This is a genomic window from Streptomyces rishiriensis, assembly GCF_030815485.1.
GTDB lineage: Bacteria > Actinomycetota > Actinomycetes > Streptomycetales > Streptomycetaceae > Streptomyces > Streptomyces rishiriensis_A.
In genome coordinates this window covers 2399445-3322190 of record NZ_JAUSWV010000002.1, presented here as the reverse complement: position 1 = coordinate 3322190, position 922746 = coordinate 2399445, and the positions used below count along the sequence as shown (strand labels likewise).

Sequence of the window (922746 nt, the reverse complement as noted above, 5' to 3'; positions counted from 1 at the left end):
TCGCGCGCTACTACCGCCACGACGGCGGCCGCTGCGCGCCCATCCCGGTCTACGGCCCGGAGGGTACGGAGCACCGCCTGACCACGGCCTACGCCGACACCCCGTCGGCCTCCTCCATGAGCGAGGTCTTCGACTTCCACACGGTCAAGCCGTCCACCTTCGAGATCGGCCCGTTCACCGTGCACACCGAACGCGTGGCGCACCCGGTGGAGGCGTACGGCATCCGCGTCGAACACGAGGGCAGGTCGCTGACCTACTCCGGGGACACCGGCGTCAGCCCCGCGCTGGACGACCTCGCCCGCGACACCGACCTCTTCCTTTGCGAGGCCGCTTTCACGCACGGCAAGGAGAACATCCCCGACCTGCACCTCAACGGCCGCGAAGCCGGCGAGACGGCGAGCAGGGCGGGAGCGAGGAAGCTCGTGCTGACGCACATCCCGCCGTGGACGGACCCCCGGATCAACCTCGCGGACGCCCGAGCGGCGTTCGACGGCCCGGTGGAACTGGCCGCGCCCCGGCTGACGTACGAGATCTAGACCCACGGCATGCGAAAGGCCCCCGGAGCGGTTCAGGGCTCCGGGGGCCTTCGCGTGCGTACCGGCGGGGGCGGCTACGCCTTGGTGAGGTCCTCGACCTCCTCCTCGGGCTCACGGCCCGGGGTGGGAAGGTTGAACTTCGTGATGGCGAAGCGGAAGACGACGTAGTAGATCGCGCCGAAGGCCAGGCCGACGGGGATCAGCAGCCAGGGCTTGGTGGAGATGCCCCAGTTGATGAAGACGTCGGTCAGACCAGCCGAGAAGCTGAAGCCCATGTGCATGCCCAGCGCCCAGGTCACGGCCATCGAGAGCGCGGTGAGCACCGCGTGGATCGCGTACAGCAGCGGCGCGATGAACATGAACGAGAACTCGATGGGCTCCGTGACACCGGTGACGAAGGAGGTCAGCGCGAGCGAGATCATCATGCCCGTCACGGCCTTGCGGCGCTCGGGGCGAGCGGTGTGCGCGATGGCCAGGGCGGCGGCCGGCAGACCGAACATCATGATCGGGAAGAAACCGGTCATGAACAGGCCGGCGGACGGGTCACCGGCGAAGAAGCGGGGCAGGTCACCGTGGAAGACGGTGCCGGCGGAGTTGGTGAAGTCGCCGATCTGGAACCAGGCAACGGAGTTCACGAACTGGTGCATGCCGATCGGGATCAGCGCGCGGTTGATCAGACCGAAGAGGGCCGCACCGAAGGAGCCGAGGCCGGTCATCCACTCACCGAAGTTGGTGATCACGTCACCGATGGGCTGCCAGCCCAGGACGACCAGGACACCGAGCGCGGTGCCGACGGCGGCCGTGATGATCGGGACGAGTCGACGGCCGTTGAAGAAGCCGAGCCAGTCGACGAGCCGCTTGCGGTGGTAGCGCTGCCACAGCACGGCCGTCAGCAGACCGAGGATGATGCCGCCGAGCACACCCGGGTTCTGGAAGGACGCGGCCTGGGCGGCCTCGGTGCCCTTCTGCCAGAACCCGCCGCCGAGTCCGGTTCCGGTGTAGGTGGCGCCCTCGTGGCCGTCCTTGATCGGGAACTGGTGGATCACCGCGTAGTAGGTGAGGAAGCTGACCACGGCGGCCAGCGCCGTCGAGCCGTCGGCCTTCTTCGCGAAGCCGATGGCCACGCCTATGCAGAACAGCAGGGGCAGCCCGAACGAGCTGTCCAGGATGGCGCCGCCGGCTCCGGCGAACACCTTCGCGACATCGGTGGGCAGGTGCAGCTTCTCCTGCACGTCCGCCTGGCCCAAGCGCAGCAGCAAGCCCGCCGCCGGCAGCACGGCGATCGGGAGCTGAAGGCTTCGGCCGACCTTCTGCAGGCCTTGCAACAGGCCGGATCCCCACTTCTTCGCGGGGGCCGCCGGTGGCGCGGTGGCGGTGCTCATAGACTTCCTCCATCGGTGATGGTCTACACCACTGAGTGGTGTAGACCATGTTGTAGCACGGTGAAGGCGATATAAGGAACCCGTCAAACCTGCAACCGGAGCGCTACGCGCCGTGCCGGATCCTGGACGATCTCCCGCTCTGCGCGGGACATGCGAAAGGGCCCCCGGAACCGAGTTCCGAGGGCCCTCGAGCCGTGCGGCGGAAGGCCGCCAAGGCCTTCGCTCACGCCTTGGTGACGTCCTCCCGCTCCTCCTCCGGCTCCCGCCCGGGGGTCTTCAGGTCGAACCTCGTGATCGCGAAGCGGAAGATCGCGTAGTAGACGACGGCGAAGCACAGACCGATCGGGACGATCGCCCACGGCCGCGTCGCCAGGTTCCAGTTGATGACGTAGTCGATGAGCCCGGCGGAGAAGCTGAAACCGTCGTGCACCCCCAGCCCCCACGTCACCGCCATCGACGCTCCCGTCAGCACCGCGTGCACCGCGTACAGCAGCGGCGCCACGAACAGGAACGAGTACTCGATCGGCTCGGTGATGCCGGTCACGAACGAGGTCAGCGCCACCGACAGCATCAGGCCGCCGACCTCCTTGCGGCGCGACGGCTTCGCGCAGTGCGTGATCGCGAGCGCCGCGGCGGGCAGCGCGAACATCATGATCGGGAAGAAACCGGAGGTGAACTGACCCGCGTCCGGGTCGCCCGCCAGGAACATGTTGATGTCGCCGTGCACCACCGTGCCGTCCGGCTTCGTGAAACTGCCGAACTGGAACCAGATGGGCACGTTCAGGAACTGATGCAGACCGATCACCAGCAACGCCCGGTTCGCGACACCGAAGATGCCCGCACCCCACGCGTCCAGCCCGTCCAGCCAGTCGCTGAAACTCTCCAGGGCGTCGCCGATCGGCGGCCACACCCACAGACACAGCGCGGCGAACGCGATCGCCACGAACGCCATGATGATCGGCACCAGACGACGGCCGTTGAAGAAGCCCAGCCAGTCCACCAGCTTCGTGCGGTGGTACCGCTGCCAGAGGAACGCCGTCAGCAACCCCATGACGATCCCGCCGAAGACCCCCGGATTCTGGTACGCGAAAGCCCCGACCGTGTTGTCGGTCGCCTGGCATCCGATGTTCGGGACCACCTTCGAACCCGGCGGGCAGTCCTCCGGGAACTGCCGCAACACGTTGTAGTAGACGAGGAATCCCGCCACCGCCGCCAGTGCCGTCGAACCGTCCGACTTCTTCGCCATGCCGATGGCCACACCGATGCAGAACAGCAGGGGCAGTCCGAGCGAACCGTCGAGCAGCGCCGCACCCGCGCCCGCCATCACCTTCGCCACGTTCGTCCAGCCGAGCCCGTCGTCCCCGAACACGTCGGGCTGGCCGAGCCTGTTGAGGATGCCCGCGGCCGGCAGTACCGCGATCGGCAGCTGCAGGCTGCGCCCCATCTTCTGGAGACCCTGGAACGCGACGTGCCAGCGCCGCCGTGCGGGGCTGATCTCGGTCTCGGCGCTCTCGGCACTCATCGTTTGGCGACCGCCTGTCAGGTGGTGTAGACCAGCTACGGACGATTGGGTTGCTGCGACGTCATCACTGACGTCATCCTTCGGTACACCCGGCACAATCGCTCGCGAAGTTGGGCCAACTGTGGGTTACTGCGACAAAGCGGTTCACATCGCGGGTCGCATCAGGGAATTCAGGGAGACGGAACATGGCCACCAAGGCTGAGAAGATCGTCGCCGGACTCGGCGGCCTCGACAACATCGAAGAGATCGAAGGCTGCATCACCCGGCTGCGCACCGAGGTCAACGACGCCTCGCTCGTCGACGAAGCCGCCCTGAAGGCTGCCGGCGCCCACGGCGTCGTCAAGATGGGCACCGCGATCCAGGTCGTCATCGGCACCGACGCCGACCCCATCGCCGCGGAGATCGAAGACATGATGTGAGCCACCCCGCTCACTCCTGAGCGCCCCGCCCGGCCGCTCACCCCCAGGGGCTCCTCCACCACCGTGGGAGGAGCCCCTTCCGCAGGTACGGCTAGGCTCAGCGCCATGTCTCGAATCGACGGCCGCACCCCCGAACAGCTCCGCCCCGTCACCATCGAACGCGGCTGGAGCAAGCACGCCGAGGGCTCCGTCCTCGTCTCCTTCGGCGACACGAAGGTCTTCTGCACCGCCTCCGTCACCGAGGGCGTGCCCCGCTGGCGCAAGGGCAGCGGCGAGGGCTGGGTCACCGCGGAGTACTCCATGCTCCCCCGCGCCACCAACACCCGCGGCGACCGCGAGTCCGTCCGCGGCAAGATCGGCGGCCGCACCCACGAGATCTCCCGCCTCATCGGCCGCTCCCTGCGCGCGGTGATCGACTACAAGGCGCTGGGCGAGAACACCATCGTCCTCGACTGCGACGTCCTCCAGGCCGACGGCGGCACCCGCACGGCGGCCATCACCGGCGCGTACGTCGCGCTGGCGGACGCCATCACGTGGGCCCAGGGCAAGAAGCTCATCAAGGCCGGCCGCCGACCCCTCACCGGAACGGTCTCCGCGGTCTCGGTCGGCATCGTCGGAGGCGTCCCGCTCCTCGACCTCCGCTACGAGGAGGACGTCCGCGCCGAGACCGACATGAACGTCGTCTGCACCGGCGACGGCCGCTTCGTCGAGGTCCAGGGCACCGCCGAAGCCGAGCCGTTCGCCCGCGACGAACTCAACTCCCTGCTGGACCTGGCCGTCCTGGGCTGCACGGAACTGACTGTCCTCCAGCGCACGGCACTTGATACGGTCCTCGAAAAGTAAAGGGCACACCAAGAGGGACGGCGGGCGGGAGCAACCACCCCGCCCGTCCCGGCGTCTTGGCCAGTACACCAACGGGGGCCTCCGGGCCTGACAAGCGGAGGAACACACATGTCCACGGCCGCGAGCCGACGCCCGCAGCGGCGTCGTCGTACCGTCATAGCCGCCGCCACGGCGGCCGTCGCCCTCACCCTGGGTCTGACGGTGACCGGCTGCGACGCAGTCAACAAGGCCCTGGACTGCGTCCAGACCGCCGACTCCATCGCCGACAGCGTCACCGACCTCCAGCAGGCCGTGGAGAACGCCGCGAACGACCCCGGCCAGACCGAGGAGTCGCTGACCTCCATCGAGAACAACCTCGACAAGATAGGCGACAAGACGGACAACACCGACGTCAACAAGGCGGTCGACGACCTCCAGGCAGCCGTCGCCAACGTCCGCACCGCCGTCGAGAACGGCGACAACACCCCCGACCTCAGCCCCGTCACCGACGCGGCGGGCGAACTGACGAAGGTCTGCACGCCGTAACACCCGGTGAGGCCGGGGCGGCGGACTGGGGATACTGGGCGCATGACCCGCCTGATCCTCGCCACCCGCAACGCCGGAAAGATCACCGAACTGAGGTCGATCCTCGCCGACGCAGGCCTGCCCCACGACCTCGTCGGCGCGGACGCCTACCCCGACATCCCCGACGTCAGGGAGACCGGCGTCACCTTCGCCGAGAACGCGCTCCTGAAGGCCCACGCCCTGGCTCAGGCCACCGGATTCCCGGCCGTCGCCGACGACTCGGGCCTCTGCGTCGACGTTCTCAACGGCGCCCCCGGCATCTTCTCGGCCCGCTGGTCGGGCAGACACGGCGACGACCAGGCCAACCTGGACCTGCTCCTGGCCCAACTCTCCGACATCGCCGAGGAACACCGGGGCGCCCACTTCGCCTGCGCGGCCGCCCTCGCCCTCCCCGACGGCACGGAACGCGTCGTCGAGGGCCGTCTCACCGGCACCCTGCGCCACACCCCGACCGGCACCAACGGCTTCGGCTACGACCCGATCCTCCAGCCGGACGGCGAGTCGCGCACCTGCGCGGAACTGACGCCGGCGGAGAAGAACGCGATCAGCCACCGCGGCAAGGCGTTCCGGGAACTGGTGCCGGTGGTGCGGGAACTGTTGGGCTGATGCAACGATCCAGGCCCTGCGCCTTCGAATCGAAGGTGCAGGGCCTGTTTTTCTTGTACGCCCGGTCGGATTCGAACCGACAGACACAACTACCTAAAAGTTGCCGCTCAGCCCTTGGCGTACGGGCGCCAGTGCTCCCGCCCACTTTACTGGGCTAGGTCGCTCTGCGTCCGCCCCCTCTGCACCAGGTGTCGGTGATGGCGTGGCAGTTGGGGCACAGCAACCGCAGGTTCTCCCGCCGGTCATCGCCCCAGTCCCCGTTGATGTGATCGATCTCCAGGGTCATGGGTTTGCCGAGCCACTCGGGGCCGACCTCGCAGCCTGCGCACTGTTCCGGTTCGCCCAGCTCGAGGAGCGCCCGACGCAGTAGATGGGTTCGGGTCCGGCGACTGCCGTCATGCCGGACCAGGATGTCCGCAGCGCACCGGGACGGCACAGTGCCCGGCCCTCCCCGCTGATGCGCCTGCCCGAGGAAGTGGGAGGTGTCGAGGCCGTGCTCCTCGACCCAATGGCGGAGGAGGACGCGTAGCTTGCTGTTGTAGGGCTCCATTCCCAGGGCGCGGAGGGCGCCCGCGACGGAGGTCGTTCCTTCGACTGCGTGGCGCAATACCTCGGCACCTGGTCTGGCGGGCGCCGTCCTCACACGACGGCTCATGATGCGCGCCCCTTGCCGCGCCCGCGGTAACTCTCGGTTGTGGAATGGCAGTTGGGGCACAGGAATCGCAGGTTCTCGATGCGGTTGTCACGCCAGTTGCCATCGACGTGATCGACCTCCAGCGGCAGTGGACGTCCTTGCCACACTGCTTCGAGCCCGCAGAGACCGCACCGCTCCAGGAGGCCGACCGTGGTCATCGCCCACTTCAGTCGATCACTCGGGATACGCCGCGCGGCTCCGGCAGGCTGCTCGACGAGCAGCCTCTCGGGTGTCCGGGGACGCCGCGGTTTGCCGCGCCGGGTCTGCCCCTGGAAGTGCGACGTGTCGATCCCGTACGCCTTGATGCGGCGGCTGATGTGCGTGTGGTGGCCGCCGACGATCTCCAGGCCGAGATGCCGCAGCACCTCGCACGTGTTCGTCGAAGCGGCCACCGCCGACTCCAGGATCTCCCGCGTCCACTTCACCCCCTCCCGTTCGAAGTGCGACGTGTCCACCCCGAGCTTGCGCATCCGTTCGCGGATATAGCCCCGCGTCGGACTCCCCGGCTCGATCTCCAGTGTCGCCAACGCCTCCGTCAGCGTCCGGGACCCCCGAGCCGCCTCCTCCAGCCGTTCCCTGGTGTACGCGCTCGCCCCCATCGAAACCGCCTCCGTCCCCGACCACCCGTTCGTGGTCTCGTACGGAGTAACGAATCGATTGTCGGACAGTCACGCCCGAAACGTGAAGCGGCCCGTGTCGGGGGTCCGACGCGGGCCGCTTGCCGGGGGTGAGGGGCTCAGATGCCCAGGTCCTTGATGATCTTGGCGACGTGGCCGGTGGCGCGGACGTTGTACAGGGCGCGTTCCACCTTGCCCTCCTCGTCGACCACGATCGTGGAGCGGATGACGCCCATGTACGTCTTGCCGTAGTTCTTCTTCTCGCCGTACGCGGCATAAGCCTCGGTGACGGTCTTCTCGGGGTCGGCCAGGAGGGTGACCTTCAGGGACTCCTTGTCGCGGAACCTGCCCAGCTTCTCGGGGCTGTCGGGGGAGATGCCGAGGACGTCGTACCCGGCGCCGGTCAGCAGTTCCAGGTTGTCCGTGAAGTCACAGGCCTGCTTCGTGCAGCCGGGGGTAAGCGCGGCCGGGTAGAAGTAGACGATGACCTTGCGGCCCTTGTGGTCCGACAGGGACACCTGGTTGCCGTCGGCGTCGGGGAGGGTGAAGGCGGGGGCCACGTCCCCGGGCTGGAGTCGCTCGCTCATCGGGCCAGCGTAACCGGGGGTCCTGACAGTGCGGCGGCGGGCGGAGCTGACAGACTGTCCAGAACAAGACTCAGCTGACTTCGGAGGCCTTACCGTGGCGGAGACGTCGGACACCAGAACCCCGGCGCAGATCGAGGCGGACATCAGGGCCCGCCGCGAGGTGCTGGCGGAGACGCTGGACGAGATCGGGGTGCGGGTGCATCCGAAGACCATCGTCGGGGACGCCAGAGCCAAGGTCGTCGCCAACGTCGATCACACGCTCGGGAGGGCCTACGTCCAGGTCAACCGCGCCGTGAGCGAGGTGCGGGCGCAGTTCGTGGACGAGGAGGGCGCGCCCCGCCTGGAGCGGGTCGTGCCCGTGGCGCTCGTCGTGGTCGCCGTCGTGGGGCTGCTCACGTTCGGCGGACGGCGCCGCAAGCGCTGAGCCCCTGCACTCCTCTCGTACTCGCCGGGGTAGGTTCAGTGGTGTGAGCGCCAAGAGAGACGACCTGAGTACCACGCACGACAAGCTGCCCATCCGGATGCTGCACGACCGTGTGCTCGTGAAGCAGGAGGCCGGCGAGGGCGAGCGGCGTTCCGGTGGCGGGATCCTGATTCCCGCCACCGCGGCCGTCGGTCGCCGGCTGGCGTGGGCCGAGGTCGTCGCGGTGGGCCAGAACGTGCGGACCGTGGAGCCGGGGGACCGGGTGCTGTACGACCCGGAGGACCGTGCGGAGGTCGAGGTGCGGGGTGTCGCCTACGTGCTGATGCGCGAGCGCGATCTGCACGCCGTGGCGGCCGACCGCTTCGAGGGCTCCGAGGACTCGACCGGCCTGTATCTCTGACCGGTTCGTATCTCTGACCGGTTCGTATCTCTGACCGGTTCGTATCTCTGACCGGTTCGCGTCTCTGACCGGTTCGTATCTCTGACCGGTTCGCGTCTCTGACCGGTTCGCGTCTCTGATCGGCCTGAGCCCCTGATCGGCCTGGGCCTCTGATTCAGTCGGCCTGACGGGCTGGTGATCATGGTCGCCAGCCCGTCAGGCGTTTCTTTGCTACGTTTGGAAGGAACCCGACGAGACGCGCCGTACCGGGACGCAGGAAAAGACGACGCATCGCTGTGTCAGTGCGTTCGCGTTCGCGTCTCGGAGGTGTTCCTCATGGCCTGGGTTCTGCTCGTCGTCGCCGGTCTGCTGGAAGTCGGCTGGTCGATCGGGATGAAGTACACGGACGGGTTCACCCGGCTGGTGCCCAGTCTGTTCACCGGCGCCGGCATCGTCGCCAGCATGCTGCTGCTGTCGTACGCCGCCCGCTCCCTTCCCATCGGTACCGCCTATGGCGTCTGGGTCGGGATCGGGGCGGCGGGGGCCGCCGTGGTCGGCATGGCGGTGCTGGGAGAGCCGGCGACCGCCGCCCGGATCTTCTTCGTCTGTCTTCTGCTGGTCGCCGTGGTGGGGCTCAAGGCGACCGGCGGTCACTGACGGACGTCGGCGCCGAGGTGCCGGTCAGTCCCAGCCGGTCGACGTCAGCTGGGGGCCGAGCGTCGTGCCCGCCGTGTTCCCGGTGTCTCCGGTCGCGCCGTCGGTGGCGCCGGTGGACGTGTTGCCGTCGGTGGTGCCGGAACTGGTGCCCGAGGTCGTTCCGCCGGTGGCCGTGCCGCCGTCGGTGGTGCCGGTCGACGTGTTGCCGCTGGTCGTGCCGCCTTCGGAGGTGGTGCCGGAGGTGGTGCCGGTGGTGCCGTTCGTGGTCGTGCCGCCGCCCGTCTGCCCCTGGGTCTGACCCTGCGTCCGGCCCTTGGTGGCGTCGGAGCTCGGCGTGCTGCCGTCGGTCTCGTCGTCGGTGGGCTCGTCCTCGGAGGGCGGGGCCGAGGGGTAGGCGGACTGCTCGCCGCCCTCCTGGATCTGGAGGTTGAAGTCCGAGGCAGGGGTGCCCTTCAGGGCGTTCCTGGTGAACTGGGCCCAGATCTCGGTGGGCGCGCCGCCGCCGTTGATACGGGGCAGGCCCATGGCGCCCTTGAGGGACTTGTGGTGGGCGGTCTTCGGGTCCTGGCCCATGACCGCGACCACGGTGGCCAGGTCGGGGGTGTAGCCGGCGAACCAGGCGGCGGTGTCCTCCTCGGCGGTGCCGGTCTTGCCGGCGGCGGGCCGGTCGGCGGCGAGGGCCGCGGTGGCGGTGCCGTTCTGGACGACGCTGCGCAGGACCGAGGTGGTGGTGTCGGCGGCCTCGCGGCTGACGACCTGGGAGGACTTCTGCTCGGGCAGGTCCACCACGTCGGAGCCGTCCTTGGTGACCTTCTCGATCAGGGTGTACGTGCCGTGCTTGCCGTGGTTGGCGAGGGTGGCGTAGGCCTGGGCCATGTCCAGGACGCTGGCGTTGGCCGTGCCGAGGGCGATGGAGGGGTAGGGCTGGAGGTCGGGGGTGTCGGTGGGCAGGCCGAGCTCGATCGCGGTCTGCTTGACCTTGGCGGGGCCGACGTCGACGGCCATCTGCGCGTACACCGAGTTCACCGACTTGTCGGTGGCGGTGCGCACGTCGATGTTGCCGTAGTTGACGTAGTCCTCGTTCTCGGGGGCGTAGGTGCCGCCGCTCCAGCCCTGGATGGGGCGCTTGTTGGTGCCGTCGTAGACGGTGTTGGGGGTGATCTGGCGGCCGTCCTGGGTCTCCGAGCCGTTCTCGACGGCCGAGGTGAAGACGAACGGCTTGAAGGTGGAGCCGACCTGGAAGTCCTGACGGGTGGCGTTGTTGGTGTACTGCTTGATGTAGTCGATGCCGCCGTACAGGGCGAGGACCTTGCCGGTCTTGGGTTCGACGGCGGCGCCGCCCGCGCGGACGTAGGTGTCGACCTTGCGGTTCTTCTGGTCGAGCTTCTTCATCAGCTTGTCGTCGACGGCGTCGACGAAGGCGTTCTGCTTGCTCTTGTCGATGGTGGTGGTGATGCGGTAGCCGCCGGCGTCGAGTTCTTCCTGGGTGACGATCTTGTTGTCGCGCAGGTAGTCCTTGATCGCGTTGACGAGGTAGCCGCGCTGTCCCGACATGCCGGTGTCGGCGCCGGAGGTCTCCTGGACCGCGGGGAACTTCATGCCGGTGCGCCGGGACTCGCTGAGCCAGCCCTTGGTGACCATGCCGTCGAGGACGTAGTTCCAGCGGGCCTCGGCGGCGGCCTTGTTCTCGGGGTGGGCGATGATGTCGTACTCGCTGGGCGCGTTGACCAGGGCGGCGAGGTAGGCGCCCTGGGCGGGGGTGAGCTTGGCGGCCTCGACGCCGAAGTAGGCCTTGGCGGCGGCCTGCATGCCGTAGGCGTTGCGGCCGAAATAGCTGGTGTTGAGGTAGCCCTCGAGGATGTCGTCCTTGGAGGTCTCGCGGTCCAGCTTGATGGAGATGAAGAACTCCTTCACCTTGCGGGTGACGGTCTGTTCCTGCGCGAGGTAGTAGTTCTTCACGTACTGCTGGGTGATCGTGGAGCCGGACTGCTTGCCCTTGCCGGTGGCGGTGTTCCAGCCGGCCCGCAGCATCGCCTTGGGGTCGATGGCGGACTCGGTGTAGAAGTCGCGGTCCTCGGCGGCCAGGACGGCGTGCTGGGCGTCCTTGGAGATCTGGGCGAGGTCGACGTTCTCGCGGTTGACGGTGCCGTCACGGGCGATCTCGGTGCCGTCTGCGTAGAGGTAGACGTTGGACTGCTTGGTGGCGAGCGCGTTGGCCGGTGGGATCTTGACCATGGAGTAGCCGAGGACGAAGAGTCCGCCGAGCACCAGGACGCCGAGGACGAACGTGCCGAGCATCATCCGCCAGGTGGGCAGGAGCCGGCGCAGGCCGGTGCGCTTGGGTCGTTTCATCTTCTTGCCTTCCTCGCCACTTCCTCGGTCACCCGCCTCGGGTGCTCCGGGTGCCGAGCCCTCGGTGGGCTCCTGCGGCTGTGGCTCGTCACTCATGTGCTGCTGGACTCCTGTTTCGCGTCGTACGTTCCGTGCGCCTCGTAAAGCCTTGTAAGCCTCGTACGCCTTCTGCGTCCCCTGTTGAAGACTCTCGCACCCGGCGTTCCGTTCCCGGCAATCGGCGCGCGTTCGGTCACACGTCGTGCCCGGAAAACACGTGGCACGCGGCCGGAGCGGCGCACTAGGCTCCTGCGTTTCGGTGTCGAAGGGGGCACCAGGGGTGACTAGCGGGCGAGGAGGAAGGTTGCCTTGGGATCGGCGCGGTTGTACGCGGCCGTCGCGGCGGGAGGTTTCAGAAGGTACGCGACGTACCGGGTGGCCACGGCCGCGGGGGTGTTCACCAATACCGTTTTCGGCCTGATCCTCGTCTACACCTATCTGGCGTTGTGGGACGAGCGGCCGCATCTGGGCGGCTATGACCAGGCACAGGCGGTGACCTATGTGTGGTTGGGGCAGGCGCTGTTCGCGACGCTCGCGATCCAGGGCGGCGGGTTCGAGATCGAGTTGATGGAGCGGATCCGCACCGGCGAGGTGGCCGTGGACCTGTATCGGCCGGCCGATCTCCAGGCGTGGTGGCTGGCGAGTGATCTGGGGCGGGCGCTGTTCCAGTTGCTGGGCCGCGGGGTGCTGCCGTTCGTCTTCGGGGCGTTGTTCTTTCCGACGGCGCTGCCGCTCGATCCGGTGACGTGGCTGGCCTTCGCGGTGACGATCGCGCTCGCGATGGTGGTCAGTTACGGGATCCGGTTCCTGGTGGCGCTGAGCGGGTTCTGGCTGATGGACGGCACGGGTGCGGTGCAGGTGCTGATGGTCACCGGGATGTTCTTCTCGGGGATGGCGCTGCCGCTCAACGCGTTTCCGCGGCCGCTCGGGGACATCGTGACGCTGCTGCCCTGGTCGGCCTTGCTGCAGACGCCCGCCGACGTGCTGCTGGGGCGGACGGATCCTTGGCCCGCGTTCGCTTTCCAGGCGGGCTGGGCGGTGGTGCTGCTGGCGGTGGGCCGCCTGGTGCAGGGGGCGGCGACGCGGCGGGTGGTGGTGCAGGGTGGGTGAGACGGGCCGGCTGACGGAGGGGTTGCGGGCCTACCGGCTGATCGCCGGCATGTGGATCCGGTCGACGCTGGCGTACCGGGTGTCGTTCGTGCTGACCGTGGTCGGTGGTCTGCTGGTGACGGGGCTGGACTTTGTCGCGATCTTGCTCATGTTCTCGCAGGTGGACGTGCTCGGCGGTTACACGCTGCCGGAGGTCGCCTTTCTGTACGGGTTGTCGGCGACGTCGTTCGGGCTCGCGGATCTGTCGATCGGCTCGGCGGGCCGGCTGGGCTCGCGGGTGCGGGACGGCACGCTCGACACGCTGCTGGTGCGGCCCGCGCCGGTGCTGGCCCAGGTCGCCGCGGACCGGTTCGCGCTGCGCCGGGTCGCCCGGTTGATCCAGGGCGGGCTGGTGCTGGGCTATGCGTGCGTCGCGCTGGACGTCGTCTGGTCGCCGGTGAAGGTGGCGTTGGTGCCCGTCATGCTGGTGTGCGGCGGGGTGATCTTCGCGGCGGTGTTCGTGACCGGTGCGGCGTTCCAGTTCGTGGCGCAGGACGCGTCCGAGGTGCAGGCGGCGTTCACGTACGGCGGTCAGACGTTGTTGCAGTATCCGCCGACGGTGTTCGGCAAGGAGCTGGTGCGCGGGGTGACGTTCGTGCTGCCGCTGGCGTTCGTCAACTGGGTGCCGGCGGCCCATGTGCTGGGGCGGCCGTATCCGTTGGGGCTGCCGGAGTGGGCGGCGTTCGCGCCGCCGCTGGTGGCGGTGGCGTGCTGTGCGGCGGCGGGGCTGGCGTGGCGGGCGGGGCTGCGGACGTATCGGAGTACGGGGAGTTGAGGACGACCGTGTCAGAGGGTGCGACGGTGTCGGAAAGCGCGTTCATCGAGGTGGACCGGGTCGAGAAGGTCTTCGACGTGCGCAGGCGGACCGGTTTTCTGCGGCGGGAGCTGCGACGGGTGCGGGCGGTGGACTCGATCTCCTTCACCGTGGCGCGCGGTGAGATGGTCGGCTACATCGGGCCGAACGGCGCGGGCAAGTCGACGACGATCAAGATGCTGACGGGCATCCTCACGCCGAGCGGGGGCCGGCTGCGGGTCGCCGGGATCGATCCGTCCCGTGAGCGGACGCGGCTGGCGCATCGCATAGGGGTGGTGTTCGGGCAGCGTACGACGCTGTGGTGGGACCTTCCGCTGATCGACTCCTATCGGCTGATGCACCGCATGTACCGGATCCCGGACGGCCGTTATCGGGAGAACCTCGACCGGCTGGTCGAACTCCTCGACCTGTCAGCGCTGTTGGAGGTGCCGGTGCGTCAGCTGTCGCTCGGCCAGCGCATGCGCGGCGACATCGCTGCGGCCCTGCTGCACGATCCCGAGGTGCTCTATCTGGACGAGCCGACGATCGGTCTCGACGTGGTCTCCAAGGGGCGGGTGCGGGAGTTCCTGCGCGAGCTGAACACCGAGCGCGGCACGACGGTCCTGCTCACCACCCACGATCTCCAGGACATCGAGCAGCTCTGTTCCCGGGTGATGGTCATCGATCACGGCCGTCTGGTGTACGACGGTGCGCTCGCCGGGCTGCACGAGGCGGGGGAGAGCGAGCGGACGCTGGTGGTGGACCTGGCGCGGGAGCTGCCGCCGGTCGATGTGGGGGAGGCGGCGCGGGTGGTGAAGGTGGACGGGCCGAGGCAGTGGCTGGCGTTCCCGGCCGCGGCGTCGGCCGCTCCGCTCGTCGCCCGGATCGCGGCGGAGTACCCGCTGGTGGATCTGTCGGTGCGGGAGCCGGACATCGAGGCCGTCATCGCGAAGATGCTGTATTCGACGGGGGACGCCCCGCAAGTCCCCTCGGACCGGGAGGCGTCGAGGGAGACCGTAGTGCCGGCGCCCGGGAACTCGTAGGCTGCTGATATGACCGACGACGCAGCCCCGGGCCTGCCGGATCTCCGCGCCTCCGACGCCGATCGTGAGCGGGTCGCCGAGGTCCTGCGGGACGCCCTCGCGGAGGGCCGGCTCGACATGACGGAGTTCGAGGAGCGGCTGGAGGAGACGTACAAGGCGCGCACGTACCGCGAGTTGGCGCCGATCACCAGGGACCTGCCGGTCGCCGGGTTCACCTCCCCGGCCGTCGTGTCACTGCACAAGGAGCCTCCGCAGGAGGGGAGTTGGGCGGCACGGATCGTGGGCGGCGAGGGTTCGTCGACCTGGGCGGTGGCCGTGATGTCCGGCTTCCAGCGCAGGGGTCGCTGGACGGTGCCCCGGCGGTTCACCTGCTTCGCCTTCTGGGGCGGCGGGGAGATCGACCTGCGGGAGGCCAACTTCGCCGCCGGTGAGGTCGAGATCAACTGCTTCGCGATCATGGGCGGGATGCAGATCACGGTGCCGCCGGGGGTCGAGGTCGTGGTCCGCGGGATCGGCGTGATGGGCGGCTTCGACCAGCAGGAGACCGGTGTTCCCGGTGACCCGGACGCGCCGCGGGTGGTCGTCGGCGGGTTCGCCTTCTGGGGCGGGGTCGGCATCGAGCGCAAGAAGACGCGGGCCGCCCGGCGCCAGGAGAGGCTGGACCGCAGGGCGGCGAAGCGCGAGCTGCGTTCGTCGTCCCGGGACGAGGACGGGGAGGACCGCCGCCCGACGCTCGAGGGCCACGAGGACCGCGGACTCGGGCACGGGCTGGGACACGGCCTCGGGGCGGGGACGGCCGACCCGCGGAAGGAACAGCGGGAGCGCCGCTACGGGAACTGAGCCCGCTGCGAGAACCGGGCCCGGGGCCCGGCCCCGCTGCGAGGACCCGGTTCGCTGCGAGGACAGGGCCCGCTACGAGAACCGAGTCCGTTGCGAGGACCGGGGCCGCTGCGACGCCCGCGCCCGGTAGGAAGACCGGGTTCGTTGCGTGCGCCGGGATCCTCGGGCGGCTCGGCTGCTGTCACAGCCGGGCGGGCGCCGGGCCGTCCAGTTCCGTCAGATCGATGGTCCGCGCCATCTTGCGGTAGCCCCGGTCGCTGGGGTGCAGATGGTCGCCCGAGTCGTACTCCGGACGCAGGCTGCGCGGGTCGTACGGGTCGCGCAGCGCCCGGTCGAGGTCGACGACCGTGTCGAACACCGCGTCCGCCCGGATCGCCTGGTTGATCAGCTGCCGCACGTTCTCGCGGCCGTCGCTGTAGCCGCGGTGGCCGCGGAACGGCGTGAGGGTGGTGCCGATGACCCTGATGCCGTGGGCGTGGGCACGCTCGACGAGGGTGCGCAGGCCGTCCACGACCGCCTGCGGGTCGGCGAGCCCGGGGTCGCGCAGGATGTCGTTGATGCCGAGGTCGATGACGACGGCCTTGACGTTCGTACGGCCGAGGACGTCCCGCTCGAAGCGGTTGAGCGCTGCGGCGCCGTGGCGGGAGTCGTCGGTGAGGACCCGGTTCCCGCTGATGCCCTCGTTGACGACGCCGTAGCGGGGCGTGTCCCCGCCGTCGGCGACGCTCGCCCGCAGCCGGCCGGCGAGGACGTCGGGCCAGCGGCGGTTCGCGCCCGCGGTGGAGGTGACGCCGTCGGTGATGGAGTCGCCCAGGGCGACGACGGTGCCGTCCGCCCTGTTGCTGAGCACGTCGAGGGCGGTCAGGTAGCGCCAGTACTCGCCGGCCCCGGTGAACGCGGCGCCGGTGACGTCCTCGGTGGACTCGCCCTCGGCGACGTAGTTGGTCTGCCGGGCGTGCGGGTGGTAGGTGACCGGCCCGGCGGAGGTCGGGGAATAGGTGCTGACCAGGACGTCGGAGTCGGACGGGACGGCGACGGTCACGGCGTCGCTGACCGTCTGCCCGCCGGGCGGGACGACGACCGTCGTGGCGCCGCCGAAGGTGAGCCGGCGCAGGGAGTCGGCAACCGCGGCCGCGCTCCCGTCGCCGGTGGCGACGGCGAGGGTGGCGTGCGTCACGGTGAGCGGGCCCACGCCGTAGAGGTTGGACAGCGTGACGCGGGCACTCGTCCCGCCGACGCTGGTGTGCACGACGTTGCGGACCGTGCGGCCCGCCATGCCGTCGGTCGCGGTGCCCGGTTCACCGCTGACCGGCGCGGCCGCCCAGGTGCCGACCCAGACGCCCGTCGAGATGGGCGCGGCGCTGCCGGGACCGGGGACCTCGGCGGGGCCGGCCGCCCGGGCTTCGAGCCCGGGACCGTGGTCGGAGGCGGCGGACGCGTATATGGCGGCGGAAAGGCCCACGATCAGGGCGGTGATCGCCGACAGGAGGGCATAACCGTGTCGCCTGGTCATGCGGGGGTTCTCCTCGGTGAGGGGAGCGGTACGGCTCCGGGTCATGCAGGGATGTGTCGATGCAGTGATGCGTCCATGCAGGCGTGCGTCGGTGCAGTCATGCGTGCGCGCAGGAGTTCACCGTTGAGCTCCCCACCGAAGGAGACGCCGGGAACTCTTGTTCCGTTCCAGGAGTCGGTCAAGCAGGGACAATATCTGCGTGCGGGACATGGGTGGGACGGGGCGTCGACCGGAACGGATGGAACGGATGGATCGTACGGAAGCGGAACAGCCCGTCGGCACCAGGGCGGTGCGCACGATGACCGTCTTCAGCGCCGCCGACGAGGAGAAACAGCGCGGTGTGCGCCGGATGAAGCTCACCGCGGCCGGGCTGCTGCTGTTCGTGGCCGTGGTGTACGTCCTCGCCGAATGGGCCTCCCACCGGGGCGCGGGCCCCTGGGCGGGCTATGTGGCGGCTGCCGCCGAGGCGGGCATGGTCGGTGCGCTCGCCGACTGGTTCGCGGTCACGGCGCTGTTCCGTCACCCACTCGGTCTGCCCATCCCGCACACCGCGATCATCCCGAACAAGAAGGACCAACTGGGTGTCTCGCTGGGCGAGTTCGTCGGGGAGAACTTTCTCTCCGAGGACGTCGTACGGCAGCGGCTGCGCGTGGTCGGCATCGGCACCCGGCTGGGCGCCTGGCTGGCCGAGCCGGAGCACGCCGACCGGGTGACGGCCGAGCTGGCGACGGCGCTGCGGGGCGCGCTCACGGTGCTGCGCGACTCGGACGTGCAGGCGGTGGTGGGGGAGGCGATCACGCGTCGCGCGGACGCGCAGGAGATCGCCCCGGGCATCGGGAAGATGCTGGAGAAGGTCGTCGCGGACGGCGGTCACCGGCGGGCCGTGGACCTGGTGGTGACCCGGGCGTACGACTGGCTGGTGCTGCACGGCGACTCGGTGATGGGCGCGGTGGAGGGCGGGGCGCCCGGCTGGACCCCCCGGTTCGTCGACAAGCGGATCGGTGAACGCGTCTACAAGGAGCTGCTGCGGTTCTGCGCGGAGATGCGGGACATGCCGTCCCACCCGGCCCGGGGCGCTCTCGACCGGTTCCTCACCGACTTCGCCTCCGACCTCCAGTCCGACACGGACACCCGGGCGCGCGTGGAGCGGCTCAAGGGTGAGGTGCTGGGCCGGGGCGAGGTCCAGGACCTGATCGCCTCCGCCTGGACCGCCGTCCGTTCCATGATCGTCGCGGCTGCGGAGGACGAGCGCAGTGAGCTGCGGCTGCGGGTGCGGGCCTCGCTGCTGTCCCTGGGCGCCCGGATGGCCACCGAGCGCAAGGTCCAGGAGAAGGTGGAGAGCTGGGTCGAGGGCGCGGCGGTGCACGTGGTGACGACGTACCGGAAGGAGATCACCTCCCTGATCACCGACACGGTCGCGGGCTGGGACGCGGAGCACACGACCCGCAAGATCGAGGCCAACATCGGCCGTGACCTCCAGTTCATCCGGATCAACGGCACGGTGGTGGGTTCGCTGGCCGGGGTGCTGATCTACACGGTGGCGCGCGCGCTCGGGGCGTGAACCGGCCGGTCGCGGGAACCCGATCCGCGTGCCGCCCGATGGGGAGCGTGCCGAGGAGGGAGCCCATGACCAGCGCAGAAGCAGCCGTGCCGGCCGAGACGGACCGCACGATCACCACCGACATCCCCGCCCGCCTCGACCGGCTGCCCTGGTCGCGCTGGCACTGGACCATCGTCTTCGGGCTCGGCACCGTATGGATCCTGGACGGCCTGGAGGTCACGGTCGTCGGGAACATCGCGAGCCGGTTGTCCGAGCCGGGAAGCGGCCTGCCGATCACCTCCGGCCAGGTCACCGGTATCGCGGCCGCGCTGTATGTGGCGGGCGCCTGTGTCGGCGCCCTCTTCTGGGGGCGGCTGACCGACAAGTGGGGCCGCAAGAAGCTGTTCATGATCACCCTCGCGGTGTATCTGGCGGCCACCGCCCTGACCGCGATCTCCTTCGACACCTGGTGGTTCCTGCTCTTCCGCTTCCTCACCGGCTTCGGCATCGGCGGTGAGTACGCGGCCATCAACTCCGCGATCGACGAACTCATCCCCGCGCAGTACCGGGGCCGCGTCGACCTGATCATCAACGGCAGCTTCTGGCTGGGCGCGGTCGCCGGTTCGCTGCTGTCGATCGTCGCCCTGAACACGGAGATCTTCGCGGCGGACGTCGGCTGGCGGCTGACGTTCGCGCTGGGCGCCGTCCTCGCCCTGGTCATCCTGCTCGTACGGCGGCACGTCCCGGAGAGCCCGCGGTGGCTGCTGATCCACGGCCGGGACCGGGAGGCCGAGGAGATCGTCACCTCGATCGAACAGCAGATCGAGCAGGAGCGGGGGGAGCGGCTGCCCCGGGCCGAGAGCGAGCTCACCATCCACCAGCGCCGCAGCGTCTCCTTCGTCGAGATCGCCCGCACGGTGTTCTCCTCCTACCGGCGCCGCGCGGTCCTCGGCTTCTCCCTCTTCATCGGGCAGGCCTTCCTCTACAACGCGATCACCTTCGGCTTCGGCGCGATCCTGACCAAGTTCTTCGACGTGCCGAGCGGCAACACCGGCTACTACTTCGCCGTCATCGCCATCGGCAACTTCTGCGGTCCGCTGCTGCTGGGCAAGCTGTTCGACACGGTGGGCCGACGGGTGATGATCTCCTCGACGTATCTGCTCTCGGGTCTGCTGCTGTTCGGTACCGCCTGGCTGTTCGACCAGGGGTCGCTGACCGCGACGACGATGACGGCCTGCTGGTGCGTGGTGCTGTTCTTCGCGTCGGCGGGCGCGTCGAGCGCCTATCTGACGGTGTCCGAGATCTTCCCGATGGAGACCCGCGCGATGTCCATCGCCTTCTTCTACGCCCTCGGCACCGCAGCCGGCGGCATCAGCGGCCCGTTGCTGTTCGCCGAACTCACCGACACGGGCAAGGTCGGCGACACGGTCCTCGCCTTCTGCATCGGCGCGGGCCTGATGTGCGCGGCGGGCCTGGTGGCGGTGTTCCTGGCGGTCAAGGCCGAGCGACGCTCCCTGGAGGACATCGCCCAGCCGCTGACGGCGGCGGCGAAGGAAACCGAGGCGACGACGCCGGGCGGTCCGACGCCGAGCGCGCCGCGGAAGGCCACCGCCTGACGGGACGGGACGGGACGCGGCAGCCGCACCGGGGGTGCACCCGACTCCGGCTGCTCGGCCCCCTGCTCGGCCCTCCGGCTACACGGTCCCTACTCGGTCCGGCCCCTGGCCGCCCTCGTCGGCGCGGCAACAGCAGACCGCCGACCAGGGCGGTGAGTCCGGTGGTCGCGGTCCACGCGGCGAGGTCGGTGGATCCGGTGGAAGCGAGGCCGCCGCTCTTCGCGGCGGCCTCCGCCCCGGCCGGGTCCGCCGCGAGGGACGGCGTCGCCGATCCACCCGACGCACCGGCACCGGAGGTGGACGCGGACAGTGGCGAGGGCGGCGACCAGGGTCAGGAGCAGGCCCCGTCGTGGGCCCGGCCCAGGATGAGGATCAGGCTCCCGTCGTCGACCCCGGCCGGACGATCATCAGGATCGTCACGGTCGCCCACAGCAGATTGAACAGGCCGGTGAACATGGCGAGTCGAACCGTGGTCTCCCGTACCCCCGCGCCCTCGACGAGCATCTCCTGCCGGGGCAGCACGAGGACCAGCAGCACACCCGCGGCCAGCACGGTCAGCACGATCGACGCGATCAGCCAGGGGTCACCCATGACCCCCATCGCACCGGCCGTGGCGAACCCGAAGACCGGGACGGCGAGGCCGACGGCCGCGTACACCTGGCAGATGCGGTGCAGCAGCCGCACGGTCTCGCTCGCGCGGGCGTCGTCGGGCGCGGCCAGGGCGCGGCGCGCGGCGGGCGGGAACATGCTGGCGGCGACGGTGACGGGCCCGATCGCGACGATCGCGACGAGGACGTGCACGGCGAGGAGGAACTTGGTCACGCCCCGACGCTAGGCGGCGCCGGCCACCCGCAGAAGCGGCGGAAATGCCAGAGGCCGACGGATTCTCGCCAGCGCCGCGGAGCTGGTGCCGCCGGTAACCAGGGCCCGGGCAGCGACCTTGCCAGCCCGGGCCGAGGGCCGGGGCAGCGACCCGGTGGCCAGGAGGGGCCCGAGATCGGCGGAGGCCGGTGACGCGGGCGGCCGGTGCCCCAGGTGGCCGGTGACCCGGGGGTCGGTGGCCCGGGGGAGCCGGGGTGGCCGTAATCCGTCGTATGCCTACCCTCTTGCCATGCATACCGTCGCCGTACTGGTCCTGGACGGGGTCGTCCCGTTCGATCTGTCCGCCCCGATCGACGCCTTCGGCTGGCCGCGGCTGCCCGACGGGCGTCCGGCGTACCGGGTCAGGGTCTGCTCGCCGGCCCCCTCCGGGGAGGTGAGCGCGGGGGCGTTCACCGTGCGCGCGCCGTACGGGCTCGAGGCACTGGCCGAGGCGGACACGATCATCCTGCCCGGGGTGGCGAACCCGCCGGACGAGCTGCCGATCGGCGTCGCGGAGGCACTGCGGGACGCGGCGGCGGGCGGTACCCGGATCGCCTCGGTCTGCGTCGGCGCGTTCCTGTTCGCCGCGACGGGCCTGCTGGACGGACTGCGCGCGACGACGCACTGGATCGCGGCGCGCGAGCTGGCCGAGCGCTACCCGAAGTTGACGGTCGACCCGAACGTCCTCTACGTCGACAACGGCCAGTTCCTCACGTCGGCGGGCGCGGCCGCGGCCCTCGACATGTGCCTGCACATGATCCGCTCCGACTACGGCTCGGCGGTCGCCGCACAGGCGGCCCGGATGTCGGTCATGCCGCTCGAACGGGAGGGCGGTCAGGCCCAGTTCATCGTCCACGACCTGCCGCCCGCGCCCGCCGGGGCGGCTCTCGAACCCGTGCTGGCCTGGCTGGAGGACAACTGCGGCCGGGAGGTGACGCTGGAGCAGATCGCCGGACGGGCCGGCATGAGCACCCGCACCCTCAACCGCCGCTTCCGCGAGCAGACCGGCACGACACCGCTGCGCTGGCTGCACCGGGCCCGGGTGCGGCGCGCGCAGTACCTGCTGGAGTCGACGGCGTACCCGGTGGAACGCATCGCCGCCCAGGCGGGCTTCGGCTCCCCGACGGCCTTCCGTGAACGCTTCCGCAAGGTGGTCGGCACCAGCCCCCAGGGATACCGGCGGGCGTTCCGGTCGGGGGAGGGAGCAGGGGAGACGGGACAGGCGGACCGGCGGGGGCCAGGGAACCAGGTGCGTGGCGCCGGGGCCGGCGACCAGGCCTCCTGAGAGCGGCCTCCGCTCAGGCGTGCCGGTCGGCGACGGCCCACGACGCGAGCGCGACCGCGCCCGCCACGCCGAACACCGACGGCCAGGCGCCCACCTTCTTCGCCAGCGGATGCGACCCGGCGAAGGCGGCGACGTACGCGACGCTCAGCGCCCCGGCCGCCTTCCCGCCCGCCTGCCGCCGCCACTGCTGCGCGGCCGCGGCCCCCGCGACGGCGAGAACGGCCCCGCCCAGCGGTCGCTTCCGCGTCCACCGCGCCACGCCGTACCCACCGACCAGCCCGCCCGCGGCGATCACCGCACTGGGAACCCGCACCATGTCTGCCCGCCTTCTCTCTCTGCCCGCTCGTACACCCCGTCTGCCGTGAGGCTAACGCTCGCCCGGGCCGACGGGTGAACCTGAACCACAGCCGGTCGAGTTGCCCGGCATCCCGGTACCCCGGTATCCCAGGCTCCCTCGCCCGCACCTTCCTTGGCCCGTGACTCGTAGCCGAGGCCCCGCACGGCGCTCGATCGCCCGGTACGGGACGGACAGGCTCCGCTGACATACTCCCGGCTGCGGCGGGCATAGCCCTCTGTGCCGCATCGGCGGGGACAGACGTCCGCATGGACAGGTCCCGTACCTGGGAGCGTGGACGGAAGACCGTACGGCGGACCGCGTGCAGGCATCTGGGGGAGGAGCTCGCATGACCACGACTGACGACGGGGAGCTGTGCATCTGGGGGCTCGGGCTGATCGGCTACTCACTGGCCGGTGCTCTTGCCAGGGCGGGGCGGCCCTGCGTCGTGATAGACGTCGACCCCGAGCGGGTTGCCAGACTCAACCGCGGCGAACTGCCCTTCCACCACCTGCCGCACCTGCCGGACGACTTCGGCACCGAGGTACTCCGGGGAACCCTGCGCGCCACCACGGATGTGACCGACGCGCTCCAGTCCGGCCATGCCGTGCACATCCTGTGCGTGCCCACCGAGGCCAACGGCGTCATCGACGCTTCCGCACTGCGCGATGTTGTCATGCGCCTGGCGGAGGGGGCACTCGCCCGGCCGCTTCACCTGATCATCGAGTCGACCATCGCTCCCGTCTGGCTCGACTCAGTGGTGCACAGAGTGCTGGGCGACGCTGGATGGCGGCGGGGTCTCGACTACCACGTGGGGGTCTCCCCTCGCCGTGACTGGTTGACGAACCGGGAGCGCGACATGGCCTCCACGCCAAAGGTCATCGGCGGTGAGAGCCCCGAGATCGTTGCGCTGATGCGGCGTCTGTACACGGCGGTCTGTGATGAGGTGTTCGAGGCGCGGGACGCCCGGCACGCCGCCATGGTCAAGGTGGTCGAGAACTACTTCCGGTACCGCGACATCTTGTTGGCCTGCGAACTCAGCCTGGCGCTGCCGGACTTCGACGTGGCCGACATCCTGCGCCTCGCGTCGACGAAGTGGAACATGGATCTCTACCATCCTTCGTTCGGCATCGGCGGCTATTGCGTTCCCCTCGCCAAGGACTACCTGGGCACGGAGCCGCGTGCCCAGGGTGCCGTGGCCGACTTCGAGCGCGTGGAGAAGGACCTGTTCTCCGCTCTCCGTCAGACGGTGTGGGCAGCACGGGCCGGTCGGCCGTGCTGCGGTACTGGGCATCGCATACGCCTCGGACATGAAGATCCACACTCGGTCTCCGTCGCTCCAGCTGATTCAGGACATGCAGGAGCGGGGCGTGGAGGTGTACGCACACGACCCGCTTTACTCCCCATCCGAAATTCAGGGAATCACCGGCGCTCGCCCCCTGCGCTTTCCGGAGGGACTGCGGCGGTGCGACACCGTGATCCTCATGACGGGGCACACGCTCTACCAGACCGTGGACGACGCCACACTGCGGACGAACCTGGTCGATGCGGTACGGATATTCGACAACAACGGCACTTGGCTGCAACGGCAGTTCAGCGACGGCACCCGCTACCTTGAAGTGGGTGGCCGGCACTTCCAGCCGTGGCAGGGAAATCCCGGAGACTGACAGCGTCCGTCGCCCGTGCTTATGGACGGATCGGCAGCGACGCCCCCTCCGGCCGCCCGGATTCTGCTTTCCATGGATGGGAGTCGAACCGATGCAGTTGACCAGCAGTCGTGCCTTGCGTGCGCACATGCCGTACCTGCTCCGCATCATCCTGGGACGGTTCGGGCGACTGTCGGCGCTGCACGGCAGCCTGCTCGGCATAGGAGTCCTCGGGGTCCTCATCAGTGTCGTGGGTTTCGAGGACGGCTCTCTGGTTCCGCTACTGCTGGGACTGGGCGGCATCCTTGCGTCCCTGATCGGAATTCTCACTCAGATCGTCGAAGACTGGCAGCGTGTGTCACGGATCTACCGCGACAGCCGCATCAGCCCGTTCGACGCCGCGTACGCCGCGCCGTACGACGGCTGGAGCCGCCTCCACTTCAACGAGTTCTCCTCGGTGCACAGTGAGGACGTGGACGCCCGCCTGCGCAGTGACCCGGACATCCCACTCCAGATCGAGCCGGGCTTGTGGGACGTGCCCGCCGAGTGCGAGGGAGTGCGCCGGCTTGTCCGCGTCCTGCTCGACTTCGACGATGACAAGATCCGGCTGGCTGACGATCTGCTTCCCGACACGGACCGGGTCCGAGTGCAGAAGACCCAGTACTCGGCGCACGTGGTCACCAACCTGCTCGGGGAGGTGATGTTGCGCGAACAGCGGCGGCGCCGGGAGCTGGTCTCCAGCGAAGCGGTGCTTCTGCGCAACGGCACGATCCCGCGACTGCGTTACAGCAGTTGCTCCAACCATCTCGGCGTCGATGTGGTGGCCGTGACCACCAGCGGTCGTGTCGTGCTGACTCTCCAGGGCGACAAGAACGACACGAACCAGGGCATGCTGGCCGCCTCGGGCAGCGGTTCCATGGACTGGAAGGATCTGCGGCGCTGTCCCGACCTGCTGCGGTTGGTCAAGAGCACGATGCTGCGCGAGATGTCCGAGGAGCTCGGGCTGCGCAGCCGGGACGCGATCGGCCTCGGTGATGTCCGGGTTTTGCGGTACGTCCGTGTGACCAACTGGGGAGGCAAACCGCAATTCTGCGGCGTAGCGCGCCTCGGCGAGGTGAACGAGGAAGTGCGGGGGATCGAGCGCCGCTACCACCGCGATCACTTCAGCATCGACTTCGACCCCGAGGGCACTGCCGGTGATTTCGCGACGACAGTGCGCGGCTATGTAGAGGATCACGCCAAGCGCATTTCGTTTCCCCTGTACGAGACCCTCGATGTGCTCTGCACCTGGCTGGAGCGGGACGCGGACGCCTGGTCCTGGCTGATGACCAGATGACCGAATGGTTCGTTGAAGTCAACAAGGGGAGAATGCCAGGATCTGACGGCGCATCAGGATGCCTTCGCCTGGCTGTGGCCTACTGATCACGGCGGTGGGTGAGCCTCTGCCCATTTACGATCCACGGCTTCCGGTGGCCGCCCGGCCGGGCCCTCTGATCCTTCCGGTCCTGGCCGAGGGCGCACGGGCCCGCTGGGTACCGGGGAGGCGCGGTCCCGAACCGGCATCACCGGGATGACGACGACGCGGAGGACCCGGCCGGGCTGCGCGTCGGCGTGTTTCCCTACCGCTCCGCCCCGGACTGAGCCGGACCTCCCCCTCGCCCTCACCTGGCGCCCGGCCGAGTTGACACTCTTGGCTATGGGTATTAGCTTATTGCTAGTCGCATTAGCTTGTAGCTATTGCACTTAACGAGCAGGGGATGTCATGGCTGAGTTCGTCTCCGTCCCGGGCGGCACCATCGCCTACGAGGCCGCTGGAGAAGGCCCGCTGGTCGTCCTGGCCCACGGCATGGGGGACAGCAGCACGGCGTACAGGTTCGTCGTGCCGCGTCTGGTGGCGGCGGGGTATCGCGTGGTCGCGGTCGACCTGCGGGGCTGTGGCAGGTCGAGCGCGCAATGGCCTTCCTACTCGCGCACCGACATCGCGGGCGATCTGCTCGCGGTGATCCGCCACGTCGACAGCGGTCCGGCCGTCCTGGTCGGCCACTCGATCTCAGGCGGCGCCGCCACCATCGCGGCCGCCCAGGATCCCGGCCTGGTCAGGGGCGTCATCGAGCTGGGCCCCTTCACACGTGCGCAGTCGATAAAACTCGGCGACTTCCGCTCGAAGAGCTACCGCAAGGGTGCCTTCCGGCTGCTCGGCGCCAGCCTCTTCGGCAGCGTGGGACTGTGGTCCCGCTATCTCGACCACGCCTACCCGGGCCGCAAGCCCGCCGACTGGACCGACCGGCTGGCCGGCATCGAGGCGATGTTGGGCGAACCCGGCCGGATGCGGGCGATGCAGAAGATGGGGCAGTCGGCGCCGACCGACGCCGGCGCCCAGTTGGGCAACGTACGGTGCCCTGCCCTGATCGTGCAGGGCTCGCTCGACCCCGACTGGGTCGATCCGCGCGCCGAGGGCGAGGCGATCGTGGCTGCGATGCCGGCCGGTGTCGCAGAGCTCGCGGTGATCGAGGGTGCCGGGCACTACCCGCACGACCAGTACCCCGAGGAGACGGTGTCCCTGATGCTGGCCTTCCTGGAAGCACGCGTCCGTGCCTAGGGCGGGCCTCGACACGAGCACCGTCGTCGCGGCGGGAGCGGCGCTCGCCGACGAGGTCGGTCTGGCGGGCCTGACCATGGGGCTGCTGGCCGACAGGCTCGGCGTACGGCCGCCGTCCCTGTACAAGCACGTCGGCTCCCTGCACGAACTGCGGCACGGCATCTCCGTCCAGGCCAAGCGCGAGTTCGCCCATCAGCTGGCCCGGGAGTCCGTCGGCCGTTCCGGCCCGGACGCGGTCCGGGCGTTCGCCGACAGTTACCGCCGCTGGGCCCTGGAGCATCCCGGCCGCTACGCCGCCAGCGTCCCCGTTCCGGTGGCCGGTGACGAGGAGGACCGCCGCGTCAGCGAAGAGGCGTTGCAGGTCCTGCTCGACGTCCTCGCCGGTTTCGGCCTGCCCGACGGGCGCGTAGTCGACTCCGCACGGGCGATGCGATCAGCACTTCACGGGTTCGTCACCCTAGAGGGCGCCGGCGGCTTCGGGATGCCGCGCGACGTCACGCGGAGTTTCCACTTCCTCATCGACACCCTGATCGCCGGATTCCAGGCCGATCTCCCTGACCACGGCTCCGAAGGATGACATGGCCGCCACCGATCCCTCCCCGTCCACCCCGCAGCCACCTGTGAACGGGAAGACACTGGCCGAGCCGTTGTCCGGGGTGCCCTTTGCCGATCGAGGTCAGGAGACCGCTGTAAGCACCGTGAGGACCAGGACGCGACAGCCGGGGCACGACTACGTCCGAGGCGGCACGCGCGTCGCCGGCGAGGTGACCGCTTGGGTGTGCACCCCCTGGGCCCTGTGGCCGCACTCCATCCCGCTGGCGATCGGCGCCGTCCTGCTGCTGATCGGGCTGCCTGCCGTCTTCAGCACCCCGGGCGACCGGCCCGGCGGAGACGCGCCCGTTGCGGTGCCGGGCATCGTCACCATCTTGCTGGTCGTGCTCCATCTGGTCGCGGCGGCAGCGTCCGCGTGGGCGCTGTGGGGGACGTGGATCGCCGCAACGGTGACTGTCCTGTGTCTGGTCGTTCCGTTCACCGAACTACCGCGCTGGCGAGTCCTGTTGAGCACGACCCGCGGTCATGGTGAACGCCCGGCGCGCCGGTTGTGACCAGGGAGACCTGGCCCCGGTCCAGTCCCGGAGCCGGCGCCAGGCCGTCACCCCTGAGCAGCCCACCGTTTGGCCGGTTCATCACGCCACGAGACTCCGGTCCGGAGTACGTACATGATCCCGGCGAGTGCCGTGCGGTCGGGAACGCGCAGCCGCCCGGGGCGGCGACGGCGCGGCCGCCCGGGGCAGCGACGGCGCCGCTCAGGAGCAGGTGGCAGCAGCGGAGCCGCGCGCCCCCCAGGTCATCCGGAACAAGATCAGCACGCACCCGGCGACCCCGCTCACGAAGATCACCGGGCACATGACCCACAACTCACCTCATTCTGAAACGATCAGTAACTCCGCCCGGCCCTGCGCCGTTCGTCCGGCACCTGGCCACGCTTGTCGACGACGGCCCGCTCCAGAACGGCGGAGGTGCCGAGGACGGCCCCGGCCTTGCCCCGCGCGGTGTCCCGGCTGAAGACGGTTCGTTGGCCGAGGTAGTCGAGGGTGGTCCGGTTGAAGATCCACTCGGTACGGGTCCCGTGCTTCGTGTCCTCCCGAGCGATGGCGATACCGTGCCGCCCGGCGGCGTCCACGGCGTCGTCCAGTTCGGTCACGCCGGGAATCAGCGCCGTGGCCTTGTAGACCGCGGCGGCCGTGGCGGACGGCATGATCTGCTCACCGATGAGATCACCGATCCGGTCGAAGACGGCCTGGTCCTTGTCGTCCCCCTTCTCGACGGAGGTCATGGAGTAGAGCAGCTCCAGCAACGCGTCAGGCGCGGTGGGCAGCGAGGCGAGCCATGCGTAAGTGGGCCGGTCGACGCCGGACGGCACCCCGGAGTCCTTCGGGTCCGTACCGTCCGGCACCCCGACCTCGATCGGCCAGTCCTGCCCGTCCTCACGGATCAGCCCCACGTCGACGACGGGCCCCGTCCGCTGCGAGAACCACACCTGCCGCTCATGCGGCTTCCCGAGTACGACGGGCCCCTCGAAGACGCCCTCGTTGCCGGCCACCGTGCTCCGTACGTACACGAACTGGCTGTCGGACACCGGCGCGACGTCGCCGCGCAGGGCGACAGCGGCGATACGGTCGAGCGTCACGACGGCACCGCGGCTGCCTCCGTCGGCGCTCGCACCGGGCGCGGCCGTCGCGCCGCCCTTCCCCTGTTCCCCGGGGGCGAGCCCGAAGGTGAGCCCGGCGGCCAACGCGACGGCGACACACGCGGTGAGCAGAACCGGCCGAGAGAACCCGAAGCGCCTGGCGGAAGCAGCGGCAGTGGCAGCATCGCGGACACCTCCGGCGTCACGTGCGTCATGTGCGTCACCTGCGTCACGGCTGTCTCGATCAATGAGCTGCATCAGAACGTCCTTGTGGTGGGAGTGACGCCCAGAAGGCAGCGGCTGCTCGGCGGGAGGAGCGGGCAACAGCCGAGCCAGCTCCTCCCGCTCCCCCTGCTGCTGACGCTCGGATCCGGCCGGAGTGGCGTTCATCGGGCTTCCTCCTGAATGGGCAGGACCGCGAACGCGGCCTCACTCTCTACCTCTCCGCGACGCGATCGGGGTTCCGTACCTCGTCCCGTACGCCGCTCGGTACGTAGCTCCGTACGCCGCTCGGCACCCCCGGACTGCCGCGCTTCCCGCTCGACGATCTCCCGGAGCCGCCCACGAGCCCGCGACAACCGGGACCGTACGGTCCCCACCGGCACGCCGAGCGCCTCGGCGGCCTGCGCGTAGTCGAGCCCGCCCCACACGCACAACGCGATGACCTCCCGCTCGTGCCTCCTGAGCCGCCCCAGGACCCGCCGCACCTCGGCGAGCCGACGGGCGTCGTCGACCCGTCCGGCGACCTCTTCGGCGAAGTCCCCGACGACCTCCTCGGTCCCGGCCCCTGCCCCGCCCCCCGGCCCCGCCCCGGCCTCGGCCCGCCGGGCGAGGAAGGCGAGCCGCCGCCGCAGACTCCGGTCGGCGTTACGCGCCTTGTTGGTGGCGATCCCGAACAACCAGGGCCGCAGCGACCCCCCTTCGGCGTGCACGTCGGCCCGCCCCCGCCAAGCGGCGAGGAACGTCTCCGACATGACCTCCTCGGCGACCGACCAGTCACCGGTCAGCCGCAGGGCATGGTTGTACACGGCCGCCGCGTACAACTCGTACAACTCCCCGAAGGCGGCGCGTTCCCCGCCCCGAACCCGCGCCCGCAGGCGCCCCTCGTCGTCACCGTCACCGTCATGGTTGGCACTCACACATGTACCTCTCCGGGGCCGCACGGAGAGTTCCCGTGGCGTGGCTCACACCCGCCGCCGCGCGGACAGCCCGCGTGCCCGCTCTGCCCGTGCAGGTGTTCGGCACCGGCGCGAGTTTCAGGACGGGGGATGAGGATGCGCCAGGCGGCCGAGCAGGGCTACCGCGTCGTCGACGGGCACCGGCTGGAAGAACAACGCGTCCGCGCGCTCGACCGCGGTCATCGCGCGGGGGGCCAGTTCGGCCCCGGCGTCGGTGACACGCAGTCGCTTGGCGCGGGTGTCGGCCGGGTCGACCTCACGCTCGACGAGCCCCTTGCCCTCCAGGGCGCGAAGTACCTGGGAGGTCATCTTGACGTCGATACCGGCCTGGCGGGCCAGGGTCAGCTGGTTGGGCTGCTCGCCCTGGGAGTTGAACCACCACGCACAGGCGAGCAGCACGAACTGCACATGGGTGAGACCGAGAGGGGCCAGGACCGCGGCGATGTCGCGCTGCCAGCGGAGTGTGGCGTGCCACAGCAGGAATCCGGGGCTCTCACCGGGGCTGAGCGGCATCAGCGCAGCGCCAGCTCGACCAGCGAGGCCATGGTGTCGGGCCAGTCGGCGGTGATGGCCGGGCCGATCTGCGGGCCCGCCTCGTCGGCGCCCGCGCCGGTGATCTCCATCCGGTACACCACCCGGGTCCGCTCGTGGCCGATCCGGTCGACCCGGTGGGTGGTGCGCAGCAGCAGATCGCCGAAGCGGGCCTCGTCGACGAACAGTTCGCCTTCGACCGCCTCGGCGATGCGCAGCACGATCGGCTCGTCCCCGGGAGGTGTCATCGTGATCCGACTGCCCGCCGCGAACGGCCCACTGATCTCGATCTTCTCGATCTCGGCGTTCCAGGCGCCCCAGCGCTCGACGTCGGCCCACAGCCGCCAGATCGCCTCAGGCGTGGCCTCGGTCTCGACGTCATGCTCGTATTCCCACATGCGGGGTCTCCTCGATCAGATGATGTGCCCATAGATTATCTCTGCGCAGACTATCTGTCGAGAGGGGGCCGCGACACAGATCTCACCGTGCGGCGCGACGACCTTTCGCCCGTGCCGCCGAAACAGCGCGAGTCCCGGCCGCCCGTGCCACCGCAACCGCCCCAGCCCCAGCCTCAGCCGAACGCGCCTACCAGGGCAGTGTCCCCGCCGCGTCGAGATACCCGCCGGTCGGACCGTCGGGGCCCACCTGCGCCATCCGGACGATGATCTCGGCACCCTTCTCGACGCTCTGCACGCCGGTGTTCCCGTTGAGGTCGGTCCTGGTGAAGCCGGGCTCCACCGCGTTGATCCGCATGGCCGGGAACGCCTTCGCGTACTGCACGGTGATCATGTTGACCGCGGTCTTCGAGGCCGGGTACGAGACGCCCGGATAGCCGTACGCCGGCGTGCTCGCGTCGGTGACGCCGCTCAGGGAGGCGAGCCCGCTGCTCACATTGACGATGACGGGAGCGGGGGAGCGTCGCAGCAACGGCAGGAACGCGTGGGTGACCCGCACCACGCCGAAGACGTTCGTCTCGAAGACCTGGCGCATGTGCTCGGCGGTGACCTCCGCGGCGCCGACGATGCCGTTGTCGGCACCCCGGCTCTCGATGCCCGCGTTGTTGATCAGCACGTCCAGGCCGCCGTCGGCCTCGATGGTCTTGGCCGCGGCCTCGACGGAGCCGTCGTCGGTGACGTCCAGCCGGACCCATCGGGCGCCCAGCCGTTCGGCGGCCAGCCGCCCGCGCTCGGCGTCGCGGCTGCCGACCCAGACGTTGTGCCCCGCTTCGACGAGCCGTCGAGCGGTCTCGAACCCGAGCCCCTTGTTGCCCCCGGTGATCAGTGTCGTGGTCGTGGTCGTGGTGGTGGTCGAATCCGTACCCGTGGTCGTTGTCATGCCTCCAGGCTGCGACCGAGGGCGGGGAGCAGCCAGGAGCCCCGTCTTCCTGGGACTGCCGGTACCAGGAAGACCCGGGCGGCGCGGTGCACAGTGGAGACATGGCGAGCAGGGACTTCGGACGTACGGTACGACGGTGGCGGGACCGGGTCTCCCCGGAGGCGGCGGGACTGCCCTCGGGCGGCCACCGGCGCGCCCCGGGACTGCGCCGCGAGGAACTGGCGATGCTGGCGGGCATCTCGGTCGACTACGTCACCCGCCTCGAACAGGGCCGGGCCGAGAACCCGTCGGAGCAGGTCGTCGAGGCCCTCGGACGGGCGCTGCGCGTCTCCCCGGCCGAGCGCGAGCACCTCTTCCACACCGCCGGCCTCGTACCGCCCGGCCGGGGCACGGTACCGGCGTACATCGCGCCGAGCGTCCACCGGATGCTGGACCGCCTGACGGCCGCACCGGTGGCGGTCTCGGACGCGTCCTGGACGCTCCTCCTCACCAACCCGCTCTACACGGCCCTCATGGGCGAACGCCACGGCCGTGAGCGCAACGGCGCCTGGCGCGCGTTCCTCGGTGCGAGCGACCGCGTCCGCCACACACCGGAGTCCCGGCGGGCGCTGGAGGCCGCGGTGACCACCGACCTGCGCACAGCGGCGGGCCGCTACCCGGCGGACCAGCGCCTACGTCGGCTCATCGCGGAACTCCGGGCGAACAGCGCCCGCTTCGCCTCACTCTGGGACTCCGGAACCGTCGGCCAGTACGAGGCTTCCCGCAAGACGATCGACCACCCCCAGGTGGGCCCCCTCACCCTGGACTGCGACGTCCTCGCCGTCGCCGGCAGCGACCTCCGCATCATGATCTACACCGCCGAACCGGGCACGGAGGACGCGGAACGCCTGGAACTCCTGGCGGTACTGGGACCCCAGCCGCTCGCCGACGACCCCTCGCCCGGGACTCTGGCGCCGCGTCGATGACCGGGGGCCGGGAGGAACGCCAACTCGTCCAGCAGGACGCTGAACGTCGGACCCCCGTAGGGTCGGCACACATGACAGCAGAGTCACCGACGCAGACTGTGCAACGTTTGTTCCCGCTGCTGGCCGAGGGGAAGAGCGCGGAGGCGGCGGCGCTGTTCGCCGACTCGGTGTGGTTCTCCATCCCGCACCCGCCGGGCATTCCGTGGGTACCGGAGGTCGACTCGGCGGACGGCATGCGGACGTTCTTCGAACTCCTCCAGTCCCATGTGCGGGCCAAGGAGTTCGCCCTCCGTCAGATCGTCGCCGAGGGCGACGACGTGGTGCTCATCGGGCGCATGGTCTCCGAGGTCAAGAAGACGGGCCGGGACATCGACACCGCGTTCGCCCTGCACGCCACGGTCCAGGACGGCCGGATCACCCGCTACCACCTCTACGAGGACACCTACGCCGTGGCCCAGGCCTACTTCGACGAGTGATCGTCCGTCGGCCCCGCTCGGCCCGAGAAGTCGCCAAGCCGTTTCGTGGCGGGCGGGACGACGCGATGGCGTGGAATCAGCCCACGCCGCGGCTCGCCGCATACTCACCGCACCGAGGCCTCCACAAACCTCGACCAAGGCTCGGCCGACACCGGGATGAGAGGGCCACTCGGCGACTTGGAATCCCGGACCAGCACACCTGCCGGCACGAAGGCCGCCTCCACGCACTCGGTCGTGTTGCCGCCACTGTGCGACGACTTGAACCAGACGGGCTCGGAGTCGGGCTGAGGTCCGGCTGACATTCACAACTCCCTGCGGGCGCGGTGGATCATGGCGGAGGAGGCCTCCATGTCCAACGCTTGTGCTTGGAGGTACTCGAACGCAAGTCTGTATCGCTCCAGTTCCTCTTCCTTCTCCAGGAAGAGGGAGCCGGTGTGGAAGTCGACGTACACCACATCCAGCGCCGGCTCGGGGCCGCCGATGATGACGAAGCTGCCCAGGGCGGCGGCGTGGGCGCCCTGGGCGAACGGCAGCACTTGGAGCGTGATGTGAGGCGACTCGTTCGCTTCGAGCAGGCGGTCGAGTTGCTCCCGCATGATCTGCGGAGACCCGACCACACGGCGGATCACGGACTCGTCCAGGATCGCCCAGAGGCGAAGCGGCTTCGCGCGGGTGAGGATTTCCTGCCGCTTCATACGGATGTCGACGAGGCGCTCGATCTCCTCGGGCGCCAGAGGGACCTCGTTGGCTCTCTGCAGCGCGGTGCTGTAAGTGCGCGTCTGCAGCAGGCCGGGGACATAGACACACGAGAAGTGGCTCTCGCGCACGGCCTCGTCCTCAAGGGTGAGCAGCAGGTTCATGCTCTCCGGAATGGAGTCGGCGAACGAGCTCCACCAACCCTGCTGTTTGGCATCCTTGGCGATGTTGACCACGGCCCTGCGCTCGGTGTCAGTCGCCCCGTACTCGCGGCACAACGCGTCGACGACCAGCCATTTGACGGGCCCGGCCTGGGTCTCGTACCGGCTGACCGTCGCCTTGGACACCCCGACGAGCCGCCCGGCCTCCTCCAAAGTCATCCCCCTGCGGGCGCGCAACTTGCGCATCATCGCGCCCAGTTGACGGCGGCGGGTTGTGGTCCGTTCGGACATGAGGCTCCTTCGCCATGGGCCGGGCGGCGAGCCCGGAGATCCCCATCAGGCTAGGCAGCCGGAAGCCGGGCTCGCCGACAGATTCACTCGATGGATTCTCATGAGAAGTTACACAGTGAGACTTCTCCGTGCCATGCTCGTTACCCAGATCGCTACGCAGTGCAGCCGTACGAGCACGGAGCGCGCAGCACGTGCGTGGCTTGGAGGGAGGAGTGGCCATGCCTGGCTACGAAGTCACCGAACCCCGACTCCGCTGTGTCCTGCCGTTCGAGGCGGCGCCGGCGGAAGTGCGCCTACTGAGGAGAGCTGCCGCCAGGCAGTTGAGTCAGTGGGGCGCGTCCGTCGCCGTCGACGAAGCAGAGCTGCTCATCACCGAGCTGGCGACCAACGTCGTCAAGCATGTCGGCGAAGGGGCCTCAGCGACCCTCATCCTTGAATGGAGGGGGGAGAGGCTCCGACTCGAAGTCCACGACAAGAGCGAGATTCTGCCCTCGTCGAAGACGGCCGGACAGGACGACGTGTGCGGTCGCGGCCTGCACCTCCTGGCATCGCTGGCAGTCGACTGGGGCGTAGTGCTGACGGCGGCGGGCAAGGCGGTCTGGTGTGAGATCTCGGCTGGTCCAGGTTCCGCCTGCCAGCGCATCGAGCGGGCGCTTGCGGTGCTTGACAGCTACCAAGACGTCGGGCGGGGCAGCGCCCTGCATAGGGGGTTGTACGACGAGGGTCTAGCGGAATCAGCAGTCGCGCTGATCGCGGATCTGCTCCACTGGTCCGCCGCTCGCGGACATGACCCGGATGACATCCTCGACCGCGCGCAAATGCACTATGAAGCCGAAGCGGATGCGGCCTAGTGGCGGCCTTCCGGCGCGGACTTGCGCATCCGCTCCCGAAGATCGGCGGGTGTACGCCAAGATTCACCGGGGCGGCACCTGTGGCACATGCGATGGCAGTTGGCGCAGACGCAAGCGAGGTCGTCGAGGCTGGTCTCCCGTGTCCCGGAGATGTGAAGGGGAGTGAGATGGTGCACTTCGATGTACCCCTCGCCCAGTTCCCCGTAGACGCTGGCGAAGTCGAACTCGCACACCTCACACCGCAGCGAGCCGCCGCGGTCGCGCACCTGCTTGATCTTCTGAGCGCGGAGCTTCGGGTTCCGCTCCCGAGCGAGTGCCCGGCGGACGAGGAGACGCCCCTCGATGGCGCTGACGCCTGTCTCGTCGATCTCATCGGGCTGCGGGGGGATGCGGTGAAGCTCACCGGACCCGATGCCGTCTTCGATGGCTCGGGCGGCTTGGAGCATCTCGGCCTCACGTTCTGTGAAGGCTTCGATCATGAGCAGAGTCGGCTTGCCGCACCGGGTGGCATTACCGGTGTAGAGGCTGTGATTGGTCATGAAGTCGGTGGTCTTACGGCTGACGCTGTCGGGAGACCGGAAGTTCGGCAGGGCGAGCGCTTCGGACTCATGGATGGGCAGCGAGCGGAGCAGCTCCGAGAGCTCCTGTACCTCCACGTGGTGGGCCCGCAGCTCGCGCCAGCCGTTCCTCACGACCAGTGCTCCGGCGAGCAGGAGCTCGTCCTCAGTCCACGAAGGTATCCGCATGAGCCATATCGTATGAGTGTTCGGTGTGGCGGAGGGTGCGTTCAGTGATCCGCGGAGCGTACGGCACACTTGGTGACGTCTCGTTGTCAGTGGGGTCTGTCACCCTCAGCGATGGTGGATTGCAAAATGTGTCTGCCGCTGCACGGCTGTAAGGAGGGGGCATGACCCAGATGACCCAGATGAAGGAACCCGAGGGTGCCGCCACGGCGCGGACGAAGCCTGAGTTCACGTCGATCGAGATCTGTGCTGGCGCAGGGGGCCAGGCGATTGGTCTCCATCAGGCGGGCTTCGGACATCTGGCCCTGGTGGAGATCGACCAGCATGCAGTCGAGACACTCAGGCTGAACATCGACGACCATGAGGTGTGGTCCTGGGAGCGGGAGAACTGCGACGTCCTGTCGGCCGATGTCAAAGAATTCGAGCCCTTCCGGGATCTGCGCAAGGGTGCCGAACTCCTCAAGCCGGAGGATCTGGACCTGTTGGCCGGCGGAGTCCCGTGCCCTCCGTTCTCCCACGCAGGGAAGCAACTCGGCAAGGACGACGAGCGAGACCTTTTCCCGCGCATGCTGGAACTGGTCGAGACCCTCAGGCCGCGGGCAGTGATGATCGAAAACGTCCGAGGGATCATGGATCCGAAGTTCTCGGACTACCGCGACTACATCAAGGCGCGTCTTGAAGGCGGTACATACCGGGGCGGAGATGGCGAGCTCGTTACCGATAAGGGACTCGAGTACACCGTATGCCGGTGGGGTGTCCTGGAGGCCAGCGACTTCGGGGTGCCGCAGCTGCGGCCTCGCGCCATTCTCGTGGCGTTCCGGGACGATGTCATCAGGGATCTCAAGTATGAGTGGCCCACGCCTACACATGAGGATCCGGTCAGCGTCGCAGAGAGCCTTGAGCCGTCCATGCGTGAGCGTTATGGACGGTATTTCCAAGGAGCCTACTCCGAGCTGGCACGCGAGAAGTTCGACCAATGGCTCCAGAAAGCTCGCGACCGTGATGCTGAACTCAAGGGCAAGGGCGGCGGCATTGCTCCCACTCTTGTCGGTGGGTCGAAGAAGCATGGTGGCGCGGACCTGGGACCCAGCCGCGCGAAGGCAGCGTGGAAGCAGCTTGGTGTTTGTGGCATGGGTGTCGCCAACGACATCGAGAAATGCGCAGAGAAGAAGACCGAGGGCCGGGATCTCTTTGGTTCCGACGGCCCGATGCTCACCGTGCGGCAAGCCGCAATCATCCAGGGTTTCCCGGACGAGTGGGACTTCTCGGGCGGCAAGACCGCACAATACCGTCAGATCGGCAATGCATTCCCACCGCCCGTTGCCAAGGCCGTGGGCAAGTCGATCATTGACGTGCTGAAAGCTGCCCGGGAACGTGATCAGCGGCAGGGTTGATGATCAGGGACCCTCTCGGGTCTTCTGAGCTGGCCCGCGGCGTTTCTCCACCTCGGCGGCAATACGCTCGGCGCAGTCTTCCGCGGGTTCGTGTTCCCAGAACCGGAGCACCGTCCAGCCGGCCTCTTCTAGGCGCTGGTCGGTGTCCCGGTCACGGGCCATGTTCCGGGCAACCTTGTCCGACCAGTAGCCCGGGTTGGTCTTCGGCGGTACGTAATGCTCGGGGCAACCATGCCAGTAGCAGCCGTCAATAAAGACAGCGACCTTGGTCGGGCCGAAGACCAGGTCAGCAGTCCGGCGGAGCTTCGGAAGGGGCTTTGCGGCGACTCGGTAGCGCAAACCTCGCGCGTGCACGAGCCTTCGGATCAGCCACTCCGGCTTGGTGTCCCGGTTCCGGATGGCTTGCATGTTCCGACGACGCGCCGCCGAGGAGGCCCATGAGCCCGCTGGGGGACTCCACTCGCCTGCCGACTCAGCTGGGAGATCTGAAGAATTGCTCATAGCGCACTGACTCTTAGCAACTCACCAGCGTATTGGCTAGTTCTTCGTATGGCCTGAGGCGTCCCTGTCCGACCATTTCCGCCAGGTCGTTCTTCTGCTGTTTGCTGCCTACGGCCGCCACAGCTTCCTGTAGGGCGTCGAAGGCGATGTGGTACACAGCGTCGACCTCCCCGGTTCCCCTGGCGATGGCGGCGAGCCTGCTGGGCATCGGCTCAGCTGTCACGGTCACCAGGTGGGGTAGCCGACCGCGCCGGTGCCTGATCATTTGCAGGAACTCATGCCGGATGTTCTGAACGCGGTCGGAGCGGATAGTCCACTTGCATGATACGGCTGCATGGAGAAAAGCATCGGTGTCAGGCGATGAACCGCGGGCAATGCCCACGGTGACGTCAGGTTTGATCAGGTAGTCAAGGCCGAGGTCAGCGCTAAGAACAGGATTCCTGAGTACAGCCTGCTTCAGCTTCCCCAAATGCGTGTACTGCGTGAATTCCGAGATCACCTTCTGGTGATCTACACGCCACGTGCGGGACGGATCTGCTTGTATGAGGACCCCTGAGAGGTCGTCCCTGACCGACGTTTCAAGCTTTGGTCCTGGATTTCCAGGGGTTTCCGGCAGGACAACCTCTGATACAACGCCCAGGCAGTCCAGAATTTCCCGCGCCAAAGCCTTTGAGGGGACACTGCTGCTGTCGGCGCTGTTGGGGACGGCCTGCCCTGAGTCGAGTTTCTTCCACCCCAGCAGCTGGGTCGCGAACGGTGCACTCATCTCTGCGCGTTCCTATTTCGTGTGGGAGGGAAGTGACGGGGCGGCTTCGGGGATGTCATGAGCAGTGGCAACAACCCAGGCGTCGTCATCGAGCATCACGTACGGTGCATCCTGATGATGCGGGCGGCGCTTGGCTACGCGCACGCTGATGAACTCTCCCTCACCGGGGACCAGGAGGCCAAGCTGCTCTGCTACGGAGCGGTGGCTGTCGTAGTCGCCCATGATGAGGATCCCCTCGGACTTGAGAGCTGAACGTGCACCACCGTTGCCTCGGACCCGTTTCATGTAGTCCTTCTGTTGGGCCACCGTTCGCACCACATTGCGGCTTATTCGCCGTTTCTGGGCGCGTCGGAACAGCTCGTTGAGCCGCTGTTGACCAGATGGCGGAGCAAACACCGCCTTGGAGTCGGCAGGGCTCATGTGGAGCAGCACGTTCTCTGGAAGTACGGCGTCACGCCACAGCCAAAAGATCTTGTCCCGGTGTCGGGCCTTCACCGTGAGCTTGGCATCGCGATTTCCGCCCCGGTTCAGCCACTCTTCCCGTACCCGGAAGAGCCCAGCGCTCCAGCGGCTCTCGTAGTCACTGGCCCATACGAGCAGACAGAGATGACCCGTGGCCTCCGGAGGGATCATCCAGCCGCCGAAGTTCTGGGAGTACTTGCAGTCCACCTCGGTGCCGGCGATCCGGTAGTCCATTGCGTCACCGTCGGCGAACCTGAACTCGCGTTGCAAGTTGATCTCGACGAGGGTGCCAGCGTGCGTTCTTTCTGTCTTGAACAGTTCTTCCCAGTCGTAACGGCCTGTCGCTTCGCCGTTCAGCAGCTGATCGATCGTGTCCCGCAGCACGGCTGCGAAGCGATCCCTTGAGCGCTCCATGCCCATCAGCTCCGCGTGCACGTCCAGAAGCTCGGCATCAGACTTCAGCTCTTCGGGCAGGGCGACGTTCTGTGCGGCGTTGACGTCGATGGGCAGCAAGCGGATCCCCCTCAGGACTAACTAACCGGAATAGTAGCGGCGCCGCCGTGCCGCGAATCCTTGGCCCGGAACCGCACCAATCGACCGTCTGCGTTGACGGCCGATGCTGGTGGGATGAGGGTGAAGGCCATCACGATCTTCGCTGGGTCTGCCGAGCCATTCCGCACGACCGCCTCCACATCCGCGTGACCGTCGCCCTCGACGACGGGATACAGGAGCATGACTCCTGTCGAGCTTCCGATGCCGGCGGTCTGACCGGTGTGAGCCTCTGGTGACGACGACGCCTCATCGATGAGGCGTTGCGCGGCAGCGCGGTGTTCGACGCTGGCAATACGGCCGAAGGAGGTCTTGCCGGACTGCCGGGTACGGCGGACGAGGGACAGCGGCAGCGAACCGAGCAAGCGGGCCTCTATGCGCGTGGTCGCGGCCAGGCGAGGGGAGATGAGAAGCCAGTCGTCAACCTTGGCCAGAGTGCCGTCGAGTTGGCTGAGATACGTCAGATGAGGGTCGAAGTGCCCGGGGCGCTCCCATTCGAGTTGAGACAGCACTCTGACCAGTTCGCTGTGAGAGACGGTGCCCGTCAGTGCTTCAAAAGACCGAGCGAGAGAGCTGGAGTTGTCCGGTGGATTGGTGAACACAGTCGGCTCTGTGCCGAGCGCGTCCAGCAGAGGGCGCCAGCGTTCCGTGTTCCGCTTGAGCACGGTGCTGCTTACCGGATATGAAGCCGGCTCGATGGGACGACCGGGTGACCGGACTTCCACGAGCTCCGCGTTGAACATCTTGTTGCGGGCCGAAGGCCTGATCCAGGGCAGATGCTGTGCCACAAGCGGAGGCACCTGCTCAGGTGTCAGCTGTGGCATCCCATCCACTGCTACGGCATATTGGGCGAGCTGATCCCGGAAGGTTTCCTCGTCGCGGCAGATCGCTTCGTAAGCCTCATAAAGATCGGCATATCTGTTGCGACCGAACGGCTCCTCTCGCCCGATGTAGAGCCGAACCAGATCCTGGTAGCCGGGCCGGAACCCGAACCAGCGCCCCATCTGCATCAGCGTGTCCGCCTGTTGGGTCGTGCGCCGGTAGTAGGTGATGGTCAAGCCCTCCACGGTGAAACCGCGCGAGAGCTTAGTGCCGCCCACCAGGATCTTCCAAACATGGGGTGTCCGGTCGAAGTCGAGGTTCAGCTGATCGAAATATCGGTCCGAGTCCCCATTCACCACGATGACCGGCTGACCACCTGACCCGATGCGCTGACGTGCAGCGTTCACGTAAGGCCGCAGCGTCTCATAGGTGGCAGGAGAAGGGAGATCTGAGGCACGGGCCTCACTGACCGGGGCGAAGTCCGAAGCCCACAGCGCAGCAAGGCGTTCGTGCCCGGCAACCGAGCTGTAGCCTGATTGATGCCACATGGAGTTGATGAGAAGTGCCAATTCCGCGTGGTCGTCCTTCTTGACGGACTGGTGAGCCAGCATCGTGTGATGCCTGAACGGGCCGTCGTGCACACCGCGGTCGGCTCGGTACAGCTTCAGTGCACCAGAAAGGACGAAGGCGTCAATGGCTTCCTGGAGGCGGTCGCCTGAAGACTCATAGATGTCCCGGATATGCGCCTCCTCCCGCGAGTTGGAGTAGGTGCGCTCGTCTTGAGGTATTGCCGAATCCAGGTCGTGAAATTCCTGCGCGCCCATGTAGCCGACGGGGCGCGGTAGCGAGATCAGGAAGTCGCTGGGAAAGATGTCCTCATCGTCACCTGGATCGATGAAGACGTTGGCAAAGGGAGTGGCTGTATAGCCGACGTACTGCGACCGCGGGAGGAGCTTCAAGAGCTGGGAAATCAGCCCGTTGATGCTCGTACGCTCGGTACTCCCCTGCTCCCACTTCTTTGGGTCCAGGGTGTTCACGGAGGCCTGGTCGGACTCGTCATCGATGATCAGGGTCGGCAGCTCTCCGAGCAGGCCATGAATCTGCTTGAGATCCTTGACCAGCTTGGTCAGCACGGACTTGTTCTTCTTCACCACCAGGATGCGGGCGGCAGCGTGGTGAAGGTTCGCCGGATCATGCAGCGGGAGGGTCGGCTCGCGCTTCTCGAACTCGAGAGCCCGGATGCCCTGCGCCAGGCTCTTGTAGTCGTTGTCACGAGTGGTCAGACGCTCGATGTCGAACGCACCCAGAACAGACGGGCGGGCTCCGTGCTGGACGAATTCAGGCCAGTCGGAATCGTCATCGCCTACGTAGTCCACGCCTACGAGTGAGTCCAGGTCCGCTATGTCTGCGCCCCGCAGGATGTTCTCCTGCCCGATCAGTTCCATGTCCAGGCGGCGCTGGGTCTGAGCGCGCAGCAGGTTCAGCGTGCCGGCGAGCACAATGACAAGGCGGTAGCCGGCATCGATCGCCTTAGCGGCGACACCTGTGAAGTTCGCCGTCTTGCCTGACTGGACGTAGCCGACCACCAAGCCTTTTGCCTGACGGGCGGCGATCTGCTCGGGGTCGGTGAGGCGCTCAACGACTGCCCGGCTGGCCTCGTCCAGACTCGCGACGGCGGCTTCAGGCCATCCCTTGGAACGGAGCTTCTGCTCGTACGCCGTCCAGTAGAAGGAGCGGGCGGCACATCGTTCGGGGGTGTACCAAGGAGTGAAGTCGCGAGTGATCACTGTGGGCCCTGGGATCTTCGCTACCGGCGCAGCGGCATCCAGCGCCTTCCGCACGTCGCCTCCGAACTGGAGCCGGTCGTATGCGGCTGCACGCCGCTCGTCGGTACGCGCGGGGATGGCAGACGCCCACTTAGGAGCCTCTGCGAAGTCCCAGGCAGTGAGATGCCTGCTCCAAAGGGCCCGCAGAGCCTCGTCACCGCTGACGAGCCGCGTATAGAAGAACTCCTCGCTCAGGTCCGCATCTGGATGATCCTCGGCCGCGACGTTAACCCAACCAACGAAGTTACGCGGGTTGTTCCCCATGCCTGCCAGTGCGGACGTGTGAATCTCAAGGAGAGCAGTCGCCGGGGTATCGCCCATGTAAAAGTCCTCAGTCAGGTAGCACAGGGTGAAGAAGGAGTAATGGTGCCGCTGTGTCAGGAAAGACCCTGCGCTCGCCGCGCGCGCTGCACTTCCACGGACGCCAGGAGGATGGTGTTCCAGTAGTCAACACGGTCCTGGCGAGTACGTTCCCACCGCCCGAGCCCGAAGCAGTCCTCAAGCAGCAGGTACAGCAACGTCTTTGTGACGGGGGCGTCGTTACTTCCCCCGCGTCGGCCTTCGTTGAAGTCATCTCGGTAGGCCTTGTTGAGGATGACGGCACTGTTCTCACGGTCCAGACCGAAGAACTGCTCAGGGGGAAGGGCACCCCATGTGAAGGCGATCGGATCTTCGCCTGGCTTCTCAGGAAGTTCTTCCTTGACTATGCGCTTGACCTTGGGGTCCACGCCCTTACCCGGCGGGGTGACGGGCTTGCGGACGATCTCGTTGCGTCTCGAGCCGTCTCTGTAGGCGGACTCGGCATCAGCGAGGTAACTCCGGAAGACACGGCCCTTGGAGTCCACAGCCTTCTCTATGCCTTCAGTGAAGGCAGGGGTGACGGTGACCCGCTCCTTCTTCACGTCGAGACTCAAGACGTTGTTGTCACCAGGCGGAATGTCGATCGCGACCCGGGCAAGCACAAGGTGCCCCTCGGGGTTCCGCCAGCCGTTCCATCCTCCTGCCTGCACCAGACGGTCGTTGCGGTAGAAGTAGAAGCCTTGTCTTTCGGAGAGGGCGCCGATCTGGCGGAATCCTGCCTGCCTGGACTTGGCCGGCCAGATGTGGGCGGTCAGGGGTACGTCCCCGAGACCTTCCACGGGGGCAGTGAATTTCCGGGGATAGCCCGCTTTGCCCGGCACCTTGTACCCGAAAGGGTCCAGCGCCTCTACGGCGATGTGGTCAACTTCCTCGCCGAGTTCGTTCTCCGTGCTGCTCACATCCCACACCGCGATGTCGAGTTTGAGACCGCGTTGCAGGTAGCGGTGAAGGTACAGGCCGAGATGAGTCTCGAGGCGGGAGATCGCCTTTGAGAGGAACTGGTCGCTCTGGCCGCGCCCGACTGTCTCAAAGGCCCGTACGGTGTCCCACCGGACAACAGTGCCATGCCATTCGATGATGCCGTCGTAACGGTCCACCAGCTCCTGGGCGTATCGGGGATCGACGGTGTCACAGCGGAAGCCGTCTTCGATGCCCTCCGCGGTGAGGCGGCGCCCGGCAGCACGGCTGCGCTTGGTGCGGCTGACGACGGTCAGGGACGAAGCGTGAGAGAGCGAGGCGGCCTTGAGGCCAGTGCCGTACAGGCCGAGAGCACCCTCACCGTAGTCGCGGCGGCGGCCCACCGTCATGGCGGCATCCAGGCCCGCCTCGTCCATGCCCTGGCCGTTGTCCACGATCAGCAGAGTGAGGATCCGCTCGGCGTCACGCAGGAAGTGGACGACGATCTTGTCGGCCTTGGCGTCGATGGAGTTGTCGATGAGGTCGGCGACGGCGACCTCGAAGCCATAGCCCTGGTGGGTCAGAGCCTTCCCGTAGCCAGCGTCGGGCGGCAGATGGGTACTGCCGGTTGTGGGGACGTCGTACTGCCAGTTCGCGCCAGGCTCGTAGGGCATGCTTCCTCAAATGCACAGGTCAGGGGCTGCTGATAGGTAGCAGCCCCTTACACACAGCAGACGGTGGAATGTGACCGTACTGCAAAGGTTGGACATAGGGGGAGGTGGATGCCGAACGGGGGTGATAAGTCCCTTATCTGTCGTCGGCTTTGGCCAAGGATGTTTCACGCGTATCCCGAATTGTGCTCATTTCTGCCGAGGGCTCGCGTGACGTGCCAGGGGTGTCGGTAAGGCCTTCTGCTGTCACCGGGGACCCTCAGCGTTACTACCGTCAACGACAGCAATGTTGCGCGGGTCGCAGGCCTGAGCGACGGGGGAGCGCGGTCACACCCGTACCTGAACAGGGGACGTGGCTTCTGCCCTGTGAGCTGCGGTCGCGGAGTGTCCTCGAGGCCTTCTTCAATGCGTTGCCGGACACGCCGGACACGCCGGACACGCCGGACACGCCGCGTCAGCTGAACGCACCTGAGGGAGCGCGGGGTAAACGAGCCGCCGCGGGAGGCCGGTGTACCGCGGCGGCGAGGTGCCGTCGGACCCGGCTGCGTGCTGCGTGCCGGGCCAGGGTGCCGGTGGCGAGGGGGTTAAAGCGGCTTACGGCTGGAGCTGGTCACGATCCGTGGCACTCCTGGTACCCCCGCCCCGACCCGCACCAGCAAGCTGCCCCCCGCTCCGGCGGCCACGCAACCGCTCGCCCCCGCGCCGCCAGTGTCGTCGCGTACTGGGGCAGGAGGTCGGTGTCGGCCGGGGATGTGCCCTCCGAGGCTGCGAAGGCCTCGTAGGACGGGACCGTGCCGGTGACGATGCCGAGGTTGGCCGTGCCCGAGGCGGCCAGTTCGGTCAGGGATGCCTCTATCCCTGCCAGGTGCTCCTCGTGGGACGGGTACTCCTCCGCCAGGGACGGGTACGCGGCGACGAGCTCCGCCAGTTCGGCCGCCGGCCAGTGGAGGACGGCCACCGGGAAGGGGCGGGAGAGTTCCTCGCGGTAGGCGCCGAGCTCCGCGCGGAGGCGGGAGATCTCCGCCTCCAGTTCCGCCGGGTTGTCCGAGCCCAGGGACCAGACGCGCTTGGGGTCGTGGAGCTCGTCGAGGGAGACGGGCAGCGAGTGGAGGGTGTCCGCCAGCAGGTCCCACTCGTCGTGAGCCGCGCCCAGCATCCGGCGTACCCGGTGGCGGCCGAAGAGCAGCGGGTGGGCGGCGTGCGGGGGCTCCGGCACGTCCGCCAGGAGCAGGGTCGCCCCCTCCGTGAACGTCTTCTGCGCCGCCTCCAGCTCGTCGTGGGCTTCCAGCGACTCCGCGACGATCACCCAGGGGGCCGGGTCGCGGGGGGCCGCGGCGCGGATGCCGTCGATGATGGCCCGGGCCTCGGCCTCGTGGCCGTACTCCCACAGGTTGGAGGCCTTGAGGGCGCGGACCAGGTGGGGGTTGTCCAGCCCACCCGGCGCCGACAGCAGACGGTCGTAGAGGGTCGTCGCGGCGGGACGGTCGCCGGCCAGTTCCAGGTGGGCCGCGGCCTGCAACAGCAGGGCTTCCGCGTCCTCGGGATACAGGCCGGCGGTCCGCTCCAGGCGTGCCGCTTCGGCGGTGTGGTCGACGTTCTCGGCAGGCGTGTCGGGGCGCATGCACGACACGGTACTGCCCGCCGATGACAAAAAGGAGATAGGTGCAGGCCAGGGGCAGGCCTCCGGTTCTCCCCGCCTAGATCGTCACCCCGTCCACCTGAAGCGTCTGCACGGCGCCCGCCGCGAACGGCACGCTGATCGTCCTGCCGCTGAGGTAGGTGTCCGAACGGGCGGTGTAGAGGTCGCCCGTTCCGCTCGTCACGGTGTTCCAGCGGGGGACCAGGCCGGACGAGCCACCCGTCACCGTCGTGAAGCGGGAGAGGTCGAAGGTCAGGGTCTGGGCCGAGGTGGAGGTGTTCGCGGCCACGATGACCAGCCGCTTCGCCGTCTTGTCGATCGCCGCCGCCGCGTAGCTCACGCCCGTGTCGAGGATCGTCATGCCGGGGCGGATGTGCCGGCTGAACTGGGCCATCACGTAGTACTTCGTGGTGACCGCCCCCGCCGCCAGCGTGTTCGCGTCGTACGCGATCATCGCCCAGTTCGCCGAGGGGTCCATGACCTGCCAGTAGACCCAGGCCGTCGGGTGCAGCCAGCGGAAGTCGTAGAGCAGGTTGCTCGCCATGGACAGGCCGGTGCCGTCGTTGTCACCCGTTTCCGAGTTCCACAACGCCTTTCCGCCCGTGGTCACCACGTCGCTGTAGAGCAGGTCGCGGCGGCCGCCGGAGCCCTGGTAGCCGTGGACGTTGACCCGGTTCACGTATCCCTTCGTCGTCGACGAGAAGGAGTTCCACGTGGTGCGGGCGAGGTCGTAGCTCGTCTCGTCCGACGCCGAGATCTTCGTCGCCGTCAGGCCGCGTTTGTCCAACTCACTGCGCATGTAGGGCAGTACGGCCGACTGGACGGTCGCGTCCATATGGCAGCCCTCCTGCGTGCCGGTCGCCGTCCACCAGGACGAGGACGGCTCGTTGAAGGGGTCGACGGTCGCGAAGTTCACGCCCCAGTTCGACTTCGCGTACAGCGCGACGGCCGCCAGGTGGGACGCGTGCTGGCGGTAGTTCCAGGTCTGGAGGTTGTTGCCGCCGCCCGAGGCGCCGGAGGGGTTGTGGTTCGAGCACATCCACCACATGGGGGAGTTGGCGAAGAGCTCGGTCGTCGCGCCGCGCGACACGGCCTTCTGGAGCATCGCGCGCTGAGTCGCGTCCGCCGTCCAGTCCCAGGCCGAGGAGGTGGGGTCCTCGTTGTTCCAGTCCTGCCAGAAGCCCTCGATCTGCTTGAACCCGGGGATGTTGGCGGAGGCCACCATGCTCGAGCCGTTGACCGTGTTCCAGCTGCACGCGCCCAGGTTGTAGCGGGCGATGTTGAGGCCCAGACCGGGGAGCGTTCTGCCGTTGTAGGCCACCGACTTGGTCGTGAAGAAGATGTCGGCGAAGTCGTCCCGGGCGCCGAACACGTTCGCCCACCAGGCCAGGGAGGTGCCCCAGCCTTCCCAGGTCCCGTACGTCGTCGACGGGTTGACGGCGATTGTCGCGTCGGCGTGGGCGGTGCCCGTCGCGAGTGCGCTTCCGAAGAGCGCGCCGCCCGTGGCCGCCAGCAGTGTCCTGCGTCGGATCATCACTTCTCCGCATCGATCACGTGGAGCAATCGGCTCGTTCCGATCGACTCCCGGCTGTCCCTGCCGTCGGCGATCGGGTGCGTGAGCGCACTGGAGGCTCAGTGCGTCACGAAGCATCGGGCGCGTTCCGTGGTGTTGTCGAGAGTTATGACAGCCCTTTCTCAAACCTGTGCGGAAAGGGTCGGGAACGGGTTCGAGGGGACGAACGGGCAGGGTGGGAACGGGCCGTGTATGTACGGGTCTGGAGACCTTGTCCCCTTCCCCTTATGGTGCCCGCGTGCGAATTCCCCTCGGAGAGCGGAGTTCCTTCGTGCAGCGGATACCTCTCGTGCAGCACAGCACCCGGCGGCGGCGCGCCCGGTACCGGCGGGCGCTCTGGAGCGGCGCCGAAGTACTCGTCACCGGCGGGGTGTTGGTGCTGCTCCTCGTCGCGCATCAGCTGTGGTGGACCAACCGGGAGGCGAAGGACGGCGCCGAGCGGAGGGTGGAGGCGCTGGAGCGGGAGTGGGGGGCCGTGCCGGGGGCCGGCGACCCCACCGGCACCGGTGGCGGCGGACCCGGGGCCGGCCCCGCAACCGGGGCCGAGGGCGCGTCCCCGGCGTCTGGCGGCGGCGCCGGCCGGGGCGGGACGAAGTCGTCGTCCGTCACCCCGCGCTCCTCCGAGGCCTACGCCGTGCTCCGCATCCCCCGGCTCGATGTGCGTGTCCCCGTCGCCGAGGGCACCAGCAAGCGGAATGTGCTCGACAAGGGGTACGTCGGCCACTATGCCGGTACTCAACAGCCGGGCCAGGAAGGCAACTTCGCGGTCGCGGGGCACCGCAACACGCACGGGGAGCCCTTCCGGTATCTCAACCGTCTCAGGAAGGGCGACAAGGTGGAGGTGGAGACCCGGAACGCGACCTACACCTACCTCGTCGACAAGATCCTGCCGCAGACCTCACCCCGCGACTCGGGAGTCATCCGGCCCGTGCCCCGTTCCCTCACCGAGCCCCTCCACGGCTACGACGCCTCCGGCCGCTACCTCACCCTCACCACTTGCACGCCCGAGTACACCTCCCGGTACCGCCTGGTCGTCTGGGGCAGGCTCGTCGCGGCGCTGCCCCGGGGGTAGCGCGCCGCCGCGCCACCGTCCGGTTCCGCAGATGACGAAGGTGACGCTGATCAGCAGGGCCCAGGAGACCCACTTGGACACGGAGACGGGTTCCCAGCCGTGCAGCTGGTACGGGTATCTCCAGGCCCCGAGGTACGTGGCGATGTTCTCCGCCAGCCAGAGGAAGAAGCCGATCAGTGCGAAGGCCACCGCCAGGGGCATCCGGTGCCGGCGCTCGACGATCGTGTAGTGCACCCAGGTCCCCGTGGTCGCGGCCAGCAGCAGGGCGCCGAGGGGCAGGCGCAGGTCCGGCAGCCAGTGATGGCTCAGGAAGTTGCCGTACAGGCAGACGGCCAGGGCGGCGGTGGCACGGGCGCGGTAGCCGGTGAAGGTCAGGTCGAGCAGTCGCCAGGCCCGGCAGACGTAACTGCCGACGGCTGCGTACATGAAGCCCCCGTACAGCGGCACCCCGGCGAGCCTGGCCAGTCCCGGCTCGGGATAACTCCACGACCCCACCCGCACCTTGACCATCTCGAAGGCGAGCCCCAGCAGATGGCAGGCTGCGATCACCGCGACCTCCCGCCGGGTCTCCCAGCCGAGCAGGAATCCGGCGGCGGTGAGCAGCACACCGTAGGCGAGCAGCAGGTCGTACCGGGCCACCGGCAGCGGCGGGAGCAGTCTCGAGACCGCCATGCCGCCGAGCAACGCGACCGCGAACGCGCAGCAGCGCGCCTGGAGCCGGGCGAAGCGGACCAACTGCCGGGCGAACGTACCCGCACGGTCCTTGAACCCGTGCGCGGCCGTCGCGTCCCTGGCTGTGTCGTGCCGGGTCGCAGCGCTCGTGGCCGTGCCGCCCGCGGTTGTCGCGTCCGTGGTCACTCCGTGCGTGGTCGTCGTCTTGTGCATGGTCATGTAGAGCGGTCCGAGGGGAGCGGCGGTTGCGCACGGCCCCCGTCGGACTGCGCCCGTGGCGGCGTCGGGCGCCGCCGGTCTCCGACCGCGCCGCCGGTCTCCGACCGCGGCGTCGCGGCCTCTGTCCGTGACCTGGTTGCCGGTTTCCGTCTACGGCCCGGTTGCCGGTTTCGTTTCCGTCTACGGCCCGGTCGCCGGCCCCCGCCTACGACCCTTCCTCCAGAGCCTCTCGGACGGCGGTCAGGACGGCCTCGGTGTCGGCGCCGAGGGCGCGGGCGGAGGAGGTGAAGTCGCGCGCCAGTGTGGCGAGTTGGTCCGGGTCGGGGCGGGCCGGTTCGGACGGGGGGGCCGCCACCCGGGTACCCGCGCCCCGGCGGGTGCGGATCAGCTCGGCAACCTCCAGCTCGCGGTAGGCGCGGGCCACGGTTCCCGGTGCCAGCCCCAGGTCGGAGGCCAGCTGGCGCACGGTCGGCAGGCGTTCGCCCTCCGTCAGCCGGCCGGTGACGATCAGGGCGGCGAGCTGGGCGCGGATCTGCTCGTACGGCGGTACCTGGCTCGTGGTGTCGACGCGAACCGCGGGTTCACTCATCGCCGACGGCCCGGGGGATCACGATGGTGAACAGGCACCATCCCAGGCTGAACAGGCTCAGCAGGCCCAGGGGATAGATCACCAGAGCGGTGACGTTGCCCAGCATGCCGGCGCAGGTCGTGCGGGACAGCACCCTGCCGATCATGCCGAGGACGAGCAGCAGCTGGCTGGAGACCAGCAGTCCCCAGGCCGCGGTGATCGCCCACGAGCGGTCGTGACGCCGCTGGTTCTCACCCGGGCGGTGGGCGATGCGGCGCAGGGCCCACACGCAGGCCGCGGTGCCGAGGGCGAGGGAGGCGAGGATCGGGGTGGCGTAGAAGATGCCGGGCCAGGGGCCGAGAGGTCTGGTCGCACCCCGGCACGTCACCGTGACGACCCGGCCCGCCCGGCCCATGCTGTCGGGAGAGGCCACGGCGGACCCGATCATCATCAGGACGACGAGGCACGCCGTCTGGAAGAGCAGCAGCGGGGCCATCCGGGGCGGTACGTGGTCGCGGACCCGGCGCGGCGCCAGGCTGGCGGTGCGGACCGCTTCGAGAGGGGCGGGGGTGAGGGAGTCGCCGAGCAGCACGCCACCGACCGCGCACAGCCCGAACGCGGTGACCGCGCTGAGGAAGGTCATGGCGCCGTCGTCGCTGTCCCGCACCGCCAGCTGCTGTGCGAAGACGATTCCGAGGGTCAGCCCGGCCCAGCGGGCGCAGAGATCGGCGCGGGCGAGCAGGCGCTCAGGTGGAACGGTGTCCAGCATGTCGGATCCCCCGTGTACTTGTATCAACTAGTAAGTACAAGATGCAGGGAGCCGGATCTTGTGTCAATCGCTTGATACAAGCGTGCGGCCTCGGGGTGGCCTCTCCGCCGAGTCCCTCTCCGCCGAGTCCCTCGCTCCGGCCTCCGCCGTCTGTATCGGCAGCGGTCTGCTGAACGCGGCGCTGCCCTTGGCGACGGTGGGGCCGGTACCGGCGGCGCGAGCGGCGATGGGGGCGGGTGCGCAGCAGACCCTGCGCGGCGCCGAACTCGCCCCGTACGGCGAATGTCGCGCCTGCGGAACTGTCGTACCGGTCCCGGACGTCCTCATCTTGCCGGGACCGGGGCTCGACCCCGACCCGGCGGATCCGGTCGGCCGGGCTCTGGTGAAGCCCAAAGGGCTACTGGAGCCGATCGAGGCCGGTCAGGTATAACCGACAACGGACAAGCAGAATCCAAAAGCCAGAGCCAGTCAGAGCCAGTCAGCGTCAGCCAGCGCCAGTCAGCGCCAGTCGGAGTCAGATCCAGAGCGTCGGCCAAGGCCGGAGCAAGGGCCGGAGTGAGAGGGGGGAGAGGGTGATCCGTAGCCGGTTCGTCCCGCGTCCCGCTCTCGTCCTCGTCCTCCTCTTCCTCGACGTGGCGCTTCTCGACGCCGGCAGCCTCTCCGCCGCCGTCGCGCTCGCCGCGACCGCCGCGGCCGGCTCCGCGCTCGCCGTCTGCACCCTCGTCGCCGCGCGCAGTGCCCCGGCCGTCCCGCCCACCCGGGTACGTACGGCCATCAGGGACCGGGCCCGCCGTACGGCCTTCCTGCCGCAACGCGACCCTGACGCCTCCGGCCGCCCCCGTCCTCGGGCCCCCGGTCACGCCCTCCCGACGACCGTCGCGTAGGGCCGCTCTCCACCGTCATGTGGGTGACCCGCGCGGGTCGTCATGCCGTATCCCGTTCCCGGCACGACGAGACCCCCGGAGGGCTCCCCACCCATGTCCGTTTTCGCCCACCTGGTCGAGCGGCTCGCCGACCTGCTCCATCCCCTGTTCGGCGCCACCGCCGCGGCCGCCGCGATCGTCCTGTTCACCGCACTGGTACGACTCCTCGTGCACCCCTTGTCCCGCGCGGCCGCCCGCGGCCAGAAGGCCCGTACGGCCTTGCAGCCGAGGATCGCCGAGCTGCGCAGGAAGCACGCCGACAAACCCGAGGAGCTCCAGCGGGCGGTGCTGGAACTGCACGCCGAGGAGAAGGTGTCGCCGCTGTCCGGACTGCTGCCCAGCCTCTGCCAGGTACCGGCCTTCTTCCTGCTCTACCACCTCTTCTCCAGCTCCTCGATCGGCGGCGAGGACAACGGTCTGCTCGGCCATCGTCTGTTCGACGCGCCCCTCGGCGACCGCTGGAGCGACGCGCTGGCGGAGGGAGGACTGTTCGGCGCGGCCGGCCTGGTCTACCTCGGGCTGTTCGCCGTCGTCGCGGTCGTCGCGTCCTTCAACTTCGTACGGGCGAAGCGGGTGCCGCTGCCCCGGATCGGAGACGGTGAGGAGGTGCCCGGGGTCGGCACGATCACCAAGGTCATGCCGTTCCTGTCCTTCTTCACGCTGGTCACCGTGGCCGTCGTCCCGCTGGCCGCCGCCCTCTACGTGATCACCAGCACGACATGGAGCGCGCTCGAACGGGCGGCCCTGTACAGGTGAGGAGTCGGGAACGGGTCGCTGTCCGGAACGGGTGACGGTCCAGTCCGTGAACGGGGGCTTGCGGACCGAATCACGAGCTTGGAGGATCGACCAGTCCTCCGATGGCTGCACCCATCGGACGGGTGCCCCGCGATCGAGGGAGAGAGTGACCATGAAGCTGCTGCGAGTCGGCACGGCGGGATCGGAGCGGCCGGCGCTGCTCGACCCCGAGGGGGTTCTGCGGGACCTCTCGGGGGTCGTCCCGGACATCGACGGAGCGCTGCTCGCCGACGACGAGGCGCTCGACCGGGTCCGGGAGGCCGCCGGGTCCGGAGAGCTGCCGGTGCTGGACGCGACCGGGCTGCGCATCGGGCCGCCGCTGGCCCGGATCGGCAAGGTCGTGTGCATCGGGCTGAACTACCACGACCACGCCCGCGAGACGGGGACCGAGCCGCCCTCCGAGCCTGTCGTCTTCTTCAAGGCTGCGGACACGGTCGTGGGGCCCTACGACACCGTCCTCGTGCCGCGCCGGTCCCTCAAGACCGACTGGGAGGTGGAGCTGGCGGTCGTCATCGGCCGCACGGCCCGCTATCTGGAGTCGGCGCAGGACGGGCTCGCACATGTCGCGGGATACGCCGTCGCGCACGACGTGTCGGAGCGGGAGTTCCAGATCGAGCGGGGCGGGACCTGGGACAAGGGAAAGAACTGCGAGACGTTCAATCCGCTCGGCCCGTGGCTGGTGACGGCCGACGAGGTCGCCGACCCGCAGGACCTCTCCCTGAAGCTCTGGGTCAACGGGGAGTTGAAGCAGGACGGGACCACGGCGGAGCAGATCTTCCCGGTGGGGGAGGTCGTCCGGTACGTCAGCCAGTTCATGACCCTGTACCCGGGGGACGTCATCAACACCGGCACGCCCGCGGGGGTCGCGATGGGCGAGCCGGAGCCCAAGCCGTACCTGCGGGCCGGGGACGTGGTGGAGCTGGAGATCGCCGGACTAGGACGCCAGCGCCAGGAGTTCAAGGACGCGTGACGCCGCTCCGCTGAGGGACGGAGGGCAGGGGGCGGGGAGCTGCGGTGGTACGACGGCCGTGGGTTGACCATGGCTGACCGCGCGGTTCCCCGCGTCCCATCGGGTGCGGTTCCCGGCGTCCCTTCGGGTGCGGTTCCCGGCGTCCCTTCGGGCGCGTTTCAGCGCAGGTACTTCTCCAGGAACTGTTCCAGTGCTTCCACCACGAACCGGTGGTCCTCCAGCTGGGGCAGGCCCGACACCGTCACCGCGCCGATGATGCCGACGCCCTCCACGTTGATCGGGAAGGAGCCGCCGTGCGCCGCGTACTCGTCGGGGTCAAGGCGGGAGGAGTCCTCGAACGTGGTGCCCTTGGCGCGGTAGCGGGAGCCCACCAGGTAGGAGGAGGCGCCGAAGCGCTCCACCACCCGGCGTTTGCGGGCGATCCAGGCGTCGTTGTCGGGAGTCGAACCGGGCAGGGCCGCATGGAAGAGCTGCTGGCCGGCCCGGTGGATGTCGACGGCGACCGGCGCCTGGCGCTCGCGGGCCAGCTCCACCAGCAGTGAGCCGAGCTGCCACGCGTCGTCGTTCGTGAACTGGCGGAAGACCAGCCGCCGTTCCTGGGCCTGGAGCTCCTCCAGGGTCGGGGTGATCTCCGGGGTGAACTTCGGGGTCATCTGGTGGGTTCCCATCACAGCGTCACCGCCACCTTGTCTCGTGCCGAACGGCGGGCCGCCTCCAGTACGTCCAGGGCGGCGGCCGCCTCGGTGGCGGTCACCGGGTTGGGGCCGCCGTCGATCAGTGCCCTGGCCACCGCAGCGTAGTAGGCCGGGTAGTCGCCGGGCAGACTCTGTTCGGGTCGTCCGCCGCCGGTCAGCGGGGACTCCCCGGCGCCGACGCGGCCCCACAGCTCCTCGGGTTCGGTGCCCCAGCCGGGGGTGCCGTCGGGCCGTCCGCCCTCCCGCAGGGCCGCCTCCTGAGGATCCAGGCCGTACTTCACATAGCCCGCCTTCGTGCCCAGCACCCGGAAGCGCGGACCGAGTTGGGACGTCGTAGCGGAGGCGTAGAGGTGCGAGCGGACGCCGCTCGCGTGCGTCAGCGCGAGGAAGGTGTCGTCGTCGGCCTGCGCACCCGGCCTGCGGACGTCGGCCTCGGCGTAGACGGAGACCACGGGGCCGAACAGCACCAGCGCCTGGTCGACGAGGTGACTGCCGAGGTCGTAGAGCAGACCTCCGATCTCTGCCGGGTCGCCGGACTCCCGCCAACCGCCCTTCGGCAGCGGCCGCCAGCGCTCGAACCGGGACTCGAAGCGCCAGACGTCGCCCAGTTCGCCCTCGTCCAGCAGCTTGCGGAGGGTCAGGAAGTCGTTGTCCCAGCGGCGGTTCTGGAAGACGGAGAGCAGCAGGCCGCGTTCCTCGGCGAGCGCGGCCAGCCCGCGCGCCTCGTCAGCGGTGCCGGCGACGGGCTTGTCGACGACGACCGGCAGGCCGGCCTTCAGCGCGGCGGTCGCGAGCGGGACGTGCGTCTTGTTCGGGGACGCGATGACGACCAGGTCCAGCTCGCCGGCCCGGGCGAGGAGGTCGTCGGGAGTGGCGGCGACGCGGACGTCCGGGAACTCGGCGCGGGCCTGCGCCTGCCGCTCGGGGTTCGAGGTGACCACCGTGTCCAGGGCGAGGCCCTCGGTGGCGGCGATCAGCGGGGCGTGGAACACGGAGCCCGCCAGGCCGTATCCGATCAGGCCCACGCGGAGGGGAGGAGCGGCCGGGGAGGCGCCGGTGCCGGTCTCGGTGCCTGTTGCGGAGTCGTTCGCGTCAGTGGTGCGTCCAGTCATGCGATCCACTTTGGCAACGCTGTTGCCAAAGTGCAAGCGCGAGGGACAATGGCAGGGTGAACACGACGAACGACGGAGGCGACACCGACCGCGCACCGGAGTCCGCTCCGGAGCGCGAGCCAGAGGTCGAGCCAGAGCTCGCTCCGGAGTCCGAGGCAGAGCTCGCTCCGGAGCCCGCGGCGGAGTCCACGTGGGGACTCCCGCCGGACCGTGAGCCGGGTCCGGGAACCGGCCGCGCGCCGGAGCGGGCGGCGGGCGCCGCGACGGGCCGGACCGTGGGCGTGAACCTGCCGGCCCTGCGCAGCCACAACACCTCGCTCGTGCTCGACCTGCTGCGCACCGCAGGACCCGACGGCATCAGCCGGCTGGAGCTCGCCGAACGCGCCGGTCTCACCCCGCAGGCGGTCAGCAAGATCACCGCCCGGCTGCGGGAGGAGGGGCTGGCGGCGGAGGCCGGCCGTCGCGCGTCCACCGGCGGCAAGCCGCGCACGGTCCTGCGGCTGGTCCCGGAGGCCGGTCACGCGGTCGGCGTCCACCTCGACCGGGACGAACTGAGGATGGTGCTGGTCGATCTCGACGGCCGCGTGGTGGGCGAGCGGTGCGTCCCGTTCTCCCTGGGCGCGGGGGCGGAGGCGGTCCTGGACGCGCTGCTCGGCGAGGTGACGGAGATGTTGTCGGAGGCACTCGGAGGCGGCGCCCTCTCGGCTCCGCTCGGTGTCGGAGTGGCGCTTCCGGGGCCGCTCGACCATGCCCGCGGTGTGCTGCACCGGGTCACCGGCTTCCCGGAGTGGGACGGTTTTCCGCTGCGGGACGTGCTGGAGGCGCGGCTCGGGGTGCCCGTGGTCGTCGACAAGGACACCAACGCCGCCGCGCTCGGCCTCGCGGTCGGCGGCGAACGCGGCTCCTTCGCCTGCCTGTATCTCGGTACGGGCCTGGGCGCGGGCCTGGTGATCGGTGGGACCGTGCACCGGGGTGCCCGCACCGGGGCGGGGGAGTTCGGACACCAGGTCATCCAGCTGGACGGGCCGCCCTGTTCCTGCGGCAACCGGGGCTGCGTCGAGGCGCTGTGCCTCGCGGCCATCCGCCGGGGGGATGTGGCCGAGGCGGCGCGGGTGCTCGGCGAGGGCGCCGCGAACCTGGCCGGTCTGCTCGACATCGACGCCGTGCTGCTGGGCGGCCGCACCATCGCGGCCGCGCCGGAGCCGTTCGTGCGGGGAGTCGCCGCCGTCCTCGACGCCCACGCGCGCCGCGAGGGTTCACGAGAGGGCCCCGTACCGGTACGGCTCGCCCCCGGCGGACCCCGAGCTGTCGCGGAGGGCGCGGCCCAGCTGCTGCTGGCACCGGTCTTCGGCCGGGGAGACGGCTGAGCCGGAACCTTCCCCACCTCCCACGGTCCGCGACCAGGGAGCCGGTCGCGGGCCAGACCACGGGGCCGGTCGCCGGATCGGTCGCGGGACCGGTCCGGCCGAGCCGGTCGCGAGGTCGGTTCGAGGACCGGTCCCGCGACCGGTCGCGAGGTCGGTTCGTGGACCGGCAGCCGAGCCGTTCGTGACGTCGGCCAGGGAGCGGCAGCCGAGCCGGTCGCCGGGTCGGTCCGGGGAGCGGTGGGAACCGGTCGCGGGGCCGGGTCGGTCGACCGGTGTCTCCGCCGAACGAGGGGATTCGTACGGTCGTGCGGTGTGCCGTTCCGGCTCGGCGGGTGCCGTCGTGCAGGCTCACGTGTTCATGCGACTGTGCCCGCCTGTCTCCCTCTGCCTCGCCGTGGCCGCCGCCCTCCTCCCCGCGCCCGCCCACGCGGAAGCCGGCCCGGGCTGCGCCGGTCCCGACGGCGCCGACTTCCCCCTCACCACCCGGCTGCACGGGGGCCCGGATTCCTACCGGGCCGGGGGCGGTTACGGCATCTGGTATCTCGACCTCACCAACACCACCCGCCTCACCTGCGACGGGATCCACCCGGTCGTCGTCCTGGTCGACGCCGGTCGCGACCTGAAGCCGTCCCAGGCGCGCCTGGAGTTCTACGCCGACGGACAACCGCACCCGGTCCACTTCGAACCCACCGACGACGACGAACTGGTCGGAGCGTTCACCGAAGGACCCACCGACGGAGAAGCCGAGGGGCAGGCCGAGGGGCGGGCCGACGGAGCCGGCGACTTCCCGGGATTCACCGTGGGCCCCGGCCGGACCCTCACCGTCAAGCTGCGCCTCGCCCTCACCTCGGACACCGCGCCCAACGCCGTCACCGCCAACGCGGCGGTCGTCCAGCGGCACGGCGACGACGGCGACTGGATCGGACAGTCGAACGACTACCGCTTCGCCGTCGAGGCCGAGCCCGACCCCGACACCGCTCCCGGCCTCGACCCGGCCGCCCCCACCGCCGAGCCCACCAGCACCGCCACCGCCGCCGCCACCTCCGCCGCCACTCCCGCCCCGGACGCCTCCGCCGCGGACACCGGCCCGCTCTCCCTGGCCGACGAGGCCGAGGAACTCGCCCGCACCGGGCTCAACTCGCCCGCCGTTCTCTTCGGCGCCACCGCCTGTCTCCTGGCCGCCGGGACACTCCTGCTGCTGGCCCGCCGACTGGCCCGGCGACGCCGTTGACGCGCGGCCGCGTCCCAGCCGGTGGACGCCTGACCACCGGCCATTCCCTCAAGATCGGGCCTGTGCTTACGCTGGAGCGCACGCAGCGACCGCGTGCAGGCGCAGCACCGCGTACAGGCGCGGCCACCGCGTACTCGCGTACGGCAGGGAGATCCCGCACATGGCAGACCGCAAGCCCATCGAGTCGTGGCTCACCGACATGGACGGTGTGCTCATCCACGAGGGCGTACCGATCCCCGGCGCCGATGCCTTCCTGAAGAAGCTGCGCGATTCGGGCAAGCCGTTCCTGGTCCTGACCAACAACTCGATCTACACCCCGCGCGACCTGCACGCCCGGCTGCGGCGCATGGGCCTGGAGGTGCCGATCGAGAACATCTGGACCTCCGCGCTGGCCACGGCCCAGTTCCTCGACGACCAGCGGCCCGAGGGCACGGCGTACGTCATCGGCGAGGCCGGGCTGACCACAGCGCTGCACGACATCGGGTACATCCTCACCGACCACGAGCCCGACTACGTCGTCCTCGGCGAGACCCGTACCTACTCGTTCGAGGCGATGACGAAGGCCGTCCGGCTCATCAACGACGGCGCCCGTTTCATCTGCACCAACCCGGATGAGACCGGCCCCTCCGCCGAGGGCGCGCTCCCCGCGACGGGGGCGGTCGCCGCGCTGATCACCAAGGCGACCGGCAAGCACCCGTACTTCGCGGGCAAGCCGAACCCGCTGATGATGCGCACCGGTCTGAACGCCATCGGCGCCCACTCCGAGAGCAGCGCGATGATCGGCGACCGCATGGACACCGACGTCCTCGCGGGCATGGAGGCCGGCATGCAGACGTTTCTGGTGCTCACCGGCCTGACCAGGCCCGAGCAGGTCGAGAACTTCCCGTACCGCCCGTCGAAGATCGTGGACTCGATCGCGGATCTCGTCGACCGGATCTGAAACCCGTGACGCGGCGTGAGCCACTCGTACGGAGCAGCGATATCCCGCCTGGGGATGCGTGCCGGTTCCGAGCGGGGGAGTCTTCAGGCAGCTGGAGGTTCACGATGGGTTCACTGAAGATCACTCTCTGTGCGGGGCTCGCGGTAGGTGCCGCGGTGCTCATTCCGACGGCGTACGCCTCGGGCGAAGGCAGCGGCGACAAAGGCGGCAGCGTCTCGGTCACGCCGTCGACGCCCGCACCCGGCGCCGAGGTCACACTGAAAGTCAGCGGCTGTGGCGGCCGGACGGCCACTGCGGCCTCGGACGCCTTCGTCGCGGACGCGCAGCTCGCCGGCTCGGGCGGCACGCTCGTCGGCGACACCCGGGTCCGCTCGTCGATCGGAGCGGGTGCCTACGACGTACGGATCACCTGCGTCGACTTCGAGGTGAAGGGCCGTATCAAGGTCGTCGCCCCTTCGTCCGCGGAGTCGGCGGAGTCCTGGGGGCCGTCGGAGGACGAGTCGGCGGAGCCGTACGGGCCGTCCGCGCCCGCCTCTCCCGTCGCCCCGGTCCGCGCCGGCGGAGGCGGTACCGCCCCGCTGGCTCCCCTCACACCCCTCGCCGCCGTCGACGAGGCGCAGGTGGAGGGCCGTGGCCCCGGCACCGCGCAGGCGGTCGTCGGGCTGGTGCTCGCGGGCGTCGCCGCGGCCGCCGTCGTGTTCCGCGGGGTGCACCGGAGACGCGGGGCGGATTGAGCATGTCCGATCGCGAACGCTCGTCCGGCCGCTTCCTCACCGGCCTGGCCTGGACGGTGCTGCTGCTCGGGCTGTGGCTGTGGGGGCGCGAGGTGACCGACGTACGGCACGGCACATCCGCCCCGGCCACCGGTGACATGGCCGCGGTGGGCCGCCCGCCGGACGCCGGACTCCCGCCCGCGGTGAAACCGCTGGGCCGGGCGCTGCCGCAACGCATCGACATCCCCGGCCTGGGCGTGCAGGCCCCGGTCGTCGCCCGCGGGCTGGACGCCGAGGGAGGTGTCGACCCGCCGCCCTTCGACCAGGCGGGCGTCGTCGGCTGGTACGCCGCCGGCGCTGAACCGGGCGCCCGGGGCACGGCCCTGCTGGTCGGGCACGTCGACACCGAGACCAGGCCCGCCGTCTTCTACAAGCTCAGCACGCTCGAGGCAGGCGAGACGGTACGAGTGGTCCGCGACGACGGAAGCATCGCCGAGTTCACCGTCGACGCCGTCGAGGTCGTCCAGCGTGAGCGCTTCGACGCCCGCCAGGCCTACGGCCCCCGGCAGCCGGACCGCGCCGAGCTGCGTCTGATCACCTGCGGCGGCACCTTCGACCGGGTGAGCCGCAGCTACACGGCGAACGTGGTCGTATCGGCGTATCTGACGGGCACCGGCGTCTGACGACGTCACCCGACCGACGTGATCCGGCCGTCACCCGACCGACGTCACCCGGCCGACGTCACCTGGCCCGGTCGACGGCCCGCTCCCCCGGAACCGCCGACCGGGCCGGTCCTCGACCCCGCGCGCCCGGGCTGCGGGAGTAGCCCGGCGACTGGCGCGGGAGGCTGTGGGGTTCACCTACCCCGTGGACGGCGGTGACGACCGTATTCCGGCACTCTCGTGAGCGGCGCGGGGCTTATGTCGGGATTGGGCGGGGGGAGTTCGGGACGGAGGGTTCAAGGCCGCGGGCCGCGGCGGACGGCATACCGCCGTGTGCGCGCATACGGACGAAGGCCCCTCGCTTTCGCGAAGGGCCTTCGGTGTCTGTGCGCCGCCAGGGACTCGAACCCCGGACCCGCTGATTAAGAGTCAGCTGCTCTAACCAACTGAGCTAGCGGCGCCTGCTGACGTCATAACTCTACAGGACCCCCGGGGGTGCCCCGGACCACGCGGCCGCCGGGCCGCGGCGCCACTGGGCCGGGCGGGTGTCGTGTACATCATTCGGACCGTCAGCATGCGCGTCGGGAAGACAGTTGAGAAACTGGCGGACGTGCACAGTCGCGGACATTTCCAGCTGGAGTCTGAGGGGAATCGCATGGGCTCTCCGGTATTCGAGGAATTCGATCCCGAGAGCGATTGCGAGTGCCCCGGATGCGTATCCCGGCGGTGGACGGGGTCGAATTCCCCGCCCGCCCCGTTCGGCGGCCGCCCGGCCGCCCATCGCGTCGTGATCGTCGCCACGGCGGCGGCCGCGGCGCTCGGGGCCGCCCACGCGGTGCCCGCGTCCGCGGCCCCGCAGACCTCCGATCGGCCCGGCGTACCCGCAGGTGACGAGCCCGATACCCCGCAGGGCGGCAAGGCGCCGCTGCACGGCCCGGCCGGACAGCCGGCCCGGCCGGGAGGACTGGCGGGAGCGGTGAAAACGCCCCGGACGACCCGGGCGGACATCATCAGACGCGCCAAGGAATGGGTTTCGGCAGAGGTGCCGTACAGCATGAGCACCTACTGGTACGACGGTTACCGGCAGGACTGCTCGGGCTTCGTCTCCATGGCCTGGAACCTGCCCGGGAACGAGTGGACGGGCAGCCTCCACCAGTACGGGACGCGGATTGCCAAGGAGGAGCTCCAGCCCGGCGACATTCTGCTGTTCCATAATCCGTCCAACCCCGAGAAAGGCTCGCACGTCGTCCTTTTCGGCGGCTGGACGGACTACACGCACAGCTACTACTTCGTCTACGAGCAGACCCGCCCGACCGCGCGTCGGCAGCCCACTCCCTACGCCTACTGGAGCCATTCCGACCGCTATGTGCCCTACCGCTACAAGGGCCTCTCGGCGGTCGCGCCCGGCTCGGGGGAACAGGCCGGCGCGAGCGCCGGCGGCGGGAACACGGCGGGCGCCGCAAGTGCCGCGACGATGCCGTTCCCGGGGCGGGCGGCCTTCGGTCCCGGCGCGAACAACCCGTACGTCACCCGGCTCGGCCGGCTCCTCGTCGAGCGCGGCGGCGCACGCTTCTACGCCTCGGGTCCGGGCCCGAGGTGGTCGGCGTCCGACGGCTGGGCGACCCTGGCCTTCCAGCAGGCCCAGGGCTGGCGCGGCGCCGACGCCGACGGCATCCCCGGCCCGAGAACCTGGGCGCTGTTGATCTCCGGCCGGGGCAGGGACATCGCGCCCGGGGGGCCTCCGACGGCCGGGACCGGTCCCGGATCAGGCGGCGGAGCCGGCGGGTATCCCGCGACCGGGGCGGCCGGCGCGCCCGCCGCACCCCCCGTGCCGCGCGTCCCCGCGTACCCGGGCCGGGGCATGTTCCGGCCCGGCGCGCAGAACGCGTACGTCACCCGGCTGGGGAAGCAGTTGGTGAAGAAGGGGTTCGGCAAGTACTACACGACGGGGCCCGGACCGCGCTGGGGCGAGGCGGACCGGCGAGGGGTCGAGGCCTTCCAACGCGCCCAGGGCTGGCGCGGTGGGGCGGCGGACGGCTACCCGGGCCCGGAGACCTGGCGGCGGCTCTTCTCCTAGACCGCCCGGGGCCCTCAGGACCGGCGCGGTACCTGCGCGAACCCCGCTCGGGACCGGCCGGTGACCCGCTCGCTTTCTTGATCCCATCTCACTGTCATGGCGTATCTGGCGCGGAGGCTGGAGGCACGCAATGAACACGACCACGTCACAGACACCCGAGCCCGACGGACCGTTCAGGCCCACTCGGCTCATCCAGAACGAGGCGACCACCGAGATCCCCGTCCATCTGCTGTTCCGGGACGAGCCCGAGCCGCGGCCCGTGCCGCTCGGGCCCGCCGTGGTGGGCAGCCGGGCGGGCACCGGCGAGCAGCCGCGACTGCGCCGGCCGACGCCGGCCAAGCCCCGCCCGGAGGCGCAGGTCGATCCGGACCTGGTGGAGCGGCCGGCCCGGGTGCTGCCCGGCGCGGCGGGCGTGTTCGCCGGGATGTGCGGGGCGGCCGGCTGTGTGGCCGCCTCGTGGTGGGCCGGAGTGCTGCCGCCGCACGCTACGCAGGCGCTGCGGCTGCCGGAGTTCGCGGGCGCCGGGCTCGGTCCGGCGCAGTGGGCGGCGTACGCGGGGGCGGGTGCGCTGGGGCTGTTCGGCTTCGGCGGGCTGGCCCGCGGGCGGACCGGGCGGGCCTGGGTGCTCGGTCTGTTCGGCCGCTACCGGGGGACCGTGCGGCGCACCGGTCTGCTGTGGGTGAACCCGCTGCTGCTGCGCCGCCGGGTGGATGTACGGCTGCGGCACTGGCGCAGCGAGCCGCTGCCCGCCGCCGACGGCAGCGGGGTCGCGCTGCGGGTGGTGACGCTCGTGGTGTGGCGGGTGCGGGACACCGCGCGGGCCACGCTGGGCGTCGACGACCACGAGACGTATCTGCGTGAGTGCGTCGAGGCGGCCCTGGCCCGCATCCCGGTGGAGACGCCGGGCGCGGGGCGGGGTTCGGTGGAGGCGGCGGGGGAGGTGCTGACCAGACGGGTCGCGCAGGACGCGGGCGCGATCGGCCTGGAGGTGTTCTCGGTGCGGCCGCTGCGGATCGAGTACGCCCCGGAGGTCGCCGCGGCGATGCACCGTCGCCGGATCGCCGCTCTCGACGCCCAGCACCGGGCGAGCGTGCTGACCTCGGTCGTGGACTCGGTGGAGGACACGGTGACCCGGCTGACCATGCGCGGACTCGTGGAACTCGACGACTACGAGCGCAAGGCGCTGGTGAAGGACCTGACCGTCGCCTTCTGCTCGGGGCGCGGGGAACAGGGGCCGTGACGGTGTTCCTGTGACGGTCATGCCGTGACGGTCCCGCCGTGTCGGGTCCGGAGACGTCTTTGATATGGACACAGCCAAGAATCGGCAATAATCTCGAACTTGGTCTAGACCTGCACGGCTCGGCTCAGTGAACTCCCCACGTTCTCCAGGAGCGGCAGCATGCGCAAAAAGACCAAGTGGTACGCCGCCGCGCTCGGACTCACCACGGCGGGAGCCTTCGTGCTCACCGCCGGGGGTGCGAGCGGCCACGGCTACACCGACCTCCCCATCAGCCGGCAGAAGCTCTGCCAGAACGGCTCCGTCACCAACTGCGGTGACATCCAGTGGGAGCCGCAGAGCGTCGAGGGCCCGAAGGGCTTCCCGGCGTCCGGCGCGGCCGACGGAAGGATCTGTTCCGCGAACAACACCCGCTTCGCCCAGCTCGACAGCCCGAAGACCCCCTCGGGCACGGCGTGGCCGGCCACCAAGGTGACCGGCGGTCAGAGCTACACCTTCCGGTGGCAGTTCACCGCCATGCACGCCACGAGCGACTTCAAGTACTACGTCACCAAGCAGGGCTGGAACCAGAACCACAACCTGGCCCGCTCCGACCTCAACCTCACCCCGTTCCTGACCGTGCCCTACGGCGGTCAGCGGCCCCCGTCCACCCTCTCGCACAGCGGCACGCTGCCGTCCGGGCTCAGCGGACGTCACGTGATCGTCGCGGTGTGGACGGTCGCCGACACGACCAACGCGTTCTACGCCTGCTCCGACGTCACGTTCTGAGCAGCGCTCGAGCTCCCCGGGCCGGCGGGCGGGTAGGTTCCCCGCCCGCCGGCCCGACCAGGTCGGCCCGCGACCTCGGGGGAGCTCGTGCAGGCCCTTTTCCGTCTCGTGCCGTCGGTCCACTGGATGTTCGCCGGGGCGGACGACGTCATGCCGTAGCCCTCCACATCTGACGGTCCGTCAACTACCGTGCGCTGCCATGGAGTCTGTCGCCGAACTCGTAGCGGCCCGGTGGGGCGACCACCGTCCCGGACTGTGGTGCCGGCAGCCCGCGAACCCCGAGGACACCGTCCTGACCCACCACGAGGTCGCCGCCGGCGCCGCCGCCCGTGCCGCGCTGCTGGCCGACCTGCTGCCGGCGGACGGTCCGCCGCATCTCGGGGTCCTGCTGGACAACACCCCCGAGTTCCCGCTCTGGCTGTCGGCCGCCGCTCTCGCAGGCGCGGCCGTCGCCGGCATCAACCCCACCCGGCGGGGCCCCGAACTGGCCCGGGACATCCTGCACACCGAATGCCGGCTGCTGATCACCGAGCACACCCACCTCCCTCTCCTCAGGGGCCTCGACCTGCCCGGGGTCCGGCTGCTGATCACCGGCACCCCGGAGTACGACGACCTGCTCGAGCCGTACGCGGACGCCCGCCCCGACCCCTCCCGGGCCACCCCCGCCGACCGGCTCCTGCTCTACTTCACCTCCGGCTCGACCGGCGCGCCCAAGGCCGCGATCTGCAGTCAGGGCCGGCTGGCCGCCGCGGGGCGCTCCCTGGCCGGACAGTTCTCCGTGCGCCGGGACGACGTGCACTACGTCTGCATGCCGATGTTCCACGGCAACGCGGTGATCGCCGACTGGGCGCCCGCGCTGGCGGCCGGGGCCGGGGTGGCGCTGCGGCGGCGGTTCTCGGCGTCGGGGTTCCTGGCCGACGTACGGCGTTACGGGGCGACCTACTTCACCTATGTGGGCCGGGCGATCCAGTACGTCCTGGCCACCGAGCCGCGCCCCGACGACCGGGACCACGCGCTGCGGCTCGGCTTCGGCACCGAGGCGGGGGCGGTGGACGCGGCCGCCTTCGAACGGCGGTTCGGGGTGCGGCTGGTGGAGGGGTACGGCTCCTCGGAGGGCGGGGCGGCCGTGCAGTGGTCGCCGGGGACCCCGGCGGGGGCGGTCGGACGGGCGGGGCCCGGTCTCGTCGTCCTCGACCGGGAGACCCGCGCCGAGTGCCCGCCGGCCGTGCTCGACCCGGCCGGCCGGCTGCTGAACGGCGACGAGGCGATCGGCGAGCTGGTCAACCGGGGACCGAACCCCTTCGAGGGCTACTGGCGCAATCCGGCGGCGGAGGCGGAGCGGCGCCGGGACGACGGGGAGTACTGGACCGGCGACCTCTTCTACCGCGACCGCGAAGGCTTCCTCTACTTCGCGGGCCGCACCGACGACCGGCTCCGCGTCGACAGCGAGAACCTGGCCGCCGCGATGATCGAGAACATCCTCGCCCGGTACGAGGGGGCGGCGGCGGTGGCCGTCTACGCGGTGCCCGATCCGGTGACCGGGGACCAGGTGATGGCGGCGCTGGCCGGATCCTTCGAGCCGCTCGGTTTCGCCGCGTTCCTGCGCGCCCAGCCCGATCTGGGGACGAAGATGGCGCCCCGGTTCGTGCGGGTGCTGGAGCGGATGCCCGTCACCGCCACGAACAAGATCCACCGGGCGCTGCTGCGGCGGGAAGGGATCCGGTGCGCCGATCCGGTGTGGTGGCGGCCCCCGGGCAAGGCGGCATACCGAAGGCTCACCGCGGAGGAAGCCGAGAGCCTGCGGAACACGGGTGGCGGCGGACGCGGGGCGGACGCCGAAGGGCCCCCCGTTTCCACGAGGGGCCCTTCATCGGTGCGCCGCCAGGGACTCGAACCCCGGACCCGCTGATTAAGAGTCAGCTGCTCTAACCAACTGAGCTAGCGGCGCATGACTCCCGCCCTCCGCCTTCGGCGGCTGACGACGGAGAAAATACTACCCGGTCCGCGGGGGTGCTCCGGACCACGTCGGCAGCCCCCGTCGGGCCACGCGTCGGGCCGTCTGCCGGACCTGCCTCAGATCGCGAGCGACAGCAGTACCGGTGCCGCGTTCCTGTTCAGCGTCTCGGCGGCCTGCCGGAGCCGGTGGGCGTGCTCGACGGGCAGGGAGAGGGCCAGGCAGCCCGCCATGGAGCCGGCGGTGATCGGCACGGCCGCGCAGACCGTGCCGATCGCGTACTCCTGGAGGTCGAGCACCGGGACCGTGGGCGGCTGTGCCTCCAGGCGGGAGAGCAGCAGCTTGTCGCTGGTGATCGTGCGCGAGGTGAGCCGGGCCATCTTGTGCCGGGAAAGATGGTCGCGCCGGCCGTTGTGGTCGAGCTGGCCGAGCAGGCTCTTGCCGAGCGCGGTGGCGTGGGCGGAGGAGCGGAAGTCGACCCACTCGTTGACGGACGGGGTGGCGGGGCCGTCGGCGTACTGGGTGATCGTGACCTCTCCGTCGACGTACCGGCTGATGTAGACGGCGGCGCCGACGGAGTCGCGGAGCCGGTCGAGGGTGTGCTGGAGCTGGTCGCGCAGGGCCTGCTCACGGTGGTGCGTAGAGCCCAGACGGGCCAGCGCGGCGCCCGTGACATAGGCCCCGTCGGCGATCTGCTCGACGTAGCCCTCGCGGCGCAGCATGCGCAGGAGCGTGGTCAGCCGCTCCGCGGTGAGGCCGGTCTGACGGGCGAGTTCGGCGTCGGTGACACCGGTGGAGTGCCGCGCCACCGTCTCCAGGACGCGCAAGGCTTCCTGGGCCGAGTGGTACGGCACGGTCGGCTCGTGCTTCAGCGCCACGGTTCCCCCCTGGTCGCTTCTCTGGCCGTGATCCGGGCAGCGAATCACCACCACGATAACGGCCAGGGGGGCCGGACGGAGGGGTTGTCGGCGAGAATGTGGCGTACCTCCGGCCCCCTCAACTGCGGCGCCGATCCTTTGGCATATGCCCACGTCATGGCCCGTTGCCTGGACCTGGCATCCCGGGCGGAGCCACGTTCCGAAACCCGGTGCGAGGCCGCGCGCGACCTGGCGGGGAATCCGTACCGTACGGCGCTACAGCACGGCCTTGAGGAACTCGCGCGTCCGCTCCTGCTCCGGCTCGCTGAAGATCTTCTCCGGGGTGCCCGACTCGATGACGCGACCCGAGTCGAACATCAGGACCTGGTCGGAGATGTCCCGGGCGAAGCTCATCTCGTGGGTCACACAGAGCATCGTGATGTCGGTGGTGCGGGCGATGTCCCGCAGCACGTCCAGGACACCGACCACCAGCTCCGGGTCCAGCGCGGAGGTCACCTCGTCCAGCAAGAGCACCTGCGGCCGCATCGCCAGCGCCCGGGCGATCGCCACCCGCTGCTGCTGGCCGCCGGACAGCTGGGTCGGGTACTTGTCGATGTGCTCGGTCAGGCCCACCAGTTCGAGCAGCTCCCGGGCCCGCTGTTCGGCCTCGTCCCTGGACAGGCCGAGGACGGTCACCGGGGCCTCCGTGATGTTGCGCAGCACCTTCATGTTCGGGAAGAGGTTGAACTGCTGGAAGACCATCCCGATGTTCTTGCGGACCTCGCGGATGTGCTTCTCGCCGGCCCGGACCAGCTTGCCGTCGCGCTCCTCGTGGGTGAGGTAGTCGCCGCCCACCCTGATGGTGCCCTCGTCGGGTTCGGTCAGCGTCATCAGCAGCCGCAGGATCGTCGTCTTGCCGGAGCCCGACGGGCCGATGAGCGTGACGTGCTTGCCGGAGTCGACGGAGAAGTCGAGCCGGTCGAGGACGGTGTGGTCGCCGAAGCGCTTGGTGACCTTGTCGAAGCGGATCAGTTCCCTGCCGTCCACCGGCGGGTTGGCGAGGAGATCGGTGGTCTTCGCGGGATCGATGTCAGCGGACAAGGCGTCGCTCCAGGGCTCGGATCAGGAGGGAGGCGGGGTAGGCGATGGCGATGAACGCCACGCCCACGACGGTGAGCGCCTCGGTGGTGAAGGTCTCGTTGCTGAAGGCCTGGGCCTCGCCGAGCATGTCGAAGGCTCCGATGGTCGCGATCATCGGGGAGTCCTTCAGCATGGCGACGACGTAGTTGCCCAGCGGCGGCACGACGCGGCGGATCGCCTGCGGAAGGATCACCGCCCGCCAGGTGCGCCCCCGGGACAGGCTCAGCGCGGTGGCCGCCTCCCACTGGCCGGCGGGGACGCCGTCGATGCCCGCGCGGTAGACCTCCGCGGTGTAGGTGGAGTAGTGCAGTCCCAGGCCGACGATGCCGGTGGTGAGCGGCGACATCGACGGGCCGAAGTTGGGGACCACGTAGAAGAGGAAGAAGAGCTGCACCAGCAGCGGTGTGTTGCGGATGAACTCCGTGACGGCGACGACCGGCCAGCGCACCCATGCGTGCCCGGACCGCTGGGCCAGCGCCCACACCAGACCCAGTGCGAAGGCGATCAGGGTGCCGACGGCCATGGCTTGCAGGGTGACGAGCACGCCGTCCCAGAAGCGCGGCATGAAGTCGTCCACGACGTTCCAGTCCCAGTTCATCCGATACCTCCCGCTGACTGCGAACCGGCCTGAAGGCTTTCGCCGCGGGCGCCGAGCTTCCGGGTCGTCCCGCCGTCCTGCTCGGGACGCTGCCCGACCCCGGCCTTCGCCCTGCGCTCCAGCAGCCGCATACCGCGGGTGATGAGGAAGGCGAGAACGAAGTAGAGGACCAGCAGCAGGGTGTAGACCGGGGTGGTCTCGTTGGTGCCCAGCCGGAGCAGGTTGCCGGCGAACGTCATGTCGGCCACCGTGATGACCGAGACCAGGGCGGTGCCCTTCAGCAGCTCGATCAACAGGTTGTTGAACGGCGGCACCATGTCGGGCCATGCCTGGGGCAGTTCGATCAGGCGCAGCCGCTGAGCGCGGGTGAAGTTCAGCGCGATGCCCGCTTCCTTCTGCGCCGGCGTGACGGCGGCCAGCGAACCGCGCACGATCTCGGAGCCGTAGGCGCCGTAGGTCAGGGCGAGCGCGCTGACGCCGGCCCACATGGGCACCAGCTGCCAGCCGAAGAGGGGCAGTGCGAAGAACATCCAGAACATCAGCACCAGCGCCGACATGCCGCGGAAGACCTCGAAGTAGGCCCCGGCGAGGAAGCGGACGATCCAGATCTGCGAACCGCGGGCGAGGCCGATGCCGAACGAGACGGCGGCGCCGAGGACCGCGGCGTACACCGTCACCTGGACGGTGACCCAGACACCCGGCAGGAACCAGGTGGTGAAGAACTCGGAAGTCATCATCAGCCGCACAGCTCCTTCGCCGTGAGGTCCGTCATGTCGGCCTCGGCGAAGCCGAAGGGGCTGACGATCCCGAGGAGTTCCCTGTAGTCGTCCTGCTTGAGCTTCAGCAGTTCCGCGTTGAACGCGTCACGGAGGTTCTTCTCGGACTGCCGGAAGGCGAATCCGCCGGCGCCGTAGGCCGGCTTGCCGTCGACCACGGGCTGGAACGGCTCGGTCGCCGAAACGCGTCCGGAATCCGCCACCGCCGACTTGACCGTGATGCGGGTGCCCGCGAAGGCGTCCACCCGCCCCTGGGCCACCGCGTCGAGTCCGGCCACCTGGTCCGGCAGGATCAGCACCTCGCCGATGCCCGCGGCCCTGGCGTAGTCGATCTGGGCGTAGGCCTTGCCGGAGGCGAGTCTGAGACCCTTCCTCTTGATGTCCTCATACGTCTTGATGCCGTGTGGATTGCCCTTCTTGACGATGAAGGAGTCCAGCATCAGATAGTCCGGGTCGGCGAACAGCACCTGTTCGCACCGCAGGGGGTTGATGTACATACCGGCCGAGACCACATCGAACTGCCGGGCCTTCAGCCCGGGTATGAGGGCGCCGAAGTCCACGGGCACCGGCTTCACCTCGTCGATGCCGAGCCTTTTGAAGATCACCTTCGCGATCGCCGGTGACTCTCCGGTGGCCTGCCCGTCGTCCCCGACATAGCCGAAGGGGGGTTCACTGGCGATGCCGATCTTCACGGATCCCTGATCCCGCAAGGTGTCCAGGAGGCTGCCTCCCAGCACCTTCCCGTCTCCCGGGACGCGGCTGCAGCCGACCACCCCGAGACTCCCCGCCGCGCCCAGCGACACCGCTCCGGCGAGCAGCGAGCGGCGGCTGAGTCTTCCCTGGCGCCGGTTGTCGGTTCCTGATCGATGTGCGTGTGGTCGAGCCATGGGCGCGCGGCTACCCGACTTCCTGCGAGCTACACGGATCGCTTTCGGCCCCGCTCGTCGCCGAGGCCGCCTTGACCGCGGGTGGACCGTGGAACGCATGGCTGACCGCTCCATCGAAGCCCCGCTGGTCAGGCACGGAATCACCGCCACGGCGCGGCCGCTCGACGATAGGGCGCCGATCACCCGCGCGATCGTCCGGGATTCCCTTCCGCTCGCCGGAGACGTCTGCACGCCACATACGCCCGTAACGAGATCTATGCCCTTTTCCCGCCTCTCGGCATGTCCGCGCCCCTACGTCGCGCCAGGGCCTCGTCGGCGAGGAGCCGTACGGACGCGTTCACCCCCGGCTGCATTCGTTCGGCCCGGTCCCGTGCCGCGCGGTCGCCTCCGCGGACTGGGCGGCCCGCCTTCGCCGTAATCGTCGAGGAGCCCGGTCGCCGTGGGTGGGGTGCGGTCGCGCGTGCACCCTTCCCGGGCCGGGGACGTCAGTGTCCGGGCACGTATCCGCGCTGCTTGTCGACCACGTTCCGCAGCGGCCGGCCCGCCGCCCACCGCTCGAACAACTCCACGAACTGCGCGCCGAGTTCGTCCCGCCAGCCGACCGTGTCGCCGCTCATGTGCGGCGAGATCAGCAGCCCCGGGACGTGCCACAAGGGGCTGTCGGCGGCGAGCGGCTCGGTGGTGAGGACGTCCAGGGCGGCGCCCGCGATCCAGCGCCGCTCCAGGGCCCGCACCAGCGCGTCCTCGTCGACCAGCGGCCCGCGGCCGACGTTCACGAAGCGGGCCGAGGGCTGCATCACGCCGAACCGCCGGGTGTCGAACATGCCGTGCGTCTGCTCGGTGAGCGGGGCGGCCGCGATCACCCAGTCGGCGCGGGCGAGGAGCCGGTCCAGGTCCTGCGGCCCGTGGATGCCGGTGCGCGGGACGCGGCCGACGACGGCCGTGGTCATGCCGAGCGCCTTCAGGGTGCGGGCGACCGCCCGTCCGATCGGCCCGGATCCGACGACGACGGCCCGGGTCCCGGCGACCCGCCCGCTCTCCCGGTGCCGCCACTCGCCCCGGCGCTGAAGCTCCCAGCTCCGCGGCAGGTCCTTCGCCATCGCCAGGACCAGCGCGGCCACGTACTCGGCGATCGGCTGGTCGAAGATCCCGCGCGCGTTCGTCACCACCGTGTCCGAGGCGACCAGCTCGGGGCACAGCAGGTGGTCCACGCCCGCGCTCGCCGTGTGCACCCAGCCCGGCCGCGGCCCCTCGCCGGGCCAGGCGGCGCGCACCGCGTGCGAGGTGAAGTCCCAGACCAGCAGGACGTCCGCGGTGGGCAGCCGTGCGGCGAGGGAGGCCTCGTCGGTGTGCAGCACCCGGGCCCGCCCGGTGAGGCGGCCGAGCCGCGGGAGGGGATCGGCGTCCAGCACGAGGACGGTGGGCAGTTCTGCGGGGACGACGTCCATGCGGTGTCCCCTCGTCCGTGACCAAGTGCCTGACGTGCGCGGATCGACCACGTTCGCACCCGGACCCACCGTCGTCAACACAGCCGTGCGTACCGTTCGTTGCGCGACCTGTCTCCCGGCGCGGGCGGTGCCCGCGATGGACGTCACCTTTCCCGGCGGCGCCCGTGCGGCGAGGTCGTCCCCCGCTGGAGGCCGGCCTGCGCATACCGGCTGATCTCGGCCAACCAGGTGACCATGTGGGCGGCGTTGCGCCGTCCGGGTACCCGAGCGGTGGGACCGTATCAAGCGCCGCTGGACACGTCGGCGCGCGTGTGGCCCCCCGGGCTGCCGGACACCCGGGTACCGCGGGAACTTCCCGTGCCGCAGGGACCCCCGGTCCTGCCGGAAGAAGAGCAGCAGGAAGGCTGGACATGACCGCACTCGGTTTCCTCTACCCGGGCCACTCGGCCGAGGACGACTACCCCCGCATCGAGCAGCTCCTCGGCAGTGACATCCGCCTGGACGTGGTCCACACGGACACCGGCGAGGACGTGCGCCAGGTCGACGCGCTGCGCCGGACGGGCGCGCCGGAGCGGCTGGCGAAGGGCGTCGAGCAGCTGCGGCTGGCCGGCGCCGAGGCGATCGTGTGGGCCTGCGCCGGCGGCGGCTTCGTGCACGGCTGGGAAGGCGCCCAGGAACAGGTCCCGCACCCTGGCGACGACCGCCGGGATGCCGGCCTCCTCCACCTCCTTCGCCTTCGTGCACGCGGCCCGCGAGATCGGCGCCGGGCGGGTAGCCGTCGGGGCGACGTACCCGGACGACGTGGCGGCACTGTTCGCCGGGTTCCTGCGGGCGGGCGGCGTGGAGGTGACCGGCGTCCACAGCGCCGGGGCCGTCACGGCGGCCGAGGTCGGCGCCTGGGGCGAGGCGGAGGTGTTCGCCCTCGCCCGGGCGGCCGACACGCCCGACGCCGGTGCGGTGCTGCTCCCTGACACCGCCCTGCACACGGCCGCGTTCCTCCCCGTCCTGGAGAAGGAGCTCGGCAAGCCGGTGCTCACCGCCAGCCAGGTCACGGTCTGGGAGGCCCTGCGCCTCACGGACCGCCGGGTGAACGCCCCGGGCCTGGGCGCGCTGTTCACCCGGGAGCCGATCGTGCAGGTCTGACCGGCTCCCCGACCGCCCCGGTGCCGGCCCGGGGCCGACAGCGGGACGGTCGGGAATAAACGGGGACACCCTCCTGTTGTGCCGCGGAGGACAGTGCACGGCCGACAACAGGAGGACCCCCGTGGCGGCGGACGAGACGGTGAGCGATGTGACGGCGGCGGACGAGATTCGAGGGACGGCTCGGGGCAGCGCACCGGCGCCGCTGTCCGTACTGGACCTGGTCACCGTCGGCTCCGGCAGCACCGCCACCGACGCCCTGCGCACCAGCGTCGAGCTCGCGCGGTTCACCGAGTCGCGCGGCTTCCACCGGTACTGGGTCGCCGAGCACCACTCGATGCCGGGCGTCGCCTCCTCCTCGCCCGCGGTGATCCTCGCCCACCTCGCCGCCCACACCGACCGCATCCGGCTCGGTTCGGGCGGCGTGATGCTGCCCAACCACGCGCCGCTCGTCATCGCCGAGCAGTTCGGCACCCTGGAGGCGCTGGCCCCTCGCCGTATCGACCTCGGTCTCGGCCGCGCCCCGGGCACGGACGGCGCCACCGCCGCCGCGCTGCGCCGCACGGCCACCCTGCACGAGGGCGCCGACGACTTCCCCGAGCAGCTCGCCGAGCTCACCCGCTTCCTGGACGACGACTTTCCCGACGGCCACCGCTACGGCCGTATCCACGCGATTCCCGGCCCGGTCCAGGGCACGTCGCCCGGTGGCGTGCAGTCGCCGCACCGGCCGCCGGTCTGGCTGCTGGGCTCCTCCGGCTTCAGCGCCCGGCTGGCCGGTGTGCTCGGCCTGCCCTTCGCCTTCGCGCACCACTTCTCGGCGCAGAACACCGTCCCCGCGCTCGACCTGTACCGGGAGTCCTTCCGGCCGTCCGAGGTGCTCGCCGAGCCGTACGCCCTGATCGGCGTCTCCGTGCTCGCCGTCGACGAGGAGCGGGAGGCGCGCCGCCAGATCCTGGCCACCGGCCTCAACATGATCCGGCTGCGCGGCGGACGCCCCGGCCTGTTCCCCTCGCCCGAGGAGGCCGAGGCGCACCAATTCAGTCCGCTGGAGCGGGAGTTCGCCGACTCCTGGGGCGCGAACATCATCCACGGCACGGCCGACGAGGTCCGCACCGGTCTCGACGACCTCCACAAGCGCACCGGCGCCGACGAGTTGATGCTCACCAGCCACGCCCACCGCGGTGAGCTGCGGCTGCGCTCCTACGAACTCGTCGCGGACGCCTACGGGTTGCCGACGGCGTAGGTCTCGGTCCCCAGCAGCTCGGAGATACGGTCCGGCGACACCGGCCGGGAGTACAGCCACCCCTGCCCGGTGTCGCAGCCGATGCTGCGCAGCCGGGTCGCCTGCGCGGAGGTCTCCACGCACTCGGCGGTGACGGTCAGTCCCAGCCGGTGCGCGAGGTCGATCATCGCCTCGACGACCACCTGGTCGGCCGGGTTCGGCGGCGAACCCGCGCCCTCGTACTGGAAGCCGCGCACGAAGGACCCGTCGAGCTTCAGCACCGACACCGGCAGCCGGCTCAGATAGGCGAGGTTGGAGTAGCCGGTGCCGAAGTCGTCGATGGCGATGCCCACGCCCATGTCGCTCAGGGCCTGCAGCGCCTGGAGCGGGCGCCCGGCCGAGCCCATCACGGCCGACTCGGTGAGCTCCAGCTGGAGCAGGTGCGGCGCGAGCCCGGTCTCGGCGAGGATCTCCGCCACATCAGCGACCAGGTCGGAGTCCCACACCTGACGCACCGCCACGTTGACGCTGACGAACAGCGGCGGATCGTCCGGATTGTCCAGCTGCCACTGCCGTGCCTGGCGGCAGGCGGTGGCCAGAACCCATCGGCCGAGCGGCACGATCGAACCGTCCTCCTCGGCCAGCGCGACGAACCGATTCGGCGACAGCAGCCCGAACCGGGGGTGATCCCAGCGCACCAGCGCCTCCACACCGCGCAGCCGGCCGTCCGACATGCCGACCAGTGGCTGGTAGTCGAGGCGGAACTCGCCGCGCTCGATGGCCGGCCGGAGCGTGGAGGCCAGCGCCTGCCGGGTCATCAGATGGGCGTTGCGCTCGGGGTCGAACAGCGTCCAGCGGTCCTTGCCGTCCACCTTCGCCCAGTACAGGGTCGTGTCGGCGGCCTGCATCAGACCGGTCGCCGTGGTGCCGGCCGCGTGCCGTTCCACGACCCCGATCGACGCGGAGACGTTCAGCCGGTGCCCGGCCAGGTCGAAGGGGGCCTGGAGCGCCTTGAGCACGGACTCGGCGAGGTCGGCGAGCTGCTCGGTGCCGGTGGAGTCCTCGACCAGCAGGGCGAACTCGTCGCCGCCCAGCCGGGCCACCAGCGGCACGCTCGGCCGGGTCTGCCCGGCCTGCTCGGCGCACTCCGTCAGCCGTTCGGCGACGGCGGCCAGCAGCAGGTCGCCGACCCGGTGACCGAGGGTGTCGTTGACCGCCTTGAAGCCGTCCAGGTCCAGGTAGCACAGGCCGATCCGGCCGGTCCCGCTCTGCTCGTACGCCTCCACCTCCAGCGCGGCGGACACCCGTTCGAAGAACAGTGTCCGGTTGGGCAGGCGGGTCACCGGGTCGTGCATCTGGAGATGCCGCAGTCTCGCCTGGAGGTCACGGTGAGCGCTCACGTCGGCGACCGACAGCAGTACACCGGGCGTGTCGGGGGCGAGGGGCGAGACGGTGACCTGCGCCCACAGTGAGCGCCCGTCGGGCTGCTTCAGGCGCCGGGTGCACCGCAGCTTCGCCTGCCGGCCGCTCAACACCTCGCGGTAGGCGTGCCAGGTGCGCGCGTCGGAGGCCAGGTCCAGCAGGTCGGAGGCGACCCGCCCGAGCAGACCGGCGCTCCCGCCGCCCAGCAGCGCGCCGAGAGCGCCGTTGGCGTCGACGATGCGACCCTCGCCGTCGACCACGGCCATGGCGAGGGGTGCCGCCGCGAAGACGGAACGGTAGGCCGGTGGTCGGTTGACCAGGAGCCCGCTTTCCGTGCTGTCGATGTCACTCTCTGTGACGGCTGACCGGTCGAGGTCTGCCGCGGGCGTCGGCCCTTCGGACGTTCCGCTCACCGCTCGCTCCCGCAGTGCACTCGATCGCTGTCCGTGCAGGAAAGTCTGCCGATCATAGAGGCTGCCCCCGGACCCGCGCAGCCACTGCCCAGTGTCCCCGAACAACCGGCCTTTCTGACAGATCGTTTCTGCCCGCACCTGGCCCGGTTCTGTGGGGGGACGACCGCTTGTGACGTTCCGTGAGAATTCCGGGGTGTCGAGGTGATGCCCGCTTTTGGCCTCCTCACTCGTCTGGGGCAGACAAACAGGGCGTAGTACGACAAATTCACACAGGCTTGGTGGCGGTGTCCCGTGAACCGCCTTCCGGAGGTCCCTGTGCCGCGACTGCCGCGACTGCCGCGACGTGTGCGACTGCTTCCGCGCCCCCGACTGCGCAGTACCGCGGCCGTGTTCACCACCTTCTCGGCGCTGGTCGCGAACTCGCTCATCGGCGGACCCTCGGTCGCCGAGCCGTTCTCGCCCGCCCCGTGCGCCCTGACCCGCACCACGGCCCACCACTCCGAAGGCGTGGACACCTGGAACACCGCCTATCCCCGGCCGACCCGGTCCCTCGACGCGGTGATGGTCTTCCTGTCCTTCCCGGACCGGTTCCCGACCACCTCCCCCGACGAACTGGCCGCCGACCACTTCCCCGCCACCAGCCGTTTCTTCCGGCAGGCGTCCTACGGGAAGTTCACCCTGCGCGCGCATCCGCTGAAGCGCTGGATCCCCATGCCGAAGCCGTCCACCGCGTACGCCATACAGCGTGACTGGAACGCCGACAGCCGCGCCGCCTACCTGCACGACGCGCTGGCCGCCGCCGACCCGCAGGTGGACTTCTCCCGCTACGACGTCGTCTACTTCGTGGCCGATCCGGACGCGCCGGGCGTCGACTCGGACGCCACGAAGGTCGTCAACCTGGACACCCCCCTGCACGCCGACGGCACGGACATCCGCCGGGTCGTCACCGTCTTCGAGCAGCATCCCCCGGACCGTCTCGTCCTCGCCCACGAGACCGGCCATGTCTTCGACCTGCCCGACCTCTACCACCGCCCCGTCGACGGCAAGGGCGACTGGGACACCTATGTCGGCGACTGGGACCTGATGGGCAGCCAGTTCGGTCTCGCGCCCGATCTGTTCGCCTGGCACAAGTGGAAACTGGGCTGGCTGGCGGAGCGCCAGGTGGTGTGCGTACGGGGCCCGGGTCCGACCCGGCTGACCCTGGAGCCGCTGAGCGCCGGACCGGGCGTGCCGGTCGCGGGCGCCTCCGGGGCGCCGGCCTTCGGGCTCGGCAACGGGCCCAAGCTCGCGGTGGTGCGCACCGGCCCCGAAAGCGCGCTCGCCTTCGAGGCGCGCGGCCCGGCGGGCAACGACCGCGCGGCCTGCCGCACCGGCGTCCTCGTCTACCGCATCAGCAGCGGCGCCCGGTCCGGCCGCGGCCCGGTCGAGGTGATCGACGCCCACCCGCGCACCGAGGCCTGCTGGGAGAACTCCGTCTACCCGCCCCTCGCGGACGCCCCCGTCGCCCTCGGCGAGAGCTTCACGGTGCCGGGCAACGGCGTACGGGTGGACGTCGAGGGGCGCACGGTGTCGGGGGAGTGGACGGTGAAGATCACGCCGGGGACGAAGCTGTGACCCCCGCCGTCCTGACGGCCTGACCACCGCCCGCCTCGGGCACGATCCGTCTCCGGCACGGGCCTTTGTGACACGAGCCTTCCCGGGTAGGGCCTACCCGGGTACGCGAGAGGCCCCCCGCTTTCGCGAGGGGCCTCTGCCGTCTGTGCGCCGCCAGGGACTCGAACCCCGGACCCGCTGATTAAGAGTCAGCTGCTCTAACCAACTGAGCTAGCGGCGCCTGCTGACGTCGTAGACCTTAGCATCCTGATCCTGGGGAGGAGAAATCGAAATCCGCACGGCCGAACGGGCTGCTCGGACGGCCGCCCACAGCAGGATCTCCGGGCCCGGCAGCCAGGGATGACGGGTGTCCGGGGCGACCACCCAGCGCGTCGACGCACCGTCCCGGGCGGGGGTGAGCGCGGGCACGGTCACCGCGTCACCCGTGCCGTGGCACAGCAGCGGCGGCACCGTCGCGGTCCGGCCGTCCCGGCGCCCCTCGGCGCTCCACTCCTCCCACTCCAGCAGTGAGGGCAGTCGCTGGGCCGTGCCCGGCGCCGCGAACAGCAGTGTCCGCCCGCGGAACGCGGCCACCGGCCCGGAGCCCGGTCCCTCGCCCCACAGCCGGTCGAGCATCAGCCGCCCGAACACCGCCGGTGCGCTGACGATGTCGAACGCCGAGCCGCAGGGCAGCACCACCGGGGCCTGGGGCCGCTCCTCCCAGAACGCGAGCGTGCTGCGCGGATATGTCCCGGCCGAGGCCAGCCAGGCGGCGCCGTCCGGGGTGACACCGATGGGTTCGTCGCATGCGCTGCTCATACCTACAGGAATACCGGTGGTGAGCGGACGAATTCACAGGGTTGCGGGAAACCGGGACGGGAGGGGAGCTGAGGGAGTATCTTGCCCGCCCGGCATATGCCAGGCGGGCGGGACATCCGGAGAGCGGGCCCTCTGGAGAGGCGGGGGATCGAGTGAGCGGGCGATCGGGCGGGCTCGGGGTGTCCCGCGCGGTCGGCGGCGTGCCCCGCGCGGTCGCCTTCGGGCTCGTCGCGCGCGGGTCGCCGCGGTGCTCAGACGGGGTCGGCGTGCCCCCGGCCCTCGGTGTCGCCGCGCAGCAGATCCCGGCCGAACTCGACCATCTTCTTCGCGTAGTCCTCGGTCCACTCGGCCCGCTCGCCGATGTCCGCCGGGGTCAGCCGGTCGAAGCGGCGGGGATCGGCGAGCTGGGCGGCGGCCATGGCCTGGAACTCCACCGCCCGGTCGGCGGCCGCCCGGAACGCGAGCGCCAGCTCCGTCGCCCGCGCGAGCAACGCGGCCGGATCGTCTATCGACTCCAGGTCGAAGAAGTGCTCCGGATCACCGGCCGCCTCGGCGGGCTCGAAGAGCAGGGGCGCGGGGCGTAGCCGCGGTTCGTTCCGACGCGGCGTGGGCTCCGCCATGTCTTCTCCTCCTCGTACGGTTCGGATGGCTCCACCGGCGGACAGCACCGGTGGCGTGGACCACCCTCCATTGTCCCCCGACAGCGCAAGAGGCCCTCGGCCCCGCAGTATCAAGGCTCGCGAGCGCCCCGTTGTTCCGCCCCCGGTACGGCCGCGGGCCGCCCGGCACTTTGGCCGGGCCGGAGCCTGCGGTCCACCCGGCCGGCGAGGTCAGGGTCTCCAGGCCACCCGGTGTTCCGCGAGGTGGGCCAGGACCGCGTGGTTCGCCTCCCAGCCGTCCGGGAACTTCACCAGCGTTCCCAGCTGGACCGGTTCCGTCGACGGATAGGCGTCCAGGAGGTCGCCCACCCCCGCCCGGCACACCACCACGCACGCGTGCCGGTGCCGGGAGGCCAGGACGCACAGGCGGCCCGTCTCCAGGTGGAAGGCGGTGGCATCGGGGCGGCCGGAGAGCGGGTGGAGGATCACCGTGACGTCGAACTCCATGCCCTGGAGCCGGTTGGCCGTGTCCACGGTCACGTCCGGGACGCCCAGCTCCGCCAGCGCCGCCCGCACCGCCGCCGCCTGGTCGCGGTGGGCGGTGCCGACGGCGACCCGGTCGGCGGTCAGCGGCATCGGGTCGGTGGACTGCTCCGAGGTGGCCGCGCCGCCCCGGTCCAGCAGCCGCCGGACGACCGTCGCGACGGCCCGCACCGCCTCCGGGTCGGTCCGGGGCGTGTGCCGGGCGGGCAGCTCCAGCAGCCCCCAGCCCGACTCCGCCGCCTCGTCGATCACCCGGTCGGTGCCGGAGCCGTCCGGGGGCACGGCGAAGGACAGCCGCCGGTCGCCGTGCCCGGTGCCGCTGCGGAACGGGGTGAACGGGTAGAACGCGTCGGAGACCAGGGGCGCCGCCGACGCCGGAAGCCGCCAGGACACCGGGAGCCGGTGCTGCGGCAGCTCGGGGTTGTGCGCGAGCAGGGTACTCACCGCCGAGGCCGACGGATCGTACGACAGGCCCGCCCACTGCTCGCCGCCCACGATCGAGAACGGGTCCAACTGCCCCGGGTCGCCCACGAACAGCGCCCGCTCGAACAGCCCGGCCACGGCCAGCAACCCGTCCGACCGCATCTGGTAGGCCTCGTCCACGATCGCGTGCCGCCACGGCTCGTCGACCTTCACATGCGCCCACTTGGCAGCGGTGGAGATCACCACCGGCAGGCCCGCCAGCTCCGCCGCCTTCGCCGACTTGCGTACGTTCGGCAGCTCGTCGAGCACCTTGTCGTACGGGTCCGCGTCGCTGCTGTGCAGTCGGCCCACCGGCAGTTCGGGGCTCTTCACGGCGAGCCGCACGACCAGGTCGTCGACCTGCGCGTTGGTCTGCGCGACCACCATCAACGGCCGCCCCGCCTCGGCCAGTTCCAGCGCCGCGCGGACGACGAGGGTGGACTTGCCGGCGCCGGGCGGCGAGTCGACGACCACCCCGCGCGCGGTGCCGTGCAGCGTGTCGCGCAGGATCGCGTCGGTGGCACGGGTGGCGGCGGTACCGGGGTCGAGGGCGGCCTCGGTGGTCACAGGACATCCTCCTGGGTGACGGAATCGGGGACCTCGGGCGCCTGCTCGCCCGGCGGACCGCCGTGCGTCCACGGGGTGTCCTCCGGATCGGGCAGCTTCGCGCCGCCGCGCTGCTCGTGCTCGAAGAGCGTGAAACAGAGTTGGTCGCCCTTCTCGGGCACGGATCCCGCCTCCGGCTCCTTGCCGCGGCCCATCTTGTCGACGATCCGCAGCACCAGCAGGCCGTCCTCCTCCTCGCCGTCCCGCCCCACGAACTCGGCGGCCTGCGGCTTCCCGCCCAGCGACCGGAACACCTTCGCCCGCTCCCCGAGATGCGGCCGGTCGTCCGTCCGTACGGTGACCAGCGGGCGCGGGCTCGGCCGCTTGCTCTCGCTGTACGCCATGACCACCTCGACGACTTCGCCCGCGAACGCCTCCCCGGCCAGCCGCCGCCCCGCCATCACCAGCGGGTCGTCGAGCGCCTCCTGCGCCTCCAGCCGCGCCTGTTCGCGCTCACGGGTGGCGAGCTTGTTGGCGGCGGTGACCGCGTCGTCGCGCCGCGGCTGCGGGGGCTCACCGGCGACGACCCGGTCCCGGTGGCCGGTGAACGACCACCGGTCGCGCGTCCACCGCTCCTCGACGTGCGCGCCCTCCGGCAGCGCTCGCAGCAGGTCCAGGCCCTCCCACACCTTGTTCCAGGTGGGCAGGGTCCGGCTCCTCACCAGCTCGCGGATCTCCCGCTCGGCCGCGGTGAGCGCGCCCAGCCGGTCGTCCGCCTGGAGGCCGTCCTCGGCGGCGGCCAGGGCGGTACGGGCGCGGTCGTAGCGCTCGATGGCCGGGGCGAGCAGCCTGTTGTCGAACGCCGGGTCCGTCGCCGGACCGGCGGGTGGGCACAGCAGCTGTCCGGCGGCGTCCCGCGCGAGTTCGGCGCGCAGCGCGGCCTCCGCGCCCGTCTCGCCCGGCGGCGGGGCGATCCAGGCGAGCTGTGCTCCGAGGTGCTGGTCCTCCAGGCTGGACTGGCCGGTCGCCCAGTGCCGGCCCAGGATGTCCGTCATCGCCGTCAGCAGCGAGGAGCCGGGCACCCGGGACCGCTCCCCGAAGTGGGTCAGCCACCGCCCGAGCAGCGGCACGCGCGGGGGCGCGGGATACGGCGTCTGCGGGTCCTGCTCCGCCGTGCGGCGAAAGCGCATGGAGCGGCCCAGAAGGCGCACGAGGTCGACGCCCGCGCGACTCGGCACGATCAGCTGGGGGGCGTCGGCGCACAGCTCGACCTCGACCTTGACGCGTTTGCCGGTCTCCGGATCGGTCTCGCTGCGCTCGGCGGCCTCCACGACGTCGGCGTAGGAGTCGAGGTAGGGCAGGACGACGTCGGCCAGTTCGGCGAGGAACGCGAACCTCAGCTCACGGTCGCGCGGCTGCGGTACGACGAGCAGCCGGGGCGCGTCCCGGTCGGTGCCGACCAACGCGCCCAGCGGGGCACCGGCCTCGCCGGCCGTGGTCAGCGGCACGAAGACCAGCGGCCGCTCGGACAGGTGCCGGTGCCGGACGGTGGCGGTGGGTTGGGCGCGCCCGGTGGTGACGGCCTCGAGGCGGGCGAGGGTGGTGATCAGTGACACGTCGCCCCCAGGGCGTCGGCGCGCAGTCGTGCGGCCCGGCGCAGGGCGGCGACCGCCGGATCCGCCGGATCGCCGCTCTCGCCCCGCGCCGCCGCCAGGACGTCCTCGACGGTGGTGAGCCCGCCCAGTTCGGCCCGCACGGAACGGCCCAGGGAGGTGACGGCGCCGGCCGCGCGGGATCGCTCACGGCAGTGGAACGCCAGCTCGCAGGCGGCCAGGCACTCGGGCGCGTAGGCCGCCGGGACCGCCTCGACGGCCGCGGTGAGCCGCTCGGCGGGCAGCTCGGGGGAGAAACAGGTGCCGTCGGGGAGGGCGTCGGCGATGTCCTGGATGCGGGTGAGGCGGGCGAGTTGGCGGCTGGTGACCGCGCGCTGCTTGCGCACGTCCACGGCGGACGCGGTGGGCAGGTTGGAGAAGTCCTTGGGGCAGACCAGGAGGACGCGGTGGCGCACGCGCGGGGCCGGGTCGAGCCGGGCGGCGACCGCCTCGAGGGCGAGCACGTACACGGCGGCCTGCCGGGCGGCCGCGCCGACCTTCGCCGGATCGGCCGAGCCGTCCAGCATCGGGAAGGACTTGATCTCCACGACCGTCCAGCTGCCGTCCGGGTGCACCACCACCGCGTCCGGCTCCAGGAAGGCGGGGGAGCCCGCGACGTCGAGCGCGATCATCGGGTGGTCCAGGAGCGTCCAGGTACCGGTCGCCTCGGTGGCCTCGCGCAGCGCCAGCGCGGTGCGCGCGGTGCGCCCCTCGGGGCCGATCGCGGACAGGTCGGGCAGGGCCGCGCCGACGGGCGGCGCGGCGCCGGGATCCAGCCGCTCGTGCACCAGCCGCAGCAGTTCGGCGCCGCCGTCCGCCTTCACCTTCGCCTCGAACGCGTTGCCGCGCGTCAGGGCGAACTGGGACTGCCCGAAGGCCGAGGGCGAGCCCAGCGCGTCCGCCAGCGTCGCCTTGTCCACCCCGGCGCCGTCGAGGATCGCGCGCCGCTCGCAGCCCGGATTGGCGGCCAGCGCCGCGAGGGCACGGGCGTCCAGCGCCTTGGCCGGAACGTCGGGGCCGCGCAGCTCAGCGAGCCGCTGCCGGAGCGCCGTCCCCCGCGTCCGAGGGGGAGGCACCCGGCTCGGCTCCGGGGCCGAAGCGTGACTCGCGCTGCCGTGGAATTCGCTCACCCGTCGAAGTCTGGCATCCGCCACTGACAATCGAGGACGATGTGCCGGCAGAGGCCGCGGGGACCAGCGGGACACGGGCCGCGAACCACACCCGGGCGCGGTCCGCGCCGCGCATCACCAGCGGCGTCAGCAGCAGTCCGACGCCCATCACGGCCGCGCCCGCGACCGCGTCGAGGAAGTAGTGGTTGGCGGTGCCCATCACCACGAGCGTCGTCACCAGCGGGTAGACGACGCCCGCCGTCTTCGCCGTACGCGTGCCGCCGTGCCGCCACAGCATGACACCGCACCACAGGGCCCAGCCCACGTGCAGACTGGGCATCGCCGCGTACTGGTTGGTCATGCCGCCCATGCCGCGCGGCGCGCTCGCCTCGCCGCCCCACCAGCCGTACGAGCTGTACTGGGCCATGGTGTCCACGAAGCCGTGGCCCGCCGACAGCAGCCGGGGCGGGCAGGTGGGCATCAGCGTGAAGCCGATGAGACCCATGAACGTGGACGTCATCAGCCAGGTGCGGTCCGCCCGGTAGCGCAGTGCCCGGGACCGGAACAGCCAGACCAGGATCACCGGTGTCACCAGGTAGTGCAGCGACGCGTACCAGAAGTCTGCCGGCACGCCGATCCACGCCTGGCTCCTGAACAGCCGGTTCAGCGGATGCTCGGCGTTGATGTGCAGGAACTTCTCGATGCGCAGGAGCGCCAGGCCGTGGTCGACGGCGGTGGTCACGTCACCGCGCGCGAGCAGTCGGCCCGCGGAGTAGCAGGCGTACACCAGCAGGAGCAGGGGCAGCTCGGTCCACCAGCGCAGCCGTGCCCGCGGGGCCGCCTCGGTGCCTGGTGTCTCGGTCTGCGGCATCCGATCGCCTCCCCCTTCGTATCGCTGTCCGGTCGCTGCGGTGCCGGTGGCTCGGGACGGGCCACTTTACGGTGTGAGCGCGCGCCCTCGATGGGCGCCCCGGCTCTCAAAGACGCTGAGATCGCCCTCCGGGTTGCCCCTGTTCAGGGTGAGCGATGATGGAAGGGATCCGCTTCCTCCTTCTCCCCTGATCCCTCTCAGGGTCTCCCCGGAAAGGTCCCCCATGGCACCGCGCATCCTGCTGGCCCGGCACGGACAGACGGAGTGGTCGCTGTCCGGCAAGCACACCGGCCGGACCGATGTGCCCCTCCTGGAGGAGGGCCGCCGGGGCGCCAAGCTGCTGGGCGAACGGCTGCACCGGGCGCCGTTCGACGGCCTGACGGACGTGGAGATACGCACCAGCCCGCTGGCACGCGCGCGTGAGACGTGCGAGCTCGCCGGCTTCGGTGAGCGGGCCACGACCTGGGACACGCTCATGGAGTGGCACTACGGCGCCTACGAGGGCATGACGCCCGCGGAGATCCAGGCCGCCCGGCCCGGCTGGCTCATCTGGCGGGACGGCGTCCCGGAGGGCGAGACGCTCGCCGAGGTCACCGCCCGCGCGGACGAGGCGGTCGCCTGGGCCCGCTCGGCCGACCGGGATGTGCTGGTCTTCGCCCACGGGCACATTCTCCGCTCCATCGGGGCACGCTGGCTGGGTCTGCCGCTGGACTTCGCGGCCCGGATCCGGCTGAACCCGACGTCGCTGTCGATCCTGGGCTGGGCCTACGGCGAACCGGCGATCGAGAGCTGGAACGACCTCGGGCACCTCGGGTAACCGGGGGCGGGGGCGCCGGCCCCGGGCGGCTTGGGGGAACCGGGTCTCACACCATCCGCGGGGTCGAGGCGTGCCGCTCCAGGAACGTGGACACGCCCCCCGCCCGGCGGTGCGGCAGCAGCACCCTGGCCGTACCCGCCAGCATGGTCTGGATCCGGGACGACTGGACCTGGTCCAGCAGGTCCAGGACCCGCATCCCGGCGATCGCCGCCTCGTCGGGGTGGCCCCCGCGCGCGAGATCGTCCGCCAGCTCGGCCGTGTACAGCGCGATGTTCCGGGAGAAGTGCGGGTCCTGGAGCTCCGCCGCCCGCCCCGCGTGCCGGGCCGCGCGCGTCCAGTCGCCCAGGGTCGACCAGCACTGCGCCTCGAGCCCTTCGAGCTCGGCCTCGCCGTAGAAGCTCATCCATTCGGGGTCGCTGTCGCAGGGCCCCCGGTCGTAGAGGGCCTGCGCGCGGACGAGCGCCTGCTCACAGCCGGTGCGGTCGGCGAGCCCCGCCCAGCCGCCCGCCTCGCGCAGCGCCAGCAGGGACATCAGGCGGGGCGAGCCCAGGGGGCGGGCGACGCGCTGCGCGGCCTGGGCGGCGCGGACGGCCTCACGGGGCCGGCCGGCGTCCCGTGCCAGGAACGCCGTGTTGCAGAAGGCGTGTGCCTCCAGTCCCTGGTCCCCGGTCATCCGGGCGGTGGCCAGCGCCTCGGCGTAGTGCGAGCGCGCGTCGTCGAAGCGGCCCGAGTCGTGTGCCAGCCAGCCCACCGAGATGGCGAGTTCCCCGGCGCCCGAGTGGAGCCGGTCGGCGGTCGTCTGCCGGGTCGTCCCGGCGTCCAGCAGCGCGTAGGCGGCGCGCAGCGGAGCGGCCGCCCGCCGGTAGAGGCCGTCGGCCCCGTGCCGGTCGTCCAGCAGCCGGATCCTGCGGACCGCTTCTTCGAGGGCGCCGGCCTCGCCCGCTCCCGCGCGGCGCACGGGACGATCCGCCGACGCGTCGTGGGCGAGCCCGAGGGGGCCCAGCGTGGCGGCGGCCATCGTGGCACCTCCGCCGGTCATGAATGCGCGACGCAGCACGTCGCTCTCCTCGTGGTTGTGGTGCGTGTCGTACGTGTCCTGCGTGTCATACGGCTTGGGCGCCTTGCCCGTCTCACTCGTGTTCCGCTCGTCACTGGTGGTGCGCTCCGGTCTTGTGGTGTGCGCGCAGGGCGCGTCCTCGGGGCTGCGCGCCCCTCGTCCGCGCACGGACGCGCGGGACGCGAACCCCAGGTCGGTGAGCGTGCGACCGGGGAACATGTGCAGGAACACCCGCTCGTACGCGTAGTTGGGGCAGCGGATCTCGCCCGCCTCGACCCGCCCGATGTAGCGCGCGTCACAGCTGACGCGCTCGCCGATCTCGCGGGCGGCCCGCCGCACGAGTGCGGCGAACTCGGCCGGCGAGCGATGTCCGCGCAAGTGGCGGAAGGCGAGGTTGGGCCGTGCCGGCCGGTCGGGCCGAGGTGGGGTCACCGTTGACGACGCCATGGCCGGGTCCTCTCGTGCGAACCGTCGAACCATGCCGGAAGAGGGATGAGTTGTCCGTGTGGCACCCTTGTTCCCGGCGGGCAAGAACGTACCTGCTGCGGTCGGGCCGCCATGCGGTGTTTGGTCACAAACCGGATATCTCATCCGCGATCTGCCATGAACTGCCATCCTTTGCGGCGGACTTCCGCCGTAGCCCTTGACGCCGTGCGGCGTTGAACCTTGTGGACTACAGGCGGGCTGCGCGGTGGAGGCCGGGATGGAGACCAGCCAGAGCAACGTTCCTTCTATGACGTCGGTGGCGGCGTGCGACGTGGTGACGGTGCCGACCCGTCAGGGGTTGGAGGCGGTCGACATCCTGCGAAGGGGGTCGACCGGGGACGGGGTGGGACCCGTGCTGCACGACGACGGCGACGACACGCTCGGCTTCGTGGTGCCGGCCGGTACGGCGGCGGCATGGGACATGCCGGGCAGTACCTGTACGAGGACCGACGGCCGTGGACTGCGACTCGCCCCCGAGCCGCCGGTCGAGGGCCCGGAGTGGCTGGTGCCTCCCGGTGAGGCGGATCTCGCGACGGATCCGGCGGTGCTGCGGCGGGCGCTGGGCGAGGCGGCCCGGCTGATCGAGGCGGCGGACAGCTGCCGGTGAGGACGCCTCCGGTGTGACCGGCGCGGCACCCGGCTGCCGGGGCCCCGCGCCGCACGCGCGCGTGCCCGCGAGCGCCGTGACCGCCGCCCGGCCGACGGCCCGCCCGCTTGCCGGACCCCTGCTCGGGCCACCGCCCGGCCCTGTCCGCCGCACCGCTCGGCCGCCGTCGGGTCGCTGTGGGGTCGGGCGCGCGGGGAGCACCCGCGGCCTGCGAAAATGCTGTCATGGCAAAGTCCAGGAACACCCGGCGCGAGCGGGACGCCGACGCCGCCGTGGTCGAGCCCGTCGACGGCGGACTCGCCCAGCTCGTAGCCGACCGGGACCGGGCGCGGGCCTGGACGCTGCTCATCGACGGAGCCCCCCAGTCGCACGTCGACCTGGACGACCCCGCCCATCTCTCCTTCGAGTACCAGCGGCGCCTCGGTCATGTCGTCGACCTCGTCGCACCGCCCGGTAAGCCCCTGCACGTCGTGCACCTCGGCGGTGGCGCGTTCACCCTCGCCCGGTACGTCGCCGCGACCCGTCCCCGCTCGACCCAGCAGGTCGTCGAACGGGACGCGGCCCTCGTCCAACTGGTGCGCCGGGAGCTGCCGCTGGACCCGGGCGCGCGCATCAGGGTGAGGTCGGCGGACGCGCGCGAAGGTCTCGCCAAGGTGCCCGACGGGTGGGCGGATCTCGTCGTGGCCGACGTGTTCAGCGGAGCCCGGACCCCCGCCCACCTCACCTCGGCCGAGTTCCTCGACGAGGTCCGCAGGGCGCTCGGGCCCGGCGGGACCTACGCCGCCAACCTCGCCGACGGCCCGCCGCTCGCGCACCTGCGCGGCCAGATCGCCACCGCCGCCGCCCGGTTCGGGGAACTCGCGCTGGTCGCGGACCCGGCCGTGCTGCGCGGCAAACGGTTCGGCAACGCCGTACTCGTCGCCTGCGACCTGCCGCTGCCGATCGCCGAGCTGACCCGCCGGGCCGCCTCCGACCCCCACCCCGGCCGGGTCGAGCACGGCAGGTCGCTCACCGACTTCACCGGCGGCGCGGTACCGGTCGTGGACGCGTCGGCGGTGGCCTCACCCGCCCCGCCGCCCTCGGTCTTCCGCTAGGCCGTGTCCGCAAGGTGGCGCCGTCCGCCCGGAGGGCAGGGCTCGCGTCGTCCGGCGCGTGCGATCGCAAGGCGGCGGGCCGGCCTCCTACCGGGGTGGGCGGTCACGACAACGCGGCGAGCGGGCGTGCCGGGCGTCGCCGGCCGGGCGGGACGTGGCGGACACGACCCGGGACCGGCCGGTCCGCCGGCCGCGGCCCGGTCGTCAGTACGTACCCACCTCGACCCGGGGCGGCCCGTCGTGCCAGGTGCAGAACACCGACACCCGGTCCGCGCCGGAGCCGAACTCCACCCGGATCCACGACTCCGTCTTCCACACCTGCATCGACCAGCCGGCGCCCGGCGTCGCCGAGACCAGCGACGCGGACGCCTTGCCCAGGTCGAAGACGACCAGCCCGCCGTCGGTGTCGTAGCTCCTGACCGTGCCCCGGGAGGTGCTCCGGGGCGTTGCGGAGGGACTGGGGGAGGAGCCCGCGGTCGCCGCCGTCCGGGAGGCGGACGGGGACACCGGGGTCCGGCTCGGGGTCGGGGAAGGGCTCGGCGACCCGGACGGGCTGCTCGTCGGCGAGGCCGGCGGCTCCGTCTCCTGTGTGCTCGCGTCGCCCGCGGTGAGCGGCAGGGCGCGCGGTGGGTCGTAGGCCGTGCCCGCCATCACCGTGTGGACACCCCACCACGACAACGTGACCGCCGCGCCCGTGGCGAGCGACCAGGCCAGTACGTGTACGAGTCCTCTGCGCATCGCGGGCCATCTTGCCCCACGCGCCTCACCCGTGTCGCACGGATGTCCGCCGGCCGCGCACGTCGCCTCACCGTTCGTCCACAGGGGCCGAGTTGTCCACAGGCCCGAATGACCCTCGCCCGCATGGCGTAGGTTGCGGCGCATGGCAAGTGTGCTCGTGGTCGAGGACGACCAGTTCGTACGCTCGGCGCTCATCCGGCAGCTGACCGACGCCTCGCACCTCGTGCGCAGCGTCGGTACGGCCCTGGAGGCGCTGCGCGAGGTCGCCCATTTCCGCTTCGACGTGGTCATCCTCGACCTCGGACTGCCCGATCTGGACGGCTCCGAGGCCCTGAAGATGCTGCGCGGCATCACGGACGTGCCGGTCATCATCGCCACCGCGCGCGACGACGAGACGGAGATCGTCCGGCTGCTGAACGCGGGCGCGGACGACTACCTGACCAAGCCGTTCTCGGTGGAGCACCTGTCGGCGCGGATGGCGGCCGTGCTGCGGCGGGCCCGGTCCGGTGCCGCGGAGGCCTCGCCCTCCAGCGTCATCCGGGTCGGCGGTCTGACCGTCGACCCGCTGCGCCGCCAGGCCGAGCTGGACGGGGTGCGGCTCGACCTCACCCGCCGCGAGTTCGACCTGCTGGCCTTTCTGGCGGGCCGGCCGGGGGTCGTGGTCCCGCGGCGGGAGCTGCTGGCCGAGGTGTGGCAGCAGTCCTACGGCGACGACCAGACCATCGACGTCCATCTGTCCTGGCTGCGCCGCAAGCTGGGCGAGACCGCCGCGCGGCCGCGCTATCTGCACACCCTGCGCGGCGTCGGGGTGAAGCTGGAGCCGCCCGTCTCCGCCGACACCGCGGACACCGGGGGGACGGGACCGATCCGATGAGATGGGCACTGGTCAAGGTCTGTCTGGCGGTCACCACGATGGTCGTGGTCGCCTTCGCTGTCCCGCTCGGTCTCGTCATCAAGGAGATGGCCCGCGACCGCGCGTTCTCCAACGCCGAGCGGGAAGCCGCGGTCGTGGTCCCGGCGTTGTCCATCACGACCGACCGCGACCAGTTGGAGCGGGTCGTCGCCTCGGCGGGCTCCGACGACGGCATGGCGGTGCACCTGCCGGCGAGCGAGGGCCGGGCGGCCGTCGACCTCGGCCGGCAGCGCGCCGCGGACGCGGACATCGTGGCCGTACGGAAGCTGGGCCGCGCCTCCACCACAGAGGTCTCCGGAGGCTCCGCACTGCTCCAGCCGGTCGCGCTGAGCCTGGGGACCGTGGTGATCGAGGTGTACGTCCCCGAGTCCGAGGTGAGCAACGGCGTCGGCACGGCCTGGGCGGTGCTGGCGGCGGTCGGGGCGGCGCTGGTCGTCGGCTCGGTCGCCGTCGCCGACCGGCTCGGCGTACGGATGGTGCAGCCGGCGAAGCGGCTGGTCGAGGGGGCGCACGAGCTGGGGGAGGGCAAGCTCGGGGCGAGAGTGCCCGAGGAGGGACCGAACGAACTGCGGCGCGCGGCGGTGGCGTTCAACTCGATGGCCGATCAGGTCGTGCAACTGCTCGCCAACGAGCGGGAGCTGGCGGCCGACCTGTCCCACCGCCTGCGGACCCCGCTGACCGTGCTGCGGCTCAACGCGGCCTCGCTGGGGGAGTCTGCGGCCGCCGAGCAGACGAGAACCGCCGTCGCCCAGCTGGAGCGCGAGGTGGACGCGATCATCCGGACGGCCCGGGAGGCCAAGCCGCAGACGGCGGCCGCCGGTCCGGGCGCCGGCTGTGACGCGGCGGAGGTGGTCCGGGAGCGGATGGCGTTCTGGTCGGCGCTGGCCGAGGACGAGGGCCGCAAGGTACGCACGGCCGGGGTGGACCGCCCGGTCCGCATACCCGTGGCCCGCACCGACCTCGCCGCCGCCCTGGACGCCCTGCTCGGCAACGTCTTCCGGCACACCCCGGAGGGCACGCCCTTCGCGGTCGACGTGCACAACGGCGAGGACGCGGTGATCGTCCTCGTCTCGGACGCGGGCGCGGGCATCAGCGACCCCGAGGCGGCCATGGCGCGCGGCAGGGGTTCGGGCGCCGCGGGCTCGACCGGCCTCGGCCTGGACATCGTGCGCCGGCTCGCCGAGTCGACGGGCGGTGACGTCCGCATCGGCTCCTCGGTACTGGGCGGAACCGAGGTGCGGATATGGATCCAGCTGGACGGACGTGAGCCGGTGCGCAGGGGCCACCGGGGTGCTGTCCGCCGACGGCGGCGGACACTCGTCGGCCGTTCCTGAGGGGCGAACAGGTCTCGACCTTTAACCGCCCCCGATGTGTTCCTTAAGCGCTCCCTAAGAACCGCAACAACCGTCCCTGTCAGGCGATTTGCCCGGTTCGGGCTCGCTAGCGTGCTGCCGCACCCCACCCCCGGGTACCCCCGTGAGCAGTGAAGGCAGGCACGTGATGAGCACGCATCGGCGCAGGATCAGCGGCAGGAACAAGATGATCGGCGGCGCGGTCGCCGCGGCCGTGGTGGGCGGCGGCGCCGTTCTGCTCGGCGGTACGGCGCAGGCGGCCGGGGTCGGGGCGGCCTACACCAGGACCAGCGACTGGTCGACGGGGTACACCGCGCAGTACGTCGTGACGAACAACAGCGACCGGGCGAAGGCGGACTGGAAGCTCGAGTTCGATCTGCCGACCGGGGCGAAGCTGAGCTCCCTGTGGAACGGGGAGTCCGCCGTCAGCGGGCAGCATGTCACCGTCTCGCCGCCCGAGTGGGACGCCGACGGGCTCGCCGTAGGGGAGTCCGTCACCGTCGGTTTCGTCGTCAACGGCGGCGGGGATCCGGCCGGTTGCGTCGTCGACGGTGCCAGGTGTTCGGCCGACGACGGCGCCACGCCCGAGCCGAGCGGCCGGCCGACCGTGACCGCGAGTCCCGGCACCACCCCGGGCCCGGCCGCCAGTTCCTCGCCCTCCTCTCCGGCGACCCCCTCCTCTCCCGCCCCGAGCACCAGCGCGAGCACCGGTACCGGCACCACCGCCTCCGCCGGGTTCGCCCCCTACGTCGACACCTCCCTGTATCCGGCCTTCGACCTCCTGGCGAGCTCGACCGCGACCGGGGTGAAGGACTACAACCTGGCGTTCGTCACCGACGGCGGCGGCTGCACGCCCAAGTGGGGCGGGGTGACCGACCTCGCGAGCGACGGCGTGGCCGCGCAGATCGGGGCCCTGCGGGCCAAGGGCGGTGACGTCCGGGTGTCCTTCGGCGGCGCTTCCGGTACCGAGCTGGCGACGACCTGCTCCTCTGCGGACGCGCTGGCGGCGGCGTACGGAAAGGCCGTGGACGCCTACGGGCTCACCAAGGTGGACTTCGACATCGAGGGCGGCGCGCTGCCCGATACGGCGGCCAACACCCGCCGAGCCCAGGCGATCGCCAAGCTTCAGCAGCAGCACTCCGGCCTGGACGTGTCGTTCACCCTCCCGGTCATGCCCGAGGGGCTCACCCAGGACGGCGTGAACCTGCTGGCGAACGCCAAGTCCGCCAACGTGCGGATCGACACCGTCAACATCATGGCGATGGACTACGGGCCGGCGTACAGCGGCGACATGGGGACCTACGCCGAGCAGGCCGCGACCGCCACCCAGGCGCAGGTCAAGAGCGTGCTCGGGCTCAGTGAGAGCGCGGCCTGGAAGGCGGTCGGGGTCACTCCGATGATCGGTGTGAACGACGTCACGTCCGAGATCTTCAAGGTCGACGACGCCACCCAGCTCGTCGCCTTCGCCAAGGCCAAGGGGCTCGGCCCGCTGTCGATGTGGTCGGCGACCCGGGACAAGCAGTGCGCGGGCGGGGCCAAGAACTACGCGGACGCGACGTGCAGTTCGATCGTCCAGACCGATTCCGCGTTCTCGAAGGCATTCGCCGCCTACAAGTGATCAATTGAACGGTCCATCAAATGATCAGGAGGGAGAGCGGGAAACGATCACCTGAGTGATCAAGGCGTGTCGATTACGTTTCGACAAATGAAGTCAGCGGCTCTTGACGCATGACCGGACATACGGCTGTTATTGCGCCACCCCGTGTTCGGTCAAGTTGCTTTCTGGTCGATTGCGACCGGATTTCAGTCACACCTCGTGGCCGAACCTCGCGTCAGGAGCCGCTCATGCACCACCTCTCCCCCTCCGGCCGCCCCGCTCTCCCCTCCCCGAGCCGTCGCACCCTGCTGCGCGGTATGGGCGGCGCGGCCGCGCTCGGCGCCGGCATACCCCTCCTCTCCGCCTGTGGCGGCAGCGGCACGGCGGCCGACCCGAAGACCGTCACCCTTGGCTCCAACGCCTCCGACGCCGTTCCGAAGAAAGCCTTCGCGGAGATCTACGCGGCATTCAAGAAGCAGTCCGGGATCACGGTCGACGTGAACACCAAGGACCACAACACATTCCAGGAGCAGATCAACTCCTACCTCCAGGGCACCCCGGACGACGTGTTCAACTGGTTCGCCGGCTACCGCATGCAGTTCTTCGCGGCCAAGAAACTCGCCACCCCGATCGACGACGTGTGGCAGAAGATCGGCGGTGACTTCCCCGACGCGATGAAGGCGCTCAGCAAGGGCGAGGACGGCAAGTACTACTTCGTGCCGCTGTACACGTACCCCTGGGCGCTCTTCTACCGGAAGAGCGTCTTCCAGCAGCACGGCTACACCGTCCCCACCACCTGGGACCAGCTCGTCGCCCTGTGCAGGCAGATGAAGAAGGACGGGCTCGTGCCCGTGGCCTTCGGCGACAAGGACGCCTGGCCCGCACTCGGCACCTTCGACCAGATCAACTTCCGCACCAACGGCTACGACTTCCACGTCGAGCTGATGGCGGGCAAGGCCTCCTGGACCGACGCGAAGGTCCGCAAGACCTTCGACCACTGGGCCGAGATCCTCCCCTACCACCAGGACGGCGCCGTCGGCCGCACCTGGCAGGACGCCGCCCAGACCCTCGTCTCCAAGAAGGCCGGCATGTATCTGCTGGGCACCTTCGTCGCGCAGCAGTTCACGAACCAGGCCGACGCCGACGACCTGGACTTCTTCGCCTTCCCGGAGATCGACCCGGCCCACGGCCAGGACACCGTCGAGGCGCCCACCGACGGCTTCATGCTCTCCAAGGCCCCGAAGAGCAAGGCGTCCGCCGTCCAGCTCCTGGAGTACCTGGGCACCCCGGAGGCCGAGGCGATCTACCTCAAGGCGGACCCGAGCGTCGTGGCCGCCTCCTCCAAGGCCGACACCTCCTCGTACACCGCGCTCCAGAAGAAGGCGTACGCGATGATCAGCGGCGCCAAGCACCTCACGCAGTTCATGGACCGTGACAGCCGCCCGGACTTCACCTCCACGGTGATGCAGCCCGCGCTCCAGAAGTTCGTCCGCGACCCCAAGGGGATCGACGGCCTGCTGACGTCCATCGAGCGTCAGAAGAAGACGATCTTCGCGTCCGGCTGAGACGCGTCGTCCGAGACGGATGAGCACCGACACATGAGCTCCGGAACGACCACGAAGATCCCGCAGGCGGCCGCCGAGCCGCCTGCGGGCCCCGCGACCCCGAAGAAGCGCGCTCCGCAGGGCCACCGGCGCCTGCTGACCCGCCGCGACCGCATCACGCTCGGCCTGATGGCCGGCGTGCCCACCGTCCTGCACGTGACCCTCGTCTGGGTCACCGCGCTGGCCTCGATCGCCCTGGCCTTCACCAGCTGGGACGGCATCGGCTTCGGCTCCATCACGTGGGTGGGGCTCGACAACTTCAAGCAGTTGTTCTCCGACAACCCGCAGTTCTGGCCCGCCGTCCAGCACAACGTCATCTGGTTCGTCGTGCTCATCCTGATCCCGACGCCGTTCGGGCTCTTCCTGGCGGTCCAGCTCGACAAGCGGATCCGGTTCAGCCGGGTCTACCAGACCGCGTTCTTCCTGCCGGTCGTGGTCTCGCTGGCCGTGACGGGCTTCGTCTGGCAGCTGGTCTACAACCCGGACACGGGCCTGATCAACAGCCTCGTCGGGGCCAACGAGCCGGGCCACTACATCGACTGGATCGGCGACCCCGACCTCAACCTCTGGGCCGTCCTCGTCGCCGCCTCCTGGCGGCACGCCGGCTACATGATGATCCTCTACCTGGCCGGCCTGAAGAGCGTCGACCCGGCCCTGCGCGAGGCCTCGGCGCTGGACGGCGCGAACGAGTGGCAGACGTTCAGGAACGTCGTCTTCCCGACCCTGCGCCCCACCAACACCGTCGTCCTGGTCGTCACGATCATCGAGGCGCTGCGCGCCTTCGACCTGGTCTTCGTCTTCAACAAGGGCGCCCAGGGGACCGAGCTGCTCTCGATCCTGGTCACCAACAACATCATCGGCGAGTCCAGCCGCATCGGATACGGATCGGCCATCGCCGTCGTCCTGCTGGTCATCTCCCTGGCCGTGATCGTCCCGTACCTGATCGCGACCTTCCGGAAGGAGCGGCGAGCATGAGCGCGACCCTCGCGGCCAAGCAGCGCACCCCCGTCCGTCCCGCCCGGGTCCTGCTGCACACGTTCCTCGTCGTGACGTCCCTGGCCTGGCTGGCACCCCTGCTGTGGGCCCTGTACGCGGCCCTGCGCCCCTATGCGGAGACCAGCGAGAAGGGCTACGTGTCCTGGCCCGACAAGCTGAGCCTCGACAACTTCACCGACGCGTTCCAGCAGTCGGACATGCTGCACTACTTCGGGAACACCCTGCTGATCGCGGTCCCGGCCGTGCTGGTGACCCTCTTCCTGTCGTCGTGCGTGGCGTTCTACGTCAGCCGCTTCGACTTCCGGGTCAACCTGTTCCTGCTCCTGGTGTTCACGGCCGGCAACCTGCTGCCGCAGCAGGTGATCATCACCCCGCTGTACCGCCTGTATCTGCTGGTCGACCTGCCGGGCATCACCGTCAGCGGCAAGCTCTACGACTCCGCGCTCGGCCTGGTCCTGATCCACGTGGCGTTCCAGTCCGGCTTCTGCGCCTTCGTACTCAGCAACTACATGCGCTCGCTGCCGCACGAGCTGACCGAGGCCGCGCTGGTGGACGGCGCGTCCGTCTGGCGGCTGTACTGGCAGATCGTGCTGCCGCTGTGCAAGCCCGCGATGGCCGCCCTGGCGACCCTGCTGTCCATCTGGATCTACAACGACTTCTTCTGGGCGATCGTGCTGATCTCCACCGGCGACAACATGCCGATCACCTCGGCCCTCAACAACCTGTCCGGCCAGTACTTCACCGACCCCAACCTGGTCGCCGCCGGCGCCCTGCTCACCGCGATCCCCACCCTGATCGTCTACTTCGCGCTCCAGCGCCAGTTCGTCAGCGGTCTCACGCTCGGCGCCAACAAGGGCTGACCCACCCGAGCGCCTCCGCGCGAGCTCCGGACGGCGACTTCGGCGTGACCCCGGCCGGAAGGGCGCCACAGCACGCACGGTCCGGCTCGGTGCGTCCGTGACGACCGGGGTCCGGCCGTCGGCGCTCACCGACGAAAGCCGACACCCGGCGAAGGGCGCGGCAGGCCCCCCGGCCCGCCGCGCCCTCTCCCCGCTCCCCCGGGTCAGTCGGTCTCGGTCGGCGCCAGGGTGCCCGTGCGGGCCGCCTGGCTGTACCAGAGGGCGCTCGACTTCGGCGTACGGGTCAGCGTCGCGTAGTCCACGTAGACCGCGCCGAACCGCTTCTCGTAGCCGTACGCCCACTCGAAGTTGTCCAGGAGCGACCAGAGGTAGTAGCCCCGCACGTCCGCGCCGTCCGCGATCGCCTGCCGGACCGCCGAGAGGTGGCCGTGCAGATAGGCGATGCGCTCGGGGTCGTGGACACGGCCGTCCGAGTCGGGCTTGTCGTCGTAGGCCGCGCCGTTCTCCGTGATGTAGAGGGGCAGGCCCGGCGCCTCCGCCGTGTAGCGCATGATCAGGTCGTGCAGACCCGTTGGGTCGATGGACCAGCCCATCTCCGTACGGTCGCCCGGGGTCAGGTGGAAGGCCACGTCGTCCGCGCCCGGCCACGGCGAGTGGTCGCTCGCGCCGTGGCCGTCCGAGCGCGGGCCCCGCACCGACGCGTCCGCCGCCGAGACCAGCGTGGGCGTGTAGTAGTTCAGGCCCAGCGCGTCCAGCGGCTGGTGGATGGCGCGCAGATCGCCGTCGAGGACGTACGACCAGTCCGTCAGCGACGAGGTCGCCGCCAGCAGGGTCTCCGGGTAGGCGCCCCGCAGGATCGGTCCGTGGAAGACGCCGTTGGCCAGGTCGTCGATCTTCTGCACCGCGGCCAGGTCCGCCGGCTCGCCCGGGGAGAGCGGGCGGACCACCGAGGAGTTGAGGCTGATCGCCACCTGGTTGCGGGCCGGCATCGCCGCACGCAGCGCCGAGGTGCCCAGCCCGTGCGCCAGGTTCAGGTGGTGCGCCGCCTTCAGCGAGGCCACCGGCTCGGTACGGCCCGGCGCGTGCACACCGGACGCGTAACCCAGGAACGCGCTGCACCACGGCTCGTTCAGCGTGATCCAGTTCTCCACGCGGTCGCCGAGCGCCTCGCCGACGATCTGCGCGTACTCCGCGAACCGGAGCGCCGTGTCCCGCTCCGGCCAGCCGCCCGCGTCCTCCAGCTCCTGGGGAAGGTCCCAGTGGTAGAGGGTGACGGCCGGCTTGATGCCCGCCGCCAGCAGCTCGTCCACCAGACGGCGGTAGAAGTCCAGGCCCACCTGGACCGCGGGGCCCCGGCCGGTCGGCTGGACCCGGGACCAGGAGATCGAGAAGCGGTACGCGGACAGGCCGAGCTCCGCCATCAGCGCCACGTCGTCGCGGTAGCGGTGGTAGTGGTCGACAGCGATGTCACCGGTTTCGCCACCGGCCGTCTTGCCGGGTGTATGGCTGAAGGTGTCCCAGATCGAGGGGGTTCGGCCGCCCTCCCGCACCGCCCCCTCGATCTGGTACGCGGAGGTCGCGGCGCCCCAGAGGAAGGCGGGCGGGAAGGTCACCGGAGAAAGGGGCTCAGGCATGGAAGCGCTCCCATGGGTGGTCGTCGAGACCGACGAGGTTGGGGGGAAGTTGGTGCGGAGGGGGCCGGGGCGGCGGTGACCCGGCCCCCTGGGAAGTCACGGACTGACGGACGGGAGGGCGTCGTCGAGGCGTCGTACGGAGTGGGGCCGCGCCCTCAGCCCTTCACTGCGCCCTGCATGATGCCGCCCACGATCTGCTTGCCGAAGATCGCGAAGACCAGCAGCAGCGGCAGCGTGCCCAGCAGCGCGCCCGCCATGATCAGGGACTGGTCCGGGGTGTACCCGCGGCCGAGGCCCGCGACCGCGACCTGCACGGTCGGGTTGCCGGTCTGGCTCAGCACGAGGAACGGCCAGAGGAAGTCGTTCCACGTCTGCACGAACATCAGCATGCCGAGCACCGCCATCGCGGGGCGCGCCGCGGGGAACACCACGTGCCACACCACCCGCCAGCTGCTCGCGCCGTCCACCCGGGCCGCCTCGATGATCTCGTCGGGCAGCGCCTGGATCAGGTACTGCCGCATGAAGAACACGCCGAACGCGCTCACCAGCGACGGCAGGATCACCGCCTGGAGCTGGTCCGTCCACTCCAGCTTGGCGACCATCATGTACAGCGGGATGATGCTCAGCTGCGGCGGCACCATCATCGTGCCGATCACGATCAGCATCAGCGCGCCCCGGCCCCGGAACCGCAGCTTGGCGAAGGCGAACCCGGCGATCGTCGACAGGAAGACGATGGTCGCCGCCGAAGTCCCCGCCACGATCGTCGTGTTGACGAACGCCTTGCCCAGGTTCGCGTCGTTCCAGGCCAGGTCCAGGTTGTGGAAGAGGTTCGAGCCGAACTGGAAGGGCGGCGGGTTCTGCGCCAGCCGGTTGTTGTCGCGGGACGCCGCGATGGCCGTCCACACCAGCGGGAACAGCGAAACGATGGTGAACACGCCCAGGACGATGTAGGCGATCGGCCCGCCGTGCATCTGCCCGCCGGCCCGCGCGGACTTCGGCCGGCGCACCTTCCGGGCCGTCGGCACGGCGTCTTCGGGTTCTACGGGCTTCGCGGTCGTTGTCGTCGTCGTCACGGCCGGTACTCCTAACTACTGGCGCGCAGCCGGCGCGAGATGACGTAGTTGACGATGCCGATCAGGATCAGGATCAGGAACATCGTCCAGGCGATCGCCGAGGCCCGGCCCAGGTGCTGGTTCACCCAGCCCTGCTCGTACAGGTACAGGCCCAGCGTCTGGAACTGGTGCTCCGCGCCACCCGACGCGCCCTTGTTGGCGTCGAACAGCAGCGGCTCGCCGAAGACCTGACTGGCGCCGATCGTCGAGACGACGACCGTGAACAGGATCGTCGGCCGCAGCGACGGCAGCGTGACGTGCAGGAACTGCTTCCAGCGGCTGGCGCCGTCCAGCGCCGCCGACTCGTACAGGTCCTGCGGGATCGCCTGCATCGCGGCCAGGTAGATCAGCGCGTTGTAGCCGGTCCACCGCCAGATGACGATCGACGAGACGGCGATCTGCGAAGGCCACTTGTCGTTCTGCCAGTCGATCGCGTCGATCCCGGCGAAGTGCAGCGCCCAGTTGATCATGCCGTAGTCGCGCCCGAAGAGCAGCACGAACACCAGCGAGGCGGCCGCGATCGAGGTCGCGTACGGCGCGAGCATCGCGACCCGGTAGAAGGTCGAGGCACGCAGCTTGTAGTTGAGGATGTGGGCGAGGCCCATGGCCATCAGCAGCTGCGGAACGGTCGAGATGATCCCGATCGTCAGGGTGTTCTTCGCCGCGTTCCAGAAGAAGTCGTCGTCGAAGATGCGCGTGTAGTTGCGCATCCCCACCCACGTCATGTCGGTGGGCGCGGTCAGCTCCACCTGGTGCAGCGAGGCCCAGCCGGTGTAGATCAGCGGGAACAGGCCGAACGCGAGGAACAGCAGGAAGAACGGCGAGACGAAGGCGTACGGGCTCCAGCGCTTGTCCCGCTGCCAGCGGCGGGACAGCCGGGCCCGGTGCCGCTGCTCCGCCTCCGTGGGAACGACGGGCGGGCGGCCCGGGGCCGCGCCCCCCTCCTTGGCGGGGGGCGCGGCGGTGTCGTGGCGGGTGGCCATTCGGGTCACTTGTCCAGGTTGTTGTCGATGGTCTTGGTGGCCGTGTTCCAGGCTTCCGCCGCCGACTTGCCCTTCGTCACGAGGATGACGCCGTTGTCCGTCAGGCCCTGCTGGATGATCTGGTCCTTCGGGCCGATCACCTGCACCGGAGCCGTCTTGGCGGCCTCGGAGAAGACCGTGCCGATCGGCGAGTCACCGGTCATCTCGTTCTTCGCACCGGTCACTTCGGGCATCGTGTACGCGCTGGGCGTGCTCGGGAAGGAACCCTGCACCTTGAACAGCTTCGCCTGCTGCTCGGGCGCGGTCAGCCAGGTGATGAACGCCTCGGCCTCCTTCACGTGCTTGCCGCTCTTCGGCACGCCCAGGAAGGAACCGCCCCAGTTGCCGGACTTGGGCGCGACGGCCACGTCCCACTTGCCGGCGTCCTCGGCCTTCGCCTTGCCCTTGATGGTGCCGAGCATCCACGGCGGGCAGGCGATGGTGGCGAACTTGCTGTTGGCGATCGTCGTGTCCCAGGCCGGCTGGAACTGCGTCTGGGCCTGGACCAGGCCCTCCTCGGCGGCCTTCGCGGTCAGGTCGAAGGCGGCCTTCACCGCCGGGTTCGACTTGTAGATGATCTCGCCGGAGGAGTCGTAGAACTTCTCCTCCTCACTGCTGAGGATGGCGTTGATCAGTCCGCCGGGGGAGTCCATGAAGAAGGTGCCCGCCTTGGCCTTCTTCTTGTACTGCTCGCCGGTGGCGATGAACTTGTTCCAGTCGCCGGCCCACAGCTTGCCGACCGCCTCGCGGTCGGTGGGCAGACCGGCCGCCTGGAAGAGGTCCTTGCGGTAGCAGAGGGCCATCGGGCCGACGTCGGTGCCGAGAGCGATCGTCTGGCCGTCCTTGGTGGTGCCCTGCGACCACTTCCAGCCCAGCCACTTGCTCTTGTCGACGCCCGAGACCTTGGCCATGTCCTCGAACTTGGCCGCCTGGGTGGCGACGACCTCGGCTATGTTGCCGACCTCGATGGCCTGGACGTCCATCAGGCCACTGTTGGTCGTGAGGTGGTTGAGAAGCGCCGGGTAGTAGTTCTCGTTGCGCTCCGTGACATTCTCGGCGATCTTGATGTCGGGGTGGAGCTTCTCGTACTCGGCGTAGAGACCGGCCTCCTTGAAGCCCATCGTGCCGAACAGACCCAGCGTGATCGTCGTCTTGCCCTTGCCGCCGCCCGACGACGCGCCGTCGGAAGCGTCGTCGCCACCATCGTCGGCACAGCCGGCCAGCAGCCCGGCGCCCAGCGACGCGACGGCCGCCAGGACCACCACCCGGCGGGTGGTTCGGGTACGTGCTCGCATTGCGTCCTCCTGTTGCCCTGACGTGCCGACCCCCCGGCCAACTGCATTGTTGGGCCCGTTAGTTACTCGCTGCGGCTCGGGCGGGGAACGTGCGGGATGTGTATGTGTCAGGTACCGTGGGAGCGCTCCCACAGGTGATGTGTTGAAGAGTCGTCGGTTCGGGCGGGGGTGTCAAGAGTGGGGGCGGCGCGATACCGCTTCGAGATGTTTCTTTCATCGAATCCATGCCGTCGAGGCTCTGGACGGCGGTGTCGAGGTGATGGTCGGCGGACGGAGATCGCGATGCCGATCACCCTTTCGATGGAGGCTCGTCTGTTCGTGTGCAACGCGCCGATCATGCGGGACAACGAGCGTGGTGTGAAGCTGCTTGTGCAGGTCAGGCTCCTGCCGACGCCTGTTCGGGCACCGGCGCTCGAGGCGAAGCCGCGCGCTTGTGACGAAGCCGCCACCTGAGCTGCCGAGGTCGCCTCGGTGCATGCGACGTACAAGAACTCCGCCCTGCGCGAGCGCGGCCGCTCCGGGATCGAGAACCGTCGGTGGTCGCGGGCGCGGGCCGCTCGGCGGGTGATCGCGAAGACGGCCGATGCGTACACAGTGTTGCGTGCAAGTCTGAACGCACGGAGCTCCGGCCGACAGGGCTCGAAGCGGAATCCGGGGGAGGCGCATCGCGCCCTCGCGTTGGGATGGGACTCGGTGGAGCGGTACGTGCGGATGCCGTCCTGGCAGACGGAGGCTCGCACCGTCTCCTGGCGGACCGTCGAAGGAAGGTTCAGGGGCGTCGCTTTCGCGGGCGGCCCCGGACAACCGGAAGTGCCGGGTCGATACCGTGGTCGCGGTCCGACCGGCGTGCCGGCGCTGCCGGTTCGTCGGTCACGCGCACCGGAACGGCTCCCGTGATGTTCGCGCCCGTGCGGGGGAGTTGTGGAGACGCGGGGCCCGGTCGGTGGTCCCTGCCGTCGGCGAGCAAGGGACGGCCGGACGCGGGCGGCGCATCACCGCCAGTGATGTCCGCGACGCCAGGCCTTGGCGCACCTGCGACGCCGGCTGACCCATCGGGCCTGTTCGCCGGGCTCCGCTCGCGCGCGGGTGGAGCCCACGAGGGCGAGCGGACCCGCGAAGTGGTCGGAAGGGGCTCTCCCGAGGAGTTCACCCCGGTCACGGCTGTTAGATTCCAGGCCAGCGTGAACAACGGCGGGAAGGCGGGGCCCATGGCAAGCCACGGAGCGCGGAGCCGGAGCGGGGGGCGGCCGACTCTCGAAGAGGTGGCCGCGCGCGCCGGCGTCGGCCGCGGCACGGTCTCCCGGGTGATCAACGGCTCGCCCCGGGTCAGTGACGCGACCCGCGCGGCCGTCGAGGCGGCCGTGGCCGAGCTCGGCTACGTCCCGAACACCGCGGCCCGCGCCCTCGCCGCCAACCGCACGGACGCGATCGCGCTGGTGGTGCCCGAGCCGGAGACCCGGTTCTTCGCCGAGCCGTACTTCTCGGACATGCTGCGCGGCGTCGGAGCCGAACTCGCCGACACCGAGATGCAGCTGCTGCTGATCTTCGCGGGTAGCGACCGTGAACGGCAAAGGCTGGCCCAGTACCTGGCCGCGCACCGCGTCGACGGCGTGCTCCTGGTCTCGGTGCACGCCGACGACCCGTTGCCCGACCTGCTGGCCCAGCTGGAGATCCCGGCGGTGATCAGCGGCCCGCGCTCCGCCGCCGAGACCCTGCCGTCCGTGGACTCCGACAACTACGGCGGCGCCCGCTCGGCGGTGGAGCACCTGCTCTCCCGGGGCCGTACCCACATCGCCCACATCACGGGCCGCCTGGACGTCTACGGCGCCCAGCGACGCGTCGACGGCTACCGCGACGCCCTGCGCGACGCGGGTTACCCGCCGGACGAGGGCCTGATCGCCCCGGGCGACTTCACCGAGGAGGGCGGACACCGCGCGATGGGGGAGCTTCTCGCCCGCAACCCCTCCCTGGACGCCGTCTTCGCGGGCTCCGACGTCATGGCGGCCGGCGCCCGCCGTGCACTGCGCGAGGCGGGCCGCCGTCTCCCGGAGGACGTGGCGATGGTCGGCTACGACGACTCGGCGATCGCCCGGCACATGGACCCCCCGCTGACGAGCGTGCGCCAGCCCATCGAGGAGATGGGCCGCAGGATGCTGGACCTGCTCCTCACGGAGATCGCGGACCGCCGTCCCGCGGTGTCCCGGGGCCTGGAGCGGCGGCAGGTCGTGCTGGCCACGGAGCTGGTGGGGCGCTCCTCCTCCTGAGCGCGGCACCGCTTCACGGCGCGACGGACAGCCGCCACCGCACCTCGCCGTCCTGCCGCTCCGCGGTGGCCGAGAGCCCCGCGGAGCGGGCCACCGCCGCGGACGCGTGGTGGTCGGGACGGACATGGGCGACGATCGTCCGCACACCCTGTGCCCGCAACCAGGCGACGAGTCCCGCGGCCGCCTCCGAAGCGAGGCCGCGGCCCTGCCAGGAGGTGCCGACGACCCAGGCGATCTCGGCCCGGTCCCGTCCGGTCACGGTGGCCTGTACGGTCCCGGCCGCCCGGTCGGCGTCCCGTACCCGCAGCACCCAGTTGCACCAGGTGACGGACGGATCCGGCGAACCGGCGACGAGCCGTTCGTAGCGGGCGCGCAGGGCCTCGGGTGTGCAGGGGACGCCGCCGACGAAGGTGTGCAGCGCGGGGTCGCCCAGGACGACCGCCATCTCGGCCGCGTGATCCACGCGCAGGGGGAGCAGATCGAGCCGGGCGGTCGCGAACGGCTCGGCGGTGACTCGCGAGCGCATGACCCCTCCCGGGAAACACATCAGCCGGTGACCTCCCTCTCGGGAAGTCACCGGCTGATGACTCAGGGTGAGTGACGGGACTCGAACCCGCGGCATCCTGGACCACAACCAGGTGCTCTACCAGCTGAGCTACACCCACCACGCCCGGCAGTTGGACTTTGTGGTCTCCCTACCGGCCGAGAAAAAGTGTACAGGGTCCGAAGGGGTGCTCGCGCACGGCTTTACGGGGTCCGGTCAGGCACTGGGCAGGACGTGCTTCGCGGCGATGGTCCGGGCGGTGTCGGAGTCCGGCCCGGGCTGCGGCACGAAGACGGCCTCGCGGTAGTAGCGCAGTTCCGCGATGGACTCGCGGATGTCGGCGAGGGCGCGGTGGTTGCCGTTCTTCGGGGGGCTGTTGAAGTAGGCCCGCGGGTACCAGCGCCGGGCGAGCTCCTTGATCGACGACACGTCGACGATCCGGTAGTGGAGGTAACCCTCGAGGGCGGTCATGTCCCGCGCCAGGAATCCGCGGTCCGTGCCCACGGAGTTGCCGCACAGCGGCGCCTTGCCCGGCTCCTTCACGTGCTCCCTCACATACGCGAGCACCTGGGCCTCGGCCTCGGCGAGGGTCGTCCCGCCGGCCAGCTCGTCGAGCAGCCCGGACGCGGTGTGCATCTCGCGCACCACCTCCGGCATCGTCTCCAGCGCCCGGGCCGGCGGGCGGACGACGATGTCGACGCCGTCGCCGAGCACGTTCAGCTCCGAGTCGGTGACGAGGGCGGCAACCTCGATGAGAGCATCGTCCGACAGCGAGAGGCCGGTCATCTCGCAGTCGATCCACACCATGCGATCGTTCATGCGACCACCCTAAAGCTGACGTCGGCGTTTGAGGTGCCCCGCGTGGGCGCTCTCGTGCCCGGGCGCCGGCCGGGCCGTTGGGCCCGGCCGGCGCGCGAGAGGTCCGTCACCCGCTCAGGTACCGCTGCGCTGCCCCGGCAGACTCGCCCGCGAGGTCGCGTACGCGTCGCGCGCGTGCTCGGACGGCAGGGACGCCGACGAGCCCATCGCACCGGCCGCCGCCGAGGCCGTACGCCGCAGCTGCGGCGGTACCGGTCCCGGAGCGTCCGGGTGCAGCGCCGGAGGCGGTTGCGGCGGCCCGGACGGTTCGTTGTCCGTCTGCCGTTCGCCCTGCGGTCTGCGGGCCCGGTAGGCCGCCCGGTACGCCGCGGGCGACGAGCCGAGCTGCCGGCGGAAGTGGCCGCGCAGGGCCACCGGGGAACGGAAGCCGCAGCGCCCCGCGACCTCGTCCACCGAGTAGTCCGACGTCTCCAGCAGACGCTGTGCCTGGAGCACCCGCTGGGTGATCAGCCACTGCAGCGGCGCGCTGCCGGTCAGGGACCGGAAGCGGCGGTCGAAGGTGCGGCGGCTCATGTAGGCGCGTGCTGCCAGCGTCTCCACGTCGAACTGCTCGTGGAGATGCTCCAGCGCCCAGGCGACGACCTCGGCGAGCGGGTCGGCGCCGATCTCCTCGGGTAAAGACCGGTCGAGGTAGCGCTCCTGGCCGCCCGACCGGCGTGGTGGCACGACCAGCCGCCGGGCCAGCGCGCCCGCCGCCTCGTTACCGTGATCCGTCCGCACGATGTGCAGACACAGATCGATTCCGGCCGCGGTGCCCGCGGACGTCAGCACATCGCCGTCGTCGACGAACAGTTCGCGCGGATCCACGTGTACCGACGGATAGCGCTTGGCCAGCGTCGGCGCGTACATCCAGTGGGTCGTGGCCGGACGGCCGTCCAGCAGACCCGCGGCGGCCAGCACGAACGCGCCGGTGCACAGGCCCACGATGCGGGCGCCCTCCTCGTGCGCCCGGCGCAGTGCGTCGAGCGCGTCCTCCGGCGGCGGCGAGGTGATCGAACGCCAGGCCGGCACGACGACCGTGCCCGCCCGGGAGATCGCCTCCAGGCCGTGTGGTGCGGTGAGTTCGAGGCCCCCTGTGGTCCGCAGCGGGCCTTCCTCACCACCGCACACCAGCAAGCGGTAGCGCGGTACGCCGGCGTCCTGGCGGTCAATCCCGAACACCGACAATGGAATGGAACTCTCGAAAATGGGGCCGCCGCTGAACAGCAGCACCGCGACGATCTCCTTGCGGCGTCGCCCGGAGAGTTTCCGGGCCGCGGCTTCCGGCGCGGCAGTGGAGTCGTGGCTCATCCTGCTAAGCCCCCCTCGGTGGTCGCGGCTCCTCGGTTGTGTCGCTCCTGCACGTTTCCCCTCGGTCCTGCACGAGTCCCCCGCCGTAGACAGTCAAGATCGAATCTAACGTGTCGCACAATGCCGACGTGGCCAGTTCACCACCCGGCAGATTGTCGACATGGCAACTTGGCGTGAAGCATTCGATCACGAAGCGTTGCACTCGTGGGCCGTGCAGGGAAGTGCGCCTCGGTGCGGTGGCCAATCCCCGTAGGGTGCGCAGGGCCCCTGAGGCCCTTTCCGTGCAGGTGGAACGGGGGGTGGGGGGTGGTTGGGGCAAGGGACGCGCCATCACCGGAAGTTGGCTGAAAAGAAGCGGGTCGGAGTATGGAAACCGGTCAACCGGCCGGTGAGTTTCCCCCGGAGTGACGACCGCCACGATGCGACCCCGCCCCGGTGCGCTGATGGCGCCCCCGGGGGTGCCCTTGCGGCGCGTGCTCCTCGTCGAGCAACCGGACCGCGCACCGCTCGGACCGGCGCAGCAGCACCCGGCAGACGGCCGTGACGGCGGCGAGCCCCAGGGCGGTGCCGGTGGTGCCGGCGAGCGAGGTGCCGTACCAGAGGAGGACCACCGGGACCAGGAAACAGCTGAAGGCCGCCCAGCGGATCAGATCGGTCGACCGGTCGTCGCCGGGGCGGGTCTCGGAAGGGGCACGGAACGAGGGCACGGGGTGGGCTCCTTCCTTGGGCGGCGGTGCGGGGGCGGTGCGGCGGGGGCGGTACGGCGGTCGCGGGACGGCGGTGCACGGGGTTCAACGCCGGTTCGGGCGGTCGGTCACTGCCCGCGCCGGTCCCGCGTCAGTGAATCCTGTGCAAACCGCCTGTACGGGGCAGCAACCATTGCGTTACGGGCGTCCGCTCGTGCATGCTCCCTGGAACCCCCACCGGGGGCGTGCGGGATCTGGGCCCAGGAGGCGTGCCGCCGTACCCTTGGGGGTATGGGGTTGGGAAGATGATTCCCGGACAGCTCCGTCGTTCACCGCGCGTCCCACCCGTATAAGGATCAATACGCCGAGACAGCCATGGCCGGTCACGAATTCTTCGAACCCGCGGACCGCAAGCGGCCCGTCGCCGACCCTACGGCGGCCGAGCCCCTGGCGGCGGAAGACGCACGCCACTCCTGCGATCCCGCCTTCAAGCACGGCGTGGTCGTCGGCTTCGACGGCTCCACGTCCAGTGAGCGCGCGCTCGCGTACGCCATCGGCATGGCCCACCGTTCCGGCTCCGGCCTGATCATCGTCCATGTCGCCAACCGGCTGCCCACCACGGTGTGGGCCGGCTGCGAGCCGCCCGTCTTCGTGGACGTGCCGGACCACCGCACCGAGGTGCTCGGTCTGGAGCTCGCCTGCGCGGAGTACCTCGCCGAGGTGCCCTGGATCCTGGTCGAGCGCGGCGGCGACATCTGCCACGAACTCGAAGAGGTCGGGCGGGAGTACGAGGCCGACGCGATCGTCGTCGGCTCGACCCACGGCATCGTCGGCCGCATCTTCGGCTCGGTCGCCGGGCGGCTCGCCAAGCGGGCCAGGCGGCCGGTCGTTGTCATTCCGTAACTCGCCGTCCTCCCAGGTGAGATGAGATCTGGGTAGGTCCGGCCCCCCTGGTCGCGCAGCATAAATCTACTGGCGCGTAGGGGTGTTTGTGCCTTTGTGAAGGGCATATATCGCTCACACAACTGCACATGCATGAAGGGAGCCCCGCCGTGGACAACGACGTCTCTGCGGGAAGCAGCACCACCACGATCGCCGGCCGACTCGCCCTGGGTGTCACCCTGTTGGCCTTCGGGCTCGGATACACCGACCTCATCGACGGCGTGACGGCTGCGGACGCCGTATCCATCGCGCACTACGTCGGCGGCGTCGCACTGTTCGTCGCCGGCCTGTTCGCCCTCCGGGACCGCGACGCGGCCACCGGCACCGCCTACACCGTCCTCGGCGCCTTCTGGTTCACCTGGGCGGTCTCCGCCGGCGCCCAGGTCTCCGACAACGCCGCAGGGCTCTTCCTGCTCCTGTTCGCCCTCGTGGCGCTCTCCCTGACCCTGGCCGGAGGGGATCAACTCGGCCAGGGATCCTACGGGTTGTTCTGCGTCGCACTCGTGCTGATGGCCGTCGCCCGGTTCGCCGACAGTGACGGACTCACCAAGGTCGGCGGCTGGTTCGCCGTCGCGGCGGGCGCGGTGGCCTGGTACGCGGCGACGGCGGCGCTGGCCCACTGGCCCAGTGCCCTTCCCAGGCGGGCTGCCGGCCGGGGCGTGACGGCCACCGGCTGACCGGCAGCCGCCGCCGGGGTGTCGGGCGTCCCCGGCGATGAGGACGGACCCCCCGTGGTGGGTGGCACCACGGGGGGTCCGTTCTGTGTGAGCGGGAAGGGCTGCTACTCCACCGTGACGGACTTCGCGAGGTTCCGCGGCTTGTCGATGTCGCGGCCGAGGGCCTTCGCCGTGTAGTAGGCGAGGAGCTGGAGCGGGATGCCCATCAGGATCGGGTCGAGTTCGTCCTCGTTCTTGGGGACGACGACCGTCTGGTCGGCCTTCTCCTGCTCCCGGTGGGCGACCGCGATGATCTTGCCGCTGCGGGCCTTGATCTCCTCCAGGGCGGCGCGGTTCTTCTCCAGCAGGTCGTCGTCGGGGACGATCGCGACCGTCGGGAGCGCGGGCTCGATGAGGGCCAGCGGGCCGTGCTTGAGCTCGGAGGCCGGGTAGGCCTCGGCGTGGATGTACGAGACCTCCTTGAGCTTCAGCGAGGCCTCACGGGCGACGGGGTAGCCCCGGACGCGGCCGATGAAGAGCATCGAGCGGGCCTCGGCGAGCGTCTCGGCCAGCTTCTCGATCTCGGCCTCCTGCTCCATGATCTCGGCGATCTGCGCGGGCAGCTTGCGCAGACCCTCGATGATCCGCTTGCCGTCGCGCACGGAGAGGTCACGGGTACGGCCCAGGTGCAGGGCGAGCAGGGCGAAGGCGACCGTGGTGTTGGTGAAGCACTTCGTCGAGACGACGCAGACCTCGGGGCCGGCGTGCACGTACACGCCGCCGTCCGCCTCGCGGGCGATCGCCGAGCCGACCACGTTGACCACGCCCAGCACCCGGGCGCCCTTGCGCTTCAGCTCCTGGACGGCCGCCAGCACGTCGTACGTCTCGCCGGACTGCGAGACGGCGATGTACAGGGTGTCGGGGTCCACGACCGCGTTGCGGTAGCGGAACTCGGAGGCGGGCTCGGCGTCCGCGGGGATGCGGGCGAGCTCCTCGATCATCTGGGCGCCGATCATGCCCGCGTGGTACGAGGTGCCGCAGCCGAGGATCTTCACCCGGCGGATCTGGCGCGCCTCGCGGGCGTCCAGGTTGAGGCCGCCCAGATGCACGGTGGAGAAGCGGTCGTCGATGCGGCCGCGCAGCACGCGGTCCACGGCGTCGGCCTGCTCGTGGATCTCCTTGTGCATGTAGGTGTCGTGGCCGCCCATGTCGTACGAGGCGGCCTCCCACTCGACGGTGGTCGGCTCGGCCGTGGTGCGGGTGCCCTCGGTCGTGTAGGTGCGGAAGTCGTCGGCCTTCAGGGTGGCCATCTCGCCGTCGTCGAGGGTGACGATCTGGCGGGTGTGGGCGACCAGCGCGGCGATGTCCGAGGCGACGAACATCTCCTTCTCGCCGATGCCGAGGACGACCGGGGAGCCGTTGCGGGCGACGACGATGCGGTCGTTGAAGTCGGCGTGCATGACGGCGATGCCGTAGGTGCCCTCGACCACGCGCAGCGCCTCGCGGACCTTGTCCTCGAGCTTGTCGGCCTGGGCGCGGGCGACCAGGTGGACGAGGACCTCGGTGTCCGTCTCGGAGAGGAACTCGACGCCGTCCGCCTCGAGCTTCTTGCGGAGGTCGGAGGCGTTGTCGATGATGCCGTTGTGGACGACGGCGACCTTGAGATCGGCCGACATGTGCGGGTGGGCGTTCACGTCGGAGGGGGCGCCGTGGGTGGCCCAGCGGGTGTGGGCGATGCCGGTGGTGCCCTTGAAGCGCGCCGGGACCTTGGCCTCCAGGTCGCGGACCCGGCCCTTGGCCTTGACCATCTTCAGGCCGGCCGTCTTGGGCGAGGTGACGACGATGCCCGCCGAGTCGTAGCCGCGGTACTCGAGCCGCTGAAGGCCTTCGAGCAGCAGCGGGGCCACGTCACGCCTGCCGATGTATCCGACGATTCCGCACATATATAGGTATCCCCAAGCTTTCGATCACCCGTAGACGATGCGCCGCAGTTGCCTGAGCGTGAGCTCCGGCGGCGCCACCGCACGGTATTTCAGGTCCGCCTCGACCCGTTCGAAGATCTCCGCGTTGACCAGGCCCTGGGCCTGGAGCTCGCGGTGGCGGCGACGGACGTAGTTCTCGGTCGTCTCGTCGAAGTAGGCGAGCACGTCCTGGATCACCCGGAGCGCCTCGCCCCGCTGGAGAGGCGTGGACCGCGTCAGGTGATCAACGAGTTCGTCGTGCACCCGGTAGATCCTGGAGGACGCGAGCCGCTTTCGCAAGAATCGTGCCCGATTTCGGGCAAGCACCTGTTAAGGAGCCTTGGGACAACGTTGAATGTGTTATGAGCCGCTGTTCGCGCACCGTCCATATGGCGTCTGGCGGGCCGTCGCCCGAGGCGACGAGTTTCAGACGTCATGGACACTCCTCGCATGGGCGTACCCGAGCGGCTCGCCGACCGCATGAGCATGGCCGAGCAGCACGAGTACCTGCGCGCCAAGTTCTCCCGACGCACGATGATCAGAGGCGGCGCCGTCACGCTGGGCGCCGTCACGGGTGGCGCGTTCGTGACCGGCGCCCCGGCCCAGGCGGCGGTGCCGGCGCGGGCCCCGAGGACCACGCCGGCCGCCGAGCACGTCGACGGCGCCCTCGTCGCCCCCTTCGGCCGCCACCTCGCCTACGGCAACGACCCGCGCACCGAGATCACGGTCTCCTGGCAGGTCCCGGTCGCGGTGAAGAAGCCCTTCATCCGGATCGGCGCCCACCCCTGGGACCTGTCCCGCAGGATCGAGGCAGAGGTGCGCACCCTCCACACCCCGGCCGGGGTGGGCACCGGCGGCGACCACACCCAGTACTACCTGCACGCCCGGCTCACCCACCTCAAGCCCGGCAGGACGTACTACTACGGCGTCGGTCACGCGGGTTTCGACCCGGCCGCCGCCCACCTCCTCGGCACCCTCGGCACCTTCACCACCGCCCCCGACCACAAGGCGCCGTTCACGTTCACCGCGTTCGGCGACGAGGGCGTCAGCTACCACGGTCTCGCCAACAACAGCCTGCTCCTCGGTCAGAACCCGGCCTTCCACCTGCACGCCGGCGACATCGCGTACGCCGACCCGGCCGGCCAGGGCAAGGCCTCCGACACCGGTTTCGACGCGCGGATCTGGGACCAGTTCCTCGCCCAGACCGAGTCCGTCGCCAAGTCCGTCCCGTGGATGCCGGCCTACGGCAACCACGACATGGAGGCCTGGTACTCGCCCAACGGCTACGGGGGCGAGGAGGCGCGCTGGAACCTCCCGGACAACGGTCCCGACAAGAAGAACCTCCCGGGCGTCTACACCTTCGTCCACGGCAACACGGCGGTGATCTCGCTCGACGCCAACGACATCTCCTTCGAGATCCCGGCCAACCTCGGCATCTCGGGCGGCACCCAGACGAAGTGGCTCGAGACACAGCTGAAGAAGTACCGGGCGTCGAAGGACGTCGACTTCGTCGTCGTCTTCTTCCACCACTGCGCCTACTGCACCTCCACCGCGCACGCCTCGGAGGGGGGCGTGCGCCAGGAGTGGGTGCCGCTGTTCGAGAAGTACACGGTCGACCTGGTCATCAACGGCCACAACCACCAGTACGAGCGCACCGACGTGATCAAGGCGGGCGCGGTCACCAAGAAGCTCCCGATCGGCGGCACGGCGTACCCCGAGTCCGAGGGTGTGGTCTACGTCACCGCGGGCGCGGCCGGCCGCAGTCTGTACGCGTTCAGCGCCCCGCTCTCCTACGAGGGCCACGAGAACGAGGTCGACTCGGTCGCCTCCTTCATCAACACCAAGGACGGCAAGGTCGACGAGACCGTCACCTGGTCGCGTGTGCGCTACCTCGACTACTCGTTCCTGCGGGTGGACGTCACCCCGGCCGCGAAGGGCCGTACGGCCACGCTGACCGTGCGCGGCATCGCCGAGACGGGCGAGCAGGTCGACCACTTCACGGTGGCCCGCAAGGCGAAGTGACCCCACCGGGTGCGCCCGGAAGGCAGGGCGCACCCCCGCCACCCTCCCGGCAGGCGGGGTGCCCCCCGGTCCGTTCGCATCTCCGTCGGCAGGTGGTCCTCGTCCGCGTTACAGGCGCTTGAGGACCGCCTGTTTGGCCAGGGCGAACTCCTCGTCCGTCAGGACGCCGTCACGGCGCAGCTCGCCGAGTTCGCGCAGACGGCGCAGCAGCGCGTCGTGGTCGTCCCCGGCGGCGGCGTCCGGCTCGCGCTGCGCGGGCACGGCGTCCCGGGGCCCGGCCGCCGGATGGGGCAGCCTGGCCTGTACGGCCGCCGCGACGAGCGCCATCAGCGGATCCTTCTTGAACCCCCACAGCTCCACGGCGTTGGGGTCGTACTTGGCCGGCGCCTTCGTGGGCGCGTGACGCAGCCGGAAGCGCAGACAGCCGTTCTCGAGACCGACCGAGGGCTGCCACTCCACGGCCTCGATCTCCGCGATGTCCAGACTGCGGGCGCCGGCGGAGGCCTTGGACTCCTCGGTCTTCCAGTTCCACTCCAGCCGTACCCGTTCACCGTCGAAACTCGCGGTGCCGTCCCCGGCGGAGACGGACAGCGGCACGGAGGGGCCGGGCAGCAGATACGCGTCCACCGGGTCGGTCGGCACCTCGTCGAGGAGCAGCGCCCGGCGCACCTCGTCCACGAGGTACTCGGCGACCCCGTACCGGTCGGATTCGACGAGCAGCTGATACGGATCGTGCGGCTCGGTCAGCCGGCCGCCGGTCGCCTGGAGCAGGGGATCGGCGCCGTCCCGCAGGCGGAGCCGCAGCCGCCCCGTCCGCTTCCCCTGCTCGAACGACAGCCCGGCCAACGCGCCCAGGGGGATCAGCAGTTCACCCAGTTCCCTGCGGAGCGGGCTGACGTTCCTGTCCCGGCCCGGGGTGAGTCGCAGGGCATCGCCGTCGAAGACCCAGGTGCCGTCCTTCTGGATGATTTCCGCCATGGGAGGATTCTTCCAAAGACGGCGACGGGCGCCCCCGGGGACCGTACCCGGGGGCGCCCGTCCGCCCGATCAGAACCCCGTGACGGGATTTTTCAGGGTTCCGACCAGCTGGAGGGCGCCCGACGGGTCCGCCAGGTCCACCATCTGCCGGTTGTTGCGCAGCTGGAGGCGGTTGAGGCAGGACAGGGCGAACTCGGGGGCGAACACGTCGTACTGGCGGAACCTGTCGGCCAGTTCCGGGTTCGCCTCCTGGTAGGCGCGGGTGACCTCGGCGACGGTGCGCCAGAAGTCGTCCTCGTCGAGGATCCCCTCGGTGGCGAGGCCGGCCGCGAGGAAGCGGAAGAAGCAGTCGAAGACGTCCGTGAAGACGGACAGCAGCTTCTTGTCCTCGGGCACCTCGACGCGGATGCGCCGGACCTCGGGCGGCAGCACCGCGTCCGGGTCCATGACGGCGATCTCCTCGGCGATGTCCTTGTAGATCGCCCGCTGCACCGCCCCGTCCTTCAGGACCAGGATGGTGTTCTCGCCGTGCGGCATGAACACCAGGTCGTACGCGTAGAAGCTGTGCAGGAGCGGGGTGTAGTACGCCTGGAGGTAGCCGCGCAGCCACTGGGTCGGCGTCAGGCCCGACTGCTCGATCAGCGCGCCGGCCACCGAGGCGCCCTCGTGGTCCACATGGACCAGGGAGGCCATCGTCGCGAGCGACTCGCCGTCCCGGAGCGTCGGCACCGGGCTCTCGCGCCACAGCGCGGCCAGCATCTTGCGGTACGGCGAGTAGCGGTCCGTCGCCGCCTCGTACTCCAGGTGCCGGTAGCCGACGGCCGCCCGCTCCCGGATGATCGACAGGCCCGTCGACCTGAGCACCGGGTCGTTGTCGATGAGCTGGGCCAGCCAGTCGTTGATGGCCGGGGTGGCCTCCATGTAGGCGGCCGACAGTCCGCGCATGAAGCCCATGTTGAGCACGGACAGGGCCGTCTTCACATAGTGCTTCTCGGGGTGCGAGGAGTTGAAGAACGTCCGGATGGACTGCTGGGCCAGGTACTCGTCGTCGCCCTCGCCCAGGCAGACCAGGTTCCCGCGGGCGATCTCGGCGGCGAAGGTGACGGTGAGCTTGTTCCACCACTGCCAGGGGTGCACGGGGATGAGGAGGTAGTCCTCCGGGTCCCGGTTCTGCTCACGCAGGATCCCGTCGAACCGCTCGACCGTCTTCTCGCCCAGCTCCTCCCGCACGAACGACTCGTACGCGATGCCGGCGCCCGCCGTGAACGCGGCCCGTGAGCGGTGCGCCGCCAGCCACACCAGCCGGACCGGGCTCGCCGTCTCCGGGGCGTAGGACAGGTACTCGTGGATGCCGAAGCCGAGCCGCCCGTTGTTGGCGACGAAGCAGGGGTGGCCCTCGGTCATCCCGGTCTCGATGGCCTGGAAGCCGCTTCTGACCAGCTCCGCCGACGTGATCTGCGGCTTGGTCAGTTTGTAGCAGGTGCCGGAGAGGGTGGAGGAGATCTCCTCCAGGTAGACCGGCAGGATCTCCTCGCTCAGACCCAGTGTCTTCTGCAGTTCGATGAGGAAGTCCAGCGCGGCCAGCGGGAGTTCGGCGCCGTCGCGGGTGCGGGTGATCGAGTCGGCGTCCACCTGCCAGTGGTCGAGGGCGTGGCGGGTGGCCGTGAAGCGGTAGTAGGTCAGCCCGTCGTCGCTGCGGACGACGAAGCGGCCGTCCTTCTCCTCGGGGGTGATCAGGCGTTCGTGCGCGAACTCCGCGAGGGCCTTGCGGACGAGCAGACGGTTGGCCTTCTCCCAGCGCTCGGGGGAGAGGTGGGCGACGGCGTCGGCGAGGCTCATGCCGGCACCCCCGTCGCCGCGACGAACTGCTCGCGTGTGCAGAAGCTCAGCAGCGCCCGCTTCTCCGGCTTCTGGATCTCCCGCTCGGGCACGAACCCGACGGCCTCGTTGAGGGCGTGCACCGCCGTGTTGGCGACGTCCGGCTCGACGACGACCCGGGAGGTGGCCGGGTCCTCGAAGAGGCGTGACATCACGGCGGTGATCACGGCCCGGGTGAACCCGTGCACGGGCCGGTCGGTGGGGGCGACCAGGAAGTGCATGCCGACGTCGCCGGGCAGCGGCTCGTACAGGCCGACCAGCTCCCGGTGGGCCGGGTCGTAGTACTCCATCAGGAAGGCGGGCTCGCCGTCGTGCAGACCGATGAGGGCGTGGCTGTGCTCGTCGGCCGCGATGTCCATGTAGGCGCGCTCGACGTCCACCAGTTTCGCGTTCTGCATCATCCAGTACGCGGCCTTGGGGTGCGTGACCCAGCCGTGCAGCAGCTCGGCGTCCTCGACGGGGTCGAGGGGGCGGAGGCTGAGACGGCCGCCGGCCGCCGTGGTCGTGCTCATACGCTGAACTCCTGGAACGCGATGGTCTTCTCGACCGGGTAGTACTCGCTGCCGAGCAGCTCACGGATGATCGAGCTGTTGCGGTACGCGCCCATGCCGAGGTCGGGGGAGGTGATGCTGTGGGTGTGCGCGCCCGCGTTCTGGAGGAACACGCCCCGGCCCGTGGTGTCGATGGAGTAGTTGCGGGCGATGTCGAAGTTGCCGTGCGAGTCGTAGCGCAGTCGGTCGCGGACGGGGGCGAGGAACTCCGGCTCGGTGTACTTGTAGCCGGTGGCCAGCACCAGCCCCTGGGAGCTCAGCTCGAAGTCCTTGCCCTGCTCCTCCTGGCGGAAGACGAGGGTGTAGCTGCCGTCCGCGTAACTCGCGCTGCTCAGCGAGGAGTTGGTGAGCAGCCGGGTGGGCACCGGGGTGCCGAGGTTCTTCTGGTAGAGCAGGTCGAAGATCTCGTTGATGAGATCGCCGTCGATGCCCTTGAACAGGCCCTTCTGCTCGGCCGTGAGGCGGTAGCGGGTCTGCTCCGGCAGCTCACGGAAGTAGTCGATGTACTCCGGGGAGGTCATCTCCAGCGTGAGCTTGGTGTACTCGAGCGGGAAGAAGCGCGGGGAGCGGGTGACCCAGTTCAGCTGGTAGCCGTGTACGTCGATCTCGCTGAGCAGGTCGTAGTAGATCTCGGCGGCCGACTGACCGGAGCCGACCAGCGTGATCGACTCCTTCTTCTGGAGCTCCGCCTTGCGCTGCAGGTAACGGGAGTTGTGCAGGAAGTCGCCGCCCAGGTCGGCGCAGGCCTCCGGGACGTACGGGGGCGTGCCGGTGCCGAGGACCAGGTGACGGGCGCGGAACCGCTCGCCGGCGGTGGTCCGCACGACGTACACGTCGTCCTCGTACGTCACTTCCGCGACCGTCGTCGAGAAGCGCACGCTGCTCAGCTTGTTCGCGGCCCAGCGGCAGTAGTCGTCGTACTCGACCCGCAGCGGGTAGAAGTTCTCGCGGATGTAGAACGAGTAGAGTCGGCCTTTCTCCTTCAGGTAGTTGAGGAAGGAGTACGGCGAGGTCGGGTCGGCCAGGGTGACGAGGTCCGACATGAACGGCGTCTGGAGGTGCGCGCCGTCGAGGAACATGCCGGCGTGCCACTCGAAGTCCGGCTTGGACTCCAGGAAGACGCCGTCGAGCGCGTCGATGGGCTCGGTGAGGCAGGCGAGGCCGAGGTTGAAGGGGCCGAGTCCGATCCCCACGAAGTCATAGGTGTGGCTGGCTTCAGGAAGCGCGGTCAAGGGACTCTCCCAGGTACTGCTCGGCGTGGCCGGCGATCAGGTCGAGGACGGCGGCGATGTCGTCGGTCGTCGTCTCGGGGTTCAGCAGGGTGAACTTCAGGTAGTGGCGGGCGCCGACCTTGGTGCCCGCGACCACCGCGTCACCGGAGGCGAAGAGGGCCTTGCGGGCGTAGAGGTTGGCGCGGTCGATCTCGGCCGGGTCGGTGACGGCGGCGGGGATGTAGCGGAAGACGAGGGTGGAGAGCGACGGCTGGACGACGACGTCGAAGCGCGGGTCGGCGGCCAGCAGGCGCCAGCCCTCGGCGGTCAGGTCGCAGACCTCGTCGAAGAGCTGGCCGATGCCGTCGGCGCCCATGGTGCGCAGGGTCATCCACAGTTTCAGCGCGTCGAACCGGCGGGTGGTCTGCAGGGACTTGTCCACCTGGTTGGGGATGCGCTCCTGCACCATGCGGCGCGGGTTGAGGTACTCGGCGTGATAGGTGGCGTGGCGGAGCGTGGCCGCGTCGCGGACCAGTACGGCCGAGGAACTCACCGGCTGGAAGAAGGACTTGTGGTAGTCGACGGTGACGGAGTCGGCGCGCTCGATGCCGTCGATCCGGCCCCGGTACTTCACGGAGGCGAGCAGACCGCAGCCGTACGCCGCGTCGACGTGCATCCAGGTGCCGTACTGCGTGCACAGTTCGGCGATCTCGGGCAGCGGGTCGATGGAGCCGAAGTCGGTGGTGCCGGCGGTGGCGACCACGGCCATGGGCGTCAGACCGGCCTCCTTGCACCGCTCCAGCTCGTGGGCGAGCGAGACGGTCCGCATCCGCTTGTCGCCGTCCACCGGTATGGACACCACCGCTTCGGGTCCGAGGCCCAGCAGTTTCGCGGACTTCTTCACGCTGAAGTGGCTGACCTCGGAGGCGAAGATGCGCAGTTCGGCGAGGTTCTCCGCCTTGGCCTCCTCGCGGGCGAGCAGCAGCGCCTGGAGGTTGGACTGGGTGCCGCCGGAGGTGAACACGCCGTCGGCGGCCGGGCCGAGGCCGATCCGGGCCGTCGTCCAGTCGATCAGTTTGCGCTCGATGAGCGTGCCGCCGGCCGACTGGTCCCAGGTGTCGAGAGAGGAGTTGACGGCCGACAGGACCGCTTCGCCCAGCACGGCCGGGATGACGACCGGGCAGTTCAGGTGGGCGAGATAACGGGGGTGGTGGAAGTAGACCGCGTCGCGCAGGTAGACCTCCTCCAGCTCGTCCAGGACGGCCGTGGTGTCGTGCAGCGGCTTGTCCAGGTCGATCCCGTCGATGCGGGGCGCGAGGGCGTCGACCGAGATGCCGGTGAACGGACGTTCGGTGGCGGCGATTTTGGCGGCCACCCGCTCTACTCCTTCGGTCACGGAACGGCGGTACTGCTCCGCGGTCGTGTCATTGAGCAGGTGCGAGCGCATGGTGGAAGTCCTCCGGGGGGTGGGGACGAGGGGTGGTGCGGACGGGCTCGGGGTACGGAGCCTCGGTTCAACTTAGGTTAGCCTAACTTAAGTTCCTCGGGGGGATCTTTCCTCTGCCGTGACCGTGATCACGTCGGTGCCCCCGCACAACTGCTCACGGGGGCACGGGTGGTGGCCTCTACTCCGCCGCGCGGAGCTGTTCCTCGTTCATGCCCTGCCGCCAGTACCCGACGAAGGTGATCCGGCGCCGGTCGATCCCGCGGTCCCGGACGAAGTGGCGGCGCAACGCCTTCACGCACCCCGACTCGCCCGCGATCCAGAGGTACGGGCGCTCGGCGGCCGGCAGCCGGGCCTCCCGGAGCGCGTCCACCGAGCCCTCCCCGACCACCCAGGTGATCTCGGCGTCCGCCGCGGTCGCCAACTCCCGGACGTTCCCGGCGTCGTGCGCCTCCAGCCAGACCCGGACGCGCTGACCGGCCGGCAGGGACTCCAGGATCGACGTGATGGCGGGAAGGGCGCTCTCGTCGCCCCACAGCACGATCAGATCGGTGTCCTCGGGCGGCCGGAACCGGATCGCCCGGTTGTCGGCCAGGGCCGGGCCCAGCAGAACGACCCGGTCCCCGGCGGCGGCGCCGGCGGCCCACGCGGAGGCGGGCCCGGCCGGGGTGTGCAGCACGAAGTCGATGTCGATCTCGGCGGTGCGCCCGAGTGCGTCCCGGCGCAGCGCCCGCAGGGTGTACGACCGCATCACCGCCCGCACGTCGTCCGGCAGTTCACGCCAGCCCTGCCACCAGCCGTCCCCCAGCTCGTAGGGCACCCGCGGCTCGCTCTGACCCGGCTGGGGCAGGAACAGCGACAGCGACTGGTCGCGGCCGTCGGAGAAGAAGTGCTCGAGATCCGGCCCGGCGAAGGTGGCCCGGACGAGCGACGATCCGACCCGCCGGGTCCGTACGACCTGGAGGGAGAAGAAGCGGAAGGGCGCGGCAACGGCGGTGGTCACGGGGTGCTCCTCTAGGCGTCGGGAGGGGTGGCTCACCTGCTCTCGGGGGCGCGGGGAACTGCGCGACCGGTCACGACGGGCCCGCAGTTCACCCACGGCCGAAGCCACCGCTGTGTCAGCTGACCTTCTTGGCCTTCTCGAGAACCTCGGCGAGGTTCTCGAGAAGCGGCACACACTTCGCGTAGGAGAGGATCGGCTCCGGCGACCGCGAGAGGACCTGCCCCGCCTTCACCGCGGGCAGCTTCTTCCAGGTCGCCTCGGTGATGTCGGCGGGCTGGATGGTCGAGGAGCGGTCGTCCATCATGATGATGTCCGCCGCGTACTTGTCGACGTTCTCCCAGCTCAGCGACTCGTACCAGCCACCACCCTCCGCCTTGGCGCTCTCCGGCGGCTCGACGAAGTTCACGCCGAGGGCCTTGAAGTACTCCAGGTCGATGGAGAGGTTGGTGCCGGACACGTAGAACAGTTCGGCGCTCGCGGAGCCGGCCAGCACCTTGATCTCGGGCTTGGCCTTGGCGGCGGCGCGCAGCCGGGCGGCCGCTGCCTCGAACTTCTTCTTGGCGTCGGTGACCGCCGCCGCCGTCATGTCGGCGCCGAGCGACTCGGCCAGCTCCCACATGCGCTGGAGCGGAGCGGTGAGCTGACGGTCGTAGACGGAGACGCCGACGCTCGGAGCGAGCTTGGCGATCTTGTCCTTGGAGGCCTCGGGGACGTACCAGAGCGTGCCGGCGCTGTCGAACATCGTGGAGATGAGGACGTCGGGGGCGAGGGCCGCGTACTTCTCGACGTTGAACTCGTCCCAGACGTTGCCCAGGACCGTCACCTTGGTGACGTCCATGTCGCCGGCCTGGACGTCGGCCTTGCCGGCGGCGGTCCTGGTCGGGCCGAAGACGCCCTTGACCTGGATGCCGTAGTCGTACAGGGCGGCGCCGACGCCGGTGAAGGCGACGATGTTCGCGGGGATCTCGTCCAGCTTCACCGTGGTGCCGCGGTCGTCCTTGAAGGTCCAGGAACCGGACTTGGCCGAGGCGTTCGCCGACGACTCGGAGCCACTGCTGCTCGCGTCGTCGTCCCCGCAGGCGGCGAGGGCGGCACCGAGGCCCAGGGCGCCACCGGCGGCGAGGATGCCACGGCGGGTGGGACGAGCGGCTCTGGCGTTGGGCATGTCTCTGGCTACTTTCGGACGGGGTGGATCACCCGGGGACGGTTCGAATGTAGGTTAGCCTAACCTCAGCTAGTGTCCAGAGGGCGGTTCGGAGTCGAGGAACGCCCGCCTCGACGCCTGCGCGTTTTCTGTGCTCCTCCTGTGCGTCAGAGGTGTATGGAGTGTCAGGAAGCTGGCCCGGCCCCGGAGTTGAGCCCGCGTCGACGATGCGCAGAGCGGCCGGACCGCCTCAGGGCATGCCTGAAGGGCCGCCGTACCGGCCGGGACCGAGCGGTACGGCGACCTCGTGCGTGACAGGACCCGAGAGGCCGGGTCGGTTCCGGCCGATGTGCGCACCCGTCACCGGGGGTGCGGTGTCCCGTCGGGCGTCACCGCGCCCCCTCGCGCTTGCGGACTCAGCCGGGCAGCCCCAACTCGCGGGCGATCAGCATCCGTTGCACCTCGCTCGTGCCCTCCCCGATCTCCAGGATCTTGGAGTCTCGCCACATCCGGGCCACCGGGTACTCGTTCATGAAGCCGTAGCCGCCGTGCACCTGGGTGGCGTCCCGGGCGTTGTCGACGGCGATCGTCGACGAGTAGAGCTTGGCGAGGGCCGCCTCCTTCTTGAAGGGGTCGCCTGTCACCAGCCGCGAGGCCGCGTCCCGCCACGCGAGGCGGGCGGTGTGGGCCTTCGTCTCCATGTCGGCGATCTTGAACTGGATGGCCTGGTTGGCGCCGATCGGACGGCCGAACGCGTGCCGTTCCTTCGCGTACTTCACCGATTCGTCCACGCAGCCCTGCGCGAGGCCGGTCGCGAGCGCCGCGATCGCGACGCGCCCCTCGTCGAGGATCCGCAGGAACTGCGCGTAGCCGCGGCCCTCCTCGCCCAGCAGGTTCGCCGCCGGTACGCGCACGTCCGAGAAGGACAGCTCACGGGTGTCGGAGGCGTTCCAGCCGACCTTCGAGTACGGGCTCGCGACCGTGAACCCCGGTGTGCCGGACGGGACGATGACGGCCGAGATCAGCGGCCGGCCGTCCGGCTTGCGGCCGGTCACCGCGGTGACCGTGACCAGCCCCGTGATGTCCGTGCCCGAGTTGGTGATGAAGCACTTGGTGCCGTTGATCACCCACTCGTCCGTCTCGGGGTCGAGCCGGGCCGTCGTACGCGTCGCGCCCGCGTCGGAGCCGCCGTCCGGCTCGGTCAGCCCGAAGGCGCCCAGGATCTCGCCGGAGCACAGCCGCGGCAGCCACTCCCGCTTCTGCTCCGGCGTCCCGAAGAGATGGATCGGCATGGCGCCCAGCGAGACGCCCGCCTCCAGGGTGATCGCCACGGACGAGTCGACGCGCGCGAGTTCCTCCAGCGCGATGCCGAGGGCGAGGTAGTCGCCGCCCATGCCGCCGTACTCCTCCGGGAACGGCAGCCCGAACAGGCCCATGCGGCCCATCTCGCGGACGATCTCGTAGGGGAACTCGTGCCGCTCGTAGAAGTCACCGATCTTGGGCGCGACCACGTCGTGCGCGAACTCCTCGACGGTGCGGCGGAGTTCTTCCAGTTCGGGGGAGAGACGGTGGTCCATTTCGGGTCACTGCTCCTTGTGGGGCTGTGCCGTGCCGAGTGCTCGGACGGTGCGGGAGGGGCTGGGTCGGCCCAGTCGGGCGGCCATCCACTCGCTTGTGGCGACGAGGAGGCCGAGGTCGACCCCGGTGTCGATGCCGAGGCCCTGCAGCATCCACACGAGGTCTTCGGTGGCGAGATTGCCGGTGGCGGACTTGGCGTACGGGCAGCCGCCGAGACCGCCCGCCGAGGCGTCGACGGTGGTGACGCCGTGCTGGAGCGCGGCGAGGGTGTTGGCCAGGGCCTGGCCGTAGGTGTCGTGGAAGTGCACGCCCAGCGCGTCCGTGGGAACGCCCTGTTCGTTCAGCGCGGTCAGCAGCGCCCCGACGTGGCCCGGCGTGGCCACGCCGATCGTGTCGCCGAGGCTCAGCTCGTCGCAGCCCAGGTCGAGCAGGGCGCGGCAGACCCGGACGACCTGGTCGACCGGGACCGCGCCCTCCCACGGATCGCCGAAGCACATGGAGAGGTAGCCGCGCACATGCACGCCCTGCGCCTTGGCCCGGGCCACCACCGGCTCCGACATCGCCATCACCTCGTCCACCGTGCGGTTGAGGTTGGCCTTGGCGAAGGACTCGGTGGCGCTGACGAAGACGGCGACCCGGCGGGCGCCCAGGGAGAGGGCACGGTCCAGTCCGCGTTCGTTCGGCACGAGGACCGGCAGGTCCACCCCGAGGTCGCGCACCAGCGGGAACAGCTCGTCGGCGTCCGCGAGTTGGGGCACCCACCCGGGGTGGACGAAGCTGGTGGCCTCGATGGTGGTCAGGCCCGCCTCGGCGAGGCGGTGGACGAACTCCGCCTTGACGGCCGTCGGCACGGCCGACTTCTCGTTCTGCAGGCCGTCGCGCGCGCCCACCTCGTGGATGCGCACCCGCGCGGGCAGGCCCTCGGCCGGTACGACCATGGGAAGCGTCACTGTTCCTCCTGTGCCTCTGCCGGTGCGTCCGCCGGGGCGATGACGGCCAGCACCTGGTCCATGGCGACCGTCGAGCCCGGCGTCACGTCCAGTTCGGCGACCGTGCCGGCGTGCGGGGCGGAGATGACGTGCTCCATCTTCATCGCCTCGACGACCAGCAGGCTCTGGCCCGCGACCACTTCGTCGCCGACGGCGACCTTGACCACCGTGACCGTGCCGGGCATGGGCGCGGTGAGCGAGTCGGCGCCCGCGTGAGCCCCTCGGGAGAGGGAGTCGGCGACCGGGTCGTGGTCCCGGACGTTCCAGGCGTCGCCGTCACGGCCGAGCCAGGTGCCGTCCGGCAGCGCGGCGTAGGACCGGGCGACGCCGTCGAGCCGGCAGCCGAACCGGGGGTCTCCTCCCGGCGCCGGGAGCGGCCCCGCGGCACCTCGCAGCGGAGTGTCCGCACCGGGCGGCAGCACCTCCGTGCCGTCCGCCGTGCCGCGCACGCGGACGGTCACCGGGTCGTGCCCGGGCACGTGCAGGTGGTGTGCCGTCCAGGCGGGCTCGCCGCCCAGCCGCCAGCCGTCCGCGGCGGCGAAGGGGTCCACCCAGCCTGTGCCGGGCGCGGGGGCGAGCGCGGCCTGGCGCAGCAGCGCCGCCGCCGCGTAGACGTCCTGCGGTACGTCGGCCGCGACGAGCGTCGCGGCCTCCCGCTCCACCAGGCCCGTGTCCAGCTCGCCCGCCACCACCGCCGGATGGGCCAGCAGCCGCCGCAGGAACCCGGCGTTGGTCTGCACGCCCAGGGTGACCGTCTCCCCGAGGGCCGCGCGGAGTCTGCGCAGCGCGGTCTCCCGGTCCGGTCCGTAGGCGATCACCTTGGACAGCATCGGGTCGTAGAGGCTGCCGACCTCGGTGCCCTCGCTCAGCCCGGAGTCGGTGCGCACTCCGTCGCCCTGGGGTTCGCGCAGCCGGAGCACCGTCCCGCCGGAGGGCAGGAAGCCGCGCGCGGGGTCCTCGGCGCAGATCCGCGCCTCGACCGCGTGCCCGGTCAGCCGGACGTCCTCCTGGCCGAAGGAGAGGCGTTCACCGGCGGCCACCCGCAGCTGCCACTCCACCAGGTCCAGACCGGTGACCAGTTCGGTGACCGGGTGCTCCACCTGGAGGCGGGTGTTCATCTCCATGAAGTAGTACGACGACGGGTCGGTGCCCGGCACGATGAACTCCACCGTGCCCGCGCCCCGGTACCCGCACGAGCGGGCCGCCTGGACCGCTGCCTCGCCCATGGCCGCACGGGTCCTGTCGTCCAGCAGGACCGAGGGCGCCTCCTCGACGATCTTCTGGTGGCGGCGCTGGAGGGAGCACTCGCGCTCGCCCAGGTGCACCACGTTCCCGTGGCCGTCGGCCAGCACCTGGATCTCGATGTGCCGGGGCCGGTCCACCCACCGCTCGACGAGGAGCGTGTCGTCGCCGAAGGAGGCGCGGGCCTCGCGGCGGGCGGCGGCGATCTCCTCGTCCAGCACGGCCAGGTCCCGGACCAGCCGCATGCCCTTGCCGCCGCCGCCGGCCGACGGCTTGAGCAGGACGGGCGCGCCCAGCCGGCGGGCGGCCTCGGCCAGCTCGGGATCCCGGCCGCCGGGGACGACCGGCACGCCGGCCGCCTGCACGGTCTCCTTGGCCCGGATCTTGTCGCCCATCAGGGAGATGGCGTCCGCGGACGGTCCGATGAAGACCAGCCCGGCGTCGGCGCACGCGCGCGCGAAGCCGGCGTTCTCCGCGAGGAAGCCGTAGCCGGGGTGGACCGCCTGGGCGCCGGTGCGGGCGGCCGCGGCCAGCAGCCGCTCCACCGACAGATAGCTCTCGGCCGCCGGCGGCGGACCGATGCGCACGGCCGTGTCCGCCTCCCGGACGTGCCGGGCGTCCGCGTCGGCGTCGGAGAAGACGGCCACCGAGCGCACGCCCAGCGCGCGCAGGGTGCGGATGACGCGGACGGCGATCTCGCCCCGGTTGGCCACAAGCACGGTGTCGAACATGAATGCTCCCCTCCTCACATCCGGAAGACGCCGAACTGGGGGTCACCCAGCGGCGCATGGGCACAGGCGGTCAGGGCGAGGCCCAGTACCTGCCGGGTCTCCAGCGGGTCGATGACGCCGTCGTCCCAGAGCCGGGCGGTGGCGTAGTAGGCGTTGCCCTGGCGCTCGTACTGCTGCCGGACGGGTGCCTTGAAGGCCTCCTCCTCGTCCGCGGGCCACTCCTGGCCGCGTGCCTCGAGCTGGTCCCGCTTGACGGTGGCGAGCACGGAGGCGGCCTGCTCGCCGCCCATGACGGAGATCTTGGCGCCCGGCCACATCCACAGGAAGCGGGGCGAGTAGGCCCGGCCGCACATGGAGTAGTTCCCGGCGCCGTACGACCCGCCCACGACGACCGTCAGCTTCGGCACGCGCGTGCACGCCACGGCCGTCACCATCTTGGCGCCGTGCTTGGCGATGCCGCCGGCCTCGTAGTCCCGGCCGACCATGAACCCCGAGATGTTCTGGAGGAACACCAGCGGGATCCCGCGCTGGTCGCACAGCTCGATGAAGTGGGCGCCCTTCTGCGCGGACTCGGAGAACAGGATGCCGTTGTTGGCGACGATGCCGACCGGGTGGCCGTGGATCCGGGCGAAGCCGGTGACCAGGGTCTGCCCGAACTCGGCCTTGAACTCCGCGAAGCGGGAGCCGTCGACCACGCGCGCGATGACCTCGCGCGCGTCATAGGGAGTGCGGGAGTCGACGGGCACCGCGCCGTACAGCCCGTAGGGATCCACCTTGGGTTCCACGGACTGCCGCACCTCCCAGGGCAGGGGCCCGCGCGCGGGGAGCGTGGCGACGATGTTCCGGACGATGCGCAGCGCGTGCGCGTCGTCCTCCGCGAGGTGGTCGGTGACGCCCGACACCCGCGCGTGCACCTCGCCGCCGCCCAGCTCCTCCGCGGTGACGACCTCGCCGGTGGCTGCCTTCACCAGCGGGGGCCCGCCCAGGAAGATCGTGCCCTGGCCGCGGACGATGACGGCCTCGTCGCTCATGGCCGGGACGTAGGCCCCGCCGGCCGTGCACGAGCCCAGCACCGCCGCGATCTGCGGGATCCCGGCCCCGGACATCCTGGCCTGGTTGTAGAAGATCCGCCCGAAGTGCTCCCGGTCCGGGAACACCTCGTCCTGCATGGGCAGGAAGGCCCCGCCCGAGTCCACGAGATACAGGCAGGGCAGCCGGTTCTCGAGGGCGACCTCCTGGGCCCGCAGATGCTTCTTCACCGTCATGGGGTAATAGGTGCCGCCCTTGACGGTGGCGTCGTTGGCGACGATCACACAGGCGCGCCCGCCGACCCGTCCGATCCCGGCGATGACCCCGGCCGCCGGTGCCTGCCCCTCGTACATGCCGTCGGCGGCGAGGGGGGCGAGCTCCAGGAAGGGCGACCCCGGGTCCAGGAGGGCGTCGACCCGGTCCCGCGGCAACAGCTTCCCGCGCGCGGTATGGCGCGCCCTCGCCTTCTCCCCACCCCCCAGCCGGGCCGCGGCCAGCTTGCCGCGCAGTTCGTCGACGAGTGCGTGGTGTGCCGCCTCGTTGGCCCGCCAGGCCTCCGACGCGGGATCTGCCGCGCTCGTCAGCTCCGGTGCCTGCTCCATCCTTGCGGTCCCCTCACCCAGTGATCGACTGTTAATGAGCGTTAACCATTTCCATCAGGTTAACGACCGCTAACCTCCCTGTCTAGAATCGTCTGCATGGCCACGAGAACCGACGCCCCCACCCGTCGCGAGCAGATCCTCAGGGAGGCCGCGCGGCTGTTCGCCGAGCGCGGGTTCCACGGCGTCGGGGTGGACGAGATAGGCGCCGCCGTCGGCATCAGCGGGCCGGGGCTCTACCGGCACTTCCCCGGCAAGGACGCGATGCTCGCCGAGCTTCTGGTCGGCATCAGCGGCCGGCTGCTGACCGGTGCGAAACGGCGGCTCCAGGAAGCCGACGGCGTGCCGCCCGAGGCGTTCCTCGACTCGCTCGTCGAGGGCCACATCGACTTCGCCCTCGACGACCGTCCCCTGATCACCCTGCACGACCGTGAGCTGGACCGCCTCCGTGACAGCGACCGCAAGCTGGTCCGCCAGCTCCAGCGGCAGTACGTCGAGCTGTGGGTGGAGGCCCTGCGCGCCGTGTATCCGGGCCTCGCCGAGCCGGCCGCCCGCTCGGCGGTGCACTCCGTCTTCGGTCTGCTGAACTCCACCCCGCACCTCGGCCGACCGGGTTCCCTGCCGGGCCGTGCGGCCACGGCGGCGCTGCTGCACCGGATGGCCAGGGGGGCCTTCGCGGCGGCCGGGGAGTGACGAGCGTTACCCCCGCCCCACCCTGGACGCTCTTCGTACTCGCCGGTACGGTTGTTCTCTGAGCAAGCGCTTAGCCAATGAGGGCCGCAACCATCAATTGAGCACCCCGACGGCGAGCAACCAGGTACGCGAGAGCGGCGCCGGTTTAGGCGCAAGGAAGGGTGGCGGCGGTGCGCCGTACGGTGTTCAACGAGGACCACGAGGCGTTCCGGGAGACTCTCCGGGCCTTCATCGAGGCCGAGGTCGTCCCCGTCTACGACGAGTGGTTCGCGGCCGGCCAGGCGCCGCGCGACTTCTACTACAAGCTCGCCGAGCTGGGCGTCTTCGGCATCCGCGTCGACGAGGAGTACGGCGGCGCGGGCATCGACTCCTACAAGTTCGAGGCCGTGCTGTACGAGGAGACCGCCCGCGCGGGCGTCTCCTTCGGCGGCTCCGGCGTGCACGTGCTGCTCGGCCTGCCCTACATCAAGCTGCTGGCCAACGACGAGCAGAAGAAGAAGTACCTGCCGAAGTTCGTCTCCGGTGAGGAGATGTGGGCGATCGCGATGACCGAGCCGGGCACCGGCTCCGACCTCGCGGGCATGAAGACCACCGCCAAGCTCTCCGAGGACGGCACGCACTACGTCCTCAACGGCGCCAAGACCTTCATCACCGGCGGCGTGCACGCCGACCGCATGATTGTCTGCGCCCGCACCGCCGCGCCCACCAAGGAGGACCGCCGTCACGGCATCTCCCTCTTCGTGGTGGACACCAAGGCCGAGGGCTACTCGGTCGGTCGCAAGCTCGACAAGCTCGGCCTGAAGACCTCCGACACCGCCGAGCTGGCGTTCGTCGACGTCAAGGTGCCCGTCGAGGACCTGCTCGGCGAGGAGAACAAGGGCTTCTACTACCTCGGCCACAACCTCGCCTCCGAGCGCTGGGGCATCGCCTTCGGCGCCTACGCGCAGGCCAAGGCCGCCGTCCGGTTCGCCAAGCAGTACGTTCAGGACCGTGTCGTCTTCGGTCAGACCGTCGCGTCCTTCCAGAACACCAAGTTCGAGCTGGCCGCCTGCCAGGCCGAGGTGGACGCGGCCGAGGCCGTCGCCGACCGCGCCACGGAGGCCCTGGACGCGGGCGAGCTGACCCCGGCCGAGGCCGCCAGCGCCAAGCTGTTCTGCACCGAGGTCGCCCACCGGGTCATCGACCGCTGCCTCCAGCTGCACGGCGGCTACGGCTTCATGAACGAGTACCCGATCGCCCGCCTGTACGCGGACAACCGTGTCAACCGCATCTACGGCGGCACCAGCGAGATCATGAAGACGATCATCGCGAAGGACATGGGTCTGTAAGCAGCCCGCAATTACGGGCCGCTACAACTAGATGCCATGAGCCAGGCACTACAGGATCTCCTCGATCTGCTCGACCTCGAGCAGATCGAGGAGAACATCTTCCGCGGCCGGTCCCGGTCCGCCGTCGTCCCGCGCGTCTTCGGCGGGCAGGTCGCGGCGCAGGCACTGGTCGCCGCCGGACGGACGGTCCCCGAGGACCGGCTCGCCCACTCCCTGCACGCGTACTTCCTGCGCATGGGCGACCCGGGCGCCCCCATCGTCTACACGGTCGACCGGATGAACGACGGCCGGTCCTTCACCGCGCGCCGCGTCGTCGCCGTCCAGCACGGACAGCCGATCTTCGCGCTGTCCGCCTCCTTCCAGCGGTACGAGGAGGGCTTCGACCACCAGACCCCCATGCCGCCCGCCCCGGACCCGGCCACGCTGCCGACCTCCGAGGAACGGCTGCGCGGCTACGCCCACCTCGATCCCGAGGTCGTCGAAAGGTTTCTGGAGGCCCGCGAGGCGGTCGATCTGCGCTATGTCGACGAGCCGCCCTACGGCCGTTACGGGACACCGCGCGAGCCGCACTCCCAGGTCTGGTTCCGCGCCAACGGCAAGCTGGCCGACGACCCGCTGCTGCACGTCGTCCTCGCCACCTACGTCTCCGACATGACGCTCCTGGACTCGGTCCTGCTCGCGCACGGGCGCGGCGGCTGGGCGGTCGGTGACGTGGTGGGAGCGTCCCTGGACCACGCGATGTGGTTCCACCGCCCGTTCCGCGCCGACGAGTGGCTCCTGTACGACCAGGAGTCGCCGTCCGCGCACGGGGGCCGGGGCCTCGGCCAGGCCCGTATCTACACCCGGGACGGACGGCTCGCCGTCTCGGTGATCCAGGAGGGCGTGGTCCGCGCCCCCCGCGGCGGCTGACCACCCGCGCCGCACCCGCGCGTGCGGCGCCCTCCCCGGGGGGACCCCTCCCGCGCCTACGCGGTCAGGCCCGCCTCCGCCAGCAGATACGCCGTCATCACGTCGTAGTGACGCGGGCTGACGACGTGGTCGTCGAGGGGGACCGCCACCTGGACGGTGCCCTCCGACTCGGCGAGGAACAGCGCCGGGTCGTTGCAGTCCGCGTAACCGACGGAGTCGACCCCGTGCTGCCCGGCGTAGCCCGCCCAGCCGTGGTCGGCGACGACCAGGTCCGGCAGCGGCCGGTCCTCGCGTTCGAGCGCGGTGAGGATGGCCTTCATCGGCTCGCCCGAGTGGGTGTGCCACAGCGTGGCGCCGTGTTCGAGGACCGCCACGTCGGCCAGCTGCCAGACGTATCCCTCGTCCGTCTGGAGCCCCTCCGGGATGACGACGATCTCGCAGCCGGCCGCGCGCAGGGCGGCGGCGGTGGCACGGTGCACGTCGAGGAGACCGCCGGGGTGGCCGGTCGCGAAGAGGACCCGCTGCCGTCCCTCGGCCGCCTTGCGCAAACGGGCCGCGAGCCGGTCAAGGCCGTCGACCGTCAGCTCGGGGTCGATGGTGTCCTGGCCGTAGCGGTACTCGGGATCGTCGTTCACACCCACCCGCTCCGCCATCACCGCGAGCACGTCCTGCTCGTCGGTCCAGCGGTCGCCGAGCTCCAGGCCGAGCCAGAAGTTGCGGACCCCGTTCGCGAGCTGGCGGTAGTGGGAGAGGTTGTTCTCGCGGGGCGTGGCGACGTCCCCGGCGATACGGGTTCTGACGAGGTGGTCGACGAGTTCGGCGCGGCTGGGCGTCCCGGGTATCGGCATGGTTTCCATTGTGGGGCAGCGGGCTGTGCGCGTCTGTGCAGTTCCGGACGCTGGGACACGCGTCACTCAGTGGTGTTTCAGCGAGAACCACAGCTCCATCCGGACATCCGGATCGTCCAGGTCCGTCCCCGACAGGGCGGCGCAGCGGGCGATCCGCTGCCGCACGGTGTTGCGGTGCACGGCCAGGGCCACCGCCGTACGGTCCCAACTCCCGTGCAGGGAAAGCCAGGTGCGCAGCGTCTCGAGGAGCGCGGCGCTCGCGGTGCTCGCCTCGATCGGGGCGAGGAGCGCACGGGCGTGGGCCCGGGCCTCGCCCCCGGGCACCAGATCCGCCAGCCCGGCCCCGGAGCCGTGGCGGACGAGCGTCGAGCGGGTGGCGCGCGCCCGGGCCAGCGCGCGGGCCGCCTGCGCGTCGGCGGCCGGCCAGTCGGCGGGGGCCGCCTCCGCGCTCACGCCGAGGGTCCAGCCCGGCTGTGGCCGCCAGGCGCCCTCGGCCGGGACGAGGACCCGTACGACGTCGTGCGCGAGATCGACCAGCGGCGATCCGAGGCCGGCGCCCAGCGCGGAGGCCGCCACCGGGCCGGGAGCCCCCGCGTCCGGCCGGGCGTGCACGACGAGCCACCGCTCGCCCCCCAGCAGCGGGGCCACGTCCGCCGGGGCGGCCCCCAGCAGCAGCCGTACCAGCGCCGACGAGCGGGCCGCTCCCGAGCCGCTCCGGTGTTCGCCGGTGAGGAGGGAGAGCAGGACGGCGGCGACGGAGGCGATGGTGTGGTCCCCGGGGTCACGCCGGGGCGCCGCCACCCCGAGCACGACCCCCCGGCCGGCGCCGAGCGCGTAGGCGGCGAGGTGGATCCCGTCGGGGGCGATGTCGGTGGCGGTGGCGGAGGCGCGGGAGAGCAGGAGGCGGGCGAGTCCGGCCAGGGCGACGTCCGCGGACGTCCGTCCCGCCCCCGCGATCTCCGTCCCCTCGGGCCCGTACAGCACCGCGCGCCCCCCGACCCGCTGGGCGAGCTGCCGCAGGACGGACGGGACCGGGTCCGGGCGGGAGGCGGCGGCCGCGAGGCTCTGCTGGGCCTCCGTCACCCGGCGCAGCTCGGCGGTGCGGGCCCGCTCCATCAGCTGCCAGACCGCGCGGGCCACGGCCGAGAACGTCGTCTGCCGGGGCACCTCCAGGAGCGGCAGCCCGTACGCCTCGCAGGCGGCGACCAACGCCCTCGGCACGGTGTCGTGCACCGGCGCGACCCCGAACCCGAGGGCCGCCCCGCCCGCCGCGACGATCCGCGACACGTAGCCGTCGAAGTAGTCCCCCGGTCCCGGCTCCGCTCGTCCGGGGGTGTCCCCGTCCGCCCCGGTCGCTTCCGGGATGTGCACGCCCGCCGTCAGCAGCAGTTCGCCGCCCAGCAGATACGGGTACGGGTCGGCCATCTCCGAGGTGTGTGCCCCGTGCACCGCCACGCCGGGATCGGCGGGCCCCGCGATCTGCCGCAGGCCGAGGTCCTCGCGGGCCAGCAGGGCGGCCAGCGGGACCGGTGGGGTGGGAGGGGTGGAAGGGGCCAGCGGGGTGTGCGGACCGGCAGGCTCGGACATGGGGTGTGCGTTTCCTCCACTGAGGTCTCATCGGATGGATGAAACGTACACTTCGCAGCCGCCTTCCGGGCGCCTAGGGTCGTTGCGGACCCTGCGGCCCGAACGCTCGTCCGACCGGTCCCGGCTCCCCGGTACAGTCGAAAAGAAGCCGTACATACGCGGCGAAACGTAGGAAAGAAGGCACACGACCATGAGTGGCAACGAGACGCCCCGCGGCCCCGTCGACTCCTCCCGCGTCCCGCGGTACGCCGGTCCCGCCACCTTCGCCCGGCTGCCCCGCCTCGACGAGGTGGGCCGCGCCGACGTCGCCGTGGTGGGCGTGCCGTTCGACTCGGGTGTCTCGTACCGGCCGGGCGCCCGCTTCGGCGGCAACGCGATCCGCGAGGCGTCCCGGCTGCTGCGGCCGTACAACCCGGCGCAGGACGCCTACCCCTTCGCCCTCGCGCAGGTGGCGGACGGCGGCGACATCGCGGTGAACCCGTTCGACATCCACGAGGCCGTGGAGACGATCGAGGCGGCCGCCGACGACCTGCTCGGCACCGGAGCCCGCCTGATGACCCTGGGCGGCGACCACACCATCGCACTGCCGCTGCTGCGCTCCGTCGCGAAGAAGCACGGCCCCGTGGCCCTGCTCCACTTCGACGCGCACCTCGACACCTGGGACACCTACTTCGGCGCGGAGTACACCCACGGCACGCCGTTCCGCCGGGCCGTGGAGGAGGGCATCCTGGACACCGAGGCCCTCTCGCACGTCGGCACCCGGGGTCCGCTCTACGGCAAGCAGGACCTCACCGACGACGAGAAGATGGGCTTCGGCATCGTCACCTCGGCGGACGTGTACCGGCGCGGCGCCGACGAGGTCGCCGACCAGCTGCGCCAGCGCATCGGCGACCGCCCCCTCTACATCTCCATCGACATCGACTGCCTCGACCCGGCGCACGCCCCCGGCACCGGCACCCCGGAGGCGGGCGGCATGACCTCGCGCGAGCTCCTGGAGATCCTGCGCGGCCTGGCCTCCTGCAACCTGGTCTCGGCGGACGTCGTCGAGGTGGCCCCCGCGTACGATCACGCGGAGATCACGTCGGTGGCCGCGTCCCACACGGCGTACGAACTGACCACGATCATGTCCCGACAGATTGCCGAGGCTCGCGCGCAGTGACTCACGACCACGACCTGGTACTCCGCCCGACGCAAGCGCAGACCGCGGCAGCTCTGAACCCTCCCGCCGGCCGCAACGGCGGGGACCTGGTCGTGGAGACCCTGGCCGGACTCGGCGCGACCACCGTCTTCGGACTGCCCGGCCAGCACGCGCTCGGCATGTTCGACGCGCTGCGCCGCTCCTCCCTGCGGTACATCGGCCTGCGGGTGGAGAACAACGCGGGATTCGCGGCGGACGCGTACGGCCGGATCACCGGCGAGGCGGCGCCGCTGCTGCTGTCGACCGGCCCGGGCGCGCTGACCTCGCTCGCGGCGCTCCAGGAGGCGGCGGCCGCCTCGGCGCCGGTGCTGGCGATCGGCAGCCAGGTGCCGACGGCCGGACTGGGCGGCGGACGGCACGGCTATCTCCACGAACTGCCCGACCAGGCGGCCTCGTTCCGTGGCGTGGTCAAGTCGGTCCACACGGTCCGCACCCAGTCGCAGATCCCGTCCGCCATCGAGGCGGCGTGGAAGTCGGCGCTGAGCGTGCCGCACGGCCCGGTGTGGGTGGAGATCCCGCAGGACGTACTGCTCGCCCGGACAGTGATCCCGGTGGTCACGGGCGGCGACGCCTTCCCCGAGGAGCTGCCGCCGCGCCCCGAACTGACCGCCGTGGCGGCCGACCTGCTGTCGAAGGCCGACCGTCCGGCGATCATCGCGGGCGGCGGAGTCGTACGGTCGGACGCCTCGGGCAAGCTGAAACAGCTGGCGGAGCTGCTGCAGGCGCCGGTGGTCACCACGCCCGGCGGCAAGGGAGCGTTCCCCTGGACGCACCCTCTCTCGCTCCGGTCCTGGATCGAGGACCGCCACACCACGGACTTCCTCGAGGACGCGGACGTGCTCCTGGTCGTCGGCTCCGGGCTCGGCGAACTCTCCTCCAACTACCACACGTTCAAGCCGCGTGGCCGGATCGTCCAGATCGAGGCGGACCTGGGGAAGCTGGAGTCGAACCATCCGGCGCTGGGCATCCACGCGGACGCCCGGCTGGCGTTGCAGGCGCTGCTCGAGACGGTGGTGGAACGGCCGCGTCCGGAGGCCGCCGAGCGCGTCCGCGAGGTCCTCGCGAAGGTCGCCGACCGTATCGCCGCCCAGGAACTCACCCTGGAGCAGGAGGTGCTGGCGTCGGTCCGCAAGGCGCTGCCGGCCGACTCCCCGTCCTTCTGGGACATGACGATCCTCGCGTACTGGGCCTGGTCGGCCTTCGACGCGAAGGGCCCCAACCTCATGCACTCGGCCCAGGGCGCGGGCGGCCTGGGATACGGCTTCCCGGCGGCGCTGGGCGCGGCGGCGGCCGACCCGACCCGTCCGGTGCTGGCGGTATCGGGTGACGGCGGCGCCCTGTACTCGATCGCGGAGCTGGCGACGGCCAGGCAGTACGACCTGGACGTGACCTGGCTGATCGTCGACGACGGCGGTTACGGCATCCTGCGCGAGTACATGACCGACGCCTTCGGTGAGCCCACGGCCACCGAACTGACCCGGCCGGACTACGTGGCCCTGGCGGAGTCCTTCGGGGTGCCGGGGGTGCGGACGTCGCCGGAGACCCTGCAGGCGGACCTGACGAAGGCCCTGTCCACGCCCGGCCCCTCGGTGATCCTCCTCCCGGCGGTGCTGCGGATGTTCGCGCCCACGCATCTCTCCTGAAGAAGGCCGTTGGTACGGTCCCGCCATGTCTGATGCTCACGAACCCCCCGGCCCCGTCACCGCCGACGACGTGCGGGAGGCGGTCCGGTCGGCGGTGGATGTCCTGCGCGCGGCCGAGGCGGCCGACTGGGACGCCAAGGCCGGTTCACTGGAATGGACGTGCTGGGAGACCGTCGAGCATCTGGCCGACGACCTGTTCGCCTACGCCGCCCAACTGGGCCCGCGCGGCGCGCCGTCGGACCGGGAGGTGCCCTTCGTGTGGCGCGCGGAGCGGCCCGGTGCGCCGGCGAACGTGATCTTCGCGGACCGGACGGCCGGGGTGGCCGGACTGGCGCAGGTGCTGGAGGCCTGCGGGGCGCTGCTGACCGCCATGGTGCGTACGACACCGGCGAGCGTCCGGTCCCTTCACGTCTTCGGGGTCTCCGACCCCGAGGGGTTCGCCGCCATGGGCGTGGTCGAGACGCTGGTGCATCTGCACGATGTCGCCGAGGGGCTCGGTGTCCGCTGGGAGCCGGACGCCGGACTGTGCGACCGGGTGCTGACCAGGCTCTTCCCGGACGCCCCGACCGGCACCGAGCGGTGGCCCACCCTGCTGTGGGCCACCGGCCGGGGAGAGATCCCGGGGCACGGCCGTCTCACCCGGTGGCGTTGGTACGGCGCTCCTCGCGGTGAGGGCGAGCGGTAGGGCGGCGGCAGGGCGAGCGGCAGGGCGGCGGCAGGGCTCAGCAGGCGCCCGGGCCGACCGCGTCGATCCGGGCGCCGGGGGCCGAACCCCCTGGGAAACAAGGAAGTTCGGCCCCTCCACCATCGTGCGGCGGCTTCTACCAGATCGCCTCGACCCACTCCGGGTGGTCGATGAACGGGTTGCGGTTGTGCTGGTACGTGTCGTAGATGACCTGGTTGCGCTTCTCCTCGAAGGCGCTCGGCGGGTCCGCCTCGTTCCACGCCTTGAGGACGGCGAGCTTGCCGATGTAGGGGTTGCTGCCGTTGCCCACCTTCTCGTTGGGCTCCAGGTTGGCGAAGCCGTCGTCACCCTCGTAGCGCACGGCCATGTAGAGGATCATGCGGGCCACGTCGCCCCGGTCCGCGGCGCGCGGCGCGAAGGAGTCGGAGTCGACGGTGCTGCCGCCGCCGTTGGTGACCGCGCTGCCGCCGTTGTCGAAGTCCAGGTTGCCGCGGATGCTGTTGACCTGGACGTCCGCGGGACGCAGGTGGTGCAGGTCCGTGCCCGGACCGGTCACCTCGCCGAAGTCGCCGTGGGACTTGGCCCAGGTGTGCTCGCGGTTCCAGTCGCCGACGTCACCGCCGTTGAGGGACTTGGCTCGCGAGACACCGCTGTACAGCAGGATCACGTTGCTGCTGTTGTTCGGGTCCTGGTCGGTGGCCTTCAGCGCGTCCCAGACCGCGGAGTACGAGATCTTCGTCTGGCTGCTGATGATCGTGTGCAGCGAGGACTTCAGACTCGTGCCCGTCTTGCCGACCGCGTTCTTGTAGTACGTCGAGTCGTAGGCCGTCGTGGTCGCCGCGGCGGGGGTCGCGGTGAGCGCGGGCGCGGTGAGACCGACCAGGACGGCAGTGGTGGCAAGGGCCACCGACTTCCATCGGCGTATGCGTGTCGCCAGCATGTGGGGTGTCCGATCTACGCGGGTTGATTGGAGGCGGCAATCGGGAGAGTGACATGCACATGCGGTCATGGCAATGAATCTGACATGTCCATCAGGTGACGGGGACCGGCAAATTGCCCCTTGTCCACGCGAGTTGAACGCGCTTTCTCATGCCGAAACGGCCCCTGGTCGTCATGCCAGGAGCCGTTCCGGACCGTAAGGCCGTGCCGGTCAGCTCACGTCCGAGGCGTCCAGCCGGTAGATCGTCGACTGGCTGCTCTGCGTCGAGGTGTCCGTCCCCGAGGCCTCCGCGTCGGAGGCCTCCGAGCCGGACCCGGACGTGGAACCCGAGCCGGACGCGGAGCCCGACGTCGAGCTGTAGTCGCTCTCCTGCACGGCGGTGCCGTTCTTCTGCACCCAGGCGGTGATCTCCTGGTTCAGGCTGCTGTTGCCGCCCATACCGCCGCCGCCGAGCTGGATGTAGTGCAGCTCGCCCTTCTTCACCAGTTCCTCGAGCCTGGCGAGGGTCATCGCCTGGTCGCTGCCGGTGAAGCCCCACATGGAGATGACGGGCTTCCCGCTGCTGAGGATCAGCTGCCCCGCGCTCTGCGAGTTGGAGACCGCGATCAGCCAGGTGGCGCCGTCCTGGTGCTTCTCCAGATACGAGATGAGCTCACTGTCGGCGCCGCCCATGCCGCCGCCGCCCGTACTGCCGCCGGGGCCACCGGCGGTGCCGCCGCCCGGAGCCGTGCCGCTCTCGCCGCCGCCCTGAGTGCCGCCGGGGAACTCACCGTTCGTGCCGCCCTGTTGGCCGCCCTGGCCGCCGTTCGGCGCGCCGCTGGGGGCGCCGCCGCCCTGGGGGAGCTCGCCGTCGCCGCCGCCCGGCGTCATCTGGCCGCCCCCGCCGCCGGGGAACTCACCGTTCGCCTGGCCGCCCTGCTGGGTGCCGTCGGGTGCCTGGCCGCCGAAGCCGCCCCGGCCGCCACCGCCACCGCCGCCGGGACCGCCCATGCCGCCGCCCGTGGACGGGCCCGCGGTGGGGTTGGAGCCGCCCATGCCGCCGCCGGTGGAGGAACCGAAGGCCGGCGAGGCCGCGTACGCCGTCGGACCGGCGAGGGCCGCGACGACCGCCGCGGCGACGGACGCGCCGAGCAGCCGGAACCTGATGCCGGAACTCGCGGAGCGCAGGACGAACAGGCCCACGACCGCGAGGACCGTGACCACGCCGACCGCCGGCCACAGCCAGGTGTTCCAGCCGGTGGCGCGCCGCAGCAGCACGACGGCCCAGACACCGGTGACCGCGAGCCCCACGGGGAGCACCCACGACCAGCGGGCGTCACCACCGCGCAGGGCACGCCACAGCATGACCCCGCCACCACCGCACAGCGCCGCGATGCCCGGGGCGAGCGCGGTCGTGTAGTACGGGTGCATGGTGCCCTCGGCCATGGCGAAGGTCAGGTAGTGCAGCACCAGCCAGCCGCCCCACAGCACCAGCGCGGCGCGGGTGACGTCGGTGCGCGGGGCCCGGCCGCGCAGCACCAGGCCGGCGGCGAGCGCGATGACCGCGAAGGGGATCAGCCAGGAGATCTGGCCGCCGAGGACGTCGTTGAACATCCGGCCGATGCCCGCGGTCCCGGCGAAGGTGCCGCCCCCGCCCCCGCCGCCCCCGCCGTTGCCCTCGCCGCCGAGGACCCGGCCCAGGCCGTTGTAGCCCATGATCAGGTTCCAGGCGCTGCCGTCGGTCGAACCGCCGATGTAGGGCCGGTCGTCGGCGGGCACCAGGGACACGGCCGTCGCCCACCAGAAGCTGGCGACGGCCAGCGCCACGGCGGCCAGCGCCAGGTTCACGGCCTTCTTCCTCCAGCCGAGCTTCGACGCGTACAGGTAGACGGCGAAGACGGCGGGCAGGGCGATGTAGCCCTGGAGCATCTTGGTGTTGAAGGCGAGCCCGAAGCAGACCGCGGAGCCGAGGAGCGGCAGCAGCCGGTCCCCGCGCGTGGCGCGCAGGGCGAGGGCCGCGCCGGCCACCATCAGCAGGACCAGGACGGTGTCCGGGTTGTTGTCGCGGTTGATGGCGACGGTGATCGGCGTCAGCGCGAGCACGAGTGCCGCGACGGCGGCGGCCGCGTGGCCGAACACCCGCTTCACGGAGGAGTGCAGGATCCAGATCGTGCCCAGCGCCGCCGCCACCTCGGGCAGCATCATCTGCCAGGTGCCGAACCCGAAGATCCGGCAGGACAGGCCCATGACCATGAGCGCGAACGGCGGCTTGTCGACGGTGATGAAGTTCCCGGCGTCCAGCGAGCCGAAGAACCACGCCTCCCAGCTCTGCGTACCGCTGTACACCGCGGCGCTGTAGAAGCTGTTGAGGCTGGATCCGGACAGATTCCAGGAGTACAGCACGCCCGCCAGGATCATGATCGCGATCAGCGCGGGGAGCGACCAGCGCGGCGCCTTGTCCGGCGGCGGCGCCGCCGGGGCCGTCTCGGAGGTCGTCGGAGGCGCCCAGTCCGGGGACACGGCGGAGGGCGCGGTCGGGTGGGGGAGTGGATCGGTGGCAGATGTCACCCTGCGCATGCTGTACGGCCGTTGTGGGTGGTCGCTGTGGTCAAGCTGGCCACCGCCTGTGAGAACGCACAGGCCGCGGTAACGCGTTGCCCGGGCTTCTCCCGACATCCGGAGTGATGCGTACGACTTCGGGGCTCGTACAACCTTTCGTACGAACTCGTGTGTCAACAGGTCATGACTCACCGGATACGAAGAAGCAGAAGACTGCTCGGCGCCGGGCTCGCCGCCGGCGTCCTCATGGCCGGCGTGGCCGCCGCCGCGCCCGCCGCGGCCGCCACGCCCACCGTGAGCTGTACCTCGGCCAGGGCGGGCCTCGCGGCCAAGCTGAAGAAGGACATCACCGCCGCGCTCGCGAACCGCAAGGGCACGGCCGCCGTCGGCCTCTACGACCGCAGCACCAACACCACCTGCACCCTGCGTGCCTCTACCGCCTTCGACTCGGCCAGCGTCGTCAAGGTCACCGTCCTCTCCGCGCTGCTGTGGGACGCGCAGAAGACCGGCCGGGCGCTGACCAGCCGGGAGAAGACCCTCGCCACGGCCATGATCACCAAGTCGGACAACGCCTCCACCTCCACCCTGTGGAAGCAGCTCGGCACGACGAAGATCAAGAACTTTCTGACGGCCGCGAAGATGACGCAGACCAAGCCGGGCGCGAACGGCTACTGGGGCCTGACCCAGATCACCGTCACCGACGAGCAGAAGCTGCTGAAGCTGCTCACCGCCAGGAACGCGGTCCTCACCGACGCCTCGCGCGCCTACGTCACCACCCTGATGGGCCAGGTCGTCCCGGCGCAGCGCTGGGGCACCCCCTACGGCCGGCCAGCCGGGGTCAGCTGGCACGTCAAGAACGGGTGGCTGTCGCGTGCCACGCTCGGCTGGCGGGTACACAGCGTCGGCACCTTCAAGGGCGGTGGCCACGACTACGTCATGACCGTTCTCACCCACGGCAACAGCACCATGAACTACGGCGTCACGACCATTCAGGGCGTGGCCAAGGTCATCCACAAGGACCTGGCCGCCTCCTGATCGGGCCTTCACGCGGTGTCCCACCGCACGTCACCGACCCGGCCTACGGTGACCCCCATGCGCCTGCGAACCGTACTCGCCACCCTCACCGCCGGCCTGGCGGCGGCCACCGCTCTCACCGCCGCCGGGCCCGCGAACGCCCACCCGACCACCACCACTGCCGCGAACACGGCCGCGAACACCGCCACGGCCACTGCCGCCAACACCGCCACGGCCACTGCCGCCAACACGGCGAAGAACAACGCCTGTTCACCGGCCGTGTCCCTCGACGGTTTCTCCGACGCCCTCGACAAGACGACCTTCGACGGCGCCTTCGTCGGCAACCTCTCCGCGCTCGCCGTGGACCGGGACGGCTCCCTCGCGGCCCTCTCCGACCGTTCCTCGCTCTTCGGCCTGGACGCCAGGACCCTGGCCCCGAGGTCGGTCGTCCCGCTCGCCGACGAGAGCGGCGCCGCGCTCGACAGCGAGGGGCTGGTCGTCGACCGGGACGGCAGCCGGCTGGTCAGCTCCGAGACCGAGCCGTCGATCCGCCGCTACAGCGCGAGCGGCACGATCCTGGACCGCCTGCCCGTCCCGGACGACCTGCGGGTCGCCCCGGCCGGCCGGGCCGTCTCCAACGGCACCTTCGAGGGCCTGACCCTGCTGCCGGGCGGTCGCACGCTGCTGGCCTCGATGGAGTACCCCCTCTCCGGCGACACCGGCGGCCTGGTCCGCTTCCAGACCTGGCAGCGCACGGCGGCGGGGCACTTCCGCCTCGCCGCCCAGTACGCCTACCCGGTCGACGCGGGTCTCGGCGTCCCCGAGGTGCAGGCCGCTCCCGACGGCCGCCTCCTGGTCCTGGAGCGCGGCTTCACCTCGGGCGTCGGCAATACGGTCCGCCTCTACCTGGCCGACCCGCGGCACGCGACGGACACCGGCGGCATCGGGAACCTGACGGGACAGGACGGCGTACGCCCGATCAGGAAGACCCTCCTCACGGACGTCGTGACGTGCCCGTCACTGGGAGCGACCGCCAGGCAGCCCCAGCCGAACCCGCTGCTCGACAACATCGAGGGACTGGTGATCACCGGCCGGGACAAGGGCCGCCTGAAGGTGCTGCTGGTCAGCGACGACAACCAGAACGCGGCGCAGACGACGCGTTTCCTCTTCCTGCACGTACGCGTCTGATCCGGTGCCCCCGTTTGTTGCGGAGGGATGAAATCCGCTTCTTCCGGCGTTGGTGCCTTCCGGCGGACCCGGACGACAGGAAGGCATCGGCGTGGCAGTGCAGCAGGGGGAGCAGCGGCGAGGCTGGGCGCGCAGACTGGCCGGGTACGCCTGGCGCCACCCGGCGAACGTCGTGCTCGCGCTCGGCTCCTCGCTCGCCGGCATGGCCGTCATGGCACTGGTTCCGCTCGTCACCAAGGTGATCATCGACGATGTGATCGGCGGCCACACCCGGGACATGGCCCCCTGGGCGGGAGCCCTGCTCGCCGCCGCCGTCCTCGTCTACGTCCTCACCTTCGTCCGCCGCTACTACGGCGGCCGCCTCGCCCTCGACGTCCAGCACGACCTGCGGACCGAGATGTTCGAGACGATCACCCGCCTCGACGGCCGACGTCAGGACGAGCTGTCCACCGGCCAGGTGGTGGGCCGCGCCACCAGCGACCTCCAGCTGATCCAGGGTCTGCTCTTCATGCTCCCGATGACGATCGGGAACCTGCTGCTCTTCCTGATCTCCCTGGTCATCATGGCCTGGCTGTCCCTCCCGCTCACCCTGGTCGCCCTCGCCGTGGCGCCCGCCCTCGCGTACATCGCCAGGCGCAGCCGCACCAAGCTCCACCCCGCCACCTGGTACGCCCAGGCCCAGGCGGCGGCCGTCGCGGGTGTGGTCGACGGAGCCGTCAGCGGTGTACGGGTCGTGAAGGGCTTCGGCCAGGAGGACCAGGAGACCGGCAAACTGCGCGAGGTCGGCCGCCGGCTCTTCGCCGGCCGGCTGCGCACGATCCGCCTGAACTCGGCCTACACCCCCGCCCTCCAGGCCGTCCCCGCCCTCGGTCAGGTCGCCATGCTGGCGCTCGGCGGCTGGCTGGCCGTGCGCGGCCACATCACCCTCGGCACCTTCGTCGCCTTCTCCACCTACCTCGCCCAGCTGGTCGGCCCGGTGCGGATGCTCGCCGTGGTCCTCACGGTCGGCCAGCAGGCCCGCGCGGGCACGGAACGCGTCCTGGAGCTCATCGACACCGAACCGTCGATGAAGGACGGCACCAGGGAGCTGCCCGCCGACGCCCCCGCCACCGTCGAGTTCGACGACGTGAGCTTCGGCTACGACCCCGGCCGGCCCGTCCTCGACGGCCTCAGCTTCGAGATCCGCCCCGGCGAGACCCTCGCGGTGGTGGGGTCCTCCGGCTCGGGCAAGTCCACGGTCTCCCTCCTGCTGCCCCGCTTCTACGACGTCGGCCGGGGCGCCGTCCTGATCGGCGGCCACGACGTCCGCGAGCTCACCCTCGACTCGCTGCGGGCCGCGATCGGCCTGGTTCCCGAGGACTCCTTCCTCTTCTCCGACACCGTCCGCGCCAACATCGCCTACGGCCGTCCCGAGGCCACCCAGGAGCAGATCGAGGCGGCCGCCCGCGCCGCCCAGGCCGACCGGTTCATCGCCGAGCTGCCCGAGGGCTACGACACGACGGTCGGCGAGCACGGCCTCACCCTCTCCGGCGGCCAGCGCCAGCGGGTCGCGCTCGCCCGGGCGATCCTCACCGACCCGCGCCTGCTGGTCCTCGACGACGCGACCTCGGCCGTGGACGCGGCGGTCGAGCACGAGATCCACGAGGCCCTCAAACAGGTCATGCAGGGCCGCACCACGCTGCTCATCGCGCATCGCCGCTCCACCCTCAACCTCGCCGACCGCATCGCCGTCCTGGACGCCGGGCGCCTCGCCGACCTCGGCACGCACGAGGAGCTCCAGCAGCGCTCCGCGCTCTACCGCCGCCTGCTCACCGACCCCGACGAACTCGGCGGGGTCTCGCCCGGCCACGCCCGGCCCTCCCCGGCACCGGGCGAGGACACCACCGTCCGCGAGGAACTGGACGCCGAGTTCGACGCCGAACGGGGGGTGACGCCCCGGCTGTGGACCGGCGACCGGGAGCCGAAGGACAACGCCCTCTCCGGCATGCCGGCCACTCCCGAACTGCTCGCCCAGATCGAGGCGCTGCCCCCGGCCGCCGACATCCCCGAGATCGACGAACGGCAGGCGGTCCGGCCGGAGGAGTCGTACGGCCTGCGCAGGCTGCTGCGCGGCTTCGGCGCACCCCTCCTCGTCAGCCTCGGCCTGGTCGCCGTCGACGCCGGGACGAGCCTGCTGCTGCCGGTGATGATCCGGCACGGCATCGACCAGGGCGTGACCCGGGCGGCGCTGGGGGCCGTCTGGGCGGCCTCGCTGCTCGCCCTGCTCGCCGTGCTGGTGCAGTGGGTCGCGCAGACCGGCGAGATCCGGATGACCGGCCGGACCGGCGAACGCGTCCTCTACACCCTCCGGCTGAAGATCTTCGCCCAGCTCCAGCGCCTCGGACTCGACTACTACGAGCGGGAGCTGACCGGCCGGATCATGACGAGGATGACGACGGACGTCGACGCCCTCTCCACCTTCCTGCAGACCGGCCTGGTCACCGCCTTCGTCTCGGTCGTCACCTTCTTCGGCATCATGGGCGCCCTGCTGGTCATCGACGTACAGCTCGCGCTGATCGTCTTCGCGACGCTCCCGCCCCTGGTCGTCGCGACGTACTTCTTCCGCCGGGCGAGCGTGAAGGCGTACGAACTCGCCCGCGAGCGGGTGTCCACGGTCAACGCCGACCTCCAGGAGTCGGTGTCCGGGCTCCGGATCGTGCAGGCCTTCGGGCGCGAGCGGGACGGCGCGGCCCGGTTCGCGCAGCGCAGCGCCGACTACCGCGCGGCGCGCATCCGGGGCCAGTGGCTGATCTCGATCTACTTCCCGTTCGTGCAGCTGCTCGCCTCCGTCGCGGCGGCGGCGGTCCTGATCGCGGGCGCGGGCCGGGTGGACGCGGCGACCCTCACCACCGGCGCGCTGGTCGCGTACCTCCTCTACATCGACCTGTTCTTCGCCCCCGTCCAGCAGCTCTCCCAGGTCTTCGACGGGTACCAGCAGGCGACCGTCTCGCTGGGCCGGATCCAGGAGCTGCTCCGGGAGCCGGCGTCCACCGAGTCCGCCGACGAGCCGCGCGAGGTGCTCTCGCTGCGCGGCGAGATCGCCTTCGAGGACGTGCACTTCAGGTACGGGTCCGACGGCGAACCCGAAGCGGCCCTGGCCGACATCGAGTTGAGGATTCCGGCCGGTCAGACCGTCGCCTTCGTCGGCGAGACCGGCGCGGGCAAGTCGACCCTGGTCAAGCTGGTGGCCCGGTTCTACGACCCCACCGGCGGCCGGGTCACCGTGGACGGCACGGACCTGCGCGCCCTCGACCTCACCTCCTACCGCCACCGGCTGGGCGTCGTCCCGCAGGAGGCGTACCTCTTCCCCGGCACCGTCCGCGACGCCATCGCCTACGGCCGGCCCGACGCCACCGACGCCGAGGTGGAGGCGGCGGCCAGGTCGGTCGGCGCGCACGAGATGATCGCCACCCTCGACGGCGGCTACCTCCACGAGGTCGCCGAGCGCGGCCGCAACCTCTCCGCGGGCCAGCGCCAGCTGATCGCGCTGGCCCGCGCCGAGCTCGTCGACCCGGACGTCCTGCTCCTCGACGAGGCGACGGCCGCCCTCGACCTGGCCACCGAAGCCCAGGTCAACCAGGCCACGGACCGTCTGGCGGGCCGCCGCACCACCCTGGTCGTGGCCCACCGCCTGACCACCGCCGCCCGAGCGGACCGCGTCGTCGTCATGGACCACGGCCGGGTCGTGGAGGACGGCACCCACGACGAACTCCTGGCCCTGGGCGGGCGGTACGCCCACCTCTGGCGCACGTTCGTCGGCGAGGACGAGCCCGCGGTGGTGTGAGGGCAACCATCCGGCGGGACTCGTGCGTCCGTACATCAGTACGGCGATCGTGAGTACGGCGGATGTGGGAGGCGGGGACCGTGGGCGCAGGGGCGAGAAGTGCGACAGTCCGGCGGCTGGTGCTCGGGCTGGTCCTGCTGACCGTGTCGGGGCTGCTCGCCGTCGTCGCGCCGGGCAGCGCCCAGGCCGCGACCTCCGCCTCGTCCTGCCCGGGCCGCAAGGTGCGGACCCTGGCCTTCTCCACCGGCTCCGTGCTGGTCTACAAGGGCGGCGGTTACGTCTGCGCCGTCACCGTCCAGAAGAACCCCGGCACCAAGCGCCTGATCTCGGTGAGCGTGCAGGCGCGCGGCCATGTCGCCGTGTCGAGGTCGAGGAAGGACACCCGCAGTTCCCCCGCGGTCAGGGTCCACGCGGGGCACCGGTGCGTGCGGGTGACGGGCGCGGTGGCCGGCGGGTCGTACCGCTCGGGCTGGATCCTCTGCTGAGCCGACCGGCCACTTGACGGCGCCGAGCGCCAACCCCCTCTGGTGTGACGCGTGTTGCTCCGATAGCTTCCGGCGACGCACATCTGTCTCACAGGGAGGGTGCACGCGCATGCGCAAGGCGCTCAGATGGCTGCTGGCGCTCACGGTGCTCATAGGCACCTTGAGCACGGCGGCCACGGCAGGGGCGGCCACCGCCGCCGAGCCCAGGGCCTCCGCCGGCACGGACATCGAGGACCAGCTCCTCGCCGTACCGGGTATGAGCCTGATCGAGGAGAAGCCGTATCCCGGCTACCGGTACTTCGTCCTGAACTACACCCAGCCGGTGGACCACCGGCACCCCGCGAAGGGCACGTTCCAGCAGCGGATCACCGTGCTGCACAAGGACGCCGCGCGTCCCACGGTCTTCTACACCGGCGGCTACGGCGTCTCCACCACCCCCGGCCGCCGCGAGCCCACCCAGATCGTGGACGGCAACCAGGTCTCCATGGAGTACCGCTTCTTCACGCTCTCCCGCCCCGACCCGGCCGACTGGTCCAAGCTGGACATCTGGCAGGCGGCGAGCGACCAGCACCGCATCTTCGAGGCGCTGAAGAAGATCTACCCGAAGAACTGGCTCTCCACGGGCGGCTCCAAGGGCGGCATGACGGCGACCTACTACGAACGCTTCTACCCCAGGGACATGGACGGCGTGGTGGCCTACGTGGCCCCGAACGACGTCGTCAACGACGAGGACTCCGCCTATGACCGCTTCTTCGCGGGCGTCGGCACCGAGGAGTGCCGCGACCGCCTGAACGCCGTGCAGCGCGAGGCGCTGGTGCGCCGGGAGCAGCTGGAGAAGACGTACGCGTCGTACGCGGCGGAGAACGGCTACACCTTCACCACCATCGGCAGCCTGGACCGCGCCTACGAGGCGGTCGTCCTCGACTACGTCTGGGGCTTCTGGCAGTACAGCCTGCTGTCCGACTGCGAGTCGATCCCGGCGAACGCGGCCACGGCGACGGACGACGACATCTGGACGTCCATCGACACGATCTCGGGCTTCTCGTTCTACACGGACCAGGGCCTGTCCCCGTACACCCCGTACTACTACCAGGCGGGCACCCAACTGGGCGCCCCCACCATCCACTTCCCGTCCATCGAGAAGAAGTACATCCGCTACGGCTACCAGCCCCCGCGCAACTTCGTCCCCCGCGACATCACCATGAGGTTCCAGCCGTCGGCGATGCGTGACGTCGACACGTGGGTCAAGCACAACGCCCACCACATGCTGTTCGTCTACGGCCAGAACGACCCGTGGGGAGCGGAACGCTTCCGGCTCGGCAAGGGCGCGCAGGACAGCTACGTCTTCACGGCCCCCGGCCTGAACCACGGCGCGAACGTCGCCGGTCTGGTCGCCGACCAGAAGGCGCTGGCCACCGCCCGGATCCTGGCCTGGGCGGGCGTCGCGCCCACCGCCGTCTCCCGGGCCGAGCCGCTGGCGAAGTTCGACGCGGCGCTGGACGTCCGGGACGTCGAGCGGGAGCCCGCGCTGCGTCCCTGAGCGCGACCGGCCCCGGCCGCGCCCGTCCCACCGGATGCGCGCCCCCGTCGAGCCGGACGCAGCGGGCCGGGGACGACCGGGCACTTCGCCCGGTCGTCCCCGGCCCGCGCCACCCGGGGCTGCACCACCGCGCTCGGCGTACGCCTGCCTAGTACGTCAGGCCGTGCCCGATCGGGTACAGCACCCGCGTCGGATCGTCCGCCCGGCGGACGGGCACCGGCAGCTTGCCGCGCGGTTCCACGGCCCCGGCGATCACCCGGGCGGCGGCCCGCAGTTCGACGTCGGTCCAGGAGTAGGCGGCCAGGCAGGCCCGGACGGACGGGAGCAGGGCCACGTCGTACGGGTTGCGCACGGCCACCGCCACCACCGGCCGTCCGGTCGCCGCCAGTCGTTCCACCAGCGTCCGCTGCGCGTCGGCCGCCGTGACGTTGCAGGTCGCGACCACCACGGCGTCCGCCCCGGCCGCGGCCGTCACCGCCCCGGCGACCGTCTCGGCGGAGGGAGCGGTGCCCGTGGGCAGGGCCGTCGCCGTGAACCCCAGTCCGGTGAGGGCGGCGGCGAGAACGCCGGTGGGCGGGCCCGTGGTGCCGGTGGGGGAGGCCGGGTCGGCCCCCACCACCAGCAGCCGGGGGTGGGTCCGGGGTGAGAGCGGCAGCAGCGGCCCCTCGTTGACCAGCAGGGTCGTGGTCCGCTCGGCGATCCGGTCGGCGGCGGCGAGATGCTCCGGCGCCCCGACCGTCCGCCCGACCTCGGCCGGGCCGACGTACGGTTCCTCGAACAGCCCCAGCCGTGACTTCAGCCGCAGGATCCGCAGGACCGACACGTCGAGCCGCTGCTCCGTGAGCTCCCCGTCCCGTACGGCCTTCAGGACGGCGTTCCAGGCCACGTCCAGGTCCGGCGGGTTGAGGAGCTGGTCGACGCCGGCCTTCAGCGCGAGCACCGGCACCCGGTCGTCGCCGTACTTCGTGCGCACGCCCGCCATGTCGAGGGCGTCGGTGACCACGACCCCGTCGTAGCCGAGCTTCTCGCGCAGGATGCCGGTGACGATCGGACGGGAGAGGGTGGCGGGGTCCCCGGACGCGTCGAGGGCGGGGACCAGGATGTGGGCGGTCATGAGGGAGTCGACACCGGCCGCGATCGCCGCCCGGAAGGGCGCCGCGTCCAGCGTCTCCCACTCCTCGCGCGAGTGGGTGATGACGGGGAAGCCGGTGTGGCTGTCGACGGCGGTGTCGCCGTGCCCGGGGAAGTGCTTGGCGGTCGCCGCCACTCCCGCCGCCCGGTAGCCCTCGGCCTCCGCCGCGACCAGGGCGGCCACCGCGGCCGGGTCGGCGCCGAAGGAGCGGACGCCGATGACCGGATTGGCCGGGTTCACGTTGACGTCGGCGACCGGGGAGTAGTTCTGCCGGACGCCCATTGCCCGCAGCTCACGGCCGGCGAGGCGGCCGAGGGTTCGGGCGTCGGCACGACTGCCCCCGGCGCCGATCGCCATGGCGCCCGGGAAGAGGGTGGCGGGGCGGCCCACCCGGCAGACGGCACCGTGCTCCTGGTCGGTGGAGATCAGCACCGGCAGGCCGCGCGGCTGCTGGAGGGAGGCCCGCTGGATGCCGTTGGAGAGGTCCGCGAGCTGCCGCGGGTCGCGGGTGTTGTGCGCCCAGCCGAAGTAGACGATCCCGCCGAGCCGGTACCGGGCGAGCAGCTCGGCGGCCGTGCGTACGCCGAGTTCGCCGAGGTTGGCGTCGACGTCGGCCTGGTCGGGCGCGGTCGCCGAGTGGCCGTACACCCGCGAGACGAAGACCTGGCCGACCTTCTCCTCCAGGGTCATCCGGGCGAGGAGTTCGCCGGGACGACGCTCGTCCGCGTGTGCCGAACCGCCGACGGCGAGGGTGGCGGTGACGCCCGCGCCTGCGGCGAGGAGGGTGCGTCTGGAGGGCATGTGCGCTCCTTCCGGTGGGGGGCCGGTGCCGCACGCTACCCGCGGAGGGCGCCGTCGTCGGCGCATGGGAGGGAGGCGCGCCGATGACGGCCCCGCCGCCTCCCACCGACAGCACCCCGACGCCCCCCACACCCCGCCCACCAGCAGCTGTGGGGGGGGCGTCAGGACGCCGCCGGTCCGACGTGTCCGGCCTGCCGGTGGGCCGGGGTGCCGGGGGCCGCGGTCCGGTGGGCCGAGGCGGTCGGCCACTGTTCGCGGAGCACCCGCACCGCCTCCGCGATCGCCGGACGCCGGGCCGCCCCCGTCCGCCACAGGGCGTACAGCCGCCGTACGGGCGTCGGGTCGAGCGGGACCTCCACGACCCCGGGCGGCAGCGGGCCACGCCCGAGACGGGGGATGAGCGCGACCCCGAGGCCCGCGGCCACCAGGGCGACGAGCGTCGGGTTCTCCTCGGCCGTGTGGACGAGGTCGGGCTCGTGCCCCGCCGTCCGCAGCGTGCGCACCAGCCAGTCGTGGCAGACCCGGCCCGGCGGCTGGCAGATCCACCGCTCCCCGCCCAGTTCCTCCCGCCGTACGCCCGTCCGCCCCGCGAAGGCATGCCCCTCGGGTACCAGCAGGTCGCACGCGTCGTCGCCGATCACCGCGTGCTCGACGCCCGCCGGTGCGGGCAGCGGGGCGATGTCCCAGTCGTGCGCGACGGCGAGATCGACGGCCCCCTTCGCCACCAGGTCCACGGACAGATGCGGATCGACCTCGGTGAGCCGGGCGTCCAGGGCCGGGTGCCGACGGGCCAGGTCGGCGAGGACGCGGGGCAGCAGTCCGCGCGCCGCCGAGGCGAACGCGGCGATGGTCAGCCGCCCGGCCGGCACCCCGCGCCGCTCCTCGAGGCCGGTCTCGGCCCGCTCGACGATCGCCAGCAACTCCTTTGCGACAGAGGCTAGTTGAAGCGCCTCGTCGGTGAGTCGGATACCGCGCCCGGCCCGCTCCAGAAGGACCGTCCGGGTCTCCCGTTCCAGCTTGGTGATCTGCTGCGAGACCGCCGACGGCGTGTAGCCGAGAGCGGCGGCCGCGGCGCCGACGGTGCCGTGGACGGAGACGGCGTGCAGGGCGCGCAGTCGCTGGAGGTCGAGCACCGTGAGTCCAATCGGTAGCGTTCCTTCATCCAACCATGCAGAAGTCGTCGCTGGTGCTTCACGGTCCGGACGCGTGATCCTCGGCGTATGCGCCCCTCCCACCTCGCCCTCGCCGTCCTCGTCGCCGCCGTCTGGGGCGTGAACTTCACCGTCGTCGAGATCGGCCTCGGTCACTTCCCGCCGCTGCTCTTCTCGGCCCTGCGTTTCCTGGTGGCCGCCCTGCCCGCGGTGTTCCTCGTGGGCCGCCCGAAGGTGGCCTGGAGATGGATCGTCGCAGTGGGCCTGGTGCTGGGGGTGGCGAAGTTCGGACTGCTGTTCGTCGGCATGGACGCGGGGATGCCGGCCGGCCTGTCGTCGCTGGTCCTCCAGATCCAAGCGGTGTTCACGGCCGTCATCGCCTTCGTGGTGCTCGGCGAACGCCCCACCCGGGTCGGGCTGCTGGGCATGGCCGTGGCCCTCGCCGGGATCGGAGTGGCCGCGGCCGACGAGGGCGCCTCCGGTTCGCTCGGCGCGTTCGCGCTGGTCATCGCGGCGGCGGCCTGCTGGGGCGGGTCGAACGTCCTCACCCGCCGGGCCTCCCCGCCGGACGCGCTGAACTTCATGGTCTGGGTGAGCACGGTCCCGGTGCTGCCCCTGTTCGCCCTTTCCCTGCTCACCGAGGGCCCGTCGCGGGACCTGGCAGCGCTGCGCGCGCTGGACTGGCAGGGTGCCGGCACGGTCGCCTACGTCGCCTGGGTCACCACGGTCTTCGGCTTCGGCGCCTGGGGCTGGCTGCTGCGTCGCCACCCGGCGTCCACGGTGGCCCCCTTCTCCCTCCTGGTCCCCGTCTTCGGCATGACGTCGGCCGCCCTCTTCCTCGGCGAGCCGGTGAGCGGCCTGCGCTGGTGCGCGGCGGCGCTGCTGGTGGGCGGGGTGGCACTGACCTCGCTCGCACCGGCGGGGAGAGCCGCACGGCAGACCGCACGGCAGGCCGCACGGCCCACCGCCGAACCCGCCGTTCAGCCGGGGGAAACCGTCCCGACTCCCGTCCATCCCGTGGACGTACCGGCAACGGAGCGGACCCGCGCGGGATCATGAGGGGCATGGCCCTCGTCGACATCCCCGGTTCCAAGTCCCTCACCGCGCGCGCCCTGTTCCTGGCGGCGGCCGCCGACGGCGTCACCACCCTCCAGCGGCCGCTGCGCTCCGACGACACCGAGGGATTCGCCGAGGGCCTGACGCGGCTCGGCTACCGCGTGGGACGCACACCGGACGCCTGGCAGGTCGACGGCCGCCCGCAGGGCCCGGCGCTCGCCGAGGCCGACGTCTACTGCCGGGACGGCGCGACCACCGCACGCTTCCTGCCGACCCTCGCCGCCGCCGGCCACGGCACCTACCGCTTCGACGCCTCCCCGCAGATGCGTCGCCGCCCCCTGCTCCCGCTCACCCGCGCCCTGCGCGACCTGGGCGTGGACCTTCGGCACGAGGAGGCGGAGGGCCACCACCCGCTGACCGTGCGGGCGGCCGGCGTCGAGGGCGGGGACGTGGTGCTGGACGCCGGCCAGTCCTCCCAGTACCTGACCGCCCTCCTGCTGCTCGGCCCGCTCACCCGCACCGGCCTGCGCGTCACCGTGACCGACCTGGTCTCGGTGCCGTACGTCGAGATCACGATCGCGATGATGCGGGCGTTCGGGGTGGAGGTGGGGCGCGAGGGGGACACCTACGTCGTCCCGCCGGGCGGCTACCGGGCCACGACCTACGCGATCGAACCCGACGCCTCCACCGCGAGCTACTTCTTCGCGGCGGCAGCGCTGACCGGCGGCGAGGTGACCGTGCCGGGCCTCGGCGGGCGCGCGCTCCAGGGCGACCTGGGCTTCGTGGACGTGCTGCGGCGGATGGGCGCCCGGGTGGAGGTCGGCGCGGACCGTACGACCGTGTCCGGGACCGGTGAACTCCGCGGCCTCACGGTCAACATGCGGGACATCTCCGACACCATGCCGACCCTCGCCGCGATCGCCCCCTTCGCCTCCGGCCCCGTACGCATCGAGGACGTGGCGAACACGCGGGTGAAGGAGTGCGACCGCCTGGAGGCCTGCGCGGAGAACCTCCGGCGGCTGGGCGCCGAGGTGGCGACCGGCCCCGACTGGATCGAGATCAGGCCCGGGGCGGCCGGTTCGGGTACGGCCGGTTCCGGTGCGCGCGGTTCGCTCGCGGGCGCCGACATCAAGACCTACGGAGACCACCGCATCGTCATGTCCTTCGCGGTGACCGGACTGCGGGTCCCCGGAATCTCGTTCGACGACCCCGGCTGCGTCCGCAAGACTTTCCCCGGTTTCCACGAGGCGTTCGCGGAACTGGCGAAGGTACTGCGGAAGGACAGCGACGGGTGAGTTTCAAGCTGGAGGGACCGCTCCTCGAGGGCGCGCTGGTGCGCCTGGAACCGCTGGCGCCACGGCACACGGCCGAGCTGGCGGTGGCGGCGGAGGAGAACCGGCAGACGTACGCCTTCACCTGGGTGCCGAGGGCGCACGAGGTCGGGGCCTACGTCGACGCCCAGCTCGCCCGCGCGGCGACCGGCAGGCTCGCGCCCTACGCGCAGATCTCCCTCGCCTCCGGCCGGGCGGTCGGCGCGACGTCGTTCTGGGAGCCGCGTTCCTGGCGGACCGACGAGCAACTGGACGCCGTCGAGGTGGGTTTCACCTGGCTGGCCGGTTCCGCTCAGGGCACGGGCATCAACGCCGAGGCCAAGCTCCTGCTCTTCCGGCACGCCTTCGCCCACTGGGGCGTCTCCCGGGTCGACCTGAAGACGGACGCCCGCAACGCCCGTTCCCGCGCGGCCATCGCCGGCGTCGGCGCCCGCTTCGAGGGCGTCCTGCGCAACTGGTCCCGCTCCTGGGCACCGGGCGAGGACGACCGCCTGCGCGACTCCGCGATCTTCTCCATCACGGCGGAGGAATGGCCGGAGTGCGAGCGGCGGTTGGCCGAGCGGGTGGCGCGATACCTGCCGTGCGCGCGGTGAGCGCCGCCGGGAACGCGGCCCGGCGCTTCGTCCGGCCCGGGGAGGTGCCGTCCCGCGCGCCGGAAACCGTCGTCACGACTGCCGGCGCCCTTCTGTGACGCGCCCTCGCCGCCGTGCTCCTGCACCTGCGAAACCGGACGCGGGAACCCTGCGACCCGGAACGGTCCGGCAACGCCCTCTGCTTCCCGGCGGTCTCCGCTGCCGGGCGTCGCTGCTGCTCACCCGGGTCCTGCGCGCCCTGCCGACCGGCCGTACGGGCCACCCGGGCCGTCCCCGGCAGGGCGGCCCTGGTCCGGGGGAGCGGCGACCGTGATCTGCGTGCCGCTGATCGTCATCGCCCTCGTCGCCTGACCCGCACGACCCGGTCCCCGGAGGGGGCTCATGCCGATACGCGGGCGGCAGCCGTACGCAGTTCCTCCAGCACCGCCGCCACCACCGGGTCCCGCTCCGCCCCGGCCCGTACGGCGACGAAGACGTTCCGGGACGGCGGCTCGCCCCGCGCCGGGCGCAGCACCAGTTCGCGATGGGTGTACAGCGACCGCACCAGCCGGGGCACCAGCGCCACGCCCTGCCCCGCCTCGACCAGACCCGCGAGCGCGGCCCAGTCGTTCACGTCGTGCCGGACGTCGGGCGTGAACCCGGCCGCCGCGCAGACCGAACGGGTCACCGCCCCGCAGCAGCTGAGGGACTTCCCGACGATCCAGGCGTCCGTGGCCAGCTCCCGCAACGGCACCTGGGCGCGCTCCGCGAGACGATGGCCGGGCGGGAGCGCGATGTCCAGGACGTCCGTCAGCAGGTCCTCGCGGGTGTACCGGCGGTCGGTGTGCGGAGGAGCGGCCGCGAAGTCGACGGCGACGGCCACATCGACCTGCCCGCCGTCCAGCGCGGTGAACAGATCCGGCGGCTCGGCCTCCACGACGTCCACGCGCAGCTGCGGAAGCCGGTCACCCAACGTCCGCAGCGCGGGCGGCAGCAGCCCCAGGATCCCGCTGGAGAAACAGCCGACGGTCACCGTGCCCCGCCCGCCCTCCCCGTATGCGGCCAGGTCGGCGCGGGCCCGCTCCAGTTGGGCGGCGATGACCTCGGCGTGCGCCAGCAGGACCCGCGCCTGACCGGTGAGGCGTACGCCTCTGCCGTCCCGCTCCGTGAGCGGTACGCCGAGGTCGCGGGCGAGGGCGGCGAGCTGCTGGGAGACCGCCGAGGGCGTGAGGTGCAGGGCCTCGGCCGTCCGCGCCAGGCTGCCCCGGCGCTCCAGCTCGCGCAGGACGGTCAGCCGGCGCAGATCGATGGAGAAGGCGGCGCCCCAGGGTTGGCTTAAGGGCTGGCTTACGTATTCCACCGGAGAAGATTAACTGGACCTTGGGTGAGGCGATCGGAAATCATCGGGCCATGACCACGCGCTCCTATCTCATCCTCCACGGCTGGCAGAACCACCGCCCCGAGGACCACTGGCAGCACTGGCTCGCGGACCGCCTCACCGAACTCGGCCACGAGGTCGCGTATCCGCAGCTCCCCGACCCGGACGACCCCGACCTCGAGGCGTGGCTGACGGAGCTGGCCCGCCGGCTCGACGGGCTCGCCGCCGGTTCCGAGCGGGTGGTCGTCGCCCACAGCCTCTCGGTGCTGCTCTGGCTGCACGCCGTCGTCCGCGACCTGCCGGGAGTCGCGGGCATCGACCGGGTGCTGCTGGTGGCTCCGCCGTCCGGCTCGGTCGTCGCGCGGTATCCGGAGATCGAGGGGTTCGGGTTCGCCGGGGACGCCCTCGGGAAGCGGTTCGACGGCCGCGCGCTCCCGCACCCGACCCGGCTCGTCGCCGGGGACGACGACCCCTACCTCCCGGAGGGCGTGCAGGCGGCCTACGGCGATTCCCTGGGCCTCACCGCGGAACTGCTCCCCGGCGCCGGCCACCTCGACCTGGACGCCGGTTACGGTTCCTGGCCTTCGGTGCTGGAGTGGTGCCTGGACGGGGAGGCCGAACTCACGGTGCGGGAGTAGGCGGCACGGCGGCCGACGGGGCGACGGGTGACCCGGCCGGTGGGTTCCGGGTCGGGCGGTCGCCGGGGCCAGGGGTGGGCGGTCGGTGGGGCCATGGGCCGGGCGGTCGGTGGGTTCCGGGCCGGGCGGTCGGTGGGGTCACGGGTGGGCGGCCGGTGGGGTTCCGGGCCGGGCGGCCGGCGGGGTCACGGGTGGACCGGCCTGTGGTGTGACGCGTGGGGCGGCCTGCGGGGGAGCGGGATCGGCGGCCCGCGGATCCGTGCCGCCCGCGCGGCCGCCCCGCAGCTCCGGAGTCGTCGCCCCCACCGCGGTGACCGCCGCCAGGCACATCAGACCGCCGGTGATCAGCGCGGTCGTGCCGGAGGTCCAGCCGGCCACCACACCGCCCCGCAGGTTGCCGAGGTTGGGCCCCGCCTGGCCGACGATCGCCTCGGCCGCCGTCACCCGGCCCAGCAGCGCGTCCGGGGTGCGGGTCTGCACGATCGTGGCCCGGGACAGCACGGCCACCGAGTCCGCCGCACCGGCCGCCGCCAGCATCCCCAGGCCCGCCCAGGCGCTGGTCGTCAGGCCGAAGAGGGCGAGGGCCGTACCCCAGACGCCCGCGGAGCAGAGCATCACCGGGCCGGGGCGGGAGAGCCGGGTGACCGGCCCGGAGAGGGCGGTCGCCGCCACCCCTCCCACGGCGAGCGCGGACAGGAACAGCCCGAGTGTGCGCGGGTCGCCGCCGAAGCGTTCCTCGTTGACGAGCGGGAAGAGACTGGCCGGCATCGCCAGCACGGTGGCGGCCAGGTCGATCAGCAGCGCGCCGCGCACCGCCCGGTGACCCGTCAGGAACCGCAGCCCGTCCAGCACGCCCTGGACACCGGGGCGGGACTTCTCGCCCTCGGGCGGCAGCGCGGGCAGTCCGTAGGCGCCGTAGAAGGCCATGCCGAAGGTGAGGGCGTCCACCAGGTAGCACACGCCGATGCCCCGCCAGCCGAGCACGACACCGGCGGCGGCCGGGCCGAGCAGCATCATCGCCTGGCCGGTGACCTGGTGCAGGGCGAGACCGGCGGCCACCTGGTCCTTGGGCAGCAGCCGGGGCACGAACACGCCCGCCGCGGGTGCGCCGATCGCTCCGAACGACGACTGCACCGCCACCAGCGCCAGCACCACGGTCACCGGCGCCTGCCCGGTGAAACCCTGCACGGCCAGCAGGACGGAGCAGCCCGCCGAGCCGACGGTGCTCAGGAGATACGCGCGGCGCCGGTCGGCCCGGTCCACCCAGGCGCCCGCGAACAGCCCGACGCCGATCAGCGGCAGCGCCTGCGCCAGCCCGACCGCGCCGCTCCAGACCGAGCTGTGGGTCGTGTCCCAGACCTGGTACATGACGGTGACCATGGTCATGAAGCCACCGAGCGTGGACACCGTGCGCCCGATCAGCAGCCGCCGGAACACGGGGGAGGAACGAAGAGGACGAACGTCGACCAGGGCCCTGGACAGGAGGCTCATGACGGAACGACGGCGCCGCACGCCGCTGGCTGCTGATACACGGCGCGGAGACTAACCCGCCCCCCGACCGAGGTGCCAGCCGATTACCCGCCCTCCCGCGCCGCGCGCTCCCACAGTCCGCCCTCCCGCGCCGCCCCCTCCCGCGCCGCCCCCTCCCGTGCCGCGCGCTCCCACAGTCCGCCTTCCCGTGCCGCGCGCTCCCACAGTCCGCCCTCCCGTGCCGCGCGCTCCCGTGCCGCGCGCTCCCGCGCCGCGCGCTCCCGCGCCGCGCCCTCCCGCGCCGCGCGCTCCCACAGTCCGCGCTCCCGTGCCGCGCGCTCCCGCGCCCTGCCGTCCCGCGCCCTGCCGTCCCGCACCCTGCCGTCCCGCACCCCGCACCCCGCCCCACCGTCACGCGGAGTCGTTCAGCAGCCGTCCGAGGTGTTCGCGGCCGTTGCTCAGCAGACCGGGCAGCGGCTCGGCGTGCTCGTACCAGCGCTTCTCGTACTCCCAGCACAGCCAGCCGTCCCAGCCGTGGCGGCGTCAGGACCTCCACGCACTCGCCGAGCGGCAGCACTCCGGCGCCGAGCGCCAGCGGGGTGCTGTCCTCGGCCGAGGCGATGTCCTTGACCTGCACGTATCCGAGATACGGCGCGAGCGCCAGGTAGGTCTCCCGGGGTTGCTCGCCGCCCAGCCAGGTGTGCATGACGTCCCACAGGGCGCCGACCTGCCGATGCCCCACGAGGCCGAGCACGCGGAGGGCGTCCGCGCCGGTCCGGTGCGAGTCGTGGGTCTCCAGCAGAATGCGTACGCCGAGGTCGGCGGCGTACTCCGCGGCGGTGCCGAGCCGCCGGGCGGCGATGGCGTCGGCGTGTTCGTCCTCGCCGCCGGGGAAGACCCGGACGAAGGGCGCCCCGAGGTCACGGGCGAGGTCGACGAGTTCCCGGATCTCCTCGATCACGGGCTCGTCGTCGCCCGGCGCGGCGACCCGCGGGTAGCCCGCGAGCCCCAGGATCTCGACGCCCGCCGCCTTGAACCCGGCCGCGGCGTCGGCCCGTTCGTCCGGACTCAGCCCCGGATGGACCGGCTCCTCCGGATGGGCGCGCAGCTCCACGCCGTGATAGCCGTGCGCGACCGCGAGCCGCAGCACCTCGGGCAGGGGGACACCGGGAACACCGAGGGTGGAGAAGGCTAGCTTCATGGTCACCACTGTCACCCGGTACGGGGTCGTGGTCCAGTGGGGGCCACGGACTCCTCACCCGGGGGCACAGGCGAGGAACAGGCGCAGCAGCTCCCGTCCGGCCGCACTCTCCGCCTCGAAGTCCTGGTGCCGCTGCTCCTCCGGGACGTCACGTCCCCAGACGCGGGCTCCGTTGCACCGGAAGCAGAACGCGATCTCGAAGAGCGGCTCGGGATCGGTGTCGTCGTAGGCGCGGACGCCCCAGCCGGGGAGGAAGCAGCGGTACTTCGCACCGTCCGGGAGGTCGCCGATCAGGTGCAGGACCTGCCGTACCTCTTCCCCCGCCCAGACCTCGACGACGTCGCCGGCCAGATCGCGCGAGGTGAGGTGTCTGGCGGGATCGCCGATCCGGACGACCTCGATCAGCTCGGCCCGGTGGTGAGCGAGCGGCACCCTCACCCCCGCGGCACTCCGGAGGAGCCCCGCACCATCAACTCGCCCCGCACCGTGGCGATCCCGCCGGGCGGCGGCTCCTCGCGCCCCATGGCGATGCGCCCCGCCCGCGCTCCCGCCTCGGCCAGCGGCAGCCGCACCGTCGTGAGGGAGGGCACCACGTCGATGCTGAAGGGCAGGTCGTCGAAGCCGGCGACCGAGACGTCGTCCGGGATCCGCAGACCGGAGTCGCGCAGCGCCGCGCAGGCGCCCAGGGCGACGGAGTCGTTGGCGGCGACGACCGCCGTCAGGGAGGGATCCCGGCGCAGGAGTTCCAGCGTCGCCTCGTAGCCGGCCCGGCGGTCGTACCGTCCGTGCACGGTCCAGCGGGGATCCTCCTCGATGCCGGCCGCGACCAGCGCCGCCCGGTGGCCCTCGAGCCGGTGCCGGGTGGTCGTCCGCTCCTCCGGGCCCGCGATGTAGCCGAGCCGCCGGTGCCCGAGCCCGATCAGATGCTCGGTCAGTTCCCGCCCGCCCCCGCGGTTGTCGAAGGTCAGCGCGATCGCGGAGGTCTCCGGCGCCGGCGGCCGGCCGCACAGCACGATCCGCGTCCCCGCCTCGCCGAGCCGGCGCAGCTTCGCCGCCACCGCCGCCGCGTGCGGTTCGTTCTCCATGGCCCCGCCGGTCAGCACCACGGCCGCGGCCCGCTGCCGCTGAAGAAGGGTCAGATAGGTCAGCTCACGCTCCGGCGAGCCCCCGGTGTTGCAGACCACCGCCAGCCGTTCGCCGCCGGCCCGCCCGCCCGGTCCCCCGATCTCCGACTGGATCGCACTCGCCATGATTCCGAAGAAGGGGTCGGCGATGTCGTTCACCAGGATGCCGACCAGGTCGGACGTCGCCGCGGCCAGCGCGCTGGCCGGCCCGTTCAGCACGTAGTCCAGCTCGTCGACCGCCCGCAGCACCCGCTCCCTGGTGGTAGCCGCCACGGGGTAGTTCCCGTTCAGCACGCGCGACACCGTCGCGGGCGAGACCTGCGCGCGGGCCGCCACGTCCGCCAGGGTCACCGTCATCTCGTCTGTCCTCCGGTCGCACATCTCGTCGTACGTCGTCGTACGCCCTGGTAGACAGCTGCCTCGCGGGCATGGTTCCGGGCGTGTCGAGCAGACCTTACGGCCCAGGACCCCCGCTGTTCGCCCCCTCGAACAACTCGAGATGGACACGGTCTTGTCCGGACCGCTGGTCAGAGGCTAGCTTCTCCTTGTATAGAAAGCGCTTGCTGTCACGCTGATCAGGAAGAGGCGTACGCGGCGCGCACAACCGCGTACTACGCCTACGAAGGGACCGACGTGACACGCAAGACGGTGCGTATCGCCATGAACGGCGTGACGGGGCGCATGGGCTACCGCCAGCACCTCGTCCGCTCCATCCTGGCCCTGCGCGAACAGGGCGGACTCGACCTCGGCGACGGCACCGTGCTGTGGCCGGAACCGATCCTCGTCGGCCGCCGCGAGCACGCGCTGAGGGCGCTGGCCGAGCGGCACGGCCTGGATCCGCGACACGTCTCCACCGACGTCGACGCGGTCCTCGCCGACCCCACCGTCGACATCTACTTCGACGCCCAGGTCACCTCCGCCCGCGAGGAGGCCATCAAGAAGGCGATCGCCGCGGGCAAGCACGTCTACACGGAGAAGCCGACGGCGACCGGTCTCGACGGCGCCCTCGAACTCGCCCGGCTGGCCACCGCCGCGGGCATCAAGCACGGCGTCGTCCAGGACAAGCTGTTCCTTCCGGGTCTGCTGAAGCTGAAGCGCCTCATCGACGGCGGCTTCTTCGGCCGGATCCTCTCCGTCCGCGGCGAGTTCGGCTACTGGGTCTTCGAGGGCGACTGGCAGGCCGCCCAGCGCCCGTCCTGGAACTACCGCGCCGAGGACGGCGGCGGCATCGTCGTCGACATGTTCCCGCACTGGGAGTACGTCCTGCACGAGCTGTTCGGAAGGGTGAAGTCCGTCCAGGCCATCGCCACCACCCACATCCCGCAGCGCTGGGACGAGAACGGCAAGCCCTACGACGCCACGGCCGACGACGCCGCCTACGGCATCTTCGAACTCGACGGCGGCGCCATCGCCCAGATCAACTCCTCCTGGGCGGTCCGGGTCAACCGCGACGAGCTCGTGGAGTTCCAGGTCGACGGCACGGAGGGCTCGGCGGTCGCCGGACTGCGCAACTGCCGTGTCCAGCACCGCAGCGCGACGCCGAAGCCCGTGTGGAACCCGGACATCCCCGCCACCGAGGTCTTCCGCGACCAGTGGCAGGAGGTGCCCGACAACGGCGAGTTCGACAACGGCTTCAAGGCCCAGTGGGAGCTGTTCCTCAAGCACGTCTACGCCGACGCCCCCTACCACTGGGACCTGCTGGCCGGCGCCCGTGGCGTCCAGCTCGCCGATCTGGGCCTGAAGTCCTCCGCCGAGGGCCTGCGGCTGGACGTCCCGGAGGTCACGCTGTGACGATCCGGCTCCCCGGCGCCGACGGGACCCTGCGCGGCTACGAGCCCCGCACCGAGCCCCTCGCGCTCACCACCGGCGCGCCCTTCACCTCCCGTACGGTCTTCTCGGCGGCGCACGTCGTCGCGGACCCGTTCGCCGACACCACGCCCGACTCGCCCGCGGCGATCGACTGGGACGCCACCCTCGCCTTCCGCCGCCACCTGTGGTCCCACGGACTCGGCGTCGCCGAGGCGATGGACACCGCCCAGCGCGGCATGGGCCTGGACTGGGCCGGCGCGGCGGAGCTGATCCGCCGGTCGGCCGCCGAGGCCAGGTCGGTGGGCGGCCTCATCGCCTGCGGGGTGGGCACCGACCAGCTGACCGGCCCGGCGGCCCTCGCCGAGGTCCGATCGGCCTACGAGGAGCAGCTCGCCCTCGTCGAGGCCTCCGGCGCGCGGGCCATCCTGATGGCGTCCCGGGCCCTGGCGGCGGCCGCGTCGGGTCCCGAGGACTACCTCGAGGTCTACGGACACCTCCTGCGCCAGTCCTCGGAGCCGGTGGTCCTGCACTGGCTGGGCCCGATGTTCGACCCCGCGCTGGAGGGTTACTGGGGGGCGAGCGACCTGGACGCGGCCACCGACACCTTCCTGGAGGTCGTCGCCGCCCACCCCGACAAGGTGGAGGGCATCAAGGTCTCGCTGCTGGACGCCCAGCGGGAGATCGACATCCGCCGCAGGCTGCCGCAGGGCGTCCGCTGCTACACGGGCGACGACTTCAACTACCCCGAGCTCATCGCGGGCGACGAGAAGGGCTTCAGCCACGCCCTCCTCGGCATCTTCGACCCGCTGGGCCCGCTGGCGGCGGAGGCGGTCCGGGTCCTCGACACGGGTAACACGGCCGGGTTCCGCGAACTCCTCGACCCCACCGTCGAGTTGTCCCGCCACCTGTTCCAGGCCCCCACCCGCTTCTACAAGACGGGCGTGGTGTTCCTGGCCTGGCTGGCCGGTCACCAGGCGCACTTCACGATGGTCGGCGGCCTCCAGTCGGCCCGTTCCCTCCCGCACTTCGCCCGCGCCTACGAACTCGCCGACGGCCTGGGGCTGTTCCCGGACCCCAAGCTCGCCGAGGAACGGATGAGGAACCTGCTCGCCCTGTACGGAGTGACCCAGTGAGCGACCCGGATCTGACCCGCTTCTCCATCAACCAGATGACGGTGAAGCAGCTGTCGCTGCCCGAACTGGTCGCCGCCTGCGGTGACCTGGGTGTGACGAACGTGGGCCTGTGGCGCGAGCCGGTGCAGACGTACGGCGTGGAGCGGACGGCCGCACTGGTCCGTGACGCCGGCCTGACGGTGACGACGCTGTGCCGCGGCGGCTTCCTCACGGCGCTCGACCAGGACGAACGGGCGGCCGCCCTGGCCGACAACCGCCGGGCCGTGGACGAGGCCGTGACGCTCGGCACCGAGGTGCTGGTCCTGGTCTCCGGCGGCCTGCCCGCCGGCTCCAAGGACCTGCACGGCGCCCGCGAGCGCATCGCCGACGCCCTGTCCGTCCTCGGCCCCTACGCCGAGGACCACGGGGTGAAGCTGGCCATCGAGCCACTGCACCCCATGTTCGCCTCCGACCGCTGTGTGGTCTCGACCCTCACGCAGGCCCTCGACCTCGCGGAACGCTTCCCGGCCCACCAGGTCGGCGTCACGGTCGACACGTACCACATCTGGTGGGACGACCAGGCCCCCGCCCAGATCGCCCGGGCGGGCGCGTCCGGCCGTATCCACACCTTCCAACTGGCCGACTGGACCACCCCGTTGCCCGAGGGCGTCCTGAACGGCCGGGGCCAGATCGGCGACGGCGCGATCGACATGCGCGAATGGCGGACCTATGTGGAGACGGCCGGCTACACGGGCGCGATCGAGGTCGAACTGTTCAACGACGCCCTGTGGGCCCGCGACGGCAGGGAAGTGCTCGCCGAGACGGCGGAACGCTTCGTGAAGCACACGGCCGGCTGACGGACCCGTGGCCCGCCGGGCGCCGGACTGACTCCGGCGCCCGGTGGCCCGCTGCGTCAGCGCTCCCGGTCCGCCGCCATGATGCCGACGCATTCCTCGAGCGCCGCGTGCAGGGACGGTACGAAGGCGGCGAGTTCGGCCTCGGACGACCTGCCCGCCTCCAGCACGGCGCCGACGACCGTCACCAGGACGGCTGCGGCCTTCAGGGCGTGCGTGTCGGCCAGTTCTTCGAGGAGACCGCCGGGGCGCGCGATCACGAAGGCCTCCTTGCCGGTGGCGGGGTCGACGCCGAGGCTGCGGAAGCGCCGTGTGCTCATGCGGCGGCCTCCGTGGGGACGTAGTCCTGTCCGAGGGTGGCCAGCACCGCCGCGCGGCGCCGCTCCCGCTGGAGCTGCCTGCGTTCCCGGGCGTCGCGTTCGCGTTCCCAGACGGCGAGGTACGGCCTGACCAGGGGCAGGCCGTCGACGAGGATCACGTCGGCGGGGTGCGGCCGCGTCCGGTGCGCGGAGACGCCCGGACAGGCGGTCGGGAACACCGCGACGCCGGGGGCGCGGTGCGCTCCGCGAGGCGGCAGGAACAGGCTCAGGATCGCGGCCAGTAGGCTGCGCACAGGTCGACTCCTAGTGTCGGCTCAGCCCCGGCGTGGAAGCTTTCACCTTCCTGCCGGGGCGTCTTCGTTTCGCCGAACTCTACCTCCGTCACGGTAGTAGTAGGTAGTGGTTGGTAGTAGTACTAAGTAATGCGTGGTGGATGGTGGCGTCATACGGTCGACGGGTGGACAAGATCAGCCCCGATTCGCCGCAGTACGTCTATGAACAGCTCGCCGCGATCATCGAACGGAAGATTCGTTCCGGCGACTACCCGCCGGGCACGCGGCTGCCGGGCGAACTGACCATGACGCACGAGCACAAAGTCGGTCCGGGCACGGTCCGCCGCGCTCTGGACATCCTTCGGGACAGGGGGCTGGTGGTGACCGTGCGCGCCCGGGGGTCGTTCGTCTCCGACCCCCTGCCGCCCGCCCCCGAGGTGTGACGAAGGGGCCGCCCCTCCGCGGCTGTGAGCGGAGGGGCGGCCCCGATGGTGTCTGGCTGGGGGCAGGTCAGTCGGGCAGGCGGTCCATCAGCCAGGTGCAGAGTTCAGCGGTGATCGCCGTGTGTGCGGTGGTCGTCGGCGAACAGAGGAAATCGTCCAACTCGCTCTCGTCCGGCGACAGTCCGTCGATGCTCACGTACAGGTCGCTCTGCGTCTCGATGTCGCGGACGGCGACCGCGCTCACCGACGGCACGAAGCACACGTCCTCGTGCCGCAGGTCCACCGTGCCGCCGAGCTTGCGCAGTGTGTCGGCGAGGATCTTGTAGGTGTGCAGCGTGCCGCCCGGCGCGCCGTCCAGCTCCGGGAAGCCGCTGGTGGTGATGGTCTCCTCGGCCTTCGGGAACCGCCGGTTGAGATAGGCGGCCGTCACATCGTCGCCCTGGGCCTGGGTGTAGAAGGTGGTGCCGGGGTAGATCCGGTCCACGCGGAGCGCGACCTCGCCGGGCTTCACGTCCGGCAGGCCGACCCCGTCACCGCGGCCGTTGGCGACGGCGATCTTCATCGGGATCTGGGGCCAGCCGCCGAGCCGGTTCAGGGCGTCCAGGAACTCCGTGCGCTCCGGAGCGACCCCGATCTTCTTGGTGTCCTTGTCGTAGTGCCGCCACAGCATCTGACGCGCCGCCGGGCTGTTCATCTGCCTCGCGAAGTCGTTCGGGAACGGGATGAAGTGCGAGAACGCCTGCACGCCGACGGGGATGGAGGCGCCGCGGTGCGGGCTGTCGTAGGAGAAGTACAGCGCGGTCTGGTGGTCCATCCGCTTCCTCTCCAGGTCGGCCAGCGCGTAGCGGGTGACGATGCCGCCCATGCTGAACCCGCCGACGACCAGCCTGGCGTCGCCCCGACGATGGCTGACGGTTTGCATGATGGCCGCTTCGGCCGCCCGAGCGTTGTCCAGGATGGACGCGCTGCGCTCCTCGAAGCCGAGGAGGATCACGTCCCTGCCGCGCCGGTGCAGCTCGCTGATGAACTTGTAGCCGCTTTCCAGTCCCTGGTACGTCTTGTCCAGTTCGCTGCGGCCGAGGTTGAAGCCGTCGGCCATGATCACGGGCCGGACGACATCGCCGGTGGTGTTGCCGTCGGCGGGGAAGACCCAGGCGAAGCCGTTCGGCAGGGACCACTCGGCGTGGTCCGGTACCTCGACCGGTTCCGCCGGTGCGGTGGTCAGCGGATCGGCGAGGGTGAACGTACCGACGTTGGGCTCGGCCGTTTCCGACATGGTCGTACTCCTCGTGGGAGGGGCTTGGGAGACGACGTCATCATGCGGGGCGATTCGGGCGCATCACCCTGATGACCTGGGACGTTCACCACAACTGATGGAATAGGCACCGAAATTGTTTAGTGCGCTTGGCATGTGCCGTTGGCCTGTTCTCTTCGCTTTTCCGTTCCCTTTCCGGGGTCTGCCGAACGCTTGCCGAAGTCCGTCGAAAATATCCCCGGAGGCCGTGCAACCCTTTCCGCCCGACGTGTGTCGTACATGGCATCAGGGCTTCTGGAGGGGGATCCGGGGGGATCACGGGGGTTCTGATACGGAGGGGAGAAAGCCGAGGGGGCCCGGTCGACGGACCGGACCCCCTCGAAGCTTTCGCCGCTGTCACCGCGGAAGCCCCCAGGACCTCAGAAGAACACCCCGCACCTGAGCAGCACGTTCGCGTACGGCCGCGCCTCGCCCGTGCGCACCACCAGCCGCGCCCCCGCCGACAGCCTCTTCAGCTCCTCGTGCGGGACCAGGGCCAGCTCGGGAAAGTGTCCGTCCAGCAGCCCGGCCGCCGCCGGGTTCGCCTCGCGGACCTCCGTCGCCGCCGTGGCACCCTCGACGACCAGCTCGGCGAGCAGCCCGTCGACCACCTCCGCGAACGACGGCACCCCCGCCAGGAACGCGAGGTCGACCACCCGGGGCCCGTCCGGTACCGGCATGCCGGCGTCGCACACCAGCACCCCGTCCCCGTGCCCCAACTCGGCCAGTGCTCCGCAGAGATGACGGTTGAGGATCCCGGTCTTCCTCACCGGGCGTCACCTCGCCGAGCGGCCTCGGGCGCGCTGTCCGACTCCGGGCCGGGGGCGGGGTCGCCCCCCGTGCCGGCGCCGCACAGGGCATCGACCTCCTGGGCCGTCGGGAACGACTCCTGCGCCCCCCGCCGGGTCACGGCCACCGCCCCGACCCGCGCCGCGTACGCCGCCGCCCCGGCCAGGGACGAGCCCGTGCCCAGCCGCCAGGCCAGCGCCGCCGTGAAGGAGTCGCCCGCGCCCGTGGTGTCCACCGCCGCCACCTTCACCGACGGCACCCGGGAGACGCCGTCCGCCGACGCCACCAGCGCGCCCTCCCCGCCCAGCGTCACGACCACCGACTTCGGCCCCTTCGCGAGCAGCAGCCGCGCCCAGTCCTCGGGCTCCCCGCTCCCGCCCGCCTCGCCGAGGATCACCTTCGCCTCGTGCTCGTTGACGATCAGCGGGTCGCAGGCCGCCAGCACCTCGGCGGGCAACGGGCGCGGCGGGGACGGGTTCAGCACGAAGCGGCTGCCCGGCGCCAGGTTCCGCACCACCTCAACGACCGTCTCCAGCGGGATCTCCAGCTGCGCCGACACCACCCGGGAGGCGTGCAGGAGGCCGTCGGCCGCGCGGACGTCCGCCGGTGTCAGCCGCCCGTTCGCCCCGGGCGACACCACGATGCTGTTGTCACCCGACGGGTCCACGGTGATCAGCGCGACGCCCGTCGGCGCCCCGCCCACCAGGACCCCGGCCGTCTCGACCCCGGCCGCCCGCTGCGAGCCGAGCAGCAGCCGGCCGTACGCGTCGTCGCCGACCCGGGCCAGCAGGGCCGTGCGGGCGCCGAGCCGGGCGGCCGCGACGGCCTGGTTCGCGCCCTTGCCACCGGGATGGACGGCCAGGTCGGAACCGAGCACCGTCTCACCGGCTGCGGGCCTGCGCTCGACATCGATCACCAGGTCGGCGTTGGCCGACCCTACGACCAGAAGGTCGTGGTCGTACATGAAGTGTCTCCCCTGATACATGACTCGGGGCGGACGGCCACCGGAGGTGTTCCCCCGGTGGCCGTCCGCCCGCCGGCCGGCTGTCAGCCGCTGAACCCGGCCACGTTCTCCTTCGTGACCACCTTCACCGGCACCTTCACCGTCTTCTCGACCTTCTTGCCCTGAAGCGCCTTCAGCGCGTTGTCCACCGCGATCCTGCCCAGCTGGGACGGCTGCTGCGCCACGGACGCGTAGAGCGTGCCGTTCTTGACCGCCGTCAGCCCGTCCGGGGTGCCGTCGAAGCCGACGACCTGGACGGACCTGCCGGCCTTGGAGCCCAGCGCCTTGATCGCGCCGAGCGCCATCTCGTCGTTGGCGGCGATGACGCCCTGGACGTCCGGGTGGGCCTGGAGCAGGTTCGACATCACGTCGAGGCCCTTGGTGCGGTCGAAGTCGGCCGGCTGCTGGGCCAGCACCTGGATGCCGGGGTAGGCCTTCAGGCCCTTGGCGAAGCCTTCCGCCCGCTCCCGCGCCGCGGAGGTGCCCGCCTGGCCCTGAAGGATCACGATCTTGCCGGTGCCGCCCAGCTTCTCGGCGACCGTCTTGGCGGCCAGCTCACCGCCGGCGACGTTGTCGGAGGCGACCAGCGCGTCCACCGTGGCCTTGTTGACGCCCCGGTCGACCGCGATCACCGGGATCTTCGCCTGGTCGGCGGCCTTCACCGAGTTGCTCGCCGCGTCCGAGTCCACCGGGTTGACGATGATCGAGTCGAGGCCGGAACTGGTGAAGTTCTGCAGCTGGTTGGCCTGCTGCGAGGCGTCGTTCTGCGCGTCGGTGACCGTCAGGTCCACGCCCAGCTTCTTCGCCTCGGCCTTCGCGCCCGACTGGATCTGCACGAAGAACGGGTTGTTGAGCGTGGACAGCGCCAGGCCGACCTTCGGGTTCGTGCTCGCCCCGTTCCCGCCGTGCAGGAAGGAGGTCGCGCCGACGATCGCCACGGTGACCACGGCCGCGAGACCGTACGTCGCGGCCTGTCGGCCCCTGCCGCCGCCGCTGCCCGTCCCGGCCGTCATCGGGGTCGCCCCCGCCTTGCGGCGCACCGTGTCGAGCAGCACCGCCAGCGCGATGACGACGCCGATGACGACCTGCTGCCAGAAGGCGGAGACGGACAGCAGGTTCAGTCCGTTCCTCAGCACCGCCAGGATCAGCGCGCCGATCAGGGTGCCCGAGGCCTTGCCCGTACCGCCGGCGAGGGAGGCGCCGCCGATGACGACCGCGGCGATCGCGTCGAGTTCGTAGCCGTCGGCGGCCTGCGGCTGCGCGGAGGACAGCCGGGAGGCGAGCACGACACCCGCCGCGGCCGCGAACACACCGGACAGCGCGTAGATCGCGAGCTTCTGCTTCTTCACCCGCAGTCCGGAGAGGCGCGCCGCCTCCTCGTTGCCGCCGATGGCGTACATCGAACGGCCGATGTAGGTCCGGCCGAGCACGAACGCGGCGATCAGCCCCATCACGACCATCACGAGCACCGGCACCGGCAGCCAGCCGCCGAGCGTGTCACCGAGGTGGGACACCGAGTCGGGGAAGGCGATCGGCGATCCCTCGGAGATCACCAGCGACAGACCGCGTGCCACCGACAGCATCGCGAGCGTCGCGATGAACGGCGGCAGCTTGCCGTAGGCGATGAGGAAACCGTTCACCAGGCCGGCCGCGATACCGGTCGCGACGGCCAGAACCAGTGCGAGCACCACCGGTACGCCGTGCTGTGTGGCGCTCCAGGCCAGCACGGTGGCCGACAGCGCCGCCACCGAGCCGACCGACAGGTCGATGCCCGCCGAGACGATCACGAAGGTCACGCCGAAGGCGAGAATGGCGGTCACGGCCGCCTGGACACCCACGTTGAGCAGGTTGTCCGTGGTCAGGAAGTCACCCGACAACGCCGACATGGCGATGACGAGGACGATCAGCGCGGTCAGCGCGCCATTGTCGAGGAGCAGACGGCGGACCGCCGCGGCGCCACCGGCGCCCGTCCCGCTCTTGAGCGTCTCAGCGGCCACGGCCGGCCTCCAGTTCTTCGGTTTCGTCGTTTTCGTCGTCTTGGTCGTGCATCGTGGTGCTGACGGCGAGCGCCATGACGGAGTCCTGGGTCGCCTCGTCCGCCGACAGTTCGCCGGCGATCCGGCCCTGGGCCATCACCAGCACCCGGTCGCTCATGCCGAGCACCTCGGGCAGATCGCTGGAGATCATCAGGACGGCGGCACCGGCGGCCGTCAGCTCGTTGACGAGCTGGTAGATCTCGACCTTCGCGCCGACGTCGATGCCGCGCGTCGGCTCGTCGAGGATCAGCACCTTGGTGTCGGCCAGCAGCCACTTGCCGATGACGACCTTCTGCTGGTTGCCGCCGGACAGCGTGCGCACCTGCTGGCCGAGGCCCGCCATCCGCACGCCCAGCTGCCCCGCGATCCGTGCCGCCGCCTCGTGCTGGCTCTTCAGGTCCACCAGCCCGCCACGGGTCGCGGCCCGCATGGTGACGAGCCCGAGGTTCTCCTCGACCGACTGGTCCAGCACCAGCCCCTGGCCCTGGCGGTCCTCGGGCACCAGCCCGATCCCGGCCGCCATCGCGGCGTTCACGTCGTACCGGGGGAGGTGCGCGCCGCCGACCCGGACGGCGCCGCGGTCGTAGGGGTCCGCCCCGAAGACGGCCCGTGCGACCTCGGTACGACCGGCGCCGACGAGCCCGGCGACACCGACGACCTCACCGGCGTGCACCTCGAAGCTGACGTCGTGGAAGACGCCGTCCCGGGTGAGTCCCTCGACGGACAGCAGCGCGGCGCCCGCCTCGGCGCGTTCCCTGGGGTACTGCTGCTCGATGGAGCGACCGACCATGAGCCGCACCAGTTCGTCCTCGGGCGTGTCGGCCGGTACCTGCCCGACACTCCTGCCGTCCCGGATGACCGTGACCCGGTCGCCGAGGGCGGCGATCTCCTCGAGGTGGTGCGTGATGAACACGATGCCGACGCCGTCCTCGCGCAGCCTGCGCACGATGGCGAAGAGCTTCTCGACCTCCTCGGAGGTCAGCACGGCGGTCGGCTCGTCCATGATCAGCACGCGCGCGTCCAGGCTGAGCGCCTTGGCGATCTCGACCATCTGGAGGCGGGCGATGCCGAGTTCACGCACCCGCGTGCGGGGCGGGACGTTCACGCCCACCCGTTCCAGCAGGGCGGCCGCCTCGGTCTCCATGCGCTTCCGGTCGATCATCCCGAAGCGGCGCGGCTGCCTCCCCAGGAAGATGTTCTCGGCGACCGTGAGATCGGGGACGAGGTTGAACTCCTGGTAGATGGTGGCGATCCCGAGGCGTTCGGAGTCCTGCGCGCCATGGATGCGCACCTCCTCGCCGCCGGCCAGGATCCGCCCGGCGTCGGGCCGGTAGGCGCCGGAGAGCATCTTGATGAGGGTGCTCTTGCCCGCGCCGTTCTCACCGAGCAGCACATGCACCTCGCCCCGGCGCAGGTCGAAGTCGACGCTGTCGAGCGCGACCACACCGGGGAAGGTCTTGCGTATGCCTTCGATGCGCAGCAACTCGTCCGCGTTGCTCACGTCTGGCTCCTGTTCGTTACGGGGGACGGCTCCTGGGAGGCGGGGGACTCCTCGGGAGCGGGCGGTTCCTGGGGGTCCGGTTCGCCGCACGAACGGCGGACGACGAGCCGGGCCGGGAGGGTGACGGACTGCGGGGGCCGCCCCTCGATGCGGTCCACCAGCGCCCGCACGGCGGCCCGGCCCAGCTCGCCCGTCGGCTGGGCGATCGCGGTGATCGGCGGGTCGGTGTGCACGAACCAGCGGATGTCGTCGAACGCGGCCAGCGCGATGTCCCGGGGAACCCGCAGCCCCCGCGCGCGTACGGCGTCCAGGGCGCCCAGTGCCATGAGGTTGTCGGCGGCGAACACGACCTCGGGCGGTTCGGGCAGGTCGAGGAAGCCCTCGGTGACCCGCCGGCCGCTCTCGGCCTGGAAGTCGCCCTGGCCGGTGTAGGCGTCCGGGAGGGGAAGCCCGTACTCGGCCATGGCGGCCCGGAAGGCCTCGACACGCTCGCTGCCGGTGGTGGTGGCGGCGGGGCCCGCGATGATGGCGAGCCTGCGATGCCCCAGCCCGTACAGATGCGCGACCAGGTCCCGCACGGCCGCGCGTCCGTCCGAGCGCACCACCGGCACGTCGACGCCCGGGATCCACCGGTCGACGAACACCATCGGCGTCCCCGCGCGCGCGGCGTCGAGGATCAGCGGCGAGCCGCCGTCGGTCGGGGAGACGAGCAGGCCGTCGATACGGCGGTCCAGCAGGGTCCGTATGTGGTGGTCCTGGAGGTCGGGCCGTTCGTCGGCGTTGCCGATGATGACGCTGTAGCCGAGCGCGCGGGCCTCCTCCTCGACGGAGCGGGCCAGCTCGGTGAAGTACGGGTTGAGCACGTCGCTGATGACCAGGCCGAGGGTGCGGGTCTGGTCGGTGCGCAGCGACCGGGCGACGGCGTTCGGGCGGTAGCCCAGCGCTTCGACGGCGGCCAGCACACGCGCGCGTGCGTCCTCGCTGACCGACGGATGGTCGTTCAGGACGCGCGACACCGTGGCGACGGAAACCCCCGCCTCGGCCGCGACGTCCTTGATGCTCGCCATCGCCGCGCCACCTCCTTGTGGACTCGGTTGGTGAAACGTCGAGGTCGTGGAATCGATTACATCGACGTGTACGAAGGATTGGAATCGATTACACGGGGGTTAATCAAGCCCTGGACCCCATCCCGAGACCCGATCGTGATGAATGACGCACGGCGGGCGGCCGGCGGTCGCCGCCCGTGGCCTGTCGGTGGCGGGCGGTACCGTCGGATCATGACCGATCAGGCGGGGGCCGCCCAGGCGGGAGAGCGGCGTACGGCCACGCTGGAAGGCGTGCTCGAGCGCATCACGTACGCGAACGAGGAGAACGGCTACACGGTCGCCCGCGTCGACACCGGCAGAGGCGGCGGCGACCTCCTCACGGTCGTCGGCGCGCTGCTCGGCGCCCAGGTCGGCGAGTCCCTGCGCATGGAGGGCCGCTGGGGCTCCCACCCGCAGTACGGCAAGCAGTTCACCGTGGAGAACTACACGACCGTGCTGCCCGCCACGGTCCAGGGCATCCGCCGCTACCTCGGCTCCGGCCTGGTCAAGGGGATCGGCCCGGTCTTCGCCGACCGCATCACCCAGCACTTCGGCATGGACACCCTGAAGATCATCGAAGAGGAGCCGAAGCGGCTCGTCGAGGTGCCCGGCCTCGGCCCGAAACGCACCAAGAAGATCGCCGACGCCTGGGAGGAACAGAAGGCGATCAAGGAGGTCATGCTCTTCCTCCAGACCGTCGAGGTGTCCACCTCCATCGCGGTCCGTATCTACAAGAAGTACGGCGACGCCTCCATCTCCGTGGTGAGGAACCAGCCCTACCGGCTGGCCACGGACGTCTGGGGCATCGGTTTCCTCACCGCCGACAAGATCGCCCAGTCCGTCGGCATCCCGCACGACAGTCCGGAGCGCGTCAAGGCGGGCCTCCAGTACGCGCTGTCCCAGGCCACCGACCAGGGCCACTGCTACCTCCCCGAGGAGCGTCTGATCGCCGACGCGGTGAAGCTGCTCCAGGTCGACACCGGCCTGGTCATCGAGTGCCTCGCCGAACTCGCGGCGCCGCCCGAGGAGGGCGAGGACCCCGGAGTGGTACGGGAGAAGGTCCCGGCGGCCGACGGAGGGGAACCCGTCACCGCCGTCTACCTGGTCCCCTTCCACCGCGCCGAACTCTCCCTCGCCGCCCAGCTGTTGCGTCTGCTGCGCACCGACGAGGACCGGATGCCGGCCTTTCGTGACGTGGCCTGGGACAAGGCGCTGGCCTGGCTGAAGTCCCGTACCGAGGCCGGACTCGCGCCCGAGCAGGAGGCGGCCGTCAGGCTCGCGCTGACCGAGAAGGTCGCGGTACTCACCGGCGGCCCCGGCTGCGGCAAGTCCTTCACCGTCCGCTCGATCGTGGAACTGGCCCGGGCCAGGAAGGCCAAGGTCGTGCTGGCCGCGCCCACCGGCCGCGCCGCCAAGCGCCTGGCGGAGCTGACCGGCGCCGAGGCCTCCACCGTCCACCGTCTGCTGGAGCTCAGGCCCGGCGGCGACGCGGCCTACGACCGGGACCGCCCGCTGGACGCGGACCTGGTGGTGGTCGACGAGGCGTCGATGCTGGACCTGCTCCTGGCCAACAAGCTGGTCAAGGCCGTGCCCCCGGGCGCGCACCTGCTGTTCGTGGGGGATGTCGACCAGTTGCCCAGCGTCGGCGCGGGCGAGGTGCTGCGCGATCTGCTGGCCGCCGACAGCCCGGTGCCCGCCGTGCGCCTCACGCGCGTGTTCCGCCAGGCCCAGCAGTCCGGCGTGGTGACCAACGCGCACCGGATCAACGCCGGACAGCACCCGGTCACCGACGGAATGAAGGACTTCTTCCTCTTCGTCGAGGACGACACCGAGGAAGCCGGCCGCCTCACGGTGGACGTGGCCGCCCGGCGCATCCCGGCGAAGTTCGGCCTGGACCCGCGCCGGGACGTCCAGGTGCTCGCGCCCATGCACCGCGGCCCGGCCGGCGCCGGCGCCCTCAACGGCCTGCTCCAGCAGGCCGTCACCCCCGGCCGACCCGACGTGCCCGAGAAGCGGTTCGGCGGGCGGGTGTTCCGCGTCGGCGACAAGGTCACGCAGATCCGCAACAATTACGACAAGGGGAAGAACGGTGTCTTCAACGGCACCGTGGGCGTCGTGACCTCGCTCGATCCGGTCGACCAGCGCCTCACGGTGCTGACCGACGAGGACGAGGAGGTTCCGTACGAGTTCGACGAACTGGACGAACTGGCCCACGCGTACGCGGTGACCATCCACCGTTCACAGGGGAGTGAATATCCCGCTGTGGTGATCCCCGTCACCACGGGAGCATGGATGATGCTTCAGCGGAACCTCCTGTATACGGCCGTGACCCGGGCCAAGAAGCTGGTCGTCCTCGTCGGCTCCCGCAAGGCGATCGGTCAGGCCGTGCGCACGGTGTCGGCGGGCCGCCGCTGCACGGCTCTGGACTTCCGGCTGACGGGCCGCTGACGGCGGGTTACCGCGGGATCGTCGGGGCATCACAAAAAATGATCGATCAAATGAGTCGTGAAGGTCACAGAGCACTTCCCCCGGCGTGACGAAGGCGGCAGGATGAGCTGGTTGGCGGCACTGAGTGCCGCCGATAAGCCCAATGGTCGACCCCGAGTGCACTCTCGTGCGCCAAATGGGGGATGGTAGAGACAGTCAGGGCAACCTCGAAGAAGAGGCACAACGTCGGTGAGGGATGACGTGAGCGAGCACACCAACAACGCTGTAGTACTGCGGTTCGGCGATGGCGAGTACACCTACCCGGTGATCGACAGCACCGTCGGCGACAAGGGCTTCGACATCGGGAAGCTTCGCGCCCAGACCGGTCTGGTGACCCTGGACAGCGGCTACGGCAACACCGCCGCCTATAAATCCGCCATCACCTACCTTGACGGCGAGCAGGGCGTCCTCCGGTACCGCGGGTACCCGATCGAGCAGCTGGCCGAGCGGTCGACCTTCCTCGAGGTCGCCTACCTGCTGATCAACGGCGAACTGCCGACCGTCGACGAGCTGTCCGTCTTCAAGAGCGACATCACCCAGCACACGCTGCTGCACGAGGACGTCAAGAACTTCTACCGCGGCTTCCCGCGCGACGCCCACCCGATGGCCATGCTGTCGTCGGTGGTCTCCGCGCTGTCCACGTTCTACCAGGACAGCCACAACCCGTTCGACGAGAAGCAGCGCAACCTCTCCACGATCCGGCTGCTCGCCAAGCTTCCGACGATCGCGGCGTACGCCTACAAGAAGTCGATCGGCCACCCGTTCGTCTACCCGCGCAACGACCTCGGCTACGTCGAGAACTTCCTGCGGATGACGTTCTCGGTGCCGGCGCAGGAGTACGAACTCGACCCGGTCGTCGTCTCCGCCCTCGACAAGCTGCTGATCCTGCACGCGGACCACGAGCAGAACTGTTCGACGTCCACGGTCCGTCTGGTCGGCTCCTCGCAGGCCAACATGTTCGCGTCGATCTCGGCCGGCATCTCCGCCCTCTGGGGCCCGCTGCACGGCGGCGCCAACCAGTCCGTGCTGGAGATGCTCGAGGGCATCCAGGCCAACGGCGGCGACGTCGACTCCTTCATCCGCAAGGTGAAGAACAAGGAGGACGGCGTCCGCCTGATGGGCTTCGGCCACCGGGTGTACAAGTCCTTCGACCCCCGCGCGAAGATCATCAAGGCGGCGGCGCACGACGTCCTCTCGGCCCTCGGCAAGTCCGACGAGCTGCTGGACATCGCGCTGAAGCTGGAGGAGCACGCGCTCTCCGACGACTACTTCGTCTCGCGCAACCTCTACCCCAACGTCGACTTCTACACCGGGCTGATCTACCGGGCCATGGGCTTCCCGACCGAGATGTTCACGGTCCTGTTCGCCCTGGGCCGCCTCCCGGGCTGGATCGCCCAGTGGCACGAGATGATCAAGGAGCCCGGCTCCCGCATCGGCCGTCCGCGCCAGATCTACACGGGTGTCGTCGAGCGCGACTTCGTCCCGGTCGAGGAGCGCTGACACCTGCCGGTGGGGGCGCCGCTCGACCGGCGCCCCGTCGCTGGTGCTTTTCCTGACTGCCCGGGGCCGATGTCCCGGGCAGTGGTGTGTGCGCCCGCAGGCGGTCGTGCGGTCCGGCGGCCGGGTGCCCCGGCCGCCGGGTGTCTCGGAAGTCGGGTGTCTGGGAAGTCGGGTGTACCGCAGGGCGGTTGTACCGGTGGTCGTCACGTCGCGGCAGCGGGGGAGTCCGGGAAGTCGCCGGGTGTCTCGGAAGCCGCACGTCGCGGCGGAGTGGCATCCGGCAGGCGCATGGTCGCGGCGGCGTGGCATCCCGGCAGGGGCATGGTCGCGGCGGCGTGGCATCCCGGCAGGGGCATGGTCGCGGCGGCGTCGTATCCCGGCAGGCGCATGGTCGCGGCAGTCACAGGTCGCGGCGGCCGGGTGCGTCGGGCGTCCCGAAGTCGGGTGCTCCCGGGCGACGGTGGGCGCAGGGCATACGGAAGGCGCCCCGGCGCCAGTCCCCCCACGGGCTGACGACCAGGGCGCCTTCCCATGTCCCGGTGCGGATTCCCCCCACGGGATCCGGCCGGGCGTTGTGAGGACAGCGCCTGAATTCGCTGTTGTGTGACCATCTTCGGTTGTCGTGCCCGCGGTTGAGCAGAACGAGCAGAACTCGTCCCACCACCGCTGTGTGCGGCCTGCCGGGACAGCGCACGCTGGGAGGGCCGCTCAAAGCTTCCCGGTGTGCGTGCCCCGGCAACGCATCTCTGAGGAAGTCCCCCAAGACATCCCCAGACGTCAGGTCACGCCCCCCAAGACGCTTCCTGACATCGTCAACTTAGACCTTCGAGCCCCTTCGATGGTTACGTTCACATCACTGTGATCTGTGTCTCTTGCATATGTCCGTTAGATGCGCAAGAGACCGGATACGGCGATCGAGGCCCAAGCGTAAAGATGATGCGCGAGCCATGTGAAGAGCTTATGTGAGGCTCGCGCAGGACTCCAGGGGTCTCCCTGATCGGCAACGACCTACTCGGCGGTATTACTTGAAGGCGCGCAGCCTCAGGCTGTTCGTCACGACGAACACCGACGAGAACGCCATCGCGGCCCCCGCGATCATCGGGTTCAGCAGCCCCGCGGCGGCCAGCGGCAGCGCGGCCACGTTGTAGCCGAAGGCCCACACCAGGTTTCCCTTGATCGTAGCCAGGGTCCGCCGGGACAGCCGGATGGCGTCCGCGGCCACCCGCAGATCCCCCCGCACCAGCGTCAGGTCGCTCGCCTCGATCGCCGCGTCCGTGCCGGTCCCCATGGCCAGCCCCAGATCGGCGGTGGCGAGCGCTGCCGCGTCGTTGACGCCGTCCCCGACCATGGCGACGACCCGCCCTTCCGCCTGGAGCCGCCGTACGACGTCGACCTTGTCCTCGGGCAGCACCTCGGCGATCACCCGGTCGATCCCGACCGCTTCCGCGACCGCCTCCGCCACCGCCCGGTTGTCACCGGTCAGCAGCACCGGGGTGAGCCCCAGCGCCCGCAGCTCCTGCACCGCCTCGGCGCTGGTCTCCTTGACCGCGTCCGCGACCGCGAGGACCCCGCGCGCCACGCCGTCCCACCCCACGACGACGGCCGTACGGCCGTCCCGCTCGGCCTGCTCCTTCGCGCGGGCCACTTCGTCCGGGACCGTCTCGAAGAGGCGCCCCACGGCCACCTCGCGGCCCTCCACCCGCCCGCGCACGCCACGCCCGGGCACGTTCTCGAACCGCTCGGCCACCGGCAGTTCGCCGGCCCTTTCCTCGGCGCCGGCCGCCACCGCCCGGGCGACCGGGTGCTCGGAGGCGTGCTCCAGGGCGCCCGCCAGCCGCAGCAGCTGCCGCTCGTCGGTGCCGTCGACGACGTACACGTCCTGAAGGGTCATCCGGCCGGTGGTGACGGTCCCGGTCTTGTCGAGCACGACGGTGTCCACGCGGCGCGTGGACTCCAGGACCTCGGGGCCCTTGATGAGGATGCCGAGCTGGGCGCCGCGCCCGGTGCCGACCATGAGGGCGGTCGGCGTGGCGAGCCCGAGCGCGCACGGGCAGGCGATGATCAGGACCGCCACGGCCGCCGTGAACGCGGCGACCGTGTCACCCGTCGCGCCGAGCCGGCCGGCGAAGGTGGCGACCGCGATCAGCAGCACCGCCGGCACGAAGACCCCGGAGATCCGGTCGGCCAGTCGCTGCACCTCGGCCTTGCCGTTCTGTGCGGCCTCGACCAGCCGCGCCATGCGCGCGAGCCGGGTGTCCGCGCCGACCCGGCCGGCCTCGACGACCAGCCGGCCGCCGACGTTCACGGTGGCGCCCGTGACGGCGTCGCCGGGGCCGACGTCCACCGGGACCGACTCACCGGTCAGCATCGAGGCGTCCACGGCGGACGTGCCCTCCACGACCGTCCCGTCGGTCGCGACCTTCTCCCCGGGCCGTACGACGAACCGGTCGCCGACGGCCAGCAGGTCGACGGGGATCCGCACCTCCTTGCCGCCCTGCCGTCCCCCGCCACCGGCTTCGCCCGAGGGCGCTCCGCGCTCGCCCCCCTCGTAGCGCAGGACGGCCACGTCCTTCGCGCCCAGCTCCATGAGCGCCCGCAGCGCCGCTCCCGCCCGCCGCTTGGAGCGGGCCTCCAGGTAGCGGCCGAGCAGGATGAAGGCGGTGACGCCGGCGGCGACCTCCAGATAGATCGTGGACGCGCCGTCCGTACGGGAGACGGTCAGCTCGAAGGGGTGCCGCATGCCGGGCATGCCCGCGTCACCGAAGAACAGCGCCCACAGCGACCAGCCGAGCGCGGCCAGCGTGCCGATCGAGACCAGGGTGTCCATGGTGGCCGCGCCGTGCCGCAGGTTCGTCCAGGCGGCCTTGTGCAGCGGGCCGCCGCCCCAGACGACCACGGGCGCGGCGAGTGTCAGCGAGAGCCACTGCCAGTTGTCGAACTGGAGCGAGGGGATCATCGCGAGCAGGACGACGGGCGCGGCGAGCAGGACGCAGACCAGGAGCCGGTGACGCAGGGCCTCCAGCTCGGGGTCCTGAGGGGTCTCCTCCCGGGCCGGCTCCGGCACGGGCACGGGTTCCTCGGCCGTGTACCCGGTCTTCACCACGGTCGCGATCAGGTCGGCGACGCCGGTCCCGGCCGGATAGCTGACCTTCGCCCGCTCCGTCGCGTAGTTGACCGTCGCGGTGACGCCGTCCATGCGGTTGAGCTTCTTCTCGACGCGGGCCGCGCAGGAGGCGCAGGTCATCCCGCCGATGAGCAGTTCGACCTCGGCGGTCGGCGCGGGCGGTTCGGCTATCGGGGTTTCCGTGGTGGTACTGGTCATGTCCGTGCTCCAGGAAGCGGACCGGGCCGTACGGAACCAGTATCAGCTGGTCGGCACGGCCCGGTGGGTGGAGGAGGGGGTGTCGAGGCGGGGTGTCGAGCAGAGGTGCGCGGGCGCGGGCGCCTCAGGCCTGGCCGACCAGCTCGAAGCCCGCCTCGTCGACGGCGGAGCGCACGGCTTCCGTGTCGAGCACGGCGGTGGAGACGACCGTGACCTCACCGGTCGAGGCGACGGCCTTCACCGAGGTGACACCGGCGAGCTCGGAGAGCTCGCCGGAGACGGCGCCCTCGCAGTGGCCGCAGCTCATGCCGCTCACCTTGTAGACGGTGGTGACGGAGCCCGGGGTGTCGGTTTGAGCGGTCATGTCGTTCTCCTCGTGGAGGCAGGTGGGGCGGGCGGGGCCGCGAGAGGTCTCCCGTCAACCGACACTATACCCCTAGGGGGTATGAATCAAAGGAACCGCCCCGCCACGCGGCCGGCGGTGCGGATGCTTCCGGCCGGGTGGCGGGTACCCCCATCGCCGGGCCCCAGCGGCTCCGGCGCCGCTGTCCTCGGCCGAGCGGAGGCGGTCGCCCACCAGCGGCTCCGGAGAGCGGATCAGTACGTCCTTCGGCTCCTGCACGTACGCGTCGCGCTCGGCGCCCTCGTGGGCCAGGACCAGTTCCAGGCCTGCCTTGTGCAGGCCCAGGCGCCCGGCTGAGCCCGGACCGTCAGGCCTCACCGTCTAGCCTTCGCGGAGATCTCCGGGGTGACCCTGATCGACGACCCTGGACGACGGACGGAGCGGGTATGCGGGCTGTGGTGTTCGAGCGGTACGGGGAGCCGGCCGAGGTACGGGAGCTGGCCGACCCCCGGCCCGCCCCTCACGGAGTGACCGTGCGCGTCGAGGCCACCGGCCTGTGCCGCAGCGACTGGCACGGCTGGATGGGCCACGACCCGGACATCGGCCTGCCGCACGTGCCCGGGCACGAACTCGCCGGCGTCGTACAGGAGGCCGGTGCCCTGGTCACCAAGTGGCGGCCGGGCGACCGGGTCACCGTGCCCTTCGTCTGCGGCTGCGGCAGCTGTCCGTCCTGCGCCGCCGGCGACCACCAGGTGTGCGAGCGGCAGACCCAGCCCGGCTTCACGCACTGGGGCTCCTTCGCCCAGTACGTGGCCCTGGACCACGCCGACGTGAACCTGGTCGCGATCCCCGACGGCCTGTCGTACGCCACCGCGGCCTCCCTCGGCTGCCGGTTCGCCACCGCGTTCCGGGCGGTGGTGCAGCAGGGCCGGGTCGCGGCGGGGGAGTGGGTGGCGGTGCACGGCTGCGGGGGCGTGGGTCTCTCGGCCGTGATGATCGCGGCGGCGAGCGGGGCACGGGTGGTGGCGGTGGACGTCTCCCCGAAGGCCCTGGAGCTTGCGCGGAGGTTCGGCGCGGCGGAGTGCGTGGACGCGCGGAGCGTGCCGGACACGGCGGAGGCGGTCCGTGAGCTGTCCGGGGGCGGCGCCCATCTCTCCCTCGACGCGCTCGGGTCCCCCGCCACCTGCGCCGCCTCGGTGAACGGGCTGCGCCGCCGGGGCCGGCACATCCAGGTCGGCCTGCTGCCCTCGGCGGACGGTACGACCCCTGTCCCGCTGGCCCGCGCCATCGCCCTGGAACTGGAGATCCTGGGCAGTCACGGCATGGCCGCGCACACCTACCCGCGGATGCTGGAACTCGTCCGGACAGGCGTCTTGCGCCCCGATCTGCTCGTGACGTCGACGATCACGCTGGACGAGACCCCGGCCGCCCTGTCCGCCCTGGGCGGCGCACCGGGCGCGGGGGTGACGGTCATCGACCCGTGGGCCTGAACGCGGCCCACTCCCGGTCCAGGATCGCCATGAGCACCTCGTCCACCCGGACGCCGTTGCGCAGCGCGGCCTCCCGCCGCACCCCCTCGACCACGAACCCGGCCTTCTCGTAGACGCGCCGGGCCCGCTCGTTGTCGCCGTAGAGCTCCAACTGGACGCGGTGCAGGCCCAGTTGCTCGAAGCCGTGGCCGACGATGAGCCGGGTCGCCTCCGTACCGAGCCCGCGGTCGCGGCCCCGGGGGCCGATCAGCGTGCGGAAAGTGCAGCTGCGGGCGTCCGGGTCCCACTCGTGCAGCACGACCTCGCCGACGAGCTCGCCGGTGTCGCGGTCGGTGACGGCCAGGTCCAACCGGTCGGGCTGCTCGGCACGGGAGCCGTACCAGGCACGCACCCGCTCCCGGGTGAGGTCGCTGTCCGGCGGGAAGGTGAAGCGGACGACCTCGGGGTCGCCGATGATCTCCCACATGGTGTCGGCGTCGGCCTCGGTGAAGGGCCGCAGCACCGTCTTCGGGCCGGAGAGCACGGGTTTGACGGAGAAGTCCACCCGCAGCACTGTGCCCCACGCGTCCGCGGGGCACAGCTGGTTTTCTTCCCACCGGGTCAGTCCAGAGCGCGTCCCCGGTTGCCCGGCCGGGAGGCGACCCAGGCCCGCACGGTGTCCACGTACCAGAAGGGCTTGCCGCCCTCGACATGATCGGGCTGGGGCAGCAGTCCGTGCTTGCGGTAGGACCGTACGGTGTCCGGCTGCACCTTGATGTGCGCCGCGATCTCCTTGTACGACCAGAGCCTTCGGTCGGTCATGAGTTGCACCTCCCTGCGCGCGCGGGGGTCGGCGGCCGGGAGGCCGCCCGGGGGAAGCCCGGCGCTGCGCTGGCGATCACCAAGCCTGTGCCCGGTGAACGACGGTCGGTGACTGTGCGGGTGTGGCTGTTGACGGCGTGTGACGCAAGACCCGCGTACGCGCGACATGCGTGACAGAAAAGGGGAGTTTGTGACACAGGTGAAGCAAAGGAGGCTGCGGGGCTCATGGGAGGGGCGCGTTGACAAACGCCCCGAGGCCGCCGACGGACGGCGAGCCGGGCCCGCGCCGAGCGGCCCGACCGGTTCCCGCTCCCCGCCGTCCCCCGCAACGACCAGAACGCCCGAAGCCCCCGAAGTGCCGGACGCCCCAGCGGCATCGGGAGCGCCCGCAGCATCCGGAGCGCTCTGAGCGGTCGAGGTGCTGCAAGGCCCGGAGCGGCCGGAGATCGCCGGATCGACCGGCGGACCTCCGGCCTGTGCCGGCCCTGGTCCGGACCGGGTGCGTACCGCGCTCGCCGTCATGGGTGCGCACGCCGGAAGCGGTGACCGCAGCCCACCCGGGGGCGCGGGGAACTGCGCGACCGGCCGGCCACCACCGCCGGACGAAGGAGCGGCTAGGCCCCGCACGACCTCAGAAACGCCCGCGTCCGCTGCGCGATGGGCAACGGCGCGTCCGGCTCGCACGGATACATGTCCTGTTCGACGATCGCGAACAGATCGACGTCCAGCTTCTGCGCCGCCTCCAGCACGGGCCCCAGCGCCGGCACCCCGGTCGGCGGCTCGCACATCACGCCCCGCGCCACGGCCGGCCCGAACGGCACCTGGTTGGCCCGCACGTCCGCCAGGATCTCCGGGTCGACCTGCTTGAGGTGCAGGTACCCGATCCGCTCGCCGTACGTCTCGATCAGCTTGACGCTGTCGCCGCCGCAGTACGCGTAGTGCCCGGTGTCCAGGCACAGCGACACCAGGTCGGAGTCGGTGCCGTCCAGGAAGCGGACGACGTTCTCCTCGCTGTCGATGTGGGTGTCGGCGTGCGGGTGGACCACGATCTGGAGGCCGTACCGCTCCCGCACCTCCTTGCCGAGCCGCTCGGTCAGCGAGGTCAGGTTGCGCCACTGCTCGGGGGTGAGGGTGTCCGGCTCCAGTACCTCCCCGCTCTTGTCGTCCCGCCAGAACGACGGGATGACGACCAGATGCTTCGCGCCCATCGCCTGGGCGAGCACCGCGTTGTCCGCGACGTGCGCCCAGGTCTTCTCCCAGACGGCCTCACCGTGGTGCAGGCCGGTGAAGACCGTGCCCGCCGACACCTTCAGGCCGCGCTTCGACGTCTCCTCGGTGAGGAGAACCGGATCGGTCGGCAGATACCCGTAGGGGCCGAGCTCGATCCATTCGTAGCCGGACTGCGCGACCTCGTCGAGGAAGCGCTGCCAGGGCACCTGGGCGGGATCGTCCGGGAACCAGACGCCCCAGCTGTCGGGGGCGGATCCGACACGGATGCGGGAAACACCGGAAACTGGTGACTGAGGTGACAACGACGTCATGGGCGTCAGCGTGCTGTCTCACCGAAGAGGGTGTCAAGGCCTGGTCCGAATGTCTGGACAAAACATTGACAGGGCCCGCCGTGCGGGGCTACAAAGCCGTGAGAGCCGATACGGGGCGCCTGCCGGGACGTCCACGAGCGGCGTCTCGGGCCGACTCGATGAACGAGCCGATGTGAAGGGAACTCGATGGCGTACGACCTGATCACCATGGGGCGGATCGGGGTGGACCTCTATCCGCTCCAGACGGGCGTCCCACTCCCGCAGGTCACGTCCTTCGGGAAGTTCCTGGGGGGATCGGCGACCAACGTCGCGGTCGCCGCCGCCCGCCTCGGCCGGGACACGGCGGTGATCTCCCGCACCGGTGACGACCCTTTCGGCACCTACCTGCACGAGGCGCTGCGCGGCTTCGGGGTCGACGACCGCTGGGTCACCCCCGTGCCCGGCCTGCCGACGCCCGTCACCTTCTGCGAGGTCTTCCCGCCGGACGACTTCCCGCTGTACTTCTACCGGCAGCCCAAGGCGCCGGACCTGGAGATCGACGCCCACGAACTCGACCTCGACGCCGTCCGCGAGACCCGCATCTTCTGGGTCACCGGCACCGGCCTGAGCGAGGAGCCCAGCCGTACGGCGACCCTCGCCGCCCTGGCCCACCGGGCCAGGGCCGGCACCACGGTCTTCGACCTCGACTGGCGCCCGATGTTCTGGAGCCACCCCGACACCGCCCGCCCGTTCTACGTCGAGGCCCTCAAGCACGCCACCGTCGCCGTGGGCAACCTGGACGAGGTGGAGGTCGCCACCGGAGTGCGCGAGCCCCGGGCGGCGGCGCAGGCACTGCTGGACGCCGGCGTCGAACTCGCGGTGGTCAAGCAGGGCCCCAAGGGCGTCCTGGCCGTCAACAGCAAGGGCGAGTCCGCCGAGGTCCCGCCGCTGCCGGTGAACGTCCTGAACGGCCTCGGGGCCGGTGACGCCTTCGGCGGCTCCCTCTGTCACGGTCTGCTCGCGGGCTGGGACCTGGAGAAGATCATGCGTCATGCCAACGCCGCGGGCGCCATCGTCGCCTCCCGGCTGGAGTGCTCCTCCGCGATGCCGACGCCGGACGAAGTGGAAGCGGCGCTCAATGCGGGTGCCGTCCTGTGACGACCGTCGACATCTCCGAACTGGTCCGCCTGCGCACGCAGTACCCCGAGGCGATCGCCGAGGCGGCCGCCCGACGCCCGCGCAGACCGCTGGTGGGCGACTCCGGCCGCCTGATGATCGTCGCCGCCGACCACCCGGCCCGTGGCGCGCTCGGCGTCGGCGGCGACAAGCTCGCCATGGCCAACCGGGCCGGTCTGCTCGAGCGTCTGTGCCTGGCCCTCTCCCGGCCCGGCGTCGACGGCGTCCTCGCGACCGCCGACATCCTGGACGACCTCCTCCTCCTCGGCGCCCTCGACGGCAAGGTCGTCATGGGCTCGCTGAACCGCGGCGGCCTCCAGGGCTCCGTCTTCGAGCTCGACGACCGCTTCACCGGTCACCGCCCGGAGGACATCGAGCGGATGGGCTTCGACGCGGGCAAGCTGCTCGTGCGCATCGACTACGACGACCCGGGTTCGCTCACCACCCTGGAGTCCACGGCCCGTGCCATCGACGACATGGCCGCCCGCCGGCTCCCCCTCTTCGTCGAGCCGTTCATCAGCCGCCGCACCCCCGACGGCAAGGTGCGCAACGATCTCTCCGCCGAGGCCGTCACCAGGTCGATCGCCATCGCCTCGGGTCTGGGCGGCACCTCCGCCTACACCTGGCTGAAGATCCCGGTCACCGACAACCCCGACGACATGGCCGAGGTCATGCAGACGTCCACGCTGCCCGCCGTCCTGCTGGGCGGCGAGGTCGGCGACGATCAGGACGGCGCGTACGAGAAGTGGCGCGGAGCACTGCAACTCCCCACCGTGCGGGGCCTGGTGGTCGGCCGTTCGCTGCTCTACCCGGCGGACGGGGATGTCGCCGCCGCCGTGGACACCGCCGTAGGACTGCTGTGAGGGCCGCATGACGCACACAGAGCCGCACCACGACCTGTACATCCCGCACGGCACCACCACCGGCGCCGACTACACGCTCGACATCGACCCGGAGCGAGCCGGCTGGGGCTACTGCGGTCTGCGGATCGTCGAGCTGGCGCCGGGCGGCACCCACCACTTCACCACGGGTGACAGTGAGTGGATCGTGCTTCCGCTGGAAGGCGGATGTACCGTGCAAACGGCCGGTGAAGAGTTCCAACTCCTGGGCAGGGACAGCGTTTTCGCGTCGGTAACCGACTTCGCGTACGTTCCCCGTGACGCCCGGGTCCAGATCGCCTCCGGCGCGGGAGGCCGCTTCGCCCTGGCAGGAGCGAAGTGCGAGCGACAACTCCCCGCCCGCTACGGCCCCGCGCCGGAGGTCCCCGTCGAAGAGCGCGGCAGCGGCAACTGCGCACGGCTGGTGCGCAACTTCGCCTCCGCCGACGCCTTCGACTGCGACAAGCTGATCGCCGTCGAGGTGATCACCCCCGGCGGCAACTGGTCCTCCTATCCGCCGCACAAGCACGACGAGCACCGGCCGGGCGAGGAGGCCGAACTCGAGGAGATCTACTACTTCGAGATCGACGGCCCGAACGGATTCGGGTACCAGCGCGTATCCCCTTCACGCGAAGGCGGATCCGACGTCCTCGCCGAGGTCCGCTCCGGCGACGCCGTACTCGTCCCCGACGGCTGGCACGGCCCGGCCGTCGCCCAGCCCGGCCACGCCATGTACTACCTGAACGTCATGGCGGGGCCGGGCGAGACACGGGAGTGGCGGATCTGCTTCCACCCGGACCACGTAGAGAGCACAGGGGGTTACCGATGACGGCGCAGACCTCGACGACGAGACTGACGGTCGCCCAGGCGCTCGTCCGCTTCCTCGCCGCCCAGTACACCGAGCGCGACGGCGTACGGCAGCGGCTGATCGGCGCGACCTGGGGCATCTTCGGCCACGGCAACGTCGCGGGCCTCGGCCAGGCGCTGGTCGAGTACGGCGACGACATGCCGTTCCACCAGGGACGCAACGAGCAGTCGATGGTCCACGCGGCCGTCGGCTACGCCCGCCAGTCGAACCGGCTGTCCACCCACGCGGTGACGACGTCGATCGGCCCCGGCGCGACCAACCTGGTCACCGGCGCCGCCCTGGCGACCGTCAACCACCTCCCGGTCCTGCTGCTGCCCGGCGACATCTTCGCGACCCGCGTCGCCGACCCGGTGCTCCAGCAGCTCGAGGTCCCCTACGCGGGCGACGTGTCGGTCAACGACACGCTGCGCCCGGTGTCGAGGTACTTCGACCGCGTCACCCGCCCCGAGGCCCTCATCCCGGCGGCCCTCCAGGCGATGCGCGTCCTCACCGACCCGGTGGAGACGGGCGCCGTCACCCTCGCGCTGCCCCAGGACGTCCAGGCCGAGGCCTACGACTGGCCCGACGAGTTCTTCGCCGAGCGGACCTGGGCCGTCCGCCGTCCGGGCGCCGACCCGGCCGAGCTCGCGGAGGCGGTCCGCGCGATCCGTGCCGCCCGCCGCCCGCTGATCGTCGCCGGCGGCGGAGTCCACCACAGCCGCGCCGAAGAGGCCCTTGCGGAGTTCGCCGAGGCCACCGGCATCCCGGTCGCCTCCACCCAGGCCGGCAAGGGCTCGCTGCGCTACGACCACCCCCAGGACGTGGGCGGCGTGGGCCACACGGGCACGGCGACGGCGGACGAACTGGCCCGCACGGCGGACCTGGTGATCGGCGTGGGCACCCGGTACACCGACTTCACGACCGCCTCGAACACCCTGTTCGCGGCCGACGGCGTCCGCTTCCTCAACCTCAACATCGCGCCCTACGACGGCCACAAGCTCGCCGGTCTGCCGCTCGTCGCGGACGCCCGCAGCGGCCTGGGCGAGCTGACCGCGGCCCTGCGGACACACGCCCACCGGGTCACGGACGCCTATGTCACCGAGTACTCCGAGGACAAGGAGCGCTGGGAGCAGCGCGTCGACGCCTGCTACGAGGCCGAGGAACCGGACGTACGGCCCACGCAGCCGCAGGTGCTCGGCGCCCTGGACGCCCTCGCCGACGAGTCCGACGTGATCATCAACGCGGCCGGTTCACTCCCCGGTGACCTGCACAAACTGTGGCGCGCCCGGTCCCGGGACCAGTACCACCTGGAGTACGGCTACTCCTGCATGGGGTACGAGATCCCGGCCGCGATCGGCGTGAAGCTGGCCGCTCCGGAGCGCAACGTCTGGGCGCTGGTCGGCGACGGCACCTACCTGATGATGCCGACGGAGATCGTGACGGCCGTGCAGGAGGGGATCGCGATCAAGATCCTGCTCGTGCAGAACCACGGCTACGCCTCGATCGGCGGTCTCTCGGAGTCGGTGGGCGGCGAGCGGTTCGGCACGGCGTACCGCTTCACCTCGCAGGACGGCACCTTCACCGGGGCCCCGCTGCCCGTCGACCTGGCCGCCAACGTGGCCAGCCTCGGCATGCGCGTGCTGCGCGCGAAGACCGTCCGCGAACTGCGCGAGGCCCTCGCCGAGGCGCGCCGCGCCGACACTCCCACATGTGTCTACGTCGAGACGGAAACGGCCGACACTGTGTCGGGCCCGCCGCCCGCGCAGGCCTGGTGGGATGTACCTGTGGCCGAGACCGCGACCCGACCGTCCGCGGTGAAGGCACGTGAGCTGTACGAACGGCACGTCTCTACCCGACGCCGCCATCTGTGAAGGAGTACTCGGTCATGACGAAGATCGTCAACCACTGGATCGGCGGCAAGACCGTCGAAGGCGCGTCGGGTACGTACGGGCCGGTCACCGACCCGGCGACCGGCGCCGTCACCACGAAGGTCGCGTTCGCGACCGTCGACGAGGTCGACGCGGCGGTCGCCGCCGCCAAGGACGCCTATGCCACCTGGGGCACGTCGTCCCTCGCCAAGCGCACCACGATCCTGTTCAAGTTCCGGGCGCTGCTCGACGCGCACCGGGACGAGATCGCCGAGCTGATCACCGCCGAGCACGGCAAGGTGCACAGTGACGCGCTGGGCGAGGTCGCGCGCGGTCTGGAGATCGTGGACCTGGCGTGCGGCATCACCGTGCAGCTGAAGGGCGAGCTGTCGACCGAGGTGGCCAGCCGGGTGGACGTCTCGTCCATCCGCCAGCCGCTGGGCGTCGTCGCGGGCATCACACCGTTCAACTTCCCGGCGATGGTCCCGATGTGGATGTTCCCGATCGCGATCGCGACCGGCAACACCTTCGTGCTGAAGCCGAGCGAGAAGGACCCGTCGGCTGCCCTGAAGCTCGCCGAGCTGCTGGCTGAGGCCGGCCTCCCGGACGGCGTCTTCAACGTCGTCCACGGCGACAAGGTCGCGGTGGACCGTCTCCTGGAGCACCCGGACGTCAAGGCCGTGTCGTTCGTCGGCTCGACCCCGATCGCCCGCTACATCCACACCACCGCCTCGGCGAACGGCAAGCGCGTCCAGGCGCTGGGCGGCGCGAAGAACCACATGCTGGTGCTGCCGGACGCCGACCTCGACGCGGCGGCGGACGCGGCCGTCTCGGCGGCCTACGGCTCCGCGGGCGAGCGCTGCATGGCGATCTCCGCGGTGGTGGCCGTCGGCGCGATCGGCGACGAGCTGGTGCAGAAGATCCGCGAGCGCGCCGAGAAGATCAAGATCGGTCCCGGCAACGACCCCACCTCAGAGATGGGTCCGCTCATCACGAAGGTGCACCGCGACAAGGTGGCGTCCTACGTCACGGGCGCGGCGGCCGAGGGCGCCGAGGTCGTCCTGGACGGCTCCGGCTACACGGTCGAGGGCTTCGAGGACGGTCACTGGATCGGCATCTCGCTCCTCGACAAGGTCCCGACGACCGCGAAGGCCTACCAGGACGAGATCTTCGGCCCGGTCCTGTGCGTGCTCCGCGTGGACACCTACGACGAGGGTGTGGCCCTCATCAACGGCTCCCCGTTCGGCAACGGCACGGCGATCTTCACCCGGGACGGCGGCGCGGCCCGTCGCTTCCAGCTGGAGATCGAGGCCGGCATGGTCGGCGTGAACGTCCCGATCCCGGTCCCCGTCGGCTACCACAGCTTCGGCGGCTGGAAGGACTCGCTCTTCGGCGACCACCACATCTACGGCAACGACGGCACCCACTTCTACACCCGCGGCAAGGTCGTCACGACCCGCTGGCCGGACCCGGCCGACGGTCCCGGCGGCGTGGACCTGGGCTTCCCCCGCAACCACTGAGGCCCCGACGCGCCCTGTCCCCTCGCGAGGGGACAGGGCGCGTTCGTGTCACTGTGCGGCGCCGGCGTCCTTGATCGCCTCGGTGAGGTCGCCGGTCTGCGCGGCCGGCGGGGCCTTCAGCTCGGTCGTCGCGCCGAACTTCTCCGTCGTAGGCGTACCCGTCGCCCCAGGAGCACGTTCCGTCCCTCGCGATCGGGGCGCCGCGCATGCCCGATCAGTGGTCATCCCGACCTGCGCGGACGATCTGATCGGCCCGGTCGTCCGCCCGCGTCAGCGCGGCCGGGATCGCCTCGCTGCGGTCCACGACCCGGCAGCCTTCTCGCCGGCCCCCTCGGCCGCCTTCGCGCCGCATCCCGCGGTCGCCACGAGCGCCACCATCGCGGCCCCCGCCCAGGCGGCGGCACTGTGTCTCGGCTGCGTTCGTCCCCACCCCTGTGCTTCCTCTGCGATCCCAGAACCCTGGCGGGACACACTGACGCGTCCGTATGCCGAACGTCGCCCCACTTTTTTGCCGTCCGCCCTGCGGTTCCCGCACGCCCCAAGGAGGCGGAACTGTCCGACGGAACTGCCATATCCGTGCCTCAAGGCCGCTCGTCGCAACGGATTCCGTAGGTGAACACCTATTGACGCACCGGTTTCCGTCGGGATTCCATGCAGCCGCCGGGAGCGGACGAACGACGTACGACCAAAGCCGCCGGAGGCGATAGCGCTCCCGCCCTCACCCCGCCGCACGAGTCGATCGGAATAGCCGCATGACCGACACGCTCCCCCCTGTCGAGACCGCCCTTCCCCAGGCCCCCGACAGTCCCCAGAAGCTCAAGCGCTCCATCGGAGTCGTCGGCGGCACCCTCCTCACCCTCTCCTGCGTCACCCCCGCCTCCACCCTCTTCGTCGTCGTCCCGGATCTCTTCGGCTCGCTCGGCACCGCGACCGCCCTCACGATCGCGATCGGCTCGCTGCTCTGTATCGCCGTGGCGTTCTGTTACTCGGAGCTGGGCACGCTCATCCCCAGCGCGGGCGGCGAGTACGCCATCGTCTCCACGCTGGCCGGCCGGCTCGCCGGATGGCTGGTCTTCGTGCTCTCCCTGCTCGTCGTCATGATCGTCCCGCCGGTGATCGCGATGGGCACGGCCGACTACCTGGCTCCGATCGTCCATCTCGACCCCTCCTTCGCCGGCGCCGCCGTCATGCTGCTCGCCACCCTCGCGGGCCTGCTCGACCTGCGCGCCAACGCCTGGATCACCGGCGTCTTCCTGGTCCTGGAGGTCATCGCGGCGGCCGTCGTCGCGGTGCTGGGCTTCGCCCACGGCCACCGCGGCGCGGGCAGCCTCGTCTCGATGCAGGTCGCCGGCGGCGGCGGCCACACCGACACCGTCACCGCCATGCTGGTCGTCTCCGGCCTCGCCATCGCCCTCTTCGTCACCCAGGGCTTCTCGACCGCCGTCTACCTCTCCGAGGAACTGGAGAACCCGCGCCGCAACGTGGCCCGCACGGTCCTCGCCACCCTCGCCATCTCCTCCGTGATCATCCTGGTCCCGGTCGTCGCCATCACCTTCGGCGCCTCTGACCTCAGCGAGCTCACCGGCGGCGACATCAGCGCCATGGTCACCGCCTGGTCCAACTCGGCTGTCGGCACCTTCGTCAGCCTCTGCGTGGCGCTCGCGATCATCAACGCCGGCATCGTGATGGTCATCCAGAACTCCCGCGTCCTGTTCGCCTCCGCCCGCGACAAGGCCTGGCCGCAGCCCGTCAACGACGTCTTCTCCAAGCTCGGCCGCTTCGGCTCCCCCTGGGTCGCCACCCTCGCCGTCGGCATCCCGGGCGCGCTGCTCTGCTTCGTGAACCTGGACACCCTGTACGGCGTCACCGGCGTCTCCGTGACCGGCATGTACCTGCTCGTCGCGGTGGCCGCCCTGCTCTCCCGGCGCGGCCACCACCGGCACGCCCACGCCTGGCGCATGCCCCTGTGGCCGGTGCTGCCGGGCCTGCTGATCGTCGTCCTCGGCTACATCCTCACCCAGCAGGAGACGACCTACCTCGTGTGGACCGGCGGCATCACCGCCGCCGCCACCCTCTACTGGGCTTTCTATCTGCGCCCCCGCCGCGACACCCGCTGGCTGGTGTCGATCCCGGAGGACGCGCGGACCTGACGCGTACCGCGACCGGTGTACGCCGGCTCCCCGCCGTACGCCGCCGGGATGGTGCCGGGTTCGGTCTACGGTCGACAACTCGACGACAGTTCGACCCCGTACGGTTGAAGCATGGATCTTCGACTGCCCGGTCTGCGAGGACCACGGCGGCCACGACGGATCGTCTCCGCCGTGGCCGCCGTGGTCGTACTCGCCGGTGCCGGTACCTGGACGGCCGTCGCCTCCGACGACGACACGCCCGCGGTGCACCAAGCCGAGCGGGTCATGACGGTGGACGGCGTACGCCTGGACACCTCCTACTTCACCTCCGGCGCCGCCGGGCGCCGCCCCGCGGTCCTCCTCGGGCACGGCTTCGGCGGCAGCAAGGACGACGTACGCCGGCAGGCCGAGGACCTCGCCCGCGACGGATACGCGGTGCTCACGTGGTCGGCGCGCGGCTTCGGCAGGTCCACCGGCAAGATCGGGCTGAACGACCCGAAGGGCGAGGTCGCCGACGTCTCGAAACTGATCGACTGGCTCGCGAAGCAGCCACAGGTGCGGCTCGACAAGGCCGGCGACCCGCGGGTGGGCGTGGCCGGCGCCTCCTACGGCGGCGCGATCTCCCTCCTCGCCGCGGGCTACGACGACCGGGTCGACGCGATCGCCCCCGCGATCACCTACTGGAACCTCGCGGACGCCCTGTTCCCCGACGGTGTGTTCAAGAAGCTGTGGGCCGGCATCTTCGTCAACACGGGCGGCGGCGCGGCCCGCTTCGAACCCGCGCTGGCCGCGATGTACAACCGTGTCGCCGAGTCCGGCGCCCCCGACACCGCCGCCCGCGAGCTCCTCGAGGAGCGCTCGCCGTCCGCCGTCGCCGACCGCATCAAGGTCCCCACCCTGCTCGTCCAGGGCCAGACCGACTCCCTCTTCACCCTCGCCCAGTCCGACGCGGCCGAGAAGGCGATCCGCGCCAACGGCGCCCCCGTCGACGTCGACTGGATCTCGGGCGGCCACGACGGCGGCGACCTGGAGGGCGACCGCGTCCAGACCCGCGTGCGTACCTGGTTCGACCGCTACCTCAAGGGCGACAAGGCCGCCGACACCGGCCCCGCCTTCCGCGTCACCCGCACCGGCGGCGTCGACTCCACCGACGGCGCCGCCCGGCTCCGGGGCGCGAGCGCGGACAGCTACCCCGGCCTGCGGAACGGCGAGCGCTCGTTCCCGCTGACCGGCCGCCGCGAGGAACAGTCCTTCACCAACCCGCCCGGCGCCAGTCCGCCCGCCGTGTCGGCCCTGCCAGGACTCGGCGGCGGCGGACTCTCCCGGCTCTCCTCCCTCGGCGTCGGCGTCTCCCTCGACTTCCCCGGCCAGTACGCCGCCTTCGACTCCGCCCCGGTCACCGGCGACCTGCGCGTCACCGGCTCCCCGACGGTCACCGTCCATGTGAAGTCGACGTCCGACACCGCCGTGCTCTTCGCCAAGGTCTACGACGTCAGCGGCGCCGGCAGCCAGGTGCTGCCCTCCCAGCTCGTCACCCCGGTCCGCGTCGAGGGCGCCGAGGCGGGGAAGGACGTCACGATCACGCTCCCGGCGATCGACCACAAGGTCGAGGAGGGCCACCGGCTGCGCCTGGTCCTCGCCTCCACCGACCTCGGGTACGCCTCCCCGGTGACCCCGGCGACGTACACCGTCGCGATGAAGGGCGACCTGAAGGTCCCGACCGCGCCCGCCGTGACGACCGCGGCCGCACCGCTCCCCGCCTGGGTGTGGTGGCTCCCCCTCGCCGGCGCGGTGATCGCGCTGGCCCTGCTCCTCACGACCCGCCGCCGCACCGCGGGACCCGCCCCCGACCCCGCGCTCGCCGAGGTCCCGCTCCAGATCACCGACCTGAGCAAGAAGTACGCCAACGGCGACCGCTACAGCGTCCGCGACCTGTCCTTCCGCGTCGAGAAGGGCCAGGTCCTCGGCCTCCTCGGCCCGAACGGCGCGGGCAAGACGACGACGCTGCGCATGCTGATGGGTCTGATCGGCCCCGACGGCGGCGAGATCCGGGTCTTCGGCCACGCCATCCGCCCGGGCGCGCCCGTCCTCTCCCGCGTCGGGTCCTTCGTCGAGGGCGCCGGCTTCCTCCCGCACCTGTCCGGCCGGGAGAACCTCGAGCTGTACTGGCAGGCCACCGGCCGCCCCGCCGGCGACGCCCACCTGGAGGAGGCCCTGGAGATCGCGGGTCTCGGCGACGCCCTGGCCCGCGCGGTACGCACGTACTCGCAGGGCATGCGTCAGCGCCTTGCCATCGCCCAGGCCATGCTCGGCCTCCCCGACCTGCTCATCCTGGACGAGCCGACCAACGGCCTCGACCCGCCGCAGATCCGCGAGATGCGCGAGGTGATGATCCGGTACGCGGCGGCCGGCCGCACGGTCATCGTCTCCAGCCACCTCCTGTCCGAGGTCGAGCAGTCCTGCACGCACCTCGTGGTCATGGACCGGGGACGGCTGGTCCAGGCGGGCCCGGTCGCCGAGATCGTCGGCTCCGGCGACACCCTCCTCGTGGGCACCGCCACCCCCGTCGAGGAGCCGGTCGTGGAGAAGATCGCCGCGCTGGCGGGCGTGGCCTCCGCGGCCCCCACCGCCGAGGGCCTGCTGGTCCGCCTGGACGCCGACGGCAGTGCCCGGCGCCTGGTCGCCGACCTCGTCCGGCTCGACGTGCCCGTGGAGGCGGTCGGCCCGCACCGCCGCCTGGAGGACGCCTTCCTCACCCTGATCGGAGGTTCCGCATGAGCACGCTCACCGAGGTCGCCTCCGGCTACCAGGCGGGCCGCACCCTGCCGCTGCGCGTCGAGCTGGTCCGCCAGCTCAAGCGCCGCCGCACGCTGGTCATGGGCGGCATCCTCGCCGTCCTGCCGTTCGTCCTGCTCATCGCCTTCGCCATCGGCGGCGAGCCCGGCGGCCGCAACGACCAGGTCACCCTGATGGACACGGCGACGGCGTCCGGCGCCAACTTCGCCGCCGTCAACCTGTTCGTCTCCGCGGGCTTCCTCCTGGTCATCCCGGTCGCCCTGTTCTGCGGGGACACGGTCGCCTCGGAGGCCGGCTGGTCCTCGCTGCGCTACCTTCTCGCCGCCCCCGTGCCCCGGGCCCGCCTCCTGTGGTCCAAGCTCGTCGTCGGTCTCGGCCTCAGCCTGGCCGCGATGGTCCTGCTGCCGGTCGTCGCCCTCGCCGTCGGCTCCGCGGCCTACGGCTGGGGTTCCCTGGAGCTGCCCACGGGCGGCGCACTCGACCCGGGCACTGCGGCCCAGCGGCTCGTGGTCGTGGTCGGGTACGTCTTCGTCTCCCAACTGGTCACCGCGGGGCTCGCGTTCTGGCTCTCGACGAAGACCGACGCCCCGCTCGGCGCGGTCGGCGGCGCGGTCGGCCTGACCATCGTCGGCAATGTCCTGGACGCCGTCACCGCCCTCGGCGACTGGCGCGACTTCCTGCCCGCGCACTGGCAGTTCGCCTGGGCCGACGCCGTCCAGCCCACCCCCGAGTGGTCCGGCATGATCCAGGGCACCGCGGTTTCCGTGACCTACGCCCTGGTCCTCTTCGCCCTGGCCTTCCGGGGTTTCGCCCGCAAGGACATCGTCTCCTAGGTCACCGGAGGATCACCCACCGGTCCCGAAGGCCCGCTCCCGTGCCCGGTTCGAGACGGATCCGCAACCCCCCGGGTCGCACGTTCCAGCCCCCTGTCCCGTCACCGTCACCGTCACAGACGTCGACGGACACAGGGGGCACGCACATGAAGACACACCGGACGATCGAGGAGCTGTACCGCACCGCACGTGACACGGCGGGTCAGACGTGAAGCGGCGGGCCACCGGAGAACCGGTGACCCGCCGTCGCGGTACGTCAGGCCGTGGCTCAGCCGTTGCCCGCGCCGTTGCCCGCCAGCACCGAGATGTCGTCCAGGATGTGCGACAGCGGCTCGTCGCCCTTGGCCTGGGTGCTGTTCTCGACGCACTGCTGGTTCTGCGGGGCGGACAGGATCGGGATGTCCTGGACGCCGACGTTCAACAGTGCGACGAGGGACTGGACGTTGAGCTTCGCCGGCAGACCGATGCAGGGCTTGTTCAGCGAACCCTGGACCAGCGAGAGCTGCGGGCTCATGTCGCCGAAGGTCGCCGAGTTGCCGAACTCCGACGAGGCGCCGTTGCCGCTGGCGGACGTGGTGCCGCTGTCGTCACCGATGGCGAGGGCCTGCGGGGCGCTCAGCCCGGCAAGACCGGCGACGGAGGCGGCGAGGGCCGCGGTCGCCCACAGCTTCTTCATGTTCGTTCCCTTCGAAAACGCGGACTCCGGGGGAGGAGCTGCGTGATCAACAACGCCCCGTACCCACCCGGGGTTGCGCGCTGTGCCCCGATCGGCCCAGCGCATCGCGCACCACGACCGTGCGCCCCTCAGCGGCACGCGTACGCGCTCCCTCGCACCGGCACGGTTTTGCCGAGGAGGTCCGGCGGGTCCTTCGGCTGGGGGTCCGCGCCCCGCTCGATCAGCGGCCGGTCGTCGCGCACCTTCGTGAAGAGTGTGTCCGCCTCCTTCGGGTCCCAGGCCAGCGCCGCGCCGATGCCCAGGCGAGCCGGGGCGAATCCGGCGATCGGCACGGTCGTGAACTCCGTCGCCGAGTCGGGCAGCCGGTGCAGCACGGCCGCCAGTTCGACGAGCTCGCCGACCGCGAAGCCCTGTCGACCGGACCCGAGCAGCATCTCCATCAGGTGCGTCACCTGCCGCGGCCGGGTGAGCAGCTTCCGCTCTCCCAGCTCGCGCCAGGCCTGGACGAGGAAGCGCTGCTGACGCTGGATCCTGCCGAGGTCGGCGCTGCCGTCGACATGCCGTGAACGGACGTACTGCAACGCCTGTCCGCCGCCGAGCCGGTGCTTGCCGGGCTTGAGGTCGAGCCGGGTCGCGGGATCCTTCAGCCGCCGTGGTGTACACACCTCGACGCCGCCGACCTCGTCCACGCTGTTCATGAAACGCCGGAAGTCCACCTGGAGGAACCGGTCGATGTTCAGCTTGGCCATCGACTCCACGGTCCGGACCATGAGTTCCGGTCCGCCCTCCTGGTAGGCCGCGTTGAGCTTCGCCGGATGCGGTGGGCGTTCCCGGGCGCCGGGCCGGTCCCGGTACGGAGGGATCTCCGCAGAGGAGTCACGGGGCATGCCGATCACGCTGACGCGGTCCCGGTGGGCCGAGACGTGGATCAGCATCAGGACGTCCGCGCAGCCGCAGGCCTTTCCACCGGCGTGGAACTTCTGTTTCTGGGTGGTGGTGAGGGTGTCCCGTTCGTCGGTGCCCATCAGCAGGATGTTCAGCCCGCGCGGCGCGTCTTCGCGGCCGGGGAGTCCGGGCAGTGAGGGGAGGGCGGAGCTGCCGAGCAGCGCGCCCGTGGCGGCCAGGACGATTCCGGGAATCGCCAGGCGGCGTGGCCGAAGGTTTCTCTTCATCGTCACGCGCCGCACGCTAGAACAGCGGGCCGCCGATGATCCGGCGGCCCGCTGTCCGGGCGGAGAAACCACCCCGGGGCTCAGGAAAAGAACCCGTTCAGCACGTGGGCTCAGTGGTTGGCCGCACCGTTGCCCGAGAGGGCGGAGATGTCGTCCAGGATGTGCGACAGCGGCTCGTCGCCCTTGGCCTGGGTGCTGTTCTCGACGCACTGCTGGTTCTGCGGCGCGGACAGGATCGGGATGTCCTGAACGCCGACGTTGACCAGGGCGAGGATGGACTGGGCGTTGAGCTTCGCCGGCAGACCGATGCAGGGCTTGTTGAAGGAACCCTGGATGAGCGCCATCTGGGGGCTCATGTTGCCGAAGGTGGCCGAGTTGCCGAACGACTGGCTGGCGCCGTTGCCGCTGGCGGACGTGGTACCGCTGTCGTTGCCGATGGCGAGAGCCGGGGCTGCCGCGGCGGCGGAGACGCCGACGACGGAAGCGGCGACCGCGGCGGTGGCCAGTACCTTCTTGATCACTTGCAAGTCCCTTCGGTGAAGAAGCCCCGTCCACCGGAGCGTTCGGATTAACTTCACCTGACCTGTTTGGTTGCTCCGATTCACTCCGATGGCCTACTGGGACGAACTCCGGGGCGAACTCCGGTCGCCGGGAACGGAAAAACCGATCGGGTGACTGACCGCAACCAAATCCGACGCGTCCGGTTGGTTCGGTGGCAGGCACATGGTCCTGGCCACGAGTCAGGACAGGGAAAGGAAAAGCTAAATGCTCAAGAAGGCAATGGCCGCGGCGGCGGTCGCCGCTTCCGTCGTCGGTATGTCCGCGGCGGTCGCCCCTCAGGCGCTTGCCATCGGGGACGACGCCGGCACCACCTCCGCCAGCGGCAACGGTGCGCGCGAGGCGTTCGGGAACTCGGTGACCAAGGGCGACATGAGCCCCCAGGCCACCCTGGTCCAGGGCACCGCCAACAAGCTCTGCGTGGGCCTGCCGGTCAAGGCCGACGTGCAGTCCGTCCTCGCCGTCATCGCCAACATCGGCGTCCAGGACATCCCGATCCTGTCCGCGCCGCAGAACCAGCAGTGTGCCGAGAACTCCACCCAGGCCAAGGGCGACGAGCCGCTGTCGCACATCCTGGACGACATCTCCGCCCTCTCGGGCAACGGCGTGGCCAACCACTGACGCCGCCGGCACGGCCCGCCGGGAAGCCGTTCCGTTCCCGGCGGGCCGTCAGGTCACAGAATTTTCGCCACTGACTTTCCGTCATTTTCCGCTCCGTCAGGCGAATCGTTTCCTCTCCAGTGGGCCGTTCGTGTCAATTACCCGAAGGCGTTCGAGTGAAATCCCGTACGACGCGCGTTCCTTAGTTTCTTCCGCTGTCTATCTGTCGTTTGCAGCTTGCGGGTCATGGTGCGAGCCGTTCCAGTTGCGCTCGCTCGGTTTCGACCGTCATCTGGGCATGACCGCAGAGAAGGGAACGTCATGAAGAAGAGCGCTGCTGTTGTCGCGGGTCTGATCCTGGCCCTTGGAGGGGCTGCCCCCGCCTTCGCCGACGCCGGTGCGAACGGGGCGGCCATCGGCTCCCCGGGCGTCCTGTCGGGCAACGTCGTCCAGGTTCCGATCCACATCCCGATCAACGTGTGCGGCAACACCATCAACATCATCGCCGCGCTGAACCCGGCCGGCGGCAACGTCTGCGTCAACGACTGACGACGCGACACACCAGCCGTACCGCTGGATCGAGGCCGGCCTTGGACGACATTCCTGTGGTCCAGGGCCGGCTTTTCCCACTTCTCCCAGCCAGGAGGGCAACGAGATTGCGACAGACCCTGAGCAGGGGAATGGTCGCGGCCGCCGCCGCGACGGGCATTCTGTCCCTGTGCGCGGGCGGCAACGCCTTCGCCGACTCATCAGCCGATGGAGCCGCCAAGGGTTCGCCCGGGGTCCTGTCGGGCAACGCCGTCCAGGCTCTGGCGCACGTCCCGGTGAACGCCTGCGGCAACTCGGTCGACGTCGTCGCCGCGCTCGATCCGGCGTTCGGCAACTCCTGCGCCAACCCCTCGGACACCCACGCGCGTCGCTCACACGGCGCACCGCACGACGACGACCTCTCCCGCGACGGTGATTCCGGCTACGGCGAGTCCCGTGACAGCGACTCCGGCCACGGAGACTCCGGGCACGAGAACCACGGCCCCGACGACGAGTGCGGCGGCTACGGCGACACCTGCGGCGGTGGCGGTCACCCGACGCCGCCCGGTGGGGGTCATACGACGCCGCCTGGTGGGGGTCATACGACGCCGCCTGGTGGGGGCCACACCACTCCGCCCGGTGGGGGCCATGCGACGCCGCCCGGTGGGGGTCACACCACTCCGCCTCCGAATGGTGGTGGCAGCATTCCGCCGGGTGGGGGTCACACGACCCCGCCTCCGCACGGCGGCGGGAGCACTCCGCCCGGAGGGGGGCACACGACTCCGCCCGGCGGCGGTCACACGACTCCGCCTCCGCATGGCGGCGGGAGCACTCCGCCCGGCGGCCACTCCACCCCGCCTCCGCACGGTGGTGGTGGCGGGCAGCCGCCGCACGGCGGGCACACCGCCCCTCCGGAGGGTGGCGGTGGGCACAGCTCTCCGCCGCAGCTGCCGCACACCGGCGGGGACCGTGCCGGTCTGCTGGCCGCCTCCGGCGTCAGCGCGGCACTCATCGCGGGCGGCGCCGTCCTGTACCGGCGAGGCCGGGCAGCGTCCCGTCGGTGAACACACCGGGTGCCGGACGCCCTCGCGTCCGGCACCCCTGCCCCGTCCGGCTCAGCGCCGTACGGTGACCGCCGCCCCCTGCCGCTTCGGTGCCGGGATCGCCCCGCTCGGCACGTCCGTGTGCAACCGGCGCCGTACGCCCCGGACGAGGGTCCCCGCCGTGAAGGTCGCGCCGTACACGAAGCGCATCGCCGGGCCGAAGCCGGCCGCCGTCACCAGGCCGGCCAGGAACAGGCCGGGATGGGACGACTCGAAGTCCCGGCCCACCTCGGGGGAACCGTCGGACACCGTGGCCAGCGCCCCGCGCAGTTCGCCGGAGAGCAGCCCGAGCCGGTCACGGGTCGCCTTGAAGCCGGTGGCCGCGATCACGTGCTCGGTCTCGAAGGAGTCCGCTCCGGCCACTTCCAGACGTAGCCCGCCCGGGACCGCTCGCGCCGCCGTCACCTCGTGGTCGAGACGTACCCGCACGGAGCCCTCCACCCGGTCCCGTACCCACCAGGCGCCGGCCGGCCCGAGCGCCGTCGCGGCGATGCGCGCCCGGGTCGGTTCCGGCAGCCGGCGGTACAGGCCGGGGCGTTCGGCGTAGAACCAGTTGCGCCAGCCACAGCCGAGCCCGCTCTGCGGGGAGCGGACCGACTGCCACCACGGGCGCTCCCAGGGCGGTGGCACATCGTTCCAGCGCAGCGTGTCGGCGCGGGCCAACACCCTTACGTGTGAGCCCTGTTCGGCGAGCAGGGCGGCCGTCTCCAGGGCCGCCTGGCCGCCGCCGATCACGGTGACGTCCCGGCCGCGGAAGCGGTCGAGGTCGCCGTGGTGACTGCTGTGCGAGACCAGGTCGGGGGAGAGTCCGCGCAGGGCGGCCGGGATCTCGACGAACGGCATGACGCCCACGGCGAGGGCGACCGTCCGGGCCCCCACCATCTCGCCGTCCGCGGTGACCGCCTCGAAGCCGCCCTGCCGGGGCACGATGCGGGTCACCGTGCGCTCGTCGACCTCGGGCACGGCGTTGCGGGCGAACCACAGCCCGTACCGGGCGAACATCTCCACCGGGATCGGCTCCCCGTGCCGGGCCGTCACGCCCTGGGTCGCGCAGTACGCGTCGAGCCGCCAGCGGGCCGCGGGGTCGGAGAGGTTGGAGGCCCACGGCTCGGACTTCAGGAACATCCCGCCCGGCATGTTGTCGCGCCAGGAGGCCATCGGCCGGCCGAACACGCGCAGCTTCAGCCCGGCGGCCGCCGCGTGCGCGGCGATGGACAGGCCGTACGGGCCCGCGCCCACCACCAGCAGGTCGTACATCAGCAGCTGCTCGCTTTCTCGTCGTCGGTCGGTGCGGCCGGGGCCGGGGCGGTCGGGGCCGGTTCGGTCAGATCCGTCAGGGACGGTGTGGGCGGCGCTGCCTGGCGGACCACTCGGGGCCGGACCCCGGCCACGCCCGAGGCGCCGGCCCGGCGCAGCCGGTCGAGCAGCCGACGGGCGACATGGGCGGCCCACAGACCCCACATCGCCCGGCCGGGAGCGGTGTCGTCGCCCGCGTGCCAGGCCAGCTCACGGGTCCGGCGGGCCGGTCGCAGCGCGGCCAGCGGCGCGTAGTTCTCCACCACGAACGCCCGGCCCGGCAGCGGCGCCCCGGCCGGCAGTGGACGGTGTGTCAGATCGAGGTGCTGGGCGCGGACGACGTCGAGTCCGGCGCCGTCCGCGAAGAGCCGGAACTGGGCGCCCGGCCGCGGGTTGAAGTCGAGCAGGTGGTAGTCGCCCGTGGCGCCGCAGCGCCGGAAGTCGAGGTCGAAGATGCCCCGGTAGCCGAGTTCGTCGGTGAGCCGTTGGGCCAGCGTCCCCACCTGCGGGTTCTCGGTCCACTCGCCCACCGCGGTGAGCCCCGCGCCGCGGGGCCAGGCGCACAGTTTGCGGCCCGGGCCGCCGCCGCCGACCGTGCCGGAGCGGTCGACGTACCCGTGGAAGAACCAGTCGCGGTCCGGACCCGGCGGCAGGAAGGCCTGGAGCAGCAGTTGGCTGCCTGCCTCCTCGGTACGCAGGTACAGGTCGCGCGCCTCCTGGGGGGAGCGCACCACGACCGTGCTGCGCAGCCCCGAATGGGCGGGCAGCAACCAGGGCCGGCTCCACTTCGCCACCACCGGCAGCCCGAGGCGCCAGGCGGCGGAGGCGGCCTGTGCCGCGCTGTCCGGCAGCACGGTGAGCGGGTGCGGAACATCCGCCGCCGCGCACAGCCGGGTCAGTTCCGCCTTGTCGGCGACCCGTTCGGGCACCGCGCCGGGCTGTTGCGGCAGCAGGTACGCGGGCGCCAGTTCCTCACGCAGGCGGCTCACCGCGATCGCGCCCGCGTCGTCCATCGGGATCAGCACGGCTGGCCGCTCGACGCGGGCGGCCACCCGCAGCAGGGTGGCGGCGATGTCGGCGAGGGCGGCGCCGGGCGGCGGCGGGGGATGCAACTGGCTGACGAAACGCGACTTGCGTACGGGACTTCCCGTGGAGTCGGCGACCACGTGCACGTCGATTCCGGCTCTGCCGAGAGAGCGCACGGCACCCAGCGTTCCGTGGTGAAAGGGATTCCGGTCGATCCGCAGAAGAACGGCGGGGACGCGGGTGTCGAGCAGCGACTCGGGCATTTTTTTCCGGGTCCTTCGGTTCAGTTCACCGGTATGGGCGATCGAGGCACTCGAAAGCCGTAACCGGGGTGGCGTAATTCCTTTTCGTGTGACTTTCATATGACTGAGTGTCAGTAATGCGCGGTCCTGGCGCGTTACGTGAGAGTGGAGAGAGGAGCAGGCATGGCTCCACAGCAGCGACGCGCGCGGTCCCGGCGGCTGGCCGTCGTCGCGGCAGCGGTCGCGGCGTCGGCCGCCCTGGCGTCCGGACCTGGATTCGCCGCGGGCGCGGGGGTGGTGCGGGTCGCCGATCCTCCCGCTCCCACCCCCACCGTCCCGGCAGCCGCGGTGACCCTTCCCGCACCCGCCGCGCCCGACCCGGTCGTACCCGTCCCGGGTCCGACACCGGCGGCTCCGGTGAGCCCCGAGGCGCCGGTGACTCCCGTGACGTCGGCGGCCCCGGCGGAGACCGCCACGCCGTCCCTCCCGTCCGCCCCGGCCGCGAAGGGCGCACCCGCCTTCGGCGCCTACCTCGACTACGGCGCCCGGGGCGTGGCCCGGATCGCCCAGCTCAGCGAATGGCTGGACGGCGCGGAGCTGCGCGTCGGCCACACCTACCTGCCGGGCGACCGGTGGCAGAACATCGAGGGCCCGCCCGGCTTCCTCGACGTCTGGGCCGACTGGAGGCTGGAGAAGGACGACCGCATGCTCGTCCTGAACGTGCCGATGATGGAGCGCAACGAGGAGGGGGTGTCCGACGACGAGGTGCGCGGGCTGCTGCGGCAGGGGGCGGCCGGGGAGTTCGATCACCACTTCAGGGCTCTCGCCGAGCGGCTGGTCGCGCTGAAGGTGCCGGACACGGTGATCGTGCTCGGCTGGGAGATGAACGGCATCACGTACACCCATCGGTGCGGGCCGGACCCGGAGGCCTGGAAGAAGTACTGGAACAGGATCGTCTCCACCATGCGCTCGGTGCCGGGCCAGAAATTCAGGTTCGACTTCACGCCGACCCGCGGCAAGGACGCCGTTCCGTGGACCGAGTGCTATCCGGGCGACGACACGGTCGACATCATCGGAATGGACTCCTACGACCAGCCGACCGGCCTGTCCTTCGACGAGCAGGTGAAAGAACCCTACGGGCTCCAGGCGCACGTGGACTTCGCCAAAAGCCATGGCAAGCCCATTTCCTATCCCGAATGGGGACTCTTCCGCAACGGTGACAACGCCGAATACATGCGGCGCATGCTCGCCTGGATGGACGAGCACAAACCGCTGTACAACACGGTGACCGACTACTGCCCGCACGGTGTGTGGCAGTGCCGCCAGAACCCGGAGTCGTCCGCCGTCTACCGCTCGTTGCTGTCCGGCCGTGCCGACGAGCCGAGCACGCCACCGACGAGCCCGGCGCCCTCCGTGGAACCGTCCGTGGAGCCGTCGCCCCCGGCGCCCTCGACGGATCCCACCACCGAGCCTCCCGCCGAACCCCCGGTGAACTGCACCCCGATGGACCTGGGCGACTGGGTCGAGTACTGGCTCGGCGGCAAGCTGTGCTTCCGGCTGGACTGGTGGTCGGACGACGAGTGAACCGCGGTGCGGTGGCGGCAGGCCCGCGTCAGGACCTGCCGCCACCGTCACGCTCCCTTCGCTGCTCCAGCCGGAGCAGCAACTCCTTGCCCCGCCGTCGCGCGGCCACGTCGCACACGGCCGCCGACAGCAGCGGCGCGGTGCGCCGGCGGGCCAGCAGCAGCCGCTGGTTGACGACCGGTTCGGGCCGCCAGTGGTGCTTGTAGGGCTCGTTGCCGCGCAGCAGGCTGAGCGCGGCGCGGCCCTCGTTCCGGGAGTGCTCGGCGCACGCGTCGAGCAGCATCACCGCCACGTCCGCCTTGCGTTCGCGCAGCCGCGGATGGGCGCCGTAGAGGTACCCCCCGGCCAGCCGCCGCGACAGCAGCGTCAGATCGACGGCGACCACGTCGTCGTCGAGCCGGAACTCGGTGACGACCGCGTCCCCGGAGCGCACCATCGGCCCGACCGACCGCACCAGGTGCTCGCAGAACCGCGCCCGCAGGTGCTCGCCCGTCACCTTCCGCCCCTGCCACTGCAACTGGTGCAGTTCCAGCAGCCGGCGCAACGCCGAGTCGACCTCCTCCGGGCACACGGCCTGACGCTCGACGCCCAGCGCGGTCAGCTTGCGCAGCTTGGCACGCACCCGCTGGGCCTTCGCCGACGGCAGGCGGGCCACCAGCTCCTCCATGGGCACGGCGGGCAGCTCCAGACACACCGAGTCGCTCACCCGCCGGCGGGGTCCGCGCCAGCGCTCGTAGACCTGCTCCACCGCGCCGCCCGGCCGCACCTCGCGGAAGTCGATCAGCGCGGTGCGGGCGGCCGCCGCGAGACCCTCGGTGAGCGCGGCGACGGCATGCTCGCCCCGCTCGTCGTCGACGAGGACGTCCCCGTAGTCGGAGATCGCCCCGCCGAGCGGCACGAGCGCCGGCAGCGGTCGGCGTACGGCGGTCAGCGGTGCCACGGCGACGAGGTCACCGCCGTCGCGGACCAGCAGCAGACGCAGCCGGCCGCGCGTGCCGTACGACAGCCACCACGAGTGGAGCCAGGCGTGGCTCTGGAACGGGGTGGCGGTCGCGCACCGCTGGTACAGCCGGCCCCACGCGGGGGCGAGGGCGGCGAAGGCCTGCTCGTCGGTGACGAGTTCGGTCGTGAACGTCGGCTTCACAGCGCTCCGTGGGCGTCGGCGGCGAAGGCCGGGCCGGGGACGGCGGCGGGGCGCGCGGCCTCCTCCTCGCGACCCCGCTTCGGCCGTACCAGCAGCAGCAGCCCGCCGAGCAGACCGCCCGCGCTCGCCCCCACCAGACCTGTCACGGTGGGGGACACCGAGGAGGGGCCGGTCGGCCGGACCGCGCGGGCGAACTGCTGGAGCTCGACGTTGGTGGCGGCCTTGGAACTCTTGGCGTGCTGGGTCAGCGAGCGGGAGACCGCGTTGGCCATGTCGGCGGCCAGGTCGGCCCGGGGGGAGGTCGCCGTGATCGAGACCATCGGGGCGTCCGGCGAGGTCGCCGTCTGCACGTTCTGCTGAAGCGTCTTCACCGGCACACCGGCCCACACCTGCGCGTCCCCGAGCACCGCCAGCTGCGTGGCGACCCGGCCGTAGGCCTGGGCGAAGCCGAGCGCGGACGCCGGGTCGGACTTCTCGGTGGGAACGGCGACGACATAGGCGGTGGCCGTGTACGTGGGCGGCTTGAGCGCGCCGTACGTGCCGCCGAGCAGTCCGCCGGCGACGGCGCCGAGCGCGAGCAGTGACCAGGGCGGGAGTGCCTTGGCGCGGCGCAGGGCGGCGGGGCGGCGGGGGTTCTCGGTCATGGGGAACTGACTCCCTGGGGTGTCGGGGTGGCGGGGGAGAGCAGGGGCGGTCCGGAAACGGTGGCCGCGTACACGTCCATGAGCTGGGCGGCGCTGCGGGTGATGTCGTAGTGGCGGGCGGCTTCGGCGGCGGTGCGCGGGCCGGGCGTCCGCGCGCGTGCCTCGGCCAGCGCGCGGACGAACGCCTCGGTGCCGCCGGTCACCCGGCGGGCGCCCGTCGCCCGGGCGGGCAGCTGCTCGATCGCGGGGCAGGAGGCGTACAGCACGGGCAGGCCGCAGGCCAGCGCCTCGACGACGGCCAGACCGAAGGTCTCCTCCGGGGAGGGGGAGACGAACAGGTCCATGGCGCAGGTGAGGGACGGCAGATCGGGTCCGGGGGTGCCGTCGGGAACACAGGGGCGCTCGCCGGTGAACAGGACCCGGTCGGCGACCCCCGCCTCGTGCGCGGTGCGGCGCAGCACGTTCTCCTCGGGTCCGCCGCCGACCAGCAGCAGCCAGTGGTCGGCGGGAAGCCGGGCGAGGGCGTGGATGAGGACGTCGAAGCGCTTGCCCGCCGTGAGCCGTCCGACGCCGCCGACGACATAGGCGTGGTCGGGCAGCCCGAGGCGGCGGCGGGTCTGCCGGCGGGCGTCCGGGTCGAACCGGAAGCGGGCCAGGTCGATGCCGTTGGGGACGACCTCGATCCGCGGGGCCGGCACCCCCCAGCCGCGCAGGCGGTCGGCGACCGTGGGGGAGACGGCGACCGTGGTGCGGCCCAGCCGCTCGCTGGCGAGGTAGAGCGCACGGACCCCGGCGGTCAGCCTGCGCCCCTCCATCTGCGATTCCCCCAGGGAGTGCTCGGTGGCGACGACCGCGCGGACCCCGGCCAGCCGCGCGGCCAGCCGGCCGTAGACGCAGGCCCGGTAGAGGTGGGTGTGGACGAGGTCGTAGCCGCCGGAGCGGATGATCCGGACCAGGCGGGGCAGCGCGGCCAGGTCGCGGTTGCCGGCCATGCCGAGGTGGACGACCCGGACCCCGTCGCTCGCCAGCCCGTCCGCCACCGTCCCCGGGTTCGTCAGCGTCACCACCTCGCACTCGACGGGCAGGTGCCGCAGCAGCAACCGCAGCTGCTGCTCGGCACCGCCGACACCGAGCCCCGTGATGATGTGCAGCGCCTTCACCGCAGCCCCTCGACGGGCCGCCGGCGCAGCCGGTGCAACCGGTACTTCAGGTGCATCCGGAGGAAGTTGTCGCTCTGCCCGATGTGCAGGCGGGGAAGTGCGTGGAGGCCGTTCAGCGCGCCGGGGTCGATCGCGCAGGCGTAGGTGTAACCGGCCTCGCGCACGGCGTCCATGGCACGCCGGTCGATCGTCCCGTACGGGTAGCAGAAGCCGTCGACCTCGGTGCCGAGCAGCGCGACGAGGGCCGCGCGGCTCTCGACCGTCTCCTTCTTGAGGGTGAGGTCGTCGGCCTTGGTCAGGTCGACGTGGGTGAGGCCGTGCGAGCCGATCTCGACGCCCTCGTAGGCCGCCCGGCAGATGCCGTCGGCGCTCAGCAGCGGCTTGCGCGGGCCCAGCGGGTCCCAGGCGTTCTCGCCGCCGAGCCGGCCGGGCAGCACGAACAGGGTGGCCGTGCAGCGGTGGCGGCGCAGCACGGGCAGCGCCTCGGTGAGGAAGTCGGCGTAACCGTCGTCGAAGGTGAGGCCGACCAGGTTGCGGCCCTCGCCCCGGGCGCGGGCGGCGAGCAGCTTCGCCATGGAGACGCCGCGCAGCCCGCGCCGGCGCAGCCACATCAGCTGCTTCTCCAGCCTTTCGGGGGTGACGGTGATGCGGTACGGATCCTCGGAGCAGTCCCCCACGGAGTGGTACATCGCCACCCACGGGACGGGAGTGCGTCTGCTGTTGTCAGGAGCGGACATGGGAGAACCTTCGGGTCGCGGAACGTACGGGACGGAGAGCGGAGACGATGCCCTGGGATCCCAGGGCACGGCCGAGCAGCAGGAAGACGACGGTCACGGTGAACCCCCCGGCGGCCAGTCCGGCCAGCGGGTCGGCGAACCGGCCGGCGGCGAAGGACCCCGCCAGGGTGGCCACCAGGGCGGCCCGCACCGGCCGGCTCAGCTCGCGCAGCACGCTGCGGACGCCGACCGGAACGCTGCGCGGCCCCATCCCGGCCAGCAGGACGAGGGCGGTGACGGTGATGCCGATCGCGTTGGCGGCGGCGATCCCGTACACACCGAAGGAATTGACGCTCAGCGCGCCGATCCAGGAGGTCACCACGATCCCGGAGGCCATCGCGCCGACCGGGTACCAGGAGCCGCGGCCCGCCGAGAAGTACGAGCGGACCAGCACACCCACCAGGGTCTGGCCGAGCAGCCCGAGCGCGTACACCCGCATCACGCCGGCCGTCACCGCCGTGTCCTTCGCGGTGAACGCGCCCCGCTGGAAGAGCACTTCGATGATCTGCGGCGAACAGGCCAGCACGGCGGCCGTACCCAGCAGGACGACGCACGCGGCCAGCGCCAGGTCCCGCTCCACCCGGGTGCGGGCCCGCTCGGTGTCGCCCTCGGCCAGCGCCCGCGCGACCACCGGGAAGGTGACCGTGCACACCATCACCGAGAGGATCATCGGCATCTGCGCGACCTTCTGCGCGTAGTTCAGATGCGAGATCGCCCCGGCCGGCAGCTGGGAGGCGAGGAAGCGCTCGATGAGGACCTGGGACTGCCGGCACAGCGCGAACAGGAGCACGGTCGTGAGGAGCAGGGTGTCCAGGGGCCGCGGCTCCTCCTGCGCGGAGGCCTCCTCCGCCACTCCGCGCTTCCTCAGCTGGCCGAGCAGGGAGGGCAGTTGCACGAGGACCATCAGCAGCCCGCCGACCGCGACCCCGGCGGCCGCCGAGCGGACCCCCCAGCGCCCGCCGAGCACGAACATCCCGGTGATGATGCCGACGTTGTAGGCGACGTAGATCGCCGCGGGCGCCCCGTACCGCCGGTGCGCGCGCAGGGCGGCGCTGCAGTACCCGGCGAGCCCGAAGCTCACCGCGCAGGTGGCGGTGAGCCGGGTGCAGTCGACGGCGAGCGCGGGGTCGGGCAGGCCCGGCGCGAGGATCTCGACCAGCTGCGGTGCCAGGCCGATGAACAGGGCGCCGACCGCGACGAACGCCAGCGACAGACGGGGCAGCGTCCCGGCGACCAGCGCGCGGACGGGGTCGCCGGGGGCGCCCTGGGAGCGGCGGGCCAGCGCCATGCTGAACGCCGGGATCAGGGCGAAGGCGAGTCCGTCCTCGATGAGCAGGGTGGCCGCGAACTCGGGCACGGTCCACGCCACGAGGAAGGCGTCGGTGTCGCTGCCCGCCCCGAACAGCCTGGCCAGCGCCTGGTCCCGCACCAGCCCGAGCAGGGCCCCGGCGACGGAGAGGACGGCGGTGACGAGCGTGGCCCTGGCGAGGAACCGACCGGAGGCCGGGGGAAGTTCGCCGTCCCCGCCCTTCTCGCCGCCGCCTTCCTCCGCGTTCCGGCCGGCCGCTGACGCGGCGCCGAGCCCGGCAGCCGCGTCCACTCCGTCGGCCCCGGCGGTCCCGTCGATCACCGCAGTCGCGTCGGCCCCGGCGGTCCCGTCGATCTCGTCGGTCCCGTCGGCGGTCTCCCCGGACCGGGCGGCGGACCGTGCCGGGGGCACGGAAGCGGGACCGTCCGTACGAGGCGTCCGGGGAGGCGTGACCGTCATCGGGCGAGCGCCTCCTCGCGGGCGCCGCCGCCGACCAGCGCCCACCAGGCCACGGCCCCGAAGACGACGGCCGTCAGCACGGTCGACGGGCCGCCGATGTCGGCGTACGTGAAGTCCACGAGCTGCCAGACCAGCAGACCGCAGGCGACGAGCGCACAGTCGAGTCCGGGGCCGGAGCGCCGGATCCGGAACCATCCGCGCAGCCCGCACGCCAGCATCGCCAGCCAGCCGCCCGCGAGGGCGAGCAGCCCGATCAGGCCCTGCTCGCTGAGGATCAGCAGGTACATGTTGTGCGGGGAGAGCAGCGGCTGCTTGACGAAGCCGCCGCCCGCCCCGTCGGTGTCGCTGCCGGAGGACAGCGCGAGGGAGGCGTGGCCGTCGCGGTGCTCGGGGAAGCCCTTCAACCCGACGCCGGTCAGCGGCTGGTCGCGCCACATGCCGACCGCCGCCGCCCACATCGTGTACCGGTCGGTGACCGACTGGTCGGGCGCGTCCCTGACCTGCGTGATGCTGTTGACGCGCTCCTGGAGCATCGCCGAGCCGACCCCGAAGCCGCCCACCAGGATCACCCCGGCCGCGGCCGCCACCGCGCCCACCTTCAGCGCCCGCCGCGGCCCGGCGAGGGCCAGCTGGACCGCGCAGGTCAGCGCGGTCGCGATCCACGCGCCCCGGCTGAAGGAGAGCGCCAGCGGCACCAGCAGGGCGAGCGCCGAGCAGGCGGCGATCGCCCGCTGCCGTACCGGCGTCCGGCCGAGCGCCAGCCCGACGGCACAGATCAGGCCGAACGCCACGACGGTCGCCATGCCCATCACGTCCTGCGGCCCGAAGGTGCCGACCGCCCGGATGTTCTCGCCCTGGTAGGAGGCGCCGCTCCCGGTGACGAACTGGTGGACGCCGACCGCTCCCTGCCACCCCGCGAGCCCGACGAACGACCAGGCCAGCACCCGGAAGTCGGACCGGTCGCGGACCAGGAGGACGACGGCCGCCGGGACGAGCACGAAGATCTGGAGGTAGCGGCCCAGACCGGAGAGTCCCGCCCCCGGCGAGGACGCGCCCATCGCGGCGAGCGCGAGCCCGACCACCGGCAGTCCGAGGACCAGGGCGGCCGTACGGGACAGCGGGCGCTGCCGCTGCCGCAGCAGCCGGACCGCGCAGAACAGCACGACCAGCGCGGACAGCGCGTCGGCCGGTCCGGCGCCGCCCTCGCCGCCGGGGCCGAGCGGCAGGCCGAGCAGGGCGACCACGGCGACCACGGGCAGGACCGGTGACAGCGTCCGGGCGCGGGGCAGGGTCAGGGCGAGGGTCATGGGTGGTTAGCTCCCGGTCGGTCGCACGAGGGCGGCCGCGGTGCGCAGCAGGATGCAGACGTCCTGCCACAGCGACCAGTTGTCGATGTAGGCGTTGTCGAAGCGGGCCCGGTCCTCGATCGAGGTGTCCCCGCGCAGCCCCTGGACCTGGGCGAGACCGGTGATGCCGGTCTGCATCCGGTGGCGGGCCGCGTAGCCGGGATAGGTCTGGCTGAACTGGCCGACGAAATAAGGGCGTTCGGGTCGAGGGCCGACCAGGCTCATGTCACCGCACAGGACGTTCCACAGCTGGAGCAGCTCGTCCAGCGAGGTCTGGCGCAGGAAGCGGCAGAAGCGGCTCATCTCCCGCTCGCCGGCCACGCTCCACCGGGTCGCGGCCTCGTGCTCGTCGACCGGCCGGTGGGTGCGGAACTTCAGCAGCGTGAAGGGCCGGCCGTCCTTGCCGATGCGCTCCTGCCGGAAGACCACCCCCGGCCCGTCGGTCAGCCGCAGCACCGTCGCGCACACCAGCAGCAACGGGCTGATCAGCAGGAGCAGGGCCCCGGAGACCGCGATGTCCAGCAGCCGCTTGCCGAGGCTGCCCCGGCGCCGGGCGCCCATGTCGAGACGCCGGCAGGAGAACCCGGCGAGCTGCTCGCGGCTCGCGTACGAGGGGGAGTCGGCGTCGACCTCCCACACCGTGCAGCCCGACTCGGTGAGCGCCCGCAGCAGCGGGCCCTGCACGGTGCGCACGGCGGGGTGGACGCACAGGACGTCCCGCACGCCGTTCTGGATGAGAGCCCGCTGCACCTCCTGACCGGAGGTCAGCACGGGCAGCCCGTCGGCGCCGTCCGGCCGCTCGGCCACGATCCCCACCGGCTGGATCCCGGACCGGGGATGCCGCAGCACGGCGGCGGCCACCCGCTGCGCGGTCGCGGCGGGACCGATGACGAGCGCGGCGTGCGGGCGGCGCAGCAGCGCCCGGCGCCGGCGCAGGTGCACCACCGCGCGGCCCGCGCAACCGGCCGCCGCCTGCGCCGCGAACCCGAGGAGCAGCGTGCGGACCGACAGCGCGTGGGACGGGTTCCACGCCGCGACGAGCGTGCCCAGCGCCAGCCAGGCCACCGCGATCCGGCCGCAGACGGTGGGCAGTTCGTCCAGCACCCCCACCACCGGACGCGATCGCTGCGGGCGCAGCGTTATCGTCGCCGCCACCAGCAGGGCCACCAGCAGCGGGCGGCGCTGCGCCCCGGTCAGTGCCAGCGCGCCCACGAAGGTGGCGAGGCCGTCGGTGATCAGCAGCGGCAGCGGCGACGTGGGCCGCGCCGGGGGCCGCCGGGTGGGGAACCGGAATCCCGCTCCGCTCTCCCGGCGCGGAATGACCGAGACGGGCGAGTACCCGGGCTGCGCGCCGGGAGAGGGGACGGTGCTTTCCGCAGTCACGAGTGGATGGACTCCCTGCGCTCGGTGGGCGCGACGCGCGCCCCTTGTGTGGTCGTGAGCAGTTCGCGGTAGACGCCCGCGACCGCCCCCGCCGTGTACCGCACGTCGTGCGTGGTCAGGACGTGACGGCGTCCCTGATGGCCGAGCGACTCGCGCAGCAGCGGGTCGAGCAGCAGTCCGGCGACGGCAGCGGCCAGCGCCGCGGGGTTCTCGGCGGGCACCAGACAGCGGGGCGCGAGGGGTCCAGGCAGGCTCTCCCGGGCGCCGTCCACGTCGGTCACCACGACGGGCCGCCCGCAGGCCAGGGCCTCCAGCGGCGCGAGCGCCATGCCCTCCCAGCGCGAGGGCAGCACGACCAGGTCGGCGGCCTGGTACCAGGGAACGGCGTCGGCGACGGCCCCGGCGAACAGCACCGACTCCGGCGCGCGGGACCGGAGCCGCTCCCCGTCCGGGCCGTCGCCGACCAGGACCAGCCGGGCGCCGGGCACCTGGCGCGCGATGTCCGTCCACGCCGTCAGCAGTACGTCCTGCCCCTTCTGCCGGCACAGTCGCCCGACGCACACCACCAGGGGTGCGGACGGGTCGAGTTCGGGCAGGAGGGAGGCCCGTACGGTGTCGACGGAGGCCGGGTGGAAGCGCTCGGGATCGATGCCGTTGGGGACGACGCTGACTCGCCCGCCGATGCGGGCGCGCAGTCCGGTGGTGCGCTCGGCCTCGCTCACGCACACCAGCCGGTCCGTCCAACGGGCGCCGAACCGCTCCCATCTGAGCGCCAGGGCCGCGGTGGTCCCGCCGACCGCCTCGAAGGACCAGGCGTGCGGCTGGAACACGGTCGGGATCCGTCCCCGCACCGCGAGCCGCCCGGCGAGACCGGCCTTCGCGCTGTGCGCGTGCACCAGGTCGGGGCGTACCTCACCGATCAGGCGTACGAGCCGTCGTACCTCGCCGGGGAGCGAGGGCCCCGGCGACCGGGTCGCCGCCCAGTGCCGCACGTCCGCGCCCAGGGAGCGCAGGCCCTCGGCGAGCCGGCCGGCCGGGCAGGCCACGGTGACGTGCAGGCCGGCCGCGAGCTGGGCCCGCGTCAGGTCCGTCACGACCCGGGCGACCCCGCCGTCCACGGGCTGGGTGAGATGCAGGACCCGGGTTCCATCGGGTTCTGGCTGGTGCATGGCGCGGTTTCCTCGCTCACGGTGACGCTCGGGACGGGCGGGAACGCGCCTAATGCTTCTTCCGTGTGTCGACGGCGACGAAGAGCGCCCCGGCCCACGCCGCGTCCCGGTGGGAAACGAGCCGGACGGCCAGCTGGTCACCGCCGCGCCGCAAACCGCCGCTCAGATCGAACACATCGGAGTCGTAGCCGAGGGTGTTGACGTACGCCGGTACACGCGCCGCCGGAGCCTCCCCCGGCTCGCTGATCGTGGAGTTCAACACATCGTCGGATGGGTTGACCGCGTCCGTGAGCGCGGTGGCCGTCCGGTCACCGGTCGAGAGCATGAGCGAATCACCCGTTCGGCCGCGGTCGCCGTCGTACGCGACGAGCCCGACCCGGCCGCCCGCGCCCCGCGGAACGGCGAGCCCGCGCAGCCGGATCTCCTGGCCGGCGGGGGAGCCGAGGGTGTCGAAGCCGTCCCAGACGGACAGGTCTCGCAGCGGCTCCGCCGGGTTCTCGTAGGCCACGACCAGCGTCCAGCCGCCCCACGCGCCGGCCCCCGAACGGCCCATGGCCACGTTGATCTGGGCGACCGTGTACAGGCCCTGGCCGCTCGCGCGCACCAGTCCGGTGACGTCCGCGGAGGCCTGGAAGGCGTCGGCGCCCTGGGCCACCTGGTGGCCGACGACCGTGTCCGCGAGGACCGCCTTGTACTCCCCGCCGGGCTCGGCGATCAGCACCCGTCCGTTGTCCTTCGGCGGCTTCTGCTCGCCGACGCGCAGATTGCCACCCCAGTACAGCCGCGCGTACGACACCCGCGCGCCCTGTGGCAGCCGGACCTCGGCGCGGGAGGAGTTGTAGGTGTTCGGGTCGCGGTCGACGTCGACGTAGAACATGTCGAAGTCGTTGTTGACGGCGCGTCCGCCCCGGCGCACGGCGGGACAGGCGGGCGCCGCCCTGCCCGTGGGCGTGGTCGTGGTGCGGCAGCTGATGGCGGCGTTGGCCGCGCGGACGATCCCGCCGTGCTGTGTCGCGTGGAAGCGCTGTGTGAAGGCGAGTCGCTGTGCCTCCGCGGCGGGCGGGGCGCCGGAAGCCCGGGCGCCGCCGGGTGCCCAGAGGGCGGCGAGGGCGAGAACGCCCACTGTCGTGCGGCGTAGCAGCGGACCCAGGGAATTACGCATGACCGGCGGTGCCCTTTCGTGCGATTTGCTTGCTATAGGCGTGCGTCGGATGGGGCGCAACTCTAGCCGCTGTCCGGATTAATCCGTAGAAACCGGACATGTGTGTCGGGATGGTGAAGCCGGGCTCGGGTGACATCACTCATTCGGCGGCACAACTCCCGCAGGGCCCGCGCGTTGACTTCAGCGCCGGGCATCCCCGCCCGGGTGTTTGTGTCAAAACCCCAAGGAGCACCTCTCCATGTCGCGTATCGCGAAGGGCCTGGTCCTGACCTCCGTTGCCGCCGCGGCCGTCGCCGGCGCCTCCGGCATCGCCGCCGCCGACAGCGGCGCGAACGGCATCGCCGAGCACTCCCCGGGCGTGCTGTCGGGCAACGTCGTCCAGGTTCCCGTGCACATCCCGGTCAACGTCTGCGGCAACACGATCAACGTGATCGGCCTGCTGAACCCCGCGTTCGGCAACACCTGCATCAACGACTGACGTCTCCCCCTCCTGAGGTCATGACACGTCTTTCGCCGAACGGCCGCCCTCCCGCCAGGAGGGCGGCCGTTCGCGTTCCCGCGAGCGCCATCGAGGCTGCTGACCCGAATGGGGGGAGGTGGCCCCGACACGCTCGGTGGACCTTGACAGGCCTTCTCACCAGGGGTGATGCGGGCGGACCGGGCGAGGTGACGTCACGCAAAGCGATCGATCTGTTGCGGAGAGCGACCGTCGTTTGCACGGTGGGAACGAGACCCGACGCAATCGAAAGGAATTCCCCATGCGTGGTCTGCCCGTACGGCGTATCGCTTCCACCGCACTTTGCGCCACCCTCGTCCTCGGCATCGCCGCCCCCACCGCCATGGCGGTCGACGGAGCCGCTGCCCGTGAGCGCACCGCCGCGGCGCCGCATGCGCCCGTAGCCGGCACCGACGCGCTGCTCGCCCAGGCCAAGGGCCTCGGCGAACTCGGCACTGTCCTCACCCCGGTGGCCAACCTGCTCAACAGCGTCCTCAAGGCCGAAGACGGTCAGCTCACCGCCGAACAGGCGACCGAGCTGGGCGACGCCGTCAAGGCCGCCGTCGCCAAGATCGCGACGGCGACCCCGACGACGCCGGCTACCCCCGCCACCCCGGAGACCCCCGCGACTCCGGCCGACCCCGAGGCGGAGACGCCGGCCAAGCCCGCCGACCCGGCGGCCGAGGTCCCGGCCAAGCCCGCCGACCCGGCGGCCGAGGTCCCGGCCAAGCCCGCCGACCCAGCGGCCGAGGTCCCCGCCAAGCCCGCCGTGCCGGCCGAACCGGCGGTCGTACTGCCGGCCAAGCCCGCGGCGCCCGCCGAGCCCGCTGCCGCGGTGCCGGCCAAGCCCGTGCTCAGCAAGGGCGGTGACGACGCCAAGGCGAAGGCCGCCGCCGACCCGGTCTCGGACGCCGTCGCCGCGCTGGACAAGGCGGTCGCCGCCCTTCTCGCGGCCGCGACGTCCCTCGACGTCAGCCAGGTCGTCCCGGCCGTGAGCGGTGTGGTGTCCGGCCTGCTCGACCTGGTCAGCGCGACGCTGGCCGGGGCCGGTCTGACCCTGCCCACCCTGCCCGCCGAGGCCCCGGCCGCGGCGGTGCCCGCTGTTCCGGCGGCGCCGGTCGTTCCGGCGGTGCCCGCTCTGCCGACCAGCTGACGGTCGCTCGCTCCCGATTTCCGCACCCCGGCCCTCCGCCGGGGTGCGGAAATCTTTTGCGCACACGGTTTCCGCATCCGGCGGGGCTCGTTAGGCACGACGTCAGAATTTCCCTGGTGACCCGATGCGCCGATGCGCCGATGCGCCGAGTGGTCGGGTCGCCGGGCCGCCGAAGAAAGGAATCCGATGAAGTCCCTGAAGGCTGCCGCTGTCGTTGCCGGATCCATGGTCCTCGCCGGTGCCGCCGTGCCCGCGTTCGCGGCCCCCGCCGACCTCACGCCCACCAGCCTCAACGGTGCCGTGGACACCCTCGCCAAGGGGCCCATCAACCTGGAGGACGCGATGCCGGTCCAGCACCAGTCGGACGCGCTCGACACCGAGAACAAGGACTCCGTGCTCAGCACCCTCAAGGGCGCGACGGGCGCCCTCAACAGCCACAACGCCCTCCTCGGCGGGCTGCCGCTCCAGGGCTGAGACGCCTTTCCGAAAAGGGCCGGCCCCGTCACCGACGGGGCCGGCCCTCGGCGTTGTTCGAGGCGGGTCGAGCGGCGCGTCCCTCGTTCGTGTGGAGCAACGCACCGGCGTCCCCCGGTCGGGTGAGAACACGCCCGACCGACCTCCGGCCCGCCGATAGGGTCGCGCGGTGACCTCAACCCCAAGCGCAACCCGCCCCTTCCGCGTGGCCGACCTGGGCACCCTTGTCGTGATGCCGTGGAGCGGCGAGGCTCCCGACGGCAGTGACATGCCCTACCTCCTCGCCTACTCGCTCGGTGACACCCCGGAGGGCCCCGAGGGGACCGCCCTCGCCGTCGCGCGCCTGCTCACCGACAACGGCATGCCCATCGGTGGGGACGTCGTCGACGGCACCGAACGGCCCAGCCTGCCGTTCACCCTCCTCGTCGAGTCCGGCGCGGCCGTCCTGAACATGCCGAGCCTGAACGCCCAGTGCCTGCCGCCGCAGGAGTGGCTCGCGGCCGTCGAGCAGCGCGGCTACGCCTACCTCGTCCTCACCACCCGCGCCTGGCCGCAGGCCACCCCCGGCCGGGCCGTCACGCCCGAGGAGCTGGCCGCGTTCGCGGGTGCCGCCGAGACCCTGACGGCCGCGGCACACATCGTCCTGCCCGCTCGCCGACTGCGCGGCTGATGCGCCGGCCGCGCCCGGCGCCCGCGGGCGGCGGCCGCGCGTTCGCCCTGCTGCTCGTCCTCACCGGTGCGGCCGGGCTGCTGGCGGCGTGGGTCATCACCCTCGACAAGTTCCGCCTGCTGGAGGACCCCGGCTTCACCCCCGGGTGCAGCCTCAACCCGGTCGTCTCCTGCGGCGGCGTCATGACGAGCGACCAGGCCTCGGCGTTCGGGTTCCCCAATCCGATGCTGGGTCTGGTCGCCTACGGGACGGTCGTGTGCGTCGGCGTGAGCCTGCTGGCCGGCGCCGCCTTCCCGCGCTGGTACTGGCTGACCTTCACCGGCGGCTGTCTCTTCGGCGTCGGGTTCGTGTCCTGGTTGCAGTTCGAGTCCCTGTACCGGATCAACGCGCTGTGTCTGTGGTGCTGTCTGGCATGGATCGCCACGATTCTCATGTTCTGGTACACCGTCTCGTTCGTCGTCCGCCACGCCTTCCTGCCGGCCCCGGCCGGGGTGCGGAACTTCCTCGCCGAGTTCACCTGGGTGCTGCCGCTGCTGCACATCGCGGTGATCGGCATGCTGATCCTGACCCGATGGTGGGATTTCTGGACGAGCTGACCATCCGCCGGTCGTACCGATATGGCCGTAGCACTATTGCGGCACTCGGGGGAATTGTGAACTGATGACGATTTCCGGCTCGTTACCCGGTACGGACGCAACGCCCCCCGAACCCCTCCGAAAGGGCCCGTACCCGAGATGAAGTCGACCACCCGAGGAACACTCGCCGCAGTCATCACGTGTGTGGCGGCCGCCGCCGGTGCCGCCGCCTGCGTGACCCCCGCCGCCGCGATCGGCACGGTGCCCGTTCCCGTACCGCTCGACGGCGTCGAGAAGTCCCTCAACGTGGAACTGCCCACGATCGGCGGCGAGATCCCTCTGCCGACGCCGGGCGCGCCCGAGGGGCCGCGCTTCGTCGAGGGCCGGCTCATCCCGGAGCGGGTCGTTCCGCAGCTGCCCGTCGCCGCGGGGCTGCCCGGCGTGGGACTGCGCGCTCCCCTGCCGGAGATCCTGGGAAGCGAGTTCAACCACCTCGGCCTCGACGCCCCCGCCTCCGACCTGCGCACGCTGAGCCCGGGCCTGACCCTGGACGCCCCGCTGACCGCGCCCAACCCCGACCGCTTCGGCCTGCCGGACCTCCAGCTGCCCCAGGCGGGAGTGATCACTCCGGTGCTCCAGGCGGTACCCGGCGCGAACCTCGGTGTGAGCGAGGGGCTCTAGCCTCCCCGGCGGGCGAACCGCCACGAACCACGGGCCCGGACGCCGTCGTCCGGGCCCGTCGCCATGTCCGAATCCGCGTCCCCGGCGGACTGTTCGGGAGCCGGGCGGTGACCAGGAGGGCCGCCGGGCGGTTACCCCCGTGGAACCGCTACGGAAAGCCGCTACTGAACCGCCACAGAAACCCGCACGGAAACCCGCACAGAAACCGCTACACAACCCGCTACCGACAGCCGGGCCGGATCAGCGGACCGGGCCGGCGCACCGGACGAGGAGCACACCATGGTCGTCAGCGTCGACGGAGTACCCATGACCGCAGGGCCGGTGGTCACGGGCAGACCCGGCACGGCGCACGGCACACGGCGACGGGACCTGCTGCGCGGGCTGTTCGGCGCCGCCGCGGCCCTCGCGATCGTCCCCGTCGTCACCGCCTCCCGGCCCTCGCGCCCGGCGGACGGCGGCCCTGCGGATTCCTTCGACGAGACCTACCGGGGCCGGCACCTCCACGGCGTCCTCGCCTCGCCGGGGCACGCGGCGGCGACGGACGTCCGGTGGGACATCACGGTCGACGGTCGCCCGCTGCACCTCATGCGCCGTGCCGACGGCACCTGGCTGAGCATGGTCGACCACTACAGCTCGTACGCCACCCCGCTGGAGGCGGTCCGGGCCGCCGTGGACGGCCTCGGCCCGGGGGAGCGGCTGCGCGAGGCGGACCCGGAACACCATCACCCGCACATGGGGGGACACCATGGCCTACACCCGTAAGGACGTCAGCACCCTCACCGGCGCGGAACGACGGCGCTTCGTGAAGGCGTTGCTGGAACTCAAACGCAGGGGCGAGTACGACGAATTCGTCCGCACACACATCGACTACTACGTGTCCGACGGCGACGGAGGCCTGCGGACGGCCCACATGGCGCCCTCCTTCCTGCCCTGGCACCGCAGGTTCCTGCTGGACCTCGAGCAGGCACTGCGCCGGGTCGACTCCTCGGTGACGGTGCCCTACTGGGACTGGACGCGCGACCGCAGCGCCACCGCCGCGCCCTGGACCAAGGACCTTCTCGGCGGCAACGGACGGCGCTCCGACCACCAGGTGACGACCGGGCCGTTCGCCTACGCCACCGGCGACTGGACCATCAAGGAGAACGTGACCGACGGGAGGTTCCTCACCCGGGATCTCGGCCGGGCCGCCGCCCCGATCGGCCTGCCGACGCGGAGCGACGTGGACCGGGCGCTTCAGGACCCCGTCTACGACGTCGAGCCGTGGGACTCGACGGTCACCCGGGGTTTCCGCAACAAGCTGGAGGGGTGGGGCACCGGCTCGGGCAGCGCCGCCTGGCGCAACCACAACCGGGTGCACCGGTGGGTCGGCGGGCTCATGCTCGGCGGCGCCTCGGTCAACGACCCCGTCTTCTGGCTGCACCACGCGTTCGTCGACCTGCTGTGGACCCGCTGGCAGAGGAGGCACCGCGAACACCGCTACCTGCCCGCCGAACCACCGGGGCCGACCAGCCGCCAGTACCGTCGGGTCGTCGCCCGGCAGGAGAAGCTCCCGCCGTGGGACGTGACCCCGGACCAGCTGGAGGACGTGTCCCGGATCTACCGGTACGCGTGAGCGGGTCGGGGTGAGCCCGTCGCAGTGAGCCCGTCGTGGTGCACCGCACGCGTGGCGTGGTGAACCGCACGCGGACAGGGGGAGAGCCCCGGCGCTCGAGGTGCCGGGGCTCTCCTGACGGTACGTACGCGGGGTACGACCGGGGTGTACGTACGAGACGTACGGGGTGAAGCTCAGCCGCCGTAGCCGCCGCCGTGCTTGTCGTCGTGCTGGTCACCGTGCTTGTCGCCGTGCTTGTCGCCACCCTTGTCGTGGTCGCTGACGTTGGCGCAGGTGTTGCCGAAGGCCGGGTTGAGCAGGCCGATGACGCTGACGCTGTTGCCGCAGACGTTGACCGGGATGTTGATCGGAACCTGGACGACGTTGCCCGACAGGACACCCGGCGAACCCACGGCCGCGGCCTGCGCACCCGCGTCCGCCATGGCCAGGCCGGCTCCGCTGACCACCACGGCGCTGGTGCCGAGGGCAACAGCGGCCACCTTCGCGATGCGAGACATCACGTTCTCCTTAGGGGATCGATTCATGCGGCGGCAGGGGGCGCCGTCGCACTCCCCGTTCAACGCCCACACCGTGAGCGGGTCACGGGGCGTTCGGACGGATCACCCTTTTTGAACAGGACGGCCGTACAGCCGGGTGGCTAGTGCGACGGGAGGTTCGTCGCGACGAAGTCGGTCAGGGTGGCGATGGACTGGAGGCTGTCCAGGCTCAGGTCCAGCGCGGCCACGTCGACCCCGTAGCGCTTGTCGATCGTGCCCAGCAGGGTCACACCGGCCAGCGAGGTGAGGCCGATCTCCGGGCCGAACAGGTCGGTGCCGGCGGGGAGTTCCGCGACCACGGCCTGGTCCAGACGGGCCGCTTCGGCGATCAGCGAGCGGAGTTCCCGTTCCACCGTGGCCCGCCCTCGGGTGTCCGTCACGCTTCGGCGTCCTCTCGGTCGGATACGTGCAGCCATGCGGGCGACCCGGGCAGGTCGCCCTGAAGCGTCCTGCCCAGGACCGCCGAATCCGCGGCGGTGGCGGGGCCGGCGCCGGGGGTGATGTCATCCGTACGGCGCAGACCCGCCTGGCGGAGCAGGATGCGCATCTCCAGGTTGGCGTCCGTCGGGCGCAGGGTCACCCGGAACTCCTCGGCGCCGGCCTCGCGGGCCCGCTCCATCAGCCGGAACAGGAAGGCCGCCGCCGCGCCCCGGCCGGCCACCCGGCAGGAGAGCGCCAGCAGCGGGACGGACCAGGTGGCGGGGGCCCCGACGGGGGTGACGCGGTCGGTGCCGTGCGCGCGCTCGACGAGGGCGGCGCCGATGATGCCGTACTCGCCGAAACGGTCCGTCATACGGGCGGTGTACAGCTCGTGCCCGTCCGACGAGGCCAGCTCGCGCAGACGGTCGGGGGTGAGCCCCGAGGAGTTCAGCCGGTGGGTGCGGGCGGCGAGTTCCAGCGCGCGCGGGATCTCGTCGGCGGTGGCCGCGCCGACGGTGAGACGCATGTCGCACCAGCGCAGGAACTCCTCGCGCGAGCCCTCGAAGCGTTCGCCCTCGGCCCGGCGGGTCTCCTCCGTGCGGTAGCGGCGCACGCGTTCGCGGGACTCGGCGGTGACCTCCCGGCCCTCGAACGCGGCCAGCAGCGCGGGCACGTCCTCGGGCGCGAGGGTGCGCACGCCCGGGAGCAGGGCCTCGACCTCGGCGCGCTCGTACGGCGAGTCGTCGACCAGCACGAGGGCCTCCACCGCGATGCCGAGGTCCTTCGCGATCCGGCGGAGCGCCTCGCTCTTGTCCTGCCAGGACACCTGCGGGGCCAGGAAGCGCGCCCGCACCTCCGGCACGGCGTCCAGCCGGTCGAGCACCGAGGGCGCGCTGCGGCTCGCGATGCTGCTGAGCACACCGCGGGCGGCCAGGGCGTCGATCGCGGCGAGCGTCGCGGGCCGGGGCGTGGGCAGGTCGTCGGTGGCCGACTCGACGGCGATCTCGTCCCACAGGGTGCCGTCGAGGTCCCATACGACGCACTTGACGCCGTCGGGATCGAAGCGGTCCGTGAGGCTCATCGGGCGCTGTCCCCCTTCGGCTCGCCCTCCGGGAGGAACAGCTTCATCGACAGGCTGGTGGGGTCGAAGCCGAACTTGCGGTACACCGTGCGCATCGGGACGTTGCCCACGTGCACTCGGCCGACGACCTCGGTGATGCCGTTGGCCAGGCAGAACTCCAGACCGGCGGTGAGGAGGAGTTCGGCGACGTCGCTGCGGTTGTCCACCGGGGACACCGCCAGCGAGCGGAAGTTGGCGTAGCGGTCGCCGGTCATCGCGTTCTGGTTGATGCTCACCCAGCACCAGCCGACGGGCTCCTCGCCCGGACCGTCGGCGACGATCATGCCCTCCTTCGACTTCTCCATGGCACGGCCGAGGCGGGAGGCCCACCGCGCGGGGTCGTCGATGGCGTCCTCGCCGAAGGAGACCCGGGCGATCTCGGCCTCGAACCGTCCGATGGCCGGCAGATCACGCTCGTCGGCCTGACGGGTGACGTACGGCCGGGCCCGCTCGGCGAGGCCGGCGCGGTCCTCGTCGGTCGGCGGGCGCCAGCCGGAGGTGCGACCGACGGGCGTGGCGGGAGCAGCCGCCGGCGTGGCGGCCACGGCGTCCGGTGCGAGGGCCGGGGCGTTGCGATCCGTGGCCGGGGTCTCGGCGGGAGCCGGAACCTGCCGGGGAAGGGCTGCCTGCCGGGCAACGGCCGCAGGTTGCTCCGCCAGGGTCGTCGGATCCTCCGCCGGGACCAGGCGGCCGGGGCGGAAGGGGCCCTTGCCGCAGTTCGGGCAGCCCTCCGCGCGCAGGGCGGCGACCGCGGTCCAGCGGGCGCCGGGCCCGACGCGGAACCGGGCGTCGCACGCCACGCACGTGTACTCGCGCTGCCGGGTCCGCTTGTCGCCCGTATAGAGGGGGCCGCTGAACTCGCCCTCGTGGGAGGGAGCCGTCGAGGTGGTCGTGAGCAGATGCTGGAAGAACCCGACACCGCCGAGGATGCCGCTGCCCTCGTACTCGTTGAAGTTACGGACGAAACCGTTGGTGACCAGGCCGAGCCCCATGATCTCCCGCTGCACCTCCAGCATCTCGTCCGGGCTCTTGCCGCCGAAGGAGAAGAAGACACTGTGCGCGGGGCCGGGCCGGAGCCCCTCCACGGCACGGGACAGGAAGAGGCGGGCGCCTTCGGCCGTGTACGGCGGGTCCGTCATGGCCACGTCGTGCTGCTCGAGGAGCTCGGCGGGCAGCGGCAGGCGCAGGTCGTGCTGGACGGTCTCGACCCGGGTGCCGAGGCCGGCCGACACCTTCCGGATGTAGTCGAGGATCTCGGCGGAGATGTCCACGACGGTCACCTGCTCGACGATCGGACCGCCGAGCACATCACCCACCACGGCGACGGCCAGGGAGATCAGGTCGTCGTCGCCGATCAGCAGCAGGGAGCCACCCGGCAGGGCGCCCGCGGTGAGCAGCGCGAGCACCCGGCGCACCTTGGTCTCGGCCGTGCAGTGCGACTGGTCGATCGCCATGTCGGCGGCGGGACCCGACTCCATGAGGGCGCGCAGCCGCCGTACGGCTGCGTCCAGGACGTCGGGGATCACGAGCTCGCGCCCGTCACAGGTGGTGCAGGTGGCGTCGAGGGACAGGTCCATGCCCAGCTGGGCCACGAGGTCCAGACCCGCCTCGGTCAGCCGGGACGGACGCTGCGTGGTGACGAACCCCCGGCGGCGCAGTTCGTTCCCCAGGGCGGCGACGATCGGCACGGGCAGGCCGGTCGCGCGGCTGAGGTCCTTCGTGGAGGCGGGCGCCAGACGGCGCAGCGCCCGCAGGACGGACCGCACCCCGGGCGGGCCCTCCTGGAGCCGGACGGCTTCCGCGACTTCCGTGAGCACGGAATCCGCAGTGGTGCTCCGAGGGTGCCGACGCGCGTTCGTCACAATGCTGCTCCAGGCAAGCTGTTTGGTGGATTCCGGAACTATCGAGTATACGGGCTGGTGCGCAGGCCCCCGGACCCGCTCGGACACCGAGGAATCGACGGAAAATCGACGGCGAATCGACGGCGAATTGAGGGCAAATCAACGACGAAAGAAGGACGATGAAAGGACGGAGAGGCGGCACGGAATTCGAGCGGATGAAGTGAACTCGCGCAATGTGCTGAGCGGTACGCTGATCGCCGTTCCGCCCGGTGTTCCGCCCCTCGTTCTGTCCACGATTCTGCCGGCTGCCCTGCCCGCTGTTCCGTCCGCTGTTCCGTCCACTGGGGAGTGGTCATTCTTCCGGCTGTTTCACCTCTTGTCGGAGGGGAGGTTCGCGGATGGATTCCTCGAAGGGGTGCGGTGGGTTTTCGGACGATTCCGCCGCGCCCCCTCCACTGCCCTTGACGCGGTGCACGCGCGAGCCCTTGAGCGCCCCGGATGCTACGCTGGGCACCATCGAGCGCCGTCTACCGGCCTCGCAACCTTCCCCTTTGGCCGCGCGGACCAGCGCAGATCTATGTGAAAGGAGACGGGGGCAGCGGTTCGTCACCCCCGGTTCCCCATGACCAACTCCGCCAACCTCGCCACCGAGGGTATAAACGTCGACGATCTGTGCTCTTATGCCGTCGATGTATGGGTGAGCGACCACAGCATCCTGACCGACGAAGAGCGCCTTCTCCAGGTGCTGCGTACGGCCGCCGAAAAGGGAAACGCCACGGTCCTCGGCGAGGCGTCGCACGTTTTCCCCAACGGTGCCGTCACCGCGATTCTCCTGCTTTCCGCGTCGCACCTGAGCATTCACACCTGGCCCGAATTCAGCCTGGCCAATGTCGACCTGCTCGCCTACGGCCGACTGAACGGCGAGCGGATGATGCAGAGCGTCGAGCTCGGCCTTTCGCCGACGCGGATCAACGTGACGCGTATGCTGCGCGCGGTTCACTGACCTGATTCGACCGGTTCGACCGGTTGAACCGGTCGGGCCTCACAACCACCCCGACAGCGACTCGACGAAAGCGTCGAAACGGTCCCGGTGGATCGCATGCGGTGCGTCGGGCACCGTACGCACCTCGAAACCGCGCCGCACCAGTTCCGCCCGCATCTCCGCGCTGACGAGCATGCTCGGGTCCGAAGCCTGGACGAGAGAGGGCACCAGAGCCTTCTCCGGCGTGTGGTCGATGTGCCGGTGCGTGGAGAGCGCGAGGGCCGTCTGCTCGTCCCAGCGGTCGAGTGCCTGCCGCTCGGCCACGGCCCGCTTCTCGAGGCGTTCGTCCAGCTCCCCGCGGTGCGTCGGGCGGGAGAGCGCGGCGAGGGCGCGGGACGAGCGCTTGAAGAGTGTGAAGAGGGCCGGGTCCAGAGAGCCGTGGGCCCCGGCGAGCTGCCAGGCGGGTTCCGAGTAGACGGCGCGGGCCGGTTGCAGCTCCGCCACCGCGAGAGCCAGGGCCAACGCGCCCAGCGAATGGCCCAGCGCGACCTCCGGGGCGGTTGGCAGCGTCTCGAGGAGATCCTCGGCGAAGAGGCGGGGCTCGTACTCCCCGCGCGCGCTGGAGCCGTGCCCGCGCAGGTCCACGGCGAGGACGCGGTAGCCCCGTCCGGTCAGGACCGGGACCAGCTCGTGCCACGTGCGGTGGTCGGACATGATGCCGTGAACGAGGACGGCGACGCGCTCGCCCGTTCCCCACTCCTGTGTGTGCAGTCGCATGCGGCTGCTTCCTCGTGGTGGTGTGGTGTGAGCAGGAGTGAGTGTAAGGCGCGGGCTGATCATCGAACCAGGACGAGGCGCAGTGACAGGACACCCGGTGCAGGTGTGGTGGGCCCGTCTGGAGGACGCCCGGCCGGGTCTGCGGACCCTTCTCGACCCCGTGGAACACGCCCGGTACGAGTCGACCGTCGACCCCGCGGGCAGGGGGCGCTTCCTGGTGGGCTGCGCCCTCAGCCGCCTGGTCCTCGGCGAACTGCTCGGGCTGCCCCCGGCGGAGGTCCCCCTGCGCCGGGTGTGTCCTCGCTGCGGCGGACCGCACGGCAAGGTCCACCTGCACCGGGCACCCCTGTCGGACGGCCCTCCGGCCACCCCACCGCTCCACGACCTCTCCTTCTCCGTCACCCACAGCGGCGCGCTCATCGGCGTCGCCGTCTGCCGGGGCGGGGAGGTGGGCCTCGACGTCGAGGAGTCCCACGCTGACGTCGACGTCGACTCCGCCGCGCGCGCAGCCCTGTCCGACTCGGAACTCACCGCGCTGTACGCCCGCCCGGCAACCGAACGGCAGCCCGCGTTCCTGCGCACCTGGACGCGCAAGGAGGCCGTGCTCAAAGCGCTCGGCGTGGGGCTGGGCGTACCGCTGCGCGAACTGGAGGTGTCCGCCCCCGAGCAACCGCCGGCCGTCCTCGGCTGGCCCGGCCGACTCGCCACCCGTCCCCCCACGAGCATGGCGGACCTCTACGTCGACGGAACGCATCCCGCGGCGGTCGCGGTGGCTGTCACGGGGGCGGTGGCGGTGCCGGTGGCTGTCACGGGGGCGGCTGAGGAGCCGGGGGAGGGGCCGGGGGAAGGACCGGTGAGTGGACCGGGGGAGGGGGAGCCCGGCGGGGTGCGGGTCGCCCTGCACGACGGCTCGAGGCTGCTGGCGTCGTACAACCGCTGACACCCGACGACTTCCGGCCCTCGTCGTCGACCACCCTTCCGCGGTGCCCTCGGCGGGCCAGAGACCCGGCCAGACTCCGCGCAACCACCGACGCGAATCACCAGCAAAAAAGCCCTCCCGAAGGGAGGGCGGAGACTTGCGCCCCCGGCAGGACTCGAACCTGCGGCCAAGCGCTTAGAAGGCGCCTGCTCTATCCACTGAGCTACGGGGGCCGGGTGTGGTGGCCTCGTACATGCTGCCCGGGTGTGGGCTGATCCGTGACGTTGCCGGGGACAAGGATAGGGCTCCCGGTTCCTTGTCCCGGTTGCTTCCCCTCCGTGGCTCAATGTGGAGGTTCGGTGAAGCGGTCCTGATAATCGCAGGCAGGTGCGAATCGTGCATCGCTTTTCGCGTCCGGGGCGACGGGTGTTGTGCACTCGTTATGCCTGCGCTGTGCCTCTGTCCCAGTCGTACCTTTCGTCCCTTGTGTCCTATCGGCGCGCAGACATGCCTATATGCTTCATAAATCCCCTAAAATTGGGCATTCTTCGCATGTGGTGACCTTGGACGTACGGCCTCAGCTGCTCGACGCACTTTCCGCCCTGCGCGACCGTGTCGCCGCCGCACGCTTCCCGCTTCCCCTGGCGGGAGCCCCACGCGCGCGTGCCAACCGCGACGAACTGCTCGCCCAGCTCGACGACTATCTGGTGCCCCGGCTCAGGCAGCCCGACGCGCCGATGCTGGTCGTCGTGGGTGGCTCCACCGGCGCCGGCAAGTCGACCCTCGTCAACTCCCTGGTGGGCCAGCGCGTCAGCGAGGCTGGCGTGTTGCGGCCGACGACCCGGACGCCGGTGCTCGTCTGCCATCCGGAGGACCATCACTGGTTCAGCGGCATGCGGGTGCTACCGCGGCTCACGCGCGTGTGGGCGCCTCACCAGGAGTCCTCGGAAGACCTGTTGCTGCCCGGCGAGGACGGCAGACACGTACTGCGGATCGAGACCGCCGACACCCTCCCGCCGGGCCTCGCCCTCCTGGACGCACCCGACATCGACTCCCTCGTCGCCGACAACCGGGTGCTCGCCGCCGAGCTGATCTGCGCCGCCGACATCTGGGTGATGGTGACGACCGCCGCCCGATACGCCGACGCCGTGCCCTGGCACCTGCTCCGCACCGCCAAGGAGTACGACGCCATGCTCGTGACGGTCCTCGACCGCGTACCGCACCAGGTCGTCTCCGAGGTCTCCCGGCAGTACGGCGCGCTGCTCACCAAGGCCGGGCTGGGCGACGTACCGCGCTTCACGGTGCCGGAACTGCCCGAGTCCGCCTGGGGCGGCGGCCTCCTGCCGGCCACCGCCGTGGCGCCGCTGCGGAACTGGCTCGTCCACCAGGTCCAGGACCCGGGCTCCCGCCACCGCGCCCTGGCCCGTACGGCCCAGGGCGTTCTCAACTCCCTCAAGGCCCGGATGCCCGAACTGGCGGGAGCCGCCGCCTCGCAGTACGCCGCCGCGCTGCGCCTCACCTCGGCCGTCGACACGGCGTACGACACCGAGTACACGCGCGTGCGGGGCCGTCTCCAGAGCGGCGCCGTGCTCGCCGGCGACGCGCTCAAACGCTGGCGGGCCTTCCCGTTGGACTGCACCGCGGGTGAACTCCTCGACGCCTTGGTGGAGAGCCTCGGCGCGCTCCTGCTGTGCGCCGTCACGGCCGCCGACGAACGCGTCGACGACGCCTGGCGGCGCGAACCGGCCTCGGACGCACCGGAGCTGACGGATCGGGATGCCTCGCCGGAGAGCACCGAGCACCGCATCGGCCTGGCCGTACGACGGTGGCGGCGCGAGCTCGAGGAGTACGCCGAGGACGAGGTGCGCGGCCTCGAACGTGGTGTGGCGCCCGATCCCGAGTCGGTCGCCGCCCTCGTCGCCACCGCGCTGCTGGGCGGTCGCAGGGCGCGTTCGGCCGGCGAGGGGCTCGCGGAGCGGATCGGCGCCCACGGGGCGCTGCGGCTGCGCGACCGTGCCGGACGGCTCCTCACCGAACACCTCGACCGCGTGCTGCACACCGAACGCGAGCGGCGCCTCGCGCCCCTCGACGGGCTCGAAGTCCACGCCGAACCCCAGGCCGAACTCATTGCCGCGCTGTCCGTACTTCAGAAGGAGAGGTGACCGGTGACCGCCGTCACTGACCAGGACCACACGGACAACGACCAGACCGACAACGATCAGACCCGCAACGATCAAACCGACAACGATCAGGCCCGCAACGCTCACGCCGGTATCGACCGAACCGACAGTGACCAGAGCGGCAACGGCCGTAAGAACAGCAAGAGCAGCAAGAGCAGCAGGGATCCGGTGCGGACGGAGAACAGCGGCCTGGGGGCGGGGCAGAACCCGGGATCCGGAGAGCAAGCGCAGCCGCAGCCGCAGGGGCGTGGGCAGGGGCAGAATCGGGCGGAGTCTGAGTCTGAGTCTGAGTCTCAGTCAGAGGCAGAGGCAGAGGCGGGGAACGGCGGTATGGCGGAGAAGGCTTCCAAGCTGCCCGCGAAGGCCTCCCGTGGAGGCGCCCGTTCGGAACCGGGTAGAGGACCAGGCGGGTTGGTACCAGGTAGGTCGGGATCAAGTGGTCCGGGATCAAGTGGTCCGGGATCAGGCAAGTCGGAAGCGGGTGGGTCGGAAGCGGGTGCGGACTCCGTCGGGGCCTGGGACGACGGGCTCATCGCCCGTCGTGTGAGCGAAGCCTCCGCCGCCGAGCAGGCCGCCGTCATGGAGACCCGGGTCGGCGGTGGCGGCGGGAACGCCCTGCCGTCCGCCCCGCTCACGTACGACGGGCCCCTGCGGTCCCGGCTCGACGCGCTGCGTGAACTCGTGGGGCTCTCCCGCGCCCGGCTCGACAGCCGGACGCTTGCCGAGGCCGGCCGGGTGCTCGACGAGGCGGCAGCCCGGCGCAGGCTCTCCGGTCAGCACACCGTCGTCGCCCTCGCGGGCGCCACCGGCAGTGGCAAGTCGCAGTTGTTCAACGCCCTCGCCGGAGTGAACATCTCCGAGACGGGCGTGCGCCGCCCGACCACCTCCGCGCCCATCGCGTGCAGTTGGAGCGACGGTGCGTCGACCCTCATCGACCGGCTGGGCATCCCGGGCCGGCTGCGTCGGCGTCCGGTGCAGAGTCAGGACGCGGAGGCGCAGTTGCGCGGGCTCGTCCTGATCGACCTGCCCGACCACGACTCGGCGGCCGTCCAGCACCGTGAGCAGGTCGACCGCGTTCTGGCGCTCGTCGACGCCGTCATCTGGGTCGTCGACCCCGAGAAGTACGCCGACGCCGTGCTCCACGAGCGCTATCTGCGGCCCATGGCGGGTCACGCGGAGATCATGTTCGTCGTCCTCAACCAGGTCGACCGGCTGCCCGGTGAGGCCGCCGAGTTGGTCCTGGACGACCTGCGACGCCTGCTCGACGAGGACGGCGTCGCCCTCGGCGAGTACGGCGAACCGGGCGCCACCGTGCTCGCCCTGTCCGCGCTCACCGGCGACGGCGTCGGTGAGCTGCGCGAAGTGCTCGGCCAGTTCGTCGCCGAGCGCGGCGCCGCGGGCCGGCGGATCGCCGCCGACGTGGACGCCGCCGCGTGGCGGCTGCGCCCCGTCTACGCCACCGGGCGGCGCACCGGGCTCAGCGAGGAGGCGCGGGACGAGTTCGCGGACCGACTGGCGGACGCCGTGGGCGCCACCGCCGCGGGCGAGGCCGCCGAGCGCGCCTGGCTGCGCAACGCGAACCGGGCGTGCGGGACGCCGTGGCTACGGCTGTGGCGGTGGCAGCAGGACCGGCGTGACCCTCCGACCGGGCGGCTGCCGGCCCGCGCCCCTGCCGACGAGGAGGCCACGGCCCGGCAGCGCGTCGAGCAGGCGGTGCGCACGGTGTCCGAACGGGCCTCGGCGGGGCTGCCCACGCCGTGGGCGCAGGCGGTGCGGGAAGCGGCCGTACGCGGTTCTCACGGGCTTCCCGAGGCGCTGGACCAGTTGGCGGCGCGGGCCGGGCTGCCGCCGGGGCGGCCCCCGCGGCCGGGTTGGTGGCCGGTGGCCGTGCTGGCGCAGGCGGGCATGACCCTGCTCCAGGTGGTCGGCGGGCTGTGGCTGCTCGGACAGATCGTCGGGGTGATGGCGCCGAACCTCGGGGTTCCGGTGCTGTTGATGGTGACGGGCATCATCGGCGGTCCGCTCGTCGAGTGGAGTTGCCGGCTGGCGGCACGGGGACCGGCCCGGCGGTACGGGCAGGACGCGGAGCGCCGGTTGCGGGAGGCGGCGGCCGGGTGCGGCCGGGCCCGCGTACTGGATCCCGTCGCCGCGGAACTGCTGCGGTACCGGGAGGTCCGGGAGCAGTACGCGCGGGTGACGGGGGTGGGAGCCGCCGCGCGATGAGGTGCTGTGGGTGATCCACAGGGAGTGATCTCAGGTGGTGGTTCCGCAGAGGGTGCCCTACAGGTGGTGACCCTCAGGCGGTGCTCCACAGGAGTGCTCCACAGCGGGTTATCCGCGGGGAGCGGGGCGTGGATCACTCGTCCGGGTGGTGGAGTTTTCCACAGGTGGTGGACGGTCCACAGCGCTCGGCGGGCCCGGTCCGACGGAGGCAGTCTGGCTTCACGGCGATCGCGACGGACGCGGTCGCCGGGAGGCGGTGACGGTACGCGGTGCGAGAGCCGCGGCCGTCACGGCGGACGCAACCGTGCGGGACGGGCCCGTACGTGTATCCGGGCGGGGCCACCGCCCGGCGAGGAGGGGTTCACGATGAACGAGACGATGGTCTGCGCGGTCGGCAACGTGGCGACGCAGCCGGTCTACCGGGATCTGGCGGCGGGTGCGTCGGTGAGGTTCCGGCTGGCGGTGACCTCGCGCTATTGGGACCGGGAGAAGGGCACCTGGACGGACGGGCACACCAACTTCTTCACGGTGTGGGCCAACCGGCAACTGGCCACCAACGCGTCGGCCTCGCTGAACGTCGGCGACCCGGTGATGGTGCAGGGCAGGCTCAGGGTACGTACGGAATCGCGTGAAGGACAGCAGAGCTGGACGTCTGCGGACATCGACGCCGTGGCGATCGGCCACGACATCTCTCGGGGCACCTCCGCCTTCCGGCGGTCGGGCCGGCCCGAGCCGATGGCCGTCGGCTCACCGGCGCGGCCGGAGCCCGACTGGGAGACACCGGCCGCCGATGCCGCCGAACCGGAGCCGGAGACCCCGCAGAGCAGGCATCGCGAGCCGGTGGCGGTGACGTGAGCCGGTCGCGGTGGCGTGAGCAGGTGACGTGAGCCGGTCGCGGTGGTGTGAGCAGGTGACGTGAGCCGGTCGCGGTGGCGGTGACGTGAGCTGAGGGGCGACACGGAGCGAGCGGTGCGGCGCGGTGCGGGTGGGGCAAGTGCGCTGTCATGCGACGGACCGGTGACGGTGCGTCAGGTCCCGGCCCGCGCCGGTGCCGACGGGTCTGCCGCTTGTCGGCGCATGCGCTTCGGGCGCTCAAGCGGATTTGTCGACAAGTCGAAGCTCGGGACGATCTTGGGGATAACGATTCCGAGTCGGATCGGCGATCCGATGAGATGACCGGTAAGCGTGGTGCGCGACGTCTCTAGGATGCCGGACGTGGCTCACGGGGCTTCTGATTCTGCTGGTGGGACCCGTACCCCCCACATCAACGGGTCCTGCTCGAAGGGGAATTGCGTGATTTGTTCGTTCTCCGCGTCGTTCGTGCGCGGGCGCGGGGCGGTCCGCGTCGCCGTGGCGGCGATGGTGTCCGGCCTCGTCGCCGTCGGTGTGATCGCCGGCGCCGGCGCGGCTTCCGCCGCCGAGGTGACACAGAGTCAGGGCGGCGCCACGGCGACGATGGGCGGTCTCAAGACCTACGGCGCCGCGGTGATCCACGCCGACGGCGGCGACCAGGAGGTCTCGGCGGGCCTGTTCGAGATGTCCGTCGAGGGCGGCGGCACCTTGCAGACCTACTGCGTCGACCTGTACAACCCCACGCAGAAGGACGCCAAGTACCAGGAGACACCCTGGAGCGGCACCTCGCTGGGAGCCAACAAGGACGCGGGACGCGTCCGTTGGATCCTCCAGCACTCCTACCCTCAGGTGAACGACCTGGCTTCGCTCGCGGACAAGGCCGGCATCGACGGCGGTCTCAGCGAACAGGACGCGGCCACCGGCACCCAGGTGGCCATCTGGCGCTACTCGGACGGCGCTGACGTCGACGCCGTCGACCCGCAGGCCGAGCGGCTCGCGGACTACCTCCAGAAGGCCGCCCGCCCCGTGGCGGAGCCCAAGGCGTCGCTCACCCTCGAGGCGCCCGCCGTCGCCGGTCACCCCGGCGAACTGCTCGGCCCGGTGACCGTGCACACGAACGCGAGCGGCGTGACGGTGACACCTCCGCTGGACGCCGCCACCAGCGGTGTACGGATCGTCGGCAAGGACGGCAAGGTGGTCACGTCCGTGACGGACGGCAGCCAGCTGTTCTTCGACGTGCCGGCCGACTCGGCCGACGGCTCGGCCGAGCTGACCGTCCAGGCCTCGACCACCGTCCCCGTCGGCCGTGCCTTCACTTCCGAGAGTCGCAGCCAGACCCAGATCCTGGCCGGCTCCAGCGAGTCGACGGTGGCGGCGACGGCGAGCGCCACCTGGGCGGAGCAGGGCGCGATACCGGCACTGTCCGCGGCGAAGGACTGCGCGAAGACCGGAGTGGACATCACGGCCGTCAACCAGGGCGACCAGGTCTTCACCTTCGAGCTGATGGGGACCGAGTACACCATCCCGGCCGGTGCCTCCCGGACGGTGACGATCCCGCTCCAGGAGGACCAGGCCTACGCCTTCACGATCAACGGCCCGCAAGGCGTGGAGAGCCGCTTCACCGGTGTCCTGGACTGTGAGACCCAGGCGGATGAGGCCGAGGGCCTGACCACCCAGACCCTCGTCGAACCGAGCCCGGCCACCGTCGGTGGCACCTCCACCACCGACGACACCAACCTCGCGGCGACGGGCGGCACCAGCGCCACCCCCCTCATCGCCGGCACCGCCATCGGCCTGGTGGTCATCGGCGGAGCGGCCCTCCTGCTCCTGGGCCGCAAGGAGAACGAGACCAACCACTGACCTGGTCCGCGCGGGCGGGGGCGGCGGGCGGGGACGGCGGGCGACGCGGCGGTGCTCCCGGCACGTGATCGAGGGTGACGGGCGCGTCGTCGGTGCCGGCTGTGAAGCCGCAGCTCACGGGCCCCCGACCGAACGGGTTAACACCCAGGGGTGGACCTCAGGCAAGATGGGGTGTATCTGCCCACCTGCCCACTGCCAGATTTCAAGCTGCCGGACGGTTTCTCTTGGCTGAGTACATCTACACCATGCGCAAGACGCGCAAGGCACACGGCGACAAGGTCATCCTTGACGACGTAACGCTGAGCTTCCTGCCCGGCGCGAAGATCGGTGTGGTCGGGCCCAACGGTGCCGGTAAGTCCACCGTTCTGAAGATCATGGCGGGGCTCGAGCACCCCTCCAACGGTGACGCGTTCCTGTCGCCCGGCTACAGCGTCGGGATGCTGCTCCAGGAGCCGCCGCTCGACGAGTCCAAGACCGTTCTGGAGAACGTGCAGGACGGCGCGGCCGAGATCATGGGCAAGCTCAAGCGCTTCAACGAGGTCGCCGAGCTGATGGCGACGGATTACTCCGACGCGCTCCTCGACGAGATGGGCAAGCTCCAGGAGGACCTGGACCACGCCAACGCGTGGGACCTGGACACCCAGCTGGAGCAGGCCATGGACGCCCTGGGCTGCCCGCCCGGCGACTGGCCCGTCACCAACCTCTCCGGTGGTGAGCGCCGCCGCGTCGCGCTGTGCAAGCTGCTGCTCGAGGCCCCCGACCTGCTGCTGCTCGACGAGCCCACCAACCACCTGGACGCCGAGTCCGTGCAGTGGCTGGAGCAGCACCTCGCGAAGTACCCCGGCACCGTCGTCGCCGTCACCCACGACCGGTACTTCCTCGACAACGTCGCCGAGTGGATCCTGGAGCTCGACCGCGGTCGTGCCCACCCCTACGAGGGCAACTACTCCACCTACCTCGAGACCAAGGCGAGCCGTCTCAAGGTCGAGGGGCAGAAGGACGCCAAGCGTGCGAAGCGTCTGAAGGAGGAGCTCGACTGGGTGCGGTCCAACGCCAAGGGGCGTCAGGCCAAGTCCAAGGCGCGTCTCGCCCGCTACGAGGAGATGGCGGCCGAGGCCGACAAGATGCGGAAGCTGGACTTCGAGGAGATCCAGATCCCGCCGGGCCCGCGTCTGGGCTCCATCGTCGTCGAGGTGAACAACCTCTCCAAGGCCTTCGGCGAGAAGGTGCTGATCGACGACCTCAGCTTCACGCTGCCGCGTAACGGCATCGTCGGGATCATCGGCCCGAACGGCGCCGGCAAGACCACGCTCTTCAAGATGATCCAGGGACTCGAGGACCCCGACTCCGGGTCCATCAAGGTCGGCGAGACCGTCAAGATCTCGTACGTCGACCAGAGCCGCGAGAACATCGACCCGAAGAAGTCGCTGTGGGCCGTGGTCTCCGACGAGCTCGACTACATCAACGTCGGGCAGGTGGAGATGCCGTCCCGCGCGTATGTCTCCGCGTTCGGCTTCAAGGGCCCGGACCAGCAGAAGCCGGCCGGTGTGCTCTCCGGTGGTGAGCGCAACCGTCTCAACCTCGCGCTCACCCTCAAGCAGGGCGGCAACCTGCTCCTCCTCGACGAGCCGACGAACGACCTCGACGTCGAGACGCTGTCCTCCCTCGAGAACGCGCTGCTGGAGTTCCCCGGTGCGGCCGTGGTCGTCTCCCACGACCGGTGGTTCCTGGACCGGGTCGCCACCCACATCCTCGCCTACGAGGGTGAATCCAAGTGGTTCTGGTTCGAGGGCAACTTCGAGTCGTACGAGAAGAACAAGGTCGAGCGACTGGGTGCGGACGCCGCGCGCCCGCACCGCGCCACCTACAAGAAGCTGACCCGGGGCTGATCGATCTTGCGGCACATCTACCGCTGCCCACTGCGCTGGGCGGACATGGACGCGTACGGCCACGTCAACAACGTGGTCTTCCTCCGCTACCTGGAGGAAGCCCGTATCGACTTCCTGTTCCGCCCGGAGAAGGACTTCAAGCAGGGGTCCGTGGTGGCGCGTCACGAGATCGACTACAAGCGGCAGCTCGTCCACCGGCACTCCCCGGTCGACATCGAGCTGTGGATCACGCAGATCAGGGCCGCGTCCTTCACCATCACCTACGAGGTGAAGGACGGCGACCAGGTCTACGTCACCGCCTCCACGGTGATCGTGCCGTTCGACTTCGAGGCGCAGCGGCCGCGCCGTCTCACCGCCGAGGAGCGTGAGTTCCTCGCCGAGTACCGGGACGACGACGAGGAGGCCGTCGCCGCATGACGGTGCTCCACCTGGCCGACGAGGGGGAGGCCGCGGACGTCGCGGCCTTCCTCTCCCGGCTGCTCCGCTACGACCGTGGAGCGGCGGTGCGGCTGCAGGCGGCCGGCACCGCCCTCGCCGTCTTCGGCCGGCCGCCCTCCTTCGAGGTGCTCGCGATCCGCGCGGTCCGGCTGGCCAAGCCGTACGAGAACGGCCTCGATGTCGCGCTCGACGTGACCGTGTCGGCGGGTGAGCTGCTGGAGTCCGTCGACGAGGGCGCCGCGACGGCTGCGGTTCCCGCGGCCGTCACCGGGCCGCCGTGGGCCGGTGTGCTGCCGCCGCGCGGTGGGTGGCGGACCGAGGCGGGGCTGCCCGCACCGGACGCGCTGCGTGCGATGGTCGGTGCGGCCGTCGCCGAATTCCGGTCCCGGACCGAGGAGTTGACGGTCGAACTGCGGACGCGGGCCGAACTCGACCGGATCGGGCGGGAGATCTGGTCCCGGACGGTCGGGGACACCGGACTTCCCGTGCGCGCCGTGCACGCGGCCCAGTCGCTCGGATTCCTTCGGCCCTCGTCGGGCCCGGGGGAGCTGAAACTGCTTTCCTTCGGCGCGTGGCTGCGGCTGCGGACACCGTACGGGTCGATCGCCGTGCGGCGGGCGGGGCAGCTGGGAATGCTCGACGTCAGCGTGCGCTGACGCCCGCCGTCCCCGGCGCCACGTTCCCCGTCCCCTGCCCCGGCCCCATCACGCTCCCCGTCCCCTGCGCCGTCTCGGCACCCGTCACGTCATCTCGCGTGACCCCTCGCGTCTCCCGTCACCTCTCACCCTGCTTCCCCGGCAGGGCCCGGGCGGTTCGGCGCGTCCCCCGTCGCGGGTTACTGGGGGGTGTTCACCATCGACGCCGCCGCGTACGTCAGGTAGTTCCACAGGGTGTGCTCGTGCTCCTCGGGCAGACCGAGCTCGTCGACCGCGACCCGCATGTGCTTCAGCCAGGCGTCGTGCGCGGCCCGGTCCACGACGAAGGGGGCGTGCCGCATCCGCAGACGCGGGTGGCCGCGATGCTCGCTGTAGGTCGTCGGACCGCCCCAGTACTGCATGAGGAACAGCGCGAAACGCTCCTCGGCCGGGCCCAGGTCCTCCTCCGGGTACATGGGCCGCAGGATCGGGTCCTCGGCGACTCCCTCATAGAAACGGTGGACCAGCCGGCGGAAGGTCTCCTCCCCACCGACCTGCTCGTAGAAGGTCTGCTCCTGAAGCGTGCCGCGCCGAATCTCTTTCACGCCTCCCATGGTCTCAGACCGGGAGACGGAGGACTTGAGGCGTAGGACCGCCCCTGCGGCCGCTCCCGGCGGCTCGGTTCCCGGGGCTCGCTTCCCGGGGCCGCGCGCCGCACAGTGGAGTCATGAGCGCGGACGCACTCGACAAGGAGCTTGCAGACCTCGCCGCATCGGCCCGGGCGGGGCTGCTGCGCGAGATCGAGGCGAGCGGGGCCTTCGACGCCGATCCACGCTGGGAGGAGGCGTTCGCCGCGGTCCCGCGCCACCTCTTCGTGCCGTACTACTACGTCGGCGGTGTGGGCGGCCACGAACGGTGCTGGGGCGGTAGTCCGGACCCCCGTACCCGGGCCCGCTGGGTGCGGGGCGCGTACGAGGACGTCCCGCTGGCCACCAGGATGCGCGACGGCGTGCTGCTGTCCTCCAGCAGCCAGCCCTCGCTGATGGCGCTGATGCTGGCCGAGCTGCGGGTCGAGGACGGGCACCGGGTCCTCGAGATCGGCGCGGGCACCGGGTACAACGCGGCACTGCTGTCGTACCGCCTCGGCGACGGGCACGTCACCACCGTCGACCTGGATCCCGAGATCACCGAGTCGGCCCGCCGGCACCTTCAGGACGCGGGGTACCGGCCGACCGTCGTCACCGGAGACGGGGCGCGCGGGGTGCCGGAACGCGCCCCCTTCGACCGGATCATCGCGACCTGCACGCTGACGTCGATCCCGCGCGCCTGGCTCGCCCAGTGCGCCCCCGGGGCCCTGATCCTGGCCCCGCTGGCCACCGGGCTGATCGCGCTGACCGTGCGGGACGCCGGACACGCCGAGGGCCACTTCCTGCGGACCCCGGCCTTCTTCGTGCCGTTGCGCGGGTCGGACCGGCGCGAGCCGGAGCCGGTGGCGCTCGCGGGGGTGCCGCACCGGGCCAGGGAGAGCGACCTGTTCCACTTCCTGCTGGCCCTGACCCGGGGCATCCTCGACCCCCAGGAAGCGTCCGCTCTGTGGGAGCGCGAGGGCATGCCGGGACGGGAGCGGTACGGCATCACGGTCGGCGCCGAGCACGCGTGGGCGTGGCTCGACGAACCGGAGGGGCCGTACGCGTGGCCCCTGCCGGGTTCGTCGGGTCCGGGCCTCGTCGAGGTCTAGCCGGACTCGGCCTAACCGCGGCGGATCGTGATCGTGGTCCAGGCGCCGACGTGCACCTGGTCGCCGTCCTGGAGCGGTACCGGGACGAACGGCTGGATCGGTTCTTCCGAGCCGTTGACCGTGGTGCCGTTCGTCGAGTTCTGGTCGACGACCGCCCAGCCGCCGTCCGGCTGCTGGACCAGCACCGCGTGCTGGTGCGAGACGCCCGGGTCCTCCGGCGGCACCGACAGGTCCAGGTCGGGGGTCTCCCCGGTGGAGTGGCGGCGGCGGCCGATGGTGAACTGGTTACCGGTGAGCGTGCGCTGCTGCTCGGGCGAGTACGCGGGCAGGTTGAGGCCCGCGGCCTCGGGGCCCGAGCGGTGCATCATCGCCATGAAGTACGCGCGGTCCGGGCCGATGGTCACCGACCAGGTGGCCGGCTGCTGCTGGTAGGCCGGGCCGGGCGGGGGCGGTGCCTGGGTGGCGCCGGGCTGCGGGTAGCCGTAGCCGCCGCCCTGGGCCGGGCCGGGGCCGCCGGGCGCGCCCTGGCCGGGACCGGGGTTCGACGGCGGGGGGATCACCCAGTCGTCGTCGGCGCCGCCGAAGGGCCGGCCGCCGGGCTGCTGTGGACGGCCCGTCTCCTGCGGGAAGCCGGACGGGGCCGCCGGACCGGACGGCTGGAAAGCCTGCGGAGCCCCGGGGCCGCCCTGGTTCCTGGGGTCGTTCTGGCCACCGCCGAAGCCGCCCTGGCCCGGTATGCCGGGACCGGTGGGCGTGGGCCCGGGCGGCGGACCCGGTCGTGAGGGGTCGGCGCCGAAGCCGGACGGGCCGCCGGGGCCGGGCGGACGGCCGCCGGGACCGGACGGCTCACGGCCGAAGGGGTCGCCGCCGGGACCGCCGGGCTCGCGGCCGAAGGGGTCGGAGGCCTGTCCGGTCTGCTCACGTCGGTAGGGGTCCGAGGGCGGACCCGACGGCTCGCGTCCGAACGGATCGCCGGGCGGGCCGGGAGGACGGCCGCCGGGACCGGACGGTTCGCGGCCGAAGAGATCGCCGCCCTGGCCGGAGGGGTTCCGCCCGAAGGCGCCCGGAGGCGGGCCACCGGCGGGACCGCCCTGGCCACCGGGCCTGCCCTGACCGCCCGGGCCCGACGGCTCGCCGCCGAACGGCGGGATCGGCTCGGCGGGACGGTTCATCTGGGACGGGCGGGAGCTCTGGTACTCGAACGGGTCACCGCCCCCGTAGGAGGGGGGCGGCGGCTGGAAGCGCCCACCGGGACCGCCCTGACCGCCCTGACCACCGGGGCCGCCCTGACCACCGGGGCCGCCGTGGCCCGGAGCGCCGGGGCCCGCGCCGGGGCCGGGCGCCGGCGGGCGCGGGGCGGCCGGGGTGTAGGAGGTCGCCGTGTTGGTCAGGAAGTTCCACCGGCACTCCTCGCAGAACGGAGCACCGCCCTCACGGGGCGTACGGCACTGCGGGCAGAGCTCGGGCTCGTGGTCCGGCACGGAGGACAGGTGCCGTCCGCCGGGCTGGCCGGGCTGGCCGCCCTGACCGGGCGGGGGCGGCGGGAAGCCGTAGCCGCCGGCGGTCGGGGGCGGCGGGGGAGGGGGCGGAGGCACGGCACCGGCCATGCGGTGACCGCAGACCTCGCACCAGTCGTCGGAACCCGACTGGTGTCCGTTCGGGCAGGTCGGCATGTCGGCGCGTCCCCCTCTCTCCTTCGGTGTCCCAAAAGCTCGTTCAGGTCACTTCTTTACACGAACAGTCTTTGTGGACCGGGTCTCGAGCGTCATCTCGTCGGCGTCCGTGACCTTCGCCTTCAGTCGCACAGTACCTGTCGTGGCGTCGACCACGTCCACCACCTTCGCAAGCAGTTTCGCAGTATCACCGTTCCCCGAGGCGCTCGCGAGCTGAACGGCACGGCCCAGTTTGGCCGTTGCTCCGTCCATATCTCCCGCTTTGCGAAGGTCGAGACCTTGTTGGATGACCTGTGCCAGTTCGGCCTGGCCGGTGTAGTGCGCGACCTGAGGGTTGATCGACGTGGAGGCGGACATGTCGTCGGTCCACACGGCTCGCACCAGACCCTGCGCGCCGAGGTTCTGCACCGTGTGGTCCGGCTGCGGGATGACCAGCGAGACCCGGGCGGCGAGCATCTCCTGGCCGACGTTCGCGGCCGGGACCTCGACACACACGTGGTAGTCGCGGGACTCGTCGCCCCAGGAACCGGTGGGGTAGTCACCCGCGCGCGGCCCCGCCTCCGTGCGGCGTTCGGTCAGCTCCTCGACCGTCGGCGCGACCTGCTTGACGAACTTGATGGCGGTGCCGACCGGGGTCCACAGGCGCAGCGCGACGTCCGCGACCTCCTTGCCCATCGCCGTCTCCATCATCTGCGTGAAGTCGGCGGCCAGGCCGGCCGGGTCGGCGACGATGTCGGCGGTGCCGAGCAGGGCCGAGGCGATGCCTGTGACTTCTTTCACTTCCCAGTCGGTGCCCACACCGCGGGCGTCACAGGTGAAACGTCCGGCGCAGTCGACGAGGGCGGCCTTGAGGTCCTGCGGCGACTCGTGCTCGTTGCGGCCGTCGGTGAGCAGGATGCCGTGCCGGATCGCGACGTCCGCGGTCGAGAGCAGCCGGTCGGCCAGCCGCAGCCAGGTGCCGATCGCCGTGCCGCCGCCCGCGCTCAGCCGGCGCAGCGCCTGCTTGGCCTGTTCCCGGGTGGTCGCGTCGGCGACCGCGAGGCGGCCTCCGCCCGGGTAGACCTCCTTGGCGACATGGGTGCCGCCGATCACCGAGAAGTGCACGCCGTCGCGCAGGGTGTCGATGGCGGCGGCGGTGGCGTCGCGGGCGTTGCGCATCTTGGTCGGCGGATAGTCCATCGAGCCGGAACAGTCCACCATGATCGCCACGGCGGCGGACGGCCCCTGGCTCGGCGAGTACAGGTGCGGCGCGGCTGCCGCGCTGCCCACCGTGCCGCCGCCGGTGGCGGTGACCGTGACGATCGCGTTGACCTCGCGGCCGCCCTCCGGCAGGTACTCGTTCTGGTAGACGTCCACCGAGAACTGCGGCACGTTCGACTTCGAGAAAATGGCCATGCCTACTCAAATCCCCCTCGGACACCCCACGTTCGCGGGGCGATCTCTGAATACGGACCGGTCCCCACCGGTCCGTACGCGTGCTTCCCCGTGCTTCCCGTGTTCTCCGGCGTTTCCCCGTGTTCCGGTGTTTCCGTTGTTTCCCGTTCGCGGCCTCAGGCCGATCCTGCCCCTTGCGCGGGGGCGGGGAACGGCACGACGGCCACTGTTACGTTGTCGTGGCCCCCGCCGTCCAGGGCGTGGCCGACCAGGACGCGTGCGCTGTGCAGCGGGCGGGCGGAGGCGTCCGGCGGGACGACCTCGGCCATGTCCTCGGCCGCCTCGGCGTAGTTCCACAGGCCGTCCGTGCACACCACCACCACACCGGGCCGGTCCGGCTTGAAGGAAGCGGTGTGCGGCTCCAGTTCGTAGGCGTCGGCGCCGAGCCAGCCGGTGATCGCGTGGGCGCGCTCGTCGGCATAGGCCTCCGCCTCGTTCATCAGGCCCGCGGCCACCATCTGCGCGGCCCAGGAGTCGTCCTCGGTGAGCCGGGCCGGGGGCGAACTGCGGTCCGCCGGGACCCAGTAGGCGCGGCTGTCGCCGACCCAGCCGACGACGAGCAGCCCGGGTGTGACGATCGACCCCACGAGGGTGCAGGCCGGGGCGTTCTGGTGCGGGGCCTGCTCACGGGCCGTGGCCGGCTCGTCGGCCAGCGCGTTGACCGCGTACGAGGCGGCGACGATCGCCTCGTGCATGGCCTGCTGCGGGTGGGTGCCCTGCGGCAGCGCGGCCAGCAGCGACTTGCTGGCCGCCTTCGACGCGGCGAGGGAGGCCTCGTCCGGGCGGGTCGCGGAGGACACGCCGTCGCAGACGATCGCCACGAGCGCGGGCGAGCCGTCCGGCAGGGCGGTGCGGCCGAGGCCGAAGGCGTCCTCGTTGCGGTGGTGGCGCAGACCGCGGTCGCTGACGGCGGCCAAGGGCCCCGACTCCTGCTCCATGTGGTCGCGTTCGCGCGGCTGCGCGTGCCCGCAGTTCTCGCAGTACCCGTCGTCGTCGACCCGGCCCGCCCGGCAGGCCACGCAGACCTGGTTGGTCTCGGCCACCGCGGCGGCCTCGGCGGCGACCCGGGGGTCCGGCGCCTGCAGGGCGTACTCGTCGGGCTCCGAGGGCCGGTCGAACCGCACACCGGGGACATCGGCGCCTCCCGGGTCACCGGAGGCGGGGGAAGGGGAGGAGGGGGCGGGTCGCGGAGGGAGCGGGGAGCCGGGCGGCACCGGTGCACCGGAACCCTGCGGCGGCATCGGCGCACCGGGACCCGACGGCGGCGGCAGCGCGCCCTCAGGAGGCAGCGCCGCGGTGGCGACGCCGCCCACGCCGGCACCGTGCGCGCCCGCACCACTCACCTGGTGCGCACCGGCGCCGCTCGCGGGGATGCCGTTCGGGTCGGCACCCGGTACGCCCGCACCGCTGACCGTCGGCCCCGCCGGACCCGTCGCCGCTTCCGGGGGAGCCGGCTGGGCCGGGGCGTTCATGGTGAGGGTCGGGTGGTCGTCCGGTCGCGACGGCACGGCGGACAGGTCGTATCCGCACGCACCGCAGAAACGGTCACCCGCGTCGAGCGGCTCCGCGCAGCTCGGACACGTCGGCAGAGCGGCCTGCCGGGGCATCTGGGACATCAACTACACCCACGTCCGGGGGCGGTAACGATTGGCACGTTCCACCAGGTCGATCCTTTCCTCGCCGCCGGTCGCCAGCCGGGCCAGCGTGCGGTACGAGCGCTCCAGGCCGAAGCGCAGTCCCCGCTCGTCCAGTTCACTGCCGAGCAGCACCCCGGCGGCCGAGCCCGCGCCCTGGCCACCGGAGAGTATCCAGTCGAGGGCGCAGCCGAGGACTTCGGCGGACAACTGCTCGCGTCGCGTCGGATCCAGACCGTACGCGTCCAGCGCCTCGACCTGGGCCGCGGCGGCGGTGAGGTCCTCCAGGAAGGGTACGTCGGAGGCGAGTGCGGTCCGCTCCCGCAGCCGGGCCCGCACGGCGGCCACCCGGGCCGCCGTGTAGTGGATGGAGGACTCCGGCACCGATTCCAGCGTACGCACGGCGCTCCGGCGGTCCCCGGCCGCGAGCTGGACGCGGGCCAGGCCGAACGCGGAGCTAACGAAGCTCGGATCGGTCGACCAGACCAGGCGGTAGTACTCGGCGGCGTTGTCCAGCTGCCCCAGCACCTCCGCGCACAGGCCGAGCGCCAGCTTGGGCGAGGGCTCGCCCGGGAAGGCGTCGTAGATCGCGTCGAAGGCGAGCGCGGCGCCCTCGTGGTCGCCGGTGACCAGCGAGGTGACTCCCCGGTACCAGACCACCCGCCAGTCGTCGGGCCGTTCGCCCTCGAGTTTCTGCAGGGACATGAGGGCGGCCTGGTGGTCGCCGTTCTCCAGCCAGGCGCGGATCTGCCGCAGCCGGGTCTCGACCGACGGCGCCGGCGCGGCCGCGAGAGCCGTGATCAGCTCGCTCGGCGCGGACGCCAGCAGCCCGGCGAGGAAACCCGCGTTGGGGTCGTTGGCGTCGACGTGCGGAGCGGGCAGCGCGAGCGCGGCGGCGGGCGCGGGGACGGTCTTCACGAGGCCGGGGGCGACGGCCCTCGCGGCGACGGTGCTCCCGGCGCCCGACGACGCGCCACCGCCGGAGCCCGCCGGCCCGGAGCCACCGACGAAGGCGGCGGCACCGGGAAGCGCGGGAGCGGCGCCGGCGAACGCGGGAGCGCCGCCGGGCAGGGCCGGCGTGGTGCCCGAACCGCCGAACCGACGCGGCGGCCTGACGGCGATCCGCGCGCCCAGCCGGGACACCTCGCCGGCCGGCCTGGGGAACAGCTCCGTGTCCGTGACCTTGACCTCCGGCCCGAACAGGGTCGACAGCGCGGGCCGGGCCCGGCCGCTCTGGAGCGAGACGACCTCGCGCAGCACGCCGGTCAGCTGCTCCGCCATCTCCTGCGCCGAGGCGAACCTGCGGGCCGGGTCGGGGTCGGTGGCGCGGACCAGCAGCCGGTAGAACGACTCGTACTGGCGGAAGACCTCGATGTTGTCGGGGTCGGGCAGCGAGTCGACGAAGACGGTCGTGTAGCCCTGGAAGTCGAAGGTCAGGACGGCGAGCGTACGGCCCACCGTGTACAGGTCGGACGCGATGGACGGCCCGACCTCCGCTACCTCCGGACCCTGGTAGCCGACCGTGCCGTAGATGGCCGACTCGTCGTCGTCCATTCTCCGGACCGCGCCCATGTCGATCAGTTTGAGCTGGTCCTCGGTCTGGATCGCGTTGTCGACCTTGAAGTCGCAGTACAGCAGGTTACGGCTGTGCAGATGGCCGAGTGCCTCGAGCGCCTCGATGCCGTACGCGCACGCCTGCTCCACGGGAAGCGGATCCCGCTTGCCCTGCGGAGTGCGGCGGTCGTTGGCGATCTCCTTGAGCGACTTGCCGCCGACGTACTCCATGACGATGTAGCCGTCGAGCGAGCCGGTGCGCTGGTCGAGGTGCTCGACGAAGTTGTAGATCCGCACGATGTTGGCGTGCTCGATCTCGGCGAGGAAGCGCCGTTCGGAGATGGCCGCGGCCATCGCGTCCTGGTCGCCGGTGTCCAGGAGGCCCTTGAGCACCACCCACCGGTCGGAGACCGCGCGGTCGACCGCCAGATAGACCCAGCCGAGCCCACCGTGCGCCAGCGCGCCCACGACCTCGTACTGGCCGTGCACGACGTCGCCCGCCTTCAGCTTCGGCACGAAGGAGTACGGGTGGCCGCACTTGGTGCAGAAGCCCTCCGTGCGGCCTTCCCGCTCACCGCGCGAACGTCCCACCGGGGCACCGCAGTCGGAGCGCGAGCAGAATCGCTTGCGCTCCGGCACCTCGGGATTCTCCTGCACCATCACACGGGGGTCGGGTCTCGGCACCTGCGGCACCGTGACCAGGCCGGCGCCGAGCCGGGCCCGCCCGGACGACCCCGCGGTCGAGCCGGAGCTGCGCACCGACACCGAGCGGCCCGTCGACGTGCCCGAGAGCGACCGGGACAGCCGCCCGGACACCGAGCGACGCGACTTCGAAGACTGCGACGACGTACGGGTGCTGCGGGCACTGCGCCCGCTGGCCCGCGAACCGGCGCCGCGTGCCGAGCCCTTGCCGCCGCCGGTCACCCCGGTCGGCGCTGAGCCGACCAGCCCGCTCGGCGAGACGACCGGCGCCAGACCGCAGGTGTCGCAGTACAGCTCGCCGCCGCCCACGTCCTCGTACGACCCCTCGCAGCCCGGCCGCTGACACGCCTGCCCTGCCTGACTCATGGCTACTGCTCCCCCCTACGGTCCTGAGGTCCACCCTGCTCCGGCACGCGCGGTGCCGTGAGCAGTTCGGCGGCCGCCTGCTGGTAGCGCAGGACGGCCTGTCCGGCGACGCGCAGATCACAGGGCGCGCTCCACAGCATGCGGCGCGCCGCGTCGTAGCGCTCGATGAGGAACGGGTCCTCGGCGAGTCCGTGCCGGGCGACCTTCGCCTTGTACGCGTCGAGACGGCCGCGCAGCTCCGCGCGCACCGCCAGCGGCTGGGTGACCGCGGTCAGCGACTCGCGCGCACGCAGCAGTTCGTCCTCCGCCTTCTGCTCCAGGGACTCCAGGAGCGGGGACAGGCGGTGCCACTGGGCGTGCCTGCGGTACTCGGCGGCCGTCGCGAGCTGCTCCTGGAGCGCGGTCGGCGGGCCGCTGACCACCGGCACCTCCGTCGCCGCGATCTTCGCGAGGACCTCGCCGCGCGCGGTGCGCGCCTCGGCGAGCGTCCGGTCGGCCCGGCTGAGGATGTCCCGCAGCCTCACCAGCCGCTGCTCGGCGTCCTGACGAACCGTCAGTACCGCGTCGATCTCCCGTCGTACGTCCTCCAGGGCGCGCGCCTCACGGTCGTACACCGTGGTGTCCGGACGGCCGCCGCCCGGCGCCGAACTGCCCTGCGCGGGGACCCAGAAGGCGAGCGGGTCCGACACCACCTGCTCGCGCAGGGAGGTCAGGGTGCGGGTGATGCGCTCCAGGTCGTCGCCCGCCGGGTGTTCGCCCGGGCGGACGCCGACGGAGTGCGCGAGCCGGCGGGTGCGCTGAAGCTCCGCGGCCAGGAGATCTATCCGGGCGGGCAGCGCCGACCACACCGCGTCGGCGGTGACGACCATGTCGAGCGAGGACGCGTAGAGCTCGTTCATCCGGTCGACGAGGGTACTGAGGGAGAAGCTGTGGCTGAGCCGGCCGGCTCCGTGCAGCGTGGGCGCGTTGGCGGTGGCGGCCGTACCGGCGGCGGAACCCGCCACCGTGACCGACTCGCCGCGCAGCAGTTCCGTCAGCTCCGCCAGATCCTCGCGGCTGGACCAGCGGCGCCGCGAGCGGATGTCGCGGGCGCCGCGCAGCGCGTCCGTGTACGCGTCGAAGTACGTCCACAGCAGCGTGATCGCCGCCTCCGCGGACGCCCAGCGGTCCTTGGTGACACCGGTCAGTTCGGCGCCCTCGAGAAGTCTGCGGCCCGCGTGGTCCTGGAGGGCGAGGAGCGAGGTCTCGATCGCCTCGTGCTCCGCGCCGAGCCGCGCCAGCGCACGGTCGACCTCGTCCCGGTCCATCACCGGCCCGGGGGGTCCCGTGACGCCCATCGATCACCTCTCGCTGCTGTGTCGGTCTCTCGGCTTCGTCCGCCGCCTGCCCTGCCGTCCTACCCGCCGGTCCGTCAGCCTGTGCTCAGGTACTGCGGCACGGGCGGCTTCGACTTCGTCGCGTCACCGCCCAGTGTCGCCGACAGCCACTTGTCGTACGAGGCCTGCCAGCCGCTCGCGCGGTACTCCACCAGGGTCTGGTTGACCCGGCGTACCAGATCCGTCGCGGTCTTCTTCATGGCCACGCCGTAGTACTCGGTCGTGAAGGGGGCGCCCTTCAGTTCGACCGTGGGGTCCTGGGCGGCCTGACTGGCCGCAAGCGCGCCGTCGGTGACGACCGCGTCCACCTCGCCTAGCTGCAACCGCACGAGACAGTCGAGCTGGTTGGGCACGGGGGTGGCGATCACCGCACTGGAGGCGATCTTCCCGGCCTTCTTGTCGTCGACCAGCTTGGTGTTGGCCGTCGAACCGGTCGCCGTGCAGATCTTCTTCTTCGCCAGCGTGTCGTCGTAGCCCTTGATCGTCGAGGACTTGGGCGCGAGGACCTGCTGTCCCGTCTTGAAGTAGGGCGCGGAGAAGGCGACGTCGTCCAGGCGGGTGCAGGAGATCGTCATGGTGCGGACGACCATGTCGACCCGGCCCTCCTGGATGGCCGGGATGCGCTGGTTGGTCGGGATGGCCTTGAACTGGACGGCGTTCGGGTCGCCGAGGATGTCCTGGGCGATCCGGTGGACCAGGTCGATGTCGAAGCCCTCCAGCTCGGCGCCCGTGTTGTTGGGGTCGCGGTAACCCCAGCGGTAGCTGTTCTGGTCGACGCCGACGATCAGCTTGCGCTTCTCGCCCTGCCGGGCCTTGATGGCGGCGATCGTCGGACCGTCCGCGCTCGACGGCGCGGGCGTCCGCTTCTCCGGGTCCGTGCAGTCGGCGTCGGCCGCCTGGGAGCCCGCGGCGATGCCCTGCCCGGCCCGGCCGGTGCTTCCGTCGCCGGGCGACCGGGTCGTCCACGGCAGCAGCAGGACGAAGGCCAGCGCGAGAGCGCACAGGCCCGCCATCGCGCCCACTCCGCCCCAGCCCTTCAGGCCGGCTCGCACCCGTCGCACACGCATCGTCACGCCCCCTCCCACCGGTACGCCTCCTTCCGCCGGTTCGCCCCCGCCCACCGACACGCTCCTGCCCACCGGGAGACGCCCGTTCACCGATCCGCGCCCGTTCACCGGCCCACGCCTGTTCACCGGTACTCCGACAGTCTGCGGCCGATGCCGACGACCGCGCCCGCGGCGCCCAGCACGGCGAGCACGGCGGCGCCGATCGGCAGGCCGGCCATCGCGTCCAGACCGTCCCCGGCGGCCTGGCGGAACTCGGTCTGCTCGTGCTTCAGCGCGTCCGCGAGGTTCTGGTCGACGTTGTCGAAGCACGCGCCGGTCGCGTCCTTGCCGCCGATCACCAGGGCGAGCGCCTGCTCGTAGTTGCCGTTGTCGTCCTGCGCGCGGGCCGTGGTGTGGCGCTTCTTCCACTCCGCCATGTTGCTCTCGGCCGACTCGACCGGCTTCTCGCCGGCCTGGTCGTCGGCGAGCTTCGCCGCGAGGGTGAGGCCCTTGCCGAGGGTGTCGATCTCGGTGGTGAACTCGTGGTCGTACTTGTCGAGCGTCACCTCCTCGCCGTCGGCCGACACCTTCACCGTCTCGGCGCCGCGCGCCACCAGCGTCAGGTTCTCGTTGCCGCGGGCCTTGAGGGAGGCGATCCGGGCGTCGTGCAGGACGTTCAGCGAGCGGACCCCGTGGTCGTAGGAGTCGTTCAGACCCGCGCGGGCCACGCTGTGGCCGACGACCAGCCAGAGCAGGACGACCGTGGTGGCCGCCGTCGCGGCGACCAGGCCGTGGTTCAGGACGCGGTTCGTACGGCGGTAGTTGCGGTGCTGCGCCCAGGCGAGACCGGCCAGCGCGAGGACGCCCAGCGCGATCGCCGCCCACGGGTAGGGGGTGGCGTCGCCGTAGTCGTCCTGGAGGCGCTGGTTCTCCTTGGTGTAGAGATCCTGGGCCGCCGGGAGCATCTCCCCCTGCATCTTCTCGTTCGCGTACCGCAGATAGGCGCCGCCGACGGGGAAACCCTGCCGGTTGTACGTCCGTGCGCGCTCCACCAGGCCCTTGTACTCGGGCAGCAGCGTGTTCAGTTTGGTGATGAACGCCGTCGAGGGCGAGTCGGGGTCGGCGTTGCTGGCCGCCGTGACGAGCTTGGCGGCCGCCTCGTCGATGTCCTCCTCGTAGCGCGCGCGGGACTCCGCCGTCTCCTGGCCCCCCGCCAGGAACCCGCTGGAGGCCGCCGTGTTGGCGTCGGCGAGCGCACGGTAGATGTCGGCCGCGGCCGTGCTGAGCGGCTGGCTCTTGTGCAGCACGTCGTCGGCGGCGGCCGCGCGGTCCGTCGTCTGCCAGGCCGTCACGGCGCCGAAGGCGAGGACGAGCAGAGCGAGGAGGGCGCCGATGATGCGGAGCCGGCCCGGCTCCGTCGTCGCCGCCGCGCGCGCCTTGTCGACGCCCTCGGCGAACGCCGTACGGCGGGTCGGCGGTGGCGCCGAGACCGGCGCAACTGGCGCCACGGTGCTGGCTGGTGCCGGGTTTGCCACGTTTGACCTCCCCCATGGTCATCTACCGCCGCCAGTATCGCTGGCGGGACCGGTCATCCGCACCGGCCTTCACGCGATCTTGATCAGATCGCAGTCACCCCTGTCCATGAATACGCGTCACGTGGGTCTTCGGTTCCTTCGGGGGACCCGTGTCGTGTTCGGCGGCGGCGGAGCTCACTCACCCCGCGGCGAAGTGCCCGCGCACCCTTCGCTGCACGTCGGCGTCCGCCCCCAGCCGGTCCAGGCCCAGCAGCGCGGCCCCCAGCACCGGACGCTCCCGTACGACGCTCGCCACCGCCTTCGGCGCCCGCGCGGCAAGGAGCTCCCGTACCCCGTCGTCCAGTCGTCCGTGGCCCGCGGTGAGAACGCCTCCCCCCAGAAGTACCGGGGTCTCCTCCTCCAGAAGGTCCAGACGGGTCAGTGCCACCGTCGCCATCGACACCACCTCCTGCGCCAGCCGGTCGACGATCGCGCGCGCCACCGCGTCCCCGTCCCGCGCCGTGGCGAAGAGGACCGGGGTCAGTTCGTGGCGGCGGGACGGGGGGATGTGCTCCAGATGGAACGCCTCGATCAGGGCGTACATGGACGGCAGGGCGAAGTGGGACGGGAGCGCGTCGGTGAGGGCCGTCGGTCCGCCCCTGCCGTCCTCCGCCCTCGCCGCGTGCCATATCGCCTCCTCGGCCAGACCCCAGCCGCCGCCCCAGTCACCGGAGAGGCGGCCGAGGGCCGGGAAGCGGGCGGTGCGGCCGTCGGGGCGCATGCCGACGCAGTTGATGCCGGCGCCGCAGACGACGGCCACCCCCCGGGGTTCGGCGACGCCCGCCCGCAGGATGGCGAACGTGTCGTTGCGGACGTCCACCGAGGCGCCCCACGCGCGCGCGTGCAGGGCCGTCGCCAGCTGCTCCTCCTCCACCGGCAGGTCGGCGTTGGCCAGACAGGCCGAGACATGGACCACCGAGTCGACGCCGGCTGCCGTGTACGCGCGCGTGACGGTGCCGGCCAGGGCGTCCACCGCCGCCGTCACGCCCACGGCGGGCGGGCGGAAGCCGTCGCCGCGGGCCGTGGCGAGGACCGTCCCGTCGGCCGCCACGACCGCGACGTCCGTCTTGCTGTTGCCCGCGTCGATGGCGAGCACGCTTGCCGTCAGGCCCACGCGAGATGCTCCCGGTTGTGTGCGATCAGCTGGTCGGTCAGCTGCTCGGCGTACTCGTACTGGGCGATCAGGGGGTGGGACAGCAGGGCCTTGAACACCCGGTCGCGGCCGCCGTGCAGGGCCGCCCGCAGGGCCAGGTCCTCGTACGCCGTCACGTTCGCCGTCAGGCCGGCGCAGAGCGGGTCGAGGGGTGGCACCGGCAGCGGGGACGGGCCCTTGGGTCCCACCGCCGCCTGGACCTCGATCACCGCGTCGTCCGGGAGGAAGGGCAGCGTGCCGTTGTTGAGGGTGTTCACCACCTGGTAGGGGCTTCCGCTGCCGGTCAGCAGCGCCGCCGCCAGATCCACCGCCGCCTCCGAGTAGTAGGCGCCGCCGCGCTTCGCCAGCAGCTCCGGCTTCTCGTCGAGGGCCGGGTCGGCGTACAGCGACAGCAACTGCCGTTCCATCGCGGCCACTTCCGTCGCCCTGGACGGCTTCGTACGGAGCTCCCGTACGACCTCGTCGTGCGCGTAGTAGTAGCGCAGGTAGTAGGAGGGGACCGTGCCCAGCCGGTCCAGGAGCACGCGGGGCAGGTGCAGATCGGCGGCGATCGTGTCGCCGTGGGCGGCCAGGAGGCCCGGCAGCACGTCCTCGCCCTCGGGGCCGCCCAGCCGCACCCCGGTCTCCCAGGTGAGATGGTTGAGGCCCACGTGGTCCAGGTGGACCTCGGCCGGGGTGACGTCGAGCAGAGCGGCGAACTTCCGCTGGAGGCCGATCGCCACGTTGCACAGGCCGACCGCCTTGTGGCCGGCCTGGAGGAGCGCGCGGGTGACGATGCCGACCGGGTTGGTGAAGTCGATGATCCAGGCGTGCGGGTTGGCCCGGCGGACCCGTTCGGCGATGTCCAGGACCACCGGAACGGTCCGCAGCGCCTTCGCGAGGCCGCCCGCGCCCGTCGTCTCCTGCCCGACGCAGCCGCACTCCAGCGGCCATGTCTCGTCCTGCTCGCGGGCCGCCTGGCCGCCGACGCGGAGCTGGAGCAGCACGGCGTCGGCGCCCTCGACGGCCGCGTCCAGGTCGGACGTCGTCACGATGCGGCCCGGGTGGTCCTGCCGGGCGAAGATCCGGCGGGCCAGGCCGCCGACGAGGTCCAGGCGGTCGGCCGCCGGGTCGACGAGGACGAGCTCCTCGACGGGGAGGGTGTCGCGCAGGCGGGCGAAGCCGTCGACGAGTTCGGGTGTGTAGGTCGAGCCGCCGCCGACCACGGTGAGTTTCATGGCTTGTTAACCCTTTACTCCGGTGAGGGTGACACCTTCGACGAACGCCTTCTGGGCGAAGAAGAACACGAGGATCACGGGTGCCATGACCAGCACGGTGGCCGCCATGGTGAGGTTCCAGTCGGTGTGGTGCGCGCCCTTGAAGGATTCCAGGGCGTAGGAGAGGGTCCACGCGTTCGGATTTTCGGAGGCGTAGATCTGCGGTCCGAAGTAGTCGTTCCAGGCGGCGAAGAACTGGAAGAGGGCGACGGCGGCGATGCCGGGCTTCGCCATCGGCAGCACGACCTTCAGCAGGGTGCGCAGATCCCCGCAGCCGTCCACCTTCGCGGCGTCCAGGTACTCGTTCGGGATGGTCAGCAGGAACTGGCGCAGCAGGAAGATCGAGAACGCGTCGCCGAACGCCAGCGGAATGATCATCGGCCACAGCGTGCCCGACAGGTCCAGCTGCTTGGCCCAGAACAGGTACATCGGGATGACGACCACCTGCGGGGGCAGCATCATCATCGAGATCACCAGCATGAGCGTCAGATTGCGGCCCCGGAAGCGGAACTTGGCCAGCGCGTACGCCACCGGGATCGACGAGACGACGGTGAGGACCGTGCCCAGTCCCGCGTAGATCAGCGTGTTGCGCCACCAGGTGAGGAAGCCCGGGGTGTCGAAGACCTTCCGGTAGTTGGCCCACTCCCAGGTGTGCGGGACCAGGTCCCGGCTGAGCGCCTGGGAGTCGCTCATCAGGGACGTCAGGAGCACGAACACGAACGGGAGGGTGAAGAAGAGGGCCGCGGCCACGCCGAGGGAGTGGACCGCGATCCATTCCAGCAGCGCCCTGCGGCGGGCCGTGCGCTCGGCGGGCGAGGAGGGTGTCCGCAACTCCGCCGGCCGGTCCAGTACGTGGGTCATGGGGGTCAGTCACCTGCCTGGATGAGACCGCCCCGGCGCCGCATCAACAGCGCGGTGAACGCCATCGACAGGGCGAACAGCACCAGGGCCACGACACAGGCCGAGCCGTAGTCGAAGCGCTGGAAGCCGAGGTTGTAGACGAGTTGGGGAAGGGTGAGCGTGGAGTGCTCGGGGTAGCCGGGCTCGAACATGGTGCCCGCGCCCTGGATCACGCCCGAGGCGACCTTTCCGGCGACCAGGGGCTGTGTGTAGCACTGCATCGCCGCGATCACGCCGGTGACGACCGCGAACATGATGATGGGCGAGATGTTGGGGAGGGTGACGAACCGGAACCGCTGCCACGCCGAAGCGCCGTCCAGTTCCGCGGCCTCGTACTGCTCCTTCGGTACGTCGAGCAGCGCGGCCATAAAGATGACCATGAGATCGCCGACCCCCCACAGGAACATCAGGGTCAGGGCGGGCTTGGACCAGTTCGGGTCGTTGAACCAGCCCGGCGCCGGGATGCCGACGTTCTCCAGGATCGAGTTGACCGGGCCGGTGCCGGGGTTGAGGAGGAAGGCGAAGGCCATGGTGGCCGCCACCGGCGGGGCGAGGTAGGGCAGGTAGAAGAGGGTGCGGAAGACTCCCGTACCGGTCTTGATCTTCGTGATGAGCATGCCGATGCCGAGCCCGAACAGAACCCGCAGGGTCACCATGATCACGACGAGCCACAGCGTGTTGCGCAGGGCGGGCCAGAAGAACGGGTAGTGCTCGAAGACGTACGTCCAGTTCTTCGTGCCGCTCCACGTCGGCGGCCTGAAACCGTCGTAGTGCATGAACGAGAAGTAGACCGTCGAGATCATCGGGTACGCGAAGAAGACCGCGAAACCGATCAGCCAGGGGGACAGGAAGGCGAGGGTGCGCAGCGCCGAGCGCCGGTGCTTCGCCCGCAGCGTGTGGGTGGCCGCCATCGCTACTTCGCCTGCGCGATGTCCGTGTCGATCTGCGACGCGGCCTTCTGCAGGCCGGCCTTCAGGTCGGTGACCTTGCCGCTCTCGTAGTCGTAGCCGAGCTGCTGCACGGTGGTGAGGTAGACGCCGCCGTTGATCGACGCGGGGGAGGTGGTCGAGTTCGGGTTGGCGGCGATGTCCAGGAACGTCTTGAAACGCGCGTCGTACTTCAGGTCGGGGGACTTCAGGGCGGCCAGGGTGGACGGCACGTTGTGAATGGCGTTGGAGAAGGCGACGACCGCGTCCGTGTCGGTGGTCATGTACTTCACCAGCTCCCAGGCCGCGTTCTGCTTCTTGCTGGTGGCGGCGATGCCGGCGATGGTGCCGGTGATGTAGCCCTTGCCGTACTGGGCCGCCTGGTCGTCCGGGACGGGCAGCGGGGCGACGCCGATCTCGAAGTCGGGCTTGGCGTCGAGGGCCATGCCCAGCCGCCACTCGCCGTCGAGCTGCATGGCGACCTGACCGGTCTGGAAGGGATGCTTGGGGCCCCACTCGTCGCCGAGTGTGGAGCGGAAGGTCTCCAGCTTCTTGAACCCGCCGAGGTCGTCGACGAGCTTCTTCTGGACGGTGAAGGCGGACGCGACGGCCGGGTCCGTCGCGATGGTCGACTTGCCGGCCGTGTCGAAGTACGTCGGGGAGAACTGGCCGAGGTAGTGCTCGGTGGTCGTCTCCCAGCCGTGGTAGTTCGGCATGAAGCCGAGCTGCTTGAAGGTGTTCCCCTGGGTGATCGTCAGCTTCTCGGCGTCGGCCGCGAACTCGGACCAGGTCTTGGGCGGAGCGGTGATGCCCGCCTTCTCGAACGCCGTCTTGTTGTAGTAGAGGCCGTACGCGTCGCCCAGCAGCGGGGCGGCACAGCGGTTGCCGTCGAACTGGGTGTACTCGTTCATGGCCTTGGGGAAGGTCGTGGACGGGTCGATGTCCGCCTTCTCGAAATACGGGTTGAGGTCGACGAGGGCGCCCGACGAGCAGAACTTGCCGACGTTGTTGGTGGTGAAGGACGAGATGACGTCCGGCGCCTTGGTCCCGCCCGCGCGCAGCGCCTGGTTGATCTTGTCGTCGGTCATGTTGCCGACGACGTTCACCTGGATGTTGGGATGCGCCTTCTCGAAGCCGGCGATCAGTGACTTCACCGCCTTCACCTCGTTCGGCGCGCTCCAGGCGTGCCAGAAGGTGAGGGTCGTCTCCTTCGACGCGTCGTCGTCGGAACCGGTCGCGGACTGGCCGGTACAGGCGGTGGTGCTCAGCAGAAGGACCGTGGAGGCGGTGAGGGCAAAAGCCGCCTTTCGGACGACTTCGGATATGCGTGTGGGCATGGCGGAGCCTTCCAGGGACAGGTCGGGGTGAATGAGATGCGCTGAGATGGAGCGAGATGGAGCGAGTGGAGCGGGGTGAGGTGAGGGTCCGGGGAGGGGTGGTGGTGCGGCTAGCGGGAGGTGTCGAAGACCTCGTCGCGGGTGGCCGCCAGCGCGCTCTCCAGCGCGCCGCGCAGCACGGGCCGTTCGGTCACGTCGCCCATGACCAGCTTCGGCCGGGACGCGGCCAGCTCCTCCAGCTCGTCCTGGACGAGGGCGCGCAGCACCTCGCCGCCGGCGGTCAGGGAGGCGCCGCTGAGGACGACGAGTTCGGGGTCGAGTACGGAGACGAGCGAGGCGAGACCGGTCGCGAGCCGGGTCGCGTACGTCTGGAGCAGCTGCCGGTGCGGGGCGGTGTCCTCGGCGGCGGCCCGCTCGACGAGCGTGGCGGCGGCCTCGGCGTACGGCCCGGACGGGATGTCGGTGATGCCGAGCTCCCGGGCCAGCCGTGGGACGGCCTGCGAGCCCGCCAGCTCCTGGAAGCCGCCGCTGTTGGCCTTGGTCACCTGCCGGACCAGAGGCGCGCCCGGGACCGGCAGGAAGCCGACCTCTCCGGCGCCGCCGGTCCAGCCGCGGTGCAGCCGGCCGCCGAGGACGAGGGCGGCGCCGAGGCCGCCTTCGTTCCACAGCAGGACGAAGTCCTCGTGGCCGCGTGCCGCGCCCAGGCGCTGCTCGGCGACGGCGGCGAGGTTGACGTCGTTCTCGTACTCGACCGGCATCGGCAGGGCCGCGGCGAGTTCGTCGAGCAGCGCGGGGGAGTGCCAGCCGGGCAGGTGGGAGGCGTAGCGCAGGCGGCCGGTGGTGGGGTCGAAGGCGCCGGGGGTGGCGACGACCAGCCGTCGCACGTCGGCCCGGGTGAGGCGCGCGGCCTTCACCGCGCCGTCGAGGGCGTCGGTGACCTGCCGTACGACGGCGTCGGCGGTCTTCCGGCCGGGCGTGGGCACCTCGAACGTGCCCACGGTCCGGCCGGTCGCGTCGGCGACGGCGGCCAGCACGCGTTCGGGAGTGACGTCGAGCCCCGCGGCGTACGCGGCGGCCGGGTTGACCTCGTACAGCTGGGCGTTGGGGCCGGGGCGCCCCTCGGTGGTGCCGGTCGCGAGCACCAGTCCCGCCGCTTCCAGCCGGGCCAGCAGCTGGGAGGCGGTGGGCTTCGACAGGCCGGTGAGCTTGCCGATGCGGGTGCGGGACAGGGGGCCGTGCGCCAGCAGGAGGTCGAGGGCGGCGCGGTCGTTCATGGCGCGCAGGACGCGTGGGGTGCCCGGCGTACCGGCGGTTCCTGCCATGGGATCGACACCTGCCTTTCTGAACGGCCCAGCTTCTCAAGTCCGCCGGACGCAAGTCCACATCCGGCCACTGTTAGGAAAGGTTCCTATCGGTTGGCAGGAACGTAGACCCGTCACGAAGGGGACGTCAAGGAGTGAAAGGGTGAACGCCCCCGAGGCAACAGAGTCGTTACTTCGCGGGCGCGGCCGTCGGCAGGGCCCGACACGCCGGAAGGCCGCACCCGGAACCCCCCGGGTGCGGCCTTCCGGCGTACGGGCTACTTCGCCGGGGTCACCGGCCGGGGCTGTGCGAGCGGAGCCGCCGCCGCCACCTGCGGCGAGTCCGCGTTGGAGAACACCGACGGCGCCGCCACCGAGGCCGTCGGGTCGGCCGGATCCTCCGTGGCGGGAGCGGTCGCGCCGCCCACGATGCGGATGTCGGCCGCGTCGAAGGCACGCTTGACCCGCCAGCGCAGCTCCCGTTCCACGACCAGGGCCTTGCCGGGCATCGTCTTCGCGGAGACGCGCACGACCATCGAGTCGAGCAGGACGCTGTCCAGGCCGAGCACCTCGATCGGGCTCCACAGGAGCTCGTTCCAGGGCTCCTCCTTGCTCATCTTCTCGGCGACCTCGTCCAGCGTGGCCTTGACCAGGTCGAGGTCCTCGGACGCCTTGACGGTCACGTCGACACCGGCCGTCGCCCAGCCCTGCGAGAGGTTGCCGATCCGCTTGACCTCGCCGTTGCGGACGTACCAGATCTCACCGTTCGCACCACGCAGCTTCGTCACGCGCAGACCCACCTCGATGACCTCACCGGTGGCCACCCCCGCGTCGATCTGGTCGCCGACGCCGTACTGGTCCTCCAGGATCATGAAGACACCGGAGAGGAAGTCCGTGACCAGGTTGCGCGCGCCGAAACCGATCGCCACGCCCGCGACACCGGCGGAGGCCAGCAGCGGGGCCAGATTGATCTCGAAGGTGCCCAGCACCATCAGGGCCGCCGTGCCGAGGATCACGAAACTCGCCACCGAACGCAGCACCGAGCCGATCGCCTGTGAGCGCTGACGCCGCCGCTCGTTGTTGACCAGCAGCCCGCCCAGCGCCGTGCCGTCCACCGAGGAGACGGTGCGGTTCATCCGGTCGATCAGCTTGGTGATCGCCCGCTGCACCACCACTCTCAGCACCACCGCGATCACCAGGATCAGCAGGACGCGCAGACCGATCGCCAGCCAGGTCGACCAGTTCTGCTCGACCCAGCTGGCCGCGTTCGTCGCGCTCTCCTGGGCGTCCTGGAGGGACGGGACGGTCACCGCGGTCGGCGACTCCGAGGGAGTCGGGGACGGTGACGCGTCGGCGGCCAGTAGGACGGCGGGCAAGGACACGGCAGGAACCTCCAGGTGCTGCACTGCTCCATTCGGCGCGGCGGTCAAGGGCGACACGCGCTGCAAGGTCACGGAAAGGTCACCGAACGGGCAGAACCACCACACTAACGGGGCATTGTGTGTGGTTCGGCGAGTTCCGTGAAGGAGAGACAGTCCTCACCTGGGCTTGAACAGGCCATGATCCGGGGGAGACATCAGGTGTGGTCGAAAACACTCCCAGCCCGTTACCGGGACATGGTGGCGCGTCCACCAGGCAAGAGGGGACACTGACCACAGATCGTCCCGGCGCGAGCCACGCGCCGCCGACGCCCAAGGAGGCATCCGTGCCGCATGTCCTGGTCCTCAACGCGTCGTACGAGCCGCTCGGCGTCGTACCGCTCCGCCGTGCGCTCGTCCTCGTCCTGGAGAACAAGGCGATCTCCCTCGAGGAATCCGGCGCCTTCCTGCACAGCGCGACCGTCACAGTCCCCGCACCCAGCGTGGTCCGGCTCAAGCGATTCGTCCGGGTTCCCTATCGGGGGCCCGTTCCTCTGACCCGGCGGGCGCTCTTCGCCCGGGACGGGGGCCGGTGCATGTACTGCGGTGGCGTCGCAACCAGCGTCGACCACGTCATCCCGCGCAGTCGCGGGGGCAAGCACGTGTGGGACAACGTCGTGGCGTCCTGCCGCCGCTGCAACCACGTCAAGGCCGACCGGCACCTCGTCGAGATCGGCTGGCGGCTGCGCCACAAACCCGCGCCGCCCTCCGGACTCGCCTGGCGCATCATCGGTACCGGGCACAGGGACCCGCGCTGGCTGCCCTACTTGCAGCCGTTCGGCGCGGACGACGCACTGGCCCGGATCGACGGCATCAGCGCCTGACGATCCGGGTCTTCGCATGGCGGGCGGCGCCCGCCCGCCCGCGTCCGCACATCGCGTCACGAGCGGCCCCGGCCGGAGGTGACGGACCCGCGGTGACGGACCCGCGGTGACGTACCCGCGGTGACGGGCTTCAGGGGGTTCCCTGTGCCCCCGGATCCGAAGCGGCGTGCCGGTGCCGTCCCCGTACTCATCCCGTGGGCCGTGGGCCGTGGGCCGTGAGCCGAGTCGTGCCTGCCGTCACGCGCGTCGTCTGCGGCGCGGTTACGGCCTGGCGCGATCGGGCGGGCGGGGCCGGAGCTGCCTCGCGCAGGGCGGGCTTGCTCGGCGTGCGGCGTCGTCCGTCCTGGTTCCGGCGCGCCGGTCCGTCGTGTCGGCGCGGGCCGCGGGAGGGGGTGGCGGCGTGTAATGACGTGAGGACGTCTGTCCCCGCGTCCACTGGGTAGGGCTGGGGGTAACCGATGCCGTACTGATGAGGAGGCCACCGTGATCGCACCGGCCCGCTCCAAACGCCTGGCGGAGCACTCCGCCGCCACCGCCGTCGAGCTCGAGAACCCCTGCCTCTGCGCCTTCAGCGCCGAGGGCGCCTACGCCGAACTGCCGCTGACCAGCGAACCCCCGCTGCCCGACGCCGAGCCCCTGACCAGCGAGCCGCCGTTCGCCGTCGCGGACTCCGACTCCACGAGGCCCTAGATGACCGCGCCCCCCGGAGAGGAGCTCGCCCGGCTCGCCGCCCTGCACGGCGTCGCCACCTCCTACCAACCCTCCCCGGACCGTACGGTCACCGCCTCGGCCGGTGCCGTCACCCGTGCCCTGGCCGCCCTCGGCGTCGACGCGGGCACCCCGAAGGCCGTACGTGCCGCGCTCGCCGCCCGGGAACGGGAGCTGCGCGAGCGGCTGCTGCCGCCGACGGTGGTGTGCTGGCGCGGAAGCCCCTGCGAAGCGCTCACCGCCCTCCCCCGGGGCACCGCCCTGCGGGTGGAGACCGAGCAGGGCGAGTGCCGCGACTCCGTCGAGCGACTCCCGCTGGGAGTACACCTCTTGACGGCCAGCGCGCCCGACGGGCGGACCGGCCGCGCCCATCTCGTCGTCGCGCCGCCCCGCCTCCCCACGCCTTCGGGACGCTCGTACGGACTCCTCGTCCAGCTGTACTCCCTGCTCTCCCGGCGCTCCTGGGGCATGGGCGACCTCGGTGACCTCGGCGAGCTGACCGCCTGGGCCGGTCGGGCGCTCGGCGCCGGGTTCGTGCAGGTCAACCCCTTGCACGCGGCCGTACCGGGCACGCCGACCGACCCCTCCCCGTACCGTCCCTCCTCGCGCCGCTTCCCCGATCCGGTGCATCTGCGGGTCGAGGACGTCCCCGAGTTCGCGTACCTCCAGGACGCCGGGGATCCGCGTTCCGCGTTGCTCGAACGCGCCGGACGACTGCGCGAAGCCGTCCTGGAAAAGGGCGAGTTGATCGACCGGGACGCCGTGTGGGAACTGAAGCGCGAGGCGCTGGAGCTGGTCGCCCGGGTACCGCTCGGGCCCGGCCGGCGCGCCGCCTACTGCGACTTCCTCGCCGAACAGGGTCAGGCCCTGGAGGACCACGCCACCTGGTGTGCGCTCGCCGAGGTGCACGGATCGCAGTGGCGGCGGTGGCCGGCCGGGCTTCAGGACCCGCGCTCCGCCGAGACCACCCGCGCCCGCGGCGAGTTGATGGACCGCGTCGACTTCCACTCCCGCCTCGCCTGGCTCACCGACGCCCAGCTCACCGCCGCCCAGCGCGCGGCGCGGGAGGCGGGCATGCCGGTCGGGATCGTGCACGACCTGGCGGTCGGCGTGCATCCCGAGGGCGCCGACGCGTGGGCGCAGCAGGAGTACTTCGCCGCCGGCATGTCGGTCGGCGCACCGCCCGACGCCTTCAACGCGCGCGGCCAGGACTGGGGCCTGCCGCCCTGGCGTCCGGACCGGCTGGCCGCCTCCGGGTACGCGCCCTACCGACGGCTCCTCCAGGCACTCTTCCGGTACGCAGGCGCCCTGCGCATCGACCACGTCATGGGCCTGTTCCGCCTGTGGTGGGTCCCCCAGGGCGAGCCGCCGACCGAGGGCGCGTACGTCCGCTACGACGCCGAGGCCATGCTCGCGGTCCTGGTACTGGAGGCCTCCCGGGCCGGTTCGGTGGTGATCGGCGAGGATCTCGGCACCGTCGAGCCGGGTGTGCGCGAGACGCTGCGCGAACGGGGGGTGCTGGGTACGTCCGTACTGTGGTTCGAACGGGACTGGGACGGCGACGGGCGCCCCCTTCCCCCCGACCGCTGGCGCGACGACTGCCTGGCCACCGCCACCACGCACGACCTGCCGTCCACCGCCGCCCGGCTCACCGGCGACCACGTCGAACTCCGGGACCGGCTGGGCCTCGCGACCCGCCCGGTCGAGGAGGAGCGCGCGGAGGCGGCCAACGACACGGCGGAGTGGCTGGCCACACTCACCCGTCTCGGACTTCTGGCCGGCACCGGCGGCAGCGACCTCTCCTCGGAGGAGGCCGAGGTCCAGGCCGTCCACCGCTTCCTGCTGCGCACCCCCGCCCGCATGATCGGCGTCTGGCTCCCGGACGGCGTCGGCGACCGCCGCCCGCAGAACCTTCCCGGCACCTGGGACCAGTATCCGAACTGGCGACTGCCGATCGCGGACGCGGCGGGCCGCCCGGTGACCTTGGAGGAGCTGGCCGCCTCGCCGAGGCTGCGGGCGCTGATCGAGGTGCTACGGGAGGAGCAGGACCCTCCCGGTGCTGCCCCCGGGGACAAGCACGGCCCGCCGCCCTTGGGGACTCCCCCTGCGGAAGCCTGAGCGGCGGCTGCCGTGCCGAAGCCTGGGCGGAGCCGAGCGGAACCTGAGCGCCGTGCCGAGCGGAACCTGAGCGGCGCCGACGCCGTGCCGTGTAAGGCCCGACCGGCAGCCCGACCGGGAGCCGGGGGGGGGAGGTCGTGGGTGAGGTGGGCGGGCCTTTCGATGCCGTCACGGCGTTCGGCGGTGGCGGTCCCTGCAACGGCCGTACGAGCGCCCCGCGCCTCATACGGCACCCCGGGCGCGCGCTCCCCGGCACCGTTCGCTAACTTGGGCACCGTGGACAAGAAGAACGCCCTGCGCGCCGGCGCCCTGGCTGCCGGTACGACGCTGATGATGCTGCTCATGTCGTCCCCCGCGCTCGCGCTGACCCGCGACGACGGTGACGACCCCGGCCCGGGTCTGAGCGTCGGCGAGACGCTGGGCCTCTATGTGGTGGCCCCCCTCGCCCTGTTCGCGCTCATCGCCGGCCTGGTGTGGGTGCTGGACAGGTCGAAGGACAGGCACGACCCCACCAGCTCCAACATCACCGTCAAGGGCCAGGCCTAGGCCTGGGCCTGGCTCGCGGCCCCCTGACTCACGGCCCGGCCTCGGGCCCGAGGGCGTCGGCCCCTTCCCGTACGACATGCGCGTACGGGGAGGGGCCGACGCCCTCGACGCGTTCAGGGGTGCCGTTCGGCCTGGTAGGTGTCGAGGAGGTCGGCGGGCGCATGGCCGCCGACCACCTGGGCGACTTCCAGCCGAGGTCGGCCGCCTCCTGGAGGCCGGTGTCCACGGGTCGCCGGAAGCTCGCGGTCAGCCGTCAGGTCGGCTCGTCGGTCAACATGCGGTCCAGGCCGCCGACAAGGTACTGCGGCGTGGTGGCAGGTCGGCTCCTCGGTCAGCCCTCAGGTCGGCTCCCCGGCCCTGCCTTCGGACCGGCTCGTCGAGCGCACCGGCTCAACTCCCGGGGGTCTCCGTCGTCAGCAGCAACTCTCGCAGCAGCTCGGCCAGTTGACGGACCCGTTCGGTGTCCAGGGCGGCGGTCAGGGCCTCGGTCTGGGTGGCGAGGCCCGCGCCGACCGCCTGGTCGACGAGCTCCAGCCCCTTCTCGGTCAGCGTCACCTGGAGGCCCCGCCGGTCGTGCGGATCGGGGGAGCGGCGCAGCAGCGCGGCCCGCTCCAGCTTGTCGAGGCGGCCGGTCATGCCCCCGGTGGTGAGCATGAGCGTCGCCGACAGCTCGCGGGGTGAGAGGGTGTAGGGCTCGCCGGAGCGGCGCAGCGTGGCGAGTACGTCGAACTCGCCGCGTCCGATGCCGAGAGCCGAGTACGCCTTCTCCATGCGGTCGCCCATCGCGCGCGCGAGCCGGGAGATCCGGCCGAAGACCTCCATGGCGCCGGTGTCGAGGTCGGGGCGGACCGTCGCCCACTGATCGATGATCGCGTCGACCGGGTCCTTGCGCGGGGGCTGCGGGCTGCTCATGGGACGAGTATCCCCCCGATTCCGATCAGCCACGAGAAAGTAGCTCGCTACCAAGCTGCTTGTCGCTAAGCCGCTTGACGCTAAGTCGCTTAGCGCTAAGCTAATTCCATGAAGAGGTCCACGACCGTCCTGCTGACCGCTCTCGCCCCCGTCTCCTGGGGCACCACCTACGCCGTCACCACCGAGTTCCTGCCCGCTGACCGGCCGCTGTTCACCGGCCTGATGCGGGCCCTGCCCGCCGGGTTGCTGCTGCTCGCCCTCGGCCGGGTCCTGCCGCGCGGCGTCTGGTGGGGGAAGGCCGCGATACTCGGCGCGCTGAACATCGGCGCCTTCTTCCCGCTCCTCTTCCTCTCCGCGTACCGGCTGCCCGGTGGCATGGCGGCGGTCGTCGGCTCGGTCGGGCCGCTGTTCGTCGTCGGTCTCTCGGCGCTGCTGCTGGGGCAGCGGCCGGCCGCCAGGACGGTACTGGCAGGGGTCGTGGCAGCGTTCGGGGTCAGTCTGGTGGTGCTCAAGGCGGCCGGGGCGCTGGACCCGCTCGGCGTGCTCGCGGCGCTCGCGTCCACCGCCTCGATGTCGGCCGGAACGGTGCTCACGAAGCGGTGGGGCCGCCCGGACGGCGTCGGTCCGCTCGCCCTCGCCGGCTGGCAGCTCACGGCGGGCGGCCTGCTCATCGCCCCGCTCGCCTTCCTTCTCGAAGGCGCTCCGCCCGCCCTGGACGGCCGTGCGGTCGGTGGCTACCTCTACCTCGCCCTGGCGAACACGGCGGTCTCGTACTGGCTCTGGTTCCGGGGCATCGGCCGGCTCACCGCGACCCAGGTCACCTTCCTGGGCCCGTTGTCCCCGCTGACCGCGGCCGTCGTCGGCTGGGCCGCCCTCGGGCAGGCGCTGACGCCGCTCCAGCTGACGGGCATGGCGCTGGCCTTCGGCGCGACGGTGGCGGGCCAGCTGAGGGCCGGCGGAACTGCCGTACGCACGTTCGCACCGGCGGCAGGCGGGGCTCGCGAGGACCGGCCGAGGACGACAGGTCCGGCGCTCCGGCGGTGAGCGCGGCCCGACCCGCCCCGGCCCGGCCCGGGACGGCAGAGGGCGCCCGATGCGACATCGGGCGCCCTCTGTTGCGCAGGAACCTCCAGCGCAGGAACCGCTGACCAGGAACCTCCGGACCAGCAACCCCTGAGCAGCAACCCCTGACCAGGAACGTCCGCAGCGGGAACCCTGAGCCGGGGCCGCCGCGGGGTCCGGCGGGGGCTACTGCGCGTCGGCCGCCTGGGCCTTCAGCGCGCGTTCCACGCCCGCGCGGGACTCGGAGACGAGGCGGCGCAGGGCCGCGTTCGGCTCGGCGGAGGCCAGCCAGGCGTCCGTCTTATCCAGGGTCTCCCGGGAGACCTGGACCGTCGGGTAGAGACCGACCGCGATCTGCTGGGCGATCTCGTGCGAACGGGAGTCCCAGATGCCCTTGACGACCTCGAAGTACCGGTCCGTGTACGGCGCGAGCAGCTCACGCTGGTCGGTCTGGACGAAGCCGCCGATGACGGCCTCCTGTACGGCGTTCGGCAGCTCGTCGGATTCCACGACCGACGCCCACGCCTCCGCCTTGGCCTCCGGGGTCGGCCGGGCGGCCCGCGCGGTCGCCGCGTGCCGCTCACCGGCGGCCGTCTTGTCCCGTTCGTACTCGGCGGCGATGTCCGCCTCGTCGAAGGTCCCCACGGCCACCAGCCGCTGCACGAACGCCCAGCGCAGCTCGGTGTCGACGGCCAGGCCCTCGATGGTCTGGCCGCCGTCGAGCAGCGACTCCAGGAGGTCGATCTGCTCCGGCGTGCGGGCGGTCGCCGCGAACGCGCGCGCCCAGGCCAGCTGGTGGTCGCTGCCCGCCGCCGAGGACCGCAGGTGCGCCAGCGTGGCGTCCGTCCAGCGGGTCAGCAGGGTCTCGCGGGCGGCCGGGGCGGCGTACAGGTCGATGGCGAGCTTGACCTGGCGGTGCAGCGACTGGACCACCCCGATGTCGGACTCCTTGCCGATGCCGGACAGCACCAGGGACAGGTAGTCGCGGGTGGGCAGTTCGCCGTCCCGGGTCATGTCCCAGGCGGACGCCCAGCACAGGGCGCGCGGCAGGGAGGACTCGAAGTCGCCGAGGTGCTCGGTGACGAAGGCGAGCGACTGCTCGTCGAGGCGGACCTTGGCGTACGACAGGTCGTCGTCGTTGAGCAGGACGACGTTCGCACGGCGCTTGCCGACCAGCTGCGGTACGGCCGTCAGCTCGCCGTCGATGTCCAGCTCCACGCGCTCGTCGCGCACCAGCTTGCCGCTGGTGGCGTCGAGTCCGTACAGGCCGACGGCGATGCGGTGCGGGCGCAGGGTCGGCTCGCCCTTGGCGCCGGCCGGGAGCGCCGGGGCCTCCTGGCGGATCGCGAAGGACGTGATGACACCCTCGGCGTCCGTCTCGATCTCGGGACGGAGGATGTTGATGCCCGCGGTCTGGAGCCACTTCTGCGACCAGGTGCCGAGGTCACGGCCGGAGGTCTCCTCCAGCGCGCCGAGCAGGTCGGACAGACGCGTGTTGCCGAACGCGTGCTGCTTGAAGTAGGCCTGCACGCCCGCGAAGAACTCGTCCATGCCGACGTACGCCACGAGCTGCTTCAGGACGGACGCGCCCTTGGCGTAGGTGATGCCGTCGAAGTTGACGAGGACGTCGTCCAGGTCGCGGATCTCGGCCATGATCGGGTGGGTGGACGGCAGCTGGTCCTGCCGGTACGCCCAGGTCTTCATGGAGTTGGCGAACGTCGTCCACGAGTGCGGCCAGCGCGACTGCGGGTAGTACGCCTGGCAGGCGATGGAGGTGTACGTGGCGAACGACTCGTTCAGCCACAGGTCGTTCCACCACTCCATGGTGACCAGGTCGCCGAACCACATGTGGGCCAGCTCGTGCAGGATCGTCTCCGCGCGCAGCTCGTAGGCCGCGTCGGTGACCTTCGACCGGAACACGTACTGGTCCCGGATGGTGACCGCGCCCGCGTTCTCCATCGCGCCCGCGTTGAACTCCGGCACGAACAGCTGGTCGTACTTCTTGAACGGGTAGGCGTAGTCGAACTTCTCCTGGAACCAGTCGAAGCCCTGCCGCGTGACCTCGAAGATCGCGTCCGAGTCGAGGAACTCGGCGAGGGAGGGCCGGCAGTAGATGCCGAGGGGGACCGACTGCCCGTCCTTCTCGTACACGCTGTGGACGCTGTGGTACGGCCCCACGATGAGCGCGGTGATGTAGCTGGAGATCCGCGGGGTCGGCTCGAAGGCCCAGACGTCGTCCTTGGGCTCGGGCGTCGGGGAGTTGGAGATGACGGTCCAGCCGGTCGGCGCCTTCACGGTGAACCGGAAGGTGGCCTTGAGATCCGGCTGCTCGAAGGACGCGAAGACGCGGCGGGCGTCCGGCACCTCGAACTGCGTGTACAGATAGGCCTGTTCGTCGACCGGATCGACGAACCGGTGCAGACCCTCACCGGTGTTGGTGTACGCGCAGTCGGCGACGACCCGCAGGACGTTACGGCCCTCCAGCAGGCCCGGCAGCGCGATCCTTGAGTCCTTGAAGAGCCCCGCCGCGTCGAGCGTGTCACCGTTCAGCGTGACCTCGTGGACGGTCGGCGCCACCAGGTCGATGAAGGACTCCGAGCCCCCCTCCGCGACGTCGAAGCGCACCGTCGTGACGGACCGGTAGGTCCCGCCCTCCTGCGCGCCGGAGAGGTCGAGATCGATCTCGTAAGAGTCAACGCTGAGCAGCTTCGCCCGTTGCTGTGCCTCTTCGCGAGTCAGGTTTGTGCCAGGCACGCGGTCATCTCCTCGGATATGTGTCGGTTGCGTCATCCTTCCACGGGACACCTGCCCGAGGCGACGACCTTATGGGCGGCCCTCCGGCCACCCCCGAGGCGACAGGGGGTCCGCGCCGGCCGTCGCCGGGACGGTGTGGAAGGGGTCCGCCCCGCGCCGTGCGGACCGCGCGGCGTCGGCCTCGGCCTTCGCCGCTCTGACCGGCGGCCTGAGCGCGACGTCCGGATTCCGCCGGTGAGGCCGGCCGGCGAGCGGGAGGCTCGGGACATGACGACCCAGGCAGACACCCACACCGTCACCGACCCGGTCACCCGCACCGCGCGGCCCATCCCGCCGGACGTCCTCGACGAGCTGCGCTCCACCGACGACGCGGGTCGTCCGGCCGTTCCCCTGACCGACGAGGAGGGCGGCGCCCCGCTGCGCTGCTGTCTGCGCCGCAGCGAGCCCGGCGAGCTGATCGCGCTGGTCTCGTACGCCCCGCTGCGCCGCTGGGCGGCCGCGACCGGCGCCGACCCCGGCGCGTACGACGAGCAGGGCCCGGTGTTCGTCCACGCGCGCGCGTGCCGGGGGCCGGTCGGGGAGAGCCTGCCGTTCACCGGCTCCCGACGCACCGTGCGCCGCTACTCCGCCGCCGGGCGCATCCTGGGCGGCCGGCTCGTCGAGGACCCGGACGGGTTCGACGCGGCCTTCGCCGAGGCGTTCGGTGATCCCGAGGTCGCCCTCGTCCACGTCCGGGCCGTCGAGTACGGCTGCTTCCTGTACGAGGTGCGCCGGAGCTGACCGCGCGCCCGGGCCGCGCCCCGGTCCGGACACGGGGGAGGGGCGGGTGCGTCCCGCACCCGCCCCTCCCCCTCGCTCGGGAAACCCCGGCGTCAGCTCTTCAGCTCGGCCGCCACCAGCTCCGCGATCTGTACCGCGTTCAGGGCCGCGCCCTTGCGGAGGTTGTCGTTGGAGATGAACAGGGCGAGGCCGTGCTCCACGGTCTCGTCCTCACGGATGCGGCCCACGAACGAAGGGTCCTTGCCGGCCGCCTGCAACGGGGTCGGGATGTCGCTGAGGGCCACGCCGGGGGCGCCGCCCAGCAGCTCCGTCGCGCGCGCGGCGCTGATCGGACGCGCGAAACGGGCGTTGACCTGGAGGGAGTGGCCGGAGAAGACCGGGACCCGCACACAGGTGCCGGAGACCTTCAGTCCGGGGATCTCCAGGATCTTGCGGGACTCGTTGCGGAGCTTCTGCTCCTCGTCGGTCTCGTTCAGGCCGTCCTCGACGACCGAACCCGCGAGCGGGATCACGTTGAAGGCGATGGGACGCTTGTAGACCTGCGGCTCCGGGTAGTCGACCGCCTCGCCGTCGTGGGTCAGCCGGTCCGCCTCGGCCACGACCTTCTGCGCCTGCCCGTGCAGCTCCGCCACGCCCGCGAGGCCCGAGCCGGACACCGCCTGGTACGTCGCGACGACCAGCGCCTCCAGACCGGCTTCCGCGTGCAGCGGCTTCAGGACCGGCATCGCGGCCATCGTCGTGCAGTTCGGGTTGGCGATGATGCCCTTGGGCCGGTCCACGATCGCGTGCGGGTTGACCTCGGAGACGACCAGGGGCACCTCGGGGTCCTTGCGCCACGCCGACGAGTTGTCGATCACGACCGGGCCCTGCGCGGCGACCTTCTCGGCCAGCGCCCGCGAGGTCGCGCCGCCGGCGGAGAACAGGACGATGTCGAGGTCCGCGTAGTCGGCCGTCGCCGCGTCCTCCACCGTCACGCCGTCCAGGACCGTCCCCGCCGAACGGGCCGACGCGAACAGACGCAGCACCGTGACGGGGAAGTCACGCTCCTTGAGGATCCTGCGCATGACCGTGCCGACCTGACCGGTGGCTCCGACGATTCCGACCCTCACGGCGACTCCTTGCTCTGTTCACGGCTCTTCACGGACTTTTCCATCATGCGGCCGACCCCGGCCCACCTGTCCAATTCTTTGCCCACCATGCCCGAGGACTGGGACGCCCGCCGGTGTGACGTACGCCTCCCGAGGATTCCCCGCGGTCGTGCCGAACGTTTTCGCGCGCCACGGCGTCGTAGAGGAAACGCGGTAGGGAGGGGTGGCTGTGCTGCGCAGAAAAGCCCGGCGCGCCCAGGGGGACGGGGCCGGACAGGGCGACGATCCGCTGGACGCGGCGCAGGAACGCCGGGTGCGGGCGGTGCTCGCGCTGGGCGGGGTGCCGCAGGCGGACCTGCCGGACGGGGTGCAGCAGGTCCGCCTCCGGCTCCTGGAGCGTGCGGCGAAGGGGTACGAGACGCCGCGCGACGTCTCCGCGTGGGCGGCCGTCGTCGCCTCCAACCTCGCCATGGACTGGCATCGCGCCAAACGCCGCCAGGAGCGGCTGGGGGAGCGGCTGGCCTCGCTGCGCCAGCACGAGCACCCCTCCGGCGAGGACACCAGCGTGCTCTCCCTCGCCGTCGCGCAGGGTCTGGACGACCTGCCCGACGCCCAGCGCCAGGTTCTCGTCCTGCGCTTCTACGCCGATCTGCCGGTGCGGTCGATAGCCGAGGAGCTGGGCGTCCCGGAGGGCACGGTCAAGAGCCGCCTGCACACGGCGGTCCGGGCCCTGCGTGCCCGCCTGCACGAAGACGAGGTGGTGTGACGTGACCGCCCGACCAGGACCCGGCTACGGACCGCACGACGAGAACCCGAACGATCACGACAACCGGAACGATCACGAGAGCCACGGCGCGTTCGAGGGCCGGGACGGACAGGAGGGCTACGACGGTATGGACGCGTTGATGGCCGCCGTCCTGGACGTGCCCCTCTCCGGCCTCTCCGCGGAGGCCCGCGCCGATTCCGCCTATCTGGCCGCCCACCGCTCGGCGACCGCCGACGTGGCGCTCCTGCGCGAGCAGCTCGGCGTCCTCGCCGACGTGCTGGCGGAGCCGGTGCGCGAGCGGGCGCGGGTTGCGCAGACCGTCCCGGTGCGGCAGCCGCGCCCGGCGCGCCGGGCCCGTCCGCTCGCCCTGCGGCTCGCCGGCGTGGCCGCCGCCGGTGCGCTGGTCCTCGGCGGCGGATGGATGGTCGTCCAGGTCGGCCAGGGGATTTCCGGCGTCGATGCGGACAAGAGCGCGGGCAGCGCGGCCGGATCCGACGAGAAGGCCGACGCGTCGGCGGGAGACGGCGGGAGCCTCCTCGGCGACCCCGGCTATCTGGCCTGCGCCCGGCTCGTCGTCGAGGGGGACGTCACCGCGGTCGAACGGGTGGCGGGCACCACCCGGGAGCGGGTCACCCTGCGCGTCACCCACGCCTACCGGCCGGCCGGGAGCGGGCCCGAGGCCGACTTCGTGATGGAGGCGGACATGGACCCGCTGCTGCGCGCGGGCGACCACGTCCTGGTCGCCCTGTCGAAGGGGTCCGCCACCCCCGACGTCTGGGCGGTCGGCGAGGCCGACATCGCCCCCGAGCGGGCCGCGCTCGACCGGGCCCTGCCCGAGACGGAGGGCGTCACCTGCGAATGAGCCGGGCCCGCGGTGCGACGACGGAGGGCGGGCGCCCCGGTGGACGCCCGCCCCTGTCGACCCCTGCGGGCCGAGCCGTTCAACCGTTACCGGCTACGGAGTGACCTTCTCGATGGCCACGTTGCCGATGCCCGCGACGGTACCCCGCGCGTTCACCAGCTGGACCTGGCCGAAGAAGGCCCGGCCCTCGGGCGCGGCGGCCGCGGCGGTGACGGTCGCGGAGACCGACGCCGAGGCGCCCGTGCCGAGCTTCACCGGCGTCGAACCGTCGACGGTGACGGTGCCGAGCGAGGACGAGAAGAACACGTCCAGGTAGTCGTACGCCGTCGTGCCGGCCGGGACCGAGTAGCCCGCGACCTCGATGGTGTACGTGCCGGCGGCGGGAGACGGGATGGAGACCGCCTCCTCCGAGTCACCGTCGGCCTGCTGGGCGACCTGGTTGCCGGCCGCGTCGAAGACCGTCAGGTCCAGGTCGGCGGAGGCGTCGGAGACGTTGCCGATGGAGACGTCCAGCGACTTGGCGCCGGCCGGGACCTCGACCGTGGTGGTCTCGGTCGCGCCGTTCGCGATGGTCGGGCGGGCCGCCTTGGACGAGCCGAGCGGGCCGCCGGCCAGCTTGCCGTCGATGGCGGCGAAGTTGTTCGTGACCTTCCAGGAGACGGGGGCCGGGGTGCCGACCTTCGCCTCGGGCACGGTCACGGTCGCCGGGTCGAAGGACGCGCCGTAGACGGTGGCGTCCAGCTTGTACGGGTTGTCGAGCAGCGGCGAGGTGCGGCGCGACTCGACCTCGATCTCCCAGACGCCCGGCTGCGGGTCGGCGTAGGAGCGGGCGTCGGGCTTGCAGCCGTTGCCGTCGAGGTAGTTGTTGTAGCAGTAGATCGTGGAGCTGTCCTCGACCGCGACACCGTAGGGGTGGATCGAGATGAACCGGGTCTGGCTCTTGTCCTTCAGCCCGCCGATCGCGACCTCGAACGCCTGGGCGCCCTCGGGCACGGTCAGGAAGTAGGACTGCGAGCTGTTGCGCTGCACGGTGCTAGACGCGTGGAACGTGTAGTTCACCGGAGTCGAGACGACGACCGTGTTGAGGATCTGCTTGTCGAGGCCCTCGGTCTTCGGGTCGTCGACCTCCAGGATCGCGCTGGCGATGCCCGCTGCCTTCGGCTTCGCCTCGATCTTGACGGTCACCGGCTGGTTCAGCGACAGCTTGACCTCGTCCGAGCCGAGGATCCTGAAGGTGCCGGCCGCGTTGTTCTCGAGGCGCAGCTCGTGGCGGATCGCCTTGTCGGCGCCGGACGTACGGGTGATGGTGACGTCGTACGTCTTCTTCTGGCCGGCCTTCAGGCCGCCCTCGCGGTCGTAGATGCCGGTGCCGAAGCCCGGCGTCTTCAGCGCGAAGTCGAGCGCGGTGTCGACCGGCGCCTTGACGGCGTAGTCGTGGGCGGTGGCGCCCTTCCTGATGGACTTCCAGGCGTCCACGATGTTGATGGCGCCCGCGCCCTCCTCGTACGCCTGGAGACCCTTGATGTGGTCGGCGGTCGAGGTCAGCGCCGTGCGCAGGATCGCCGGGGTGAGCGCGACCTTCTGCTGCTTGGCGGCCGAGATCAGCAGCGCCGAGGCGCCCGCGGCCTGCGGGGAGGCCATCGAGGTGCCCTGGAGCATGGAGTAGCCGGCCGGCAGCGGGTAGCCCGCCTCGGCGACCGGGGCGCCCTCGAGCCAGGTCTGCGTGGTGTTGATCGCGGCGCCCGGGGCGACGAGCGTCGGCGTGAAGCCGCCGTCCTCACGCGGGCCGCGCGAGGAGAAGGGCAGCAGCGCGTACTTCTTCGTCACCTGCGAGCCGTAGTTGGCGGCCCAGGTCTCCTTGGAGATCGCCGCGCCGACCGAGATCACCTTGTCGGCCAGACCGGGGTCGCCGATGGTGTTGGCGCCGGGGCCCTCGTTGCCGGCCGAGATGACCAGCTGGACGCCGTAGGTGTCGATGAGGGTCGTGTACAGCGCGGCGCGCGCGTTGTTGCCGTCGTTCAGACCCGGCAGACCGCCGATCGACATGTTGACGATGTCGACACCGCGGTTGACGACCAGGTCGATCATGCCCTCGGTGAGGGCGACGTTGGTGCAGCCCGGGCCGAAGACGCAGGCGCGGGAGGAGACGATCTTCGCGCCGGGCGCGGCGCCGTTCATCTTGCCGCCGAACAGTCCGTTCGCGGCGGTGATGCCGGCGACGTGCGTGCCGTGCTCGCTGGCGATGAGACCGATGTTGGCGAAGTCGGCCTTCTTGCCGACCCAGTCGCCGCCGTACGGGTCCATCGGCACGTCCTTGCGGATCTGCACGACGAACGGCTGCCGCTCGGCGACGTCGGTCGCCGGGTCGTCGGTGCCGAAGTACCCGATCTGGTAGCCGTCCTTGTACGGCTTCATCGCGGTGTCGTCGGTGAAGTCGCCGTTGTTGTTCACGTCCACGGTGACCGTGCCGGCGGCGGCGTCGTACAGGACGCCCCACACGTCGGTGGTGTCGCCGTCGCGGTTGACGTCGCCCTTGGCGTCACCGCCCGCGGTGGCGGACTCCCGGAAGAGGTTGACCTGGTAGGAGCCGGCCTTCGCCGTCCAGGTCCGGCCGCCGAAGGTGAAGCTGGGCCCGGCCACGGAGGTCGTCATCGCGCGCCAGGAGGCGTCGCTGTCCAGGATCGGGTCGGTCGCCGTCACCCAGTCGACGATCTTGCGCTCACCGGTGGTGGTCTTCTGGAGCGCGGGGTGCGCCAGGTCGACACCGGAGTCGAGGATGCCGATGGTGACACCGCGGCCGTCCGCCTTCGGGTTCTTCTTCACGAAGTCGACGGCGCCCGTCTCGAAGGACGGGTTGTACGGGTTCTCGGCGGGGGTGTTCTTGTTCGGCGCGGCGTAGGCCTTCGTCTTCGCGGCGGACTTGGCGCCCTTCGCGGTGTCCGCGCTCGGCGTCGGGTCGTCGAGGGCGATGTCCTGCCGCAGGTCGATGGCGTGCACCGAGGACAGCTTGGCCGCGGCGGCGATCGCCGAGTCGGCCTTGCCGGTCGGGACGGTGGCGCGGACGTAGCCGACCTTGTCGTAGGACTGGCCCACGGAGCCGCCCTTGACCGCGTCCAGCTCCTCGGCGACCTGCTCGGTCTGGCCGGGGGCGGTCGCGACCATCAGCGTGACGTTCTTGTCGCCGGCGGCCTTGGCCTCGGCGAGGAGGTCGGCGTCGTCGGAACCGAGCTTGTCGTGGGCGGACTTCGCGCCCGGGTCGGCCGCGGCCGGGGTCTGGCCGTCGTCGGCGGAGAAGGCCATCGGTATCGGCCCGGCCGCGGACAGCGCGGCCACCAGGCCGGCGGCCACGGCTATCCGGGCCACGCGTCTTGCGCCCGATATCGGTTCACGCTGGGGGGTGAGGGTCATCGGCATCCCTTGTAGGTAAAGGAACGAGCACCACGTGACCAGGCCGTTCCTGCCTGATCACGGTCGTCCGGAATGCGGTCCCGGATGACCGCAAAGCTTTACCTAAGGGACAGCTGTTTGGGGAGAGTTGACCGAATCGATATGGATGTATGGGGAAAACCCTCTACGAGCCCCCTGTGCGAGGGCTGTCCGCCGGTTGTACGGATTTCGGTTGTACGGGTTCCGGCCGGGCGGGCCGAATGCCGGAGGCGTCAGGCGCCCGACGTCAGGCGTCCTTGGCGCGGGCGTAGTGCCGGGAGGCCTTCGCGCGGTTGCCGCAGGCGGCCATGGAGCACCAGCGGCGGGTGCCGTTGCGCGAGGTGTCGAAGAAGTGCAGCACGCAGGCCTCGTGCGCGCAGCGGCGGATCCGGTCCGGCGCGGCGGAGAGCAGCTCGAGGTAGTTGCGGGCGGCCAGCCAGCCGGGCCCCCAGGCGTCGTCCCCGAACTCGGCCCGCTCGCCCGGTCCTTGGGCGGTGAGGGTGGGCCGGATCCGCCCGTGGCCGAGCACGGTGTCGACGCCGGCGGTGTCCGCCGGGCCGTCCACCGCCGCCTTGAGCGCGTCGCGCGCCCGCAGGGTGTGCCGCAGGGTCGCCGCGTCGGCGGCGAACCGTCCGTCCAGCCCGTTCGCCGCCAGCCACACGGCGAGCCCGTCCGTGTCCCGCAGCAGATCCTGTACGGAGCCCTCCCGTACCCACCGTGTGTTGAGCAGGTCGAGCGCCAGGGGCTCGCCGGTGAGGGGACGGGGGTCGGGGGCGGTGGCGGACATCGGGGCTCCTTCCGTGCTAACCGCTCAAGAGTACGTGAATGGTTGACGTGAGTGAGTATAACCCTTAACCTGAATGTAAGAGGTTAGGTCTGCGGCTCGGTCTCGGCCCGCCGCTCGACCGGGGAGGCCGCCGCCGGGCCCGAGGAGGTCGAAAAGGTCATGAGTGTCTACCACTCCGGCTCGCGTGCGGTTCAGGACCGTGTGGGGGTCCGTGATCTCGCCGATCACATGGGCCGCGCGATCGGCGAGGGCGTCAGGCCGGTCGTCGCCGCCTTCCTGGAACTCCAGCCGCTGCTGGTCCTGGGGGCCGCCGACCCGGCGGACGGCCGGGTCTGGGCGTCGGCGGTCACGGGCGCCCCCGGCTTCGTCCGGGCCACCGGGCCGCGCCGGATCTCGGTCGCGACCGGAGTCCCCCGCGCGTCGGGCGGTGCGGGCGGCCTCCTCCCGACGGACCCGCTGGCGACGGCGTCGGCCACCGCGGGGATCCCCGTGGGCACGCTCGTCCTCGACCCGCGCACGCGTCGCCGGGTGCGGCTGAACGGCCGGCTGCGGCCCACCCCGCGCGGTTTCGCCGTCGAGACCGACCGGGTGTTCGCCAACTGCCCCCAGTACATACAGCGCCGGACGACCTACGAGACGGTCGACCGCGCGCCCGGCAGCCCGCGCCGCGGCGCCGAACTGACCGACATCCAGCGGGACTTCCTGGCAGGCTCCGACACCTTCTTCCTCGCCACCGTCCGGCCCGGTGGCGCCGGGGCCGAGGTCAGCCACCGCGGCGGCAACCCCGGCTTCGTGCGGATCACCTCGCCGCGCACGCTCACCTGGCCCGATCACCCCGGCAACTCCATGTTCCTCACCCTGGGCAACCTCGCCGCGGACCCCCGCGCCGGCCTGCTCTTCCTCGACTGGACGACGGGCCGCACCCTCCAGCTCACGGGCGAGGCCCGCACCCGGTTCGCCCCCGACGGCGAACGTACGGTCCTCTTCACCGTCACGGAGGCGGTCGACACGTCCGCCGCCCTTCCGCTGCGCTGGTCCGCGCCGGAATACTCCCCTGCGAACCCGGATCCGACCGGCTGATTTCCCTGCATGCGCATGAAGGTGGGGGTGGCGGCCTATGCCGTCTGCGTCCGTGACATCGCCCTGAAGATGTGGCACGAACGGCCGGTGGACGGAAGGGCGTCCGTGCCCCCGCCGGCCGCTTCCGGGGCATGAGCCGAGCCTCGTGCGACACCCCGTGACCGCCACGCCGACCGCAGCCACGGCAGCAACTGCGCCACGCCCCAGGCCGCTTCCACACCGAGGAACGGCCACAGCACCCCCGGGGCTCCCTGGCCCAGTGCGTACGCCATCCACGCCGTGAACAGGACGCGGGCGACGCCGTCGAGCAGGCCGTGCACCGCCAGTGGCCGGGCCAGGCGCAGGACCGCCCAGACGATCACGACCGACCCCATGAGGTTCGCGAACAGGATCTGCATCGGGTCGGTCCGCGGAAAGTCGCCCAGCGCCCACGCCCGGCTCCACGACGACAGCACGTCATGGACCAGCGCGTACGTCCACGGCGTCGCGAAGCCGGCCGTGACGACGAGGTCGTACCAGGCGCTCGCGCGGACGACACGCGGATAACCGGGGCCGTCGGGATCGAGGAGAGGTGCGGAAGTGGTCATGAGGCCGACGCTAAACACTGGACTACGCTCCAGGGTCAAGCGCCGACCGCAGTCCGACGGAGGTTCCCGCATGCGCATCGGAGAGCTGGCTGCCCGCACGGGCGCCACCCGGGACACCATCCGCTTCTACGAGAAGGTCGGCCTCGTCGAAGGCCGCCGACTGCCCAACGGATACCGCGACTTCGCGCCGGAGACGGTGGAGTGGCTGGCCTACGTGCGCACCGCGCAGACTCTGGGGTTCACCCTCGCGGAGATCGCCCGGCACGGCGCGGAACTGCGCGAGGCCCCCGACTCCGCGCAGGCTCTCTCCGCGCTGTTCGAGCAGAAGATCCGGATCGTCGACGTACGCATGGCCGAACTCGCCGCTCTCCGGGCCGAACTCGCCGGCCGCGTCGGCACCGGCTGCCCGCAGCGCACCACCTGACGGCAGACGGCGCGAAGGCACGACGGCCGGGCACGGCGGCACAGCGGACCGGCGGACCTGGCGTGGCGGCACGGCGGCACGGGCGTGACGGCGTGACGGCATGAGGAGGGGCCGGCGGGTGACACCCGACGGCCCCTCCTCTCCCCTCCTGGTCCTGCCCCGGTCCGTCACTACCGGGGCAGGACCACGACGTACGCGGCCGGATCCCTGTCGCCCGACGCCATCAACGCCGTGCGGACCACCGCCGCCTGCTGTTCCATCGTGTCCCGCAGCTTCTTCGGCGTGATGTACACGACCGTGATGCCGAGCCGCTCGAGATGCTCGCGCTTGCGGGCGTACTCCGACCAGAGCGCGTCCTCGTCCTGCCGCGGCGCCCGGGTGTCCAGTTCGACCGCCACCGCCTGCTCCGGCCAGTACGCGTCCAGACCGCCCAGGTGGGGACCGCCCGGCAGACGCAGGTCCACGTTCCAGACCGGGTCCGGAAGGCCGTACTCGCACACCATCGTGTACAGCCGGTCCTCCGCGAACGCGCGTCCCTCCGCGAGCAGCGAGTCCACCGCGTCCACCACGTGCGGGCGGCTCAGCAACTTGGCGTCGTTCAACTCCCGGACCACCGCAGCCGGTTCGCAGTGGCCACCGCGCACCGCCTCCGACAGCAGCCGCTGCACGGTCCCCGCGTCCGTCAGCCCGGCCACCGCGTCGGCGAGCGCGCGGGGCACCGGCGCCACCGGAACTCCCGTGACCTGATCGGGAGTCGGCAGGGTGCCCGTGCGGACGACGTGGGCGCAGCCCGTCGAGCGCAGCCGGCGCAGGCGCGGCACCAGGACGTCGACGTGTTCCAGGGACAGCAGCGGGGGAGCCGACGAGAGTCCGTGCAGGTTCAGGGCCGCCAGCCCCGTGATCATCGCCTCCTTGTACAGCGGCCGGTGCGGGTCCCCGGCGTCCGGCTGGGCCGGAACCGCGGGCGGCGGCGTCGCCGTGTCGCGGCCCGCGTACATGAGCACCGCGTGCAGCCGCTCCTCGCTGGTCGGCGGGCCGGGGTGGAGCAGGTACACACCGGGGAGGATCTGCTGCCAGGGGCCACCGGGCCGGCACTGCTCGTTCGCCTCTGCGGGGGCCACGCCCTGGGAGCGGAGCCGGCCCGTCGTCGTGACGCGGCGCTGTACGTCCGACAGGTGGCGGACGGGGCGGGGGGACGCCGAGGGAACCTGGGGGAGGGGGGTGTTGTGGTGGTTCATGCAACGTGGATTCCGCGCCCGGGCTGTCTCTTAACCGCTGTTACACGCTCGTCGACAAACCCGGACAAGCTCGTCCTAAAGGACGGGTGTTCGGATGCCGATGAGGCGCCGAAAACCCCTGGTCCCGAATGGGGGAGCCAGGGGTTACGGGTCGGAATACCTGAATTCCGTAACGGTGACCGTCAGCGGAATCCATGGCCAAAGATCAGGCGGTTCCGGCCTCCGCACCGTTCGCCTGCGCCCGCAGGGACCGCGCCAGATCGTCGCGCGCCTCCAGCACCAGCCGGCGCAGCGCCGGGGCCGCCGACTCGTGCGCCGTGAGCCAGGCGTCCGTCGCCTCCAGCGTCCGGGGGGAGTCCTGCAGCGACGGGAACAGGCCCTTGACGACCGTCATCGCGATCTGGATCGACCGCTCGGCCCAGATCCGCTCGATCGACGCGAAGTACTTCTCCGCGTAGGGCACGAGCAGCTCCCGCTGCGAGGGCTGGGCGAAGCCCGCGATCGTCGCCTCCACCAGCGCGTTGGACAGCGAGTCCGACTCGACCAGCTGGGCCCACGCCTGCGCCTTGACCGCCTGCGACGGGCGGGCCGCGAGGCAGCGGACCTGATGCCGCTTGCCGGACGCCGTGTCGTCCCGCGCCAGTTCGGCCGTCAGCGCCTTCTCGTCGGCGTACCCGTGCGCGACCAGCGGCTCCACGAACACCCAGCGCAGTTCCTGGTCCACCTCCAGCCCGTCGATCGTCGCCGTGCCGTCCAGCAGGCCCTGGAGCAGCTCGAAGTCGGTGTCGCGGGACGCCACCGTCGCGAAGAAGCGCGCCCAGGCCAGCTGGTGCTCGCTGCCCGGCCCGGCCGCCCGCAGATTCCGCAGCGCGGTGTCGGCCAGCAGCTCCTCGCCCGTCCGCCGCCAGGACCGCGGCGCGTAGTGGACCAGCGCCGAGTCCGCCCACGCGTGCAGCATCTGGAGAACGCCGATGTCGGACTCGTGGTGCCCGAACCGCACCACCAGGTCCACGAAGTCGGGCGCGGGCAGCAGCGCGTCCCGGGTCAGGTTCCACAGCGCCGACCAGCACAGGGCCCGGGCCAGCGGGTCGGTCATCGAACCCAGCTGCTCCCGCAGCGTGGCCAGCGAGTTCTCGTCGAAGCGCACCTTGCAGTACGTCAGGTCGTCGTCGTTGACCAGCACCAGCTCCGGGGCCTCGGCGCCCGCCAGCTCCGTCACGACCGTACGCGGGCCGTCGACGTCCGTCTCGGCGCGCGCGTACCGCACGAGACGGTCGTCCTCGCGGCGGTACAGGCCGATCGCCACCCGGTGGGGCCGCAGTTCGGGGTAGGCCTCGGCGGCCTCCTGCAGCACCGCCAGCTCGTCGACGCGGCCCTGCGGGTCCAGCAGCACCTGCGGGGTCAGCGAGTTCACGCCCGCCGTCTGGAGCCAGGACCGAGCCCAGCCGCCCATGTCCCGGCCGCTGGTCTCGGCGAGCACCGACAGCAGATCACCGAGACGCGTGTTGCCGTACGCGTGCCGCTTGAAGTAGCGCCGCGCACCCTCGAGGAACGCGTCCTGGCCGACGTACGCCACCAGCTGCTTCAGGACGGAGGCGCCCTTGGCGTACGTGATGCCGTCGAAGTTGAGCTTCGCGTCCTGGAGATCGCGGATGTCGGCGGTGATCGGGTGGGTGGAGGGAAGCTGGTCCGCGCGGTAGGCCCACGCCTTGCGGCGGTTGGCGAAGGTGATCCAGGCGTCGGTGAAGCGGGTCGCGCCGACGTTCGCGAACGTGCCCATGAAGTCGGCGAAGGACTCCTTCAGCCACAGGTCGTCCCACCACACCATGGTGACCAGGTCACCGAACCACATGTGCGCCATCTCGTGCAGGATGACGTTCGCCCGCGCCTCGTACGACGCCTGCGTCACTTTGCCCCGGAAGATGTACTCCTCGCGGAAGGTCACCAGACCCGGGTTCTCCATCGCGCCGAGGTTGTACTCGGGCACGAACGCCTGGTCGTACTTGCCGAACGGGTACGGGTAGTCGAAGTGGTCGTGGAAGAAGTCCAGGCCCTGCTTGGTGACGAGGAAGACGTCCGCGGAGTCGAGGTGGGGCTCCAGACCCCTGCGGCACATCGCGCCGAGGGGGATCTCCAGCGTCGTCCCGTCACCCAGGTCGCGGGTGTAGGTGTCCGTCACATAGTGGTACGGGCCGGCCACCACACAGGTGATGTACGTCGAGATCGGCTTCGTCTCCGCGAAGCGCCACACGCCGTCGGCGCGCTCGCCGACGCCGTTGCTCCACACCACCCAGTCCTCGGGCGCCCGTACCTCGAAGCGGAACGGGCCCTTGAGGTCGGGCTGCTCGAAGCCCGCGAAGACCCGGCGGGCGTCGGCCGGCTCGTACTGGGTGTACAGGTACACCTCGCCGTCCTCCGGGTCGACGAAGCGGTGCAGGCCCTCGCCGGTGCGCGAGTAGGCGCACTGGGCGTCGACGATCAGCTCGTTCTCCGCGGCCAGGTCCTCCAGCAGGATCCGGACGCCGTCGAAGACCTCACCGGGGTCGAGGTCGCGGCCGTTGAGGGAGACGGACGTCACACTCGGCGCGATCAGGTCCGCGAAGCTCGACGCGCCGGGCTCGTTGCAGCGGAAGCGGACCGTGGTGACCGAGCGGAAGGTGCGAGGCTCGTCCCCGGTCCGGTCGCCGACCGCCGACCGGATGTCGAGGGACACGTCGTACCCGTCGACGGACAGCAGGGCGGCCCGCTCCCGGGCCTCGTCGCGGGACAGGTTCTCACCGGGCACGGCGGTACTCCCTCAGTGCGTTGAGCATGGGCTTTCGGACAGGAGTGATCCTGCCATGCGCCCCTGACGCCGGGCAGCAGGGAATGTGCGGCGGGGACGGCGGTGTTCACGGGGAAAGGGCTTGTCCCGTGAGGATCGCTTGAGGAGAGACATGTCCGAGAAGACCCCCGTCGACTTCTGGTTCGACCCGTCGTGCCCCTGGGCCTGGATGACGTCGCGCTGGGTGCTGGAAGTGGAGAAGGTTCGTGACATCGAGGTCCGCTGGCATGTGATGAGCCTCGCCGTCCTCAACGAGGACAGGCTCGAGGAGCTGCCCGAGCAGTACCGGGAGTTCCTCGAGACGCAGGCCTGGCGGCCGGTCCGAGTGGTGGCCGCCGCCGCGCAGAAGCACGGGGCGGACGTCCTCGGTCCGCTCTACACCGCGCTCGGCACCCGCTTCCACAACAACGGCGAGGGCCCCACCCCGGAGGCCATCGCCGCCGCGCTCGCCGACGTCGGTCTGCCCGCCGACCTCATCGAGTACGCCGACCAGAAGGACTTCGAGTTCGACGCCGAACTGCGCGCCTCCCACAAGGAGGGCATCGAGAAGGTCGGCCAGGACGTCGGCACCCCCGTCATCGCCGTCCCCGGCCCCGACGGTGAGCAGATCGCCTTCTTCGGCCCCGTGGTCACCCCCGCGCCGAAGGGCGAGGAGGCCGCCCGCCTCTGGGACGGCACCCTCGCCGTCGCCTCGGTCCCCGGCTTCTACGAGATCAAGCGCTCCCGCACCAAGGGCCCGGACTTCAGCAACCTGTGACGGCACCGGTGCCCCGTGAGCTCCGCTCGCGGGGCACCGCGGACCACGTGACGGAGGACCGGCACCGGTACCGCACGCGGCCCGTACCGCCACGCCCACGCCCGCGCTGTGCTGCTACTGGACGGCCGGCTGGGGCGGCGACCGGAACTCCTCCGGGAGGTCGAAGCCGGACCGCCAGTTGAAATAGGACTGCACCCGCACACAGCCTTCGCGGGTGCAGCGCCGGAACTTGTCGAGATCCGCCCTGTGCACCAGCCCCTGCTTCAGGGCGAAGGCCTTCTCGTCGTCGTGCATGTGCCGGAAGTGCTGGTCGGTGTCCCCGCAGTTGGGGCAACGCCTCTTCGGAAGACCCATGCGGGCCACTGTCACCCCGGGACGCCGTCCTTGGGAAGCCCCCAGTCGGGCGCACGGAAGCGGTGCATACGGAAGCGGTGCATACGGGTGCGGCCCCGCGAGTCAGGTCCTCGCGGGGCCGCACCTTCACTCCGCCTGCCGCCGTGAAGGGTGAGAAGACGATCACGAGGCAGGACGCTTCACGACCGCCTCAGGGGGCGGGCAGCAGCACATCCGCGCGGGACTCCCGCACCTCCGCCAGCTGCTCCACCGTGTCGTTGGCGCCCTTCACGTACGCCGCGTGGTGCTTGTCGTGGTGCAGCTCGATGATCTCCGGGCTGACCACGGGCGCGAGCGCGGAATAGTCGGAGGGCAGTTCGGGCAGCGTGTGGACGGGCATGGCGGGGTCCCCTCGAACCTCTTATTGCAAGTTACTTGCAAGTGCAGGCTAGCAATAAGAAGGGGGTCGCGGGCAACAGGACGGCCCCCACGTGTCTCCACGTGAGGGCCGACCGGGTGCGGGCGGGGTGCAGCCGGGATACAGCCGCCTCGGGTGATGGCCCGGGCTAGGCGGCCACGGGTGTGTAGTGCGCCGCGTCGCCCTCGATCGAGTAGCTCTCCTTGCCGTCGATGCCGACCGGGATGTCGCCCGCGACGGTCACCCGGTGCAGCCGACGGGGCCGGCCGTCGTAGTTGTCGACCGCGTAGTGCTGGGTGATGCGGTTGTCGAACAGGACCAGCTGGTTCTCCGACCAGCGGTGGCGCAGGATGTTCTCCGGCCGGGTGACGTACGCCTGGAGCAGGTCCAGGATCTTGCGGGACTCGGCCGGTGACAGGCCCACGATGCGCTGCGCGAACCCGCCGATGAACAGCCCCCGCTCTCCGGTGAGCGGATGCACGCGGACCACCGGGTGGACGGTGCGGTACTTGATCGAGGTGAACTGGGCGCGCGCGGCGGCCTGTTCCTCGTCGACCGCCTCCTGGGGCACCGCGTAGTCGTAGTCGTTGGTGTGCTCGGCCCACAGGGTGTCGGCGAGCTGCCTGAGCGGCTCAGGCAGCTGGCGGTAGGCGGCCGCCGAGCTGGTGATCAGGGTCTCGCCGCCGTACGGCGGGAGGACCAGGCTGCGCAGGGTGCTGGCCTGCGGCGGGTTGAGGACGAAGGTGACGTCCGTGTGCCAGTGGTTGGCGGCACGGCCGCGCTCGCTGTCGACCGGCAGCACGTTCGGGGCGCCGTCGACGGCCGGCACCGTCGGATGGGCGGTGGTGAGGTCACCGAAGTGCCGGACGAAGGCCTGCTGGCCCGCGTCGTCGAGGTTCACGTCGTCGAAGACCAGGGCCTTGTGGACGTTGAGCGCCTCGCGCAGAGCGGTGTACGTCTCCTCGTCCAGGGGCTTGGCGATGTCGACGCCCAGGACCTGGGCGCCGATGTTCGCCGTGACCTTGCGGATCTCGATGCTCATGGGTAGGTCCTTTCGACGAGGGTCACACGAGGGCGGGTGCGGGAGTGTGCGCGTACTGGTTGGCGGGGCGCGGGAGGCCGTACCTCTCGCGCAGGGTCGTGCGCGGGCCGTACTCGCTGCGCAGCAGGCCGCGGGCGCGCAGGATCGGCACGACGTGGTCGACGAAGGCGTCCAGGCCGGAGGGCAGCACCGCGGGCATGATGTTGAACCCGTCGGCGGCGCCCTGGGTGAACCAGCTCTCGATCGCGTCGGCGACCTGCTCGGGAGTGCCCGCGAAGGTGAGATGCCCGCGCCCGCCGCCGAGCCGCCCGATGAGCTGCCGCACGGTGAGCCGCTCACGCCGGGCCAGCTCCACCACGAGGGTGTAGCGGCTCTTGGCGCCCTCGATCGCGCTCTCCGGCGGCAGCTCGGAGGGCAGCTGCGAGTCCAGCTCCAGGGTGCCCGGCTCCAGTTGGAGCAACTGCTCCAGCCGCTCGACGCCGTGCGTGTGCACGATGTGGTCCTCGAGGATCCGCTCGTGCTCGCGAGCCTCGGCCTGCGTCGAGCCGATCACGGGGACGATCCCGGGCAGCACCTTGACATGCTCGGGGTCCCGGCCGGCCTGCCGGGTACGGGACTTGAGGTCGGCGTAGAAGGCCTGCGCGTCGGAGAGCGTCTGCTGCGCGGTGAACACCGCCTCCGCGTAACGGGCCGCGAACGTCTTGCCGTCCTCGCTCGACCCGGCCTGCACCAGCAGCGGGTAACCCTGGGGTGAGCGCGGGACGTTGAGCGCTCCCTCGACGCTGAAGTACGTCCCCCGGTGCCGGGGCGGGTGGACCTTCGCGTCGTCGCCCCAGACGCCGGCCGCCTTGTCGGCGACGATCGCGTCGTCCTCCCAGCTGTCCCAGAGCTTCAGGGCCACGTCGAGGAACTCGCCGGCGCGGGCGTAGCGCTCGGCGTGGGCGGGCTCGGCGTCCAGACCGAAGTTGCGGGCGGCCTCGGCGCCGGCCGTGGTGACGATGTTCCAGCCCGCCCGGCCGCCGCTGATGATGTCGAGCGAGGCGAACTTGCGGGCCAGGTTGTAGGGGGAGTTGTAGGAGGTGGAGGCGGTGGCGATGAGGCCGATGTGCTGAGTGGCGGTCGCCAGCGCGGTGAGCAGCGTGAGCGGTTCCAGGGCGCCGGCCGGGCGCTGGGCGATGGTGCCCCAGAGCTGTGGGCCGTCGGCGAGGAACAGGGAGTCGAAGGTGCCTCGTTCGGCGATCCTGGCCAGGTGGACGTAGTGGTCGAGCTCGACGTGGGCGTACGGGTCGCTCTCCGGGAGCCGCCAGGACGCCTCGTGGTGGCCGGTGTTCATCAGGAAGGCGTTGAGGTGGAGCTGTCGTCCGTGGTGAGGCGTGGTCACTTGTGGTCCTCCGTGACGCCCAGGGCGCTGAGCAGCCGTTCCCGGTACTCGCCGAGCAGTGGGTCCCGGTACGAGCGCGGGTGCGGGCGGTCGATGGTCAGGTCGAGGCCGATACGGCCGTGGTCGAGGACGAGGACCCGGTCGGCGAGCACGATCGCCTCGTCCACGTCGTGGGTGACGAGCAGCACGGAAGGCCTGTGGCGCTCCCACAGCTCGCGCAGCAGGGTGTGCATCTTGATCCGGGTGAGGGCGTCGAGCGCCCCGAAAGGCTCGTCGGCGAGCAGGAGTTCGGGTTCCCGGACCAGTGAGCGGGCCAGCGCGGCGCGCTGCGCCTCACCGCCGGACAGCTCGTTGGGCCAGGCACGCTCGCGGCCCTTGAGCCCGACCTCGGCGAGTGCCTCGCGGCCCTTGCGCTCCGCCTCCTTGCCGTCCAGCCCCAGCAGTACGTTGTCCAGCACCCGACGCCAGGGCAGCAGCCGGGAGTCCTGGAAGACGACCGACACCCGCTCCGGGGCCGTGAGCTGCCCGCTGCCGACGACCTCGTGGTCGAGGTGGGCGACCGCCCGCAGCAGGGTGCTCTTGCCGGATCCGCTGTGTCCGAGGAGTGCCACGAACTGGCCGGCCGGGATGTCCAGGTCGATGCCGTCGAGAACCGTACGGTCCTCGAAGGACCGCGTCAGGCCGCGCAGCCGGACGGCGGTGGAGCGGGTCAGCTGCTCAGTGTGCGGCGCCACGACAGCACCCTCCGTTCGATGAGACGGACCGCGGCGTCGGAGAGGAGACCGAAGACGCCGTAGATGAGGAGGCCGACGAGGATGACGTCCGACTGGCCGTAGTTCTGGGCCTGGAACATCATGTAGCCGAGGCCGCTGGTGGCGTTGATCTGCTCCAGGACCACCAGTCCGAGCCAGGAGCCGGTCACCCCGAGCCGGAGTCCCACGAAGAATCCGGGCAGGGCGCCGGGGATCACGATCTGCCGGATGAACTGGACCTTCGACAGGCCCTGCACCTCGGCCAGTTCGACGAACCGGTGGTCGATGCCGGAGAGCGCGGCATGCGTGTTGAGGTAGATCGGGATGTAGACGACGATGGCGATGATCGCGATCTTGAACGTCTCGCCGATGCCCAGCCAGAGGATGAACAACGGGATCAGGCCGAGGGTCGGGATCGCCCGGTTGAGCTGCACGGTCCCGTCGATCAGGGCTTCCCCGGTCCGGGTCAGTCCCGAGGCCAGCGCGAGCGTCACCCCGGCGGACAGACCGATCGCGAAGCCGTAGGCGGCGCGTTCCAGGGAGGTGAGGACGTCGGTGGTCAGTGTCCCGTCGGTCCACAGGTTCACGCCGGTCCTCAGCACCGTCCAGGGCGCGGGGATCGCCCCGGTGTCCAGCTGCCCGGCGGCCGAGGCGGCGGCCCACGCGACGATGAGCAGCAGGGGCCCGACGAGCCGGGAGGCGGGCCACGGTTTGCCGGGGGCGAGTCCACGGCGTCGTTGCCGGCGGCGGGCCCGGCTACCGTCGTCGGCGGCCGCGGGGACGGGAGCGGCGGCAGCCGGAACCGCGGTCGCGGCGGTGCCGGCTGCCGTGTCCGTGCCGGCTGTCGTGTCCGTGCCGATGGGCGTGCTCGTGCCGCTCGGTGTTTTCGTGCCGGTGGTCGCGCTCGTGCCGGTGGTCGTGTTCTTTCCGGTGGTCGTGTTCGGGCTTGCGCTGGTGGTCATGGCGGTCAACTCCGGTACTCGGCTGCCACGGACTTGGCGGCGATGCCCTCGAAGCGGTGGTCGAAGAGCGAGGAGACGTCGAACTCCTTCACGAAGCCGCCCTCCGCCAGGAGGTCCGCGGTCTCCTGCTCCCACTTGATGGCCTCGTCCCAAGTCGGCGGGAAGAGGGGCTTGTTGGCGAGCGCGGTGATCGACCGGGCCTGGTCGAGAGTCAGGTTCTGGGTCTTGACGTAGAACTCCTCGTTCCAGGCGTCCGGGTTCTCGTAGCTCCACACCAGGCCCTGCGCCCACTGCGGGATGTACGCGGCGACGGCGGCGGCCTTCGCCTTGTCGTTCAGCACCGACGCCGGTGCCCACAGCAGGCTGAGCAGGTCGACGACGTCGGTGGTGATGACGCGGGCGCCCTTGGGCCCGTACTGCTTGAGGTAGGCGGGCGACTGGGTGTTGCCGAGCGGGGCGATGTCCACCTGGCCCGACTGAAGCGCGGTGAGGAACTGGTTGCTGGTCAGCGGGACCAGTTTCACGTCGTCGTACTTCAGGCCCGCCTTCTTCAGTGCCCGCAGCAGGACGACGCCCTGTGCCTGCCCCTGGGAGAACGCCAGCTTCTTTCCACGGAAGTCGTCCACGGTCCTGATGTCGCTGCCCGGCTTGGTGGCGAAGACGTAGTTCGGCTTGCGCGTGATGTTGATCGCGACGATTTTTGCGTCGAAGCCCTGGTAATGCGCCTGGATCGGCGGAATGCCCGCGTTGTTGGCAACGTCCAGGGACTTGGCTCGGAAGGCGTTGATGACGTCGGGACCGGCTCCGATGTTCAGCCAGTTCGACACCGTGAAGGGCAGCTCGGGCAGTTTCGCCAGCTTCAGTTGCAACTGCTGCGCGCCCTGGTAGGAGGCGATCTTCAGGCTCGTGCCGGCGGGCACCTTGGCGGCGAGCGGGGCCGTGGAGGCGCCCTCGCCACCGGTGGCGGCACTGCTCTCGGCGCAGCCGCTGAGGCCGGCGACACCGGCGGCGGCGCCCAGCAGCGAGGCGAGGAAGAGACGCCGGTCGACACCGGACGTACGGGAAACAGGCACGGGAGAACCCCCAGGGGAAAACGGAGACAAGGCAGGCGGAAGCCGGCGGAGGAAAACGGGTGTGGCACTGGATGCAAGGCCTGCGGGAATCGAGAGAAGCCCGCGACGGGTCCGCGGAAATCCCGCAAGAAATCTGCAAGGAATCCGAAACAAGACCGAAACGACACCTGCGGCTAAAGGCAGGAGAGGGGCGCGCTCCCGGCGCGCCGGGGCGTCAGCAACAGAAGGTGCGACAGCTCATGAGAAAGATGTTCCTGTCCGCGTGCGGGGCCTGTCAACATTCGGAGTTTCTGAATTAAGTCGACGGAGGTGGGAAGCCCTGAGGGCGAGGCCAGGAGAGGGCCAGCGGATCCCGGTAGAGCACGTCAAGCGCCACCGCCCCGCCCGCCACGGCCAGCACGGAGTCGGGGAAACTGCTCGGCGAGACGGTGGCGGAGCGTCCCGCCCCGACCTCGCCCCGCAGCGCGGCGAGGCAGTCCTCCCGGAACAGGACTCCCACCTCGGTGACGACGATCCGCTCGGGGTTGAGCACGTCCAGCAGCAGCCCGGCCGCCCGGCCCACCATCCGCGCGCGCTCCCGCAGCAGGCGTACGGCCGCCGGGTTCCCGGCGTCCGCCGCGGCGACCACGTGCATCGGGTTCACCCCGTCGATCATCCCTGCCTGCCGGGCCCGTCGGCACAACGTCCGTTCGCTCAGCTCCACTTGGAGGCAGCCGACCCGGCCGCAGTCGCAGGGCTCCGTGCCGCCGGCCAACGGCAGATGCGCGATGGCGCCCGCCTGCGACCGCGGCCCGTGATGCACCTCGTCGTTGGTCGCGAACGCCGCGTCGACCACGTTCCCGACGAACAGATGCAGCACGCTGAGGCTGCCGCGCGCGTGCCCGAACAGCCGCTCCGCGTTGACCAGCGCCCGCGCGTGCCCGTCCACCTGGACCGGCAGCCCGGTGCGCGAGCCGACCGCCTCCCGCACCGGCACGTCCCGCCAGCCCAGCAGCGGATGCTCGACGACGGTCCCCGAATCCCGGTCCACCCAGCCGCCCACGGCGACCCCCACCCCGAGGGCCCGGCAGCCGGGAGCCTCCCCCAGCAGCGCGCCGAGCCCGTCGGCCGCCCGTGCCAGCACCTCGGACGGTCCGAGGCGTCCTCGGTGCTTCAACTCCCGCCGCGCCACCACCCGGCCGCGCAGATCCAGCAGCGACACGGTCGTGTAAGGCACCGCCACATGCACCCCGCCCACCACGAACCGCGAGTCGTCCAGATCCACGGGAACGTGCGGTCGGCCCACCCCGTTGCTGCGCCGGGGCGCCGCCGCCTCCCGGATCAGCCCGAGCCCGGTGAGCCGGGCGCAGTGGTCGGTGACGGAAGCGGGGGAGAGCCCGGTGAGCCGGGCGATGGTGGAGCGCGCGACCGGCCCGTGCTCCAGCACGGACCGCAGGATCACACTGGCGCTGGTACGCCGCCGGTCACTGTCGGCGACCCGGGTGACAGGAGAGGCACCGGGAGAGGCGCCGGGAACGTGGAGGGCGGGAGCAACCGCGGTACGGGGCATGGGGAACTTCCTCGGAAGTCGGGAGCCGGTCCGACACTGCGCCGTCTGTGGAGCGCGGCGCGCCGGATGATCGGCTCCGCCCGCCTCACACCGGAGGGCGACAGGCGGCCGCGCCCACGCGTCGCAGGTCGACGTGGCGACGCGACGAGAAGTTCAGAGCTTGGGCCTGGGCAACCATGGCTCGAAGCTAGCAAAGGGGACCGGCCCTGCCCAGATGGCGACCGACGGGCGAGACGGCCGCCGTTGGGTTGGCGAAACCCTACAGAGACCGAAAGGGGCGCCCGCGTATCCCGAACCACTCCACCTCAGTGACGGGGGTCACCTCGTACCGCGTGTAACCCTCCTTCTTTGTCAGGAGCCCACCAACGTCGCGTTCGACCGTTTGTCGACCGCGGACGGTGATCGCCTCGACTGCCCTGGGATAGCGTCGCCGTGTTCCCGTCCGTCCCGATCCCGCGGAGTCCCCATGAGCACCGCCGCCGTCACCCCCGCTCGTCCCGGAAAGGTCCTCGCCGACCTCCTCCCCGCTTCCCGTGTCCGGGACATCGCGCTCGTGCTCGGCGGTGCCGCGCTCACCGGCCTCGCGGCCCAGATAGCCGTCCCGGTTCCCGGCTCCCCGGTCCCGGTGACCGGCCAGACCTTCGCCGCGCTGCTCGTCGGCACGACCCTCGGCGTCCGCCGCGGGGTCTCCTCCCTCGCCGTCTACGCCCTGGCCGGTCTCGCCGGTGTGCCGTGGTTCGCGGGCGGCAGCTCCGGTGTCTCCGTCTCCTTCGGCTACATCCTCGGCATGATCCTCGCGACCGCCGCCGTGGGCGCACTGGCCCGCCGGGGCGCCGACCGCTCCGTGCCGCGCATGGCGGGCACGATGCTGCTGGGCGAGGCGATCATCTACGTCGTCGGCGTCCCGTACCTGGCCTACGCCGCCGACATGTCCGCCTCCGCCGCGATCGCGGCCGGCTTCACGCCCTTCCTGATCGGCGACGCCGTCAAGGCGGCCCTGGCGATGGGCCTCCTCCCGACGGCCTGGAAGCTCGTCAAGGAGTAGAGGCACGCTGTTCGCTTCCGGAAGAGGTCCGCCGGGACGTGGTCGCACTGCGCGACTCGACCCGGCGGACCTCTTCCGCGTCGTGGCGGCTCAGTTCGCCCGCTGCTCCGGCCGCCGCCGGGACGACCACCACAGTCCGGCCACGCCCGCCGCGAGCAGCGAGACCCCGGCCGCGCCGAGCGGCAACATCTCCCGTTCCACGCCGGTCCTGGGCAGCTCCTCGCCGCCGGGCCCCACGGGCGTGTTGTCGGTGCCCAGGAGCAGCGGGGTGGCGGGGGCGTTGGGCGACGGGTTCGTCGTACCGAACGGCACCGGGCCCTGCTGCCAGAACGTCTTCTTCCCGTCACCGGTCTGGACGGGCAGGCATATCTTTCCGGTCCTGCTCAGATCGAAGGTCGCGTCGACGGCGTACGACTTCGACGCCCCGGCCGCGAGATTGCCGACGGGGCAGGAGAAACCGCTGTTGGACCCTTCCGGAAGGTCCTTCTTCGCAATGGCGTCACACCCTTGAACGCTTTTGACCGTGAGGCCGTCGAAACCGACGACCAAAAGCCTTGTCTGTCCGCTGTCCTTGGTCCCCTCGTTCTTCACCGTGGCAGTGATCGCCGTTTTCTTGGAACTGTTGTCGACCGAGATCCGCTCCGGCAGTGTCGTCGTCGTCTTCACGCCCGCGGGCGCCTCGTCGACGGGCTTTCCTCCCTTGCCGCTCCCGGGCCCCTGATCGTCCGCCCCGGCGGGGAAGGAAAGGATCAACACCGCCGAGAAAGATGCCACGACCAGCGATCCGGCGACGGTCGTCGCGCGACGAGAACTCATGTTCGCCCCCCTTGGCTGCGCCTGAATTCGCAGTACTGGAAGAGGTACCACAAGATTTCTCCACACTATGCTGGTAAGGCGGTAAGTGTGACTATTGTGTTCCAGGGGCCGGGCAATGGAGGGGGTGCAGCGGATTGCCGGGAAATGCGGGAAACGCAGAGAATCCGGGGAGCCCAGGTAATAGGGGGAATGCGGGGAATCCAGGGAACTCGGGGATTCCGGGGAACACCGGGATCTGGGGGAGTGGCGGTTTCTCCGGGCTGCTGGTGACGGGGCGCTACCGGCTGGTCGAGAGTATCGGCCAGGGGGGAATGGGGCGCGTGTGGCGGGCTACCGACGAGGTCCTCGACCGGCAGGTCGCGGTGAAGGAAATGCGCATCGACGGCCTCGACACGGAGGACACCCGCACCCGCCGCGAACGCACCCTGCGCGAGGCCAGGGCCACCGCCCGCATCGACCATCCCAACGTGGTGCGCGTCTACGACGTCGTCGACGAGGGCGAACGCCTTTGGATCGTCATGGAGTTGGTGATCGGCCGCTCCCTCGAACGGATCATGGCGGAGGAAGGCCCACTGGGCCCGCACGACACCGCCCGGATCGGCCTCGGCCTGGTCACGGCACTGCGCCAGGTGCACGCGAGGGGGGTACTGCACCGCGACATCAAACCGGGCAACGTCCTGGTGGAAGGCATGGACAGCGCGGGCGACGGAGGAACCGGCGTCCGGCGGATCGTGCTCACCGACTTCGGAATCGCCGCGATCCAGGACACGAAGGCGCTGACCATGGTCGGCATGCTGGTCGGCTCCCCCGACTACATGGCCCCCGAGCGCATCTCCGGCCACCCGCAGGGCCCGCCCTCCGACGCGTGGTCCCTGGGCGCCACGCTCTGCGCCGCGCTGGCCGGACACTCCCCCTTCTCCCGGGAGACCACCCTGGCGACCCTGCACGCGGTTCTCTACGAGGAACCCCGACTCCCTTCCGACGCAGGCCCGTTGTACGACATCCTCACCGCCCTCCTGACCAAGGAACCCACAGCCCGCCCCACCCTCGACGACCTGGAGTCCACCCTCGAACGCATCGCGTCCCCCGGCGGGGCGGGGCGGACGGGGCGGGGCGGGCAGACGAAGCAGACGGGGCAGGCGGGCGAGGCAGCGGAGACAGGGGAGACAGGGGAGGCGGAGGAGTCGCAGGGGGCCGCCGACGTCGAGCAGGTGGAGGCGGGCGAGGAGCCCGAAAGGCCCGAGAGGGCTCCACGGGGGGAAAGGGTCCAACGGGCTGAAGAAGATGAGGAGCCCGAGCGGGCCGAGCGGACCGAGCCGGCCGACGGGGCTGGCGGGGCCGACGGGGCAACAGAAGACCGGAGGCCGGAAACGGGCTCGGACGCGGGGGAGTCGTCGCCGGGGGAATCACCGACTCGGGTACTCCTGAACGCCGCCAAGGCGCCGCCCCACCCGCCCGACGTACCGGATGCCTCCCCCGGCACGTCGGGCGGCAAATCCCCTGACACCTCCCCCAATACGCCTTCCGCTGCCTCTGCTGACGTCCTCCCTGACGCCTCGAGCGAAGCGGTCTCGGAGATGCGCTCGGAGTCGGGCTCCGAACCTCCGTCGCCCGGCCCGCCGGGAAACCCGCCCCCGCACTCCGGAGTCTCGCTCGCCCATTCCCGCGCGGTGACGGAGCGGAACCCCGCCCCGCCGTACCCCGCCCCGCACCCCTCGCCGACCCGCCGAACGGACATGCCGCCCGGGGACCCCGGACCCCTCGCGGGCCGTAGCGGCCGAATCAGCCGTATCAGCCGTACGGGCGGGGGGACCGGGCGATGGACGGGGCGCCGTACGGGCGCGGTCGCCGCCCTCGGTGTCGTCGTCCTGGCCACGGTCCTCGCGATCGTGCTGGCGTCGGCTCCCGGTGCGCCCGACGGCGACAACCAGGCAGGCGGCGGCACTTCGCCCCAGCCGTCCCCGGTCACCAGCTCGGGTTCCGGCTCCACTGCCGGTTCCGTTCCCGTGGCGTCGCCCACCGTGGAGGGGACGTACCGGCCCCCCAGCCTGCCCCCGGGTACGCACCAGGAGGCCGGGGGCTTCGCGTGGGCGACGCCCGAGGGCTGGCGACGGGATGTGAAGACGGGAGCGGAGGTGCACTACACGTCACCCGACGGCAGCCAGGAGCTGGTCGCCAAGTCCTCCCTGGCCCGCGGCGACCTGATGGACACCTGGCGGACCTCCGAAAGGAACGCCCACCAGGGGCAGGACTACAGCAAGATCCGCCTGGAGGAGACGACGTTCGAAGGCCGGCCGGCGGTCGTCTGGGAGTACACCTTCACCCTCCAGGGCACCTCCTGGCACGCCCGGCTCCTGGGCTTCAACGAGAGCGGGAAGTCGTATCAGATCAACACCTGGTACCGGCCCGCGGCGGAGGCGGCGGCGCTGAGGACGTACGACAAGGTCAAGGACAGCTTCACCGTGATGTGACGGTGAGGCCGGAAGGAAGGGAGGGCGGGAAGAGAGAGGAGCGACCTCGCCGCAGGCCGCACCGACGAAAAGGGGCCCGCCGAAGCGGACCCCTGTCTCCGCTCCCGAGCGGAACTACTCGATTTTGCTCCCGACAGAGGCCGCGCCGGCACCAGTGCCGGCACCAGTGCCAGTGCCAGTGCCAGTGCCAGTGCCGGCGGCCTTGGCCCTGGCCTTGACCCGGCCCTCCTTCAGGAAGGCGACGGCGACCACGAGGGCGGCGACGAGCAGCGACAGCAGAACGGTCGTCCGACCACTGCTCTCCCCTTCGGTGTCGGTCAGCATGTAACCGAGCACGAAGACGATCAGCGCGGCCGTCGCCCAGGTCAGGTACGGGTACAGCCACATCCTCACGACCAGCTTCTCCGGCGCCTCGGCCTGGATGATCTTCCGCATCCGCAGCTGCGAGAAGCAGATCACGAGCCAGACGAAGAGGGCCACGGCGCCGCTGGAGTTCACGAGGAAGAGGAAGACGGAGTCCGGGAACTTGTAGTTGAAGAAGACGGCGACGAACCCGAAGGTCACCGAGGCGACGATCGCCGCGAGAGGAACACCACGGCTGGTCGTCCGGGCGAAGACCTTCGGCGCGTCACCCCGCTCGCCGAGCGAGAAGGCCATGCGGGAGGCCGTGTAGAGACCGGAGTTGAGACAGGACAGCACCGACGTCAGCACGATGAAGTTCATGATCTGACCGGCGTGCGCGATCCCGAGCGAGTCGAGGGCGGCCACGTAGGAACCCTGCTCCTTGATGGACGCGTCGTCCCAGGGCAGCAGTGTGACGACGACGAAGATCGAACCGAGGTAGAAGACGCCGATGCGCCAGATGATGCTGTTCGTGGACTTCGTCACGGCGCGCTGCGGGTTCTCGGACTCGCCGGCCGCGAGGGTCGCGATCTCGCTGCCCATGAAGGAGAAGACGACGAGCAGCACACCGGTGAGGATGGCGCCCGGCCCGTTGGGCAGGAAGCCGCCGTGGTCGGTGAGGTTGCCGAGGCCCGCCTTGTCGCTGTCGACACCGGGCAGCACGCCGAAGACGGCGAGCCCGCCGACGATGATGAAGGCGCCGATCGCCACGACCTTGATCCCGGCGAACCAGAACTCGAACTCGCCGTAGGAACCGACGGAGACGAGGTTGGTGGCGGTCAGCACCACCATCACGATGAGCGCCCACCCCCACTGCGGTACGCCGGGCATCCACCCTTCGAGGATCTTGGCGCCGGCGGTGGCCTCCACCGCGAGCACGACGACCCAGAAGAACCAGTAGAGCCAGCCGATGGAGAATCCGGCCCAGCGGCCGAGCGCCCGGTCGGCGTGCGCGGAGAACGAACCGGAGGTCGGATTGGCCGCGGACATCTCGCCGAGCATCCGCATGACCAGCACCACGAGCGTGCCGACGAGTGCGTAGGACAGCAGAATGCCCGGCCCGGCGGTGGCGATTCCGGAACTGGAACCGACGAACAGTCCGGCTCCGATGACGCCGCCGATGGCGATCATCGAAAGATGCCGGTTCTTGAGCCCTGCCTGAAGTCCGGATCCGGATCCGCTTCCGGGTTCTCCGGAACCTCCGGGGCCGTGACCGGCCTCGGTGAGGGTCGGCTGCGAAGTCATGAGGATGGTTTTCCTTTGCGCCGCGTGAGGGGAATCAGGTGCGTCGTGCGTGGGGGGCGTACGAGCCGGTCCAGTGAATCCGAGGCGAATGAATTCGGGAACCTTTGATTCCAGATTGTTACTTGAGGTTTTCCTGAGCTTCTATTGCATTGCTCACAGTTTTCGGACGCGGCACCCGGCGCTGCTACCCGGCAACACCCGTGTCACACTCATCCCATGCGCGTGTATCTCGGCTCGGACCATGCCGGCTTCGAACTCAAGAACCACCTCGTCGAATGGCTCAAGGCGGCGGGCCACGACCCGGTCGACTGCGGGCCCCACATCTACGACGCCCAGGACGACTACCCGCCCTTCTGCCTCCGCGCCGCGGAGCGGACGGCCGCGGACCCCGAGTCCCTCGGCATCGTCATCGGCGGCTCCGGCAACGGCGAGCAGATCGCGGCGAACAAGGTGAAGGGCGTCCGTGCCGCCCTGGCCTGGAGCGAGGAGACCGCGTCCCTCGGCCGCCAGCACAACAACGCCAACGTCGTCGCGGTCGGCTCCCGCATGCACACCCAGGACGAGGCGACGAAGTTCGTCGAGACCTTCCTCGCCACCCCGTTCTCCGAGGACGAGCGCCACATCCGCCGCATCGACATGCTCTCGTCGTACGAGACCACAGGCGACCTCCCGGCCATCCCGCCCCACCACCCCCAGCAGTAGACCGACGCGGCGGCGTGACGCAGCGGCCGAGCAGCCGGGGCAGGCGTGAACCGGGGTGCGGGGGCGGCCCCGGACGTCCGCCTGCCACCCGACCGGGTCGGGCGCTGCTGGGCTGGGGGCCGGGGCATGACCTCGGCGAGGGTGACCGTCCGCCGGCCGGGCCGGACGGGAGGGGAGCCGGGGTGCGGCCCCGGTGAAGGTGAGCGTCCCCCGGTCGGGTCGGACGGGCGGGCGGGAAGGATAAGGAAGGCGCCGGTGCCAGAAGGACACACCATTCACCGACTGGCGCAGGACTACGCCCGCTTCACCCACCGCCCCCTCCAAGTGGCCAGCCCGCAGGGCAAGTTCAGCGACGCGGCCGCCCTCCTCACCGACACCCCCCTCACCCGCACCGAGGCCCACGGCAAACACCTCTTCCTCGGCTTCACCGGCGACCGATGGATCCACATCCACCTGGGCCTCTTCGGCAAGGTGGCCTTCGGCCCGGCCCCCGCGCCGCCGCCCACGGACACCGTCCGGCTCCGCCTCGCCGACGCCACCTCCTACGTGGACCTCCGCGGCCCCACCACCTGCGCCCTGATCACGGGCGAGGAGAAGCGGGCGGTACACGCCCGCCTCGGCGCCGACCCCCTCCGCGCCGACGCCGACCCCCAGGCCGCGTACACCCGTGTCTCCCGCAGCCGTACGACGATCGCCGCCCTCCTCATGGACCAGCGGATCATCGCCGGTGTCGGCAACGTCTACCGGGCCGAGGTGCTCTTCCGGCACGGCATCGACCCGTACCGCGCGGGCAGGGACATCACCCCCGCCGAATGGGACGCGATCTGGGCCGATCTGGTCGCCCTGATGCGCGAGGGCGTCCGCGACAACCGCATCGACACGGTCCGCCCCCAGCACACCCCGGAGGCGATGGGCCGTCCGCCCCGCGTCGACGACCACGGCGGCGAGGTGTACGTGTACCGCCGGACCCACCAGCCCTGCCACCTCTGCGGCGACGCCGTCCGTAGCGCCGACCTCGCCGCCCGCAACCTCTTCTGGTGCCCCACCTGCCAGAAGAACTGAGGAACGGACCGAGCGGACTCCGTCAGAACCCGTGCGGCAGCCAGGGGGCGGTGGTCGCCCCGAACCCCACAGCGGCCTCCGCCAGCGCGCCCGGCCGCAGCTCCCGTACCCGTCCGGCCCCCGCCAGTGAGGCGAGGCCGACGCCCCCGAGATACGCGGCCCCCAACTCCCGCACGGACAGGGCCAGATCGGCGGCGTCGGAGGTGCGCCCGCACACCGCGCCCTTGGCGTCCCCCGACAGTCTCCACCGCCCCGAGTTCCAGGGGCAGAAGGCGTCCTCGACCTGCAACACCACGTCCACCGGGGCCTGGTACGTCCGCGCCTCGAGCGCCGCACCCACGTCCACCAGCCGCACGTACAGGGAGTCCCGCACCCGCAGCTCGCACCGCCGGATGTCGGAGACGAGATGCTGCCACGCCTCGTCCAGCGGCCGTCCCCGCACCTTCAGCGAGGACGTGAGGTCGATCCCGAACAGGAACCGCCACAGCGCCGCCTCCGACACCGGGTCGACCCCCGTGAGGTCCTGGAGCCGCACCTGTCCGTTGTGCCCGCTGTCCCGCCACTCGGACCGCACCCGGAAGCGGACGTACCCGGTGACCTCCCCGTCCCGTTCGGCGAGCACGCACTGCAGCGGTGACGCCCCGCCCCGCTCGCTCGCCGGATCGAGCAGCCCCAGCCGCTCCCACCCCGCCTGGCGCGCGAGCATCCCGGCCCGGGCGGGCACGGTCCGCGCGTACACCGCCTCGCACGCCTCGAGCTCCGCGCCGGGGTCGACGTACCGCAGTCGCACGTCGTCCGTGCCGGCCGGGACGGACAGCCGTACCCGACCGGTGTCGATCTCGGCGTGCAGCCCGAAGGTCGCCGCGGCGTAGCCGAACCGTCCGTAGATGTCCGGTTCGGAGGCGGTGAGGATCGCGACCGGCTCGCCCCACGCCCGCACATCGTCCAGTTGCCGCCGCATCATCGACGTCAGCACCCCACGCCGCCGGTGCGTCGCGCTCACGCCGACCATCGTCACGCCCGCGGCCGGCACCGAGGCCCCGCCGGGCACGGTCAGCCGGAAGTCGTACGCTCCCGCCGTGGCCACGCACCGGTCGCCGTCCCATACGCCCAGGGAGCGTTCGCAGGAGGTGAGCGCCCTGAACAGCTCCCGCTCCTCGGCCGACTCCTCGACGCCGCCGAAGGCGCGGAGCAGGGTGTCGTACCACTCGTCCCATTCGTCCCGGTGCAGTACTCGTGGTTCCCGCGACTCCCGCATGTCCCGCACCTTCCGCCGTCCCTGGCGTCCGGCCGCGGACGAGGTCGCACGGCCCGCCGCCTCACTCCTCATGGACTCATGCCTAGCAGTCGCACGAGAGACGAGCCAGCCAATTTCCCTCTCCTCGGGGCGCGAGCGCTTTCCGTGAAGTTCACTGTGAAGTTGAGCCTCGGAGGGGGGACAAGTGGGACCTCCTGTGCCAAGCGGCGGGTTCGATGGATAGGGTCCCGAACTAATGGCAGTAGGACGACAGCGGCGCGCGGAAGCCGAGACGTTGACGGCCCGGTTGAAGCACTTGATGCACCGGGTCCGCACCGGCCTGCGCAGAAGCGCCGTGGACTACTTCCGGGGCGACGGTTCGGACTGGATCGCGCTGGCCTTCCTGCTGCTCACCGTCCCGCTGATCGCCGTCACCACCCTCGCCAACTCGGTGTGGTGCTCACCGGCCGCCCTGGTGCTGCCGATCGTCGCCGGCGGACTGCTGCTGCGCCCGTCGAGCCTGCTCGGCCTCTACGCGGCGGCGGCCACGGCCCTCATCGTCGAGTCGGTACAACTGGGCCCGTACACCGAGGGCCCGTCCAGAGTCACCCCGGGCGTGGTCCTGGTCGTCGCAGCATGCGGTTTCTTCGGACTGCTCATCGCCCAGTTCCGCAGCCGGGTCGGCGTGCCCTGGCGGCGCGGCGGCACCATGCTCTTCGACCTGCGCGAACGCATCCGGGTACAGAGCAAGCTGCCGAGCCTGCCGCAGGGCTGGCACCGCGAGATGGCGCTGAGGCCGGCGGGGGGCCAGTCGTTCTCCGGCGACTTCGTCGTCGCCGCCCGGACGAACGGCGGCCGGACCATGGAGGTCGTCCTCACGGATGTCTCCGGCAAGGGCATGGACGCCGGTTCCCGCGCGCTGCTGCTGTCGGGCGCTTTCGGCGGCCTGCTCGGCTCGCTGCCGCCGCACGCCTTCCTCCCGGCCGCCAACGGCTATCTGCTCCGCCAGGACTGGGACGAGGGCTTCGCGACCTCCATCCACCTGGTCCTCGACCTCGACTCCGGCGACTACGAGCTCTACTCCGCGGGCCATCCGCCGGGCCTCCAGCTCAGCGCGGGCAGCGGCCGCTGGGAGGAGAAGGCCGCCGAGGGTCCGCTGCTCGGGGTGTACGACGGTGCCCAGTTCGACCCCGTGAAGGGCTCGCTGCGCCCCGGTGACGTGCTGATGCTCTTCACCGACGGTCTGGTGGAGACCTCCGACCGGGACATCGTCGAGGGCATCGACCGCCTCACCGGCGAGGCCGACCGTTACGTGGCCGGCGGCTTCCAGGGCGCCGCCTGGCACCTGATCGAGGCGGTGGCGAAGGACGTCAACGACGACCGCGCCCTGCTGCTGGTCTGCCGCGAGGGCCCGACGTCCCAGTCGTCCCCCCTGGCCTGAGCCGCCCCCGAACCGCCGCCCTGCAGACCCTCCGAGGGGACCACCCGCCATGCTCACCCCGCCCGAGGTCGAGAGCCTCGCCCGCTCCGCGCATCAGGGGCAGACCGACAAGGCGGGCCGGCCCTACGCCGAACACCTCCAGGCGGTCGCCGAGGGCGTACGCGCGCGGGGCGGCGACGCCGACCAGATCGCGGCCGCCTGGCTGCACGACGCCGTCGAGGACGACGCCCTGTCCGAGACCTGGCTGGCCGAGGCGGCGCTGAGCGACCGCACGAAGGCCGTCGTCCTGGCGGTCACCAAACGGGCGGGGGAGACGCCGGAGGCGTACGCGGGGCGCATCCTGGCGACACCGGGCGCGCTGCTGGTGAAGGAGGCGGACCTCGCGCACAACGCGGATCCGGCGCGGCTCGCGGTCCTGGACGCACCGACCCGGGCGCGGCTGACCGAGAAGTACGCACGGATGCGCGCGCTCCTCGGTCTCACCGCCGGTCGGGACGAGAGCGTCTAACCGGCGACGTCCGCCGACCGTCCCCGCTGTCCCCGCACGTCGGCCTTCTTCCGTTGCTCGCCCTGCTCCCCCTGCTCCCCCCGCTCGCCGTTCTCACGACGGCGGGCGACCTCGGCGGCATCCGGTTTGAAGGCCCAGTCCATCCTCGGTTCCACCACGAACCGCAGCACCTGGCGAACGGGTCCGGTGCACAACAGCGTGATGACCACGGCCACGGCGACGGTGACGGCGATCTCTCCGAGCGGGCGGTGCAGCGCGGGGTGGTCGAACCAGCCGCGGTATTCGGCGGTCTTGATCAGCAGGCCGTGCGTCAGATAGCCGTAGAGCGTGCCCGCCCCGAGCGCCGTGAACCACATGGTGCGACCCGGCACCCAGGAGAGGAAGCAGGCGGTCAGCAGCAGGGAGCAGCCGAACAGGGCGAGCTGCATGACGGGACCGACCCACCAGGGGACGCCCAGTTCCTGCGCGGAGTTGCGGTGGTAGAGCCATCCGCTGTTCATCCGCGGCACCGCCCACCAGGCGAAGGCCAGCGAGAAGGCGAACACCGGCACCGCGGCGATCCGGACCGAACGCCGGCGCACCAGCGCGAAGTGCTCCGGCCTCAGGTTCAGTCCCAGCACGAAGAACGGCAGGAACTGAAGGACGCGCGGGAGGTCGAGATCGCCGCCGATGTTCGGGGTGGCGGACGCCAGCATGGCGATGCCGAGCGCGAGCGGCAGCGGATGACGGACCACTTTCCAGAGGGGCGTGGTGAGCCGCCAGATGAACAGCGCGCACAGGAACCAGGTCAGGTAGTACGGGTCGAGCAGGCTGATGTCCTGGGGAGCGCCGTCGACGTACGTCTTCAGGAGCGGGTAGGCGGTCTCGAAGACGATGTACGGCACGACGATGCCCGTCACCAGCCGCTTGAGCTTGCCGGGGCCGGCGTCGAAACCGCGGGAGAAGAAGCCGGAGATGAGGATGAAAGCCGGCATGTGGAACGTGTACACCAGCACGTACGCCGCCGTGAGCACCCGGCTGTCGCCCTTCAGCGGCTCCCAGGCGTGCCCCATCGCCACCAGCACGATCGCCAGGTACTTCGCGTTGTCGAAGAACGCGTCGCGCTTCGCGGCCGGTCGCGGCGCCGGGCCTCCGGCGGATCTCTCCCCGGACCGGTCGTACTGATCGTTCTGGTTCCGGGACGAGCGGGGGCTCTGAACGAGAGACGAGGCGGCGTGGAACATTTGAGGCACCCTAGCGCCGCGCGCGCGTATCCGTAAAACGCCCCAGGTCATTCCTTGTTATTGCTCTCGGGATTGCTCGGCGCATTGATCTCGGGGGCGGTTTCATCGGCCCCAACCGGCCTTGATGTCACGATTCATCCCGACTAAAAGGTGCATAACGTCGATTTTGCACCGCACTTGACGAGGCTGCGGCCGTAATTCGAATTACCTGCGCAGACGTTGTGTGGACACGGCAACGAACCGCCCCCATTCCCGTGCTGGTACGGGCTCGAATTGCCGTACGGCGCATCCCCGGCCGGAGGGCTCCGCCCGATGATGTGTCACGGGCCGCATGGGGAGGCCCCGTTGGTGGCACGATGGTCTCGGGAGTGCGGACCGACAGAGGGTGTGTGATCAGTTGTGGCCATTTCACTGTCAGTGGTGCTGCTGTTGGCGATCATCCTGGTGGTGCTGATCCGGGGAGGATCGATCAAGGCGGGCCCGGCGATAGTCGCGATCCTCTTCGGCTTCTTCCTCGCCTCCACCGGCATGGCCCCGTCGATCAACCGCTTCCTCGACTCCCTCGCGGACACCATCAACTCGATCAGCTTCTGAGGCCCGCCCCCGCATGTTCCCGGGGAGCCCGAAACACGACGAGGGCCGGGTCGGAGAGTGAATCTCCGACCCGGCCCGGGCCATACAGAGCGGGCGACGGGAATCGAACCCGCGTAGCTAGTTTGGAAGATCGCGTATGCGGACCGGGGCTGAGCTGGCAAGTCGCTGACGTGCGGGTTCTCGAGTACCTCTCCGGTGTTCCCCGCTACTCCCTGCCGGTCGCTGCTCGATCGGGCACGCAGGGGGCACGACGCCGGGCCTCCTGCTCGTTGCCGTGTGATCTACGGCTCTCCCCACTCAGGGATACACATCATGCGGTGAGCCGGCACGACGGGTTCGCTCGGTAGCGGATCGATTCCACGGAGCCGTACGGCCACGATATCCGCGGGGACGGGGGATCGGCCCGGAGGCCTTGTCAAGCGCCACCTGAAGGCCTCTGGGACGTCTTTGGCGGGCAACTCCATCATGGCGAGACTGACCCACCGGTCGTAGTTGGTGGGATATACGCGGACCGATGCGCCGCATTCGTGACAAAGCGGTGGCTCGATCCATGTCGCGTCGTCGGGGTCGGGATCCGGTCGGGGTGCGGCTGTGGCCCCGTCGGCTTCGGCCATCTCGTTGGCGAAGGTGTTCCAGCACCTCTCGCAGTAGCTCGCCATGAGGCCGAACCGTCCGCGCTCACGCACGGCGTGGCTGGTCTCCCCGCAGCGATGGCATGCCAACTGGTCACGATCCCGAATCGCCCCCATGTGTTTGAGTGTGAGCGAATCTGACCGGATCCCAGTAGGTCGCGATTTGGCCGTATTCGGCGATCCGGGGCGCAGATGGCCATCCATGGCCGGTGATGAGCTCGACCTGAGCCGGTGCCCTGAGGCGTCACCCCTCGAAAAGAGATGGGCTCGCAAGTCTCTGAGTCGGTACGATCCGCCGGGCCATGAGTCGTTTAGCGGCCCAAGACGTCGCGCTCGGGTTCGCCCCGACGCGGAAACCCCGGTTCGAATCCGGGCCGTGGCCACCCTCACTACTTGCTCGAGCCGGCTCGCCAGGTCCCAGTAGCTGAAGAAATGAAGGGACCGGGTATCTGACCTGGGGCTAAATAGTTGACCAACACTGCGACTTGCGACTTGCGACTTGCGGCTTAGTTGGCGGTGTTGGTCGTCGTTGAGTGCCCTCGCACGGCCCAGAGACGGCCCGAGCGGGGCGTGTCACGGTGTGCCCACTTGATGCGAACTACGGGCGGGGCGGTCGTTGAGGTCTCCCGGGCTGGTCAGCCGGTCGCCAAGGGCTCGCGACGGTCGACCGCGGTCGTGCCGGTTGCTGTAAGCACTGCTGTACAGCACCAGTTCCCACTGTTGCCCGTGAAGCCCTGCTGCGCACCCGTCGGATGGGCATACAAATGCAGTTGGCACGGCCGAGAACTTCCATGGTCGGCTGCTCAACTCAGCTGACCGGAGGAGCCGCGGTTGCTCTACTGCGATGCCGGAGCGGGGAGGACCTGTGGCACAACTGCCGGAGAGTGTAGATCGCGACATTCTGGAGGGGCGCACCATCCTCGCAGTGAAGACGATTCGCGAGACACAAGGATGCTCGCTCCACCAAGCGGTTGATCTTTACCATCAGCGCTACCGAGAGCTTCATCCAGAGCCGGACTCAGCCCGGAGGCGGCGCGCCCCGACGCCAACACGCGGGAGCTGATGGTCCGGCTCGGGCAGAGTTCGACCCGTGCCGCGCTGATCTATCAGCACGGTTCCCGCAAGCGTGAACGAGATCGCGAACGGCATTGATGCCATGATCGTGGACGCTCTGAAGCGCCGACCGCGCTCGAAGGGGCACGGGAGGGGTACGAAGGACTGAAACGCCCCCAGGAATGCCGAAGGCCCGGGGAGAGGAAATCGACCTCTCACCCGGGCCTTCGCCATACAGAGCGGGCGACGGGAATCGAACCCGCGTAGCTAGTTTGGAAGACTAGTGCTCTACCATTGAGCTACGCCCGCACACGACGCGCCGCAGGTCAGCGACCGCGGCACTGCAGGCATCGTAGCGGGTCGGCGCCCTGCCGCGCACACCCCGTTTCCCGGCTCCGCCGCGGCGCGCCCCGAGGCTCGGTAAAAGCGGCGGTCAGACGGCCTGCGGGCATGTACCCTTCGTGTCGCACCAGACGGGGTGTGGCGCAGCTTGGTAGCGCGTCCGCTTTGGGAGCGGAAGGCCGTGGGTTCAAATCCCGCCACCCCGACCAACGACCGGCCCTCGACGGCCACCGATCCGGCCGTCACCGGCGACCGACCCGGCCGGCACCGGTCGGCGACCCGGTCATCGGTCGCCTGCGAACGGCCATCTCCGGCCGCCGTCGGCCATCTGCGCGGTCACCTCGCTTGATCGCCTTTGGGGCGTGTCGTCGCTGCCGTTACTATGCAAGCTGCACGCCCGTATGCCTCATCCTCTGGTAAGTCCTCCGGGCGGCGAATCCGCGGGAGCCGGTCTGGCTCCTGTAGAAACCAAGAAGTCAGCCCCCAAGGAGACCGAACCGTGAAGAGCGCCGTGGAGACCCTGAACCCGACTCGGGTTCGGCTCAGCATCGAGGTGCCCTTCGAGGAGCTCAAGGACAGCCTCGACGCGGCGTACAAGAAGATCAACCAGCAGGTCACGGTGAAGGGCTTCCGTAAGGGCAAGATCCCCGCCCGGGTCATCGACCAGCGCTTCGGCCGTGGCGCCGTGCTGGAGGAGGCCGTCAACGACGCGCTGCCGAAGTTCTACACGGAAGCGGTCAACGAGGCCGAGATCGACGTCCTCGGCCAGCCCGAGGTCGACATCACGGAGCTGAAGGACGGCGAGACGCTGAACTTCACCGCCGAGGTCGACATCCGTCCCTCCCTCGAGCTCCCCGAGGACTTCTCCTCCATCGAGGTCGAGGTCGACGCCGTCGAGGTGACCGAGGAGGACATCGACAAGTCGGTCGAGCAGCTCCGTGAGCGCTTCGCCTCGACCTCCCCGGTCGAGCGCGCCGCCGGTGACGGTGACGTGGTGACCGTCGACCTGGAGGCCAAGGTCGACGGCGAGATCCTCGAGGACGGCGTCGCCAGCGGCGTCTCCTACACCATCGGCTCGGGCGAGCTGCTGGAAGGCATCGACGAGGCCGTGAAGGGCCTGGAGGCCGGTGGCGAGGCCACCTTCACCTCCGAGCTCAAGGGCGGCTCGGCGGCCGGCAAGGCGGCCGAGGTCACCGTCAAGGTCACCCAGGTCGCCGCCCGTGAGCTCCCCGAGCTGGACGACGAGTTCGCGCAGCTCGCCTCCGAGTTCGACACCCTCGAGGAGCTCAAGGCGGACAGCCGCAAGCGCCTCGAGAACATGAAGCAGTACGACCAGGCCACGCAGGCCCAGGAGCGCGTCCTGGACAAGCTGCTGGAGCTCGTCGAGGTGCCCGTCCCCGAGAAGCTGCTCGAGGACGAGGTCAACACCCGCAAGCACAACCTGGAGCACCACCAGCTCGGCCAGATGGGCCTCGACCTCGACAAGTACCTGGAGATCCAGGGCAAGACCGCCGAGGAGTTCGAGACCGAGACCCGTGAGGCCGCGGTCAAGGGCATCAAGACCCAGTTCGTCCTGGACGAGCTCGTCAAGCGCGAGAAGCTGAACGTCAACCAGGAGGAGCTCACCGAGCACCTCATGCGCCGTGCCGCTTCTTCCGGCATGTCCCCCGACCAGTTCGCCCAGGCGGTCGTCGAGGGCGGCCAGGTTCCGCTCCTGGTCGGCGAGGTCGCCCGCGGCAAGGCTCTGGCCACGGTCGTCGAGACCGCCACGGTGAAGGACACCAACGGCGAGGTCATCGACCTGGACGACGACGAGGACGAGGCCGAGGAGAACACCGCCGAGGCGGCGACCTCCGAGGAGAACACCGAGGCCTGAGCGGCCTCGCGTCACCTCTGACGCAGAGACGCAGACACGAGGGGCCCCGGAGCGCTGTGCGCTCCGGGGCCCCTCTGTCACAGGACGGCCATGAGCCGTCATGGGCTGCCTGCGGGCCGGCGAGGACTGTCGTGAGCAGCCGCGTAGGTCTGTCGTGGGCCGCCGCCGCCCGTCGTGGGGCACGGCGGCGCGGAGACGCGTCAGGGGCGTGGGCCGAGCGGGGGCCGGGTGCGGGGGTGTGCTTCGGCGCGGCGGCGGGGCGTGCTGCGGCGCGGTGGACCGGACGGTGCCGGACGGCCGTCTCGGCGGGGGAGGCGTGGCCCCGTCGAGCATCGCGACCGCCCGCGGACGGTTCGCGGCCTCCCGCGGACGGGACCCCGCGTCTACGCCCCCGGCGAACACTCTCCTCTCCGGGATTCCCCGAAGGGACCCGCGCGTTAGGGTCCATGAGTACGAGGGCAGGGGAGTCTCCGTTGCCCCCAGCAGTACACGTGAGACGGCCCGGCGCCGTCGTAAGACGAGCAGGTGGATACGTGACGAATCTGATGCCCACAGCCGCCGGCGACCCCATCGGTGGTGGCCTCGGCGACCAGGTCTACAACCGGCTGCTCGGCGAGCGGATCATCTTCCTCGGCCAGGCGGTCGACGACGACATCGCCAACAAGATCACCGCACAGCTGCTGCTCCTTGCCGCCGATCCGGACAAGGACATCTACCTCTACATCAACAGCCCCGGCGGTTCGATCACGGCCGGCATGGCGATCTACGACACGATGCAGTTCATCAAGAACGACGTGGTGACCATCGCCATGGGTCTCGCGGCCTCCATGGGCCAGTTCCTGCTCAGCGCGGGGACGCCCGGCAAGCGCTTCGCGCTGCCGAACGCCGAGATCCTGATCCACCAGCCCTCCGCGGGCCTGGCGGGTTCGGCCTCCGACATCAAGATCCACGCCGAGCGGCTGCTGCACACCAAGAAGCGCATGGCCGAGCTGACCTCGCAGCACACCGGCCAGACGGTCGAGCAGGTCACCCGTGACTCGGACCGCGACCGCTGGTTCGACGCGTTCGAGGCCAAGGAGTACGGCCTCATCGACGACGTCATCCCGACGGCCGCCGGCATGCCGGGCGGCGGCGGTACCGGGGCGGCCTGAGGACCACTGACGGCAGCAGGGCCGCACAGGGCGCTCCCCGGAGCCCCTGACCCCCTGAGGCCCTGAGGCCTTCCGGAGTCTCCGGGTGTCCCCGGACCCCTGCGGAGTCTCGAAGCACTCGAAGGCTGCCGGAGTCCCGAACGTCTCCCGGAGCACTCCTGGAGACGACCGAGGCTCCCCGGAGCTTCAAGGCTTCGGAGCCCCTTGGAGGCCCTTCGGGACTCCCGGACTCCCCGAGGTCTCCGGATTGCGCACCGCGGAGTCCGGAGTTGCGGAAGTCCCCTCGGAGGCCCGGAAGCCCCAAGAGTTCAGGGAGCCCCTCGAGGGCCTCTCCAGGCCCTTCGGGGTCGAGTAGGTCCTCCCCGGGTCACCGAGGCCCCCGGAAGCCGTCAGTACCCCATCCAGCCCCTCCAGCCCACCGCCCCAGTCCTCTTTCCAGGAGACACCGTGAACGACTTCCCCGGCAGCGGCATCTACGCCCGCACCGAGGCCGAGTACACCGGCCCCCGCGCCGAGTCCCGCTACGTCATCCCGCGCTTCGTCGAGCGCACCTCGCAGGGCGTCCGCGAGTACGACCCGTACGCGAAGCTCTTCGAGGAGCGAGTGATCTTCCTCGGCGTGCAGATCGACGACGCCTCCGCCAACGACGTCATGGCACAGCTGCTGTGCCTGGAGTCGATGGACCCCGACCGGGACATCTCGGTCTACATCAACAGCCCCGGCGGCTCCTTCACCGCGCTGACCGCGATCTACGACACGATGCAGTTCGTGAAGCCCGACATCCAGACCGTCTGCATGGGTCAGGCGGCCTCCGCCGCCGCGATCCTGCTGGCGGCCGGTACGCCGGGCAAGCGCATGGCGCTGCCGAACGCGCGGGTGCTGATCCACCAGCCGTACAGCGAGACCGGCCGCGGTCAGGTCTCCGACCTCGAGATCGCCGCCAACGAGATCCTCCGGATGCGCGCGCAGCTGGAGGACATGCTGGCCAAGCACTCGACCACGCCGATCGACAAGATCCGCGAGGACATCGAGCGCGACAAGATCCTCACGGCCGAGGACGCGTTGGCGTACGGCCTGATCGACCAGATCATTTCCACCCGCAAGCTGAACAACAACTCGCTCGTTTGACGCACGCGGTCGTCCCGTTCGAGCCCCCTCGGCACGATGTGTCGCGGTCCACGTCACAGTGAACCGTGCCAAGGGGGGCCCGAACGGGGGCCCAGGCAAGGTACCGTCGGAATAAGGCAGCACCAGGAGCCGCTGGATTCGTAAGCGTCCAGTCGTCTCCCAGGCGAAGGGGAAGCACACCGTGGCACGCATCGGTGACGGCGGCGATCTGCTCAAGTGCTCGTTCTGCGGCAAGAGCCAGAAGCAGGTCAAGAAGCTCATCGCAGGGCCCGGTGTGTACATCTGCGACGAGTGCATCGACCTCTGCAACGAGATCATCGAGGAAGAGCTCGCGGAGACGAGCGAGGTCCGCTGGGAGGAACTCCCGAAGCCGCGCGAGATCTACGAGTTCCTCGAGGGCTACGTGGTGGGTCAGGAGCCCGCCAAGAAGGCCCTGTCGGTAGCGGTGTACAACCACTACAAGCGCGTCCAGGCCGGTGAGAACGGCGGCGGCCAAAGCCGCGAGGACGCCATCGAGTTGGCGAAGTCCAACATCCTCCTGCTCGGCCCCACGGGCTCGGGCAAGACGCTCCTGGCGCAGACCCTGGCGCGCATGCTGAACGTCCCGTTCGCGATCGCCGACGCGACGGCGCTGACCGAGGCGGGCTACGTCGGCGAGGACGTCGAGAACATCCTGCTGAAGCTGATCCAGGCCGCGGACTACGACGTCAAGAAGGCCGAGACCGGGATCATCTACATCGATGAGATCGACAAGGTCGCGCGCAAGAGCGAGAACCCCTCCATCACCCGTGACGTGTCGGGCGAGGGCGTGCAGCAGGCCCTGCTGAAGATCCTGGAGGGCACCACGGCCTCGGTCCCGCCGCAGGGCGGCCGCAAGCACCCGCACCAGGAGTTCATCCAGATCGACACGACGAACGTGCTGTTCATCGTGGGCGGCGCCTTCTCGGGCCTGGAGAAGATCATCGAGTCCCGGGCCGGCGCCAAGGGCATCGGGTTCGGCGCGACGATCCGCTCCAAGCGCGAGCTGGAGTCCAAGGACCAGTTCGAGGCCGTCATGCCGGAGGACCTGGTCAAGTTCGGCATGATCCCGGAGTTCATCGGCCGTCTCCCGGTCATCACCTCGGTCCACAACCTGGACCGCGAGGCGCTCCTGCAGATCCTGATCGAGCCGCGCAACGCGCTGGTCAAGCAGTACCAGCGGCTCTTCGAACTCGACGGTGTGGAGCTGGACTTCGAGCGGGAGGCCCTGGAGGCCATCGCCGACCAGGCCATCCTCCGCCAGACCGGTGCCCGCGGCCTGCGCGCCATCATGGAGGAAGTCCTCCAGGCGGTCATGTACGAGGTGCCGTCCCGCAAGGACGTGGCCCGCGTCGTCATCACGGCGGACGTGGTCCTCTCCAACGTCAACCCGACCCTGATCCCGCGCGACGCCCGCGGCGGCCGCGGCCCGGGCGAGCAGAAGACGGCGTAGCCGTCGCAGAAACCGAACAAGCGGGTGCCCGGTGAAGGTTCACCGGGCACCCGCTTGTTCGGTCTACGCCCTCACCAGGCCCCGCGATCTACCTACCAGTACTGGTTGGTCCCGGTGGCCGTCACGCACATCTGGAGTAGGGCGTCACCTTCGAACACAGCCACCTGCGCCCAGGCCTGCCGAACACCGGCCGAGTCCGTGAGGTTCGTCCCCCAGCTTTGGGAGTTTCCGGCGCCGGCGTAAAGACGGTGCCACGCCCAGTAGGCGTTTGTGCCGTTGCTCCTCCGGGTGATGAGCCGCACCCCCACGCTGTGTCCATCCGCCTTCATGTCCGCGACGGACAGAGTCAGCGGGTCCAACTTCGTTTGGCTGGCGTAATTCCACTTGCCTCCGCCACTCGCCCCGGCTACGGCAACGCCGGCGCTGAAGCACGAGTGCTCGTAGGTCGCAGCAGCTGCGGGAGTGGCAGCGAGCGGTACCGCCAGTGATGCCACGGATGCCGCGATGAGCAAGAAAGAGCGATTTCGCATGGGTCCCCGATTCGCATGCCGAATGACATGACCATGTTAAGTGACCCGCTGTAACAGTCGGGTGATCCTATGCGAGCTGTGTTGCGCGTCATCTCGGTGCAGCCTGAGTGGGTCCATGGACCCGGGCGGGCGTCGGCACCCCGTTGCAGGCGCCTCCGGCGGTTTCTCAGGACGTGACGCGGGCTTCCTTGCGTACTCCGGCTGCTATCTGTGCCGACTCGTCCAGCGTGTACGTCTTCGAGCCGGCTGTCGGCTCCACCACGCCCATGGTGCTGTAGTCCGCCCAGATGCACATGTAGGTCTTCTGGGTCTTCTTGGTGACCTCGTTGGTGCTTTCGGCCTGTTGGCACTTCATCACGGCTCCGTCGAGGTCGTCGGGAGTCACCGTCTCGGCGTCGCCGATCAACTTCACGTCGTCGTCTGACCCCGACTTCATCTGGGTCAGGGTGATGTCGAGAGCCTGCTCGGGGTCCTTCACCGTGCCGTAGATGCCGAAGAAGGTGACGTTCTCGGCGGTTTCCGTCTTCGCGAGTTCGCTCGGGTCCGTGGTGTCGATGGATGTGAGGTCGATGGTGGAGTAGATGGCGCCGATGGACGTGGCGTTGCTGACTCCCGCCTGGGTCAGGTCCTTCTCGTCACTCGCGCTCGCCTTCTCCTCCTTGGCGTCTCCCATCCGCTTGTACTTGCTCGCCAGCAGGGAAGCCGGAGCCGTCAGTTTGTGCGGGCCGTCGTCCTTCAGCCCGCCCGCGCCGCCGCCCCCGCCGATCACGAAGTACGCGCCCACGCCGATCGCGGCCACGACCGCGACCGCGCCGATGATGATGCCCGCCTTCTTGCCGCCGCCGCCCGGTGCCGGGGGCTGCGGGACCCCGTAGGGGGCCTGGCCGTAGGGCGGCTGCTGGCCGTACGGGGGCTGCTGGCCGTACGGAGGCGTCGGCTGCTGGCCGTACTGCGGCTGCTGGCCGTAGGGCGGGGTCTGCGGGGGGACGCCCTGCGGGGGCTGCTGCTGCGGGTAGCCGTAGCCGGGCTGCGGGGCGGGCGGCTGCTGGGGGTGGCCGTAGCCGGGCTGCGGTGCCTGGGGCGGCTGGCCGTACGGACCTGGCTGGCCGTACGGTCCGGGCTGCTGAGGCGGTCCGCCGTACGGGCCCGGCTGGTTGTGACTCATTTCTGGGTTCCCCTCCAGTGCTTATGTGATTTTCACATCCTGGCTCAAAGCCAGCACCGGTACGGCGGCGGGGCCCTCACCGTTACAGAGGAAACACGTTTCGGGACGGCGCCGTGACACCCCTAAACTGGCCCCGTGACCGACAACGCTCAGCAGCAGCCATCAGCGCCCCACACCGAACTGCCGACCCAGTACGCGCCGGCCGACGTAGAGGGGCCGCTGTACGAGCGCTGGGTGGAGCGGGGCTACTTCGAGGCCGACGCGAAGAGCGAGAAGCCCCCGTACACCGTCGTCATCCCCCCGCCGAACGTCACGGGCAGCCTGCACCTCGGGCACGCCTTCGAGCACACGCTCATCGACGCCCTCACCCGCCGTAAGCGCATGCAGGGCTTCGAGACGCTGTGGCAGCCCGGCATGGACCACGCCGGCATCGCCACGCAGAACGTCGTCGAGCGGGAGCTGGGCAAGGAGGGCAAGTCCCGGCACGACCTGGGCCGGGAGGCGTTCGTCGAGCGCGTCTGGCAGTGGAAGGGCGAGTCCGGCGGCCAGATCAGCGGCCAGATGCGCCGCCTGGGGGACGGCGTCGCGTGGTCGCGTGAGCGCTTCACCATGGACGAAGGTCTCTCCCAGGCCGTCCAGACCATCTTCAAGCGGCTCTACGACGACGAGCTCATCTACCGCGCCGAGCGCATCATCAACTGGTGTCCGCGCTGTCTCACCGCGATCTCCGACATCGAGGTCGAGTACCAGGACGACGACGGCGAGCTCGTCTCCATGAAGTACGGCGACGGGGACGAGACCATCGTCGTCGCCACGACCCGCGCCGAGACGATGCTCGGTGACACGGCCGTCGCCGTCCACCCCGACGACGAGCGCTACCGGCACCTGGTCGGCAAGCAGATCCGGCTGCCGCTGACCGACCGGTCCATCCCGGTCGTCGCCGACACGCACGTCGACCCGGAGTTCGGCACGGGCGCGGTCAAGGTGACCCCGGCCCACGACCCGAACGACTTCGAGATCGGCCAGCGCCACGACCTGCCGTCCCTGACCGTCATGGACGAGCACGCCGTCATCACGGCCCACGGCCCCTTCCAGGGCCTGGACCGGCTCGAGGCCCGCTCCGCGATCGTCGCCGCCCTGCGCGCCGAGGGCCGGATCGTCGCCGAGAAGCGGCCGTACGCCCACTCCGTCGGCCACTGCTCGCGCTGCAAGACCACCATCGAACCGCGGCTGTCCATGCAGTGGTGGGTCAAGGTCGGCCCGCTGGCGAAGGCCGCCGGTGACGCCGTCCGCGACGGCCGCGTCAAGATCCACCCCCAGGAGATGGAGAAGCGCTACTTCGACTGGGTCGACAACCTCCACGACTGGTGCATCTCGCGGCAGTTGTGGTGGGGTCACCGCATCCCGGTCTGGTACGGGCCGAACGGCGAGGTCGTCTGCGTCGGTCCCGACGACGAGGCGCCGACCGGCGAGGGCTGGCGTCAGGACACCGACGTCCTCGACACCTGGTTCTCCTCCGGCCTGTGGCCGTTCTCCACGCTCGGCTGGCCCGAACAGACCGAGTCGCTCGCGAAGTTCTACCCGAACTCCGTCCTGGTCACCGGTTACGACATCCTCTTCTTCTGGGTCGCCCGGATGATGATGTTCGGCCTCTACGCGATGGACGGCACCCCGCCGTTCCACACCATCGCCCTGCACGGCATGGTCCGCGACCAGTTCGGCAAGAAGATGTCCAAGTCCTTCGGGAACGCGGTCAATCCGCTGGACTGGATGGACAAGTACGGCTCCGACGCACTCCGGTTCACCCTGGCCCGCGGCGCCAACCCCGGTGTCGACGTCCCGATCGGCGAGGACTGGGTCCAGGGTTCCCGCAACTTCGCCAACAAGATCTGGAACGCGACGCGTTTCGCGCTGATGAACGGCGCCACGGTCGACGGCCCGCTGCCGGACGCCTCGCAGATGTCGGCGACGGACCGCTGGATCCTGTCCCGCCTCAACTCCGTCGTCGCCGAAGTGGACGCGCTCTACGAGGACTTCCAGTTCGCGAAGCTCTCCGACGCGCTGTTCCACTTCGCCTGGGACGAGGTCTTCGACTGGTACGTCGAGCTGTCCAAGACGACGTTCATGGCCGGCGGCGAGCCCGCGAAGGTCTCCGGCCGCGTCCTCGGCGAGGTCCTCGACGTCACCCTCAGGCTGCTGCACCCGGTGGTCCCGTTCGTCACGGAGACGCTGTGGACCACGCTCACCGGTGGTGAGTCCGTCGTCATCGCCGAGTGGCCCAAGGACAGCGGGTTCCGGGACACGGCGGCCGAGAAGGAGATCGAGAGTCTCCAGTCGGTCATCACCGAGGTCCGCCGGTTCCGCGCCGACCAGGGCCTGCAGCCGGGCCAGCGGGTCCCCGCCAGGCTGACGCTCGACGGCACGGCGCTCGCGCCCCACGAGACCGCCATCCGCCAGCTCCTCCGCCTCCAGCCGGAGGGCGACGCCTTCTCGGAGACGGCGACGCTCCCGGTCGCGGGCGCCACGGTCGCGCTGGACCTGTCCGGCACGATCGACGTGGTCGCGGAGCGCAAGCGCCTGGCCAAGGATCTGGCGGCCGCCGAGAAGGAGAAGGCCCAGGCCGAAGCCAAGCTCGGCAACGAGGCCTTCCTGGCGAAGGCCCCGGACAACGTGGTCGAGAAGATCCGCACCCGCCTCGCCAAGGCGGACGAGGACATCGCCCGCATCCGTACCCAGCTGGAGCGCCTGCCGCAGGCGTAGGGCACCGTAGGGCACCACGACGACGAAGGCCCCCGCGACCGTCACGGTTGCGGGGGCCTTCGCCCACGTCCGACACCGGCCGTCCGTAGACTGGCCCCGTGAGCGAGCTCCCCCCGAACGGCAACCAAGACGACCTGCCCGACCCCCTCGATCCCTTCGACGAGATCATCGCCGAGGAGACCGACCGCGACCCGGACCTCGCGGTCATCGAAGCCGGCAGCCGCACCCTGCGCACCCAGGGCGGCGCGCCGCAGGCGGACGTGCCCACGCGTCCTCAGAATCCCGAGGTCGACAAGGCCCTGCGGGAGGTCGAGGCGGAGCTGGCCACCCGCTGGGGCGAGACCAAGCTGGAGCCCTCGGTCGACCGCATCGCCGCCCTGATGGACGTGCTGGGGGACCCGCAGCGGTCGTATCCCTCGATCCACATCACCGGGACCAACGGCAAGACGTCCACCGCCCGCATGGTCGAGGCCCTGCTGAGCGCCTTCGACCTGCGCACGGGCCGGTACACCTCCCCGCACGTCCAGTCGATCACCGAGCGGATCAGCCTGGACGGCGCGCCGATCTCCGCCGAGCGGTTCATCGAGACGTACGACGACATCAAGGCGTACGTCGAGATGGTCGACGGCATGCAGGAGTACCGGCTCTCCTTCTTCGAGGTGCTCACCGGCATGGCGTACGCCGCCTTCTCGGACGCGCCGGTCGACGTCGCCGTCGTGGAGGTGGGGATGGGCGGCTCGTGGGACGCGACCAACGTGATCGACGGTGACGTCGCCGTCGTCACGCCCATCGACCTGGACCACACCGACCGGCTCGGGGAGACGACCGCCGAGATCGCCGCCGAGAAGAGCGGGATCATCAAGCAGGACGCCACCGTCATCCTGGCCCAGCAGCCCGTCGACGCGGCCCAGGTGCTGCTGAAGAAGGCCGTCGAGGTCGACGCCACGGTGGCCCGGGAAGGTCTGGAGTTCGGGATCGTCGCCCGCCAGGTCGCCGTCGGCGGACAGATGCTCACCCTGCGCGGCCTGGGCGGCGAGTACCCCGAGGTGTACCTGCCCCTGCACGGCCCCTACCAGGCGCACAACGCGGCCGTCGCGCTCGCCGCCGTCGAGGCGTTCTTCGGCGTCGGCTCGCAGCGTCCCGAGCCGCTCGACATCGACACGGTCCGCAAGGCCTTCGCGGCCGTCTCCTCGCCGGGCCGCCTCGAGGTCGTACGGCGCTCACCGACCGTGGTCCTCGACGCCGCCCACAACCCGGCCGGCGCCCGTGCCACCGCCGAGGCCGTCGGCGAGGCCTTCGACTTCAGCCGGCTGATCGGCGTGGTCGGGGCCAGCGGGGACAAGAACGTGCGGGGGCTGCTGGAGGCCTTCGAGCCGATCTTCGCGGAGGTCGTCGTCACCCAGAACTCCACTCACCGCGCGATGGACGCGGACGAGCTGGCCGCGATCGCCGTCGAGGTGTTCGGCGACGACCGCGTCCAGGTCGAGCCGCGGCTGCCCGACGCTCTGGAGGCGGCGGTCACGCTCGCCGAGGAGGAGGGCGAGTTCGCGGGCGGCGCGGTGCTGGTCACCGGTTCCGTCATCACAGTCGGCGAGGCCCGGCTGCTCCTCGGGAAGGGCTGAGATCCCCACCATGCGTACGCTCTGTTCCTCGACACTGATCGGCGAGTTCTTCGTCATCGGCTTCGCCGGCCTGGTCGCCATGAAGGACGCCGACCTGTCCACCGCCACGGTGTGGACGGTGTGCGGCATCGCCATGTTCTTCAGCGTGCTGCTGTGCGGCATGGTCACCCGGCCCGGGGGCGTCGCCCTCGGCTGGGCGCTCCAGATCGCCCTTGTCGCGTCCGGCTTCTTCGTCCCGATCATGTTCTTCCTGGGGGTGCTCTTCGCGGCCCTGTGGTGGGCCTCCGTGCACTTCGGGCGGAAGGTCGACGAGGCGAAGGCGCGCTTCGCCGCCCAGGCGGCCGCAGGCTCTCCGGATACTGTTGACGCTGCGTGACAAACGCCCGGACGCGACCTGTAACCTCATCCCACCGCACACACCGGCTGTAGAAACACACCGGCAGTAGAAGGAGTCACCTCGTGAGCCAGCGCACCCTCGTCCTGCTCAAGCCCGACGCCGTCCGTCGTGGCCTGACTGGCGAGATCATCAGCCGTATCGAGCGCAAGGCCGGCTGGCAGATCACCGCGCTGGAGCTGCGCACGCTGGACCAGGACACGCTGGAGCAGCACTACGGGGAGCACAAGGGCAAGCCTTTCTACGAGCCGCTGGTGGAGTTCATGGCCTCCGGTCCGGTCGTCGCGCTGATCGTCGAGGGCGACCGGGTCATCGAAGGCGTGCGCGGGCTCGCGGGTCCGACCGACCCGATCGCCGCGGCCCCCGGCTCCATCCGCGGTGACTTCGGCGTGATCGTCCGCGAGAACCTGATCCACGCCTCCGACTCCGAGGAGTCCGCCGAGCGCGAGGTGAAGATCTTCTTCCCCGGTCGCGTCTGACACCGACGCCCGACATGCCGGTCGCCAGGGCCTGAAGCGGGCGATCGAGGGAACGTGAGCCCCCGAACGCCCGTCTCCGGGAGCGAACCCACACAGCATCTGCAAACAATGGCGGAGACCGCTCCGCAGTGTTCGTGCAGGCGCGTTTACGATGGAAGCCTTCACGTCACAGCACCCACCTCGCCGACCTGATAAGCCCTCAAAGCTCATGGAAGGCCAGTCGAATCCTGATGGGGAACTCAATGTCGTTCATCGGCCGTGACATGGCTGTCGACCTCGGGACCGCCAACACGCTGGTGTACGTCAGGGGTCGCGGGATCGTACTCAACGAGCCGTCCGTCGTCGCGATCAACACCAACACCGGTGGCATCCTCGCGGTCGGCGCCGAAGCGAAGAAGATGATCGGGCGCACCCCCGGCAACATCGTTGCCGTGCGTCCGCTGAAGGACGGCGTGATCGCCGACTTCGAGATCACCGAGCGGATGCTCCGCTACTTCATCCTGAAGATCCACAAGCGGCGGTATCTGGCTCGTCCGCGGGTCGTCGTCTGTGTGCCCTCGGGCATCACGGGGGTCGAGCGCCGCGCCGTCATCGAGGCGTCGACCCAGGCCGGCGCCCGTCAGGTGCACATCATCGAGGAGCCCATGGCCGCGGCCATCGGCTCCGGCCTGCCGGTCCACGAGGCGACGGGCAACATGGTGGTGGACATCGGCGGCGGCACCACGGAGGTCGCGGTCATCTCGCTCGGCGGCATCGTCACCGCCCAGTCCATCCGCGTCGCGGGTGATGAACTGGACAACGCGATCATCCAGCACATCAAGAAGGAGTACAGCCTCCTCCTCGGTGAGCGGACGGCCGAACAGATCAAGATCACGATCGGTTCGGCCTACGACCTCGACGACGACCAGCACACCGAGATCCGCGGCCGGGACCTCGTGTCCGGGCTGCCCAAGACCGTCGTCATCTCGGCCGCCGAGGTGCGCAAGGCGATCGAGGAACCGGTCAACGCGATCGTCGACGCCGTGAAGACCACGCTCGACAAGTGCCCGCCGGAGCTGTCCGGCGACATCATGGACCGCGGAATCGTTCTGACCGGCGGCGGAGCCCTGCTGCGCGGCCTGGACGAGCGGCTGCGCCGCGAGACCGGCATGCCCATCCACATCGCCGAGGACCCGCTGGACAGCGTGGCCCTCGGCTCCGGGAAGTGCGTGGAGGAGTTCGAGGCCCTCCAGCAGGTCCTGGACGCCGCGCCCCGCAGATGACGTAACGCTTCGATTCCGCCGTACGGGATGATCCCTTCTCGTGCGGCGGATCGTTGATATTGCGGCATAAGCTCCCACAAAGCGCCCTTGGTCATCCTGGCCCGGGGCTACCCCAATTCCTGATCCTGTTTCTTGATTCCTGTTCTTGGTTTCTTCTCGAGGAAGGGCACGGCCGCCGCACGTGAGGGACACACGAGAGAGCCGGCTGCTCCTGGTGCTGCTGATCGCCGTAGCGTTCGCGCTGATCACGGTGGACATCCGGGGTGGGGAGGATTCCCCGGTCGACGGTGCCCGGCAGGCCGCGGCCGCGGCCTTCGGCCCGATCGAGAACGGCGTGTCGTCGGCGGTGGATCCCGTCGGCAACGCCGTCTCCGCCGTCCGGGACTCCGGTGAACGCCACGACCGGCTCACCGATCTGGAGAAGGAGAACGCGGCTCTCAAGGCCAAGCTCGGCAGCGACGACCGCAACCGCAGCCGGCTGGCGCAGCTGGACAAGATGCTGAAGATCGCCGGCACCGGCCAGTACGGCATCAAGGGCGCGGAGGTCATCGCGATAGGAGCGGCCCAGGGCTTCTCCTGGACCATCACCATCGACGTCGGCGCGAACGACGGCGTCAAGCGCGACATGACGGTCCTCAACGGGGAGGGTCTGGTCGGGCGGGTCACCACCGTCGGGCCGAACACCGCGACGGTGCTCCTGGCCAGCGACCCCGACTTCACCGTCGGCACCCGGATGGAGGCGTCCGACGAGCTCGGTTTCGCGTCCGGACAGGGCGACCGGCCGCTGCGCGTCGAACTCCTCAACGGCAAGGCCGAGGTGAAGAAGGGCGACCGGCTCGTCACCTTCGGCTCGCAGGCCGACAAGCCCTTCGTGCCCGGCGTCCCCGTCGGAGTCGTCTCCCGCGTCGACCCCTCGGGTGGCGATCTCACCCGCACCCTCTACGTCACGCCGTACGTCAGCTTCACCAAGCTCGACATCGTGGGCGTGGTCGTCGAGGCTCCGAAGAAGGACCCGCGCGACACCGTGCTCCCCTCGAAGCCCAAGCCGGTCCCCACGCCGACGGTGACCGTCACGGTCACTCCGAACGCGAACGCACCCGTAGACGGCCAGCAGCAGTAGGAGCTGACACCCCCATGCGCGTCAACCGGATCCTGCTCTCCGTCCCGCTGGTCGTCGTCGCCCTGGTGATCCAGGTGAGCGTCCTCGCCCGGCTCCACCTCCCGGGCGCCGTCCCCGACCTCCTCCTGCTCACCGTGCTGGGCCTGGCCATGGTCTACGGCCATGTCGGCGGCGCGCTCATCGGCTTCGGCGCCGGTCTGCTCGCCGACCTCGCGCCGCCCGCCGACCACGCCGCCGGGCGCTACGCCCTCGTGCTGTGCGTCATCGGCTACCTCGCCGGGCTCGTCAAGCCCGAGAGCGGGCAGATCAAGTCGGCCACCGGCCCGATGGTCGTGGTCGTCGGCGCCGCGATCGGCTCCACCCTGCTGTACGCCGGAGTGGGCGCCCTCGTCGGCGACACCGCAGCCCGCCATGTCGGCCTCACCGGGCTGCTGTTCACGGCCGGTCTGTACGACCTGCTGCTGGCCCCGTTCGTCGTTCCCGCGGTCATGTTCCTGGCGCGACGCGCCGACAACGACCCCCTCGCGGAGACCAACTCGGCCGCCAAGAGCCCGGACATCTCGTCCGGCTGGCTCTCCTCCGGTACGGGTCTCAGGATCGGCGGGCAGCGCAACGGGCTGAAGTTGAAGGCGGCCCGCTCACGCGGGGCGCGCGCCGGTCGTATCAAGGGGGTCAAGCGGCTGTGAGCGTGGGCGCCGGCGCGCGGGGCGCGCCAGAGGACGGATCACCCGAACGGGGAACTTCCCGCGGAACGCGGCCGCACAGGCTGATCGTTCATCATTCGTCCGCGCACAGATGTCCGCGTACCGATGGCGCGTACGGAGAGGGGGAGGCACCGCAGTGACCAACATTCCCGAGACCGGTCGGACCCCACGGGTCCAGATCAGGCTCGTCGTGATCCAGATCCTCGTCCTCTCCCTGCTCGGCACCCTCGGCGGCCGCCTGTGGTACCTCCAGATCCGGGAGGGCGCCGAATACGCCAAGGAGGCCTCCGGCAACCACGTCCAGCAGGTCGTCGAGCCCGCCGTACGCGGCTCGATCCTGGACGCGCGCGGGGTGGCCCTCGCCGACAACGAGACGCGGCTCGTGGTCTCCGCCTCCCGCACCGACCTGCTGAAGCAGAAGGACGACGGCAAGGCGGTCCTGGCCAAGCTCGCGGGAGTCCTCGGCATGAGCGCCGAGGAGGTCGCGCAGAAGGTCCGGCTGTGCGACGCCAAGACACCCCAGCCCTGCTGGAACGGCTCGCCCTACCAGCCGATCCCGATCACCGACGAGGCCACCGCCAAGCAGGCCCTGCAGATCCGCGAGCGCGCCGAGGACTTCCCCGGCATCACCGCCGAGCCCGAGGCCGTGCGTCGCTACGCCGCCCCCGGCAACGCCAACACCGCCCAGGTCCTCGGTTACCTCTCCCCGGTGACGGACGCCGAGATCACCAAGGCCCAGGACACCGACTCGCCCTATCTGCGCTCCGACCAGGTCGGCCGCAGCGGCCTGGAGCGCCAGTACGACAAGGAGCTGCGCGGCAAGGCCGGTGTCACCCGGTACGAGGTGGACAACCTCGGCCGTGTCATCGGCCAGGCCGAGGCGGACGCGGCCCAGCCCGGCTCCAACCTCGTCACCAGCATCGACGCCCGCGTCCAGCGGGTCGCCGAGTACGAGCTGAACAACGCGATGAAGATCGCTCGCACCCAGTTCGACAAGATCACCGGCGAGAACTACAAGGCCGACTCCGGCGCCGTCGTGGTGATGGAGGCCAAGACCGGCCGCGTCGTCGCCATGGCGTCCGCCCCGGCCTACGACCCCAACGTCTGGGTCGGCGGCATCTCGGCCAAGGACTACAAGAAGCTCACCGGGAAGAACTCGGACTACCCGCTGCTGAACCGGGCCATACAGGGTCAGTCGGCGCCCGGCTCCACCTTCAAGGTGGTCTCCACGGCCGCGGCGGTCGAGGCCGGCTACGAGTGGGACGGCGGCTACCCGTGCACCAGCTCGTACTCGGTGGGCGGCCAGGTCTTCAAGAACTTCGAGGGGGAGAGCTTCGGCCCCATCTCGCTCGGCCGGGCCCTGGAGGTCTCCTGCGACACCGTCTTCTACGGTCTCGCGGACCGGGAGTGGAAGAGGGACGGCGGCATCAACCCGGCCAAGGGTGAGCCCAAGGACTACTTCTACAAGGCCGCCCACCAGTTCGGTCTCGGCAAGGAGACCGGCATCGACCTGCCCAACGAGGTCACCGGCCGTGTCCCGGACCGTCAGTGGAAGGAGTCCTACTGGAAGGCCAACAAGGACTCCTGGTGCAAGTACGGCAAGAAGGACGGCAGTTACGTCGAGAAGATCGCGTACGAGAACTGCCTCGAGGGCAACAAGATGCGCGAGGGCGACTCGATCAACTACTCCATCGGTCAGGGCGACACCCTCGTCACCCCGATCCAGGAGGCCGTGATCTACGGGGCGCTCGCCAACGGCGGCACGATGTACACCCCGACCATCGGCAAGGCGATCGTCAGCGCCGACGGCAAGACCGTCCAGGAGATCAAGCCCAAGGTCCAGGGCAAGCTGCCGGTCGACCAGGCGACGATCAAGGGCATGGACGCCGCGCTGGAAGGCGTGGTCACGCGCGGTACCGCCGCCTGGAAGTTCGGCGGCTGGCCGCAGGAGGAGATCCCGCTGCACGCCAAGACCGGCACCGCGGAGGTCTACGGCAAGCAGACGACGTCCTGGCTCGCCACGTACAGCAAGGACTACACGGTCGTCATGACGATCGCTCAGGCCGGTACCGGCTCGGGCGCCTCGGGTGAGGCCGTACGGCACATCTACAACGCGATGTACGGCGTCGCCGACGACGGCAAGATCGACAAGAAGAACGCCCTGCTGCCCACCCCGCAGACCACCCTGCCGAAGGTCCAGGCGGACGGCACGATCAAGGCCCCGAAGGTCTCCAAGGACCCGGCGAAGGAACAGCGCGTCAGCCAGCAGGGCACGCCGCAGCCGGACGAGACGCAGCCGGGGGCCACCGTGCAGCAGAACACGGGCACCAACCGCGACACCCGCAGGCGACGGCGGAAGAGGGGAAGCCGGAGGATGTGCACATGACCGGCGCGAACGGTTTCTCCGTCTCCGGATACGGGCCCGAGCGGGCCGGCTGGACCCGGGTCTTCGCCCGTGACTCGCTGGCCCGGCGGCTGGACTGGCCGATACTGATGTCGGCGATCGCCCTGTCGCTGATCGGCTCGGTCCTGGTCTACTCGGCGACCCGCAACCGCACCGAGATCAACCAGGGCGACCCGTACTTCTTCCTCGTCCGGCACCTGATGAACACCGGCATCGGCATCTGCCTGATGATCGGGACGGTCTGGCTCGGCCACCGCACCCTGCGCAACGCGGTACCGGTCCTCTACGGCCTCTCGCTCATGGGCATCCTGGCGGTCCTGACGCCGCTGGGCTCGACGGTCAACGGCGCCCACTCCTGGATCGTGGTGGGCGGCGGATTCTCGCTCCAGCCCTCGGAGTTCGTGAAGATCACGATCATCCTGGGCATGGCGATGCTGCTCGCGGCCCGGGTCGACGCCGGCGACAAGCTCTACCCCGACCAGCGCACGGTGCTCCAGGCCCTCGGGCTCGCGGCCGTCCCCATGCTGATCGTGATGCTCATGCCCGACCTCGGTTCGGTCATGGTCATGGTGATGATCGTGCTGGGCGTGCTGCTGGCCTCCGGCGCCTCCAACCGCTGGGTCTTCGGACTGCTCGGCGCGGGCGCGGCCGGCGCGATCGCGGTCTGGCAGCTGCACATCCTGGACGACTACCAGATCGCCCGCTTCGCCGCCTTCGCCAACCCCAGCCTCGACCCCGCGGGCGTCGGCTACAACACCAACCAGGCGCGGATCGCGATCGGCTCCGGCGGCCTCACCGGCGCCGGGCTGTTCCACGGGTCACAGACGACGGGCCAGTTCGTCCCGGAGCAGCAGACGGACTTCGTCTTCACCGTCGCGGGCGAGGAACTGGGCTTCATCGGCGCGGGCCTGATCATCGTCCTGCTCGGTGTCATCCTCTGGCGTGCCAGCCGCATAGCTCGCGAGACGACGGAGCTGTACGGCACGATCGTCGCCGCGGGCATCGTGGCCTGGTTCGCCTTCCAGTCCTTCGAGAACATCGGGATGACCCTGGGGATCATGCCGGTGACGGGCCTTCCGCTGCCGTTCGTCTCCTACGGCGGCACGTCCATGTTCGCGGTGTGGGTGGCGCTGGGGCTGCTCCAGTCCATCCGGGTGCAGCGGCCCATGTCGGCGTGAGCGGCGCGAAGAGGAACCGGACCTCTGGTTTTCCCCTGGTCGGGCCGTGACTCGGGTCCCGGGCGCACTGCCGGTCGGGCCCGACTCCGACTAGGTTCGACGCATGACGGAGACGAAACGCGAGATCGAGCGCAAGTACGAATCCGAAGAGAGCGGGCTGCCGGACCTGACCGGTGTCGCCGGGATCGCGTCCGTGGTCGACAAGGGCGTCACCGAGCTCGACGCGACCTACTACGACACCTCCGACCTGCGCCTGGCCTCGGCCTCCATCACCCTGCGCCGCCGCACCGGAGGCTCCGACGCCGGCTGGCACCTGAAACTGCCGGTCGGGCCCGGTGTCCGGGACGAGATCTCGGCCCCGCTCTCCGACGTCGTACCCGACGAACTCGCCGGGCTGGTCCGCTCCCGCGTCCGCGAGGGGCAGCTCGTGCCCGTGGTGCGGCTGCGCTCCAGCCGGGACATCCGCGAACTCATCGACTCCCGGGGCCGGCTGCTCGCCGAGGCGAGCGTGGACGCCGTACGCGCGGACCGGAAGTTCGGCGGCGAGGGCCGGGCCGAGTGGACCGAGATCGAGGTGGAACTCGCCGACGGCGGCGACCCGGTCCTGCTCGACAAGGTGGAGAAGCGGCTGCGCAAGGCGGGCGTACGGCCGTCGAAGTCCGCGTCGAAGCTGGCGCGGGCGCTGGCGGAGACGAAGGGCGGGCGTCCTCGGCCGGAGGGCAGGGGCCCCGCCGAGCCCGTCACCGCCGGCGACCACGTTCTGGCGTACATCCGTGCCCAGCGGGATGCGATCGTCGCGCTCGACCCGGCCGTGCGCCGGGACGTCGAGGACTCGATCCACGACATGCGGGTCGCCACCCGCCGGCTGCGCAGCACGTTCCGCTCCTTCCACAAGATCTTCGACCGGCAGGTCACCGACCCGATCGGCGCCGAACTGAAGTGGCTGACCGGGGAACTGGGCGTGGGCCGCGATCACGAGGTGCTGACCGAACGGCTGGACGCGGCGCTCGACGAACTGCCCCCCACCCTGATCTCCGGACCGATCGAGGACCGGCTGAGCACCTGGGCCAAGGCCAAGGGGCACGGTTCCCGCCGCCGGCTGCTCGGCGTACTCGACTCGCCGCGCTATCTGGCGCTCCTCGACAGCCTGGACGCCGTGGTCAGCGACCCGCCGACGCTCGACGCGGCCGCCAAGAAGCCGCACAAGGTGCTGGCCAAGGCCGTGCGCAAGGACTTCCGGAAGGTGTCCGCGCTGGTCGAGGAGGCCATGGAGCAGCCGCCCGGTACCGACCGCGACCTCGCGCTGCACGAGGCCCGCAAGAAGGCCAAGCGGACGCGGTACGCGGCCGAGACGGCCTGCCCGGTCCTCGGCGGCCCGGCCAAGGCGCTGGTCAAGACCATGAAGTCGCTCCAGAGCCTGCTCGGCGACCACCAGGACAGCGTCATGGCCCGCACCACGCTGCGGGAACTGTCCGCCGTGGCGCACGCGGCGGGCGAGAGCGACTTCACGTACGGCGTGCTGTACGCCCGTGAGGAGCGGCGTGCCGAGCGGGTGCAGGAGGCCCTCCCGGCGGAGTGGAAGAAGACCGGCGGGTCGATGGAGGTCTAGCACCGGGATCCCGGCCGCCGTATCCGGGCGGCCGGGTTCCGCACGGACGGGGGAGTCCTCCGAGCGGGTTAGGCTTGATGGTCACCCCTGTCCCCATCAGCTCACGAAGGTAAGCCGCGATGTCTGTCGAATCGGTCTTCCCGCAGCTCGAAGCCTTGCTCCCGCATGTGCAGAAGCCGATCCAGTACGTGGGCGGCGAGCTCAACTCCACCGTGAAGCCCTGGGAGTCGTGCGACGTCCGCTGGGCGCTCATGTACCCGGACGCGTACGAGGTCGGGCTGCCCAACCAGGGCGTCATGATCCTCTACGAGGTGCTGAACGAGCAGGAGGGGGTCCTGGCCGAGCGCACGTACAGCGTGTGGCCGGACCTGGAGGCGCTGATGCGGGAGCACGCGGTCCCGCAGTTCACGGTGGACGCCCACCGTCCGGTGAAGGCCTTCGACGTGTTCGGGCTGTCCTTCTCCACGGAGCTGGGCTACACGAACATGCTCACGGCGCTGGACCTCGCGGGCATCCCGCTGGAGTCCAGGGACCGCGGTCTCGACGACCCGATCGTGCTGGCGGGCGGCCACGCGGCCTTCAACCCCGAGCCGATCGCCGACTTCATCGACGCGGCGGTCATCGGCGACGGCGAACAGGCCGTACTGGACATGACGAAGATCATCCGCGAGTGGAAGGCGGAGGGCCGGCCGGGCGGCCGCGAGGAGGTCCTGTTCCGTCTCGCGAAGACCGGCGCGGTCTACATCCCACGCTTCTACGACGTGGAGTACCTGCCGGACGGCCGGATCGCCCGCGTGGTGCCGAACAAGTCGGGCGTTCCCTGGCGCGTGTCGAAGCACACGGTCATGGACCTCGACGAGTGGCCCTACCCCAAGCAGCCGCTGGTCCCGCTCGCCGAGACGGTGCACGAGCGCATGTCGGTGGAGATCTTCCGCGGCTGCACCCGAGGCTGCCGTTTCTGCCAGGCCGGCATGATCACGCGGCCGGTGCGGGAGCGGTCGATCACCGGTATCGGCGACATGGTCGAGAAGGGCCTGAAGGCGACCGGCTTCGAGGAGGTCGGCCTGCTCTCGCTGTCGAGCGCTGACCACAGCGAGATCGCCGAGGTCGCGAAGGGCCTCGCGGACCGCTACGAGGAGGACAAGATCGGTCTGTCCCTCCCCTCCACCCGCGTCGACGCCTTCAACGTGGACCTGGCGAACGAGCTGACCCGCAACGGCCGCCGGTCCGGCCTGACCTTCGCCCCCGAGGGCGGCTCGGAGCGCATGCGCAAGGTCATCAACAAGATGGTCTCCGAAGAGGACCTGATCCGGACGGTCTCCACCGCGTACGGCAACGGCTGGCGCCAGGTGAAGCTGTACTTCATGTGCGGTCTGCCGACGGAGACGGACGAGGACGTCCTCCAGATCGCCGACATGGCGATGAAGGTGATCGCCGAGGGCCGCAAGGTCTCCGGCCAGAACGACATCCGCTGCACGGTGTCGATCGGCGGGTTCGTGCCCAAGCCGCACACCCCGTTCCAGTGGGCGCCGCAGCTCTCCGCCGAGGAGACCGACGCGCGTCTCACGAAGCTCCGCGACAAGATCCGCGGCGACAAGAAGTACGGCCGCTCGATCGGCTTCCGCTACCACGACGGCAAGCCCGGCATCGTCGAGGGCCTGCTCTCGCGCGGCGACCGCCGCATCGGCGCCGTCATCCGGGCCGTCTACGAGGACGGCGGCCGGTTCGACGGCTGGCGTGAGCACTTCTCCTACGACCGCTGGATGGCCTGCGCGGACAAGACGCTGCCCGCCTTCGGCGTGGACGTGGACTGGTACACGACGCGGGAGAAGTCCTACGAGGAGGTCCTGCCCTGGGACCACCTCGACTCGGGCCTCGACAAGGACTGGCTCTGGGAGGACTGGCAGGACGCCCTCGACGAGACGGAGGTCGAGGACTGCCGCTGGACGCCCTGCTTCGACTGCGGGGTGTGCCCGGCGATGGACACCCACATCCAGATCGGCCCGACCGGCAAGAAGCTGCTGCCGTTGACGGTGAACCAGCCGGCCGGGAGCGCGCACACGCACTGAGCCCGTCACCGATTGACGGCCGCCGGGGCCCGGGCCGGGAGGCCGCGCTCGGTCTTCCACCTCGCCGACAACGCACGCGACCCGGGTCACGTTCGACGCGAGGCGACCGCCCTGTACGAGCGCCGGGCCGGGCCGGGCGGCCGGGTGAGGAGGACGCCTCCTCGCTCCCGGAGGCGGCCGGGACCCGCGGGCGGAGACGACGGACGACCGGCCCGCAGTCATGGACGCGTTCGCGCGCCCGGGTGTCCCGCCCGGCCCGTCTCGACACCGTCCGACGAGCCGGCCTCGCGACTGCGCCCCCAGAGCCGCTACCGCACCGCGTACACCCTGCTCGGCGCCGTCGTCGGCAGGGTTCTACCCGGCGACCCGGCCTTCACCGCCTGGGCGCACCGGTGGGGCCTGCTCCTCGGGTTCCCCTTCCGCGCCTACCGGGTCGGCGACCACCAGGCCGCCGTCCGGGCCTGCGGCACGCTCCTCGCGACGCCGGACCTGCCCGATGCCGTCGGCCGCCGGGCGGAGGCCGACCGGGAGGTCTGCGCACCCCACGTCGAGGCCGTCCCCGGCGGCCGGTTCGTGACGCCGTCCGAAGGCGTCGTGGGCGCGAGAGCCGGCGCGGCTCCGCAGAAGCAGTCCTGGGCGGTCCTTGCCTGACGCACCCTCAGCAGCGCATCCAGCGGGGCGGTTGTAGCGTCTACGTCGTTATGGACCTGGAAAAACCGCCCGCGGGACCGCCCGCGCAGCCGCCCGTGCGGGAGCCCGGGGGATGCCTCGTCGTGGCGATCCGGCTGCCCGTGCGGATCGTCGTGCTGGTGCTGGTCGTTCCCGTGCGGATGGTGTGGGACGCGCTCGTCGTCCTCGGACGGCTTCTGCGGGACACCGTGCTCCGGCCGCTGGGGCGGGCCCTGCTGTGGCTCGGGAAGGCGTTGTTCGTCTGGCCGTCGATCGGGCTGTGGCGGTACGTCGTCGTCCCTGTGGGCAGGGCGCTCGGGTGGCTCGGCCGGGTGCTGCTCGTGGTGCCGGTGGTGTGGTTCTACCGCTCCTTGCTGACCCCGGTCGGGCACGGCATCGCGTGGCTGGCGCGCGGGATCGGGGCCGGGCTGACGTGGGTGTACGCGCGCGTGCTGACTCCGGCCGGGCATGCGGGCCGGTGGCTGCTGAAGGGGATCGGGGCTGTTCTCGCCGCCGTCGGCGTCGGCGTCTGCACCGGCGTGGCGTGGCTGGTGCGCCACCTCGTCGTCGTTCCGGCCCGCTGGGTCCACCGATGGATCCTCGCCCCGGTCGGGCGGGCGATCGCCTGGTGCGCGCGAGGGGCGGGGCGGCTCCTGGCGCTGCTCGTCACCGGCGTCGGCCTGGTCCTGTACTGGACCGCCCGGATCCTGGTCGTGCTGCCCGCGCTCGTCCTGTGGCGCTGGGTGCTCGCCCCCGTCGGCCGTTTCCTGGCGGTCGTCGCGCGTGAGGTGGGGGACGCCCTCGGGCACGCCTGGCGGATCGCCGGACGCATCTCGCGGGCCGTCGGACTTTTCCTCGGGACCCTCTTCCGGTGGATCTTCGTGGAACCCGTGCGCTGGGCGTACCGGACGGTCCTCACCCCGGTCGGGCATGTGGTCCGGGACGCCGTGCTGCGTCCCGCGGCCGGTGCGGCGCGCAGCGTGGGCCGGGCCACCCGTCAGGTCCTGGCCGCCGCCCGTGAGACGGCCCGGCAGGCCCGCGCGGACGTGCGCCGGATGCTTTTCGGGGAGTCGCGGGAACCGGAGGCGGTCGGCCGGCGGGAACCATCGGCGGCCGAGACACGTACTCTTGGTAGGAGTACGACCGCTCTCACGAAGGACTGAACGACACTGGGCAAGCGACAGCCCGAAGGCCCGCCGCCCGCACCCGCGGTGCAGCGCATCCGCCTGCGTTACACCAAGCGCGGCCGCCTCCGGTTCACCAGCCACCGTGACTTCCAGCGCGCCTTCGAGCGTGCGTTGCGCCGTGCCGAGGTGCCGATGGCGTACTCGGCGGGGTTCACGCCGCATCCGAAGGTGTCGTACGCCAATGCCGCCCCCACCGGCACGGGCAGTGAGGCGGAGTATCTGGAGATCGCGCTCACCGCGGCGCGCGACCCGGAGAAGCTGAGAATCCTCCTCGACGAGTCGCTGCCCACCGGGCTCGATGTCGTCGACGCGGTCGAGGCCCGCACCTCGGGGCTCGCCGACCGGCTGACGGCCTCCGTATGGGAGCTGCGGCTGGACGGAGTGGACCCGGCGGACGCCGACCGCGCGGTGGAGGCCTTCAACAAGGCCGACGTCGTAGAGGTCCAGCGCATGGCCAAGAACGGCGTCCGTACCTTCGACGCCCGTGCCGCCGTCGTCCGACTCGAGACGCACGGTGAACCTGCTGATAGGCCGACGGACCAGCCCTGTGCGATACTGCGCCTGGTTGTTCGGCACGTGACGCCTGCCGTACGACCCGACGACGTCCTGTCCGGTCTTCGCGCCGTGGCCGACCTGGCGCCGCCGGTCCCCGCAGCGGTGACCAGGCTGGCGCAGGGGCTGTTCGATGAAGAGACCGGCACGGTGACCGACCCGCTCGCGCCCGACCGCGAGGCAGCTCAGGCCCCCACAACGGCCGATCCCGCTGCCACCGCGAAGGCGCCCGCGTAGGGAAGGTTCCGCGAAGGAACGTACGTCGTAGCGCCGCCCTCGTACTCGGGAGCCACCTGGGTCGGGCGGCGAACCGACCAGAAGACTTTCGCCAGGCCGTACGCATTCGGTGTACGGAACCGGCGAGACAGGACACAGAGAGCCCCCGTGCGGCGCCCGCGCCCCGGACGGCGGCACCGCGCATCGCGCGAGCCGCGGACGTCAACGGTGATCGATCCCTCGTGATCGACGCCGGACCAGCGCGGCGCCCGGGGGCCTGACGGGAGAAACGCCCGCATGCTCGAGCCAACCGAATCCGCAGAGTCCACCACGGACCCCGAAGCGAACAGCCCCAGCGACACCCTGCCGCCGCGTCGTCGGCGCCGTGCCGCTTCCCGACCGGCGGGTCCGCCGGTCGCCGCCGCCGACACCTCGGCCGAGATCACCACGCCGGCCATACCGGCCGTGGAGTCCGCCGAGCAGTTGGCGGAGGAGGCCCTCGAAGACGAGGCCGCCGAGGTCGCCGAGGCCGTTCCGGCCGACGGCACGGCCGAAGAGGCCGCCGCGCCGCGTACCCGGCGCCGGGCCACCCGCCGTGCCTCAGCGCCCGCCGGGGCTCCGGCCGCCGCCGAGGCCGCCGAGACCGTTCTGCCCGTGGCCGCCGCCGAGGTGAGCGCGCCCGCCGTGGCGGAAACCTCCGCAGAGGAGGCCGCCGCCGAGGACGCCGCTCCCCGCCGTGGCCGTCGCCGGGCCACGCGCCGCGTGGCCACGCCCTCCGAGTCTGCGGCCGAGGTCGTCGAGTCCGCCGCCGCGGAGCAGCCCGCCGCGGAGTCCGAGCCCGTCGCCCAGGCGTCCGACGAGGCGCCCGCCGAGGCCGCGCCCCGCACCCGGCGCCGGGCCACCCGTCGGGCGGTCGCGCCCGCCGCCGCGCCGGAGGCCGAGACGCCCGCCGTCGCCGCCGAAGCCGAGGCTCCGGCCGTCGCCGACGAGGCGCCCGCCGAGCCCGCCCCCCGCACCCGCCGCCGCGCCACGCGTCGTGTGACCGCGCCAGCCGAGGCCGCCGAGCCGGCCGTCACCGCTGCCGCCGCCCCCGTCGAAGAGGCGAAGGCTCCCGAGGCGCCTGCCGCCCCGGCCGAGGCCACGCCCGCCGCCGAGACCGCTCAGGCCGCGCCATCCGCTCAGACCGACGAGGACGCCGGTTCCCGTCGTGGACGTCGTCGTGTCGTCCGTCGGGCCGCCGGAGGTTTCTCCGCGCCCTCGCAGGAGAGCGCGGAGGCCGACGCGCCGCGTCGTCCGGCGCGGCCCGCGGTCGCCGTGTTCCAGGCGCCCGTGTTCGCCGAGCCGCAGTTCCAGACGCTGCAGCGGGCCGCGGCCGAGGCTGCCGCCGCCGGGACCGAGGAGCCGGAGGCCGAGGAGCCGGAGGAGACCGAGGTCGTCCAGGAGGCTCCGGAGGAGCCGACCGGGTCGCGTCGTCGCCGTCGTCGCCGGGCCGCCGGTTCCGGCGAGGAGGCCGAGACCGGCCGGACCGCCGCTGTGGCCGCGCCTGCCGCGCCCGCCGCCGCCGACGAGCCGGAGACCGAGCCCGAAGAGGCCGACGAGGCAGAGGCCGAGGACGTCGTCGACGGCGACGACGAGACCGAGGAGACCGGGTCGCGTCGCCGTCGCCGTCGTGGTGGCCGTCGCCGCCGTCGTGGCGATGCCGCCGACGGCGAGGGGGACTCCGGTGACGCCGAGTCCGACGAGTTCGCCGCCGAACAGGCCGCGCAGGACGCCGAGGACACCGCCGAGCAGGAGGACGAGGACGCGGAGGACGCCGAGGACGAGGCCGGTGGGTCCACCGCCGGCAGCCGTCGCCGCCGTCGCCGTCGTCGCCGTGCCGGTGACTCCTCCCAGGAAGCCGAGCCGGGCGACGGGGACCCGGAGCGCACGGTCGTCAAGGTCCGTGAGCCGCGCAAGCCCTCCGAGCCGTCCGACGAGGTGCAGTCCATCAAGGGCTCGACCCGTCTCGAGGCCAAGAAGCAGCGTCGCCGGGAAGGCCGTGAGCAGGGCCGCCGACGCGTGCCGATCATCACCGAGGCCGAGTTCCTGGCCCGGCGCGAGGCCGTCGAGCGGGTGATGGTCGTCCGTCAGAGCGGCGAGCGCACCCAGATCGGCGTCCTGGAAGACAACGTGCTCGTCGAGCACTACGTCAACAAGGAGCAGGCCACCTCGTACGTCGGCAACGTGTACCTGGGCAAGGTCCAGAACGTGCTGCCGTCGATGGAGGCCGCCTTCATCGACATCGGCAAGGGGCGCAACGCCGTCCTGTACGCCGGCGAGGTCAACTTCGAGGCGCTCGGCATGGCCAACGGGCCGCGTCGCATCGAGGCCGCCCTCAAGTCGGGTCAGTCCGTCCTCGTCCAGGTGACGAAGGACCCGATCGGGCACAAGGGCGCCCGGCTGACCAGCCAGGTCTCGCTCCCCGGCCGCTACCTCGTGTACGTGCCCGAGGGCTCGATGACCGGCATCAGCCGCAAGCTGCCCGACACCGAGCGGGCCCGGCTCAAGACGATCCTCAAGAAGATCGTTCCCGAGGACGCCGGCGTCATCGTGCGCACCGCCGCCGAGGGCGCGAGCGAGGACGAGCTGCGCCGCGATGTCGAGCGACTGCAGGGGCAGTGGGAGGACATCCAGAAGAAGGCGAAGAACGGCGGCAACGCGCCGACGCTGCTGTACGGCGAGCCGGACATGACCGTCCGGGTCGTGCGCGACATCTTCAACGAGGACTTCTCCAAGGTCATCGTCAGCGGTGACGAGGCCTGGTCGACCATCCACGGGTACGTCTCGCACGTCGCGCCCGACCTGACCGACCGCCTGTCCAGGTGGACCTCCGAGGTCGACGTCTTCGCCACGTACCGGATCGACGAGCAGCTCGCCAAGGCGCTGGACCGCAAGGTCTGGCTGCCCAGCGGCGGTTCGCTGGTGATCGACCGGACCGAGGCGATGGTCGTCGTCGACGTCAACACCGGCAAGTTCACCGGTCAGGGCGGCAACCTCGAGGAGACGGTCACCAGGAACAACCTGGAGGCGGCCGAGGAGATCGTGCGCCAGCTGCGGCTGCGCGACCTCGGCGGCATCATCGTGATCGACTTCATCGACATGGTGCTGGAGTCCAACCGGGACCTGGTGCTGCGGCGCCTGCTGGAGTGCCTGGGCCGCGACCGTACGAAGCACCAGGTCGCCGAGGTGACCTCGCTGGGTCTCGTGCAGATGACTCGTAAGCGGGTCGGCCAGGGGCTGCTGGAGTCGTTCTCCGAGACCTGTGTGCACTGCAACGGGCGCGGGGTCATCGTCCACATGGAGCAGCCGACCGCGGTCGGTGGCGGCGGCAAGCGCAAGAAGCGCGGCCGCGGTGGCGACGGACAGGGTCACGACCACGAGCACGACCACGAGACGGTGACGGCCGACGTCGTCGAGCCGCTCGTGGGCGCCGGGCAGGAGACGGAGAGCGAGGCCGAGGTCGCCGCCGAGGTGGCCGAGCCGATCGCGCTCGAGCCCCCCGAGTTCGCGCCGGACGAGGAGCTGTACAGCAGCATCGCCGAGGCGGAGGCCGCTGCCACGCGTGGCCGGGGCCGTCGCCGGGCGAGCCGTCGGGCATCCGCTCCGGCGGGTGCGCCCAGGGGCGGTGCGTCGCGCAGGTCGGGCGGTTCCGACGAGCCGGTCACGATGGAGTCCCTCGAGGAGTTCGCCGAGGCGCCCACCGCGCAGGACGTCACCGCCGAGGCGGAGGCCGAGCGTCCGGTGCAGCCGGCCGAGGCGGTCACCGCGCAGACCGAGCCGGTCGCCGCCGAGGACCCGGTCGTCGAGGCCGCGGCCGCCGCGGCTCCGGCTGTCGACGAGGCCGCGCCCCAGGGCCGTACCCGTCGTCGCGCCACCCGCAAGGTGTCCGCGCCGGCCGGTTCGCCCGCCGGGGCGGAGGCCGCCGTACTGACGGTCGCCGAGCCGTCGGTCGCACCGGCCCCTGCCGTCGAGGCCGCTCCCGTGGAGCAGCCCGAGGCGGAGCAGGTCGCCGAGCCCGTCGTTGAGAGCGCGGCTCCGGCCCGCCCGCGGCGCCGAGCCGTGCGCAAGGCCACCGCGCCGACCGCGTCCGAGGAGTCGGCCGTCGTGGTCGTGCCGTCGGTCGCGGTGGAGAGCGCCGCCGAGGTGACCGAGGCGCCCGCCGCGGAGGCGGAGGCCGCTCCGGTGAAGAAGGCCGCCGCGCGCAAGACGGCGAAGAAGGCCACGGCGAAGAAGGCCGCCACCAAGAAGACGGCGGCGACGAAGAAGACGGCCGCGAAGAAGACCGTCGCCAAGAAGACGACGGCGAAGAAGGCCGCGAAGGCGGTGTCGAAGACGACGGCGGCGTCTCAGCAGGGCCAGCCGAGCGTCTCGGCCTCGACGGAGGAGTGACGTCCGCTTCCCTCCGGCGCTGATGCGACGCGGGCACCCGGTATCCTCCGGATGGCCGCGTCGCATTGCGTTCGGCAGCGGGTTACTCTGAGTCCCGCTGGTGATGGAGCGCACGCTCTCCGTGAGTTTCACTGTGGTAACCCTGGGGAAAATCGCTGTCCGCGTGCTGGTAACGTGCACTGTGGTCCCGGTGGCCAAAGGCATGCACACCGTGACCCCGGCCGATGAGCGGATCCGGTCTTCCCACCGGACACGGCTGACTTCCCGCAAGGCGCCCTCGGGGGGCGGGGTCCTGTGTACAACCCGTCCGGTCCGCTCAGCGGCGCCGGCGGACAACCAGGGATGCGGCCGTGCTCAGCATCGACACGGTCTCTTCCCGACCATGCAAGACGTGGTGCGGCTTAGAGGTCGCCGTAGAGGAGGGGATGTCGATGACCGACGCCCATGAGTTCGTACCGGCCGCCAAGCCCGTGATCGGCGAGGAGGAGATCGAGGCCGCGGTGCGTGTACTGCGCAGCGGCATGGTCGTCCAGGGTCCCGAAGTGGCCGCCTTCGAGGAGGAGTTCTCGGAGCTCGTCGACGGGCGTCACTGCGTCGCGGTCAACTCCGGAACCTCCGCGCTGCACCTGTCGCTCCTCGCCCTCGGCCTCGGCCCGGGCGACGAGGTCATCGTGCCGTCGTTCTCCTTCGCCGCCTCCGCCAACGCGGTGCGGCTGGTCGGCGCCGACGTGGTCTTCGCCGACATCGACCCGGAGACGTACTGCCTGGACCCGGCCGCGGTCGAGGCCGCCCTGTCGCCGCGCACCGCCGCGATCATGCCGGTCCACCTGTACGGCCACCCGGCCGCCATGGACAAGATCATGGCGATCGCCGAGCAGCACGGGCTCGCCGTGATCGAGGACGCCTGCCAGGCCCACGCGGCCGCGCTGCACGGCACCCCGGTCGGCGCCTTCGGTGCCGCGGGCACCTTCAGCTTCTACCCGACGAAGAACATGCACAGCCTCGAGGGCGGCATGATCTCCACCGGTGACGCGGAGACCGCCCGCACCCTGCGGCTGCTGCGCAACCAGGGCATGGAGAAGCGCTACGCCAACGAGATCGTCGGCGCCAACGTGCGGATGACGGACGTGTCCGCCGCGATCGGCCGTGTCCAGCGCGGCAAGCTGACCGGCTGGACCGAGCAGCGCATCGCCAACGCCGCGTACCTCACCGAGCACATCACCGCGTCCAACGTGGTCACGCCGAAGGTCGCCGAGGGCGCCCGGCACATCTACCACCAGTACACGGTGCGCGTCCTCGGGGACCGCGACGCCGCCATGGCCAAGCTGACCGAGGCCGGCATCGGCAACGCCGTGTACTACCCGACTCCCATCCACCGGCTGAAGCCGTACTGGGAGCCGGACCAGAAGGCGGGTCGTGACTGGGACCTGCCCGAGACGGACCGCGCGGCCGCCCAGGTCGTGTCGCTGCCCGTGCACCCCGCTCTGTCCGCCCAGGACCTCGAGCGCATCGTCACCGCCGTCAATGCTCTGGGGGAGCAGCTGTGAGTACCGGGAAGTCGCTGCGAGCGGGTCTCGTCGGCCTCGGTTCCATGGGGCGTCACCACGCCCGCGTCCTGTCGGGTCTGGAGGGCGTCGACCTCGTCGGTGTCGTCGACCCGATGGGCGACAAGTTCGGCGCCGCCCAGGGCGTGCCGATCCTGAACTCCGTCGAGGAGCTCATCGCCCTCGGTGTGGACTACGCCGTCGTGGCCTGCCCCACGGCCCTGCACGAGCCGGTCGGCCTGTCGCTCGCCGAGGCCGGCGTGTGCGCGCTCGTCGAGAAGCCGGTCGCCGACACCGTCGAGGGCGCCCGTCGTCTCGTCGAGGCCTTCGAGTCGCGCTCCCTGGTGGCCGGCGTCGGTCACATCGAGCGCTGCAACCCGGCGCTGATGTCGCTGCGCGCCCGGCTGGAGGCCGGCGAGCTCGGTGACGTCTACCAGGTCGTCACCCGCCGCCAGGGCCCCTTCCCGCACCGCATCGCGGACGTCGGCGTCGTCAAGGACCTCGCCACGCACGACATCGACCTCACCGGCTGGGTGACGGGACGTCAGTACGTGTCCATCGCCGCGCACACCGTCTCCAAGAGCGGCCGTGAGCACGAGGACATGGTCTCCGCGGTGGGGCGTCTCGACGACGGCACCATGGTCAACCACCTGGTGAACTGGCTGAGCCCGCTCAAGGAGCGGTTCACCTCGGTCACCGGTGAGCGCGGCTGCTTCATCGCCGACACCCTCACCGCCGACCTGACGTTCCACTCCAACGCCGCCGTGACCACCGAGTGGGAGGCCCTGCGGGCGTTCCGCGGGGTGTCCGAGGGCGACATGATCCGGTACGCCATCCCGAAGCGCGAGCCGCTGCAGGTCGAGCACGAGCTGTTCCGGGACGCGGTGCTCGGCAAGCCCGCCGACATCTGCACCCTGCGCCAGGGAATGCGCACCGTCGAGGTGGCGGCGGCGGTACTGGAATCGGCGAACACCGACCGCAGCGTGTCCCTTCAGCCGGAGGACCTGGCCGCACATGGCAGCTGAGCATCACACATCGGGGGAACGGTGCGTGCTCGGCAGGACTCCTAAGTTCTGTGAGACTTTCCCCGCAGGACCCAGCCGGCCGTCGGCTGTCGGAGACCAGGAGCCGGAGCATGTCTGCTGCGCCTGACGTCAGCGTCGTCGTTGCCGTCTACAACACGATGCCGTACCTGACGGAGTGCCTGAACTCCCTCGTCGGGCAGAGCATCGGCCGTGAGCGGCTGGAGATCGTCGCCGTCGACGACGGCTCCACCGACGACAGCGGTCCCGAGCTGGACCGCTTCGCGGCGCTGTACCCGGACACCGTCAAGGTGCTGCACCAGCCGAACTCCGGGGGCCCGGCCGCGCCCAGCAACCGGGCGCTGGACATCGCCACCGGCCGTTACGTGTACTTCATCGGCTCCGACGACTACCTCGGCGAGGAAGCGCTGGAGCGGATGGTGGCCTGTGCCGACCAGCACGGCTCCGACGTCGTGGTCGGCAAGATGGTCGGCACCAACGGCCGGTACGTGCACCAGGCGCTGTACAAGCAGAACGACCCGGACGTCAGCCTGTACGAGTCCGCGCTGCCCTTCACGCTGGCCAACACCAAGCTGTTCCGCCGGGACCTCGTCGAGAAGCACAAGCTGCGCTTCCCCGAGCACCTGCCGGTGGGCAGCGACCAGCCGTTCACCATCGAGGCGTGCGTCCGCGCGAAGAAGATCTCGGTGGTGGCCGACTACACCTGCTACTACGCGGTCAAGCGCGGCGACGCCAGCAACATCACCTACCGCGCCGACCACCTGGCGCGGCTGCGGGCCGCCGCCGAGATCATGGACTTCACGGCCGGACTCGTCGAGGCGGGCCCCGGGCGGGACGCGCTGCTGCGCCGGCACTTCACCTGGGAGCTCGCCAAGCTCGTCCAGGACGACTTCCCCGGTCTGGACCGCGAGCTCCAGCGGCAGCTCTGCGCGGGCATCGCGCGGCTCGCCGACGTCTACTTCACCGACGGCATCCGTGACGCGATGGACGTCAAGCGCCGGGTGCGCATAGCACTGGCCCGGGCGGGCGCGGTCGACGAGCTCGCCGAGGCGATCAGCTCGGAGAAGCAGCACGGGGCGCCGCCGTTCGTCCTCGAGGGCGATCGCGCCTATGCCCGGTACCCGGGCTTCCGCGACCCGCGCATCGGCCTGGCCGACCGGGTCTACGAGCTGGTCGGGGAGTCGGTGCCCGGCCGTCTCGCCCAGGGCACCGAGCTGCTGGCCTCCGCCTGGGACCAGCAGGGCGAGGCGCTCACGTACACGCTGTCCGTGCGGGTGCCGGTGCTCGGCGACGTCGACGGCGCGGTGCTGCGGCTCGCCGACAAGGCCATGCCCAAGTCGGCGGACAAGCCCGGTGCGCGTCGGCTGAAGGCGGACCACGTCCTGCCGGCTCCGGCGGGGGAGGTCACGCTCGAGCCTTCCGAGGACGGCGCGGCCACCGTGCTGCACGCCCGGGTCCCGCTGGCGTACGTCACCGCGAAGCGGGGCGTGCGGGTATACCTGGACGTGGCCGGTTCGACGTACGAGATTCCCGTGCGCGGCAAGGACCTGCCGATGCCGCTGGCCCGCCAGTGGGGCCGGGAGGGGGACCCCTACCGGGCGTCGGCCGTGGTGAACGACAAGGGGCGTGTCGTCATCGACACGGCCCAGATGTACCCGCCGAAGATCAAGGTGCTCCGTCAGGGGCTGAAGAGACTCGGGCGGAAACTGAAGTCCGGGGCCGGCCGTCTGAAGCGGGCCGTCGGCGCCAAGAAGTCCAAGCCGGCCGGCTCCAAGAAGCCGACCGGTTCCAAAAGGAAGTAGCGACCCTCCATGAACATCTGTGTAGTAGCACTCGGCAAGATCGGCCTGCCGCTGGCCGTGCAGTTCGCCTCCAAGGGCCACCGGGTCATCGGCGCGGACGTCAACGAGAAGGTCGTCGAGCTGGTCAACGCCGGCGTCGAGCCGTTCCCCGGCGAGCACGACCTGGACGTCAAGCTCAAGCAGGCCGTCGACGCCGGGCTGCTGAGCGCGACCACGGACACCGCGTCCGCCGTCGCCGAGTCCGAGGCCGTGGTCGTGGTCGTCCCGCTGTTCGTGGACGCCGAGGGCACCCCGGACTTCGGCTGGATGGACTCCGCGACGAAGGCGATCGCCCAGGGCCTCAAGCCCGGCACGCTGGTCTCGTACGAGACGACCCTTCCGGTCGGCACCACCCGCACCCGCTGGGCGCCGATGCTGGCCGAGGGCTCGGGTCTGACCGCGGGCGAGGACTTCCACCTGGTGTTCTCCCCGGAGCGCGTCCTCACCGGCCGGGTCTTCTCCGACCTGCGCCGCTACCCCAAGCTGGTCGGCGGCATCGACGAGGCGTCGAGCGCCCGTGGTGTGGAGTTCTACGAGCAGGTCCTGGACTTCGACGAGCGCGCCGACCTGCCCCGGCCGAACGGCGTGTGGGACCTGGGCACCGCCGAGGCCTCCGAGCTGGCCAAGCTCGCCGAGACGACCTACCGGGACGTCAACATCGGCCTGGCGAACCAGTTCGCGCGCTTCGCCGACAGCAACGGCATCGACGTCAAGAAGGTCATCGAGGCCTGCAACTCGCAGCCGTACAGCCACATCCACCAGCCGGGCATCGCCGTCGGCGGTCACTGCATCCCGATCTACCCGCGGATGTACCTGTGGAACGACCCGGCGGCGACCGTCGTGCGCTCCGCCCGTGAGGCGAACGCGGCGATGCCCGAGTACGCCGTCGACCTGCTGGCCGCCGCCTACGGCGACCTGACCGGCGTGGGCGTGCTGGTGCTGGGCGCCGCGTACCGCGGTGGCGTGAAGGAGACCGCCTTCTCCGGCGTCTTCCCGACCGTCGAGGCCCTCAAGGCGCGCGGCGCGGTGCCGTTCGTCTCGGACCCGATGTACACCGACGAGGAGCTCGCCGCCCACGGTCTCACCCCGCACGCGGGCGAGAAGGTCACCGCGGCGATCCTCCAGGCCGACCACGCCGAGTACCGCACGCTGACCCCGGCCGACCTGCCGGACGTCACCGTCCTGGTCGACGGTCGCCGTACGACGGACCCGGAGGCCTGGAAGGGCGTCCGCCGCGTCGTCATCGGCGGCTGACGCCCGTACGCGAACAACCTCATGGCCCCGTCCCGCGTCTGGGACGGGGCCCTGGTGCAGGAAGGTTTTCTCATGTCCTGGCTGATCACGGGCGGCGCCGGTTTCATCGGCTCGCATGTCGTGAAGGCGATGACCGACGCCGGTGAGCGGGTCGTCGTCCTCGACGATCTGAGCACGGGCCGGCCCGAGCGGCTCCCGGACGGTGTGGTGCTGGAGGTCGGCACGGTGCTCGACGGCGACACCGTCGGACGGGTGCTGCGCGAGCACGGCATCACCGGCATCGTGCACATCGCGGGCAAGAAGCAGGTGGGCGAGTCCGTGGACCGGCCGCTCTACTACTACCGCGAGAACGTCGAGGGCATGCGGGTCCTGCTGGACGCGGCCGTCGCCGCGGGCGTCGGCCGGTTCCTGTTCTCCTCGTCCGCCGCCGTGTACGGCATGCCCGACGTCGACCTCGTCACCGAGAAGACGCCGTGCGTTCCGATCAACCCCTACGGCGAGACCAAGCTCGCCGGCGAGTGGCTGGTCGGGGCCGTCGGCGCCCGGCACGGGATGGCGACCGCCTCGCTGCGCTACTTCAACGTGGCGGGCGCGGCCTCGCCCGAGCTGGGCGACGACGGTGTCTACAACCTCGTCCCGATGGTCTTCGAGCGCATCGAGGCGGGCGAGGCGCCGCGGATCTTCGGTGACGACTATCCGACGCCCGACGGGACCTGCGTGCGCGACTACATCCACGTCGAGGACATCGCCGCCGCGCATGTCGCGGCCGCCCGCCGGCTGGCCGCCGATCCCGAAGCCCGGCTGGTGCTCAACATCGGCCGTGGCGAGGGTGTCTCCGTCGCCGAGATGATCGGCGTCATCCAGGACGTCACCGGGCGTGCGGAGATCGGGCCCGACGTGTCCGGCCGCCGTCCGGGCGACCCGGCCCGGGTCGTGGCCTCCGCCGACCTCATCCACCAGGAGCTCGGCTGGGCCGCGCAGCGCGGCGTGCGGGAGATGGTGGAGTCGGCGTGGGCGGGGTGGCGGCTGCGGCACCCGTGAGCCCGTGAGTGGCACATGAGTGAGGGCCCCCGGGATGATCCCGGGGGCCCTCACTCATGTCCGCGTCGGCTCTCGCGTCAGCTCTCGTCGAGGATCAGCTTCTCGAAGTGCTTGCGCACCACGGGCCAGTCCCACACGGTCAGCGCGTGCTCGGTGGCGAGCTTGCCCGCCGCGCGCCAGGACTCCTCGGTGGCCGTGACCTTCAGGATCCGCTCGGCCGCCTCGGCGGGGGAGGACACGACCCAGCCCTCGGGGTAGAGGGTGCGGGCGCTGTTGGGCTTGCCCGCGTAGAACGGCCAGTCGCGGGCGACGGGAACGGCGCCGCTGGCCGCGCCCTCCATCAGACCGACGTGGCAGCCCTCGCGCACGGAGGAGCTGATGATCGTGCCGATCTCGACGAGCTTCGACGGGACGTCGTCCGTGGGACCGAGCCGGACCACCGCGCCGGACTCCTCCAGCGGGGCCAGCAGCTCCTCGAACTCGGCCAGGTAGTCCTTGGTGGCCTGGCTGGTCTTCGGGTCCATGTCGCCGCCGACCAGGAGCAGCCGGTAGCGCTCGTCGTGCCTGCGGACCCGCTCCAGGACGTCCAGGGCCCACTTCGGGTCCTTGGCGACCTGGCTGATGCCGACCAGACCGAGGTTGAAGCGGGCCCCGGCCGGCTTCGCGCGGTTGAAGCCCGACAGGTCCATGGCGTTGTCGATGAGGTGGAACCGCGGGGCCTGCTCGCCGCGCAGCATCGGCACGAGCGAGGCGGTCAGGTCCTTCACGTGCGGGGCGACGAAGACCATGTCGTCGATCCGGGAGAAGTCCGTCATGTGCGGCCAGCGCGTGAACGCCTCGTAGCTGTGCAGGCGCACGATGATCCGGGTGTCGCCCGGGTCGATCGTGGTGAGCATGCCGGCCGGACCGGCCGCCCACTCCAGGAACACCGTGTCGGCCCAGTCGAGGTGCGGGCGCATCAGGCGCTCCACCTCTTCCTGGTAGTCGCTCGTGTCGCCCGCGAGCCGGTCCTTGAGCATGCGCGGGGCGGCCCAGGAGATCCGCTTCAGGTGCTTGTTCGCGGCCAGGTCGAGGAAGCGCAGCTCGACGCCGGGGTGCCCGGCGAAGTGTTCCTTGATCAGGTGCAGGAAGTTGTCGTTGGCGCTCGTCGTCACCAGCAGCCGCAGCGGGCGGTCGGTGGGGGCGGGCGCGGCGGGCACCTTGCGGCCGCGGGGGCGGCTCAGTGCCTGGAACGCCTTGGAGCGGTGCAGCGGGGCGACGAAGCCCTCCGCGTCCTTCGCCAGCGGCGACGACAACTGGTCGATGTGCAGCACCCGGTGGAAGTGCAGGAACAGGGCGCGGTTAAGTGCCTCGGCCGCGTCGTCGGTCCTGCCCCCGGCGAAGAGCGCGTCGGCGTTCGCGAGCTGCGCCGCGACCGCCTTGCCCAGGAAGCGGGGGCTGATGCCCTTCTTCAGCTCCTGCATGACGCCCTCGTTGTAGAGGTCCGCCCGCAGCTGGAGGTCCGGGATCTTCGACGCGGCGTCCGCGAGGGTGAGCGCGGCACCGCTGGTACGGCCCGCCCACTGCATGCCCTCGGCGACGTACCGCGAGGTCGCGGCGCGCACCTTTATGGGCATTCCGGGCGCGGTCACGGCCGAGCGCCACAGGCGGGCGCCGACACCGGAACGCATCACGGGCCGCGGGGTCACGGTGCGCACCAGCTGCGCGGGCAGCCGGTCGACCGAGCGCTTCACATCACGGGCGACGGCGCTCAGCGGCGGCAGCACGGTGGAGTGGCGGGCGGTGGCCCCGCCCTGCGCCTTCAGTTCCTCGACGGCCTTCAGCGCGGGCGCGAGACCGAACCTGGCCGCGGCGGTGCGGTTGTACTCGGCGAGCCGCCACACCGTGTACACGGCGGCCACGTCCAGGGCGACGAGCACGTCGGCCTTGCGGCCATGGGAACGCAGCCACGAGTCGCTCCGCACCTGCGTCCAGTTGCGCAGGCCGCGCGGGGCCTTGCCGAGGCGGCGGCGCACGGCCTGGCTGCGGTGCTTGAGGGTGCGCGGCAACTGGTGCGCACCGGCCAGTTCGACCTGGGCGAGTTCCTCCGGGACGCCCTCGGCCTCCAGGTGGAACATGCCCGCGAGGTGCACGCGCGCGCCCTGGGCGTTGAACTTGCGCACCGTGTCGGCGAGCACGCCGAAATTGGGCCGGACGGACGCCACGAGCAGGACTTCGGTCACTTGGCGAGCTCCTCGACAAGGTTCTTGACGGCGACGGACATCAGCGCCTCACGAGTGAACTGGTCGGCGTGGGCCATCGCGTCGGCGTGCTCCTCGTCGGTGGTCTCCACCGCCATGTGGGCGGCCTTGATGAAGGACTCGGTAAGGCCCGCCTCGTCGAGGCCGGGGGCGCCGGTCCACAGCGGGTGGCCCCTCAGCACGTTCGAGGCGTCGTGCTCGACGGCGTGCGCCGACACGATCGGCAGGCCGGTCGCCATGTACTCGTACACCTTGCCGGAGGTGACGAACCGGCCGCCGATGAGGATCAGCACCATGGCGTCCCAGCCGGCGTAGATCGAGGAGACCTCGGCCTTGGCGGCGGGACCGCCGAAGACGACGTTGTCGGCCTCGGCCTCCTTGAAGACCTCGGCGTGCCGGTTCGCACCGCGGGTGGCCCCGTTGCCGAGATGGCCGCGCAGCTCGAAGCGCGCGTTCGCCAGCAGCGGCTCCTTGGCGCGGGCGGCGCGCCAGGCGTTCAGCACCGTCTCCAGGTGCGGGACGGTGAAGTTGACCGTACCGAGGTAGCCGAAGACGAGACCAGCCTCGGCGTCGGGGTTGTGCGCCCGGCCCGGCGAGCTGTCCGCGTCGTAGCCGTTGCGGACGACGTGCACGCGGTCGGCGAAGTCGGGGTAGCGGCGTCGGTAGTGCTCGGCGATGGGGTCGTTGACGACCCACAGCGACACCGCGTGGTCCAGGATCTTCTGCTCCCAGCGGCCCTCGGCGGAGTCGCGGGCGAAGGCCTCGACGCCGTCGATGACGTCGATGGACCAGCCGTCGCGGAAGTCCACCGCGTACGGCACCTTCGCGTCCTCCCACAGCTTCCAGGCCGCGGCGAGGTTCACGTACGGGACGCAGCTGGCCAGCAGCAGGTCCGCCGGGTGTTCCCGGTGGATGCGCAGTACGGCCTGCTCGAGGTCGTCGCGCCACTCACCGAAGTTCGGCTCGGGGAACTTCTCGGTCTGGCGCTTGCGGAGCTTGGCGACCCAGCCGTTGGGGTCGAGGGCACGCGCCTCGTCGAAGAGGCGGATGTCCGTCTCGAGATCCTCGCGCGCCAGCGGCAGCTCGACGATCTTCACCCGGGGGTCGACCTGGTCCAGCAGGGAGAGGTCGATGCCCGAGTCGAGTTCCCAGGACTCCCGGGCGATGTTCACGACCGTGACGTCCCAGCCGACCTTCACGAACTGGTTGGCGGTCTCGCGCATCCGGTACGTGGAGCTCTTGGCGGCCGGGGGGAACCCGATGGCGAGATAGATGACGTGCGGTCGCTTGCCTTCCGCAGGCGGCCCGGACGGGGGAGACGATGACATAGCGGTTGACGCTAGCACGCTGACATGCACGGACTGTGGGTCACATGTGGCCGTCCGCAGGCGGACGGCCACGCTCCCCGCTTCCGTTCCTCATGTCAGGCGGGCCGGCTGCCCCCCTTCCATTCCTCCATGAGACGGACGACGTTGTGTGCCGCGCGGCCGTCGCCGTACGGGATGCCGGGGTCGTCGGTCGGCACGGCACGGGTCACGGTCTCGGCCCACTCCTGGGGCGACAGCGTGTGCGGGTCGGGTACAAGGACGTTCCAGCCCGTGTCGACGGTTTCCACCCACTCCGTCTCGGGGCGGATCGTGGTGCAGATGCGCTCCAGCAGGAACGCCTCCTTCTGCAGACCGCCGGAGTCCGTCACCACACCCACGGAGGCCAGCACGGCGGCGACCAGGCTCGCGTACGGCAGCGGGCGGCCGACGTGCAGGTTGCCCTGGGACAGCTCGATGCCGTGCTCGTGGGCGCGGGCGACGAGCCTCGGGTGGGCGGCGAGCGCCACCGGCACCGGCAGCTTGGCGAGCGAGTCGACGATCGCGGCGAGCCGCTCGGGGTCGTCGGTGTTGTCCGGGCGGTGCAGGGTCGCCAGCAGGAAGGGCTGCGCCGGGTCGATGCCCTCGGGCAGTTCCGGAGCGGGGAACTCGCCGGCGCGGACCTGGTCGCGGATGCGCAGGCAGATGTCGACCATCACGTCGCCGGCCAGTCGGGCGCGGTCGGCGAGGCCCTCGTTGGCGAGGTGGCGCATGGCCTCCTCGGTGGGCGCGAGGAGCAGGTCGGCGCTGTGGTCGGTGAGGACGCGGTTGTGCTCCTCCGGCATCCGCCGGTTGAAGGAACGCAGGCCCGCCTCCAGGTGCGCCACGGGCAGGTGCATCTTCACGGCCGACAGCGCGCCCGCGATGGTGGAGTTCGTGTCGCCGTAGACGAGCACCCAGTCGGGCTGCTCACGGTCGAGGACCGGGTCGAGCGCGGAGAGGACGGCGCCGGTCTGCACGCCGTGGCTGCCGGAGCCGACACCGAGGTGGACGTCGGGATCCGGGATGCCGAGGCCGGAGAAGAAGACGTCGGAGAGGTCGGCGTCGTAGTGCTGCCCGGTGTGCACGATGACGTGCTCGTGCTCGGTCTCCGCGAAGGCGGCCGCGATGGGGGCGAGCTTCACCAACTGGGGACGGGCACCGACGATGCTGATGACTTTCACAGAGCACTCTTCTTCTGGGGGCGGCATGTGGGGTTTGCGAGCAAAGGAAATGGTAGGCAGAGGGTTGGACGCGTCGGATCCGCAGTGGGTTGCCCTGCCGGGGCGGCGTGTCGTGTCGCGTCCTGTCCGTGTCCGTCCAAGCCGTGGTCAGAACACGGCTTTCGGGTTTCGCTCCGCTCGCATAACGATTTCGTGAACCTTGCGTTCAGGGGTACGTAAACCGGGTCAACGCGGACGGTCGCTACGCGGTGCGCTCGACGAGCGTCCCGTCCTTCTCGTCGTAGCGGGAGCCGGTCTCCGGGCACTCCCACACGCCCGGCTCCCCGTCCCGCTCCACCAGCCGGACGCCGGCCCGCCCGACCCAGCCGACCCGGCGGGCCGGGACGCCCACGACCAGCGCGAAGTCCGGCACGTCCTTGGTGACGACGGCACCCGCGGCGACCATCGCCCAGCGGCCGATGGTGAGGGGCGCGACACATACCGCGCGCGCACCGATGGAGGCCCCGTCGGCGATGCGCACGCCCACGGCCTCCCAGTCGCCGCCGCGCTTCTGCTTGCCCTCGGGGTCCACGGAGCGCGGGTTGTGGTCGTTGGTGAGGACGACGGCGGGACCGATGAAGACGCCGTCGCCGAGCTCGGCAGGCTCGTAGACCAGCGCGTAGTTCTGGAGCTTGCAGTTGTCGCCCATGCGGACACCGGAACCGACGTACGCTCCACGGCCGACCACGCAGCCCTCGCCGAGCCGCGCGCCCTCCCGGATCTGCGCGAGGTCCCACACACTGCTCCCGGCGCCGATCTCGGCACCCGCGTCGACCTGGGCGCTGGGCTGGACCCTGTAGTTCACTTCTCCGCCTTCCGGTGTCTGGCTACGCCTGGCGAGCATACGGGCAGGGGCCGCCCGTCCGACGAGGGCGGCCCCTGCCCGCACAAGCGCGTTCGCTCAGTGTCCGTCGGTGGTGACCTGGTTGGCCGGAATCCAGTACCCGGCGAGTTCCTCCGAGGTGACCCGGACCATGGACCGCCCGTTCACCATCGCCCTGCGGTCGAACTGGAGGGTGTGCGACGCGGAGTACTTCAGCGTCTTGAGCGTGCCGGCCACGCCGTTGGTGCCGAAGCTGATCGCCTCGACGGAGGCGTTCGCGGCGATCGTGAGCGTGCGCGGCACCCGGTAGGTGACGGTGACGTGCTCACCGCGCAGGAACGCCTTCGGGTAGGCCTCCCCGATCCAGTAGCCCTTGTACGCTCCGGCGCTGATCCGGTACCAGACGCCCGCGCCCTGGATACGTCGTCGCATGTCGATCGGCGCCTGGGTGGCCCGGGCGAAGACGACCTTCTTCGAGCTGAGGATCTTGTCCGCCTTGGCCTTGACCCAGCCGCCGTCGGCCTTGGTGTCCAGCTTGTACAGGGTGTGCGTGCCGGCGGCGATGGCGATCACCGAGCCGGACTTCACGCCCGGCGGGACGTCCTCGATCAGCATGTCCAGCTGGTGGGCGAAGACCGAGCTGTTGGTCTGCCAGTTCAGCTGCTGCCAGAGCGTGATGTGGTGGTGGTGATAGGTGTTCGCCGGGATCCGGTGCGTCTGGCAGTAGTACGAGAACCAGCGCGGGTTGCGCAGCAGGGTGAAGTACCGGGCCATCGTCGTGCACGCGCCGTCGTACAGCTGGGCGGCGAGCTCGTTCCCGGTCAGCCGGTAGTAGTCCCAGACGCCGAACAGGGCGAAGATCATGCCGTTGTACGTGTAGTCGCCCGTGCCGGCCGTCTTGAACGGGTACTCCTGGATCCAGAGGTAGCCCGCCTTGTCCTTGTTCACCACCCACGGGTTCGCGTTGTCGGCGCGCAGCAGCGAGGCGAAGGCGCCGTCGGCGGCCGTGCGGTACAGGGCGCGTTCGTCGGCGCTGAGCCCGTCCTCCAGAGCGGCGAGCTGGGCGAAGAGGCTGATCGCCTCGCCCTGGGCCATGCCGGAGTACCAGGGCGCCTTGTAGACGACACCGCTGTGCTCGGCGTGGGTGAAGTCGAACGGGTACGGGAAGTACCAGGCGCCGCGGGTCTCGACGCGCTTGGCGATCAGCCGGTCGGCCTGGGCCTTCGCGCGCTGGAGGAACACCGCCTTGCGGGTCGGGTCGGTCTCGACGCGGTAGCTGGTGATGCAGCCGAGGCCGAACTGGATCTGCCCCACGGGGTGGTCGTAGGACTTCCCGTCGGCCGTGTACTTCATGTACACGCCGTCGGAGTTCAGGTGGTAGTCACCGGACGAGAGGTTGACGTTGGCCCAGGTGGTGGCCCGGTTGCGCCACGGCCGCATGGCCTCCGGCAGATCGGGGGCGATCTGGTAGCCGGCCTTCTGGAACTCGAACGGCAGGGTGGTGGGGACGTCCGTCTCGGTCGGCGTGCCACCGGTGTACGGGATGTGCGTGCCGGCGCTCGGCGCGCTGACGCTGCCGCCCTCGAGGGGGTCCGGCAGCGGCGGCACGGGAAGAGCCTCCCCGCCCGTGCCGGACGGCAGACTCAGCGCGATCGACCGCGGCATGTTGGCGAACGGGTCGGTCGGCGTGGGCGACTCGAAGACCCCCGTCGCCATCGCCGTGACGGCCCCGCCGCCCACGACCGCCACCCCGGCGGCGCCGCCTCCGGCCAGCCGTATGAACCGTCTCCGGCCGATTTCGGCACGCCTCTTTCCAGCCATAACTCTGGTCCCCCCCAAGGGTGTTGATCAGCCATGATCAACAGATGATCTTGATTGTCGGTGAATGTGGATCGTATGTGAAAGCCGTGGGTTTTCGTGATGGTCGAGAGAAGTTCGCTCGAAGGGGGGCGGAGGGGGGATTGGGGCATACCGGCGCGTTGCGGGAGGTACGACAAGGAGGGGAGCGGGTTCTGTGACGAAACCGTGATCCGTGGGAAGTGTCGATGTCGGACACCCGGCCCGGTTTGACCCTTGAAGCCGGGGCCCGTAGCCTTGACCCTCGGCGTGTCGGTTGACATGCCACATCCCCGTAAACCCTCTTCCTCCCGGGTGCCGGTTACCTCGGTGGTCGGGAGAGGCCGTCCGTGTTCGTTCCCGGGTGGCTGGACTTCGGGGGTGCCGTCCCAGAGCGAGAGAGTGAGATCCGCGTGTACGCCATCGTGCGCAGCGGTGGTCGCCAGCACAAGGTTGCTGTCGGCGACATCGTTGAGGTTGACAAGATTTCCACTGCCAAGGTTGGCGACACGGTCGAGCTCTCGACCCTGCTCGTTGTCGACGGCGACGCTGTGACCAGCGACCCGTGGGTGCTGGCCGGCATCAAGGTCCAGGCCGAGGTCGTGGACCACCACAAGGGCGTCAAGATCGACATCCTTCGCTACAAGAACAAGACCGGCTACCGCCGTCGTCAGGGCCACCGCCAGCAGTACACGGCGATCAAGGTCACTGAGATCCCCGCGGCTGCGAAGTAAGGGACTGAGGAGACATGGCACACAAGAAGGGCGCATCGTCCACCCGGAACGGTCGCGACTCCAATGCCCAGCGGCTCGGCGTGAAGCGCTTCGGCGGTCAGGTCGTCAACGCGGGTGAGATCCTGGTCCGCCAGCGCGGCACGCACTTCCACCCCGGTGCGGGCGTCGGCCGTGGCGGCGACGACACGCTGTTCGCGCTGAACGCCGGTGCGGTGGAGTTCGGTACCCACCGTGGCCGCAAGGTCGTGAACATCGTTCCGGTCGCCTGATCGGAAGCTTTCGCGAGGCGGACCTCACTTCCCGTGTGGGAAGGCGGGTCCGCCTTTCGCGTGTTAGGCAGTATGAAACCCGAACGTTTTCGCAGTGCTGGAGGCACCTACCATGACCACCTTCGTGGACCGCGTCGAACTCCATGTCGCCGCGGGTAACGGAGGCCACGGCTGTGCCTCCGTCCACCGTGAGAAGTTCAAGCCGCTCGGTGGCCCCGACGGGGGCAACGGCGGCCGTGGCGGCGATGTGATCCTGGTCGTCGACCAGTCGGTCACCACGCTCCTCGACTACCACCACAAGCCCCACCGCAACGCCACCAACGGCAAGCCCGGCGAGGGCGGCAACCGCTCCGGCAAGGACGGCCAGGACCTGATCCTGCCGGTCCCGGACGGCACCGTCGTCCAGGACAAGGCCGGCAACGTGCTGGCGGACCTGGTCGGCCACGGCACCTCGTACATCGCCGCCCAGGGCGGTCGCGGCGGCCTCGGCAACGCGGCGCTGTCCTCGGCCCGCCGCAAGGCGCCCGGCTTCGCGCTGCTCGGCGTGCCCGGTGACCTCCAGGACATCGTCCTGGAGCTGAAGACGGTCGCCGACGTGGCCCTCGTCGGCTACCCGAGCGCGGGCAAGTCCTCGCTGATCTCCGTCCTGTCCGCCGCCAAGCCGAAGATCGCGGACTACCCGTTCACGACCCTGGTCCCGAACCTGGGCGTGGTCACGGCCGGTTCCATGGTCTACACGATCGCCGACGTGCCCGGTCTGATCCCGGGCGCCAGCCAGGGCAAGGGCCTCGGCCTGGAGTTCCTGCGCCACGTCGAGCGGTGCAGCGTCCTCGTGCACGTGCTGGACACGGCGACCCTGGAGTCCGAGCGCGACCCGCTCTCCGACCTCGACATGATCGAGGAGGAGCTCAAGCAGTACGGCGGTCTCGGCAACCGGCCGCGGCTCGTGGTGCTGAACAAGATCGACGTACCGGACGGCAAGGACCTCGCCGAGATGGTCCGCCCGGATCTGGAGGCGCGCGGCTACCGCGTCTTCGAGGTGTCCGCGGTTGCCCACCTGGGCCTGAAGGAGCTGTCCTTCGCCCTCGCCGAGATGGTGGGCGCGGCGCGCGCGGCCAAGCCGAAGGAGGAGGCGACCCGGATCGTCATCCGTCCGAAGGCGGTCGACGACACCGGCTTCACCGTCACGCTGGAGGAGGACGGTCTGTTCCGCGTCCGGGGTGAGAAGCCCGAGCGCTGGGTGCGCCAGACCGACTTCAACAACGACGAGGCCGTCGGCTACCTCGCCGACCGGCTCAACCGCCTCGGTGTCGAGGACGCGCTGATGAAGGCGGGCGCCCGGGGCGGCGACGGCGTCGCCATCGGACCCGAGGACAACGCGGTCGTCTTCGACTGGGAGCCGTCCGTGACGGCCGGCGCCGAGATGCTCGGCCGCCGTGGCGAGGACCACCGCTTCGAGGAGCCGCGTCCCGCGACCCAGCGCCGCCGGGACAAGCAGGCCGAACGCGACGAGGCGACCCAGGAGTTCGAGGGCTTCGAGCCCTTCTAGCCCGCCGGCTCCTGCCGCTCGTCATCGGGACCCGTGGGGGTCGGCCGTCCGTCGGCCGGCCCCCACGGGTCCTTCTTCGCTGCCCGACGCGGCTGCCGCGTCGACGACGTCCGTGCGCCGTCGGCGCGAGCGTCCTCGCCGTCGACACCGCGGGCGGAGGCCCGGAGGGGGAACACGCAGACCCGGAGCCGGAGACTCATCTGGGCCCCAGGCTCCTCTCAGCGTCCCCCAAGGAATCCCTCTTACCGTCCTCTGACCATGGAGACGGACTGTACGAACCCCACGGACGGCACGACCGACGGCCTCCGCGTCCACGCGGTGCCCACCCCGCTGCCCGCCGGCACCCGCCTGCTGCACATCGGGCCGCACAAGACCGGGACCACCTCGATCCAGGGCGCCCTGTTCGCGGCGAAGGAGAAGCTGCCGGCGTACGGCGTCACGTACCCGGCGCAGAGCAGACACCCCATGCAGGCCGTGCTGGCGGCCTGCTCCCGGACCGGGATGATCGGCGACAGCGCGCCCACCGAGCGGCACTGGACGCGGCTCGTGGACCAGGTGCGCGCCACCGGCCGCCACACCTGCGTGATCAGCAGCGAGTTCTTCGCCGACGCCCCGGACGACGCGACCGCCGAGCGGATCGTCGAGCAGCTCGGCGGGGAGTCGGTGCAGGTACTGGTCACCCTGCGCCCGCTGGTGCGGATCATGCCCTCGCAGTGGCAGCAGTACGTGCAGAACGGCCTGCGCATGGGCTACGAGGAGTGGCTGGAGCACATGCTCCGCAAGCCCCCCTACGAGAAGCCCAACCCCAGTTTCTGGCGCCGGCACCGGCACGACCGGCTGGTCGAGCGGTGGGTTCGCGTGGTCGGGGCCGACCGGGTCACCGTCGTCGTGGTGGACGACCGGGACCGGGGCGGGCTGATGCGCGCCTTCGAGGGACTCCTCGGGCTGCCCGCCGATCTCCTCCAGCCCGTTCCGGACACGGCGAATCGCTCACTCACCCTGGCCGAGACCGAAATGCTGCGCACCCTCAACAAGGAATTCCGCGGTAATGGCCTTCCCGACGAACTCTATTCACGGCTGGTTCGTAACGGCGCGGTCATGCATATGAAGAACATGTGCAGCCCGACGTCACACGACGTGAGGATCTCCACACCCGACTGGGCGGTCCGGGCGGCCACCGGGATCGGCGCCGAGATGGCCGAGCGGATCGGGTCGACGGGCGTACGGGTGATCGGTGACCCGGCCCTGCTGTCCGCCGTGCCGGGGCCCGCCGGGAGGCCGGCGCCCGCGGAGGCCCGGATCGCGCCGGAGGTGGCCGCTCAGGCGCTGTACGGGGCGCTCGCCGCGGCGGCCGCGGGGCCCGGCGGAGGTTCGGCGCGCGCCGTGCACCAGACCTCGTCGAAGGAGCTCGTGCGGGTCCTCGGGCACCGCTGCCTCGAGCGACTGCGGCGGCACTGCCGCCGCCCGGCGCGCTGCCGGCGGTGGCACTCGGTCACTCTCGGCAATGAGATACTCCCTGTGCAGTAACTCACAGGATTTCCAGGGACCATCCATGGGAAGCCGCGCCGGTGTCCTGGCAATCACCGGCGACGCAAGGTGAATGCCGGGTTGCGCGCACATTTGCAGCGAACGGCGCTCACCTTGCATCGCGGTAACCGCAAGTGGGACCATTTCCCCGTTCCCTGTCGCCCCGAGGTAGGTCCACTGTGTCCCAGCAGATAGCCAAGCCCCGTACCACCGCAGTGATCCTGGCCGGTGGCACCGGTCAGCGCGTGGGTCTGTCGATCCCCAAGCAGCTGCTGAAGATCGCCGGCAAGGCAGTCATCGAGCACACTCTGACCACCTTCGAGAAGGCCGACTCGGTCGACGAGATCATCGTGCTGATGGCGCCGGGCTATGTGCCGGACATCGAGAAGATCGTGTCCAAGGCCGGTTTCAAGAAGGTCCGGAAGATCATCGAGGGCGGCTCCACGCGGAACGAGACCACCGAGCGCGCCATCGCGGCCCTGGGCGAGGGGCTGGCCGACGGCGAGGACCTCAACGTGCTCTTCCACGACGCCGTGCGTCCCCTGCTCTCGCAGCGGGTCATCGACGACTGCGTCACGGCGCTGGAGCGCTACCAGGCGGTCGACGTCGCCATCCCGTCCGCGGACACCATCATCGTCACGCGTACGCACGGCGAGGACGGCGAGTTCATCACCGAGATCCCGGACCGCTCCCGGCTGCGCCGTGGCCAGACCCCGCAGGCGTTCAAGCTGTCCACCATCCGCCGGGCCTACGAGGTGGCGGCGGGCGACCCCAACTTCCAGGCCACCGACGACTGCACCGTCGTGCTGCGCTACCTGCCGGACGTGCCGATCCACGTCGTGGCGGGCGACGAGTACAACATGAAGGTGACCCAGCCCGTCGACGTCTTCATCGCCGACAAGCTCTTCCAGCTGGCCTCCTCCGCCGCCCCCGAGCAGAACGGCGAGGAGGTCTACCGCGAGCTCCTCACCGGCAGGACCATGGTCGTCTTCGGCGGTTCCTACGGCATCGGCAAGGACATCGCCGAGCTCGCCGAGTCCTACGGCGCCACGGTCTACGCCCTGGGCCGCTCCACCACCGGCACGCACGTGGAGAACCCGGAGGAGGTCGACGACGCCCTGTCGAAGGCCTACAGCGAGACCGGGCGCATCGACTACGTCGTCAACACCGCGGGCGTGCTGCGCATCGGCAAGCTGGCCGAGACGGACAACGCGACCATCGAGGAAGCGCTGAAGGTCAACTACCTGGCGCCGGTGCAGATCGCTCGTTCGGCGTACAAGTACCTGGCGGAGACAAAGGGGCAACTGCTGCTGTACACCTCCAGCAGTTACACCCGGGGACGCGCCGAGTACAGCCTGTACTCCTCCACCAAGGCGGCGATGGTGAATCTCACCCAGGCCCTCTCCGACGAGTGGGCCGGTGACGGCATCCGGGTGAATTGCGTGAACCCGGAGCGCACGGCGACGCCCATGCGCACCAAGGCCTTCGGGCAGGAGCCGGCGGGCAGCCTGCTGTCCTCCGAGGCGGTCGCCCGCACCTCGCTCGACGTGCTGCTCTCCGAACTCACCGGGCATGTCATCGACGTCCGCCAGCAGGACCCGACGGCGGCCGCCGGCCGCGCCTCCGGCTTCGAGCAGGCGCTGGCCGGAGTGCTCGACCGACAGGATGGCGTGGCATAATCCATCGGAAATAGCCATCGAATTTTCAGGCCTCTGTGGCTCCCTGTTTACGGAGAATTCACAGAGGCCTGAATCCGTAAAACTCCCGAAATCTTCACATAAGGATTTTCCGGACTTTTAGTACTTATGATCGGCCCCCTCCCAGAGCAGGTTTCTCCGTGATATCCACCGCTATTCGCGTAGCCCGGGTGGGCAGCGCGGCCGAACTGGCCGCGGCGGCCCTCATGATGCTGGGCTACCCCGGCCTCATGGCGGCCGCTCTCGTCCCGAGCGCCCCCGCCTTCGCCGTCGCGGCCGCCGTGACGTACCTGGCGGACCTCTATCTCCACCGCAAGGGCAGTCGCCTCATCGGCCTCCTGGGCAAGGTGCGGGCAGGTCTGTCCACCCGGTTCCTGGTCCGCGAGCTGCTGCTGATCCTGCTGCTGGCGAGACTCGACCTCTCGCAGGAGCCGGTCTTCTACGCGGCGATCGCGTGCTTCACGGTGTTCTTCGGGCTCCAGGCCCCGCACGGCGCGCTGGTCACGCTGATCGGCAAGCGCCGCCAGATGCCGGTGGTGACCAGGAACGTCGACCTTGCCTCCAGGCTGCGCATACCGGACGCCCCGCCGCGCCTGCTGCTGAGCCGCGCCACGGTGAAGATGCTCCACCTCGACCTCGCGGCCGTCGTGGGCCTCCTCGTCGGCGCGCTCGCCGACTCCGAGCCCGCGGGCTTCGCCGGCATCGGCGTCACCCTGGTCCTCGGCGCGCTGTACGTGCTGGCGCTGGTGCCTTACCTGCGGGCGAAGCGGCTGCCGCCGAAGGCCGACAAGGTGCTGGGCACGGTCAGCGCCTGGCTGCGCGAGTACCGGCCGCAGACGGTGCTCTACTTCTCCGGCTCCGACGACTCCGCCTACCAGGTCAACATGTGGCTGGAGACCATGGAGCAGATGGAGTCCCGGCCCCTGGTCATCCTGCGTGAGCGCACCGTCCTGGAGAAGATGGCGCCCACGTCGGTCCCTGTCGTCTGCGTGCCCGGGGGGGTGCACCTGATGAACATGGATCTGTCCATGGTGCGGGTCGCGTTGTACTGCGCGAACGTCGGCAAGAACATCCACCTGCTGCGCGTGCCGACCATGAAGCACGTCTTCATCGGCCACGGCGACAGCGACAAGCTCGCCAGCGTCAACCCGTTCAGCAAGGTCTACGACGAGGTGTGGACCGCGGGCCGCGCGGGCCGCGACCGCTACGCCATCGCCGACGTCGGCATCCGCGACGAGGACATCGTGGAGGTCGGCCGTCCGCAGCTGGCGCCGATCAGGACCGCGGAGGGCGCCCCCGAGGGCCGTATGGCGACGGTCCTGTACGCCCCCACCTGGGAGGGCTGGGACGACAACCCGGGCAACACCTCGCTCCTGCTGGCCGGCGAGAACATCGTGAAGAAGCTGGTCGCGGCCGATCCTCCGGTCCGCGTCCTGTACAAGCCGCACCCCTTCACCGGGACCCGCAGCGCCAAGGCGGGCGCCGCGCACCGGCGGATCACCGCGCTGATCAAGAAGGCCGCCGCCCAGCGCGCGGGCGACCCCCGCTTCACCGCGGACCCGGCGTCCGAGGCCGAGGCCAAGGCGGAACTGACGCGCCTCAAGGCCCGGCTGGACGGCCTCGCCCTCGCCTTCGACGAGCGCGCCGACGAGGCCGTGACGAGCCGGGACGGCATCGTCGACATCCGCAAGCACGAGGAGGCCGCCCGGCTGCGCGCCGAGTGGAACGACGCCTACTGGCGCTCCTTCCCCTCCTTCGAGCACCGGGTGATCACCGGCGCGGGACCCCGCCTGTACGACTGCTTCAACGCCTCCGAGGCGATGGTCTCGGACATCTCCAGCGTGGTCTCCGACTTCATCGCGAGCGGCAAACCGTATGCGGTCGCGGACTCCGCGGACCTGGGCGCCGAGGAGTTCAGGCGGCAGAACACCGCCGTGCGCGCGGCGGTGATCCTCAGCAACAGCGCCGCCGAGCTGGACCAGCTGCTGGACGCGGTCCACGACCCGGACGCCGATCCGCTGGCCAAGGACCGCAAGGAACTCAAGGAGTACCTGCTCGGACCCGACCGGCCCACCTCCCTCGAACAGTTCGACACCGCGGTCACCAACCTCGCGCTGAAGGCCGAGGCACGCAACGCCGGTCAGGAATCCCGCGCGGCCACGATGGACGACGCGGTCGGTGCCGCGCCGGACGACGCGACGGAACTGCCCAAGGGTGTTACGGCAGCCTGACGTCCGTATTTTCCGCGCCGGGCCCCCGGAGAGGTCTCTCCGGGGGCCCGGCCTGTCGTACTCTCTGTGATGTGGGACACGTACCGAAACCCAGGCAACCCACCCCGTTCATCCTTCGTCTACCGGGTATCCAAAGTGTTCTTGTGGTGGAACCGGTGTGTGATGAGAGGGACAAGTGACCGCGCAGCCTGACGTCACGGTGGTCATCGGGGCGTACGAAGCGATGCCGTACCTGGTCGAGTGCCTGGCATCGGTCGAGGCGCAGACCCTGGACGCGGCGCGCTGGGAGGTCATCGCCGTGGACGACGGTTCCCGGGACGGGACGGGGGAGTACCTGGAGGAGTTCGCCGCTCGCGCCCCCATGGCCGTCACCGTGGTCCGCCAGGAGAACTCCGGCGGCCCCAGCGGCCCGCGCAACGTCGGCCTCTCCAAGGCCGCCGGTCGCTACGTCTTCTTCCTCGACGCCGACGACCGGCTCGGCGCCGAGGCCCTGGAGCGCATGGTGGCCATGGCCGACCGCAACGGCACGGACGTGGTCCTCGGCCGGGTCGAGGGCATCAACCGCAAGCCGCCCAGGTCGATGTGGGGCAAGACCCTCGACCGTACGGACGTGTACTCCTCCAACATCAAGTTCACCCTCAGCGCGCAGAAGCTGTTCCGCCGGGAGTTCCTGGAGCGCCACGGGATGCGCTTCGACGAGTCGCTGTGGACCGGCGAGGACGCCCTGTTCACCATGGAGGCCTATCTGCGGGCCGACGGCGTCTCCGTGGTCGCCGACTACACCTGCTACTACCTGGTGGGCCGCACCGACGGCAAGCATGTGACGAAGAGCGGGAGTTACACCCTGCGCTTCGACTCCGCGCGCGCTCTGATGGGTCTGCTGGAGCGGCTCGTCCCGCCCGGCGCCAAGCGGGACGTGCTCATGGTCCGCCCCTTCCTCGTCACCGTGCTGCCGCAGTTCGGGCCGGTCTTCCTCAGGAACGACGAGGAGATCCGGCGCACCAAGCTGGAGCTGGCCAAGCCGCTGATGGACGCCTACTGGAACGAGGGCGTCGCCCAGCGGCTCCTGGTGCACGAGCGGCTGCGGCTGGAGCTGGTGGCCCGTCGGCGACCCGAACTCCTCGTGGACGTGCTCGAGTTCATGGCGGCCAAGAAGGAGCCCGCTCCGGTCCTGAAGAAGCGCAACACCCAGCTCTACCTGGCCTATCCGCACTACGGCTCCCGCACGGCCGGCCTGCCGGACCGGATCTACCTGGCCGAGCCCCGCGAGGCGAAGAACTTCCCCGGCTGGCGCAACGACCCGACCGAGACCTTCCTCCGAGGCTTCGCCCGCAAGGTCCGCCGCAGACTCCGCCGACTGCGGCGCACGATGCGACCGGGCGGCACTGCGGCCGTGTGAGCCGGCGTGCGGTGCCGCCCCGGTCGTGCTCGGCGGGGTCTACTTGCCCGGCTTCAGCGCGCGGCGCAGCGGGCCGCCCACCACGCGCCTCGCCCGACGGTAGATCGACGGGGCGGGGATGACCGCGGCGGCCTTGGCGGCGGCCTTGGCGCCGGGCCGGCTCTTCGCCAGGTCCCGCTTCAACTGGGCGTTCTCGGAGTCCAGTTCGGTGATGCGCTGCTGGAGCCAGCCGAAGCGGTCGGCCAGCGAGGTGAGATCGGCGTCGTTCCAGGGGCGCACGCCGGACGGGAAGGACAGCGAGCGCAGCTTCTTCTCGAAGGCGACGCCGCCGTCGCCGTGGGTGAAGGTGTTCGGCAGCCCGTTCTTGTCCAGGAACGCGGTGAACCGGTCGAAGCGCTCCTTGTGGTTGCCGCTGAGCGCGGTGAAGTCGGCCTCCTCGTACAGCTCGGCCGGGTCGAGGTCCGCGGGCACCTCGCTGAGCAGCCGGTGCGGTATCTCGAAGTAGCGGCACAGCTCCAGCGTGCGCGAGTCGAAGGCCAGCACGGTCGCGGGCGTGCCCGCCAGCAGCGCCGCGATGTTGCCGTGGATGCGCGAGCCGAACGAGTAGTCGAAGTCCCGCAGGTCGTCGATCCAGGTGATCGGGTCGATGTAGACCCGGGCCTTGTCCTCGCGGTACATCGGGTGGTCGGGGTGGGTCGGCATCTCGGTGATCCGGCCGGCCGGGGAGTTCACGTCCCGCCAGTGCAGCTGCTTGGCGTCGGTGAGGTTCTGGCCTATGTAGCGCAGGTTCTGGTAGCGCTCGTGGGTGCGGGTGATGACCTTGTGCAGTCCACCGCCGCGCACCGCCGTGTGCGAGCCGTTGACGGCGATCCGCGACTCGGCGGTCAGCGCCGCCGTCCTCTTCTCGACGGGCAGCCGGTCGCCGTGCATGAACATCGACGGGCAGCCGATGACCTCGACGTCTCGGAAGCCCATGTCGTTGAGGTACTGCTCGGTGAACTCGCCCCGCACGCCTATGGAGGCGCTGTGCTCCAGCACCGCCGCGCAGAAGGCGCGCACGCTGGACTCCATGGGCTTCAGCCGCGCCGGGTCGTAGGTCACACCGGTCTGCGCGCCCACTCCCATCACCACGACCGGGATCTTCAGCTTCCCGATGAGCCGGGTCAGCCGTTGGAGCGGCTGCTCGAAGGTCGGCCGGAAGGCGTTGGCGAGGGGCACGACGAAGGCGTCGTACTCCTCGTTGATACGGGCCGCCGCGTTCACATCCGTACGCATGCCGTTCGAGAAGACCTCGGAGTCCGGCGTGGTGAGGATCTTGTGGGCGGCATCGCTGAAGATCAGGTTGCCGGAGTTGGTGGCGATGACGTCGCGGTGGAGGGCTTCCTCGACGGGGACGACGTCGAAGGGGCTCTTCCCCGATCTCAGGAGTATGCGCTTCACAGGGCGAACTGTAGGTGACACAAACTTCAAAATAAATTTGTGTTCTCTTCAAACTGTATGGGGAACGCGTACAACCTTTTTGCCGTACGCAAAGAGTGAGCGAACGGTTACGGCGGCGTACTGTCCGCGCAGTGGAACCCGCGCGCGGCCTCCGCCCCTGTTCGCGTAGATTGCCAGGCGGGCAGCCGTCGACCTACACAAGGGGCGAAGAGCAAGGTGGCAGGGGCAAGGCAGGCCGTGAGCGAGGCCCGCAGGATCGTCGTCAAGGTCGGCTCCTCGTCGCTGACCACCGCCTCCGGCGGGCTCGACGCCGACCGGGTGGACGCGCTCGTCGACGTCCTCGCCAAGAGCCGCAGCGGGGGCGAGAAGGAGATCGTTCTGGTCTCCTCGGGCGCTATCGCCGCCGGCCTCGCCCCGCTGGGTCTGCGCCGCCGTCCCCGGGACCTCGCCCGCCAGCAGGCCGCGGCCAGCGTCGGCCAGGGGCTCCTCGTGGCCCGCTACACCGCCTCCTTCGCCCGCTACGGCGTCCGGGTCGGCCAGGTGCTGCTGACCAGCGACGACATGAGCCGGCGGGCCCACCACCGCAACGCCTCCCGCACCCTCGACGAGCTGCTCGCGATGGGCGCCTTCCCGATCGTCAACGAGAACGACACCGTGGCCACCGACGAGATCCGCTTCGGTGACAACGACCGCCTCGCCGCCCTGGTCGCCCACCTCGTCCACGCCGACCTGCTGGTGCTGCTGTCCGACGTGGACGGCGTGTACGACGGCGACCCCGCAAGGCCGGGCACCTCACGGATCGCCGAGGTGCGCGGCCCCGAGGACCTCGCGCACGTCGAGATCGGCAGCACCGGCAAGGCGGGCGTCGGCACCGGCGGCATGGTCACCAAGGTTGAGGCCGCCCGCATCGCGGCCGCCGCGGGCATCCCCGTCGTCCTCACCAGCGCCGTCCACGCGGCCGACGCCTTCACCGGCGGGGACACCGGCACCTACTTCCACTCCACCGGCAAGCGTTCCGCCGACCGGCTGCTGTGGCTCCAGCACGCCTCCACCCCGCAGGGGTCGCTGACGCTGGACGACGGAGCGGTGCGCGCGGTCGTCGAGCGGCGCACCTCGCTGCTGCCGGCCGGGATCGCCGCCGTCGAGGGCGAGTTCAGCGCGGGCGACCCGGTCGAACTGCGCGACACCCGGGGGCGCCCGGTGGCCCGCGGCCTCGTCAACTTCGACGCCAAGGAGATCCCCCAGCTGATCGGGCGGTCGACCAGGGAACTGGCGCGTGAGCTGGGCGCGGAGTACGAGCGCGAGGTCGTCCACCGGGACGACCTGGTGATCCTGCACCCGTAAACCCGCTCGAACGGTCCGTACCGGTGGGGGACGTTCCGTGAAATCGCCCCGCGGAGCCGTGCGGCCTGCTCAACTTTGTTCCAGGGACAGAGAACGCGGGACACAATCCGCACGAGCGCTGCGTAAAGGAGGCCGTCGTGAGACGAGTGCGCCCTGGGGTGGCAGCGGCCCGTGGGAGTACCGGCGAAACCGGTTCGGCGGTCCCGCGCACGGCCGGTCCGGCACCGTCGCGCGCCGTGGCTCCGGCACACTCGCGCGCGCCGGGCGAGGAGCGCGCCCTGACCAGCGTGGCGGCCGGTGAGCGGTACCTGGCCCAGGAGGGCGCCGAGTCGAAGGGCGGGCAGCCCCTGGACGTCCCCCGACTGTGGCACGTCACGCTCAGCGTTTCCGGCGAGGAGGCCCCGCTGAAGGAGGTCCGGCGGGCCCTCGAGCAGCTCGCCCACGACCATCCCTTCCTGCTGACCAGCCGATACGCGGGCGACCACGCCGAGATCCGGTACTGGGAAGAGGCCCGCGACCTGCATGACGCGGCCGCCGTCGCCCTGCGCCTGTGGGGAGAGCACCGCCAGACTGCCGGGCTGCCGCCCTGGGAGATCGTCGGTCTGGAGGTCATCGACCGCCAGACCTACCACCAGCGCATCGCCGAGGGCTACGGACCGGCCCCGGCGACCCCGGTCGGCGTCCACCCGTACTGACCCCTCCACCGACGACCGACGACATCCCGGTCGCCCGGCAGGCGGCGCGGTGGGTGGCCGGCGGGCGGTGCGGCGCGGTGCGGTCCGGCGGGGGTTCGACAGGCGCTGCGGCGGGCTGCCGGCGGGCGATGCGGCGGGTGTCCGGCGGGCGGTGCGGCGGGCGATGCGGCGGGTGTCCGGCGGGCGGTGCGGCGCGGTGCGGCGGGTGTCCGGCCAATGCTGCGGCGGGCGGCGCGGCGGGGGCTCGGCCACTGCTGCGGCGGGCGGTTCGCCAGGTGTCCCGGGGCTCGGCTCGCGGCTCGGCTCGTGGCACGTCTCGTCACACATCTCGGGGTGTGGAACGAACGGTGGACCGGCCCGCGCGGCGCACTACCCTTCCCTTATGACCACGCTCTCGCCGTACGACTCCATGTCCCCGGTCACCCGCGCCGCCTATCGCGCCAAGGCGGCCGCCGCCGACCTCGCGCCGCTGCCCCGGGCCGCCAAGGACGACGCGCTGCTCGCCATCGCGGACGCGCTGGAGGTCCGTACGAGCGAAATCGTCGAGGCCAACGCGAAGGACATCGCCAAGGCCCGGGAGGCGGGCACCAGCGAGGCGATCGTGGACCGGCTGACCCTCACCCCGGAGCGGGTGCGGGCCATCGCCTCGGACGTCCGGGAGGTCGTCGCACTGCCCGACCCGGTCGGTGAGGTGGTCCGCGGTTCCACCCTTCCCAACGGCATCGACCTGCGCCAGGTCCGCGTCCCGCTCGGCGTCGTCGGGATCATCTACGAGGCCCGCCCGAACGTCACCGTGGACGCCGCCGCACTCTGCCTGAAGGCCGGGAACGCGGTCCTGCTGCGCGGCTCGTCCTCCGCCTACGAGTCGAACACCGCCCTCGTCCGGGTGATCCGTGACGCCGTCGGCGGGGCCGGACTGCCCGCCGACGCCGTGCAGCTGGTGCCCGGCGAGGGCCGCGACAGCGTGCGCGAGCTGATGCGGGCCCGTGGGCTGGTCGACGTCCTCATTCCGCGCGGCGGCGCCTCGCTCATCCGGACGGTGGTCACGGAGTCCACCGTCCCGGTCATCGAGACCGGCACCGGCAACTGCCACGTCTATGTCGACGCCCACGCCGACCTGGACATGGCGATCGACATCCTCATCAACTCCAAGGCGCACCGGGTCAGCGTCTGCAACGCTGCCGAGACCCTCCTGGTCCACCAGGACATCGCCCCCGTCTTCCTGCCGCGCGCCCTCGACGCCCTCGCGGAAGCGGGCGTGACCGTGCACGCCGACGAGCGCGTGCTGGCCTACGCCGCGGACTCCAAGGCGACCGTGGTCGAGGCCACGCCCGAGGACTGGGAGACGGAGTACCTCTCCTACGACATCGCCGCCGCCGTCGTCGACTCGCTGGACCGGGCCGTCGAGCACATCCGGCTGTGGACCTCCGGCCACACCGAGGCCATCGTCACCACCTCGCAGCAGGCCGCCCGCCGGTTCACCCAATTGGTCGACTCCACCACGGTGGCCGTGAACGCCTCCACCCGCTTCACCGACGGCGGCCAGTTCGGTTTCGGCGCGGAGATCGGCATCTCGACCCAGAAGCTGCACGCCCGGGGCCCGATGGGCCTCCCGGAGCTGACCAGCACCAAGTACATCGTCACGGGCGACGGACACGTACGGCGCTGAAACCTCCGCCGGGGCGCCGTGAGAGGGGTCTCATCCGGCGGATGAATCTGCCTACCGACTGCCCAAAATGACCCCCCAGGTCTAGTCTGGACTCGTGCCGGAGGACGTGGGGGGTATGCCGTTCCCTGACGGCTGGGAGCCCGACGACGACCACGACCGCGGGGTGTCGGACGAAGAGTTCGCCTCCGTGGTCTTCGACGAGGAGTTCGTCAAGGCGGCCGTGGTGCACGAGCCGACCGCCGTCGAACGCCTCCTGGCCGCTGCCGAGGCGAGAGCCGAGGCGTCCGAGGCCGAGGCCCGCCGGGCCCGTGCCCGAGGGGATCGCTACGACGACGCCTACGGCTCCGACGGACCCGGCGATTTCGGCCATGATCCCGATCTCGACGATCTGGACGACGTCGACCTCCCCGAGGCGTGGAAGCGCCGCTACGGCGTCCCCGGGGCGTACGGCAGGCAGGTCCGCTGGCATCGCCCCGTCGCCTGGCTGCTCGCCGTCGTCATGGGCGTCGGCATGATCGCGCTGGCCTTCGCCGCGGTCTACCGGGGTGCCTCGTCGAGCAGCCGGGATCAGCTGCCCTCGCCCGCCACGACCGGTCTCGAACAGGGGAGCGTGCCGCCTCCCTCGGCGTCCGACGACCACTCCCGGCCACCTGTCTCGGCGGTTCCGCGCACGCCCTGAGCGGCTGTCAGAAGTTGTCGCACGGCGGGGCGTTTACCCGGGCTCCGTGCGACCTACTCTGAAAGTATGGCCGGGCCCGGAGACCCACCGGAGCAGACACCCGAGGGCACTCCCGGAGGTGGAGAGGACGAGTACCGATCCGTCGTCTTCGACGAATCGTTCGTCCGGGCTGCCCGCATCCAGGAGTACTCCGCGCAGGAGCGCCTGGCCGACCACGCGCCCGCCGTCCGTCGCCGGCCGCCCGTGCGCCGGGGCCTGTCGCGGCAGGTCCTGATCCTGGTCATGCTGATCGCGGTCGCCTTCGGGACGGCCGTGTACATGGGCGTGCGCAACCCCTACCAGAACCCCATGGCGCGCCGGTCCGTCGAGCCCCTGCGGATGACCGTCATCCCGCTGGCCCCGCAGGGCGTCGTGCCCGGGGCGGCCGACGCGGAGTCGCTGTTCGCGCACAGTCCGGCCGCGCAGTTCCGCGTCGGCGCCGAGGGCATCCCGCTGCCCGCCTCCCGGCGCACCGCGCACTTCTCCGACAGCCAGGTCGTCACCGCCCTGACCTCGGCCAAGGAGTACATCGTGCACTCCTCCCTCTACCCGGAGGTGCTCGTCCGGCAGCAGGTACGGCCCGTGCGGGCCCTGATCGCCGCCGAGCAGCTCGACCAGTTCGACGAGAGCTTCAGTCACCCGGCCGCCGACGGCAGACACGCGCCGACCGGCTGGCTGGTCCGCTTCGACCCCGCCCGGACCCAGCTGGCCGACAGCAACATCCGTGTCCAGGGCACGCTCCAGGCCGCCGAGACGGACTCCGCGACCCTCGAGGTCACCGCGGACCACACCTTCGTGTACGCGCTGCGGCCGGCCGGCGCGGGCGCCGACACCTCGGCCTCGCTCTTCACCGTCCGCCGCGAGCTGCACTTCCGCTTCGACCGCACCAACCTGCGCACCCACCAGGTCCAGCTGATCGTGTCCTACGTCCAGGCCGGCCCGCTGTCCTGTGCCGAGGACTCCACGAACCACCTGCGCCCCCTGCTGGCCGGCCAGACCGCCAAGACGGGCGGCCCGGCCGGCACCGACCCCTACGCGACGGGCGGCGCGACGGCCCTGTGCGGATCGCTCGCGACGAGCGCGCAGCCGAAGGTGTGAGCCCGGCCGGCTCCGCGCCGGGCCGTGCCCCGGATCAGTCGTCGGCGCGAGGAGGCGTGTCCGCAGGTCCGTCCGGGCTGCCCGGGCCGTCCGAGCCGTTCCGCGGCGGTCGGTCGTCCGCCGGAGCCGGGCCCGCGAACCCGCCGAAGCCGCGCCGCACCCGGCCGCCGATGTCGCCCGCCCCGCCCGCGAGGTCGCTGACCAGCTTCATCAGCGGGTCCTTGGAACTCTTGACGCTCGTCGCGTAGTGGCTCGCCGACTCGCGGAAGGAGTCGGTGACCGACGTCTCCTTGTCCTCGGCGCGCCGCGGGTAGTGGCCGTCCATGATCCGCTGGTGGTCGCGGGACTCGGCCCACTTCTTCAGCTCGGCCGCGCGCACGGTGGTGAAGGGGTGCGTGCGCGGCAGCACGTTGAGGATCTTCAGCACGGAGTCGCGCAGGTCGCCGCCGGCCTCGTACTCCTCGGCCTGCTTCAGGAAGGCGTCCACGTTCATCTCGTGCAGGTGGTTGCCGCCGGCGATCTTCATCAGGCCGCGCATCGAGGCCTTCAGGTCCTGGCCGACGAGGAGCCCCGCCCGGTCGGCGGACAGCTCCGACTTGCGGAACCACTCGCGCAGCGCCGTGACGATCGCCATGATCGCGAGGTTGCCCAGCGGGATCCAGGCGACCCGGATCGCCAGGTTCGTCAGGAACAGCAGGATCGTGCGGTACACGGCGTGCCCGGACAGCGCATGGCCCACCTCGTGGCCGATGACCGCGCGCATCTCCTCCTCGTCGAGCAGCTCGACGAGCCCGGTGGTGACCACGATGATCGGCTCGTCCAGACCGATGCACATCGCGTTGGGCTGCGGATCCTGGTTGACGTACATCGGCGGGACCTTCTCCAGGTCCAGGATGTAACAGGCGTCCCGCAGCATGTCGTTGAGGTGCGCGAACTGCTGGTCGGAGACCCGCACCGAGTCGGACAGGAACAGCAGCCTGAGACTCCGCTCGGGCAACAGCCCGCTGAGTGCCTTGAACACGGTGTCGAAGCCGCTCAGCTTGCGCAGCGCCACCAGGGCGGAGCGGTCGGCCGGGTGCTCGTACGCACGGGAGGAGATTCCCGGGAAGCGCCTGCGCTGCCTGCTCGGCACGTTCTCGTGGCCGGTGGCGTTCTGCTCGTGGCCGTCGTCGGACATGTCTTCCCCCATGTGCGTCTGAGTGGCCGCTACCTGCTGTGTGGCCTCTGCCTGACCCTTTACGGACCCTTGTGCGGCCCTTTGCACCCCCGAAGCAGAGCCCAGCCTAGGCGGAGTTACCGTGGACGGGCACTACACCGAAGGAGTCCCGCCCCATGGAGCACCACCCCGCAGCCGCCTGGCTCACCGAGGCCGCCGGCGCCGCCCAACAGCAGGGGGCGGGGAATCTGCTCCGCGTCGTACTGGTCGTGATGGTCCTGGGCTGTGTGCTCACCGCGTGGTTCCTGCTGCGGGGCTACAAGCGGAAGGACGACTGAGCCGCCGGGAAGGTTCCCAATGGCGGAGTCGGCGTGATCGCCGCCCGGCCGCCCGCTTACGATGGGCCGACGTCGTAATCCCGCCCTCCCCCGGCCTCGACTTCGCGCGAGCGGGGGGACACCCATCGGATAGGTCCTGCCGAAGATGAGCCTTCACAGCACCGCTGCCCAGCTGGTCACCCTTGCCGCCGAGGGCGAGGAACACGGTGGCAACCACGAGAGCCTCAGCCCGCTGCTCACCGGCGGCAGTGCTTTCGTCATCCTGCTGCTCCTGCTGTGGATCACCACCCGCTTCAACCGCGACCGCTGAGACACGACGTGTTCACCGACGGGCAGTCCGGCATAGCGGGGCACTCAGGGCATCCGCCGGCCGGGGCCCCGGGACCGGGCCGGTAGGGTCTGCACGCATGGGAGAGCAGGACATGCCTACCGGCCCGTCGAACCCGGGCAAGCGCCGCCTCGGCGTCATGGGCGGGACGTTCGATCCGATCCACCACGGACACCTCGTGGCGGCCAGTGAGGTCGCCGCGCAGTTCCACCTGGACGAGGTCGTGTTCGTCCCGACAGGGCAGCCCTGGCAGAAGACTCACCGCAGTGTCTCCCCGGCCGAGGACCGCTACCTGATGACGGTCATCGCGACCGCCGAGAACCCGCAGTTCTCGGTGAGCCGCATCGACATCGACCGCGGGGGCCCCACGTACACGGTGGACACGCTGCGCGATCTGCGGGCCCTCAACTCCGAGGCCGACCTCTTCTTCATCACCGGCGCCGACGCCCTGGGCCAGATCCTGACCTGGCGGGACAGCGAGGAGCTGTTCTCCCTCGCCCACTTCATCGGCGTCACCCGGCCGGGACACAACCTCATGGACCCCGGTCTGCCCGAAGGCGGTGTCTCGCTCGTCGAGGTACCCGCGCTCGCCATCTCCTCCACAGACTGCCGTGCGCGAGTCGCCAAGGGCGACCCCGTCTGGTATCTGGTGCCGGACGGAGTCGTGCGCTACATCGACAAGCGCGAGCTGTACCGCGGCGAGTGAGCCGAGAGGGGTACCGGTGAACGACCGATACGACGCGGGGTACGGGGACGACCAGTACGAACTCGTCGGCTACGACGAGTTCGGGCAGCCCGTCTACCGGCAGGTCCCGTCGCAGCAGGTGCCGCAGCAGTCCTACGACCCGTACGGACAGCAGGGGCAGCAGCAGACGCACCCGCCCCAGGGGCAACAGGGGTACGGCTATGACCCCTACGCCACGGGCGGGCAGCAGCAGACGCCCGCCTACGACCCGTACGACACAGGTCAGCAGCCGGCCACACCCCCCTACGACCCGTACGACACCGGTCGGCAGGCTCCCGTGGGGTACGACCCCTACGGCACCGCGGCCCAGGCCCCCTACGACCCCTACGGGCAGACCGCCGTCGGCGGACAGCAGCCCCGGGTCGAACAGCCCCGCACAGCCGAGCAGACCGCCTACATCCCGCAGCAGGGCGGGCCGGTCGAGGCCGGGAGCCGGGCAGAGGCCGACACCGGCCTCGACGGACGGCCCGGCGCGGCGACGGACGGGCGCGGCGCGTCCGCAGCCCCCGGACAGCCCCAACGTGACTACGAGACCGAGCAGTTCGCGTTCGTGGAGGAACCCGACGGCGACTCCGAGGACGTCATCGACTGGCTGAACTTCACCGAGAACCGCACCGAGCGCCGTGAGGAGGCCAAGCGCCGCGCCCGCGGCCGCCTCGTCGCCCTCGTCGTGGTCCTGGCGCTGGTCGCGGTCGGCGGAGTGGGCTACCTCTGGTACGCGGGGAAGCTGCCCGGCCTGTCGTCGTCCTCGGACGCGGGCACCGGCACCACGACCGCGACCGCCGCGCAGAAGCGCGACGTGGTCGTCGTCCACCTGCACAACACCGCCGGCGGCGGCACCACCACGGCGCTGCTCGTCGACAACACCACCACCGAGCAGGCCGCCACGGTCCTGCTGCCCAACTCCCTCGTCGTCACCGACGAGGACGGCACCACGACCACCCTCGCCAAGTCCGTCGACGACGACGGCTCGGCCGGCACCCGCGACGCCCTCGACACCGTCCTCGGCACCGACATCCAGGGCACCTGGCGGCTCGACACGCCCTACCTCCAGAACCTCGTCGACCTCGTCGGCAACATCGAGGTGGACACCGACGTCACCGTGCCCGACCCGGCCGCCAAGAAGGGCGGGGCGCCGCTCGTCAACAAGGGCGAGAACCAGACCCTCAGCGGCAAGATGGCCGTCGCCTACGCCACCTACCGCGCCACGGGCGAGGCCCAGAACGCCCAGCTGGAGCGGTTCGGCCAGGTCATGCAGGGAGTGCTGCGCAAGGTGTCGTCGGACGCGCAGGGCGCCACCGTCACCGTCCAGACGCTGGCGCAGATCCTTGACCCCTCGCTGACCGACAAGGACCTCGGCACCTTCCTGGCCAAGCTCGCGGACCTCGCCAAGGGCGGCGACTACAAGACCGCGCTGCTGCCCGTGCAGACCGACGGCACCCTCAACGCGGAGGCCAGCGCGAGTGTCGTCAAGGACGTCCTCGGCGGTGCGGCGAAGAGTCCCGACAAGGACGCGGCCGTCAGCGTCTCCGTCCAGAACGCCAGCGGCACCAAGGCGGACACCGAGGACGCGCGCGTGGTGCTCCTCAACGGCGGCTTCACCTTCCTGGAGGCCGGCACCCCGTCGAGCACGACGGCCGCCTCCCGGGTGCTCTACGCGGACGCCGCCGGCAAGGAGAACGCCACCGAGGTCGCCAAGACCCTCGGTCTGGACGCCGACGCGGTGAAGAAGGGCACGGTCCCCGCGAACGCCGACATCGCGGTCGTCCTGGGTGAGGACTACCAGCCCTCCTCGGCCGGGTCGGGCGACTGAGAGCAGGCGCGGGGGCCGCCCGGAAGCGGCCTCCGCGTGGGTGATCCCTCCGACACGTGGGGTGCCGTCGGCGGACCGTGAGACCCTTGGGGACAAGTGTCCGCCGACGGAAAGCCACGTAGTGACCGCCACCGACCGCTCCATCGAGCTCATCCAGACCGCCGCCCAGGCGGCTGCCGACAAGCTCGCGCACGACATCATCGCCTACGACGTCAGCGACGTGCTGTCGATCACGGATGCCTTCCTAGTGGCCTCCGCGCCCAACGACCGCCAGGTCAAGTCGATCGTCGACGAGATCGAAGAGCGCCTTCAGAAGGAGCTCGGCACCAAGCCCGTACGCCGCGAGGGGGACCGCGACGCCCGCTGGATCCTGCTCGACTACGTCGACATCGTCGTCCACGTCCAGCACAGCGAGGAGCGCGTCTTCTACGCCCTCGAGCGGCTGTGGAAGGACTGCCCCGAGCTGGAGCTGCCCGCCGACGCCAAGGCGACCCGCGGCAAGGCCCAGGAGCACGCCAAGCTGCAGGCCGAGGCCGAGACCGAGGAGGACGCCACCGGTTTCGGGGACCTGCGGTGAGCGCCGCCGCGGAGTCGGCCGCCGAGCGCCGGCCGGGCCGTGGCCGCCGGGTCATCCTGTGGCGGCACGGCCAGACCGCGTGGAACGTGGAGCGCCGCTTCCAGGGCACCACGGACGTGCGGCTGACCGAGACCGGCGTGGCCCAGGCCCGTCGCGCCGCCCGGCTGCTCGCTTCCCTCCAGCCCGACGCGATCGTCTCCTCGGACCTGTCGCGGGCCGCGAACACGGCCGCCGAGCTCAGCGGTCTCACCGGCCTCGAGATCACCCACGACGAGGCCCTGCGCGAGACCTACGCGGGCCTCTGGCAGGGGCTGACGCACGACGAGATCATCGCGAGCCACGGTGACGAGTACGCGGCGTGGAAGCGCGGTGAACCGGTCCGCCGCGGCGGCGGCGAACTGGAGACGGAGGTCGCCGACCGCGCGGCACCCGTGGTGCTGAGGCACGCCGAGAAGCTGCCCGAGGACGGCACGCTCGTCGTCGTCAGTCACGGTGGCACCATCCGCACCACCATCGGCCGTCTCCTCGGCCTGGACGCCCACCACTGGGAGGCCCTCGGGGGCCTTTCCAACTGCTGCTGGTCCGTCCTCGGCGAGGGCGCACGGGGCTGGCGCCTGCTCGAACACAACGCCGGCACCCTGCCCGAGCCGGTGCTCGGCGACGACGACTGAGCGCCGTGCGGCCGCCGGGACCCGGATTTCACTTTCCGGCAGGTCGCAGGCTAAAGTTCTTCTTGTTCGCCCGCCGAGCGGGAAGAACGCAAGGGGCTATAGCTCAGTTGGTAGAGCGCCTGCATGGCATGCAGGAGGTCAGGAGTTCAATTCTCCTTAGCTCCACAGATCACCTGGTCTGTCGGTCGACACTCTGTTGAGTTGTCAAGGATCGGTAGTGACCGGTCGAGATCTGTTGACGAAGATCCCGTCCCCTCAGGGGGCGGGATTTTTCGTCGCTCCGTTGCGGAGCATGGCCGTGCGGCGCTCCGTCTCCTCGTCCTCCGGCGTGTAGACGACGATCCGGCACTCCGGCATCCCGTTGATCGACAGGGACATCGACGTCATCCGCAGCTCGCCCACCGCCTCGTGCCGGAAGACCTTCACGCGGCGGCCGGGCTCCGCCACGTCCCCGGTCTCCCACAGCCGCCTGAACAGCGGGCTCGCCTGCGACAGCCGGCGTATGAAGTCCTCCCAGGCGGGCTCACCGGCGTGCAGCCCGTACGACGCCCGCAGGGTCGCCACCATCACCGGCAGTTCCTTGTCCCGGAACAGCAGCGGGCAGTCCTGCTCCCGGACCGTGAACAGCCGCCACAGCGCGTTGTTCGGCCCCGGCACGCAGGCGTCCACCGGCGTGATGAACAGATCGTGGTAGACGGAGTTGGTGGCCAGGATGTCGTAGCGCGAGTTGTAGACGACCGCCGGTCGGGGCGCCAGGGCGTCGATGATGCCCTGGATCTCCGGGCCCACGCTCTGCACCAGGGCCTCCGGCACGTGCGCGTAGGGCACCTCCGCCAGGTGGTAGAGATGCTCCCGCTCCGGCGGATCGAGCCGCAGCGTGCGTGCCACGGCGTCCAGGACCTGCGCGGAGGCGTTGATCGGCCGGCCCTGCTCCAGCCAGGTGTACCAGGTCACGCCCACGCCGGAGAGCTGCGCGACCTCCTCGCGCCGCAGCCCCGGAGTGCGGCGCCTCAGTCCGGGCGGCATCCCGACATCACCCGGTGTCACCCGCGCCCGCCTGCTGCGCAGGAACGCCGCCAGCTCGGGCCGGCGCCGATGCGGCGGCCCCGGTGCGGGCCGCGGTGAGGACCCCGGCGCCGGTCCCGGCTTCTGCCCTGCCTCCGTGCCTGTCCGCGTCACCATCGTCACGTCCCCCATGGTCGATCCCCCGCCCGTCCCCTGCCAGGTGCCGTCAGTACCAGCATCAGCGGGCTCTCGGCACCCGTACCGGATCGTCGTCACGCTCTACGGCATGACGACGACACCCCGGACCGGCCCGGTCCCCGCGGCCGCTCCACCCGCTTCAAGTCCTGCTGCCAGTAAAGACCCTGGCACTGACAATCGGCCCCGGCGGCTGCTGGCGGTCGTGCTCGCAGCCCAGTTCATGGCACTGCTCGACGTCTTCATCGTGAACGTCGCGGCCCCCACGATCGGGTCCGACCTGAACGCCTCCGGCGCGGACCTCCAACTGGTCGTCGCCGGATACGCCATCACGTACTCGGTGCTGCTGATCACCGGCGCGCGCCTCGGCGACCGGTTCGGGCACGGCCGCGTCCACCTGGTCGGGCTCGCTCTCTTCACGACCGCCTCGCTGGCCTGCGGGCTGGCATGGGGCACTACCGAACTCATCGTCTTCCGGCTGATCCAGGGCGCGGGGTCGGCGGTGATGATCCCGCAGGTGCTCAGCCTGATCCAGCGCACGTTCACCGGCGAGGCCCGGGTGCGGGCGCTGGGCGCCTACTCGGCGGTCCTCGCCGTCGGCGCGGCGGCCGGGCAGGTGGTGGGCGGCGTCCTCGTCGCCGCCGACCTGCTGGGCACCGGCTGGCGTCCGGTGTTCCTCGTGAACGTGCCGGTGGGTCTGGTCCTGCTGGTCGTCGGCAGGCGCGTCCTGCCCCGCGGTGGGGGAGCGGGACGCGCAGCGGCGGGTGTGAGGGCGCGGGAAGGGGCGCGCGGAATGGACTGGCCCGGTCTCGTGCTTCTGGGCGCTGCCGTCTCCCTGATCACGGTGCCGCTCGTGCTCGGACAGGAGAAGGACTGGCCGCTGTGGTCCTGGCTGTCGCTGGCCGTGGGCGCGTGCGTGCTGGTGCTGTTCCGTGGCTACGAGGCCCGGCTGGCCCGGCGGGGCGGCGCCCCGCTGATCGCGCCCCGTGTGCTGCGTCACCCCGGGATGGGTCTCGCCGTCCTTCGTGTCCTGGCCGTCATGGCGGTCAACGGCGGCTTCCTGTTCGTGCTGACCCTGCACGTCCAGGGCGGCCTCGGCTACAGCGCGCTGCGCGCCGGCCTCACCTTCGCGCCGACCGCGGTGGTCTTCGGGGTGGTCGGTCTGACCTGGCGCAGGTGGCCCGCGTCCTGGCAACGGTCCCTGGCCCCGGCCGGGTTCGCGCTCACCGCGCTGTCCGTGCTGGGAGTGGGGCTGGCCTTCCGGGGCGGCGACCACGGCGGTGCCTGGCTGTACGCGGCGTACGCCGGTGTGGGCGTCGGGCTCGCGCTCGCCTTCAGCCCGACGCTCACCGGGGCGCTGGCGGCGGTGCGGCCCGAGGACGCGGCGGACGCCAGCGGACTGCTGGCCACGGTCACCCAGCTCGGGCAGCTCATCGGCGTCGCGGTCTTCGGCACACTGTTCTTCGAGCGGCTTGAGTCACTTGGGGCCCCAGCGGCGTATACCTCTTCGGAAGCGCTTCTCACATGCATGTTCGCGCTCGCTACGACAGCTGCCCTGGGTGCCGTGTCCGGACTGGTACTGAGGCGTCGCTGACCGTATTGGCCCGGCCGTGGCAGAATCAAACGGCCGGAAGGGAGCGCGGCCCGACGGGAGGGAGTAGCGATGCCTGCGAGCATCCTCGGAGAGGTCGGTCACCTCTCCGAAGCGGCGGTGACACCGGACAAGGCCACCCGGCTCAGCTGCCCCTCCTGTGGTTCCGGTCATGTGGCCCAGGTTCTTGGTGACAACGGCGGGATTTCCTACGTGTGCACGGCCTGCGGCCACAGCTGGAGCTGATCGATGGGTGCACACAGGCGGAAGTGCGACTGGTGCGGCAGTGGCACCCCGATCGTCCGTGACATGGAGCCGGTCAACCCCGACTACCAGTACTGGTGCGAGGAATGCGCGCGGGCGCTGATCATAAAAGGCGACCCGATCGAGACGTACCGCGAGCTGGAGGGCGAGCCCATCTACGGGCGGCTCCTCGAGGAGCACTGCACGCTCAAGCGGTTCTATTCGTTCGTCACCGCTTGACCCGCATACCGGTTGAAACCGGACAGGACGGAAACGATTTGGTGGTCCACCCCCCCGGCCGGTAATGTTGGCGTCGCCGCCGGGGAAACCGGGCGACACGGTCAGTGCGCGGCTTCGCCGCTTGGCCACGAGGGGCTATAGCTCAGTTGGTAGAGCGCCTGCATGGCATGCAGGAGGTCAGGAGTTCAATTCTCCTTAGCTCCACAGCAGATCCCGCCGGATCGAATTCGATCCGGCGGGATCTTTTTTGCGTCGTACCGCCTCGGATCGTGTTCCGCATTCCTCTTCGGACATGTCGTCAGGACCGACGGTTCGGGGCCGCCTGTTTCCAAGCGGCCCCTCGTCATCCGGGCCGGCCGGCGTCGTCGTGGCGCTCAGCGGCCGAGGGCCCGGCGGCCGCGGCCCTGGGAGAGGACCGGGAGGTTGCGGGCGGGCGCCTGCGCGCGCGTGTCCTCCTCGATGCGCAGGGCCAGCGCCGGGCAACGTCGTACCGCGCGCATGGCCTTCGCCTCCGCGTAGTCCGGCACCTTCGCCTGCGCGACCGTCGGGAAGCCGTCGGCGCCGAGCTGGAAGACCTCGGGGAGGATGTCGGCGCACAGGCCGTGGCCGCGGCACAGCGTCCAGTCGACGAAGATCTTCTGGCGGCTCGAGCCGCTCTCCTCCGGCGCGTTGCCGCTCGTGATGGCCGCCGGGGCCATGCCGGCCTCGAAGAGCGGCAGAACGCCCTCCACGGGCCGTCCGCAGCCATTGCCGAGGACATGCGCGGCCAGGTCGTCGGTGAACGCCTTGATGGTCGACTCGATGAACATCGCGGAGCCGTCCGGGTGCGAGCACGCACCGCGCCGCTTGACGTTCTTGGCGACCTGCTTGAGCGCCTCGAGGGCGGCCGGGCCGCCGCCGTTGAGGATGTCCTCCATGCCGCGCGCGGCGGCGGGCAGACCGAGGTAGCAGGGGCCGCACTGTCCGGCGCTCTCGTCGGCCAGCCACTGGGCCACCCGCAGCGACTCGCCCAGCGGGCAGGTCTCCTGGCTGATCGGCAGGATCGCGCCGGCGCCGAGCGCCCCGCCCACCGCGTCGAGGGAGTTGCGGGAGACGATCGCCTCGTTGACCGTCGCCGCGTCGATCCACTTGCCGTGGTAGCCGCCCGTCAGCACGCCCTGGGGCACCGGCGGGGCACCGGCGAGCTGAAGTACGTAGCGCAGCGGCACACCCGTGGGAACCTCGATCACCATGGGGCGGGCGACCGCGCCGGAGACCGTCAGCATGACGGTGCCCGGCTCGTCGTACAGGCCGGTGTTGCCGTAACGCTCCGGGCCGATGCGGGCGGCGATGGCCAGCTGGGCGAACGTCTCGGCGTTGGAGAGCAGGGTCGGGGCGCCGCCCACGCCGTTCTGCGAGGCGCTGACCTTGCGGCCGGGCGGGATCGGCGGGCCGCCGTCGATGGAGCGGACCAGCGACGCGGCGGCGCCGGTGACCATGCGGATCGGATTGCGTTGGACGAACGCCTTCAGCGCCGACCTGCGGCCGTTGCTGAGGCCGCGCTCGGCGAGCGCGGCCTCCATGGAGCGCTGGGTGGATTCGCGGGTGACCCCCACCACGAGCGTGCGGGCACCCAGCGCCTCCGCGACCAGCAGCGCGCCGTCCAGAATGAGGTGCGGGGCACGGTTGATGAGCACCGTGTCCTTGCGGCAGGCCGGTTCGTCCTCGCTGCCGTTGACGACGACGACCGGTCGTACGCCGCGCTTGATCGCCGCTTCGGCGACCGAGCGCAGCTTTTTGTGGAAGGGGAAGCCCGCGCCGCCGCGGCCCTTCAGGTTGATGTTCTCGGAGAGCTTCGCGAGTGCCTCTCCGCCCAGGGGTTCCAGCGGCCCGTGCACCTTCAGGTGCATGGGCAGATCGAGTCTCTCGACAAGGTCGAAGCCCGACGTGAGCTGCGGAAGCCCGACCACGCGGACTTCTGGGACGTCGGGCAGGGCCTCGTTCACCTATAGCCTCCGGAAGGCGTGTTCCAAGGTTCGCCCGAACCCGGTGCGTCGAACGACGAGCCGGGGGATGGTTCATTGGCGGGACCGCTGTTGTACGTGTCGTTCTGGTTGTACGTCCCGTAGGGGGGGTTCGTCTCACCGGTGTCGTACACGTCACGTCCGCCGTACCCGGCGGTGCCCGAATTGTCGTAGACCGGGATGTTGAATCCCGTGTCCTGGAGCGGGTCGTAGGCCGACGGGGGCGCCTCGCCGACCGGCGGCGGGGACGGGACCGGCCAGCTGCCCGAGGTGCTGCCGCCGCTGTCGACCCGGGGGACGGCCTCGGTGGCCTGGATGTCGAACGGCAGGTTCATCCGTGCCGTCTGGTCGGCCGCGTAGGGCTGCTGCGGGCCGCGCTGCGGTGTGTTGACGGCGCGATAGGCGGCCGCGAAGCCGTTCGCCGGCTCCGGGGCGGGCGCGGGCGTGTCGTAGAGCGGCGACGACGGCGGGGACATCCGGGTGGAGCTCATCGTGTCGGTCAGCGGCGAACGGCCCGAGCGGCCCTCGTAGCCGGGCAGCGCGGACGATCCGGTCTCCGTCCTGCGCGCGCGTGACGCGTCCAGGCCGTCCATCGCGGAGCGGTCCTGCGTGCCCAGCGCCGAGGCGATCCGGTCGGCGACCTTGCGCTTGAACGGGCGCGGGGCGGAGCGCAGCGCGAGGGCGGCCATGACCCCGGCCAGGCACAGCTCGTACGAGACCATGAAGAACGGCTTGGCGGCGCGCCCCGCGAACAGGCCGTGGATGAGGGCCGCGCACAGCGCCGGGTAGGCCAGCATGTGCATCGCGCGCCAGCGGGCGGCCACCTCGGCGGGTGCGGCGAACCGGTTGCGCAGCGCGCCGGTGATGCCGACGAAGATCATGAGCAGGGCGGCCAGGGAGCCGAGGCCGATGAGTCCGGCGCTGCCCTTGACGCCCAGGCTGAACGGGATCAGCGCGGCGATCAGGACGGTGTGCTCCAGCGCCAGTTTGATGGTGATGTGCACCACGAGGAACGCGATGGAACCCACGGCGGTCACCCGGTGGATGCCCTGCGCGATGATCCGCTGACGCGTGTTGAGGATGAGGCGGTCCTGGGCGACGAGGCCCCAGATGACCGAGCAGGTGAGGCAGACCAGTGACAGCACGCCCGCACCGAAGTTGAGGAATGCCTGGAACTGGTCGCCGCCGACCAGCACGACCACGGGTATGAGGACCAGGACGACAGCTGTCGCCATCCCGTACGCCGACCTGCCGGGCCTGGGAAGCGAGCTGTTACTAGGACGAGGGTTCATGGGGGCAACTCCGAGCAGTTTCGGGAAAGCGGTCCCGCTGCCGAACTCTAAGTGGCTCCATACCGATGGGTACGAGGTTTGAGTTATTGCGCTGTTATCAAACGACAATGTGGCTGTTGTGATGTCCCTTAGCTGCTGTTACGCGAAGTAACCATTGACCTTGCTTCAGTTCCGGCCTCGCCATTCTGGTCGCACCAACGTTGTCGCGACCATGCATACGTACGAGCGTCGCTGCTTGCTCAAGGCCTGCGGTACCCTAACGCCATGTGTGCTGTACGCCTTCTGCTTAGCGGGCCGCGCTGATCAGTCCCGACCGCCGGTGAACGGACGGTTCGGAATCGGCGCGGCGTCCCCTCCTGTGCGAGGGGATTTTTCGTTTCCTGGACGACAACCCGCTGGCAGAGACGATCGATGGAGCTTTGAGGACCATGAGCGAGACGAACCCCGCTGCCGCCGCTGCACCGGCGGAGGCCGCGCCGCACCGCTACACGGCTGCCATGGCCGCCGAGATCGAAGCACGCTGGCAGGACTTCTGGGACGCCGAGGGCACGTACGCCGCGCCGAACCCGAAGGGCGACCTGGCCGGTGACCCCGAGCTGGTGGCCCGGCCCAAGAAGTTCATCATGGACATGTTCCCGTACCCCTCCGGTGCGGGCCTGCACGTCGGCCACCCTCTGGGCTACATCGCGACCGACGTCTTCGCACGCTTCCAGCGCATGACCGGCCACAACGTCCTGCACACCCTGGGCTTCGACGCCTTCGGCCTGCCCGCCGAGCAGCACGCCGTGCAGACGGGCGAGCACCCTCGGGTCACCACCGAGGCGGCCATCAACAACATGAAGTCCCAGCTGCGCCGGCTGGGTCTGGGCCACGACAAGCGCCGGTCGTTCGCCACGATCGACCCGGACTACTACAAGTGGACCCAGTGGATCTTCCTGCAGATCTTCAACTCCTGGTACGACGCCGAGGCCGACAGGGCCCGTCCGATCGCCGAACTGATCGCCCAGTTCGAGTCCGGTGAGCGCGGCGTGCGCGGCGACCGGTCCTGGAGCGAGCTGACCGCCGCCGAGCGCGCCGACGTCCTGAGCGAGTACCGCCTGGCCTACGCCTCCGACGCCCCGGTCAACTGGTGCCCCGGTCTGGGCACCGTGCTGGCCAACGAGGAGGTCACCGCCGACGGTCGCTCCGAGCGCGGCAACTTCCCCGTCTTCAAGGCCAAGCTGCGCCAGTGGAACATGCGCATCACGGCCTACGCGGACCGGCTGCTGGACGACCTGGACGCACTGGACTGGCCCGAGGCCATCAAGCTGCAGCAGCGCAACTGGATCGGCCGTTCCGAGGGCGCCCGCGTCGACTTCCCCGTGGACGGGGATCGGATCACGGTCTTCACCACGCGCCCGGACACCCTGTTCGGCGCGACCTACATGGTCCTGGCGCCCGAGCACCCGCTGGTCGACAAGTTCACCCCGGACGCCTGGCCCGAGGGCACGCACGACGTCTGGACCGGCGGCCACGCGACCCCGGCCGCGGCCGTCGCCGCGTACCGGGCGCAGGCCGCGTCGAAGTCCGACGTCGAGCGCCAGGCCGAGGCCAAGGACAAGACCGGCGTCTTCACCGGCGTGTACGCGACGAACCCGGTCAACGGCGAGCGGGTCCCCGTCTTCATCGCCGACTACGTACTGATGGGCTACGGCACCGGCGCGATCATGGCCGTGCCCGCGGGCGACCAGCGCGACTTCGAGTTCGCGCGCGCCTTCGAGCTGCCGATCCACTGCGTCGTCGAGCCGACCGACGGCCGGGGCACCGACACGTCGACGTGGGAGAACGCCTTCGGGTCGTACGACGCGAAGATCATCAACTCCACCAACGACGACATCTCGCTGGACGGCCTGGGCGTCGTCGACGCCAAGGCGCGCATCACCGAGTGGCTGGCCCGCGAGGGCATCGGCGAGGGCACCGTCAACTTCCGCCTGCGGGACTGGCTGTTCAGCCGGCAGCGCTACTGGGGCGAGCCCTTCCCGATCGTCTACGACGAGGACGGCGTCGCCCACTCGCTGCCCGAGTCGATGCTGCCCCTGGAGCTGCCGGAGGTCGAGGACTACTCTCCGCGCACCTTCGACCCGGACGACGCGAACACGTCCCCGGAGACGCCGCTGTCGCGCAACGAGGACTGGGTGAACGTCACCCTGGACCTGGGCGACGGCAACGGTCCGCGCACGTACCGCCGCGAGACCAACACCATGCCCAACTGGGCCGGTTCCTGCTGGTACGAACTGCGCTACCTGGACCCGCACAACAGCGACAAGCTGGTCGACCCGGAGATCGAGCAGTACTGGATGGGCCCGCGCGAGGGTCAGCCGCACGGGGGTGTCGACCTGTACGTCGGTGGCGCCGAGCACGCCGTGCTGCACCTGCTGTACGCGCGCTTCTGGTCCAAGGTCCTGTTCGACCTGGGGCACGTCTCCTCCGCGGAGCCGTTCCACAAGCTGTTCAACCAGGGCATGATCCAGGCATACGTCTACCGCGACAGCCGCGGCTTCCCGGTGCCGGCCGCCGAGGTGGAGGAGCGCGACGGCGCGTACTTCTACCAGGGCGAGAAGGTCAGCCGCCTGCTGGGCAAGATGGGCAAGTCCCTGAAGAACGCGGTCACTCCGGACGAGATCTGCGTCGAGTACGGTGCCGACACCCTGCGCCTGTACGAGATGGCCATGGGCCCGCTGGACGTGTCGCGCCCGTGGGACACGCGCGCGGTGGTGGGCCAGTACCGGCTGCTGCAGCGACTGTGGCGCAACGTCGTCGACGAGAACACCGGCGAGCTGAGCGTCACCGACGCCGAGCCCGACGAGGACACCCTGCGGGCCCTGCACAAGGCGATCGACGGAGTGCGCCAGGACCTGGAGGGCCTGCGCTTCAACACCGCCATCGCCAAGATCACCGAGCTGAACAACCACCTGACCAAGGCGGGCGGCGCGGTGCCGCGCTCCGTCGCCGAGGCACTGGTGCTGCTGGTCGCCCCGCTGGCCCCGCACATCGCCGAGGAGCTGTGGCGCCGGCTGGGCCACACCGACTCGGTCGTCCACCGGGACCTGCCGGTCGCCGACCCGGCGTACGTCGTGGACGAGAGCGTGACCTGCGTCGTGCAGATCAAGGGCAAGGTCAAGGCACGCCTGGAGGTGTCCCCGGCGATCTCCGACGAGGAGCTGGAGAAGGTGGCCCTGGCCGATGAAGCGGTCGTGAAGGCGCTGGGCGGGGCCGGTATCCGCAAGGTCGTCGTGCGGGCCCCGAAGCTGGTGAACATCGTTCCGGCGTGACGGCGGACATCGTTCCGGCGTGACGCTGCCCGTCGTTCCGGCGTGAGCGGGCGGTGCGCATGAGCGAGCGGTACGCGTGACCGGGCGGTACGCGTGACCGGGCGGTACGCGTGACCGGGCGGTACGTACGGCTGGGCCGGGTGTCGCGGGTCGGTGGGCGTGGCTCCGGGTAGTCCCCTACGGGCAGGTTCGGGGTTCTTCTGGAACTCCGAGCCTGCCCGTCTCGTTTACCGTGTGAAGTGCGGCGTGCCCTGTGCGGCGCCGGACGTGTCGTGGCAGGCCGGAGGAGGAGCTCGTGGAAGCAGTGATCGCAGTCGTCGCCCTGCTCTTCGTGCTCTTTGTGGTGCTGGGCGCCTACGCCACGGTGAAGGTGATCGGCGCCGCCAAGCGGGGCGTCGACCGCACCATCGACCAGGCTCGCCGCACGGTCGAGGACCACACACTGCGGGCCAAGTCCTTCACCCAGTTCGGACCGGCCGGTGAGATCGCCCAGCTGAGACTGAAGCTGCGCACGTCGATGCGGGCCACCCAGAACGCGCTCCACGCGGGCGTCACCGAGGACGAGTCCCTCAAGGAGTCGCTCGCCCTGTTCCAGAGGCTCAGCGCGCACGGCCACGAACTGGACAGCGAGCTCAAGCGCCTGGAATCCGAACCGGACCGGGAGACCCTCGCCGCCCGGCTGCCCTCGCTGCGGGAGCGCACCGAGCGCGTCGCGGGATCGGCCGACTCCCTGCGCTGGGCAGCCCGCGACCGGGCCCACCGCTTCGCGGACGACGATCTCGACTCCCTCAGCGCCCAGATCGACGTCGAGGCCGGTGCTCTGCGGCACTGGACCACGTCGGACTCCGCCCCGCAGACACCGCCGCCCCCGTGGCCCGAGGCGCCCGCCGCCGGCAGCGGGGCGGCAGGACAGACCTGGCCGGACACCCCTGGCGCCGGCACCGCGCAGGAGCCGACCCGGCCCGCCATCACCCCACCGGGACCGCGCCCCGCCTACCCGTGGCAGAAGAAGCCGCGTCCCGAGAGCACCACCTGAGGCACGAGCCGAGACCGCAACGGAACCGGAACCGGGATCGGGAAGCCCGGGCCGAGATCGCGCCCTCCGGAACTCCGGTTCGTCCTGTGACGCGGTCCTGGATCAGGTGCTGTTCAACGGGATACTTGATTCGGTCAAGGCCGGTCCAGCTGCGAGGGGCCGGGCTGCCGCACGGGGGCTACGCCAGGTAACCTCCAGGTCATGTCCCGCCATGTCGCGATCGTCACGGATTCAACGGCCTACTTGCCGCGGCGGACGATGGAGCGTCACGGCATCACCGCGGTGCCCCTGACCGTCGTCCTCGGCGACCAGGCTCTTGAAGAGGGCAACGAGATCTCGACCCGTTCCCTCGCCCAGGCCTTGCAGAAGCGACGGTCCGTCACCACCTCGCGTCCCAGCCCCCGGCTCTTCGCCGAGACGTATCGCAGGATCGCCGAGTCCGGTGTCACCGGCATCGTCTCCCTCCACCTGTCCGCCGAACTGTCCGGTACCTACGACGCGGCGGTCGTCGCGGCGCGTGAGGCGCCGGTGCCCGTGCGGGTGGTGGACACCGGCATGGTCGCGATGGCGCTCGGCTTCTGCGCGCTCGCGGCGGCGGAGATCTCCGAGGCGGGCGGCACGGTCGACGAGGCGGTCACCGCCGCTGAGAAACGGGCCGCAGGCACCTCCGCCTACTTCTACGTCGACACCCTGGACTACCTGCGCCGCGGCGGCCGGATCGGCGCCGCCCAGGCACTGTTGGGCTCCGCGCTCGCGGTGAAACCGCTGCTCCAGCTGAACGGTGGGCGCATCGACCTCCTCGAGAAGGTGCGGACGGCGTCGAAGGCGATCGCCCGCCTGGAGGAGCTCGGGGCCGACCGGGCGGGCAGTGCGCCGGTCGACATCGCCGTGCACCATCTCGCCGCCCCCGACCGGGCGTCCGCTCTCGCCGACCGTCTGCGATCCCGTGTGCCCGGACTCGCCGACCTGCATGTGAGCGAGGTCGGCGCGGTGATCGGTGCGCACACCGGGCCGGGGCTGCTGGGGCTCGTCGTCTCGCCCCGATGAGGGCTCGGCTCACTCGTGTGAGTGGCGGAGTTTTCCACAACCGGGCTGTCGTCCCCGGAAATTGAGCAAGATCATCGCGGTGTGGCGATCTGTCCGATCCTCGTCGCATGGCACTTCGATCACATCCACGCAGCCCGAACGCGACCAGCGGCCCCGGCCGGGGCCCCGGCTCCGACGGACGATCCCGCCGCCCCCGTCCCCGCCCACGGGGCAACGGCAGGACCGGACACCGACACGCCTCGGCGGAGGAGATCCGCCGCCGGGCGAAGGCCCTGTTCGCCGAACGGCCCCGGGAACAGGGCGAGATGGGAATGGGCCCGCCGGGCGGCGGGGACGCTGAGGATGGTGGGGGCGCCGTCCTTGTCGATGAGCCGGGCACGTCGGGTGCGTCAGGGGCGCCGGGTGCGTCAGGTGCGCTGGAATCGGCGGGTGCGGTTGTCACGGCGGTGGCGGCAGCGGGGGCGCCGGCTGCGCCGGGTGTTCTGAAGAGGTCTGACGCGACGCAGGTCGACATGCCGGACTGCGGGGTTGTGCGGCGCGCGGATGGCGGTGCTGGAGCCGATGGTGACGTCGACGGTGACGTCACCGTCGACAAGATCCGTAGCGGGAGTACTCCTCGTGTCGCCGGGCCCTGGCAGGAGCGGGTGGGGCTTGCCCTGCGGGAGCGGATGCCGGTGTGGCTGCTGGCGCGCTGCGGACTGGAACGCAGGAGCGTGCTCGCGCTCTCGGTGCTGCTGGTCGTCGCCGCCGCCTTCGCGGTGCAGCACTTCTGGGTCGGCCGGGCCCAGCCGGTGCGGCCACCGGAAGTGGTGCGAGCCGCCATCCCTTATGCGGCGGGGGAGCTGAACCCGGCCGCCGGGCCCGCCCCTTCGGCAGAATCGCCGGGCGCCGGGAGTACGACCGGGGCCGAGATCGTGGTGGACGTGAGCGGGAAGGTGAGGAAGCCCGGCATTCACCGCCTACCGGCCGGTTCACGGGTGGTCGACGCACTGGGCGCGGCCGGTGGTGTGCGGCCGGGCACCGACACCGACGGTCTCAACCGCGCGCGTTTCCTGGTGGACGGAGAGCAGGTCGTCGTCGGTGGCCCCGCCCCGCCGGCCGGAGCCGCGGGGACGGGAGCGGGGTCGTCGTCGGCCGGTTCCACCGGTGCCGGCATGGGGGCCGGGCCCCCGGTCCCCGTCTCCCTCAACACGGGCACCGCGGATCAGTTCGACACGCTGCCCGGCGTGGGACCGGTGCTGGCGCAGCACATCATCGACTACCGGGCGCGGCACGGTGGCTTCCGGTCGGTGGACGAACTGCGCGAGGTCAACGGCATCGGCGAGCGACGCTTCGCCGACCTGCGGAATCTCGTGCGGCCATGAAGCGCGAGGACACCGAGGCCGGCGGAGTTCGAGCCGGACCCGGATCCAGTGCCCGCCGGCCTGTGCACGCGGCCTCCGGGAAGCGGCTGGGCGATGCCCATCCGCGTCAGGAAGGGCCGGTGGATCTACGGCTCGTACCACCCGCACTGGCGGCCTGGGCGACGGCGGCGCTGACGTTGGACGCGGCCCCGGCACTGGTGGGTGGCGTCGTCGCCGTCTGCCTGCTGGCCGCCGGTGCCCTGCTGATCGTGCGGCGGCGTGCGGCGGAGCGCGGTGCGGGGCCTGTTGCCGGTGGGCGTGCATGGCCCCGGGTCACGGTCGCCGCCTCGTTGCTCTGCGTGGGCGCGGCTGCCGCGTCGGCCGGGCTGCACGGGGCCGATCTGCGCCGGGGGCCGGTGCCGGAGTTGGCGCGGGAGTACGCGACCGTCACCGCCGAGATCGAGATCACCTCCGACCCACGACTCACCCGGCCCCGTGTCAGAGGAAACCAGGTGACCCCGGAGTCCGTCCTGATCGACGCCGAGGTGCGCAGCGTCGAGGGGGCGGCCCGGACGGCCGTGGCGACGCGGGCTCCGGTGCTGCTGGTGGTGGACGCCGGTTCACGCTGGGGCGCGGGTGCGAGATGGGCGAACCCCGAGGGCAGCCAGGTGCCGGGCAGTCAGGTGCCGGGTGATCGGGGGCCGGGCCGTCAAGCTCTCGGGGGTGCCGCGGAGGGCGCCGATCGGCCCGAGGCCGGTGGTGTGCGGGGCCCGGGGGTGCGGCCCGGGGTCTCGTGGCTGGGGCTGTTGCCGTCCACACGGGTGCGGGTGACCGGGCGGCTGGCGCCCACGCTGGCCGGCGCGGACCGGTTCGCGGCCGTGCTGCGGGTACGGGGCCGCGCGATGCCGTCGATCGTCAGGGAACCGTCGGGCGCGCAGCGGTCGGCAGGGCGGTTGCGGGCGGGGCTGCGGGAGGCCACCGACGGACTTCCGGCGGACGCGAGGGCACTGCTGCCGGGGCTGGTCGTCGGGGACACCTCGCGGATCACGCCCGAACTGGACGAGGCGTTCAAGGCGACGGATCTGGCCCACACCCTCGCCGTTTCCGGGAGCAACCTCACGATCATCCTCGCCCTGCTCCTCGGCCCGCCCGGGCTGGCCCAGCGGGTCGAGCGCCGCGGTCTGGCACCTCGCCTCGGCGTCCCGCTCCGGGCGACCGCGCTGCTCGGCGGAGCGCTCACGCTCGGTTTCGTGGTGGTGTGCCGGCCCGACCCGAGCGTGCTGCGCGCGGCGGCCTGCGGAGCGATCGTGCTCCTTGCCCTGGCGACCGGCCGCCGCCGGTCCCTGATCCCGGCGCTGGCGACGGCGGTGCTGCTGCTGGTGCTGTACGACCCGTGGCTCGCCCGGAGTTACGGGTTCCTGCTGTCCGTCCTGGCCACCGGGGCCCTGCTGACGGTGGCGCCACGCTGGAGTGCCGCGCTGCGACGGCGCAGGGTGCCCCCGCGGCTCGCTGAGGCGTTGGCGGCCGCGGGAGCGGCGCAGGCGCTGTGTGCGCCGGTCGTGGCGGTGTTGTCGGCGCGGGTGAGTCTGGTGGCGGTGCCCTGCAATCTCCTGGTGGAGTTCGCGGTCGCACCGGCGACGGTGCTGGGCTTCGCGGTGCTGGCGACGGCCCCCGTGGCGATGCCGGTGGCCGAGGCGCTGGCATGGTGCGCGAGTTGGCCCGCGGAGTGGATCGCGGGTGTGGCGCGGTACGGGGCGGCGCTGCCCGGTGGGGGAGTGGACTGGCCGGGGAGCTGGGGTGGGGCGTCCTTGCTCGCCCTCGTCACGGGCGGGGTGGTGCTGCTCGGGCGGCGGTTGTCGCGGCACCCGTGGCTGTGCGCGGTCTGCGGGTTGCTGCTGCTGCTCGTGGTGGTGCAACCGCCGCCCCTGACCCGGGTGCTCACGGGCTGGCCACCACCGGGCTGGCGGCTCGCGATGTGCGATGTGGGGCAGGGCGACGCGACCGTCCTGGCGGCGGGCGGGGGCGCGGGCGTGGTGGTGGACGCCGGGCCGGATCCGGCCCTGGTCGACCGGTGTCTGAGCAAGCTCGGGATCACCCGGGTGCCGCTCGTCGTGCTGACCCACTTCCACGCCGATCACGTGGCCGGGCTGCCGGGGGTGCTGCGGGGCCGGGCGGTGGGCGCGATCGAGACGACGGGGTTCGAGGAGCCCGTGGACCAGGTGGAGTTCGTACGGAGGGAGGCGGCGGCGAGACATGTGCCGGTGGTGCGGGCCGCGGCGGGGGAGCGGCGGCGGGCAGGTGCTCTCGACTGGGAGGTGCTGTGGCCGCCATCCCATCCGGCGCCGCGCCCGGACGGGCCGAACGACGCGAGCGTGACCCTGCTCGTGCGGACGGCGGGGCTGCGGATGCTGCTGCTCGGCGACCTCGAACCCCCGGCCCAGCAGGCGTTGTTGCGATCGCCGGCGGCACCGCTGGTGCGGGGGGTGGACGTGCTCAAGGTGGCCCATCACGGCTCGGCCTATCAGGACCCTGATCTCCTGCGCGCCGCGGCGCCGCGGCTGGCGTTGATCTCGTGCGGCGCGGACAACCCGTACGGGCATCCCGCGCCCAGCACGGTCGCGGCGCTGCGCGCGGGAGGGGCGGCAGTGCTGCGGACGGACCGGGACGGAGCGCTGGCGGTGGCGGCCGGCACGGGCGGGGAGCTGCGGGTGACACGGGACTGAGGACGTCGAGGCTCCTGGCCGATGGCGGGGGTGACCGGGTGGGGGGACCGGACGGGGCGGCCGACGGGTGACCGGTCGGGCACTGTCCCCCGAGCATGTCGGAAGATGGTGCGGTGAGTGACGTGAGACATGTGCTGGTGCTGCCCGATCGCGATGCCGCGGAGGAGGTGGCCCAGGCGCTCGGGGAGCGGTTCGGGGTGCGCGAGGAGCCGAGGGTCGTCAGGGACGCGCTGGCGGGGGAGGACGACGCGGAGGACGCGCAGTGGCTCGTCCTGTTGCGGGACGAGGAGGAACGCCTCGACGCGGCGGCGCTGGACGGGTTCGCGGGGGAGTGGGAGGGCTGGCGGGAGGAGCCGTGACCGTGATCCATCGGTGGCTCGTCGGCGGGGGCCGGGGTGTCAGTGGCTCGTGGGATGCTTTCGGTGATGGCCAAGAAGACTGCGAATGACGATCCTCTCGCCCCGGTGACGCTTGCCGTGGGCCAGGAGGACCTCCTGCTCGACCGTGCCGTGCAGGAGGTGGTGGCCGCCGCCAGGGCCGCCGACGCCGATACGGACGTGCGCGACCTGACCTCGGACCAGGTGCAGCCCGGCACGCTCGCCGAGCTGACCAGCCCCTCGCTCTTCGCGGAACGCAAGGTGGTGGTCGTACGCAACGCGCATGATCTGTCCGCCGACACGGTCAAGGACGTGAAGGCGTATCTGGGGGCACCCGCCGAGGAGATCACGCTGGTGCTGCTGCACGCCGGCGGAGTCAAGGGCAAGGGGCTGCTGGACGCCGCGCGCAAGGCGGGGGCGCGGGAGGTGGCCTGTCCGAAGATGACCAAGCCGGCGGACCGGCTGGCCTTCGTGCGGCAGGAGTTCCGGGCGACCGGCCGGTCGGCCACCCCCGAGGCGTGCCAGGCGCTCGTCGACTCCATCGGCAGCGATTTGCGGGAGCTGGCCTCGGCCGTGTCCCAGCTGGTCGCCGATGTCGAAGGGACCATCGACGAGGCCGTCGTCGGGCGGTACTACACCGGGCGGGCCGAGGCCTCGAGCTTCACCGTCGCCGACCGGGCGGTGGAGGGGCGTGCGGCCGAGGCGCTGGAGGCACTGCGCTGGTCGCTGTCGACCGGGGTCGCGCCGGTGCTGATCACCAGTGCGCTGGCCCAGGGGGTGCGCGCCATCGGCAAGCTGTCCTCGGCGCGCGGTGGCCGGCCGGCCGATCTCGCGCGCGAGCTGGGCATGCCGCCCTGGAAGATCGACCGGGTGCGCCAGCAGATGCGGGGCTGGACACCGGACGGCGTGGCCGCCGCGCTGCGGGCCGTCGCCGACGCAGACGCGGGAGTGAAGGGCGGCGGTGACGACCCCGGGTACGCCCTCGAGAAGGCCGTCGTCGCCGTGGCGCGGGCGGCGCGGTCCGGGGGACGCGGATAGCCGCCTCGCCCAGGTGGCACCGGGGTGATCCAGTAGCCGTTCCCCCGCCGGGGAGGAGAATCGGGGGGTACCAGCCGCACATCGCCGACGGATGCGAAAGGTGGCGATCGACATGGCTGAACACCCGCACGCGGAGCTCGTCCGCAAGGGGTACGAAGCCTTCGGCCGCGGAGACATGGACGCCCTGCGCGGGTTGATGACGGGGGACTGTACACACCACGTACCCGGTTCCCACATGCTCGCCGGGGACTTCAAGGGCCTCGACGCGGTCATGGACATGTACGGCAGGCTGTTCTCGGAGACGGGCGGGTCGTTGCGCGTCGACCTGCGCACCGTGCTCGTCGACGGCCGGGGGCACGCCGTCTCCCTGCACCGGATCACCGCCGAGCGCAACGGCAAGCACATGGACGAGACCGGGGGCATCGTCTTCCGGATCGTCGGTGACAAGATCAGTGATCTCGACGAGTGCGTCGAGGACATCGACGCGAGCAACGAGTTCTGGTCCTGACGCGGCCCGGTCCCGGCGTACGGCTCGGCACGAGGCCCCGGCGTAAGGCTCGGCACGAGGCCCCGGCGTAAGGCTCGGCCCGGGTTCCGGCGTACGGATCGGTCCCGGGTCCCGGCGTACGGATGGATCCGGGCAGACCGAAGGCCCCCGCATCCGCCCTGGGGAAGGGCGAGGCGGGGGCCTTCGGTTCGAGCTTTCAGCTGCTGGATCGCGCCCGCGTGGCGAACGCAGGCCGCGCGCGATCCGTGGGTGCCGGTCGGGGGCGGATGAGAGAGGGCCCGCCCTGGTCCTTCCGGCGATCAGATCTGAGGGGTTCAGCCCTTGAGGGTCTCGACCTTGGAAGCAAGCGCCGACTTCTTGTTGGCGGCCTGGTTCTTGTGGATGACGCCCTTCGAGACGGCCTTGTCGAGCTGACGCGCGGCAGCGCGCTGGTACTCGGTGGCCTTCTCGACGTCACCCGCGGCAGCAGCCTCACGGGCCTTGCGGATCGCGGTCTTCAGGGAGGACTTGACGGCCTTGTTGCGCAGCCGAGCCTTCTCGTTGGTCTTGATCCGCTTGATCTGGGACTTGATGTTCGCCACGAATGAGCCTTTGCAGGTTCAGGCACGGGCCCGTACGGGTCCCGTACCGATGATTTTCCGAGATCCCCGGAGTTTCCCGACAGGTGTCGTCCGAGAGGTTCTCCGAGGAGAAGTGCCTCGTGCCGAGAGGGCAAGAGACACAGCTGCCCAGACTACCAGTGGCTCCCCGAGTGGCCCAAACCGGTCCCTGGTCGCCACCCGTGGGACCATGGAACCTACGTATCGATCCGACCCGAGGCACAAGGCGCCTCAAGAGACAGGACCCTGCGTGCCCGCGATCCCTGACAATGTGCCCGAGCCGAGCCGTACCGCCCCGGCTCTGATCCGTAATTTCTGCATCATCGCGCACATCGACCACGGCAAGTCCACGCTCGCCGACCGCATGCTCCAGCTGACCGGAGTGGTCGATCAGCGGCAGATGCGTGCTCAGTACCTCGACCGCATGGACATCGAGCGTGAGCGCGGCATCACGATCAAGTCCCAGGCGGTCCGACTGCCCTGGGCCCCGACCGAGCAGCCGGGCAAGACCCACATCCTCAACATGATCGACACCCCCGGGCACGTGGACTTCACGTACGAGGTGTCCCGGTCGCTGGCCGCCTGTGAGGGGACCGTCCTCCTGGTCGACGCCGCCCAGGGCATCGAGGCCCAGACTCTCGCCAACCTCTACCTGGCGATGGAGAACGACCTCAAGATCATCCCCGTACTGAACAAGATCGACCTTCCGGCCGCCCAGCCCGAGAAGTTCTCCGAGGAGCTCGCCAACCTCATCGGCTGCGACCCGGACGACGTGCTCAAGGTCTCCGCCAAGACCGGCCTCGGTGTCGAGGCGCTGCTGGACCGGGTCGTGGCCGATGTGCCGGCCCCGATCGGCATCCAGGACGCGCCCGCGCGCGCCATGATCTTCGACTCGGTCTACGACTCCTACCGCGGTGTCGTGACGTACGTGCGTGTCATCGACGGTCAGCTCAACAAGCGTGAGCGGATCCGCATGATGTCCACCGGCGCGACGCACGAGCTGCTGGAGATCGGCGTCTCGTCCCCCGAGATGAAGTCGGCCGACGGCCTCGGTGTCGGTGAGGTCGGCTATCTGATCACCGGTGTGAAGGACGTCCGCCAGTCCAAGGTCGGTGACACGATCACCACCCTGCACAAGGGGGCCACCGAGGCGCTCGGCGGCTACAAGGACCCGAAGCCGATGGTCTTCTCGGGTCTGTATCCGCTGGACGGCTCCGACTACCCCGAGCTGCGCGACGCCCTCGACAAGCTGCAGCTCAACGACGCCGCGCTGGTGTACGAGCCGGAGACCTCCGCCGCCCTCGGCTTCGGCTTCCGCGTCGGCTTCCTCGGTCTGCTGCACCTCGACGTGATCCGTGAGCGGCTGGAGCGCGAGTTCGGGCTCGACCTCATCGCCACCGCGCCCAACGTGGTCTACCGCGTGGTCATGGAGGACGGCGCCGAGCACACGGTCACCAACCCGAGCGAGTTCCCCGAGGGGAAGATCGACGAGGTGTACGAGCCCGTCGTACGCGCCACGATCCTCGCGCCCTCCGAGTTCATCGGGTCGATCATGGAGCTGTGCCAGACCCGGCGCGGCACCCTGCTCGGCATGGACTACCTCTCCGAGGACCGGGTCGAGATCCGCTACACGCTCCCGCTCGCGGAGATCGTCTTCGACTTCTTCGACCAGCTGAAGTCCAAGACGCGCGGTTACGCCTCGCTGGACTACGAGCCCACCGGCGAGCAGGCCTCCAGCCTGGTCAAGGTCGACATCCTGCTGCACGGCGACAAGGTGGACGCCTTCTCGGCGGTCACCCACAAGGACGCGGCGTACGCGTACGGCGTACGACTGGTCGCCAAGCTGCGCGAGCTCATCCCGCGGCAGGCCTTCGAGGTGCCCATCCAGGCGGCCATCGGCTCCCGGGTGATCGCCCGCGAGACCATCCGCGCCATCCGCAAGGACGTCCTCGCCAAGTGCTACGGCGGTGACATCTCCCGTAAGCGGAAGCTGCTGGAGAAGCAGAAGGAAGGCAAGAAGCGGATGAAGATGGTGGGTTCCGTGGAGGTTCCGCAGGAGGCCTTCATCGCCGTCCTGAGCAGTGACGAGAACGCGGGATCGGGCAAGGGCAAGAAATAGCCACGATCTTCGCCGGTTTCCAGGGCCCGTCGCGCGACAGCGCGGCGGGCCCTGTGGCCTTATTCAGGAGAAAGTGACTGCCCGGAGCCCCTTACGTGCTGGCCAGTCGCCCTCTACTCTGATCCCTGCTCGGTAGTTACTCGTGAGTTAAACAACAGCCGCCGTCAACAACCGCCGCTGTCAACAACCGCCGCGTCGAACGACGCCGCAATGAGCCAGCCGCATCGTCGCGGGCCCGGAGGATGTCGTGAGCGACACACAGACACTGATCGAGAACCGTCCGCCGTCCGTCGCGGGCCTCTTCCTGGAGCGCGTGGCGTCCACGCCCGACGCCGAGGCCTATCGGTACCCGGTACCGGCCGCGGCCGGCGAGGGACCCGACGACTGGAAGTCCCTGACCTGGGCGCAGGCCGCGGAACGGGTCTACGCGATCGCGGCCGGTCTGATCGAGCTGGGCGTGCGGGCCGAGGAGCGCGTCGCGCTCGCCGCCTCCACCCGGCTCGAGTGGATCCTCGCCGACCTCGGCATCATGTGCGCCGGGGCCGCCACGACCACCGTGTACCCGCAGACCAACGCCGACGAGTCGGCGTTCATCCTCGCGGACTCCGAGTCCAAGGTGCTGATCGCCGAGGACGCGGCCCAGCTCGCCAAGGCCGTCGAGAAGCGCGCCGAACTTCCCGCCCTCACCCATGTGGTCGTGATCGACCCGGCCGGTGTCGAGACCGCCGACTGGATCCTCACCCTCGACGAGCTGGAGAAGCGCGGCGCCGCCCGGCTGGAGAAGGAGGCCGAGCTGATCAAGGAGCGGGTCGGCGCGATCACGAAGGACCAGCTCGCCACCCTGATCTACACCTCCGGCACCACCGGCCGGCCCAAGGGCGTCCGCCTGCCGCACGACAACTGGTCGTACATGGCGAAGGCGATCGCCGCGACCGGCCTGGTCGGCCCCGACGACGTGCAGTACCTGTGGCTGCCGCTCGCGCACGTCTTCGGCAAGGTGCTCACCTCCGGCCAGATCGAGGTCGGGCACGTCACCGCCGTCGACGGCCGCGTCGACAAGATCATCGAGAACCTGCCGGTCGTCCAGCCGACGTACATGGCCGCCGTGCCGCGCATCTTCGAGAAGGTCTACAACGGGGTCGCCGCCAAGGCCCGCGCCGGCGGCGGAGCCAAGTTCAAGATCTTCCAGTGGGCCGCCGAGGTCTCCCGCGAGTACGCCAAGGCCGCCCAGGACAACTTCCGGCGCACCGGCACCGCCGCCGTCCCCTTCGGGCTCGGCGCCAAGCACAAGGTCGCCGACGCGCTCGTCTACGCCAAGATCCGCGAGGCCTTCGGCGGCAACCTGCGCGCGTGTGTCTCCGGGTCGGCGGCGCTCGCACCGGAGATCGGCTACTTCTTCGCCGGCGCCGGCATCCACATCCTCGAGGGCTACGGCCTGACGGAGTCCTCCGCGGCCTCCTTCGTCAACCCCGGTGAGGCCTACCGCACCGGCACGGTCGGCAAGCCGCTGCCCGGCACGGAGGTGCGGATCGCCGACGACGGCGAGATCCTGCTGCGCGGCCCCGGCATCATGGAGGGCTACCACGGGCTCCCCGAGAAGACCGCCGAGGTCCTGGAGGCCGACGGCTGGTTCCACACCGGCGACATCGGCGAGCTGTCGCCCGACGGGTACCTGCGCATCACCGACCGCAAGAAGGACCTCATCAAGACGTCCGGCGGCAAGTACATCGCGCCCGCCGAGGTCGAGGGACAGTTCAAGGCGGTGTGCCCGTACGTCTCCAACATCCTCGTGCACGGCGCCGACCGGAACTTCTGCACGGCACTCATCGCGCTCGACGAGCCGTCGCTCCTCGACTGGGCGAAGGACAACGGGCTGGCCGGAAAGTCGTACGCGGACGTCGTCGCCGCGCCCGTCACCGTGGAGCTCATCGAGGGCTACGTCAAGCAGCTCAACGAGGGTCTCCAGCGCTGGCAGACCATCAAGAAGTTCCGGCTGCTGCCCCGGGACCTGGACGTCGAGCACGGCGAGATCACGCCGAGCCTGAAGCTGAAGCGGCCGGTCGTGGAGCGGGAGTACAAGCACCTCATCGACGAGATGTACGCCGGATCGCGCGAGGCGTAGCACGGGAGCGCGGGGGCGCGACGGCGCGGAGCACAGCGCGCGGCGCGCGGCCGGGGCGGAGTCCGAATGCTCGGATTCCGCCCCTCAACCGCGCTTCATCGAGCACGAGCGGACAGCCGCGTAGCACGGTTCTCACTCAGGACGGCGCACTTCGGTAACCCAGCGCTCATGGCCGGGACCGGTCTGTCACCCTGTGGGCATCCGATCCGCCCGGGGAGCTGCGCATGGGGGCCATTCCGACGCAACGGGAGACCGCGTCCCGTGCCCAGGGCGCGCCCGCGCACCCGAGTACGCACTCGGTCGTGCTCCCGCACATCCGCGCCACCCTGAACGGCAGTCCCCTCGCGCCCGGCGCCGCCCGCGAACTGGCGCGCACCGCGCTGACCGAGTGGGCCGCTCTCGGCCTGCTCGGCGCCGAGGAGGCCGGGGGGCCCGGCGAGCGCCTGACGGGGGACACCACGCTCGTCGTCAGCGAGCTCGTCACGAACGCCGTCGTGCACGCCGGCACGGACGTCGAGGTGTCCTGCCGCCTGGAGGAGGATCCCGAGCGCGCCGAGAGCCCCGAACACCCCGGGCATCCGGAGCCGCCCGGTGGCTGCCGTGCGGTCGTCGTCGAGGTCTCCGACCACCACCCCTCCCGCGCCCCACGCGACGGCACCGCGGAACCGTCGTACGGGACGGCGGAGTACGGCCGCGGTCTGCGTCTGGTCGCCGCGCTCGCCGACGCCTGGGGCGTGACGTACCGCAGGGGGACGAAGACGGTCTGGGCCCGGCTGCTGCCGACGGCCCACGAGTCCTCCGACGCGGGCTTCCCCGGCCACGACGACCAGCCGCATCCCGGCCACGGACACGACCTGCCCGGCCGGTCGGGACACCTCGGCTGCTTCGGCCACGCCGGGAGCGCGGCCCACCCCGACCACCCGCTCGGCTCCGCCCCGGCTCTCCTCGAGGCACTGGCCCCGGTTCCGCAACCCGCCGGGTCACGGGACCGCGACTGGCTCAACCGCGGTGCGCTCTCCTTCCTCGCCGAGGCGTCCGACCTGCTCGCCGGGCAGCTCGACGAGGACCTGGTGGCCGCGCTGACCGGCCAGCTGCTCGTGCCGCGGCTCGCCGACTGGTGCGCGGTGTGGCTCGAGGACGAGGTGAGCGGACGGGGTGAGTGGGCGGGAGGCCCCGGGCCGCGGCTGGCCAGGGTCTGGCACGGCTGTGAGAACCGCGTCGAGGAACTGCGCCGGGCCCTGGAGAAGGATCCGCCGTGTCCGCCCGACGGCGGTCCCCGCTCCGGGCCCGAGCCCTTCGCATGGCCGGGCGCGGCGCTCGGCCCGCACGGCACCGCCCTCGCCTACCGGCTGATCGCCGGCGGCCGGCCGCTCGGCACCCTGGTCATCGGGCAGGCCGGGCGGCCGGCCTTCGCCGACGAGGTCACCGGGCTGGTCGAGGATCTCGGCCGCCGGGTGGCGCTCGCGATCGGAGCGGCCCGTCAGTACGCCCGCCAGGCCACCATCAGCGCCGTCCTCCAACGGGGGTTGCTGCCCGGCGCGGTCGCCGAGATCCCCGGGGTGCGCAGCGCCCTCGTCTACGAGCCGCGCGAACAGGGCGGGCCGAGCGGCGACTTCTACGACCTGTTCCCGGCGGGCGACGGCCGCTGGTGCTTCGCGGTGGGCGATGTGCAGGGCAAGGGGCCGGAGGCGGCCGTCGTCATCGGCCTCGCCCGGCCCTGGCTGCGGCTGCTGGCCCGCGAGGGCTATGGCGTGGCGGACGTCCTGGACCGGCTCAACCAGCTCCTTCTCGACGACGCGACCGAGGCCGCCGACGCCGCCGCCCGCGCCTTCGTCGGCCCCGCCGGGCCGGGCGACGGGCCGCAGACCCGCTTCCTGTCGCTCCTGTACGGCGAGCTGGCCCCCTTCGAGGGAGGGGTCCGCTGCACCCTCGCCTCCGCCGGGCACCCGTTGCCGCTGCTGCTCGGGCCGGACGGCTCGGTCGCCACGGGCGGACGTCCGCAGACCCTGCTCGGGGTCATCGAGGACGTGACGTACACCAGCGACAGCCTGGAGCTGCGGCCCGGCGACAGCCTGCTGTGCGTCACCGACGGCGTCACGGAACGGCGGTCGGGCCTTCGCCAGTTCGACGACGAGGACGGTCTCGCCGTCGCGCTGGCGGGCTGCGTCGGGCTCGACGCGGAGTTGATCGCGGAGCGGATCCGGCGGCTGGTGCACGAGTTCGGCGAGCAACCGCCGGAGGACGACCTGGCCCTGCTGGTACTCCAGGCGGAGTAGCCCCGCACCTACCGGCTGCCGGGTCGCACCGCGACGTCGGCCTTCCGCTTGGGGCGGGGCCTCCCCGGGGGCCGTCTTGGGGCCGGGGGCGGTGCTCCTGGCCCCGCAGGGGGCCTCCCGCCCAGGGGCTCGTCGTCGGGGTGGGCTGGAGGGAGCGGAGCGGCCAGGCGGGGGCTGGGGGCGTCGGGTGGGGCGGGGGAAACCGGGGGGTCGGGTTTGCGGATGTATCGTCCGGTTCGTGCCTGAGGCGACGAATGCCGTATCCGAAGCGCCCACACGCCGGCGCGTCCTGATCGCCGGCGCGGGGGTCGGGTTGACCGTGACCGCCTGTGCCCGCGACGCCGATCCGCCCGAGGACGCCCGTGGGCCCGGCTTCCACGGCCCGCGCCAGGCCGGGGTGACGACCCCGAGGCAGGCCACCGTGCTGCTCCTGGCGTACGACCTCGACCCCGCCCTGCGCGGCGCGGCGGGCGCGCGTGCGCTGAAGGCAGTGCTCGGGGCCTGGACGCACGCCCTCGCCGAGACGCTGGGGTCGGACAGCTCGCGCGCCGCCCGCCTCACCGCGACCCTCGGGATCGGCCCCGCCCTCCCGGCGCGTCTGGGCCTGCGGGCCCCGGCCGCCCTGCGGAACCTGCCCGCCTTCACCGGTGACCGCCTCGACGCCGACCGCTGCGGCGGCGATCTGCTGGTGCAGCTCTGCGCCGACAGCGCCGACGCGACCGAGGGGATCGCCGCGACCCTGACCCGGCTGGCCGGGGAGACCCTGTATCCGCGCTGGCGGCAGGACGGCTTTCTGCCGCCGTCTCCCGACGGCGACACCACCCCGCGCAATCTGCTCGGCTTCAAGGACGGGCCCGCCAACCCCACCCCCGAGGAGTGCGAGCGCTGGGTGTGGTCGGGCAACGCCACCTACCTCGTCGTACGACGAGTCCGTCTGCGCATCGAGGACTTCGCGCGGCTCGCCGTGCACCGCCAGGAGGAGATCATCGGCCGCAGCCGCTCGACCGGTGGTCCGCTGGACGGTGGTCGGTCGGCCGCAGGGCCCGAGGCCGCCGCCCCGCCGCGCTCCCATGTCCGGGCCGTGAGCCCCCGCCTCGATTCGGGGGCCCGGATGCTGCGTCGCGGTTACTCCTACGCCGACGGGCCCGCCGACCAGGGCCTGCTGTTCCTCGCGTTCATGCGGGACCCGGCGCTGTTCGTACGGGTGCAGCGCCGGATGGCGGCTCAGGACGAGCTGAGCGGATTCACCGAGGCGCGGGGCTCGGCGGTGGCGTACGTCCTGCCGGGCGCGCGCACGGGACGGCCACTGGGAGCGGACCTCCTGGACTGAACGCCGGCCCGGCGTCCGTCGCCCGGCGTCCGTCGCCCGTCGCCCGTCGCCCGGCGTGCGGCGTGCGGCGTGCGGACTCCGGCGTCCGGTGGGCGGCGTCCGTCGTCCGTATCCGTACCGAGGCCGGTGGGGTGGGCCGGACGCCGGTGTTCCGGGTGGGGGTGGCCGGGGATCCCGGGTAGGCGTGGACGTACGGGACAATGGGCGACATGCCTTCCGCACTTCCCGACGGTGAACCGGTTCCCGACGACGGCGCGCTTCCCGCGCACGCGCTCGCCGGCGCCGCCGACCGCCCCCTCGGGTTCTATCTGCATGTGCCGTACTGCGCGACCCGCTGCGGCTACTGCGACTTCAACACCTACACCGCCACCGAGCTGCGCGGCACCGGCGGGGTGCTCGCCTCCCGCGAGAACTACGCCGACACCCTGATCGACGAGGTCCGCCTGGCCCGCAAGGTTCTCGGCGACGACCCGCGCGAGGTCCGCACGGTCTTCGTCGGCGGGGGCACGCCCACCCTGCTGGCCGCCTCCGACCTCGTACGGATGCTGGCCGCGATCCGCGACGAGTTCGGGCTGGCGGCGGACGCGGAGGTGACGACCGAGGCGAACCCGGAGTCCGTCGACCCCGCCTACCTGGCCACGCTCCGCCAGGGCGGCTTCAACCGGATCTCCTTCGGCATGCAGAGCGCCCGGCAGCACGTGCTGAAGGTGCTCGACCGCACGCACACCCCCGGCCGCCCCGAGCGTTGTGTGGCGGAGGCGCGGGCGGCGGGCTTCGACCACGTCAACCTGGACCTGATCTACGGCACCCCGGGCGAGTCGGACGACGACTGGCGGGCCTCGCTTGACGCCGCCCTGGGCGCCGGCCCCGACCATGTCTCGGCGTACGCCCTGATCGTCGAGGAGGGCACCCAGCTCGCCCGCCGGATCCGCCGGGGCGAGGTCCCGATGACCGACGACGACGTCCACGCCGACCGCTACCTGATCGCCGAGGAGACTCTCGCCGCGGCGGGCTACGAGTGGTACGAGGTGTCCAACTGGGCCACCTCCGAGGCGGCCCGCTGCCTGCACAACGAGCTGTACTGGCGCGGCGCCGACTGGTGGGGCGCGGGCCCGGGAGCGCACTCGCACGTGGGCGGCGTCCGCTGGTGGAACGTCAAGCACCCGGGTGCGTACGCGGCGGCGCTCGCGGCGGGGCGGTCGCCGGGTGCCGGACGGGAGCTGCTGCCGGCCGAGGACCGCCGGGTGGAGCGGATCCTGCTGGAGCTGCGGCTGCGGGAGGGCGTACCGCTGGACCTGCTGCGGCCGGACGGGCTCGCGGCGTCGCGCAGGGCCCTGGCCGACGGGCTGCTCGACAGGGGCCCCTACGACGAGGGGCGGGCCGTGCTCACCCTGCGCGGGCGACTGCTGGCGGACGCGGTGGTGCGGGACCTGGTGGACTGAGCGGGGAGCGGGGAGCGGGGAGCGGGGAGCGGGGAGCGGGGAGCCGGGGAGCCGGGGCCGGAGGGCGGGTAGCGGAGCCGGAAGCCGGGGCCGGGATGCCGGAGAGCCGGAGCCGGAAGCCGGGGCCGGAGGGCGGGAAGCCGCAAGCTGGGGCCGGGATGCCGGAGAGCCGGAAGTCAGGGCCGGCGGGCGGGGCCGGAGGGCGGGAAGCCGGAGCCGGAAGCCGGGGCCGGGATACCGGAGAGCCGGGGTCGGGAGCCGTGCGGCTCAGGGTGCGGTCACGAAGTCGATCAGTTCCTCGACCCGGCCCAGCAGCTCCGGCTCGAGGTCCTTGTAGGAACCCACCCGCTTCAGGATCGCCTGCCAGACCGCCCCGGTGTTCTCCGGCCAGCCCAGGGCGCGGCACACGCCCGTCTTCCAGTCCTGGCCGTGCGGTACCCGGGGCCAGGATTCGATCCCGACAGCCGACGGCTTCACGGCTTCCCAGATGTCGATGTACGGGTGGCCGACGACCAGGGCGTGCTCGCTCGTGACCGAGCGGGCGATGCGCCACTCCTTCGTGCCGGGGAGGAGGTGGTCCACCAGGACGCCCAGCCTCGCGTCGGGGCCCGGCGCGAACTCGGCGACGATCGACGGCAGGTCGTCCACGCCCTCCAGGTACTCCACGACCACACCCTCGACGCGCAGGTCGTCGCCCCACACCTTCTCGACCAGCTCGGCGTCGTGCCGGCCCTCGACGTAGATCCGGCCGGCTCGGGCGACCCGCGCGCGTGCGCCGGGGACGGCGACCGAACCGGAGGCGGTACGGGTGGGGCGCGCCGGGCCCGCGGAGGCCGGCCGCACGAGGGTCACGACCCTGCCCTCCAGCAGGAAGCCGCGCGGCTCCAGCGGGAACACCCGGTGCTTGCCGAAGCGGTCCTCCAGGGTCACCGTGCCCGCCTCGCAGCGGATCACCGCGCCGCAGAACCCGGTGCCGGGCTCCTCCACCACCAGCCCGGGCTCGGCCGGGACCTCGGGTACCGGCTTCGGCTTCTTCCAGGGAGGGGTCAGGTCGGCGGAGTACTGGCGCATTCGGATGACGATAGGAGAAGCGGCGGGCCGGGGGACACACGATCAGGGCGACACGCCGAAACGGGCCGCCAGCGCGTCCCGTTGCGCCCGTACGAACGCCGCGTCCACCACCGCTCCGTGACCGGGCACGTACACCGCGTCCTCGCCGCCGAGTTCGAGGAGGCGGTCGAGGGCGGCGGGCCATTGGGACGGCACGGCGTCGTGGCCGGCCTGGGGCTCGCCGGACTCCTCGACCAGGTCGCCGCAGAACACCGTCTCGGGGGAGTCCGGCACGCCGGGGCCACCGGAAGTCCCCGGGACCAGAACCACCAGGTCGTGGGCGGTGTGACCGGGTCCGACGTTCGCCAGCAGGACCTGCCGGCCGTCGCCCAGGTCAAGGGTCCACTCGCCGGAGACGAGGTGCCGGGGCCGGACGAGAGTGTCCGCGGCCTCCGTCGCCGCCGTCTCGTCGAGACCGTTGCGCACCGCGTCCGCCCGCAGCTCCTCGGCCGCCACGGTGTCCACCCCCACCGCCCCGAAGACCTCCGCGCCCGCGAAGGCGGCAGCCCCGAACACATGGTCGAAGTGGGGGTGGGTGAGAGCGAGATGGGTCACACGGGAGCCGCTGAGTTCCTCGGCCCAGGCCCGCAGCCGCACCCCCTCCGCCAGGCTCGACCCCGCGTCGATCATCAGCACCGCGCCCGCCCCGACGACCAGCCCCGCCGTGCAGTCCCAGCCCGGCAGCCGCACCCGCCCGACCCCGGCCGCGACCCGCTCCCATCCGAGCTCTTCCCAAGTCACCGTCATACCGCGACGCTAGCCCTACGACGCCGTACCGGGGGCCGACCTTGCCCCGGGTGTACCCCACAGCCGTACACTGGGCCGGGGAACGCTGGCACTCGGATGTGAAGAGTGCCAGACGAGGCGCCCAGGGGACTGGGGACTACTGCGGGAGGTGTGCGCGCGATGCTGAGTGAACGCAGGCTCCAGGTGCTGCGCGCCATCGTCCAGGACTACGTCGGCACCGAGGAACCCGTGGGGTCGAAGGCGCTCACCGAGCGGCACAGCCTCGGCGTGTCCCCGGCGACGGTCCGCAACGACATGGCCGCCCTGGAGGACGAGGGGTACATCGCCCAGCCGCACACCAGTGCCGGGCGGATCCCCACGGACAAGGGCTACCGGCTGTTCGTCGACAAGCTCGCCGGCGTCAAGCCGATGACCGGGCCCGAGCGGCGGGCCATCCAGAACTTCCTCGACGGCGCCGTCGACCTCGACGACGTGGTGGCCAGGACCGTACGGCTGCTCGCGCAGCTCACCCGGCAGGTCGCCGTCGTGCAGTACCCGTCCCTGACCCGCTCGACCGTGCGGCACGTGGAGCTTCTCTCGCTCGCGCCCGCACGCCTGATGCTCGTGCTGATCACGGACACCGGGCGGGTCGAGCAGCGGATGGTGGACTGTCCGGCGCCCTTCGGCGAGGCCTCACTGGCGGATCTGCGCGCCCGGCTCAACAGCCGGGTCGCGGGGCGCCGCTTCGCGGACGTGCCGCGGCTGGTGGAGGATCTGCCGGAGGCCTTCGAGGCCGAGGACCGCGGCACGGTCACGACGGTGCTCTCCACCCTGCTGGAGACGCTCGTCGAGGAGAACGAGGAGCGGCTGATGATCGGCGGTACCGCCAATCTCACCCGCTTCGGACATGACTTTCCCCTCACCATCCGCCCCGTCCTGGAGGCACTGGAGGAGCAGGTCGTGCTCCTCAAGCTCCTTGGCGAGGCGGGGGATTCGGGCATGACCGTACGCATCGGTCACGAGAACGCCTATGAGGGGCTCAACTCCACTTCGGTGGTGTCGGTCGGCTACGGTTCGGGCGGCGAAGCAGTCGCCAAGCTGGGCGTGGTCGGACCGACCCGCATGGATTACCCGGGAACGATGGGAGCGGTACGAGCGGTGGCACGGTACGTCGGACAGATCCTGGCGGAGTCGTAGGTGGCCACGGACTACTACGCCGTTCTCGGCGTGCGCCGCGATGCGTCGCAGGAAGAGATCAAGAAGGCCTTCCGGCGGCTCGCGCGCGAGCTGCACCCGGACGTCAACCCGGACCCGAAGACCCAGGAGCGGTTCAAGGAGATCAACGCCGCCTACGAGGTGCTGTCGGATCCGCAGAAGAAGCAGGTCTACGACCTCGGCGGCGACCCGCTGTCGCAGTCGGGCGGCGGCGCGGGCGGCTTCGGCGCCGGTGGCTTCGGGAACTTCTCCGACATCATGGACGCGTTCTTCGGTACGGCGTCGCAGCGCGGTCCGCGCTCGCGCACCCGGCGCGGCCAGGACGCGATGATCCGGCTGGAGATCGACCTCGAGGAGGCGGCCTTCGGCACGACCAAGGACCTCCAGGTCGACACGGCGATCGTGTGCACGACGTGCAGTGGCGAGGGCGCGGCTCCCGGCACCAGTGCCCAGACGTGTGACATGTGCCGCGGCCGCGGCGAGGTGTCGCAGGTGACGCGGTCCTTCCTCGGGCAGGTCATGACCTCGCGGCCGTGTCCGCAATGCCAGGGCTTCGGCACCGTCGTGCCGACCCCGTGCCCGGAGTGCGCGGGCGACGGGCGCGTGCGCTCGCGCCGCACGCTGACGGTGAAGATCCCGGCCGGTGTCGACAACGGCACCCGGATCCAGCTCGCGGGCGAGGGCGAGGTCGGCCCCGGCGGCGGCCCCGCCGGCGACCTGTACGTGGAGATCCACGAGCTGCCGCACGCGCAGTTCCAGCGGCGCGGCGACGACCTGCACTGCACGGTGACCCTGCCGATGACGGCGGCGGCGCTCGGCACCAAGGTGCCGCTGGAGACGCTGGACGGGCTGGAGGAGGTCGACATCCGGCCCGGTACCCAGTCCGGCCAGTCGATCCCGCTGCACGGCCGGGGTGTCACGCATCTGCGGGGCGGGGGGCGTGGTGACCTCATCGTGCATGTCGAGGTGCAGACGCCGAGCAAGCTCGACCCCGAGCAGGAGCGGGTGCTGCGGGAGCTGGCCAAGCTGCGGGGCGAGGAGCGGCCCACGGGGCAGTTCCAGCCCGGCCAGCAGGGGTTGTTCTCCCGGCTGAAGGACGCGTTCAACGGGCGGTGACGGGCGGTGACGGAGGGGGCGACGGGGGCTGAACGGCCTCCGTCGCCCCCTCCCTTTCCCGCCCCGGGGCTGCGCGCCCGGACACCCGCTTCCGGCCCCCGGAAGGGCCCCCTCCCCGCACCCCGGACGGGCTGACCGGGGGGCACGTGCGCAGGGGAAGGGTCGATTCGGACTTGTTCAAAGGACGTGACAACATGCCGTCATGTCCTCCGCACTGACCGATCTCTTCCCGTATCCGATCGTGCAGGCCCCCATGGCGGGCGGTGTTTCCCTCCCGCGACTCGCGGCCGCCGTGTGCGAGGCCGGTGGGCTCGGGTTCCTCGCCGCCGGGTACAAGACGGCCGACGGCATGTACCAGGAGATCAAGCAGCTGCGGAGCCTCACGGCCCGTCCCTTCGGCGTGAACCTCTTCATGCCGCAGCCCGAGTACGCGGAGACGGGCGCCGTCGAGGTCTACGCCCATCAGCTGGCCGGTGAGGCCGCCTGGTACGAGACCGAGCTGGGCGACCCGGAAAGCGGCCGCGACGACGGCTACGACGCCAAGCTCGCCGTGCTGCTGGACAACCCGGTGCCGGCGGTGTCCTTCCACTTCGGCATCCCGAGCATCGAGGCGCTGGAGTCCCTGCGCCGCGGGGGAACGTTCACCCTGGTCACGGTGACCACCGCGGAGGAGGCCCGCGCGGTGGAGCGGGCCGGCGCGGACGCGGTGATCGTGCAGGGCGTGGAGGCCGGTGGCCACCAGGGCACCCACAGGGACAACCCGGAGAACGACCGCTCCGGCATCGGACTGCTCGCGCTGATCGCCCAGGTCCGCGAATCCGTGAACCTGCCGATCGTCGCCGCGGGCGGGCTCATGCGCGGCAGCCAGATCGCCGCCGTCCTCGCGGCCGGCGCGAGCGCCGCCCAGTTGGGCACCGCGTTCCTGGTCACGCCCGAGTCCGGCGCGCACGCCGTGCACAAGCAGGCGCTGACCAACCCTCTCTTCGTGCGCACCGAGCTGACCCGCGCCTTCTCCGGACGCCCGGCCCGCGGCCTGGTCAACCGCTTCCTGCGCGAGCACGGCCCGTACGCGCCGGCCGCCTACCCGGAGGTCCACCACCTCACCACGCCGCTGCGCAAGGCGGCCGCCAAGGCGGGCGACGCGCAGGGCATGGCGTTGTGGGCGGGGCAGGGCCACCGGCTCGCCCGGGAGCTGCCCGCCGGGCAGCTGGTGGAGGTCCTGGTGTCCGAACTCGCCGAGGCGCGGACAGCGTTGTCGGAGTTCCCGGCAGGCGAGGACGGTGCCTCGTGACGGCGCCCGTCTTCGTCGTCGACGAACTCCCCTCCTCCCGCTCCCCGTTCGTACTGGACGGTCCCGAGGGCCGGCACGCCGTGTCCGTGAAGCGGCTGCGGAGCGGCGAGGAGGTCGTCCTGACCGACGGCGCCGGACGCTGGGCGCGCGGCGAGGTCGTCGCCGCCGAGGGCAAGGACCGGCTGGTGGTGAGCCTGGGAGAGGTGACCGAGGAGCCCGCCGAGACGCCCCGGATCACCGTCGTCCAGGCGCTGCCGAAGGGCGACCGCGGTGAGCTGGCCGTGGAGACGATGACCGAGACGGGCGTCGACGCGATCGTGCCGTGGGCGGCCGCGCGCTGTATCACCCAGTGGAAGGGGGAGCGCGGCGCGAAGGCGCTCGCCAAATGGCGGGCCACCGCCCGCGAGGCCGGCAAGCAGTCCCGTCGGGTCCGCTTCCCCGAGGTCGCCGACGCGTCGACGTCCCGGCAGGTGGCGGAGCTTCTCGCCCGCGCCGACTTCGCCGCCGTCCTGCACGAGGACCGTGACTACGGCAGCGAGCCCCTGGCCACCGCCGCCCTCCCCGCCACGGGCGAGATCGTGCTCGTCGTGGGCCCCGAAGGGGGCGTCTCGCCCGACGAGCTGGCGCTTTTCGCGCAGGCGGGCGCGAAGGCGTACCGGCTCGGGCGGAGCGTCCTGCGCACCTCGACCGCCGGCACGGCGGCCGCGTCCCTGCTCCTGGGCAGGACCGGCCGCTGGTCCTGACCCCGCCCGCCCTCCGGGAGGACACCGTGGAATTCGTCCAGGTGAGGCTGCTGGTCACCGACTTCGCCGCCTGCTACCGCTTCTACGCCCACGTCCTCGGCCTCAAGCCGCAGTCGGGGGCGGAGCGGGGCCCGTACGAAAAGTTCTCTCCCGCCACCGGTTCGGCGGGGATAGCCGTCCAGGACCGGGCGATGATGGCGGAGGTGCTCGGCGAACTGGGCGACGCGGCGCACGGTCACCGCTCCCTGGTGGCCCTGCGCGTGGACGACCTGGACGCCATGTGCGCGCGGATCACCGCCCACGGCGTCGCCCTGGTGCACGGCCCCGCTCCGATGGCCGACCGGATGCGCGTGGCGCACCTCAAGGACCCGGAGGGCAATCTGGTGGAACTTCAGGAGTGGCTGCTGCTGCTCGGCTGAGGGCCACTGCGGTGAACAGCTCCCAGCCGTCCAACTCGCCGTTGTAGGGCAGCAGTTCCCGCTTGACGGCCTCGTCGACGAAGGCGCGCACCACACCGGGTTCGTTGAGGTTGAGGTGATGGTGGCGGTCGCCCACCCCGCCGCTGTGCCCGTACGCGACGCTGCCGACGTATCGCCCCTCACCGTCCCGGAAGACGAGGTGGGTGCGGACGCCGTCCCGGTGCAGGGTGAGCACCTCCTGGCACGGCCGCCCGTCCCCGTGCCGGTGGCGGACCGTCCACACATAACTGGTCGACCCGTCCACGACGAGGGTTCTCCGGCGGCGTTCGTCAGTCATGCGTCCACCGTAGAACCCGCGCGGAAAGTGACCGCATACGGGCTACCGCGCCGCGGGCCCGAGTGGCACGCTGCCGTCCATGGGGGCATTGAGGCGGATTTGGCTTCTCCCGTCGGTGGCCGTGGCGGCGGTCGGCGTCGTGGCGTGCGAGCCGGGCGGGCTGAGCAGCATGTCCGTGGCGTACACCACCGACGAGGCCGCGACGGCCGAGATCCAGCGGCGGGACGTGAACGTGCGCTGGCTGACCTGCACGGCTCAGTACGAGGACCAGGAGAGGAAGGCGGGGACCGTCGCCTCCGTGGACTGCCAGGGGGAGACCGCAGACGGCCGGGACATCACGGTCACGGGCCAGGTCGCGCGGGCGGTCGACGGGGCCTGTGTCCGGGGGGATCTCACCGCCGTCGTCGGCAAGAAGCAGTTGTTCCGGGTCAGCGGACTCGGCGACTGCGGGTCCGCGACGCCCTCGCCGGTCGCCCCGTCCGGTTCGGACCGGCCCGGCGCCCGGCCGACGGTCACCGTGACCGTCACCGTCACCGAGACCGTGGGCGGGGACGGCGGGGGCGGCACGGGGAAGTGATCGAAACCCCTGACCTGCGGTCCCGCCCTTGCATACAGTGATTCGGTGACACAGCCCGCGACGCCTGCCGCATACCTCCGATACCCCCATCTGCACGGCCGGTCGGTGGCCTTCGCCGCCGAGGACGACGTGTGGCTGGCCCCCCTCGACGGCGGTCGCGCCTGGCGGGTCAGCGCCGACAACGTGCCGGTCACCCTGCCGCGCATCTCGCCCGACGGCACGACCGTGGCCTGGACCTCCACCCGCGACGGCGCCCCCGAGGTGCACATCGCCCCCGTCGACGGCGGCCCGTCGACCCGGCTGACGTACTGGGGCAGTTGGCAGACCCGGGTGCGGGGCTGGACCCCGGACGGCCGGGTCCTCGCCGTCAGCACCTACGACCAGGCGACCCTGCGCCGCAGTTGGGCCCGTGCCGTCCCCATCGACGGCGGACCGGCGACGACCCTGCCGTACGGGCCGGTCGGCACGGTTGCGCACGGCCCGCACACCGTGGTGCTGTCCGCGCCGATGGGGCGCGAGGCCGCCCACTGGAAGCGCTACCGGGGCGGTACGGCGGGCAAGTTGTGGATCGACCGGGAGGGCGACGGGGAGTTCGTCCGGCTGCACGAGGAACTGGACGGCAACATCGAGTACCCCGTGTGGGCGGGGGAGCGCCTGGCGTTCCTGTCCGACCACGAGGGCACGGGGGCCCTGTACTCGTCCTTCGCCGACGGGTCCGACCTGCGGCGGCACACCCCGCTCGACGGCTTCTACGCCCGGCACGCCGCCGGTGACGGCACTCGGGTCGTGTACATGTCCGCAGGTGAGCTGTGGCTCCTCGACGACCTGGACGGCGCCGAACCCCGTCGCCTCGACGTCCGCCTCGGCGGGCAGCGCACCGACCGCCGCCCCTACCCGGTGGCCGCCTCCCGGTGGCTGGGCGGGGCCGCGCCCGACCACACCGCGCGGGGCAGCGCCGTGGAGGTGCGCGGCGCCGTCCACTGGGTGACCCACCGCTCCGGCCCCGCCCGCGCGCTCGCCGCCGAACCCGGCGTCCGGGCCCGGCTGCCGCGCACCTTCCGCACGGAGGGCGAGGAGTGGGTCGTATGGGTGACGGACGCCGAGGGGGAGGACGCGCTGGAGTTCGCCCCGGCCACCGGGACGGCTCCCGGCGCCACTCCGCGCCGGCTCGCCGCCGGACGGCTCGGGCGGGTCCTGGAACTCGCCATGGCGCCCGACGGCAGCCGGGCCGCCGTCGCCGCGCACGACGGGCGGCTGCTGCTCGTCGAGCGGGAGACCGGTGAGGTACGCGAGGTGGCCGACAGCCCCGACGGCGAGGTCTCCGACCTGGTCTTCTCGCCCGACTCCGCCTGGCTGGCCTGGTCGCACCCCGGTCCGCGCCCGCTCAGCCAGCTCAGGCTCGCCAACGTCACCGACCTGTCGGTCACCGACGCGACCCCGCTGCGCTTCCACGACTACGCGCCCGCCTTCACCCTCGACGGCAAGCACCTCGCGTTCCTCTCCACGCGCGCCTTCGACCCGGTCTACGACGAGCACGTCTTCGACCTCTCCTTCGTGGCCGGGGCCCGCCCGCACCTCATCACCCTCGCGGCGACGACCCCGTCCCCCTTCGGCCCGCAGCGGCACGGCAGGCCCTTCGAGGCCCCCGACAAGGACGAGACCCCGGACAGCGAGGGCACCCCGACCACCCGTATCGACCTCGAGGGGCTCGCCGACCGGATAGTCCCCTTCCCGGTGGAGGCCGGCCGGTACTCCGGGCTCGCCGCGGCGAAGGACGGCGTGCTCTGGCTGCGGCACCCCGTGCGCGGTGTCCTCGGCGCCTCCCGCGCCACCCCGGACGACCCCGACCCGCACACCGAGCTGGAGCGCTACGACCTCACCCAGCAGCGCATCGAGCACCTCGCGGCCGACGCCGACGGTTTCGAGGTCAGCGGCGACGGCAAGCGGCTGCTGCTGTGGACCGACGGCAAGCTCAAGGTCGTCCCGAGCGACCGGCGCGCCTCGGGCGACGACGACAGCGACGGCAACATCACCGTCGACCTCGGCCGGATCCGCCGCACCGTCGACCCGGCCGCCGAGTGGCGGCAGATGTACGACGAGACCGGCCGCATCATGCGGGACAACTTCTGGCGGCCCGATCTGGGCGGCGTCGACTGGGACGGCGTCCTCGACCGCTACCGGCCCGTGCTGGAACGGCTCGCCACCCACGACGACCTCGTCGACCTGCTGTGGGAGGTGCACGGCGAACTCGGCACCTCGCACGCCTACGTCATGCCGCGCGGCGGCCACGGCGGCGGCGCCCGCCAGGGTCTGCTGGGCGCCGACGTCTCCCGTCACCCGGACGGCAGTTGGCGCATCGACCGGGTCCTGCCCTCCGAGACCTCCGACCCCGACGCGCGTTCCCCGCTGGCCGCGCCCGGCGTCGCGGTGCGGGCCGGTGACGCCGTCGTCGCCGTCGGCGGACAGCCGGTGGACCCGGTCACCGGGCCCGGCCCGCTGCTCGTCGGCACCGCGGGCAAGGTGGTCGAGCTGACGATCTCGCCGTCCGGCGGGGGCGAGCCGAGGCACGCCGTCGTCGTCCCCGTGGCGGACGAGGAGGCGCTGCGCTACCACGCGTGGGTCACCGACCGGCGGGCCCATGTGCACGAGGCATCCGGCGGCCGGCTGGGGTATCTGCACGTGCCCGACATGCAGGCGCCCGGGTGGGCCCAGATCCACCGTGACCTGCGGGTCGAGGTCGCGCGGGAGGGGCTGATCGTGGACGTCCGGGAGAACCGGGGCGGCCACACCTCCCAGCTGGTCGTCGAGAAGCTCGCCCGGCGCATCGTCGGCTGGGACCTGCCGCGCGGGATGCGGGCGTCCAGCTACCCGGAGGACGCGCCCCGGGGACCCGTCGTCGCCGTCGCCAACGAGTTCTCCGGGTCCGACGGGGACATCGTCAACGCGGCGATCAAGGCGCTGGGGATCGGGCCGGTGGTGGGCACGCGCACCTGGGGCGGGACGATCGGGATCGACAGCCGGTACCGGCTGGTCGACGGGACGCTCGTCACGCAGCCCAAGTACGCGTTCTGGCTGGAGGGGTACGAGTGGGGCGTGGAGAACCACGGTGTCGATCCCGACGTCGAGGTGGTCTGTGCTCCGCAGGACTACGCGGCGGGGCGGGACGTCCAGCTGGACGAGGCGGTGTCGCTGGCGCTGGCCGCCCTCGAGGAGACCCCGGCGAAGACGCCTCCGCTGCTTCCGGGTTCGTAGGTCTGGGTGTCGGAGCGGAGCGCGGGTCGGGGGCTGCCGCCCGCCGACCCGCGCTCCGGCCCGAGCGGCCTCGTCGTCGCGCTCCCCCGAGAGAACCGGAACCGCCCCCGGAAAGAACCGGAACCGCCCTCCGAGGGAACCGGAACCGCCCCCGGAGGGACCGGAACGACGCACTCCCCCCGCTACCATGCCCCCGTACTGATCAACCGTCTGAGGAGGAACCCGCATGGCAGGGGAACCGCAGGACGACTGTCTGTTCTGCAAGATCGTCGCGGGGAACATCCCGGCGACGATCGTGCGGGAGACCGAGACGACCATCGCCTTCCGGGACATCAACCCGCAGGCGCCCACCCACGTCCTGGTGATCCCGAAGGCGCACTACCGGGACGCCGCCGCCCTGGCCGCCGGCGCGCCGGAGCTCGCCGCCGACGTGCTGCGCGAGACGCAGGCGGTCGCGGACGAGGACAAGCTGGAGAGTTACCGGGTCGTCTTCAACACCGGCGCAGGCGCCGGCCAGACCGTCTGGCACGCCCACGCGCACGTCGTCGGCGGCCGCGGCCTGCACTGGCCCCCCGGATAGGCCGCCGTGTCCGTACGTGAACTGGTGGTTCTCGGCACCGCCAGCCAGGTCCCGACCCGGCACCGCAACCACAACGGCTACCTGCTGCGCTGGGACGGCGAGGGCGTCCTCTTCGATCCGGGCGAGGGCACCCAGCGCCAGATGCTCCGGGCCGGGGTCGCCGCGCACGACCTCAACCGGATCTGCGTCACGCACTTCCACGGCGACCACTCCCTCGGCCTCGCCGGTGTCATCCAGCGCATCAACCTGGACCAGGTGCCGCACCCGGTGACCGCGCACTATCCGCGTTCGGGGCAGCGCTTCTTCGACCGGCTGCGCTACTCCACCGCCTACCGCGAGACCGTCGGCATCACCGAGGCCCCGGTCGACGCGGACGGCGTCCTCGCCACCACCGCGTCCTACCGGCTCGAAGCCGCCCGGCTCTCGCATCCCGTCGAGTCCTACGGCTACCGGATCGTCGAGCCCGACGGCCGCCGCATGCTGCCCGAGCGGCTGGCCGCGCACGGCATCAAGGGGCCGGACGTCGGCCGCATCCAGCGGGAGGGCTCGGTCGACGGGGTGTCGCTGGACGAGGTCAGCGAGGTCCGGCGGGGGCAGCGGTTCGCGTTCGTCATGGACACCCGGCTGTGCGACGGCGTGCACTCGCTCGCCGACGCCGCCGACCTGCTCGTCATCGAGTCGACCTTCCTCGACGAGGACGAGCGACTCGCCGTCGACCACGGGCATCTGACCGCCGGTCAGGCCGCACGGGTGGCCCGTGACGCAGGGGTGCGGCACCTGGTCCTCACCCACTTCAGCCAGCGTTACTCCGAGCCGGACGAATTCGAGCGGCAGGCGCGGGCGGCGGGGTTCGACGGAGAGCTGACCGTGGCGCACGACCTGCTGCGGGTGCCGGTTCCGAAACGGCGGTAAAACGGCCGTACGATGCTTTGATGCCCCTCCCCAAAGCTGAACTGCACCTGCACATCGAAGGAACCCTGGAGCCGGAGCTGGCTTTCGAGCTGGCCGCCCGCAACGGGGTCGCGCTGCCGTACGCCGACACGGACGCGCTTCGCGAGGCGTACCGGTTCGAGGACCTCCAGTCCTTCCTGAACCTGTACTACGAGCTCATGGCGGTCCTGCGCACCGAGCGCGACTTCGAGGACCTCGCGAACGCCTACCTCGCACGGGCCGCCGCGCAGGGCGTGCGGCACGCGGAGATCTTCTTCGACCCGCAGGCCCACCTCGCCCGGGGGGTCGGCATGAGCACCGTCGTGGACGGGCTGTGGCGCGCGCTGGGCGACAGCGAGGCCAGGCACGGCATCTCGACGCGTCTGATCATGTGCTTCCTGCGCGACGAGTCCGCCGAGTCGGCGATGGAGACCCTGGAGGCGGCGCGGCCCCACCTGGACCGGATCACCGGCGTGGGTCTGGACTCCGCCGAGGTCGGGCATCCGCCGGTGAAGTTCCGCGAGGTGTACGAGGCGGCGGCCGCTCTCGGGCTGCGGCGCGTCGCGCACGCCGGCGAGGAGGGGCCGCCGGAGTACATCACCGAGGCCCTGGACGTGCTCGGCGTGGAGCGCGTCGACCACGGGCTGCGGTGCATGGAGGACCCGGCCCTCGTCGAGCGGCTGGTGCGGGACCGGATCCCGCTGACGCTGTGCCCGCTGTCCAACGTGCGGCTGCGGACCGTCGACGTCCTCGCCGACCACCCGCTGCCCGCCATGCTCGACGCCGGGCTGCTGTGCACGGTCAACTCCGACGACCCCGCCTACTTCGGCGGGTACGCCGGCGACAACTTCGACGCCGTGGCCGGCGCCCTGGGCCTGGGCGAGGAGCGACTGCGCGAGCTGGCCCGCAACTCCTTCGTCGCCTCCTTCCTGGAGGACGACGAGGAGCGGCGGGCACGGTGCCTCGCGGAGGTCGACGCCTACACGTTCTAGGAACCGTCCTGGTCAGGGCCGGTGGATGTCGAGCACGCGGCTCGAGAAGCGGGCGCTAGCGCCAGTCGGCGGCGCCGCCGAAGCCCGGTGCCGTCGCCTCGATCTTCGCCCTGATCTCCCGCATCACCGCGACGATCCGCTCCTCGTGCCCCGGCGTCAGCCGGGCCACCGGCACCGAGCAGCTGACCGCGTCCTGTGCGGGAGTGTCGTACCGCAGCGCGAACCCGAACCCGACGATGCCGAGGACGCCCTCCTCGCGGTCCACGGAGTAGCCGCGGGCCCGCACACCGGCGAGGTCGGCGAGCAGCGCCCGACGGCTCGTGAGGGAGTGCGGGGTGAACGCCTCGTAGGGCCCCTCGGGCAGCTCGCCGTCCGGCCGCTGGGCCAGCAGCGCCTTGCCGAGCGCGCCGATGTGCGCCGGGAGCCGCCGCCCGACCCGGCTGATCGTGCGCAGGTACTCGTGCGACTCGCGCGTCGCCAGATACGCCACCCCGCGGCCGTCCAGCCGCGCCCAGGTGAATGGTCTCGCCCAGTGCCTCGGACGCCTCGTCGAGATAGGGCCGGACCAGCCGTACCCGCGGGTCGGAGTCGAGATAGCTCGTGCCGGTCAGCAGGGCGTGGATGCCGATGCCGTACAGGGATCCGGTCACGTCGGTGCGCACCCAGCCGCGGCTGATCAGGGTCTGGAGCAGCGCGTACATCGAGCTGCGCGGCACGCCCAGCTCGTCCGCCAGCTCCTGGAGCCGCGCCGGCCGGTCGCCGCGCGCCGCGAGCAGTTCCAGCAGCTCGACCGTGCGCGCCGCGGACTTCACCTCGCGGACGCCGCCTGTCTCCGACATGTGCCGATCGTAAGGGCGTGCGGGTGAGGCGTGCGGGTGAGGGGGCGCACCCCCATTGACGGTCGGCGTTCGCCTATCTAACCTCCATCCTCATACATGGATAACGTCTACATAGGGAGATGACCGAGCGTGAGCGTCGACAGGGATCTCGACAGGGACACGGTCCGACGCCTGCGGGACGGCATGGCCCAGGGGGTGCTGTCGTTCCCGCTCACGAGCTTCCACGACGACGGCTCCCTCGACCCCGACGGCTTCCGCGCGCATGTCGCGGCCCGGATCGCGACCGCACCCGGCGCCGTCTTCCCCGCCTGCGGCACCGGCGAGTTCTTCTCCCTCGACGAGGACGAGTACCGGCAGGTGGTCACCATCACGGTCGAGGAGGCGGGTGGCCGTCTGCCCGTCGTCGCCGGGGTCGGCTACGGCTGGGCCCAGGCCGCCCGGTTCGCGCGCATCGCGGAAGAGGCCGGCGCCGACGCCCTGCTCGTCCTGCCGCACTACCTCGTCGCCGCCCCGCAGGACGGCCTCGTCGCCCAGCTGGAACAGCTCGCCGCCCGCACCCGGCTGCCTCTCATCGCCTACCAGCGCGGCCAGGTCGCCTTCACCGCCGCCTCGCTGCGGCGCATCGCCGCCGTCCCGGGCGTCATCGGCCTCAAGGACGGCCACAGCGACCTCGACCGCCTCCAGCGGCTCACCCTCGCCGCCCCCGACGGCTTCCTCTTCTTCAACGGCGCCGCCACCGCCGAGATCCAGGCCCGCGCCTACGCCACCGTGGGCGTCCCCGCCTACTCCTCCGCCGTCCACGCCTTCGCCCCGGAGATCGCGAACGCCTTCTTCACCGCGCTGCGCGACGGCGACGGCAAGGACGACAAGGCGGTGGACCGGCTGCTGCGCGACTTCTACGTCCCGTTCGTCGAACTCCGCGACCGGGTGCCGGGGTACGCCGTGTCCCTGGTGAAGGCCGCGGCCCGGCTGCGCGGCCGGCCCGTCGGGCCGGTCCGCGCCCCGCTCACCGACCCCTCGCCCAGCGACCTCGCCGACCTCAGGACCCTCCTGGCCACCGGCCTCGACCTCGTAGGAGCCGCGCTGTGAACCCCAGGATCACCGACGTCCGCCTGACCCCGATCCTCGTCGCCGACCCGCCCCTGCTCAACACACAGGGCGTGCACCAGCCGTACACCCCCCGGCTGATCGTGGAGGTCGAGACGGCGGACGGCGTCACCGGTGTCGGTGAGACGTACGGCGACTCCAAGTACCTGGAACTGGCCCGTCCGTTCGCCGAGAAGCTGCACGGCCGCCAGGTGAGCGACCTGAACGGCCTGTTCGCCATCGCGGACGAGGTGGCCGTCGACAGCTCCCGGATCTCCGGGCAGGTCGACGTCGGCGGGCTGCGGGGCGTCCAGACCGCCGACAAACTGCGGCTGTCCGTCGTCTCCGCCTTCGAGGTCGCCTGTCTCGACGCCCTCGGCAAGGCACTCGGCCTGCCCGTGCACACGCTGCTCGGCGGCAAGGTCCGCGACGCGGTCGAGTACAGCGCCTACCTCTTCTACCGGTGGGCCGGCCACCCCGAGGGGGTCCCCGCGGAGCAGGACGACTGGGGCGCCGCCGTCGACCCGGCCGGCATCGTGGAGCAGGCCCGGCGCTTCAAGGAGCGCTACGGCTTCACCTCCTTCAAGCTCAAGGGCGGAGTCTTCCCGCCGGACGAGGAGATCGCCGCCGTACGGGCGCTGGCCGAGGCGTTCCCCGGCCACCCGCTGCGGCTCGACCCGAACGGCGCCTGGTCCGTCGAGACCTCGCTGAAGGTGGCCGACGAGATCGGCGGCATCCTCGAATACCTGGAGGACCCGGCCCTCGGCACCCCCGCCATGGCCGAGGTGGCCGCGAGGACCGACGTGCCGCTCGCCACCAACATGTGCGTGACGAACTTCGCCGAGATCAAGGAGGCGTTCACCCGCGATGCCGTCCAGGTCGTCCTCTCCGACCACCACTACTGGGGCGGACTGCGCAACACCCGCCAACTGGCCGAGATCTGCCGGACGTTCGGCGTCGGGATCTCCATGCACTCCAACACCCACCTGGGTATCTCGCTGGCGGCCATGACCCACGTGGCGTCCACCGTCCCGAACCTCCACCACGCCTGCGACTCCCACTACCCCTGGCAGTCCGAGGACGTCCTCACCGAGCGCCTCGCCTTCGACGACGGCAAGGTCACCGTCCCGGACGCACCCGGCCTCGGCGTCGAACTCGACCGGGACAAGCTCCGGGTCCTGCATCGGCGCTGGCTCGACGACGACGGTGCCCTGCGCGAACGCGACGACGCGGCCGCGATGCGGATCGCCGACCCCGACTGGGTCACCCCGGCCGTCCCCCGCTGGTGACCCCGTGCCGGCGGCCCCGCCGGCGACTCCCCTTCCCCGCCCGTCGGCAGCCGTCCCGTCGGGCGGAGGCCGGTTCCGCGGCGGCGGGGTCCGCGTTTACCCGCCGGGAGGCAGGTGTCCCGTCCCGCGTGTGACGGACCGCGTGTTGTCGGTCGCGTGGTGCACACTGGCCAGATCGGCACCACGTCAGGGAGCGCACCGTGACCGCGTCCAACGCGTCCACCGGAGAGGGACACCACCACCCGAGCGGCCGGACCGGCCAGAACGGACACGCCGGCCCGTCCGGCGGCTGCCCGGCTGCCGGGGCGGACCCCCTGGCCGCCCGGCGCGCCCCCGAGGACCCGCCGTGGGACGTCTACCTCACCGGCACCGTCTTCCTGGACATCATCTTCACCGGGCTCGATACCGCACCGGTGCGCGGGACCGAGTCCTGGGCGCGCGGCATGGGCTCGAGCCCCGGCGGTGTCGCCAACATGGCCACCGCCCTCGCCCGGCTCGGCCTGCGCACCTCCCTCGCGGCCGCCTTCGGCGACGACCACTACGGCGAGTACTGCTGGGACGCCCTGGAGCGGGGCGAGGGCATCGACCTCAGCACTTCGCGCACGGTCCCCGGCTGGCACTCGTCCGTCACCGTGTCCATGGCGTACGAGGGGGAGCGCACGATGGTCTCGCACGGCCACGAGCCGCCCCCGCAGGCACCCGAGCCCGCCTGCCCGCCGCACGCCCGCGCGGCCGTCGCCTCCCTCACCCCCGGCAGGCGCGCCCCCTGGATCGAACAGGCCGCCGCCCGCGGCACCCGCATCTTCGCCGACGTCGGCTGGGACGACACCGGCGCCTGGGACCTGGCCGGCCTCACCGACCTGGCGCACTGCGAGGCCTTCCTGCCGAACGCGGAGGAGGCCATGCGCTACACCGGCGCCACCTGCCCCCGCGCCGCCGCGCACGCCCTCACCGAGCACGTACCGCTCGCGGTCGTGACGCTCGGTGCGGAGGGCGCCTACGCCGTGGACCGGCGCACCGGCGAGTCCGCCGCCGTCCCGGCGATCGCCGTCGAGGCCCTCGACCCCACCGGCGCCGGGGACGTCTTCGTGGCCGGCTTCGTCACCGGCACGCTGGCCGACTGGCCGCTCGCCGACCGGCTCGCCTTCGCCGGCCTCACCGCGGCCCTCTCCGTGCAGGAGTTCGGCGGCTCGCTCTCCGCTCCCGGCTGGTCCGAGATCGCGGCCTGGTGGCGCAGGGTCCAGTCGGTCGAGAGCCAGGACCCCGAGGCGCTGCTGAGGTACGCCTTCCTGGACGCTCTGCTCCCGACGCTGCTCCCGGCGGCGGACGGGACCACCCCGTGGCCGCTGCGCAGAGCGGTGCCGACGATCGGTTTCGGCCGCTCGGCATAGTCCCCGGACCCGTCGCCGGTTCCGTCCTCGGACGCCGTCGCCGGACCCGGAAAAGCCCTACGGCGTTGTCAGTCCCCTGGCGTACCCTTGAACTCGCCAGGCCGCCCTCGTGGCAGGCGAGACGCATCCGGGAGGACGTAGAGGCCTTCGGGCCGGCCTATGACTCAGACACCGACAGCTCACACGCCCGCGCAGGGCAAGGCGAGAGCACAGTTCACCGTTCCCGCCCAGCACCCCATGGTCACGGTGCTGGGATCCGGAGACTCCCTTCTGCGCGTGATAGAGACGGCCTTCCCGGCAGCCGACATCCATGTCCGGGGCAATGAGATCAGCGCGGTCGGCGACCCGCGGGAAGTCGCCCTCGTCCAGCGCCTGTTCGACGAGATGATGCTGGTGCTCCGCACCGGGCAGCCGATGACGGAGGACGCAGTGGAACGCTCGATCGCCATGCTGCGGGCGAGTGAGAACGGGACGAGTGACGGCCAGGAGACCCCGGCCGAGGTTCTGACACAGAACATCCTGTCCTCACGCGGTCGCACCATCAGACCCAAGACCCTCAACCAGAAGCGGTACGTCGACGCGATCGACAAGCACACGATCGTCTTCGGCATCGGACCGGCCGGTACCGGCAAGACCTACCTGGCCATGGCCAAGGCGGTCCAGGCCCTGCAGGCCAAGCAGGTCAACCGCATCATCCTGACCCGCCCCGCGGTCGAGGCGGGCGAGCGGCTCGGCTTCCTGCCGGGCACGCTCTACGAGAAGATCGACCCCTACCTGCGCCCGCTCTACGACGCGCTGCACGACATGCTGGACCCGGACTCGATCCCCAAGCTGATGGCGGCGGGGACGATCGAGGTCGCGCCGCTGGCGTACATGCGGGGACGCGCCCAGCCGCGGTTCACCAACGTCCTGACGCCGGACGGCTGGCGGCCCATCGGTGACCTTCAGGTCGGTGACCTGGTCATCGGCTCGAACGGCGAGCCGACGCCGGTTCTCGGTGTCTACCCGCAGGGTGAGAAGGACGTCTACCGTGTCACCGCGCAGGACGGATCCTGGACCCTGGCCTGCGGCGAGCACCTGTGGACGGTCAGAACGCACGACGACGCGCGACGCGACAAGCCCTGGCGGGTCCTGGAGACCCAGGAGATGATCGGCAAGCTGCGGGCGGCGCACGCGCGCCGGTACGAGTTGCCGATGCTCACCAGCCCGGTCTGCTTCCCTGAGCGCGACATCCCCATGGACCCGTATGCGCTGGGGTTGCTGCTGGGCGACGGCTGCCTCACGGGCTCCACCACGCCGTCCTTCGCGACCGGGGACCCGGAACTGGCCGAGGCGCTGGGAGCCGCGCTTCCCGGAGTCGCGGCGCGGCACAAGGGCGGGCCGGACCACGTCCTCGATCGGATCAAGTCCCCTGGTGACGTCGTGACCCTGGAGAACCCGGTCACTCGGGTCCTGCGCGAGCTGGACCTGCTGCGCACGGGCTCGTACCCGACGTTCATTCCGGACGACTACCGGTACAACTCCGCCGAAGTGCGACTGGCCGTCCTCCAGGGCCTTCTCGACTCCGGCGGCGGTCCCATCACGCAGAAGGACCGCACCTGCCGGATCCAGTACACGACGACGTCGATCCCGCTCCGCGACGACGTGATCGCGCTGGTGCAGTCGCTGGGCGGAGTCGCGTACCCCCGCCGCAGGGCGGCCGACGGCCGAAAGCCGGGCCTCGCGAAGGGCCGGGACGTCGCGCACCGCCGCGACGCTCACATCCTCGACATCCGCCTCCCCGAAGGCATCGAACCCTTCCGTCTCGCCCGCAAGCGCGACACGTACCTCGCGGCCGGAGGCGGCGGGCGCCCCATGCGCTTCATCGACTCGATCGAGCCCGCGGGCAGGGAGGAGACCGTATGCATTCAGGTGGCCGCCGAGGACTCCCTCTACGTCACCACGGACCACCTGCTGACGCACAACACCCTGAACGACGCCTTCATCATCCTGGACGAGGCCCAGAACACGAGCCCCGAGCAGATGAAGATGTTCCTCACCCGGCTCGGCTTCGACTCGAAGATCGTGATCACGGGTGACGTGACCCAGGTCGACCTGCCGAACGGCACGAAGTCGGGTCTGCGCCAGGTCCAGGACATCCTGGAGGGGCTCGACGACGTCCACTTCTCCCGCCTGTCGTCCCAGGACGTCGTCCGGCACAAGCTCGTCGGCCGTATCGTCGACGCGTACGAGCAGTACGACAGCCAGAACGGTACGGAGAACGGCACCCACAAGGGCGGCCGAAACAAGCGGAAGTAGACAAACCAGCACCATGTCGATCGACGTCAACAACGAGTCCGGAACCGAGGTCGACGAGCAGGCGATCCTCGACATCGCCCGCTACGCGCTCGCGCGGATGCGCATCCACCCGCTCTCCGAACTCTCGGTGATCGTCGTGGACACCGATGCCATGGAGCAGCTGCACATCCAGTGGATGGACCTGCCGGGGCCGACGGACGTCATGTCCTTCCCGATGGACGAGCTGCGTCCGCCGTCGAAGGACGACGACGAGCCCCCGCAGGGCCTCCTCGGCGACATCGTGCTGTGCCCCGAGGTCGCCGCCCGGCAGGGCACGGAGGCGCCGACGCAGCACTCCATGGACGAGGAGCTCCAGCTGCTCACCGTCCACGGGGTGCTGCACCTGCTGGGCTACGACCACGAGGAGCCCGACGAGAAGGCCGAGATGTTCGGTCTGCAGGCCGCCATCGTCGACGGCTGGCGTGCGGAGAAGGGCCTGACCGGCCCGTCTCCGGCCCCGACCGTCTCATGAGCCCCACCCTCGTCGCCGGCGCCATCGCCCTGGTGGTCGTCGCCTGGCTCGCCGCCTGCGCGGAGGCGGGCCTCGCGCGCGTCTCCAGCTTCCGCGCCGAAGAGGCCGTACGCGTCGGACGGCGCGGCAGCGCCAAGCTCGCGCAGATCGCCGCCGACCCCACCCGCTATCTGAACGTCGCGCTGCTGGTGCGCGTCGCCTGCGAGATGGCGGCCGCCGCGCTGGTCACCTACGCCTGCCTCCAGGAGATCGGGGACACGACCCCGGCCCTGTTGGCGGCGATCGGCGTGATGGTCCTCGTCTCGTACGTCGCCGTGGGCGTGTCCCCGCGCACCATCGGCCGCCAGCACCCGCTGAACACCGCCACGGTGGCCGCGTACGTGCTGCTCCCGCTGGCCCGGATCATGGGCCCGATCCCGTCGCTGCTGATCCTCATCGGCAACGCGCTGACCCCCGGCAAGGGCTTCCGCCGTGGCCCCTTCGCCTCCGAGGCGGAACTGCGCGCGCTGGTCGACCTCGCCGAGAAGGAGTCACTGATCGAGGACGACGAGCGCCGCATGGTGCACTCCGTCTTCGAACTCGGCGACACCCTCGTACGCGAGGTCATGGTCCCGAGGACCGACCTCGTCGTCATCGAGCGGTACAAGACCATCCGCCAGGCGCTGACGCTCGCCCTGCGCTCCGGTTTCTCCCGGATACCGGTGACCGGGGAGAACGAGGACGACATCGTCGGCATCGTGTATCTGAAGGACCTGGTCCGCAAGACGCACATCAACCGGGACGCCGAGGGCGAGCTGGTCTCGACGGCGATGCGGCCCGCCGCCTTCGTCCCCGACACCAAGAACGCCGGTGATCTGCTGCGGGAGATGCAGCAGGACCGCAACCACGTCGCCGTCGTCATCGACGAGTACGGCGGCACGGCCGGCATCGTCACCATCGAGGACATCCTCGAGGAGATCGTCGGCGAGATCACCGACGAGTACGACCGTGAACTCCCGCCCGTGGAGGAACTCGGCGACGACCGCCACCGGGTCACCGCCCGCCTGGACATCACCGACCTCGGCGAGCTGTACGGCCTCGAGGAGTACGACGACGAGGACGTGGAGACCGTCGGCGGGCTGCTCGCCAAGGCCCTGGGCCGGGTGCCCATCGCCGGGGCGTCGAGCGAGGTCGAGCTGCCGGACGGGCGCGCGCTGCGGCTCACGGCGGAGGCCGCGGCCGGCCGCCGGAACAAGATCGTCACGGTGCTGGTGGAGCCGGTCCAACCGGCGGACCGACCGGAGGCCGAGCCGAAACCGGAGTGACGGGACCGCGACCCGAGTGACGGGACCGCGGCCGGAGTCGCGGTATCGGGCCCCGGGGCCCCGGACCGACGGAGCACGCAGTGGCAGAGCACGCAGTGACAAGGCACGGAGCGCCGGAGAACGCGGTGACGGATCACGGAGTGAGGGAGTGACGGAGTGACGCCCCAGGAACTGCGGGCCTTGTGCCTCTCCTTCAACGCGGCGGTCGAGGACTTCCCCTTCCGGCCCGAGACCTCGGTGTTCAAGGTCGGCGGCAAGATGTTCGCCCTGACGACCCTGGACGCCCGGCCGCTGACGGTGAACCTCAAGTGCGATCCGGACGACGCGGGGCGTCTGCGCGCGGAGCACGAGGGGCTGATCGTCCCGGGGTGGCACATGAACAAGCGGCACTGGAACACGGTGACGGTCGACGGAGAGCTCTCCGACCGCCTGGTCCGGGAGCTCGTCGAGGACTCCTACGACCTGGTGGTCGCCGGTCTGCCGCGGGCCGAGCGGCTGCGGCTCGACCGGCCCTGAGTCCGTCCCACGGCCGTGCGGTCCGGGCCCGGGCCGGTTCTTCGTATGCTCGGGGCATGACCGACAGCAACGCGCTCGACCCCGAGGACCGCAAGATCGTCACCCTGGCCCGTTCCGCGCGGGCCCGTAACGGTGTGCCCGAGGGGGCCGCCGTACGGGACGAGACAGGACGTACCTATGTCGCGGGGACGGTGGATCTGCCGTCGCTGCGGCTGAGCGCGCTCCAGACGGCGGTGGCGATGGCGGTGGCCTCGGGCGCCGAGTCGCTGGAGGCGGCGGCGGTGGTGACCGCGTCGGAGGCGGCCGCCGAGGCGGATCTGGCCGCCGTACGGGATCTCGGTGGGGCGGGGACCCCGGTGCTGGTGGCCGCACCGGACGGGACCGTTCGGCTCACCGTCTCCGCAGGCTGACGGCAGCCGGAAACGGTCCACGGCGAGGTCGCCGGAGGTAGGCCGGAATTCAACCTTGCCGTCCGCGTGCCGCTCGCGCATCAATGTAACCGCAAGTTCCGACGGACCGTCAGATCTGTACGTCAGATTCTCCGTCCGGGCAGGGTGTCCGCACCCATCCCTCCCGGGCGTGGCCCGTCGGCATCTCCCGTCCATCCACCCCCCACATGGATTCCCGTACTCGGGAAGGGAGCGGATCCCATGAGAGGCAAGCGAATCGGATCAGGTGCGGCAATGCTGGCCGGGGCCCTCGCGGTCACCGGACTGGCCCTCGCGCCCTCGGCTGTCGCCGTCACCCCGCTGACGGCGACCGTCACCGCCAACTGCGGTCTCTTCGGAGGCGGCGCAGCCACCCTCACGGCCACCCAGACGGGCACGGCCGCAACCCTCAAACTGACCTCCACCGCCATCACCGCGCCGATCCCGATCGGCGCGAACAGCATCAGTTCCACGCTCACGATGGCGAACTCGACCGGTGCCGCCAGGGTCTTCTCCGGCGCCGTGAACCCCGCCATGGCCACCGGCGACCCGATCACGGTCGGTCCGCTCAACGGGACCGTGGCCTCCGGTGACAGCCTGAACTTCTACGGCGGCTCCCTGAAGATGGTCGTCTTCGGGATCACCGTCACCTGTACGGCGACCGGGGCGCAGGCGCCCGGCCCGTTCGTGTTCAGCTGATAGCGGTCGGAAACTGAGCAGACAGGCCGTCGGTTTCCCGGCCCCGCCCGGAAACTGACGGCCCATCAGTTCGCCGCGTGATGTCCATTGACTTCTCACGCGATCCGCACCTCAATGCCCCCTGTCGGCGCAGAAGAGCCGCTGCGCCCGCACCCTGGAGGAGGGGGCAACATGGGTTCACCCCGAAGTTCCGGAAGCACCCGAGGTTCCCGAAGACGGCGCTGGGCGTCGCTGCTCGGGGCGACCGCGCTCGCGGTCACCGCCGGCGGGGCGCTGGCGGCCCCGGCCGGCGCCGCGTCCAACGTGGACTTCCCCACGCACTGCATCCCGCCGGCCATCGCCGGCATCCCGCCGATCGACGGCACGACCACCGGGAAGATCACGGCGGACAACACCAGCCCCGACGTCGGCGACACCGTCACCGTCACGTACACCGTGGTCACACCCGCCGCGAGCAACCCCACCGACCTGGCCCTGCCGGCCGACATCATGACGCCGACGGGCAAGGTCACCCTCGGTGGCGCGCAGAGCGGCAGCGTCACGGTCACGGGGCCGAAGAAGAACGACCCGGTGCCCGGCAAGGGAGCCTTCCCGTCGTTCTCCATGACCGGCACCTTCACGGTCACCACGCCCGGCGCGATCACCCTCTCGCCCGGCGACTACAACATCCACACCAGCTACATCCTGGAGCTGGACACCCCCTGCACGGTGACCGACCCGCCCGCCCCGGTGTCGGAGACCGTCACCGCCGCCGACAACCCGCCGGCCAACACCCGGGCGATCTCGCTCGGTTCGGCCTCCGGCAGTCCGGGCGCGGCCGTCGCCGTGACCGGCAGCGGCTTCACCGCGGGCGCGAGCGTCACACTGGCCGGGCGCTCCGCGGCCGCCCAGACCGCGGACACGGCGACCGTGACCGCGGACGCGCAGGGCGGCATCTCCGGCTCGCTCGTCGTCAGCGACCTCACCACGACCGGTGTCGTGGCGTACGAGGGCGGCGCGTGGAGCACGGACCTCGGTGCCGGGCCGGTCGCGTACGTCGTCATCGACGACCAGCCGGTACCCGAGGGCAGTCAGAAGGTGACCACCACGGTCCGGGCGGGCACCCTGTCGATGTCCCAGGCCGGGGACGCCGTCCAGCTGTCCGCGGTCGACTTCGGCCAGGGCGGGGCCTCGACCGGCGCGCTGCGGACCGTGACCGTCAAGGACTTCCGCGGCGGTCCCGCGGGCTGGTCCCTGACCGGCAAGGTCACCGACTTCAGCGGCCCCGGCGCCAAGATCGACGCCGGCAAGCTGAGCTGGACGCCCGCGTGCACCACCAAGGCGGGCAGCCCGAGCACCTGTCAGGCCGGTTCGGCGGGCGCGATCGGCGCCTCCGGGGCGACCCTGGCGTCCACGCCCGACGGCACGGTCACCGGCGGCGAGTTCACCGCCGACGCCGGACTCTCCCTCGACGTACCGTCGTTCACGCCTCCGGGCAGCTACGCCGGCGTCCTGACCCTCACGCTCACCTGAGCGTACGCACCACGTCCACCGGTGGCCGGGCGCCCGCCCCACAGGTCCGCACCCGCCCGTCCAGCCGGCCTTCCGAGCCCGTTCGTGGGGGCCCCTTCACCGGGGGCCCGTTCACCGGGGGGTCCGCACCCATGCGCAAGCCGTACGTCCTCCTCCTGCCGCTGCTGTTGTTCCTGACGCTCGCGACCCCCGCCCGCGCCGCCGACAACGGCAGCTGGTCGGTCTACCCCGTCTCCTCGGCCGTCGCCGCGCGGCCCTACTTCTACGTTTCCGCCGATCCCGGCCAGACGATCGAGGACAAGGTCGTCGTCGCCAACAAGACGGACGAGCCCCTCACCTTCCGGCTGTACGCGGCCGACGCCTACAACACCGCGCGCGACGGTGGCTTCGCCGTGAAGTCGCTCGGCGAGAAGATGCGCGGCGTGGGCGCCTGGGCCGAGCTGGCGAAGGACCGGGTCACCGTGCCCGGCGGCGCCGCGGTCACCGTGCCGTTCAGTGTCCGGGTGCCCGCGGGCGCCGAGCCCGGCGATCATCCGGGGGCGATCGTCGCCCTCGACGAACGGGTCGAACAGGGCGACGGCGGGGTCGCGCTGGGCGTCCAGCGGGCCGTCGGCGCCCGGGTCCTCCTCCAGGTCGGCGGGCCCACCTTGCCCGCGCTCGCCGTCGAGAACGTCGAGATCAGCCACGACCAGCCGCTGATCCCCGGCTTCGGCGACAGCACGGCGACGATCTCCTACACCCTGCACAACACCGGCAACGTCACCCTCGCACCGAAGGTGGAGCTGAAGGCGACGGGCCTGTTCGGCCGCACCCTGCTGACCCGGGACCTGAAGAAACTGCCCTCCCAGCTCCTCCCCGGCCAACGCGTCCGCCTCACCGAACGCTGGCGCGACGCCCCTCATCTCGACCGGACCGACGTCAGGCTGACGGCGACCGCCCAGAACACGAAGGAGTCCGCGACAGCGTCCTTCGTGGCGGTGCCGTGGCTGGTGGTCGGGGTGGTGGCGGCGGCGATCGCAGCAGGGGTACGGCTGGCGATCGGACGACGGCGAAGGCTCGCAGGGCCCAGCCGCCCGGGGGAGCGGGGGACTGCGCGAGCAGCCCTCACGGACCCGCCGACGAAGACCGGCCGGCGCGCCGGGGCTTGACGCTAGAGCGCGTCGGGCCCGCGCTCACCCGTCCGCACCCGCACGACCGTCTCGACCGGCACCGCCCACACCTTGCCGTCACCGATCTTCCCGGTGTGCGCGGCCCGCACGATCGCGTCGATCACGGCTTCGGACGCGGCGTCCTCGACGACGACCTCGATGCGCACCTTGGGCACGAGGTCGACCTGGTACTCGGCACCCCGGTACACCTCGGTGTGGCCGCGCTGCCGGCCGTAGCCGCTGGCCTCGGTCACGGTCAGGCCGTGCACGCCCAGCTCCTGGAGGGCCGTCTTGACCTCGTCGAGGCGGTAGGGCTTGACGATCGCGGTGATGAGCTTCATTCCTGTGGCTTGACCTTCTGGGCGGAGAGGAGGGAGTGCGAGCCGACCTGGGCGCCGTGGCCCAGGACGCCGTGATCGTATGCGGTCTCGGCGTGCACCGTAAGGTCCAGGCCGGTGTGCTCGTGGTCCTCGTGCGCGCGCAGGCCGATCGTCTTGTCGAGCACCTTGCCGATGCCGTACGTGACGGTGAAGGCGTACGCCCCCACGACGACCACGGCGACCAGCTGCTTGCCGAGCTGGCCGAGCCCGCCGCCGTAGAGCACGCCCTCGGCGCCGCCGGTCATGGTGTCCACCGCGAAGACGCCGATGAGGAGCGTGCCGGTGATCCCGCCGACCAGGTGGACACCGACCACGTCGAGGGAGTCGTCGTAGTTCAGCCGGAACTTCCAGCCCACGGCGTAGGAGCAGACGACACCGGCCGCCAGGCCGACGACCAGGGCGCCGAGCAGGGAGACCGAGCCGCAGGAGGGCGTGATGGCCACCAGGCCCGCGACCGCGCCGGACGCCGCGCCCAGCGTCGTCGGGTGACCGTCGCGCTTCTGCTCGACGAAGAGCCAGCCGAGCAGACCGGTGCAGCCGGCGGCGAGGGTGTTGAGGAAGGCGGCGGCCGCCAGGCCGTTCGCGCCGAGGGCGGAGCCCGCGTTGAAGCCGAACCAGCCGAACCAGAGCAGACCCGCGCCCAGCATCACCATGGGCAGGTTGTGCGGACGCATCGCGTCCTTCTTGAAGCCCAGGCGCGGGCCCAGGACCAGGCACAACGCCAGTCCCGAGGCGCCCGAGGTGATCTCGACGGGAAGACCGCCGGCGAAGTCGAGGGCGCCGAGCCGGTCGAGGATCCAGCCACCGGGGCCCCACACCCAGTGCGCGACGGGAACGTATACGAGGAGCGCCCAGACCGGTACGAAGACCAGCCACGCGCCGAACTTCGCCCGGTCCGCGATCGCGCCGCTGATCAGGGCGGCGGTGATGATCGCGAAGGTGAGCTGGAAGGTGGCGAAGAGCAGGGTGGGGACCGTGCCCTGCACGCTGTCCGGGCCGAGGCCCGCCATCCCGGCATGGTCCAGGCCGCCGATCAGCCCGCCCCCGGCGTCGTCGCCGAAAGCGAGCGAGTAGCCGGCCGTCAGCCACACCACGGTGACCAGCGCGATCGACACGAAGCTCATCATGAGCATGTTGAGGACGCTCTTCGTGCGGACCATGCCGCCGTAGAAGAGCGCCAGACCCGGGGTCATCAGCAGGACGAGGGCGGTGGCGGCGAGCAGCCAGGCGGTGTCGCCGGTGTTCGCGTGGGCGGCGGCCAGAGTCACGGGGGTCTCCAACGATGCGGGGGCTCGTCAGAGGTTCACCGCTTCCGGTTTCCGGTCGCGTACAGGTGTGTTTCCATGACGTTTCGTTGCGTGGAGGTTTCCGGGAGCTCACGGTGGAGGGCACTGCCGCTCGTGTGTACGGCGGGGCTTCGTGGATCAGGGAGAATGGGGGCCATGAGCGTCCGTAACCAGTCATCCGAGCAGTCGGCCGAGGCCCCCCACCGCGCCGGCTTCGCCTGCTTCGTGGGCCGTCCCAACGCGGGCAAGTCCACCCTCACGAACGCTCTGGTCGGGAAGAAGGTGGCGATCACCTCGAACCGTCCGCAGACCACCCGGCACACGGTGCGGGGCATCGTGCACCGGCCGGACGCGCAGCTGATCCTGGTCGACACGCCGGGCCTGCACAAGCCGCGCACCCTCCTCGGCGAGCGGCTCAACGACGTCGTGCGCGCCACCTGGGCCGAGGTCGACGTCATCGGCTTCTGCCTGCCGGCCGACGAGAAGCTGGGCCCCGGCGACCGCTTCATCGCCAAGGAGCTCGCCGGGATCAAGCGGACCCCGAAGGTCGCGATCGTGACGAAGACCGACCTCGTGGACTCCAAGACGCTCGCCGAGCAGCTCATCGCGATCGACCAGCTCGGCAAGGAGCTGGGGTTCGAGTGGGCCGAGATCGTGCCGGTCTCGGCGGTCGGCGACCAGCAGGTCGGGCTGCTGGCGGACCTGCTCGCCCCGATGCTCCCGGAGAGCCCGCCGCTCTACCCCGAGGGCGACCTGACGGACGAGCCCGAGCAGGTGATGGTCGCCGAGCTGATCCGCGAGGCGGCGCTGGAGGGCGTACGGGACGAGCTGCCGCACTCCATCGCGGTCGTCGTCGAGGAGATGCTCCCGCGCGAGGACCGGCCGGCGGAGAAGCCGCTGCTCGACATCCACGCCAACATCTACATCGAGCGCCCCAGCCAGAAGGGCATCATCATCGGCCCCAAGGGCAAGCGCCTGAAGGACGTCGGCATCAAGTCCCGCAAGCAGATCGAGGCACTGCTCGGCACACCCGTCTTCCTGGATCTGCACGTGAAGGTCGCGAAGGACTGGCAGCGCGACCCGAAGCAGCTGCGCAAGCTGGGGTTCTGAGGCGTGCGCGGGGCACGGTAGGCAGGTGGGGGTCCTGGCGGGCGTGCCTGCCGCGCGGCGGCAGCCGCATGTCGATACGGCCTCGGCCCCGCGCGTGAAGGCCGCGCAGGACGGGCAGCGCGACCCGAAGCGGTTGCGCAGGCCGGGGTTCTAACCCGTCCGCCGAGGGGGCGTTGCCTGCGGGGACATGTCCTGGAGCCCCACCACCCGCAGCAGCCGGAGCCGTTCGTGGGACTCCGTGCCCGGGCGGGCCGTGTGGATGATCAGGAGTTGGCGGTGCTCGTGGCTGAGCAGGACCTCGCAGTCCAGGTCCAGCAGGCCGACCAGCGGGTGCAGGAAGCGTTTCGTCGCCTTGTGGCGCAGGGACACCTGGTGCTCCTCCCAGAGGCGGGCGAACTCTGCGCTTCCTGCGCGCAGTTCGGCGACCAGCGCGGCCGGGGCCGGGTCGTCGGGGCGGGCGGCGGTCACCGCGCGCAGATTGGCCACATGGGCGCGGGCGTGGTCCGCCCGGTCCTCCTCCGGGAACAGGACGCGCGCGCCCGGGTCCAGGAAGTACATGCGGGCCAGGTTCCGCTCCCGTCGGGGGCGGGACATCACGTCGAGGGTCAGCGCCCTGGCCATCGCGTTCTGGGCCAGCACCTCCCCGCAGTCGGTCACCACCTGCGCCGAGGTGTCGTCCAGGCGGTCCAGGATCAGCATCAGCCCGGGCGAGACGTGCGTCGACGCCGTCTCCCGGCGCGGCGGCTCCTCGCCGATGAGGTGGAACAGATGGTCGCGCTCGTCGGCGGTCAGCCGCAGCGCGCGGGCCAGTGCCGTCAGCATCTGGCGTGACGGGCGCGGGCCCCGGCACTGCTCCAGGCGCGTGTAGTAGTCGACCGACATACCCGCCAGCTGGGCCACCTCCTCGCGGCGCAGTCCGGGCGTACGGCGGCGGGCCCCGGGCGTCAGACCCACGTCCGGCGGGGTCAGACGGGCCCGGCCACGGCGCAGGAAGTCGGCGAGTTCGGCTCGGTTCACCCCTCCAGGCTGCGCCATCGCGCCGGCCTTATCCAGGGACTGCCGATCCCCTGATCGACGGGTCTCTCCCGGTCTTCCCCGCTCCGCCCGAGGCTGGTGGCACCAGACCAAGAGGAGCGAGAACGATGTTGACACTGGTGACGGGTACGACGGGACAGGTCGGCCGGCGTTTTGTGCCGAGGCTGCTGGCGCAGGCCGTGGCGGGGGAGAAGGTGCGGGTCCTGGTGCGCGACGCGGCGCGGGGGGAGCGGTTCGCGGAGCTGGGCGCCGAGGTCGTGGTCGGCGATCTGCGGGACGCGGAAGCGCTCGGCAAGGCGGTGGCCGGCGTCGACGCCGTGGTGAACGTGGCGGCGGCCTTCCGCGGGGTGCCGGACGAGGAGGCGTGGGCCGTCAACCGGGACGCGGCGGTGGAACTGGGCCGCGCCGCACTGGCCTCCGGGGTGCGGCGTTTCGTGCAGGTCAGCACGGGGCTGGTGTACGGCCTCGGGCGGGGCCGCCCGCTGACCGAGGACGACGAGGTCCGGCCCGGCGGCGGCGCGATGTGGGGCGCCTACCCCGAGGCGAAGGGGGTGGCCGAGCGGGAGCTGTTCGCGCTGGACGGCCTGGACGTGCGCGTCGGCCGCCTGGCCTTCGTCTACGGCGAGGGCGACCCCCACCTCGCCCAGTCGCTGATGTGGGCCGGCGACTGGGCGGCGGCCCAGCGGCTGCACATGGTCCATCACGCGGACGTCGCCCAGGGACTGCTGCGTCTCCTGCACGCGCCGGGAGCCGCCGGCCGGGCCTACAACATCGCCGACGACGCCCCCGTCACGGCGGTCGAACTGCACCAGCTCAACGGGGTCGACGTGCCCGCCGGGCTCTACGAGCGCACCGACCCGGACCCGTTCTTCCAGCTGACCTCCACCGAACGCATCCGCCGCGAACTCGGCTACCGCCCGCTGTACCCCAGCGTCTACGCGGCCCGGGACGCCGGAGCCCTCTGACGGGTCAGTCCACCCCTTTGATCCGGCCCACCAGAACCGCCCCCGCCAGCCCGACCACCGCCGCCACCAGATACAGCACCCGGTAGCCGCCCAGGTAGGTGACGATCGGCGCGGCCAGGGCGGGGGCCGCGACCTGCGGCAGGGCGTTGGCCACGTTGATGACGCCCAGGTCCTTGCCCCGGTCCCCGGCCTTCGGCAGCACGTCCGTCATCAGCGCGAAGTCGACCGACGTGAACACGCCGAAGCCGATGCCCAGCACCGCCGCCGCGACGATCGCCCCCGGCCAGGTCTGCCAGACCGCGAGGCCCGCCGTCGCCACCGCCATCAGCAGGCCCGACCAGATCACGAACGGCTTGCGTCTGCCGATCCGGTCCGACCAGACGCCTCCGACGACCACCGTGGCGAGCAGGGTCAGCCCGTTCACCGCCGTCAGGATCAGCACGCCCTGCTCGGGGTCGGAGTGGTGCAGGCGGTCTCGCAGGTAGTAGAGGAGGTACAGCAGCACCAGCGCGTTGCTCAGGTTCATCAGGAAGCGGGTCAGCCAGGCCCAGCCCAGGTCGGGGTACTTCCGCGGGCTCAGCCAGAACCCGGCCGCGAAGCCCCGCCAGGACCACGCGGGCCGGTCCTCCACCGCCAACCGCAGATCCTCGTACCGCAGTACGTAGGGCAGCACGCCCAGCGTCGTGAAAACCGCGCATGCCACGTAACCCGCTCCGACGCCCCCGGCGGCCGTCGCGAGCCCCGTGCCGCCGACCACGCCCAGGATCTGCGCGGCGCCCAGCCAGCCGCCCACCGAGCCCCGCTGGAGCCGGGGGACCCGGTCGGGGACGGCGGCCGTCACCGCGGCGAAGGCCGCGTTCAGCGTCAGCTGGACCAGGCACCAGCCCGCCGCCATGGTCCAGACGCCGTCCGCTCCCGCGAGCAGCAGAAGAGAGAGGGCGCCGCCCGCCGTGCCCGCCACGATCCACGGCGTACGGCGGCCCCGGCGGGACGTCGTACGGTCCGACAGCGCGCCGAAGAGGGGGTTCGCGGCCAGGGACGCCACCGCGCCGACACCCGTCACCCAGGCCAGCATCGTCTCCTTCGACATGCCGGAGCCGGGTGCGAAGTCCTCGGCCTGCGAGGCCAGCAGGATCTGCAGCGGGCCGTACCAGCCCACCCAGATCGCCCCGTTGGCGAGGGACAGGGCCGACGTCCAGCCCCGGCCCACCCGCTCCACGGGCTCGGCCAGGGCCACCGCCGGGGCCCTGTCCGCCGTCGTCATCCCTGCGCCCGCAGGACGTCCCGCAGCCAGGCGTACGACGCCTTCGGGGTGCGGGCCAGGGTCTCGAAGTCCACGTGGACCAGGCCGAAGCGGCGCTCGTACCCTTCCGCCCACTCGAAGTTGTCGAGCAGCGACCACACGAAGTAGCCGCGCACGTCGACGCCCGCCTCCATCGCCCGGTGCAGGGCCCGCAGATGACCGTCCAGGTAGGCGACGCGCTCCTGGTCGTCCACGCCCGGGTAGCTGCATCCGTTCTCCGTGATGACGATCGGGGGCAGCCGGTCGCCGTAACGGTCGCGGAAGGTCGTGAGGAGTTCCGTCAGGCCCTCGGGGACGACCGGCCAGCCGAAGTCCGTCACCGGGACGTCCTCGATCTGCTGGACCGAGAAGGGGAGTTCGGCAGGCATGCTGATGCCGCCGAACTCGATCTCCGTGCCCTGCGGGGCGCCCACCTTCGTCGGGGCGTAGTAGTTGATCCCGTACCAGTCGAGCGGCTCCGAGATCACCTTGAGGTCGGCCTGGACGTCCCCCGGCAACAACTCGCCGAGTCCCTCCGGATATTCGCCGAGCAGCACGGGCTCCGCGAACAGCCGGTTCAGCAGGACGTCGTAGAAGGCGGCCGCCTCCAGGTCGGCGGGTTCCCGGGAGGCCGGCCAGGTCGGGCCGTGCGAGTTGGCGATGCCGATGTCCGTGACGCCTGCCGCGCGCAGCGCCTGGACGGCGAGGCCGTGTCCCAGCAACTGGTGGTGGGCGGCCGGGAGCGCGTCGAACAGGAGCTTCCTGCCGGGCGCGTGGGTGCCGAGGGCGTGCCCCAGCAGGGTGTGCTCGGCGGGCTCGTTGACGGTGATCCACTTCTGCACACGGTCACCGAGGCGTCCGGCGACCACCGACGTGTACTCGGCGAAAAGGCCGGCGGTGTCCCGTTCCAGCCAGTCGAGCCGGTCCGGCAGGTCCCAGTGGAAGAGGGTGGGGACCGGGCGTACTCCGGCCGCGCACAGCTCGTCGACGAGCCGGTCGTAGAAGTCGAGGCCGCCGGGCGAGTTCACCCTCGGCCACGAGATGGAGAAGCGGTAGGCGTTCACGCCCAGGCCCGACAGAAGCGCCACGTCCTCGGGGTAGCGGTGGTAGTGGTCGCAGGCCACCGTCGCCGTGGAACCGTCCTTCACCGATCCCGGCCGGGCGGTGAAGGTGTCCCAGACCGAGGGCTCGCGCAGCTCAGCCGCACCCTCGATCTGATGCGCGGAGGTGGACACGCCCCACAGGAAGTCTGCCGGGAACCGGGGCATCGGGTTCGCCGCGTCGCGCGGATCGTTCGCCATGGGCGGGATCATCCTTACCGCTGGGTAAGGAAGTCAACGTCCCGGCGCGAACTGCCAGTTATGCCCCTCCGGCAAGCACCCCGCAAGCACCCCGCGAGCTCCCGCGAACCCCCTCAGGCCCCCTCTTTCAGCACCCGTGAGATCAGCTTCCGCTGCTCCTCCGTGAGCCGGGGATCGGCCGCGTACACCGTCCTGCCGTCCACGGTGATCTCGTAGCTGAAGCCATCGGGCACGCCGACCGAAGGCGTGCCCCGGCCGGCGGCGACCGCCCGCTCGGCCAGGGTGTGCCACTCATGGGCGTCGGGCCGCCCCGAGGTGTCCACCTCGGCACGGCGCTCGATGCCCGCGAACCCGCCCGTGCGACTGACCTGAATACGCATGGGTCCCTGTCTATTACGGACTCAGAGAATCCGCACCCCCACCTGCTCCCAGGCCTTCTCCACGGCCTGGAGCTCCTCCCCGCCGCTGCCGAAGCGCTCCCGCGCGGCCTTCACCGTCAGCTTGGCGAAGTCGGTGAAGAAGGCACGCTCGGAGAGTTCGCCGCCGGTCAGGACGTCGTACCAGAGCTGGCCGGCCTTCTCCCAGGCGTAGCCGCCGAGGGCGGTGGCGGCCAGGTAGAACGCATGGTTGGGGATGCCGGAGTTGATGTGGACGCCGCCGTTGTCGCGGCCGGTGCGCACGTACTCGTCCATCGTCGCGGGCTGCGGGTCCTTGCCGAGGACGTCGTCGTCGTACGCGGTGCCCGGTGCCTTCATGGAGCGCAGGGCGGTGCCGGTGACGGCCGGGGCGAGCAGGCCCGCGCCGATCAGCCAGTCGGCCTCGGCGGCGGTCTGGCCGAGCGAGTACTGCTTGATGAGCGAGCCGAAGACGTCGGACATCGACTCGTTGAGGGCGCCCGGCTGGCCGTTGTAGGTCAGGTTCGCCGTGTACTGCGTGACGCCGTGGGTGAGTTCGTGCCCGATGACGTCGATGGAGTTGGTGAAGTCGACGAAGATCTCGCCGTCGCCGTCACCGAACACCATCTGCTCGCCGTTCCAGAAGGCGTTGTTGTAGCCCTCGTCGTAGTGGACCGTGGCGTCGAGGGCCAGGCCGTCGCCGTCGATCGAGTGGCGCCGGTAGCCCTTCAGGTACAGGTCGAAGGTGGCGCCGAGTCCGGAGTAGGCGCGGTTGACGGTGGCGTCCTGGCCGGGGTCCTGGCCCTCGGCGCGGACCTCGGTGCCGGGCAGCGAGGTGCCGTGCCCGGCGTCGTAGATCGTGCGCAGCGGCTGGTCCGACGGCGCCTTCACCGTCGGGGCGGCCGTCAGGCCGTACTCGGTGGTCACCTGGCGCAGTGCGCGCAACTCGCTGTCGCGCAGGATCGTGCGCCGGGCGGGACCGGAGAGAGCGGGGTCGTCGTTGCGCGCGAGCCGGTCGAGGACGTGCGGCGGTACGACGGTGCAGAAGACGGGCTCGAAGCCCCCGTGAGTCGTCATGCCCGGCACCCTTGCACTGCGTTATCCCGCTGTCACCACCCGCAACCATGATTGGTGAAATACGGTGACAAAGGGGCCTGATCTGCGACGGCCGATGGTATGGCGCGGGGGCGCCGAGTGGCGTGGCGCACGTTCCGTCCCTTTTCCTATGGTTCATCCGGCCGGTCCCGCATACTGGAACGAACCCGCGCGACGGAAGCGGCTCCGCTAGGCTGCGGAGCACTATGCGTTTCGGGCTGCTTCTCCTTAGCTGCCGCGGCGAGGGCCTGTAGTCGAGGCCGACCCCCTCCCCGCGGTGCTTGGTGTTGCGCGTCGGCCGTCCTTCCGTCCGGACACTCTCCGGTCCTCCTGAGGAGCCACCGCATCATGGCGAACCGCCAGCAGCCCAGTCACATGCCGATCCACAAGTACGGACAGTACGACCAGGTCGACATCCCCGACCGCACCTGGCCCGGAAAGCGGATCACCGTCGCCCCCCGCTGGCTCTCCACCGACCTGCGTGACGGCAACCAGGCCCTGATCGACCCCATGTCGCCCGAGCGCAAGCGCCGGATGTTCGACCAGCTGGTCAAGATGGGTTACAAGGAGATCGAGGTCGGCTTCCCGGCCTCCGGTCAGACCGACTTCGACTTCGTGCGCTCGATCATCGAGGAAGAGGGCGCGATCCCGGACGACGTGACGATCTCCGTACTGACCCAGGCCCGCGAGGACCTGATCGAGCGGACCGTGGAGTCCCTGAAGGGCGCCAGGCGGGCGACCGTCCACCTGTACAACGCCACGGCCCCGGTGTTCCGCCGGGTCGTCTTCCGCGGCTCCAAGGACGACATCAAGCAGATCGCCGTCGACGGCACCCGCCTGGTCGTCGAGTACGCGGAGAAGCTGCTGGGCCCCGAGACGGAGTTCGGCTACCAGTACAGCCCCGAGATCTTCACCGACACCGAGCTGGACTTCGCCCTGGAGGTCTGCGAGGCGGTCATGGACGTCTGGCAGCCGGGCCCGGGCCGCGAGATCATCCTGAACCTGCCGGCCACCGTCGAGCGTTCCACGCCGTCCACCCACGCCGACCGCTTCGAGTGGATGAGCCGCAACCTCTCCCGCCGCGAGTACGTCTGCGTCTCCGTCCACCCGCACAACGACCGCGGTACGGCCGTCGCCGCCGCCGAGCTGGCGCTGATGGCCGGCGCCGACCGCGTCGAGGGCTGTCTGTTCGGGCAGGGCGAGCGCACCGGCAACGTCGACCTGGTGACCCTGGGCATGAACCTGTTCTCCCAGGGCGTCGACCCGCAGATCGACTTCTCCGACATCGACGAGATCCGTCGTACGTGGGAGTACTGCAACCAGATGGAGGTCCACCCGCGCCACCCGTACGTGGGCGACCTGGTCTACACGTCCTTCTCCGGCTCCCACCAGGACGCCATCAAGAAGGGCTTCGACGCGATGGAGGCCGACGCGGCCGCCAAGGGCGTCACCGTCGACGACATCGAGTGGGCGGTCCCGTACCTGCCGATCGACCCCAAGGACGTCGGCCGCTCCTACGAGGCCGTCATCCGCGTCAACTCGCAGTCCGGCAAGGGCGGTATCGCGTACGTCCTGAAGAACGACCACAAGCTGGACCTGCCCCGCCGGATGCAGATCGAGTTCTCCAAGCTCATCCAGGCGAAGACGGACGCCGAGGGCGGCGAGGTCACCGGCGGCGCCATCTGGTCGGTCTTCCAGGACGAGTACCTGCCGAACCCGGAGAACCCCTGGGGCCGTATCCAGGTCCGCGCGGGCCAGTCCACGACCGACACCGACGGCGTCGACACCCTGACCGTCGAGGCCACGGTCGACGGCGAGGACACCGTCCTGACCGGCACCGGGAACGGTCCGATCTCGGCCTTCTTCAACGCCCTGCAGTCCGTCGGCATCGACGTACGCCTGCTGGACTACCAGGAGCACACGATGAGCGAGGGCGCGTCCGCGCAGGCCGCCTCGTACATCGAATGCGCGATCGACGACAAGGTCCTGTGGGGGATCGGCATCGACGCGAACACGACGCGTGCGTCGCTGAAGGCGGTCGTCTCCGCCGTCAACCGCGCGACCCGCTGACCGGCCTGACCGGGACTTTCGGGGCCCTGACCGCTGTATACGGCGGTCGGGGCCCCGTCGTATATCGGCCATCCCGCTGTGGAGGTCACGGGAAGGTCTCGTCCTGGGTGCTGACTACACCTCATGGATGTGGCTAACATCACGGAGGCGTGCGGCGATGTTGCCGCGGGGTTACGGAGGTGCGACGTGCTGCCAGGACGGGGACGAGACGGCCGTGTCACCGGGCTTGCCCGCATCCTGGGCACCCGTACCGCGTGGACGCCCGCGGGCGACGGCGAGTTCTTCTGCCCGGGGTGCGGAGGCGACCGCAACTACCAGCGGCTGACCGGCCAGCGCCGCTTCACCCTCCTCGGCATGCCGGTCCTGCCACGCGGCGAGACCGGCCCGGTCGTCGAGTGCGCGGCCTGCCGCCGCCACTTCGGCACCGACGTCCTCGACCACCCCACCACCATCCGCTTCTCGGCGATGCTCCGCGACGCCGTGCACACCGTCGCCCTCGCGGTCCTGTCCGCGGGCGGCACCTGCGCCCGCACGTCCCTGGAGACGGCGGCGGGGGCGGTGCGCGCGGCCGGCTTCACCGACTGCACGGAGGAACAGCTCGCCGCGCTCGTCGCCGCTCTCGCCTCCGACACCGGCCACCACTACGGCGAACCCTACGGAGCGGGACTCGCCATAGAGCTCCACGAGGCCCTCGACCCGCTCGCCCCGCACCTCGCCGCGATCGGCCGCGAATCGATCCTGCTCCAGGGCGCCCGCATCGCCCTCGCGGACGGCCCGTACACCCCGGCCGAGCGAGAGGTCCTGACGACGGTCGGCGCGGCCCTGACGATCCGCGCCGAGGACGTGACCCGCCTGCTGGTGGCGGCCCGGACGCCGTCCTGACACTCCCCGGGGAGTGGCCCCCGCCCGGTCGCCGCCCCGGCAGCCGCTGACCGGCGTGGTCAGGGCAGCGTGCGCCGGTACGTCCCGTCCTGGTCGGAGTCGTAGACCAGCTTGCCGGAGTCGTCGTAGCCCTTGATGTGCGGGGCCAGCGAGACCTGCTGGTTCAGCACCCCGGCGGCGGCGAACCAGCCGTGGTCCAGGGCCGCGGTCACGGGGCCGTCGTCGCCGTAGGAGACGGTCACCTCGGCCACCGACGCCTCGACGGCGCCGACGACCCCCCACCGGAACGGCAGTTTCCATGTGCCCTTGTCGATGAACGACTGCTGGTACAGCTGCTCGCCGTTGCCGTCCACCGTGACGGGGCCCGCGCCCGGCGCCCCGGCGTCGATCGAGCCGGTGCTGATGCCCGAGGCCACCCCGTCCTTGACGGAGCAGATCACCCAGCGGCCCGCGGACCGCTTGTTCACCGCGGTGACGTAGATGCCGTCGCCGGCGTCGTGGGAGTCCCCGGTGCTCCTGATCGCCTGGATGATCCGGTAGTCCTCGGCCCCGCCCAGATCCGCGGCGCTCCCGGGCGGCCCGCCCTCGGCGGCCAGGCACTTCCGCAGACCGTCCGCGGCCTGCGTGAAGGTGATCCCGTCGAGCAACTGCCCGTCGGTCGCGGGTTTCCCGGGGCCGGCCGCCGTGCCGCCCGGTGTCGTGGACGCGCTCCCGGCCGTGCTGTGCGGGGCGCTGACCGACGGCTTCGGCGCCGCCGTGTCGGCGCCCCGCCCCCCGCTCCCCCCGGCCACGGCGTAAGCGCCCACCGGCACCGCGGCCAGCGTCATCAGCGCCGCTCCGGTCAACGCCACACGCCGCCGCCGCTCGGCCAGTCCACGCCGCCGGATAGCCGGATACGGCACCGACGAGGGCTGGATGGTGTACGCGTCCTCGGCGAGCAGCTCACGCATCCGCTCCTCGAATCCGGAGTCACCTCGGTCCGCCTGCTTCCCCGAGCCGTTCACCGGCCGCCTCCCTGAACCTGACCCTGAATCCGAACCCGACCCTGCACCCGCACCTGCGCCTGCTCCTGACCGCGACGCCCCGACACCGCGCGGTCGGCGGCCAGCCCCGGATGCGTCCGCAACTTCGCGAGTCCCTTCGAGGCCTGGCTCTTGACCGTGCCCGGCGAGCAGCCGAGCACCTCGGCCACCTCCGCCTCGGACAGGTCCTCCCAGTACCTCAGGACCACCACCGCCCTCTGCCTCGGCGGCAGTTGGGCGAGTCCGGCCAGCAGGGAGCCACGCTCCTCCACCCGCCCGGCGCCCTCGTCGCGTCCCGCCCGCTCCGGCGGCGCAGCGGTCAGAGCCTCGGCGACCCGCCGCTTGCGGAACCGGTCACTGTTGCAACTGACCAGCATCCGCCGCACATACGCCTCCGGGTTGTCGCTGCGCGAGATCCGCCGCCACGACCGGTACGCCTTGGCCAGCGCGGTCTGCGTCAGGTCCTCCGCGTGGTGGACGTCCCCCGTCAGCAGATACGCGGTGCGCACGAGCCGGGACCACCGGGCTCTGACGAACTCCTGGAACCGGTCTTCTTGTTCGGCCTGCATCAAGCACCCTCCTCGCCCTCCAGACCACCGGTCGGGCCGAATCGGTTGCCCGTCCGCCGTGCCCGCGTTCGAATGGGGTGATGAGAAGTGACGCGTGGGCCTGGCGTGAGGACGATCCCGGAGTGCTCCTGCTGCCGTCCGGCCGCCTGATCCGCGGTCGCGGCCTGCGCCGCCCGCTCGACCCCGCGGCCCCCGCGCCCACGTACGGCGTCTACCTGCTCGGCACGCGGCCCCCGCTGCCGCCCTGGGAGTCCCGCTGGCTGCGCTGGCCCGACTTCCGCCTCCCCGGCGACCGTGCGGAGGCCCGGGCGACCCTGACCGAGGCGTGGCGTCGCGCGGCCGGAGAACGCGTGGAGATGGCCTGCGCCGGCGGCCGCGGCCGTACCGGAACGGCTTTGGCGTGCCTGGCGGTCCTGGACGGCGTTCCGGCGGACGAGGCGGTGGACTTCGTCCGCCGTCACTACGACCGGCGCGCGGTGGAGACGCCCTGGCAGCGCAGATATGTGCGGGGGTTCGGGCGACCCGCGGGGCTCACAGGGTGAGCGTCATGAGGAGGCGGTCCTCGCCGGGACCGAAATAGCCCACGTGGGGCCCGTCGGGATCGGGGACGAAGCCCAGGGAGCGGTACAGGGCGATGGCCGAGTCGTTGCGCGGCTCCACGGAGAGCCGGACGGAATGCGCGCCCTTCGCCCGCAGTTGAGCGAGCAGTTTCGTCATCAGTCGCCTGCCGAAACCCTTTCCCCGCAGCCCGGGGGTGATGGCGAGGCTGAGCACCCAGCTCTGCGCGTCGTTCGGCGCGGTCCCGAGCACGTATCCGTAGAGGTCCGTGCCGTCGTGCACGACGTACACGAGGTCGGCGCAGGCGGTGACGAGTTGGCGCAGGACGAAGTAGGGGTAGGGACCGTGGGGGAAGGCGTCCGCGTCGAGGCGCACGATAAGGGGTAGGTCCGCTTCCAGATCCGCCTCGGTGACCGCTCTGATCCGTAAGGGTCTTTCTCCGGACATCTGGCTCATTATCGAACCAGTGCCCGACGGAACACGATCTCCGGGAAGAGGAGTCATACCGTCCCCTTGTGAATGTCGACAAATCGAATTGCAGCCGGTGCGATTTGCGTACCTGATCTCCATCATTGCTCCGTGCACCCACTCCTTCAAGACCCATGCGTCCTGCTACGCTGAATCATGACCTCGGTACCGCCCGCCGCTGACCAAAAGCTGAATGGTGACGCGCCCTGGGACGACTTCGATCCCGGCGTGTACATCAGCCACAATTACCTCGAGATGCAGGCCGTGGACGAGGAGATCCTCTCCCATGTGCGCGATCACTTCAGTGATCACTTCCGAGGTCGCGTGCGGGTGGCTTCCGGTATCGACGTCGGCGCCGGGCCCAATCTCTATCCGGCCCTCGCCATGCTTCCCTGGTGCGACCGGATCACGCTTCTGGAGCGGTCCGCCCGGAATCTCGAGTACCTCCGGAGCCAGGCCCCCGACTACGCCCCCCACTGGGATCAGTTCTGGAACGTCCTGTGCAAGGACGAGGCATATGCCACGCTCGGCATGGCACCCAGGATCCGGTTCAAGGAGGCCGTCCAGCAGCCCGAGGCGGGCAGTCTCTTCGACCTCTGCGCCGATGAACGCCGCTGGGACCTCGGTACGATGTTCTTCGTCGCCGAATCCATCACCACCTCGCTCGCCGAATTCCGGCGGGGGGTGGGCTGTTTCATGAACGCCCTGAATTCCGGTGCGCCTTTCGCCGCCGCCTTCATGGAGCATTCCGAAGGATATCGTGTCGGCGACCACACATTTCCCGCCCGCGATATCGACGAATCCGAAGTGCGGGCGGTTCTCGGCGGTTACGCGGACCATGTGGAAATTCACCGTACGGCCAATCCGAAGCAGCTTGTGCGGGACGGCTACACGGGTATGATCCTGGCCTGCGGGCAACGGAAGAACCGGCACGACGAATGAGCTGCCGGAGTTCTTTTCCATGGTGACGGGCCTGTGCGAGGGGAATGGGCATGCAGATCAAGCCGAGACAGAACCTGCTCGAGGTGTGGCAGGCCATCGCTCGCCATTCTTTCGACGACGGAGAATGGCAGTGGGGTGAATGGGGCGGTCGCAGCAGCGTCGCCGACGCAGAGCGTCTGCTCTGCCTTCTGTACCCCGCCACCGAGATCGAGCCGTTCCGGCTGGACGACCCCGACACCACGCAGCTGGACGTGGAGCGGGCCCTCAGGAACGCGGGTGACTCCAGCGAGATCCCCATGAACCTCGTGGACATCCTCGGCGATTTCATGGAGAACCACCGCGGCGAGGAGAGTCCCACCTTCGCCGGCGGCTACTACTTCGCCCCGGAGGACCCTGAGCAGGAACTCTCCAAGGAGCAGGAGGAAGTAGGGGTCGTCGACTCCTACTCCATGTCGATCACGCTCTGCCTGGCCACCCTCGGCTTCCTCAAGGTGTACCGGGGCAAGACCCAGCGGGCGAGCACCCTGGCCCGCATCGACAAGCTGCGGGAGGCGACCAGCGCCCGCCTGACCGCGGCCATGGTCAGCCTGCTGCGCTCCTTCACCGTCAACGTCGTCGACATCGGCTCCGAACAGGGCCAGGCGCTCGCCCGGCTGCTCGGCCGGGGCCGGCTGTCCGACCGCCAGGTGCTGCACCGCTTCCAGGACCGGTTCAAGTCGCTGCGCGCCCTCATCAGCGAGAGCGTCACCCTCGGCCTGGACACCGATGTCGCCGACCAGCTCCGCAACGAGAACCGGCTGTTCGAGTGTGGCTGGGCCTGGAGCCTGGTGAAGGGCGCCCCCGAGGTCGAGGTGGAGGCGCAGACCGCCCAGGACATCGGCAAGCAGCCCCAGGGCGTGGCCCACGCCGTGCCCTACCTGTACTTCACCGTCGTCGCCCTCGACGGCATCCCCGACCTGTCCTCCGAGCGCACCCTCGTCCTCGGTCTGCTCACCGCCGAACAGCAGAAGCTGGCCGACGCGCTGCGGCTGCGCTGGGAGATCACCCAGCAGTACTGGTCGGGCATCGCCCGCTTCGACGCCGCCACCTGGCCGCTGGAGGAGATCCCCTGGCGCACCACGCTCCAGCAGCTGGAGTCCGAGTACTTCTCGCTGTCCGTGGCCTCGATCCTCGTCCACGACCTGGTGCGCCGCCGTGCCACCGACGACGACCTGACCCGCACCGTCGCCGTCATGGAACGCCTCGCCGAACGCGGCCGCATCACCAGCCGCACGGCCCGTGAGGACCCGGCGATCGGCCTGCACAACCCCGGAGTCACCCTCCCGCTGCTGGGCAGCGAGGAGATCGGCCCGGCCATGAAGTGGACGATGAGCGACTTCTCCGCGCAGCTGCTCAAGCGGACCGTCCAACTCTGCTCGCTGTCACGGAACATCGGCTCGCAGGACCGCTTGCTCACGCTCGCCGAGAACATCCTCGACCACCTCTGGGCGCGCCGCGTCAGCGACGGCGAGGGCGTCGGCCTGTGGGACAACGTGCACGCCGTGTATCCCGAATCACCGGTCCGGTCCGGACCGTTGTCCTGGAGCATCACCGAGCGCGTCACCGAGTGCATGGTCGCGGCCCATGCCCTCTACGCACAGGATCCGATCCGCAGCCCCGAGATGACCGCCCTCGCCCAGGCGGCGCTCAGCGAGGCCGCCCACCTGTTCGGCAAGGAGCAGCTGGAGCAGCCCGCACCCGCCCCCAAGAGCCCCCAGGGAGAAGAGATCAAGGGCATCGAGGCCGACCTGCGTCGCGCCCGGCAGCTCGTCGACAAACAGCCCGGCACCGCCCACGCCCTCGCCCTCGGCGTCCTGGCCCGGCTCTACGCCCTGGCCCGCGCCCGCGGCGCCGACGCCCGGGGGGTGTGAAGGTGCTCGTCTTCGCCGCCTCCGACAAGGGAGGCACCGGCCGCTCCGTCACCAGCGCCAACCTCGCGTATCACCGCGCGCTGGACGGGGACGACGTCTGCTACCTGGACTTCGACTTCGGCTCGCCCACCGCTGCCGCCGTGTTCGACCTGCCCGACGTCCTCTCCGAGGCCGAGGGGCGTGGCCTGCACTCCTATCTGAAGGGCAAGACGGGCGAGCCGCTGCGGGTCGACGTCTGGGCGCGCACCGAACACCCCGTCCTGCGCGGCCGGCCCGGCGGGTCCGGGCGGCTGGTGCTGCTGCCCGGCGACCGGACGGCCGGGGAATTCATCACCGACGAGGAGCACCTGCACCGCTGTGTGGATCTCGTCCTCCGGCTGAAACGCGAATTCGACCTCATCATCGTCGACCTGAGCGCCGGACGCAGTTATGCCATGGACCTGGCACTCGCCGCGACATCACCCCGGGGCGGGCTCGGCCGCCTGAAGAACCGCTGGCTCGTCTATCACCGGTGGACCCGTCAGCACGTCATGGCGGCAGCCGAACTCGTATTCGGAAAACAGGGGATAGTGCAAGCCGGTACGGCCATCGGACACGACCCGGACGTACTGGGCGGCGCCATCAGGTTCGTCCGCGCCGCGGTGCCCGATCTGGAGTCGCCGTTGTGGTCCCAGGTGTCGCCCGCGCAGTACGCGTGGATGCGGCAGTGCGACAAGGAACTCGAGGAGCTCGCCGCCGGCCGCGGCATCGGCAGAACGAGGGTGCTGGCGTCCATTCCGCTGGAACCCGTCCTCCAGTGGCAGGAACGCCTCATCACCGACGAGGACGTGCACGACCGCCGGATCGCCAACAACGAGACCTGGCAGGCCATGGGGGATCTCGCGCAGCGGCTGACCGACGACAAGTTCTGGGGGCAGTTGTGAAGGGGCCGGGCACCGTTTTCCGGGAGAGCAGCGCCGACCCGCGCACCGAATCCGTGCCCTTCTCCCATCTCTCCCTGGAATTGGGCCACTTGTACATGGAGGACTTCGCCGAGGGGGCCGACCGGCTGCGTCGGCACTTCGCCGGTGTACGGCCCTGGGTGGACGCCGCCCGGGCCGGTCTCTGCCCGCTGCCGTCGGGCCGCCGGCCCCGGATCAGCACCTGCTTCCTCATCGACGACTACTTCTCCCGGCTGTCCACCCCCGCCGAGCTGATCCCGCCCCTGCTGGAGGCGGCCGCCGAGGCCGGACTGACCATCGACTACCTGGCCCGCGAGTCGGCCTGCGCCGGCCCCGCCCTCGCCCCCGGCGGAGCCGCCCACCGGGACCGGGCCGCGCTCGCCGAGTCCGTCCTGCACCGGCTGGTGGAGTCACCGCCCCCCGGCAGCAACGGCTTCCGTCCGCCCGTCGGTCGCACCGGCTGGCTCACCAACGGCCGCCGCGCCCCCTCCCAGCGGACCTCGGCCGCCCTGGACTCCACCGGCGTCTGGCAGCCGCCGAGCGAGACCGAGGCACGCGGCCACTCCGTGTTCCTGGACGTCGAACTGTGGAACGGGCCCGAGGACGAACGCACCTGGTCGTGCGCCTTCCTGGCCGCCGTCTGGCAGCTGGTCCGGCTCGGGCTGCTGCGGGACAACGGCGCGGCCGTGCTGACCCCCACCCGGTGGCAGGGCGCGGAGTTCCCGGCCGAGTGGGACGCGCTGCCGCCCGTCCTCCAGCTCAACCCCTCCGCGACGCCCTTCGCCGCCTACGGCACGTGCAGCGTCCTGCCGGCCCGGTTCCTGCCCGTCGAGCACGCCGTACGCGTCATCCTCGACCAGGTCCACGTCGAGGCCGAGGCGCTCGCGCAGGTCGCCGAGCGGTCCGCCGGTGAGGGCTTCCCGGTGCCCGCGGGTGTCGTGGACCGCACGTCCTACGTGTTCCCGCCGGGGCTGTGACATGAGCGGCCTGGGCACGCCCTCCGGTCCCGTCCTCGCCTGCGGTGAGGTGCGGACCTGTCTGCTGCCCACCCGCAGGGCGGTGGACGAGCGGACCGCCGTGCGGCTGCTGCGGCTGCGCGCCGACGAGCCCGTCCGGACCTCCCGGCGCCCCAACCGGCACGCCCTGTCCCCGGACGTCCTCACCGGCGTCGACTGCCGGCTGCCCACCGCCACCGGGGCCAAGGTCCGCGCGGTCGGCACGGTGGCGGCGCACGCGGGTCTCGTCGAGGGCCGTGTCCTCCAGTCGACGGCGTACTTCTCCGCCCCGGCCACCGGGCCCGACCGGCGCCGGCCCTGGGGGTACTACCTGGTCAGGCCCGGCCTGCTGGTCCCGGTCGGCCGGCTGCCCGAGAAGTCCGTCACCGAGGGCTTCCTGACCGGACACCAGCAGGACCGGCTGGACGTCGGTTCGATCGCGGAGAGCCTGCTGGCGAGGATCTCCCGCCGGCACGACCTCCTGGACCACGACGCGCCGCTCACCACGCCCGACACCAGCCTGCGCTGGACCGCCGCGCCGGCCGACGACGGCGAGCCGGCGTCGGCGCTCTTCACCGAACTCGGCTCGGGGCTGCGGATCGTCGAACTGCGGCTGCCGCGCGGGACCACATCCGTGGCGGCGGCAACGCTGTGCGAGGACCTCGCCCTGCACGACTGGCTGCTGACGACCGTCGGGGACAAGCTCGACGGCCTGCCGCCCGGCTCCGAGAACCAGGCGGCCGCGATGAAGGTGCTGCGTCCGCTCGTCGACCATCTGCTGCACCTGTGGATGCCGCAGGCGCGCCTGGACCGGGCCCTGAGCCCGCCCTGGGAGGAGCTGGAGCGGCACCCGGGTTTCAGCAGGCAGTGGAACACCATGGCCCAGCGGATCAGGGACCAGCTGGCACTGCGGAACGTCATCGGGGGCGACGTGCCGGCCCTGTCCTGACGGCACCACGACATCTGCTCGCGCAGGATCCCGACGGGGGGAGAAAGAGAGTGTCCGTACCGACGAACTCGTATGTCAGGGGCGACCGGAGCCGGGACGGCGACGGCGCCCGGCATGTGACGCAGAAGATCCTCATCACCGTGGTGGCGGGTGGCGTCGTCTACCTGCTCACCAATGTCGTCGGACCGTCCGAGGAGGACGGCCCGTGGCAGCTCGTGCTGTCCGTGCTGTGCGGCGGCATCGTACTGATCGTGCAGTTCCTGGCCTCCTTCGTCGGCCAGCTGGGCGATCTCAGGGAGTCCGTGGACAAGCGGTTCGCCGACATAGGCGAGGCCACGAAGCTCTTCACCGAGGTGGAGAAACTGCGCGGCGACGGGGTGCCCCGGCTCGCCGAGCACGCCACGAAGGTCGTCTCCATGGGCCCCGAGATCCTGCACGGGTTCGCGCACGCGGAGATCGACCGTCTCGCCGCGCAGATGGAGGACTTCACCAACCTCAGCGCGGAGTGCGCGGGCGAGAACCACGACTGGCTGCTGACCCTGACCAAGTGCGCGCGGACGAGCATCGACGCCATCAGCACCACCGTCGTCGACGACGGGTTCTGGAACACCGAACCGGCCGGACGCTATCTGACCGCCCAGCGTGAGGCGATCCTGGAACGGCGCATCTCGGTCCGGCGCCTGTTCATCGTGAAGCGGCCCGAAGAGCTGGCGGCCCTGGAACCCATCTGCGCGGAGCAGCGGGAGATGGGCATCCAGGTCCGGGTGTTGGCCCTGGAGGCGCTCCCGCTCTACCTGCGCCGCGGCAAGATGATCGACTGCATCGTCTTCGACGGGGTGCTGTCGTACGAGATCCACGCCGACCAGCTGAGTGTGAACACCTCGACGACGGTGAACGCCCGGGCCGACGAGGTCCAGCCCCTCATCCGCCGGTTCGACCAGCTGTGGGAGGCCGCCGCCCCGGGCACCTCCCCGAACGGCGTCCCGGACAGCGTCCGGCTCAGGCCCGAGGGGGCGTAGGCCCTACCCCAGGGCCTTCGCCAGCACCCCCGCCGTTTCCACGATCAGTTCGTGGTCGTAGGCGGCGTCCCTGGCCGGCTTGGTGAGCTGGACCACCAGGACGACGGGGGCGCCGTCCGGGGTCCAGGCGATCCCGGCGTCGTTGTTCGCGCCGTACCAGCCGCCGCCGGTCTTGTCGGCGACCGTCCAGGTCGGGGGGAGTCCGGCACGGAACCGGTTGGCGCTGGTGATCGTGGACAGCATCCAGTCGGTCAGGCGTCGGCGGTCGCCGGCGGCCAGCGCGTCGCCGAGAACGAGACGGGCGTAGGTACGGCCGATCGCGGCCGGGCTGGTGGTGTCCGTGACCCGGTCCGGTTCGGCCGAGTTGAGCTCAGGCTCCCAGCGGTCGAGGCGGGTGACCCGGTCGCCGACGGAGCGGGCGAAGCGGGTGACCGCGGCGGGACCGCCCAGCTCGCGCAGGAGCAGGTTGCCGGCCGTGTTGTCGCTGCGCTGGATGGCCGCGGCGGACAACTCGGCGATCGTCAGGCCGTCGGCCACATGCTCCTGGGTGACGGGGGAGTTCTCCACCACGTCCGCCGCCGTCCAGAAAACGCGGCGGTCCAGCGTCTTCCCGGGCAGGTCCCGCAGGACGGCGGCCACCGCCAGCGGCTTGAACAGCGAGCAGACCGGGAAGAGTTCGTCGGCGCGGTGGCGGACCGACCGCCGCGTGCGGACGTTGTACGCGAACACGCCGAGCCGGGCGCCGTGTCCGGTCTCGAGCTCGCGCAGGCGGGCGGTGACCGGGTCGCCGGCGGCTCCGGCGGGGCCCGCGGCGAGCAGGACGGCCGTGGTGGCGGCGCCGGCCGTCAGCAGGGTGCGGCGGGAGGCCGCGGAGGTGGCAGGAAGGGGGGAAAGGCGCGAGCTCGAGATCGTTCTCTCCGTCCGTCGAGGATCAGGGTCTCCTCCGTCACGGACGTCTCTTCGCCCCCGCTGGTTGCGCCGCCCCTGGTCGCGCGGGCCGTTCCGGAGGATCACGGCGGGCGGGCACACCGCTCCTCCGGCGTAGGCGAGAATGGGCGCATGAGCCTGTTCCGCGACGACGGCATCGCACCCCCCACCCGGCAGCCGGGTGCGGCGGACCGCGGCGTGCCGCACCCCCGGCAGGCCGTCCCCGGCGGTGCCCGATGAGTCTCTTCCGGGACGACGGCATCGTCCTACGGACCCAGAAGCTCGGCGAGGCCGACCGCATCATCACGCTGCTGACGCGCGGGCACGGCCGGGTGCGGGCCGTGGCGCGGGGGGTCCGGCGGACGAAGTCGAAGTTCGGAGCCCGCCTCGAACCGTTCTCGCACGTCGACGTGCAGTTCTTCGCGCGGGGCAGCAGCGAGCTGGTCGGACGCGGGCTGCCGCTGTGCACCCAGAGCGAGATCATCGCTCCCTACGGCGGCGGGATCGTGACCGACTACGCCCGCTACACCGCCGGGACGGCCATGCTGGAGACCGCCGAGCGGTTCACCGACCACGAGGGCGAACCGGCCGTCCAGCAGTACCTGCTGCTCGTCGGGGCGCTGCGCACCCTGGCCCGCGCGGAGCACGCCCCGCACCTCGTCCTCGACGCGTTCCTGCTGCGGTCGCTGGCCGTCAACGGCTACGCCCCCAGCTTCGGCGACTGCGCCAGGTGCGGAATGCCGGGCCCCAACCGTTTCTTCTCCGTCGCGGCCGGCGGCTCCGTCTGCGTCGACTGCCGGGTGGCCGGCAGCGTCGTACCCTCGCCGCAGACCCTGATCCTGCTGGGCGCGCTGCTCACGGGAGACTGGGAGACGGCGGACGCGTGCGAGGCGCGGTACGTCCGGGAGGGCAGCGGGCTGGTGTCCGCCTATCTGCACTGGCACCTGGAGCGCGGGCTGCGCTCACTCAGGTACGTAGAGAAACAAGCGTAGAGAAACAAGCAAGGCGAAAGTCGAAGGAGACGAGAGGCACATGGTCGTACGCGGGTTCCTGGGGCGGCAGCGTCGCGAGTACAGGACGCCGGAGCCGCACCCGTCCGGCGCGCGCCCGCCGAAGCTCCCGGGCGAGCTGGTCCCCGAGCACGTGGCGATCGTCATGGACGGCAACGGCCGCTGGGCCAAGGAGCGCGGGCTGCCGCGCACCGAGGGGCACAAGGTCGGCGCCGAGCAGGTCCTCGACGTGCTCCAGGGCGCGGTCGAGATGGGCGTGCGCAACATCTCGCTGTACGCCTTCTCCACCGAGAACTGGAAGCGCTCGCCCGACGAGGTCCGCTTCCTGATGAACTTCAACCGCGACTTCATCCGCAAGACCCGCGACCAGCTCGACGAGCTCGGCATCCGGGTGCGCTGGGTCGGCCGGATGCCCAAGCTGTGGAAGTCGGTCGCCAAGGAGCTCCAGGTCGCCCAGGAGCAGACCAAGGACAACGACCGTCTCACCCTGTACTTCTGCATGAACTACGGCGGCCGGGCGGAGATCGCGGACGCGGCGCAGGCGCTCGCCGAGGACGTGAAGGCGGGCAGGCTCGACCCGTCGAAGGTCAACGAGAAGACCCTCGCCAAGTACCTGTACTACCCGGACATGCCGGACGTCGACCTGTTCCTGCGGCCGAGCGGCGAGCAGCGCACCTCCAACTACCTGCTCTGGCAGAGCGCGTACGCGGAGCTGGTCTTCCAGGACGTGCTGTGGCCCGACTTCGACCGCCGTGACCTGTGGCGGGCCTGCGTCGAGTTCGCGTCCCGGGACCGCCGTTTCGGCGGCGCGGTCACGAACGAGGAACTCCTGGCGATGGAGGGCAGGACTTCGGACCAGGAGGCCACCTCCTAGCGCGGAGAGGTGCTTCGTCAGCCGGAGAGGTGCTGCGGACGAGGCCGAGTGGATCGGCCCGTCCGGCGCTTGAGGACAAGGCCCGTTCCGGGCCGGAGGGACTGGGGGCGCGGCCCCCAGGGCCGGTCATGCCGCCCGGCCACCGCCCCGCGACCGTTCAGCCCGAGGAGCAGTCCGCACAGGTGCCGAAGATCTCCACCGTGTGCGCCACGTTGACGTAGCCGTGCTCCGCGGCGATCGCCTCGGCCCACTTCTCCACCGCCGGGCCCTCCACCTCCACGGCCTTGCCGCAGACCCGGCAGACGAGGTGGTGGTGGTGCTCGCCGGTGGAGCACCGGCGGTACACCGACTCGCCGTCCGAGGTGCGCAGGACGTCGACCTCGCCCGCGTCGGCGAGCGACTGGAGGGTGCGGTAGACCGTGGTCAGGCCCACCGAGTCGCCCTTGTGCTTGAGCATGTCGTGCAGGTCCTGGGCGCTGCGGAACTCGTCGACCTCGTCGAGCGCGGCCGCCACGGCGGCACGCTGCCGGGTGGAACGGCCCTTCACGGGCGGTCCAGCGGTTGTCACCGTTGCCTCCTCACGTCTGCGGCTTGCCGGGCCATTGTGCCAGCACCGGCCGTGCGCGGTCAGACGCCGACCTCGTCCCCCGCCGCGCGGGTGGCCGGAATCGCGCACTCGGCCGGGTCGCCGGCCGGATGCGCCGCCGCCAGCGCGCGGGCGCGGCGGCGGGCCAGCGGAGCGGCCAGCACGCTCAGCGCGATGAACGCGGCGATGGTCAGCAGCACGATCGTCGCCCCGGGCGGGACGTCCTGGTAGTACGAGGTGACCGTGCCGCCGATGGTCACCGTCACGCCGATCGCCACCGCGATCGCGAAGGTGGCGGCGAAGCTTCGGCTGAGCTGCTGGGCCGCGGCCACCGGGACCACCATGAGGGCCGAAACCAGCAGCAGGCCCACCACCCGCATCGCCACCGTCACGGTGACCGCCGCCGTGATCGCCGTCAGCAGGTTCAGCGCGCGCACCGGCAGGCCGGTGACCCGGGCGAACTCCTCGTCCTGGCTGACCGCGAAAAGCTGGCGGCGCAGCCCCAGGGTGACGACGACCACGAAGGCCGCGAGCAGACAGATGGCCGTGACGTCCGACTCGGACACGGTCGACAGCGATCCGAACAGGTACGAGGTCAGGTTGGCGTTCGAGCCGCCCGGCGCGAGGTTGATGAACATCACGCCGCCGGCCATACCGCCGTAGAAGAGCATGGCGAGGGCGATGTCGCCGCGGGTCTTTCCGTACCAGCGGATCAGTTCCATGGTCACCGCGCCCAGGACCGAGACGGCGGTGGCCATCCACACCGGGGACCAGGACAGCAGGAAGCCCAGGCCGACGCCGGTCATCGCGACATGGCCGATGCCGTCGCCCATGAGGGCCTGGCGGCGCTGGACGAGGTAGATGCCGACGGCGGGGGCCGTGATGCCGACCAGGACGGCGGCCAGCAGCGCCCGCTGCATGAAGGCGTAGTTCAGGAAGTCCATCAGCTCAGCAGTCCCGTGCGGATCGGTTCGGCGCCCGCGGGTGCGTGCGGGTGTACGTGGTCGTGGCCGGGCAGGGCGTGCTGGCCGAGGGCTCGCGGGGGCGGACCGTCGTGCAGGACGCAGCCGTCGCGCAGGACGACCGCCCGGTCGATCAGGGGCTCCAGCGGGCCCAGTTCGTGCAGCACCAGCAGGACCGTCGTACCGGCCGCGACCTGGTCCTTCAGGGTCCGTGCCAGGACCTCCTGGCTGGCCAGGTCGACGCCGGCCATCGGCTCGTCCATGATCAGCAGCTCGGGTTCGCAGGCCAGCGCGCGGGCGATGAGCACGCGCTGGTGCTGGCCGCCGGACAGGGCGTCGACGTTGTCCCTGGCCCGGTCGGCCATGCCCACGAGGTCCAGGGCGTGCCGGACGGCCTCCCGGTCGGCCTTGCGGAAGACGCCGAAGCGGGTGCGGGAGAGCCGGCCCGAGGAGACGACCTCCGTCACCGTGGCCGGAACCCCGCCGGCGGCCGTCGTGCGCTGCGGGACGTATCCGACCCGAGCCCAGTCCCGGAACCGGCGGCGCGGCGTGCCGAACAGCTCGACCTCGCCGGCGCTGACCGGGACCTGCCCGATCACGGCGCGTACGGCGGTCGACTTGCCCGAGCCGTTCGCGCCGAGCAGGGCGACGACCTCACCGTGCCGCACGGTGAGGTCGACGCCCCGCAGGACGGGCCGGGAGCCCAGCTCCGCGCGGACCCCGCGCAGCGAGATGACGGGCTCGGCCTTCGCGTCCATGACGCCCTCCGTTGAGATCACTGGAGATTCACTTCGTTCCCAGGGCTTTCTTCAGCGCCTCGAGGTTCGCTTCCTGGACCGAGAAGTAGTCCGTGCCCCGGGACTTCTTCGTGATGCCCTCGATCGGGTCGAGGACGTCGGTCTCGAGGTTCGCGTCGGAGGCGATGGTCTTCGCGGTCTTGTCGCTGACGAGCGTCTCGTAGAACACGGTCGTGACGCCGTCCGCCCGGGCCATCTTCTCAAGCTCCTTCACGCGGGCGGCGCTGGGCTCCGACTCGGGGTCGAGGCCGTTGATGGCCTCCTCGGTCAGGCCGTAGCGCTCGGCGAGGTAGCCGAAGGCGGCGTGCGTGGTGACGAAGACCTTGGTCCTGGTGTTCGCCAGCCCGTCCTTGAACCGCGTGTTCAGGGCGTCGAGCTTCTTCACGAGGGCCGCGGTGTTGGTCCTGTAGTCGGCCGCGTGGTCCGGGTCGGCCTTCTCGAAGGCCTTGCCGACGCCCTGGGCGACCTGGGAGTAGCGCACCGGGTCCAGCCAGATGTGCGGATCGAGGCCGGACGACTCCTCGTTCTCGTGGTCGTCGTGCTCGGCCGCGTGGCCGCCGACCTCGTTGCCGTGCTTCTCCAGCGTGGTGAGGGAGGCGGCGTCGATCTTGGTCTTGATCTCGGACTGGGCCACCGCCTGGTCGACGGAGGGCTGGAGGTCCTTGAGGTAGAGCACCGCGTCGGAACTCTGGAGCGCGGCGGTCTGCTGGGCGCTGATCTCCAGGTCGTGCGGCTCCTGCCCGGGCGTGGTGAGGCTCGTGACGTTCACATGGTCCCCGCCTATCCGCTCGGCGAGGAAGGCCATCGGGTAGAACGACGCGACGACGTCGAACTTGTCCGTGTTGGCCGCGGCCGCGCTGTCGGAGGTGCAGGCGGAGAGGGTGCAGAGGCCGAGGGCGGTGGCCGCCGCGACCGCGGTGCCGGATATGAGGCGTCGTCGTACGTTCATGACAGTCATTTTCAACAAATATGGAAACCGTTGTCAACAAGGCCTGGTAACGGCTGGGTAAGGGTCTGGGCAGGGATCCGATTTGGTCGAGGGGGAGTCCCCGCCGGTACCCTGAAGTCTTCTCTGGAAGCATCTCGCTTCGTCGCCCGTCGTCGTTATGAAGAGAGCACCGTGGCCGCCGACAAGATCGACACCATCGTCAGCCTGAGCAAGCGCCGTGGCTTCGTATTCCCGTGCAGTGAGATCTACGGCGGCCAGAAGGCCGCCTGGGACTACGGACCGCTGGGTGTCGAGCTCAAGGAGAACCTGAAGCGCCAGTGGTGGCGCTACATGGTGACGTCGCGCGAGGACGTGGTCGGTATCGACTCGTCCGTCATCCTGGCCCCCGAGGTCTGGGTGGCCTCCGGCCACGTCGCCACTTTCTCCGACCCGCTGACCGAATGCACCTCCTGCCACAAGCGGTTCCGCGCGGACCACCTGGAAGAGGCGTACGAGGCCAAGCACAACCGCCTGCCGGAGAACGGCCTGGCGGACGTGAACTGCCCCAACTGCGGGAACAAGGGCCAGTTCACCGAGCCCAAGCAGTTCTCGGGTCTGCTCTCCACCCACCTCGGCCCCACGCAGGACACCGGCTCCATCGCCTACCTGCGCCCCGAGACCGCCCAGGGCATCTTCACCAACTTCGCCCAGGTGCAGACCACTTCGCGCAAGAAGCCCCCGTTCGGCATCGCCCAGATGGGCAAGTCCTTCCGCAACGAGATCACGCCCGGCAACTTCATCTTCCGCACCCGCGAGTTCGAGCAGATGGAGATGGAGTTCTTCGTCAAGCCGGGCGAGGACGAGACGTGGCAGGAGTACTGGATGGAGCAGCGCTGGAACTGGTACACCGGCCTGGGCCTGCGCGAGGAGAACATGCGGTGGTACGACCACCCGAAGGAGAAGCTCTCCCACTACTCCAAGCGCACCGCCGACATCGAGTACCGCTTCCAGTTCGGCGGCAACGAGTGGGGCGAGCTGGAGGGTGTCGCCAACCGCACCGACTATGACCTCACGGCCCACTCCAAGGCCTCCGGTCAGGACCTCTTCTACTTCGACCAGGAGGCCGGCGAGCGCTGGACGCCGTACGTCATCGAGCCCGCGGCCGGTGTCGGCCGCGCGATGCTGGCGTTCCTGCTCGACGCCTACATCGAGGACGAGGCGCCCAACGCCAAGGGCAAGCTGGAGAAGCGGACCGTTCTCCGCCTCGACCACCGCCTCGCCCCGGTGAAGGTCGCGGTCCTGCCGCTGTCCCGCAACCCTGAGCTGTCGCCCAAGGCCAAGGGCCTCGCCGCCGCGCTGCGTCAGAACTGGAACATCGAGTTCGACGACGCCGGCGCGATCGGCCGCCGTTACCGCCGTCAGGACGAGATCGGCACGCCGTACTGCGTGACCGTCGACTTCGACACCCTCGACGACAACGCGGTCACCGTCCGTGAGCGTGACTCGATGAAGCAGGAGCGGGTGTCCCTCGACCAGATCGAGAGCTACCTCGCCGGCCGCCTGATCGGCGCGTAGCCGCCCGCGGCACCGGACAGACCGGGGCCGGCCCCGACGGGTACTCCCCGTCGGGGCCGGCCTTGTGCTGTGCGCGCCGGTCGGAGCGTGTGCGGGTCAGGCCACGCCCACGGTCTTCAGGGCGTCGTCGCGCAGCCGGTCGAGGTCCCCCGCGGTGACCGACGCGAACCGCTCCAGGTGGTTGTACCCGCGCTTGGAGGTGTCCTCGGTCGGGCCGGAGGCCGGGCCTGCTTCGCCGGGGCCTACAGGTCGACGTCCGTGTAGAGCGCCGCGTGGTCCGACGCCGAGTTGGCCTTCGACGTCACCTCGTCGAAGGACTTGATGCCTTCCTCGGAGATTCCGCGGGTCTCCAGGCCGACGTGCTGCACTTCCTGCCACAGTGCCGGCGGGAGCATGAGGTAATCGAGCTTGTCCCGTTCGGACTTGCACTTCCCGTGGGTACCGGGCATGCCGTGATAGGAGCGGTGGTTCATCACGTCCCGCAGCCCGGTGTCCCGTAGCACCGCGATGGCATCGCTGTCCGGGTCGTCGTTGAGGTCTCCGGCCACGACGACGTGCGGGGTGCGCTCCAGCGCGGCCCGGTAGACCTCCGCGACGCGCTTCGCCTGTGCGAGCCGCAGCTTCGGGTTGTCCTGGTACTTGCTCTTGAGATGGTTGCCGAGGACGACCAGGGGCGTGCCGTCCGCCTCGATCTCGAACTCGGGGCAGTCGCGGCTGAAGAGGCGCAGGTCGGGACGGTCCGTACCGGTGTCGAAGACGTGGGACCGGACGGATGTGATCGGGTGCCGGCTCAGGATCCCGATGTCGATGCCGCGGGGGTCGTTGCCGTCGATCAGCATGGCGTAGGGGTAGGGCCGTCTGCCGAGCGCCCCGGCCAGCACCTGCGTGTTGAAGCGCTCCAGGGTGAGCCGGTCCTCGACCTCCACGGTGAGCAGGATGTCGGCGTCGACCTCCGAGACCACCCGGCCGGTGTTCGTCACCGTGTCCATCTCGAAGTCGTCCTCCCCCAGTTCCGCCCAACCGACCCACGCGGAACGGCCCGTGGCGGTGATGGTGACGTTTTCTCCCGACTCGGGCGGCTTGAACAGCCCGGAGTCCTTGCCCGGACGGGCCTGGTTGATGAAGATCGGCGGCGGGTTCTCGGGGTCGATCTCGTAGGCCCGGTGCCGCTTGATGATCGCGGCGATCTTCGTCTTGTCGTCGTCCGTGTACTCCTTCTTGTCGAGAAGGGAGACCAGCTCGGCGAAGTCGTCGAGGATCCTCTTGCGCTTCACGGGGTCCGCGAGACGGAAGGCCGTGGGGCGGCGGAAGAGGTTCTCCATGTTGAACGTGGCGATGCGCATGCTCATGGCAGTCCTCCAGGGCGGCGCGGAAGGCCGCTGGGCCGGCGGGCAGGCGCCGCCGAGGTGACTGCGCACCGACATCTCTCATTGTCCTCCGGGCGCCCGGTCCGTCGACCGGACGGATCTCGGCCGGCAGATATCAGCTGACAGATATTGAAATCTGTCAGCTGTCATGACAAGCTGATACGCATGACGATGCGAACCCGTTCCCTCGGCACCACCGGTCCCCAGGTCTCCGCCCTCGGCCTCGGCTGCATGGGCATGTCCGCGCTGTACGGCGACGCCGACGGGGCGGAGGGAATCGCGACGATCCACGCGGCCCTCGAGGCCGGCGTGACACTGCTGGACACCGGCGACTTCTACGGCATGGGGCACAACGAGCTGCTGATCGGCGAAGCGCTGCGCACCGCTCCCGCCGCCCGCCGCGAACAGGCCCAGGTGAGCGTGAAGTTCGGCGCCCTGCGCGACCCGGACGGCGGCTGGAGCGGATACGACGGACGCCCGGCGGCCGTGAAGAACTTCGCCGCCTACTCCCTCCAGCGTCTGGGCGTCGACCACATCGACGTCTACCGCATCGCCCGGCTCGACCCCGACGTGCCGATCGAGGAGACGGTCGGCGCGATCGCCGAGCTGGTCGAGAAGGGGTACGTCCGGCACATCGGCCTCAGTGAGGTCGGCGCCGAGACGATCCGCAGGGCCGCCGCCACCGCGCCGATCGCCGACCTCCAGATCGAGTACGCGCTGATCTCCCGTGGCATCGAGCGGTCGATCCTGCCGGTCACCCGGGAGCTGGGGATCTCCATCACGGCCTACGGCGTGCTGTCGCGCGGGCTGATCTCCGGGCACTTCACCGCCGACCGCAAGCTCGCCGCGAACGACTTCCGGGCCTACTCCCCCCGCTTCCAGGGCGACAACCTCCAGCACAACCTGAACCTGGTGGAGGCCCTGCGGAAGATCGCCGAGCAGAAGGGCGTCTCCGTCGCGCAGATCGCGATCGCCTGGGTGCTGGCCCAGGGCGAGGACATCGTGCCGCTGGTCGGCGCGCGGACCAGGGAGCGGCTTGCGGAGTCGCTGGGCGCGCTGGACGTCGTCCTGGAGGCCGCCGACCTCGCCGCGATCGAGGACGCCGTCCCGGCCGACGCGGCCGCCGGTGACCGCTACGCGGCCGCCGCGATGGCCCACCTCGACAGCGAGCGCTGACCCGCCCTCCGGGTACGGTCTGAGCATGTCACCGACCACCGAGATCCTGACCGCCGAGCGCATCCTCGAGGCGACCGAGGAGGTGCTGCGCCGCCACGGCCCGGCCAAGGCGACGGTGGTCGACGTGGCCCGCGCGCTCGGGGTGAGCCACGGCAGCGTCTACCGGCACTTCCGGACGAAGGCCGCGCTGCGCGAGGCGGTCACGAAGCGGTGGCTGGACCGGATGTTCGTGACCCTCACCGCGATCACCGCCGACGAGAGCCGCGCCCCGGAAACCCGGCTGCGCGACTGGCTCGCGGCGCTCTTCGAGGCCAAGCGCCGCAAGGCGGGCGACGACCCCGAGCTGTTCGCCACCTACATGGTGCTGACCGCGGAGGCCGGCGACGTCGCCTTCGAGCACATCGCCGACCTGACCGGCCAGCTGACCCGGATCATCGAGGCGGGAGTGGCGTCCGGCGACTTCACGGTCCCCGACCCGAGGACTTCCGCCGTCGCCGTCTTCCACGCCACCGGCCGCTTCCACGACCCCGGCTACCACCGGGTCTGGGAGCGACCGGGAGCCCAGGAGGACTTCACGGCGCTGGTGGATCTGCTGCTGGCGGGGCTGCGGGCTCCGGCGGCGTAGGACGTCAGCGCCCCGCCGTACACCGCCAGAAGTCCCGCATCAGCGGTGTGGGCGTCGGGTTCTCCATCGCCATCTGGGTGAGGAGGATCGTGACCGTGCCCGTCTGCGGGACGATGTGGGCCGTCGTGCCCGTACCGCCGACCCAGCCGTAGCGGCCGGGGACGTTCCAGGGGTCGATGGGGGAGACGTCGACCCCGCCGCCGTGGCCCCAGCCCTGGCCCTCCAGGAACAGCGACGCCAACTCCCTCTGCGGCGCCGTCAGATGGTTGCTCGTCATGCGGCTCACCGAGGCCGGGGAGAGGAGACTGCGGCCGCCCGCTTCGCCGCCGTTCAGGAGCAGGCGGGCGAAGGCCAGCCAGTCGTCCGCCGTGGACACCAGCCCGCCGCCGCCCGACGGGAAGGCGGGGACACGGCTCCACTGGCCGTCCGGGGTGTCCGCCACCTCCGGCGCGCCCGCGCCGTCGGGACGGTAGGCGGTGGTGAAGCGGTCCCGCTTCTCCTTCGGGACCTCGAACGCCGTGTCCTTCATGCCCAGCGGCTCGAAGACCCGTTCCGCGAGGAACTCGGGGAGCGGACGGCCGGACACCCGCGCGATCAGGATGCCCTGGAGGTCGGAGGCCGTGCCGTACAGCCAGGCCTCTCCCGGCTGGTACAGCAGGGGGACGCGGGCCAGGTCCGCCAGCCAGGTGTCCGGGTCCGGGTAGGCCTGCGGGGCCCGGCCGTCCTTCTGCACGCCGAACAGGGCCTGCACCGCAGGGAGCGTGAAGTCCGACGGGAAGCCCCAGCCGGGGCGGGAACTCAGCAGGTCCTCGACCGTGATCGGGCGGGCCGCCGGGACCACGTCGTCGACGGGCGCGGACGGCGTGCGGACCACGACCGGGTCCGCCAGCTCGGGGAGCCACTCGGCCACCGGCGAGTCAAGGGCCAGGAGCCCCTCGTCCACCAGCATCAGCAGGGCCGCCGCCGTGACCGGCTTGGTGATCGAGGCGATCCGGAAGAGAGATCCCCGGTCCATCGGGGCGGTGCCCTCGGCGTCCTGCGAACCGACGGTCACCACCTCCACCGCGTCACCGCGGGCCACGAGGCCCACCGCTCCCGGCACGGTGCCGTCGTCGACGTACCGTCGCAGGGTGTCGTGCAGAGCGCTCATGGGCCGGCCTTCCGGTGCGATTGCCTCTCGTCCTCCTTGAGACCCCCGCGACGACCGGAAGTCATCGCGGCTCGCGGCCCTCCGCGGGATCCACCGTCGCCTGGTGCGCCTCGGCGAGGTGTTCCTCGGCCTTCAGCCAGGGCAGGAACTGCGCCCCCTTGCGCCAGCCGCAGGTGTCACATCTGATCGTGCGCTGCACACCCGCGCGCCGCACCCTGACGACATGCTCCCGCCCGTGCTGGTCCCAGCGGCTCACCTTGCTCGTGTTGATCTCCAGCACCACGCCTCCCGAAATCTCGGCCAGCAAGGAGTGTGCAGCAAGAACAACATCAACGGGGACTCTGCCCGGTGGAGTTGACCGAGCCGTTCCCGGGCCCGGTGCGGCGGCCGGGCCGGTCGGGAGGTCGGGGCCGAGCGGGAGGCCGGAGTCAGCCCACCCTGCGCGGCAGCCGCAGGCTCAGCAGCCCCGTCACGACGACCCCGCCCAACTGCACGGCCAGCGTGGTGATCAGGGCGTCCCGCATGCCCATCCCCGGGACCAGGGAGAGGAACAGGGTCCCGAGGGTGGCCACACCCAGCGCCAGCGAGGCCTGTTGGGTGGTCACCATCACCCCGCTGCCGACGCCGGCGCGGGCCGGCGGCACCTCGGACATCACGATCCGCATGACGACGGGCAGTTGGAGCGCCTGTCCCGCGCCGGCGACCGCCGCGCCCGGCAGCAGCGCGACGAAACCCACGTCCGGCCAGTCGGCGCGCACCGCCAGCAGGATCAGGACGACACCCACGCCCTGGATCACCGAGCCCGCCGTGACCACCCGGGCGCCGAACCGCGTCACCAGCCGTGGCCCGGCCAGCGAGACGAGGAAGAACGCCAGGGCCATCGGCGCGAGCGCCAGACCGGCCGGCACCGGACCGAGGCCCGCCCCGCTCTGGAGCGCCACGGCGATGACGAACATGAACCCGCTGAAGCCGATCGCGAACGGCACCATGATCGTGAGGCCGCGCCGCAGCGAGGTGAGCGCGAACAGGCTCGGCGGCACCAGCGGGGTACGGCCCCGCCGGTCGGCCCGCCGCTCCACCGCGAGGAACGCGCCCGTCAGCAGCGGGAACGCCGCAAGCGACAGCCACGTCCACAGCGGCCAGCCCGCTGCCCGGCCCTCGGTGAGCGGGACGAGCAGCGTCAGCAGGGCGGCGCCGAGGAGCACGGTGCCGGGGCCGTCCGCGGGCTCGGGGTGCTGCGAGCGCGTCTCCGGGACCGTACGGACGGCGAGGACGAGCCCGACGACCACGACGGGGACGTTGACGAGGAACACCGACCGCCAGCCGCTGCCGGCGAGGTCCGCGGCGACCAGTACGCCGCCCAGGATCTGGCCCGCGACCATGGACAGCCCGGCGGTCGCGCCGTACAGGCTCATCGCCTTGGCGCGCCGCGGCCCCTCGGTGGACGACTGGATGGTGGCGAGCACCTGGGGAACCATCGCGGCGGCCGACGCGCCCTGGGCGACCCGCGCCGCGACCAGCGACCACGCGTCCGGCGCGAGCCCGCAGGCCAGCGAGGTCAGGCCGAAGGCGGCCATGCCGCCCAGGAAGAGCCGGCGCCGGCCGAACAGGTCACCGAGCCGGCCGCCCAGCACGAGCAGTACGGCGTACGCGAGCCCGTACCCGGCGACGACGAGTTCGAGGACGGACTCGCTCGCGGCGAGATCCCGGCCCATCGAGGGCAGGGCGACGTTGACGATGAAGAAGTCGATCAGGGGAAGTGCCGCGCCGAGCAGCACGGTGAACAGCCCGAGCGGGCCGAGCGCGCGGGGCGCCGCCACCGTTCGTGCGGCGGCCGGTGTCGTGATGGTTTCAGTCACGCCCCCGAGCCTGCGCCGCCGCCCAGACTGGTACCAGATGCTTCTTATCCTGGTAGAAGGAGTACCTGGCAACAGGGTCCGGGCGGCCGCACGCTGGAGGCATGACGACGATGGCCCAGGAGACACGCGCGCGAGAGGCCCAGGCGACCCGCCGAGCCGAGGGGACTCGTGAGGACCAGGAGGTCCGTGCGGCGGAGGAGGCCCGCGAGGTCCACAAGGCCCGCGAGTCGCGCCGGGCCGGTGGCTCCGCGATCCGGCGCCATGAGCTGGCCGCCTTCCTGCGCAGCCGCCGCGAGCGGATCACACCCGAGCAGGTGGGTCTCCCGCGTGGAGCGCGCCGCCGGACCCCGGGGCTGCGCCGCGAGGAGGTCGCGCATCTCTCGGCGGTGGGCGTCACCTGGTACACCTGGCTCGAGCAGTCGAGGGACATCCAGGTCTCGGTCCAGGTCCTGGACGCCCTCGCCCGCACCCTGCTGCTCGACCCGAGCGAACGGGCCCACCTCTTCCAGCTGGCCGCCGCCACCGACCCGACCCCCGCCTCGTCGTGCGCCGGCGTCACCGACGCGGTGCGCGAGGTGCTCGACCAGCTCGACCCGTTGCCCGCCTGTGTCCAGAACAGCCGCTACGACATCCTGGCCTACAACCGCACCTACGCCCATCTGCTCTGCGACCTCGACGCGATCCCGCCCGAGGACCGCAACTGCATGATCCTCGTGCACACCCACCCGCAGTGGCGCGAGTCGGTCGTCCACCTCGACGAGAGCATGCGGCTCATGGCGGCGAAGCTCCGCGCCTCCATGGCCGGCCATCTCACCGAGCCCGCCTGGAAGATGCTGGTCAAGCGGCTCCAGTCGGAGTCCCCCGAGTTCCGCGAGAACTGGGAGCGCTACGAGGTCGTCGCGACCCGCAGCAAGACCAAACAGTTCCGCAACCCCCACGTCGGCCTCCTCGACCTCACCCACACCGACCTCTGGCTGAGCCCGGAACTCGGGGCGCGCCTGGTGACGTACGCACCGGCGGACGAGGTGACGCGCGAGCGGCTGGAGAAGCTGTACGCGTTCGCCCAGACGCCGTCCGCCGTGACCGCCGTGACCGCCGGGAGCGCAGGGAGCGCAGGGAGCGTCGAGATCGCCTGACCGCCGGGAGCGCCAGGAGCGTCGAGATCGCCTGATCGCCGAAAGTGCCTGACCGCTGGGAGCGCTACGAGCGTCATTGCCGCTCAAACCGCCACCACCCCCAGGTCGGCCGTCGAGCCCTCCAGGCCGGCCGTCGAGCCCTCCGGCCGTCGAGCCCGTCGAAGGCGTCCGGACCGTCGAGAGCGGGGTCAGACGCTGAGGGTCGCCGCCTCCCGGACCTCCGGCGACTCCAGTCGCGCCGCGGTCCGCTCCGCCGTCCGCCGGGCCCAGGGCCCGGTGGTCACGGCGCCCAGGACGAGGACGACGAAACCGCATCCGGCGAGGATCCACCAGCCGGGGACGGCGGCCGAGACGAAGGTGTCCCGGTACGCCGAGGTGCTCACGCCGGCCGCCAGGACCGCGCCGACCACCGCGACGCCCAGCGTCTGGCCCAGCTGGCGGCTGGTGGAGGCGACCGCCGCAGCGACCCCCGCCTGACCGCGCGGCATGCCCGAGACCGCCGTGTTCGTGATCGGCGCGTTCACGAACCCGAAGCCCACCCCGAACAGCACGTACCCGAGGAACAGCGTCGCGTCGGACGTCTCCGCCTCGAAGACGGCGAACAGCAGCCCGCTCGTCGTGATCGCGGCGCCCGAGATCAGCAGCGGCAGCCGTGGTCCCCGGCTGCCGACCAACCGTCCGGACAGCGGGGCGCACAGGAACGTCGGGACGGCCATCGGCAGCATCCACAGCCCGGCGTGCAGCGCGTCCAGGCCCCGTACGTTCTGGAGGTACAGCGTGGACAGGAACAGGAAGCCGCCCAGTGCGGCGAACGCGCCGACCGCCACCACGGTCGCCCCGCTGAACGGCACCGACCGGAAGAAGCGCAGGTCGACGAGGGGTTCGCTGCGCCGGGGCTCGTACCACAGCAGGCCGATCAGCGCGGCGAGCGCCACGGCGAAGAAGGGGCCGCTCGTCGCCGCGCCCGCCTCCGGCACCTCGATGATCGCGTAGGTGAGGGGGCCGAAGAGCGCGATGACCAGCAGCTGGCCGACCGGGTCGGCGCGGCGGGCCTTCGGCGCGCGGGACTCGGGAACGAACCGCAGGGTCGCCAGCAGGGCGACCGCGCCGATCGGCAGGTTGATCCAGAAGATCGACCGCCAGCCCACCGACTCCACCAGAAGTCCGCCCAGCAGCGGGCCCGCGGCCATCGAGATGCCCACGACCGCGCCCCACACCCCGATGGCGCGGGCCCGCTCGCGCGGGTCGGTGAACGTGTTGGTGATGATCGACATGGCCACCGGGTTCAGCATCGACCCGCCGACCGCCTGCACCATCCGGGCGGCGACGAGCAGCTCCAGGTTCGGGGCGAGCGAGCACAGCAGCGAGCCGAGCGTGAACACGACCAGCCCGGCCATGAAGACTTTCTTGCGGCCGATCCGGTCGGCCGTCGACCCGGCGAGCATCAGCAGCACGGCCAGGACGAGCGTGTAGGCGTCGATCGTCCACTGGAGGCCGGCGGTGGAGGCGTGCAGATCGCTCTGCATCGAGGGCAGGGCGACGTTCAAAACCGTGACGTCGAGGCTCACGATCAGCAGGCTCATGCAGCAGATGGCGAGGACGAGGAGACGGCGACGAGGGCTGAGCTCGGGCATGCGCTCCATCGTACGCCGATATCAATAGTGCGCCTAACTAATGGTAGCTACAAGCGGTGTGCTCGGAGGTGCGGCCGGGCACGTCGCCGGATGCGTGACAATGGGTGGATGCCCATGACCGCGCCCACGCAGAACGCGACCCTCCGGATCGGCCCGCACACCGTCACCCCGCCGGTCGTCCTGGCCCCCATGGCCGGGATCACCAACGCTCCCTTCCGGACTCTGTGCCGGGAGTTCAGCGGAGGCAAGGGCCTGTTCGTGAGCGAGATGATCACGACCCGGGCGCTGGTCGAGCGCAATGAGAAGACCATGCAGCTGATCCACTTCGACGCGACCGAGAAGCCGCGGTCGATCCAGCTGTACGGCGTCGACCCGGCCACCGTCGGCAAGGCCGTCCGCATGATCGCGGAGGAGGGTCTCGCCGACCACATCGACCTGAACTTCGGCTGCCCGGTCCCCAAGGTGACGAGGAAGGGCGGCGGCAGCGCCCTCCCCTACAAGCGTCACCTGCTCCGCGCCATCCTGCGCGAGGCGGTCGCCGGGGCCGGCGACCTGCCGGTGACGATGAAGATGCGCAAGGGCATCGACGACGACCACATCACCTACCTCGACGCCGGCCGGATCGCCGTCGAGGAGGGCGTCACCGCGATCGCGCTGCACGGACGCACCGCCGCCCAGCACTACGGCGGCACCGCCGACTGGGAGGCGATCGCCCGCCTGAAGGAACACGTCCCGGAGATCCCCGTCCTCGGCAACGGCGACATCTGGTCGGCCGAGGACGCGCTGCGGATGGTGCGCGAGACCGGCTGCGACGGCGTGGTCGTCGGGCGCGGCTGCCTCGGCCGGCCGTGGCTGTTCGCCGACCTCGTGGCCGCCTTCGAGGGACGCACGGACGACATCGCGCGGCCGTCCCTCCGCGAGGTCGCCGACGTGATGGTCCGGCACGCCACCCTGCTCGGCGAGTGGATCGGCGACGAGCCGCGCGGGGTCATCGACTTCCGCAAGCACGTCGCCTGGTACCTCAAGGGCTTCGCCGTCGGCTCCGAGATGCGCAAGCGGCTGGCCGTCACCTCGTCGCTCGCCGAACTCCGGGGCGGCCTCGACGAGCTGGACCTCGACCAGCCCTGGCCCACCGGCGCCGACGGCCCCCGGGGCCGCACCTCCGGCAACAACAGGGTGGTGCTGCCGGACGGCTGGCTGAAGGACCCCTACGACTGCGCGGGCATCAGCGAGGACGCCGAACTGGACACCTCGGGCGGCTGAGGCGCCCGCAGGACACCCACCCGTCGACGGGTGGGTGCTCTTCGGTCCGTCGACGGTGGGCGCCCGGTCCGTCGACGGTGCGTGCTCAGCCGGTCGACGGGTGCGGGGTCGAGCCGTACGCTTTCAGGAACCTGTCGCGGAAGGAACTCATCTTCCACACCGGGGCGTCGTGGGCGGGCTTCAGACCGTCCGTCCAGTTCCAGGCGGCGATCTTGTCGAGGACCTTCGGGTCCTTCGCGACGATCGAGATCGGCACGTCCCGGCTGGCCTCGTTGCCGCTGACCCGGCTGATGGGCTGGTGGTCGCCGAGGAACACCAGGACGGTGTCGTCGGTGCCGTACCGCTCCAGCCACTGGGTGAGAGCGGTCACCGAGTACTGGACGGACTCGCCGTACGCCTTCTTGGACCGGTCGGAGTCGGAGATGACGTCGGACGCCTTCTCACCGGCCGCCTGGATGTCCTCGAACACCGAGCCGTCGCCGAGCTCGTCCCAGCCGACCATCTTCGGGATCGGCGCCCAGGGCTGGTGGCTGGAGGTCAGGATGATCTCCGACATCAGCGGCTTGTCGCGGTCGGTGCGGCCGTGCTCCAGCCGCTGGAACGCCTCCAGGGCGTACTGGTCGGGCATGGTCGACCAGCTGAACTTCGGCCCCTGGTAGCCCATCTGGAACGCGTTGTAGACCTTGTCCAGGCCGTAGAACCTCTGCTCCGGCCAGCCCTTCTGCACGCCCGGCATGACGCCGACCGTGTCCCAGGCGCCGGTCTTCTGGAACGCCTTCGTCAGGGACAGGTGGTCGCTGGCCATGACCGTGCGGTACCGCTGCTGGGTGTCGACCCACAGGCCGGACAGGGTGGTGGAGTGGCCGAGCCAGCTGCTGCCGCCGTACGTCGCCGAGGTCAGCCAGCCGCTCTTCGCGCTGAAGCCGGCCTGCGCCAGGGCCGCGGTGCTGGTGTCCAGGGTCTCGACGACGCCCGGAGCGATGCCCGGATCCTCGATGGCGCTGCGGCCGTAGCTCTCGATGAAGGTGAAGATCACGTCCTTGCCGCGCAGGTCCGGCACGAGCTGGGCGGGCGGGGTGGCCCCGAACGTGTCGCTGCGGGCCACCTTTCCGAACGCCGCCTCGTCCTGGAGGGTCGCCCGCACCCGCCTGGCCTCGGAGGCGAGCGTGTTCACGACCTGGTCGGAGGCGACCGGCAGCTCGGCGTACTGGACACCGAGGACGGAGCAGGTGATCCAGACGGTGCCCGCGATCAGCGTGCCCCGGGTCGCCCGCCGGGTGTCACGCACCAGGAGGCGGCTCAGCCGCACCGTCGCCAGCGCCATGCCGGCCAGGATCAGCACGATGAGCAGGAGCAGCCCGATCGACGCGGCCAGCGCGACCGCCCCGCCCATCGAGTCCGCCACGTACGACTGCGCGTCGTCCAGCAGGGTCCAGTCCAGGACGAGGTCGAAGTCGCGGCCCAGGTACTCCACGAACTGCATGTCGAGCACGTTCAGTATGGTCAGCGCACCGAGGGCCGCACCGGCCAGCGCCGCCAGCGCCACCCGGGGCCTGCGCGGCAGCGCCAGCAGCAGGGCCGCGCCGATGATCGCCTCACCCGGCAGCCGCACGAACCGGCTGGGGTGCAGCGCGAAGAGACGATTCGGCAGCGACAACGCCCCGAACACGAGCACCAGGGAGACGACGGTCGCGGTCCACCACACCACCCGAGCGACCCGCGGATACCGCCCCCGCCATCCCCGCCAGTACGCGATCCGCGCCCGGAGACCCCGGGGGACGGCCTGCGCGGCGCGGGCGGACCCGACGGTCTCATCGGGCGCGGTGGGCGCGGAGGGTTCGGTGGCCTCGTCGGCCGTGGCGGGTTCGGCCGTCGAGGCGTCGGCCGAGGGGGTTCGCGGCGTCGGGGTGTCGTCCTCGGGGTCTTGCGGGGTGGGCGGCTGGGATGAGCGAGTGGTGACAGGCACCCGGGGGTCCTTCCGTACGAAGCCCGGCGGTTCGGCGGATCCGGCGTGGGGCCGGATCCGCCACAGTTTCGTACGGCCTGCCTTCGGCTCGCGTTCAGTCACCCTCGGCCAGCGCTCGGCAAACACCACGCAAACGTCACGCCAAGCGGCCGGAGCGGGGCCGGAACGGAGGAGCTCACGCGCCCCCGACCGCCGTGAGCAGCGCCAACGGGGCCGCCGCCGAACGGGACTCCCGTACACACGCGTGCGGGTACGGTACCGGCTCCCCGTGGGTGTCACGGCCGTAGCCCGCGAGGACCTCGGGGAGCCGGTGTCCGGTCGCGGTCGCCGCATCGACCAGCGCGTGGGCGACCGTACGGGCCTCGTCGTGCAGGCCGTAGCGGGCGAGGCCCAGCGTGATCAGCGCGTTGTCGTGCGGCCAGACCGAACCGCGGTGGTAGGAGAGCGGGTGGTACGCGGGCTGCCCGGACGCCAGCGTGCGCACACCCCAGCCGGAGAAGAAGTCCGGTTCGAGCAGCCGCCGGCCCACCTGCTCCCCGTACTCCTTGTCCAGCAGGCCCGACCAGAGCAGATGCCCGGCGTCCGAGGCGAGCGCGTCGACCTGGCGGCCCTCACCGTCCAGGGCGAGCGCCGGGAAGGAACGCTCACCCATCCAGAAGTCCCGCTGGAACCGGTCCCGCAGGTCGGCGGCCGCCTGTTCCAGCAGGGCCGCGTACTTCTCGTCCTCCCACACCGTGCGCGCCACCCACGCCGTGCGGCGCAGCGCGTCGTACGCGTAGCCCTGGGCCCCCGCCGCCATCACCGCTCCGGTCGCGCGGGTGCCGTCCGCGGAGCAGATGGCGCCGGGGGAGTCCTTCCAGTTCTGGTTGGCCAGACCGCCCTGGTCGGCCCGGTACACCAGGTAGCCGCGGGAGGTGAGACCGCCGTGGTCCAGCATCCAGCCGATCGCCGCGCGGGCGTGCGGCTCCAGCCGGCGGGCCAGCGTCACGTCCCGGGTCTGCTCGACATATGCGCCGAGGAGGACGAGGAAGAGGGGAGTCGCGTCCACGGAGCCGTAGTAGCGGCCGTACGGGACCTGCCCGAAATGCGCGAGCTCGCCGTGCCGCACCTCGTGCACGATCTTGCCGGGCTGGGACACGGTCCGCGGGCCGGTCTCGGTGGCCTGGGCCGCGGCGAGCGCGAGCAGGGTGGCGGCGGCCGGGCGGGAGCGGTAGGGCAGGACGAACAGCGAGGTGAGCAGGGCGTCACGGCCCAGCAGGGTCAGGAACCAGGGGGCGCCCGCCGCCGGTACGCGCAGTTCCTCGCCGTCCGGGCCGGTCGCCTGGACCTGGAGCGAGGCCAGGTCCGCGAGACCGCGGGCACAGGCCGCGGCCAGCTCGGGCCAGCCGGTCGGGAAGGCCACGCCCTCCACGAACTCGCCCTCCTGCGCGAGGAGTTGACCGGTGATCGCGGCCGGTGAGCGGGGCACCCGCAGGGCCCGTTTCTCGCCGTGCGGCCGGGCCATCACCCGCAGGGTCAGCTCGGCGGAGCCGTGCGGCTCGAGCTCCAGCTTCCACACCAGCCGGCGGGCGCCGGTGCCGGTCTCCTCGACGGCGTCCGGCACGGGCTCGGCCGTCACCGTCGTACAGGACTGCCACTCACCGCGCCGGTAGGTGAACTCCACGCCGTCGTCGAGGATCTGGCGGCGGCGCACGACGCCGGTCTTCGCGTACGTCCGGTGGTCGGAGCGCAGTTCGAACTGGTCGGTGAAGTCGGCGTCGGCGGTGACCGCGAGGCGGACCGTCGTCGGCACCGGGCGGTTGCTGACGATCCGCAGCGACTCGACGAACGAGCTGTCCCCGACGGCCTGTTCACGGAACAGCGTGCAGGACGGCGGCTCGTTGCGGCCGCCGCGCGGGACGAGCACGCACCGTGTGGTGTCGCCGTCCGCGACCGGCGAGAGCACCTCCGGTACGGCGCCGTCGACCGTCAGCTGCCAGCGGCTGAGGTGCCGGGCGTCCCGGACGAACAACCCCTCGGGGGATCCGTCGGCCACCCCGGAGCCCCGTACGCCGCTGATGTCCCCGCGGTCGCCCACGGCGGCGAACGTCCCGCCGTACACGAGCAGATGATGCCGGTCCGTCATCCCCGGTCCCCTCCCTTGAGAGCCGTGTTACCCGTGCCGGCCGGGATGCCCGGTCCGGCCATGACACCCGTGCCTGACGTGGTGTCGGCGTGCAGCAGGTCGAGCGTGAGCGCGGCGGTCCAGCTGAAGCCGGTCGCGCCACAGGCCTCGCCGGTGTACGGGTCGACGTACTCCGCGAAGTCGGAGGTGTCCGCGATGTCCAGCACAGCCCGCCGCAGCGCGTCCGCACCGGTCTCGTCGCCGTGCAGCCTGAGGCCCCGCTCGAGCAGCCAGCTCGTGTTGAACCAGGCCGGGCCGCGCCAGTAGCGGTGCGGGTCGAAGGCCTCGCCGAGCAGGTCGTAGCTGGGCGCGAGGCGGGTGGCGGTGCCCAGGCCGAAGTGCGGGCCGCGCAGGGTGCGCACGAGAGCGGCGGCCACCTCGCGCGGCAGGCCGGGCAGGAGGAGCGGGACGAGACCGGAGACGCCGCGCTCCGGGACGAGGGCGCCGGTGAGCGGGCGCCGGCCCGGGTCCGGATCCCCACCGCGCAGATCACGGCAGAAGAACATGCCCTCCGCCGGGTCCCACAGCCGCTCGACGAGGGCCGCCGTCAGCCGCTCCGCGCGCGCGTGCCGGGCCGTGCCGGTCGCGCCCAGCTCGTACGCGATCCGCGCGAGGGCGTGTTCGGAGGCGATGAGCAGCGCGTTGAAGGCGGGGTCCTCGACGGCGAACTCCGCGCCCCCGGCGCCGTGGCCGCCCCCACCGGGCCCGCCCGCGTGCCTGCCGTCCCGCTTCCGGCCGCCCAGGTGCCCGCCGTCCTGCCCGCAGTCCTGTCCGAGGGCTCCCTGATGCCCACGGTCCCGCACTCGGCCGTCGCGTCGGTCCCCGTCCGGCCCTCGGTCCTCGCGTCGGTCCCCGTCCCGCCTCCGGTCCGCGCGGTGTCCGCCGTCCGCCTCTCCGCCGTCGCCGTACCCGCCGTCCGCCGCTTCCTCGGCGCCGTACCCGCCGGGGAGCCCGCCACTGCCCCGCACGCCGCCGTCCCGCACGCCGCCGTCCCGGTACCCGCCGTCCCGGTACCCGCCGTCCCGGTAGTCCGTGGCCAGCCGCACGTACCGGCCGTAGTCCAGGTCGGTCGGACGGTCCTCGGGCGCCCCGTGGTCGAGGTCGGCGCGGCGGAAGGAACGGGCCGGGGCCGGGGCGACCCGGGAGAGCGGCGCGTCCCAGCTCGGCGCGTTGTCCATGCCCTGCTCCCACGGATGGACGACGGCCACCAGCCCGCCCCCGCCCAGGTCACGCCGGTGCAGCAGATAGCGGTGCCAGGCGGCGAGCCGGGGGTACACCCGGGTGAGGAAGCCGCGGGCGCGCGAGAGGCCCGGGTCGGCGCAGTGCACCAGCCAGGCCGCGAGCGCGTGCACCGGTGGCTGCACGATGCCGGAGGTCTGTACGGTGCGCGGGGCGCCCGCAGCGCGCCCCGCGGTCGAGGAGCGCCAGAAGTCGGGGCTCGGGAAGTACGCGTCGAGCGGCACGGAGGGGTTGAACACGATGTGCGGGATGCGCCCGTCGCCCCACTGGGCGTCCAGCAGCGTCTCCAGCTCCGTCTGCGCCCGGCGCGGCGAGACGTGCCGCAGGCCGATGGCGATGAAGGCCGAGTCCCAGGACCACTGGTGCGGGTACAGACCGGGCGAGGGAACCGTCGACGTCCCCGTCCAGTTGCCCGCCAGTACGTGCGCCGCCCTGCGGCGCAGTGCCGCGCGGTGCGCGGTCCCGGGTGCCGGAGCCCCGAAGTGCGGCGGACCGGGCGGCGCCGCCGGATCGTATGCAACGGCGTACTCGGCCGGGCGGGCGATGAGCTGGGCGGTGCGATCCACTCGGGGCTCCCCGAAGACGACAAGGCCGACCGGTTCGGCGGTGGCTACCATAGGGTTACGTCTATTTAACACGCAAAACTCAATATGTAATGCAGGCTTGAGAAACACAAGGGGGTGCGCATGACGGGACGAGGCCAGGCCAGCGCCGGAGATCTGCTCGAACTGGTGCGCAAGGGGCGGGCGACGACACGTGGTGCCCTCCAGCAGGCCACCGGCCTCTCCCGAGCCACCGTCGGCCAGCGTCTTGACCGCCTCTTCCGCGCCGGCTGGCTGCGCGAGGGGGCCGGCGGCCCGGTCGACTCCCCGCTGGGCGGCCGTCCCTCGATCACCCTGGAGTTCGACGACGCCCACGCCGTCGTCCTGGCGGCGGACCTGGACACGCGCCACGCGCGGGCTGCCGTGCTGACGCTGACCGGAGAGATCCTGGCCGAGCACGGCGGCACGCTGATCCTGGAGGACGGGCCGGACGTGGTGCTCGGCGAGCTGGGCGGCTGGTTCGCCGAGCTGCTGGAGAAGGCGGGCCACCGGCCGGACGAGGTGTGCGGCATCGGACTCGCCGTGCCCGGCCCGGTCGACAGCGAGACCGGCCGGGTCGTCCAGCCGCCGATCATGCCCGGCTGGGACGGCTACGACATAAGGGGCCGCCTGTCCCGCGCCTTCTCCGAACGGACGGCGGGCGGGACCGCGGGCGGGTTCGGGGGCGCGGTGGCGGTCCCCGTCCTCGTCGACAACGACGCCAACCTCATGGCGTACGGCGAACAGCGCACCGGATACGCCGACTGCTCGGCGTTCGTGCTGGTCAAGGTGTCGACCGGGATAGGCGCGGGAGTCGTGGTCGGTGGCTCGATCTTCCGCGGCGTCGACGGCGGGGCCGGCGACATCGGGCACATCCGGGTGGGCGCGGAGGCGCTGTGCCGCTGCGGCTCCTACGGCTGTCTCGCGGCGGTCGCCAGCGGTGGCGCCGTGGCGCGGAGGCTGGCGGAGTCGGGTGTTCCGGCGTCCTCGGGTTCGGATGTGCGCGACCTGCTCGCGGCCGGGCACCCGGAGGCGGCCGCACTGGCCCGTGAGGCCGGCCGCCGGGTCGGGGACGTCCTGGCGACCGTCGTGACGCTGCTCAACCCCGGGGTTCTGATGATCGCCGGAGATCTGGCCGGAACCGCCTTCCTGACGGGCGTGCGCGAGCTGCTCTACCAGCGCGCGCTGCCCCGCTCCACCGCCCACCTGGACGTGGTGACCTCACGGCTCGGCGAGCGGGCGGGCCTGGTGGGAGCGGGAGCGCTGGTCGTGGAGCACCTGTACGCGCCGGAGCGGGCCGAGGAGCGGTTGCTGGCGCTCGGGGTGTGAGAGACGCTCGTGTGACGGGCCTCCGGGCGCCCGGGGCCCCCGGACCTCCCGGAAGCCTCGAGAGGCCCGGACCCTCGACGAACCCTGGAGGCCCGGAAGCTCCGGGAATCTCGAAGGGAATCCCGGGAGGCTCGAAGGCTCGGGACCTCCCGGGAATGTCGGGAGACTCAGGACTGCCGGGAACGTCGGCAGGATCGGGACCTCTCGGAATGCCGGGAGGCTCAGGACTGCCGAGAACACCGGGCGGCTCGTGTGACGAGCAGGTTTCCCTCTCCCGGCGGGTCCTCGGGTGCGTCCGCATCGTGAAATCGAGGCGTCCGCACAAGGCTCGTTCCAGCGTGATTCTCGCCACCCCTGAGGGGGGAAGTGCTCAGATGAGCGAATCAAGAACGATTGCACTTCTCCAAGGAGTGGCACTCAGTGCCACCCCTTGATCGTTCATCGATCGAAATCAATCGTGCCACACAGTGCTCATCTGAGCGTAATATGGGGCATGCGAGAGGCGCCGGGAGGGCGCTTGCGTTCAAGAAGTGAAAACATCCGCGGCCGTGCGCTTGCCAAGCCTTGACTTTCGATCCGCTGGCGGACGGTTGGTTACGGGCACATGACGCGCGAGTGGACGTACCCAGGAGCCTTCGATCTGGGTATGTTCCTGGCCGTCAGGGCAGCCACCGCGTCCTCGAGGAGTCGAGACCCGTGTCGGAAAACAAAGATCTCCAGGTAGCCGAGCAGGCCGCGACCGTTGAGGGCGTGAAGTTCGTCTATGACTTCACCGAGGGCAACAAGGAGCTCAAGGACCTTCTCGGCGGCAAGGGCGCGAACCTCGCCGAGATGACCAACCTGGGCCTTCCCGTCCCTCCCGGCTTCACCATCACCACCGAGGCCTGCAAGGTCTACCTCGACAGCGGCGAGGAGCCGGCGGCACTGCGTGACGAGGTGAGTGCGCACCTCGACGCGCTGGAGCAGCGGATGGGCAAGAAGCTCGGGCAGGCCGACGACCCGTTGCTGGTCTCGGTCCGCTCCGGCGCCAAGTTCTCGATGCCCGGCATGATGGACACGGTCCTCAACATCGGCCTCTCCGACAAGTCGGTCCAGGGCCTCGCCAAGCAGGCCGGCGACGACCGCTTCGCCTGGGACTCCTACCGCCGCCTGATCCAGATGTTCGGCAAGACGGTCCTCGGCGTCGAGGGCGAGCTCTTCGAGGACGCGCTGGAGGCCGCGAAGACCGCCAAGAAGGTCACGGTCGACACCGAGCTGGAGGCCGCGGACCTGAAGAAGCTGGTCACCCGCTTCAAGAAGATCGTCAAGACCGAGGCCGGACGGGACTTCCCGCAGGACCCGCGCGAGCAGATGGACCTCGCCATCCACGCCGTCTTCGACTCCTGGAACACCGACCGCGCGAAGCTCTACCGCCGCCAGGAGCGCATCCCCGGCGACCTGGGCACGGCCGTCAACGTCTGCTCGATGGTCTTCGGCAACCTGGGCCCCGACTCGGGCACGGGCGTGGCGTTCACCCGCGACCCCGCCTCCGGCCACCAGGGCGTCTACGGCGACTACCTCCAGAACGCCCAGGGCGAGGACGTGGTGGCGGGCATCCGCAACACCGTTCCGCTCGCCGAGCTGGAGTCGATCGACAAGAAGTCGTACGACCAGCTGATGCAGATCATGGAGACGCTGGAGAACCACTACAAGGATCTCTGCGACATCGAGTTCACCATCGAACGCGGTCAGCTGTGGATGCTCCAGACCCGCGTCGGCAAGCGCACGGCGGGCGCGGCCTTCCGTATCGCCACCCAGCTCGTCGACCAGGGCCTGATCGACGAGGCCGAGGCGCTCCAGCGGGTGACCGGCGCCCAGCTCGCCCAGCTGATGTTCCCGCGCTTCGACGAGGAGGCGAAGGTCCAGCAGGTCGGCCGGGGCATCGCGGCATCGCCGGGCGCGGCGGTGGGCAAGGCGGTCTTCGACTCGTACACGGCCGTCAAGTGGTCCCGCTCGGGCGAGAAGGTCATCCTGGTCCGCCGCGAGACCAACCCCGACGACCTGGACGGCATGATCGCGGCCGAGGGCATCCTGACCTCGCGCGGCGGCAAGACCTCCCACGCGGCCGTGGTGGCCCGCGGCATGGGCAAGACCTGTGTCTGCGGCGCCGAGGAGCTCGAGGTCGACACCAAGCGCCGCCGGATGACGGTGCCGGGCGGCCATGTCGTCGAGGAAGGCGACCTGATCTCCATCGACGGCTCGAGCGGCAAGGTCTACCTGGGCGAGGTCCCGGTGGTCCCGTCCCCCGTGGTGGAGTACTTCGAGGGCCGGATGCACGCGGGCGCCAACGACGCCGACGAGCTCGTCGAGGCCGTGCACCGGATCATGGCGTTCGCCGACCGCAAGCGCCGCCTGCGGGTCCGCGCCAACGCGGACAACGCCGAGGACGCGCTGCGCGCCCGCCGCTTCGGAGCCCAGGGCATCGGCCTGTGCCGTACGGAGCACATGTTCCTCGGCGACCGTCGCGAGCTGGTCGAGCGCCTGATCCTCGCGGACACGGAGACCGAGCGCGAGGAGTCGCTGAAGGCGCTCCTGCCGCTCCAGAAGCAGGACTTCGTGGAGCTGTTCTCGGCGATGGACGGCCTCCCGGTCACCGTCCGGCTGCTGGACCCGCCCCTGCACGAGTTCCTGCCCGACATCACCGAGCTGTCGGTCCGCGTGGCCCTCGCCGAGTCCCGCCAGGAGCCGCACGAGAACGAACTCCGGCTCCTCCAGGCCGTCCACCGCCTGCACGAGCAGAACCCGATGCTGGGTCTGCGCGGCGTGCGCCTCGGCCTCGTCATCCCCGGCCTGTTCACCATGCAGGTACGGGCGATCGCCGAAGCGGCGGCCGAGCGCAAGACGGCGAAGGGTGACCCGCGCGCGGAGATCATGATCCCGCTCGTCGGCACGGTGCAGGAACTGGAGATCGTCCGCGAGGAGGCCGACGAGGTCATCGCGGAGGTCGAGGCCGCGACCGGCGTCCAGCTGAAGCTCTCGATCGGCACGATGATCGAGCTGCCGCGCGCCGCGCTGACCGCCGGTCAGATCGCCGAGGCCGCGCAGTTCTTCTCCTTCGGCACGAACGACCTGACCCAGACGGTGTGGGGCTTCAGCCGCGACGACGTCGAGGCCTCGTTCTTCACGGCCTACCTGGAGAAGGGCATCTTCGGCGTCAGCCCGTTCGAGACGATCGACCGCGACGGCGTGGGCTCCCTGGTGAAGCTGGCGGTGGAGGCCGGCCGCGCCACCCGCCCCGACCTGAAGCTCGGCGTCTGCGGCGAGCACGGCGGCGACCCGGAGTCCGTCCACTTCTTCCACGAGGTGGGACTCGACTACGTCTCCTGCTCGCCGTTCCGGATCCCGGTGGCCCGGCTCGAGGCGGGCCGGGCGGCCTCGCAGTCGACGGGCAGCGACCACCGCTGACGCCCCGCTGACCCCGGAGCCGCCGCCGGTCCCCGACCCTCACCGATCGGCGGCGGCTCCGGCGCACCAAGGAGGACGGCACCCTGTGCGGGGGTGCCGTCCTCTTGTGCTGCCCGCCCGCCCGCCCTCCTACCCGCCGGTGGCTCGATGGTGTTTTTTCGCACTGAGGTGGCTGGAAGTCGATCGCCTGATGTGATGGTTGTGGGGCGATAGATCGTTTCTGTCAACTTACGTGCCACTACAGTCCGTTACTCCTGGCGACGACAGTGTCGCTGATGGTCACGGAGGCGTGGATGAAGAGGGCAGTGCTCGGCTTGGCCGCGGTCGGTCTGATGTTCGGCGGGGTGGTGGCGGCGCCTACTTCGCCGGTGCAGGGGAAGATCCCGAAACTCACACCGCTGGGTGCCGATTTCAGTTACGGCAAGTACAAGTTCAATCGGCCCGGGATCAATCACGGTGCCTTCGAATGGTGGGGTCACCTCAAAGACACGATCGCCACTGATCGGCACAACGTCTACATCGAAGTCAAGGTCCACGGCCACGGCTGGGTGCGTTACTACGGAAAGCAGCGGAGCTCAGTTCGGTTGCACGAGTCCAACTGGGACGGCGCACAACGCTATACAGGGAAGATCAAGCTCCGAGTCTGCCGCGACCGGGGCACCCTACGCCCCGACAATTGCGCTCCGGAGCAAGAATTTGCGTATGACTGGGACCATGTCTGATCCGGTCTGAAATCCCGAGCCCAGGTGGCTTCGCCTGGGCTCGGGTTCTTGATAGGGGAACGAGGTCAACATGTCAGAAGTTCTCTCCGCCAAGGGGATTGATCTTCTCTACGGGGAAACGTCGGCTGTCAGTAACGCGCAGATTTCCCTGCACCGGGGAGAAGTAGCGGCGATCACCGGTCAAAGCGGTTCGGGGAAGTCGTCACTGCTCTACTGCTTGGCAGGAGTCTTGCCAGTCACCCGTGGTGAGATCCATTTCGAAGGGCGATCTTTTGGGGATCTCGATGATGAAGAGCTAAGCGCTCTCCGTCGTGAACGCTTTGGTTTCGTCTTCCAGTACGGTGAGCTCTTGCCTGAGCTCACCGTAGAAGAAAACACGGCTTTGCCACTCCGGCTGGCTGGACGGCGCAAGGCAGATGCCCTCGCCGCGGCCGGTGAAGTCCTGGGGCGACTCGGCCTTGCCGATCTGTGTGGGCGACGGCCTTCGCAGGTGTCCGGGGGGCAGAGTCAACGCGTGGCGGTGGCTCGTTCACTGGTGCACAAGCCCGCCGTTGTTTTCGCGGATGAACCCACCGGCTCGCTTGACAGCGGCAATGCCGTGGCCGTACTGGAAGAGTTCCTCACCCTTGCGCGATCGCAAGGGACGGCAGTTGTGCTTGTGACGCACGACGCCCAAGTGGCTGCCCGAGCTGACACCCGCTACATCATGTGTGACGGAATGCTCAGGCCTCACGGGGAGGAGGCATCGTGAAGGAATTCCTTCTGGGTCTCCGACTATTGCTGGGGAGCGGACGAGGCAACCGTGTGCGCTTCATTCTCATGGTCGTGGGCAGCGGGGTGGGTGTGTGCTGTCTGGCGGTCGTCCTTGCGATTCCGGGAATTCTGGCCGCGCAAGATGCCCGTAAGGCAGCTCGAGATCCAGATTGCTCGAATGGGCGAGGTAGCTGTCTTTCAACCGAAGGGGATGGCCTGGCACTCACCCGAGTGGACCCCTACGGTTCCGAACCGCTCACCCGGATCTTCATTGCTCGGACAGGTGCGCCCATCACCCCGCCGCCGGGCCTTTCTGAGCTTCCCGTCCCCGGCGAAGTGTTCGTGTCGCCCCGGCTGCACGAGCTACTGAGCGTAGACCGCGGCCTCGCTCAACTCCTACCGGGGAAGGAGAAGGGCCTCATTTCCGCTCAGGGGCTGGCCCATCCCGATGAGCTCTACGCGTACGTCGGCGCCAGACCCGATGAGCTCAAGGGGGGTGGCCACTTGTCTGGGTTCGGTCGGAAGGATGCTCGCTTCCCCACTGTGGAGCCCTCCACCCTCGACATCCTGCGCTTCACCTTGGCTGGTGTCGTACTGCTACCGCTGGCAGTGTTCCTGTCCGTGTGCGCCCGGTTGTCCGCTGCCTCGCGAATGCGGCGGCTGGCCGCGTTGCGCCTGCTCGGGCTGAGCAGAAAGGGCACGCAGCGGGTCAATGCCGCCGAGACGGTCGCCGCGGCACTGCTGGGAGCCGTGCTTGGTCTGGGTGCCTACTGGGTCGTCAACCAACTGGTCGCCCGGCTGGGACTGCCCGGGTTCAAGTGGTACCCGGCCGATGGCGCGCTGTCCCCAACGGCGCTCCTCATCTGCCTGGTGGGATGTCCGGCGCTTGCCTGGTTCGTGGGCCGGGTCGGAGCGAAGAAGGCCGCGGCCAACCCGCTGGCTGTGCGACGCAGCGCCGTGGAGAGGCCACCGCGACTGTGGGGCCTGCTCCCGCTTGTTCCTGGGCTCGGCATCGTCATCGGATACTGCGTGGCCGGCGCGACGGGGAACGTCCCCACGGACACCTCGTTCTCCGCGATCCTGATGCCGCTCGCGGTCGTGCTGGTCGGCACCGGTCTCGTGCTGTCCTTGCCGATCCTCTCGCGGGCCCTGGCCCGAACGGTTGCCCGTGCCACGAGTTCGCTGTTTCTGGGGCTCGCCATGCGCCGCAACGAGGTGGAACCTGGGGGTGCTCTCCGCGTGGCGACCGGCCTCGTGCTGCTGGTCTATGCGGCGTCGCTCACGCAGGGAGTGCTCATCGAGCTGGATCAGGTGTCCAAGAACACTTCGCCGGTCCAGCTTTACACCATGGCGCTCGATGACGTTCCCGAGGACAAGGAGCGGGCTCTCGCCAAGGTCCCGGGCGTCCGTAGCCACGCCGTCCAGACGGTGTCGTGGACGGACCCCGACAGTGAGGCATCGACCGGCATCAGTGCCTTGATCGCCACCTGCGGGCAGCTGCGCAGGATGGCGTCCGGGGTGGAGGACTGCGTCGACGGGCGTCCGGCCCGCCTGTTGGTGCCGGAGCAGACCTACGACGAGTCCAGCAAGCCGGGGAGTGTCTTCCCCCTCCACCTGCGTAACTCAGCAGGCAAGCACCGGGTCGTCAACGTGCAGGTGCCGCGCCAGACGATCAAGTACCACGACGACACGGCAGCGCAGATGATCGCAAGCGGCACGGTTCTCATCCCCCCGTCCTCACTCCCCGACGGGTTCCGTCCCGAAGACCGAGCCACCCTGAGTCTTCTCAGCAGCGCCGCTCCAGAAACCGTGCGCTCTGTACTCGAAGGCATCGCCGGGGTCGACCCCACGATCGAGGTCACGACGGACGGCGTGGATGCCGCGTCTCTCCAGCAGATCACGGTCATCAAGACCCTTCTTGCCGTAGGCATGATCCTGGGCCTGATCATCGGCGTGGCGGCCTACCTCGTGGCTGCCACGGATCGAGCTGTGGAACGTCGGCCGCAGGTCACCGCCCTGGCGCTGCTCGGGGCCAGGCGCCGGACGCTCCGGGCCGTTCAGGTCGCACAGGTCGTGTTGCCCCTGGGCGTCGGACTGGTGCTCGCCGTGGTGACGGGAAAGCTGGCGGAGTCCAGCTATCTGGTGACCGGCGGCGGTGCCGTCTTCTGGGACGGCGACGGGCTGCCGCTGCTCGTCGCCTCCGCGCTCGGCGTTGTGGTCGTCGCCACGCTGGGCGCGCTGCCGCTGATCGGTCGTCGTATCGACCCGGAGTTGATTCGGCGGGACTGATGATCGGTCGGCGGTTGTGAGGAGGGGCGGCACCCTGGAGGTGGGGGTGCCGCCCCTTGGCCTGGGCGACCGTTATACGGGACGCCGCTCGCCGCGCAGTCGCCGCCCACGCGCCTCGTTGCTCATGCGCAGCCGGCGCTGAGGCCGCCCGGGCACCTCGGTGCTCATTCGCAGCCGACGCCGTCGCCGTCGCGGTCCAGGTGGCGTCCGTAGCCCGGGTCGCCCACGCGGACCGGAGCGGCGCCGGCCGCGCGGGCGGCTGTGCAGTTGTCGTAGTAGACGCTTGCGGAGTCGGAGGAGTCGTCGTCGGCGGTGTCGGCTCCGGTGTCGTCGTCGTTCGTCGCTGCCTTCGCCGTGACCGTCTTCGTCACGTTCACCTTCACCGTCTCCGTCGCCGTGGCGGTCACCGTGCCCGCCGGTTCGGGGGCGGCGGTCTGCGTCGTCGTGGCCGTCACGGTCACCGTGGGCTGCGGCTCGGCGGACGTCGGCTTCGCCTCGGTCGTCGTGTCGTCGTCGGCTGCGCCGATGCCCACGCCGAGGAACAGGGCCACGGCGAGGGCGGGCAGGACGTATCTCTTCCTGGCCCATCGGGGAGTGGGGTTCGTGGTGGGTGCGGTGGTGTACGGATTGTGCATGTGCGTCCCCCGAGCTGTGGTGTGAGGGGACGACGGTACGGCCGTTCCTCCCAGGGTGTGGGAGATGTGGCTGTTCTGTGACTTTTCTGTGTGCATCGTCGGGTGTCGTCCCTCGGATGCCGCCCCTCCGCCGGTGGGCCGGACGGGCCGTCAGATCGACACCGCTACCGCTGTGAACGTCGTCTCCGGGAGCTGCGGGCTGGTGAAGCGGGCGTTGACCAGGTAGAGGCGGTCGCCGTAGCGGGCGGCCGTGGTGGGGACGTCGAAGCGGGGGTCGGTGATCGTGCGGGTGAGCGTGGCGGTGGTCGCCGTGCGGTCCAGGGACCAGACGCTGATCAGGTTCAGGCGGTTCTGGACCACGTACAGCGTGCGGCCGATGCGGTAGAGGCCGTCGCCGTTCACCACGTCGGACGCGCCGACCAGCGTGATCCTCGTGGTGTGGCCGGTCCTGACGTTCACGTGGTACAGCTCGCCCGGTGTGCTCTTGACGACGATCAGGCCCCGGCCGTCCGGTGTGCCGACGATCCCGTTGGCGTTGTTCACGTCGGGGAGCTGGACCCAGTCGCCGGTGAGCGGAAGGGCGCGGACCTCGCCGTCGGCCCGGCCGCGCGGAACGCCGTACAGTACGGCGTCCCGTGAGTCGGTGAACCAGGCCCGCTCGCCGAGCAGGGTCACGTCGTTGATGAAGTGGCCTGTGGCAGACGTGAGTCGGTGGGTCGCGACCAGCTCGCCGGTGCGGGAGTCGACCACGCGGGCCACTCCCGTGCCGCCCGCCACGTACAGCAGGCCGTCGTGGTCGATCTTCAGGCCGACCGACACCTGGCCGGCGCCTCCCGCGTAGAGGACCGTGCCCTCGCCGGTGCGCAGGTCGGTGCGGAGGATGCCGCCGTTGGCGCGGGAGCCCTGGTAGGCGTACGGCCTGCTGCCGATGGTGATGCCCTCGGGGAGCCAGCCGTCGGGGAGGGGGTACTCGGTCGGCCAACCCGGCCGGGTCGCAGGCGTCCCGGGGGCCGCCGTGGCGGCGGGGGTCGCTGTGGCCGTCAGGGTGAGGGCGGTCAGGGCCGCGCCGCCGAGTACGGTGCGGCGGGACGGGGTGGAGGTGGGCCGGGGAGCGGGGGTCATGGTTACGTGCCTCCGTGAGTGGGGTCGGGCGGCGATCGGCGTAACTCGGTGGAACGGTGTCACACGGCGCACCGCACGACACGGCGCGCGCCACGCAGGACGGTCACCGCACGACACGGCGCGCGCCACGCGGGACGGCGCACCGCGGAGCGCGGTGATCCGCTCGGCATGGCGAGCTGACACCACACCGGGTGTGGGCTAACTCCGCTTCGACTTCGTCGCCGAGTAACGAACCGCCGCCCGGCCGCGTTCCTCCGTTCGACTGTCGGGTTCCTGCCAATCCCGAAGTGCCCGGCAGGGCGCCTCTCCGTGTGGCCCCAGCTCTCGCTTGGCGATGTCGCGGACATGTCGTAGCGGGAGGTGCGGGATGGGTGACCGGGAGCGCCGTAGGCTGCCCGGGCACACTGCGGAGGGAGTACGGCCATGTCCGGCTGGAGCGCGCACGACATCCCTGACCAGAGCGGTCGCACCGCCGTCGTCACCGGAGCCAACAGCGGGCTCGGGCTCGTCACCGCGCGCGAGCTCGCCCGCAAGGGGGCACGTGTGGTGCTCGCCTGCCGGAGTGAGACGCGGGGACGGGAAGCCGTCCGGCGGCTGCGCGCGGACGTGCCGCAAGCGGACGTGGAGTTGCGGCTGCTCGACCTCGGGGACCTCGGCTCCGTACGGGCGTTCGCGGACGCGCTGCCGTACGACCGGCTCGACCTGCTCGTCAACAACGCGGGCGTGATGGCGATGCCGTACGGCACCACCGCCGACGGATTCGAGACGCAGTTCGGAGTGAATCACCTCGGGCACTTCGCGCTCACCGGGCTGCTGCTGCCCGCGCTGCTCGCCACCCGGGGCCGCTCGCCCGAGGCGCGCGTCGTGACCGTCTCGAGCATGGCGCACCTGCTCGGCAACATCGAGCCGGACGACCTCAACTCCGAGCGTAAGTACGGGCGTTGGGTTGCCTATGGGCGCACGAAGACCGCCAACCTGCTCTTCACGCACGAGCTGGCGCGCAGACTCGCCGCGACCGGGGCCGAGGTCGTCGCGGCGGCCGCGCATCCGGGGTACGCGGCGACCAACCTCCAGACGGCGGGACCGCGCGCGGAGGGCCGCCCGGTCGCGGAGCGGCTGATGGCGCTCGGCAACCGGGTCTTCGGCCAGCCCGCGGAGGCCGGCGCGCTGCCCGTCCTGTACGCGGCGACCGCGCCCGGGGTCCGCCCGGACTCGTTCACCGGGCCGTCCCTCGCGATGTGGCGCGGGGCGCCCGCGCCGTCGCGGCGAGCGCCCTGGACCGTCGACGACCGGGCGGGGGAGCGGCTGTGGACCGCCTCCGAGCAGCTGACCGGGGTGTTCTACGAGGCCCTCAAGGGCTGATCACCGGGTCGGCGGCAGGCGGGGGTGGCCGTGGCGGCCGGCCGTCAGGCCATGCGCACCTCATAGGCGGTGATGCGTACCGTGTCGTCGTCCAGGCACTTGCCGCTCAGCAGGTCGAAACGCTGCTTGAGCAGCGGGGAGGCGACGAACGTGCGGCCCTCGTGGGTGCCGGTCAGACCGCGCGAGAGGACGGCCGCGCCGCCGAACGGGTCACGGTTGTCGACGGCGTACAGCTCACCCGCCCGGTCGCGGAACACGGCGACCTGGCGGCCGTCCGGCAGCAGGGCGGCGACTCCGCGGCCGGGGATCAGCCGGCTGAGGTCGCAGACCGTGAACCACTGGTCCTCCAGTCGCAGTTGCACCTTGAGGTCGGTTGTCTCGAGTGCCAGGGTCATCGCTGGGCGCTCCCTTCCAGGGGACGGTGGCCGATGGACAGCAAGGGCAGGTCGGGCTTGATCTGGTCGCGCTCCGGGACGAAGCCGACGACCGGGTCGGGGGTGTCGGGCGCGTTGACGAAGGACACGAACCGGGCGAGCTTCTCGGGGTCGTTGATGGTCGTCGCCCACTCGTCGGCGTAGTGCGCGACGTGGTCGGTCATCAGGGACTCCAATTCCTCGCAGATGCCGAGCGAGTCCTCCACCACCACGTCCCGTACGTGGTCCAGGCCGCCGGGGATCCGGTCCAGCCAGGTCGAGGTGCGCTCCAGGCGGTCGGCGGTGCGGATGTAGAACATCAGGAACCGGTCGATGAGACGCACCAGTCCGGCGTCGTCGAGGTCCTGGGCGAGCAGGTCGGCGTGGCGCGGGGTGGCGCCGCCGTTGCCGCCGACGTAGAGGTTCCAGCCGTTGGAGGTGGCGATGATGCCGAAGTCCTTCGACTGGGCCTCGGCGCACTCGCGGGCACAGCCCGACACCGCCGACTTGAGCTTGTGCGGGGAGCGCAGCCCCCGGTAGCGCAGCTCCAGGTCGATCGCCATGCGGACGGAGTCCTGGACGCCGTAGCGGCACCAGGTCTGGCCGACACAGGACTTCACCGTGCGCAGCGACTTGCCGTAGGCGTGGCCGGACTCGAAGCCGGCGTCCACCAACCGGGTCCAGATCAGCGGGAGCTGTTCGACGCGGGCGCCGAACATGTCGATCCGCTGACCGCCGGTGATCTTCGTGTAGAGGCCGAAGTCACGGGCGATCTCACCGATCACGATCAGCCCCTCGGGGGTGATCTCACCGCCGGGGATGCGCGGGACGACCGAGTAGGAGCCGTTCTTCTGGAGGTTGGCGAGGAAGTGGTCGTTGCTGTCCTGGAGGGCCGCCTGCTCGCCGTCCAGGACATAACCGCTCGCACCGATCGTCGGCGCGAGGGAGGCGATGATCGAGCCGACGGTCGGCTTGCAGACCTCGCAGCCGTCACCGCCCCGGGCGCCGTCCCGGCCGTAACGGTCGAGGAGGTCCTGGTAGGTGTTGATGCGCAGCGCGAGGACGATCTCGTACAGCTCCTCGCGGGTCTGTGAGAAGCAGCCGCACAGACCCTTGTCGACCTCGACGCCGCTCGCCTCCAGCTCGGCGGTGACCAGCTGGCCGAGCACCTTGACGCAACTGCCGCAGCCCGTACCGGCCTTGGTGCACTTCTTCACCTCGGGCACGGTCGTGCAGGAGTGCTCCGTCACCGCGCCGCGGATCGTGCCCTTCGACACGTTGTGGCAGGAGCAGACGATCGCCTCGTCCGGAAGCGCGGACGGGCCGAGCTGGACGGCCTCCCCGGCACCGGCCGGCAGGACCAGCGACTCGGGGGAGACGGGCGGCACGGACCCCGTGAACGCGCGCAGCGTGCCGTAGGCCTCCGCGTCGCCGACCAGGATGCCGCCGAGCAGCGTGCCGTCGCGGCCGATGACCAGCTTCTTGTACAGGCCCGAGCGGGAGTCGGAGTACACGACGTCGAGGCAGTCATCGGCCGTGCCGTGGGCGTCGCCGAAGGACGCCACGTCCACGCCGAGCAGCTTCAGTTTGGTGGAGAGGTCGGCGCCGGTGAAGGACAGCTGCTCGGACTCGTCGTCGGCGATGGTCGCGGCGACCGTGATGGCCTGCTCGTAACCGGGCGCGACCAGGCCGTAGACCCGGCCGTCGGCGGCCAGCGCGCACTCGCCGATCGCGAACACGTGCGGGTCGTTCACCGTGCGGCACTGTTCGTCGACGGCGATGCCGCCGCGCTCGCCGACCGTCAGGCCGCACTCGCGGGCCAGCTGGTCACGGGGGCGGACACCGGCGCTGAACACCACCAGGTCGGTGGCGAGTTCGGAGCCGTCGGAGAGCTTCATACCGGTGACGGCGCCGGACTCGTCGACGACGATCTCCTGGGTGCCCACGCCCGTGTGGACGGACAGTCCCATGTCCTCGATGGTGCGCAGCAGCGCGGCGCCACCGCCCTCGTCGACCTGGACCGGCATCAGGCGCGGTGCGAACTCCACGATGTGGGAGGTGAGCCCGAGGCCCTTCAGCGCACCGGCCGCCTCGAGTCCGAGCAGACCGCCGCCGACCACCGCGCCCGTCGTCCTCGTCCTGGCGTACTCCTCGATCGCGAGGAGGTCCTCGATGGTGCGGTAGACGAAGCAGCCCTCGGCGTCCTTGTTCGGGACGGGGGGTACGAAGGGGTAGGAGCCGGTGGCCAGGACGAGGACGTCGTAGTCGACCGCCAGTCCCGAGCGGGCCGTCACCTTGCGGGCCTCGCGGTCGATCGTCTCCGCGGGGTCGCCGACGTACAGCTCGATGCCGTGGTCGGCGATGAACCGCATGTCGGTCATCGACAGGTCCTCGGGCGTCTTGCCCGAGAAGTACGAGGTGAGCTGCACGCGGTCGTAAGCGGGCCGCGGCTCCTCGCACAGCACGACCACGCGGTGCGTGGCGGTCAGGCCGCGCTCGGCGAGCGCCTCGAGGAAGCGCTGGCCGACCATGCCGTGGCCGACGAGCACGATCGTGGGGGTGCCCCCGGGGGTGGCGGTCATCAGGAGCCTCCGTCGTTGGTGAGCAGGTGGAGCAGGGGGCCGCCGTCGGAGGGCAGCGGCTCTGCTCCCTCCCAGGCGCGCGCCAGCGCGCCGACGGTGCCGAGTTCGCCGACGAGGACCCCGCCGACCAGGCGGTCGTCGCGGACGACGACCTTGCGGTAGGTGCCCCGGGTGGCGTCGGTGAGCTGTACGACGTCGTCGCCGGGGCGCGGCTCCGTCTCGCCGAAGGCGGCGAGGTCGAAGGCGCCGTGCCCGGCGAGGGTGAGCCGGGTGAGGGCGCGGGTGCCGCCGTACCGGGAACCCGTGTCTCCGGCGAGCGACTCGGCCAGCACGTCCGCCTGTTCCAGCGCGGGTGCGGCCAGCCCGTACACGTTCCCGTCGTGCTGTGCGCAGTCGCCGATCGCCCGGATGTGCGGGTCGGACGTGCGGAGTTCGTCGTCGACCAGGATTCCCTTGTGCACGGCGACCCCGGCCGCCTTGGCGAGTCCGGCACGCGGGGAGACCCCGCAGGCCAGCACCACCAGTTCGGCGTCGAGGGCGTATCCGTCGGCCATCTCGACCGAGCGGACGGCGCCGCCGACGCAGCGCACGTCGCGGACCCGGCACTCGGTGTGGACCTCGACGCCCAGGTCCTTGAGGTGCCGGAGCACCAGCTTGGACGCGTTCGGGTCGAGCTGGCGCTCCATGAGCCGCTCGGCCTGCTGTGCGAGGACGACCTGGGCGCCGCGTACCGCGAGCGCCCGGGCAGCGGATACCCCGAGGAGTCCGCCGCCGATGACGACCGCCCGCACGCCCGGCCGTACCGCCTTCGACAGGCCGAGGCAGTCGTCCATGGTGCGGAAGGCGTGGACGCCCTCCGGCAGGACGTGGTCCGGGGTGAAAAGACCGCGCAGGGGCGGCAGCACCGGGTTGGAGCCGGTGGCCAGGACCAGGGTGTCGTATGCGATCTCCGAGCCGTCCGCGCAGGCCACGGTCCGCCGGTCGCGGTCGATGCCGGTGACCCGGCCCCGGACCAGTCCGGCGGGCGAGGGCAACGCGATCACCTCGGGGGCGTACCGGCCGGCCAGCACCTCGGCGAGCAGGACCCGGTTGTAGGGCCGGTGCTCCTCCTCGCCGATCAGCAGCGCGGGCGTGCCCAGCTCGCCGAGCCGGCGGGCGAGTCGTACGCCCGCGAGGCCGGCGCCGATCACCACCACACGCGAATTCGAGGTCATGTCCAGGAGCGTGCGTGGTCGACGTTACCCGACCGCATCACCGTTGTTTCCCGCGAGGAACGCTGCCCTCAGCGGGCCGGGAGCGCGGGTGTGAGGGTTGCGTCGGAACGTGGAGCGACCCGGCGTCGGCGGTCGTCGAACCCCGCGATCGGATGCCGGGACCCCGGCGCGCAGGGGAGGGCGGCGGTGCCGGCCGGTCAGGGGCGCGAGGACGTGAGGTGCGCGAAGACGACGACGTTGCCCTGATAGCCGGTCGACTTCGTATAGCCCCCGCCGCAGGTGATCACCCGCAGCTCCGGCCTGCTCGCCGCCCCGTACACCTTCTCGTCGGGGAAGTCGCGCGCCTGGTAGACCTCGACGGCGTCCACGGTGAACACGGCGACGCTTCCGTCACGCCGGTCCACCTCGACGGCACTGCCCTTACGCAGGGCGCCCAGATCGTAGAAGACGGCGGGGCCGTCGGCGTTGTCGACATGGCCGGCGACGATCGCGGTGCCCGTCTCGCCGGGAGTGGTGCCGGCCTCGTACCAGCCGGCCAGGTTCTTCTTCTCCGCGGGCGGCACGTCGAGGCTGCCCGACGGGGTGAGGGCGAGACCCGTCAGCGGGGCGTCCACCCGGATCGCGGGGATGCGGACACGGTCGGGCGGGGAGGCGGGCAGCGCCGGGGCGGAACGGGCCCACACGTCCGGGCCGGCCGAGTGGCCCTGGGCCGCGGACGGCTGCGGCGGGGCGTGCGTCTCGGCGCCGCTGTGCAGCAGCCAGGCGCCGCTGCCGAGAGCGATCACGGTGACGGCCGCTATGACGGTGTTGCCGACCCTGCGCATCCCAGGCCCCTTCTCCGTGACTCTTCGGCTCTTCGGCTGTCGACGCTTCAGCTCGTCGAATCGTCGGCTCGTCGACTCGCTCTTCGACCTTTCGTGGGAACGCTTTCCGTGAATTTCGGGGCCAGGGGGGACCCCGTTCCCCCTCCGGGCCGCGAGGGGCGTCGGGCCCGGAGGGGGAGGGGACATGCGGTACCGGCGGACGGACAGCGGAGGGTGTCCGTCAGATCCCGTCGCCTCTCGCCCGGCGATGCAGGAGCCAGGTACCGCCCGCGGCGGCGACGGCGAGAGCCGCCACTCCGGCCGCGGTCTGTACGGGGTCGGGGCCCAGTGCGCCGCCGACCCCCGTCTTCACACTTCCTCGCGGATACAGCGACTGCCGGTCGGAGGCCAGCACGACCACCAGGTCCCCGGTGACGCGCCGCCCGTCCGAGGCGCACTCCGCGACGATCTCGTACGTCCCGGGCTGCGCGCTCGGCGGCACCCGGAACTGTCCGATCGCCTCGCCCTCGTGCGCGCTGGGCGCCAGCGGGAAGCGTCCGGCGCCCACCGCTCCGGCGTCGCCCGTCGCCGCTCCGCCGTCCCCGCACGCCGCGGTGTTCGCCGAGACCTGCCCGCCCGGCACCGTGGTGGAGGGATACACCTCCAGACTCCCGGCCCGGGCGGCGGTACCGGTACCGGCGCCGTGGGCGGGTGCGGCGAACCCGGCCGTGGCGATGACGGCGAGCGCGGTACCGGTCAACAGATGTGCGGTACGACGGGCGGTGCGTCGCATCGATGCTCCTTCGAGCTCTTCGGGTCTCCCTGCCCTTTCGAGGTAAGTCGCAGCGGGGCGAGCGCGCTTCCTGAGGGAGCGTCAGGAATGGGATGAATGGGTGTCAGATCCGTGGGCGGAAGGGTGGCGGCTGCCTGCGTTTCACCAGGTCACCGCCGTGTGGACGGCGCCGTACGGAAAACCGCCCGCAGGGCGGGTGAACGGGTGACCGCCCCTGCCGGGACGGCGCCTGCGGAAGAGCCGTAGGGCCGCGGCGAGCCGGGGTCACCCCCGTACGAGCCAGTCGCCGCTCCGGATCACCTCGCCGCGGCTCCGCAGCCGGGCCGCGACGCCGGGTGCGGCGACGTAGACCCAGGCGCGCACGGGAGCGGGGGCGGCCCCTCGGACCTCCACCTCGCGCTCGACGCGTTCGTACAGGTTGCGCGGGTCGCCCGGCACGTACTCCTCCAGCCGGTCGAGTTCGGTGAGCAGCCGCGCGTACGCCCGGGGGTGGGGCGTGACGAGCTCGCCGGTCACCGTCCCGCCCGGCTCCTCCACGGCGTAGGGGTAGCCGGGTCCCTGGTAGAGCACCGTCCCCGTCAGCCGGGCCGGTTCCTCACGGAGGGTGCGACCGCGCAGGAGGAGGCCGTGGTTGACCTCGCCGGGGCGGAGGGTGCCGTAGACGAAGAAGGGGAGTTCCGGGGCGCTCACGGAAACGATTCTCTCCCCTCACCGCCCCCTCACCGGTCCATCGCGTATGCGCTATGGACATGACATGTCGGGGCCTCTTAAATGCCAGGACGACATCAGCGCCACCTCCACAGGCCACCCACAGGCCACCCCCACACGCGCCCCCACGGCGCCTTCCCGAGGAGACCGAAGACACTGATGAGTCGGATACGGCAGCACGTCCGAGGTTCCCGTCTCGCCACCGCAGGCATCGCCGCCACCACGGCCACGCTCCTGGCCGCCGTACTCTCCCCGGTCGCCGACGCGGCCGACCGGCCGACCCGGGCGACAGTGCTCGACAACGCGGCGGCCGTCCTCGCCGACCACGCGGCGGCCCTCGGCCTCACCTCCCTACAGGGCACCTCCGTCCGTGACGTGGTCGTCGACGAGGACGGCGCCCAGCACGTCCGCTACGACCGCACGTACCGCCGACTCCCGGTGCTCGGCGGCGACTTCGTCGTCCACCTGGCCCCCGACGGCGCCTACCGCAGCGCGAACCGGGCGACGAGGACGGCGATCTCGCTGGCGAGCATCACCCCGGAGGTGTCCGCCCCCAAGGCCGCCGACGTCGCCGTGAACGCCCTGCGCGCGGCCAACCCCGGCGAGACGCTGAAGCGGGTGAAGGCCAAGCCGCAGCTGGTCGTCGACGCGCTGCACGGCGCCCCGAAGCTGGCCTGGCGGACCGATGTCGTAGCCCTGGACTCGCTCGGCAACCCGGTCGCCCGCGCGGTGCTGACCGACGCGCGCACCGGCGCCCAGATCGACGCCTGGGACACCATCGAGACCGCCACGGGCGACGGCAGGTCCCTGTACGGCGGCACGGTCACGCTGGAGACGACCCTCTCGGGATCGACGTACCAGCTCAAGGACCCGACGCGCGGGAACACGTACACCGGCGACGCGGCCAACAAGACCGACCTGTGCATCTTCGGCATCTGCATCAGCCGCGCCCCCGCGACCCTCTTCACGGACACCGACAACCACTGGGGCAGCGGCGCCACGGCGGACGGCTCCACAGCCGCCGTCGACGCCCAGTACGGCACCGACGTGACCTGGGACTACTACAAGAACGTCCACGGCCGCAACGGCATCGGCAACGACGGCAAGGGCTCCTACAACCGCGTCCACTACGGCAACAGCTACAACAACGCCTTCTGGGACGACAGTTGCTTCTGCATGACCTACGGAGACGGTGACGGCACCCAGCTGGGCCCGCTGGTCGCCCTGGACGTGGCCGGCCACGAGATGTCCCACGGCGTGACCTCCAAGACGGCCAAACTGACCTACTCGGGCGAGTCCGGCGGCCTGAACGAGGCGACGTCCGACATCTTCGGCAGCCTGGTCGAGTTCTACGCCGGGAACTCCTCCGACACCGGCGACTACCTCATCGGCGAGAAGATCGTCCGCTCCGGCTTCGGCCGGGACGCCCTGCGCTACATGGACAAGCCGAGCAAGGACGGCAGCTCCGCCGACTACTGGAGCAGCTCGGTGGGCAACCTCGACGTCCACTACTCCTCCGGGGTCGCCAACCACTTCGCCTACCTCCTCGCGGAGGGCAGCGGCACGAAGACCGTCAACGGCGTCACCTACAACTCCCCGACGTACAACGGCTCGACGCTCACCGGCATCGGCCGCGACAAGCTCGGCGCGATCTGGTACCGCGCCCTGACCGTCTACATGACCTCCTCGACGAACTACGCGGCGGCGAGAACAGCCACCCTGAACGCGGCCCGCGACCTCTACGGCACGGGCACCACGGAGTACAACGCGGTGGCGGCAGCCTGGACCGCAGTCAACGTGAACTGACACCGGCCCTCTCATCCGCCCCACGGCCGCCTCGCCCGGGAACCCCGAGACCGAGGCGGCCACTTCGGCGACGACCGTCGGGCCGGCCCGGGCCGGGGCCGCAACCGCTGTCACCCTCTCGATCGACGCGCCGACACGGCTGATCAGCGGGCCGCGCCTCATCCTCCCGGCACCGACAATGCCCTTGTGGACGAAGAGACCGTGCGTGACCAGGCGCAGCTGATCCCTCTCATGCTTCAGCATTTTCATGCGCCGCTCGTCGGGGCGTCGTACCTGCGCGGAGTGCTGCCCGTCCCCGGTGGCGTCGATGGGGTCCGGGTCGCCGTCGGGCCCGCGAGCGCCGAAGCCAGGGGTGGGTCGACGCTCTACGAGTTTCCGCTCGTCGCCGGCGAGGACTGTGTGACCGCGTACGACCTCATCGGGATGTTGCGCACCCTGTGCGGGGAGGGCGGCCGGCCGGCCGGGGCCGGCACGGTGATGGGGATGCCGCTCGTTCGCGTGGACCCGGCGGTCGTGCCGCGGGCCGACGAGACGTCCGCCGATCGGGGGCTTCGGTTGGTGCGGACCCTGGCCCGGGCCACGTGCTTCGAGGACGACCACGCCGCGGATCCTCTCCTGCACGGCTTCCTCTTCCTGGAACGGGACCTGGTGAGGCTGTACTTCCGGGCCGACGGGCTCCCGGGGACGACCGCCGCCGACGTCCGGACGACCGGGGCGCTCACGGCGCTGGTCGCGGCGCTCCCCTCGTTGGTCCGCGGCGAGGTGGGGCAGATGGCGGTGGACGGCGGAGATCCGCACTGCGCGCGGGTGCTGGACCTGACCCACTGGTGAGTAACCCGCTTCCCCGTGGCTGGATCACCCGTTACGCTCCCTCCGCGCGCATCCGGCGCGAGCAGGGGGTACCGGGGGTAATGGGGGTAACGGGGGAGATGGCGGAAATAGTTGCGGCGCCCGAGAAGGGCCCGAACGCATGGGCTCAGGCCATCGCGGCGCTGGTGGTGGTCGGGGCGCTCGGGGGCGGGCTGTACCTGATCCAGAAGAACGACGCCGCGGCCGCCGACGAACCGGCGGTCTGCCGCGTCGACGACGAGGACGAGAAGGCCGCCGAGAAGGCGAACGCGGCCCACCGCATCTCCGGGACGGAGCTGTGCACGGCGCTGAACCGCGCGGACCTGCCGACGCTGCTCGGCACTCCGCAGGAGCACGCGCTGACGGCCTACGGCAGTGACGGCTCGGTCAGGATGGCGAGCGGCACCGAGATCCCCAGCCCGGAGGGGACCGTCCAACTGGACACCTACACCGTGAAGTTGTCCCGGTCCTACGACGAACTGCCGATCGCGGGGATGGAGGATCTGCTGAACGAGGCGGAGGCGAAGACGGTCCTGGGCCATCCCGCGGTGCTCTACTCGAGCCAGACGATCGCCTTCAGCTTCGACCTCGGCGGCGGCAAGTCCGACACCGGCCCCGGCGGCATCGCCCGCGCTCTGGTCGTCGCCCCGGACACCAAGGACGGCGGCGGTTCCTACGAGATCGCCATCTGGCGGCAGGACAACGTGCGTCCGGACGACACGGCCCTGCTGAGCGTCGCCCAGAAGGTCCTGCCCGCGATCCCGGGCTGGACGGCCGCCGGCTGACAGCGACGACCGGCTGACGACGCCGACCGCCCGGTTGACGGCGACGGGCTGACCACGACGGGCTGACGACGGCGGGCTGGCGGTGGCGTGAACGGAAGCCGTGTCGCTCAGGTCCGTGGACGCCCGGTCACTCGGCGATCTCGACCCGCACCGCGCACACCTTGAACTCCGGCATGCGCGAGGTCGGGTCCAGGGCAGGGTTGGTCAGCGTGTTGGCGCGGCCCTCGCCCGGCCAGTGGAACGGCATGAAGACGGTGTCCGGACGGATCCCGTTGGTGATCCGGGCCGGCGCCACCGCCCGTCCGCGCCGCGACACCACGGCCAGACGGTCGCCCTCGGCCGCTCCGAGCCGCGCCGCCAGCCGCGGGTGCAGCTCCACGAACGGGCCGGGCGCGGCGGCGTTCAGCTCGTCCACGCGGCGGGTCTGGGCGCCGGACTGGTACTGCGCCACGACGCGTCCGGTGGTGAGCAGGACGGGGTAGTCGTCGTCCGGCTCCTCGGCGTTGGGCCGGTGCGAGACCGGCACGAAGCGCGCCCGGCCGTCCTCGGTGGCGAACCGGTCGAGGAAGAGCCGAGGCGTACCGGACGCCGGCCGGGGGCCGTGTCCGTCCTGCCCGGCCTCCGCATCACCCTCCGCCTCCGCCTCCGCCGGGCAGGGCCAGAACACCCCGGCGCCGCTCTCCCGCGCCAGCCGGTCGTAGGTGATGCCGGAGTAGTCCGCGACGCCGCCCGCGCTGGCCCTTCGGAGTTCCTCGAAGACCTCCTCGGGGTCGGTCGGGAACCCCTTCTCGACGCCGAGCCGTGCCGCCAGCTCGTGCAGGACCTCCAGGTCGCTCCGCACGCCCTCCGGGGCGGTGATCGCCTGGCGTCGGAGCAGGACCCGTCCCTCCAGGCTGGTCGTCGTCCCCGTCTCCTCGGCCCACTGGGTGACCGGCAGGACGACGTCCGCGAGGGCCGCCGTCTCCGACAGGACGACATCGCAGACGGCGAGGAACTCGAGGGACTTGATGCGTTCCTCGATGTGCGCGGCGCGCGGCGCCGACACCACCGGGTTCGACCCCATCAGCAGCAGCGACCGGACGTCGGACCCCAGCGCGTCCAGCAGCTCGTACGCGCTGCGCCCGGGCGCGGGCAGCGAGTCGGGGTCCACGCCCCACACCTCGGCGACGTGCCGGCGGGCCGCCGGATCGTCCAGCTTGCGGTAGCCGGGCAGCTGGTCGGCCTTCTGGCCGTGCTCGCGCCCGCCCTGCCCGTTGCCCTGGCCGGTCAGACAGCCGTAACCGCTGAGCGGCCGCCCGGCCCGCCCCGTCGCCAGGCAGAGGTTGATCCACGCGCCGACCGTGTCGGTGCCCTTGGACTGCTGCTCGGGCCCGCGCGCCGTGAGCACCATCGCGGCCTCGGGCTCGCAGAACATCCGTACTGTCTCCCGGAGTTGGGGAACGGACACCCCCGTGATCCGTTCCACGTACTCCGGCCAGTGCGCCATGGCGGCCGCCCGCGCGTCCTCCCAGCCGGTGGTCCGCTCCCGCACGTACTCCTCGTCGACCCGCCCCTCGGCGACGATCAGGTGCAGCAGACCCAGCGCCAGCGCGAGATCCGTCCCCGGCCGGGGCGCGAGATGCAGGTCGGCCTGCTCGGCGGTCTTCGTGCGGCGCGGGTCGATCACGATCAGCGTGCCGCCGTTCTCCCGCAGCTCGTTGAAGAACCGCAGAGCGGGTGGCATGGTCTCCGCGAGGTTGGATCCGACGAGGATCACGCACCCCGTCCTCGGGATGTCCTCCAGCGGGAACGGGAGGCCCCGGTCGAGCCCGAACGCCTTGATGCCGGCCGCCGCCGCGGACGACATGCAGAACCGCCCGTTGTAGTCGATCTGCGAAGTCCCGAGCACGACCCGGGCGAACTTGCCGAGCGTGTACGCCTTCTCGTTCGTCAGCCCGCCCCCGCCGAACACACCCAGCGTGTCGGCCCCGTGCTCGGAGCGCAGCCTGCCGAACTCGGCGGCGATCCGGTCCAGCGCCTCCTCCCAGGTGGCCGGCACGAGCGAACCGCCGGACCGCACCAACGGGGAGGTCAGCCGCACCCGGGAGGAAAGCACCGCGGGCGCCGTACGGCCCTTGCCGCACAGCGCGCCCCGGTTCACCGGGAAGTCGGGGCGCTCGACCACCTCGACGCCCCCCGTGGGCAGGGGCGACAGGGCCATCCCGCACTGCAGGGCGCAGTACGGGCAGTGGGTGGGCGTCGAAGTGGTCGGCATACGCCCCAGCGTGCTTCGGCCGTGTTACGCGCCGTGCGGTCTCCTGTTACGGCGGTGTGGTGGTGCCCTCCCCGCCGGACCGGTCCCGCGGTGAGGCGCCCGCCGTCTCACCGCGCGCCGGCGAGGGCCTTCGTCACTCCCGTTTCCCTCGGTCCGAGGAACCTGGGGTCCGGCTCGAACACCGCGTCCAGGGCCGCCTTGCCGGCCGCGAGAACCTCCCGGGCGCCCCCGTAGTACCAGGTCACGTCATGTTTGGCGGTGACCCCGACCCCGTACGAGTCCACCCCCGCCGCCTCGCACAGGGCCACGGCCCGCCGGATGTGGAAGTCCTGGCTGATCAGCACGGCCCGGTCGACGCCGAAGATCTTCTTGGCGCGGACGCAGGAGTCCCAGGTGTCGAAACCGGCGTAGTCGCTGACGATCCGCGCGTCGGGCACCCCGTGGCCGGTCAGGTAGGTGCGCATGGCGTCGGGCTCGTCGTAGTCCTCGCGGCTGTTGTCCCCGGTCACGAGCACGACCTCGATACGCCCCTCCCGGTACAGCTTCGCCGCCGCGTCCAGCCGGTGCGCGAGATAGGGCGAGGGCTCGCCGTCCCACAGGCCGGCGCCGAACACGACGGCGACCTCGGTGCGCGGCGCGTCGGCGGTCGTACCGAGCCGGTCGGACGTGGACACGAACAGCCAGGTGGCCGGCAGCAGCGCGAGCACGCACCCGGCCATCGCGGCCTGCACCAGCCGCCGCCGGCCGGCACGAGTGCGCGGCAGCCGCGGTCGACGGATGTCCATGCGGTGTTCCCCCCAGGCTGAACAGACCGAGCACAGGTCGAGCGGATCGAACAGGTCGAAAGCCCCTTCGGCCAGGGAAGACGCAGCCGACGGTGATCCGGTTCGCCCCCGCGCCCCGAGCCACATCTCACAGCGTCCCGGGGCACGGCGTGAACGACCCGAAAACAGTCGTGACGGTCAGGCAACGGGGAGGCAACCTCGTACCGTCAGGATCTGTTCATGAAGGCGTCGCCCGCTCAGTACGACGAGTCCGAAGTCCACCTCGACAGTACGGCGCACATCATGAACCGGATCAGCTCCCAGCTCGCCAGCCAGCTCAGCCTCGTCCAGCTCGACGGCCGCCGGCGTCCCGGCCCGCCCGCGCTGGTGGTCGTCGCCCACGGCAGCCGCGACCCGCGCGCGCTGAGCACCGTCCGCACGCTCCTGGACCGGGTCCGCGAGCAGCGCCCCGGTCTGCCGGTGCACCTCGGCCACATCGAGCTCAACGAGCCGCTGCTCACGGACACCCTCGCCGACCTCGACGCCCACGGCACGACGGACGCCGTCCTGGTGCCGCTCCTGCTGGCCCGTGGCTACCACGTCAAGCGCGACATCCCCGAGACGGCGGCGAAGGCACGGGTGCACGCGCGCGTGGCCGCGCCGCTCGGTCCGCACCCGTTCCTCGTGGAGACCCTGTACACCCGCCTGGTCGAGGCGGGCTGGCGCACGGACATGACAGAGGAGGAACGCCGCACGAGCGCGGTGGTCCTCGCGGCGGCCGGCTCCCGCGACCCCGACTCGGCCGTCGACACCCGCCGTACGGCCCGCCTCCTGGCCCGCCGTCTGGGCGTCCCGGTGGTGCCCGCGTACGCCTCCACGGCGACCCCGACCGTCCCGACGGCGCTGCGGGCCCTGGCCGCGCGAGGCCGCGACCGGGTGGCGGTCGCCTCCTACTTCACGGCCCCCGGCCGCTTCGCCACCGAGTGCGCGCAGGCGGCCCCCTGGATCGCGTCCGCTCCGCTGGGCACCCACCCGGCGATGGCGAGCCTCCTCCTCCACCGCTACGACCAGGCACGCGCGACCCCGGCGGCCACGACCCCCGAACTGGCGTCGGCCTGATCCCCCCGGAAGCCCGACCGGGCCCGGTGCCCCGACCGGCCCGGACGCGCGCATCGGCCCGGCCAGAAACCGACTGACCGGCCCGGACGCGCCGGAGCGGCGACCGGCCCGGACGCGCCGGAGCGACGACGGGCCCGGACACCCCCGAGGCGACGGCCGCCCCCCGGTCAGGCCGACGTGCGGAAGCCGGCAGTCGGGCAGGTGCCCGGTACACCCGATTGTCAGCGCCGCCGCTTACTGTCGAGACATGGAAGGCACCGCACACCTCGACACCGCCTATGACCCGACGTCAGTCGCCCGCTGGGCCCCCGAGCCGGACAAACGCCCCGGCCGGACCGCCTTCCAACGAGACCGCGCCCGCGTCCTGCACTCCTCCGCGCTGAGAAGGCTCTCCGGCAAGACCCAGGTGGTCACGCCGGGCACCCGCACCGACGCCTGGGACGCCACCCCCCGCACCCGCCTCACCCACTCCCTGGAGTGCGCCCAGGTGGGCCGCGAGCTCGGCGCCGCCCTCGGCTGTGACGCCGACCTGGTCGAGGCGGCCTGTCTCTCCCACGACCTCGGGCACCCCCCGTTCGGTCACAACGGCGAACAGGCGCTGAACGAGTTCGCGCGGGACTGCGGCGGCTTCGAGGGCAACGCACAGTCACTGAGGCTCCTCACCCGTATCGAACCCAAGCGCTTCACCGCCGAGGGCTCCGTGGGCCTCAACCTCACCCGGGCCACCCTCGACGCCGCCACCAAGTACCCGTGGCCCCGGGGCGCCCGTCCCACCGACCCGACGTCCCCCAAGTTCGGTGTCTACGAGGACGACAGGCCCGTCTTCGACTGGGTCCGCGAGACGGCCCCCGGCACCCGCACCTGCTTCGAGGCACAGGTCATGGACTGGGCCGACGACGTGGCGTACTCGGTGCACGACGTGGAGGACGGCCTGCACGCGGGGCACATCGACCCCAACTGCCTGCACGCGGAACCGGAACGCCAGGAGATCTTCCGGGTCGCAGTCGGCCGCTACGTCCCGGCCGGCACCGATCCGGCCGAGCTCGCCGCCGCCCTCGACCGCCTCCAGGACCAGGAGTGGTGGCCGCACGGCTACGACGGGACGGCCGCCGCCCAGGCCCGGCTGAAGGACGCCACCAGCCAGCTCATCGGCCGCTTCTGCCTGGCCGCCGAGGCCGCCACACGCGCGCGGTACGGCAACGGGAGTCTCACCCGGTACGGCGCCGAACTCGTCGTACCGCAGGAGGCCCGCCTGGAGTGCGCGGTCCTCAAGGCGGTCGCCGACCGGTACGTCATGCAGCGCGCCGAACAGGAAATCCTGCGCGCCGACCAGCGCGTCGTCATCAGCGAGCTCGCCCAGGCGCTCACCGCCCGCGCCCCCGACGGCCTCGACCCCCAGTTCCACGCCCTGTTCGACCAGGCATCCGACGACCGCGCCCGCAAGCGGGTCGTCGTCGACCAGATCGCGTCCCTCACCGACGCCTCGGCCCGATCGCTGCACAGCCGTCTGACGGAGCGGACGAGATCCTGACAAGTGCGGACCGGGTGCGCCCGAACGGGCCCGGAACGCGACCCGACGTGCCCTGATCGGGCACGTCCCCCTTCCCCCATCACGCTGCGTGCGGGACGCTCGCATGTGGCGGCACGCACAGTGTCATCTGGGGGACCACCCCCCAGACCCCCGGTAGGAGGCATCACGTGGTCGACGCGGATCAGACATTTGTCATCGTCGGAGGAGGCCTGGCCGGCGCCAAGGCGGCCGAGACGCTGAGGGCGGAGGGCTTCACCGGCCGCGTGATACTGATCTGCGACGAACGCGACCACCCCTACGAGCGGCCGCCGCTGTCCAAGGGCTTCCTGCTCGGCAAGGAGACGCGGGAGAGCGTCTTCGTGCACGAGCCCGCCTGGTACGCGCAGAACGACATCGAGCTGCACCTCGGCCAGACCGTCGACGCGATCGACCGCACCGCGAAGACGGTCCGCTTCGGTGACGACGGCACGCTCGTCCACTACGACAAGCTGCTCCTCGCCACCGGCGCGGAGCCCCGCCGGCTGGACATCCCCGGCACCGACCTCGCGGGCGTGCACCATCTGCGCCGGCTCGCGCACGCGGAGCGGCTGAAGGGCGTGCTGGCCGCTCTCGGCCGTGACAACGGCCACATCGTGATCGCCGGCGGCGGCTGGATCGGCCTGGAGATCGCGGCGGCGGCCCGCGAGTACGGCGCCGAGGTCACCGTCATCGAACCGGAGCCCACCCCGCTGCACGGCGTCCTCGGCCCGGAGCTCGGGAGCGTCTTCGCCGACCTGCACCGCGAGCACGGCGTCCGCTTCCACTTCGGCGTCCACCTCACCGAGATCGTCGGCCAGGACGGCATGGTCCTCGCCGTCCGCACCGACGACGGCGAGGAGCACCCGGCGCACGACGTCCTCGCGGCGATCGGCGCGGCCCCCCGCACGGGCCTGGCGGAGGCGGCGGGCCTCACCCTCGCCGACCGCGCGCACGGCGGCGGGATCGCGGTCGACGTCCGGCTGCGCACCTCCGACCCCGACATCTACGCCGCCGGCGACGTCGCGTCCTTCCCGCACGGCCTCTTCGACACCCGGCTGCGCGTCGAGCACTGGGCCAACGCCCTGAACGGCGGCCCGGCGGCCGCCCGCGCGATGCTCGGCAAGGACGTCGTCTACGACCGCGTGCCCTACTTCTTCTCCGACCAGTACGACCTGGGCATGGAGTACAGCGGCTGGGCCCCGCCGGGGACCTACGACGAGGTGGTGATCCGCGGCGACGCGGGCAAGCGGGAGTTCGTCGCGTTCTGGCTGAAGGAGGGCCGCCTCCTCGCCGGGATGAACGTGAACGTGTGGGACGTCACAGAGCCGATCCAGAAGCTGATCCGCTCGCGCGAGCGGATCGACACGGAGGCCCTGGCGGACCCCCGGCTGCCGCTGGACGACCTCGGCGCCTAAGGCCGCGTCCGCAGGTGGCGCCCGGCTCCCGGGCGGCCGGCGCCACCTCGCGGACCCGGTCCGGCCCGGGTTCCGGCCGCCCGCCGGGCCGTGGTCCGGCGCCGCGGGTCGTGTGCGGCCGGGCGCGCCCCGGCGGGCGGGCCGCGCACCTCACGGCCTCGCGGACCCCAAGGGCATCACGACCCGCCGGAGATGTCGGCGCGCCCCCGTAGAATCACCTCGTGGCAGGACGGATCAACGACGAGGACGTGAAGGCGGTACGGGACGCGGTCCCGATCGACGCCGTGGTGTCCGAGTACCTCCAGCTGCGCAACGCGGGCGGCGGCAACCTCAAGGGCCTCTGCCCCTTCCACGACGAGAAGTCGCCGTCCTTCCAGGTCAGCCCGAGCAAGGGACTGTTCCACTGCTTCGGCTGCCAGGAGGGCGGCGACACCATCACGTTCGTGATGAAGGTCGACCACCTCACCTTCTCCGAGGTCGTCGAACGGCTCGCCGCCCAGGCCGGCATCACCCTGCGCTACGAGGAGGGCGGCTACAACCCCGCCCACCAGCGCGGCGAACGCATCCGGCTGGTCGAGGCGCACAAGGTCGCCGCGGAGTGGTATGCGGAACAGCTGGCCACGAGCCCGGAGGCCGACACCGGTCGGATCTTCCTCGCCGACCGGGGCTTCGACCAGGCCGCGGCCCTCCACTTCGGCGTCGGGTACAGCCCCCAGGGCTGGGACCACCTCACCCGCTTCCTGCGCGGCAAGGGCTTCACCGACAAGGAACTGTTCCTCTCCGGCCTCGCCCAGGAGGGCCGCCGAGGCCCCATCGACCGCTTCCGGGGCCGTCTGATGTGGCCCATCCGAGACATCGGGGGCGAGGTCGTCGGCTTCGGCGCGCGCAAGCTCTACGAGTCGGACAACGGCCCCAAGTACCTCAACACGCCCGACACGGCGATCTACAAGAAGTCCCAGGTCCTCTACGGCATCGACCTCGCGAAGAAGGACATCGCCAAGTCCAGCCGCGCGGTCGTCGTCGAGGGCTACACCGACGTCATGGCCTGTCACCTGGCCGGCGTCACCACCGCCATCGCGACCTGCGGCACCGCCTTCGGCGGCGACCACATCAAGATCCTCCGCCGGCTCCTCATGGACAACGGCAGCGCCCGCGTCATCTTCACCTTCGACGGTGACGCGGCCGGCCAGAAGGCCGCCCTGCGCGCCTTCGAGGACGACCAGAAGTTCGCCGCCGAGACGTACATCGCCATCGCGCCGGACAACATGGACCCCTGTGACCTGCGCCTGGCGAAGGGCGACGAGGCGGTCGCCGACCTGGTCGAACCACGCACGCCGCTCTTCGAGTTCGCGCTCCGCCAGGTCGTCGTCCGCTACGACCTGGACACCCCCGCGGGCCGCGCCGCCGCCCTCGACGAGGCCGCGCCCATCGTCGCCCGTATCAAGAACAGCGGCGCCCAGCACGAGGTCGCCGTCCAGCTGGCCGGCATGCTCGGCATCCTGGACACCCAGTTCGTCGTCAAAAGGGTCGCGCAGCTGGCCCGTTGGGCCCGCGACCGGGGCGGCAAGGGCCCGGCGCCGTCCCGGGGCCCCCAGCCGTACGAGTCCGCCTCCAGGCCCGCCGCGGGCGGCCCCGCCCTCAATCTCCGCAACGCCGTCTACGCCACCGAACGTGAGCTGCTGAAGCTCGCCCTCCAGCGCCCCGAACTGGTGGCCCCGGCCTTCGACGCGTACGGCATCGACGAGTTCACCGCCGCCCCCTACGCCGCAGTGCGCCAGGCGATCCAGGACGCGGGCGGCGCCGAGTACGGCATCAAGGACGGACAGGAGTACCTCGTCCGGGTCCGGGAGGCCGCGCCCGACGACGCGGTCCGCGCGATGGTGACGGAGCTCGCGGTCGAGGCGATCATGCGCCGCACGGTCGACGAGAACTACGCGGGGGAGCAGTTGGTGACGGTCCGCCGCAGGGCCGTGGCCCGCAGGCTCACCGATCTCCAGGGCACGCTGACCCGTCTCGGCCACACGGACCCGGCCCAGTCGGCCGCCGTCCAGAACGAGATGATGATCCTGACCAGGTACGACAGGGCGTTGCAGCACGAAGGCCCGTCCGCTCTCTGAGCCGCCGTCCGCGGCACGGTAGTCACGCGGTCACGGACCGGACTCAAAAAGTCGCCGCACGCCCCTCGTGGCGGCTGTGTGTCGTACTCCACACTGGGTGCGGTGCCTGAGTCCTCGGAGCGCGGCCGATCCCGGGCGGACGCGGCGTGGCCGCCGACTCCGCCCCCGAAGTACCGCTGCTGCCCACTTCAGCAGCGATCATCCTGGAGGTCGCCCCCGTGCAGACCCAGACCCTGACCCAGACCGTCAGCACTGCCGAGAGCACGGCCGGTACCACCGGCACCGGCACCGGTACGGCCGACGGCACCGAACCGGACGCCGAGACCGACGTCCTGGCCGCCGTGCCGCCGCAGCACCGTGCCGCGCACCACCCCGAGACCCACCCTGAACCCCACCCCGAGACGCCCGCGGAAACGCACCCGCGGACGCGGGCCGAGCCCGGGACCGAGCCGCCCGCCGAGGCTCTGGAGGAGGCTCCCGAGCCCGTCCGGCCGTCCCGCGCCCGGGCCGGCGACAGCGGCAGCCCCTCCTCGGACCTGTTCCGGCAGTACCTGCGGGAGATCGGCCGCATCCCGCTGCTCACCGCGGCCGAGGAGGTCGACCTGGCGCGCCGCGTGGAGGCGGGCCTGTTCGCCGAGGAGAAGCTGAGCGGCGCGACCGACCTGGACAGCCAACTGGCCCTCGACCTAGACCGGTTGGTCGTCCTGGGCCGCGTGGCCAAGCGCCGCCTCATCGAGGCCAACCTGCGGCTCGTGGTCTCCGTCGCCAAGCGGTACGTCGGCCGCGGGCTCACCATGCTCGACCTCGTCCAGGAGGGCAACCTCGGTCTGATCCGGGCGGTCGAGAAGTTCGACTACGCCCGCGGCTACAAGTTCTCCACGTACGCCACCTGGTGGATCCGCCAGGCCATGTCCCGCGCGCTGGCCGACCAGGCGCGCACCATCCGCGTCCCGGTCCACGTGGTCGAGCTCATCAACCGGGTCGTCCGCGTCCAGCGCCGGATGCTCCAGGAGCGCGGCTACGAGCCGACCGCGGAAGAGGTCGCCGCCCAGCTCGACCTCCTGCCGGAACGCGTCGGCGAGGTGCTGCGGCTGGCCCAGGAGCCGGTCTCGCTGCACGCCCCCGTGGGCGAGGAGGACGATGTCGCCCTCGGCGACCTCATCGAGGACGGCGACGCGGCCAGCCCCGTCGAGTCGGCGGCCTTCCTGCTGCTGCGCGAGCACCTGGAAGCCGTGCTCTCCACCCTCGGTGAGCGCGAACGGAAGGTGGTCCAGCTGCGCTACGGGCTGGCGGACGGCCGGCCGCGCACGCTGGAGGAGATCGGCCGCATCTTCGGCGTGACGCGCGAGCGGATCCGGCAGATCGAGTCGAAGACCCTCAACAAACTCCGCGACCACGCCTTCGCGGACCAGCTGAGGGGCTACCTGGACTGAGCGGAGCCGCTCGCCGTCCCCCGGAGACGCGAGCGGCCCCGAAGGGTCCCGCAGAGGCCCCGGAGACGCCTCTGGGGCGCCTCCGGAAGGGACCGTCAGTCGACCTCGGCCAGTGCCTGCGCGAACTGGGCCTTGTACAGCCGCGCGTAGGCCCCGTTCGCCGCCAGCAGGTCGGTGTGCGTGCCCTGCTCGACGATCGAGCCGTTCTCCATCACCAGGATCGTGTCGGCGTCCCGGATGGTCGACAGCCGGTGCGCGATGACGAACGACGTACGCCCGTGCGCCAGCTTCGCCATCGCCTTCTGGATCAGCACCTCGGTGCGGGTGTCGACGGAGCTGGTGGCCTCGTCGAGCACCAGGATCGTCGGGTCGGACAGGAACGCCCGCGCGATGGTGATCAGCTGCTTCTCACCGGCGCTGACCCCGCTGCCCTCGTCGTCGATCACCGTGTCGTAGCCGTCGGGAAGGGTGCGGACGAACCGGTCGGCGTGCGCGGCCCGCGCCGCCTCCTCGATCTCGCCGCGGGTGACCTCGCCCGACGCGCCGTACGCGATGTTCTCCGCGATGGTGCCGCCGAACAGCCAGGTGTCCTGGAGCACCATGCCGATGCCGGCGCGCAGGTCGTCGCGGGACATGCTCGCTATGTCGACGCCGTCGAGGGTGATACGCCCGCCGGAGACGTCGTAGAACCGCATGAGCAGGTTCACCAGGGTCGTCTTGCCGGCGCCCGTCGGACCGACGATGGCGACCGTGTGGCCGGGTTCCACCGTCAGGGACAGGTCCTCGATCAGCGGCTTCTCCGGGTCGTACCGGAAGGACACGCCCTCCAGCGCCACCCGCCCGCGCAGCTCCGCGGGCCGCACGGCCGCCACCGGGTCCGCCTCCTGCTCCTCCGCGTCCAGGAGTTCGAAGACCCGCTCGGCCGAGGCGACGCCGGACTGCACCAGGTTCGCCATGGACGCGAGCTGCGTCAGCGGCATCGAGAACTGGCGCGAGTACTGGATGAACGCCTGCACGTCACCGATGGACAGGGAACCCGACGCGACGCGCAGTCCGCCGACCACCGCGACCAGCACGTAGTTGATGTTCGACACGAACATCATCAGCGGCTGCATCACCCCGCTGTTGAACTGCGCCTTGAACCCGGCCTCGTACAACGCGTCGTTCTGCTCGGCGAACTGCTGCGCGGACTCCTCCTGGCGGCCGAACACCTTCACCAGCGTGTGGCCGGTGTACATCTCCTCGATGTGGGCGTTGAGCTTGCCGGTGGTGCGCCACTGCTGCACGAAGTGCGGCTGCGACCGCTTGCCGACGCGGGTCGCGACGACGAACGACAGCGGCACGGTCACCAGCGCGACCAGCGCGAGGATCCACGACACCCAGAACATCATCGCCAGCACGCCGATGACGCTCAGCAGCGAGTTGATCAGCTGACCCATCGACTGCTGGAGCGTCTGACCGATGTTGTCGATGTCGTTGGTGGCGCGGGACAGCACCTCGCCGCGCTGACGCTTGTCGAAGTACGACAGCGGCAGCCGGGACAGCTTCGTCTGCACGTCCTCGCGCATCCGGAACATGGTGCGGTTGACCGACTTGTTGACCAGCCGCGTCGCCACCGCCATCAGCAGACCGGCGATGAGGAAGACCCCGAGCGCGAACAGCAGGATCTCGCCGACGGAGCCGAAGTCGATGCCCTTGCCGGGGGTGAAGTCGGTGCTCCTGAGCATGTCGGCGACGCTGCCCTGGCCGCGCTCGCGCATCGAGTCGAGAACCTGTTCCTTGCTCGCCCCGGCCGGCATCTCCCGGCCGACGATGCCCGCGAAGACCAGGTCGGTGGCCTTGCCGAGGATCTTCGGTCCGACCACGCTGAGACCGACGCTCAGCGTCACGCAGGCCAACATCGTGAAGAGGGTGAACCGCTCCGGTTTGAACTGGGCGAGCAGTCGCCTGCCGGACACCTTGAAGTCCAGCGAGTGGCTGTCGGGACCGCTGCCGGCCATCATGCGTCCCATGGGCCCGGCCATCAGGCAGCCTCCGCTTCCGTGAGCTGGGAGAGCACGATCTCCCGGTAGGTCTCGTTGTCCGCCATCAGCTCGCGGTGGGTGCCCGTGCCGACGACGAGACCCTCGTCGAGGACGATGATCCGGTCGGCGTCGCGGATGGTGGCCACCCGCTGGGCGACGATCACCACGGTCGCCTCGGCGGTCTCCCGCCCGAGCGCCGCCCGCAGTGCCGCGTCGGTGGCGTAGTCGAGTGCGGAGAACGAGTCGTCGAAGAGGTAGATATCCGGCCGCTGCACGAGCGTCCGGGCGATCGCGAGCCGCTGCCGCTGGCCACCGGAGACGTTCGTCCCGCCCTGCGCGACGGGGGAGTCCAGGCCGTTCTCCAGCTTGCTCACGAAGTCCTTGGCCTGCGCCACCTCCAGCGCGTGCCACAGCTCCTCGTCGGTGGCGTCCGGATTGCCGTAGCGCAGGTTGGTGGCGACCGTGCCCGCGAACAGGTACGGCCTCTGCGGTACGAGTCCGACGGTCTTCGCCAGCAGCACCGGGTCGATCTCGGCGACGGCCACCCCGTCGACGAGCACCTCGCCCTCGGTCGCGTCGAACAGCCGGGGCACCAGCCCGAGCAGCGTGGACTTGCCGCTGCCGGTCGAGCCGATCACGGCCGTGGTCTCACCCGGCCGCGCCACGAGCTGCACGGACTTCAGGACGGGCTCCTCGGCGCCGGGATAGCGGAATCCGGCCCCCCGGATCTCCAGATGCCCGTGCCGGCGCAGCTCGGTGACGGGAGCCACCGGCGGTACCACCGACGACGAGGTGTCCAGCACCTCCTGGATGCGCTCGGCGCACACCTCCGCGCGCGGCACCATCATGAACATGAAGGTGGCCATCATCACGGACATGACGATCTGCATCAGGTAGGCGAGGAACGCGGTCAGGTCACCGATCTGCATCCCGCCGCTGTCGATCCGGTGGGCTCCGAACCACACCACGGCGATCGACGACAGGTTCACCGTGGTCATGACCACCGGGAACATCAGCGCGAGCAGGTTGCCGGTCTTCAGCGAGACGTCGGTGAGGTCGCTGTTGGCGTTCCGGAAGCGCTGCTGCTCGTACTCGTCGCGGACGAAGGCCCGGATCACCCGGTTGCCGGTGATCTGCTCGCGCAGCACCCGGTTCACGGTGTCCAGCTTCACCTGCATGGACCGGAACAGCGGCCGCAGCCGGCGCACGATCAGCGTCACGCAGATGCCCAGCACCGGCACCACGGCGACGAGCACCGCGGACAGCGGCACGTCCAGGCCGAGCGCCAGCACGACCCCGCCCACGCACATGATGGGCGCCGACACCATCAGCGTGAACGTCATCAGGGCCAGCATCTGGATCTGCTGGACGTCGTTCGTCGTCCTGGTGATCAGCGAGGGTGCGCCGAACTGGCCGACCTCGCGGGCGGAGAAGGACTGCACCCGGTCGAAGACGGCCCCCCGCACGTCCCGGCCGAGCGCGGAAGCGGTTCTGGCGCCGTAGTACACGGCGCCGATGTTGCACACGACCTGCGCCAGCGAGATGCCGATCATCACGCCGCCGAAGGACAGGATGTAGCCGGTGTCTCCCTCGACGACGCCGTTGTCGATGATGTGCGCGTTCAGGGTGGGCAGGTAGAGGGTGGCGCAGGTCTGGAGGAACTGGAGCGCCACGAGCAGGGCGATGGGTTTCTTGTAGGGCCTGAGATAGGTCTGTAGTAGTCGTATGAGCACGCTACGTCTCTCGGAGTCGGCGGGGAGGGGCATTGGTTGCCCCTGGCCCCTATCGTCGAACACTCCACCCGCGTTACCTCAACTGATTAAGCTGAGAGCAGTGCTTTTACGGCCGACCGTGCAAGCGGAACGCACACCCGTTCACCCGGCGCGCACCGCGCACCCGCCACCGCACCAGGCAGCCGACGCGCACCCCGTGCCGGGCAGGCACTCGCAGCCGGCGTGCACCACGCAGCCGACGCCGCACGACGTACCCGGCGTGCACCACGCACCTGGCCCGCATCACGCATCCCGCAGGCACCACGCACCCGGCAGGCACCACGCACCCGGCGGGCACCAGGCAGCCGGCGCGCGCCCGCAGCCGATGCCGCTGGTAGGCCGCCCGGGCCCACCCGTGCGTCCCCTGCGTCCAGCTCGCCCCCTGCGTCCCTGCGTCCCCGCGCCGGTGCGCTCCTATCCGCGGAACGCTCCCGGATGGGTCTGCTCCCGCACCGACACGTACTGCTGCCGCACCGCCTGCCCGACGGCCAGCTCCTCGCCCGGATCCAGGACCTGCGCGGCCGCCCCCTGCCAGGCCGGAGGGGTCCGCGGGTCGAGGGTGCCCTGCGACGCCCCGAGCGCCCAGGCGGCCTGCCGGGCCGCCCCGATCGCCGCGTAGTCCGCGGGCTGCGGTACGACCACCTGCGCGCCGAACAGCGCGGGCGCGGCCGCCTGTACGGCCGACAGCTCGGCGGCCGCCCCCAGCAGGAAGATGCGCCGCACGTCCACGCCCCGGCCGCGCAGCACGTCGAGCGCGTCGGCGAGCCCGCACAGCATGCCCTCGAAGGCGGCCCGCGCGAAGTGCTCGGGCTTCATCGACTCGCGGCGCAGGCCCGCCAGCGTCCCGGCCGTGTGGGGCAGGTTCGGCGTCCGCTCGCCCTCCAGGTAGGGCAGCATGACCAGCCCGTGCGACCCGGGCGTCGACTTCATCGCCAGATCGGACAGCGCCTCCAGATCGGGCGCCCCGATCAGCTCGGCGGCCCCGCGCAGGGTCCGTACGGCGTTCAGGGTGGTGACGACCGGCAGGTGCATGCCCGTCGCGTCGGCCAGCGAGGTGATCATCCCGCTCTGGTCGACGAGCGCCTCGTGGTGCACCGCCATCACGGACCCGGAGGCGCCCAGGGAGACGACGGCGTCCCCGTGTCCGATTCCGAGTCCCAGGGCCGCGGCCATGGTCTCGCCGGTCCCGGCGGAGATCAGCAGCCCTTCCGGCGTCGTACCTGCCGCGTCGGACGGCCCGATCACCTCGGGAAGCATCGCCTGGTGACCGAGCGCCAGCTCCACGAGATCCGGCCGATAAGCGCCGGTGGCGGCGGACCAGTACCCGGTCCCGGAGGCCCCGCCGCGGTCGGTGGTCCTTCGCACGGGCCGCCCGAGGAGCTGCCACACCAGCCAGTCGTGCGCCTGGAGCAGAACGGCGGTACGGGCGGCGGCGTCGGGTTCGTTCTTGGCCAGCCAGCGCAGCTTGGTGACCGGCTGGGCGGCCTGCGGGACGCATCCCACCGCCTGGGCCCACGCCTCGCGGCCGCCGACCGCGTCGATCAGATCGGCCGCCGCGACCTGCGCCCGCTTGTCCCCGCCGACCATCGCCGGCCGCACGGTGTTGCCCTGCGAGTCCAGCGGCACGACGGCGTTCTGCTGCGAGGAAACGCCGATGGCCTGCACGCCCTCGAGCAGCCCGCCGCCCGCGGCCTCGCCGAGGGACAGCAGCCAGGCCTGCGGATCCACGTCGGAGGGCCGCCCTCCCGCACTCTCCGCGCCTTCCATCGGATGCGGCGCATACCCCTGCCGGAGCACGGCTCCGGTGTCCGCGTCGCAGACGACGATTCGAGTGAAATCGGGTGAACTGTCCAACCCGGCGACTATCCCCATGGCGAAAATTCTGCCGCACGCGCCGCTCTGGTTGGGCCGCGGACGCCGCGAGGGCGCCCCGCTCCTGCCGAGTACGGGGCGTTGTCCCTGGTCGGGCCCTCGCGAGCGAGCCGCATATGTCACATCCCCGCGGCGCCGGGACGCCTCTTCCCGGCGCCGCGAAGGCGCCGCTAGGTGTTGCTGGTGCCCCAGTCGTCCGCGCCTGTGCCGTTGCTGTTGCGGTCACGCAGGGACCGCACCCGGCCCGCCACCGACTCGGGCACGCGGTCACCGACCTTGTCGCTGACCGCGTGGTACGCCTTGCCCGCGTACTGGCGGCCCTGCTGGGCGGCGGTCTCGGCGGTGTTGCGCACGGCGGGGTTCTGGGCGACCTGCCGCGCGGACTTCTTCAACTGCTCGTAGCGCTCGCGCCCGGCACGCGTGCCCAGTACGTAACCCAGAGCCAGCCCGACGACGAACGTGAGCTTGTAGCGCATGGCGGCCATCCTCTCCTTGCGTAGTCCCTGGCACACGACATGGGCGCCGGGGGGAACCGATTGGCGGAGCACCCCCCTGCTTGCGCTAATGTATGTGTCGCAGCGAGCGAGCGCCCCCTGGCGAATACCCAGGTGAGTACGTTCGATGCAGAACGAGGCATTCCCCTGTAGCTCAATTGGCAGAGCAGCCGGCTGTTAACCGGCAGGTTACTGGTTCGAGTCCAGTCGGGGGAGCTCGGTCCCCTGTAGCTCAATTGGCAGAGCAGCCGGCTGTTAACCGGCAGGTTACTGGTTCGAGTCCAGTCGGGGGAGCATCGTGATCGAGGACCCCATGGGGGTCCTTTTTCATGTCGGCGGGAAGCGTGCAGGCCAGGGGCACTGTCCTCATGGTCGTGCAAGGTCGACCAGCCGAAGCGTGAGATCGTATGAGCGGCTATGCTGCGGCAGACGGCGCGCACACATGTACGCGACACGCCGCTATGGGGCGGTAGCTCAGCCGGTTAGAGCAGCGGACTCATAATCCGTCGGCCGTGGGTTCGAGTCCCACCCGCCCCACCTTCAATGCGGTCCGACCTGCGGAAACGTTCATTTCTTGGGTGTCGGGGCCTCACCTTCGTACAACGGCCGGGACGGCGCAGTCGTGTCCGGGCCGTCGGCCTCTTCGAGCCGATCCGGTGTCCCACGTGCTCATCGCGCGGTACGGACTGCCACCCGCGGCGTGGTCGGCCGCTGTGCCGGTGGTCCCGTCGAGCCTCAGTGCGCACCGGCTCCGCCGAGCGCCGGCGATCAGCGCCCCGCGCCGGGGAGGCCACGGAGGACGACGTCCGGGTAGCCGGCCTGTGCGAGTACGTCCGAGCCGGTGGCCTTGCCCCACTCAGTCCTGGCTGTCAGCCCCGACCAGGTGGACCGGATCGCCGACGGCCTCGACGGGTGACGGCGTTCAGCGTTCGCCGGGCCGCGCGCCGCGGGACTTCTCCGACTACGCCGAGGCCGCTGCCCGGGAGGAAGCCTGGAACGTCCGGCCTGCCCCCGGCTCTTTCCCTCGGGGGCGGTCCCGGCGTCCGGGGACGCGGAAAGGGGCGCCTCGGCACTCGGCAGGGCGACGCGTGTCAGGTGACCAGCTCCGCGATGCTCCGGCCGGTCAGCCACAGGCCGAGGAGCAGGGAGAGCGCGACGATCAGTTGTTCCTGGTGCTGCTCCAGCCCGCTCCGCAGGGCGTTCAGCCGGGCGTTCGCTGCCGCGGGCGCCCGGACCACGTACATCTCCATGACGATGAGGCTGAGCGTCGCCAGGAAGCAGTAGCCGGTCAGCGCGAGCCAGCCGGCGAGGTGGGAGAGGTTCGCGTCGACGGCGGTCGCGGCGCCGGCGCCGACCAGGGCCCACGGTTGCAGCAGCCATGCCAGGCCGGCTGCCGTGACCGGGGTGGCGTTGTCGATCCGGGCGGCCCAGCGGGGCGGGCCGTGCGGGCGGGGTGGCCGGCGGTGCCGGTACGCGCTGTAGAGCACCAGTGCCAGGCCGATGGCGAGTTTCGCGACGATCACGGCGGTCGACGGCGCGCTGTGCCGGGCCGGTGGCCGACCGCCGGTCAGCAGCGCCACACAGGCGATCACCGTGATCAGGTTGGCCAGCCACGACAACAGGAAGGCCAGGCCCTGGCGGACACCGCGCCGCGAGAAGAGCAGCAGGATGAAGGCGCTGTTGTGCAGGGGCCCCAGGGTGATGGCCGTACCGATCACCACCAGGTCGACGATCATCGGATCAGCGCTCCTGGGGGTCGGGGCCGTCCGCCGCCCGCGGACGGGCGGACCGGTCGGCCAAGCGAGGGGGTGCCGGTGCACCGGTTGTCCGGGCGGGCCGTCTCCGGACGACCATGGCCCGGCTTTCGGCTTTCGGCCTCGACGTCGATCGGCCCGTTCCCGCCCGGCGCGCGCTCAGTGGGATCGGACCGTGCCGCGTCGGCGGGCGCAGGCCCCTGGCACCGAATCCTCACAGCGGAGCCGACCGGCCGCAGCCCGGCAGAGCTGATCGGGTGACGCTATGTCAGCGCATCACGCAGCGGACCCGGGCCTGCGCGGGACTTCTCCGCGTCGACCCGGCGCCCGCCTCCACCGCCGGGCGGAGGGCCACTGGACCGGCCCGGACACCGCGGTCCCGTTCCGCCCCACGGGCCGGGGCCTGACGGGCATCGGCCCCGCACGACGTCGACGGCCCGGTCGGACGCGCACAGCGGATCCTCACGGTCAGCCCCCTGCCCGACACCGACCGGGGCGAGGATCCCGAGGCGCCGGGCTCAGACGGCCGTACGCGGTTCCCGCACCCGTAGCCGGTGAGCGAGCCGGCCCAGCAGCACGGCGTTGAACAGAGCGGCCAGGGCCGTCCCGGTGGCGAAGACCAACGGGCTCAGCCAGCTCAGCGAGGAGTATTCCGCGGGTGTCGACAGCAGCAGGGCGAGCATGCTGATCGGTGCCGTGGCCATGAGCGGCCAGATCCCGGCGAACCCCGGGTCGGGCAGCACGTACGCGGCGATGAGGAAGAACCCGACCGCCGCCGCGACCACGACGAGGTAAGCGCGCGCGAGCCAGTTGTCCACCGCGGGCGCCAGCAGGGCCTGAACGCTCCTCGGCCGGGGGCGCTCGGCGGGCGCCGGGACACGGGGGAGGGGCGCGTGGCCGCCGGACGGCCGGGCGGCCGTGGACTTCGCGACGAGGGCGCCGAGCACGGCGGCGTTCACGAGGGCGCACAGCAGGAGCCAGCCGGCCCAGAAGCCGACGGCGAGCACCTCGACCGCCCCGCCGCCCTCGGTGCCGGGACCGAAGGGGAGGACCACCCCCAGGAAGGAGAGGGGCGCGGTGAGCAGCAGGGGGTCTGTGGCGAAGCCGCTCTCCGGGAACAGGAACGTGGCCGCGGCACCGGCGGCGACGACAGCGAGATAGCCCCGGGCCGGCCAGTTGCCCGTCGCGAGCGCGAGGAGGCGGCGCGGGTGCGCGAGGCCGTGGGAGCGCGGGGCATCGGTCATCGTGAATCCTTCGGGTCGGTCCGGGGCGTTGGACTCCACGATGGTTCAGGGCGCGCGTGCGGGGGTGAGTACGCGTACTCAATCCCGCCTGGGGGTCCGGGCGCCGCGCACGCGGTCGGCGCGGTGGGCCGAGGTGCTCACACGTCGGCGAGCCGGTCGAGGATGCGCCGGGGAAGCCCGGCGGCTGTCAGCCGGAACGGGGTCCAGCGGTCCTTGGAGTCCGGCTTCATGGAAGCGGAGAACCGGTAGCGCCCCCTGCTGTCGGGCTCGGTCACCATCGCTTCGAAGGTGGCGCTCGGTATCAGCCAGGCCGTCATGACCGCCCCGCGCTCGACGTCCACGGCGACGAACAGCATGTCCAGGTCGGAACGCGGCTGGAACGTCTGTGACCGCACGGACGCCATCAGCTTGCCCTGCCGGACCTGCGTTCCCGTGGACATCCGGGCCTTCACCTGTACGGCCAGCGTCGTGGAACTCCCGCGCCGGTGGAAGACGAGGTCGACGCCCTCGTCGTCCACGAGCGAGGTGGAGACGTTCAACTCACCGCGCGTGGCGAGGATGCAGGAGGCCGCGACCAGGTACTCCGCGGCCTTTCCCATCCGCGCGGCGGCCGGGCTCTTCTCCAGGTACTCCTCGTCGTCGCTCATGGCGGAAATCTACTGACGGGGCGCGTGGCCGCGGGTGCTTTCGCGGAGGATCAGGTCCGGGGCGGCGAACGTCGGTGCGAGGGGCCGGTGGTCGTTCTCCAACTGGCCGCGCAGGAGGGCGAAGGCGTCGCGGCCCAGGCCCTGGAAGTCCATCCGGACGGTGGTGAGGGACGGGGTGACGAACCCCGCGTGCGGGGCGTCGTCGAAGCCGATGACGCTGACATCCCCGGGCACCGGCCGCCCGGCGTGGTGGAGGGCACGCAGCACGCCCAGCGCCAGGTCGTCGTTGCCGCACAGGATCGCCGTGACGCCGGGGTCGCGGGCGAGTCGCCGTCCCTCGTCGTAGCCGAATCGCGCGTCCCAGCCCCTGCCTCCGTGCGGCTCGGGCGGGGTGACGCCGGCCGCTTCCAGAGCGCCCCGCCAGCCCTGCGCACGTGGCCCTTCCGAGTGCCGGGTGTCCACCGACGTCGGGATCGCCACGTAGTGCACGGTCGGGTGTCCGAGCTCGAGCAGGTGCGCGGTGGCGGCGCGGGCCGCCTCGCGGTCGTCGGCCCACACGGCCGGACGGGGCGGGGTCCGGCCGTGGGAGGGCGCTTCGACGACCGCCGCACAGGGCACGTTCTCCGGGACCCGGTCCAGAGCCGAAGCGGCGAGCCGGTCGAAGCCGATGACCATCAGTCCGCCGCCCGTCGCCGCGGCCGCGGAGACGGTGCGGTCCAGGTCGTCCTCGGGCGTCAGCAGCTTCACGCCCAGCGCGTAGCCCGCCGCGCGGGCCGCTTCCTCCAGGCCCTGGAGGGTGGCCGCGTAGCCGTAGAGAGTGGTGTTCGACGTCAGTACGGTGACCGACCGGGTGACGCCGCTGGCCAGCGCGAACGCGGTGGCATTGCGCCGGAATCCCAGCGTTTCGATGGCCGCCTCCACCCGGCCGCGGGTCTCCTCGCGGACGTTCGGGTGGCTGTTGATGACCCTCGAAACGGTCTGGTACGAGACGCCGGCGACGTGCGCGACGTCCCGGATACTGGCGGCCTTGCGCGGTTCCGGCGCGGGATCCGCGGGGCCGTCGGGGGGCGTCTGACCGGTCACATCCATGTCGCGATGGTGAGCGGTCACCAGAACGGCCGTCAACCGAAACCCTGGATCGCCCGGGGATCGCAGCAGCGCACAGCGTGCGAGGGGCGCGCGGAGGGGCTCCGAGCCGGGCTCCGAGCCGGGCTTCGAGTCGGGCTCGGAGCCGGGTGGGAAAGCCGGCCCGTCAGTGGCGGAGCGGTGGTCCCGCCCCGCGCCCTCCCGACAGGTCTGTCCGGCTCCGGGGCGAACCGCCGTGCAGGCCCCGAACCGACCTACTCCGCTCCTGCCCCGACGGGCGCCGAGGCGGGGAGGGGGGACCCGAGGTCTGCCTCGTCGGGCGGGGACGCCGTGTGGCCGGGTGCGGTGGCGGCGGCGGAAGGGGTGGCGGCCGGCGCCGTGCCGACCGTCACCGCGATGGTGTCGCCGAGGCCGATCCGGGCGTAGAACCACTGTGCGTCCTCGGCGCCGAGGGCGATCACGCCGCCTCTGACGTCGTAGTCCCCCGAAGCCTTGATGTCGGGGGTGAAGGCGCCGACGTAGAGGGGTCCGCCTTCCCCGTCGCGCAACTCGACCACATCCATCACGTTCACCACGGTGGAGCCTTCGGAGAGCACGTCGACGGCCAGCGCTATCCGGACCGGCTTCGCGACCACCGTCATCGGGGCGGTGCTCGTGAACCCGGGCGAGAGGTCGAGAGTCGAGAGGATCGGCATCGTCCGGCCCCCGAACGTGAGGTCACGCCCGGGCAGGTCGAGCGTGCCGGCGGCGGGCGCCGGGGTGGCTGCCGACAGCGGGGCGGAACCCGAAGGGGTCACGGCGGAGGTTCCGCGCCCGGCCGGGTAATCCCGGCCCCCGCCGAGTTGCAGGGTCAGGGCCAGGCCCAGCAGCGCGAGAGCCGCGGTCCCCGCGCCCAGGGTCGCGGCGGCACGACGGCGGCGCCTGCGGCGTATCGCCAGGGCACGCGTCGCGGGGCCGCCGACGACCGGAGCGGTCGCCCGGGCGTCGGCCAACTCGCGGAGCGCGGCGGACAGTTCATCGGACACGGCGGCTCTCCTTCCGGACCGGCCCGTCGGCCTCGTCCCCGGCAAGACGCTTCGCCAGCTCCGCCCGGCCCCTGGACAGCCTCGCCTTGACCGTCCCTACGGGCGCGCCGGTCTCGGAGGCTACCTGCTCCACACTCAGGTCGCACAAATGGTGCAGGACGATCGCCATCCGCTGAGCCTGGGACAGTTCGCGCAGGGCGGCCACGAGCGCGGTGTGCTCGGGGCCCGGTCCCGGAACGGAGTCGGGCGGCGGAGTGCGCCGTACGAGTTCCAGCCAGCGCCTGGTGCGCCGCCAGCGGCTCACCGCCAACCGCATGGCCACCGTGCGGATCCACGCCTCGGGAGCGCTGTCCGACAGGAAGTGCTGTCGCCGGTCCCAGGCCCGTACGAACGCTTCCTGGACGACGTCCTGGGCCTCGCCGTGGTCTCCGGTGAAGGCGTAGAGCTGTCCGGTCAGCCGGGGGAACGCGGTCGCGTAGAAAGCGTCGAACTCGTCCTCGGTCATGCCCCCACCGGAATCTCTGCCCTTTCCTTGCAACCTGGCCACCTCCGCCGTGCGTACAGGTCGCGTAGGTCGCATCCAGCGAGGCGCGACCCCACCGGGAAGACGGCGCACACGGGTTTCAGGCTCCCTCATCTCTCACGGTGTCGGCTCGCTGCCCGCTCAACCTACTTGCCCGACCGAACCGTTGCCCGACCAGGACGGACGGCCCCACGCGTCCGGCCACGACCGAGTCCCCGAGCCGAAGGACCGCGCACGTGCCACCGACCCCCGACGTACTTCCCGCACTTCCGGCGATCTCCGCACCCCCCGCCGGCCACGACTTCGCCGCGTACGCCCGGAGGCGCTGGCCCCGGCTGGTCGTGACCGCTCGGCTGCTCACCGACGACCCCGGTGCCGCCGAGGAACTGGCGCGGGTAACGCTGGTGCGGATGTGCGCGCGGTGGCGACGCGTTCCGCGCAACGACGTGGATTTCCATGTGCGGCGCTGTCTGGTGCGCAACCACCTGCGCCGGGTGCGCGGACGGTGGGCCGCGCGCCGACGGGCCGTTGTGGTGCTGCGGGTGTGGGAGGGGCTCGCGGACGCGGAGATCGCCCAGTTGCTGGGCTGCTCGGTGGGGGCGGTACGGGCCCGTGCCGGACGCGGTCTGAAGGAGACCGGAACCGAACCGGGGGTGCTGCGCGAGGTGTTCGCGCGTGCCGCCCGCGACATCGTCCCGTCCGAGGTACCGCTGGCCGACCTCGAGGCGGGAGGCCGGATCCGGCGACGGCGTCGGCTCGCCGTCGCCTCGGCCGCCTGCGCGGCGCTGCTCACATCCGTGGCCCCCCTCGCCGCCGACCGTCTGGGGGCGGGCGGTGCGCAGGGCGGGACGTCCGGATCCCGGCCGGGGCACGGCAGCCGTGCGGCCACGAGCCCGATCCGGGTCGTCGCGCCGGGCGAGCGGGTGACCGCCGGGGCGGGGGTACGGATGTGGCTGACGTCCGACGGCGGGCACTGGTCGGTGCCCCTCCCCGGGCACGACAGCGTTCGCCCACTCGGCGAACCGGGCGTCTCCCTCCGGGCGGACAGTGTGGACGGCGGGTTCTTCCTGTCGGGTCTCTTCCACGGCCTGAGCGGCGAGCCGGGCCGTGTCGAGGTGAGAACCGGCGACGGCGGCGCGATCACCGCGAGAGTTCTCGTCCTGGCGGGCAGCCCCGGGTGGGGCATCTGGTACGCGAGCACGCCCCTGCCGACGAAGGACGTCGAGGAACTCGTCTCCGTCAGCGGGGACGAGCGGATCGTCACGGTGTACGACGCCTCGGGCAGGGTCGCCGCACGGTCGGACCGCGAGTGGTGGCGGATATGAACGTGATCGGGAAAAGGGACGGGGACGGGAACGAGGCCGGGAACGGCGGGGGCGGGGAGGGGCCGGACGGGCCGCCCGCACCGGGGCGTACGGCCCGGCGACCGGGAAAGGGGAGGCCGTCGGTGCGCCGGCACCGGGAGCGCGCGCCGCTGCGGGTCCGGTTGCGGCGCAACCGGGGTCGGCGGCTCCGCCGGCTGTTCTGTGCCCTTGTCACGCTGCTCGCGACGCTGTGTGCGGCGGCCGTCGTGGCGTACCGCCTGACGTCCATCCCGAAGCCTCACCCCGAGACCGTCAGCCAGAGCACCGTGTTCCTCGACTCGGACGGCGCCTATCTGGGCCGGCGCGGACCGGTCGACCGGCAGGACATCCCGTTGTCCGAGGTCCCCCGGCATGTGCAGGACGCGGTGATCGCCGCGGAGAACCGTTCCTTCCGTACGGACAGCGGGATCTCGCCGCGGGCCATCGCGCGGGCCACGCTGGCCACGCTGACGGGCGGCGACCCGCAGGGCGGTTCCACCATCACCCAGCAGTATGTGAAGAACGCGCTGCTGAGCCCGGAACACTCGTTGGCCCGCAAGGCGCGGGAGGCGCTCATCGCGATCAAGCTGGACCGCACCCGCACCAAGGACGAGATCCTCGAGGGCTATCTCGACACCGTGTACTTCGGGCGGGGCGCCGCCGGGATCCAGTCCGCCGCGCGCAACTACTTCGGTGTGGACGCGAGGAGTCTGACGGTCGCCCAGGGCGCCGCGCTGGCGTCCATCCTCAACATCCCCTCCTACTACGAGAAGGCGGGCTCCGATCCGGAGGTGACCGCCAAGCTGGAGAACCGCTGGGAGTGGGTGCTCGACGCGATGGCCGCGAGTGGGAGCATCACGGCGAAGCAGCGGACCGCGGCGCGTTTCCCGGCGTTCCGGTTCTATCCGCCGGGCGAGACCGAGGGGCAGCGGCAGTACCTGATCGACGTCGCCGCCAAGGAGGCCGCCGACCGGCTCGGCATCACCGAGGACCGCCTCGCGAGCGGCGGTTACAGCGTGACGACCACCTTCGACCTGGCGCTGCAGGACAGCGCCACCCAAGTGGTTCAGGAGCATCCCGGGGCTGAAGGGGTGCGGGTGCACACCGCCATCGTGGGCCTGGTGCCCGGCGACGGAGCGGTGCGGCTGCTGTACGGGGGCTCGGACTACGCGCGGCAGTCGTTCAACGACGCGGTGAGCGGGGCGGTGGAGGCGGGGACGGCGCTGGAACCGTTCAGCGAGGCGGGGCGCGCGGGCGAGCCGCTGAGCAAGCTGCTGAGGACGGCGGCGCCGACGCCGCTGAACCTGGCGTCGGCGTACGCGACGGTGGCCGCGGACGGCAGGTACGCCACTCCGTACACCGTCGCACGCATCACCCGGGGGGGTCGCACCGTCTACCGGGCGCGTCCCGACGCGCGGCGGGTCCTGGACGAGAAGCAGGCGCGGACGGCGGGCGCGAGATCGGGGGCCGGACCGACGCCCGTCGCCGTCGGCGTCGCCCCGGACCCGGCAGAGGGGAAGCGTTTCGCCATCGCCGGGGCGGGGGGCGGGATCACCCGGCGGACCGTGTGGTCCACCGGATACGACGGCCGACTCGCCCTGACGGTCGCGCTGTTCGCCGACCGGGCCGGCAGCAAGAAGGGCACGACGGTGCCCGCGCAGCTGCCGAACGAGCCGTCGCCGGCGGAGTTCGCACGGAGGGTCGCGGCGAGGACCTGGGAGGCTGCCACGAAGGGCGGACCGAAGAGTGCCGCGGAGAACGCCACGGAGAGTGGCGCCGAGAGCGACGCGGCGCGTTGACCCGGCGAACCGAGGTGAAGGGGGAGCGGCGCAGCCGGGCAGGAGGCCGTGACGGTGCGCAGGGCACTGTCGGAGGGAGGCGCTAGGGTCCCCCTCGTCGCGTCACCGGCCTTTACCGGGCGCATTGTTGACTGTCTGTCAGGAGCTGAACGCCATGAGTTTGAAGGCCACCTTCGCCGACTTCTCCGTCGACCCGGTGCGGCTGTCCAACGCCGTGGTCGGGCACGACCGGGCCGGATTCGGCGGATCCCACCTGGCGCTGAACGCGGGCGCAACGGTGACGCTGGACTTCGAGGTGGCGGACCCCGAGGACATCCCCGAGGCGACACTCACCGTCACGGCCCTCGTCTCCAGGCTCGGCTCCGCTCCGGGCCGCGCGCCGATCGACGTCCTGCTTCAGGGCGAGGCGCTGGCCGAGGGCCTCACCGTGCCCGGCGGCGGAGACCTCCCGCAGGACTGCGTGTTCGCGGTGCCGGCCGACATGCTGAAACCGGGGACGAACACCCTGGAGATACGCGTGTCGCCCGAAGCGCGCAGCATGCTCCGGCTCTACCGGATCACCCTGGACTCCGTCGACGAACGGGGTGCCTCGCAGCGCGCGCTGGCGGCGCGGGCCGCCCGCGACTCGGTCTTCGCCTTCCGCACGGAACTCCGCGCCGCCGACGCCGGCTCGTCGGCGTCCTGGCAAGAGGCCCCGCGGCTGGTGTTCCACCTCGACCGGGACGAGCACTCGCTGCCCGCGCAGCTCGGCTGGCGAGCCGAGGACGGGGCCGAATCGGCCATCAGCTTCCAGTCGAACATGTCCGACTTCCACGGCTGCCACCGCGCCGCCGACGGCACGACCCACGAGTACCGCGGCCGCCTCACCGGCGGCTGGGTCTTTCCGGAGGGCATCGAGGAGACGTCGGCGTCCGGGCTCCACCGCTTCCGCACCGAGGAGGGATACGGCGGTGGCTGGCACAGCTCCCGTGAGCTGCGGCTGCTGGTGGACGACGGCGGGGCCCCCGTGGAGCGGGTGACCTGGCGGGATCAGCGGGGCAATTCCGGCGTGGCCATGCTCCAGACCGTGTCGGCCGAAGCCGGTACCGACGACGTCCGGGTGACCGACGTCGAGGCGAGCGACGAGTTCGCGGAGGGTGGCGAGACGGCGGACAACCTGTTGAACGGCAGCCGGACCAAGTGGCTGGTGCACGACGACACCGCCCGGCTCCACTTCACCCTCGCCCACTCCGCCGTCGTCACCTCCTACACGCTGAGGTCGGCGAACGACTGCCCCGATCGCGATCCGCGCGACTGGACCCTCGACGCCTCGCACGACGGCCGTACCTGGACGCGCGTGGACTCCCGCGCCGGGGAGACCTTCGGCGGCCGCTTCGAGACCAGGGAGTTCCGCCTCCGCGCCCCCGCCTCCGGCTACCGCCACTACCGCCTCGACATCACCGCCAACTCCGGCGCGGACGAGACCCAGCTCGCCCGGGTCCGCTTCGTCGAAGGCCCCACCGGCCGGGCGTTCACCGGTTACTACCAGCGGTACAACGAGGGCCCGATCGGCTATCGCGGTACGCCGGTTCCCACACCGGCGCCCGCGCCCGCGTCCCTCGCCGTCCCGGCGCCGCGTCTGGCCGAGGACCTGGAGGCGGCCGTCCGGTCCCTGACCGACACCGCCCAGACCCTGGCCGCCCTGGCGAGCCGCCTCCGCGACGGCTGAACGAACCGGTGATCCCGAGCGAGGGGATGGTCACCTCGGCCGGGGCCGGAGCCGGGGCTGCCCGGCCCGCGGCGTGCCGCCGGACGCGCGGTGCCCGCCGCGGCGGAGGAGCCCGGGGCGGCCGAGGGGCCTTGTCGGGGGCGCAGGGGCGGCGCACGAGCACCGGTGAGCACGGCGGCTGCGCTGCGGCGGCGGCAGTTCGCTCCCTCCGTGCCGTCAGCGCAGGGCGGCGGTCCACTCCAGCTGGCGGGTGAGTTCCTCGTCGGGCCGGGCCGGGGGCGCGTTCCCGGGGGCGCGGGGCGGTGGGGTGTGGACGCCGCGGGAGATGTTGCCGCTGACGGTCGTGTTGTGTTCCACGCGCGGACGGCGGAGCGTCTCGTAGTGGGAGAGCGCGGACTCGGTGTCCGGATCGTCGCGCAGGCACTTGGCGAGGATCACCGCGTCCTCCAGGGCCATGGAGGCGCCCTGTCCGGTCGCGGGGGAGGCCGCGTGGGCCGCGTCACCGATGAGGAGGGTCCGGCCGGAGCGCCAGGGCGTGCCGTTGGGCATCTCGGTCGCGTTGGTGACCAGGACCGGGGCCGTGGTGGCCGCGACGATGTCCGCGGCGGGCGTGGGGTCCTTGCGCAGCAGGGGTACGAGCAGGTCACGCCATCGGCTAGGGGTGGCGTGCGCGATCTCGTCGGCGGTCAGCGGGGCGTCGGCGGTGACCCGGGCGAACCAGTACGTCTCCCCGTCCGGTGACGTCGTGTGGCCGAAGGCGGCCGCGCTGCCGCGGATCATCGTGATGCACCCGGCCTCGTCCGCACCGGCCGCCGGCACGTGGGGCGTGTAGCCGTAGAAGACGCGCTGTCCCGCGTATCGGGGCAGTGCGGCGGGGGCGGTGACCCGGCGGACCGTGGAGTTCAGGCCGTCCGCGCCGAGCAGCAGGTCGCCCGTCGCCGTGCTGCCGTCGGTGAAGTGCGCGGTGACGCCTTCCGCGCCGCTCTCGACGGAGGCGAGCCGGGCCCCGTGGACCACACCGATGCCGCGGCGGGCGGCCTCCGCCTGGAGGGCCGCGTTGAGTTCGCCGCGGCGCAGGCACCGGTAGCGCAGCCGCGGATCGCCGGCCTCGCCGAGCGGGGCGCGGGCCACCTCGCTGCCCTCGGCGTCCACCAGACGCATCGTGGTGAGCGGGAAACCGAGCGCGGTGACGGCGGGCGTGGCGTCGAGCTGCGCCAGAGCCCGCAGGCCGTTGCTCGCGAGGGTGAGGAAGGCGCCGATGTCCTCGGCGGAGTCGGGATGCGCCTCGTACACGGCGACCTCCTGGCCCGCCTTGTCCAGCGCCAGAGCCGCCGCCGTGCCGGCGATCCCGCCGCCGATGACCAGTAGGCGCGCCATGCCTCACCCCGCTGTTCCGCTCATGGACGCACGGCCCCGTCGCCGTATGCCACCCGAAGGGGAACGTCCGGGCGGCGGCCCGGAGTTCCGGCCGTGCGCCGCGTGGCCGGTCCGGGCCGCCCGTTCACCCGTTCAGCGGCGGAAGGCCGTCAGCACGGCCTCCAGCTGGCGCAGGGGTTCCGGGCCGACGACGCGCAGGACGACGGTGTCGGCGCCGGAGTCCCTCAGGGCGTGGATGTCGGCGACGGCCTGCGTGGGGGTGCCCGAGACGGTGAACACCTCCTCCTGCGGACGGCCCAGCCAGGCGCCGTGGCCCTCGGTGTGCGGGTGCAGGATCCGCGCGACCTGCTCGGGGTCGTCGCCCACACAGGCGAAGGACAGCACGGTCAGCGTGTGGTCGGGGCCGGCTCCGCCCTTGGCGGTGAGGGCCCGGGTGTTCTCCAGGTCCTGGGGGCCGTGCCCCTCGGCGATCAGGGTGCCGTCCGCGACCCGGCCGGACAGCTCGAGGGAGCGGGGACGGACCACGCCCGCCACCACCGGCGGCACCTGGACCGGCGGATGCACCAGCCGCACGCCGTCCAGACGCACTTCGCGGCCCGCCAGCTCGACCCGCTCACCGCGCAGCAGCGCGCGCACGGAGGTGACCGTCTCCTCCAGGAGAGCCAGCGGCGACCGGGGAGCGACACCGACCGACTCCATCCACTCCCGCACCCCGTGCCCGATCCCGGCCACCAGCCGACCGGGGAACACCCGGGCCAGCGTGGCCAGTTCCATCGCCAGCAGCGCCGGACTGCGCAACGGAGCCGGTGCGATCCCGATGCCCACCCGCAGCCGCTCGGTCGCCCCCAGCGCGACGGCGGCCGCCGACACCCCGCCGTACCAGCCGAGATCCTCGACCACCCACAGGTCGTCCACCCCGAGTGCCTCGGCCCGCCGCGCGAACCCGGGCAACTCCTCGGGAGCCCAGTCGCGGTCGTACATGACACCGACCCGTACGTTCGTCACGTTCGTCATGCCCCGGAACCTATGGCGTGGGCGGCGGTGGATCAACGGCGTATCCGGGCCGGGCGGCCGCGCCCGCAGGCTCGGACCCCCTCGCTCTCGTACCGGGCTCGTCCGGGGCGTTGTCAGTGGTGACAGGCAGGATGTGAGGCATGACGACACCCGATGCAGTGATTGTGGACGCCGTCGCCTACGCGCAGGCGATCGAGGACGCGGTGAAGGCGTCGGCCGCCTACTACGCGGGTGGCACCTCGGTGCTGGACGACGACGCCTACGACCGGCTGGTGCGCGCCATCGCTGCATGGGAGGACGAGCACCCGGAGCAGGTGCTGCCCGACTCGCCCACCGGCAAGGTCGCCGGCGGAGCGGTCGAGGGCGACGTCCCGCACACGAGGGCGATGCTGAGCCTGGACAACGTGTTCTCCGCGGAGGAGTTCACCGCGTGGACCGCCTCGCTCACCCGGCGCGTAGGCCACGATGTCACCCGGTTCAGCGTCGAGCCGAAACTGGACGGCCTGGCGATCGCGGCCCGCTACACCCGCGGCCGTCTGACGCGACTGATCACCCGGGGTGACGGGACGGCCGGGGAGGACGTCTCGCACGCGATCGGCACCGTCGAGGGCCTGCCGGACGAGCTGGCCGAGCCGGTCACCGTCGAGGTGCGCGGCGAAGTCCTCATGACGACCGCCCAGTTCGAGCACGCGAACGAGGTGCGTACCGCGCACGGCGGCGCGCCGTTCGCCAACCCGCGCAACGCGGCGGCGGGCACCCTGCGCGCGAAGGACCGCGCGTACACCGTGCCGATGACCTTCTTCGGCTACGGCCTGCTGCCCCTGGACGACACGGGACCGGCGCTGGCCGAGCTGCTGGAGGAGAGCGCGCACAGCGACCTCATGACCCGGGCCGGCGCCTACGGCGTGAACACCACCGCGACCACCGCCGTGCCCGGCATCACCGTGAGCACCGTGGAGGAGGTCCTGGCCCGGGTGGCCGAGATCGCCGGGCTGCGTGCCTCGCTGCCGTTCGGGATCGACGGGATCGTCGTCAAGGCCGACCTCGCCGCCGACCAGCGGGCCGCCGGGTCGGGCTCACGCGCCCCGCGCTGGGCGACCGCCTACAAACTCCCCGCCGTGGAGAAGATCACCCGGCTGCTGGCGGTGGAGTGGAACGTGGGCCGCACCGGCATCATCGCCCCCCGAGCCGTCCTCGAACCCGTGCGGATCGACGGCTCCACCATCACCTACGCCACCCTCCACAACGCGGCCGACATCACCCGCCGCGACCTGCGCCTCGGCGACCACGTGATGGTCCACCGGGCCGGAGACGTCATCCCCCGGATCGAGGCGCCCGTCGCCCACCTGCGCACCGGCGAGGAACAGCCCATCGTCTTCCCCGAGGCGTGCCCGCGCTGCGGGTCGGGCATCGACACCGGCGAGCAGCGCTGGCGTTGTGTCAACGGCCGCGACTGCCACCTCGTCGCCTCCCTCTCCTACGCCGCCGGACGCGACCAGCTCGACATCGAAGGCCTCGGCCACACCCGGGTCGTCCAACTCGTCGAAGCCGGCCTGGTCACCGACCTCGCCGGTCTGTTCGCCCTCACCCGCGACCAGCTCCTCGGCCTGGAACGGATGGGGGAGACCAGCACCGACAACCTCCTCGCCGCGCTCGCCGCGGCCAAGAACCAGCCGCTGTCCCGCGTCCTGTGCGCCCTCGGCGTCCGCGGCACCGGCCGCTCCATGTCCCGCCGCATCGCACGCCACTTCGCCACCATGGACCTGCTGCGCGCCGCCGACGCCGAAGCGATCCAGCAGGTCGAGGGCATCGGCACCGAGAAGGCCCCGTCCATCGTCGCCGAACTCGCCGCACTGGCCCCGCTCATCGACCGACTCGTCGCCGCCGGGGTGAACATGACCGAGCCCGGCGCCACCCCGCCCGCACCGGCCACGGCGGACGGGACCGACGCGACCGACGACGGGAGCGCGCCGGCCGTCGCCGACGCCGGGCCACTCGCCGGGATGACCGTGGTCGTCACCGGCGCGATGACCGGAGCGCTGGAGAAGCTCAGCCGCAACCAGATGAACGAGCTCATCGAGCGCGCCGGGGGCCGTTCCTCCTCCAGCGTCTCCAAGAAGACCAGCCTGGTCGTCGCCGGCGAGGGCGCCGGATCCAAGCGGACCAAGGCCGAGAGTCTCGGCGTCCGTCTCGCCGCGCCCGACGAGTTCGCCGCTCTCGTCGCCGACTACGTCGACGCGGGCCCCGGAACGGAGCCGTCGGCGTAGCAGGGGAAGCCGTCACCGGGCCGGCCGTCAGGTCGGCCGGCCCGGTGACGGCGATCGGTCGGGTCCGGTCGTGCTCCCCTCGTTGCGTGACGGGCCGGGCGCGGTGGGGGCCGCTGCCGGGGGACCGGTCAGGCGAGGTGGCTCACGTCCGGACGCTCGAGCGCCTCAGCCCGCGACGGGCTTGCCGCGGCCCCACGCCCAGGCGAGGCGATCGGCGCCGGACTGGTTGGTGGTGGCCAGCCAGGGGCGGGCGGTGGTGCCGGTGAGGGTCTGCATCGAGTACGTGTCGTCGGTGCGCAGACCCGGCCAGTACACCGAGCCCATCTTCAGCTCACGGAAGGTGTCGGTGACGGCCTGGACGTAGTTGACGAAGTTGTCGTCCGGCGTCTTCACGTTGTAGTTCAGGCCGGTCGTCATCGGGGCGCCGAACTCGTCCGCGACGGTCCGGTTCGCGCAGTCGCCGATGCGCACCTTCAGGTCCGCCACCCACTGGTCGTAGGTCGCGTAGTCCTTCCAGAACCCGTAGTGGTGCAGCGAGAGGTACGTGCCCTTCAGCCGCGGGTCGGCGCAGACCGTGGTGACGTGGTCGTTGTAGCCGGCACCGCTGACGAACACCCGGTTGCGCGGGACCTTCGAGTACGTCGACAGCCACTTGGCCGCGATGTCGGCCCACTCGGTGTCGGTGTAGCCGTGCGGCTCGTTCATCGGCTCGAAGTAGACGTGCCTGTCGTTCTTGTACGCCTTGACGACGGTGTCCCACATCGGCCAGTACGTGGCCGTGTCGTCGATGAAGCCGTCCTTCTGCGCGCCCGTGCCCTCCCAGTACGAGACGATGACCTTGAAGCCCTGGTCCGAGGCCGCGTCGATGACTCCGCGGTAGGACTTCCAGTAGGCGCCGTTGACCGTGTACGGGTTGATGGGCAGCCGCACGGTGTTGGCGCCGAGGTTCGCGCGGAACGCCGCGATGATCCGGGTCGCCTTCGCGTAGGTCTGCCGGTAGGTGTCCGTGGTCGACAGGCCGGACAGCTGGAGGAGGTCGTCGGCGAAGTTGTCGCGCGGGTCGGCCCAGTTCACGCCCTTGAACTGGGTCGTGTCCGTGGCGGGCGCGGCGCCGGAGGAGGCGGCGGCCGGGCTCCCGGCCAGGGTCGTGCCGGTGACGGCGGCGACGGCGACCGCGACGAGGGCGGCGCGCAGGCGGGGGGTGCGGGAAGCTCTGGTGGGGGTGTTGCGCATGACGTGCCCTTTCAGGAGAGGCGGCTCGGCGCTGGGGGACGCGCGGGCTGGGCGGCGGCCGCCACGCGATGTTTGCGTAAACATCGAAGTCCCGGGGTGGCTGATGTTTACGTAAACATGGCGGCGCCGGAATCGTGGCACCCGGCGATGTGATCGTCAAGGTTTCGGGCGCGTAACATCCGTTGCCCGGGTGACGGGTGGGACCGGACGGGAGGAGTCGAGCGCCGCACCGCGGTGCGGTGAGGTGCCCGGCGGGCGGGTTCCGCGAACTTGTGCGGCGGTCGGATTCCGCGGACGAGTCAGGCGGTCCGGTTCCGCGAAGGACTGCGGCGGTCCGGTCCGGCGGGGCGAGTGCGGCGGTCGGGGCGTGCTGTGCGGTCCGATGGCTTTGCCGGTGTGGTGGTCCGCGGTTCTGCCCGTGTGGTCCCGGGTTCCCGAGATTCCGCCGACGCGGTTCCGGCTTCCCGCGGTTCTGTCGACGTGGTCTCCGCGGTTCCCGAGATTCCGCGGGCGCGGTTCCCGCAGTCCCCGGAGTTCTGCCGACGCGGTCCCCGCGGGTCTGCCGAGCCGATTGTCGACAGTGCGAAATGCGCCAGGAATTCACGCGCTGTTTCGGCGTGGCGTCGTCTGCCGGAAGGTGATTTCCGGTGGGTTTTCAGGTGAGAAAGCCGTTGTGGCCGACCTGGCGGAAAAGGAGCGTCCGGCCGCTTCCGTTTGTGAAGTGTGTTGAATTCTGTTGGCTCAGGCGGGGCCTTCGTGCAAGCATTCTGGAAGATCAATTGCCCGCACCGAGAAAGGAAACAGCTGTGCCTCACAAGCTGTCCCGTCCGGCCGTCGTCGCGGCGTCCACTCTGTCCGTCCTGCTGCTGACGGCGGCCGGTGTGCATGCCGAAGAGCCAGCTCAGGCTGGTGCGGCGCCGGACATCTCCGTCACCAGGGTGATGCGGCACCTGGAGGCGCTCCAGCGGATCTCCGATGCGAACAGCGGAAACCGGGCCCATGGCACCGCCGGTTATCAGGCCTCCGTCGATTATGTGAAGAAAAAGCTGGACGCCGCCGGATTCATCACCTCGCTCCAGGAATTCGAGTTCGGCGGGAAGAAGAGCTGGAATCTGATTGCCGACTGGCCGCGGGGCGGTCGGAGCGGAAACGTCCTCATGGTCGGGGCGCACCTCGACTCGGTGGAGACGAGCCCCGGAATCAACGACAACGGCTCCAGCGTCGCCGCGATCCTGGAGACCGCGCTGACGGTTTCCGCGAAGAACGTCACCCCTTCCCAGCACCTCCGTTTCGGTTTCTGGGGAACGGAGGAGGAGACCTACATCGGCTCCACGCACTACGTGAACACCCTGCCGGCGGCCGAACTGTCGAAGATCACCGCCTATCTGAACTTCGACATGATCGGCTCACCGAACCCCGGGTACTTCGTCTATGACCAGAGCCCGGAGGTCGCCCGGCACTTCGACCGGTACTTCAGCGCCAAGGGCATCCCCACCGAGCCCGCGACCGCCCTCAACGGCCGCAGCGACCACGAGCCGTTCCTGGCCAAGGGGGTCGCGGTGGGCGGGATCTTCACCGGATCCGCCGAGATCAAGACCCCGGAGCAGGCCGCGAAGTGGGGCGGCACCGCCGGTGAGGCCATGGACAAGTGCTACCACCAGGCCTGCGACACCCCCGCCAACATCGACAGGCGGGCCCTGGACGTCAACAGCGACGCCGTCTCCGCAATGGTGTGGAAGCTGGGCGTGCGCGGCTAGGACCGTGCGGCCGCGGGGGGGGCTAATACCCGGCACGTGCCGGGTATTCGCCCCCCCTCGCGGCTTCTCACACCCGTCGGCGGTTCCGGGGGCGGGCGGCCAGGCGGGCCAGCCGCTCCCGGTCGACCTTGCCCGTGGGGCCGACCGGCAGAGCCGGCAGGACCAGCACATGCTCCGGAAGCATGTAACTGGGCAGGCTCCCCGCGAGGTGGCGGCGGACGAACCCGCCGCCCGGGGACGGTTGTGCGCCCCCCACGGCCACGGCCGCCACGATCTGCGGGCCGTCGTCGCCCCGCAGGGTGGTGACCGCGCAGTCCACCACTCCCGGCACCCGGCGCAGGGCGGCCAGCACCTCGCCCAGTTCGATCCGGTAGCCGCGGACCTTGACCTGGTCGTCCCGGCGGCCCCGGAACTCCAGGTTGCCGTCGGCCATCCAGCGGGCCCGGTCGCCCGTGGCGTACATGGACTCGTCCGCCGGACCGGCCACCGTGTCGGCCGTGAACTTCGCGGCCGTCAGCTCCGGATCGCCGACATACCCGTCGGCCACGACCACGCCGGCGATGTGGAGATCACCCTCGACGCCGATCGGACACGGCTTGCGGTCGCCGTCCAGGACGTAGTAGCGGGCGTTCTGGATCGGCTTGCCGTACGGGACGCTCGTCCAGGCCGGGTCGATCTCGCCGACGTCGAAGTGGTTGGACCAGATCGTCGCCTCGGTCGCGCCGCCCAGCGCCACGACGTGAGCCCGCGGGAAGCGGGCCCGGACCCGGCCGGGCAGGGCCAGCGGCACCCAGTCGCCGCTCAGGAAGACCAGGCGCAGGCTCGGCACCCGGCCGCCGGCCGCCGTCCCGGTCGAGCCGTCGGCCGGGACCGTCCGGTCAGGCTCGCCCGTCCGGTCCCGCTCGCCCGGTTCGTCGGCGAAGGACATCACCATGCCGAGCGCGGCCGGCGCCGAGTCCCAGAAGGTGATCGGCTCGCGCAGCATGATGTCCAGCAGCCGCTCGCCGTCGGACAGTTCGGCGGCGGGGACCACGCGCAGACTGGCGCCCGCCGCGAGCACGCCGAGCAGGTCGTAGACGGACAGGTCGAAGGTGAGCGCGGTGACCCACAGCAGACAGTCGTCCGGACCCACCGCGTAGGTCTCGTTCACCCACTGGATGACGTTGACGGCACTGCGGTGGCGCACCGACACGCCCTTCGGCACGCCGGTGGAGCCCGAGGTGAAGATGACGTACGCGGTGTCGTCGGCGCCGGGGCCGGCCGGCAGCGGGAGGGCGCGGGCCTCCTCGACGTCGCTCCAGGCGCTGATCACCGGCGTGTGCGCGACGGCCGCCTCCTGCGGCGCCGGGCGCAGGACGACGTCGTACCGGTCCCGCAGGACGGGCGGCCAGCCGTCACCGTCCCGCCGGTGGATCTCCGCCCGCACCGGCAGGCCGAGTTGGGCGGCCAGGGAACCGAACCACTCGGCGGGCACCCGCAGATGACCGGAGTCGGCGCCCTCGTCCGGCTCGGCGAGATCGGCGAGGACCACCGCCCCGCCCGGCGCCAGCGCGCCCATCGCGTCCCGCAGCACGGACCGCAGGTACTCGAACCCGGGGAAGAACTGGGCCACGCTCGCGAGCAGGACGACGTCCGCGCCCGCCGGGGTCACCACCCGACCGAGGTCGTGGGCCGAGGCCCGCACGAACCGGGCCTCCTCGCCGGCCTCCCGCCCCGCCCGCTCCAGCGCGACGGACGACACGTCGACGCCCGTGTAGCCGGCCACGCGGTCCCGCAGCGCCCCCGCGATCAGACCGGCCCCGCAGCCCACCTCGACGACCCGCGGCCGCCGTACCTCCGGCGTCGCCGACAGCACCAGGTCGCGCACGTGCGCGACATAGGTGTCGATCTGCGCGGCGGAGATCTCGTCGCCGGGGTTCCGGTTGAAGCCCGAGGCCCGGGCGAGGTCCTCGTCCTCGGCGACGGCGTCCCACAGCAGGCCCACCGCCTCCGTGTCCAGCGGGTCCGGGGCCGCGGCCCGCAGATCCGTGCAGACCAGCCGCACGCCGGTGCCCGCGAGCCGCCCGGCCTCCTCCGCACGCCGCGCGAGCGCGTGGCCGGTGACGATCCAGCCGATCCCCGACTGGCGTACGGGCGCCGCGATCCGGGCGGCCGGCCAGCGCGCGTCCAGCGGCACATAGGCGGCGCCGGTGCGCAGCACACCGACGACCGCCAGCACGCTGTCCCACGAGTTCTCGTGCAGGACGCCGACGAACGCGCCCCGGCCCACCCCGTGACCGGCGAGGAAACGGGCGAGCAGGCCCGAGTCGGCCCACAGTTCCCCGTACGTCCTGAACTCCCCCTCGCCGAGGCGGACGGCGGGAGCGTCGGGGGACTCCCGGACGCGCCACTCGATCAGGTCGATCATGCTCACCCGGTCCTCGAACGGGCGCGCCGTGTCGTTCCACTCGGCCGGCGGCGGCTCCCAGGACTCCGTGGGCTGCTCGGCCGGTTGCCCGGCCGGCTGTTCCGTCATCTGCTCTGCCCTCCTTCAGCGGTTCACGGATGCGCGGGCAGGGGGTCAGATCACCCGGCCGTACTTGGGGTTGTCGCGGTGGATGACGCGCTCCCGGATACGCAGTTCGCCGTCCTCGCGCACCATCTGGTCCTCGACGCTGGAGGAGGAGAAGAAGTGGACCTCGTCCTGCGTGTTCGCCTGGGTCACCAGCGAGTAGTAGGTGACGCGCAGGCCGTCGCCCTCGGTCTGCTCGATCAGGAAGTGGTCGAACCAGTGCCGGGTGACCAGCCCCTCGTACATCGGGAGCATGCTCTTCATCTTGGCGCGCATCGCCTCGCGGCCCTCCACCTTCTCGCCGCGGTGGGGGTGGGCGACCGAGCCGTCCTCGGTGAAGGTCGCGGTGAACCGCTCGATGTCCAGGTCGTCCAGGACGCGCATCTGGCGGGCGTAGAAGTTCTTGACCTCGATGTAGAGGTCGGCGGTGACGGACATGCGTGCTCCTCGGTAAGGGGAACGGATACAAGCGGAAACTGACGGGCGCTCAGTGAGCGGGGGCTTCCTCGAGGACGAGGAAGGCGTTGGTGCCGCCCACGCCGGCCGACATCAGGCCGGCCGTGCGCGGGCGGCCGTTCGTGGGCCAGGGGCGGCCTTCGGGGAGGATGCCGAAGCGTTCGCCGCGTCCGGTGAACTCCTCGATGGGAACCTCGGTGTTCGGGGTCGCGGGCAGGAAGCCCCGGTCGATCGCGAGGCACGTCTTGATCAGGGCCGCCATGCCGGCGGCGGTGTCGCAGTGGCCGACGGAGGCCTTCACCGAGCCGACCGCCACCGGCGGCCCGTCGGTGCCGAGGGCCTCGATCAGCGCGGTCGCCTCGATCTGGTCGTTCAGCGGGATGCCGACACCGTGCGTCTCGACGTAGTCGACGTCGGCCCCGGTCAGCCCCGCCGCCTCCAGCGCCCGGCGCACCGCGCGGACCTTGCCGTCGACGCCCGGGATGACGAAACCGGGCTTGGCCCGCCCGTCGTTGGTGACGGCGCCGCCCCGGACGACGGCGTAGACCGGATCGCCGTCGCGCAGGGCGTCGTCCAGTCTGCGCAGCAGGACGGCCCCGGAGCCGTCGCCGGGCACCACCCCGTTGTGGCGGCGGTCGAAGGGGCGCACGATGCCCTCGGTGGAGTAGATGCTGCGCGGGGTCCGCAGGTAGGAGCCGTCCGCGTTCTCCTGGATGGCCACCGCCCCGGCCAGCGCGTAGTCGCAGGCGTGCGCCCGCAGGCTCTGACAGGCGAGCTGCACGGCCACCGTAGAGGTGGCGCACGCCGAGTCCAGCATCAGCGACTCGCCCCACAGGTCCTGGAGATAGGAGAAGTAGGGCCCGGCGAACGTCGGGTCGACGTGCACCACGTCGTCGAAGGCGGCCCGCGGCACATGCTTGGTGCGGGCGCAGCCGGCGTAGACGGCGGTCCGGTCGGCGATCGCCGACAGCCTGACCCCGGCGTCCTCGGCCGCCTGCCACAGCGACTCCTGGAGGATGCCGTGCTGCGGGTCCAGGCCCTCGACGCCGACGAGTGCGTGGTCGTAGGCGTCCCGGTGCGGGGCGATCCCCCACGAGTGGACCCGCAGCCGGTCCTCGCCCAGGTCCTCCACGACCGGGACCGGCTCCCGCCGGAAGCAGTCCCGGCCCGCCACGAGGTTGTCCCAGAACGCCCCGACGTCGGGCGCGTCGGCGAAACGGCCGCCGACACCGATGACGGCGACCGGGGGCGAATGCGCGGTGAGTTCGGACATGCCTGACCTCCCGTCAGCCGAAAGTGAGCGCGATCTTGACGACGTCGTCCTGCCGGTTGTGCGCGAGGTCGAAGGCGTCGGCGATGTTCTTGATGTCGAAGGTGTGGGTGATGTGGTCGTCGACCCGGATCGAGCCGTCCCCGATCAGCTCCAGCGCGGTCCGGAAGGAAGGAAGCCCCGGTTCCAGTTGGGCGCCGCCGACCGCGGTGATCAACTGCGCCTGGCGGACGAAGAGATGGGCGTACGGGATCCGCATGTCGTAGTCCTCGGGCATGCCGAAGAAGCCCAGCCGGCCGTGCTGCCCGACCATCCGCATCGCGTGCTCGCGCGCCCCGTCGGTGCCCGCCGCCTCGACGACCAGGTCGGCGCCCTTGCCGCCGGTCGCCTCCATGACGACCTCCTCGGCGCTCTGCCCGGGCACGTGCACGGTCGCGTCCGCGCCGAGGGAACGGGCCACCGCCAGCCGCCCCGGCTCCAGGTCGACCGCGACGACCTTCTCGAAGCCGCGGTGCTTGAGCAGCTGCTGGAACAGCAGTCCCGCCGAGCCGACGCCGACCACGGCGGCCGTCGACCCCTCCGGCACGGGCTCCGGCCAGAACCGGTTCAGCGCGAAGACGACCGTCCCGAGCTGCTGCGCCATCAGCTGGACGGTCGGCGCCCCGGTGCCCTTCACCGGCAGCAGGAACCGGTCGGCGATCGTCTGGTAGCGGGCGAACGACGCCATGTAGGCGTGGTTGGGCACGGTGAGCACCAGGTCGCCCGGCGAGAAGAGGGCCGACCGGCTCTCGACGACCTCTCCGACGCCCTCGTGCCCCGGGTAGCCGGCCGGGCAGGGATAGGGGTGGTCGCGCATGTCCCGGAAGAAGGGGGACTCGGCGCGCACCCGGTGCACATCGCTGCCGCAGATGGCGGCCACGGTGTTGCGGACGAGGACCTCGCCCTCGGCCGGCTCCCGGAAGGCGACCTCCGCCACCTCCAGGCGCCCGGGTTCGACGAGAACGGCGGCTTCGCCACGTACGTGCGACATGCGGACCTTCCTTCAGGAATCTGTGGGGAGCGGGGACGCGGAGAACGCCCACGACAGGGGGTGGCCGGGCAGGCGCAGCCGGCGGGCCGGGCCGGGCGGTGTCAGCCGCACCTCGGCGCCCTGGCACCACAGGGCCGCGAGGGCCGTGAGCAGGGCCCGCTCGTCGGGGTCGACGGCCGCGATGTCGAGGACGGCCACCTCGCCGAGCCGGTCACCGGCCGCCCGGAGCAGCTTGGCCGGCTCGGCCTCGGCCGACAGGTGCTGTTCCTGCGGGGCGGGCCCGTCGGGGAGGAGCGGACCCAGCGCCGTGGACCACAGCAGGCGGGGACGGCGGGGTACCGGGACGCGCGCGGCGGCCCCGTCGGCCGCCAGCCGTACACCCTCCTCGGCCGTGAGCGCGCCGCTCACCACCGCGGCCGCGAACCGTCCCGTCCCCACGCCGTACACCGCCGCCGGGGTCACGCCCCGTTCGGCGAACCGGTCGGCCAGACGCAGTTGGCGGGTGAGCGGTCCGGCGGCCCGGTCGGCGCCGTCCGGCGGGCCGTCCGCGAAGGCGAACACCACGGCCGGGGGCGAACCGGGGACGGCGGGCGTCGCGGTGTGCGGGGCGCGCAGGGCGCGTACCGCCTCGGCCGGGTCGGACGCCACGACGGCGCACCGGTGCCCGAAGTGCCGACGGCCCACGTCCAGCGTGTGGGCCACGTCCGCCAGCGCCAGGTCCGGGTTCGCCTCCAGATGGGCGGCCAGCCGCTCGCGGGCGACGGCCAGGGCGTCGGCGGTGGCGGCGGACAGGGCGACGATCCGGGGACCGGGGGGCGACACCGGCGCCGGGACGGTTTTGCCCGACGGCGCGCGATCGAGGGGCCTTCGGGGCACGACGCTGGCCGGGGCCGCCGTTCCGCCCCCGGGGCGGTGGGCCGTGGCGATCAGGCGGGCCTGCTCGTGGACCGTGACGTGGCGCAGCAGGTCGATGACCGGGACGTCGGCGCCGGTCGTCAGCCGCAGGTGCTCCCGCAGCTTCACCAGCAGCAGCGAATGGCCGCCGGCGTCGAAGAAGTTGCGGTCCGACCCGAATCCGTCGTGCTCCAGCACCGCCCGCCAGGCGGCCCGCACGCCATCCGTCACGGAAGCCACGGAAGTCCCGGAGGCCTCGGAGGCTGGGGTCACGGAGGTCACGGAGGTCACGGAAGGGGGTGCCGGTGCGAGGGCCGAGGCGGGGACCGGAGCGGGGTCGGGCCCAGCGGCCCGGGAGGTCCGCTCCGGATCCGGCAGCCGACGCCGGTCGATCTTGCCGGTCGGGGTGAGCGGAAGTTCCCCGACCAGCAGCAGGTGGCTGGGTACGGCGAAGGCGGGCAGCCGCAGCCGGGCGTGCCGGCCGATCTCGTCGGCGTCCGTGCCGGGCGCGGCCACCGCGTAGGCGACGATCTCCTTCTCGTCACGACGGTTGACGCGTGTCGTGACGAAGACCGACTCGACGGCCGGGTGCGCGTCCAAGACCGCTTCCACCTCGCCGAGTTCGACGCGCTGGCTGCGGATCTTCACCTGGTTGTCCTTGCGGCCGATGAACTCCAGCAGGCCGTCCGGGCGCCAGCGCACCCGGTCACCGGTCCGGTAGAGCCGGGTCGTGCCGTCGGTGACGAAACGGTCCGCCGTCATCCCGGGCGCGTTCAGATAGCCGTCGGCCAACCCCGCCCCGCCGAGCAGGAGTTCACCCGGGACACCGCGCGGGACCGGGCGGATGCCGCCCTCCTGCACCACCCGCACCTCGGTGCCGGGCACCGGTCGGCCGATCGGGACCGTCCTGGCGTTCGGCGCGAGGTCGGTGATCGGGTACCAGGTCGAGGTGAAGGAGTTCTCGGTGGGACCGTAGCTGTGCAGCAGGACGCCCGGCCGGGACCAGCGCAGGGCACGGCGCATGTGCCGTACGGAGATCAGCTCGCCGCCGAAGTACACCCGCCGCAGCGACTGGAGCAGGTCCGGGGCGTCCTCGATGATCCGGTTGAGCAGCGGTGTCGTCACGAGCAGCGTGCTCACCCCGCGCTCGCGGACCACCGTGCGCATCTCGCGGGGGCTGAGCACCAGGTGCTTGTCGAGGACGACCAGCTGCGCGCCGTGCGTGAGGGCGCCCCAGATCTCGTAGCTGGCGCCGTCGAAGTTGAGCGGGCACAGCTGCGCGACGACGTCCGTCTCGTCCAGCGGGAGGAAGTCGGGGCGTACGAAGAGCCGGGCCAGCCCGCGGTGCGGCAGGACGACCCCCTTGGGCCGCCCGGTGGTGCCGGAGGTGTAGAGGACGCAGAGGGTCGCTGTGTCGTCGTACGCGACCTCGGGGGCGGACCGGCCGCGGGCCCGTTCGAGCGCCTCGCCGACCGGTACGGCGGTGCCCTCCGGCACGTCGAGGGACTGTCCGCAGTCCGGGTCGACGACGAGGACCGCGGGACGGGCGTCGTCCACGATCAGCTGGAGCTGGGCCTGTGGATAGGCGGGGTCCAGGGGGAGGTAGGCGGCGCCGGCCAGGGCGGACGCCAGCCAGAACACCGGCGTCTCGACGCCGGGGGCGAGGAGCAGCGCCACGGTGTCGCCGGGCCCGACACCCCGGTCGCGCAGCCAGCCGGCCACCTCACCCGCGCGCGCGGCGAGTTCGCCGTAGCCGAGGGTGCGCTGCCCATGGCGTACGGCGACGGCGTCCGGGCGGGCGGCGGCGTGCCGCAGGACCAGCCCGGGGATGCTCGGCGCCGGTGACGCGACGGGCGCGCCGTGCGCGGCGACCTCGGACAGGCCCGGGTCGCAGGCGGCGAGGAGGTCTCCGCAGGTGCTGTCCGGGGCGGCCACGGCGCGGGCCAGCAGTTCGCGCAGCTCCTCGGCGAACAGTTGCGCGGTGGCGGGAAGGTAGCGGGCGGTGTCGTAGTAGACGCACAGCCGGGTGCCGGCCGCGCCCTCCAGGACGTTGAGGGAGAACTCGTACTTCGTCGTCTCGTCCGGGTGGTCGAAGCGGCGGACGGTCACCTCGCCGGCCTGCCACGCGTCCTCGTAGGCGGGGGTGTACATGAACACCGTCCGCTCGACGCCCGGACCGTTCGCCCGCGCGCTGCGGATCGCCCGCAGCCGCCGCACGGGCAGGTGGGCGTGTTCCATCGCGTCGAGCATCTGCTCGCGCAGCCGGGCCGCCACCTCCAGGAAGCGGTCGTCGGGGGACGTCCGGTCGCGCAGCGGCAGCGCACGGCTGAACAGGTCGACGCGCTCGGCGTCGGCGTACCGGCGGCCGGCGAAGACCATGCCGAAGGTGCCCTCCGACTCTCCGGCCCACGCGTGCAGCAGCACGGACCAGGCGGCGAGCAGCACGACGGCGGGGGAGCCGCGTTCGGCGGCGGCCAGCGCCTGGACGCCCGCGTGCACCTCGGCGGGCAGGAGCACCTCCACCCGGCCGGAGGGACCGGGGAAACCGTCCTCCGGCACCAGGTCGTGCGGCGGCGCGAGGGAGGCGGGGGCGTCGCGCAGGACGGAGGTCCAGTACTCCTCGGCCTCGGCCTCCGCCTCGGCGTCCGCGTCGGCATCGCCGTCGGCGTCGGCCTCAACGCCGGCGTCGGCGTCGCGACCGACCGGCGCGGGCGTCTCGGCCCCGGCAACGGCCCGGGGGGAGAGGGCGGCGGCACCACCGTCGGCACCGGCACCGGTACCCGTACCGGCACGTGGACCGGTCTCGGCAACGATGTCGGCAGTGGCGTCGGCACTGGTGCCGGCAGTGGCGTCGGCCCCGGCGTCGGGCGACCTGCGCGGGGCAGGGCCCGGGGCGCCCGCTGTGCGGGAGCGGTACGCCGTCACCAGGTCCTCGGCGAGGATCCGGCTGGACCAGCCGTCGGAGACGATGTGGTGCATCGTGACGGCGAGCAGTGCGCCGCCCTCCCCGGTCAAAAGCGTCGCCCGCACCAGCGGCGCGGTGGCCAGGTCGAAGGGCGCGCGGCCGGCGACGACCGCACGGGCGAGGGCCTGCGCGCGGTCGTAGCGGCCGGGGAGGCGGTCGGTGACGAAGGCCATCGGCGGGTCGGCCTCCGTGCTGCGCCACAGCTCGCCGCCCTCGGTGGCGAAGGCACACCGCAGAGCCGGATGGGCGGTCAGCACATCGGTCAGCGCGGCACGCAGCGCCGGTACGTCGACGGTCGGGGTGAATTCCAGGTCGACGGTGACGTTGTAGCGGTCGGACTCCGGCTCGCGTTGGCAGGCGAGCCAGACGTCCAACTGCTCGGAGGAAGCCGGCTCTCTCACTGCGGGACCGCCAGGTGCTCGCCGGCGGCGCCCGTACGCAGGGTGCGCACCAGATTGGCCACCGTGCGCACCGAGTGGAAGTGGAGCGGGGTGAACTCGGCGTCCGTGATGGCCACGCCGAAACGCTGCTCGCACTGGGCACGCAGCTCCACGAAGCCGAGGGAGTCCAGGCCCAGTACGTCCTGGAGGCCGTCGTCGTCCCCGATGCGTTCGGTGGGCACGTCAAGGAAGAGGTCCTCGACGAGGATCTCCTTGAGGGTCGCCTCCAGCGTTTCGTCCAGTGTCTCGCCCGAACCGACTGTCATGACGTTTCTCCCTTGCGGTAGGTGGATCGGTGCGGCGCGGGAACCTCCGCCTGCCGCTCCCGCTCGGCGGCCCTGCGCGCCAGTTCGGCCAGCGCGGGCACGGCCACGTGATGGTCGCGGGCGCGGCGCAGCACCGGCTCGGTGAGCGCGGCGAGTTCGGTCGGCCGGACCCCGGCGGTGACGTCCCGGTGCAGGGAGGTGTCGGTCCGGCCGGGCAGGGTGTCCAGGGTGTGCAGCAGGTTGCGGTCGTCGACGGCGACGGTGTCCGCCGCGGCGACGGCACAGGCTTCCCGGGCGGCGTCGCGCAGCAGGGCGGACAGCTCGGGCCGGCGGCGGACGATGCCCAGGGGGCCGTCGGCCGCGGTGGTGGCCAGCGCCAACGGCAGCAGGAGGACCAGCTTGCGCCAGAGGACGCTCGCCGCGTCGCGCTCCGGGGTGCAGCCGAGACCCGCGTCGGCGAGGAGCTCGGCGAGCCGGCCGAGACGTCTGCCCCCGGCCCCGGGCTGCGCATCGGCCCCGTGACCCGCATCGGCCCCGGCGCCCGCGCCTGTCTCCGTGGTCGCGAGGCTGACCTCGGCGTACAGCGAGTTCCAGATCACCCGGCCGGGTGCGGTGCGTTCCGCCTCGATCAGGATCGAGCCGACGAGCTGGCGGGGCCCGAACCTGGCCCGCAGCGTTCGCGGATGGTCGAGTCCGTTGAGCAGGGGGACGACCGAGTCCGGGGTCAGCCGTGGGGCGACCCGGGCCATCGCGGCGTCCAGCGCGGGCGCCTTCACCGTCACCCACAGGACGTCGACCGGCTCCTGGAGCCGCTCCACCGCCCGTGCCCGCACGGCGAGGTCGCCGTGCAGCTTGCTGTGCACGTCGATCACGCCGCGGTAGCGGGCTCGTGAGGACTCCCGCATCACCAGCACGACCTCGTGGCCCGCGCGGGCCAGCGCCGCTCCGAGGGCGAGCCCGACTCCCCCGGCGCCCAGAATCGCATGCCTCAACGCGTTTCCCTGCTGCATCTCGTGACGAATTGCCGGTGCCCGCACAGCGGTGCGCGCACAGGTGCGCGCTGTGTGGCGGGCAGCGGAGGACGACATCATGTGAATGATGGAAAAAAGGCCGGCCAAGGCCTTGGAGAGATCGGGCGGCCACGGGTCAGGCGGCCGCCGATCCAAGGATCATCGGAGTTCGAAAAGGACTCTGACGGAATAGGGAACCGGTTGGTCGGCCGGTTCATTCTCCCCCGTTACGGCGTACATCATTCCCCCTGTCACGCCGGTTGGTGTCGACCTCGGACGCAACCCTTGAAATACTGCGTTCACAATCGACTCGTCCGACCGTAGAGGTGCCAAGTTTCGGCCGTCAACCCGCTTTTCGGCCAACCGGATGGCCGATGCATGGGAATGCCGGGGCGGGTTCACACCCAGAGTCGAAGCGTTGGCCAGGGGTGACCTGGGGGTGGCTGGCCGACATTCGACCCTTGACTGGCTCGATGGCCGCTGCCTACTCTCCGATATCGGCAATCTGCCGCCATGGTGAGCAATCACCTCAGGGACCGAACCGGTCTGACCCACCGGTGGAGCGTCCGTTTCTACGGGGGAAAACAATTGAAGCTTCATCTAGCCACGCCCATGGGCGGGGCCGTCCTACGGCTGCGCCGAATTCGGCGCGCTCGACCCTGATCCGTCATGACACGGGGGAATTCTTTTGAGCGACGACGGCGTGAAAACACGTCCGGATGTTTATGCCGGACCATCGTCCGGGCTGCCTTCCGCACCAGCTTCGGGGCCGGCTTCCGCCCCAGTTTCCGGGCCGGCTTCCGGGCTGCCCGTGACGACACCCGAGCAGGCCATGGAAGACCAGGTCAGAGCCGCGTGGGTCGAGGTGCTCGGGCATGACGACTTCGATGACGACACCCCCTTTCTCGAGGCGGGCGGTCACTCCCTGAAAGCCACGCAGGTGCTCGTCCGGCTCCGCCGGCGGCTCGGTGTCCGGCTGCCCAACCGGCTGTTCTTCGACCACCCCACCGTGCGCGAACTGGCGGTGGCGGTGGCCCGTATCGCCGCCACCTCGCCCCGCGTGTAACCGGTCCCCGTCGATTCGAACACCGGCATCGGCTCGACGTCGGCTCGTGCCGACTCGACGCGGAGTCAGAGCCGACTCGATGCCGGTTCGGAATCGGCCCGACCGGAGCTCGGCATTCGACCGAAACAAGGAAGGCACTTCCCGTGACAGCTCCCCTTTCCCGTGACAGCCTCCAAGACTTAGGTGAAAGCGTTTTCCTTCCCGCCGAATGGCAGGGCGCCGCGAACACCCCGCTCGATGCCGACACCGCGTTCAACGGGTTCATCTCCACTCATGTCGTTTTCGCCCTGGAGCAGCTGGGACTGTTCGCCTGGTTCGACGAGGCCGACCGGCTCGACGTGCCCGATTACTGCTGGCGCCGGCAGTTGGACGAAAGCGTTTTCCGTCACCTGGTGTCGGCTGCCGAGGCCTTCGGGTATCTCGAGGTCCGCGACGACCGGGTGACGCCCAGGCCTGCCTGGGGTGAACTCCGCCGGAAAATAGGGTTCTTCACCTGGGGCGTGGGTGGATACCACGACGTTTTCGCCAATGCCGCGTCCATCGCGCGAGGGGAACGCGCCTTCGGCAAGGACGTGTTGCGTGACGAGGGCATGGTGGCGCTCGGTTCGGCCCAGGCCGACATGGCGCTGATGCGGAACCTGCTCGACGAGCAGATCGCCGCGCTCGACTTCGCCGTCATCGCCGACCTCGGCAGCGGGATCAGCGAGCGCGTGTGCCGCCTCGTCAAGTCCCGCCCCGGCGCCCGGGGTCTGGGCCTGGACATCAGCGCCTCGGCCACCGCGCTGGCGGCCGGCACCGTCGAGCGCCACGAACTGGCCGACCGGGTCCAGCCGATCTGCGCCGACGTTCTCGACGTCCTCTTCCGGGGCCGCCGCATCGAGGGCGCCGACCAGGTGGACGTGGCGATGAGCTTCATGTTCCTGCACGACCTGCTCGTCGACCCCGCCACCCGCTCGGACGTCATCCCGGCGCTGCGCAAGGCGTTCCCGCGCGCGCACACCTTCCTGCTCGCCGACACCACCGTCCGGCCGCGCGGCGAGAACGACACGCTGCCCGTCTTCTCCAGCGGCTTCGAGCTCGCCCACGCCCTGATGGGCGTCCCCGTCTACACGCGCGAGGAGTACGAGAACCTCTTCCACGAGGGCGGGCTGCACCTGCGCCGCACGATTCCCTTCGGCGCCCCGCACACCTACCTGTTCGTCCTGGAGGCCCAGTGACGACCGAGCGATGTCCCGCCGACCCGGAGATCGTGGAGGGTCTGCCCATTCCCCTCGCCGTGGCCGGGCATCACCAGCCCGCGCCCTTCTACCTCACCGCGGACATGTTCGGCGGCCTGCCCGTCCAGCTCGCCGGCGGTGAACTCAGCACCCTGGTCGGCAAGCCGGTCGCCGCGCCGCACACCCACCCGGTCGACGAGCTCTACCTGCTGGTCTCCCCGAACAAGGGCGGCGCCCGCATCGAGGTCCAACTCGACGGCAGACGTCATGAACTGCTCTCACCGGCCGTCATGCGGATCCCGGCCGGCAGCGAGCACTGCTTCCTGACCCTCGAGGCGGAGGTGGGCAGCTACTGCTTCGGCGTCCTCCTCGGGGACCGCCTGTGACCCCGCCGGCGGGGCAGCCGGCCTCCGCCGTCGGCACGCCGGCCGCGGGCGGTGGGGAAGCGGGCCCGACGCCCGGGCGAGCGGCCCCCGGCGCCGTACCCGTGGAGTCCGCCGCTGAGGACGTGGCCGCCGCCGGGCACGGGGCCCCCACCGCAGGGGAAGCGGCTCCGGCCGTCGGCAAGGCGTTCAACGCGAGTGTTCCCGGCGCCGACGATCTGATCCGGCTGCACCTGAGCGAGAGCCCCCACGGCGCAAGCAGGGCGGCGATCCGGGCGGCCGAGAGTGAACTGGCGCGGGTCAACGTCTATCCGGATCCCGAGCGGCAGGAACTGGTGCGGGCGCTCGCCGCGCACTGGGGCGTCGGCCCGGACCACATCGCCGTCGCCAACGGCAGCGACGAACTCGTCCTGGCCACCGCCCTGACCCTCGGCGACCGCGGCCTTCCCGGCCTCGTCACCGACGGCACGTTCCCCGGCTACCGGACCTGTCTGGAACTCATCGGGCGCGGCTGCACCGCCGTACCGCCGGCCGGCACGGCCGTCGACGCCGCCGGGTTCGCCGAGCGGCTGCCCGCACACGGGATCGGCTATCTGTGCAACCCGCACAACCCCAGCGGCGCGGCCCTCACCCGGCACGAACTGGCCGCACTGGTCGACGTCTCCGGCCGCAGCGGGGTCCCGCTGGTGTTCGACGAGGCGTACATGGAGTTCGCCGACCCGGACCTCCCCTGCGCCCGCGACCTGCTGGAGGCGGACGCGCCGGTCGTCGCGCTGCGCACCTTCTCCAAGGCCTACGGCCTGGCCGCGCTGCGTGTCGGCTACGCCGTCGGACGGCCCGACCTGATCGCCGGGCTGCGGGCGACCCTGCGCGCCCTGCCCTTCAGCGTGAACCGGCTCGCGCAGGCGGCCGCGACCGCCGCCCTCGCCGACCGGGACTTCGTCGACGGGGTACGCCGGTCCACCGCCGAGCGGCGGCGCTGGTTCGTCCGCGAGCTGGACCGCCGGGGGCGCGCGCATCTGCCCTCCGTGACGAACTTCGTCGCCGTCGCGGCCCGGGACTGCGCCCGTGCACAGGATCGTCTCGCCGCGGATTTCGGCATTCTCGTTCGCAATGCGGGACTGTTCGGATTTCCCGGTTACCTCCGCACGTCGCTCGGCGGGAAAGAGGACCTGACGCGGTTCCTCGACGCCCTCGACGCGATCGAGGAATGCTCCTGAATTTCCACCGGAACGCCCGGCGGACGACCGACCGAACGAGAACGACTGGAGGCTTTTGGTGTTCCGCCAAGACCCGTTGAACACGATCCTCGCCCTGGGCTCCGGGTTCACCCCCACCGCCGTGCGGGTGACCGCGACACTCCGCCTGCCCGACCTGGTCGAGCAGGGACACCGGACCGCGGCCGCCCTGGCCGCCGAGACCGGCACCGACGAGCAGTCCCTGGGCCGCGTCCTGCACTACGTCAGCCTCCTCGGCCTCTTCGAGGAGACCACCGACACCGCGTCGCGGCAGCGCACGTACGAGCTCACCGACGTGGGCCGGGTGCTGCTCGGCGACCACCCGGGCAATCTGCGCCGCTGGCTGGACTACGAGGACCCCAGCCGGCCCATGGAGGCCCGCTTCGAGCCGGCCGTCGGCCGGCTCATGGACGCCGTACGCACCGGTCTGCCGGTGTACGAGCAGGCGCACGGACGGCCCTTCTGGAAGGACCTGGAGGCGCACCCCGACATCGAGAAGTCCTTCAACACGGGCATCGCCCGGATCGCGGACCGGCTCGTGCCGGAACTGGCCCGTATCTACGACTGGGCGTCGGTGGGGCACGTCGTGGACGTCGGCGGCGGCAACGGCTCCCTGCTGCTGAAGCTGCTCACCGAGCACCCGGCGCTGCGCGGCACGCTGCTGGAGCTGCCGAGCGTGATCGACGAGGCCGCCGGGATCACCGCCCCGGTGTCCGACCGCTGCGAGCTGGTCGCGGGCAGCTTCTTCGAGCCGATGCCCGCCGGCGGCGACGTCTACCTGATCGCCAACACGCTGCACAACTGGAGCGACCGGGACGCCGCCCGCATCCTCGGCCGCTGCTCGGCGGCGCTCGTCCCCGGCGGGCGGGTCGTGGTCGTCGAGCGGCTGCTGGACAGCGGCAAGGACCCCGTGATGGCGAGCTACGCCGACCTGCTGATGCTGGTCCTGCTCGGCGGCCGCGAGCGCAGCATGGAGGACCTGCGCGACCTCGGCGCCGGTGTCGGGCTCACCCTCACGGACGCCAGGAAGTTCGAGTTGCCCGGCCACTGGCTGGTCGAGTACACCAAAGAGGAGACCCGGTGAAGCGCTCGCTGAACCCGGACGAGCCCAACGCCCTGCTCTCCTACGACTTCGACCGGGGCAGCAACTACGAGAACGTCCTGCACCTCACCGACGCACTCGGCGCACTGGTCCCGGAGAGCGAGACGGAACACCCCGACCAGCGCTTCTTCCAGGTCACCCACCTCATCACCGAGTACGCCTGGGTCCAGGTCCACTACGAGCTGCGCCGGGCGATCGGACACCTGGACCAGGACCGGTACCACCAGGCGGTCCGCATGTTCGACCGGGCCACCGGGCTCAGCGAGGTCACCGTCCAGGCGGTGCGGCTGCTCACCGACCACCTGCCGCAGCACAGCCTGCTGATGATGCGCAACGCGCTGCCCGAGGACGCCACCGGCCTGGACTCGCCCGGCTACCGCAATCTGCGGCGGGTGGCCCGTCCGGTGTGGAAGGCCTACGAGCAGGCGGTGGAGCGCGCCGGGTTGTCACTCCAGGACGTGATCGCCCAGCAGGACGACGGCTACGACGGCCCGCGCTCGCCCGCGTCCCAGTCGCTGGCCCTGGTGCGGGAGGCGATGCTGCGGCTGGACGGCAGTGTCCTCGGCTGGAAGCAGCACCACCTGATCATGGTGTGGTCGCAGCTGGGCGGTCAGCCCGGGCTGCGCAAGGGGAACGAGGAGGGCGACGACGAGCTCGAGCTGCCGCAGAGCCTGGGCGGCCGGTCCCTGTCGACCCTGGAGGCGCGCTCGCAGCTGGCGCTCTTTCCGGAACTGTGGCGGGCGGCGGAGGACGCGTACTGGCTGCTCGGCACCCGGCACGACACCGACGCCCCGGTGCGCGGCGGCGGGAACGGCTGCCCGGTGCAGCACTGACACCGCCTGCGCGGCACCTCCCCTCCTGGCACCGCCTCTCGGCGAGCGGGCCGCCGGCCGTCCCGGTCAGCGGTCCGCTCGCTGCTGCGCGGCCAGGTCCAGCAGCCGGGCCGCGACCTCCTCGAAGCGTTCATGGAGGAAGAAGTGGCCGCCGGCGAAGGCTTCGCCGACGTGCGTGCGCCGGGTGTAGTGCCGCCAGCCGGCCATCACCTCGGGCGGGGTGTCCGCGTCACCGCCGCCGTACCAGACGACGAGGTCGCTCGGCAGGGGCCGCGGCTCGGGGTCGGGGCGGTGGCCGGCGAGCAGCGCGAGGTCGCCGCGGATGACCGGCACGAACTGGTGCCGCATCGGTGACCGGCGTACCTCCCTCGGGATCCGGCCGTTCTCCGCGAGGGCGTCGAGCAGGGCGTCGTCGCCCAGAGCGAGCAGGGGGCCGTAGGGGGAGGTTCCGAGAAGGTGGGGCGGCCGGGCGGCGGCGACCACGACGAACTCGGGCGCGGGCCGGCCCAGGTCCTGCAGGGCGAGAGCCGTCTCGTAGGCGAGCAGGCCGCCCATGCTGTGCCCGAGGAGCGCGTACCGGCCGGGCGGATCCACGCGGAGGGCGAGGTCGGCGGCGGCCGTCCGCAGGGTCGCCGCCCGCGGCTCACGGGAGCGCAGACCCTTGCCCGCGATCTCCAGCGGCCGGGCGCACAGACCGGCCGGCAGCTCGCGTCGCCAGCGCACGAAGCTGCGCGCCGAACCGCCGGCGTGCGGCACGCAGTACAGGGTGAGCGGTTCCGGGCCCGTCACTTGTGGTGCTCGCCCGCGCGAAGCGGCTGGATCCGGACCGTCACCGGCAGCTCGTTACGGGTCAGCAGGGACCGCAGATGCCGTCGCATCTCCGCCTCGGAGGGCGGTACGGCGTCGTCGACGAAGACGTCGAGCTCGAGGACGGCGGAGTCGTCGTCCACGACGGCGATCCTGGTCGCGGCACGGACCACCCCGGGCAGGGACTCGGCGGCGCGGCGCACCGTCGCGGTCGACACCTTCTCGCCGCGCACCATCGCGAAGTCCGAGGAGCGGCCGTGCACGTACACGTACCCGTCGTCGTCGACGTGCCCGATGTCGCCGGTGGCCAGCAGCCCCGGCTCGATCAGATCGCCGCGCTTGGACGGCGCGGGCTCGCCGACCCGCCTGCGGTAGACGGTGTCGGAGCGCACGAGCAGTTCGCGCTCCCCGGTGTCGGTCGGCCGCGTGAGCACCTCGACGCCGTCCAGCGGCACGCCCACCGATCCGTGCCGGTGCGGAGGCTCCCGGTGGGCGGCGAGGGTGGACACCCGCGGTCCGGCCTCGGTCAGCCCGTAGGTGATGTACAACCCCAGCTCGGGATTGAGTTTCAGCAGGCGGGAGACGTACGACGGGTCCAGCGCCTGACCGCCCACGGTCAGCGTGCGCAGCGGCGAGGGCAGTTCGCCGCCCGCGGTGACGACGGACTTGACCAGGCTCGGGGTGAGCGAGGAGAGGGTGACCCCCCGGCCGGCGACCGTGGCCAGGTAGTCGGCCACCGAGAACGGCGGTCCGGCCATGACCAGCCGCGAGCCGTGCACCAGACCGCCCAGGACCTGGGCGACCAGCGCGTAGGAGTAGTAGACGGGCAGGCTGACCAGGGCGGTGTCGGCGGCGCGCTGGCCGAGGGAACGGCCGTGGCGGCGGGCGTTGCGCAACAGGGCGTCGATGCCGTGCAGACACCCGGTGGCCATGCCGGAGGTGCCGGAGCTCATCAGGATCACGTGGCCCGGCCCGTGGTGCAGATACGGCCGGCCGGTGAAGAGGCCGACATCGGCGCCGCCGGCGCGGGTGACATCGGTGACGCCGTACGCGTCCGCCCGGATCGCCGCCCGGACCAGTGCGCAGGCGCCCAGCTCGCGGGCCACCTCGCGGACCCGGGAGACCGGGGTGGACGGGGAGAGCAGCACGGGGGTGTGCCCGGCCAGTGCGACGGCGAAGAAGAAACGCAGCGCCCGGATGCCGTTCGGCAGCGCGATGACGACGACGGCGCCGGGCGGGGCCGGCAGCGCCGTGAACCGGTCGACGAGGGCGGGCAGTCCGGCCGGGCGGCCCGGATCCTCGGAACGGGACAGATCCTCGACCCGGTCCAGGAAGTCGCCGACGACGCCGGGGTCGAGAAGCGGATCGGCCAGGACCGGCGCCGTCGTGCGCGACGACGACGTGTTCCGCGACGTCGCGCTCGACGAAGCCGCGCTCGGTGGAGTGATGCCCGGTGGAGTGGTGCCCGGTGAAGTCGCGTTCCGTGGGGTGGTGTTCTGCGAGGTCATGTTCGGTGGGGCCTCCGCGTGGGCGTCGGCCCACTGACGACCAGGCAGTGCGCCCGGTGCTTGCCTTCGTCGTCGACTTCGTGGGTGACGACCAGGACGTGTGCGGCGCTCGGCGGGTCGCCGAGCAGCCAGTCGCCGCACAGGGCTCTGGTGAGCGGCACGGCCGGGGCGAGGGGCATGGGCAGCATCGACACCGGCCCGTGGAAGCCGAACGCCGAGCAGACCACGCCGACGAGCGAGCCCGGTCCGGCGCCCGCGAACCGCATGGGGGAGATCCGGCCGCGCGGGACGGTCCCGGCGAGCGCGCGCAGGGTGTGGCGCGTGGCCCGCTCGCTCACCCCGACGACCCCTACCTCCTCGGGGCGGTTCGGCGCGGCGTCGCCGCAGTTCTCCAGGGCGTCCGCCACGGCCGCGGCCATCAGCCAGGCGACGGGGTCGGCGTACACCCCGGGGACGCGGCGCCCGACCGTGCCCGGGTCGGCGGCCTCGACCAGGGCGGAGCCGGTGAGCACGGCGCCCGCTGGGCACCACTGGGCCGGGTTCACGCGGTACCCCCTGTCACGGTCCGGCGCTCGCCGGCCGACAGCAGCAGGCAGGTGTTGAAGCCGCCGAAGCCGAGGGTGAGGCTGATGCCGAGGGAGCCGGTGAACTTTCGGGGCCCGTCCGTGGCCAGCGGCAGGGTCAGTTCGGGCATGACTGTGCGGGTGTGCGGGAGCGGGGGCACGGTGCCGTGCCGCAGCGCGAGGAGCAGGGCGATCGCCTCCAGGGCGCCGGTGGCGCCGAGGGTGTGGCCGAAGGCCGGCTTGGTGGCGAACACGACCGCCTCCGACTGCGCGCCGAAGACCGTGGCGTAGCAGGCCGCCTCCGCCGTGTCGTTGGCGCGGGTGCCGGTCCCGTGGGCGTTGATCACCGCGATGTCCCGGGGGTCGGCCCCGGCCCTGGCCAGGGCGCGCCGGACGGCGAGGACCGCGCCGGCCCCGCTCTCGTCGGGGGCGGTCGGGCCCGTGCCGTCGTTGGACGCGCCCCAGCCGCGCAGCTCGCCCAGGATCCGCGCGCCGCGCGCCGTCGCCGAGGCCCGGGTCTCCAGCAGCAGGAAGCCGGCGCCCTCGCCGAAGAGGGTGCCGTCACGGTCGGTGTCGAAGGGGCGGACGGTGCCGGACGCCGACAGGGTGCCGAGCGCCCGGTGTCCGAGCAGCTTGCCGTCGGTGAGCAGGTCGATGCCACCGCACAGACAGCGTTCCGCCTCGCCGCCGGTGAGCAGGGCCGCGCCGGCCAGGACGGCGTCGGCGCCGGAGGAGCAGGCGGTGCTCACCGAGGCGGACCCGGCCACTCCCAGCTGTGCGGCGACGGCGGACGTCAGGGTGTGCGGCGAGATCTCGGCGGCGTCGTCCAGGTGCGGGCCGAGGCTGCTGCCGAGCACCAGTGTGTCGACGTCCCAGGCCGGGCAGCCGGCGTCGCGCAGGGCGGCGGCAGCGGTGGCCACCGCGAGCGAGATCTGCCGCTCGGACGGAGGCCCGGCCGGCCCGCCCTCCGTCAGCAGGGCGGCGGGCGGACGACCGTCACCCGCCGACTCCCGGATGCCGACGCGACCACTCGTCAGCTGCTGCCACACCTCGTCGAGGCCGTCACCCAGTGCTGTGGTCCAGCCCATTCCGGTGATGCACACGGCCCGATCGCGGTCGGCTCTGCGGAAACCCCCCAATTCGATCCCCCCGGTGTTCCGATAAACGCTCTGCGCGAAGATCTGCGTGATCCGCGCGACCCCGATTTGCCGTTCGAAATTCTATTTGCATAAGGCAATCGTATTTTAACGAAGGAATTCCGAGGTGGCAAGGGACGCAGGCAGGACGCAGGCCGCGCTCACGTCGGCCTGCCCGGTCCCGCGCGTGGTCCGTCGCCGGCGCACTCGCCGGTGAGCGGCGCGGTGGTGACGGCGGCGGCGCCCTCGGCCCGGTGCTCGCGCCGACGGGCCGTCCCGCACCGGCGGGCGTCGCCGATCGCGGGTCCGGCCCGGGCGGTGAGGAGGTGGGGGAGCCGTATGTCCTCGACGGTGAACTCCCGCGCGCCGCCCGTCCTTCCCGGCCAGGTGCGGGAGGTGGACGAACCGGCGGTGTGGACGCCGGTGCGCCGCCGTCCTTCCCGGTCAGGTGCGGGCGGCCGAACGGCTCGCCGTGCGCGTCGGTCGGCGTTGCCGGGCGTCCGGCCCGCGCGGGACGTGCGGGTGGTGGGACGAACCGGCGGTGTGGGCGCCGGTGCGGTCCTCCGGGCCGGCGGCGGTCGTGGGGAGGACCGCTTACCGGGCGCCGGCCGGCTCGACGGCGGCGTCCACGATGTGGCGGCGTGTGGCGCGCAGTTCGAGCTCGGAGCCGACGCCCGGGACGGCGTGCGGGAGGGGCGGCAGGCCGGTCTCGGTGACCGGGCCCCGCTCAGGCCCCCAGCGGGTCCAGGGTCAGCGGCTCGATCTTCCCCTCCAGCATGGCGCCCAGGCCCTGCGCGGCGCAGATGTCGGGCCGTTCCGCGATGTGGACCGGCATGCCGGTGGCCTGACGCAGCATCTGGTCGAAGCCCGGCAGCAGGGCGGAACCGCCGACCATCATGATCCCGCGGTCGGCGAGGTCGGCGACCAGGTCGGGCGGGCACTCGCGCAGCACCCTGCCGATGCCGTCGAGCACGGCGGTCAGCGGGGTCTCGATGGCGTCCCGCACGGCCGCGGTGTCGACCTGCACGGAACGGGCGAGGCCGGTGGCGACGTCCCGCCCGTGGATCTCCGTGGACGCGGGGCCCTGCGGGGTGAGGCCGTTGCCGGAGAGGGCGACCTGCAGGGGCCGGACGGACTGGCTGGGCAGCATCAGCTCGTGTTCATGACGCAGGTGCTGGACGATCGCGTGGTCCACCGCCTCACCGCCCACGGGGATCCGCTCGGCCGTGACGATCGAGCCCAGGGAGAGGACGGCGACCTGGGTGGCGGCCGCCCCGCACACCATGATCATGGTGGCCTCGGGGCGTTCGACGGGAAGCCCGCAGCCGACGGCGGCCGCGATCAGGGTGTCGACGAGTTCCACCCGGCGGGCGCCGAGGCCCACCAGGGTCTCGATCGCGGCGCGCTGGGCGAGCGGGTCGGCGTCGTGCGGGGTGCAGGCGGCGGCGCGCAGGAACGGTTTGCGGCGCAGCTGGCGGCGGATCTTGTCGCCGAGGAGATGGCGCAGCATGCGCTGCGCCATCTCGATGTCGACGACCGTGCCGCCGGAGACCGGGCGCACGACCCGGATGTAGTGCGGCGTGCGCCCGGTCATCTTCTCGGCGAACTCGCCGACCGCGATCAGCGCACCGGTGCGGGTGTTGACGGCGGCGGCGGACGGCTGGTCGACGACGAGCCCGGCCCCCTTCACGTACACCCGCGTCCTCGCCGCTCCCAGATCGACGGCGAAGTGGCAGCGGCGCAGCTGCTCCAGACTGGCGGTCATGGCAGGTCCTCCCGAGAGCACAGACCGTGGGGGCTCGCCGGGCCGGCGGGCCTCTCGTGTGTGGGCCGCCGGGCGGTCGGCCTCCTTCGCATGGTGCGGGGGCGGGAAGGCGGCCGCCTTTTCAGGTGGGCCGGGCGGGGCGCGCCCGAATGGGGGTTTCCCCTATGAAGGGTTTGTCTCACATGTCCAAAGTAAGTATGAAATACAGTCCCCTCCGGGAGGCGCGCGGTGGGATCAGCCGAAGATGCCCTGCCCCGGGACGAGGATCCCCAGCGGGTCGTACGTCCGCTTCGCCGACTCCAGTGCCGGCCAGGCCGGGCCGAAGTGGGTGCGCCAGTCGGCGGGCGTGAAGGGAATGCTGCCGACGGGGTAGTGGGTGCCACCGGTCGCCGCGGTGGCCTCGTAGGCGGCGCGGTTGGTCGCCAGGAGACGGTCGACGGCGGCGGTGTCGTCCGCCGGGGCGGCGCTCAGCACGTCGAAGAGGTACGACACGGTCTCGTCGGAGCTGCGCAGCAGTGGGGCGGTGAGGCGGTCGCCGCGCAGGGGGTAGAAGAGGACGACGGCCCCGGGGCCCGCGTCGGCCGGGGTGAGCCCGCCCAGGATCCGCGCGCCGAGGGCCGCGGCGGAGGTGCCGGGCAGCATGAGGTTGAGCCAGGGGTGCGCGTACGTCCAGATACCGGCCGCCTTCATCGCGGCGATGACCGGGGCCAGCCGGTCGAGGAAGTCGTAGTAGGGCTGGTCGGTGGAGTGGGCGCTCGCGGGGTCGTGGCGCAGACCGCGCAGCAGCGCCGTGTCGTCCGGTGCGGGACCCACCGGCGGGCCGTAGGCCACCGCCTCCAGGACGAAGACCCCGAACGTTCCGGCGGCGTCCGCCTGGACCTGTCCCTCGACATAGTCGAAACGGCCGTCCTGGACCAGGACGCGCTGGTCGTCGAGGAAGACCGCCAGGTCGTCGTAGGTCAGCTGGTAACGCCGCACGGTCCGGGGCGCGGGGACCAGGCGCAGGGTGGCCTCGACGATGACGGCGCACTGGCCGAGGCCGGCCAGGACGGCGTGGAAGAGGTCGGCGCGCCGGGACGGGGAACAGCGCACCAGCTCGCCCGCCCCGGTGACGACCCGCAGCTCGGTCACGTTGTCGACCTGGGCGCCGTGCCGGTGGGCCTGGCCGCCCAGACCGCCCACCGACAGGGTGCCGCCCACGGAGAGTTCGAGGTAGTCGGTGAACACGGGCGGGGTGAGGCCGTGCGCGAGCGTGGCCCGGGCGACGGTGCTCCACCGCGCGCCCGCCCCGACGGTGACGGTGGTGCTGCCGGGACCCAGCGGGCCGATGTCCGCGAGTGTCGCGGTCTCGATGACCAGACCGCCGTCCACCTGCGCCTGGCCGAACGGTGCGTGTCCCTGGCCGCGCGGCGCGACCGGCACGCAGTGGTCGTTGCAGAAGCGGACCATGGCGACGACGTCACGGACCGAGCCCGGGCGCAGGACCGCGGAGGGGCGGCGGTGCACGATGTGTCCGTAGTCGTCGGCCGCCGCCGCCAGGGAGGGGTCGTCGGTGCCGAGCGTGCCGTCCAGCCGGGGCACCCTGGCCACTTCGGTGACGGACCCGGAGTCCGCCCCGGCCGTGGTCGCGGCCCAACCGCGGGCGCCGGGATCGAAGCCGGTCACCGCGGCCCCGGTGACCGTGAGTCCGCGCAGGACGGTACGTCTTGACGGCGTTCCGGACATGAGTGGTTCCCCCTCGGAATCTTCATGAGATCTTCAAATCCCGGTCAGGGTAGGCCAGTTGGCCCCGGCCGGTGCCGTTTTCCGCCGGTACCGCCTTCCGTGCGGGAGTCGCCCGGTTCGGCCGGCGGCCCTACAGCGCGCGGGCCGCTTCCAGTACCGGGGTGAGGGAGGGCACCACCGCGTCGCAGCCCGCCCCGAGCAATGCCTGCTCGACGGTCGGATTGCGCGCGAGACCGAGGAAGCGCAGGCCCGCGGCCCGGGCGGCGGCGAGCTCGGCGAGCGTGGAGCCGATCAGGACGCCGGTGGCGGCGGGCGCGTCGAGCGACCCCAGGACGTGCAGCAGACGGTGCGGGTTCGGCGTGAGGAGGCCGAGGTCGTCGTCGCGGCCGTGTACGCCGGCCCGCAGCGGCAGCCGGTAGGACTCCAGACAGCGGTGGACGGCCGCCGCGCAGACGTCCGTGGCAACCCCGACCCGGCGTCCGGCGTCGTGCAGGGTGCGGACGAGGACGACGGAGTGATGCGTCCTGGGCGCGTCCGGTACGGCGCTCAGCTCCAGCCGGTCGAGACGGTCCCGCAGCAGAGGGCCCAGCCGGTCCTGGGCGAAGGCCCGCAGCACGTCCAGCGGGTGCACGAACAGCTCCCGCCCCGCGGCGCCCGGGGGGACCGGCGGACGGCCCGCCAGCGCGTCCTCGGGGTCGCGGTGTTCGGCGACGATCGCGAGCAGGTCGAGCGCTGCCGCACGGGCGGTCGTCGCCGTGAACAGCCGGATCAGCGGCCCGTCGAAGCCGAACAGCACGGTCTCGGCGCCGGCGAGCAGGTCCTGGAGCGGACGTGCGGAGCGGCCGGCCGGCCGGCGCGCCTCGGGAGGCGGGGCGTAGTCCGGCGCGAGGGTGAGCGCGCAGCTCACCGCCAGACCCGGCACCGGCCACCTGCCCAGCTGGGAGGTGACGGCCCGCTGCGCGCCGGCCGCCCGGCGGACGGAGTGGCGGCGGGTGACGAGTGAGGCCGTCGCCCGCAGATGCGCCAGCAGCCGCTCGGGCACGTCCGCGCTCTGCGCCCGCACGAACGCCACCGGGTCCTCGACCCGCCAGGTCAGCTCGACGGCGGCGGTGAAGACGCCCTTCCCGGAGCTGGGCAGGGAGATCCGGTGGACGGCGTGCCGCGGGGTCAGGTCGACCTCGTAGTACGTCGCCGGGCGCGGCGGGCGGCCCTCGTAGGACAGCACGGGGTCGAGGAGGGTGAGCGGTCTGTCGGGACCGGTGTGCACGATCGCGGTGCGGCCCGGGGCGGGGATGCCCAGCTGGCGCAGGTCGCGCGTGAGGAAGGGCCCGCGCACCAGGTCCCGCACGTCCTTGCGGTCGCCCGCCGCGCCCTCGTCCAGCGGCAGCGGGCAGTACCAGGCGAGCGGCGGGGCGTCCGGGGCGTCGCCGAACAGCGGCCGGAAACGGTGTGGCCCGGAGGCGGCGGAGCTCTCGGCGAAGGCCGCGTAGAGGGCCGGGGGGACGGTGAGCAGGACGGGGGCGGTGCCCTGCGGGGCCGCCGGGGACTCGTGGCCGTCCTGGAACGTCACCCGCAGACAAGGAGGTTCGGCCGACTCGGCGAGTGGACCGGGGAGCCCGCGCAGGGCGGCCGCGAGCACCGGCAGGAGATACGCCTCGGGCTGGATCCGGACGACGTACCCGTTCCCGCGGACGTGCACCTCGTACTGCTGGGGCGTGAGATCGCCCCGCGCGAGAACCTCGTGCACGGCGTACTCGAGCGTGATCCGGGTCTCGGGACGGGCGGCGAGATCGGTGGCGGTCTCGAAGAGGAGGGTGGGACGCGTGCCGACGCCGGTCTCCGGCGGTCCCGCCGCCTCGACGTCTCCGCCCAGTCTGCGGATCGTCTCCGCGCTCACCGTCGCGAACGCGCCGGCCGTGCCGTCGGTCCCGCCGGTCTCCGCGCGGAACTCGCCCGTCGTGAGGCCCGCACGCTCGTCGATCAACCCGCCGATCCGGTCGAGGAGTTCGCGGGTGCGGCCGCGGGTCGTGCGCGGCAGGGTGCGCAGCAGCAGGTCCCGTACGCCGGGGCGGAAGTCGTACGAGCCGGGCGGGCCAGGGACGGTGGTCAGCATGCCGCTGAGGATCACCTCGGCCAGGTGCTGCGGTCGCGGGTCGCGGTTCACGGCTCGCTGGACGAGGCGCATCACCGGGACCGAGGGGACGGCCAGGGCCAGGTGGCCGGCCAGCCGGAAGGCCTCCCGGGAAGCGGTGGCGCGGAAGCGCAGCACCAGGTCCTGGGCGGCCGGAGCAGCCGGGTCGGCGGCCCCTGGGCCGGCAGGAGGGGGCGGGACGGGCGCCGGGGGCAACCAGGCCACCGCGCCCGGGGTGCGGGCGCCGCCCGGACTCGCCACCAGCGCGGCCCAGTTGGCGAGCCAGGGCGCGCCCGGCTCCAGGACGGGAAGCGGGAGGGCCGCACCGGGCCGGCGCGCCGCCTCGGGGTCGTACGGGGTGAACGTGAGCGCCGAGAGCGGGGCCGCCCGGTGCGAGGAGGAGAGCACACCCGGCTCGGCCGGGAGAGCCGTCGTGGGCCACAGCTGCTCCGGCAGCGGCTGTACGACGGCCAGCGGCATCCGGGTCGCCCAGTGCCGCAGGGTCCGGTACCAGCGCTCGCCCGCCGGGCCGGGGCGCCACTGCGGGCCCATGCAGTCGCTCACGATCAGGGTCACCGTCCGGCCGTCCGCCGGGCCGGGGAGCTGCCGCGCATCACCGTCGGGTGCGGCCGGGTGCAAGGTGACCGTCCGGAAGACGCCCGACTGGGCCAGGACGGCGTGCAGTTCACGGACGAGGGGCCGCCAGACCGGCATCGTCGGGCCGGTGTCGTGGACGAGGCCGAGTCGCAGCCAGCGGTCGCGCGCCGGACGCAGGACGGGCAGCCAGACGTCCGGGTGGGCGCCCAGCCGTGCGATGCGGTCGGCCGTCGCCCGCTCGTCGAGGAGGCGGGCGCTCGCCGAGGGCACCGTGCGCTTCAGCGGACGCAGGGCCCGCTGGAGGGCGAGGGGGTGCGGGAGCATCGCGGGCGCGGGCGCGAGGACCGGACGGTTCCGGGCGTCGCCGCCGGGGGAGTCGCCACCGGAGTCGGCGGCGCTCGCGGGCGTGGGGAGGCGGAGGGGGACACGGTCGGCGAGGGCGGCGGGCGCGGCCTTCGGCGAGGTGCTCCCGGCCGTACGGTCGGGAGCGCTGTCGGGTGTGCCGCCCACCGTGTCGCCGGGCGGGCCGCCACGGGCGCCGTCGGTGTCCGGATCGGGTGCCGTGGCCGCCGTCTCCGGCTCCGTCGGCCGGGACGGCTCCTCCGGGTCGTGCGACAGCCCCGCGAGCCAGAGCAGTTCGGCCAGCTCGCGGGGGGTGGGTGCGGTGTCCGTCGCGGCCGTCAGCAGTGCGGTCAACCGGTCGAGGGCCGACATCTCGCCCCCCGGTGTCTCCTCAGAAGCCATCGCCGTCCGCCGTGGCGCTGAGGTAGGGCATCAGTCGCTCCGCCAGTGCGTCGCGGGAGTCGGCGTCCAGTCCGGCGACCCCGGTGAGGTAGAGCGCGTTCAGCAGCTGGTCGGTGGCCAGTTCGCCGTCGGCGGCGCGGGCCAGGAAGCGGTCGATGAGGTGTTCCGCCTCGCCCGGCGGGGTGTCGAGGTGGGCCCGGACGATCTCGGTGAGCTGTTCCCGGCCGGGGCGGCGCAGTTTCAGCCGGACACAGCGGCGCAGGAAGGCGGGCGGGAACTCGCGCTCGCCGTTGCTGGTCAGCACGACGAACGGGAAGGCGCGGCAGCGCACCCGGCCCCGGGTGACGGCGACCGGGTCGTCCGAGCCGTCGGCCAGGACCCCGGCGGTGACGTCCTCGGCGGAGTGCCGGGCGGCGCGCATGAGTTCGGGGATCTCGTACTGGCCCTCCTCCAGGACGTTCAGCAGGTCGTTGGGCAGGTCGAGGTCGCTCTTGTCGATCTCGTCGACGAGGAGCGCGCGCGGGCGCTCGTAGGGCAGCAGGGCCGTGCCGAGGGGGCCGAGACGCAGATGGTCCTCGACCCCGCCGCCGTCCTCGGCCCCGGCATCCCCGCCCCGTTCGCGCCACGCCGCCTGCCGGGCCGCGTACAGCCGGGACAGCGGGTCGTACTGGTAGAGGCCGTCGGCCAGCGTGGAGCGGCTCGTGATGTTCCAGCGCAGCACCGGGCCGAGACCCAGCTCGCGGGCCACCGCGTACGCGAGGGAGGACTTTCCGGTGCCGGGCGGACCGGTGACCAGCAGCGGGCGGCGCAGCACCAGGGCCGCGTTGACGAGTTCGACGCTCTCCGGGGTGGCGACGTACGAGCGGGCGCGGTGCACGCGGTCGGGGGAGACGGCCGCCTCGTCGTCCGCGTCCCGGGGCGGCGGCACGACGGGCTCGCCGTCGAACGCCCGCCAGGGCGGCGGCGCGGGCAGCCGGTCGATGCCGTCGTGCGGCTCGCTGTTGCCGGTGTAGACGGACCAGTGCGGCATGGTTCTCCGAAACTCTGGTGTGGCTCGTGCGGCTCGTGACTCGATGACGAGGTGAGGAGGGTGGTGGGCGCGGCTCAGGTCACGGGGGAGCGGTGGAGGGGGCCGGCCGCGCCGCCGTGCGGGTCGGCGAAGAGGCGCGGGTCGTCCCACAGCAACTGGATGTCGTGCGCCCAGTGGCCGTCCTCCGCGTCGGCCTCCTCGCGCAGTGCCAGTACCCGGCGCGGGAGTTCGGCGGGCGGCACGCCGGACACACAGGTGTCGAGCTCGTCCAGGAACGTCTTGCCCGCGCAGCCGTCCCCGCCGGCGCAGGACGCGTCGGGCCCGCCGGCGCAGCCCTCCCGGGACCAGATCACCATCGGGGCGGGCGCGTTCAGCGAGGTGTCGAAGTGCGGGCGGGTGTGGGACGCGGCCGGAACCGTCGCGAAGCCGGCGAGACAGGCGTCGTCCTGACGCAGCCGCACCCGCAGCCGGCGGGGTTCCTCGGCGCTGCCGCACTCGACGCGGTGCATCCGCGCGCCGGGCGCCGCGTCGAGCCGGTTCCACACCCGGGTCAGCTGATGCCGGACCCCCGCCCTGCGCCGCGCCTGGTCGGTGACGACGAGCGGGTACACACAGCCGAGCGGGGTGTCGTCGTCGGGCGTGCTCGCCCAGCGGTCCACGGGCAGGTCGATCCAGTCACGGGGCAGCGCGAACGCGAGCAACTCGTCGCAGCCGGGCGTCAGATAACGGAAGGCGGCCTCGATCCGGTCCTGCACGAAGGCGCGCAGTCCGGCCTGCGGGACGGTGCCGGAACCGACCGGATGCCGGCGACCCCCACTGTACGCGGACACCTCGACGCGCACGTGTCCGTCGCCCGCGCCGCTGTGCTGGAGGTCGACGAGGATCGGCGACCACTCGGGTGCGGCGGTGGTCTCGGCGGCCGTCTCGACAGGGTCCTGGAACAGGCTCTCCACATGGGCGGCGAAGCGGGCGACGGTGGCCGCCGCGTCGGCGCCGTCGACCTCGCACAGCACGAAGAGGGCCGCCGACCACAGCGAGTCGAAACCCTCCTCGGGAGCGTCCGGGTCCAGGGGGCCCCGGGCGGACTCGTAGAGCCGCACGCGCCGCCCCGGATCGCCGTCCAGGCCCGCGCGCACGGCACGCTCGACGAGTGCGCGCAGCCGGGCGCGGTCGGCGGTGCGGTGGTCGGAGGTGGGCACCAGGCCCTCCAGGTCGGGCCAGTAGCGGGCCATGACCTCGGTGGGCATCATCCGCCCGTTGTGCACACCCCGGTCCCCTGCGGCCGCGGTGACCATGCCCACGACCTCACCGGTGTCGACGAGGGTGACCGCGGCGCCGCTGAATCCCGGCGCGAGCGGCTGCCCGCCGGGCTGCCAGGCCTCCAGCTGGATCCACTCGCGGTTGAGCAACTGCGTGGCGGTGATGCGGTATTCGGCGAGTGTGCCCTCGTCGAAACCGACCGGGAAGCCGTAGACGACGAGCTTGCGGGGCCGGTCGGGCCGCCGGTCGTGGGCGGCGTCCACGGGGGCCAGCGCCGCCGGGGCGATCGGGACCTCGTGCGCCAGTTCCAGTACGGCCAGGTCGCCGAGGTCGGTGGCGCCGCCGCCCCAGCCGCCGTCGGCGACCACCCGCGCCGGTACGGCGGGGGCGCCGGGGCGTTCGGTGAAGGTCACCGTCAGAGCGTCCGGACCGGCCTGCCGCACGACATGGGCGCAGGTCAGCACCCGGCGGGGGGTGACGAGGAAGCCCGCGCCCGCCACCTGGCCCGCGCTCTCGATCCGGGCGTGCCATTCGGCGCTGTTCATGAGGTGGGGGAGGGCGACCAGGTCAGCCGCACGACGAGGTGACCCTCCGCCGTGCCCTTGGCGATGATCGCGCCGGTCTCCGCCGACATCTTCACCCCGAACTCGATCTCCACCCCGTCGGGGCGCAACTCCCCGTCGCGGAACACCCGCAGCGCGGACGAGGCGGCCGCGCGCACGCCCTCCAGGGCGCCCTCGAAGGTGCGGGCCGCCTGGACCGTCCCGTCGCGGGCCACCAGCCGGGAACCGGGCCGCCCCTCCGTGACCGCCTCGACGGCGACCACGGCACCGTCATCGGTCCTGAACTCCACCACTGCGTCCACGATGCCCCCGTGACCCCTTGCTCATCGTCCTGCGGCGCTGCGCGCATCCATTGTCACGGACGGTACTGGAGATTGTCCTGCGTTCAGCGCGCCTGCGTGATCCGGATCACCCCCAGCTCAGCCAAGTCCTGTGGCCGGATCCGGAGTTGACCGGCCGTCGCCTCCGTCTCGGCCGGGGACCGCTTGAGGATCGCGGCGGCCGACTCCGGCGCGATGACGGAGAAGTAGCTGTCGGGAGTGGCCCAGGTGCGGCCGGGCGCGGCCAGCGCCAGCGCGCCGCCGGAGCCGCCCTCGCCGATGACCAGCGTGGTGATCGGCGTGCGGGCGGTGGCGACCACGCCGAACAGCTCCGCGATCGCCGCGCCCGCCCCCTGCCGTTCCGCCTCGGCGTCGTTGGCGGCGCCCGGGGTGTCCACCAGGGTCAGCACCGGAATGCCGAGCCGGTCCGCGAGGCGGATCAGCCGGGTGGCCGTGCGGTAACCGGCGGGCCGGGTCGCCGCTCCGGTCTGGGCCGCGTAGGCGACCGTACGGCCCTGGTGGAGGCCGAAGCCGCACAGCATCCCGTCCGGGTCGACGCCACCGCACCGATCACCGGAGATCGCGCGTCGGTGGGTGAAGTAGGCGTCCAGGTAGGCCCGCGCACGGGGCCGCTCCGGCGCCCGCGCACGCCGCACCGCCTCCCACCCCGTACGCGGCAGATCGCAGACACCGAGAGCGGCGGGCACGGGGGCGGCGGCGACGGAGGTGGCGGGGGCGTCGGTGGCGGTGGAGGCGTCGGAGGCGCTGGTGTCGGTGACGGAAGTGGTGGTGGCGGTGACGGAAGTGTCGGTGGCGGGCTCGCGGAGCGACTGGTCGGTCAGGAGCCGGAGCCACCCGCCCAGTACGTCCCGCAGCTCCGCCGGGGAGACCAGCGCGTCCGCCGCCCCCGCCCCGACCTGGGCCCGGGCCGTGTAGGCGGCCGGGTCGGCGTCCGGCGGCCGCACCCGCGAGCCCGCGAAGCCCACCTGGGCGTCCGGCAGCGCGAGCACCACGTCGGCGCCCGCGCCCAGGGTGGCCCAGCCGCCGCCGGTCGTCGGGTCCCGCAGGACCGCGATCTGCGGCAGCCCGGCCTCCCGGGTGAGCGCCGACTGCCGTGCCACCCGCTGGAGTTGGGTGAGGGCGAGCATGCCCTCCTGCATCCGGCTGCCACCCGTCGCGACCAACGGCACGATGGGCAACCGGTGTTCACGGGCGTACGTGTACGCCGCCTCCAGCCGGTCACCGGTGCGCTCGCCCAGCGAACCGCCCAGGAAGCCGAACTCGAAGGCGATCAGCACGGCACGGGTGCCCTGGACGCTCGCCGTGCCGCAGACGACGGACTCCGACTCACCGGTGCGCCGGGCGGCACGTTCGCGCGAGGCGTCGTAGCCGGGCCAGCCCAGGGGCCCGTCCGGAAGGGACGACCGCTCCCCGCCGGGCGGGTCGGGGAACTGGCCGAAGTCGTCGGCGACAAGGGCGATGACCTCCCGCGCGCTGGCCCGCCCCGTCGTCATGACGGCAGAGCCCGCTTCATGATCTTCCCCATGTCGTTGCGGGGCAGCGCGTCGAGGTAGCGCACCACGCGAGGCCGTTTGTGCGGCGCCAGCCGACGGGCCACATGGTCGGCCAACTCGCCCTCGGCCGGCGGGGAACCGGGGTCTGCGGGCACGACCCACGCGACGATCCGCTCCCCGAGGTCCGCGTCCGGCTCCCCGGTGACGGCGGCCTCGCGCACCCCCGGATGCTCCAGCAGAGCGTTCTCGATCTCACCGGCCCCGATCTTGTACCCACCGCTCTTGATGAGGTCGGTCGCCTTGCGCCCGACGATCCGGACATAGCCGTCGGGGTCGCGCACGGCCACGTCGCCCGTCCGGAACCAGCCGTCGGAGGTGAAGGCGGCGGCCGTCGCGTCCGGCCGGTTGAGGTACTCGGTGAACAGGTTCGGCCCGCGCACCTGGATCTCCCCGACGCTCTCCCCGTCGTACGCCCCGACGGCCGAGCCGTCCTCGTCCACCAGGCGCAGCTCCACGCCGGGCAGGGGCACCCCGACGGTCCCCGCCCGCGCCTCCCCGTCCGCCCGGACGCTGGTGTTCATCAACGTCTCCGTCATCCCGTACCGCTCGATCACCCGCCGTCCGGTCGCGGCCGCGATCCGCTCGTGGTCGTGCACGGGCAGCGCCGCCGAACCGGACACCAGCAGCCGCGCCCCGGCGAGCGCCTTGGCCAGTGCGGGGTCGCCGGGCAGCGCCTCGGCGATGCGGTGGTACATCGTCGGCACCCCGAAGAGCATGCTCGCCCCGGTGCTCAGTTCCCGCGTCACGCCCTCCGTGCCGAACCGCCCGAGATGCCGTACGGACCCGCCGCGCCGCAGCGGCCCGAGGATCCCCAGCACCAGTCCGTGCACATGGAACAGCGGCAGCCCGTGCACGAGGACGTCCGCACCGGTCCACTGCCAGGCGTCGGCGAGCGCGTCCAGCGTCGTGGCGATCGCGCGACGCGGGACGACCGCGCCCTTGGGCGGCCCGGTGGTACCGGAGGTGTAGACGACGAGGGCGGGCTCCTCGTCACCCACGGGCCCGGCCACCGGCGCCCCGGCACCCGGTACGTCCGCGTCGACGTCGACGTCGATCCGGGTCAAGCCCGCCAGCGCCGGGGGCAGTTCGTCGCCGGGAGCCGCCAGCACCACGGCCGGCGCGCTGTCGCCCAGAATGTGCCCGAGCTCCTTGTCGCCCGACTTCGGGTTCAGCGGGACGGCGGCCACCCCGGCCAGCAGCGCCCCCACCACCGCGACGGCGGTCTCCAGCGACGGGGTCGCCCACACGGCCACCCTCACCTCACCCCGCACCCGTGCGCCGATGGCACCGGCCGCCGAGGCGAGCTGCGCGTACGTCAGGGAGCGCTCGCCGAACCGCAGGGCGGGACGCCCGGACGGGTCGTCCGTCAGGGCCGGGAAGAGTGAGGACACGGGGCGGGCTCCTTGGGGGCTGCGGGACACGACGAGTCCGTTCATACCCCACTCACCCAGCCCTCACCTGTCGGTTCTCCCCCAAGGGCAGGGCCGAACCCGTTGTCCCGGTCGCGGGGACGGCCGTTAACCTGCGGAGGTACGACACAGACGTACGGATGTACAGCCGTACGCGGCGCAGATGTACGAGAACGGAGTCCTGCCGTGCCCCGAGTCGCCCTCGTCACCTACGACCCCCGGCCGGAGCCGAGCAAGGACCGCGATCTTCCCGGGCTGCGAGCGGCGCTGGAGGCGGCCGGTGCCGAGGCGGACGCCGTTGTCTGGGACGACGCCGACGTCGACTGGGCCTCCTACGACCTCGCCGTCATCCGCTCGACCTGGGACTACAGCTGGCGCGCCGCCGAGTTCACGTCCTGGGCGGAGCGGTGCGGAAAGCTGACGCGGCTGGCCAACCCGGCCTCCGTCGTGCGCTGGAACGCCGACAAGCGGTACATCGGGGAACTCGCGGCGGCCGGGGTGCCCACGGTTCCCACCCGCTATCTCGCCCCGGGCGACGCCGATGCCCTCGCGGGACTGCCCGGCGACCACGAGTACGTCGTCAAGCCCACCTCCGGCGCCGGCGCCCGGTATGCGGCCCGCTACACGCCCGATCGGCGCGAGGCGGCCGTACGGCATGTCGCGCGGATGCACGCCGAGGGGCTGACGGCGATGGTGCAGCCGTACATGCGGAGCATCGACACCGGCGGTGAGCGTGCCCTTCAGTTCTTCGGCGGGCGTCTGCTGCACGCCAGCCGCAAGCGGGCCGTACTGGCCCCCGGCACCGCCTTCGACGCGGACAAGGTGGCCCACCCGGGTCTGGAGCCCTGGACCCCGAGCCCGGCCGAGCTCGCCGTCGCCGAACGGGCCCTGGCCGCCGTACCGGACGCGCCGGAGCTGCTCTACGCCCGTGTCGACCTGGTGGACGGCGACGACGGGGAGCCTCGCGTGATGGAGCTGGAACTGGTCGAGCCGAACCTCTTCCTGTTCCTGCACCCGAAGTCGGCGCCGGCCGTCGTGGCGGCGATCCTGGCGGCCGCCGCCCGCTGACGACCGTCCGCGCTTCCGGGGCGCCACCGGCCGGCCCCTACTCCCGGACCGCCGTCCGCTGGAGCAGCCCCCAGGTGAACTCGGCGACGACCTCCCGTCGCACGCCCCAGCCGTCCGGGGCGGTGAAGGCCAGCCCCCAGCGGGTGGGCGCGGTGCCCTCCAGCGGGCGGGCCGGGGCGAAGGCGTGCGCGGCCTCGTCGACCGTGCAGGACCAGGGGGTGAGGTCGTCGAGGCTCGTCAGGCGCGGCGGCGCGGCCCCGGGGGCGCGGACCAGCCACTCGTTCCAGACCCCGCCGTTCGGGGCGAGGAGCACCTCGAAGCGCAGGTCGGGCCAGAGGGGCAGCGGCCAGAGCCAGGCCTCGCAGTCGAGGTCCCCGACGCGACGGGGCGTGCGGGACTCCGGCTCGCCGAGGACCGAGCGGTAACGGGCCAGTGAGCCCCGGGCGTGCGGGGAGTGGAGCATCGCCTGCCAGCGCTTGTTGGCCTCCCGCATCTGGGCGAGCGAGACGCCCAGCGCGTGGCGGGCGTCCTCCACCAGGTCAGGGTTGTGATCGGCCATGCGACGCAGCAGGACCTGTTGGAAATCGAGCGCCGAGAAGGACCCGGCGAGGCGTTTCTGGGTCGGCATGCTCTCCATCCTGGCCCACCGGGCGTACCGTCCTGGGCCACTGTGCGTTTCCCGCCCATTGCCCGGCGCAACGCGTTATGACAGCCTGTGTTCGTCATGCCGATCGCCTGTTGAAATCTCGAACACAGGCACTGAGACGACTATCTAAGGGAGGGGGCCGGTTGTGGGACGCCTGGTACCTGCCGTGACCCGAGCTCTCGACATTCTCGAGCTCTTCCTCGACGGGGACGGTTCGCTCTCCGCCCCCGACATCGTGCGCAAGCTCCAGCTTCCGCGCACCACCGTGCACGAATTGGTGACCACACTCTCGGCACGGTCGTACATCGTGGCCGTACCGGGACAGCCCGGACGGTACCGCCTCGGGGTACGTCCGTACCAGCTCGGCAGCCGCTACGCCGAGCAGCTCGACCTCGCCGCCGAGGGTCAGCAGGTCGCGCGCTCCGTCGCTGAGACGTGTGACGAGACGGTCCACGTGGCGATCCTGGAGGGCACGGACGTCATCTACATCGCCAAGGTCGACTCCACGCACGCGGTCCGGATGGTCTCGGCCGCCGGCCGTCGCCTTCCGGCCCACTGCACCTCCGTCGGCAAGATGCTGCTGGCCTCGCTCCCCGAGCCGGAGCTCAGCGCGCGCATCCCCGACGACGCCGACCTCATCCGGATGACCCCGAACAGCATCACCGAGCCCGGTGCCCTGCGCGAGGCCCTGACGGAGATCCGGGAGCGGGGGGTCGCGGTCGAGAGCCGGGAGTCCAACCCGGACGTCAGCTGTGTGGCGGCGCCGGTGCGCGACCGCACGGGCCAGGTCGTCGCCGCCCTGTCCATCTCCGTGCCGATGATCCGCTGGAGCGACGACCGCCGCGTCGAACTGGAGCAGCTCGCCGCGAAGGGCGCCGCCGACCTGTCCGAGCTGCTGGGCTACCGGAGCGTGGCATGACGACCTCGTACGAGGTGGCGGTACGGGCCGAGGCGGTCCTCGGCGAGGGGCCGACCTGGGACCCGGTCACCGGCCGGCTGCTCTGGCTCGACATACTCGGCTCCCGTCTGCACGGCTACGACCCCTCGACCGGCCGCCGCACGGTGCGGACGACCCACCAGCACGTGGGCGCGGCCAAGCCCCGTGCCGGGGGCGGCCTGGTCCTCAACCTGCGGGACGGGGTGGGCCTGCTCGACCCGGACGGCGGCTTTCGCTGGCTGCGCCACGAGCCGGTCCCCGGCCGCCGCGCCAACGACGCCGCCGTCGCGCCCGACGGCTCCCTCTGGGCCGGCACCATGCGCTACGACGAGGCCCCGGGCGGCGGCACCCTCTCCCGGGTCACCGGCGACGGCTCGGCCGAGCCGGTCCTGGACGACGTGGCGGTCAGCAACGGCACGGGCTGGAGCCCGGACGGGACGCTGATGTACTACGTCGACTCGCCGACGCGCCGGGTCGACGTCTTCGCGTACGCGGCGGACGGGCGGGTGAGCGACCGCCGCACCCTGGTCGAGATCGAGGACGGCGCCGGCTATCCCGACGGCCTCACCGTCGACGCCGACGGCTGCGTGTGGGTGGCGCTGTGGGACGGGGGAGCGGTACGCCGCTACACCCCGCAGGGCGACCTGGACCGGGTGATCGTCCTCCCGACCCCCAGGATCACGGCCTGCGCGTTCGGCGGCGCGGACCTGAGCGACCTGTACATCACCACCGCCCGGGTGGGCCTGGAGTCGCCGCACCCGGTGGCGGGATCGCTGCTGGTGGTGCCGGGAGCCGGGAAGGGACTGGCCCAACCGGCGTTCGCGGGCTGAACACGGGCCGGACGAGCGGCCGCGGGGCCGGGGGCGGGGGTCGCGAGCGGTCGGCCCGGCACGCCGGGCGGGGGCCGGCTCGCTGTCGCCTCGCCGTTCGGCGCCGTCCCGCCGCCTCGCCGCCTCGCCGTTCGGCGCCGCCCCGCCGTCCCGCCGTTCGGCGCCGCCCCGCCCGGGACTACTCCAGCCCCGCCCGCTTCAACTCGTCCGCGGTCAGCGGCGGCCCGGTCAACGCCGGTTTCCACGGCCCCAGAGCGGCCGCCAGCAGCACCGACGGCGCCAGCAGCACCTCGGGCCCCCGCTCCAGCGAGGTCACGTCCGTCACCCGGCGGGCGATCCGCCCGTTGCCGGTGGCCGTCAGCATCAGGCGGCCGACATACGCCGCCACGAGCCGGTCCCGGAACGTGGGCCCGTCCTCCGTCGCGCCGGGGAAGAACACGTCCTGGCCGACGGCGAGGTCCCACGCGGTGCTCACCGGCCGGGCCACCGCCTTCTGCACCCGCCGGGACAGCCCGGCGGAACCCCATCCCCGCCGCCGCACCACGTCCCGCAGGATCACCGCGCTCTGGGCGGCGACGGCCAGACCGTGGCCGTAGAGCGGGTTGTACGCGGCGAGGGCGTCACCGAGGACGGTGAGGTTCTCCGGCCAGGCCGGCATCCGCTCGTAGAAGTGGCGACGGTTGACGGTGGCCCGGGTGTACACCACCTCGGACACCGGCTCGGCACGCTCCAGGAGCTCGCCGATGACGGGATGGCGCAGTTCCTCACGGGCGAAGCGGACGAAGTCGTCGTTGTCGGCGCCGGGTTCGCCGCCCCGGGTGCCGTTGAGGGTGACGATCCAGTGGCCGTCCTCGATGGGCAGCAGGAACCCCGCCCGTCCGGGCCCCCCGGCGCGCGGGTCGGGCTGCACGTTGACGACCGGATAGCCGGACCTGGCCTGCTCGGGCGCGCGGAAGAGACGACTGGCGTACGCCAGCCCGGAGTCCACCTCCCGCCGCTCCACCGCGGGCAGCCCCAGCTCGGCCAGCCACCGCCCGACCCGCGACCCACGCCCGGTCGCGTCGACCACCAGCCCACCCGAAACCACCCACTCCACACCGTCCCCGGACACCGCCTCCGCTCCGGGTACCGCCCCCGAACCCGCTGCGGGTACCGCCTCAGTGCCGGGCCCGGGCACTGCCTCCGCGGCCGCTCCGGACGTTGCCCCCGCGCCGGCCGCGGGCACTGCCCCCGAGTCCGCGCCGGGCACTGCGTCAGCGCCCGCGCCGGGCGCCGCGCCCGATCCCGCGCCGGGTGTCGCCCCCGCGCCCGCTCGGGGCGCTGCCCCCGTGTCCCGGGCCAGGCCCTCCCGGGCTCGTACCCGTACCCCCGTGATCCTCCCCGCGTCGCCGACCAGGCCCAGCACCTCGACGCCGGAGAGCAGCTCGATCCGGTCGTCCGCGAGGACCCGCTCGCGGATCGTCGCGTCCAGCAGGTCGCGGCCGGCCAGGATCACGTGGTGGGACTCGGGCCAGCGCCGGAACCAGCCCCGCGGGCCCAGCACGACCATGTCCGTGGTGACCGGCGCCCGGCGCGCCCCGGCGGCCAGGAGGGCCTCGGTGACGCCCGGCAGCAGTTCCTCCACGGCCCGCACGCCACCCGACCAGAGCATGTGGGCGTGGCGGGCCTGGGGCAGGCCCCGGCGCGGGGCGGGGCCGTCGGGCAGGACGTCCCGCTCGACGACGACGACCCGGTCGGCGAGGCCTGCCAGGGCGCGTGCCGCGAGCATGCCCGCATGCGATCCCCCCAGGACTACGGCGGTTCTCACGGGGTTGGAGGGTTCACTCATGCGTGGACATGCTCTCTGCCGGGGCGGCCGCGTGGGCGCGGACCGCCTGGATGTCGACGGGGTGGCGAAGGACACGGGACACGGCCTGGATCTCCCGCAGGAGGTAGGTGGTGTCCGGACGGGAGGACCCGGTCGGGTCGGACGAGGCGGTGGGGGAGGTGGGGGGAGTGGGAGAGGCGGCGGAGCGGGCGGCTTCCGGGGGCTCCGGGCGCCGCAGCGCCCGCTCCCGGGCCTCGACCGCGTCCAGGAGCGTCACGGCGGCGGCGAGGGCCTGTGCCCGGCCGCGCTCGAATCCCAGGGCGACGCCGGCGTCGTAGGACCGCGCGCGCAGGTCGTCGTCGAGGTGCCGGGCGAGCTGGAGCAGCGCGTCGCGGATGAACGTCTCGCGCCGGATCAGGCGCAGTTCCGGCGTGGCGCGCAGGTCGAAGGGCTCGCGGGCGCCGGTGACGCCCCGCATCAGCCGGGACAGGGGCCGCAGGCTCCGGTGCCGGCGGCGGATCCGCCACCGCTCCTGGAGGTACTGGCCGGCGTGCGGGACGATGAAGCCGACCGCGACCAGGGTGGCGGCGATGCAGGCGGCCGACGGGGCGATGCTGGTGTTCAGCCAGTCCAGGTCGTGCCCGGTCCAGCGGGCCCCGACCGCCGTCAGTTTGGCCGCGCTGAACAGCAGGTTCGTCACATAGCCGGCCCCCAGGAACCGGAGCCCCCAGCGCAGCCAGGCGTCGAGGCCCTCGGTGCGGCTCCAGTTCCAGACCAGCCGGGCGGTGACGGAGCAGGCCACCGTGTGCGCGAGCAGGTAGAGCAGGATCTCCTCGCGCATGAAGGGCGTGTTGGCGTAGTACGTGTCCAGGTCCCGGATCTGTTCCACGGGGACGTCGGCGAGCGCGAAGAGCACCCACAGCGCGACGACCACCCCCGCGTAGACGGAGACCACCCAGCGGGTCGCCCGCCGGGTCTGGGCCGAGCGCTCGGTACGGCCGTTGCGCCAGGCGATGATCAGCAGCAGCCAGGACGCGGAGAGCGCGGTGAGCAGCGAGTACACCCAGGGCGCCGCGATGTTCGGCACGCCGGTGACCCGGTTGGTCCAGGCGATGGTCTTGGGCGCCGCGAAGACGAACACGGCGCAGGCGAAGACCAGCAGACCGCCGACGGCGCGCAGCAGCGGGTCCCGCCAGAGCTTGAGAATGCTGGGCAGCTTGATGGCGAGGGCCGCGCCCAGGACCACGGTGGGCAGCCAGAAGGAGACGTACAGCCCGTGGCTCACCGCGCCGTGCCCCTGCGTCCCCGGTAGCCGAGGGTGCGCTGGACCGCGGCCGTGTCGCCGCCCGGCCCTTCGGCGGCCGGTCCCGAGTCGGACAGATAGCGCCGGAAGCGGGCCGCGAGCCGGTGGCCGAAGTCGTCGGCCTCGGCCTCGTCGTCCTCCCGGGAGCCGTTGCGGGCGGCGACGGTCAGGGCGAGGGAGTCCCAGCCGGTCCGGCCGGCCAGGACGCCCGCGGCCACCGTGCCGACGCCGTGGTGGTGGTGCCGGTGGCCGGCGTGCAGGTGCCACAACTCATGGCCCAGTATGACCAGTTGCTGCACGTCCTCGGCCCGCTCCTCGACGATGACCAGGTCGAAGTCCTGGAACTCCACCCACAGTCCGGTCACCTCGATCTCGTCGGGGAACCGCTCGAACCGGACCTCGACGGGTCGCCCGCCGCGCCGCGCGGACATCTCCTCGCACAGCGCCCGGCACACGTCCCGCACACCGGCCGGCCGGCCGGGGCGGGCCCGCACCGCGGCGGAGAGATCGCCGGTCAGCTCGCGCATGGCCGGTCCGGTCCTCGCGCGCCGCAGCGCCGAGCCGATCCGGGCCGCCCTCCCGCGCGCGCCCGCGATGTCCATCCGCTCCCCCTTCTCAACCGCCGTGCGGCAGCCCGTTCGAGCCTACGCGGCCGGTTGTGCCCACGTCACGGGAAGTTTTCACGGGACCGTCGGGGGGCGTCGGGGAGCCGCTGGTAGAAAGCGCTGTCATAGATCCCGTCAAAACCATTGACGTGCAGGCGCATCGATTTTACGGTCCCGTTCGAAGTTACGAGCGGAATTCGAAATGTCGAACCAAGAGAACGACAGGGGCAAGGTATGGGACAACCTGGCCTGAATCGCAGGCAACTTCTCGCCGCCGCAGGCGGGTTGACGGTGGCAGGCAGTTTCGGCTTCGCCGCCCTCGGCACGGGGGCCGACGCGCTCGCCGCCGGGGCGCACACCCGCGTCCGCTACTGGAACCTCTTCCAGGGCGGTGACGGCGCCAACCAGGTCGCCATGGTGGACGCCTTCCGCGACGGCCACCCGGACATCGCCGTGAAGGACTCCACCCTCGCCTGGGGCGGCCCCTACTACACCAAGCTCGCCATGGCCGCCGCCGGCAACCGCGCCCCCGACCTCGGGGTCATGCACCAGGGCCGCATCCCCGGCTTCGCGCCCGGCCGCCTCCTGGATCCCTGGGACGTGGACCTCCTCGCCGAGTACGGCGTGCGCGAGGCCGACTTCAATCCGGTGCTGTGGCAACGCGGCATCGTGAACGGACAGTTGTACGCGCTGCCGCTGGACATCCACGTCCAGCTGAACTTCTACCGCAAGGACGTCTGCGAGAAGGCGGGCCTCCTCGACAGCGCCGGCCGTCTCCCCGCCGCCGGCTCCACCGACGAGTGGTTCGACATCCTGAAGGAGGCCAGGGGGCAGCTGAGGAAGGGGCAGCAGACGCTCGGCCTGCATGCCAACGACCAGAACTTCTGCTGGTGGTTCTTCGTCGCCTTCTACCGGCAACTCGGCGGCGCCTACTTCGACGACGACCACACGACCGTCACCTTCGACACCGACAAGGCCACCCAGGTCCTGGAGTTCCTCCGCAAGCACGTCACCGACGGCTACGTCACCGTCGGCGAGGCGGACGGTGAGGCGTTCCTCGCCGGTTCGCCGTTCACCTGGGAGGGCAACTGGTCGGTGCCGTACTTCAACGGCGAGAAGGTCGAGTACGGCGCTCAGCCGCTGCCCCCGGTCTTCGGCGCCCCGGCCACCCACGCCGAGTCGCACTCCTTCGTCCTGCCCCACCAGGCCGACCGCGGCGGAGACGCGAACGAGGGCGCCTACCGGCTCGCCGCCTACATGGTCACCCATGCCACCACCTGGGCCAACGGCGGCCATGTCCCGGCCTATCTGCCCACCTTCAAGGACCCCGCCTACCTCAAGCTGGCCCCCCAGAGCGAGTACTCACGCCCGGCCATGGACCACCAGGCCAACGAACCCCACATCTGGTTCGCCGGCTCCACCGGTGTCCTCGCCCAGCGCGTCGGACCGATCGTGGCCGCCTCCAACCTGGGCTCCGCCACGCCGGACGCGGCCGCCCGCCGGATGAGGTCCGCGCTGGCGCAGCTGCTGGCGATGAAGAACCCGATGGACGGCCGCACGGCAGCCCAGGAGCTGAAGGGAGCCGGCGCATGAGCACGTTCGCGCACGCCGGGACACTGCCGCCGCGCACCGCGGTCGCCGCCGACTCCGCCCGTGCCCGCTGGGGCCGCCGCTTCCAGCACGGCGGCTGGTTCGTGGCCCCGTTCTTCGTCCTGTACGGACTGTTCGTCGTGCTGCCGGTCGTCCGGGGCCTCTACCTCAGCTTCACCGACGCCAACATCTCCGGCGACCACACCGGCTTCGTCGGCCTCGACAACTACCGCGAGGCCCTGCGGGACGACCTGGTCTGGGACTCCCTCTGGCACAGCGTGCAGTTCACGCTCTACGTGGTCCCGGTGATCGTCGTCGTGGCCCTGCTGATGGCGCTGATCGCCCATCACACCGTGCACTTCACGTGGCTGTGGCGGCTGTGCTTCTTCGCGCCCTTCCTGCTGCCCTCGGCGGTGATCGGCAACCTGTGGTGGTGGCTGTTCCAGCCCACCAACGGCATGGTCAACCACGTCCTGGGCCTGGACACCCCGTGGCTCACCCAGAAGTCCACGGCGATGCTCGCGGTCGTCGTCGCGACCCTGTGGTGGACGGTCGGCTTCTCCTTCCTCCTGTACCTGGCCGCGCTCCAGAACATCCCCCACCACCTCTACGAGGCCGCCGAGCTGGACGGCGCGAACGCCTTCCAGCGGATGCTGCACATCACCGTGCCGAACCTGCGCAACATCACCGGCCTGGTCCTCGCCCTGCAGATCCTCGCCTCGCTCCAGGTCTTCGACCAGGCCGTGGTGATGTACCAGTTCGGGCCCGGACCCGAGGAATCGACCCGCACCTTCGTGCAGTACACCCTCGAACAGGGCTTCACCAGTTACCGCGTGGGCTACGCCTCCGCGATCTCCTTCATCCTCTTCATCATCGTCGCGGCCGTCGCCCTCGGGCGGATGTGGCTGCTGCGCAACCGCGAGGAGGTCGCCACCCGATGACGACGCCGACACCGCCGACGCAGACCACGCCCCCGGGGCCCGGCACTGCCCCGCTCCGCAAACCCCGCGGCACCTGGACCCCGGCCCAGATCGCCCTCACGCTCGTGGCGGCGGCCCTCTCCCTGGTCTGGCTGGCCCCGCTCGCCTGGGCGCTGTCGACGTCCCTGAAGACACCCACCGAGTCGGTCACTTCCCCGCACTGGATCCCGCAGGACTTCACCGCGGAGTCCTGGAAGGCGGTGATCGAGGCGGGCAACATCCCCAACTGGTTCGTGAACTCGGTCGTCGTGTCCGTCTGCGTCACCTTCATCGTCCTCGGGGTCGCCTCCCTCGCGGGCTACGGCTTCGCGCGCACGGAGTTCCGGGGCAAGTCGGCGCTGATGGCGCTGACGATGGCGGGGCTGATGTTCTCCCCGGCGATCCTCGGCGTCCCGCTCTTCACCACGGTCCAGTCGCTCGGCATGGTGGACACCTACTGGGGCATGATCCTGCCGCAGTGCGCGCCGGCGGCGATGGTCTACATCCTCTACAAGTTCTTCCAGTCACTGCCGAAGGAGCTGGAGGAGGCGGCCTTCATCGACGGCGCGGGCCGCTGGCGGATCTTCTTCACGATCGTCCTGCCCCTGTCGAAGCCCTCCCTCTCGGCGGTCGGCATCTTCACGTTCATCGCCTCCTGGAACAACTTCCTGTGGCCCTACATGGTGACCAACAACCCCGACCTGATGACCATGCCGAACGGCATCGCCACCGTGCAGAACGCCTTCGGCATCGTCTGGCCCCAGCTGATGGCCGGCGGCCTGCTGGCCGGCCTCCCGCTGATCGTCGTGTTCGTCTTCTTCCAGAGCCAGATCGTGCGGGGCGTGGCCCACACCGGTCTGGCGGGCCAGTAGACCCCGGTCCCAGGGGCGGGCGCGGGCAACCGCGCGACCAGCCCGCGACCACTCCCGGACCATCCGTCGGCAGCCAACGGACAGGCAGCCGACGGACCAGCACCCCCTCTTCGAAAGGCGTCCATGCACACCGCGCGTCTCACCCTCGACCCCGCCTTCACCGTCGGCGAAGTCAACCCCCGGCTCTTCGGCAGCTTCGTGGAGCACCTCGGCCGCTGCGTCTATACCGGCGTCTTCGAGCCCGGCCACCCGTCGGCCGACGAGGCGGGGCTGCGCACCGACGTTCTGGACCTGGTCCGCGAACTCGGCGTCACCGCCGTCCGCTACCCGGGCGGCAACTTCGTCTCGGGCTACAAGTGGGAGGACTCGGTCGGGCCCGCGGAGGACCGCCCGCGCCGTCTCGACCTGGCCTGGCGCTCGACGGAGACCAACCGCTTCGGCCTCTCCGAGTACATCGCCTTCCTGCGCAAGATCGGCCCGCAGGCCGAGCCGATGATGGCGGTCAACCTCGGCACCCGAGGCGTGGCCGAGGCCCTGGAGCTCCAGGAGTACGCCAACCACCCGTCCGGCACCGCCCTCGCGGAGCAGCGCATCGCGCACGGCGACAAGGACCCCTTCGGCATCCGGCTCTGGTGCCTGGGCAACGAGATGGACGGTCCCTGGCAGACCGGCCACAAGACGGCCGAGGAGTACGGCCGTCTCGCCGCCGAGACGGCCCGCGCCATGCGCCAGATCGACCCGGCGGTGGAACTCGTCGCCTGTGGCAGTTCCAGCCAGTCGATGCCGACGTTCGCCGACTGGGAGGCGAAGGTCCTGGCGGAGACCTACGACCTGGTCGACCACATCTCCCTGCACGCCTACTACGAGCCGCACGACGGCGACTTCGACTCCTTCCTCGCCTCGGCGGTGGACATGGAGTCGTTCATCGAGAACGTCGTCGCGACCTGCGACCACGTGGGCGCGAAGCTCAAGTCGAAGAAGAAGATCAACCTCTCCTTCGACGAGTGGAACGTCTGGTATCTCTCCCGGTGGGAGGAGCACGCCCGCACCGCCGACCCGAGCGACTGGCCGGAGGCCCCCCGCCTGCTGGAGGACAACTACAGCGTCATGGACGCCGTCGTCTTCGGCTCGCTCCTCATCGCGCTGCTGCGGCACGCCGACCGGGTGACGGTCGCCTGTCTCGCCCAGCTCGTCAACGTCATCGCGCCGATCCTCACCGAGCCGGGCGGCCCGGCCTGGCGGCAGACGACGTTCTTCCCGTTCGCGCAGGCGTCGAAGCACGGCCGGGGCACGGTCCTGGACGTGCGGGTGGACTCACCGACCTACGTGACGGCCAAGTACGGCGAGGCGGACCTGCTGCACGCCACCGCCGTCCGCGCCGACGACGGTACGGTCACCGTGTTCGCCGTCAACCGCGGCCGCACCGAGGCGCTGCCCCTCCACATCGGGCTGACCGGCCTCGGCGTGACGTCGGTCGTCGAACACAGCGTGCTCGCGGACGCCGATCCGGACGCCCGCAACACCCTCGCCGAGCCCGAGCGGGTCGCCCCGCACGCGGCCGAGGGCACGACGCTGACGGACGGCGCGCTGACGGCGACGCTGGAGCCGCTGTCGTGGAACGTGATCAGGCTGGCGTGACGGCAGCGGCCGGGCACGACCGGACGTACGACGATGACGTACGACGACGACGTACGAGGACGACCGCCGGTCCGTCGGACGCGCCCCGCCGACGGACCGAGCGGCCGCGCGGGCACGGGAGAACCGGTCCGGCACCGGGCGCCCCGTCCCGCCCGGCCCGGGACGGCCGGCAGCTGACGGCTGACGGCTGACGGCACAATGGGCTCATGAGGATCTCGGCACGGGCGGACTACGCAGTGCGGGCGGTACTGGAGCTCGCCGTACGGCAGGGCGGCGACCCGGTGAAGGCCGAGTCGATCGCCGCCGTGCAGGACATTCCGCACAAGTTCCTCGAGGGGATCCTCGGCGACCTGCGGCGCGGCGGGATCGTCGACAGCCGGCGCGGCGGGGGCGGCGGTTACCGGCTGGCCCGCGACCCGGCGGTGATCACGGTCGCGGACGTCATCAGGGCGGTGGACGGCCCGATCGTCTCCGTACGCGGAGAACGCCCGACCGGCCTGACGTACACGGGCTCGGCACAGCCGCTGCTCCCGCTCTGGATCGCCCTGCGGGCGAACGTGCGGCGGATCCTGGAGGGCGTCACGATCGCCGACATCGCGGCGGACGCCCTGCCGGATCCGGTGCAGGCGCTGGCCGCGGAACCGGCGGCCTGGGAGAACCCGTGAGCCGCGGCCGCCGACGGCGTCGCCCGGGTCCGGCAGGCAGGCCGGAATCGCGCCCGGCCCGAATCGTACAGATCTCCTATTTCCGGGCTTCGAAGAACCCGGAGCGGGTGGGTTCCACCGCGTGACACGATCCTGGCCTGCCGGAGCGACAGGGCCGCGAGGCGCGACTCCGGCCGCACGAAAGGGGAGGGGTCACATGGGCAGGTCGATCGTGCGCAGAGCGCGGCTGTGGGCCGTGGGGACGATGATGGCGGCCGGTGTCGTCGGTCTCGCCGCGGCTCCCGCGAGCGCGTGGACCGGTGGGAACGTCTGGGTGAACCTGGGCAGCTGGAACTGCCCGGCGGGCGGTTCGGTGGTGGGCGTGTACTGGGCGGTGGACGCATACTCCAGCGGGCCGGCCGGCGGCGACTGGGGCGACAACGTCATCTATCCGCGGGTCCGGGTGGGGGCCGGCGCCCACAACACGCTCAGCTACCAGACCATGTGCAGGAAATGGGGCTGGTACACCTACCGCGGAGTCGTCGGCCAGCGGTCCCTCACGCCGTACAAGTCGGGTCTGAGCTACACCTACTAGGACCGGCGTGGCAGCCGCGGCCCGCACCCGTACGGGGTGCGGGCCGCGGCCGTCGGTGCCGTCCCGGAGCTTCTCGATGCCGTCTGACCGAGCGACGGCCGTGTCAGGAAGCCCCTCGGACGCTGACCCGGAGCGACCGGGTGTGAACGGGCCGTGGTGAATGGCCGGACTTTTACCTGGGCGCGCCCCAGGCCTCTCCCTACGATGCGATCGCCCCGGTTCTTCACAGCAACTCCATTGATCCTTCACAGAGTTGCCGTGACGAGCCGGTCGCATCCACCCCCCACCGATCCGAACGAAGGGGAGAGACCATGGCAAGTGGGCTGCTCCTGGGTGGCGCTGTCGCCGCTCTCGTCACCGCCGCGGTACCGGCGCACAACCCGTCCTCGGGGTTCATCGACCCGCCCCCGGACAAGATCGTCATCAACGTGGCCACGGTGAACGGCTCCGGCTGTCCCGCGGGTACGGCGGCGGTCGCCGTCTCCGAGGACAACACCGCCTTCACTGTGACCTACAGCGACTACCTGGCCCAGGTGGGCGGGGGCTCCAACCCCACGGCCTTCCGCAAGAACTGCCAGCTCAACCTGGTCGTTCATGTCCCGTCGGGCTTCACGTACGCCATCGCGCAGGCGGACTACCGCGGTTTCGCCTCGCTCCAGTCCGGCGCGAACGCCGTGCAGCGGGCCTCGTACTACTTCCAGGGCTCGTCGCAGACGGTGTTCAAGAACCACACCTTCAACGGCGCGTTCAACGACAACTGGCAGGCGACCGACACCACCGACTGGGCCAACCTGGTCTACGCGCCCTGCGGAGTCCAGCGCAACTTCAACATCAACACCGAGATCCGGGTCAACGCGGGCACCTCGTCCCCGTCCCGGGTCAGCTTCATGACGATGGACTCGACGGACGGCGACATCAGCACCGTCTACCACATGGCCTGGAAGGAGTGCCCGGCCAAGTGAGCCCGCCCCGGCCTCGGGGTCACCTCGCCGCGTGGGCCACGAAGTCGGCCCACGCGGCGGGGGAGAGGGCGAGCTGGGGCCCCGTCCTGTCCTTGGAGTCACGGACGTGGACCCGGGCGGGGCGGGTGGCGACCTCGACGCAGTTGTCACCGGAGCCGCTGCTGTAACTGCTCTTGAACCAGGTCAGTTCGGGCGTGCTCATAGGTCCCCTCGCATCCGTTCCAGCAGGCCCATCGAGTCCTGGATGGTGAGAGCCTGTGAACGCATCCTGGCATACCGGGCCTGGAGCACGCTGATTGCTTTCGGGTCGGAAATGAACGTTCCGCTTTCCTGGCCCTCGCTGTATCCGAACCACCGGTGCTGCGGGGTTTCCAGCAACGCGATGGGGCCGTGCAGCCCTGCATGCGACGTCTGGACCATCGGCACAATCTGCATCGCGACGTTGCGCAACTCGCCTACCACAGCAGGTGTTCGACTGCGCCGCGGGTCACCTCGGTTCCGCCGGTTCGTCGCCTGAACACCTGCTCCTCGATGATGAAGCTGAAGGCGGTGTTCGGCCGCTCCCGCAGTAGCCGCTGGCGTTCGGCCCGCGCACTCCAGTTGGCCTCGATCTGCTCGTCGCTCAGTGGTGGCAGCTCGTCCGCGAACAACTGGCGTGCGTAGGCCTCGGTCTGCAGGAGGCCTGGGATCATGCGGCATTCGTAGTTGAAGAGCGTGATCGCCGTCTTCTCCAGCCCCGCCCACCGTCGGAACCAGGACGCCAGTCCCGGCTGCCGTTCCAGGAATCCCGCCGCGCTCCTCAGCGCGCCCGTGTTCCCCAGTGCCCCCTCGGCCGCCTCGACGAAGTCCTCGTCCGGCATCCTCCGGCCCAACTCCACGGATGCCACGGTGTGTTTGGAGAAGCCCACCCGGCTGCCGAAGTCCTCCCTGCTCAGCCCGTGATGCACGCGCAACGCCTGGACCACCGCCCCGAACGTGCGCATGCTGTCCGACGACTCGGGCTCACCGTCGACCGCCATGGTCACCTCCTGCGGCCCATGGTCACGGCCGGTGACCGGTACTGTCCAGTCCGTCACCGCGTACGCTTCGGCGGCGTACGCGGCCGCGACCTGGCGGTTCGGTCTCCGCGTCCGCCACATTGGCCCCATGACAGCACGCCCCGGTCTTCGACCGCCGGTCACCGTACGTGTGTTCACCCAGCGCCTCAGCGCGACCCCGCGCGGCGCCCGCCTGGCGAGGCGCCTCGCGCAGAACCAGCTCCACGCCTGGGGCATCCCGTACGGGGCGGAGGTCTCCGACACCGTCGCGGTGATCGTCGGAGAACTGGCCGCCAACGCCGTGACGCACGGGCGGGTGCCGGGACGGGATTTCGAGCTGCGGCTCTCCTTCCCGCCCGGAAGTGTCCGGGTCGAGGTCACCGACACGCGCAGTGGGCCCCGCCCGCCCGGTCCCGGCGCCGTTCCCGCCCCGCACCCCCTCGGCGAGGCCGGCCGTGGGTTGCTCCTCGTCGACGCGCTCGCCGCCCGATGGGAGGTGCTGGACCGGGAGCCGCCGCCGGGCAAGACCGTGCGCGCGGAGGTCGACGTGCCCAACTGGCTCGTCCTGGCGAGGAGGTTGTCGCTTTCGGAGGGGGCGGCCCTGCGTACCGCCCTCCGGCATGCCGACCGGACGCCACCGTGATGCGGTGACGCCCGGTCGGACGCGGGAGGGGTCAGGTGGTGGCGGTCAGCGCTCGACCCCGAGGGTGAGCGTCCCCGCGTAGCCGGAGGACGTCGAGCTGCCCAGGGCCGTCAGGGTCAGCAGGCCCGAAGCGGCGCCTCCCTCGTCGTAGATGGAGTCCTGGGCGAGGGTGGTGCGGGTGACCGTGTTGGTCGAGTACGGCGAGACCTTCGCGACGGCCGTCGTGATCGTCTCGTTGAAGAAGAGCTGTCCGGTGTGGAGTTCCTGGCCTCCGGTGAAGGAGCCGTCCGAGGTCAGAGTGACGTCGGTGTGCACCTTGACGTGGATGTGGACGCAGCGGCCCCGGTACCAGCCCGGGTAGACCGAGGTGATCGCGGCGACGCCGCCGGAGTCGGTGAGGACTCCGCCGCGCAGGAAGGTGCCGCTGTCCGGTTCGTTGTGGCCGTTGTTGCCGACGAAGCCGGAGTACTCGCCGAGGGCGTCGCAGTGCCAGATCTCCACGAGGGCGTTGGGGAGAGGCACGCACGTGTCGTCGTCGACGACTGTGAGGGTGAGCTTCAGCGGGATGCCCGCCTTGCCCTCCGTGACGTTGGCGCGGACGTACTGTCCGTCGAGGTAGTAGGGGCCTTCGGTCATCTCCTTGGTGAGGGTGCAGACGGCCGCGGCGGCGACGGGGGCGGTGTCGGCGGCGTCGGCGGTGGGGGCCTCGGGCGTGGCAGCGGCGCCTACGGCCAGGGCCGCTGCGGTCGCGCCCGAGGCGACGAGTACGGTACGGCGCGCGACCGAGGGGCGCGCATCTGAGGTGTCTGTCATGGGCACGACACCGTAGGAACTCTTTCTGTCGGCAGGCTGTCAGTTCGGCAAAATGAGATGCCGTCAAGGTGCTTGCCGGGCAAGTGCCGACATCGTGGCGACACCTCCCGCCGGTTCGCGGGGGGTGTCGCCGTTTCTCGAACACTTTCGGGTGCGCGCGCGGACCATTGACGCGCAAGGGGTTCGACTCTACGGTCCCGTCCGACGACGCGACCGCTGTTCGGTATCACGAACAGCGAAACCCCACTGAAGGAGCGTCCGCATGAGCCGCACGAACTCTCGCACGCCCCACACGTCTCGAGCGCCCCACGCCCCTCGCACGCCCCGCAGGGCCGCGCTGCTCGCCGTCCCGGCGGCGGTCCTGCTCGCCCTGGTGCCCTCCACCGCCTCCGCGTACCCCAACCCCGGCACGGTCACCGGTTCCACGGTCGTGCACGACCCGACGATGATCCGCACCTCGGCCGGCCGCTACCTCCTCTACGCCACCGGCGGCGGCCTGTCCTACCGCACCTCCACCGACCGGATCGCGTTCAGCGCGGGCGGCGACGCCTTCTCCACCCGGCCGGGCTGGTGGTCCTCCTACGGCACCACCGAGGCCTGGGCGCCCGACATCTCGTACCAGGGCGGCAAGTACCTGATGTACTACGCCGTCTCCACCTTCGGGTCCAACAAGTCGGCCATCGGACTGGCCGGTTCGAGCACCGGACTCCCCGGCTCCTGGACGGACTACGGCGCCGTCTACACCTCCACCACGTCCAGCGACTACAACGCCATCGACCCGAACCTCTTCGTGGACGACGACGGCAAGTGGTGGCTGTCGTTCGGGAGCTGGTGGACGGGGATCAAGATGATCCGGATCGATCCGTCCACCGGCAAGCAGCTCACGTCCGACACCGCCCGGCGCTCGATCGCCTCCCGCCCCACCGGGACCAAGGCCGTGGAGGCGCCCTACATCGTGAAGCGCGGTGGCTACTACTACCTCTTCGCCTCGTACGACACCTGCTGCGCCGGCACCAGCTCGACCTACAAGGTCAAGGTGGGCCGCGCCACCGCCGTCACCGGGCCGTACTACGACAAGAGCGGCGTCGCGATGACGAACAACGGCGGCACGCCCGTCCTGGAGTCGCACGGCAGCGTCATCGGCCCCGGCGGCCAGTCGATCCTGCACGACACCGACGGCGACCTGATCGTCTACCACTACTACGACGGCAACGACAACGGCACCCCCCGACTCGGCATCAACCTCTTGAACTGGAGCAGCGGATGGCCCGTCGCCTACTGACCCTGCTGGCCGCGCTGCTGCTCGCCCTGGCGATCGGCCAGCCCTCCGCGAGCGCGGCCACCGTCACCAACCCGATCAAGGCGCAGAAGGGCGCCGACCCCTGGATCTCGTACTACGACGGCAACTACTACCTCGTCACGACGAGTTGGACGAACGTCATCACCATGCGCAAGTCCGCCACCCTCGCGGGACTCGCCACCGCGCCGAACATCCAGGTGTGGACCGGGGACGCCGCCTCGCGGTGCTGCAACATCTGGGCGCCCGAGATCCACTTCCTCAACGGCCGCTGGTACCTGTACTACGTCGCCGGACAGAACGTCTCCGACTACAACCCGACGCAGCGCACGCACGTCCTGGAGAGCGCGGGCGCCGACCCGACGGGCCCGTACAGCTACCGCAACCAGCTCAACTCCGCCTGGATGCTGGATCCGACGGTCGCCACCATCAACGGCTCGCTCTACCTGTTCGGCAGCGCCGCCGGCGGGACGCAGAACCTCGTGGCGGCCCGGATGTCCAACCCGTACACCCTGGCCACCGGCTTCTCGACCATCTCCACACCGACCAACTCCTGGGAGACCTCGGGAGGTTCGGTCAACGAAGGCCCGGAGATCCTGCAACGCGGCGGCAGGACGTTCCTGGTCTATTCGGCGAGCGGCTGCTGGACCCCCGACTACAAACTCGGCCGGCTCACCCTCACCGGTTCAGACCCGCTCGCGGCGTCGTCCTGGACGAAGAACCCCACGCCGGTCTTCCAGCGGAACGACTCGGCCGGCGTCTACGGTCCCGGCCACAACGGCTTCTTCAGCTCGCCGGACGGCACCGAGAACTGGATCGTGTACCACGCCAACGACTCGGCCTCGGACGGTTGCGACAACGGCCGTACGACCCGGGCGCAGAAGTTCACCTGGAACGCCGACGGCACCCCCGACCTGGGCACGCCCGTGGCACTGGGCTCGGCCGGCAGCGGGCCCTCCGGCGAACCGTCGGCCACCGCCGCCACCTACCGGATCACCAACCGCAACAGCGGCAAGTGCCTCGACGTGGCGGGCGGTTCGACGGCGGACGGCGCCAACGTCCAGCAGTACACCTGCAACGGCGGCGCCAACCAGCGCTGGCGGATCGAGGACCAGGGCGACGACACCAGCCGGCTGGTGAACGTCGCCACCGGCAAGGTCCTGGACACCGCGGACTGTTCCACCGCGGACGGCGCCGACCTGCGTCAGTGGTCCTGGCTGAACAACACCTGCCAGCGCTTCCGCTTCGTCACCACCGACAGCGGATACGTCCGTATCGTCAACCAGGCCACGGGCAAGGTCGCCGACGTCGCCGACTGCTCCGCCGCCGACTCCGCCGACGTGCGTCAGTGGTCCTGGCTGAACAACGCCTGCCAGCAGTGGAGGCTGGAGCCGGTGTAGGCGGTGGGGTGGGTTCCCCGTCGCGGTCACAGGCCGGCCGGACGCCCCGTGCGGCCGGCCCGTCGTCCGGGGCGGGCGCCCCGCGCGAAGCCCTATCCCGCCTGTCCCATCCCCGCCGCGTTCGGCCAGCTCTGGGCGTTCGGCCAGCCGGTCGCCGCGGCGGGGGAGAGGCCGTTGGTGCCCCGTACCTGAGCGGCCGTGAGGCCGCCGCGGGCCGGTACGCCGGGCGGGGTCGGGCCCATCGGCGGGGCGGGCGCCTGAGCCATGGCGGGCGCCATCGCCGCGGGGGTCATGGCGGCCGGTGACATCGCGGCCGGTGACATGGCGGCTGCCGGTGCCATCGGCGGAGCGGCGGCCGGTACGGGAGCCGGGGCCGGCGCGGGCACCGACTGCGGGAAGACCTGTGCCGCGGCCGGCATGGGCATCCCGGCGCCGTCGGACGGCGTGGGCTGCGCCATCGGCGGGGCCATCGCGGGGACGGGCATCGCCATCGGGGCGGCGGCCGGGGCGGCCGCGACCAGCCCCGGCATCGCCATGCCCATGGCCTGAGCGGCGAGGCCCGGCATGCCCGACCCGTTGGTGACCAGCCGGTCCACCGCCGGCGTGCCCGAGCTGTAGCTGTTCGCGGTGCTCAGCTCGGGCACGGCGGCTCCCCTCCTGGTCCCGTAGAGCACCTGTTCCAGGCCGGACACCAGGCGACGAACGTCCACCTGGGGGCGCACCACGAGCCGCAGGAAGCGGCTGGACGAACCGATCTTGTTGCCGCACTCGCGGACCAGGATGCGGTGCTCGGCGAGCAGCCGGTCACGGACCACGGTGCCCTCGGCGCCGACGGGGAGGCGCACGAAGAGGAAGTTCCCCTGGGAGGGGTAGACGGTCAGCCCGGGCAGGGCGCTGAGCTGACTGGCCATGTCGAGACGGTCCCGGCGCACCTGCATCAGGCTCTGCGCGTACTCGGGGCCGTGCTCCTTCAGCATGAACACCACGTACTCGGCGAAGGCGTTGAGGTTCCACTTCGGCAGCATCGAGCGGACCCGGCCGGCGAGCGACGGGTTGGAGACCATGTAGCCGAACCGGATGCCGTGCAGGCCGAAGTTCTTGCCGAGGCTGCGCAGCACGATGACGTTCGGGCGGATCATCGCCTCCTGCACGACGCTCGGTTCCTGCTCCGCGTCCGCGAACTCCAGGAACGACTCGTCGATGACGATCAGGTCGAGGTCGGCCATCGCGTCCATGAATTGCACGAGCGCGTGCTTGTGGAGGAAACCGCCGTCGGGGTTGTTCGGGTTGCAGATGACGGCGACCCTGGTGCCCCGGGTCCGGATGAACTCGGCGTACTGCGCGAGGTCCAGGGCGAAGCCGCTGGACTCCTGGAGCGGGAACATGTCGACCCGCTTGCCGGTCTCCATGGGCTGGTCGGTCCAGCGGCCGAAGGTGGGGACGGGGACGGCGAGGGACTCACGGACCAGCAGATGATCGATCCAGGTGATGAGCTCGGTCGAACCGTTGCCCATCGCCACCGCCTGCGGCGGAAGCTGGAGCAGGTTGCACAGTTCGGCCGTGATCGTGTCGGCGCCGCTCGGGTAGTACGTGATGATGTCCCGCAGCCGCGCTGCCATGGTGTCCATCATGGCCGGAGTGGGGAAGTAGGGGTTGCAGGGGATACAGAAGTCCACCGGGCCGACACCCTCGCCGCCCTCCCGCGTCAGCGCCGCCATCGACGGGCTGTGCGCCGCGGTGTTGCGGAACAACGAGGAGACGTTGTCGGCCATGGAACCTCCGTATGGGGCGGACCCGGCGGGGACGACCGGGCCCGTCGTCACTGGATGGCCCGCGCGGGGGAGCGCGGGCCGCCCTTACATACGAAGGTTGGGGTGGCGCTGTTCAACCGCTGAGGAATCGGTAAGAACTTGTGGGGTATCTGTGAAGCCGCCGTGACCGTGGCGGCCGTGCCGCCCGGGGCCGAGCGGAAAGGGCCCCGCCGTTCCCGGCGGGGCCCTCCCTGTCCTGAGCTACGGACCCGTGCTGACCTGCGGACGGGTCACGAACCGGACTTGCGCTTGTTCCAGACGTCGAAACCGACCGCGGCGAGCAGCGCCAGGCCCTTGATGACCTGCTGCCAGTCGCTGCCGACGCCGAGCAGGTTCATGCCGTTGTTCAGCACGCCGAGGACGAGACCACCGATGATCGCGCCGAGGACGGTGCCGACACCGCCGCTCATGGACGCGCCACCGATGAACGCCGAGGCGATCGCCTCGAGTTCGAAGTTCAGACCCGCCTTGGGACCGGCCGCGTTCAGCCGGGCCGCGACCACGAGACCCGCCAGGGCCGCCAGCGCGCCCATGTTCAGGAAGACGAGGAAGGTGACCTTCTTGTCCTTGACGCCGGACAGCTTCGCGGCCGGCAGGTTGCCGCCGATCGCGTAGATGTGGCGGCCGAAGACGGCGTTGCGCATGATGTAGCCGTAACCGACCACCAGCGCGCCCAGGACCAGCAGGATGATCGGCGCGCCCTTGTAGCTGGCGAGCAGCATCGTGACGGTGAGCACCGCGGCGACGATGGCGACGATCTTGAGCAGGAACAGGTTGCGCGGCACGACGTCCAGCGAGAACTCCTGCTGGCGCTTGCGGTCACGCACCTCCTGGAGCACCACCATGACGATCACGGCGAGACCCAGCAGCAGCGTGATGTTGTGGTAGTTCGTGGTCGGACCGGCCTCCGGGAGGAAGCCGTTGCCCATCTTCTGAAGACCGTCCGGGAACGGGCCGAGGGTCTGGCCCTCGAGGAAGATCTCCGTCATGCCGCGGAAGATCAGCATGCCGGCGAGGGTGACGATGAACGACGGTATGCCGAGATACGCGATGAAGAAGCCCTGCACCGACCCCGCGACCGCGCCCACGATCAGGCACAGCACCACCGCGACCGGCCACGCCACCTCGTGCTGCACCGTCAGGACGGCCGCGAAGGCGCCGATGAACGCCGTCAGTGAACCGACCGACAGGTCGATGTGGCCCGCGATGATCACCAGCATCATGCCGATCGCGAGGATCAGCACATAGCTGTTCTGCAGAACCAGGTTGGAGACGTTGCGCGGCAGCAGCAGGTCGCCGTCGGTCCAGACCGCGAAGAGCGCGACGATCAGGCCGAGCGCGATCAGCATGCCGTACTGGCGCATGTTGCGGCGCAGGCCGTCCAGCACCAGCTGGAGCAGGCCGCCGCCGGCCGCCGGGCCGCCGCTCTTGCCGGGCGGCGCGGCCGCCGGGCTCTTGGTCACGTCGGTGCTCATCGGGTTACCTCTTTGTCCTTCGTCATCTGACGCATCAGCGATTCCTGCGAGGCCTCGGCCCGAGAGAACTCACCGGTCAGCCGCCCCGCGGCCATCGTGTAGATGCGGTCGCACATTCCCAGCAGTTCGGGCAGCTCGGAGGAGATGAAGACGACCGCCTTGCCCTGGGCGGCCAACTGGTCGATGACCGTGTAGATCTCGTACTTGGCTCCGACGTCGATACCCCGCGTGGGCTCGTCCAGGATCAGCACGTCCGGACCCGCGAAGATCCACTTGCTGAGGACGACCTTCTGCTGGTTGCCGCCGGAGAGCTTGCCGACCGGCTCGAAGACGGTCGGCGCCTTGATGTTCATCGACTTGCGGTAGCCCTCGGAGACCTTCCGCTCCTCGTGCTCGTCGACGATCCCCCGCTTGGCCACCTTGCCCAGCGCGGTCAGCGAGATGTTGCGGTTGATCGTGTCGATGAGGTTGAGGCCGTAGTGCTTGCGGTCCTCCGTGACATAGGCGATCCCGTGGCCGACCGCCTCCGCGACGGTCTTCGTACGGATCTCCTTGCCGTCCTTGAGGACGGTGCCGCCCGCGTACCGGCCGTACGAGCGTCCGAAGACGCTCATGGCCAGCTCGGTGCGGCCGGCGCCCATCAGGCCCGCGATGCCGACGATCTCCCCGCGCCGCACCTGGACCGACACGTCGTCGGCCACCTTGCGCTGCTGGTCGATCGGGTGGTGCACGGTCCAGTTGCGGATCTCCAGCGCCGGGGCCGCGCCCACCTCCGCCTCGTGCGGGGTGCGCTCGGGGAAGCGGTTGTCGAGGTCGCGGCCGACCATGCCGCTGATGATCCGGTCCTCGGTCGTGTCCGCCGACTTCACGTCGAGCGTCTCGATGGACTGCCCGTCGCGAATGATCGTCACCGAGTCCGCGACCTTGCGGATCTCGTTGAGCTTGTGCGAGATGATGATCGAGGTGATGCCCTGCTTCTTCAATTCCAGGATGAGATCCAGGAGTTTGTCGCTGTCCTCGTCGTTGAGGGCCGCGGTCGGCTCATCCAGGATGAGCAGCTTCACCTTCTTCGAGAGCGCCTTCGCGATCTCCACGAGCTGCTGCTTGCCCACGCCGATGTCGGCGACGCGGGTCTCGGGGTGATCGCTCAGACCGACCCGGCGCAGCAGCTCGGAGGCGTGCCGCAGGGTCTCGTTCCAGTTGATCAGCCCGCGCGTGGCGTGTTCGTTGCCGAGGAAGATGTTCTCCGCGAGGGAGAGGTACGGCACCAGCGCCAGCTCCTGGTGGATGATGACGATGCCGCGCTGCTCGCTCGCCCGGATGTCCTTGAAGGAGACGACCTCTCCCTCGAAAAGGATCTCGCCCTCGTACGTGCCGTGCGGATGGACGCCGGAGAGCACCTTCATCAAGGTGGACTTTCCGGCGCCGTTCTCACCGCAGATGGCATGGACCTCGCCCTGGCGGACGGTCAGAGTGACGTCCGACAGCGCTTTCACACCGGGAAAGGTCTTGACGATCGAGCGCATTTCCAGGACGGGTCCCGCCATGGTCGTGCCTTCCAATCCTTGAGGGTCGACGCTTACTTGAGCTGGTCGGCCGTGTAGTAGCCGCCCTCGACGAGGACCTTCTCGTAGTTGGTCTTGTCCACGCTCACCGGCTGGAGCAGGTAGGCGGGGACGACCTTGGTGCCGTTGTCGTAGGTCTTGGTGTCGTTCGTCTCGGGCGTCTTGCCGTTGAGGACGTCGTCGACCATGGTCGTGGCGACCTTGGCCAGCTCACGGAGGTCCTTGTAGACGGTCTGCGTCTGACCGCCCGCGATGATCGACTTCACCGAGGCCAGCTCGGCGTCCTGGCCGGTGAGGACCGGCAGCGGCTTGCTCGCGGAGCCGTAGTCGTCCGACTTCAGCGCCGACAGGATGCCGATGGAGATGCCGTCGTACGGCGAGAGGACCGCGTCGACCTTCTTGCTGCCGTACGACTTGGTGAGGATGTCGTCCATGCGCTTCTGCGCGGTCGCGCCGTCCCAGCGCAGGGTGGTGACCTGGGTGAGGCCGGTCTGGCCGGACTGGACGACGAGCTTCTTGCTGTCGATGTACGGCTGGAGCACGCTCATCGCGCCGTTGAAGAAGTACTTGGTGTTGTTGTCGTCGTTCGAGCCGGCGAACAGCTCGATGTTGAACGGGCCCTTGCCGGACTTCAGGCCGAGCTTGTCGACGATGTAGTTGGCCTGGAGCTCGCCGACCTTGCTGTTGTCGAAGGACGCGTAGTAGTCGACGTTCTTCGTGCCGAGGATCAGGCGGTCGTAGGAGATGACCGGGATCTTGGCGTCGGCGGCCTGCTGGAGGACGTTGTTCAGCGACTTGTTGTCGATGGCCGCGACGATCAGCGCCTTGACACCCTGCGTGATCAGGTTCTCGATCTGCGAGACCTGCTGGTCGGGGTCGTCCTCGCCGTAGACCAGCTTGGTCTTGTAGCCCTTGGCCTCGAGGTCCTTGACGACGTTGGCGCCGTCGGAGATCCAGCGCTCGGAGGACTTCGTCGGCATCGCGATACCGATGGTCCCGCCCTTGGCGCTGTCCGAACCCTCGTCCTTGCTGCCGCCGTCGCCGCTCTGGCCGCAGGCGGACAGGGTCAGGGCGAGGGAGGCGGCTCCGGCTATGGCGGCGAGGGCTGCTCTACGGTTGCGCATGATCATCATCCTTGATGTGGGTGCAGGGGTCGGTATCGCGGTGCGACGGCCGCTCCCGGAGCTACGCCGGGAGGAGGAGAAGAAGTGAAGAAGCGGTGTGTGGGATTCTGCGCGCCTGTGTCGGCTTCTGTGAAGCAGGGTTTCCGGAACGTTATGACTGGATGTCAAAGCGCTTCAGTTCACCCGGCAGGCGAGAACCCAGCGGCGCCATGTCGCCGTCCGCGCCGTGACGTGCCAGAAGGTCCAGGGCGAGCCGCCCGCGCCGCACCCGTTCCCGGGCCGTGGAGAGGGCCAGATCCCGCAGGTGGTGGCCGTACGGGTAGATCCCGGGAGCCTTGGACAGGCCGAACTTGAGATAGAGCGGCGCGCCGCGCCGGATGAGCTCGGCGACCTCGTACATCCGGATGTAGCCGCCGAGATCGTCGGGCGCCTCGATGTACATGTCCATGGGGGCGCCGGACACCCGGCGGATCTCGGTCAGGTGGTCCAGGGTGAGGTCGCTGGGCACGTTGACCGAGTCGGCGCCGAGCTGCTCGTAGACCGCGTACGCCGCCGGATTGACGGGGCCGATCAGCGCCGAGACCTTCAGCGTGGTGTCGGCCGGGATGATGCCGGCCGCACGGGCGCGGTGCAGCGTCCACAGCACGCCCTCGTCGGCGACGAGCAGGCACTTGACACCGAGTTCCGTCGCCCGGACCGCGTCCTCGACGCACCCGGCCACGGCGTCGTGACCGCGGGCGCGCAGTCCGCCGCCGCGCGAGTCGGTACGGGTCGAGCCGCCGATGTCCCAGGTACCGCGCGGCCCGGTGAACAGGCACAGCTCGATGTCACGCTCTGCGGTGGCGTCGACCATCTCGGTGATCTCGGCGTCGGTCAGCATCCAGATGCCGCTGCCCTGGCTGATCCGGTGGATCGGCACGTCGAGGCGCGAGGCTTCCTTGAGGATGACGGCCAGCGCTTCGGGGCCCTCGCACGAAGGGACCTCGGTGCGCCAGCGACCGCCACCGGGGAAGGTGTGGGCGGAGGTGTCGGCGGGGTCGAGGGCGGGCGCGCCCAGGCCGAGCGCGGTGAGCGCCTGCTCACCGGGTCGACGGGCTGCCGTGGCGGAAGCGTCGGTGGTCACATGCCGTCCTTCGTGTTCGATATTTCGGTCAAGGTTCGCGGCTCAGGTCGTGCGGGATTGGGTGTACGCCGGTGCGGGGGCGGTCAGGTCGACCCCGCACCGGCGTACGGCTCAGGGGCTCACGGCTTGAGCAGCACCTTGCCCACCTTCGGATCGCCTGATCCCACCAGGTCGATGGCCGCGGAGAACTCGGCGAGCGGCAGTTCGTGCGTGACCAGCGGCAGCGGATCCAGCAGCCCGGCTCCGAAGACCCGGACGGTGTGCGACCAGGCGTCCGGCGGCGCACCGAAGACGGTGTGCACCTCCAGCTGGCGTACGACCAGATCCGTCGGGTCGAGCCCGTCGGCGCCGGCCGCCGGGATCCCGGTGAGGACCAGCCGGCCACCGCGCCGGAGCAGCGAGGCGGCGGTCCGCGCGGCGGACGCGGACCCGGCGGTCTCGATGACGACGTCGAAGTTGTCCGGGAGTTCCTGGTCCCTGGTCCGGAAGTCCGTGGCCCCGAACTGCCGGGAGAGCGCCTCCCGGTCGTTGCGGGTGCCGACGACCAGCAGCTCGGAGGGCGAGCCGGCCTTCAGGAACTGCACGGCGAACATGCCCAGCGTCCCGGTGCCGACGACGGCCACCTTCTCGCCCGGCAGGGCGCGCGCCTTGATCGCGGCGGCCGCGATACAGGCGGCGGGCTCCAGCAGCGCGGCGGCGGTCAGATCGGCGTCGTCCGGCAGGACGTGCAGCAGCCGGGCCGGCAGGGTGAGGGTGGCCGCCATGGCCCCCGGCTGGGTGAAGCCGGTCTCCTCGTACCCGTCCGTGCACAGCGTCGTCTCGCCCGCGTGACAGCGGTCGCAGACCTGGCAGTTGCGGAAGCCCTCGCCGACGACCTTGCGGCCGACCAGTGACGCGGGGACCCCGGCGCCGACCGCCTCGACCGTCCCGGACCACTCGTGGCCGGGGGTCAGCGGGTAGCGGACGTATCCCTCGGGGCGGTTGCCCTGGTACACCTCGCGGTCGCTGCCGCAGATGCCGGTGGCGTGGACGCGGACGAGCGCCTCGCCGGGTTCCGGCCGTCGCGGCTCGTGCGGGACGAGACGGTGCTCGCCCGGCGCCTCGACGACGACGGCCGTACTCACTTGGTGCTGCCCTTCGGCTTGCGCTGCTCCCAGCCCTCGGCCCAGAGGTCGAAACGGGCCTGCTGCTGCGGGAACTCGGCAGCGGCGTCCACGTCGAGCTCGACACCGAGGCCGGGCGCGTCGGACAGGTGGAAGTAGCCGTCGACGACCTGGGGAGCCCCCTTGACGACCTTCTTGATGTCCGAGTCGGCGAAGTCGTTGAAGTGCTCGAGGATCTTGAAGTTCGGGGAGGTGAACCCGACCTGGAGCGAGGCCGCTGTGAGGACCGGGCCGCCGACGTTGTGCGGGGCGACGAGCACGTAGTGCGCCTCGGCGGTGGCGGCCAGCTTCCTGGTCTCCCAGATACCGCCGATGTGGCCGACGTCCGGCTGGATGATGTCCACGGCCTGGCTCTCGAAGAGCTCACGGAACTCGACGCGGTCGTGGATGCGCTCGCCGGTGGCGACGGGGATGTCGACCTTCGCGGCGACCTTCTCCAGGGCCTTGAGGTTCTCGGGCGGGCACGGCTCCTCCAGCCACGCGGGCTTGAAGGGCGCGAGTTCGTTCGCGAGCCGGACGGCGGTGGAGGGGGAGAAGCGGCCGTGCATCTCCAGCATCAGCTCGGCGTCCGGCCCGATGGCGTCGCGCACGGCCTCGATGAGGGAGACCGCGTACAGGGTCTGCTGGTGGTCCAGCTCGAAGTGCCCGGTACCGAAGGGGTCGATCTTGAGTGCCTTGTAGCCGCGCTCCATGACCCCCTGGGCCGCCTTGTGGTACGCCTCCGGCGTCCGCTCGGTGGTGTACCAGCCGTTGGCGTAGGCCTTGACCTTGTCGGTGACCTTGCCGCCGAGAAGCTGCCAGACGGGCACGCCCAGGGCCTTGCCCTTGATGTCCCAGCAGGCCATCTCGACGACGGCAATGCCGGACATCACGATCTCGCCGGCGCGCCCGTAGTCGCCGAACTTCATCCGGCGCACGAGGTCCTCGACAGCGAATGGGTCGGAGCCGAGAATGTGGTTGACCTCGGCCTCCTTCAGGTAGCCGATGAGTGCGTCGGTGTGACCCAGCATGCGGGTCTCTCCGACACCCGTGATGCCCTCGTCGGTGTGCACCAGGACGTAGGTCAGGTTCCGCCACGGCGTCCCGACCACGTGCGTGCTGATTCCGGTGATGCGCACGGAAGTACCCTTCGCTGTTCGAGATTTCGTCACATGTTCGAAATGCTGGGCAGACAGTAAGGATGACGCGAGGCGAGTGTCAATGGGTCGAACAGGTAACGGTTTCGGCAGTTTCGGTACTCCTTTCGGAAGTTGGCCTGTCGACATGTGTTCCAGGTCACTCGAAGCGTCGCGCCGGTATGGCCGGTTCCCACACAACTTTCACAGGCGAACCCGGGAACGCGCCCTTCCGGGAACTTAGTCTCTCCGCGTCATGGATTACTGCCACCCGTGCCGACGGCACCTCAACGGCGCCCTCGCCTGCCCGGGGTGCGGCGCGCCTGCTCCAGAGCTACGCGCGTATCCGCCCGGCCCGCCCGGCCCCGAGCCGTACGCGCAGGCCGCGTCGGCGCACGAGGCGCTCGGCGCCCCGGCCGGTGGCGATCGCGGCATTTCCGACGGCCGGGACGACCACGGCGAGCGCGACGACCACGGCGAGCGCGACGACCACGGCGAGGACGATCACGGCGGGCGGCGAGCCGAGAGCGGCGAACCGCAGGGCCGGGCCGCGCGCCGCCGTGAGCAGGGCCGGGGTGGCCGGCGCGGATCTCCGGGCCCGGCCGCCGCGCCGGAGTCGAGCCGCCGTGACCGCAAGGCCTCGGCCCACCGAAGACGCCGCAAACGCATCGTCCTGATCGCCGTCGGCTTCGCGCTCGCGGCCGGCGGCCTGAGCCTGGCCGAACTCGGCGTGGACGCACCGGGGTTCGGCTCGCCCTCGAACCCGGCGGCGGCCGGCGGAGAGGCGTCCGAGGTCGACGGGTCGTCGTCGGGACCGAGCGCGTCCGCGCAGCCCCTGGACGACCGGACCGACACGGGCGCCGGCAACTCCTCGTCCTCCCCCAGCCCTTCCGCCTCCCCGTCGGCCTCGGAGTCCGCGAAGGACGAGTCGGCCACGCCGAGCCCGGACAAGGAAGCCCAGTCGGCCCCCGTCCCCGGCTCCTCCGGGCCGACCTCCGGGTCGACCCCGTCGGGCGGGGATCCGGGCTCGGGCTCCACCGGGACCGCCGAACCGTCGACGCCGGCCGCGTCCCCGGATCCGTCGCCCTCGCAGACGTGCACGCGCTTCCTGTGGTGGTGCTCGTAGGGCTCTCCCGGAGCGGACCGCTCCGCCCCCGGCCACGCCGAGCGGCCGCCATGTGGGCCGTCCACGACGGTGCGCCGGGCGCCCCGGTATGGCCGAAATCGTCGTGCGCCGACACGGGTTCGTCGTGTTCCGGCCGCAGGGCCCGTCGTCGGGTCGCCGCCGGGTAGCCGGCCCAGGTCGGCCTTTCGGCCTCTGACCAGCGACGATGTGCCGCCTCCGGTAAGCGCGTTATGGAACCGTGACGAGCTTCCCGTGCAACCCTCTTGACCGCCGTGAATTGTTAGCGCTCACAATGACCTCCGCATTCACCAGTCGGCGACGACGTCAACACGGGAGGTACGGGGACCGTGCCCGCAGTGTCCCCACTCGCTTTTCCCGCCGGTGCCGTCGGGCCCGCCGGGATCCCGGAGTGAAGCCGGCGGGGCGGAACGGTCCGCCCACGCCACAGGACTTATCCGCAGACGAGCGCCAAGGAGGTGCGGCCGTGACACACACCCGGCTCCGGCCGCCCACCATGGCCGACGTGGCACGCCTGGCCGGCGTGTCCCACCAGACCGTGTCCCGCGTGCTGGGGGAGCACCCCAACGTGCGGGAAGAGACCCGGGCCAGGGTGCTGCGGGCGATCGAGGAGATGGGCTACCGCCGCAACTTCTCCGCACGGGCCCTGGCCACCCGGCGCACCCGGACACTGGGCGTGGTCGCCTCGGACACCACCCTCTACGGGCCGGCCAGCACGCTGTTCGCGCTCGAGGAGGCGGCGCGGGCCGAGGGGTACCTCGTCTCGACGGTCAGTCTGCGCGAACTGACCATGGAGAAGCTTGCCGAGGCCCTGGACCACCTCAGCGAGGGCGGGGTGGAGGGAGTGGTCGCCATCGCCCCGCAGCGGTCGGCGGTGGACGCCCTGACCGAACTGCGCCATCCGTTCCCGGTGGTGGTCGTGGGCGGCGGGCCGGGCATGGACATCCCCCGGGTCGGCGTGGACCAGCACCTGGGGGCACGGCTGGCGACCGGCCACCTGCTGGCCGCCGGCCACCGCACGGTCTGGCACCTCGCCGGACCCGAGGACTGGCAGGAGGCGGCCGACCGGGCCGCCGGCTGGCGGGCGACCCTCGAAGCGGCGGGCGTCGAGCCGCCCATGCTGCTGCGGGGGGACTGGAGCCCGCTGTCGGGCTACCGTGCGGGCCAGGAACTGGCCGGCTGGGTGGGCCGAGGGCTGACCGCCGTCTTCGTCGCCAACGACCAGATGGCGCTGGGGGTGTTGCGGGCCCTGCGGGAAGCGGGCGTCCGGACTCCCCAGGACGTCGCGGTGGTCGGCTTCGACGACATCCCGGAGTCGGAGTTCTTCGCTCCGCCGCTCACCACCGTCCGGCAGGACTTCTCGGCGGTGGGCCAGCGAGGCATCGCGCTGCTCCTGGAGCAGATCGAGGGCCGGCCGGCCGCCACGACGCCCCGCATCGCGATCGAACCCCAACTCGTCGTACGCGCAAGTACGTTCCCGAGCGCCGCTCAACCGGAGGGCGTACCCCTCTGACGACCCCGTCGGACGCCCCTGACCAGCAGTGTGGCCGAAATACCGAACAATGATCGACAGGCTGGACGTATGCGGCCGGTCCGTCGAGTACCAGCAGGTCCATCCCCGGGCCGGCTCTTCAAAGGAGAAGAACATGCTCAGCAGAAGGAACTTCCTCACCGCGGCGGTCGGCGTGGCGGCGGCGGGCGGCCTGGCGGCCTGCGCCAAGGAGGACGACAGCGCGTCCAGCGGCTCCTCCGGGGACGGCGGCAAGGCCATCACGCTCGGCTTCTCCCAGGTCGGCTCGGAGAGCGGCTGGCGCAGCGCCAACACGGACTCGGTGAAGGCGGCGGCCAAGGAGGCGGGTTACACCCTCAAGTTCTCCGACGCCCAGCAGAAGCAGGAGAACCAGATCTCCGCGATCCGCAGCTACATCACCCAGGGCGTCGACGTCATCGCCTTCTCGCCGGTGGTCGTCACCGGCTGGGACGCGGTGCTGAAGGAGGCCAAGGCCAAGAAGATCCCCGTGGTCCTCACCGACCGCTCCGTCGAGACCTCCGACGAGTCCCTGTACGTGACCCTGGTCGGCTCGGACTTCACCGACGAGGGCCGTCGCGCCGCCAAGATCCTCGAGAAGGTCATCGCGAAGGCCGGCCTCAAGGGCGCGGTGAAGATCGCGCAGCTGGAGGGCACCACCGGCGCCGCCCCGGCGATCGAGCGGGCCAAGGGCTTCAAGGAGATCATGGACGCCGAGCACGCGAGCGACTGGAAGGTCGTCGTCAGCCAGACCGGCGACTTCACCCGCGCCGGCGGCAAGCAGGTCATGGCGGCCTTCCTCCAGTCCAACCCGGACATCAACGTCCTCTTCGCGCACAACGACGACATGGCCATCGGCGCCATCCAGTCCATCGAGGCGGCCGGCAAGAAGCCCGGCAAGGACATCCTGATCGTCTCGATCGACGGCGTGAAGGACGGCTTCGTGGCCATGTCCGAGGGCAAGATCAACGCCATCGTCGAGTGCAACCCGCTGCTCGGCCCGCAGCTGATGGACGTCGTCAAGAAGGTCAAGAACGGCGAGACGGTCGAGCGCTGGATCAAGACCAAGGAGGGCGACTTCATGCAGGACCAGGCCGCGGCCGCGCTCCCGAGCCGCAAGTACTGACCGACCGCACCCACCGGCAGGGAGCCTCCGGCCGACCGAGCCGTCGGCTACGGGGCTCCCTGCGGGCCTGAACGAATCTCAAGAGGAGCGCTGCCATGGCAGAGCCACGGCCCGTCCTGGAAATGACGGGCATAGTCAAGGAGTTTCCGGGGGTACGGGCTCTGTCGGACGTCGACTTCCGGCTCTTCCCCGGCGAGATCCACGCCCTGATGGGCGAGAACGGCGCGGGCAAGTCCACCCTCATCAAGGTGCTCACGGGGGTCTACTCCCTGGACGGCGGCACGATCACGCTGGACGGCACGACGGTACGGATCGGCAGCCCGCTGGAGGCCCAGCAGGCCGGCATCAGCACCGTCTACCAGGAGGTCAACCTCTGCCCCAACCTGTCGGTGGCGGAGAACATCTTCATCGGACGTGAACCGACCCGTATGGGCCGCATCCAGTGGAAGCAGCTGCGCCGGCAGGCGGCGGAGCTGGTGGACCGGCTCGGGCTCGACATCGACGTCACCGCCCCGCTGTCCTCGTACCCGCTGGCCGTCCAGCAACTGGTCGCGATCGTGCGGTCGTTGAACACCGGTGGCGGTGACGGCGAGGGACCGGGCACCAAGGTGCTGATCCTCGACGAGCCGACCTCCAGCCTCGACCGCGACGAGGTCCTCCAACTCTTCGCGCTGATGCGGCGGTTGAAGGACGAGGGCGTCGCGATCCTGTTCGTCTCGCACTTCCTCGACCAGATCTACGAGGTCTGCGACCGGATGACCGTACTGCGCAACGGCACCCTCGTCGGTGAGCACATGGTGCGCGACCTCGACCAGGTCGGCCTCGTCCAGCTCATGCTCGGCAAGGCCATGGGCCAGCTCGACGAACTCCACGAACACCAGCTGCACTCCGACGCGGGCGAGACCCTGCTCGAGGCGGACGGCCTCGGCCGGACCGGCGGCATCGCCCCGTTCGACATGAAGATCAAGAAGGGCGAGGTGATCGGGCTCGCCGGCCTGCTCGGATCGGGCCGCACCGAACTCGCCCGGCTGCTCTTCGGCGCCGACCAGCCGGACACCGGCAAGGTGACCATCGGCGGCAAGCAGGTCTCGATGAGCGCCCCGAACGACGCGATCGACGCCGGTGTCGCCTTCTGCTCCGAGAACCGCAAGAGCGAGGGACTGGTGCCCGACCTGACGGTCCGGGAGAACATCATCCTGGCCCTGCAGGCCTCGCGCGGCTGGACCCGGCCCATCCCGGTCGCCCAGCGCGACGAACTCGTCGCCAAGTACATCAAGGCGCTGGACATCCGCCCCGCCAACCCCGAGGCGAGGGTGGGCCAGCTCAGCGGCGGCAACCAGCAGAAGGTGCTGCTGGCCCGGTGGCTGATCACCCAGCCGAAGCTGCTGATCCTGGACGAGCCGACCCGCGGCATCGACATCGGGGCCAAGGCGGAGATCCAGAAGCTCGTCGTCTCCCTCTCCGAGGACGGCATGTCGGTGCTGTACATCGCGGCCGAGCTGGAGGAGGTGCTCCGGCTCAGCCACACCATCGGAGTGCTGCGCGACCGCCGGCTGGTGGCGCAGATCACCAACGGACCCGAGATCACCCCGAGCCGGATCCTGGAGACCATCGCGAGCGGAGAGCACCAGTGACCACCTCTTCGACCACCTCTTCCCGGTGGCGAGCGCTGACCCACCACCACCTGTTCTGGCCGGTGGCGGTCCTGGTCCTCCTGCTGCTCGTCAACGTTCCCTTCACCCCCGACTTCTTCTCGATCAAGATGGCCGACGGCCACCTCTACGGCAGCCTCGTCTCGATCGTGCTGTTCGGATCGCCCCTCATCCTGGTGGCGGTCGGCATGACCCTGGTCATCGCCACCGGCGGCATCGACCTCTCCGTCGGCGCCGTGGTCGCCATCACCGGGGCACTGGCCTGCTCGTACATCAGCGACCAGTCCGACCAGGGCGCCCTGGCCGGGGTGCTGCTCGCCATGGGCCTGGGCCTGCTGGCGGCGGTCGTCTGCGGTCTGTGGAACGGCTTCCTGGTCGCCAGGATGGGGATCCAGCCGATCATCGCGACCCTGATCATCATGGTCGCCGGCCGCGGTGTCGCCCAGCTGATCACCGACGGCCAGATCATCACCATCAACAGCGAGCCCTACAAGCTGATCGGCGGCGGCTACTGGCTGACCCTGCCGTTCTCCATCTTCGTGGTGGCCGCGGTCGTGGCCGTCACCGTGGTGCTGACCCGCCGCACGGCACTCGGCCTGCTGGTCGAGGCGGTCGGCGGAAACGCCGAGGCCAGCCGTCTGGTGGGCATCAGGTCCCGGCGCATCAAGATCATGGTGTACGCGTTCTGCGCGCTCTGCGCGGGCATTGCCGGCCTGATGATCAGCTCCAACACCTCGGCCGCGGACGGCAACAACGCCGGCCTGTGGATCGAACTCGACGCGATCCTCGCCGTGGTGATCGGCGGCACCTCACTCCTCGGCGGACGGTTCTCCGTCGGCGGCACGGTGGTCGGCGCCCTCGTCATCCAGACCCTGACCACCACGATCTACACCATCGGCGTGCCCACCCAGACCAACCTGGTCTTCAAGGCCGCCGTCGTCATCGTCGTCTGTCTGCTCCAGTCCCCGAAGTTCCGCGCCAAGGTGTTCGGCGCCAGGTTCGGCGCCGGGTCCGGAGCGAAGGGAAGCGGCAAGCCGGCCGCGGCCCCGGCGGACCCCACCGCGGCGTCCGAGGCCGCCCCCAAGATGGAGGTGTCGTGATGAGCGCGACCACCCAGTCCCCGACGGCCTCCGAGAGCCGTACCCCGTCCGGGGCGGCGCGTCTGCTGGGTGACCGGCGCCTGCCCGTCGCGGTGACCGCCCTGCTCTTCCTGCTGATGTACGGCGTGGGCCTGAGCCGCTACCAGAACTACGGCTTCGGCGAACCGCAGGTCTTCCTGAACCTGTTCATCGACAACGGCTATCTGCTGGTCGCCGCGGTCGGTGTCACCTTCGTCATCCTGTCCGGCGGCATCGACCTGTCCGTCGGTTCGATGATCGGGTTCACGACGATGTTCACGGCCTGGCTGGTGGAGCGCCAGGGGCTGCCCCTGCTGCTGGTGATCCCCATGGCGCTGGGCGTGGGCGCGCTCGGCGGCTTCCTGATGGGCTACGTGATCCACAACTTCGAGATCCAGCCCTTCATCGTGACCCTCGCCGGCCTCTTCCTCTTCCGCGGCCTGTGCCTGGTCATCAGCAAGGAGTCGATCTCGATCAGCGACTCCTCGGTGAGCAGCATGGCCCAGGCGCAGGTGTCGCTGGGGATGGGCTTCCTGTCGATCGGCGCGATCGTCTCGCTGGTCGTCCTCGCCGTGGCGTTCTACGTCCTGCACTACACCCGCTTCGGGCGCCGGGTGTACGCCATCGGCGGCAACGAACAGTCGGCCATGCTGATGGGGCTCCCGCAGGGCGGCACGAAGATCGCGGTGTACACCGTGAGCGGGTTCTGCTCGGCGCTGGCGGGGCTGCTCTTCACGCTGTACATCCAGTCCGGCGACCCGTTGCACGCGACCGGCATGGAACTCGACGCGATCGCCGCGGTGGTCATCGGCGGGACGCTGCTGACGGGTGGCTCCGGATATGTGCTGGGCACCCTGTTCGGCGTGCTGGTGCTGGGCCTGATCAAGAGCATCATCCAGTTCGAGGGCACGCTCAGCTCCTGGTGGACGAAGATCGCCACCGGTGTGCTGCTGTGCGCGTTCATCCTGGTCCAGCGCTTCATGACGACCCGTAAGAAGACCTGAGCCGAGGGGACGAGCCCGGCCCCGCGGGGCCGGGAGCCCGTCGTCAGGGTGTTCCGGGCCGGCTCTCCGTCTTGAAGGTCGCCCACACCGTCTTGCCGACGGCGTGTTCGGTGATGCCCAGGTCGTCCGAGAGTTCCCGGGCCAGGTAGAGGCCCCGGCCCGAGCAGGCGTCGGGCGTCGGCGGGTCCGCGGGCTCCGGATGGTCACCGGTGTCGCGTACGGCGAGCCGGACCAAGGGACCGTCGAGGGTGAGGGTCACGCAGTACTGCCTGCCCGGGGGCACTCCGTGCAGCAGGGCGTTCGTGGCGAGTTCCGACACGCACAGTTCTATGTCGTCCAACCGGTCGACGCAGTCCCAGTCGCTCAGCACCTGGTGGACGAAGACCCGGGCGGCCCGCACGGAGGCGCGCGAGCGGGGGAAACGACGTTGCCGTGACAGGGGCACGGGGGCACCTCCGGTGGTTCTGGGGCGTCCTGCGGCGAAACCTTACTGTTATTCGCGAAAGGTAACAAGGTAGTGAAGGGTGGCTGAGGGTGGCTGAGGGTGGCGGTTGGCGGATGAGCCAAGTCGCCTACCGTGTAGGGCGGCAGGGTCGAAAGAACGGTCGGCCGTAGGAGGAGTCGTGGGTGCTGCGAGTGGATGGGTCAGCACATCGTTGCCGTATCTGACGCCACGGGGCACCGGGCAGGGCGGGGACGCCTGGGCGGCCGAGGCCGCGGCCCGGGGCCGGCGCGGCGCCCAGCGCATCCTGCACGCCGGTGAGGTGCCCGCCCCCGCCGACGTGGCAGCGCTGCTCGGCGTCCCCGAGGGCGAGCCGGTCGTCGTACGCCGACGGCTGATCCTCCTCGACGAGGAGCCCAGCGAGCTGACCGACTCGTACTACCCGACGGCCATAGCCGCGGGCACCCGTCTCGCCGGGACCGCCAAGATTCCCGGCGGAGCCCTCACCCTGCTCGCCGAGCTCGGTCACGTCGGCGTCCTCGTACAGGAGGACGTCACGGCCGGCATGCCGGACGAGGAGGAGCGCGAGGTCCTGCGGACCGCCCCCGAGGAACCGGTCCTGCGGCTCGTCCGGCTCACGCTGGACCACGCCGACCGCCCGATCCAGGTCGACCGTATGGTGATGCCTGCCCTACGGCAGAGGCTGCGCTACCAGATCAGGATCGGATGACCGTGCCCAAGGCAGACCCGGAAGCCGTCGACCGCCGCTCCCTGCACGAGCGGATCGCGGCCGATCTGCGCGACGACATCATGAGCGGAGAGCTCGCCCCCGGCGCCAACCTGCCCACGACGGCCCGGCTCAAGGAACGCTTCCGGGCGTCGAGCGCGACGGTCCAGAAGGCCCTACAGCTCCTCAAGGAGGAACGCCTGGTGGTCGGCAGGGCGGGCGCCGCCGTCACCGTCCGCGAGCACCGCCAGCGCACCGTCCGTCCGGCCGCGCTCATGCGGCCGGGCATCCCCGGGGCGCCCTACCGCTGGCTCGCCGAGGCGGCCAGGCACGGCACGAACGCCCGCATACAGCTGCTCGACGTGGCCGAGAGTCACCCGCCCGCCGACGTCCGCGCCGCCCTGGATCTCCCCGCGGACGGCATCGCGGTGCTCCGCGGCCAGATACTCCTCGTCGACGACGAGCCCGCCGAGCTCGTCGAGTCCTACTACCCGCTGGACATCGCCCGGGGCACGCCCCTGGCCGAGCCCCGCAGGATCAGGGGCGGCACCCCCGCCCTGCTGACCGAACTCGGCCACCCGCCCCGCCGCAGCACGGACCGGGTCTCCGCCCGGGTCCCCACCCAGGTCCAGTACCAGGCCCTCCGCCTCACCAGCGGCATGCCGGTCCTGCGCACCCTGCGCGTGGTCCACACCGACGGCGACCGCCCCGTCGAGGTCACCGTGATGGTGAAGGCGGGCCATCTCTACGAACTGCAGTACGAGTTCACGGGCGAAGGGCTGGAGGGAACGTGACCGTGCTCGTCCGCACGGGATCCGCGTGCTCGTCCCCGGCGGCGGTGCCTGTGTCCGGGTCCCGGCGCGAGGCGGCCCGCGCCGGACACGCGCCGCGACCGTCCTGACCCTCACGGCAGGCGGCTCGCGTCAGGCGCGCCGGGGTTGCGTTCGGGTGTGCCGGGGGTCGGGCGGAGTCGGGCCGGTCGGACGCCCCGGCGGCTCAGGCCTCGCCGTCCTCGGTGCTCAGCATGCGGCGCAGCAGCCCCCGCAGCACCACCCGCTCCTCTTCCGCCAGTCCCGCCAGCGGCTCGCGCGCGAACCGCAGCGACTCGCGCAGCCCCTTGGCGATCTGCCGGCCCTCGGCCGTGGCCGCCGCCAGCTTCACCCGGCGGTCGGCCGGATCGGGACGCCGCTCGACCAGGCCGCGGGACTCCAGCCGGTCGACGATGCCGGTCACGTTGGACGGCTCGCACTTCAGCTTCTGCGCCAGCTTCCGCATCGGCAGCGGTTCCAGCGAGAGCAGGCTCAGCAGTCGGGCCTGCGCGCCGGTGAGCGCGTGACCTGCCGCGGCTTCCTCGTAATCCTCGTAGTAGCGGGCGACGACCTCGCCGATCAGGCCGACGACCTCCATGGTCAGGGCATCGGGACGAGGGGCCGGATGTGGGGTGGGCATGGATCCAGGGTACCCGGTTACTTGACATCCTGAAATATTCAGGAGCATGGTTGTTTCAGGTAGTGAAGCATTTCGAGCGCAGGAAAGGCAGCCCCCCATGACCGAGTCGGCCCTCCCCACCACCAGCCGCGAGTGGCGTCTGCTCAGCCGTCCCGTCGGCTGGCCGAAGCCCGAGGACTTCGAGCTGGCCGAGGCGGAGATCCGGCAGCCCGGCCCGGGCGAGGTGCTGGTCCGCAACGCGTACGTCTCCGTGGACCCGTACATGCGCGGCCGGATGAGCGCGGCCAAGTCGTACGTGGCCCCCTTCGAGCTGGGCAAGGCCATGCAGGGCGGGGCGGTCGGCGAGGTCGTCGCCTCCGCCGCCGAGGGCGTCTTTGTCGGTGACCACGTCCTGCACTTCGGCGGCTGGCGCGAGTACGCCACCTTCGACGCCAAGCAGGCCGTCAAGGTCGACCCCGGGGCCGCGCCCCTCTCCACCTACCTCGGCGTCCTCGGGATGACCGGTCTCACCGCCTACGCGGGCCTGCTGCGCACCGGCTCCTTCAAGGAGGGCGACTCCGTCTTCGTGTCGGGCGCGGCCGGCGCCGTCGGCAGCCAGGTCGGCCAGATCGCCAGGCTGAAGGGCGCCTCCCGGGTCATCGGCTCGGCCGGCTCCGACGAGAAGGTCAAGCTGCTCGTCGAGGAGTACGGCTTCGACGCCGCCTTCAACTACAAGAGCGGCCCCGTGGGCGCCCAGCTCCGCGAGGCCGCTCCCGACGGCGTCGACGTCTACTTCGACAACGTCGGCGGCGACCACCTCGAGGCGGCCATCGGCTCGCTCAACGAGAAGGGCCGCATCGTGATCTGCGGCATGATCTCCGTCTACAACAACACCGAGCCGGCCCCCGGTCCGAAGAACCTGGCCCGCCTCATCGCGACCCGCGGCCGTATCGAGGGCTTCCTGGTCGGCGACCACTACGACCTTCAGCCGGAGTTCGTCCAGGAGGTCGGCGGCTGGGTCCGCTCCGGCGAGCTGAAGTACCGCGAGACGGTCGTCGAGGGCATCGAGAACAACCTGGAGGCGTTCCTCGGCGTGCTGCGCGGCGACAACACCGGAAAGATGATCGTCAAGCTCTGACCTCCGCCCCGTGACACCTCCCTGACGCCGCCCCGACACCGGTCGTCGCGTACGGCGAAGGCCGCATCCCCGGACGTGGGGTGCGGCCTTCGCCCGCGTAGCACGTCAGCCGGCGGTCAGGGCCGCTCCGTGCACCGCCGCCGCCAGCCGGTCGTTCTCCGGCGCGGACCCGCCCGGGAAGGCGAAGCGGCGCCGTGTGTAGCCGTAGGCGAGCCCGCTGCGCGGATCCGCGAAGGCCTGGCAGCCGCCCGCCCCGCTGTGCCCGAACGCACCTGCGCCGAGGAACGGGTGCCAGGTGTCGGCGGTCGCCTGGAAGCCCAGCCCGTACGACCTGTGCGAGCGCGCCACCACGTCGTAGCCCACCGAGTGCAGCTGCCCGAACTCCGCCGCGGTGTCCTCCTTCAGCAGCGGCGCCTTCCCGCCGACCTCGCTGATCGCCGCCGCGTACAGCCCCGCCAGTCCGCGCGCCGAGGCCACGCCGCCCACCGAGGCCGGACCCTTGGCGCGGATCAGGGGATCGTTCGGCAGCAGCTCCAGATCGGTCGGTTCGGCGGCGTGCCGGTTGAACGCGACGGCGGCCAGCGTGTGCGGCCCGCCCGGCAGGGAGTCCAGCAGCGCCCGCTGCTCGGCGGTCGGCGCCATCGGCCGCGCGGTGCGGAACCGCGGCTCGTGCGCCGCCGGCAGCCCGAGGAAGAAGTCCAGCCCGTACGGGACGCGCACCCGCTCCTCGTACACCTCCTGGAGCGTACGGCCGGTGGCCCGCCGCACCACCTCACCGGTGAGCGCCCCGATGACCAGGCCGTGGTAGCCGAACGTGGTGCCCGGTCGCCAGAACGGCCGCTGGTCGGCGAGGCGTTCGGCGATCTGCCGGTCGTCGGCCAGCTCCTGCGGCGAGAACCCGCTGTCCGTGCCGATCACCCCGGCCCGGTGCGCGAGCAGCTCGCGCAGGGTCAGCGCGCCCTTGCCCTCGGCCGCGAACTCCGGCCAGTAGTAGGTGACTTTACGGTCCAGTTCCAGGGTGCCCTCCTGGACGAGGAGAGCGACCACCAGGTGGGCGGCGCCCTTGGTCGACGAGTAGACGCCGTAGAGCGAGTCGGGGCCGGCGCCGTCGCCGGGCACCCACAGGTCCACCACCCGCCGACCGTGCACATGGGCGCACAACTGGCCCTCGTAGTCGGGCTGTTCCTCCGCCACGAACGCGGCGAACGCCTCCCGTACCGCTTCGAATCCGTCGGCGACCGTGCCGTGGATCTGCCTCGTCGTCCCAGTCAATCGAGTCATCCGCTCTCCTCAACCAGCCCACTGCTCGCGTGTGCCGACAAATCCCTCGAGCTCGGCTTCTCCCCGTACCACGCCGTCGCACCGAATACCTGTCCGGACCTGCCGAGACCGTTGCCTCTGCAGATCGGTACGGCGAGGCGTACCCGTTCGACTCAACGGCGTCGGGCAGGGGTTGGTGTCTCCGATGCCCCGGATGGCGTACGAGGGCCGCCACAGGCGTGCGGGGCGGGGTGCGCGGGGCGGGCACGCGGCCGACGGCTGTGAAATGTGCACGACCGATAGAGTTCGGCCATGCGCGATCTAGGGGTGGGGTTCACGTACCTCCTGAAGGGCCAGCGGTGGGTGGCCCGGCACGGCAAGCAGTACGGGTTCGGTCTCGTGCCCGGCCTGATCACACTCGTCCTCTACGCGGCGGCCCTGGTGGCGCTCGCGGTGTGGGGCGAGGACTTCGTCGGCTGGTCGACACCGTTCGCCGACAACTGGACGAGCCCCTGGCGCGGACTGTTCCGCGGCTTCCTCGTCGCCGTGCTGTTCGCCCTCGGCCTGCTGCTCGCCGTCCTCACCTTCACCGCGGTCACCCTGCTCATCGGGCAGCCCTTCTACGAGAGCCTCTCCGAGACGGTCGACCGGGACGTCTCGCCCGACGGCACGGCCCCCGAGTCCGGGCTGCCGCTCTGGCGCGAACTGTGGATCTCCGCCCGGGACAGCCTGCGCATCCTCTGCCGCGCACTGCTGTGGGCTGTGCTCCTGTTCGCCCTGGGGTTCGTCCCGCTCGTCGGGCAGACGGTGGTCCCGGTGATCGGCTTCTTCGTCACCGGCTTCTTCCTCACCCAGGAACTCGCCTCGGTCGCCCTCCAGCGCCGGGGCGTCGACCTGCGGGCCCGGCTCGCCCTGCTGCGCTCCCGCAAGACCCTGATCTGGGGCTTCGGCACCCCTCTGGGGCTGGCCTTCCTGGTGCCGGTGGTCGCGGTCTTCCTGATGCCGGGCGCGGTCGCGGGCGCCACCCTGCTGGCCCGTGAGCTGCTCGGCGAGGAGATCGCCGAGGGCGGCAAGGCCGACGGGGCCGACACCCCGCAAGACGAGAACGCCGCGTCATGACCGAGCTGCTCGCCGTCGCCGTCATCACCGTGCTGGCCGTCATCGCCCCCGGCGCCGACTTCGCGATGATCGTCCGCAACAGCTATCTGTACGGCCGCCGTACCGGACTGCTCGCGGCGGGCGGAGTCGCCGCGGGCGTCCTCGTCCACGTCACGTACACGATGCTCGGCGTGGGCCTGCTGATCGCGTCGTCCACGTTCCTCTTCACCGTCGTCAAGCTGGTCGGCGCGGCGTACCTGATCCACATCGGCGTCCGTACCTTCCGCACCCGGGGCGAGGTCGAGGTCGACCTCACCGGCAAGACGGAACTGACCCCGCTCGCGGCCCTGCGCGCGGGGTTCCTGACCAACGTGCTCAACCCGAAGACGACCCTCTTCGTCGTCTCCACGTTCTCCCAGGTCGTCAGCCCCGGCACGCCGGTCCGGCAGCAGCTCGGCTACGGCCTGTTCATGTCGCTGGCTCATCTGGCGTGGTTCGGCCTGGTCGCCGTCTTCTTCTCGCACGACCGCATGCGCACGCTGATGCTGCGCGGCCAGAAGGTCCTCAACAAGGTCATCGGCTCGGTGCTGGCGGGCCTGGGCGTCAGCCTGGCGCTGGCGCCCTCGCACTGACCCGAGCACCGGCGCCCGCCTACCTTCCGGCCGCCACCGCCACCGCCAGGATGGACCGCACCTGGGCGACGATGTCCAGCCGGTTCCGGACGAACTCCGGGTCGGTGACGTCCTGGGTGTTGCCCGCCGCGAACTGCAGGACCGGCGTGTGCACATGCCCGCCCGGCAGGCTGTCGCGCAGCCCCAGCCGGTCGCGCAGCAGGGTGGCCCGGTAGGCGATCTCGTTGGAGAGGTAGTCCCCGCCGCCCCCGGCCCGCGCGGTCGACCCTTCCGTCGGCCCGTCCGGCCGTACGACGGGCTCGCCGCCGCCCGCCGGGATCTCGGTGACGCCCGTGTTGTCGTAGACCGGGAACCGGCCCGTGTCCGCCGCCACGATCGCGGCGTACGGCAGCGTGGTGGTCGTCCACTGCGGCTGCGAGGCGGGGTCGGCCACCGGGACGGTCTCCGTCCGTCCGATGTTCTCGTTGTCGGGGAAGCCGCCGCGCCAGGCCCCGTTGGTGCGCTCCACGTCGAAGCGGCCGACGCGGCCCTGGCTGACGGTGGTGAACAGGTCGACGTCCGGCAGATACGGCCGCAGGGCGCGTTCCACCGTCAGGTCCGCGAAGTCCCGCCAGCGCACCGGGAACACGGCGGTCTCCACGCGCGCCGGGCCGTCCGCGGTCCGGATCACCGTGCCGTCGAGAGCGAGCGCGGTGGCCCCCGACGGGTTGGATATCCGGATGTCCCGGTCCAGGGTGAACGGGTCGAAGCCGGTGACCAGCACACGCTTGAGCCCCTTGGCGCGGTGCGGGTGGCGCAGGTCGCTCTGCCCGCGCGAGGTGCGCTCCAGAACCGCGAGCAGGGCGCTCCTTCGGGCGTCGGTGATCGCGAAGTCGGGCTGCCAGGTGCGTACGTGGCTGGTCATGCCGAGCCGCGCCCAGTACAGCGGGCGGTCGTCGTCCCGGCTGAGGTCCCCGCCGGCGGGCCCGCGCCCCTGGACCCGGTCCACCGCCCGCCGCCACAGGGCCGCCCCCTCGCGGGCGACGATCTGGTGGGCCCGGGCGTAGGAGTGCGAGTCCGCCAGCAGCCGGGCGAAACGCGGAGCCACCGCGTCGAACCCCGACCGGGCGAGGATCTCCTGGGGAACGGCCTGCGCGAGGCGCTGCTCCTCGGCCGTGAGGGCGGGCGCCGCCTCGGTCGCGGTGGCGGCGGTGGGGAGGGCGAGCCCGGCCGACAGGGCCAGGCCGAGAACGCCGACGCGAACGCGCAGGAAACGCGCGGAATGTGCGGAACGCATGGGATGCACGGGGGTTGAGGTCCTTCCGTCGCTGTGGGGGAGAGCGTGGGGTGGGACGGCGGCAGTATCCCGTGACGGAAGTGGTCCACGCCATGGCGCCTGACGGAGGCGCTCCACGTTGCGGCGCCTGACACGGGTGCGTCCCGCCACGCCACGGCGCCGGGAATCACCGTGGCCGCCTCCCGCGGTGCGGCCGCCTCCCGCAGTGCCGTGACGAACGCCTCCGCCGCCGGAGTGAGCGAGCGCCCCGGCTCCGTCGCCGCGTGCACCGCCCGCGCCGGGGCGTCCTCGTCGAGCGGGGTGTCCCGGCTGTTCCGCGCCGAGGCGGGGATCGAGGTGGAGGAGGTGGCGGCGGTTCCGGCGCCCGGCGCGGCGGCTCGGTCCGCCCGGTCGGGGCCGCCCCGGCCAGGCGTGCGCGGGAAGTCCCGCAACCTCTGATTCGCCGCCGGGTCGCCGGGGGCAGGATGCAGGCGTCCGTGCACCGCAACGAGGAGGCGCCGTGAGGGCGGAAGTGGAAACGGCCGTCGAGACGGCCCTCGGCAGGCTGGGCCTGGACGCCAAGACGCGGCTGCTGGCCGGCCAGGACCTGTGGTCGCTCCCCGAACTGCCGGAGATCGGACTGAGGTCCCTCGTCATGTCCGACGGCCCCGTGGGCGTCCGGGGGGTGCGCTGGACCGCCGACGACCCGTCCGTCGCGCTGCCCTCCCCGACCGCCCTCGCGGCCACCTGGGACCCCGAACTCGCCCACCGGGTCGGCGTCCTCCTGGCCCAGGAGGCCCGCCGCAAGGGCGTGCACGTCCTGCTCGCCCCCACGGTCAACCTGCACCGCTCCCCGCTCGGCGGCCGCCACTTCGAGGCCTACAGCGAGGATCCCCACCTGACCGGCGTGATCGGCGCGGGCTATGTGAACGGCGTCCAGTCCGGCGGAGTCGGCACCACCGTCAAGCACTTCGTCGCCAACGACGCCGAGACGGACCGCTTCACCGTGAACAACCTGGTCGGCGAACGCGCCCTGCGCGAGCTGTACCTGGCCCCCTTCGAGGCCATCGTCACGAACGCCCGGCCCTGGGGCGTGATGACCGCCTACAACACGGTCAACGGCACGACGATGACCGAGAACCACCACCTCGTGAACGAGGTGCTGCGCGGCGCCTGGGGCTTCGACGGCTTCAACGTCTCCGACTGGACGGCGGCCCGCGACACCGTGGGCGCGCTGAGGGGCGGCCTCGACGTCGCCATGCCCGGACCGCGGACCGTCTACGGCGAGGCCCTCGCGGAGGCGGTACGCGACGGCCGGCTCGACGAGTCCGAGGTCGACGAGGCCGTACGCCGCGTCCTGCGCCTGGCCGCCCGCGTCGGCGCCCTCGCGGACGTCGAACCCGCCGTCACCCGGCCGCCCGCCCCCGTCGACGGCGAGGCGCTGGCCCGTGAAGTGGCCCGCCGTTCCTTCGTCCTGCTGCGCAACGAGGACCGAGCGCTGCCGCTCAGGCCCGGCACCGTCGCCCTCATCGGCGCGGCCGCCCGCGACGCCCGCATCCTCGGCGGCGGCTCCGCGACCGTCTTCCCGGCCCGCACGGTCTCCCCGCTCGACGGTCTCGCCGCCGCCCTCCCCGAGGGCGCCCTCAGCTACGCCGTCGGCGCCGACCCCGACACCGAACTCGCTTTCGCGGACCAGGGCTTCACACTGCGGGCGGTCTGCCGCGACGCCGCCGGAGCCGTCATCGGCACCCGCTCCGCGCCCAGCGGTCAGATCCGGTGGACGGGCCCGGACCTTCCCGCGGGCGTCACCCCCGAGCGTCTCCACACCATCGAGCTGACCGGCGTTTTCACGCCGCGCGAGAGCGGCCCGCACACCTTCGGCATCAAGGGCACGGGCCCCTTCGTCCTCACCGTCGCCGGGACGACGTACTACGACGACGTCCAGCAGCCCGCCGACGACACCGACCCCTTCGAGGCGTCCTTCGGCTCGCCGGTGCCCCGCGCCGAGGCCCGGCTGACCGCCGGCGAACCGGTCGAGGTCTCCCTCACCCACGTCTTCGCGCTGCCCGAAAACGTCCCCTTCAAGGCCGTCTCCTTCGCCCTGGCACACCAGGAGCCGACGCGTGACCCCGACGAGCTGATCGCCGAGGCGGCCGAGGCGGCGCGGGCCGCCGACACGGCCGTCGTCGTGGTCGCCACCACCGAACGCGTCGAGTCCGAGGGCTTCGACCGCAAGGATCTCCGCCTCCCCGGCCGGCAGGACGACCTGGTCCGTGCCGTCGCCGCCGCCAACCCGAACACCGTCGTGATCGTCAACGCGGGCTCCCCGGTGGAACTGCCGTGGCGCGAGGACGTCGCGGCCGTCCTGCTCACCTGGTTCCCCGGCCAGGAGGGCGGAGCGGCCCTGGCGGACGTCCTGACGGGCGCCCACGAACCCGGAGGCCGGCTCCCCACCACCTGGGGCTCCCTCGACGAAGCCCCCGTCACCGAGGTCACCCCCACCGACGGCGCACTCGCCTACACCGAGGGCGTCTTCATCGGCTACCGGGCCTGGGAGAAGGCACACCGCACGCCGGTCCACCCCTTCGGCCACGGCCTCGGCTACACCGACTGGACGTACGAGGCGGTCGGCGTCACGGGCACCACGGTCACCGTGCGGGTCCGCAACAGCGGCGCACGGCCGGGGCGCGAGGTCGTGCAGGTCTACCTCGCCCCCACCGCGACCGGCCCGGCCCCCGAACGCCCGGCCCGCTGGCTGGCCGGCTTCGCGGGCGTCGAGGCGGGCCCGGGGGAGAGCGCCGAGGTCACCGTGGAGATCCCGGACCGTGCCTTCGAGGTGTGGGACGAGGTGGACCACCGGTGGTCCTTTGTGAAAGGTTCGTACGAAATTCAGGTGGGCCGCTCGATCGCCGACCGCAGGATCACCGCGGCGATTACGGTGTGAACCGGCGCCCGTCGCCCCACCGACAGCCCCGGTCCGGGACCTGACCCCTGGACCGGGGCAACATCTTCTCCGCCGCGCCCCGCCGGACCGCCGCGGCCCCTACCGGACCGAGAACCCGTACACCGTCTCCGACCGGTAGCCGGCCCCCGGCCGCAGCACGGTGCTCGGGAACTCCGGCCGGTTCGGCGAGTCCGGGAAGTGCTGGGTCTCCAGCGCGACGCCGTCGCCGGGCTCGAAGGGCTCGCCCAGGTGGTCGGCGGTGTACAGCTGGAGCCCCGGCTCGGTGGTAGCCACCGTCAGCACCCGCCCGGACGCCGGATCGTGCAGCTCGGCCACCTCGACCGGGGTGTCCGTGACGCCCTTGTCGAGCACGAAGTTGTGGTCGTAGCCGGCGCCGACCTTACGGGCCGAACGGAAGTCGAACCGGCCGTCCGCCACCTGCTCGAACTCACCCGTCGGGATCAGGTCCGCGTCCACCGGCGTGTAACGGGAGGCGGCGACGCGCAGTTCGTGGCCGCCCGCGCCGCCGCTCCCCGGACCGCCCAGGTTGAAGTAGCTGTGGTTGGTCAGGTTCACCACCGTCGGGGCGTCCGTGACCGCCTCGTACACGAACCGCAGCGCCCCCGACGCGTCGAGTGTGTAGGTCGCCGTGACCTCGAGGCGCCCCGGGAAGCCCTGCTCGCCGTGCGGCGCGACCCGGCTGAGCCGCAGCCCGTGCTCGACCGGTACGACGTCCCACACCCGCTTGTCGAAGCCGCGCGGACCGCCGTGCAGGGAGTTCGGCGCGTTGTTCGGCTCCAGCGTGTACGTCACACCGTCCAGCGGGAACCGGGCGTGCGCGATCCGGTTGGCGTACCGGCCGATCAGCGCGCCGAGAAAGGGCTCCGGGTGCGCGAGGTAGCCCTCCAGGTCCGCGAACCCCAGCACCACGTTCGCCGCGCGCCCGTCCCGGTCCGGGACCTCGACGGACTGCACGATCCCGCCGTACGACAGGACCCGTACCCGGGTCCCCGCCCGCTCCAGGGTCCAGCGGTGCACCTCAGTGCCGTCGGAAAGTGTTCCGAAGTGTTCGCTCATGAGCGAAACCCTAAATCACGAGGCCTTCCCGGTGACCCCCCGATAGGCCAGCTCAGCGAGCCGCGCCTGTCCGTCCTTGCTCGGGTGGAACCAGTCCCAGTGGCTCAACTGGTCGGTGCCGAACCGGAAGTCGTACACCGCCCCGCCGTCGAAGCGGCACCGTACGTCCTTCGCGCAGACCTCCGCCAGCACCGAGTTGTAGTCCTCCACCCGTTTCTGCACGCTCTCCCGCCGCGCGGTCGCCGCCGAGTCCAGCGCGTCCGCGTCACCCAGCATCGACGGACACAGGCCCAGCTTCCACACCTGCTTGCCCAGCGCGTTCGTCCGCCCCTGCGACCACAGCCGCTTCAGGTTCGGCACGCTCGTCACGTACACCTGTGTCTTCGGCAGCGACCGGCGCAGGGTGCTCAGCGCGTCCTGGAACTCCGCACGGAAGTCGGCGACCGGCGTCATCGCCGCCGCCGACTCCCGGCACGCGTCGTTCGCCCCCGCCATCACCGTCACCAACTGCGGTTTCTCGGCCGCCGCCTGTGCCATCTGGGCCGGCACGTCCGCCATCCGCGCCCCGGTCGCCGCGTAGTTCCAGCTGTGCGTGGCCGCCTTCGCCGCGCCCAGCAGCCGGACGGCGAGGCTGTTCACCTCCGCGCTGGCGCCGGTCGCCCAGGACACCTCGGGGCAGTCCGCGAGCACCGTACACGCGTCGAAGCCGCGCGTGATGGAGTCGCCCACCGCCGCCACCGAGGACGGGCTGGAGTCCCACAGCGGGGTCGGCGACGGCGACGGCTTCGCCTGCCGGGCCCCGGCGCCCGAGGACCCCCCGGCGTCGCCGCCCCCCAGCGCGTCACAGCCGGCCAGGCCCAGGACGGCCGCCGTCGTGCCCGCGAGCACGGCCCGCGCGTGCCGCTTCCGTTTCCGCATCCGCCGGTGTTCCCCTCGCTCCTCGAACAACGTCCCCCTATGACAACGCACGGGAGTTCCCGGCGAATCACACCCACAAGATGGAACGCCCCACGCCCGCACAGGCGTCCTGCCGGGTGAATGGCGGAGGTTTCACGGCACTGGGACCGACGGTACGTCACACTCCTTGCGCCGCCGCACGGTAGCCTCGCCATCAACGCGGCTGCCTGCCACCGCAGCCATGCCGGCCTGCAAGACTGTCCCGCTCTGCCCGGAGGTCCCGGTGACGACACGTGGAGTTCTGTACGTGCACTCCGCGCCGCGCGCGCTGTGCCCGCACGTCGAGTGGGCCGTCGCCGGGGTGCTCGGCACGCGCGTCAACCTCGACTGGATCCGGCAGCCCGCCGCGCCCGGCACCTGGCGCTCGGAGTTCTCCTGGAAGGGCGAGGCCGGCACGGCGTCCAAGCTGGCCTCCGCACTGCGCGGCTGGCACCTGCTGCGCTTCGAGGTCACCGCCGAGCCCTGCGCCACCGCCGAGGGCGAGCGCTACAGCTGCACGCCCGACCTGGGCATCTTCCACGCAGTCACCGGCATCCACGGCGACATCCTCATCCCCGAGGACCGGCTGCGCGCCGCCCTGCTGCGCAGCCAGCGCGGCGAGACGGACCTGGAGGCCGAACTCTCCAAGCTTCTCGGCAAGCCGTGGGACGACGAACTGGAGCCGTTCAGATACGCGGGCGAGGGCGCCCCGGTGCGCTGGCTGCACCAGGTCGTGTGAGCCGGACCGGCCCGCGAACGGCCGACAACGGACCGCGAGACGGTGATGGCCCGAACCCCCGCGGGGTTCGGGCCATCACCGTTCGATCGACTGCGGCGCCTCTCGGCGCTTCTCAGACCGTGCGGAACGCCAGCACCACGTTGTGCCCACCGAACCCGAACGAGTCGTTCAGGGCGGCGATACGGCCCTCCACGGGCAGCTTGCGCGCCTCGCCCCGCACGATGTCCGCGTTGGCCTCGGCCTCGGGGTCGAGGTTCTCGACGTTGATGGTCGGCGGAGCGACCCGGTTGTACAGCGCGAGGACCGTCGCGACGGACTCCACGCCGCCCGCGCCACCCAGCAGGTGACCGGTCATCGACTTGGTCGCGGAGATCGCCATGTGGTCGGCGTCGTCACCGAACACCTTGCGCAGCGCCTTCAGTTCGGCCACGTCACCGGCCGGCGTCGAGGTGGCGTGCGCGTTGACGTGCACGATCTCCGCCGGGTTCAGGTCGGTGCTGTCCAGCAGGTTCTGGAGGGCGTGCGCGATGCCGCGGCCCTCGGGCTCCGGCTGCACGATGTCGTGGGCGTCGGAGGAGATGCCCTGGCCGACCGCCTCGGCGTACACCCGGGCCCCGCGCTGCGCGGCGTGCTCGGCGGACTCCAGGACGATCACGCCGGCCCCCTCGCCCATGACGAAGCCGTCGCGGGCGACGTCGTAGGGACGCGAGGCACCCTGCGGGTCGTCGTTGTTCTTGGACATCGCCATCATGTTGCCGAACGCGGCGATGGGCAGCGGGTGGATCGCCGCCTCCGTACCGCCGGCGACGACGACGTCGGCGCGGCCCGTACGGATCATCTCGATGGCGTAGCCGATGGCCTCCGCGCCCGACGCGCACGCCGAGACCGGCGTGTGCACGCCCGCGCGGGCGCCCACGAGCAGACCCACGTTGGCGGAGGGGCTGTTCGGCATCAGCATGGGCACGGTGTGCGGGGAGACGCGGCGGACGCCCTTCTCCTTGAGCACGTCGTACTGGTCGAGCAGGGTGGTCACGCCGCCGATGCCGGAGGCGATGACCGCGCCGAGCCGGTCGGGGTCGACGTCGCCCTCGCTGCCGTCCTCACCGGCCTTGCCGGAGAAACCGGCGTCCTTCCAGGCTTCCCGGGCCGCGATCAGCGCGAACTGCGCCGAGCGGTCCAGCTTGCGGGCCTGCGGCCGCGGGATGACCTCGAGGGGTTCCACCGCGACCGGGGCCGCGATACGGACGGCCTGCTCGGCCGCCCACTCCTGCTCCAGGACCTTGACACCGGACTTACCGGCGACCAGACCCTCCCAGGTAGAGGCTGCGTCGCCACCCAGCGGTGTAGTTGCGCCGATACCGGTGACGACCACGGTGCGATTGGTCGGGCTCACGGATTCTTTCTCCAACGTTACGAGGATTCAGCGGCGCCACCGCCGGGTGGCGGGGCAGTTCAGCCCAGGGGGCCGATGGATCAGGCCTGGTTCTTGAGGATGTAGTTCGTCGCGTCGCCGACGGTCTTGAGGTTCTTGACGTCCTCGTCCGGGATCTTGACCTCGAAGCGCTCCTCGGCGGCGACGACGACCTCGACCATGGACAGCGAGTCGACGTCCAGGTCGTCGGTGAAGGACTTGTCCAGCTGGACGTCCTCAACCGGGATGCCGGCGATCTCGTTCACGATGTCGGCGAGACCGGCGACGATCTCTTCCTGGGTGGCGGCCATTTGGCGCTCCTTCTTTGATATTCCAGAGGGTGTGGCATGGGGTGTGGCCCGCACCGGACCGGATGATCCGGCACGGAGTGCCTAGGGGAGGGTAACGACAGTGGCGGCGTAGACGAGACCCGCCCCGAATCCGATGACGAGCGCGGTGTCGCCGCTCTTCGCCTCGCCGGTCGCCAGGAGCCGCTCCATCGCGAGCGGGATCGAGGCGGCCGAGGTGTTGCCGGTGGTGCGCACGTCACGGGCGACCGTGACCGACTCCGGCAGCTTGAGAGTCTTCACCATCGAGTCGATGATCCGCTCGTTGGCCTGGTGCGGGATGAAGACGTCGAGTTCGTCGGCGGTGATGCCGGCGGCGTCCAGCGCCTCGTTGGCGACCTTCGCCATCTCGAAGACGGCCCAGCGGAAGACCGCCTGGCCCTGCTGCGTGATCGCGGGGAACTTGATGTTGCCCTCGCTGTCGAGCGGGAGGGTGGTGACGTCGCCGATGTGATATTCGTTCCACGACACGGTCTGCTTGATCGTCTCGGACTTGTCGCCCTCCGATCCCCACACCGTCGGACCGATGTGCGGCTCGTCGGACGGGCCGACCACGACCGCGCCCGCGCCGTCGCCGAACAGGAAGGCCGTTGCGCGGTCCTCCAGGTCGGTCAGGTCGGACAGCCGCTCCACGCCGATCACGAGCACGTACTCGGCGGAACCTTCCACCACCATGCCCTTGGCGAGCGTCAGGCCGTAGCCGAAGCCCGCGCAGCCGGCCGAGATGTCGAAGGCGGCGGCCTTGTTCGTGCCGAGCTTGTCGGCGATCTCGGTGGCGACGGCCGGCGTCTGCTTGAAGTGCGAGACGGTCGACACGACCACCGCGCCGATCTGCTCGGCGGCGATCCCGGCGTCGGCGATCGCCTTGCCGGAGGCCTCGATCGACATGGCGGCGACGGTCTCCTCGTCGTTCGCCCAGTGCCGGGTCTCGATGCCGGAGCGCGAGCGGATCCACTCGTCGGACGAGTCGATCGTCTCGAGGATCACCTCGTTGGGGACCACCCGGACGGGCCGGTAGCCGCCCACGCCGAGGATGCGGGCGTACGGGGAGCCCTTGCTGGGCTTGATCTTCGCCATCAGGGCTCCTCAGGCGACGCCGTGCTCGGCGATGAGCTCGCGAGCGGCGTCGAGGTCGTCGGGTGTCTTCAGCGCCAGCGTCTTCACACCGGGCAGGGCGCGCTTGGCGAGGCCGACCAGGGTGCCGCCCGGCGACACCTCGATCAGCGCGGTCGCGCCGAGCTCCTTGAAGGTCTCCATGCACAGGTCCCAGCGGACCGGGTTGGCGACCTGGCCGATCAACCGCTCCAGGATCTCGGCACCGGTCGCGACGGATTGCCCGTCGCGGTTGGAGACGTAACGGATCTTCGGGTCGGCCGGCGTGAGCTCCACGGCGGCCTTGGCGAGCGCTTCGACGGCGGGGGCCATGTGGCGCGTGTGGAAGGCGCCGGCGACCTTCAGCGGGACGACCTTGCGGACGCCCTCGGGCTTGTCCTCGTTCAGCGCGGCGAGCTGCTCCAGCGTGCCCGCGGCGACGATCTGACCGGCGCCGTTGACGTTCGCCGGGGTCAGCCCCAGCTTCTCCAGGTGCGCGACGGAGACCTCCGGGTCGCCGCCGAGCAGCGCGGACATGCCGGTTGCGGTGATCGCGGCGGCGTCGGCCATGGCCAGACCGCGCTTGCGGACGAGGGTCAGGGCGGCGGTGTCGTCGAGGACTCCGGCGAAGGCGGCGGCGGTGATCTCGCCGACGCTGTGGCCGGCCACGGCGCCGGGCGCGATGTCCGGGAGGTCGCCGAGCGCCGCGGCGGACAGGATCCCGGCGGCGACCAGCAGCGGCTGGGCCACCGAGGTGTCACGGATCTCGTCCGCGTCGGCCTTGGTGCCGTAGTGGGCGAGGTCCAGGCCGATGGCGTCCGACCACGCGGCGACGCGGGCGGCGGCACCGGGGAGTTCGAGCCAGGGGGTCAGGAAGCCGGGCGTCTGGGCGCCCTGGCCGGGAGCGACGAGTACGAGCACTCTCACACTCTCTCTTGTGGACGGCCGAAGCCGCCCGTGGGGACAGGGACGAAGAACGGCAGGGGGTTTTGTGGACCCCCGACAAAAGCCTAGGTCTGGGGATCGCCGTCGACCAGACGCCCCAGGATCAGCGCGATCCGGAGCGTGAACGCGGAGCGTACATCCGAAGGTGACCAGCCGGTGACGTCAGTCACACGTCGAAGCCGGTAGCGCACGGTGTTCGGATGGACGAAGAGCATCCGTGCGGCCCCTTCGAGGCTGGACGCCTGTTCGAGATAGACGGCCAGTGTCTCGAGGAGCGCGGAACCGGCCTCCTCGAGCGGTCTGTAGATCTCCTCCACCAACTGCTCACGCGCACCGGGATCACCGGCGATCGCGCGCTCCGGAAGCAGATCGTCCGCCAGGACCGGCCGGGGTGCGTCCTGCCAGGCGGAACCGGCCTTGAGCCCGGCCGCGGCGGCCTGCGCGGACCGGGTCGCGGCGAGCAGGTCGGGTACGACGGGGCCGGCCACCACGGGTCCCGCGGCGAACGGCCCGATCAGCGACCTCGCGACGGCGAGCGGGTTGTCGCTGCCACCGGCGATCACTACCAGCCGGGAGCCGAGGACCCCGGTGAGGACCTGGAGCTTGGCGTGTCGCGCGGCCCGCCGGATCGCCTCGACGGTCAGCTCGGAGTCCCCGTCGGGCGCGGTCCCGAGGACCACGCACACGTGCTCGGGCGCGTTCCACCCGAGGGCGGCGGCCCGGCTCACCGCCCCCTCGTCGGCCTCACCGCTCAGCACGGCGTTCACGACGAGCGACTCCAGCCGGGCGTCCCAGGCGCCGCGTGCCTCGGCGGCCTGGGCATAGACCTGGGCGGTGGCGAAGGCGATCTCCCGGGCGTACACGAGGAGCGCCTCGCGCAGCACGTTCTCGTCGCCGGGGGCCGCGACCTCGTCGATCGCGGACTCCATGACCTCGATGGTGGTGCGCACCATCTCGACGGTCTGGCGCAGCGTGATGGCCCGGGTCAGCTCACGCGGCGCGGTGCCGAACACATCCGTGGAGATGGCCTGCGGGGTGTCCGGATGCCGGAACCACTCGGTGAAGGCGGCGATGCCCGCCTGGGCGACCAGCCCGATCCAGGAACGGTTCTCCGGGGGCATCGCCCGGTACCACGACAGTGTCTCGTCCATCCGCGCGATGGCCTGGGCGGCGAGACTTCCGGAGGACTTCTCCAGCCGCTTCAGCGTCGCGGGGTGGGGGTGGACGGCGTGCGCCGCGGGATCGGGGTGACTGGTTTCGGGTTCGGGCACGGGACAAGACTGCCTTATCGGGACGGGGGCGTGCGCCGCCGGGTCGCGGGCGGCGACGGCGCGCGGTCGTCGCACGGCCGTCGCACGGGTGCGGCGGGTCTACCGTGGACGGGTGATGGACGTACGGCGCGCCGACGAGCGCTACCGAGGCGGGGACCCGGCCGCCGGGATCGACACCCGGCACGCTTTTTCCTTCGGCCCCCACTACGACCCCGGCAACCTCCGCTTCGGCCCGCTGATCGCCTGCAACGAGGAGCGCCTCGCGCCCGGCGCCGGCTTCGACGAACATCCCCACAGCCACACCGAGATCGTCACCTGGGTGGTCGAGGGCGAGCTCACGCACCGCGACTCGGCGGGCCACGAGAGCGTGGTCCGCCCGGGGGACGTGCAGCGGCTCAGCTCCGCGGGCGGCGTACGCCACGCGGAACGCAACGACGCCGACGCGCCCCTGGCCTTCGTCCAGATGTGGCTGGCCCCCTTCGCCCCCGGCGGCGAGCCGTCCTACGAGACGGTCCGCGGCATCGCCGACTCCACCCCGTACGCCGTCCCTGAGGCGGGCGCGATGCTGCACGTGAGGCGCCTGGGCGCGGGGGAGCGGACGGCGGTGCCGGACGCGCCGCACGTCTACGTCCACGTCGTGCGCGGCGAAGCCCGCCTGGACGGCGAGGAGTTGGCGCCGGGGGACGCGGCCCGCATCACGGACGCCAAGGACGTGGAGGCGGTCGGCGTGACCGACGCGGAACTGCTGATGTGGGTCTTCGGCCCGGCGGAGCAGGAGTTCAGCCCCGGACCTCGGCCAGCACCGCGTCCGTGAAGGCGGGCCACGCCTCGATCGCCCACGGCCCGAACGCCCGGTCCGTCAGGGCGACCCCGGCGACGCCCGCGTCGGGGTCGACCCACAGGAACGTACCGGACTGGCCGAAGTGCCCGAAGGTGCGCGGCGAGGAGGAACTGCCCGTCCAGTGCGGCGACTTGGAGTCGCGGATCTCGAAACCGAGCCCCCAGTCGTTGGGGTTCTGGTGCCCGTACCCCGGCAGCACGCCCTTCGTCCCCGGGTACTGCACGGTCATCGCCGCCGCCACGGTCCGCGGATCCAGCAGCCGGGGCGCCTGCACCTCCGCCGCGAAGCGCAGCAGGTCCTCGACCGTCGAGACGCCGTCCTTCGCGGGGGAGCCCTCCAAAGAGGTGCCGGACATCCCCAGGGGCTCCAGCACCGCCTGACGCAGATACTCCGCGAACGGGATCTCCGTGGCCTTCGACAGATGGTCGCCGAGCTGCTCGAACCCGGCGTTGGAGTACAGCCGCCGCTCGCCGGGGGGCGCCGTCACCCGGTGCTCGTCGAAGGCCAGCCCGGAGGTGTGCGCGAGGAGATGGCGGACCGTGGCCCCCGGGGGCCCGGCCGGTTCGTCCAGTTCGATCGCGCCCTCCTCGTACGCGACGAGGGCGGCGTACGCGGCGAGCGGCTTGGTGACCGAGGCCAGCGGGAAACGCCGGCCGACCGGGCCATGGTTCCCCAGGACCGTACCGTCGGCCCGTACGACACCCGCCGAGGCGGAGGGAACCGGCCAGTTCTCGATCAGCGCGAGGCTCTTGAGCGACATGCCGTCGAGCCTATGCGTCCGAAAGCAGCAGCTCCATCAAGGGGTCCGGCTTGGGCTTGAAGCCCAGGGAGGCGTAGAGGGGGGCCGCGTCGGCGGACGCGGTGAGGTGGACCTGCACGGCGCCCCGGCTCCGGAACCAGTCCAGCAGGGCGTCCATGCCGGCGCGCGCGTATCCGCGGCGGCGTGCGTCCGGGTCGGTGGCGACGCTGAAGACGAAGCCGATGACTCCCCGCGGGTTGCCGGCCCGGCCTATCCGGTACTCGATCGTGCCGACGACCAGCGCGGCCAGCGTCCCCGGGCGTTCCGGGTGATCCACGACGAAGGCCGCGAAGTCCCCGTCCGGCTCGGACAGCCGCTCCCGCAGCGCGGGCAGCGACTCGGCATGCCAGTCGGTGGAGGGGCCCACCGAGGAAACCGAGTCGATCATCACTTGGCGCAGCCGCAGCACTTCGGCGGCGTCCTCGGGCAGGGCACGGCGTACGGGACTCATGCTCCGCACGCTAACCAGCGTGATCAAGCCGCGTCCCCCGGTTTTCTTACCTTTTCCGCTTGCTTGGAGCGCACTCCAAGGCCATAGCGTGGAGGTCATGACGGTGTTGCAGACCACGCCCGTGACCATCGAGCAATCCCAGAACCCTCCGGACGTCTGCTCCGGGCCGCCCCCGCGGCACCCCCGTCCGGACGGGCAGGACAGCTACACGATCAGCGAGGTCGTCGCCTTCACCGGCCTCACCGCCCACACCCTGCGCTGGTACGAGCGGATCGGGCTGATGTCCCACATCGACCGCTCGCACACCGGCCAGCGCCGCTACAGCAACCGTGACCTGGACTGGCTCGACCTCGTCGGGAAGCTGCGGCTGACCGGCATGCCGGTCGCCGACATGGTGCGCTACGCCGAGCTGGTGCGGGAGGGCGAGAGCACGTTCCGCGAGCGGTACGAGCTGCTGGAGGCGACCCGGCGGGACGTCCGGGCGCGGATCGCCGAACTCCAGGACACCCTCGCCGTGCTCGACCGGAAGATCACGTTCTACGCGGACGCCACCGGCGCCCGGTACCAGGAAGCGGAAGGAACCGCCCGATGACCGACCCCAGGATCCCGACGGCACGACTCGGCGGGCAGGGCCCCGAGATCGGCGTCCAGGGCCTCGGCTGCATGGGCATGAGCTTCGCCTACGGCCCCTCGGACGCGAAGGAGTCCCGGGCGACCCTGGAACGCGCCCTGGAGCTCGGCGTCACGATGTACGACACGGCGGACGCGTACGGCGCGGGCGAGAACGAGAGGTTCCTCTCCCCGTTCTTCAAGGCCCACCGCGACGAGGTCGTGATCGCGACCAAGTTCGCCCTGGCGGTGCCGCCGGACGAACCGACCCGGCGGATCGTCCGCAACGACGCGCCGTACATCCGCGAGTCCGTCGAGGCGAGCCTGACGCGGCTGGACGTCGACGTCATCGACCTCTACTACATGCACCGCCGCGATGTGAACGTGCCGATCGAGGACACCGTCGGCGTGATGGCCGAACTGGTGCGTGAGGGCAAGGTCAAGCAGCTGGGCCTGAGCGAGGTGACGGCCGCCGAACTGCGCGCGGCCCAGGAGGTCCACCCCATCGCCGCGGTGCAGTCGGAGTGGTCGCTGTTCAGCCGTGACATCGAGGCCCGGGTGGTCCCGGCGGCCCGCGCCCTGGGCGTGACCCTGGTCGCCTACTCCCCGCTGGGCCGGGGTTTCCTCACCGGCTCCTTCACCGACGCCGACCAGGACCTCACCGCCGACGACTTCCGCCGTCAGCAGCCCCGCTTCACCGGCGACAACGCGGCCGCCAACGGGGCGCTCCTGGACCCGGTCCGCGCGATCGCCGAGGCCCACGGGGCGACGCCCGCCCAGATCGCCCTGGCCTGGGTCCAGCAGCAGTCCCGGGTCCACGGTCTGTCGGTGGTCCCGATCCCCGGCACCCGCAAGCCCACCCGGGTCGAGGAGAACGCGGCGGCGACGACCATCGAACTGACGCCTTCGGAGCTGGCGTCGCTGGAGCCCATCGCCGGCGAGGTGGCGGGCGACCGCTACCCGGACATGACGTTCACCTCCGCCGGACGCGAGTGAGGGCCGGGCCCCCGTCCGGGCGGATCGGACCCCGGGTCGCGTCCGCGAGGCAGCGCCGTCCGCCCGGAGGACAGCGCTCGCGGCGTCCGGTGCGGGCGGGGCGCAGGGCGGAGGGCCGGCCCCGTACCGGGTGTGCGTGGGCGGTCCCGGCGACGCGGCGAGCGTGCCGGGCGTCGCCGGCCGGGCGGGGCATCGCGGACACGACCTAGAGCTCGGCGAGCAGCTCGGCCTTCTTGGCGGAGAACTCCTCGTCGGTGACCAACCCGGCCAGGTGGAGTTCCCCGAGGTGCCGGATCCGTTCGGCGATGTCGGAGGGGTCCCGGCGCGGCGATGCCGCCGCCGGGACGGCCGCCGCCTGGACCGCCGCCGCGTTCCCGCGTCCGCGGACCGCCGCGAGGACCGCCGCCGCGAACGGCAGTGACTCGTGCACCGGCCCGTACCCCAGCCCGAAGACGACGGTCGCCGGATCCTGGTCGGCCTGGGCCGGAGCGGCGTCGCCGCGCAGCAGCCGCAGATGCCCCTCGAAGACCTCGGGCGACCGCCACTCGACCCCGCTCAGCGCGGACACGGCGAAACTCTGGTCGCCGGCCTTCCACTTCGCCGACGACGCACCCGTCCAGAACCACCGGAACCGCACGGTGCGCCCGTCGAACGAGGCCTTGCCGTCGTACGCCTTGAAGGACAGCGGCGCCTCGGGCGCGTCCACCAGGAAGCGTTCCGCCGGCCCGGAGTCGGTCAGCCGCTCCCGCAGCTCGTCGGCGTAGTACTGGGCGAGCGTCTCCCGTTCGGCGGGCAGCACCAGCCGGTACGGGTCGCACCCTTCCTTGAGCTGTCCCGCGGCCGCCTCCATCAGAGGATCGGCCCCCGGCCTCGGCTCCGCCCGGAGCACGACCGTCCCGCGCTTGCCGGCGGTCAGGGTGACCCGACCGATGGCCGCCAGCGGAATCCGGCGCTCGCCCAGTGCCGACAGCAGCTTGGGCGTGCGCAGCCCCCGTTCGTAGCGGATGAGGACGGAGTCGGACTCGAACTCCCAGGCGGCATGAAATCCGGCCAGTACGTCACCCATGCGGCTCATCGTATGCGCGACACCCATTCTTCGTCCCCTCCCCGCGCGCACCGCAATTCCTGCGTCTCTACGCGCGTCCGGCCTTCGTCGTATCGGACAAACCCGCCGTGCAGGCGGCATCATCGTGGGCGCACTCCACCGAGTGGTACGCGCCAGTGCCGATCTCGGCGAGGTTGCGCAGGCTGTCTGTACCCGGTTCGAAGTAGCCGCCGTGACCCTTGGCCTGGCGCGCCGACAGCACCCGCGCGCCGAACTCCTGCGCCATCGGGTCCTCGCCGTGCCCGAGACCGCCGAGCTCCAGGTGCGGCACGTCCTGCACCCAGTCGTCGGCGTCGCGCATCGCCCACACCCGGGCGTCGGTGTCCAGCTGGGCCGCGTTCTCCACCCGCATCCCGGGGCTGCCGGCCACCGCGATGTCGGCCACCCGGTCCGGCATCGCGTGCGCGGCGACCCCGCACACCACCGAGCCGTAGCTGTGGCAGAACATCGAGACCGGCGCGCTGCCCGGCAGGGCGGTCAGCAGGGCGTTCAGCCGGACGGCGCCGCTCTCGGCGCGCATGGCGGTGGCCGAGTCGATGCCGAGTCCGTCGGGTGAGGTGTAGTCGGCCCAGGCGATCACGGCCGTGGGCGTCGAGGGGCTCGCCTCCCGCTCGGCCGAGTAGAGGGCCTGGGCCATGCCGACCGGCGCCGAGTACTTGCGGTTCGTGCGCTGGAAGGTGAGCAGATCGGTGTCGACGCCGGGGACGACGACGGAGATCCGCTCGGCCTCGTCCAGGCTGCCGAACACCTCGGCGACCCGGCCGGAGCCCTCCGGGTCGAAGGCGAGGATCTGCCGGCCGGCGGTGCTCATCGACTCGTAGCGCTGCATGCGCCGGCCGGCCAGCTGCTGTCCCGAGGGCGTCAGCCGGCTGTCCCGCATGCGGGTGCGCTCGAGCCGGATCTGCTGGAGCAGCGCCACCCGGTTGGCGCGGTAGCGCAGCTCGGCGGGGGCGCCGTTCATGTTGCCCACCGCGAGCGGGTAGTCCCGCGCGAGCGCCGTGCGCTGCGGGGCGCTCAGCGAGGCGAAGAAGCGGGCGAGCCGGGCGGGGGCGGAGCCGGGGTCCGGCAGCCGGTGCCCGGCCAGCCGGCCGTGCTCCCATTCCGAGCGCGAGGTCTGCAGGGCGGTGGTCTCCCGCTGATGACGCAGCGCCGTCCAGCCGGTGGTCGCCAGCATCACGAACACCACGGCCAGGGCGGCCAGTGCGCGCCAGACGTTGAGCTGCGGGGAGGTGTCGAAGGAAGTCACTGAAAGGACACACTAGGAGAACGAGAGGGTCTCGGGTGACCCAAGTGACGGGGATCACGTTTCAACGGGCGTGTCGAGGGTCAGAAGGCCCTTTACGTCTCTATGTCCGTCGGGTCTCGCGCCAGTCCCCCAGCAGGGCGGGCCCCACCCCGTCGAGATACAGGGACGTCAGCGCGCGGATCCGGTCCAGGCTGAAGTCGGCGTCCGTGGACCACTGCCGTTCCGTCACCCGCATCACGCCGCTGAACACGGCCACCGCCAGCCGCGGCCGCGGATCGGCGTCCACGTCGAGCCCCTCACGCTCGGCGACCACCCGCGCGAGATCCTCCTCCACCTCCGCCGAGCGTCGCAGGTGCGCGGCGAGCAGCACCGGCGTCGACTCGATCACCCGGTACAGGCGCAGATACAGCTCCACGGGTACGACGGACTCGACGACCTCGTTGATCGAGTGCCAGCCGTCCAGCACCGCCTGGCGCAGCGCCTCCATCGGCGGCTCGTGCGGCGGGCGCGAGCGCACCCCCTCGACGAACCGCTCCACCGTCATCTCCACCAGCGCGAGCGCGGCCTCGTCCTTGCCGGCGAAGTAGCGGAAGAAGGTGCGCTGCGAGACGTCGACGGCGGCGGCGATCTCGTCGACGGTGGTCCGCTCGTATCCCTGCGTGGTGAACAGCTCCACCGCGGCGCGCAGCAGCGCGTCCCGGGTGCGCTGCTTCTTGCGCTCACGCAGAGTTCCCATGAGGTGTCAGTTACCGACTTGTGAACCCGTTTGTCAATTGTCAGCGGCTGTCACTAACCTCGAACGCATGACCAGTCAGACCACCATCGACGCGACGGGGCCGGACGGCAAGGCACCGGCAGACCCGTCGGACGGGCCGTCCGCCAAGGGGCTGCGCGGACACCCGTGGTTCACCCTCATCACCGTCGCCGTCGGCGTCATGATGGTGGCCCTCGACGGCACCATCGTGGCCATCGCCAACCCGGCCATCGCCAGCGACCTGGGTGCCACCTTCGCCGAGGTCCAGTGGATCACCAACGCCTACTTCCTCGCCCTCGCGGTCTCCCTGATCACCGCGGGCAAACTGGGTGACCGCTTCGGCCACCGTCAGACGTTCCTGATAGGCGTCGTCGGCTTCGCGGCCGCCTCCGGCGCGATAGGCCTGTCCAGCAGCATCGGTGCCGTGGTCGCCTTCCGGGCGCTCCAGGGACTGTTCGGCGCCCTGCTGATGCCGGCCGCGCTCGGGCTGCTGCGCGCGACCTTCCCGGCCGAGAAACTCAACATGGCCATCGGCCTGTGGGGCATGGTCATCGGCGCGTCCACCGCCGGCGGCCCGATCCTCGGCGGCGTCCTCGTCGAGCACGTCAACTGGCAGTCGGTGTTCTTCATCAACGTGCCGGTCGGCGCCCTCGCCCTGGTCCTGGGCGTGGTGATCCTCCTCGACCACCGGGCCGAGAACGCCCCGCGCTCCTTCGACCTCCTCGGCATCGCCTTCCTCTCGGGCGCGATGTTCTGCCTGGTCTGGGCCCTGATCAAGGCGCCGACCTGGGGCTGGGCCGACGGCATGACCTGGATCTTCCTCGTCGGCTCCGCGGTGCTCTTCGCGGCCTTCGCCTTCTGGGAGACGAAGGTCAAGGAACCGCTCATCCCCCTGGGGCTGTTCCGCTCGGTCCCGCTGTCGGCCGGTGTGGTCCTCATGGTCCTGATGGCGATCGCCTTCATGGGCGGCCTGTTCTTCGTGACGTTCTACCTCCAGAACGTGCACGGCATGAGCCCGATCGACGCGGGCCTGCACCTTCTCCCGCTGACCGGCATGATGATCGTCGGCTCCCCGCTCGCGGGCGCGGCGATCACCAAGCTGGGCCCGCGCATCCCGCTGGCGGGCGGCATGGCCGCCACCGCCATCGCCATGTACGGCATGTCCACGCTGGAGACGGACACGAGCAGCGGTCTCATGTCGATCTGGTTCGCCCTGCTGGGCTTCGGACTCGCCCCGGTCATGGTCGGCGCGACCGAGGTCATCGTCGGCAACGCCCCCATGGAGCTGTCCGGCGTCGCGGGCGGTCTCCAGCAGGCGGCCATGCAGATCGGCGGCAGCCTCGGTACGGCCGTGCTGGGTGCCGTGATGGCGTCCAAGGTCGACGGTGACCTGCCGGCCAACTGGAAGGGCGCGGGCCTGCCCGAGCTCACCCCCGCCCAACTGGACCAGGCCTCCGAGGCGGTTCAGGTCGGCGTGGCGCCGGTGGCCAAGGGCACCCCCGAAGCGATCGCCGCGAAGATCACGGACGTCGCCCACGACACCTTCATCTCCGGCATGAGCCTCGCCTCGCTGGTCGCCGCCGGGGTGGCGGTCGTCGCCGTGTTCGTCGCGCTGCTCACCAAGCGGGGCGAGAACGCGGAAGCGGGCGCGGGCGTCGGTCATATCTGACGGATTCTCAGCTGACGGAAATTCAGCGAGTTTCCCCTATCCGGGTGACAACGCTAAAGGTTCCTCGCCTCCGGCACGCGTCGCAGGTCACAGTTAGTCAAGCCCTCCGGATGGGAGGGCGGCCAGGGCCGCGGCGCGCTGCCGGAGGGGGACAGCGCGCCGACCGCCCGGCAACTGCGGGGAATGTTCCGCGTGTCGCGGGTACCCGAACAACAACACATCCCCGGAATCCAGGGAGTTGTTCGATGGCCGGCTTCGGAAACGGCACGCGCAGGTACCCCCGCTCACGTGGCCGCATGGGGTCACGGACCGGGCCGGATCGCGCGACGCTCGGCATCGTCGGCCTCGTCTGCGCGGTCGCCGGATTCTTCGCGCTGGGGATCATCCTCGGCCCGGCGGCGATCGTCTGCGGCTGGTTGGCCATGGGCCGCAGCTGGGCGGGCTCCCGTCCGGTACCGGCCCTGGTCGCCGTCGCCCTCGGCGCGATCGACACCCTGCTGGCGATCATCTGGCTGGCGGGCGCCACCGGCACGGGCAACGGACTGCTGTGACGTGCTCCGCGGGCTGAAGCCCGAGGACCGCAACCAGGGCAACCGGCGGAGCCGGGCGGGAAGGCATCGCCCGACTCCCGCCGGACCGGGCCCCGTGAGGCTCCGTGTCCCGGACCGGACGCCGGACGCTCCGCGTCGGCCGTGGTGACACCTGTGCTCTCCTGCTTCGCGGGACCGCATCCGGGACGCCCCGCGCCACCCTGCGGATTCGACGGATTCGCTTCACGAACGGCCTGAAGGCCGACGCCCCGCGAGGGAATCCCGGTAGCGCAGACCGCCGCACGCCGGCCTACCGGGACGGCTGGTGGGTCGGCACGGGCGGGGACCCGTCCCGCAGCGTCCCGTCCCGCAGCGCCCCGTCCGGTCGGCCCCGCAGCGCCGCCACCTCCGCCCGCAGCGCCCGCACCTCCTGCGTCAGGGCCAGGATCGCCTCCGTCCGGGCGCGTTCCTCGACGTCGTCCTTGTCGAACCGGGCGATGAACCATGCCGCGATGTTCGCGGTCACCACACCGAGCAGCGCGATCCCGGAGAGCATCAGCCCGACGGCGATGATCCGCCCCAGTCCGGTGGTCGGCGCGTGGTCCCCGTACCCCACGGTCGTCATCGTCGTGAACGACCACCACAGTGCGTCACCCAGGGTGCGGATGTTCCCGTCCGGGGATTCCCGCTCCACCGACAGCACGGCCAGCGAGCCGAACATCAGCAGCCCGACGACCGCGCCCACGACATACGTCGTCATCCGGATCTGCGAGGCCATCCGCGCCCGCCGCCCCACCAGCAGCAGCGTCGAGACCAGCCGCAGCAGCTTGAGCTGCTGCGCCAGCGGCAGCACCACCGCGCACAGGTCCAGCCAGTGCGTGCGCACGAACCGCCACCGGTCGGACGTCAGGGCCAGCCGGACCACGTAGTCCGCCGCGAACGCCCCCCACACCACCCACTCGACCGCGGTGCAGGCGGTGGTCAGGGTGTGGTCGGCCGAGGTGTCCACGATCGGCACGGCGTAGGCCACGGCGAACACCACGGCGAGGGCCAGCAACGGCCGCTGGGTCCAGAGCTCCCACCGGTTCTGCGCCGATTGTTCTTGCATGCCCGCATAGTAAAGAACGAGTAAGGGGTGGTGGAGCCGCAGCTCCGCCACCCCTTCGTGCGCCCCGTGCTACGCGTCGCCTCCGGCCGCCCCCGGGTCCGCCGCCGACACGTCCAGCAGCTGGTACCGGTCGATGGCCTGCTTCAGCAGCGACCGGTCGACCTTGCCCTCCTTCGCCAGCTCGGTCAGCACCCCCACGACGATCGACTGGGCGTCGATGTGGAAGAACCGGCGAGCCGCGCCCCGGGTGTCCGCGAATCCGAACCCGTCCGCGCCCAGCGACTGGTACGTGCCCGGCACCCAGCGCGCGATCTGGTCGGGCACCGACCGCATCCAGTCCGAGACGGCCACGAACGGCCCCTCGGCCCCGGTCAGCTTCCGCGTCACGTACGGCACCCGCTGCTCCTCCTCCGGGTGCAGCAGGTTGTGCCGCTCGACCTCGACGGCCTCGCGCCGCAGCTCGTTCCAGGAGGTCGCCGACCACACGTCGGCCTTGACGTTCCAGTCCTCGGCGAGGATCTTCTGCGCCTCGACCGCCCAGGGGACGGCCACCCCGGACGCGAGGATCTGCGCCGGGATCGACCCCGAGGTGCCCTCGCTGAAGCGGTACACGCCCTTGAGGATGCCCTCGACGTCCACGTCCGCAGGCTCGGCCGGGTGCCGGATCGGCTCGTTGTAGACGGTCAGGTAGTAGAAGACGTCCTCACCGTGCGGGTGCTCGGCGGAACTGCCGTACATCCTGCGCAGACCGTCCCGCACGATGTGCGCGATCTCGAAGCCGAACGCGGGGTCGTAGGCGACGCAGCCCGGGTTCGTCGAGGCGAGCAGCTGGGAATGGCCGTCCGCGTGCTGGAGGCCCTCACCGGTCAGGGTCGTACGCCCGGCGGTCGCACCCAGTACGAAGCCGCGCGCCAGCTGGTCCGACATCTGCCAGAACTGGTCGCCGGTGCGCTGGAAACCGAACATCGAGTAGAAGACGTAGACCGGGATCAGCGGCTCGCCGTGGGTGGCGTACGCCGAGCCCGCCGCGATCAGGGACGCCGTGCAGCCGGCCTCCGAGATGCCGTCGTGCAGCATCTGCCCGGTCGGCGACTCCTTGTAGGCGAGCAGCAGGTCTCGGTCCACCGACTCGTACTGCTGGCCGAGCGGGTTGTAGATCTTCGCACTCGGGAAGAAGGAGTCCATGCCGAAGGTGCGGTACTCGTCCGGCGCGATCAGCACGAAGCGCTTGCCGAGCTCCTTGTCCCGCATGAGGTCCTTGAGGAGCCGCACAAAGGCCATGGTCGTGGCGATGGACTGCTGACCCGAGCCCTTCTTCACACTCGCGTACGCATTGTCGTCCGGCAGCGCGAGCGGCTTCGAGCGCACGACACGGGTCGGCACGTACCCGCCGAGACCCTTGCGGCGGTCGTGCATGTACTGGATCTCCTCCGAGTTCCGACCGGGGTGGAAGTACGGCGGGAGGCCGCCCTCCAGCTCCTTGTCGGAGATCGGCAGGTGCAGCCGGTCACGGAAGCCCTTGAGGTCGGCAACCGTCAGCTTCTTCATCTGGTGGGTGGCGTTGCGGCCCTCGAAGTTCGGCCCCAGCGTCCAGCCCTTGACCGTCTTGGCGAGGATGACCGTCGGCTGGCCGGTGTGCTCCACGGCCGCCTTGAACGCCGCGTAGATCTTCCGGTGGTCGTGACCGCCGCGGCCCAGGTGCAGGATCTGGTCGTCGGTCATGCCCTCGACCATCGCGCGCAGCCGCTGGTCGTCCCCGAAGAAGTGGTCGCGGATGTAGGCGCCGGATTCGGTGGCGTAGGTCTGGTACTGGCCGTCCGGGGTCGTGTTCATCCGGTTGACCAGGGTGCCGTCGCGGTCCTGGGCGAGCAGCGGGTCCCAGGAGCGGTCCCAGATCAGCTTGATCACGTTCCAGCCGGCGCCCCGGAAGACCGACTCCAGCTCCTGGATGACCTTGCCGTTGCCGCGCACCGGGCCGTCGAGGCGCTGGAGGTTGCAGTTGACGACGAAGGTCAGGTTGTCGAGGCCCTCACGTGCGGCGATGGTCAGCTGGCCGAGCGACTCCGGCTCGTCCATCTCGCCGTCGCCGAGGAACGCCCACACATGCGACTTCGAGGTGTCGGCGATCCCGCGCGCGTGCATGTAGCGGTTCATCCGGGCCTGGTAGATCGCGCCGATCGGGCCGAGACCCATCGACACGGTCGGGAACTCCCAGAAGTCCGGCATCAGACGCGGGTGCGGGTACGAGGACAGCCCGTGCGGCGCCTTCGACTTCTCCTGGCGGAACGCGTCGAGGTTCTGCTCGCTCAACCGGTCGAGCAGGTACGCGCGCGCGTAGATGCCCGGGGAGGCGTGGCCCTGGAAGAAGACCTGGTCACCGCCGTCGCCCTCGTCCTTGCCGCGGAAGAAGTGGTTGAAGCCGACGTCGTAGAGCGACGCGGAGGAGGCGAAGGTCGCGATGTGACCGCCCACCCCGATGCCCGGCCGCTGGGCCCTGGACACCATCACGGCCGCGTTCCAGCGGGTCGCGTTGAGGATCCGGCGCTCGATCTCCTCGTTGCCCGGGAAGAACGGCTCGGCCCTGGTGGGGATGGTGTTGACGTAGTCCGTGCTGCGCATCTCGGGCACGGCCACGCGCTTCTCGCGAGCCCGTTCGATCAGCCGGAGCATCAGATAGCGGGCCCGCTCCCGGCCGCGCTCGTCGATCGCGGCGTCGAGGGAGTCGAGCCACTCCTGGGTTTCCTCGGGGTCGAAGTCAGGAACCTGACTCGGAAGGCCGCCAATGATGATCGGGTTGCGATCGGATCCGGAAGCCACGCTGTTCCTTACCTGTCAGAGGGCTGTGTGGGACGGTGTTTCTCGTTCGCGCCTCGCGGGTGGGCCGCGGGGCGTCTCGCTGCGCATCCAGTGCCTGCACCGCCCCCATCGTGTACCTAGGGGCCGCAAACGTCATCTCTACCCCGAGGTAACCGGCACTCGTTCGAATCTCGTACCCTTGGATGGTTCTCAAATACGCAAACAGGGCAGATAGGTGTGGTGTACGTCACTGTCCGTCCGCATCGTGTGCCTGGAGTTGCGTCGACACGGCCAGGATCGTCACCGTTTCGGCGGTCCGAACCGCCGGGTACTTGCGCGATCCGTCCCGCCCGTGTGGACTACGGCCAATGCTTCGCGCACGCGCGTGGCTGAGTTATTCCCGAATCATGATCAGGAGGCAACCCGTGAGCGCGACCGCGGACCACGCGGAGGAGCGGACCAGCCCTGCCGTCAGGCTGGGTTTCCAGCCCGAGCAGGTGGTCCAGGAGATCGGCTACGACGACGACGTCGACCAGGAGCTCCGCGAGTCCATTGAGGAAGTCATCGGCAGCGATCTGGTGGACGAGGACTACGACGACGTCGCCGACGCCGTGGTGCTCTGGTTCCGCGACGATGACGGAGACCTGACGGATGCGCTGGTGGACGCCACCACGTACATCGAAGAAGGCGGGTCGATCCTCCTCCTGACGCCGAAGACCGGCCGTACGGGATACGTGGAGCCGAGCGACATCTCCGAAGCCTCGACGACTGCGGGTCTGTCGGCCAGCAAGAGCGTCAGCGTCGGCAAGGACTGGAGTGGCAGCCGGCTGGTGACGCCCAAGGCCGCGAAGTCCAAGAAGTGACGTCCAGGGAGTGACGTCCATAAGTGCCGTGAAGTGATGTGACGCCGGACGGGCCGGGCCTTCGTGCTCGGCCCGTCCGGCGGTCTTCGGCGCTCGCTGCGTAGGGTGGACTCACCCAGACAGCCCCACCGAAGGGACATCCAGGCGATGGCTATCCAGGTCGGCGACAAGGCCCCCGACTTCGAGCTCAAGGACAACCACGGCCGGGCCGTGAAGCTCTCCGACTTCCGCGGGAGCAAGAACGTCGTCCTGCTCTTCTATCCCTTCGCCTTCACCGGCGTGTGCACCGGCGAGCTGTGCGAGGTGCGCGACAACCTGCCCAGGTTCACCGACCGGGACACCCAGGTGCTCGCCGTCTCCAACGACTCCATCCACACCCTGCGCGTCTTCGCCGAGCAGGAGGGCCTGGAGTACCCGCTGCTCAGCGACTTCTGGCCGCACGGCGAGGTCAGCCGCGCCTACGGCGTCTTCGCCGAGGACAAGGGCTGCGCGGTGCGCGGCACCTTCGTCATCGACAAGGAGGGCCTGGTGCGCTGGAGCGTGCGCAACGCGCTGCCGGACGCCCGTGACCTCGGCGAGTACGTCGCCGCGCTCGACACCCTGTGATTCTTCGGCTCCAGGGCCTGCGTGGGGCGGGAACCCGTTACTAGGATCGACTCGTTGATCCGATATCCGACGCACCAGGGGCTCCCCGCCCCAGGACACCAATGGAGGACTTGTGGGAGTCAGCCTCAGCAAGGGCGGCAACGTATCGCTGACCAAGGAGGCCCCGGGCCTGACCGCGGTCATCGTCGGTCTGGGGTGGGACGTCCGCACCACGACCGGCACCGACTTCGACCTGGACGCCAGCGCGCTGCTGGTGAACAGCGCCGGCAAGGTCGCCAGTGACGCGAACTTCGTCTTCTTCAACAACCTCAAGAGCCCCGACGGCTCGGTCGAGCACACCGGTGACAACACCACCGGCGAGGGCGAGGGCGACGACGAGGCGATCAAGGTCAACCTCGCCGGAGTCCCGGCCGACGTCGACAAGATCGTCTTCCCGGTGTCGATCTACGACGCGGAGAACCGGCAGCAGTCCTTCGGTCAGGTCCGCAACGCGTTCATCCGCGTCGTGAACCAGGCCGGCGGCGCCGAGATCGCCCGCTACGACCTCAGCGAGGACGCGTCGACGGAGACCGCGATGGTCTTCGGCGAGCTGTACCGGCACGGCGCGGAGTGGAAGTTCCGGGCCATCGGTCAGGGCTACGCGTCGGGTCTGCGCGGTATCGCGCAGGACTTCGGCGTCAACGTCTGAGTCGTCCGCAGGGCCCGAAGGGCCGACCGTCCGGCGCCGCACCGTTTACGGGCGGCGCCGGACGTGCAGGACAACCGAAGAGGAAGCACCTGAGCACCACCTAGGGGAGGACCAGCAATCATGGGCGTCACGCTCGCCAAGGGAGGCAATGTCTCCCTGTCCAAGGCCGCGCCGAACCTCACTCAGGTGATGATCGGACTCGGCTGGGACGCGCGCTCCACCACCGGAGCCCCCTTCGACCTCGACGCCAGCGCGCTGCTGTGCAACAGCGGGCGGGTGATGGGGGACGAGTGGTTCGTCTTCTACAACCAGCTCAAGAGCCCGGACGGCTCGGTGGAGCACACCGGCGACAACCTCACCGGTGAGGGCGAAGGCGACGACGAGTCACTGCTGGTGGACCTCTCCAAGGTGCCACCCCAGTGCGACAAGATCGTCTTCCCGGTCTCCATCCACATGGCCGACGAGCGGGGTCAGACCTTCGGCCAGGTCGCCAACGCGTTCATCCGGGTGGTGAACCAGGCCGACGGGCAGGAACTCGCCCGTTACGACCTGAGCGAGGACGCCGGCACGGAGACCGCGATGATCTTCGGTGAGCTCTATCGATACCAGGGGGAATGGAAGTTCCGGGCCGTGGGACAGGGGTACGCGTCGGGACTGCGAGGCATCGCTCTAGACTTCGGAGTCAACGTTTCGTAAAGCCGAGTACGGCGCGGGGGAAACCCTCCCCGAGCTTCGCTTGGGGGGACCCCCAGACACGATTGGGTAGCCAGTGCTTCTGAAAACCTTCGGCTGGTCGTTCGCGGTCACCGCGCTCGGCCTGGTCGCAGCGGTCCTCTACGGGGGGTGGGAGGCCTTCGGCATCGTGGCGATCCTCTCCATCCTCGAGATCTCGCTGTCCTTCGACAACGCGGTGGTCAACGCCGGGATCCTGAAGAAGATGAGTGCCTTCTGGCAGAAAATCTTCCTCACGGTGGGTGTCCTCATCGCCGTCTTCGGCATGCGGTTGGTCTTCCCCGTCGTGATCGTCGCCATCAGCGCCAAGATCGGCCCGATCGACGCCGTCGATCTCGCGCTCAACGACAAGGACCAGTACCAGCAGCTGGTCACCGACGCCCACCCGTCGATCGCCGCCTTCGGTGGCATGTTCCTGCTGATGATCTTCCTGGACTTCATCTTCGAGGACCGTGACATCCAGTGGCTGCGCTGGATCGAGCGGCCCCTGGCCAAGCTCGGCAAGGTCGACATGCTGTCGGTCTGCATCGCGCTGATCGTCCTGTTGATCACCTCCTTCACCTTCGCGGCCCACGCCCACCAGCACGGCGGGGCGCACGCCGACAAGGCGGAGACGGTGCTGATCTCCGGCATCGCCGGTCTGATCACGTACATGGTCGTCGGCGGGCTCTCCGGCTACTTCGAGGACAAGCTCGAGGAAGAGGAGGAACGCGAGCACGAGGAGGAGGAAGAGGCCGCGCGCACCGGCAAGAAGCGTTCGCCGGTCGTCCTGGCGGGTCAGGCCGCGTTCTTCATGTTCCTCTACCTCGAGGTCCTCGACGCGTCCTTCTCCTTCGACGGTGTGATCGGCGCCTTCGCCATCACCAACGACATCGTGCTGATGGCGCTGGGCCTGGGCATCGGCGCCATGTACGTCCGTTCGCTGACCGTGTACCTGGTCCGCCAGGGCACCCTCGACGACTACGTCTACCTCGAGCACGGCGCCCACTACGCGATCGGCGCCCTCGCCGTGATCCTCATGGTCACCATCCAGTACCAGATCAACGAGGTCATCACCGGCCTCGTCGGCGTGGTCCTGATCGGGTGGTCCTTCCTGTCCTCCGTACGCCGCAACCGCGCATTGGCGGCGGCCGAGGGAAAAGCCCAGGGCTCGGACGAGAAGACTGAGGTCTCGTCCGGGGTGTGATCTCCCGGGGAGCGAGGAACGCTCTGAGCGGGGCGGTCGGTCGAGGACGAGTCCTCCACCGGCCGCCCCGCCGGTTTTCATCAGTGGACGTGGGGGCGGGAATGGGTATCTTCGACGGGCTCCTGGGCAGCCGGGCGGCCGACTTCGACTCGGGCAACGCGGCCACCAACGCGATCGAACTGACCAAGCGGCATCACCAGGTCTCCCTGACCAAGCAGGGCGCCGCGACCGGCAACCTGCGCGTCAACCTGACCTGGCGGATGCGGACGTCCGACATCGGCGGACCGCAGCGGGAGAGCCTGCTGCGGCACCCCTTCAAGGCGCTGCGGCCGCCGGAGGTCGTCGGACACAGCCAGAGCATGGTGAACGTCGACCTCGACCTCGGCTGCCTGTACGAGCTGGCCGACGGGACGAAGGGGGTCGTGCAGCCGCTCGGCGGTCTGCTGGGGGACGTGAACGGGGCGCCCTACGTGAAGCTGAGCGGGGACGACCGGTTCGGGTCGGCGTCCGGCGAGACGATGTACGTCAACCTCGACCACCGGGAACAGATCAAGCGGCTGCTCGTCTTCGTCTACATCTACGACCAGACGCCGGCGTTCGACCGCACGCACGCCGTCGTCACGCTGTACCCGAGCAACGGCCCGCGGATCGAGATAGGCCTCGACGAACGGCACCCGCAGGCCCGGTCCTGCGCGGTGGTGATGATCGAGAACGTCAAGGACGAGCTCATGGTGCGCCGTGAGGTGCGGTTCGTGTACGGCTTCCAGGCGGAGCTGGACCGCCTGTACGGCTGGGGGCTGCAGTGGGGCCGGGGCTACAAGACGAAGGTCGAGAAGTAGCGCCCGAGCGGCACCCGGGCTTCAGGCCCCCGAGCTTCAGGAGCCCACGTCTCTGGAGCCCGCGCCCCGGGCCGCCCGGCGGCTCACCGTCCGACGAACTGGGGGCCCTGCGGGGGGAGCCGGAAGGAGCCGTCCGGATAGCCGTAGCCGTAGGTCGGGAGACTGGCCGGGTAGCCGTACGCCGGCTGCGGCTGGGGGACGGTCGAGGTCGGCTGCTCGGGCGGCAGGGGCTGGGAGAGACTGGGCGTCGGCGGGGCCGGTTCGGGGGCCGTGGCCGACGCCTCCTCCGACTCGTCCACCGAGATGCCGAAGTCGGTGGCCAGGCCCTTGAGGCCGTCGGAGTAGCCCTCGCCCAGGGCGCGGAACTTCCAGCCCTCGCCGCGCCGGTACAGCTCGCCGCAGATCAGCGCCGTCTCCTCGCCCGTCTCGGGGCGGATGTCGAACGTGGCCAGCGGTTCACCGTCGGCTGCCGCGTCGTACAGCACGATGGTGAGGGAACGTACGCGGTCGAAGGTCACCCCGTCCGCCGAAGCGACCAGCAGGATCTGGCCGACGCCGGACTCGACACCGGACAGATCTGTCTGGATGGTGTCCGTGAGGCTCTCGGCGACGCGCTTCTTGCCGAGCCGCCACACCTTCCCGGAAGGATGCCGGGGCTGGTTGTAGAACACGAAGTCCTCGTCGGAGCGCACCCGGCCGTCGAGGCCGAGGAGCAGCGCCGAGGCGTCGACGTCCGGGACCCCCTGCCCGGGGGTCCAGCGCAGCACGGCGCGTACCGTGGTGGCGTTCAGCGGGACGTTCGACCCCTTCAGCATCGCGTGCGTCATGCGGTCATCCTGCCTTCTCGGGCCTGCTCACGACAACGCGGGGTACACGGCAAGTCTTATCCGCGAGTTACCTGAAATTCATGCCGGGTGGGAACCTCCGACACGGATCCCTACGTACTATTACCGGCCACCTCATACCGAATCCACAGACTTACTCGCACCACGGGGGAGATTCATGCGTCATTTCGGGCACCTCGCCCCTGAGGTGCGACAGCGCCTCTTCCACCGGGAACCGTGTGTCTTCGACACGGAGTCCCCGGCCAGGCTGCTCTCCGCGGCCCTGGGGGCCACCCTGTACAGCCCGGCCACCCGGCCCCGGCTGGCCGACGACGTCGTCAAACAGACCGGGCGCGGCGTGGTGTCGATGGTGCTGTGCCTGGAGGACTCCATCGGCGACGAGGACGTCGAGGCCGGCGAGGAGAACCTGGTCCGGCAGTTCGCCGACCTGGCGGGGCGCAGGGAGGCGGAGGGAGCGGAGCCGCCGCTGCTCTTCATCAGGGTGCGGACGCCCGAACAGATCCCCGACCTGGTCCGGCGGCTCGGCCCCTCCGTTGAGCTGCTGAGCGGGTTCGTCTTCCCGAAGTTCACCGAGGAGCGGGGCATCCCCTTCCTGGAGGCGCTGGCGGGCGCCGAGACGGCGAGCGGGCGGCGGCTGTTCGGCATGCCCGTCCTGGAGACGCCCCAGCTGATGTACCGCGAGTCGCGGGTGGACGCCCTGGAGGGCATCGCCCGCGCCGTCGACAAATACCGCAGCCGGGTCCTCGCGCTGCGCCTCGGCGTGACCGACTTCTGCTCCTCGTACGGGCTGCGCAGAGCGCCCGACATGACCGCCTACGACGTCCAGATCGTCGCCTCCGTGATCGCCGACGTGGTGAACATGCTGGGCCGCGCCGACGGCACCGGGTTCACGGTGACCGGTCCGGTGTGGGAGTACTTCCGGGTCCCCGAGCGCATGTTCAAGCCGATGCTGCGGCACAGCCCCTTCCTGGAGGGGCAGGCCGTGGAACTGCGCGAGAAACTGATAGAGCACGCGATGGACGGGCTGCTGCGCGAGATCTCCCTGGACCACGCCAACGGTCTGCTGGGCAAGACCTGTATCCACCCTTCGCATGTGCCGGCCGTGCACGCGCTGTCCGTCGTCAGTCACGAGGAGTACAGCGACGCGGCGGACATCCTGCGGCCGGAACGCGGCGGCGGAGGTGTGCTGCGGTCGCAGTACACGAACAAGATGAACGAGGTGAAGCCGCACCGCGCCTGGGCCGAGCGCACCATGCTCCGCGCCGAGGTCTTCGGTGTCGCGCACGAGGACGTCAGCTTCGTCGACCTGCTCGCCGCCGGTATACCCGGCTGAAGAACCACCTCACTCACAAGGGACGCATGAACAACGCAGTGAACAACGGGCACGCCGGGCTCTGGACCGGGACGTGGGTCGCCGAGCGGCTCGGTGTCGAGCTCGTGGGCGACCCGGCGCTGACGGGCCTGCTGGGGCTGGCCCTGCGCCGCAACCCCAAGCGGGCGCATCTGCTGGTCTCCAACGTCCTGGGCAAGCACGTCCCGCAGTCGCCGTCCGTGGTGCACGCCCACGGGTTCGCCCTCGGCCGCCGGGTGCGCGAGCTGCTCGGCGCCGAGGAGTCGGCCGAAGCGGTCGTCCTGGGGTACGCGGAGACCGCCACCGGCCTCGGTCACTCGGTCGCCGACGGCCTCGGCACCGCCCCCTACCTGCACTCCACCCGCCGCCCGGTCGCCGGGGTCGCACAGGCGGGCGGCTTCGAGGAGTCCCACTCGCACGCCACCTCGCACCTGCTGCTGCCGGAGGACCCGACGCTGCTGGTCGGGGACGGACCACTCGTCCTGGTCGACGACGAGTTCTCGACCGGCAACACGGTCCTGAACACCATTCGCGCTCTGCACGAGCGCTATCCGAGGCGGCGCTACGTCGTCGTCGCCCTCGTCGACATGCGCTCGCCGGCCGACGCGGGCCGCCTGGCCCACTTCGCCCGCGAGATCGGCGCCCAGGTCGACCTGGTCGCCGCCGCCTCGGGCACGGTACGCCTCCCGGAAGGGGTGCTGGAGAAAGGCCAGGAGCTGGTCGCCCGCTACGAGACTGCCGCGGCAGGCGGTCACACGTCCGTGGCGCCGTCGGGGCCGGTCTCGCGACAAGCCCCCCACGACCCGCACCCGGGAGACGACCGCACCGGGCAGACGCGGCCCCTCGGCCACATGTCCCGCGTGGACCTGAACTGGCCCCGAGGGCTGCCGGACGGCGGCCGGCACGGCTTCACCCCGAGGCACCGGGACAGGCTGGAGGCGGCCCTGCCCGCCATGACGGCCCGTCTCGCCGAGGCGATACCCGACGGCGTCGAACGCGTCCTCGTGCTCGGTTTCGAGGAGCTGATGTACGCGCCGCTCAGGCTGGCCCGTGAGCTGGAGCAGATGGTGGCCGCCGAGGTGCGCTACTCGACCACCACCCGCTCACCCGTCCTCGCGGTCGACGACCCGGGTTACGCGATACGCAGCCGTATCGTTTTCCCCGCGCACGACGACCCGGCCGACGGCCCCGGCGAGCGTTTCGCCTACAACGTCGCGGGCGGCGGCTTCGACGCCGTCGTCGCCGTCGTGGACTCGGTGGCCGACACCCGGGAGCTGCACGCCCCCGACGGTCTCCTGTCCCGGCTCGCCGCCCACACCCCGCACGTCGTCCTCGCGGTCGTGCCGTCGTACGTCCCCGAGCCGCTGTACGCAGCCGCCTTGTCGGAAGAGAGACCCGCCATGCTGCCCGAGCCCCTCCGCGGCCCCGCCTTCTCCTCGTACGCGCCCGAGGAGGTCGGCTGGCTGCTCCAGGACCTCTCGGACGTGACGCTGGAGGCGCCGACCGAGGAGCGCGAGGAGGCCATCCAGAGCGGCGGCGCGCACTACGCCGAGTCGTTGCCCGTGGAGTACCAGCCGAGCGAGCAGTACCAGGAGCTGTTCCACGCGGCGCTCGAGACGTCGGCGGCGCGCATCGCGCAGGCGGTCGGTGTCGTGACGGAGACGGTGATCGCCGAGCGGTCGCCGCGGCCTGTGCTCGTCTCGCTCGCCCGGGCCGGCACCCCCGTCGGTGTGCTGATGCGCCGCTGGGCGCAGTTCCGGTACGGGCTCGACCTCCCGCACTACGCCGTGTCGATCGTGCGCGGCCGGGGCATCGACGCCAACGCGCTGCGCTGGCTGGCCGCTCACCACGACCCGCGGGACGTCGTCTTCGTCGACGGGTGGACCGGCAAGGGCGCGATCACCCGGGAGCTGGCCGCGGCGATCGAGGAGTTCGAGGCGGGCGGCGGGGCGGCCGGCTTCGACGCGGAGATCGCGGTACTGGCCGACCCGGGCTCCTGCGTGCGGACGTACGGCACCCGCGACGACTTCCTCATCCCGTCCGCCTGCCTCAACTCGACGGTCTCGGGGCTCGTCTCGCGGACCGTGCTGCGGGCCGACCTGGTCGGGCCGGACGACTTCCACGGCGCGAAGTTCTACCGCGAACTGGCGGGCACGGACGTCTCGGTGGCCTTCCTGGACGCCGTCGCCGCCCGCTTCCCCGAGGTCGCCGACGCCGTCGGCGGCGCGGTGAAGGAGCTGCTCGCCAGTGACCGCACGCCGAGCTGGGAGGGCTGGCGGGCCGTCGAGCGCATCAGCGAGGAGTACGGCATCCACGATGTGAACCTGGTCAAGCCCGGGGTCGGCGAGACCACCCGGGTGCTGCTGCGCCGGGTGCCGTGGAAGATCCTGGCGCGGGCCGGGGCGGGCGCCGACCTCCACCACATACGCCTGCTCGCGGAGCAGCGGGGGGTGCCGGTCGAGGAGGTCGGCGACCTGCCGTACACCTGCGTGGGACTGATCCACCCGCAGTTCACCCGGGGCGCGACCGGTGCCGACGGCAAGGCGGTGACGGTCTGATGCCGGTTCTGGTGGCGAGCGATCTCGACCGTACGCTCATCTACTCGGCGGCCGCCCTGGCGCTGACCATGCCGGACGCGCGGGCGCCGCGGCTGCTGTGCGTGGAGGTGCACGAGGCGAGGCCGCTGTCGTTCATGACGGAGACGTCGGCGCAGCTGCTGACCGACCTCGGCGACCGGGCGGTGTTCGTGCCGACGACCACCCGGACGCGCAAGCAGTACCAGCGCATCAACCTGCCGGGCCCGGCGCCGAAGTACGCGATCTGCGCGAACGGCGGCCATCTGCTGGTCGACGGCGCGACCGACCAGGACTGGCACGCGAGCGTGCAGGCCAGGCTGGCCGACGAGTGCGCGCCGCTCGCGGAGGTGGAGGAGTACCTGGCGAAGACGGCGGACCCGTTCTGGCTGCGCAAGCAGCGGGTCGCCGAGGACCTGTTCGCCTACCTGGTCGTGGAGCGCGAGCTGCTGCCCGAGGAGTGGGTGAGGGACCTCGGGGCCTGGGCGGAGATCCGCGGCTGGACCGTTTCGCTCCAGGGCCGCAAGATCTACGCCGTGCCGAAGCCGCTGACCAAGAGCGCGGCCGTGCGTGAGGTGGCCCGCCGTACCGGCGCCGAGCTGACACTGGCGGCGGGCGACTCGCTGCTCGACGCCGACCTGCTGCTGGTCGCCGACCGGGGCTGGCGTCCCGGGCACGGCGAGCTGGCCGACGCCGCCTGGACGGCGCCGGCGGTCACCGCCCTGCCCGAGCGGGGGGTGCTGGCCGGGGAGCGGATCCTGCGGGAGTTCCTGAAGAATTCCTGAGAAGTCGCCGGGCGGCGGTCAGCCGCAGCAACCGCCGCCGCAGCATCCGCCGCCGCCCCCGCCGCCCGCCTCGGGCGCGGGGGCGGACCGCGTGCCGCCCACGGCCACGGTCGAGAGAAGCTTCACTGTGTCGTCGTGACCTGCGGGGCAGTCGGCCGGGTCGGCGGACTCCGCCATCGGACGGCTCAGTTCGAAGGTGTCGCCGCAGGTCCGGCAGCGGTATTCGTAGCGAGGCATGGCGCCAGACTAAGCCCCTATGCTCGGACTGGCTGTCAGCAGTTTCGCCCTTGTTCACTTCTGTCGTTTTCTTATGTGGAGAGATTGCGAAGAGCGCTGGTAATTTGAGAGCGCCGCGATGAACTCCAAGGTCGGGAGGGTTCACGGTTTGCGGCCGCGTCAACGGCAACCATGTCAGGCCCTCGTAAGTCTGTACGTCTGCCTGCGAGCAATACGGAGTGCGGAGGGAGACGCGTCGTGAGCGAGGCGGGGCAGGGGGACAAGCCCCAACAACCGGACGAAACCATGCAGTTGAAGGTGCCCGAGTCTTTCCGGGCGGACGAGACCATGCAACTGCGGGTATCGGATATACCGGAGATGCTGGAAATGCCGGAGAGTGACGGCAAAGGAAAGCCGCGTTCGTCGAAAAACCGGAGAAAAGCCCCACGCCCTTCCCTTTTTGTGCAGGTTTCTTCTTTTCTGGCCCCCCGGCTCGCCCCGCTCCTCGCTGTACTGGCCCCGTATGTGGCTCGTGTCACGCCGTACGCCCGCAAGCTGCGCCCGCAGTATCCGCGTCCGGGCCGCAGCGACTGGCGGCGCTGGATACCCTCCTGGCGGCAGTGCCTCGGCGGCGTCCTCGCCTCCATAGGCCTGAGCAGCATGCTTCTGGTCGTCGCCTACGCGGCCACCGACATCCCGGACAACATCAACTCGTACGCCACCCAGCAGGACAACGTGTACTTCTGGGCCGACGGGACGCCGATGGCCCGCACCGGCTGGGTGCAGCGGCAGGCGATGCCGCTGAAGGACATCCCCGAGGACGTCCGCTGGGCGGTGCTGGCCGCCGAGAACGCCAGCTTCTACAGCGACCCCGGCATCTCCTTCAAGGGCATCAGCCGCGCCCTGTTCCGCACGATCGGCCAGGGCGACACGCAGGGTGGTTCCACGATCACCCAGCAGTACGTCAAGAACGTCTACCTCAACCAGAACCAGACGGTCAGCCGCAAGTTCACCGAAGCCATGATCGCCCTCAAGCTCGACAACCAGATGAGCAAGGACGACATCCTCGAGGGCTACCTCAACACCAGCTGGTTCGGCCGGGGCACCTACGGCATCCAGCGCGCCGCCCAGGCCTACTACGGCAAGGACGTCGGCGAGCTCAACGCCAGCGAGGCGGCGTTCCTCGCCTCCCTCCTCAAGGGCGCGGGACTCTACGACCCGACCCTGAACTCGGTCAACCGGGCCCGGGCCGTGGAGCGCTGGTCGTGGACCCTGGACCGTATGGTCGACATCGGCAAGCTGTCGAAGGCGGAGCGCGCCGGGTACACGAAGTTCCCCGAACCGCTCAAGACCAACCCGCTGTACGACACCGGTGAGCAGAGCGACTACCTGGTGGAACTCGCCTCCCAGTACGCCAAGAAGGCCGGGAACATCTCGGACAAGGACTTCGACCTGGGCGGCTACCAGATCTACACGACCTTCGACAAGAAGCGCGAGACCCAGCTCACCGACGCGGTCACCAAGGCCCGCAAGGACGCCCTGAAGGACGACCCGGAGAACGCGAAGACCGCGCACTACGGCGCCTCCTCGGTGGCCTCCGACGGGCGGATCCTCGCCGTCTACGGCGGCCCCGACCACCGTACGCAGGGCTACAACGAGTCCAACGCCACCACCGTCTCGGCCGGTAGCGCGTTCCTGCCGTTCGTGTACGCGGCCGGCCTGGAGAACGGGGTCCACAAGACCCGCGACGGGGACACCACACCGGTGACCGGCGAGACGCTGTACGACGGCGACGACAAGGTGCCGGTGAAGACGCCCGAGGGGCCCTACTGGGACCGCAGCGGCAAGGTGGTGGCCGCGAAGAACGACGACGGCGAGTCGTACGGGCAGATCTCCCTGCACCGGGCGATGGAACTGTCGGTGAACACGCCGTTCATGCAGCTCGGCATGGACACCGGGCTCGACGTGGTGCGCAGCACCGCCGAGAAGTCCGGGCTGCTGTCCTCCAGCATCGGGGCGCAGGTGCCCGCGCTGTCCATGGGCAGCTCCACGCCCAGCGCGATCCGTATGGCGAGCGGCTACTCCACCTTCGCCGCGGGCGGCAAGCACACCGAGCCGTACTCGGTGCGACTGATCACCAAGAACGGCACCAAGGTCGTCCTGGACACCCCGGCCGTCGACCGCGCGTTCGGCGCCGACGTGGCCGAGGAGGTCAACTCCGCGCTCGCGGACTCCTTCCGCACCGCCCACCCGGACGACGTGCCCGCCTCGCAGCGGACCGCCGCCCGGGCCGGCTCGCTCGGCCAGGTGGCCGGGAAGGCGGGCACCACCCAGGACGACACCGCCGCCTGGTACGTCGGCACGGCCAAGGCCGTGTCCACGGCGGTCGTCGTCTACCGCATCGACCTCGGCAAGAGCCTCCAACCACTTCCACTGAAGGGCATCGCCGGCACGACCGACGACAGCGTCCCGTACGGCATCTGGTCAGGTGCCATGAGCCCGCTCGGCTGACCACCGACACGGGCATCCGCGTCCCCGAAATCCGGAGAATGATCCGCACATGAAGTCACCGTCGGGCCGCCGCCGCAAGGCTCCGGCAACGCGCCACCCCGCCACCACGCATCCGGGGTTCCTGACGCTTGCGGCGCTCCTCGTCGTCGCGTCCCTGGTGGCCGGCTACCTGGTGCTCAACCGCACGACGAACACCGCGCCGACCGCGTCCTCGGGGGACGACAAGAAGGCGTCGGCGGGGGCCACCGAGGAGCCGAAGTGGGACGGCAAGACGCACGTCCTGGGGGACGGCTCCACCTCGTACACGGGGCCGCAGACGGGGCAGTTGAAGGCGGTTCCGCTCAAACCCGGTGAAAAGCCGCCGCAGTTCGTGGTCTTCTCCTGGGACGGCGCCCTCATGGGCGACGACGGCCTCTTCGAGCACTACCGGAAGATGGCCGAGGAGTACAACGCCCACATGACCTTCTTCCTCACCGGCATCTACCTGCTGCCCAAGAGCAAGAAGGACCTGTACTCCCCGCCCCAGCACCCCAAGGGCACGGCGGCCATCAGCTTCCCCACCGACGAGCACATCCGCACCACCCTGGGGCAGCTCGGCGAGGCGTGGAAGGAGGGGAACGAGATCGGCACCCACTTCAACGGCCACTTCTGCGGCGCCAAGGGCGGCGGCGACTGGAGCGTCGAGGAGTGGAAGAGCGAGATCGACCAGTTCTACTCCTTCGCGGAGAACTGGAAGACCAACACCGGCTACAAGGACATCGCCCCGCTCCCCTTCGACTTCAAGAAGGCGGTCGTCGGCGGCCGCGCGCCCTGCCTGGAGGGCCAGGCGAACCTGCTGAAGGCCGCCAAGAGCTACGGCTGGCGCTACGACGCCAGCTCCACCGGTGACTTCCAGATCTGGCCGACGAAGAAGAACGGCATCTGGGACTTCCCGCTTCAGCTGCTGCCCTACGACGGCGGCAAGTACCAGGGCCTGTCCATGGACTTCAACTTCCTCTACAACCAGTCGGACGGCGAGGTCGACGGCGACGCGGCCCAGTACCCCACCTGGGAGCAGGAGACCGTCGACGCCTACATGGCCGGCTTCAACCGCGTGTACTACGGCAGCCGGGCCCCGCTGTTCATCGGCAACCACTTCGAGGAGTGGAACGGCGGCATCTACATGAAGTCCGTCGACCAGGTCATCGAGAACGTGTGCACCAAGAAGGACGTCAAGTGCGTGTCCTTCCAGGAGTTGGCGGACTGGATGGACGTGCAGACGCCGACGACGCTCGAGCGGCTGCGCACCCTGGATCCGGCGCAGAATCCGGACTGGTCGACCGTCGTGAAGTAACCAAACCTCAACCGAGTCCCCTCTTCACAACGGCCGCACACGCCATGCAAAGATGCCCTTCCCGGCATCCCTCCGCCGGGGCAAGAGGGGAAACATCAGTGAAGTCAAGGAAATTGAGGGCGACCCGCCGCCGCGTCGCGATACTCGGGGCAGCCGCCACCTCCGTCGTCGCCGGAGTGGCTCTGCTGCCCAACTGGTCCGCCGGCGCCGCGGTCGTCGACGACCCCAAGGTCGACGCCCGGACCAAGGCCACCTTCCAGCGGCTGGCCGACGCGGTCTTCACCGACCGCACCGACGCACTGGTCGCCGGCAAGCAGGGCGACCGGTCGAAGCCGCTGACCGACGGTTTCTCCGGTGACGTCAAGCTGTCGTCCGGCACGGCCCGCACCGAGGACGCCGCCCTGTCCTCGCTGGGCGACCGCAAGGACAAGCTGGCGAAGGCCGGCGAGAAGTACAGCAAGGCAAGCACCACCGTCACCCTGAACGCCACGCGGGTGACCGGCCGTACCGCCAAGGCCGCGGTCACCGAGAGCACGACGCTGACCTACGAGAAGGTCCGTGGCAACGAGCCGAAGAGCACCGGCTTCGAGGCCCACCACGAGCTGACGTTCAAGGCCGACCGCCAGGGCGACTGGCAGCTGACGGACATCCGCGACACCGACCAGGGCGGTCTCGCGGTGAACGCGCTCAGCAAGCCGACGTCCGTCAAGGCGACCACGACGGCCGACGACACCATGCCGAACGCCCCGCGCGCGGCGACCACCCGCAATCCGGCCGCCGTCCCGAAGACGGGCACCGCCTACGACTACAAGGCGATGGCGACCTACGCCGAGAAGTACTGGAACGTCTACAACAAGGACTATCCGGACTACAACGGCCACGGCGCCGGCGGCGACTGCACCAACTTCGTCAGCCAGTCCCTGAAGGCGGGCGGCTGGAAGCACGTCCCCGGTTACGTGTACGACTACACCAAGTGGTTCGGCAACGCCGACATCCAGTCGGACTCGTTCGTCGGCGTCAACGAGTGGTCCTGGTTCGCCCAGAACTCCAAGCGGACCACCGCGCTCGCCAACGTCTACCAGCTCGAGGTCGGCGACGTCCTCCAGATGGACTTCGACCGCGACGGGTCCAAGGACCACACGATGATCGTCACGGCCAAGAGCGGCGGCGTCCCGTACGTGACCTACCACTCGAACAACACCCTGCGCAGGTCGGTGGCGAGTCTCGTCTCGTCGTACCCGACCGCGTACTTCTACGCCTACCGCACCTGATCCGGCCGGTCCGTCACTCCTCGGGGTGGCGGGCCCGCCAGTACGGGTTGTCGTGCGGCAGGGCGGACCCCACCCTGCCGTACATCCCGAAGACGAGCAGCAGGATCCCGATCACGAAGCTGAGCATGCAGTTCTGGATCTTGAACGCCAGGAAGTTGTAGTCCGTCTCCAGCAGGCCCATGTTCACGAAGCCGCTGATGAGGAAGAGAACACCGAGGGTCATGTTCAGCGTGGACGCGAAGTTCCCGCCGACCACCATCCCCACGAGCAGCAGCAGCCCGACGGCGACCGACAGCCAGCTGAGCGACCCGTTGGTGTTGAGGCTCCACACCTCGTCCCCGCCGGTGTCGAAGAAGCCGATGTTGTGGACGATGCCGAAGATCCCGAAGACGATCAGACCCAGGCCCATCAGCCCGGCGCCGATCCGGTAGACCAGGTTCAGGCGGTGGTCGACCGGCAGATGCTCGTCGAAGGCGATGCGCCGCCTGGACCGGTCGTGCACTGTGTGTGTGGCCATATCCGCCTCCCTGAGGGTGGATGCGCCGATGGAGGCCGTACGTACCTTCAATATCCGCCCGCCGGGCTTCCGCGGCAATGTCAGTGCCCCGTACCGCGCTCCTCGCGGATCCCGGCCACCACGTCCGACACCGCCCGCCGGACGGCCTCCGTCTCGGTCAGGAAGTGCCAGTAGTCGGGGTGCCGGCCCTCCAGCGTGGCGATCGCCCGCTCCAGCCGGGCCACCGAGTCGTCCAGCGGGCGCGCGTGCCGGGGATCGGGCGTGTTGCGCCCCGCCATCGCCAGCCGCTGGGCGTCCCGGATCGCGAACCGGGTCCGGTCGATCTCCGCCTGCGGATCCTTCTGCACGGCGTTCAACCTGGTCAGCCGGTCGCCGGCGGCCGAGACCGCCTCGTCCGTGCTGTTCAGCAGGGCACGCACGGTCGACAGCAGCGCGGTGGCGTCCGGCCAGCGCTGCGCCTCCCGCGCGCCGCGCGCCTCCTCGAGCTTGGCCTCGGCCTGCCGGACGTGCTCCCCGGCCTGGTCGGGGACGTGCTGGAGGTCCTGCCAGCAGGCGGCCGAGAACCGCCGCCGCAGCTCGCTCAGGATCGGCTCCACCTGCCCCGAGCGGGTCGTCAATGCCTGGGCGCGGGTACGCAGCGAGACGAGCCTGTGGTCGATCTCGGCGGCCCGCTCCGGCAGCCGCTCCGCCTCCACCCGGACCGCCTCGGCCTCCCGCGCCACCCGCTCCGCGCGCTCCAGCGTCTGCGGCACGCCATGCTGTCCCGCACCCTGGTTCAGCTTCGTCAGCTCGGGCGCCAGCGCCGCGAGCCGTGCCGCGAGAGCGTCCGCCCGCAGCCCGCTCTCCCGTACGGCGTCCAGCGCGTTCGACGCGGCCAGCAGCGCCTGCCGGGCCCGCTCCACGGCGGGCGCGAGACGGGCCAGCTGGGTCTCGGCCTTGCCGAGCAGGGGGCCCAGCCCGTCGGCGAACCGGTCCAGCTCCTGCTTGACGCGGCCCAGCTCGTCCTTGGCCCGGGTCAGCTCGGTGCGCGCCTGGGAGGCCGCCGACGCCTCCAGGTCGTCCCGGTCGAGGTCATGGGCGTCCACGGCGTCGATGTACTGGTGGCTGGCCTCGTCGATCCGCCTGCCGACGGCCTCGAAGTCGGCGACCGCGCGCCGGGCGGCCGGCGAGTCGTCCACGGCCCTGATCGTCTCGATCGAGAACCGCACATCGCGCTGGGCGGTGTCCAGCTCGTAGAAGGCGGCCGCCGCCGCGTCCTTGGCGGCCTGGGCCTCGGCCCGCTGTCCTTCCGCCCGCCCGCCGAACCAGCGCCGGGTGCCCCCGCCGGCGAACGCGGCGGGCAGCGCGAGAGCGGCCACGAGGGGGAGGGCGACCAGGGCGAGGGCGTCCCCGAAGGCGGACGGTCCCCGCCGTGCACGGCGACGCCGTGCACGCGGCACCAACGGCGAATACGGCTGCGCTGGTGTCGCCGTCACATCCCTCTCCCGTGCTGTGATCCGCCCTGCCCGGAGTCATTCTCCCACCGGTTGAGGACGAACACACGGGTCGGTCAGTTCGCGTTCCTGACAGTGACTTTGCCGTCGGCGGTGCGCGCGCTGACGACGTGCGCGCTGGACTCGTCACGCGGTACGGACACGTCCACCCCTCCGTCGTCGGTCTTGGCGGTCACCCGGTAGGTCGCCTCGGGCAGCGTGATCGTCACCGAGCCGTCGTCGCTGACGGACTCCACCCGGTCCGGTACGGCGGACAACGTCAGGCGGACCGAGCCGTCGGCGGTACGCGCGTCCACCGTGCGCGAGGAGACCTCGGCGCGTACGGAACCGTCGTCGCTGCGCAGCTCCAGCGGCCCGCTCGAGTCGGTGACGTGCACGGAGCCGTCCTCGGTGCGCACGCTCAGCGCGTCCCGGAAGCCCTGTGCCCGGACGCTGCCGTCGTCGCTCGTGACCTTCACGGCGACGCCCCGGGGCACCTCGATGCGGTGCTTGCCCGAGCAGTCGGCGACCACGCCGGAGCAGTGCATCCGCAGCGTCAGCCGGTCGTCCTTCATCGACCAGCTGACCTTCGGCTCCTTGCCGATGGTGACCGAGCCCTGGAACCAGCGGGTGACGTCGGCCCTGCCCGCCTCGGCCGTGTCCGACGCGACGATCTCGAGCGCCGAGTCGTCGGAGTCGATGGTGAGCGTGCGGCCCTGAAGGGCGAAGGACCGGTGATCGGGGTGCTCGTCGTCGGCGGCGGAGGCGCCGCAGGCGGTCGTGCCCACGGCCAGGGCCACGACGGCCCCGGTGACGAGGACCGCGCGGACCGGAAGTGACGTACGTGCCATGGTGATCTCCCCCTGGGCTGTCTGGCGTTGCCCTGACGACACTAGGGAGCGGCCGGCCGCCGGACGATCCGGCCCGCTCCCGCATCCGGGGTGGGGCTAACCCCCGGAGAGGGGTTTGCGGGGCACGGCCCCGGGCAATGTAGGCTGTCGACTCGTCCCGGGTGCGTAGCTCAGGGGTAGAGCGCCTGCCTTACAAGCAGGATGTCGGCGGTTCGAAACCGTCCGCGCCCACCAGGTGGCGAAAGGGCCTCCGGAGAGATCCGGGGGCCCTTTCGCATGTCCCGGATGCCGCTGGTCCGGACGCCGATCGACGGCATCCGCCGGCGCACCCGGGACGGATCCGGGCAGGGTCAGTATCCGATCGCCTCTCGCAGCAGCAGCACGGTGCCGCGCCCGGGGTGCGGTTCCGCGTTGAGGATGAGCAGGCGGTTGACGGCGCTGGGCGTTCCGTACACCGCCTGGGCGCGGGCGTTCTCCAGCGGGAGGGCGTGCTCCTCGACGCGGCGCAGCGCCGTGCCCAGGTCGGGCACGACCTTCTGCGCGCCGACGATCCAGATCGCGTGGGCGGCGCCGCCCGCGTTGGCGGGGAGCTGGCTGCCGCTGCCCGAGGCCAGCACGAGCGAACCCGTCTCGGTGACCGCGGCGACGCTGTTGACGACGTAGTCGGGGCAGGCGACCAGCCTTCGTATCTCGGCGGCGCCGGTGGCACGGTCGATGGCCAGGACGCGCGGCCTGACGGCGTCGTACCGGCCGCCGGCGTTGATGTCCTCGTCGATGCCCGACAGACGGAGGGTCTCGCTGGCCCCGGTGAGCACGCCGGCGCCCTCGGGAACCAGGTCGTGGACGCGGACGCGTGCGGCCGCCGCGTCGTCCAGGATCTCGGCGGCGAAGCCGTTGGCCCGCAACGCGGCGGCCGCCCGCTCCAGTCGTTCGGCCGGAGCCGGGTCGGCGAAGGACGCCGCCGGAGCCGGGACGGCCGTGACGTCTGCCGGGCCGGTGCGGGAGTCCTGCGCCGCGTGGGGCGCCGCGCCCGCCAGCGGGGAGGTGTCGAGATACCTCACCTCGTACACCCGCTCGGCGAACCTCCAGCCCTCCTCCGTGCGCCGGTAACGGTCGTGGTAGACGGCGTAGTTCAGACCCTGGCGTCCGTCGAGGGTGCGCGCGAGTTCCTGGATGTAGGCGCGGCCGGTCGCCGAGTCGCCGTCGAGGAGGATCGTGCCGGGGTGAGTGGTCTGCACGAAGAAGTCCCACTGGCTCTGGAGCCTCTCGCCCCCGGTGCGGATCTCCTCGCGGCCGATGTGCTCGGCGGGGATGTTGGGCATGCACAGGACACCGTCCGGTGTGAACAGCGACGCCAGGCGGGGGCGGTCGCGCATCATCACCGCGTCGGTGAACTCGCCGCGCAGCGCCTCGATCTCGACACGGTCGGCGATGGCCTGGAAGTCGTTCATGGGAGTCTCCTCGGTGTCCTGTCGTCGTCCCTCACCGTCACGACAGATCAGCCCCGTGAAATGTGAGGCGGCCCGCGGCCTCACATTCCGGTGCGCTGTCTTGTCGTAACGGGTAGACCGCACAGGGGCGAGCGAGGGAGACGGCCGGATCATGACCACCACAACCGAGCCCGGTGACGAGCAGAGCGGTCCGGGCCTCGGCGCGATCATGAGCGAGCGGCACCGCCTGATCAACGTCGCCTACCGGCTGCTCGGCTCCCTCGCCGACGCCGAGGACGTCGTGCAGGAGACCTACGCCCGCTGGTACGCCATGTCCCCCGGGGCGCGGCGGGCCGTCGAGTCGCCCGGCGCCTGGCTGGTGACGGTCGCCGGGCGGATCTGTCTGAACCAGCTCGGCTCGGCGCGGGCCAGGCGGGAGACGTACGTGGGCGACTGGATCCCCGAACCGCTGCCCGAGCCCGGCGAGTGGATCACCGGGCGGTCCGGCGCCGGCGGGACCGACCCGGCCGACCGGGTCACCCTCGACGAGTCGGTGACGATGGCCTTCCTGGTCGTCCTCGATGCGATGACCCCGGCCGAGCGCGTCGCGTTCGTCCTGCACGACGTCTTCCGCTACCCCTTCGCCGAGATCGCCGAGATCGTCGGCCGCACCCCGGCGGCGTGCCGCCAACTGGCCTCGTCCGCCCGCCGTCGCATCCGTACGGCGCAGACCCCGGCCGGCCCGAGTGCCGGGCAGGCCGACATCGTCAGGCGGTTCAGCACGGCCTGGCAGGCCAAGGACATCGACGCTCTGATCGGCCTGCTCGACCCCGACGCCGTCGCGACCGCCGACGGCGGCGGGCTGGCCGTCACCCACCCGCAGCCGATCGTCGGCGGTGAGCGGATCGCACGGGCCTACACCGAGATCGCACGGCGGTCGGGGGACCGTACGACGTTCCTGGAGTGCACGGTCAACGGTCTGCCCGGCTTGGTGACGCGGCGGGACGGCGACATCGTGACGGTGTTCGCGTTCGAGATCGCGGGCGAGCGGATCAGGCGTATCTGGGCGGTGCGAAACCCGGAGAAGCTGCGGCCCTGGCGAGTCGGCCGAGGCACGACCTAGGCGCCGTGTTCCGGTGGGGCCTCATGGGCGTGCTTGAGGCTCATACGGGCCGCCACCCGGTCCGGGACCGCGACCTCCGCCCAGAAGCGGTGGCAGGTCACGAACACCGCGAGCTCGTGCTCCCGCTGCCGGAGCTTCTCCACCTCGGCCTGCTCGTCCGCCGTCCAGCCGGGGGACGCGGGGCGTTCGAGCTTGCGCCAGCCGGCGTCGTCGCTGAAGCCGTCCAGGGGCTCGACCGACCAGGGAAGCCGCTTCAGCAGGGCCGACAGCTCGGCCCTGACCTGATGCAGCTCCTCCTGACCGGCGCGCAGGTCGCTCGGAAAGTCATAGGTCGTAGCCACGCGACAATGGTACGCCTGTTCGAATTTGGGTGGCGAGTTCCTTCGGGGTGTTCCTGGGGTGTTCCCGTGAACGATGTTCGTTTACGTCAGGTGGCCGCCCGGCCCGGGTCTAGGAGCGTGACCGTCGGCGAGGGCGGGCGGGGCCGCGGGGAGTGAGCACGCGGGTCGGGACGCGACGCCGCCCGAGAGGCCTCACTCGCCGCGCGGCGGGACCGCGCACGCCGCGGTCGCGCCGGGCAGCCGATGGCGGTTGCGTGACACCCAGCGGTAGACCGCGCGGGCGGCGATCCGGACGCCGGGCAGCCGGAGGACGGCGGAGAGCGTGCGGTACGCGGCGGACGGCGAGGTGCCGAGCCAGCGGGCCAGCGCGTCGGCCCCGCCCGCGAGGACCGTGCCGCCGCGCAGCAACAACACCTCCCGGTCCAGGCGTTCGAGGTGCTGCGCGGTCGACCCCGCGGGCAGGAACTGCCACGGAACCGCTTCCAGGGCCGGTGCGGCGAGACCGCGGATACGGTCGACGGACGTCTGGCAGAAGCCGCAGTCCCCGTCGTAGGCGAGGACCGGGAGCACGGACCGCGGGCCGTGCGGAGCAAGGCTGATCACTGGTTTCCCTCCATCCCCGCCCACGGCGGGGGCGCTGACCGGTTCCTCCCCGCAGCCTCGCACGGCGGCGGGCCGTCACCGGTGTCGGACCCTCGCCCTAGGGTGACGCGCATGGATGAACGAGACGTGGAGCAGGTGCGGTTGGTGCCCTGGTCGGACGGTGACTTCTGGCTGCTCCAGCGGGCCAACAGCCCCGCGATGACGGAACATCTGGGCGGGCCGGAGAGCGTGGAGAAACTCGCCGACCGGCATCGGCGCTATGTCGAGCCGTTCGCCGGCCGCATGTACCGGGTCACGCTCGCGGACACCGGGGAGACCGTCGGCTCGATCGGGCACTGGGAGCGCGAATGGCACGGCGAGCAGGTGTGGGAGACGGGCTGGGGGATCCTGCCCGAGTTCCAGGGCAGGGGGCTCGCCGCGACGGCGGCCCGGGCGCTCGTCGACGTCGTACGGCGCCGGGCCGCACAGGGCGGCCACCCGGCCCTGCACGCGTTCCCCGCGGCGGACCACGCCGCGTCCAACGGGGTCTGCCGCAAGGCCGGGTTCACCCTGCTGGGGCAGGTCGACTTCGAGTACCCGAAGGGGAACCCCATCAGGTCCAACGACTGGTACGTCGACCTGCTCACCGACCCGGTGGCCGGCGGGTAGCGTCCGCCAGCTCCCGCACCAGGCGCGCGGCCACCGGCACGGCAACCCCGTGCCGCTCGGCCGCGCGCAGCAGCGCCCCGCCGATCGCGTCGAGTTCGAGGGGCCGTCCCGCCTCGGCGTCCCGCTGCATGGAGGACTTCGTGCCGGGGGCGAAGGAGTCGTAACCTGCCAGTGCCCGGGCGGGGTCGGCGGGGGCGCCGCACGCGCGGCTGACGGCGGCGGTCTCCTCGACCAGGGCGGTCAGTTCCTCGCGGTACCGGCTGCGGACCTCGCCCAGCGGCAGACCGTGCCGGGTGGTGAGCAGGGCGAACGGCGCGAGGAAGGCCATCTTCGCCCACAGGGCCGCCGTCTCGTCCGGCAGGACGCGTACGGTCGGACCGGCCGCCTCCAGGACCCGCGCGAGCGCGTCGAGGCGCGGGCGCGGCACGGCGTCGCCGGCCAGGTCGATCTCCGCGAAGCCGCTCCCGTGCTCGATCACGCCGGGCGCGACCCGGGTCGACTCGACCCGGACGACGGCCGGGGCGACCCGGTCCGGGCGGTACCGGGCGCGCAGGAGCGCCGGGTGCTCGACGCCGTTCAGGAACGGCACGAGCAAGGTGTCCTCGCCGACAGCCGGGACGGGGACCCGGGCCAGCGCCGCGTCGAGGGCGGTGTGCTTCACGGTGATCAGCACCGCGTCGACGGGCGCCCGCAGTTCGGTGTCGGCCCCGACCCGGGCCGTGAAGTCGCCGAACAGGGCGCTGTGCACGCGGATTCCCCTGGTGCGCAGGGCCGCGGCGGTCTCCTCGCCGGCCAGGCACGTCACCCGGTGGCCTGCGCGGGACAGCAGGGCCGCGAGCAGGCCGCCCACCCCGCCGGGGCCGAGGACGGCGACGCTGAGTATGTCCTTCGTCATGTGCTGTGGTCCCTCTCGTCGGTCGGCCCCGCTGGTGCGGTGGCCGCCTCGGAGGTGAGCATGGCACGAGGGCGGGGTGCCGGGGGAGACTGGGACGCATGTGCCGGAGCATCAAGACGCTGCGTCCCCCCGCCCTCCCCGAGAAGGCGACTGAGGACGACATGCGCGCCGCAGCCCTTCAGTACGTCCGCAAGGTGTCCGGCTTCCGGGCACCGGCCGAGCACAACCGGGAGGTGTTCGAGCGAGCGGTCGAGGCCGTCGCCGCGGCCACGGCCGAGCTGCTGGACGGGCTGGAGGTGCGCGGGGCCGGCCGGGGGGAGGCGGCGCGCACGTAGCACCCGCCCCGGTCGCGTCCCGCGCTGCCGCTGACTGCCGTGGCGTTCCGCGCTGCGGCCGACCGCTGTCGTGTCCCGCTGCCGCCGACCGCTGCCGTGTCCTGCGCTGCCGCTGATTGCTGTGGCGTCGTACGCCGCCGGCGACCGCTGTCGTGTGCCGCGCCGCCGCCGACCGTCCTCGCGTCCTACGCCGCCGGCTGGCGTCGCATGACGTACGCCGCACCGGCGCCCGCGCCGAACAGCGCGAGCACCGACACTCCCGTCGCGAGCCATGTCGTGCCGAGCCAGTGCGCGCCGAAGTAGCCGAGGGCGGCGCTGTAGGCCGCCCAGGAGAGGCCGGCCAGGGCGGACCAGGGGAGGAACTCGCGCGGGCGGCGATGGGCGGCGCCCGCGATGAGGGAGACGACCGAACGGCCGGCGGGGGCGAAGCGGGCCAGCACCACCAGGGCGCCGCCGCCCCGGGCCAGCGCCTCGCCGAGACGTTCCTGCGCGGTGGTCAGCCGACGGGAGCGGGAGATCGCGCGGTCCAGGCGCTCACCGCCGCGCCAGGCCAGCCGGTAGGCCACCAGGTCGCCCAGCACCGAGGCGGTCGTCGCGGAGAGGATCAGGACCATGATGTCCGGTACGTCGTGCGGCACCTGACCGGTCGCCGCGCCCGAGCCCGCTGCCGCGGCCGTCGCCGCCGTGATGACGAGCACCCCGCTGGGCAGCACCGGCAGGAACACGTCGAGGAGGACCGACAGGCCCACCACCGCGTAGATCCATGGGCTGCCGAGCAGAACCCCCACGCTTTCGAACACCGCTGACTCCCCGTGTCTCCCCCGTGACGGCCGACCGTGCCGCTGTGTCGCGGGGGAGCGGCAGGTGCGGCCAATGACAGCCATACAGCGTACGCCCGGAGTGTGACAGGGGTTTCACGGGGGGCTCATGTGTTCGGTGCGGCACGTTCACGTGGTGCCCGCACCACATGCTGATCCGCGGTCGCCCGGGCGTCACAGGAGCCCGGGCGGCCGCGGATCGCCGTGCCTCCGCGAAGGGTCAGGCGGAAACCGTGGCCTTCCGCGCCGCGGGCTCCCGCTCGGTGGCCGGACGGCCGGCGAACAGCCGGTCCAGGCCGAGGGCGCCGGAACCGGTGAACACCAGCAGCAGGAAGGCCCAGCAGAACATCGCGGAGGCCTCGCCGCCGTTCTGGATGGGCCACAGGGCGCCCGACTGGTGCACGTCGAAGTAGGCATACGCCATGGAGCCCGAGGCCACGAACGCGGCGGCCCGGGTGCCGAGACCGAGCAGCACCAGGCTGCCGCAGACCAGCTGGATCACGGCCGCGTACCAGCCGGGCCAGGCACCGGCGTCGAGCGTGCCGCCGTCGGTGCCCGCGGCGCCGCCGAGGACGCCGAAGAGCGAGGCCGCGCCGTGGCAGGCGAAGAGCAGGCCCACGACGATGCGGAAGAGGCCGACCGCGTAGGGCTGGGCGGTGTTGAGGCGAGCGGACATGGTGGGGGGTGCTCCTTCGGTGTCGGTCGGGCCGGTCCCGGATGGGGGGAAGGACCGGTCGGTGGGGGCGGCGGTACCGAATGAGCGACACACGTTAGGCGCACCTGATCAATGCTTGCAAGTTCAACTTCTAGCCACGGCTGGGACTCCGGAGGGGGTGTGGTGCGGGTGTTCGTCCGGTGTTCCGCTGCGGCTCCGTTCGCGGTCCTGGCTGGGGTTCCGGCTGGCGTCAGGCCTTCCTGGCCGCCGCGTGCGGAGCGGCTCTCGTCACCGCGTCCGCGCCCGGGAGTGTGACCGAATCCACCCCTGGGTGAGCACCCGCCGCGGTGGCCCGGCGCACGTCCTCCGTGGGTATGCCGACGGTCAACCGCCTTGTGCGCAACCGAATATGACGGAACGTCAAGTCGTGCGGCGCGGGATGACGCCGGCCCCCCGCACGAGCGGGCGGTGACGGCCGTACGGGCCCTCGGCGTTGTCGCCCCGCGCCAGGTACGGGATGCCGCGCCGGGAACCCGCGTGCAGGCGTGGCTCGTGACCGGAGGCGTGGCTCGTCACCGGAGGGCGGGAGCGCCGTCGGTCGTCACGGAAGCCGATGCGGGGCCCGGGCAGCCCTGTTGTCCCGCCTCAGGGCGTCAGGTCGGACTCCCGCAGCGTCGTCAGCGACCCGTCCGGCTGCGCCTTCTCCAGCCGCAGCCGGGCCGAACGCCCGCGCAGGGTGAGGAACATGAGCTGGTTGCCGAACCACGGGCCGCCCTTCTTGCGCCAGCCGACCGGCGGGCGGGGGCAGCGGCCGTGCCGGCGAAGCGCGCGGCCGAGCGCCCGCGCCACGGCGCTCCAGCCGAAGCGGAAGCCCACCCGGATGGACGCGGGAACGGAGTTGTGGACGGGGGAGCAGGTGAGCTGGAACACCCGCGCGTCGGGGCCGCCGCCCTCGTGCCAGTACGGCTCGGCCACGTACGCGTGGTGCACGTCCCCCGAAAGGACGAGCACGCTCGCCGGCGCCCCCGGCCCGGTCCCCGTCTCGGCGATCAGGTCCGCCAGCCCGGCGAAGGAGTCCGGGAAGGCCGCCCAGTGCTCCAGGTCCGCCCCCCGCCGCACCTTCTCCCCGATGCCGGCCCAGCGCGCCCCGCGCTCGCCCCGGCACAGCGCCGCGTCCCACGCCTCGGCGTCGTGCACCAGATGCGGCAGCAGCCAGGGCAGCGAGGTGCCGATCAGAAGGTGGTCGAAGGTTCCGGGACCGTCGAGAGCCTGTTCGCGCAGCCAGTCCCGCTCGCCCTGGTCGAGCATCGAGCGCTCGCCCTCGTCGAGGACCCGCGCCGCCCTGCTGTCGACCATCAGCAGCCGCACGCGCCCGAAGTCGCGCCGGTAGCTCCACCGCACGGACGCCGGTTCCGCGTCGGCGCGGCAGGCGAAGTCACGCAGCACGTCGGTGCCGTCGGGGGCCTCGCGCACGGCGGCGTAGAGCGGGTCCGCGGCCAGCTCGTCCGGGGAGAGGTTCCCGAGGTGCTGGTGCACCCAGTAGGACATCAGGCCGCTCTGCAGCCGCTCGCGCCACCAGGGCGTGGCCCGCATGTCGGCCAGCCAGGAGGCGGAGGTGTTCCAGTCGTCGATGACGTCGTGGTCGTCGAAGACCATGCAGCTCGGCACGGTGGACAGCAGCCAGCGCACCTCGGGGTCGAGCCAGGACTCGTAGTAGAGCCAGGTGTACTCCTCGAAGTCCGCGACGCCGGCGCCCGGCGGATCGGCGAGGCCGCGGCGGGCGGCGATCCGCTCCCGGGTCGCGTCGGAGACCTCGTCGGCGTAGACCTGGTCGCCCAGCAGCAGCAGCACGTCGGGCCGTTCGGCGTCCGGGTCGCCGGCGAGCCGCGCCGCCAGGCTGTCCAGCGCGTCGGGCCCCACGGGGTCGCGCCCGCCGGCCGGGGGCGCCGCCCAGCGGCAGGAGCCGAACGCGACCCGGACCTCGTCGCCGTCACCGTCGGCGCCGACCGCGGCGGGGGTGCGGATCTCCGACGGCGGGAAGGAGGAGTCGGGCAGCGGCCACACGCGGGCGCCGTCGAGGAACACCTCGTACCCCGTGGCCGTGCCCGCCGTCAGGCCCGTCACCTCGACGAGGGCGTAGTGGTGGCCCGCCACCTGGAAGGTGGTGGCCGTGCCGCCGGCGCCGTCCGCGCAGCGCACCTCGGTGGCACACGGACGGCTCGCCTCGACCCATACGGTCGCCCTCGAGCCGTCGGCGTATCTCAGCACTGGTCCCAGCCGCAGTTCGGCCACGCGATCGCCCTCCTCCGTCGCCCCGTACGGTACGGAACGACGGAGGGGAGTGGCGAGATCCCTGCGGACGCGGGTCGATCAGCAGCTCGCCAGGTAGCCGGTGAGCGCGCTCTTCTCGGCGGAGTCCACCGACAGGCCGTAGTAGTACTTCACCTGGACCCACGCACGGACGTAGGTGCAGCGGTACGAGGTGACCGACGGCATCCACTCGGCCGGGTCCTGGTCGCCCTTGGACTGGTTCACGTTGTCCGTGACGGCGATGAGCTGCGGGCGTGTCAGGTCGTTGGCGAAGGCCTGGCGCTGGGCGGTGGTCCAGTTGCGGGCGCCGGAGTCCCAGGCCTCGGCGAGCGGGACCATGTGGTCGATGTCGACGTCTGCTGCGGCGGTCCAGGTGGCACCGTCGTAGGGCGAGAACCAACTGCCGCTGGTGGCGGCGCAGGCGGAGCTGGTGACGACGTTCGTACCGTCGCGCTTGAGGACCGTCTCCCGGGTGTTGCAGGTGCCGGAGATGGTGATCCAGTGCGGGAAGAGGTCACGGCTGTACCCGGTGCGGACCTCGGTCGCCACGGTGAGCGAGGCGAGGTACGTGCGGGCGGTGGCGGCGCTCACCGGGGTGGGGAGGGCGGCGGAGGCGGTCGGGGAGTTGAGCAGCCCGACCGAGGCTATGAGGCCGGTGAGGGCGGCGAGTATGCTCAGCCGTCCACGCGCGTAGAACTTCGACATGCGAACTCCATGGGGGAGGCGGGGTGTTGGAGCGCGAGCGTGGGAATGCTCGCGGCCGCACGTTGCGGGGAGATGTGCGCCCGGTGAGAAGTTAGTGACGCGTGCATGACACGACAAGGTTTATGGCAGAACGATCTCGTACAATGGGAAGCGCAGAAGGGGAGTAGCTCTTCGCCGGACCGTCGACATACTGCTCAGCTCGTCTGAGCCGGCGCCCGGAGGCCACTCGTCACAGGGTCGGCCAGCGAGACCTTCGGCAAGCAGTGCACATCCCTGCCCACGGCAGGGATGACATGTGTGCTGCCGTGCCGAGGTGTCTTTTCTCCTGAGTGTCAGGACTCTCGGCGGGGCGGCCCCGACCGATTGAGGAACCTTGATCAGCATCACCGTGACGGCGCTCGTCTTCGGCGTCGTCTTCCTGGCCGAACTGCCCGACAAGACCGCGCTCGCCGGTCTCGTCCTCGGCACCCGCTACCGCGCCTCGTACGTCTTCGCCGGGGTCGCCGCCGCCTTCGCGCTGCATGTCGCGCTGGCCGTCGCGGCGGGCAGTGTGCTGACCCTGCTCCCGCAGCAACTCGTGCACGCGCTGACCGGTGTCCTGTTCCTGGGCGGCGCGGCGGTGCTGCTGCTGAAGAAGGACGAGGGCGAGGAGGAGGTCCGGCGGCCGGAGAACCAGTCCTTCTGGAAGGTCGCGGGCGCGGGCTTCATGCTGATCCTCGTCGCCGAGTTCGGCGACCTGACCCAGATCATGACGGCGAACCTCGCCGCCCGCTACGACGATCCGCTCTCGGTCGGACTGGGTGCGGTGCTGGCGCTGTGGGCGGTGGCCGGGCTCGGCATCGTCGGCGGAAAGGCGCTGATGAAGCGGGTGCCGCTCAAGTTGATCACGCAGATCGCGGCGCTGCTGATGCTGGCGCTCGGGGTGTGGAGCCTGTGGGAGGCGATCGCCGGCTGAGCCGAACGGCGGGTGAACGCCGCCCGGCACTTCGCGGCCGGGGTGGCGGTGGACCCGCATTGTTTTGTACCGTTGAGAAACAAAGTGGCTCCCGTCCGTTTTCCCTGACCGGCGGGCGGGGCCGCCTTGTCTCTTCCTACCTGGAGCTGCTGATGCCGGTCCTGACCGCCCGCGCCCTCCTGCTCGACATGGACGGCACCCTCGTGAACTCCGACGCCGTCGTGGAGCGGATCTGGCGGCGCTGGGCCGACGCGCACGGGCTCGACGGCGACGAGGTCATGAAGGTCGTCCACGGTCGCCAGGGGTACGCCTCGATGGCCGTGCTGCTGCCCGGCCGGCCCGTCCACCTGAACCACGCGGACAACGCGCGGATGCTGGCGGAGGAGACCGCCGACATGGACGGCGTCGTGCCGGTGCCCGGCGCGCCGGAGTTCCTCGCCTCCCTGCGGGGCGTCCCGCACGCGTTGGTCACCTCGGCGGACGTCCCGCTGTCGACGGCGCGGATGGCCGCGGCCGGTCTGGCCCTTCCGGACGTGCGCGTCACCGCCGAGTCGGTCGGCGCGAGCAAGCCGGACCCCGAGGGTTTCCTGAAGGGCGCGGCCGAGCTGGGGATCGCCCCGGCCGAGTGCGTCGTGTTCGAGGACTCCGGAGCGGGCATCGAAGCCGGCCGGGCCGCCGGGATGCGGGTCGTCGGAGTGGGTCCCCGGGCGGCCGCGCACGGACCCGACGCGCTGGTCCGTGACCTGCGGCAGGTGCGGGTCGAGGCGGATGGCTCCGAGGTGCGGATCCACGTGACGTGAGAACCCCGGGGGCCGGGGCGCCGTCGGGGGCGGAGTGCCGTCGGGAGGCGGCGTGCCGCGATGCCGTGAAACCTCGGTGCTGGGGTCGCGTACGTGGTGCCAGTGTGGTTTCGGTGCCCGGGGCAGTCCCGGGCGCCTGAGGTCTCGGTGACGGCGACTGGCCATGGCGCCCTGAGGTTCCGGTACCGGGGTCACGTGCGTGGTGTCGTGAGGTGCCGGTGCCGGTACCGAGTCGTGTGCCGTGCGGTTCCGGTGCCGCGCGGCTGTGGTGGTGTGGGGCCGGACCCGGGGCTACGGCTCCGTCGTCTCGGATTCCAGGCGGGCCCGGGTCAGCGCTCCGTACACGCCCATGCCGTCCCCCGTGGTGCCCCGGGACCACTGGTAGTTGCGCAGGGCGTCCTCGACCTCGCCGGTGAACGTGCCGTCGGCCTCGCCGTTGTAGAGGTACAGCTGGCGCAGACGCAGTTGCAGTTCGGTCACCTCGGCGCCCTTGTCGCCGCGGCGCAGGACGACCGCCTCGGTGGAGCCGTCGTCGCCGTCCGCCCCGTTGCCGGGCGCCAGGGAGCCGGTCACGCGGGCGGTCGGGGTGGCCTGCCCGGCGTCGGCCGACGCCGACGCCGAGGGCGAGGCGCTCGACTCCGACGCCGAGGGCGACGGGCGCTCGCTCTCGGAGGGCGACGGGGAGGCCTCGGAGGCCGACGGGGACGCGGAACGACTCGGCGACGCCGATGCCGAGGCGGCCCTGGTCGAGGCGTCCGGCACGGCCGCCCGCACGTCCTGCGGAGCGGCCCCGTCGCGCGTCGGCTTCTCGTAGCTGAACAGCCCGGAGGCGAAACCGGCCGCCGCCACCACGGCCACGACGGCCGCCGTCGTCGCGATCAGCAGCGCGCGGCGACGGCCCGGGCGGTGCGGTTCCTCGTCGTAGGGATGAACGGCGTCGACGTCCGCCGCCTCGAAAAGGCTCAGGTCGGTCGTGCTGGGTTCGGAGGCGGACGACGCCAGAGGTGTGGGCAGCGCCGCCGTCATGTCCGCCGTCGTGTCCGGCGGCGGGCCGGCGGGATGCACGGCGCGCAAGGGCATCGTCGCGTCGGCCGGAACGACAGGGACACCAGGCCCACCAGGCACACCCGAAGCACCAGGAGCGGGCGGGGCGGGCGGGACGCCGGGCACGGCCGGCAGCGGCATCGTCACGTCGGTCGCGCCGGTGGAGCACTCGGCCCCGGCGTGGGGCTCGTTCCCCGAGGCTCCCGCGCTCTCGCCCCCCGCCTCGTTCCCCAGCTCGACGTAGGGCCGTATGCGCAACGGATCGAAGTCCTCCGCGGCGGCCGCCTCCGTCGTGCGGGTGTCGCGCTGGGCCTCGGAGGCGCGCCGGGCGCAGAAGCAGGACGGGGTGTTGTCCGGCGCGCGGAGCGCTCCGCACTCCGGGCACGGCAGCCCCTGCTGCTCCGAGCGCCCCTGGTGCCCCGTCGGATCGATCACGTGTTCGTCCCTCCCCATTGAAACTCCAGAGATTATGCAGATCCTCCACAGACCCTGCCGCCCGCGGCCCCCGGAATGTCGTATTCCGTCAGGGCGCAAGAGGACTCGAGAGGCCATAACGGGGCACACCGATCACGATGGAGGGGATCACCAGAGCCTCAGGAGGCATCCATGGTCTTGGACGCGCACAGCAGGGCGACGGATCCGCGCGCGGAACACGTGTCCGGAAACGTTCTCGTGTCCATCGGCGCGCTCCTGCTCGGCATGCTCCTCGCCGCCCTGGACCAGACGATCGTGTCGACCGCCCTGCCCACGATCGTCAGCGAGCTCGGTGGTATGGAGCACCTGTCGTGGGTGGTCACCGCGTACCTGCTCGCGTCGACTGCCGCGACCCCGCTGTGGGGCAAACTCGGCGACCAGTACGGGCGCAAGAGGCTGTTCCAGATCGCGATCGTCATCTTCCTGATCGGCTCGGCGCTGTGCGGAATGGCGCAAAACATGCCGCAGCTGATCGCCTTCCGTGCTCTCCAGGGCCTGGGCGGCGGCGGCCTGATGGTGCTGTCGATGGCGATCGTCGGCGACCTCGTCCCGCCGCGCGACCGCGGCCGCTACCAGGGCCTGTTCGGCGCGGTGTTCGGCGCCACGAGCGTCCTCGGCCCGCTGCTGGGCGGCCTGTTCACCGAGCATCTGAGCTGGCGCTGGGTGTTCTACGTCAACCTGCCCGTCGGCGTCGTGGCCCTCGCCGTCATCGCGACGGCCCTGCACATCCCGCGCAAATCCGCGAAGCATGTCATCGACTACCTCGGCACCTTCCTCATCGCCGCGGTCGCCACCTGCCTGGTCCTGGTGGCCTCGCTCGGCGGGACCACCTGGGACTGGGCCTCGCCGCAGATCATCGGCCTGGCGGTGCTGGGTGTGCTCCTGGCCGTGGCGTTCGTGGCCGTGGAGCGGCGGGCGGCCGAACCGGTGCTCCCCCTGAAACTGTTCCGCATCCGCACCTTCACCCTGGCCGCGGTGATCAGCTTCATCGTCGGCTTCGCGATGTTCGGCGCGATGACGTATCTGCCGACCTTCCTCCAGGTGGTGCAGGGCGTTTCGCCGACCCTGTCCGGCGTGCACATGCTGCCGATGGTGGCGGGCCTGCTGCTGGCGTCCACCGCCTCCGGGCAGATCGTCAGCCGCACCGGCCGCTGGAAGGTGTTCCCGGTCGTCGGCACCGCCGTCACCACGCTCGGCCTGCTCCTGCTGCACCGGCTCGACGAACACAGCTCCACGGGCGCGATGAGCGCCTGCTTCTTCGTGTTCGGCCTCGGCCTCGGCCTGGTCATGCAGGTGCTGGTGCTGATCGTGCAGAACGCGGTCGCCTACGAGGACCTCGGCGTCGCCACCTCCGGGGCGACCTTCTTCCGCTCGATCGGCGCCTCCTTCGGCGTCGCGATCTTCGGCACGATCTTCTCGGGCCGCCTCGGCGACAAGCTCACGGACGCCTTCCGGGGCGTGCAACTGCCGTCCGGGGTCTCGGTGGGCGGACTCGAGTCCGACCCGCGCGGCATCGCCGCACTGCCGTCGGCCGTGCGACCGCAGGCCCTGAACGCGTACGCGTCCGCCATCACCGACGTCTTCCTGTACGCCGCCCCCGTCGCCCTCGTCGGGTTCCTCCTGGCCTGGTTCCTCAGGGAGGACCCGTTGCGGGTCTCGGTCACCGCGCCCGACGTGACGGAGACGCTCGCCAGCAACCCGGTGGAACGGTCCTCCTACGACGAGGTGTGCCGGGCGCTGTCCGTCCTCGGCACCCGTGAGGGCCGTCGTGAGGTCTACCGGAAGATCGCCGTCCAAGCCGGTCAGGACCTCCTCCCGGCCTCGAGCTGGCTGCTGCTGCGGATCAAACGCTGCGGCAGTGTCGAGCCGCCGATGCTGGCCGAACGCACCACCGTCCCGCTGCCGGTGATCATCGAGGCCGTCCGGCAGGTCGAGGGGCGCGGGCTCGCCGTGCGCGAGGGCCTCGACATGGTGCTGACCGAGGCGGGCCGCGAGGTCGCCGACCGGCTCGCCGAGGTCCGTGAGGAATCGCTCGCCGAGCTGCTCGGCGACTGGTGGGGCCCGGACCGGCCCACCGACCTGGTGCAGCTCGTCAGGGAACTGAACAGCGAGCTGTGCGGCTCGGACCGGGAACAGCCGCACGGCGGCCGGACCGTGCCCGACCGCCGGCTCACCCGAGGTCCTGGCCGAGCGACCTGACGAACCAGTGATCGGCGTACGGGTCCGCGTTGTGCGGTTCGGTCTCCGCGTATCCCAGCCGCGCGTACAGGGCACGGGCTTCGACGAGGTCGCCGCGGGTGTCGAGGATCATCCGGGTGGCGCCGAGCGCGCGGGCGGCGTCCTCGGCGCCGCGGACGAGGAGCGCCGCGCCGCCCCTGCCGCGCAGCTCCGCCCGGACGAACACCCGGGTGAGTTCGGCGGTGCGGGCGTCCCGCAGCCGTACGCCCGCCGTCCCGGCCGGCTCACCGCCGTACCGGCCGACGAGCAACCGTCCAGTGGGCGGGGCGAGTTCGGCCCCCGAGTGGGCCGCGATCTCCCGCTCCAGCTCGACCGGGTCGGTCCCGCGCCCCTCGTGCAGCAGGTAATAGCGGTCGCTCACCTCGGTGTAGTACGCCCGCCAGAGGGCGCGGGCGACCGGGGAGTCGAAGGGTTCGGCGGTGATGGCCCAGGTCGGTGGCGGTGTCATGCGGACATTGTCCGAAGACGGTGCGGTGGCCTCGCAACCGGATATACCCGGGCCGTCCCGCCCCGGTCCGCGGCGGCGCCCCCGTCCCGGCGGCTCCGGGAACCGTTTGGCCGGGGCAGTCCGGGCAACCCGACGTGAGAACCGGCCCGTGGGGCCGACACATCGGAAGGCAAGGCATGTCCACAGGAGTGATCATCGCTCTGATCGTGATCGTGGCGGCCGTCGTAGCCGTCGCGGCCGTTCTGGCCGTGCGGGCCCGCGGCTCGCACGGCGGACACGGTCTGAAGCGTCGCTTCGGGCCCGAGTACGACCGTGCCGTGGCCCGGCACGACGGGGACGTCAAGGCCGCCGAGCGCGAGCTCGACGCCCTCGTGGAGCGGCACGGCGGGCTGCGTGAGCGTCCGCTGGAGCCCGCGGAGCGGGAGAGGTTCGAGGCCCGCTGGACGGCCGCGCAGGAGCGGTTCGTCGACTCGCCCCAGGAGGCGGTCACCGAAGCCGACCGTCTGCTCGCCGAAGTGGCCGGCGCCCGGGGCTTCCCGGACGGCGCCCAGTACGAGGAGCAGCTCGCCGCGCTCTCGGTCCACCACGCGCACCAGGTGCACGGCTACCGGCATGTCCATCACGTCGCCCGCGCACACGGCAACGGCGCCGGCGCGCACGACGCGACCGGCACCTCCGGCGCCCCCGGCACGGAGGAGATGCGGGCCGCCATGGTCGAGGCCCGCGAGCTCTTCGACGAGCTGGTCGGCGACGCCTCCCACGACGCCGGCCGCCGTCGCACGCAGCAGCCCGTCGGCCAGAACGGCTCCCGCTCGAGCCACCACCTGCCGCGGGGCTTCCACCGGCACCAGGCGAAGGAGGGCTGACCGCCATGACCGACCTGACACCGAACAGGACGCCGGACACGTCACGGGACGCGACGCGGGACACGGCTGCGGACCAGGAAGCGGTCCCCGGCGTGAACCCCGGCGAACACCGGCCGACGAGCGACCGAGCCCGCGCGGCGAAGGCCGCCGAGGCCGTCCGGGCCGGCGAAGCCGCACGGTCCGCGAAGGCCGCGCGAGCCGGCCAGGCCGCACGGCCGGGCGAGACGGCACTGCCCGGTGAAGCCGCCCCGGCGGGCGGGACCGCCGCGCCGGGCGAGGCCGTCCCGCCGGGGGAGAGGGGACGGACGTCGACGGCGCCGCGTGGTACGGCAGCCGCCGGGGAGCCGACGCCGCTGGGCGCCGACGTCGGTGCGGGCGGAACGGCGCGCGGCCGGGCCGCCGGCGCGGGCCGCGACGCAGGCCCGCTCAGCGCCTCGCAGGACGGGGCACAGCCCCGGCACCGGGACGGGGGCGCGGTGGACGACGCCACGGGCGCCGACCGCGCGCCGACGGCAGCCACCGCCGGCCGGCAGACCGGCCACGGCACGCCCCTGCTGCCCGGTGACGAGTGCGACCTGATCGCCTCCCGCATGCGGCACGCGGTCGTCGGGTTCGTCGACGGCCCGCGCGACGCCGTCGCGGAGGCCGACCAGGTGCTGGAGGAACTCGCCGCACGCTTCACGGACGCCGTGGACCGGCGACGCCGTACCCTGCGCGGATCCTGGCAGGGCGCGGAAGGCGGCAAGGACCGCTCCGCGACCGCTGGGACGGCCACCGACACCGAACAGCTCCGGCTCGCCCTGCGGGACTACCGCGAACTGACCGAGCGGCTGCTACACCTCTGAGCCCTCGGCCCCTTCGGCCCTCGCGGCCGACCCGCCTGCCGCCGCCCGGCGCTCCCGCCACTCCCGTACGACCGCTTCGACGTCGTACGGCTTCATGCCCAGCGGGGGGCCGGGCGGCGGCTTGAACATCATGTCGCGCAGCTTGACGTTGACGTCCGTGACGATCTTCCGGACGAGGCGTTCCGAAGGCGCCGCGTAGGCCGCCGCGAGCGCGTCCTCCGCCTCCTTGCGCAGAGCGAGCGTCGGCGGCAGGACGGAGAGGCCCTCCCGGGCCATCTTGCGCTTGATCCACCAGAGTTCGTCGTACGCGGTGTCCGCACCCGCGGGCAACGGCTTCCCCGCGCCCGGCAGTTCGTCGAACTCGCCGCGCCGCTCGGCGTCGCGGATCTGCTTGTCGACCCAGGACTCGAACGGGACACCCGGTGGCTTTCGCTCGGTCATGCGTCCATTGTGCCGGACGCGGTGGGGCCGGGCGATTTATCATGCGGCCGCTGTGCAAGCACACTTAGGACCCAGGACGCCGACAGGCATGTCAAAGACACCTCAAGGGGAGCGCACGTGCTCGAACTCACCATGGCCACCGTCTCCGGGACGGAAGAGGGCGCCACGGCCGGCATGCTGATGGCCGACTCGCCCAGCGACCCGGGTGCCGTGCTCCGGGTGGGCCGGGACAAGTCCGTCTGCCGCCTCGCGACCCCCGACGACTGGCTGTTCGTCTCCCGGGTGCACCTGGAGTTCCTGTGCGGCCCCGAGGGCGCCTGGCAGGTCTCGTGGCTGCGCGGCTCGCAGGACGAGCCGTCCTCCGAGGTGCGGCTGGTGAGCGGCGAGTACACGCAACCGCTCGCCTACGGCGGGACCGTGCCGCTGGCGCGCGGCGGCTCCGGCGAGATCATCGTCCTCGACCGCACCGGGCCGCGCAGCGTCAACGTGGGCTTCTATCACGAGGCGTGACAGTTTCCGGGGGGAAGGTCCGCCGGGTCAGGCCAGCACGCGCGCCAGCGCGAAGCCGTCGTAGCCCTTCGCCCCGACCGTCTGGATGGCCGTGCCGCTCAGCCTCGGATGCGAGCCGATCAGTTCGAGCGCGGCACGGGTGCCGACCACGTCCCCCGCGTCGGTGTCCGGGTCCACGACCCGGCCGCCCCGTACGACGTTGTCGACGACGATCAGACTGCCCACGCTCGTGAGTTTCAGCGCCCACTCCAGGTAGTGGGCGTTGTTCACCTTGTCGGCGTCGATGAAGACGAGGTCGAAGGGCGGCGGGTTCTCGTCGGCCAGCAGCGGCAGCAGCTCCAGGGCGGGCCCCACCCGCACCTCGACCAGCTTCTCCAGGCCCGCGCGGGCGATGTTGCGGGTGGCGACCTCCGCGTGCCGGGGGTCGTACTCCAGCGAGATCAGCCGGCCGTCGGCCGGGAGCGCGCGGGCCAGCCAGATCGTGCTGTACCCGCCGAGCGTGCCGATCTCCAGGACCGTCCGGGCCCCCTGGATCTCGGCAAGCAGCTGGAGCAGCTTGCCCTGGTTCGCCGTGACGCTGATGTGCGGCAGCCCGGCGGCCGTGCTGTCGCGCAGTGCGGCGGCCGTCACCTCGTCGTCCGGGGCGAGATGGTCGGTGAAGTAGGCGTCGACGGCGTCCCAGGCCTGCGACTCGCTCATGCGCTCTGCCTCTCGTGTACCTGACATATCCGGCGGTGTGTCTAGTCAGGCATGCTAAGTCGCGCCCCGCGGATCCCCGGCCGGGGCTCTCAGCCGTTCGGCGCAGGGGGCCCGGCGCCGGGCGCCAAGGACGGGGAAGGCGCCGTGCGGGGCGTGGGGGGTTCGGGGGGCGCGGGCGAGGTCGCCGGAGTGGCCGGAGTGGGGCGGGCGGAAGGCGCGGGGGGCGGCCGGGGCGGCGCGATCGGCTTCGGCGGAACGGGAGCGGGGGGACGGGCGGGCGGGGCCGGAGGGGCGACCGGAGCGGGAGGGGCCGGGGGAGGACCGGTGGGGGCGGGCGGCCGCGCGGGCCGAGGGGGAGTGCGGCGCGGGGACGGCGGCCGCGAAGGAACGGGGGGCGCACCGGTGGTGGCCGGCGCAGCCGACGCGACGGACGCACCGGCCGATCCCGCGGCCGAGGCCGAGGCCGATGCGCAAGCTGATGCTGGGGCCGGGGCCGGGGCCGATGCCGGGGGCACGGTCCCGGCAGGGATCGCCGGCGCGAAGCCCGAGGCATGGCGGGGGCGGGGCAGGGACGCCTGGCGGGCCCGGCCCCAGCGGATCCCGACCACGACCGCGACCGTGTTCAGGACGACCAGTCCGCCGACGACCGTGAGCAGCCACACCGGGACCCCGGCGAGCGCGAGCAGCCGGTCCTCGTAGATCACCTGACGGTACGCGGTGTCGGTCGCCGCCCGGCGCAGCTCATGGTCCCCGGAGATCCGCGAAGGCCGCGGGAACTCCTGGGCCACGGCCGTCAGGAACGGCGTGCCCTTCGCCAGTGCGGCCAGCGGCCCGGTCGTCTCGCCGAGCGGTCCGGCGAACGTCACACGCGGCCTGTCGCCGCCGATCCGCGAGGCCGGTTCCATGCGGTGGGCGGCGAGGACGTACAGGCCGAGCGACTGCGGGGTGGCCGCCAGCCGGGACAGCCGCATCGGGTAGACGAGGCGGTCGGTGGCGAAGGTGAGGTGCAGCGGCTCGAGCTCGCCGCGCAACGCGGTTCCGGCGCTCTCCGGGGTCAGCCGGACCGCCACGTACTCCCAGTGCCGGTCGACGTACGGCCGGAGCGCGGTCTCGAGGCGATCGGGGAGGGCGAAGTCGTTGGCGCGCAGCCAGTCGTCGAGGCCGGCCGGGTCGGTGGCGGTGAGCCGGGCCACGTCGAACGGGCCGAGCCGCTCGCGTCCGATCACGCCGACACCGGGTCGCGCTCCCGGCGGGGGCGGGCCCGCCCTGCCACCGCCCGTGGTCAGCGGCCAGTCGCCGTCCTGCGGCCAGAAGTGGTGGCGGGTGCGGTGCACGGGGGCCGTGGCCGCGGCGAGCTGGTCGAACAGCTCCGGATCGCCGAGTCCGACCGTCGCCCGGTGCGGCACGGGCATGATCCAGGCGGCCCGGTCGGCGTCGCCGTCGACCGTCAGCCGCATCACGATCTGTTCCTGCGCGCCGTCCCAGCGCACGGCGGAGACCTCCCGGCCGACCACGACCTGCCGCTGGTCACCGGGGACCAGCGCACCGCAGCCGCACGCGTAGGCCGGCGCGACGAGCGAACCGAGCTGGATCGCCAGCAGGGCCAGGAGCACGCCCGTGATCCGGCCGCGTGACCACCTCCGCCGCGCCTGCCGTCCCCGCAGGAAACCGACCATGCCCCGTATCCCCTCCAGCACTCCCCGTACCCGCACTCTCCGTACCCGCCAGGGCGCATTGTGGCGGCAACGACGGTACGGCTGAAGCCCGCGTTCCGTTCGAGGCCTGTTTCAATTCCCGCCCCTCGACGGCTCCCTGACCGTCCCGCATCCCGGTCCGCGGAAACGGCGGAGCCCCGGGACCACTATCGTCTTCCGGACAAAAGGACAGCGGACGTCAGGTGAAGCAGGGGTGGCCTGCGTCTCTGTCCGGGGGCGGTGCGAGCCTCATAGGGTGCGGTAGGAGACTTCGTGCACGGGACGCGTGGGACCAACGCGGCGGGAGGCCGGCGAGGCGTGGCGAATGCGGAGCACAGCGGGCGGCCGGCGGAGGCCTTCGGGTCGACGGCGGCCGACACGACGAGGGCGCGTCTGCGAGCGGCCCGCCTCGGCCTCTGGCTGGTGGCGGCGGTCCTCGCCGTACGCCAGGTGGCCGTCGTCCTCGGCACCCCGCGCGGAGAACGGCTGACGGACCTGGAGACCTGGGTCGGACCTGACGGCGTGCTCCACGTCAACGGCTCGCTCTACGACTCCACGCGCTTCACGGGCACGCCCTTCGGCGGGCTCGTCCTCAAGCCCCTCACCCGGGCGGCCGAACAGGCCCTGGGCTGGGGCTGGACCTTCGGCACCCTGCTGCTGGTCGCCGTCCTCGGCCTCGTCGTGGCGCGTGCGCTGCCCCAGCCGGTCGGCAGACGGACGGCGCTGCTCGCCGCGCCCGTCGCGATCAGCGTGCTGATGCTGTCGCTGCCGGTGCGCAACACGCTCTGGCTCGGCCAGACCAGCATCATCCCGGTGCTGCTGGTCCTGCTCGGCTGCTTCGTCGCACGGGACTGGCGGGCGGCCGGCGCCCTGATCGGCCTGGCGGCGGCCCTCCAGCCCACCGTCCTGCTCTTCGCCGCGCTGCTGTGGTTCACCGGCCGCCGCCGCGCCGCGGCCTCCGCCGGCGCCTCGTTCGCCGCGGTCTCCGTGCTCGCCTGGGCCGCGATGCCGCACGACTCGTACACCTACTGGGTGCACCACATGGCGGGTGTCGGGCTCGGCGGCGAGGCCGACGCGCTCGCCAACCAGTCCCTGCACGGGGCCCTGCTCCGCTCCGGCCTCTCCGGCCCGCTGGAGATCGGCTTGTTCCTGTCGCTCGGCGCGGCAGTCGCCGTCCTGGGCGTCCGCCGGTCGGTCCGCTACGCCCGCGACGGCCAGCTGCTGCTGGCGGTGGCCCTCACGGGCTGTGCGGCGATCGTCGTCTCGCCCACGAGCTGGCAGCACCAGCTGCTGTGGGTCCTGCTCGCCGTGGTGGGGCGGGTCGGCAGGCGTGCCTCCGACCGCTATGTGTGGCCGGTGGCGGTGATCCTGGTGATGACCCTCCCGGCGAAGATGATGCTGCCGAACATGGCGGCCCTGTACCCGCTGCGCGACAACGCGGTGCTGCTGGCGGCGATCGCGGCGGCCACGGTCCTCCCGTTCCTGCCGCGCACCTCCCCGTACTACCGCACGCCCGTCCCGACGGAGTACGCGCGGCCGGTCCCCACCCGCTGGAAGCACGTCCCGCTGCTGCCGTTCCTGAAGCGGGTCCTGACCCGCCCCAACCTGCTCCTGGAACTCCTGCTGATCCGTGTGACGTACGCGGCGTACCAGCAGGTCCGGCTGGCGGCGACCGGCGGCTCGAACTCCGCGGGCCGGGTCCGGGCGGAAGCCCACGGACAGCAGATCCTCGACATCGAACGCTTCCTGCACATCGACATCGAGCACTGGGCCAACCACGCGGTGGTCAAGGTCGCGTGGCTGCGGGACTTCTTCGACTTCTACTACGAGTCCTTCCACTTCGTGGTGCCGCTGTCGGTCCTCGCCCTCCTGTACTGGCGCCGCCCGGTCGACTACCGCTGGGCCCGCGCCTCCCTGGGCTTCGCGACCCTGCTGGCCCTGGTCGGCTTCTGGCTCTACCCGCTGGCCCCGCCCCGCCTGATGCCGGACCTGGGCGTCATCGACACCGTCCACGGCGTCCAGGACTTCTCCAAGCCGGACTACGGGACGCTGACGGCGCTGACCAACCAGTACGCGGCGATGCCGTCCCTGCACTTCGGCTGGTCCCTGTGGTGCGGGCTGGTCATCGCGATCGTCGCCCCGAAGTGGTGGATGAAGGCGCTGGGCCTGCTGCACCCGTTCTTCACGGTGTCGGCGATCGTGGCGACCGGCAACCACTGGGTGCTGGACGCGGTCGGCGGCGCGCTGGTGGTGGGCGGCGGCTTCGGCCTGTCGTACCTCTTCATGGGGCCGCGGGCACGGTTCGCGACGGCGACGGCGACGGCGGTGACGGCGGTGACGGCGGACCGGGCCGTCGAGGCCGCGGCGCCCGGTGTGCCGGAGAAGGACCCGGCACCCAGGTGATCACTCTTCCCGGGCATCGGCCCGACCGGCACAGTGGGACAGACAGCGGCTGGATACGGGGGGACCATGACTGATCGCGACTGGAACGACGACAGTGACTACCGCGACGCGGTGCGGCGGGGCGAACGCGCGGAACGCGCCGGGTGGATGGCGATCGCCGGCGCGACCGGCCTGATCGGCCTCGTGCTGATCGTCCTGGCCGTCGTCTGCGTGCTCGCGGCCATCGCGGGCCTCTACGTGGTGATGGCTGTCAATCGCTGAGGATTTTCTCCCTTTCCTCTTTCTTTCATCTCTCTTTCCTCTCGTGCTTTGCGCGCACGCTGATGAGTCGGCAGCGCATTTCCCAAGGGGCAGTTGACCGGCTTTGGTGTGTCAAGTGGCCATTGCGCACAGCGATATTTCCTTGACGCTGGGTGAAACAGGGGTTTGAATTCGCTTACTTTTTCGAGATCTTCTGACTCTGGGGGGCGGAGTTCAGTGCTTTCGGCACGGGGTGGACCAGGCGCGTTCGGACGCCGTAGACACGGCAGACGCAGGGGGACGGGAGCGACGACGGCCGCGTTGGCCGTGTTGCTGGGGATGCTGGCGTTGCCCGCGCAGCAGGCTGCGGCAGCTTCCCCGGAGGCGGATCCCGCGGCCCTGACGGAGGGTCAGCAGGCGCTGGCCGAGGCGGAGGAGTCCGGTCAGCGGGTGGAGGTGACGGGGGAGCGTACGGACCGGACCACGGTCTACGCCAATCCCGACGGGTTCACCTTCACGCTGGAGCAGTCGGCGGTTCCGATACGCGTGGCCAGGGCGGGCGGTGGCTGGCAGGCGCCGGACGCGACCCTGGAAAAACGTTCCGATGGTTCGGTGGGGCCGAAGGCCGCCGCCGTGTCGATCGCGTTCTCGGCGGGGGGCGACAAGGCGCCGCTGGCGCGGATCGAGGACCAGGGCAACTCGCTGGAACTGGAATGGCCGGAAAAGCTTCCGGCCCCGCGATTGGATGGCTCGAGCGCCGTATATGCGGAGGTGCTGCCGGGTGTCGATCTGCGAGTGACGGCGACGCCGGAGAGTTTCCAGCCGGTGTTCGTGGTGAAGACACCCGAGGCGGCGGCGAACGAGGAGCTGAAGAAGCTCACCTTCGGGCTGAAGGCTCAGGGGCTGGACGTCCGCGAGGGTGCGGCGGGCAACCTCGCGGCCGTCGACGGCAGTGGTCGCACGGTGTTCAAGGCGCCGCCGGCGCGGATGTGGGACTCGGCCGGTGAGGCTGCCGTGACGCCGGAGACCTCGAAGGCGGCCGAGACGCCGAAGGCGCCGGAAACGCCGGAGACGCCGGAGACGCCGGAGACGCCGAAGGCCGACGGGACGCCAGACACTGCTGTGACGCCGGAGACGGCAGAGACCCCAGAAGCCGCCGAGACCGCGGAGACGTCGGAGACCGCCGGGGCTCAGCCCCAGTCGGTGCGGGCGCAGGTGCTCGGCGAGGAGCCGGTGGAGTCGTCCGACCCCGCCGAGGTGGCGCCGTCCGGTTCGGGTCTGGAGCCCGGTCAGGGTGACAAGGTCGCGAAGATGGACGTGGCGGTCACCAAGGACTCGCTGTCCGTCGTCCCGGACACGGAGATGCTCACCGAGACCGACGCCTCCGCCTTTCCGCTCTTCATCGACCCGACGGTGACGTGGGGCGAGTCGGAGCGCACCTTGCTGCGCAGCGACGGCTACGAGTCGTACGGCTGGAGCAACGGCGACGACGACCAGGGCAAGGGTGCGGGCAAGTGCGGTACCTGGAACGGCTATTACTGCGGTCCGGGGTATGTGCAGAAGCTGTACTTCGAGTTCTCCCCGGCGAGCCTGAAGGGGAAGAAGGTTCTGGACGCGACGTTCCGGGTGACGGAGCCGTGGGCGTTCCAGTGTGACCCGCGCTGGGTGGACCTGGTCCGCACGAACAACATCTCCTCCGCGACCACGTGGTCCTCGCGGCCGTCGGAACTGGATCTGATGGTCGACCGGAACGTCTCGGCCGGCCGGGGCTCGCTGTGCGACCCGGACGCGCCGGACGCGCCGATCGAGTTCAACGACAACCCTGACGAGACGAACGAGAACCTCACCTCGACGGTGTCGAACTTCGCCGCGGGCAAGTTCTCCCGGCTGACGCTGGAGATCAAGGCGCACGACGAGTCCGACCCGTCGGCCTGGAAGCGCTTCAAGAACGACGCCGTACTCGCCGTGAACTTCGTCGGCCTGCCCGACAAGCCGAGCGCCGTCGGCATCGTCACCGGCTCCGGCACCGTCTGCGAGACCGCCGAGAGCGACCCGGCGGTCGTCTCCGACCCCACTCCGGCGCTGGCCGCGACCGCGCAGACCAAGCCCGGCGGTGAGAAGGACGCCCAGCTGCGGATCGCCTACGACCTCGACAGCAAGAGCGGCAGCACCTGGGTGGACACCACGCCGGGCAACGGCGACGCACGTCCCTCGACCGGCTACGTCGGTGACAACACCAAGGTGACGCTGACCTGGTCCACCCTCACGGACGGCACGCTCTACCGGTACCGGAGCTGGGTACGGTCGTACTACAACGGCGGCGCCAGCAATCTGGCGGGCCCGTCGAACGCCACCACCACCGGCTGGTGCTACTTCAAGGTGGACTCCAGCGCGCCCAAGGCGCCCAGCATCACCGTCGGCAGCCCCTACACGGCGTGCACGGCCAACGACTGCACCGCTCACGGCGGCCCGGCGGTGAAGGGCACCTTCAAGTTCGCGCCCGCCACCGGCGACACCAACGTCGCGTATCAGTACAAGCTCTCCTCGACGGCCGCGTGGTCGCCGGATCAGAAGGGGGCTTCCGTGTCGGTGGGCATCACGCCCACGAAGGCGGGCACGTACCGCCTGTACGTGCGGGCCAAGGACAACGTGTCCCGCTACGGTGCGCAGTCCGTCGTCGACTTCGTGGTCGCCGACGGTGAGAAGCCGGTCGGCCAGTGGCAGTTCGGGGAGGCCGACGGAACGGCGGTGGACTCCGCGACGTGGGACGGCGCGGACAACGCGACCCCGGGCGGCGCTGCGGTCCGCGACGACCGCGGCCGTCGCGGTCTGATCACCCGTGACGCCGCCGGTGTGCCGCTGGCGACGCCGGTGACGGACAAGGGGCTGGCACTCGACGGCAGCACCGGCTATGCGGCCACGGCCGGCACGGTGCTGGACACGGCGGGGTCCTACACGGTCGCCGCCTGGGTACGGGTCGACCCGGCCTCCACGAAGACCGTCACGGTCCTCAGTCAGTCCGCTGCGACGACGAGCCCGTTCACCAAGAAGTACAGCCCGTTCATCATCTCCTACGGCGGCAAGTGGAGCATGCGCGTGCTGGGCACGGACGGTGCCTTCCACGAGGCGGCGGCACCGAACGCGTCACCCAAGGGGGTGTGGACGTATGTGGCCGGTGTCCATGACGCCGTTGCCAAGAAGGTCCACCTCTACGTGAACGGCACGCTTCAGGCCTCGGTCGACGCGGGGACCGCCTGGCACGCGGACGGCGCGTTCCAGATCGGCCGCCTGCTGTACGCGGACACCTACGTGGACTACTTCAAGGGCAGCATCGACGAGCCCACGGCGTGGCAGCGGGCCCTGTCCCCGGAGGAGATCGCGGACGACGCACGGGCGCTGACGTCGCAGGGGTACGCCGGGGTGGAGCTGGTCGCCGACTGGTCGGCCGACCGGGGTTCCGGCACCGCGATCGCGGACACCACCTCGGGCTACGGCCGGTCGCTGACCCTCGGCGGCGGTGCCTCGCTGAACGGCGAGTCGATCGTGCTGGACGGCGTGGACGACGCGGCCACGGCGGCGGGTCCGGTGGTGGACGACACGGGGTCGTTCACGGTCACGACGCTGGCGTCCCTGGATGCCACCGCGCTCGCCGGCAAGAGCGTCGGCTACACCGGCCAGGTGGTGGGGCAGCGGACGGCCGACGGGTCGGCCTGGGGCTTCTGGTACGAGCTGACGGACAAGCAGACCGTGCTGGACGAGGAGACCCTGGAGGAGAAGACGGTGCCGGTGGGCTTCTGGCGCTTCGGCCGGCTCAACGCCGACGGCACGTTCAGCGCGGTGGCGTCCGACGAGGCCGCGATGGTGGACGGCACGGTCAGGATGACCGGCGTCTTCAACGCCCAGGACGGCACGATCGGCCTCTACCTGGGAGCCGTGCAGAACGGTGACGACCAGGCGTTCACGGCCAAGATCGGCTCGGGCGACCTCGCGGTCGGCAAGGACTTCGCCGGCAACACGTGGGGGCACTACCTGCCCGGACGCGTCGCGGATGTTCGCCTGTGGGCGGGTGCGATGGCCGGATCCGAGCAGATCGAAGAGACCGTAGGCGACTGACGGGGAGGGGCAGGGGCGGCTCGCTCGGCGGGCTGCCCCTGCCCCTGCTTTCTGGCTACCGCTCCGAACCTCTCAGAACTCTTTCGACACGACCGGGGGAACAAGACCATGATCTTTGGCAGGAGCACCTCACATACGCGAGGGGGTGGGGCCGCCCGGCACCGCTTCGGCCGGCTGCTGGTGCAGTCGCTGGCCCTCGCGCTCGTCGCACCTCTGGGCGCGGCGCAGCTGGCCCAGGCCGCGGAGACCTCCGGCCCGGGGCGGCCTGAAGTACCCAAGTCCCGGGTGAGCAAGGTCGAGACGGTCGACGGCCTCGGCGCGAAGGAAGCCCGGCGACGGGTCGCCCAGGAGAAGAAGGCCAACAAGGCCCAGGCCGATCGGGCCCGTACGGAGCAGAAGGCGGTCTGGCCCGGAGAGGGCGAGGCGAAGCTCTCCCTCACGGGCGGCAGGGCGGGGAAGGCCGAACCGGGCGGAGTACCGGTCACCTTGGAGCCGCCGCCCGGGGACAAGGCCGCGGCGGCGGGCACGGCGCGTGTCACCGTGCTGGATCAGACGGCAGCGCGCGCGGCAGGCGTCGCGGGTGTACTGCTGACCGCCGCGGCGGACACCGCCGGCAAGGCCGAAGTGAGCGTGGACTACAGCGGATTCTCCTCGGCCCTGGGTGGCGGCTGGTCGCAGCGGCTGCGTCTGGTGCAGCTTCCCGCGTGCGCCCTGACGACCCCCGAGAAGAGCGAGTGCCGCACCCAGCGTCCGCTCGCGTCGGACAACGACCTCACGCACCGGTCGGTCTCGGCGCAGGTGGGCATCGCCGAGTCCGCGGACGGTGCGTCGACCCAGCTCATGAAGGCCGCGGGCAGCGCGGCCCCGGCCGCCACCGTGCTGGCCGTCACCGCCACCGCGGCCGGGTCCGGGGAGTCGCCCAAGGGCACCGGCAACTACTCGGCCACCCCGCTGTCGGACTCCTCGTCCTGGGAGTCGGGCGGCAGTTCGGGCGCGTTCACCTGGTCGTACGACTTCACGCTGCCGCCCGCGGCGGCGGGCCCGCTGCCGCCGCTGTCCCTGTCGTACGACTCGGGCAGCGTCGACGGCCGCACGGCCACGTCCAACAACCAGGGCACCTCGGTCGGTGAGGGTTTCGGGCTCACCGAGTCCTACATCGAGCGCACCTACGGCTCGTGCGACGAGGACGGCCACGAGGACATCTCGGACCTCTGCTGGAAGTACGACAACGCCCGTCTGGTGCTGAACGGCAAGTCGACGCGGCTGGTCAAGGACGACGACGACGGTCAGTGGCGGCTGGAGGGCGACGACGCCTCGAAGGTCACCCGGTCCACCGGCGCGGACAACGGCGACGACAACGGCGAGTACTGGACCGTCGTCACCGGCGACGGCACGAAGTACGTCTTCGGTCAGAACAAGCTGGACGGCGCGGACGCCCAGCGCACCAACTCCACGGCGACGGTGCCGGTGTTCGGCGACGACTCGGGCGAGCCGGGCTACTCCGCGGGCGACGCGTTCGGCGACCGCTCGCTCACGCAGGCCTGGCGGTGGAGCCTCGACTACGTCGAGGACCTGCGGGGCAACGCGGCCACCTACTGGTACACGAAGGAATCGAACTACTACAAGAAGAACAAGGCCGAGACGGCCGACGCCGCCTACACGCGAGGCGGCTACCTGAACCGGATCGAGTACGGCCTGCGCAAGGGGGCCCTGTTCACCGACAAGGCGGACGCCAAGGTCACCTTCGGCTACGCCGAGCGCTGCACCGCGTCGGACTGCTCCTCCCTGACCAAGGACACCGCCGACAACTGGCCGGACGTTCCCTTCGACGCGATCTGCGCCAAGGACGACGACGAGTGCAAGGCCGTCGGCCCGGCCTTCTTCTCCCGTAAGCGGCTGACCGGGATCGACACCTTCTCCTACAACGCCACCTCCGCCGCCTACGACGCGGTGGACTCCTGGGACCTGGTCGAGCAGTACCTGGACGGCGGGGACATCGGCGACAGTTCCGACCAGGTGCTCACCCTGAAGTCGCTCGAGCGGACCGCGAAGGCGGGAGCCACGAGCGTCGCGCTGAACCCGGTCTCGTTCACCTACCAGATGCGGTCGAACCGCGTGGACGGCACCGACGACATCCTGCCCCTGACCCGGCCGCGGATCTCCACCGTCGTCTCGGAGACCGGTGCGATCACGACGGTGACGCTGTCGGCGGCGGAGTGCGTGCGCAGCCAGGTGCTGGGCGCGGCCCCGGACACCAACACCCGTTCGTGCTATCCGCAGTTCTGGCACATCAACGGTGGCGAGGACGCCTCGATCGACTGGTTCCAGAAGTACCGGGTGCTGGCCGTCGGCGTGTCCGACCCGACCGGCGGCAACGAGGCGGTCGAGCACGCGTACTCCTACAGCGGTGCCGCCTGGCACTACGGCGACGACCCGTTCGCGCCGAAGGACGAACGGACCTGGTCGGAGTGGCGCGGCTACGCCCAGGTGACCGCCTGGACCGGCGCGACGGGCGTGACCCGCTCCCGCACGGTCTCCCTCTACCTCCAGGGCATGGACGGTGACAAGAAGAGCGACGGCACCGCCAAGTCCGTCTCCGTCGCCCCCCTGTCGACGCCCGCTCTCGGAGCCGCCGCCCTCACCGACAGCGACCCGTATGCGGGGCAGTTGCGCGAGCAGGTCACCTACGACGGCTCCACCGCCGTCTCGGCGACGGTGAACGACCCCTGGTCCCAGGAGACCGCCCGCCAGAGCGTGTCCGGCGCCGGCGACCACGTCGCCCGCTTCGTCCGCCCGCAGAAGGTGCACAGCTACACCTACCTGACGGCCTCGCAGACCTGGCGCGAACGCCTGACGAACACGTCCTACGACAGCTACGGCATGCCCGTCACGGTCGACGACTCCGGGCAGGTCGGCAAGGCCTCGGACGAGACCTGCACCCGCACCTGGTACGCCCGCAACGCCGACATCGGCCTCATCGGCCTGACCTCCCGCACCCGCACGGTCGCCCGCAGCTGCGCGACCGCGGACGCATCGCTCGCGCTGCCCGCGACGATGAACCCGGCCGCGCCCGAGCGGGGCAGTGTGCTCTCCGACGTCGGCACCGTCTACGACACCGCGAACGCCACCACCTGGTCGGCGACCCAGAAACCCACCAAGGGCCTGGCGACCTGGACCGGCCGTCCCACCGGCTACACCACGGCCGCCGACGCGGCCGGCGACCGACTCCCGTCCGGCTGGCAGACGGCCACCACCACGACGTACGACACCCTGGGCCGCACTCTCAAGGTCACCGACGCGGTGGGGAACCCCACCAGCACCGCCTACACGCCCGTCGACGCGGGGCCGCTGACCAAGACCGTCACCACGGACGCCAAGACGTACAACACGGTCACCTTCCTCGACCCGCGTCGCGCGGTGCCGCTGCGCACCTATGACGTGAGCCTCAAGAAGACCGAGATGGCCTACGACGCCCTCGGCCGGCTGACCGACGTATGGCTGCCGAACCGGACGAGCGGCAGCCAGGCACCCAACCAGAAGTACGCCTACCACACGGACAACGCCAAGCCGTCCTGGGTGTCGACCTCGACCCTGAAGAAGGACGGCGAGACCTACAAGACCACCTACACGCTCTACGACGCGCTCCTGCGCCCCCTCCAGACCCAGTCGCCCACCCCCGAGGGCGGCCGGCTGCTGACGGACACCCGCTACGACACGCGGGGTCTGGCCTACGAGACGTACGCCGACATCTTCGACACCACGAGCACGCCCAACGGCACGTACACGCGGGCCGAGTACGGCGAGGCGCCCCAGCAGACGGAGACGGTGTTCGACGGGGCGGGCCGCGCGACGACCAGCACCCTGTACACGTACGGCATCAAGAAGTGGGCCACCACCACCGGTTACACGGGTGACTCGGCCGCGACCACGGCCCTGGAGGGCGGTTCGGCACAGCGCACGATCACCGACGTCCGCGGCCAGGTGACGGAGACCCGCGAGTACGCGAGCACGAGCCCGGCCGACGCCGCCTACGGCGGCAGCGCCGGCGCCTCGTACACGTCCACCAAGACGGACTTCGCCCTGGACGGCAAGAGACTGACGCTCACCGGCCCCGACGGCGCCAAGTGGTCCTACGTCTACGACCTGTTCGGCCGTGAGGGCATCAGCACCGACCCGGACAAGGGCGTGACGCTCACCGAGTTCGACGCCCTCGGCCGTCCGGTCAGAACGGCGGACGCACGCGGCACGGCCGTCGTGACCGACTACGACGTGCTGGGCCGGACCATCGGTACCTGGAAGAACTCCAAGACGGAAGCCAACCAGCTCACCGGTTTCGTCTACGACACCCTCGTCAAGGGCCAGCTCACCTCTTCCACCCGCTACGTGAACGGCAAGGCAGGCGCGGCCTACACACAGTCCATCACCGCCTACGACAGCCTGAACCGCCCCACGGGCACCCAGCTGGAGCTGCCGGACAGCGACCCGTTCGTGAAGGCGGGCGCGTCCGCCACGCTGGCGTACGAGACGGAGTACAACGTCGACGGCAGCAAGAAGCTCAGCCGTGAGCCGGCCGTGGGCGGCCTGTCGTCCGAGATCGTCGAATACGGATACGACGCCGTCGGTGACGTCACCTCGGTGGGCGGTGCGACCGGCTACCTGCTGGACGTGGACTACTCGGCGCTCGCACAGCCGCAGCAGCTGACACTGGGCACCGGCGGCACCGGCAACAAGAGCGTGTACGTGGGCCACACCTATGAGGAGGGCACCGGCCGCCTGACGAACAGTCATGTCACCGACCAGACACACGGTTACATGCTCCAGGACCTCACCTACACCTACGACCAGACCGGCAACGTCACCGCGATCAGCGACCCGACCCTCCTGGGCGGCACCGGCTCCGCGGACACCCAGTGCTTCACCTACGACGGTCACCAGCGCCTGACCGAGGCCTGGACGCCCGCCTCACAGAAGTGCGCCGACACCAGGAGCGCGTCGAGCCTGTCGGGCCCGGCCCCGTACTGGTCGAGCTACTCCTACAACGCCGCGGGCCAGCGGACCGGCGAGACGGTCCACAAGAGCACCGGCGACACGAAGACGACGTACTGCTACCCCACCACCCTCACCGCCCAGCCGCACACCCTGACCGGCACCACGACCAAGACCGACTGCGCCACCCCGGAGCGCTCCTACGACTACGACAAGTCCGGCAACACCTGGCACCGGCCCGGAGCGAGCGGAACCCAGACCCTGGAGTGGTCGCCCGACGGCAAGTTGAGCAGGCTCACCGAGGGCGGCGTGGCGACCGACTACCTCTACACCACGGACGGCACCCTGCTGATCCGCAGCACACAGAACGGCGAGCGCATCCTGTACACCGGCGCCACCGAACTCCACCTCCGCGCCAACGGCACCACCTGGGCGCAGCGTTACTACGGCGCCGAGGAACTGACGGTCGCCGTCCGCTCCAACCAGTCGGGCACCAACAAGCTCACCTACCTCACGGGTGACCAGCACCGGACCTCGACGCTGGCGCTCAACCCGGACGCCGGCCAGACCTTCACCAAGCGCTACACCACCCCGTTCGGCGCCGACCGCGGCACGACACTGAACGGCCCCTGGCCGGACGACAAGGGCTTCCTCGGCAAGACACGGGACGCCACGTCGGGCCTGACCCACATCGGCGCCCGTGAATACGACGCGTCCATCGGGCAGTTCATCAGCGTCGACCCGCTCCTGGAAACCGGCGAACTCCAAAGCCTCAACGGCTACACGTACGCGGTGCAGAACCCGCTCACCCACAGCGACCCCACCGGCCTGGGCCTCGCCTGCGGCGGCAACGGCGACGACACGCCCTGTCCGACCCGCCCGGACGGTACCCCCGGCAACGGGCGTCCCAACGAAGCCGTCGACTATTCCAAGCCGCAGACGCCCCACCCGTGCAACAGCAACTGCGGCACGGCCAGCGGCGACACGTGGACGCGACAGGACGAGTTGGGCCGTCGGGCCGCGGCCGCCTACCGCGAGCAGCTGGTCCTCAACCCGGAGGTCATCCTCAACCCGAACGCCACCCAGCTCACGGCCATGTGGTTCATGGGTGCCACTCCGTCCGCCTACTACTTCGACGCGAACGACAAGATGACCCAGGCCGTCCAGGACCACATCTGGATGCAGGTCGTGCGCACCTTCCTCTCGCACCGCACGCACACGAAGATAGGGCAGACCATCAAGGGGCTCGACTACAAGACCAAGTACGGCGCGGCCATGAACGATCTCCCCCTCAAGGGAATGATGGCGGGCGAGGTGTCCGACGCCCTCATGCAGCTCGCCGGTGACAACGACCGGGACACGGCGGCGGGCGCGACCCGCGCGGTACTCGGCTCCTTCAACATGAAGGCGACCGTGACCGGCTACAACAGGCTGAACCGGCGCGGAACGGTGCAGTTCGAGATCACCCAGAAGATGACCGTCGAGTCGCTGACCCGTGGAGTGTCGAAGGAAGGGTACGAGAGCGGAGCGAAGGACCCGATGGCGTCGGGCATCTCCAACACCGCCCGCGCGGCCTTCCCCGGCGGCCAGAAGCCGTTGTCGATGACGTTCCGATGGACCGAGACCGTTCCGATGGCGGCGCCCGGCCGGTGAGCTGATCACTCCGGCGCGCTTCTCGCGGCCAGCCGCTCCTGGAGCCGTGCGTGCCGGAACTGGTAGACGGGGCCCGTCGCCCGCAGCAGGTTGCGGCGACGGGCGTCCTCCAGGAAGCGCATCAACCGTACGGGGGTGCCTTTCTCGAAGTGGAGCTGTACGGCGGTGAGGGCGGTGGCGACGGCCAGGTTGCCGGCGAGGACCGATGCGGCGCCGGTCCACAGGGCGGCCGTCAGCGCGAACATCGCTCCGAGGAGCGGGTACTGCGTCCAGGCGATGATCGGGCCGATGTACAGCGCGAGGGCGAATCCGGTCAGCAGCCCCAGGAAGAGCCGCAGCCCTATGTGGTGTCGCCACACGTCCACCGGGCCCACTGACCGGGTGTCCACCACCTGGGGCCGGTCGAACCCCTTCCGTACCTTGTCGTAGCCACGGCCCGAGCCGGCGGAGAGGAACGGGGTGCCGGAGAGGATCTTGTGTCCTCGGCCTGTCACCAGCAGCTCGGAGAAGCCGATGGGCAGCGTCACCAGGTACAGCAGCCAGATCGGCGGGCCGGGGTCGAAGACCAGCGGCAGCAGGACGCAGAGCCCGGTACCCACGAAAAGCCACTGCCCGATGCCGGACCGGACCGTGTCCGGGGTGAAGATGTCGCGCCAGCCGGCACTCGACAGCGGCTGCGGCTCGCTGAACTCCGCGACCCGGCGGGCGACGCCGTAGCCGCCCCCGATCGCGGACAGGACACTGATCACGGCCACCAGCGGAGTCGGGTACAGACTCCAGGCCATGACCGTGCCGGGCGGCCCGCACACGACCGTGGAGACGATCCATACGGCGATCAGCCGCGGCCGGTGGCCCGTCCAGCCGGAAGTGTGCCACCAGCGCAGATCGTGGACACCCTCCTGGGTGAGCCGGCCGGCGAGGTACCGGAGCGTGCGTTCGGCCGTCCTGGCGGAGTAGCGCGGACGGGGGTGCCCGGGGCGCCGGATGTACGCGGCGACGACCGCGTGATCGAGAAGGTGGTTCTCGATGGCCGCCGCAGTGGGGAAGAGGGCGGTGTCGAGCAGTTCGTCGACGGGGTCGTCGTCACCGTAGACGTCGCGGACCAGGGCGATGGCGAGCGGACCGGCGAGCGCGGCGGCGAGCGGTCCGGCGGCGAACGGGTCGGTCTCCGCGAGAAGCCGCCCGGTGAGCTCCTGCCAGGCGCGGGACGGCGCGGAGGGCAGCCGGTTCAGCAGATACCCGGCGGCGTCGGCCGGCCGCACCGGCTGGATCTCCACCGCCAGAGCGCCGCCCAGCCGGGCCTTCTTCGCGGTGAGCACCGCTTCCCTGGCCCGCGACACCAGCACCAGCCGGAACGGCGCCGTCTCCAGCGCGCTGACCATGGCCCCGCGCAGCTTGCCGGTGACCTCGTCGAGGCCGTCGAGGAAGAGGGAGATCCGTCCCTGCTCGAGCAGCCGCCGCGCGCGGGCGCGCCCGCCCCGGCCGTGGAACAGCGTGTACTCGCGGGTGAGCCGGTCGGCGGCCCACTCGGTGACAGTGTCCTCGCCGGGGTTCCACCCGTCGAGGGAGAGCAGCACGGGGACGGGCACGCGGGCCCGGTCCGCGGGTACGCCCTGCGCGGCCCGATGGGCGAGCGCGTCGAGGAGCAGCAACACGGCCGCAGCGGTCTTGCCCGCGGCCGGCGCCCCGACGAGCAGCAGCCGCCCGGAGGCCAACCCGCCGTACACGGCGTGGAGTTCGGACAGCCCACCGCCGTCGCGAAGCAGCGCCCGGGTAGTCGGCCCGAGCCCCGGCAACGGCCCGAACCGCGCCCGTCCCGCACCCTCCCCGGTCGCCCCGACGACCCGACCCGCCACCTTCCGCTCACTCACCCGCCACCGCACGGGCAGCGGCGCGGGCTCGAGCAGCCGCCGCAGCCCGGCCTCCTCCTGCCACTGGGCGCCGACGACACGGGCGAATTCGTCGGCGGTGGTGTCGAGCGGGTCCCCGGTGGCGGGAGCGGTGTGGGTGACGTGGTGATGGACGTTCTGGGTGTTGTGGTCACCGACCTGGAACGCGGCGGGCCCGTGGAAGGCGTTGCCGGAGACGGAGTTCGCGTGGCGCGGGCCTCTGTCGCCGGGGTCCGACTCGGTGCTGCCGGTCTCGGGACGGGGGTCGCTCATCCGCCGGACCCGAAGTGGTTCTCCTGCCGGTTGTGATCACCGGTCTGGACGGCGGTGGGCCCGTGAAAGGTGTTCCCGCTGACGGCGCCGCCCTGCGGCCCGTCATCTGCCCCGAACTCCTTGGTCAGCCGGACGAGTTGCTCGACGAGCCGGTCCCGCTCCTCCTGCGCGAGGGCCTCCAGCAGCGAGGCGAACTCCCGTTGCCACAGCACCGCGTGCACGGCCCGCACCCGCTCCCGCTCACCCTCGTCGACGGCGCCGAGCACGGCCGCGGTCCGATCGAGCCGGTCCAGCGCCTCACGCTCGGCGTCGGCGTCCCCTCGCCCGACGAGCCGAGCGCACCGCACCCGGAACCAGGCCCAGCTGTCCGCCCCGGCCGACTGCACGACGGCCATTCCCCCACCGGCCGCAGCCGCGGTCAACGCTTCGCTCAGCATGTCCGGTCCCTCCCCGTGGACGCCCCGGCCCGCTGAGTGCGCGCACGGGACAAAAGGCATGCTACAGACGGCAATTGGGGCTGACAGAGCGTTCTGATCACCGGGAGGGGAGAATCACGGGATGGGCGGGAAGACGGTGGCCGGGAACGCGGTGATCTGGACAACGAGGGTGTGGTTGCTACGGCGGACGCCGCTCTTCTGGCTGCTGCTCTCGGCGCTGTCGTGCGCCGGAATGTTCTTCACCTGGATCTGGGGGGCGTTCTCCGGTGGCCTGGACGTGGCGGAGACCTGCACTCTCATCGAAGGCCGGCCCTACGACGACGGCTACCGCGCGGAGCACTGGCGCGAGCCGTCGCAGGTCTTCCCCCTGCACAACAAGTGCAACGCCTCGTACGACCTCGTTCCGGCCTGGATCAACCCCACCCTGGTCCTCCTGGCGCTCCTCGCCGTGGGTTCCCTGATCATCGGCCTGGGCCTGCTGATCTCTGCCGTATGCAGGGCGGTCGCCCGCTACCGCACCCGTCGCCTCGACCGTTCAGGCGACCGTGCGACCTCGCTGCCCTGAGCCTTCCACGGGGGCGCGACCGGGCCCGACCACCAGGCCCCGCAGCCGACGCTCGGCAGGATGCCCCATCGTCAGCTCATCCTGCGAAGCCGCCCTGACGATGGCGACGGGAGCGCTTCAACATCGAGTTTCTGGACGTGCTGGGGATGAAGGTGAAGTCTCAGTACCGTGAGCTACTGATCTCGTACACACCCGACACTGTCGAGATCGACGAGTTCGTGGGGATCCCGGAACAGCACAGGTCCAAGTACGCCAAGCTGCTTGTCACGGATGGGGCGGGGGACGGGTTCGTGGTCTGCCGGTCGCTGCGTATCAACGAAGGCTGAGATTCTCGCAGTCCGACCAGGCGGTCCTCCTGGTCGGTGCTGCGGGATTCCACGGGGGGTGGACATGCGTCGCTGGGAGAAGGCGTTGCTGGCGGTCGACCGGGTCTTGGGGACGGGCGAGCCGCCTTCCCGGCTGGAACTGGCGGCGGCTCGCCATCCCGTGCGCGTCGGGGTGACGAGCGGAACTGTGATGGCGGTGTTGATCGCTGCGGCTCTGTCCGGCTTCGACGACCTCGTGATCCTGTTCCAGGCGACCCTGACGGGCGCGGGGTTGGGACTGCTCCTCTGGGCGGGGTGCCGCAATGCCCGATGGCTGCACGCCTATTACGCGAGGGCGGGCAGATACGAGGAGGTGCGGCACAAGGCGCTACGGGCAGAGCCTCCTTCGCGGCGCGCCATGATTTTGCGGGTGCTCGGCGTTTGGGTGATCGCGTCCGGGGCGATCTGGGTGATGGGCCCCTTCGTGGACATTCCCAGGAGTCTGGCGTGGGCTGTCTCCTTCGGGGCCTTGGTGGCGACGGTCGGCGCCACCGGCACGTGGCTCCAGCGGAGGCGCCTTCACGGATTCGAGGTGAGTGACCGGTCGGTCGCGAACCGGGACTTGACTTTCCGTTACGAGCGAGCCTTCCAGCTCTGGTCCTACGGGGCGTCTCATCGGCAACTCGTGCTGCGGTCCGGTCCGGGGGGCGGGCTGGAGGACGCCGTCGAGATCGAGTTCCTGGACGTGCTCGGGATGAAGGTGAAGTCCCGGTATCGCGAACTCCTGATCTTGCCCGCCCCTGACGCTGTCCAGCTCGACGAGTTTGTGGACGTTCCCGAAAGGCGCAGGGCCGACTACGTCAAGCTGCTCGTCACGGATGGTTCGGGTGACGGGTTCGTCATCTGTCGGGCTCTGCGCGTCCATGAGAAGTGACGGCTTCGCACTCGAACCACACCGTTTTTCCGCCCCCGGCTGTCGGCGACACTCCCCACTTGTCGACCAACGCGTCCAGGAGGAGCAAGCCTCGGCCGCCTTCCGATTCCGGGGCCGACTTCGCCGGGGCCGGGAGTAGTTGGCCGTAGGCGTCCGTCACCTCTGCCCTGATGCCCGTCCGCTGCTTCAGCAGGAGCACCGTGCAGTGGCTGTCCGGAACGTGGCGGATTACGTTCGCGATCAGCTCTGTCAGGGCCAACGCGACCGTGTCCGTCAGGTGTTGCAGCTCCCAGTTCTGCAGGTGCATGCGCGCGATTCGGCGGATATGGCGGGCCGAGTGCTCGCCGGCCGTCAGGGTCATGCGGTACTGCGTGGGGACGGGAGAGGCGTAGATCGAGGGGAAGTATCCGTTCACGGTACGAGGGTGAGCTGTGGGAACTACTCTGGGCTACGCACTGAATGCAACCCGTTGTGTCGTGGGAGGGCCTGCGTGACGCATATCAATGTTCTCGACCCGGGAGCTTCGCCGCTCGACTACTACGGGTTCGAGCTTCGGCGGTTGCGGGAGGCGGCCGAGCTCACGCAGGCGCAGTTGGGAGGCGTCCTCAACTACACCGGCTCGCTGGTGGGGCAGGTCGAGACCGCCCGGAAGGTGCCCACCGTTGAGTTCAGTGAGAGGGTCGATGCTGCCCTCGGGACCGGCGGGTTGTTCTCGCGGCTCGTCGTACTCGTGCTGCGGAGTCAACTTCCGGCCTGGTTCAGGGAAGTCGCCGAGCTGGAAGCGCGGGCCCTAGAGATCTGCACTTTTCAGACTCACCTGGTGCATGGCCTGCTCCAGACCCCGGCCTACGCGCGTGCCGTGCTCGGTGTGCTCGATCAGAGCGATCTCGACGACCGCACCACCGTCCGCCTCGCTCGTCAGCGCATCTTCGAGAAAGCCGCGCCGCCCGTCCTCTGGATTGTGATCAGCGAGGGCGTCCTGTGTCAGGAGATCGGTGGTCGGGAGGTGATGCGCGAGCAACTCCGGCACCTGTTGTCGTTCGAGGCCAATCCGCGAATCAACGTGCAAGTGCTGCCGTTTGCCGCCGGGGCACACCCCGGAGCGCAAGGCTCGTTCACCCTCTTTCGCTTCGCCGGCGACCCGGCCATCGTCTATACGGAGGGGTACGGCAGTGGGCATCCCAGCGCGAACCCGGACACCGTCAACGACTGTTCACTCCGTTACGATCATCTCCGGGCTGCCGCTCTCTCCCTCAAGGAATCGGCGGAGCTGATCCGGCGAGTGATGGAGGAGCGCTATGGAGAACAGGATCTGGCGTAAGTCGTCCTACAGCGGTGACCAGGGTGGCGAGTGCGTCGAGATCGCTGAGACTCCCGCCGCCATCGCCGTCCGCGATTCCAAGACCCCGGCGGGCCCGATTCTCACCATCGAGCCCGCCGCGTTCTCGACCTTCCTTGCCTGGACCGGTGGTGGCGCTACAGGCGCTGAATGATCGTCCCCGTCGCCAGTGCGCCGCCCGCGCACATGGTGATCAGGGCGAACTCCTTGTCCGTGCGCTCCAGTTCGTGCAGGGCGGTCGTGATGAGGCGGGCGCCGGTCGCTCCCACCGGGTGGCCGAGCGCTATCGCTCCGCCGTTGACGTTGACCTTGGTCAGGTCCTGGTCGAAGACCTTCGCCCAGCTCAGCACCACCGACGCGAAAGCCTCGTTGATCTCGACGAGGTCGATGTCCTTCAGGGACATGCCCGCCTTGCCGAGGACGGCGCGGGTTGCGTCGATCGGGCCGTCGAGGTGGAAGTGCGGGTTCGCGCCCACCAGCGCCTGGGCGACGATCCTCGCCCTCGGCTTCAGCTTCAGGGCACGGGCCATCCGCTTCGACGCCCACATGATCGCCGCCGCGCCGTCGGATATCTGCGACGAGTTGCCGGCCGTGTGGATCGCCGTCGGCATGACCGGCTTGAGGCGGGAGAGTGCGTCGAGGGAGGTGTCGCGCAGGCCCTCGTCGCGGTCGACCAGGCGCCACATGCCCTGGCCCGCCGCCTGTTCTTCCTCCGTCGTCGGGACCTGGACGGCGAAGGTCTCGCGTTTGAAGCGTTCCTCCGACCAGGCCGTCGCCGCCCGCGACTGCGACAGCACGCCCAGGGCGTCGACGTCCGCGCGGCTCAACCCCCGGTTGCGCGCGATGCGTTCCGCCGCCTCGAACTGGTTCGGGAGGTCCACGTTCCACTCGTCCGGGAACGGTTTGCCGGGGCCGTGCTTCGAGCCCGAGCCGAGGGGGACGCGGGACATCGCCTCGACTCCGCAGCTGATGCCTACGTCGATGACGCCCGCCGCGATCATGTTCGCCGTCATGTGGCTCGCCTGCTGCGAGGAGCCGCACTGGCAGTCGACCGTCGTCGCGGCCGTCTCGTACGGGAGGCCGACGGTCAGCCAGGCCGTGCGGGCGGGGTTCATGGACTGTTCGCCGGCGTGGGTCACCGTGCCGCCGACGATTTGCTCGACCGCGTCGGCGGGGATGGCGGTGCGGCCGAGTAGTTCGCGGTAGGTCTCGCCCAGGAGGTAGGCGGGGTGCAGGTTGGCGAGCGCGCCGCCGCGCTTGCCGATGGGGGTGCGGACTGCTTCCACGATCACGGGTTCGGCGGCCATGGGTGCGGATCCCTTCGGAACTAGTACGTGTTCTAGTTCTTCGCTGTGTGCAGTCTGCTTACGTGATGTGCGTCACCGCAAGGGTCTTGCAGGCTCGAGGGTCCTGAACTACCTTCACGACAATCAGTTTCTGATGAACCGTCAGATCGCGTCGTCAGATGGCTGGAGCCGCCGATGCCCTGTCCAGAGCTTGCCGACGGGTTCGACTTCACCGATCCCGACCTGCTTCAGCACCATGTGCCGCTACCGGAGTTCGCCGAGTTGCGCGTTGCCGAACCGGTCCGCTGGATCCCTCAGACGGGCAATGTCGCCGGCTTCCAGGACGAGGGGTACTGGGCGGTGACCCGTCACGCGGACGTGAAGTACGTTTCCACCCGTCCCGAGATCTTCTCCTCCTACCTCAACACCGCGATCATCCGGTTCAACGAGCACATCGAACGGGACTCGATCGACGCCCAGCGGTTCATCCTGCTGAACATGGATCCGCCCGAGCACACGCGCGTGCGGCAGATCGTGCAGCGCGGGTTCACGCCCCGGGCCATCCGGGCGCTGGAGGAGCGGCTGCGGAACCGGGCCACGGCGATCGTCGAGAGAGCCCGTGCGCAGGACGGTTCCTTCGACTTCGTCACGTCCGTCGCCTCGGAGCTGCCCCTGCAGGCCATCGCCGAGCTGATCGGCGTGCCCCAGGACGACCGCTCCAAGATCTTCGACTGGTCCAACAAGATGATCGGGTACGACGATCCCGAGTTCGCCATCACGGCGGAGGTCGGGCAGCAGTCCGCCGCCGAGATCCTCGCGTACGCCATGAACATGGCCGCCGAGCGGAAGCAGTGCCCCGCTCACGACATCGTCTCGACGCTCGTGGCCGCCGAGAACGAGGGCAACCTCAACTCCGACGAGTTCGGGTTCTTCGTGCTGATGCTGGCCGTGGCCGGGAACGAGACCACCCGGAACGCCACGACGCACGGGATGCACGCCTTCCTCACCCACCCCGAGCAGTGGGAGTTGTACAAGCGGGAGAGGCCGGGCACCGCCGCCGAGGAGATCGTGCGGTGGGCCACGCCTGTCATCGCCTTCCAGCGGACCGCCACCCAGGACACCGAACTGGGCGGGAAGCTGATCAGGAAGGGGGACCGGGTCGGGCTCTTCTACTCCTCCGCCAACCGCGACCCCGAGGTGTTCGAGCGGCCCGACGAGTTCGACGTCACCCGGGATCCGAATCCGCACCTCGGCTTCGGCGGCGGCGGACCCCACTTCTGCCTCGGCAAGTCGCTCGCCGTGCTCGAGATCAACCTCATCTTCAACGCCATCGCCGATGCCCTGCCCGACCTGAGGCTCGTGGGGGACCCGCGTCGGCTGCGGTCCGCCTGGATCAACGGGGTGAAGGAGTTGAGAGTCAGCGCGGAATGAGTCCTCACTCCCGGCCGGACGCCGTCAGCGCCAGTACTGCCACGACCGCCGCCCCGACCAGCAGCGGGACGGCGATGCCGTAGCGGAGTACCAGCCATGCGCCGATGGCCGCGCCGACGACCATGGCGATCACCGACGCCGTACGCCGCGGGGAGTGGGTGCCCGCGCCGCCGCCCGCCCGGGAGTCCGAGGCCAGGCCGGTGAGGGTCATCGTCAGGACGGTGGTCGTGAGGTCGGCCACGCCGAGTTTGCGTACGGTCGCGTTGCGCAGGCCCATCGCGAAGGCGGTCAGGGCGATGACCGAGTACACGGTGACGGGGGCGTGGTCCGGGGCGGCGAAGGCCACCGCGGCCGAGACGCCCACCAGGACCGCCTCCGCGGCCAGCGTCATCCTGGTCCATCTGCGGCGGGAGCCGGTCCCGAGGCCCCGGGACACCCGTCCGCCGACGATCGCGCCCACCAGGAAACAGCCCAGCGAGGTCGCCGTGTGCGGGACCGAGAAGCCCGGGGCGCCGGCGGCGGCGAAGCCCAGCACGACGACGTTGCCGGTCATGTTGGCGGTGAAGACGTGGCCGAGGCCCAGGTAACTGACCGCGTCGATCAGGCCGCTGACCACCGTGAGGGCGAGCAGGACGGGGACCAGGGGGACACCCCGCGTTTCGGTGTCCTGCGTGGGCTCGGTCGTCATCGGGTCAGTGGATCACGCGAAGGTGAGAAACGCCGAAGACGGGAAACGCCGAGGGCGGGAAGCGCCGAAGGCGGCGGGAAGCGCCGAAGAGGAAGCCGAAGAGGAAAACGCCGAAGGCGGCGGCCCCGGGGATCGGGGGCCGCCGCCTTCGACGGTACGGGGGCGCTTGTTCCGCGCGGTGGGGTGGCTCAGTACCAGCCGTTGGCCTGCCAGAAGTTCCAGGCGGCGACGGGGCTGCCGTAGCGGGAGTTCATGTAGTCCAGACCCCACTTGATCTGGGTCTTGGCGTTGCTCTTCCAGTCGGAACCGGCCGAGGCCATCTTGGAGGCCGGCAGGGCCTGGACGAGGCCGTAGGCGCCGGAGGAGGCGTTGGTGGCGGTGACGTTCCAGCCGCTCTCGTGCTTCACGATGTTGGAGAAAGCCTTGTACTGAGCCGCGTTCGGGATCATCTTGTGCGCGATCGCCTGGGCCTGGGCGGCGGAGGACGTCGTCGCGGCGTGGGCGGGGGCGGCGGACAGCGCCATCCCCGCGGTGGCGGCGGCGACGGCGATGCCGGTGAGGGCCTTCTTCGGGGAAGCGATGCGACGGATGACGGAGACGGACACGGAGAACCTTTTTCTTCGGGGACGTTGGTGGTCGCTTGCATGCCGGAGTCACGCGGTGCGTGCCGCACCGTGTGGTTGCGGTGGGTGGCTGCATGCCGTGGTGCCGAGGCCCTTGGGCTCTTCGGCACCCTGCGACGTCATCCAGAGAAGCAGGATCGGGCGCTGTCCGCAAAGACCCCTTTTGCTAGTTGTGGCCGTATTCGGGGCATTGGCGTCCTGTGTGAGCTGGCTCTCAATGCCCAGGTCAGAGCCTGTTATGGCATGGACATTGCGTCCTATTTGTCCGACTAGGTCGGATAGTAGGTGATGTGGGTCATGTGGGGTGGTTCACCGGTCAACGGCCCTCGGAAGCCTTCCGCGGGGCCTCGAATGTGACCGCGGTCTCGAAGGCCGCGCGACGGGTCGCTCTGCGTAGCGCCCTGAGCACCGCCGGACCGAGAGTGAGGGTCAGCAGGACCGTGACCACCGCCCGCCCCAGGTCCCAGCCCAGCGAGGTCGCCACGCAGTACGCGGCGAAGCGGGCCAGGTTCGCGGGCACCGTCCCGTCCGGGTCGAAGGCGACGCCCGAGGCCAGCGCACCCATGAACGGCCACCCGGCCATGTTCATCGCCGTGCCGTAGGCGAAGGCGGCGAGGAAGCCGTAGACCGCGAGCAGGGCCAGTTCGGCACGGCCACGGAGCCGGTCGGCGCCCGGCAGCAGGCCCGCGCCCATGGTGAACCAGCCCATCGCCAGCATCTGGAACGGCATCCACGGCCCCACCCCGCCCGTGAGCAGCGCGGACGCGAACATCGTGACCGAGCCGAGGACGAAGCCGAAGCCCGGCCCGAGAACCCGGCCGCTCAGCACCATCAGGAAGAACATCGGCTCGATGCCCGCCGTCCCCGCGCCGATCGGACGCAGGGCCGCGCCCGTCGCCGCCAGCACGCCCAGCATCGCCACCGCCTTCGCGCCGAGCCCGGACTCCGAGATCGTCGCCGCCACGACCGCGACCAGCAGCACCAGCAGGCCCGCGAACAGCCAGGGGGCGTCCTGGGCGTGAGCGTTCAGCGCGGAGGTGGGCGGGGCGAGGAAGGGCCAGCCGAACGCGATCACGCCCACCGTGCTGACCAGCGCCAACGCGGCGAGCGACCGGGGGCCGAGGTGGACGGGACGCCGCCTGGGCATCGTCATCGCGGGTCCTCCCGCAGTTCTTCCCGCAGTTCTTCCCGTAGTTCGTCCTGTGGTTCTTCCCGCAGTGCCTCGCGCACCTGCGCGACCGTGAGCCACTCCTGCGGGGCCAGGATCTTCGTGACCTGGGGGGCGAAGGAGGGGGACGAGACCACCACCTCCGCCGTCGGGCCGTCGGCGATCACCTCGCCCTCCGCGAGCAGCACCACCCGGTGGGCCAGTTCCGCGGCCAGTTCCACATCGTGGGTGGCCAGGACGATCGCGTGCCCGGCGGAGGCCAGCCCGCGCAGGACGGCGACCAGGCGCGCCTTCGCCGCGTAGTCCAGGCCGCGGGTCGGCTCGTCCAGGAGGAGGAGCGGCGGGCGTGCGGTGAGGACGACCGCCAGCGCGAGGGTGAGGCGCTGGCCCTCGGAGAGATCGCGGGGGTGGGTGTCGTCCGTGATGCCGGGGAGGAGGTCCGAGACCAGGTCCCGGCAGGTGCCGGACGCGGCCCCCGCATCCCGGTCGGCGGCCGCGCACTCGGCGGCGACCGTGTCGGCGTACAGCAGGTCGCGCGGCTCCTGCGGGACCAGACCGGCGCGGCGGACCAGGTCCCGGGGCGGGGTGCGGTGCGGCACGAGACCGCCTGTACGGACCGTTCCCGCGGACGGCTCGACGAGGCCCACGAAGGTGTTGAGCAGCGTCGACTTCCCGGCGCCGTTGCGGCCCATGAGGGCGACGGTCTCGCCGGGCAGGACGGTGAGGTCCACGTCGCGCAGCGCCTGGACCCGGGCCCGGCGCACGGAGAGGGAACGGGCCTCGGCGGGGACGACGGAGGCGGACGGCACGGGGGGCGGACGGCGGAAGCGGCGGCGGGCGGATGGAATCGCCGGGGGGACGACGGGGAGCCCGGTCGGGAGTCCGGTCGGGAGTCCGGTCGGGAGTCCGGAGGGGGGCGCCGCGGGTGGGGCCGGCTCCCGGGGGGCCGTCCGCCCTTCCAGTTGTTCCCGCAGGTCACCGGCGCGCCGACGGGCGTCCCGCACGGTCAGGGGGAGAGGGGACCAGCCCGCCAGCCGGCCCAGGCTCACCACCGGTGGGAACACCGGGGACACGGCCATGACGTCCGCCGGGGCGCCGAGCAGCGGGGCCGCGCCGGGGGAGGGCAGCAAGGCGACCTGGTCGGCGTACTGCAGGACGCGTTCCAGGCGGTGTTCCGCCAGCAGCACCGTCGTACCGAGGTCGTGGACGAGACGGAGGAGCACGGCGAGGACCTCCTCGGCGGCCGCCGGGTCGAGCGCGGAGGTCGGTTCGTCCAGGACGAGGACGCGCGGGTGCGGGGTGAGGACCGACCCGATCGCGACCCGCTGCTGCTGGCCCCCGGAGAGCGTGGCGATGGGACGGTCGCGGAGGGCGGCCAGGCCGAGCAGGTCGAGGGTCTCCTCGACGCGGCGCCGCATCACCTCCGGCGGCAGGCCCAACGACTCCATGCCGTAGGCGAGTTCCTCCTCAACGGTGTCCGTCACGAAGTGGGAGAGGGGGTCCTGGCCCACCGTCCCGACGACGTCGGCGAGTTCGCGCGGCTTGTGCGTGCGGGTGTCGCGGCCGGCGACCGTGACGCGGCCGCGCAGGGTGCCGCCGGTGAAGTGCGGGACGAGGCCGGACACCGTCCCGAGAAGCGTCGACTTGCCGACGCCCGACGGGCCCGCCAGCAGCACGAGTTCACCCTCGGGGACGGTGAAGTCGACGTCCTGGACGGTCGGTCGGGCGGCGCCGTCGTACGTCACGGAGACGTTCTCGAAGCGGATCACGACGGCTCCTTGTGCGTGAACGCGGGCAGCAGGCCGAGGAGTACGGCCGCCGCCGGCCAGAGCGGGAGGGCGGGGGCGGTCAAGGGGATCACACCCGGGTGCAGGGCGGCCGGATCGGCGGACGCGGCGACGGTCAGCACGGCCGCGACCGCGACTCCGGAGGCGGCGGTGAGACCCGCCCGCGGGGTCCAGCGGTCCGGGCGGTAGCGGGTGCGGGGGGAGCGGCGGCCGCCCAGTCGCAGCCCGGCCAGGGCCGCGACGACTCCGGCGAACAGCACGGGCAGGCCGTAGCTGCCGCCCGCCGCGGTGAGCAGGCCGTACGTTCCCGCGCAGACGCCGAGCAGACCGCCGAGAGTGAGCACGGCGGTCGTCCGGCGGACGGGAGCGGGGACGTCGGCGGTACGGCCGTAGCCGCGGGCGTCCATCGCGGCGGCGAGCGCGACGGAGCGTTCCAGGGCGCCCTCCAGGACCGGCAGGCCCACCTGGAGCAGACCGCGCAGACCCGTGTCGGGGCGCCCCCGCAGACGTCGGGCGGCGCGCAGACGCTGGACGTCCGCGATGAGGTTGGGGGCGAAGGTGAGGGCCACGACCACCGCAACGCCCGTCTCGTACAGGGCGCCGGGGAGCGTCTTGAGCAGGCGGGAGGGGCTGGCCAGGGCGTTGGCGGCACCCACGCACACGAGAAGGGTCGCCAGTTTCAGTCCGTCGTAGAGCGCGAAGAGCAGGCCCTCGGCCGTGACCGCGCCGCCGAGCCGGATGCCCTGCGCCCAGTCGGGGAGCGGGACTTCGGGGAGCGTGACGAGCACCTGCGTGCCCGGGATCGGCGAGCCCAGGGCGACGACGAAGACGAGACGGACGACGAGGACGGCGAGGCCGAGCTTGAGGAACGCGGAGTAGGAGCGGGACCAGGGAGTGTCCGGGCGGCACGTGGTGACGACGTAGGCGGAGACGGTGAGGAGCAGGCCGAGGAGGAGCGGGTTGGTGGTGCGGGTGGCGGCGGTGCCGAGGCCGAGGGCCCACAGCCACCAGGCGGCGGGGTGCAGCGGGGTGCCGGGGCGGCCGTCAGCCATCCCTGCGGGATCCTCGCCGCCGGGCCTGCCGGACCGCCGCCGCGCCCAGGACCGCCACCGCCGCCGCGCCCGCGTACAGGCCCACCGACGGCCCGCCGTCCTCTTCCCCGGCCGGTTCCGGCTTCGCGGCGGACGTCGGCTCGGCGGACGCCGGCCCGTCCGTCGCCGGCGCCTGCCCGGACACCTGCTCGCCGCAGCCCGTCCGCGGATAGCCCGCGATCGCGCACAGCAGGGCGTTCGTGTCGTAGCGCAGCGGTTCGACGACCGAGGCGAGGGCCTCGGCCGTCGTCGCGTCGGACGAGACGCGGGCGCAGGCCGTGCGCGGCGACGGCGGGGTCTCACCGCCCGGGGCGTCGGCCGCCGTGCCGAAGTCGATGACCAGGGCCACCCGCTTGGTGTCGTCGCGCGCGGGCGTCTTCGCGCAGATCGCCGCGAAGGACGCCGCGCCGCGCGGCTGTGACGCGTCCTGGGAGTCCGCGCTCACCGCGAACCGGAAGCCCTGGACGTCGCCGTCGGCGGGGCGGGCGGTGGAGGGACCCTGGGTGGCGTACGTCCAGCCGTCGCCCGAGCGGTCCCAGAAGGACCAGTAGCGGTACCCGGCGGCCTGGGCCGACTGGACCGCGCCGGTCAGCGACAGCAGCAGCGCGGCGAGGACGAGGGCGGCGCACCGGCGCGTCACGGCCGCTGCTTCCTGCCGCGGCCGCTGATCAGGAAGCCGATGCCGATACCGGCGACCAGGAAGACGCCGACGGTCCACCAGACGCCGTAACCGGAATCTGAGTCCTCCTTCTTGTCGGCGTCGGCACCGGTGTCAGCCGTCTGGTCGGTGGCCTTCGCCGTGGCCTGCGGAGTCGGACCCGTCGCGTCGAGCTGTGCGACGAGGTCGGCGCCGCCGAAGTGGCGCGGGTCGGCGCCCATGGCGTGGGCGGCGAAGATCAGCTGGGCGTAGGCGGCGGGGCCGCTCTGCTTCGCCCAGGCCGCGGAGTTCTGCTCGAGCCAGGCGAGGGGCTTCTTCGCCTGCCCGGTCGCACCCTGCGCGGCGAGGGCGACGACGGCGTCGGCGGTGTTGCCGTGGTCGGGCTGGTCCTCGGCGCCCGGGAGGGAAGACTTCAGGTAGCCGGCGTCGAGCATCGCTGCCGCGAGGTAGGCAGCGCCGTTGCGGGCGAGCCCGCTCGGGGTCGCCGCGGTGGCGGTGTCGCAGGCGGGGGCCGCCGATGTCTTGCCGGCGGTCGTCACGAGCCCCTTGCCGAGGGCGCCGAGCACACCTGCGGCCGTCGCGTCCGCGTTGGCCGCGAGGGCGCCCCCCTTGTCCGGCTGGTACGCGAACGCGCCGCCGCCGGTCTTGTCGCAGGGGAGGGAGAGCTTGCCGAGCGCGTCGTACGGCGACTTGCCTGCCTTGCGCACCTGCGAGGGCTGCTGCCCGGCCGCCGCCATCGCGCCCGCGACCACGGAGGTCGAGTTCGCGTCGCTCGCGCCGCCGGGGGTGTAGCCCCAGCCGCCGTCGGCGTTCTGGACCGACTTCAGCCAGGTGACGGCCTTCTCGGTTTCCGCCTGGTGGCCGCCGAGCGCGGCCAGCGCCTGGACGGCCGCCGCCGTGCTGTTGGTGTCCACCATCAGCTTGGCGTCGCACGCCTTGGCGGTGTCCGCGCGGAACGCGGCGAAGGCGCCGTTCGCGCACTGCTGCCCGGTCAGCCAGGCCACGGCCCGGTCGGCGGGGGTGACGCCCGTGGTCCGCTGCGCGAGCAGGGCCAGCGACTGGCGCCAGACGCCGTCGTACGTCGGGTCGGCGGTGCCGTACAGACCGTCGGGTATCGCCACCGAGGGGGTGGGGGACGGGGCGGCGACGGCGGGGACGGCGGCACCCAGCACGACGGTGGCGGCTGCCAGAGCAGCGGCGCTGCGGCGGATGTTCATGATCGGCGGGTGCCTCTCCCGGTCGGGGAGGTCACGCAGCCGGGCAGCACGGGACATCCCGGCGGCTCGGCTCCGTATACCTCGACGGTGCCGTGCGAACGGCGGGCCTGCCGACGCACGTGAGCCGGTCACGGTCCGTACCGGGCGATCCGGCTTGCCGCGCTGCCTGTCGGACGGCTCGGCGGCTCACGGTTGCGGGTCAGCGCCGGAATTGCACCGGCTTCCCCCTGTACGGGCGTGATGACGACGCGGCCACTCTACCGGCAGGTAGCCGGGCGCCTGAGGGGCGGCTGTGCAAGCGCCCCGGACGGGGCGGAAGCCCCCGATATGTTGTGGCCATGACGCATACGGGGAGGGCGCCGGGCGTGCTGCCGGGCAGGCTGCTCGGCTCGGGCCGGACGGCCGACGTGTACGAGATCGACGAGGCGTGGGTGCTGCGCCGCGACCGGGAGGGCCGGGAGGACTCGGCCGCCCTCGCCGCGGTGATCACCCATGTGCGCCGGCACGGCTACCCCGCACCCGCAGTACGGCCCACCGGCTCACGCGCCGACCTGGTCATGGAGCGGCTGGACGGGCCGACGATGCTCCACGCGTTCGGCGCGGGCACCCTGGACGCCGAGGAGGCGGGGACCGTCCTCGCCCGGCTGCTGCGTGAGCTGCACGCCCTGCCGGGACGGGTCTCGGCCGACGCCGGCATCCTGCACCTGGACCTCCACCCGGACAACGTGATCCTCACGCCCGACGGCCCCCGGGTCATCGACTGGGCCAACGCGGAGGAGGGCGACCCCGGGCTCGACTGGGGCATGTCCGCGGTGATCCTCGCCCAGGTCGCCGTCTCCGACCTGCCGATCGCCGACCCGGCCCGGGCGATGCTGACCGCGCTGCTCGCCGACCCCTGCGGCCTCACCGAGGAGGGACTGGCGGAGGCCCTGCGCAGGCGGGCGGCCAACCCGACGATGAGCCGCGAGGAGACGGAACTCCTCGTACCGGCCGCCGAGTTGGTCAGGGCGTCGGCGGGCCGCTGACTAGGCCGCCGCCCGCCAGACCGTCATGTCCGCGGTCACGAACGCCAGGTCCGGCAGCGCGGTCGACTTCACCTGGATCACGAGCAGTGCGATGTCCCCGGAGGGGTGCTTGACGCAGATCTCGCTGCCGGCCGCCGCCGCGGCGAGCGGGAGCCGGTGGCTCCTGGCGCCGGTGAGGACGATGCGGCACGAGTCGAGTGAGCCGCCGGGGTCGCCGTACAGCATGGTGAACACGCTGGTGTCGCTCTCCAGCGCGCAGCCGGTCTGCTTGCAGCTGAAGCGGATGTCCCCCTTGCTGTCCTCGCGCCGGACCGGCTCCTTGACGTCCAGCGAGGTCTTCGCGTCCAGCCACTGGAGGGGATACGCGGTGGCCTGTGGCGTCCTGGGCACGGTCGAGGAGGAGCCCGGCCCCTGCGATGTCCGGTCACCGGCCGCCGAGTCCGGCGCGGCTGTCGACGAGGACCCCGACGAGGACCCGGACGAGGACCCCGACGACCGTGCGGACCCGGACGGGCCGGGCGTCGCGGAGGCCCCGGCCGTGTCCCGGTGGCGGAGCCGGTCCGCCGCCTCCATGACCGTCCACGTCAGGCCGGTCAGCACCACCGCGCCCGCGGTCACGGCCGCGGCCGTGACCAGCGCGGTCCACCGACGGCGGGCCCGCCGCCCGTCCGGCCGTGTGAGCTGCGACTGCACCGGCGCGATCAAGGGCACCGCCTGGTGGGGCATCGCGTGCGAGGCCGGCGGGTTCGGGGCCGGCGGGTTCGAGGGCACGGTGTGCTGGGTTTCGTGCTGCGGAGTGTGCTGCTGCGGTGCCCTGTGCGGCGGCGTCTTGTGCGCGGGCTGCGGGATCAGGGGCAGCGTGTGCACCGGGGTGGGATCGGGGACCGGAGACGGCACCGGCACCTCCGGCCCGGTGACCTCCCGCCAGACGGCCGGCCCGGCGCCGTCGTCCGCGTCTCCGTCCAGGCGTCTCCTGCACCACTCGACGATCTCCGCCGGGGTGACCCGCTCCGCTGGATCGGCGGCCAGGCAGCGGGCGATCAGCGGACGGAGCGGTTCCGGCAGAAGGGACAGGTCGGGTTCCGAGTGCACGATCCGGTACAGCACGCTGACCGAGGGGCCGTCCCCGTACAGCGGCCGGCCCAGGGCCGCGAACGCCGCAGTCTGACCGAGCGCGAACACGTCGGTCGCCGCGGTGACCTCACTCGCGGTCGCCTGCTCGGGAGCCATGAACTGCGGTGTGCCGACAGCGAGGCCGGTGGCGGTGTTCGTGGTGACGTCGGAGGCCAGCGAGATGCCGAAGTCGATCACGCGCGGTCCGTCGGCGGCCAGCAGCACGTTCGACGGCTTCAGATCCCGGTGCACGATTCCCGCACCGTGGATGGCCTGGAGCGCCTCCGCCACCCCCGCCATCAGCCACAGCGCCGCGGGTACCGGCAGCGGCCCGCGCCGGGCGACGGCCTCCGCCAGCGAAGGGCCCGGCACGTACAGCGTGGCCAGCCAGGGAGGTACGCCGTCCGCGTCGGCGTCGATCAGCTCGGCGGTGTACGCGCCGCGGACCCGCCGGGCGGCTTTGATCTCCCGGCGGAACCGCCGCCGGAAGGCCGGGTCGTCGGCCAGTTCCGGGCGTACCACCTTGATCGCCAGCGGCCGGCCGCCCTGTGTGTGCGACAGGTAGACCCGTCCCATGCCGCCCGCCCCGAGCCGGGCGGCGAGACGGTAACCGGCCACCAGCGGCGGATCGTCCGCCTGAAGTGGCTGGAACACCTCGGTCGCGTGATTCATCGGCCCTCGTCCCCCTCATGACCCTGGCCCCCCCGGCCCGGTCCCCCGGTCCCCGCGATCCGACGATCCGACGATCCGCGATTCGATCAAGTCAGCAGCCTACGCGGGGTGTCGGTCCGCCGAAGGGGAGGAACAGCACCCGGGTCTCCAGCAACCACACCCCGTCGACCGGCGGAACACGCCCGGGCACTGCCCCACTTGGACGGACTGCCCGGCGGGGACGACGTGTCCATGAGGGCGTCGGTATCGAGGAGCCCTCGTCCGCCGCGAGCGGTTCACACCGCCCTGTACGTCACCGGGTCGCTCCCGGTCACCGCCTCCGCGCGCCCCTGCTTCACCAGCCGCCGCAGATGGGCTTCGGCCTCCGAGACCGCGATGTTCCGTGAGCCGTAGGGGATCTGCGGCCAGGGGCGGTTCCACTCCATGCGTTCCGCGAGCTGCCAGGGGGTGAGAGGGGTGGCGAGGAGGGCGAGCAGGCCGGTGAGGCGGTCCTCGTGGTGGGCGAGCAACTCCGTCACGCGGGAGGGGGCGTCGGTGAAGGCGTGCTGGTGGGCCGGGAGGATCTCGGCGGGGGCGAGCCGGCCGACGCGTTCGAGGGAGTCGAGATAGTCGCCGAGGGGGTCGGTGACGGTGGCGTCGTCGGGGTCCTCGTACAGGCCGATGTGCGGGGTGATCCCGGGCAGCAGGTGGTCGCCGGAGAACAGGCGCCCGTGGCCCGGGAGCCGAGCGGGATGCTCCTCCTCCAGATGGAGGCAGACGTGGCCGGGGGTGTGCCCCGGCGTCCAGATCGCGCGCAGCCGGCGGCCGGGCAGGTCGAGGAACTCGCCGGGGACGATCTCGCGGTCCGGAAGGGCGGGCGCCAGACCGGGGAAGGGGCGACGACGGGCGGGAGGCGTGCGGAGCGGGGCGATGTGCTCCTCCGGGGCGCCCGCGGTGGTGAGCTTGGCCGCCATGTACGAGTACCAGCGCTCGGGTCGCGTCTCGCGGGTCCGCCGCACGATCGAGGTGTCCGCCGCGTGCATCGCCACCCACGCCCCGGAGGCCTCCCGCACCCGGCCGGACAGGCCGTGGTGGTCGGGGTGGTGGTGGGTGATCACGACACCGCGCAGCTCGGTGACGGAGGTCCCGCACGCCGTCAGTCCGGCGGCCAACGCCTCCCAGGACGCCGGGTCGTCCCAGCCGGTGTCGATCAGCACCGGCCCGTGGTCGGTGTCGACGACGTACACCAGGGTGTGGCCCAGCGGATTGTCCGGAATCGGAACCCGGAGCGAGCGGACGCCGCCGCCGTGGTCGTACGCGGTGGGTTCGGATCCGCTCGGACTGCTCTTCATCTGCCCTCCGTCATACGGCCATTGCTCACTATAACTAGAACTGGTATCAGTTCCTGAAACACCGTCAGAAACGTAGACGAAGGCAGTGGCCATGGCCGAGCTCGTGGAACACGGACAGCTGTTCATCGGCGGGGAACTGACCGATCCCCTGGGCAAGGACGTCATCGAGGTGGTCTCGCCGCACACCGAGGAGGTCATCGGGCGGGTGCCGCACGCGTCGACCGCCGATGTGGACCGGGCGGTCGCCGCGGCGCGGCGGGCCTTCGACGAGGGGCCCTGGCCGCGGTTGTCGCTCGACGAGCGGATCGCCGTCGTCACCCGCATCAAGGACGGCATCGCCCTGCGCCACGAGGAGATCGCCCGGGTGATCTCCTCCGAGAACGGCTCCCCGTACTCCTGGAGCGTCCTCGCGCAGGCCCTCGGCGCGATGATGGTGTGGGACGCGGCGATCACCGTCGCGCGCGGCTTCACCTACGAGGAGCGGCGCGACGGCGTGCTCGGGAAGATCCTCGTGCGGCGCGAGCCCGTGGGGGTGGTCGCGGCCGTCGTCCCCTGGAACGTCCCGCAGTTCGTCGCCGCCGCCAAGCTCGCGCCCGCGCTGCTCACCGGCTGCACGGCGGTGCTGAAGCCGTCGCCGGAGTCGCCGCTGGACGCGTATCTGCTGGCCGAGATCGCGCGGGAGGCCGGGCTGCCGGAGGGCGTGCTGTCGATCCTGCCGGCGGACCGCGAGGTGAGCGAGTACCTGGTCGGGCATCCGGGCGTGGACAAGGTGTCGTTCACCGGCTCGGTCGCGGCCGGCAGGCGGGTCATGGAGGTGGCGTCCAGGAACCTCACGCGGGTGACCCTGGAGCTCGGCGGCAAGTCGGCGGCGGTCGTCCTGCCGGACGCGGACATCGCCACGGCCGTGCCCGGGATCGTCTCGGCCGCCTGGATGAACAACGGGCAGGCCTGTGTGGCCCAGACCCGCATCCTGCTGCCGCGCTCGCGCTACGACGAGTTCGCGGACGCCTTCGCCGCCGCGGCCGCCGCGCTGGTCGTCGGCGACCCGCTGGACCCGGCCACGCAGGTCGGCCCGCTGGTGGCGCAACGGCAGCAGCGCAGGAACCTCGACTACATCCGGATCGGGCAGGAGGAGGGCGCGAAGATCCTCACGGGCGGCGGACGTCCGGCGGGCCTGGACCGCGGCTGGTACGTGGAGCCGACCCTGTTCGGCGACGTCGACAACTCCATGCGGATCGCCCGCGAGGAGATCTTCGGGCCGGTGATCTGCCTGCTGCCCTACGGCGACGAGTCCGAGGCGCTGAGGATCGCGAACGACTCCGACTACGGGCTCAGCGGCAGCGTGTGGACGGCCGACGTCGGGCACGGCATCGAGGTCGCCCGGCAGGTCCGCACAGGGACGTACTCGGTGAACACCTTCAGTCTCGACATGCTCGGCCCGTTCGGCGGCTACAAGAACTCCGGACTGGGGCGGGAGTTCGGGCCCGAGGGCTTCGGCGAGTACCTCGAGCACAAGATGATCCACCTGCCGGCGGGATGGGAGGGGTGAGAGGGATGGAGGTGCCTCCCGCGCGAGCGCAGTCGAGCGCGGGGGCGGGCGACCGGTGGCACGTCGAGGTGGACCGGTCCCTGTGCATCGGCTCCGCCCAGTGCATCCACCACGCCCCCGACGGCTTCCGGCTCGACACCGCACGCCAGTCCCACCCGGTCGACCCGGAGACGGACGCCAACGAGCGGGTGCTGGCGGCGGCGGAGAGCTGCCCGGTGGAGGCGATCATGATCACCCTGTCCGGCAGCGGGGAGGCGGTGTTCCCGCCGGAGGACTGAGAGATTCTCCCGATTTTCCTTCTGCGGGTATTGCGTCACGTTCTGGGCGTTCTATCCTTATATCAGCCTACGAGACGAATGAGACGGTCCGACCGGAGTAGCCGACTTCCGCGAGACGCGAAGGCATCCGCCGAGGCCGACGTCGACGGACGGATCGAGGGACCTGAAGGGTCGCGGGACAGGATCCGAAGCAGAGTCCCCGTTCGTCTCGTAGGTCTTGTCCGCGTGCCCCCCGTGCTGCCTGAGCCCCGCACGCCCGCTGCGCCGCCTGAACTCTCTGCGCCCGGTGGGGCCCCTGTGCCGTCTGAGCCCTGGGCCCCCTGACCGCGTGTGCCCCCTACGCCCCTCGCGGCGTTTCCGCCCCTTGCGCCCCTTGCGGCCCTTGTGGCTTTTGTGTTCCCTGTGCCTCGGGGTCCGTCGCGTCGATCAGTCGGCACACCGTCTCGATGTCGATCCGCACCTGGGCGATGGACGCGCGCCCCGACAGCCAGGTGATGAGCGCGGAGTGCCAGGTGTGCTCGATGACGCGGACCGCCGAGAGCTGCTCCGGTGTCGGATCGGTCAGGCCCATCGAGTCGAGAATGATCGCCGTCGTCTGACGGGAGACCTGGTCGACCTCCGGTGAGACGCTGCGGTCGGCGAAGGTCAGCGCGCGGACCATCGCGTCCGCCAGATGCGGCTCGCGCTGCAGGGCCCGGAAGGCGCGCATCAGCGTCTCCGCGACGCGCTCCGCCGCCCGCTCGCCCGTCGGGGGCTTCTTCCTCAACGTGCCGTGCATGTGCTCCAGTTGGTCCTGCATCGTGGCGACCAGCAGGTGCACCTTGGAGGGGAAGTAGCGGTACAGCGTGCCCAGGGCGACCTGTGAGGACTCCGCGACCTCCCGCATCTGCACCGCGTCGAAACCGCCCCGGCTGGCCAACTGCGCGCTCGCGTGCAGGATGCGGCGGCGGCGCGCCTCCTGCCGCTCGGTGAGCGGGGAGTGCGCAGGGCGCTGAGGGCTGGCTTCCACAGGCATGGGTCCCGTTCCGTGACAGTCGGTGAGGCTCAGTGGGCGCACAGCTCGACGGGGTGGTCGGCCGTGGCGTGAATCACCTGATCCACTGCTCACAGCTCTCCTACCTGCCGGTAGATTCAGAGCCTCCCGAACGATCAAGTCTGAAACTTGTTCTAGATTAGCGTCCCGTCGTAGTCTCGCGGGACAATGCAGGCAGAAGGGGGCCCGGAGTGACCGCTGAGGCCAGTAAGGCAGGGCCCCGGCACGACCTCGCCGCCGACGGCGGGCGACCGCTCGACATCGCGCTCCTCACCTATAAGGGGAACCCGTTCTGCGGGGGCCAGGGTGTCTACGTACGGCACCTCTCACGCGAACTCGCCCGTCTCGGTCACCGCGTCGAGGTGATCGGCTCCCAGCCCTATCCGGTGCTGGACCCGGGCCACGACGACCGCCTCTCCCTCACCGAGCTGCCCAGCCTCGACCTCTATCGTCAGCCGGATCCTTTCCGCACCCCGAAGCGCGGCGAGTACCGCGACTGGGTCGACGCCCTCGAGGTCGCCACGATGTGGACCGGCGGCTTCCCCGAGCCGCTGACCTTCTCGCTGCGGGCCCGTCGCCATCTGCGCGCGCGCAGCGACGAGTTCGACATCGTGCACGACAACCAGACCCTGGGATACGGGCTGCTGGGGGACATCGGCGCGCCCCTCGTCACCACCATCCACCACCCCATCACCGTCGACCGGCAGTTGGAGCTTGACGCCGCCGAGGGGTGGCGGCGCCGGTACTCCGTGCGGCGCTGGTACGCGTTCACCCGGATGCAGAAGCGGGTCGCCCGCCGGCTGCCGACCGTGCTCACCGTCTCCGGCACCTCCCGCAAGGAGATCGTCGACCACCTCGGCGTCCGTGACGACCGCATCCACGTCGTCCACATCGGCGCCGACACCGACCTGTTCTCGCCGAACCCCGCCGTGGCCGTCGTGCCGGGCCGGATCGTGACGACGTCCAGCGCGGACGTCCCGCTCAAGGGCCTGGTCTTCCTGGTCGAGGCGCTGGCCAAGGTGCGCACCGAGCACCCGCACGCCCATCTCGTCGTCGTGGGCAAGCGCCCGCAGGAGGGGCCGGTCGCCCAGGCGATCGAGCGGTACGGCCTCGAAGGCGCCGTCGAGTTCGTCAAGGGCATCTCCGACGCCGAACTGGTCGACCTGGTCCGCTCGGCGGAGGTCGCCTGCGTGCCGTCGCTGTACGAGGGCTTCTCCCTGCCGGCCGCCGAAGCCATGGCCACGGGCACCCCGCTGCTCGCCACGACCGGCGGGGCGATCCCCGAGGTCGCCGGGCGCGACGGCGAGACGTGCCTGGCCGTGCCGCCGGGCGACTCCGGGGCCCTGGCCACGGGTCTCGGACGGCTGCTGGGCGATCCCGAGCTGCGGGCCCGGCTCGGTGCGGCCGGACGGCGACGGGTGCTGGAGCGGTTCACCTGGGCGCGCGCCGCCGAGGGGACCGTGGCCCGGTACCGCGAGGCGATAGCCGAGGGCGGTCGCCCGCGAGTCGCCGAGGCTTCCGCGGCTCCGGCCGCCCCCGCAGCCGTCGAGGCCGTCGGTGCCGGTGCCGACCTCGACGCCGTATCCGAAGCATCCGATCGCGAAAGCAGGGCCACGTGCTGACCGTCGACTTCTCCCGGTTCCCGCTCGCCCCGGGCGACCGAGTCCTGGACCTGGGCTGCGGTGCCGGCCGGCACGCCTTCGAGTGTTACCGGCGCGGCGCGCAGGTCGTGGCCCTCGACCAGAGCGCCGAGGAGATCCGCGAGGTCGCCAAGTGGTTCGCGGCGATGAAGGAGGCCGGCGAGGCCCCCGAGGGCGCCACCGCGACGGCCATGGAGGGCGACGCCCTCGCCCTGCCCTTCCCCGACGAGTCCTTCGACGTCGTGATCATCTCCGAGGTCATGGAGCACATCCCGGACGACAAGGGCGTCCTCGCGGAGATGGTGCGGGTGCTCAAGCCGGGCGGCCGGATCGCCATCACAGTGCCGCGCTACGGACCCGAGAAGGTCTGCTGGACCCTCTCCGACGCCTACCACGAGGTCGAGGGCGGCCACATCCGCATCTACCGGGCGGACGAACTGCTCACGAAGATCCGCGAGGCGGGCCTGAAGCCGTACGGCACCCATCACGCCCACGCGCTGCACTCGCCGTACTGGTGGCTGAAGTGCGCCTTCGGCGTCGACAACGACAAGGCGCTGCCGGTGCGGGCGTATCACAAGCTGCTGGTCTGGGACATCATGAAGAAGCCCCTCGCCACCCGGGTCGCCGAGCAGGCGCTGAACCCGCTCATCGGCAAGAGCTTCGTGGCGTACGCGACCAAGCCGCACCTGCCGCGACTCCCCGAGCAGAACGGGCAGGCCCGGCAGGACGAGCAGTCCGGGCAGGCAGAGAAGTCCGGGCGGACCAAGAACACCAAGAACACCAAGCCCAGCGAGAACACCGAGAAGACCGGGGCGGTCGCCAAGTGACGACCCCCCGGACGGAACACCTCGTCCTGCCCGGGGTCCTCACCGCCGAGCAGGCCGCCGCGACCGTCGCCGGCATCCTCGCCGAGCAGCGGGAGGACGGCGCGATCCCGTGGTTCCGTGGCCACCACCTCGACCCGTGGGACCACACCGAGGCGGCGATGGCGCTGGACGCCGCGGGCGAACACGAGGCGGCCGAGCGGGCGTACCTCTGGCTGGCCCGGCACCAGAACGACGACGGTTCCTGGTTCGCGGCGTACGCGGACGGCGCCTTCGACGACGTCACCGACCGGGGGCGCGAGACGAACTTCGTCGCCTACATAGCCGTGGGCGTCTGGCACCACTACCTGTCCACCGGTGACGACACCTTCCTGGACCGCATGTGGCCGGCCGTCTACGCGGCCGTCGAATACGTGCTGCGGCTCCAGCAGCCCGGCGGTCAGATCGGCTGGCGGCGCGAGGACGACGGAACCCCGACCGCGGACGCGCTGCTCACCGGCTCCTCCTCCGTCCACCAGGCGCTGCGCTGCGCACTGGCGATCGCCGATCAGCGCGAAGAGCCGCAGCCCGACTGGGAGTTGGCGTTGGGCGCGCTGCGGCACGCCATCCGTCGGCACCCCGAACGGTTCCTCGACAAGGACCGCTACTCGATGGACTGGTACTACCCGGTGCTGGGCGGCGCGCTGACCGGCACGGAGGCCAAGTCCCGCATCGAGGCAGGGTGGGAGCGGTTCGTGGTCCCGGGGCTGGGCGTGCGCTGCGTCGTTCCCAACCCGTGGGTGACGGGCGGCGAGTCGGCCGAACTCGCCCTGGCCCTGTGGGTGGTGGGCGAGTCCGACCGCGCGTTGGAGATCCTTCAGTCGATCCAGCATCTGCGCGACGCGGAGTCGGGCCTGTACTGGACGGGGTTCGTGTTCGAGGACGAGGCGATCTGGCCCCGGGAGCTGACCACCTGGACCGCGGGGTCGCTGCTGCTCGCCGTGGCGGCCCTCGGCGGCCACGAGGCCACCTGCGCCGTGTTCGGCGGGGAGCAGCTGCCGACCGGACTGTCCGGGCTCGAGGCGGACTGCTGCGCCTGACCCGTTCCCGGGGCGGATCCCAGGACCCGCCCCGGGACCTGCCCTAGTGGCGGTGGACGCGGTTGGCGATCGCGTGCCCGATGAACAGGTAGACGACGGCTGCCAGGCCGTAGCCGGCCACCACGCGCGCCCAGGCCTCGTCGAACGTGAACAGGTCACGCGACCAGCCTGCCAGCCAGTTGGCCGCGTCATGCACGAACTGGACCAGGTCGTTGCCCCGGTTGGCGTCCAGCAGGTACATGAGGATCCACAGCCCGAGGATGACGGCCATGACGTCCGCGACCACCGCTATGACCGTTCCGGCGGAGTTGGAACCACTGCGATATCGAGACATGACTTCCGTCTGGCCCCGGAACGCCGGTTGAAACGTGGAGTGTTCGCACTGGCGTGCGCCCGTGGCTATGAGTTGAGCTCGGCCAGCACCCGGAGGGTCGTCCGGTCAGGGGCGACGACCAGTAGGTCCGTCACCGGCCCCTTGCGCCAGGACTCCAGCCGTTCGGCGACGCGTTCACGCGGGCCGACCAGGGAGATCTCGTCGGCGAAGGCGTCGGGGACGGCCAGCACCGCCTCCTCGCGCCGCCCGGCCAGGAAGAGCTCCTGGATGTGCCTTGCCTCCTCCTCGTATCCCATGCGGGCCATCAGGTCGGCGTGGAAGTTGCGGGTGGCGTGGCCCATGCCGCCGATGTAGAAGCCGAGCATGGTCTTCACGGGCAGCAGGCCCTCGGTGACGTCGTCGCAGATCCGTACCTGAGCGAGGGGCGCGACGCGGAAGCCCTCGGGCAGCTCAGCCACCGCCGGGCCGTACGCGTCCGGCCGGTTCGGCGACCAGTACAGCGGCAGCCAGCCGTCGGCGATCCGGATCGTCTGGGCGACGTTGCGCGGACCCTCCGCGCCCAGCAGCACCGGCAGGTCGGGACGCAGGGGGTGGGTGATGGACCTGAGCGGTCTGCCGAGGCCGGTCCCGTCCGGGCCGCGGTACGGGTGGGAGTGGAAGCGGCCGTCCAGTTCCACCGGCGCCCGGCGGCGCAGCACCTGGCGCACCACGTCCACGTACTCCCGGGTCGCGGTCAGGGGGGACTCGGGGAAGGGCCGGCCGTACCAGCCCTCCACCACCTGGGGACCCGACAGGCCCAGCCCGAGCGTCATCCGGCCGCCGGAGAGATGGTCCAGGGTCAGGGCGTGCATCGCGGTCGTGGTGGGGGAGCGGGCCGCCATCTGCGCCACCGCCGTGCCCAGTCGGATCGTGGACGTCCGGGCGGCGATCCACGTGAGGGGGGTGAAGGCGTCCGAGCCCCAGGACTCCGCCGTCCACACGGAGTCGTAACCGAGCCGTTCCGCCTCGCGCGCCAGCTCCACGTGGTCGGGGGAGGGGCCGCGGCCCCAGTAGCCGAGCGCCAGACCGAGCCGCATGCCCGCCTCCTGACGGCGTGTCAGACAAGGGAAGGCTGCGACTGTACGACAACGGCCCCCCGCCCGGAAGGGCGAGGGGCCGTGCGTGAAGCCGTGCGGAACGCGGAATCAGCCGCGCTGGATGCCGGAGGCGTCCCGCAGGACACCGCGGCGGCCGTCCTGGGTCTGGGCGACCAGGCCCTGGGCGCCCTGCTCGACCGCGAGGTACCAGGTGCCCGGCGCCAGTTCGGCGATCGGCATGGGCGCGCCGTCCTCCGCGTACAGCGGACGCGGCACCGGCACCGCGAACCAGAACGGGGAGAAGTCCCCGCCCGCCGGCTGGGCCGGAGCCGGCTGGGCGCCGAACGGCGGCTGACCCGGCTGGGGCTGCTGCGGCGGACCGCCGAAGGCCGACGGCTGGGGCGCGCCCGGGTAGCCGTAGCCCGCGGGCGGCTGGGCGCCGTAGGGCTGCGGGGCAGCCGGCCTGGGAGCCGGGACGAGGGCGGCCTGCAGGGCGGGCACCAGCGGGGTGGCGATCGCGCCGGCGGCCAGCAGCAGCGCGGCGATCAGGCCCAGGATGAGACCGGAGCCCGTGTCGATCTCGGTGGTGCCGAAGGTGTCGCTGAACGCGCCGAGCGGGTCGATGATCGTCCAGAACGCCGTCCACGCGGCGAAGACCGTCAGCGCGACACCGAACTGCCCCAGGTCGATGCCGGCCACCTTGCGCGGCTGCGGAAGCGCGCGGGCGACGACGATCAGGGCGGCACCGATAATTCCGCCGATGTACATGCTCATTACGAGGCCGAGGTTGTCCCAGGCGTTCGGGACGTCACTGCCGGAGCCGTCGAACGTGTCCAGGAACGACGCGATGAACAGCAATACCGCTGCCCCGATCACCACGCCGTCGCCTCGAGTGAGGGAGCGGATATTCACTTCAGGTCCTTCGTCAGTCGTCTCGTCATCGGTACACGCATACACATGTCGGTAGAGGCGTCGCTGTCACCATGTCGCCGTCAGGCCCCTGTGTGAACCGCGGGAGTGGCCCCTCATCGTAGGGACGACACTATCGTCACCACGATCGAGCTGTCCGCCGGGATGAGTGCCCTGATCACTACCCGTGCAGGAAACTCACGATTCCCTCAGAGATCCCCTGCGCCGCCTTCTGCCGCCAGGCGCCACTGGTCAGCAGCGCCGCGTCCTTGGTATCGCGCATGTTGCCGCACTCGATGAACACCTTGGGAACCGTTGACAGATTGAGACCGCCCAGGTCCTCACGCGTGACGAGACCGGTGCCGTCGCCGACGTAGTCGGACGGTGAAGTGCCCGTGGTCCGGGTGAAGTCGCCCGCGATCAGCTTCCCGAGGTCCTTCGACGGGGCGACGATGGCGCGGGTGTCCGCGGCGCCCTCGTGCACCGCGCCCGGCAGGATCACATGGAAGCCGCGCTGTCCCGCCCCGGCGCCGTCGGCGTGGATCGAGACGACGGCGTCGGCGTGCGCCGCGTTCCCGATCCGGGCCCGCTCGTCCACGCACGGGCCGAACGGCCGGTCCCCGTCCTGCGTCAGCCGCACCGTGGCGCCCTGCCGCTGGAGCAGGGTGCGCAGCCGGTGGGCCACGTCCAGCGTGAACTGGGCTTCGCTGTAACCGGAGTTCGTGGACGTCCCCGTCGTGTCGCACTCCTTCCGGTTGGTGCCGATGTCGACCTCGCGGTTGATGTCGGCGGTGTGCCGGTAATTGGTGGGGTTGTGGCCGGGGTCGATGACGACGACCTTGCCCCGGAGTGAGTCCGCGCCCGAACCGGCGGCCGGGGCGGAGGAGGAAGCGGAAGCGGTGCCCGTACCGGCACCCGTCTTCCCGTCACCGCCCGCGCCGCCCCTGCTGCCCGCGCCGTCCTCGCCGTTCGCGGGGGAGCTCAGGACGCTCGACGCCGCCCCGGACCCGTTCGCCCCGCCGCTCCCGGTCCCGCCCGATGCCTCGTACGCCAGCCAGCCCAGCAGCGCCCCGGGCACGAGCGCGGCGAGCGCCACGGTCAGCGGGCGGCGCAGCGGCGAGCGGCGCGGCGGCGGGGGACCGGAGGGGCCGGAGGGATCGAAGGGATCGGGGTTCGAGCCTGCGTACGACACATCTGTCACCCTAGCCGCCGCCCCGACGAGGTCTCAGCGGGACGGCGTCCGGACGGATGACGGACGGCGCCGACTCAGGGGGCGGTGAAGTCGGCGAGGTGGTCGGTGACCCAGGCCGTGAAGGGACGGGCGGGGTGGCCGGTGAGTTCCTCGACGGTGCGGGTGAGGGCGACGGGCCTGCCGTCCGTGGACCTCCACCACGCGAGGAGGGCGTCGGCGTAGGCGGCGGGGAGGTGCCCGTCGGTCTCCTCCTTCCATTCTTCGGCGGTGACGTGCTTGACCGCGATGGCGCGGCCGGTGACCGCGGCCAGCCGGTCGATCTGCTCGGTGAACGTCAGCGACTCGGGGCCGGTGAGGGTGAAGCGGCCGCCGCGGTGCCGGGGGTCGGTGAGGACGGCGTGGGCGGCCTCGGCCAGGTCCATCTCGTGCAGGGGGTCGGTGTGGGCGCCGAGGAAGGGGAGGCTGACGGGCAGGCCGGCGCGGACGGACCAGGCCCAGGACGCGGCGTTGGAGGCGAAGGAGCCGGGCCGCAGGAGGGTGGTGGCGATCGGGGAGGCGAGCAGCGCCCGCTCCACGGTCAGGTGGGGGCCGGCCAGGGGGTCGTCCTTCGGCTCGGACCCGGACGCGCCCAGGACGCTGGAGCTGGACAGCACCACGACATGGGTGACGCCGGCCCGGTGGGCGTGGTCGACGAAGTCGGTGACGTGGTCGGGCGTCGCGTAGAGGAAGACGGAGGTGACGCCGGTCAGCGCGGCGGGGAAGGTCGCCGGGTCGGTGAGGTCGAGGGTGACCGCTTCGACGCCGGGAGGCGGGGCGAGGTCGGCGCGAGCGGCGGAGCCGACCCGTACGGGTATGCCGTCGGCGTGCAGCAGGGCGAGCAGCCGGGTGGCTACCGCGCCGCGACCTCCGGTGATCAGGATCATGGCGGTTCCTTTGTGTGGGCGGGGTGTTGCGGACTGCGGACTGGGGGGCGCTGAGGTCGGGGCTGATCAGGGCTGGTCGGGGGTGATCAAGGGTGGTCGGGGGTGCTTCGCGCCTCGGGGAGCTGTGGGACCGCTGGGCTCTGCGCGTTCCGGGACGGTGCGGAGGGTTCGCGTTCCGGGACGGTGCGGACGGTTGCGGGTTCGGGGTGGTGCGAGGGATTGCGGGCGACCTTGGGGCGCTGCCTGATGGCGGGGCGCTGACCGGTTCCGGGGCGCCGGGGTTCCGGGTTGGGCGATCCCGGGGCCTGGAGGAACAGCGATCCCGGAGGTACCCCGCCGCTTGCGCGGAGTGCAGGGCGGTGGCGAAGCGTCGACTGCGAACGTTGTTCGTGGCGAACAGTGTTCGTCCACTGCGATGTGAGCCTAGGGAACGAACGCTGTTCGTGTCAAACACTGTTCGTCACGGTCGAGGTTCGTAACGACCAAGGTTCGTGGCGACCGGCGTTCGTGGCGGTTACCCTCTCCCGGTGACCCCCGAGCCGATCAGCCGCCGCGCGCGGCCCGCCAAGGCCCCCCTCAGCCGCGAGGCGATCGTGCGGGCCGGGCTGGCCATCCTCGACCGCGACGGTCTGGACGCGCTCACCATGCGTCGCGTGGCCAAGGAGCTCGACACCGGGCCGGCCTCCCTCTATGTCTATGTCGCCAACCGTGACGATCTGATGGCCGCGATGCTGGACGAGGCGCTCGCCCGGGTCCCGCTCACCGCGGAGGGCACCTGGCGGGAGCAGATGCACGCCCTGGTGGCGGCGAGCGTCGAGGCCATGAGCCGGCACGAGGGGCTGGCCGCCGTCGCCCTCGGCGCCATCCCCACCGGCGCCAACGCCCTGCTCATCCTCGACCGCATGCTCGCACTGCTCAAGCAGGCCGGCCTCGACGACGTCACCGCCGCCTGGGCCGTCGACCTGCTCCATCTCCACAGCGCCGCGGCCGCCGCCGAGCAGAGCGCCTACCTCACCAAGGGAGGCGAGGAGGAGACGGCCGTGGCGGACGCCGACCGCCGATACGCGGCCCTGCCCGCCGACCGCTACCCGATGATCACCGCCCTGCGGCCGGCCCTCTTCTCGTCCGGCGACCGCGACACCTGGGGCCTGGACGTCCTGCTCAGCGGCATCCTCCAGACCCCCGCCCGCTGACCGCCCGACAGCACCCGCCCAGCACCCGCCCCCGGGTCGTCGGGGCGCGGCGTCTTCCGGCCGCTTCTTCAAGAGAAGATAAAGAAATCGTTAGTACGCCAAAGCATCGGAATAGTTGCCCATGCATACAGGTTCAGCCTCCATGTAAGCGCCGAACGACCCGCCCCGGAGGCCCCACCCCATGACGCACACGACGACCGGCCGGCCCACCCGCGAAGCGAGCGGAGCCGTCGTCCCGGTGCTCGCCTTCGCGGGCATCGTGGTCGCGGTGATGCAGACCCTGCTCGTCCCGGTCATCAAGGACCTGCCCCAGCTGCTGGGCACCGCGCCCAGCAACGCCACCTGGGTCCTGACGTCGACGCTGCTGTCGGGTGCCGTGGCCACACCGATCATGGGCCGCCTCGGCGACCTGTACGGCAAGCGGCGCCTGCTGATAGCCAGCCTCTCGGTGATGGTCGTCGGCGCGCTGGTCAGCGCTCTCACGAGCGACCTGATCACGATGATCGTCGGCCGTAGCCTCCAGGGCTTCGCCATGGGCGCCATCCCGCTCGGCATCGGTCTGATGCGGGACATGCTGCCGCGCGAGAAGCTCGGTTCGGCGATGGCCCTGATGAGCTCCTCGATCGGCGTCGGCGGCGGCCTCGCCCTGCCGCTCGCGGCCCTGATCGCCCAGCACGCCGACTGGCACGCCCTGTTCTACGGCGCCGCCGCCCTCGGCGCCCTCGCCATCGCCCTCACCCTGCTCGTCGTCCCCGAGTCCCCGGCGCGCGCCGAGGGCACCTTCGACGTCGCGGGCGCGATCGGCCTCTCCACCGGTCTGGTGCTCTTCCTGCTGCCGATCACCAAGGGCAGCGACTGGGGCTGGACCTCCGGCACGACCCTCGGCCTGTTCGCCGCCGCGGCCGTCGTCCTCGTCCTGTGGGGCGTGATGGAGCTGCGGCTGAAGGCCCCGCTCGTCGACCTGCGCACCACGGCCCGACCCGCCGTCCTCTTCACCAACCTCGCCTCGATCATGGTCGGCGTCTCGTTCTACGTGGTCTCCCTGGTCCTCCCGCAGCTGCTCCAGCTGCCGAAGGCCACCGGCTACGGCCTCGGCCAGTCGATGGTCACCGCCGGTCTGCTCGTCGCGCCGCTCGGCCTGACGATGATGTTCACCGCGCCCGTCTACGCCAAGCTGTCCGCCAAGTACGGCCCCAAGTTCACCCTGATCCTCGGCATGCTGATCATCGCGATCGGCTACGGCGCCGGCCTCGGCCTGATGAGCGCCGCCTGGCAGAGCCTCGTCATCGCCGTCGTCCTCGGCGCGGGCATCGGCCTCGCGTACTCCTCCCTGCCGGCGCTGATCGTCGGCGCGGTCCCGGCCTCGGAGACCGGCGCGGCCAACGGCCTCAACACCCTGATGCGGTCCATCGGCACCTCGGTGTCCAGCGCCGTCATCGGCATGGTGCTGGCCAACACCGCGAACGACGTCGGCGGCGTCGCCGTACCGACCATGCACGGCTTCCGCGTCTCCTTCCTCATCGCCACCGCGGCCGTCGCGGTCGGCCTGCTCCTCGCCCTCTTCCTGCCCAGGCAGCAGCGCCCGTCGGCCGCGCCGCAGCTGCGCGCCAGCAGCGAGGAGGACGCCAACCTCAAGCACGCCGAGGAGGTCCTGCGGGGCTTCCGCGGCCGGGTCCTGGACGCCGACGGCGTCCCGGTCGCCCGCGCCAAGGTCACGCTCATCGACCGCCGAGGCCGCCAGGCCGGCGCCACCCTGTCGGAGGAGGACGGCAGCTACGCTCTCGCCGTCCCCGCCCAGGGCGCCTACGTCCTCGCCGCCAAGGCCACCGGCCACGGCCCGCTGGCCAGCTCCGCGACCCATGCGGGCGACGAGCGTCCGGTCGACCTCGACCTGGCCCTGCCGGGCCGGACGGTCAACGCCTGACTCCCGCCGGGCCCGGCCCCACACCCCGCGCGGCCCCGCAACCGGTCGTTTCCGCACCCCCTGTCGCCTCGGCGGCGGGGGGTGCGGCAGCATGGGCGCGGCCCTACGCACGAGCACCGCACGCACTACCACCACGCACGTACCACCACGCACGTACCTCGGAGGACCCCCATGCCCGCGGCACCCAAGCCCGAGATCCTGGCCGCGTTCGAGGCGGCGAAGGGGTTCATGCCGGTCGACGAGGGACTCGCGCTGTACGCGGCCGCCGTCGAGGCGGGCGCGCTCGGGCTGCCCCTGCTCGAGGTCGGCACCTACTGCGGGCGCTCCACCATCCTCATCGCGGACGCGGCCCGCCGGGCCGGGGTCAGCGCGCTCACGCTGGACCACCACCGCGGCAGCGAGGAGCAGCAGCCCGGCTGGGAGTACCACGACCCGGAGACCGTCGACCCCGAGGTCGGCCTGATGGACACCCTGCCCACCTTCCGCCGGACCCTGCACCGCGCGGGCCTGGAGGAGCATGTGGTCGCACTGGTCGGACGTTCGCCGCGCATCGCCGCGTTCTGGAACTCGCCCCTCGGTCTCGTCTTCGTCGACGGCGGCCACACCGACGAGCACGCCACCTCCGACTACGAGGGCTGGGCGCCGCACGTCGCCGAGGGCGGTCTCCTCGTCATCCACGACGTGTTCCCCGACCCGGTCGACGAGTTCACCGGCCAGGCCCCCTACCGCGTCTACCTGCGCGCCCTGGACTCCGGGGCCTTCACCGAGGTCTCGGACACCGGCTCGCTGCGGGTCCTGCGACGGACGGGCACGGGCGTCTAGGACGGGCAGGGGCGTCGGACGGGCAGGGGCGTCCAAGGCGTCCAAGGACGGGCGCGGGCGTCCAGGACGGGCAGGGGCGTCCAGGACGCGTTCACGCGCAGGCACGCTCACACCGGGTCGGCACAGGCACGCTCACGCCGGGTCGGCGCTCACGACGGTTTCGCGTTCCGGCGGCGACGGCGGTACCCCGCCGCCAGGAGGACGAGGGTCAGGGCCCCCGCGGTCCACGCCCAGGGATGACGGGAGAACCGGTACGGCGGGGCGGGCGAGGCGTCGAGCGGGATGGCGGCGACGTCGTTGGCCGGGGTGCGGTCGAACGGGTTGTAGGTGCGGACGGTGCCCTTCGCGCCCGCGACCTGACGGTCGATGCGGACGTGGAAGTCGATCGCGGTCGTGCCCCCTTCGTGCCGCACCTCGTAGAACCGGTCGTAACCGATCTCGCAGACGAACGCCCCGCCGGGCTGCTCCGGCCGGTCGCAGGCCCACTTCCCGCCGTCCTCCTCGAAGGAGTACGGGATCGAGGTGATCGTGGTGCCCTCCGGCGGCACCACCTCGAAGCGGCCCATCTCCTCGTCGCCCTGGATCCGGCCGGGGCCGAGGTCCTCCAGCCCGAGTCGCACCTTCACCGTGTCGCCGACCCGCCCCCGCACCGTCGCGGTGACGGGACGGTAGTCGTCCTGCACGGTGGTGGTGATCCCGAGCCTGCCTTGACCGTCGTCGAAATCCTGGGCCGCCGTCGCGACCAGGGTGAGCGGCGAGCCGGTGCCGCGCAGGGTATGGCCGGCCGGGCGGGCCGGGGGCGACGACGACCAGGTGTAGGTCACCTCGCCGGTCAGATGCCCGGGCGGCGTGACCGTGTAGACCAGCGGCGCGCCGGTGCGGTAGGCGGCGCCCGCCGCGGCCCTGGTGGGAAAGGCGCACCAGGCGGAGGTGGGCGCGGGACCCGCGTAGTAGCAGTTGCTGTGCAGGGCGGTCAGCGTCACCCCCTCCGACACGTTCACCTGGAGGGTGACGCCCTGCTTCGCGGGAAAGCGGGTGTTGTTGGCCAACCATGCGGTCACGCCCGCGGACTTCCCCGGCGCCAGCCCGCTCACACGCTTCTCCTGCCCGGGCGCGGACAGCGTCGGACCGCCGACGGTCATCCGGGTGGTGCCGGTGACGGTGGGCGCGTTGTCGGCGGTCGCGGTGTACGTCACCGTCCCGCTGTCACCCGGTTCGACGCCGTCCACACCCAGGAGGGAGAGAGGCGTGTAGCTCTCGCCGTCGCCGTTCTGCAGGGTGCCGTACTCACATGTGTAGACCGTGCCCTCGACCGGGCACGTGTCGCTGTCCGCGAGCCGGGCGACGCCCTCGAGCCCCGAAGCGTCCACGACGACCCGGACGTTGCGGGCCGGTTCGCCCCCCTTGCTCGGCTCGACGAAGACCGGGACGGCGAAGCTGTCGTTCGGGGCGGCCTGCGCCCCCTCGTCTGCGTTGTACATGACGAAGGTCGCCGCTGTCTCGAACCGCATCACGACCTGCTCGGAGCCGTCGGCCGCGGCAGGTGACACCGCCGTGGCGAACAGCGCCGCGACACTAGCCGCCAGCGCGGCCGGACGCCTGAGGATCCGTATCGGCAAGGACATGCGGGCACTATGCCAGCGGTGGTCCGGACCTCTACAGCCAGCCCTGCTGCCGAGCCTCCCGCATGGCCTCCATACGGTTGCGGGTGCCCGTCTTGCCGATCGCGGAGGACAGGTAGTTGCGGACCGTGGACTCCGAGAGGTGCACCCTGGCGGCTATGTCGGCGACGGTCGCGCCGTCCACGGAGGCCTTCAGGACGTCGCACTCGCGGGCGGTGAGCGGGTTCGGGCCGGCGCTCAGCGCTGCCGCGGCCAGCGCCGGGTCGACGACCGTCTCCCCGGCCAGCACCCGCCGGATCGCCGCCGCCAGCTCCTCCACCGGGCCGTCCTTGACCAGGAACCCCGAGGCCCCGGCCTCCATGGCCCGGCGCAGATAACCGGGCCGGCCGAAGGTGGTCAGGATCAGCACCCGGCAGTTGGGCGCCTGGTCGCGCAGCTCCGCGGCCGCGTCCAGGCCGCTCATGCCGGGGAGTTCGATGTCGAGGAGCGCGACGTCCGGCCGGTGCAGAAGCGCCGCGTCCACGATCGCGTCCCCCGTGCCCACCTGCGCGACGACCTCGATGTCGGTCTCCAGTCCCAGCAGCAGGGCCAGCGCCCCACGCATCATGCCCTGGTCCTCCGCGAGCAGCACCCTCACGGACTTGGCGGGGCGGTGGTCACGGGGCATCTCGTTCACTGGCCAACCCGGCATCTCGGTCACGGGCCCAGGTTAGGGCCGGTGGCCGCGGACGGCACGGTGTCCGCGGGCTGCGGTGAGGGGGGTCGCGGTGAGGGCGGCTGTGGCGAAGTGGGCTGCGCCGAGGGGAGTTGCGGTGCCGCGGGGGGCCGTGTCCCTTCCGGGTCGGTCACGGTGGGCCGTATCCCTTCCGGGGTGGTGGCGGGGGGCTTTGGCCCGTCCGGGGCGGTGGCTGCGGACCGTATCCCTTCAAGAACGGTCCCGTGGTCGGTATCGGTGCGGGCGACCTCGACGGCGCGGGTGCCGGTGCCATCTCTCGTGTGGGCGGGCGAGGGGGACATCGGCAGCTCCACCGGCAGTTCCGCCGTGACCCTGAAGCCGCCGCGCGGTCCCGGGCCCGCCGTCAGGGTGCCGCCCGCCGCCGCGAGGCGCTCGCGCAGGCCGGTGAGGCCGGTGCCGCCGCCCGGCGCGCTGCAACCGGCACCGACACCGGCACCGCCCGCGTCGTCGCTGCCCTGACCGCTGTCTCCGTCCTCGTTGCCGCTGCCACTGCCGCCGTCGTCCGTCACCGTCAGGCGGACCCGCTCGGGTGTGCCCGACACGGTGATCCCGCAGTGACTCGCGTCGCTGTGCCGGACGACGTTGGTGACCGCCTCGCGCACCACCCAGCCGAGCAGGGCCGCGCTCTTCGGATCCGGCGGCGGCCCCGACCGGCTCACGGAGGGTTCGACGCCCGCCGCCGTCAGAGCCGAGCGGGCCCGGTCCAGCTCACCGGCCAGACTGCCCTCGCGGTAGCCGGTGACCGCCTCGCGGATCTCCGTCAGCGCCTGGCGGCCCACCGCCTCGATGTCGGTGACCTGGGAGAGGGCCGCGTCCATGTCGCGCGGCGCCAGCCGACGGGCCGCCTCCGACTTCACCACGATCACCGACAGCGTGTGGCCGAGCAGGTCGTGCAGATCGCGCGAGAAGCGCAACCGCTCCTCCTCCACCGCGCGCCGGGCGAGTTCCTCACGGGCGGCACGCAGCTCCCGTACGGCCTCGGAGAGGGAGAGGATCGCGGCCGTCACCATCGTGGATATCCAGGTGGCGTAGGCGATGGTGAGGCCGTCCCAGCCGTCGCGGACGCAGGAGACCGCGCCCGCCAGTACGGCGACGGCGGTGCCGATGGTCCGCAGCTGCGGGCCGCGCAGTACCGCGCCCGTCGCGAGACCGACCAGCGGGAGGAACAGCAGCCAGCTGCCGCCGTACCCGAGGGCGAGTCCGCAGGTCACGACACCCAGCAGAACGAGCGCCACCCGTGTGGAGGTCGCCTCGCGGGTCTCCTTCACGAAGGCGCGGAAGGAGACGTAGACGTAGAGCGAGTTGAACGTCAGCAGGCCAAGGCCGCCGATCCACGGGTCGGCTTCGCCCTGGAAGAGGTTGGAGAACGCGCCCATCCCCATGAGCAGCCACGGCAGCAGGGTGAAGCCGCTGGCCGGCGGACCCGGGTCCTCGGGGATCCGCCCGGCCCGGCGGGCGCTCCGGTGCTCGCTCTCGCAGCGCTCCTTGTCCGCTTTCCCGTGCCGTCGGCGCTCCCGTGCCGCACGGAACGCCGAGCGCCAGGAGCCCCTAAGGCAGGCCGCCTCGCCGTGCCGGTCCTCGAACGACCTGTTCATATGTCCGTCCCCCGTTCCTGCGTGCCCACATTCCGTGCGCGACGGTTCACCGCCACACGCCGTGCGCCCTCCCGGCACCGTGGTTGCCACGGCCCTGCTGTGCCACGGCGCTGCTGTGCCACGGCCCCGTCTGTGCCACAGCACGGTCTGTCCGACGGCCCGGTCTGCCTGATGGCCCTGCGCCATGGCGGTGTGCCTGTCTTCGACGCTACGGCTCCGGGCCCGCTCGCGGCAGTGCCGGATGTACCCGGTCGGGCAGGACAAATGTCATCGACACCCGTTTCTGACATACCGTCAGGTGTCTTCACAACTTCCGGGGCCTGGGCTATACAGGGGGTCGCCGCACTGGAACGCGTTCTAGATCCGTTCTGGCTCGGGCGGGTTCCGCGGCCCCGTGACGGCCTCGGTGCGGCCGATCGGTGCGGACGGCCGTGCCGAGGTCTTGGAACGACGCGATCGACCCGATCGATCCGAGCGATCAGGAGCTCCATGCCCATCGACGCAGCCAAGGCGCTCGCCGCCGAACCCCGGACCGGCGAGATCACCTGGGACCGCCGTGACGTCCAGCTGTACCACCTCGGCATCGGCGCGGGCCTCCCGGCGACCGACCCCGACGAACTGCGCTACACGCTGGAGTCCCGGCTCCATGTCCTGCCGAGCTTCGCCACCGTCGCCGGCTCCGGCTCACCCGGCGTGATCAGCGGACTGTCCATGCCCGGCGTCGAGGTCGACCTCGCCCGCGTCCTGCACGGCGGTCAGCGCCTGGAGATCCACCGCCCCATCCCGGTGACGGGCCGGGCGACCGCCACGGGACGCATCGCCGCCGTGTACGACAAGGGCAAGGCCGCCGTCCTCGTCATGCGCACCGAGGTCGCCGACGCGGACGGGCCGCTGTGGACCAACGACGCCCAGATCTTCGTCCGGGGCGAGGGTGGCTGGGGCGGCGACCGGGGTCCCTCCGCCCGACTGGAGCCCCCCGCCGGAGAGCCCGACAGGGTGGTCGAGCGCACCGTCCGCGAGGACCAGGCCCTGCTCTACCGCCTCTCCGGCGACTACAACCCGCTGCACGCCGACCCGGAGTTCGCGAAGCTCGCCGGGTACGACCGGCCCATCCTGCACGGCCTGTGCACCTACGGCATCACGCTCAAGGCGGTCGTCGACACGCTGCTCGACGGCGACGTGAGCCGGGTACGCGGTTACACCACGCGGTTCGCCGGGGTGGTGTTCCCGGGAGAGACCCTGCGTATCCGCACGTGGCGCGGCGAAGGCGCGGTCCGGGTGGCCGTGAGCGCCGTACAGCGGGACGACGCGCCGGTCCTCGCCGACACGCTCGTCGAACACTCCTGAACCACCTGAACCACCTGAACCACCTGAACCACCTGAACCACCAGCTGAAGCAACCACTTGAACCGCCTGAACCGCCGCCAACGGGAGCTGAATCCACCTCCAGAACCGCCCAGCATTCGAGGGGACCCGAGGGGACCCGAGGGGAGCCGCACCATGCGCGCAGCCGTACTGCACGAGATCGGCCAGGACAAGCTGGAGGTCCTCGACGACGTCGAGGCGGTGGGCTTCGGCCCCGGACGCGTCAGGATCCGGATACGGGCCACGGGCCTGTGCCACTCGGACCTCTCCGCGATGGGCGGGGTGCTCCCGCAGCCCGCACCCTTCGTGCCCGGTCACGAAGGCGCGGGGGAGGTACTGGAGGTGGGGGAGGGCGTCACCCGGGTGAAACCCGGTGACCGGGTCGTCGTCTGCTGGCTGCCGGCCTGCGGGGCGTGTCCAGCGTGCAAGCGCGGCCAGACCGAACTGTGCCTGGCCGGGTTCATGAACGCGGGCACCCCCAACTTCCGTCGCCCGGGCGGGGATGTCTTCGGCTTCGCCGGCACCGGAACCTTCGCCGAGGAGGTCGTGGTCGACGCGGGCTGCGCGGTCCCGATCCCCGACGACGTTCCCTTCGACATCGCCGCGCTCATCGGCTGCGGAGTGACCACGGGCCTGGGCGCGGCCCTCAACACGGCGGACGTGCAAGCCGGTTCGTCGGTCGCCGTCATCGGCTGCGGAGGCGTCGGCATCTCCGCGATCCAGGGCGCGCGGCTCAAGGGCGCCGCCGAGATCGTCGCCGTCGACCCGGTTGCCTCGCGCCGCGAAGCCGCCCGAAATTTCGGCGCCACGAAGGCCGTCTCACCGGACGAGCTGCCCGACGCGAAGCAACTGGTCACCGGCGGCGAGGGATTCGACTACGTCTTCGAGGTCGTCGGCCGCTCCGCCACCGCCCGCACCGCCTACGACAACACCCGGCGCGGTGGCACCCTCGTCGTCGTCGGCGCGGGCGCCCTGGACGACTTCCTCCAGCTCAACATGTTCGAGCTGTTCTTCGACGAGAAGCGGATCCTGCCCTCGATGTACGGCGGCGGAGACGTCCTGCGCTCCTACGAGCGGACGATCGCCCTGTGGCGGGCCGGCCGGATCGACCTGTCGGGCCTGATCACCCATCGTGTGGCGCTCACCGAGATCAACGAGGCGCTGGACCAGATGCGTACCGGGGCAGCGCTCCGTACGTGCATAGAGATCTGAGGGGTGGCCGTCCGGATGGCACTGCCACTTGAAGGGCTGGCCGCGATCGTCACCGGCGCGGGGCGCGGGCTCGGCCGGGCAGAGGCGCTGGAGCTGGCGCGACTGGGCGCGGCCGTCGTCGTCAACGACTACGGACAGTCCGGCCGGGACGGGTCGGGCGAGGCGTCGGCCGGGCCCGCCGAGGAGGTGGCGCGGGAGATCCGGTCCGCCGGCGGCTCCGCGCTCGCCCACACCGGGGACGTCGCCGACTTCGAACAGGCGCGTCTGCTCGTCGAGTTGGCGATCAGCGAGTTCGGCAAGCTGGACGTACTGGTCAACAACGCGGGCATCCTGCGCGACCGCATGGTCTTCTCGATGGCCGAGGACGAGTGGGACGCGGTCGTCCGGGTCCACCTCAAGGGGCACTTCAACACGACCCGCTTCGCCGCCGCCCACTGGCGCGACCGGTCGAAGTCTGCCGACGGTCCGGTGTACGGGCGGATCGTGAACACCTCCTCGGAGGCGTTCCTGGCGGGCTCGGCCGGACAGCCCAACTACGCGGCCGCCAAAGGGGGGATCGTCGGGCTGACGACGTCCACGGCACTCGCGCTCGCCAAATATGGGGTGACGGCCAACGTCATCTGCCCGCGTGCCCGCACCCGGATGACGGAGGACGTGTTCGCCGGGTTCGCGCAGCCGGACGAAAGCGGCCTCGACCCTCTCGCACCCGAGCATGTGGCGCCGCTGGTCGGCTACTTGGCCTCACCGGCCGCCGCCCGGATCAACGGACAACTGCTCGTCGCGCACGGTGGCATGGTCGCCGTCGTCGAACGGCCGCGGGTACAGGCGAAGTTCGACAGCAAGGAGGAGGTGTTCGGTTACGAGGAGCTGGACGCCGTCCTCGGCGCGCACTTCGCGGACCGGCCCCGCGGGGAGACGTTCGCCGCGGCGGAGGTGCTGGGGCTGAGGCGAGGCCAGGAGTAGGGGCGGAAACAGGAGTAGGAGCGGAAACAGGAGCGGAAGCGGAAACAAGAGGAGAAGCGGACACGGGGGGAGAGGCGCGACGAGGGGAAGAGGCGGCGAGAGGAGAAGGGGCCTCCGGTCGTCCATGGACGACCGGAGGCCCCTTCGCTGTGCGGCGTACCGTCAGACGGTTGCCTGGGCCCTGTTCTCGGCCCAACTGTCGGCCCAGCTGTCGGCCCTGTTCTCGGCAGGCTTGCGGTGTCGGCCGTGTGGGGCCGAGTCACCGTCCTGGGACGAGACCGGGCCCCGGTGCCGGCCGTGTCCGGCCGCCTCCTGGGAATCGGCGGACAGCGCCTGCCTGGTGCTTGTGTCGTTCATCGGAAGAATTCACCCCGTCAACATGATCTTTCTTTACAGCCGGGCGATTTTATCCGGCACACCGAGGGGCTGATCCAGGCGGCCACGCCAACCGCTGCTACTTCGTTACAAGTCGACCCAGGGGGGCCTGCTGAAGAGGGACCGGACGGGCGACGGTGCGTGCCGGACGCGGCGGTTCCGCACACGGCGAGGCCTCTTCGGACGGCGATGGCGACAGCGACGAGATTGATGTTGATGTCGAAAGCGAGGGCGGTGCGGTGATCGGTGCCGTCAGCGGTGCCACTCCGCACGGCTCCGCCTCCGTGGCGTACGGCAGTCGGAGAACGCCCTCCGGTGTCCACAGCCCGCTGCCTGTCAGCCACCCCTCAGGTGCCGGGAGTTGATGGAGGCGGCGATCGGCCGGACGCCATACGCCCACCCAGGTGCCGTACGGGCCGTCGATGCGAAGCGCCACCGCGCAGGCCTCCGGGACGAGCGCCTGGCCCGGCTGGCTCGCGAACGGGGTGAGAGCGAGATTCGGGAGATGCAGGGACTCCGGGAAACGGACCGGCAGCGTGCTGCCGAGGACTCCCCAGCCCAGGCGCGCCTCACCCGGCGAGGGCGCGTCCGAGCGGATGAGCAGCAGACCGCTGTCGGGGTCGGCGAGCAGGAGCCGGTCGTCGCTGTCGGCGGCGATCTGCAGGAGGGGTGACACCTCGCCGCCGCGCTCCAGGTCCACGACGATCGTCTTGGTGCGGCCGCCGACCTCCCGGTCCAGCGCGAGCAGGCGGCCCGTACGGTCGAGCCAGACGCCACCCGAGCAGCGGCCGGGGATCTCGGCGAGGTACTCGGGACCGAAGGTGCCGCCCGCGACCAGCCACACCGTCGTCGTGCGGGGACCGACGGCGAGCGCGTACGCGCGTTCGCCGCAGGGGGCCGGCGGGAGCAGGTGCAACCGGGTGCCCTCGTCCGGGCACTCGACGGCGCCCAGCGGCAGCTCGCCCGTGCCTGGACCGGTCGGATAGAGCAGCGAGAAGGTGTGCCGTCCCTCGATCCGCCGCCGGATCAGGACCCGGCCGTCGGCCATCGGCTGCACCTCCGTGCCGGGCTCCTCCGGCTGGTTGCCGGGCAGCGGCACGGCGTACGGCTCCGGGCCGTCCAGGGTCCAGCGCTCGGGGAACCAGGAGTCACCGGCCCGGGCGAGCCGCGCGGCGTAGGCACCCCCTGCGGTGATCACACAGTCCGCCTGGCTCCCACGGACACCCGCGATCAGGCGGTCGGTGCCGCTGGCACGGCCGCTCGTGGTCACGCGGTCGGTGTCGCCTCCATGACGGCCCACGGTCAAGCGCCGGGGGTCGTCGCCATCGTCACCCGTGACCGCGCGGTCGGGCTCACTCCCACGGTCGACCGTGAACACACGGTCCGTAACGGTCCACCGGCTTCCGGGAAAGCCGTGGTTCTCCGTGATGGTCCGGTCCGTCGGGATCCCGCCGCCCTCCGTGACCCCACGGCCTTCGGTGATCCCACGACCCTCCGTGAATCCGTGCCCCTTCAGGACCCCACGATCCTCAGAGATCACGCGATCCGCCGCGATCACGGAATCCGCCGCGATCGCGTGGTCGACCGCGATCACGTGGTCCGCCGTGATGGTGCGGTCCGCCGTGATGGCGCGGTTCGCGTGCTCCTCCGCAAGCCCCTCCGCGTGCGGCGTGGGCTCGGCGGCGCCGTCCTCGGGGTCCTCCCCGTCGGCGGCGGTGGGCTCGATCGCACAGGCCGGCATCGTCATCGTTCGGTCACCTCCGGCGACGAAGCTAGTTTTCGTACGCACGGGCGTGGGACCGCCGGGCGGCCTTCTTCCCTCATAAGAGTGGTGCAGAAGCGATTCGCCTGAGGGTGGTGGGAGGCGTGTGCATCCGCCTCCCGTTCACTCCCGGTCGGCGGCCGCGGCGACCGCGTCGGCATCGGCCGCACCGGTACGGGCCGGTGGGACGGCCAGGTAGCCTTTCCCCGTGCCCCGTCTGTCTGAAGTCATCGCCACGCTGGAGAACCTGTGGCCCGCCGAGCGGGCCGAGTCCTGGGACGCGGTCGGCACGGTCGTGGGCGACCCCGAGCAGGAGGTCTCCCGGGTACTGTTCGCCGTCGATCCCGTCCAGGAGATCGTCGAGGAGGCCGTGAAACTCGGCGCCGATCTGCTCGTCACCCATCATCCGCTGTACCTGCGCGGGACGACGACCGTCGCGGCCTCCACCTTCAAGGGCCGGGTCGTGCACACCCTCATCAAGAACGACATCGCCCTGCACGTAGCGCACACCAACGCCGACACCGCCGATCCCGGCGTGAGCGACGCCCTCGCCGGTGCGCTCGACCTGCGGGTCGTACGGCCTCTCGTGCCGGATCCGAGCGACCCCCACGGGCGGCGCGGCCTGGGACGCGTCTGCGAGCTCGACCACCCGCTCACCGTGCGGGAACTCGCCGCCCGTGCCGCCGAGCGGCTGCCCGCCACCGCGCAGGGCATCCGGGCGGCGGGAGACCCGGAGGCACTGGTGCGGACCGTCGCCGTCAGCGGCGGTTCCGGCGACAGCCTCTTCGACCACGTCCGTGCGGCCGGCGTCGACGCCTTCCTCACCGCGGACCTGCGCCACCACCCGGCGTCGGAGTTCATCGCGGACCGCGCCCACGGCGCCCACGCACCTCTCGCGCTGCTCGACGCGGCGCACTGGGCCACCGAGTGGCCCTGGTGCGAGCTGGCCGCCGGCCAGCTCGACGAGATCTCCGACCGGCGGGGGTGGGGCCTCCGGGTCCACGTCTCCCGTACGGTCACCGACCCCTGGACGGCCCACGCGGCGTCCGACACCACCTCTAGCTCAATGGGAGCCCCCAACTGAACGCCGAGCCCGCCGACCAGATCCGACTCCTCGACGTCCAGGCCCTCGACGCCCGTCTCCAGCAGCTCGCGCACAAGCGGAGGTCACTGCCCGAGCACACGGAGATCGAGTCGCTGAACAAGGACCTCACGCAGCTGCGCGACCTCCTTGTCGCGGCGCAGACCGAGGAGAGCGACACCGCCCGCGAGCAGACCAAGGCCGAGCAGGACGTCGACCAGGTCCGTCAGCGCGCCGCCCGTGATCAGCAGAGGCTCGACTCCGGGGCCGTCACCTCCTCCAAGGACCTGGAGAACCTCCAGAGGGAGATCGTCTCCCTCGCCAAGCGCCAGGGCGACCTCGAGGACATCGTCCTGGAGGTCATGGAGCGCCGCGAGAGCGCGCAGGAGCGCGTCGCCGAGCTGACCGAGCGGGTCGGCTCCGTCCAGGGGAAGATCGACGACGCCATCGCGCGCCGGGACGCGGCCCTGGAGGGCTTCGACGGCGAGTCCGCCACCGTCACCAAGGAGCGCGAGGTCATCGCGGCCTCCGTGCCCGCCGATCTGCTGAAGCTGTATGAGAAGCTGCGCGAGCAGCAGGGCGGCGTCGGTGCGGCCAAGCTCTACCAGCGGACCTGCCAGGGCTGCCGCCAGGAGCTCGCCATCACCGAGCTGGCCGAGATGCGCAAGGCTCCGTCCGACGCGGTCCTGCGGTGCGAGAACTGCCGTCGCATTCTCGTGCGCACGTCCGAGTCCGGTCTGTAGTCGGTCAGAGGCGGCAAGGGGCTTAGGTCGTGCGGGAGTTCATCGTCGAGGCCGACGGCGGGTCACGGGGCAACCCGGGGCCCGCGGGCTACGGCAGCGTGGTGATCGACGCGGCGACGGGGGAGACGCTCCTCGAGCGCGCCGAGTACATCGGCGTCGCCACCAACAACGTGGCCGAGTACCGGGGGCTGGTGGCCGGCCTGCGCGCCGCCCGTGAGCTCGACCCGTCGGCCACCGTGCGGGTGCGCATGGACTCCAAGCTGGTCGTCGAGCAGATGTCGGGCCGCTGGAAGATCAAGCACCCCGACATGAAGCCGCTGGCCGCCGAGGCGGCCCGGATCCTCCCGCCCGGGCAGGTCACCTACGAGTGGATGCCGCGCGAGCGCAACAAGCACGCCGACCGCCTGGCCAACGAGGCGATGGACGCGGGCAAGCGGGGCGAGCAGTGGGACGCCGGGGCATCGCGGGCCGAGCCGGCCGCCCGTGTCCCCGCGACCCCCGTCGCACCCGAGCCCTCCGGCCCGCCCGGCGACGCCACGGCGGGCGCGGCGAAGGCCCGCGAGGCCCTGCTCCGGTCCCGCCCGCCCGCAGCCCCGAAGGCGGCCACTGCGCAGCGAACGCATGAGACGCAGCGGACGCACGAGACGCAGGGGACGCACGAGACGCAGGGGACGCACGAGACGCAGGGGACCCAGGAGACGCAGCAGGAGCAGCAGGCAAGGCCCGAGCAGCAGCGGGAGCAGCGGGAGCAGCAGGCAAAGCCCGAGCAGCAGCGGGAGCAGCTGGGAAAACACCAGCCGCAGCCGCAGCAGCCGGTGCAGCACGAGCCGCAGCCGGAGCACCCGGTGCAGCATGAGCAGCATGAGCAGCAGGGAAAGCAGGAGAAGGTGACGAAGACCGGCGCCGACCGCCGCGCCGCCCGCACGGTCGCCACCCCGGCTCCCGCTCCCGCCTCTGCCGCTGCCGAGGCCCCCGCGGTCACCCCTTCAGTCGGCTGGGGGGCGGCGCCCGACCTCGGGGCGCCCGCCACCTTCGTGCTGTTGCGGCACGGCGAGACGCCGCTCACCCCGCAGAAGCGGTTCTCCGGCAGCGGCGGCAGCGATCCCTCGCTCTCGGACGTCGGCCGGGAGCAGGCCGAGCGGGTCGCCGCCGCTCTCGCCCGGCGCGGGACCGTCCAGCACATCCTCGCCTCCCCGCTCGCCCGCACCCGCGAGACCGCCGGGGCCGTTGCCGCCCGCCTCGGCCTCGAGGTCACCGTCGAGGACGGACTGATCGAGACCGACTTCGGGGCCTGGGAGGGTCTGACCTTCGGCGAGGTCCGCGAGCGTCACCCCGACGACCTGAACGCCTGGCTGGCCGACCCGGAGGCCGAGCCGACCGGCGGCGGCGAGAGCTTCGCGGCGACCGCCACCCGCATCGCGGCCACCCGGGACAGACTGGTCGCGGCGTACAAGGGCCGCACGGTTCTTCTGGTCACCCACGTGACCCCGATCAAGACGTTCGTACGGCTCGCCCTGGGCGCCCCGCCCGAGTCGCTGTTCCGCATGGAACTGTCGGCGGCCTCGCTGTCGGCGGTGGCCTACTACGCCGACGGCAACGCCAGCGTCCGCCTGCTCAACGACACGTCCCACCTGCGGACCTGAGAAGCGCGGCGGCCCGCGCGAGCCCCTCGATCCGCTGCCAGTCGCGTGCCGCGACCGCGTCCGCCGGGACCATCCAGCTCCCGCCCACACAACCGACGTTGGGCAGGGAGAGGTAGTCCGGCGCATTGTCCGGGCCGATCCCGCCGGTCGGGCAGAACCGGGCCTGGGGGAGTGGTCCGGCCAGTGACCTGAGATAGGCGGTGCCGCCCGCGGCCTGCGCCGGGAAGAACTTCATCTCCCGCACCCCGCGTTCCAGCAGCGCCACGACCTCCGAGGTGGTCGACACCCCCGGCAGGAAGGGCAGCCCGGACGCCCGCATCGCCGTCAGCAGGGAGTCGGTCCAACCGGGGCTCACCAGGAACCGCGCGCCGGCGTCCCCGCACGCCGTCACCTGCTCCGGCGTGATCACCGTTCCGGCCCCGACGACCGCATCCGGTACCGACCCGGAGATCTCCCGGATCGCGTCGAGCGCGGCCGGTGTCCGCAGGGTCACCTCGATCGCGGGCAGCCCGCCCGCCACCAGAGCGCGCGCCAGCGGTACGGCGTCGGCGGCGTCCTCGACGACTAGTACGGGCACGACCGGGGCCAGATCCAGTACCGAGGCAGCCGAGAAGGAGGGCAGAGGCGAGGTCATGCGCCTCATCCTGCCGTCGGTGTGCAGCATGCGCAAAAGGCATTGCGCATGCTGCAACGACTCTCGAGGTGGGTGGCTCAGTGCACCTCGTCCACCAGCACGTCCAGGGTCCAGGCGACCGTCCCGGCCTTCGCCTTCGCGGGCGCCTTCTCCTCCACCACGTACCCGAGGTCCCGCAGCGCCTCCACCAGCTCGGCGGGACCCGCGGGGGAGATCCCCGCCGTCAGCAGGCTCCTCACGATCCGCCCCTTGGTCGCCTTGTTGAAGTGGCTGACGACCTTCCGGGTCGGCGCGTGCAGTACCCGCACGCTCGCCGTCCGCCCCGCGACCTCACCCTTCGGCTTCCAGGGCGCCGCGTACGCAGCCGACCGCAGGTCGAGTACCAGCCCGTTCCCGGCCGCCTCGGGCAGCACGGACGCCATCGGGGCCCGCCAGTACGCGCCCAGCGCACCCAGCCCGGGCAGCCGCACACCCATCGAGCAGCGGTAGGACGGGATTCGGTCCGTCACCCGGACGGCACCCCACAGCCCCGAGAAGACGAGGAGCGACCGGGCCGCGCGCCTCTTGGCAGCCGCGTCGAGTGTGGCCAGGCCGAGAGCGTCGTACAGGACGCCCGTGTAGACCTCCCCGGCGGGCCGGGCTCCCGCCGTGCGCAGCTCCGTGTTCTTCGCGATCTCGCCACGCAGCCCCTCGCTCAACCCGAGCACCTCGCGCGCCTTGTCCTCGTCGGCCGCGCACAGTTCGGCCAGCTCGTCGAGGACGGCCTCGCGGGCGGCGCCGAGTCCCGGCAGGGAGAGCGCCTCCGGCTTGAGCGGGGCGCCACGCCGGGAGGACGCCTTGCCTTCGGAGGGCGGCAGCAGGACAAGCACGGGAAATCTCCTTCAATAGAGCTCTGCTGCGACAGCGTACGACGTGCCACGAGAGGGCCCGCCCGAGGTGCGCGCCCGCGCTCCGGCATGAATCGGGACCTGAAGGCGTTGCACGCGTGGGAGCACGTACGGGGGACGCGCGGGCGTCGCGCGGGAGTCACATGGGGGTTGCGAGTGAGTCGTGGGAAGGGCCATGAAAGCCGTGAGCAGGCGTTGTGGACCAGAGCCCGGCTGGGGCGGTGCGGCCCGCCCCTCGACCTCCTCACCGCGCGCTTCGACCGGCACGTCTACGCCCCGCACGCGCACGAGGAGTTCACCGTCGGGGTCTGCGTGGGCGGCTCGGAGATCATCGCCTACCGCGGCGGCCACATCCGGACCGGCCCCGGCTCCATCGTCGTCCTGGCCCCCGGCGAGACGCACACCGGCGGCCCGGGCAACGACACCGACGGCTACGCCTACCGCGCCCTCTACGCCGGCCCGGCCCTTCTCACCGAGGGAACCCTCGGGGGTGTGCCGCACTTCCGTGAGCCCCTCCTCGACGACCCCGAACTGGCCGCCGCCCTGCGCCGGACGCACACGGAACTGGCCGCCTGCCCGGACCCTCTGGAGGCCGAGTCCCGCTTCCCCTGGCTGCTGACGGCCCTGGCCCGACGCCACTCCACGGCCCGTCCCGTGTGCGACACGATCCCCGGCGCCGAACACCTCACCGAAGCCGTCCGCACCCGTCTCGCCGACGAACTCCTCGCCCCGCCCTCCCTCGCCGACCTCGCGGCGGACCTCGGACTGTCCCGCTACCAGCTCCTGCGCGCCTTCCGTACGACGACGGGCATGCCGCCGTACGCATGGCTGGCCCAGCACCGGGTGGCCCGGGCCCGGCGCCTGCTGGAGTCGGGGCTGCGTCCCGCGGAGGTCGCGGGCCTCGTCGGCTTCGCGGACCAGGCGCATCTCACCCGCTGGTTCCGCCGCGTGCTGGGCGTGACCCCGGCCGCGTACCGCAACAGCGTTCAAGACACCTGACCGGGGCCCGGCCGACACTCTCCGTATGACTGCACGCGGCTGGTTCCTGTTCTCCCTGATGGGAGTGGTCTGGGGCATCCCCTACCTGATGATCAAGGTGGCGGTGGAGGACCTCTCCCCGTCCATGGTCGTGTTCACCCGATGTGCGCTGGGCGCGGCCCTCCTGCTCCCCTTCGCGCTGCGGCAACGGGGCCTGACCCGGACGGTACGGGCGCACTGGAAGCCCATGCTGGCCTTCGCCGTCATCGAGATCATCGGCCCCTGGTTCACCCTCACGGACGCCGAACGGCACCTCTCCAGCTCCACCGCGGGCCTGCTGGTCGCGGGCGTCCCGATCGTCGGCGTACTGGCGGCCCGCTTCCTCGGCGACACGGAGGTGCTGGGCGTACGGCGGATGGCGGGCCTGGCCGTCGGCCTCGCCGGAGTGGCCGTCCTGACCGTCCCGCATCTGACGGGCGGCGACGCGAAGTCCCTGGGCGAGGTGCTCCTGACGGTCGTCGGCTACGCGACGGCCCCGCTGATCGCGGCCCGCCGCCTCAAGGACGTCCCCACCCTCCACCTCATCGTCCCCTGCCTGACCCTGGCGGCGCTCGTCTACGCACCGGCGGCCGTCGCGACCTGGCCGGCGGAGACACCCAGCGTTTCTGTCCTTGCGGCGCTGGCGGTTCTGGGGGTCGTCTGCACGGCCGTCGCCTTCGTGGCGTTCCTGGAGCTGATCAAGGAGATCGGCCCGACCCGCTCGACGGTCATCACGTACGTCAATCCGGCGGTCGCGGTGGCGGCGGGCGCGTTGTTCCTGGACGAACGCCTCACCGTCGGCGTCCTGGCCGCCTTCACGCTGATCCTCGCGGGCTCGGTGCTGGCGACGGCCGCGGGACCGGCTGCCGGAACGGGACGGCGTCCGCGCCCGGTAGCATGGTCGGCACGGCAGACGAGCCGGGCGGACGGCCGCGTGGAGTCCCTCACGGGACTTCCCGAGGAACGTCCGGGCTCCACAGGGCAAGGTGATGGCTAACGGCCACCCGGGGTGACCCGCGGGACAGTGCCACAGAAAACAGACCGCCGGGGACCTCGGTCCCCGGTAAGGGTGAAACGGTGGTGTAAGAGACCACCAGTGCCCAGGGTGACCTGGGCAGCTAGGTAAACCCCACCTGGAGCAAGGTCAAAAGGAGCCGCTGTAACAGGCGGCTCTGCGCGGACGTTCGAGGGCTGCCCGCCCGAGTCCGCGGGTAGACCGCACGAGGCCGGCGGCAACGCCGGCCCTAGATGGATGGCCGTCTCCCCGGCCGCCGCGAGGCGACCGGGCGACAGAACCCGGCGTACAGCCCGACTCGTCTGCCGCCACCTGCGGCTTTGCCTCGGAATGGCCTCTGCTCCGCGGAAGCGCCACCAGTGTGTGCCGGCGGGCGTCAACGCAGCCAAGCCTGGTGACGGTGGAGCGGTAAGTCGGGGTCGAGCCGCCAACGTTCCACCGACCGCACGGTCAATTGGCGCGTGGCCTACTCGGCATGGTGGGTCGTGGCCTCGGGCCTGGTCGGTTCCGTAGATCTCGTGTCGGTGCTCTCGTCCCTCTCGCCCGCTTCGATGGGGACCATGCGCCGCCGCTGAAGTTCATCGCGTTCCACGTCAGGGATCGCCATCGACTCGGCGAGCACGGCGGCGAGCGCGTTCACTTGAGCGTTCTCGATGTCAGAGTGGAAGAGCCACCGGATGTTCTCCTCGCGCGTGATGAGGTCGATCGCCAAGCGCGCGTTCTTGTCCTGTGTGGTCGCTGCTCGGACGTATCGCACTTGGTCGAGTGGGATGACTTGACGGATCTCGCCTTGCTCGAGGAACGCGTTCGTCCTGGCCGTGATGACGCGGCGATCCGTGACGGCGACCAGTGTCTTCGCCGCGGCCTTGTCCCGCGCTGCCGCCAACTTCTCCTTCGCTCCGCCGACGATCGCAGAAATCGGGCCAAGGGCATCGAGCTGGTCGGGGAAGCCGAGGACACGTACGGTCTCACCGTCATCGAGGAACCATTGCAGGATGCGAAGGTACGGCTTGGGATCCAGCGATGTGGGTGCGCAGACCACGCCCGGAGCATCGAGCGGAGGGGCCGGCGGATGGAGGGCGTCGGCAAGCGGCGCGATCGCCTCCAGAAGACGGGCGGAGATGTCGCGAGCTGCCTTCACGTCCTTCCGCTTCCCCGGCAGCGGCCATGCGTCGGGTCCTGGAAGCTCGGCGATGATCCGCAGCTCCCGCGTCAGCGCTCCTACGAGACTCGTCGTCTCGGCGAGAGCGGAGTCGAACTCCGCGCGGGTGTCGCGCGCGATGACGTCGACCAGCCGTGCCTCGTCAGCGTCTTCGCGTCCAGCGGTTCTCGCCCTCCCGGCGCGAAGCGCCTGATACCCGGTCCACGCCTTGACGGAGGACAGGAGGGCGTTGGCGTCGAAGACGATTGCCTCGGCGTTCGTCTGCAGATACTCACGGCGGCGACTCGCGTCGGCCCCATCGATCTGTCCGACGTGACCACGGACGTTCAGCCGGTACAGCTCAAGCTGCTTACGCAGCGACGCCTCACTACCCGCGACGTTGTCCCACAGGGAGGTGGGGACCGATTCGACCTCCCGCGCCTGGCCGACCGCGCGATCGATGGTGGTGACGAGCCCCGTCAGTTCGGTCCACTGCTCGTTGCGGATGCCTGCGAGTACCTGGTGTGTCAGCGCGATGTTCGTCTTGACGAGGCCGGTGACCTCGCTCAGCTGCATCTGAAGGCCGACCATGGCCAGTGCCGGCCCGATAGAGGCCGCGGTCTGTGCCGTGCTCACCGCGGCCACGGGGAGGAGGCGGGCCTGATGGACTACTTTTCCGCCGAAGAACACCGCTCCGAGGTTCGCGCCGTCCTTCACGGCGAGCGCTGCGCCGGCGTTCAGCCAGGCCTGTGTCCCGGCGCCGAGCCTGTAGAGCCCCTGCACACTGGCGAATGCGTTTCCGAGGTTGCCGGCCACGGTCGCCGTGTTCCCGATCGAGGCGAGGACAGCGGAAATCTGACTGCGGTCGGCAGCCGGCACGATCCCGAAGTCGAGCAGATCGGCCTTGAGTTCCGCCGGAACCTCACCGCAGACGACAGCCACCCCTGGAAGCACCTCCACCAGGACCGTCGATACCGTCGTCGAGTCGATGTCGGAGTCGGGTGTCGGATCGTCGACAGCAGGTGAGTCGGCGGTATCGCTCCGGCCGTCCTCCTCAGGCTCGGCGATCTCCATCGAGTCCGAAAGGTCCTGCATGTGATTCCTCCCCCGAGAGCGCGCAACGGCCGGACGTCGTCGGCGTTCGCCGCCGAAGTCTACGGCTCGGCACGTCGCGGCCCAGCCCGAATCCACCAGCTGGTTCCGGACCGGCTGGTGCCAGGCACGGGTACACCCGGCGGCGCGGGAACCGCTCCCGCGCCCCCCCGAAGTCGCCTGGGAAACCTCCCCGCGTACGGGTCCGGCGCTGCCGCTCGGCGACGCCCCGGAAACCCCGCACCCGCCATGCTCTTGGACGACTTGACCGGGCAGGGTCCGTAAGGCGGCCCGGGACGTCCGCCCGGGCCGTCAGCCTCTCGACGCGGTGCCCCTGCGGGCCCTACCTTCTGGTTCTCTCGCTTCCAGCTCTCGGGTTCTTCGCCTCTCGTTCCTGCCGCGCAGGGGGATTCGTGCGGTCACACAGATCGAGGCCCCTGTGTCTCACGACACCGCCGCCTCCTGATACTGCCCCAGGTACCGGAACGCGCCCCCCGTCGCGCGGAACAGGAACATCGCGTCGTGGTTGTAGCCGTAGCTCTGTTTGTACTGCACGGTTCGGGTGATGCCGGAGTACGTCACCTCGGGCAGTCGGCGGGCGATCGCGCCGCGTTCCGACAGGGGTGAGCCGTCCTTGACGCAGGCCTTGGTCAGGAACATCACGGCGTCGTAGGCCTCCGCCGCGTACCAGCCGGGGGCGGCGCCGAAGCGCGTCCGGTAGGCCGCGGTGAAAGCGCGTGCGGAGGGGCGGGCCGTCGGGTCGGTGAAACCGGTGACGAAGACCCAGTCGGTCGCGGCGGCGCCGGCCGACGTGAGGAACCGTGGGTCGAAGGCGCGTTCCGTCGCCATGCGGGTGCCGGTGAACCGGGCGCCGCTCAGGGCCGACGCGAATCCGGCCGCCCGGGTCGCGTCGCCGGTGAAGAGGACGGCGTCCGCGTGGGCGGACGTCACCTCGGCGGCGAGCGACGCGTAGTCGACCCTCCCGGCGGCGACACGGGTCACCGTGACGTCCCGGCCGTTCCGCCGCAGTACCCGCTCGGTCTGGTCGCACAGACCCCAGGCGAAGCCCCCCTGTGCCTGGTCGTCCACCAGGAGCGTTCTGCGGGCGTCGACGTGCTTGGCGAGGTAGCTGACGCAGGGGGTGGCGAGGAGCCCGTCCGTGACGCGCAGCGCCGCATGGCAGCGGAAGAGGTTCATGTCCACCGAATTGTCGGTGTTGTCACCCACCGAGACGGACACCACCGGCATCACGGCCGTGGTGTACGTGACGTCGGTCGCGAGGAAACAGGCGTCGGTGGTGGGTCCCAGCACGGCGAGCACGTCGGCGTCCTTCGTCAGCCGGCCGGCCAGCTCGGCGGCCCGTTTCGGGTCACCGCCGTCGTCGTACGTGCGCAGCTTCAGCCGGAAGAGGGGACCGGCTTCGGCGTTGAACTGTTCGACGGCCAGCCGTGCCCCGTTGAGCTGGGTGTTGCCGAGCTTCTGGTGGGCGCCGGTCAGATCGCCGTGGAACGCCACGACCAGTTCGGGGCGTGGACGGCCGGTCCCGGACCCCGAGGACGCCTCCGGCTTCGGACGGGTGTTCCACCACCAGGCCCCGCCACCGCCCGCCGCCAGGACCCCGGCCGTCGAGCCCAGGCGCAGGAAGCCGCGGCGGCCGACGGCGCGTGCGGGGGGCCGGACCGGCGTGACGGCCGTCAGCGTCGGGGGCTGCGGTGACAGCGCGTCCGTCGGCACGGCCGAGGGCACCTGGGTCGGCTCGATCGTCCCGATGGCGAGCACGGCGGCGGACCGGTCGTTGATCAACCGGGTGACCGGCGCGGGCAGCCAGTCCGACCGTCCGGCGGAACCGGTTTCCGCTCCTTCCGCGAGCGTCTCGCGAAGTCGCGCCAAGCTCGGCCGGCCGGGCGGATCCTTGTGCAGGCAGGCTCTCAGCAGGGGCGTCAGGCCGTCCGGGAGCGCCGCCGGATCCGGTTCCTCGTAGACCGTGCGCAGCAGCATGCCGGCCGCCGCACCACCACCGAACGGCCGCACCCCGGTCGCCGCGAACGCCAGTACGCACCCCAGCGAGAACACATCGCTGGGCGGGCCGATCCGGGTGGCCCCCGCCCGCGCCTGCTCGGGCGACAGGAAACCGGGCGAGCCGACGATCACGCCGCTGGAGGTGAGCGCGGTGGCCTCCGGCGCGCGGGCGATACCGAAGTCGATGAGCCGTGGTCCGTCGGGGGCCAGCAGGACGTTCCCCGGCTTCACGTCGCGGTGCACGAGACCAGCCCCGTGCACCGCCTCGAGCGCCTCGGCGAGCCGCACGCCCAGCACCCGCACGGAGGCGAGCGACAGCGGCCCGAAGGCGTCCACCGCCTCGGCGAGCGAGGGCCCCGGGACGTACGAGGTCGCCAGCCACGGTGTCTCCGCGTCGGCGTCCGCGTCCAGCAACGGGACCACCCACGGGCTGCGCACCTGCCGGGCGGCCTCGATCTCGCGGCGGAAGCGGCTCCGGAAGCCCCTCTCGTCGGCGTACGAGGAACGGACCGTCTTCACCGCGGCGATCGCTCCGCCCGGCGCGCGTGCCAAAAAGACCACGCCCATGCCGCCGGCGCCCAGCCGCCGCAGCAGACGGTAGCGGCCGATCCGGGACGGGTCGCCGGTCCGCAGCGGCTCCATCAGACGGTGAGCGGAGCGGGACCGCCGTACACGAAGTCGCCCTGCTCCACCCGCCAGAGGTAGCCGCCGGTGCCGTCGATGACGATCATGCCGGTCTTCTTCTGGAAGGCGAACGATTTCGTGATGCCCTGGTACTTCCCGTCCCGCACGGCCGTCAGCAGGTTCTCCCGGGTACGGCTCTTCGACGGCAGTTTCGACAGGGCCGTGAGCAGCATCCCGGTCACGTCGTAGGCCTCCGCCGCGTACCGGGGCGGCGCTTCCCTGAAACGCTCGCGGTAGGCGGCGGCGAACTTCTTCGCCTCGGGCTTGCGGTCGGCGTCGATGACCGGGGCCACCATCACCCAACCCTCGGCCGCCTCCTGAGCCTGCGTCAGGAACCGGCCGTCGAGCAGTGCCGGGCCGGACACGCGCGCCCCCTGGAAGGCGCGCTCCCGCAGCGTCGCGGCGATCAACGCGCCCCGGTCGGGCAGGCCGGCGAAGAACACGGAGTCGGCGCCGGCCGAGAGCACCGCCTGCACCGCGCTGCCGAAGTCGCGGCGCATCGCGCTGACCACTTCCGGTACGGACGGCTGTCCGACGTCGCCGAGCGAGTTGCTGAGAGCACTGCCCATGTCCGTACCGTAGTTTCCGGCCGGGCGGTCGACGACGACGCCGACCTTGCGCGACCGCGCGATGCCGCGCAGGTAGTTGCCGACGTAGAAGGACAGCACCGCGTCGGGCAGCCGCGCGTGCAGGAACGAGCGGAAGCCCTGGATGGACAGGGTGGTCGTGCCGGGGGACACGCCGACGACCGGCAGCAGACCGGCGTCGTATTTCGACAGCGCTGTCTGCCCGGTGGCGTCGGTGGTCGGACCGACCACGGCGAGGACCGCCGGATCGTTCGTGAGTTCCGCGGCGAGCCGGGCCGAGGTCGTCGGATCGCCTCCGTCGTCGCCGGCCCTGACCTTGACGGTGAAGGGGGCGTCGCCGCGCGCGTTGAACTCCGCGACGGCCAGCCGTAGTCCGCGTTCCTGGGCCCTGCCGATGTCACGGTGCGGGCCGCTGAGGTCGCCGTGCAGCGCGATGGTGTGCACCGGGCGGCGCGAGGACGCGGCGGCGGCCGGGGTGCCGCCGCCCGAACCGTCGTCCCGGGCGGCCGCCCACCAGGCACCGCCGCCGCCCGCCGCCAGTACCCCGGCCCCACCGGCGAGCAGCAGGAAACGGCGCCGGCCGGCCGGACGGGCGTCCTGTGGCTCCGCCGGCCCGGACGTCTCGTGGGGGTCGGGCTCCGCCGGGCCGGTATCGGACGGCGCGTCGGACGGCGCCAGCGTGTGCTCGATGTCCGGCAGCGCGAGCGCGGCGGCCGAGCGCTCGGCGATCAGCCGGGTGACCGGCTCGGGCAGCCAGTCGGCCACCTCCCCGTCCGACGGAGCGTCGTCCGCCGTCAGTTCCCGCACCAGTTCCTCGGCGTCCGGGCGCCGGGCCGGATCCTTCTCCAGGCAGCGGCCCAGCACGTCGAGCAGGCCCGCGGGCACCCCGTCGAGGTCCGCCGGATCGTGCACGGCCCGGTACAGCAGGGCGTCGACCGCTCCGCTGCCGAACGGCGCCCGGCCGGTCGCCGCGAACGCCAGGACACAGCCGAGGGAGAACACGTCGCTCGCCGGGCCGATGCCGTCCCCGCTGCGCCCCTCCGCCTGCTCGGGCGACAGATAGCCGGGCGTGCCGACCACCATCCCGGTCTCGGTGAGCGTCCTGTCCTCCGGTGCGCGGGCGATGCCGAAGTCGATGAGCCGCGGCCCGTCATGGGCGACCAGGACATTGCCCGGCTTCAGATCCCGGTGCACCAGCCCGGCCCGGTGCACCTCGCCCAGCGCCTCCGCCAGCCGGGCGCCGAGCAGCCGGAGCCCGCCCTCGGTCAGGGGTCCGTACGCGGCCACCGCCTCGCCCAGCGAAGGGCCGGGCACGAACGCCGTCGCCAGCCACGGCGCCTCGGCGTCCGGCTCGGCGTCCACCAGCGGCACCACCCAGGGACTGTCGACCCGCCGGGCGACCTCGACCTCACGGCGGAACCGCTCCTTGAAGCCCGGCTCCTCGGCGTACTCGGCGAGCAGCACCTTCAGCGCCACCAGCGCGCCGGCCGGTGTCCGTGCCAGGTACACCACACCCATGCCTCCGGCGCCGAGCCGCCCGAGCAGACGGTGCTCCGCGACACGGGCGGGATCGGACGAACGCAGCGGTTCCATCAGCTGTCTCCTCCGAGCTCGAACCGCACGCTGTTGAGCATCGTGACGTTGGCGTTCGACGCGTACTTGTCCAACTCGCCGTTCGAGTAGCCCGTGGCGCCCTTCACCGACACCGCCAGGGTCACCGTGCCGAGCCGCGTGACGTACCAGCGGTAGACCTGTTCGGCGTCCCCGGTGAGATACGAACCGATCTCGACGACCTGGTCGTCGGCGTAGTTGTTGTTGCCCTGGCCGTACGGAGTGGCGGCCGACATGAGTTTCGCTATCCGCTCGTCGGTGCGGACCTGCTGTTCCCGGCACCGCAACGGTTCCTCCAGCGTGGCGGCCAGCTGCTCGTCGGCGTCGCGCACCGTGGCGTGCACGGTGACGGCCGCCGTCACCTTCAGCTCACCCTTGTCCGCGGTGGCGGGGATCTCGCTGTAACGGGACAGGGAGGCCAGGACGCTCCCGGGGAGCGGCCGCCGCTCCCACCGGCACTGTTCGTCGAGCACGGCGACGGTGCCGGGAGTGCTGGCGGCCGGCCGCTGGGCCCGGAACCCCGCGCCCCAGGCCTGCGGGTTCAGCGCTACCGCCGTTGCCAGCGCCTCGGCCTGCTGTCTCGTGCGGGGCACCCGGGCGGGGTCCGCCTGGAACGGCGTGAGCGGCGGGGCGTCACCACTCGTCGGGGACACCGAGGGCGAGCCGGACGCGGCCGATGCCGTCGACCGGGCGGAGGCCGAGGCGCTCGGATCGGCCGCCTTGCCGTCGTCCCCGGAACCGCAGCCGCCGAGCAGCACGGCGGCCCCGGCGATCGACGCGGCGACTCGCCATGGCCAAGACGCCCTGCGCCCACCGGTGTTGTCGTCCATCCCCGCCCCCTCCGCCTACGGCCCCCGCCTCGCGTGCGGTGATCGTACAGAGGGACGCGAGCGGTGGTCGGACGGTTCGCGGAAGAGGGGGCGGGCGGGCTCAGCGCACGCCTGCCCCGTCCTCACCCGCACGCTCCACCGACCGCTCCACCGCACGCCCCACCGACCGTTCTTCCACGCGCGCCAGATGCTCAGCGAACACCGCCTCCGCCTGCGGGGTGAGCGTGCGCAGCGCGACCAGCGCCGTGATGGCCACGTCGCACAGTTCGGCCTGTACGTCCTCCCACGTGTGGCTGACGCCCTTGCGGGGGTTCTGGCCGGTCGCGCCGATGACCGCCTGCGCGACCTCGCCGACCTCCTCCGACAGCTTCAGCACGCGCAGCAGCAGGCCCTCGCGGCCGCGGTGCGCCGAGCGGCTGTCCAGCCAGGTCCACAGGGCGTCGACGGTGGCCCAGAGATCGGTGGGATCGGGAGAACCGGCAGGGTCGCTGGGGCTGATGGGGCTGATGGGGCTCATAAGGTCGACGGGGCCCTGGGGCTCGGCAGGGGAGGGCAGCTCGGTGGGCTCCGTGGGCGTGGGCCTCGGGGGCCGGGGCTGGGTGCTCATGGAGGCAGCCTGTCAGGCCCCGCGCCCAGGGCTGCTCGTCCCGGCGCCTGCCTGCTGAAGTGACAGTGACCACAGCCCCCGTGCGCGGCTCCCGGGGCCGATCCGGGGCCGGGCTACTCCTCGAACAGGGCCTCCTGCTCGCCCTCCTCCTGGCTGCGCAGCCGCTTGTTCCGCATGCCGACGACCACCGTCGTGACCGCCGCCGTCACGCTGAGCGCCACCGGGACCATCCAGCGGCGGTCGACCGTGTGGCCGAGGGCGTGGTCGAGGGAGAGGCGGCCGGGACCGGTGATGGCGAGGCCCGCGGCGGCCAGGCCCAGGGAGGCCGCGTGCTCGTAGCCGCCGCTCTGCGCGAAGAAGCCGTTGGGGACGTGCACCGCGGACGCGCCCGCCATCGCGCCGGCCGCCGCCGCGCCCGCCGCCGGGGTGGCCAGGCCCAGCGCCAGCAGCGTGCCGCCGCCGGCTTCCGCGAGGCCCGCCGCCGTCGCGCTGGCCTTGCCGGGGGCGTACCCGACGGACTCCATGAACTGGCCGGTCCCCTCCAGGCCGTGTCCGCCGAACCAGCCGAACAGTTTCTGCGCGCCGTGGGCCGCCAGCACTCCGCCGGTGCCGAGCCGGAGCAGCAGCAGTCCCAGATCACGACGGTCGTAACAGGTCACGGTGACTCCCTGAGCAGAGAACGGCGGATGCGGACGAACGGGAACAGAAGCCGGAACGGAAGCGGCAACAGAAGGGGGAAAGAGAACAGCAACGGCCCTTTCCGCGTATCCACCGTCGCACCACTCACACCCGTCCGGCCCGTCCTGGGCGCCGTTCGGGTGGCGGGGTGCGGAGCGCGGTGTGAGGGTGACCCGTATGGCGATCCAGATCGACAGACTCAGCGACCCGGCCGTGCGGGCCTTCGTCGCCGCCGTCAACGCCCATGACGAGGAGGCGTTCCGCGGCCTGCTCACCCCCGACGCGACCATGGCGGACGACGGCTCCGACCGTGACCTCGCCCAGTGGACCGACCGGGAGATCTTCTCCTCCCACGGCCATATGGACGTCACCAAGGAGTCGGACGGCGGGCGTTCCCTCATCGCGGACTACCGCAACGACACCTGGGGCGAGATGCGGACCCGGTGGAGCTTCGTGGTCGAGGCCGACGGCCGGATCTCCCGTTTCGAGACCGGTCAGGCGTAGCGGCGCACCCGGACGGGCCGAAGGGGCCGTTCACCGCCGGGCAGGCGGTCAACGGCCCCTCGGGCTGCGGTGGTTCACCGGGAGCGGGCGGTCACCTGTTCCGTGAGGGTGAGCCGGCCCGCCTTGATGGTGGCCAGGCGCGGGGCCCGGCGGGCGATCGACGAGTCGTGGGTGACCATGATGAACGTCAGCCCGTATTCGTGCCAGAGCCCTTCGAGCACCTCCATGATCTCGTCACGCATGCCCTCGTCGAGGTTGCCGGTGGGCTCGTCGGCGAGCAGCACCTTCGGCTTCTTGACCAGCGCGCGGGCGATCGCGACGCGCTGCTGCTGGCCGCCGGAGAGCTCCGCCGGGGCGTGCGTGAGGCGCTCGGCCAGGCCGACCGAGCGCAGGGCCTCCGCGGCGCGCTCGCGCCGCTCCGCGGGCTTCACCCCGAGCGGGACGAGTGCCGTCTCGACGTTCTCCTGCGCGGTCAGCGTCGGGATGAGGTTGAACGACTGGAAGATGATGCCGATCTTCTCGGCGCGCAGCCGGGTCAGCTTCGCCTCGCTGATGCGCGCGAGGTCGACGCCGTCCAGCTCGACGCTGCCCTCCGACGGGCGGTCGAGGCCGCCGATCATCTGGAGCAGGGTCGACTTGCCGCCGCCCGTGGGGCCCTGGATGACGAGCTGGTCGCCGTCCGCGATGGTGAGGTCGATGCCGCGCAGCGCCTCGACCGTCTCCTTGCCGCGCGTGTAGCGCTTGGTGACGCCGGTGAGGGTGTACATGAGGTCTCCGGGTTCTCCGTGTTCTCCGTGCGGAACGTGACGGGATGTGACGACTGGTCGGACGCGGGTCCGCGCGGGTCTAGGAGACGCTGCGCAGGGCGTCCGCCGGGCGCATCCGGGAGGCGCGCCAGCCGCCCATCGCGCCGGCGATCAGACCGCCGGTGACCGCCAGGCCCACCGCGAGCGCGATCGTGGTGACGGAGACGGGGGCCGAGAGGGCGATCTCCATCGTGTTCGACGCGGACTGCTGACCGGGACCGCCGCCGCCGGGTCCGCCGCCCGTGCCGCCACCGCCGCCGGTGTTGCCGAGTTCGGCGGTCAGCTTCGGGCTGATCGCGGTGACCGTGTACGCGGCCGCCAGGCCCAGGCCGATGCCGAGGGCGCCGCCGAGGAGGCCGTTGACCATGGACTCGCCGACGACCTGCCGGGTCACCCGGCGGCTGGGCCAGCCGAGCGCCTTCAGGGTGCCGAACTCGCGCACCCGGCGGGACACCGCCGAGGAGGTGAGCAGCGCGGCGACCAGGAACGCGGCGACGAGGACGGCGATCGACAGCCACTTGCCGACGCTGGTCGCCAGGTCGGAGGCGGTGGAGAGGGAACCGGAGACGGTTTCCGCGAGGTCGGCGGAGGTCGTCACGGTCGTGCCGGAGATGTTCTTCTGGATCGTCGCCTTGACGGTGTCGATCTGCTGGGAGTCGATCGCCTTGACGTAGATGGTGGTGACCTGGTCCGCCGCGTCGGCGAGGGTCTGCGCCTGCTTGAGCGGCAGGTAGACGTCCGTGGTGGAGTCGCTGCTGTCCGGGGTGGCGATACCGATGATCTTGTACTTGGTGCTGGAGATCGTCAGCGTCGAACCGACCTTGTACGAGTTCTCCTTGGCGTACGACTTGCTGACGACGGCGACCTTGGCGTCGGTCTGCGCCGACGTGAACGTCACGCCCGAGGAGATCTTCGAACTCGCCAGCGGGCCGAGGTCCTGGTCGGTGACGTCGACACCGGCCACCGAGTACGAGTTGACGTCGAAGGAGGCGCCGCCGCCCTGCACCTGCGGGGCCGCGGTGGACCCGCCGCCGCTGCCGCCGGGGCCGCCCTGGCTGCCGCTGCTTCCGCTGGTGGAGCTCTGGGCCTTGCCCTGGGTGAAGGAGCCGTCGACCTTGGTGACGTTCAGGGTGAGGGCGCCGACCGCGGCCGCCACGCCCTTCTGATCGGCGACCTGCGTGACGAGCGCGGCCTTCAGGGCCTGGCCCCCCTGCGTCGAGACACGGTCCGAGCTCTGCTCCGTGTCGTCGTCGTCCTCGCCCTTCGCGTCGAATTCGAATCTGGGGCCGCCGGAGCTGTCGGCCGAGGGCGCCGTGCGGGCCTTGGTGACGGTCATGTCGGTGCCGAGGCCGTACAACGACTGAAGGACCTTGTCCTGAGCCTGTGTCATGCCGGCCGACACCGAGTTGACGGTGATGACCAGCGCGATTCCGAGCGCCAGACCCAGTGCGATGACCAGGGCGGCCTTCTTGCGCCGGCCCAGTTCACGCTTGAGATAGATGCCAAACATCCCGTTCCCTAAGGTTCTTGGCGCCCGCTGTGGGCGCGGCCACAACCTAGGGAGAAACCTTTGAGTCGTCCTGAGTAAAAGATGTGTAAGGACTGAGAATGCGGAGGGCCGGATCAGAATTCCTTGAGACAGCTGATTCCTAGGCTGTGGAGGGGCTTTTCCCAGGTGGCGGCGGTTGGCTGAGAATTTCCGTTTTCCCCGAATCCCCTTGTACGGTCCCGCAGTGCACGCATTCTCGCGCCCGTCCCCGCGCCTGTCTCCGCGCCTGTCCCGGCGCTCCCTGCTGGCCCTCGCGGCCACCGGGCCCCTGGCCGCCGCACCGCTCGCCGCGGCACCGGCCGCCGCCGCGTCCGACGTGGTGGTCGGCGGTGCACGGCTGATCGCCGACGGCGTCCAGGCGAACGGCGGCGGCGCCGTGCCGGGGAAACTCACCGCCCGGGCCTGGCTGCTCGCCGACCAGGACAGCGGCGAGGTGCTCGCCTCCTACCGCGCGCATCTTCGGGTCGCCCCCGCCTCCACGCTGAAGATGCTGTTCGCGGACACCCTGCTGGGCCGGTTCGAGCGCACCGAGCGCCACCTGGTGACCGACGCGGACCTGGCCGGTATCCCGTCCGGCTCCAGCCTCGTCGGCGTCAGGGCCGGGATCACCTACACCGTCGAGCAGTTGTGGCAGGGCGTGTTCCTGCGGTCGGGCAACGACGCCGTGCAGGTGCTCGCCCGGATGAACGGCGGGGTCGCGAAGACGGTCGCCGAGATGCAGGCGAGAGCGGTCGACCTCCAGGCGCTGGACACCCATGTCGTCAGTCCCGACGGCTACGACCACGAGGGTCAGCTGTCCTCCGCCTACGACCTCACCCTTTTCGCCCGGCACGGGTTGCGTGACGCCGACTTCCGCGCCTACTGCGGCACCAGGGCCGCCCGGTTCCCGGCCGGAGGCGGGAAGACGTTCCGCATCGAGAACACCGACCGGCTGCTGTCGGGCGCCTACGGGGTGACGCCGTACCCGGGCGTGATCGGTGTGAAGAACGGCTTCACCAGCAACGCCGGCAACACCTTCACCGGCGCCGCGACCCGCGCGGGGCGCACCCTGGTCGTCACCGTGCTGCATCCGAAGAGCGGCCACAACGCCGTCTACGAGGAGACGGCCGCGCTGCTCGACTGGGGTTTCGCGCAGGGCGGTTCGGCACGGCCGGTGGGGACGCTGGTCGAGGCGTTGAGCGAGGGCGGGGCCAGGGCGGGCGGCTCGTCCGCGGGAAAGGCGCCGCATGCCGGGGCGGAGACATCGTCGTCGGCCGGTGCGGGGCCGGACGGCTGGGGCGCGCTCGGCGGGGCCGCGGGAGCGGTGGCGGTGCTCGCGGGCGGGACGTACGCGCTGCGCCGGCGTCGTTCCGTCGAGGCGCCGCCCGCGAGCTGACATGCGACAGCCGTCCCACGGCGCCGGTGCGTACCTCGCGGTCCCAGCGAGGTCCACCCCCACCCGGTGCCATGGGACGGCTGTCCCTCCCCCTCGGTGTGGTGTGCGGTCGTCCGGTGCGGACTGTCGTGCACCAAGTGTGAAGTTCTCGTGGAGAAGAGTTGAGCATAAGTCCGTCATCGGCCGCAATGGTGCGGACGGAGAAACTCCGGTTGTGCAGGTTGAGCAGTTGACTGTCCGGGGGCGGCCCGTGCCGCCCACGGCCCGCTCCGGCGAGTGTCCTCACCCCCGTCCCACGTACGGCATCGCCGTCGCCAGCACCGTCGCGAACTGCACGTTCGCCTCCAGCGGCAGTTCCGCCATGTGCCGCACCGTGCGCGCCACATCGGCGACGTCCATCACCGGTTCCGGCGCGGTCTCGCCGTTCGCCTGCAACGCGCCCGTCCGCATCCGCGCCGTCATGTCGGTGGCCGCGTTGCCGATGTCGATCTGTCCGACCGCGATGCCGTACGCACGGCCGTCCAGCGAGAGGGACTTCGTCAGACCGGTGAGAGCGTGCTTGGTCGCCGTGTAGGGCGCGGACAGCGGGCGGGGCGTGTGCGCCGAGACGGAGCCGTTGTTGATGATCCGGCCGCCCCGGGGATCCTGCTCCTTCATCTGCCGGTACGCCCCCTGCGCGCACAGGAAGGCCCCGTTGAGGTTGGTGTCCACCACGTGCCGCCAGGCGTCGTAGGGGAGTTCCTCGAACGGCACGCCACCCGGCCCGAACGTGCCCGCGTTGTTGAACAGCAGGTCCAGCCGCCCGAAGCGGTCCCGTACGGCGTCGAAGAGGGCCGTCACCTCCTCCGGGCGCGAGACGTCCGTCCGCACGGCGAGACACGTGCCCTCGGGCACCAGCGCGGCCGTCGCCTCCAGGGCCGCGGCGCGCCGTCCGGCCAGCGCCACCGACCAGCCCGCGCGCAGCAGTTCCACGGACACCGCCCGTCCGATCCCGGAACCGGCGCCGGTGACGACCGCGATCTTCGTCCGACCGGCGGATCGACCGGTGGATCGGCCGGCGGCCGGGGTGTCCCGGGCGTTCTCGGCATTCTCTGTGTTCTCGGCGTTCATGGGCCCGCAGCGTACGTGAGCGGCGTTCCCTCGGATCCGGCACGCGGGACGCACCCGTCCGACATCCGACTGTTGTGTACGCGCCAACCCAGCGACGCTCCCGGGCCGTCTCCGGCCACTCCAATGCCTCCTGCCGCCATTTTTTTCAGGGGAGGACCGGAATGACACCCGCAGCCCACCACTCCCAGCACGCCCCCGAACTCCGCGCCACCGCTCGCCACCTGGGGCGCCGCCGCTTCCTCACCGGCACCGCGGCCGCCGCCGCGCTCGCCTTCACGGTGAACCTGCCCGCCGCCGGTACCGCGGCCGCCGCCGAACTCGACCCGGCACGGCTCACCGACGACCCCTTCACCCTCGGCGTCGCCTCCGGCGACCCGCTGCCCGGCTCCGTCCTCCTGTGGACCCGCCTCGCGCCCGCCCCGTACCAGGCGGACGGCGGACTGCCCGCCGAGCGGGTCACCGTGCACTGGGAACTGGCCCGCGACGAGACCTTCCGCAGACCCGTCAGGCGCGGCACCACGCTCGCGCACCCGGAGTTCGGTCACAGCGTGCACGTCCAGGTCGACGGCCTCGAGAACGACCGCGTGTACTACTACCGCTTCAAGGCGGGCGCCTGGATCAGCCGCACCGGCCGTACCCGGACCGCTCCCGCCCCCGGTGCCCGGACCGCCGCCCTGACCGTCGGCGTGGTCTCCTGCCAGCGCTACGACCAGGGCTACTTCACCGCGTACAAGCACCTCGCCGAGGACGACGTGGACTTCGTCCTGCACCTCGGCGACTACCTCTACGAGTACGCCGTCAGCGGCGTCGGCGGCGCCCGCGCCTACCCGGCCGGGACCGTGCCCGCCGTCTACGGCCACGAGATGGTGACGCTGGACGACTACCGCCTCAAGTACGCGCTGTACAAGTCCGACCCCGACCTGCTGGCCGCGCACGCCGCCCACCCGTTCGTCGTCACCTGGGACGACCACGAGACCGAGAACAACTACGCGGGCGCGGTGTCGGAGAACGACGACCCGGCCGAGGAGTTCCTCATCCGCCGGGCCGCCGCCTACCGGGCCTACTGGGAGAACCAGCCGCTGCGCCGCCCGCAGCTCCCCGACGGCCCCGACCTCAGGCTCTACCGTCGCCTGCACTGGGGCCGGCTCGCCCGCTTCGACGTCCTCGACACCCGCCAGTACCGCTCCGACCAGGCGTACGGCGACGGCTGGCGGGTTCCCGGGCCCGAGTCGGAGGACCCGGGGCGCACCCTGACCGGCGCTGCCCAGGAACGGTGGCTGATCGACGGCTGGCACCGCTCCCGCGCCCTGTGGAACGTGGTCCCGCAACAGGTCACCTTCGCGCAGCGGTACAACTCCACCACCGTGCCCTCGCAGGTCTCCATGGATTCCTGGGACGGCTACCCGGCCTCCCGGGAGCGGGTCCTGGCGGGCGCGCAGGCCGCCGGCGTCGAGAACCTGATGGTCCTGACCGGCGACGTCCACGTGCACTACGGGTTCGACATCAAGCGGGACTTCGCCGACCAGGCGTCGAAGACCCTCGGCACGGAGATCGTCACCTCGTCGATCTCCAGCGGCGGCAACGGGTCCGCCAAGCCCGCCAACTGGGGCGCCTTCATGGCCGCCAACCCGCACCTGAAGTACTACAACGGCCTGCGCGGCTACGCGACCGTCTCGTTCGGCCGCGACCTCGCCCGCGCCGACTTCAAAACCGTCCCGTACGTCACCACGCAGGGCGCCCCCCTCACCACGGCCGCCTCCTTCGTGACGGAGGTCGGCGACCAGGGGCTCAAGCCCGCCTGAGCCACGGGCCTCACGGGGCCGGCGGCCAGGTGTCGCCCCAGTCGGCGTCCCGGGCCGCCCGGTACAGGTCGCCGTGCTTCTTCGTCACCGTCGTACGGCTCAGCCGCTCCTCGGTCTCGCACAGGTCGAGGAGCACCTGGCCCTTGCGGATCTGCGGCCGTCGCACCACCCGGGAGGAGGCGGGTGAGACGGGGAAGCGGGCGGCCGCGACGTAGCTGAACTTCTCGTCCTCGTAGGGCAGCGAGCCGCCCTTGACCTGCCGGTGCAGGGAGGAGCGGCTGACCCGCGCCGAGAAGTGGCACCAGTCCGTGCCGGGCACGATCGGACAGGCCGCGCTGTGCGGGCAGGGCGCGGCGACCCGGAACCCGGCGGCGATCAGCCGGTCGCGGGCCTCGATCACCCGGGCGTAGCCGTCCGGGGTGCCCGGCTCGACGATCACCACGGCCTGCGCGGCCGACGCGGCGGCGTCCACCAGCACCGCCCGGTCGGGTGCGGCCAGCTCGTTGAGGACATAGGAGACGGTCACCAGGTCCGTGGGGTCCAGCGCGAGGGCCGTGCCGATGCGGGCGCGCTGCCAGCGGGCGCCGCGCAGCGCCGGGTTCGCCGCGGCCACCTCGCGGCCGAGGGCCAGGGCCGGCTCCGCCCAGTCGAGCACGGTCACCGGGCGGGTCCCCTCCCAGGTGGAACTCACCGCCCAGGTCGCCGCGCCCGTGCCGCCGCCGACGTCCACATGGCTGCCCGGCGACCACTGCGGCACGGCGTCCGCGAACGCCTCCAGCGCAGACCGCACCGCCTCGAAGGTCGCCGGCATCCGGTACGCGGCGTACGCGGCCACGTCCGCCCGGTCGCGCAGGATGGGGGCGTCGGTGGGGGTGGCGCCCCGGTAGCTGGCGATGAGCCGCTCGACGGCCTGTCCGGCCTGCTTGGGCGGCAGCCCGTCGAGCAGGTCCGTCAGGGCACCGCGGAGGGTCTCGGAAACGGGTACGGAGACGTTCACCCCCGGATTTTCTCAGGTCCGGGCCCCTGCCCTCACCCCCCCGCCCACCCCTGCCCTCACCCGGCGCCCGCGTCCGCCCTCACTCCGCGCCCGCCCCTGCCCTCACTCCGCGCCCGTACGGCACGGTCGCCTCCGTGCCGGCCCCGCTGCACGCCCGCCATCGTGAGGGCCCACGCCGCCGCGGCGGCCGCCACCGCTCGCCCCCGCCCCACGCCCGCCACACACGGCATGCCCGCCACCGCACAACCCTCGCCGTACGACCCTCACCGCACCGCCATCGCCAGCCGCGTCCCCACCAGCGCCCGGGGCCCGCTGTCCGGCACCCGTCTGCGCGGATGCACCGTGTTCGCCAGCAGCACCACGAACGTGTCCGTCGCCGGATCCAGCACCAGCGAGGTCCCGGTGAACCCCGTGTGCCCCGCCGCGCCCTCGCCCGCCAGCTCGCCCATGAACCACGACTGGTCCACCGCGAAGCCCAGCCCCGGCGGGGTCAGCAGGAGTTCCACGAAGTCGGGGCCGAGGATGCGGGCGGGACCGTACGAACCGCCCGACAGCAGGGTGCGGCAGAACACCGCGAGGTCGTGGCCGGTGGAGAAGAGCCCCGCGTGACCGGCCACCCCGCCCAGCGCCCAGGCGTTCTCGTCGTGCACCACGCCCCGCAGCATCCCCCGGTCCGCCTTCGCCCAGGGACGCCGCTGGTCCTCGGTCGCCGCCGCGCCGGGGCAGGGGCCGAAGTCGGTCGACGTCATGCCCAGCGGCCGGGTGATCCCGTCCCGCACGAGGACGTCGAGGGTGCGGCCGGTCAGCCGCTCCAGGAGCTGCTGGAGCAGCAGCATGTTCAGGTCCGAGTACCCGTGGGCGCCGGGCGCGCGGACCGGCGCCTCCGCGCGCAGCAGCGCCCACCGCTGGGTGTCGTCGGCGCACTCGTACAGGGGTAGCTCGGGGCGCAGCCCGGAGGTGTGGGTGAGGAGCTGGCGGACGGTGATGCCGTGGGCCGCGGCCGCGTGGAAGTCGGGCAGATACGCGCCCACCCGCGCGTCGATGCCGAGGGTGCCGCGTTCGATCTGCTGCACCGCCGCCACCGACGTGAACAGCTTGGTGAGGGACGCCAGGTCGAAGGGGGTGTCGACGGTCATCGGGATCCGTGCCCCCGCCGGCAGCTCCACCCCCGCGTCGGCCGCCGGGTCGTACGCCGAGTACCGCACCGCCCAGCCCACCGCTTCCCGCACGGCGATCACCGGGCCGCGCCCGGCGACCACGACGGCGCCGGCCGCCCACGGCCGGTCGCCGGTGGTGAGGTCCACGACGTCACGGACGAGGAGGCGCGTCTCCGCCGGGTCGAGTCCGGCTCGCTCCGGTGTGTCGACGCGCAGTCTCGGTGCGCTCAGTTCCCTTCCCCCGCTTTCCGCGTCGCTCGAGCGGGGGGACCTCCGTCCTCCGCGCCCGCCTTGCTCCAGGGACGGCAGATTCCCACGAAGCAGGCCGACGCCACCAGTGCGGCAGCCAACTGGACGACGGCCATCGGGACGGCCGTGTGCTCGCCGGCGATCCCGACGAGCGGCGAGGCGATCGCGCCGATGAGGAAGGAGGACGTGCCGAGGAGCGCGGAGGCGGAACCGGCGGAGTGCCGGACCCGCATCAGGGCGAGCGTCTGCGCGTTGGGCAGCGTGACGCCCATCGCGGACATCAGGACGAACAGCGCGGCGGCCACCGGCGCCAGCCCGACCTCGCCGAACACACCCGTCGTCATCAGCAGCAGGGCGGCCGAGGCCAGCACGACCACCGAGAGACCGACCGCCAGGACCCGGTCCAGCCGGACGCGGCCGACCAGCACCCTGCCGTTGACCTGGCCGATCAGTACCAGCCCGACCGAGTTCACGCCGAACAGCAGGCCGAACGTCTGGGGCGAGGCGCCGTAGATCTCCTGGACGACGAACGGCGAGGCGCTGATGTACGCGAACAGCGCGGCGAAGGTGAAACCGCCCGTGAGCATGTACCCCGTGAAGGGCGGGTCGCCGAGGATCCGGCGCATCGAGCGCAGGGCCTCGCCGACCCCGCCCGCGTGACGTCCGTCGGCGGGCAGGGTCTCGGGCAGCCGCTTCCACACCACCGCGGCCAGCAGCAGCCCGACCCCCGTGAGGAGCACGAACACGCCCCGCCAGTCCGTCGCCCGCAGGATCTGCGCCCCGATCAGCGGCGCCACGACCGGGGCGACCCCGGAGATCAGCATCAGGGTGGAGAAGAACCGGGCCATCGCGACGCCGTCGTACAGGTCCCGCACCACGGCCCGCGCGATCACGATCCCGGCCGCGCCCGCGAGCCCCTGCACCAGCCGGCAGGCGACCAGCAGCTCGACGGTGGGCGCGAGGGCGCACAGGGCGGTGGCCACGACGTAGACGACGAGTCCGGCCAGCAGCGGACGCCTGCGCCCCCACCGGTCGCTCATCGGACCGCACACCAGCTGCCCCAGCGCCATGCCGGCCAGGCACGCGGTCAGCGTGAGCTGCACGGTCGCGGCGGGCGCGTGCAGGGAGCGGGTCACCTCCGGCAGCGCCGGCAGATACATGTCCATCGAGAGCGGGGGAGTGGCGGTCAGCCCGCCCAGGACGAGGGTGACGAGCAGCCCCGTCCGGCGCCGGGCGGACAGCGTCGGCGCCGCCTTTCCGCCCGCACGCGTGCCCCGGTCCGGCACGGCCTTCGGCGCCGCCTCAGGTATGGCCCCGCCCTCCGGCATCCGGCCGCCCCTCCCTCTCCGACATCTGTGCGCCCTATGCTCTCAGCTCGAACACACTGCTGAGACGGCACGAGGGCGGGGCAGGGTATGACGACGGACACGGTGCGGTGGGGGATCCTGGCGACCGGCGGGATCGCCGGCGCGTTCACGGCGGACCTGATCGACCTGCCCGACGCGGAGGTGGTCGCGGTCGCCTCGCGCAGCGAGGTCTCCGCGAAGGCGTTCGCCGACCGGTTCGGCATACCCCGGGCCTACGGGGACTGGGCCGCGCTCGCCGCGGACGAGGACATCGATGTCGTCTACGTCGCCACCCCGCACGCCGCCCACCGCGCTGCCGCCGGCCTCTGCCTGGAGGCCGGGCGGAACGTGCTGTGCGAGAAGGCGTTCACGCTGAACCTGCGCGAGGCCGAGGAACTGGTCGCGCTGGCCCGGGAGCGCGACCGCTTCCTCATGGAAGCCATGTGGATGTACTGCAACCCGGTCGTCCGCCGCCTCAAGGCCCTCGTCGACGACGGCGCGATCGGCGAGGTCCGCACCGTGCAGGCCGACTTCGGTCTCGAAGGGCCCTTCCCGCCCTCGCACCGGCTGCGCGACCCCGCCCAGGGCGGCGGCGCCCTCCTCGACCTCGGCGTCTACCCGGTCTCCTTCGCGCACCTCCTGCTCGGCGCGCCCTCGGGCATCGCCGCCCAGGCCGTCCTCTCCGCCGAGGGCGTCGACCTCCAGACGGTGCTGGCCCTGTCCTGGGACTCCGGCGCGCTCGCCGCCCTGCACTGCTCGCTGGCAGGCGGTACGGGCACCACCGCCTCCGTCACCGGCTCACGCGGCCGGATCGACCTCCCGTCCGGCTTCTTCCACCCCGACCGCCTCGTGCTGCACCGTGCCGGGCGTGACCCGGAGGAGTTCGCCGCCGACCCGGCCGACGGGCCCCGTACGACGCTCCGGCACGAGGCCCGCGAGGTGATGCGCGCGCTGCGGGCCGGCGAGACCGAGTCGCCGCTGGTCCCGCTCGACGGCAGCCTCGCGGTCATGCGGACCCTCGACACGGTCCGCGAGCGGATCGGCGTGCGCTACCCCGGCGAGGACGCGTGACACTTCACGAGACGTCCCGTCTCATCCGCTTGGTACCGTCGACCCATGGTCACCCAGTCCGGTAAGCCGGCCCCCGACACGACCCGCCGCAGCGAGCGGTCCCGGCGCGCGATCTACGATGCCGCGCTGGCCCTCGTGGCGGAGATCGGCTACACGAAGACCACGATCGAGGGCATCGCCGCCCGCGCGGGCGTCGGCAAGCAGACCATCTACCGCTGGTGGGGGTCGAAGGCCGACGTCCTGCTGGAGGCCTTCCTCGACCTCAGCGAACAGGCGGCGCGGGACGCCGGGGCGTCGGACCGGGAGCCGTACGTCATCCCCGACACCGGCGACCTGGCCGCCGACATCAAGGCCGTCCTGCGGGCCACCGTCGACCAGCTCACGGACCCCCGGTTCGAGGCGCCCTCGCGGGCCCTGGCCGCCGAGGGCGTGGTCAACGAGCAGGTCGGCCGCGAGTTCACGGCCAAGCTGATGGAACCGTCCATCCAGCTGTACGTCGACCGGCTGCGCTCCGCGCAGGAGGCCGGCCAGGTCCGTGCGGACCTCGACCCGCGCATCGCCCTCGAGTTCTTCATCTCCCCGCTCGCCCAGCGCTGGCTCCAGTACACCGGCCCGATCTCCTACGAGTACACCGACGCCCTCGTCGACTACGCCCTGCACGGCCTCGCCCCGCGCTGACCCGTACCACATGGGCCACTCTGGCACCGCGCGTCCCACCTGCCCCGATTCACGGCTACGGCCCCCCGATGCGCAGGATGGTGGGACCATGAGGCATGCTGTCCGCACCACAGCGAGGCGAGGGGACAGATGAGCGCGGAGTTCGGCGGCCGGACCGGCCTGTGGGGCAAGATCTCGGAGTGGTTGCGCATGAGCGGCCCGACGCAGGCCGACCAGGACAGCGACCGTGAGGCCCTGCTGCTGGCAGCCGCCGGAGCGGGACTCCCGCTCGCGCCCGCCGCGCACCCGGCCCCCGGCTACGGCTGCTCCTGCGACCGGGTCGGCTGTCCGACCCCCGCCCGGCACCCGGTCTCCTTCGCCTGGCAGACGCAGTCCACCACCGACCGCGCGCAGATCGAGCGCTGGGCCCGCCACCAGCCGCAGGCCAACTTCATCACCGCCACCGGCATGACGCACGACGTCCTCGACGTGCCGCTGGAGGCGGGCCGGCAGGCCCTGGAGCGGCTGCTCGGCGCCGGCGTCGAGGTCGGCCCGGTCGCCGAGAGCGACGACGGCCGCATGCTCTTCTTCACCCTCACCCGCGGCACCCCCGAGGACGAGGACGAGTGGTGGCCGTGCGAGCTGGACTGCCACCCCGAGACGATGGACGAGCACCCCGGCCTGCGCTGGCACTGCCGCGGCTCCTACGTCCTGGTACCGCCCGCCCGGCTCCCCGGCGACGACGGCCGTTCCGTGCACTGGGTGCGCGGACCCGAGCACGCGCTGCCCGAGCCGCTGACCCTGCTGGAAACCCTCACGGACGCCTGCGCCCGCCACGCCGGCCAGGATCCCGACCACGCGAACACGGCCTGGCCCTCACGCCACTGACGGCCGGCCCGGGCCCTGGCCAAGGGGCGCGGGGAACTGCGCGACCAGCCACGACGCGGAGCGCTTACGCGCCCTTCGCCGCCGTCAGGCCCTCCAGGCGGCTCAGCATCGACACCTTGCCGTTCCCCGAGCCCTTCGCCGGGGCCAGGGCGACCTCGTTGGCGACGAACTCCATCGTCAGGGACTGCTTGATCTCACCGGTCGTCAGCGCGGCCACGTTCTTGTTCGGGGTGGGCACGGCGGCGCCCGTCGCGGCCGTCTGCTTCATGTAGTGGTGCGTGGTGAAGAAGACCAGCGCCCCGCCGTCCGCGGTGCGCAGGGCCAGCGGCGCGTAGTCGCCGCCGGTCAGCGGCTCGTCGATGTACTGCGTGGCCAGGCCCGGCTTGGTGGCGTTCTTCGCCCGGGTGGAGCGCAGCGCGTCGGTGTACGCGCCGTTCGCGAAGGCGCCCTTGCCGCTTCGCAGGTACGCCGTGTAGTCCTCGCTCAGGTCCTCGGGGGCGACGGCCAGCCGCGCGGAGTCGGCCGGCACGGCCTCAACGTGGCCGTCCGCGCCCGCCCGCTCGAACTCCGGTACCGAGCCCGGCGCCACGAGCGTCAGATACGTCGCCTGCCACGGCTCCGCCCGCTCGCCCCGGGTGAACACCATCAGCCAGCGCGAGTCGCCGCCCTTGTTGCCCTTCGCGTCGGCGACGAACCAGCGGGGCCAGCCCGCCTTCTCGACGATCGTGTACTTCACGTCCGACAGCACCAGCGGCGTGTGCTGCGGGTTGCCGTCCGGGTTGTTGACGCGGCCCGCCTTCAGCCGCGCCTCGTCGATGACGCCGAGGGCGCCGGTCGTGTAGTCGGCGTCCAGGGAACTGTCGTACGCCGCATCGGCCTTGTTGTACGCGGCCGTGAACTGCTCGATCGCCTTCGCGGCCTCCGCCTTCGTGGCCGCGGGGAGCAGCTCGAGTTCCCCGTGGACCACCACGCAGCCGCTCGCCATGAGCGAGACGGCGGTGAGCGACGCCGCTATGAGTGCGTACCGGTCACGTGCGCGGAGCCTTCGACTGCGCGGAATTCCGGTCGTCAGGCTGTGTTCCCTGCTCATCAGGCGACTTCACCTTCCCCTTCCCGGAGGCGAACCCTACCGGGGCGAGGAACAGCGCGAGCGTCGGGACCAGGTACAGCAGCCACACCGTGACCTGGACCACCGTCGGATCGGGCTGGAAGTTGAACACGCCCTTCAGCAGCGTGCCGTACCAGCTGTCCGGCGGGATCGTGCCGCTGATGTCGAAGGCCAGGCTGTTCAGACCCGGAAGCAGATCCGCCTCCTGGAGGTCGTGGACGCCGTACGCCAGCACTCCCGCGGCCACCACGACCAGCATGCCGCCGGTCCAGGTGAAGAACTTCGCGAGGTTGATCCTCAACGCGCCGCGGTAGAACAGCCAGCCCAGCAGGACGGCCGTCGCCAGGCCCAGGGCCACGCCGATCAGTGGGCGCGGTGTGCCGTCGCCGGCCGCGTGCACCGAAGCCCACACGAACAGGGCGGTTTCCAGGCCCTCCCGGCCGACGGCGAGGAAGGCGGTGGCGACCAGCGCGCCGGTGCCCATCGCGAGGGCCGCGTCCAGCCTGCCGTGCAGCTCCGACTTCAGATGCCGGGCCGTGCGCCGCATCCAGAACACCATCCACGTCACCAGGCCGACGGCGAGGATCGACAGGGAGCCGCCGAGCGCCTCCTGCGCCTGGAACGTCAGTTCCTGGGAGCCGAATTCGAGGACGCAGCCGAAGCCGAGAGCGAGCGCGACCGCGACGCTGATGCCGGTCCAGATGGGCCTGAGGGCGTCCCTGCGGCCCGTCTTCACCAGGTAGGCGATGAGGATGCAGACGACGAGGCTGGCCTCCAGGCCCTCGCGCATTCCGATCAGATAGTTGGAGAACACGGGCTACGCCTCCTTGGAGAACAGCGTCCGGCCCCACCAGTCGTCCTTGTCCCGGACGCCGGGCGGGACGGCGAAGACGGCCGAACCCACGTGCTGGATGTACTCGTTGAGCGCGTCGGACGCGAGGTTGCGCTGGACGCGGATGAACCCCTCGCGCACGTCGCGCTGGTAGGCGAGGAAGAACAGGCCGGCCTCGAGCCGGCCGAGTCCGTCGGTGCCGTCGGTGAAGGAGTAGCCGCGGCGCAGGATCGTCGCCCCGTGGTTGGAGTCCGGGTGCGCGAGCCGTACGTGCGCGTCGGGCTTCATCGCCTTCAGGAACGGCTCGTCGCGCTCCTTGGCCTTGCCGACCGGAGCACCCTCGCCCTTGTCGCGGCCGAAGATGTCCTCCTGCTCCTGGAGCGAGGTGCGGTCCCAGGTCTCGATGTGCATACGGATCCGGCGGGCGACGAGATAGGAACCGCCCACCATCCAGGCCGAGTTCTCCTTGACGTCCTTCTCGCCGACCCACACGAACTTCTTGAGCCGGTCGGTCTCGGTGCCCGCGATGTTGCGGGTGCCGTCCTTGAAGCCCATCAGGTTGCGCGGGGTCTGCGCGTCGGGCGTCGTGGAGGAGGTCTTGCCGAAGCCGAGCTGCGACCAGCGGATGACCACCTTGCCCATGCCGATCCGGGCCAGGTTGCGGATCGCGTGCACGGCGACCTGCGGATCGTCCGCGCAGGCCTGGACGCACAGGTCGCCGTTGCTGCGGGCCGCGTCGAGCGCGTCCCCGGCGAACGTGGGCAGGTCGACGAGAGCGTCCGGCCGCCGGTCGGCGAGGTCGAACTTCGCGAACAGCGACGGCCCGAAGCCGACCGTGAGGGTCAGCCGGGACGGCTTGAGCCCCAGGGCCTCGCCGGTGTCGTCCGGTGGCGCCTCCGCGAGACCGCCGTACGCGCCCTCGCCGACCGCCTTCCCGGCCGTCATCCGGCGGGCCGCCTCGGTCCAGTCCTTCAGCAGCCGGACGAACTCGGCGCGGTCCGTGGTCGTCACGTCGAACGCGGCGAAATGCAGCCGGTCCTGGACGGGCGTGGCGATGCCCGCCTGGTTCGTGCCGTGGAAGCCGACCGCGGCGCCCACGTCGGCGGCCGTCGGGTCGACGTCGTCGCCGGTGCGGGTCATGGCGACCGCGCCGCCGGCCGCCGCGGCGCCGAGCGCGAGGCCCGCACCGCCCCAGCCGATCAGCGACCGCCGGGACGGACTGCTGCCCTGGGTCTCGGTCATGTCCTGGCCCCCCGGTTACTTCGCCACGGCGGCGGCGAGCTTGGACAGCGGCTCGGCGAGCGCGTTGACCGCGTCGGACAGTTCCTTGCGCTGGGCGGCGCCGACCTTCTCGTACGAGGTGAACACGTACGACGTCGTGTTCGGGCGGTACTTCTCCAGGAGCGCGTTCAGCGCGGCGAACTGCTTGTCCAGCTCGGTGACCAGGGCCGCGTCGTTCTCCTTGGCGACCGGCTTGAGCAGCTCGTAGGACTTCTGGGCGCCCTCGACGTTGGCCTTGAAGTCGACGAGGTCGGTGTGCGAGTAGCGCTCCTCCTCGCCGGTGACCTTGCCGGTGGCGACCTCGTCGAGGAGCTCCTTGGCGCCGTTGGCCATGGAGGTCGGGGTGATCTCGGCCTTGCCGACCCGCTTCTGCCAGTCGGTCAGGTCGGTGGTGAGCTGACCGGCGAGGGTCTTCTCCGCCGCGGTGATCTTCTTGTCCTGCCAGAGGGCCTTCTCCAGCCGGTGCCAGCCGGTCCAGGTCTGGCCGGCCTCCAGGCCGTCGGCGCGGACGTCGACCTTCGGGTCGATGTCGCCGAAGGACTCCGCGACCGGCTCGGTGCGCTCCCAGCCGATGCGGGAGGGCGCGTAGGCCGCCTTGGCCGCTTCGAGGTCGCCGGCCTCGACCGCCTTCACGAAGGTCGCGACCAGCGGCAGGGTGGCGTCGGCCTGCTCCTGCGCGTACTCGCGGTACGCGGCGACCGCCTTGTCCAGGCGCGGGTCCCGCTTGGCGACCGAACCGCCGGTGACCTTGAGGTCCTTGCGGATGCCGGTGCCCTTCATGCCGGGCTTGCAGGCGATCTGGTAGTCGCCGGCCTTCACCTCGGCGGTGACCCGCTGCTTGGTGCCGGGGCCGATGTTCTCCCGCTCGCTGACGATCCGGTCGTCCGGGAAGAGGATGTAGACCTCGGTGACCTTGGAACCCTTGTTCTCGATGGCGAGCTCGACGTGCCCGGCGGAGATCTCCTGCTTGGAGGTCTCGCACTTGGCGTCGGTGGCGGTCACGTTGATGACACGGTCGCCGTCCTTCGCGTCGCTCTTCGAGGTGCAGCCGGTGACGGCGGTCAGTGCGGTCACGGCGGCGACGGCGGTGACGACGGACAGTCTGGCGGCTCGCATTCGGGCTCCCAGCGATGGCTGAATAAGGTCGTGACGCGGCTCACAGGGTTGGTGAGCCTCGCCTAACTTATCCAAGGCTTACCTGCGTAGTACCCGCCCGTGCAGTGATTCACCTCTCATAGACGCCGTATGAGCACGAGACGATCACGGTGACTCAAAACGGACCCCAAGGGATGGTCAAGGGTGATTCAAAGATTCCGTTTCTGGGTCTCCGCGCGGCGTCCGTCCTCGGCCGCGGCGGCGCCTCGAACCGGCTGGTCGCCGACCTGCGGGAGCGGCCGCCCGGTGAACACCTCGCCCGGCGGGCCGTCCGCCGCAGCCTGCCCGGCGCACGGGATCACGGCCGGGTGCGCGCAGGCGGCGGCGAGCCCCGGATCGTGCCGCACGACGACCCTCGCGTCTCCCTCACGCGCCCCGGGCAGGGCAGCCCGCCCCTCGGGGGCGCGGGGAACCGCGCGACCCGCCGCGGACGCCCCGCACCCTCAGGGCGACAGCGGGTGCGGGGCGGAGTCCCGGGGAACGGGCATCGGCGGCCGGCCACACCGTGCCGGGTCTTCCGGCCGGCCGGGGGAGGGGAGGCGGCGCGGTGCCGACGAAGCCGCCGGTGTCGGCGGGCTCGTCCGGGGGTCCCGACCGAAGCTCGGTCTCACCTTCACGCGCCATGGCCCGGTCGCCCGTCGGTGCTTCAATTCCCCGGTGACTGATTACGACGTGCTCCGCGTCTTCTGCGCGCCGAACGGCGGCTACGGCAATGAACTCGGCGTGGTCCGCGAGGGTTCGGTGCTGCCGGACCGGGAGGACCGGCAGGACCTCGCCGCGAAGCTCGGCTTCGGCGAGACGGTGTTCGTCGACGACCCCGAGCGCGGGATCATCGACGTCTACACGCCCACCCGGCGCCTGTCCTTCGCGGACCACTCGTGCGTGGGCGTCGCCTGGCTGCTCGACGTGCCCGAACTCGTCCTGCCGGCCGGCGAGGTGGGCACCCGCCTGGACGGCGAGTTCACCTGGATCGAGGCGCGCGCGGAGTGGGCCCCGCCGTGCGTGTTCCACCGGTACGCCACCGCCGCCGAGGTCGACGACCTGCCCGTGCCGCCGGCCGGCGACTGGATCTACGCCTGGGCCTGGGAGGACGAGCCGGCCGGCCGGATCCGCGCCCGCGGCTTCCCCGGCCGCGGCGACGGCGTCGACGAGATCGAGGCGACGGCCGCGCCGGCGCTGCTGCTCACCGAGCGGCTCGGGCGCGCCCTGAACATCACCCAGGGCGCGGGCTCCCAGATCCTGACGGCCCCGCAGCCGTACGGGTGGGTGGAGATCGGCGGACGGGTGTTCCTGGAGCGCTGAACCCCAGGGCCGCACTCGGGCGTCCGTGGACTTCCACGCGGCCGTACGGGTGGTCTGGCGTGTGCGGGGGAGGACGAACGGGGACCTCTGGGCGTGACCACTGAGCCCCGTGAGAGGAACGCCATGCGTATCCGTTCAGTCCTCGCCGCCACCGTCCTGGGCATCGCCCTCGCCGCCACCGGCGCGACGTCCGCCATCGCCGACGAGGGCCCCCGCCAGCACCACGAGGAGCCTCGCGAGCACCACCACTTCGACGAGGACGAGGGTGTCTGCAGCCCCTACGTCGGTGCGATCGACACGGTCTCGGCCGACATCTTCTGGGCCGGAGCGCACTGCGACCGTTTCTGATCCGGCGCCGGGCCCCCTCGCCGTCCGGCGAGGGGGCCCGCTCCGTCTGCCCGTCGGCCGTTCCTCCGAACGGCCGGCTCACGCCGAGAGCGGGAACTCCGCGCCCAGGGCCCGGAAGACGTCCGTGTTCAGCGCGAAGGCGCGCTTGCACTCACTCACGATCCGCTGCTTCTCCAGGTCGTCCGCGCGCACCCCGTCCAGCCACTCCCGGTAACCCCGCTTGAACGCCGCCGGGTTGCCGATCCCCTCGAAGACGTAGAAGCGGACGCCGTCGCCCTTGCGCTCGAAGCCCCAGGTGCGCTCCGCCTTGTCGCGGATGATCTGCCCGCCGGAGAGGTCGCCCAGGTAGCGCGTGTAATGGTGGGCGATGTACCCGGCGGGCCACCGCTCGGCACACTCCCGCACCCGCGCCGCGTACGCCTCGGTCGCCGGCAGGGCCGACACACCCGACCGCCATCCGGCGCCCCGCAGATGCGTGAGGTCCCGCTCCAGGGCCGGCAGCCGGAACAGCTCGGGCCGGATGAAGGGTCCGGTCACCGGATCCGCGGCCAGCCGCTCGGCGCCGGCCTCCAGCGCCTCGTAGACGAACCAGAGCTGCTCGGTGTAGCGCGCGTACGCCTCGACGCCGAGCCTGCCGCCGAGGAGATCACTCATGAACGTCGAGGTCTCGGCCTCCGTGTGCTGCTCGTGGGACGCCGTGCGGATGAGTGTCGAGAACGAGTCCATGCCCCACATCCTTCAAGGTAAGGGTTACCTAAGTCAATGGGTCCGGTCGGGTTTGCCGACGGTCTGTCGGTAAAAGCGTACAAGAAAAGACCCGCCCCCAGCAGGGAACGGGCCTCCGGTTCCGCCACGGCGGCGTGCGGACCTACGGCAGCGTGAGGATCTCCGCGCCCGTCTCGGTCACCACCAGCGTGTGCTCGAACTGGGCCGTCCGCTTGCGGTCCTTGGTCAGCACCGTCCAGCCGTCGTCCCACATGTCGTACTCGTGCGTGCCGAGCGTCAGCATCGGCTCGATCGTGAAGGTCATCCCGGGCTGGATGACGGTCGTCGCGTGCGGGCTGTCGTAGTGCGGGATGATCAGCCCGGAGTGGAACGACGAGTTGATCCCGTGCCCCGTGAAGTCCCGCACCACGCCGTACCCGAACCGCTTGGCGTACGACTCGATGACCCGTCCGATGATGTTGATCTGCCGGCCGGGCCGGACGGCCTTGATCGCCCGCTCGAGGGACTCCCGGGTCCGCTCCACCAACAGTCGCGACTCCTCGTCGACGTCCCCGACCAGGTAGGTGGCGTTGTTGTCGCCGTGCACCCCGCCGATGTACGCCGTCACGTCCAGGTTGACGATGTCGCCGTCGCGCAGCACCGTCGAGTCCGGGATGCCGTGGCAGATGACCTCGTTGACGCTCGTGCACAGGGACTTGGGGAAGCCGCGGTAGCCCAGCGTCGACGGATAGGCGCCGTGGTCGCACATGTACTCGTGCGCGACCCGGTCCAGTTCGTCGGTGGTGACCCCCGGCGAGATCAGCTTCGCGGCCTCCGCCATCGCCTGCGCGGCGATCCGGCCGGCCCGGCGCATCGCCTCGATCGTCTCGGGCGTCTGCACCTCCGGCCCGGTGTAGGGCGTCGGCGCGGGCTTGCCGACGTACTCGGGGCGGCGGATGTTTCCGGGCACCGAACGGATGGGGGACAGTTCCCCCGGGACGAGCAGCGACTGGCCAGACATGCCAGTGAGTCTAACGAGCGGCCATGGGGGAACATGTCGATGGCGAGAGGAGCCGTCATGCCCCTGTTCAAGAAGCGGACCGAAGGCAAACCGGGTGAGTGGTACTACTGCCTGGAGCACAAGAAGGTCGAGGAGGGTCCGGAGTGCCCGGCGAAGGACCGCTTCGGCCCGTACGCCACTCGCGCCGAGGCCGACCACGCGATGCAGACCGCCCGCGAGCGCAACCTCCAGTGGGAGAACGACCCCAAGTGGCACGACGCCCCGAAGGCCGGCGCCCCGGACGACGACTGATCACCCGGCCGATCGGGGCGGCCGGGGCGCGGGGCCCGGGAGGCGCGCGGCGCCGACATGGTCGTCGGGCTGGTGAGATCGCGCCCGGGAGGCGGCGGTGCGAGGGCGACTGCTCCGCCGCGCCACCGGTGCGTGACCCGGGCGGGCAGGCGGATGCCCGGGTCTCGGGTCACCAGGGGGGAGGCGGTGGCGCCGTCAGCCGTTCGGCCAGGTGGGAGAGGCGGTCGGCGAAGCGCCTGCGGCCTCTCGCCGGGGGCAGTGTCTCGCCGGCGGCCGCGCTCACCAGATGCTGCACGGTGTCCAGGTCCAGCTCGGAGCCGTCCGGCACGGCCAGCGTCTCGTGTGCCAGGGCCGTCAGCTCTCCCTCGCCCGGGCCGAGGGCCAGGATCACGGCCCCGGCCCGCCGGGCGTCGGACACCCGTTCGAGGAGCGGCGCGTCCCCCGACGGGGACGCCACCAGCAGGGTCTCGCCCCGCCGGGCCGCCGCGATCCGGCCCAGGCCGACCGCGAGATGCGCCGGGTCGGAAGGCCGCGGGTCGTGCCGTACGAGGGTCGGCGCCAGCTCCGGCGTACCCGACCACGCGGCCTCGTCCACCAGATGCGCCGCGAGATGCCAGGGCTCGTACACGGCCGTGCCCACCAGCAGCAGCCCGCCCCCGTGCGACACGACCGACCCGCGCAGCACCCGGGCGAACCTCCGGGTGGCCCCCAGCCACTCGGTCCCGGCGAGCACCTCACGCAGCAGCGCGACCCGTACGGCATCCATGCGGCCGCATCGTGCCGCAACCGGCCGCCGCCCGCCCGGGCTTCGCCCCTCCTTCACCCGACATGACGAAGGACCGCCCGGCATGCCCACGTAAGGTCGGCCCATGACCTCTACCGACAGTGCACAGAACGCCTCCGCGGCTGCCCCGGCGAAGGCCCCCGCCAAGGACCCGTGGGACCTCCCCGACGTCTCCGGGCTGGTCGTCGGCGTGCTCGGGGGGACCGGCCCGCAGGGCAAGGGTCTCGCCTACCGGCTCGCGAAGGCCGGCCAGAAGGTGATCATCGGTTCGCGCGCCGCCGACCGCGCCCAGGCCGCCGCCGACGAACTCGGGCACGGTGTCGAGGGCGCCGACAACGCCGAGACCGCGCGCCGCAGCGACATCGTGATCGTCGCCGTGCCGTGGGACGGCCACGGCAAGACCCTGGAGTCCCTGCGCGAGGAGCTGGCCGGCAAACTGGTCGTCGACTGCGTCAACCCGCTCGGCTTCGACAAGAAGGGCGCCTACGCGCTGAAGCCGGAGGAGGGCAGCGCCGCCGAGCAGGCCGCCGCGCTGCTGCCGGACTCCCGTGTCGCCGCCGCCTTCCACCACCTCTCGGCGGTCCTCCTGCAGGACCCGGAGATCGACGAGATCGACACCGACGTGATGGTGCTGGGCGAGGAGCGCGCCGACGTCGAGCTCGTGCAGGCACTGGCCGGCCGGATCCCCGGTATGCGCGGTGTCTTCGCAGGGCGGCTGCGCAACGCCCACCAGGTGGAGTCCCTGGTCGCCAACCTGATCTCCGTCAACCGCCGCTACAAGGCCCACGCCGGGCTGCGCGTCACGGACGTGTGAGCGCATGGGGGACACTGGTCGGAGCAGCCCAGCAGTGTCCCCCGACAGGAGAAACCGGACCCATGTCCCCCCTGCCCCCGCCCAGCCCGAGCCGGCGACTCGCCCTTTACACCCTCGTCGTCTGCGTACTCGCCGTGGCCGCCGCGGTCGTCTCCTTCGTCCAGGGCAGCCTCCTGGGCGTCGTGTGGGTGCTGCTCGCGGGCCTGTCCTCGAACATGACCTGGTACTACGCGAAGCGGGAGAAGCTGCGCAGGGCCGCGGGGACCGACGTCAGCGGCTGACCGCGCAGAACTCGTCGGCGTCCTTCCAGAACCGGTACAGCGACTGACCGCAGTACGTCTCCACGTCGCCGATCCCGAGACCGCGCAGCACCGCGTCGACCATGTCGAAGAAGACTCCGTTGACCGCCGGCACCCACAGCAGCGCGAACACGAACAGCAGTCCGAACGGCGCGAACGGTTCCACCTGCCGCTTGACGTCGTACGACAGCCAGGGCTCGACGACCCCGTAGCCGTCCAGACCGGGCACCGGAAGGAAGTTCAGGATCGCCGCCGTGACCTGGAGCAGGGCGAGGAAGGCGAGCGCGAACCGGAAGTCGGCCGGCACCCCGTCCAGCGCGTCCAGCCAGAACGGGGCCGTGCACACCACCGCGAACAGGACGTTCGTCAGCGGACCGGCCGCCGAGATCAGACTGTGCCGCCACCGCCCCCGGATCCGCGCGCGCTCGATGAAGACGGCGCCACCGGGCAGACCGATCCCGCCCATGATCACGAACAGCACCGGCAGTACCACGCTGAGCAGGGCGTGCGTGTACTTCAGCGGGTTGAGCGTGAGATATCCCTTCGCGCCGACCGAGATGTCACCGCTGTGCAGGGCGGTCCGCGCGTGTGCGTACTCGTGCAGGCACAGGGACACGATCCAGGCGGCCGTCACGAACAGGAACACCGCCACGCCCGGCTGCTCGGCGAAGCCCGTCCAGGTCGCCCAGCCGGTGGCCGCCATCACGGCGAGGATCCCGAGGAAGACGGGACTGACCCTCCGCTCGGCGCTGCGGGTGGTGGCGGTGGTCATGGGGCCCCCTGGGCTCGTACGCGTGTGTGGAACTGCCCGACCGTACCCGGCCCGGGCATACCGGGAAAACGTCTCGCGGCCGACTCCCGTTCCTGGGGCGGGGAAAGGACGGGCGGCCGGCTCGCGCCACCCCGCCGGAACCCCGTGACCGAGCTCGATCCCACCGGAGAGAATGGACCCCGTGCGCTATCGCATCCTCGGCACCACCCAGGCACTCCGTCCGGACGGCGTCCCCGTCGCCGTCGGCGGAGCACGGCTGCGCGCCCTGCTGGCCGTGCTGGCGTTGCGGGCCGGCCGGAGCGTTCCCGCGGGGCTGCTGGTGGAGGAGGTGTGGGCCGGTGACCCGCCCGCCGACGCGCCGGGCGCGCTGCAGGCACTGGTCGGCCGGCTGCGCCGGGCCCTCGGGGCGGGCGCGATCGACTCCGCCGAGGGCGGTTACCGGTTGGCCGCCGCCCCGGACGACGTCGACCTGCACCGTTTCGAGCGGCTGACCGCCGACGGCATCCGGGCGCTCGCCGACAAGGACCCCGCCAAGGCGGCCGTCGTCCTCGACGACGCCCTCGCCCTGTGGCAGGGCCCGGCCCTCGCCGACCTGCCCGACCGTGCCGCCGAGGCGGCCCGCTGGGAGGCCCGCCGCCTCGACGCGGTGCGCGCCCGGCACACCGCCGCGCTCGCCCTCGGCCAGGCCGAGCGGTCGCTGCCCGAACTCACCGCCCTGTGCGACGCCCACCCCCTGGACGAGCCGCTCCAGGCCCTGCGGCTGCGCGCCCTGCGCGAGGCGGGCCGCACCGCTCAGGCGCTGGCCGCCTACGACGAGATCCGTCTGCTCCTCGCGGACCGCCTCGGCACTGACCCAGGCCCCGAACTGCGCTCTTTGTACGGGGAGTTGCTGGACACCGGTGATCCGGGAGGCCCCGCGCAGCCGTCCCCGGCCGCCGGAGCCGCCGGCCCGGACCGCGCGCCCTCCCCGGCTTCCCCCGCCCTGCCGCCCCCGCCCCTCGGCAACCTCCGTGCCCGCCTCACCTCCTTCGTCGGCCGCGAGGACGACATCGCGGCCATCCGGGGGGATCTCGCGAGCGCCCGGCTCGTCACCCTGCTCGGGCCCGGCGGGGCGGGCAAGACCCGGCTGTCGCAGGAGACCGCCGAGACCGTACGGGACACCGCGCGCGACGGTGTCTGGCTGGCCGAACTCGCGCCCGTCGCCGACCCCGACGCCGTGCCGCAGGCCGTCCTCACCGCCGTCGGAGCCCGCGAGACCGTGCTGTACGGCGCCGGCGCCGAGGAGATGCGGGTCGCCGCCGAGCGTCACGACGAACCCGTGGAGCGTCTGGTCGAGCACTGCGCCCGGCGCCGCATGCTGATCGTCCTCGACAACTGCGAGCACGTGGTCGAGGCCGCCGCCCGGCTCGTCGAGGAACTGCTGGCGCGCTGCCCCGGGGTGACGGTGCTGGCCACCAGCCGTGAGCCGCTCGGTGTGCCCGGGGAGGTGGTGCGCCCGCTGGACCCGCTGCCGGAGCGGGTGGCGCTGCGGCTGCTCGCCGACCGGGGCGCGGCCGCCCGGCCCGGATTCCGGCCCGACGCCGACGACGAAACGGCCGCCGCCTGCGCGGAGATCTGCCGTCGGCTCGACGGCCTGCCCCTCGCCATCGAGCTGGCCGCAGCCCGGCTCCGGATGCTGACACCCCGCCAGATCGCCGACCGGCTCGACGACCGCTTCCGGCTCCTGACCTCCGGCAGCCGGACCGTCCTGCCCCGCCAGCAGACCCTGCGGGCCGTCGTCGACTGGTCCTGGGACCTGCTCGACGAGGACGAACGCGACGTCCTGGCCCGCCTGTCGGTCTTCGCGCGCGGCTGCGACCTCGCCGCCGTCGAATCGGTGTGCCGCCCGGCCACGCACGACTCCGGTGCTGCGGGTCACGACTTGGGTGCGCGACACGGCCTACGTGACGCGCATCGTGCTGTCGGTTCCCGTTCCTGCCTCGACCTGCTTGCCTCGCTCGTCGACAAGTCGCTCGTCGTCGCCGCTCCGGACCCCCGGGGCGACATGCGCTACCGGCTCCTGGAGACCGTCGCCGAGTACGCGGGCGAGCGGCTGGACGAGTCGGGGCGGCGGGAAGCGGCCGAGCGTGCGCATCTGACGTACTACCGCGAACTCGCCCGCATCACCGAGCCGTTGCTGCGCGGCCCCGGGCAGCGGGACGCCATCGACCGCCTGCAGCTCGAATACGAGAACCTGCGCACCGCGCTGGGCCGCGCCGTCGCGGCACGTGACGAGCAGGAGGCGCTCTGCCTGACCCTGTCCCTCGTCTGGTACTGGCAGATGCGCGACCTGCGCATCGAGGCCCGCACCTGGTGCGTCGAGGTCATGGCCCTGGGCCCCGACCCGTTCGCCGAACCCCTGCGTCCGGCCGTGCCGGTGTGGAAGTCCTGCATCGACGCCCCGCCGCCGATGGCCGGCGAGATCCTCCAGGAAGCCCGGCGCGGGGTGCACCTGTCCCATCTGGCCTGCATGGACACCGAGATGGAGGCCTGGCAGACAGCGACCTCGCAGGCCAAGCTGCGTCTGATCGCCGCCGCTTACGAGCCCGGCCTGCCGCAGACCTGCCGCGCGCCCGGCCTGCTCTGGTTCTTCGCCGTGATGATGACCGGTGACGCGACCCGTATCCGCGCCATCATCGACGCCAACGTCGACACCTGCCGCCGGACGCCCGGCTACGAGTGGGAGCTGGCCTCCTGCCTCCAGATGCGCGCCAACATCCTCGCCAACCGCGCCGACTGGGCCCAGAGCGCCTTCCGTGACGCGGCCGAGGCCCTGGAGATCTTCCAGCGCCTGGGCGACGCCTGGGGCACCGCCGAGGCCCTCTCCGCCCGCGCCGAGGCCCATGAACGCCTCGGCGCGTACCGCGAGGCCGCCGCCGACTACGAGGCCGCCATCGAGCAGGCCCAACGGCTCGGCGCCCGCTCCCAGTCGGCGGTCCTCGCCGCCCGGCTGGGCAGCGCGCTGCTGGAGGCGGGTGACGAGGAGGAGGGCGAACGCGTGCTGCGCGAGGTGATCGCCGGCGAGGAGCGCGCGGTCAACGAGGCCATGAACATCGCCCGTCTGTTCCTCGCCGGCTGGCTGGGCGCCACCGGGCGACGCGCCGAGGCCCGCGAGCAACTACGCCTGCTGCGCGAGGAGTTCGACTTCGGTCACTTCGCGGTCTTCGACGCCTTCATCCTGGGCGCGGAGGGCTGGCTGGACGCGGTCGACGGCAGATCCGCGCAGGCTCTGACCGGCATCCGGTCCGCCCTGGGCCGGGCCGCGGATCCGCTGTCCGTGGCCATAGCGCCGCAGATGCGCTCCTTCTATCTCTTCATCGCCGCGACGGCCCTCGCCGGCGTGGACGGCGGCAGCCGCGCGGTCGACGCCGCCCGCTGCCTGGGCGCCGCCGACACCCTGCTGCCCCCGAGCCATGTACCCCCGCGGGTGGAGCGCGAGGCGCGCGACCTCGCCACGGCCCGGACGCGCGAGGCGCTGGGCGACGCGGAGTTCGAGAGGGCGTACGCCGAAGGCGGCGGCCTCTCCTACGAGGAGGCCACCGCCCTGGTGTGAATCGTCCTGACGCGGCAGGACGCGTACCGCCGCATCCTGACGTGAGCCCTGCGGCGCCCGGCTCAGGTCTTCGTGCGGAACTTGTGGATCGCGACCGGCGCCATCACCGCGGTGAGCCCTATCGACCAGGCCAGCGTCACCCACAGGCCGTGCGCGACCGGCCCGCCCACCATCAGTCCGCGCGCCGCGTCCGCGAGCGAGGACAGCGGGTTGTACTCGGTGAAGTTCTGGAGCCAGCCGGGCATCGACCGGGTCGGTGCGAAGATCGACGAGCCGAACTGGAGCGGCATCAGCACCAGGAAGCCCATCGCCTGCACGGACTGCGCGCTCTTCATCACCACGCCGAGAGTGAGGAAGACCCACATCAGCGCCGAGCCGAACACCGTGGCCAGCCCCACGGCGGCGAACAGACCGGGCCAGTGGGTGATGTCGAAGCCCACCAGCACGGCCACCACCATGAGGATCGCGCAGGCGACCAGCATGCGCATCAGCTCGACGACGATCTTGGCGAAGAGCACCGAGCCCCGTCCGATGGGCAGCGACCGGAAGCGGTCCATGACCCCGGAGTTGAAGTCCGTGTTGAAGCCGGTGCCCACGCCCTGCGCCATGTTCATCCCCATCATGGCCAGCAGACCGGGAATGACGTACTGCACGTACGCCTCCTGCCCGCCGCCCAGCGACTGCCCGATCGAGCCGCCGAAGACGTACACGAACAGCAGGGTGAAGATCACCGGGAAGAGGACCGCGTCGAACATCGACTCCGGGTCCTGCCGGATCCACAGCAGGTTGCGGCGGATCAGCGCACCGGTGTGGCGGAGATGGCTGCGCAACGGGATGCGCGCGTCGGTCGTGGCGCTGATGTCGATCGTGGCCGCGCTCATACGGCGACCTCCTCGCGGGTCTCGGTGGGCCGGGCGTCCTGCGGGGCGCTGGCGCGGTGCCCGGTGAGGGACAGGAAGACCTCGTCCAGGCTGGGCAGTTCGGTGGTGAGGGAGGTGAGCGTGATGCCGCGCGCGCTGACCGCGCCGATCACGGCGGTCAGCTGCTCGTCGCTGAGCACCGGCACCAGTACGGAACCGCGCTCGGCGTCCACGACGGTGGTGGCGAGCCCGGTGATGCCGAGCTCGTCGAGCCAGCTCGCCAGCGGCCGCAGCTGGAGCGGGTCGGCGGGCCGTACCCGCAGCGTCCGGCCGCCCACCCTGGCCTTCAGCTCCTCGATGCCGCCGCCGGCGATGACCTTGCCCCGGTCGACGACGGTCAGCTCGGAGGCGAGCTGCTCGGCCTCCTCCATGTACTGGGTGGTCAGCAGTACGGTGACCCCGTCCCCGACCATCGCCTTGACCTCGGTCCACACCTCGTTGCGGGTGCGCGGGTCGAGCCCGGTCGTCGGCTCGTCCAGGAACAGCACCTGCGGCCGGCCGATCATCGACGCGGCGAGGTCGAGCCGTCGCCGCATACCGCCGGAGTACGTGCTCGCGGGCCGCTTGGCGGCGTCCGTCAGCGAGAACCGCTCCAGGAGCTCGTCGGCGCGGGTCCGGGCCTCCTTGCGGGGCAGGTCGAGCAGCCGTCCGATGAGGTACAGGTTCTCCCAGCCGGGGAGCTTCTCGTCCACGGAGGCGTACTGCCCGGTGAGTCCGATCACCCGGCGCAGCTGCCGGGGCTGGCGTACGACGTCGTAGCCGGCGACGGTCGCCTGCCCGCTGTCGCAGGCCAGCAGGGTGGACAGGATCCGCACGAGGGTCGTCTTCCCGGCGCCGTTCGGCCCGAGCACCCCCATGACGGTGCCCGCCCGTACGTCCAGGTCGACCCCGTCCAGCGCCTTGGTCTCGCCGTAGTGCTTGACCAACCCCCGAACGGTCACGGCGCTGTCCGCGCCACTGGGGTTCTTGTCGATTCGCGTCATGACAGGAACTCTGCCGACCCCCACCGACAAACCACCGACAGACCGCCGACAGCACCGACATCCCCCCGACAGGCACCGCGGTTCCTCGACAGCGAGGAACCGCCTCCGGGGGAGCGGCGCCGGTTCCGGCGCGAAAGGGCGCAGCCCGCCGACTGGGGGAAGGTCGGCGGGCTGCGGTGGTGCGGAAATGGCTCAGTGGACGCTGTGCTCGTCCAGCGGGAACGTCCCGCCGACGACGTCCTCGGCGAACGCCTTCGCCGCGTCGCCCATGACCTGACGCAGGTTCGCGTACTGCTTGACGAACTTCGGCACCCGCCCGCCGGTCAGCCCGAGCATGTCGGTCCACACCAGTACCTGGGCGTCCGTCTCCGGCCCGGCGCCGATGCCGACGGTCGGGATGTGCAGCACCCGGGTGACCTCGGCGGCCAGCTCGGCCGGGACCAGCTCGAGCACCACCGCGAACGCGCCCGCGTCCTGCACGGCCTTCGCGTCCCGCAGCAGCTGCTGGGCGGCCTCCTCGCCGCGTCCCTGCACGCGGTAGCCCATCGCGTTCACGGACTGCGGGGTCAGGCCGATGTGCGCCATCACCGGGATGCCGGACTCGACGAGCAGCTCGATCTGGCGGTGCGAACGCTCACCGCCCTCCAGCTTCACGGCCCCGACCCCGGCCTCCTTCACCAGCCGGGTCGCCGAGCGCAGCGCCTGCACCGGTCCCTCCTGGTAGGAGCCGAAGGGCAGGTCGCCGACGATCAGCGCACGGCTGGTGCCGCGTACGACGGCCGCCGACAGCATGGTCATCTCGTCGAGGGTGACGGGCACGGTCGTCTCGTAGCCCAGATGGCAGTTGCCCGCCGAGTCGCCCACCAGCATCACCGGGATCCCGGCCTCGTCGAAGACGGACGCGGTCATGGCGTCGTAGGCGGTGAGCATGGGCCACTTCTCGCCGCGCTCCTTGGCGAGGGCGATGTCGCGGACGGTGATACGGCGTGTGCCCTTGCCTCCGTACAGCGCCTTGCTGCCGTCGGGGGCATTCGTGTGGGCAGCCGAAAGCTGCGTCATTGCAACGGCTCCTTCGTCATCTCGAGGCGCCCTCACGGCGTCCCCGGACCACCACCCATGGTGGCACTTCGTGCCAGGGAGAGCCAGAGCGCCCCCTGTGGGTAAAGCCTCAGTAAGAAAAACGGTAAGAGGAATCGATACGATACGGTCTCGTATCGGAAGTGTCCTACGCTCGACGCCATGACTACTCCTGCCGTCCCCACCGCTCCGCGGATACCGGAAGCGGTGCACCGGCGTCGTTGGGCGATTCTCGGCGTCCTGATGCTGAGCCTGCTGATCGTGGTGCTCGACAACTCGATCCTGAACGTCGCGATCAAGACGATCTCGACCCCGGCCCCGATCGGCCTCGGCGCCACCCAGAGCGAGCTGGAGTGGGCGATCAACTCCTACACGCTCGTCTTCGCGGGACTGCTGTTCACCGCCGGTCTCCTCGGTGACCGGATCGGTCGCAAGAAGGTCCTGCTCGGCGGGCTCGCCGTCTTCGGCATCGGCTCCGCGCTCGCCGCGGAATCCGGCTCGCCCGCCCAGCTCATCGCCTTCCGCGCGCTGATGGCCCTCGGCGCCGCCTTCGTGATGCCCGCGACCCTCGCCGTCCTGATGAACGTCTTCGAGCGCGAGGAGCAGCCCAAGGCGATCGGCATCTGGGCGGGCGGTGTCGGGCTCGCCATCGCCATCGGTCCCATCACCGGCGGTCTGCTCCTCGACCACTTCTGGTGGGGCTCGGTCTTCCTGATCAACGTGCCGATCGTGCTGCTGGCGTTCGGGCTGATGCTGTGGCTGGTGCCCGAGTCCCGCGACCCGAGCCCCGGCCGCATCGACCTCGTCGGCGTCGTCCTGTCGGTCGTCGGCCTGGTCCTGCTCGTCTACGGCATCATCAAGGGCGGCGAACTGGCCGACTTCACGGACCCGGCCGTGCTGGCGACCATGGCGGCCGGCCTGGTCGTCCTCGTCGCGTTCGTGGTGTTCGAGAAGCGCAGCGACCATCCGTCCGTCGACATGGACTACTTCAAGAACAAGGTGTTCTCGGCCGCGATGGCCGTCATCACGCTGGTCTTCTTCGCGCTGATGGGCGTCACCTTCTTCTCGGTCTTCTACACCCAGAGCGTGCGCGGCTACTCCCCGCTCCAGTCCGGCCTGCTCCTGCTGCCGCTGGCCGCCGCCCAGTTGATCTTCGCGCCGCGCGCCCGGCTGGTCGTCGACCGCTTCGGGGTCCGGGCCACGACCACCGCCGCGATGGTCGTCCTCGCGGCGTCCCTGGTCGCCTTCGCCACGCTGGACGCCGACACGCCGATCTGGCTCCTGGAGGTCGTGTTCTTCCTCATGGGCGCCGGAATGGCCCACGTCATGACCCCGACCAGCGTGGTCATCATGCAGGCGCTGCCCCGCGAGAAGGCCGGCTCCGCCTCCGCGCTCAGCAACACCTTCCGCCAGCTCGGCGGCGCGCTCGGCATCGCCGTGCTCGGCTCGGTGCTGTCGGCGTCGTATCGCAGCGGCATCGAGGACCACCTCGGCACGCTGCCGGCGAGCCTGCGCGACACGGCGGGGGAGTCCATCGAGGCGACGCTCGGGGTCGCCGCGAAACTCGGCGACCAGGGCCGGTCGCTGATCGCCCCCGCCAACGACGCCTTCCTGCACGCCATGCACGTCACCGCGCTGTGCGGGGCCGCGGTGGCGGCCGTGGGCGCGGTCGTGGTGGCCGTGTTCCTGCCGGGCAGGCCGAAGCCCACGCCGCAGGACGCGGCGAAGGAGGAGTTGGTGCGGACGAAGCCGTAGGGGGCGAGGGCGGGGCGGCCGTCGACCGCCGCCCCGCCCGCCCCTAGGGCCACAGTTCCCCCACTGCGACGAAAGGATCGAACACGTGAGCCTCGCCGACAGCGGGAGCACCGTCAGGGACACCGGAGTGAGCGGGGAGCAGCCCGTCCGGGGACGGCCCCGCAGCGAGGCCGTCGAACGGGCCATCATCGAGGGCACGATGAAGCTGCTGGAGGACGGAGTCTCGCTCGCCGAGATCTCCATCGAACGCATCGCCCGTACCGCAGGCGTCGGCAAGGCCGCCATCTACCGCCGGTGGAGCGGCAAGGAGGAACTCTTCGTCGACGTGCTGCGCGCCGCCGAACCGCAGGACCCCGAACTCCCCGGCACGTCCATGCGCGACGACCTGATCGTGCTCCTCGAGGCACTGCGGCTGCGGGGTCTCGCCAACCGTTCCTCGGCGATCCTGCACAACGTCCACGCGCAGATGAAGAGCAGCCCGAAGATCTGGGCGGCGTACCACAACACGGCGATAGAACCCCGGCGCAGGATGGCCGTCGAGGTCCTGCGCCGGGGTCAGGACAACGGCGAACTGCGCGCCGACCTGGATGTGGAACTGCTGAACGACATCTTCGTGGGCCCCATGCTCGTCCGCGCGGTGATGCGCCCCGACGCCGACCTCCCCGAGGAACTCCCCGAGCGCATCGTCGACACGCTGCTCGACGGCCTACGCCCCGTCAGTTCCGCGACCCGGCAGCCCTAATGTGCGCGTTCCGTCACAGACCGGGCTCTGTGGCCCGGGGCCGGAACCCGTGGGAGGACCCCGCTCGTCCTCGTCCCCGTACGGCCGTCACGGGACGGCGAGAACAAAGCCGATCATCCCCTAGGGTCGTACCCGGGGGAACGGACGGTGTGCAAGGCAGGCAGTGAGGCGACGGTATGGCGCAGCAGGCGTACATGACGGAGACGGACGACAACGGAGGCTCGGGTCCCGAGCCCCGAGGAGTTCGGCTTCGGCGCCTGATCGGCACTCTGCTCGGCCGGGTGAGCGCGGGCTGGCGCGGTGATCCGCGCATCTGGCGGCGGGGCCTGGTCCTCACCGGCTTCGCCCTGGCGTTCTCCCTGGTGATGGGGCTGCATTCTCGCATCCCCAACCGCTACGGCAACCTCGGCAGCCTCACGGAGACGTTCCTGCCCTGGATCGGCCTCTTCGTGCCGGTCCTGCTGGTGCTGGCGGTGGTGCGCAGGTCAGCGACCGCGCTGATCGCCGTCGTCCTCCCGGCCGTGGTCTGGCTGAACCTCTTCGGCGGGCTTCTCGTCGACCGGACCGGCAGCGGCGGCGACCTCACCGTCGCCACCCACAACGTCAACGCCGACAACCCGGACCCGGCCGGCACCGCCCGTGACGTCGCCGCGTCCGAGGCCGATGTGCTGGCCCTGGAGGAGCTGACCGCCACGGCGGTGCCGGTGTACGAGAAGGCGCTGGCGGCGACGTACAAGTACCACTCGGTGCAGGGCACGGTGGGCCTGTGGAGCAGGTACCCGCTGAGCGGTGTGAAGCCCGTGGACATCAAGCTCGGCTGGACGCGTGCGATGCGGGCGACGGTCACCGCTCCGCAGGGGCAGGTCGCCGTCTACGTCGCGCACCTCCCGTCGGTGCGGGTGAAGCTCCAGGCCGGGTTCACCGCCCGGCAGCGCGACAAGAGCGCGGACGCGCTGGGCGAGGCGATCGCCGACGAGAAGCTGACCCGGGTGGTCCTGCTCGGCGACCTCAACGGCACCATGAACGACCGCTCGCTGAACGCCGTGACCTCCCAGATGCGCTCCACGCAGGGCGCGGCGGGCAGCGGCTTCGGCTTCAGCTGGCCCGCGTCGTTCCCGATGGCGCGGATCGACCAGATCATGGTGAAGGGCGTGGAGCCGGTCACGTCGTGGACGCTGCCGGAGACGGGCAGCGACCATCTCCCGGTGGCGGCACGTGTGAAGGTCACCACACCTTAACCAGGGGGTCACCCGCTGGAATAGCGGGCCGAGGAGACTTTGTTCCGTAGTTGAACATACGAAACGTATGATGAAACGGAACTCCCTCTCCCCGAAAGGCAAGATCTTCATGCCCCTGGCCCTGCTCGCCCTGGCCGTGGGTGCCTTCGGAATCGGCACCACGGAGTTCGTGATGATGGGCCTGCTGCCCGACGTCGCGGACGACCTGCATGTCTCGATCCCGACGGCCGGGCATCTGGTCTCGGCGTACGCGCTCGGCGTCGTCATCGGCGCGCCGCTGCTCGCCGCGGTGACGGCCCGCATGTCCCGCCGGACCGTCCTGATCTCCCTGATGGGACTGTTCGTCGCGGGCAACGCCCTGTCCGCCTTCGCCCCCGGATACGACTCGCTGCTCGCCGCCCGCTTCCTCAGCGGTCTGCCGCACGGCGCGTTCTTCGGCGTCGGCGCGGTGGTGGCCACCAACATGGTCGCCCCGGAGCGCAAGGCACGCTCGGTGTCGCTGATGTTCCTCGGCCTGACCGTCGCCAACATCGCGGGCGTCCCCGTCGCCACCCTCATGGGCCAGCACCTCGGCTGGCGCGCGACCTTCCTCGGCGTCGGCGTGATCGGCGTGGCGGCGATCGCCTCGCTGGCCCTGCTGATCCCGCGCGACCACACCCAGGCGCCCGCCGTCGGGCTGCGCCGCGAACTGGCGGCCCTGCGCTCGCTGCCGGTCTGGCTGGCCCTCGGCACGACGGTCGCCGGTTTCGGCGCCCTGTTCTCCGCCTACAGCTACATCACGCCGATGCTGACGGACTCCGCCGGCTACGCCGACACCAGCGTGACGCTGCTGCTCGCGCTGTTCGGCGTCGGCGCGACGATCGGCAACCTGGTGGGCGGCCGTCTCGCCGACCACGCGATGCGCCCGACCCTGTTCGGCGGCCTGACGTCCCTGGTGGTCGTCCTGGCCCTGTTCCCGCTGCTGATGACGACGGCGTGGGGCGGCGCGCTGGCCGTGGTCCTGCTCGGCGTGGCGGCCTTCGTGACGGGTTCGCCGCTCAACCTGATGGTGATGGAGAAGGCGGCCGCGGGCCCGTCGCTGGCCTCCTCCGCCAACCAGGCCGCGTTCAACATGGCCAACGCGGGCGGCGCCTGGCTCGGCGGCCTCGCCCTCACGGCCGGGCTCGGCGTGACCTCACCGGCACTGGCGGGAGCGGTCCTGGCGGCCCTGGGCCTGGTCGTGGCGGGCGTCGCGGCCGCGGTCGACGCGCGCCGGACCCCCCGGTCCACCGGCCGTGAGCGCGTCGTCGCCACGCATGTGCCGCGGACGGCGGAGGCGGGGGCGCGTCACTGACGGCGGCGGCAGGCCACCTTGCGCTGATTGGCTCTCGACCGGTCGTGGCGGGCCCCGCGAGACTGGCGGTCCGTTGCCGGGCGTGGAGGAGTTGCGATGCAGGTAGCCGTGGTCACTTTCGACGGATTCAACGAACTCGACAGCTTCATCGCCTCCGCACTGATCAACCGGTGCCGCAAGGACGGCCTGGAGGCCTTCGTCACGACGCCTACGAAGGTGGTCACGTCGATGAACGGCGTCGAGGTGACCGGGCAGCGCCCGATGGAGTTCGTGACCGAGGCCGACGTCGTGCTGATCGGCAGCGGAGTGAAGACGCGCGACGTGGTCGCCGACGAACGGCTGGTCTCCAGGCTTCCGCTCGACCCCGCGCGCCAGCTGATCGGCGCGCAGTGCTCCGGCGCGCTGGTGCTCGCCCGGCTCGGGCTGCTGGGCTCCATGCCGGCCTGCACGGACAGGATGAGCCGGCCCTTCGTCGAGGCCTGCGGCGTCACCGTGCTGGACGCGCCGTTCCACGCCGAGGGGAACATCGCCACGGCGGGCGGCTGCCTGGCGTCGCAGTACCTCGCCACGTGGGTGATCAGCCGCACGCTCGGCGAGGACGCCGCGCACGACGTCCTCGACTACGTGGCTCCGGTCGGCGAGAACCAGGAGACCGTCGAGCGCGCCCTGCGTGCCGTACACGCGGGCGAGGCCGCCCTGCGCTGACGACGCCCCCGCCCGGCCCACGGCCCGATCCGGCGCCGTCGGTCACCCGGTCCGGGCGGCGACGGCCCGCGCGCGGTCCAGGGACTCGGTGCGGGCCGTGTCCACCTCCAGGTCGTGGCGGACGCGCCGGTGGACGAGTTCCGTCCGGGTTTTGGCCATGCCCGGAACCCGGGCGCCTCGGTACGAGCACCGCGCACCACGGCCGACACGCGTCACGGAGCCCCGGGGGCGGCCGTCACACGGATTCGCGCCAGCCGTTCGTGATCGGCAGACGGCGGTCCTTGCCGAAGCCCTTCGCCGAGATCTTGGTGCCCGGCGGGTACTGGCGGCGCTTGTACTCGGCGGTGTCCACCATGCGGAGGGTCTTGACGACCAGGTCACGGTCGTAGCCCGCCGCGACGATCGCGTCGGCGCCCTGGTCCCGGTCGACGTACAGCTCGAGGATCGCGTCCAGGACCGGATAGTCCGGGAGCGAGTCGGTGTCGACCTGGCCGGGGCGCAGCTCCGCGCTCGGCGGCTTGGTGATCGAGTTCTCGGGGATGGGCGGGGTCTGGCCCCGCTGTGCCGCGGCGGCGTTGCGCCACTCGGCGAGCCGGAAGATCCACGTCTTGTAGACGTCCTTGATGGGGCCGTACGCGCCGACCGAGTCGCCGTACAGGGTCGAGTAACCGACCGCCAGCTCCGACTTGTTGCCGGGGGCGAGGACGATGTGGCCCTCCTGGTTGGAGATCGCCATCAGCAGGGTTCCGCGCAGCCGCGACTGGAGGTTCTCCTCCGCCAGACCCGTCAGGCCGAGCGAGCCCATGTACGCGTCGAACATCGGCTCGATCGGGACCGTACGGAAGTCGAGGCCCGTCCGGCGCGCCAGCTCCGCCGCGTCGCCCTTCGAGTGCTCCGAGGAGTACTTCGACGGCATCGACACGCCGTACACGTTCTCCGCGCCCACCGCGTCGCACGCGATCGCCGCGACGAGCGCCGAGTCGATACCGCCCGACAGCCCGATCAGCACCGACCGGAAGCCGTTCTTCGCGACATACGCGCGCAGGCCCACGACCAGCGCCGAGTAGATCTCCTCGGCGTCGTCCAGCCGCTCCGCGTATCCGCCGCTCAGTTCGGGCTCGTACGCCGGGACGGGCTCCTGCGACACCACGACGCGGTCGATGCGCAGACCGTCGTCCACGACTCCGGTCGGGGCGTCGGCCGAGGCCGCGGGCAGGTCGAGGTCCAGGACCACGCATCCTTCGGAGAACTGCGGGGCCCGCGCCACGACCTCGCCGTCGCGGTCGACGACGATCGAGTCGCCGTCGAAGACCAACTCGTCCTGTCCGCCGATCATCGCGAGGTAGGCGGTGGTGCAGCCGGCCTCCTGGGCCCGCTTGCGGACCAGTTCGAGACGCGTGTCGTCCTTGTCGCGCTCATAGGGGGAGGCGTTGATGGAGAGCAGCAGACCGGCCTCGGCGGAGCGCGCCGCGGGGACCCGGCCGCCGTCCTGCCAGAGGTCCTCGCAGATCGCGAGGGCCACGTCGATGCCGCGCACCCGCAGCACCGGCATGGTGTCGCCCGGCACGAAGTAGCGGAACTCGTCGAAGACGCCGTAGTTCGGCAGGTGGTGCTTGGCGAAGGTCAGGACCACCTCGCCGCCGTGCAGCACCGCCGCCGCGTTGCGCGGGGAGCCGGGCGGCCGGCCGAACTTCGGCCGGTCGCTCTCGGACCGGTCGAGGAAACCGACGACCACCGGCAGTTCGCCGAAGCCCTCGTCGGCGAGGCGGACGGCGAGCTCGCGCAGGGCCGTGCGGGAGGCCTCGACGAAGGAGGAGCGCAGGGCGAGGTCCTCGACGGGATACCCGGTCAGCGCCATCTCCGGGAACGCCACGAGATGCGCTCCCTGCTCGGCGGAGTGCCGGGTCCAGCGGAGGATCGTTTCGGTGTTGCCGACGAGGTCGCCGACGCGCGAGTCGATCTGGTTCAGGGCGAGACGAAGTTGAGGCACGGGCATCAGTGTAATCGTCAATGCGACGCGATGGGGGGGCGTGGGGTGTCGGATACCCCACGCCCCCCAACGGGCGCGCCCTGCTTGCGACGGCGTACGCCCTGCTCAGCGTCGGCGGTACGACTCCACGTAACCGTTTGCGGGCGTACCCACGCCGGTGACGTCGTCGTAGCCCTTCACGGCGGACAGCGAACTGTCCTTGCCGAGGCTGCGGACGGAGGTCAGCAGTCCGTCCGTCGCGTCGTAGCCGTTGGCGAAGTCGACGCGCGCGACCGCGAGCCCCGATCCGGTCGGGTCGTCCGTGACGTCGTGGTAGACCCGCGAGCCGTACTTGGAGTAGATCGACGGGTTGGCGAAACCGATCGCCTTGCCGCCGCGCGCCTCCTGGCCCAGGGCCTGCACGGCCGCGATGACCGGCGCGGCCAGCGAGGTGCCGCCGATGCGGTACTCGCTGTACTGCTCGGTGCCGTCCGGGAAGGTCTGGGTCTGGCCGACCCTGAAGCCGGTGTTCGGGTCGGCGATCGCCGAGATGTCCGGGACGACGCGGTTGCCGGCGGCGCTGTTGGCCGTGGCGAGCGCCTTCGGGACGACGCCCTTCTGGTAGTACGGCTCGGCGACGGTCCTGCTGGTGCCGCCGCCCGCGCCCGAGGTGTACGCGCCCGGGAAGTCCGTCCAGCTCTTGCCGTCGGCCGACAGCGAGGCCTTGTCGGTGCCCCAGCCGGTCTCCCACAGGTACTTGTCGCCCTTGCCGACCGCCAGCGAGGTGCCGCCGACCGCCGTCACCCACGCGGAGTTGGCCGGGGTGTCGACCTGCTTCGTGCCGGTGTTGGCGAGCTCGTCGCCGTTGTCGCCCGAGGAGAAGTAGAAACCGATTCCCTCGACCGCGCCGAACTGGAAGACCTGGTCGTAGGCGGCCGCGAGGTCCGGCGTCTGGTTGGCCTCGATGTCGCCCCAGGAGTTGGAGACGATGTCGGCGAGGTGGTTGTCGACGATCTTGCTGAGCGAGTCGAGCAGATCGTCGTCGTAGCAGGACGCGGCGCCCACGTACGTGACGTTCGCGGCCGGCGCGACCGCGTGCACGGCCTCGACGTCGAGGGTCTCCTCGCCGTACCAGCCGGCCGCCCCGCACTCCTCGGTCCTGGTGTAGTTCTTCGGCAGGACCTGGGACAGCTGGCCCGTCTTCCAGGCCGCGTCGCCGTGCGCCTTCGCGTAGGCGGCCGCGTCGTAGGCGATCGTCGGCGAGGCGTACGCGTCGGTGATGGCGATGCGCACCCCCTTGCCGGTGTAGCCGCCCGCGCCGTACGCGGCCCGCAGCTGTTTGCCGGTGTACCCCTGCACGGCGTACGGGATCTTCTTGCCGTACGCCGAGGGAAGAGTGCTCGCGGTGTTGGAGCCGTAGTACGAGGAGAACGGCCCGGAGTTCTTGAACACCGCGTCCGGCGGCGGAAGCTGGTCCTTGGACGCGGCCTTGTGCGGTGCGTTGTCCAGGCCGGTGACGGTCAGGACGGCGCCGTCCAGGTCCGCGGGCGCGGAGGCGGTCCTCGAGGGCGCGCGATAGGTCTTCGTGCCCTTGGCGTAGTTGTGCAGCTGGGTGCCGAACGCCTTCTCGGCGGCGGCCACGTCACCGCTGACGGACACGTAGTGCCCGGTCGTGCCCGTCACCTTCAGGCCGGCCGCCGTCAGCCACGACCTGACGGCCGCCACCTGGGCCTTCGTCGCGCCGAAGCGGGCCTGGGACTGCGCGGCGGAGAGGTACTTGCCGTAGGCGGGCGAGGCGGGGTCGGACACGGCCTTCGCGTACGCGGCGAGGCCTGCGGCGTCGCGTCCCGCGAGGTAGACGCGGGCGGAGACCTGGGCGCTGTCCGAGGTCGAGCCCTTGTCCGCCTTGGCCGTGGCCCACGCGGGCTTGGTCCCGGCCAGCGTGTCACGGGTCGGGATGTCCGCGGCGTGGGCGGCGGGTATGCCGAGCGCCAGCGCGCCGGCGATCATGGGCAGTGTCGCTGCCATGCTCGCTCCGGCGCGCAGCGCGGCGCGGTTGGATCTCATAGGACCCCCTGTATGTGGTTCGACGCGAGTGGATCACTCGACGTGCGGGCCACTCTTGCGACGAACGCTTCACGTCAGGGGAATGCGAAAACCAAGAAGCGCCCAAGTGACCGCTTGCTGGGATGATTTGACGGAAACGTCCGTGAAATCGAGGGAAAACCCTATGGGTTGGGCCGATGGGCGCCTGCTACGGCTTGGCCCCGCGCGCCTTCAGCAGGTCCGTCATCAGATCGATCTCCGACTGCTGCGCCTCGACCATGCCCCGCGCGAGCCGCTTCTCCACCCCGACCGTGCACTTGGCGGCACACGCCTCGGCCATGTGGATGCCGCCCTTGTGGTGGTCGGTCATGAGCTGGAGGTAGAAGATCTCGGCCTGCTCGCCGTTGAGCGTGCCGAGCTTCTTCAGCTCGCCGTCGGTGGCCATACCGGGCATGAGCGCGCCGTCCTCGCCGTCGCTCATGCCCCCCATGCCCATCCAGGCCATCGGGCCGTCGGACGACACCTTCGGCAGACCCCAGAGATCCAGCCAGCCGAGCAGCATGCCGCGCTGGTTGGCCTGCGTCTGCGCGATGTCGTAGGCGAGCCGCCGCACGTCCGCGTCGGCCGTCCGGTCCCGGACGATGTACGACATCTCGACGGCCTGCTGGTGGTGCACCGCCATGTCCCGGGCGAACCCGGCGTCGGCGGAGTCGGCGGCGGGCGTCGCGGTCTGCGCCGCGCCGTCCTCCGCGACGGAGTAGGTGATGGCCCCGGCGGCGACGAGCACCCCGGCCACGGCGACCGCCACTCCCGCGTACCTCACTGCGGCAGACCACCCGTGCACGCGGCGCCCGGCTCGGGCGTCTGCTCGCCCTGCACGAACTTCTCGAAGAACGCGTCCACGTTCGCGTCGCTCGCGCCCGTCACCGTGCGCTGGTGGCCCCAGGCGGTCAGCATGATCGGGTCGGCCTGGGCGTCGTCCGGGCTCATCAGCGTGTAGGGCGTCTTCTCGACCTTCGCGGCGAGGGCGTCGACGTCGGCCTTGCTCGCCTTGCTGTTGTACGTCACCCAGACCGCGCCGTGCTCGAGCGAGTGCACGGCGTTCATGTTGTCGAGGGCCTTGGTGTAGACCTCACCGTCGCAGTTCATCCAGACCTGGTTGTGGTCCCCGCCGACGGGCGGCTCGGTCGGGTACGTGACGGTCTTGCTGACGTGGGTACGGCCCAGCGTGCCCTTCCAGGTCTTGACCCCGTCGGCGCCGGTGACGAAGTGACCCGAGGCCGCCTTGCCGTCGGCGGCGGTGTCCTTGTCGTCGCCGGACTGCGACTTCACGACGAACACACCACCGGCGACCAGCGCGACCACGGCGACGACACTGCCGCCGATCACGAGAAACCGGTTCCGTCGCTCCCGGACCTGCTCGGTCCGCCGCATCTCCTCTATACGCGCCTTGCGCGCCGCGCTGCCGGTCTTGTTGGCGGAACCCATGAGGCCTGTCCTTCGGGGAAATGGGGCGGGACGGTCGGGGTGTTCGAGTCCGCTGATCGTAATGGGGGAGATGGGAAAGTCGTAGACAGGTCACAGCCAAGAGAAGGCAGGGGCGGCGGCCTGGCCCTCACCGAACGGGGCCGCGCGGCGTCCGTCGGTACGGTGGTCCGCGCCTTCGAGGGGGACGGTGACGTCGTCGACTGCGAGGGCGCCGCCCCGTGCCCCGCTGGCCTCGGCCTGCCGGCTGCGCGGCGCACTGCGCCAGGCCCAGGAGGCGTTCTTCGCGTCCCTGGACCCGATCACGGTCGGGACATCGTGGCGGAACCGACGGGGCCGCTGCTGCTGGGGATCCCGAGGCCCGCCTGATGCACCGGCGCCGCGCGGGCCGGCGACGGGGCGGGGCCTCTCGCCCGCCCCGTGCTCCACGCCCGCCCTCCACGCCCGTTCTTCACGTTTTCCCCAAGCCATGCGGTTGTCGCCGCATCACCGCTCCGGATTGGATGGCCCGATGGAACGCATCGAAGCAGAGCTGTTCACCGCCGGCGGCAACAACGCCGTAGTCCGCCTGCCCGGCCGACGCTTCCCCGGGGTTCTGGTCCAGGGCGACTCCCTGCACATCCTCCGCACCGACATGGCCGAACTGGTGGAGGCCTGCGACCGCGGCGACCTGGGTGACGCCCGCGACGCCGCCGGGCTTCTGCTGGCGGGCCTCGACGCCCTGCTGGAGCGCTACGGCGCGGCGTTGGACGAACACGAGATCCCGCGGCCGTACTGAACCGGGCGCGACGGCCGAGTCACCTGACCGGCGGCCGGTAACCGCCGGGTTCAGGCCCGGGTGCCGACGGAGAAGCGTTCGGTGATCTCACCGATGGCCGCGCCCACGGCGGGGAGGGTGGCGCGGACGGTGGCGGCGGACTGTTCGGACAGCATCGGGCTCCTCGAAGCACTCGGTCGTCTGCCGTCCGGCACGCCAGTAGAACTTGCATGTGAGCTACAAATCAAACAGGTGGGGCGGGACGCAGGGGGCGGGGCGTTACGGATGTCGGCGCGAGCAGGCAAGATGGGCGGCAGAGCAGTACACGTGCCGGACGCGAGGCAGTACATCTGCCGGACGCGAGGCGTTCAGGCCCGGGTCGCCGAGGCGATCATGGTCGGCAACGCGCACGAAATGGTGTTGTGGTGTGATGCTCAGGTGCCCGACCGCCTCTCCGTGGGACGGGAAACAGGCGGCCTGACCAGCAAGGATGGGGAAGCGGAAGATGGACAAGCAGCAGGAGTTCGTGCTCCGGACGTTGGAGGAGCGCGACATCCGGTTCGTACGGCTGTGGTTCACGGACGTGCTGGGCTTCCTCAAGTCCGTCGCCGTGGCGCCGGCCGAGCTCGAACAGGCCTTCGATGAGGGCATCGGCTTCGACGGTTCCGCGATCGAGGGCTTCGCCCGGGTCTACGAGTCCGACATGATCGCCAAGCCGGATCCGTCCACCTTCCAGGTCCTGCCCTGGCGCGCGGAGGCCCCCGGTACCGCCCGCATGTTCTGCGACATCCTCATGCCGGACGGCTCCCCGTCCTTCGCGGACCCGAGGTACGTGCTGAAGCGTGCCCTGGCGCGCGCCTCGGACCTGGGCTTTACCTTCTACACCCACCCCGAGATCGAGTTCTTCCTGCTGAAGGACAAGCCGACCGACGGCTCCCGCCCGACCCCGGCCGACAACTCCGGCTACTTCGACCACACCCCGCAGAACGTCGGCCAGGACTTCCGGCGCCAGGCCATCACGATGCTGGAGTCGATGGGCATCTCGGTCGAGTTCAGCCATCACGAGGGCGCCCCCGGCCAGCAGGAGATCGACCTGCGCTACGCCGACGCGCTCTCCACGGCGGACAACATCATGACCTTCCGGCTGATCATGAAGCAGGTCGCGCTGGAGCAGGGCGTGCAGGCCACCTTCATGCCGAAGCCGTTCTCGGAGTACCCGGGCAGCGGTATGCACACGCACCTCTCCCTCTTCGAGGGCGACCGCAACGCGTTCTACGAGTCCGGCTCCGAGTACCAGCTCTCCAAGGTCGGCCGCTCCTTCATTGCCGGCCTCCTGAAGCACGCCGCGGAGATCTCCGCCGTCACCAACCAGTGGGTCAACTCCTACAAGCGCATCTGGGGCGGCTCGGAGCGCACCGCGGGCGCCGGTGGCGAGGCCCCCTCGTACATCTGCTGGGGCCACAACAACCGCTCCGCGCTGGTCCGCGTGCCGATGTACAAGCCCGGCAAGACGGGCTCCGCGCGCATCGAGGTCCGCTCCCTCGACTCCGGCACCAACCCGTACCTGGCGTACGCCATGCTCCTCGCCGCCGGGCTCAAGGGCGTCGAGGAGGGCTACGAGCTCCCGCCGGGCGCCGAGGACGACGTCTGGGCGCTGTCCGACGCCGAGCGCCGCGCGATGGGCATCGAGCCCCTCCCGCAGAACCTCGGCGAGGCCCTGAGCCTGATGGAGCGCAGCGACCTCGTCGCCGAGACCCTCGGCGAGCACGTCTTCGACTTCTTCCTGCGCAACAAGAAGGCGGAGTGGGAGGAGTACCGCTCCGAGGTCACCGCCTTCGAGCTGCGGAAGAACCTGCCGGTGCTGTAAGCGCAGGTCGGGGCGGGTTTCCCGCTACGACGGAACGAGGGGCCGGCGGTCGTGAGACCGCCGGCCCCTCGGCGTCTCACCGACCCGGGCCGTCCGTGGGCCGGCAGCGCGAACGTCACGCGTCGGCCCGTGCGTGCGTCGCCGCTACGCCTTCAGTTTCGCCAGGACCTGGTGGAGCGGTTCCGTCTCCCGGCGGCGGTACTCCTGGATCGCCCAGCCGTTGCCGTCGGGGTCCTTGAAGTACATGAAGGTCGCCCCGTCCTGCGGCGCGAACTGCTGGGGCTCGGTGACCTCCAGGCCGCGGGACGTCAGTTCCTCGTACGCCGCCTTCGCGTCCGTCACGCAGAGCTGCATGCCGTGGTAGGTGCCCGGCTGCGGGGTCCCCGTCGGCACCTGGAGACCGTCGACCAGGGCGATCGAACAACCGGAGCCGGGCGGGGTGAGCTGGACGATGCGTACGCCCTCCATGACCTCGCCGTCGAGGTCGACGTGGAAGCCGACCTTGTCGCGGTAGAACTCCTTGGCCCGGTCCACGTCGGACACCGGCAGCAGGATCACCTCTAGGGTCATGTCCATGGCTTGACTCCCTCGTCGTGGCCGTCGCTCCGCACAGAACCGAAGTCCCGCAGGACCGAAGTCATGCGGAACCGAAGTACCACAGAACCGGAAACCCGGCCGGGGCGCCACCTAAAGGCGCGGGTTACTCTCAGGTGCGTACGACCTTGATCCGAGGGAGGGCCGAGGATGATGGCGCCGGGGCGCAGGAGCAGCACCTTCACACGGCTGCTGCGGCACGGCTTCACCGACCCGTCCGCCGCCGAGCGGCTCCTGGACGGCCCCGAGCTGTCGCCGGTGCGCAACGATCCCTTTCTGCTGGAGGCCCTCGGCGCCACCGCCGATCCCGATCTCGCCCTGCACGGTCTCGTCGGGCTGCTGGAGGCCCAGCCCGGGCCCACCGCCCGCCGGGAGCTGCTCGACACGCTCATTGCGGCCAAGCCGCTGCGCGACCGGCTGCTGGGGGTGCTCGGGGCGTCCGCCGCCCTCGCCGACCACCTCGCCCGGCATCCGCGGGACTGGGAGGCCCTGGTCACGTACGAGCCGCGGGATCTGCATCCCGGGGTGGAGGAGTTCGAGCGGGGCCTGGCCGAGGCCACGGATCCCGTGTCGCTGCGCGTCGCCTACCGGCGCTGCCTGCTGTCCATCGCGGCACGTGACGTGTGCGGGACGACCGAGCTCGCCGAGACCGCCGCCGAGCTCGCCGATCTCGCCACCGCCACGCTGCGGGCCGCCCTGGGCCTCGCCCGGGCCGCCGCGCCCGACGACGCCGCGCTGTGCCGGCTCGCCGTCATCGCGATGGGCAAGTGCGGCGGGCACGAGCTGAACTACGTGTCCGACGTCGACGTGATCTTCGTGGGTGAGGCCGTCGACGGGGCGGACGAGGGCAAGGCGCTACGGGCCGCCGCCAAACTGGCCGCGCACCTGATGCGGATCTGTTCCGAGACCACCGTGGAAGGGTCCATCTGGCCCGTCGACGCCAATCTGCGGCCCGAGGGGCGCAACGGGCCGCTGGTGCGGACGCTGTCCAGCCATCTCGCCTACTACCAGCGGTGGGCCAAGACCTGGGAGTTCCAGGCCCTGCTGAAGGCGCGGCCGGTGGCCGGCGACCTGGCACTCGGGGCCGAGTACGTCGCCGCTGTCGGGCCCCTGGTGTGGCAGGCGGCCGAGCGGGAGAACTTCGTCGTCGACGTGCAGAGGATGCGGCGGCGGGTCGTCGAGAACATCCCCGTCGCCGAGGTCGACCGTGAACTGAAGCTCGGGCCCGGCGGGCTGCGGGACGTCGAGTTCGCCGTGCAGCTGCTTCAGCTCGTGCACGGGCGGGCCGACGCGTCGTTGCGCAGCGGCACCACGCTCGACGCCCTCCAGGCGCTCGCCGCCGGGGGATACGTCGGGCGCGCCGACGCCGAGCAGCTGGACGCCGCGTACCGGTTCCTGCGGTCCATGGAGCACCGGATCCAGCTCTACCGGCTGCGCCGGACCCATCTGGTCCCCGAGGCCGAGTCCGACCTGCGGCGGCTGGGCCGCTCGCTCGGACTGCGCACCGACCCGGTCGCCGAACTCGGCCAGGAGTGGAAGCGGCACGCCGCCGTGGTCCGTCGGCTGCACGAGAAGCTGTTCTACCGCCCGCTGCTCGACGCCGTCGCGCAACTCGCGCCGGGGGAGACCCGGTTGAGCCCGAAGGCGGCCCGGGAGCGGCTGGTCGCGCTCGGGTACGCCGACCCGGCGTCCGCGCTGCGCCACCTGGAGGCGCTGGCCTCCGGCGTCTCGCGCAAGGCGGCCATCCAGCGCACCCTGCTGCCGGTGCTGCTCGGCTGGTTCGCGGACTCCGCCGACCCGGACGCGGGTCTGCTCAACTTCCGCAAGGTGTCGGACGCGCTCGGCAAGACACCCTGGTATCTGCGGTTGCTGCGGGACGAGGGCGCCGCGGCGGAGAACCTCGCCCGGGTCCTGTCCGCCGGGCGGCTCGCCCCCGATCTGCTGATGCGGGCGCCGGAGGCGGTGGCACTGCTCGGCGACGGGGACGCCGGGGGCCTCGAGCCGCGCGGGCGGGCCCAGTTGGAGCAGGAGATACTCGCGGCGGTACGCCGGGCCGACGGGGTCGTGCAGGCGGTCACGGCCGCGCGCGGAGTGCGCAGGCGCGAGCTGTTCCGTACGTCCGCCGCCGACATCGTCGCCTCCTACGGTACGGAGGCGCAGCCGGTCGAGGCGGATCAGGGCGCCCTCGTCGACCTGGTGGGCGGGGCCGTCTCCGACATCACGGCCGCCACGCTGGCCGGCACCCTGCGCGCGGTCGTGCAGGACGGCTGGGGCGACACCCTGCCGACGCGATTCACCGTCATCGGCATGGGCCGCTTCGGTGGTCACGAACTGGGCTACGGCTCCGACGCCGACGTCCTGTTCGTGCACGAACCCCGGGACGGCGTCGACGAGCGCGAGGCCGGGCAGGCCGCGAACAAGGTCGTCTCCGAGATGCGCAGACTGCTCCAGATCCCCAGTGCCGACCCGCCGTTGCTCATCGACGCCGATCTGCGCCCGGAGGGCAAGTCGGGTCCGCTGGTACGCACGTTGAAGTCGTACGAGGCCTACTACCGGCGCTGGTCGCTCGGTTGGGAGTCACAGGCGCTGCTGCGAGCCGAAGTCGTGGCGGGCGACGAGGAACTGGGTGGCCGGTTCATCGAACTGATCAACCCGCTGCGGTATCCGGCGGACGGGCTCGGCGAGGACGCGGTACGGGAGATCCGGCGGCTGAAGGCCCGGATGGAGTCGGAGCGGATGCCCCGGGGCGCCGATCCGAAGCTGCACACCAAGCTCGGACCGGGCGGCCTGTCCGACGTCGAGTGGACCGTGCAACTGGTGCAGATGCGGCACGGTTCCACGCACCCGGGGCTGCGGACCACCCGGACCCGTGAGGCGCTCGCCGCCGCGCGCGACGCCGGCCTCATCCCCGGCGAGGACGCGGCGACACTGGACGAGGCGTGGGTGCTGGCGACCCGGGTGCGCAACGCGGTGATGCTGGTGCGCGGACGGGCCGGGGGACACCTTCCCGTCCGACGCCCGGGAACTGGTCGCGGTGGGGCGGTACCTGGGGTACGGCCCCGGGCGGGTGGGCGACATGCTCGACGACTACCGCCGGACCGCCCGCCGGGCACGGGGCGTGGTGGACGAGCTGTTCTACGTCGGCTAGCGCCTGCCCTGCCCTGGTCAGCGGTGAGCGGCCGGCTGTGCCGCACCGTCGCGCCGCGTACCGGACGACCCGCGGGTGTCCGACGGCCCGCGTGTGCGCGACGCCGTGTTCCGCCGGGTGAGTCCCACGCCCACCAGCACCACCGCCATGCCCGCGAGAACGCGTACGCCTGTCCGCTCGTCGAGGATCATCGCGCCCAGCGCGACGGACACCACCGGGAGCAGGTAGCCGACGGTCGCCGCCGTGGTGGGGCCCTCGTCCGCTATCAGGCGGTAGTTGAGATAGAAGGTCACGCCCGTGCCGAGGACGCCCAGCGCGGCGACGGCGAGCAGGGCCGTGGCGTCCGGACGGAAGGGACCGGCCGCGGGGAGCGCCAGCGTGCTCCAGGCCGTGGCGGCGAGAAGCTGGGCCGCCGACATGGCCATCGGGGTCTCCGAGGCCGTCAGATGCCGGGCCATGTAGGCGAAGGCCACCGCGTAGCTGGCCGCCGCGGCCAGCAGGTACAGGGCGGGCAGGCTGAACAGGCCCTCGTGGTGCCAGGGAGCGAAGATCAGGACGGTACCGGCGAAGCCCAGGACGAGGCCGGCCAGGCGTACGGGGTGCAGGGAACGGTCCGTGCCGATGCCGATGCCGATGAGGAGGGACCAGAGCGGGGTCGTGGCGTTGAGGACGCCCGCGATGCCCGAGTCGAGGTGCTGCTCGCCCAGGGCGAAGAGGGCGAAGGGCAGGGCGTTGCAGAACAGGGCGGCCACGGCGAGATGGCCCCAGGCGGTCCGGGACCGCGGAAGGCGCTGGCCCGCCCGGCGGGCCAGGAGCAGCAGGACGGCCGCGCCCAGGACGCACCGGGTGATGGTGATCTGGGCCGGGGTCAGGCCGTGGGTCAGGGCCAGTTTGATCCAGAGGAAGCCGGAGCCCCAGAAGAGGGCGAGCGCGGCCATGCGGAGCGTGGAGGCGAGGGGCATGCCCCTACGGTCGTCCTGTCCTACCTGTGAGGACAAGTGAAATGTTCTGGATGATTCGTTAAGCTGCACTGCATGCTTGATGTGCGGCGGATGCAGGTGTTGCGAGCGGTCGTCGGGAACGGCTCGGTGACGGGGGCGGCGGCCGCGCTGGGGTACACGCCGTCCGCCGTCAGTCAGCAGATCGCCGCCCTGGAGAAGGAAGCGGGGGCCGCGTTGCTGGAGCGGGCCGGGCGGGGTGTGCGGCCCACGGCTGCCGGACTGCTGCTCACCGAGTACGCGGACGCCATCGGGCGGCAGGTCGCCGAGGCCGAGACGGCGCTCGCCGACCTGCTCGCCGGGCGGACGGGGCATCTTTCGGTGCGGTACTTCGCCACCGCGGGGGCCGGGCTGGTGGCGCCGGCCGTGGCGCGGCTGCGAGAGGCGCATCCCGGCGTCCGGATGGAGCTGAAACTGACGGTCGATCCCGAGGACCCCCTGGCGGAGGTGCGGGAAGGGCGTGCCGATCTGGCGTTGTCGGTGAGCCGGGAGAGGCGGCAGCACAGTGGCGTACGGCTGCTGCACCTGCTCGACGATCCCTATCTCGCCGTCCTGCCGCGCGGGCACCGGCTCGCCGGGCGGCGGAGTGTGCGGCTGGCGGAGCTGGCCGAGGAGGCGTTCGTGGGCAGCGAGTGGCCGGGGCCCTGTCTCGACGCCCAGCTCGACGCGTGCGCGGCGGTGGGGTTCCGGCCCCGGTTCGCGGTGCAGAGCGAGGACTACGTGACCGCCCAGGGGTTCGTCGCCGCGGGGCTGGGCGTGAGTCTGGTGCCCCGGCTGGGGCTCGGCAGCCGGCATCCGGGCGTCGTCGTGCGGGAGGTGCGTGATCCGGTGCCGGTGCGTGCCATCCAGGCGGTGATCCGGGAGACCGCGCCCGCGCAGCCCGCGCTGGACGCGTTCATCGACGCGCTGAGGGCGGCGGCGGAAGCGTCGTGAGGGGCCGTGCGGCGCCGCCGTCCCCGCCGCGAAGGAGTTCACCGGGTCATGACCGCGGGCGGACCCGCGGGCCGGGCGTCAGGCCTTCGTGGGGAGCAGGGGCCTGCCCTGTCCCCGCGGCGGCGCCGTTCTCGGCAGGGCGTACGGCAGAGTCCCGTACCAGACGCGGGCCACCGCGAAGCCGAACGCCAGGCAGAGGACGCCGCCCACGGCGTCCAGCCAGAAGTGGTTGGCCGTCGCGACGATGACCACCAGGGTCGCCGTCGGGTACAGCAGGCCCAGGATGCGCACCCAGGGCAGCTTGGCCAGCGCGAACACCGTCAGACCGCACCACAGGGACCAGCCGATGTGCATGGACGGCATCGCCGCGTACTGGTTCGACATGTGCTTGAGGTCGCCGGACGCCATCGAACCCCAGGTCTGGTGGACCATCACCGTGTCGACGAAGTCACCGCCCGGCATCAGCCGCGGCGGCGCGAGCGGATACAGGTAGTAGCCCACCAGGGCCACGGCCGTGGTGGCGAAGAGCACCAGGCGTGTCGCCGCGTAGCGTCCCGGGTGGCTGCGGTAGAGCCAGACCAGGACGGCCAGCGTGACGACGAAGTGCAGGGTCGCGTAGTAGTAGTTCATGCCCACGATGAGCCAGGTCACCGAGTTCACCCCGTGGTTGACCGACTCCTCCACGGCGATGCCGAGGCTGTGCTCCAGACGCCAGATCCAGTCCATGTTGCGCAGCGCCTCGGCGCGTTGTTCCGGGACCGCGTTGCGTACCAGGGAGTACGTCCAGTAACTCACCGCGATGAGCAGGATCTCGAACCAGAGACGGGGGCGGCGGGGGCTGCGCAGCCGGTGCAGGCGGCGCTGCCGGGGCGTGGCCGTGACGGGCTCCGGGAGGGCCTGGTCACGGCCTTCCAATGGCGTCACAGTCGGTTCACCCATGGACACAAAGTCTGCCAGAAAAGACCTCTTGGCCCGATCATCCCCCGGTCGGGTCCGGCCCGCACTTCCTGCTCCGGCCGGACCCCCGCGTCTCCTGCCGGCGTACCGGGGAGGACCCGGATGTCTCCGCCCTACGGACGATTGCGGTCCCCGGGCGCCGAAGCGGTCGAACCGCGCACCACCAGCTCCGGCATGAACACGAACTCGCTGTGCGGCGCCGGGGTCCCGCCGATCTCCTCGAGGAGCGTGCGGACGGCGGCCTGGCCCATCGCCGGGACCGGCTTGCGGACGGTGGTGAGGGGCGGGTCCGTGAAGGCGATCAGCGGGGAGTCGTCGAAGCCGACCACCGAGATGTCCTGCGGCACCTCGAGACCGCGCTGCCGGGCCGCGCGTATCGCGCCCAGCGCCATCATGTCGCTGGCGCAGACGATCGCCGTACAGCCCCGGTCGATCAGGGCGGTGGTCGCCGCCTGGCCGCCTTCGAGGGTGTAGAGGGAGTGCTGGACCAGGTCGGTCTCGATCGTCTCGGGGTTGAGGCCCAGCTGTTCCTGGACCGCCCTGACGAAACCCTCGATCTTGCGCTGGACCGGCACGAACCGCTTGGGGCCGAGCGCCAGTCCCACCCGGGTGTGACCGAGCGAGACGAGGTGGGTGACCGCCAGGGTCATCGCCGCGCGGTCGTCGGGGGAGATGAACGGCGCCTGGACCTTCGGGGAGAAGCCGTCCACCAGCACGAAGGGGACGCCCTGCGCCCGCAGCTGCTCATAGCGCTGCATGTCGGCGGTGGTGTCCGCGTGCAGGCCCGAGACGTAGATGATGCCGGCGACCCCGCGGTCGACCAGCATCTCGGTCAGTTCGTCCTCCGTGGAGCCGCCCGGCGTCTGGGTGGCGAGGACCGGCGTGTAGCCCTGGCGGGTCAGCGCCTGCCCGATGACCTGGGCCAGGGCCGGGAATATCGGGTTCTCCAGCTCCGGCGTGATGAGGCCGACCAGACCCGCGCTGCGCTGGCGCAGCCGGACCGGGCGCTCGTAGCCCAGGACGTCCAGAGCGGCGAGCACGGACTGGCGGGTGGTGGCGGCGACACCGGGCTTGCCGTTGAGAACGCGGCTGACGGTCGCTTCGCTCACCCCCGCCTGCGCAGCGATGTCGGCAAGCCGTGTGGTCACAGGGGTGGACTGTACCGGTCGGGTGCTGACTTGCACACCGATCGGACGCCGTGGGCGACCTGTTGAACGGCCCGCGGGCTGCTGCGTCATCGCGCTCCCTCGTGAAAGTGATGGCAAGAGCTTGCAGAGTCTTGCACAGCGGCCCCGCGCCCCGCTGCGAGGCCCTCAACCGCGACAACTACGGTCTCACAGCGGTCGAGGGGAGGTCACGCAGGAGTCACGTGCGGATAACTTCGGAGTTCTCTTGCACTTTTTTTCTGCAAGGTCTTTCGTGCTGCTTACATCGCTGTTACGTTCACGTCGCCCGACGGCAGCAACGGCGCGGTCGGAGTCGGCAGGACAGCGGACGGGACCGCTTCCTGTAGCTAAACGGGCTCTCACCCTCAAGGAGAAACTCATGCGGCGTGGCATAGCGGCCACCGCTCTGGTGGCGTCCTTCGCCCTCGCGGCGACGGCCTGCGGCGGGGACGACAGCGGCAGCGACAACTCGTCCGGGCCGGTCACCATCACCTGGTGGGACACCTCCAACGCCACCAATGAGGCGCCGACGTACCAGGCCCTGGTCAAGCAGTTCGAGGCCGCCAACAAGGACGTCAAGGTCAAGTACGTCAACGTGCCCTTCGACCAGGCGCAGAACAAGTTCGACACGGCCGCCGGCGCGTCCGGCGCCCCGGACGTGCTGCGCTCGGAGGTCGGCTGGACCCCCGCCTTCGCCAAGAAGGGCTTCTTCCTGCCGCTGGACGGCACCGAGGCCCTCAAGGACCAGGCCAAGTTCAAGTCGAACCTGATCGAGCAGGCCAAGTACGAGGGCAAGACGTACGGCGTGCCGATCGTCACCGACACGCTCGCGCTGGTCTACAACAAGGCGCTCTTCGCGAAGGCCGGGATCGCCGAGGCCCCCAAGACCTGGGACGACCTGAAGACCGCCGCCGCGACCATCAAGGCGAAGACCGGCGTCGACGGCTACTGGGGCTCCACCCAGGCCTACTACGCCCAGTCCTTCCTGTACGGCGAGGGCACCGACACCGTCGACGCCGACGCCAAGAAGATCACCGTCAACTCGCCGGCCGCGCAGAAGGCGTACGGCACCTGGCTGGGCCTCTTCGACGGCAAGGGCCTGCACAAGGCGGACACCACCGCCGACGCGTACGCCCACATCCAGGACGCGTTCGTCAACGGCAAGGTCGCCGCGATCGTCCAGGGCCCGTGGGAGATCACGAACTTCTACAAGGGCAGCGCCTTCACGGACAAGAACAACCTCGGCATCGCCACCGTCCCGGCCGGCTCCGCCGGCAAGGCGGGCGCCCCGACCGGCGGCCACAACCTCTCGGTCTACGCCGGCTCGGACAAGGCCCACCAGGCCGCCGCGCTGAAGTTCGTCAACTTCATGACCTCCGCGACGAGCCAGGCGGCCATCGCCCAGAAGAACTCGACGCTGCCGACCCGTGACGACGCCTACACCGCCGCCGTCAAGGCCGACCCGGGCATCGCCGGCTACCAGACGGTCCTGTCCGCCGCCCAGCCGCGCCCGGCGCTGCCGGAGTACAGCTCCCTCTGGGGCCCGCTCGACACCGAACTGCCCAAGATCGCGGGCGGCAAGGAGACCCTCGACAAGGGCCTGAGCGCAGCTGAACTCGCCATCGCCAAGCTGGTGCCGGACTTCAGCAAGTGAGCCCGGGTGGCCGCCGGATCTCCCGCACAGAAGGGGGGAGAGATCCGGCGGCCACCGGCCGGTGAGCCGTACCAACCCCTCGAAGATCCAGCGTGAAGATCCAGAAGGTGTCGAACCATGACAGTCGCCATCGACCGCGCGACCGGCAAGCGCCGCGGTGACCGTGAGCCGAAGCCCGGGCCGGCCGGGCGCCTGAGGCGCGGTTACCAGAAGCACTGGTACGCGTACGTGATGATCGCCCCGGTGGCGGTCGTCCTCGGCGTGCTCGTGCTGTACCCCCTGGTGTACGGCCTGTACCTGACGCTGACCGACGCCAACAGCCTGAACACCGCGCGCACGATCGGCGTCAACCACATCGACGCCACCTACAAGTTCATCGGCCTCGACAACTACGCCGACATCCTCTGGGGCCCGACGGCCTACGACCGCTTCTGGTCGCACTTCATCTGGACGATCGTCTGGACGGCGACCTGTGTCGCCCTGCACTACGGCATCGGACTGGGGCTCGCGCTCCTGCTCAACCAGAAGCTGCGCGGGCGGACCCTGTACCGGCTGATCCTGGTGCTGCCGTGGGCGGTGCCCACCTTCGTCACCGTCTTCGGCTGGCGGTTCATGCTCGCCGACGGCGGCATCATCAACTCCGCGCTCGACGCCCTGCACCTGCCCTCGCCGCAGTGGCTCGAGGACACCTTCTGGCAGCGATTCGCCGCGATCATGGTCAACACCTGGTGCGGTGTGCCGTTCATGATGATCTCGCTGCTCGGCGGTCTCCAGGCCATCGACGCCTCGCTCTACGAGGCGGCCGAGATGGACGGCGCCAGCGCCTGGCAGCGCTTCCGGTTCGTCACCCTGCCGGGCCTGCGGTCCGTCAGCTCCACCGTCGTCCTGCTCGGCATCATCTGGACCTTCAACCAGTTCGCCGTGATCTTCCTGCTGTTCGGCAACACCGCCCCCGACGCGCAGATCCTCGTCACCTGGGCGTACTACCTCGGCTTCGGGCAGCAGCCGCGTGACTTCGCCCAGTCCGCCGCCTACGGCATCCTGCTGCTGGCCATCCTGATCGTCTTCACCTCGTTCTACCGCCGCTGGCTGAACCGCAACGAGCAGCAGCTCGCGATCTGAGGCAGGAGTTCCCATGACCAGCACCACCGCCGAGACCTCCGCCCCCCTGAGCGAGCAGCGCTCCAAGACCCCGCGCCGGGCCCGGCGCCGCGGCGAGAACACCCTCGCCGGCTCCCTCGCCTCCCACGGCATCCTGATCGTCGCGAGCGTCATCGCGCTCTTCCCGATCGCGTGGCTGGTCTATCTGTCCCTCGGCCCCGACACGGACGACTATCTGCACCCGGGCGGCATCTGGGACAAGATGACGTTCGACAACTACACGTTCGTGCTCCAGCACACCCAGTTCTTCGACTGGCTGAAGAGCTCGCTCGTGGTCACGCTGGGCACCACGGCGATCGGCGTGCTCATCGCCGCCACCACCGGCTACGCCGTCTCCCGGATGCGCTTCCCCGGCTACAAGAAGTTCATGTGGGTCCTGCTGGTCACCCAGATGTTCCCGGTCGCCGTGCTGATGGTGCCGATGTACCAGATCCTCTCGGACCTCCAGCTCATCGACAACTACTTCGGTCTGATCCTCGTCTACTGCACGACGGTCATCCCGTACAGCGCCTGGCTGCTCAAGGGGTACTTCGACACCATCCCCTTCGAGATCGACGAGGCCGGACGCGTGGACGGGCTCACCCCGTTCGGCACCTTCTTCCGGCTGATCCTGCCGCTCGCCAAGCCGGGTCTCGCGGTGGCCGCCTTCTACAACTTCCTCACCGCCTTCAGCGAGGTCGCCTTCGCTTCGACGTTCATGCTCAGCGACGACAAGTACACCCTTGCCGTCGGCCTGCAGTCCTTCGTCAGCGAGCACGACGCCCAGCGCAACCTCATGGCCGCCACCGCGGTGCTGATCGCGATACCCGCCGCCGTGTTCTTCTACCTCGTGCAGAAGAACCTGGTGACCGGCCTGACCGCGGGCGGCACGAAGGGGTGACGCTCCGCTGAGAGGACAGCGACGGGCCGCCGGTCGCCGGCGGCGCCCTCGTGGCCGGCGCGCGGTTGCCCGGTGCCCCTGCAGGGCGCAGCCGAACCGCCGTGACGTCGCCTGAACTGCTCAGCCCCCGAAAACCCGGGGCGGTCGCGGTCGCCATCCGACCCCGCTGTGACCGCGGCCGCCTCGTCACCCGCCGCCGTACCCCTGACCACATGACCACTCCCCCCACTCTCGAACGCGCTCGAGCGGGGGGACCCCCATCGCCCCAAGGACGCCATGAGCCAGCAGCCCGCAGCCCCGGCCCCCACCTCCACCTCGGCTGTCGCCACCGTCGCCAAGCGCCGTGACTGGTGGCGGGACGCGGTGATCTACCAGGTGTACCCGCGCAGCTTCGCCGACAGCAACGGCGACGGCATGGGCGACCTGGAAGGCGTACGCTCCCGCCTCCCGTACCTGCGCGACCTCGGCGTGGACGCCGTGTGGCTCAGCCCCTTCTACGCCTCCCCGCAGGCCGACGCCGGGTACGACGTCGCCGACTACCGCGCGGTCGACCCGATGTTCGGCAACCTCCTCGACGCCGACGCGCTCATCCGGGACGCCCGTGAACTGGGCCTGCGGATCATCGTCGACCTGGTCCCGAACCACTCCTCCGACCAGCACGAGTGGTTCAAGCGGGCGTTGCGCGAAGGCCCCGGCTCCTCCCTCCGGGACCGCTACCACTTCCGTCCCGGCAAGGGCGCGAACGGCGAACTCCCGCCCAACGACTGGGAGTCGATCTTCGGCGGCCCCGCCTGGACCCGGGTCACGGAACCGGACGGCACCCCCGGCGAGTGGTACCTGCACCTCTTCGCCCCCGAGCAGCCCGACTTCAACTGGGAACACCCGGCGGTGGGGGACGAGTTCCGCTCCGTCCTGCGCTTCTGGCTGGACATGGGCGTCGACGGCTTCCGTATCGACGTGGCCCACGGCCTGGTCAAGGCGGCGGGTCTCCCGGACCTCGGGGCCCACGACCAACTCAAGCTGCTGGGCAACGATGTCATGCCGTTCTTCGACCAGGACGGCGTCCACGAGATCTACCGCCAGTGGCGGCTCATCCTCGACGAGTACTCGGGTGAGCGCATCTTCGTCGCCGAGGCGTGGACCCCGACCGTCGAGCGCACCGCGAACTACGTCCGGCCCGACGAGCTCCACCAGGCCTTCAACTTCCAGTACCTGGCCACCGAGTGGGACGCGGAGCAGCTGCGTGAGGTCGTCGACCGCACCCTGGAGGCGATGCGCCCGGTCGGCGCCCCCGCCACCTGGGTGCTGTCCAACCACGATGTGACGCGGCACGCCACCCGCTTCGCCAACCCGCCCGGCCTCGGCACCCAGATCCGCACGGCGGGCGACCGCGAGGCCGGTCTGCGCCGGGCGCGGGCGGCCACGCTGCTGATGCTGGCGCTCCCCGGTTCGGCGTACGTCTACCAGGGCGAGGAACTCGGCCTCCCGGACGTCGTCGACCTGCCCGACGAGGTGCGCCAGGACCCGGCGTACTTCCGCGGCGCCGGCCAGGACGGCTTCCGTGACGGCTGCCGCGTCCCGATCCCGTGGACCCGCGAGGGCTCGTCGTACGGCTTCGGCGACGGCGGAAGCTGGCTGCCGCAGCCGGACGGCTGGGGCGAGCTGAGCGTGGAGGCGCAGCAAGGGGTGCCCGGTTCGACGCTGGAGCTGTACCGCTCGGCGCTCGGCATCCGTCGCTCGCGGCCCGACCTGGGCGCGGGCGACGCGGTGGAGTGGCTGAAGGCCCCCGAGGGCGTACTGGCCTTCCGCCGCGGGGAGTTCGTGTGCGTGGCGAACACCACCGGGGAGTCCGTGACGACCCCGGCCTACGGGCGGGTGCTGCTCGCGAACGAAGAGGTGACCGAGACCGACGCCGGTGAGGCCAAGCTCCCGGCCGACACGACGGTGTGGTTCACGACGGCCTGAAGGCCTCTCTGAAAGTTCTTGCATCAACTTCATACGGCCCGCTGCCTTTTCAGGCAGCGGGCCTTTAACATCTCCGTCACCGCAAGATTGCTGACGTGTTTCAGCAAGAGCCTTCAACGGAGAAGGACTTCCCCACATGGCAAGCAGCAGACCCCTTTCGGGCGCCCTCGCCCTGGCCGCCGCGGCCGCCGTCATGGCCCCCACCGCCGCGTCCGCCACCCCTCCCGGCACCAAGGACGTCACCGCCGTCCTCTTCGAGTGGAACTTCGCCTCGGTCGCCAAGGCGTGCACCGACACCCTCGGCCCGGCCGGCTACGGCTACGTGCAGGTCTCCCCGCCCGCCGAGCACATACAGGGCTCGCAGTGGTGGACGTCGTACCAGCCGGTCAGCTACAAGATCGCGGGACGCCTCGGCGACCGCACGGCGTTCCAGAACATGGTGAACACCTGCCACGCCGCAGGTGTGAAGGTCGTCGCCGACACCGTCATCAACCACATGTCGGCGGGCAGCGGCACCGGCACCGGCGGCTCGTCGTACACGAAGTACAACTACCCCGGTCTGTACTCCTCGTACGACTTCGACGACTGCACGTCCCAGATCTCGAACTACGCCGACCGCTGGAACGTCCAGCACTGCGAACTGGTCGGCCTGGCCGACCTGGACACCGGCGAGGAGTACGTCCGCAAGACGGTCGCCGGATACCTCAACGACCTGCTCACCCTCGGGGTCGACGGCTTCCGCGTCGACGCGGCCAAGCACATCGCCACCGCCGACCTCGCCAACATCAAGTCGCGGCTGACGAACCCGGGCGTGTACTGGAAGCAGGAGGTCATCTACGGCAGCGGAGAGGCCGTCCAGCCGACCGAGTACACCGGCAACGGGGACGTCCAGGAGTTCCGTTACGCCTACGACCTCAAGCGGGTCTTCAACAGCGAGAACCTCGCCTACCTGAAGAACTACGGCGAGGGCTGGGGGTACCTGAGCAGCTCCGCCGCCGGGGTGTTCGTCGACAACCACGACACCGAGCGCAACGGATCGACCCTCACCTACAAGGACGGGGCGAACTACACGCTCGCCAACGTCTTCATGCTCGCGTACCCCTACGGCGCCCCGGACATCAACTCCGGGTACGAGTGGTCGGACGCGGACGCCGGGCCGCCCAACGGCGGTACTGTGAGCGCCTGTTGGCAGAACGGGTGGAAGTGCCAGCACGCCTGGCCGGAGATCCTCCGCATGGTCGCCTTCCGTAATGCCACGCGGGGCGCGGCGATGAGCGACTGGTGGGACAACGGGGGCGACGCGATCGCCTTCGGGCGAGGTGCCAAGGGGTACGTCGCCATCAACCACGAGTCGGGCTCGCTGACCCGCACGTTCCAGACGTCGCTCGCCGCCGGTACGTACTGCAACGTGCAGAGCAACACGACGGTGACCGTGAACGGATCGGGCCAGCTCACGGCGACCCTCGCCGCCAACACGGCGCTGGCGGTCTACGCGGGCAAGTCCAGCTGCTGATTCCGCCGGTCCGCGTGCCGCGCACCGTCGCTCCGGCGGTGCGCGGCACGCGGGACGGGCAGGCGGTCGCGCCCGGTGTCGTCGTGGGTCACGCAGGGCACCGAGCGCCCCGCCGGGAGGACGCCGCTGCGCACACGTCAAGGCCCTGGTGAAAGTTCTTGCCGTGAGTTGCAAGACTCTTGCTGTAAACCTTTCGTCAGCGATACGGTCCACGCGGGCGCCCGGCGACGAAGCCGTCCCGCGGCGTTGGGGTCGGACCCAAGAGAGCCGCAATCGCTAGGAGTTCCCGCCTGTGATACCGAGATGGCCGGCGCCCCCGACGCGCCGCACCGTGCCAGCTGCCCGACGGGTCGCGGCCGTCGCCGTGGCCGCGCTGGCCGCAGCCCTCGTGCAGCCCCTCGCGGCGCACGCGGACAGCCCGCCCGCACCACCGTCCGACGCGAAGATGGCCGCCGCTCCGGCCCGCCACGACGACACCCGTGAGCAGTTCTACTTCGTCATGCCGGACCGCTTCGCCAACGGCAGCACCGCCAACGACGAGGGCGGACTGACCGGCTCACGCCTCACCACCGGCTACGACCCCACCGACAAGGGGTTCTACCAGGGAGGCGACCTCAAGGGCCTGACCCAGCGCCTCGACTACATCAAGGGCCTCGGCACCACCTCCATCTGGATGGCGCCGATCTTCAAGAACCGGCCGGTGCAAGGGACGGGCAGCAACGCCTCGGCCGGCTACCACGGCTACTGGATCACCGACTTCACCCAGGTCGACCCGCACTTCGGCACCAACAAGGACCTGGAGACCCTGATCTCCACGGCGCACGCCAAGGGCATGAAGGTCTTCTTCGACGTCATCACCAACCACACGGCCGATGTCGTCGACTACGAGGAGAAGTCCTACGACTACCTGTCCAAGGGAGCGTTCCCGTACCTGACGAAGGACGGCGAGCCCTTCGACGACGCCGACTACGCGGACGGCGGCACGAAGTTCCCCGCCGTGGACGCCGGCTCCTTCCCGCGCACCCCGACGGTCACCGCCGCGCAGCGGACCGCCAAGGTCCCGTCCTGGCTCAACGACCCGACGATGTACCACAACCGCGGCGACTCCACCTACGCCGGTGAGTCGACCACGTACGGAGACTTCTCCGGACTCGACGACCTGTGGACCGAGCGTCCCGAGGTCGTCGCCGGGATGGAGAAGATCTACCAGCGCTGGGTGCGGGACTTCCGGATCGACGGCTTCCGGATCGACACCGTGAAGCACGTGAACATGGAGTTCTGGACCCAGTGGGCGACGGCCCTCGACGCCTACGCGGCCAAGCAGGGCCGGGACGACTTCTTCATGTTCGGCGAGGTGTACTCCGCCGACACGTCGATCACGTCCCCGTACGTCACCCAGGGCCGCCTGGACGCCACGCTCGACTTCCCCTTCCAGGAGGCCGCCCGCCAGTACGCCTCCCAGGGCGGCAGCGCGCGCAAGCTCTCCTCGGTCTTCGCCGACGACTACAAGTACACGACCGACAAGGCCAACGCCTACGAGCAGGTCACCTTCCTCGGCAACCACGACATGGGCCGCATCGGGTACTTCCTGAACCAGGACAACCCGAAGGCCACCGACGCCGAACTCCTCGCCAAGGACGAGCTCGCCAACGAGCTCATGTTCCTCAGCCGCGGCAACCCGGTCGTCTACTACGGCGACGAACAGGGCTTCACCGGCTCCGGCGGCGACAAGGACGCCCGCCAGACCATGTTCGCGTCGAAGAGCGCCGACTACCTCGACGACGACGAGATCGGCACCGACCGCACCCACGCGAGCGACGCCTACGACACCGGCGCCCCGCTGTACCGGCAGATCGCGGCCCTCGCCAAGCTCCGCAAGGCGAACCCCGCCCTCACCGACGGCGTCCAGACCGAGCGCTACGCGGCCGACGGCGCCGGCGTCTACGCCTTCTCCCGCAACGGCACCGGCAAGGACACGACCGAGTACGTCGTCGCCTTCAACAATGCCGGCACGGCGCAGGAAGCGACCTTCGCAACCGGTTCCGCGAACACCTCGTTCCGCGGGATCTACGGCACCGGGAAGACGGTCGCCGCGGGCGCCGACAAGAAGATCACCGTAACCGTCCCCGCAGGCTCGGCGATCGTCCTCGAGGCCACCCGCAAGCTGCCCGCCCCGGCCGCCGGGCCGACCGTCACCCTGCACGCTCCCGCCGCCGGCGCCACGGGCACCGTCGAGCTGAGCGCCGACGTGGAGGGCGGTCAGCTGAACCGGGTCGTCTTCGCCGCCCAGACCGGCAACGGCACGTGGCGGACCCTCGGCTCCGCCGACCACGCCCCCTACCGGGTCACACAGACCGTCGGCGCGGACGTACCCGCCGGAACGGTCCTGCGCTACAAGGCGGTCGTCGTCGACTCGGCCGGGCGCACGGCGAGCGCCACCGCGGCCTCCGTCACCGGCACCCCGCCCGCCGAGGAGATACCCACCGCCTCCTCCCGGGACTACGCGATCGTCCACTACCAGCGCACCGACGGCGACTACGCCGACTGGGGCCTGTACGCCTGGGGCGACCTGGCCGACGGCGAGTCGACCACCTGGCCGGACAGCCACCCCTTCACCGGCCGCGACGCCTACGGCGCCTTCGCCTACGTCAAGCTCAAGCCCGGCGCCTCGTCCGTGGGCTTCCTCGTCATCGACAAGGACGGCGACAAGGACGTCTCCGCCGACCGCACGATCGACGTGACGAAGACCGGCGAGGTCTGGATCGAGCAGGGCAAGGAGGGCGTCCGCACGGAGAAGCCCGACGGCCCGGCCCAGGACGCCACCAAGGCCGTCCTGCACTACCACCGCGCCGACGGCGACTACACGGGCTGGGGTCTGCACACCTGGACCGGCGCCGCGAACCCCACCGAGTGGTCGAACCCGCTGAAGCCGACCACGGCCGACGCGTACGGCGCCGTCTTCGAGGTGCCGCTCACCGCCGGCGCCACCAGCCTGAGCTACATCCTCCACAAGGGCGACGAGAAGGACCTGCCGACCGACCGGTCGCTGGACCTCACGAGCGACGGCCACGAGGTGTGGCTGCTGAGCGGCCAGGAGAAGTACCTGCTTCCGCAGCCGGCCGGCTCCGCGGCGGCCCTCGACCTGACCACCTCCAAGGCGGTCTGGATCGACCGGAACACCGTCGCCTGGAACGGCTCGGAGGCCGCCGCCTCGACCCAGCTGCTGTACAGCGCGAAGGGCTCGATCGCGGTCGCGAACGGCGCCCTCACCGGGGCCGCCAAGTGGCTGCGGCTGACGAAGACCACCCTCACCGACGCCCAGAAGGCCGCGTACCCGCACCTCAAGACCTACACCGCCTGGTCCGTCGACCCGCGCGACCGGGACCGGGTGCGGGAAGCCCTCAGCGGTCAGGTCGTCGCCTCCCAACGGGCCGCGAACGGCGCTGCACTGGCGGCGACCGGCGTACAGATCGCGGGCGTACTGGACGACCTGTACCCCGGTGCCACCAAGGCGCGGCTCGGGCCGACGTTCCACAACGGCCGTCCCACCCTGGCCGTCTGGGCCCCGACGGCTCAGCAGGTCTCCCTGGAGCTCGCCGGCTCCACCGTGAGGATGAAGCGCGACGACACCACCGGCGTCTGGTCCGTCACCGGCCCCACATCCTGGAAGAACAAGCCCTACCGGTACGCCGTGACGGTATGGGCGCCCACTGTCGGCAAGGTCGTCACCAACAAGGTCACCGACCCCTACTCGGTCGCCCTCACCACCGACTCGGCGCGCAGCCTCGTCGTCGACCTCGACGACAAGGCGCTCGCCCCCGGCGGCTGGTCCACGCTCACCAAGCCGAAGGCCGTCCCGCTGAAGGACGCCCAGATCCAGGAACTGCACGTGCGGGACTTCTCCGTCGCGGACACGACCGTCCCCGCCGGGGACCGGGGCACCTACTCGGCCTTCACCGACCGGGACAGCGACGGCTCGAAGCATCTGCGGGAACTGGCGGCGGCGGGCACGTCGTACGTCCACCTGCTGCCCGTCTTCGACATCGCCACCATCGCCGAGGACAGGGCGGCGCAGTCGGCCACCGACTGCGACCTTGCCTCCTACCCGGCCGACTCCGAGAAGCAGCAGGAGTGCGTGGCCGCGACCGCCGCGAAGGACGCCTACAACTGGGGGTACGACCCGTACCACTACACGGTCCCCGAGGGGTCGTACGCCAGTGACCCGGACGGCACCGCCCGTACCGTCGAGTTCCGCCGGATGGTGAAGTCGCTGAACCAGGAGGGCCTCAGGGTCGTCATGGACGTCGTCTACAACCACACGGCGGCGAGCGGCCAGGCGGCGACCAGCGTCCTCGACCGGATCGTCCCCGGCTACTACCAGCGGCTGCTCGCCGACGGCTCGGTGGCGAACAGCACCTGCTGCGCGAACACCGCGACCGAGAACGCGATGATGGGCAAGCTGGTCGTCGACTCCATCGTCACCTGGGCCAAGGAGTACAAGGTCGACGGCTTCCGCTTCGACCTCATGGGACACCACCCCAAGGCCAACATCCTGGCGGTGCGCAAGGCGCTGGACGCGCTGACCCCCGCCAAGGACGGCGTCGACGGCAAGAAGATCATCCTCTACGGCGAGGGCTGGAACTTCGGCGAGGTCGCCGACGACGCCCGGTTCGTCCAGGCCACGCAGAAGAACATGGCGGGCACGGGCGTCGCGACCTTCTCCGACCGGGCGCGTGACGCCGTGCGCGGCGGCGGGCCCTTCGACGAGGACCCTGGCGTACAGGGCTTCGCGTCCGGGCTCTACACCGACCCGAACGCGTCCACGAACAACGGCACCTCGGCCGAGCAGAAGGCCCGGCTGCTGCACTACCAGGACCTCATCAAGGTCGGGCTGTCCGGCAACCTCGCCGCGTACCGCTTCACCGGCGCCGACGGCAAGGAGGTCACCGGCGCCGAGGTCGACTACAACGGCGCCCCGGCCGGCTACGCGCACGCACCCGGCGACGCTCTCGCCTATGCCGACGCGCACGACAACGAGTCGCTGTTCGACGCGCTGGCGTACAAGCTGCCCGAGGACACCTCGGCGGCCGACCGTTCCCGGATGCAGGTCCTCGCCATGGCCACCGCCGCGCTCTCCCAGGGCCCGGCCCTGTCCCAGGCCGGCAGCGACCTGCTGCGCTCCAAGTCCCTGGACCGCAACTCCTACGACAGCGGGGACTGGTTCAACGCGATCCACTGGAACTGCGCCGCCGGCAACGGCTTCGGGCGGGGACTGCCGCCGGCCGTCGACAACGCCTCCAAGTGGCCTTACGCCAAGCCGTTGTTGACCGCCGTCGGGGTCGGCTGCCCGGAGATCACCTCGGCCTCCGCCGCCTACCGGGATCTGCTGAGGATCCGTACCACGGAGAAGGCGTTCTCCCTCGGGACGGCCGAGGGGGTGCAGTCGGCGCTCTCCTTCCCGCTCTCCGGGAAGGACGAGACGCCCGGGGTGATCACCATGGAACTCGGTGACCTGGTCGTCGTGTTCAACGCGACGCCGACGGCGACGAAGCAGACCGTCGACGCGCTCGCCGGGACGGGATACCGGCTGCACCCGGTGCAGGCGGCGGGGTCGGACCCCACCGCCAAGGCCGCGTCGTACGTGACGCAGTCCGGCACGTTCGCCGTGCCGGCCCGGACCGTCGCGGTGTTCTCCCGGACGACCCCCTAGACAGGGGCACTACCTTGGTGGAGCAGACCTTCCGTCCGGTCTGCTCCACCGGTGGGTCCGGGGTCCGGGGGTCGGGGGTCGACAGATGAACGCCGACGTCAGCGGCAGGAGGCGCGACACGACCGTGCTGGTCGTGGACCGTACGGCGGCCGGCCGGTTCGCCCTCGGTGTCGTGCTGCGCCGCGCTGGTCACCAGGTCGTCGCGGTCGGCACCGGCCACGAGGCGCTCGTCGAACTGGACGTACGGCGACGCGAGGGCGCCCTGCCGGACGTCGCCCTCGTCGACGTGGAACTGCCGGACATGAGCGGCTTCGAGCTGTGCCGCCGGCTCAAGGCCCGGCCGCACATGGCCGGACTGCCCGTCGTGCACTTCTCGGCGGGTGACGTGGCCCCCGGCGACCGCGGGCAAGGGCTGGACGCGGGCGGCGAGGCCCACCTGGCGATGCCCGCCGAGCCCGAGGAGATCGACGCGGTGGTCCGGGCGGCCGTGCGGGCCGCCCGGCTGCGCGCCGACGACCAGGCGGCGGCACGGCGGCTGTCGCTGCTTTCGGAGGCGATCGTCGGCATCCAGGCGGCACGCTCCCCGCAGGAGCTCGCCGACGCCGCCGCCGAAGGCGCCGCGCGGCTCACCGGCTCCGCCGCCGCCGCCTTCGTCCTCGGCCCGGACGACGCGCTGCACCGCGGCACCTCCAGCAACCGCACCACGCTCGCGCTGCCGGACCAGGACGCCCGCCAGGCCGTCGTCGCCCTGCTGCGGAGGCTCACCCACGGCCAGGCGGGGGTGCGGATCACCACGGTGCCCGCGCCGCTGTGGCCCGCCGGGTTCTTCCGGCCCGGGGTGCCGCACGACGCCCGGCTGGTGCTGATCCCCACCCAGGACGGCAGATCCTCGGTGTGTCTGGCCGTTCCCACCCGAGAGGTCCGCCGGGTGGACCCCGAGACCGAGTCCCGGCTGGCCCGGCTCGCCCAGGCCACCGCGCTCGCCGCCGAGCCGCTGCTCATGTACCAGGTGGAGCGGCACGTGGCGCTCACCCTTCAGCGCAGTTTCCTTCCCCGGCCCGACGCGCTGCCCGAACTGCCGGGCGTCGACGTCGCCGTCCGGTACGTGCCCGCGTCCCGGGAGGCGGAGATCGGCGGTGACTTCTACGCCGCCCTGCGCACCGGGGACGGGGTGCTCGCCGCGGTCGGCGACGTCGTCGGGCACTCGCTCGAGGCCGCCACCGTCATGGTCGAGATCCGGCACGCGCTGCGCGCCTACTGCGTCGACGAGAGCGACCCGGGCGTGCTCGCCGAGCGCCTCGACCGGATGCTCCAGCTCTACCACCCCGGGGTCACGGCGACCGTCTGTCTGGTCCTGATCGACCCCGCCACCGGCCGTACCCGCATCGCCAACGCGGGGCACATCCCGCCGCTGATCGTCCGGGACACCCACGGCGCCGACTACGCCAAGGCGGCCGGCCCGCTGCTCGGGCCGGGTGTGCCCCACCCGCCGCCCACCGAGCTGTTCCTCGAACCCACCGACCGGCTCCTCATGGTCACCGACGGTCTGATCGAGACCCGGGGCACCGACCTCGCGGTCTCGATGGAGCACCTGCGCGCGGCGGCCATCGGCGCCATGCCGGGCCTGGACGCGCTGTGCGACACCCTCCTCACCAGCTTCGGCCACGACCGGGAGGACGACATCGCGATGCTGGCCCTGCGGCTGACGAACTAGGGTGAGCCTTGTTGCCCCAGAACAGGAGTGCCCATGCCGCAGATCACCGTCGAACGCTCCCCGGCGCTCGACCACGTCGACTGGACCGCGTTCGCGCTCGCACTGCACCCGGTGGTCGTCGAGGTGGCGGCCGCGCGGATCGAGGCGTGCAAGACCCGGGTCCTGCGGACCGAGGACGAAGTGGTGGGAGACACGGGAGCGACGGGGCAGGGTGGACCCGCCATCGTGCACGTCACCCTCGCCCTTCTCGCCGGCCGCTCCGACGAGACGAAGGCCCGGCTCACCGAAGCCGTACTGGACCTGCTGCGCAAGCACGTCGAGCCCCGGGACGGCGTCTCGGCGGTGCACGCCTCCGCCGAGGTGCGCGACCTCGACCCGTCCTACCGCAAGTACGAGAGCTAGGCCGCTTCAGGAGGCGAGGGCGATGAGCCGGGTGACGAGGTCGCCGAAGGGCCCCTCGGCCGGCTCGCCGCCGAGCACGGGCCGCAGCAGGGTGCGCAGCTCGTCGTCGTGGGCCGCGCTGACGGCGGTCAGCGCGGCGAAGTCCTGCACGAGCTGGACCTCCAGCTCCTCGCGCGGGATGCGCCGCCCGTCCAGCCAGATCAGCGCGGTCGACTCGGCGAGCGAGATCCAGGAGCGGACGACCAGCTCCAGGCGCGGGGGCGCGTCGGCGACGCCAAGATGCGACAGGATCTGCTCGTAGGCGTTCTGGCGTACGGAGTCGATGAGGGCGTTCGTGGTCGAGGACCCGACCGCGGGGCCGCCGCGCATGAGGGCGGAGAAGCCCGGGCCGTGCGCGTCGACGAAGTCGAAGTAGCGGCGCATCACCCGGAGCAGCCGGGAGCCGAGCGGTCCTTCGTGCGGCTCGGCGAACCGGCCCGCCAGATCCTCCGATGCCCGCTTCAACGCGGCCTCGTACAGGCTGAGTTTGCCGGGGAAGTAGTGGTAGACGAGGGGGCGCGAGATGCCCGCGGCCGCGGCTATCTCGTCGATGGAGACCTCGTCGGGCGAGCGCTGGGCGAACAGTTCGAGGGCGACGCCGATCAACTGCTGCCGACGCTCCTCGACTCCCATTCTGCGACGAACCCCGGTAGTCATGCGAACACCTTACCGATCGGTTCCGGCCCAGAACGGACCGGACCGGTGCAGACCTTCACCCTCTCCGTCACTTATCCGGCTACTTGTCCGGTCACATGTCGGTCATCTTTCGCGCCATCTCGCGCGTGACCGTTCGAGTGCTGCGCCGGGTCACAGGTCCAGCACCAGCCGCCCGCTGCGCGCCCGTGAGACGCGGATCAACATGGAGTCGCCGCGCTCCGCGTCGGTGAGCAACTCGTCCCGGTGGTCCGCCTCGCCCGGCAGCACCCGCTGCCGGCAGGTTCCGCAGAAACCCTGCGCGCACGAGTAGAGGGTGTTCGGCAGTTCGGCGCGGACGGCGGCCGGCACGGTCGCGTCGGCCGCGACCGTCACGACCCGCCCGGTGCGCCGGTCCGACCGCCGGGTCAGCGACGCCCGCTGGTCGGTCCGACCGCCGGGGTCGGCGCAGCCCGTTGAGCCCCCGCCGACCGCCGGGGTCAGCGCAGGCCGCTGATCGACCTTCCGTCCTTCAGCCTGCCCTCCAGGCCGGCCTGCGCGCCCTGCTTCGTCGGCACCGCCAGCAGGTTGCCCTGCCCGGACCCGGTGACCCCGCCCGTCGCCCGGACGGACGCCGTGGCCTTGTCGCCGGCCGCGAGGAGATACCAGCCGCCGCCCTTCGACTTCCACAGCACCCCGGCCAGCACATGCGGATCACGCGGCCCGCACGCCGGTACGTCCCCGGCCTTCGCCACGGCCGCCCCGAACAGCCCGCCGGGGGTGTGGAACTGGGCCAGCACCCTGCTTCCGTCGCCCCGCCAGGTCTCGGCCCGGGTGCACACCCAGGTCGCCGTTCCGCTCGCGTCGGGCAGCTGCTGCCGGGTGTAGCCCCAGGCGTTGACCGTCCGTACGCCCTGTCCGCGGGCGTCGGCCAGCGAACAGGCGAACGGCGCCCAGGTCCGCAGCGCCGACGCGCCGCTCGCCTCCTTCGGTGCGGCCGGGCGTCCCGCGGTGAGGCGGGCGGGCACGAGCTCGCCGAGGTCGCTGAGCAGGTGGGTGCCGGAGGCGTCCGTCAGCTGGAGCACGTTCCACGTCGTGCACGTGCCGGTGTGGGTGGCCGGGCTGGACAGCGGCGAGGTGATCCCGTCGGTCAGTGTCAGGTCCATCACCCCGGCTCCCGGCTTCGACAGGTCCCGCTCGCCGGCCTTCGTCACCCAGGGCGCGGTCAGATAGCGCACGTTGCCGTCCGCCCGGCCCAGGACCAGCGCGCCCGCCTCGGCGCCGGTCGCGCCGTCGACCCGCGCGAAGTCGAGGGCGGCCCCCGCGGTGCCGTCCTTCGGCTCGGCGTAGCGGGCGATGCGCAGACCGTCGTAGAGGATCACCACTCGCGCGTTGTCCACCTCGCCCGCGTACAGGAGCTGGGGCGGTCCGGCGGGGCCGCCGAGCGGGGTGTCGGGGGTGGCGGAGACGTGCACCGACTCCCCGGGCCGGGCCCAGACGGCGAGGGCGCGGCGAAGCAGCGCGCCGTCGCGGGCGAGGGGGCCGCGCGCGGGCCAGACGGAGAAGTCGGTGCGTGCGGACGTCTTCCAGGCGGCGGGGGACGCCTTCACCAGCCGCCCGGGGGTCGAGAGCGGCCTCGGCGGCCGGGTTCTGCGCGTACAGCGGGGCGGCCGCGCCGTCGGGTCCCCAGCCGCCGCCGGGCAGCGCGACCAGGGCGCCGCACACGGCGAGCGCGGCCGCGGCGGCCAGCGCGGCCCTGGTGTGCCGGCGGCGGCGCATCAGATCGGTGGGCCGGGCCTGGAGCGAGCAGGCGTCGAACTCGGGGGAGTCGAGCAGGGCGTACCGGGCGGCGGGGATCCGGCCCGCCTCGCGCAGGGCCGCCGTCACCTCGGCGTCCGCGAGACCGGACCCGGTCAGCACCTCGCGGACGTCGTCGTCGGGCAGCCGCTCCAGACCGCGCAGCACGTAGGCGGCCCGGGCCGGGCCCGACAGCGCGGCCAGCCGCTGGTCCAGGGCGAGCTCGTCGGCGCCGCCGGAACGGGGGAAGAGCCGCAGACCCCACACCTGGGGGAGCAGCGGCGGGAGCTGTGCGCGCCTGGGACGCGACCAGAGCCTCAGCGGCAGTCCCGCCTCCAGCGCCGTACGCACGACCTGGAGGCGGATGTAGGCGTACCCGGGGTCGCCGTCGCGGCCGTCCCCCGCGCCCCCGTTCTGGGCCGGGATGACGGGCGTCGAGGCGCTGCCGCGGGGCAGGGCGCGCTGGGCGAGGGCGTGGGCGGTCAGGACGCGCCGACTGCGGCCGAGACCGGGCGGCAGCACCAGATAGGCGAGCCGGACCAGGCGCGGGTAGTGCTCGACGAGCGCGGCCTCGGCCTGCTCGACGTCGACGATCCGGTCGGCGGAGGATCCGGGAGCGGGGCGCGGGGCGACATCCTGTGACTGCACGTCCAGCAGAACGAGCGAAGCGGTGGATGGTCACCCCGGGCGGTCAGCCCTCGCGCAGCGCCTTCGCGTACTCGGCCATCGACCGCCGGTAGCGCGGCAGATGGGGAGCCAGGGCGCCGAGCACCAGGGACAGGCCCTCGCGGTCGCGGCCGAGGCTCGACAGGCACAGGGCCAGGCAGGCGCGGACGGCGTCGTCCAACTCGTCGGACGGGGCGTCCAGTTCGGGGGTCAGCAGCTTCACGCCCTCGTCCGCCAGGCCGATGTTGCGGAGGGAGCTGGCGAGTTGGATCTTGGCTCGTCTGCCCTTGTAGCCGCTCACCTCGCCCAGCCCGCGCGCGAGCGCCTCCCGGTACAGCGGGGCGGCCCGGTCCGAGTGGCCGGTCGAGTCCCAGGCGCAGGCCTGCTCGAACGGTCCCAGCGGGCTGTCTTCGGGGAGCTCGGCCACGAGCTTGTCGATCACGGCCCGGAACTCCGCCGCCCGCTCCTGCGGGAGGTCGTCGAATCCGGACCAGGCGGCGGTCACACGATCTTCCCAGTCCTGGTTCACCGGCACACTCTCGCACGGGTGTCCCCACCGGGCACGGGTATTTTGAGCGCACCGCGCGTGGGAGCCGTATCCAGGGCGAGGCTCTTGCAGGGAGGAACGGATGAAGATGACCCGACCGATGCTCGCGGTGGCCGCCGCCGCGGCGGCGCTGGTACTGACGGGCTGTGGTTCCGACGGGGCCGAGGAGAGCGTCCCGGTGACGGCGACCGGCAGCCTGGAGCACCTGGCCGCCGAGGTGAAGTGCACGCCCGACATGCAGACCGACGCCGACGAACTGCGCCAGGCCCTCTGCAAGAACGCCGACGGCAAGTTCATCCTGCTGACCTTCGCCACCGACCGCGGTCAGCGCGAGTGGATCAACGGGGCCAAGGACTACGGCGGTCACTACCTGGTCGGTCGCAAGTGGGTGGCCGTGGGTGAGGAGACCAGCACCGTGACTGCCCTGCGGGAGACGCTCGGCGGTGACATCGAGGAGGGCACGGACCACTCCGCGCACGTGTCGGGCGAGCCCTCCGACGGCGCGTCGCACTCCGGTCACTGACCGGAGCCCACGCCTACGGCGCACGCGACGCGTGCCGCGCACACGAGAAGGCCGGCGGTGAGGAATCCTCACCGCCGGCCTTCTCGTCTGCTGTGCCGTTCCGCTTCACCGGTCGGTTCCACCGACCGGCCCGCTCAGCGGGTCACTTGCACTTCTTGCCGGTGTTGATGCAGTTGACCATCTTGTTCATCAGGTTCGTGGAGAAGAAGTTGATGAAGTCGTTGTGGTCGGTGATCGGCTTGTGCAGGTTCTCCGGGAAGCTGTCCACCGCGTACGGCTGCACGACCGTCCCGTTCTGAAGCTTCGGGGCCGGAACGTTGTAGACCAGCCGGACCTGGAGCTGGGGGATCGCCTTGAAGCCGTTGGCGCAGGTGCCGTCCGCCTGGGCGAAGGCCACGTGCGTACGGTGGTTGGCGCTGTCGATGTTCTGACCGTCCCAGCAGCTCTGGAAGTTGGTCGTCCGCACCACCTGGCTGCCCTGCGGGCAGATCGGGTACTGGGTCTCCAGCTGCACCTTGTTCTCGAAGCCGGTGCAGCTCCAGTTCACGTTCGCGTTGGCGTTGCCGTTGACGAAGGCCTTCGCGTCGCCGGTGATGATGCGCAGGGCGGTCGGCATCGCGACGACCTTGCCCCTCTTGTTGCCGACGAACTTGATCTGCGCCTGGGCGGGCTGGAGGATCTTGCCGACGTTGCCCTCCTTGCCACCGCCGTCGTTGTTCTGGTCGAAGTCCTGCGAGCCGTCCTGGACACGCAGCACCGGCCAGAAGTATGAGGACTTGTCGCCCTGGTTCTGGCAGCTGGTGCCGGCTCCCGCCAGCTCCTGGTCGCTCGCGAACGCGTCGTTGTTCTGGTTGCCGACGTAGTCGTGCAGGTGGTGCGCGCCGTTGGTGACACCGGGGGCGACGATCACGTTGTCCGTGTTGTGGTTGTCGTTCCCGTTGGTGCCGCAGCTCGAGGTGAAGGTGCCCCGGGAACCGCTGTTCCCGTTGGCGGCTGCACCGTTCGCGCCGACGCCCAGCTGCGCGTTGGCCTGGACCTTCGTGATGTCCACGAAGTCCGCGGCGACCGGGCCGTTACCGCCCTGGCCGTTCTGCGCCTGACCGGCGTTGCCGTTGTTCTGCTGGCCGCCGTTGTTCTGGTTGCCGCCGTTGTTCTGCTGGCCGCCGTTGTTCTGCTGACCACCGTTCTGCTGGCCGTTGCCCGCCTGGCCCGCGTTGGTGTTCGCCGCCTGCGTGGTGCAGGCCGCCAACTGGCTCAGCGAGCTGTTGAACTGGCCGCCGGAGCGCTGGATGTTGATCCGGATCCGGTCGATCGTGGCGGCGCGCTTCTCCTTGAGGGGGCCGGTGATCGCGTTCTGCACGAAGCTGGCGTCGTTCGTCTGAGCCCGGCGCGTGGAAGCGAGTCGGTTGTAGGCCTCGGTGATCTGCTTGTCGAGGTTGGCCAGCTCGGTCGCGACTCCCTGTTTCGCTCCCTTGGGCACATTCGTCAGCTTCTGCCCCACATCCGGGCAGGAGATGGTGGCGACCTGGGCGGCCGCCGTGGCGGCCTTGGTCGAGTTCTGGCCCGAGTTCGACTCGTGCGCCGAAGCGTAGAAGTTCGCCCAGATCAGCCCGCCCCCGCCGAGCGCTAGGGCCGCCGATGCTGCCACGGCCTTCGTGGCCATCGACGAACGGCGTTTACGTATGTTGCGTCCCATGGAACTCCTCTGACTTCCTTGCGGGGCAGCATCGAGGCGCCCGACAGGAGTGAAGCTGAAGCTGCCCCCTCCTTTACGCACGTCGCCCCGACGGCGTTCAGCCCGCTCAGAAATTCATGAGAGCCCCGTACGACGAAACAACCCCAAAACCCTCACAAGACACGGCAGTTGGCGGCGTCAGCGATCCCGGTCCAGATAGGCCAGCACCGCCAGCACCCTGCGGTTGTCGTCGTCCGAGACCTCCAAACCCAGCTTCACGAAAATATTCGCGGTGTGCTTGGCCACCGCCCGCTCGGTGACGACCAGCTTGCCCGCGATCGCCGCGTTCGACCGGCCCTGCGCCATCAGCTCCATCACCTCCCGCTCGCGCGGGGTGAGCCGGTCCACCGGCCCCTGCCCGTCACCCGAACGCCGGGCCAGCAACTGCTGGATCACCTGCGGGTCCATCGCCGTACCGCCGGCCGCGACCCGCCGTACGGCGTCCACGAACTGTTCCGCGTCGAACACCCGGTCCTTCAGCAGATAGCCGATCCCGCCGGTGCCGTCCGCCAGCAACTCGCGCGCGTACAACTGCTCGACGTGCTGGGAGAGCACGAGCACCGGCAGCCCGGGCCTCCTGCGGCGGGCCCGGAGGGCGCACTGGAGGCCCTCGTCCGTGTGCGTGGGCGGGAGCCGGACGTCGACCACGGCGACGTCCGGCTCCAGTTCGGCGAGCGCCCGCTCCAGTTCGGGCCCGCTCTCCACAGCGGCGGCGATCTCGAAGTCGTAGGCCTCCAGCAGCCGGACGAGACCGTCCCGCAGCAGGAAGAGGTCCTCGGCTAGGACAACACGCAAGGGATCTCCATGGTCACCATGGTGGGACCGCCCGCGGGAGAGCTGACGGCCAGGACGCCGTCGAATGTACCCAGTCGCCGCTCGACGCCGGCGAGGCCCGAGCCGGCCCCGATCGCCGCGCCGCCCGCGCCGTCGTCGGTGACCGAGATCCGCAGCCGGCCCGAACCGTGGTGGAGGTCGACCCAGACCCGGCCGGCGCCGGAGTGCTTGACCGCGTTGGTGAGCAGCTCGCTCACCGCGAAATAGGCCGCCGACTCCACGGGCGCCTCCACCCGGCCGCCCTCGAGCTCGACGCTCACCTCGGTGGCGACCGGCAGCCGCAGGGCCAACGCCCGCACGGCGTCCGCGAGTCCACGTTCGGCCAGCACCGGCGGGTGGATGCCGCGCACCAGGTCGCGCAGCTCGGAGAGCGCCTCGGCGGACGACCGGCGGGCCTGCGCGAGCAGCGCCTTGGCCTGCTCCGGGTCCTTGTCGACGAGCATCTCGACGGCGCCGAGGTCCATGCCCATCGCCACCAGCCGCGCCTGGGCGCCGTCGTGCAGATCCCGCTCGATGCGGCGCAGCTCGGCGGCCGAGGTGTCCACCGCGTCCCGCCGGGTCTCCGTCAACACCCGTACCCGCTCGGCAAGCTCGGCCTGGCTCGGGGTGAGCATGGCCTCGGTGAGGCGGAAGTGGACCTGGAACACGCTCACGGTGTACCGGTGGGCGACGAAGAGCAGGGCGCCGGCCAGGGCGCCGGCGCCCAACGCGGTCGGCTGGTCGTCCACGGGCACGAAGCCGTACCAGTAGGCGCCCCCGTCACCGTCGCCCATGACCCGCCACAGCCCGGCCGCCAGCGCGAACCCCTCGAGCGGATAGAGGACCAGGACGGCCGGCAGCAGCGCGGTCACGAACCCGGCCGTCATGTCCACCAGGAGCCACCGCAGGTCCCGCCAGGTCGCCGGGTCGCGCAGCAGCGCGTAGGTGCACCTGAACGGGTTGACGGAATCGGAGGCAGGCCGGTAGGCCGACGGGACGCGCAACCCGCCCCACCGCTCGGCGAGCGCCCGCCGCCGCTCGGCGTAGGCGCGCACCCCCTTCACCACGTAGGGCGTGGTGAGCGCCCCGACGCCGATCGGTATCAGCGCCATGGACACGAGGGAGAGACAGAAGCCCAGGATGCTCAGCGGCAGCGATGCGACCGCCAGCGCGAGTCCCCGCCCGGCGGCGAGCACCGTCCCGCGCGCCCTCGAACCGGCCCCGCCGCTCTTCGTGTTGGTGTTCATGCCGTCAGTCTGGCGGAGCCGTGGACCGGTGGTCACTGGCCCGACGCCCCGGTCAGAGGGTGGTGCCAGGTACACCTCCGGGGCCCGGGCCGCCGGTGCCGATCGCGAGCACCTTCGCCTCCACCTCCGGGTCCAGGCCCTTGCGGGAACGGTCCGGACGCTGGGGCGCCGTACCGCCGATCGACCTCAGCCAGGTCCAGGTGTCGGCGACGGTCTCCCCGACCGGACGGCAGGCCAGCCCCGCAGCCACCGCCCGGGAGACGTCGGCCGCGTGCAGGGCGTCGTGCATGTCGCTGCCCGGCGGCACCCACACGGGCAGTTCCGTCCACGGCTCGATGCCCGCTTCGAGGATGGTCTGCGGTGCCGTCCACCGCAGTTCGGCGTCCGAGCCGGTGGCCCGCACACACGCCTCCAGCAGCTCGCCCATGGTCGTGTGTCCCTGCGGGCTCATCAGGTTGTACGGCCCGCTCAGCTCCCGCTCGATGCCGCCGAGGATCCACTCGGCGAGATCGCGGACGTCCACGTACTGCAGGGGCAGGCCGTGCGGGCCGGGCGCGAGGACGGGGCCGCCGCGGGCGATCCGGGTCAGCCACCAGGGCAGCCGTCCGACGTTCTCGTACGGGCCGATGATCAGCCCGGCCCGCACGAGGACGGAGGACTCCGCCCCGAAGGCGTCGAGGACGGCCAGTTCGCCGCCGCGCTTGTCCCGGGCGTAGTCGCTCTGTCCGGCGTCCGGCTCGGCGCCCTCGACGACGGGCGCGTCCTCGGCGTACCCGGCGGGCGGGGCCCAGGCGTACACCGAGCAACTCGACACGTACACGTACCGGCGGACGCGGCCCCGCAGCAGCCGCGCCGCCTCGTGCACCGCGCGGGGCGCCGCGGACCAGGTGTCGACCACGGCGTCCCAGTCGCCCTCGGCCAGCGCGTCCAGACCGCCGGGCGCGGTGCGGTCACCGGTCAGCGACCGGATGCCGGGGGCGGACGCGTGCCGCCCCCGGTTGAGGACCGTCACCTCCCAGCCGCGTCCGAGGGCCGCCTCGACGACGGCCCGTCCCGCGAACTCCGTACCGCCCAGCACCAGAAGTCTCATGCCGATGACTCTGCCCGGTCCGGACACGAGGGGGAACCGTGCTCTGCCGACGGCAGACGGGACGGGTCAGTGGCCGGTCGGCGGGGTGTACTTGTAGCCGACCCGGCGCACCGTCTGGATCGACTGGCGGTACTGCGCGCCCAGCTTGCGGCGCAACCGGGCGATGTGGACGTCGACCGTGCGGCCGTCGCCCACGTGCCCGTAGCCCCACACCGTGGTGACCAGCTGGTCGCGGGTGTGCACCCGGTTCGGCTGCGCGACCAGGTGCGCGAGCAGCTCGAACTCGAGGTACGTGAGGTCGAGTTCCTGTCCGTCCACGAAGGCCGTGCGCTGGACGGGGTCGATCCGTACGAGCGGACGTCCGGCACCCTCGGCCCCGGCGGCCTCCTCGGCCGCCGGCCGGTCCGGCACCGCCACCGGAAGGAACGGCGGCTGCTGGTCGGCCGGGACGAGCACCAGGTAGCCGACCATCGGCGGCCGGCCCGGCAGGGTGGGCAGGGTGTGCGGGGGAGCGGGCAGCCAGGTCGCGCCCGGCGGCAGGAAGTCGGCGATGTCGACCACCTCGTCCCGGTCGACGGCCCGCAGTCGGTGGCGGGCGGTGCCGTTCGGGGCGGCGGCGGTGAGGCTGGGAGCGGAGGAGAGGGGACGAGTGTTCGCCATGGGAGGTCAGCTCTTTCGCGCGAGAAGTCCGTCGGGAAGGACGACGGCCGCGACTCGTGGTCGGGCCCGTCGGGGACGTACGTCGTGCGCGCTGGCCGAAGGCCGGGGTATACGGCTTTAGAGGGCCGGCGCGTTCATCGCGCGGCAACACACCCGGTCGAAGTCATGGTGCTGACGGGAAGGCCAGAAGGGCTCGAGGTCGTGGCGACCCGTCGCGGTGCACTTCTGGAAGCTGGCCATGGCCCCATTGAAGCAGACACCCGCCCGTAACAGGAGCCTCCTCTCACGGCTTGGACGTTCCTGGCGCGAACTCGACGTCAGTCGACGACGCGCGCGGTCGTGAGCAGCTTGCGCACGGCGGCCCGCAGCACGTCGTCGGGATGCGCGGCGTCGCCGTACATCAGGTCCTTCACGGCCCGCCGGGGCGACTCGGCGCCGCGTCGCAGCGGCTCCACGGCGAAGCGGGGAAGAAGCCCCATCTCCGTGAGCGTCGCCACCGGGTGGGGCGGGCCCGGGTAGAACCTCTTCCACGCCAGTGCCTCCCGGGCCAGGGGATCCACGGTGTCCTCGGTCCTGCCGGTGATGCGCCAGACGGCCAGTGCGGCCGCCGCCCGGTTGCCGGACGGCGTACGGCGCGCGAGAAGCGGCTCGACGAACGGCAGCAGCGGCGCGCCGACGGCACCGAGCCGGCCCGCGAGGTCCGTCGCCCAGGAGGAGGCCGAGGCGGTCAGCTCCCGGCGGAGGAAGGACAGCGCCGGTTCCGGGTCCGCGGCGACCGGCCAGAGCGCCACCGCGGCTTCCCCCGAGACCGAGGAGTGGACGCCCTCCCGCACACAGGTCCGCAGCGCCCGCTCGCCCACCTCGCCCGCGGCGCGCCCCAGCGCGCTCAGCACGGCGACCGCGACGGACGGGTAGCCGGTGCCGTGCCGGGTCAGCAGTCCGGCGAGCTCCTCGACGAACTCCGCCGCCACCTCGGGGTATTTCGTCAGCACCTTCACCAGATCCGAGTGACCCTCCCCCGACTGCCGGGCCACCGCCCGCGCCACGGGCGTCGCCGCGCCCGCGAACTCGTCGGTCACCGCCCTGACGGCGCGGACGGTGTCGTACGCACCGGGCGCCTCCGCGATCAGCCGCAGCGTCTCCTCGACCGCCGTCGCGGCCGGTACGCGCGCGCGGGCCAGCGCGGTGACCGCCCCGGCCCGCACCGCCGGACTGCCGTCGGCCAGGCACGGCAGCACCCGCTCGCGCACGCGCGCGTGCAGCTCCGGCGGCAGCGCGCAGGCCAGCTGGGCCAGCCGGTACAACTGCCAGGCCTCGCCCTCCGTCTCGCGCAGCGCCCACGGGAGCACGTCGGCCTCGCGGTCCCGCCACTGCTCGGTGATCTCGAAGGCGAGGGGCATCCCCTGGGCGAGGGCCCGCAGGGCCGCTCCGGGATCCTCCAGCAGCCGTTCGGTGAGCGGCCGGTAGTGCGCCGGCCAGAGCGAGGTCTCCGGTTCCTCCGGCAGGTCGGGCACGGCGGTGAACGCCCGCGCGCACGTGTCCACCAGCGGGTGCGGCAGGGGCGGTTCGGTGGTGCGCAGCAGGTCCTCGGCGGCGGCGAGCGCGACCCGGGGCTCGGGGTCGGCCAGCAGACCGTGCCGCCAGCCGCCGTCGCCCGGCTCCAGCAGCCCGAGCGCCGTCACGATCCGGGCGCGCACCAGCGGGTCGCTCTCCTCGGCGAGCCGGTCCCTCAGCAGCGGGGCCGGCGTGGGGCCGGCCTCCCGGCCGCACGCGGCGATCAGCAGCACCATCGCCTCGCGTACGCCCGGGTCGGCGTCGTGCGCGAGGGGCCTCAGGGACGGCATCGCCTCCGCCACGGCCTGCCGCACGCGCCGCCGCTCGTCCGGGTGTCCGGCCCAGTTCGCGAGGTTCGCCAGCAGCCTGAGCAGTTCGGCCCGGGGGCCGGCCCCGTGCAGGGCGAGCCTGACCAGATGCGGCGCCACGGGCGCCGTGGGGACCTCCTCCCGGAAGCACAGGCAGGAGTACAACCGGTCCACCGCCCGCTCGCGCACGGCCTCGTCCGCGGACTCCAGCGCCCGCAGCAGTGCGGGCACGTCCTCCGGCGAGCCGTACGCCCGGTCGAGGTCCGCCCGGTCTCTCTCCGTCCCCATGGGAGCGCAGGATATGCGCAAGGGGCGCCCGCCGAGTCGGCGAGCGCCCCTTCACGAGAGCCGTGGAGCGGATCAGACCTGGCCGGCCTTCTCCAGCGCCGAGCAGCAGGTGTCGACGATCAGACGCGTCACCAGGTACGGGTCGACGTTGGCGTTCGGGCGGCGGTCCTCGATGTAGCCCTTGCCGTCCTTCTCGACCTGCCACGGGATACGGACCGAGGCGCCACGGTTGGAGACACCGTAGGAGTACTCGTTCCACGGGGCGGTCTCGTGCAGTCCCGTCAGACGGTCGTCGATGCCGGCGCCGTAGTGCTTGACGTGGTCCAGCGGCTTGGAGCCCTCACCGAGCGACTCGCACGCGGTGATGATCGCCTCGTAGCCCTCGCGCATCGCCCTGGTGGAGAAGTTGGTGTGCGCGCCGGCGCCGTTCCAGTCGCCCTTGACCGGCTTGGGGTCGAGGGTGGCGGCGATGCCGAAGTCCTCGGCGGTGCGGTAGAGCAGCCAGCGGGCCACCCACAGGTGGTCGGAGACCTCGAGCGGGGAGACCGGGCCGACCTGGAACTCCCACTGGCCGGGCATGACCTCGGCGTTGATGCCGGAGATCGCGAGACCGGCGGCCAGGCAGTTGTCCAGGTGCGCCTCGACGACCTCACGGCCGAAGATCTCGTCCGCGCCGACACCGCAGTAGTAGCCGCCCTGCGGGGCCGGGAAGCCGCCCTTGGGGAAGCCGAGCGGGTAACCGTCCTGGAAGAACGTGTACTCCTGCTCGATGCCGAAGATCGGCTCCTGCGCGGCGAACTTCTCGGAGACCTCGGTGAGCGCGGCACGCGTGTTGGACTCGTGCGGCGTCATGTCGATGTTGAGGACCTCGCACAGGACGAGGATGTCGTCGCCGCCGCGGATCGGGTCGGGGCAGGTGAAGACCGGCTTGAGGACACGGTCCGAGGAGTGGCCCTCGGCCTGGTTCGTGGAGGACCCGTCGAAGCCCCAGATTCCCAGCGCGTCGAGACCGGCGGGCTCGCCCGCGATGATCTTCGTCTTGGAACGGAGCTTCGCCGTCGGCTGGGTGCCGTCGATCCAGATGTACTCAGCCTTGAAGGTCACGGGCCACTTCCTTCGGGGGTGTGTCTGACGCACGTGCGGGTGCTGCGGCGCTGCGGCACTGGGGCGCCGCCTGTTTGCCCGGCAGCTTGTCAACAGGCGATTTCCCGGTCATTGCTCGAATGTGAACCCCGTGTTACCTGGTGGTTCTGTGGTGCGGCTCACGGTGTGAGCGGCGGCACGGCGGTTCGTATGCGATGCGGCGCCCGCGGACCCGACGCGTCGGTCCTGCCGCTCGTGGCCGCGAGCAGCAGGACCGATGACCCGTACACCGCTGCGGGATGCTCCGCAGGGCGCCGCCGGTTCACCGAGGTGCCCGGCGGCCGGAGCTCACCCCACCTTCTCGATCAGGGCCCGGCGGATCAGGAACTTGCCGGGCTCACGGACCAGTTCGAAGGCCGCGTTGTTGAGCAGGGCGCAACTGCCGGAGACCGAGGTCACCTCGACGGTCGTGGACTTGTTGTTGTCCAGGTTGGTGACCTTCAGCTTGGTCCCCGCCGGGAACTGGTTACTCGACGCGGCCGGGGCACCGCCCTCGCCGGAGAGTGTCACCGTGGAACCGTTGCAGACCTGCTGGCCGGAGGCGGCATCGCCGCCGTTTCCCGCGTTTCCGGTGTTGCCCGTGTTTCCGGCCGGAGCGGAGGCCGCCGGAGCGGAGGCCGCCGGCGCGGAAGCGGCCGGAGCGGAGGCCGCCTGCGAGGGCTGTGCCGCCTGGGAGTCCTGAGCCGACTCCCCAACGACGCAGCCGGACGCCTGCTGCTGGACCTTGATCTGCGCGATGACCGCCTCACGGTTGGCGATCCGGGCCGCGGACTGCGCGTCCGGGTTCGTCCTCTGGCCCTCGATGAACTTCTCGTTGTTGCCGAGGGCCGTGGCCAGTCCCGCGCAGACGGTCGAGTCCCCGGCGGACAGCGTCCTGGCGTCCTGCGCGTCCTGTGAGGCGTTCGAGGTGGACGCCATGGCGAAGGCCCCGGCGCCCGCCACCGCCGCGGCGCTGACGAGCAGCGCGATCTTCTTCTTCGTGCCGAGAGTTCTCCTGCGCGACATGCGCGCCTCCTGAGGGGTAGGGGAGCGTACGTCGCTATGTACGAGATACCGAACGAGGCTGCTCAGCGCTTACGGTGGTCAATCCGAGTGGCGTGTGTCACACCCGGGTCGGGGTGCGGGTAGCCGGAGTCACCGTCTTCCCTCCTCGTACGCGGCCACCGTTTCGTCGACCCGCTGGAGCAACCCCTCGGTCCGGGCGGCGAGTTCGGCCTCTCCCGTCTCGGTGCCGTCGCTCCACCGCCCGCTCGCGAACACCACCGACCGGACGGTCATCGCCTGCCGGAAGACCCCGGCCGAGTCCGGCGGGACCGTCGGCAGACCGGCCTGCGGCGGCGGATCCAACGGGACGGCCCGATACGTCACCGGGTCCGTCGAGACCGTCGTGAACACGCGCGAGGCGTCCTGCGCCCGCACGAAGCTCAGCACGGTGACCGTCACCTGCGAGCGCCGCTCGGTGTCCGTGAACAGGGCCGCCGTGGACCGGGAGCACCCCCCGCCCTGTCCGGCCAGCCGGGCGAGCCCGGGCGTCATGCCGCGCGCGCAGTCGACGGTGGTGGACAGGTCGACGCGGGCGTACCGGGAGCCGTCCTTCAGCCGGACGTTCGTCGAGGGGAACGCCTGCTCCGGCCGGATGACCGGGCGGGCGAGCAGCGAGGGGAGTGCGCTCGCGGCGTACGAGGGGAGCCCCGCGTCCGCGGACGGCAGGGCGGCGAGTGCCGAGGCGGTCGTGGTCGCCGGGGGAGCGGACCCGGGGCGGGCGCCGTCGTCCTCTTCCGCGATCAGCGCCGTCCCGACGGCGACGGCGACGCAGAGGGCCACGCAGGACCCGACGGCCGCCGAGCGCCGGGTCCGCCGGCGCCGTCGTATGCGCTCCCGTTCGGGAGGGGGACCGAGTCCTTGATCACCGAAGGTCATGGCGGCGGAGGGTAGCAGTGCGTGGGGTGTCTTCTCCCGCCCTCGCATGAATCGTTTCGTCGACCGTCCGGCCGAGGTGGTCGCTAACGGGACAACGCGTCCCGTACGGCCTCGTCGGTGCGGGCCACCACCGCGGTGCCGTCCTCCGCCGTGATGATGGGGCGCTGGATGAGCCGGGGGTGCGTGGCGAGGGCGCTGATCCAGCGTTCACGGGTACGCGCGTCCCGTGCCCAGTCCTTCAGGCCGAGCTCCTCGGCCTCGGCCTCCTGCGTGCGGGTGATGTCCCAGGGTTCCAGTCCGAGCCGGTCGAGCACGGCCGCGATCTCGTCCTCGCTCGGCACGTCCTCCAGATAGCGGCGGACGGTGTAGTCGGCGCCCTCGGCGTCGAGAAGGGTGAGGGCGCTGCGGCACTTGGAACAGGCGGGGTTGATCCAGATCTCCATGCGGTACACGGTAGCGGTCGGAAGCCGTGAAACCCCTTGTGATCAGGGGCGTTTGTCAGTGGCGGGCAGTAGAATAGAAGCAGTGTTCGAGGGTTCGCCGGAGGTTCCGGAACGGGCCCTGACCGCGACAGGAGGATGCCTGTGCCCGCTGCCGCACTGAAGCCGAAGCCGTTGCCGACCCAGTCCACAGCGAAGCGTTCCGTCCAGCTCGATCTGCCCTATGTGCCCGTCGAGAAGCGGCCGTTGCCGCCCGGGCGACCGCGCGAGTGGTACGTCACGCACAACCGTCGCCTCAAGGCGATGCGTCTCACCATCGCCCTGCTCGACCTGGGCGTGTATATGCCGAACCAGGCCCGCAACGAGAAGATCCGGAGCACGGCGGAGCTGATCGGCGTTCACTCGCCGTCGGACACGACGTGCCACATGGTGCGGGCGCTGCTGCGGTACACCCGGTGAACCGGGCGCCGGGTGCCGTTCAATGGCGACGGCGCCCGGCGTCGGCGTCCCGCGTCCGGGGCGCGGGCGAGGGCGAGGAAGGGGACGCCGTCGGCGAGCGGAGGGGCCGGCGAGGGGTGGTGAGTCACCGCACCAGTTCCTTCTCCACCGGCGTGCGGAACCTCGGTGTCACCCGCGTCGTCCCCAGCCATGCCGCCAACCGCGCCGCCTCCGCCTCGATCGCCGCCTGCGCCTCGCCGCCCACGACCTCGTCCTCGCCCGTACCCCGGCCGGGGCCCTGGCCTTCGCCGGCCAGGATCCGCCACACGATCTCGCCGTCGGCCCGCTGGGCCCAACTCCCCACCACCCGACCGTTCCACCACACCGTCGGGCCCACGTTCCCGCTGTAGTCGAACAGGGCGGGGCGCAGCTCCGGGGCCAGATACCAGTCCCTGCCCTGCCAGCCCATGGCCGTCGGGTCCAGGCCGGGCAGCAGGGCCGCCCACGGTTCGCCGGAGGTGGGCACCGCGTCCACGTCGTCCTCGACGACGTACCCCGTCCCCTCGTCCAGCGTCACCGCCCGCGCCCCGATCGCCGCCAGCGCCCGGCGCACGTCCGTCACCTTCCAGCCCGTCCACCACCGCAAGTCGGCCTCGGTGGCCGGGCCGCAGGCTGTCAGCCACTGCCGCAGCAGCTCCGACTGGGCTTCGGCCAGGGGCAGTTCGGCGTGCTCGGGGGCGAGGGCCCAGCGGAACTGGCTCGACGTCCACGAGCCGAGGGGGCGCCCCCTGACCACCTTGCCCTCCACCCCCAGCACTCTCAGCAGCCGTGTCACGACGGTGTGGACGCCCTCGTAGGGCTTCCCCGCCGCGTACACGAACTGCTGCCGCAGACGCGGCTCCTCGCGGGCCAGCTCGGCCGCGGTCGCCTGGCCGAGCCGGGCCAGGGCGGCCAGCGCCGACTCCTCGACCTCCTTCAGCCAGGCGGCGTCCGGCGCGCCGGCCTTCGCCATGTCCTTCACCAGCTTGGCCCGCTCCCGCGCGGCGACCGCGAGGCCGGTCGAGGCGTGCACGACCGCCGTCGCCCGCGTCGGGAACACGAAGACGGTGTGCCGCATGCCGTGCATCCGGACGAGGGTCCGGTCCGCGTACAGCGCCCGGTCGGTCTCCGCCACCGTCACCGCCGGATCGGCCAGGCGGGCGCCGATCGCCAGGTACACCGTCGCCGGGTCCGAGCCGTGCAGGGCGAGCAGCGCGTCGGCCACCGCCTCAGGTGTCGTGACCCGCGCCCGCGGGGCAAGCCGGTGCCGCAGCGCCAGCCTCGCCCGCCGCTCCGCCACCCCGATGTACCGCAGTCCGTCGCCCATGACCGGCCTCCACCCGTCGTCGCCCTGTCGCCGTCCGGCGCTCGTCCCTGTCCGCATCCTCCCCGACACCACTGACAACCGGCCCCGACGCCGGTGTCACCCGTTCGACGTACCCGACATGCGGTCGCGCACCGCCCGGCCTTCACTGCGAACAGGAGACCGGGACGTGTCGTGCGGCGGGAGGTGTCCCGACCCGGGAGGTGTCCCGGGCCAGGGAAGCGCTGTGGACCGGGGAGTGCTGTGGACCGGGAGGCGGATGTGGTGCCGAGGCGACGCGCATGACCACCCCCGCCGAGCGCGGCCGCCGGGGCAAGGACGCCCGCAAGCGCGTCTCCCGTTCCGCCCACGCCCTCTGGGTCCCGTCCGTGGACCGGCCCGATCCGGTCGCCGTGCTGGAACGGCAGGGCCGGGACCGGCTGCCCGAGCTGCTGCCGATCCGGTACGGGCGGATGGCCGCCTCGCCCTTCGCCTTCCTTCGCGGCTCGGCCGCCGTCATGGCCGCCGACCTGGCGTCCCAGCCGCACACCGGGTTGACGGTGCAGCTGTGCGGCGACGCGCACCTGCTCAACTTCGGGCTGTACGCCTCCCCGGAGCGGGGGCTGGTCTTCGACCTCAACGACTTCGACGAGACGTTCCCCGGACCCTTCGAGTGGGACGTCAAACGGCTCGCCGCCTCCGTCGCCCTGGCCGCCCGCGAGAACGGCCACCCCGGGCCGAGAGTGCACCGCGCCGCGCTCGAGACCGTCGCCGCCTACCGGACCGCCGTACGGCGGCTGTCCCGGCTCGACGAACTGGCCGTCTGGTACGAGCGCATCGACGCCGAACGTCTGCTGCCCCTGCTGCGCTCCGCCCGGCACCGCGGACGCGCCGAGGGCAGCCTCACCCGCGCCCGCCGCCGCACCAGCCTCCAGGCCCTCGGCCGACTCACGGAGGTCGTCGACGGCCGCCGCCGCATCATCCACGACCCACCGCTGATCGAACCCGCGGGCGCCTCCGACAGTGCCGCCCTGCGCAAGATCTTCAGCGACTACCGCTCCACCCTCACCGAGGAGCGCCGCCTGCTGCTGGACCGCTACCGCTTCGTCGACGCCGCCCGCAAGGTCGTCGGCGTCGGCAGTGTCGGCACCCGCTGCTTCATCGTGCTGCTCACCGGGCGCGACATCGACGACCCGCTGTTCCTCCAGATCAAGGAGGCCCGTGAGTCCGTCCTGGAGGAGCATCTGCCCAGCGGCCCCTACACCCATCCCGGCCACCGGGTCGTCGCCGGACAGCGGCTGCTCCAGGCCGCCGCGGACGTCTTCCTGGGCTGGACGACCGGGCCGCAGAGCCGCGCCTTCTACTGGCGCCGGCTGCGCGACGCGAAGAGCCCGGCCGGCGTCGCCGGCATGTCTCCGGCCGAACTCGCGGCCTACGGCCGGCTGTGCGGCACCGCCCTGGCCCGCGCCCACGCCCGGTCCGGCGACCGCATGGCCATCGCCGGCTACCTCGGCGGGGCCGACACCTTCGAACGCGCCGTCGCCGACTTCGCCCTGGCCTACGCCGACCGGACCGCCGCCGACCACGCGATCCTGGGCGCGGCCGTCGCGGCCGGCGTGGTGAACGCGGCGCCGGGAGTCTGAACGCCGCGAGTCACCTGGCCGGTCGAGGATCGGTTGGTCGGGGGTGCCTGGTCAGGGCCGGTTGGTCGGGGCCGCCTGGTCGGGATCGGCTGGTCAGGGAAGCCAGGTCAGGACAGCCTCGTCAGAAGACAGCCTCGTCAGGAAGGCGTGGTCGTCCGACGGTGCTCGTCGAGGTCGGCCAGCACGGCGGTCACGAACGCGCGCCGGTCCGCCGCGTGGTCCTGGAACCACAGGCCCAGCCGGTGTCCCGCCGCAGGCAGTTCGAACCGCGTGTACCGGGCGCGGGCGGAGAGCGCGTCCTGGACCGCCTCGGTCACCTGCGGCGGGATCACCGTGTCCGTGCCCGGCACGGCCAGCACCGCCCGGCCCTCGTAAGCGCGCAGCACGTCGAGCGCGGGCGCCTCCCGCCAGCTCCCGGGCCTGCGGATGACCGCGCTGAACTCCCCGTCCCCCTCGCCGAAGGGAAGGTCCCACGCCCGGGCCGCGTACACGGCGGGCGCGCACAGGCCGATGGCCGTCACCCGGGCCCGGTAGAACGCGGCCAGGTCGGCCACCGTCTGCCCGCTCATGCTGAACCCGACGAGGACCAGCGTCCCGTCCGCCGGGACGTACGCGTCGATCACGGAGACCGCCTGCTCGAAGCGTCGGCGCAGGCTCGACTCCCGGAGCGAGCCGCTGCTCTCGCCGTGCCCGGAGAAGTCGAGGGCGAGAGCGCGGCAGCCGTGGACGGTGAACTCGCGCGCCAGCGGCAGGAGTCGCTCCTTGTCGCCGTTTCCGGCGCCGTGCAGCAGAACGGCGGTGACCGTTCCCGGACCACCGCCGTGCACCCCGCTGAGCCGTTCACCGTCGTGTTCGTGCGTGAAGGGAGACAGTTCGCTCATGGGCCCCATTCACTCACGGGCGGTTTCCGTCCGGGCAGCCCTGATCGCCTCGCGGAGGTGCTCCTCCTCGACCTTGCTCAGTGAGATCTGCGCCAACCGGCCGCCGAACGGCGTGAGTTCCGGGATCACCTTGTCCTCGGCCGCATGCTTCACGAGGACGAACAGGGTCACTGCGCCCGGGCGCAGGTTCCGGCTGAGGTCCTTCGTGAAGTCGTCGTTGAAGCCCGTGTCGGTGAACGATCCCCCAGACGGCGCCGCAGGCCGCGCCCACCGCCGTGCGGGTCACCGCCTGGTGCAGCTTGATCCCGCCGTCGCCGCGCCGCCCGACCTGCTGAGTCCGTTTCGCCCGACTGCAGGGCCGCGGAAAAGGAGATGCACGTTGAGTGACGGACTCCGTACGCTGAAGGCACCACCCCACCCCCCACGTCACGCACAGTCACCTGTTTCGCCCAGGAAGGAGGTACTCCATGGGCACCGTCGTTCTCTCCGGGGCCGTCGTCCTGGTGGTCCTGGGATTCGGAAACCCGCTCTACTGGCTCGCCGCCGCCGGCGTGCTCTTCCTGTACGTGCGGTACGGGCTCGACTCGTCCGGGCCGTCCGCGCCCGGCCCCGCGCCGAGCGCGGGAACCGCGCCGACGTCGTACAAGGCGTACCGCGACCGCCGTGACAAGCAGGCCAAGTGGGAGCGCCGCTACCGTCGCGAGCGCCCCCTGGAGTCCCGCCGTCAGGAGCGCGAGCGCAGCAAGTAGGCCGTCCGGCCCGCCTACAGGCCGGGGGCTCCCCACACCGGGAACCAACGGCCCAGGTCCTGCTCGATCCGCAGGTCGCCCGCCAGGGCGGCCTGCGCCTGGAGCTCCAGTGCGCCGTCGCGCCGCTGTCCCGAACCGGGCAGCGGCGCGAACGGGTAGAACGAACCCCGCTTGTACAGGTACACGAGCGCCAGCCGGCGGCCGCCTTCCTCCTTTGTACCGGCCCGCCGGTCCTCGAACCCGGCCAGGGAGCACAGAAGCTGCGGCCCGAAGCCGTTGACCTCCATCGCGCTGTTCACCGCGTGCAGGTCGTTGACCAGGAGCGGCAGCTGATCGGGCGTGCGCTGCGAGACAAGCCAGGAGTAGCCGAAGTCGTCCCGCACGAGCCGCACCGGGGGGCCGGTGCGCTCGGTGTCCGCGTCGAGGAGCGCCTGGACCTCCCGGTGGGTCTGCTCGAAGGCCGAACCCTCGACGGTCGCGAAGCACACGGCACCCTGCCCGGTCGGGGTGAACCCGGCCGCCGCCTCCAGCGTCACCGCCGCCGAAGGCAGCGCGAACAGCCGGTCCAGGTCGGGCACGACCGGCCTGGTCCGGCCGAGCAGGATGTCCAGCAGCCCCATGGTCAGCCCGCCTTCCCCGGAGCGGCCGCCTCGCCCAGCTCGACGGAGATCCGCCCCAGCTGTTCGAGCCGCTGCTCCAGGCTCGGATGGGTCGAGAACAGCGCCGCCACACCGGGCTCGGCCCCGAGCGCGGGGGTGAAGTAGAAGGCGTTGAAGGCCTGGACCGTCCGCAGGTCCTTCGTGGGGATACGGGCCAGGTCGCCGGAGACCTTCGTGAGCGCGGAGGCCAGGGCCGAGGGTCGGCCGGTCAACTGCGCCGCCGCCCGGTCCGCCGCCAGCTCGCGATACCGGGACAGGGCCCGGATGAGCAGGAAACTGAGCGCGTACACGGCCGCCGAGACACCCATCACGGCGGCGAAGACGACCGCGGCGTTCTGGTCCCTGCGCGCACCGCCGAACACCTGTGAGTAGAACGCGAACCGCACGATCAGGCCCGCGATGACGCCCAGGAACGACGCGACCGTGATCACCGCGACGTCCTTGTGCGCGACATGCGACAGCTCGTGCGCGAGCACGCCCTCCAGCTCGGCCGGCTCCAGCCGCCCCAGCAGCCCGGTCGTCACGCACACCACCGCGTGGTCGGGATTCCGCCCGGTCGCGAACGCGTTCGGCATCCCCATCGCGGAGACCGCGACCACCGGTTTCGGCATGTCCGCGATCGCGCACAGCCGGTCGATCACGGCATGCAGCTCGGGATACTCCTCGCGCTCCACGACCCGCCCACGCATCGCGAACAACGCGACCCGGTCGGAGAACCAGTACTGCGCGCCCAGCATCACCACCGCGACGACCGCGACCAGCACCCACGACTTCAGCAACACGATCAGCGCGGCGACGAACGCCACGTACAACAGCCCGAGCAGGAACAACGTGACCGTCATCCGCACGGTCAGCCGCCGGTCGCTCCGGAAACGGCTCTGCATCTGCATCACCCCGCAGTCAGGCACTCGCCCCACTGCCAGTGTGCACCGCACCCTTCCCATGAACGGTCCCCGAACGGCCCCAGGCGCGGCAAAGGCTCCCCGAGAAGTGCTGCGGCCGATCTCGCCGCCCTCGCCGGAGCACCAGGACCGGACACGACGCCCGGTGGCGAGTCACCGCGAACTCAGCGTCGCGCGACCCGCGTCGCCCGCTGCCGCAGCTCCTCGTCGGGATCGTCCCGCAGCGTGATCAGGACACGCTGCCCCGCGGCCCCACCCTGCTCCGCAACCAGCCGGAAGGCGGCGATCCGCGTAGCCCTGGGCCACCCGGCGCCGAGCCGTTCGACGAGCCACTCCTCGGGCAACAGCTTCGCCGAGGGCAGCACCGCCGCGGTCACCTCCCGGACCACCGCGGACGCCGGATCGTCGAGCAGCGGCAGCAGCCGCCGCGCGTCGGCCGCCTCCAGCACGCGCAGTCCCGCCACGGCCCGCGCACGTACGCCCGGTACCGGATGCCGGACCAGCGACCACAGCACCTCCGCGTCGTTTCGCGTCCGTCCCGGTGGCACAGGGCGAGGGCGATCTGCGACTCGCTGAGGGGCTCGCCGGCGTGCAAGGCGGCGGTCAGCGTGCGTCCGGCCCCGTCCCACTCCCATTCCACCAGGTAGTGCGCGCCCCAGTGGGTCGGTCGGGCGCCCGCGTCCAGTGCCGTCCAGGCGGCTGGAGCACCGCAGTCGAGCGCCTCCCGCAGGGGTACTCCCCGGGCGAGCCGCACCGCTGCCGCGGACCCGCCACCGATGTGCTCCCGCACGTCAGTACTGCGCCCGGAACCGCGCGTACCCCAAGAGCAGGATCACCGCGGCCACGCAGCCCAGCACGAGTGCCGTCGACAGCCATGACGACCGGGGCGATGCCACCCGGTCCGGGTCGGCGCGGAACGGGACCGGTCCGGGCGGGTTCTCCTTCCAGCGGGCGGCCAGCATCCGGGCCCGCGCGGATGGTTCCTTGTGCGCCGCGTCGTCCGCCCACTTGAGGTCGAACTCCCGCTCCAGATCGTCCTGTCCGGGCATTCCCGTCTCTCCCCCGTCACCTCTGTCGAGGTCTTCCGTCGAACAGCAGTGCCAGAAACCATACGGCGACGCCCCCGTCCCTGAGAAACAGGAACGGGGGCGGACCCGAAGACTCACGGACCTGCCGGCCCGGGGCCGGTCACACGTCGAAGTACAGCTCGAACTCGTGCGGGTGCGGGCGCAGCTGGAGCGGGGCGATCTCGTTGGTGCGCTTGTAGTCGATCCAGGTCTCGATCAGGTCGGACGTGAAGACGTCACCGGCGAGCAGGAACTCGTGGTCCGCCTCGAGGCGGTCGAGGACGGCCGGGAGCGAGGTCGGGACCTGCGCGACGCCCGCGTGCTCCTCGGGGGCCAGCTCGTAGAGGTCCTTGTCGATCGGCTCGGCCGGCTCGATCTTGTTCTTGATGCCGTCCAGGCCCGCGAGCAGCAGGGCGGAGAACGCCAGGTACGGGTTGCCGGAGGAGTCGGGCGCGCGGAACTCGACGCGCTTGGCCTTCGGGTTGGAGCCCGTGATCGGGATGCGCATGGCCGCGGAGCGGTTGCGCTGCGAGTACACCAGGTTGACCGGGGCCTCGAAGCCCGGGACCAGGCGGTGGTACGAGTTCACCGTCGGGTTGGTGAAGGCCAGCAGCGACGGGGCGTGCTTGAGGATGCCGCCGATGTAGTAGCGGGCCATGTCCGACAGGCCCGCGTAGCCGGCCTCGTCGTAGAACAGCGGGGAACCGCCGGTCCACAGCGACTGGTGGACGTGCATGCCCGAGCCGTTGTCACCGAAGATCGGCTTCGGCATGAAGGTCGCGGTCTTGCCGTTGCGCCAGGCGACGTTCTTCACGATGTACTTGAAGAGCTGGAGGTCGTCGGCCGCGGCGAGCAGCGTGTTGAACTTGTAGTTGATCTCGGCCTGGCCGGCGGTGCCCACCTCGTGGTGCTGGCGCTCGACCTGGAGGCCGGACGCGGCCAGCTCCAGGGAGATCTCGGCACGCAGGTCGGCGAAGTGGTCGACCGGCGGGGTCGGGAAGTAGCCGCCCTTGTAGCGGACCTTGTAACCGCGGTTGTCCTCGAGCGCACCGGTGTTCCAGGCGCCGGCCTCGGAGTCGATGTGGTAGAAGGACTCGTTCGCGGAGGTCTGGAACCGCACGCTGTCGAAGACGTAGAACTCGGCCTCGGGGCCGAAGTACGCGGTGTCGGCGATACCGGTCGACGCCAGGTACGCCTCCGCCTTCTTCGCCACGTTGCGCGGGTCACGGGAGTACTGCTCGCCCGTGATCGGGTCGTGGATGAAGAAGTTGATGTTCAGCGTCTTGTCGCGGCGGAACGGGTCCACGCGCGAGGTCGACAGGTCGGCGCGCAGCGCCATGTCGGACTCGTGGATGGCCTGGAAACCGCGGATCGACGAGCCGTCGAAGGCCAGCTCCTCGTCCGGGTCGAACGCCTCGACCGGCAGCGTGAAGTGCTGCATGACGCCCGGCAGGTCGCAGAAGCGGACGTCGACGAACTTGACGTCCTCGTCCGCGATGAACTTCTTGGCCTCGTCGGCGTTCTGGAACATCCAGCTCCTCCTACTCCCGGCCGTCGAGCCGGGGTGGTAGTTCGTTCGTGCGGCCAGTGCGGTGGCACACGCTGACATCGACCCTAGGGACGGGTGATTTCTCGGGCGTGACCCATTTGTTTCGCACAAGTTAACCGGAGGCTGCCCGGTGTACCCCACCTGTCCGTATCGCGAAACGGGCGCAGTACCGTGGTCGGGTGGACAACAGGGATGCAATCGGTTCGTGGCTCTCGGGGCCCCGCGCGGCCGCCGAGGAAGCCGGTGTCGACTTCGGATACAGGGGCGAGCAGCTGGGTCTGCCGGAGCACGGGCCGGGCTCGATCGCCCGCCCCGGCCGACGGCTCGGTGCGCTGGCCGTGGACTGGGGTTTCAGCGTCTTGATCGCATACAGCCTGATCACGGACGGCTACCGCCCGGCGACCGGCAACTGGGCCCTCCTCGTCTTCTTCGTGCTGAGCGTCCTGACGGTCGGCACGGTCGGCTGCACCCCGGGCAAGCGCCTGTTCGGCCTGCGGGTGGTGTCCGTCGGGACCGGCGCGGTGAGCCCCCTGCGGGCCGTGGCGCGCACGATCCTGCTCTGCCTGGCCGTCCCGGCCCTGATCTGGGACCGCGACGGCCGCGGCCTGCACGACCGCCTGGCCCGCACGGTGGAAGTGCGCATCTAGACCGATCGGAGGCCCTGCCCGGCCGAGGCTCGCCCGGCGGAGGCTCTGCCCGGCCGAGGCTCGCCCGGGGGAGGCCCGCCACCCGGCGAAGGCCCGCCCGGCCGAGGTCCGCAGCCCGGGGGAGGTCAGCCCGGAGAGGGCGGACGAACACCCGCTCGCCGAGGCCCGCCATCCGGCGGAGGCCCGCCCGCCGAGGCCCGCCATCCGGCGAAGGCCCGCCCGCCGAGGCCCGCCACCCGGCGAAGGCCCGCCCGCCGAGGCCCGACATCCGGCGAAGGCCCGCCCGGCCGAGGTCCGCAGCCCGGGGGAGGTCAGCCCGCGGCAGGTCAGCCCGGAGGAGGCCAGCCCGGGGGAGGTCAGCCCGCGGCAGGTCAGCCCGGAGGAGGCCAGCCCGGGGGAGGCCAGCCCGGAGAGGGCGGACGAACACCCGCCCGGTGAAAGCCCGCCGCCCGGCAAAGGCAGGCGAAGGCCCGCCCGACCAAGGTCACCCGACCAAGGCCACCCGGCGGAGGCCCGCCCGGCGGAGGCCCACCCGGCGGAGGCCCGCAGCCCGTCGTCGCACGACGAAGGGGGCGTCCGGAGTGATCCGGGCGCCCCCTTCGTGACGTGACGTGGGGAAGGTGACTCAGCGGGCCTTGCCGCCGCCCTTCGGCAGGCGCATGCCCTTCGGCATCGGACCCTTGGGCAGCGGCATGTTGCTCATCAGGTCGCCCATGGCGCGCAGTCGGTCGTTGGTCGCGGTCACCTGCGGACCGGCCAGGACCCTCGGGTACTTCAGCAGGGTGGTGCGCAGCTTCTTCAGCTCGACCTGGCCCTCGCCCGTACCGACGATCACGTCGTGCACCGGCACGTCCGCGACGATGCGGTTCATCTTCTTCTTCTCGGCGGCCAGCAGGCTCTTCACCCGGTTCGGGTTGCCCTCGGCGACCAGGACGATGCCGGCCTTGCCGACGGCCCGGTGCACCACGTCCTGGCTGCGGTTCATCGCCACCGCGGGGGTCGTCGTCCAGCCCCGGCCGATGTTGTCGAGGACGGCCGCGGCAGCGCCCGGCTGGCCCTCCATCTGGCCGAAGGCGGCCCGTTCGGCCCGGCGCCCGAACACGATCGCCGTCGCGAGGAAGGCGAGCAGGAATCCCAGGATGCCCAGGTAGACCGGGTGACCGATCAGGAAACCGATCGCGAGAAAGACGCCGAAGGTGATGAGGAAGACGCCCGCGAGGACAAAACCGATCGTCTTGTCGGCCTTGTGGGTCATCTTGAACGTCAGGGCGATCTGCTTCAGTCGCCCGGGGTTAGCGGCGTCCGCCGCGCTGTCACTTCTCGCCATGCCACGAAGTCTACGTGGCCTCGGAAGTGCCTACGACGGCAGGAGGGGAGGTGTGGGGAGTGCGGGGAGGGGGTGGGTCAGGGGCGGGCGGAGGTGACCGCCTCGAGGACGCGCTGCGCCTCGACCCGGTCCTTGGCGCGACGGCGGTCCTCCAGCACGGAGGTCCAGGCGTTGCGACGGGCGGTGCGCTGGCCGCTGCTCATGAGCAGCGACTCGACGGCGCGCAGTGCGGTGCTGAAGGTCGGGATCGCGGTGGCGCGAACGGGCGCGGCCTGCATGGTGGGTGTCCCCCTCGGACGGCTTCGGGTACGGGCGGGGTGCTGCGGGAGGGCGTGGTGCACGTGACGTGATACCAGCGTCACTGTTTGGTGTTACCAGGGCGTGACCGGCCGGTCAAACACGAATGAAGCCTTGACGCGCAGGGCCGAAACGCTGACGCGACCCCGGCGTACGCCCTCATCTGCGAGGACGGCCGGGGCCGCGTCATATCGGTCAGTACTGGCGAGTAATAGCTTGTGCGCGAGTTCACACAGTCGGCCTGCGTCCCTACGGCGCAAGGACGATGACGTCGCGTCAGACGGCCTGCGAGGCGATGTACGCGCCGCGCTTCTCGACGGCCATCCGGTACAGGCGCCCGGCACGGTAGGAGGACCGTACCAGCGGTCCCGACATCACGCCTGAGAAGCCGATCTGCTCGGCCTCCTCCTTCAGCTCCACGAACTCGTGCGGCTTGACCCAGCGCTCCACCGGGTGGTGGCGCACGGAGGGCCGCAGGTACTGCGTGATGGTGACCAGCTCGCAGCCGGCGTCGTGCAGCTGCCGGAGCGCCTCGCCGACCTCCTCGCGGGTCTCGCCCATGCCGAGGATCAGGTTCGACTTGGTGACGAGCCCGTAGTCGCGGGCGGCCGTGATGACGTCGAGCGAACGCTCGTAACGGAAGCCGGGGCGGATCCGCTTGAAGATCCGCGGGACGGTCTCGACGTTGTGCGCGAAGACCTCGGGCCGCGAGGAGAAGACCTCCGCCAGCTGCTCCGGAACGGCGTTGAAGTCGGGGGCGAGCAGCTCCACCTTCGTGCGCCCGGCCTCCCGCTCGGCGGTCTGCCGGTGGATCTGCCGGACGGTCTCGGCGTAGAGCCACGCCCCGCCGTCCGCCAGGTCGTCGCGCGCCACACCGGTGATGGTGGCGTAGTTCAGGTCCATCGTGACGACGGACTCACCGACGCGCCGCGGCTCGTCACGGTCCAGCGCCTCGGGCTTGCCGGTGTCGATCTGGCAGAAGTCACAGCGCCGGGTGCACTGGTCGCCGCCGATCAGGAAGGTGGCCTCACGGTCTTCCCAGCACTCGTAGATGTTGGGACAGCCGGCTTCCTGGCACACGGTGTGCAGGCCCTCGCTCTTCACGAGGTTCTGCATCTTGGTGTATTCGGGACCCATTTTCGCCCGGGTCTTGATCCACTCGGGCTTGCGCTCGATGGGGGTCTGGCTGTTGCGGACCTCCAGGCGCAGCATCTTGCGTCCGTCGGGTGCGACTGCGGACACGTCGGCTCCCTGCCTGTCTGCGTAGACTTTCGATTCTTCGGCGTACACCAGGGTACGCCCGTGTTTACCGGGTTCTGCTGTGAGGCCAACCTCAGAGCCGAGGGGACTGTTCCCGGTCAGGCGGTCGCCTTCTCGATCTCCCGCGGCTTCGGTTCCGCGCTCCCGAGGACGTCCTTCAGGTGCCGCTCCACGACCGGCAGCACCTCGTCGATCGTGACGTCCCGGCCCAGCTCGTAGGCCAGTGAGGCGACTCCCGCGTCCCGGATCCCGCACGGGATGATCCGGTCGAACCACTTGTTGTCCGGGTTCACGTTGAGAGCGAAGCCGTGCATCGTGACGCCCTTGGCGACCCGGATCCCGATCGCCGCGATCTTGCGGTCCTCGCGCCGCTGGCCCGCGTTCGAGGGGGCGTACTCCGGGCCGTTCAGCCGCGGATCGAACTCCTCGTCGGTGAGCCGGGGGTCGAAGTCCAGCGACAGGCCGCCGAGCGACGGGCGCCGTTCCACCGGATCGCCGAGCACCCACACCCCGCTGCGGCCCTCGACCCGGGACGTCTCGAGGCCGAACTCGGCGCACGCCCGGATCAGTGCCTCCTCCAGGCGCCGCACATGAGCGACGACGTCCACCGGCCGCGGCAGTTTCAGGATCGGGTAGCCCACCAGCTGCCCCGGCCCGTGCCAGGTGATCTTGCCGCCGCGGTCCACGTCCACGACCGGGGTGCCGTCCAGGGGGCGCTCGTCGTCGGCGGTGCGCCGGCCCGCGGTGTACACCGGGGGGTGCTCCAGGAGCAGCACGGTGTCCGGCACCTCGTCGGTGAACCGGGCCGCGTGCACGCGGCGTTGCTCGTCCCACGCCTCCTGGTACTCGACGGCGTCCCCGCCGAACCCCATCCGGACGAACCGCAGCTCGCTCACGGCAAGCGCCTCCCTGGAAAGTCGTAAGGCACGTAAAGCGCCCAAGCCACTGTACGTCCGCGCGCTCCGCGTCAGCCCCCGGGTCAATCCTCACACGATCGGATGAATGAACGTCGATATGTGCGACCGGCTGTTTACGCTCCGCTACATTCGCGCCGTCACGAGGCCAAAAGGGCTGCTCACCGCAGCAGGGCACTTCATCCGGGCACGTCAAAGGCCCGGGAGGCAGGAGACCGCACCGCAGATGACGGAACGACCCGCGCAGCGCACGCCCAACCGCCAGCTCGCCGCGCTCATCGCAGAAGCGGGCTTCTCCAACGCGGGGCTGGCCCGTCGCGTCGATCAGCTAGGCCTCGAGCACGGGCTGGATCTCAGATACGACAAGACGTCCGTCACCCGGTGGCTGCGCGGACAGCAGCCCCGGGGCACCACCCCCGCGCTCATCGCCGAGGTCTTCACCCGGCGCCTGGGCCGCCGCCTCACCGCCCAGGACCTCGGCCTGGACGCCTGCGCCCCCGTCTACGCGGGCCTGGAGTTCGCCGGCACCCCCGAGGAGGCCATCGACATCGTCGGCGGACTCTGGCGCAAGGACTCCGGCAGTCAGGCCGAGCTCCGCAAGATCGCCTTCACCCCGGCGGGGCTCGTCGTGCCGAGCCGCGACTGGCTGATCGGGCGGGCCGACGAGAAGGTGGCCCGCAGCGAGCCGCTCGCCCGGGTGCCCGTCCAGGGCCGTCCGGGGCACCGGCCCGCCGTGCCCCAGCAGCCCGCCTCCGCGCCGCCCATGGCAGCGCCGGCCCAGGTGCTGCCGGGTCCTGGAGCCGTCCCCCGCCAGCGCGGCCAGGGCGGTGACCGGGGCCTCGGCCAGCGGGTCACCGGCGGCGACATCTCCGCGCTCCGCTCGGTCGGCGAGCTCTTCCGTACGCTCGACGACCGGTACGGCGGCGGCCACGCCCGCCAGGCCCTCGTGCGCTACCTGGAGCACGAGTGCGAGCCGATGCTGCGGGGCGCCTACGGCGAGCAGACCGGCCGGCGCCTGTTCGGCGCGGCCGCCGACCTGACCCGACTCGCGGGCTGGACCTCCTTCGACATCGCCGCGCACGGCCTGGCCCAGCGCTACTTCGTCCAGGCCCTGCGCCTCTCCCAGGCGGCCGGCGACCGGGCGTACGGCTCCTTCGTCCTCGTCACCATGAGCCGCCAGGCCGTCTATCTCGGCCACGGCCGCGAGGCCGTGCAGCTCGCGCGGGTGGCCCAGCAGGGGGTCGGCACGGGCGCCCCGGCCGTCGTGCAGGCACTGCTGCACTCCGCGGAGGCGCGCGGCCACGGGGTGCTCGGCGAGGTGCGTGCCTCGACCGCCGCCCTCGTCCGCGCCGAACGCGCGCTGGAGGCGGCCAAGTCCGGCGACGAGGTCCCGCACTGGGCGCGCTTCTTCGACGAGGCGCAGCTGGCCGACGAGTTCGGGCACTGCCACCGCGACCTCCAGCAGTTCCGGGCGGCCGCCCAGCACGCCGAGCGCTCCCTCCAGCTGCGTCCCGCCGCGCACGCCCGCAGCCGGGTGTTCTGCCGGGTGGTCCTCGCCTCCGCCCGGCTCGGCCTCGGTGAACTCGACCAGGCCTGCCAGCTGGCCGCGGAGGCCGCCGGGCAGGCGGCGGAGATGCGGTCGGTCCGTGCCCTGGAGTACGTCCGGGACTTCGAGCGCAGGCTGGAGCCGTACAAGGACGCGGCCCCGGCCCGCACCTATCGCGACAAGGTCGCAGCCCTGGGCTGACCCCCACCCCTGGGGGCGCAGCCCCCAGGGGTACCCCGGTCACCGCTCACGCCGCTGCCTGCTCCCGCCGGCCCGTCGGCAACGGTTCGGCGGCGTGCAGGGAACCGGCGGCGCCCAGATCGGAGAGGATCGCCGACGCGGCCCGGTGCGCCGAGTGCAGCGCGCCCTGCACGGTGCTGGTGTCCCGGTGGTCGCCGCACACGTACAGGCCCGCCAGCAACCGGACAGCCCGCCGCAGATCGTGCGGCGCCCGCATCGCCGGCACGGCCTCGGCGGTGTGATGCACGGCCAGCGTCTCCCAGCGCGCGGTCGAGATGCCGTACAGCCGGGACAGATGCATGCGTACGGCGGTGTCGATGCCCGGCGGCGGTGTGCCGAGGACCGTGGACGAGATCAGCGCGCGTCCCGCCGGTGCGCGGCTGGGGTCGACCCGGCTGACCACGGCCGTGTGCGCGACCGGGCCGCCCCGGTCGGCGTCGAGGAGCAGCGACGCCCCGGTCCCGGGCGGGTCGTCCGCCGTGTGGTGGACGACCGTCACCGGATGGAAGTCGGGCACCCGCAGGCCCGGCAGCAGTTCCGCCGCGGTGCGCGCGTCGGTGGCGACCAGCACGGCACGGCAGCGGAACTCGCCGTGCTCGGCGGTGGTCACCGAGGTCGTGGAGACCGAGGTGACCCGCACCCCGGTGTGCACGGTGCCCGGCGGCAGCGTCCGCGCGAGCAGCTCGGGCAGCACCTCGGCCCCGCCCTCCGGCAGGGACAGCCGGCCGGCCGCGAAGGCGCGCAGCGCGAGGTCCGCGCACCGGCTGGAGGTGGTGAGGTCCGGGTCGCAGAGCAGCGCGGCGAGCAGCGGACGCAGGAAGCCGTCGATCGTGCGGGCGGGCAGACCACGGGAGGCGAGGGCCTGGGCGGCCGGTGACTCCGGGCGGCGCATCAGCCGTTCGGCGGGGGTGACCGCGAGCCGGGTCAGTGCGGCGCCCAGCCGGGCCTGGTCCACGGCGGTGCCCAGCGGCGCCCCCGCCCGGACCTTGGGGAGTGGCGCCGGCCGCGCCTGCGTGGCCGGGGAGCCGCCGGCGCGCGGCCTGGGCAGCGCGCCCGGCCGGGGAACGCTCGCCAGGGCGCGTACGGCGTGTAATGCGCCCCTTGTGCTCCCCGCGCCTGCCTGCGCGCCCGCGCGGTGATGGCGCCCGTCGCTGTGCAGCAGGACCCCCGGCGCGAACGGACGCAGCGCGAGCGCGTCCAGCCCCGGTGTCAGGGCCAGTTCCGGGTATGCCGTCGACAGCAGCTGCCCGATGCGGTCGAGTCTGAACCCGTCGACCTTCTCCGTCGACATGCGGCCGCCCACGTAGGGAGCGGCCTCCAGGACTGCGGTCGTTACTCCTGCGCTGGCCAGCCGGTGCGCGGCGGAGAGTCCGGCGACACCGGCTCCCACTACGACGACGTCTGCCTGGTACGCGGGCTCAAGCACGTGCCCCTCCTCGAGGTTGCGCGGCCGGTGGAGACGTCATGCCCCCAACAGCCGTCCCGGATACCCGAGTTCGGCTCGAGGTTAGGGCCGTGATCGGTCAGGAACAGTCGCGCATGGACAGGGCACGGTCGCACGGCGGTCGCATACGGTCACGTGGAGGATCAGGCTGCCCGGATGGCGTCCTCGATCCCGGGAAACGCGAAGGTGAACCCGGACTCCAGCAGTCGCTTGGGCACCACCCGCGCGCTGCCCAGGACGTCCCCGGCCATCTCGCCCAGCACCGAGCGCAGCACCGGCGCCGGGACCGGGAACAGCGTCGGCCGGCGCAGCACCCGTCCCATCGCCCGGGTGATCTCCCGGTTGGTCAGCGGCTCGGGCGCGGTCAGGTTGAACGGACCCGACAGGTCGTCCCGGGCGAGCAGATGCCGGATCGCCGCCACCTCGTCGTGCAGCGCGATGTACGACCAGTACTGCCGGCCGTCGCCCATCCGCCCCCCGAGCCCGGCCCGGAAGAGGGGGAACAGCTTGCCCCAGGCCCCGCCGTCGCGTGCCACGACCAGCCCGGTCCGGGTGAGGACCGTACGGACCCCCGCCTCCCGGGCGGGGCCGGCCGCCGCCTCCCACTCCACGCACAGCTCCGGCAGGAAGCCGCTCCCGGCGGGCGAGCCCTCGTCCACGATCCGCTCGCCCGTCTCGCCGTACAGACCCATCGCGCTGCCGTTCACGAACACCCGCGGCCGTGCGTCGAGCGAGGCGACGGCCTCGGCCAGCGCCTTCGTACCGTGCACCCGGCTGTCGTGGATCCGCTTCTTGTACGCCTCGCTCCAGCGCCGGTCGCCGACCCCCGCCCCGGCCAGATTGACCACGGCGTCGCACCCGGCGAGCCCGGCCGCGTCCACCCGCCCCTGCTCGGGGTCCCAGCGCACCTCGTCCGCGCCCCGCGGCGCATGGCGCACGAGGCGTACCACCCGGTGCCCGTCCGCGGTCAGGGACCGCACCAGGGCGCTGCCGATCAGACCGGAGGCGCCGGCCACCGCGATTCGCTCACGTTCCATGCCGCCATCCTGCCCGGTGGCCGCGGAAAACCCCGTTCGGGTCGCCGCCTCCCCGCCATAGGGTGACGGCCATGCCCGAACCTTCCGCAGCCCGCATCCGCACCGCACGGCCCGCCGACGCCGAGGCGCTGGCCCTCGTCGACCGGCTGACCTGGTCCCCCCTGCACGCGGTCATGCCCGAGCCGGAGCCGCCGTACGACCCCTTCTTCGACGAGCGCCACGTCCCCGAGGACTACCTGGTCGCCGAACTGGACGACCGTGTCATCGGCTACGTCCGCCTCGCCCTGCCCACCCCGCTCCCCTGCAACGCGCACGTCCGGCAGATACAGGGCCTCGCCGTCCTCGACGAGGGGCGCGGCCGGGGCGTCGGACGGGCGCTGATCCGCGCCGCCCTCGACGAGGCCCGCCGCCGGGGCGCCCGCCGGATCACCCTGCGCGTCCTCGGTCACAACACCCCGGCCCGCAAGCTCTACGAGTCCGAGGGGTTCGTGGTGGAGGGCGTCCTGCCGGAGGAGTTCCTGCTGGGCGGGGAGTACGTGGACGACATCTTCATGGGGCGGCCGCTGTAGAGCCCCGCGCGGGGCTCAGGAGGTCGCCAGCTTCCCCGTGTCCACCGCCTTGGTCGCCTTCGCCGCCCGCGCGGCGTCGCCGGCCACCTCGGCCGCCGTGAGCACGTACCCCGTCTCGTCGTCGGAGGTGGAGCGGGCGAAGACGACGCCGTAGACCCGGCCCGCGGTGGTCAGCAAGGGGCCGCCGGAGTTGCCGGGCCGCACGGTGGAGCGGATCGAGTAGATCTCCCGGGTGACGATCTCGTCGTTGTAGATGTTCCGGCCGGTCGCCTTCACCCGGTTCGCGACCGTCGCCGCCTGGAGGTTCAGGTCACCGTCCTGCGGATAGCCGGCGACGACCGCCGAGTCACCGCGCGACGCGTCGTCGTCGAAGCTCAGGACCGGCGCCCTCAGGTCCGGCACGTACAGCACCGCCACGTCCTTGTCCGGGTCGAAGAGCACCACGCGCGCGTCGTACGAGCGGCCCACGCCGCCGATCCGTACGGTCGGGTCGTCGATGCCCGCCACCACGTGCGCGTTGGTCATCACATGCTCGCTCGCGTACACGAAGCCGCTGCCCTCACGGCCCTGGTCGCCCGATACGCCCTCGATCTTGACCGTGCTCCGCTTGGCCGCCTCGGTCGCGCTCGGGGTGACGCTGTCGCCTGTGGGCTTGGCGACCTCGGCCGTCGACTCGCTCTCGAACGGATTGAAGACCTGCGGGAAACCCGCCTCGGTCAGTGCCGAGGTGGCCCGCGAGAACCAGGTGGGCGTGGTGTCCGGCATGGCGTCCTGCACGGCCCCCAGCAGTCGGGAGTCCCGTATGGACGACGTGACCAGCGAAGACGAGGAAGCGCCCAGCACGCTCGCCGCCACCCACGCCACGATCAGCACCGCCAGCGCGTTCGCCGCCGCCCCGCCGACCCCGTCGGCCACCCTGAGCGGCCCGCGGTCCAGTTCCCGCCGCAGCCGCAGCGCCAGCCGCCTCGCCAGCTCGTGCCCGGCCACCGCGGGGAGGAGAACCGTGCACACCGCCGTCACCGTCGCCGCCGTGGTCCCCGGTGTCACCAGGTCCATCAGCCACGGCAGGACCCACACGCCGATCACCGCGCCGCCCACGAACCCGGCGAGCGAGACACAGCCGGCCACCAGTCCACGCCGGTAGCCGGAGCCGGCGTAGGCCAGGATCACCAGCACCAGCAGGATGTCGAGCAGGTCCACACGGCCGCCTTTCTCTCGGAACCCCTGATCGGTGAGTACGTGCGGGAAGGGCCCAGTGATCAGCTACCCGTCGATCACGCGCGCGTGAACGTCGGAACCGGCCACGCGTGCGTGTACCCCGGGAAACGTCGTGGACCGGGACGATGGTTCCACCAGGTGGCAGAGCACACATCGCGGACGGACCGGAACAGTCCGACAGTGGGTTCATGTGTGCCCTCCGACCGGCCGCCCGCGGCGCCCGGGGAACGCGAGCACGGCGCCCGGCGCGGATACCGGGCCCGCTCCTCGTGTTCCTCGGCTGCCTGCCCGGTCTCGCCGCCGTGGCCGCCCTGGGGCTGTGCGCGGGCGGCGTCGACCACGCGGCCACGGCCGCGTCGGGCGCCCGCCCGCCCGCGGCCCGTCCCGCCGGCGTCCACCGGGCGGCCCGGCCGCCCGTGGTGCCCCGCGCCGCCTGGCTGGACGACCTGGCCCGGCACGCGCAGCCGCCCCCGCGCTACGACGACAAGGTCGTCGCCGTCTTCGTGCACCACACCGACTCGCCCAACGGCTACGCCTGCGCCGACGCGCCCCGCATCATCCGCTACCTGTACGCGGGGCAGATCGGCGCCCGGGACTGGGACGACATCGGCTACAACTTCCTCGTCGACCGCTGCGGCACGATCTACGAGGGCCGCGCGGGCGGTGTCGACCGGCCCGTCACGGGCGCCCACACGCAGGGCTTCAACCACCGCACGGCCGGTATCGCCGCACTCGGCACGTTCACCGCCGGCGTGCCGGTGCCGCAGGCGATGGTCGACGCGATCGCCGCCCTGACCGCCTGGAAGCTCGGGCTGTCCGACGTCGACCCGCGCGCGGACGTCCGGCTCACCTCCAGCAACAGCCGCAGCCGGTACGCGGCCGGCACCACCGCCACCCTCCCGGCGCTGGCCGGCCACCAGGACGGCTACATGACCAGCTGCCCCGGCGCCGCCCTCACCGCGCGGCTGCCGGAGATCCGTGAGACGGCGGCCCGGCTCCAGGGCAGAACCGCCGCCCAGGCCGCCGGAAGTCTCACAGGAACGCCTTAGGCGGCGTTCAGGGTTCTCCCATTTCCGCGTCCTACGGTCATGCACAACACAAGCCGACCGGAGGCGGGGATCATGAACAGCAGTCGTAACCGGTCCACGGGGAAGACGGGAACCACCGTCGACACGGGGAACACCGGAAGCACACGGAACACCGGAAGCACCGGAAGCGCCGGGGCCGGCCGCGACGTGGTCGACGCGGACAGCACGGAGCGCGACCCGGCCTGGGCGAAGGCGGCTCGCAGCCCCTGGACCGTGCTCTGCGCCGTCGCCGCCGTCGTCCTGGGCCCGGCCGCGGTCACCGCCTCCGCCCTGGAGCAGGCCAACAGGGCGCCGATGCACCACGCGGTGCGGGTCGATCAGTCGCAGGCGTACATCCCTACGGACAGCACCCGCCGCAAGCTCGCGGTGTGACCGCCGACGCGGGTCACTCCTTGAAGCGCTGCCACAGCCGGGGATACCGCTCGGCCAGCGCCGCCTCGTTCTCGAAGGCCACCGGCGTGCCCTCCGGTTCGGCGGGCGCGGGCGGGATGCCCAGGTCCGGGGCGACGGTCCCGGTGAGCTGCTCGTAGGCCTCGTCGGCCGCGTAGCCGAGTTCCTCGCCGTCCCCGTCGATCTCCTCGTCGAAGTCGTCCAGCAGATCGGCGAGCGAGTCCGGGTCGCCGTGCAGGGCGCCCTCGAACACCTCGCGGCCCTGTCCGATCAGCCAGCACCGGAAGAAGTCGAAGGCGTCGTCGCTGGCCCCGTCCAGCAGCAGCCAGGCCGCGCCCCAGAGGTCCCAGCGGTAGGCGCGGTTGTAGCGGGACTCGAAGTGCCGGGCGAAGTCGAGCACGGAGTCGGGGTCCAGCCGGACCAGCCGCTCCACGAGCAGGTCGGCCTGCTCCTCGGGATCGCCCTCGGCGGCCTCGCGCGTGGCGTCCACCAGCTCCCAGAACTCCGTCTCGTCCATCACGCGTCCAGCATCGTGCCTCGCAGTGCGCCACGCACCCGGAGTACCGGGGATTCCAGCAGGATCCTCACCCTTCCCGACGCCCGTAGAGCTCCGTCAGCCGTACCGCATCCGCGGCGAACCGGTCCCGCAGCGTGGCCGGCGACAGCACCTCGGCCTCCGGCCCCAGCGCCGCGAGCTGCGTGTGCGCCACCTCCTCCGACTCGACCCCCAGGGTGACGGTCACCCAGCCCGGCCCGTCCGGCTCCGGGACACCCGCCAGCGCGTCCCGGGCGGCCACCGGATCCACGGCGTACGGCAGATTGCGCACCCCCGTCTCCGAGAGCCGCAGGACCACCTCGGCCCGCAGGATCGACCGCGCGAACCGCTCGGCCTGCCCGTCCCAGAACGCGGGCAGATCGAAGTCCTCGTCCCTGCTGAAACGGTCCTCCAGGACCTCGGCCCCGACGAACCGATCGATGCGATAGGTCCGGAACGTCCCCGCCCCCGACCCCGCCTCTGTGTCCGACCCCGGCCCCGATCCCGCGCCTGACCGCGCCCCCGGCTCTGTGCCCGGCTCCGACCCCGCGCCTGACCGCGCCCCCGCCCACGCCTCTTTCCCCTCTGTCCCCTCTGTCCGGGACCCCGGCCCCGTCCCGCCGACCCGGGCGCACAGGTACCAGACGCCTGCCTTGAGCACGAGCCCGTACGGCTCCAGCTCCCGGACCACGTCGCCCTCCCCGCGCCGGTAGCGGGCGCTCAGGCGCCGGTCGTCCCACACCGCGTCCGCGATCACCGGGAGCAGAGCGGGAGCCACGGGCTCCCGGAACCAGGCGGGCGCGTCCAGGTGGAAGCGCTGCGCCGCCGTACGCGGGGCGTCCCGCAGGGAGGGCAGCAGAGCCGCCGACACCTTCAGCCGCGCGGCCGACGCGACGTCCTCGAGACCCATCTCCCGCAGCGCCCCCGGCACGCCGCTCAGGAACAGCGCCTCCGCCTCACCGCGCCCCAGCCCCGTCAGCCGCGTCCGATAGCCCCCGACGAGCCGGTAGCCCCCCGCCCGCCCCCGCTCCGCGTACACCGGCACGCCCGCCTCGGACAGCGCCTGCGCGTCCCGCGTGACGGTCCGCTCCGACACCTCCAGCTCCCGGGCCAGCTCGGACGCGGTCATGCTGGGCCGGGACTGGAGAAGGAGCACCATCTTGATGAGGCGGGCAGCGCGCATGCGTTCATCTTGCCGGGTCGCCGACCGCGGGCCGGATGGGCCCGGTGCGCCACCGGCTCCGACCGGCTCCCACCGGCTCGCGGCCGCGCCACGGCCGGACGACGGTGGGACGGCGAAGGGGCCCGGCGGACGCAAGCCGCCGGGCCCCTTCAACGACCGGGAACCCCGGGCCTACAGCCCGTAACGCTCGCGCGCTTCCTTCACCGCCGTCGCCTTCACCTCGCCGCGGCGGGCGAGCTGGGCCAAGGCCGCGACGACGATCGACTCGGCGTCGACGCCGAAGTGGCGACGGGCCGCCTCGCGGGTGTCGGAGAGGCCGAAGCCGTCCGCGCCCAGCGAGGACCAGTCCTGGTCGACCCACTGTGCGATCTGGTCCGGGACCTGACGCATGTAGTCGGAGACCGCGAGGACCGGACCCTCGGCGCCCTGGAGGGCCCGACGGACGTACGGCAGGCGCTCCTCGCCGCGCAGCAGGGCCGCGTCGGCCTCCAGCGCGTCGCGGCGCAGTTCGGTCCAGGAGGTCGCGGACCACACGTCGGAGGCCACACCCCACTCCTCGGCGAGCAGTCGCTGCGCCTTCAGGACCCAGTGGATCGCCGTGCCGGAGCCCAGCAGCTGGATGCGCGGGGCGTTGGCCGCCGCCACGTCCACGCCGGCCGACTCCGCGGTGTTGAAGCGGTACAGGCCCTTGAGGATGCCCTCGTCCACACCGGGCGCGGACGGCTTGGCCGGCTGCGGCATCGGCTCGTTGTAGACCGTCAGGTAGTAGAAGACGTTCGGGTCCTCGCCCGGGGCGGCCTCGCCGTACATCCGGCGCAGACCGTCCTTGACGATCGTCGCGATCTCGTAGGCGAACGCCGGGTCGTAGCTGAGGGCGGCCGGGTTGGTCGCGGCGATGACCGGGGAATGGCCGTCGGCATGCTGGAGGCCCTCGCCCGTCAGGGTCGTCCGGCCGGCCGTGGCGCCGACGAGGAAGCCGCGGCCCAGCTGGTCGCCGAGCTGCCACATCTGGTCGGCCGTGCGCTGCCAGCCGAACATCGAGTAGAAGATGTAGAACGGGATCATCGCCTCACCGTGCGTGGAGTACGCGGTGGACGCGGCGATGAAGTCGGCCATCGAACCGGCCTCGGTGATCCCCTCGTTGAGGATCTGGCCGTTCTTGGCCTCCTTGTAGTACATCAGCTGGTCGCGGTCGACCGGCTCGTACGTCTGGCCCTTGGGGGAGTAGATCCCGAGCGACGGGAAGAGCGACTCCATGCCGAAGGTGCGCGCCTCGTCGGGGACGATCGGCACCCAGCGCTTGCCGGTCTCCTTGTCGCGGACCAGGTCCTTGACCAGCCGGACGAAGGCCATGGTGGTGGCGATGTTCTGCGAGCCGGAACCCTTGTCGAAGGAGGCGAACGCCTTCTCCGCCGGGGCCGGCAGCGGGGCGAGCGCGTGCGTGCGGCGGGCCGGGGCCGGGCCGCCGAGGGCCGCGCGGCGCTCCTGGAGGTAGCGGACCTCGGGGGAGTCGGCGCCCGGGTGACCGTAGGGCACGACGCCGTCGACGAACTGGCTGTCCGAGATCGGCAGCTCCAGCAGGTCGCGCATCGTCTTGAACTCGTCCACCGAGAGCTTCTTCATCTGGTGGTTGGCGTTCTTCGACGCGAAGCCCTCGCCGAGGGTGTGGCCCTTGACCGTCTGGGCCAGGATGACCGTCGGGGCGCCCTTGAACTCCACGGCCGCCTTGTAGGCCGCGAACACCTTGCGCGCCTCGTGACCACCACGGGACAGGTGGAAACACTCGAGGATCTTGTCGTCGCTCAGCAGCTTCGCCAGCTCGGCGAGCGCCGGGTCCTTGCCGAAGAAGTCCTCGCGGATGTAGGCGGCGCCGCGCGTCTGGTACGTCTGCACCTGGGCGTCCGGTACCTCGCGCAGCCGGCGGACCAGCGCGCCCGTGGTGTCGAGCTGGAACAGCTCGTCCCAGGCGGAGCCCCACAGCGACTTGACGACGTTCCAGCCCGCGCCGCGGAACTGGGCCTCCAGCTCCTGCACGATCTTGAAGTTCGCGCGGACCGGGCCGTCCAGGCGCTGCAGGTTGCAGTTGATGACGAAGGTCAGGTTGTCCAGACCCTCGCGGGAGGCCAGCGCGAGTGCCGCCGTCGACTCCGGCTCGTCCATCTCGCCGTCGCCCAGGAAGGCCCAGACGTGGGACTGGGAGACATCCTTGATGCCGCGGGCGGTGAGGTAGCGGTTGAATCGCGCCTGGTAGATGGCGGAGAGCGGGCCGAGACCCATCGACACCGTCGGGAACTCCCACAGCCAGGGCAGGCGGCGCGGGTGCGGGTACGACGGGAGGCCGTTGCCGCCCGCCTCCTGGCGGAAGTTGTCGAGGTGCTGCTCGGTCAGCCGGCCGTCGAGGAAGGCGCGGGCGTAGATGCCGGGGGAGGCGTGGCCCTGGATGTAGAGCTGGTCGCCCGAGCCGTCGGCCTCCTTGCCCTTGAAGAAGTGGTTGAAGCCGGTCTCGTAGAGCCAGGCCGCGGAGGCGAAGGTGGCGATGTGGCCGCCGACGCCGTGTTTCGCGCCCCGGGTCACCATCGCGGCCGCGTTCCAGCGGTTCCACGCGGTGATCTTCCGTTCCATCTCCTCGTCACCGGGCGCGGACGGCTCGGCGGCGGTGGGGATGGTGTTGACGTAGTCCGTCTCCAGCAGCTTGGGCAGCGCGATGCCGTTGCCCTCGGCACGCTCCAGCGTGCGGCGCATCAGATACGCGGCACGGTGCGGCCCGGCCGCCTTGGCGACCGCGTCCAGGGAGGCCTGCCATTCGGCGGTCTCCTCCGGGTCCCGGTCGGGGAGCTGGTCGAGCGCGCTCGGCTGGATGGCCTGGGGGTCGGTCATGTCGCCGCCTTCCTCAGTCGAAGGGGGTTCCCTGTGAGGGTGTTTCCGGGGGTGCCCTTGGTCTTTGGCAGGACAGGGCGTGGGCTCGGTGCGGCGCCATGGGTGGCTCCGTCCGCGGCCCGTCGGCGACAATAACCCCCTGATCGATGATCGATCAAAGGGTTGAAGGGCAAAACCTCTCGATTACGAGAAAGTAGGCACGGGGTGCCTTTCGGGCAGGCACCCCGTGCCGCGTCGATGGAGGGTTTTCGCAGGTCGGAGCCCACGTATGAGCACGGGTACGCTCCACTGGAACGCGAGCGCCGCGCTAGGCCCGGGGGGCGCATCCGAGAACGTGCGCCTTCACCAGCTCGGCGATCCTCGGATCCCGCCGCCGGAACGCCTGGACGAGCTCCTCGTGCTCCTCCGCGTACGACTGCTGCACGGTCCCCAGCCAGCGGATCGACAGCGCCGTGAACACCTCGATGCCGAGGCCCTCCCAGGTGTGCAGCAGTACCGAGTTCCCGGCCGCCCGGACCAGCTCCCGGTGGAAGCCCACGGTGTGCCGCACCTGGGCCGTGCCGTCCGCGTCGCGGTCCGCCTCGTACAGTGCGGCGACATGCGGTTCGAGGGCCGAGCAGTCCTCCGCGAGGCGCAGCGCGGCCAGCTCCGCCGCGATCGCCTCCAGGCCGGCCCGCACGGGGTAACTCTCCTCCAGGTCCGCGGCCGTGAGGTTGCGCACCCGCACGCCCTTGTTCGGCGCGGATTCGATCAACCGCAGCGACTCCAGCTCGCGCAGCGCCTCCCGCACCGGTGTCTGGCTGACCTCCAGCTCGGTCGCGATCCGGCGCTCCACGATCCGCTCGCCCGGCTTCCAGCGCCCGCTGACGATCCCCTCCACGATGTGCTCGCGGATCTGTTCGCGCAGCGAGTGGACGACGGGCGCGGTCATGAGGGCTCCTTTGAGGAGGGGCCGCACGGGCCCCCGGGGGCGTTTGACGTTTAGACAATACGGCCGGGGGCCCGCGGAGGAGAGGCGCACGGGGGCGCTTTCAAGCAGGTGAGACGAGACTTACACGCCCACACCGGGGCTCGCCTGTAAAGACCGGTACAGGACAGACCCCGCTCACGGCCGCGCCGGGATCAGACAGGCGGATGCCCCCGCCCGGAGAGTCCGGACGGGGGCATCCACTGTCGAGCCCTGGGAGATCAGAGGCCGAGTTCGACCTCGAACTCGCCGGCCTCCAGGATCGCCTTGACCGCGGTCAGGTAACGGGCCGCGTCGGCGCCGTCGACCAGCCGGTGGTCGTAGGACAGGGTCAGGTACGTCATGTCGCGGACGCCGATGACCGTGCCCTCCTCCGTCTCGATGACGGCCGGACGCTTGACCGTGGCACCGATGCCGAGGATCGCGACCTGGTTCGGCGGCACGATGATCGTGTCGAACAGCGCGCCGCGCGAGCCGGTGTTGCTGATGGTGAAGGTCGCGCCGGACAGCTCGTCCGGGGTGATCTTGTTCGCGCGGACCTTGCCCGCCAGGTCGGCCGTGGCCTTGGCGATGCCGGCGATGTTCAGGTCGCCCGCGTGCTTGATGACCGGGGTCATCAGGCCCTTCTCGGAGTCCACCGCGATACCGATGTGCTCGGTGTCGAAGTAGGTGATGGTGCCCTCGTCCACGTTGATCCGGGCGTTGACGGCCGGGTGGGCCTTCAGCGCCTGGGCCGCGGCCTTCACGAAGAACGGCATCGGGGAGAGCTTGACGCCCTCGCGGGCCGCGAAGGAGTCCTTCGCCTGCGCGCGGAGCTTCATCAGCCGGGTGATGTCGACCTCGACGACCGAGGACAGCTGCGCCTGCTCGTGCAGCGCCTTGACCATGTTGTCGCCGATGACCTTGCGGATGCGGGGCATCTTGACGGTCTGGCCGCGCAGCGGGGAGGCCTCCAGCTGCGGGGCCTTCTTCGCGGCGCTCGGTGCGGCAGCGGCCGGAGCCGGAGCCGCGGCGGCGGCCTTCGCGGCCTCGGCGGCGGCGAGGACGTCCTGCTTGCGGATACGACCGCCGACGCCGGTGCCCTTGACGGCGGCCAGGTCGACGCCGTTCTCGGCGGCGAGCTTGCGCACCAGCGGGGTCACGTAGGCGCCGTCGTCACCCGCGGGAGCGGCGGGCGCGGGGGCGGCCGGAGCCGGGGCGACCGGCGCGGGGGCCGGGGCAGCCGGAGCCGGGGCGGCGGCGACCGGAGCGGGAGCCGGAGCCGGGGCGGCGGGCGCCGGAGCCGGGGCGGCGGGCGCCGGAGCCGGGGCGGCGGGCGCCGGGGCAGCGGCGGCGGGCGCCGGGGCAGCGGGCTCCGGCGCCGGAGCGGCGGGGGCGGGAGCCGGAGCGGCGGGGGCCGGGGCGGCGGCCGGAGCCGCGCCCGGGGCGCCGATGACGGCGAGCTTGGCGCCGACCTCGGCCGTCTCGTCCTCGCCGACCGTGATCTCGAGCAGCACACCGGAGACGGGCGCCGGGATCTCGGTGTCGACCTTGTCGGTCGAGACCTCGAGCAGCGGCTCGTCCTCCGTGACCTCCTCGCCGACCTGCTTCAGCCAGCGGGTGACGGTGCCCTCGGTGACGGACTCGCCGAGCGCGGGCAGGACGACGTCCGTGCCCTCGGCGGAGCCGCCGCCGGCGGCGGCCTCGGCGGTGGGAGCCGGGGCCGGGGCGGCCTGCTCGGTGGACGGGGCGGCCTGGGCCGGCTCGGGAGCGGGCTCGGCGACCGGCTCGGCGGCCGGAGCCGGAGCGGCGGCAGGAGCGCCGGTGCCGTCGTCGATGACGGCCAGCTCGGCACCGACCTCGACCGTCTCGTCCTCGGCGACCTTGATGGAGGCCAGGATGCCGGCGGCGGGGGAGGGGATCTCGGTGTCGACCTTGTCGGTCGAGACCTCGAGCAGGGGCTCGTCGGCCTCGACGCGCTCACCCTCGGCCTTCAGCCAGCGGGTGACAGTGCCCTCGGTGACGCTCTCGCCGAGCGCCGGAAGGGTTACGGAAACCGCCATGGTTTCGGTTGCTCCTTACGAATTGCGGAAGTCTGTGTCGTCGCGGAGTCGCTCGGTCGACCGAGGGTCAGTCGTGCGAGTGCAGCGGCTTGCCCGCCAGGGCCAGGTGGGCCTCGCCGAGCGCCTCGTTCTGCGTCGGGTGGGCGTGGATGAGCTGCGCGACCTCGGCGGGCAGCGCCTCCCAGTTGTAGATCAGCTGGGCTTCGCCGACCTGCTCGCCCATGCGGTCGCCGACCATGTGGACGCCGACCACGGCACCGTCCTTCACCTGGACGAGCTTGATCTCGCCCGCGGTGTTGAGGATCTTGCTCTTGCCGTTGCCCGCGAGGTTGTACTTCAGAGCGACGACCTTGTCCGCGCCGTAGATCTCCTTGGCCTTGGCCTCGGTGATGCCCACGGAGGCGACCTCGGGGTGGCAGTACGTCACCCGCGGGACACCGTCGTAGTCGATCGGAACGACCTTCTGACCGGCCAGACGCTCCGCGACCAGCATGCCCTCGGCGAAGCCGACGTGCGCGAGCTGGAGGGTCGGGACCAGGTCGCCGACGGCGGAGATGGTCGGGACGTTGGTGCGCATGTACTCGTCGACCAGGACGTAACCGCGGTCCATCGCGACGCCCTGCTCCTCGTAACCGAGACCGGCGGAGACGGGCCCGCGGCCCACCGCGACCAGCAGGACCTCGGCCTGGAACTCCTTGCCGTCGGCCAGCGTGACCTTGACGCCGTCGGCGGTGTACTCCGCCTTGGAGAAGAAGGTGCCCAGGTTGAACTTGATGCCGCGCTTGCGGAACGCGCGCTCAAGAAGCTTGGAGGAGTTCTCGTCCTCGAGAGGAGCGAGGTGCTTGAGGCCCTCGATGATCGTGACGTCGGAGCCGAAGGACTTCCACGCCGAGGCGAACTCGACGCCGATCACGCCACCGCCGAGGATGATCGCCGACTTCGGCACGCGGTCCAGGACGAGGGCGTGGTCCGAGGAGATGATCCGGTCGCCGTCGATCTCCAGGCCCGGCAGCGACTTCGGCACGGAGCCGGTCGCGAGCAGCACGTGGCGGCCCTGGACACGCTGTCCGCCCACGTCGACGGAGGTCGGGGAGGACAGACGGCCCTCACCCTCGATGTACGTCACCTTGCGCGAGGCGATCAGCCCCTGAAGGCCCTTGTACAGGCCGGAGACGACACCGTCCTTGTACTTGTGGACGGCGGGGACGTCGATGCCCTCGAAGGTGGCCTTGACGCCGAACTGCTCGCTCTCGCGGGCCTGGTCGGCGATCTCGCCGGCGTGCAGCAGGGCCTTGGTGGGGATGCAACCCCGGTGCAGGCAGGTGCCGCCGACCTTGTCCTTCTCGATCAGGGCGACGTCCAGGCCCAGCTGCGCCCCGCGCAGGGCCGCGGCGTAACCGCCACTACCACCGCCGAGGATCACTAGGTCGAAAACGGTGCTGGCGTCGTTCGCCACGTCACGTCCTCCATGCATGTGCGCCGTGCGCCGGTCGTCGCTGACCGCCGGCGGCTGGTGTCCGGCCGCTCTTTCTACGGCCCTGTGGTGGGGGCCCTGTCCTGCCGAGGCCCATCTTCGCACTTGCGGGAGAGGAACGAGACGCGGGGCCGGGGTGTGAGACACCCCACGCTCACATGTGACGAGGGAAACCGCTCCCCCCAGGGCGCGGGGAACTGCGCGACCAGCCACGTCCGGCCCGCACCCGTCACCTGACGGACGGGCCCGAGTGATCAGGCGCACAGTCCCCCTCCCGGAGGGACTAGCCCAGGTCGCCGGAGGCGGTCAGCTCGGCCAGCCGGACGAGGGTCCGCACCGCCGTGCCCGTACCGCCCTTGGGGGTGTATCCGAAGGGACCGCCTTCGTTGAACGCCGGCCCGGCGATGTCCAGGTGCGCCCAGGTGATCCCCTCGCCCACGAACTCGCGCAGGAAGAGACCGGCCACCAGCCCGCCGCCCATCCGCTCACCCATGTTGGCGATGTCCGCGACGGCCGAGTCCATGCCCTTGCGCAGGTGCTCCGGCAGCGGCATCGGCCACGCCGGCTCACCGACCTCCTCGGCGGCCTCGTGCAGCGCGGAGCGGAACGCGTCGTCGTTCGCCATGATGCCGAAGGTCCGGCTGCCCAGCGCCAGCATCATCGCGCCGGTGAGGGTGGCGACGTCGACGATCGCGTCCGGCTTCTCCGCGGAGGCCGCCCACAGCGCGTCCGCGAGGACCAGCCGGCCCTCGGCGTCCGTGTTGAGGACCTCGACGGTCTTGCCGCTGTACATGCGCAGCACGTCGCCCGGGCGGGTGGCGGAGCCCGACGGCATGTTCTCGGCCAGCGCCAGCCACCCGGTGACGTTCACCTCGAGCCCGAGCCGCGCGGCGGCGACGACCGCGGCGAAGACCGCCGCCGCACCGCTCATGTCGCACTTCATCGTCTCGTTGTGCCCGGCCGGCTTCAGCGAGATGCCGCCCGAGTCGTAGGTGATGCCCTTGCCGACGAAGGCGAGGCTCTTCTTGGCCTTGGACGAGGTGTACGACAGCTTCACCAGGCGCGGGGCCGCGGCCGAGCCGTTGCCGACACCCAGGATGCCGCCGTAGCCGCCCTTGGCGAGCGCCTTCTCGTCGAGCACCTGCACCTTGATGCCGTGTTCCTTGGCCGCGGCCTGCGCGATGCCGGCGAACGTCTCCGGGTCGAGGTCGTTCGGGGGCATGTTGATCAGGTCGCGGGCGCGGTTGAGCTCCTCGCCGACGGCGGCGGCACGCAGCAGCGCGGCCTTGTGGGCGGCGTCGCGCGGCTTCCCGCCGAGCAGGGTGGCCTCGGCGAGGGGCGCCTTGCCGTTCTTGGTCTTGGCGTCGTCGCCGCCCCGCTTGTAGACGTCGAAGGAGTACGCGCCGAGCAGCACGCCCTCGCCGATCGCGCCGATGTCGGCGGCGTCGGTCACCGGCAGCAGGAAGGCCGCCTTCTTGGCGCCGGTCAGGGTGCGGGCGGCCGTGCCGGCCGCCTTGCGCAGCGCCTCGGGGTCGAAGCCGGCGTCCTTCTCGGGCTCCTGGCCGAGCCCCACCGCGAGCACGAGCGGTGCCTTGAATCCGGCCGGGGCGGGCAGCTTGGTCGCCTCGCCCTCGGCCCCGGAGGCGCCGAGGGTTTCCAGGATGCCGGCGAGCTTGCCGTCGTAGGCCTTGTCGACGGCTTCGGCGCCTGGGGCAACGATCGGGCCTTTCGTGCCCTTGGCGACACCGATCACGATCGCGTCGGCCCGGAGGCCGGGCGCCGCGGCGGTGCTGAGAGTGAGAGCAGTCACGGTGGTGAAATCTCGCTTCCGATGTGGAGTTGCGGTGGCCGGAATGTGTGGGTCGACCGGGCCCGACAGCCGACCCTAGATCGGGGTCGTGGGTGCGGTCGTATCCGGGGGTGTGCCTCACCGGCGCGGCGGACCGGCGTGACGGATCCCGGACTGAGCGTACGCGTGCGTGCGCGGTCGCCCACGCACGCGCGTGTTCACCTGTCGGTGGCGTCGTAGCCACCGCACGATCCTCGCATTCCACGGACCGGATCACACCCTTCGGGTCGCAGTGGGGAGAAGGCGCGCGGGTGACATGGGCGATCATCGGCGGGTACGTCGCCCAACGATCTGGAGCCCACCCGGTGAGACGCCCGACCCTGTTGCTGCCCCTGCTCGCCCTGCTATTGGCGGGCTGCGCCTTCGCGCCGGACGGCGGACAGGACGACCGGCCGGACGACGAGGCGGGCGCCGGGACCGCGGACGGCGGGATCTGGCGGCCGGCCCCCGGCACCGACTGGCAGTGGCAGCTGAGCGGCCGCCTGGACACCGGCGTCGACGTGCCGGTCTACGACATCGACGGCTTCGACCACACCGCGGCCACGGTCGCGGGTCTGCACCGAGACGGTCGCAAGGTCATCTGCTACCTCTCCACCGGCGCCTGGGAGGACTGGCGCCCGGACGCGGCGGAGTTCCCGAAGTCGGTGATCGGCAAGCGCAACGGCTGGGAGGGCGAACGCTGGCTCGACATCCGCGCGTTGGACGTCCTGGAGCCCCTGATGGCGGCCCGCCTCGACATGTGCCGCGCGAAGGGCTTCGACGCGGTCGAGCCGGACAACATGGACGGCTACAAGAACCCCACGGGCTTCCCGGTGCGGGCCGCCGACCAGCTCCGCTACAACCGCCTCATCGCCGAACTCGCCCACGACCGGGGCATGTCGGTCGGACTGAAGAACGACCTCGACCAGATCCCCGAACTCGTCGACGACTTCGACTTCGCGGTCAACGAACAGTGCGCCCAGTACGACGAGTGCGCGGACCTGACCCCCTTCATCGAGGCGGGCAAGGCCGTCTTCCACGTCGAGTACGAACTCTCCACGAGCGCGTTCTGCGCGGACTCCCGCAAACTGGGCCTGAGTTCGCTGCTGAAGAAGTACGAGCTGGGGGCGTGGCGGGAGGCATGTCAGCCGTCTAGCGGCCCAGGCAGAACACCATGAGCGCGGTGGTCGCCGCCGTCTCCGCCAGGCCGCCGAACACATCCCCGGTGACCCCGCCGAAGCGCCGCGCGCAGTGCCGCAGCAGCAGTTCGGCGGCGGCGAGGGCGGCGAGGACCGCGAGCGCCGGCCGGACGGCGTCGTACGGCTCGGACAGGACGCCGGGCTCGACGTGCCCGACCAGGACGACGACCCCGCCCTCGTACGGCCCGCACCACGCTCCCAGGGCCGCCGCCGCCAGCGTCACGGCGACGGCGGTGAGCACCGCGCCCCGCACCGGGACCACGCCGGCGACCGCCGCGCCCAGCCCCTCCGGCCGCGCGGCCGGCACCCCGGCGCGGGCCGCCAGGGTCAGCGCGAGCCGGGCGGCGGCCGCCGAGACGAGGGCTGCCACCGCGCCCAGCGCCCACGAGGTGTCGTAGAGCTGCGTCAGCGCGGCCACCTGGGCGAGCAGCACGAGGACGATCGTGAGCACGCCGAACGGGCCGATGTCGGACTGCTTCATGATCCGCAGCGCGTCCTCGGCGGGCTTGCCGCTGCCGAGTCCGTCCGCGGTGTCGGCCAGTCCGTCCAGGTGCAGACCGCGGGTGAGGACGGCGGGCACGGCGGCGGAGGCGACCGCGGCGAGCAGCGGGCTCGCGCCCAGGTACAGCAGCAGCAGGCCGACCCCGGCCGCGCAGCCGCCGACGACCAGCCCGACCACGGGGGCGCCCAGCATGCCCCCGCGCGCGGCCTCCCGGTCCCAGCGGGTCACCCGGACCGGGAGGACGGTGAGGGTGCCGAAGGCGAAGCGGAGGCCGTCGAAGGGCGAGGTCGTGGACACGGCGGCAGACTAGCCCGGTCGCCCCGCCCGTGAGGCAGCCCGCCCCCCGTCCCCGGAGACTGGTGACATGGTCGAGTGGGTGCAGCGCAACATCGTCGAACCGGGCAAGGTCCCGCTGCTCCTCGCCCTGACCGCGTTCGTCCTCACCTTCCTGATCACCCGGGTCATCACGCGACTCATCCGGGCGGGCAAGGGCCCCTTCGGCAACATCAGCTCCGGCGGGGTGCACATCCACCACGTGGTCCCCGGCATCGTCCTGACCGTGGCGGGCGGCTTTGGCGCGGTGGCGAGCGGCCGGCACGGCTTCGGGGCGGGGGCCTTCGCCGTGGTCTTCGGCATCGGCACGGGCCTGGTCCTCGACGAGTTCGCGCTGATCCTGCATCTCGACGACGTGTACTGGACGGAGGCCGGCCGCAAGAGTGTGGAGGCCGTGGTCCTGACGGCGGCGCTGGGCGGACTGCTGCTGGTGGGCTTCTCGCCGTTCGGGGTCAACGACATGAGCCAGGACGAGCTCCAGGACCGGGGCGGTGTCATCTCGACCGTCGTGCTCAACTTCCTGTTCTCCCTGGCCGTGCTGAGCAAGGGCAAGGCCAAGATGGCCGTGTTCAGCGTCTTCATCCCGTTCCTCGGGCTGCTGGGCCTGGTCCGGGTGGCCCGGCCCGGCTCGCCGTGGGCCCGCCGGCTCTACCGGCGGCGCCCGCGCGCGCGGGCGAAGGCGGTGCTGCGGGCCTACCGCCACGACCGCCGCTGGGCGGGGCCGCGCCGGATGGTGGGGGACTGGCTGGGCGGGAAGACGACCGCGGAGCTCGCTCAGTCCGAGGAGCGCAACCGAGAAACCCGGTCCTGACCGGGCGCGTGCGCCGTACGGCGGCTGCGGGGCTTGGTGGCCGGTCGCGCCCCGTGGCGTGGCCGCGGACCGGCGACGCCCCGGGTCCCCCGGCGGGACCGCGCACCCGTACCGCCCCGCAGGCCCCGGGCCGACCGCCCGGGCCCGCGGCGCCCGCGGGTCTCCGCCACCGCGCACAGCACCAGCACCGCCGCGATCGCCGCCAGATGCTCCTTGCCCGCCAGGTTGTCCTTCAGCAGGACCTCCACCACCATCGAGACGATCACCGCCCCCGCCGTCGCGTACGCGCGGTAGCGCCAGCCCAGGAACACCGCGAGGCCGACCACGGCCGCCGACGGGCCGGTGTCCACGATCCGGGCGTCGGCGGCGGGCAGGCCGAGCGGGCCGCCGGGGCCCAGCGCGATGCCCACGCGCGCGTACAGGGTGCCCGCGAGCGTGGCGGCATAGGCGATGACGAGGGTCCGCCACCAGCCCAGGCAGAGCTCGGCGATCCCGAACACCAGCAGGATCTGGGCGAGGGCGCCCCAGACCGGCAGGTCCAGCGCGGGGACGAACAGGGACAGCGGGGTGCGCAGCAGGGCGAGCCCGAGCGGGTCCTCGGCCCGTACCGCGCCGAGGGCCTGGACCGGCCCGTAGCCCCACGACCGGTTCTGCACGACCTGGGTCACCGACGTCAGGCACACCGCTCCGAGGGTCATCGGCAGCGCCCGCCACCGCCGCCGCACCCAGGGGACGCGTACGGCCTCGTACAGCGGCCCCCATTCGGGGCGGGCCCGGCGGGCGACCGCGTTCACCGGTGAGTTTCCAGGTGGCCCCGGCGCAGCCACTTCGGCAGCCCCGGCGGCTCCAGGAACCCCTCGGCCCGCGCCGAGGCGAGACCGATGCGGGGCAGGTCCGCGCTCTTCTCGAAGAGCAGGAAGCGGGGCTCCCAGATGGGCCGGTACTTGGCGTTGGCGCGGTACAGCGACTCGATCTGCCACCAGCGGGAGAAGAAACGGAGCAGCGACCGCCACCACCTCAGCACCGGACCGGCGCCGAGCCGCGCGCCCCTTTCGAAGACCGAGCGGAACACGGCGAAGTTCAGCGAGATCTGCGTGATCGGGGCCGCCCGGTCGTCCCGCTCCTCCCGGGCGTGCCGGAGCAGTTCGATGACCATGAACTCCATCAGCCCGTTGTCGCAGTCGCGGTCGCGCCGCATCAGGTCGAGGGACAGCCCGTGCGGTCCCCAGGGCACGAAGGAGAGCAGGGCCCGCAGCTCACCCCGGGAGTCGGCGCACTCCAGCATCACGCAGCGCCCGTCCTCCGGGTCCCCGAGCCGCCCCAGCGCCATGCTGAACCCGCGTTCGCAGGCCCCGTCCCGCCAGTCGTCGGCGCGCCGGAGCAGGAACGCCATCTCGTCGGCCGGGATGTCCTCGTGCCGCCGTACCCGCACCGTGTACCCGGCCCGCCGGACCCGGTTGCAGGCCTGCCGTACGGTCCGCATGGCCCGCCCCTCCAGGGTGAACTCGGCGACCTCGACCAGGGCCTCGTCCCCGAGCTCCAGCGCGTCCAGTCCGTGCCGGGCGTACACGGTCCCGGCCTCCTCACTGGCGCCCATCACCGCCGGGATCCATCCGTGCGCCCGCGCCTCGGCGAGCCACGGCCCGATCGCGCCCGGCCAGGCCTCCGGATCCCCGAGCGGGTCCCCGGACGCCAGCGACACCCCGCCGACGACGCGGTAGGCGACGGCCGCCTTCCCGGTCGGCGACCAGCACACGCTCTTCTCCCGCCGCAGCGCGAAGTAACCGAGCGAGTCCCGCTCGCCGTACCGGTCGAGGAGCTCCCGCAGTCGCTTCTCGTCGTCCTCGGTGAGCGGGTCGACGGCCCGCCGGGAGCGGAAGGCGGCGTACAGGACGGCGAGGACGAACACCGTGCTCAGTACGTTGACGGCGACGTCGACCCAGGTGGGCGGGGCGATCCCGGGGACGCGGTATTCGTCGGCGGCCACGGAGACCAGCCGCAGCGCGCCGTAGCGCCAGCGTTCGAGGAAGGTGGAGGGGGCGGAGGCCCGGTTGGTGACCGTCACCAGCAGCGCGGCCAGCAGCGAGGCGCCCAGCAGCCCGCCGGCGCCGACGGCCGCGGCGAGCCTCGGATTGGACCGGTCGCCCTTGGCGTAGAACTCCCGCCGCCCGGCGAGCAGCGCCGCGACGAAGGCGGCGGTCAGCGCGAGCGAGACCCAGTTCTGCGGGTGCCGCCGGATCTCCGGGAACGCCATGGCCAGCGTGAACAGCCCCAGGAACGCCCCGCTCAGGCCGAGGTTCAGGATCCACGCGGCCCGCTTGCGCCGCCGCATCGTGACGGCCAGGAACGCGGTGAAGACCCCGGAGGCGAAGCCGGCCGTCAGCAGATACGGCGTGAAGAGGTTCTCCTGGTTGTGCCGCCGGACGTCCTGCCCCAGGGAGATCCACACCGCACTGAGGAAGTTGACGAACGCGACGGCACGCAGGTACCAGACGGCGAAGGCGGCGGCGCCCCGGGTGTTGCCCATGAGCGGTGATCATATGGGTGCACTTCCGGGAATCCGCTCTTTTGGAGCCGCCTGTCCCTTTAAGCCGCTTCGCTACTCCGTTTCCTGCTTCTTCTCCTGCTGCCCGGCGGACACCTCGGAAGCTGCGGACACCTCGGAAGTCGCGGACACCCCGGAAGCCTCCGAGGTCTCGGGAGTCCCGGAAGCGTCGGATCCCTCGACCGCCTCGACCGCCTCGACCGCCTCGGCCTCTTCCGGCTTCTCGGGGAGTTCCGCCGCCAGGGCGGCGGCGGCCTGCACCAGCGGGAGCGCGAGCAGGGCTCCGGCGCCCTCCCCGACCTTCACGCCCTGGTCGAGGAGCGGCTCCAGGGCCATCCGGTCGAGTGCCTTCGCCTGTCCCGGTTCACCGCTCTTGTGCGCGGCCAGCCACCAGTCCGGCGCCCGGAACGCGACCCGCTGTCCGACGAGCGCGCAGGCGGCCGCCACCACGCCGTCCAGCACGACGGGCAACTTCCGTACGGCGCACTGGAGCAGAAAGCCCGTCATGGCGGCGAGGTCGGCGCCGCCCACCGTCGCCAGCAGCTGCAACTGCTCCCCGAGCACCGGCCGCGCCCGCCTGAGCGCGTCCCGGACCGCCGCGCACTTGCGCATCCACGCCAGGTCGTCGATCGCCTCGCCGCCCCGCCCGGTCACCACGGACGCGTCGGTTCCGCACAGCGCGGCCACCAGGGCGCCCGCGGCCGTCGTCCCGCCGACACTGATGTCGCCGAGCACGACCAGGTCGGTTCCGGAGTCGGCCTCCTCGTCCGCGACGGCCACGCCCGCCCGGAAGGCCGCCTCGGCCTCCTCCAGCGTCAGCGCGTCCTCGATGTCGATACGGCCGCTGCCGCGCCGCACCCGGTGCCGTACGACGTCCTCGGGGAACAGGTCCGGATCGCAGTCCAGCGCCATGTCCACGACGCGCACGGGTACGCCGAGACGGCGGGCGAGCACGGAGACCGGACGGCCGCCCTCGATGACCTCGCGCACCAACTCCGAGGCGCTGCCCGCCGGTCGGGCGGAGACGCCGAGCTCGGCGATGCCGTGGTCGCCGGCGAAGAGCACCACCCGCGGCCGCTCGACCGGCCGCACGGGAGCCGAGCCCTGTGCCGCCGCCAGCCACTCACCCAGGTCGTCCAGCCGCCCCAGCGATCCGGGCGGCACGATCTGACGTCCCCGGCGCGCCTCCGCGTCGCGACGCACCCCACCGTCGGGGCGCTCGATCAGATCGGTGAAGTCGTCGAGATTAAGCGAGCTCATTCGCCGAACAGTACCGGCACCGATCGAACGGATCCGCGCCACATCGCCACCACACCCGCGTGACGTCATTGCACCCAAGATCGGTATCCCATACGTTCCGTTTTGACGCTAATTGTCGTTCGTCTCGTCGTTCGTTCCCGATGTCATCCCCGGAGCCGCTCATGCCCCCCAGGCCCGTCCACGAGCCGCGCCGAGACGACTGCCCCTGGTGCGGCTCGAAGCGCCTGCGCACCCGCCTGCGCGCACCGGACCTGCGCCACCGCAGGCCGGGCACCTTCGTCGTCGACGAGTGCCGGGACTGCGCGCACGCCTTCCAGAACCCCCGCCTGACCGCCGCCGGTCTGGCGCTGTACGGCACCGAGGGAGAGGAACGACCGGACCCCGGGCACCTCAGGGCGACCGCCCGGGCGATGCTGCCCTTCCCCGAGCCGGAGAGCTGGCTGGACGTGGGCACGGGGGACGCGGCCTTCCCGGCGGTGGCGAGGGAACTGTTCACCTACACCGCGTTCGACGGGGTGGATCCGACCCCGAGGGTGGAGCGGGCGAGAGCGGTGGGCCGGCTCGACGAGGCCCACCTGGGCCGATTGACGGCCCCGGAGGTCCTGTCCCGGCTGCGCGGCCGTTACGACGTGGTCAGCATGCTCCACCACCTGGAACACACCCGGGACCCGAGGCGGGAACTGGCGGCGGCGCTGACGGCCCTGCGGCCGGGCGGCCACCTCCTCGTGCAGCTCCCGGACCCCTCCAGCGCGTCCGCGGCCGTCCTGGGCAAGTGGTGGCGCTCCTACGACCAGCCCCGCCACCTGCACCTGATCCCGCTGGCCAACCTCCGGGCCGAGCTCGAGGCCCGGGGCTGCGAGATCGTCGCGACGGACCGCCGGACGCCGCACGCCCCGCGCGACCTGGCGACGGCGGCCTCGCTCTACCTGAACAGGACCCGGCTGCGCCGGACGGCCGGACCGCTGACCGCCCTGGCCGCCGTACTCGACCACCTGCTCGCCCCGGCCCTGCGCCGGACACGCTTCTCGAACGCGTACCAGGTCATCGCGCGCAGGAACCGAACCGACTGAACGGTCAGCCGCCGGCCGCCGGTCCCCGCAGCACCAGCGCCTGGCCGGCCACCACCAGGACCACCTCCTCGCACTCGGCGGCCACGGCCGCGTTCAGCCGCCCCAGCTCGTCCCGGTACCGCCGGCCCGACGCCGTGGCCGGCACGATCCCCGAACCCACCTCGTTGGAGACCAGGACGACGGTCCGCCGGGCCGAGCGCACCGCCTCCGCCAGTTCCGCCACCCGCGCGCGCAGCGCCCGTTCGCCGCCGTCCGCCCACTGCGCGTCGTCCCACGCCCCGACGGAGTCCATGACGTCCGTCAGCCATAGCGACAGACAGTCGATCAGCAGCGGGGCGCCGTCCTGCGCCAGCGGCGGCACGAGGTCGCAGGTCTCCGCGGTCCGCCACGACCCCGGCCGCCGGTCGCGGTGCGCGGCGACCCGGGACGCCCACTCGGTGTCGCCGCCGCGGGTCCCGCCCGTGGCGACGTACAGCACGTCCGGGAAGGGCTCCAGCCGCCGCTCGGCCTCCACCGACTTCCCCGACCGGGCGCCGCCCAGCACCAGCGTCCGCCGTGACACGTCCGGCACGTCCTCGTACACCCCCACCACCAGAGTCGACCCGTCCGGCACCGCCCGCGCCCCGGCCGCCGCGAGCCGCCGCCGCAACTCCGCGCCCGGCGGCACGCCATGGTCCAGGTGGACGGCGACCACGTCGGTCGTCGGGCCCACCGCGCCCACCGCCCGCAGCTTCGCCAGTGCGTCCGGGCGTCCCACCAGATCCATCAGGACCATGTCGTACCGCTCGGCGGATCCCGTCCCCTCCTCCAGGCCGGCCGGCGCGCCCCCGGGCGGCAGGTACAGCAGCCGCTGCCCGGCCGGGCCGGTCACCGCGTACCCGGTGCCGGGCGCGTCCATCGCCACCGCCCGCACCCGATGCCCCGTCACCAGCGTCGACTCCCGCCCGTCCGGCACCCGGCCGGGCTGCGGCAGCCCGGCCGGCACCTCCACCGGGGGGCCGTCGTGCGGGTGCGTCAGCATCACCTGCCGCACCCCGCCCAGCGAATGTCCGGCCCGCGCGGCCGCGAACGCCGCACCCGGCGTCAGATCGAGCAACAGGGCCCCGTCCACGAGCAGCGCGGTCGCCGCCCGCGCGTCGGCCCCGAGCGAGGTCGCGCACACGGCGCAGGAGCAGTCGGGGCGGGGCAGGCCCGCGGGGGCGCCGGTACCGAGCAGAGTGACTTCCACGGAGCTGATTTTCGCGTGTCCGACCAGGTCTTGCGCACCAGACTAGGCTGCACAGCAGAAGCCGGACCAAGATCCGGCTTCTGCTCTGCACGTGGTCACAGCTGGGAGGCGTACATGGCGGCATGGACGTGGCGGTTCGAGAAGGCCGACGGGACGGAGGTCCAACCAGCGGTAGAGCCCGAGGAGTTCACCACGCAGGGGGACGCCGAGTCCTGGATCGGGGAAGTGTGGAAGGACCTCCTCGAAGGCGGCGCGGACCAGGTACGGCTCTTCGAGGACTCCACCGAGATCTACGGCCCGATGAGCCTCCACGCGAACGAGGCGTAGCCCTCCGTCGGGGTGGTCGCCGCACGGCCACCCCGGCCACCGCTCACCCGGACGAGTGAAGAACGCCGGTCCGGCTCAGCCGCGCACCCCGCACAGATGCAGCAGCGCCGCCACCTGCCGGTAGGGGTCGGTCCGCCCGGCCCGCTCCTCGGCGGACAGCAGACTCTCCCGCTGCTGCGGGTCCTGCGGGATCTCCGCCCCGTCCGCCGCCGTGTCCGTGAAGACCCGCACGCCGTACCAGGCCTGGAGCGGCGCCCCGATCCCGGCCAGCGCGTCGGTCAGCACCGCCAGCCGGTCCGCCCGTACGTCGAGCCCCAGCCGGTTGCGGTAGGTGACGGTGTCGAAGGCGTCGAGCGCGCCCGTCCAGTCGCCGGACAGGCCCGGCCGCATGGCCAGGGCGTCCGCGTTGCGCACGAGCAGCGACAGCAGCCCGCCCGGGGCCAGCATCCGCCCGAGCCCGGCGAGGAGCGCGTCCGGCTCCTCGACGTACATCAGCACGCCGTGGCACAGCACCACGTCGAAACTGCCGGGCAGAAAGTGCACCCCGGTGTCCCGGCCGTCGCCCTCGATGATCCGCATCCGCTCCCGGATGCCCTCGGGCTCGCCGCACAGCGCCTCCCGGGCCGCGGCGATCATCGTCGCGTCCCGCTCGAGCCCGGTCACCTGGTGCCCGAGCCGGGCCAGCCGCAGCGCCTGCGTGCCCTGGCCCATGCCCACGTCGAGCACCCGCAGCCGCTGCCCGACCGGGTAGCGCCCCGTTATCTGCTCGTCGAGCTGCCGGGCCACCAGCTCCTGTCGTACGACGTCACGCAGCCCGCCCAGCCTGTTCAACCAGGCCGCGGCCGCCCCCCCGGAGAAAGCCGCAGTGCTCAGGGCCGCGCTCCGCGCTTGATCTGCGGCTTGGGCAGCCGGAGCCGACGCATCTGCAGGGACCGCATCAGCGCGTAGGCCACCGCGCCCCGCCGGTTCTGGTCGGGGAAGCGCTCGGCGAGCTGCTTGCGCAGCCGGAAGCTCGTGACGAACGAGTCCAGCACGATCAGCACGATCACGACCAGCCACAGCAGCAGCGCGATGGTCTGCAGCGAGCCCACCCGCACCATGCTGAGCACCAGGATGACCACGGCCATCGGCAGGAAGAACTCCGCCACGTTGAACCGGGAGTCGATGAACTCGCGCGCGAACTTGCGGACCGGGCCCTTGTCGCGGACCGGCAGATAACGCTCGTCACCGCCGGCCAGCGCCTGGCGCTGCCTGTCCATCTGGGCGCGGCGCTCGTCGCGCTGACGCTTGGAGGCCTCCTTGCGGGACATGGAGGTGTTGGCGACACTGCGGCGCTGGGACTGGGCCTCACTGCGCTTGGGCGTGGGCCTGCCCTTCTTGGCCTGCGGGTCACGGGGCTGCATGGAGTCGGTCACCACGGCCTTGTCGGCGGGGGCCTTCTCTTCCTTGGCACGGCTACGGAACACAAAACCCAAGGGTAAGCGCTCGCGGGCATGGACCCCAGCCCGAAGGGGAACGATCCGGCAACACCAGTCGTCTTCAGAGGGGACAGACTGGGACAGGACCGGGAAAGAGCGGGCGCAGGGTGACCTGACGTTCACCCTGAAGGTCACCTACTCCCCAGGCCGGAGCAACGTCTTGGTCAGTCGTCCTTGGGGATGAGCGCATCCGTCCCCGAACAGTGCGTCAATGGATGCAGGGCCCGTACTGTGGGTTCTGTCGCAGAGCTGGAGCTGGACGTCAGAAGGGGGCGCGCGAAGCCCATGAGCGGTGTCATGAAGCGTATGGGGATGATCTTCCGCGCGAAGGCGAACAAGGCCCTTGACCGGGCCGAGGACCCGCGCGAAACCCTCGACTACTCGTATCAGAAACAGCTGGAGCTCCTGCAGAAGGTCCGCCGCGGCGTCGCCGACGTCGCGACCTCGCGCAAGCGCCTCGAACTCCAGCTGAACCAGTTGCAGTCGCAGTCCTCCAAGCTGGAGGACCAGGGCCGCAAGGCGCTCGCCCTCGGCCGTGAGGACCTCGCCCGCGAGGCGCTCTCCCGCCGGGCGGCCCTCCAGCAGCAGGTCACCGACCTCGAGACGCAGCACTCCACGCTCCAGGGCGAGGAGGAGAAGCTCACCCTCGCGGCCCAGCGCCTCCAGGCCAAGGTGGACGCCTTCCGTACGAAGAAGGAGACCATCAAGGCCACCTACACCGCCGCCCAGGCGCAGACCCGCATCGGCGAGGCCTTCTCCGGCATCTCCGAGGAGATGGGCGACGTCGGCCTGGCCATTCAGCGGGCCGAGGACAAGACCGCCCAGCTCCAGGCCCGTGCGGGCGCTCTCGACGAGCTCATGGCGTCCGGCGCGCTGGACGACCCGACGGGCATCGCGAAGGACGACCTCCAGGCCGAGCTGGACCGGCTCTCCGGTGGTACGGATGTAGAGCTGGAACTGCAGCGCATGAAGGCCGAGCTCGCTGGGGGCACCTCCCAGGCCATTGGCTCTGGGGGAGGAAGCTCGGCCGGCCAGCAGGCCATCGAAGGCGGCACGAGCCAGTCGCAGTCCCAGCAGCAGCCACAGGACACCCCGCGCTTCGACAAGCAGTAGCCCGGCGCCGGGGACGGACCGGAGCCGAGGAGGGCGACATGATCGTACGGATCATGGGGGAGGGTCAGTGGCAACTGGCCGACTCCCATCTCGTCGAACTGAACACGCTGGACGACGAGCTGCTCGCGGAGATGGAGAGCGGCGACGAGGACGGCTTCCACCGCACCCTCGGCGCCCTCCTGGACGCCGTCCGCCGCCTCGGCGACCGGCTGCCGGACGACGCCCTGGAACCCTCGGAACTGATCCTCCCGGCCCCGGACGCGAGCCTGGACGAGGTACGGCAGATGCTGAGCGACGACGGCCTGATCCCGGGATGAGTCCGGCGGCCTCTCGGCGCCGGTCACGGTATGCCGGCCCGTCCGGCGTTTGAGGACCAGGCCCGTTCGGGGCCGACGGCGGGGGTCTGGGGGCGACTGCCCCCGGCCACGGCACGGAAAGCGACGGTAGCCCGGAAGTGACCCCCCTGAAGTGACCCCCTTCGCCCGGGCCCAGCGTCGGCTGAAGGCCCACCCCCTCGCCCTGGACGCGGGCCTCGCCGCGGGCGTACTGCTCTGCATGCTGGCCGGCTCCTTCGTCGACCCGCACGGAGGGCACGGCGTCAGCTGGAGCATCCGCAGCCCGGATCCGCTCAGCCTGCTGCTGATGACCCTCTCCGCCGTCGCCCTCGTCTTCCGCCGCAGCGCCCCCATGACGGTCCTCGCCCTCACCGGCGCCGCCTCGGTGACGGAGTCGGTCACCGGCGACCCCCGGGCCCCCGTCGCCATGTCCGCCGTGATCGCCCTCTTCACGGTCGCCGCCACCACCGACCGCGCCACCACCGTCCGCGCGGGTCTGCTCACCATGACGATCCTCACCGGCGCGGCGATGCTCGCCGGACCGCTGCCCTGGTACGCCCAGGAGAACCTGGGGATCCTCGCCTGGACCGGCATCGGGGCCACCGCCGGCGACGCCGTCCGCAGCCGCCGGGCCGTCGTCCAGGCCATCCGGGACCGCGCCGAGCGCGCGGAGCGCACCCGGGAGGAGGAGGCCCGCCGCCGGGTCGCGGAGGAGCGCCTGCGTATCGCCCGCGACCTGCACGACGTCGTCGCCCACCACATCGCCCTGGTCAACGTCCAGGCCGGAGTCGCCGCGCATGTCATGGACAAGCGGCCCGACCAGGCCAAGGAGGCCCTCGCCCACGTCCGCGAGGCCAGCCGCTCCGCGCTCAACGAACTGCGGGCCACCGTCGGCCTGCTGCGCCAGTCCGGCGACCCCGAGGCCCCCACCGAACCCGCACCCGGCCTGGACCGCCTCGACGAGCTGGCCGGCACCTTCCGCAACGCCGGCCTCCAGGTCGAGGTGGCCCGTACCGACCACGGGACCGAACTCCCGGCCGCCGCCGACCTGGCCGCCTACCGGGTCATCCAGGAAGCCCTCACCAATGTGCAGAAGCACGCGGGGCCCGAAGCGAAAGCCGAGGTCAGCGTCGTGCGCGTGGGACCGAACATCGAGGTCACGGTCCTCGACGACGGGCGTCCCGCGAAGGACGGGCCCCCGGCGGCCGGCGGCGGCCACGGTCTGCTCGGCATGCGCGAGCGCGTCACCGCCCTGCGCGGCACCCTCACCACCGGTCCCCGCTACGGAGGCGGCTTCCGCGTCCATGCGATCCTGCCGGTCAAGACCCGCACGGCCACCACGGGGGAGAACGCATGACCATCCGTGTCCTGCTCGCCGACGACCAGGCGCTGCTGCGCAGCGCGTTCCGCGTGCTCGTCGACTCGGAGCCCGACATGGAGGTGGTCGGCGAGGCGTCCGACGGCGCCCAGGCGGTCCGGCTGGCCAAGGAGCAGCGCGCCGACGTCGTCCTGATGGACATCCGCATGCCCGGCACGGACGGCCTCGCCGCGACCCGGCTGATCAGCGCCGATCCGTCCCTCGCACACGTCAGGGTGGTCATCCTGACGACGTTCGAGGTCGACGACTACGTGGTGCGGTCGCTACGGGCCGGCGCCTCCGGTTTCCTCGGCAAGGGCAGCGAGCCGGAGGAGCTGCTGAGCGCCATACGGGTCGCCGCCGGCGGGGAGGCGCTGCTTTCGCCGACCGCGACCAAGGGCCTGATCGCCCGCTTCCTGGCCCAGGGCGGCGCGCTGGACGACACCCACGACCCGGCCCGGTCCGCCCGGCTGGACGCGCTGACCGTGCGTGAGCGCGAGGTCCTCGTGCAGGTCGCCGGCGGCCACTCCAACGACGAGATCGCCGAGCGCCTCGAGGTCAGCCCGCTCACCGTGAAGACGCACGTCAACCGGGCCATGGCCAAGCTGGGCGCACGCGACCGGGCCCAGCTCGTGGTGATCGCGTACGAGTCGGGGCTGGTACGTCCGAGGGTGGAGTGAGCGCGGCTCTCCCGTACTGCGCCCGGAGTAGGCGCGGGATAAGTAAATGGACCTGGAGCGTACGGATCGGCGCCCCGGCATGGCCCAGGGTGAAGGGGCCACACCCGGCGCACGGGGCACAGGCGCACCACATGTCACCCATACCGCACATGTCACGCCGCCCGTCACACCCGCGCCGCGCCCGGCACCGCTTCTGCCGCTCACAGAGACGAGACCCGTACCCATGTCCTGGCTGTCCCGATTCAGCCTCGCGCAACGGGCCCTGATAGGCCTCATGTCCATCGTCGCGATCGCCTTCGGCGCGATCGCGATCCCGCAACTGAAGCAACAGCTCCTCCCCACCATCGAACTGCCGATGGTCTCCGTCCTCGCCCCCTACCAGGGCGCCTCCCCGGACGTCGTCGAGAAGCAGGTCATCGAGCCGATCGAGGACAACCTCGAGGGTGTCGACGGCATCACCGGCGTCACCTCCACGGCGAGCGAGGGCAACGCCGTGATCGTGGCGTCCTTCGACTACGGCAACGACACCAAGCAACTCGTCGCCGACGTCCAGCAGGCCGTCAACCGGGCCCGCGTCCAGCTCCCCGACGCCGTGGACCCGCAGGTCGTCGCCGGTTCCACCGACGACATGCCGACCGTCGTCCTCGCGGTCACCTCCGACAAGGACCAGCAGGCGCTCGCCGACCAGCTCGACCGGAGCGTCGTCCCGGCGCTGCGGGACATCGACGGCGTCGGCCAGGTCACCGTCACCGGCGTCCGGGATCTCCAGGTCTCGGTCACCCCCGACGACGCGAAGCTGGCCAAGGCCGGTCTGACCACGCAGTCCCTCGCCCAGGCGCTCCAGGCGGGCGGCGCGACCGTCCCGGCCGGCTCCTTCGACGAGGCGGGCAGCAACCGCACGGTCCGGGTCGGCGGCGGCTACACCTCCGTCGCCCAGATCGAGGACCTGCGGATCCCGGGCCTCGCCGGCGCGAAGCCGGTACGGCTCGGTGACGTGGCCGCGGTGCGGCAGGAGGAGGCCCCGGCCGACTCCCTCACCCGCACCGACGGCAGGCCCAGCCTCGCCGTGATGGTCACCATGGACCACGACGGCAGCGCGGTCGCCATCTCCGACGCCGTCGACGCCGAGCTGGCCGACCTGCGCCAGGACCTCGGCTCGGGCGCGACGATCACCGTCGTCAGCGACAGCGGTCCGGCCGTCGCGAAGGCCATCGAGGGACTGACCACGGAGGGCGCCCTCGGTCTGCTCTTCGCCGTCCTCGTCATCCTGGTCTTCCTGGCGTCGATCCGCTCGACACTGGTGACGGCGGTCAGCATCCCGCTCTCCGTGGTGCTGGCGCTGATCGTCCTGTGGACGCGGGACCTCTCGCTGAACATGCTGACGCTGGGCGCGCTGACCATCGCGATCGGCCGGGTCGTCGACGACTCGATCGTCGTCCTGGAGAACATCAAGCGCCACCTCGGCTACGGCGAGGAGCGGCAGTCCGCGATCATCACGGCCGTGCGCGAGGTGGCCGGGGCGGTCACCTCCTCCACCCTCACCACCGTCGCCGTGTTCCTGCCGATCGACCTAGTCGGCGGCATGGTGGGCGCCCTGTTCGGCGCGTTCTCGCTCACCGTGACGGCGGCCCTGCTGGCTTCTCTGCTGGTCTCGCTGACGGTCGTCCCTGTCCTGTCGTACTGGTTCCTGCGCGCCCCCAAGGGCACCCCCGAGGACGCCGAGGAAGCCCGTCGGGCGGCCGAGGAGAAGGAGGCGAAGAGCCGCCTCCAGCGCTTCTACGTCCCCGTGCTGCGCTTCGCCACCCGGCGCCGTCTCACCAGTGTGGCGATCGCCGTCGTCGTGCTGATCGCCACATTCGCCATGGCGCCCCTGCTGAAGACCAACTTCTTCGACCAGGGCGAGCAGCAGGTCCTGACGGTCAAGCAGGAGCTGAAGCCGGGCACCAGCCTGGCCGCGACCGACGCCCAGGCCGAGAAGGTCGAGCGGCTGCTCGCCGGCACCGAGGGCGTGAAGGACTACCAGGTCACCGTCGGCTCCTCCGGCTTCATGGCGGCCTTCGGTGGCGGCACCGACACCAACCAGGCCTCGTACCAGGTGATGCTCGAGGACTCGGCCTCGTACGAGGACGTCCAGCAGCGGGTCGAGGACGGGCTGAAGAAGCTCGAGGGCATCGGGACGACCACCGTCGCCGCCGGTGACGGCTTCGGCAGCCAGGACCTGAGCGTCGTCGTGAAGGCGGCCGACGCGGGTGTGCTGCGCACCGCAGCCGAGCAGGTCCGTGAGGCCGTGGCCGGCCTCGACGACGTCACCGACGTCACCAGCGACCTGTCGCAGAGTGTGCCGCGCATCGCGGTCAGGGCGAACGCCAAGGCCGCCGCGGCCGGTTTCGACGACCAGACGCTGGGCGCGGCGGTCGCCCAGGCGGTCCGCGGGACCACGGCCGCGAAGGCGGTACTGGACGACACCGAGCGTGATGTGGTCATCACCTCGGCGAAGCCCGCGACGACGCTCGCCCAGCTCAAGGCCCTGCGTCTGGGCGCGGTGAAGCTCGGTGACATCGCCACCGTGGAACTGGTCGACGGCCCGGTCTCGATGACCCGCATCGACGGCCGGCGGGCGGCCACCGTCACCGCGAAGCCGACCGGGGACAACACCGGCGCGGTGAGCGCCGACCTCACCTCGAGGCTCGACGCGCTGAAGCTCCCGGAGGGCGCCACGGCCGAGATCGGCGGGGTCTCGCAGGACCAGGACGACGCGTTCAAGAACCTCGCCCTGGCGATGCTCGCGGCGATCGCGATCGTCTTCATGCTGCTGGTGGCGACCTTCCGGTCGCTGGCCCAGCCGCTGATCCTGCTGGTCTCGATCCCCTTCGCGGCGACCGGCGCGATCGGACTGCTGCTCGTCACCGGCACCCCGATGGGCGTCCCGGCGATGATCGGCATGCTGATGCTCATCGGCATCGTGGTGACCAACGCGATCGTCCTGATCGACCTCATCAACCAGTACCGCAAGCAGGGGTACGGCGTGGTCGAGGCCGTGGTCGAGGGCGGGCGGCACCGGCTGCGTCCCATCCTCATGACGGCGCTGGCGACCATCTTCGCCCTGCTCCCGATGGCTCTGGGCGTCACCGGCGAAGGCGGCTTCATCGCCCAGCCGCTGGCGGTGGTCGTGATCGGCGGTCTGATCACCTCGACGCTGCTCACCCTGCTGCTCGTCCCGACCCTGTACGCGATGCTCGAACTCCGCAAGGAACGCCGGGCGAAGAAGCGTGCCGCGAAGCGACAGCAGCCGGCGCAGCCCGAGAAGAACCCGGAACCGGCCGGAGTCTGACACCGCCGCGCCGAGCCCCTTCCCCCGTACGGGTTACATATCCTGTGAGCTCGAACTGCTCGACGGGGGAAGGGGACCGGGGAGTTGCCGCTGAACAAGGACGACCCGAAGGCGCTCGGTGGATACCGGATCGTCGACCGGATCGGATCCGGTGGCATGGGCGTCGTCTACCTGGGCCGGTCCCGTTCGGGGCGTGAGGTCGCCGTCAAGGTGGTGCACGCCCAGTACGCGGAGGACAAGGTCTTCCGGGCCCGCTTCCGGCAGGAGATCGACGCCGTCCGCAAGGTGAGCGGTGCCTTCACCGCCCCGGTGGTGGACGCCGACCCGGAGGCCGTACGGCCCTGGATGGCCACCCAGTACGTGCCCGGACTGGCGCTCTCCGCCCGGATCCGGGTCGCCGGCCCGCTGAAGGGGGCGGAACTGCGCCGGCTGGCCCTGGGGCTGGCGGAGGCGCTGCGGGACATCCACCGGGCCGGGGTCGTCCACCGTGACCTCAAGCCCTCCAACGTCCTGATGGCGCAGGACGGCCCCCGGGTCATCGACTTCGGCATCTCCCGGGCCACCGAGAACCCGACCCTCACCGAGACCGGTCACGCCATCGGCACCCCGCCGTTCATGTCCCCGGAGCAGTTCAAGGACGCCCGGTCGGTCGGTCCCGCCTCGGACGTCTTCTCCCTCGGCGCGCTGCTGGTGTTCGCCGCGACCGGCCGCGGTCCCTTCGACGCCGACAGCCCGTATCTGACGGCGTGGCGGGTGATGCACGAGGAACCGAAGGTGGACGCGGTCGCCGAGCCGCTGCGTGCGGTCCTGACCCGCTGTCTGGCCAAGGACGCCGCCGACCGGCCCGGACTCGAGGAGCTGGCCGGGGAGTTCGCCCGGGCGTTGCCCGAACCCGCGGCGGACGACCGGGAGACGGTGACCCTGCGTCTGCCGCCCGAGCCCGAGGCGGGCGAGGAACCGGAGTCGCTCGCCGCGCCGCCCCGCACGGGCCGCCGTTCCCGGCTGCGCCGTTGGCCGGTCCTGGCCGGGGTCGCGGGCGTGCTGGCGCTGGCGCTCACCGGCTACCTGCTCGACGTCGGCCCGTTCGGCAGGGACGGCACCTCGGGGGATGCGGACAGCACCGGTTCCGAGGCCATCGGCTGGGGTCCCCTGCCCCGAGGCTGGCAGCCCTGGCGGACCTCGGTGTTCGGCACCGCCGCGAGCGGCGTGGCGAAGCCGCTGGAGGGCGCCGGGACCTCCTTCGGCACCTCCCTGTCCTGCGCGATGGGCGAGGGCGCCCTCTACTGCGGGGGCGACGGCGTCCTCCCGGTCCGCGTCGACGGGACGACGGGCCGTCTGAGCTGGCGGGCCGACTCCCAGCCCTCGGGCCTGGCCCGGGAGCGGTACGACGGCGCGGTCCTCGGGGTGCACGACGGCGTGCTGCTCATGACCCAGTCGGTCCTGAACAGCGCGGGCGACGACACGACCGGCACTGTCCTGGCCCTCGACGCCGCCACCGGCGAACGGCTCTGGTCGCGCACGCTCGACCAGACGGGATCCGTCGATTCCGCGGTCGTGGGCGATCTGCTGATGACCTCGGACGGCTACCGGGTGACCGCCCGCGAAGTACGCGACGGCACCGCGCGTTGGAAGGCCACCGTGCCGGCCGGGCCCACCTACTCCTGCGAGTTCCACGCCGTCGACAGCGTGCCGTTCGTCGGCTGCACCGACGCGGGTACCCCGTCGCGCACGGTGTTCTACGCCGTCGACCCCGCCGACGGCTCGACCCGGAAGGTGAGCGTGCCGGACGGCGACGGCGAGTACGTCGGTGCCGTCGACGGAGACCTGGCCTTCGTGATGTACGTGGCCCGGGATCTCCGAACCCCCGCAGAGTCGGCGTACGGCGAGGTCGTGCTGGTCGACCCGGACACCGGCGCGGTACGGAAGAAGCAGTTGCCGGACAGTCCGCGCGGCCAGGCGGCCCTGGTGGGCGGAGTGCTCTGCTTCGCCTCCTCCAGCGGCCGGATGACCGCCCACTCGCCCGAGACGGGCGAGCGGCTGTGGCAGACCTCGACGACCCTTCAGCAGCCGGGCCCCGCCGTCGCCGACGGCCAGGGGCAGGCGGTGTTCGCGGCCAGCGCCTCCGGGCGGGTCGCCGCCCTCGACCTCGATACGGGCGACCTGCTGTGGGAGTCGCCCGCGCGGGCCGAGCAGGTCGTCGGGGTCGGCTATTCCTCGGCACGGGTGTTCCTCGACGAGGGAGCCGTGGTGGTGCTCAGCCCCGACGGGACCGTCTTCGCGCTGGACCCGGCCCACCCCGACCGCGAGCCGCCGGCGGGGTGAGCCGGGCCTACGGCGTCCGACGAGGTCAGGGGGGCCGGGGCGGTGCGGCTACGGCAGCGCCAGCATCCGCTCCAGGGCCAGCTTCGCGAACGCCTCGGTCTCCTGGTCGACCTCGATCCGGTTGACCAGCTTGCCCTCGGCGAGCGACTCCAGGGTCCAGACCAGGTGGGGCAGGTCGATCCGGTTCATCGTCGAGCAGAAGCAGACCGTCTTGTCGAGGAAGACGATCTCCTTGCCCTCGGGCGCGAAACGGTTCGCCAGCCGGCGCACCAGGTTCAGCTCCGTGCCGATGGCCCACTTCGAGCCGGCCGGGGCCGCCTCCAGCGCCTTGATGATGTACTCGGTCGAGCCGACGTAGTCCGCCGCGGCCACGACCTCGTGCCGGCACTCGGGGTGCACGAGCACGTTCACGCCGGGGATCCGGGCGCGGACGTCCTCGACCGACTCCAGGCTGAAGCGGCCGTGCACCGAGCAGTGGCCCCGCCACAGGATCATCTTCGCGTCGCGCAGCTGCTCGGCGGTCAGCCCGCCGTTCGGCTTGTGCGGGTTGTACAGGACGCAGTCCTCCAGGGACAGGCCCAGGTCGCGGACGGCGGTGTTGCGGCCGAGGTGCTGGTCCGGCAGGAAGAGCACCTTCTCACCCTGCTCGAAGGCCCACTCCAGGGCCCGCTGGGCGTTGGAGGAGGTGCAGATCGTGCCGCCGTGCCTGCCCGTGAACGCCTTGATGTCCGCGGACGAGTTCATGTACGAGACGGGCACGACCTGCTCGGCTATGCCGGCGTCGGTCAGCACGTCCCAGCACTCGGCGACCTGCTCGGCGGTGGCCATGTCGGCCATCGAGCAACCGGCGGCGAGGTCGGGCAGGACCACCTTCTGGTCGTCGGACGTCAGGATGTCCGCGGACTCGGCCATGAAGTGCACACCGCAGAACACGATGTACTCGGCCTCCGGGCGGGCGGCCGCGTCCTTGGCCAGCTTGAAGGAGTCGCCCGTGACATCGGCGAACTGGATGACCTCGTCGCGCTGGTAGTGGTGGCCGAGCACGAAGACCTTGTCACCGAGCTTCTCCTTGGCGGCGCGGGCGCGCGCGACCAGGTCGGGGTCCGAGGGAGAGGGCAGGTCGCCGGGGCACTCGACGCCCCGCTCGCTCTTCGGGTCGGCCTCACGGCCGAGCAGCAACAGGGCGAGCGGACTCGGCTGTACGTCGAGCTCCGTGGTCTGGGCGGTGGTCACGGCACGCACCCTTTCTACTTTTCGTCGATCTGACGTTATCTATCATATCCCGCTTCCCGTCACTTTGACGACGGTCATCGCGTCGATGTGACGTGAATCCCGTGACCCGGCCCGCACCGCTGGGGAGGCCGCTGTCCGCCGGGTCGCACGTGTGCGAGCATGAAAGGCAGGAAGAGGAGAGAAGCGGAAACTCGACTCCTCGGCCCGGAATGAATCCGCGGCCCCGACGGTTGGAAAAGTCGGCAAGCAGTCTCCGTACAACCCGGGAGAGATGTAGATGTCCGTATCGGACGAGAAGACCACTGTCAGCGACGGCATCCTCCTGTCCGACGCCGCCGCGGCGAAGGTCAAGGCCCTGCTCGACCAGGAAGGCCGCGACGACCTGGCACTGCGCGTCGCCGTTCAGCCCGGCGGCTGCTCCGGCCTGCGCTACCAGCTCTTCTTCGACGAGCGTTCGCTCGACGGTGACGTGGTGAAGGACTTCGACGGCGTCAAGGTCGTCACCGACCGCATGAGCGCCCCGTACCTGGGCGGCGCCTCCATCGACTTCGTCGACACCATCGAGAAGCAGGGCTTCACGATCGACAACCCGAATGCGACGGGTTCCTGCGCCTGCGGCGACTCCTTCAACTAGGTCGCCCGTTCGCATCGCCGAACGCCACGAAGGCGGCGGTCCCCTGTGGGCCGCCGCCTTCGTCGTTCGCCCCGCGCGAACCGCCGCCGGGCGCTACCGGACCTTCGGGAGCCGCGCGCCCGCCTTCTCCAACGGGATGGCGCCGCCGTCCGACCCGACGACCTTGCGGCTGCCCAGTGACTCGTCCAGGTGCACGGTCTGGTGGTACTCCTCGGCGATCAGGATGCAGACCTTGCCCTTCCAGGGCGTCTCCGTCACGGTGACCTTCACCTCGTCGCCGCTCTCGGTCGCCGTGGCCTTGTAGTCGCCGCACACCCCGCCGGTGAAGCTCACGACCAGCTCGTCGCCCTCGACCGTGTACCCGTCGACCTTCACGTCCCGCGTCCCGGAGGACGCCGTCGGTGTCCCGGTCGGCGTGGGCGTGGGCGTGGTGGCGGACTTCAGGTACGCCGGTTCGACGGCCGGCTGTGTCACCGTGTAGCCGCCCGCGACCCCGGCGGCCCGCACGTCGAACAGCCAGGACGGCACGAGCACCTGCCGCCCGTCCGAGGTGTGCGGGGCGAGCCCGAGCACCGCGTCCTCGACCGTGGCCGTCTGCGTTCCGGGGGCGGTCGTCGACGCGCCGCACGGACTCTCCAGCCGGTCCTTCAGCGGCACCGGACTGGCGCAGCCGCCGATGCCCATCCGGTGGTCCGTGCCCGGCGCCGCGTTCAACGCGTCCAGCGCTTCCCGCGCGCTCAGCAAGGGGTACGTGTCACCCTTCACCGGCGTCTCCAGCTGCCCGTTCCCGCCGACCACCTCGCCCTGGGCGTCGACGCTGATCCCGGTCGTCCAGCCGTAGGAGGGCAGCCCACCGAAGACCGGGTCGGCGTTGACCACCCGCGAACTCCCCATGACCTGGCTCGCGTCCACCCGCGCGCCGTCCTGTCCGACCGCCTTCAGGACCGGCGCCGCCGCCTTCTTCGCGGCCGCCTCGCTCACCGGGGCGCCGGACCCGGCCGGGGGAGTCGCGGTGCACTTGTCGGTGAAGGCCGTGCAGTTGTCGGTGCCGGGCGCGTACCGGGTGAACGTCCACATCCCCGGCGCCTGCCGGTTCACCCGCAGCACCGGGCCCGAACCGTCGTTCCCGGAGCCGACCTTCCAGGCCTCGCCGTCGACGACCGGCGTCCCCTCGGCGCCCAGCGCCTTCGCCAGCCGGGCCACCTCGTCCTGTGTGACCTCGCCCTTCGCCCAGTACACCGGCGCGGAGCCGGGACCGTCGGGAAGGGGGCCGTCGGCCTGGTAGGTCACCCCGTAGGGGTTCGGCTCACCGGGCGCGATGCCGCTCGTACCGCCCTCGGGGGTACCCGTACCCCCGGAGAGGTCGTCCAGGAGCAGCGCCGCGGGAGTGCCGTCGCCGGACGGAGACCCCGAGCCGGTGCCCCCGCCGGAGCCGCCGACCGCACTGGAGGTCAGGTAAGCCCCACCCCCGCCCACCAGCAGCACGGCGGCGGCCACGGAGGCGATGAGCACGGGGGAGCGGCGGCGGGGACCGGCCGGGGGCGCGTCACCGGCCACCGGCCCGACGACGTGCTCGTCAGCAGCGGAACCGGAAACGGCGGCCGCCTCGCCCGCGTCGGCCCCGGCGGCCCGCAGACCGGCGTCGCCGAGGGGGCGGGCCGCGGAACCGACGGGCGTGCCGGCGTCGGTACCGGCGGGCGTGCCGGTCTCGGTATCGGCGGGCGTGCCGGTCTCAGAACCGGCGGCAGCCCCGGCCTCGGTACCGGCGACAGGCCCGGTCGCGGTACCGGCGGGAGTGCCGGGAACGTCGGCCTCTTCCTCTGCGCCGGTCTCCTCGGCCTGCGCGTCCTCGGCCCGCGCGTCCTCCGCCTGCGCGTCCTCGGCCCGCGCGTCCTCGGCCCGCGCGTCCTGGATCTCGGCCTCCTGGATCTCGGCCTTCTCGGCCCTGACCTCGGCCGTCTCCGAACCCGTCTTCTCCGGCTCGCGCGCGGCGTCGTCGTTCTCGGGTCGCTCGGTGTTCACCGCATCGCTCCTTCGGCTGCCCTGTTGGCGTACCTCATATCCCCTTTACGGGGGACGGCGATGGGACGCGGCGGGGGAGCGCACGGTTCCCTTCCGGGCGCCGTACCGAAGGAAATCGAGGGATCACCCCCGCGGGTCGCTCCAGTTGCCGTAATCCGGCATAGCCTCCAGCAGGCGTGCCGATGCCGCCGGGACGGTCACGCCGATGATGAGTGACGGGGAGACCGGAAGGGAAGCGATCTTCTCCGGGGCGGCCCAGTGCTGAGCCGTCCGGGCGCCGTCGCCCCGCAGCGAGGCCAGATCGCCGTCGAGGTCGGACGGAGCGGGGGCGTGGACCTTGAGGTTCGTCATAGCCGAACCGTATGTACGCGGAGCCCGCGAAGAAAGATCTACTATCGGGTAGTTTCGGCTGCTTCAGTGGCGCGGGTCCACCGGGTAGCGTGAACTGTCAATCCGCCTCCCCTCAGGAGAGTCCACGCCGTGCGCATCGCAGTCACCGGCTCCATCGCCACCGACCACCTCATGACGTTCCCCGGCCGCTTCGCCGACCAGCTCGTCGCGGACCAGCTGCACACGGTCTCGCTCTCCTTCCTGGTCGACAACCTGGACGTGCGCCGGGGCGGCGTGGGCGCGAACATCGCCTTCGGCATGGGCCAGCTGGGGACCCGCCCGATCCTGGTCGGCGCCGCGGGCGCGGACTTCGACGAGTACCGGGCCTGGCTGGACCGGCACGGCGTCGACACCGGGTCGGTCCGTATCTCCGAGACCCTGCACACGGCCCGCTTCGTGTGCACCACCGACTCCGACCACAACCAGATCGGCTCCTTCTACACCGGCGCGATGAGCGAGGCCCGGCTCATCGAGCTGAAGACCGTCGCCGACCGTGTGGGCGGCCTGGACCTGGTCCTGATCGGCGCCGACGACCCGGAGGCGATGCTCCGCCACACGGAGGAGTGCCGGTCCCGCTCGATCCCCTTCGCGGCCGACTTCTCCCAGCAGATCGCCCGGATGAACGGTGACGAGATCCGGATACTGCTGGAGGGCGCGACGTACCTGTTCTCCAACGAGTACGAGAAGGGCCTCATCGAGTCCAAGACGGGCTGGACGGACGCCGAGATCCTCTCCAAGGTCGGCCACCGCGTCACCACCCTCGGCTCGCGCGGCGTCCGGATCGAGCGGGCCGGCGAGGACCCGATCGAGGTCGGCTGCCCGGAGGAGGAGGCCAAGGTCGAGCCCACGGGCGTCGGTGACGCCTTCCGCGCCGGCTTCCTCTCCGGCCTGGCCTGGGGCGTCTCCCACGAGCGCGCCGCGCAGATCGGCTGCATGCTCGCCACCCTCGTGATCGAGACGGTCGGCACCCAGGAGTACCGGCTGCGCCGCGCCCACTTCATGGACCGTTTCACGAAGGCCTACGGCGACGAGGCCGCCACCGAGGTCCGCAAGCACCTGGCGTGACTCAGGAGAGCCGGCGGACCACATAGGCCGAGCCCCGGTCCGCCGGCTCCTCACCGACGTACTCCTGTTCCCGCATCTCGCACCATGCGGGGATGTCCAGGCGGGCCGCCTCGTCGTCGGACAGCACCCGCACCGTGCCCCCGACCGGCACCTCCCCGATGACCTTCGCCAGCTCGATGACGGGAATCGGACACCGCTTGCCCAGCGCGTCCACCACCAGCGCGTCGCCGCGCACCCCGGCAGCGGCCACCGCGACGGGCGCCCCGAGCTTCTCCCGCACCCCCGCCACCGCCCCCGGCAGCACGGCGAGGAACCGCTCGACGTCCTCCCCGGCGACCCCCGCCGGCAACGAAACCCGCACGTTTCCCTCACTCAGCACCCCCATCGCCTTCAGCACATGGCTGGGCGTCAGCGTGCTGCTGGTGCAGGACGACCCGGAGGAGACGGAGAACCCCTCCCGGTCCAGCTCGTGCAGCAGCGCCTCCCCGTCGACGTACAGGCAGGAGAAGGTGACGATCCCCGGCAGCCGCCGCCGCGGGTCCCCGACGACCTCCACATCCGGCACGACGGCCGCCACCCGCTCGCGGATCCGCGCCGTCAGCTCGCGCAGCCGTACCGCCTCGGCCGCCGCCTCCGCCCGCACCGCCCGCAGGGAGGCCGCCGCGGCCACGATCGCCGGAATGTTCTCGAACCCGGCCGCGCGCCCCGACTCCCGCTCGTCCACCGGCCCCCGGACGGCGAACCGCACCCCCTTGCGCACCGCCAGGACCCCCACCCCGGACGGCCCGCCCCACTTGTGCGCGCTCGCCGCCAGTACCGACCAGGGTCCCGCCACCGGCCCCCAGCCGAGCGACTGCGCCGCGTCCACCAGTAGCGGCACCCCCGCCTCCCGGCACAGCTCGGCCACGGCCGCCACCGGCTGCTCGGTGCCCACCTCGTGGTTGGCCGACTGGAGACAGGCCAGCGCGGTGTCGGACCGCAGGGCGTCGCCGTACGACTCGACGGTGACCGCACCGGTCCTGACCACCGGCACCCGGGTCACCGCCCCGCCCTCCGCCTCGAACGCCTCTGCCGAATGGAGTACCGAGGAGTGTTCGACGGCTGACACGATCAGGTGACGCCCGACCCGTCGGCGCCCGGCCAGCGCGCCCGCGATCCCGGTGTGCACGGCCCGCGTCCCGGAAGAGGTGAAGACCAGCTCGTCCGGACGGCAGCCCACCGCCTCGGCGGCCGCCTCCCGGGCGGCGTCCAGCAGCATCCGCGCCCGCCGCCCCTCCCGGTACAGCCGAGCGGGATCGGCCCACCCCTCGTCGAGCGAGGCCAACAGGGCCTGGCGGGCCACGGGATGCAGGGGGGCGGCGGATGCGGCGTCGAAGTAGGACACACCCCAACGTTAGAACCCGCGGACGCCGTGAAGGGGCGCGGGGATCCGCGCGAACGGCCCCCACCGGCCCGGAGTCGCCACACAACCCGCATTGACGACCTATTAGGCGCCCCTCCCCACCCCTTCGGGGTGACCCGCGGCGCGTATGCCACCCTCCCCGCGAACCCCCGGAGGGCGTCGGCTAGGGTTTGGTCCGCATAAACATCCAAACCCCTGCCCGACGCAGGGCGGCGACCGACCCGCGAGAAGGCAGGCCGCAGCCAACCGCGCGGGCGAGACTCTCGGGAAGGCGCTACGTGAGTCCCAACGGCTCCGACCGCTCGCCGCGGCGCCCGATGCGGCGGAAGCTGCTCCAGGCAATGACCGCGGGCCTGGTCCTGGTGACCGCCACCGGTTGCACATACAAGGACTTCCCCCGCCTTGGTATGCCCACCCCGGTCACAGAAGAGGCTCCGCGGATCCTCTCCCTGTGGCAGGGCTCCTGGGCAGCCGCGCTGGCCACCGGCGTGCTGGTGTGGGGCCTGATCCTGTGGAGTGCTTTCTTCCACCGGCGCAGCCGCACAAAGGTCGAAGTTCCTCCGCAGACCCGGTACAACATGCCCATCGAGGCGCTGTACACGGTGGTTCCGATCATCATCGTCTCAGTGCTGTTCTACTTCACGGCCCGTGACGAGTCGAAGCTGCTGAGTCTCGACAAGAAGCCCGACGTCACGGTCAACGTGGTCGGCTTCCAGTGGAGCTGGTGCTTCAACTACATCGAGAACGTCGACGGTTCCGACGGGAACGCGAAGACCGACAAGAACCTGGCCGCGATCCCGGACCGGTTCAAGACGGACTTCCCCGACAACGCCGGCGGCGTCTACACCTGCGGCACCCCCGGTGAGCGGAACCCGCAGACCAACAACCCCGGCCCGACCCTCTGGCTCCCCGAGGGCAAGACGGTCCGCTTCGTCCTCACCTCCCGAGACGTCATCCACTCCTTCTGGGTGGTGCCGTTCCTGATGAAGCAGGACGTCATCCCGGGCCACACCAACTCCTTCCAGGTGACCCCCAACAAGGAGGGCACCTACCTGGGTAAGTGCGCCGAGCTCTGCGGCGTCGACCACTCCCGGATGCTCTTCAACGTGAAGGTCGTCTCCCAGGAGCGCTACGAGCAGCACCTCAAGGACCTCGTGAAGAAGGGGCAGACCGGTTACGTTCCCGCGGGCATCGAGCAGACGAGCCACGAGAAGAACCGGGAGACGAACAACCTGTGAGCATCCTCAACGAACCCCAGGGTGCCTCCGCAGCTGAGGACTCGTACGAGAACGAGCTGCCGGTCAGGCGCAAGCAGCCCGGCAACGTCGTGGTGAAGTGGCTGACGACCACCGACCACAAGACCATCGGTACGTTGTACCTGGTCACGTCGTTCGCGTTCTTCTGCATCGGTGGCGTCATGGCGCTCCTCATGCGCGCCGAGCTCGCCCGTCCGGGCTTGCAGATCATGTCGAACGAACAGTTCAACCAAGCGTTCACGATGCACGGCACGATCATGCTGCTGATGTTCGCGACGCCGCTGTTCGCCGGCTTCACGAACTGGATCATGCCGCTCCAGATCGGCGCGCCGGACGTCGCCTTCCCGCGGCTGAACATGTTCGCCTACTGGCTCTACCTGTTCGGCTCGCTGATCGCCGTGGCCGGCTTCCTCACCCCGCAGGGTGCGGCCGACTTCGGCTGGTTCGCCTACGCCCCGCTGTCGGACGCGGTCCGCAGCCCGGGCATCGGCGCCGACATGTGGATCATGGGTCTGGCCTTCTCCGGCTTCGGCACCATCCTCGGCTCGGTCAACTTCATCACCACGATCATCTGCATGCGCGCGCCCGGCATGACGATGTTCCGGATGCCGATCTTCACCTGGAACGTCCTGCTGACCGGTGTCCTGGTCCTGCTGGCCTTCCCGGTCCTCGCGGCCGCCCTGTTCGCCCTGGAGGCGGACCGCAAGTTCGGCGCCCATGTCTTCGACGCGGCCAACGGCGGCGCGTTGCTGTGGCAGCACCTCTTCTGGTTCTTCGGCCATCCAGAGGTGTACATCATCGCCTTGCCGTTCTTCGGGATCATCTCCGAAGTGATCCCGGTGTTCTCCCGCAAGCCGATGTTCGGTTACATGGGTCTGATCGCCGCGACCATCTCGATCGCCGGTCTCTCGGTGACCGTGTGGGCGCACCACATGTACGTCACGGGTGGCGTGCTGCTGCCGTTCTTCTCCTTCATGACGTTCCTCATCGCCGTCCCGACGGGCGTGAAGTTCTTCAACTGGATCGGAACGATGTGGAAGGGCTCCCTGTCCTTCGAGACACCGATGCTGTGGGCGACGGGCTTCCTCATCACCTTCACCTTCGGTGGTCTGACCGGCGTCATCCTGGCCTCGCCGCCGATGGACTTCCACGTGTCCGACTCCTACTTCGTGGTGGCGCACTTCCACTACGTCGTCTTCGGCACCGTCGTCTTCGCGATGTTCTCCGGCTTCCACTTCTGGTGGCCGAAGTTCACCGGCAAGATGCTCGACGAGCGCCTCGGCAAGATCACCTTCTGGACGCTGTTCGTCGGCTTCCACGGCACCTTCCTGGTCCAGCACTGGCTGGGCGCCGAGGGCATGCCGCGTCGTTACGCGGACTACCTGAACGCCGACGGCTTCACCGCCCTGAACACGATCTCGACGATCAGCTCGTTCGTCCTCGGTCTGTCCGTCCTGCCGTTCTTCTACAACGTGTGGAAGACCGCCAAGTACGGCAAGCCGGTCGGCGTCGACGACCCGTGGGGCTACGGCCGCTCCCTGGAGTGGGCGACCTCCTGCCCGCCGCCGCGTCACAACTTCCTCACCCTGCCGCGGATCCGCAGCGAATCCCCGGCGTTCGACCTGCACCACCCCGAGATCGCCGCGCTCGAGCAGTTGGAGCACGACGGCCACGGTGCCAGTGCCATCTCGGGCAGCAAGGAGGCCGGCAAGTGAAGATCCAGGGCAAGATGTTCGTCTGGCTGAGCGTCTTCGTCCTCGTCATGGCGATCGTCTATGGCGTGTGGTCGAAGGAGCCGGCCGGTACCACGGCCCTCTTCCTGGCCTTCGGCCTGTGCATCATGATCGGCTTCTACCTGGGCTTCACCGCCCGGCGGGTCGACGCGGGTGCGCAGGACAACAAGGAGGCGGACGTCGCGGACGACGCCGGCGAGCTGGGCTTCTTCAGCCCGCACAGCTGGCAGCCGCTGTCGCTGGGCATCGGCGGCGCCCTGGCCTTCCTGGGGGTCGCTGTCGGCTGGTGGCTGCTGTACTTCTCCCTGCCGCTGATCCTCATCGGTCTGTGGGGCTGGGTCTTCGAGTACTACCGCGGTGAGAACCGCACCCAGTAGCACGCGCCGAGCGCAGCCCGAGCCCGGACACTCCGTCAGGAGGGTCCGGGCTCACGCTTTTGCACCAACGAGGCTCCTCCGTCCGTGTCACTCAGCGCGCCGCGGTCGACGCGGCTCCCTAGCGTGAAGCCATGAGCCACGAACCCCGCCCTCGCACCGTCGTCGGCTGCACCCTGCTGGTGATCGCCCTGGGCGCGGTCGCAAGCGCCTGCGGCTCGGACGGCAACCCGCTCTCCGCGCGTCCCTACGACGCGACGGACCAGATCTCCCTCCACAACCTCGGTGGCGACGGGAAGAAGTCCGACCCGGACAAGCCGCTGGAGGTCACCGCGGAGGACGACGACCGGATCACGGACGTCACCGCCGTGGACGGCACGGGCCGTTACGTGGCGGGTGAACTCGCCGCCGACGGCAGCCGCTGGCACAGCACGGAGCCGCTGGCCGCGAACGCCCACTACACGGTCCGGGTGAGCACCGAGGACGACGACGGCGCCCCCGGCCGCCGGGTGCTCACCTTCGACACCGGCAAGCCCACCTCGAAGAAGCGCCTCGGGGTCGAGTTCGGCCCCGACGCGGGCGAGTACGGCGTCGGCCAGCCGGTCACCGCCAAGCTGGACCAGCCCATCAAGGACCCCGCCCAGCGGGCCGTCGTCGAACGCGCCCTCAAGGTCGACTCGACACCGTCCGTGCAGGGCGGCTGGCACTGGGTGGACGACAAGGAACTCCACTACCGGCCGCAGGAGTACTGGCCCGCCCACACCTCCCTGCGGGTGCACAGCAACCTGGACGGCATCAAGATCAGCGACCGGCTCTGGGGCGGTCCCGCGAAGGAGCTCAAGCTCACGATCGGCGACCGGGTCATCGCCGTCACGGACGCGTCGTCGCACTCCATGACGGTCTTCAAGAACAACGAGGAGATCAACCAGATCCCCGTCACCACCGGCAAGCCCGGCTTCGAGACCCGCAACGGCGTCAAGGTCGTCCTGGGCAAGGAGTACTTCGTACGGATGCGCGGCACCACCGTCGGCATCGCGGAGGGCTCCTCGGAGTCCTACGACCTGCCCGTGTACTACGCCACCCGCGTCACCTGGAGCGGCGAGTACGTCCACGCGGCTCCCTGGTCCGTGGGCTCCCAGGGGTACGCGAACGTCAGCCACGGCTGCACCGGCATGAGCACGTCCAACGCCGAGTGGTTCTTCGACAACATCCGCCAGGGCGACGTCGTCCAGGTCGTCAACAGCTACGGCGACACGATGGAGACCTTCGGCAACGGCTTCGGCGACTGGAACCTGGACTGGAAGAAGTGGACCGAGGGCAGCGCGCTGACGGGCGGCAAGCAGAAGCCGGAGCAGGACACGTCGAGACTGCGCCCTGCGGCGGTGTAGGCAGTGCCGGGGGCGCGGGGGAGCCCACGCCCCTCAGCCGCCGTCAGGCGCTCTGCTGAAGGCTCTTGCGCCGCATCAGGGACGCGAGGGCCGCAGCGAACTCCACGGGCTCCACAGGCAGCGTCACAGCCGCGTCGGCGCGGCTCCAGGTGGCGAGCCAGGCGTCCTGGGGCCGCCCGATGAGCAGAAGCACCGGCGGACACCGGAAGATCTCGTCCTTGATCTGCCGGCACAGCCCCATGCCTCCCATGGGTGCGGCCTCGCCGTCCAGGACGACGACGTCGATGCCGCCCCTGTCCAGCTCCCGCAGCACCGCCGCAGCCGTCGCGCACTCCAGGAACTCCACCACGGGGACGTCGGGCGCGGGCCTGCGCCCGGTCGCGAGCCGGACCTGCTCGCGGGTGTTGGCGTCGTCGCTGTAGACCAGCACCGTGGCGGTCGCCTGCATGCTTCCTCCGTGACATCAGCGTCGTACGGACAGAACCGATGCCGCGGATGCTACTCCCTCGGACTCGTGGTCAACACCGCTTGGAACACCACTTCGATGGGCCATACGGGCACTACACAGGGTGCGGACACTCCGAACGGCACCCCCCGGAGTGAGGGCGGGATAAGGGACCGACATAATGTCGGTCGTGGCGACAGCAACGACAGTAGATACCGGGCACGCGCACCCGTCGGTCAATCGGCCGAACCTCACCAGCGTCGGAACCATCATCTGGCTGAGCTCCGAGCTGATGTTCTTCGCGGCCCTTTTCGCGATGTACTTCACCCTGCGATCGGTGACGGGTCCTGATCACTGGAAGGAGATGGCCGAGGCCCTGAACTTCCCGTTCTCGGCCACCAACACCACGATCCTGGTGCTCTCCTCGCTCACCTGCCAGCTCGGCGTCTTCGCCGCCGAGCGAGGTGACGTGAAGAAGCTCAGGATGTGGTTCATCGTCACCTTCATCATGGGTGCGATCTTCATCGGCGGTCAGATCTTCGAGTACACGGAGCTGGTGAAGAAGGACGGGCTCTCGCTCTCCTCCGACCCGTACGGCTCGGTGTTCTACCTGACCACCGGCTTCCACGGCATGCACGTGACGGGCGGCCTCATCGCCTTCCTGTTCGTCCTCGGACGCACCTACGCGGCCAAGAGGTTCACCCACGAGCAGGCGACCGCGGCCATCGTCGTGTCCTACTACTGGCACTTCGTCGATGTCGTCTGGATCGGCCTCTTCGCCACGATCTACATGATCAAGTAGCCGGGCACGCTCGCTCCCGCACATCCCACGCATCGACGCAGAAGATCCTGACACCGGGGTAATCCGTGAAAAAGCTCTCCGCACGACGACGCCATCCGCTGGCGGCGCTCGTCGTCCTACTCCTCGCGCTGGCGGCCACCGGGGGGCTGTACGCCGCGTTCGCGCCCGCGAGCAAGGCGCAGGCAGACGACACCGCCCAGTCCCTCGCCATCGACGAGGGCAAGAAGCTCTACGCCGTTGGCTGCGCCAGCTGCCACGGCACCGGCGGTCAGGGGACCTCCGACGGCCCGAGCCTGGTCGGCGTGGGCGCCGCGGCCGTCGACTTCCAGGTCGGCACCGGGCGCATGCCCGCGGCCACTTCCCAGGGCCCCCAGGTGCCCGAGAAGAAGGTCATCTACTCGCAGGCCGAGATCGACCAGCTCGCCGCGTTCATCTCCTCCCTGGGCGCCGGCCCGTCCGTCCCGACCGACGCCGAGTACGGCCCGGAGGGCGCGGACATCGCCAAGGGTGGCGAGCTGTTCCGCACCAACTGCGCGCAGTGCCACAACTTCACCGGCAAGGGCGGTGCCCTCACCAAGGGCAAGTACGCCCCGACCCTCGAAGGCGTGGACCCGAAGCACATCTACGAGGCCATGCAGACCGGCCCGCAGAACATGCCTTCCTTCCCCGACACCACCCTGTCGGAGCAGAACAAGAAGGACATCATCGCGTACCTGCACGCGGTCAACAGCGACGAGACGAACAACCCCGGCGGTCTGGAGCTGGGCGGCCTCGGGCCGGTCAGTGAAGGCCTGTTCGCCTGGATCTTCGGTCTCGGTGCCCTGATCGCGGTCGCCGTCTGGGTCGCCGCTCGGACCGCAAAGGCCAGGAAGTCATGAGTAGCAAAGACATTCCAGAAGAGAACCTGCCCGTTGAGCAGGGCCACGCGCACGGCAGCGCCGTAGGCGTCGCGGACGAGCAGAACCCGTTCGCGGACCCCGGTCTGCCGCCCCACGAGCACCGTGTCCAGGACATCGACGAGCGGGCCGCCAAGCGGTCCGAGCGTGCGGTCGCGTTCCTGTTCACGCTGTCGATGCTCGCCACGGTCGGCTTCATCGCCTCGTACGTGGCGATCCCCGCCGACAGGTCGATCTTCGTGTTCCCGATCGGCCACCTCAGCGCGCTGAACTTCGCGCTGGGTCTGACGCTGGGCACGGCGCTGTTCACGATCGGCGCCGGCGCGGTCCACTGGGCCCGCACCCTGATGTCGGACGTCGAGGTCGCCGACGAGCGGCACCCCATCGCCGCGTCTCCCGAGCTCCGCGCGAAGGTCCACTCGGACTTCAAGCAGGGCGCCAAGGAGTCCGCGCTCGGCCGTCGCAAGCTGATCCGCAACACGATGCTCGGCGCGCTCACCCTGGTGCCGCTGTCCGGTGTCGTGCTGCTGCGCGACCTCGGGCCGCTGCCCGAGGACAAGCTGCGTCACACGCTGTGGGCCAAGGGCAAGCTGCTCGTCAACATGAACACGAACGAGCCGCTGCGTCCCTCGGACGTCGCCGTCGGTTCGCTCACCTTCGCCAAGCCCGAGGGCCTGGAGGAGCACGACGAGGAGTTCCAGAACGAGATCGCCAAGGCGGCCCTGATGATCGTCCGGCTCCAGCCGGACAACATCAAGGACAAGCGCGAGCTCGAGTGGTCGCACGAGGGCATCGTGGCGTACTCGAAGATCTGCACCCACGTCGGTTGCCCGATCTCCCTGTACGAGCAGCAGACGCACCACGTGCTGTGCCCCTGCCACCAGTCCACCTTCGACCTCTCCGACGGTGCCCGAGTGATCTTCGGTCCCGCCGGCCACGCCCTGCCGCAGCTGCGCATCGGTGTGAACGACGAGGGCTATCTCGAGGCGCTCGGCGACTTCGAAGAGCCCGTCGGTCCTGCTTTCTGGGAGCGCGGATGAGCACCAACGACAAGACCGAGAGCAACGACTCCCGCGAGCGCGGGAAGGCCCCGGCCGGCGAGCGGATCGCCGACTGGGCCGACGGCCGGCTGGGGATCTACACCCTCGCCAAGGCCAACATGCGCAAGATCTTCCCCGACCACTGGTCGTTCATGCTGGGTGAGATCTGCCTCTACAGCTTCATCATCATCATCCTCACGGGTGTGTACCTGACGCTGTTCTTCCACCCGTCGATGAACGAGGTGGAGTACCACGGCAGCTACGTCCCGCTGCAGGGACAGCTGATGTCGGAGGCGTTCAGCTCGACGCTGCACATCTCCTTCGACGTGCGCGGCGGTCTGCTCATCCGGCAGATCCACCACTGGGCGGCGCTGATCTTCCTCGCCGGCATGTTCGTGCACATGATGCGGGTGTTCTTCACGGGCGCGTTCCGCAAGCCGCGTGAGATCAACTGGCTGTTCGGATTCCTGCTGTTCGTCCTGGGCATGTTCACCGGTTTCACCGGTTACTCGCTCCCGGACGACCTGCTCTCCGGCACCGGTGTCCGCTTCACCCAGGGCGCGATCCTGTCGATGCCCATCGTCGGCACGTACATCTCGATGTTCCTGTTCGGCGGGGAGTTCCCCGGTCACGACTTCGTGGCGCGGTTCTACTCGATCCACATCCTGCTGCTGCCGGGCATCATGCTCGGCCTGGTGGTCGGCCACCTGATCCTGGTCTTCTACCACAAGCACACGCAGTTCGCGGGCCCCGGAAAGAGCAACAAGAACGTCGTCGGCATGCCGCTGCTGCCGGTGTACATGGCCAAGGCCGGAGGCTTCTTCTTCCTGGTCTTCGGTGCCATCGCGGTCATCGCGGGCATCGCGCAGATCAACCCGATCTGGGCCATGGGCCCCTACCGTCCGGACCAGGTGTCCACCGGCGCCCAGCCCGACTGGTACATGGGCTTCGCCGAGGGCCTGATCCGCTTCATGCCGGGCTGGGAGATCAACCTCTGGGGCCACACCCTGGTCCTGGGCGTGTTCATCCCGCTGGTGCTGTTCGGTGTCCTCCTCGCGATCCTCGCTCTCTACCCGTTCATCGAGTCGTGGGTCACGGGCGACAAGCGCGAGCACCACATCCTGGACCGGCCGCGCAACGCCCCGACGCGCACCGCGCTGGGCGTCGGCTGGGTCACGATGTACATGATCATGCTGGTCGGTGGTGGCAACGACCTCTGGGCCACCCACTTCCACCTGTCGATCAACTCGATCACCTGGTTCGTCCGGATCTTCTTCATCGCCGGACCGGTCATCGCGTACATCGCCACCAAGCGGATCTGCCTCGGCCTTCAGCGCCGGGACCGGGACAAGGTGCTGCACGGTCGCGAGACCGGCACCATCAAGCGCCTGCCGCACGGTGAGTTCATCGAGATCCACGAGCCGCTCAGCCAGGAGCAGCTGCACACCCTCACGGCGCACGAGCAGTACGAGCCGGCCGCGATCGGCGCCGCCGTCGACGAGAACGGCGTCGAGCGCAAGGTGACGGGCAAGGAGAAGCTCCGCGCCAAGATCAGCGGCGCGTACTTCGGTGAGGACCAGCAGATTTCGAAGCCCACCGTGGAGGAGTACAAGGAGATCACGAGCGGCCACGGCCACCACTGATCGCTGAGGCGTCGCCACGCCGCAGGAAAGGGCCCCGTCCGGTCTTCGGACGGGGCCCTTTGCCGTGCCCACGGGCTGGATAGGGTGGGGTGCACCTCGTGACGAGGCGCACGACGGCACCCGACGCACACGACGACACACCCAGGAGCGGCTATGAGCGCTGTGACCCCCGCTGGAGGCGACACCGCGGCGGGCCGTTCCTGGCCCGAGGTGCTGAACGGTCTGCTGTACGGACGCGACCAGGACGCCGACGCCACCTTCTGGGCGCTGGACCGGATCATGCGCGGCGAGGCGACCGACGCGCAGATCGCCGGGTTCGTGGTGGCGCTGCGGGCCAAGGGTGAGACCGTCGCCGAGATCAACGGGCTCGTCCGGGCGATGTACGAGCACGCCAACCTGATCGAGGTGCCCGGCCAGACCGTCGACATCGTCGGCACGGGCGGCGACGGTGCGAAGACGGTCAACATCTCCACGATGTCGGCGATCGTCGTGGCCGGCTCGGGCGCCACGGTGGTCAAGCACGGCAACCGGGCCGCCTCCTCCGCGTCCGGCGCCTCGGACGTCCTGGAGAAGCTGGGCGTCAATCTGGAGCTGACCCCGCGCCGGGTGGCCGAGGTGGCCCAGGAGGCCGGGATCACCTTCTGCTTCGCGATCAAGTTCCACCCGGCGCTGCGTCATGTGGGCGCCGCGCGCGGTCAGTTGGGCATCCGCACGGTGTTCAACGTGCTCGGCCCGCTGACCAACCCCGCCAAGGTGCGGGCCCAGGCGGTCGGGGTCGCGGACCCGCGGATGGCGCCGGTGGTCGCGGGCGTCTTCGCCGAGCGCGGCAACTCGTCCCTGGTCTTCCGGGGTGACGACGGCCTCGACGAGCTGACCACGACGGCCACGTCCCATGTGTGGGTCGTCCGTGACGGCAAGGTCACCGAGGAGACCTTCGATCCGCGCGACGTCGGGCTCGAGCTGGTCCCGGTCGAGGCCCTGCGGGGCGGGGACCCGTCGTTCAACGCGGAGGTCGCCCGTCGCCTCCTGGAGGGCGAGAGCGGCCCGGTGCGGGACGCCGTGCTCCTGAACTCGGCGGCGGCGCTGGTGGCCCTGGAGCCGGGCTCCGGGACCCTTGCCGAGCAGCTGCGCGGCGGCATGGACAGGGCGGCCGAGTCGATCGACTCGGGTGCGGCCAAACGGGCGCTGGACCGCTGGGTCGCCGCCACCAACGCGTAGCGCCACGGCACCACCGACGGCCGTCCCGCGATCCGGACACGGGTTGCGGGGCGGCTCCCCCTTCACGTACGTTCCTGTACCAGGTCATGAGTGACAGTCATGAGGCCCCGGCCGACTGTCCGGCAACCCTCCGTCCGTGGCGGGGTGCCCCGGGTGAAGACCAGGCCGTAGGCAGCGAGGTCTACGGCAAGCGCGGACCCCTCGCACTCTTCTGAGTGAGCACCACCAGGGGTCCTGGTCGTTCGAGGGAGCCTTCTGTGAGCAAGCGAATGCGATAGGGCGTAGAGCCCCGCCTCCGCACCCCCTTTCACCTTCCTCCGTGCTCGAGCCATGCCCGCTCGCACGGTGGTTCGTCCTTGCCTCTCACGGGAGTTCCCCATGTCTGTCTCCACCGCTGCCGCCGCCCGTACCGTTTGTGCTCCGCTGCCCGTTCTCGGCAGTGATGTCACGGTTCCGCTCGTGACGGGCGGCGAGGTCGCCTACGCCGCGCTCGACTACGCGGCCAGCGCCCCCGCCCTCCAGCGCGTCTGGGACGACGTGGCGGCCTACGCCCCGTACTACGGCAGCGTCCACCGGGGCGCCGGCTACCTTTCGCAGCTGTCCACGGACCTCTTCGAGAACGCCCGCAGGACGGTGGCCGAGTTCCTGGACTGCCGCTCCGACGACCAGCTGGTCTTCACCCGCTCGACGACGGACTCCCTCAACCTGCTGGCGCGGGCCCTCCCCGCGGACTGCGAGGTCTTCGTCTTCGAGACGGAGCACCACGCCTCGCTGCTGCCCTGGCAGGACGCGCGGGTCACCTACCTCGACGCCCCGCGCACCCCGCGCCAGGCCGTCGAGACGCTGGAGCGGGCCCTGGCCGGCCGTGACCCCCACGGCCCCGCCCTGGTCTGCGTCACCGGCGCCTCGAACGTCACCGGCGAGCTGTGGCCGGTCCGCGAGCTGGCGGCCGCCGCGCACGCGCACGGCGCCCGGATCGTCCTGGACGCCGCCCAGCTGGCCCCGCACCACCCGGTGTCCGTGCGGGACCTGGACGTCGACTGGGTGGCCTTCTCCGGTCACAAGCTGTACGCGCCCTTCGGCTCCGGCGTGCTGGCCGGCCGCGCGGACTGGCTGGTGGCGGCCGACCCGTACCTCGCGGGCGGCGGCGCCAGCCGCAAGGTCACCCGGCGCGAGGACGGGGGAGTGGACGTGGAGTGGCACGAGAGCGCCGCCCGCCACGAGGCCGGCTCCCCGAACGTGATCGGCGCCTACTCCATCGCCTCGGCGTGCAAGGCCCTCGCCGAGGCGGGCTTCGACAGGCTGGTCGCCCGGGAGGAGTACCTGATCGCGAAGGTGCGGGAGGGTCTGGCCGGAGTGCCGCAGGTGAAGGTGCTGTCGCTGTTCGGCGACGACGCGCCGCGGGTCGGCGTGATCTCCTTCGTCGTCGAGGGCTGGAACAGCTCCCACTTCGCCGCCGCGCTCTCCGCCGAGTACGGCATCGGGGTCCGCGACGGCCTCTTCTGCGCCCACCCGCTGGTCCGCACGCTGCTGGGCAGCGAGCCCCAGAGCCAGGGCGAGTGCGGCGCCCCCGAGGCGGCTCCCGGCGAGAAGTCCCTCAACGCGATCCGGGTGAGCTTCGGCGCGGGGACACCGGACGAGCACGTGGACCGCTTCGTGAACGCGGTGCGCGAACTGGTGAGCGACGGCGCGCGGTGGCAGTACCGGACGGAGGACGGCCGCTGCGTGCCCGCGGTGTGAGCGACGGTCCGCCGGAGGCGGTGGTCAGCCGGTCAGGAGTCCAGCCCGATCGCGAACGCCGCCTCCAGGTCGTGCTGGGAGTAGGTACGGAAGGCGACGTGCGTGTCCGTGCCCTCCACCCCGGGGATCTTGCTGATGCTGCCCGGGATGACCTCGGCCAGGTCCTCGTGCTCCTTCACCCGCACCATGGCGATCAGGTCGTACGTCCCGGTGACGGAGAAGACCTCGCTGACGGAGTCCAGCGAAGCGATCCGCTCCGCGATCTCGGGAATCCGGTCCACGCTGGTCTTGATGAGGACGATCGCGGTGATCACGGCTGGTTCTCTCCCTCGGGGGCCGGGGCTGGGGCGGACTTCACTCTAGTCGCCCGCCCGTCTCCCGCCGCCGCCCCTCCGGGGCCGCCCCTGTGGCCCTTCTTCGTCCCGAAACGGGCCCACGCGTAGAGCAGCCCCAGGCCGAAGCCGACGAGGTGCGCCAGGTAGGCCACCCCCGGCCCCTGGGCGGCCCGTCCCGCCGCCACCCACTGGAGGGCCGCCCAGAAGGGCAGCACGACCCAGGCGGGGAAGCGCAGCGGCAGGAAGAACAGGAACGGCAGAAGACTGGTCACCCGGGCCCGGGGGAACAGGTACAGAAACGCCCCGAGGACCGCGGAGATCGCCCCGGAGGCGCCGACCAGGGACTGTGCCGACCCGGTGTTGGCGGCGGCGTAGCCCAGCAGGGCCAGGTAGCCGCAGCCGAGGTAGAAGAGCGTGAACTCGACGCGGCCCATCCGGTCCTCGGTCATCGTTCCGAAGACGTAGAGGAAGAGCATGTTGCCCAGCAGGTGTACCCAGCTGCCGTGGACGAAGAGGGCCGTGGCCGGGGTGAGGGCGGCCCGTGGCGCGCCTTCGAAGAGCTCGGCGGGCACCACCCCCCAGCGCCGGAAGTAGGCCCGCTGCGCGGCCAGCAGCTCGTCGCCGGAGCCGTACACGGGATTGAAGCCCGAGGCGGGCCCGATCAGGAAGACCAGGCAGCACAGGGCGATCAGTGTGCAGAGGACCGGCGCCGGGCGGTTGCGGACCGCCCTGCCGACCGTCCCGTTCCAGTTGCCGATCATGGGTACAAAGCATGACGTAACCGGACGCGCTCGTCCGGACCGCCTCGCCGCCGCGGACGGGTGGGCGGCGAGTACCCGCCAGGCCGTAGGGTTACGAGCCATACACGCGGGGGAGCCTCCGGCCCGACCCCGGCGACCGCGAGCACGACACCAGAAGGAAGTGGAAAGCCACGATGACGGTTCCCCTGCCGACCGCCGCGACGCGGTGGCGCTGCACGCTCTGCGGCAATCTCACGCGGTTCGACGTGACGCGCTCGTCGAAGGTCGTCGAGTACGTGCACCTCGACCTCGCCGGTGAGCCGAAGGTCGAGGAGCGCGACGTGGTCAGTGAGACCATCGAGTCGGTGCGGTGCCGCTGGTGCAACGCGGTGGACCAGGTAGAACTCGTGGATCGGCCGGGCGCCGGTTCCTGACGACGGGGTCCCCCGCTCGAGCGAAGTCGAGAGCGGGGGAGGCCCGCACAGTATTGGGGTGTGACGGATGGTGGAGAGCGCAGGCGGGGGGCCGGGCGACGGCGCCGCCGAGATGCTCGACCGTCCGCTGCCGGACGGTGTGCGGCGCAGGGTCGTGCAGATCGTCTCCGACGGCTTCGGCGGGCTGACCGTCGGTGAACTGCCCGTCCAGTTGCGGCAGTACGCCCGCTTCGCGCCGAACCGGCGGGCGAAGTTCGCGGGCAACGCGATGGCGGCCGCGCTGGAGACCGATCCGCTCTTCCGGCAGCGCATCGCCGAGAAGTTCAGAGAGGCCCAGCCGGAACTCGCCGGCGCCCTCGACTCCGGCTCGTCGACCCCGGCCGCGGACCCGCACGAAGTGGCGGCCGCGGCCTATGTGCTGCGGCCCGTCGGCTGGGTGAAGCTGGTCACCGCGGCCGGCGAGGAGGCCCAGCGGGCGGACGCCGAGCGCGCCGGCGAGGAGAGCCGGGCCGAGCTGGAGCGGTTGCGCGAGGAGCTGGACCGGGCCCGTGAGCAGACCCGGACCGGTACCGAGGGGCTGCGTGCCGAACTGGACGCGGCGAAGAAGGAAGCGGAGTCGCTCCATCGCAAGCTGCGCTCGGCCCTCAGTGACGTCAAGCGGGGCGAGGCCGCGTTGCGCAAGGTGCGCGGCGAGCTGGAGACCGTGCGCACCGAGGGGCAGGCCCGGGTGTCCGCCGCGGAGAGCGAGTCCCGGCGGCTGAAGGCACGGCTCGGCGAGGTGGAGGCGGCCCTGGAGGCCAGCCGGCGGGCGGCCCGCGAGGGCCGCAGTGTCGAGGACGTGCGGCTGAGGCTGCTGCTGGACACGGTGCTCGACGCGGCCCAAGGGCTGCGGCGGGAACTGGCGTTGCCGCCGGTGTCGGTGCGTCCGGCGGAGACCGTCGACGCGGTCGAACCGGGACGAATGACCCCGAAGGACATCGCCACCCGCGCTCTGTCGGAGAACGATCCGGCCATTCTCGACCAGTTGCTCGCGCTGCCCCAGGCCCATCTCGTCGTCGACGGCTACAACGTCACCAAGACCGGGTATCCCCAGATGCCGTTGGAGAAGCAGCGGCTCCGGCTCCTCGGACAGCTCTCGCAGCTCGCCGCGCAGACGGGCGCCGAGGTCACCTGCGTCTTCGACGGGGCCGAACTGGTCGCTCCGGTGCTGCTCGCGCCGCCGCGCGGGGTGCGGGTGCTGTTCTCCAAGCCGGGTGTCACGGCCGACGAGCTGATCCGTCAGCTGGTGCGGGCCGAGCCGCCGGGCCGGCCGGTCATCGTCGCCTCGACCGACCGCGAGGTGGCCGACGGGATCGCCAAGGCGGGTGCCCGACCGGTGGCTTCCGCGGTGCTTCTGAAGCGACTGTCCTGAACGTCGAAGTTGCGTGCACAATGCCTGAATTGGCTGGATCGTCACGCAACGTAGCGTCAATCGAGCATGACTGCATGTGAGTTGATTGAAAAAACTGCGTTGCGTGATGGGTTTTTTTCTCCTGAGGATTTGAACTGATCACGGCGAGGTCACTAAGGTCAGGGCTCGAATCTCCACACGGGTGATCACTCAAAAGAAGGAGCCCGTCTCCGTGGCGTCCCACCGTCGACCGAAGCAGCCGAGTCGCGCACGTGTGACCGTGCTGACCACCGCAGCCGCCGCTGCCGTCGTTCTGAGCTCTCAGGCAGCCAACGCGGCGCCCGCCGAGAAGCTCACCAAGGACGAGGTCAAGACCAAGGTCGACAAGCTCTACGAAGAGGCGGAGCAGGCCACCGAGAAGTACAACGGGGCCCAGGAGAAGCAGGAGAAGCTCCAGAAGGAGATCTCCACCATCCAGGACAACGTCGCCCGGGGGCAGGCGGAGCTCAATGAGCTGCGTGACTCCATGGGTCTGGCGGCGGCCGCCCAGTACCGCACCGGGTCCATCGACTCCTCCGTGCAGCTGCTCCTCTCCTCGGACCCCGACGACTTCCTGGACAAGGCGTCCACCGCCGACCAGCTCAGCGCCCAGCAGGTCGAGGCGCTGAAGAAGATCCAGGAGAAGCAGCGCGAGCTCGCCCAGGAGCGCAGCGAGGCCTCCACGAAGCTCAAGGACCTCGCCTCCACCCGCACCGAACTGGGCAAGAAGAAGAAGGAAGTCCAGGGCAAGCTCGCCGAGGCGCGCAAGCTCCTCAACACGCTGACGGCCAAGGAGCAGGCGTCCCTCGCCGCCGCCGACGCCCGCGCCAGCCGCGACGCCGGCGACCGCGTGGACCTCGGCGACGCCCCGGCGGGTTCCGGCCGGGCCATGGCCGCCTTCCAGGCCGCCCAGAGCCAGCTCGGCAAGCCCTATGTCTACGGCGCCACCGGCACCGCCTCGTACGACTGCTCGGGTCTGACCTCCTGGGCCTACGCCCAGGCCGGCGTCGCCATCCCGCGCACCTCGCAGGCCCAGGCGAACGCCGGAACGCGCATCTACTCCCAGAGCGCCCTCAAGGTCGGCGACCTGGTCATCTTCTACGGCGACCAGCACCACGTCGGCTTCTACGCGGGCAACGGCCAGGTGCTGCACGCCCCGCGCTCCGGCACGGTCGTGCGCTACGAGTCGATCAACAACATGCCGTTCCAGTTCGGCGTCCGGATCTGATCGGACCCTGGACCGGGACACCAAGCCGCCCGAACGGGCGAATCATGACAACGAGATGTGACCCCACGCCCCGCCGGTGACCTGCGTCAGCGGCGGGGCGTCACTGTGCGTTGCCTCCGAGGTCTTTGGCCGACCCCCCACCGCGGGGCTACTGTCTGCCGCGTTTCCCTGTCCGCCAGTGGAAGGAGCGCGGCTTCCCGTGGGGTCCCATCGCCGCCTTGCACAGTCCGGGTTCGACCGGGGCGCCTGCAGCGCCCTGAGCGTGCTGTCCGTCGCGGCCGCCGCAATCGGCGCCGTGTCCGCCGTACCGGCCACGGCCGCTCCGCACGACGACACCCGCGCCGAGGTGGACCGTCTCTACGAGGAGGCCGAGAAGGCCACCGAGGCGTACAACACGGCCGACGAACGCGCCGACACCCTGCGGGGACAGGTCGGTACCGCCCAGGACCACATCGCCCGGCAGCAGGAGCGCATCAACGGCCTGCGCGAGCAGCTCGGTTCGCTGGCCGGGGCCCAGTACCGATCCGGTGGCCTCGACCCCTCCCTGGCGCTGCTGTTCTCCGACGACCCGGAGGACTACCTCGCCAAGGCGTCGGTCCTCGACCGGATCACCGCCCACCAGGCGGGCGAGCTGAGGGAACTCCAGGGCGCCATGCGGGAACTCGCCCAGGAGCGCGCCGAGGCCGCGGGCAAGCTCGCCGAGCTGGAGAAGAGCCGCGAGGCCGTGGTGCGGCACAAGCGGACCGTGGAGCAGAAGCTCGCCGAGGCGCGGCAGCTGCTCAACGCCCTGCCGGGCGCCGAACGCGCCGCCTTCGACCGGGCCTCGCGCTCCGGCCGCGACGCCATGCCCGGTCTCCCGGGCGACGTCCCGGCCTCCGGCCGCGCGGGCGCCGCCGTGGCCGCCGTCCGCTCCGCGCTCGGCAAGCCGTACGTGTGGGGCGCCAACGGGCCGACCGGCTTCGACTGTTCGGGCCTCGTGCAGTGGTCGTACGCGCAGGCCGGGATCTCGCTGCCGCGCACCTCGCAGGCCCAGGCGCACGCGGGCCGGCGGGTGCCGCTCTCCCAGGCCCGGCCCGGCGACATCGTCACGTACCGCTCCGACGCCAGTCATGTCGGCATGTACGTCGGCAACGGGCAGGTCATCCACGCCCCCTATCCGGGCGCGCCGGTGCGGTACGACCCGGTCGGGATGATGCCGGTCTCGTCCGTCACCCGGCCCTGAGCGGAGCCCGCGCGGACCCGCCGCCGTACGATCGGGAGGATGGCTGGTCGAGGGCGGGCGCGCGGACCCGGGGTCCTGGGGCTCTGTCTGCTCTGTCTGCTGCTCGTCTCGCTCCTCGGCGCGCTGGTCGGCTGCGGCGGGCGGGCCCCCGCGGACGACGCGAAGGCCGCTGTGCAGCGGGTTCTCGACCGGCGTGCCGCCGCGGTCCTCGGCCATGACCGGGCCGCCTACGCGGCCACCGGCGCCGCCTCCGGGTACGCCGCGGTGTGGGCCGTTCCGCTGGCGGCCTGGTCGTATCGCGTGACGGCGCTCCACCGCAGCGGGGACACCGCCACCGCCGACGCCGAACTGAGCTACCGCGTCGACGGCCACGACCGGGCCCCGGTGACCACGGCCCGCCTCCTGCGCCTGACCCGGGACGCGGCCGGCCGGTGGTCGGTGGCCTCGGACAGGCCCGCGACGAAGGCCGCCGAGCAGCTGTGGGACCAGGGCACGGTGCGGGCCGTACGGGGCGTGCACAGCCTCGTGCTGGGTGTCGGGCAGTCCGACGCACGGCTGCGGTCCTTCGCCGACCTGGCCGACGACGCCGTTCCGGAGGTGTCGGCGGCCTGGGGCACCGACTGGGCAGGGCGCCTCGTCGTCCTCGTGCCGAAGTCGCTGGCGGGCATGGCGGGGCTGCTCGGCGCGCCGGTCTCCTCCTACCGGGGCATCGCCGCGGTCACCACGGGTGAGACGGGCGGCGGGGCCAGGACGCCCGCGGACCGGATCATCGTCAACCCGGACGCCTACGGCATGCTCGGCAGGGTCGGCCGGCAGGTGGTCCTCACCCATGAGGCCACGCATGTCGCCACGCGCGCCCACACGAACGCGGCCACCCCGCTCTGGCTGTCCGAGGGGTACGCCGACTGGGTGGGCTACCGCGGCGCCGGCCGTACCCCCGCGGAGGTCGCCCCGGAACTCCAGCACGCCGTCACGGAGGGCACCGTCCCGGCGGCGCTGCCCGCCGACGCGGACTTCGCCTTCTCCGGCGACGCCGAGCGGCTGGCCCAGGCGTACGAGGGCGGCTGGCTGGCCTGCCGGATGATCGCCGAGCGGTGGGGCGAGGTGAAGCTGGACGCGTTCTACCGGGCGGTGGGGGAGCACCGGAAGCGGCCGGGGGCGGTGGAGGGCGCGCTGGAGAGCGTGCTGGGCGCCTCCCTCGCGCAGTTCACGGCGGACTGGCAGGGCTATCTGAAGGCTCGGCTCGCCTGAGTGAGCCGCTCGATCGCCCCGCGCGGCCGGGCCCGCTCCGCCTCGCCGGTCGCCCCGGCCCCCCACGGCATGCCCTGCCGGAACAGGTCCTTCGCCTCCTCCGCCGGTACGGGATTCCCCTCGGCACGGCGGAAGCCCGTGGGCGTCCCGACGAAGTCCAGCCGGCGCCGGGGCACGCCTGCCTGCTCGGCGCGGCCGTACAGCTGCCGTCGGCGTACGTGCTGTCGGGGATCGGGCTGCCCGGGGTGCGCCCGGCGCCGGGGCTCGCCATGGGGGTGCGGTGGGCGGCGTGCGGGTGGGCCTGCGGCGGGCGTGGCCGGGGCGTCAGGGAGAGACCGCGGGCTCGCTGCCGCGGGCGGCCCGACCGGCGGCGGAAGCGCCGGTGGCGGCCCTCGGCGCCGTCGAGCGCCACAGCCGTACGGCCGCGGTGAGCGCGGCGGCCACCAGCAGGCCGTTGCGCAGGAACAGCAGGGCGAGGCCGAGCGGACTGCTGGCGACGACGTCCGCGAAGAAGACGGGGAACTCCAGCACCGTCACGAAGGACGCGGCCAGGACCAGGACGGCGGGCAGGCCCATCCGGCCGGCGCGGAAGCACAGGCAGACCGCCGCGAGCCCGATCAGCCACACCAGGTACTGCGGGCTGATCACCCGGCTGGTGACGGTGAACAGCAGGACCGCCGTGAACGCCGCCTCCGCGAGCGTCTGCGGCGCGAAGCGTTTCGCCGTCAGCCGCCACAGCAGCAGCCAGCCGAACGCGACCGCCGTCAGCCCCAGGGCCACGTCGCTCACCACCCCGACGTACGGGCCGAGGAACTCCAGTGAGCCGTAGTGGAGCAGCACCCGGCCCTGCCAGCCGAACTGCCGGGCCACATGGAGGGCGAGGGCGCCCAGCGACTCCACCTCGGTGCCCCGGTCGCGCTGGAAGGTGAGGAAGGCGAAGGCGCCGGGCATGGCCAGGGCGAACAGCGCCGCCAGCGCGCCGACGGTCACCGCCGCGGCGCCCCAGGCCCGTTTGCGCACGGCCCCCGCCAGCAGCAGCGCGGGCCACACCTTCAGCAGTACCGCGAGACCCGTCAGCGCGCCCATCACCCGGGGCCTGCGGACGCCCGCGACCAGCGCGGCGACCGCGACCGCCGTCACCATCACGTCGTAGCGGGAGTAGACGGTGGGTCCGAGCAGCGGCACGCCCGCCACCCACATCCAGGCGCCGCGCAGCGACCGGCCGGGGCGCAGCCCCGTGTTCAGCAGCAGCATGAGGACCGCCAGGTCGGCGAGGAAGGCCAGGACGAAGAAGGCCGACGCGTAGTCGAGGAAGGGCAGCAGACCGGGGGAGAGGATCGCGAGGGCGGCGGCGGGCGGGTACTGCCAGGTGACGTCGGCGGCCGGGAACGTACCGGTGCTCAGCACGTCGTACCAGCCCCGGTAGGTGACGAAGACGTCGCTGGTGACGTCCGGGCCGGGGAAGAGGAACACCCTGAAGACGAAGAGCAGCAGCGCGAGCCGGGTCACGCCCCAGGTGGTCAGCAGGCAGGTCGGGGGCCGTCCCGCGGCCGTCGTCTCCATGGCCCACATGATCTCCCGCGGGGCTGTGAGGCGCGGTCGGACGCGGCTGTGAACGACGTTTGGATAGGGTCGGCTGCGATGCACAAGACCCTGATCGTGACGAACGACTTCCCGCCCCGTCCGGGCGGCATCCAGGCGTTCCTGCACAACATGGCGCTCCGGCTCGACCCCGACCGGCTCGTCGTCTACGCGTCCACCTGGAAGCGTTCCCGCGAGGGTGCCGAGGCGACGGCCGCCTTCGACGCCGAGCAGCCCTTCACCGTCGTACGGGACTCCACGACGATGCTGCTGCCCACCCCCGGGGCGACCCGCCGGGCCGTCGGGCTGCTGCGGGAGCACGGGTGCGCGTCGGTGTGGTTCGGGGCGGCCGCGCCGCTCGGGCTGATGGCGCCGGCGCTGCGGAAGGCGGGCGCCGAGCGGCTGGTGGCCACGACCCACGGGCACGAGGCCGGGTGGGCGCAGCTGCCCGCCGCCCGGCAGCTCCTCGGCCGGATCGGCGAGGGCACGGACACGATCACCTATCTCGGCGAGTACACCCGCTCGCGGATCGCGACCGCGCTGAGCGCCGGGGCGGCCGGACGGATGGTGCAGCTGCCGCCGGGCGTCGACGAGAAGACCTTCCACCCGGGATCGGGCGGCGGGGAGGTGCGGGCGCGGCTCGGGCTGACCGACCGGCCGGTGGTGGTGTGCGTCTCGCGGCTCGTGCCGCGCAAGGGGCAGGACACGCTGATCCTCGCCATGCCGCGGATCCTGGCCGCAGAGCCCGAGGCGGTGCTGCTGATCGTCGGGGGCGGGCCGTACGAGAAGGACCTGCGCAGGCTCGCGCATGAGCGCGGGGTGGCGGACGCGGTGCGCTTCACCGGGTCGGTGCCCTGGTCGGAGCTGCCCGCGCACTACGGCGCCGGGGACGTCTTCGCGATGCCCTGCCGGACCCGGCGGGGCGGACTCGACGTCGAAGGGCTCGGGATCGTCTACCTGGAGGCGTCGGCGACCGGACTGCCCGTCGTCGCCGGGGACTCGGGCGGGGCGCCCGACGCGGTGCTCGACGGGGAGACGGGGTGGGTCGTGCGGGGCGGTTCCCCGGCCGACACGGCCGAGCGCATCGTCGCCCTGCTCGGGGACGCGGAGCTGCGCCGCCGGATGGGGGAGCGGGGGCGCGCCTGGGTGGAGGAGAAGTGGCGGTGGGACCTGCTGGCGGAGAAGTTGAAGACGTTGCTCTAGCTTTTCCGGCCGCGCCCTAGGCGGAGGCGGATAATCCGCCGATGCTGCGCACATGACAGCAGAACTGATACGGCGTCAGCTGACTGGCAGTCAGCTGACAAGACGTCAAATCCTCGGTATGGCCGCCCTCCAGACGGCGGCCGCGCTCGGCTTCACCCGCGTCGGCCTCCAGTCGGCCCGCGCGGCCGAGCCCGCGGCGGTCGAATCCGCCCCCGCCGTCGTCGTCGGCTCCGGCTACGGCGCCGCCGTCGCCGCCCTGCGCCTCGGGCAGGCCGGCATCCGCACCGTCGTCCTCGAGATGGGCCGGCTGTGGAACACGGCCGGCCCCGACGGCAAAATCTTCTGCAGCACCGCCGACCCCGATCAGCGGTCCATGTGGTTCCGCACCCGCACCGAGGCGCCGCTGGCCAGCTTCCTGTGGCTGGACGTCGTCAACAAGGACGTCGGCCTCTACCCGGGCGTCCTGGACCGCGTGCACTTCGACCACATGTCCGTCTTCGTGGGCCGCGGGGTCGGCGGCGGCTCCCTGGTCAACGGCTCCATGGCGGTCACCCCGCTCCCGTCCTGGTTCGCCGAGCAGTTCCCCACCGTCGACGCGACGGAGATGTACGCGACGTACTTCCCGCGCGCCCGCGCCATGCTCGGCGTCAACACCGTCGACCCCGCCTGGTTCGAGTCGACCGAGTGGTACCGGTTCTCCCGCGTCTCCCGCAGGCACGCGGCCAACGCCGGTCTGCGCACCACCTTCGTGCCCAGCGTCTACGACTTCGCCTACATGCAGCGCGAGGCGGCCGGCACGGCGACGAAGTCCGCCCTCGGACAGGAGGTCATCTACGGCAACAACCACGGCAAGAAGAGCCTCGACAAGACGTATCTGGCGTCGGCGCTGGGCACCGGGAACGTCACCATCCACACCATGGAGAAGGTGCGCGGGATCAGCCGGGCGAGCGACGGGACGTACCTCCTGACCGCCGACCGCATCGACGGCACGGGCAAGGTCGTCGAGACCAGGCAGTACGGCTGCACGTACCTCTTCCTCGGCGGCGGCAGCCTCGGGACCAGCGAACTCCTCGTCCGGGCCAGGGACACGGGCACACTGCCCGCGCTGGACGGATCCGTCGGGGCGGGCTGGGGGAACAACGGCAACGTGATGCTCGGGCGGGCCAACCACCTGTGGGACACCGTCGGGGCCAACCAGTCGACCATGCCGGTCATGGGCATCGACGACTGGGCGAACACCGCCAACCCCGTCTTCGCTGAGATCGCGCCGCTGCCGATGGGACTCGAGCACTGGGTCAGCCTCTATCTGGCGATCACCAAGAACCCGCAGCGGGCGGCGTTCACGTACGACGCCGCCTCGGGCGGGGTGAAGCTCGGCTGGAGCGCCGCGCAGAGCGCCGTCTCCTCGGGCATGGCCAAGAAACTGTTCGACCGGATCAACGCGGCGAACTCCACCCTCTACCGCTACGACCTCTTCGGCTCGTCCAACAAGGTCTTCGCCGACGACTTCACGTACCACCCGCTCGGTGGCTGCGTGCTGGGGAAGGCGACCGACGACTACGGCCGGGTGAAGGGCTATTCGAAGCTGTACGTCACCGACGGCTCACTGGTGCCCGGCAACATCGGGGTGAACCCGTTCGTCACCATCACCGCGCTCGCCGAACGCACGATGGCGCGGGTCCTCGTGGAGGACACCGCGCCATGACGCTCCGTCATCAGGCGGGGGGAGGAGGCTACTTGGCGTAGATCGCCTCGATCTCACCCGCGTAGTCCTTCGCCACGACATTGCGCTTGAGCTTCAGCGACGGCGTGAGGTGGCCCGAGTCCTCCGTGAACTGGGAGGAGAGAATGCGGAACTTCCGCACCGATTCCGCCTTCGAGACCGCGGCGTTGCCGTCGTCGATCGCCGACTGGATGGCGGCCTGAAGGTCGGCGTCCCCGCGCAGCGACGCCGCGGTCGAACCCGCCGGCTTGCCGTGGTCGGAAGCCCAGCGGCCCAGGAACTCCTCGTCGATGGTGACCAGCGCGCCCACGAACGGCCGTCCGTCGCCCACCACCATGCACTCCGCGACCAGCGCGTGCGCCCGGATCCGGTCCTCGATCACGGCCGGCGCGACGTTCTTGCCGCCCGCGGTCACGATGATCTCCTTCTTGCGCCCGGTGATCCGGAGGTAGCCGTCCTCGTCGAGGGTGCCGATGTCACCGGTGTGGAACCAGCCGTCGGCCAGTGCCTCGGCGGTCGCGCCCGGGTTGTTCCAGTACTCCTTGAACAGGTGCTCGCCGTGCAGCAGCACCTCCCCGTCGTCCGCGATCCTCACGACCGAGCCGGGCAGCGGCTGACCGACCGTGCCGATCTTCTGCCGGTCCCAGGGGTTGAAGGCGGTGGCGGCGCAGGACTCCGTCAGTCCGTAGCCCTCCAGGACGGTGAAGCCGATGCCGCGGAAGAAGTGACCGAGGCGCTCACCCAGCGGGGCGCCGCCGGAGATCGCGTACTCGCCCTTGCCGCCGAGGACCGCGCGCAGCTTGCTGTAGACCAGCCGGTCGAAGACCTTGTGCTTGATCCTCAGACCGAGCGGCGGTCCCGCCGGCAGCTCCAGCGCCCTGGAGTAGGCGATCGCGGTGTCCGCCGCCTTGTCGAAGATCGCGCCCTTGCCGTCCGCCTGCGCCTTGGCGCGCGCCGAGTTGTAGACCTTCTCGAAGACCCGCGGCACGCCCAGGATGAGCGTCGGCCGGAAGGCGGCCAGCTCGTCGGTGAGGTTCTTGATGTCCGGGACCGTGCCCAGCTTGATCGGCGCCATCATCGGGGCGATCTGCACCAGACGGCCGAAGACGTGCGCGAGCGGGAGGAAGAGCAGGACGCTGCACTCGCCCGTGCGGAACAGCGGCCGCAGCCGCTCCACGACGTTGCCGCACTCGGCGAAGAAACTGCGGTGGGTCAGCACACAGCCCTTGGGCCGACCCGTCGTGCCGGACGTGTACACGATGGTCGCCGGGTCGTCCGCCCTGGCCTGCGAGCTGCGCTCCTCGACGACCTCGTCGGAGACGTCCCTGCCGAGCCGCCCGAGCTCCTCGACACCCCCGGCCTCGATCTGCCAGACGTGTTTCAGGGCCGGCAGCGACTCGCGCACCGACTCCACGGCCGCCGTGTGGCCGTCCAGCTCGACGACGACGGCGGTCGCGCCCGAGTCGGAGAGGATCCACTGCACCTGCTCCGGGGAACTGGTCTCGTACACCGGCACGGTGACCGCGCCCGCGCACCAGATGGCGAAGTCGAGCAGCGTCCACTCGTAGCGGGTGCGCGACATCAGGCCGACCCGGTCGCCGGGCTGGATGCCGGAGGCGATGAGGCCCTTGGCGGCGGCGTGCACCTCGGCCAGGAAGGCGGTGGCCGTCACGTCCTGCCAGGCGCCGCCCACCTTGCGGGCGATGACGGCGACGTCGGGATGCTGCGCGGCGTTTCTGCGGACGATGTCGGTCAGATTGCCGTCCGCAGGGACCTCGTACAAAGCCGGAAGGCTGAACTCGCGCAAGACTGCTGCTCCTCATAGGGCGCCGGCGCCACGACGTTGTGTGCTGCGACGGTGCGGTCCAAGGCTCGGGACTGTGCTCGGGACCTCGGTGGATCTCGATGGTTGAAATCCTGAGCACGACTGGACTGCCCGGACGTTACCCGCCGGTATGGCTTCTTCGACAGGGGGGTCCGGCGAGATGTTCGCTGCGTCACACAGATGGGTGTTTCCTGGCCGACAGTAGTCCACCGCTTTACTGACTGACCAGTAACCGGTATCCCGATCGCCACTGTTCACATATGCCGCACACGCCTACCCTTGATCGACATGGCCTCCACACCGCCCGGAAACCGCAGGACACGCATCCACGTGGTCAGCGACGTGCACGGAAACGCGCGCGACCTGGCCCGGGCCGGAGAGGGCGCGGACGCGCTGATCTGTCTGGGCGACCTGGTCCTGTTCCTGGACTACGCCGACCACTCCCGCGGGATCTTCCCCGACCTCTTCGGGGAGGAGAACGCCCACCGGCTCGTCGAACTGCGCACCGCCCGCCGCTTCGAGGAGGCCCGCGAGCTCGGCCGCCTGCTCTGGGACGGTGTCGACGGCGACCGGGCGACCCTGATCGAGCAGGGGGTCCGCAAGCAGTACGCCGAGCTTTTCGCGGCGTTCCCGGCCCCGACCTACGCCACCTACGGCAACGTCGACATGCCGCGGCTGTGGCCCGAGTTCGCCGGACCCGGCACCACCGTCCTGGACGGCGAGCGGGTGGAGATCGGCGGCCGGGTCTTCGGCTTCGTGGGCGGCGGCCTGAAGACCCCCATGCGCACGCCGTACGAGATCAGCGACGAGGAGTACGCGGCGAAGATCGAGGCCGTGGGCGAGGTGGACGTGCTGTGCACCCACATCCCGCCGGAGGTGCCGGAACTCGTCTACGACACCGTGGCCCGCCGCTTCGAGCGGGGCAGCCGGGCGCTGCTGGACGCCATCCGCCGCACCCGGCCCCGCTACGCGCTCTTCGGGCACGTCCACCAGCCGCTCGCCCGCCGGATGCGGGTCGGCGCGACCGAGTGCGTGAACGTGGGGCACTTCGCCGGAACCGGCAAGCCGTGGGCGCTGGAGTGGTGACCCGGCGCCGTCCGGCCGATCTCCGCACTCCGGGTGAAGGCGGCAGGTCGGGCGCGCGGTAGCCTTCACGCTGCACACACGTGCGCGGCGGCTGGCGCACGGTGTCCCCCTCTCTACCTTTACCGGCCCGCATCTGGAGGAGCCACAGCGATGGCGGAACACACCAGCTCGAGCATCACGATCGAGGCGGCACCGGACGACGTCATGGCGGTGATCGCAGACTTCGCCCGCTACCCGGACTGGACCGGAGAGGTGAAGCAGGCAGAGGTCCTCGAGACGGACGGGCAGGGCCGCGCCGAGCAGGTCCGCCTGGTCATGGACGCCGGCGCCATCAAGGACGACCAGGTCCTCGGCTACACCTGGAGCGGCGCGCACGAGGTGTCCTGGACGCTGGTGAAGTCCCAGATGCTGCGCCAGCTCGACGGCTCCTACCTCCTCAAGCCGGCCGGCGCGGGAGCGACCGAGGTCACCTACCAGCTGACCGTGGACGTCAAGATCCCCATGCTCGGCATGATCAAGCGCAAGGCCGAGAAGGTCATCATCGACCGCGCCCTGGCCGGCCTCAAGAAGCGCGTGGAGTCGGGAGACGCCGGACTCGAGGCGACCGAGAAGTAGCGTCGGCCACGGCACCCGGGGCCGGCGGGCCCGGGTGCGGGCCGAGGAGGTCGGGCGGCTGCCTCGACCTCCGTTACGGTTCACCCTCATGCGCACCATCCTGATCACCGGTCCCGGCGGCAGCGGACGCACGACCGTGGCGGCCGCCACCGCACAGCGCGCGGCGGCGGAAGGCACCCGCACCCTCGTCCTCAGCGCCGACCGCACCGACACCCTCGGCGCCGCGCTCGGCGTGCGGACCGGCGCGAGCCCCGTCCCGGTCGCGCCGTGCCTCACCGCCTGGCGTCCCGACGCCACCGCCGGCTTCCGCGACGACCTCGCCGGTTTCCAGGACCGTGCCTCCACCGTCCTCGACCTGCTCGGCGCCTCCCGGCTCGACCCGGAGGAGGTCACCCCCCTCCCCGGCGCCGAGGAGCTGACCCTGCTGCGCGCGCTCCGGGACGCCGCCCTCGCCGACGGCGGTGAGCTGCACGAACTCCTCGTCGTCGACCTGCCGCCGGTCCCGCAGGCCCTCGCCCTGCTGTCCCTTCCGCAGGAACTGCGCCGCTACCTGCGCCGCCTGCTCCCGCCGGAACGGCAGGCCGCCCGCGCCCTGCGCCCCATGCTCGGCCGTCTCGCCGGGGTGCCGATGCCCGCCGAGTGGCTGTACGAGACGACCGCCCGCTGGGACCTGGAGCTGGCCGCGGTCGAGGCCGTCCTCGCCGACCCCGGCACCGCGGTACGCCTGGTCGCCGAGCCGGGACCGGCCGGGGCCGACGCCGTCCGGGACGCCCGCCTCGGTCTCGCCCTGCGCGCCCTGCCCGTCGAGTCGCTCGTCGCCAACCGCGTCCTGCCGGAGGCGGCCCACGACGACGGTCTGCTCGGCCGGCTCGTCACCCAGCAGCGCAAGGCACTGGGGGAGTGGGGCGAGAAGGCCCGCCCCGTCGCCCACCTCGGGCACGACCCCCGCGGCGCCGACGACCTCACCGCGCTCGCCGTGCCCGCCGTCAACCCGGCGACCACCCCGGTCGAGTGGCCCGTGGCCGACCGGCTCGCCCAGGACGGCGTGCTCGTGTGGCACCTTCCGCTGCCCGGCGCCATACGCGACGAGCTCGACCTCGTCCGGCGCGGAGACGAACTGGTCGTCACCGCCGGACCGTTCCGGCGTATCGTCGCGCTGCCCTCCGTGCTGCGCCGCTGCACCGTCGACGGCGCCGCGCTGCGTGACGGCGAGCTGTGTGTGCGGTTCGCGCCGGATCCCGGGCTCTGGCCGCAGAGCCACTGAACGACGTTCCGCCGTTCGGGTACCGTCGTAGGGACGAGCCGTCATCAGGCGTCGTCGACCAGGAGTCATCAGGAGTCCGCCATGAGCGAAGAGCGCCCCACGCCCGACGCCGCCGGGGAGAGCACCGGGACATCAGGCTCCGACGAGCAGCCCCGCGCGAGCGACGCCGATGCCTGGGCCACCGCCGCCGCGGAGGACCTGGCATCGGAGAAGGCCCGCCGCCGTGGCCAGGGCGGCCCGCCCCCGGGTTCGGCCGCCGAGGAACTGCGCAAGCTCGTCGACGCCGTCGGCGACAAGCTGTCCTCGCTCCAGTCCCCGCTGCTCGGGGCGGTCGCGGGCCCCGCCGCCCAGCAGGTGGTCCGCCAGGTCGTCCAGCAGGCCAAGGCCGCCGTGGAGCCCGTCATCGAGCGCAACCCGGACGTCTTCGACCACCTCGCGGCCGCCGGCACCGAACTCCTCGCGGCCTACCGCTCCGCCGTCCAGACCCAGGAACAACGCTGGACGACCGGGGCGAACGATCCGGGGAGCACCCACCGCGACCCGGGCCGCGGTGGCGACGACACCGGTCCCGGCCAGCGCATCGACTTGGACTGAAGCCCTCGGGGGGCAGGGCCTCGGGTACGGTTGGCCGTAGCGGGGCTCGACCGGAACTGAGGGATTCATGGGACTCACCATCGGCGTCGACATCGGCGGCACGAAGATCGCGGCCGGCGTGGTCGACGAGGAAGGCAACATCCTCTCGACCCACAAGGTGCCGACCCCGGGCACGCCCGAGGGCATCGTGGACGCCATCGCCTCCGCCGTCGAGGGCGCGCGCGCCGGGCACGACATCGTCGGTGTGGGCATCGGCGCCGCCGGCTATGTCAACCGCCAGCGCTCGACGGTCTACTTCGCGCCCAACATCGACTGGCGCCAGGAGCCGCTGAAGGACGAGGTCGAGGCCCGCGTGGGTCTCCCCGTCGTGGTGGAGAACGACGCCAACGCCGCGGCGTGGGGCGAATACAAGTTCGGCGCGGGCAAGGGCCACCGCAACGTCATCTGCATCACCCTGGGCACCGGCCTCGGCGGCGGCATCATCATCGGCAACAAGCTGCGGCGCGGCCACTTCGGCGTCGCCGCCGAGTTCGGCCACATCCGTATGGTGCCGGACGGTCTGCTGTGCGGCTGCGGCTCGCAGGGCTGCTGGGAGCAGTACGCCTCCGGCCGCGCCCTGGTCCGCTACGCCAAGCAGCGGGCCAACGCGACCCCCGAGAACGCCGAGATCCTGCTGTCGCTGGGCGACGGCAACCCCGACGGCATCGAGGGCAAGCACATCTCCATGGCCGCCCGCCAGGGCGACCCGGTCGCCGTGGACTCCTACCGCGAGCTCGCACGCTGGGCCGGCGCCGGTCTCGCCGACCTCGCCTCCCTCTTCGACCCCTCCGCCTTCATCGTCGGCGGTGGGCTCTCCGACGAGGGCGAACTGGTCCTCGACCCGATCCGGAAGTCCTACAAGCGCTGGCTGGTGGGCGGCAACTGGCGCCCGGTGGCCGATGTCATCGCGGCCCAGCTGGGCAACAAGGCGGGCCTGGTGGGCGCGGCGGACCTGGCGAGAGAACCCGACCCGATCATGTAGTCGTCCACCTCGCGCCGTTCGCACCGCGTGCACCGTTCGCGCGGCTTGCGAGTACTCGCGCGGCTGGTCGGTACCACTGGCCGTAGCACTGGTCGTGGTGCTGCGCGAGGTACTGCTCGTACGGCCGGCCGTACGGCATATGGCGTCAACACGGGGGCCGCTCGCGGCCCCCGTTCGCTTTTCCGGACGTAGGGGACGGAGCGGCGTATCTTGATCGCTATGCCGACGACCTCGCCGCTACCCAACTCCCGCACCGAGCCCGACGGTTCGGCCGTCATCCGGGTCCTCAGCTACAACATCCGCTCCCTGCGGGACGACACCGGGGCCCTGGCCCGGGTCATGACGGCCTGCGCCCCCGACCTCACCCTCGTCCAGGAGGCCCCCCGCTTCTTCCGCTGGCGCAAGAAGCTCGCCCGGCTCGCGGCCGCCTCCGGTCAGGTGATCCTCACCGGCGGCGGCACGGCGGCCGGCCCGGCCGTCCTGTGCTCGCTGCGGGCGACCGTCGAACGGACCGAGGACGTCCTTCTGCCGCTCACGCCGGGCGAGCACCGCCGGGGCTTCGCGACCGCCGTGGTCCGCTTCGCGGGTGCCCGGCTCGGCGTGGCCGGCTGCCACCTCGGTCTGACCGCGGCCGAGCGCTACGAGCAGGCGGGCATGCTGCTCGACCGTCTCGCCGGGATGGGCGTGGAGCACGCGGTCGCGGGCGGCGACATCAACGAGAGCCCCGGCGGCCGTACTTTCGACCGTCTGGCCACCGCCCTCCAGGACTGCCGCACCGCCGCCCCCTGGGGAGCCGAGGACAGCTTCCCGTCCAGCGCGCCGAACCGCCGCATCGACGGGATCTTCGTGACGAAGGGCGTGGAGGTGCTGGGCTGCGGGGTGCCGACCGGGCTTCCCGGAGTCACCGGGAGCGACTTGAGGGCGGCCACGGACCACCTTCCGGTCCTTGCCGCCCTCAGGATCCCCGCGGGCTAGACGACCGCGCCCCGCCCCGGATCCCCGTCCTCCTCGTCGTCCGTGCGCATCCGCATCACCAGCGTGGCGAATCCGCCGAGGAAGCCGCCGATGCCGACGGTCGACAGCCACCACGTCATCTCCCAGCCCAGCAGTACCGCGAGCAGGAGCAGCAACGGCCCGCCGATCACCCCGAGCCAGGCGAACTTGGCCGTGGTGTCGGCGGCGGGCAGCGGGGGCGGCTCCGGCGGGACGAAGTGACCCTCGTCGTCCCCGTCGAAGTCCTCCTCCGAGGGCTCGGGCGCCGTGTGGTCGCGTGGGCCGACACCAGGCGCGAAGGCGATCGAGCTGCCCAGCGGCGGCCGGGCCGGTTCCTTCTCCTCGCCGGGCTTCTCGGCGGGGTCCTTGACGGGCTCCTCGGCGGAGTCCTTCGCGGGTTCGGCCCCCGACTCCTCGCCGTTCGTCTCGACCTCGAGGAGCGCCAGATCCTCGACCGACTTGAACGGCTTGGCGCCCGGCGGGTCCGCCGGCTCCTCGCCGTATCCCGCGACGATCGCCGCCCACGCGGCGGCCTCGTCGAAGGGCACGCTCTGCTCCTCCGACGCGCGTCCCTCCCGGCCCTCCGGGCCGTCCCGCTCGTCCCGGTTCTCCCGGTCCTCACGGTCGGAGTCGTGCTCAGCCACCTACGGCCGTCCCTTCCTTGCCGACACTGGGCGCGATCCGGGCGATGAACGCGTAGCTCTCCTCGAAGATCCGGTCCGCATCGTGGTCCAACGTTGCCACGTGGTAGCTCTGTTCCAGCAGGATCTCGGTCACGTCCGTCGACGACACCCGGCTGAGGACCCGGGCCGAGTCGGCGGCCGGCACGACATGGTCCTGGACGCTGTGCAGAACCAGCAGCGGCTGGGTGACCTGCGGCAGCTCTCCGTCGATCATCCGCAGGAAGGTGCGCAGGGAGTGCGCCGAGTGGAGCGGCACCCGGTCGTACCCGCTCTCCAGCGCGCCCTCCTTCGCGATGTCGCTGGTGATCCCCTTCGTCGTCCGCACGAGATGGCGGGCCACCGGAAGGGCGTACGCGGACAGGCCGTGCACCCGGTTCGCCGGGTTGACGACGATGACGCCCTCCACCCCCTCCCCGTGCTTCGCCGCGAGCCGCAGGGCCAGCGCGCCGCCCATGGACAGACCGGCCACGAACACCCGGGAGCACCGGTCGCGCAGGGCGCGCAGCTCACGGTCCACCTCCGCGTACCAGTCCGGCCAGCCGGTCAGCGCCATGTCCTCCCAGCGCGTGCCGTGTCCCGGCAGCAGCGGCAGCGAGACGGTCAGACCCTGCCCGGCCAGGTACCGCGCCCAGGGGCGCAGCGACTGCGGGGATCCGGTGAAGCCGTGACAGAGGAGCACCCCGACCTCTCCGCCCTCATGGCGGTACGGCTCGGCTCCAGGAAGGACCGGCACCTTCGGTCTCCTGTCTTCGTCTGTTCTTCATGGGAGGGACGTGTGCTTCACCGTACGCGACCGCACTGACACCGACCAGGGTCGTCGGAGCCTTTGCGGCCACTCCGGGTTAAGGTCTGTGCGACACAAACTGGAGGCACTCGCTTGTTGTACGGCGCGATGAAGGTCGCTATCGGGGGACCGCTGAAGGTCACCTTCAGGCCCTGGGTGGAAGGCCTCGAGAACATTCCCGCCGAGGGCCCCGCGATCCTGGCGAGCAACCACCTGTCCTTCTCGGACTCGTTCTTCCTGCCCGCGGTCCTCGACCGCAAGGTGACCTTCATCGCGAAGGCCGAGTACTTCACGACACCCGGGGTGAAGGGCCGGCTGACGGCGGCCTTCTTCAAGGGCGTCGGACAGCTCCCGGTGGACCGCTCGGGCGGTCGCGGGGCCGGCGAGGCGGCGATCCGCAGCGGCATAGAGGTGCTCGAGCGGGGCGAGCTGTTCGGCATCTACCCGGAGGGCACCCGCTCGCCCGACGGGCGGCTCTACCGCGGCAAGCCCGGCGGGCTCGCCCGGGTGGCGCTCGCCACCGGCGCGCCCGTGATCCCGGTCGCGATGATCGACACCGAGAAGATCCAGCCCCCCGGGAAGGTCCTGCCGAAGATCATGCGGCCGGGCATCCGTATCGGCAGGCCGCTGGACTTCGCCCGCTACCAGGGCATGGACCACGACCGCTTCGTGCTGCGCGCCGTGACCGACGAGGTCATGTACGAGATCATGAAGCTCTCCGGCCAGGAGTACGTCGACATCTACGCGACCGCCGCCAAGCGGCAGATCACGGAGGCGGCGAAGGCCGAGAAGGAGGCCGAGCGGGCCGCGAGGGCGGCGCTCGCGCAGGCCGAGAAGGACCAGGCCAAGAAGGACCAGGCCAAGGACAGCGAGCAAGAGCAGTAGTCGGCGGTCAGCGGTCGGGGCCCGGGGGCGGGGGACGGATGGCCAGGCGCGAGAGAGTCATCAGAATGTCGGTCGAGCTGCCGCTGTGGCGTGCGCTGGCCGGCTACCGGGTGCTCACCATGCTGTACGCGGTGGGTTTCTTCGCCACCGCCTACGACGGGTTCGCCCGGCCCTGGGTCGCCGTCGGCTACTACTGCGTCCTGTTCGTCTGGACCCTGGCCACGCTGCCCAAGGTCGCGAACGCGGCGAGCTGCACCAAGCGCTTCCTCGCCGCCGACCTCACCATCGCGCTGACCGGCATCCTGCTCACGACCGTGGCGGACGCCCACGAGCGCATCCAGTCGGGCGGGCCGACCCTGCCGTCGATATGGACCGCCGGCTCCGTCCTGGCGTTCGCCGTCAAGGGCGGCTGGCGCTGGGCGGCGTTCGCGTCCACGGCCGTCGCGGTCGCCAACCTGGTCGAGCGCGGCAGCCCGGCCCGCGACACCATCCACAACGTGATCCTCGTCTGGGTCGCGTCCATCGCCATCGGTTACGTCGTCGAGGTCGCCCGCGCCTCCGAGCGCACCCTCGCCCGCGCGCTGGAGATCGAGGCCGCGACCCGGGAACGGGAGCGGCTCGCCCGGGACATCCATGACGGTGTGCTCCAGGTGCTGGCCATGGTGCAGCGGCGCGGCGCCGTCCTCGGCGGCGAGGCGGCCGAACTGGGGCGGATGGCCGGGGAGCAGGAGGTCGCGCTGCGCACCCTGGTCGCCGGCGGCCTCGTACCCGTCTCCCGGGTGTCGCAGGACGCGGCCGAGGGCGCCGTCGTGCGGGCGGTCGAGGAGCCGGCGGAGCAGACGGGTCCGGTCGACCTGCGCTCGCTGCTCGCGCCCTTCGCCGCCGCCCGGGTCAACCTCGCCGAGCCGGGCGCCCCGGTGCTGCTGCCCGCGCCCGCCGCGAAGGAACTGGCAGCGGCGGTCGGGGCCGCCCTCGACAACGTCCGCAGACACGCGGGGGACGACGCCCGGGCCTGGATCCTGGTCGAGGACGAGCCCGACGAGGTGATCATCACCGTGCGGGACGACGGGCCCGGCATCCCCGAGGGGCGGCTGGCGCAGGCCGAGGGGGAGGGGCGGCTCGGGGTCGCCCAGTCGATCCGGGGCCGGCTGCGGGACCTCGGCGGCAGCGCGGAGCTGATCTCCACCCCGGGGCAGGGCACGGAGGTCGAACTGACGGTGCCGAAGGAGAAGGAGAAGAACGTGCGGCGGGGGAAGGCGGAACAGCGATGAGCAGTCAGCAGGGTCCGATCAGGGTCATGGTGGTCGACGACCACCCCATGTGGCGCGACGCCGTCGCCCGCGACCTCGCCGAGGCCGGGCTCGACGTGGTCGCCACCGCGGGCGACGGCGAGCAGGCCGTGCGCCGGGCGAAGGCCACCACGCCCGATGTGCTGGTGCTGGACCTGAACCTGCCGGCCAAGCCCGGTGTCCAGGTCTGCAAGGAGGTCGTCGCCGCGAACCCGGCCCTGCGGGTCCTGGTGCTGTCGGCGAGCGGTGAGCACGCCGACGTGCTGGAGGCGGTGAAGTCCGGCGCGACCGGCTATCTGCTGAAGTCGGCGTCCACGGAGGAACTGCTGGACGCGGTGCGCCGCACGGCTGTCGGCGACCCGGTGTTCACCCCGGGCCTGGCCGGACTGGTCCTCGGTGAGTACCGCAGGCTGGCCTCCGACCCCGGACCCGCCGCGGGCGGCGGCGACGAACCGAACGCGCCCCGGCTGACCGACCGGGAGACCGAGGTGCTGCGGCTGGTCGCCAAGGGCCTGAGCTACAAGCAGATCGCCGAGCGCCTCGTCATCTCCCACCGCACGGTCCAGAACCACGTCCAGAACACCCTCGGCAAGCTCCAGCTGCACAACCGGGTGGAACTGGTCCGGTACGCGATAGAACGCGGCCTCGACGACGAGTGAGAGCGCCGGCGCGGCCAATTCCCCGGTGATCCAACGGAATTGGCCGCGCCGAGGCATATCTGTGTGACCTGGATCACCATTACCGTGACCTTCGTCGGCCAACCGCGGCGAAGGGACACTTCCATGCGCGTCGGAGTACTGACCGGAGGCGGGGACTGCCCCGGCCTCAACGCCGTCATCCGGGCGGTCGTCCGCAAGGGCGTCCAGGAGTACGGCCATGAGTTCGTCGGGTTCCGCGACGGCTGGCGGGGCCCCCTGGAAGGGAGGTCGATCCGCCTCGACATCCGCGCCGTGCGCGGCATCCTGCCCCGCGGCGGCACGATCCTCGGCTCCTCGCGGACCAACCCCCTCAAGGAGGAGGACGGCATCCGCCGCATCAAGGACACCCTCGCCCGGCAGGAGATCGGGGCCCTGATCACCATCGGCGGCGAGGACACCCTGGGGGTCGCCGCCCGTCTCTCCGACGAGTACGAGGTGCCCTGCGTCGGCGTCCCGAAGACCATAGACAACGACCTGTCCGCCACCGACTACACCTTCGGCTTCGACACCGCCGTGGGCATCGCGACCGAGGCCATCGACCGGCTGCACACCACCGCCGAGTCCCATATGCGCGTCCTCGTCGTCGAGGTGATGGGCCGTCACGCCGGCTGGATCGCCCTGCACTCGGGCCTGGCCGGCGGCGCCAACGTCATCCTCATCCCCGAGCAGCGCTTCGACATCGAGCAGGTCTGCGCCTGGGTGACCTCCCGCTTCCGGGCGTCGTACGCCCCCATCGTGGTCGTCGCCGAGGGCGCGATGCCCAGGGACGGCGACGTGGTGCTCAAGGACGGGTCGCTGGACTCCTTCGGACACGTCCGGCTGTCCGGCGTCGGCGAGTGGCTCGCCAAGGAGATCGAGCGGCGGACGGGGAAGGAGGCCCGTACGACGGTCCTCGGCCACGTCCAGCGCGGCGGCACGCCGAGCGCCTTCGACCGCTGGCTCGCCACCCGCTTCGGCCTGCACGCCATCGACGCCGTCCACGAGGGCGACTTCGGCACGATGGTCGCCCTGCGCGGCACGGACATCGTCCGCGTACCGATCGCCGAGGCCACCGCGCGACTGAAGACGGTGGACCCGCAGCTGTACGCGGAGGTCGGCGTGTTCTTCGGCTGACCCGCCGGCGGCCGGCCGCTAGCGTGCCGGCCGCGGCTCGGCGCACACCCGGGCCACCAACTCCCGCACCACGGACACCCCGTTCAGCGTGAGCACCGACTCCGGATGGAACTGGACGCCGGCGATCGCGTTCATGGCCGCGCCGTCGGTCCGGCGCGGCCCGCGCAGCGCGTGCACCTCGCCGTTCGCGGCCCGGCTCACCTCCACCCCGTGCGCGGCGGCCAGCTCCTCCAGCGCCGCGTCGTCGCACAGCGCCACGAAGCTGTTGTAGAACCCGACGGTCTCCGCCCGCCCGAACAGGTCCACGGTCGTCTGCGCCCCCTGGTAGGGCACCTCCTTCCGCACGATGTCCAGCCCCAGTTCCGCCGCGATCAGCTCGTGCCCGAGGCAGACCCCGAGGACACCGTGCCGGTGCTCCCGGATCACCCGCGCGGTCAGCTCCCGCAGCAACCGCATCTTCGGGTCGCCCAGGTCGGACGGGTCACCGGGGCCGGGGCCCAGCACGACCGGCCCCTCGTGCGCCAGAACCGAGGCCGTCAGCCCCGGCTCGTCGTAGCGCCGGACGCTCACCTCGAGCCCGCTCGAGCGCAGCACGTGCGCGAGCATCGCGGTGAAGGTGTCCTCGCCGTCGACGACGAGCGCGTGCCCGGTCAGCTCCTCCGTCCGCTCCTGCATCCGCAGCCAGAACGGCGCCAGCGAGGCGCGCCGCCCGTCCAGCGCCGCCCGCACCCGCGGGTCGTCGGCCAGCCGGGGCCGCGCGTCCGCCGTCCCGGGCCTGCCCGGCAGGACACCGAGCGCGGCCAGCACGCCCGCCGCCTTCGCGTGCGTCTCCGCGACCTCGGCCGCCGGATCCGATCCGCGGACGAGCGTGGCGCCCACCGGCACCCGCAGCCGCCCGGCCCCGTCGATGTCGGCGGTACGGATGAGAATGGGGGAGTCGAGGGTCTGCGCCCCGCCGGCGTCCCGGCCCAGCAGCGCCAGCGCGCCTGCGTAGTACCCCCGCCCGACACCGTCCGGCCCGACCGGCTCGTACCGTTCGATGACCCGGCAGGCGTTCTGCACGGGCGAGCCCGTGACGGTCGCCGCGAACATGGTCTCCTTCAGCACCTCCCGCACATCCAGCGAGGACCTGCCGCGCAGCTCGTACTCCGTGTGCGCGAGATGCGCCATCTCCTTCAGCCGGGGCCCGATCACGACCCCGCCCATGTCACCGACGGTGCACATCATCTTGAGCTCCTCGTCGACGACCATCGACAGCTCCTCGATCTCCTTGCCGTCGGCGAGGAAGTCCAGCAGCCGCTCCGGAGTCGGGCCCTCCGCGGGGTACCGGTACGTCCCGCTGATCGGGTTCATCACGACCGTGCCGCCGGACATACGCACATGCACCTCGGGGCTGGCTCCCACCAGCGTCCGGTCCCCGGTGTGCACGACGAACGTCCAGTAGGCGCCGCGCTCGCCCTCGAGGAGCCGCCGGAAGAGGGCCAGCGCGTCGGCGCGGCCGAACCCCGGGATCCGTCCCCGGTACGTCCGCCGGATCACGAAGTTGGCGCCCTCGCCGCGGCCGATCTCGTCCCGCAGCACCCGTCCGACGATCTCCGCGTACTCCTCGTCGGCCACGTCGAACCCGCCGTCCTCCACGCGCACGTCCCGGACCGGCAACCGGTCGAGGGCGTCGGCCAGGGGCAGGACGTGACGCTCCTCGGGAACCAGCACCGCCAGCGGGGTGCCGTCGTCGCGGACGTCGAAGCCGCGCTCGCGGATCTGCCGGAACGGGACCAGCGCCAGGCCCTCCTCGGGCAGGTCGGCAAGCCGGTCGTAGGTGGCGACCGGGCCGAGCAGCACCTCCACGGTGTCCGCGTCGTGGCCGGGGGTGCGGCGGCGGAGCAGGGCGAACGGGCGGTCGTCACGGAGCAGTTGCGCCAGGTCCATGGGGGTTCCTCTTCCGTCGATGTCGTCGACGCCGATCGATGTCGGTGTCGGTATCGGTGAGGAACGGCCCCGGACACGCCGAAGG

Annotated in this window: 784 protein-coding genes, 15 tRNA genes, 1 other RNA gene, 16 pseudogenes and 3 riboswitches (1 of these 819 cut by a window edge); of the genes and pseudogenes, 416 read left to right on the top strand and 400 right to left on the bottom strand. The window is 71.5% G+C overall.

Annotated features, from left to right (window positions below; all coding sequences use genetic code 11):
* Positions 1 to 536, top strand: partial view of an MBL fold metallo-hydrolase gene (locus tag QF030_RS17275; protein ID WP_307163574.1) — the 3' portion only. It extends 217 nt beyond the left edge of the window; only the last 536 of its 753 coding nucleotides appear in the window; the start codon falls outside the window, past its left edge; it ends in the stop codon at positions 534 to 536.
* Positions 537 to 610: 74 nt separating this feature from the next.
* Here QF030_RS17275 and QF030_RS17270 read toward each other — a convergent pair whose 3' ends face one another.
* On the bottom strand, positions 611 to 1918 hold the full coding sequence (locus tag QF030_RS17270) for a PTS transporter subunit EIIC (RefSeq protein ID WP_307163573.1): 1308 nt from the start codon (positions 1916 to 1918) through the stop codon (positions 611 to 613).
* Positions 1919 to 2141: 223 nt separating this feature from the next.
* A complete protein-coding gene (locus QF030_RS17265; RefSeq protein WP_307163572.1) occupies positions 2142 to 3440 on the bottom strand; it encodes a PTS transporter subunit EIIC in 1299 nt (432 codons plus the stop codon).
* 185 nt (positions 3441 to 3625) lie between these two features.
* Between QF030_RS17265 and QF030_RS17260 the strand changes: the two genes are divergently transcribed.
* The 4 genes from QF030_RS17260 to rdgB all read left to right on the top strand — a co-directional run bounded on the left by QF030_RS17260 (position 3626) and on the right by rdgB (position 5872).
* Entirely contained in the window at positions 3626 to 3859 is a 234-nt protein-coding gene (locus QF030_RS17260; RefSeq protein ID WP_020132213.1) for a glucose PTS transporter subunit EIIB, read from the top strand.
* 105 nt (positions 3860 to 3964) lie between these two features.
* Positions 3965 to 4702 (top strand): ribonuclease PH, encoded by a 738-nt coding sequence (rph, locus tag QF030_RS17255; protein WP_307163571.1) that lies wholly within the window; start codon positions 3965 to 3967, stop codon positions 4700 to 4702.
* A 108-nt stretch (positions 4703 to 4810) separates the two neighbouring features.
* The gene (locus tag QF030_RS17250; RefSeq protein WP_307163570.1) at positions 4811 to 5227 is read left to right on the top strand and encodes a hypothetical protein; all 417 of its coding nucleotides are present in this window, start codon (positions 4811 to 4813) and stop codon (positions 5225 to 5227) included.
* Between the two features lie 42 nt (positions 5228 to 5269).
* Positions 5270 to 5872, top strand: coding sequence for an RdgB/HAM1 family non-canonical purine NTP pyrophosphatase (gene rdgB / locus QF030_RS17245; protein WP_307163569.1), 603 nt, complete (start codon positions 5270 to 5272; stop codon positions 5870 to 5872).
* 56 nt (positions 5873 to 5928) lie between these two features.
* Here the strand turns inward: rdgB and QF030_RS17240 are convergent.
* The 4 genes from QF030_RS17240 to bcp all read right to left on the bottom strand — a co-directional run bounded on the left by QF030_RS17240 (position 5929) and on the right by bcp (position 7770).
* A tRNA-Leu gene (locus QF030_RS17240) sits at positions 5929 to 6001 on the bottom strand.
* A gap of 25 nt (positions 6002 to 6026) precedes the next feature.
* Positions 6027 to 6479: an HNH endonuclease signature motif containing protein gene (locus tag QF030_RS17235; RefSeq protein WP_307163568.1), complete on the bottom strand. Its 453-nt coding sequence runs from the start codon at positions 6477 to 6479 to the stop codon at positions 6027 to 6029.
* 44 nt (positions 6480 to 6523) lie between these two features.
* On the bottom strand, positions 6524 to 7165 hold the full coding sequence (locus QF030_RS17230) for an HNH endonuclease signature motif containing protein (RefSeq protein ID WP_307163567.1): 642 nt from the start codon (positions 7163 to 7165) through the stop codon (positions 6524 to 6526).
* Positions 7166 to 7302: 137 nt separating this feature from the next.
* Positions 7303 to 7770, bottom strand: a complete 468-nt coding sequence (bcp, locus tag QF030_RS17225; protein ID WP_307163566.1) for a thioredoxin-dependent thiol peroxidase — start codon at positions 7768 to 7770, stop codon at positions 7303 to 7305.
* A 94-nt stretch (positions 7771 to 7864) separates the two neighbouring features.
* On the opposite strand from bcp, the gene QF030_RS17220 reads away from it, so the two are divergent.
* The 3 genes from QF030_RS17220 to QF030_RS17210 all read left to right on the top strand — a co-directional run bounded on the left by QF030_RS17220 (position 7865) and on the right by QF030_RS17210 (position 9230).
* The gene (locus QF030_RS17220) at positions 7865 to 8194 is read left to right on the top strand and encodes a DUF3618 domain-containing protein (RefSeq protein WP_307163565.1); all 330 of its coding nucleotides are present in this window, start codon (positions 7865 to 7867) and stop codon (positions 8192 to 8194) included.
* 97 nt (positions 8195 to 8291) lie between these two features.
* Positions 8292 to 8594 (top strand): GroES family chaperonin, encoded by a 303-nt coding sequence (locus tag QF030_RS17215; protein WP_373428897.1) that lies wholly within the window; start codon positions 8292 to 8294, stop codon positions 8592 to 8594.
* Between the two features lie 204 nt (positions 8595 to 8798).
* Positions 8799 to 8866, top strand: a riboswitch (guanidine-III (ykkC-III) riboswitch).
* Between the two features lie 43 nt (positions 8867 to 8909).
* Positions 8910 to 9230, top strand: a complete 321-nt coding sequence (locus tag QF030_RS17210; protein WP_307163563.1) for a DMT family transporter — start codon at positions 8910 to 8912, stop codon at positions 9228 to 9230.
* Positions 9231 to 9254: 24 nt separating this feature from the next.
* Here QF030_RS17210 and QF030_RS17205 read toward each other — a convergent pair whose 3' ends face one another.
* Positions 9255 to 11678 (bottom strand): transglycosylase domain-containing protein, encoded by a 2424-nt coding sequence (locus QF030_RS17205; protein ID WP_307163562.1) that lies wholly within the window; start codon positions 11676 to 11678, stop codon positions 9255 to 9257.
* A 252-nt stretch (positions 11679 to 11930) separates the two neighbouring features.
* Between QF030_RS17205 and QF030_RS17200 the strand changes: the two genes are divergently transcribed.
* Genes QF030_RS17200 through QF030_RS17185 form a run of 4 tightly spaced genes read left to right on the top strand, consistent with a single transcriptional unit; the run spans position 11931 to position 15446 of the window.
* Entirely contained in the window at positions 11931 to 12731 is an 801-nt protein-coding gene (locus QF030_RS17200; protein WP_307163561.1) for an ABC transporter permease, read from the top strand.
* A 49-nt stretch (positions 12732 to 12780) separates the two neighbouring features.
* Positions 12781 to 13545, top strand: a complete 765-nt coding sequence (locus QF030_RS17195; protein WP_307167597.1) for an ABC transporter permease — start codon at positions 12781 to 12783, stop codon at positions 13543 to 13545.
* 26 nt (positions 13546 to 13571) lie between these two features.
* Complete coding sequence (locus tag QF030_RS17190) at positions 13572 to 14606, top strand: ABC transporter ATP-binding protein (RefSeq protein WP_307163560.1); 1035 nt, start codon at positions 13572 to 13574, stop codon at positions 14604 to 14606.
* A 9-nt stretch (positions 14607 to 14615) separates the two neighbouring features.
* Positions 14616 to 15446: a DUF1707 SHOCT-like domain-containing protein gene (locus QF030_RS17185; protein ID WP_307163559.1), complete on the top strand. Its 831-nt coding sequence runs from the start codon at positions 14616 to 14618 to the stop codon at positions 15444 to 15446.
* Between the two features lie 181 nt (positions 15447 to 15627).
* Here QF030_RS17185 and QF030_RS17180 read toward each other — a convergent pair whose 3' ends face one another.
* Positions 15628 to 16959 (bottom strand): SGNH/GDSL hydrolase family protein, encoded by a 1332-nt coding sequence (locus QF030_RS17180; RefSeq protein ID WP_307163558.1) that lies wholly within the window; start codon positions 16957 to 16959, stop codon positions 15628 to 15630.
* 238 nt (positions 16960 to 17197) lie between these two features.
* Here QF030_RS17180 and QF030_RS17175 point away from each other — a divergent pair, with 238 nt between their 5' ends.
* On the top strand, positions 17198 to 18520 hold the full coding sequence (locus tag QF030_RS17175; protein ID WP_307163557.1) for a DUF445 domain-containing protein: 1323 nt from the start codon (positions 17198 to 17200) through the stop codon (positions 18518 to 18520).
* Positions 18521 to 18585: 65 nt separating this feature from the next.
* Positions 18586 to 20115, top strand: coding sequence for an MFS transporter (locus QF030_RS17170; RefSeq protein WP_307163556.1), 1530 nt, complete (start codon positions 18586 to 18588; stop codon positions 20113 to 20115).
* A 372-nt stretch (positions 20116 to 20487) separates the two neighbouring features.
* Here the strand turns inward: QF030_RS17170 and QF030_RS17165 are convergent, their stop codons facing one another.
* Positions 20488 to 20937: a hypothetical protein gene (locus QF030_RS17165; RefSeq protein ID WP_307163555.1), complete on the bottom strand. Its 450-nt coding sequence runs from the start codon at positions 20935 to 20937 to the stop codon at positions 20488 to 20490.
* Positions 20938 to 21226: 289 nt separating this feature from the next.
* Here QF030_RS17165 and QF030_RS17160 point away from each other — a divergent pair, with 289 nt between their 5' ends.
* Entirely contained in the window at positions 21227 to 22261 is a 1035-nt protein-coding gene (locus tag QF030_RS17160; protein ID WP_307163554.1) for a GlxA family transcriptional regulator, read from the top strand.
* Positions 22262 to 22274: 13 nt separating this feature from the next.
* On the opposite strand, the gene QF030_RS17155 is transcribed toward QF030_RS17160, so the two are convergent.
* Positions 22275 to 22577 (bottom strand): hypothetical protein, encoded by a 303-nt coding sequence (locus QF030_RS17155; RefSeq protein WP_307163553.1) that lies wholly within the window; start codon positions 22575 to 22577, stop codon positions 22275 to 22277.
* 367 nt (positions 22578 to 22944) lie between these two features.
* Here QF030_RS17155 and QF030_RS17150 point away from each other — a divergent pair.
* From QF030_RS17150 to QF030_RS17130, 6 genes and pseudogenes are all read left to right on the top strand, one after another.
* Positions 22945 to 23772, top strand: a pseudogene (locus QF030_RS17150) (NAD-binding protein); the annotation flags it as partial.
* A 133-nt stretch (positions 23773 to 23905) separates the two neighbouring features.
* Entirely contained in the window at positions 23906 to 24262 is a 357-nt protein-coding gene (locus tag QF030_RS40580; protein WP_373428896.1) for a UDP binding domain-containing protein, read from the top strand.
* A 91-nt stretch (positions 24263 to 24353) separates the two neighbouring features.
* On the top strand, positions 24354 to 25577 hold the full coding sequence (locus tag QF030_RS17145; RefSeq protein ID WP_307163551.1) for a hypothetical protein: 1224 nt from the start codon (positions 24354 to 24356) through the stop codon (positions 25575 to 25577).
* 426 nt (positions 25578 to 26003) lie between these two features.
* Complete coding sequence (locus QF030_RS17140; RefSeq protein ID WP_307163550.1) at positions 26004 to 26840, top strand: alpha/beta fold hydrolase; 837 nt, start codon at positions 26004 to 26006, stop codon at positions 26838 to 26840.
* Entirely contained in the window at positions 26833 to 27417 is a 585-nt protein-coding gene (locus QF030_RS17135; protein ID WP_307163549.1) for a TetR/AcrR family transcriptional regulator, read from the top strand. The genes QF030_RS17140 and QF030_RS17135 overlap by 8 nt, the downstream gene beginning before the upstream one ends.
* 121 nt (positions 27418 to 27538) lie before the next feature.
* A complete protein-coding gene (locus QF030_RS17130) occupies positions 27539 to 27946 on the top strand; it encodes a hypothetical protein (RefSeq protein ID WP_307163548.1) in 408 nt (135 codons plus the stop codon).
* 12 nt (positions 27947 to 27958) lie between these two features.
* On the opposite strand, the pseudogene QF030_RS17125 reads toward QF030_RS17130, so the two are convergent.
* The 6 genes and pseudogenes from QF030_RS17125 to QF030_RS17100 all read right to left on the bottom strand — a co-directional run.
* Positions 27959 to 28214 (bottom strand): annotated as a pseudogene (locus QF030_RS17125) (transposase); the annotation flags it as partial.
* 64 nt (positions 28215 to 28278) lie between these two features.
* The gene (locus tag QF030_RS17120) at positions 28279 to 29421 is read right to left on the bottom strand and encodes a CU044_5270 family protein (RefSeq protein ID WP_307163547.1); all 1143 of its coding nucleotides are present in this window, start codon (positions 29419 to 29421) and stop codon (positions 28279 to 28281) included.
* Positions 29418 to 30128, bottom strand: a complete 711-nt coding sequence (locus QF030_RS17115) for an RNA polymerase sigma factor (RefSeq protein WP_307167596.1) — start codon at positions 30126 to 30128, stop codon at positions 29418 to 29420. Before QF030_RS17115 ends, QF030_RS17120 begins: the two co-directional genes overlap by 4 nt.
* 159 nt (positions 30129 to 30287) lie before the next feature.
* Positions 30288 to 30722, bottom strand: a complete 435-nt coding sequence (locus tag QF030_RS17110) for a MarR family winged helix-turn-helix transcriptional regulator (protein ID WP_307163546.1) — start codon at positions 30720 to 30722, stop codon at positions 30288 to 30290.
* Entirely contained in the window at positions 30722 to 31138 is a 417-nt protein-coding gene (locus tag QF030_RS17105) for an SRPBCC family protein (protein WP_307163545.1), read from the bottom strand. Before QF030_RS17105 ends, QF030_RS17110 begins: the two co-directional genes overlap by 1 nt.
* A gap of 187 nt (positions 31139 to 31325) precedes the next feature.
* Positions 31326 to 32075, bottom strand: coding sequence for an SDR family NAD(P)-dependent oxidoreductase (locus tag QF030_RS17100; RefSeq protein ID WP_307163544.1), 750 nt, complete (start codon positions 32073 to 32075; stop codon positions 31326 to 31328).
* A 101-nt stretch (positions 32076 to 32176) separates the two neighbouring features.
* Between QF030_RS17100 and QF030_RS17095 the strand changes: the two genes are divergently transcribed.
* On the top strand, positions 32177 to 33040 hold the full coding sequence (locus QF030_RS17095; protein ID WP_307163543.1) for a helix-turn-helix transcriptional regulator: 864 nt from the start codon (positions 32177 to 32179) through the stop codon (positions 33038 to 33040).
* A gap of 71 nt (positions 33041 to 33111) precedes the next feature.
* Positions 33112 to 33516, top strand: a complete 405-nt coding sequence (locus QF030_RS17090; protein ID WP_307163542.1) for a nuclear transport factor 2 family protein — start codon at positions 33112 to 33114, stop codon at positions 33514 to 33516.
* Positions 33517 to 33620: 104 nt separating this feature from the next.
* Here the strand turns inward: QF030_RS17090 and QF030_RS17085 are convergent, their stop codons facing one another.
* Together QF030_RS17085 and QF030_RS17080 are read right to left on the bottom strand one after the other, a co-directional pair.
* Positions 33621 to 33818, bottom strand: coding sequence for a DUF397 domain-containing protein (locus QF030_RS17085; protein WP_307163541.1), 198 nt, complete (start codon positions 33816 to 33818; stop codon positions 33621 to 33623).
* Positions 33819 to 34664 (bottom strand): helix-turn-helix domain-containing protein, encoded by an 846-nt coding sequence (locus tag QF030_RS17080; RefSeq protein ID WP_307163540.1) that lies wholly within the window; start codon positions 34662 to 34664, stop codon positions 33819 to 33821.
* A gap of 218 nt (positions 34665 to 34882) precedes the next feature.
* Here QF030_RS17080 and QF030_RS17075 point away from each other — a divergent pair, with 218 nt between their 5' ends.
* Positions 34883 to 35515: an ATP-binding protein gene (locus QF030_RS17075; RefSeq protein WP_307163539.1), complete on the top strand. Its 633-nt coding sequence runs from the start codon at positions 34883 to 34885 to the stop codon at positions 35513 to 35515.
* Here QF030_RS17075 and QF030_RS17070 read toward each other — a convergent pair.
* Entirely contained in the window at positions 35512 to 36261 is a 750-nt protein-coding gene (locus QF030_RS17070) for an HNH endonuclease (protein WP_307163538.1), read from the bottom strand. The two genes, QF030_RS17075 and QF030_RS17070, sit on opposite strands and share 4 nt — an antisense overlap.
* A 170-nt stretch (positions 36262 to 36431) precedes the next feature.
* On the opposite strand from QF030_RS17070, the gene QF030_RS17065 reads away from it, so the two are divergent.
* Positions 36432 to 37652 carry a DNA cytosine methyltransferase gene (locus tag QF030_RS17065; protein ID WP_307167595.1) on the top strand — a complete coding sequence of 407 codons (1221 nt, stop codon included), beginning with the start codon at positions 36432 to 36434 and terminating at the stop codon, positions 37650 to 37652.
* A gap of 3 nt (positions 37653 to 37655) precedes the next feature.
* On the opposite strand, the gene QF030_RS17060 is transcribed toward QF030_RS17065, so the two are convergent.
* The 7 genes from QF030_RS17060 to QF030_RS17030 form a co-directional block, all read right to left on the bottom strand.
* Positions 37656 to 38153 carry a very short patch repair endonuclease gene (locus tag QF030_RS17060; RefSeq protein ID WP_307163537.1) on the bottom strand — a complete coding sequence of 166 codons (498 nt, stop codon included), beginning with the start codon at positions 38151 to 38153 and terminating at the stop codon, positions 37656 to 37658.
* 13 nt (positions 38154 to 38166) lie between these two features.
* The gene (locus QF030_RS17055) at positions 38167 to 38919 is read right to left on the bottom strand and encodes an NgoMIV family type II restriction endonuclease (RefSeq protein WP_307163536.1); all 753 of its coding nucleotides are present in this window, start codon (positions 38917 to 38919) and stop codon (positions 38167 to 38169) included.
* A 12-nt stretch (positions 38920 to 38931) separates the two neighbouring features.
* A complete protein-coding gene (locus QF030_RS17050) occupies positions 38932 to 39894 on the bottom strand; it encodes a NaeI family type II restriction endonuclease (RefSeq protein WP_307163535.1) in 963 nt (320 codons plus the stop codon).
* Positions 39895 to 39911: 17 nt separating this feature from the next.
* Positions 39912 to 42899: a Z1 domain-containing protein gene (locus QF030_RS17045; protein ID WP_307163534.1), complete on the bottom strand. Its 2988-nt coding sequence runs from the start codon at positions 42897 to 42899 to the stop codon at positions 39912 to 39914.
* 56 nt (positions 42900 to 42955) lie between these two features.
* Complete coding sequence (locus QF030_RS17040; RefSeq protein ID WP_307163533.1) at positions 42956 to 44509, bottom strand: ATP-binding protein; 1554 nt, start codon at positions 44507 to 44509, stop codon at positions 42956 to 42958.
* 607 nt (positions 44510 to 45116) lie between these two features.
* Positions 45117 to 46127, bottom strand: coding sequence for an SEC-C domain-containing protein (locus QF030_RS17035; RefSeq protein ID WP_307163532.1), 1011 nt, complete (start codon positions 46125 to 46127; stop codon positions 45117 to 45119).
* 76 nt (positions 46128 to 46203) lie between these two features.
* Positions 46204 to 47679, bottom strand: a complete 1476-nt coding sequence (locus tag QF030_RS17030) for a beta-1,6-galactanase (RefSeq protein WP_307163531.1) — start codon at positions 47677 to 47679, stop codon at positions 46204 to 46206.
* Between the two features lie 277 nt (positions 47680 to 47956).
* On the opposite strand from QF030_RS17030, the gene QF030_RS17025 reads away from it, so the two are divergent.
* Complete coding sequence (locus QF030_RS17025) at positions 47957 to 48790, top strand: class E sortase (RefSeq protein ID WP_373428772.1); 834 nt, start codon at positions 47957 to 47959, stop codon at positions 48788 to 48790.
* A 96-nt stretch (positions 48791 to 48886) separates the two neighbouring features.
* Here QF030_RS17025 and QF030_RS17020 read toward each other — a convergent pair.
* The 3 genes and pseudogenes from QF030_RS17020 to QF030_RS17010 all read right to left on the bottom strand — a co-directional run.
* A pseudogene (locus QF030_RS17020) lies at positions 48887 to 49675 on the bottom strand (DUF817 domain-containing protein); the annotation flags it as partial.
* A gap of 211 nt (positions 49676 to 49886) precedes the next feature.
* Positions 49887 to 50270: a GntR family transcriptional regulator gene (locus tag QF030_RS17015; protein WP_307163530.1), complete on the bottom strand. Its 384-nt coding sequence runs from the start codon at positions 50268 to 50270 to the stop codon at positions 49887 to 49889.
* On the bottom strand, positions 50263 to 51018 hold the full coding sequence (locus QF030_RS17010) for a hypothetical protein (protein ID WP_307163529.1): 756 nt from the start codon (positions 51016 to 51018) through the stop codon (positions 50263 to 50265). The genes QF030_RS17015 and QF030_RS17010 overlap by 8 nt, the downstream gene beginning before the upstream one ends.
* Before the next feature lie 82 nt (positions 51019 to 51100).
* Here QF030_RS17010 and QF030_RS17005 point away from each other — a divergent pair, with 82 nt between their 5' ends.
* From QF030_RS17005 to QF030_RS16990, 4 genes are all read left to right on the top strand, one after another.
* Entirely contained in the window at positions 51101 to 51448 is a 348-nt protein-coding gene (locus tag QF030_RS17005) for a hypothetical protein (protein ID WP_307167857.1), read from the top strand.
* 142 nt (positions 51449 to 51590) lie between these two features.
* Complete coding sequence (locus QF030_RS17000) at positions 51591 to 51902, top strand: DUF6412 domain-containing protein (protein ID WP_307163528.1); 312 nt, start codon at positions 51591 to 51593, stop codon at positions 51900 to 51902.
* Between the two features lie 93 nt (positions 51903 to 51995).
* Entirely contained in the window at positions 51996 to 52697 is a 702-nt protein-coding gene (locus tag QF030_RS16995) for a YidC/Oxa1 family membrane protein insertase (RefSeq protein WP_307163526.1), read from the top strand.
* 151 nt (positions 52698 to 52848) lie between these two features.
* A complete protein-coding gene (locus QF030_RS16990; protein WP_307163525.1) occupies positions 52849 to 53706 on the top strand; it encodes a fumarylacetoacetate hydrolase family protein in 858 nt (285 codons plus the stop codon).
* A 158-nt stretch (positions 53707 to 53864) separates the two neighbouring features.
* Here QF030_RS16990 and QF030_RS16985 read toward each other — a convergent pair whose 3' ends face one another.
* A complete protein-coding gene (locus QF030_RS16985) occupies positions 53865 to 54374 on the bottom strand; it encodes a heme-degrading domain-containing protein (RefSeq protein ID WP_307163523.1) in 510 nt (169 codons plus the stop codon).
* Positions 54374 to 55513, bottom strand: coding sequence for a Gfo/Idh/MocA family protein (locus QF030_RS16980; protein ID WP_307163522.1), 1140 nt, complete (start codon positions 55511 to 55513; stop codon positions 54374 to 54376). Before QF030_RS16980 ends, QF030_RS16985 begins: the two co-directional genes overlap by 1 nt.
* Before the next feature lie 275 nt (positions 55514 to 55788).
* Here QF030_RS16980 and QF030_RS16975 point away from each other — a divergent pair, with 275 nt between their 5' ends.
* The 5 genes from QF030_RS16975 (at position 55789) to QF030_RS16955 (ending at position 60447) form a co-directional block, all read left to right on the top strand.
* Positions 55789 to 56880: an ROK family transcriptional regulator gene (locus QF030_RS16975; RefSeq protein ID WP_307167593.1), complete on the top strand. Its 1092-nt coding sequence runs from the start codon at positions 55789 to 55791 to the stop codon at positions 56878 to 56880.
* 358 nt (positions 56881 to 57238) lie between these two features.
* Positions 57239 to 58111, top strand: a complete 873-nt coding sequence (locus tag QF030_RS16970) for a hypothetical protein (RefSeq protein WP_307167592.1) — start codon at positions 57239 to 57241, stop codon at positions 58109 to 58111.
* A 160-nt stretch (positions 58112 to 58271) separates the two neighbouring features.
* Positions 58272 to 59051: an HAD-IIA family hydrolase gene (locus QF030_RS16965; protein ID WP_307163521.1), complete on the top strand. Its 780-nt coding sequence runs from the start codon at positions 58272 to 58274 to the stop codon at positions 59049 to 59051.
* 104 nt (positions 59052 to 59155) lie between these two features.
* Complete coding sequence (locus QF030_RS16960) at positions 59156 to 59785, top strand: hypothetical protein (protein ID WP_307163520.1); 630 nt, start codon at positions 59156 to 59158, stop codon at positions 59783 to 59785.
* Positions 59786 to 59787: 2 nt separating this feature from the next.
* Positions 59788 to 60447 carry a class F sortase gene (locus QF030_RS16955; RefSeq protein ID WP_307163519.1) on the top strand — a complete coding sequence of 220 codons (660 nt, stop codon included), beginning with the start codon at positions 59788 to 59790 and terminating at the stop codon, positions 60445 to 60447.
* A 366-nt stretch (positions 60448 to 60813) separates the two neighbouring features.
* On the opposite strand, the gene QF030_RS16950 is transcribed toward QF030_RS16955, so the two are convergent.
* Positions 60814 to 60887, bottom strand: a tRNA-Lys gene (locus tag QF030_RS16950).
* 194 nt (positions 60888 to 61081) lie between these two features.
* On the opposite strand from QF030_RS16950, the gene QF030_RS16945 reads away from it, so the two are divergent.
* The 4 genes from QF030_RS16945 (at position 61082) to QF030_RS16930 (ending at position 66417) form a co-directional block, all read left to right on the top strand.
* Positions 61082 to 62503: a peptidoglycan-binding protein gene (locus tag QF030_RS16945; protein WP_307163518.1), complete on the top strand. Its 1422-nt coding sequence runs from the start codon at positions 61082 to 61084 to the stop codon at positions 62501 to 62503.
* 130 nt (positions 62504 to 62633) lie between these two features.
* Complete coding sequence (locus QF030_RS16940; protein ID WP_307163517.1) at positions 62634 to 63743, top strand: SPFH domain-containing protein; 1110 nt, start codon at positions 62634 to 62636, stop codon at positions 63741 to 63743.
* Positions 63744 to 63902: 159 nt separating this feature from the next.
* Positions 63903 to 64508 (top strand): lytic polysaccharide monooxygenase auxiliary activity family 9 protein, encoded by a 606-nt coding sequence (locus QF030_RS16935; protein ID WP_081547534.1) that lies wholly within the window; start codon positions 63903 to 63905, stop codon positions 64506 to 64508.
* A gap of 199 nt (positions 64509 to 64707) precedes the next feature.
* The gene (locus tag QF030_RS16930; protein ID WP_307163516.1) at positions 64708 to 66417 is read left to right on the top strand and encodes an AMP-binding protein; all 1710 of its coding nucleotides are present in this window, start codon (positions 64708 to 64710) and stop codon (positions 66415 to 66417) included.
* On the opposite strand, the gene QF030_RS16925 is transcribed toward QF030_RS16930, so the two are convergent.
* The 6 genes from QF030_RS16925 to ehuB form a co-directional block, all read right to left on the bottom strand.
* Positions 66383 to 66456, bottom strand: a tRNA-Lys gene (locus QF030_RS16925). The genes QF030_RS16930 and QF030_RS16925 overlap by 35 nt on opposite strands.
* A gap of 125 nt (positions 66457 to 66581) precedes the next feature.
* Positions 66582 to 67340, bottom strand: coding sequence for an IclR family transcriptional regulator (locus QF030_RS16920; protein ID WP_307163515.1), 759 nt, complete (start codon positions 67338 to 67340; stop codon positions 66582 to 66584).
* A gap of 255 nt (positions 67341 to 67595) precedes the next feature.
* Complete coding sequence (gene ehuA, locus QF030_RS16915; protein WP_307167591.1) at positions 67596 to 68366, bottom strand: ectoine/hydroxyectoine ABC transporter ATP-binding protein EhuA; 771 nt, start codon at positions 68364 to 68366, stop codon at positions 67596 to 67598.
* Between the two features lie 43 nt (positions 68367 to 68409).
* On the bottom strand, positions 68410 to 69057 hold the full coding sequence (gene ehuD, locus QF030_RS16910; RefSeq protein WP_307163514.1) for an ectoine/hydroxyectoine ABC transporter permease subunit EhuD: 648 nt from the start codon (positions 69055 to 69057) through the stop codon (positions 68410 to 68412).
* Complete coding sequence (ehuC, locus tag QF030_RS16905; protein ID WP_307163513.1) at positions 69054 to 69794, bottom strand: ectoine/hydroxyectoine ABC transporter permease subunit EhuC; 741 nt, start codon at positions 69792 to 69794, stop codon at positions 69054 to 69056. The genes ehuD and ehuC overlap by 4 nt, the downstream gene beginning before the upstream one ends.
* On the bottom strand, positions 69794 to 70720 hold the full coding sequence (ehuB, locus tag QF030_RS16900) for an ectoine/hydroxyectoine ABC transporter substrate-binding protein EhuB (RefSeq protein ID WP_307163512.1): 927 nt from the start codon (positions 70718 to 70720) through the stop codon (positions 69794 to 69796). Before ehuB ends, ehuC begins: the two co-directional genes overlap by 1 nt.
* Before the next feature lie 97 nt (positions 70721 to 70817).
* Here ehuB and QF030_RS16895 point away from each other — a divergent pair.
* Positions 70818 to 71011, top strand: a pseudogene (locus tag QF030_RS16895) (DUF3830 family protein); the annotation flags it as partial.
* 194 nt (positions 71012 to 71205) lie between these two features.
* Here QF030_RS16895 and QF030_RS16890 read toward each other — a convergent pair.
* Complete coding sequence (locus QF030_RS16890) at positions 71206 to 72168, bottom strand: D-2-hydroxyacid dehydrogenase (protein ID WP_307163511.1); 963 nt, start codon at positions 72166 to 72168, stop codon at positions 71206 to 71208.
* 410 nt (positions 72169 to 72578) lie between these two features.
* Here QF030_RS16890 and QF030_RS16880 point away from each other — a divergent pair.
* Positions 72579 to 73311 (top strand): annotated as a pseudogene (locus QF030_RS16880) (maleate cis-trans isomerase family protein).
* Positions 73312 to 73432: 121 nt separating this feature from the next.
* On the top strand, positions 73433 to 74551 hold the full coding sequence (locus QF030_RS16875) for an LLM class flavin-dependent oxidoreductase (protein ID WP_307163510.1): 1119 nt from the start codon (positions 73433 to 73435) through the stop codon (positions 74549 to 74551).
* Here QF030_RS16875 and QF030_RS16870 read toward each other — a convergent pair.
* On the bottom strand, positions 74530 to 76365 hold the full coding sequence (locus QF030_RS16870; RefSeq protein ID WP_307163509.1) for a putative bifunctional diguanylate cyclase/phosphodiesterase: 1836 nt from the start codon (positions 76363 to 76365) through the stop codon (positions 74530 to 74532). The genes QF030_RS16875 and QF030_RS16870 overlap by 22 nt on opposite strands.
* A gap of 345 nt (positions 76366 to 76710) precedes the next feature.
* Between QF030_RS16870 and QF030_RS16865 the strand changes: the two genes are divergently transcribed.
* Positions 76711 to 77979: a M6 family metalloprotease domain-containing protein gene (locus QF030_RS16865; RefSeq protein ID WP_307163508.1), complete on the top strand. Its 1269-nt coding sequence runs from the start codon at positions 76711 to 76713 to the stop codon at positions 77977 to 77979.
* Positions 77980 to 78125: 146 nt separating this feature from the next.
* Here the strand turns inward: QF030_RS16865 and QF030_RS16860 are convergent.
* From QF030_RS16860 to QF030_RS16830, 7 genes are all read right to left on the bottom strand, one after another.
* Positions 78126 to 78199, bottom strand: a tRNA-Lys gene (locus QF030_RS16860).
* Positions 78190 to 78777, bottom strand: a complete 588-nt coding sequence (locus QF030_RS16855; protein ID WP_307163507.1) for a bifunctional DNA primase/polymerase — start codon at positions 78775 to 78777, stop codon at positions 78190 to 78192. Before QF030_RS16855 ends, QF030_RS16860 begins: the two co-directional genes overlap by 10 nt.
* Before the next feature lie 251 nt (positions 78778 to 79028).
* Positions 79029 to 79397: a hypothetical protein gene (locus QF030_RS16850; RefSeq protein ID WP_307163506.1), complete on the bottom strand. Its 369-nt coding sequence runs from the start codon at positions 79395 to 79397 to the stop codon at positions 79029 to 79031.
* Positions 79398 to 79607: 210 nt separating this feature from the next.
* The gene (locus QF030_RS16845; RefSeq protein ID WP_307163505.1) at positions 79608 to 80948 is read right to left on the bottom strand and encodes an AAA family ATPase; all 1341 of its coding nucleotides are present in this window, start codon (positions 80946 to 80948) and stop codon (positions 79608 to 79610) included.
* Positions 80945 to 82543, bottom strand: coding sequence for a hypothetical protein (locus tag QF030_RS16840; RefSeq protein ID WP_307163504.1), 1599 nt, complete (start codon positions 82541 to 82543; stop codon positions 80945 to 80947). Before QF030_RS16840 ends, QF030_RS16845 begins: the two co-directional genes overlap by 4 nt.
* Complete coding sequence (locus tag QF030_RS16835; protein ID WP_307163503.1) at positions 82534 to 83655, bottom strand: hypothetical protein; 1122 nt, start codon at positions 83653 to 83655, stop codon at positions 82534 to 82536. The genes QF030_RS16840 and QF030_RS16835 overlap by 10 nt, the downstream gene beginning before the upstream one ends.
* On the bottom strand, positions 83606 to 84559 hold the full coding sequence (locus QF030_RS16830; RefSeq protein ID WP_307163502.1) for a phosphatase PAP2 family protein: 954 nt from the start codon (positions 84557 to 84559) through the stop codon (positions 83606 to 83608). The genes QF030_RS16835 and QF030_RS16830 overlap by 50 nt, the downstream gene beginning before the upstream one ends.
* 223 nt (positions 84560 to 84782) lie before the next feature.
* On the opposite strand from QF030_RS16830, the gene QF030_RS16825 reads away from it, so the two are divergent.
* Positions 84783 to 85376: a histidine phosphatase family protein gene (locus QF030_RS16825; RefSeq protein ID WP_307163501.1), complete on the top strand. Its 594-nt coding sequence runs from the start codon at positions 84783 to 84785 to the stop codon at positions 85374 to 85376.
* 46 nt (positions 85377 to 85422) lie between these two features.
* Here the strand turns inward: QF030_RS16825 and QF030_RS16820 are convergent, their stop codons facing one another.
* On the bottom strand, positions 85423 to 86880 hold the full coding sequence (locus tag QF030_RS16820) for a hypothetical protein (protein ID WP_307163500.1): 1458 nt from the start codon (positions 86878 to 86880) through the stop codon (positions 85423 to 85425).
* A gap of 256 nt (positions 86881 to 87136) precedes the next feature.
* Between QF030_RS16820 and QF030_RS16815 the strand changes: the two genes are divergently transcribed.
* On the top strand, positions 87137 to 87526 hold the full coding sequence (locus QF030_RS16815; RefSeq protein ID WP_307163499.1) for a hypothetical protein: 390 nt from the start codon (positions 87137 to 87139) through the stop codon (positions 87524 to 87526).
* 224 nt (positions 87527 to 87750) lie between these two features.
* Positions 87751 to 88620: a spermidine synthase gene (locus tag QF030_RS16810; protein WP_307163498.1), complete on the top strand. Its 870-nt coding sequence runs from the start codon at positions 87751 to 87753 to the stop codon at positions 88618 to 88620.
* A gap of 204 nt (positions 88621 to 88824) precedes the next feature.
* Here the strand turns inward: QF030_RS16810 and QF030_RS16805 are convergent, their stop codons facing one another.
* Positions 88825 to 89358, bottom strand: a complete 534-nt coding sequence (locus QF030_RS16805; RefSeq protein ID WP_307163497.1) for a hypothetical protein — start codon at positions 89356 to 89358, stop codon at positions 88825 to 88827.
* Positions 89359 to 89500: 142 nt separating this feature from the next.
* On the opposite strand from QF030_RS16805, the gene QF030_RS16800 reads away from it, so the two are divergent.
* The 6 genes from QF030_RS16800 to QF030_RS16775 all read left to right on the top strand — a co-directional run bounded on the left by QF030_RS16800 (position 89501) and on the right by QF030_RS16775 (position 96680).
* On the top strand, positions 89501 to 90232 hold the full coding sequence (locus QF030_RS16800) for a response regulator transcription factor (RefSeq protein WP_307163496.1): 732 nt from the start codon (positions 89501 to 89503) through the stop codon (positions 90230 to 90232).
* Complete coding sequence (locus QF030_RS16795; protein WP_307163495.1) at positions 90229 to 91605, top strand: HAMP domain-containing sensor histidine kinase; 1377 nt, start codon at positions 90229 to 90231, stop codon at positions 91603 to 91605. The genes QF030_RS16800 and QF030_RS16795 overlap by 4 nt, the downstream gene beginning before the upstream one ends.
* Before the next feature lie 166 nt (positions 91606 to 91771).
* A complete protein-coding gene (locus QF030_RS16790) occupies positions 91772 to 93241 on the top strand; it encodes a glycoside hydrolase family 18 protein (RefSeq protein ID WP_307163494.1) in 1470 nt (489 codons plus the stop codon).
* A gap of 227 nt (positions 93242 to 93468) precedes the next feature.
* Positions 93469 to 94785 (top strand): ABC transporter substrate-binding protein, encoded by a 1317-nt coding sequence (locus tag QF030_RS16785; protein WP_307163493.1) that lies wholly within the window; start codon positions 93469 to 93471, stop codon positions 94783 to 94785.
* Between the two features lie 33 nt (positions 94786 to 94818).
* Entirely contained in the window at positions 94819 to 95799 is a 981-nt protein-coding gene (locus QF030_RS16780) for a carbohydrate ABC transporter permease (protein ID WP_307163491.1), read from the top strand.
* Positions 95796 to 96680 (top strand): carbohydrate ABC transporter permease, encoded by an 885-nt coding sequence (locus QF030_RS16775; protein ID WP_307163490.1) that lies wholly within the window; start codon positions 95796 to 95798, stop codon positions 96678 to 96680. Before QF030_RS16780 ends, QF030_RS16775 begins: the two co-directional genes overlap by 4 nt.
* A gap of 203 nt (positions 96681 to 96883) precedes the next feature.
* On the opposite strand, the gene QF030_RS16770 is transcribed toward QF030_RS16775, so the two are convergent.
* From QF030_RS16770 to QF030_RS16755, 4 genes are all read right to left on the bottom strand, one after another.
* Positions 96884 to 98314: a GH1 family beta-glucosidase gene (locus QF030_RS16770; protein ID WP_307163489.1), complete on the bottom strand. Its 1431-nt coding sequence runs from the start codon at positions 98312 to 98314 to the stop codon at positions 96884 to 96886.
* Between the two features lie 155 nt (positions 98315 to 98469).
* A complete protein-coding gene (locus tag QF030_RS16765) occupies positions 98470 to 99387 on the bottom strand; it encodes a carbohydrate ABC transporter permease (protein ID WP_373428771.1) in 918 nt (305 codons plus the stop codon).
* Positions 99388 to 99398: 11 nt separating this feature from the next.
* A complete protein-coding gene (locus QF030_RS16760; RefSeq protein ID WP_307167589.1) occupies positions 99399 to 100409 on the bottom strand; it encodes a carbohydrate ABC transporter permease in 1011 nt (336 codons plus the stop codon).
* A 5-nt stretch (positions 100410 to 100414) separates the two neighbouring features.
* Positions 100415 to 101743, bottom strand: coding sequence for an ABC transporter substrate-binding protein (locus QF030_RS16755; RefSeq protein WP_307163488.1), 1329 nt, complete (start codon positions 101741 to 101743; stop codon positions 100415 to 100417).
* A gap of 282 nt (positions 101744 to 102025) precedes the next feature.
* On the opposite strand from QF030_RS16755, the gene QF030_RS16750 reads away from it, so the two are divergent.
* Together QF030_RS16750 and QF030_RS16745 are read left to right on the top strand one after the other, a co-directional pair.
* Positions 102026 to 102196, top strand: a complete 171-nt coding sequence (locus QF030_RS16750) for a hypothetical protein (RefSeq protein ID WP_307163487.1) — start codon at positions 102026 to 102028, stop codon at positions 102194 to 102196.
* Positions 102197 to 102951: 755 nt separating this feature from the next.
* Positions 102952 to 104007, top strand: a complete 1056-nt coding sequence (locus QF030_RS16745; RefSeq protein WP_307163486.1) for a LacI family DNA-binding transcriptional regulator — start codon at positions 102952 to 102954, stop codon at positions 104005 to 104007.
* Positions 104008 to 104020: 13 nt separating this feature from the next.
* Here QF030_RS16745 and QF030_RS16740 read toward each other — a convergent pair whose 3' ends face one another.
* The 5 genes from QF030_RS16740 to QF030_RS16720 form a co-directional block, all read right to left on the bottom strand.
* Complete coding sequence (locus QF030_RS16740) at positions 104021 to 104533, bottom strand: GNAT family N-acetyltransferase (protein WP_307163485.1); 513 nt, start codon at positions 104531 to 104533, stop codon at positions 104021 to 104023.
* Between the two features lie 66 nt (positions 104534 to 104599).
* Positions 104600 to 104672: transfer RNA gene (locus QF030_RS16735), tRNA-His, on the bottom strand.
* A gap of 95 nt (positions 104673 to 104767) precedes the next feature.
* Positions 104768 to 105370, bottom strand: coding sequence for an oligoribonuclease (orn, locus tag QF030_RS16730; RefSeq protein ID WP_307163484.1), 603 nt, complete (start codon positions 105368 to 105370; stop codon positions 104768 to 104770).
* Between the two features lie 114 nt (positions 105371 to 105484).
* Complete coding sequence (locus QF030_RS16725; RefSeq protein ID WP_307163483.1) at positions 105485 to 106720, bottom strand: helix-turn-helix domain-containing protein; 1236 nt, start codon at positions 106718 to 106720, stop codon at positions 105485 to 105487.
* Between the two features lie 377 nt (positions 106721 to 107097).
* Entirely contained in the window at positions 107098 to 107427 is a 330-nt protein-coding gene (locus tag QF030_RS16720; protein ID WP_307163482.1) for a hypothetical protein, read from the bottom strand.
* 354 nt (positions 107428 to 107781) lie between these two features.
* On the opposite strand from QF030_RS16720, the gene QF030_RS16715 reads away from it, so the two are divergent.
* Together QF030_RS16715 and QF030_RS16710 are read left to right on the top strand one after the other, a co-directional pair.
* The gene (locus QF030_RS16715) at positions 107782 to 108309 is read left to right on the top strand and encodes a universal stress protein (RefSeq protein ID WP_307163481.1); all 528 of its coding nucleotides are present in this window, start codon (positions 107782 to 107784) and stop codon (positions 108307 to 108309) included.
* Between the two features lie 149 nt (positions 108310 to 108458).
* A complete protein-coding gene (locus QF030_RS16710) occupies positions 108459 to 109025 on the top strand; it encodes a GPR1/FUN34/YaaH family transporter (RefSeq protein WP_307163480.1) in 567 nt (188 codons plus the stop codon).
* A gap of 104 nt (positions 109026 to 109129) precedes the next feature.
* Here QF030_RS16710 and glmS read toward each other — a convergent pair whose 3' ends face one another.
* Positions 109130 to 110947: a glutamine--fructose-6-phosphate transaminase (isomerizing) gene (gene glmS / locus QF030_RS16705; protein ID WP_307163479.1), complete on the bottom strand. Its 1818-nt coding sequence runs from the start codon at positions 110945 to 110947 to the stop codon at positions 109130 to 109132.
* A 24-nt stretch (positions 110948 to 110971) separates the two neighbouring features.
* Positions 110972 to 111229 carry a hypothetical protein gene (locus QF030_RS16700; protein ID WP_020131788.1) on the bottom strand — a complete coding sequence of 86 codons (258 nt, stop codon included), beginning with the start codon at positions 111227 to 111229 and terminating at the stop codon, positions 110972 to 110974.
* 186 nt (positions 111230 to 111415) lie between these two features.
* Between QF030_RS16700 and QF030_RS16695 the strand changes: the two genes are divergently transcribed.
* A complete protein-coding gene (locus QF030_RS16695; protein ID WP_307163478.1) occupies positions 111416 to 112987 on the top strand; it encodes a purple acid phosphatase family protein in 1572 nt (523 codons plus the stop codon).
* A 108-nt stretch (positions 112988 to 113095) separates the two neighbouring features.
* Here QF030_RS16695 and QF030_RS16690 read toward each other — a convergent pair whose 3' ends face one another.
* From QF030_RS16690 to QF030_RS16640, 11 genes are all read right to left on the bottom strand, one after another.
* Positions 113096 to 113965, bottom strand: coding sequence for a DUF4429 domain-containing protein (locus QF030_RS16690; protein ID WP_307163477.1), 870 nt, complete (start codon positions 113963 to 113965; stop codon positions 113096 to 113098).
* Between the two features lie 69 nt (positions 113966 to 114034).
* Positions 114035 to 115804: an IucA/IucC family protein gene (locus tag QF030_RS16685; RefSeq protein WP_307163476.1), complete on the bottom strand. Its 1770-nt coding sequence runs from the start codon at positions 115802 to 115804 to the stop codon at positions 114035 to 114037.
* On the bottom strand, positions 115801 to 116355 hold the full coding sequence (locus QF030_RS16680) for a GNAT family N-acetyltransferase (protein ID WP_307163475.1): 555 nt from the start codon (positions 116353 to 116355) through the stop codon (positions 115801 to 115803). Before QF030_RS16680 ends, QF030_RS16685 begins: the two co-directional genes overlap by 4 nt.
* A complete protein-coding gene (locus tag QF030_RS16675) occupies positions 116352 to 117626 on the bottom strand; it encodes a lysine N(6)-hydroxylase/L-ornithine N(5)-oxygenase family protein (RefSeq protein WP_307163474.1) in 1275 nt (424 codons plus the stop codon). Before QF030_RS16675 ends, QF030_RS16680 begins: the two co-directional genes overlap by 4 nt.
* Positions 117610 to 119052 carry a lysine decarboxylase DesA gene (gene desA / locus QF030_RS16670; protein WP_307163473.1) on the bottom strand — a complete coding sequence of 481 codons (1443 nt, stop codon included), beginning with the start codon at positions 119050 to 119052 and terminating at the stop codon, positions 117610 to 117612. Before desA ends, QF030_RS16675 begins: the two co-directional genes overlap by 17 nt.
* 178 nt (positions 119053 to 119230) lie before the next feature.
* On the bottom strand, positions 119231 to 120052 hold the full coding sequence (locus QF030_RS16665) for a siderophore-interacting protein (RefSeq protein WP_307163472.1): 822 nt from the start codon (positions 120050 to 120052) through the stop codon (positions 119231 to 119233).
* A gap of 115 nt (positions 120053 to 120167) precedes the next feature.
* Positions 120168 to 121217 (bottom strand): ABC transporter substrate-binding protein, encoded by a 1050-nt coding sequence (locus QF030_RS16660; RefSeq protein ID WP_307163471.1) that lies wholly within the window; start codon positions 121215 to 121217, stop codon positions 120168 to 120170.
* 395 nt (positions 121218 to 121612) lie between these two features.
* Positions 121613 to 122773 (bottom strand): acyl-CoA dehydrogenase family protein, encoded by a 1161-nt coding sequence (locus QF030_RS16655; RefSeq protein WP_307163470.1) that lies wholly within the window; start codon positions 122771 to 122773, stop codon positions 121613 to 121615.
* Positions 122774 to 122779: 6 nt separating this feature from the next.
* On the bottom strand, positions 122780 to 123712 hold the full coding sequence (locus QF030_RS16650; protein WP_307167588.1) for a hydroxymethylglutaryl-CoA lyase: 933 nt from the start codon (positions 123710 to 123712) through the stop codon (positions 122780 to 122782).
* Positions 123713 to 123720: 8 nt separating this feature from the next.
* The gene (locus QF030_RS16645) at positions 123721 to 125736 is read right to left on the bottom strand and encodes an acetyl/propionyl/methylcrotonyl-CoA carboxylase subunit alpha (protein WP_307163469.1); all 2016 of its coding nucleotides are present in this window, start codon (positions 125734 to 125736) and stop codon (positions 123721 to 123723) included.
* Between the two features lie 14 nt (positions 125737 to 125750).
* Positions 125751 to 127367: a carboxyl transferase domain-containing protein gene (locus tag QF030_RS16640; protein ID WP_307163468.1), complete on the bottom strand. Its 1617-nt coding sequence runs from the start codon at positions 127365 to 127367 to the stop codon at positions 125751 to 125753.
* 96 nt (positions 127368 to 127463) lie between these two features.
* Here QF030_RS16640 and QF030_RS16635 point away from each other — a divergent pair, with 96 nt between their 5' ends.
* The 3 genes from QF030_RS16635 (at position 127464) to QF030_RS16625 (ending at position 130294) form a co-directional block, all read left to right on the top strand.
* Entirely contained in the window at positions 127464 to 128057 is a 594-nt protein-coding gene (locus QF030_RS16635; protein ID WP_307163467.1) for an SACE_7040 family transcriptional regulator, read from the top strand.
* A 170-nt stretch (positions 128058 to 128227) separates the two neighbouring features.
* A complete protein-coding gene (locus QF030_RS16630; RefSeq protein ID WP_307163466.1) occupies positions 128228 to 129385 on the top strand; it encodes an acyl-CoA dehydrogenase family protein in 1158 nt (385 codons plus the stop codon).
* A gap of 36 nt (positions 129386 to 129421) precedes the next feature.
* On the top strand, positions 129422 to 130294 hold the full coding sequence (locus tag QF030_RS16625; RefSeq protein ID WP_307163465.1) for an acyl-CoA thioesterase: 873 nt from the start codon (positions 129422 to 129424) through the stop codon (positions 130292 to 130294).
* Positions 130295 to 130350: 56 nt separating this feature from the next.
* Here the strand turns inward: QF030_RS16625 and QF030_RS16620 are convergent, their stop codons facing one another.
* Entirely contained in the window at positions 130351 to 131142 is a 792-nt protein-coding gene (locus QF030_RS16620; protein WP_307163464.1) for a phosphatase, read from the bottom strand.
* A 66-nt stretch (positions 131143 to 131208) separates the two neighbouring features.
* Positions 131209 to 132729: a PucR family transcriptional regulator gene (locus QF030_RS16615; protein WP_307163463.1), complete on the bottom strand. Its 1521-nt coding sequence runs from the start codon at positions 132727 to 132729 to the stop codon at positions 131209 to 131211.
* A gap of 190 nt (positions 132730 to 132919) precedes the next feature.
* On the opposite strand from QF030_RS16615, the gene speB reads away from it, so the two are divergent.
* Genes speB through QF030_RS16600 form a run of 3 tightly spaced genes read left to right on the top strand, consistent with a single transcriptional unit; the run spans position 132920 to position 136255 of the window.
* Positions 132920 to 133888 (top strand): agmatinase, encoded by a 969-nt coding sequence (speB, locus tag QF030_RS16610; protein WP_307163462.1) that lies wholly within the window; start codon positions 132920 to 132922, stop codon positions 133886 to 133888.
* Positions 133885 to 135570, top strand: a complete 1686-nt coding sequence (locus QF030_RS16605; protein WP_307163461.1) for a thiamine pyrophosphate-binding protein — start codon at positions 133885 to 133887, stop codon at positions 135568 to 135570. The genes speB and QF030_RS16605 overlap by 4 nt, the downstream gene beginning before the upstream one ends.
* Before the next feature lie 25 nt (positions 135571 to 135595).
* Entirely contained in the window at positions 135596 to 136255 is a 660-nt protein-coding gene (locus QF030_RS16600) for a DinB family protein (RefSeq protein WP_307163460.1), read from the top strand.
* Between the two features lie 136 nt (positions 136256 to 136391).
* Here the strand turns inward: QF030_RS16600 and QF030_RS16595 are convergent, their stop codons facing one another.
* Both QF030_RS16595 and QF030_RS16590 read right to left on the bottom strand, forming a co-directional pair.
* Positions 136392 to 137195 carry an endonuclease I family protein gene (locus QF030_RS16595; protein WP_307163459.1) on the bottom strand — a complete coding sequence of 268 codons (804 nt, stop codon included), beginning with the start codon at positions 137193 to 137195 and terminating at the stop codon, positions 136392 to 136394.
* A 210-nt stretch (positions 137196 to 137405) separates the two neighbouring features.
* Entirely contained in the window at positions 137406 to 139742 is a 2337-nt protein-coding gene (locus QF030_RS16590; RefSeq protein WP_307163458.1) for an ArnT family glycosyltransferase, read from the bottom strand.
* 174 nt (positions 139743 to 139916) lie between these two features.
* Here QF030_RS16590 and QF030_RS16585 point away from each other — a divergent pair, with 174 nt between their 5' ends.
* The 5 genes from QF030_RS16585 (at position 139917) to QF030_RS16565 (ending at position 147783) form a co-directional block, all read left to right on the top strand.
* On the top strand, positions 139917 to 140768 hold the full coding sequence (locus tag QF030_RS16585; RefSeq protein WP_307163457.1) for a serine hydrolase: 852 nt from the start codon (positions 139917 to 139919) through the stop codon (positions 140766 to 140768).
* A 57-nt stretch (positions 140769 to 140825) separates the two neighbouring features.
* A complete protein-coding gene (locus QF030_RS16580; RefSeq protein WP_307163456.1) occupies positions 140826 to 141935 on the top strand; it encodes an esterase-like activity of phytase family protein in 1110 nt (369 codons plus the stop codon).
* A gap of 91 nt (positions 141936 to 142026) precedes the next feature.
* Positions 142027 to 145758, top strand: a complete 3732-nt coding sequence (locus QF030_RS16575; RefSeq protein WP_307163455.1) for an ABC transporter ATP-binding protein — start codon at positions 142027 to 142029, stop codon at positions 145756 to 145758.
* 62 nt (positions 145759 to 145820) lie between these two features.
* Positions 145821 to 146243, top strand: a complete 423-nt coding sequence (locus QF030_RS16570; protein WP_307163454.1) for a hypothetical protein — start codon at positions 145821 to 145823, stop codon at positions 146241 to 146243.
* A gap of 109 nt (positions 146244 to 146352) precedes the next feature.
* A complete protein-coding gene (locus QF030_RS16565) occupies positions 146353 to 147783 on the top strand; it encodes a S28 family serine protease (protein ID WP_307163453.1) in 1431 nt (476 codons plus the stop codon).
* A 148-nt stretch (positions 147784 to 147931) separates the two neighbouring features.
* Here the strand turns inward: QF030_RS16565 and QF030_RS16560 are convergent, their stop codons facing one another.
* Positions 147932 to 149716 carry a glycoside hydrolase family 3 protein gene (locus tag QF030_RS16560; protein ID WP_307163452.1) on the bottom strand — a complete coding sequence of 595 codons (1785 nt, stop codon included), beginning with the start codon at positions 149714 to 149716 and terminating at the stop codon, positions 147932 to 147934.
* 161 nt (positions 149717 to 149877) lie between these two features.
* Complete coding sequence (locus QF030_RS16555) at positions 149878 to 150849, bottom strand: LysR family transcriptional regulator (RefSeq protein WP_307163450.1); 972 nt, start codon at positions 150847 to 150849, stop codon at positions 149878 to 149880.
* A gap of 87 nt (positions 150850 to 150936) precedes the next feature.
* Here QF030_RS16555 and QF030_RS16550 point away from each other — a divergent pair, with 87 nt between their 5' ends.
* From QF030_RS16550 to QF030_RS16540, 3 genes are read left to right on the top strand one after another with little or no spacing between them, the layout of a single operon-like run.
* Complete coding sequence (locus QF030_RS16550) at positions 150937 to 151926, top strand: EamA family transporter (protein ID WP_307163449.1); 990 nt, start codon at positions 150937 to 150939, stop codon at positions 151924 to 151926.
* A gap of 5 nt (positions 151927 to 151931) precedes the next feature.
* Positions 151932 to 153218 carry a 3-phosphoshikimate 1-carboxyvinyltransferase gene (aroA, locus tag QF030_RS16545; RefSeq protein ID WP_307163448.1) on the top strand — a complete coding sequence of 429 codons (1287 nt, stop codon included), beginning with the start codon at positions 151932 to 151934 and terminating at the stop codon, positions 153216 to 153218.
* Positions 153215 to 153847: a GNAT family N-acetyltransferase gene (locus QF030_RS16540; RefSeq protein WP_307163447.1), complete on the top strand. Its 633-nt coding sequence runs from the start codon at positions 153215 to 153217 to the stop codon at positions 153845 to 153847. Before aroA ends, QF030_RS16540 begins: the two co-directional genes overlap by 4 nt.
* A 379-nt stretch (positions 153848 to 154226) precedes the next feature.
* On the opposite strand, the gene QF030_RS16535 is transcribed toward QF030_RS16540, so the two are convergent.
* Positions 154227 to 155186, bottom strand: coding sequence for a LysR family transcriptional regulator (locus QF030_RS16535; protein ID WP_307163446.1), 960 nt, complete (start codon positions 155184 to 155186; stop codon positions 154227 to 154229).
* 50 nt (positions 155187 to 155236) lie between these two features.
* Between QF030_RS16535 and QF030_RS16530 the strand changes: the two genes are divergently transcribed.
* Entirely contained in the window at positions 155237 to 155842 is a 606-nt protein-coding gene (locus QF030_RS16530; protein WP_307163445.1) for an RBBP9/YdeN family alpha/beta hydrolase, read from the top strand.
* A gap of 138 nt (positions 155843 to 155980) precedes the next feature.
* Here the strand turns inward: QF030_RS16530 and QF030_RS16525 are convergent, their stop codons facing one another.
* The 5 genes and pseudogenes from QF030_RS16525 to QF030_RS16505 form a co-directional block, all read right to left on the bottom strand.
* The gene (locus QF030_RS16525) at positions 155981 to 157333 is read right to left on the bottom strand and encodes an MFS transporter (RefSeq protein WP_307163444.1); all 1353 of its coding nucleotides are present in this window, start codon (positions 157331 to 157333) and stop codon (positions 155981 to 155983) included.
* Between the two features lie 83 nt (positions 157334 to 157416).
* Positions 157417 to 157704, bottom strand: coding sequence for a hypothetical protein (locus QF030_RS16520; protein WP_307163443.1), 288 nt, complete (start codon positions 157702 to 157704; stop codon positions 157417 to 157419).
* A 19-nt stretch (positions 157705 to 157723) separates the two neighbouring features.
* Positions 157724 to 158513 (bottom strand): annotated as a pseudogene (locus QF030_RS16515) (sugar phosphate isomerase/epimerase family protein).
* Positions 158514 to 158567: 54 nt separating this feature from the next.
* Complete coding sequence (locus QF030_RS16510) at positions 158568 to 158951, bottom strand: hypothetical protein (RefSeq protein WP_307163442.1); 384 nt, start codon at positions 158949 to 158951, stop codon at positions 158568 to 158570.
* Positions 158948 to 159994, bottom strand: a complete 1047-nt coding sequence (locus QF030_RS16505; RefSeq protein WP_307163441.1) for a LacI family DNA-binding transcriptional regulator — start codon at positions 159992 to 159994, stop codon at positions 158948 to 158950. The genes QF030_RS16510 and QF030_RS16505 overlap by 4 nt, the downstream gene beginning before the upstream one ends.
* A 276-nt stretch (positions 159995 to 160270) precedes the next feature.
* Here QF030_RS16505 and QF030_RS16500 point away from each other — a divergent pair, with 276 nt between their 5' ends.
* The 3 genes from QF030_RS16500 to QF030_RS16490 are packed head-to-tail and all read left to right on the top strand — an operon-like array spanning position 160271 to position 163415.
* Complete coding sequence (locus QF030_RS16500) at positions 160271 to 161428, top strand: Gfo/Idh/MocA family protein (RefSeq protein ID WP_307163440.1); 1158 nt, start codon at positions 160271 to 160273, stop codon at positions 161426 to 161428.
* On the top strand, positions 161425 to 162579 hold the full coding sequence (locus tag QF030_RS16495; RefSeq protein WP_307163439.1) for a dihydrodipicolinate synthase family protein: 1155 nt from the start codon (positions 161425 to 161427) through the stop codon (positions 162577 to 162579). The genes QF030_RS16500 and QF030_RS16495 overlap by 4 nt, the downstream gene beginning before the upstream one ends.
* A gap of 35 nt (positions 162580 to 162614) precedes the next feature.
* Positions 162615 to 163415, top strand: coding sequence for a sugar phosphate isomerase/epimerase family protein (locus QF030_RS16490; protein ID WP_373428895.1), 801 nt, complete (start codon positions 162615 to 162617; stop codon positions 163413 to 163415).
* A gap of 56 nt (positions 163416 to 163471) precedes the next feature.
* Here QF030_RS16490 and QF030_RS16485 read toward each other — a convergent pair whose 3' ends face one another.
* Together QF030_RS16485 and QF030_RS16480 are read right to left on the bottom strand one after the other, a co-directional pair.
* Complete coding sequence (locus QF030_RS16485; protein ID WP_307163437.1) at positions 163472 to 163732, bottom strand: hypothetical protein; 261 nt, start codon at positions 163730 to 163732, stop codon at positions 163472 to 163474.
* Positions 163729 to 164025, bottom strand: a complete 297-nt coding sequence (locus tag QF030_RS16480; protein WP_307163436.1) for a hypothetical protein — start codon at positions 164023 to 164025, stop codon at positions 163729 to 163731. The genes QF030_RS16485 and QF030_RS16480 overlap by 4 nt, the downstream gene beginning before the upstream one ends.
* Positions 164026 to 164189: 164 nt before the next feature.
* Here QF030_RS16480 and QF030_RS16475 point away from each other — a divergent pair, with 164 nt between their 5' ends.
* Positions 164190 to 164447 carry a GntR family transcriptional regulator gene (locus QF030_RS16475; protein WP_307163435.1) on the top strand — a complete coding sequence of 86 codons (258 nt, stop codon included), beginning with the start codon at positions 164190 to 164192 and terminating at the stop codon, positions 164445 to 164447.
* 67 nt (positions 164448 to 164514) lie between these two features.
* On the opposite strand, the gene QF030_RS16470 is transcribed toward QF030_RS16475, so the two are convergent.
* The 6 genes from QF030_RS16470 to QF030_RS16445 all read right to left on the bottom strand — a co-directional run bounded on the left by QF030_RS16470 (position 164515) and on the right by QF030_RS16445 (position 172137).
* Positions 164515 to 165723 (bottom strand): esterase/lipase family protein, encoded by a 1209-nt coding sequence (locus QF030_RS16470; protein ID WP_307163434.1) that lies wholly within the window; start codon positions 165721 to 165723, stop codon positions 164515 to 164517.
* Between the two features lie 398 nt (positions 165724 to 166121).
* Positions 166122 to 166511 (bottom strand): D-ribose pyranase, encoded by a 390-nt coding sequence (gene rbsD / locus QF030_RS16465; protein WP_307163433.1) that lies wholly within the window; start codon positions 166509 to 166511, stop codon positions 166122 to 166124.
* Positions 166508 to 167494 (bottom strand): ribokinase, encoded by a 987-nt coding sequence (locus QF030_RS16460; RefSeq protein ID WP_307163432.1) that lies wholly within the window; start codon positions 167492 to 167494, stop codon positions 166508 to 166510. Before QF030_RS16460 ends, rbsD begins: the two co-directional genes overlap by 4 nt.
* A gap of 83 nt (positions 167495 to 167577) precedes the next feature.
* Positions 167578 to 169530, bottom strand: a complete 1953-nt coding sequence (locus tag QF030_RS16455; RefSeq protein ID WP_307163431.1) for an ABC transporter permease/substrate-binding protein — start codon at positions 169528 to 169530, stop codon at positions 167578 to 167580.
* The gene (locus QF030_RS16450; RefSeq protein ID WP_307163430.1) at positions 169520 to 171070 is read right to left on the bottom strand and encodes a sugar ABC transporter ATP-binding protein; all 1551 of its coding nucleotides are present in this window, start codon (positions 171068 to 171070) and stop codon (positions 169520 to 169522) included. Before QF030_RS16450 ends, QF030_RS16455 begins: the two co-directional genes overlap by 11 nt.
* Positions 171067 to 172137, bottom strand: coding sequence for a LacI family DNA-binding transcriptional regulator (locus QF030_RS16445; protein WP_307163429.1), 1071 nt, complete (start codon positions 172135 to 172137; stop codon positions 171067 to 171069). Before QF030_RS16445 ends, QF030_RS16450 begins: the two co-directional genes overlap by 4 nt.
* A 210-nt stretch (positions 172138 to 172347) precedes the next feature.
* On the opposite strand from QF030_RS16445, the gene recD2 reads away from it, so the two are divergent.
* Positions 172348 to 174603 carry an SF1B family DNA helicase RecD2 gene (recD2, locus tag QF030_RS16440; protein WP_307163428.1) on the top strand — a complete coding sequence of 752 codons (2256 nt, stop codon included), beginning with the start codon at positions 172348 to 172350 and terminating at the stop codon, positions 174601 to 174603.
* 240 nt (positions 174604 to 174843) lie between these two features.
* On the top strand, positions 174844 to 176142 hold the full coding sequence (locus QF030_RS16435; protein WP_307163427.1) for a citrate synthase: 1299 nt from the start codon (positions 174844 to 174846) through the stop codon (positions 176140 to 176142).
* A 1021-nt stretch (positions 176143 to 177163) separates the two neighbouring features.
* On the opposite strand, the gene QF030_RS16430 is transcribed toward QF030_RS16435, so the two are convergent.
* The 3 genes and pseudogenes from QF030_RS16430 to QF030_RS16420 all read right to left on the bottom strand — a co-directional run.
* Positions 177164 to 179464 (bottom strand): heavy metal translocating P-type ATPase, encoded by a 2301-nt coding sequence (locus QF030_RS16430; protein WP_307163426.1) that lies wholly within the window; start codon positions 179462 to 179464, stop codon positions 177164 to 177166.
* Positions 179465 to 179588: 124 nt separating this feature from the next.
* Positions 179589 to 179828 carry a heavy-metal-associated domain-containing protein gene (locus QF030_RS16425; protein WP_307163425.1) on the bottom strand — a complete coding sequence of 80 codons (240 nt, stop codon included), beginning with the start codon at positions 179826 to 179828 and terminating at the stop codon, positions 179589 to 179591.
* A 72-nt stretch (positions 179829 to 179900) separates the two neighbouring features.
* A pseudogene (locus QF030_RS16420) lies at positions 179901 to 180152 on the bottom strand (hypothetical protein); the annotation flags it as partial.
* Between the two features lie 101 nt (positions 180153 to 180253).
* Between QF030_RS16420 and QF030_RS16415 the strand changes: the two are divergent.
* Positions 180254 to 181297: a zinc-dependent alcohol dehydrogenase family protein gene (locus tag QF030_RS16415; RefSeq protein ID WP_307163424.1), complete on the top strand. Its 1044-nt coding sequence runs from the start codon at positions 180254 to 180256 to the stop codon at positions 181295 to 181297.
* On the opposite strand, the gene QF030_RS16410 is transcribed toward QF030_RS16415, so the two are convergent.
* The 3 genes from QF030_RS16410 to QF030_RS16400 form a co-directional block, all read right to left on the bottom strand.
* Positions 181278 to 181841: a GNAT family N-acetyltransferase gene (locus QF030_RS16410; RefSeq protein WP_373428770.1), complete on the bottom strand. Its 564-nt coding sequence runs from the start codon at positions 181839 to 181841 to the stop codon at positions 181278 to 181280. The genes QF030_RS16415 and QF030_RS16410 overlap by 20 nt on opposite strands.
* 56 nt (positions 181842 to 181897) lie before the next feature.
* On the bottom strand, positions 181898 to 182098 hold the full coding sequence (locus QF030_RS16405) for a helix-turn-helix transcriptional regulator (protein WP_171397394.1): 201 nt from the start codon (positions 182096 to 182098) through the stop codon (positions 181898 to 181900).
* A gap of 614 nt (positions 182099 to 182712) precedes the next feature.
* Positions 182713 to 183639: a sugar phosphate isomerase/epimerase family protein gene (locus QF030_RS16400; RefSeq protein WP_307163422.1), complete on the bottom strand. Its 927-nt coding sequence runs from the start codon at positions 183637 to 183639 to the stop codon at positions 182713 to 182715.
* Positions 183640 to 183825: 186 nt separating this feature from the next.
* Here QF030_RS16400 and iolC point away from each other — a divergent pair, with 186 nt between their 5' ends.
* The 5 genes from iolC to mmsA (QF030_RS16375) are packed head-to-tail and all read left to right on the top strand — an operon-like array spanning position 183826 to position 189907.
* Positions 183826 to 184776 carry a 5-dehydro-2-deoxygluconokinase gene (iolC, locus tag QF030_RS16395; RefSeq protein WP_307163421.1) on the top strand — a complete coding sequence of 317 codons (951 nt, stop codon included), beginning with the start codon at positions 183826 to 183828 and terminating at the stop codon, positions 184774 to 184776.
* Positions 184773 to 185657 (top strand): Cgl0159 family (beta/alpha)8-fold protein, encoded by an 885-nt coding sequence (locus QF030_RS16390; protein ID WP_307163420.1) that lies wholly within the window; start codon positions 184773 to 184775, stop codon positions 185655 to 185657. Before iolC ends, QF030_RS16390 begins: the two co-directional genes overlap by 4 nt.
* A gap of 7 nt (positions 185658 to 185664) precedes the next feature.
* Positions 185665 to 186501 carry a 5-deoxy-glucuronate isomerase gene (iolB, locus tag QF030_RS16385; RefSeq protein ID WP_307163419.1) on the top strand — a complete coding sequence of 279 codons (837 nt, stop codon included), beginning with the start codon at positions 185665 to 185667 and terminating at the stop codon, positions 186499 to 186501.
* The gene (gene iolD / locus QF030_RS16380) at positions 186498 to 188390 is read left to right on the top strand and encodes a 3D-(3,5/4)-trihydroxycyclohexane-1,2-dione acylhydrolase (decyclizing) (protein ID WP_307163418.1); all 1893 of its coding nucleotides are present in this window, start codon (positions 186498 to 186500) and stop codon (positions 188388 to 188390) included. The genes iolB and iolD overlap by 4 nt, the downstream gene beginning before the upstream one ends.
* 14 nt (positions 188391 to 188404) lie before the next feature.
* Positions 188405 to 189907: a CoA-acylating methylmalonate-semialdehyde dehydrogenase gene (gene mmsA, locus QF030_RS16375; protein ID WP_307163417.1), complete on the top strand. Its 1503-nt coding sequence runs from the start codon at positions 188405 to 188407 to the stop codon at positions 189905 to 189907.
* 48 nt (positions 189908 to 189955) lie between these two features.
* On the opposite strand, the gene QF030_RS16370 is transcribed toward mmsA (QF030_RS16375), so the two are convergent.
* Entirely contained in the window at positions 189956 to 190132 is a 177-nt protein-coding gene (locus QF030_RS16370) for a hypothetical protein (protein WP_307163416.1), read from the bottom strand.
* 527 nt (positions 190133 to 190659) lie between these two features.
* Between QF030_RS16370 and QF030_RS16365 the strand changes: the two genes are divergently transcribed.
* From QF030_RS16365 to QF030_RS16355, 3 genes are all read left to right on the top strand, one after another.
* Entirely contained in the window at positions 190660 to 192057 is a 1398-nt protein-coding gene (locus QF030_RS16365) for an APC family permease (protein ID WP_307163415.1), read from the top strand.
* A gap of 111 nt (positions 192058 to 192168) precedes the next feature.
* On the top strand, positions 192169 to 194814 hold the full coding sequence (locus tag QF030_RS16360) for a CocE/NonD family hydrolase (RefSeq protein ID WP_307163414.1): 2646 nt from the start codon (positions 192169 to 192171) through the stop codon (positions 194812 to 194814).
* The gene (locus QF030_RS16355) at positions 194811 to 195665 is read left to right on the top strand and encodes an ABC transporter permease (protein WP_307163413.1); all 855 of its coding nucleotides are present in this window, start codon (positions 194811 to 194813) and stop codon (positions 195663 to 195665) included. The genes QF030_RS16360 and QF030_RS16355 overlap by 4 nt, the downstream gene beginning before the upstream one ends.
* Positions 195666 to 195933: 268 nt before the next feature.
* On the opposite strand, the gene QF030_RS16350 is transcribed toward QF030_RS16355, so the two are convergent.
* From QF030_RS16350 to QF030_RS16340, 3 genes are all read right to left on the bottom strand, one after another.
* On the bottom strand, positions 195934 to 196341 hold the full coding sequence (locus tag QF030_RS16350; RefSeq protein ID WP_307163412.1) for a rodlin: 408 nt from the start codon (positions 196339 to 196341) through the stop codon (positions 195934 to 195936).
* 128 nt (positions 196342 to 196469) lie between these two features.
* Positions 196470 to 197513, bottom strand: a complete 1044-nt coding sequence (locus QF030_RS16345) for an LCP family protein (RefSeq protein ID WP_307167587.1) — start codon at positions 197511 to 197513, stop codon at positions 196470 to 196472.
* Positions 197514 to 197623: 110 nt separating this feature from the next.
* A complete protein-coding gene (locus tag QF030_RS16340) occupies positions 197624 to 198034 on the bottom strand; it encodes a rodlin (protein ID WP_093778734.1) in 411 nt (136 codons plus the stop codon).
* A 244-nt stretch (positions 198035 to 198278) separates the two neighbouring features.
* Here QF030_RS16340 and QF030_RS16335 point away from each other — a divergent pair, with 244 nt between their 5' ends.
* The 3 genes from QF030_RS16335 (at position 198279) to QF030_RS16325 (ending at position 200263) form a co-directional block, all read left to right on the top strand.
* Positions 198279 to 198692: a rodlin gene (locus tag QF030_RS16335; RefSeq protein ID WP_307163411.1), complete on the top strand. Its 414-nt coding sequence runs from the start codon at positions 198279 to 198281 to the stop codon at positions 198690 to 198692.
* 300 nt (positions 198693 to 198992) lie between these two features.
* The gene (locus QF030_RS16330) at positions 198993 to 199220 is read left to right on the top strand and encodes a chaplin (protein ID WP_307163410.1); all 228 of its coding nucleotides are present in this window, start codon (positions 198993 to 198995) and stop codon (positions 199218 to 199220) included.
* 107 nt (positions 199221 to 199327) lie between these two features.
* Positions 199328 to 200263 (top strand): chaplin family protein, encoded by a 936-nt coding sequence (locus tag QF030_RS16325; RefSeq protein WP_307163409.1) that lies wholly within the window; start codon positions 199328 to 199330, stop codon positions 200261 to 200263.
* A gap of 51 nt (positions 200264 to 200314) precedes the next feature.
* On the opposite strand, the gene QF030_RS16320 is transcribed toward QF030_RS16325, so the two are convergent.
* Complete coding sequence (locus tag QF030_RS16320) at positions 200315 to 201559, bottom strand: FAD-dependent oxidoreductase (RefSeq protein WP_307163408.1); 1245 nt, start codon at positions 201557 to 201559, stop codon at positions 200315 to 200317.
* The gene (locus tag QF030_RS16315) at positions 201559 to 202887 is read right to left on the bottom strand and encodes a carboxylate--amine ligase (protein ID WP_307163407.1); all 1329 of its coding nucleotides are present in this window, start codon (positions 202885 to 202887) and stop codon (positions 201559 to 201561) included. Before QF030_RS16315 ends, QF030_RS16320 begins: the two co-directional genes overlap by 1 nt.
* Before the next feature lie 162 nt (positions 202888 to 203049).
* On the opposite strand from QF030_RS16315, the gene QF030_RS16310 reads away from it, so the two are divergent.
* Positions 203050 to 204450 (top strand): glycoside hydrolase family 26 protein, encoded by a 1401-nt coding sequence (locus QF030_RS16310; protein WP_307163406.1) that lies wholly within the window; start codon positions 203050 to 203052, stop codon positions 204448 to 204450.
* Between the two features lie 28 nt (positions 204451 to 204478).
* Here the strand turns inward: QF030_RS16310 and QF030_RS16305 are convergent, their stop codons facing one another.
* Genes QF030_RS16305 through QF030_RS16265 form a run of 9 tightly spaced genes read right to left on the bottom strand, consistent with a single transcriptional unit; the run spans position 204479 to position 215002 of the window.
* Positions 204479 to 205594 carry a GNAT family N-acetyltransferase gene (locus QF030_RS16305; RefSeq protein WP_307163405.1) on the bottom strand — a complete coding sequence of 372 codons (1116 nt, stop codon included), beginning with the start codon at positions 205592 to 205594 and terminating at the stop codon, positions 204479 to 204481.
* Complete coding sequence (locus QF030_RS16300) at positions 205591 to 206238, bottom strand: lipopolysaccharide biosynthesis protein (protein WP_307163404.1); 648 nt, start codon at positions 206236 to 206238, stop codon at positions 205591 to 205593. The genes QF030_RS16305 and QF030_RS16300 overlap by 4 nt, the downstream gene beginning before the upstream one ends.
* Entirely contained in the window at positions 206235 to 207398 is a 1164-nt protein-coding gene (locus QF030_RS16295; protein WP_307163403.1) for a glycosyltransferase, read from the bottom strand. Before QF030_RS16295 ends, QF030_RS16300 begins: the two co-directional genes overlap by 4 nt.
* Positions 207395 to 208135 carry a polysaccharide deacetylase family protein gene (locus tag QF030_RS16290; protein ID WP_307163402.1) on the bottom strand — a complete coding sequence of 247 codons (741 nt, stop codon included), beginning with the start codon at positions 208133 to 208135 and terminating at the stop codon, positions 207395 to 207397. Before QF030_RS16290 ends, QF030_RS16295 begins: the two co-directional genes overlap by 4 nt.
* On the bottom strand, positions 208122 to 209942 hold the full coding sequence (gene murJ, locus QF030_RS16285; RefSeq protein WP_307163401.1) for a murein biosynthesis integral membrane protein MurJ: 1821 nt from the start codon (positions 209940 to 209942) through the stop codon (positions 208122 to 208124). Before murJ ends, QF030_RS16290 begins: the two co-directional genes overlap by 14 nt.
* A complete protein-coding gene (locus QF030_RS16280) occupies positions 209939 to 211249 on the bottom strand; it encodes an O-antigen ligase family protein (RefSeq protein WP_307163400.1) in 1311 nt (436 codons plus the stop codon). The genes murJ and QF030_RS16280 overlap by 4 nt, the downstream gene beginning before the upstream one ends.
* Positions 211250 to 211255: 6 nt before the next feature.
* Complete coding sequence (locus QF030_RS16275) at positions 211256 to 212671, bottom strand: exopolysaccharide biosynthesis polyprenyl glycosylphosphotransferase (RefSeq protein ID WP_307163399.1); 1416 nt, start codon at positions 212669 to 212671, stop codon at positions 211256 to 211258.
* Entirely contained in the window at positions 212668 to 213840 is a 1173-nt protein-coding gene (locus QF030_RS16270) for a glycosyltransferase (RefSeq protein ID WP_307163398.1), read from the bottom strand. Before QF030_RS16270 ends, QF030_RS16275 begins: the two co-directional genes overlap by 4 nt.
* A gap of 49 nt (positions 213841 to 213889) precedes the next feature.
* On the bottom strand, positions 213890 to 215002 hold the full coding sequence (locus tag QF030_RS16265) for a DUF3344 domain-containing protein (RefSeq protein ID WP_307163397.1): 1113 nt from the start codon (positions 215000 to 215002) through the stop codon (positions 213890 to 213892).
* A gap of 238 nt (positions 215003 to 215240) precedes the next feature.
* Between QF030_RS16265 and chpG the strand changes: the two genes are divergently transcribed.
* The 8 genes from chpG to QF030_RS16225 all read left to right on the top strand — a co-directional run bounded on the left by chpG (position 215241) and on the right by QF030_RS16225 (position 220663).
* The gene (chpG, locus tag QF030_RS16260) at positions 215241 to 215480 is read left to right on the top strand and encodes a chaplin ChpG (RefSeq protein WP_062648359.1); all 240 of its coding nucleotides are present in this window, start codon (positions 215241 to 215243) and stop codon (positions 215478 to 215480) included.
* A 280-nt stretch (positions 215481 to 215760) separates the two neighbouring features.
* Entirely contained in the window at positions 215761 to 216651 is an 891-nt protein-coding gene (locus QF030_RS16255; protein WP_307163396.1) for a hypothetical protein, read from the top strand.
* Between the two features lie 186 nt (positions 216652 to 216837).
* Positions 216838 to 217125, top strand: coding sequence for a hypothetical protein (locus QF030_RS16250; protein WP_307163395.1), 288 nt, complete (start codon positions 216838 to 216840; stop codon positions 217123 to 217125).
* A 169-nt stretch (positions 217126 to 217294) separates the two neighbouring features.
* Entirely contained in the window at positions 217295 to 217795 is a 501-nt protein-coding gene (locus QF030_RS16245; protein WP_307163394.1) for a DUF5949 family protein, read from the top strand.
* Entirely contained in the window at positions 217795 to 218391 is a 597-nt protein-coding gene (locus QF030_RS16240) for a vitamin K epoxide reductase family protein (RefSeq protein ID WP_307163393.1), read from the top strand. The genes QF030_RS16245 and QF030_RS16240 overlap by 1 nt, the downstream gene beginning before the upstream one ends.
* Positions 218392 to 218529: 138 nt before the next feature.
* Positions 218530 to 219051: a hypothetical protein gene (locus tag QF030_RS16235; protein ID WP_307163392.1), complete on the top strand. Its 522-nt coding sequence runs from the start codon at positions 218530 to 218532 to the stop codon at positions 219049 to 219051.
* Between the two features lie 279 nt (positions 219052 to 219330).
* Positions 219331 to 219813 (top strand): tyrosinase family oxidase copper chaperone, encoded by a 483-nt coding sequence (locus QF030_RS16230; protein ID WP_307163391.1) that lies wholly within the window; start codon positions 219331 to 219333, stop codon positions 219811 to 219813.
* The gene (locus QF030_RS16225; protein WP_307163390.1) at positions 219797 to 220663 is read left to right on the top strand and encodes a tyrosinase family protein; all 867 of its coding nucleotides are present in this window, start codon (positions 219797 to 219799) and stop codon (positions 220661 to 220663) included. Before QF030_RS16230 ends, QF030_RS16225 begins: the two co-directional genes overlap by 17 nt.
* A 173-nt stretch (positions 220664 to 220836) precedes the next feature.
* On the opposite strand, the gene QF030_RS16220 is transcribed toward QF030_RS16225, so the two are convergent.
* The 4 genes from QF030_RS16220 to QF030_RS16205 all read right to left on the bottom strand — a co-directional run bounded on the left by QF030_RS16220 (position 220837) and on the right by QF030_RS16205 (position 224556).
* Positions 220837 to 221160 (bottom strand): chaplin, encoded by a 324-nt coding sequence (locus tag QF030_RS16220; protein ID WP_307163389.1) that lies wholly within the window; start codon positions 221158 to 221160, stop codon positions 220837 to 220839.
* A gap of 140 nt (positions 221161 to 221300) precedes the next feature.
* Positions 221301 to 221579: an acyl carrier protein gene (locus QF030_RS16215; RefSeq protein WP_307163388.1), complete on the bottom strand. Its 279-nt coding sequence runs from the start codon at positions 221577 to 221579 to the stop codon at positions 221301 to 221303.
* Positions 221576 to 222700: an HAD-IIIC family phosphatase gene (locus QF030_RS16210; protein ID WP_307163386.1), complete on the bottom strand. Its 1125-nt coding sequence runs from the start codon at positions 222698 to 222700 to the stop codon at positions 221576 to 221578. Before QF030_RS16210 ends, QF030_RS16215 begins: the two co-directional genes overlap by 4 nt.
* Positions 222697 to 224556, bottom strand: a complete 1860-nt coding sequence (locus tag QF030_RS16205) for a GNAT family N-acetyltransferase (protein WP_307163385.1) — start codon at positions 224554 to 224556, stop codon at positions 222697 to 222699. The genes QF030_RS16210 and QF030_RS16205 overlap by 4 nt, the downstream gene beginning before the upstream one ends.
* Positions 224557 to 225202: 646 nt before the next feature.
* On the opposite strand from QF030_RS16205, the gene QF030_RS16200 reads away from it, so the two are divergent.
* Positions 225203 to 225583, top strand: a complete 381-nt coding sequence (locus QF030_RS16200; protein ID WP_079662176.1) for an S-adenosylmethionine decarboxylase family protein — start codon at positions 225203 to 225205, stop codon at positions 225581 to 225583.
* Between the two features lie 39 nt (positions 225584 to 225622).
* On the opposite strand, the gene QF030_RS16195 is transcribed toward QF030_RS16200, so the two are convergent.
* Entirely contained in the window at positions 225623 to 226339 is a 717-nt protein-coding gene (locus QF030_RS16195) for an alpha/beta fold hydrolase (RefSeq protein ID WP_307163384.1), read from the bottom strand.
* Positions 226340 to 226421: 82 nt separating this feature from the next.
* Here QF030_RS16195 and QF030_RS16190 point away from each other — a divergent pair, with 82 nt between their 5' ends.
* Positions 226422 to 227279 carry a 4'-phosphopantetheinyl transferase family protein gene (locus QF030_RS16190; RefSeq protein WP_307163383.1) on the top strand — a complete coding sequence of 286 codons (858 nt, stop codon included), beginning with the start codon at positions 226422 to 226424 and terminating at the stop codon, positions 227277 to 227279.
* Between the two features lie 139 nt (positions 227280 to 227418).
* Here QF030_RS16190 and QF030_RS16185 read toward each other — a convergent pair.
* Positions 227419 to 227491 (bottom strand) — tRNA-Arg (locus QF030_RS16185).
* Positions 227492 to 227812: 321 nt separating this feature from the next.
* Here QF030_RS16185 and QF030_RS16180 point away from each other — a divergent pair.
* From QF030_RS16180 to QF030_RS16150, 7 genes are all read left to right on the top strand, one after another.
* On the top strand, positions 227813 to 229420 hold the full coding sequence (locus QF030_RS16180; protein ID WP_307163382.1) for a dynamin family protein: 1608 nt from the start codon (positions 227813 to 227815) through the stop codon (positions 229418 to 229420).
* A 348-nt stretch (positions 229421 to 229768) separates the two neighbouring features.
* Positions 229769 to 231661 carry a GTPase gene (locus QF030_RS16175; RefSeq protein WP_444875789.1) on the top strand — a complete coding sequence of 631 codons (1893 nt, stop codon included), beginning with the start codon at positions 229769 to 229771 and terminating at the stop codon, positions 231659 to 231661.
* A 366-nt stretch (positions 231662 to 232027) separates the two neighbouring features.
* A complete protein-coding gene (locus QF030_RS16170) occupies positions 232028 to 232516 on the top strand; it encodes a single-stranded DNA-binding protein (protein WP_307163380.1) in 489 nt (162 codons plus the stop codon).
* A 438-nt stretch (positions 232517 to 232954) separates the two neighbouring features.
* The gene (locus QF030_RS16165; protein ID WP_307163379.1) at positions 232955 to 234373 is read left to right on the top strand and encodes a TQXA domain-containing protein; all 1419 of its coding nucleotides are present in this window, start codon (positions 232955 to 232957) and stop codon (positions 234371 to 234373) included.
* A 224-nt stretch (positions 234374 to 234597) separates the two neighbouring features.
* Complete coding sequence (gene ettA, locus QF030_RS16160) at positions 234598 to 236262, top strand: energy-dependent translational throttle protein EttA (protein ID WP_307163378.1); 1665 nt, start codon at positions 234598 to 234600, stop codon at positions 236260 to 236262.
* A 6-nt stretch (positions 236263 to 236268) separates the two neighbouring features.
* Positions 236269 to 236679: an acyl-CoA thioesterase gene (locus tag QF030_RS16155; RefSeq protein ID WP_307163377.1), complete on the top strand. Its 411-nt coding sequence runs from the start codon at positions 236269 to 236271 to the stop codon at positions 236677 to 236679.
* Positions 236676 to 237356 (top strand): hypothetical protein, encoded by a 681-nt coding sequence (locus QF030_RS16150; protein WP_307163376.1) that lies wholly within the window; start codon positions 236676 to 236678, stop codon positions 237354 to 237356. Before QF030_RS16155 ends, QF030_RS16150 begins: the two co-directional genes overlap by 4 nt.
* A gap of 179 nt (positions 237357 to 237535) precedes the next feature.
* On the opposite strand, the gene QF030_RS16145 is transcribed toward QF030_RS16150, so the two are convergent.
* Positions 237536 to 237949 carry a globin gene (locus tag QF030_RS16145; protein ID WP_307163375.1) on the bottom strand — a complete coding sequence of 138 codons (414 nt, stop codon included), beginning with the start codon at positions 237947 to 237949 and terminating at the stop codon, positions 237536 to 237538.
* A 113-nt stretch (positions 237950 to 238062) separates the two neighbouring features.
* Here QF030_RS16145 and QF030_RS16140 point away from each other — a divergent pair, with 113 nt between their 5' ends.
* Positions 238063 to 239073: a methyltransferase domain-containing protein gene (locus QF030_RS16140; protein WP_307163374.1), complete on the top strand. Its 1011-nt coding sequence runs from the start codon at positions 238063 to 238065 to the stop codon at positions 239071 to 239073.
* A gap of 11 nt (positions 239074 to 239084) precedes the next feature.
* On the opposite strand, the gene QF030_RS16135 is transcribed toward QF030_RS16140, so the two are convergent.
* From QF030_RS16135 to QF030_RS16070, 14 genes are all read right to left on the bottom strand, one after another.
* Positions 239085 to 240746, bottom strand: coding sequence for an FHA domain-containing protein (locus tag QF030_RS16135; protein ID WP_307163373.1), 1662 nt, complete (start codon positions 240744 to 240746; stop codon positions 239085 to 239087).
* Between the two features lie 48 nt (positions 240747 to 240794).
* Complete coding sequence (locus QF030_RS16130) at positions 240795 to 242141, bottom strand: vWA domain-containing protein (protein WP_307163372.1); 1347 nt, start codon at positions 242139 to 242141, stop codon at positions 240795 to 240797.
* Positions 242142 to 242296: 155 nt separating this feature from the next.
* The gene (locus QF030_RS16125) at positions 242297 to 243796 is read right to left on the bottom strand and encodes a PP2C family serine/threonine-protein phosphatase (RefSeq protein WP_307163371.1); all 1500 of its coding nucleotides are present in this window, start codon (positions 243794 to 243796) and stop codon (positions 242297 to 242299) included.
* A 3-nt stretch (positions 243797 to 243799) separates the two neighbouring features.
* Complete coding sequence (locus QF030_RS16120; RefSeq protein WP_307163370.1) at positions 243800 to 246436, bottom strand: serine/threonine-protein kinase; 2637 nt, start codon at positions 246434 to 246436, stop codon at positions 243800 to 243802.
* Between the two features lie 2 nt (positions 246437 to 246438).
* Positions 246439 to 247773 carry a hypothetical protein gene (locus QF030_RS16115; protein ID WP_307163369.1) on the bottom strand — a complete coding sequence of 445 codons (1335 nt, stop codon included), beginning with the start codon at positions 247771 to 247773 and terminating at the stop codon, positions 246439 to 246441.
* A gap of 74 nt (positions 247774 to 247847) precedes the next feature.
* Complete coding sequence (locus QF030_RS16110) at positions 247848 to 248879, bottom strand: glutamate ABC transporter substrate-binding protein (protein ID WP_307167586.1); 1032 nt, start codon at positions 248877 to 248879, stop codon at positions 247848 to 247850.
* A gap of 122 nt (positions 248880 to 249001) precedes the next feature.
* Positions 249002 to 250393, bottom strand: coding sequence for a hypothetical protein (locus tag QF030_RS16105; protein ID WP_373428769.1), 1392 nt, complete (start codon positions 250391 to 250393; stop codon positions 249002 to 249004).
* A gap of 178 nt (positions 250394 to 250571) precedes the next feature.
* The gene (locus QF030_RS16100; RefSeq protein ID WP_307163367.1) at positions 250572 to 251546 is read right to left on the bottom strand and encodes an N-acetylglucosamine kinase; all 975 of its coding nucleotides are present in this window, start codon (positions 251544 to 251546) and stop codon (positions 250572 to 250574) included.
* Entirely contained in the window at positions 251537 to 252802 is a 1266-nt protein-coding gene (locus QF030_RS16095; protein WP_307163366.1) for a 6-phospho-beta-glucosidase, read from the bottom strand. Before QF030_RS16095 ends, QF030_RS16100 begins: the two co-directional genes overlap by 10 nt.
* Positions 252803 to 252808: 6 nt before the next feature.
* The gene (locus tag QF030_RS16090; protein ID WP_307163365.1) at positions 252809 to 253702 is read right to left on the bottom strand and encodes a carbohydrate ABC transporter permease; all 894 of its coding nucleotides are present in this window, start codon (positions 253700 to 253702) and stop codon (positions 252809 to 252811) included.
* A 5-nt stretch (positions 253703 to 253707) separates the two neighbouring features.
* A complete protein-coding gene (locus QF030_RS16085) occupies positions 253708 to 254652 on the bottom strand; it encodes a carbohydrate ABC transporter permease (RefSeq protein WP_307163364.1) in 945 nt (314 codons plus the stop codon).
* Between the two features lie 2 nt (positions 254653 to 254654).
* The gene (locus tag QF030_RS16080) at positions 254655 to 256004 is read right to left on the bottom strand and encodes an ABC transporter substrate-binding protein (protein WP_307163363.1); all 1350 of its coding nucleotides are present in this window, start codon (positions 256002 to 256004) and stop codon (positions 254655 to 254657) included.
* Positions 256005 to 256114: 110 nt separating this feature from the next.
* The gene (locus tag QF030_RS16075; protein ID WP_307163361.1) at positions 256115 to 257326 is read right to left on the bottom strand and encodes an ROK family transcriptional regulator; all 1212 of its coding nucleotides are present in this window, start codon (positions 257324 to 257326) and stop codon (positions 256115 to 256117) included.
* Positions 257327 to 257583: 257 nt separating this feature from the next.
* Complete coding sequence (locus QF030_RS16070) at positions 257584 to 258687, bottom strand: mechanosensitive ion channel family protein (protein WP_307163360.1); 1104 nt, start codon at positions 258685 to 258687, stop codon at positions 257584 to 257586.
* A 323-nt stretch (positions 258688 to 259010) separates the two neighbouring features.
* Here QF030_RS16070 and QF030_RS16065 point away from each other — a divergent pair, with 323 nt between their 5' ends.
* From QF030_RS16065 to QF030_RS16050, 4 genes are all read left to right on the top strand, one after another.
* Positions 259011 to 259547, top strand: a complete 537-nt coding sequence (locus tag QF030_RS16065) for an HNH endonuclease (RefSeq protein WP_307163359.1) — start codon at positions 259011 to 259013, stop codon at positions 259545 to 259547.
* A gap of 483 nt (positions 259548 to 260030) precedes the next feature.
* Positions 260031 to 260237 carry a hypothetical protein gene (locus QF030_RS16060; protein WP_373428768.1) on the top strand — a complete coding sequence of 69 codons (207 nt, stop codon included), beginning with the start codon at positions 260031 to 260033 and terminating at the stop codon, positions 260235 to 260237.
* Positions 260238 to 262373, top strand: coding sequence for a 4-alpha-glucanotransferase (gene malQ, locus QF030_RS16055; RefSeq protein WP_307163358.1), 2136 nt, complete (start codon positions 260238 to 260240; stop codon positions 262371 to 262373).
* A 276-nt stretch (positions 262374 to 262649) separates the two neighbouring features.
* Positions 262650 to 262919 (top strand): hypothetical protein, encoded by a 270-nt coding sequence (locus tag QF030_RS16050; RefSeq protein ID WP_307163357.1) that lies wholly within the window; start codon positions 262650 to 262652, stop codon positions 262917 to 262919.
* Positions 262920 to 262947: 28 nt separating this feature from the next.
* Here the strand turns inward: QF030_RS16050 and QF030_RS16045 are convergent, their stop codons facing one another.
* Positions 262948 to 263145, bottom strand: coding sequence for a hypothetical protein (locus tag QF030_RS16045; RefSeq protein WP_307163356.1), 198 nt, complete (start codon positions 263143 to 263145; stop codon positions 262948 to 262950).
* A 164-nt stretch (positions 263146 to 263309) separates the two neighbouring features.
* A complete protein-coding gene (locus QF030_RS16040; RefSeq protein ID WP_307163355.1) occupies positions 263310 to 263831 on the bottom strand; it encodes a MarR family winged helix-turn-helix transcriptional regulator in 522 nt (173 codons plus the stop codon).
* Positions 263832 to 263939: 108 nt separating this feature from the next.
* Between QF030_RS16040 and QF030_RS16035 the strand changes: the two genes are divergently transcribed.
* Positions 263940 to 264875: an EamA family transporter gene (locus QF030_RS16035; RefSeq protein WP_307163354.1), complete on the top strand. Its 936-nt coding sequence runs from the start codon at positions 263940 to 263942 to the stop codon at positions 264873 to 264875.
* A 204-nt stretch (positions 264876 to 265079) separates the two neighbouring features.
* Here the strand turns inward: QF030_RS16035 and pepN (QF030_RS16030) are convergent, their stop codons facing one another.
* Positions 265080 to 267647, bottom strand: a complete 2568-nt coding sequence (gene pepN / locus QF030_RS16030; RefSeq protein ID WP_307163353.1) for an aminopeptidase N — start codon at positions 267645 to 267647, stop codon at positions 265080 to 265082.
* 267 nt (positions 267648 to 267914) lie between these two features.
* Here pepN (QF030_RS16030) and QF030_RS16025 point away from each other — a divergent pair, with 267 nt between their 5' ends.
* Positions 267915 to 268427: a DUF1203 domain-containing protein gene (locus QF030_RS16025; RefSeq protein ID WP_307163352.1), complete on the top strand. Its 513-nt coding sequence runs from the start codon at positions 267915 to 267917 to the stop codon at positions 268425 to 268427.
* Between the two features lie 92 nt (positions 268428 to 268519).
* On the opposite strand, the gene QF030_RS16020 is transcribed toward QF030_RS16025, so the two are convergent.
* Positions 268520 to 269536 (bottom strand): aspartate-semialdehyde dehydrogenase, encoded by a 1017-nt coding sequence (locus QF030_RS16020; RefSeq protein WP_307163351.1) that lies wholly within the window; start codon positions 269534 to 269536, stop codon positions 268520 to 268522.
* A gap of 202 nt (positions 269537 to 269738) precedes the next feature.
* On the opposite strand from QF030_RS16020, the gene QF030_RS16015 reads away from it, so the two are divergent.
* Positions 269739 to 270281, top strand: coding sequence for a sigma-70 family RNA polymerase sigma factor (locus QF030_RS16015; RefSeq protein WP_307163350.1), 543 nt, complete (start codon positions 269739 to 269741; stop codon positions 270279 to 270281).
* A 1-nt stretch (position 270282) separates the two neighbouring features.
* Positions 270283 to 271143: a hypothetical protein gene (locus QF030_RS16010; RefSeq protein ID WP_307163349.1), complete on the top strand. Its 861-nt coding sequence runs from the start codon at positions 270283 to 270285 to the stop codon at positions 271141 to 271143.
* 93 nt (positions 271144 to 271236) lie between these two features.
* On the opposite strand, the gene QF030_RS16005 is transcribed toward QF030_RS16010, so the two are convergent.
* Together QF030_RS16005 and QF030_RS16000 are read right to left on the bottom strand one after the other, a co-directional pair.
* The gene (locus QF030_RS16005) at positions 271237 to 274551 is read right to left on the bottom strand and encodes a S8 family serine peptidase (protein ID WP_307163348.1); all 3315 of its coding nucleotides are present in this window, start codon (positions 274549 to 274551) and stop codon (positions 271237 to 271239) included.
* 265 nt (positions 274552 to 274816) lie between these two features.
* On the bottom strand, positions 274817 to 275356 hold the full coding sequence (locus tag QF030_RS16000; RefSeq protein ID WP_307163347.1) for a CGNR zinc finger domain-containing protein: 540 nt from the start codon (positions 275354 to 275356) through the stop codon (positions 274817 to 274819).
* A gap of 159 nt (positions 275357 to 275515) precedes the next feature.
* Between QF030_RS16000 and QF030_RS15995 the strand changes: the two genes are divergently transcribed.
* Complete coding sequence (locus tag QF030_RS15995) at positions 275516 to 276436, top strand: pyridoxamine 5'-phosphate oxidase family protein (protein WP_307163346.1); 921 nt, start codon at positions 275516 to 275518, stop codon at positions 276434 to 276436.
* A 35-nt stretch (positions 276437 to 276471) separates the two neighbouring features.
* On the opposite strand, the gene QF030_RS15990 is transcribed toward QF030_RS15995, so the two are convergent.
* A complete protein-coding gene (locus tag QF030_RS15990; RefSeq protein ID WP_307163345.1) occupies positions 276472 to 277023 on the bottom strand; it encodes a hypothetical protein in 552 nt (183 codons plus the stop codon).
* Between the two features lie 70 nt (positions 277024 to 277093).
* Here QF030_RS15990 and QF030_RS15985 point away from each other — a divergent pair, with 70 nt between their 5' ends.
* Complete coding sequence (locus QF030_RS15985) at positions 277094 to 277447, top strand: MerR family transcriptional regulator (protein ID WP_307163344.1); 354 nt, start codon at positions 277094 to 277096, stop codon at positions 277445 to 277447.
* Positions 277448 to 277617: 170 nt separating this feature from the next.
* On the opposite strand, the gene QF030_RS15980 is transcribed toward QF030_RS15985, so the two are convergent.
* Positions 277618 to 278685 carry a hypothetical protein gene (locus tag QF030_RS15980; RefSeq protein ID WP_307163343.1) on the bottom strand — a complete coding sequence of 356 codons (1068 nt, stop codon included), beginning with the start codon at positions 278683 to 278685 and terminating at the stop codon, positions 277618 to 277620.
* A 205-nt stretch (positions 278686 to 278890) separates the two neighbouring features.
* Positions 278891 to 281470: an aminopeptidase N gene (gene pepN, locus QF030_RS15975; protein ID WP_307163342.1), complete on the bottom strand. Its 2580-nt coding sequence runs from the start codon at positions 281468 to 281470 to the stop codon at positions 278891 to 278893.
* Between the two features lie 151 nt (positions 281471 to 281621).
* Between pepN (QF030_RS15975) and QF030_RS15970 the strand changes: the two genes are divergently transcribed.
* A complete protein-coding gene (locus tag QF030_RS15970; RefSeq protein ID WP_307163341.1) occupies positions 281622 to 282266 on the top strand; it encodes a mycothiol-dependent nitroreductase Rv2466c family protein in 645 nt (214 codons plus the stop codon).
* Between the two features lie 114 nt (positions 282267 to 282380).
* Here QF030_RS15970 and QF030_RS15965 read toward each other — a convergent pair whose 3' ends face one another.
* From QF030_RS15965 to QF030_RS15930, 8 genes and pseudogenes are all read right to left on the bottom strand, one after another.
* Complete coding sequence (locus QF030_RS15965; protein WP_307163340.1) at positions 282381 to 282620, bottom strand: hypothetical protein; 240 nt, start codon at positions 282618 to 282620, stop codon at positions 282381 to 282383.
* A 223-nt stretch (positions 282621 to 282843) separates the two neighbouring features.
* A pseudogene (locus QF030_RS15960) lies at positions 282844 to 282999 on the bottom strand (superoxide dismutase); the annotation flags it as partial.
* A 166-nt stretch (positions 283000 to 283165) separates the two neighbouring features.
* Positions 283166 to 284059 carry a TauD/TfdA dioxygenase family protein gene (locus QF030_RS15955; protein WP_307163339.1) on the bottom strand — a complete coding sequence of 298 codons (894 nt, stop codon included), beginning with the start codon at positions 284057 to 284059 and terminating at the stop codon, positions 283166 to 283168.
* 22 nt (positions 284060 to 284081) lie between these two features.
* Positions 284082 to 285440, bottom strand: a complete 1359-nt coding sequence (locus QF030_RS15950) for an LLM class flavin-dependent oxidoreductase (RefSeq protein WP_307163338.1) — start codon at positions 285438 to 285440, stop codon at positions 284082 to 284084.
* A complete protein-coding gene (locus QF030_RS15945; RefSeq protein WP_307163337.1) occupies positions 285437 to 286174 on the bottom strand; it encodes an ABC transporter ATP-binding protein in 738 nt (245 codons plus the stop codon). Before QF030_RS15945 ends, QF030_RS15950 begins: the two co-directional genes overlap by 4 nt.
* Positions 286150 to 287154 (bottom strand): ABC transporter permease, encoded by a 1005-nt coding sequence (locus QF030_RS15940; RefSeq protein ID WP_307163336.1) that lies wholly within the window; start codon positions 287152 to 287154, stop codon positions 286150 to 286152. The genes QF030_RS15945 and QF030_RS15940 overlap by 25 nt, the downstream gene beginning before the upstream one ends.
* Before the next feature lie 5 nt (positions 287155 to 287159).
* Positions 287160 to 288227: an ABC transporter substrate-binding protein gene (locus QF030_RS15935; RefSeq protein WP_307163335.1), complete on the bottom strand. Its 1068-nt coding sequence runs from the start codon at positions 288225 to 288227 to the stop codon at positions 287160 to 287162.
* Between the two features lie 295 nt (positions 288228 to 288522).
* Positions 288523 to 289776 carry an ROK family transcriptional regulator gene (locus QF030_RS15930; RefSeq protein ID WP_307163334.1) on the bottom strand — a complete coding sequence of 418 codons (1254 nt, stop codon included), beginning with the start codon at positions 289774 to 289776 and terminating at the stop codon, positions 288523 to 288525.
* Positions 289777 to 290242: 466 nt separating this feature from the next.
* Between QF030_RS15930 and QF030_RS15925 the strand changes: the two genes are divergently transcribed.
* Positions 290243 to 290821 carry a biotin transporter BioY gene (locus QF030_RS15925; protein ID WP_307163333.1) on the top strand — a complete coding sequence of 193 codons (579 nt, stop codon included), beginning with the start codon at positions 290243 to 290245 and terminating at the stop codon, positions 290819 to 290821.
* A gap of 90 nt (positions 290822 to 290911) precedes the next feature.
* On the opposite strand, the gene QF030_RS15920 is transcribed toward QF030_RS15925, so the two are convergent.
* Positions 290912 to 291637, bottom strand: a complete 726-nt coding sequence (locus QF030_RS15920) for an LPXTG cell wall anchor domain-containing protein (RefSeq protein WP_307163332.1) — start codon at positions 291635 to 291637, stop codon at positions 290912 to 290914.
* Positions 291638 to 291948: 311 nt separating this feature from the next.
* Between QF030_RS15920 and QF030_RS15915 the strand changes: the two genes are divergently transcribed.
* Entirely contained in the window at positions 291949 to 294108 is a 2160-nt protein-coding gene (locus QF030_RS15915) for a serine/threonine-protein kinase (RefSeq protein ID WP_373428767.1), read from the top strand.
* Between the two features lie 114 nt (positions 294109 to 294222).
* On the opposite strand, the gene QF030_RS15910 is transcribed toward QF030_RS15915, so the two are convergent.
* Positions 294223 to 295755, bottom strand: coding sequence for an amino acid permease (locus QF030_RS15910; protein ID WP_307163330.1), 1533 nt, complete (start codon positions 295753 to 295755; stop codon positions 294223 to 294225).
* Positions 295756 to 295971: 216 nt separating this feature from the next.
* Here QF030_RS15910 and QF030_RS15905 point away from each other — a divergent pair, with 216 nt between their 5' ends.
* Both QF030_RS15905 and QF030_RS15900 read left to right on the top strand, forming a co-directional pair.
* The gene (locus QF030_RS15905; RefSeq protein ID WP_142264317.1) at positions 295972 to 296457 is read left to right on the top strand and encodes a ribose-5-phosphate isomerase; all 486 of its coding nucleotides are present in this window, start codon (positions 295972 to 295974) and stop codon (positions 296455 to 296457) included.
* A 255-nt stretch (positions 296458 to 296712) separates the two neighbouring features.
* On the top strand, positions 296713 to 297519 hold the full coding sequence (locus QF030_RS15900; RefSeq protein WP_307163329.1) for an Fpg/Nei family DNA glycosylase: 807 nt from the start codon (positions 296713 to 296715) through the stop codon (positions 297517 to 297519).
* Positions 297520 to 297541: 22 nt separating this feature from the next.
* On the opposite strand, the gene QF030_RS15895 is transcribed toward QF030_RS15900, so the two are convergent.
* On the bottom strand, positions 297542 to 298777 hold the full coding sequence (locus QF030_RS15895) for a GNAT family N-acetyltransferase (RefSeq protein ID WP_307163328.1): 1236 nt from the start codon (positions 298775 to 298777) through the stop codon (positions 297542 to 297544).
* Positions 298778 to 299012: 235 nt separating this feature from the next.
* Here QF030_RS15895 and QF030_RS15890 point away from each other — a divergent pair, with 235 nt between their 5' ends.
* A complete protein-coding gene (locus tag QF030_RS15890; RefSeq protein ID WP_307163327.1) occupies positions 299013 to 300197 on the top strand; it encodes a PP2C family protein-serine/threonine phosphatase in 1185 nt (394 codons plus the stop codon).
* A 49-nt stretch (positions 300198 to 300246) separates the two neighbouring features.
* Positions 300247 to 300705, top strand: coding sequence for an HD domain-containing protein (locus QF030_RS15885; protein WP_307163326.1), 459 nt, complete (start codon positions 300247 to 300249; stop codon positions 300703 to 300705).
* Here the strand turns inward: QF030_RS15885 and QF030_RS15880 are convergent.
* On the bottom strand, positions 300702 to 301928 hold the full coding sequence (locus tag QF030_RS15880) for an acyltransferase family protein (RefSeq protein ID WP_307163325.1): 1227 nt from the start codon (positions 301926 to 301928) through the stop codon (positions 300702 to 300704). The genes QF030_RS15885 and QF030_RS15880 overlap by 4 nt on opposite strands.
* Positions 301929 to 302327: 399 nt before the next feature.
* On the opposite strand from QF030_RS15880, the gene QF030_RS15875 reads away from it, so the two are divergent.
* Positions 302328 to 302522 (top strand): hypothetical protein, encoded by a 195-nt coding sequence (locus QF030_RS15875; RefSeq protein ID WP_030779494.1) that lies wholly within the window; start codon positions 302328 to 302330, stop codon positions 302520 to 302522.
* A gap of 281 nt (positions 302523 to 302803) precedes the next feature.
* Here the strand turns inward: QF030_RS15875 and QF030_RS15870 are convergent, their stop codons facing one another.
* Positions 302804 to 303136, bottom strand: a complete 333-nt coding sequence (locus tag QF030_RS15870; RefSeq protein WP_307167584.1) for a DUF6083 domain-containing protein — start codon at positions 303134 to 303136, stop codon at positions 302804 to 302806.
* A gap of 316 nt (positions 303137 to 303452) precedes the next feature.
* Between QF030_RS15870 and QF030_RS15865 the strand changes: the two genes are divergently transcribed.
* Positions 303453 to 303537 (top strand) — tRNA-OTHER (locus QF030_RS15865).
* A 908-nt stretch (positions 303538 to 304445) separates the two neighbouring features.
* Here QF030_RS15865 and QF030_RS15860 read toward each other — a convergent pair.
* Positions 304446 to 304516, bottom strand: a tRNA-Gly gene (locus QF030_RS15860).
* 165 nt (positions 304517 to 304681) lie between these two features.
* Between QF030_RS15860 and QF030_RS15855 the strand changes: the two genes are divergently transcribed.
* The 5 genes from QF030_RS15855 to clpX all read left to right on the top strand — a co-directional run bounded on the left by QF030_RS15855 (position 304682) and on the right by clpX (position 310175).
* A tRNA-Pro gene (locus QF030_RS15855) sits at positions 304682 to 304758 on the top strand.
* 290 nt (positions 304759 to 305048) lie between these two features.
* Positions 305049 to 306425, top strand: a complete 1377-nt coding sequence (gene tig / locus QF030_RS15850) for a trigger factor (protein ID WP_307163324.1) — start codon at positions 305049 to 305051, stop codon at positions 306423 to 306425.
* A 545-nt stretch (positions 306426 to 306970) separates the two neighbouring features.
* Positions 306971 to 307576, top strand: a complete 606-nt coding sequence (locus QF030_RS15845) for an ATP-dependent Clp protease proteolytic subunit (RefSeq protein WP_028806515.1) — start codon at positions 306971 to 306973, stop codon at positions 307574 to 307576.
* A gap of 447 nt (positions 307577 to 308023) precedes the next feature.
* Positions 308024 to 308704: an ATP-dependent Clp protease proteolytic subunit gene (locus QF030_RS15840; RefSeq protein ID WP_307163323.1), complete on the top strand. Its 681-nt coding sequence runs from the start codon at positions 308024 to 308026 to the stop codon at positions 308702 to 308704.
* 181 nt (positions 308705 to 308885) lie between these two features.
* Complete coding sequence (gene clpX / locus QF030_RS15835) at positions 308886 to 310175, top strand: ATP-dependent Clp protease ATP-binding subunit ClpX (RefSeq protein WP_307163322.1); 1290 nt, start codon at positions 308886 to 308888, stop codon at positions 310173 to 310175.
* A gap of 696 nt (positions 310176 to 310871) precedes the next feature.
* Here clpX and QF030_RS15830 read toward each other — a convergent pair.
* Positions 310872 to 311870, bottom strand: a complete 999-nt coding sequence (locus QF030_RS15830) for a hypothetical protein (RefSeq protein WP_307163321.1) — start codon at positions 311868 to 311870, stop codon at positions 310872 to 310874.
* 135 nt (positions 311871 to 312005) lie between these two features.
* Here QF030_RS15830 and QF030_RS15825 point away from each other — a divergent pair, with 135 nt between their 5' ends.
* From QF030_RS15825 to galE, 20 genes are all read left to right on the top strand, one after another.
* Positions 312006 to 314630 carry a valine--tRNA ligase gene (locus tag QF030_RS15825; RefSeq protein ID WP_307163320.1) on the top strand — a complete coding sequence of 875 codons (2625 nt, stop codon included), beginning with the start codon at positions 312006 to 312008 and terminating at the stop codon, positions 314628 to 314630.
* Positions 314631 to 314728: 98 nt separating this feature from the next.
* Complete coding sequence (gene folC, locus QF030_RS15820) at positions 314729 to 316252, top strand: bifunctional tetrahydrofolate synthase/dihydrofolate synthase (protein WP_307163319.1); 1524 nt, start codon at positions 314729 to 314731, stop codon at positions 316250 to 316252.
* A gap of 10 nt (positions 316253 to 316262) precedes the next feature.
* Positions 316263 to 316628, top strand: coding sequence for a DUF4233 domain-containing protein (locus QF030_RS15815; protein ID WP_307163318.1), 366 nt, complete (start codon positions 316263 to 316265; stop codon positions 316626 to 316628).
* Between the two features lie 83 nt (positions 316629 to 316711).
* Positions 316712 to 317125, top strand: coding sequence for a nucleoside-diphosphate kinase (gene ndk / locus QF030_RS15810; RefSeq protein WP_307163317.1), 414 nt, complete (start codon positions 316712 to 316714; stop codon positions 317123 to 317125).
* Positions 317126 to 317367: 242 nt separating this feature from the next.
* Positions 317368 to 318387, top strand: coding sequence for a rod shape-determining protein (locus tag QF030_RS15805; protein WP_020127820.1), 1020 nt, complete (start codon positions 317368 to 317370; stop codon positions 318385 to 318387).
* A gap of 181 nt (positions 318388 to 318568) precedes the next feature.
* Positions 318569 to 319507: a rod shape-determining protein MreC gene (gene mreC / locus QF030_RS15800; protein WP_307163316.1), complete on the top strand. Its 939-nt coding sequence runs from the start codon at positions 318569 to 318571 to the stop codon at positions 319505 to 319507.
* A gap of 14 nt (positions 319508 to 319521) precedes the next feature.
* Positions 319522 to 320193 carry a rod shape-determining protein MreD gene (mreD, locus tag QF030_RS15795; protein ID WP_307163315.1) on the top strand — a complete coding sequence of 224 codons (672 nt, stop codon included), beginning with the start codon at positions 319522 to 319524 and terminating at the stop codon, positions 320191 to 320193.
* A gap of 154 nt (positions 320194 to 320347) precedes the next feature.
* Complete coding sequence (mrdA, locus tag QF030_RS15790) at positions 320348 to 322597, top strand: penicillin-binding protein 2 (RefSeq protein ID WP_307163314.1); 2250 nt, start codon at positions 320348 to 320350, stop codon at positions 322595 to 322597.
* The gene (gene rodA / locus QF030_RS15785) at positions 322594 to 323793 is read left to right on the top strand and encodes a rod shape-determining protein RodA (protein ID WP_307163313.1); all 1200 of its coding nucleotides are present in this window, start codon (positions 322594 to 322596) and stop codon (positions 323791 to 323793) included. Before mrdA ends, rodA begins: the two co-directional genes overlap by 4 nt.
* 103 nt (positions 323794 to 323896) lie before the next feature.
* The gene (locus QF030_RS15780; RefSeq protein WP_307163312.1) at positions 323897 to 325402 is read left to right on the top strand and encodes a CYTH and CHAD domain-containing protein; all 1506 of its coding nucleotides are present in this window, start codon (positions 323897 to 323899) and stop codon (positions 325400 to 325402) included.
* A gap of 119 nt (positions 325403 to 325521) precedes the next feature.
* Positions 325522 to 327471 carry a TIGR03960 family B12-binding radical SAM protein gene (locus tag QF030_RS15775; RefSeq protein WP_307163311.1) on the top strand — a complete coding sequence of 650 codons (1950 nt, stop codon included), beginning with the start codon at positions 325522 to 325524 and terminating at the stop codon, positions 327469 to 327471.
* Positions 327472 to 327483: 12 nt separating this feature from the next.
* Positions 327484 to 328122, top strand: coding sequence for a hypothetical protein (locus QF030_RS15770; RefSeq protein WP_307163310.1), 639 nt, complete (start codon positions 327484 to 327486; stop codon positions 328120 to 328122).
* 50 nt (positions 328123 to 328172) lie between these two features.
* On the top strand, positions 328173 to 329303 hold the full coding sequence (locus tag QF030_RS15765; RefSeq protein WP_307163309.1) for a hypothetical protein: 1131 nt from the start codon (positions 328173 to 328175) through the stop codon (positions 329301 to 329303).
* 48 nt (positions 329304 to 329351) lie between these two features.
* Positions 329352 to 330116, top strand: a complete 765-nt coding sequence (locus QF030_RS15760; protein ID WP_307163308.1) for a TIGR03936 family radical SAM-associated protein — start codon at positions 329352 to 329354, stop codon at positions 330114 to 330116.
* Between the two features lie 276 nt (positions 330117 to 330392).
* The gene (locus QF030_RS15755; RefSeq protein WP_307163307.1) at positions 330393 to 334523 is read left to right on the top strand and encodes an Rne/Rng family ribonuclease; all 4131 of its coding nucleotides are present in this window, start codon (positions 330393 to 330395) and stop codon (positions 334521 to 334523) included.
* Between the two features lie 431 nt (positions 334524 to 334954).
* Positions 334955 to 336070, top strand: a complete 1116-nt coding sequence (locus QF030_RS15750) for a DegT/DnrJ/EryC1/StrS family aminotransferase (protein WP_307163306.1) — start codon at positions 334955 to 334957, stop codon at positions 336068 to 336070.
* A complete protein-coding gene (locus tag QF030_RS15745; protein WP_307163305.1) occupies positions 336067 to 337092 on the top strand; it encodes a Gfo/Idh/MocA family protein in 1026 nt (341 codons plus the stop codon). The genes QF030_RS15750 and QF030_RS15745 overlap by 4 nt, the downstream gene beginning before the upstream one ends.
* Before the next feature lie 110 nt (positions 337093 to 337202).
* Positions 337203 to 338912, top strand: a complete 1710-nt coding sequence (locus tag QF030_RS15740) for a glycosyltransferase family 2 protein (protein ID WP_307163304.1) — start codon at positions 337203 to 337205, stop codon at positions 338910 to 338912.
* 9 nt (positions 338913 to 338921) lie between these two features.
* Entirely contained in the window at positions 338922 to 340205 is a 1284-nt protein-coding gene (locus QF030_RS15735) for a nucleotide sugar dehydrogenase (protein ID WP_307163303.1), read from the top strand.
* A 72-nt stretch (positions 340206 to 340277) separates the two neighbouring features.
* Entirely contained in the window at positions 340278 to 341246 is a 969-nt protein-coding gene (gene galE / locus QF030_RS15730) for a UDP-glucose 4-epimerase GalE (RefSeq protein ID WP_307163302.1), read from the top strand.
* Positions 341247 to 341323: 77 nt separating this feature from the next.
* Here galE and QF030_RS15725 read toward each other — a convergent pair whose 3' ends face one another.
* The 5 genes from QF030_RS15725 to QF030_RS15705 form a co-directional block, all read right to left on the bottom strand.
* Entirely contained in the window at positions 341324 to 343468 is a 2145-nt protein-coding gene (locus tag QF030_RS15725; protein WP_307163300.1) for a glycosyltransferase family 1 protein, read from the bottom strand.
* Complete coding sequence (locus QF030_RS15720) at positions 343465 to 344709, bottom strand: glycosyltransferase (RefSeq protein WP_307167583.1); 1245 nt, start codon at positions 344707 to 344709, stop codon at positions 343465 to 343467. The genes QF030_RS15725 and QF030_RS15720 overlap by 4 nt, the downstream gene beginning before the upstream one ends.
* A gap of 200 nt (positions 344710 to 344909) precedes the next feature.
* Positions 344910 to 346013: a non-hydrolyzing UDP-N-acetylglucosamine 2-epimerase gene (gene wecB, locus QF030_RS15715; protein ID WP_307163299.1), complete on the bottom strand. Its 1104-nt coding sequence runs from the start codon at positions 346011 to 346013 to the stop codon at positions 344910 to 344912.
* Between the two features lie 241 nt (positions 346014 to 346254).
* Positions 346255 to 346857: an acyltransferase gene (locus QF030_RS15710; protein WP_054244907.1), complete on the bottom strand. Its 603-nt coding sequence runs from the start codon at positions 346855 to 346857 to the stop codon at positions 346255 to 346257.
* Positions 346858 to 346953: 96 nt separating this feature from the next.
* Positions 346954 to 348696, bottom strand: a complete 1743-nt coding sequence (locus QF030_RS15705) for a D-glucuronyl C5-epimerase family protein (RefSeq protein WP_307163298.1) — start codon at positions 348694 to 348696, stop codon at positions 346954 to 346956.
* Between the two features lie 428 nt (positions 348697 to 349124).
* Between QF030_RS15705 and rplU the strand changes: the two genes are divergently transcribed.
* The 7 genes from rplU (at position 349125) to QF030_RS15670 (ending at position 358117) form a co-directional block, all read left to right on the top strand.
* The gene (rplU, locus tag QF030_RS15700; protein ID WP_007381993.1) at positions 349125 to 349445 is read left to right on the top strand and encodes a 50S ribosomal protein L21; all 321 of its coding nucleotides are present in this window, start codon (positions 349125 to 349127) and stop codon (positions 349443 to 349445) included.
* Between the two features lie 14 nt (positions 349446 to 349459).
* Positions 349460 to 349714 carry a 50S ribosomal protein L27 gene (gene rpmA, locus QF030_RS15695; RefSeq protein WP_007381992.1) on the top strand — a complete coding sequence of 85 codons (255 nt, stop codon included), beginning with the start codon at positions 349460 to 349462 and terminating at the stop codon, positions 349712 to 349714.
* 112 nt (positions 349715 to 349826) lie between these two features.
* Entirely contained in the window at positions 349827 to 351263 is a 1437-nt protein-coding gene (gene obgE, locus QF030_RS15690; protein WP_307163297.1) for a GTPase ObgE, read from the top strand.
* 258 nt (positions 351264 to 351521) lie between these two features.
* Complete coding sequence (locus tag QF030_RS15685; protein WP_307163296.1) at positions 351522 to 352790, top strand: hypothetical protein; 1269 nt, start codon at positions 351522 to 351524, stop codon at positions 352788 to 352790.
* 179 nt (positions 352791 to 352969) lie between these two features.
* Positions 352970 to 354469, top strand: a complete 1500-nt coding sequence (locus QF030_RS15680) for a bifunctional cytidylyltransferase/SDR family oxidoreductase (RefSeq protein WP_307163295.1) — start codon at positions 352970 to 352972, stop codon at positions 354467 to 354469.
* A gap of 158 nt (positions 354470 to 354627) precedes the next feature.
* Positions 354628 to 356718 carry a hypothetical protein gene (locus tag QF030_RS15675; RefSeq protein ID WP_307163294.1) on the top strand — a complete coding sequence of 697 codons (2091 nt, stop codon included), beginning with the start codon at positions 354628 to 354630 and terminating at the stop codon, positions 356716 to 356718.
* Positions 356719 to 356893: 175 nt separating this feature from the next.
* Positions 356894 to 358117: a glycosyltransferase family 2 protein gene (locus QF030_RS15670; protein WP_307163293.1), complete on the top strand. Its 1224-nt coding sequence runs from the start codon at positions 356894 to 356896 to the stop codon at positions 358115 to 358117.
* Between the two features lie 39 nt (positions 358118 to 358156).
* Here the strand turns inward: QF030_RS15670 and QF030_RS15665 are convergent, their stop codons facing one another.
* A complete protein-coding gene (locus tag QF030_RS15665) occupies positions 358157 to 359557 on the bottom strand; it encodes a polysaccharide pyruvyl transferase family protein (RefSeq protein ID WP_307163292.1) in 1401 nt (466 codons plus the stop codon).
* Between the two features lie 237 nt (positions 359558 to 359794).
* Between QF030_RS15665 and proB the strand changes: the two genes are divergently transcribed.
* The 5 genes from proB (at position 359795) to QF030_RS15640 (ending at position 365081) form a co-directional block, all read left to right on the top strand.
* Positions 359795 to 360901 carry a glutamate 5-kinase gene (gene proB / locus QF030_RS15660; RefSeq protein ID WP_307167582.1) on the top strand — a complete coding sequence of 369 codons (1107 nt, stop codon included), beginning with the start codon at positions 359795 to 359797 and terminating at the stop codon, positions 360899 to 360901.
* 137 nt (positions 360902 to 361038) lie between these two features.
* Entirely contained in the window at positions 361039 to 361596 is a 558-nt protein-coding gene (locus tag QF030_RS15655) for a hypothetical protein (protein WP_307163291.1), read from the top strand.
* 382 nt (positions 361597 to 361978) lie between these two features.
* Positions 361979 to 363265 carry a glutamate-5-semialdehyde dehydrogenase gene (locus QF030_RS15650; protein WP_307163290.1) on the top strand — a complete coding sequence of 429 codons (1287 nt, stop codon included), beginning with the start codon at positions 361979 to 361981 and terminating at the stop codon, positions 363263 to 363265.
* A gap of 94 nt (positions 363266 to 363359) precedes the next feature.
* Positions 363360 to 363944: an SCO2584 family spore wall biosynthesis protein gene (locus QF030_RS15645; protein WP_307163289.1), complete on the top strand. Its 585-nt coding sequence runs from the start codon at positions 363360 to 363362 to the stop codon at positions 363942 to 363944.
* A gap of 66 nt (positions 363945 to 364010) precedes the next feature.
* Positions 364011 to 365081: an SCO2583 family membrane protein gene (locus QF030_RS15640; RefSeq protein ID WP_307163288.1), complete on the top strand. Its 1071-nt coding sequence runs from the start codon at positions 364011 to 364013 to the stop codon at positions 365079 to 365081.
* Positions 365082 to 365115: 34 nt separating this feature from the next.
* On the opposite strand, the gene QF030_RS15635 is transcribed toward QF030_RS15640, so the two are convergent.
* Positions 365116 to 366258 carry a M48 family metallopeptidase gene (locus tag QF030_RS15635; RefSeq protein WP_373428893.1) on the bottom strand — a complete coding sequence of 381 codons (1143 nt, stop codon included), beginning with the start codon at positions 366256 to 366258 and terminating at the stop codon, positions 365116 to 365118.
* Between the two features lie 155 nt (positions 366259 to 366413).
* Between QF030_RS15635 and QF030_RS15630 the strand changes: the two genes are divergently transcribed.
* From QF030_RS15630 to QF030_RS15600, 7 genes are all read left to right on the top strand, one after another.
* Positions 366414 to 366575: a hypothetical protein gene (locus QF030_RS15630; protein WP_307163286.1), complete on the top strand. Its 162-nt coding sequence runs from the start codon at positions 366414 to 366416 to the stop codon at positions 366573 to 366575.
* Between the two features lie 145 nt (positions 366576 to 366720).
* Entirely contained in the window at positions 366721 to 366885 is a 165-nt protein-coding gene (locus QF030_RS15625; protein ID WP_307163285.1) for a hypothetical protein, read from the top strand.
* A gap of 97 nt (positions 366886 to 366982) precedes the next feature.
* Positions 366983 to 367609, top strand: a complete 627-nt coding sequence (nadD, locus tag QF030_RS15620; protein WP_307163284.1) for a nicotinate-nucleotide adenylyltransferase — start codon at positions 366983 to 366985, stop codon at positions 367607 to 367609.
* Positions 367610 to 367625: 16 nt separating this feature from the next.
* Positions 367626 to 369461, top strand: coding sequence for an LCP family protein (locus QF030_RS15615; RefSeq protein ID WP_307163283.1), 1836 nt, complete (start codon positions 367626 to 367628; stop codon positions 369459 to 369461).
* 121 nt (positions 369462 to 369582) lie between these two features.
* Complete coding sequence (rsfS, locus tag QF030_RS15610; RefSeq protein ID WP_307163282.1) at positions 369583 to 370038, top strand: ribosome silencing factor; 456 nt, start codon at positions 369583 to 369585, stop codon at positions 370036 to 370038.
* Positions 370035 to 370709, top strand: a complete 675-nt coding sequence (locus QF030_RS15605; protein ID WP_307163281.1) for a histidine phosphatase family protein — start codon at positions 370035 to 370037, stop codon at positions 370707 to 370709. The genes rsfS and QF030_RS15605 overlap by 4 nt, the downstream gene beginning before the upstream one ends.
* Positions 370710 to 370801: 92 nt before the next feature.
* A tRNA-Ala gene (locus QF030_RS15600) sits at positions 370802 to 370874 on the top strand.
* 90 nt (positions 370875 to 370964) lie between these two features.
* On the opposite strand, the gene QF030_RS15595 is transcribed toward QF030_RS15600, so the two are convergent.
* Positions 370965 to 371906: a helix-turn-helix transcriptional regulator gene (locus QF030_RS15595; RefSeq protein ID WP_444875788.1), complete on the bottom strand. Its 942-nt coding sequence runs from the start codon at positions 371904 to 371906 to the stop codon at positions 370965 to 370967.
* Between the two features lie 208 nt (positions 371907 to 372114).
* Here QF030_RS15595 and QF030_RS15590 point away from each other — a divergent pair, with 208 nt between their 5' ends.
* From QF030_RS15590 to QF030_RS15575, 4 genes are all read left to right on the top strand, one after another.
* A complete protein-coding gene (locus QF030_RS15590; RefSeq protein WP_307163280.1) occupies positions 372115 to 373503 on the top strand; it encodes an MFS transporter in 1389 nt (462 codons plus the stop codon).
* 69 nt (positions 373504 to 373572) lie between these two features.
* Positions 373573 to 373746 (top strand): hypothetical protein, encoded by a 174-nt coding sequence (locus QF030_RS15585; RefSeq protein ID WP_107085374.1) that lies wholly within the window; start codon positions 373573 to 373575, stop codon positions 373744 to 373746.
* Between the two features lie 3 nt (positions 373747 to 373749).
* Positions 373750 to 373983: a hypothetical protein gene (locus QF030_RS15580; RefSeq protein ID WP_003976229.1), complete on the top strand. Its 234-nt coding sequence runs from the start codon at positions 373750 to 373752 to the stop codon at positions 373981 to 373983.
* 131 nt (positions 373984 to 374114) lie between these two features.
* Positions 374115 to 374187: transfer RNA gene (locus tag QF030_RS15575), tRNA-Ala, on the top strand.
* A gap of 170 nt (positions 374188 to 374357) precedes the next feature.
* Here the strand turns inward: QF030_RS15575 and QF030_RS15570 are convergent.
* Positions 374358 to 375968, bottom strand: coding sequence for an NADH-quinone oxidoreductase subunit NuoF family protein (locus tag QF030_RS15570; protein WP_307163279.1), 1611 nt, complete (start codon positions 375966 to 375968; stop codon positions 374358 to 374360).
* Positions 375965 to 377221 carry a ferric reductase-like transmembrane domain-containing protein gene (locus QF030_RS15565; RefSeq protein ID WP_307163278.1) on the bottom strand — a complete coding sequence of 419 codons (1257 nt, stop codon included), beginning with the start codon at positions 377219 to 377221 and terminating at the stop codon, positions 375965 to 375967. The genes QF030_RS15570 and QF030_RS15565 overlap by 4 nt, the downstream gene beginning before the upstream one ends.
* A gap of 485 nt (positions 377222 to 377706) precedes the next feature.
* On the opposite strand from QF030_RS15565, the gene leuS reads away from it, so the two are divergent.
* The 8 genes from leuS to QF030_RS15525 all read left to right on the top strand — a co-directional run bounded on the left by leuS (position 377707) and on the right by QF030_RS15525 (position 388661).
* On the top strand, positions 377707 to 380589 hold the full coding sequence (gene leuS / locus QF030_RS15560; RefSeq protein ID WP_307163277.1) for a leucine--tRNA ligase: 2883 nt from the start codon (positions 377707 to 377709) through the stop codon (positions 380587 to 380589).
* 295 nt (positions 380590 to 380884) lie between these two features.
* The gene (locus QF030_RS15555; RefSeq protein WP_307163276.1) at positions 380885 to 381625 is read left to right on the top strand and encodes a hypothetical protein; all 741 of its coding nucleotides are present in this window, start codon (positions 380885 to 380887) and stop codon (positions 381623 to 381625) included.
* A 201-nt stretch (positions 381626 to 381826) separates the two neighbouring features.
* On the top strand, positions 381827 to 382672 hold the full coding sequence (locus tag QF030_RS15550) for a DegV family protein (protein ID WP_307163275.1): 846 nt from the start codon (positions 381827 to 381829) through the stop codon (positions 382670 to 382672).
* A 530-nt stretch (positions 382673 to 383202) separates the two neighbouring features.
* A complete protein-coding gene (locus QF030_RS15545; protein ID WP_373428765.1) occupies positions 383203 to 384036 on the top strand; it encodes a helix-hairpin-helix domain-containing protein in 834 nt (277 codons plus the stop codon).
* Positions 384033 to 386738 (top strand): ComEC/Rec2 family competence protein, encoded by a 2706-nt coding sequence (locus QF030_RS15540; RefSeq protein ID WP_307163273.1) that lies wholly within the window; start codon positions 384033 to 384035, stop codon positions 386736 to 386738. Before QF030_RS15545 ends, QF030_RS15540 begins: the two co-directional genes overlap by 4 nt.
* A gap of 113 nt (positions 386739 to 386851) precedes the next feature.
* Complete coding sequence (locus tag QF030_RS15535; protein WP_307163272.1) at positions 386852 to 387097, top strand: hypothetical protein; 246 nt, start codon at positions 386852 to 386854, stop codon at positions 387095 to 387097.
* 66 nt (positions 387098 to 387163) lie between these two features.
* A complete protein-coding gene (gene holA, locus QF030_RS15530) occupies positions 387164 to 388153 on the top strand; it encodes a DNA polymerase III subunit delta (RefSeq protein WP_307163271.1) in 990 nt (329 codons plus the stop codon).
* Between the two features lie 112 nt (positions 388154 to 388265).
* A complete protein-coding gene (locus QF030_RS15525) occupies positions 388266 to 388661 on the top strand; it encodes a nuclear transport factor 2 family protein (RefSeq protein ID WP_307163270.1) in 396 nt (131 codons plus the stop codon).
* Between the two features lie 314 nt (positions 388662 to 388975).
* Here the strand turns inward: QF030_RS15525 and rpsT are convergent, their stop codons facing one another.
* On the bottom strand, positions 388976 to 389242 hold the full coding sequence (rpsT, locus tag QF030_RS15520) for a 30S ribosomal protein S20 (protein ID WP_020127768.1): 267 nt from the start codon (positions 389240 to 389242) through the stop codon (positions 388976 to 388978).
* A 268-nt stretch (positions 389243 to 389510) separates the two neighbouring features.
* Here rpsT and lepA point away from each other — a divergent pair, with 268 nt between their 5' ends.
* The 5 genes from lepA to hemW all read left to right on the top strand — a co-directional run bounded on the left by lepA (position 389511) and on the right by hemW (position 398549).
* Positions 389511 to 391379 carry a translation elongation factor 4 gene (lepA, locus tag QF030_RS15515; RefSeq protein ID WP_307163269.1) on the top strand — a complete coding sequence of 623 codons (1869 nt, stop codon included), beginning with the start codon at positions 389511 to 389513 and terminating at the stop codon, positions 391377 to 391379.
* A 247-nt stretch (positions 391380 to 391626) separates the two neighbouring features.
* Positions 391627 to 393501 carry an AMP-dependent synthetase/ligase gene (locus QF030_RS15510; protein WP_307163268.1) on the top strand — a complete coding sequence of 625 codons (1875 nt, stop codon included), beginning with the start codon at positions 391627 to 391629 and terminating at the stop codon, positions 393499 to 393501.
* A gap of 224 nt (positions 393502 to 393725) precedes the next feature.
* Positions 393726 to 395777, top strand: coding sequence for a SpoIIE family protein phosphatase (locus QF030_RS15505; protein WP_307163267.1), 2052 nt, complete (start codon positions 393726 to 393728; stop codon positions 395775 to 395777).
* A gap of 238 nt (positions 395778 to 396015) precedes the next feature.
* Complete coding sequence (locus QF030_RS15500) at positions 396016 to 397107, top strand: Dyp-type peroxidase (protein WP_307163266.1); 1092 nt, start codon at positions 396016 to 396018, stop codon at positions 397105 to 397107.
* A 209-nt stretch (positions 397108 to 397316) separates the two neighbouring features.
* Complete coding sequence (gene hemW / locus QF030_RS15495; protein WP_307163265.1) at positions 397317 to 398549, top strand: radical SAM family heme chaperone HemW; 1233 nt, start codon at positions 397317 to 397319, stop codon at positions 398547 to 398549.
* Positions 398550 to 398816: 267 nt separating this feature from the next.
* On the opposite strand, the gene QF030_RS15490 is transcribed toward hemW, so the two are convergent.
* On the bottom strand, positions 398817 to 399620 hold the full coding sequence (locus QF030_RS15490; RefSeq protein ID WP_307163263.1) for a DUF3097 domain-containing protein: 804 nt from the start codon (positions 399618 to 399620) through the stop codon (positions 398817 to 398819).
* Positions 399621 to 399662: 42 nt separating this feature from the next.
* Positions 399663 to 400406, bottom strand: coding sequence for an MBL fold metallo-hydrolase (locus tag QF030_RS15485; RefSeq protein ID WP_307163262.1), 744 nt, complete (start codon positions 400404 to 400406; stop codon positions 399663 to 399665).
* Between the two features lie 159 nt (positions 400407 to 400565).
* Here QF030_RS15485 and hrcA point away from each other — a divergent pair, with 159 nt between their 5' ends.
* The 5 genes from hrcA to QF030_RS15460 all read left to right on the top strand — a co-directional run bounded on the left by hrcA (position 400566) and on the right by QF030_RS15460 (position 405169).
* Entirely contained in the window at positions 400566 to 401582 is a 1017-nt protein-coding gene (gene hrcA, locus QF030_RS15480; protein WP_307163261.1) for a heat-inducible transcriptional repressor HrcA, read from the top strand.
* Entirely contained in the window at positions 401583 to 402716 is a 1134-nt protein-coding gene (gene dnaJ / locus QF030_RS15475; protein ID WP_307163260.1) for a molecular chaperone DnaJ, read from the top strand.
* Positions 402717 to 402918: 202 nt separating this feature from the next.
* Complete coding sequence (locus QF030_RS15470; protein ID WP_307163259.1) at positions 402919 to 404007, top strand: nitronate monooxygenase; 1089 nt, start codon at positions 402919 to 402921, stop codon at positions 404005 to 404007.
* Entirely contained in the window at positions 404004 to 404750 is a 747-nt protein-coding gene (locus QF030_RS15465; protein WP_307163258.1) for a 16S rRNA (uracil(1498)-N(3))-methyltransferase, read from the top strand. Before QF030_RS15470 ends, QF030_RS15465 begins: the two co-directional genes overlap by 4 nt.
* A gap of 26 nt (positions 404751 to 404776) precedes the next feature.
* Positions 404777 to 405169 carry a VOC family protein gene (locus tag QF030_RS15460; protein ID WP_307163257.1) on the top strand — a complete coding sequence of 131 codons (393 nt, stop codon included), beginning with the start codon at positions 404777 to 404779 and terminating at the stop codon, positions 405167 to 405169.
* Here QF030_RS15460 and QF030_RS15455 read toward each other — a convergent pair.
* Complete coding sequence (locus QF030_RS15455) at positions 405111 to 405506, bottom strand: hypothetical protein (protein ID WP_307163256.1); 396 nt, start codon at positions 405504 to 405506, stop codon at positions 405111 to 405113. The two genes, QF030_RS15460 and QF030_RS15455, sit on opposite strands and share 59 nt — an antisense overlap.
* 79 nt (positions 405507 to 405585) lie before the next feature.
* Between QF030_RS15455 and QF030_RS15450 the strand changes: the two genes are divergently transcribed.
* From QF030_RS15450 to QF030_RS15430, 5 genes are all read left to right on the top strand, one after another.
* Complete coding sequence (locus tag QF030_RS15450) at positions 405586 to 406083, top strand: hypothetical protein (RefSeq protein WP_307163255.1); 498 nt, start codon at positions 405586 to 405588, stop codon at positions 406081 to 406083.
* A 45-nt stretch (positions 406084 to 406128) separates the two neighbouring features.
* On the top strand, positions 406129 to 409335 hold the full coding sequence (locus tag QF030_RS15445) for a S41 family peptidase (RefSeq protein WP_307163254.1): 3207 nt from the start codon (positions 406129 to 406131) through the stop codon (positions 409333 to 409335).
* 226 nt (positions 409336 to 409561) lie between these two features.
* The gene (locus QF030_RS15440) at positions 409562 to 409915 is read left to right on the top strand and encodes a histidine triad nucleotide-binding protein (RefSeq protein WP_054244874.1); all 354 of its coding nucleotides are present in this window, start codon (positions 409562 to 409564) and stop codon (positions 409913 to 409915) included.
* A 6-nt stretch (positions 409916 to 409921) separates the two neighbouring features.
* Complete coding sequence (locus tag QF030_RS15435) at positions 409922 to 410827, top strand: ribonuclease Z (RefSeq protein ID WP_307163253.1); 906 nt, start codon at positions 409922 to 409924, stop codon at positions 410825 to 410827.
* 20 nt (positions 410828 to 410847) lie between these two features.
* On the top strand, positions 410848 to 411837 hold the full coding sequence (locus QF030_RS15430) for an adenosine deaminase (RefSeq protein ID WP_307163252.1): 990 nt from the start codon (positions 410848 to 410850) through the stop codon (positions 411835 to 411837).
* A 55-nt stretch (positions 411838 to 411892) separates the two neighbouring features.
* Here QF030_RS15430 and QF030_RS15425 read toward each other — a convergent pair.
* Positions 411893 to 412676: pseudogene (locus QF030_RS15425) on the bottom strand (IclR family transcriptional regulator).
* Positions 412677 to 412859: 183 nt separating this feature from the next.
* On the opposite strand from QF030_RS15425, the gene QF030_RS15420 reads away from it, so the two are divergent.
* The 11 genes from QF030_RS15420 (at position 412860) to QF030_RS15370 (ending at position 424858) form a co-directional block, all read left to right on the top strand.
* Positions 412860 to 413765: a 5-dehydro-4-deoxyglucarate dehydratase gene (locus QF030_RS15420; RefSeq protein WP_307167580.1), complete on the top strand. Its 906-nt coding sequence runs from the start codon at positions 412860 to 412862 to the stop codon at positions 413763 to 413765.
* Positions 413762 to 415051 (top strand): glucarate dehydratase family protein, encoded by a 1290-nt coding sequence (locus QF030_RS15415; RefSeq protein ID WP_307163251.1) that lies wholly within the window; start codon positions 413762 to 413764, stop codon positions 415049 to 415051. Before QF030_RS15420 ends, QF030_RS15415 begins: the two co-directional genes overlap by 4 nt.
* 200 nt (positions 415052 to 415251) lie before the next feature.
* Positions 415252 to 416442, top strand: coding sequence for a carbohydrate kinase family protein (locus tag QF030_RS15410; protein ID WP_373428764.1), 1191 nt, complete (start codon positions 415252 to 415254; stop codon positions 416440 to 416442).
* A gap of 159 nt (positions 416443 to 416601) precedes the next feature.
* Positions 416602 to 418740 carry a PhoH family protein gene (locus tag QF030_RS15405; protein WP_307163250.1) on the top strand — a complete coding sequence of 713 codons (2139 nt, stop codon included), beginning with the start codon at positions 416602 to 416604 and terminating at the stop codon, positions 418738 to 418740.
* A gap of 13 nt (positions 418741 to 418753) precedes the next feature.
* Positions 418754 to 419251, top strand: a complete 498-nt coding sequence (gene ybeY, locus QF030_RS15400) for an rRNA maturation RNase YbeY (RefSeq protein WP_020127737.1) — start codon at positions 418754 to 418756, stop codon at positions 419249 to 419251.
* Positions 419248 to 420555, top strand: coding sequence for a hemolysin family protein (locus tag QF030_RS15395; protein WP_307163249.1), 1308 nt, complete (start codon positions 419248 to 419250; stop codon positions 420553 to 420555). The genes ybeY and QF030_RS15395 overlap by 4 nt, the downstream gene beginning before the upstream one ends.
* Before the next feature lie 156 nt (positions 420556 to 420711).
* Complete coding sequence (locus QF030_RS15390) at positions 420712 to 421071, top strand: MmcQ/YjbR family DNA-binding protein (RefSeq protein WP_307163248.1); 360 nt, start codon at positions 420712 to 420714, stop codon at positions 421069 to 421071.
* 56 nt (positions 421072 to 421127) lie between these two features.
* Positions 421128 to 421481 (top strand): cytidine deaminase, encoded by a 354-nt coding sequence (locus tag QF030_RS15385; protein ID WP_307163247.1) that lies wholly within the window; start codon positions 421128 to 421130, stop codon positions 421479 to 421481.
* A 240-nt stretch (positions 421482 to 421721) separates the two neighbouring features.
* On the top strand, positions 421722 to 422198 hold the full coding sequence (locus QF030_RS15380) for a hypothetical protein (RefSeq protein ID WP_307163246.1): 477 nt from the start codon (positions 421722 to 421724) through the stop codon (positions 422196 to 422198).
* 171 nt (positions 422199 to 422369) lie between these two features.
* Positions 422370 to 423710 carry a beta-xylosidase gene (locus QF030_RS15375; RefSeq protein WP_307163245.1) on the top strand — a complete coding sequence of 447 codons (1341 nt, stop codon included), beginning with the start codon at positions 422370 to 422372 and terminating at the stop codon, positions 423708 to 423710.
* A 131-nt stretch (positions 423711 to 423841) separates the two neighbouring features.
* A complete protein-coding gene (locus QF030_RS15370; RefSeq protein WP_307163244.1) occupies positions 423842 to 424858 on the top strand; it encodes a WxL protein peptidoglycan domain-containing protein in 1017 nt (338 codons plus the stop codon).
* Positions 424859 to 424860: 2 nt separating this feature from the next.
* On the opposite strand, the gene QF030_RS15365 is transcribed toward QF030_RS15370, so the two are convergent.
* Both QF030_RS15365 and QF030_RS15360 read right to left on the bottom strand, forming a co-directional pair.
* Entirely contained in the window at positions 424861 to 425199 is a 339-nt protein-coding gene (locus QF030_RS15365; RefSeq protein ID WP_307163243.1) for a P-II family nitrogen regulator, read from the bottom strand.
* Positions 425196 to 426506 (bottom strand): ammonium transporter, encoded by a 1311-nt coding sequence (locus QF030_RS15360; RefSeq protein ID WP_307163242.1) that lies wholly within the window; start codon positions 426504 to 426506, stop codon positions 425196 to 425198. Before QF030_RS15360 ends, QF030_RS15365 begins: the two co-directional genes overlap by 4 nt.
* 174 nt (positions 426507 to 426680) lie before the next feature.
* Here QF030_RS15360 and era point away from each other — a divergent pair, with 174 nt between their 5' ends.
* Positions 426681 to 427634, top strand: a complete 954-nt coding sequence (era, locus tag QF030_RS15355; protein WP_307163241.1) for a GTPase Era — start codon at positions 426681 to 426683, stop codon at positions 427632 to 427634.
* A gap of 150 nt (positions 427635 to 427784) precedes the next feature.
* Here era and QF030_RS15350 read toward each other — a convergent pair whose 3' ends face one another.
* Positions 427785 to 428651, bottom strand: coding sequence for a helix-turn-helix transcriptional regulator (locus tag QF030_RS15350; protein WP_307163240.1), 867 nt, complete (start codon positions 428649 to 428651; stop codon positions 427785 to 427787).
* Between the two features lie 125 nt (positions 428652 to 428776).
* Between QF030_RS15350 and QF030_RS15345 the strand changes: the two genes are divergently transcribed.
* Positions 428777 to 429634, top strand: a complete 858-nt coding sequence (locus QF030_RS15345; RefSeq protein ID WP_307163239.1) for an NAD-dependent epimerase/dehydratase family protein — start codon at positions 428777 to 428779, stop codon at positions 429632 to 429634.
* A 4-nt stretch (positions 429635 to 429638) separates the two neighbouring features.
* Here the strand turns inward: QF030_RS15345 and QF030_RS15340 are convergent, their stop codons facing one another.
* From QF030_RS15340 to QF030_RS15325, 4 genes are all read right to left on the bottom strand, one after another.
* Positions 429639 to 430898 carry an MFS transporter gene (locus QF030_RS15340; protein ID WP_307163238.1) on the bottom strand — a complete coding sequence of 420 codons (1260 nt, stop codon included), beginning with the start codon at positions 430896 to 430898 and terminating at the stop codon, positions 429639 to 429641.
* Complete coding sequence (locus tag QF030_RS15335) at positions 430895 to 432217, bottom strand: GH1 family beta-glucosidase (protein ID WP_307163237.1); 1323 nt, start codon at positions 432215 to 432217, stop codon at positions 430895 to 430897. Before QF030_RS15335 ends, QF030_RS15340 begins: the two co-directional genes overlap by 4 nt.
* Positions 432218 to 432330: 113 nt before the next feature.
* The gene (locus QF030_RS15330) at positions 432331 to 432597 is read right to left on the bottom strand and encodes a protealysin inhibitor emfourin (RefSeq protein ID WP_307163236.1); all 267 of its coding nucleotides are present in this window, start codon (positions 432595 to 432597) and stop codon (positions 432331 to 432333) included.
* A gap of 21 nt (positions 432598 to 432618) precedes the next feature.
* On the bottom strand, positions 432619 to 433689 hold the full coding sequence (locus QF030_RS15325) for a M4 family metallopeptidase (RefSeq protein ID WP_307163235.1): 1071 nt from the start codon (positions 433687 to 433689) through the stop codon (positions 432619 to 432621).
* Positions 433690 to 434055: 366 nt separating this feature from the next.
* On the opposite strand from QF030_RS15325, the gene leuA reads away from it, so the two are divergent.
* Positions 434056 to 435777, top strand: a complete 1722-nt coding sequence (leuA, locus tag QF030_RS15320; RefSeq protein ID WP_307163234.1) for a 2-isopropylmalate synthase — start codon at positions 434056 to 434058, stop codon at positions 435775 to 435777.
* Positions 435778 to 435963: 186 nt separating this feature from the next.
* Positions 435964 to 436659, top strand: a complete 696-nt coding sequence (locus QF030_RS15315) for a TerB family tellurite resistance protein (RefSeq protein ID WP_307163233.1) — start codon at positions 435964 to 435966, stop codon at positions 436657 to 436659.
* A 59-nt stretch (positions 436660 to 436718) separates the two neighbouring features.
* Here QF030_RS15315 and QF030_RS15310 read toward each other — a convergent pair whose 3' ends face one another.
* Positions 436719 to 437663, bottom strand: coding sequence for a hypothetical protein (locus QF030_RS15310; protein ID WP_307163232.1), 945 nt, complete (start codon positions 437661 to 437663; stop codon positions 436719 to 436721).
* Positions 437660 to 438250, bottom strand: coding sequence for a SigE family RNA polymerase sigma factor (locus QF030_RS15305; RefSeq protein WP_307163231.1), 591 nt, complete (start codon positions 438248 to 438250; stop codon positions 437660 to 437662). The genes QF030_RS15310 and QF030_RS15305 overlap by 4 nt, the downstream gene beginning before the upstream one ends.
* 80 nt (positions 438251 to 438330) lie before the next feature.
* Between QF030_RS15305 and QF030_RS15300 the strand changes: the two genes are divergently transcribed.
* Positions 438331 to 438792 (top strand): protein-tyrosine phosphatase family protein, encoded by a 462-nt coding sequence (locus tag QF030_RS15300; RefSeq protein WP_307163230.1) that lies wholly within the window; start codon positions 438331 to 438333, stop codon positions 438790 to 438792.
* On the opposite strand, the gene QF030_RS15295 is transcribed toward QF030_RS15300, so the two are convergent.
* On the bottom strand, positions 438782 to 439255 hold the full coding sequence (locus QF030_RS15295; protein WP_307163229.1) for a GNAT family N-acetyltransferase: 474 nt from the start codon (positions 439253 to 439255) through the stop codon (positions 438782 to 438784). The genes QF030_RS15300 and QF030_RS15295 overlap by 11 nt on opposite strands.
* 177 nt (positions 439256 to 439432) lie before the next feature.
* Between QF030_RS15295 and QF030_RS15290 the strand changes: the two genes are divergently transcribed.
* The 6 genes from QF030_RS15290 to QF030_RS15265 are packed head-to-tail and all read left to right on the top strand — an operon-like array spanning position 439433 to position 446032.
* Positions 439433 to 440218: an SCO2525 family SAM-dependent methyltransferase gene (locus QF030_RS15290; RefSeq protein ID WP_307163228.1), complete on the top strand. Its 786-nt coding sequence runs from the start codon at positions 439433 to 439435 to the stop codon at positions 440216 to 440218.
* 50 nt (positions 440219 to 440268) lie between these two features.
* Complete coding sequence (locus QF030_RS15285) at positions 440269 to 442128, top strand: SCO2524 family protein (RefSeq protein WP_307163227.1); 1860 nt, start codon at positions 440269 to 440271, stop codon at positions 442126 to 442128.
* A gap of 2 nt (positions 442129 to 442130) precedes the next feature.
* On the top strand, positions 442131 to 443051 hold the full coding sequence (locus QF030_RS15280; protein WP_307163226.1) for an SCO2523 family variant P-loop protein: 921 nt from the start codon (positions 442131 to 442133) through the stop codon (positions 443049 to 443051).
* Positions 443048 to 444046 carry an SCO2522 family protein gene (locus QF030_RS15275; RefSeq protein ID WP_373428763.1) on the top strand — a complete coding sequence of 333 codons (999 nt, stop codon included), beginning with the start codon at positions 443048 to 443050 and terminating at the stop codon, positions 444044 to 444046. Before QF030_RS15280 ends, QF030_RS15275 begins: the two co-directional genes overlap by 4 nt.
* A gap of 1 nt (position 444047) precedes the next feature.
* Positions 444048 to 445013: an SCO2521 family protein gene (locus QF030_RS15270; protein ID WP_307163225.1), complete on the top strand. Its 966-nt coding sequence runs from the start codon at positions 444048 to 444050 to the stop codon at positions 445011 to 445013.
* A gap of 50 nt (positions 445014 to 445063) precedes the next feature.
* Positions 445064 to 446032 (top strand): hypothetical protein, encoded by a 969-nt coding sequence (locus QF030_RS15265; protein ID WP_307163224.1) that lies wholly within the window; start codon positions 445064 to 445066, stop codon positions 446030 to 446032.
* A gap of 3 nt (positions 446033 to 446035) precedes the next feature.
* Here QF030_RS15265 and bla read toward each other — a convergent pair whose 3' ends face one another.
* Entirely contained in the window at positions 446036 to 446941 is a 906-nt protein-coding gene (bla, locus tag QF030_RS15260) for a class A beta-lactamase (RefSeq protein ID WP_373428892.1), read from the bottom strand.
* 254 nt (positions 446942 to 447195) lie between these two features.
* Here bla and recO point away from each other — a divergent pair, with 254 nt between their 5' ends.
* On the top strand, positions 447196 to 447951 hold the full coding sequence (gene recO, locus QF030_RS15255; protein ID WP_307163223.1) for a DNA repair protein RecO: 756 nt from the start codon (positions 447196 to 447198) through the stop codon (positions 447949 to 447951).
* Between the two features lie 40 nt (positions 447952 to 447991).
* Positions 447992 to 448843: an isoprenyl transferase gene (locus QF030_RS15250; RefSeq protein ID WP_307163222.1), complete on the top strand. Its 852-nt coding sequence runs from the start codon at positions 447992 to 447994 to the stop codon at positions 448841 to 448843.
* A gap of 157 nt (positions 448844 to 449000) precedes the next feature.
* On the opposite strand, the gene QF030_RS15245 is transcribed toward QF030_RS15250, so the two are convergent.
* The 4 genes from QF030_RS15245 to QF030_RS15230 are packed head-to-tail and all read right to left on the bottom strand — an operon-like array spanning position 449001 to position 452137.
* Complete coding sequence (locus QF030_RS15245; RefSeq protein ID WP_307163221.1) at positions 449001 to 449411, bottom strand: Fur family transcriptional regulator; 411 nt, start codon at positions 449409 to 449411, stop codon at positions 449001 to 449003.
* Positions 449412 to 449470: 59 nt separating this feature from the next.
* Entirely contained in the window at positions 449471 to 450373 is a 903-nt protein-coding gene (locus QF030_RS15240; RefSeq protein ID WP_307163220.1) for a metal ABC transporter permease, read from the bottom strand.
* Positions 450373 to 451149 carry a metal ABC transporter ATP-binding protein gene (locus QF030_RS15235; protein WP_307163219.1) on the bottom strand — a complete coding sequence of 259 codons (777 nt, stop codon included), beginning with the start codon at positions 451147 to 451149 and terminating at the stop codon, positions 450373 to 450375. The genes QF030_RS15240 and QF030_RS15235 overlap by 1 nt, the downstream gene beginning before the upstream one ends.
* A 28-nt stretch (positions 451150 to 451177) precedes the next feature.
* Positions 451178 to 452137: a metal ABC transporter substrate-binding protein gene (locus tag QF030_RS15230; RefSeq protein ID WP_307163218.1), complete on the bottom strand. Its 960-nt coding sequence runs from the start codon at positions 452135 to 452137 to the stop codon at positions 451178 to 451180.
* Between the two features lie 171 nt (positions 452138 to 452308).
* Here QF030_RS15230 and QF030_RS15225 point away from each other — a divergent pair, with 171 nt between their 5' ends.
* A complete protein-coding gene (locus QF030_RS15225; protein ID WP_307163217.1) occupies positions 452309 to 453691 on the top strand; it encodes a glycine--tRNA ligase in 1383 nt (460 codons plus the stop codon).
* Positions 453692 to 453933: 242 nt separating this feature from the next.
* Here QF030_RS15225 and QF030_RS15220 read toward each other — a convergent pair whose 3' ends face one another.
* Positions 453934 to 455040, bottom strand: coding sequence for an endonuclease/exonuclease/phosphatase family protein (locus QF030_RS15220; RefSeq protein ID WP_307163216.1), 1107 nt, complete (start codon positions 455038 to 455040; stop codon positions 453934 to 453936).
* Positions 455041 to 455223: 183 nt separating this feature from the next.
* Between QF030_RS15220 and QF030_RS15215 the strand changes: the two genes are divergently transcribed.
* Positions 455224 to 456234, top strand: coding sequence for an aldo/keto reductase (locus tag QF030_RS15215; RefSeq protein ID WP_307163215.1), 1011 nt, complete (start codon positions 455224 to 455226; stop codon positions 456232 to 456234).
* 25 nt (positions 456235 to 456259) lie between these two features.
* Positions 456260 to 456859, top strand: coding sequence for a TetR family transcriptional regulator (locus QF030_RS15210; RefSeq protein ID WP_307163214.1), 600 nt, complete (start codon positions 456260 to 456262; stop codon positions 456857 to 456859).
* Between the two features lie 4 nt (positions 456860 to 456863).
* On the opposite strand, the gene QF030_RS15205 is transcribed toward QF030_RS15210, so the two are convergent.
* The 3 genes from QF030_RS15205 to QF030_RS15195 all read right to left on the bottom strand — a co-directional run bounded on the left by QF030_RS15205 (position 456864) and on the right by QF030_RS15195 (position 459868).
* Positions 456864 to 458009 carry a serine hydrolase domain-containing protein gene (locus QF030_RS15205; protein WP_307163213.1) on the bottom strand — a complete coding sequence of 382 codons (1146 nt, stop codon included), beginning with the start codon at positions 458007 to 458009 and terminating at the stop codon, positions 456864 to 456866.
* A 61-nt stretch (positions 458010 to 458070) separates the two neighbouring features.
* Positions 458071 to 458289, bottom strand: coding sequence for a hypothetical protein (locus tag QF030_RS15200; RefSeq protein ID WP_171397133.1), 219 nt, complete (start codon positions 458287 to 458289; stop codon positions 458071 to 458073).
* 148 nt (positions 458290 to 458437) lie between these two features.
* Entirely contained in the window at positions 458438 to 459868 is a 1431-nt protein-coding gene (locus QF030_RS15195) for an MFS transporter (RefSeq protein ID WP_307163212.1), read from the bottom strand.
* Positions 459869 to 459969: 101 nt separating this feature from the next.
* Here QF030_RS15195 and QF030_RS15190 point away from each other — a divergent pair, with 101 nt between their 5' ends.
* Positions 459970 to 461004 (top strand): helix-turn-helix transcriptional regulator, encoded by a 1035-nt coding sequence (locus QF030_RS15190; protein ID WP_307163211.1) that lies wholly within the window; start codon positions 459970 to 459972, stop codon positions 461002 to 461004.
* A 188-nt stretch (positions 461005 to 461192) separates the two neighbouring features.
* Here QF030_RS15190 and QF030_RS15185 read toward each other — a convergent pair whose 3' ends face one another.
* Positions 461193 to 462638 (bottom strand): MFS transporter, encoded by a 1446-nt coding sequence (locus tag QF030_RS15185; protein WP_307163210.1) that lies wholly within the window; start codon positions 462636 to 462638, stop codon positions 461193 to 461195.
* Between the two features lie 108 nt (positions 462639 to 462746).
* Between QF030_RS15185 and dusB the strand changes: the two genes are divergently transcribed.
* Positions 462747 to 463901 carry a tRNA dihydrouridine synthase DusB gene (dusB, locus tag QF030_RS15180; RefSeq protein ID WP_307163209.1) on the top strand — a complete coding sequence of 385 codons (1155 nt, stop codon included), beginning with the start codon at positions 462747 to 462749 and terminating at the stop codon, positions 463899 to 463901.
* 85 nt (positions 463902 to 463986) lie between these two features.
* Here the strand turns inward: dusB and QF030_RS15175 are convergent, their stop codons facing one another.
* The 3 genes from QF030_RS15175 to QF030_RS15165 all read right to left on the bottom strand — a co-directional run bounded on the left by QF030_RS15175 (position 463987) and on the right by QF030_RS15165 (position 469836).
* The gene (locus tag QF030_RS15175) at positions 463987 to 465867 is read right to left on the bottom strand and encodes a CDP-alcohol phosphatidyltransferase (RefSeq protein WP_307163208.1); all 1881 of its coding nucleotides are present in this window, start codon (positions 465865 to 465867) and stop codon (positions 463987 to 463989) included.
* Positions 465868 to 466042: 175 nt separating this feature from the next.
* Entirely contained in the window at positions 466043 to 467992 is a 1950-nt protein-coding gene (locus tag QF030_RS15170) for an amylo-alpha-1,6-glucosidase (RefSeq protein WP_307163207.1), read from the bottom strand.
* Positions 467989 to 469836: an MGH1-like glycoside hydrolase domain-containing protein gene (locus QF030_RS15165; RefSeq protein ID WP_307163206.1), complete on the bottom strand. Its 1848-nt coding sequence runs from the start codon at positions 469834 to 469836 to the stop codon at positions 467989 to 467991. The genes QF030_RS15170 and QF030_RS15165 overlap by 4 nt, the downstream gene beginning before the upstream one ends.
* A 120-nt stretch (positions 469837 to 469956) precedes the next feature.
* On the opposite strand from QF030_RS15165, the gene QF030_RS15160 reads away from it, so the two are divergent.
* The 5 genes from QF030_RS15160 to QF030_RS15140 all read left to right on the top strand — a co-directional run bounded on the left by QF030_RS15160 (position 469957) and on the right by QF030_RS15140 (position 478388).
* Entirely contained in the window at positions 469957 to 471180 is a 1224-nt protein-coding gene (locus tag QF030_RS15160; protein WP_307163205.1) for an ROK family protein, read from the top strand.
* Between the two features lie 696 nt (positions 471181 to 471876).
* The gene (ppdK, locus tag QF030_RS15155; RefSeq protein WP_307163204.1) at positions 471877 to 474624 is read left to right on the top strand and encodes a pyruvate, phosphate dikinase; all 2748 of its coding nucleotides are present in this window, start codon (positions 471877 to 471879) and stop codon (positions 474622 to 474624) included.
* Positions 474625 to 474899: 275 nt separating this feature from the next.
* Positions 474900 to 475346: a hypothetical protein gene (locus tag QF030_RS15150; protein ID WP_307163203.1), complete on the top strand. Its 447-nt coding sequence runs from the start codon at positions 474900 to 474902 to the stop codon at positions 475344 to 475346.
* A 70-nt stretch (positions 475347 to 475416) separates the two neighbouring features.
* Complete coding sequence (locus QF030_RS15145) at positions 475417 to 476097, top strand: ABC transporter ATP-binding protein (RefSeq protein WP_307163202.1); 681 nt, start codon at positions 475417 to 475419, stop codon at positions 476095 to 476097.
* Positions 476094 to 478388: an FtsX-like permease family protein gene (locus QF030_RS15140; RefSeq protein ID WP_307163201.1), complete on the top strand. Its 2295-nt coding sequence runs from the start codon at positions 476094 to 476096 to the stop codon at positions 478386 to 478388. The genes QF030_RS15145 and QF030_RS15140 overlap by 4 nt, the downstream gene beginning before the upstream one ends.
* 164 nt (positions 478389 to 478552) lie before the next feature.
* Here the strand turns inward: QF030_RS15140 and QF030_RS15135 are convergent, their stop codons facing one another.
* Together QF030_RS15135 and QF030_RS15130 are read right to left on the bottom strand one after the other, a co-directional pair.
* Complete coding sequence (locus QF030_RS15135) at positions 478553 to 479023, bottom strand: excalibur calcium-binding domain-containing protein (RefSeq protein WP_307163200.1); 471 nt, start codon at positions 479021 to 479023, stop codon at positions 478553 to 478555.
* 150 nt (positions 479024 to 479173) lie between these two features.
* A complete protein-coding gene (locus QF030_RS15130; protein ID WP_307163199.1) occupies positions 479174 to 480145 on the bottom strand; it encodes an SMP-30/gluconolactonase/LRE family protein in 972 nt (323 codons plus the stop codon).
* Between the two features lie 423 nt (positions 480146 to 480568).
* On the opposite strand from QF030_RS15130, the gene QF030_RS15125 reads away from it, so the two are divergent.
* The gene (locus QF030_RS15125) at positions 480569 to 481507 is read left to right on the top strand and encodes an oxidoreductase (RefSeq protein ID WP_307163198.1); all 939 of its coding nucleotides are present in this window, start codon (positions 480569 to 480571) and stop codon (positions 481505 to 481507) included.
* Positions 481508 to 481551: 44 nt separating this feature from the next.
* Here QF030_RS15125 and nirD read toward each other — a convergent pair whose 3' ends face one another.
* From nirD to QF030_RS15095, 6 genes are all read right to left on the bottom strand, one after another.
* A complete protein-coding gene (nirD, locus tag QF030_RS15120) occupies positions 481552 to 481902 on the bottom strand; it encodes a nitrite reductase small subunit NirD (RefSeq protein ID WP_307163197.1) in 351 nt (116 codons plus the stop codon).
* Positions 481899 to 484502: a nitrite reductase large subunit NirB gene (gene nirB / locus QF030_RS15115; RefSeq protein WP_307163196.1), complete on the bottom strand. Its 2604-nt coding sequence runs from the start codon at positions 484500 to 484502 to the stop codon at positions 481899 to 481901. Before nirB ends, nirD begins: the two co-directional genes overlap by 4 nt.
* Positions 484502 to 485716 (bottom strand): NAD(P)/FAD-dependent oxidoreductase, encoded by a 1215-nt coding sequence (locus QF030_RS15110; protein ID WP_307163195.1) that lies wholly within the window; start codon positions 485714 to 485716, stop codon positions 484502 to 484504. The genes nirB and QF030_RS15110 overlap by 1 nt, the downstream gene beginning before the upstream one ends.
* A gap of 197 nt (positions 485717 to 485913) precedes the next feature.
* Positions 485914 to 486540 carry a class F sortase gene (locus QF030_RS15105; protein ID WP_307163194.1) on the bottom strand — a complete coding sequence of 209 codons (627 nt, stop codon included), beginning with the start codon at positions 486538 to 486540 and terminating at the stop codon, positions 485914 to 485916.
* Positions 486541 to 486760: 220 nt separating this feature from the next.
* Positions 486761 to 487312: a hypothetical protein gene (locus tag QF030_RS15100; protein WP_307163193.1), complete on the bottom strand. Its 552-nt coding sequence runs from the start codon at positions 487310 to 487312 to the stop codon at positions 486761 to 486763.
* Positions 487313 to 487576: 264 nt separating this feature from the next.
* Complete coding sequence (locus QF030_RS15095) at positions 487577 to 488002, bottom strand: gamma-glutamylcyclotransferase family protein (RefSeq protein ID WP_307163192.1); 426 nt, start codon at positions 488000 to 488002, stop codon at positions 487577 to 487579.
* A 177-nt stretch (positions 488003 to 488179) separates the two neighbouring features.
* On the opposite strand from QF030_RS15095, the gene QF030_RS15090 reads away from it, so the two are divergent.
* The 3 genes from QF030_RS15090 (at position 488180) to QF030_RS15080 (ending at position 491460) form a co-directional block, all read left to right on the top strand.
* Positions 488180 to 489826: a M4 family metallopeptidase gene (locus QF030_RS15090; protein WP_307163191.1), complete on the top strand. Its 1647-nt coding sequence runs from the start codon at positions 488180 to 488182 to the stop codon at positions 489824 to 489826.
* Between the two features lie 186 nt (positions 489827 to 490012).
* Positions 490013 to 490657: a hypothetical protein gene (locus tag QF030_RS15085; protein ID WP_307163190.1), complete on the top strand. Its 645-nt coding sequence runs from the start codon at positions 490013 to 490015 to the stop codon at positions 490655 to 490657.
* Positions 490658 to 490755: 98 nt separating this feature from the next.
* Positions 490756 to 491460 carry a DUF6215 domain-containing protein gene (locus QF030_RS15080; protein WP_307163189.1) on the top strand — a complete coding sequence of 235 codons (705 nt, stop codon included), beginning with the start codon at positions 490756 to 490758 and terminating at the stop codon, positions 491458 to 491460.
* 127 nt (positions 491461 to 491587) lie between these two features.
* On the opposite strand, the gene QF030_RS15075 is transcribed toward QF030_RS15080, so the two are convergent.
* Positions 491588 to 493714 carry a molybdopterin oxidoreductase family protein gene (locus QF030_RS15075; protein WP_307163188.1) on the bottom strand — a complete coding sequence of 709 codons (2127 nt, stop codon included), beginning with the start codon at positions 493712 to 493714 and terminating at the stop codon, positions 491588 to 491590.
* Positions 493715 to 493821: 107 nt separating this feature from the next.
* Positions 493822 to 494499 carry a SanA/YdcF family protein gene (locus tag QF030_RS15070; protein WP_307163187.1) on the bottom strand — a complete coding sequence of 226 codons (678 nt, stop codon included), beginning with the start codon at positions 494497 to 494499 and terminating at the stop codon, positions 493822 to 493824.
* Positions 494500 to 494718: 219 nt separating this feature from the next.
* Here QF030_RS15070 and QF030_RS15065 point away from each other — a divergent pair, with 219 nt between their 5' ends.
* The 5 genes and pseudogenes from QF030_RS15065 to QF030_RS15045 all read left to right on the top strand — a co-directional run bounded on the left by QF030_RS15065 (position 494719) and on the right by QF030_RS15045 (position 502111).
* Positions 494719 to 495597 carry a sirohydrochlorin chelatase gene (locus tag QF030_RS15065; RefSeq protein WP_307163186.1) on the top strand — a complete coding sequence of 293 codons (879 nt, stop codon included), beginning with the start codon at positions 494719 to 494721 and terminating at the stop codon, positions 495595 to 495597.
* A gap of 247 nt (positions 495598 to 495844) precedes the next feature.
* Complete coding sequence (locus tag QF030_RS15060) at positions 495845 to 497128, top strand: deoxyguanosinetriphosphate triphosphohydrolase (protein WP_307163185.1); 1284 nt, start codon at positions 495845 to 495847, stop codon at positions 497126 to 497128.
* Between the two features lie 167 nt (positions 497129 to 497295).
* On the top strand, positions 497296 to 498561 hold the full coding sequence (locus tag QF030_RS15055; RefSeq protein WP_307163184.1) for an NAD(P)/FAD-dependent oxidoreductase: 1266 nt from the start codon (positions 497296 to 497298) through the stop codon (positions 498559 to 498561).
* Between the two features lie 221 nt (positions 498562 to 498782).
* Positions 498783 to 500678 carry a DNA primase gene (gene dnaG, locus QF030_RS15050; RefSeq protein WP_307163183.1) on the top strand — a complete coding sequence of 632 codons (1896 nt, stop codon included), beginning with the start codon at positions 498783 to 498785 and terminating at the stop codon, positions 500676 to 500678.
* 102 nt (positions 500679 to 500780) lie between these two features.
* Positions 500781 to 502111: pseudogene (locus QF030_RS15045) on the top strand (RNA polymerase sigma factor).
* Between the two features lie 95 nt (positions 502112 to 502206).
* Here QF030_RS15045 and QF030_RS15040 read toward each other — a convergent pair.
* From QF030_RS15040 to QF030_RS15025, 4 genes are all read right to left on the bottom strand, one after another.
* Entirely contained in the window at positions 502207 to 504135 is a 1929-nt protein-coding gene (locus tag QF030_RS15040) for an ABC transporter ATP-binding protein (RefSeq protein WP_307163182.1), read from the bottom strand.
* Positions 504135 to 505868, bottom strand: a complete 1734-nt coding sequence (locus tag QF030_RS15035) for an ABC transporter ATP-binding protein (protein WP_307167576.1) — start codon at positions 505866 to 505868, stop codon at positions 504135 to 504137. Before QF030_RS15035 ends, QF030_RS15040 begins: the two co-directional genes overlap by 1 nt.
* 453 nt (positions 505869 to 506321) lie before the next feature.
* On the bottom strand, positions 506322 to 507779 hold the full coding sequence (locus QF030_RS15030; RefSeq protein WP_307163180.1) for a xylulokinase: 1458 nt from the start codon (positions 507777 to 507779) through the stop codon (positions 506322 to 506324).
* Between the two features lie 170 nt (positions 507780 to 507949).
* Positions 507950 to 508255: a YtxH domain-containing protein gene (locus QF030_RS15025; RefSeq protein ID WP_307167575.1), complete on the bottom strand. Its 306-nt coding sequence runs from the start codon at positions 508253 to 508255 to the stop codon at positions 507950 to 507952.
* Positions 508256 to 508416: 161 nt separating this feature from the next.
* Between QF030_RS15025 and QF030_RS15020 the strand changes: the two genes are divergently transcribed.
* The 3 genes from QF030_RS15020 (at position 508417) to QF030_RS15010 (ending at position 508810) form a co-directional block, all read left to right on the top strand.
* A tRNA-Asn gene (locus QF030_RS15020) sits at positions 508417 to 508489 on the top strand.
* Between the two features lie 5 nt (positions 508490 to 508494).
* Positions 508495 to 508567: transfer RNA gene (locus tag QF030_RS15015), tRNA-Asn, on the top strand.
* 169 nt (positions 508568 to 508736) lie between these two features.
* Positions 508737 to 508810 (top strand) — tRNA-Ile (locus QF030_RS15010).
* A gap of 554 nt (positions 508811 to 509364) precedes the next feature.
* Here QF030_RS15010 and QF030_RS15005 read toward each other — a convergent pair.
* The 6 genes from QF030_RS15005 to QF030_RS14975 form a co-directional block, all read right to left on the bottom strand.
* Positions 509365 to 510009 (bottom strand): GAP family protein, encoded by a 645-nt coding sequence (locus tag QF030_RS15005; RefSeq protein ID WP_307163179.1) that lies wholly within the window; start codon positions 510007 to 510009, stop codon positions 509365 to 509367.
* A 536-nt stretch (positions 510010 to 510545) separates the two neighbouring features.
* Positions 510546 to 511271 (bottom strand): SCO4225 family membrane protein, encoded by a 726-nt coding sequence (locus QF030_RS14995; protein ID WP_307163178.1) that lies wholly within the window; start codon positions 511269 to 511271, stop codon positions 510546 to 510548.
* A 137-nt stretch (positions 511272 to 511408) separates the two neighbouring features.
* Positions 511409 to 511918: a hypothetical protein gene (locus QF030_RS14990; RefSeq protein WP_307163177.1), complete on the bottom strand. Its 510-nt coding sequence runs from the start codon at positions 511916 to 511918 to the stop codon at positions 511409 to 511411.
* Positions 511919 to 511927: 9 nt separating this feature from the next.
* Complete coding sequence (locus QF030_RS14985; RefSeq protein ID WP_307163176.1) at positions 511928 to 513007, bottom strand: LacI family DNA-binding transcriptional regulator; 1080 nt, start codon at positions 513005 to 513007, stop codon at positions 511928 to 511930.
* A gap of 251 nt (positions 513008 to 513258) precedes the next feature.
* Positions 513259 to 514029: a hypothetical protein gene (locus tag QF030_RS14980; RefSeq protein ID WP_307163175.1), complete on the bottom strand. Its 771-nt coding sequence runs from the start codon at positions 514027 to 514029 to the stop codon at positions 513259 to 513261.
* The gene (locus tag QF030_RS14975) at positions 514019 to 514534 is read right to left on the bottom strand and encodes a SigE family RNA polymerase sigma factor (protein WP_307163174.1); all 516 of its coding nucleotides are present in this window, start codon (positions 514532 to 514534) and stop codon (positions 514019 to 514021) included. Before QF030_RS14975 ends, QF030_RS14980 begins: the two co-directional genes overlap by 11 nt.
* Positions 514535 to 514788: 254 nt before the next feature.
* Between QF030_RS14975 and QF030_RS14970 the strand changes: the two genes are divergently transcribed.
* The 3 genes from QF030_RS14970 (at position 514789) to QF030_RS14960 (ending at position 519402) form a co-directional block, all read left to right on the top strand.
* Positions 514789 to 515877 (top strand): sigma factor-like helix-turn-helix DNA-binding protein, encoded by a 1089-nt coding sequence (locus QF030_RS14970; protein ID WP_307163173.1) that lies wholly within the window; start codon positions 514789 to 514791, stop codon positions 515875 to 515877.
* Positions 515874 to 517694 (top strand): transglycosylase domain-containing protein, encoded by a 1821-nt coding sequence (locus QF030_RS14965; RefSeq protein ID WP_373428762.1) that lies wholly within the window; start codon positions 515874 to 515876, stop codon positions 517692 to 517694. The genes QF030_RS14970 and QF030_RS14965 overlap by 4 nt, the downstream gene beginning before the upstream one ends.
* Before the next feature lie 154 nt (positions 517695 to 517848).
* Positions 517849 to 519402, top strand: a complete 1554-nt coding sequence (locus QF030_RS14960) for a discoidin domain-containing protein (protein ID WP_307163171.1) — start codon at positions 517849 to 517851, stop codon at positions 519400 to 519402.
* Between the two features lie 216 nt (positions 519403 to 519618).
* On the opposite strand, the gene QF030_RS14955 is transcribed toward QF030_RS14960, so the two are convergent.
* Positions 519619 to 520779 (bottom strand): FAD-dependent oxidoreductase, encoded by a 1161-nt coding sequence (locus QF030_RS14955; protein WP_307163170.1) that lies wholly within the window; start codon positions 520777 to 520779, stop codon positions 519619 to 519621.
* A 132-nt stretch (positions 520780 to 520911) separates the two neighbouring features.
* Entirely contained in the window at positions 520912 to 521784 is an 873-nt protein-coding gene (locus QF030_RS14950; RefSeq protein ID WP_307167574.1) for an LLM class flavin-dependent oxidoreductase, read from the bottom strand.
* A gap of 149 nt (positions 521785 to 521933) precedes the next feature.
* Between QF030_RS14950 and ligA the strand changes: the two genes are divergently transcribed.
* Positions 521934 to 524060: an NAD-dependent DNA ligase LigA gene (gene ligA, locus QF030_RS14945; RefSeq protein ID WP_307163169.1), complete on the top strand. Its 2127-nt coding sequence runs from the start codon at positions 521934 to 521936 to the stop codon at positions 524058 to 524060.
* 165 nt (positions 524061 to 524225) lie between these two features.
* Here ligA and QF030_RS14940 read toward each other — a convergent pair whose 3' ends face one another.
* A complete protein-coding gene (locus tag QF030_RS14940; RefSeq protein ID WP_307163168.1) occupies positions 524226 to 525293 on the bottom strand; it encodes a glycoside hydrolase family 5 protein in 1068 nt (355 codons plus the stop codon).
* A gap of 806 nt (positions 525294 to 526099) precedes the next feature.
* Between QF030_RS14940 and QF030_RS14935 the strand changes: the two genes are divergently transcribed.
* Positions 526100 to 527050, top strand: a complete 951-nt coding sequence (locus tag QF030_RS14935; RefSeq protein WP_307163167.1) for a M28 family metallopeptidase — start codon at positions 526100 to 526102, stop codon at positions 527048 to 527050.
* 67 nt (positions 527051 to 527117) lie between these two features.
* On the opposite strand, the gene QF030_RS14930 is transcribed toward QF030_RS14935, so the two are convergent.
* Genes QF030_RS14930 through QF030_RS14900 form a run of 7 tightly spaced genes read right to left on the bottom strand, consistent with a single transcriptional unit; the run spans position 527118 to position 537914 of the window.
* Complete coding sequence (locus QF030_RS14930) at positions 527118 to 529565, bottom strand: AMP-binding protein (RefSeq protein ID WP_307163166.1); 2448 nt, start codon at positions 529563 to 529565, stop codon at positions 527118 to 527120.
* A gap of 45 nt (positions 529566 to 529610) precedes the next feature.
* Positions 529611 to 530039, bottom strand: coding sequence for a nuclear transport factor 2 family protein (locus tag QF030_RS14925; RefSeq protein ID WP_307163164.1), 429 nt, complete (start codon positions 530037 to 530039; stop codon positions 529611 to 529613).
* 49 nt (positions 530040 to 530088) lie between these two features.
* On the bottom strand, positions 530089 to 531330 hold the full coding sequence (locus QF030_RS14920) for a beta-ketoacyl [acyl carrier protein] synthase domain-containing protein (RefSeq protein ID WP_307163163.1): 1242 nt from the start codon (positions 531328 to 531330) through the stop codon (positions 530089 to 530091).
* A gap of 13 nt (positions 531331 to 531343) precedes the next feature.
* Positions 531344 to 532357: a zinc-binding dehydrogenase gene (locus QF030_RS14915; protein ID WP_307163162.1), complete on the bottom strand. Its 1014-nt coding sequence runs from the start codon at positions 532355 to 532357 to the stop codon at positions 531344 to 531346.
* 12 nt (positions 532358 to 532369) lie between these two features.
* Entirely contained in the window at positions 532370 to 536617 is a 4248-nt protein-coding gene (locus QF030_RS14910) for a non-ribosomal peptide synthetase (protein ID WP_307163161.1), read from the bottom strand.
* A complete protein-coding gene (locus QF030_RS14905) occupies positions 536614 to 536922 on the bottom strand; it encodes an acyl carrier protein (protein ID WP_079073590.1) in 309 nt (102 codons plus the stop codon). The genes QF030_RS14910 and QF030_RS14905 overlap by 4 nt, the downstream gene beginning before the upstream one ends.
* Positions 536919 to 537914 carry a ketopantoate reductase family protein gene (locus QF030_RS14900; protein ID WP_307163160.1) on the bottom strand — a complete coding sequence of 332 codons (996 nt, stop codon included), beginning with the start codon at positions 537912 to 537914 and terminating at the stop codon, positions 536919 to 536921. Before QF030_RS14900 ends, QF030_RS14905 begins: the two co-directional genes overlap by 4 nt.
* A gap of 829 nt (positions 537915 to 538743) precedes the next feature.
* On the opposite strand from QF030_RS14900, the gene QF030_RS14895 reads away from it, so the two are divergent.
* The 6 genes from QF030_RS14895 to QF030_RS14870 all read left to right on the top strand — a co-directional run bounded on the left by QF030_RS14895 (position 538744) and on the right by QF030_RS14870 (position 543771).
* Positions 538744 to 538998 carry an acyl carrier protein gene (locus QF030_RS14895; protein ID WP_307163159.1) on the top strand — a complete coding sequence of 85 codons (255 nt, stop codon included), beginning with the start codon at positions 538744 to 538746 and terminating at the stop codon, positions 538996 to 538998.
* A gap of 143 nt (positions 538999 to 539141) precedes the next feature.
* Positions 539142 to 540215: an SAM-dependent methyltransferase gene (locus tag QF030_RS14890; RefSeq protein ID WP_307163158.1), complete on the top strand. Its 1074-nt coding sequence runs from the start codon at positions 539142 to 539144 to the stop codon at positions 540213 to 540215.
* Entirely contained in the window at positions 540212 to 540601 is a 390-nt protein-coding gene (locus QF030_RS14885) for a cupin domain-containing protein (protein ID WP_307163157.1), read from the top strand. The genes QF030_RS14890 and QF030_RS14885 overlap by 4 nt, the downstream gene beginning before the upstream one ends.
* Positions 540598 to 541818: a pyridoxal phosphate-dependent aminotransferase gene (locus QF030_RS14880; RefSeq protein ID WP_307163156.1), complete on the top strand. Its 1221-nt coding sequence runs from the start codon at positions 540598 to 540600 to the stop codon at positions 541816 to 541818. Before QF030_RS14885 ends, QF030_RS14880 begins: the two co-directional genes overlap by 4 nt.
* Positions 541819 to 541876: 58 nt before the next feature.
* Positions 541877 to 542920, top strand: a complete 1044-nt coding sequence (locus QF030_RS14875; protein ID WP_307163155.1) for a methyltransferase — start codon at positions 541877 to 541879, stop codon at positions 542918 to 542920.
* A complete protein-coding gene (locus tag QF030_RS14870) occupies positions 542917 to 543771 on the top strand; it encodes a hypothetical protein (protein WP_307163154.1) in 855 nt (284 codons plus the stop codon). The genes QF030_RS14875 and QF030_RS14870 overlap by 4 nt, the downstream gene beginning before the upstream one ends.
* Positions 543772 to 543837: 66 nt before the next feature.
* On the opposite strand, the gene QF030_RS14865 is transcribed toward QF030_RS14870, so the two are convergent.
* The 12 genes from QF030_RS14865 to QF030_RS14810 form a co-directional block, all read right to left on the bottom strand.
* Positions 543838 to 544560: a thioesterase II family protein gene (locus tag QF030_RS14865; protein ID WP_307163153.1), complete on the bottom strand. Its 723-nt coding sequence runs from the start codon at positions 544558 to 544560 to the stop codon at positions 543838 to 543840.
* Positions 544557 to 546086 carry a class I adenylate-forming enzyme family protein gene (locus QF030_RS14860; protein WP_307163152.1) on the bottom strand — a complete coding sequence of 510 codons (1530 nt, stop codon included), beginning with the start codon at positions 546084 to 546086 and terminating at the stop codon, positions 544557 to 544559. Before QF030_RS14860 ends, QF030_RS14865 begins: the two co-directional genes overlap by 4 nt.
* Entirely contained in the window at positions 546083 to 546631 is a 549-nt protein-coding gene (locus QF030_RS14855; RefSeq protein ID WP_307163151.1) for a hypothetical protein, read from the bottom strand. Before QF030_RS14855 ends, QF030_RS14860 begins: the two co-directional genes overlap by 4 nt.
* Positions 546628 to 547752, bottom strand: a complete 1125-nt coding sequence (locus tag QF030_RS14850; RefSeq protein WP_307163150.1) for a beta-ketoacyl synthase N-terminal-like domain-containing protein — start codon at positions 547750 to 547752, stop codon at positions 546628 to 546630. The genes QF030_RS14855 and QF030_RS14850 overlap by 4 nt, the downstream gene beginning before the upstream one ends.
* 760 nt (positions 547753 to 548512) lie before the next feature.
* Positions 548513 to 549550 carry a rod shape-determining protein gene (locus QF030_RS14845; RefSeq protein WP_054238174.1) on the bottom strand — a complete coding sequence of 346 codons (1038 nt, stop codon included), beginning with the start codon at positions 549548 to 549550 and terminating at the stop codon, positions 548513 to 548515.
* A gap of 234 nt (positions 549551 to 549784) precedes the next feature.
* The gene (locus tag QF030_RS14840) at positions 549785 to 551275 is read right to left on the bottom strand and encodes an FAD-binding protein (RefSeq protein ID WP_307163149.1); all 1491 of its coding nucleotides are present in this window, start codon (positions 551273 to 551275) and stop codon (positions 549785 to 549787) included.
* 130 nt (positions 551276 to 551405) lie between these two features.
* Positions 551406 to 554747: an SAV_2336 N-terminal domain-related protein gene (locus QF030_RS14835; RefSeq protein WP_307163148.1), complete on the bottom strand. Its 3342-nt coding sequence runs from the start codon at positions 554745 to 554747 to the stop codon at positions 551406 to 551408.
* Positions 554737 to 555777 carry an AAA family ATPase gene (locus tag QF030_RS14830; RefSeq protein WP_307163147.1) on the bottom strand — a complete coding sequence of 347 codons (1041 nt, stop codon included), beginning with the start codon at positions 555775 to 555777 and terminating at the stop codon, positions 554737 to 554739. The genes QF030_RS14835 and QF030_RS14830 overlap by 11 nt, the downstream gene beginning before the upstream one ends.
* Positions 555778 to 555851: 74 nt before the next feature.
* Positions 555852 to 557582, bottom strand: a complete 1731-nt coding sequence (locus QF030_RS14825; RefSeq protein ID WP_307163146.1) for a VMAP-C domain-containing protein — start codon at positions 557580 to 557582, stop codon at positions 555852 to 555854.
* Positions 557579 to 557902: a CU044_2847 family protein gene (locus tag QF030_RS14820; protein ID WP_307163145.1), complete on the bottom strand. Its 324-nt coding sequence runs from the start codon at positions 557900 to 557902 to the stop codon at positions 557579 to 557581. The genes QF030_RS14825 and QF030_RS14820 overlap by 4 nt, the downstream gene beginning before the upstream one ends.
* Before the next feature lie 83 nt (positions 557903 to 557985).
* The gene (locus tag QF030_RS14815) at positions 557986 to 559434 is read right to left on the bottom strand and encodes a carboxyl transferase domain-containing protein (protein WP_307163144.1); all 1449 of its coding nucleotides are present in this window, start codon (positions 559432 to 559434) and stop codon (positions 557986 to 557988) included.
* On the bottom strand, positions 559431 to 560885 hold the full coding sequence (locus tag QF030_RS14810; RefSeq protein ID WP_307163143.1) for an acyl-CoA synthetase: 1455 nt from the start codon (positions 560883 to 560885) through the stop codon (positions 559431 to 559433). The genes QF030_RS14815 and QF030_RS14810 overlap by 4 nt, the downstream gene beginning before the upstream one ends.
* Positions 560886 to 561089: 204 nt before the next feature.
* Between QF030_RS14810 and QF030_RS14805 the strand changes: the two genes are divergently transcribed.
* Positions 561090 to 561971, top strand: coding sequence for an ATP-grasp domain-containing protein (locus QF030_RS14805; protein WP_307163142.1), 882 nt, complete (start codon positions 561090 to 561092; stop codon positions 561969 to 561971).
* A 37-nt stretch (positions 561972 to 562008) separates the two neighbouring features.
* Here QF030_RS14805 and QF030_RS14800 read toward each other — a convergent pair whose 3' ends face one another.
* Entirely contained in the window at positions 562009 to 562599 is a 591-nt protein-coding gene (locus QF030_RS14800) for a hypothetical protein (protein ID WP_307163141.1), read from the bottom strand.
* Positions 562600 to 562762: 163 nt separating this feature from the next.
* Between QF030_RS14800 and QF030_RS14795 the strand changes: the two genes are divergently transcribed.
* Positions 562763 to 563536 carry an IclR family transcriptional regulator gene (locus QF030_RS14795; protein ID WP_307163140.1) on the top strand — a complete coding sequence of 258 codons (774 nt, stop codon included), beginning with the start codon at positions 562763 to 562765 and terminating at the stop codon, positions 563534 to 563536.
* Entirely contained in the window at positions 563533 to 564384 is an 852-nt protein-coding gene (locus QF030_RS14790; protein ID WP_307163139.1) for an SMP-30/gluconolactonase/LRE family protein, read from the top strand. The genes QF030_RS14795 and QF030_RS14790 overlap by 4 nt, the downstream gene beginning before the upstream one ends.
* A 178-nt stretch (positions 564385 to 564562) precedes the next feature.
* Here QF030_RS14790 and QF030_RS14785 read toward each other — a convergent pair whose 3' ends face one another.
* Genes QF030_RS14785 through QF030_RS14775 form a run of 3 tightly spaced genes read right to left on the bottom strand, consistent with a single transcriptional unit; the run spans position 564563 to position 568096 of the window.
* A complete protein-coding gene (locus tag QF030_RS14785; RefSeq protein WP_307163138.1) occupies positions 564563 to 566152 on the bottom strand; it encodes a pyridine nucleotide-disulfide oxidoreductase in 1590 nt (529 codons plus the stop codon).
* Positions 566153 to 566204: 52 nt separating this feature from the next.
* Positions 566205 to 567476 carry an MAB_1171c family putative transporter gene (locus QF030_RS14780; RefSeq protein WP_307163137.1) on the bottom strand — a complete coding sequence of 424 codons (1272 nt, stop codon included), beginning with the start codon at positions 567474 to 567476 and terminating at the stop codon, positions 566205 to 566207.
* Positions 567473 to 568096 carry a toxin-antitoxin system, toxin component family protein gene (locus QF030_RS14775; protein ID WP_307163136.1) on the bottom strand — a complete coding sequence of 208 codons (624 nt, stop codon included), beginning with the start codon at positions 568094 to 568096 and terminating at the stop codon, positions 567473 to 567475. Before QF030_RS14775 ends, QF030_RS14780 begins: the two co-directional genes overlap by 4 nt.
* A 237-nt stretch (positions 568097 to 568333) precedes the next feature.
* Between QF030_RS14775 and QF030_RS14770 the strand changes: the two genes are divergently transcribed.
* The 7 genes from QF030_RS14770 to QF030_RS14740 all read left to right on the top strand — a co-directional run bounded on the left by QF030_RS14770 (position 568334) and on the right by QF030_RS14740 (position 575359).
* The gene (locus tag QF030_RS14770; protein ID WP_307163135.1) at positions 568334 to 569692 is read left to right on the top strand and encodes an extracellular solute-binding protein; all 1359 of its coding nucleotides are present in this window, start codon (positions 568334 to 568336) and stop codon (positions 569690 to 569692) included.
* Positions 569689 to 570630, top strand: coding sequence for a carbohydrate ABC transporter permease (locus QF030_RS14765; RefSeq protein WP_307163134.1), 942 nt, complete (start codon positions 569689 to 569691; stop codon positions 570628 to 570630). Before QF030_RS14770 ends, QF030_RS14765 begins: the two co-directional genes overlap by 4 nt.
* Positions 570627 to 571520, top strand: a complete 894-nt coding sequence (locus tag QF030_RS14760; RefSeq protein ID WP_307163133.1) for a carbohydrate ABC transporter permease — start codon at positions 570627 to 570629, stop codon at positions 571518 to 571520. Before QF030_RS14765 ends, QF030_RS14760 begins: the two co-directional genes overlap by 4 nt.
* Before the next feature lie 123 nt (positions 571521 to 571643).
* Positions 571644 to 573158, top strand: a complete 1515-nt coding sequence (gene arfA, locus QF030_RS14755; RefSeq protein WP_307163132.1) for an arabinosylfuranosidase ArfA — start codon at positions 571644 to 571646, stop codon at positions 573156 to 573158.
* 206 nt (positions 573159 to 573364) lie between these two features.
* On the top strand, positions 573365 to 573823 hold the full coding sequence (locus QF030_RS14750) for an RrF2 family transcriptional regulator (protein ID WP_307163131.1): 459 nt from the start codon (positions 573365 to 573367) through the stop codon (positions 573821 to 573823).
* 196 nt (positions 573824 to 574019) lie between these two features.
* Positions 574020 to 574397, top strand: a complete 378-nt coding sequence (locus QF030_RS14745) for a hypothetical protein (protein WP_307163130.1) — start codon at positions 574020 to 574022, stop codon at positions 574395 to 574397.
* Positions 574398 to 574708: 311 nt separating this feature from the next.
* Positions 574709 to 575359 (top strand): DUF4360 domain-containing protein, encoded by a 651-nt coding sequence (locus tag QF030_RS14740; protein ID WP_307163129.1) that lies wholly within the window; start codon positions 574709 to 574711, stop codon positions 575357 to 575359.
* A 19-nt stretch (positions 575360 to 575378) separates the two neighbouring features.
* Here the strand turns inward: QF030_RS14740 and QF030_RS14735 are convergent, their stop codons facing one another.
* Positions 575379 to 575561 carry a DUF397 domain-containing protein gene (locus QF030_RS14735; RefSeq protein WP_307163128.1) on the bottom strand — a complete coding sequence of 61 codons (183 nt, stop codon included), beginning with the start codon at positions 575559 to 575561 and terminating at the stop codon, positions 575379 to 575381.
* Positions 575558 to 576378, bottom strand: a pseudogene (locus QF030_RS14730) (helix-turn-helix domain-containing protein). The gene QF030_RS14735 and the pseudogene QF030_RS14730 overlap by 4 nt, the downstream one beginning before the upstream one ends.
* Positions 576379 to 576505: 127 nt before the next feature.
* Between QF030_RS14730 and QF030_RS14725 the strand changes: the two are divergent.
* Entirely contained in the window at positions 576506 to 577039 is a 534-nt protein-coding gene (locus tag QF030_RS14725) for an ATP-binding protein (RefSeq protein ID WP_307163127.1), read from the top strand.
* Positions 577040 to 577084: 45 nt separating this feature from the next.
* Here QF030_RS14725 and QF030_RS14720 read toward each other — a convergent pair whose 3' ends face one another.
* Positions 577085 to 577852: an intradiol ring-cleavage dioxygenase gene (locus QF030_RS14720; protein ID WP_307163126.1), complete on the bottom strand. Its 768-nt coding sequence runs from the start codon at positions 577850 to 577852 to the stop codon at positions 577085 to 577087.
* 262 nt (positions 577853 to 578114) lie between these two features.
* Between QF030_RS14720 and QF030_RS14715 the strand changes: the two genes are divergently transcribed.
* Both QF030_RS14715 and QF030_RS14710 read left to right on the top strand, forming a co-directional pair.
* Positions 578115 to 579134 (top strand): arabinan endo-1,5-alpha-L-arabinosidase, encoded by a 1020-nt coding sequence (locus QF030_RS14715; RefSeq protein ID WP_307163125.1) that lies wholly within the window; start codon positions 578115 to 578117, stop codon positions 579132 to 579134.
* Positions 579116 to 580549 carry a family 43 glycosylhydrolase gene (locus QF030_RS14710; RefSeq protein WP_307163124.1) on the top strand — a complete coding sequence of 478 codons (1434 nt, stop codon included), beginning with the start codon at positions 579116 to 579118 and terminating at the stop codon, positions 580547 to 580549. The genes QF030_RS14715 and QF030_RS14710 overlap by 19 nt, the downstream gene beginning before the upstream one ends.
* A 92-nt stretch (positions 580550 to 580641) precedes the next feature.
* Here QF030_RS14710 and QF030_RS14705 read toward each other — a convergent pair whose 3' ends face one another.
* The 7 genes from QF030_RS14705 to QF030_RS14675 form a co-directional block, all read right to left on the bottom strand.
* The gene (locus QF030_RS14705; protein WP_307163123.1) at positions 580642 to 582321 is read right to left on the bottom strand and encodes a pyridoxal phosphate-dependent aminotransferase; all 1680 of its coding nucleotides are present in this window, start codon (positions 582319 to 582321) and stop codon (positions 580642 to 580644) included.
* A gap of 269 nt (positions 582322 to 582590) precedes the next feature.
* Positions 582591 to 583835, bottom strand: a complete 1245-nt coding sequence (gene mmsB, locus QF030_RS14700) for a multiple monosaccharide ABC transporter permease (protein WP_307163122.1) — start codon at positions 583833 to 583835, stop codon at positions 582591 to 582593.
* Positions 583832 to 585382 (bottom strand): multiple monosaccharide ABC transporter ATP-binding protein, encoded by a 1551-nt coding sequence (gene mmsA, locus QF030_RS14695; protein WP_307163121.1) that lies wholly within the window; start codon positions 585380 to 585382, stop codon positions 583832 to 583834. Before mmsA (QF030_RS14695) ends, mmsB begins: the two co-directional genes overlap by 4 nt.
* Before the next feature lie 32 nt (positions 585383 to 585414).
* A complete protein-coding gene (gene chvE / locus QF030_RS14690) occupies positions 585415 to 586524 on the bottom strand; it encodes a multiple monosaccharide ABC transporter substrate-binding protein (protein ID WP_307163120.1) in 1110 nt (369 codons plus the stop codon).
* A 151-nt stretch (positions 586525 to 586675) separates the two neighbouring features.
* A complete protein-coding gene (locus tag QF030_RS14685) occupies positions 586676 to 587647 on the bottom strand; it encodes a hypothetical protein (protein WP_307163119.1) in 972 nt (323 codons plus the stop codon).
* A gap of 119 nt (positions 587648 to 587766) precedes the next feature.
* Positions 587767 to 588771 (bottom strand): zinc-dependent alcohol dehydrogenase, encoded by a 1005-nt coding sequence (locus tag QF030_RS14680; RefSeq protein WP_307163118.1) that lies wholly within the window; start codon positions 588769 to 588771, stop codon positions 587767 to 587769.
* Complete coding sequence (locus QF030_RS14675) at positions 588768 to 589928, bottom strand: mandelate racemase/muconate lactonizing enzyme family protein (RefSeq protein WP_307163117.1); 1161 nt, start codon at positions 589926 to 589928, stop codon at positions 588768 to 588770. The genes QF030_RS14680 and QF030_RS14675 overlap by 4 nt, the downstream gene beginning before the upstream one ends.
* Before the next feature lie 253 nt (positions 589929 to 590181).
* Here QF030_RS14675 and QF030_RS14670 point away from each other — a divergent pair, with 253 nt between their 5' ends.
* From QF030_RS14670 to yjfF, 6 genes are all read left to right on the top strand, one after another.
* A complete protein-coding gene (locus tag QF030_RS14670) occupies positions 590182 to 591051 on the top strand; it encodes an SCO2400 family protein (RefSeq protein WP_307163116.1) in 870 nt (289 codons plus the stop codon).
* A gap of 484 nt (positions 591052 to 591535) precedes the next feature.
* The gene (locus tag QF030_RS14665) at positions 591536 to 592582 is read left to right on the top strand and encodes a LacI family DNA-binding transcriptional regulator (RefSeq protein ID WP_307163115.1); all 1047 of its coding nucleotides are present in this window, start codon (positions 591536 to 591538) and stop codon (positions 592580 to 592582) included.
* Between the two features lie 133 nt (positions 592583 to 592715).
* Positions 592716 to 593723, top strand: a complete 1008-nt coding sequence (locus tag QF030_RS14660; RefSeq protein ID WP_307163114.1) for an ABC transporter substrate-binding protein — start codon at positions 592716 to 592718, stop codon at positions 593721 to 593723.
* Positions 593724 to 593818: 95 nt separating this feature from the next.
* The gene (locus tag QF030_RS14655) at positions 593819 to 595357 is read left to right on the top strand and encodes a sugar ABC transporter ATP-binding protein (protein WP_307163113.1); all 1539 of its coding nucleotides are present in this window, start codon (positions 593819 to 593821) and stop codon (positions 595355 to 595357) included.
* Positions 595354 to 596475: an ABC transporter permease gene (locus QF030_RS14650; RefSeq protein ID WP_307163112.1), complete on the top strand. Its 1122-nt coding sequence runs from the start codon at positions 595354 to 595356 to the stop codon at positions 596473 to 596475. The genes QF030_RS14655 and QF030_RS14650 overlap by 4 nt, the downstream gene beginning before the upstream one ends.
* Positions 596475 to 597497: a galactofuranose ABC transporter, permease protein YjfF gene (gene yjfF / locus QF030_RS14645; RefSeq protein WP_307163111.1), complete on the top strand. Its 1023-nt coding sequence runs from the start codon at positions 596475 to 596477 to the stop codon at positions 597495 to 597497. The genes QF030_RS14650 and yjfF overlap by 1 nt, the downstream gene beginning before the upstream one ends.
* A gap of 43 nt (positions 597498 to 597540) precedes the next feature.
* Here yjfF and QF030_RS14640 read toward each other — a convergent pair whose 3' ends face one another.
* Entirely contained in the window at positions 597541 to 597942 is a 402-nt protein-coding gene (locus QF030_RS14640) for an ATP-binding protein (RefSeq protein WP_307163110.1), read from the bottom strand.
* A gap of 178 nt (positions 597943 to 598120) precedes the next feature.
* On the opposite strand from QF030_RS14640, the gene QF030_RS14635 reads away from it, so the two are divergent.
* Together QF030_RS14635 and QF030_RS14630 are read left to right on the top strand one after the other, a co-directional pair.
* Positions 598121 to 598669, top strand: a complete 549-nt coding sequence (locus tag QF030_RS14635) for a GntR family transcriptional regulator (protein ID WP_307163109.1) — start codon at positions 598121 to 598123, stop codon at positions 598667 to 598669.
* A complete protein-coding gene (locus tag QF030_RS14630; RefSeq protein WP_307163108.1) occupies positions 598666 to 599460 on the top strand; it encodes a GntR family transcriptional regulator in 795 nt (264 codons plus the stop codon). The genes QF030_RS14635 and QF030_RS14630 overlap by 4 nt, the downstream gene beginning before the upstream one ends.
* Positions 599461 to 599662: 202 nt before the next feature.
* On the opposite strand, the gene QF030_RS14625 is transcribed toward QF030_RS14630, so the two are convergent.
* A complete protein-coding gene (locus tag QF030_RS14625; protein WP_307163107.1) occupies positions 599663 to 600115 on the bottom strand; it encodes a MarR family winged helix-turn-helix transcriptional regulator in 453 nt (150 codons plus the stop codon).
* A 97-nt stretch (positions 600116 to 600212) separates the two neighbouring features.
* Here QF030_RS14625 and QF030_RS14620 point away from each other — a divergent pair, with 97 nt between their 5' ends.
* Complete coding sequence (locus QF030_RS14620; RefSeq protein ID WP_307163106.1) at positions 600213 to 601232, top strand: NADP-dependent oxidoreductase; 1020 nt, start codon at positions 600213 to 600215, stop codon at positions 601230 to 601232.
* 105 nt (positions 601233 to 601337) lie between these two features.
* Here QF030_RS14620 and QF030_RS14615 read toward each other — a convergent pair whose 3' ends face one another.
* Entirely contained in the window at positions 601338 to 602513 is a 1176-nt protein-coding gene (locus tag QF030_RS14615) for a serine hydrolase domain-containing protein (RefSeq protein WP_307163104.1), read from the bottom strand.
* A gap of 291 nt (positions 602514 to 602804) precedes the next feature.
* Here QF030_RS14615 and QF030_RS14610 point away from each other — a divergent pair, with 291 nt between their 5' ends.
* Entirely contained in the window at positions 602805 to 603611 is an 807-nt protein-coding gene (locus tag QF030_RS14610) for an EI24 domain-containing protein (RefSeq protein ID WP_307163103.1), read from the top strand.
* Positions 603608 to 604222 (top strand): LysE family translocator, encoded by a 615-nt coding sequence (locus QF030_RS14605; RefSeq protein ID WP_307163102.1) that lies wholly within the window; start codon positions 603608 to 603610, stop codon positions 604220 to 604222. Before QF030_RS14610 ends, QF030_RS14605 begins: the two co-directional genes overlap by 4 nt.
* A gap of 19 nt (positions 604223 to 604241) precedes the next feature.
* On the opposite strand, the gene QF030_RS14600 is transcribed toward QF030_RS14605, so the two are convergent.
* Complete coding sequence (locus QF030_RS14600) at positions 604242 to 605498, bottom strand: pyroglutamyl-peptidase I family protein (protein ID WP_307163101.1); 1257 nt, start codon at positions 605496 to 605498, stop codon at positions 604242 to 604244.
* 171 nt (positions 605499 to 605669) lie between these two features.
* On the opposite strand from QF030_RS14600, the gene QF030_RS14595 reads away from it, so the two are divergent.
* Both QF030_RS14595 and QF030_RS14590 read left to right on the top strand, forming a co-directional pair.
* Entirely contained in the window at positions 605670 to 605936 is a 267-nt protein-coding gene (locus QF030_RS14595; protein WP_307163100.1) for a hypothetical protein, read from the top strand.
* Between the two features lie 61 nt (positions 605937 to 605997).
* Positions 605998 to 608421: a beta-glucosidase H gene (locus tag QF030_RS14590; RefSeq protein WP_307163099.1), complete on the top strand. Its 2424-nt coding sequence runs from the start codon at positions 605998 to 606000 to the stop codon at positions 608419 to 608421.
* A gap of 99 nt (positions 608422 to 608520) precedes the next feature.
* On the opposite strand, the gene QF030_RS14585 is transcribed toward QF030_RS14590, so the two are convergent.
* A complete protein-coding gene (locus QF030_RS14585; RefSeq protein ID WP_307163098.1) occupies positions 608521 to 609498 on the bottom strand; it encodes an aldose epimerase family protein in 978 nt (325 codons plus the stop codon).
* Between the two features lie 15 nt (positions 609499 to 609513).
* Positions 609514 to 610416 (bottom strand): SGNH/GDSL hydrolase family protein, encoded by a 903-nt coding sequence (locus tag QF030_RS14580; RefSeq protein WP_307163097.1) that lies wholly within the window; start codon positions 610414 to 610416, stop codon positions 609514 to 609516.
* Between the two features lie 262 nt (positions 610417 to 610678).
* On the opposite strand from QF030_RS14580, the gene QF030_RS14575 reads away from it, so the two are divergent.
* Positions 610679 to 611173 carry a DUF3145 domain-containing protein gene (locus tag QF030_RS14575; protein ID WP_054238125.1) on the top strand — a complete coding sequence of 165 codons (495 nt, stop codon included), beginning with the start codon at positions 610679 to 610681 and terminating at the stop codon, positions 611171 to 611173.
* 112 nt (positions 611174 to 611285) lie between these two features.
* Here the strand turns inward: QF030_RS14575 and fabF are convergent, their stop codons facing one another.
* From fabF to QF030_RS14550, 5 genes are all read right to left on the bottom strand, one after another.
* Positions 611286 to 612566: a beta-ketoacyl-ACP synthase II gene (fabF, locus tag QF030_RS14570; RefSeq protein ID WP_307163096.1), complete on the bottom strand. Its 1281-nt coding sequence runs from the start codon at positions 612564 to 612566 to the stop codon at positions 611286 to 611288.
* Positions 612567 to 612646: 80 nt separating this feature from the next.
* Entirely contained in the window at positions 612647 to 612895 is a 249-nt protein-coding gene (locus QF030_RS14565; protein WP_020126931.1) for an acyl carrier protein, read from the bottom strand.
* Positions 612896 to 612976: 81 nt separating this feature from the next.
* A complete protein-coding gene (locus QF030_RS14560) occupies positions 612977 to 614008 on the bottom strand; it encodes a ketoacyl-ACP synthase III (protein WP_307163095.1) in 1032 nt (343 codons plus the stop codon).
* Positions 614009 to 614017: 9 nt separating this feature from the next.
* Complete coding sequence (locus QF030_RS14555; RefSeq protein ID WP_307163094.1) at positions 614018 to 614944, bottom strand: ACP S-malonyltransferase; 927 nt, start codon at positions 614942 to 614944, stop codon at positions 614018 to 614020.
* Between the two features lie 89 nt (positions 614945 to 615033).
* Positions 615034 to 616239 (bottom strand): PucR family transcriptional regulator, encoded by a 1206-nt coding sequence (locus QF030_RS14550; RefSeq protein ID WP_307163092.1) that lies wholly within the window; start codon positions 616237 to 616239, stop codon positions 615034 to 615036.
* Positions 616240 to 616354: 115 nt separating this feature from the next.
* Here QF030_RS14550 and QF030_RS14545 point away from each other — a divergent pair, with 115 nt between their 5' ends.
* Positions 616355 to 617053: a pirin family protein gene (locus tag QF030_RS14545; protein WP_307167573.1), complete on the top strand. Its 699-nt coding sequence runs from the start codon at positions 616355 to 616357 to the stop codon at positions 617051 to 617053.
* On the opposite strand, the gene QF030_RS14540 is transcribed toward QF030_RS14545, so the two are convergent.
* Together QF030_RS14540 and QF030_RS14535 are read right to left on the bottom strand one after the other, a co-directional pair.
* Positions 617019 to 617840: a serine hydrolase domain-containing protein gene (locus QF030_RS14540; protein ID WP_307163091.1), complete on the bottom strand. Its 822-nt coding sequence runs from the start codon at positions 617838 to 617840 to the stop codon at positions 617019 to 617021. The two genes, QF030_RS14545 and QF030_RS14540, sit on opposite strands and share 35 nt — an antisense overlap.
* Before the next feature lie 10 nt (positions 617841 to 617850).
* Positions 617851 to 618330, bottom strand: a complete 480-nt coding sequence (locus tag QF030_RS14535) for a GNAT family N-acetyltransferase (RefSeq protein WP_307163090.1) — start codon at positions 618328 to 618330, stop codon at positions 617851 to 617853.
* A 97-nt stretch (positions 618331 to 618427) separates the two neighbouring features.
* Between QF030_RS14535 and QF030_RS14530 the strand changes: the two genes are divergently transcribed.
* Positions 618428 to 618922 carry a MerR family transcriptional regulator gene (locus QF030_RS14530; protein ID WP_307163089.1) on the top strand — a complete coding sequence of 165 codons (495 nt, stop codon included), beginning with the start codon at positions 618428 to 618430 and terminating at the stop codon, positions 618920 to 618922.
* Entirely contained in the window at positions 618919 to 619935 is a 1017-nt protein-coding gene (locus QF030_RS14525) for an aldo/keto reductase (protein WP_307163088.1), read from the top strand. Before QF030_RS14530 ends, QF030_RS14525 begins: the two co-directional genes overlap by 4 nt.
* A 205-nt stretch (positions 619936 to 620140) precedes the next feature.
* Here QF030_RS14525 and QF030_RS14520 read toward each other — a convergent pair whose 3' ends face one another.
* From QF030_RS14520 to QF030_RS14510, 3 genes are all read right to left on the bottom strand, one after another.
* Complete coding sequence (locus QF030_RS14520; RefSeq protein ID WP_307167572.1) at positions 620141 to 621010, bottom strand: DUF4429 domain-containing protein; 870 nt, start codon at positions 621008 to 621010, stop codon at positions 620141 to 620143.
* 58 nt (positions 621011 to 621068) lie between these two features.
* On the bottom strand, positions 621069 to 622286 hold the full coding sequence (locus tag QF030_RS14515; protein WP_307163087.1) for an alpha/beta hydrolase: 1218 nt from the start codon (positions 622284 to 622286) through the stop codon (positions 621069 to 621071).
* A 100-nt stretch (positions 622287 to 622386) separates the two neighbouring features.
* A complete protein-coding gene (locus QF030_RS14510) occupies positions 622387 to 623022 on the bottom strand; it encodes a TetR family transcriptional regulator (RefSeq protein ID WP_307163086.1) in 636 nt (211 codons plus the stop codon).
* A gap of 67 nt (positions 623023 to 623089) precedes the next feature.
* Between QF030_RS14510 and QF030_RS14505 the strand changes: the two genes are divergently transcribed.
* Together QF030_RS14505 and QF030_RS14500 are read left to right on the top strand one after the other, a co-directional pair.
* Positions 623090 to 624709 (top strand): MFS transporter, encoded by a 1620-nt coding sequence (locus QF030_RS14505; RefSeq protein ID WP_307163085.1) that lies wholly within the window; start codon positions 623090 to 623092, stop codon positions 624707 to 624709.
* A 245-nt stretch (positions 624710 to 624954) separates the two neighbouring features.
* Entirely contained in the window at positions 624955 to 625260 is a 306-nt protein-coding gene (locus tag QF030_RS14500; RefSeq protein ID WP_307163084.1) for a small hydrophobic protein, read from the top strand.
* Positions 625261 to 625549: 289 nt separating this feature from the next.
* On the opposite strand, the gene QF030_RS14495 is transcribed toward QF030_RS14500, so the two are convergent.
* Both QF030_RS14495 and aceE (QF030_RS14490) read right to left on the bottom strand, forming a co-directional pair.
* Positions 625550 to 626347 carry a potassium channel family protein gene (locus QF030_RS14495; protein WP_307163083.1) on the bottom strand — a complete coding sequence of 266 codons (798 nt, stop codon included), beginning with the start codon at positions 626345 to 626347 and terminating at the stop codon, positions 625550 to 625552.
* Positions 626348 to 626416: 69 nt separating this feature from the next.
* Entirely contained in the window at positions 626417 to 629164 is a 2748-nt protein-coding gene (gene aceE / locus QF030_RS14490; RefSeq protein WP_307163082.1) for a pyruvate dehydrogenase (acetyl-transferring), homodimeric type, read from the bottom strand.
* A gap of 404 nt (positions 629165 to 629568) precedes the next feature.
* Here aceE (QF030_RS14490) and QF030_RS14485 point away from each other — a divergent pair, with 404 nt between their 5' ends.
* From QF030_RS14485 to QF030_RS14460, 6 genes are all read left to right on the top strand, one after another.
* Positions 629569 to 630006 carry a DUF3052 domain-containing protein gene (locus tag QF030_RS14485; RefSeq protein ID WP_020126915.1) on the top strand — a complete coding sequence of 146 codons (438 nt, stop codon included), beginning with the start codon at positions 629569 to 629571 and terminating at the stop codon, positions 630004 to 630006.
* Positions 630007 to 630153: 147 nt separating this feature from the next.
* Complete coding sequence (locus QF030_RS14480) at positions 630154 to 630612, top strand: peroxiredoxin (protein WP_307163081.1); 459 nt, start codon at positions 630154 to 630156, stop codon at positions 630610 to 630612.
* 112 nt (positions 630613 to 630724) lie between these two features.
* Positions 630725 to 631300 carry a TerD family protein gene (locus tag QF030_RS14475; protein ID WP_062649187.1) on the top strand — a complete coding sequence of 192 codons (576 nt, stop codon included), beginning with the start codon at positions 630725 to 630727 and terminating at the stop codon, positions 631298 to 631300.
* Positions 631301 to 631420: 120 nt separating this feature from the next.
* On the top strand, positions 631421 to 631996 hold the full coding sequence (locus QF030_RS14470) for a TerD family protein (protein ID WP_307163080.1): 576 nt from the start codon (positions 631421 to 631423) through the stop codon (positions 631994 to 631996).
* Positions 631997 to 632069: 73 nt separating this feature from the next.
* The gene (locus QF030_RS14465; protein ID WP_307163079.1) at positions 632070 to 633218 is read left to right on the top strand and encodes a DUF475 domain-containing protein; all 1149 of its coding nucleotides are present in this window, start codon (positions 632070 to 632072) and stop codon (positions 633216 to 633218) included.
* Between the two features lie 101 nt (positions 633219 to 633319).
* On the top strand, positions 633320 to 634057 hold the full coding sequence (locus QF030_RS14460) for a TerD family protein (protein WP_307163078.1): 738 nt from the start codon (positions 633320 to 633322) through the stop codon (positions 634055 to 634057).
* Between the two features lie 83 nt (positions 634058 to 634140).
* Here QF030_RS14460 and QF030_RS14455 read toward each other — a convergent pair whose 3' ends face one another.
* Complete coding sequence (locus QF030_RS14455) at positions 634141 to 634884, bottom strand: TerD family protein (RefSeq protein WP_307163077.1); 744 nt, start codon at positions 634882 to 634884, stop codon at positions 634141 to 634143.
* A gap of 175 nt (positions 634885 to 635059) precedes the next feature.
* Here QF030_RS14455 and QF030_RS14450 point away from each other — a divergent pair, with 175 nt between their 5' ends.
* From QF030_RS14450 to QF030_RS14440, 3 genes are read left to right on the top strand one after another with little or no spacing between them, the layout of a single operon-like run.
* Positions 635060 to 636235 (top strand): HpcH/HpaI aldolase/citrate lyase family protein, encoded by a 1176-nt coding sequence (locus tag QF030_RS14450; RefSeq protein WP_307163076.1) that lies wholly within the window; start codon positions 635060 to 635062, stop codon positions 636233 to 636235.
* Positions 636236 to 636261: 26 nt separating this feature from the next.
* Positions 636262 to 638811 (top strand): phosphoribosyltransferase, encoded by a 2550-nt coding sequence (locus QF030_RS14445; RefSeq protein WP_307163075.1) that lies wholly within the window; start codon positions 636262 to 636264, stop codon positions 638809 to 638811.
* Positions 638811 to 639611, top strand: coding sequence for an HAD family hydrolase (locus QF030_RS14440; RefSeq protein WP_307163074.1), 801 nt, complete (start codon positions 638811 to 638813; stop codon positions 639609 to 639611). Before QF030_RS14445 ends, QF030_RS14440 begins: the two co-directional genes overlap by 1 nt.
* Before the next feature lie 18 nt (positions 639612 to 639629).
* Here the strand turns inward: QF030_RS14440 and QF030_RS14435 are convergent, their stop codons facing one another.
* Positions 639630 to 639848 (bottom strand): FmdB family zinc ribbon protein, encoded by a 219-nt coding sequence (locus tag QF030_RS14435; protein WP_307163073.1) that lies wholly within the window; start codon positions 639846 to 639848, stop codon positions 639630 to 639632.
* Positions 639849 to 640133: 285 nt separating this feature from the next.
* Here QF030_RS14435 and QF030_RS14430 point away from each other — a divergent pair, with 285 nt between their 5' ends.
* The 3 genes from QF030_RS14430 to QF030_RS14420 all read left to right on the top strand — a co-directional run bounded on the left by QF030_RS14430 (position 640134) and on the right by QF030_RS14420 (position 644942).
* On the top strand, positions 640134 to 642338 hold the full coding sequence (locus QF030_RS14430; protein WP_307167571.1) for a transglycosylase domain-containing protein: 2205 nt from the start codon (positions 640134 to 640136) through the stop codon (positions 642336 to 642338).
* A 49-nt stretch (positions 642339 to 642387) separates the two neighbouring features.
* The gene (locus QF030_RS14425; RefSeq protein WP_307163071.1) at positions 642388 to 643671 is read left to right on the top strand and encodes a hypothetical protein; all 1284 of its coding nucleotides are present in this window, start codon (positions 642388 to 642390) and stop codon (positions 643669 to 643671) included.
* Positions 643672 to 643769: 98 nt separating this feature from the next.
* The gene (locus QF030_RS14420) at positions 643770 to 644942 is read left to right on the top strand and encodes an amidase domain-containing protein (protein WP_307163070.1); all 1173 of its coding nucleotides are present in this window, start codon (positions 643770 to 643772) and stop codon (positions 644940 to 644942) included.
* Between the two features lie 13 nt (positions 644943 to 644955).
* Here QF030_RS14420 and QF030_RS14415 read toward each other — a convergent pair whose 3' ends face one another.
* The 3 genes from QF030_RS14415 to QF030_RS14405 all read right to left on the bottom strand — a co-directional run bounded on the left by QF030_RS14415 (position 644956) and on the right by QF030_RS14405 (position 647782).
* Positions 644956 to 645459, bottom strand: coding sequence for a DUF4383 domain-containing protein (locus QF030_RS14415; protein ID WP_373428761.1), 504 nt, complete (start codon positions 645457 to 645459; stop codon positions 644956 to 644958).
* Positions 645460 to 645539: 80 nt separating this feature from the next.
* The gene (locus QF030_RS14410) at positions 645540 to 646934 is read right to left on the bottom strand and encodes a hypothetical protein (protein ID WP_307163069.1); all 1395 of its coding nucleotides are present in this window, start codon (positions 646932 to 646934) and stop codon (positions 645540 to 645542) included.
* A 74-nt stretch (positions 646935 to 647008) separates the two neighbouring features.
* The gene (locus QF030_RS14405) at positions 647009 to 647782 is read right to left on the bottom strand and encodes a DUF4097 family beta strand repeat-containing protein (RefSeq protein WP_307163068.1); all 774 of its coding nucleotides are present in this window, start codon (positions 647780 to 647782) and stop codon (positions 647009 to 647011) included.
* A 159-nt stretch (positions 647783 to 647941) separates the two neighbouring features.
* Between QF030_RS14405 and QF030_RS14400 the strand changes: the two genes are divergently transcribed.
* A tRNA-Val gene (locus tag QF030_RS14400) sits at positions 647942 to 648016 on the top strand.
* A gap of 116 nt (positions 648017 to 648132) precedes the next feature.
* Here the strand turns inward: QF030_RS14400 and QF030_RS14395 are convergent.
* Positions 648133 to 649233 carry a nuclear transport factor 2 family protein gene (locus QF030_RS14395; protein ID WP_307163067.1) on the bottom strand — a complete coding sequence of 367 codons (1101 nt, stop codon included), beginning with the start codon at positions 649231 to 649233 and terminating at the stop codon, positions 648133 to 648135.
* A 151-nt stretch (positions 649234 to 649384) separates the two neighbouring features.
* On the opposite strand from QF030_RS14395, the gene sigJ reads away from it, so the two are divergent.
* The gene (gene sigJ / locus QF030_RS14390) at positions 649385 to 650335 is read left to right on the top strand and encodes an RNA polymerase sigma factor SigJ (protein ID WP_307163065.1); all 951 of its coding nucleotides are present in this window, start codon (positions 649385 to 649387) and stop codon (positions 650333 to 650335) included.
* On the opposite strand, the gene QF030_RS14385 is transcribed toward sigJ, so the two are convergent.
* Both QF030_RS14385 and QF030_RS14380 read right to left on the bottom strand, forming a co-directional pair.
* Positions 650332 to 650676 (bottom strand): hypothetical protein, encoded by a 345-nt coding sequence (locus tag QF030_RS14385; protein WP_307163064.1) that lies wholly within the window; start codon positions 650674 to 650676, stop codon positions 650332 to 650334. The genes sigJ and QF030_RS14385 overlap by 4 nt on opposite strands.
* 192 nt (positions 650677 to 650868) lie before the next feature.
* On the bottom strand, positions 650869 to 651279 hold the full coding sequence (locus tag QF030_RS14380; RefSeq protein ID WP_307163063.1) for a thiol-disulfide oxidoreductase DCC family protein: 411 nt from the start codon (positions 651277 to 651279) through the stop codon (positions 650869 to 650871).
* A gap of 111 nt (positions 651280 to 651390) precedes the next feature.
* Between QF030_RS14380 and QF030_RS14375 the strand changes: the two genes are divergently transcribed.
* Positions 651391 to 651927, top strand: coding sequence for a GNAT family N-acetyltransferase (locus QF030_RS14375; RefSeq protein ID WP_307163062.1), 537 nt, complete (start codon positions 651391 to 651393; stop codon positions 651925 to 651927).
* On the opposite strand, the gene QF030_RS14370 is transcribed toward QF030_RS14375, so the two are convergent.
* Positions 651902 to 652822 (bottom strand): ketopantoate reductase family protein, encoded by a 921-nt coding sequence (locus QF030_RS14370; protein WP_307163061.1) that lies wholly within the window; start codon positions 652820 to 652822, stop codon positions 651902 to 651904. The two genes, QF030_RS14375 and QF030_RS14370, sit on opposite strands and share 26 nt — an antisense overlap.
* 98 nt (positions 652823 to 652920) lie before the next feature.
* On the opposite strand from QF030_RS14370, the gene QF030_RS14365 reads away from it, so the two are divergent.
* On the top strand, positions 652921 to 653157 hold the full coding sequence (locus tag QF030_RS14365) for a DUF2277 domain-containing protein (RefSeq protein ID WP_307163060.1): 237 nt from the start codon (positions 652921 to 652923) through the stop codon (positions 653155 to 653157).
* Between the two features lie 185 nt (positions 653158 to 653342).
* Here the strand turns inward: QF030_RS14365 and QF030_RS14360 are convergent, their stop codons facing one another.
* From QF030_RS14360 to QF030_RS14345, 4 genes are all read right to left on the bottom strand, one after another.
* Positions 653343 to 653957 carry a DedA family protein gene (locus QF030_RS14360; RefSeq protein ID WP_307163059.1) on the bottom strand — a complete coding sequence of 205 codons (615 nt, stop codon included), beginning with the start codon at positions 653955 to 653957 and terminating at the stop codon, positions 653343 to 653345.
* Between the two features lie 238 nt (positions 653958 to 654195).
* Positions 654196 to 654651, bottom strand: coding sequence for a DoxX family protein (locus QF030_RS14355; RefSeq protein WP_307163058.1), 456 nt, complete (start codon positions 654649 to 654651; stop codon positions 654196 to 654198).
* A 624-nt stretch (positions 654652 to 655275) separates the two neighbouring features.
* Positions 655276 to 656922, bottom strand: a complete 1647-nt coding sequence (locus QF030_RS14350; protein WP_307163057.1) for an alkaline phosphatase D family protein — start codon at positions 656920 to 656922, stop codon at positions 655276 to 655278.
* A gap of 78 nt (positions 656923 to 657000) precedes the next feature.
* Positions 657001 to 657645, bottom strand: a complete 645-nt coding sequence (locus QF030_RS14345; protein WP_062649140.1) for an HNH endonuclease family protein — start codon at positions 657643 to 657645, stop codon at positions 657001 to 657003.
* Between the two features lie 373 nt (positions 657646 to 658018).
* On the opposite strand from QF030_RS14345, the gene QF030_RS14340 reads away from it, so the two are divergent.
* Together QF030_RS14340 and QF030_RS14335 are read left to right on the top strand one after the other, a co-directional pair.
* The gene (locus QF030_RS14340; RefSeq protein ID WP_020126884.1) at positions 658019 to 658600 is read left to right on the top strand and encodes a TMEM165/GDT1 family protein; all 582 of its coding nucleotides are present in this window, start codon (positions 658019 to 658021) and stop codon (positions 658598 to 658600) included.
* A gap of 152 nt (positions 658601 to 658752) precedes the next feature.
* Positions 658753 to 659400: an HAD family hydrolase gene (locus tag QF030_RS14335; protein WP_307163056.1), complete on the top strand. Its 648-nt coding sequence runs from the start codon at positions 658753 to 658755 to the stop codon at positions 659398 to 659400.
* A gap of 291 nt (positions 659401 to 659691) precedes the next feature.
* Here QF030_RS14335 and QF030_RS14330 read toward each other — a convergent pair whose 3' ends face one another.
* Positions 659692 to 660879, bottom strand: coding sequence for a peptidoglycan-binding domain-containing protein (locus tag QF030_RS14330; protein WP_307163055.1), 1188 nt, complete (start codon positions 660877 to 660879; stop codon positions 659692 to 659694).
* 171 nt (positions 660880 to 661050) lie between these two features.
* On the opposite strand from QF030_RS14330, the gene QF030_RS14325 reads away from it, so the two are divergent.
* Positions 661051 to 663117: an MDR family MFS transporter gene (locus QF030_RS14325; protein WP_307163054.1), complete on the top strand. Its 2067-nt coding sequence runs from the start codon at positions 661051 to 661053 to the stop codon at positions 663115 to 663117.
* Here QF030_RS14325 and QF030_RS14320 read toward each other — a convergent pair.
* Positions 663089 to 663604, bottom strand: a complete 516-nt coding sequence (locus tag QF030_RS14320) for a GNAT family N-acetyltransferase (RefSeq protein ID WP_307163053.1) — start codon at positions 663602 to 663604, stop codon at positions 663089 to 663091. The genes QF030_RS14325 and QF030_RS14320 overlap by 29 nt on opposite strands.
* A 176-nt stretch (positions 663605 to 663780) precedes the next feature.
* On the opposite strand from QF030_RS14320, the gene QF030_RS14315 reads away from it, so the two are divergent.
* Positions 663781 to 664470 (top strand): hypothetical protein, encoded by a 690-nt coding sequence (locus QF030_RS14315; RefSeq protein ID WP_307163052.1) that lies wholly within the window; start codon positions 663781 to 663783, stop codon positions 664468 to 664470.
* Positions 664471 to 664475: 5 nt separating this feature from the next.
* The gene (locus QF030_RS14310; protein ID WP_307163051.1) at positions 664476 to 665315 is read left to right on the top strand and encodes a hypothetical protein; all 840 of its coding nucleotides are present in this window, start codon (positions 664476 to 664478) and stop codon (positions 665313 to 665315) included.
* Here QF030_RS14310 and QF030_RS14305 read toward each other — a convergent pair.
* Positions 665304 to 665756, bottom strand: a complete 453-nt coding sequence (locus tag QF030_RS14305; protein WP_307163050.1) for a DnaJ family domain-containing protein — start codon at positions 665754 to 665756, stop codon at positions 665304 to 665306. The genes QF030_RS14310 and QF030_RS14305 overlap by 12 nt on opposite strands.
* Positions 665757 to 665873: 117 nt before the next feature.
* On the opposite strand from QF030_RS14305, the gene QF030_RS14300 reads away from it, so the two are divergent.
* Positions 665874 to 666266: a hypothetical protein gene (locus tag QF030_RS14300; protein ID WP_307163049.1), complete on the top strand. Its 393-nt coding sequence runs from the start codon at positions 665874 to 665876 to the stop codon at positions 666264 to 666266.
* A 27-nt stretch (positions 666267 to 666293) separates the two neighbouring features.
* Here QF030_RS14300 and QF030_RS14295 read toward each other — a convergent pair whose 3' ends face one another.
* Entirely contained in the window at positions 666294 to 666965 is a 672-nt protein-coding gene (locus QF030_RS14295) for an O-methyltransferase (protein ID WP_307163048.1), read from the bottom strand.
* A gap of 89 nt (positions 666966 to 667054) precedes the next feature.
* The gene (locus QF030_RS14290) at positions 667055 to 668641 is read right to left on the bottom strand and encodes a DUF2330 domain-containing protein (protein WP_307163047.1); all 1587 of its coding nucleotides are present in this window, start codon (positions 668639 to 668641) and stop codon (positions 667055 to 667057) included.
* Between the two features lie 336 nt (positions 668642 to 668977).
* On the opposite strand from QF030_RS14290, the gene QF030_RS14285 reads away from it, so the two are divergent.
* From QF030_RS14285 to QF030_RS14270, 4 genes are all read left to right on the top strand, one after another.
* Positions 668978 to 671062, top strand: coding sequence for a bifunctional glycosyltransferase 87/phosphatase PAP2 family protein (locus QF030_RS14285; RefSeq protein WP_307163046.1), 2085 nt, complete (start codon positions 668978 to 668980; stop codon positions 671060 to 671062).
* 66 nt (positions 671063 to 671128) lie between these two features.
* Positions 671129 to 671323, top strand: a complete 195-nt coding sequence (locus QF030_RS14280; protein WP_307163045.1) for a hypothetical protein — start codon at positions 671129 to 671131, stop codon at positions 671321 to 671323.
* A gap of 318 nt (positions 671324 to 671641) precedes the next feature.
* On the top strand, positions 671642 to 675415 hold the full coding sequence (locus tag QF030_RS14275) for a LamG domain-containing protein (protein ID WP_307167570.1): 3774 nt from the start codon (positions 671642 to 671644) through the stop codon (positions 675413 to 675415).
* A 108-nt stretch (positions 675416 to 675523) separates the two neighbouring features.
* Positions 675524 to 682054 (top strand): RHS repeat domain-containing protein, encoded by a 6531-nt coding sequence (locus QF030_RS14270; RefSeq protein ID WP_307163044.1) that lies wholly within the window; start codon positions 675524 to 675526, stop codon positions 682052 to 682054.
* Between the two features lie 5 nt (positions 682055 to 682059).
* On the opposite strand, the gene QF030_RS14265 is transcribed toward QF030_RS14270, so the two are convergent.
* On the bottom strand, positions 682060 to 684216 hold the full coding sequence (locus tag QF030_RS14265; protein ID WP_307163043.1) for a hypothetical protein: 2157 nt from the start codon (positions 684214 to 684216) through the stop codon (positions 682060 to 682062).
* On the bottom strand, positions 684213 to 684653 hold the full coding sequence (locus tag QF030_RS14260; RefSeq protein ID WP_307163042.1) for a hypothetical protein: 441 nt from the start codon (positions 684651 to 684653) through the stop codon (positions 684213 to 684215). Before QF030_RS14260 ends, QF030_RS14265 begins: the two co-directional genes overlap by 4 nt.
* A 121-nt stretch (positions 684654 to 684774) precedes the next feature.
* Here QF030_RS14260 and QF030_RS14255 point away from each other — a divergent pair, with 121 nt between their 5' ends.
* From QF030_RS14255 to QF030_RS14245, 3 genes are all read left to right on the top strand, one after another.
* Entirely contained in the window at positions 684775 to 685218 is a 444-nt protein-coding gene (locus QF030_RS14255) for a hypothetical protein (RefSeq protein WP_307163041.1), read from the top strand.
* Between the two features lie 146 nt (positions 685219 to 685364).
* Positions 685365 to 685544 (top strand): hypothetical protein, encoded by a 180-nt coding sequence (locus QF030_RS14250; RefSeq protein ID WP_307163040.1) that lies wholly within the window; start codon positions 685365 to 685367, stop codon positions 685542 to 685544.
* 64 nt (positions 685545 to 685608) lie between these two features.
* Positions 685609 to 686457, top strand: coding sequence for a hypothetical protein (locus QF030_RS14245; RefSeq protein WP_307163039.1), 849 nt, complete (start codon positions 685609 to 685611; stop codon positions 686455 to 686457).
* On the opposite strand, the gene QF030_RS14240 is transcribed toward QF030_RS14245, so the two are convergent.
* On the bottom strand, positions 686423 to 686872 hold the full coding sequence (locus QF030_RS14240) for an ATP-binding protein (protein ID WP_307163038.1): 450 nt from the start codon (positions 686870 to 686872) through the stop codon (positions 686423 to 686425). The genes QF030_RS14245 and QF030_RS14240 overlap by 35 nt on opposite strands.
* Before the next feature lie 75 nt (positions 686873 to 686947).
* Here QF030_RS14240 and QF030_RS14235 point away from each other — a divergent pair, with 75 nt between their 5' ends.
* Positions 686948 to 687778, top strand: coding sequence for a helix-turn-helix domain-containing protein (locus tag QF030_RS14235; protein ID WP_307163037.1), 831 nt, complete (start codon positions 686948 to 686950; stop codon positions 687776 to 687778).
* Entirely contained in the window at positions 687756 to 687950 is a 195-nt protein-coding gene (locus QF030_RS14230) for a DUF397 domain-containing protein (RefSeq protein ID WP_307163036.1), read from the top strand. The genes QF030_RS14235 and QF030_RS14230 overlap by 23 nt, the downstream gene beginning before the upstream one ends.
* Here the strand turns inward: QF030_RS14230 and QF030_RS14225 are convergent.
* The gene (locus tag QF030_RS14225; protein ID WP_307163035.1) at positions 687934 to 689103 is read right to left on the bottom strand and encodes a steroid 3-ketoacyl-CoA thiolase; all 1170 of its coding nucleotides are present in this window, start codon (positions 689101 to 689103) and stop codon (positions 687934 to 687936) included. The two genes, QF030_RS14230 and QF030_RS14225, sit on opposite strands and share 17 nt — an antisense overlap.
* A gap of 174 nt (positions 689104 to 689277) precedes the next feature.
* On the opposite strand from QF030_RS14225, the gene QF030_RS14220 reads away from it, so the two are divergent.
* Positions 689278 to 690513: a cytochrome P450 gene (locus QF030_RS14220; RefSeq protein ID WP_307163034.1), complete on the top strand. Its 1236-nt coding sequence runs from the start codon at positions 689278 to 689280 to the stop codon at positions 690511 to 690513.
* Positions 690514 to 690517: 4 nt separating this feature from the next.
* On the opposite strand, the gene QF030_RS14215 is transcribed toward QF030_RS14220, so the two are convergent.
* From QF030_RS14215 to QF030_RS14185, 7 genes are all read right to left on the bottom strand, one after another.
* A complete protein-coding gene (locus tag QF030_RS14215) occupies positions 690518 to 691201 on the bottom strand; it encodes a YoaK family protein (RefSeq protein WP_307163033.1) in 684 nt (227 codons plus the stop codon).
* A gap of 188 nt (positions 691202 to 691389) precedes the next feature.
* Entirely contained in the window at positions 691390 to 691806 is a 417-nt protein-coding gene (locus QF030_RS14210) for a transglycosylase SLT domain-containing protein (RefSeq protein WP_057599792.1), read from the bottom strand.
* 334 nt (positions 691807 to 692140) lie between these two features.
* Positions 692141 to 692977, bottom strand: a complete 837-nt coding sequence (locus tag QF030_RS14205) for an ECF transporter S component (RefSeq protein WP_307163032.1) — start codon at positions 692975 to 692977, stop codon at positions 692141 to 692143.
* On the bottom strand, positions 692974 to 694761 hold the full coding sequence (locus QF030_RS14200) for an ABC transporter ATP-binding protein (protein ID WP_307163031.1): 1788 nt from the start codon (positions 694759 to 694761) through the stop codon (positions 692974 to 692976). Before QF030_RS14200 ends, QF030_RS14205 begins: the two co-directional genes overlap by 4 nt.
* Complete coding sequence (locus QF030_RS14195; protein ID WP_307163030.1) at positions 694758 to 695831, bottom strand: CbiQ family ECF transporter T component; 1074 nt, start codon at positions 695829 to 695831, stop codon at positions 694758 to 694760. The genes QF030_RS14200 and QF030_RS14195 overlap by 4 nt, the downstream gene beginning before the upstream one ends.
* A complete protein-coding gene (locus tag QF030_RS14190; protein ID WP_307163029.1) occupies positions 695824 to 696510 on the bottom strand; it encodes an SCO2322 family protein in 687 nt (228 codons plus the stop codon). The genes QF030_RS14195 and QF030_RS14190 overlap by 8 nt, the downstream gene beginning before the upstream one ends.
* On the bottom strand, positions 696507 to 697745 hold the full coding sequence (locus QF030_RS14185) for a prenyltransferase/squalene oxidase repeat-containing protein (protein WP_307167569.1): 1239 nt from the start codon (positions 697743 to 697745) through the stop codon (positions 696507 to 696509). Before QF030_RS14185 ends, QF030_RS14190 begins: the two co-directional genes overlap by 4 nt.
* An 83-nt stretch (positions 697746 to 697828) precedes the next feature.
* A riboswitch (cobalamin riboswitch) is annotated at positions 697829 to 698017 on the bottom strand.
* A gap of 66 nt (positions 698018 to 698083) precedes the next feature.
* On the opposite strand from QF030_RS14185, the gene QF030_RS14180 reads away from it, so the two are divergent.
* Positions 698084 to 698770: a phosphotransferase gene (locus QF030_RS14180; protein WP_307163028.1), complete on the top strand. Its 687-nt coding sequence runs from the start codon at positions 698084 to 698086 to the stop codon at positions 698768 to 698770.
* On the opposite strand, the gene QF030_RS14175 is transcribed toward QF030_RS14180, so the two are convergent.
* Together QF030_RS14175 and QF030_RS14170 are read right to left on the bottom strand one after the other, a co-directional pair.
* Positions 698771 to 700555, bottom strand: coding sequence for a serine/threonine-protein kinase (locus QF030_RS14175; RefSeq protein WP_307163027.1), 1785 nt, complete (start codon positions 700553 to 700555; stop codon positions 698771 to 698773).
* A 275-nt stretch (positions 700556 to 700830) separates the two neighbouring features.
* Positions 700831 to 701886: an MBL fold metallo-hydrolase gene (locus QF030_RS14170; protein WP_307163026.1), complete on the bottom strand. Its 1056-nt coding sequence runs from the start codon at positions 701884 to 701886 to the stop codon at positions 700831 to 700833.
* Between the two features lie 91 nt (positions 701887 to 701977).
* Here QF030_RS14170 and QF030_RS14165 point away from each other — a divergent pair, with 91 nt between their 5' ends.
* Positions 701978 to 703435, top strand: a complete 1458-nt coding sequence (locus QF030_RS14165; protein WP_307163025.1) for an aldehyde dehydrogenase — start codon at positions 701978 to 701980, stop codon at positions 703433 to 703435.
* A 5-nt stretch (positions 703436 to 703440) separates the two neighbouring features.
* A complete protein-coding gene (locus QF030_RS14160) occupies positions 703441 to 703713 on the top strand; it encodes a ferredoxin (RefSeq protein WP_307163024.1) in 273 nt (90 codons plus the stop codon).
* Between the two features lie 337 nt (positions 703714 to 704050).
* Here the strand turns inward: QF030_RS14160 and QF030_RS14155 are convergent, their stop codons facing one another.
* Positions 704051 to 704728 carry a TetR family transcriptional regulator gene (locus QF030_RS14155; protein ID WP_307163023.1) on the bottom strand — a complete coding sequence of 226 codons (678 nt, stop codon included), beginning with the start codon at positions 704726 to 704728 and terminating at the stop codon, positions 704051 to 704053.
* A gap of 209 nt (positions 704729 to 704937) precedes the next feature.
* Between QF030_RS14155 and QF030_RS14150 the strand changes: the two genes are divergently transcribed.
* Genes QF030_RS14150 through QF030_RS14140 form a run of 3 tightly spaced genes read left to right on the top strand, consistent with a single transcriptional unit; the run spans position 704938 to position 708289 of the window.
* On the top strand, positions 704938 to 706368 hold the full coding sequence (locus tag QF030_RS14150; protein WP_307163022.1) for a glycosyltransferase family 4 protein: 1431 nt from the start codon (positions 704938 to 704940) through the stop codon (positions 706366 to 706368).
* Positions 706362 to 707213, top strand: a complete 852-nt coding sequence (locus QF030_RS14145; RefSeq protein ID WP_307163021.1) for a class I SAM-dependent methyltransferase — start codon at positions 706362 to 706364, stop codon at positions 707211 to 707213. Before QF030_RS14150 ends, QF030_RS14145 begins: the two co-directional genes overlap by 7 nt.
* On the top strand, positions 707210 to 708289 hold the full coding sequence (locus QF030_RS14140; protein WP_307163020.1) for a prenyltransferase/squalene oxidase repeat-containing protein: 1080 nt from the start codon (positions 707210 to 707212) through the stop codon (positions 708287 to 708289). The genes QF030_RS14145 and QF030_RS14140 overlap by 4 nt, the downstream gene beginning before the upstream one ends.
* Before the next feature lie 43 nt (positions 708290 to 708332).
* Here the strand turns inward: QF030_RS14140 and QF030_RS14135 are convergent, their stop codons facing one another.
* The 5 genes from QF030_RS14135 to QF030_RS14115 form a co-directional block, all read right to left on the bottom strand.
* Positions 708333 to 708623 carry a hypothetical protein gene (locus QF030_RS14135; protein WP_054238057.1) on the bottom strand — a complete coding sequence of 97 codons (291 nt, stop codon included), beginning with the start codon at positions 708621 to 708623 and terminating at the stop codon, positions 708333 to 708335.
* 65 nt (positions 708624 to 708688) lie between these two features.
* Positions 708689 to 709699 (bottom strand): LLM class F420-dependent oxidoreductase, encoded by a 1011-nt coding sequence (locus QF030_RS14130; RefSeq protein ID WP_307163019.1) that lies wholly within the window; start codon positions 709697 to 709699, stop codon positions 708689 to 708691.
* A 108-nt stretch (positions 709700 to 709807) separates the two neighbouring features.
* The gene (locus QF030_RS14125; protein WP_307163018.1) at positions 709808 to 710611 is read right to left on the bottom strand and encodes a DUF5336 domain-containing protein; all 804 of its coding nucleotides are present in this window, start codon (positions 710609 to 710611) and stop codon (positions 709808 to 709810) included.
* Between the two features lie 178 nt (positions 710612 to 710789).
* The gene (locus QF030_RS14120) at positions 710790 to 711800 is read right to left on the bottom strand and encodes an N-acetylmuramoyl-L-alanine amidase (RefSeq protein WP_307163017.1); all 1011 of its coding nucleotides are present in this window, start codon (positions 711798 to 711800) and stop codon (positions 710790 to 710792) included.
* 74 nt (positions 711801 to 711874) lie between these two features.
* A complete protein-coding gene (locus tag QF030_RS14115) occupies positions 711875 to 712723 on the bottom strand; it encodes an NAD(P)H-binding protein (protein ID WP_307163016.1) in 849 nt (282 codons plus the stop codon).
* A gap of 527 nt (positions 712724 to 713250) precedes the next feature.
* Between QF030_RS14115 and QF030_RS14110 the strand changes: the two genes are divergently transcribed.
* The 3 genes from QF030_RS14110 to QF030_RS14100 all read left to right on the top strand — a co-directional run bounded on the left by QF030_RS14110 (position 713251) and on the right by QF030_RS14100 (position 716662).
* Positions 713251 to 713916, top strand: coding sequence for a TetR/AcrR family transcriptional regulator (locus QF030_RS14110; RefSeq protein WP_307163015.1), 666 nt, complete (start codon positions 713251 to 713253; stop codon positions 713914 to 713916).
* A gap of 181 nt (positions 713917 to 714097) precedes the next feature.
* Entirely contained in the window at positions 714098 to 715840 is a 1743-nt protein-coding gene (locus tag QF030_RS14105) for an MFS transporter (protein ID WP_307163014.1), read from the top strand.
* Positions 715841 to 716011: 171 nt separating this feature from the next.
* Positions 716012 to 716662: a class I SAM-dependent methyltransferase gene (locus QF030_RS14100; RefSeq protein WP_307163013.1), complete on the top strand. Its 651-nt coding sequence runs from the start codon at positions 716012 to 716014 to the stop codon at positions 716660 to 716662.
* A gap of 149 nt (positions 716663 to 716811) precedes the next feature.
* On the opposite strand, the gene QF030_RS14095 is transcribed toward QF030_RS14100, so the two are convergent.
* From QF030_RS14095 to QF030_RS14085, 3 genes are read right to left on the bottom strand one after another with little or no spacing between them, the layout of a single operon-like run.
* Positions 716812 to 718287, bottom strand: a complete 1476-nt coding sequence (locus tag QF030_RS14095; RefSeq protein WP_307163012.1) for a hypothetical protein — start codon at positions 718285 to 718287, stop codon at positions 716812 to 716814.
* A gap of 31 nt (positions 718288 to 718318) precedes the next feature.
* Positions 718319 to 718951 (bottom strand): response regulator transcription factor, encoded by a 633-nt coding sequence (locus QF030_RS14090; protein ID WP_307167568.1) that lies wholly within the window; start codon positions 718949 to 718951, stop codon positions 718319 to 718321.
* Between the two features lie 29 nt (positions 718952 to 718980).
* Positions 718981 to 720615 carry an ATP-binding protein gene (locus QF030_RS14085; RefSeq protein ID WP_307163011.1) on the bottom strand — a complete coding sequence of 545 codons (1635 nt, stop codon included), beginning with the start codon at positions 720613 to 720615 and terminating at the stop codon, positions 718981 to 718983.
* 489 nt (positions 720616 to 721104) lie between these two features.
* Between QF030_RS14085 and QF030_RS14080 the strand changes: the two genes are divergently transcribed.
* From QF030_RS14080 to QF030_RS14070, 3 genes are all read left to right on the top strand, one after another.
* On the top strand, positions 721105 to 721962 hold the full coding sequence (locus tag QF030_RS14080) for a MaoC/PaaZ C-terminal domain-containing protein (protein ID WP_307163010.1): 858 nt from the start codon (positions 721105 to 721107) through the stop codon (positions 721960 to 721962).
* A 153-nt stretch (positions 721963 to 722115) separates the two neighbouring features.
* Positions 722116 to 723192, top strand: coding sequence for a Zn-dependent alcohol dehydrogenase (locus QF030_RS14075; RefSeq protein WP_307163009.1), 1077 nt, complete (start codon positions 722116 to 722118; stop codon positions 723190 to 723192).
* 15 nt (positions 723193 to 723207) lie between these two features.
* Positions 723208 to 724155 (top strand): 3-oxoacyl-ACP reductase, encoded by a 948-nt coding sequence (locus QF030_RS14070; protein ID WP_307163008.1) that lies wholly within the window; start codon positions 723208 to 723210, stop codon positions 724153 to 724155.
* Positions 724156 to 724609: 454 nt separating this feature from the next.
* Here QF030_RS14070 and QF030_RS14065 read toward each other — a convergent pair whose 3' ends face one another.
* Positions 724610 to 725764 carry a hypothetical protein gene (locus QF030_RS14065; RefSeq protein WP_307167567.1) on the bottom strand — a complete coding sequence of 385 codons (1155 nt, stop codon included), beginning with the start codon at positions 725762 to 725764 and terminating at the stop codon, positions 724610 to 724612.
* 736 nt (positions 725765 to 726500) lie between these two features.
* On the opposite strand from QF030_RS14065, the gene QF030_RS14060 reads away from it, so the two are divergent.
* The 3 genes from QF030_RS14060 to QF030_RS14050 are packed head-to-tail and all read left to right on the top strand — an operon-like array spanning position 726501 to position 729759.
* Complete coding sequence (locus QF030_RS14060; protein ID WP_307163007.1) at positions 726501 to 727376, top strand: Nif3-like dinuclear metal center hexameric protein; 876 nt, start codon at positions 726501 to 726503, stop codon at positions 727374 to 727376.
* Entirely contained in the window at positions 727373 to 728116 is a 744-nt protein-coding gene (locus tag QF030_RS14055) for a zinc ribbon domain-containing protein (RefSeq protein WP_307167566.1), read from the top strand. The genes QF030_RS14060 and QF030_RS14055 overlap by 4 nt, the downstream gene beginning before the upstream one ends.
* Positions 728117 to 728145: 29 nt before the next feature.
* The gene (locus QF030_RS14050) at positions 728146 to 729759 is read left to right on the top strand and encodes a bifunctional RNase H/acid phosphatase (RefSeq protein ID WP_307163006.1); all 1614 of its coding nucleotides are present in this window, start codon (positions 728146 to 728148) and stop codon (positions 729757 to 729759) included.
* Here the strand turns inward: QF030_RS14050 and eda are convergent.
* Both eda and yaaA read right to left on the bottom strand, forming a co-directional pair.
* On the bottom strand, positions 729731 to 730393 hold the full coding sequence (gene eda / locus QF030_RS14045) for a bifunctional 4-hydroxy-2-oxoglutarate aldolase/2-dehydro-3-deoxy-phosphogluconate aldolase (protein ID WP_307163005.1): 663 nt from the start codon (positions 730391 to 730393) through the stop codon (positions 729731 to 729733). The two genes, QF030_RS14050 and eda, sit on opposite strands and share 29 nt — an antisense overlap.
* A gap of 77 nt (positions 730394 to 730470) precedes the next feature.
* Positions 730471 to 731262, bottom strand: coding sequence for a peroxide stress protein YaaA (yaaA, locus tag QF030_RS14040; RefSeq protein ID WP_307163004.1), 792 nt, complete (start codon positions 731260 to 731262; stop codon positions 730471 to 730473).
* A gap of 174 nt (positions 731263 to 731436) precedes the next feature.
* Here yaaA and QF030_RS14035 point away from each other — a divergent pair, with 174 nt between their 5' ends.
* The 3 genes and pseudogenes from QF030_RS14035 to rnpB all read left to right on the top strand — a co-directional run bounded on the left by QF030_RS14035 (position 731437) and on the right by rnpB (position 733617).
* Complete coding sequence (locus QF030_RS14035; RefSeq protein ID WP_307163003.1) at positions 731437 to 732279, top strand: helix-turn-helix domain-containing protein; 843 nt, start codon at positions 731437 to 731439, stop codon at positions 732277 to 732279.
* A gap of 25 nt (positions 732280 to 732304) precedes the next feature.
* Positions 732305 to 733084: pseudogene (locus tag QF030_RS40575) on the top strand (DMT family transporter); the annotation flags it as partial.
* A gap of 127 nt (positions 733085 to 733211) precedes the next feature.
* Positions 733212 to 733617, top strand: an RNA gene (gene rnpB, locus QF030_RS14025) — RNase P RNA component class A.
* Between the two features lie 161 nt (positions 733618 to 733778).
* Here rnpB and QF030_RS14020 read toward each other — a convergent pair.
* The 6 genes from QF030_RS14020 to QF030_RS13995 form a co-directional block, all read right to left on the bottom strand.
* Positions 733779 to 735548: a hypothetical protein gene (locus QF030_RS14020; RefSeq protein WP_307163001.1), complete on the bottom strand. Its 1770-nt coding sequence runs from the start codon at positions 735546 to 735548 to the stop codon at positions 733779 to 733781.
* 441 nt (positions 735549 to 735989) lie between these two features.
* Positions 735990 to 738206, bottom strand: a complete 2217-nt coding sequence (locus QF030_RS14015) for a bifunctional serine/threonine-protein kinase/ABC transporter substrate-binding protein (RefSeq protein WP_307163000.1) — start codon at positions 738204 to 738206, stop codon at positions 735990 to 735992.
* Entirely contained in the window at positions 738206 to 740428 is a 2223-nt protein-coding gene (locus QF030_RS14010; RefSeq protein WP_307162999.1) for a bifunctional serine/threonine-protein kinase/ABC transporter substrate-binding protein, read from the bottom strand. Before QF030_RS14010 ends, QF030_RS14015 begins: the two co-directional genes overlap by 1 nt.
* Positions 740428 to 741276, bottom strand: coding sequence for a hypothetical protein (locus QF030_RS14005; protein WP_307162998.1), 849 nt, complete (start codon positions 741274 to 741276; stop codon positions 740428 to 740430). The genes QF030_RS14010 and QF030_RS14005 overlap by 1 nt, the downstream gene beginning before the upstream one ends.
* A 100-nt stretch (positions 741277 to 741376) precedes the next feature.
* Positions 741377 to 741793, bottom strand: coding sequence for a MazG-like family protein (locus tag QF030_RS14000; protein WP_307167565.1), 417 nt, complete (start codon positions 741791 to 741793; stop codon positions 741377 to 741379).
* Between the two features lie 203 nt (positions 741794 to 741996).
* Positions 741997 to 742542, bottom strand: coding sequence for a DoxX family membrane protein (locus QF030_RS13995; RefSeq protein ID WP_307162997.1), 546 nt, complete (start codon positions 742540 to 742542; stop codon positions 741997 to 741999).
* Between the two features lie 196 nt (positions 742543 to 742738).
* Between QF030_RS13995 and QF030_RS13990 the strand changes: the two genes are divergently transcribed.
* Positions 742739 to 743065, top strand: a complete 327-nt coding sequence (locus QF030_RS13990; RefSeq protein ID WP_307162996.1) for a nuclear transport factor 2 family protein — start codon at positions 742739 to 742741, stop codon at positions 743063 to 743065.
* Between the two features lie 74 nt (positions 743066 to 743139).
* On the opposite strand, the gene QF030_RS13985 is transcribed toward QF030_RS13990, so the two are convergent.
* Positions 743140 to 743832 (bottom strand): ABC transporter ATP-binding protein, encoded by a 693-nt coding sequence (locus QF030_RS13985; RefSeq protein WP_307162995.1) that lies wholly within the window; start codon positions 743830 to 743832, stop codon positions 743140 to 743142.
* A gap of 79 nt (positions 743833 to 743911) precedes the next feature.
* Complete coding sequence (locus tag QF030_RS13980) at positions 743912 to 745381, bottom strand: ABC transporter permease (protein WP_307162994.1); 1470 nt, start codon at positions 745379 to 745381, stop codon at positions 743912 to 743914.
* 223 nt (positions 745382 to 745604) lie between these two features.
* On the opposite strand from QF030_RS13980, the gene QF030_RS13975 reads away from it, so the two are divergent.
* Positions 745605 to 746795: a D-alanyl-D-alanine carboxypeptidase family protein gene (locus tag QF030_RS13975; protein ID WP_307162993.1), complete on the top strand. Its 1191-nt coding sequence runs from the start codon at positions 745605 to 745607 to the stop codon at positions 746793 to 746795.
* Between the two features lie 282 nt (positions 746796 to 747077).
* Here QF030_RS13975 and QF030_RS13970 read toward each other — a convergent pair whose 3' ends face one another.
* Positions 747078 to 747905 (bottom strand): SDR family oxidoreductase, encoded by an 828-nt coding sequence (locus QF030_RS13970; RefSeq protein WP_307162992.1) that lies wholly within the window; start codon positions 747903 to 747905, stop codon positions 747078 to 747080.
* A 161-nt stretch (positions 747906 to 748066) separates the two neighbouring features.
* On the opposite strand from QF030_RS13970, the gene QF030_RS13965 reads away from it, so the two are divergent.
* Positions 748067 to 749707 carry an alkaline phosphatase D family protein gene (locus QF030_RS13965; RefSeq protein ID WP_307162991.1) on the top strand — a complete coding sequence of 547 codons (1641 nt, stop codon included), beginning with the start codon at positions 748067 to 748069 and terminating at the stop codon, positions 749705 to 749707.
* Between the two features lie 10 nt (positions 749708 to 749717).
* Here the strand turns inward: QF030_RS13965 and QF030_RS13960 are convergent, their stop codons facing one another.
* The 3 genes from QF030_RS13960 to QF030_RS13950 all read right to left on the bottom strand — a co-directional run bounded on the left by QF030_RS13960 (position 749718) and on the right by QF030_RS13950 (position 753438).
* A complete protein-coding gene (locus tag QF030_RS13960; RefSeq protein ID WP_307162990.1) occupies positions 749718 to 750704 on the bottom strand; it encodes a small ribosomal subunit Rsm22 family protein in 987 nt (328 codons plus the stop codon).
* Positions 750705 to 750967: 263 nt separating this feature from the next.
* A complete protein-coding gene (locus tag QF030_RS13955; RefSeq protein ID WP_373428891.1) occupies positions 750968 to 752170 on the bottom strand; it encodes a serine hydrolase domain-containing protein in 1203 nt (400 codons plus the stop codon).
* Positions 752089 to 753438, bottom strand: coding sequence for a multidrug effflux MFS transporter (locus QF030_RS13950; RefSeq protein WP_307162989.1), 1350 nt, complete (start codon positions 753436 to 753438; stop codon positions 752089 to 752091). The genes QF030_RS13955 and QF030_RS13950 overlap by 82 nt, the downstream gene beginning before the upstream one ends.
* 87 nt (positions 753439 to 753525) lie before the next feature.
* Between QF030_RS13950 and QF030_RS13945 the strand changes: the two genes are divergently transcribed.
* The 3 genes from QF030_RS13945 to QF030_RS13935 all read left to right on the top strand — a co-directional run bounded on the left by QF030_RS13945 (position 753526) and on the right by QF030_RS13935 (position 756072).
* On the top strand, positions 753526 to 754527 hold the full coding sequence (locus tag QF030_RS13945) for a Gfo/Idh/MocA family protein (RefSeq protein WP_307162988.1): 1002 nt from the start codon (positions 753526 to 753528) through the stop codon (positions 754525 to 754527).
* A gap of 45 nt (positions 754528 to 754572) precedes the next feature.
* A complete protein-coding gene (locus QF030_RS13940) occupies positions 754573 to 755205 on the top strand; it encodes a TetR/AcrR family transcriptional regulator (protein WP_307162987.1) in 633 nt (210 codons plus the stop codon).
* Positions 755206 to 755334: 129 nt separating this feature from the next.
* Positions 755335 to 756072 carry a bifunctional DNA primase/polymerase gene (locus QF030_RS13935; protein WP_307162986.1) on the top strand — a complete coding sequence of 246 codons (738 nt, stop codon included), beginning with the start codon at positions 755335 to 755337 and terminating at the stop codon, positions 756070 to 756072.
* A gap of 64 nt (positions 756073 to 756136) precedes the next feature.
* Here the strand turns inward: QF030_RS13935 and QF030_RS13930 are convergent, their stop codons facing one another.
* The 5 genes from QF030_RS13930 to QF030_RS13910 all read right to left on the bottom strand — a co-directional run bounded on the left by QF030_RS13930 (position 756137) and on the right by QF030_RS13910 (position 760795).
* Positions 756137 to 757162 (bottom strand): hypothetical protein, encoded by a 1026-nt coding sequence (locus QF030_RS13930; RefSeq protein ID WP_307162984.1) that lies wholly within the window; start codon positions 757160 to 757162, stop codon positions 756137 to 756139.
* Positions 757101 to 757994, bottom strand: coding sequence for an iron uptake transporter permease EfeU (efeU, locus tag QF030_RS13925; protein WP_307162983.1), 894 nt, complete (start codon positions 757992 to 757994; stop codon positions 757101 to 757103). Before efeU ends, QF030_RS13930 begins: the two co-directional genes overlap by 62 nt.
* 3 nt (positions 757995 to 757997) lie before the next feature.
* Positions 757998 to 759254 (bottom strand): iron uptake transporter deferrochelatase/peroxidase subunit, encoded by a 1257-nt coding sequence (gene efeB / locus QF030_RS13920; protein ID WP_307162982.1) that lies wholly within the window; start codon positions 759252 to 759254, stop codon positions 757998 to 758000.
* A gap of 15 nt (positions 759255 to 759269) precedes the next feature.
* Entirely contained in the window at positions 759270 to 760409 is a 1140-nt protein-coding gene (gene efeO, locus QF030_RS13915) for an iron uptake system protein EfeO (protein WP_307162980.1), read from the bottom strand.
* Positions 760410 to 760597: 188 nt separating this feature from the next.
* Positions 760598 to 760795, bottom strand: coding sequence for a hypothetical protein (locus QF030_RS13910; protein ID WP_307162979.1), 198 nt, complete (start codon positions 760793 to 760795; stop codon positions 760598 to 760600).
* Between the two features lie 310 nt (positions 760796 to 761105).
* Here QF030_RS13910 and QF030_RS13905 point away from each other — a divergent pair, with 310 nt between their 5' ends.
* Positions 761106 to 761750: a PhzF family phenazine biosynthesis protein gene (locus QF030_RS13905; RefSeq protein WP_307162977.1), complete on the top strand. Its 645-nt coding sequence runs from the start codon at positions 761106 to 761108 to the stop codon at positions 761748 to 761750.
* 123 nt (positions 761751 to 761873) lie between these two features.
* Positions 761874 to 762098: a hypothetical protein gene (locus QF030_RS13900; RefSeq protein WP_307162976.1), complete on the top strand. Its 225-nt coding sequence runs from the start codon at positions 761874 to 761876 to the stop codon at positions 762096 to 762098.
* Between the two features lie 78 nt (positions 762099 to 762176).
* On the opposite strand, the gene QF030_RS13895 is transcribed toward QF030_RS13900, so the two are convergent.
* Positions 762177 to 762824 (bottom strand): biliverdin-producing heme oxygenase, encoded by a 648-nt coding sequence (locus tag QF030_RS13895; RefSeq protein ID WP_307162975.1) that lies wholly within the window; start codon positions 762822 to 762824, stop codon positions 762177 to 762179.
* Between the two features lie 142 nt (positions 762825 to 762966).
* Complete coding sequence (gene map, locus QF030_RS13890; protein WP_307162974.1) at positions 762967 to 763824, bottom strand: type I methionyl aminopeptidase; 858 nt, start codon at positions 763822 to 763824, stop codon at positions 762967 to 762969.
* A gap of 57 nt (positions 763825 to 763881) precedes the next feature.
* Between map and QF030_RS13885 the strand changes: the two genes are divergently transcribed.
* Positions 763882 to 764115 carry a hypothetical protein gene (locus QF030_RS13885; protein WP_307162973.1) on the top strand — a complete coding sequence of 78 codons (234 nt, stop codon included), beginning with the start codon at positions 763882 to 763884 and terminating at the stop codon, positions 764113 to 764115.
* Between the two features lie 169 nt (positions 764116 to 764284).
* On the opposite strand, the gene QF030_RS13880 is transcribed toward QF030_RS13885, so the two are convergent.
* A complete protein-coding gene (locus QF030_RS13880; RefSeq protein ID WP_307162972.1) occupies positions 764285 to 764881 on the bottom strand; it encodes a hypothetical protein in 597 nt (198 codons plus the stop codon).
* Between the two features lie 103 nt (positions 764882 to 764984).
* Between QF030_RS13880 and npdG the strand changes: the two genes are divergently transcribed.
* Positions 764985 to 765713, top strand: a complete 729-nt coding sequence (gene npdG, locus QF030_RS13875; protein ID WP_307162971.1) for an NADPH-dependent F420 reductase — start codon at positions 764985 to 764987, stop codon at positions 765711 to 765713.
* Positions 765714 to 765775: 62 nt separating this feature from the next.
* Positions 765776 to 765994, top strand: coding sequence for a hypothetical protein (locus QF030_RS13870; RefSeq protein WP_307162970.1), 219 nt, complete (start codon positions 765776 to 765778; stop codon positions 765992 to 765994).
* On the opposite strand, the gene QF030_RS13865 is transcribed toward QF030_RS13870, so the two are convergent.
* Entirely contained in the window at positions 765984 to 766784 is an 801-nt protein-coding gene (locus QF030_RS13865) for a site-2 protease family protein (protein WP_307162969.1), read from the bottom strand. The genes QF030_RS13870 and QF030_RS13865 overlap by 11 nt on opposite strands.
* Positions 766785 to 766956: 172 nt before the next feature.
* Here QF030_RS13865 and QF030_RS13860 point away from each other — a divergent pair, with 172 nt between their 5' ends.
* Positions 766957 to 770376, top strand: coding sequence for an AfsR/SARP family transcriptional regulator (locus QF030_RS13860; protein ID WP_307162968.1), 3420 nt, complete (start codon positions 766957 to 766959; stop codon positions 770374 to 770376).
* 62 nt (positions 770377 to 770438) lie between these two features.
* Here the strand turns inward: QF030_RS13860 and QF030_RS13855 are convergent, their stop codons facing one another.
* The 3 genes from QF030_RS13855 to panB form a co-directional block, all read right to left on the bottom strand.
* Positions 770439 to 771257 carry an ABC transporter permease gene (locus QF030_RS13855; RefSeq protein WP_307162967.1) on the bottom strand — a complete coding sequence of 273 codons (819 nt, stop codon included), beginning with the start codon at positions 771255 to 771257 and terminating at the stop codon, positions 770439 to 770441.
* On the bottom strand, positions 771254 to 772279 hold the full coding sequence (locus QF030_RS13850) for an ATP-binding cassette domain-containing protein (protein WP_307162966.1): 1026 nt from the start codon (positions 772277 to 772279) through the stop codon (positions 771254 to 771256). The genes QF030_RS13855 and QF030_RS13850 overlap by 4 nt, the downstream gene beginning before the upstream one ends.
* A gap of 192 nt (positions 772280 to 772471) precedes the next feature.
* Entirely contained in the window at positions 772472 to 773338 is an 867-nt protein-coding gene (panB, locus tag QF030_RS13845; protein WP_307162965.1) for a 3-methyl-2-oxobutanoate hydroxymethyltransferase, read from the bottom strand.
* A gap of 180 nt (positions 773339 to 773518) precedes the next feature.
* Here panB and QF030_RS13840 point away from each other — a divergent pair, with 180 nt between their 5' ends.
* The 5 genes from QF030_RS13840 (at position 773519) to QF030_RS13820 (ending at position 779129) form a co-directional block, all read left to right on the top strand.
* Positions 773519 to 775111 (top strand): MFS transporter, encoded by a 1593-nt coding sequence (locus QF030_RS13840; RefSeq protein WP_307162964.1) that lies wholly within the window; start codon positions 773519 to 773521, stop codon positions 775109 to 775111.
* Between the two features lie 85 nt (positions 775112 to 775196).
* Complete coding sequence (locus QF030_RS13835; protein WP_373428760.1) at positions 775197 to 775853, top strand: TetR/AcrR family transcriptional regulator; 657 nt, start codon at positions 775197 to 775199, stop codon at positions 775851 to 775853.
* Positions 775854 to 776029: 176 nt separating this feature from the next.
* On the top strand, positions 776030 to 777091 hold the full coding sequence (locus QF030_RS13830; protein WP_307162963.1) for an endonuclease/exonuclease/phosphatase family protein: 1062 nt from the start codon (positions 776030 to 776032) through the stop codon (positions 777089 to 777091).
* Positions 777092 to 777200: 109 nt separating this feature from the next.
* Entirely contained in the window at positions 777201 to 778424 is a 1224-nt protein-coding gene (locus QF030_RS13825) for an MFS transporter (RefSeq protein WP_307167562.1), read from the top strand.
* A 96-nt stretch (positions 778425 to 778520) separates the two neighbouring features.
* A complete protein-coding gene (locus QF030_RS13820) occupies positions 778521 to 779129 on the top strand; it encodes a DJ-1/PfpI family protein (RefSeq protein WP_307162962.1) in 609 nt (202 codons plus the stop codon).
* Positions 779130 to 779171: 42 nt separating this feature from the next.
* Here the strand turns inward: QF030_RS13820 and QF030_RS13815 are convergent, their stop codons facing one another.
* The 5 genes from QF030_RS13815 to QF030_RS13795 all read right to left on the bottom strand — a co-directional run bounded on the left by QF030_RS13815 (position 779172) and on the right by QF030_RS13795 (position 784632).
* A complete protein-coding gene (locus tag QF030_RS13815) occupies positions 779172 to 779345 on the bottom strand; it encodes a phosphotransferase-like protein (RefSeq protein WP_307162961.1) in 174 nt (57 codons plus the stop codon).
* A gap of 19 nt (positions 779346 to 779364) precedes the next feature.
* Complete coding sequence (locus QF030_RS13810; RefSeq protein WP_307162960.1) at positions 779365 to 781119, bottom strand: NAD+ synthase; 1755 nt, start codon at positions 781117 to 781119, stop codon at positions 779365 to 779367.
* Between the two features lie 105 nt (positions 781120 to 781224).
* Positions 781225 to 783165, bottom strand: a complete 1941-nt coding sequence (locus QF030_RS13805; protein WP_307162959.1) for a S53 family peptidase — start codon at positions 783163 to 783165, stop codon at positions 781225 to 781227.
* Between the two features lie 187 nt (positions 783166 to 783352).
* Positions 783353 to 783952 carry a DUF305 domain-containing protein gene (locus QF030_RS13800; protein WP_307162958.1) on the bottom strand — a complete coding sequence of 200 codons (600 nt, stop codon included), beginning with the start codon at positions 783950 to 783952 and terminating at the stop codon, positions 783353 to 783355.
* Positions 783953 to 783963: 11 nt separating this feature from the next.
* The gene (locus QF030_RS13795; RefSeq protein WP_307162957.1) at positions 783964 to 784632 is read right to left on the bottom strand and encodes a DUF3105 domain-containing protein; all 669 of its coding nucleotides are present in this window, start codon (positions 784630 to 784632) and stop codon (positions 783964 to 783966) included.
* Between the two features lie 99 nt (positions 784633 to 784731).
* Here QF030_RS13795 and QF030_RS13790 point away from each other — a divergent pair.
* The 3 genes and pseudogenes from QF030_RS13790 to QF030_RS13780 form a co-directional block, all read left to right on the top strand.
* Positions 784732 to 784998 (top strand): annotated as a pseudogene (locus QF030_RS13790) (RrF2 family transcriptional regulator); the annotation flags it as partial.
* A 142-nt stretch (positions 784999 to 785140) separates the two neighbouring features.
* Positions 785141 to 785407 (top strand): DUF6959 family protein, encoded by a 267-nt coding sequence (locus QF030_RS13785; protein ID WP_020126760.1) that lies wholly within the window; start codon positions 785141 to 785143, stop codon positions 785405 to 785407.
* Positions 785408 to 785891: 484 nt separating this feature from the next.
* A complete protein-coding gene (locus QF030_RS13780; protein WP_307162956.1) occupies positions 785892 to 787253 on the top strand; it encodes a glutamine synthetase family protein in 1362 nt (453 codons plus the stop codon).
* A gap of 144 nt (positions 787254 to 787397) precedes the next feature.
* Here QF030_RS13780 and QF030_RS13775 read toward each other — a convergent pair whose 3' ends face one another.
* A complete protein-coding gene (locus QF030_RS13775) occupies positions 787398 to 787829 on the bottom strand; it encodes a VOC family protein (protein ID WP_307162955.1) in 432 nt (143 codons plus the stop codon).
* 168 nt (positions 787830 to 787997) lie between these two features.
* Between QF030_RS13775 and QF030_RS13770 the strand changes: the two are divergent.
* Positions 787998 to 790995 (top strand): annotated as a pseudogene (locus QF030_RS13770) (bifunctional [glutamine synthetase] adenylyltransferase/[glutamine synthetase]-adenylyl-L-tyrosine phosphorylase).
* A gap of 17 nt (positions 790996 to 791012) precedes the next feature.
* On the opposite strand, the gene QF030_RS13765 reads toward QF030_RS13770, so the two are convergent.
* Entirely contained in the window at positions 791013 to 791933 is a 921-nt protein-coding gene (locus tag QF030_RS13765) for a DMT family transporter (RefSeq protein WP_373428890.1), read from the bottom strand.
* Between the two features lie 96 nt (positions 791934 to 792029).
* Between QF030_RS13765 and QF030_RS13760 the strand changes: the two genes are divergently transcribed.
* Complete coding sequence (locus tag QF030_RS13760) at positions 792030 to 792926, top strand: LysR family transcriptional regulator (RefSeq protein ID WP_307162953.1); 897 nt, start codon at positions 792030 to 792032, stop codon at positions 792924 to 792926.
* A gap of 78 nt (positions 792927 to 793004) precedes the next feature.
* On the opposite strand, the gene QF030_RS13755 is transcribed toward QF030_RS13760, so the two are convergent.
* On the bottom strand, positions 793005 to 793865 hold the full coding sequence (locus QF030_RS13755; RefSeq protein WP_307162952.1) for a phosphatase PAP2 family protein: 861 nt from the start codon (positions 793863 to 793865) through the stop codon (positions 793005 to 793007).
* Positions 793866 to 793996: 131 nt separating this feature from the next.
* On the bottom strand, positions 793997 to 795031 hold the full coding sequence (locus tag QF030_RS13750; RefSeq protein WP_307162951.1) for a LacI family DNA-binding transcriptional regulator: 1035 nt from the start codon (positions 795029 to 795031) through the stop codon (positions 793997 to 793999).
* Between the two features lie 397 nt (positions 795032 to 795428).
* Here QF030_RS13750 and QF030_RS13745 point away from each other — a divergent pair, with 397 nt between their 5' ends.
* From QF030_RS13745 to QF030_RS13710, 8 genes are all read left to right on the top strand, one after another.
* Positions 795429 to 796703, top strand: a complete 1275-nt coding sequence (locus QF030_RS13745; RefSeq protein WP_307162950.1) for an extracellular solute-binding protein — start codon at positions 795429 to 795431, stop codon at positions 796701 to 796703.
* 117 nt (positions 796704 to 796820) lie between these two features.
* A complete protein-coding gene (locus tag QF030_RS13740; protein ID WP_307162949.1) occupies positions 796821 to 797825 on the top strand; it encodes a carbohydrate ABC transporter permease in 1005 nt (334 codons plus the stop codon).
* A 13-nt stretch (positions 797826 to 797838) separates the two neighbouring features.
* A complete protein-coding gene (locus QF030_RS13735; protein WP_307162948.1) occupies positions 797839 to 798744 on the top strand; it encodes a sugar ABC transporter permease in 906 nt (301 codons plus the stop codon).
* 276 nt (positions 798745 to 799020) lie between these two features.
* Positions 799021 to 800709 carry a glycoside hydrolase family 13 protein gene (locus tag QF030_RS13730; protein WP_307162947.1) on the top strand — a complete coding sequence of 563 codons (1689 nt, stop codon included), beginning with the start codon at positions 799021 to 799023 and terminating at the stop codon, positions 800707 to 800709.
* 136 nt (positions 800710 to 800845) lie between these two features.
* Positions 800846 to 802222: an alpha-amylase gene (locus QF030_RS13725; protein WP_307162946.1), complete on the top strand. Its 1377-nt coding sequence runs from the start codon at positions 800846 to 800848 to the stop codon at positions 802220 to 802222.
* 292 nt (positions 802223 to 802514) lie between these two features.
* Positions 802515 to 807932, top strand: a complete 5418-nt coding sequence (gene pulA, locus QF030_RS13720; protein WP_307162945.1) for a pullulanase-type alpha-1,6-glucosidase — start codon at positions 802515 to 802517, stop codon at positions 807930 to 807932.
* Positions 807933 to 808017: 85 nt separating this feature from the next.
* Positions 808018 to 809646, top strand: a complete 1629-nt coding sequence (locus QF030_RS13715) for a fused response regulator/phosphatase (RefSeq protein ID WP_307162944.1) — start codon at positions 808018 to 808020, stop codon at positions 809644 to 809646.
* A gap of 33 nt (positions 809647 to 809679) precedes the next feature.
* Positions 809680 to 810048: a 5-carboxymethyl-2-hydroxymuconate Delta-isomerase gene (locus QF030_RS13710; RefSeq protein WP_307162943.1), complete on the top strand. Its 369-nt coding sequence runs from the start codon at positions 809680 to 809682 to the stop codon at positions 810046 to 810048.
* 6 nt (positions 810049 to 810054) lie between these two features.
* Here the strand turns inward: QF030_RS13710 and QF030_RS13705 are convergent, their stop codons facing one another.
* The 4 genes and pseudogenes from QF030_RS13705 to QF030_RS13690 form a co-directional block, all read right to left on the bottom strand.
* Positions 810055 to 810744 (bottom strand): TetR/AcrR family transcriptional regulator, encoded by a 690-nt coding sequence (locus QF030_RS13705; protein ID WP_307162942.1) that lies wholly within the window; start codon positions 810742 to 810744, stop codon positions 810055 to 810057.
* Between the two features lie 150 nt (positions 810745 to 810894).
* Positions 810895 to 811134 (bottom strand): annotated as a pseudogene (locus QF030_RS13700) (2Fe-2S iron-sulfur cluster-binding protein); the annotation flags it as partial.
* A gap of 86 nt (positions 811135 to 811220) precedes the next feature.
* Positions 811221 to 813165, bottom strand: a pseudogene (locus QF030_RS13695) (hypothetical protein).
* Positions 813166 to 813208: 43 nt separating this feature from the next.
* Positions 813209 to 813712 (bottom strand): tetratricopeptide repeat protein, encoded by a 504-nt coding sequence (locus QF030_RS13690; RefSeq protein ID WP_307162941.1) that lies wholly within the window; start codon positions 813710 to 813712, stop codon positions 813209 to 813211.
* Positions 813713 to 813812: 100 nt separating this feature from the next.
* Between QF030_RS13690 and QF030_RS13685 the strand changes: the two genes are divergently transcribed.
* On the top strand, positions 813813 to 814253 hold the full coding sequence (locus QF030_RS13685) for a hypothetical protein (protein WP_307162940.1): 441 nt from the start codon (positions 813813 to 813815) through the stop codon (positions 814251 to 814253).
* 142 nt (positions 814254 to 814395) lie between these two features.
* On the opposite strand, the gene QF030_RS13680 is transcribed toward QF030_RS13685, so the two are convergent.
* From QF030_RS13680 to QF030_RS13635, 10 genes are all read right to left on the bottom strand, one after another.
* Positions 814396 to 815949, bottom strand: a complete 1554-nt coding sequence (locus tag QF030_RS13680) for a DUF1996 domain-containing protein (protein WP_307162939.1) — start codon at positions 815947 to 815949, stop codon at positions 814396 to 814398.
* A 177-nt stretch (positions 815950 to 816126) separates the two neighbouring features.
* Positions 816127 to 816783 (bottom strand): LuxR C-terminal-related transcriptional regulator, encoded by a 657-nt coding sequence (locus tag QF030_RS13675; protein WP_307162938.1) that lies wholly within the window; start codon positions 816781 to 816783, stop codon positions 816127 to 816129.
* Positions 816768 to 818048 carry a sensor histidine kinase gene (locus QF030_RS13670; protein ID WP_307162937.1) on the bottom strand — a complete coding sequence of 427 codons (1281 nt, stop codon included), beginning with the start codon at positions 818046 to 818048 and terminating at the stop codon, positions 816768 to 816770. Before QF030_RS13670 ends, QF030_RS13675 begins: the two co-directional genes overlap by 16 nt.
* A 52-nt stretch (positions 818049 to 818100) precedes the next feature.
* Positions 818101 to 819138, bottom strand: coding sequence for an SDR family oxidoreductase (locus QF030_RS13665; RefSeq protein ID WP_307162936.1), 1038 nt, complete (start codon positions 819136 to 819138; stop codon positions 818101 to 818103).
* Between the two features lie 66 nt (positions 819139 to 819204).
* On the bottom strand, positions 819205 to 819798 hold the full coding sequence (locus QF030_RS13660) for a winged helix-turn-helix domain-containing protein (RefSeq protein WP_307162935.1): 594 nt from the start codon (positions 819796 to 819798) through the stop codon (positions 819205 to 819207).
* A gap of 317 nt (positions 819799 to 820115) precedes the next feature.
* Positions 820116 to 821948: a HEAT repeat domain-containing protein gene (locus tag QF030_RS13655; RefSeq protein WP_307162934.1), complete on the bottom strand. Its 1833-nt coding sequence runs from the start codon at positions 821946 to 821948 to the stop codon at positions 820116 to 820118.
* 72 nt (positions 821949 to 822020) lie between these two features.
* Positions 822021 to 823052 carry a glutamine synthetase gene (glnII, locus tag QF030_RS13650; protein ID WP_307162933.1) on the bottom strand — a complete coding sequence of 344 codons (1032 nt, stop codon included), beginning with the start codon at positions 823050 to 823052 and terminating at the stop codon, positions 822021 to 822023.
* Positions 823053 to 823379: 327 nt separating this feature from the next.
* Entirely contained in the window at positions 823380 to 824096 is a 717-nt protein-coding gene (locus QF030_RS13645; RefSeq protein ID WP_307162932.1) for a hypothetical protein, read from the bottom strand.
* A gap of 129 nt (positions 824097 to 824225) precedes the next feature.
* Positions 824226 to 825011, bottom strand: a complete 786-nt coding sequence (locus QF030_RS13640; RefSeq protein ID WP_307162931.1) for a hypothetical protein — start codon at positions 825009 to 825011, stop codon at positions 824226 to 824228.
* 83 nt (positions 825012 to 825094) lie between these two features.
* The gene (locus tag QF030_RS13635) at positions 825095 to 825454 is read right to left on the bottom strand and encodes an arsenate reductase family protein (protein ID WP_307162930.1); all 360 of its coding nucleotides are present in this window, start codon (positions 825452 to 825454) and stop codon (positions 825095 to 825097) included.
* A gap of 141 nt (positions 825455 to 825595) precedes the next feature.
* On the opposite strand from QF030_RS13635, the gene QF030_RS13630 reads away from it, so the two are divergent.
* Positions 825596 to 825910, top strand: a complete 315-nt coding sequence (locus QF030_RS13630) for a hypothetical protein (protein WP_307162929.1) — start codon at positions 825596 to 825598, stop codon at positions 825908 to 825910.
* Positions 825911 to 826034: 124 nt separating this feature from the next.
* Here QF030_RS13630 and QF030_RS13625 read toward each other — a convergent pair whose 3' ends face one another.
* Complete coding sequence (locus QF030_RS13625; protein ID WP_307162928.1) at positions 826035 to 827255, bottom strand: winged helix DNA-binding domain-containing protein; 1221 nt, start codon at positions 827253 to 827255, stop codon at positions 826035 to 826037.
* A gap of 278 nt (positions 827256 to 827533) precedes the next feature.
* On the opposite strand from QF030_RS13625, the gene QF030_RS13620 reads away from it, so the two are divergent.
* The gene (locus tag QF030_RS13620; protein ID WP_307162927.1) at positions 827534 to 828874 is read left to right on the top strand and encodes a DUF2252 domain-containing protein; all 1341 of its coding nucleotides are present in this window, start codon (positions 827534 to 827536) and stop codon (positions 828872 to 828874) included.
* 137 nt (positions 828875 to 829011) lie between these two features.
* Here QF030_RS13620 and QF030_RS13615 read toward each other — a convergent pair whose 3' ends face one another.
* Together QF030_RS13615 and QF030_RS13610 are read right to left on the bottom strand one after the other, a co-directional pair.
* On the bottom strand, positions 829012 to 829755 hold the full coding sequence (locus QF030_RS13615; protein WP_307162926.1) for an alpha/beta hydrolase: 744 nt from the start codon (positions 829753 to 829755) through the stop codon (positions 829012 to 829014).
* Between the two features lie 9 nt (positions 829756 to 829764).
* On the bottom strand, positions 829765 to 829941 hold the full coding sequence (locus QF030_RS13610; protein WP_307167561.1) for a DUF1269 domain-containing protein: 177 nt from the start codon (positions 829939 to 829941) through the stop codon (positions 829765 to 829767).
* 281 nt (positions 829942 to 830222) lie between these two features.
* On the opposite strand from QF030_RS13610, the gene QF030_RS13605 reads away from it, so the two are divergent.
* Positions 830223 to 830504 carry a hypothetical protein gene (locus QF030_RS13605; RefSeq protein ID WP_062647617.1) on the top strand — a complete coding sequence of 94 codons (282 nt, stop codon included), beginning with the start codon at positions 830223 to 830225 and terminating at the stop codon, positions 830502 to 830504.
* A gap of 14 nt (positions 830505 to 830518) precedes the next feature.
* Here QF030_RS13605 and pspAB read toward each other — a convergent pair whose 3' ends face one another.
* The 5 genes from pspAB to glnA all read right to left on the bottom strand — a co-directional run bounded on the left by pspAB (position 830519) and on the right by glnA (position 834663).
* Positions 830519 to 831124, bottom strand: coding sequence for a PspA-associated protein PspAB (pspAB, locus tag QF030_RS13600; RefSeq protein ID WP_307162925.1), 606 nt, complete (start codon positions 831122 to 831124; stop codon positions 830519 to 830521).
* A gap of 2 nt (positions 831125 to 831126) precedes the next feature.
* On the bottom strand, positions 831127 to 832047 hold the full coding sequence (gene htpX / locus QF030_RS13595; RefSeq protein WP_307162924.1) for a zinc metalloprotease HtpX: 921 nt from the start codon (positions 832045 to 832047) through the stop codon (positions 831127 to 831129).
* Between the two features lie 182 nt (positions 832048 to 832229).
* Positions 832230 to 832580, bottom strand: a complete 351-nt coding sequence (locus QF030_RS13590; protein WP_307162923.1) for a hypothetical protein — start codon at positions 832578 to 832580, stop codon at positions 832230 to 832232.
* A gap of 276 nt (positions 832581 to 832856) precedes the next feature.
* Complete coding sequence (locus tag QF030_RS13585; protein ID WP_307162922.1) at positions 832857 to 833114, bottom strand: SCO2583/SCO2584 N-terminal domain-containing protein; 258 nt, start codon at positions 833112 to 833114, stop codon at positions 832857 to 832859.
* 139 nt (positions 833115 to 833253) lie between these two features.
* The gene (glnA, locus tag QF030_RS13580; protein WP_307162921.1) at positions 833254 to 834663 is read right to left on the bottom strand and encodes a type I glutamate--ammonia ligase; all 1410 of its coding nucleotides are present in this window, start codon (positions 834661 to 834663) and stop codon (positions 833254 to 833256) included.
* Positions 834664 to 834860: 197 nt separating this feature from the next.
* Here glnA and QF030_RS13575 point away from each other — a divergent pair, with 197 nt between their 5' ends.
* Positions 834861 to 835328 (top strand): RDD family protein, encoded by a 468-nt coding sequence (locus QF030_RS13575; RefSeq protein ID WP_307162920.1) that lies wholly within the window; start codon positions 834861 to 834863, stop codon positions 835326 to 835328.
* 625 nt (positions 835329 to 835953) lie between these two features.
* Here QF030_RS13575 and QF030_RS13570 read toward each other — a convergent pair.
* The 4 genes from QF030_RS13570 to lipB all read right to left on the bottom strand — a co-directional run bounded on the left by QF030_RS13570 (position 835954) and on the right by lipB (position 839153).
* Positions 835954 to 836655: a DUF4191 domain-containing protein gene (locus tag QF030_RS13570; protein ID WP_028806309.1), complete on the bottom strand. Its 702-nt coding sequence runs from the start codon at positions 836653 to 836655 to the stop codon at positions 835954 to 835956.
* A gap of 77 nt (positions 836656 to 836732) precedes the next feature.
* Positions 836733 to 836933: an SCO2195 family GlnR-regulated protein gene (locus QF030_RS13565; RefSeq protein ID WP_171396819.1), complete on the bottom strand. Its 201-nt coding sequence runs from the start codon at positions 836931 to 836933 to the stop codon at positions 836733 to 836735.
* Positions 836934 to 837228: 295 nt separating this feature from the next.
* On the bottom strand, positions 837229 to 838194 hold the full coding sequence (gene lipA / locus QF030_RS13560; protein ID WP_307162919.1) for a lipoyl synthase: 966 nt from the start codon (positions 838192 to 838194) through the stop codon (positions 837229 to 837231).
* Between the two features lie 116 nt (positions 838195 to 838310).
* Positions 838311 to 839153, bottom strand: coding sequence for a lipoyl(octanoyl) transferase LipB (gene lipB / locus QF030_RS13555; protein WP_307162918.1), 843 nt, complete (start codon positions 839151 to 839153; stop codon positions 838311 to 838313).
* 199 nt (positions 839154 to 839352) lie between these two features.
* Here lipB and QF030_RS13550 point away from each other — a divergent pair, with 199 nt between their 5' ends.
* Complete coding sequence (locus tag QF030_RS13550) at positions 839353 to 840873, top strand: regulator (protein ID WP_307162917.1); 1521 nt, start codon at positions 839353 to 839355, stop codon at positions 840871 to 840873.
* A 46-nt stretch (positions 840874 to 840919) separates the two neighbouring features.
* Here the strand turns inward: QF030_RS13550 and QF030_RS13545 are convergent, their stop codons facing one another.
* Together QF030_RS13545 and QF030_RS13540 are read right to left on the bottom strand one after the other, a co-directional pair.
* Positions 840920 to 842338 carry an NAD(P)/FAD-dependent oxidoreductase gene (locus QF030_RS13545; protein ID WP_307162916.1) on the bottom strand — a complete coding sequence of 473 codons (1419 nt, stop codon included), beginning with the start codon at positions 842336 to 842338 and terminating at the stop codon, positions 840920 to 840922.
* A gap of 161 nt (positions 842339 to 842499) precedes the next feature.
* On the bottom strand, positions 842500 to 843393 hold the full coding sequence (locus tag QF030_RS13540; protein WP_307162915.1) for a TIGR01777 family oxidoreductase: 894 nt from the start codon (positions 843391 to 843393) through the stop codon (positions 842500 to 842502).
* A gap of 71 nt (positions 843394 to 843464) precedes the next feature.
* On the opposite strand from QF030_RS13540, the gene QF030_RS13535 reads away from it, so the two are divergent.
* A complete protein-coding gene (locus QF030_RS13535; RefSeq protein WP_307162914.1) occupies positions 843465 to 843962 on the top strand; it encodes a GNAT family N-acetyltransferase in 498 nt (165 codons plus the stop codon).
* Between the two features lie 15 nt (positions 843963 to 843977).
* On the opposite strand, the gene QF030_RS13530 is transcribed toward QF030_RS13535, so the two are convergent.
* Positions 843978 to 845162 (bottom strand): MarP family serine protease, encoded by a 1185-nt coding sequence (locus tag QF030_RS13530; RefSeq protein WP_307162913.1) that lies wholly within the window; start codon positions 845160 to 845162, stop codon positions 843978 to 843980.
* A 287-nt stretch (positions 845163 to 845449) separates the two neighbouring features.
* On the opposite strand from QF030_RS13530, the gene QF030_RS13525 reads away from it, so the two are divergent.
* Together QF030_RS13525 and QF030_RS13520 are read left to right on the top strand one after the other, a co-directional pair.
* Entirely contained in the window at positions 845450 to 846229 is a 780-nt protein-coding gene (locus QF030_RS13525; RefSeq protein WP_307167560.1) for a peptidoglycan recognition protein family protein, read from the top strand.
* Positions 846230 to 846415: 186 nt separating this feature from the next.
* Positions 846416 to 846640, top strand: a complete 225-nt coding sequence (locus QF030_RS13520) for a hypothetical protein (RefSeq protein WP_307167559.1) — start codon at positions 846416 to 846418, stop codon at positions 846638 to 846640.
* Positions 846641 to 846653: 13 nt separating this feature from the next.
* Here the strand turns inward: QF030_RS13520 and QF030_RS13515 are convergent, their stop codons facing one another.
* The 7 genes from QF030_RS13515 to QF030_RS13485 all read right to left on the bottom strand — a co-directional run bounded on the left by QF030_RS13515 (position 846654) and on the right by QF030_RS13485 (position 857546).
* Positions 846654 to 847175: a DUF4240 domain-containing protein gene (locus QF030_RS13515; protein WP_307167558.1), complete on the bottom strand. Its 522-nt coding sequence runs from the start codon at positions 847173 to 847175 to the stop codon at positions 846654 to 846656.
* 67 nt (positions 847176 to 847242) lie between these two features.
* On the bottom strand, positions 847243 to 848376 hold the full coding sequence (locus tag QF030_RS13510; protein WP_307162912.1) for a helix-turn-helix transcriptional regulator: 1134 nt from the start codon (positions 848374 to 848376) through the stop codon (positions 847243 to 847245).
* A gap of 171 nt (positions 848377 to 848547) precedes the next feature.
* Complete coding sequence (gene aceE, locus QF030_RS13505; protein ID WP_307162911.1) at positions 848548 to 851253, bottom strand: pyruvate dehydrogenase (acetyl-transferring), homodimeric type; 2706 nt, start codon at positions 851251 to 851253, stop codon at positions 848548 to 848550.
* Between the two features lie 307 nt (positions 851254 to 851560).
* Positions 851561 to 852184: a GntR family transcriptional regulator gene (locus QF030_RS13500; protein ID WP_307162910.1), complete on the bottom strand. Its 624-nt coding sequence runs from the start codon at positions 852182 to 852184 to the stop codon at positions 851561 to 851563.
* Between the two features lie 257 nt (positions 852185 to 852441).
* Entirely contained in the window at positions 852442 to 854262 is a 1821-nt protein-coding gene (gene sucB, locus QF030_RS13495; protein WP_307162909.1) for a 2-oxoglutarate dehydrogenase, E2 component, dihydrolipoamide succinyltransferase, read from the bottom strand.
* A 67-nt stretch (positions 854263 to 854329) separates the two neighbouring features.
* Positions 854330 to 855718, bottom strand: coding sequence for a dihydrolipoyl dehydrogenase (lpdA, locus tag QF030_RS13490; protein ID WP_307162908.1), 1389 nt, complete (start codon positions 855716 to 855718; stop codon positions 854330 to 854332).
* A gap of 301 nt (positions 855719 to 856019) precedes the next feature.
* Positions 856020 to 857546 (bottom strand): leucyl aminopeptidase, encoded by a 1527-nt coding sequence (locus QF030_RS13485; RefSeq protein WP_307162907.1) that lies wholly within the window; start codon positions 857544 to 857546, stop codon positions 856020 to 856022.
* A 344-nt stretch (positions 857547 to 857890) separates the two neighbouring features.
* Between QF030_RS13485 and QF030_RS13480 the strand changes: the two genes are divergently transcribed.
* Positions 857891 to 858742 carry an endo alpha-1,4 polygalactosaminidase gene (locus tag QF030_RS13480; RefSeq protein WP_307162906.1) on the top strand — a complete coding sequence of 284 codons (852 nt, stop codon included), beginning with the start codon at positions 857891 to 857893 and terminating at the stop codon, positions 858740 to 858742.
* Here QF030_RS13480 and QF030_RS13475 read toward each other — a convergent pair.
* The gene (locus QF030_RS13475) at positions 858717 to 859562 is read right to left on the bottom strand and encodes an adenosylcobinamide-GDP ribazoletransferase (protein ID WP_307162905.1); all 846 of its coding nucleotides are present in this window, start codon (positions 859560 to 859562) and stop codon (positions 858717 to 858719) included. The genes QF030_RS13480 and QF030_RS13475 overlap by 26 nt on opposite strands.
* Positions 859563 to 859629: 67 nt before the next feature.
* Between QF030_RS13475 and QF030_RS13470 the strand changes: the two genes are divergently transcribed.
* Complete coding sequence (locus QF030_RS13470) at positions 859630 to 860409, top strand: hypothetical protein (protein ID WP_307162904.1); 780 nt, start codon at positions 859630 to 859632, stop codon at positions 860407 to 860409.
* On the opposite strand, the gene QF030_RS13465 is transcribed toward QF030_RS13470, so the two are convergent.
* The 3 genes from QF030_RS13465 to cobT all read right to left on the bottom strand — a co-directional run bounded on the left by QF030_RS13465 (position 860373) and on the right by cobT (position 864214).
* Entirely contained in the window at positions 860373 to 861203 is an 831-nt protein-coding gene (locus QF030_RS13465) for a hypothetical protein (RefSeq protein WP_307162903.1), read from the bottom strand. The genes QF030_RS13470 and QF030_RS13465 overlap by 37 nt on opposite strands.
* Positions 861200 to 862936, bottom strand: coding sequence for a phosphatidylglycerol lysyltransferase domain-containing protein (locus tag QF030_RS13460; RefSeq protein ID WP_307162902.1), 1737 nt, complete (start codon positions 862934 to 862936; stop codon positions 861200 to 861202). Before QF030_RS13460 ends, QF030_RS13465 begins: the two co-directional genes overlap by 4 nt.
* 72 nt (positions 862937 to 863008) lie before the next feature.
* Positions 863009 to 864214 (bottom strand): nicotinate-nucleotide--dimethylbenzimidazole phosphoribosyltransferase, encoded by a 1206-nt coding sequence (gene cobT, locus QF030_RS13455; RefSeq protein WP_307162901.1) that lies wholly within the window; start codon positions 864212 to 864214, stop codon positions 863009 to 863011.
* 161 nt (positions 864215 to 864375) lie between these two features.
* Here cobT and QF030_RS13450 point away from each other — a divergent pair, with 161 nt between their 5' ends.
* The gene (locus QF030_RS13450) at positions 864376 to 865284 is read left to right on the top strand and encodes a class I SAM-dependent methyltransferase (RefSeq protein ID WP_307162900.1); all 909 of its coding nucleotides are present in this window, start codon (positions 864376 to 864378) and stop codon (positions 865282 to 865284) included.
* Between the two features lie 4 nt (positions 865285 to 865288).
* Here the strand turns inward: QF030_RS13450 and QF030_RS13445 are convergent, their stop codons facing one another.
* Positions 865289 to 866512 carry a bifunctional adenosylcobinamide kinase/adenosylcobinamide-phosphate guanylyltransferase gene (locus QF030_RS13445; protein WP_307162899.1) on the bottom strand — a complete coding sequence of 408 codons (1224 nt, stop codon included), beginning with the start codon at positions 866510 to 866512 and terminating at the stop codon, positions 865289 to 865291.
* A gap of 114 nt (positions 866513 to 866626) precedes the next feature.
* On the opposite strand from QF030_RS13445, the gene QF030_RS13440 reads away from it, so the two are divergent.
* A complete protein-coding gene (locus tag QF030_RS13440) occupies positions 866627 to 866839 on the top strand; it encodes a hypothetical protein (RefSeq protein ID WP_307162898.1) in 213 nt (70 codons plus the stop codon).
* A gap of 75 nt (positions 866840 to 866914) precedes the next feature.
* Here the strand turns inward: QF030_RS13440 and QF030_RS13435 are convergent, their stop codons facing one another.
* Both QF030_RS13435 and QF030_RS13430 read right to left on the bottom strand, forming a co-directional pair.
* Positions 866915 to 867625, bottom strand: a complete 711-nt coding sequence (locus QF030_RS13435; RefSeq protein ID WP_307167557.1) for a class I SAM-dependent methyltransferase — start codon at positions 867623 to 867625, stop codon at positions 866915 to 866917.
* Positions 867626 to 867708: 83 nt separating this feature from the next.
* Positions 867709 to 868305, bottom strand: a complete 597-nt coding sequence (locus tag QF030_RS13430) for a DUF3043 domain-containing protein (RefSeq protein ID WP_307162897.1) — start codon at positions 868303 to 868305, stop codon at positions 867709 to 867711.
* A gap of 297 nt (positions 868306 to 868602) precedes the next feature.
* Between QF030_RS13430 and QF030_RS13425 the strand changes: the two genes are divergently transcribed.
* The 6 genes from QF030_RS13425 (at position 868603) to QF030_RS13400 (ending at position 877455) form a co-directional block, all read left to right on the top strand.
* Complete coding sequence (locus QF030_RS13425; protein WP_307167556.1) at positions 868603 to 869430, top strand: PspA/IM30 family protein; 828 nt, start codon at positions 868603 to 868605, stop codon at positions 869428 to 869430.
* A 38-nt stretch (positions 869431 to 869468) separates the two neighbouring features.
* A complete protein-coding gene (pspAA, locus tag QF030_RS13420) occupies positions 869469 to 869747 on the top strand; it encodes a PspA-associated protein PspAA (RefSeq protein WP_307162896.1) in 279 nt (92 codons plus the stop codon).
* A gap of 151 nt (positions 869748 to 869898) precedes the next feature.
* On the top strand, positions 869899 to 871122 hold the full coding sequence (locus QF030_RS13415) for a sensor histidine kinase (protein ID WP_307162895.1): 1224 nt from the start codon (positions 869899 to 869901) through the stop codon (positions 871120 to 871122).
* Entirely contained in the window at positions 871119 to 871802 is a 684-nt protein-coding gene (locus tag QF030_RS13410; RefSeq protein ID WP_307162894.1) for a response regulator, read from the top strand. Before QF030_RS13415 ends, QF030_RS13410 begins: the two co-directional genes overlap by 4 nt.
* A 223-nt stretch (positions 871803 to 872025) precedes the next feature.
* Positions 872026 to 875133 (top strand): efflux RND transporter permease subunit, encoded by a 3108-nt coding sequence (locus tag QF030_RS13405; protein ID WP_307162893.1) that lies wholly within the window; start codon positions 872026 to 872028, stop codon positions 875131 to 875133.
* Between the two features lie 84 nt (positions 875134 to 875217).
* Positions 875218 to 877455: a protein kinase domain-containing protein gene (locus tag QF030_RS13400; protein ID WP_307162892.1), complete on the top strand. Its 2238-nt coding sequence runs from the start codon at positions 875218 to 875220 to the stop codon at positions 877453 to 877455.
* A 48-nt stretch (positions 877456 to 877503) separates the two neighbouring features.
* On the opposite strand, the gene nadA is transcribed toward QF030_RS13400, so the two are convergent.
* Positions 877504 to 878688 (bottom strand): quinolinate synthase NadA, encoded by a 1185-nt coding sequence (gene nadA / locus QF030_RS13395; RefSeq protein ID WP_307162891.1) that lies wholly within the window; start codon positions 878686 to 878688, stop codon positions 877504 to 877506.
* 277 nt (positions 878689 to 878965) lie between these two features.
* On the opposite strand from nadA, the gene QF030_RS13390 reads away from it, so the two are divergent.
* Positions 878966 to 879322 carry a HesB/IscA family protein gene (locus tag QF030_RS13390; protein ID WP_189916941.1) on the top strand — a complete coding sequence of 119 codons (357 nt, stop codon included), beginning with the start codon at positions 878966 to 878968 and terminating at the stop codon, positions 879320 to 879322.
* Positions 879323 to 879415: 93 nt separating this feature from the next.
* Here the strand turns inward: QF030_RS13390 and QF030_RS13385 are convergent, their stop codons facing one another.
* Positions 879416 to 881344: a hypothetical protein gene (locus QF030_RS13385; protein WP_307162890.1), complete on the bottom strand. Its 1929-nt coding sequence runs from the start codon at positions 881342 to 881344 to the stop codon at positions 879416 to 879418.
* Between the two features lie 123 nt (positions 881345 to 881467).
* Positions 881468 to 881695: a hypothetical protein gene (locus QF030_RS13380; protein ID WP_307162889.1), complete on the bottom strand. Its 228-nt coding sequence runs from the start codon at positions 881693 to 881695 to the stop codon at positions 881468 to 881470.
* A 129-nt stretch (positions 881696 to 881824) separates the two neighbouring features.
* Here QF030_RS13380 and QF030_RS13375 point away from each other — a divergent pair, with 129 nt between their 5' ends.
* The gene (locus QF030_RS13375; RefSeq protein WP_307162888.1) at positions 881825 to 882799 is read left to right on the top strand and encodes a carbohydrate kinase family protein; all 975 of its coding nucleotides are present in this window, start codon (positions 881825 to 881827) and stop codon (positions 882797 to 882799) included.
* A gap of 1 nt (position 882800) precedes the next feature.
* Here QF030_RS13375 and QF030_RS13370 read toward each other — a convergent pair whose 3' ends face one another.
* Positions 882801 to 884183: a cysteine desulfurase/sulfurtransferase TusA family protein gene (locus QF030_RS13370; RefSeq protein WP_307162887.1), complete on the bottom strand. Its 1383-nt coding sequence runs from the start codon at positions 884181 to 884183 to the stop codon at positions 882801 to 882803.
* 296 nt (positions 884184 to 884479) lie between these two features.
* Here QF030_RS13370 and ctaC point away from each other — a divergent pair, with 296 nt between their 5' ends.
* From ctaC to QF030_RS13350, 4 genes are all read left to right on the top strand, one after another.
* Positions 884480 to 885439: an aa3-type cytochrome oxidase subunit II gene (gene ctaC / locus QF030_RS13365; protein ID WP_307162886.1), complete on the top strand. Its 960-nt coding sequence runs from the start codon at positions 884480 to 884482 to the stop codon at positions 885437 to 885439.
* Positions 885436 to 887172, top strand: coding sequence for an aa3-type cytochrome oxidase subunit I (gene ctaD / locus QF030_RS13360; protein WP_307162885.1), 1737 nt, complete (start codon positions 885436 to 885438; stop codon positions 887170 to 887172). The genes ctaC and ctaD overlap by 4 nt, the downstream gene beginning before the upstream one ends.
* Positions 887169 to 887567 carry a cytochrome c oxidase subunit 4 gene (locus QF030_RS13355; protein ID WP_062647531.1) on the top strand — a complete coding sequence of 133 codons (399 nt, stop codon included), beginning with the start codon at positions 887169 to 887171 and terminating at the stop codon, positions 887565 to 887567. The genes ctaD and QF030_RS13355 overlap by 4 nt, the downstream gene beginning before the upstream one ends.
* A 131-nt stretch (positions 887568 to 887698) precedes the next feature.
* Positions 887699 to 888952, top strand: coding sequence for a L,D-transpeptidase (locus QF030_RS13350; protein WP_307162884.1), 1254 nt, complete (start codon positions 887699 to 887701; stop codon positions 888950 to 888952).
* 43 nt (positions 888953 to 888995) lie between these two features.
* Here the strand turns inward: QF030_RS13350 and QF030_RS13345 are convergent, their stop codons facing one another.
* Positions 888996 to 889400: a hypothetical protein gene (locus QF030_RS13345; protein WP_307162883.1), complete on the bottom strand. Its 405-nt coding sequence runs from the start codon at positions 889398 to 889400 to the stop codon at positions 888996 to 888998.
* Positions 889401 to 889578: 178 nt separating this feature from the next.
* Here QF030_RS13345 and ctaE point away from each other — a divergent pair, with 178 nt between their 5' ends.
* From ctaE to QF030_RS13315, 6 genes are all read left to right on the top strand, one after another.
* Positions 889579 to 890199 (top strand): aa3-type cytochrome oxidase subunit III, encoded by a 621-nt coding sequence (ctaE, locus tag QF030_RS13340; RefSeq protein ID WP_307162882.1) that lies wholly within the window; start codon positions 889579 to 889581, stop codon positions 890197 to 890199.
* Between the two features lie 65 nt (positions 890200 to 890264).
* Positions 890265 to 891077, top strand: coding sequence for a cytochrome bc1 complex diheme cytochrome c subunit (gene qcrC / locus QF030_RS13335; protein WP_307162881.1), 813 nt, complete (start codon positions 890265 to 890267; stop codon positions 891075 to 891077).
* Positions 891074 to 892135 (top strand): cytochrome bc1 complex Rieske iron-sulfur subunit, encoded by a 1062-nt coding sequence (gene qcrA, locus QF030_RS13330; RefSeq protein ID WP_307162880.1) that lies wholly within the window; start codon positions 891074 to 891076, stop codon positions 892133 to 892135. Before qcrC ends, qcrA begins: the two co-directional genes overlap by 4 nt.
* Entirely contained in the window at positions 892132 to 893778 is a 1647-nt protein-coding gene (qcrB, locus tag QF030_RS13325; RefSeq protein ID WP_307162879.1) for a cytochrome bc1 complex cytochrome b subunit, read from the top strand. Before qcrA ends, qcrB begins: the two co-directional genes overlap by 4 nt.
* 153 nt (positions 893779 to 893931) lie before the next feature.
* Entirely contained in the window at positions 893932 to 894996 is a 1065-nt protein-coding gene (trpD, locus tag QF030_RS13320) for an anthranilate phosphoribosyltransferase (protein ID WP_307162878.1), read from the top strand.
* An 82-nt stretch (positions 894997 to 895078) separates the two neighbouring features.
* Positions 895079 to 895195, top strand: a riboswitch (SAM riboswitch).
* 179 nt (positions 895196 to 895374) lie between these two features.
* Positions 895375 to 896736, top strand: coding sequence for an aminotransferase class V-fold PLP-dependent enzyme (locus QF030_RS13315; RefSeq protein ID WP_307162877.1), 1362 nt, complete (start codon positions 895375 to 895377; stop codon positions 896734 to 896736).
* Positions 896737 to 896768: 32 nt separating this feature from the next.
* Here the strand turns inward: QF030_RS13315 and QF030_RS13310 are convergent, their stop codons facing one another.
* Positions 896769 to 897050 carry an Lrp/AsnC family transcriptional regulator gene (locus tag QF030_RS13310; RefSeq protein ID WP_020129992.1) on the bottom strand — a complete coding sequence of 94 codons (282 nt, stop codon included), beginning with the start codon at positions 897048 to 897050 and terminating at the stop codon, positions 896769 to 896771.
* Positions 897047 to 897832, bottom strand: coding sequence for a rhomboid family intramembrane serine protease (locus QF030_RS13305; RefSeq protein WP_307162876.1), 786 nt, complete (start codon positions 897830 to 897832; stop codon positions 897047 to 897049). Before QF030_RS13305 ends, QF030_RS13310 begins: the two co-directional genes overlap by 4 nt.
* A gap of 173 nt (positions 897833 to 898005) precedes the next feature.
* On the opposite strand from QF030_RS13305, the gene QF030_RS13300 reads away from it, so the two are divergent.
* The 5 genes from QF030_RS13300 (at position 898006) to QF030_RS13280 (ending at position 903375) form a co-directional block, all read left to right on the top strand.
* Complete coding sequence (locus QF030_RS13300) at positions 898006 to 898245, top strand: hypothetical protein (protein ID WP_108999851.1); 240 nt, start codon at positions 898006 to 898008, stop codon at positions 898243 to 898245.
* Positions 898246 to 898312: 67 nt separating this feature from the next.
* Positions 898313 to 899656, top strand: a complete 1344-nt coding sequence (locus tag QF030_RS13295; RefSeq protein WP_307162875.1) for an NYN domain-containing protein — start codon at positions 898313 to 898315, stop codon at positions 899654 to 899656.
* Between the two features lie 211 nt (positions 899657 to 899867).
* Positions 899868 to 900902, top strand: coding sequence for a C40 family peptidase (locus tag QF030_RS13290; protein WP_307162874.1), 1035 nt, complete (start codon positions 899868 to 899870; stop codon positions 900900 to 900902).
* 199 nt (positions 900903 to 901101) lie between these two features.
* Positions 901102 to 902124, top strand: coding sequence for a C40 family peptidase (locus tag QF030_RS13285; RefSeq protein WP_307162873.1), 1023 nt, complete (start codon positions 901102 to 901104; stop codon positions 902122 to 902124).
* Positions 902125 to 902163: 39 nt separating this feature from the next.
* Positions 902164 to 903375 carry a hypothetical protein gene (locus QF030_RS13280; RefSeq protein ID WP_307162872.1) on the top strand — a complete coding sequence of 404 codons (1212 nt, stop codon included), beginning with the start codon at positions 902164 to 902166 and terminating at the stop codon, positions 903373 to 903375.
* Between the two features lie 324 nt (positions 903376 to 903699).
* Here the strand turns inward: QF030_RS13280 and QF030_RS13275 are convergent, their stop codons facing one another.
* Positions 903700 to 904938: a glycosyltransferase family 87 protein gene (locus tag QF030_RS13275; RefSeq protein WP_307162871.1), complete on the bottom strand. Its 1239-nt coding sequence runs from the start codon at positions 904936 to 904938 to the stop codon at positions 903700 to 903702.
* A gap of 78 nt (positions 904939 to 905016) precedes the next feature.
* Here QF030_RS13275 and QF030_RS13270 point away from each other — a divergent pair, with 78 nt between their 5' ends.
* Together QF030_RS13270 and QF030_RS13265 are read left to right on the top strand one after the other, a co-directional pair.
* Entirely contained in the window at positions 905017 to 906159 is a 1143-nt protein-coding gene (locus QF030_RS13270) for a glycosyltransferase family 4 protein (protein ID WP_307162870.1), read from the top strand.
* 118 nt (positions 906160 to 906277) lie between these two features.
* Positions 906278 to 907864 carry a GMC oxidoreductase gene (locus QF030_RS13265; protein WP_307167555.1) on the top strand — a complete coding sequence of 529 codons (1587 nt, stop codon included), beginning with the start codon at positions 906278 to 906280 and terminating at the stop codon, positions 907862 to 907864.
* 28 nt (positions 907865 to 907892) lie between these two features.
* Here the strand turns inward: QF030_RS13265 and QF030_RS13260 are convergent, their stop codons facing one another.
* Positions 907893 to 909689, bottom strand: coding sequence for an AMP-dependent synthetase/ligase (locus QF030_RS13260; protein ID WP_307162869.1), 1797 nt, complete (start codon positions 909687 to 909689; stop codon positions 907893 to 907895).
* 348 nt (positions 909690 to 910037) lie between these two features.
* Between QF030_RS13260 and QF030_RS13255 the strand changes: the two genes are divergently transcribed.
* The 6 genes from QF030_RS13255 to QF030_RS13230 all read left to right on the top strand — a co-directional run bounded on the left by QF030_RS13255 (position 910038) and on the right by QF030_RS13230 (position 915262).
* On the top strand, positions 910038 to 910793 hold the full coding sequence (locus tag QF030_RS13255; RefSeq protein WP_307167554.1) for a metallophosphoesterase family protein: 756 nt from the start codon (positions 910038 to 910040) through the stop codon (positions 910791 to 910793).
* A 150-nt stretch (positions 910794 to 910943) separates the two neighbouring features.
* Complete coding sequence (locus QF030_RS13250) at positions 910944 to 911408, top strand: SRPBCC family protein (RefSeq protein WP_307162868.1); 465 nt, start codon at positions 910944 to 910946, stop codon at positions 911406 to 911408.
* A gap of 88 nt (positions 911409 to 911496) precedes the next feature.
* Entirely contained in the window at positions 911497 to 912672 is a 1176-nt protein-coding gene (locus tag QF030_RS13245; protein WP_307162867.1) for an ArsA family ATPase, read from the top strand.
* A gap of 81 nt (positions 912673 to 912753) precedes the next feature.
* Complete coding sequence (locus QF030_RS13240) at positions 912754 to 913266, top strand: DUF5304 domain-containing protein (RefSeq protein ID WP_307162866.1); 513 nt, start codon at positions 912754 to 912756, stop codon at positions 913264 to 913266.
* Between the two features lie 67 nt (positions 913267 to 913333).
* Entirely contained in the window at positions 913334 to 914287 is a 954-nt protein-coding gene (locus QF030_RS13235; RefSeq protein WP_020129975.1) for an ROK family glucokinase, read from the top strand.
* A gap of 219 nt (positions 914288 to 914506) precedes the next feature.
* Positions 914507 to 915262, top strand: coding sequence for an endonuclease/exonuclease/phosphatase family protein (locus QF030_RS13230; RefSeq protein ID WP_307162865.1), 756 nt, complete (start codon positions 914507 to 914509; stop codon positions 915260 to 915262).
* On the opposite strand, the gene QF030_RS13225 is transcribed toward QF030_RS13230, so the two are convergent.
* Positions 915259 to 915924, bottom strand: coding sequence for a hypothetical protein (locus tag QF030_RS13225; protein WP_307162864.1), 666 nt, complete (start codon positions 915922 to 915924; stop codon positions 915259 to 915261). The two genes, QF030_RS13230 and QF030_RS13225, sit on opposite strands and share 4 nt — an antisense overlap.
* Positions 915917 to 916696, bottom strand: coding sequence for an alpha/beta hydrolase (locus QF030_RS13220; RefSeq protein WP_307162863.1), 780 nt, complete (start codon positions 916694 to 916696; stop codon positions 915917 to 915919). The genes QF030_RS13225 and QF030_RS13220 overlap by 8 nt, the downstream gene beginning before the upstream one ends.
* A gap of 159 nt (positions 916697 to 916855) precedes the next feature.
* Between QF030_RS13220 and QF030_RS13215 the strand changes: the two genes are divergently transcribed.
* The 4 genes from QF030_RS13215 to QF030_RS13200 all read left to right on the top strand — a co-directional run bounded on the left by QF030_RS13215 (position 916856) and on the right by QF030_RS13200 (position 920732).
* Entirely contained in the window at positions 916856 to 917632 is a 777-nt protein-coding gene (locus tag QF030_RS13215; RefSeq protein WP_307162862.1) for a lysophospholipid acyltransferase family protein, read from the top strand.
* 38 nt (positions 917633 to 917670) lie between these two features.
* Entirely contained in the window at positions 917671 to 918903 is a 1233-nt protein-coding gene (gene macS, locus QF030_RS13210; protein ID WP_307162861.1) for a MacS family sensor histidine kinase, read from the top strand.
* Positions 918900 to 919580 carry a response regulator gene (locus QF030_RS13205; RefSeq protein ID WP_307162860.1) on the top strand — a complete coding sequence of 227 codons (681 nt, stop codon included), beginning with the start codon at positions 918900 to 918902 and terminating at the stop codon, positions 919578 to 919580. Before macS ends, QF030_RS13205 begins: the two co-directional genes overlap by 4 nt.
* 123 nt (positions 919581 to 919703) lie before the next feature.
* Complete coding sequence (locus QF030_RS13200) at positions 919704 to 920732, top strand: 6-phosphofructokinase (protein WP_307162859.1); 1029 nt, start codon at positions 919704 to 919706, stop codon at positions 920730 to 920732.
* 18 nt (positions 920733 to 920750) lie between these two features.
* On the opposite strand, the gene QF030_RS13195 is transcribed toward QF030_RS13200, so the two are convergent.
* A complete protein-coding gene (locus QF030_RS13195) occupies positions 920751 to 922661 on the bottom strand; it encodes an anthranilate synthase family protein (RefSeq protein WP_307162858.1) in 1911 nt (636 codons plus the stop codon).
* Positions 922662 to 922746: the final 85 nt, after the last annotated feature.

Excerpts from the sequence above, each read along its gene's own strand:
- QF030_RS13705 (WP_307162942.1), bottom strand. The coding sequence starts at position 810,744 with ATGACTACCGGGGTTCGTCGCAGAATGGGAGTCGAGGAGCGTCGGCAG.
- QF030_RS15145 (WP_307163202.1), top strand. The coding sequence starts at position 475,417 with ATGTCAGAAGTTCTCTCCGCCAAGGGGATTGATCTTCTCTACGGGGAA.
- iolB (WP_307163419.1), top strand. The coding sequence starts at position 185,665 with ATGACGCACACAGAGCCGCACCACGACCTGTACATCCCGCACGGCACC.
- QF030_RS14245 (WP_307163039.1), top strand. The coding sequence starts at position 685,609 with ATGCGTCGCTGGGAGAAGGCGTTGCTGGCGGTCGACCGGGTCTTGGGG.
- QF030_RS16820 (WP_307163500.1), bottom strand. The coding sequence starts at position 86,880 with ATGGCGTCGTCAACGGTGACCCCACCTCGGCCCGACCGGCCGGCACGG.
- QF030_RS14425 (WP_307163071.1), top strand. The coding sequence starts at position 642,388 with ATGAAGTCACCGTCGGGCCGCCGCCGCAAGGCTCCGGCAACGCGCCAC.
- QF030_RS15455 (WP_307163256.1), bottom strand. The coding sequence starts at position 405,506 with ATGACTGACGAACGCCGCCGGAGAACCCTCGTCGTGGACGGGTCGACC.
- QF030_RS14540 (WP_307163091.1), bottom strand. The coding sequence starts at position 617,840 with ATGTCGCTCAAGAGCCTCGCGCTGATCGAGAACTGGCCGGTTCCCTCC.
- QF030_RS16815 (WP_307163499.1), top strand. The coding sequence starts at position 87,137 with ATGGAGACCAGCCAGAGCAACGTTCCTTCTATGACGTCGGTGGCGGCG.
- QF030_RS15505 (WP_307163267.1), top strand. The coding sequence starts at position 393,726 with ATGGGGGCCATTCCGACGCAACGGGAGACCGCGTCCCGTGCCCAGGGC.
- QF030_RS15630 (WP_307163286.1), top strand. The coding sequence starts at position 366,414 with ATGGAGCACCACCCCGCAGCCGCCTGGCTCACCGAGGCCGCCGGCGCC.
- QF030_RS14860 (WP_307163152.1), bottom strand. The coding sequence starts at position 546,086 with ATGACCTCGCAGAACACCACCCCACGGAACGCGACTTCACCGGGCACC.
- bcp (WP_307163566.1), bottom strand. The coding sequence starts at position 7,770 with ATGAGCGAGCGACTCCAGCCCGGGGACGTGGCCCCCGCCTTCACCCTC.
- QF030_RS14195 (WP_307163030.1), bottom strand. The coding sequence starts at position 695,831 with ATGGCTGACGGCCGCCCCGGCACCCCGCTGCACCCCGCCGCCTGGTGG.
- nirB (WP_307163196.1), bottom strand. The coding sequence starts at position 484,502 with ATGACCGCCACCCCCGGGGGCACCCCCACGATCGTGCTCGTCGGCCAC.
- QF030_RS16595 (WP_307163459.1), bottom strand. The coding sequence starts at position 137,195 with ATGCTGGCGACACGCATACGCCGATGGAAGTCGGTGGCCCTTGCCACC.
- QF030_RS13985 (WP_307162995.1), bottom strand. The coding sequence starts at position 743,832 with ATGTACACCCTCACCGGCGTCACCAAGCGCTACACGCGCGGCAAGGAG.
- eda (WP_307163005.1), bottom strand. The coding sequence starts at position 730,393 with ATGACCTCGCCTCTGCCCTCCTTCTCGGCTGCCTCGGTACTGGATCTG.
- QF030_RS15170 (WP_307163207.1), bottom strand. The coding sequence starts at position 467,992 with ATGACGGACCGGCATCATCTGCTCGTGTACGGCGGGACGTTCGCCGCC.
- QF030_RS13500 (WP_307162910.1), bottom strand. The coding sequence starts at position 852,184 with ATGACCGCGCCCGTCGTCCACTCGCTGCGCGAACAGATCCGCGAGCAC.
- QF030_RS14725 (WP_307163127.1), top strand. The coding sequence starts at position 576,506 with ATGACAGCACGCCCCGGTCTTCGACCGCCGGTCACCGTACGTGTGTTC.
- QF030_RS16685 (WP_307163476.1), bottom strand. The coding sequence starts at position 115,804 with ATGAGCCTCGCCGACGCCGTCGCCCACCTCTCCCCCGAGCGCTGGGAG.
- QF030_RS13740 (WP_307162949.1), top strand. The coding sequence starts at position 796,821 with ATGACAGTCGCCATCGACCGCGCGACCGGCAAGCGCCGCGGTGACCGT.
- QF030_RS13730 (WP_307162947.1), top strand. The coding sequence starts at position 799,021 with ATGAGCCAGCAGCCCGCAGCCCCGGCCCCCACCTCCACCTCGGCTGTC.
- QF030_RS16945 (WP_307163518.1), top strand. The coding sequence starts at position 61,082 with ATGGGCTCTCCGGTATTCGAGGAATTCGATCCCGAGAGCGATTGCGAG.
- ehuC (WP_307163513.1), bottom strand. The coding sequence starts at position 69,794 with ATGATGACTTCCGAGTTCTTCACCACCTGGTTCCTGCCGGGTGTCTGG.
- QF030_RS16035 (WP_307163354.1), top strand. The coding sequence starts at position 263,940 with ATGAAGAGGTCCACGACCGTCCTGCTGACCGCTCTCGCCCCCGTCTCC.
- galE (WP_307163302.1), top strand. The coding sequence starts at position 340,278 with ATGTCCTGGCTGATCACGGGCGGCGCCGGTTTCATCGGCTCGCATGTC.
- QF030_RS14530 (WP_307163089.1), top strand. The coding sequence starts at position 618,428 with ATGACGGTGTTGCAGACCACGCCCGTGACCATCGAGCAATCCCAGAAC.
- mreD (WP_307163315.1), top strand. The coding sequence starts at position 319,522 with ATGCGCGTCAACCGGATCCTGCTCTCCGTCCCGCTGGTCGTCGTCGCC.
- QF030_RS14265 (WP_307163043.1), bottom strand. The coding sequence starts at position 684,216 with ATGAGCGACCCCCGTCCCGAGACCGGCAGCACCGAGTCGGACCCCGGC.
- QF030_RS14925 (WP_307163164.1), bottom strand. The coding sequence starts at position 530,039 with ATGTCCGTCACCGCCGACCTCTACATCGAGGTCAAGAACTTCTACGCC.
- QF030_RS16940 (WP_307163517.1), top strand. The coding sequence starts at position 62,634 with ATGAACACGACCACGTCACAGACACCCGAGCCCGACGGACCGTTCAGG.
- QF030_RS14605 (WP_307163102.1), top strand. The coding sequence starts at position 603,608 with ATGACCGAGCTGCTCGCCGTCGCCGTCATCACCGTGCTGGCCGTCATC.
- QF030_RS13765 (WP_373428890.1), bottom strand. The coding sequence starts at position 791,933 with ATGGCCGCGCTCGCCCTCTTCTGGGGCTCCGGCTTCCTCTGGATCAAA.
- QF030_RS16150 (WP_307163376.1), top strand. The coding sequence starts at position 236,676 with ATGACGGTGCTCCACCTGGCCGACGAGGGGGAGGCCGCGGACGTCGCG.
- QF030_RS16795 (WP_307163495.1), top strand. The coding sequence starts at position 90,229 with ATGAGATGGGCACTGGTCAAGGTCTGTCTGGCGGTCACCACGATGGTC.
- hemW (WP_307163265.1), top strand. The coding sequence starts at position 397,317 with ATGCCTTCCGCACTTCCCGACGGTGAACCGGTTCCCGACGACGGCGCG.
- QF030_RS16095 (WP_307163366.1), bottom strand. The coding sequence starts at position 252,802 with ATGAAACTCACCGTGGTCGGCGGCGGCTCGACCTACACACCCGAACTC.
- recD2 (WP_307163428.1), top strand. The coding sequence starts at position 172,348 with ATGACCGATCAGGCGGGGGCCGCCCAGGCGGGAGAGCGGCGTACGGCC.
- QF030_RS16760 (WP_307167589.1), bottom strand. The coding sequence starts at position 100,409 with ATGGCCACCCGCCACGACACCGCCGCGCCCCCCGCCAAGGAGGGGGGC.
- QF030_RS14705 (WP_307163123.1), bottom strand. The coding sequence starts at position 582,321 with ATGGCCGACAACGTCTCCTCGTTGTTCCGCAACACCGCGGCGCACAGC.
- QF030_RS13880 (WP_307162972.1), bottom strand. The coding sequence starts at position 764,881 with ATGGATGCCGTACGGGTCGCGCTGCTGCGTGAGGTGCTCGCCGGGACC.
- QF030_RS13270 (WP_307162870.1), top strand. The coding sequence starts at position 905,017 with ATGCACAAGACCCTGATCGTGACGAACGACTTCCCGCCCCGTCCGGGC.
- QF030_RS14600 (WP_307163101.1), bottom strand. The coding sequence starts at position 605,498 with ATGCGTTCCGCACATTCCGCGCGTTTCCTGCGCGTTCGCGTCGGCGTT.
- QF030_RS15430 (WP_307163252.1), top strand. The coding sequence starts at position 410,848 with ATGCCCCTCCCCAAAGCTGAACTGCACCTGCACATCGAAGGAACCCTG.
- QF030_RS13735 (WP_307162948.1), top strand. The coding sequence starts at position 797,839 with ATGACCAGCACCACCGCCGAGACCTCCGCCCCCCTGAGCGAGCAGCGC.
- QF030_RS14070 (WP_307163008.1), top strand. The coding sequence starts at position 723,208 with ATGGCACTGCCACTTGAAGGGCTGGCCGCGATCGTCACCGGCGCGGGG.
- QF030_RS14785 (WP_307163138.1), bottom strand. The coding sequence starts at position 566,152 with ATGCTCGCGGCACGCGCCCTGGCAGGCCTCGCCGACCGGGTCGTCGTC.
- QF030_RS14310 (WP_307163051.1), top strand. The coding sequence starts at position 664,476 with ATGACCGACCTGACACCGAACAGGACGCCGGACACGTCACGGGACGCG.
- QF030_RS15030 (WP_307163180.1), bottom strand. The coding sequence starts at position 507,779 with ATGGGGATAGTCGCCGGGTTGGACAGTTCACCCGATTTCACTCGAATC.
- QF030_RS13870 (WP_307162970.1), top strand. The coding sequence starts at position 765,776 with ATGTCCCCCCTGCCCCCGCCCAGCCCGAGCCGGCGACTCGCCCTTTAC.
- QF030_RS17180 (WP_307163558.1), bottom strand. The coding sequence starts at position 16,959 with ATGACCAGGCGACACGGTTATGCCCTCCTGTCGGCGATCACCGCCCTG.
- QF030_RS16935 (WP_081547534.1), top strand. The coding sequence starts at position 63,903 with ATGCGCAAAAAGACCAAGTGGTACGCCGCCGCGCTCGGACTCACCACG.
- QF030_RS14170 (WP_307163026.1), bottom strand. The coding sequence starts at position 701,886 with ATGAAGAGCAGTCCGAGCGGATCCGAACCCACCGCGTACGACCACGGC.
- QF030_RS15845 (WP_028806515.1), top strand. The coding sequence starts at position 306,971 with ATGCCCACAGCCGCCGGCGACCCCATCGGTGGTGGCCTCGGCGACCAG.
- QF030_RS14940 (WP_307163168.1), bottom strand. The coding sequence starts at position 525,293 with ATGCGCAACACCCCCACCAGAGCTTCCCGCACCCCCCGCCTGCGCGCC.
- QF030_RS16930 (WP_307163516.1), top strand. The coding sequence starts at position 64,708 with ATGGAGTCTGTCGCCGAACTCGTAGCGGCCCGGTGGGGCGACCACCGT.
- QF030_RS16110 (WP_307167586.1), bottom strand. The coding sequence starts at position 248,879 with ATGCGTGTGCGACGGGTGCGAGCCGGCCTGAAGGGCTGGGGCGGAGTG.
- QF030_RS15075 (WP_307163188.1), bottom strand. The coding sequence starts at position 493,714 with ATGCCGACCACTTCGACGCCCACCCACTGCCCGTACTGCGCCCTGCAG.
- malQ (WP_307163358.1), top strand. The coding sequence starts at position 260,238 with ATGACCGCGCCCCCCGGAGAGGAGCTCGCCCGGCTCGCCGCCCTGCAC.
- QF030_RS13510 (WP_307162912.1), bottom strand. The coding sequence starts at position 848,376 with ATGCGCGCTGCCCGCCTCATCAAGATGGTGCTCCTTCTCCAGTCCCGG.
- QF030_RS13855 (WP_307162967.1), bottom strand. The coding sequence starts at position 771,257 with ATGAGCGCGGCCACGATCGACATCAGCGCCACGACCGACGCGCGCATC.
- QF030_RS14450 (WP_307163076.1), top strand. The coding sequence starts at position 635,060 with ATGCGTCATTTCGGGCACCTCGCCCCTGAGGTGCGACAGCGCCTCTTC.
- QF030_RS16565 (WP_307163453.1), top strand. The coding sequence starts at position 146,353 with ATGCGCAAGGCGCTCAGATGGCTGCTGGCGCTCACGGTGCTCATAGGC.
- QF030_RS14020 (WP_307163001.1), bottom strand. The coding sequence starts at position 735,548 with ATGCAGGACCTTTCGGACTCGATGGAGATCGCCGAGCCTGAGGAGGAC.
- QF030_RS16805 (WP_307163497.1), bottom strand. The coding sequence starts at position 89,358 with ATGCGCAGAGGACTCGTACACGTACTGGCCTGGTCGCTCGCCACGGGC.
- QF030_RS14255 (WP_307163041.1), top strand. The coding sequence starts at position 684,775 with ATGGGCGGGAAGACGGTGGCCGGGAACGCGGTGATCTGGACAACGAGG.
- QF030_RS14280 (WP_307163045.1), top strand. The coding sequence starts at position 671,129 with ATGACTGATCGCGACTGGAACGACGACAGTGACTACCGCGACGCGGTG.
- QF030_RS13550 (WP_307162917.1), top strand. The coding sequence starts at position 839,353 with ATGACGGAACGACCCGCGCAGCGCACGCCCAACCGCCAGCTCGCCGCG.
- QF030_RS15870 (WP_307167584.1), bottom strand. The coding sequence starts at position 303,136 with ATGGCCGAAGCCGACGGGGCCACAGCCGCACCCCGACCGGATCCCGAC.
- QF030_RS14915 (WP_307163162.1), bottom strand. The coding sequence starts at position 532,357 with ATGTCGCACGTACGTGGCGAAGCCGCCGTTCTCGTCGAACCCGGGCGC.
- trpD (WP_307162878.1), top strand. The coding sequence starts at position 893,932 with ATGAGCGCTGTGACCCCCGCTGGAGGCGACACCGCGGCGGGCCGTTCC.
- QF030_RS16200 (WP_079662176.1), top strand. The coding sequence starts at position 225,203 with ATGACCAACTCCGCCAACCTCGCCACCGAGGGTATAAACGTCGACGAT.
- QF030_RS15380 (WP_307163246.1), top strand. The coding sequence starts at position 421,722 with ATGAGAGGCAAGCGAATCGGATCAGGTGCGGCAATGCTGGCCGGGGCC.
- QF030_RS15100 (WP_307163193.1), bottom strand. The coding sequence starts at position 487,312 with ATGCGACGCACCGCCCGTCGTACCGCACATCTGTTGACCGGTACCGCG.
- QF030_RS14455 (WP_307163077.1), bottom strand. The coding sequence starts at position 634,884 with ATGACGCACGCGATGCTGAAGGGGTCGAACGTCCCGCTGAACGCCACC.
- QF030_RS14100 (WP_307163013.1), top strand. The coding sequence starts at position 716,012 with ATGCCCGCGGCACCCAAGCCCGAGATCCTGGCCGCGTTCGAGGCGGCG.
- QF030_RS13230 (WP_307162865.1), top strand. The coding sequence starts at position 914,507 with ATGCCGACGACCTCGCCGCTACCCAACTCCCGCACCGAGCCCGACGGT.
- QF030_RS15895 (WP_307163328.1), bottom strand. The coding sequence starts at position 298,777 with ATGCGGGAGTCGCGGGAACCACGAGTACTGCACCGGGACGAATGGGAC.
- QF030_RS14395 (WP_307163067.1), bottom strand. The coding sequence starts at position 649,233 with ATGAACGACTTCCAGGCCATCGCCGACCGTGTCGAGATCGAGGCGCTG.
- QF030_RS15250 (WP_307163222.1), top strand. The coding sequence starts at position 447,992 with ATGGTCGTACGCGGGTTCCTGGGGCGGCAGCGTCGCGAGTACAGGACG.
- htpX (WP_307162924.1), bottom strand. The coding sequence starts at position 832,047 with ATGCAGAGCCGTTTCCGGAGCGACCGGCGGCTGACCGTGCGGATGACG.
- QF030_RS14630 (WP_307163108.1), top strand. The coding sequence starts at position 598,666 with ATGACCGTGCCCAAGGCAGACCCGGAAGCCGTCGACCGCCGCTCCCTG.
- QF030_RS13945 (WP_307162988.1), top strand. The coding sequence starts at position 753,526 with ATGACGACGGACACGGTGCGGTGGGGGATCCTGGCGACCGGCGGGATC.
- QF030_RS13275 (WP_307162871.1), bottom strand. The coding sequence starts at position 904,938 with ATGGAGACGACGGCCGCGGGACGGCCCCCGACCTGCCTGCTGACCACC.
- QF030_RS16985 (WP_307163523.1), bottom strand. The coding sequence starts at position 54,374 with ATGGGAACCCACCAGATGACCCCGAAGTTCACCCCGGAGATCACCCCG.
- QF030_RS15025 (WP_307167575.1), bottom strand. The coding sequence starts at position 508,255 with ATGCGCTACAAGCTCACGTTCGTCGTCGGGCTGGCTCTGGGTTACGTA.
- QF030_RS14545 (WP_307167573.1), top strand. The coding sequence starts at position 616,355 with ATGGACGTACGGCGCGCCGACGAGCGCTACCGAGGCGGGGACCCGGCC.
- QF030_RS16255 (WP_307163396.1), top strand. The coding sequence starts at position 215,761 with ATGCGTGGTCTGCCCGTACGGCGTATCGCTTCCACCGCACTTTGCGCC.
- QF030_RS14955 (WP_307163170.1), bottom strand. The coding sequence starts at position 520,779 with ATGGCGCGCCTACTGGTCATCGGCGGCGGGATCGCCGGCACGGCGGCG.
- QF030_RS15300 (WP_307163230.1), top strand. The coding sequence starts at position 438,331 with ATGAGAAGTGACGCGTGGGCCTGGCGTGAGGACGATCCCGGAGTGCTC.
- QF030_RS13350 (WP_307162884.1), top strand. The coding sequence starts at position 887,699 with ATGAGCCACGAACCCCGCCCTCGCACCGTCGTCGGCTGCACCCTGCTG.
- QF030_RS13200 (WP_307162859.1), top strand. The coding sequence starts at position 919,704 with ATGCGCGTCGGAGTACTGACCGGAGGCGGGGACTGCCCCGGCCTCAAC.
- QF030_RS15190 (WP_307163211.1), top strand. The coding sequence starts at position 459,970 with ATGACGACGATGGCCCAGGAGACACGCGCGCGAGAGGCCCAGGCGACC.
- QF030_RS16025 (WP_307163352.1), top strand. The coding sequence starts at position 267,915 with ATGACGACCCAGGCAGACACCCACACCGTCACCGACCCGGTCACCCGC.
- QF030_RS14075 (WP_307163009.1), top strand. The coding sequence starts at position 722,116 with ATGCGCGCAGCCGTACTGCACGAGATCGGCCAGGACAAGCTGGAGGTC.
- glmS (WP_307163479.1), bottom strand. The coding sequence starts at position 110,947 with ATGTGCGGAATCGTCGGATACATCGGCAGGCGTGACGTGGCCCCGCTG.
- QF030_RS15110 (WP_307163195.1), bottom strand. The coding sequence starts at position 485,716 with ATGACCTCGAATTCGCGTGTGGTGGTGATCGGCGCCGGCCTCGCGGGC.
- QF030_RS17260 (WP_020132213.1), top strand. The coding sequence starts at position 3,626 with ATGGCCACCAAGGCTGAGAAGATCGTCGCCGGACTCGGCGGCCTCGAC.
- QF030_RS13300 (WP_108999851.1), top strand. The coding sequence starts at position 898,006 with ATGACGGTTCCCCTGCCGACCGCCGCGACGCGGTGGCGCTGCACGCTC.
- QF030_RS15920 (WP_307163332.1), bottom strand. The coding sequence starts at position 291,637 with ATGAGTTCTCGTCGCGCGACGACCGTCGCCGGATCGCTGGTCGTGGCA.
- QF030_RS14670 (WP_307163116.1), top strand. The coding sequence starts at position 590,182 with ATGGATTACTGCCACCCGTGCCGACGGCACCTCAACGGCGCCCTCGCC.
- QF030_RS14315 (WP_307163052.1), top strand. The coding sequence starts at position 663,781 with ATGTCCACAGGAGTGATCATCGCTCTGATCGTGATCGTGGCGGCCGTC.
- QF030_RS16250 (WP_307163395.1), top strand. The coding sequence starts at position 216,838 with ATGAAGTCCCTGAAGGCTGCCGCTGTCGTTGCCGGATCCATGGTCCTC.
- QF030_RS15765 (WP_307163309.1), top strand. The coding sequence starts at position 328,173 with ATGGACCTGGAAAAACCGCCCGCGGGACCGCCCGCGCAGCCGCCCGTG.
- QF030_RS15150 (WP_307163203.1), top strand. The coding sequence starts at position 474,900 with ATGGTCACGGAGGCGTGGATGAAGAGGGCAGTGCTCGGCTTGGCCGCG.
- QF030_RS13830 (WP_307162963.1), top strand. The coding sequence starts at position 776,030 with ATGGCGCAGCAGGCGTACATGACGGAGACGGACGACAACGGAGGCTCG.
- QF030_RS15750 (WP_307163306.1), top strand. The coding sequence starts at position 334,955 with ATGACCGACGCCCATGAGTTCGTACCGGCCGCCAAGCCCGTGATCGGC.
- obgE (WP_307163297.1), top strand. The coding sequence starts at position 349,827 with ATGACCACCTTCGTGGACCGCGTCGAACTCCATGTCGCCGCGGGTAAC.
- QF030_RS15215 (WP_307163215.1), top strand. The coding sequence starts at position 455,224 with ATGACGATGCGAACCCGTTCCCTCGGCACCACCGGTCCCCAGGTCTCC.
- hrcA (WP_307163261.1), top strand. The coding sequence starts at position 400,566 with ATGCTGAGTGAACGCAGGCTCCAGGTGCTGCGCGCCATCGTCCAGGAC.
- QF030_RS16310 (WP_307163406.1), top strand. The coding sequence starts at position 203,050 with ATGGCTCCACAGCAGCGACGCGCGCGGTCCCGGCGGCTGGCCGTCGTC.
- QF030_RS14095 (WP_307163012.1), bottom strand. The coding sequence starts at position 718,287 with ATGTCCTTGCCGATACGGATCCTCAGGCGTCCGGCCGCGCTGGCGGCT.
- QF030_RS16120 (WP_307163370.1), bottom strand. The coding sequence starts at position 246,436 with ATGAGTCAGGCAGGGCAGGCGTGTCAGCGGCCGGGCTGCGAGGGGTCG.
- QF030_RS15705 (WP_307163298.1), bottom strand. The coding sequence starts at position 348,696 with ATGGCTGGAAAGAGGCGTGCCGAAATCGGCCGGAGACGGTTCATACGG.
- QF030_RS15925 (WP_307163333.1), top strand. The coding sequence starts at position 290,243 with ATGAGCACCGCCGCCGTCACCCCCGCTCGTCCCGGAAAGGTCCTCGCC.
- QF030_RS13680 (WP_307162939.1), bottom strand. The coding sequence starts at position 815,949 with ATGGGACGCAACATACGTAAACGCCGTTCGTCGATGGCCACGAAGGCC.
- QF030_RS14825 (WP_307163146.1), bottom strand. The coding sequence starts at position 557,582 with ATGAACAGCGCCGAATGGCACGCCCGGATCGAGAGCGCGGGCCAGGTG.
- QF030_RS16270 (WP_307163398.1), bottom strand. The coding sequence starts at position 213,840 with ATGCACCAGCCAGAACCCGATGGAACCCGGGTCCTGCATCTCACCCAG.
- QF030_RS14620 (WP_307163106.1), top strand. The coding sequence starts at position 600,213 with ATGACCGAGTCGGCCCTCCCCACCACCAGCCGCGAGTGGCGTCTGCTC.
- QF030_RS15105 (WP_307163194.1), bottom strand. The coding sequence starts at position 486,540 with ATGCGCAGGGTCGGCAACACCGTCATAGCGGCCGTCACCGTGATCGCT.
- QF030_RS13390 (WP_189916941.1), top strand. The coding sequence starts at position 878,966 with ATGTCCGTATCGGACGAGAAGACCACTGTCAGCGACGGCATCCTCCTG.
- QF030_RS16600 (WP_307163460.1), top strand. The coding sequence starts at position 135,596 with ATGTCTGATGCTCACGAACCCCCCGGCCCCGTCACCGCCGACGACGTG.
- QF030_RS16345 (WP_307167587.1), bottom strand. The coding sequence starts at position 197,513 with ATGAAGAGAAACCTTCGGCCACGCCGCCTGGCGATTCCCGGAATCGTC.
- QF030_RS17080 (WP_307163540.1), bottom strand. The coding sequence starts at position 34,664 with ATGTCCGAACGGACCACAACCCGCCGCCGTCAACTGGGCGCGATGATG.
- QF030_RS17270 (WP_307163573.1), bottom strand. The coding sequence starts at position 1,918 with ATGAGCACCGCCACCGCGCCACCGGCGGCCCCCGCGAAGAAGTGGGGA.
- QF030_RS14220 (WP_307163034.1), top strand. The coding sequence starts at position 689,278 with ATGCCCTGTCCAGAGCTTGCCGACGGGTTCGACTTCACCGATCCCGAC.
- QF030_RS16770 (WP_307163489.1), bottom strand. The coding sequence starts at position 98,314 with ATGCCTGAGCCCCTTTCTCCGGTGACCTTCCCGCCCGCCTTCCTCTGG.
- QF030_RS17035 (WP_307163532.1), bottom strand. The coding sequence starts at position 46,127 with ATGCGCCCCGACACGCCTGCCGAGAACGTCGACCACACCGCCGAAGCG.
- QF030_RS14365 (WP_307163060.1), top strand. The coding sequence starts at position 652,921 with ATGTGCCGGAGCATCAAGACGCTGCGTCCCCCCGCCCTCCCCGAGAAG.
- QF030_RS13935 (WP_307162986.1), top strand. The coding sequence starts at position 755,335 with ATGAGCGCGGAGTTCGGCGGCCGGACCGGCCTGTGGGGCAAGATCTCG.
- QF030_RS14270 (WP_307163044.1), top strand. The coding sequence starts at position 675,524 with ATGATCTTTGGCAGGAGCACCTCACATACGCGAGGGGGTGGGGCCGCC.
- QF030_RS16585 (WP_307163457.1), top strand. The coding sequence starts at position 139,917 with ATGACTCACCGGATACGAAGAAGCAGAAGACTGCTCGGCGCCGGGCTC.
- QF030_RS15490 (WP_307163263.1), bottom strand. The coding sequence starts at position 399,620 with ATGCGCCAGTACTCCGCCGACCTGACCCCTCCCTGGAAGAAGCCGAAG.
- QF030_RS16570 (WP_307163454.1), top strand. The coding sequence starts at position 145,821 with ATGTGGGAGGCGGGGACCGTGGGCGCAGGGGCGAGAAGTGCGACAGTC.
- QF030_RS14765 (WP_307163134.1), top strand. The coding sequence starts at position 569,689 with ATGAGCACGTTCGCGCACGCCGGGACACTGCCGCCGCGCACCGCGGTC.
- QF030_RS15905 (WP_142264317.1), top strand. The coding sequence starts at position 295,972 with ATGCGCGTGTATCTCGGCTCGGACCATGCCGGCTTCGAACTCAAGAAC.
- QF030_RS14745 (WP_307163130.1), top strand. The coding sequence starts at position 574,020 with ATGGGCAGGTCGATCGTGCGCAGAGCGCGGCTGTGGGCCGTGGGGACG.
- QF030_RS17205 (WP_307163562.1), bottom strand. The coding sequence starts at position 11,678 with ATGAGTGACGAGCCACAGCCGCAGGAGCCCACCGAGGGCTCGGCACCC.
- QF030_RS17075 (WP_307163539.1), top strand. The coding sequence starts at position 34,883 with ATGCCTGGCTACGAAGTCACCGAACCCCGACTCCGCTGTGTCCTGCCG.
- QF030_RS16230 (WP_307163391.1), top strand. The coding sequence starts at position 219,331 with ATGGTCGTCAGCGTCGACGGAGTACCCATGACCGCAGGGCCGGTGGTC.
- QF030_RS14610 (WP_307163103.1), top strand. The coding sequence starts at position 602,805 with ATGCGCGATCTAGGGGTGGGGTTCACGTACCTCCTGAAGGGCCAGCGG.
- QF030_RS16755 (WP_307163488.1), bottom strand. The coding sequence starts at position 101,743 with ATGCGAGCACGTACCCGAACCACCCGCCGGGTGGTGGTCCTGGCGGCC.
- QF030_RS14770 (WP_307163135.1), top strand. The coding sequence starts at position 568,334 with ATGGGACAACCTGGCCTGAATCGCAGGCAACTTCTCGCCGCCGCAGGC.
- nadD (WP_307163284.1), top strand. The coding sequence starts at position 366,983 with ATGGGAGAGCAGGACATGCCTACCGGCCCGTCGAACCCGGGCAAGCGC.
- QF030_RS16550 (WP_307163449.1), top strand. The coding sequence starts at position 150,937 with ATGCGCCCCTCCCACCTCGCCCTCGCCGTCCTCGTCGCCGCCGTCTGG.
- QF030_RS15135 (WP_307163200.1), bottom strand. The coding sequence starts at position 479,023 with ATGCACAATCCGTACACCACCGCACCCACCACGAACCCCACTCCCCGA.
- QF030_RS17010 (WP_307163529.1), bottom strand. The coding sequence starts at position 51,018 with ATGCTGGACACCGTTCCACCTGAGCGCCTGCTCGCCCGCGCCGATCTC.
- QF030_RS14415 (WP_373428761.1), bottom strand. The coding sequence starts at position 645,459 with ATGGCCACACACACAGTGCACGACCGGTCCAGGCGGCGCATCGCCTTC.
- QF030_RS16370 (WP_307163416.1), bottom strand. The coding sequence starts at position 190,132 with ATGACCACTGATCGGGCATGCGCGGCGCCCCGATCGCGAGGGACGGAA.
- QF030_RS17060 (WP_307163537.1), bottom strand. The coding sequence starts at position 38,153 with ATGAGCAATTCTTCAGATCTCCCAGCTGAGTCGGCAGGCGAGTGGAGT.
- QF030_RS15990 (WP_307163345.1), bottom strand. The coding sequence starts at position 277,023 with ATGACCACTTCCGCACCTCTCCTCGATCCCGACGGCCCCGGTTATCCG.
- QF030_RS13685 (WP_307162940.1), top strand. The coding sequence starts at position 813,813 with ATGAAGATGACCCGACCGATGCTCGCGGTGGCCGCCGCCGCGGCGGCG.
- QF030_RS15540 (WP_307163273.1), top strand. The coding sequence starts at position 384,033 with ATGAAGCGCGAGGACACCGAGGCCGGCGGAGTTCGAGCCGGACCCGGA.
- QF030_RS15330 (WP_307163236.1), bottom strand. The coding sequence starts at position 432,597 with ATGCGTATTCAGGTCAGTCGCACGGGCGGGTTCGCGGGCATCGAGCGC.
- macS (WP_307162861.1), top strand. The coding sequence starts at position 917,671 with ATGGCCAGGCGCGAGAGAGTCATCAGAATGTCGGTCGAGCTGCCGCTG.
- QF030_RS14405 (WP_307163068.1), bottom strand. The coding sequence starts at position 647,782 with ATGGCACGTACGTCACTTCCGGTCCGCGCGGTCCTCGTCACCGGGGCC.
- QF030_RS16415 (WP_307163424.1), top strand. The coding sequence starts at position 180,254 with ATGCGGGCTGTGGTGTTCGAGCGGTACGGGGAGCCGGCCGAGGTACGG.
- QF030_RS14435 (WP_307163073.1), bottom strand. The coding sequence starts at position 639,848 with ATGCCTCGCTACGAATACCGCTGCCGGACCTGCGGCGACACCTTCGAA.
- QF030_RS15985 (WP_307163344.1), top strand. The coding sequence starts at position 277,094 with ATGCGCATCGGAGAGCTGGCTGCCCGCACGGGCGCCACCCGGGACACC.
- QF030_RS17145 (WP_307163551.1), top strand. The coding sequence starts at position 24,354 with ATGCAGTTGACCAGCAGTCGTGCCTTGCGTGCGCACATGCCGTACCTG.
- QF030_RS15970 (WP_307163341.1), top strand. The coding sequence starts at position 281,622 with ATGTCCGAGAAGACCCCCGTCGACTTCTGGTTCGACCCGTCGTGCCCC.
- QF030_RS13615 (WP_307162926.1), bottom strand. The coding sequence starts at position 829,755 with ATGAGCGAACTGTCTCCCTTCACGCACGAACACGACGGTGAACGGCTC.
- QF030_RS14495 (WP_307163083.1), bottom strand. The coding sequence starts at position 626,347 with ATGCAAGAACAATCGGCGCAGAACCGGTGGGAGCTCTGGACCCAGCGG.
- QF030_RS16725 (WP_307163483.1), bottom strand. The coding sequence starts at position 106,720 with ATGAGCCACGACTCCACTGCCGCGCCGGAAGCCGCGGCCCGGAAACTC.
- QF030_RS17140 (WP_307163550.1), top strand. The coding sequence starts at position 26,004 with ATGGCTGAGTTCGTCTCCGTCCCGGGCGGCACCATCGCCTACGAGGCC.
- QF030_RS15335 (WP_307163237.1), bottom strand. The coding sequence starts at position 432,217 with ATGGCGAACGATCCGCGCGACGCGGCGAACCCGATGCCCCGGTTCCCG.
- QF030_RS13940 (WP_307162987.1), top strand. The coding sequence starts at position 754,573 with ATGGTCACCCAGTCCGGTAAGCCGGCCCCCGACACGACCCGCCGCAGC.
- QF030_RS16175 (WP_444875789.1), top strand. The coding sequence starts at position 229,769 with ATGGCGGAGAAGGCTTCCAAGCTGCCCGCGAAGGCCTCCCGTGGAGGC.
- QF030_RS15395 (WP_307163249.1), top strand. The coding sequence starts at position 419,248 with ATGAGCCCCACCCTCGTCGCCGGCGCCATCGCCCTGGTGGTCGTCGCC.
- qcrB (WP_307162879.1), top strand. The coding sequence starts at position 892,132 with ATGAGCACCAACGACAAGACCGAGAGCAACGACTCCCGCGAGCGCGGG.
- qcrA (WP_307162880.1), top strand. The coding sequence starts at position 891,074 with ATGAGTAGCAAAGACATTCCAGAAGAGAACCTGCCCGTTGAGCAGGGC.
- QF030_RS13515 (WP_307167558.1), bottom strand. The coding sequence starts at position 847,175 with ATGGACGAGACGGAGTTCTGGGAGCTGGTGGACGCCACGCGCGAGGCC.
- QF030_RS17210 (WP_307163563.1), top strand. The coding sequence starts at position 8,910 with ATGGCCTGGGTTCTGCTCGTCGTCGCCGGTCTGCTGGAAGTCGGCTGG.
- QF030_RS17045 (WP_307163534.1), bottom strand. The coding sequence starts at position 42,899 with ATGGGCGATACCCCGGCGACTGCTCTCCTTGAGATTCACACGTCCGCA.
- QF030_RS14105 (WP_307163014.1), top strand. The coding sequence starts at position 714,098 with ATGACGCACACGACGACCGGCCGGCCCACCCGCGAAGCGAGCGGAGCC.
- QF030_RS14090 (WP_307167568.1), bottom strand. The coding sequence starts at position 718,951 with ATGCCCCGTGACCACCGCCCCGCCAAGTCCGTGAGGGTGCTGCTCGCG.
- QF030_RS14830 (WP_307163147.1), bottom strand. The coding sequence starts at position 555,777 with ATGCCGCACTGGTCCGTCTACACCGGCAACAGCGAGCCGCACGACGGC.
- QF030_RS13235 (WP_020129975.1), top strand. The coding sequence starts at position 913,334 with ATGGGACTCACCATCGGCGTCGACATCGGCGGCACGAAGATCGCGGCC.
- QF030_RS13625 (WP_307162928.1), bottom strand. The coding sequence starts at position 827,255 with ATGGGCGACGGACTGCGGTACATCGGGGTGGCGGAGCGGCGGGCGAGG.
- QF030_RS15880 (WP_307163325.1), bottom strand. The coding sequence starts at position 301,928 with ATGTTCCACGCCGCCTCGTCTCTCGTTCAGAGCCCCCGCTCGTCCCGG.
- QF030_RS15065 (WP_307163186.1), top strand. The coding sequence starts at position 494,719 with ATGAAGGCGTCGCCCGCTCAGTACGACGAGTCCGAAGTCCACCTCGAC.
- QF030_RS16810 (WP_307163498.1), top strand. The coding sequence starts at position 87,751 with ATGGCAAAGTCCAGGAACACCCGGCGCGAGCGGGACGCCGACGCCGCC.
- QF030_RS15940 (WP_307163336.1), bottom strand. The coding sequence starts at position 287,154 with ATGACCACCAGCGCAAGCCCGAACACGACCACCGGAAAGAACACGACC.
- QF030_RS15295 (WP_307163229.1), bottom strand. The coding sequence starts at position 439,255 with ATGTCCGGAGAAAGACCCTTACGGATCAGAGCGGTCACCGAGGCGGAT.
- QF030_RS17185 (WP_307163559.1), top strand. The coding sequence starts at position 14,616 with ATGACCGACGACGCAGCCCCGGGCCTGCCGGATCTCCGCGCCTCCGAC.
- QF030_RS14180 (WP_307163028.1), top strand. The coding sequence starts at position 698,084 with ATGACGCATACGGGGAGGGCGCCGGGCGTGCTGCCGGGCAGGCTGCTC.
- QF030_RS15980 (WP_307163343.1), bottom strand. The coding sequence starts at position 278,685 with ATGAACCACCACAACACCCCCCTCCCCCAGGTTCCCTCGGCGTCCCCC.
- QF030_RS17250 (WP_307163570.1), top strand. The coding sequence starts at position 4,811 with ATGTCCACGGCCGCGAGCCGACGCCCGCAGCGGCGTCGTCGTACCGTC.
- QF030_RS15965 (WP_307163340.1), bottom strand. The coding sequence starts at position 282,620 with ATGGGTCTTCCGAAGAGGCGTTGCCCCAACTGCGGGGACACCGACCAG.
- QF030_RS14225 (WP_307163035.1), bottom strand. The coding sequence starts at position 689,103 with ATGGCCGCCGAACCCGTGATCGTGGAAGCAGTCCGCACCCCCATCGGC.
- QF030_RS16320 (WP_307163408.1), bottom strand. The coding sequence starts at position 201,559 with ATGTACGACCTGCTGGTGGTGGGCGCGGGCCCGTACGGCCTGTCCATC.
- QF030_RS13850 (WP_307162966.1), bottom strand. The coding sequence starts at position 772,279 with ATGACGCGAATCGACAAGAACCCCAGTGGCGCGGACAGCGCCGTGACC.
- QF030_RS16195 (WP_307163384.1), bottom strand. The coding sequence starts at position 226,339 with ATGCGACTGCACACACAGGAGTGGGGAACGGGCGAGCGCGTCGCCGTC.
- QF030_RS16635 (WP_307163467.1), top strand. The coding sequence starts at position 127,464 with ATGGCCACGAGAACCGACGCCCCCACCCGTCGCGAGCAGATCCTCAGG.
- map (WP_307162974.1), bottom strand. The coding sequence starts at position 763,824 with ATGTCTGGCCAGTCGCTGCTCGTCCCGGGGGAACTGTCCCCCATCCGT.
- QF030_RS14815 (WP_307163144.1), bottom strand. The coding sequence starts at position 559,434 with ATGACGACGGGGCGGGCCAGCGCGCGGGAGGTCATCGCCCTTGTCGCC.
- QF030_RS16085 (WP_307163364.1), bottom strand. The coding sequence starts at position 254,652 with ATGGCGGCCACCCACACGCTGCGGGCGAAGCACCGGCGCTCGGCGCTG.
- QF030_RS15485 (WP_307163262.1), bottom strand. The coding sequence starts at position 400,406 with ATGACGGTGACTTGGGAAGAGCTCGGATGGGAGCGGGTCGCGGCCGGG.
- QF030_RS13820 (WP_307162962.1), top strand. The coding sequence starts at position 778,521 with ATGCAGGTAGCCGTGGTCACTTTCGACGGATTCAACGAACTCGACAGC.
- QF030_RS16525 (WP_307163444.1), bottom strand. The coding sequence starts at position 157,333 with ATGAGCCTCCTGTCCAGGGCCCTGGTCGACGTTCGTCCTCTTCGTTCC.
- QF030_RS16580 (WP_307163456.1), top strand. The coding sequence starts at position 140,826 with ATGCGCCTGCGAACCGTACTCGCCACCCTCACCGCCGGCCTGGCGGCG.
- QF030_RS16170 (WP_307163380.1), top strand. The coding sequence starts at position 232,028 with ATGAACGAGACGATGGTCTGCGCGGTCGGCAACGTGGCGACGCAGCCG.
- QF030_RS16960 (WP_307163520.1), top strand. The coding sequence starts at position 59,156 with ATGGGTTCACTGAAGATCACTCTCTGTGCGGGGCTCGCGGTAGGTGCC.
- QF030_RS16265 (WP_307163397.1), bottom strand. The coding sequence starts at position 215,002 with ATGCGTAATTCCCTGGGTCCGCTGCTACGCCGCACGACAGTGGGCGTT.
- QF030_RS14010 (WP_307162999.1), bottom strand. The coding sequence starts at position 740,428 with ATGGAACCGCTGCGTTCGTCCGATCCCGCCCGTGTCGCGGAGCACCGT.
- QF030_RS14015 (WP_307163000.1), bottom strand. The coding sequence starts at position 738,206 with ATGGAGCCGCTGCGGACCGGCGACCCGTCCCGGATCGGCCGCTACCGT.
- QF030_RS15205 (WP_307163213.1), bottom strand. The coding sequence starts at position 458,009 with ATGAGCGCTCTGCACGACACCCTGCGACGGTACGTCGACGACGGCACC.
- QF030_RS13655 (WP_307162934.1), bottom strand. The coding sequence starts at position 821,948 with ATGGGGACGGAGAGAGACCGGGCGGACCTCGACCGGGCGTACGGCTCG.
- QF030_RS13585 (WP_307162922.1), bottom strand. The coding sequence starts at position 833,114 with ATGCCCGGACAGGACGATCTGGAGCGGGAGTTCGACCTCAAGTGGGCG.
- QF030_RS16335 (WP_307163411.1), top strand. The coding sequence starts at position 198,279 with ATGCTCAAGAAGGCAATGGCCGCGGCGGCGGTCGCCGCTTCCGTCGTC.
- QF030_RS13460 (WP_307162902.1), bottom strand. The coding sequence starts at position 862,936 with ATGGGCAACACCCGGGGCGCCGCCGCCTTCGCCGTCTGGTACCTGCGT.
- QF030_RS13425 (WP_307167556.1), top strand. The coding sequence starts at position 868,603 with ATGAGCGGTGTCATGAAGCGTATGGGGATGATCTTCCGCGCGAAGGCG.
- iolD (WP_307163418.1), top strand. The coding sequence starts at position 186,498 with ATGACGGCGCAGACCTCGACGACGAGACTGACGGTCGCCCAGGCGCTC.
- QF030_RS13860 (WP_307162968.1), top strand. The coding sequence starts at position 766,957 with ATGGACCCCGTGCGCTATCGCATCCTCGGCACCACCCAGGCACTCCGT.
- QF030_RS16740 (WP_307163485.1), bottom strand. The coding sequence starts at position 104,533 with ATGCGCTCGCGAGTCACCGCCGAGCCGTTCGCGACCGCCCGGCTCGAT.
- QF030_RS15345 (WP_307163239.1), top strand. The coding sequence starts at position 428,777 with ATGTTGACACTGGTGACGGGTACGACGGGACAGGTCGGCCGGCGTTTT.
- QF030_RS15440 (WP_054244874.1), top strand. The coding sequence starts at position 409,562 with ATGGCAGGGGAACCGCAGGACGACTGTCTGTTCTGCAAGATCGTCGCG.
- QF030_RS16980 (WP_307163522.1), bottom strand. The coding sequence starts at position 55,513 with ATGACTGGACGCACCACTGACGCGAACGACTCCGCAACAGGCACCGAG.
- QF030_RS14800 (WP_307163141.1), bottom strand. The coding sequence starts at position 562,599 with ATGCCGACCCAGAAACGCCTCGCCGGGTCCTTCTCGGCGCTCGATTTC.
- QF030_RS16405 (WP_171397394.1), bottom strand. The coding sequence starts at position 182,098 with ATGACCGACCGAAGGCTCTGGTCGTACAAGGAGATCGCGGCGCACATC.
- QF030_RS13745 (WP_307162950.1), top strand. The coding sequence starts at position 795,429 with ATGCGGCGTGGCATAGCGGCCACCGCTCTGGTGGCGTCCTTCGCCCTC.
- QF030_RS14155 (WP_307163023.1), bottom strand. The coding sequence starts at position 704,728 with ATGCCTGTGGAAGCCAGCCCTCAGCGCCCTGCGCACTCCCCGCTCACC.
- rdgB (WP_307163569.1), top strand. The coding sequence starts at position 5,270 with ATGACCCGCCTGATCCTCGCCACCCGCAACGCCGGAAAGATCACCGAA.
- QF030_RS13795 (WP_307162957.1), bottom strand. The coding sequence starts at position 784,632 with ATGGGTTCCGCCAACAAGACCGGCAGCGCGGCGCGCAAGGCGCGTATA.
- QF030_RS16780 (WP_307163491.1), top strand. The coding sequence starts at position 94,819 with ATGAGCTCCGGAACGACCACGAAGATCCCGCAGGCGGCCGCCGAGCCG.
- QF030_RS14275 (WP_307167570.1), top strand. The coding sequence starts at position 671,642 with ATGCTGGCGTTGCCCGCGCAGCAGGCTGCGGCAGCTTCCCCGGAGGCG.
- QF030_RS14500 (WP_307163084.1), top strand. The coding sequence starts at position 624,955 with ATGGCCGGCTTCGGAAACGGCACGCGCAGGTACCCCCGCTCACGTGGC.
- QF030_RS13250 (WP_307162868.1), top strand. The coding sequence starts at position 910,944 with ATGGCGGAACACACCAGCTCGAGCATCACGATCGAGGCGGCACCGGAC.
- QF030_RS16445 (WP_307163429.1), bottom strand. The coding sequence starts at position 172,137 with ATGGCGAGCATCAAGGACGTCGCGGCCGAGGCGGGGGTTTCCGTCGCC.
- QF030_RS16470 (WP_307163434.1), bottom strand. The coding sequence starts at position 165,723 with ATGTCGGAAACGGCCGAGCCCAACGTCGGTACGTTCACCCTCGCCGAT.
- QF030_RS16330 (WP_307163410.1), top strand. The coding sequence starts at position 198,993 with ATGAAGAAGAGCGCTGCTGTTGTCGCGGGTCTGATCCTGGCCCTTGGA.
- QF030_RS16775 (WP_307163490.1), top strand. The coding sequence starts at position 95,796 with ATGAGCGCGACCCTCGCGGCCAAGCAGCGCACCCCCGTCCGTCCCGCC.
- rph (WP_307163571.1), top strand. The coding sequence starts at position 3,965 with ATGTCTCGAATCGACGGCCGCACCCCCGAACAGCTCCGCCCCGTCACC.
- QF030_RS13535 (WP_307162914.1), top strand. The coding sequence starts at position 843,465 with ATGCCCGAACCTTCCGCAGCCCGCATCCGCACCGCACGGCCCGCCGAC.
- QF030_RS16830 (WP_307163502.1), bottom strand. The coding sequence starts at position 84,559 with ATGCCGCAGACCGAGACACCAGGCACCGAGGCGGCCCCGCGGGCACGG.
- QF030_RS15910 (WP_307163330.1), bottom strand. The coding sequence starts at position 295,755 with ATGACTTCGCAGCCGACCCTCACCGAGGCCGGTCACGGCCCCGGAGGT.
- QF030_RS14975 (WP_307163174.1), bottom strand. The coding sequence starts at position 514,534 with ATGACCGAGGACGAGTTCGACGCTTTCTACGCGACCGCGTTCCCCCGG.
- QF030_RS15160 (WP_307163205.1), top strand. The coding sequence starts at position 469,957 with ATGACGGGACGAGGCCAGGCCAGCGCCGGAGATCTGCTCGAACTGGTG.
- QF030_RS14345 (WP_062649140.1), bottom strand. The coding sequence starts at position 657,645 with ATGTCGAAGTTCTACGCGCGTGGACGGCTGAGCATACTCGCCGCCCTC.
- speB (WP_307163462.1), top strand. The coding sequence starts at position 132,920 with ATGAGTGGCAACGAGACGCCCCGCGGCCCCGTCGACTCCTCCCGCGTC.
- QF030_RS14520 (WP_307167572.1), bottom strand. The coding sequence starts at position 621,010 with ATGAGCCGCATGGGTGACGTACTGGCCGGATTTCATGCCGCCTGGGAG.
- yjfF (WP_307163111.1), top strand. The coding sequence starts at position 596,475 with ATGAGCGCGACCACCCAGTCCCCGACGGCCTCCGAGAGCCGTACCCCG.
- QF030_RS17265 (WP_307163572.1), bottom strand. The coding sequence starts at position 3,440 with ATGAGTGCCGAGAGCGCCGAGACCGAGATCAGCCCCGCACGGCGGCGC.
- QF030_RS15890 (WP_307163327.1), top strand. The coding sequence starts at position 299,013 with ATGGCAGTAGGACGACAGCGGCGCGCGGAAGCCGAGACGTTGACGGCC.
- QF030_RS15325 (WP_307163235.1), bottom strand. The coding sequence starts at position 433,689 with ATGACGACTCACGGGGGCTTCGAGCCCGTCTTCTGCACCGTCGTACCG.
- QF030_RS16620 (WP_307163464.1), bottom strand. The coding sequence starts at position 131,142 with ATGCCGATACCCGGGACGCCCAGCCGCGCCGAACTCGTCGACCACCTC.
- QF030_RS14775 (WP_307163136.1), bottom strand. The coding sequence starts at position 568,096 with ATGGACATCGCGGGCGCGCGCGGGAGGGCGGCCCGGATCGGCTCGGCG.
- QF030_RS15550 (WP_307163275.1), top strand. The coding sequence starts at position 381,827 with ATGTCCCGCCATGTCGCGATCGTCACGGATTCAACGGCCTACTTGCCG.
- QF030_RS14430 (WP_307167571.1), top strand. The coding sequence starts at position 640,134 with ATGCAGTTGAAGGTGCCCGAGTCTTTCCGGGCGGACGAGACCATGCAA.
- QF030_RS13640 (WP_307162931.1), bottom strand. The coding sequence starts at position 825,011 with ATGACCTTCGGTGATCAAGGACTCGGTCCCCCTCCCGAACGGGAGCGC.
- panB (WP_307162965.1), bottom strand. The coding sequence starts at position 773,338 with ATGACGCAGCTTTCGGCTGCCCACACGAATGCCCCCGACGGCAGCAAG.
- QF030_RS14375 (WP_307163062.1), top strand. The coding sequence starts at position 651,391 with ATGGATGAACGAGACGTGGAGCAGGTGCGGTTGGTGCCCTGGTCGGAC.
- chvE (WP_307163120.1), bottom strand. The coding sequence starts at position 586,524 with ATGCGCAACCGTAGAGCAGCCCTCGCCGCCATAGCCGGAGCCGCCTCC.
- QF030_RS16655 (WP_307163470.1), bottom strand. The coding sequence starts at position 122,773 with ATGGACCACCGTCTCTCCCCCGAACTGGAAGAACTCCGCCGCACCGTC.
- QF030_RS13450 (WP_307162900.1), top strand. The coding sequence starts at position 864,376 with ATGCCCCCCAGGCCCGTCCACGAGCCGCGCCGAGACGACTGCCCCTGG.
- dusB (WP_307163209.1), top strand. The coding sequence starts at position 462,747 with ATGCCCATGACCGCGCCCACGCAGAACGCGACCCTCCGGATCGGCCCG.
- QF030_RS13930 (WP_307162984.1), bottom strand. The coding sequence starts at position 757,162 with ATGAGCAGGGAACACAGCCTGACGACCGGAATTCCGCGCAGTCGAAGG.
- QF030_RS15830 (WP_307163321.1), bottom strand. The coding sequence starts at position 311,870 with ATGAGTCACAACCAGCCGGGCCCGTACGGCGGACCGCCTCAGCAGCCC.
- QF030_RS14525 (WP_307163088.1), top strand. The coding sequence starts at position 618,919 with ATGACCGACCCCAGGATCCCGACGGCACGACTCGGCGGGCAGGGCCCC.
- QF030_RS14905 (WP_079073590.1), bottom strand. The coding sequence starts at position 536,922 with ATGACAGTCGGTTCGGGCGAGACACTGGACGAAACGCTGGAGGCGACC.
- QF030_RS15780 (WP_307163312.1), top strand. The coding sequence starts at position 323,897 with ATGACGGAGACGAAACGCGAGATCGAGCGCAAGTACGAATCCGAAGAG.
- QF030_RS14355 (WP_307163058.1), bottom strand. The coding sequence starts at position 654,651 with ATGTCCGCTCGCCTCAACACCGCCCAGCCCTACGCGGTCGGCCTCTTC.
- QF030_RS16855 (WP_307163507.1), bottom strand. The coding sequence starts at position 78,777 with ATGAGCAGCGCATGCGACGAACCCATCGGTGTCACCCCGGACGGCGCC.
- QF030_RS14290 (WP_307163047.1), bottom strand. The coding sequence starts at position 668,641 with ATGGTCGGTTTCCTGCGGGGACGGCAGGCGCGGCGGAGGTGGTCACGC.
- QF030_RS14185 (WP_307167569.1), bottom strand. The coding sequence starts at position 697,745 with ATGAACATCCGCCGCAGCGCCGCTGCTCTGGCAGCCGCCACCGTCGTG.
- QF030_RS16990 (WP_307163525.1), top strand. The coding sequence starts at position 52,849 with ATGAAGCTGCTGCGAGTCGGCACGGCGGGATCGGAGCGGCCGGCGCTG.
- QF030_RS16210 (WP_307163386.1), bottom strand. The coding sequence starts at position 222,700 with ATGAGCCTCACGGACCGCTTCGATCCCGACGGCGTCAAGTGCGTCGTA.
- QF030_RS16075 (WP_307163361.1), bottom strand. The coding sequence starts at position 257,326 with ATGGCAGGAACCGCCGGTACGCCGGGCACCCCACGCGTCCTGCGCGCC.
- QF030_RS17065 (WP_307167595.1), top strand. The coding sequence starts at position 36,432 with ATGACCCAGATGAAGGAACCCGAGGGTGCCGCCACGGCGCGGACGAAG.
- QF030_RS17070 (WP_307163538.1), bottom strand. The coding sequence starts at position 36,261 with ATGCGGATACCTTCGTGGACTGAGGACGAGCTCCTGCTCGCCGGAGCA.
- QF030_RS14710 (WP_307163124.1), top strand. The coding sequence starts at position 579,116 with ATGGCCCGTCGCCTACTGACCCTGCTGGCCGCGCTGCTGCTCGCCCTG.
- QF030_RS15930 (WP_307163334.1), bottom strand. The coding sequence starts at position 289,776 with ATGCCCCGTACCGCGGTTGCTCCCGCCCTCCACGTTCCCGGCGCCTCT.
- QF030_RS16315 (WP_307163407.1), bottom strand. The coding sequence starts at position 202,887 with ATGCCCGAGTCGCTGCTCGACACCCGCGTCCCCGCCGTTCTTCTGCGG.
- npdG (WP_307162971.1), top strand. The coding sequence starts at position 764,985 with ATGACCTCTACCGACAGTGCACAGAACGCCTCCGCGGCTGCCCCGGCG.
- QF030_RS17095 (WP_307163543.1), top strand. The coding sequence starts at position 32,177 with ATGGCGAGCAGGGACTTCGGACGTACGGTACGACGGTGGCGGGACCGG.
- QF030_RS17175 (WP_307163557.1), top strand. The coding sequence starts at position 17,198 with ATGGAACGGATGGATCGTACGGAAGCGGAACAGCCCGTCGGCACCAGG.
- QF030_RS13775 (WP_307162955.1), bottom strand. The coding sequence starts at position 787,829 with ATGGACATGACCCTAGAGGTGATCCTGCTGCCGGTGTCCGACGTGGAC.
- QF030_RS15565 (WP_307163278.1), bottom strand. The coding sequence starts at position 377,221 with ATGGCGACAGCTGTCGTCCTGGTCCTCATACCCGTGGTCGTGCTGGTC.
- QF030_RS16965 (WP_307163521.1), top strand. The coding sequence starts at position 58,272 with ATGGCAGACCGCAAGCCCATCGAGTCGTGGCTCACCGACATGGACGGT.
- QF030_RS17090 (WP_307163542.1), top strand. The coding sequence starts at position 33,112 with ATGACAGCAGAGTCACCGACGCAGACTGTGCAACGTTTGTTCCCGCTG.
- QF030_RS13715 (WP_307162944.1), top strand. The coding sequence starts at position 808,018 with ATGAACGCCGACGTCAGCGGCAGGAGGCGCGACACGACCGTGCTGGTC.
- QF030_RS13970 (WP_307162992.1), bottom strand. The coding sequence starts at position 747,905 with ATGAACGCCGAGAACACAGAGAATGCCGAGAACGCCCGGGACACCCCG.
- QF030_RS14560 (WP_307163095.1), bottom strand. The coding sequence starts at position 614,008 with ATGGCGAAGATCAAGCCCAGCAAGGGCTCCCCGTACGCCCGCATCCTC.
- QF030_RS15470 (WP_307163259.1), top strand. The coding sequence starts at position 402,919 with ATGTCCTCCGCACTGACCGATCTCTTCCCGTATCCGATCGTGCAGGCC.
- QF030_RS13645 (WP_307162932.1), bottom strand. The coding sequence starts at position 824,096 with ATGTCGCGCAGGAGAACTCTCGGCACGAAGAAGAAGATCGCGCTGCTC.
- QF030_RS16355 (WP_307163413.1), top strand. The coding sequence starts at position 194,811 with ATGAGCACGCTCACCGAGGTCGCCTCCGGCTACCAGGCGGGCCGCACC.
- QF030_RS15375 (WP_307163245.1), top strand. The coding sequence starts at position 422,370 with ATGGGTTCACCCCGAAGTTCCGGAAGCACCCGAGGTTCCCGAAGACGG.
- QF030_RS16970 (WP_307167592.1), top strand. The coding sequence starts at position 57,239 with ATGCGACTGTGCCCGCCTGTCTCCCTCTGCCTCGCCGTGGCCGCCGCC.
- QF030_RS15080 (WP_307163189.1), top strand. The coding sequence starts at position 490,756 with ATGGCGGAAATAGTTGCGGCGCCCGAGAAGGGCCCGAACGCATGGGCT.
- QF030_RS13240 (WP_307162866.1), top strand. The coding sequence starts at position 912,754 with ATGAGCGAAGAGCGCCCCACGCCCGACGCCGCCGGGGAGAGCACCGGG.
- QF030_RS16800 (WP_307163496.1), top strand. The coding sequence starts at position 89,501 with ATGGCAAGTGTGCTCGTGGTCGAGGACGACCAGTTCGTACGCTCGGCG.
- mmsB (WP_307163122.1), bottom strand. The coding sequence starts at position 583,835 with ATGAGCACCGACGTGACCAAGAGCCCGGCGGCCGCGCCGCCCGGCAAG.
- QF030_RS14305 (WP_307163050.1), bottom strand. The coding sequence starts at position 665,756 with ATGACCGAGCGAAAGCCACCGGGTGTCCCGTTCGAGTCCTGGGTCGAC.
- cobT (WP_307162901.1), bottom strand. The coding sequence starts at position 864,214 with ATGAGCTCGCTTAATCTCGACGACTTCACCGATCTGATCGAGCGCCCC.
- QF030_RS14470 (WP_307163080.1), top strand. The coding sequence starts at position 631,421 with ATGGGCGTCACGCTCGCCAAGGGAGGCAATGTCTCCCTGTCCAAGGCC.
- QF030_RS15305 (WP_307163231.1), bottom strand. The coding sequence starts at position 438,250 with ATGCAGGCCGAACAAGAAGACCGGTTCCAGGAGTTCGTCAGAGCCCGG.
- QF030_RS17170 (WP_307163556.1), top strand. The coding sequence starts at position 18,586 with ATGACCAGCGCAGAAGCAGCCGTGCCGGCCGAGACGGACCGCACGATC.
- QF030_RS14655 (WP_307163113.1), top strand. The coding sequence starts at position 593,819 with ATGGCAGAGCCACGGCCCGTCCTGGAAATGACGGGCATAGTCAAGGAG.
- QF030_RS15040 (WP_307163182.1), bottom strand. The coding sequence starts at position 504,135 with ATGGCCGGGCCCATGGGACGCATGATGGCCGGCAGCGGTCCCGACAGC.
- QF030_RS16955 (WP_307163519.1), top strand. The coding sequence starts at position 59,788 with ATGTCCGATCGCGAACGCTCGTCCGGCCGCTTCCTCACCGGCCTGGCC.
- QF030_RS13785 (WP_020126760.1), top strand. The coding sequence starts at position 785,141 with ATGGAACGCATCGAAGCAGAGCTGTTCACCGCCGGCGGCAACAACGCC.
- recO (WP_307163223.1), top strand. The coding sequence starts at position 447,196 with ATGAGTCTCTTCCGGGACGACGGCATCGTCCTACGGACCCAGAAGCTC.
- QF030_RS13755 (WP_307162952.1), bottom strand. The coding sequence starts at position 793,865 with ATGGGTGAACCGACTGTGACGCCATTGGAAGGCCGTGACCAGGCCCTC.
- QF030_RS14205 (WP_307163032.1), bottom strand. The coding sequence starts at position 692,977 with ATGACGATGCCCAGGCGGCGTCCCGTCCACCTCGGCCCCCGGTCGCTC.
- QF030_RS15125 (WP_307163198.1), top strand. The coding sequence starts at position 480,569 with ATGTCCGGCTGGAGCGCGCACGACATCCCTGACCAGAGCGGTCGCACC.
- QF030_RS16825 (WP_307163501.1), top strand. The coding sequence starts at position 84,783 with ATGGCACCGCGCATCCTGCTGGCCCGGCACGGACAGACGGAGTGGTCG.
- QF030_RS16890 (WP_307163511.1), bottom strand. The coding sequence starts at position 72,168 with ATGGACGTCGTCCCCGCAGAACTGCCCACCGTCCTCGTGCTGGACGCC.
- QF030_RS14230 (WP_307163036.1), top strand. The coding sequence starts at position 687,756 with ATGGAGAACAGGATCTGGCGTAAGTCGTCCTACAGCGGTGACCAGGGT.
- QF030_RS16425 (WP_307163425.1), bottom strand. The coding sequence starts at position 179,828 with ATGACCGCTCAAACCGACACCCCGGGCTCCGTCACCACCGTCTACAAG.
- QF030_RS15775 (WP_307163311.1), top strand. The coding sequence starts at position 325,522 with ATGTCTGTCGAATCGGTCTTCCCGCAGCTCGAAGCCTTGCTCCCGCAT.
- QF030_RS14565 (WP_020126931.1), bottom strand. The coding sequence starts at position 612,895 with ATGGCCGCCACCCAGGAAGAGATCGTCGCCGGTCTCGCCGACATCGTG.
- QF030_RS14440 (WP_307163074.1), top strand. The coding sequence starts at position 638,811 with ATGCCGGTTCTGGTGGCGAGCGATCTCGACCGTACGCTCATCTACTCG.
- sigJ (WP_307163065.1), top strand. The coding sequence starts at position 649,385 with ATGACCACCACAACCGAGCCCGGTGACGAGCAGAGCGGTCCGGGCCTC.
- QF030_RS14005 (WP_307162998.1), bottom strand. The coding sequence starts at position 741,276 with ATGGACGACAACACCGGTGGGCGCAGGGCGTCTTGGCCATGGCGAGTC.
- QF030_RS17030 (WP_307163531.1), bottom strand. The coding sequence starts at position 47,679 with ATGATCCGACGCAGGACACTGCTGGCGGCCACGGGCGGCGCGCTCTTC.
- QF030_RS14370 (WP_307163061.1), bottom strand. The coding sequence starts at position 652,822 with ATGACGAAGGACATACTCAGCGTCGCCGTCCTCGGCCCCGGCGGGGTG.
- QF030_RS14260 (WP_307163042.1), bottom strand. The coding sequence starts at position 684,653 with ATGCTGAGCGAAGCGTTGACCGCGGCTGCGGCCGGTGGGGGAATGGCC.
- QF030_RS13965 (WP_307162991.1), top strand. The coding sequence starts at position 748,067 with ATGACACCCGCAGCCCACCACTCCCAGCACGCCCCCGAACTCCGCGCC.
- QF030_RS13980 (WP_307162994.1), bottom strand. The coding sequence starts at position 745,381 with ATGTTTGGCATCTATCTCAAGCGTGAACTGGGCCGGCGCAAGAAGGCC.
- QF030_RS16300 (WP_307163404.1), bottom strand. The coding sequence starts at position 206,238 with ATGACCGAGAACCCCCGCCGCCCCGCCGCCCTGCGCCGCGCCAAGGCA.
- QF030_RS13565 (WP_171396819.1), bottom strand. The coding sequence starts at position 836,933 with ATGCAGGCCGCGCCCGTTCGCGCCACCGCGATCCCGACCTTCAGCACC.
- QF030_RS16235 (WP_307163392.1), top strand. The coding sequence starts at position 218,530 with ATGAAGTCGACCACCCGAGGAACACTCGCCGCAGTCATCACGTGTGTG.
- ehuD (WP_307163514.1), bottom strand. The coding sequence starts at position 69,057 with ATGAACTGGGACTGGAACGTCGTGGACGACTTCATGCCGCGCTTCTGG.
- QF030_RS16280 (WP_307163400.1), bottom strand. The coding sequence starts at position 211,249 with ATGACCCTCGCCCTGACCCTGCCCCGCGCCCGGACGCTGTCACCGGTC.
- QF030_RS14160 (WP_307163024.1), top strand. The coding sequence starts at position 703,441 with ATGGAGGTGCCTCCCGCGCGAGCGCAGTCGAGCGCGGGGGCGGGCGAC.
- QF030_RS13605 (WP_062647617.1), top strand. The coding sequence starts at position 830,223 with ATGGGCACCGTCGTTCTCTCCGGGGCCGTCGTCCTGGTGGTCCTGGGA.
- QF030_RS16650 (WP_307167588.1), bottom strand. The coding sequence starts at position 123,712 with ATGGTCGTACCGGCCGAGGGCCTGCCCGCGCGGGTGCGCATCCACGAG.
- QF030_RS14215 (WP_307163033.1), bottom strand. The coding sequence starts at position 691,201 with ATGACGACCGAGCCCACGCAGGACACCGAAACGCGGGGTGTCCCCCTG.
- QF030_RS14835 (WP_307163148.1), bottom strand. The coding sequence starts at position 554,747 with ATGGCTTCTGAGGAGACACCGGGGGGCGAGATGTCGGCCCTCGACCGG.
- QF030_RS14995 (WP_307163178.1), bottom strand. The coding sequence starts at position 511,271 with ATGACCGATGCCCCGCGCTCCCACGGCCTCGCGCACCCGCGCCGCCTC.
- QF030_RS16430 (WP_307163426.1), bottom strand. The coding sequence starts at position 179,464 with ATGACCAGTACCACCACGGAAACCCCGATAGCCGAACCGCCCGCGCCG.
- QF030_RS13215 (WP_307162862.1), top strand. The coding sequence starts at position 916,856 with ATGAAGGTCGCTATCGGGGGACCGCTGAAGGTCACCTTCAGGCCCTGG.
- QF030_RS13470 (WP_307162904.1), top strand. The coding sequence starts at position 859,630 with ATGGTCGAGTGGGTGCAGCGCAACATCGTCGAACCGGGCAAGGTCCCG.
- QF030_RS15955 (WP_307163339.1), bottom strand. The coding sequence starts at position 284,059 with ATGAGCATCGAGATCCGCAAGGTCACGGCGAACATCGGCGCCCAGGTC.
- QF030_RS16745 (WP_307163486.1), top strand. The coding sequence starts at position 102,952 with ATGGCAAGCCACGGAGCGCGGAGCCGGAGCGGGGGGCGGCCGACTCTC.
- sucB (WP_307162909.1), bottom strand. The coding sequence starts at position 854,262 with ATGGCGGTTTCCGTAACCCTTCCGGCGCTCGGCGAGAGCGTCACCGAG.
- QF030_RS15755 (WP_307163307.1), top strand. The coding sequence starts at position 330,393 with ATGCTCGAGCCAACCGAATCCGCAGAGTCCACCACGGACCCCGAAGCG.
- QF030_RS14085 (WP_307163011.1), bottom strand. The coding sequence starts at position 720,615 with ATGAACAGGTCGTTCGAGGACCGGCACGGCGAGGCGGCCTGCCTTAGG.
- QF030_RS14660 (WP_307163114.1), top strand. The coding sequence starts at position 592,716 with ATGCTCAGCAGAAGGAACTTCCTCACCGCGGCGGTCGGCGTGGCGGCG.
- QF030_RS13825 (WP_307167562.1), top strand. The coding sequence starts at position 777,201 with ATGCCCCTGGCCCTGCTCGCCCTGGCCGTGGGTGCCTTCGGAATCGGC.
- mmsA (WP_307163417.1), top strand. The coding sequence starts at position 188,405 with ATGACGAAGATCGTCAACCACTGGATCGGCGGCAAGACCGTCGAAGGC.
- QF030_RS14920 (WP_307163163.1), bottom strand. The coding sequence starts at position 531,330 with ATGTCCGAACTCACCGCGCATTCGCCCCCGGTCGCCGTCATCGGTGTC.
- QF030_RS15090 (WP_307163191.1), top strand. The coding sequence starts at position 488,180 with ATGAGTCGGATACGGCAGCACGTCCGAGGTTCCCGTCTCGCCACCGCA.
- QF030_RS15285 (WP_307163227.1), top strand. The coding sequence starts at position 440,269 with ATGCAGATCAAGCCGAGACAGAACCTGCTCGAGGTGTGGCAGGCCATC.
- QF030_RS16090 (WP_307163365.1), bottom strand. The coding sequence starts at position 253,702 with ATGACCCACGTACTGGACCGGCCGGCGGAGTTGCGGACACCCTCCTCG.
- QF030_RS13725 (WP_307162946.1), top strand. The coding sequence starts at position 800,846 with ATGGCAAGCAGCAGACCCCTTTCGGGCGCCCTCGCCCTGGCCGCCGCG.
- QF030_RS15995 (WP_307163346.1), top strand. The coding sequence starts at position 275,516 with ATGAGTGTCTACCACTCCGGCTCGCGTGCGGTTCAGGACCGTGTGGGG.
- ehuB (WP_307163512.1), bottom strand. The coding sequence starts at position 70,720 with ATGGCTCGACCACACGCACATCGATCAGGAACCGACAACCGGCGCCAG.
- QF030_RS14930 (WP_307163166.1), bottom strand. The coding sequence starts at position 529,565 with ATGACGGAACAGCCGGCCGGGCAACCGGCCGAGCAGCCCACGGAGTCC.
- QF030_RS15290 (WP_307163228.1), top strand. The coding sequence starts at position 439,433 with ATGACCTCGGTACCGCCCGCCGCTGACCAAAAGCTGAATGGTGACGCG.
- QF030_RS13315 (WP_307162877.1), top strand. The coding sequence starts at position 895,375 with ATGTCTGTCTCCACCGCTGCCGCCGCCCGTACCGTTTGTGCTCCGCTG.
- QF030_RS14960 (WP_307163171.1), top strand. The coding sequence starts at position 517,849 with ATGAGTTTGAAGGCCACCTTCGCCGACTTCTCCGTCGACCCGGTGCGG.
- QF030_RS13710 (WP_307162943.1), top strand. The coding sequence starts at position 809,680 with ATGCCGCAGATCACCGTCGAACGCTCCCCGGCGCTCGACCACGTCGAC.
- QF030_RS16505 (WP_307163441.1), bottom strand. The coding sequence starts at position 159,994 with ATGACGGTGACCCTGGCGGACGTGGCGGCCCGCGCGCAGGTCTCGCCC.
- QF030_RS15060 (WP_307163185.1), top strand. The coding sequence starts at position 495,845 with ATGGAAGGCACCGCACACCTCGACACCGCCTATGACCCGACGTCAGTC.
- QF030_RS13990 (WP_307162996.1), top strand. The coding sequence starts at position 742,739 with ATGGCGATCCAGATCGACAGACTCAGCGACCCGGCCGTGCGGGCCTTC.
- QF030_RS15385 (WP_307163247.1), top strand. The coding sequence starts at position 421,128 with ATGACCGACAGCAACGCGCTCGACCCCGAGGACCGCAAGATCGTCACC.
- QF030_RS14735 (WP_307163128.1), bottom strand. The coding sequence starts at position 575,561 with ATGAGCACGCCCGAACTGACCTGGTTCAAGAGCAGTTACAGCAGCGGC.
- QF030_RS13670 (WP_307162937.1), bottom strand. The coding sequence starts at position 818,048 with ATGAACACCAACACGAAGAGCGGCGGGGCCGGTTCGAGGGCGCGCGGG.
- QF030_RS16225 (WP_307163390.1), top strand. The coding sequence starts at position 219,797 with ATGGCCTACACCCGTAAGGACGTCAGCACCCTCACCGGCGCGGAACGA.
- QF030_RS17230 (WP_307163567.1), bottom strand. The coding sequence starts at position 7,165 with ATGGGGGCGAGCGCGTACACCAGGGAACGGCTGGAGGAGGCGGCTCGG.
- QF030_RS15070 (WP_307163187.1), bottom strand. The coding sequence starts at position 494,499 with ATGGACATCCGTCGACCGCGGCTGCCGCGCACTCGTGCCGGCCGGCGG.
- QF030_RS13760 (WP_307162953.1), top strand. The coding sequence starts at position 792,030 with ATGCTTGATGTGCGGCGGATGCAGGTGTTGCGAGCGGTCGTCGGGAAC.
- QF030_RS14165 (WP_307163025.1), top strand. The coding sequence starts at position 701,978 with ATGGCCGAGCTCGTGGAACACGGACAGCTGTTCATCGGCGGGGAACTG.
- pspAA (WP_307162896.1), top strand. The coding sequence starts at position 869,469 with ATGATCGTACGGATCATGGGGGAGGGTCAGTGGCAACTGGCCGACTCC.
- QF030_RS14750 (WP_307163131.1), top strand. The coding sequence starts at position 573,365 with ATGAGGATCTCGGCACGGGCGGACTACGCAGTGCGGGCGGTACTGGAG.
- QF030_RS15685 (WP_307163296.1), top strand. The coding sequence starts at position 351,522 with ATGGAGACGGACTGTACGAACCCCACGGACGGCACGACCGACGGCCTC.
- QF030_RS15650 (WP_307163290.1), top strand. The coding sequence starts at position 361,979 with ATGACCACGCTCTCGCCGTACGACTCCATGTCCCCGGTCACCCGCGCC.
- QF030_RS13540 (WP_307162915.1), bottom strand. The coding sequence starts at position 843,393 with ATGGAACGTGAGCGAATCGCGGTGGCCGGCGCCTCCGGTCTGATCGGC.
- QF030_RS15210 (WP_307163214.1), top strand. The coding sequence starts at position 456,260 with ATGTCACCGACCACCGAGATCCTGACCGCCGAGCGCATCCTCGAGGCG.
- QF030_RS16145 (WP_307163375.1), bottom strand. The coding sequence starts at position 237,949 with ATGGGAGGCGTGAAAGAGATTCGGCGCGGCACGCTTCAGGAGCAGACC.
- QF030_RS16615 (WP_307163463.1), bottom strand. The coding sequence starts at position 132,729 with ATGTCCGAGCCTGCCGGTCCGCACACCCCGCTGGCCCCTTCCACCCCT.
- QF030_RS17120 (WP_307163547.1), bottom strand. The coding sequence starts at position 29,421 with ATGAACGCCACTCCGGCCGGATCCGAGCGTCAGCAGCAGGGGGAGCGG.
- aceE (WP_307162911.1), bottom strand. The coding sequence starts at position 851,253 with ATGACCGACCCCCAGGCCATCCAGCCGAGCGCGCTCGACCAGCTCCCC.
- QF030_RS14535 (WP_307163090.1), bottom strand. The coding sequence starts at position 618,330 with ATGAGTCCCGTACGCCGTGCCCTGCCCGAGGACGCCGCCGAAGTGCTG.
- QF030_RS15595 (WP_444875788.1), bottom strand. The coding sequence starts at position 371,906 with ATGGGGGACGTGACGATGGTGACGCGGACAGGCACGGAGGCAGGGCAG.
- QF030_RS16400 (WP_307163422.1), bottom strand. The coding sequence starts at position 183,639 with ATGACGTCGTTGTCACCTCAGTCACCAGTTTCCGGTGTTTCCCGCATC.
- iolC (WP_307163421.1), top strand. The coding sequence starts at position 183,826 with ATGGCGTACGACCTGATCACCATGGGGCGGATCGGGGTGGACCTCTAT.
- orn (WP_307163484.1), bottom strand. The coding sequence starts at position 105,370 with ATGAACGATCGCATGGTGTGGATCGACTGCGAGATGACCGGCCTCTCG.
- QF030_RS13885 (WP_307162973.1), top strand. The coding sequence starts at position 763,882 with ATGCCCCTGTTCAAGAAGCGGACCGAAGGCAAACCGGGTGAGTGGTAC.
- chpG (WP_062648359.1), top strand. The coding sequence starts at position 215,241 with ATGTCGCGTATCGCGAAGGGCCTGGTCCTGACCTCCGTTGCCGCCGCG.
- QF030_RS14335 (WP_307163056.1), top strand. The coding sequence starts at position 658,753 with ATGCCGGTCCTGACCGCCCGCGCCCTCCTGCTCGACATGGACGGCACC.
- QF030_RS16715 (WP_307163481.1), top strand. The coding sequence starts at position 107,782 with ATGGCCGGTCACGAATTCTTCGAACCCGCGGACCGCAAGCGGCCCGTC.
- nirD (WP_307163197.1), bottom strand. The coding sequence starts at position 481,902 with ATGACCCTGGCACTCGAGACAACCGACCTCAAGGTGCAACTGCGACTG.
- QF030_RS16490 (WP_373428895.1), top strand. The coding sequence starts at position 162,615 with ATGACGGTGAAGCAGCTGTCGCTGCCCGAACTGGTCGCCGCCTGCGGT.
- QF030_RS14130 (WP_307163019.1), bottom strand. The coding sequence starts at position 709,699 with ATGCGGCTCGGTCTGGCGCTCGGCTACTGGGGCCGCGGCCCCTCCCCC.
- leuS (WP_307163277.1), top strand. The coding sequence starts at position 377,707 with ATGAGCGAGACGAACCCCGCTGCCGCCGCTGCACCGGCGGAGGCCGCG.
- QF030_RS17160 (WP_307163554.1), top strand. The coding sequence starts at position 21,227 with ATGCATACCGTCGCCGTACTGGTCCTGGACGGGGTCGTCCCGTTCGAT.
- QF030_RS16080 (WP_307163363.1), bottom strand. The coding sequence starts at position 256,004 with ATGCCCACACGCATATCCGAAGTCGTCCGAAAGGCGGCTTTTGCCCTC.
- pspAB (WP_307162925.1), bottom strand. The coding sequence starts at position 831,124 with ATGGGGCTGCTGGACATCCTGCTCGGCCGGACCAGGCCGGTCGTGCCC.
- ybeY (WP_020127737.1), top strand. The coding sequence starts at position 418,754 with ATGTCGATCGACGTCAACAACGAGTCCGGAACCGAGGTCGACGAGCAG.
- QF030_RS15220 (WP_307163216.1), bottom strand. The coding sequence starts at position 455,040 with ATGAGCATGCGCATCGCCACGTTCAACATGGAGAACCTCTTCCGCCGC.
- QF030_RS16530 (WP_307163445.1), top strand. The coding sequence starts at position 155,237 with ATGACCACGCGCTCCTATCTCATCCTCCACGGCTGGCAGAACCACCGC.
- QF030_RS13440 (WP_307162898.1), top strand. The coding sequence starts at position 866,627 with ATGGCGGCATGGACGTGGCGGTTCGAGAAGGCCGACGGGACGGAGGTC.
- QF030_RS13265 (WP_307167555.1), top strand. The coding sequence starts at position 906,278 with ATGGCCGCCCTCCAGACGGCGGCCGCGCTCGGCTTCACCCGCGTCGGC.
- QF030_RS16660 (WP_307163471.1), bottom strand. The coding sequence starts at position 121,217 with ATGCCCAACGCCAGAGCCGCTCGTCCCACCCGCCGTGGCATCCTCGCC.
- QF030_RS16785 (WP_307163493.1), top strand. The coding sequence starts at position 93,469 with ATGCACCACCTCTCCCCCTCCGGCCGCCCCGCTCTCCCCTCCCCGAGC.
- QF030_RS13570 (WP_028806309.1), bottom strand. The coding sequence starts at position 836,655 with ATGGCGAGAAGTGACAGCGCGGCGGACGCCGCTAACCCCGGGCGACTG.
- QF030_RS14445 (WP_307163075.1), top strand. The coding sequence starts at position 636,262 with ATGAACAACGCAGTGAACAACGGGCACGCCGGGCTCTGGACCGGGACG.
- QF030_RS15625 (WP_307163285.1), top strand. The coding sequence starts at position 366,721 with ATGAGCCTTCACAGCACCGCTGCCCAGCTGGTCACCCTTGCCGCCGAG.
- QF030_RS14790 (WP_307163139.1), top strand. The coding sequence starts at position 563,533 with ATGACGACCTCGTACGAGGTGGCGGTACGGGCCGAGGCGGTCCTCGGC.
- glnA (WP_307162921.1), bottom strand. The coding sequence starts at position 834,663 with ATGTTCCAGAACGCCGACGAGGCCAAGAAGTTCATCGCGGACGAGGAC.
- QF030_RS16640 (WP_307163468.1), bottom strand. The coding sequence starts at position 127,367 with ATGGAGCAGGCACCGGAGCTGACGAGCGCGGCAGATCCCGCGTCGGAG.
- QF030_RS14295 (WP_307163048.1), bottom strand. The coding sequence starts at position 666,965 with ATGAGCGAGTCGCAGGCCTGGGACGCCGTCGACGCCTACTTCACCGAC.
- rodA (WP_307163313.1), top strand. The coding sequence starts at position 322,594 with ATGACCGGCGCGAACGGTTTCTCCGTCTCCGGATACGGGCCCGAGCGG.
- QF030_RS13380 (WP_307162889.1), bottom strand. The coding sequence starts at position 881,695 with ATGACGAACCTCAAGGTCCACGCCCCCGCTCCGTCCGACCTCGACGGC.
- QF030_RS14460 (WP_307163078.1), top strand. The coding sequence starts at position 633,320 with ATGGGTATCTTCGACGGGCTCCTGGGCAGCCGGGCGGCCGACTTCGAC.
- QF030_RS14585 (WP_307163098.1), bottom strand. The coding sequence starts at position 609,498 with ATGAGCGAACACTTCGGAACACTTTCCGACGGCACTGAGGTGCACCGC.
- QF030_RS13305 (WP_307162876.1), bottom strand. The coding sequence starts at position 897,832 with ATGATCGGCAACTGGAACGGGACGGTCGGCAGGGCGGTCCGCAACCGC.
- QF030_RS16135 (WP_307163373.1), bottom strand. The coding sequence starts at position 240,746 with ATGCCGACCTGCCCGAACGGACACCAGTCGGGTTCCGACGACTGGTGC.
- QF030_RS14845 (WP_054238174.1), bottom strand. The coding sequence starts at position 549,550 with ATGACCGCCAGTCTGGAGCAGCTGCGCCGCTGCCACTTCGCCGTCGAT.
- QF030_RS17085 (WP_307163541.1), bottom strand. The coding sequence starts at position 33,818 with ATGTCAGCCGGACCTCAGCCCGACTCCGAGCCCGTCTGGTTCAAGTCG.
- QF030_RS14715 (WP_307163125.1), top strand. The coding sequence starts at position 578,115 with ATGAGCCGCACGAACTCTCGCACGCCCCACACGTCTCGAGCGCCCCAC.
- QF030_RS15885 (WP_307163326.1), top strand. The coding sequence starts at position 300,247 with ATGCTCACCCCGCCCGAGGTCGAGAGCCTCGCCCGCTCCGCGCATCAG.
- ligA (WP_307163169.1), top strand. The coding sequence starts at position 521,934 with ATGACGACACCCGATGCAGTGATTGTGGACGCCGTCGCCTACGCGCAG.
- QF030_RS17105 (WP_307163545.1), bottom strand. The coding sequence starts at position 31,138 with ATGTGGGAATACGAGCATGACGTCGAGACCGAGGCCACGCCTGAGGCG.
- QF030_RS14175 (WP_307163027.1), bottom strand. The coding sequence starts at position 700,555 with ATGAATCACGCGACCGAGGTGTTCCAGCCACTTCAGGCGGACGATCCG.
- QF030_RS17055 (WP_307163536.1), bottom strand. The coding sequence starts at position 38,919 with ATGAGTGCACCGTTCGCGACCCAGCTGCTGGGGTGGAAGAAACTCGAC.
- QF030_RS15815 (WP_307163318.1), top strand. The coding sequence starts at position 316,263 with ATGCGTACGCTCTGTTCCTCGACACTGATCGGCGAGTTCTTCGTCATC.
- QF030_RS15580 (WP_003976229.1), top strand. The coding sequence starts at position 373,750 with ATGGGTGCACACAGGCGGAAGTGCGACTGGTGCGGCAGTGGCACCCCG.
- holA (WP_307163271.1), top strand. The coding sequence starts at position 387,164 with ATGGCCAAGAAGACTGCGAATGACGATCCTCTCGCCCCGGTGACGCTT.
- QF030_RS15130 (WP_307163199.1), bottom strand. The coding sequence starts at position 480,145 with ATGACCCCCGCTCCCCGGCCCACCTCCACCCCGTCCCGCCGCACCGTA.
- QF030_RS17015 (WP_307163530.1), bottom strand. The coding sequence starts at position 50,270 with ATGAGTGAACCCGCGGTTCGCGTCGACACCACGAGCCAGGTACCGCCG.
- QF030_RS16560 (WP_307163452.1), bottom strand. The coding sequence starts at position 149,716 with ATGCCCTCCAGACGCACCCTCCTCGCCGCAGGCGCGGGCGTCACCGCC.
- QF030_RS16240 (WP_307163393.1), top strand. The coding sequence starts at position 217,795 with ATGCGCCGGCCGCGCCCGGCGCCCGCGGGCGGCGGCCGCGCGTTCGCC.
- QF030_RS13295 (WP_307162875.1), top strand. The coding sequence starts at position 898,313 with ATGGTGGAGAGCGCAGGCGGGGGGCCGGGCGACGGCGCCGCCGAGATG.
- QF030_RS13895 (WP_307162975.1), bottom strand. The coding sequence starts at position 762,824 with ATGGACTCGTTCTCGACACTCATCCGCACGGCGTCCCACGAGCAGCAC.
- efeO (WP_307162980.1), bottom strand. The coding sequence starts at position 760,409 with ATGCGAGCCGCCAGACTGTCCGTCGTCACCGCCGTCGCCGCCGTGACC.
- QF030_RS15915 (WP_373428767.1), top strand. The coding sequence starts at position 291,949 with ATGGGGCGCGTGTGGCGGGCTACCGACGAGGTCCTCGACCGGCAGGTC.
- QF030_RS17110 (WP_307163546.1), bottom strand. The coding sequence starts at position 30,722 with ATGCCGCTCAGCCCCGGTGAGAGCCCCGGATTCCTGCTGTGGCACGCC.
- QF030_RS16140 (WP_307163374.1), top strand. The coding sequence starts at position 238,063 with ATGAGCGCGGACGCACTCGACAAGGAGCTTGCAGACCTCGCCGCATCG.
- QF030_RS16485 (WP_307163437.1), bottom strand. The coding sequence starts at position 163,732 with ATGAGCACACGGCGCTTCCGCAGCCTCGGCGTCGACCCCGCCACCGGC.
- QF030_RS13245 (WP_307162867.1), top strand. The coding sequence starts at position 911,497 with ATGCGCACCATCCTGATCACCGGTCCCGGCGGCAGCGGACGCACGACC.
- QF030_RS14480 (WP_307163081.1), top strand. The coding sequence starts at position 630,154 with ATGGCTATCCAGGTCGGCGACAAGGCCCCCGACTTCGAGCTCAAGGAC.
- QF030_RS14250 (WP_307163040.1), top strand. The coding sequence starts at position 685,365 with ATGAAGGTGAAGTCTCAGTACCGTGAGCTACTGATCTCGTACACACCC.
- QF030_RS14000 (WP_307167565.1), bottom strand. The coding sequence starts at position 741,793 with ATGAGCCCCATCAGCCCCATCAGCCCCAGCGACCCTGCCGGTTCTCCC.
- QF030_RS13410 (WP_307162894.1), top strand. The coding sequence starts at position 871,119 with ATGACCATCCGTGTCCTGCTCGCCGACGACCAGGCGCTGCTGCGCAGC.
- QF030_RS16360 (WP_307163414.1), top strand. The coding sequence starts at position 192,169 with ATGGATCTTCGACTGCCCGGTCTGCGAGGACCACGGCGGCCACGACGG.
- QF030_RS16220 (WP_307163389.1), bottom strand. The coding sequence starts at position 221,160 with ATGTCTCGCATCGCGAAGGTGGCCGCTGTTGCCCTCGGCACCAGCGCC.
- QF030_RS16625 (WP_307163465.1), top strand. The coding sequence starts at position 129,422 with ATGAGCCAGGCACTACAGGATCTCCTCGATCTGCTCGACCTCGAGCAG.
- QF030_RS14760 (WP_307163133.1), top strand. The coding sequence starts at position 570,627 with ATGACGACGCCGACACCGCCGACGCAGACCACGCCCCCGGGGCCCGGC.
- QF030_RS14580 (WP_307163097.1), bottom strand. The coding sequence starts at position 610,416 with ATGCGGAAACGGAAGCGGCACGCGCGGGCCGTGCTCGCGGGCACGACG.
- QF030_RS14990 (WP_307163177.1), bottom strand. The coding sequence starts at position 511,918 with ATGAGCGACGACGAGGAGTACCTGGAGAAGAGCCCGGCCGCCGCGCGG.
- QF030_RS17195 (WP_307167597.1), top strand. The coding sequence starts at position 12,781 with ATGTGGATCCGGTCGACGCTGGCGTACCGGGTGTCGTTCGTGCTGACC.
- QF030_RS14625 (WP_307163107.1), bottom strand. The coding sequence starts at position 600,115 with ATGCCCACCCCACATCCGGCCCCTCGTCCCGATGCCCTGACCATGGAG.
- QF030_RS15005 (WP_307163179.1), bottom strand. The coding sequence starts at position 510,009 with ATGATCGTCGACCTGGTGGTGATCGGTACGGCCATCACCCTGGGGCCC.
- QF030_RS15365 (WP_307163243.1), bottom strand. The coding sequence starts at position 425,199 with ATGAAGCTCATCACCGCGATCGTCAAGCCCTACCGCCTCGACGAGGTC.
- QF030_RS13660 (WP_307162935.1), bottom strand. The coding sequence starts at position 819,798 with ATGGCGAACACTCGTCCCCTCTCCTCCGCTCCCAGCCTCACCGCCGCC.
- QF030_RS15585 (WP_107085374.1), top strand. The coding sequence starts at position 373,573 with ATGCCTGCGAGCATCCTCGGAGAGGTCGGTCACCTCTCCGAAGCGGCG.
- QF030_RS15270 (WP_307163225.1), top strand. The coding sequence starts at position 444,048 with ATGAGCGGCCTGGGCACGCCCTCCGGTCCCGTCCTCGCCTGCGGTGAG.
- QF030_RS16750 (WP_307163487.1), top strand. The coding sequence starts at position 102,026 with ATGCCGATCACCCTTTCGATGGAGGCTCGTCTGTTCGTGTGCAACGCG.
- QF030_RS14740 (WP_307163129.1), top strand. The coding sequence starts at position 574,709 with ATGGCAAGTGGGCTGCTCCTGGGTGGCGCTGTCGCCGCTCTCGTCACC.
- rpmA (WP_007381992.1), top strand. The coding sequence starts at position 349,460 with ATGGCACACAAGAAGGGCGCATCGTCCACCCGGAACGGTCGCGACTCC.
- QF030_RS16040 (WP_307163355.1), bottom strand. The coding sequence starts at position 263,831 with ATGAGCAGCCCGCAGCCCCCGCGCAAGGACCCGGTCGACGCGATCATC.
- leuA (WP_307163234.1), top strand. The coding sequence starts at position 434,056 with ATGGCGAACCGCCAGCAGCCCAGTCACATGCCGATCCACAAGTACGGA.
- QF030_RS17155 (WP_307163553.1), bottom strand. The coding sequence starts at position 22,577 with ATGGTGCGGGTTCCCAGTGCGGTGATCGCCGCGGGCGGGCTGGTCGGT.
- desA (WP_307163473.1), bottom strand. The coding sequence starts at position 119,052 with ATGCGCTCGCACCTGCTCAATGACACGACCGCGGAGCAGTACCGCCGT.
- QF030_RS13205 (WP_307162860.1), top strand. The coding sequence starts at position 918,900 with ATGAGCAGTCAGCAGGGTCCGATCAGGGTCATGGTGGTCGACGACCAC.
- QF030_RS14325 (WP_307163054.1), top strand. The coding sequence starts at position 661,051 with ATGGTCTTGGACGCGCACAGCAGGGCGACGGATCCGCGCGCGGAACAC.
- ctaE (WP_307162882.1), top strand. The coding sequence starts at position 889,579 with ATGTCGGTCGTGGCGACAGCAACGACAGTAGATACCGGGCACGCGCAC.
- QF030_RS13280 (WP_307162872.1), top strand. The coding sequence starts at position 902,164 with ATGGCTGGTCGAGGGCGGGCGCGCGGACCCGGGGTCCTGGGGCTCTGT.
- QF030_RS15640 (WP_307163288.1), top strand. The coding sequence starts at position 364,011 with ATGGCCGGGCCCGGAGACCCACCGGAGCAGACACCCGAGGGCACTCCC.
- QF030_RS15405 (WP_307163250.1), top strand. The coding sequence starts at position 416,602 with ATGACTCAGACACCGACAGCTCACACGCCCGCGCAGGGCAAGGCGAGA.
- QF030_RS17100 (WP_307163544.1), bottom strand. The coding sequence starts at position 32,075 with ATGACAACGACCACGGGTACGGATTCGACCACCACCACGACCACGACC.
- QF030_RS17215 (WP_373428897.1), top strand. The coding sequence starts at position 8,292 with ATGCTGCACGACCGTGTGCTCGTGAAGCAGGAGGCCGGCGAGGGCGAG.
- QF030_RS16290 (WP_307163402.1), bottom strand. The coding sequence starts at position 208,135 with ATGTCCGCTCCTGACAACAGCAGACGCACTCCCGTCCCGTGGGTGGCG.
- QF030_RS13620 (WP_307162927.1), top strand. The coding sequence starts at position 827,534 with ATGACCACCCCCGCCGAGCGCGGCCGCCGGGGCAAGGACGCCCGCAAG.
- murJ (WP_307163401.1), bottom strand. The coding sequence starts at position 209,942 with ATGACGGTCACGCCTCCCCGGACGCCTCGTACGGACGGTCCCGCTTCC.
- QF030_RS15525 (WP_307163270.1), top strand. The coding sequence starts at position 388,266 with ATGGCTGAACACCCGCACGCGGAGCTCGTCCGCAAGGGGTACGAAGCC.
- QF030_RS13405 (WP_307162893.1), top strand. The coding sequence starts at position 872,026 with ATGTCCTGGCTGTCCCGATTCAGCCTCGCGCAACGGGCCCTGATAGGC.
- QF030_RS15735 (WP_307163303.1), top strand. The coding sequence starts at position 338,922 with ATGAACATCTGTGTAGTAGCACTCGGCAAGATCGGCCTGCCGCTGGCC.
- QF030_RS16695 (WP_307163478.1), top strand. The coding sequence starts at position 111,416 with ATGGGCGTACCCGAGCGGCTCGCCGACCGCATGAGCATGGCCGAGCAG.
- QF030_RS13345 (WP_307162883.1), bottom strand. The coding sequence starts at position 889,400 with ATGCAGGCGACCGCCACGGTGCTGGTCTACAGCGACGACGCCAACACC.
- QF030_RS14135 (WP_054238057.1), bottom strand. The coding sequence starts at position 708,623 with ATGTCTCGATATCGCAGTGGTTCCAACTCCGCCGGAACGGTCATAGCG.
- QF030_RS15240 (WP_307163220.1), bottom strand. The coding sequence starts at position 450,373 with ATGGACTTCCTGAACTACGCCTTCATGCAGCGGGCGCTGCTGGCCGCC.
- QF030_RS16645 (WP_307163469.1), bottom strand. The coding sequence starts at position 125,736 with ATGTTCGACACCGTGCTTGTGGCCAACCGGGGCGAGATCGCCGTCCGC.
- QF030_RS16005 (WP_307163348.1), bottom strand. The coding sequence starts at position 274,551 with ATGACCCTCACCCCCCAGCGTGAACCGATATCGGGCGCAAGACGCGTG.
- efeB (WP_307162982.1), bottom strand. The coding sequence starts at position 759,254 with ATGACCGAGACCCAGGGCAGCAGTCCGTCCCGGCGGTCGCTGATCGGC.
- QF030_RS15370 (WP_307163244.1), top strand. The coding sequence starts at position 423,842 with ATGCGCAAGCCGTACGTCCTCCTCCTGCCGCTGCTGTTGTTCCTGACG.
- QF030_RS14840 (WP_307163149.1), bottom strand. The coding sequence starts at position 551,275 with ATGTCCGGAACGCCGTCAAGACGTACCGTCCTGCGCGGACTCACGGTC.
- QF030_RS13665 (WP_307162936.1), bottom strand. The coding sequence starts at position 819,138 with ATGAGACTTCTGGTGCTGGGCGGTACGGAGTTCGCGGGACGGGCCGTC.
- QF030_RS13780 (WP_307162956.1), top strand. The coding sequence starts at position 785,892 with ATGGACAAGCAGCAGGAGTTCGTGCTCCGGACGTTGGAGGAGCGCGAC.
- QF030_RS16690 (WP_307163477.1), bottom strand. The coding sequence starts at position 113,965 with ATGGCGGAAATCATCCAGAAGGACGGCACCTGGGTCTTCGACGGCGAT.
- QF030_RS13900 (WP_307162976.1), top strand. The coding sequence starts at position 761,874 with ATGCGTATCCGTTCAGTCCTCGCCGCCACCGTCCTGGGCATCGCCCTC.
- QF030_RS16995 (WP_307163526.1), top strand. The coding sequence starts at position 51,996 with ATGTCCGTTTTCGCCCACCTGGTCGAGCGGCTCGCCGACCTGCTCCAT.
- QF030_RS13865 (WP_307162969.1), bottom strand. The coding sequence starts at position 766,784 with ATGACCACCGCCACCACCCGCAGCGCCGAGCGGAGGGTCAGTCCCGTC.
- era (WP_307163241.1), top strand. The coding sequence starts at position 426,681 with ATGAGCGTCCGTAACCAGTCATCCGAGCAGTCGGCCGAGGCCCCCCAC.
- QF030_RS15450 (WP_307163255.1), top strand. The coding sequence starts at position 405,586 with ATGGGGGCATTGAGGCGGATTTGGCTTCTCCCGTCGGTGGCCGTGGCG.
- QF030_RS16460 (WP_307163432.1), bottom strand. The coding sequence starts at position 167,494 with ATGTACGACCACGACCTTCTGGTCGTAGGGTCGGCCAACGCCGACCTG.
- QF030_RS16680 (WP_307163475.1), bottom strand. The coding sequence starts at position 116,355 with ATGAGCACGACCACGGCGGCCGGCGGCCGTCTCAGCCTCCGCCCCCTC.
- QF030_RS15340 (WP_307163238.1), bottom strand. The coding sequence starts at position 430,898 with ATGACGACGGCGGACAGGGCCCCGGCGGTGGCCCTGGCCGAGCCCGTG.
- QF030_RS14615 (WP_307163104.1), bottom strand. The coding sequence starts at position 602,513 with ATGACTCGATTGACTGGGACGACGAGGCAGATCCACGGCACGGTCGCC.
- QF030_RS15420 (WP_307167580.1), top strand. The coding sequence starts at position 412,860 with ATGGCCCAGGGGGTGCTGTCGTTCCCGCTCACGAGCTTCCACGACGAC.
- QF030_RS13195 (WP_307162858.1), bottom strand. The coding sequence starts at position 922,661 with ATGGACCTGGCGCAACTGCTCCGTGACGACCGCCCGTTCGCCCTGCTC.
- QF030_RS13840 (WP_307162964.1), top strand. The coding sequence starts at position 773,519 with ATGACTACTCCTGCCGTCCCCACCGCTCCGCGGATACCGGAAGCGGTG.
- mmsA (WP_307163121.1), bottom strand. The coding sequence starts at position 585,382 with ATGGCGGGACCCGTCCTGGAAATGCGCTCGATCGTCAAGACCTTTCCC.
- QF030_RS15635 (WP_373428893.1), bottom strand. The coding sequence starts at position 366,258 with ATGTCCGACGACGGCCACGAGCAGAACGCCACCGGCCACGAGAACGTG.
- QF030_RS16350 (WP_307163412.1), bottom strand. The coding sequence starts at position 196,341 with ATGAAGAAGCTGTGGGCGACCGCGGCCCTCGCCGCCTCCGTCGCCGGT.
- QF030_RS14115 (WP_307163016.1), bottom strand. The coding sequence starts at position 712,723 with ATGATCCTGATCACCGGAGGTCGCGGCGCGGTAGCCACCCGGCTGCTC.
- QF030_RS40580 (WP_373428896.1), top strand. The coding sequence starts at position 23,906 with ATGAAGATCCACACTCGGTCTCCGTCGCTCCAGCTGATTCAGGACATG.
- QF030_RS17040 (WP_307163533.1), bottom strand. The coding sequence starts at position 44,509 with ATGCCCTACGAGCCTGGCGCGAACTGGCAGTACGACGTCCCCACAACC.
- QF030_RS16125 (WP_307163371.1), bottom strand. The coding sequence starts at position 243,796 with ATGTCCCAGATGCCCCGGCAGGCCGCTCTGCCGACGTGTCCGAGCTGC.
- QF030_RS15230 (WP_307163218.1), bottom strand. The coding sequence starts at position 452,137 with ATGAACGTACGACGACGCCTCATATCCGGCACCGCGGTCGCGGCGGCC.
- QF030_RS14985 (WP_307163176.1), bottom strand. The coding sequence starts at position 513,007 with ATGGATGTGACCGGTCAGACGCCCCCCGACGGCCCCGCGGATCCCGCG.
- QF030_RS16000 (WP_307163347.1), bottom strand. The coding sequence starts at position 275,356 with ATGTCCGCCACCGCCCCCGACCCCCGTCCCCTCACCGGCGAGCCCCTG.
- QF030_RS15740 (WP_307163304.1), top strand. The coding sequence starts at position 337,203 with ATGTCTGCTGCGCCTGACGTCAGCGTCGTCGTTGCCGTCTACAACACG.
- QF030_RS15235 (WP_307163219.1), bottom strand. The coding sequence starts at position 451,149 with ATGGACGCGAAGGCCGAGCCCGTCATCTCGCTGCGCGGGGTCCGCGCG.
- QF030_RS14720 (WP_307163126.1), bottom strand. The coding sequence starts at position 577,852 with ATGACAGACACCTCAGATGCGCGCCCCTCGGTCGCGCGCCGTACCGTA.
- QF030_RS16130 (WP_307163372.1), bottom strand. The coding sequence starts at position 242,141 with ATGGCCATTTTCTCGAAGTCGAACGTGCCGCAGTTCTCGGTGGACGTC.
- QF030_RS16850 (WP_307163506.1), bottom strand. The coding sequence starts at position 79,397 with ATGGCGGAGCCCACGCCGCGTCGGAACGAACCGCGGCTACGCCCCGCG.
- QF030_RS14505 (WP_307163085.1), top strand. The coding sequence starts at position 623,090 with ATGACCAGTCAGACCACCATCGACGCGACGGGGCCGGACGGCAAGGCA.
- QF030_RS16115 (WP_307163369.1), bottom strand. The coding sequence starts at position 247,773 with ATGGGCGTCACGGGACCCCCCGGGCCGGTGATGGACCGGGACGAGGTC.
- QF030_RS13635 (WP_307162930.1), bottom strand. The coding sequence starts at position 825,454 with ATGGAGATCTGGATCAACCCCGCCTGTTCCAAGTGCCGCAGCGCCCTC.
- QF030_RS15720 (WP_307167583.1), bottom strand. The coding sequence starts at position 344,709 with ATGCGCGAGACCGCCAACCAGTTCGTGAAGGTCGGCTGGGACGTCACG.
- QF030_RS15805 (WP_020127820.1), top strand. The coding sequence starts at position 317,368 with ATGTCGTTCATCGGCCGTGACATGGCTGTCGACCTCGGGACCGCCAAC.
- QF030_RS16790 (WP_307163494.1), top strand. The coding sequence starts at position 91,772 with ATGAGCACGCATCGGCGCAGGATCAGCGGCAGGAACAAGATGATCGGC.
- QF030_RS14510 (WP_307163086.1), bottom strand. The coding sequence starts at position 623,022 with ATGGGAACTCTGCGTGAGCGCAAGAAGCAGCGCACCCGGGACGCGCTG.
- QF030_RS15185 (WP_307163210.1), bottom strand. The coding sequence starts at position 462,638 with ATGCCCGAGCTCAGCCCTCGTCGCCGTCTCCTCGTCCTCGCCATCTGC.
- aroA (WP_307163448.1), top strand. The coding sequence starts at position 151,932 with ATGGCCCTCGTCGACATCCCCGGTTCCAAGTCCCTCACCGCGCGCGCC.
- QF030_RS16365 (WP_307163415.1), top strand. The coding sequence starts at position 190,660 with ATGACCGACACGCTCCCCCCTGTCGAGACCGCCCTTCCCCAGGCCCCC.
- QF030_RS13805 (WP_307162959.1), bottom strand. The coding sequence starts at position 783,165 with ATGAGATCCAACCGCGCCGCGCTGCGCGCCGGAGCGAGCATGGCAGCG.
- QF030_RS14320 (WP_307163053.1), bottom strand. The coding sequence starts at position 663,604 with ATGACACCGCCACCGACCTGGGCCATCACCGCCGAACCCTTCGACTCC.
- arfA (WP_307163132.1), top strand. The coding sequence starts at position 571,644 with ATGCACACCGCGCGTCTCACCCTCGACCCCGCCTTCACCGTCGGCGAA.
- QF030_RS13950 (WP_307162989.1), bottom strand. The coding sequence starts at position 753,438 with ATGCCGGAGGGCGGGGCCATACCTGAGGCGGCGCCGAAGGCCGTGCCG.
- QF030_RS14965 (WP_373428762.1), top strand. The coding sequence starts at position 515,874 with ATGAACGTGATCGGGAAAAGGGACGGGGACGGGAACGAGGCCGGGAAC.
- QF030_RS14080 (WP_307163010.1), top strand. The coding sequence starts at position 721,105 with ATGCCCATCGACGCAGCCAAGGCGCTCGCCGCCGAACCCCGGACCGGC.